The 922746-nt window shown below is 41.9% G+C and carries 766 protein-coding genes, 6 tRNA genes, 4 pseudogenes, 1 CRISPR repeat array and 2 riboswitches (1 of these 779 only partly in view); of the genes and pseudogenes, 415 read left to right on the top strand and 361 right to left on the bottom strand.

The window, feature by feature from the left end; all coding sequences use genetic code 11:
• Nucleotides 1-146, bottom strand: the 5' portion of a protein-coding gene (locus ACSSS3_RS03880; protein ID WP_442846503.1) for a hypothetical protein. 679 nt of this gene lie to the left of the window's left edge; the window shows 146 of its 825 coding nt (coding positions 1-146); the start codon lies at nucleotides 144-146; the stop codon falls past the left edge of the window.
• A 122-nt stretch (nucleotides 147-268) separates the two neighbouring features.
• Here ACSSS3_RS03880 and gcvP point away from each other — a divergent pair, with 122 nt between their 5' ends.
• Nucleotides 269-3112 (top strand): aminomethyl-transferring glycine dehydrogenase, encoded by a 2844-nt coding sequence (gene gcvP, locus ACSSS3_RS03875; protein ID WP_442846502.1) that lies wholly within the window; start codon nucleotides 269-271, stop codon nucleotides 3110-3112.
• 50 nt (nucleotides 3113-3162) lie between these two features.
• On the opposite strand, the gene ACSSS3_RS03870 is transcribed toward gcvP, so the two are convergent.
• Genes ACSSS3_RS03870 through ACSSS3_RS03855 form a run of 4 tightly spaced genes read right to left on the bottom strand, consistent with a single transcriptional unit; the run spans nucleotide 3163 to nucleotide 4895 of the window.
• Nucleotides 3163-3603: a hypothetical protein gene (locus ACSSS3_RS03870; protein ID WP_442846501.1), complete on the bottom strand. Its 441-nt coding sequence runs from the start codon at nucleotides 3601-3603 to the stop codon at nucleotides 3163-3165.
• Entirely contained in the window at nucleotides 3600-3980 is a 381-nt protein-coding gene (locus ACSSS3_RS03865; RefSeq protein ID WP_442846500.1) for a hypothetical protein, read from the bottom strand. Before ACSSS3_RS03865 ends, ACSSS3_RS03870 begins: the two co-directional genes overlap by 4 nt.
• A gap of 11 nt (nucleotides 3981-3991) precedes the next feature.
• Complete coding sequence (locus tag ACSSS3_RS03860; protein WP_442846499.1) at nucleotides 3992-4333, bottom strand: hypothetical protein; 342 nt, start codon at nucleotides 4331-4333, stop codon at nucleotides 3992-3994.
• A 58-nt stretch (nucleotides 4334-4391) separates the two neighbouring features.
• A complete protein-coding gene (locus tag ACSSS3_RS03855; protein ID WP_228229615.1) occupies nucleotides 4392-4895 on the bottom strand; it encodes a GbsR/MarR family transcriptional regulator in 504 nt (167 codons plus the stop codon).
• A gap of 80 nt (nucleotides 4896-4975) precedes the next feature.
• On the opposite strand from ACSSS3_RS03855, the gene ACSSS3_RS03850 reads away from it, so the two are divergent.
• Nucleotides 4976-6202: a glycosyltransferase family 4 protein gene (locus tag ACSSS3_RS03850; protein WP_442846498.1), complete on the top strand. Its 1227-nt coding sequence runs from the start codon at nucleotides 4976-4978 to the stop codon at nucleotides 6200-6202.
• A 34-nt stretch (nucleotides 6203-6236) separates the two neighbouring features.
• Here the strand turns inward: ACSSS3_RS03850 and ACSSS3_RS03845 are convergent, their stop codons facing one another.
• The 4 genes from ACSSS3_RS03845 to ACSSS3_RS03830 all read right to left on the bottom strand — a co-directional run bounded on the left by ACSSS3_RS03845 (nucleotide 6237) and on the right by ACSSS3_RS03830 (nucleotide 10685).
• Nucleotides 6237-6755 carry a hypothetical protein gene (locus ACSSS3_RS03845; protein ID WP_442846497.1) on the bottom strand — a complete coding sequence of 173 codons (519 nt, stop codon included), beginning with the start codon at nucleotides 6753-6755 and terminating at the stop codon, nucleotides 6237-6239.
• Nucleotides 6756-6794: 39 nt separating this feature from the next.
• Complete coding sequence (locus tag ACSSS3_RS03840; RefSeq protein WP_442846496.1) at nucleotides 6795-8825, bottom strand: M3 family metallopeptidase; 2031 nt, start codon at nucleotides 8823-8825, stop codon at nucleotides 6795-6797.
• Nucleotides 8826-9042: 217 nt separating this feature from the next.
• Complete coding sequence (gene purE / locus ACSSS3_RS03835) at nucleotides 9043-9522, bottom strand: 5-(carboxyamino)imidazole ribonucleotide mutase (RefSeq protein WP_442846495.1); 480 nt, start codon at nucleotides 9520-9522, stop codon at nucleotides 9043-9045.
• A gap of 5 nt (nucleotides 9523-9527) precedes the next feature.
• On the bottom strand, nucleotides 9528-10685 hold the full coding sequence (locus ACSSS3_RS03830) for a 5-(carboxyamino)imidazole ribonucleotide synthase (protein ID WP_442846494.1): 1158 nt from the start codon (nucleotides 10683-10685) through the stop codon (nucleotides 9528-9530).
• A 204-nt stretch (nucleotides 10686-10889) separates the two neighbouring features.
• On the opposite strand from ACSSS3_RS03830, the gene ACSSS3_RS03825 reads away from it, so the two are divergent.
• From ACSSS3_RS03825 to ACSSS3_RS03800, 6 genes are all read left to right on the top strand, one after another.
• On the top strand, nucleotides 10890-11996 hold the full coding sequence (locus tag ACSSS3_RS03825; protein WP_442846493.1) for an adenylate kinase: 1107 nt from the start codon (nucleotides 10890-10892) through the stop codon (nucleotides 11994-11996).
• A gap of 86 nt (nucleotides 11997-12082) precedes the next feature.
• Nucleotides 12083-12475 carry a four helix bundle protein gene (locus ACSSS3_RS03820; protein WP_442846492.1) on the top strand — a complete coding sequence of 131 codons (393 nt, stop codon included), beginning with the start codon at nucleotides 12083-12085 and terminating at the stop codon, nucleotides 12473-12475.
• 30 nt (nucleotides 12476-12505) lie between these two features.
• Entirely contained in the window at nucleotides 12506-13519 is a 1014-nt protein-coding gene (obgE, locus tag ACSSS3_RS03815; protein WP_228229608.1) for a GTPase ObgE, read from the top strand.
• A gap of 68 nt (nucleotides 13520-13587) precedes the next feature.
• On the top strand, nucleotides 13588-14112 hold the full coding sequence (locus ACSSS3_RS03810; protein WP_442846491.1) for a DUF4136 domain-containing protein: 525 nt from the start codon (nucleotides 13588-13590) through the stop codon (nucleotides 14110-14112).
• A 78-nt stretch (nucleotides 14113-14190) separates the two neighbouring features.
• Nucleotides 14191-15144 (top strand): tetratricopeptide repeat protein, encoded by a 954-nt coding sequence (locus ACSSS3_RS03805; protein ID WP_442846490.1) that lies wholly within the window; start codon nucleotides 14191-14193, stop codon nucleotides 15142-15144.
• A gap of 167 nt (nucleotides 15145-15311) precedes the next feature.
• A complete protein-coding gene (locus ACSSS3_RS03800) occupies nucleotides 15312-16664 on the top strand; it encodes a UDP-N-acetylmuramate--L-alanine ligase (protein WP_442846489.1) in 1353 nt (450 codons plus the stop codon).
• 2 nt (nucleotides 16665-16666) lie between these two features.
• On the opposite strand, the gene ACSSS3_RS03795 is transcribed toward ACSSS3_RS03800, so the two are convergent.
• Nucleotides 16667-17110 (bottom strand): DUF1569 domain-containing protein, encoded by a 444-nt coding sequence (locus ACSSS3_RS03795; RefSeq protein ID WP_442846488.1) that lies wholly within the window; start codon nucleotides 17108-17110, stop codon nucleotides 16667-16669.
• A 106-nt stretch (nucleotides 17111-17216) separates the two neighbouring features.
• On the opposite strand from ACSSS3_RS03795, the gene radC reads away from it, so the two are divergent.
• The 4 genes from radC (at nucleotide 17217) to ACSSS3_RS03775 (ending at nucleotide 20907) form a co-directional block, all read left to right on the top strand.
• Nucleotides 17217-17915, top strand: a complete 699-nt coding sequence (gene radC, locus ACSSS3_RS03790; RefSeq protein WP_442846487.1) for a RadC family protein — start codon at nucleotides 17217-17219, stop codon at nucleotides 17913-17915.
• A 51-nt stretch (nucleotides 17916-17966) separates the two neighbouring features.
• On the top strand, nucleotides 17967-19271 hold the full coding sequence (locus ACSSS3_RS03785) for a polysaccharide deacetylase family protein (protein WP_228229601.1): 1305 nt from the start codon (nucleotides 17967-17969) through the stop codon (nucleotides 19269-19271).
• Nucleotides 19264-19956: a YjjG family noncanonical pyrimidine nucleotidase gene (locus tag ACSSS3_RS03780; protein WP_442846486.1), complete on the top strand. Its 693-nt coding sequence runs from the start codon at nucleotides 19264-19266 to the stop codon at nucleotides 19954-19956. The genes ACSSS3_RS03785 and ACSSS3_RS03780 overlap by 8 nt, the downstream gene beginning before the upstream one ends.
• 72 nt (nucleotides 19957-20028) lie before the next feature.
• Nucleotides 20029-20907: a hypothetical protein gene (locus ACSSS3_RS03775; protein ID WP_442846485.1), complete on the top strand. Its 879-nt coding sequence runs from the start codon at nucleotides 20029-20031 to the stop codon at nucleotides 20905-20907.
• Between the two features lie 97 nt (nucleotides 20908-21004).
• Here the strand turns inward: ACSSS3_RS03775 and ACSSS3_RS03770 are convergent, their stop codons facing one another.
• On the bottom strand, nucleotides 21005-22282 hold the full coding sequence (locus ACSSS3_RS03770) for a replication-associated recombination protein A (RefSeq protein WP_442846484.1): 1278 nt from the start codon (nucleotides 22280-22282) through the stop codon (nucleotides 21005-21007).
• Nucleotides 22283-22437: 155 nt separating this feature from the next.
• Here ACSSS3_RS03770 and ACSSS3_RS03765 point away from each other — a divergent pair, with 155 nt between their 5' ends.
• Nucleotides 22438-23148, top strand: coding sequence for a rhomboid family intramembrane serine protease (locus tag ACSSS3_RS03765; protein ID WP_442846483.1), 711 nt, complete (start codon nucleotides 22438-22440; stop codon nucleotides 23146-23148).
• Here ACSSS3_RS03765 and rlmB read toward each other — a convergent pair.
• The 6 genes from rlmB to ACSSS3_RS03735 all read right to left on the bottom strand — a co-directional run bounded on the left by rlmB (nucleotide 23145) and on the right by ACSSS3_RS03735 (nucleotide 36189).
• Complete coding sequence (rlmB, locus tag ACSSS3_RS03760; RefSeq protein ID WP_228229596.1) at nucleotides 23145-23879, bottom strand: 23S rRNA (guanosine(2251)-2'-O)-methyltransferase RlmB; 735 nt, start codon at nucleotides 23877-23879, stop codon at nucleotides 23145-23147. The two genes, ACSSS3_RS03765 and rlmB, sit on opposite strands and share 4 nt — an antisense overlap.
• Before the next feature lie 90 nt (nucleotides 23880-23969).
• Nucleotides 23970-25565, bottom strand: a complete 1596-nt coding sequence (locus ACSSS3_RS03755) for a SusD/RagB family nutrient-binding outer membrane lipoprotein (RefSeq protein ID WP_228229595.1) — start codon at nucleotides 25563-25565, stop codon at nucleotides 23970-23972.
• A 6-nt stretch (nucleotides 25566-25571) separates the two neighbouring features.
• Nucleotides 25572-28775 carry a SusC/RagA family TonB-linked outer membrane protein gene (locus ACSSS3_RS03750; protein WP_442846482.1) on the bottom strand — a complete coding sequence of 1068 codons (3204 nt, stop codon included), beginning with the start codon at nucleotides 28773-28775 and terminating at the stop codon, nucleotides 25572-25574.
• An 859-nt stretch (nucleotides 28776-29634) separates the two neighbouring features.
• Nucleotides 29635-31083: a SusD/RagB family nutrient-binding outer membrane lipoprotein gene (locus tag ACSSS3_RS03745; RefSeq protein WP_442846481.1), complete on the bottom strand. Its 1449-nt coding sequence runs from the start codon at nucleotides 31081-31083 to the stop codon at nucleotides 29635-29637.
• 11 nt (nucleotides 31084-31094) lie between these two features.
• Complete coding sequence (locus ACSSS3_RS03740) at nucleotides 31095-34373, bottom strand: SusC/RagA family TonB-linked outer membrane protein (RefSeq protein ID WP_442846480.1); 3279 nt, start codon at nucleotides 34371-34373, stop codon at nucleotides 31095-31097.
• Nucleotides 34374-34500: 127 nt separating this feature from the next.
• Nucleotides 34501-36189 carry a hypothetical protein gene (locus ACSSS3_RS03735; RefSeq protein ID WP_442846479.1) on the bottom strand — a complete coding sequence of 563 codons (1689 nt, stop codon included), beginning with the start codon at nucleotides 36187-36189 and terminating at the stop codon, nucleotides 34501-34503.
• A 176-nt stretch (nucleotides 36190-36365) separates the two neighbouring features.
• On the opposite strand from ACSSS3_RS03735, the gene rpsL reads away from it, so the two are divergent.
• The 37 genes from rpsL to ctlX all read left to right on the top strand — a co-directional run bounded on the left by rpsL (nucleotide 36366) and on the right by ctlX (nucleotide 60059).
• Nucleotides 36366-36740, top strand: coding sequence for a 30S ribosomal protein S12 (gene rpsL, locus ACSSS3_RS03730; protein ID WP_099645971.1), 375 nt, complete (start codon nucleotides 36366-36368; stop codon nucleotides 36738-36740).
• A gap of 76 nt (nucleotides 36741-36816) precedes the next feature.
• On the top strand, nucleotides 36817-37293 hold the full coding sequence (gene rpsG / locus ACSSS3_RS03725; RefSeq protein ID WP_228229592.1) for a 30S ribosomal protein S7: 477 nt from the start codon (nucleotides 36817-36819) through the stop codon (nucleotides 37291-37293).
• Between the two features lie 6 nt (nucleotides 37294-37299).
• Nucleotides 37300-39432: an elongation factor G gene (fusA, locus tag ACSSS3_RS03720; protein ID WP_442846478.1), complete on the top strand. Its 2133-nt coding sequence runs from the start codon at nucleotides 37300-37302 to the stop codon at nucleotides 39430-39432.
• A gap of 11 nt (nucleotides 39433-39443) precedes the next feature.
• On the top strand, nucleotides 39444-39749 hold the full coding sequence (gene rpsJ, locus ACSSS3_RS03715) for a 30S ribosomal protein S10 (RefSeq protein ID WP_009779180.1): 306 nt from the start codon (nucleotides 39444-39446) through the stop codon (nucleotides 39747-39749).
• A 198-nt stretch (nucleotides 39750-39947) separates the two neighbouring features.
• A complete protein-coding gene (gene rplC, locus ACSSS3_RS03710) occupies nucleotides 39948-40559 on the top strand; it encodes a 50S ribosomal protein L3 (protein ID WP_228229590.1) in 612 nt (203 codons plus the stop codon).
• Nucleotides 40559-41188: a 50S ribosomal protein L4 gene (gene rplD / locus ACSSS3_RS03705; protein WP_099645975.1), complete on the top strand. Its 630-nt coding sequence runs from the start codon at nucleotides 40559-40561 to the stop codon at nucleotides 41186-41188. Before rplC ends, rplD begins: the two co-directional genes overlap by 1 nt.
• A gap of 4 nt (nucleotides 41189-41192) precedes the next feature.
• Nucleotides 41193-41483, top strand: a complete 291-nt coding sequence (gene rplW / locus ACSSS3_RS03700; RefSeq protein ID WP_228229588.1) for a 50S ribosomal protein L23 — start codon at nucleotides 41193-41195, stop codon at nucleotides 41481-41483.
• Between the two features lie 9 nt (nucleotides 41484-41492).
• Nucleotides 41493-42317: a 50S ribosomal protein L2 gene (gene rplB, locus ACSSS3_RS03695; RefSeq protein ID WP_228229587.1), complete on the top strand. Its 825-nt coding sequence runs from the start codon at nucleotides 41493-41495 to the stop codon at nucleotides 42315-42317.
• 6 nt (nucleotides 42318-42323) lie between these two features.
• On the top strand, nucleotides 42324-42602 hold the full coding sequence (gene rpsS / locus ACSSS3_RS03690; protein WP_099645978.1) for a 30S ribosomal protein S19: 279 nt from the start codon (nucleotides 42324-42326) through the stop codon (nucleotides 42600-42602).
• 8 nt (nucleotides 42603-42610) lie between these two features.
• Nucleotides 42611-43021 carry a 50S ribosomal protein L22 gene (gene rplV / locus ACSSS3_RS03685; protein ID WP_228229586.1) on the top strand — a complete coding sequence of 137 codons (411 nt, stop codon included), beginning with the start codon at nucleotides 42611-42613 and terminating at the stop codon, nucleotides 43019-43021.
• 3 nt (nucleotides 43022-43024) lie between these two features.
• A complete protein-coding gene (rpsC, locus tag ACSSS3_RS03680) occupies nucleotides 43025-43744 on the top strand; it encodes a 30S ribosomal protein S3 (protein WP_228229585.1) in 720 nt (239 codons plus the stop codon).
• A 19-nt stretch (nucleotides 43745-43763) separates the two neighbouring features.
• The gene (gene rplP / locus ACSSS3_RS03675; RefSeq protein ID WP_099645981.1) at nucleotides 43764-44186 is read left to right on the top strand and encodes a 50S ribosomal protein L16; all 423 of its coding nucleotides are present in this window, start codon (nucleotides 43764-43766) and stop codon (nucleotides 44184-44186) included.
• Between the two features lie 11 nt (nucleotides 44187-44197).
• Nucleotides 44198-44389: a 50S ribosomal protein L29 gene (rpmC, locus tag ACSSS3_RS03670; RefSeq protein ID WP_228229584.1), complete on the top strand. Its 192-nt coding sequence runs from the start codon at nucleotides 44198-44200 to the stop codon at nucleotides 44387-44389.
• 11 nt (nucleotides 44390-44400) lie between these two features.
• Entirely contained in the window at nucleotides 44401-44658 is a 258-nt protein-coding gene (gene rpsQ, locus ACSSS3_RS03665; protein ID WP_099646250.1) for a 30S ribosomal protein S17, read from the top strand.
• A 2-nt stretch (nucleotides 44659-44660) separates the two neighbouring features.
• Nucleotides 44661-45029, top strand: a complete 369-nt coding sequence (gene rplN / locus ACSSS3_RS03660) for a 50S ribosomal protein L14 (protein WP_028376343.1) — start codon at nucleotides 44661-44663, stop codon at nucleotides 45027-45029.
• Between the two features lie 11 nt (nucleotides 45030-45040).
• Complete coding sequence (gene rplX / locus ACSSS3_RS03655; protein ID WP_099645982.1) at nucleotides 45041-45352, top strand: 50S ribosomal protein L24; 312 nt, start codon at nucleotides 45041-45043, stop codon at nucleotides 45350-45352.
• Between the two features lie 2 nt (nucleotides 45353-45354).
• Nucleotides 45355-45906 carry a 50S ribosomal protein L5 gene (gene rplE / locus ACSSS3_RS03650; RefSeq protein ID WP_228229583.1) on the top strand — a complete coding sequence of 184 codons (552 nt, stop codon included), beginning with the start codon at nucleotides 45355-45357 and terminating at the stop codon, nucleotides 45904-45906.
• 3 nt (nucleotides 45907-45909) lie between these two features.
• Nucleotides 45910-46179, top strand: coding sequence for a 30S ribosomal protein S14 (gene rpsN, locus ACSSS3_RS03645; protein WP_099645984.1), 270 nt, complete (start codon nucleotides 45910-45912; stop codon nucleotides 46177-46179).
• Nucleotides 46180-46252: 73 nt separating this feature from the next.
• Nucleotides 46253-46651 carry a 30S ribosomal protein S8 gene (gene rpsH / locus ACSSS3_RS03640; RefSeq protein WP_099645985.1) on the top strand — a complete coding sequence of 133 codons (399 nt, stop codon included), beginning with the start codon at nucleotides 46253-46255 and terminating at the stop codon, nucleotides 46649-46651.
• A 20-nt stretch (nucleotides 46652-46671) separates the two neighbouring features.
• Nucleotides 46672-47214 carry a 50S ribosomal protein L6 gene (gene rplF, locus ACSSS3_RS03635; RefSeq protein WP_228229582.1) on the top strand — a complete coding sequence of 181 codons (543 nt, stop codon included), beginning with the start codon at nucleotides 46672-46674 and terminating at the stop codon, nucleotides 47212-47214.
• Nucleotides 47215-47225: 11 nt separating this feature from the next.
• Nucleotides 47226-47579: a 50S ribosomal protein L18 gene (gene rplR, locus ACSSS3_RS03630; protein WP_228229581.1), complete on the top strand. Its 354-nt coding sequence runs from the start codon at nucleotides 47226-47228 to the stop codon at nucleotides 47577-47579.
• Between the two features lie 6 nt (nucleotides 47580-47585).
• Nucleotides 47586-48110 carry a 30S ribosomal protein S5 gene (rpsE, locus tag ACSSS3_RS03625; protein ID WP_099645988.1) on the top strand — a complete coding sequence of 175 codons (525 nt, stop codon included), beginning with the start codon at nucleotides 47586-47588 and terminating at the stop codon, nucleotides 48108-48110.
• A 10-nt stretch (nucleotides 48111-48120) separates the two neighbouring features.
• The gene (gene rpmD, locus ACSSS3_RS03620) at nucleotides 48121-48300 is read left to right on the top strand and encodes a 50S ribosomal protein L30 (RefSeq protein ID WP_228229580.1); all 180 of its coding nucleotides are present in this window, start codon (nucleotides 48121-48123) and stop codon (nucleotides 48298-48300) included.
• A gap of 11 nt (nucleotides 48301-48311) precedes the next feature.
• Nucleotides 48312-48764: a 50S ribosomal protein L15 gene (rplO, locus tag ACSSS3_RS03615; protein ID WP_228229579.1), complete on the top strand. Its 453-nt coding sequence runs from the start codon at nucleotides 48312-48314 to the stop codon at nucleotides 48762-48764.
• Nucleotides 48765-48774: 10 nt separating this feature from the next.
• The gene (gene secY / locus ACSSS3_RS03610) at nucleotides 48775-50112 is read left to right on the top strand and encodes a preprotein translocase subunit SecY (protein ID WP_228229578.1); all 1338 of its coding nucleotides are present in this window, start codon (nucleotides 48775-48777) and stop codon (nucleotides 50110-50112) included.
• Complete coding sequence (gene infA / locus ACSSS3_RS03605; RefSeq protein WP_028376332.1) at nucleotides 50112-50327, top strand: translation initiation factor IF-1; 216 nt, start codon at nucleotides 50112-50114, stop codon at nucleotides 50325-50327. Before secY ends, infA begins: the two co-directional genes overlap by 1 nt.
• A 4-nt stretch (nucleotides 50328-50331) precedes the next feature.
• Nucleotides 50332-50448 carry a type B 50S ribosomal protein L36 gene (gene ykgO, locus ACSSS3_RS03600; protein WP_009779203.1) on the top strand — a complete coding sequence of 39 codons (117 nt, stop codon included), beginning with the start codon at nucleotides 50332-50334 and terminating at the stop codon, nucleotides 50446-50448.
• Between the two features lie 5 nt (nucleotides 50449-50453).
• Entirely contained in the window at nucleotides 50454-50828 is a 375-nt protein-coding gene (gene rpsM, locus ACSSS3_RS03595) for a 30S ribosomal protein S13 (RefSeq protein ID WP_228229577.1), read from the top strand.
• Nucleotides 50829-50837: 9 nt separating this feature from the next.
• A complete protein-coding gene (rpsK, locus tag ACSSS3_RS03590) occupies nucleotides 50838-51260 on the top strand; it encodes a 30S ribosomal protein S11 (RefSeq protein ID WP_099645993.1) in 423 nt (140 codons plus the stop codon).
• 86 nt (nucleotides 51261-51346) lie between these two features.
• Nucleotides 51347-51952 carry a 30S ribosomal protein S4 gene (rpsD, locus tag ACSSS3_RS03585; protein WP_228229576.1) on the top strand — a complete coding sequence of 202 codons (606 nt, stop codon included), beginning with the start codon at nucleotides 51347-51349 and terminating at the stop codon, nucleotides 51950-51952.
• Between the two features lie 26 nt (nucleotides 51953-51978).
• The gene (locus tag ACSSS3_RS03580; RefSeq protein WP_099645995.1) at nucleotides 51979-52971 is read left to right on the top strand and encodes a DNA-directed RNA polymerase subunit alpha; all 993 of its coding nucleotides are present in this window, start codon (nucleotides 51979-51981) and stop codon (nucleotides 52969-52971) included.
• Nucleotides 52972-53036: 65 nt separating this feature from the next.
• Nucleotides 53037-53528: a 50S ribosomal protein L17 gene (rplQ, locus tag ACSSS3_RS03575; protein ID WP_228229575.1), complete on the top strand. Its 492-nt coding sequence runs from the start codon at nucleotides 53037-53039 to the stop codon at nucleotides 53526-53528.
• A gap of 105 nt (nucleotides 53529-53633) precedes the next feature.
• Nucleotides 53634-54746 (top strand): glutamine-hydrolyzing carbamoyl-phosphate synthase small subunit, encoded by a 1113-nt coding sequence (gene carA / locus ACSSS3_RS03570; protein WP_442846477.1) that lies wholly within the window; start codon nucleotides 53634-53636, stop codon nucleotides 54744-54746.
• 210 nt (nucleotides 54747-54956) lie between these two features.
• The gene (gene eno, locus ACSSS3_RS03565) at nucleotides 54957-56246 is read left to right on the top strand and encodes a phosphopyruvate hydratase (protein ID WP_228229573.1); all 1290 of its coding nucleotides are present in this window, start codon (nucleotides 54957-54959) and stop codon (nucleotides 56244-56246) included.
• 565 nt (nucleotides 56247-56811) lie between these two features.
• A complete protein-coding gene (locus ACSSS3_RS03560; RefSeq protein ID WP_228229572.1) occupies nucleotides 56812-58098 on the top strand; it encodes a citrate synthase in 1287 nt (428 codons plus the stop codon).
• Nucleotides 58099-58190: 92 nt separating this feature from the next.
• Nucleotides 58191-59105 carry a dimethylarginine dimethylaminohydrolase family protein gene (locus tag ACSSS3_RS03555; protein ID WP_442846476.1) on the top strand — a complete coding sequence of 305 codons (915 nt, stop codon included), beginning with the start codon at nucleotides 58191-58193 and terminating at the stop codon, nucleotides 59103-59105.
• A gap of 18 nt (nucleotides 59106-59123) precedes the next feature.
• Nucleotides 59124-60059, top strand: coding sequence for a citrulline utilization hydrolase CtlX (gene ctlX / locus ACSSS3_RS03550; protein ID WP_442846475.1), 936 nt, complete (start codon nucleotides 59124-59126; stop codon nucleotides 60057-60059).
• Between the two features lie 22 nt (nucleotides 60060-60081).
• On the opposite strand, the gene ACSSS3_RS03545 is transcribed toward ctlX, so the two are convergent.
• Both ACSSS3_RS03545 and ACSSS3_RS03540 read right to left on the bottom strand, forming a co-directional pair.
• Nucleotides 60082-61518, bottom strand: coding sequence for an SDR family oxidoreductase (locus tag ACSSS3_RS03545; RefSeq protein WP_442846474.1), 1437 nt, complete (start codon nucleotides 61516-61518; stop codon nucleotides 60082-60084).
• 300 nt (nucleotides 61519-61818) lie between these two features.
• On the bottom strand, nucleotides 61819-62250 hold the full coding sequence (locus ACSSS3_RS03540; RefSeq protein ID WP_228229568.1) for a hypothetical protein: 432 nt from the start codon (nucleotides 62248-62250) through the stop codon (nucleotides 61819-61821).
• Nucleotides 62251-62467: 217 nt separating this feature from the next.
• Between ACSSS3_RS03540 and argS the strand changes: the two genes are divergently transcribed.
• Complete coding sequence (gene argS / locus ACSSS3_RS03535; RefSeq protein WP_442846473.1) at nucleotides 62468-64243, top strand: arginine--tRNA ligase; 1776 nt, start codon at nucleotides 62468-62470, stop codon at nucleotides 64241-64243.
• Here argS and ACSSS3_RS03530 read toward each other — a convergent pair whose 3' ends face one another.
• The 3 genes from ACSSS3_RS03530 to ACSSS3_RS03520 form a co-directional block, all read right to left on the bottom strand.
• A complete protein-coding gene (locus tag ACSSS3_RS03530; protein ID WP_442846472.1) occupies nucleotides 64244-66769 on the bottom strand; it encodes a TonB-dependent receptor in 2526 nt (841 codons plus the stop codon).
• The gene (locus ACSSS3_RS03525; protein WP_442846471.1) at nucleotides 66759-67676 is read right to left on the bottom strand and encodes a FecR family protein; all 918 of its coding nucleotides are present in this window, start codon (nucleotides 67674-67676) and stop codon (nucleotides 66759-66761) included. Before ACSSS3_RS03525 ends, ACSSS3_RS03530 begins: the two co-directional genes overlap by 11 nt.
• 61 nt (nucleotides 67677-67737) lie before the next feature.
• Nucleotides 67738-68256 carry an RNA polymerase sigma factor gene (locus tag ACSSS3_RS03520; protein WP_442846470.1) on the bottom strand — a complete coding sequence of 173 codons (519 nt, stop codon included), beginning with the start codon at nucleotides 68254-68256 and terminating at the stop codon, nucleotides 67738-67740.
• Nucleotides 68257-68394: 138 nt separating this feature from the next.
• Between ACSSS3_RS03520 and ACSSS3_RS03515 the strand changes: the two genes are divergently transcribed.
• Nucleotides 68395-69447, top strand: a complete 1053-nt coding sequence (locus tag ACSSS3_RS03515; protein WP_442846469.1) for a hypothetical protein — start codon at nucleotides 68395-68397, stop codon at nucleotides 69445-69447.
• Between the two features lie 139 nt (nucleotides 69448-69586).
• Here ACSSS3_RS03515 and ACSSS3_RS03510 read toward each other — a convergent pair whose 3' ends face one another.
• Nucleotides 69587-70327 carry a bacteriorhodopsin-like gene (locus tag ACSSS3_RS03510; protein WP_228229562.1) on the bottom strand — a complete coding sequence of 247 codons (741 nt, stop codon included), beginning with the start codon at nucleotides 70325-70327 and terminating at the stop codon, nucleotides 69587-69589.
• Between the two features lie 108 nt (nucleotides 70328-70435).
• Between ACSSS3_RS03510 and ACSSS3_RS03505 the strand changes: the two genes are divergently transcribed.
• The 4 genes and pseudogenes from ACSSS3_RS03505 (at nucleotide 70436) to ACSSS3_RS03490 (ending at nucleotide 74102) form a co-directional block, all read left to right on the top strand.
• On the top strand, nucleotides 70436-71302 hold the full coding sequence (locus ACSSS3_RS03505; RefSeq protein WP_442846468.1) for a Brp/Blh family beta-carotene 15,15'-dioxygenase: 867 nt from the start codon (nucleotides 70436-70438) through the stop codon (nucleotides 71300-71302).
• Nucleotides 71303-71440: 138 nt separating this feature from the next.
• Complete coding sequence (gene ffh / locus ACSSS3_RS03500; protein ID WP_442846467.1) at nucleotides 71441-72769, top strand: signal recognition particle protein; 1329 nt, start codon at nucleotides 71441-71443, stop codon at nucleotides 72767-72769.
• A gap of 51 nt (nucleotides 72770-72820) precedes the next feature.
• Nucleotides 72821-73186: pseudogene (locus ACSSS3_RS03495) on the top strand (four helix bundle protein).
• A 34-nt stretch (nucleotides 73187-73220) separates the two neighbouring features.
• A complete protein-coding gene (locus ACSSS3_RS03490; protein WP_442846466.1) occupies nucleotides 73221-74102 on the top strand; it encodes a bifunctional 5,10-methylenetetrahydrofolate dehydrogenase/5,10-methenyltetrahydrofolate cyclohydrolase in 882 nt (293 codons plus the stop codon).
• Nucleotides 74103-74155: 53 nt separating this feature from the next.
• Here ACSSS3_RS03490 and ppgK read toward each other — a convergent pair whose 3' ends face one another.
• From ppgK to ACSSS3_RS03435, 11 genes are all read right to left on the bottom strand, one after another.
• Nucleotides 74156-74899, bottom strand: coding sequence for a polyphosphate--glucose phosphotransferase (gene ppgK / locus ACSSS3_RS03485; RefSeq protein WP_442846465.1), 744 nt, complete (start codon nucleotides 74897-74899; stop codon nucleotides 74156-74158).
• A gap of 58 nt (nucleotides 74900-74957) precedes the next feature.
• Nucleotides 74958-75437 carry a thiol-disulfide oxidoreductase DCC family protein gene (locus ACSSS3_RS03480; RefSeq protein ID WP_442846464.1) on the bottom strand — a complete coding sequence of 160 codons (480 nt, stop codon included), beginning with the start codon at nucleotides 75435-75437 and terminating at the stop codon, nucleotides 74958-74960.
• Nucleotides 75412-76473 carry an AI-2E family transporter gene (locus ACSSS3_RS03475; protein WP_442846463.1) on the bottom strand — a complete coding sequence of 354 codons (1062 nt, stop codon included), beginning with the start codon at nucleotides 76471-76473 and terminating at the stop codon, nucleotides 75412-75414. The genes ACSSS3_RS03480 and ACSSS3_RS03475 overlap by 26 nt, the downstream gene beginning before the upstream one ends.
• A complete protein-coding gene (locus ACSSS3_RS03470) occupies nucleotides 76470-76889 on the bottom strand; it encodes a VOC family protein (protein ID WP_442846462.1) in 420 nt (139 codons plus the stop codon). Before ACSSS3_RS03470 ends, ACSSS3_RS03475 begins: the two co-directional genes overlap by 4 nt.
• A gap of 21 nt (nucleotides 76890-76910) precedes the next feature.
• Nucleotides 76911-77156, bottom strand: coding sequence for a DUF7218 family protein (locus tag ACSSS3_RS03465; protein ID WP_228229552.1), 246 nt, complete (start codon nucleotides 77154-77156; stop codon nucleotides 76911-76913).
• Between the two features lie 93 nt (nucleotides 77157-77249).
• Nucleotides 77250-78050: a 23S rRNA pseudouridine(2604) synthase RluF gene (rluF, locus tag ACSSS3_RS03460; RefSeq protein ID WP_442846461.1), complete on the bottom strand. Its 801-nt coding sequence runs from the start codon at nucleotides 78048-78050 to the stop codon at nucleotides 77250-77252.
• Between the two features lie 10 nt (nucleotides 78051-78060).
• Nucleotides 78061-78900 (bottom strand): alpha/beta fold hydrolase, encoded by an 840-nt coding sequence (locus ACSSS3_RS03455; protein WP_442846460.1) that lies wholly within the window; start codon nucleotides 78898-78900, stop codon nucleotides 78061-78063.
• A gap of 48 nt (nucleotides 78901-78948) precedes the next feature.
• Nucleotides 78949-79152 (bottom strand): hypothetical protein, encoded by a 204-nt coding sequence (locus ACSSS3_RS03450; RefSeq protein ID WP_228229549.1) that lies wholly within the window; start codon nucleotides 79150-79152, stop codon nucleotides 78949-78951.
• A 138-nt stretch (nucleotides 79153-79290) separates the two neighbouring features.
• Complete coding sequence (locus ACSSS3_RS03445) at nucleotides 79291-79656, bottom strand: cupin domain-containing protein (RefSeq protein WP_442846459.1); 366 nt, start codon at nucleotides 79654-79656, stop codon at nucleotides 79291-79293.
• Nucleotides 79657-79683: 27 nt separating this feature from the next.
• Complete coding sequence (locus tag ACSSS3_RS03440) at nucleotides 79684-80229, bottom strand: hypothetical protein (RefSeq protein WP_228229547.1); 546 nt, start codon at nucleotides 80227-80229, stop codon at nucleotides 79684-79686.
• A 17-nt stretch (nucleotides 80230-80246) separates the two neighbouring features.
• A complete protein-coding gene (locus tag ACSSS3_RS03435) occupies nucleotides 80247-81767 on the bottom strand; it encodes a helicase HerA-like domain-containing protein (RefSeq protein WP_442846458.1) in 1521 nt (506 codons plus the stop codon).
• A gap of 153 nt (nucleotides 81768-81920) precedes the next feature.
• On the opposite strand from ACSSS3_RS03435, the gene ACSSS3_RS03430 reads away from it, so the two are divergent.
• Complete coding sequence (locus ACSSS3_RS03430) at nucleotides 81921-82553, top strand: 7-carboxy-7-deazaguanine synthase QueE (protein ID WP_228229545.1); 633 nt, start codon at nucleotides 81921-81923, stop codon at nucleotides 82551-82553.
• 95 nt (nucleotides 82554-82648) lie between these two features.
• Here the strand turns inward: ACSSS3_RS03430 and ACSSS3_RS03425 are convergent, their stop codons facing one another.
• Nucleotides 82649-83191, bottom strand: a complete 543-nt coding sequence (locus tag ACSSS3_RS03425) for a DUF2911 domain-containing protein (protein WP_442846457.1) — start codon at nucleotides 83189-83191, stop codon at nucleotides 82649-82651.
• A gap of 246 nt (nucleotides 83192-83437) precedes the next feature.
• Here ACSSS3_RS03425 and asnB point away from each other — a divergent pair, with 246 nt between their 5' ends.
• The 4 genes from asnB (at nucleotide 83438) to mdh (ending at nucleotide 89683) form a co-directional block, all read left to right on the top strand.
• A complete protein-coding gene (gene asnB, locus ACSSS3_RS03420; RefSeq protein WP_442847392.1) occupies nucleotides 83438-85123 on the top strand; it encodes an asparagine synthase B in 1686 nt (561 codons plus the stop codon).
• Nucleotides 85124-85440: 317 nt separating this feature from the next.
• Entirely contained in the window at nucleotides 85441-87381 is a 1941-nt protein-coding gene (gene gyrB / locus ACSSS3_RS03415; protein WP_442846456.1) for a DNA topoisomerase (ATP-hydrolyzing) subunit B, read from the top strand.
• A gap of 144 nt (nucleotides 87382-87525) precedes the next feature.
• Nucleotides 87526-88530, top strand: coding sequence for a DUF6588 family protein (locus tag ACSSS3_RS03410; protein WP_228229541.1), 1005 nt, complete (start codon nucleotides 87526-87528; stop codon nucleotides 88528-88530).
• Between the two features lie 226 nt (nucleotides 88531-88756).
• Nucleotides 88757-89683, top strand: coding sequence for a malate dehydrogenase (gene mdh, locus ACSSS3_RS03405; RefSeq protein WP_228229540.1), 927 nt, complete (start codon nucleotides 88757-88759; stop codon nucleotides 89681-89683).
• Nucleotides 89684-89753: 70 nt separating this feature from the next.
• On the opposite strand, the gene ACSSS3_RS03400 is transcribed toward mdh, so the two are convergent.
• Nucleotides 89754-92309 carry an adenosylcobalamin-dependent ribonucleoside-diphosphate reductase gene (locus ACSSS3_RS03400; protein WP_442846455.1) on the bottom strand — a complete coding sequence of 852 codons (2556 nt, stop codon included), beginning with the start codon at nucleotides 92307-92309 and terminating at the stop codon, nucleotides 89754-89756.
• 538 nt (nucleotides 92310-92847) lie between these two features.
• Here ACSSS3_RS03400 and secDF point away from each other — a divergent pair.
• Nucleotides 92848-95859 (top strand): protein translocase subunit SecDF, encoded by a 3012-nt coding sequence (secDF, locus tag ACSSS3_RS03395; RefSeq protein ID WP_442846454.1) that lies wholly within the window; start codon nucleotides 92848-92850, stop codon nucleotides 95857-95859.
• Nucleotides 95860-95936: 77 nt separating this feature from the next.
• Here secDF and ACSSS3_RS03390 read toward each other — a convergent pair whose 3' ends face one another.
• The 8 genes from ACSSS3_RS03390 to ACSSS3_RS03355 all read right to left on the bottom strand — a co-directional run bounded on the left by ACSSS3_RS03390 (nucleotide 95937) and on the right by ACSSS3_RS03355 (nucleotide 103740).
• Complete coding sequence (locus ACSSS3_RS03390) at nucleotides 95937-96854, bottom strand: glutaminase (RefSeq protein WP_442846453.1); 918 nt, start codon at nucleotides 96852-96854, stop codon at nucleotides 95937-95939.
• Between the two features lie 33 nt (nucleotides 96855-96887).
• The gene (locus ACSSS3_RS03385; protein WP_442846452.1) at nucleotides 96888-97367 is read right to left on the bottom strand and encodes a DUF192 domain-containing protein; all 480 of its coding nucleotides are present in this window, start codon (nucleotides 97365-97367) and stop codon (nucleotides 96888-96890) included.
• 4 nt (nucleotides 97368-97371) lie between these two features.
• Entirely contained in the window at nucleotides 97372-98319 is a 948-nt protein-coding gene (gene lgt, locus ACSSS3_RS03380) for a prolipoprotein diacylglyceryl transferase (RefSeq protein WP_442846451.1), read from the bottom strand.
• Between the two features lie 66 nt (nucleotides 98320-98385).
• A complete protein-coding gene (yidD, locus tag ACSSS3_RS03375; protein ID WP_442846450.1) occupies nucleotides 98386-98631 on the bottom strand; it encodes a membrane protein insertion efficiency factor YidD in 246 nt (81 codons plus the stop codon).
• 15 nt (nucleotides 98632-98646) lie between these two features.
• Nucleotides 98647-100137, bottom strand: a complete 1491-nt coding sequence (gene cysS, locus ACSSS3_RS03370) for a cysteine--tRNA ligase (protein ID WP_442846449.1) — start codon at nucleotides 100135-100137, stop codon at nucleotides 98647-98649.
• 40 nt (nucleotides 100138-100177) lie between these two features.
• Nucleotides 100178-100858 carry a GTP cyclohydrolase I FolE gene (gene folE / locus ACSSS3_RS03365; RefSeq protein ID WP_228229534.1) on the bottom strand — a complete coding sequence of 227 codons (681 nt, stop codon included), beginning with the start codon at nucleotides 100856-100858 and terminating at the stop codon, nucleotides 100178-100180.
• Between the two features lie 167 nt (nucleotides 100859-101025).
• Nucleotides 101026-102522, bottom strand: a complete 1497-nt coding sequence (locus tag ACSSS3_RS03360; protein WP_442846448.1) for an OmpP1/FadL family transporter — start codon at nucleotides 102520-102522, stop codon at nucleotides 101026-101028.
• Nucleotides 102523-102543: 21 nt separating this feature from the next.
• The gene (locus ACSSS3_RS03355; RefSeq protein ID WP_442846447.1) at nucleotides 102544-103740 is read right to left on the bottom strand and encodes a hypothetical protein; all 1197 of its coding nucleotides are present in this window, start codon (nucleotides 103738-103740) and stop codon (nucleotides 102544-102546) included.
• Between the two features lie 131 nt (nucleotides 103741-103871).
• Between ACSSS3_RS03355 and proS the strand changes: the two genes are divergently transcribed.
• The 6 genes from proS (at nucleotide 103872) to ACSSS3_RS03325 (ending at nucleotide 107366) form a co-directional block, all read left to right on the top strand.
• A complete protein-coding gene (gene proS / locus ACSSS3_RS03350) occupies nucleotides 103872-105344 on the top strand; it encodes a proline--tRNA ligase (protein WP_442846446.1) in 1473 nt (490 codons plus the stop codon).
• A gap of 76 nt (nucleotides 105345-105420) precedes the next feature.
• Nucleotides 105421-105492, top strand: a tRNA-Glu gene (locus ACSSS3_RS03345).
• A 40-nt stretch (nucleotides 105493-105532) separates the two neighbouring features.
• Nucleotides 105533-105604: transfer RNA gene (locus tag ACSSS3_RS03340), tRNA-Glu, on the top strand.
• Between the two features lie 22 nt (nucleotides 105605-105626).
• Nucleotides 105627-105875, top strand: a complete 249-nt coding sequence (gene rpsT / locus ACSSS3_RS03335) for a 30S ribosomal protein S20 (RefSeq protein ID WP_228229530.1) — start codon at nucleotides 105627-105629, stop codon at nucleotides 105873-105875.
• A gap of 164 nt (nucleotides 105876-106039) precedes the next feature.
• The gene (locus ACSSS3_RS03330) at nucleotides 106040-106393 is read left to right on the top strand and encodes an ISAon1 family transposase N-terminal region protein (protein ID WP_442844504.1); all 354 of its coding nucleotides are present in this window, start codon (nucleotides 106040-106042) and stop codon (nucleotides 106391-106393) included.
• Nucleotides 106383-107366 carry an ISAon1 family transposase gene (locus tag ACSSS3_RS03325; RefSeq protein ID WP_442847391.1) on the top strand — a complete coding sequence of 328 codons (984 nt, stop codon included), beginning with the start codon at nucleotides 106383-106385 and terminating at the stop codon, nucleotides 107364-107366. The genes ACSSS3_RS03330 and ACSSS3_RS03325 overlap by 11 nt, the downstream gene beginning before the upstream one ends.
• Before the next feature lie 78 nt (nucleotides 107367-107444).
• Here ACSSS3_RS03325 and rho read toward each other — a convergent pair whose 3' ends face one another.
• Nucleotides 107445-109235: a transcription termination factor Rho gene (gene rho, locus ACSSS3_RS03320; protein WP_442846445.1), complete on the bottom strand. Its 1791-nt coding sequence runs from the start codon at nucleotides 109233-109235 to the stop codon at nucleotides 107445-107447.
• 207 nt (nucleotides 109236-109442) lie between these two features.
• Here rho and ACSSS3_RS03315 point away from each other — a divergent pair, with 207 nt between their 5' ends.
• Nucleotides 109443-109853: a DUF4293 domain-containing protein gene (locus ACSSS3_RS03315; RefSeq protein ID WP_442846444.1), complete on the top strand. Its 411-nt coding sequence runs from the start codon at nucleotides 109443-109445 to the stop codon at nucleotides 109851-109853.
• Between the two features lie 103 nt (nucleotides 109854-109956).
• On the opposite strand, the gene ACSSS3_RS03310 is transcribed toward ACSSS3_RS03315, so the two are convergent.
• On the bottom strand, nucleotides 109957-110451 hold the full coding sequence (locus ACSSS3_RS03310) for a metallophosphoesterase family protein (protein ID WP_442846443.1): 495 nt from the start codon (nucleotides 110449-110451) through the stop codon (nucleotides 109957-109959).
• Between the two features lie 75 nt (nucleotides 110452-110526).
• Between ACSSS3_RS03310 and truA the strand changes: the two genes are divergently transcribed.
• The gene (truA, locus tag ACSSS3_RS03305) at nucleotides 110527-111294 is read left to right on the top strand and encodes a tRNA pseudouridine(38-40) synthase TruA (protein WP_442846442.1); all 768 of its coding nucleotides are present in this window, start codon (nucleotides 110527-110529) and stop codon (nucleotides 111292-111294) included.
• Nucleotides 111281-113050, top strand: a complete 1770-nt coding sequence (locus ACSSS3_RS03300; RefSeq protein WP_442846441.1) for an ABC transporter ATP-binding protein — start codon at nucleotides 111281-111283, stop codon at nucleotides 113048-113050. The genes truA and ACSSS3_RS03300 overlap by 14 nt, the downstream gene beginning before the upstream one ends.
• Before the next feature lies 1 nt (nucleotide 113051).
• On the opposite strand, the gene ACSSS3_RS03295 is transcribed toward ACSSS3_RS03300, so the two are convergent.
• Both ACSSS3_RS03295 and cdaA read right to left on the bottom strand, forming a co-directional pair.
• Nucleotides 113052-113906: a DUF3667 domain-containing protein gene (locus ACSSS3_RS03295; RefSeq protein ID WP_228229524.1), complete on the bottom strand. Its 855-nt coding sequence runs from the start codon at nucleotides 113904-113906 to the stop codon at nucleotides 113052-113054.
• A gap of 3 nt (nucleotides 113907-113909) precedes the next feature.
• Nucleotides 113910-114692, bottom strand: a complete 783-nt coding sequence (gene cdaA, locus ACSSS3_RS03290; protein ID WP_228229523.1) for a diadenylate cyclase CdaA — start codon at nucleotides 114690-114692, stop codon at nucleotides 113910-113912.
• A 260-nt stretch (nucleotides 114693-114952) separates the two neighbouring features.
• Here cdaA and ACSSS3_RS03285 point away from each other — a divergent pair, with 260 nt between their 5' ends.
• The 3 genes from ACSSS3_RS03285 (at nucleotide 114953) to ACSSS3_RS03275 (ending at nucleotide 117865) form a co-directional block, all read left to right on the top strand.
• Complete coding sequence (locus tag ACSSS3_RS03285; RefSeq protein ID WP_228229522.1) at nucleotides 114953-115312, top strand: BlaI/MecI/CopY family transcriptional regulator; 360 nt, start codon at nucleotides 114953-114955, stop codon at nucleotides 115310-115312.
• A 1-nt stretch (nucleotide 115313) separates the two neighbouring features.
• Nucleotides 115314-117221, top strand: a complete 1908-nt coding sequence (locus ACSSS3_RS03280) for a M56 family metallopeptidase (protein ID WP_442846440.1) — start codon at nucleotides 115314-115316, stop codon at nucleotides 117219-117221.
• 491 nt (nucleotides 117222-117712) lie between these two features.
• On the top strand, nucleotides 117713-117865 hold the full coding sequence (locus ACSSS3_RS03275; RefSeq protein WP_228229520.1) for an SsrA-binding protein: 153 nt from the start codon (nucleotides 117713-117715) through the stop codon (nucleotides 117863-117865).
• On the opposite strand, the gene ACSSS3_RS03270 is transcribed toward ACSSS3_RS03275, so the two are convergent.
• The gene (locus tag ACSSS3_RS03270; RefSeq protein ID WP_442846439.1) at nucleotides 117862-118374 is read right to left on the bottom strand and encodes an adenine phosphoribosyltransferase; all 513 of its coding nucleotides are present in this window, start codon (nucleotides 118372-118374) and stop codon (nucleotides 117862-117864) included. The two genes, ACSSS3_RS03275 and ACSSS3_RS03270, sit on opposite strands and share 4 nt — an antisense overlap.
• Nucleotides 118375-118462: 88 nt before the next feature.
• On the opposite strand from ACSSS3_RS03270, the gene ACSSS3_RS03265 reads away from it, so the two are divergent.
• Nucleotides 118463-118855 carry a DUF423 domain-containing protein gene (locus ACSSS3_RS03265; RefSeq protein WP_442846438.1) on the top strand — a complete coding sequence of 131 codons (393 nt, stop codon included), beginning with the start codon at nucleotides 118463-118465 and terminating at the stop codon, nucleotides 118853-118855.
• A 208-nt stretch (nucleotides 118856-119063) separates the two neighbouring features.
• Here the strand turns inward: ACSSS3_RS03265 and ACSSS3_RS03260 are convergent, their stop codons facing one another.
• On the bottom strand, nucleotides 119064-119516 hold the full coding sequence (locus ACSSS3_RS03260) for a Na(+)-translocating NADH-quinone reductase subunit F (RefSeq protein WP_228229517.1): 453 nt from the start codon (nucleotides 119514-119516) through the stop codon (nucleotides 119064-119066).
• 92 nt (nucleotides 119517-119608) lie between these two features.
• On the opposite strand from ACSSS3_RS03260, the gene ACSSS3_RS03255 reads away from it, so the two are divergent.
• Nucleotides 119609-121507 carry a tetratricopeptide repeat-containing sensor histidine kinase gene (locus ACSSS3_RS03255; RefSeq protein WP_442846437.1) on the top strand — a complete coding sequence of 633 codons (1899 nt, stop codon included), beginning with the start codon at nucleotides 119609-119611 and terminating at the stop codon, nucleotides 121505-121507.
• Here the strand turns inward: ACSSS3_RS03255 and ACSSS3_RS03250 are convergent.
• A complete protein-coding gene (locus ACSSS3_RS03250) occupies nucleotides 121502-123922 on the bottom strand; it encodes a DUF4982 domain-containing protein (protein WP_442846436.1) in 2421 nt (806 codons plus the stop codon). The genes ACSSS3_RS03255 and ACSSS3_RS03250 overlap by 6 nt on opposite strands.
• Before the next feature lie 209 nt (nucleotides 123923-124131).
• Between ACSSS3_RS03250 and ACSSS3_RS03245 the strand changes: the two genes are divergently transcribed.
• Together ACSSS3_RS03245 and ACSSS3_RS03240 are read left to right on the top strand one after the other, a co-directional pair.
• Nucleotides 124132-127164 carry a SusC/RagA family TonB-linked outer membrane protein gene (locus tag ACSSS3_RS03245; protein ID WP_228229514.1) on the top strand — a complete coding sequence of 1011 codons (3033 nt, stop codon included), beginning with the start codon at nucleotides 124132-124134 and terminating at the stop codon, nucleotides 127162-127164.
• Between the two features lie 10 nt (nucleotides 127165-127174).
• A complete protein-coding gene (locus ACSSS3_RS03240) occupies nucleotides 127175-128821 on the top strand; it encodes a RagB/SusD family nutrient uptake outer membrane protein (RefSeq protein WP_228229513.1) in 1647 nt (548 codons plus the stop codon).
• 112 nt (nucleotides 128822-128933) lie between these two features.
• Here the strand turns inward: ACSSS3_RS03240 and ACSSS3_RS03235 are convergent, their stop codons facing one another.
• From ACSSS3_RS03235 to ACSSS3_RS03215, 5 genes are all read right to left on the bottom strand, one after another.
• Nucleotides 128934-130088, bottom strand: coding sequence for a porin (locus ACSSS3_RS03235; protein ID WP_442846435.1), 1155 nt, complete (start codon nucleotides 130086-130088; stop codon nucleotides 128934-128936).
• Nucleotides 130089-130730: 642 nt separating this feature from the next.
• Nucleotides 130731-131243: a helix-turn-helix transcriptional regulator gene (locus ACSSS3_RS03230; protein ID WP_442846434.1), complete on the bottom strand. Its 513-nt coding sequence runs from the start codon at nucleotides 131241-131243 to the stop codon at nucleotides 130731-130733.
• A gap of 209 nt (nucleotides 131244-131452) precedes the next feature.
• Entirely contained in the window at nucleotides 131453-132190 is a 738-nt protein-coding gene (locus ACSSS3_RS03225; RefSeq protein WP_442846433.1) for a hypothetical protein, read from the bottom strand.
• A 156-nt stretch (nucleotides 132191-132346) separates the two neighbouring features.
• A complete protein-coding gene (locus tag ACSSS3_RS03220) occupies nucleotides 132347-132685 on the bottom strand; it encodes a hypothetical protein (protein ID WP_442846432.1) in 339 nt (112 codons plus the stop codon).
• Nucleotide 132686: 1 nt separating this feature from the next.
• Complete coding sequence (locus ACSSS3_RS03215) at nucleotides 132687-134273, bottom strand: DUF6973 domain-containing protein (RefSeq protein WP_442846431.1); 1587 nt, start codon at nucleotides 134271-134273, stop codon at nucleotides 132687-132689.
• 216 nt (nucleotides 134274-134489) lie between these two features.
• Here ACSSS3_RS03215 and ACSSS3_RS03210 point away from each other — a divergent pair.
• Nucleotides 134490-134573, top strand: a pseudogene (locus ACSSS3_RS03210) (transposase); the annotation flags it as partial.
• A 172-nt stretch (nucleotides 134574-134745) separates the two neighbouring features.
• On the opposite strand, the gene ACSSS3_RS03205 reads toward ACSSS3_RS03210, so the two are convergent.
• Entirely contained in the window at nucleotides 134746-135840 is a 1095-nt protein-coding gene (locus ACSSS3_RS03205) for a hypothetical protein (protein WP_442846430.1), read from the bottom strand.
• Between the two features lie 764 nt (nucleotides 135841-136604).
• Between ACSSS3_RS03205 and ACSSS3_RS03200 the strand changes: the two genes are divergently transcribed.
• Both ACSSS3_RS03200 and ACSSS3_RS03195 read left to right on the top strand, forming a co-directional pair.
• On the top strand, nucleotides 136605-136958 hold the full coding sequence (locus ACSSS3_RS03200) for an ISAon1 family transposase N-terminal region protein (RefSeq protein WP_442844504.1): 354 nt from the start codon (nucleotides 136605-136607) through the stop codon (nucleotides 136956-136958).
• Nucleotides 136948-137931 (top strand): ISAon1 family transposase, encoded by a 984-nt coding sequence (locus ACSSS3_RS03195; RefSeq protein ID WP_442847391.1) that lies wholly within the window; start codon nucleotides 136948-136950, stop codon nucleotides 137929-137931. The genes ACSSS3_RS03200 and ACSSS3_RS03195 overlap by 11 nt, the downstream gene beginning before the upstream one ends.
• A 477-nt stretch (nucleotides 137932-138408) precedes the next feature.
• On the opposite strand, the gene ACSSS3_RS03190 is transcribed toward ACSSS3_RS03195, so the two are convergent.
• From ACSSS3_RS03190 to ACSSS3_RS03170, 5 genes are all read right to left on the bottom strand, one after another.
• A complete protein-coding gene (locus tag ACSSS3_RS03190) occupies nucleotides 138409-138927 on the bottom strand; it encodes a helix-turn-helix transcriptional regulator (RefSeq protein ID WP_442846429.1) in 519 nt (172 codons plus the stop codon).
• A gap of 204 nt (nucleotides 138928-139131) precedes the next feature.
• On the bottom strand, nucleotides 139132-140169 hold the full coding sequence (locus tag ACSSS3_RS03185) for a hypothetical protein (protein WP_442846428.1): 1038 nt from the start codon (nucleotides 140167-140169) through the stop codon (nucleotides 139132-139134).
• Between the two features lie 320 nt (nucleotides 140170-140489).
• On the bottom strand, nucleotides 140490-141209 hold the full coding sequence (locus tag ACSSS3_RS03180) for a hypothetical protein (protein ID WP_442846427.1): 720 nt from the start codon (nucleotides 141207-141209) through the stop codon (nucleotides 140490-140492).
• Nucleotides 141210-141370: 161 nt separating this feature from the next.
• Nucleotides 141371-143287 (bottom strand): ATP-dependent nuclease, encoded by a 1917-nt coding sequence (locus tag ACSSS3_RS03175; protein ID WP_442846426.1) that lies wholly within the window; start codon nucleotides 143285-143287, stop codon nucleotides 141371-141373.
• Between the two features lie 416 nt (nucleotides 143288-143703).
• Complete coding sequence (locus tag ACSSS3_RS03170) at nucleotides 143704-143982, bottom strand: helix-turn-helix domain-containing protein (protein WP_442846425.1); 279 nt, start codon at nucleotides 143980-143982, stop codon at nucleotides 143704-143706.
• A gap of 848 nt (nucleotides 143983-144830) precedes the next feature.
• Between ACSSS3_RS03170 and ACSSS3_RS03165 the strand changes: the two genes are divergently transcribed.
• The 5 genes from ACSSS3_RS03165 (at nucleotide 144831) to cas2 (ending at nucleotide 154048) form a co-directional block, all read left to right on the top strand.
• Entirely contained in the window at nucleotides 144831-145625 is a 795-nt protein-coding gene (locus tag ACSSS3_RS03165; RefSeq protein WP_442846424.1) for an RNA polymerase sigma factor, read from the top strand.
• Between the two features lie 2 nt (nucleotides 145626-145627).
• Nucleotides 145628-146725 carry a hypothetical protein gene (locus tag ACSSS3_RS03160; RefSeq protein ID WP_442846423.1) on the top strand — a complete coding sequence of 366 codons (1098 nt, stop codon included), beginning with the start codon at nucleotides 145628-145630 and terminating at the stop codon, nucleotides 146723-146725.
• A 1390-nt stretch (nucleotides 146726-148115) separates the two neighbouring features.
• A complete protein-coding gene (gene cas9 / locus ACSSS3_RS03155; RefSeq protein WP_442846422.1) occupies nucleotides 148116-152750 on the top strand; it encodes a type II CRISPR RNA-guided endonuclease Cas9 in 4635 nt (1544 codons plus the stop codon).
• On the top strand, nucleotides 152747-153646 hold the full coding sequence (gene cas1 / locus ACSSS3_RS03150) for a type II CRISPR-associated endonuclease Cas1 (protein WP_442846421.1): 900 nt from the start codon (nucleotides 152747-152749) through the stop codon (nucleotides 153644-153646). The genes cas9 and cas1 overlap by 4 nt, the downstream gene beginning before the upstream one ends.
• A gap of 96 nt (nucleotides 153647-153742) precedes the next feature.
• Nucleotides 153743-154048, top strand: a complete 306-nt coding sequence (cas2, locus tag ACSSS3_RS03145; protein ID WP_442847390.1) for a CRISPR-associated endonuclease Cas2 — start codon at nucleotides 153743-153745, stop codon at nucleotides 154046-154048.
• 108 nt (nucleotides 154049-154156) lie between these two features.
• A CRISPR array of direct repeats spans nucleotides 154157-156782; the repeat unit is 46 nt; unit sequence CCTGTGAATCATCCTCTAAAATAGGATTCTGAAAGCAATTCACAAC.
• A 1195-nt stretch (nucleotides 156783-157977) separates the two neighbouring features.
• On the opposite strand, the gene ACSSS3_RS03140 is transcribed toward cas2, so the two are convergent.
• The 9 genes from ACSSS3_RS03140 to ACSSS3_RS03100 form a co-directional block, all read right to left on the bottom strand.
• A complete protein-coding gene (locus tag ACSSS3_RS03140; protein WP_442846420.1) occupies nucleotides 157978-159246 on the bottom strand; it encodes a site-specific integrase in 1269 nt (422 codons plus the stop codon).
• Between the two features lie 234 nt (nucleotides 159247-159480).
• Nucleotides 159481-159554, bottom strand: a tRNA-Arg gene (locus ACSSS3_RS03135).
• Nucleotides 159555-159693: 139 nt separating this feature from the next.
• On the bottom strand, nucleotides 159694-160563 hold the full coding sequence (locus ACSSS3_RS03130) for a M57 family metalloprotease (protein ID WP_442846419.1): 870 nt from the start codon (nucleotides 160561-160563) through the stop codon (nucleotides 159694-159696).
• A gap of 254 nt (nucleotides 160564-160817) precedes the next feature.
• Nucleotides 160818-161093 carry an ATP-dependent Clp protease adaptor ClpS gene (locus tag ACSSS3_RS03125; RefSeq protein ID WP_228229916.1) on the bottom strand — a complete coding sequence of 92 codons (276 nt, stop codon included), beginning with the start codon at nucleotides 161091-161093 and terminating at the stop codon, nucleotides 160818-160820.
• A gap of 26 nt (nucleotides 161094-161119) precedes the next feature.
• Nucleotides 161120-161956 (bottom strand): 50S ribosomal protein L11 methyltransferase, encoded by an 837-nt coding sequence (gene prmA, locus ACSSS3_RS03120; protein ID WP_442846418.1) that lies wholly within the window; start codon nucleotides 161954-161956, stop codon nucleotides 161120-161122.
• A 3-nt stretch (nucleotides 161957-161959) separates the two neighbouring features.
• Nucleotides 161960-162709: a triose-phosphate isomerase gene (gene tpiA / locus ACSSS3_RS03115; RefSeq protein ID WP_442846417.1), complete on the bottom strand. Its 750-nt coding sequence runs from the start codon at nucleotides 162707-162709 to the stop codon at nucleotides 161960-161962.
• 283 nt (nucleotides 162710-162992) lie between these two features.
• On the bottom strand, nucleotides 162993-164069 hold the full coding sequence (locus ACSSS3_RS03110; protein WP_442847389.1) for an ABC transporter permease: 1077 nt from the start codon (nucleotides 164067-164069) through the stop codon (nucleotides 162993-162995).
• The gene (locus ACSSS3_RS03105; protein WP_442846416.1) at nucleotides 164066-165778 is read right to left on the bottom strand and encodes a BT_3928 family protein; all 1713 of its coding nucleotides are present in this window, start codon (nucleotides 165776-165778) and stop codon (nucleotides 164066-164068) included. Before ACSSS3_RS03105 ends, ACSSS3_RS03110 begins: the two co-directional genes overlap by 4 nt.
• Before the next feature lie 2 nt (nucleotides 165779-165780).
• Nucleotides 165781-166329, bottom strand: a complete 549-nt coding sequence (locus ACSSS3_RS03100; protein WP_228229896.1) for a DUF1599 domain-containing protein — start codon at nucleotides 166327-166329, stop codon at nucleotides 165781-165783.
• 115 nt (nucleotides 166330-166444) lie between these two features.
• Here ACSSS3_RS03100 and folP point away from each other — a divergent pair, with 115 nt between their 5' ends.
• Together folP and ACSSS3_RS03090 are read left to right on the top strand one after the other, a co-directional pair.
• Nucleotides 166445-167296 carry a dihydropteroate synthase gene (folP, locus tag ACSSS3_RS03095; RefSeq protein ID WP_442846415.1) on the top strand — a complete coding sequence of 284 codons (852 nt, stop codon included), beginning with the start codon at nucleotides 166445-166447 and terminating at the stop codon, nucleotides 167294-167296.
• 69 nt (nucleotides 167297-167365) lie between these two features.
• Nucleotides 167366-168319 (top strand): calcium/sodium antiporter, encoded by a 954-nt coding sequence (locus tag ACSSS3_RS03090; protein ID WP_442846414.1) that lies wholly within the window; start codon nucleotides 167366-167368, stop codon nucleotides 168317-168319.
• 130 nt (nucleotides 168320-168449) lie between these two features.
• On the opposite strand, the gene ACSSS3_RS03085 is transcribed toward ACSSS3_RS03090, so the two are convergent.
• Nucleotides 168450-169466, bottom strand: a complete 1017-nt coding sequence (locus ACSSS3_RS03085) for a glutamine synthetase beta-grasp domain-containing protein (RefSeq protein ID WP_228229893.1) — start codon at nucleotides 169464-169466, stop codon at nucleotides 168450-168452.
• A 200-nt stretch (nucleotides 169467-169666) separates the two neighbouring features.
• Between ACSSS3_RS03085 and ACSSS3_RS03080 the strand changes: the two genes are divergently transcribed.
• The 11 genes from ACSSS3_RS03080 (at nucleotide 169667) to ACSSS3_RS03030 (ending at nucleotide 182354) form a co-directional block, all read left to right on the top strand.
• Nucleotides 169667-171850, top strand: a complete 2184-nt coding sequence (locus ACSSS3_RS03080; RefSeq protein WP_228229892.1) for a glutamine synthetase III family protein — start codon at nucleotides 169667-169669, stop codon at nucleotides 171848-171850.
• Between the two features lie 407 nt (nucleotides 171851-172257).
• Entirely contained in the window at nucleotides 172258-173766 is a 1509-nt protein-coding gene (locus tag ACSSS3_RS03075; RefSeq protein ID WP_442846413.1) for a curlin, read from the top strand.
• A gap of 104 nt (nucleotides 173767-173870) precedes the next feature.
• Nucleotides 173871-174401 carry a hypothetical protein gene (locus ACSSS3_RS03070; RefSeq protein WP_442846412.1) on the top strand — a complete coding sequence of 177 codons (531 nt, stop codon included), beginning with the start codon at nucleotides 173871-173873 and terminating at the stop codon, nucleotides 174399-174401.
• A 94-nt stretch (nucleotides 174402-174495) separates the two neighbouring features.
• Nucleotides 174496-175197 carry a CsgE family curli-type amyloid fiber assembly protein gene (locus tag ACSSS3_RS03065; RefSeq protein ID WP_442846411.1) on the top strand — a complete coding sequence of 234 codons (702 nt, stop codon included), beginning with the start codon at nucleotides 174496-174498 and terminating at the stop codon, nucleotides 175195-175197.
• Nucleotide 175198: 1 nt separating this feature from the next.
• A complete protein-coding gene (locus tag ACSSS3_RS03060) occupies nucleotides 175199-175606 on the top strand; it encodes a curli production assembly/transport component CsgF (protein WP_442846410.1) in 408 nt (135 codons plus the stop codon).
• Between the two features lie 7 nt (nucleotides 175607-175613).
• Complete coding sequence (locus tag ACSSS3_RS03055) at nucleotides 175614-177053, top strand: CsgG/HfaB family protein (RefSeq protein ID WP_442846409.1); 1440 nt, start codon at nucleotides 175614-175616, stop codon at nucleotides 177051-177053.
• 4 nt (nucleotides 177054-177057) lie between these two features.
• Nucleotides 177058-178578 (top strand): carboxypeptidase regulatory-like domain-containing protein, encoded by a 1521-nt coding sequence (locus ACSSS3_RS03050; protein ID WP_442846408.1) that lies wholly within the window; start codon nucleotides 177058-177060, stop codon nucleotides 178576-178578.
• A 178-nt stretch (nucleotides 178579-178756) separates the two neighbouring features.
• Nucleotides 178757-179935, top strand: coding sequence for an AIR synthase related protein (locus tag ACSSS3_RS03045; protein ID WP_442846407.1), 1179 nt, complete (start codon nucleotides 178757-178759; stop codon nucleotides 179933-179935).
• A gap of 131 nt (nucleotides 179936-180066) precedes the next feature.
• Nucleotides 180067-180951, top strand: coding sequence for a DUF3078 domain-containing protein (locus tag ACSSS3_RS03040; RefSeq protein WP_442846406.1), 885 nt, complete (start codon nucleotides 180067-180069; stop codon nucleotides 180949-180951).
• Nucleotides 180952-181039: 88 nt separating this feature from the next.
• Nucleotides 181040-181777, top strand: a complete 738-nt coding sequence (locus ACSSS3_RS03035; protein WP_228229882.1) for a hypothetical protein — start codon at nucleotides 181040-181042, stop codon at nucleotides 181775-181777.
• A gap of 43 nt (nucleotides 181778-181820) precedes the next feature.
• The gene (locus ACSSS3_RS03030) at nucleotides 181821-182354 is read left to right on the top strand and encodes a hypothetical protein (protein WP_228229881.1); all 534 of its coding nucleotides are present in this window, start codon (nucleotides 181821-181823) and stop codon (nucleotides 182352-182354) included.
• Between the two features lie 19 nt (nucleotides 182355-182373).
• Here ACSSS3_RS03030 and rhaM read toward each other — a convergent pair whose 3' ends face one another.
• Complete coding sequence (rhaM, locus tag ACSSS3_RS03025) at nucleotides 182374-182694, bottom strand: L-rhamnose mutarotase (protein ID WP_442846405.1); 321 nt, start codon at nucleotides 182692-182694, stop codon at nucleotides 182374-182376.
• A 493-nt stretch (nucleotides 182695-183187) separates the two neighbouring features.
• Between rhaM and ACSSS3_RS03020 the strand changes: the two genes are divergently transcribed.
• The 12 genes from ACSSS3_RS03020 (at nucleotide 183188) to ACSSS3_RS02965 (ending at nucleotide 196177) form a co-directional block, all read left to right on the top strand.
• Nucleotides 183188-184399, top strand: coding sequence for a glycoside hydrolase family 88/105 protein (locus tag ACSSS3_RS03020; protein ID WP_442846404.1), 1212 nt, complete (start codon nucleotides 183188-183190; stop codon nucleotides 184397-184399).
• A gap of 20 nt (nucleotides 184400-184419) precedes the next feature.
• A complete protein-coding gene (locus ACSSS3_RS03015; RefSeq protein WP_442846403.1) occupies nucleotides 184420-185421 on the top strand; it encodes a DUF4861 family protein in 1002 nt (333 codons plus the stop codon).
• Between the two features lie 153 nt (nucleotides 185422-185574).
• Nucleotides 185575-186408 (top strand): 5-dehydro-4-deoxy-D-glucuronate isomerase, encoded by an 834-nt coding sequence (gene kduI, locus ACSSS3_RS03010; RefSeq protein ID WP_442846402.1) that lies wholly within the window; start codon nucleotides 185575-185577, stop codon nucleotides 186406-186408.
• Nucleotides 186405-187169 carry an SDR family oxidoreductase gene (locus ACSSS3_RS03005; protein ID WP_189319429.1) on the top strand — a complete coding sequence of 255 codons (765 nt, stop codon included), beginning with the start codon at nucleotides 186405-186407 and terminating at the stop codon, nucleotides 187167-187169. The genes kduI and ACSSS3_RS03005 overlap by 4 nt, the downstream gene beginning before the upstream one ends.
• Before the next feature lie 20 nt (nucleotides 187170-187189).
• Nucleotides 187190-188617 carry a glucuronate isomerase gene (uxaC, locus tag ACSSS3_RS03000; protein WP_442846401.1) on the top strand — a complete coding sequence of 476 codons (1428 nt, stop codon included), beginning with the start codon at nucleotides 187190-187192 and terminating at the stop codon, nucleotides 188615-188617.
• Nucleotides 188617-189630: a sugar kinase gene (locus ACSSS3_RS02995; protein WP_442846400.1), complete on the top strand. Its 1014-nt coding sequence runs from the start codon at nucleotides 188617-188619 to the stop codon at nucleotides 189628-189630. Before uxaC ends, ACSSS3_RS02995 begins: the two co-directional genes overlap by 1 nt.
• 10 nt (nucleotides 189631-189640) lie before the next feature.
• Entirely contained in the window at nucleotides 189641-190312 is a 672-nt protein-coding gene (locus tag ACSSS3_RS02990; RefSeq protein WP_442846399.1) for a bifunctional 4-hydroxy-2-oxoglutarate aldolase/2-dehydro-3-deoxy-phosphogluconate aldolase, read from the top strand.
• Nucleotides 190309-191295, top strand: coding sequence for a TRAP transporter substrate-binding protein (locus tag ACSSS3_RS02985; protein WP_442846398.1), 987 nt, complete (start codon nucleotides 190309-190311; stop codon nucleotides 191293-191295). The genes ACSSS3_RS02990 and ACSSS3_RS02985 overlap by 4 nt, the downstream gene beginning before the upstream one ends.
• 1 nt (nucleotide 191296) lies before the next feature.
• The gene (locus tag ACSSS3_RS02980; protein ID WP_228229864.1) at nucleotides 191297-191767 is read left to right on the top strand and encodes a TRAP transporter small permease; all 471 of its coding nucleotides are present in this window, start codon (nucleotides 191297-191299) and stop codon (nucleotides 191765-191767) included.
• Entirely contained in the window at nucleotides 191764-193050 is a 1287-nt protein-coding gene (locus ACSSS3_RS02975; RefSeq protein ID WP_442846397.1) for a TRAP transporter large permease, read from the top strand. The genes ACSSS3_RS02980 and ACSSS3_RS02975 overlap by 4 nt, the downstream gene beginning before the upstream one ends.
• A 22-nt stretch (nucleotides 193051-193072) precedes the next feature.
• Nucleotides 193073-194527 carry a tagaturonate reductase gene (locus tag ACSSS3_RS02970; RefSeq protein ID WP_442846396.1) on the top strand — a complete coding sequence of 485 codons (1455 nt, stop codon included), beginning with the start codon at nucleotides 193073-193075 and terminating at the stop codon, nucleotides 194525-194527.
• A gap of 33 nt (nucleotides 194528-194560) precedes the next feature.
• The gene (locus ACSSS3_RS02965) at nucleotides 194561-196177 is read left to right on the top strand and encodes a UxaA family hydrolase (RefSeq protein ID WP_442846395.1); all 1617 of its coding nucleotides are present in this window, start codon (nucleotides 194561-194563) and stop codon (nucleotides 196175-196177) included.
• A gap of 26 nt (nucleotides 196178-196203) precedes the next feature.
• On the opposite strand, the gene ACSSS3_RS02960 is transcribed toward ACSSS3_RS02965, so the two are convergent.
• Complete coding sequence (locus ACSSS3_RS02960) at nucleotides 196204-197241, bottom strand: LacI family DNA-binding transcriptional regulator (protein ID WP_442846394.1); 1038 nt, start codon at nucleotides 197239-197241, stop codon at nucleotides 196204-196206.
• Between the two features lie 246 nt (nucleotides 197242-197487).
• Between ACSSS3_RS02960 and ACSSS3_RS02955 the strand changes: the two genes are divergently transcribed.
• From ACSSS3_RS02955 to ACSSS3_RS02875, 17 genes are all read left to right on the top strand, one after another.
• A complete protein-coding gene (locus ACSSS3_RS02955; protein ID WP_442846393.1) occupies nucleotides 197488-199725 on the top strand; it encodes a pectinesterase family protein in 2238 nt (745 codons plus the stop codon).
• Between the two features lie 193 nt (nucleotides 199726-199918).
• Complete coding sequence (locus ACSSS3_RS02950; RefSeq protein ID WP_442846392.1) at nucleotides 199919-201382, top strand: glycoside hydrolase family 28 protein; 1464 nt, start codon at nucleotides 199919-199921, stop codon at nucleotides 201380-201382.
• 1 nt (nucleotide 201383) lies between these two features.
• A complete protein-coding gene (locus ACSSS3_RS02945; protein WP_442846391.1) occupies nucleotides 201384-203015 on the top strand; it encodes a glycoside hydrolase family 43 protein in 1632 nt (543 codons plus the stop codon).
• Between the two features lie 6 nt (nucleotides 203016-203021).
• Nucleotides 203022-204923, top strand: coding sequence for a pectinesterase family protein (locus tag ACSSS3_RS02940; protein ID WP_442846390.1), 1902 nt, complete (start codon nucleotides 203022-203024; stop codon nucleotides 204921-204923).
• Nucleotides 204923-206206 carry a right-handed parallel beta-helix repeat-containing protein gene (locus ACSSS3_RS02935; protein ID WP_442846389.1) on the top strand — a complete coding sequence of 428 codons (1284 nt, stop codon included), beginning with the start codon at nucleotides 204923-204925 and terminating at the stop codon, nucleotides 206204-206206. The genes ACSSS3_RS02940 and ACSSS3_RS02935 overlap by 1 nt, the downstream gene beginning before the upstream one ends.
• A gap of 5 nt (nucleotides 206207-206211) precedes the next feature.
• Entirely contained in the window at nucleotides 206212-206967 is a 756-nt protein-coding gene (locus ACSSS3_RS02930) for a rhamnogalacturonan acetylesterase (RefSeq protein ID WP_442846388.1), read from the top strand.
• Nucleotides 206968-207155: 188 nt separating this feature from the next.
• The gene (locus tag ACSSS3_RS02925; RefSeq protein ID WP_442846387.1) at nucleotides 207156-210488 is read left to right on the top strand and encodes a SusC/RagA family TonB-linked outer membrane protein; all 3333 of its coding nucleotides are present in this window, start codon (nucleotides 207156-207158) and stop codon (nucleotides 210486-210488) included.
• Nucleotides 210489-210498: 10 nt separating this feature from the next.
• A complete protein-coding gene (locus ACSSS3_RS02920; protein ID WP_442846386.1) occupies nucleotides 210499-212328 on the top strand; it encodes a RagB/SusD family nutrient uptake outer membrane protein in 1830 nt (609 codons plus the stop codon).
• Nucleotides 212329-212348: 20 nt separating this feature from the next.
• Complete coding sequence (locus tag ACSSS3_RS02915) at nucleotides 212349-214031, top strand: DUF5123 domain-containing protein (protein ID WP_442846385.1); 1683 nt, start codon at nucleotides 212349-212351, stop codon at nucleotides 214029-214031.
• Between the two features lie 137 nt (nucleotides 214032-214168).
• On the top strand, nucleotides 214169-214984 hold the full coding sequence (locus ACSSS3_RS02910; RefSeq protein ID WP_442846384.1) for an SDR family oxidoreductase: 816 nt from the start codon (nucleotides 214169-214171) through the stop codon (nucleotides 214982-214984).
• 22 nt (nucleotides 214985-215006) lie between these two features.
• Nucleotides 215007-215360, top strand: a complete 354-nt coding sequence (locus ACSSS3_RS02905) for a cupin domain-containing protein (protein ID WP_442846383.1) — start codon at nucleotides 215007-215009, stop codon at nucleotides 215358-215360.
• A 116-nt stretch (nucleotides 215361-215476) separates the two neighbouring features.
• Complete coding sequence (locus ACSSS3_RS02900; protein ID WP_442846382.1) at nucleotides 215477-216184, top strand: DsbA family oxidoreductase; 708 nt, start codon at nucleotides 215477-215479, stop codon at nucleotides 216182-216184.
• Between the two features lie 125 nt (nucleotides 216185-216309).
• A complete protein-coding gene (locus ACSSS3_RS02895) occupies nucleotides 216310-216720 on the top strand; it encodes a VOC family protein (protein ID WP_442846381.1) in 411 nt (136 codons plus the stop codon).
• 25 nt (nucleotides 216721-216745) lie between these two features.
• The gene (gene modA, locus ACSSS3_RS02890; protein WP_442846380.1) at nucleotides 216746-217528 is read left to right on the top strand and encodes a molybdate ABC transporter substrate-binding protein; all 783 of its coding nucleotides are present in this window, start codon (nucleotides 216746-216748) and stop codon (nucleotides 217526-217528) included.
• A 28-nt stretch (nucleotides 217529-217556) separates the two neighbouring features.
• Nucleotides 217557-217925 carry a TOBE domain-containing protein gene (locus ACSSS3_RS02885; RefSeq protein WP_442846379.1) on the top strand — a complete coding sequence of 123 codons (369 nt, stop codon included), beginning with the start codon at nucleotides 217557-217559 and terminating at the stop codon, nucleotides 217923-217925.
• On the top strand, nucleotides 217922-218593 hold the full coding sequence (gene modB, locus ACSSS3_RS02880) for a molybdate ABC transporter permease subunit (RefSeq protein WP_442846378.1): 672 nt from the start codon (nucleotides 217922-217924) through the stop codon (nucleotides 218591-218593). The genes ACSSS3_RS02885 and modB overlap by 4 nt, the downstream gene beginning before the upstream one ends.
• The gene (locus tag ACSSS3_RS02875; protein ID WP_442846377.1) at nucleotides 218590-219471 is read left to right on the top strand and encodes an ABC transporter ATP-binding protein; all 882 of its coding nucleotides are present in this window, start codon (nucleotides 218590-218592) and stop codon (nucleotides 219469-219471) included. Before modB ends, ACSSS3_RS02875 begins: the two co-directional genes overlap by 4 nt.
• Nucleotides 219472-219791: 320 nt before the next feature.
• On the opposite strand, the gene fbp is transcribed toward ACSSS3_RS02875, so the two are convergent.
• Nucleotides 219792-220799, bottom strand: coding sequence for a class 1 fructose-bisphosphatase (gene fbp, locus ACSSS3_RS02870; protein ID WP_442846376.1), 1008 nt, complete (start codon nucleotides 220797-220799; stop codon nucleotides 219792-219794).
• Between the two features lie 325 nt (nucleotides 220800-221124).
• On the opposite strand from fbp, the gene ACSSS3_RS02865 reads away from it, so the two are divergent.
• The 4 genes from ACSSS3_RS02865 to ACSSS3_RS02850 all read left to right on the top strand — a co-directional run bounded on the left by ACSSS3_RS02865 (nucleotide 221125) and on the right by ACSSS3_RS02850 (nucleotide 231908).
• Nucleotides 221125-222387 carry an NAD(P)/FAD-dependent oxidoreductase gene (locus ACSSS3_RS02865; RefSeq protein WP_442846375.1) on the top strand — a complete coding sequence of 421 codons (1263 nt, stop codon included), beginning with the start codon at nucleotides 221125-221127 and terminating at the stop codon, nucleotides 222385-222387.
• Between the two features lie 441 nt (nucleotides 222388-222828).
• Entirely contained in the window at nucleotides 222829-229032 is a 6204-nt protein-coding gene (locus ACSSS3_RS02860; RefSeq protein WP_442846374.1) for an Ig-like domain-containing protein, read from the top strand.
• 19 nt (nucleotides 229033-229051) lie between these two features.
• A complete protein-coding gene (locus ACSSS3_RS02855) occupies nucleotides 229052-229978 on the top strand; it encodes a PorP/SprF family type IX secretion system membrane protein (protein WP_442846373.1) in 927 nt (308 codons plus the stop codon).
• Between the two features lie 10 nt (nucleotides 229979-229988).
• On the top strand, nucleotides 229989-231908 hold the full coding sequence (locus ACSSS3_RS02850; protein ID WP_228229846.1) for an OmpA family protein: 1920 nt from the start codon (nucleotides 229989-229991) through the stop codon (nucleotides 231906-231908).
• A gap of 346 nt (nucleotides 231909-232254) precedes the next feature.
• On the opposite strand, the gene ACSSS3_RS02845 is transcribed toward ACSSS3_RS02850, so the two are convergent.
• The 14 genes from ACSSS3_RS02845 to tamL form a co-directional block, all read right to left on the bottom strand.
• Entirely contained in the window at nucleotides 232255-233601 is a 1347-nt protein-coding gene (locus ACSSS3_RS02845; RefSeq protein WP_442846372.1) for a GntP family permease, read from the bottom strand.
• A 1-nt stretch (nucleotide 233602) separates the two neighbouring features.
• Nucleotides 233603-234727 carry a glycerate kinase gene (locus ACSSS3_RS02840; RefSeq protein ID WP_442846371.1) on the bottom strand — a complete coding sequence of 375 codons (1125 nt, stop codon included), beginning with the start codon at nucleotides 234725-234727 and terminating at the stop codon, nucleotides 233603-233605.
• Nucleotides 234728-234814: 87 nt separating this feature from the next.
• Entirely contained in the window at nucleotides 234815-235474 is a 660-nt protein-coding gene (gene rpe / locus ACSSS3_RS02835; protein WP_442846370.1) for a ribulose-phosphate 3-epimerase, read from the bottom strand.
• A 26-nt stretch (nucleotides 235475-235500) separates the two neighbouring features.
• Nucleotides 235501-235911 carry a BLUF domain-containing protein gene (locus ACSSS3_RS02830; protein WP_442846369.1) on the bottom strand — a complete coding sequence of 137 codons (411 nt, stop codon included), beginning with the start codon at nucleotides 235909-235911 and terminating at the stop codon, nucleotides 235501-235503.
• A gap of 176 nt (nucleotides 235912-236087) precedes the next feature.
• Nucleotides 236088-236951: a sigma-70 family RNA polymerase sigma factor gene (locus ACSSS3_RS02825; RefSeq protein WP_099646131.1), complete on the bottom strand. Its 864-nt coding sequence runs from the start codon at nucleotides 236949-236951 to the stop codon at nucleotides 236088-236090.
• A 157-nt stretch (nucleotides 236952-237108) separates the two neighbouring features.
• The gene (locus tag ACSSS3_RS02820) at nucleotides 237109-239841 is read right to left on the bottom strand and encodes an ATP-binding protein (protein ID WP_442846368.1); all 2733 of its coding nucleotides are present in this window, start codon (nucleotides 239839-239841) and stop codon (nucleotides 237109-237111) included.
• 212 nt (nucleotides 239842-240053) lie between these two features.
• Complete coding sequence (locus tag ACSSS3_RS02815) at nucleotides 240054-241253, bottom strand: glutamate-5-semialdehyde dehydrogenase (RefSeq protein ID WP_228229840.1); 1200 nt, start codon at nucleotides 241251-241253, stop codon at nucleotides 240054-240056.
• Nucleotides 241254-241289: 36 nt separating this feature from the next.
• On the bottom strand, nucleotides 241290-242069 hold the full coding sequence (gene proB / locus ACSSS3_RS02810; protein ID WP_228229839.1) for a glutamate 5-kinase: 780 nt from the start codon (nucleotides 242067-242069) through the stop codon (nucleotides 241290-241292).
• Between the two features lies 1 nt (nucleotide 242070).
• Nucleotides 242071-242877: a pyrroline-5-carboxylate reductase gene (gene proC / locus ACSSS3_RS02805; RefSeq protein WP_228229838.1), complete on the bottom strand. Its 807-nt coding sequence runs from the start codon at nucleotides 242875-242877 to the stop codon at nucleotides 242071-242073.
• Nucleotides 242878-243238: 361 nt separating this feature from the next.
• Entirely contained in the window at nucleotides 243239-245467 is a 2229-nt protein-coding gene (locus tag ACSSS3_RS02800; protein WP_442846367.1) for a polyribonucleotide nucleotidyltransferase, read from the bottom strand.
• Between the two features lie 244 nt (nucleotides 245468-245711).
• Nucleotides 245712-245981, bottom strand: coding sequence for a 30S ribosomal protein S15 (gene rpsO / locus ACSSS3_RS02795; protein ID WP_228229836.1), 270 nt, complete (start codon nucleotides 245979-245981; stop codon nucleotides 245712-245714).
• Nucleotides 245982-246106: 125 nt separating this feature from the next.
• Nucleotides 246107-246964, bottom strand: a complete 858-nt coding sequence (gene accD, locus ACSSS3_RS02790) for an acetyl-CoA carboxylase, carboxyltransferase subunit beta (RefSeq protein ID WP_228229835.1) — start codon at nucleotides 246962-246964, stop codon at nucleotides 246107-246109.
• Between the two features lie 119 nt (nucleotides 246965-247083).
• Entirely contained in the window at nucleotides 247084-248151 is a 1068-nt protein-coding gene (gene fbaA, locus ACSSS3_RS02785) for a class II fructose-bisphosphate aldolase (RefSeq protein WP_442846366.1), read from the bottom strand.
• Between the two features lie 65 nt (nucleotides 248152-248216).
• The gene (gene tamL, locus ACSSS3_RS02780) at nucleotides 248217-250805 is read right to left on the bottom strand and encodes a translocation and assembly module lipoprotein TamL (RefSeq protein ID WP_442846365.1); all 2589 of its coding nucleotides are present in this window, start codon (nucleotides 250803-250805) and stop codon (nucleotides 248217-248219) included.
• 7 nt (nucleotides 250806-250812) lie between these two features.
• Between tamL and ACSSS3_RS02775 the strand changes: the two genes are divergently transcribed.
• Nucleotides 250813-251541, top strand: coding sequence for a TrmH family RNA methyltransferase (locus ACSSS3_RS02775; protein WP_442846364.1), 729 nt, complete (start codon nucleotides 250813-250815; stop codon nucleotides 251539-251541).
• Here ACSSS3_RS02775 and ACSSS3_RS02770 read toward each other — a convergent pair.
• The 3 genes from ACSSS3_RS02770 to ubiE are packed head-to-tail and all read right to left on the bottom strand — an operon-like array spanning nucleotide 251534 to nucleotide 253717.
• Nucleotides 251534-252283: a class I SAM-dependent methyltransferase gene (locus tag ACSSS3_RS02770; RefSeq protein ID WP_442846363.1), complete on the bottom strand. Its 750-nt coding sequence runs from the start codon at nucleotides 252281-252283 to the stop codon at nucleotides 251534-251536. The genes ACSSS3_RS02775 and ACSSS3_RS02770 overlap by 8 nt on opposite strands.
• Nucleotides 252283-252984 carry a type IX secretion/gliding motility protein PorT/SprT gene (gene porT / locus ACSSS3_RS02765; protein WP_442846362.1) on the bottom strand — a complete coding sequence of 234 codons (702 nt, stop codon included), beginning with the start codon at nucleotides 252982-252984 and terminating at the stop codon, nucleotides 252283-252285. Before porT ends, ACSSS3_RS02770 begins: the two co-directional genes overlap by 1 nt.
• Before the next feature lie 4 nt (nucleotides 252985-252988).
• Nucleotides 252989-253717: a bifunctional demethylmenaquinone methyltransferase/2-methoxy-6-polyprenyl-1,4-benzoquinol methylase UbiE gene (ubiE, locus tag ACSSS3_RS02760; RefSeq protein WP_228229829.1), complete on the bottom strand. Its 729-nt coding sequence runs from the start codon at nucleotides 253715-253717 to the stop codon at nucleotides 252989-252991.
• A gap of 243 nt (nucleotides 253718-253960) precedes the next feature.
• Here ubiE and trkA point away from each other — a divergent pair, with 243 nt between their 5' ends.
• The 4 genes from trkA to ACSSS3_RS02740 all read left to right on the top strand — a co-directional run bounded on the left by trkA (nucleotide 253961) and on the right by ACSSS3_RS02740 (nucleotide 258528).
• The gene (gene trkA, locus ACSSS3_RS02755) at nucleotides 253961-255310 is read left to right on the top strand and encodes a Trk system potassium transporter TrkA (RefSeq protein WP_228229828.1); all 1350 of its coding nucleotides are present in this window, start codon (nucleotides 253961-253963) and stop codon (nucleotides 255308-255310) included.
• A complete protein-coding gene (locus ACSSS3_RS02750) occupies nucleotides 255310-256818 on the top strand; it encodes a TrkH family potassium uptake protein (RefSeq protein WP_228229827.1) in 1509 nt (502 codons plus the stop codon). Before trkA ends, ACSSS3_RS02750 begins: the two co-directional genes overlap by 1 nt.
• Nucleotides 256819-256898: 80 nt before the next feature.
• A complete protein-coding gene (locus ACSSS3_RS02745) occupies nucleotides 256899-257876 on the top strand; it encodes a YpdA family putative bacillithiol disulfide reductase (protein WP_228229826.1) in 978 nt (325 codons plus the stop codon).
• 91 nt (nucleotides 257877-257967) lie between these two features.
• Nucleotides 257968-258528, top strand: coding sequence for a fasciclin domain-containing protein (locus tag ACSSS3_RS02740; protein ID WP_228229825.1), 561 nt, complete (start codon nucleotides 257968-257970; stop codon nucleotides 258526-258528).
• A 76-nt stretch (nucleotides 258529-258604) separates the two neighbouring features.
• Here ACSSS3_RS02740 and ACSSS3_RS02735 read toward each other — a convergent pair whose 3' ends face one another.
• Nucleotides 258605-259801 carry a pyridoxal phosphate-dependent aminotransferase gene (locus ACSSS3_RS02735; protein WP_442846361.1) on the bottom strand — a complete coding sequence of 399 codons (1197 nt, stop codon included), beginning with the start codon at nucleotides 259799-259801 and terminating at the stop codon, nucleotides 258605-258607.
• 12 nt (nucleotides 259802-259813) lie between these two features.
• Nucleotides 259814-260920 carry a fatty acid desaturase family protein gene (locus ACSSS3_RS02730; protein ID WP_442846360.1) on the bottom strand — a complete coding sequence of 369 codons (1107 nt, stop codon included), beginning with the start codon at nucleotides 260918-260920 and terminating at the stop codon, nucleotides 259814-259816.
• Between the two features lie 138 nt (nucleotides 260921-261058).
• Here ACSSS3_RS02730 and rsmG point away from each other — a divergent pair, with 138 nt between their 5' ends.
• Entirely contained in the window at nucleotides 261059-261688 is a 630-nt protein-coding gene (gene rsmG, locus ACSSS3_RS02725; protein WP_442846359.1) for a 16S rRNA (guanine(527)-N(7))-methyltransferase RsmG, read from the top strand.
• Nucleotides 261689-261721: 33 nt separating this feature from the next.
• On the opposite strand, the gene ACSSS3_RS02720 is transcribed toward rsmG, so the two are convergent.
• From ACSSS3_RS02720 to ACSSS3_RS02700, 5 genes are all read right to left on the bottom strand, one after another.
• The gene (locus ACSSS3_RS02720) at nucleotides 261722-262000 is read right to left on the bottom strand and encodes a hypothetical protein (RefSeq protein ID WP_442846358.1); all 279 of its coding nucleotides are present in this window, start codon (nucleotides 261998-262000) and stop codon (nucleotides 261722-261724) included.
• A 148-nt stretch (nucleotides 262001-262148) separates the two neighbouring features.
• A complete protein-coding gene (gene pruA, locus ACSSS3_RS02715; protein ID WP_442846357.1) occupies nucleotides 262149-263777 on the bottom strand; it encodes an L-glutamate gamma-semialdehyde dehydrogenase in 1629 nt (542 codons plus the stop codon).
• 189 nt (nucleotides 263778-263966) lie between these two features.
• Nucleotides 263967-264353: a Co2+/Mg2+ efflux protein ApaG gene (gene apaG / locus ACSSS3_RS02710; RefSeq protein ID WP_228229819.1), complete on the bottom strand. Its 387-nt coding sequence runs from the start codon at nucleotides 264351-264353 to the stop codon at nucleotides 263967-263969.
• A 2-nt stretch (nucleotides 264354-264355) separates the two neighbouring features.
• A complete protein-coding gene (locus ACSSS3_RS02705; protein WP_442846356.1) occupies nucleotides 264356-265585 on the bottom strand; it encodes a DUF3667 domain-containing protein in 1230 nt (409 codons plus the stop codon).
• 75 nt (nucleotides 265586-265660) lie between these two features.
• A complete protein-coding gene (locus tag ACSSS3_RS02700; RefSeq protein ID WP_442846355.1) occupies nucleotides 265661-266920 on the bottom strand; it encodes a DUF5103 domain-containing protein in 1260 nt (419 codons plus the stop codon).
• 246 nt (nucleotides 266921-267166) lie between these two features.
• On the opposite strand from ACSSS3_RS02700, the gene ACSSS3_RS02695 reads away from it, so the two are divergent.
• The 15 genes from ACSSS3_RS02695 to ACSSS3_RS02625 all read left to right on the top strand — a co-directional run bounded on the left by ACSSS3_RS02695 (nucleotide 267167) and on the right by ACSSS3_RS02625 (nucleotide 280774).
• On the top strand, nucleotides 267167-268519 hold the full coding sequence (locus ACSSS3_RS02695) for a Na(+)-translocating NADH-quinone reductase subunit A (RefSeq protein ID WP_442846354.1): 1353 nt from the start codon (nucleotides 267167-267169) through the stop codon (nucleotides 268517-268519).
• A gap of 5 nt (nucleotides 268520-268524) precedes the next feature.
• The gene (locus tag ACSSS3_RS02690) at nucleotides 268525-269736 is read left to right on the top strand and encodes an NADH:ubiquinone reductase (Na(+)-transporting) subunit B (RefSeq protein WP_228229815.1); all 1212 of its coding nucleotides are present in this window, start codon (nucleotides 268525-268527) and stop codon (nucleotides 269734-269736) included.
• A 2-nt stretch (nucleotides 269737-269738) separates the two neighbouring features.
• Nucleotides 269739-270473, top strand: a complete 735-nt coding sequence (locus tag ACSSS3_RS02685; RefSeq protein ID WP_262908958.1) for a Na(+)-translocating NADH-quinone reductase subunit C — start codon at nucleotides 269739-269741, stop codon at nucleotides 270471-270473.
• Between the two features lie 2 nt (nucleotides 270474-270475).
• A complete protein-coding gene (locus tag ACSSS3_RS02680; RefSeq protein WP_228229814.1) occupies nucleotides 270476-271123 on the top strand; it encodes an NADH:ubiquinone reductase (Na(+)-transporting) subunit D in 648 nt (215 codons plus the stop codon).
• 48 nt (nucleotides 271124-271171) lie between these two features.
• Nucleotides 271172-271900 (top strand): NADH:ubiquinone reductase (Na(+)-transporting) subunit E, encoded by a 729-nt coding sequence (gene nqrE / locus ACSSS3_RS02675; protein ID WP_442846353.1) that lies wholly within the window; start codon nucleotides 271172-271174, stop codon nucleotides 271898-271900.
• Between the two features lies 1 nt (nucleotide 271901).
• Nucleotides 271902-273209, top strand: coding sequence for an NADH:ubiquinone reductase (Na(+)-transporting) subunit F (gene nqrF / locus ACSSS3_RS02670; protein WP_099646158.1), 1308 nt, complete (start codon nucleotides 271902-271904; stop codon nucleotides 273207-273209).
• 209 nt (nucleotides 273210-273418) lie between these two features.
• On the top strand, nucleotides 273419-275164 hold the full coding sequence (locus tag ACSSS3_RS02665) for an OmpA family protein (protein WP_442846352.1): 1746 nt from the start codon (nucleotides 273419-273421) through the stop codon (nucleotides 275162-275164).
• A 69-nt stretch (nucleotides 275165-275233) separates the two neighbouring features.
• Nucleotides 275234-275965 carry a hypothetical protein gene (locus ACSSS3_RS02660; RefSeq protein ID WP_442846351.1) on the top strand — a complete coding sequence of 244 codons (732 nt, stop codon included), beginning with the start codon at nucleotides 275234-275236 and terminating at the stop codon, nucleotides 275963-275965.
• 84 nt (nucleotides 275966-276049) lie between these two features.
• The gene (locus ACSSS3_RS02655) at nucleotides 276050-276568 is read left to right on the top strand and encodes a hypothetical protein (protein WP_228229811.1); all 519 of its coding nucleotides are present in this window, start codon (nucleotides 276050-276052) and stop codon (nucleotides 276566-276568) included.
• Nucleotides 276569-276611: 43 nt separating this feature from the next.
• A complete protein-coding gene (locus tag ACSSS3_RS02650) occupies nucleotides 276612-277142 on the top strand; it encodes a hypothetical protein (protein WP_442846350.1) in 531 nt (176 codons plus the stop codon).
• 3 nt (nucleotides 277143-277145) lie between these two features.
• Nucleotides 277146-277772 (top strand): hypothetical protein, encoded by a 627-nt coding sequence (locus ACSSS3_RS02645; RefSeq protein WP_228229809.1) that lies wholly within the window; start codon nucleotides 277146-277148, stop codon nucleotides 277770-277772.
• Nucleotides 277754-278545, top strand: coding sequence for a sensor histidine kinase (locus ACSSS3_RS02640; protein ID WP_228229808.1), 792 nt, complete (start codon nucleotides 277754-277756; stop codon nucleotides 278543-278545). The genes ACSSS3_RS02645 and ACSSS3_RS02640 overlap by 19 nt, the downstream gene beginning before the upstream one ends.
• Entirely contained in the window at nucleotides 278542-279294 is a 753-nt protein-coding gene (locus ACSSS3_RS02635; RefSeq protein WP_228229807.1) for a LytR/AlgR family response regulator transcription factor, read from the top strand. The genes ACSSS3_RS02640 and ACSSS3_RS02635 overlap by 4 nt, the downstream gene beginning before the upstream one ends.
• 60 nt (nucleotides 279295-279354) lie before the next feature.
• Nucleotides 279355-279717, top strand: coding sequence for a Na(+)-translocating NADH-quinone reductase subunit F (locus tag ACSSS3_RS02630; protein WP_442846349.1), 363 nt, complete (start codon nucleotides 279355-279357; stop codon nucleotides 279715-279717).
• 16 nt (nucleotides 279718-279733) lie between these two features.
• A complete protein-coding gene (locus tag ACSSS3_RS02625) occupies nucleotides 279734-280774 on the top strand; it encodes an FAD:protein FMN transferase (RefSeq protein ID WP_442846348.1) in 1041 nt (346 codons plus the stop codon).
• Here ACSSS3_RS02625 and ACSSS3_RS02620 read toward each other — a convergent pair.
• The 9 genes from ACSSS3_RS02620 to ACSSS3_RS02580 all read right to left on the bottom strand — a co-directional run bounded on the left by ACSSS3_RS02620 (nucleotide 280764) and on the right by ACSSS3_RS02580 (nucleotide 291221).
• Entirely contained in the window at nucleotides 280764-282833 is a 2070-nt protein-coding gene (locus ACSSS3_RS02620; RefSeq protein WP_442846347.1) for a T9SS type B sorting domain-containing protein, read from the bottom strand. The two genes, ACSSS3_RS02625 and ACSSS3_RS02620, sit on opposite strands and share 11 nt — an antisense overlap.
• Complete coding sequence (locus ACSSS3_RS02615) at nucleotides 282830-283603, bottom strand: class I SAM-dependent methyltransferase (protein WP_442847388.1); 774 nt, start codon at nucleotides 283601-283603, stop codon at nucleotides 282830-282832. The genes ACSSS3_RS02620 and ACSSS3_RS02615 overlap by 4 nt, the downstream gene beginning before the upstream one ends.
• Complete coding sequence (locus ACSSS3_RS02610) at nucleotides 283603-284142, bottom strand: HNH endonuclease (RefSeq protein WP_228229803.1); 540 nt, start codon at nucleotides 284140-284142, stop codon at nucleotides 283603-283605. Before ACSSS3_RS02610 ends, ACSSS3_RS02615 begins: the two co-directional genes overlap by 1 nt.
• 18 nt (nucleotides 284143-284160) lie before the next feature.
• Nucleotides 284161-284979, bottom strand: a complete 819-nt coding sequence (gene map / locus ACSSS3_RS02605; protein ID WP_228229802.1) for a type I methionyl aminopeptidase — start codon at nucleotides 284977-284979, stop codon at nucleotides 284161-284163.
• 149 nt (nucleotides 284980-285128) lie between these two features.
• A complete protein-coding gene (locus tag ACSSS3_RS02600) occupies nucleotides 285129-286544 on the bottom strand; it encodes a TolC family protein (RefSeq protein WP_228229801.1) in 1416 nt (471 codons plus the stop codon).
• Nucleotides 286541-287896 (bottom strand): HlyD family secretion protein, encoded by a 1356-nt coding sequence (locus ACSSS3_RS02595; RefSeq protein WP_442846346.1) that lies wholly within the window; start codon nucleotides 287894-287896, stop codon nucleotides 286541-286543. The genes ACSSS3_RS02600 and ACSSS3_RS02595 overlap by 4 nt, the downstream gene beginning before the upstream one ends.
• 5 nt (nucleotides 287897-287901) lie before the next feature.
• Complete coding sequence (locus ACSSS3_RS02590) at nucleotides 287902-289566, bottom strand: peptidase domain-containing ABC transporter (protein ID WP_228229799.1); 1665 nt, start codon at nucleotides 289564-289566, stop codon at nucleotides 287902-287904.
• Nucleotides 289567-289569: 3 nt separating this feature from the next.
• The gene (locus ACSSS3_RS02585; protein ID WP_228229798.1) at nucleotides 289570-290244 is read right to left on the bottom strand and encodes a TetR/AcrR family transcriptional regulator; all 675 of its coding nucleotides are present in this window, start codon (nucleotides 290242-290244) and stop codon (nucleotides 289570-289572) included.
• A 119-nt stretch (nucleotides 290245-290363) separates the two neighbouring features.
• The gene (locus tag ACSSS3_RS02580; protein ID WP_442846345.1) at nucleotides 290364-291221 is read right to left on the bottom strand and encodes a ChaN family lipoprotein; all 858 of its coding nucleotides are present in this window, start codon (nucleotides 291219-291221) and stop codon (nucleotides 290364-290366) included.
• A 108-nt stretch (nucleotides 291222-291329) separates the two neighbouring features.
• On the opposite strand from ACSSS3_RS02580, the gene ACSSS3_RS02575 reads away from it, so the two are divergent.
• Both ACSSS3_RS02575 and ACSSS3_RS02570 read left to right on the top strand, forming a co-directional pair.
• On the top strand, nucleotides 291330-292448 hold the full coding sequence (locus ACSSS3_RS02575) for a DEAD/DEAH box helicase (RefSeq protein ID WP_228229796.1): 1119 nt from the start codon (nucleotides 291330-291332) through the stop codon (nucleotides 292446-292448).
• Nucleotides 292449-292549: 101 nt separating this feature from the next.
• Nucleotides 292550-294109, top strand: a complete 1560-nt coding sequence (locus ACSSS3_RS02570; protein WP_442846344.1) for a T9SS type B sorting domain-containing protein — start codon at nucleotides 292550-292552, stop codon at nucleotides 294107-294109.
• A gap of 5 nt (nucleotides 294110-294114) precedes the next feature.
• On the opposite strand, the gene ACSSS3_RS02565 is transcribed toward ACSSS3_RS02570, so the two are convergent.
• Entirely contained in the window at nucleotides 294115-294531 is a 417-nt protein-coding gene (locus tag ACSSS3_RS02565; protein ID WP_442846343.1) for a hypothetical protein, read from the bottom strand.
• A 38-nt stretch (nucleotides 294532-294569) separates the two neighbouring features.
• A complete protein-coding gene (trxA, locus tag ACSSS3_RS02560; RefSeq protein WP_228229793.1) occupies nucleotides 294570-294872 on the bottom strand; it encodes a thioredoxin in 303 nt (100 codons plus the stop codon).
• A gap of 155 nt (nucleotides 294873-295027) precedes the next feature.
• Here trxA and ACSSS3_RS02555 point away from each other — a divergent pair, with 155 nt between their 5' ends.
• Entirely contained in the window at nucleotides 295028-295675 is a 648-nt protein-coding gene (locus ACSSS3_RS02555; RefSeq protein ID WP_442846342.1) for an SDR family oxidoreductase, read from the top strand.
• Nucleotides 295676-295850: 175 nt separating this feature from the next.
• Here the strand turns inward: ACSSS3_RS02555 and ACSSS3_RS02550 are convergent, their stop codons facing one another.
• Nucleotides 295851-296555 carry a hypothetical protein gene (locus ACSSS3_RS02550; protein WP_442846341.1) on the bottom strand — a complete coding sequence of 235 codons (705 nt, stop codon included), beginning with the start codon at nucleotides 296553-296555 and terminating at the stop codon, nucleotides 295851-295853.
• Nucleotides 296556-296949: 394 nt separating this feature from the next.
• On the opposite strand from ACSSS3_RS02550, the gene ACSSS3_RS02545 reads away from it, so the two are divergent.
• Nucleotides 296950-297495: a hypothetical protein gene (locus ACSSS3_RS02545; protein WP_442846340.1), complete on the top strand. Its 546-nt coding sequence runs from the start codon at nucleotides 296950-296952 to the stop codon at nucleotides 297493-297495.
• A gap of 1620 nt (nucleotides 297496-299115) precedes the next feature.
• Here ACSSS3_RS02545 and ACSSS3_RS02540 read toward each other — a convergent pair.
• Both ACSSS3_RS02540 and ACSSS3_RS02535 read right to left on the bottom strand, forming a co-directional pair.
• Nucleotides 299116-299198 (bottom strand) — tRNA-Leu (locus ACSSS3_RS02540).
• Between the two features lie 169 nt (nucleotides 299199-299367).
• Nucleotides 299368-299440 (bottom strand) — tRNA-Lys (locus ACSSS3_RS02535).
• Nucleotides 299441-299562: 122 nt separating this feature from the next.
• Here ACSSS3_RS02535 and ACSSS3_RS02530 point away from each other — a divergent pair.
• Nucleotides 299563-300081 carry a shikimate kinase gene (locus tag ACSSS3_RS02530; protein WP_442846339.1) on the top strand — a complete coding sequence of 173 codons (519 nt, stop codon included), beginning with the start codon at nucleotides 299563-299565 and terminating at the stop codon, nucleotides 300079-300081.
• On the opposite strand, the gene ACSSS3_RS02525 is transcribed toward ACSSS3_RS02530, so the two are convergent.
• The 3 genes from ACSSS3_RS02525 to ACSSS3_RS02515 are packed head-to-tail and all read right to left on the bottom strand — an operon-like array spanning nucleotide 300073 to nucleotide 301554.
• Nucleotides 300073-300576 carry a phosphoribosyltransferase family protein gene (locus tag ACSSS3_RS02525; protein WP_442846338.1) on the bottom strand — a complete coding sequence of 168 codons (504 nt, stop codon included), beginning with the start codon at nucleotides 300574-300576 and terminating at the stop codon, nucleotides 300073-300075. The genes ACSSS3_RS02530 and ACSSS3_RS02525 overlap by 9 nt on opposite strands.
• 17 nt (nucleotides 300577-300593) lie before the next feature.
• Complete coding sequence (locus ACSSS3_RS02520) at nucleotides 300594-301181, bottom strand: methyltransferase (RefSeq protein WP_442846337.1); 588 nt, start codon at nucleotides 301179-301181, stop codon at nucleotides 300594-300596.
• Nucleotides 301171-301554 carry an RNA-binding S4 domain-containing protein gene (locus tag ACSSS3_RS02515; RefSeq protein WP_442846336.1) on the bottom strand — a complete coding sequence of 128 codons (384 nt, stop codon included), beginning with the start codon at nucleotides 301552-301554 and terminating at the stop codon, nucleotides 301171-301173. The genes ACSSS3_RS02520 and ACSSS3_RS02515 overlap by 11 nt, the downstream gene beginning before the upstream one ends.
• An 84-nt stretch (nucleotides 301555-301638) precedes the next feature.
• On the opposite strand from ACSSS3_RS02515, the gene ACSSS3_RS02510 reads away from it, so the two are divergent.
• Entirely contained in the window at nucleotides 301639-302541 is a 903-nt protein-coding gene (locus ACSSS3_RS02510; protein WP_442846335.1) for an FKBP-type peptidyl-prolyl cis-trans isomerase, read from the top strand.
• Between the two features lie 77 nt (nucleotides 302542-302618).
• Here the strand turns inward: ACSSS3_RS02510 and ACSSS3_RS02505 are convergent, their stop codons facing one another.
• From ACSSS3_RS02505 to ACSSS3_RS02495, 3 genes are all read right to left on the bottom strand, one after another.
• Nucleotides 302619-303203 (bottom strand): outer membrane beta-barrel protein, encoded by a 585-nt coding sequence (locus ACSSS3_RS02505; RefSeq protein ID WP_228230897.1) that lies wholly within the window; start codon nucleotides 303201-303203, stop codon nucleotides 302619-302621.
• A gap of 118 nt (nucleotides 303204-303321) precedes the next feature.
• Nucleotides 303322-304275 carry a transketolase family protein gene (locus ACSSS3_RS02500; protein WP_228230896.1) on the bottom strand — a complete coding sequence of 318 codons (954 nt, stop codon included), beginning with the start codon at nucleotides 304273-304275 and terminating at the stop codon, nucleotides 303322-303324.
• An 84-nt stretch (nucleotides 304276-304359) separates the two neighbouring features.
• The gene (locus tag ACSSS3_RS02495) at nucleotides 304360-305205 is read right to left on the bottom strand and encodes a transketolase (RefSeq protein WP_228230895.1); all 846 of its coding nucleotides are present in this window, start codon (nucleotides 305203-305205) and stop codon (nucleotides 304360-304362) included.
• A gap of 198 nt (nucleotides 305206-305403) precedes the next feature.
• On the opposite strand from ACSSS3_RS02495, the gene tgt reads away from it, so the two are divergent.
• The 11 genes from tgt (at nucleotide 305404) to ACSSS3_RS02440 (ending at nucleotide 315962) form a co-directional block, all read left to right on the top strand.
• Entirely contained in the window at nucleotides 305404-306534 is a 1131-nt protein-coding gene (gene tgt / locus ACSSS3_RS02490; protein WP_442846334.1) for a tRNA guanosine(34) transglycosylase Tgt, read from the top strand.
• Nucleotides 306535-307611 (top strand): LptF/LptG family permease, encoded by a 1077-nt coding sequence (locus tag ACSSS3_RS02485; RefSeq protein ID WP_442846333.1) that lies wholly within the window; start codon nucleotides 306535-306537, stop codon nucleotides 307609-307611.
• Complete coding sequence (locus tag ACSSS3_RS02480) at nucleotides 307598-308521, top strand: DMT family transporter (RefSeq protein ID WP_442846332.1); 924 nt, start codon at nucleotides 307598-307600, stop codon at nucleotides 308519-308521. Before ACSSS3_RS02485 ends, ACSSS3_RS02480 begins: the two co-directional genes overlap by 14 nt.
• A gap of 162 nt (nucleotides 308522-308683) precedes the next feature.
• Nucleotides 308684-309637 carry an acetyl-CoA carboxylase carboxyltransferase subunit alpha gene (locus ACSSS3_RS02475; RefSeq protein ID WP_442846331.1) on the top strand — a complete coding sequence of 318 codons (954 nt, stop codon included), beginning with the start codon at nucleotides 308684-308686 and terminating at the stop codon, nucleotides 309635-309637.
• A 169-nt stretch (nucleotides 309638-309806) separates the two neighbouring features.
• Complete coding sequence (gene dnaB / locus ACSSS3_RS02470; protein ID WP_099646182.1) at nucleotides 309807-311369, top strand: replicative DNA helicase; 1563 nt, start codon at nucleotides 309807-309809, stop codon at nucleotides 311367-311369.
• Nucleotides 311370-311583: 214 nt separating this feature from the next.
• On the top strand, nucleotides 311584-312039 hold the full coding sequence (locus ACSSS3_RS02465; protein WP_442846330.1) for a hypothetical protein: 456 nt from the start codon (nucleotides 311584-311586) through the stop codon (nucleotides 312037-312039).
• A gap of 60 nt (nucleotides 312040-312099) precedes the next feature.
• Nucleotides 312100-313404 carry an asparagine synthetase B gene (locus tag ACSSS3_RS02460; RefSeq protein ID WP_442846329.1) on the top strand — a complete coding sequence of 435 codons (1305 nt, stop codon included), beginning with the start codon at nucleotides 312100-312102 and terminating at the stop codon, nucleotides 313402-313404.
• Nucleotides 313401-314030: a DUF922 domain-containing protein gene (locus ACSSS3_RS02455; RefSeq protein ID WP_442846328.1), complete on the top strand. Its 630-nt coding sequence runs from the start codon at nucleotides 313401-313403 to the stop codon at nucleotides 314028-314030. The genes ACSSS3_RS02460 and ACSSS3_RS02455 overlap by 4 nt, the downstream gene beginning before the upstream one ends.
• Before the next feature lie 80 nt (nucleotides 314031-314110).
• On the top strand, nucleotides 314111-314320 hold the full coding sequence (locus ACSSS3_RS02450; RefSeq protein WP_442846327.1) for a DUF2945 domain-containing protein: 210 nt from the start codon (nucleotides 314111-314113) through the stop codon (nucleotides 314318-314320).
• A 4-nt stretch (nucleotides 314321-314324) separates the two neighbouring features.
• Nucleotides 314325-314942 (top strand): L-threonylcarbamoyladenylate synthase, encoded by a 618-nt coding sequence (locus tag ACSSS3_RS02445; protein ID WP_442846326.1) that lies wholly within the window; start codon nucleotides 314325-314327, stop codon nucleotides 314940-314942.
• Nucleotides 314943-315125: 183 nt separating this feature from the next.
• Nucleotides 315126-315962: an alpha/beta fold hydrolase gene (locus tag ACSSS3_RS02440; protein WP_442846325.1), complete on the top strand. Its 837-nt coding sequence runs from the start codon at nucleotides 315126-315128 to the stop codon at nucleotides 315960-315962.
• A gap of 74 nt (nucleotides 315963-316036) precedes the next feature.
• Here the strand turns inward: ACSSS3_RS02440 and ACSSS3_RS02435 are convergent, their stop codons facing one another.
• The 3 genes from ACSSS3_RS02435 to ACSSS3_RS02425 all read right to left on the bottom strand — a co-directional run bounded on the left by ACSSS3_RS02435 (nucleotide 316037) and on the right by ACSSS3_RS02425 (nucleotide 318413).
• Nucleotides 316037-316867: an OmpA family protein gene (locus tag ACSSS3_RS02435; RefSeq protein WP_442846324.1), complete on the bottom strand. Its 831-nt coding sequence runs from the start codon at nucleotides 316865-316867 to the stop codon at nucleotides 316037-316039.
• A gap of 91 nt (nucleotides 316868-316958) precedes the next feature.
• Nucleotides 316959-317957, bottom strand: coding sequence for a glycosyltransferase family 2 protein (locus ACSSS3_RS02430; RefSeq protein WP_442846323.1), 999 nt, complete (start codon nucleotides 317955-317957; stop codon nucleotides 316959-316961).
• 9 nt (nucleotides 317958-317966) lie between these two features.
• On the bottom strand, nucleotides 317967-318413 hold the full coding sequence (locus ACSSS3_RS02425) for a type I restriction enzyme HsdR N-terminal domain-containing protein (protein ID WP_442846322.1): 447 nt from the start codon (nucleotides 318411-318413) through the stop codon (nucleotides 317967-317969).
• Between the two features lie 94 nt (nucleotides 318414-318507).
• Here ACSSS3_RS02425 and holA point away from each other — a divergent pair, with 94 nt between their 5' ends.
• Nucleotides 318508-319536 (top strand): DNA polymerase III subunit delta, encoded by a 1029-nt coding sequence (gene holA / locus ACSSS3_RS02420; RefSeq protein WP_228230903.1) that lies wholly within the window; start codon nucleotides 318508-318510, stop codon nucleotides 319534-319536.
• 68 nt (nucleotides 319537-319604) lie between these two features.
• On the opposite strand, the gene ACSSS3_RS02415 is transcribed toward holA, so the two are convergent.
• Complete coding sequence (locus tag ACSSS3_RS02415) at nucleotides 319605-320315, bottom strand: 16S rRNA (uracil(1498)-N(3))-methyltransferase (RefSeq protein WP_442846321.1); 711 nt, start codon at nucleotides 320313-320315, stop codon at nucleotides 319605-319607.
• A 2-nt stretch (nucleotides 320316-320317) separates the two neighbouring features.
• Complete coding sequence (tsaD, locus tag ACSSS3_RS02410; protein ID WP_442846320.1) at nucleotides 320318-321370, bottom strand: tRNA (adenosine(37)-N6)-threonylcarbamoyltransferase complex transferase subunit TsaD; 1053 nt, start codon at nucleotides 321368-321370, stop codon at nucleotides 320318-320320.
• A gap of 196 nt (nucleotides 321371-321566) precedes the next feature.
• On the opposite strand from tsaD, the gene ACSSS3_RS02405 reads away from it, so the two are divergent.
• The 4 genes from ACSSS3_RS02405 to ACSSS3_RS02390 all read left to right on the top strand — a co-directional run bounded on the left by ACSSS3_RS02405 (nucleotide 321567) and on the right by ACSSS3_RS02390 (nucleotide 329086).
• A complete protein-coding gene (locus ACSSS3_RS02405; protein ID WP_442846319.1) occupies nucleotides 321567-325922 on the top strand; it encodes a translocation/assembly module TamB domain-containing protein in 4356 nt (1451 codons plus the stop codon).
• A 222-nt stretch (nucleotides 325923-326144) separates the two neighbouring features.
• Nucleotides 326145-327131 (top strand): 6-phosphofructokinase, encoded by a 987-nt coding sequence (gene pfkA / locus ACSSS3_RS02400; RefSeq protein ID WP_228230879.1) that lies wholly within the window; start codon nucleotides 326145-326147, stop codon nucleotides 327129-327131.
• A 29-nt stretch (nucleotides 327132-327160) separates the two neighbouring features.
• A complete protein-coding gene (gene gap / locus ACSSS3_RS02395; RefSeq protein WP_228230878.1) occupies nucleotides 327161-328162 on the top strand; it encodes a type I glyceraldehyde-3-phosphate dehydrogenase in 1002 nt (333 codons plus the stop codon).
• A gap of 60 nt (nucleotides 328163-328222) precedes the next feature.
• Nucleotides 328223-329086: an N-acetylglucosamine kinase gene (locus ACSSS3_RS02390; protein WP_228230877.1), complete on the top strand. Its 864-nt coding sequence runs from the start codon at nucleotides 328223-328225 to the stop codon at nucleotides 329084-329086.
• Nucleotides 329087-329161: 75 nt separating this feature from the next.
• Here the strand turns inward: ACSSS3_RS02390 and ACSSS3_RS02385 are convergent, their stop codons facing one another.
• Nucleotides 329162-329542, bottom strand: a complete 381-nt coding sequence (locus tag ACSSS3_RS02385; RefSeq protein WP_442846318.1) for a RidA family protein — start codon at nucleotides 329540-329542, stop codon at nucleotides 329162-329164.
• 40 nt (nucleotides 329543-329582) lie between these two features.
• Nucleotides 329583-332300 (bottom strand): putative LPS assembly protein LptD, encoded by a 2718-nt coding sequence (locus ACSSS3_RS02380; protein WP_228230875.1) that lies wholly within the window; start codon nucleotides 332298-332300, stop codon nucleotides 329583-329585.
• 195 nt (nucleotides 332301-332495) lie between these two features.
• Between ACSSS3_RS02380 and ACSSS3_RS02375 the strand changes: the two genes are divergently transcribed.
• From ACSSS3_RS02375 to bshA, 11 genes are all read left to right on the top strand, one after another.
• Entirely contained in the window at nucleotides 332496-333593 is a 1098-nt protein-coding gene (locus ACSSS3_RS02375) for an N-acetylmuramoyl-L-alanine amidase family protein (RefSeq protein ID WP_442846317.1), read from the top strand.
• A 59-nt stretch (nucleotides 333594-333652) separates the two neighbouring features.
• Nucleotides 333653-334603 carry an MlaD family protein gene (locus ACSSS3_RS02370; protein ID WP_442846316.1) on the top strand — a complete coding sequence of 317 codons (951 nt, stop codon included), beginning with the start codon at nucleotides 333653-333655 and terminating at the stop codon, nucleotides 334601-334603.
• Between the two features lie 5 nt (nucleotides 334604-334608).
• On the top strand, nucleotides 334609-335952 hold the full coding sequence (locus ACSSS3_RS02365; RefSeq protein ID WP_442846315.1) for a 4Fe-4S dicluster domain-containing protein: 1344 nt from the start codon (nucleotides 334609-334611) through the stop codon (nucleotides 335950-335952).
• A 29-nt stretch (nucleotides 335953-335981) separates the two neighbouring features.
• Nucleotides 335982-336416, top strand: a complete 435-nt coding sequence (locus ACSSS3_RS02360) for an LNS2 domain-containing protein (RefSeq protein ID WP_228230871.1) — start codon at nucleotides 335982-335984, stop codon at nucleotides 336414-336416.
• A 16-nt stretch (nucleotides 336417-336432) separates the two neighbouring features.
• Nucleotides 336433-337224 (top strand): (Fe-S)-binding protein, encoded by a 792-nt coding sequence (locus ACSSS3_RS02355; protein ID WP_442846314.1) that lies wholly within the window; start codon nucleotides 336433-336435, stop codon nucleotides 337222-337224.
• Nucleotides 337225-337612: 388 nt separating this feature from the next.
• Nucleotides 337613-338077 carry a hypothetical protein gene (locus tag ACSSS3_RS02350; protein WP_442846313.1) on the top strand — a complete coding sequence of 155 codons (465 nt, stop codon included), beginning with the start codon at nucleotides 337613-337615 and terminating at the stop codon, nucleotides 338075-338077.
• Between the two features lie 133 nt (nucleotides 338078-338210).
• The gene (locus ACSSS3_RS02345) at nucleotides 338211-338699 is read left to right on the top strand and encodes a hypothetical protein (RefSeq protein ID WP_442846312.1); all 489 of its coding nucleotides are present in this window, start codon (nucleotides 338211-338213) and stop codon (nucleotides 338697-338699) included.
• Nucleotides 338700-338715: 16 nt separating this feature from the next.
• Nucleotides 338716-339333, top strand: coding sequence for a hypothetical protein (locus ACSSS3_RS02340; RefSeq protein ID WP_442846311.1), 618 nt, complete (start codon nucleotides 338716-338718; stop codon nucleotides 339331-339333).
• An 87-nt stretch (nucleotides 339334-339420) separates the two neighbouring features.
• The gene (locus ACSSS3_RS02335) at nucleotides 339421-339906 is read left to right on the top strand and encodes an ABC transporter ATPase (RefSeq protein ID WP_442846310.1); all 486 of its coding nucleotides are present in this window, start codon (nucleotides 339421-339423) and stop codon (nucleotides 339904-339906) included.
• Nucleotides 339907-339913: 7 nt separating this feature from the next.
• On the top strand, nucleotides 339914-342829 hold the full coding sequence (locus tag ACSSS3_RS02330; RefSeq protein WP_442846309.1) for a glycoside hydrolase family 3 N-terminal domain-containing protein: 2916 nt from the start codon (nucleotides 339914-339916) through the stop codon (nucleotides 342827-342829).
• A 71-nt stretch (nucleotides 342830-342900) separates the two neighbouring features.
• A complete protein-coding gene (bshA, locus tag ACSSS3_RS02325) occupies nucleotides 342901-344058 on the top strand; it encodes an N-acetyl-alpha-D-glucosaminyl L-malate synthase BshA (RefSeq protein WP_442846308.1) in 1158 nt (385 codons plus the stop codon).
• Between the two features lie 90 nt (nucleotides 344059-344148).
• On the opposite strand, the gene ACSSS3_RS02320 is transcribed toward bshA, so the two are convergent.
• Nucleotides 344149-344634: a hypothetical protein gene (locus tag ACSSS3_RS02320; RefSeq protein ID WP_442846307.1), complete on the bottom strand. Its 486-nt coding sequence runs from the start codon at nucleotides 344632-344634 to the stop codon at nucleotides 344149-344151.
• A 145-nt stretch (nucleotides 344635-344779) separates the two neighbouring features.
• Between ACSSS3_RS02320 and ACSSS3_RS02315 the strand changes: the two genes are divergently transcribed.
• On the top strand, nucleotides 344780-347704 hold the full coding sequence (locus tag ACSSS3_RS02315) for an FAD-binding and (Fe-S)-binding domain-containing protein (protein WP_442846306.1): 2925 nt from the start codon (nucleotides 344780-344782) through the stop codon (nucleotides 347702-347704).
• A 1-nt stretch (nucleotide 347705) separates the two neighbouring features.
• On the opposite strand, the gene ACSSS3_RS02310 is transcribed toward ACSSS3_RS02315, so the two are convergent.
• The gene (locus ACSSS3_RS02310) at nucleotides 347706-348479 is read right to left on the bottom strand and encodes an aldose 1-epimerase (RefSeq protein ID WP_442846305.1); all 774 of its coding nucleotides are present in this window, start codon (nucleotides 348477-348479) and stop codon (nucleotides 347706-347708) included.
• A gap of 1 nt (nucleotide 348480) precedes the next feature.
• Nucleotides 348481-348954, bottom strand: coding sequence for a hypothetical protein (locus ACSSS3_RS02305; protein ID WP_442846304.1), 474 nt, complete (start codon nucleotides 348952-348954; stop codon nucleotides 348481-348483).
• Nucleotides 348955-349090: 136 nt separating this feature from the next.
• Here ACSSS3_RS02305 and ACSSS3_RS02300 point away from each other — a divergent pair, with 136 nt between their 5' ends.
• From ACSSS3_RS02300 to ACSSS3_RS02285, 4 genes are all read left to right on the top strand, one after another.
• On the top strand, nucleotides 349091-349510 hold the full coding sequence (locus ACSSS3_RS02300; protein WP_099646214.1) for an OsmC family protein: 420 nt from the start codon (nucleotides 349091-349093) through the stop codon (nucleotides 349508-349510).
• Between the two features lie 119 nt (nucleotides 349511-349629).
• Nucleotides 349630-350679: a glycosyltransferase family 4 protein gene (locus tag ACSSS3_RS02295; protein WP_442846303.1), complete on the top strand. Its 1050-nt coding sequence runs from the start codon at nucleotides 349630-349632 to the stop codon at nucleotides 350677-350679.
• Between the two features lie 12 nt (nucleotides 350680-350691).
• A complete protein-coding gene (locus tag ACSSS3_RS02290; protein WP_442846302.1) occupies nucleotides 350692-351831 on the top strand; it encodes an aminotransferase class V-fold PLP-dependent enzyme in 1140 nt (379 codons plus the stop codon).
• Nucleotides 351832-351833: 2 nt separating this feature from the next.
• A complete protein-coding gene (locus ACSSS3_RS02285; RefSeq protein ID WP_442846301.1) occupies nucleotides 351834-352826 on the top strand; it encodes a polysaccharide biosynthesis protein in 993 nt (330 codons plus the stop codon).
• 3 nt (nucleotides 352827-352829) lie between these two features.
• On the opposite strand, the gene ACSSS3_RS02280 is transcribed toward ACSSS3_RS02285, so the two are convergent.
• On the bottom strand, nucleotides 352830-353567 hold the full coding sequence (locus ACSSS3_RS02280) for a tyrosine-protein phosphatase (RefSeq protein WP_442846300.1): 738 nt from the start codon (nucleotides 353565-353567) through the stop codon (nucleotides 352830-352832).
• Nucleotides 353568-353652: 85 nt separating this feature from the next.
• On the opposite strand from ACSSS3_RS02280, the gene ACSSS3_RS02275 reads away from it, so the two are divergent.
• The 12 genes from ACSSS3_RS02275 to bglX all read left to right on the top strand — a co-directional run bounded on the left by ACSSS3_RS02275 (nucleotide 353653) and on the right by bglX (nucleotide 378081).
• Complete coding sequence (locus ACSSS3_RS02275) at nucleotides 353653-355002, top strand: capsule assembly Wzi family protein (RefSeq protein ID WP_442846299.1); 1350 nt, start codon at nucleotides 353653-353655, stop codon at nucleotides 355000-355002.
• Nucleotides 355003-355047: 45 nt separating this feature from the next.
• Nucleotides 355048-357846, top strand: coding sequence for a triple tyrosine motif-containing protein (locus ACSSS3_RS02270; protein WP_442846298.1), 2799 nt, complete (start codon nucleotides 355048-355050; stop codon nucleotides 357844-357846).
• Nucleotides 357847-358095: 249 nt separating this feature from the next.
• On the top strand, nucleotides 358096-361131 hold the full coding sequence (locus tag ACSSS3_RS02265) for a SusC/RagA family TonB-linked outer membrane protein (protein ID WP_442846297.1): 3036 nt from the start codon (nucleotides 358096-358098) through the stop codon (nucleotides 361129-361131).
• A 10-nt stretch (nucleotides 361132-361141) separates the two neighbouring features.
• Nucleotides 361142-362614, top strand: coding sequence for a RagB/SusD family nutrient uptake outer membrane protein (locus ACSSS3_RS02260; protein WP_442846296.1), 1473 nt, complete (start codon nucleotides 361142-361144; stop codon nucleotides 362612-362614).
• Between the two features lie 18 nt (nucleotides 362615-362632).
• The gene (locus ACSSS3_RS02255; RefSeq protein ID WP_442846295.1) at nucleotides 362633-364765 is read left to right on the top strand and encodes a hypothetical protein; all 2133 of its coding nucleotides are present in this window, start codon (nucleotides 362633-362635) and stop codon (nucleotides 364763-364765) included.
• A gap of 10 nt (nucleotides 364766-364775) precedes the next feature.
• Nucleotides 364776-366443 carry a family 16 glycosylhydrolase gene (locus ACSSS3_RS02250; protein WP_442846294.1) on the top strand — a complete coding sequence of 556 codons (1668 nt, stop codon included), beginning with the start codon at nucleotides 364776-364778 and terminating at the stop codon, nucleotides 366441-366443.
• 114 nt (nucleotides 366444-366557) lie between these two features.
• Complete coding sequence (locus tag ACSSS3_RS02245; protein ID WP_442846293.1) at nucleotides 366558-367328, top strand: glycoside hydrolase family 16 protein; 771 nt, start codon at nucleotides 366558-366560, stop codon at nucleotides 367326-367328.
• Between the two features lie 231 nt (nucleotides 367329-367559).
• Entirely contained in the window at nucleotides 367560-370688 is a 3129-nt protein-coding gene (locus ACSSS3_RS02240; protein ID WP_442846292.1) for a glycoside hydrolase family 2 TIM barrel-domain containing protein, read from the top strand.
• Nucleotides 370689-370692: 4 nt separating this feature from the next.
• Nucleotides 370693-372090, top strand: coding sequence for an Ig-like domain-containing protein (locus ACSSS3_RS02235; RefSeq protein WP_442846291.1), 1398 nt, complete (start codon nucleotides 370693-370695; stop codon nucleotides 372088-372090).
• A 12-nt stretch (nucleotides 372091-372102) separates the two neighbouring features.
• Nucleotides 372103-372957, top strand: coding sequence for a glycoside hydrolase family 16 protein (locus ACSSS3_RS02230; RefSeq protein ID WP_442846290.1), 855 nt, complete (start codon nucleotides 372103-372105; stop codon nucleotides 372955-372957).
• Nucleotides 372958-372967: 10 nt separating this feature from the next.
• Nucleotides 372968-375721, top strand: coding sequence for a carbohydrate binding domain-containing protein (locus ACSSS3_RS02225; RefSeq protein WP_442846289.1), 2754 nt, complete (start codon nucleotides 372968-372970; stop codon nucleotides 375719-375721).
• An 80-nt stretch (nucleotides 375722-375801) separates the two neighbouring features.
• Entirely contained in the window at nucleotides 375802-378081 is a 2280-nt protein-coding gene (gene bglX, locus ACSSS3_RS02220) for a beta-glucosidase BglX (RefSeq protein WP_442846288.1), read from the top strand.
• Between the two features lie 356 nt (nucleotides 378082-378437).
• On the opposite strand, the gene ACSSS3_RS02215 is transcribed toward bglX, so the two are convergent.
• The gene (locus ACSSS3_RS02215) at nucleotides 378438-379232 is read right to left on the bottom strand and encodes a phosphatase PAP2 family protein (protein WP_442846287.1); all 795 of its coding nucleotides are present in this window, start codon (nucleotides 379230-379232) and stop codon (nucleotides 378438-378440) included.
• 123 nt (nucleotides 379233-379355) lie between these two features.
• Between ACSSS3_RS02215 and ACSSS3_RS02210 the strand changes: the two genes are divergently transcribed.
• Nucleotides 379356-380912, top strand: a complete 1557-nt coding sequence (locus ACSSS3_RS02210) for an NAD(P)/FAD-dependent oxidoreductase (RefSeq protein WP_442846286.1) — start codon at nucleotides 379356-379358, stop codon at nucleotides 380910-380912.
• Between the two features lie 165 nt (nucleotides 380913-381077).
• Here the strand turns inward: ACSSS3_RS02210 and ACSSS3_RS02205 are convergent, their stop codons facing one another.
• From ACSSS3_RS02205 to ACSSS3_RS02195, 3 genes are all read right to left on the bottom strand, one after another.
• Entirely contained in the window at nucleotides 381078-381281 is a 204-nt protein-coding gene (locus ACSSS3_RS02205) for a hypothetical protein (RefSeq protein ID WP_099646232.1), read from the bottom strand.
• 308 nt (nucleotides 381282-381589) lie between these two features.
• On the bottom strand, nucleotides 381590-383737 hold the full coding sequence (locus ACSSS3_RS02200) for a glycoside hydrolase family 97 protein (protein ID WP_442846285.1): 2148 nt from the start codon (nucleotides 383735-383737) through the stop codon (nucleotides 381590-381592).
• 136 nt (nucleotides 383738-383873) lie between these two features.
• The gene (locus ACSSS3_RS02195; protein ID WP_442846284.1) at nucleotides 383874-385082 is read right to left on the bottom strand and encodes a hypothetical protein; all 1209 of its coding nucleotides are present in this window, start codon (nucleotides 385080-385082) and stop codon (nucleotides 383874-383876) included.
• A 491-nt stretch (nucleotides 385083-385573) separates the two neighbouring features.
• On the opposite strand from ACSSS3_RS02195, the gene ACSSS3_RS02190 reads away from it, so the two are divergent.
• Nucleotides 385574-385897: a hypothetical protein gene (locus ACSSS3_RS02190; RefSeq protein WP_442846283.1), complete on the top strand. Its 324-nt coding sequence runs from the start codon at nucleotides 385574-385576 to the stop codon at nucleotides 385895-385897.
• Between the two features lie 431 nt (nucleotides 385898-386328).
• On the opposite strand, the gene ACSSS3_RS02185 is transcribed toward ACSSS3_RS02190, so the two are convergent.
• Nucleotides 386329-386841, bottom strand: coding sequence for a hypothetical protein (locus tag ACSSS3_RS02185; protein WP_442846282.1), 513 nt, complete (start codon nucleotides 386839-386841; stop codon nucleotides 386329-386331).
• 1612 nt (nucleotides 386842-388453) lie between these two features.
• A complete protein-coding gene (locus ACSSS3_RS02180; protein WP_442846281.1) occupies nucleotides 388454-389098 on the bottom strand; it encodes a nucleotidyltransferase domain-containing protein in 645 nt (214 codons plus the stop codon).
• Nucleotides 389099-389283: 185 nt separating this feature from the next.
• Between ACSSS3_RS02180 and ACSSS3_RS02175 the strand changes: the two genes are divergently transcribed.
• From ACSSS3_RS02175 to ACSSS3_RS02165, 3 genes are all read left to right on the top strand, one after another.
• Nucleotides 389284-389901, top strand: coding sequence for a class I SAM-dependent methyltransferase (locus tag ACSSS3_RS02175; RefSeq protein ID WP_442847387.1), 618 nt, complete (start codon nucleotides 389284-389286; stop codon nucleotides 389899-389901).
• Nucleotides 389902-390024: 123 nt separating this feature from the next.
• Entirely contained in the window at nucleotides 390025-390342 is a 318-nt protein-coding gene (locus tag ACSSS3_RS02170; protein ID WP_442846280.1) for a hypothetical protein, read from the top strand.
• Nucleotides 390343-390393: 51 nt separating this feature from the next.
• A complete protein-coding gene (locus ACSSS3_RS02165) occupies nucleotides 390394-392562 on the top strand; it encodes a TonB-dependent receptor (RefSeq protein ID WP_442846279.1) in 2169 nt (722 codons plus the stop codon).
• Nucleotides 392563-392670: 108 nt separating this feature from the next.
• Here ACSSS3_RS02165 and ACSSS3_RS02160 read toward each other — a convergent pair.
• Nucleotides 392671-392793 (bottom strand): annotated as a pseudogene (locus tag ACSSS3_RS02160) (IS256 family transposase); the annotation flags it as partial.
• On the opposite strand from ACSSS3_RS02160, the gene ACSSS3_RS02155 reads away from it, so the two are divergent.
• Nucleotides 392790-392981 carry a peroxiredoxin family protein gene (locus ACSSS3_RS02155; protein WP_442846278.1) on the top strand — a complete coding sequence of 64 codons (192 nt, stop codon included), beginning with the start codon at nucleotides 392790-392792 and terminating at the stop codon, nucleotides 392979-392981. The pseudogene ACSSS3_RS02160 and the gene ACSSS3_RS02155 sit on opposite strands and share 4 nt — an antisense overlap.
• Nucleotides 392982-393267: 286 nt before the next feature.
• On the opposite strand, the gene ACSSS3_RS02150 is transcribed toward ACSSS3_RS02155, so the two are convergent.
• The 6 genes from ACSSS3_RS02150 to ACSSS3_RS02125 form a co-directional block, all read right to left on the bottom strand.
• Nucleotides 393268-394524: a DUF4374 domain-containing protein gene (locus ACSSS3_RS02150; protein WP_442846277.1), complete on the bottom strand. Its 1257-nt coding sequence runs from the start codon at nucleotides 394522-394524 to the stop codon at nucleotides 393268-393270.
• Between the two features lie 25 nt (nucleotides 394525-394549).
• Complete coding sequence (locus ACSSS3_RS02145) at nucleotides 394550-396910, bottom strand: TonB-dependent receptor (protein ID WP_442846276.1); 2361 nt, start codon at nucleotides 396908-396910, stop codon at nucleotides 394550-394552.
• Nucleotides 396911-396941: 31 nt separating this feature from the next.
• Nucleotides 396942-397613 (bottom strand): class I SAM-dependent methyltransferase, encoded by a 672-nt coding sequence (locus tag ACSSS3_RS02140; RefSeq protein WP_442846275.1) that lies wholly within the window; start codon nucleotides 397611-397613, stop codon nucleotides 396942-396944.
• Between the two features lie 131 nt (nucleotides 397614-397744).
• Nucleotides 397745-399346 (bottom strand): PepSY-associated TM helix domain-containing protein, encoded by a 1602-nt coding sequence (locus ACSSS3_RS02135; protein ID WP_442846274.1) that lies wholly within the window; start codon nucleotides 399344-399346, stop codon nucleotides 397745-397747.
• Nucleotides 399347-399360: 14 nt separating this feature from the next.
• The gene (locus tag ACSSS3_RS02130; RefSeq protein ID WP_442846273.1) at nucleotides 399361-399639 is read right to left on the bottom strand and encodes a hypothetical protein; all 279 of its coding nucleotides are present in this window, start codon (nucleotides 399637-399639) and stop codon (nucleotides 399361-399363) included.
• A gap of 541 nt (nucleotides 399640-400180) precedes the next feature.
• On the bottom strand, nucleotides 400181-400531 hold the full coding sequence (locus tag ACSSS3_RS02125; protein ID WP_442846272.1) for a hypothetical protein: 351 nt from the start codon (nucleotides 400529-400531) through the stop codon (nucleotides 400181-400183).
• A 79-nt stretch (nucleotides 400532-400610) separates the two neighbouring features.
• Here ACSSS3_RS02125 and ACSSS3_RS02120 point away from each other — a divergent pair, with 79 nt between their 5' ends.
• Nucleotides 400611-401624, top strand: a complete 1014-nt coding sequence (locus tag ACSSS3_RS02120) for a helix-turn-helix transcriptional regulator (protein ID WP_442846271.1) — start codon at nucleotides 400611-400613, stop codon at nucleotides 401622-401624.
• A 129-nt stretch (nucleotides 401625-401753) separates the two neighbouring features.
• On the opposite strand, the gene ACSSS3_RS02115 is transcribed toward ACSSS3_RS02120, so the two are convergent.
• Genes ACSSS3_RS02115 through ACSSS3_RS02100 form a run of 4 tightly spaced genes read right to left on the bottom strand, consistent with a single transcriptional unit; the run spans nucleotide 401754 to nucleotide 404539 of the window.
• Entirely contained in the window at nucleotides 401754-402515 is a 762-nt protein-coding gene (locus ACSSS3_RS02115) for a hypothetical protein (RefSeq protein ID WP_442846270.1), read from the bottom strand.
• 20 nt (nucleotides 402516-402535) lie between these two features.
• Entirely contained in the window at nucleotides 402536-402886 is a 351-nt protein-coding gene (locus tag ACSSS3_RS02110; protein WP_442846269.1) for a GntR family transcriptional regulator, read from the bottom strand.
• Between the two features lies 1 nt (nucleotide 402887).
• Nucleotides 402888-403724: a hypothetical protein gene (locus ACSSS3_RS02105; RefSeq protein ID WP_442846268.1), complete on the bottom strand. Its 837-nt coding sequence runs from the start codon at nucleotides 403722-403724 to the stop codon at nucleotides 402888-402890.
• Nucleotides 403721-404539 carry an ABC transporter ATP-binding protein gene (locus ACSSS3_RS02100; protein WP_442846267.1) on the bottom strand — a complete coding sequence of 273 codons (819 nt, stop codon included), beginning with the start codon at nucleotides 404537-404539 and terminating at the stop codon, nucleotides 403721-403723. The genes ACSSS3_RS02105 and ACSSS3_RS02100 overlap by 4 nt, the downstream gene beginning before the upstream one ends.
• Nucleotides 404540-405089: 550 nt before the next feature.
• On the opposite strand from ACSSS3_RS02100, the gene ACSSS3_RS02095 reads away from it, so the two are divergent.
• Nucleotides 405090-407921: an outer membrane beta-barrel protein gene (locus ACSSS3_RS02095; protein ID WP_442846266.1), complete on the top strand. Its 2832-nt coding sequence runs from the start codon at nucleotides 405090-405092 to the stop codon at nucleotides 407919-407921.
• 332 nt (nucleotides 407922-408253) lie between these two features.
• Here the strand turns inward: ACSSS3_RS02095 and ACSSS3_RS02090 are convergent, their stop codons facing one another.
• The 7 genes from ACSSS3_RS02090 to ACSSS3_RS02060 form a co-directional block, all read right to left on the bottom strand.
• Nucleotides 408254-409336 (bottom strand): RloB family protein, encoded by a 1083-nt coding sequence (locus ACSSS3_RS02090; RefSeq protein WP_442846265.1) that lies wholly within the window; start codon nucleotides 409334-409336, stop codon nucleotides 408254-408256.
• A 2-nt stretch (nucleotides 409337-409338) separates the two neighbouring features.
• Nucleotides 409339-410595: an AAA family ATPase gene (locus tag ACSSS3_RS02085; protein WP_442846264.1), complete on the bottom strand. Its 1257-nt coding sequence runs from the start codon at nucleotides 410593-410595 to the stop codon at nucleotides 409339-409341.
• Between the two features lie 685 nt (nucleotides 410596-411280).
• Nucleotides 411281-411718, bottom strand: a complete 438-nt coding sequence (locus tag ACSSS3_RS02080) for a hypothetical protein (protein ID WP_442846263.1) — start codon at nucleotides 411716-411718, stop codon at nucleotides 411281-411283.
• Entirely contained in the window at nucleotides 411708-412913 is a 1206-nt protein-coding gene (locus ACSSS3_RS02075) for a nucleotidyltransferase domain-containing protein (protein ID WP_442846262.1), read from the bottom strand. Before ACSSS3_RS02075 ends, ACSSS3_RS02080 begins: the two co-directional genes overlap by 11 nt.
• Entirely contained in the window at nucleotides 412914-413741 is an 828-nt protein-coding gene (locus tag ACSSS3_RS02070; protein ID WP_442846261.1) for a hypothetical protein, read from the bottom strand.
• Nucleotides 413734-414150 (bottom strand): lecithin retinol acyltransferase family protein, encoded by a 417-nt coding sequence (locus tag ACSSS3_RS02065; RefSeq protein ID WP_442846260.1) that lies wholly within the window; start codon nucleotides 414148-414150, stop codon nucleotides 413734-413736. Before ACSSS3_RS02065 ends, ACSSS3_RS02070 begins: the two co-directional genes overlap by 8 nt.
• A 4-nt stretch (nucleotides 414151-414154) precedes the next feature.
• Complete coding sequence (locus tag ACSSS3_RS02060) at nucleotides 414155-414328, bottom strand: hypothetical protein (protein ID WP_442846259.1); 174 nt, start codon at nucleotides 414326-414328, stop codon at nucleotides 414155-414157.
• 93 nt (nucleotides 414329-414421) lie between these two features.
• Between ACSSS3_RS02060 and ACSSS3_RS02055 the strand changes: the two genes are divergently transcribed.
• The gene (locus ACSSS3_RS02055; RefSeq protein WP_442846258.1) at nucleotides 414422-415102 is read left to right on the top strand and encodes an RNA polymerase sigma factor; all 681 of its coding nucleotides are present in this window, start codon (nucleotides 414422-414424) and stop codon (nucleotides 415100-415102) included.
• Nucleotides 415089-415817, top strand: a complete 729-nt coding sequence (locus tag ACSSS3_RS02050) for a hypothetical protein (protein ID WP_442846257.1) — start codon at nucleotides 415089-415091, stop codon at nucleotides 415815-415817. Before ACSSS3_RS02055 ends, ACSSS3_RS02050 begins: the two co-directional genes overlap by 14 nt.
• A 148-nt stretch (nucleotides 415818-415965) precedes the next feature.
• On the opposite strand, the gene ACSSS3_RS02045 is transcribed toward ACSSS3_RS02050, so the two are convergent.
• From ACSSS3_RS02045 to uvrA, 10 genes are all read right to left on the bottom strand, one after another.
• Nucleotides 415966-416280, bottom strand: coding sequence for a DUF6730 family protein (locus ACSSS3_RS02045; protein ID WP_442846256.1), 315 nt, complete (start codon nucleotides 416278-416280; stop codon nucleotides 415966-415968).
• The gene (locus ACSSS3_RS02040; RefSeq protein ID WP_442846255.1) at nucleotides 416277-417104 is read right to left on the bottom strand and encodes a relaxase/mobilization nuclease domain-containing protein; all 828 of its coding nucleotides are present in this window, start codon (nucleotides 417102-417104) and stop codon (nucleotides 416277-416279) included. The genes ACSSS3_RS02045 and ACSSS3_RS02040 overlap by 4 nt, the downstream gene beginning before the upstream one ends.
• Complete coding sequence (mbpA, locus tag ACSSS3_RS02035) at nucleotides 417101-417397, bottom strand: mobilization protein MbpA (protein ID WP_442846254.1); 297 nt, start codon at nucleotides 417395-417397, stop codon at nucleotides 417101-417103. The genes ACSSS3_RS02040 and mbpA overlap by 4 nt, the downstream gene beginning before the upstream one ends.
• Before the next feature lie 89 nt (nucleotides 417398-417486).
• Nucleotides 417487-418341, bottom strand: coding sequence for a toprim domain-containing protein (locus tag ACSSS3_RS02030; protein WP_442846253.1), 855 nt, complete (start codon nucleotides 418339-418341; stop codon nucleotides 417487-417489).
• Nucleotides 418342-418520: 179 nt separating this feature from the next.
• Nucleotides 418521-419753 carry a primase-helicase family protein gene (locus tag ACSSS3_RS02025; RefSeq protein WP_442846252.1) on the bottom strand — a complete coding sequence of 411 codons (1233 nt, stop codon included), beginning with the start codon at nucleotides 419751-419753 and terminating at the stop codon, nucleotides 418521-418523.
• A 64-nt stretch (nucleotides 419754-419817) separates the two neighbouring features.
• Nucleotides 419818-420099: a helix-turn-helix transcriptional regulator gene (locus ACSSS3_RS02020; protein ID WP_442846251.1), complete on the bottom strand. Its 282-nt coding sequence runs from the start codon at nucleotides 420097-420099 to the stop codon at nucleotides 419818-419820.
• Between the two features lie 271 nt (nucleotides 420100-420370).
• Nucleotides 420371-421501 carry a site-specific integrase gene (locus ACSSS3_RS02015; RefSeq protein ID WP_442847386.1) on the bottom strand — a complete coding sequence of 377 codons (1131 nt, stop codon included), beginning with the start codon at nucleotides 421499-421501 and terminating at the stop codon, nucleotides 420371-420373.
• Nucleotides 421502-421725: 224 nt separating this feature from the next.
• Complete coding sequence (gene mnmE / locus ACSSS3_RS02010) at nucleotides 421726-423114, bottom strand: tRNA uridine-5-carboxymethylaminomethyl(34) synthesis GTPase MnmE (RefSeq protein WP_442846250.1); 1389 nt, start codon at nucleotides 423112-423114, stop codon at nucleotides 421726-421728.
• A gap of 219 nt (nucleotides 423115-423333) precedes the next feature.
• Complete coding sequence (locus ACSSS3_RS02005; RefSeq protein WP_442846249.1) at nucleotides 423334-423891, bottom strand: hypothetical protein; 558 nt, start codon at nucleotides 423889-423891, stop codon at nucleotides 423334-423336.
• A gap of 451 nt (nucleotides 423892-424342) precedes the next feature.
• Nucleotides 424343-427126, bottom strand: a complete 2784-nt coding sequence (gene uvrA / locus ACSSS3_RS02000; protein ID WP_442847385.1) for an excinuclease ABC subunit UvrA — start codon at nucleotides 427124-427126, stop codon at nucleotides 424343-424345.
• A gap of 233 nt (nucleotides 427127-427359) precedes the next feature.
• Here uvrA and ACSSS3_RS01995 point away from each other — a divergent pair, with 233 nt between their 5' ends.
• Nucleotides 427360-427944: an RNA polymerase sigma factor gene (locus tag ACSSS3_RS01995; RefSeq protein ID WP_228231596.1), complete on the top strand. Its 585-nt coding sequence runs from the start codon at nucleotides 427360-427362 to the stop codon at nucleotides 427942-427944.
• Between the two features lie 59 nt (nucleotides 427945-428003).
• Entirely contained in the window at nucleotides 428004-428150 is a 147-nt protein-coding gene (locus ACSSS3_RS01990) for a hypothetical protein (protein WP_228231595.1), read from the top strand.
• Between the two features lie 172 nt (nucleotides 428151-428322).
• Here ACSSS3_RS01990 and ACSSS3_RS01985 read toward each other — a convergent pair whose 3' ends face one another.
• From ACSSS3_RS01985 to ACSSS3_RS01965, 5 genes and pseudogenes are all read right to left on the bottom strand, one after another.
• Nucleotides 428323-428901: a hypothetical protein gene (locus ACSSS3_RS01985; protein WP_442846248.1), complete on the bottom strand. Its 579-nt coding sequence runs from the start codon at nucleotides 428899-428901 to the stop codon at nucleotides 428323-428325.
• Between the two features lie 137 nt (nucleotides 428902-429038).
• Nucleotides 429039-429581: pseudogene (locus tag ACSSS3_RS01980) on the bottom strand (REP-associated tyrosine transposase).
• 119 nt (nucleotides 429582-429700) lie between these two features.
• Nucleotides 429701-430327, bottom strand: a complete 627-nt coding sequence (locus ACSSS3_RS01975) for a hypothetical protein (RefSeq protein ID WP_442846247.1) — start codon at nucleotides 430325-430327, stop codon at nucleotides 429701-429703.
• Between the two features lie 249 nt (nucleotides 430328-430576).
• Complete coding sequence (locus ACSSS3_RS01970; RefSeq protein ID WP_442846246.1) at nucleotides 430577-431062, bottom strand: hypothetical protein; 486 nt, start codon at nucleotides 431060-431062, stop codon at nucleotides 430577-430579.
• A 26-nt stretch (nucleotides 431063-431088) separates the two neighbouring features.
• Complete coding sequence (locus ACSSS3_RS01965) at nucleotides 431089-431745, bottom strand: endonuclease III domain-containing protein (RefSeq protein WP_442846245.1); 657 nt, start codon at nucleotides 431743-431745, stop codon at nucleotides 431089-431091.
• A gap of 90 nt (nucleotides 431746-431835) precedes the next feature.
• Here ACSSS3_RS01965 and bcp point away from each other — a divergent pair, with 90 nt between their 5' ends.
• From bcp to ACSSS3_RS01940, 5 genes are all read left to right on the top strand, one after another.
• Entirely contained in the window at nucleotides 431836-432291 is a 456-nt protein-coding gene (gene bcp, locus ACSSS3_RS01960) for a thioredoxin-dependent thiol peroxidase (protein WP_442846244.1), read from the top strand.
• Between the two features lie 266 nt (nucleotides 432292-432557).
• Nucleotides 432558-434111, top strand: a complete 1554-nt coding sequence (locus ACSSS3_RS01955) for a hypothetical protein (protein WP_442846243.1) — start codon at nucleotides 432558-432560, stop codon at nucleotides 434109-434111.
• A gap of 71 nt (nucleotides 434112-434182) precedes the next feature.
• Entirely contained in the window at nucleotides 434183-436012 is a 1830-nt protein-coding gene (locus ACSSS3_RS01950) for a cytochrome c peroxidase (RefSeq protein WP_442846242.1), read from the top strand.
• 67 nt (nucleotides 436013-436079) lie between these two features.
• Entirely contained in the window at nucleotides 436080-436454 is a 375-nt protein-coding gene (locus ACSSS3_RS01945; protein WP_442846241.1) for a hypothetical protein, read from the top strand.
• A gap of 106 nt (nucleotides 436455-436560) precedes the next feature.
• Nucleotides 436561-437067: a hypothetical protein gene (locus tag ACSSS3_RS01940; protein ID WP_442846240.1), complete on the top strand. Its 507-nt coding sequence runs from the start codon at nucleotides 436561-436563 to the stop codon at nucleotides 437065-437067.
• Between the two features lie 77 nt (nucleotides 437068-437144).
• On the opposite strand, the gene ACSSS3_RS01935 is transcribed toward ACSSS3_RS01940, so the two are convergent.
• The 5 genes from ACSSS3_RS01935 to ACSSS3_RS01915 all read right to left on the bottom strand — a co-directional run bounded on the left by ACSSS3_RS01935 (nucleotide 437145) and on the right by ACSSS3_RS01915 (nucleotide 446831).
• Nucleotides 437145-439397 (bottom strand): DPP IV N-terminal domain-containing protein, encoded by a 2253-nt coding sequence (locus ACSSS3_RS01935; RefSeq protein WP_442846239.1) that lies wholly within the window; start codon nucleotides 439395-439397, stop codon nucleotides 437145-437147.
• Between the two features lie 7 nt (nucleotides 439398-439404).
• Nucleotides 439405-440796 (bottom strand): aminopeptidase P family protein, encoded by a 1392-nt coding sequence (locus ACSSS3_RS01930; protein ID WP_442846238.1) that lies wholly within the window; start codon nucleotides 440794-440796, stop codon nucleotides 439405-439407.
• 438 nt (nucleotides 440797-441234) lie between these two features.
• Nucleotides 441235-444264 carry an AAA family ATPase gene (locus tag ACSSS3_RS01925; RefSeq protein WP_442846237.1) on the bottom strand — a complete coding sequence of 1010 codons (3030 nt, stop codon included), beginning with the start codon at nucleotides 444262-444264 and terminating at the stop codon, nucleotides 441235-441237.
• Nucleotides 444265-444328: 64 nt separating this feature from the next.
• Nucleotides 444329-445546, bottom strand: a complete 1218-nt coding sequence (locus ACSSS3_RS01920) for an exonuclease SbcCD subunit D C-terminal domain-containing protein (RefSeq protein WP_442846236.1) — start codon at nucleotides 445544-445546, stop codon at nucleotides 444329-444331.
• A gap of 103 nt (nucleotides 445547-445649) precedes the next feature.
• Nucleotides 445650-446831 carry a BamA/TamA family outer membrane protein gene (locus ACSSS3_RS01915; RefSeq protein WP_442846235.1) on the bottom strand — a complete coding sequence of 394 codons (1182 nt, stop codon included), beginning with the start codon at nucleotides 446829-446831 and terminating at the stop codon, nucleotides 445650-445652.
• A 218-nt stretch (nucleotides 446832-447049) separates the two neighbouring features.
• Between ACSSS3_RS01915 and ACSSS3_RS01910 the strand changes: the two genes are divergently transcribed.
• From ACSSS3_RS01910 to ACSSS3_RS01895, 4 genes are all read left to right on the top strand, one after another.
• Nucleotides 447050-448510, top strand: coding sequence for an alpha/beta hydrolase family protein (locus tag ACSSS3_RS01910; protein WP_442846234.1), 1461 nt, complete (start codon nucleotides 447050-447052; stop codon nucleotides 448508-448510).
• A 36-nt stretch (nucleotides 448511-448546) separates the two neighbouring features.
• A complete protein-coding gene (locus ACSSS3_RS01905) occupies nucleotides 448547-449920 on the top strand; it encodes a S41 family peptidase (protein WP_442846233.1) in 1374 nt (457 codons plus the stop codon).
• 190 nt (nucleotides 449921-450110) lie between these two features.
• Nucleotides 450111-450575, top strand: coding sequence for a (2Fe-2S)-binding protein (locus ACSSS3_RS01900; protein WP_442846232.1), 465 nt, complete (start codon nucleotides 450111-450113; stop codon nucleotides 450573-450575).
• Between the two features lie 5 nt (nucleotides 450576-450580).
• Nucleotides 450581-452770: a molybdopterin cofactor-binding domain-containing protein gene (locus tag ACSSS3_RS01895; protein WP_442846231.1), complete on the top strand. Its 2190-nt coding sequence runs from the start codon at nucleotides 450581-450583 to the stop codon at nucleotides 452768-452770.
• 193 nt (nucleotides 452771-452963) lie between these two features.
• Here ACSSS3_RS01895 and ACSSS3_RS01890 read toward each other — a convergent pair whose 3' ends face one another.
• From ACSSS3_RS01890 to clpB, 7 genes are all read right to left on the bottom strand, one after another.
• Nucleotides 452964-455288, bottom strand: a complete 2325-nt coding sequence (locus ACSSS3_RS01890) for a TonB-dependent siderophore receptor (protein WP_442846230.1) — start codon at nucleotides 455286-455288, stop codon at nucleotides 452964-452966.
• Between the two features lie 656 nt (nucleotides 455289-455944).
• Nucleotides 455945-456508, bottom strand: coding sequence for an REP-associated tyrosine transposase (locus ACSSS3_RS01885; RefSeq protein WP_442846229.1), 564 nt, complete (start codon nucleotides 456506-456508; stop codon nucleotides 455945-455947).
• A gap of 638 nt (nucleotides 456509-457146) precedes the next feature.
• Complete coding sequence (locus ACSSS3_RS01880; protein ID WP_442846228.1) at nucleotides 457147-458307, bottom strand: erythromycin esterase family protein; 1161 nt, start codon at nucleotides 458305-458307, stop codon at nucleotides 457147-457149.
• 119 nt (nucleotides 458308-458426) lie between these two features.
• Nucleotides 458427-458693, bottom strand: coding sequence for a hypothetical protein (locus tag ACSSS3_RS01875; protein WP_442846227.1), 267 nt, complete (start codon nucleotides 458691-458693; stop codon nucleotides 458427-458429).
• A 148-nt stretch (nucleotides 458694-458841) separates the two neighbouring features.
• Nucleotides 458842-459930: a PIN domain-containing protein gene (locus tag ACSSS3_RS01870; protein WP_442846226.1), complete on the bottom strand. Its 1089-nt coding sequence runs from the start codon at nucleotides 459928-459930 to the stop codon at nucleotides 458842-458844.
• Nucleotides 459931-460078: 148 nt separating this feature from the next.
• Complete coding sequence (locus ACSSS3_RS01865; protein WP_442846225.1) at nucleotides 460079-460642, bottom strand: hypothetical protein; 564 nt, start codon at nucleotides 460640-460642, stop codon at nucleotides 460079-460081.
• A 246-nt stretch (nucleotides 460643-460888) separates the two neighbouring features.
• Nucleotides 460889-463492 carry an ATP-dependent chaperone ClpB gene (gene clpB / locus ACSSS3_RS01860; protein ID WP_442846224.1) on the bottom strand — a complete coding sequence of 868 codons (2604 nt, stop codon included), beginning with the start codon at nucleotides 463490-463492 and terminating at the stop codon, nucleotides 460889-460891.
• A 229-nt stretch (nucleotides 463493-463721) separates the two neighbouring features.
• Here clpB and ytxJ point away from each other — a divergent pair, with 229 nt between their 5' ends.
• Nucleotides 463722-464114: a bacillithiol system redox-active protein YtxJ gene (gene ytxJ, locus ACSSS3_RS01855; RefSeq protein ID WP_228231275.1), complete on the top strand. Its 393-nt coding sequence runs from the start codon at nucleotides 463722-463724 to the stop codon at nucleotides 464112-464114.
• A 221-nt stretch (nucleotides 464115-464335) separates the two neighbouring features.
• Here ytxJ and ACSSS3_RS01850 read toward each other — a convergent pair whose 3' ends face one another.
• Nucleotides 464336-466783, bottom strand: a complete 2448-nt coding sequence (locus ACSSS3_RS01850) for a TonB-dependent receptor domain-containing protein (protein ID WP_442846223.1) — start codon at nucleotides 466781-466783, stop codon at nucleotides 464336-464338.
• Between the two features lie 780 nt (nucleotides 466784-467563).
• Between ACSSS3_RS01850 and ACSSS3_RS01845 the strand changes: the two genes are divergently transcribed.
• The gene (locus ACSSS3_RS01845) at nucleotides 467564-467926 is read left to right on the top strand and encodes a CoA-binding protein (RefSeq protein WP_228231273.1); all 363 of its coding nucleotides are present in this window, start codon (nucleotides 467564-467566) and stop codon (nucleotides 467924-467926) included.
• Here the strand turns inward: ACSSS3_RS01845 and ACSSS3_RS01840 are convergent.
• Nucleotides 467897-469342, bottom strand: a complete 1446-nt coding sequence (locus ACSSS3_RS01840) for a sodium:solute symporter (protein WP_442846222.1) — start codon at nucleotides 469340-469342, stop codon at nucleotides 467897-467899. The two genes, ACSSS3_RS01845 and ACSSS3_RS01840, sit on opposite strands and share 30 nt — an antisense overlap.
• Before the next feature lie 154 nt (nucleotides 469343-469496).
• On the opposite strand from ACSSS3_RS01840, the gene ACSSS3_RS01835 reads away from it, so the two are divergent.
• The 5 genes from ACSSS3_RS01835 (at nucleotide 469497) to ACSSS3_RS01815 (ending at nucleotide 472789) form a co-directional block, all read left to right on the top strand.
• Complete coding sequence (locus ACSSS3_RS01835; protein ID WP_228231271.1) at nucleotides 469497-469727, top strand: hypothetical protein; 231 nt, start codon at nucleotides 469497-469499, stop codon at nucleotides 469725-469727.
• Nucleotides 469728-470300: a phosphatase PAP2 family protein gene (locus tag ACSSS3_RS01830; RefSeq protein ID WP_442846221.1), complete on the top strand. Its 573-nt coding sequence runs from the start codon at nucleotides 469728-469730 to the stop codon at nucleotides 470298-470300.
• A gap of 77 nt (nucleotides 470301-470377) precedes the next feature.
• Nucleotides 470378-471322, top strand: coding sequence for an NAD-dependent epimerase/dehydratase family protein (locus ACSSS3_RS01825; protein WP_442846220.1), 945 nt, complete (start codon nucleotides 470378-470380; stop codon nucleotides 471320-471322).
• A gap of 73 nt (nucleotides 471323-471395) precedes the next feature.
• Nucleotides 471396-472403: a family 43 glycosylhydrolase gene (locus ACSSS3_RS01820; protein ID WP_442846219.1), complete on the top strand. Its 1008-nt coding sequence runs from the start codon at nucleotides 471396-471398 to the stop codon at nucleotides 472401-472403.
• 98 nt (nucleotides 472404-472501) lie between these two features.
• Nucleotides 472502-472789 (top strand): hypothetical protein, encoded by a 288-nt coding sequence (locus ACSSS3_RS01815; RefSeq protein WP_442846218.1) that lies wholly within the window; start codon nucleotides 472502-472504, stop codon nucleotides 472787-472789.
• 1 nt (nucleotide 472790) lies between these two features.
• Here ACSSS3_RS01815 and meaB read toward each other — a convergent pair whose 3' ends face one another.
• On the bottom strand, nucleotides 472791-473831 hold the full coding sequence (gene meaB, locus ACSSS3_RS01810) for a methylmalonyl Co-A mutase-associated GTPase MeaB (protein ID WP_442846217.1): 1041 nt from the start codon (nucleotides 473829-473831) through the stop codon (nucleotides 472791-472793).
• A gap of 889 nt (nucleotides 473832-474720) precedes the next feature.
• Between meaB and ACSSS3_RS01805 the strand changes: the two genes are divergently transcribed.
• The 5 genes from ACSSS3_RS01805 (at nucleotide 474721) to ACSSS3_RS01785 (ending at nucleotide 479080) form a co-directional block, all read left to right on the top strand.
• Entirely contained in the window at nucleotides 474721-475149 is a 429-nt protein-coding gene (locus tag ACSSS3_RS01805; protein ID WP_262909008.1) for an organic hydroperoxide resistance protein, read from the top strand.
• 305 nt (nucleotides 475150-475454) lie between these two features.
• Complete coding sequence (locus ACSSS3_RS01800; RefSeq protein ID WP_099647158.1) at nucleotides 475455-475946, top strand: RNA polymerase sigma factor; 492 nt, start codon at nucleotides 475455-475457, stop codon at nucleotides 475944-475946.
• Nucleotides 475930-476529 (top strand): hypothetical protein, encoded by a 600-nt coding sequence (locus tag ACSSS3_RS01795; protein ID WP_442846216.1) that lies wholly within the window; start codon nucleotides 475930-475932, stop codon nucleotides 476527-476529. The genes ACSSS3_RS01800 and ACSSS3_RS01795 overlap by 17 nt, the downstream gene beginning before the upstream one ends.
• Before the next feature lies 1 nt (nucleotide 476530).
• Nucleotides 476531-478255, top strand: coding sequence for a hypothetical protein (locus ACSSS3_RS01790; RefSeq protein WP_442846215.1), 1725 nt, complete (start codon nucleotides 476531-476533; stop codon nucleotides 478253-478255).
• Nucleotides 478256-478372: 117 nt separating this feature from the next.
• The gene (locus ACSSS3_RS01785; protein ID WP_442846214.1) at nucleotides 478373-479080 is read left to right on the top strand and encodes a peptidoglycan DD-metalloendopeptidase family protein; all 708 of its coding nucleotides are present in this window, start codon (nucleotides 478373-478375) and stop codon (nucleotides 479078-479080) included.
• A 65-nt stretch (nucleotides 479081-479145) separates the two neighbouring features.
• Here the strand turns inward: ACSSS3_RS01785 and ACSSS3_RS01780 are convergent, their stop codons facing one another.
• Both ACSSS3_RS01780 and ACSSS3_RS01775 read right to left on the bottom strand, forming a co-directional pair.
• Nucleotides 479146-482196: a beta-L-arabinofuranosidase domain-containing protein gene (locus ACSSS3_RS01780; RefSeq protein ID WP_442846213.1), complete on the bottom strand. Its 3051-nt coding sequence runs from the start codon at nucleotides 482194-482196 to the stop codon at nucleotides 479146-479148.
• A gap of 129 nt (nucleotides 482197-482325) precedes the next feature.
• Nucleotides 482326-483168 carry an AraC family transcriptional regulator gene (locus ACSSS3_RS01775; RefSeq protein WP_442846212.1) on the bottom strand — a complete coding sequence of 281 codons (843 nt, stop codon included), beginning with the start codon at nucleotides 483166-483168 and terminating at the stop codon, nucleotides 482326-482328.
• A gap of 282 nt (nucleotides 483169-483450) precedes the next feature.
• On the opposite strand from ACSSS3_RS01775, the gene ACSSS3_RS01770 reads away from it, so the two are divergent.
• The 3 genes from ACSSS3_RS01770 (at nucleotide 483451) to ACSSS3_RS01760 (ending at nucleotide 490464) form a co-directional block, all read left to right on the top strand.
• The gene (locus tag ACSSS3_RS01770; RefSeq protein ID WP_442846211.1) at nucleotides 483451-485265 is read left to right on the top strand and encodes a DUF4859 domain-containing protein; all 1815 of its coding nucleotides are present in this window, start codon (nucleotides 483451-483453) and stop codon (nucleotides 485263-485265) included.
• A 150-nt stretch (nucleotides 485266-485415) separates the two neighbouring features.
• Nucleotides 485416-487596, top strand: coding sequence for a family 43 glycosylhydrolase (locus ACSSS3_RS01765; RefSeq protein ID WP_442846210.1), 2181 nt, complete (start codon nucleotides 485416-485418; stop codon nucleotides 487594-487596).
• Between the two features lie 168 nt (nucleotides 487597-487764).
• Nucleotides 487765-490464 carry a DUF5695 domain-containing protein gene (locus ACSSS3_RS01760; RefSeq protein WP_442846209.1) on the top strand — a complete coding sequence of 900 codons (2700 nt, stop codon included), beginning with the start codon at nucleotides 487765-487767 and terminating at the stop codon, nucleotides 490462-490464.
• Nucleotides 490465-490565: 101 nt separating this feature from the next.
• Here ACSSS3_RS01760 and ACSSS3_RS01755 read toward each other — a convergent pair whose 3' ends face one another.
• The 6 genes from ACSSS3_RS01755 to ACSSS3_RS01730 all read right to left on the bottom strand — a co-directional run bounded on the left by ACSSS3_RS01755 (nucleotide 490566) and on the right by ACSSS3_RS01730 (nucleotide 500386).
• Nucleotides 490566-491174, bottom strand: a complete 609-nt coding sequence (locus tag ACSSS3_RS01755) for a DUF1684 domain-containing protein (RefSeq protein ID WP_442846208.1) — start codon at nucleotides 491172-491174, stop codon at nucleotides 490566-490568.
• Between the two features lie 77 nt (nucleotides 491175-491251).
• Complete coding sequence (locus ACSSS3_RS01750; RefSeq protein WP_442846207.1) at nucleotides 491252-492007, bottom strand: hypothetical protein; 756 nt, start codon at nucleotides 492005-492007, stop codon at nucleotides 491252-491254.
• Nucleotides 492008-492175: 168 nt separating this feature from the next.
• Complete coding sequence (locus tag ACSSS3_RS01745) at nucleotides 492176-495427, bottom strand: S41 family peptidase (protein WP_442846206.1); 3252 nt, start codon at nucleotides 495425-495427, stop codon at nucleotides 492176-492178.
• 127 nt (nucleotides 495428-495554) lie between these two features.
• A complete protein-coding gene (locus ACSSS3_RS01740; RefSeq protein ID WP_442846205.1) occupies nucleotides 495555-498257 on the bottom strand; it encodes a S9 family peptidase in 2703 nt (900 codons plus the stop codon).
• A 146-nt stretch (nucleotides 498258-498403) separates the two neighbouring features.
• Nucleotides 498404-498886, bottom strand: a complete 483-nt coding sequence (locus ACSSS3_RS01735; RefSeq protein WP_228231250.1) for a hypothetical protein — start codon at nucleotides 498884-498886, stop codon at nucleotides 498404-498406.
• A gap of 189 nt (nucleotides 498887-499075) precedes the next feature.
• Nucleotides 499076-500386 (bottom strand): DEAD/DEAH box helicase, encoded by a 1311-nt coding sequence (locus ACSSS3_RS01730; protein WP_442846204.1) that lies wholly within the window; start codon nucleotides 500384-500386, stop codon nucleotides 499076-499078.
• A 367-nt stretch (nucleotides 500387-500753) separates the two neighbouring features.
• Here ACSSS3_RS01730 and ACSSS3_RS01725 point away from each other — a divergent pair, with 367 nt between their 5' ends.
• From ACSSS3_RS01725 to ACSSS3_RS01710, 4 genes are all read left to right on the top strand, one after another.
• Nucleotides 500754-501500 (top strand): LytR/AlgR family response regulator transcription factor, encoded by a 747-nt coding sequence (locus ACSSS3_RS01725; protein WP_442846203.1) that lies wholly within the window; start codon nucleotides 500754-500756, stop codon nucleotides 501498-501500.
• 176 nt (nucleotides 501501-501676) lie between these two features.
• Nucleotides 501677-501835, top strand: a complete 159-nt coding sequence (locus tag ACSSS3_RS01720; RefSeq protein ID WP_442846202.1) for a hypothetical protein — start codon at nucleotides 501677-501679, stop codon at nucleotides 501833-501835.
• 186 nt (nucleotides 501836-502021) lie between these two features.
• A complete protein-coding gene (locus tag ACSSS3_RS01715) occupies nucleotides 502022-503932 on the top strand; it encodes an ATP-binding protein (RefSeq protein ID WP_442846201.1) in 1911 nt (636 codons plus the stop codon).
• Complete coding sequence (locus tag ACSSS3_RS01710; protein WP_442846200.1) at nucleotides 503929-504600, top strand: response regulator; 672 nt, start codon at nucleotides 503929-503931, stop codon at nucleotides 504598-504600. Before ACSSS3_RS01715 ends, ACSSS3_RS01710 begins: the two co-directional genes overlap by 4 nt.
• A gap of 389 nt (nucleotides 504601-504989) precedes the next feature.
• Here ACSSS3_RS01710 and ACSSS3_RS01705 read toward each other — a convergent pair whose 3' ends face one another.
• The 3 genes from ACSSS3_RS01705 to ACSSS3_RS01695 all read right to left on the bottom strand — a co-directional run bounded on the left by ACSSS3_RS01705 (nucleotide 504990) and on the right by ACSSS3_RS01695 (nucleotide 507220).
• Nucleotides 504990-505334 (bottom strand): hypothetical protein, encoded by a 345-nt coding sequence (locus ACSSS3_RS01705; protein ID WP_442846199.1) that lies wholly within the window; start codon nucleotides 505332-505334, stop codon nucleotides 504990-504992.
• 12 nt (nucleotides 505335-505346) lie between these two features.
• Nucleotides 505347-506078 (bottom strand): hypothetical protein, encoded by a 732-nt coding sequence (locus ACSSS3_RS01700; protein ID WP_442846198.1) that lies wholly within the window; start codon nucleotides 506076-506078, stop codon nucleotides 505347-505349.
• A 164-nt stretch (nucleotides 506079-506242) separates the two neighbouring features.
• A complete protein-coding gene (locus ACSSS3_RS01695) occupies nucleotides 506243-507220 on the bottom strand; it encodes an acyl-ACP desaturase (RefSeq protein WP_228231236.1) in 978 nt (325 codons plus the stop codon).
• 259 nt (nucleotides 507221-507479) lie between these two features.
• Here ACSSS3_RS01695 and ACSSS3_RS01690 point away from each other — a divergent pair, with 259 nt between their 5' ends.
• Entirely contained in the window at nucleotides 507480-509042 is a 1563-nt protein-coding gene (locus ACSSS3_RS01690) for a glycoside hydrolase (protein WP_442846197.1), read from the top strand.
• 4 nt (nucleotides 509043-509046) lie between these two features.
• On the opposite strand, the gene ACSSS3_RS01685 is transcribed toward ACSSS3_RS01690, so the two are convergent.
• Nucleotides 509047-509760: a carboxypeptidase-like regulatory domain-containing protein gene (locus ACSSS3_RS01685; protein ID WP_442846196.1), complete on the bottom strand. Its 714-nt coding sequence runs from the start codon at nucleotides 509758-509760 to the stop codon at nucleotides 509047-509049.
• 159 nt (nucleotides 509761-509919) lie between these two features.
• Complete coding sequence (locus ACSSS3_RS01680; RefSeq protein WP_442846195.1) at nucleotides 509920-512370, bottom strand: prolyl oligopeptidase family serine peptidase; 2451 nt, start codon at nucleotides 512368-512370, stop codon at nucleotides 509920-509922.
• A gap of 389 nt (nucleotides 512371-512759) precedes the next feature.
• On the opposite strand from ACSSS3_RS01680, the gene ACSSS3_RS01675 reads away from it, so the two are divergent.
• On the top strand, nucleotides 512760-513767 hold the full coding sequence (locus ACSSS3_RS01675) for a 3-oxoacyl-ACP synthase III family protein (RefSeq protein WP_442846194.1): 1008 nt from the start codon (nucleotides 512760-512762) through the stop codon (nucleotides 513765-513767).
• A gap of 276 nt (nucleotides 513768-514043) precedes the next feature.
• On the opposite strand, the gene ACSSS3_RS01670 is transcribed toward ACSSS3_RS01675, so the two are convergent.
• The 4 genes from ACSSS3_RS01670 to fahA form a co-directional block, all read right to left on the bottom strand.
• Nucleotides 514044-514352, bottom strand: a complete 309-nt coding sequence (locus ACSSS3_RS01670; RefSeq protein WP_442846193.1) for a putative toxin-antitoxin system toxin component, PIN family — start codon at nucleotides 514350-514352, stop codon at nucleotides 514044-514046.
• A 468-nt stretch (nucleotides 514353-514820) separates the two neighbouring features.
• Entirely contained in the window at nucleotides 514821-515825 is a 1005-nt protein-coding gene (locus tag ACSSS3_RS01665) for an acyl-CoA dehydrogenase (protein WP_442846192.1), read from the bottom strand.
• Entirely contained in the window at nucleotides 515803-516405 is a 603-nt protein-coding gene (gene pnuC / locus ACSSS3_RS01660; protein WP_442846191.1) for a nicotinamide riboside transporter PnuC, read from the bottom strand. The genes ACSSS3_RS01665 and pnuC overlap by 23 nt, the downstream gene beginning before the upstream one ends.
• Nucleotides 516406-516687: 282 nt before the next feature.
• Nucleotides 516688-517980, bottom strand: coding sequence for a fumarylacetoacetase (gene fahA / locus ACSSS3_RS01655; RefSeq protein ID WP_442846190.1), 1293 nt, complete (start codon nucleotides 517978-517980; stop codon nucleotides 516688-516690).
• 109 nt (nucleotides 517981-518089) lie between these two features.
• Between fahA and glyA the strand changes: the two genes are divergently transcribed.
• Nucleotides 518090-519364, top strand: a complete 1275-nt coding sequence (gene glyA, locus ACSSS3_RS01650; RefSeq protein ID WP_228231228.1) for a serine hydroxymethyltransferase — start codon at nucleotides 518090-518092, stop codon at nucleotides 519362-519364.
• Between the two features lie 142 nt (nucleotides 519365-519506).
• Entirely contained in the window at nucleotides 519507-519920 is a 414-nt protein-coding gene (locus ACSSS3_RS01645) for a hypothetical protein (RefSeq protein ID WP_442846189.1), read from the top strand.
• Here ACSSS3_RS01645 and ACSSS3_RS01640 read toward each other — a convergent pair.
• The 6 genes from ACSSS3_RS01640 to ACSSS3_RS01615 form a co-directional block, all read right to left on the bottom strand.
• Nucleotides 519910-520356 carry a DUF4349 domain-containing protein gene (locus tag ACSSS3_RS01640; protein ID WP_228231768.1) on the bottom strand — a complete coding sequence of 149 codons (447 nt, stop codon included), beginning with the start codon at nucleotides 520354-520356 and terminating at the stop codon, nucleotides 519910-519912. The two genes, ACSSS3_RS01645 and ACSSS3_RS01640, sit on opposite strands and share 11 nt — an antisense overlap.
• A 102-nt stretch (nucleotides 520357-520458) precedes the next feature.
• Nucleotides 520459-521049, bottom strand: coding sequence for an RDD family protein (locus ACSSS3_RS01635; protein ID WP_442846188.1), 591 nt, complete (start codon nucleotides 521047-521049; stop codon nucleotides 520459-520461).
• A 70-nt stretch (nucleotides 521050-521119) separates the two neighbouring features.
• Nucleotides 521120-522295 (bottom strand): hypothetical protein, encoded by a 1176-nt coding sequence (locus ACSSS3_RS01630; protein ID WP_228231766.1) that lies wholly within the window; start codon nucleotides 522293-522295, stop codon nucleotides 521120-521122.
• 6 nt (nucleotides 522296-522301) lie between these two features.
• Nucleotides 522302-522976 (bottom strand): LytR/AlgR family response regulator transcription factor, encoded by a 675-nt coding sequence (locus ACSSS3_RS01625; RefSeq protein WP_442846187.1) that lies wholly within the window; start codon nucleotides 522974-522976, stop codon nucleotides 522302-522304.
• Nucleotides 522973-523725 carry a sensor histidine kinase gene (locus ACSSS3_RS01620; protein WP_228231770.1) on the bottom strand — a complete coding sequence of 251 codons (753 nt, stop codon included), beginning with the start codon at nucleotides 523723-523725 and terminating at the stop codon, nucleotides 522973-522975. Before ACSSS3_RS01620 ends, ACSSS3_RS01625 begins: the two co-directional genes overlap by 4 nt.
• An 839-nt stretch (nucleotides 523726-524564) precedes the next feature.
• Nucleotides 524565-525026 (bottom strand): Lrp/AsnC family transcriptional regulator, encoded by a 462-nt coding sequence (locus tag ACSSS3_RS01615; protein ID WP_228231764.1) that lies wholly within the window; start codon nucleotides 525024-525026, stop codon nucleotides 524565-524567.
• A 164-nt stretch (nucleotides 525027-525190) separates the two neighbouring features.
• Between ACSSS3_RS01615 and ACSSS3_RS01610 the strand changes: the two genes are divergently transcribed.
• The 3 genes from ACSSS3_RS01610 (at nucleotide 525191) to ACSSS3_RS01600 (ending at nucleotide 528711) form a co-directional block, all read left to right on the top strand.
• Entirely contained in the window at nucleotides 525191-526153 is a 963-nt protein-coding gene (locus ACSSS3_RS01610; protein ID WP_442846186.1) for an NAD-dependent epimerase/dehydratase family protein, read from the top strand.
• An 11-nt stretch (nucleotides 526154-526164) separates the two neighbouring features.
• Entirely contained in the window at nucleotides 526165-527352 is a 1188-nt protein-coding gene (gene kbl / locus ACSSS3_RS01605; RefSeq protein ID WP_442846185.1) for a glycine C-acetyltransferase, read from the top strand.
• Nucleotides 527353-527604: 252 nt separating this feature from the next.
• The gene (locus ACSSS3_RS01600) at nucleotides 527605-528711 is read left to right on the top strand and encodes a GAF domain-containing protein (protein ID WP_442846184.1); all 1107 of its coding nucleotides are present in this window, start codon (nucleotides 527605-527607) and stop codon (nucleotides 528709-528711) included.
• Between the two features lie 37 nt (nucleotides 528712-528748).
• Here ACSSS3_RS01600 and ACSSS3_RS01595 read toward each other — a convergent pair whose 3' ends face one another.
• Both ACSSS3_RS01595 and ACSSS3_RS01590 read right to left on the bottom strand, forming a co-directional pair.
• Nucleotides 528749-529786 carry a LacI family DNA-binding transcriptional regulator gene (locus ACSSS3_RS01595; RefSeq protein ID WP_442846183.1) on the bottom strand — a complete coding sequence of 346 codons (1038 nt, stop codon included), beginning with the start codon at nucleotides 529784-529786 and terminating at the stop codon, nucleotides 528749-528751.
• 160 nt (nucleotides 529787-529946) lie between these two features.
• Complete coding sequence (locus ACSSS3_RS01590) at nucleotides 529947-530381, bottom strand: hypothetical protein (protein WP_228231759.1); 435 nt, start codon at nucleotides 530379-530381, stop codon at nucleotides 529947-529949.
• Nucleotides 530382-530507: 126 nt separating this feature from the next.
• Here ACSSS3_RS01590 and ACSSS3_RS01585 point away from each other — a divergent pair, with 126 nt between their 5' ends.
• A complete protein-coding gene (locus tag ACSSS3_RS01585; RefSeq protein ID WP_442846182.1) occupies nucleotides 530508-531533 on the top strand; it encodes an LLM class flavin-dependent oxidoreductase in 1026 nt (341 codons plus the stop codon).
• Here the strand turns inward: ACSSS3_RS01585 and gloA2 are convergent.
• From gloA2 to ACSSS3_RS01570, 3 genes are read right to left on the bottom strand one after another with little or no spacing between them, the layout of a single operon-like run.
• On the bottom strand, nucleotides 531530-531913 hold the full coding sequence (gene gloA2 / locus ACSSS3_RS01580) for an SMU1112c/YaeR family gloxylase I-like metalloprotein (protein ID WP_442846181.1): 384 nt from the start codon (nucleotides 531911-531913) through the stop codon (nucleotides 531530-531532). The two genes, ACSSS3_RS01585 and gloA2, sit on opposite strands and share 4 nt — an antisense overlap.
• Before the next feature lie 17 nt (nucleotides 531914-531930).
• Nucleotides 531931-532236: a DUF6122 family protein gene (locus ACSSS3_RS01575; protein WP_442846180.1), complete on the bottom strand. Its 306-nt coding sequence runs from the start codon at nucleotides 532234-532236 to the stop codon at nucleotides 531931-531933.
• Nucleotides 532237-532242: 6 nt separating this feature from the next.
• A complete protein-coding gene (locus tag ACSSS3_RS01570) occupies nucleotides 532243-532566 on the bottom strand; it encodes a YbaB/EbfC family nucleoid-associated protein (RefSeq protein WP_442847384.1) in 324 nt (107 codons plus the stop codon).
• Between the two features lie 126 nt (nucleotides 532567-532692).
• On the opposite strand from ACSSS3_RS01570, the gene ACSSS3_RS01565 reads away from it, so the two are divergent.
• The 3 genes from ACSSS3_RS01565 (at nucleotide 532693) to ACSSS3_RS01555 (ending at nucleotide 537235) form a co-directional block, all read left to right on the top strand.
• A complete protein-coding gene (locus tag ACSSS3_RS01565) occupies nucleotides 532693-534753 on the top strand; it encodes a S9 family peptidase (protein WP_442846179.1) in 2061 nt (686 codons plus the stop codon).
• 87 nt (nucleotides 534754-534840) lie between these two features.
• Nucleotides 534841-535881 (top strand): PLP-dependent cysteine synthase family protein, encoded by a 1041-nt coding sequence (locus ACSSS3_RS01560; RefSeq protein ID WP_228231754.1) that lies wholly within the window; start codon nucleotides 534841-534843, stop codon nucleotides 535879-535881.
• An 88-nt stretch (nucleotides 535882-535969) separates the two neighbouring features.
• Nucleotides 535970-537235 carry an aminotransferase class I/II-fold pyridoxal phosphate-dependent enzyme gene (locus tag ACSSS3_RS01555; protein ID WP_228231753.1) on the top strand — a complete coding sequence of 422 codons (1266 nt, stop codon included), beginning with the start codon at nucleotides 535970-535972 and terminating at the stop codon, nucleotides 537233-537235.
• 182 nt (nucleotides 537236-537417) lie between these two features.
• On the opposite strand, the gene ACSSS3_RS01550 is transcribed toward ACSSS3_RS01555, so the two are convergent.
• From ACSSS3_RS01550 to ACSSS3_RS01500, 11 genes are all read right to left on the bottom strand, one after another.
• A complete protein-coding gene (locus tag ACSSS3_RS01550) occupies nucleotides 537418-538197 on the bottom strand; it encodes a hypothetical protein (RefSeq protein WP_442846178.1) in 780 nt (259 codons plus the stop codon).
• An 18-nt stretch (nucleotides 538198-538215) separates the two neighbouring features.
• The gene (locus tag ACSSS3_RS01545) at nucleotides 538216-538842 is read right to left on the bottom strand and encodes a porin family protein (RefSeq protein ID WP_442846177.1); all 627 of its coding nucleotides are present in this window, start codon (nucleotides 538840-538842) and stop codon (nucleotides 538216-538218) included.
• A gap of 1023 nt (nucleotides 538843-539865) precedes the next feature.
• A complete protein-coding gene (locus ACSSS3_RS01540) occupies nucleotides 539866-540372 on the bottom strand; it encodes a hypothetical protein (protein WP_442846176.1) in 507 nt (168 codons plus the stop codon).
• Between the two features lie 121 nt (nucleotides 540373-540493).
• Nucleotides 540494-541075, bottom strand: coding sequence for a DUF4919 domain-containing protein (locus ACSSS3_RS01535; protein ID WP_442847383.1), 582 nt, complete (start codon nucleotides 541073-541075; stop codon nucleotides 540494-540496).
• A gap of 242 nt (nucleotides 541076-541317) precedes the next feature.
• The gene (locus ACSSS3_RS01530) at nucleotides 541318-541806 is read right to left on the bottom strand and encodes a DUF4279 domain-containing protein (protein ID WP_442846175.1); all 489 of its coding nucleotides are present in this window, start codon (nucleotides 541804-541806) and stop codon (nucleotides 541318-541320) included.
• 121 nt (nucleotides 541807-541927) lie between these two features.
• The gene (locus tag ACSSS3_RS01525; RefSeq protein ID WP_442846174.1) at nucleotides 541928-542575 is read right to left on the bottom strand and encodes a hypothetical protein; all 648 of its coding nucleotides are present in this window, start codon (nucleotides 542573-542575) and stop codon (nucleotides 541928-541930) included.
• Nucleotides 542576-542731: 156 nt separating this feature from the next.
• Nucleotides 542732-543241: a hypothetical protein gene (locus ACSSS3_RS01520; protein WP_442846173.1), complete on the bottom strand. Its 510-nt coding sequence runs from the start codon at nucleotides 543239-543241 to the stop codon at nucleotides 542732-542734.
• Nucleotides 543242-543498: 257 nt separating this feature from the next.
• Complete coding sequence (locus ACSSS3_RS01515) at nucleotides 543499-544785, bottom strand: serine hydrolase (protein ID WP_228230981.1); 1287 nt, start codon at nucleotides 544783-544785, stop codon at nucleotides 543499-543501.
• 102 nt (nucleotides 544786-544887) lie between these two features.
• Complete coding sequence (locus ACSSS3_RS01510; RefSeq protein WP_228230982.1) at nucleotides 544888-547794, bottom strand: PEP/pyruvate-binding domain-containing protein; 2907 nt, start codon at nucleotides 547792-547794, stop codon at nucleotides 544888-544890.
• Nucleotides 547795-548005: 211 nt separating this feature from the next.
• Entirely contained in the window at nucleotides 548006-548647 is a 642-nt protein-coding gene (locus ACSSS3_RS01505) for a hypothetical protein (protein WP_442846172.1), read from the bottom strand.
• Between the two features lie 6 nt (nucleotides 548648-548653).
• A complete protein-coding gene (locus ACSSS3_RS01500) occupies nucleotides 548654-549148 on the bottom strand; it encodes an RNA polymerase sigma factor (protein WP_228230984.1) in 495 nt (164 codons plus the stop codon).
• 124 nt (nucleotides 549149-549272) lie between these two features.
• Here ACSSS3_RS01500 and ACSSS3_RS01495 point away from each other — a divergent pair, with 124 nt between their 5' ends.
• Nucleotides 549273-550568, top strand: coding sequence for an NAD(P)/FAD-dependent oxidoreductase (locus ACSSS3_RS01495; RefSeq protein WP_228230985.1), 1296 nt, complete (start codon nucleotides 549273-549275; stop codon nucleotides 550566-550568).
• A 120-nt stretch (nucleotides 550569-550688) separates the two neighbouring features.
• Here ACSSS3_RS01495 and ACSSS3_RS01490 read toward each other — a convergent pair whose 3' ends face one another.
• From ACSSS3_RS01490 to ACSSS3_RS01475, 4 genes are all read right to left on the bottom strand, one after another.
• A complete protein-coding gene (locus ACSSS3_RS01490; protein ID WP_442846171.1) occupies nucleotides 550689-551510 on the bottom strand; it encodes an alpha/beta hydrolase in 822 nt (273 codons plus the stop codon).
• A 122-nt stretch (nucleotides 551511-551632) separates the two neighbouring features.
• Nucleotides 551633-552229, bottom strand: a complete 597-nt coding sequence (locus ACSSS3_RS01485) for a YdeI/OmpD-associated family protein (RefSeq protein ID WP_442846170.1) — start codon at nucleotides 552227-552229, stop codon at nucleotides 551633-551635.
• Between the two features lie 368 nt (nucleotides 552230-552597).
• On the bottom strand, nucleotides 552598-553917 hold the full coding sequence (locus ACSSS3_RS01480) for an MFS transporter (protein WP_442846169.1): 1320 nt from the start codon (nucleotides 553915-553917) through the stop codon (nucleotides 552598-552600).
• A gap of 208 nt (nucleotides 553918-554125) precedes the next feature.
• Entirely contained in the window at nucleotides 554126-554848 is a 723-nt protein-coding gene (locus ACSSS3_RS01475) for an arylesterase (RefSeq protein ID WP_442846168.1), read from the bottom strand.
• A gap of 69 nt (nucleotides 554849-554917) precedes the next feature.
• On the opposite strand from ACSSS3_RS01475, the gene ACSSS3_RS01470 reads away from it, so the two are divergent.
• Both ACSSS3_RS01470 and ACSSS3_RS01465 read left to right on the top strand, forming a co-directional pair.
• Nucleotides 554918-555604 carry an ABC transporter ATP-binding protein gene (locus tag ACSSS3_RS01470; protein ID WP_442846167.1) on the top strand — a complete coding sequence of 229 codons (687 nt, stop codon included), beginning with the start codon at nucleotides 554918-554920 and terminating at the stop codon, nucleotides 555602-555604.
• Nucleotides 555601-558150, top strand: a complete 2550-nt coding sequence (locus ACSSS3_RS01465) for an ABC transporter permease (RefSeq protein WP_442846166.1) — start codon at nucleotides 555601-555603, stop codon at nucleotides 558148-558150. Before ACSSS3_RS01470 ends, ACSSS3_RS01465 begins: the two co-directional genes overlap by 4 nt.
• A 5-nt stretch (nucleotides 558151-558155) precedes the next feature.
• On the opposite strand, the gene ACSSS3_RS01460 is transcribed toward ACSSS3_RS01465, so the two are convergent.
• From ACSSS3_RS01460 to ACSSS3_RS01450, 3 genes are all read right to left on the bottom strand, one after another.
• Complete coding sequence (locus ACSSS3_RS01460; protein WP_442846165.1) at nucleotides 558156-560039, bottom strand: TIR domain-containing protein; 1884 nt, start codon at nucleotides 560037-560039, stop codon at nucleotides 558156-558158.
• Between the two features lie 418 nt (nucleotides 560040-560457).
• Nucleotides 560458-561165, bottom strand: a complete 708-nt coding sequence (locus ACSSS3_RS01455) for a LytR/AlgR family response regulator transcription factor (protein ID WP_442846164.1) — start codon at nucleotides 561163-561165, stop codon at nucleotides 560458-560460.
• Nucleotides 561162-562247: a sensor histidine kinase gene (locus ACSSS3_RS01450; RefSeq protein WP_442846163.1), complete on the bottom strand. Its 1086-nt coding sequence runs from the start codon at nucleotides 562245-562247 to the stop codon at nucleotides 561162-561164. The genes ACSSS3_RS01455 and ACSSS3_RS01450 overlap by 4 nt, the downstream gene beginning before the upstream one ends.
• 111 nt (nucleotides 562248-562358) lie before the next feature.
• On the opposite strand from ACSSS3_RS01450, the gene ACSSS3_RS01445 reads away from it, so the two are divergent.
• The 23 genes from ACSSS3_RS01445 (at nucleotide 562359) to ACSSS3_RS01335 (ending at nucleotide 600040) form a co-directional block, all read left to right on the top strand.
• Nucleotides 562359-564647: a GH92 family glycosyl hydrolase gene (locus tag ACSSS3_RS01445; protein WP_442847382.1), complete on the top strand. Its 2289-nt coding sequence runs from the start codon at nucleotides 562359-562361 to the stop codon at nucleotides 564645-564647.
• Nucleotide 564648: 1 nt separating this feature from the next.
• Nucleotides 564649-566523, top strand: coding sequence for a sodium:solute symporter family protein (locus ACSSS3_RS01440; RefSeq protein ID WP_442846162.1), 1875 nt, complete (start codon nucleotides 564649-564651; stop codon nucleotides 566521-566523).
• A 19-nt stretch (nucleotides 566524-566542) separates the two neighbouring features.
• The gene (locus ACSSS3_RS01435; protein WP_442846161.1) at nucleotides 566543-567514 is read left to right on the top strand and encodes a glycoside hydrolase family 130 protein; all 972 of its coding nucleotides are present in this window, start codon (nucleotides 566543-566545) and stop codon (nucleotides 567512-567514) included.
• On the top strand, nucleotides 567515-568576 hold the full coding sequence (locus tag ACSSS3_RS01430) for a carbohydrate-binding family 9-like protein (protein ID WP_442846160.1): 1062 nt from the start codon (nucleotides 567515-567517) through the stop codon (nucleotides 568574-568576).
• Nucleotides 568577-568608: 32 nt separating this feature from the next.
• Nucleotides 568609-569718, top strand: coding sequence for a hypothetical protein (locus ACSSS3_RS01425; RefSeq protein WP_442846159.1), 1110 nt, complete (start codon nucleotides 568609-568611; stop codon nucleotides 569716-569718).
• Between the two features lie 5 nt (nucleotides 569719-569723).
• Nucleotides 569724-572048, top strand: a complete 2325-nt coding sequence (locus tag ACSSS3_RS01420; protein WP_442846158.1) for a glycoside hydrolase family 20 protein — start codon at nucleotides 569724-569726, stop codon at nucleotides 572046-572048.
• A 50-nt stretch (nucleotides 572049-572098) separates the two neighbouring features.
• Nucleotides 572099-574363, top strand: coding sequence for a GH92 family glycosyl hydrolase (locus ACSSS3_RS01415; protein ID WP_442846157.1), 2265 nt, complete (start codon nucleotides 572099-572101; stop codon nucleotides 574361-574363).
• A gap of 194 nt (nucleotides 574364-574557) precedes the next feature.
• The gene (nagB, locus tag ACSSS3_RS01410) at nucleotides 574558-576489 is read left to right on the top strand and encodes a glucosamine-6-phosphate deaminase (RefSeq protein WP_442846156.1); all 1932 of its coding nucleotides are present in this window, start codon (nucleotides 574558-574560) and stop codon (nucleotides 576487-576489) included.
• A 64-nt stretch (nucleotides 576490-576553) separates the two neighbouring features.
• Complete coding sequence (locus tag ACSSS3_RS01405; protein WP_442846155.1) at nucleotides 576554-578374, top strand: sodium:solute symporter family protein; 1821 nt, start codon at nucleotides 576554-576556, stop codon at nucleotides 578372-578374.
• Between the two features lie 117 nt (nucleotides 578375-578491).
• Entirely contained in the window at nucleotides 578492-578785 is a 294-nt protein-coding gene (locus tag ACSSS3_RS01400) for a type II toxin-antitoxin system HigB family toxin (protein ID WP_099646850.1), read from the top strand.
• Nucleotides 578786-578787: 2 nt separating this feature from the next.
• A complete protein-coding gene (locus tag ACSSS3_RS01395; RefSeq protein WP_099646820.1) occupies nucleotides 578788-579144 on the top strand; it encodes a helix-turn-helix domain-containing protein in 357 nt (118 codons plus the stop codon).
• A gap of 10 nt (nucleotides 579145-579154) precedes the next feature.
• A complete protein-coding gene (locus tag ACSSS3_RS01390; RefSeq protein WP_442846154.1) occupies nucleotides 579155-579802 on the top strand; it encodes a TIGR02117 family protein in 648 nt (215 codons plus the stop codon).
• A 3-nt stretch (nucleotides 579803-579805) separates the two neighbouring features.
• Entirely contained in the window at nucleotides 579806-580330 is a 525-nt protein-coding gene (locus ACSSS3_RS01385) for a hypothetical protein (RefSeq protein ID WP_442846153.1), read from the top strand.
• Nucleotides 580331-580497: 167 nt separating this feature from the next.
• Nucleotides 580498-582930 (top strand): glycoside hydrolase family 3 N-terminal domain-containing protein, encoded by a 2433-nt coding sequence (locus ACSSS3_RS01380; protein ID WP_442846152.1) that lies wholly within the window; start codon nucleotides 580498-580500, stop codon nucleotides 582928-582930.
• Between the two features lie 10 nt (nucleotides 582931-582940).
• A complete protein-coding gene (locus ACSSS3_RS01375) occupies nucleotides 582941-584389 on the top strand; it encodes an alpha-L-fucosidase (protein ID WP_442846151.1) in 1449 nt (482 codons plus the stop codon).
• A gap of 6 nt (nucleotides 584390-584395) precedes the next feature.
• Entirely contained in the window at nucleotides 584396-585850 is a 1455-nt protein-coding gene (locus tag ACSSS3_RS01370; RefSeq protein WP_442846150.1) for an alpha-L-fucosidase, read from the top strand.
• 12 nt (nucleotides 585851-585862) lie between these two features.
• Entirely contained in the window at nucleotides 585863-587740 is a 1878-nt protein-coding gene (locus tag ACSSS3_RS01365; protein ID WP_442846149.1) for a beta-N-acetylhexosaminidase, read from the top strand.
• A gap of 5 nt (nucleotides 587741-587745) precedes the next feature.
• A complete protein-coding gene (locus tag ACSSS3_RS01360) occupies nucleotides 587746-588384 on the top strand; it encodes a copper homeostasis protein CutC (RefSeq protein WP_442846148.1) in 639 nt (212 codons plus the stop codon).
• Between the two features lie 2 nt (nucleotides 588385-588386).
• Nucleotides 588387-589433, top strand: coding sequence for a sialidase family protein (locus ACSSS3_RS01355; protein WP_442846147.1), 1047 nt, complete (start codon nucleotides 588387-588389; stop codon nucleotides 589431-589433).
• Between the two features lie 519 nt (nucleotides 589434-589952).
• Nucleotides 589953-593051 carry a SusC/RagA family TonB-linked outer membrane protein gene (locus ACSSS3_RS01350; RefSeq protein ID WP_228231014.1) on the top strand — a complete coding sequence of 1033 codons (3099 nt, stop codon included), beginning with the start codon at nucleotides 589953-589955 and terminating at the stop codon, nucleotides 593049-593051.
• A gap of 10 nt (nucleotides 593052-593061) precedes the next feature.
• Nucleotides 593062-594585: a SusD/RagB family nutrient-binding outer membrane lipoprotein gene (locus tag ACSSS3_RS01345; RefSeq protein ID WP_442846146.1), complete on the top strand. Its 1524-nt coding sequence runs from the start codon at nucleotides 593062-593064 to the stop codon at nucleotides 594583-594585.
• An 85-nt stretch (nucleotides 594586-594670) separates the two neighbouring features.
• Entirely contained in the window at nucleotides 594671-598042 is a 3372-nt protein-coding gene (locus ACSSS3_RS01340; RefSeq protein WP_442846145.1) for a VCBS repeat-containing protein, read from the top strand.
• 3 nt (nucleotides 598043-598045) lie between these two features.
• A complete protein-coding gene (locus ACSSS3_RS01335; RefSeq protein WP_442846144.1) occupies nucleotides 598046-600040 on the top strand; it encodes a thioredoxin domain-containing protein in 1995 nt (664 codons plus the stop codon).
• Nucleotides 600041-600135: 95 nt separating this feature from the next.
• Here ACSSS3_RS01335 and ACSSS3_RS01330 read toward each other — a convergent pair whose 3' ends face one another.
• The gene (locus ACSSS3_RS01330; protein WP_442846143.1) at nucleotides 600136-600270 is read right to left on the bottom strand and encodes a hypothetical protein; all 135 of its coding nucleotides are present in this window, start codon (nucleotides 600268-600270) and stop codon (nucleotides 600136-600138) included.
• A gap of 141 nt (nucleotides 600271-600411) precedes the next feature.
• On the opposite strand from ACSSS3_RS01330, the gene ACSSS3_RS01325 reads away from it, so the two are divergent.
• The 12 genes from ACSSS3_RS01325 (at nucleotide 600412) to ACSSS3_RS01270 (ending at nucleotide 612550) form a co-directional block, all read left to right on the top strand.
• Entirely contained in the window at nucleotides 600412-602604 is a 2193-nt protein-coding gene (locus ACSSS3_RS01325; protein WP_442846142.1) for a tetratricopeptide repeat protein, read from the top strand.
• A complete protein-coding gene (locus ACSSS3_RS01320; protein WP_442846141.1) occupies nucleotides 602601-603338 on the top strand; it encodes a LytR/AlgR family response regulator transcription factor in 738 nt (245 codons plus the stop codon). Before ACSSS3_RS01325 ends, ACSSS3_RS01320 begins: the two co-directional genes overlap by 4 nt.
• A gap of 294 nt (nucleotides 603339-603632) precedes the next feature.
• Entirely contained in the window at nucleotides 603633-604199 is a 567-nt protein-coding gene (locus ACSSS3_RS01315; RefSeq protein WP_442846140.1) for a hypothetical protein, read from the top strand.
• A gap of 26 nt (nucleotides 604200-604225) precedes the next feature.
• Nucleotides 604226-605653 carry a hypothetical protein gene (locus ACSSS3_RS01310; RefSeq protein WP_442846139.1) on the top strand — a complete coding sequence of 476 codons (1428 nt, stop codon included), beginning with the start codon at nucleotides 604226-604228 and terminating at the stop codon, nucleotides 605651-605653.
• A gap of 188 nt (nucleotides 605654-605841) precedes the next feature.
• A complete protein-coding gene (locus tag ACSSS3_RS01305) occupies nucleotides 605842-606804 on the top strand; it encodes a hypothetical protein (RefSeq protein WP_442846138.1) in 963 nt (320 codons plus the stop codon).
• Entirely contained in the window at nucleotides 606805-607581 is a 777-nt protein-coding gene (locus tag ACSSS3_RS01300) for a hypothetical protein (RefSeq protein WP_442846137.1), read from the top strand.
• A 33-nt stretch (nucleotides 607582-607614) separates the two neighbouring features.
• Nucleotides 607615-608241 carry a hypothetical protein gene (locus tag ACSSS3_RS01295; RefSeq protein WP_442846136.1) on the top strand — a complete coding sequence of 209 codons (627 nt, stop codon included), beginning with the start codon at nucleotides 607615-607617 and terminating at the stop codon, nucleotides 608239-608241.
• Entirely contained in the window at nucleotides 608234-608602 is a 369-nt protein-coding gene (locus ACSSS3_RS01290; RefSeq protein WP_442846135.1) for a hypothetical protein, read from the top strand. Before ACSSS3_RS01295 ends, ACSSS3_RS01290 begins: the two co-directional genes overlap by 8 nt.
• A 5-nt stretch (nucleotides 608603-608607) precedes the next feature.
• A complete protein-coding gene (locus ACSSS3_RS01285; RefSeq protein ID WP_442846134.1) occupies nucleotides 608608-609879 on the top strand; it encodes a hypothetical protein in 1272 nt (423 codons plus the stop codon).
• A gap of 195 nt (nucleotides 609880-610074) precedes the next feature.
• The gene (locus ACSSS3_RS01280; protein ID WP_442846133.1) at nucleotides 610075-610803 is read left to right on the top strand and encodes a sulfite exporter TauE/SafE family protein; all 729 of its coding nucleotides are present in this window, start codon (nucleotides 610075-610077) and stop codon (nucleotides 610801-610803) included.
• A gap of 461 nt (nucleotides 610804-611264) precedes the next feature.
• Entirely contained in the window at nucleotides 611265-612098 is an 834-nt protein-coding gene (locus ACSSS3_RS01275; protein ID WP_442846132.1) for a universal stress protein, read from the top strand.
• A gap of 110 nt (nucleotides 612099-612208) precedes the next feature.
• Nucleotides 612209-612550 carry a carboxymuconolactone decarboxylase family protein gene (locus ACSSS3_RS01270; protein WP_442846131.1) on the top strand — a complete coding sequence of 114 codons (342 nt, stop codon included), beginning with the start codon at nucleotides 612209-612211 and terminating at the stop codon, nucleotides 612548-612550.
• Between the two features lie 132 nt (nucleotides 612551-612682).
• On the opposite strand, the gene ACSSS3_RS01265 is transcribed toward ACSSS3_RS01270, so the two are convergent.
• The 3 genes from ACSSS3_RS01265 to ACSSS3_RS01255 all read right to left on the bottom strand — a co-directional run bounded on the left by ACSSS3_RS01265 (nucleotide 612683) and on the right by ACSSS3_RS01255 (nucleotide 614653).
• On the bottom strand, nucleotides 612683-613153 hold the full coding sequence (locus ACSSS3_RS01265) for a pyridoxamine 5'-phosphate oxidase family protein (RefSeq protein ID WP_442846130.1): 471 nt from the start codon (nucleotides 613151-613153) through the stop codon (nucleotides 612683-612685).
• Between the two features lie 185 nt (nucleotides 613154-613338).
• A complete protein-coding gene (locus ACSSS3_RS01260) occupies nucleotides 613339-614256 on the bottom strand; it encodes an RsiV family protein (RefSeq protein WP_442846129.1) in 918 nt (305 codons plus the stop codon).
• Complete coding sequence (locus ACSSS3_RS01255; protein WP_442846128.1) at nucleotides 614243-614653, bottom strand: hypothetical protein; 411 nt, start codon at nucleotides 614651-614653, stop codon at nucleotides 614243-614245. The genes ACSSS3_RS01260 and ACSSS3_RS01255 overlap by 14 nt, the downstream gene beginning before the upstream one ends.
• A gap of 102 nt (nucleotides 614654-614755) precedes the next feature.
• On the opposite strand from ACSSS3_RS01255, the gene ACSSS3_RS01250 reads away from it, so the two are divergent.
• The 11 genes from ACSSS3_RS01250 (at nucleotide 614756) to ACSSS3_RS01200 (ending at nucleotide 625237) form a co-directional block, all read left to right on the top strand.
• A complete protein-coding gene (locus ACSSS3_RS01250; RefSeq protein WP_442846127.1) occupies nucleotides 614756-616273 on the top strand; it encodes a PAS domain-containing sensor histidine kinase in 1518 nt (505 codons plus the stop codon).
• Nucleotides 616270-617319 carry a response regulator gene (locus ACSSS3_RS01245; protein WP_442846126.1) on the top strand — a complete coding sequence of 350 codons (1050 nt, stop codon included), beginning with the start codon at nucleotides 616270-616272 and terminating at the stop codon, nucleotides 617317-617319. The genes ACSSS3_RS01250 and ACSSS3_RS01245 overlap by 4 nt, the downstream gene beginning before the upstream one ends.
• 59 nt (nucleotides 617320-617378) lie before the next feature.
• Nucleotides 617379-618218 carry a universal stress protein gene (locus tag ACSSS3_RS01240; RefSeq protein ID WP_442846125.1) on the top strand — a complete coding sequence of 280 codons (840 nt, stop codon included), beginning with the start codon at nucleotides 617379-617381 and terminating at the stop codon, nucleotides 618216-618218.
• A 212-nt stretch (nucleotides 618219-618430) separates the two neighbouring features.
• Nucleotides 618431-619276 carry a universal stress protein gene (locus ACSSS3_RS01235; protein ID WP_442846124.1) on the top strand — a complete coding sequence of 282 codons (846 nt, stop codon included), beginning with the start codon at nucleotides 618431-618433 and terminating at the stop codon, nucleotides 619274-619276.
• 17 nt (nucleotides 619277-619293) lie between these two features.
• Nucleotides 619294-620142: a universal stress protein gene (locus tag ACSSS3_RS01230; RefSeq protein WP_442846123.1), complete on the top strand. Its 849-nt coding sequence runs from the start codon at nucleotides 619294-619296 to the stop codon at nucleotides 620140-620142.
• Between the two features lie 116 nt (nucleotides 620143-620258).
• Nucleotides 620259-621110, top strand: coding sequence for a universal stress protein (locus ACSSS3_RS01225; RefSeq protein WP_442846122.1), 852 nt, complete (start codon nucleotides 620259-620261; stop codon nucleotides 621108-621110).
• A 10-nt stretch (nucleotides 621111-621120) separates the two neighbouring features.
• Nucleotides 621121-621960, top strand: a complete 840-nt coding sequence (locus ACSSS3_RS01220; RefSeq protein WP_442846121.1) for an ATPase — start codon at nucleotides 621121-621123, stop codon at nucleotides 621958-621960.
• Between the two features lie 267 nt (nucleotides 621961-622227).
• Nucleotides 622228-622797, top strand: a complete 570-nt coding sequence (locus ACSSS3_RS01215) for a Crp/Fnr family transcriptional regulator (protein ID WP_442846120.1) — start codon at nucleotides 622228-622230, stop codon at nucleotides 622795-622797.
• 74 nt (nucleotides 622798-622871) lie between these two features.
• Nucleotides 622872-623816: an SDR family NAD(P)-dependent oxidoreductase gene (locus ACSSS3_RS01210; RefSeq protein WP_442846119.1), complete on the top strand. Its 945-nt coding sequence runs from the start codon at nucleotides 622872-622874 to the stop codon at nucleotides 623814-623816.
• A gap of 305 nt (nucleotides 623817-624121) precedes the next feature.
• A complete protein-coding gene (locus tag ACSSS3_RS01205) occupies nucleotides 624122-624247 on the top strand; it encodes a hypothetical protein (protein ID WP_442846118.1) in 126 nt (41 codons plus the stop codon).
• 3 nt (nucleotides 624248-624250) lie between these two features.
• Nucleotides 624251-625237, top strand: coding sequence for an ATP-binding protein (locus tag ACSSS3_RS01200; RefSeq protein WP_442847381.1), 987 nt, complete (start codon nucleotides 624251-624253; stop codon nucleotides 625235-625237).
• Nucleotides 625238-625949: 712 nt separating this feature from the next.
• Here the strand turns inward: ACSSS3_RS01200 and ACSSS3_RS01195 are convergent.
• The 5 genes from ACSSS3_RS01195 to ACSSS3_RS01175 all read right to left on the bottom strand — a co-directional run bounded on the left by ACSSS3_RS01195 (nucleotide 625950) and on the right by ACSSS3_RS01175 (nucleotide 629413).
• Nucleotides 625950-626402 (bottom strand): hypothetical protein, encoded by a 453-nt coding sequence (locus ACSSS3_RS01195; protein WP_442846117.1) that lies wholly within the window; start codon nucleotides 626400-626402, stop codon nucleotides 625950-625952.
• A gap of 216 nt (nucleotides 626403-626618) precedes the next feature.
• On the bottom strand, nucleotides 626619-627581 hold the full coding sequence (locus tag ACSSS3_RS01190) for a hypothetical protein (protein WP_442846116.1): 963 nt from the start codon (nucleotides 627579-627581) through the stop codon (nucleotides 626619-626621).
• A gap of 98 nt (nucleotides 627582-627679) precedes the next feature.
• Nucleotides 627680-628291: a DinB/UmuC family translesion DNA polymerase gene (locus ACSSS3_RS01185; RefSeq protein WP_442846115.1), complete on the bottom strand. Its 612-nt coding sequence runs from the start codon at nucleotides 628289-628291 to the stop codon at nucleotides 627680-627682.
• 285 nt (nucleotides 628292-628576) lie between these two features.
• Nucleotides 628577-628661, bottom strand: a tRNA-Ser gene (locus ACSSS3_RS01180).
• Between the two features lie 89 nt (nucleotides 628662-628750).
• Entirely contained in the window at nucleotides 628751-629413 is a 663-nt protein-coding gene (locus tag ACSSS3_RS01175) for a SanA/YdcF family protein (protein WP_228230363.1), read from the bottom strand.
• A 195-nt stretch (nucleotides 629414-629608) separates the two neighbouring features.
• On the opposite strand from ACSSS3_RS01175, the gene ACSSS3_RS01170 reads away from it, so the two are divergent.
• The gene (locus ACSSS3_RS01170) at nucleotides 629609-630238 is read left to right on the top strand and encodes a nitroreductase family protein (RefSeq protein WP_442846114.1); all 630 of its coding nucleotides are present in this window, start codon (nucleotides 629609-629611) and stop codon (nucleotides 630236-630238) included.
• Here ACSSS3_RS01170 and ACSSS3_RS01165 read toward each other — a convergent pair.
• The 11 genes from ACSSS3_RS01165 to nhaC all read right to left on the bottom strand — a co-directional run bounded on the left by ACSSS3_RS01165 (nucleotide 630233) and on the right by nhaC (nucleotide 640722).
• Nucleotides 630233-630586, bottom strand: coding sequence for a hypothetical protein (locus tag ACSSS3_RS01165; protein ID WP_442846113.1), 354 nt, complete (start codon nucleotides 630584-630586; stop codon nucleotides 630233-630235). The two genes, ACSSS3_RS01170 and ACSSS3_RS01165, sit on opposite strands and share 6 nt — an antisense overlap.
• Nucleotides 630587-630657: 71 nt before the next feature.
• Nucleotides 630658-631803 carry a 3,4-dihydroxy-2-butanone-4-phosphate synthase gene (ribB, locus tag ACSSS3_RS01160; protein ID WP_442846112.1) on the bottom strand — a complete coding sequence of 382 codons (1146 nt, stop codon included), beginning with the start codon at nucleotides 631801-631803 and terminating at the stop codon, nucleotides 630658-630660.
• Nucleotides 631804-631875: 72 nt separating this feature from the next.
• Nucleotides 631876-633489, bottom strand: a complete 1614-nt coding sequence (locus tag ACSSS3_RS01155; RefSeq protein ID WP_228230359.1) for an LptF/LptG family permease — start codon at nucleotides 633487-633489, stop codon at nucleotides 631876-631878.
• A 6-nt stretch (nucleotides 633490-633495) separates the two neighbouring features.
• Nucleotides 633496-634161, bottom strand: a complete 666-nt coding sequence (locus tag ACSSS3_RS01150) for a LolA family protein (RefSeq protein WP_228230358.1) — start codon at nucleotides 634159-634161, stop codon at nucleotides 633496-633498.
• Nucleotides 634154-636547, bottom strand: coding sequence for a DNA translocase FtsK (locus ACSSS3_RS01145; RefSeq protein WP_228230357.1), 2394 nt, complete (start codon nucleotides 636545-636547; stop codon nucleotides 634154-634156). Before ACSSS3_RS01145 ends, ACSSS3_RS01150 begins: the two co-directional genes overlap by 8 nt.
• A 122-nt stretch (nucleotides 636548-636669) precedes the next feature.
• Entirely contained in the window at nucleotides 636670-637041 is a 372-nt protein-coding gene (locus ACSSS3_RS01140; RefSeq protein WP_442846111.1) for a diacylglycerol kinase, read from the bottom strand.
• Nucleotides 637041-637541, bottom strand: coding sequence for a thiol peroxidase (tpx, locus tag ACSSS3_RS01135; RefSeq protein ID WP_442846110.1), 501 nt, complete (start codon nucleotides 637539-637541; stop codon nucleotides 637041-637043). Before tpx ends, ACSSS3_RS01140 begins: the two co-directional genes overlap by 1 nt.
• A 171-nt stretch (nucleotides 637542-637712) precedes the next feature.
• The gene (locus ACSSS3_RS01130) at nucleotides 637713-637961 is read right to left on the bottom strand and encodes a DUF6952 family protein (RefSeq protein ID WP_442846109.1); all 249 of its coding nucleotides are present in this window, start codon (nucleotides 637959-637961) and stop codon (nucleotides 637713-637715) included.
• On the bottom strand, nucleotides 637942-638256 hold the full coding sequence (locus ACSSS3_RS01125) for a thioredoxin family protein (RefSeq protein WP_228230353.1): 315 nt from the start codon (nucleotides 638254-638256) through the stop codon (nucleotides 637942-637944). The genes ACSSS3_RS01130 and ACSSS3_RS01125 overlap by 20 nt, the downstream gene beginning before the upstream one ends.
• 23 nt (nucleotides 638257-638279) lie before the next feature.
• Nucleotides 638280-638918, bottom strand: coding sequence for a peroxiredoxin (locus ACSSS3_RS01120; RefSeq protein WP_442846108.1), 639 nt, complete (start codon nucleotides 638916-638918; stop codon nucleotides 638280-638282).
• 322 nt (nucleotides 638919-639240) lie between these two features.
• A complete protein-coding gene (nhaC, locus tag ACSSS3_RS01115) occupies nucleotides 639241-640722 on the bottom strand; it encodes a Na+/H+ antiporter NhaC (RefSeq protein WP_442846107.1) in 1482 nt (493 codons plus the stop codon).
• A gap of 280 nt (nucleotides 640723-641002) precedes the next feature.
• Here nhaC and ACSSS3_RS01110 point away from each other — a divergent pair, with 280 nt between their 5' ends.
• Together ACSSS3_RS01110 and ACSSS3_RS01105 are read left to right on the top strand one after the other, a co-directional pair.
• On the top strand, nucleotides 641003-642535 hold the full coding sequence (locus tag ACSSS3_RS01110; protein ID WP_442846106.1) for a hypothetical protein: 1533 nt from the start codon (nucleotides 641003-641005) through the stop codon (nucleotides 642533-642535).
• 2123 nt (nucleotides 642536-644658) lie between these two features.
• The gene (locus ACSSS3_RS01105) at nucleotides 644659-645981 is read left to right on the top strand and encodes a PA14 domain-containing protein (protein ID WP_442846105.1); all 1323 of its coding nucleotides are present in this window, start codon (nucleotides 644659-644661) and stop codon (nucleotides 645979-645981) included.
• Nucleotides 645982-646927: 946 nt separating this feature from the next.
• On the opposite strand, the gene ACSSS3_RS01100 is transcribed toward ACSSS3_RS01105, so the two are convergent.
• Nucleotides 646928-647665 carry a hypothetical protein gene (locus ACSSS3_RS01100; RefSeq protein WP_442846104.1) on the bottom strand — a complete coding sequence of 246 codons (738 nt, stop codon included), beginning with the start codon at nucleotides 647663-647665 and terminating at the stop codon, nucleotides 646928-646930.
• Nucleotides 647666-648022: 357 nt separating this feature from the next.
• Here ACSSS3_RS01100 and ACSSS3_RS01095 point away from each other — a divergent pair, with 357 nt between their 5' ends.
• The 30 genes from ACSSS3_RS01095 (at nucleotide 648023) to ACSSS3_RS00950 (ending at nucleotide 689893) form a co-directional block, all read left to right on the top strand.
• Nucleotides 648023-648400: a response regulator gene (locus ACSSS3_RS01095; RefSeq protein ID WP_442846103.1), complete on the top strand. Its 378-nt coding sequence runs from the start codon at nucleotides 648023-648025 to the stop codon at nucleotides 648398-648400.
• A gap of 2 nt (nucleotides 648401-648402) precedes the next feature.
• Nucleotides 648403-649533: a GAF domain-containing protein gene (locus ACSSS3_RS01090; RefSeq protein WP_442846102.1), complete on the top strand. Its 1131-nt coding sequence runs from the start codon at nucleotides 648403-648405 to the stop codon at nucleotides 649531-649533.
• A gap of 893 nt (nucleotides 649534-650426) precedes the next feature.
• Complete coding sequence (locus ACSSS3_RS01085) at nucleotides 650427-652328, top strand: hypothetical protein (RefSeq protein WP_442846101.1); 1902 nt, start codon at nucleotides 650427-650429, stop codon at nucleotides 652326-652328.
• Nucleotides 652329-652410: 82 nt separating this feature from the next.
• The gene (gene lpdA, locus ACSSS3_RS01080) at nucleotides 652411-653817 is read left to right on the top strand and encodes a dihydrolipoyl dehydrogenase (protein ID WP_442846100.1); all 1407 of its coding nucleotides are present in this window, start codon (nucleotides 652411-652413) and stop codon (nucleotides 653815-653817) included.
• Nucleotides 653818-653983: 166 nt separating this feature from the next.
• Nucleotides 653984-654955: an NAD(P)H-quinone oxidoreductase gene (locus ACSSS3_RS01075; RefSeq protein ID WP_442846099.1), complete on the top strand. Its 972-nt coding sequence runs from the start codon at nucleotides 653984-653986 to the stop codon at nucleotides 654953-654955.
• 8 nt (nucleotides 654956-654963) lie between these two features.
• A complete protein-coding gene (locus ACSSS3_RS01070; RefSeq protein WP_442846098.1) occupies nucleotides 654964-656193 on the top strand; it encodes an ATP-binding cassette domain-containing protein in 1230 nt (409 codons plus the stop codon).
• 123 nt (nucleotides 656194-656316) lie between these two features.
• On the top strand, nucleotides 656317-659964 hold the full coding sequence (locus ACSSS3_RS01065) for a PAS domain S-box protein (RefSeq protein ID WP_442846097.1): 3648 nt from the start codon (nucleotides 656317-656319) through the stop codon (nucleotides 659962-659964).
• 25 nt (nucleotides 659965-659989) lie between these two features.
• Complete coding sequence (locus ACSSS3_RS01060) at nucleotides 659990-660709, top strand: Hpt domain-containing protein (protein WP_442846096.1); 720 nt, start codon at nucleotides 659990-659992, stop codon at nucleotides 660707-660709.
• A complete protein-coding gene (locus tag ACSSS3_RS01055; RefSeq protein ID WP_228230341.1) occupies nucleotides 660706-661071 on the top strand; it encodes a response regulator transcription factor in 366 nt (121 codons plus the stop codon). Before ACSSS3_RS01060 ends, ACSSS3_RS01055 begins: the two co-directional genes overlap by 4 nt.
• Nucleotides 661072-661141: 70 nt before the next feature.
• Entirely contained in the window at nucleotides 661142-662239 is a 1098-nt protein-coding gene (locus ACSSS3_RS01050; RefSeq protein WP_442846095.1) for a HEAT repeat domain-containing protein, read from the top strand.
• Between the two features lie 141 nt (nucleotides 662240-662380).
• On the top strand, nucleotides 662381-663808 hold the full coding sequence (locus tag ACSSS3_RS01045) for a glycosyltransferase family 2 protein (protein ID WP_442846094.1): 1428 nt from the start codon (nucleotides 662381-662383) through the stop codon (nucleotides 663806-663808).
• A gap of 22 nt (nucleotides 663809-663830) precedes the next feature.
• On the top strand, nucleotides 663831-665078 hold the full coding sequence (locus ACSSS3_RS01040) for a YaiO family outer membrane beta-barrel protein (protein ID WP_442846093.1): 1248 nt from the start codon (nucleotides 663831-663833) through the stop codon (nucleotides 665076-665078).
• A 213-nt stretch (nucleotides 665079-665291) separates the two neighbouring features.
• Nucleotides 665292-665657: a response regulator gene (locus ACSSS3_RS01035; RefSeq protein WP_442846092.1), complete on the top strand. Its 366-nt coding sequence runs from the start codon at nucleotides 665292-665294 to the stop codon at nucleotides 665655-665657.
• 79 nt (nucleotides 665658-665736) lie between these two features.
• Nucleotides 665737-666732 (top strand): NADP-dependent oxidoreductase, encoded by a 996-nt coding sequence (locus ACSSS3_RS01030; RefSeq protein WP_442846091.1) that lies wholly within the window; start codon nucleotides 665737-665739, stop codon nucleotides 666730-666732.
• Nucleotides 666733-666821: 89 nt separating this feature from the next.
• Entirely contained in the window at nucleotides 666822-667241 is a 420-nt protein-coding gene (locus ACSSS3_RS01025; RefSeq protein WP_442846090.1) for an HYC_CC_PP family protein, read from the top strand.
• A gap of 116 nt (nucleotides 667242-667357) precedes the next feature.
• Complete coding sequence (locus tag ACSSS3_RS01020; protein ID WP_442846089.1) at nucleotides 667358-671149, top strand: efflux RND transporter permease subunit; 3792 nt, start codon at nucleotides 667358-667360, stop codon at nucleotides 671147-671149.
• 265 nt (nucleotides 671150-671414) lie between these two features.
• On the top strand, nucleotides 671415-672659 hold the full coding sequence (locus ACSSS3_RS01015; protein WP_442846088.1) for a TolC family protein: 1245 nt from the start codon (nucleotides 671415-671417) through the stop codon (nucleotides 672657-672659).
• 11 nt (nucleotides 672660-672670) lie between these two features.
• Nucleotides 672671-673285 (top strand): DUF3347 domain-containing protein, encoded by a 615-nt coding sequence (locus ACSSS3_RS01010; RefSeq protein WP_442846087.1) that lies wholly within the window; start codon nucleotides 672671-672673, stop codon nucleotides 673283-673285.
• A 175-nt stretch (nucleotides 673286-673460) separates the two neighbouring features.
• Entirely contained in the window at nucleotides 673461-674681 is a 1221-nt protein-coding gene (locus ACSSS3_RS01005; RefSeq protein WP_442846086.1) for a permease, read from the top strand.
• A 1-nt stretch (nucleotide 674682) separates the two neighbouring features.
• The gene (locus ACSSS3_RS01000; RefSeq protein WP_442846085.1) at nucleotides 674683-675240 is read left to right on the top strand and encodes a helix-turn-helix domain-containing protein; all 558 of its coding nucleotides are present in this window, start codon (nucleotides 674683-674685) and stop codon (nucleotides 675238-675240) included.
• Nucleotides 675241-675308: 68 nt separating this feature from the next.
• Nucleotides 675309-678071, top strand: a complete 2763-nt coding sequence (locus tag ACSSS3_RS00995) for a heavy metal translocating P-type ATPase (protein ID WP_442846084.1) — start codon at nucleotides 675309-675311, stop codon at nucleotides 678069-678071.
• Between the two features lie 3 nt (nucleotides 678072-678074).
• Nucleotides 678075-678776: a PepSY domain-containing protein gene (locus ACSSS3_RS00990; protein WP_442846083.1), complete on the top strand. Its 702-nt coding sequence runs from the start codon at nucleotides 678075-678077 to the stop codon at nucleotides 678774-678776.
• 15 nt (nucleotides 678777-678791) lie between these two features.
• Nucleotides 678792-679274, top strand: a complete 483-nt coding sequence (locus ACSSS3_RS00985; RefSeq protein ID WP_099646745.1) for a DUF305 domain-containing protein — start codon at nucleotides 678792-678794, stop codon at nucleotides 679272-679274.
• A gap of 10 nt (nucleotides 679275-679284) precedes the next feature.
• A complete protein-coding gene (locus ACSSS3_RS00980) occupies nucleotides 679285-681006 on the top strand; it encodes an efflux RND transporter periplasmic adaptor subunit (protein ID WP_442846082.1) in 1722 nt (573 codons plus the stop codon).
• 222 nt (nucleotides 681007-681228) lie between these two features.
• Complete coding sequence (locus ACSSS3_RS00975) at nucleotides 681229-682311, top strand: 3-oxoacyl-ACP synthase III family protein (RefSeq protein WP_442847380.1); 1083 nt, start codon at nucleotides 681229-681231, stop codon at nucleotides 682309-682311.
• A 203-nt stretch (nucleotides 682312-682514) separates the two neighbouring features.
• On the top strand, nucleotides 682515-686141 hold the full coding sequence (locus ACSSS3_RS00970; RefSeq protein WP_442846081.1) for a CheR family methyltransferase: 3627 nt from the start codon (nucleotides 682515-682517) through the stop codon (nucleotides 686139-686141).
• 6 nt (nucleotides 686142-686147) lie between these two features.
• Nucleotides 686148-688358, top strand: coding sequence for an ATP-binding protein (locus tag ACSSS3_RS00965; protein WP_442846080.1), 2211 nt, complete (start codon nucleotides 686148-686150; stop codon nucleotides 688356-688358).
• Nucleotides 688359-688367: 9 nt separating this feature from the next.
• The gene (locus ACSSS3_RS00960; protein WP_442846079.1) at nucleotides 688368-688778 is read left to right on the top strand and encodes a response regulator; all 411 of its coding nucleotides are present in this window, start codon (nucleotides 688368-688370) and stop codon (nucleotides 688776-688778) included.
• A 1-nt stretch (nucleotide 688779) separates the two neighbouring features.
• A complete protein-coding gene (locus tag ACSSS3_RS00955; RefSeq protein WP_228230323.1) occupies nucleotides 688780-689367 on the top strand; it encodes a response regulator transcription factor in 588 nt (195 codons plus the stop codon).
• Entirely contained in the window at nucleotides 689324-689893 is a 570-nt protein-coding gene (locus tag ACSSS3_RS00950; protein WP_442846078.1) for a biliverdin-producing heme oxygenase, read from the top strand. The genes ACSSS3_RS00955 and ACSSS3_RS00950 overlap by 44 nt, the downstream gene beginning before the upstream one ends.
• Here the strand turns inward: ACSSS3_RS00950 and ACSSS3_RS00945 are convergent.
• The 5 genes from ACSSS3_RS00945 to lysA form a co-directional block, all read right to left on the bottom strand.
• Complete coding sequence (locus ACSSS3_RS00945; protein ID WP_442846077.1) at nucleotides 689890-691074, bottom strand: THUMP-like domain-containing protein; 1185 nt, start codon at nucleotides 691072-691074, stop codon at nucleotides 689890-689892. The two genes, ACSSS3_RS00950 and ACSSS3_RS00945, sit on opposite strands and share 4 nt — an antisense overlap.
• A gap of 4 nt (nucleotides 691075-691078) precedes the next feature.
• Nucleotides 691079-692176 carry an AI-2E family transporter gene (locus tag ACSSS3_RS00940; protein WP_442846076.1) on the bottom strand — a complete coding sequence of 366 codons (1098 nt, stop codon included), beginning with the start codon at nucleotides 692174-692176 and terminating at the stop codon, nucleotides 691079-691081.
• A complete protein-coding gene (locus tag ACSSS3_RS00935) occupies nucleotides 692169-692684 on the bottom strand; it encodes a TrmH family RNA methyltransferase (RefSeq protein ID WP_442846075.1) in 516 nt (171 codons plus the stop codon). The genes ACSSS3_RS00940 and ACSSS3_RS00935 overlap by 8 nt, the downstream gene beginning before the upstream one ends.
• Entirely contained in the window at nucleotides 692674-693324 is a 651-nt protein-coding gene (locus ACSSS3_RS00930) for a DUF4159 domain-containing protein (RefSeq protein ID WP_442846074.1), read from the bottom strand. The genes ACSSS3_RS00935 and ACSSS3_RS00930 overlap by 11 nt, the downstream gene beginning before the upstream one ends.
• Nucleotides 693325-693528: 204 nt before the next feature.
• Nucleotides 693529-694746 carry a diaminopimelate decarboxylase gene (gene lysA / locus ACSSS3_RS00925; RefSeq protein ID WP_442846073.1) on the bottom strand — a complete coding sequence of 406 codons (1218 nt, stop codon included), beginning with the start codon at nucleotides 694744-694746 and terminating at the stop codon, nucleotides 693529-693531.
• 148 nt (nucleotides 694747-694894) lie between these two features.
• Between lysA and ACSSS3_RS00920 the strand changes: the two genes are divergently transcribed.
• From ACSSS3_RS00920 to ACSSS3_RS00905, 4 genes are all read left to right on the top strand, one after another.
• Entirely contained in the window at nucleotides 694895-695554 is a 660-nt protein-coding gene (locus ACSSS3_RS00920) for an LON peptidase substrate-binding domain-containing protein (protein ID WP_442846072.1), read from the top strand.
• Nucleotides 695555-695647: 93 nt separating this feature from the next.
• Nucleotides 695648-696838, top strand: a complete 1191-nt coding sequence (gene sucC / locus ACSSS3_RS00915; RefSeq protein ID WP_228230316.1) for an ADP-forming succinate--CoA ligase subunit beta — start codon at nucleotides 695648-695650, stop codon at nucleotides 696836-696838.
• 310 nt (nucleotides 696839-697148) lie between these two features.
• The gene (locus ACSSS3_RS00910) at nucleotides 697149-697502 is read left to right on the top strand and encodes a hypothetical protein (protein WP_228230315.1); all 354 of its coding nucleotides are present in this window, start codon (nucleotides 697149-697151) and stop codon (nucleotides 697500-697502) included.
• A gap of 190 nt (nucleotides 697503-697692) precedes the next feature.
• Nucleotides 697693-698136 carry an Hsp20/alpha crystallin family protein gene (locus ACSSS3_RS00905; RefSeq protein ID WP_228230314.1) on the top strand — a complete coding sequence of 148 codons (444 nt, stop codon included), beginning with the start codon at nucleotides 697693-697695 and terminating at the stop codon, nucleotides 698134-698136.
• 89 nt (nucleotides 698137-698225) lie between these two features.
• On the opposite strand, the gene xerD is transcribed toward ACSSS3_RS00905, so the two are convergent.
• On the bottom strand, nucleotides 698226-699122 hold the full coding sequence (gene xerD / locus ACSSS3_RS00900) for a site-specific tyrosine recombinase XerD (protein WP_442846071.1): 897 nt from the start codon (nucleotides 699120-699122) through the stop codon (nucleotides 698226-698228).
• 108 nt (nucleotides 699123-699230) lie between these two features.
• Between xerD and ACSSS3_RS00895 the strand changes: the two genes are divergently transcribed.
• From ACSSS3_RS00895 to ACSSS3_RS00880, 4 genes are all read left to right on the top strand, one after another.
• A complete protein-coding gene (locus ACSSS3_RS00895) occupies nucleotides 699231-699830 on the top strand; it encodes a porin family protein (RefSeq protein ID WP_442846070.1) in 600 nt (199 codons plus the stop codon).
• A gap of 327 nt (nucleotides 699831-700157) precedes the next feature.
• The gene (locus ACSSS3_RS00890; RefSeq protein WP_228230311.1) at nucleotides 700158-700760 is read left to right on the top strand and encodes a porin family protein; all 603 of its coding nucleotides are present in this window, start codon (nucleotides 700158-700160) and stop codon (nucleotides 700758-700760) included.
• Between the two features lie 202 nt (nucleotides 700761-700962).
• A complete protein-coding gene (locus tag ACSSS3_RS00885) occupies nucleotides 700963-701490 on the top strand; it encodes an outer membrane beta-barrel protein (protein WP_228230310.1) in 528 nt (175 codons plus the stop codon).
• 59 nt (nucleotides 701491-701549) lie between these two features.
• Complete coding sequence (locus ACSSS3_RS00880; protein ID WP_442846069.1) at nucleotides 701550-702122, top strand: outer membrane beta-barrel protein; 573 nt, start codon at nucleotides 701550-701552, stop codon at nucleotides 702120-702122.
• A gap of 72 nt (nucleotides 702123-702194) precedes the next feature.
• On the opposite strand, the gene ACSSS3_RS00875 is transcribed toward ACSSS3_RS00880, so the two are convergent.
• Together ACSSS3_RS00875 and ACSSS3_RS00870 are read right to left on the bottom strand one after the other, a co-directional pair.
• Complete coding sequence (locus ACSSS3_RS00875) at nucleotides 702195-702956, bottom strand: LytR/AlgR family response regulator transcription factor (protein WP_442846068.1); 762 nt, start codon at nucleotides 702954-702956, stop codon at nucleotides 702195-702197.
• Nucleotides 702949-704964: a sensor histidine kinase gene (locus tag ACSSS3_RS00870; protein ID WP_442846067.1), complete on the bottom strand. Its 2016-nt coding sequence runs from the start codon at nucleotides 704962-704964 to the stop codon at nucleotides 702949-702951. The genes ACSSS3_RS00875 and ACSSS3_RS00870 overlap by 8 nt, the downstream gene beginning before the upstream one ends.
• 156 nt (nucleotides 704965-705120) lie before the next feature.
• Here ACSSS3_RS00870 and aroQ point away from each other — a divergent pair, with 156 nt between their 5' ends.
• Together aroQ and ACSSS3_RS00860 are read left to right on the top strand one after the other, a co-directional pair.
• On the top strand, nucleotides 705121-705546 hold the full coding sequence (gene aroQ, locus ACSSS3_RS00865; RefSeq protein ID WP_442846066.1) for a type II 3-dehydroquinate dehydratase: 426 nt from the start codon (nucleotides 705121-705123) through the stop codon (nucleotides 705544-705546).
• Nucleotides 705547-705555: 9 nt separating this feature from the next.
• Entirely contained in the window at nucleotides 705556-706281 is a 726-nt protein-coding gene (locus ACSSS3_RS00860; protein ID WP_442846065.1) for a diphthine--ammonia ligase, read from the top strand.
• A 142-nt stretch (nucleotides 706282-706423) separates the two neighbouring features.
• On the opposite strand, the gene lpdA (ACSSS3_RS00855) is transcribed toward ACSSS3_RS00860, so the two are convergent.
• The 5 genes from lpdA (ACSSS3_RS00855) to msrB (ACSSS3_RS00835) form a co-directional block, all read right to left on the bottom strand.
• Nucleotides 706424-707800, bottom strand: coding sequence for a dihydrolipoyl dehydrogenase (lpdA, locus tag ACSSS3_RS00855; protein WP_442846064.1), 1377 nt, complete (start codon nucleotides 707798-707800; stop codon nucleotides 706424-706426).
• An 87-nt stretch (nucleotides 707801-707887) separates the two neighbouring features.
• On the bottom strand, nucleotides 707888-708454 hold the full coding sequence (locus ACSSS3_RS00850; protein WP_442847379.1) for a uracil-DNA glycosylase family protein: 567 nt from the start codon (nucleotides 708452-708454) through the stop codon (nucleotides 707888-707890).
• A 79-nt stretch (nucleotides 708455-708533) separates the two neighbouring features.
• The gene (locus ACSSS3_RS00845) at nucleotides 708534-709046 is read right to left on the bottom strand and encodes a hypothetical protein (protein ID WP_442846063.1); all 513 of its coding nucleotides are present in this window, start codon (nucleotides 709044-709046) and stop codon (nucleotides 708534-708536) included.
• Between the two features lie 61 nt (nucleotides 709047-709107).
• Nucleotides 709108-709506 carry a peptide-methionine (R)-S-oxide reductase MsrB gene (msrB, locus tag ACSSS3_RS00840; protein WP_442846062.1) on the bottom strand — a complete coding sequence of 133 codons (399 nt, stop codon included), beginning with the start codon at nucleotides 709504-709506 and terminating at the stop codon, nucleotides 709108-709110.
• A gap of 216 nt (nucleotides 709507-709722) precedes the next feature.
• Nucleotides 709723-710196 carry a peptide-methionine (R)-S-oxide reductase MsrB gene (gene msrB / locus ACSSS3_RS00835; RefSeq protein WP_228230303.1) on the bottom strand — a complete coding sequence of 158 codons (474 nt, stop codon included), beginning with the start codon at nucleotides 710194-710196 and terminating at the stop codon, nucleotides 709723-709725.
• A gap of 189 nt (nucleotides 710197-710385) precedes the next feature.
• Between msrB (ACSSS3_RS00835) and ACSSS3_RS00830 the strand changes: the two genes are divergently transcribed.
• The 6 genes from ACSSS3_RS00830 to ACSSS3_RS00805 all read left to right on the top strand — a co-directional run bounded on the left by ACSSS3_RS00830 (nucleotide 710386) and on the right by ACSSS3_RS00805 (nucleotide 720923).
• Nucleotides 710386-712320 carry an alpha-1,4-glucan--maltose-1-phosphate maltosyltransferase gene (locus tag ACSSS3_RS00830; RefSeq protein WP_442846061.1) on the top strand — a complete coding sequence of 645 codons (1935 nt, stop codon included), beginning with the start codon at nucleotides 710386-710388 and terminating at the stop codon, nucleotides 712318-712320.
• A gap of 45 nt (nucleotides 712321-712365) precedes the next feature.
• Entirely contained in the window at nucleotides 712366-714003 is a 1638-nt protein-coding gene (locus ACSSS3_RS00825; RefSeq protein WP_442846060.1) for a maltokinase N-terminal cap-like domain-containing protein, read from the top strand.
• Nucleotides 713996-715924: a 1,4-alpha-glucan branching protein GlgB gene (gene glgB / locus ACSSS3_RS00820; protein WP_442846059.1), complete on the top strand. Its 1929-nt coding sequence runs from the start codon at nucleotides 713996-713998 to the stop codon at nucleotides 715922-715924. Before ACSSS3_RS00825 ends, glgB begins: the two co-directional genes overlap by 8 nt.
• Nucleotides 715925-716204: 280 nt before the next feature.
• Nucleotides 716205-718598: a glycoside hydrolase family 31 protein gene (locus tag ACSSS3_RS00815; RefSeq protein WP_442846058.1), complete on the top strand. Its 2394-nt coding sequence runs from the start codon at nucleotides 716205-716207 to the stop codon at nucleotides 718596-718598.
• 91 nt (nucleotides 718599-718689) lie between these two features.
• The gene (locus ACSSS3_RS00810; protein WP_442846057.1) at nucleotides 718690-719508 is read left to right on the top strand and encodes a M48 family metallopeptidase; all 819 of its coding nucleotides are present in this window, start codon (nucleotides 718690-718692) and stop codon (nucleotides 719506-719508) included.
• Between the two features lie 86 nt (nucleotides 719509-719594).
• Nucleotides 719595-720923: an MFS transporter gene (locus ACSSS3_RS00805; RefSeq protein WP_442846056.1), complete on the top strand. Its 1329-nt coding sequence runs from the start codon at nucleotides 719595-719597 to the stop codon at nucleotides 720921-720923.
• A 184-nt stretch (nucleotides 720924-721107) separates the two neighbouring features.
• On the opposite strand, the gene ACSSS3_RS00800 is transcribed toward ACSSS3_RS00805, so the two are convergent.
• Genes ACSSS3_RS00800 through ACSSS3_RS00785 form a run of 4 tightly spaced genes read right to left on the bottom strand, consistent with a single transcriptional unit; the run spans nucleotide 721108 to nucleotide 724049 of the window.
• Entirely contained in the window at nucleotides 721108-721836 is a 729-nt protein-coding gene (locus ACSSS3_RS00800) for a head GIN domain-containing protein (protein WP_442846055.1), read from the bottom strand.
• Between the two features lie 20 nt (nucleotides 721837-721856).
• Nucleotides 721857-722951, bottom strand: coding sequence for a hypothetical protein (locus tag ACSSS3_RS00795; RefSeq protein WP_442846054.1), 1095 nt, complete (start codon nucleotides 722949-722951; stop codon nucleotides 721857-721859).
• A complete protein-coding gene (locus tag ACSSS3_RS00790; protein WP_442846053.1) occupies nucleotides 722938-723483 on the bottom strand; it encodes a DUF4179 domain-containing protein in 546 nt (181 codons plus the stop codon). The genes ACSSS3_RS00795 and ACSSS3_RS00790 overlap by 14 nt, the downstream gene beginning before the upstream one ends.
• Nucleotides 723484-723494: 11 nt before the next feature.
• Nucleotides 723495-724049: an RNA polymerase sigma factor gene (locus tag ACSSS3_RS00785; RefSeq protein ID WP_228230293.1), complete on the bottom strand. Its 555-nt coding sequence runs from the start codon at nucleotides 724047-724049 to the stop codon at nucleotides 723495-723497.
• 216 nt (nucleotides 724050-724265) lie between these two features.
• On the opposite strand from ACSSS3_RS00785, the gene lon reads away from it, so the two are divergent.
• The 5 genes from lon to ACSSS3_RS00760 all read left to right on the top strand — a co-directional run bounded on the left by lon (nucleotide 724266) and on the right by ACSSS3_RS00760 (nucleotide 731601).
• Entirely contained in the window at nucleotides 724266-726716 is a 2451-nt protein-coding gene (gene lon, locus ACSSS3_RS00780; protein WP_442846052.1) for an endopeptidase La, read from the top strand.
• A 108-nt stretch (nucleotides 726717-726824) separates the two neighbouring features.
• Nucleotides 726825-727847 (top strand): type IX secretion system protein PorQ, encoded by a 1023-nt coding sequence (gene porQ, locus ACSSS3_RS00775; protein WP_442846051.1) that lies wholly within the window; start codon nucleotides 726825-726827, stop codon nucleotides 727845-727847.
• A gap of 28 nt (nucleotides 727848-727875) precedes the next feature.
• Nucleotides 727876-728571, top strand: a complete 696-nt coding sequence (cmk, locus tag ACSSS3_RS00770; protein WP_228230290.1) for a (d)CMP kinase — start codon at nucleotides 727876-727878, stop codon at nucleotides 728569-728571.
• 31 nt (nucleotides 728572-728602) lie between these two features.
• Nucleotides 728603-729772 (top strand): MFS transporter, encoded by a 1170-nt coding sequence (locus tag ACSSS3_RS00765; RefSeq protein WP_442846050.1) that lies wholly within the window; start codon nucleotides 728603-728605, stop codon nucleotides 729770-729772.
• A gap of 398 nt (nucleotides 729773-730170) precedes the next feature.
• A complete protein-coding gene (locus ACSSS3_RS00760; protein WP_442846049.1) occupies nucleotides 730171-731601 on the top strand; it encodes an NAD-dependent succinate-semialdehyde dehydrogenase in 1431 nt (476 codons plus the stop codon).
• A gap of 96 nt (nucleotides 731602-731697) precedes the next feature.
• On the opposite strand, the gene ACSSS3_RS00755 is transcribed toward ACSSS3_RS00760, so the two are convergent.
• Nucleotides 731698-732537, bottom strand: coding sequence for an alpha/beta hydrolase (locus tag ACSSS3_RS00755; RefSeq protein ID WP_442846048.1), 840 nt, complete (start codon nucleotides 732535-732537; stop codon nucleotides 731698-731700).
• A 196-nt stretch (nucleotides 732538-732733) separates the two neighbouring features.
• Here ACSSS3_RS00755 and rpsA point away from each other — a divergent pair, with 196 nt between their 5' ends.
• A complete protein-coding gene (rpsA, locus tag ACSSS3_RS00750; RefSeq protein WP_228230286.1) occupies nucleotides 732734-734617 on the top strand; it encodes a 30S ribosomal protein S1 in 1884 nt (627 codons plus the stop codon).
• Between the two features lie 522 nt (nucleotides 734618-735139).
• On the top strand, nucleotides 735140-736318 hold the full coding sequence (locus tag ACSSS3_RS00745; RefSeq protein ID WP_442846047.1) for a GlmU family protein: 1179 nt from the start codon (nucleotides 735140-735142) through the stop codon (nucleotides 736316-736318).
• Here the strand turns inward: ACSSS3_RS00745 and ACSSS3_RS00740 are convergent.
• The gene (locus ACSSS3_RS00740) at nucleotides 736315-736605 is read right to left on the bottom strand and encodes a hypothetical protein (protein WP_228230284.1); all 291 of its coding nucleotides are present in this window, start codon (nucleotides 736603-736605) and stop codon (nucleotides 736315-736317) included. The two genes, ACSSS3_RS00745 and ACSSS3_RS00740, sit on opposite strands and share 4 nt — an antisense overlap.
• 73 nt (nucleotides 736606-736678) lie before the next feature.
• Nucleotides 736679-738313, bottom strand: a complete 1635-nt coding sequence (locus tag ACSSS3_RS00735) for an ABC transporter substrate-binding protein (protein WP_442846046.1) — start codon at nucleotides 738311-738313, stop codon at nucleotides 736679-736681.
• Between the two features lie 122 nt (nucleotides 738314-738435).
• Between ACSSS3_RS00735 and mtaB the strand changes: the two genes are divergently transcribed.
• The gene (gene mtaB, locus ACSSS3_RS00730) at nucleotides 738436-739794 is read left to right on the top strand and encodes a tRNA (N(6)-L-threonylcarbamoyladenosine(37)-C(2))-methylthiotransferase MtaB (RefSeq protein ID WP_442846045.1); all 1359 of its coding nucleotides are present in this window, start codon (nucleotides 738436-738438) and stop codon (nucleotides 739792-739794) included.
• A 52-nt stretch (nucleotides 739795-739846) separates the two neighbouring features.
• Here the strand turns inward: mtaB and ACSSS3_RS00725 are convergent, their stop codons facing one another.
• Nucleotides 739847-740146 (bottom strand): GNAT family N-acetyltransferase, encoded by a 300-nt coding sequence (locus tag ACSSS3_RS00725; protein ID WP_099646696.1) that lies wholly within the window; start codon nucleotides 740144-740146, stop codon nucleotides 739847-739849.
• Nucleotides 740147-740299: 153 nt separating this feature from the next.
• Between ACSSS3_RS00725 and ACSSS3_RS00720 the strand changes: the two genes are divergently transcribed.
• Complete coding sequence (locus ACSSS3_RS00720) at nucleotides 740300-740950, top strand: alpha/beta fold hydrolase (RefSeq protein ID WP_442846044.1); 651 nt, start codon at nucleotides 740300-740302, stop codon at nucleotides 740948-740950.
• Nucleotides 740951-741056: 106 nt separating this feature from the next.
• Nucleotides 741057-741992, top strand: a complete 936-nt coding sequence (locus tag ACSSS3_RS00715) for a lytic transglycosylase domain-containing protein (RefSeq protein ID WP_228230281.1) — start codon at nucleotides 741057-741059, stop codon at nucleotides 741990-741992.
• 73 nt (nucleotides 741993-742065) lie between these two features.
• Here the strand turns inward: ACSSS3_RS00715 and ACSSS3_RS00710 are convergent, their stop codons facing one another.
• Nucleotides 742066-742773 (bottom strand): TlpA family protein disulfide reductase, encoded by a 708-nt coding sequence (locus ACSSS3_RS00710; protein WP_228230280.1) that lies wholly within the window; start codon nucleotides 742771-742773, stop codon nucleotides 742066-742068.
• Nucleotides 742774-742945: 172 nt separating this feature from the next.
• Nucleotides 742946-743503, bottom strand: a complete 558-nt coding sequence (locus ACSSS3_RS00705) for a DUF2892 domain-containing protein (protein ID WP_228230279.1) — start codon at nucleotides 743501-743503, stop codon at nucleotides 742946-742948.
• A gap of 214 nt (nucleotides 743504-743717) precedes the next feature.
• Here ACSSS3_RS00705 and rpmH point away from each other — a divergent pair, with 214 nt between their 5' ends.
• The 3 genes from rpmH (at nucleotide 743718) to ACSSS3_RS00690 (ending at nucleotide 747560) form a co-directional block, all read left to right on the top strand.
• Nucleotides 743718-743879 carry a 50S ribosomal protein L34 gene (gene rpmH, locus ACSSS3_RS00700; RefSeq protein ID WP_099646692.1) on the top strand — a complete coding sequence of 54 codons (162 nt, stop codon included), beginning with the start codon at nucleotides 743718-743720 and terminating at the stop codon, nucleotides 743877-743879.
• A gap of 108 nt (nucleotides 743880-743987) precedes the next feature.
• A complete protein-coding gene (gene carB, locus ACSSS3_RS00695; RefSeq protein ID WP_442846043.1) occupies nucleotides 743988-746840 on the top strand; it encodes a carbamoyl-phosphate synthase large subunit in 2853 nt (950 codons plus the stop codon).
• Between the two features lie 126 nt (nucleotides 746841-746966).
• Nucleotides 746967-747560 carry a T9SS type A sorting domain-containing protein gene (locus ACSSS3_RS00690; RefSeq protein ID WP_442846042.1) on the top strand — a complete coding sequence of 198 codons (594 nt, stop codon included), beginning with the start codon at nucleotides 746967-746969 and terminating at the stop codon, nucleotides 747558-747560.
• A gap of 90 nt (nucleotides 747561-747650) precedes the next feature.
• Here ACSSS3_RS00690 and ACSSS3_RS00685 read toward each other — a convergent pair whose 3' ends face one another.
• From ACSSS3_RS00685 to ACSSS3_RS00595, 19 genes are all read right to left on the bottom strand, one after another.
• Nucleotides 747651-748913 (bottom strand): DUF819 family protein, encoded by a 1263-nt coding sequence (locus ACSSS3_RS00685; protein ID WP_442846041.1) that lies wholly within the window; start codon nucleotides 748911-748913, stop codon nucleotides 747651-747653.
• 166 nt (nucleotides 748914-749079) lie between these two features.
• Entirely contained in the window at nucleotides 749080-749733 is a 654-nt protein-coding gene (gene tenA, locus ACSSS3_RS00680) for a thiaminase II (protein ID WP_442846040.1), read from the bottom strand.
• The gene (thiD, locus tag ACSSS3_RS00675) at nucleotides 749720-750553 is read right to left on the bottom strand and encodes a bifunctional hydroxymethylpyrimidine kinase/phosphomethylpyrimidine kinase (RefSeq protein ID WP_442846039.1); all 834 of its coding nucleotides are present in this window, start codon (nucleotides 750551-750553) and stop codon (nucleotides 749720-749722) included. Before thiD ends, tenA begins: the two co-directional genes overlap by 14 nt.
• Entirely contained in the window at nucleotides 750550-751185 is a 636-nt protein-coding gene (gene thiE / locus ACSSS3_RS00670) for a thiamine phosphate synthase (RefSeq protein WP_442846038.1), read from the bottom strand. Before thiE ends, thiD begins: the two co-directional genes overlap by 4 nt.
• Nucleotides 751182-751982 (bottom strand): hydroxyethylthiazole kinase, encoded by an 801-nt coding sequence (gene thiM / locus ACSSS3_RS00665; RefSeq protein WP_442846037.1) that lies wholly within the window; start codon nucleotides 751980-751982, stop codon nucleotides 751182-751184. Before thiM ends, thiE begins: the two co-directional genes overlap by 4 nt.
• 75 nt (nucleotides 751983-752057) lie before the next feature.
• Nucleotides 752058-752150, bottom strand: a riboswitch (TPP riboswitch).
• Between the two features lie 580 nt (nucleotides 752151-752730).
• Nucleotides 752731-753456 (bottom strand): hypothetical protein, encoded by a 726-nt coding sequence (locus tag ACSSS3_RS00660; RefSeq protein ID WP_442846036.1) that lies wholly within the window; start codon nucleotides 753454-753456, stop codon nucleotides 752731-752733.
• A 150-nt stretch (nucleotides 753457-753606) separates the two neighbouring features.
• Nucleotides 753607-753963: a hypothetical protein gene (locus ACSSS3_RS00655; RefSeq protein ID WP_442846035.1), complete on the bottom strand. Its 357-nt coding sequence runs from the start codon at nucleotides 753961-753963 to the stop codon at nucleotides 753607-753609.
• A 124-nt stretch (nucleotides 753964-754087) separates the two neighbouring features.
• On the bottom strand, nucleotides 754088-754447 hold the full coding sequence (locus tag ACSSS3_RS00650) for a hypothetical protein (RefSeq protein WP_442846034.1): 360 nt from the start codon (nucleotides 754445-754447) through the stop codon (nucleotides 754088-754090).
• A gap of 23 nt (nucleotides 754448-754470) precedes the next feature.
• Nucleotides 754471-754869, bottom strand: coding sequence for a hypothetical protein (locus ACSSS3_RS00645; RefSeq protein WP_442846033.1), 399 nt, complete (start codon nucleotides 754867-754869; stop codon nucleotides 754471-754473).
• A gap of 119 nt (nucleotides 754870-754988) precedes the next feature.
• The gene (locus ACSSS3_RS00640) at nucleotides 754989-757097 is read right to left on the bottom strand and encodes a reverse transcriptase domain-containing protein (protein ID WP_442846032.1); all 2109 of its coding nucleotides are present in this window, start codon (nucleotides 757095-757097) and stop codon (nucleotides 754989-754991) included.
• Between the two features lie 191 nt (nucleotides 757098-757288).
• Nucleotides 757289-757930, bottom strand: coding sequence for a hypothetical protein (locus ACSSS3_RS00635; RefSeq protein WP_442846031.1), 642 nt, complete (start codon nucleotides 757928-757930; stop codon nucleotides 757289-757291).
• A gap of 154 nt (nucleotides 757931-758084) precedes the next feature.
• Nucleotides 758085-758579 carry an acyl-CoA thioesterase gene (locus ACSSS3_RS00630; RefSeq protein ID WP_228230266.1) on the bottom strand — a complete coding sequence of 165 codons (495 nt, stop codon included), beginning with the start codon at nucleotides 758577-758579 and terminating at the stop codon, nucleotides 758085-758087.
• Nucleotides 758580-758642: 63 nt separating this feature from the next.
• Entirely contained in the window at nucleotides 758643-759011 is a 369-nt protein-coding gene (locus tag ACSSS3_RS00625) for a 6-phosphogluconate dehydrogenase (RefSeq protein WP_099646482.1), read from the bottom strand.
• Nucleotides 759012-759060: 49 nt separating this feature from the next.
• Entirely contained in the window at nucleotides 759061-759363 is a 303-nt protein-coding gene (locus tag ACSSS3_RS00620; protein ID WP_442846030.1) for a type II toxin-antitoxin system RelE/ParE family toxin, read from the bottom strand.
• Nucleotides 759356-759607, bottom strand: coding sequence for a type II toxin-antitoxin system ParD family antitoxin (locus ACSSS3_RS00615; RefSeq protein ID WP_442846029.1), 252 nt, complete (start codon nucleotides 759605-759607; stop codon nucleotides 759356-759358). The genes ACSSS3_RS00620 and ACSSS3_RS00615 overlap by 8 nt, the downstream gene beginning before the upstream one ends.
• A gap of 54 nt (nucleotides 759608-759661) precedes the next feature.
• Nucleotides 759662-760987 (bottom strand): DNA recombination protein RmuC, encoded by a 1326-nt coding sequence (gene rmuC / locus ACSSS3_RS00610; RefSeq protein ID WP_442846028.1) that lies wholly within the window; start codon nucleotides 760985-760987, stop codon nucleotides 759662-759664.
• 40 nt (nucleotides 760988-761027) lie between these two features.
• Complete coding sequence (locus ACSSS3_RS00605; protein ID WP_442846027.1) at nucleotides 761028-761816, bottom strand: ABC transporter ATP-binding protein; 789 nt, start codon at nucleotides 761814-761816, stop codon at nucleotides 761028-761030.
• Between the two features lie 3 nt (nucleotides 761817-761819).
• Nucleotides 761820-762848 carry an iron chelate uptake ABC transporter family permease subunit gene (locus tag ACSSS3_RS00600; protein WP_442846026.1) on the bottom strand — a complete coding sequence of 343 codons (1029 nt, stop codon included), beginning with the start codon at nucleotides 762846-762848 and terminating at the stop codon, nucleotides 761820-761822.
• Nucleotides 762838-763986 carry an ABC transporter substrate-binding protein gene (locus ACSSS3_RS00595; RefSeq protein ID WP_442846025.1) on the bottom strand — a complete coding sequence of 383 codons (1149 nt, stop codon included), beginning with the start codon at nucleotides 763984-763986 and terminating at the stop codon, nucleotides 762838-762840. Before ACSSS3_RS00595 ends, ACSSS3_RS00600 begins: the two co-directional genes overlap by 11 nt.
• A gap of 85 nt (nucleotides 763987-764071) precedes the next feature.
• A riboswitch (cobalamin riboswitch) is annotated at nucleotides 764072-764320 on the top strand.
• 65 nt (nucleotides 764321-764385) lie between these two features.
• On the opposite strand from ACSSS3_RS00595, the gene ACSSS3_RS00590 reads away from it, so the two are divergent.
• Nucleotides 764386-766254, top strand: coding sequence for a TonB-dependent receptor plug domain-containing protein (locus tag ACSSS3_RS00590; RefSeq protein ID WP_442846024.1), 1869 nt, complete (start codon nucleotides 764386-764388; stop codon nucleotides 766252-766254).
• A 72-nt stretch (nucleotides 766255-766326) separates the two neighbouring features.
• Here the strand turns inward: ACSSS3_RS00590 and ACSSS3_RS00585 are convergent, their stop codons facing one another.
• The gene (locus tag ACSSS3_RS00585) at nucleotides 766327-767835 is read right to left on the bottom strand and encodes a S41 family peptidase (RefSeq protein ID WP_442846023.1); all 1509 of its coding nucleotides are present in this window, start codon (nucleotides 767833-767835) and stop codon (nucleotides 766327-766329) included.
• Between the two features lie 20 nt (nucleotides 767836-767855).
• Entirely contained in the window at nucleotides 767856-769343 is a 1488-nt protein-coding gene (locus ACSSS3_RS00580) for a S41 family peptidase (RefSeq protein ID WP_442846022.1), read from the bottom strand.
• A 112-nt stretch (nucleotides 769344-769455) separates the two neighbouring features.
• On the opposite strand from ACSSS3_RS00580, the gene ACSSS3_RS00575 reads away from it, so the two are divergent.
• From ACSSS3_RS00575 to ACSSS3_RS00550, 6 genes are all read left to right on the top strand, one after another.
• Nucleotides 769456-769965: an RNA polymerase sigma factor gene (locus ACSSS3_RS00575; RefSeq protein WP_442846021.1), complete on the top strand. Its 510-nt coding sequence runs from the start codon at nucleotides 769456-769458 to the stop codon at nucleotides 769963-769965.
• Entirely contained in the window at nucleotides 769952-770389 is a 438-nt protein-coding gene (locus ACSSS3_RS00570; protein ID WP_442846020.1) for a hypothetical protein, read from the top strand. The genes ACSSS3_RS00575 and ACSSS3_RS00570 overlap by 14 nt, the downstream gene beginning before the upstream one ends.
• Nucleotides 770390-770405: 16 nt before the next feature.
• A complete protein-coding gene (locus ACSSS3_RS00565; RefSeq protein ID WP_228230184.1) occupies nucleotides 770406-770924 on the top strand; it encodes a DUF4252 domain-containing protein in 519 nt (172 codons plus the stop codon).
• Between the two features lies 1 nt (nucleotide 770925).
• Nucleotides 770926-771462 (top strand): DUF4252 domain-containing protein, encoded by a 537-nt coding sequence (locus ACSSS3_RS00560; RefSeq protein WP_442846019.1) that lies wholly within the window; start codon nucleotides 770926-770928, stop codon nucleotides 771460-771462.
• 126 nt (nucleotides 771463-771588) lie between these two features.
• Complete coding sequence (pta, locus tag ACSSS3_RS00555) at nucleotides 771589-773682, top strand: phosphate acetyltransferase (RefSeq protein WP_442846018.1); 2094 nt, start codon at nucleotides 771589-771591, stop codon at nucleotides 773680-773682.
• A 66-nt stretch (nucleotides 773683-773748) separates the two neighbouring features.
• A complete protein-coding gene (locus ACSSS3_RS00550; RefSeq protein WP_442846017.1) occupies nucleotides 773749-774936 on the top strand; it encodes an acetate/propionate family kinase in 1188 nt (395 codons plus the stop codon).
• Nucleotides 774937-775113: 177 nt separating this feature from the next.
• Here ACSSS3_RS00550 and purB read toward each other — a convergent pair whose 3' ends face one another.
• Entirely contained in the window at nucleotides 775114-776457 is a 1344-nt protein-coding gene (gene purB, locus ACSSS3_RS00545; RefSeq protein WP_442846016.1) for an adenylosuccinate lyase, read from the bottom strand.
• Nucleotides 776458-776529: 72 nt separating this feature from the next.
• On the bottom strand, nucleotides 776530-777051 hold the full coding sequence (locus tag ACSSS3_RS00540) for a hypothetical protein (protein WP_442846015.1): 522 nt from the start codon (nucleotides 777049-777051) through the stop codon (nucleotides 776530-776532).
• A 69-nt stretch (nucleotides 777052-777120) separates the two neighbouring features.
• Between ACSSS3_RS00540 and ACSSS3_RS00535 the strand changes: the two genes are divergently transcribed.
• Nucleotides 777121-777594, top strand: a complete 474-nt coding sequence (locus ACSSS3_RS00535; protein WP_442846014.1) for a heme-binding domain-containing protein — start codon at nucleotides 777121-777123, stop codon at nucleotides 777592-777594.
• Here the strand turns inward: ACSSS3_RS00535 and ACSSS3_RS00530 are convergent.
• Nucleotides 777563-778243 (bottom strand): SIR2 family NAD-dependent protein deacylase, encoded by a 681-nt coding sequence (locus tag ACSSS3_RS00530; RefSeq protein WP_442846013.1) that lies wholly within the window; start codon nucleotides 778241-778243, stop codon nucleotides 777563-777565. The two genes, ACSSS3_RS00535 and ACSSS3_RS00530, sit on opposite strands and share 32 nt — an antisense overlap.
• Before the next feature lie 119 nt (nucleotides 778244-778362).
• Here ACSSS3_RS00530 and ACSSS3_RS00525 point away from each other — a divergent pair, with 119 nt between their 5' ends.
• From ACSSS3_RS00525 to ACSSS3_RS00510, 4 genes are all read left to right on the top strand, one after another.
• Nucleotides 778363-780696 (top strand): CHRD domain-containing protein, encoded by a 2334-nt coding sequence (locus ACSSS3_RS00525; RefSeq protein WP_442846012.1) that lies wholly within the window; start codon nucleotides 778363-778365, stop codon nucleotides 780694-780696.
• A gap of 349 nt (nucleotides 780697-781045) precedes the next feature.
• The gene (locus tag ACSSS3_RS00520; RefSeq protein WP_442846011.1) at nucleotides 781046-783028 is read left to right on the top strand and encodes a CHRD domain-containing protein; all 1983 of its coding nucleotides are present in this window, start codon (nucleotides 781046-781048) and stop codon (nucleotides 783026-783028) included.
• A gap of 65 nt (nucleotides 783029-783093) precedes the next feature.
• On the top strand, nucleotides 783094-783750 hold the full coding sequence (locus ACSSS3_RS00515) for a TrmH family RNA methyltransferase (protein WP_442846010.1): 657 nt from the start codon (nucleotides 783094-783096) through the stop codon (nucleotides 783748-783750).
• Nucleotides 783747-784004, top strand: a complete 258-nt coding sequence (locus ACSSS3_RS00510) for a CBU_0592 family membrane protein (RefSeq protein WP_442846009.1) — start codon at nucleotides 783747-783749, stop codon at nucleotides 784002-784004. Before ACSSS3_RS00515 ends, ACSSS3_RS00510 begins: the two co-directional genes overlap by 4 nt.
• A gap of 47 nt (nucleotides 784005-784051) precedes the next feature.
• On the opposite strand, the gene ACSSS3_RS00505 is transcribed toward ACSSS3_RS00510, so the two are convergent.
• The 3 genes from ACSSS3_RS00505 to ACSSS3_RS00495 all read right to left on the bottom strand — a co-directional run bounded on the left by ACSSS3_RS00505 (nucleotide 784052) and on the right by ACSSS3_RS00495 (nucleotide 787543).
• Complete coding sequence (locus tag ACSSS3_RS00505; protein WP_442846008.1) at nucleotides 784052-784843, bottom strand: carboxypeptidase-like regulatory domain-containing protein; 792 nt, start codon at nucleotides 784841-784843, stop codon at nucleotides 784052-784054.
• A 74-nt stretch (nucleotides 784844-784917) separates the two neighbouring features.
• The gene (locus ACSSS3_RS00500; protein WP_442846007.1) at nucleotides 784918-786738 is read right to left on the bottom strand and encodes a DEAD/DEAH box helicase; all 1821 of its coding nucleotides are present in this window, start codon (nucleotides 786736-786738) and stop codon (nucleotides 784918-784920) included.
• Nucleotides 786739-786964: 226 nt separating this feature from the next.
• The gene (locus ACSSS3_RS00495; RefSeq protein ID WP_442846006.1) at nucleotides 786965-787543 is read right to left on the bottom strand and encodes a non-canonical purine NTP diphosphatase; all 579 of its coding nucleotides are present in this window, start codon (nucleotides 787541-787543) and stop codon (nucleotides 786965-786967) included.
• A gap of 124 nt (nucleotides 787544-787667) precedes the next feature.
• Here ACSSS3_RS00495 and ACSSS3_RS00490 point away from each other — a divergent pair, with 124 nt between their 5' ends.
• The 5 genes from ACSSS3_RS00490 (at nucleotide 787668) to ACSSS3_RS00470 (ending at nucleotide 791307) form a co-directional block, all read left to right on the top strand.
• A complete protein-coding gene (locus tag ACSSS3_RS00490) occupies nucleotides 787668-788357 on the top strand; it encodes a VIT1/CCC1 transporter family protein (protein WP_442846005.1) in 690 nt (229 codons plus the stop codon).
• 88 nt (nucleotides 788358-788445) lie between these two features.
• Nucleotides 788446-789474 (top strand): XdhC family protein, encoded by a 1029-nt coding sequence (locus tag ACSSS3_RS00485; RefSeq protein ID WP_442846004.1) that lies wholly within the window; start codon nucleotides 788446-788448, stop codon nucleotides 789472-789474.
• Nucleotides 789474-790055 (top strand): nucleotidyltransferase family protein, encoded by a 582-nt coding sequence (locus ACSSS3_RS00480; RefSeq protein WP_442846003.1) that lies wholly within the window; start codon nucleotides 789474-789476, stop codon nucleotides 790053-790055. Before ACSSS3_RS00485 ends, ACSSS3_RS00480 begins: the two co-directional genes overlap by 1 nt.
• A 37-nt stretch (nucleotides 790056-790092) precedes the next feature.
• Entirely contained in the window at nucleotides 790093-790773 is a 681-nt protein-coding gene (gene rpiA, locus ACSSS3_RS00475) for a ribose-5-phosphate isomerase RpiA (RefSeq protein WP_442846002.1), read from the top strand.
• Between the two features lie 9 nt (nucleotides 790774-790782).
• The gene (locus ACSSS3_RS00470; RefSeq protein ID WP_442846001.1) at nucleotides 790783-791307 is read left to right on the top strand and encodes a hypothetical protein; all 525 of its coding nucleotides are present in this window, start codon (nucleotides 790783-790785) and stop codon (nucleotides 791305-791307) included.
• 63 nt (nucleotides 791308-791370) lie between these two features.
• On the opposite strand, the gene ACSSS3_RS00465 is transcribed toward ACSSS3_RS00470, so the two are convergent.
• The gene (locus ACSSS3_RS00465; protein WP_442846000.1) at nucleotides 791371-792258 is read right to left on the bottom strand and encodes an SDR family oxidoreductase; all 888 of its coding nucleotides are present in this window, start codon (nucleotides 792256-792258) and stop codon (nucleotides 791371-791373) included.
• Between the two features lie 132 nt (nucleotides 792259-792390).
• On the opposite strand from ACSSS3_RS00465, the gene ACSSS3_RS00460 reads away from it, so the two are divergent.
• Nucleotides 792391-792756, top strand: coding sequence for a winged helix-turn-helix transcriptional regulator (locus ACSSS3_RS00460; protein ID WP_442845999.1), 366 nt, complete (start codon nucleotides 792391-792393; stop codon nucleotides 792754-792756).
• 50 nt (nucleotides 792757-792806) lie between these two features.
• Here the strand turns inward: ACSSS3_RS00460 and ACSSS3_RS00455 are convergent, their stop codons facing one another.
• The 3 genes from ACSSS3_RS00455 to ACSSS3_RS00445 form a co-directional block, all read right to left on the bottom strand.
• Entirely contained in the window at nucleotides 792807-793196 is a 390-nt protein-coding gene (locus ACSSS3_RS00455; RefSeq protein ID WP_442845998.1) for a rhodanese-like domain-containing protein, read from the bottom strand.
• A 5-nt stretch (nucleotides 793197-793201) separates the two neighbouring features.
• Nucleotides 793202-794620 (bottom strand): MBL fold metallo-hydrolase, encoded by a 1419-nt coding sequence (locus ACSSS3_RS00450; RefSeq protein ID WP_442845997.1) that lies wholly within the window; start codon nucleotides 794618-794620, stop codon nucleotides 793202-793204.
• Between the two features lie 80 nt (nucleotides 794621-794700).
• Nucleotides 794701-798369 (bottom strand): hypothetical protein, encoded by a 3669-nt coding sequence (locus ACSSS3_RS00445; RefSeq protein ID WP_442845996.1) that lies wholly within the window; start codon nucleotides 798367-798369, stop codon nucleotides 794701-794703.
• Between the two features lie 192 nt (nucleotides 798370-798561).
• On the opposite strand from ACSSS3_RS00445, the gene ACSSS3_RS00440 reads away from it, so the two are divergent.
• The 4 genes from ACSSS3_RS00440 to ACSSS3_RS00425 all read left to right on the top strand — a co-directional run bounded on the left by ACSSS3_RS00440 (nucleotide 798562) and on the right by ACSSS3_RS00425 (nucleotide 801285).
• A complete protein-coding gene (locus ACSSS3_RS00440; protein ID WP_442845995.1) occupies nucleotides 798562-798744 on the top strand; it encodes a hypothetical protein in 183 nt (60 codons plus the stop codon).
• Nucleotides 798741-800081 (top strand): histidine kinase, encoded by a 1341-nt coding sequence (locus ACSSS3_RS00435; RefSeq protein ID WP_442845994.1) that lies wholly within the window; start codon nucleotides 798741-798743, stop codon nucleotides 800079-800081. Before ACSSS3_RS00440 ends, ACSSS3_RS00435 begins: the two co-directional genes overlap by 4 nt.
• Before the next feature lie 94 nt (nucleotides 800082-800175).
• The gene (locus ACSSS3_RS00430; protein ID WP_228230211.1) at nucleotides 800176-800490 is read left to right on the top strand and encodes a 2TM domain-containing protein; all 315 of its coding nucleotides are present in this window, start codon (nucleotides 800176-800178) and stop codon (nucleotides 800488-800490) included.
• Nucleotides 800491-800526: 36 nt separating this feature from the next.
• Nucleotides 800527-801285: a LytR/AlgR family response regulator transcription factor gene (locus tag ACSSS3_RS00425; protein ID WP_442845993.1), complete on the top strand. Its 759-nt coding sequence runs from the start codon at nucleotides 800527-800529 to the stop codon at nucleotides 801283-801285.
• Here the strand turns inward: ACSSS3_RS00425 and ACSSS3_RS00420 are convergent.
• The 6 genes from ACSSS3_RS00420 to ACSSS3_RS00395 form a co-directional block, all read right to left on the bottom strand.
• Nucleotides 801282-802610: a DUF2254 domain-containing protein gene (locus ACSSS3_RS00420; protein ID WP_442845992.1), complete on the bottom strand. Its 1329-nt coding sequence runs from the start codon at nucleotides 802608-802610 to the stop codon at nucleotides 801282-801284. The genes ACSSS3_RS00425 and ACSSS3_RS00420 overlap by 4 nt on opposite strands.
• 84 nt (nucleotides 802611-802694) lie before the next feature.
• Nucleotides 802695-803897, bottom strand: a complete 1203-nt coding sequence (locus ACSSS3_RS00415; protein ID WP_442845991.1) for an LETM1-related biofilm-associated protein — start codon at nucleotides 803895-803897, stop codon at nucleotides 802695-802697.
• Nucleotides 803898-804253: 356 nt separating this feature from the next.
• On the bottom strand, nucleotides 804254-805063 hold the full coding sequence (locus ACSSS3_RS00410) for an anti-sigma factor (protein ID WP_442845990.1): 810 nt from the start codon (nucleotides 805061-805063) through the stop codon (nucleotides 804254-804256).
• A gap of 3 nt (nucleotides 805064-805066) precedes the next feature.
• A complete protein-coding gene (locus tag ACSSS3_RS00405; RefSeq protein ID WP_228230216.1) occupies nucleotides 805067-805597 on the bottom strand; it encodes an RNA polymerase sigma factor in 531 nt (176 codons plus the stop codon).
• An 86-nt stretch (nucleotides 805598-805683) separates the two neighbouring features.
• Nucleotides 805684-806271, bottom strand: coding sequence for a superoxide dismutase family protein (locus ACSSS3_RS00400; protein ID WP_228230217.1), 588 nt, complete (start codon nucleotides 806269-806271; stop codon nucleotides 805684-805686).
• A gap of 85 nt (nucleotides 806272-806356) precedes the next feature.
• On the bottom strand, nucleotides 806357-807247 hold the full coding sequence (locus tag ACSSS3_RS00395; protein ID WP_442845989.1) for a diacylglycerol/lipid kinase family protein: 891 nt from the start codon (nucleotides 807245-807247) through the stop codon (nucleotides 806357-806359).
• 65 nt (nucleotides 807248-807312) lie between these two features.
• On the opposite strand from ACSSS3_RS00395, the gene ACSSS3_RS00390 reads away from it, so the two are divergent.
• On the top strand, nucleotides 807313-808293 hold the full coding sequence (locus ACSSS3_RS00390) for an App1 family protein (RefSeq protein ID WP_442845988.1): 981 nt from the start codon (nucleotides 807313-807315) through the stop codon (nucleotides 808291-808293).
• 145 nt (nucleotides 808294-808438) lie between these two features.
• Here ACSSS3_RS00390 and ACSSS3_RS00385 read toward each other — a convergent pair whose 3' ends face one another.
• Nucleotides 808439-811660, bottom strand: coding sequence for a VPS10 domain-containing protein (locus tag ACSSS3_RS00385; protein ID WP_442845987.1), 3222 nt, complete (start codon nucleotides 811658-811660; stop codon nucleotides 808439-808441).
• 170 nt (nucleotides 811661-811830) lie between these two features.
• Here ACSSS3_RS00385 and ACSSS3_RS00380 point away from each other — a divergent pair, with 170 nt between their 5' ends.
• From ACSSS3_RS00380 to ACSSS3_RS00365, 4 genes are all read left to right on the top strand, one after another.
• Nucleotides 811831-812421 carry a fasciclin domain-containing protein gene (locus ACSSS3_RS00380; protein ID WP_442845986.1) on the top strand — a complete coding sequence of 197 codons (591 nt, stop codon included), beginning with the start codon at nucleotides 811831-811833 and terminating at the stop codon, nucleotides 812419-812421.
• A gap of 170 nt (nucleotides 812422-812591) precedes the next feature.
• Entirely contained in the window at nucleotides 812592-813713 is a 1122-nt protein-coding gene (locus tag ACSSS3_RS00375) for a vWA domain-containing protein (protein ID WP_442845985.1), read from the top strand.
• A complete protein-coding gene (locus tag ACSSS3_RS00370; protein ID WP_442845984.1) occupies nucleotides 813713-814540 on the top strand; it encodes a sulfurtransferase in 828 nt (275 codons plus the stop codon). Before ACSSS3_RS00375 ends, ACSSS3_RS00370 begins: the two co-directional genes overlap by 1 nt.
• A gap of 15 nt (nucleotides 814541-814555) precedes the next feature.
• On the top strand, nucleotides 814556-816019 hold the full coding sequence (locus tag ACSSS3_RS00365; protein WP_442845983.1) for a magnesium chelatase: 1464 nt from the start codon (nucleotides 814556-814558) through the stop codon (nucleotides 816017-816019).
• Between the two features lie 75 nt (nucleotides 816020-816094).
• Here ACSSS3_RS00365 and ACSSS3_RS00360 read toward each other — a convergent pair whose 3' ends face one another.
• The 4 genes from ACSSS3_RS00360 to ACSSS3_RS00345 all read right to left on the bottom strand — a co-directional run bounded on the left by ACSSS3_RS00360 (nucleotide 816095) and on the right by ACSSS3_RS00345 (nucleotide 824769).
• Entirely contained in the window at nucleotides 816095-817975 is a 1881-nt protein-coding gene (locus ACSSS3_RS00360) for an OmpA family protein (RefSeq protein ID WP_442845982.1), read from the bottom strand.
• Between the two features lie 17 nt (nucleotides 817976-817992).
• The gene (locus tag ACSSS3_RS00355; protein WP_442845981.1) at nucleotides 817993-818937 is read right to left on the bottom strand and encodes a PorP/SprF family type IX secretion system membrane protein; all 945 of its coding nucleotides are present in this window, start codon (nucleotides 818935-818937) and stop codon (nucleotides 817993-817995) included.
• A 15-nt stretch (nucleotides 818938-818952) separates the two neighbouring features.
• On the bottom strand, nucleotides 818953-823650 hold the full coding sequence (locus ACSSS3_RS00350; protein ID WP_442845980.1) for a gliding motility-associated C-terminal domain-containing protein: 4698 nt from the start codon (nucleotides 823648-823650) through the stop codon (nucleotides 818953-818955).
• 108 nt (nucleotides 823651-823758) lie between these two features.
• Nucleotides 823759-824769, bottom strand: a complete 1011-nt coding sequence (locus tag ACSSS3_RS00345; protein WP_442845979.1) for a pirin family protein — start codon at nucleotides 824767-824769, stop codon at nucleotides 823759-823761.
• A gap of 134 nt (nucleotides 824770-824903) precedes the next feature.
• Here ACSSS3_RS00345 and ACSSS3_RS00340 point away from each other — a divergent pair, with 134 nt between their 5' ends.
• Entirely contained in the window at nucleotides 824904-825326 is a 423-nt protein-coding gene (locus tag ACSSS3_RS00340) for a secondary thiamine-phosphate synthase enzyme YjbQ (protein WP_442845978.1), read from the top strand.
• On the opposite strand, the gene ACSSS3_RS00335 is transcribed toward ACSSS3_RS00340, so the two are convergent.
• The 4 genes from ACSSS3_RS00335 to gndA form a co-directional block, all read right to left on the bottom strand.
• Nucleotides 825312-826133 (bottom strand): HAD family hydrolase, encoded by an 822-nt coding sequence (locus ACSSS3_RS00335; RefSeq protein WP_442845977.1) that lies wholly within the window; start codon nucleotides 826131-826133, stop codon nucleotides 825312-825314. The two genes, ACSSS3_RS00340 and ACSSS3_RS00335, sit on opposite strands and share 15 nt — an antisense overlap.
• Nucleotides 826134-826203: 70 nt before the next feature.
• The gene (locus ACSSS3_RS00330) at nucleotides 826204-827691 is read right to left on the bottom strand and encodes a S10 family peptidase (protein WP_442845976.1); all 1488 of its coding nucleotides are present in this window, start codon (nucleotides 827689-827691) and stop codon (nucleotides 826204-826206) included.
• Between the two features lie 90 nt (nucleotides 827692-827781).
• Entirely contained in the window at nucleotides 827782-829188 is a 1407-nt protein-coding gene (locus ACSSS3_RS00325; protein ID WP_442845975.1) for an amidohydrolase family protein, read from the bottom strand.
• 138 nt (nucleotides 829189-829326) lie between these two features.
• Complete coding sequence (gene gndA, locus ACSSS3_RS00320) at nucleotides 829327-830739, bottom strand: NADP-dependent phosphogluconate dehydrogenase (RefSeq protein WP_442845974.1); 1413 nt, start codon at nucleotides 830737-830739, stop codon at nucleotides 829327-829329.
• 200 nt (nucleotides 830740-830939) lie between these two features.
• On the opposite strand from gndA, the gene zwf reads away from it, so the two are divergent.
• Nucleotides 830940-832478, top strand: a complete 1539-nt coding sequence (gene zwf, locus ACSSS3_RS00315; protein WP_442845973.1) for a glucose-6-phosphate dehydrogenase — start codon at nucleotides 830940-830942, stop codon at nucleotides 832476-832478.
• Nucleotides 832479-832744: 266 nt separating this feature from the next.
• Nucleotides 832745-833458 (top strand): 6-phosphogluconolactonase, encoded by a 714-nt coding sequence (gene pgl, locus ACSSS3_RS00310; RefSeq protein ID WP_442845972.1) that lies wholly within the window; start codon nucleotides 832745-832747, stop codon nucleotides 833456-833458.
• Nucleotides 833459-833563: 105 nt separating this feature from the next.
• Here pgl and ACSSS3_RS00305 read toward each other — a convergent pair whose 3' ends face one another.
• From ACSSS3_RS00305 to ACSSS3_RS00285, 5 genes are all read right to left on the bottom strand, one after another.
• Nucleotides 833564-834634, bottom strand: coding sequence for an SDR family oxidoreductase (locus tag ACSSS3_RS00305; protein ID WP_442845971.1), 1071 nt, complete (start codon nucleotides 834632-834634; stop codon nucleotides 833564-833566).
• Between the two features lie 100 nt (nucleotides 834635-834734).
• Complete coding sequence (locus tag ACSSS3_RS00300; protein WP_228230237.1) at nucleotides 834735-835331, bottom strand: Crp/Fnr family transcriptional regulator; 597 nt, start codon at nucleotides 835329-835331, stop codon at nucleotides 834735-834737.
• Nucleotides 835332-835380: 49 nt separating this feature from the next.
• Nucleotides 835381-836265, bottom strand: a complete 885-nt coding sequence (locus tag ACSSS3_RS00295; RefSeq protein WP_442845970.1) for an alpha/beta hydrolase — start codon at nucleotides 836263-836265, stop codon at nucleotides 835381-835383.
• A 268-nt stretch (nucleotides 836266-836533) separates the two neighbouring features.
• Nucleotides 836534-837013: a hypothetical protein gene (locus ACSSS3_RS00290; RefSeq protein WP_442845969.1), complete on the bottom strand. Its 480-nt coding sequence runs from the start codon at nucleotides 837011-837013 to the stop codon at nucleotides 836534-836536.
• A gap of 25 nt (nucleotides 837014-837038) precedes the next feature.
• Nucleotides 837039-838148, bottom strand: coding sequence for a mechanosensitive ion channel family protein (locus ACSSS3_RS00285; RefSeq protein ID WP_442845968.1), 1110 nt, complete (start codon nucleotides 838146-838148; stop codon nucleotides 837039-837041).
• 239 nt (nucleotides 838149-838387) lie between these two features.
• On the opposite strand from ACSSS3_RS00285, the gene ACSSS3_RS00280 reads away from it, so the two are divergent.
• The gene (locus ACSSS3_RS00280; protein ID WP_442845967.1) at nucleotides 838388-840574 is read left to right on the top strand and encodes a family 43 glycosylhydrolase; all 2187 of its coding nucleotides are present in this window, start codon (nucleotides 838388-838390) and stop codon (nucleotides 840572-840574) included.
• Between the two features lie 92 nt (nucleotides 840575-840666).
• Here ACSSS3_RS00280 and ACSSS3_RS00275 read toward each other — a convergent pair whose 3' ends face one another.
• A complete protein-coding gene (locus ACSSS3_RS00275) occupies nucleotides 840667-844773 on the bottom strand; it encodes a hybrid sensor histidine kinase/response regulator transcription factor (protein WP_442845966.1) in 4107 nt (1368 codons plus the stop codon).
• A gap of 424 nt (nucleotides 844774-845197) precedes the next feature.
• Here ACSSS3_RS00275 and ACSSS3_RS00270 point away from each other — a divergent pair, with 424 nt between their 5' ends.
• The 13 genes from ACSSS3_RS00270 to ACSSS3_RS00210 all read left to right on the top strand — a co-directional run bounded on the left by ACSSS3_RS00270 (nucleotide 845198) and on the right by ACSSS3_RS00210 (nucleotide 873186).
• Nucleotides 845198-848407 (top strand): SusC/RagA family TonB-linked outer membrane protein, encoded by a 3210-nt coding sequence (locus ACSSS3_RS00270; RefSeq protein ID WP_442845965.1) that lies wholly within the window; start codon nucleotides 845198-845200, stop codon nucleotides 848405-848407.
• Between the two features lie 46 nt (nucleotides 848408-848453).
• Complete coding sequence (locus tag ACSSS3_RS00265; RefSeq protein ID WP_442845964.1) at nucleotides 848454-850376, top strand: RagB/SusD family nutrient uptake outer membrane protein; 1923 nt, start codon at nucleotides 848454-848456, stop codon at nucleotides 850374-850376.
• Between the two features lie 12 nt (nucleotides 850377-850388).
• On the top strand, nucleotides 850389-851597 hold the full coding sequence (locus tag ACSSS3_RS00260) for a DUF4959 domain-containing protein (protein ID WP_442845963.1): 1209 nt from the start codon (nucleotides 850389-850391) through the stop codon (nucleotides 851595-851597).
• 9 nt (nucleotides 851598-851606) lie between these two features.
• Nucleotides 851607-852818, top strand: coding sequence for a DUF4998 domain-containing protein (locus ACSSS3_RS00255; protein WP_442845962.1), 1212 nt, complete (start codon nucleotides 851607-851609; stop codon nucleotides 852816-852818).
• Between the two features lie 474 nt (nucleotides 852819-853292).
• On the top strand, nucleotides 853293-854627 hold the full coding sequence (locus ACSSS3_RS00250) for a BNR repeat-containing protein (protein ID WP_442845961.1): 1335 nt from the start codon (nucleotides 853293-853295) through the stop codon (nucleotides 854625-854627).
• Entirely contained in the window at nucleotides 854617-857742 is a 3126-nt protein-coding gene (locus ACSSS3_RS00245) for a glycoside hydrolase family 2 TIM barrel-domain containing protein (RefSeq protein ID WP_442845960.1), read from the top strand. Before ACSSS3_RS00250 ends, ACSSS3_RS00245 begins: the two co-directional genes overlap by 11 nt.
• An 8-nt stretch (nucleotides 857743-857750) precedes the next feature.
• A complete protein-coding gene (locus ACSSS3_RS00240; RefSeq protein ID WP_442845959.1) occupies nucleotides 857751-859709 on the top strand; it encodes a glycoside hydrolase family 97 catalytic domain-containing protein in 1959 nt (652 codons plus the stop codon).
• Nucleotides 859710-859763: 54 nt separating this feature from the next.
• Nucleotides 859764-863156: a VCBS repeat-containing protein gene (locus ACSSS3_RS00235; RefSeq protein ID WP_442845958.1), complete on the top strand. Its 3393-nt coding sequence runs from the start codon at nucleotides 859764-859766 to the stop codon at nucleotides 863154-863156.
• 9 nt (nucleotides 863157-863165) lie between these two features.
• Complete coding sequence (locus tag ACSSS3_RS00230; protein WP_442845957.1) at nucleotides 863166-864041, top strand: glycoside hydrolase family 16 protein; 876 nt, start codon at nucleotides 863166-863168, stop codon at nucleotides 864039-864041.
• Nucleotides 864038-865219 carry a glycoside hydrolase family 88/105 protein gene (locus ACSSS3_RS00225; RefSeq protein WP_442845956.1) on the top strand — a complete coding sequence of 394 codons (1182 nt, stop codon included), beginning with the start codon at nucleotides 864038-864040 and terminating at the stop codon, nucleotides 865217-865219. Before ACSSS3_RS00230 ends, ACSSS3_RS00225 begins: the two co-directional genes overlap by 4 nt.
• Before the next feature lie 14 nt (nucleotides 865220-865233).
• Nucleotides 865234-867264 carry a DUF2264 domain-containing protein gene (locus ACSSS3_RS00220; RefSeq protein ID WP_442845955.1) on the top strand — a complete coding sequence of 677 codons (2031 nt, stop codon included), beginning with the start codon at nucleotides 865234-865236 and terminating at the stop codon, nucleotides 867262-867264.
• A gap of 63 nt (nucleotides 867265-867327) precedes the next feature.
• Complete coding sequence (locus tag ACSSS3_RS00215; RefSeq protein ID WP_442845954.1) at nucleotides 867328-870456, top strand: glycoside hydrolase family 2 TIM barrel-domain containing protein; 3129 nt, start codon at nucleotides 867328-867330, stop codon at nucleotides 870454-870456.
• Between the two features lie 6 nt (nucleotides 870457-870462).
• Entirely contained in the window at nucleotides 870463-873186 is a 2724-nt protein-coding gene (locus ACSSS3_RS00210; RefSeq protein WP_442845953.1) for an MG2 domain-containing protein, read from the top strand.
• Nucleotides 873187-873189: 3 nt separating this feature from the next.
• Here ACSSS3_RS00210 and ACSSS3_RS00205 read toward each other — a convergent pair whose 3' ends face one another.
• From ACSSS3_RS00205 to ACSSS3_RS00145, 13 genes are all read right to left on the bottom strand, one after another.
• Nucleotides 873190-874095 (bottom strand): aldo/keto reductase, encoded by a 906-nt coding sequence (locus tag ACSSS3_RS00205; protein WP_442845952.1) that lies wholly within the window; start codon nucleotides 874093-874095, stop codon nucleotides 873190-873192.
• 8 nt (nucleotides 874096-874103) lie between these two features.
• Nucleotides 874104-874844: a sugar-binding protein gene (locus tag ACSSS3_RS00200; protein ID WP_442845951.1), complete on the bottom strand. Its 741-nt coding sequence runs from the start codon at nucleotides 874842-874844 to the stop codon at nucleotides 874104-874106.
• 89 nt (nucleotides 874845-874933) lie between these two features.
• On the bottom strand, nucleotides 874934-876097 hold the full coding sequence (locus tag ACSSS3_RS00195; RefSeq protein ID WP_442845950.1) for an MFS transporter: 1164 nt from the start codon (nucleotides 876095-876097) through the stop codon (nucleotides 874934-874936).
• 9 nt (nucleotides 876098-876106) lie between these two features.
• The gene (locus ACSSS3_RS00190; RefSeq protein WP_442845949.1) at nucleotides 876107-876985 is read right to left on the bottom strand and encodes a hypothetical protein; all 879 of its coding nucleotides are present in this window, start codon (nucleotides 876983-876985) and stop codon (nucleotides 876107-876109) included.
• 987 nt (nucleotides 876986-877972) lie between these two features.
• Complete coding sequence (locus ACSSS3_RS00185) at nucleotides 877973-879781, bottom strand: acyl-CoA dehydrogenase family protein (RefSeq protein ID WP_228230262.1); 1809 nt, start codon at nucleotides 879779-879781, stop codon at nucleotides 877973-877975.
• 51 nt (nucleotides 879782-879832) lie between these two features.
• Nucleotides 879833-880189, bottom strand: coding sequence for a four helix bundle protein (locus tag ACSSS3_RS00180; protein ID WP_442845948.1), 357 nt, complete (start codon nucleotides 880187-880189; stop codon nucleotides 879833-879835).
• 45 nt (nucleotides 880190-880234) lie between these two features.
• Complete coding sequence (locus tag ACSSS3_RS00175; RefSeq protein ID WP_442845947.1) at nucleotides 880235-881428, bottom strand: acetyl-CoA C-acyltransferase; 1194 nt, start codon at nucleotides 881426-881428, stop codon at nucleotides 880235-880237.
• Between the two features lie 106 nt (nucleotides 881429-881534).
• Nucleotides 881535-883943 (bottom strand): 3-hydroxyacyl-CoA dehydrogenase/enoyl-CoA hydratase family protein, encoded by a 2409-nt coding sequence (locus ACSSS3_RS00170; RefSeq protein WP_442845946.1) that lies wholly within the window; start codon nucleotides 883941-883943, stop codon nucleotides 881535-881537.
• Nucleotides 883943-884404 carry a MarR family winged helix-turn-helix transcriptional regulator gene (locus ACSSS3_RS00165; RefSeq protein ID WP_442845945.1) on the bottom strand — a complete coding sequence of 154 codons (462 nt, stop codon included), beginning with the start codon at nucleotides 884402-884404 and terminating at the stop codon, nucleotides 883943-883945. The genes ACSSS3_RS00170 and ACSSS3_RS00165 overlap by 1 nt, the downstream gene beginning before the upstream one ends.
• Before the next feature lie 137 nt (nucleotides 884405-884541).
• Nucleotides 884542-886311 (bottom strand): AMP-dependent synthetase/ligase, encoded by a 1770-nt coding sequence (locus ACSSS3_RS00160; protein ID WP_442845944.1) that lies wholly within the window; start codon nucleotides 886309-886311, stop codon nucleotides 884542-884544.
• Between the two features lie 482 nt (nucleotides 886312-886793).
• Nucleotides 886794-888440, bottom strand: a complete 1647-nt coding sequence (locus ACSSS3_RS00155; RefSeq protein WP_442845943.1) for a hypothetical protein — start codon at nucleotides 888438-888440, stop codon at nucleotides 886794-886796.
• 441 nt (nucleotides 888441-888881) lie between these two features.
• Nucleotides 888882-892538 carry a phosphoribosylformylglycinamidine synthase gene (purL, locus tag ACSSS3_RS00150; RefSeq protein WP_442845942.1) on the bottom strand — a complete coding sequence of 1219 codons (3657 nt, stop codon included), beginning with the start codon at nucleotides 892536-892538 and terminating at the stop codon, nucleotides 888882-888884.
• A gap of 232 nt (nucleotides 892539-892770) precedes the next feature.
• Nucleotides 892771-893991, bottom strand: coding sequence for an RsmB/NOP family class I SAM-dependent RNA methyltransferase (locus ACSSS3_RS00145; protein ID WP_442845941.1), 1221 nt, complete (start codon nucleotides 893989-893991; stop codon nucleotides 892771-892773).
• A 75-nt stretch (nucleotides 893992-894066) separates the two neighbouring features.
• Between ACSSS3_RS00145 and ACSSS3_RS00140 the strand changes: the two genes are divergently transcribed.
• Nucleotides 894067-895116, top strand: coding sequence for a WD40/YVTN/BNR-like repeat-containing protein (locus ACSSS3_RS00140; protein WP_442845940.1), 1050 nt, complete (start codon nucleotides 894067-894069; stop codon nucleotides 895114-895116).
• Between the two features lie 39 nt (nucleotides 895117-895155).
• Here the strand turns inward: ACSSS3_RS00140 and ACSSS3_RS00135 are convergent, their stop codons facing one another.
• The 7 genes from ACSSS3_RS00135 to ACSSS3_RS00105 all read right to left on the bottom strand — a co-directional run bounded on the left by ACSSS3_RS00135 (nucleotide 895156) and on the right by ACSSS3_RS00105 (nucleotide 902364).
• Nucleotides 895156-895599, bottom strand: a complete 444-nt coding sequence (locus ACSSS3_RS00135; protein ID WP_228229495.1) for a hypothetical protein — start codon at nucleotides 895597-895599, stop codon at nucleotides 895156-895158.
• A 20-nt stretch (nucleotides 895600-895619) separates the two neighbouring features.
• Nucleotides 895620-896120 (bottom strand): hypothetical protein, encoded by a 501-nt coding sequence (locus tag ACSSS3_RS00130; RefSeq protein ID WP_442845939.1) that lies wholly within the window; start codon nucleotides 896118-896120, stop codon nucleotides 895620-895622.
• A gap of 31 nt (nucleotides 896121-896151) precedes the next feature.
• Complete coding sequence (locus ACSSS3_RS00125) at nucleotides 896152-896670, bottom strand: RNA polymerase sigma factor (RefSeq protein ID WP_228229493.1); 519 nt, start codon at nucleotides 896668-896670, stop codon at nucleotides 896152-896154.
• Between the two features lie 442 nt (nucleotides 896671-897112).
• Nucleotides 897113-898936, bottom strand: coding sequence for an ABC transporter ATP-binding protein (locus tag ACSSS3_RS00120; protein WP_442845938.1), 1824 nt, complete (start codon nucleotides 898934-898936; stop codon nucleotides 897113-897115).
• 76 nt (nucleotides 898937-899012) lie between these two features.
• Nucleotides 899013-900731, bottom strand: coding sequence for a phospho-sugar mutase (locus ACSSS3_RS00115; protein ID WP_442845937.1), 1719 nt, complete (start codon nucleotides 900729-900731; stop codon nucleotides 899013-899015).
• A 145-nt stretch (nucleotides 900732-900876) separates the two neighbouring features.
• A complete protein-coding gene (locus tag ACSSS3_RS00110; protein ID WP_442845936.1) occupies nucleotides 900877-901827 on the bottom strand; it encodes a glycosyltransferase family 2 protein in 951 nt (316 codons plus the stop codon).
• A 6-nt stretch (nucleotides 901828-901833) separates the two neighbouring features.
• Nucleotides 901834-902364 carry a DUF4199 domain-containing protein gene (locus ACSSS3_RS00105; protein ID WP_228229489.1) on the bottom strand — a complete coding sequence of 177 codons (531 nt, stop codon included), beginning with the start codon at nucleotides 902362-902364 and terminating at the stop codon, nucleotides 901834-901836.
• 208 nt (nucleotides 902365-902572) lie between these two features.
• On the opposite strand from ACSSS3_RS00105, the gene ACSSS3_RS00100 reads away from it, so the two are divergent.
• Nucleotides 902573-902824, top strand: a complete 252-nt coding sequence (locus ACSSS3_RS00100; RefSeq protein WP_228229488.1) for a type B 50S ribosomal protein L31 — start codon at nucleotides 902573-902575, stop codon at nucleotides 902822-902824.
• 132 nt (nucleotides 902825-902956) lie between these two features.
• On the opposite strand, the gene ACSSS3_RS00095 is transcribed toward ACSSS3_RS00100, so the two are convergent.
• The 12 genes from ACSSS3_RS00095 to ACSSS3_RS00040 form a co-directional block, all read right to left on the bottom strand.
• A complete protein-coding gene (locus ACSSS3_RS00095; protein WP_442847412.1) occupies nucleotides 902957-903910 on the bottom strand; it encodes an ISAon1 family transposase in 954 nt (317 codons plus the stop codon).
• A gap of 19 nt (nucleotides 903911-903929) precedes the next feature.
• Nucleotides 903930-904283, bottom strand: coding sequence for an ISAon1 family transposase N-terminal region protein (locus ACSSS3_RS00090; RefSeq protein WP_442844504.1), 354 nt, complete (start codon nucleotides 904281-904283; stop codon nucleotides 903930-903932).
• Between the two features lie 91 nt (nucleotides 904284-904374).
• Nucleotides 904375-904596 (bottom strand): DUF6095 family protein, encoded by a 222-nt coding sequence (locus ACSSS3_RS00085; RefSeq protein WP_228229487.1) that lies wholly within the window; start codon nucleotides 904594-904596, stop codon nucleotides 904375-904377.
• The gene (gene murQ, locus ACSSS3_RS00080) at nucleotides 904583-905401 is read right to left on the bottom strand and encodes an N-acetylmuramic acid 6-phosphate etherase (protein ID WP_442845935.1); all 819 of its coding nucleotides are present in this window, start codon (nucleotides 905399-905401) and stop codon (nucleotides 904583-904585) included. The genes ACSSS3_RS00085 and murQ overlap by 14 nt, the downstream gene beginning before the upstream one ends.
• A gap of 32 nt (nucleotides 905402-905433) precedes the next feature.
• Nucleotides 905434-906243 carry a DUF4249 family protein gene (locus ACSSS3_RS00075; protein ID WP_442845934.1) on the bottom strand — a complete coding sequence of 270 codons (810 nt, stop codon included), beginning with the start codon at nucleotides 906241-906243 and terminating at the stop codon, nucleotides 905434-905436.
• Nucleotides 906243-908606, bottom strand: a complete 2364-nt coding sequence (locus ACSSS3_RS00070) for a TonB-dependent receptor (protein ID WP_228229505.1) — start codon at nucleotides 908604-908606, stop codon at nucleotides 906243-906245. The genes ACSSS3_RS00075 and ACSSS3_RS00070 overlap by 1 nt, the downstream gene beginning before the upstream one ends.
• Nucleotides 908607-908726: 120 nt before the next feature.
• Nucleotides 908727-910952 carry an NADP-dependent isocitrate dehydrogenase gene (locus ACSSS3_RS00065; RefSeq protein ID WP_442845933.1) on the bottom strand — a complete coding sequence of 742 codons (2226 nt, stop codon included), beginning with the start codon at nucleotides 910950-910952 and terminating at the stop codon, nucleotides 908727-908729.
• Nucleotides 910953-911614: 662 nt separating this feature from the next.
• Nucleotides 911615-911965: a 50S ribosomal protein L19 gene (rplS, locus tag ACSSS3_RS00060; RefSeq protein ID WP_228229483.1), complete on the bottom strand. Its 351-nt coding sequence runs from the start codon at nucleotides 911963-911965 to the stop codon at nucleotides 911615-911617.
• A 127-nt stretch (nucleotides 911966-912092) separates the two neighbouring features.
• Entirely contained in the window at nucleotides 912093-912776 is a 684-nt protein-coding gene (gene trmD / locus ACSSS3_RS00055; RefSeq protein WP_442845932.1) for a tRNA (guanosine(37)-N1)-methyltransferase TrmD, read from the bottom strand.
• Nucleotides 912777-912836: 60 nt separating this feature from the next.
• Nucleotides 912837-913439, bottom strand: coding sequence for a hypothetical protein (locus tag ACSSS3_RS00050; protein WP_228229481.1), 603 nt, complete (start codon nucleotides 913437-913439; stop codon nucleotides 912837-912839).
• 163 nt (nucleotides 913440-913602) lie between these two features.
• On the bottom strand, nucleotides 913603-915051 hold the full coding sequence (locus ACSSS3_RS00045) for a glyceraldehyde-3-phosphate dehydrogenase (RefSeq protein ID WP_442845931.1): 1449 nt from the start codon (nucleotides 915049-915051) through the stop codon (nucleotides 913603-913605).
• 126 nt (nucleotides 915052-915177) lie between these two features.
• Nucleotides 915178-916572, bottom strand: coding sequence for a trypsin-like peptidase domain-containing protein (locus ACSSS3_RS00040; RefSeq protein WP_228229479.1), 1395 nt, complete (start codon nucleotides 916570-916572; stop codon nucleotides 915178-915180).
• 137 nt (nucleotides 916573-916709) lie between these two features.
• Here ACSSS3_RS00040 and dapF point away from each other — a divergent pair, with 137 nt between their 5' ends.
• The 4 genes from dapF (at nucleotide 916710) to ACSSS3_RS00020 (ending at nucleotide 920015) form a co-directional block, all read left to right on the top strand.
• Nucleotides 916710-917486, top strand: a complete 777-nt coding sequence (gene dapF, locus ACSSS3_RS00035) for a diaminopimelate epimerase (RefSeq protein ID WP_442845930.1) — start codon at nucleotides 916710-916712, stop codon at nucleotides 917484-917486.
• The gene (locus ACSSS3_RS00030) at nucleotides 917474-918016 is read left to right on the top strand and encodes a GNAT family N-acetyltransferase (RefSeq protein ID WP_442845929.1); all 543 of its coding nucleotides are present in this window, start codon (nucleotides 917474-917476) and stop codon (nucleotides 918014-918016) included. Before dapF ends, ACSSS3_RS00030 begins: the two co-directional genes overlap by 13 nt.
• Complete coding sequence (gene mltG, locus ACSSS3_RS00025; protein WP_442845928.1) at nucleotides 918006-919049, top strand: endolytic transglycosylase MltG; 1044 nt, start codon at nucleotides 918006-918008, stop codon at nucleotides 919047-919049. Before ACSSS3_RS00030 ends, mltG begins: the two co-directional genes overlap by 11 nt.
• Nucleotides 919050-919355: 306 nt before the next feature.
• Nucleotides 919356-920015 (top strand): peptidoglycan-binding protein LysM, encoded by a 660-nt coding sequence (locus tag ACSSS3_RS00020; protein WP_228229475.1) that lies wholly within the window; start codon nucleotides 919356-919358, stop codon nucleotides 920013-920015.
• Nucleotides 920016-920063: 48 nt separating this feature from the next.
• Here the strand turns inward: ACSSS3_RS00020 and ACSSS3_RS00015 are convergent, their stop codons facing one another.
• The 3 genes from ACSSS3_RS00015 to dnaA all read right to left on the bottom strand — a co-directional run bounded on the left by ACSSS3_RS00015 (nucleotide 920064) and on the right by dnaA (nucleotide 922746).
• Nucleotides 920064-920783 carry an SAM-dependent methyltransferase gene (locus ACSSS3_RS00015; protein ID WP_442845927.1) on the bottom strand — a complete coding sequence of 240 codons (720 nt, stop codon included), beginning with the start codon at nucleotides 920781-920783 and terminating at the stop codon, nucleotides 920064-920066.
• A gap of 15 nt (nucleotides 920784-920798) precedes the next feature.
• A complete protein-coding gene (locus tag ACSSS3_RS00010) occupies nucleotides 920799-921254 on the bottom strand; it encodes a low molecular weight protein-tyrosine-phosphatase (RefSeq protein WP_442845926.1) in 456 nt (151 codons plus the stop codon).
• Nucleotides 921255-921315: 61 nt separating this feature from the next.
• Entirely contained in the window at nucleotides 921316-922746 is a 1431-nt protein-coding gene (gene dnaA / locus ACSSS3_RS00005) for a chromosomal replication initiator protein DnaA (RefSeq protein ID WP_228229472.1), read from the bottom strand.

Raw genomic sequence — 922746 nt, 5'->3', positions numbered from 1 at the left:
CTACCGAAAAACACAAATCCGTAGAGCAGGGGTTGCGGGTTTAATGCCAGTTGAATTTCGGTAACCCATACCAAAGAAAGCACGGCGAGAGAGACGTGCAAACTGCTGTTGATGTAGAAATCAAAAAGAGCTTTAAGGTGCTTCACGGGCTAAAGTTAAAGCATGTGTTGATAACTGATTCCGGTGGTTAAAAACTAATAGGTTCAATATCCAATAATCTTCTTTGAAATTGTAATTTTGCGGCATTAAAAAACACACAAAATTGTATATGAGAACAGATGTTTTTGCTTTGCGGCATATAGGGCCAAGACCAGAGGAAAAGGAGCAAATGCTTGAAGCAATTGGTGCAGATAGTATTGATCAGTTAATTTACGAGACCCTGCCCGATGGTATTAGGCTTCAGAAGCCCCTTAATCTGGAACCTGCTTTGAGTGAGTACGAATATGCTACGCATATCAACGCCCTCGCAAACAAAAACAAATTGTTTAAAACCTACATAGGTCTGGGATATCACGAGTCAAAGACTCCTGCGGTTATTCAGCGAAACATTTTAGAAAATCCGGGCTGGTACACGGCTTATACTCCGTATCAGGCTGAGATTGCTCAGGGACGTCTAGAAGCCTTGCTCAATTTTCAGACTATGGTTGCTGATCTTACCGGGATGGAACTGGCCAATGCTTCACTCCTTGATGAAGCTACTGCAGCGGCTGAAGCGATGACCTTGCTTGCAGGCGTTCGTACCCGCGATCAAAAGAAAAACGGAACCTCCAAATTTTTTGTAGACAAAGATATTTTTCCACAAACGCTTTCGGTATTGCAAACCCGTGCGATTCCGGTAGGAGTAGAGCTTGTGGTGGGTCGCGCCCAGGAATTTGATTTTAGTGATGAATTCTTTGGCGCTTTAATTCAGTATCCATCAGCAACCGGAGAGATTCACGATTATACCGGCTTTATCAAAAAAGCACACGATCTGGACATCAAAGTTGCTGTTGCAGCAGATTTGATGAGTCTTGTATTACTTGAAGCTCCAGGTAAACTGGGAGCAGATGTAGTGGTGGGTACCACGCAGCGTTTTGGTATTCCACTGGGATATGGTGGTCCGCACGCAGCTTACTTCGCCACACGTGACGAATACAAGCGCAACATTCCCGGTCGTATCATCGGGGTGAGTAAAGACATGAACGGCGACCGCGCACTGCGCATGGCGCTACAGACCCGTGAGCAGCACATCAAGCGTGATAAGGCTACTTCAAACATTTGTACCGCACAGGTACTTCTGGCTGTTATGGCCGGAATGTACGGAGTGTATCATGGGCCAAAAGGTTTGCAGTATATCGCAACCAAAATTCACCGTACCGCAGCAACCCTTACCGATGCTTTGGAAAACTTAGGTTTGTACCAGTTGAACAGCGGGTATTTTGATACCATTCGGGTTAAGGCAGATGCCAAAACCGTACGTACTTATGCTGAGGCTAACGAAATTAATTTCTACTATCCCGACGAGGATACCGTTTCTATTGCGGTAAACGAGGCTACCAGTCTTGCAGATCTCAATAAAATCATTTCAGTTTTTGCTGAAGCTTTAGGGAAAGAATTCACGCATCTTGAAGCTTTGAAGGAACTCAACGCGGTTCCTGATTTATTACAACGCGAAAGCGAGTTTATGACGAATGAGGTGTTTAACAGCTACCACTCAGAAACCGAGTTGATGCGTTACATCAAAAAGCTGGAGCGTAAGGACCTTTCTTTAAATCACAGTATGATTTCTCTAGGGTCGTGTACAATGAAACTGAATGCGGCTGCCGAGATGCTTCCGCTTAGTGATGCACGTTGGGGGGGTATACATCCATTTGTGCCGGTAAATCAGGCTGAAGGCTATCAATATGTTTTGAAAAAGCTCGAGGATCAACTTACCGAAATCACCGGTTTTGCCGCGACCAGTTTGCAGCCAAACTCAGGTGCTCAGGGTGAGTATGCCGGTTTAATGGTAATCAGAGCCTATCACGAAAGCCGCGGCGAATCTCATCGTAATATTTGTTTAATTCCATCCTCAGCTCACGGAACCAATCCTGCAAGTGCAGTAATGGCGGGAATGCAGGTCGTGGTTACTAAAGCTAACGACGCCGGAAACATTGATGTAGATGATTTACGCGAAAAAGCAGAGCAGCATAAAGACAATCTGGCTGCACTAATGGTAACCTATCCTTCCACGCACGGGGTGTACGAAAGCGCCATTCAGGAAATCACCGGAATCATTCATGAGCACGGTGGTCAGGTTTATATGGACGGTGCCAATATGAATGCACAGGTGGGCTTAACCAATCCCGGCAAAATTGGGGCAGACGTATGTCACCTTAATTTGCACAAGACCTTTGCGATCCCTCACGGGGGTGGTGGTCCTGGTGTTGGTCCTATTTGTGTGGCAGAGCAGTTGGTGCCTTTTCTGCCCGGAAACCCGGTAATCAAAACCGGAGGTGAGGAAGCAATTACAGCTATTTCTGCAGCACCCTGGGGTTCATCCCTGGTTTGTTTAATCAGCTATGCCTATATCAAAATGTTAGGTGCAACCGGACTTAAAGAATCTACTGAAGCCGCTATTTTAAATGCCAATTACATCAAAGAGCGTTTAAAAGGAAAGTTTGACGTCTTGTATTCGGGAGAGATGGGACGTGCTGCACACGAGATGATCATTGATTGCCGACCTTTTAAAGAAAACGGAATTGAGGTTGTAGATATCGCGAAGCGTTTGATTGATTACGGTTTCCACGCGCCAACCGTTTCATTCCCGGTTGCCGGAACTATGATGATTGAGCCTACCGAAAGTGAAAGCAAAGCAGAACTGGATCGTTTCTGCGATGCGATGATCAACATCCGTAAGGAAATTGACGCAGCTTCTGCAGACGAATCAAACAATGTATTGAAAAATGCTCCGCATACCTTGAGCATGCTTACTGCAGATACCTGGGATTTACCCTATACCCGCGAGCAGGCAGCGTATCCGCTGGAATATGTAGCAGACAATAAGTTTTGGCCAAGCGTGCGTCGTGTAGATGATGCCTTTGGAGATCGTAACCTGATTTGTACCTGTGCACCAATTGAGGAGTATATGTAAGACCGACTGGTCAGTTAAAGTAAAAACCCCGCTATTTGCGGGGTTTTGTATTATAGAAGATCATCATTCAGATAAAGTCCGTAAGGAATACCTATTACGACTGCAGGTATAAATCCTAAAACGAAGAAGTATGAAGCAGAAAAAAGTAAATAATATAAATGCTTCATCTGTAATATATCTTCCAAAAAGACTTCATAAATAATATAGGGTAGATTGTAAAAAATTGAAATCAGTAGCAAAGAAAGTAATGTGTAGGCTAAACCCATCAATTTTGGATTCTTGCCAAGCTGAATTGCTTTTAAACACCATTGACTTACAAGAACACTTACGCTATAATTTATAAAACATGCGATTATGAAAAATTGAATTATACCTTTTTTGAAGGGAATTTCAATTCCGTCAAATACAAAGTGAATTATTCCTAAGAAGGATACAAGCCCAAACGTTGCAAGCAGAATACCTCCTTTTACTGCTTTATTATCAATTTTCATGATAATTGGGCATTTTGACTTTGTCTTGATTTCTTTCTTCCACGGAAAAACAAAAACAAATTGAAAAACAACATAATGCCCAGATAGATCGTAAAGCCGCCAATTTTAGAGCTTAGTATTTCTACCAGATTTTGATAGGTGTCATTAAACCCGTACGAGTGGATTTCCATAATCATTAATGCAAAGCCGATGTTGAGCAAATAAAAACCTACTTTAAATAATTGATTGGTAGCCAAAGCGATTTCTTCTTTGCCCTTAAAAATGTCAATCATAAAGAGTTTGCCGTTTTTAAAAAGTATTCGGGAAACATATAGGGTTAGCAAAATGGTTATGGGTAAATAAATGAAGTAGCCGATAAGGATTTTTGAAGTTTCCATAGTTTAAAGTATTAAGGATTAGAAATTTTCTTGAGATGCACGGTTATGAAGTAGATGTTGAAATAATGTAAACCTCCCAACAGGAGTATTAAAAGTCCCGTTCTTTGACTTAATTCAAGGATTATTTCTTCTGCAGAATTTAGACTCGGCCAGGTTTGGATAGATACCAAAACATATCCAAGATTGACCAAATAATAACCTATTAGTAACGAGCGATTTACCCGTGCCGTTAGAGAGGGATCATTCAGTGCCTGAAGAATAAATACTTCTCCTTTAGAATAACAGGTTTTACCTACCCAAATGATGACAGTCGAGGTTAAAAGAACATATAGTATATAGGTAATGATGTTCATGACAATACTTAAACTTTTAAACTTTCAGAAAATATTGAAATTAATTAATAAAAAAATATTAGGTCATTAATTTCATAATCGTTTTGGTTACCCAGTTTTCTTTTTGATTGGTGATTTTTTCGAGCATAGTATCGGCCCTGCTTACAAAATCGTAGAGCTCCTGCGTTTTCTGCTTGAATTTTTGCGCTTCCTTGCTTGTATTCTCATCAAAGTTGCGCACATCTTCAAGGACTCGCAGTGTAGGCTGAATCTCGCGCTTACTGCGTTCGATCGCAATTTTTCGTGCCAGCGAATCGACATCCTGATCGGCCTTAAAATATTCACGGCGTTCTCCGGGTTTGTACTCCTTGTAAACAATACCCCAATCAATGAGTCCGCGTAAGTTCATACTGGCATTACCCCGGGAAATCTGAAGCTCTTCCATAATTTCTTCCATGGAAAGGGAGTCTGGTGAAATCATAAGCAAGGCGTGAATTTGCGCCATCGTCTTATTGATACCCCATTGCGAACCCAATGCTCCCCAGGTTTGTAGAAATTGTTCTTTTGCTTCTTTAAATTCCATAGTTCAAATATAGTAAACTATTTTAAAGTTTCAATAATATATGAAAGTTTTTTTAATCAGAAGAAAACTATATTTGCGTTATGAGAGCATTAATCCTAGGTAACGTGTGGCCTGAACCCGTATCATCTGCTGCGGGAACGCGTATAATGCAGCTGCTCAAAATGTTGCAAAATGTAGGTTTTGAGGTGCATTTTGCCTGTGCAGCCGGTAAAACGCCACTTTCTGAAGATCTGGAAAGCCAAAATGTTTCCACAAAAGAGATTAAACTTAACGATGCATCATTTGATACGTATCTAAGCGAACTCAATCCTGATCTGGTTTTGTTTGACAAGTTTGTGATTGAAGAGCAATACGGCTGGCGCGTTCAGGAGCAATGTCCGCAGGCTTTACGTATTTTAGAAACCATTGACCTGCACGGTCTGCGTAAAGGGCGTGAGGCCGCTCTAAAAGACGGTAAGGCTTTTTCACAAGCGTATTTGCATAACGACTTTGCCAAACGCGAAATAGCCAGCATCTACCGTTGTGATCTCACGTTGGTTATTTCAGAATTTGAGATGCAATTGCTTGAGGATTTTTTCAGAGTGCCTGCCGGTCAGTTGCTCTATCTTCCGTTTATGGTTGATGCGATTCAGGACGAAGAGATCCGGAATTGGAAATCCTTTAAAGACCGAAAGCATTTTGTCACCATCGGGAATTTTCGGCACGAGCCCAACTGGCTTTCGGTGCGCTATCTCAAGACTGAAATCTGGCCCTTAATTCGCAGGCAACTCCCGGAAGCCGAAATGCGGGTATATGGTTCGTATCCCGCAGAAAAGCATACCCAATTGCATAATCCTAAAGAGCATTTTTATGTAATGGGCAGAGCCGAAAGTGCGCACAAAGTAATCGAAGATGCAGGTGTTTTACTGGCACCTTTGCTCAGCGGAGCAGGTCTAAAAGGAAAATTGCTGGATGCGATGCAGTGCGGTACTCCGGCAGTAACCACTCAGGTTGGAGCGGAAGGGATGCACGGCAATCTCGCATTTAATGGAAGCATTAGCGATACGCCTGAAACTTTTGCAAAAGCTGCAGTGAATTTATACACCTATCCAGAAAGTTGGCAGGAAGCTCAAATTAATGGAGTCAAAATCATCAATTCACGATTTCAGGCCGAGTTCTGGCAACCTGTTTTCGCCGAAAGGCTCAACCACCTCAAAGAAAATCTAGCTGATCACCGCCTTCACAATTTTACCGGAGCTATGCTTTGGCACCAATCGCTACAAGCCTCTAAGTTTATGAGTAGGTGGATTGAGTTGAAAAATGGGTAAGAGGTAAAAAGTTAAAGGTTTCGAGCTGCTTTAATTAGTGATTGTCGCGAACATATATCTTTATTTCCTCTTCTTTAAATTCATCCAAATTAAGCGAGCGTATGTCTTCTTCTAGTTCATCACAATTAACCTGTGCTGTATACGCATCAAACTTTGCCAGAGATTCCTTCTTCCAGGATTTATAGTTGTTGAAATCAATGGGATCAAGCCTGAAATCGGCTTTAGACAATTCAAAATGATCTCCGGTTTGCGTGCTTTGAAGCCTTAAGGAGTCTGAAGAAATGAAAAGGATTTTTAACGTATCGGGATTGGTCATTAGCTTTATTTCCGTTTGCTTAGCATCAGAAATGATAATCCCTTCATTGATGTATGTGACATTGCAGATTTCAATGAAGGGATTCGGTTTTTTCACAGCAAGCACTAAAATGCTATCGGTCAATGTATAGTTCCAATAGCTACCATCGGGATTGCATTTTCCCCAGTTTCCACGGATACTATTATTTTGACACGAATTCAAAATAACAAACATTAAGCTTAGGAATACAAATCTCATTTTCAAAATTTATAACCGATAAATTTACCCAAGGCTATTCTATTTAACAAGTCCTGCCCTTTTCAGCAAGGCCTCGGGATTCGGTTCTTTTCCGCGGAAACGTTTGTATAGTACCATTGGATCTTCGGTGCCGCCTTGCGACAAAATATGATCCCTGAATTTACGGGCGACTTCCCCATTAAAAATACCATTTTCCTTAAAGTAGGCAAAGGCATCTGCATCCAGCACTTCGGCCCATTTATAGGAGTAATATCCACTTGAGTATCCACCTTGAAAAATATGGGAGAAGGAGACACTCATACAGTTTTCGGCTACATCAGGATAGAGTTTGGTGTTTTCAAAAGCTGCAAGTTCGTGTGCTTTTACATCGGTTATGCCGCTGGGGTCTGCCCCGTGCCAGGACATATCTAAAATACCAAAACTCAACTGACGCAGGGTTTGCATCCCTTCCTGAAAGTTGGCCGCTTTCTTGATTTTATCGATGAGCACCATCGGGATGGTCTCACCGGTCTCGTAATGTTTAGCAAAGAGCTCCAAAGCTTCCGGCTCATAGCACCAGTTTTCTAAAATCTGACTGGGCAATTCTACAAAATCCCAAAACACCGATGGTCCTGATAAACTGGGATAGGTGGTATTGGCAAGCATTCCGTGTAAACCGTGACCAAACTCGTGAAACAAGGTAGTGACCTCATTAAATGTAAGCAATGAAGGTTTTGAAGGCGTAGGTTTGGTGAAGTTGCACACGTTAGAAACGTGAGGACGCTCATTTTGGCCATCTTTCTTAAACTGACCTTTAAATTGCGTCATCCAGGCACCGCCGCGTTTCCCGGGACGTGGATGGAAGTCTGCATAGAAAATCGCCATAAAATTGTCCATCTCATCAAAAACCTGATAGGTCTTGACATCTTTATGGTATTTGGGTACATCAAAAACCTCTACAAAACGCAAACCATAGAGTTTTTTGGCAACAGTAAAGACGCCGTCAATTACGTTTTCGAGTTTGAAATAGGGTTTCAGGAGTTCGTCATCCAGTTCAAAAAGTTGTTGCTTTAGCTTTTCAGAATAGTATGCGCTGTCCCACTTTTCCAACTGCTCAATGCCGTCACGTTCTTTGGCGAAATGTTCCAGTTGTTTAAACTCACGCTCGGCGGCCGGTTTCGCTTTTGCAAGCAAATCCTCCAGAAAGCGGTTTACGTTTTCAGGGCTTTTGGCCATACGCTCTTCCAGAACAAAATGCGCATGCGTTTTATAGCCTAACAGATTAGCCCGTTCGTGACGCAGGTTTACGATTTTGAGTACGTTGTCCTGATTGTCAAGCTTATCGCCGTGAAAACCCTTAGCTCCAAAGGCAACAGCCATCTGCCTGCGCAGTTCGCGATTTTCAGCATACTTCATAAACGGAATATAGCTGGGATATTCAAGCGTGAAAATCCAACCTTCCTTATTTTTTTCTTCGGCCGTTTGCGCGGCAGATTCTATGGTGCTTTCCGGTAAACCGGCAAGGTCTTTTTCCTCAGTAATATGCAGTTCAAACTTGTTGGTTTCCGCAAGGATATTTTCACCAAAAGTGAGTGCAAGCTTTGAGAGTTGGGTATCTATTTCGCGTAAGCGTGCTTTTTTTTCTTCAGGTAAATTGGCGCCATTACGGGCAAATCCCTTGTATTTTTTCTCCAAAAGAACCTGTTGTTCGCGGTTGAGGTCTAAAGTCTCGCGCGAATCATAAACGGCTTTTACCCGTTTAAACAAGGCTTCGTTGAGGGTGATGTCGTTTGAGAATTCAGATAAAAGTGGAGAAACTTCCTGTGCAATGTTCTGAATGGTCTCGTTAGTCTCGGCACTGTTGATGTTGAAAAAGGCGCTGGTAACACGGTCCAAATGTTGACCGGCAAAGTCGAGCGTAGCGATGGTGTTTTCAAAGTCAGGTGCTTGGGTATTTTGAGTGATTTCATCGATCTCTTTTCGTGCTTTATCAATGCCGTCAAGAATCGCCTCTTTATAGTCGGTGTCTGAAAACGAGCCAAATGGTACGAGATCGAAATCTTTAAGTAATATATTTTCTGAATTTTTCAATTTTTCAGTAGTGTTTATGAATATTATGTATTTAAGCTATAAATATGATTGTTTTAACGAATGCAACCAAAATTTTACTTTAACTTTGCATTACCTAACAAAAATATTAGCATAGATCTGTTGTAGAAGGTTTGATTAATAATATTTAGAATGGTTAATAAATACATATAATTTCACCCAGACAGTCTATTAAGAGCCGTGTTTTACACGGCTCTTTTTATTTTTTAAGCGATGCCGCTCCTGCGATCACCTTTTCTTTAAGCCCTTCTTTATAGGTTAAAATACGATCGCGTATCTCTTTATCTGAAGCACCTAAAATCTGTGCGGCAAGAATCCCGGCGTTCTGAGCTCCATCAAGAGCTACAGTAGCAACCGGTACTCCACCGGGCATTTGCAGGATTGAAAGTACCGAATCCCAGCCATCAATTGAATTTCGGGATTTTACAGGAACACCAATTACCGGCAGGGGAGACAGCGAGGCGATCATTCCGGGTAAGTGAGCTGCGCCGCCCGCACCTGCAATGATGACCTGAATACCGCGCTCGTGGGCATTTTTTCCATAGTCAAAAAGCTTATCTGGCGTGCGGTGGGCAGACACGATATCTACTTCGGTCTCAATGCCTAATTGCTTTAATACGTCTATTGCACTTTGCATCACCGGCATATCGCTGGTGCTTCCCATTATAATTCCTACCATGCTGTTTATTTTGTAATTACGCGTATTGTTTGTTTTACTTTTTCGGCGATAGCCCGGGCTTTACTGAGATCGCTGTTTGCAATCGTCACATGTCCCATTTTGCGAAAAGGACGGGTTTCCCGTTTGCCGTAAATGTGCGGGGTAACCCCTTCAAGGGCCAGAATATCCTGAATCTTTTCGTAATACACATCACCCTGATAACCTTCCTCGCCAACCAGATTTACCATTACTGCTCCTGTTTTACTGGCCGTTTCGCCAAGAGGCAGATTTAAAACCGCACGCAGGTGCTGTTCAAATTGATTGGTATAACTGCCTTCTATACTGTAATGACCACTGTTGTGCGGGCGCGGTGCGACCTCGTTAACCAGAATTTCATCGTCTTTGGTCTGAAAAAGCTCTACGGCCAGCAGTCCCACGTGCATAAAAGCTTCAGAGACTTTGGTGGCGACTTCACGGGCTTTTTGAGCCACAGCATCGTCAATGCGAGCGGGACAAACCACGTATTCAACCTGATTGGCTTCCGGATGAAATTCCATTTCCACAACCGGATAGGTTTTTACCTCGCCTTTTGGGTTGCGCACCACAATAACGGCCAATTCATTTTTAAACGGAATCATCGTTTCGGCAATACAAGGTACATCAGCGAGTTTGTCAAGATCCTTTTGTTCCCTAACGACCTGTACACCTTTGCCGTCGTAACCTCCGGTGGTACTCTTCCACACAAACGGAAAACTGATTTGGTTTGCGGTGAGCGAAAGCTTTAAGGCTCCCAGGTTTTCAAAACGAGTATAGGGCGCCGTAGGGATGTTTTTTTCGATATAAAAATCTTTTTGATCGCCTTTGTTTTGAATTTTCCGAAGGGTTTCGGGAGCGGGATATACACTTTTTCCTTCCGCCTGCAAACGCTCCAAAGCCTCTACATTTACGGCTTCGATCTCAAAAGTGATCACATCGGCTTCTTTCCCGAAGTTATAAACGGTATCAAAATCCATCAGATCACCCTGTTCAAAATAGTTTGCGGCTAATCGTGCGGGAGCTTCCGGACTTGGATCCAAAACCCGGGTTTGAATATCAAATTTACGGGTTTCATAAAGCAGCATTTTGCCCAGTTGACCACCGCCTACCACGGCGAGTTTAAAATCTGAAGAAAAATAAGAAGTCATGAAATACGTATGTTTAAGGCTGAAAATTAAAGGTTACAAAAGTAACTTTTTAGGCAGAGATTGGCTAAACAGACGGCTAAATACTTTGGTTTTTTGACGGTCTTTAGCTCTAGGTATTGTACAATTCTAAATGCAAAAGCCGGTAAAGTATATTCGCTTACAATATGTATCTTTGCGCTTTAGCCCAAAACACTGCATATCCCAATGATTAACTTAAGAGGTCTTCAATTTGAAGAATGTATTTCTGAGCAAAAACTGTTGCAGGCCATAGACCGTGTGGCAGCTCAAATCAATACTGATTTTGCGGGCAAAGAACCGCTTTTTATTGTGGTGCTCAATGGAGCCTTCAAATTTGCAACCGAGCTTTTGAGCCGGTTTGAGGGCACCTGTGAGATTGAATTTCTCAAGTTGAGTTCGTACGACGGTACTGCCAGTACAGGCGGGGTCATCACGCATATTCCACTTGATGTTGATTTGGAAGATCGCGAAGTGATCGTGGTAGAAGATATTGTAGATAGTGGCAATACGCTCGAAAAAATTACCGATATGCTGGTAAGCGGCGGCGTGAGCAAATTTAGAATTGCCAGTCTGTTTTTTAAGCCGGGGTCGTACACCAAAGAATATAAAATACATTACGTGGGGCTTGAGATTCCCAACGATTTTATAGTAGGCTACGGCCTGGATTATAACGGTTTGGGGCGTAACCTCAATGCGATTTATAAACTTAAAACCACCAAAATGACAAATCTGGTATTGTTTGGCCCTCCTGGTGCCGGGAAGGGAACACAAGCCTCTTTTTTAAAGGAAAAGTACAATCTGGTACACATTTCTACCGGAGATGTGTTTCGCTATAACATTAAAAATGCGACCGATCTGGGCACACTGGCCAAGTCGTATATAGATAAAGGACAGCTTGTTCCGGACAGCGTAACCATAGATATGTTAAGTGCTGAGGTTGATAAAACCCCTGATGCTAACGGATTTATTTTTGACGGATTTCCCAGAACTACAGCACAGGCCGAAGCTTTAGACGCGTTGCTTGACAACAAAGGAACTAAAGTTGCTGCAATGATCGCCCTCGAGGTGGATGATGAAATTTTGGTAAAGCGCTTATTAGAACGCGGCAAGACCAGTGGGCGAAAGGATGATGCTGATGAGTCTGTAATTCGTAATCGCATCAAGGTGTACTACGACGAGACCGCTATTTTAAAAAATTACTACCAAAAGCAGGACAAGTACTACGGCGTTGACGGCGTAGGAGCCATAGACGAAATCACGGAAAGACTGAGTGCAGTCATAGATGGATTGTAAATTGGTTTTAAGTTTACCGTTTACCGTTTTCTGTTTGTCTCTGAGTTAAAAGAGGGCATGTCTAGATAAGAAACTTATTTTTAGCTATGGCGACGATTGAAAGGTTTGAAGATTTAGAGGTTTGGCAATTAGCAAGAAAGCTTTGTCAAAAGCTCGAACATTTATTTCTCACCACAGTTCTCGGGAAAAGGTATTCACTTTTTAATCAAATGGATCGTAGTTCGGGTTCTGTAATGGATACTATAGCAGAAGGCTTCGGAAGATCAGGAAATTTAGAATTCCGTAATTTTTTGGGTTTTGCGAAAGGTTCCTGTTCAGAATTGAAATCTCAACTACACCGATCTTACGATAAGGGTTTAATCCAGGAAACTGATTACAAAGAATTAGTAGAAAGCTGTGATGCAATAAGCGCCAAGCTTGGATCATTTATCAGTTACTTAAGTAGAACAGATTATAAAGGGGTTAAGTTTAAACAGTAAACTCAAAACCGAAAACAGTAAAATTTTAATATGACTGAAGGAAATTTTGTTGATTATGTAAAAATGCACGTATCCTCAGGTAAGGGTGGTGCCGGCTCTGCGCATCTCCGCCGTGAGAAGTATGTTGCTAAAGGCGGCCCTGATGGAGGTGATGGCGGTCGTGGCGGCCATGTTATTGTGCGGGCTAATCCAAACCTCTGGACGTTATTACATTTAAAATTTAAAAGACACATCAAAGCCGGTCACGGTGAAAACGGCAGTAAGCAAACCAGTACGGGAGCAGACGGCGAAGATGTGTATATTGAAGTACCGCTGGGTACTGTAATTCGCGATACCGAAACTCAGGATATTTTAAAAGAGATTACCGAAGAAGGGCAGGAATACATTGTTGCCGAAGGCGGAATGGGCGGTCTGGGAAACAACCACTTTAAAACTGCGACCAATCAGACTCCGCGCTATGCGCAGCCGGGTATTGACGGTCAGGAAACCGATATAACCCTGGAGCTGAAAATTTTGGCAGATGTAGGTCTTGTGGGCTTCCCAAATGCCGGAAAATCAACTCTGCTTTCCGTTATTACAGCAGCAAAGCCGAAAATTGCCAATTACGAGTTTACCACCCTGAAGCCCAATCTGGGTATTGTGCAGTACCGGGACTTTCAAACCTTTGTAATTGCAGACATCCCCGGAATCATTGAAGGAGCAGCAGAAGGGAAAGGGCTTGGATACCGTTTTTTAAGACATATTGAGCGCAACTCAACCCTGCTCTTTATGATCCCGGCAGACGCTCCTAATGTAGCCGAGCAATACCGCATTTTGTTACACGAGCTGGAAAAGTACAATCCGGAGTTGCTCGACAAAGACAAGTTGATTGCCATTACCAAATGCGATATGTTAGATGCTGAATTAAAAGCCGAGCTTAAAAAAGAACTCGATAAAAGTCTCCCGGTAGAATATCTGTTTATTTCTTCGGTAGCGCAGCAGGGCCTTACCCAATTGAAAGATCGCCTGTGGGCAATGCTCAACCGCCCGGCAGTAAGCGAATAGTCTTAGATTTAGGATTTTATTGACTTAAGAGATGCTTCATAATGTCTACTTTTAAAAGAAAAGATATTATGAAGCATTTTTTTATTCTGCTGATGGCGATTAGTTTGATTTCATGCGGAAGCACGCGCGTAGACTACGACTACGATGAGGAAGTTAATTTCAACACCTATAAAACGTATAATTATATGCCCGATATGCAGTCGGGTTTAAGTCAGCTTGATTTAAACAGGCTTACGGATGCCGTTGACCTGATTATGCAGGAAAAGGGATTTCAAAAAGCAGAAAAGCCTGATTTGCTGATTAATATAGTCGCTTCACAATACCGCGAGGAGCCTCAAAATTCGGTCGGGATAGGTGTTGGAGGCGGCACTTATGGCACCGGGGTAAGCGTAGGAGCCGGAATTCCTCTGGGCGGATCTAAAGAGCATCAGACGATTACTTTTGATCTTGTAGAAGGATCACGCGATGTATTGGTCTGGCAGGCAGTAAGCGACAGCAATATCGCGCTGAATACCAATCCGCAGGATCGCGTGAGTTACTACACCAAACTGGCAAATAAGGTATTTGAAGGTTTTCCGCCGGAGCGGGATTAATCCGTGATTTTTCAAATATGCAACCTGCTTAAAATTTGTGGTCTGTTTTTTGTTTAGTTTTGGCTCAAATACTTAATTATGCGCTTTATACTCCTTTTTCTCTTAAGCTTTTCGGCATTCGCTCAAAACTCAGATTTTGATAAAGCCCTAAAACTTTTTGAAGCCAGGCAATATGCAAAATCAAAGCCTTTTTTTGAGTCTTATTTAAAAACCAATCCCAGCGATGCCCGTACCCGTGAGTATCTGGGAGATATTGCATCCCACAATAAAAAGTGGGATGAAGCTTTAAGTTATTATACTCCGCTCGTTGAAGAAAAGCCCAAAAACGCAAACTATCACTTTAAATACGGCGGTGCTTTGGGGATGAAAGCTTTAAGCATAAGTAAATTAAGAGCGGTAACCTATATTGACGATATCAAGGAACATTTTACAAAAGCTGCAGAATTAGATCCGAAGCACATAGAAACCCGTTGGGCTCTGGTAGAATTGTACATTCAACTTCCCGGAATTTTGGGAGGCAGCTATAGCAAAGCGGAAAGCTATGCGATGGAATTGCAAAAAATTTCTCCTGTAGACGGTTATCTTTCGCGAGGCTATGTCGCCGAAAAGCAGAATGATATGAAAGCGGCCGAAAAATTATACCTCAAGGCTATCGAGGTGGGCGGTTCACCTACCACATACCAGAAGCTGATAGATCTTTACGAGAAAGACAATGCCCCCGGAAAGGCGCTAAGTGCAGCTCAAAAAAGCTTTAAAATCCATAACCGCAATCAAACCAATTATCAGATTGGTAAAATTTGTGCTGAGTTCAACATCAAGCCCGAGTTGGGATTAGCCAGCCTTAAACAATATATCGCAAATCATTCTATCAAAGATGGCGTGCCGGTTAGTTGGGCGCATTTCCGTATAGCGCAGATTTACCGCAATCTGGGAAATAAAAGCAGCGCGAATTACCACATCAATTTGTCTTTGGCAGATTTGCCCGATTTTGATCAGGCTCTTGAAGAAAAAGAGCGCATAGACGCGATGTAGCTTTCAGTTTTTGTTTTATTGAGCAAGGGGTTTAGATCTATTGGCGATAGGAGATACTTGTCCTGCGGGGTCTTTTTAGGTTTAATTATTTCTGTTTCTTCGGTTTTACTTAGGAGTCGCTTTTAGTAACTTGCGCTACACTTAATCATTTGGAAATTCCTCAAAGAATGCGCGTACATTTTATAGCGATTGGCGGTAGTGCCATGCACAACTTAGCTCTGGCTCTTCATCATAAAGGATATCAAATCAGCGGTAGCGATGATGCTATTTTTGAACCTTCACGTTCCCGTTTGCAGGAGTTTGGCTTATTGCCTGAAGAATTGGGCTGGTTTCCTGAAAAACTAGATGAGAATCTGGATGCCGTTATTTTGGGAATGCACGCCAAACCCGACAATCCCGAGTTGCTCAAAGCTCAGGAACTCGGCCTGAAAATTTACAGTTACCCTGAGTTTTTATACGAGCAGTCTAAAGAAAAGACCCGCGTGGTCATTGGAGGTTCACATGGTAAAACCACCATCACTTCCATGATTTTGCACGTGCTGCAATATCACGATCGCGAGGTTGATTTTATGGTAGGTGCGCAATTGCCCGGTTTTAAAACGATGGTTCACCTTACCCAGGAGAACGATTTTATCTTGCTGGAAGGAGATGAATACCTGTCTTCACCTATAGACCGCAGACCAAAATTTCACCTTTACCAGCCTAATATCGCTTTGATAAGTGGGATTGCCTGGGATCACGTGAATGTCTTTCCTACTTATGAAAATTACGTAGAGCAGTTTTCCATTTTTGCAGACAGCATTGCCCACGGTGGCATTTTAGTCTATAATGAAGAAGATGCTGAGGTAAAACGTATTGCAGAGGCAGCTACTGCACCTACACGCAAGCACGCTTATACCACTCCCGAATATTCTATTGAAGACGGGGAAACGCTTTTAGAAACCCCTGAGGGACCTATGCCCATCGCTGTATTTGGCAAACATAATCTGAGTAATCTGGCAGGTGCCAAATGGATTTGCCAGCATATGGGTGTAGATGAAGATGATTTTTACGAAGCCATCGCAAGTTTTAAGGGTGCGGCAAAACGGCTTGAGAAAATAGGAGAGACCGCATCAAATATCGCCTTTAAAGACTTTGCACATTCGCCTTCTAAAGTAAAAGCAACCACTGAAGCCGTTAAAAATCAGTTTCCCGGGCGTAAACTCATTGCCTGCCTGGAATTACACACCTACAGCAGTCTCAATGCCGAATTTATAAAAGGCTATAAGGGAGCTTTAGATGCTGCCGATGAGGCGGTGGTTTTCTTTTCACCTGATGCGGTGGCCATCAAAAAGCTCGAAGCGATAAGTAAGGAGCAAATTGCCGAAGCTTTTGAGCGCGATGATTTGACTATTTACACCAACGCTGAAGCCTTCAAATCGTATCTGGTGGATCAAAAATTTGAAAATAGCGTGTTGCTACTGATGAGTAGCGGTAATTATGGCGGACTTAATTTTGATGAGGTTCAAAATATGCTTTGAGCCTAAACCTTGAATTGGTTGAGATGGTGATTGAGGTGTTTGTACTGCATTTTACCCCATTGTTCCGGAGTTAATTTCCCAAAAACAGGATGTGGTTTCCAGTCTTTTTTGTCACGTAAATTATAGAATGCGTCAACCCGTTTGAGCAGGTTTTCACGTTCGAGATTAAAGTCTGCCGTTTCGGTTATTTTAAAACCCTTTGGGGTAGGCATATTCTTCATAAAGGGCCGGTCATCATACATGCTTTTTTTGAAGAGCAGGCGTATGAGAATATTTGATTTTAAACCAAAATCTTTTTCGTAAACAGCAATGTCCAGAGGCCTCTGGCAATGTTTCAGCATTTGTCCCGCATTCATTTTGCCCCACAGGGGTGTGGTTTCCGGTTTGAGATCAGCGATACGTTGCTGAATTTCGTTATAAGCTTTTTGATCAAGTAGCGATTGCATAAAATTCGATTTTAAATCATTGAACTAAAGTTACATGAATTAAATTTAGCTTAGTTATTCCGCAAAGCGGAAGTGATTCAGTTTATAACTCTTAGGGCGTCATGGTATGAGCGAGGCTAAATCAAATTTTACAATTAAGAACTGGTCTCTTGACGACCGTCCGCGTGAAAAATTATTACAAAAGGGTAAAGATGTGCTTACCGATGCAGAGCTCATTGCGATATTGATAGGCTCGGGAAGCCGCAATGAAACTGCAGTAAGCTTGAGTCAGCGTATTTTGGCAGCAGCCGACCACGATCTTAATAAACTGGGAAAGCTAAGCATCGCTCAGTTGATGGATTTTAAAGGAGTAGGCGAGGCCAAGGCGGTAACTATTGCCGCGGCAATGGAGCTGGGACGCAGAAGAAGAGCCGCAGGTGCTGAAGAACCTTCAAAAATCACCGGCAGCCATACGGTTTATGAAGTACTTCAGCCTATTTTAGGAGAACTGGGTCACGAAGAGTTCTGGATCTTGTACCTTAATAATTCTAATGTCATTTTAAATAAGCATCAACTCAGCAAAGGAGGAATGACCGGTACGCTGGTAGATGTGCGGCTGGTTTTAAAGAAAGCGCTGGAGACCGGCGCCGTATCCATCATTTTGGCCCACAATCACCCCAGCGGAACCCTAAAGCCCAGTCAGGCAGACAAGGACATCACTTCAAAACTAAAATCTGCTGCTTCCGCCCTTGATATTAAAGTTCTCGATCATTTAATCATTACTGAAAAAGCCTACTTTAGCTTTGCCGATGAAGGTTTGCTGTAATTCTTTCGCCCTTAATAGAAAAATGCAGAACTTGCCGTTAAGAATTTATAGATGCTCCTAGTTTATACTCATAAGATTACACCCAGATTACGCTATACGTTTAAGCATATCTGTACCTATATTCTGGGTATACCTGTAAAATTTACCAGTGCCGTTGATGAGTTTATTGTACACGACAGTCTCAAGCTGTCGTATACCAACAAGCCCTTAGGCAAAGAGCTTTTTATAAAGAGTCAGGAAGTTTTATTTGAACAGGGTATAGCCGATATAGAGATCAAAGTGCAGGCCTGGCGCGACACCAAATGCTTTTTTGTGACCGGCCCCAAGAGCCTGCTTCCTTTCGATATTTTTGCAGCTTCCTTTGTTTTGCTGAGCAGGTATGAGGAGTTTTTGCCACACGTTAAAGATGAGATGGGGCGTTTTCCGGCAACTGAAAGTTTGGGTTATCAGGAAGATTTCTTAAATCAGCCGGTAATTGATATCTGGGCAAGCTATTTTAAAGAGGCCCTTAAAGAGAGCTATCCCAATTATGATTTTCCCGAGCGTAAATTTTCATTTCAGGCGCTGGTAGATGTCGAGCAGGCATACGAAATGAACAGCGCGGGAGTGATGCGCTGGGTAAGCGGTCTGTTTAGTGATCTCTTTCGGTTAAAGTTTCAACGTATTTGGTTGCGGTTTCAGGTGAGTTTGGGATTGCGTAAGGATCCTTTTGATACCTTTAGCTGGCTTATAAACGTTCAGAAAAATGCAAAATTCAAGTTTTTGTTCTTTTTTCAACTGGGAGATTATTCCACTTATACCAAAAACATTCGGTTTAATAAACGCACGTTCCGCGAACTCATTAAAATGGTTGGCGATTACAGTGAGATAGGTTTGCTGTTTTCCAAGGAGGCCTTAGAGGCTAAAAAGCAGATGAAGATTGAAAAAAAACGACTTGAGAATATTATAAATAAGCCCTTAAATGCGGTGCGCTGCTCTACAAATATGGGAAGTCTTCCGGTTCAATACCGCGAGATGATTCAGCTTGAAGCGAAAAACGATTATTCTATGGGTTACCCCAATGTACTGGGTTTTAGAGCCGGTACCTGCACGCCGTTTTTCTTTTACGATCTCGATTATGAGAGTATTACGCCCTTAAAATTGCATCCCATCTGTGCGCAGCCGGGAGCCTTTGAGGCGCAGGGTCTGGATGTTCAAGAACTCAATCACAAGCTCGATATTTTTTTTAGAATTAAAAGAGAAATAGAGCAGGTAAATGGTACGTTTGTGTTTAGTTTCAGCAATAAATCGGTAACCGGAAAGGGGCAGGATCAAGGGCAATGGAAACAATTTTTTAGAGAACTGGTCAATGCATAAACTAGAAGGTATAAAACACGTTTTTTTTGATCTGGATCACACCCTGTGGGATTTTGACCGAAATTCTGCACTTACTTTTGAAGAGATCTTTAGTAAAAACAAGATAAGCATTCCGGTAGGTGATTTTTTGGAGGTTTATAAACCCATAAATTTCGAATACTGGAAATACTTTAGAGAAGCACGCGTGACCAAAGAACAGTTGCGCTATGGCAGGCTTAAAAAAAGCTTTGATAAACTGGGAGTGGCCATTGATGATTTTTTAATAGACAGGCTGTCTACAGATTACATCAGTTACCTGCCCAAATACAATCATCTTTTTGACGGGACTTTACAAGTGCTTGAAGAGCTTAGACCTCATTATGAATTGCATATCATAACAAATGGTTTTGAAGAGGTTCAGCATCTAAAACTAAAGAACTCTAAGATAGATCACTACTTTAAAACGGTGACCAGCAGTGAAGCGGTTGGGGTAAAAAAGCCCGATCCTAAGATCTTTTTCCATGCTTTAAAAGTTGCCGGAGCTGCGGTTGAGGAAAGTGTTATGGTGGGGGATACCTATGATGCAGATATTGTAGGGGCACAAAAAGTAGGGATGAAAACCATTTTTTTTAACTACCATAAGGAACAGGTAGATTCCGGAGAGCGAATTATTGAACAGATCGAAGCTGTTAAAGTATATTTATAAAACTGATAAAAACCTTTGGTTTTTTATCTTCTATGCTAATTTTGAAATGCATTTGCCTAAAATAGAAATCTTATGAAAAAAACGATAAGTCTGCTTATACTGATGACGGTTGCTTTTACAGGTTTAAAAGCCCAGGATGTTAAAGACTATAAATATGTAGTAGTACCCCAGAAATTTGATTTTCAGGATGAGGCTGGGCAATACGATCTCAATGCCCTTGCCCGCTTTCTTTTTATTAAATGGGGGTTTGATGCTTATCTTGAAAACGAAGAGCTTCCTGCAGATCTCAATGCCTCTGGATGCAATACCCTTTACACCCGTGCAGACGTGGGTGGCTTTTTGACTACCAAAGCAAATATTAAGCTTGTGAACTGTAAAGGTCAGACGGTTTTTGAAATCCCTGAGGGTAAGAGCAAGATAAAGGAGTTTAAGGCCGGCCATCAGGAAGCTTTTAGACGTGCTTTTGAAGGTTTGGAAGAATTGGGTTATACCTATTCTGATGAGATTGTTGAAAGCGCAGAGGTTTCCGAAGAAACCGAAACACTAATTCCCGAAGCCCGTAAAACCATGCCGCAACCTGCTGAAACGAAGACTGTAAAAGTTTCGGCTGTGCCAAAAAATGGGAATATCGAGGTTAAAGAGGTGCTGGAAGTAGCTGAGCAAAATACCGCTGAACAAAAGCCAGATAAAAATGAAGCTCTTGTTGAGAAAAAAGTCGAAAGCAATCTGGTGAGTGAAGACGGAAGCTATAGCCTTAGACCCGTAAGTAGCGGTTTTGATGTATATGAAGGGGAATCAAAAATAGGCACAGCCACTAAAACCTCAAACGGATCGTATCTGGTGAGTACTTCAGAATTTACCGGTATTGGTTATTATAATGGTTCAGAATTTACTGTTGAGCGTGAGATTAAAGGTGTTTCGGGTCTGGTAAAAATGGTGTTTACCCGATAATCGAGATTCATACTTTTAATATTCAGACCCCGGATTTTATCTTTTTCAGAATAGAATCCGGGGTTTAATGTATTATACCTTTTGCAACAGTACGTTTTTAATAATTGTATTTATCTCCCCAGCGATTTTTAAGAAACTTGCGAATGCCGTCTTCACGGGCATTTTCGCCGGGATCGTATAATTTGTGACCGCTTAGTTCTTTGGGGAGAAATTCCTGAGATATAAAATTGCCAGCGCCATCGTGCGAATATTTATATTCTTCACCATAACCCAGTTCTTTCATAAGTTTTGTGGGAGCATTACGCAGGGCTAAAGGTACAGGGAGATCGCCGGTTTGTTTAACCAGTTGCTGCGCTTTGTTTATTGCCATATAAGAGGCATTGCTCTTAGGTGAGGTTGCCAGATAGGTCACACACTGACTTAAAATAATACGGGCCTCAGGGTAACCAATTGTATTTACTGCCGTAAAGGAGTTGGTTGCAATTACCAGTGCCGTGGGGTTTGCATTGCCAATATCTTCTGAAGCCAGAATAATAAGCCTGCGCGCAATAAATTTAAGGTCTTCACCACCCTCAATCATTCGGGCCAGATAATACACGGCTGCATTGGGATCGCTACCGCGAATAGATTTGATAAATGCCGAAATAATATCGTAATGCTGCTCACCGGTTTTATCATAAAGCACCGTGTTTTGTTGAACCTTTTGCTGAACCATTTCGTTAGTGATAACCACTTCCTCTGAAGATTCGGTAGTCACGAGCAGTTCAAAGATGTTGAGCAGCTTGCGGGCGTCACCACCGCTTATGCAGAGCAGGGCTTCGGTCTCCTTAAGTTTAATTTTCTTTTTGGCTAATACCGCATCCTGGGTCATTGCGCGTTTTAAAAGCGCCCTCAGATCATCAGCCGAAAATGGGTTGAGCACATAAACCTGACATCGGGACAGCAATGCAGGGATCACTTCAAAAGAAGGATTTTCGGTAGTGGCACCAATTAAAGTTACCCAGCCTTTTTCAACGGCTGCCAATAGCGAATCTTGCTGAGACTTGCTAAAGCGGTGAATTTCATCAATAAAAAGAATAGGGTTCTTTTGAGTAAAAAGTCCGCCGGCTTGCTTGGCCTTTTCGATCACTTCACGTACATCTTTCACCCCGCTGTTAATAGCGCTTAAGGTGTAAAAAGGGCGTTTAGATTCTTCAGCAATTATAGAAGCCAGCGTGGTTTTGCCCACACCGGGAGGGCCCCAAAGAATGAGTGACGGGATGATCCCCGACTTTATGGAAGAAGTGAGCGAGCCTTTGTCCCCAACCAAATGTTCCTGGCTGAGGTAATCGTCTAAATTCTTTGGGCGTAAGCGTTCTGCGAGTGGTGCATTCATAATTCAAAATTATTTAAATATGCGGGATAAACTGACAGTATTGCTTACTTTATGATTTTGGCTGAAGAATTGCTTATTCGGTTAATAAGAACATCAGCTTTGGGTCTATAATCTCTTCGGGATTTAGGAAGGAGCTAAACACCAGTTAGATTTTAATGAATCAGAAAAACTCAAAAGCCGCATTGGTATTTACACCTGAAGTCGTGTGGGTACCGCTTGCTTTTGCCTTAGTGATCTGGCTGGTTTTTTGGTTTGAATTGCGGTTTGGGTATAATTTTACTCCTTTTGGAGTTCTGCCAAGATCCTTAAAAGGCTTGCGAGGTGTTCTATTCTCTCCCTTTATTCATTCTACCTTAAGTCATTTATGGCACAACACGGTCCCTGCGGTGGTGTTGACCGGAGGCCTGTTTTATTTCTATAGGGGTGTGGCCTGGAAGGTTTCGTGTATTCTTATTCTTGGAGCCGGAATAGGAACCTGGATCATAGGCAGAGAGGCTTACCATATTGGTGCAAGTGGAGTCATTTACGGGTTGGCTTCTTTTCTTTTTTTTAAAGGAATCTGGTCCAGAAACTTTCGATTGACCGCTTTCTCCTTAATTGTGGTTTTCCTCTACGGAAGTCTCATCTGGGGAACTTTGCCCTTACAGGAAGGAATGAGTTGGGAAGGCCATCTAAGCGGATTTATAACCGGTACTGTTTTGGCTTTTGTAGTTCGGTCTAAAATTGCAAAACCCACTAAATATGCCTGGGAGGCAGAAGACTACAAGGCCGAGGATGATCCTTTTCTTCGTCAATTTGATGCAGAGGGTAATTTTATAGATCCCGTTCCTGAAACAGATGAAGAGGAAGATGAGCTTCCCCGTTAGCGGCGCTGCCTTACAATCTCATACAAAAATGCCCCGCAGGCTACCGAAACATTTAAGGAGCTAATGCTTCCCGTCATAGGTAGTTTGGCTTTATGGTCTACCAATTTTAAAACTCCAGCAGTGACTCCTTTTCCTTCGCTTCCCATTACCAAAGCAGTAGGTGTGGTATAGTCTAAATCATAAATAGAATCTTCCGTCTTTTCGGTTGCTGCCACCACCTGCACTCCTGAACCTTGCAGGTAAAATAATGCGTCTTTGATGTGATCAACCTTGCAAATAGGAATGTTGAATATGGCTCCGGCAGAAGTTTTAACTGTGTCGTCAGTCACCGGGGCACCGCCTGATTTGGGTATTATGATTGCATCAACGCCTGTGCAGGCCGCAGTACGAATTATCGCCCCGAAGTTACGCACATCGGTGAGTTGATCAAGCAACAGAAATAAACCCGGCTTTTCGCTCATTAAAATGGCTTCTGCAGTTGCTTCGAAATCTGCAAACTGAATAGGGGAGATGGTTGCGATGGCACCCTGATGGTTTTGATCAGAAAGCTTGTATAGTTTCTCCTGTGGAACATAAGAGGTCGAAATGCCGTGATCTCTAATAAGCAGTTCCAGTTCTTTAAAGAGCGGATTATTCAATCCCTTTTGAAGGTAAATTTTTCCGATTTCTTTGCCCGCATTAATCGCTTCAATAATGGCTCGGGTACCGTAGATGTGGGTGTTTTTTGACATAGCACAAAGGTAGTATTGTTTTGGTGGATGTAGAAATAAAAAAAAACCACCCGTTTAGGGGTGGTTTTTGATTTTATGAGAATTCCGGAATTAGTTAACGTCCCAGAAAAGTTTACTCAAAATGGTATCACCATTGTCAAGATCTGCTGCAGCCGCTGATCGATTTTCTCGGTTTAGCGTCTGTAGAATCTGTGGATATCGTAAACGGAATGGTAAGTCAGTAACATTATTAACACCAGAAATGAATGTATACGACTCAATTCGGTTTGATGGAGACTGAGCTTCAATCTGATTTTGAGGAAGTGTTACCTGATCTCCCGGTAATAACAAGGTGTTAGGGAAACCGGTTCTTCGGTAATCAGCATAAGCGGTATGTGGCTGCATGTAAAGAGCGATGTATTTTTGAGTCAATACATTTTCTTCGTTTGCAGCAGGAAGAGTAGCAACATAAGCATCAATATCAGCATCGGCAACTCCCCATCTTTCCATAGAAGCACGTACACCATTAGCATAATTAGCTTGACTCCAGTTATTTTGTTCAGAAAGGATAAACTGAACTTCAGCATACTCCATCAATACCTCACCATAGTCTGGTTTAAGTATTTTACCACTCATAAAAGAGTAAGAACTGAACGGAAGGTTATTCATGTTTCTAAAAGCGTAAGGAGCACCTACATAATCGTCGGGGTCCTGACTTGGTTCATAAGAACTGTCTTTCACTTCTTCAATAGTAGCCGAAATTGGAGCCGCCATTTCAAAAAGTCTTGGGTCTAATCCAAAATTTCCGCTTTCACCTTTTAATAAGTCAATAAACGGAGCAGTTACCGCAAAATCGGTACGACCATCTACTTCAAAGGCAATCCAGTAAGGAGAGGCGTTGATATTGGTGGTTCCATACTTTTGTATTGCGTTATCATCGTTGGAAGTCATAACACCTGCCTGAACAGCAGCGGTGATTGCGCTATTAGCTGTTGCAGGATCAACCTCTCTAAGATTGTTTGCAACTCTTAGGATAAGAGAATTAGCAAACTTCTTCCATTTAACAGGATCTCCACCAAAAATATTATCACCACTGATAAATACAGGAGCATTGGTGTTGATCATATTAGAAGATTCTCTCAATTCCTTAAGAATATCAGTATATATTTTTTCTTGTGGAGCAAATACCGGTGCGAAAGACTGGTCAACCGCTAAGGCTTGAAAATCAGGATCATCAGAGCCATAAGAATAATAAGGTACGTCACCGAAGAAATTGGTTAGTTCGTAAAACATATACGAAAGCATAATTCTGGAAGCGGCAATCTGATTGTCATTATCGCCTGAAGCAGCCGCGTCATCACGTGTAGCTTCATTGGTGTTGAAATCAATAATTGCTTTAAGATCAGATGCTGCTAAATAGGTATTTTGATAGATGCTTTCTGCTGTTGTCTCACGATATAGATAACGATCTTCGTCAGCATAAGCAGTCTGTCCCCAGTACTGTACCCAGGCCTGGGTTAATCGCCCGGCATTAAAAGCATCACGGCTAAAATCGGTAAAGCTTTTTGTCGCATCAGCGAAAATATTACCCGTAGGAACCACCTCCGGATCATTCGGATTGGTGTTCACGTCTTCAAGACCCTCATCACAAGAACTAAATCCTGCAGCGACAAGGAGCATCAATAAGATTATAAATTTATTTTTCATTTTCTTTTAGAATTTTAATTGAACATTCAGTCCATATGAGCGTGTAGATGGTAAAGAACCACCTTCAGAACCCTGGATATTTCCACTACCGGAAGTTGCAACTTCAGGATCAAAGTTCGCGTTGTCTAATCCCCAAACTAATAGGTTTCTACCAAATGCGGTTACACGAACATCGCTCAGAGCACTGCCCAACCATTTTTTAGGTAAGCTGTAACCAAGAGTTACCTCTCTAAGTTTCCAATAGGTGGCGTCAAAAACGTTTTGATTGTCATTTCCGAAGAAATAATCGGTGCCAAATTGCTGCGCAGAAATTACTTGAGTATTTTCTGCAGTATTAGTTACAGTGTAAGAACCATCGTCATTATAGGTAACATCACCTGTAACTCCCGGAAGGATTAAACCTTCTTCACGAATATTATTAGCAGCAGTTTGCTCTAAGATACCGGAATAGTTACCCCAGATATTAGTAAGTGAGCGGAATTTACCTCCTTTTTGGTGGTCAATTAAGAAACCTAAGCTGATTCCTTTAAAGGTAAAGCTGTTGCGAATTCCCAGGTTATAATCAGGTAGAATGGAACCTAAGTTTTGAACATCCTGCGTTTCTGCATAACTACCGTTATCATTTACCACTTTATTACCCTGATCGTCATAAACGAAGTTAGTACCTCTAATCTGACCATAACGCTCACCAACAACTGCGTTTAGAGAAACACCGTTAAATGGGAATCGCGCAATCTGCAAAGTTTCTAAGCCGGCAGCAAGACTTAACAAGGTGTTTTCGTTTTTAGCAAAGTTAAATGTTACGTCCCAGCTGAAATCATCTGTCATAAGCGGTGTAGCATTAACAAGAAGTTCAATACCCTTGTTTTCTAATTCACCTGCGTTAAGAACTGTAGTAGTAAAACCTGTTGAAGGATCAATCTGTACCGGAGTGATCAAATCTTTGGTCAACTCGTTGTAATAGGTAATGTCAAAACCTAAACGTCTGTTAAAGAAAGAAGCTTCTACACCAAATTCATAAGTGCGCTTATCCTCTGGTCTCAATTCTGAATTTTTGTTACTGTTATTCAGGGAGAAAGGAACACTTCCAAGAAATGGGTCTGAACCTATAAACACGTTACGCAATTGGTAAGGATCAGTATCACTACCAACCTCAGCATAACCTGCTCTTAGCTTTAGGAAAGATAACCAGTCGGCATTAATAAATTGAGATGCGATAAAACTACCACTAAAAGAGGGGTAAAAATACGAGTTATTATCTGCTGGCAACGTAGAAGACCAGTCGTTACGACCAGTTACAGTTAAGTAAGCAAAGTTATCATAGCCCAAAGAAACAGAACCAAATAAACTGTTGATTTGTCTTTGAGTGTCTGCTTCTGAAACACTTGGGTTTTCGGCTGAATTACTCAGGTTATAAAAGTTAGGAACAACGAGGCCACCATTTGTAGATGATGATAGGGCATGAAATTCATTTACCCTTCTGTTTCCACCCACAAAGGCATTTATACTAAGCTTGTTATCAAAAACATTTTTGTCATAATGAAAGCGAGTTTCATAGTTTATTTCCTGAAAATCACGATCGGATTCGGAATAAGAGGCAAGTGCTTGAGAACCTACTGCAGTTCTTTGATTAACTCTAAAATCGTAAGTATCACCATACACCTTAGCAACCGCATAAAACTCATCGGTAAAGTTGTAGGTAGCGCCTACAGTACCATACCAGCGTGTTCTTTTATCCTCTGCCGTATTCTTGTTGAGTACCCAGTATGGATTGTCTGTATATCTTGGAAGCGGGTTTGTAGCTGAAATACGGTTCCAGGTTCTTTGACGTCCGTCAGGTGTTTGGAAAGCCTGAAGACGGTTGTAGTCTAAAGAGGTTTGACCAAATTGATATAGCTGAAGAATAACACTTTCTCCTGTGTAACCTACTGCAGGTCTGTTAAAACCATCAGTTACTGTAAAGTTAACCGAAGCATCAACTTTTAATTTATCTCCTATTTTGGTTGATCCATTAAAATTAACCGACGTCTTGTTCAGTTTGGTATTTGGTAAAATACCTTCGGTTTGTGTATTATTTATAGACATACGCATGTTGCTGTCTTCACCACCTTGTGAAAATGCTACACCATTGTTATACGAATATCCGGTTTGAAAAAGAGTGCTTCCGTCGTTTTTTGGATATAACCAAGGACGTGTTTGAAGATAGTCATTCTCAAATTCGGGGTCAAAGGCATCCCAATGCAAAACTTGTTGTCCTTCATAACGAGGTCCCCAGGACTCATCGGTACCAAAGTCGACCACGTCATAAGTAGTTCCATTGATAGTAGCCTGGTTAAAGCCACCCTGATTGCCAATGGTAAAATTACCACCGCCTCCACCGTAAAGCTTCTGAACTTTAGGAAGGATGTTGACTTCTTCAAATGTGATACCTGTATTAACTACAACTTCACCTTTACCTTTTTTACCAGATTTGGTAGTAATCTGGATAACACCGTTAGATGCACGAGAACCGTAAAGCGCCGCGGCAGCTCCACCTTTAAGTACGTTCATACTCGCAATGTCATCCGGGTTGATGTCAAAACCGGTATCACCAAAATCACGACCACCACCACCTGCTTGGGTAGTTGATGAGTTGTAGTTACTGTTATCTAAAGGAATACCATCAACTACAATAAGCGGTCTGTTTTCCTGGGTAATAGATCCAATACCACGAATCACGATTCGCGAAGACCCACCAAGATTACCAGATGCATTTGAAATTTGAACACCGGCAACTTTACCTGATAAGGCATTAAGTGCGTTGGTGTTACGTGTTTCTGTTAATTCTTCACTGCTTACTTCCTGCGTAGCATAACCCAGAGATTTTTTCTCTCTTGAGATTCCAAGTGCGGTAACTACGACTTCTTCTAAAGCCTCCCCGGCCTGTAGTGAGATGTCAATTGTACTTGAAGCTCCTACAACGCGCTCTTCCTCCTGAAATCCTACATAAGAGAAAACAAGTGTTTCTCCTGTAGCAACTTCAAGACTGTAATTACCGTCAAAATCGGTTTGAGTTCCTGTAGTGCTGTTTTTTACCAAAATGTTTACACCCGGGAGCGGTACACCGCTTCCGTCAGTAACAGTTCCGGTAACTGTTTTTGTTTGTGCAAAAGAAATTTGCACAACTAACGCCAATAGTAGCGTTAGCAATCCACTAAATTTAGTTTTCATGTTAATTGTTTATTTGAATTAGCCAATCGCGAATTTGTAAAAATTATAATGAATTGCCAATTATATTATGGTAAAATTTCATTTCTGTTTTAAAAATAATTCAATGTTATTAACATTTTATTGAGTTTTGTTTAACAGAACTCCCGTCTAATCCTATTAAAATATAAACTTGGTAAGATTATATAGTTTACACAGTATGAGTTATTTATTAGAAAATAACACGCAATTGTATATGTATAATTGATGAAGATAAAGAGGCTTTGTTTTTTTATTCTTAGAGCCGTCATATTATTTGCTGCCTTGTCTAAAGCTAGGTTTATATTTATCTGTATTCCTTGTGATTTTAAGATTCATGCTCTGGAATTAGGGCAATCACCGTATATATCGTCTACAATGAATATGTGCTTATGATTAAAGGTTAGCTTTCTGGTATTTGAATTTCTATTTCTTTTCTATCTACACGTTCTAACCAAGTTTTCGTGAAATAGTTGTGTTTTTAGGGTTGGGTAGATTATGAATGTCTGAATTTTTCATTTTTTTACGAGGAATAGGTTCATCTATTGTGTTTATTGCAATACGCCTTTTATTGAAAGGAGCTGAAAGATTTTCTGTATAGAATGGTTTTAGTTTTGCACTAGGAGCAATGTTAATCAGTTTAAATTCTTATAGTGCGCTTTAAACTCTTAGTGATTTAAAATTTTGCAAGATTGAAGGAGTGAAATCAGATTTCTAAATTATGCTCCTAAAAAGAAAAAGCTACCCAGAGACCGGGTAGCTTTTTTTTTGGCTAAAAATAAAAATTACTAGTAGAAAAAAATAGAATAAACCATTGAATCTACAATTTGAGAGAATTCAGATTTTACTGATAAATAGGTGTGGGCTGTGTAATTCCTGGTATAGGGCTTGGGGTATTTGAGTTTGAATTGATTTCAACCTGTGGGTATAAAAATCTGGCAGGAATGCCACTATATCCAGATTTGAGCACTATGCCGGCTTCATTAGAAGTTCGAGTGAGATCAATGAAAGATTCATAATTGCCATTGAAGTATATGTATCGTTCTTCCATTATTTCTCTTAAAAGCGCATCAGTTTGATCAATATTATCCTGATTCTCCATTCCGCCGGGTGCAAAATCCGCGGCAATATAAGCTTCGTAATTGAATGGCTCCTCTACGGCAGCATAACCATCATTTTCAGTTCCTATTGAATAGCCTGTGTCTAAAACCGCTCTGTAATTATTATATGCTGTAAGTCCAGCATCAAATCCATTTTGTCTCGCCTGAGCTTCAGCAAGAATTAGAAGGTTTTCTCCATAAGAAGCTAAAGGCATATCAGATTCGGTACCAAATTTCCCATCTGGATAACCCCAATCGTAAATCGAAAGGAAGTTTAATTCGTAGCCGTCATTGTAAATTTCATCTGTTATATAGTTAAATGCAAATCTTGCGCTTTCGTTGGTTTTGCTGTTTCCTCTGTAAATGCTGCTTGATGGGTCAAGGAGTCTGGGAGCATAAGCGGCATCCGCAGACATATAACCAGGACGATTATATACTAAGAAGTCATAAAATGGATTGAAACTTGCGCCAAACACAGTTCCGAATTTAGCCATATAATCTCCTTCAGCACTCGAGATTCCTCTATTAGCACTAGAAATTGCCATGGGGTAATTTCCTACGTGTAAATAATATCTAGCTTTCAGAGTGTAGGCTAATTCAATCCAAGAGTCAACATCGCCGCCATAAACTAAATCATTGTCCGGTATTCCAGATGATGGAGTTTCCAGGTTGTCAATTGCTTCATCAAGTAAAGTTTGAATCTTATTATAAACTTCGGCTTGAGACTCGTATTCAGGGTTAGGAAATTCTTCAAATTTATTTACCTGAGAAAAGGGAATATCTCCAAATAAAGAAGTTAGTGTTCCAAAAGCATTCGCTTCAATTACCTGAGCTAATCCGACAACATTTACAGCTCCTGAAAGAGTAGCTGCATCTTTCAATACCTGCGCCTGAGAAATAGTGCCAACCATTGCTTCATTCCAGGTGCCATCAAAAATGGTTGATTGTGCAGTGTTCCAATCATTAAGAGCTATGTATTGGCGATCTGCTCCTGTGGCTTGGTTTAGCCATAACATAGTGGTTCTTGGCCCTGCAGCGGTTTGCCAAAATTGATTTGATAGTTGAACTCCCTGAATAATATTGGCAACACCAGCACTAGTCGGTTGGTTTGGGTCATCGTTAAGTTCATCAACGTAACTCTCGCAAGAAAACAGCGCGAGGGTGAGGACTAAAATTATATACTTAAATTTCATAGTGTTCTTTATTAGAAATTAATTGTTATTGAAGCTAGATACGATCTTGTGTTTGGGTGGTTAAAATATTGTAAACCACGACCGTTAGAAGCTCCTGTAAGGTTAGATTCAGGATCTTGACCGAAATCATCTTTTGACCAATACCATAGGTTTCTGCCTGTAAGCGATACCTCAATGTTATCAATGCCGACTGCATCGCTTAAAGATTGATTGTTGAAGTTGTATGATAAAGTTAATTGTCTCCACTTAATCCAGCTGCCATCTTTAATAAACTGCTCTCCTATTGGACCAAATCCACCACCAATTCCGGTGTAGTATGCCTGATCAAGTAAAACTGTACCTCCGCCAAAATCTCTCAGGTTACCTCGTATCGTATAGGTGCCATCGCCATTGTCTTGCGCTTGAGGACGATTAATAAGGGCCTGACCATTTGCTGCAACAATAGTTGCAGCATCAGCTGCGCTTACGGTTACTTCATTAGCAGTCTCCGGAGTACGACCAAAGTTGTTTAGGGCACCATTAGTTCCGTCCCAAACATCACCGCCAAATGAAGCATCAAATAGGGTGCTTATAGTGAAGTTTTTAATCTGAATAGATGTTCCAAGGCCACCTCTCCAGTCTGGGTTAGGATCTCCTATGACTCCTTCGGTTTCAGCTGTAGTTGGGAATCCTCGACTGTCTAATATAAGAGAGCCGTCGTCATTTCTGGCGTATCGTCCGCCCCAAAGAACCCCTACGGGTTCGCCTTCCACAGCTCTTGAAGAAGTTCCTGCAAATCCAGCAAGAAACAAGGACTCGGTTCCTTCTAATGAAGTTACCTTATTTCTGTTTCTTGAATAATTAGCATAAATGTTCCATCTAAAATCTTCAGATTTAATTACATCTACACTAAAGTCTAATTCAACACCGTGATTTTCTAGTGAAGCGGCATTTGCATATCTTCCCGAGAATCCTGTTGAGCCAGGTGTCGCAATTGTAAAGAGTGCTCCTTCAGTCTCGTTGCTATAGTAAGTGGCGCCTAAAGTGATTCGATTGTTTATAAAACCTAGATCAATCCCTGCTTCATACTCTGTTTTAATTTCCGGCTCAAGATCAGCATTACCTTGAATTGAACTTCTAACGAATGAGCCGTCATAAGCTCCTGCGTCGTAAGCGGGGCCGTAGCCCTCTCCACCACTAGCATTAACGAAATAAGTTGTAGTAGCGTAAGCTGCTGGTTCAATACCTACTTTACCATAGGTTAATCTCAACTTTCCATTTGATAAAAAGTCATTATCCTCTAATAAGTTACTAAATTGAAATCCTAATTCGGCAGATGGATAAAAGAAAGTCTTGGCGTCGCCGTAAGTAGAAGCCGTTTCGGCTCTCCCCGTTAAATTTAAAAATAATATATTGTCATAATCAAAGTTTAGTTGAGCATAGCCGGCCATAACACGAACTTCACTTTCACCTAAAAAGGTTGATCTGTTAGCAATAACAGCATTAGAATAAAATATTTTGTCAGTGTCTATAATGAAATTATTATAGCCTCCACCGCGGCTTTCAGAAAGTCTGCGGTTGAAGTTAGCTCCCAATAAGTACCCTACATTAACTTTATCAGTAAGTGAGAAGTCACCACGTCCAATAAAATCAATGTTCGTTTGAGTACTACTTATTAATGATTCTGATAAGCTACCTGAACCGTTGGCTTCTGCAGAATTTATTGGGAAAAGACTCTTTCTCTCGTCAGTATAATGGTCGAGACCCGCACGTGCTATAAATGTAAGCCAGTCTGTTGCTTTATAATCAAACTGCCCTCCCATAATAAAGCGATGTACCGTATTAGGGTTTTTCTGTTCATAAACGGTCCACAGTGGGTTGTTGTAAATGGGGCTTTGTCTGTCAGTTGTTCCTAATGATCTTCTATAGGATCTTTGACTGTTAATTGTTGAGACCGCTCCATTTACATAACTTGTACCTAGGTAGTCTCTTTGGTCAAAATCAGCAGGTGTTCTATATAGTCCTAGGAGTAGACCGGAAGTATTACTTCCCTGTTGAATACGATTTGAATTTACTTGGGAGTATGTAGATGTACCTTTAAATTTTACTTTATCGTTTAATTTAAACTCTCCGTTTAAGCGAAGAGAAACTCTGTTATAGTCGTTGTTTTCAATTATTCCATCCTGTTTAAGATCACTAACAGATAAAAAATAGTTGCCTTGTGAAGTGGCTCCACTAAGACTTACGTTATTTTCTATAAATAACCCCTTATTTATAACACTCTCGTAGTTTGAACCGTTAAAGTTATCACGGCTATTTTTAGTTAAAATCGGGTAATAAACACTTCCGTCTCTCGCTATAAAATATCTTCCTGAGTCAGAGTTTACGATGTCCTGACCACCGGCTCTTGCGCTAATCTTATCACCCCAGCTATTTGCTTGCGTGCTTGTAGTGCCACCTTGATAGCTGCCATTGCTACCTTGGCCAAAGATGTCTTGTGTGTCAAGAACGTCATTAGTTTCGTCTAAGCTGATTGTAGAGCTAACAGAGACTTTAAGTTTTTCACGCCCCAAGCCTTTGCCGCTTTTAGTGGTAATTACAATTACTCCATTACCAGCGCGAGCACCCCATAGAGCAGCGGCAGATGCTCCTTTAAGAATCTTAACGTCTGCAATGTCATTTGGGTTAATGTCGTTTAAGCGGGACTGCTGAGTTACGCCTCCAACACCGTTTCCAATTTCGTCGTTGCTAATAGGAATACCGTCAACAACGATTAGAGGCTGAAGGCTTCTTGTGATAGTGCTTTGTCCCCTTATCTGAATAAATGCTGAGGATCCAGCGTCTCCAGACGAACTTATAATCTGAACTCCGGAAGCCTTACCTGCAAGACCTTTTGTGATACTCGTTTCGCCAGAGGACTGAATTGCTTTAGCTTCAACTTCCGAAACAGATGATGCTTGTGTGGCGCGATCTACTTCGATTCCTAATGCGTTAATAACAACCTCTTCTAGCATCTCACCAGCAACAAGTTTTACATTTAAAGTGTTTGCTGAACTTACAATCACATCAGTGTTTTCAAAGCCAACGTAACTGAAAGTTAGTATATCACCTTGTGCAGCCTCGATATTAAAATTTCCGTCGAAATCTGTTTGGGTACCTTTATTTGTCCCCTTTAGTAGAATGTTTACTCCAGGTAGTGGAAGTCCACTATCATCAGTTACAGTTCCGGTGATTGTTTTTGTTTGTGCAAATGAGATTTGCACTGCCAATACTAAAAATAGTATGAGCAATCCGTGTAAACGTTTTTTCATGTTTTTAAAAATTTGAATTAGCCGTAGCTAAAATGCGATTATTTTTAGAAACAACAAAAAAAACTTAATTTAAGTTAAACTTATAAAAATAATTCAGGCTTATCCTTTTTTTAATGTAGATGTTGCATTAAAAAAAGGATAATAGGCGAAGGTGTAAAATGGATTTGGTGGATTGAAAATCAGTATTTTGACTAAACGGCGTCACAATATTGAGACTTAACCATCCTGCATTGGTGAGAATGCTGCCTCCTAAGCCTATTCCGAAAAGTAAATCTGATTTTTCACTCAAAGGATTCTCGTAATATGCGCTGTCAAAAACAGAATTTAGAAAAATACTGTTTAAAGGTCGGTATCTGTACTCGGTTTGTAATGCAGTAAAGAAGGGTGTGTAGAGCGCGTTTTCTTTATACCCTCTGAGGGTTTGCATACCGCCCAATTGATGCATTTCGTTTTCAAAAACATTTTGTGGACTTATATAGGCTGTTGTATTCTTAATGAAAAATTTGTGTTTCTCGCTGAAATCAAATGTGTAGGCCGCATCGATATTAAAAAGTAACTGGTTGAGATTTCTTAGTTGATCTTCTATCCGGCGCGTGGAAAAACCCACATCTAGATTGAGGTAATTTGTATCAAAAGGATCTGATGAATTTTTAGGGTTACGTGTTTCAAAACCTGTAGTGAAAATGGTTTTGGTAAAATTCTCAATACCAGCTGTCGATAAGGCTTCAAGTTTGGTTGAGCGTATTTGTCCTGCCTGAGCATTAATTGTGAATGTTGGTGACCAGGTATAATCGATCTTCAGGTTAGTCTGGCTGTTTGAAAAACTGCTGTCCTGCCTGAATAATCTCAGGCTCGGTGTTAGGCTAAAAGCCGATCTAAACAAATACGGGATTCTTAATGAAGCTTCTAGTTGCTGCTGGTTGTCACCATTTCCTCGAAATTTAATCTCCAGGCTTTCGCCATAGTTTAAAGTGTTGTTTAGATTCAAATCAAGATAGCCATTGATGCGCAGGCCGTTTGTGTTTTCCTGGTTTGCAAATCCTAAAAATCCTTCAAATAAATTAGCGTTTGCCTTTTCTAAATAGAGGTATAGAGTCGTGGAGTCTTTACTGAAAAGAATTTCGGGTTCTCTGGATTGTTTCACAAAATCCAGTTCCTTTAGAAAATTGCTACTCTGACTTATTTTTTCTTCATCATAAGGAGTGTTGGTCTTGAGTTTGGCGAAATGTGTTAAAAAACTCTTTGGGAATTTGTCGTAGCCTTTTACGACAACCTCTGTTAATTTGCGTTCCTGATTGTTTTTTATAGATAATACGGCATGGGCCGTGTCATTTGACAATCTTATGTTTTGCGCTGCGTAACTTGTAAGTGGTCTTCCTTTCTTTGTGTCGATGCGTGCAAATTCTTCTAAAACAGCATTCAGATCGTTATGTCTTATATATATATGGGAGGCCGTTCTATCAAGGCCAAATTTTTCAGCATAATCTGAAACAAACGCCTGATCGTATTTTAATTTAAAAACAGTCGTTTGTTCTCCGCTTAAAAATTTGATGGAGTAGTTTGTGTCGTTTGCAGTTTTAAGTCTGGTGATTTGGTGTTGAAAGTATCCGTCTTTAAGAAGGCTATCTTTGCTGTTTGTGAGAGATTCTTCTAGCGCTTTTCGATTTGGGAAGAATCGGGTTTGAAAATATATAGATGCGATACTATCTGATTCTTTAGTGTCACTCAGGACCAAAAGTTGAAGTTGCTGTGCTCGGCTTACTTTTGTTAAACCAAAAAGAAGAAGCGCTAATAATACTATAAGTCTGTAAGTCATTTAAATGGGCTGAAAACTGTCGTTTCTGGTTTTTTTAAAAATAGATAAATAACTTCAGCTTAAAATACCTTTGAAAATTAATGATTTATAGCTTGAATTACTCAAATTATTTTATACCTTTGCAAGCCCTTAGAAAAGGGGTTATTAGAAAAATTATAATTTAGGTAAAAGAAATTATGCCAACAATTTCACAATTAGTACGAAAAGGAAGAGCCAAGATGACCAAGAAGAGTAAATCGGCTGCTCTGGATTCGTGCCCACAACGCCGCGGGGTTTGTACCCGTGTGTACACCACTACGCCTAAGAAACCTAACTCGGCTATGCGTAAAGTTGCCCGTGTTAGATTGACTAACGGTAAAGAGGTGAACGCATACATTGGTGGTGAGGGTCATAATCTACAGGAGCACTCGATAGTATTGGTAAGAGGCGGAAGGGTAAAGGATTTGCCAGGTGTTAGATATCACATTGTACGTGGAGCTTTGGATACCGCAGGTGTTCAGGGAAGACTACAGCGTCGTTCTAAATATGGTGCAAAACGCCCTAAAAAGTAAACTGTTAACTGTTAACCGCTTAAGGTAATACTTTTGACGAATAACGATTAACGATTAACATTTAACAAACACAGAAATGAGAAAAAGACAGGCCAAAAAAAGACCACTTTTACCAGATCCACGTTTTAACGATCAATTGGTTACACGTTTTGTAAACATGATGATGTGGGATGGTAAAAAATCGATAGCCTTTAAAATTTTCTACGATGCAATGGATATCGTGGAAGAAAAGAAAAACAACGACGAGAAAACAGCTCTTGAAGTTTGGAAAGATGCCCTTTCTAACGTTATGCCACACGTAGAAGTACGTAGCCGTAGAGTAGGTGGTGCAACTTTTCAGATTCCAATGCAAATCAGACCAGATCGTAAGATTTCTACTGCGATGAAATGGTTGATTAGCTACTCGCGTAAGCGTAATGAAAAATCAATGGCTTCTAAGCTTGCTGCCGAAGTATTGGCTGCTGCAAAAGAAGAAGGTGCGGCTGTTAAGAAGCGTACAGATACTCATAAGATGGCGGAAGCTAATAAAGCATTCTCTCACTTTAGATTCTAAAAAAAAATGGCACAAAGAGATTTAAAATATACTAGAAATATAGGTATTGCGGCTCATATTGACGCGGGTAAAACCACGACAACAGAGCGTATACTCTATTATACGGGTGTGAGCCATAAAATTGGTGAGGTGCACGATGGCGCGGCTACCATGGACTGGATGGAGCAAGAGCAGGAGCGGGGTATTACCATCACTTCAGCAGCTACTACCTGTACCTGGAAGTTCCCGATGGAGAACGCACAGCCTTTACCTGAAACCAAAGATTATAACTTCAACATTATCGACACTCCGGGACACGTTGATTTTACCGTAGAGGTAAACCGTTCTTTGCGTGTTCTTGATGGTTTGGTGTTCTTGTTTAGCGCGGTTGATGGTGTGGAGCCACAATCTGAAACTAACTGGAGACTTGCTGATAACTACAAAGTACCACGTATGGGCTTTGTAAATAAAATGGACCGTCAGGGATCAAACTTCCTTGAGGTTTGTAAGCAGGTTAAAGAAATGCTAGGTTCTAACGCAGTGCCTATCGTACTTCCTATTGGTGACGAAGCTGACTTTAAAGGTATTATAGACCTTGTTAAGAATCGTGCGGTTGTATGGCACGACGAAACTCAGGGAGCAACTTTTGATGTTGTTGCAATTCCTGAAGACATGAAGGAGGAAGTGAAGAAATATCGTGGTATGCTAATCGAAGAGGTTGCTGCTTACGATGAAAATTTGCTTGAAAAATATATGGAGGATGAAGATTCTATTACTGAAGATGAAGTCCACGCTGCACTTCGTGCTGCGGTGATGGATATGTCTATCATCCCAATGATTTGTGGTTCTGCCTTTAAAAACAAAGGTGTGCAGTTCTTGCTAGATGCTGTATGTCGTTATTTACCTTCTCCTGTAGATAAGGAAGGTATTAAAGGTATCAACCCAGATACAGAAAAAGAAGAAATCCGTAAGCCTGACGTAACTGCTCCGTTTGCAGCACTTGCATTTAAAATTGCTACAGATCCTTTCGTGGGTCGTCTTGCATTCTTCCGTACCTATTCAGGTCGTTTGGAAGCAGGTTCTTATGTATTGAACAATCGTTCAGGAAATAAAGAGCGTATTTCTCGTATTTACCAAATGCACGCAAATAAGCAAAATGCTATCGATTTTATCGAAGCTGGAGATATTGGTGCTGCTGTAGGATTTAAGGATATCAAAACGGGTGATACCCTTTCTGATGAGAAGCATCCTATTGTATTGGAAAGTATGGATTTCCCTGATCCGGTAATTGGTATCGCTGTTGAGCCTAAAACAAAGGCAGATGTTGATAAATTGGGTATGGCTTTGGCAAAACTTGCTGAAGAAGATCCAACATTCCAGGTGCGTACAGATGAAGCTTCAGGCCAGACTATCATTTCTGGTATGGGTGAGCTTCACTTGGATATTATCGTTGACCGTCTTAGACGTGAGTTTAAGGTCGAAGTAAGTCAGGGTCAGCCTCAGGTTGAGTACAAAGAAGCAATTACCAAAACTGCAGATCACAGAGAGGTTTATAAGAAGCAATCTGGTGGTCGTGGTAAATTTGCTGATATCGTATTTACTTTAGAGCCTGCAGAAGAAGGTAAAGTAGGTCTTGAGTTCGTTAACGCTGTTAAAGGTGGTAACGTTCCTAAAGAATATATTCCATCTGTTGAGAAAGGCTTTAAAGGTGCTATGAAGAATGGTCCGTTAGCTGGTTTCGAGGTTGATGCAATGAAAGTAACTCTTAAGGATGGTTCGTTCCACCCTGTGGATTCTGATGCATTGTCTTTTGAGCTTGCTGCTAAGCTTGGTTTTAAAGCTGCTGCTAAAGCTGCCGGAGCTGTAGTTATGGAGCCTATAATGAAGGTTGAAGTAATTACCCCTGAAGAAAATATGGGTGATATCGTAGGTGACCTTAACCGTCGTCGCGGTCAAATGAGCAGCATGGGTGACCGTGCCGGTGCAAAAGTAGTTAAAGCTTTAGTGCCTCTTTCTGAGATGTTCGGTTATGTGACTACCCTACGTACGCTTTCTTCTGGTCGTGCAACTTCTACAATGGAGTTTGCTCACTATGCAGAAACGCCTTCTAACGTATCGCAGGATGTAATCGCAGCTGCAAAAGGAACCGCTAACGCTTAATTTACTAAGAAATGAGTCAGAAAATCAGAATAAAACTTAAATCTTACGATCACAACTTAGTAGATAAGTCTGCTGAAAAAATCGTAAAAACGGTAAAAAGTACCGGTGCTGTAGTAACTGGGCCAATCCCACTTCCTACGCACAAAAAGATCTTTACAGTATTGCGCTCTCCTCACGTTAACAAAAAATCACGTGAGCAGTTTGAGCTTAGCTCTTACAAGCGTTTGCTTGACATCTACAGTTCATCTTCAAAAACGATCGATGCGTTGATGAAGCTTGAGCTACCGAGTGGTGTTGAAGTAGAGATCAAGGTATAATTTTCACGGAGGTGGGAATCTCATGTGAATAGTAAGAAATATGAGATTCCTGCCTTCGCAGGAATGAACATGTCCTGAGCTGCGAGCGAGGGAAAAACGGTAAAAATACATTCAGGGTCGAACGTATTTTGACCCTGTTTTATTTCGGCGAAAGCCAAACAACAAAAAGTAAATTAGTAGTAATCAATAATAATTAATATGTCTGGGTTAATTGGAAAAAAAGTGGGTATGACCAGCATCTTTGATGAGAACGGAAAAAACATTCCGTGTACCGTTATCGAAGCAGGTCCCTGCGTTGTTACCCAAGTCAGAACCGAAGAGGTTGACGGGTATAGTGCCCTTCAGTTAGGTTTCGATGACGCAAAGACTGCAAATAAAGCTGCTCAAGGCCACGCCAAGAAAGCAGGTACAGTTGCAAAGCGTAAAGTTGTCGAATTTCAGGACTTTGAAGGAGAATTTAAATTAGGCGATGCAGTAACTGTAGATGTCTTTAGAGAAGGTCAGTTTGTTGACGTTGTGGGGACCTCAAAAGGTAAAGGTTTTCAGGGGGTTGTAAAACGTCACGGTTTTGGTGGTGTTGGTCAATCAACTCACGGTCAGCATAACCGTTTGAGAGCTCCCGGTTCTATCGGTGCGGCTTCGTATCCTGCACGAGTATTCAAAGGAATGCGTATGGCGGGTCAAATGGGAAATGAGCGAGTAAAAGTTCAAAATTTAAGAATTTTAAAAGTAGTTGCTGAAAAGAATCTACTTGTGGTTAAAGGTTGTGTGCCTGGTCATAAAAATTCTTATGTAATTATTGAAAGGTAATGAAAGTAGCAGTAGTTGATATTAAAGGAAAAGAAACAGGGAGAGAGGCAAACCTTTCTGATGCTGTTTTTGGTATAGAGCCTAATGATCACGCTATCTACCTAGATGTAAAGCAACACCTTGCCAACAAAAGACAAGGTACGCACAAATCTAAGGAGCGTGCTGAGATTGCAGGTAGTACCCGTAAGATCAAAAAACAAAAAGGTACCGGTACTGCAAGGGCTGGTAGTATTAAGTCTGGTGTATTTAAAGGAGGGGGTAGAATGTTTGGTCCAAGACCACGTAACTACTCTTTTAAATTGAATAAAGGTCTTAAGCGTCTTGCCCGTCGTTCTGCTTTAACTCTTAAAGCAAAAGACAATGCGATTACGGTAATTGAAGACTTCAATTTTGACACCCCAAAAACCAAAGAATTCATCAATGTTTTGGCTGGTTTAGGGCTTGAAAATAAAAAGTCTCTATTTGTATTGGGTGCTTCAAATAATAATGTATATTTGTCGTCACGCAATTTAAAGACCTCCGAGGTCATAACGAGTTCAGAATTAAGCACTTACAAAATTATGAATGCTCATAATGTAGTGTTTTTAGAAGGTTCTCTAGAAGAAATTGAGCAAACTTTAAGTAAGTAACAACATGAGTATTTTAATAAAACCCGTGATTACCGAAAAAGCTACAACTGATAGCGAGCTTCACAGCCGTTATACATTTGAAGTAAATCCCGGTTCGAATAAGATCGAAATTAAAAACGCTGTAGAGGCGGCTTATGGTGTTTCGGTAATTAAAGTAAGAACAATGAACGTTCGCCCTGATCGTAGTACCAAATACACAAAATCTGGTATGATCACTGGTAAAACAAGTGGCTTTAAGAAAGCTATTGTACAGGTGGCGGAAGGTGATGTGATTGATTTTTATAGTAACATTTAAGACAAAAAAATGTCAGTAAGAAAATTAAAACCAATCACTCCAGGACAGCGATTTAGAGTAGTAAATGGGTTTGACGCCATCACTACTGATAAGCCGGAGAAAAGCCTATTGGCTCCGATTAAAAAGTCTGGAGGGAGAAACAGTCAAGGAAAAATGACCATGCGCTATAAAGGTGGTGGTCACAAAAAGCGCTATCGCGTTATTGATTTCAAAAGAAATAAAGAAGGTGTTCCTGCAACAGTAGCTTCAATTGAGTATGATCCTAATCGTACTGCATTTATCGCTTTGTTGAACTATCAGGATGGTGAGAAGCGATATATTATTGCTCCTAACGGACTTCAGGTTGATCAGAACATCGTTTCTGGTTCTGGTGTTGCTCCTGAAATTGGAAATGCACTTCCGCTTTCTGATATTCCATTGGGAACTATTATTTCTTGTATAGAATTACGTCCTGGTCAGGGAGCTATTATGGCTCGTAGTGCCGGTGCTTTCGCGCAGCTTATGGCTCGTGATGGTAAATTTGCGACAGTAAAATTACCATCTGGTGAGACGCGTTTGATTCTTGCAAACTGCATGGCAACCATTGGTGCTGTTTCTAACAGTGATCACCAGCTTATTGTATCTGGTAAAGCAGGTAGAAAACGTTGGTTAGGTCGTCGTCCACGTACAAGACCAGTAGTAATGAACCCTGTCGATCACCCAATGGGTGGTGGTGAAGGTCGTGCTTCCGGTGGTCACCCACGTTCTAGAAAAGGTATACCTGCTAAAGGTTACAGAACGCGTACGAAGACAAAAGCGAGTAATAAATATATTGTAGAACGTAGAAAGAAATAATAAGATATGGCACGTTCATTAAAAAAAGGACCTTACGTTCACTATAAGTTAGAGCAAAAAGTTGCAGCTAATATAGAGTCTAACAAAAAGACAGTAATCAAAACCTGGTCAAGAGCCTCTATGATTACTCCTGATTTTGTTGGTCAAACAATAGCTGTACATAATGGTCGCCAGTTTGTTCCTGTATATGTGACAGAAAACATGGTAGGTCATAAGTTAGGAGAGTTTTCACCTACGAGATCTTTTAGAGGTCACACGGGGTCAAAAAATAAAGGTAAAAAATAATTGAAGCTATGGGAGTTCGTAAAAAGGAAAAAGCAGAGCAGAGAAAAGAGGCTAAACGTAATATAGCCTTTGCTAAACTGAACAACTGCCCTACTTCACCACGTAAAATGCGCTTAGTTGCAGATTTAGTACGTGGTCAGCAAGTAGAGAAGGCGCTTCAAATATTGAAGTTTAGTAACAAGGAGGCATCTCGTCGTGTTGAGAAATTGGTTCTTTCTGCTATTTCAAACTGGCAGGAGAAAAACGAGGATGCAAGTATAGAAGATGCAGACTTGATTATTAAAGAGATCCGTGTAGATGGAGGGAGTATGTTAAAAAGACTTCGTCCTGCACCACAAGGTCGCGCACACAGAATAAGAAAACGCAGCAATCACGTTACAGTTGTGCTTGGTGCTAAAGATAACACACAAAGCAATTAATAAATGGGACAGAAGACAAATCCAATCGGGAATCGCCTAGGTATTATCAGAGGATGGGAGTCTAACTGGTATGGTGGTAACGACTACGGTGATAAACTTGCCGAAGACGATAAGATTAGAAAGTACATTCACGCTCGTTTATCAAAAGCCAGTGTGTCTAGAGTAATTATTGAGCGTACGCTTAAGCTTGTAACCGTTACTATCACTACTGCCCGTCCCGGTATCATTATCGGTAAAGGTGGTCAAGAGGTAGACAAGTTAAAAGAAGAACTTAAACAAATTACTAATAAGGAAGTTCAGATCAATATTTTTGAGATCAAACGTCCCGAACTTGATGCTTTCCTGGTGGCATCCTCTATAGCTCGCCAGATCGAAAGTCGTATTTCTTACCGTCGTGCAACCAAAATGGCAATTGCGGCTGCAATGCGCATGAATGCCGAAGGTATTAAAGTACAGATTTCAGGTCGTTTAAACGGGGCAGAAATGGCTCGTCAGGAATCTTATAAAGAAGGTCGTATTCCTTTATCAACATTCAGAGCTGATATTGATTATGCTTTGGTAGAAGCGCATACTACTTATGGTAGATTGGGCATCAAAGTGTGGATCATGAAAGGTGAGGTTTACGGAAAGAGAGAGTTATCTCCTTTAGTAGGTCTTGCTAAGAAGCAAGGAGGAAAGGCTGGTCGTGCAGCAGGAGCACCTAAAGCACGCCGCAGAAAGTAATTTTTTAAAGTAAAACAAGATGTTACAGCCTAAAAAGACAAAATTCCGTAAGCAACAGAAGGGCCGGATGAAAGGAAATGCCGGAAGAGGGCATCAACTTTCAAATGGGACTTTTGGGATTAAATCATTAGATTCTAATTTTCTTACGTCAAGACAAATAGAAGCAGCTCGTATTGCAGCTACACGTTATATGAAACGTGAAGGTTCATTATGGATACGTATTTTCCCTGACAAACCTATTACGAAAAAACCTCTTGAGGTTCGTATGGGTAAAGGTAAAGGTGCTGTTGAGTATTGGGCAGCTGTCGTTAAACCCGGCAGAATGCTTTTTGAAATAGGAGGGGTATCAGAGCCTGTTGCACGCGAAGCCTTGCGACTTGCTGCTCAGAAGCTTCCTGTAAGAACAAAATATGTAATCGCTCGGGATTATCAAGCTGACTAAATTCTAGAAAAATGAAACAATCAGAAGTAAAAGAACTATCTGTAGCAGAATTACAAGAGGAATTGGTAAAAGCTAAACAAGCTTATACCGACCTTAAAATGGCTCACGCTATTTCTCCTCTCGAAAATCCCATTCAGCTTAGAGGTCTAAGAAGATCTGTAGCTCGTATAGCTACCGAACTTACAAAACGCGAATTACAATAATGCTGCTTAAGATGGAAAAAAGAAATTTAAGAAAAGAACGTATAGGTGTTGTTACCAGCAATAAAATGCAGAAATCAATTGTGGTTTCTGAGGTAAAAAAAGTAAAACACCCTATGTATGGTAAATTCGTTTTAAAGACGAAAAAATACGTAGCACACGACGAGCAAAATGACTGCAATATCGGAGATACTGTAAGGATAATGGAGACACGTCCTTTGAGTAAATCAAAGAGTTGGAGACTTGTAGAAATCATTGAAAGAGCTAAGTAATTATGTTACAACAAGAATCAAGATTAAGAGTAGCTGACAACACCGGAGCAAAAGAAGTTTTGACTATCCGTGTGTTAGGTGGTACCAAAAGAAGATATGCTTCTGTAGGTGATAAGATTGTTGTTTCTGTAAAAGATGCAACACCTAACGGCCAGGTTAAAAAAGGAGCCGTTTCTACAGCAGTTGTAGTGCGTACACGTAAAGAGGTACGTCGTCCGGATGGTTCATACATCCGTTTTGATGATAACGCCTGTGTGTTGCTAAACGCTCAGGGTGAAATGCGCGGTACCCGTGTGTTTGGTCCTGTTGCGAGAGAACTTCGTGATAAGCAATTCATGAAGATTGTATCATTAGCGCCAGAGGTGCTTTAATACGAATTAAGATGACAAAGCTTAAAATAAAAGTTGGAGATACCGTTCGTGTTACTGCCGGTGACCATAAAGGTCAGGAAGGTAAAGTACAACGTGTTATTAAAGATAAGAACAAAGCAATCGTTGAGGGTGTGAATCTGGTTTCTAAACATGAGAAGCCTAGCGCATCTAATCCTCAGGGCGGTATTGCTAAGAAAGAAGCTGCTTTGCACATTTCAAATCTGTCTTTAGTAGACGGTAATGGTGATGCTACGCGTGTAGGTTACCGTATGGAAGGTGATAAGAAAGTACGCTATTCTAAAAAATCAAATGAAGTAATTTAGTTATGGCTTACACTTCAAGACTTAAATCAGAATATAAAGAGCGTGTAATAGCGGCTCTTAAAGAAGAATTTGGGTATGCAAATATTATGCAGGTTCCTAAATTGAAGAAAATTGTAATCTCAAGAGGCGTAGGTGCGGCAGTTGCAGATAAGAAATTAATCGATTATTCGGTTGAGGAGCTTACCAACATTGCTGGCCAGCGTGCTGTTGCAACTGTTTCTAAGAAAGACGTTGCGGCATTTAAATTGAGAAAAGGCATGCCTATCGGGGCTAAAGTAACTTTGCGCGGAGAGCGTATGTATGAATTTTTAGATCGTTTGATCACTTCTGCATTGCCTCGTGTACGTGACTTTAACGGAATCAATGCTACCGGCTTTGACGGTCGTGGAAACTACAGCTTAGGTATTACCGAGCAGATTATTTTCCCTGAAATTGATATCGACAAAGTGCGTAAGATTGAAGGTATGAATATTACTTTTGAAACTTCTGCCGAAACCGATAAGGAAGCTAAAGCATTATTAACTCAATTGGGGCTACCCTTTAAAAAGAAGTAAATTATGGCAAAAGAATCAATGAAAGCTCGCGAGAGAAAACGTGAGAGAATGGCGGCCAAATATGCTGAAAAAAGAAAAGCCTTAAAAGAGGCTGGTGATTATGAAGCATTACAAAAGTTGCCTAAAAACTCATCTCCTGTGCGTCAGCACAACCGTTGTAAGTTGACTGGTCGTCCTAAGGGATATATGAGAACTTTTGGAATCTCTCGTGTTATGTTTCGCGAAATGGCCAATCAAGGTCTTATACCAGGTGTTAAAAAGGCAAGCTGGTAAACTAAGGATAAACTGGTTTCAGGTTCATTTGTGCTCAGGTTCAGTTGAAAACCAAAACCGCAATTAAATATAAATGTATACAGATACTATTGCAGATTTTCTAACAAGGATTAGAAACGCAGCAGCAGCAAACCACAGAGTTGTGGAAATTCCTGCTTCAAACCTTAAGAAAGAGATAACCAAGATCTTGTTTGATCAGGGTTACATTTTGAGCTATAAATTTGAAGATAAGACCGCTCAAGGAACTATCAAAATAGCTCTTAAGTATGACAAAGAGACCAAAGAGTCTGTCATCAAAGATATTCAAAGAATCAGTAAGCCTGGTTTACGTAAATATGCATCTTCTAAAGATGTGCCTCGTATTCTTAATGGTTTAGGAATTTCAATTGTTTCTACTTCTAAAGGTGTAATGACCGGAAAGCAGGCTCAACAAGAGAATGTAGGAGGGGAAGTACTTTGCTACGTATATTAATCAGTTAAAAAAACAGAGCAATGTCAAGAATAGGAAAAAACCCAATTACAATACCGTCTGGAGTTACTGTCGATGTAGCTGATAATATGATTACGGTAAAAGGGAAGTTAGGAGAGCTTAAGCAAGAGTACTCTAGCATAGATATTAAAGTTGAGGATGGCGTTATTACGTTAGAGCGCTCTTCTGATAAGAAAGAAGATAAGGCAAAACACGGTTTATATCGTGCATTGATTGCTAATATGATTGAGGGTGTTTCTAATGGATACACCAAATCTTTAGAATTAGTTGGTGTAGGTTACAGAGCAAGCAATCAGGGTCAAAAATTAGACCTTGCACTTGGTTTTTCCCACAATATAGTTTTAGAAGTTGCACCAGAGGTAACTGTTGAGACTGTTACTGAGAAAGGTAAGAACCCTGTGGTAAAACTTACTTCTTACGATAAGCAGTTAGTAGGACAGGTTGCGGCTAAGATCAGAAGCTTCCGTAAGCCAGAGCCATACAAAGGAAAAGGTATCAAGTTTGTAGGAGAACAAATCAGAAGAAAAGCAGGTAAATCTGCATAATATATAGCGTTATGGCATTTTCAAAATACACAAGAAGAAATAAAATACGTCGCAGAATCCGTAAATCACTTGCCGGTACTGCAGAGCGTCCGAGACTTTCTGTATATAGAAGTAATAAAGAAATATACGCGCAGATCATTGACGATACTACCGGTAAAACTTTAAGCGCTGCGTCTTCAAGAGACAAAGGTTTTAAAGCAAACGGTAATAAAGCAGAGGTTGCTAAAGAAGTAGGTAAAGCAATTGCCGAAAAAGCAAAAGAAGCAGGTATCGAAGCAGTAGCATTTGACAGAGGTGGTTACTTGTATCACGGAAGAGTAAAACAATTAGCAGAAGGAGCCCGAGAAGGCGGATTAAAATTCTAAGAAGTTATGTATCAAAAATATAAAAACGTAGAGTTAGTAAAACCAAGCGGACTGGATCTTAAGGATCGTTTAGTTGGTGTTCAACGTGTTACCAAGGTAACGAAGGGTGGTAGAGCTTTTGGTTTTTCTGCTATTGTAGTTGTAGGTGATGAGCACGGTGTTGTAGGTCAGGGTCTTGGTAAGTCTAAAGATGTTGCCAGTGCAATTGCTAAAGCTGTAGAAGACGCAAAGAAAAATTTAGTGCGTATTCCACTTAACAAAAGCACAATTCCACACGAACAAAAAGGAAAATACGGCGGTGCTCGCGTATTGTTGATGCCTGCTGCTCCTGGTACAGGGGTAATTGCCGGTGGTGCAATACGTTCAGTACTCGAATCTGTAGGTATTCACGATGTATTATCAAAAAATCAGGGATCTTCTAACCCACATAACGTGGTAAAAGCTACCTTTGATGCCCTTTTACAAATGAGAAGTGCAGAGACTGTAGCTAAGCAAAGAGGGATTTCTTTAGATAAAGTTTTTAAAGGATAATTGTAAGACAATGGCAAAGATTAAAGTAACTAAGGTAAAAAGTGCTATCAATCGCACTCAAAACCAAAAGAGAACACTTGAGGCCCTGGGTCTTAGAAAAATGAATCAGGTTGTGGAGCATGAAAATACTCCTAACATCCTTGGCATGATTAATAAAGTAAGTCATCTGGTTTCTGTAGAAGAAGCTTAAACAGTTATAAAATGGGTTTAAACAATCTAAAACCGGCAGCAGGCTCGGTAAAAAAGAACGACAGCAGGCGAGGTCGTGGTGAAGCCACAGGAAATGGTGGAACCGCTGGCCGTGGGCACAAAGGTGCGAAGTCACGATCAGGGTATTCTAAAAAAGTAGGTTTTGAAGGTGGGCAAATGCCACTTCAAAGACGTGTTCCTAAATTCGGTTTTAATAACATCAACCGTAAGGAATACACAGGGATTAACCTTGATACCTTGCAGGAATATGTTGATGCTGGAAGAATCAAAGATGAAGTAACTCTTGATGTTTTAGTAGAAAACAGACTAGCTGGTAAAAATGATTTAGTTAAGATTTTAGGTCGTGGTGAGCTAAAAGCTAAACTAAAAGTTAGTGCTCATAAATTTACGGCCTCGGCACATAAAGCTATTGAAGCAGCAGGCGGAGAAGCAGTAACTTTATAACACAAGCAGCATGAAGGCTATAGAAACGATTAAAAATATCTGGAAGATTGAAGAGTTGAAGAATCGAATTCTTCTTACCCTTGGTTTACTTTTGGTTTACCGTTTTGGGGCTCAGATCGTACTTCCGGGTATTGACGCTTCTCAGCTGGCCAACCTTTCTGCGCAGACAGATGGTGGTTTGCTTGGGTTGCTTAATGCATTTACAGGAGGAGCGTTTTCTAATGCTTCCGTTTTTGCATTAGGTATTATGCCGTACATCTCTGCTTCGATTGTAGTGCAGCTTATGGGTATTGCGGTACCGTATTTGCAAAAACTACAAAAAGAAGGGGAAAGCGGGCGTCGCAAAATAAATCAGATTACCAGATGGTTAACCATAGCAATTACCTTAATTCAGGGACCGGGGTATATTACTAACTTGTTTAGTATACTTCCTCCGGAAGCTTTCGTAATGGAAAGTCAGGTAATGTTTATCATCTCGTCTGTAATTATCCTTACAACCGGATGTATTTTTGCAATGTGGTTGGGAGAGAAGATCACAGATAAAGGAATCGGTAATGGTATCTCACTTCTTATTATGGTGGGTATCATCGCACGTTTGCCGCAGTCATTCCTTCAGGAGTGGGTGTCTCGTGTAACCGAGTCTAATGGAGGTTTGATCATGATTTTGATTGAGCTTGTAATTTGGTTTGTGATTATCCTGCTATCGATACTGCTCGTAATGGCTGTACGTCAGATTCCGGTGCAATATGCCCGTAGAACTGCCAGTGGCAGCTACGAGCGCAATGTTTTTGGAAGCAGACAGTATATTCCGCTTAAGTTAAATGCATCAGGTGTAATGCCTATCATTTTTGCTCAGGCGATTATGTTTATTCCTGGCGCGGTTATTGGACTATCTGAGTCAGATACTGCTCAAACTATCGCCGGTGAATTCACAAACATCTTCGGTTTTTGGTACAATCTTGTATTTGGTCTACTTATTATCATCTTCACCTATTTTTATACGGCAATTACAGTGCCTACCAATAAAATGGCAGATGATTTAAAACGCAGCGGTGGTTTTATCGCAGGCATCAGACCGGGTTCAGAAACTGCTGAGTATTTAGACCGAATTATGTCTCAAATAACCCTTCCGGGATCTATTTTCCTTGCTTTAATCGCAGTATTTCCTGCAATAGCAGTGAGCGTACTGGGTATGCAGCAAGGTTGGGCGTTGTTTTACGGTGGTACTTCGTTACTTATTCTTGTAGGGGTTTCTATCGATACTATGCAGCAGGTAAATTCATACTTGTTAAATAGACATTATGATGGATTGATGAAAACAGGTAAGAACAGAAAAGCAGTAGCATAATGGCAAAACAACAAGCAATAGAACAAGACGGTTCAATTATTGAAGCATTGTCTAACGCAATGTTTCGCGTTGAGCTGGAAAATGGTCATATCGTGACCGCACACATCTCGGGTAAAATGCGTATGCATTACATTAAATTGCTACCGGGAGACAAAGTAAAACTTGAAATGAGCCCATACGATTTATCTAAGGCTCGTATAACTTATAGATACTAGTAAGATGAAAGTAAGAGCATCAGTAAAGAAAAGAAGCGCAGACTGCAAAATTGTACGTCGCAAAGGAAGATTATACGTTATTAACAAAAAGAACCCTAAGTTCAAACAAAGACAAGGTTAAGGATTATGGCTAGAATTGCAGGGGTAGATATCCCAAAACAAAAAAGAGGTGTAATCGCTTTGACGTACATCTTTGGAATCGGAAAAAGCAGAGCTCAGAAAATATTAGCAGAAGCTGGTGTTGATGAAAACCTTAAAGTTACCGAGTGGGACGATGATCAAATTGGTCGTATTCGTGACGCGGTAAGTGCCTACAAGATTGAAGGTGAACTTAGAAGTGAGGTTTCTATGAGCATTAAGCGTCTTATGGACATTGGTTGCTACCGTGGTATCAGACATCGTTCTGGTTTACCACTTCGCGGTCAACGTACCAAGAATAACTCTAGAACCCGAAAAGGTAAGCGTAAAACGGTTGCTAACAAGAAGAAAGCAACTAAATAATAAGTAAGAATGGCAAAGCAAAACACTAAAGGCGGAGGAAAAAACGCTAAAGCTGCAAAAAGCACTAAAAAGCGTAAGGTTGTTATTGAATCAGTAGGTGAAGCTCACGTTTCGGCATCATTCAACAACATTTTAATTTCTTTGACTAATAAGAAAGGTGACGTGATCTCTTGGTCTTCAGCCGGTAAAATGGGCTTTAGAGGATCTAAGAAAAACACTCCTTATGCTGCTCAGCTAGCTGCAGAGGATGCAAGTAAAGTTGCTCACGAGGCTGGTTTGCGTAAAGTGAAAGTGTATGTGAAAGGACCCGGTAATGGTCGTGAATCTGCAATTCGCTCTATTCACAACAGCGGTATCGAGGTAACCGAGATCATCGATGTGACTCCACTACCACACAATGGATGTCGTCCGCCTAAACGAAGAAGAGTTTAATTAATTTTTTATATCAATCGGGGAGTACTGATTTTGCGAAGGACCAGACCTTAATTCCTTAATCACCCCAACTAATACACTATACAATGGCAAGATATACCGGTCCTAAGACTAAAATCGCACGTAAATTTGGTGAGGCGATTTTTGGAGATGACAAATCTTTTGAAAAAAGAAACTATCCTCCAGGTCAACACGGAAACAACAGACGTCGCGGTAAGAAGTCTGAATATGCAATACAGCTTCAGGAGAAGCAAAAAGCAAAATATACTTATGGGATTTTAGAAAATCAGTTCCGTAATATGTTTGAAAAGGCTACCCGCGCTACCGGAATTACCGGGGTTGTTTTACTTCAGCTTTGCGAATCACGTCTTGACAACGTAGTTTTCAGAATGGGAATTGCCCCTTCTAGAAGATCTGCACGTCAGTTAGTATCTCACAGACACATTACTGTAAACGGGGAGTTGGTAAACATTCCATCTTACCAAATTAAAGCAGGAGATGTTGTTGCGGTACGTGAAAAGTCAAAATCCTTGACAGCAATTCAGGAATCGCTTTCTAACGCAAGCCACGTTTATGAGTGGATCTCCTGGAATAACGATAAAAAAGAAGGTACATTCGTTTCAGTTCCTGAACGTATTCAGATTCCTGAAAATATCAACGAGCAGTTTATCGTTGAATTGTACTCTAAATAATAATAACAACTCTTAGAAAACAGAATATGGCATTACTAAATTTCCAAAAGCCTGATAAGGTCATAATGATCGACTCTACCGACTTTGAGGGTAAGTTTGAATTCAGACCCTTAGAGCCAGGTTATGGTTTGACTGTTGGTAACGCGCTTCGAAGAGTATTGCTATCTTCATTAGAAGGTTTCGCAATCACCTCGGTACGTGTTGAAGGTGTAGATCATGAGTTTTCAACCATTGCAGGAGTTGTAGAAGATTTTACTGAAATCATACTCAACCTGAAACAGGTTCGTTTCAAAAGACAAATCGATGAGATTGACAATGAGACTGTAACCATTTCTGTTTCAGATAAGGAACAATTAACAGCCGGTGACTTCCAGAAGTTTATCTCCGGTTTCCAAATTCTTAATCCTGACTTGGTTATCGCCAATATGGAAAAGAATGTTAGCATAAACATGGAAATCACTGTTGAGAAAGGCCGTGGTTATGTTCCTGCAGAAGAAAACAAAAAGCAAAATGCTCCTGTTGGTACCATTTTTACCGATTCAATCTATACTCCCATTAAGAATGTGAAGTACAGTATTGAAAACTATCGTGTAGAGCAAAAAACCGACTACGAGAAACTGGTTTTTGAAATCATCACAGACGGTTCAATTCATCCTAAAGATGCTTTGACTGAAGCTGCTAAAACACTCATCCACCACTTTATGTTGTTCTCTGACGAGCGCATCACTCTTGAGGCAGATGAGATTGCTCAAACTGAAACTTATGATGAAGAGTCCCTTCACATGAGACAACTTCTTAAGACCAAACTGGTTGATATGGATCTTTCAGTACGTGCACTTAACTGTTTAAAAGCTGCTGAAGTAGAAACTCTTGGTGATCTTGTTTCTTACAACAAGAATGATCTGATGAAATTCAGAAACTTCGGTAAAAAGTCACTTACAGAGCTGGAAGAGCTTGTAAATGTAAAAGGTCTTAACTTCGGTATGGATCTTTCAAAATATAAATTAGATAAAGACTAGTAATGCTCCATATTTTGCTCCTCAAAAAGGGTAGAGCAAGATGGTAGCTTAAATTTAAAAATGTCATGAGACACGGAAAAAAAATCAATCATCTAGGGCGTAAAACTGCGCACAGAAAATCAATGCTTGCTAATATGGCTTGCTCACTTATCGAGCATAAGCGTATCAACACTACTGTTGCAAAAGCAAAAGCACTTAAGCAGTTTGTAGAGCCTTTAGTGACAAAATCTAAAGAAGATACCACGCACAATCGTCGTATCGTAATGAGCAAATTGCGTCAAAAAGATGCAGTTGCAGAGCTTTTTAGAGATGTTGCTGTTAAAGTTGGCGATCGTCCGGGAGGTTATACCCGTATCATCAAGTTGGGTAACCGTCTTGGAGATAATGCCGATATGGCGATGATTGAATTGGTTGACTACAATGAGTTATACAACTCTGGTAAAACCAAGAAGAAATCTACTCGTAGAGCAGGTAAAAAGACTTCTCCGGCAGCTGCGGCTCCTAAGAAGGAAGATGCACCGGTTCAAGAGAAAAAAGCTTCTGATGAGGAAGAATAAGAAAATCTTTAGCATTGCATAAAGTAAAAAGGATAAGCCGTTTCGGTTTATCCTTTTTTTTATAATTATTTTTGAAAAAAATCTAACACTTTACAGGAACACGAGATGAAGTACCAGACAAACAGAAAAGCCTTAATTCTTTTAGCTGACGGAACCATTTTTTACGGAAAGGCAGTTGCAAATAAAGAGGGTACGGCCTTCGGAGAGGTATGCTTTAACACCGGTATGACCGGTTATCAGGAAATTTTCACAGACCCTTCTTATTTTGGGCAGCTTATGGTGACTACCAATGCGCATATAGGTAATTATGGTGGGAATAATGACGAGACTGAATCTGAAACCGTAAAAATCGCGGGTCTTATTTGCCGCAATTTTAGTTACAATTATTCCAGAAAGCAGGTTGACGAGTCCTTGCTGTCTTTTTTAGATAAAAACAATCTTTTTGTAATCTCAGATGTAGATACCCGCGCTCTTGTGGCTTACATACGGGATAACGGGGCTATGAACGCAGTTATTTCTTCAGATGTTGACAACATTGAAGGTCTTAAGGAGCAACTGGCTCAGGTGCCCGATATGAATGGCCTGGAGCTGGCTTCTAAAGTTTCTACAAAAGAGCCTTATTTCTATGGAGATGAAAACGCAACTTTTAAGGTTGCCGCTATAGATTTAGGGATTAAGAAAAATATTCTGCGCAATATGGCCAAGCGCGATATGTATATCAAGGTTTTTCCATACAACAGCAGTTTTGAAGAAATGAAAGTTTTCAATCCGGATGGTTTCTTCCTGTCTAACGGCCCCGGTGACCCTGAACCTCTCAAGGGTGTGATTGAAGTAGCTAAGCAGATTATAGAAGAAGATTATCCGCTATTTGGTATTTGCCTGGGACATCAAATAATTGCATTGGCAAATGGAATCAGTACCTTTAAAATGCATCACGGTCATAGAGGTATTAACCATCCTGTACTTAACAATCAAACCGGACGCGGTGAAATTACCTCACAGAATCACGGGTTTTCAGTAAACTATGATGAAGCTGCTAATAACCCGAATATAGAGGTAACCCATAAGCATCTTAATGACAATACCGTAATGGGACTAAAAATGAAGAACAAGAACTGTTTTTCTGTGCAGTACCATCCGGAAGCAGGCCCGGGTCCTAACGATGCGACCTACCTTTTTGATGAATTTATTGAGCGGATGTCAAAACAAACCGTATAAGTGCATAAAGCCCCGTTTTAACGGGGCTTTTTTTTGATGAATATATCCCTGAATGCAGGCTTTATTGCAGTTCTTTTGCCTAAACAGGTTAAAGTTAAGCGTGTTTTAAATAATTATTAAAAGGCGCTTTTAGCGCCTGCTATATCTGTTAAATAGTACAGTATTGCTTATATTGCGCATACTTAATTAACCTATCAATTTTAATAAAAAATGAGTATTATAATCAATATCCATGCACGTCAAATCCTTGATTCACGAGGTAATCCCACAGTTGAAGTAGATGTAGTAACCGAAAATGGTGTTTTGGGCAGAGCCGCTGTTCCTTCAGGAGCGTCAACCGGAGAGCACGAAGCAGTGGAGTTACGTGACGGTGGTAAAGATTATATGGGGAAAGGTGTACTTAAAGCAGTAGACAACGTAAACGCTGTTATTGCTCAGGAACTTTTGGGTGTTTCTGTATTTGAACAGAACCTGATCGACCAGACCATGATCGAACTTGACGGTACTCCAAATAAATCAAAACTCGGAGCAAATGCTATTCTGGGAGTATCACTTGCAGTAGCCAAAGCTGCCGCAAATGAACTAAATATGCCTTTATATCGCTATGTAGGCGGTGTAAGTGCAAACACGCTTCCGGTACCTATGATGAATATCATTAACGGTGGTTCTCACAGTGATGCTCCTATCGCATTTCAGGAATTTATGGTTATGCCGGTAAAGGCTAAAAACTTTACGCATGCCATGCAAATGGGAACTGAAATTTTCCACAATCTCAAAAAAGTGCTTCACGACCGCGGTTTGAGTACTGCTGTAGGAGATGAGGGTGGTTTTGCGCCAACTCTTGAAGGAACCGAAGATGCTATCGAAAGTATTCAAAAGGCCGTTGAAAATGCAGGTTATAAATTTGGAGAAGAGGTGATGATTGCATTAGACTGTGCCTCTGCAGAATTTTATGTTGACGGAAAATACGATTATACCAAATTTGAAGGCGATAAAGGTGTAGTACGTACCAGCGAAGAGCAGGCTGAATACCTTGCAGAATTAGCTTCTAAATATCCCATTATTTCTATTGAAGATGGTATGGACGAAAACGACTGGGAAGGATGGAAGTCTTTAACCGAAAAAATCGGGGATAAAGTGCAGCTTGTAGGAGATGATCTTTTTGTTACCAACGTAGAGCGCCTTTCACGTGGTATTGAAAATGGTATTGCAAACTCAATTCTAATTAAAGTAAACCAGATAGGTACCCTTACCGAAACTATTGCAGCTGTAAATATGGCTCATAATGCCGGTTATACTTCTGTAATGTCTCACAGATCTGGAGAAACCGAAGATAATACTATTGCAGACCTTGCTGTGGCTCTTAACACAGGACAAATTAAAACCGGTTCGGCTTCACGTAGTGACCGTATGGCAAAATACAATCAACTCTTGCGTATTGAAGAGGAGTTGGGATCTGTAGCTTACTTCCCTAAGGAGAAAGCCTTTAAGGTAAAATAAAATGAAGAACACCCCAATCGGGGTGTTTTTTTTGCCCTTTTACAAACTGTAAATGGGTTCAAATAGTTTTGAGATTTTATTCTAGTAAAAAATAACTATAACACTTAATTCGACGATTAAGTGTTATTTATTTACGATATAGTGTGTTTTTTTCTAAATAAAAACAGTACATTCGTACACACAAGACAACAAAAATAAATTTAGATTTCAAAACCCAACAGTATCTGTTTAAGAGCTGAAAAATTTGAAGTTGGGTGAAAGAGCGATTCTGAAATCAAGTACGTATCGCTCTTTTTTCACCAATTAAGGAATCTAAATTTTGAAGTTGGGTGAGGGGTTTACACTGCTTTGCAGCGTTGCCCCTTTTTTTATGGGCATATTTAGCTCAGGTTTATTTTTTCTTTTTATCAAATGCTTACCTAAATAGTCTGAAATGCGCATTAATTGCCTTGATTTAAACTTTTTTTAACCTTGTAAAGCCGCATTATACTTTAAATATCGTCGTCATTTTCGTACTTTAGCAACTCTTGAATTTTTTGATAATCAGCTAAAAATATATTCGATAATGGCAGATCATGCTAAACTTATAATAGGAGACAAGTCCTATGAATTTCCTATCGTTGAAGGCTCTGAAAAGGAGCTTGCAATCGATATCGCTACATTAAGAGGAGTAACGGGAGGTTATACCACCCTGGATCCCGGTTTTAAGAATACCGGTAGTTGCGAGAGTGCAATTACATTTTTGAATGGCGAAGAAGGCATTCTGAGATACCGTGGGTATGCCATTGAAGAACTTGCAGAAAAAGCATCTTTTCTTGAAGTTACTTATCTTTTAATTTTTGGAGAGCTGCCTACTCAGGAACAGTTGGAGAAATTTCACAAAGACATTAAGGAGGAAAATCACGTAGATGAGGATATTAAAAAGATCCTAAACGGTTTTCCTAAATCTGCCCATCCAATGGGGGTTTTAGCTTCCTTAACTTCTGCGCTTACCGCTTTTAATCCCGGAGCTGTTAATGTAGATTCTGAGGAAGATATGTATAAGGCCATCGTAAAACTTCTGGGTAAATTCCCGGTTTTAGTAGCCTGGACCATGCGTACCAAAATGAGCAAGCCTCTGGATTATGGGGACGACAATCTTACTTATGTAGAAAATCTGCATAAAATGATGTTCTCAAAACCCAATAGTGAATACAAGCTTGATCCTGTAATTATAGAAGCTTTAGATAAACTTCTTATCCTACACGCAGATCACGAGCAAAACTGCTCTACGTCAACCGTGCGTATTGTAGGCTCGTCTCACGCAGGTCTTTTCGCATCCATATCTGCAGGTATTTCTGCGCTATGGGGGCCGCTTCACGGAGGTGCAAATCAGGCTGTTATCGAAATGCTGGAAGGTATTAAAGCAGATGGTGGCGATACTAAAAAATATATGGCTAAAGCAAAAGACAAAGACGATCCATTCCGTTTAATGGGCTTTGGTCACCGGGTCTATAAGAATTTTGATCCCCGTGCTAAAATCATCAAGAAAGCCGCAGATGATGTTCTAAACCAGCTAGGTGTAGAAGATGAAGTATTGGCAATAGCCAAGGGTCTCGAGAAAGAAGCTTTAGAAGATGACTACTTCGTAAAACGCAAGCTGTATCCTAACGTTGATTTCTATTCCGGAATCATATACAGAGCTTTGGGAATCCCGGTAGAAATGTTTACCGTAATGTTTGCAATGGGACGCGTACCGGGCTGGATTGCCCAATGGCGCGAAATGCGTTTGCGCAAAGAACCTATAGGAAGACCAAGACAGGTTTATATAGGTGAAACGCTTCGATCTTTTAAACCAATGGAAGAGCGCTAAGACGCCAACTTGAATAACACAGGAAGCGGGTTTTTGATTTCAGATCAAATACCCGCTTTATGTTTTTATATTTACCCCTAATTAAGGACGCTATGATAAAACTCAACATCAACGACGAGACATCACGACTACGGTCGGTATTGCTGGGAACTGCACGTAGCAATGGCGGAGTGCCTTCTCTGGAAGATGCTTACGATCCCAAGTCTATGCTTCATATCAAGCAAAAAACCTATCCCAAAGAAGAGGATATGATGCGCGAGATTGAAGCAGTGGAAGCAGTTTTTAATAAGTATGGAGTACAGGTATTTCGCCCAAAAATCATAGAAAATTACAATCAGATTTTTGCACGGGATATCGGGTTTGTGATTGATGACGTCTTTATAAAAGCAAATATTTTACCCGATCGGGAGCAGGAACTCGATGCCATTCAACATGTGTTAAGCCAGATTGATCCTGAAAAAGTCATTCGGTTTCCCGAGGAAGCTCATATCGAAGGAGGTGATGTCATGCCTCACGGCGATTACATTTTTGTAGGGACATATCGGGGTGATGACTATTCAGATTATATAATAGCCCGTACCAATATGAATGCGGTTGCCTGCTTGGAAAATATGTTTCCCAATAAAAAAGTTGTTTCCTTTAACCTGAGAAAGTCTAATACCAATCCTTATGAAAATGCCCTGCATTTAGATTGTTGTTTTCAGCCCGTGGGCGAAAAATATGCGATTATTCATAAAAATGGATTTCTTGTTGAGGAGGAATACCAGTGGTTGGTAAATTTTTTCGGGTCTCAAAATGTTTTCGAAATTACTTCCGAAGAAATGTTTCATATGAATTCAAACATATTTTCAATCGCTCCCGATGTTGTGATTTCCGAGCGCAATTTTACACGTTTAAATACGTGGCTTCGGTCTAAAGGCATAACCGTAGAAGAAGTACCCTATGCTGAAATCTCCAAGCAGGAAGGACTGTTGCGTTGCAGTACACTCCCTTTGGTACGCGAATAATATTCAATTATAATCCCTATGAATAAACAAATAACCGGCACCTTGTTGATGGTGCGTCCCGCAGCGTTTAGAATGAACGAACAAACAGCGGTGAATAATTATTTTCAGGAAAAACTTTCGATAAATAATGAGGAAATCAATGCCAAAGCCCAGCAGGAATTTGATGCCTTTGTAAATAAACTAAGAAGCCACGGCATTGAAGTTTTGGTTTTACAGGATCAAAAAGAGCTCGACACACCAGACTCTATCTTTCCCAATAACTGGGTGAGCACGCACGAAAACGGCAATGTGGCTATCTACCCGATGTATGCCGAAAATCGCAGAAAAGAACGTCGCGAAGAGTTTTTTGAACTGCTTGAAGAATCTGGTTTTAAGATTAAGAGCGTTGTAGATTATACCGAAGCTGAAGAAGAAGGGATTTTTCTGGAAGGCACCGGAAGTATTGTCCTGGACCGGCAAAACGAACTGGCTTATTGTGCACTTTCGGCACGCGCAGACGAGGAACTCTTCATAGAATTCTGTGAGGATTTTGAGTACTTCCCCGTAGTTTTTAATGCCTATCAAAGTGTAGACGGCAAACGCCTTCCTATTTACCACACCAATGTGATGATGTGTGTTGCAGAAGAATTCTGCGTTATTTGCCTGGACACGATTGACGATAAAAAAGAGCGTAAGCTTGTTATTGATCAGCTTAAAAAATCGGGTAAAGAGATCATCGCCATCTCAGAGGAGCAAATGCACCAGTTTGCAGGTAATATGCTTCAGGTTAGAAATGATCAGGGCGAAAAGTTTCTGGTTATGAGTGCAAGTGCTCACAACTCACTCAATGCACAACAAATCGCACAGATTACTAAATATTGTCAAATAATAAGCAGTGATTTACACACCATAGAAACCTGTGGCGGCGGAAGCGCCCGTTGCATGATGGCTGAAGTATTCCTGCCTAGAGCATAAGCATTCTAGAGGCCTGGCGTATTTATTTTTTTTGCTGGTAGCTCGCAATATTGCGTATCATGCCGCTGAAAATAAAGTAGTGAAACGGTAACATACTAAACCAGTATAACCTTCCCCATAAACCCTTCGGTCTAAAGGTGGCGGTTTGGTGCAGTACATTATCCTCGTCAATTTCCCAATCTAGCCAGGCTTCACCGGGTACGCGCATTTCGGCAAAAAGCAAAAGGCGGCGCTCTTCTTTATCTGCTAGTAAAACCCTCCAGAAATCAAGAGAGTCGCCTTCATAAATCTCATTGCTGTGCGTGCGGCCACGTCTTAAGCCCACGCCACCAGCGACTTTATCTATAAAGCCGCGTATTTTCCAAAGGAAATCAGCATAGTACCAGCCGCGGTTTCCGCCAATAGACCAAATATTCTCAAGAGCCTGCTCCGGATTTTCAAGCCTGATGCTTTGCCGGTCTTTTAAGCAACCAAATTCGGGCACCTTCACATAATGGCTGAGGTCTTTCCTAAAACGCCCACTTACCATCGAATCTTTCCAGCTGGAGACCACCTGATTTTGTTCTATTTTTTCAAAAGCTAACTTAATCGCATCAACGTAATTGATGGGTTTGATTTTGAGCAACTCCTGAAGACGGGTGTCTTTAGATATCACTTCAACCCGCATACTGTCTACCAAATTGAGCGCGAGTTTATAACTGGTTGAGGTCACAAAGTACAGCCAGTAGGATGAAATCTTTGGGCTCATGACCGGCACATCTATGATGGTAAGGGAAAGTTTTCGCACCCGCGCGTAAAGCAGCATCATTTGTTTGTAAGACAGGATATCTGGACCACCAATGTCAAAAGACTCGTTGTAGCATTTTTCATGACCCAGCACCCCGGTGAGGTATTGCAAGACATTGCGTATGGCGATGGGTTGGCAACGGGTCTTCACCCATTTGGGCGTGATCATTATAGGTAGTTTTTCACACAAATCCCGTATAATCTCAAAAGACGAACTGCCCGAACCTACAATAATTGCCGCCCTCAAAACGGTTAGATTAAAATTTCCCTGATAGAGTACATCCTCCACGCGTTTGCGGGACTGCAGGTGTTTACTCAGGTTTTCTTCATTGACAATTCCGCTTAAATACACCACCTGTTTGCAATCTGTCGCTTCAAGATAGGTGTTGAAATTACGGGCAGAACGTTCCTCTTTTTCATCAAAATCAGAAGTAGAGGAGGTCATCGAATGTATGAGATAATAGGCCGCGTCTAAATCTTTCGGGAGTTTGCCCGGCTCCGGATCGTCTAAAAAATCGATCTCCACGATCTCAATTTGTTCGCGGGTTTTTGCATTTACAGAAAGGCGGTTTTTATCACGAACCGCACATACAATCTGATGTCCTGCTTCCAGTAAAAGTGGTAACAGGCGCATCCCGATGTAACCGTTAGCTCCGGTAAGCAGTATTTTCATAATGGCTTTTTAATAAAGATACACATTTAAACAGGCTTTTTTAGAGTTGTAAACCGCCCAAAGTAGTATCTTATGATAACTTTAAATCTTATTGATTATGAATTTAACCATGCGCACAATTACAGTGGTGGTAGGTCTTGTTTTGATCGCTTTGGGCCTGTATGAGGCTTTTATTCCTCAAAAAGTGGTCGATTTGGTCCGCTAGAAGTATCTGCCAAAGAAGGTCTTACCACAGAATCTCTGCTGTTAATCGGTCTTGGAGTGCTTGCCCTGGTTGCCAGTTTCCTGAAGAGAAAGTAACTACAAATCTTCCGGTCCCAGAGGCAAATGCGCAGCCTTGTAATCAAGAATCTTCTTCATAAAATTATGTGTGGCTTTGTCTTTTGCTTTCGCCCGGATTTTTATAAAATACTGGTCCTTGTAAATGCTGTATTCTTCGGCCTTGCCTTTGTATAAATTGAGCTTATAATAAGGGATAATCAATGCGAAAGATTCCAGTAACGAGCGAAAACCCACAATGATACCGTTGGGTCGCATCTCGATATTGCAGGTATTTACATAACTGTCCAGAACCAGTAAGTTGTGAATCTCAATACTGGTGGTGGTAATAAACAGTTTTGAAGAGCCGATGCCCCGCATTTTAATGCGTTCGCGTAAGGTAAATGCCGGCCCTACGGCCTCATTTATTTTTCGCTTGACCTCGGGATTGTTGTACGAAACGTTTAAAAGCATTTTTTCTTTTAAAGATACGGCATTAAACTAAAACAGACAGCTATCAGACCGGTCACAGAGGTCTTTGAGATTTAGGTTTGAGAATGGCATTTTCAATTCTAAGTCAGGCCTTAAAGGATTTTAAGATTCCCACGGGATAAAATTAGCATCAATTTTTAGGCTTGAGGTCTTCTCCCAAGCTAGTTTACGTATCTTTGCGGCTTCAGAAATACGACTCATGAATTTATCAGAAAAGCTTACTCAAGCCGTTAAAGACGCGGTACAGCATCTCTTTAAAGCCGAATTGGAAACCGTTGAAATTCAGCCTACCCGTAAGGATTTTGAAGGCGATCTTACCGTGGTGGTGTTTCCCATTTTGCGGGTGGCCAAAGGCAATCCTGCGGTAATTGGAGAACAGATAGGGTCTTATGTAAAAGAACATCTTGCCGAAATTTCTGATTTTAATGTGGTTAAAGGCTTTCTCAATCTGGTGGTTGCAGATGGGTATTATCTGGATTTCTTCGAAGGCATTCGTTCTGAAAAAAACTTTGGTCATAAAGCCCCTGAAGGTAAGGCTGTGATGGTCGAGTATTCTTCGCCTAATACTAATAAACCGCTTCACCTGGGCCATATTCGCAATAACTTGTTAGGTTATTCGGTTGCCGAAATTTTAAAGGCTTCCGGCAAAAAAGTTTACAAAACCCAAATCATCAACGACCGGGGTATTCATATCTGTAAAAGTATGCTGGCCTGGCAGAAATTTGGTGATGGCGAGACGCCGGATTCAACCGGACTTAAGGGCGATAAGCTCGTGGGTAATTACTACGTGAAGTTTGATAAAGCCTATAAAGAGGAACAATCCTATTTAGTTGCTCAGGGTAAAACCAAAGAGGAAGCCGAAAAAGAAGCGCCACTCATTCTCGAGGCTCAGGATATGCTGCGTAAGTGGGAGGCAGGCGACGCTGAAGTGGTCGCGCTTTGGAAAAAAATGAACGGCTGGGTCTATGAAGGTTTTGAAGAAACCTATAAAAACCTGGGTGTTGATTTTGACAGCTATTACTACGAAAGCAATACCTATTTACTCGGGAAAGACAATATTGAAGAGGGCCTTAAAAAAGGCGTGTTTTATAAAAAGGAAGACGGTTCGGTTTGGTGTGATTTAACCGAAGATGGTCTTGATGAAAAGCTGGTCTTACGCAGTGATGGTACTGCCGTGTATATGACTCAGGATATTGGTACTGCCATTCAGCGGGTAAAAGATCATCCTGATGTAGGCGGAATGCTTTATACCGTGGGGAATGAGCAGGATTATCACTTTAAAGTCCTGTTTTTAATACTGAAAAAACTGGGCTATGACTGGGCCGAGAATCTGTATCACCTAAGCTATGGGATGGTAGATTTACCTAGCGGAAAAATGAAAAGCCGCGAAGGTACTGTGGTTGATGCCGATGATCTGGTTTCAGAAATGGCAGAAACCGCCGGAAAAATCGCAGAGGAACTGGGTAAACTCGATGGCTACAGCGATGCAGAAAAGCAGGAGCTCTACAAAACCATCGGTCTGGGGGCGTTAAAGTATTACATCTTAAAAGTAGATCCTAAAAAACGCATTTTGTTCAACCCGGAAGAATCTGTAGACTTTCAAGGGAATACGGGGCCGTTTATTCAATATACCTACGCGCGAATTCAGTCTATCTTGAGAAAGGCTGAAGAACTTAAGGTGCCGGAAACGCTTACTTATAAACATCTTCAGCCCAAAGAAAAAGAACTCATCAAGCAAATGGCCTTGTATCCGGAAACGGTTCAGCTTGCAGCAGAAAATCACAGTCCGGCGCTGATTGCCAACTATACCTACGATCTGGTGAAGGAATTTAACTCATTCTACCAGCAGATTTCTATTTTGGGAGCAGATACCGATGCAGAGAAAAGTTTCCGCGTAGCCTTATCTAAAAAAGTAGCAGAGGTCATTGAATCTGCTTTTGGTTTACTGGGGATTGATGTGCCCGAGAGGATGTAATTAGAAATTGATTCGCAGCGAAGCATTTGGCGTAAAACCCAGTGAATTGTTCCGAATGGCGAGCGCTCTCGTAGTATTTTCCGGATTCACGATATAGTATTGCTGAATGGGATTTTCGGCATTGAGCACGTTCAAGGCGCCCAGGGTAACTTTACCCTGAATGGGGCCGGCCTCAAAACTGTAATTTACAGAGGCATCTACGCGTAAAAAATCATCCAGATTTTCAGCATTGGGCGAGGCGTAGTTTACAATGCGCCCGTTACCCGAAGAGATGGTTTCTTCACCTGCAATAGGAACCGTGTAGGGTCTGCCGGTATGGTAGGTAGTGCCCAGCGCAATATCCAGATTCTTTAAGATCGAATAGTTACCGGCGAGATTGAGCGAGTGTCTCAAATCGGTATTATTTGGGAATTGATCGGGAACTAGACTTTCGAATTGATAATCATTGGTTGAAAAGGTATAGGTGAGGTAAACGCTGTAATCTTTTTCGGTTTTATTCAAAATAAATTCAAGTCCTTTAACTTCATAGGAGCCTGAGGTTTTTATAAACTGAAACTGGTTTTGAAAACCCTGGTTGGAAGCCGTTATACCCGCTACATTTTTGTAAAAACCACTTAAGTCAAGCAGCCAGCCATTCTTTTTAAATTCCATTCCACCCGAAAATTGCTTGCTGCGTATCAGCGGAATGTCGTTGTCGTTAGCCAAAATCCACCTGCGGTTTTCAACACCCAGAAAATCTTCTTCAAAATCGATTATTTGAGTTGCGGTCTGGTATTTAAACTCTCCCTGGGCCTTGAGGGCAACATAGGCTCCCAGTTTTTGCCTGGCGTTAAGCCGGGGCTCGAGTCTCAGTTTTTCAAACTTTTCAAAGTAAGAAGCTCTCAGGCCCGCTCTTAAAAAGGTTTTTGAGGATTTATACGTAAGATCGGTAAAGGCGCTGTGGCTGCGAACCACGTCTTTTTGACGTTGGGAAAATAACGGATTGCTCACGCGAGTACCGTTGCGAATGCCGGTTTCGGTAAATTGATAGCCGTGCAGCCATTCCAGATTTTTGCCAATCTGCTGAATACCTTTCAGTTTAATCCCGGTTTCCAGCACTTCATTTTCCTGCAGTAATTCCTGCTCTGAGTCGGTAAAAAATTCGCGGGAATCAATATTATATTTGGTCAAATAGGCATTTACAAACGTGGAATAGTTTGCAGACCAGGTTGAGGTTAAGTTTCCGCCGATGGCGATATTTTGCTGATCGAGATTGCTGGTTTTGGTAACATTTGCTGCTGCCGCATTCTGTTCTGCGTAAAAAAGTTCGTTGCTGATTTGTATAAAACTAACCCGTGCTTTGTGATTTTCATTTAAGTCGACCAAAAGTTTTGCGGTATAGTCGTAGAATTTAAAATCAGATTGGGCACCATCATCTAAGGAGGTGTTGTTTTCGTCTTCAATCTCCGAATCCTGAAAACTGCGTTTAAAATACGCCTGATAGGTGGGCGTTTGCAATTGGTCTGCGATAGAATGTCTGCCGGAAAGTTGAAGGGCAACAGCTTTACCAAAGGGGATTTGTATGAAGGCATCTGCGCTTAATCCGTTAAGACCTACACCGCCGCTTATTTTGGTTCCGATTTCATTTTCGGTATTCATGCGTATGGTGCTGCTCACTCCGCCGCCGTACTCAGAAGGGGTTCCGTTTTTTATCACCGAAACTTTTTTGGTGAGATTGGGATTATAAGCCGAGATAAGTCCAAAAAAGTGACCGGAATGATACATTACGATATCATCCCACAACATCAGGTTTTCGTCCTGAGTACCACCACGTACGTTGATGTTGTTGATGCTTTCGTCAATACTTTCCACTCCCGGAAGCACCTGAATGGTTTGTAAAATATCGGGATCTACCAGCCCCGGAAGTATACCAAATTGCTCACTGTTTATAATAAACCGGTCGTCTACGCTTTTTTGCAAACCACGGGTTAAAAAACGGGAGACTACAATTTCAGGAAGCTTAAAATCCTGCGGTTTGAGATAGAGTTCTTTACAGTTTCCGCCCTGCGAAATCAAATCAGCGGCTTTTACAATTAAGCGTTCATAGCCCAGATAGCTGATTTCGAGCTCTGCACCCGGAGCTATATCACGAAGTTGAAATTGGCCCTTAGAGCCCGAAATACTACCTTGATTGGTGCCTGTTACGCGTATTTCAGCCCCGGCTAAAGCCGAAAAGTTTGTAGCATCTTTCAGGATAGCGCAAAAGCTAAGGGTCCCGGTTTTTAGTGTAAGTGCAATATAGCGATCACTTAGTTTTTCAACCTCAAGCGGACTTTCTTCCTGTATATATTTTAAAGCAAGTGTCAGATTTTCAAAAGTAGCAGATCGTATTTTCAGGTGCTCCAAATCTTCTGTTTTGTAAGCAAATTTTACGTCAAACTGCGATTCCAGTGTATTTAGAAATGGAATGACTGCTATTTGTTCCTGAGCTTTCAGACTCAGAAAACCGAAAAGTACGATCGCAGTGATGTAGATTTTAAGGAGCATCGGGCGAAATTTTTACCACAGCATCTTTAATCTCGTAGCTGAGGTTGAGCGGGATGCAAACCGATTGAAGCGCCAGTTGCAGGTCTGAATTGCTGAAACCTCCTGAATAAAGTTGTCTGGTGTCTACTGCTGAAGCTTCGATTTTAATATCAAATTGGCGTTGCATTTCGTCAAAAACCAGCTCAAGCGGTACGGCATCAAAAAGGCTTTCTTTGTCTAACCAGGCCGGTTTAGCATCGGTAAGACCAATGATTTTTTCACCTGTACCATCTAAAAAGCGATAGCGTTCTCCCGGTTCTAAAATAAGGCTGTCTGTCGCCCGGGTAACGCTAACCCTTCCTTCATAACAGTGTACTTCAAAGTAGGAATCGCGTTCTTTTACATTGAATTGCGTCCCCAACACCTGCACATCACCCGCTGAGGTGTGAACGGTGAATTTTTTGCCTTTGGTGACCTTAAAAAAAGCTTCGCCATTCAGGTTTACTTTTCGGTTTCCGCTGTCCCAGTTTTTTTCGTCTATAGTTAAGGAACTGCCTGCGTTTAGGATGACTTCAGAGTCATCGGGCAGTTGGGTTTGAGCAATCTCGCCAAAGCCGGTTTTCGTGTCAATTCCGTTAGAGCCCAAAAAGAACCAGGTAGAGATTAGCACAGCTATCACTGCCGCGGCGGCATAGCGCACCCACCCAAAGTTTGGTTTAATAACTTTAGGCTCTTTTTTCACCGATCGCAGGCGCTTCTCAAGATCCTGATAGGTTTGCTCGGTATCCAGAAGTTCGGGTTTGAGCTCCTTTGAAAAGTCGGCAATTTTAGCATAAGCCTTGTAATCTTCGGTTTTCTTGAATGCTTCCAGCTCTTCGGGCGTTAAGTCACCGTTTAACCATTTTAATATGAGCTTTTCGTTTTTCATTATTCTTGCTTGTGGGCATCTGTAAGACAACTGAATACCGTTTTACCCTACCCTTAATTTGTTAAATATTTGGAATTTGTTCACGAAGGCTGGCCAGCGCTTGGCTCATACGCTTTTCTACGGCTTTGACAGAGAGATCTAGAGTTTCGGCGATCTCGCGGTATTTTTTGCCGTCTACACGGTTCATTAAAAAAACTTCGCGTTGAGCTTCGGTTAAATTTGCAATGGCGCGACTTAATTGTGCTTTAAATTCTTTTTCTTCCAAGATATATTCCGGATCCTGAAAAGACCGGTCTTCCTTAGTGTTGTTTTTTTCAAAGTTGAGCATCACTTTCTGATGCTTCACTGCATTTAGGAAAAGGTTGTTTATGGTGGTAAACAGGTAGGTTTTCGCTTTGCTTAAATCGATATCTGCACAATTTTGCCATATTTTTACGAAAGCCTCCTGCGTGAGATCAAGCGCCTGTGCCTCATCTCCGCACTTATAAAGGGCAAAGTTTTTAGCGCCCTGTGCATAGGAGGTGTAAAAAGCTTTATAAGTGGGCTCCTTACATAAATTTTCTGAGTCGCTGTTTTTCAAGGGGTTTGTAGGGGTTTGGTATTGTTAAATTTAGTTAAAAATAAAATTTTTGCTTATTTGGGGTAGGGTAAAATTACGTTGGGTTGTCTTATTCACGAAAACGAATTAAAACCAAATCGCAATTTTAAATTTAATAAAATGAAAAAACTAAAATCAATTTTGAGCATAGCTGTTTTGGCAGCTTTTACATTTACTTCCTGTCAGACTGAAGAAAGTGAATTAATCAATGAGGGCGAAAGTACCAATAGTGCCAGCAGCAAAACGGCAGACTTGCTGGTGCGCAGTTCCGCTTCAGATGGTTCTGATGACGATATTTTAGACGGAATAAGTTGCGCGTCTGTCGTTTATCCCGTGGTAGCAGAAATCAATGGGCAGGAATATACCTTAACCAATGAAGCTATGCTTTCGCTTGTTGTGGATATTTTTGGAAGCATTAAAGGAGATGATGATTTTGTAGAATTTAAATTTCCTATCCAAATGCAATTGAGTAACTACACGGTAGTAACCATCAATAATGAAGATGAGTTTGAAGCATTAAAAGATGCCTGCGATGATGCCGATGATTCACGTGATGACATCATTAAATGTCTCGACATTAATTATCCGGTTACTTTATTGACTTTTGACGCCAGTGCACAGCAAACCGGAAGCGTGGTAATTACCGGAAAGCGTGAGATGTACCATTTTATTGATGATCTTGAGGACAATCAGTTCTTTAGTATAGACTATCCTATTACGGCTACATCAGCAAGTTCAGGTACCATAACCATAACTTCTGATGCGCAACTTGCTCAGGAATTGGAAAGCTGTGAGGCAGAAGATGACGCAGAGGATGAGGCAGAAGATCTTGCAGATGATTTGGAAGATGAACTGGAAGATTTAATGGCCGATGCAAACTTTAGAATTGAGTCTACATTGACTACAATGGCATTCCTTGCAGATTATACTTTTGAGTTTGCCAATGACGGGGAGATCATCGTGAGAAATGCAGCCACCGGAATCGTTCAGGATGTAGAAGGTGAATATGATTTTGAATCGGAGACCGAAGTCTTTGTGGAGATCGAATTTGAAGGCAGTACTATTTTCAGCGTACTTGAAGGTACTTACGAAGTGGTATCTCAAACTGCAACCCGAATCGAGTTACAAAGCACAACAAATGCTGCTTTAAAACTGACACTTTTAAAATCGTAGATAGTAGGTTGTACGTATACTGAAACCCCGTGATTAGCGGGGTTTTTTTATTGAGATTGGTGTAAAATGAATGAAGTAGAAGCAAAAAAAATGGTTTCCAATTTGGAAACCATTTCTCTTTAACGCTAATTAAAAAGTATTATGCAGCAACTTTCTTGCTACCCGTAGAGGTTACAGCCAAATTGTAAACAACAAGACCAAAACCTATTTTGTTTATGGCGTCACCAATGTTGTAAATAACATCCATACTTAAGCCATTAAATATACCGTCATACCATCCCGGAGTACCTGCCATATAACCAAGCGGATAAATTGCCCATCCTACGAGAACAAACCAGCATAGGGCTTTATGTGCTTTAAGCACGTTACCACCGGCACTCGTAGCCAGTTTTTTAGCTTTACCTAGCCAGATGTCGTAAACGATAATGAAATATGCAATACCAGAGATTAAGCCCCATAACCAGGCCTGATCACGATTGATGGTTTCACCAATGTAACCGGTAACCAGCATAATTACCGAGAGGATAATTAATCTCCACATCAAAGAGCGTTTTGCTCCTGCAACCCGTAAAATGAGGTAAAATTCAACGCACATCAGCGGCACGGTAAGTACCCAGTCAACATAACGGAAAAACGTAGGGGATTCACCGAAGCTTTCCCAGTACCCGCGCATATAGAAATAGTGCACTGCGGCAATAAAGGTAATAAGACCAGAAACTAAAATGGAAGTTTTCCATTTACGCTCAAAGTCATTCATTGATAAAAAGAAAAATGCAGACGCGGCCATCATAGCCATACTCCCTACGAAAAATGTGAAGCCTACGTAATCGTCTGCTGCCATTTTTGAAATTTCGGCGAGAGCCAAAGTAAATGTTTTCATAGCAATATGTTTTTTGTTTAACTAAATTTAGAAATAGTTAAACAAACTGATTGTGTATTTAACAAAAATTAAAGTTATTTTTTGAAAAAATAGTAAGAATTTACTCGTATGAAAGCAATAATGATAGTTTTGACCTTCTTTGCCCTGTGGCTCACGTCATTTCTTTCAACTTCGGGAGAAAATATTCTTGCCCTTATTTTAATTCTTACCATCGGCATTTTACACGGCTCAAATGACATCAGGTTATTGCTTAATTTGAAGGAAGGCCTGAGGCTTAAAATGAGTAAACAGCAGTATCTGTTGCTTTACATTGCGGTAGTGCTTCTGGGCGCGATTTGTTTTTACCTGATACCCTTAGTTACTTTAATATTTTTTGTGGGTATAAGTGCCTACCACTTTGGAGAGCAGCACTGGTCTGGAAAATTAAAAAAACAGTCCATTTTTTTTACGGGTTATGCTACTGTGTACGGCCTTTCCATATTTGCGATGCTCTTTTATTTTAATCAACCTGAAGTTGCTGAGGTCGTATACGACTTAACCGGGTTTCAATTACCAACAGCATTCTTCGCCCCCTTTTTGTTCGTGAATCTGGGCCTGCTCGTCATTTTGAGCGTCGTGGGTTATCAAAAGTTTAGCGGTAATTTTGTTTTGGAAGCCTTTTACCTTTTGGTTTTTGGACTCATTTTCAGCATAGCTCCCCTTATTCTGGGATTTGCCTTTTACTTTGTGATTTGGCACAGTTTGCCTTCGCTTTACGATCAAATCACTTTTCTATATGGGGATGTTTCATCAGGATCATTGCGTAAGTATTTAATCAACTCCCTGTTTTACTGGCTTGCTGCGCTTTTTGGTTTGCTTTTGATCTATTATTTTATAGGTGGTGAAGACTCGCTGTTCCTTCCGGTTTTATTTTCATTTCTAGCTGCAATCACCTTTCCGCACGTTTTTGTAATTGAGCAAATAGAACGGGAGTAAATCTTTAAACTCAGACCTAAAATCATTAAATTTGCAACCCTTCCACAAAGTGGAAAACCACACAGTTGCCCGCAGTTGTGTTTTTGAAGTTCAACACGATGCCTTCTGCAAGTCAGGAGGATATTTAGGATACACTCTATGTTTGATAATTTAAGTGATAAGTTAGATAAGGCGATGCACGTGCTTAAGGGGCACGGTCAGATAACGGAAGTCAATGTTGCCGAAACCCTTAAAGAAATACGTCGCGCCCTTGTAGATGCAGATGTTAACTATAAAATCGCTAAAGATTTTACCAGCACGGTAAAAGAAAAAGCGCTGGGACAGGATGTACTTACCGCCCTGAAACCGGGTCAGTTAATGACCAAACTCGTAAAGGATGAGTTAACCGAACTCATGGGAGGGGATGCAGAGGGCATCAATCTTTCGGGCAATCCTTCAGTAATCCTCATGTCCGGTTTGCAGGGTAGTGGTAAAACCACGTTCTCCGGTAAACTGGCCAATTACTTAAAAAACAAAAAAACTAAAAAGCCACTTTTGGTTGCCTGTGACGTGTATCGTCCTGCGGCTATAGATCAGCTTCACGTAGTAGGAGATCAGATAGGGGTTGAGGTTTTCTCCAATAAGGAAGAAAAGGATCCGGTAAAAATTTCGGAAGCGGCAATTGCTCACGCCAAAGCCAATGGCTTTAATGTGGTGATTATTGATACCGCGGGTCGTCTGGCGGTAGACCAGGTGATGATGAACGAGATTGCTGCTATCCATAAGGCAATTCAGCCTCAGGAAACCCTTTTTGTGGTTGACTCGATGACCGGTCAGGATGCTGTAAACACCGCAAAAGCGTTTAATGACGTTCTTAATTTTGACGGGGTAATTCTTACCAAATTAGATGGTGATACCCGCGGTGGTGCCGCTCTTTCTATTAAAACGGTAGTTGACAAGCCTATCAAATTCATCGGTACCGGTGAAAAGATGGAAGCGATTGATGTGTTCTATCCTTCCCGTATGGCAGACCGAATTCTCGGAATGGGAGATGTGGTGTCCCTTGTTGAGCGTGCTCAGGAACAGTTTGATGAAGAAGAAGCCCGAAAGCTGCAGAAGAAAATCGCCAAAAATCAATTTGGTTTTGATGATTTCCTGAAGCAAATACAGCAGATCAAAAAAATGGGTAATATGAAAGACCTGATCGGGATGATTCCCGGTGCCGGCAAAGCGCTTAAAGGTCTTGATATTGATGACGATGCTTTTAAAGGTATCGAAGCCATCATTCACAGTATGACGCCGGATGAGCGTACGCAGCCGTCTATTATCAACAGCAGTCGTAAAAAACGCATCAGTAAAGGTAGTGGTACATCGGTTCAGGAAGTAAATCAATTGCTCAAGCAGTTTGATCAAATGAGCAAAATGATGAAAATGATGCAAGGCGGCGGTGGGGCCAAGATGATGCAGATGATGAATAATATGAGATAGTCTAGAGTTTATAGTTTGCAGTTTCAGTAAGCAGGAATTAATTTTTTGATTATGGGTGTTGAAGATTTAATTGCTTATCAAAAAGCTTTTGATCTGGCGATGGAAATCTTTGAGGTTTCTAAATCTTTTCCAAAAGAGGAATGCTATTCCTTAACTGATCAAATTAGAAGATGCTCTAGGTCGGTGTGCGCAAATATGTCTGAAGCATAAAGAAAGCGAAAGTATGAAAGACATTTTATAAGCAAATTGACTGATTGTGATGCAGAAAACGGTGAAACACAGACTTGGTTACGCTTTGCTTTTGCTTGTGAATACATATCTGAAGAATATTATAATTCTAGACTTGAAAAGAGTAAGGAAATAGGGAAACTCATAAACTATATGATTAATAATCCAGGAAAGTTTGGCTGTAAATGAAAACTGCCAACTGATACTGCCAACTGAATAAAAAATGACAATACTAGACGGAAAAAAAACCAGCGACGATATTAAAAACGAGATTGCTGAAGAAGTAAAAGCGATGAAAGACCGGGGCGAAAAGGTTCCGCATCTCGCAGCTGTTTTGGTAGGAAATGACGGAGCTAGTCTAACCTACGTGGGCAGCAAGGTGAAAGCCTGTGAGCGTATTGGTTTTGAATCTACCCTCATCCGTCTTCCGGAAGAAACTACTGAAGAAGAATTGCTTGATCAGATTAAAAAACTCAATGCAGATACTGAAATTGACGGCTATATCGTTCAGCTTCCGTTACCAAAACATATTGATGAGCAGAAAGTGCTTCTTGCTGTTGATGCCGATAAAGATGTAGACGGTTTTCACCCTACAAACTTTGGTAAGATGGCTCAGGATATGCCGGTTTTCATTCCTGCAACACCTTTTGGTATTATGGAATTGCTCAAGCGTTATGAAGTTCCTACCGAAGGTAAACACACCGTTGTTATTGGCCGCAGCCATATTGTAGGTCGCCCTATGAGTATTTTAATGTCTCAAAAAGGAAATCCCGGAAACAGCACCGTAACCCTGGCGCACAGCCGCACAAAAAATCTGGAAGAGCTTACCAAACAGGCCGATATCATCATTACTGCTTTAGGGGTGCCCGAATTTTTAAAGGCTGATATGGTTAAGGATAATGTCACCATAATTGACGTTGGGATCACCCGTGTGCCCGATACGACCAAAGAACGCGGTTACCGCATTACCGGTGACGTAGATTATGAGGCGGTAAGTAAAAAGGCAGATTTTATCACACCGGTACCCGGTGGAGTAGGACCTATGACAATCGCGATGCTGTTGAAGAATACCTTACTGGCAAGAGCACGTCACAATAAAAACTAAGTTGATGATTACTTGAACTAAAAAAGAGGCTCTAGAGCCTCTTTTTTAGTGTTTTATTTTAAAAGATGCCGTGCTCCCAGCGCAGCTCCTATGATACCCGCATGATTGCGCGTATGCGCAGCCATAATGGGAATATCGGTTTTAAGGTATTTGATATACTCATCCAGGTTTTTACTGGCACCCCCGCCTATGATAATCAATTCGGGCTGAGACATGGTACTTAACATCTGTATAAACTGGTTGAAGCGTTTACCCCATTTTTTAAAACTCATATCATTGTCGAGACGCACACGTCTTGAGGCGTATTCTTCAATACTTGTCTTTTTCTTGTAGCGCATTTGTCCCAATTCAAAGTTTGGTATGAGTTCGCCGTTAAAAAACACGCCACTGCCTATACCGGTTCCAATAGTGACGACAACAACAAGACCTTTTACGCCTTTTCCCACGCCAAATTCCATTTCGGCAAGGCCTGCCGCATCTGCATCATTCATCACATTTACGGGGAGACCTATACGTTGTGAGATCATATCATCAACCTGAACACCCAGCCAGGATTTGTCGAGATTTCCGTGTTCTAATGCTTTTCCTTTGTGGATAACGGTAGGGAAACCCACACCTACAGGACCTTTCCAGTCCCAGTGTTTTACCACTTGTGCAATAGTCTCAACCATTGCTTTGGGTTCGCGTGGAACGGGCGTGTCAAGCCGGAAACGCTCTCCCAGATATTCTTCTTTAGTTAAATTAACAGGTACCCCTTTGATGCCTGAACCTCCTACATCAACGCCCAGTATTGCCATAAAGATCTCTTAAATTTTAGGCTGAAATTTTCAGCATGAATTAAAATGAATAGGCAATTTATTGAAAAACCACAAAAAAGAGCCCAATTATACCCAGAATATACATAAGCCAATAGGGTCTGAACTTTAAAGGATCGCTGCCAAACATCATTTTGGTCAATTTAAACATTGCCGGTCTGTGCTTCGCTATAAAATTATAACCGTGATCGCTAAGCTTTCTAAATGTCACATTTTGTGTGTACCAGCGATGATAGGGATACTCTTTTTTGGAAGAATAATCATAACTACGGTAAGCGGAGTCAGGGCCGGCATAAACAGAGCCGTCCGTTTCAATAAGACGACTTGCTTTTTTAAATTCTTTTAAAGGAATGTCAGGAAAATCTGCTGCAGCCTGCTGAAAGGTTCGGTATTCGATGGAATCTCTCGTCATCCTTTGCCAACGGGTTACCCAGTACTTGCAAAACCCGCACTTACCGTCCCAGATAAGTACCGGTTTATCTTTTGGTGGAAATTCAGTCTGTGGTATTTTCTGAAACATGCTCTTCCTGGTGTTGTTCGAGTAAGGTATCGGGATCTCCGTATTCCTGCTTGTAAATTTTCACAATCAGCAAAAACAGGCTAATGAGTAACGGTCCAAAGATTAACCCGATAAATCCAAAAAGAGGAACCCCTACGATTACCCCTATTAATGTTACCAGTGGATGTACATTAGCCAGGCGCTCTAAAACATAAAGGCGTATCAGATTGTCTGTAGAGCCTACAACGACCAGCCCATAGATGCCAATCCCCAAAGCTTGCAGATTATTGCCGCTGGCAACCAATAAAATTACAACCGGGACAATACCCAGCAAGGTGCCTACAAAGGGAATCATACTTCCTATCGCCGTAATAACAAACCAGAAAAAAGGATCAGGTACTCCGAATATAAAAAAGCCAATCAGCGCTACAATTCCCTGAGCCAAGGCTACAAGCGGAATGCCCAAAGCATTGCTTTTTACCATGGCCCGGCTTTCTTCTCCTATGCGCATTATGTTTTCCTTCCCTAGCGGAATAAATGCATATAAATATTCGTGCAGTTTTTCACGATTGACCAGCATATAATAGAGAATGAAATACATGATGCCCACTGCGATAAACACATTAAAGGTACCGCCCGCCAGATTTTGTAAGTTGGTGGATACCCAGCTGGTTATAGAGTTGGTGTCAATAGATTCGCTCACTTTGAAGCCCAAATCTGCCTCCCAGACCCCTATTTGATCTTTAATGACCTCAATAACGCGTTCTGAATTGTTTACCGCTTTCCCTATTTTATTAGTAAGCATCATCACGGTTAAACCGATGGGTACTAATATCACCACAAATGAGCCCAGCATAGCCAAACCGGCAGCATAGCCCGCTTTCCAGCCTCTTTTGATAAGTCGTTCTACAGTATTGGTCAAAAGAACATACAAGGTAATGGCACCTAAAACTCCCGATAAATACGGGGTCATTTCTTCAATAATTAATACCGAAAGAAATAAAATGAGCAGTATTAAAAAAAGTTGCCTTACCAGTTCGGGTTTAAGTCTGTTCATTTGGCGAAAAGTTGAGAGATGTCTTTAAAGCTCTTAAATTCCAGAGTGTTTCCGCAGGGATCATAAAAGAACAAGGTAGCCTGTTCTCCGGGTAAACCTTCAAATCGAATGTAGGGTTCAATTACAAACTCAATATTTTTTTGTTTCAGCTTTTCTGCAAACTGATGAAAATCATCCCAGGGCAGCACCACGCCAAAGTGCGGTACGGGGACTTCCTTGCCGTCAACCGAATTGTGATGTACGTCATCCTGAGCGCTTTTGGGTTTGTAATGAATCACCAGCTGATGACCAAAGAAATCAAAATCAACCCAGTGATCGCTGCTGCGACCTTCGGTTAGTTCTAAGGTGTCTCTATAGAAAATTCGGGCTTTCTGTACATCATCAACAGGAATAGCCAGGTGAAAAGGTGCGGGCATTGGTAGGTGTTTTTGGTTGTTTTAGTTATTGCGCAGCGCTTCGATAAGTTCGCTTTTGCTCATCTTCGAGCGGCCTTCAATGCCTACTTCCTGAGCTTGTTTGTATAGTTCTTCTTTGGTTCGGTCCTCGTAGTCTTTGGCTTTGCCTCCTTTTTTACCCGCGTTTGGGGTGTTGGCAATACGAGCAGACTTTTCTTTGCTATAACCCTGCTCTCTTAGCGCCTCATACTGGTCTTCATTTTTAACGGAAGGTCTCTCATCTGCCATACTCCATAATTCTAAAGTGATTTCTTTAAAATTAGTGGGAATTTACGAGTTGCAGGATAGGATTAACACAGGTTTATAAACTGAAGTAAATCACTACTCCTTTCTGCGCCTTCTGGGTCCGGAAGGGATAAAGCCCTTCTGTGCCGAAGCTTCACCCTGCTGATCAAGATAGGTTTTAGAACTGCCTTCCAGAAGCCTGTTGAGTTCAGCAAGTTCGGCCGGGGTAAATTGCCGGTATTTGCCCACTGCAACATCCAGATGAATATTCATTATACGCACGCGTTTAAGGCGGGTTACCTCGTAGCCGAGATACTCGCACATACGGCGTATCTGACGGTTAAGTCCCTGAGTGAGGACAATCTTAAACCGGTTTTTCCCCAGTTGCTCTACCTCGCATTTACGGGTGATGGTATCGAGTATGGGCAGGCCGTCTGACATTCGCTTTACAAACGATTCGGTAACCGGTTTATCAACTTCAACGATATACTCTTTATCGTGATTGTTACGGGCACGCAGAATTTTGTTGACGATATCCCCGTCATTGGTTAAGAAAATAAGACCTTCACTGGCTTTATCGAGCCGGCCAACCGGAAAGATTCGGGTGGGGTAATTAATAAAATCTATGATGTTGTCCTTTTCAACCCGCGTGTCTGTGGTGCACACAATCCCTACCGGTTTGTTGAAAATAAGGTAAACCGGTTTGTCTTTCTCCTGCACAACCAGTTTTCCGTCTACGCGAATCTCGTCTGCTGTCGTAACTTTTGTGCCCATTTCGGGTACAGCGCCATTTATGGTAATGCGTCCGGCATCGATAAGCTTGTCGGCTTCCCTGCGTGAGCAGAATCCGAGTTCGCTGAGGTATTTGTTGATACGTGTAGGTGTTTCGCCGGGCATAAGAATTGTTCTATTTAGATAGGAAAGTTATTATTTTCTCATTGACTTCACGATCATACAAGCTGTGATTGAGTCCTTCGGTTTCAATATATTCTGAATTTTTCAGTGCTTTATGAATCGCCCGGGAGCCTGAAGCAGGAGTAATGGTATCTTCCTTGTCGTGAATAAGCAGGGTAGGAGTCTGTATTTTTTTCGCGAATGCGGAAGACGAAAAATCTTTAGTTTTAAAATTGAAGCGTCTTTTGAAAAACGCTTCCAGGGCATCAATGGCTTTCTGATTAAGACCTAAAATAGCCCGGTATTGATCGACCAGGCTTTCCAGTTTATCAGGTGCGCCTAAGATGACCAGTTTCTCCATTCGTGTTCCTGAATCCTGCGCCTGATTATACAAAACGGTCATACCACCCATTGAATGGCCTATCAGGAATGCCGGTTGATAGATGGCAATAACCTGATCAAGAACCTTACTGTAGATAGGAACATATAAATATTTGCCATCACTATACCCGTGAGCGGGTGCGTCAAAGGCAATGATGTTGTAATTTTCTTTTTGGAGTCTGAAAATCATTTCCTTCCAACGATGCGAATGACTTTCCCAGCCGTGTACTAACACGATGGTTTTTCCGGTTCCTTTCCACCTGTAGGGTTGAATGGAGAGCCCTGTAACTTCAAGTTTGGGCTCCAGGTTAGAGTCTAAAAAATCCTGATGATGCGGTCCTATTTTTCCCTGACGGGGTTTGCTAAAAACGCGAAAGGCTTTTCTGGCAGAAGCACGCGGACTTAAGTAAGCCAGCGTATTAATATAAAATCCTAAAGATCCTACTAAGAGTTTTTTGAAAAGTTTTTGCATAAAAAAGCCCTCCTGTTTGGGAGGGCAAATATACGATTAAGCAGGTTGTTACTTCTTGCTTTCAGATTCAATTACATCAGTATCTTTTCGGTATTTAAGCAGAGAGATCCCCGAAAGGAAAAATATACCACCCAAAATAGCGAGAGCCCAGGGGCTTAATCCTGTGCTTAAACTTCCAAAAATGCCCATCACTCCGGCTACTAGCGCGATCGCTCCACCTATTACCATGATGATTGCTAATATCTTGATCATAATTTTAAAATATTGGTTATGGAGCTAAAGTACTGGAATAGGCGCAGAGCTTCATGTAGATTAACGAGCCTTTAAGCAACAATTAATACATATTTATAAATTACTGCGTGATAGTAAATTATAAAACTGGATTAATCATTATTCGGCTTCACGATTTACTTTTTCAAAATCGAAGGCAGACTTACATACCGAAATATAGGTGCAGGGCGCATCAAAAGGATTGCTGTAACGCACCCGGGTCTCGGCCTTAATCTGAATAGATTCTCCTGCCCGTAGAGTGAGTTGCTCGCCGTTTATCTCAAACTGCTTCTGGCCACTAATAATGAAGGTGTACTCGTCAAACTCGGGAGTTTGAAAAGGTTCACTCCAATGTGGCGGGGCAACCATATGGGCAATACTCAGATCACTCTGACCCGTGCTGGCTTTGCCAAAATGTTCGCCAATGTACTTGCCGTCATCAGTAGGTACTACAAAAGGTTTTTTCTGAATGAAATAGGTGCTCACTGCTTTAATTTTTAAAAAGGCTGAATATTACCAGCCTATCATAAAGTATTTGATTTTTGCCGCATCGGGTATTTCAGCTTCGGTCACTTTAGCTTCCATATCAAAACGCAGTTCGCCCTGAAGCTCTTTACGATCAATGGTGAAATACGCGTTGATGTCATCTACAAAAACCACCACACTGCTTATGAGCGTTTCGATACGCGAAATCTCGTAAGCGTCAGTAAGGTCTTTAAAGGTAGAGTTGAGGTTAATACCGGCCTCGGTAGTATATCTGGGGTCAAAGATCTGAACGGTTCTTATGGTTTTTGGCTCCCCTTCCTTAACGGGCATAAGACTCAAAAGCTGTTTTCCACCTTTTTCATAGATTTCAATAGCATTGATGTTAAGTTCTTCGCTGAGTCCGCTGTTTTGATCTACCACACTGTCATTTGCAAAAACAGTTTTCAGATCGCTTACCGGAGTTTCTTTAGTCAACGGTCCCACCTGAGTCGCAGTCACCTGAAACGGATTTTCTTTAGAGCAAGAAGTAACTAACATACCGGCAAATAGACCGGCTAAAAGGATTTTTTTCATAAAATAAGCTATGTGTTTTATTTAATCATTTTGTTTAAAATCCCCAGAACACCGCGTAATACAGTGGCACTGGTGAGTACTTTAATAATGGCTTTTTCGGTAGTATTACCACTTGAACGACTGCTGCTGCGTTTAACTGTTGCACGCTCGTCCCGGGCTTTTTCTTTAGCCTCCTCGGTTTCCGCCTTTTTTATTTTGGCATTAAGGATTTCGTAAGCGCTCTCGCGGTCAATACTGTCATTGTATTTAGGTATTAAGGCTGATTTTCGGTTGATATCGTCAATTTCGGCCTGACTCAAAATATCCATTCGCGACATAGGTGCACGCATCATAGTAGCCGCAAGAGGTGTGGGGCGTCCTTTTTCATCAAGTGCAGAAACCAGAGCTTCTCCTGTACCCAGAGACGTGAGCACTTCGGTTGTGTCGTAATATTCAGAAATGGGGTAGTTTTCGGCAGTAAGCTTGATCGCTTTACGGTCTTTTGCGGTAAAGGCGCGCAGGGCATGCTGAATCTTTAAACCTAACTGACTTAATACTCCATCGGGAACATCGGTAGGATTTTGAGTTACAAAATACAAACCTACGCCTTTAGACCGGATGAGTTTTACAATACTTTCTATCTGACTGTGTAAAGCTTTAGAAGCTTCCTGAAAAATGAGGTGGGCTTCGTCAATAAAGATGACCAGTTCGGGCTGCTCGCTATCGCCCTGCTCGGGAAAGGTACTGTAAATTTCAGCGAGTAAACTCAGCATAAATGTTGAAAACAGCTTCGGGCGATCCTGAATATCGGTAAGCCGAATGATGTTGATTTTTCCTCTTCCGTTTTCATCGAGACGCAACAGATCGTTTACTTCAAAAGACTTTTCGCCAAAAAAGACATCTGCTCCCTGCTGTTCAAGCTGAACAATTTTTCTCAAAATGGAACCTGCCGAGGAGGTTGAAATACGACCATACAGCTCCTGAATCTCCTCGCCGCCTTCATCTGTGGCGTATTGCAACACTTTTTTAAAGTCATTGAGATCCAAAAGGGGTAAGCTCTTGTCGTCGCAATATTTAAAAAGGATGGCGATAATACCCGCCTGAGCATCTGAAGCATCCAGAATACGTGAAAATAGCACGGGACCAAATTCACTTACCGTCGCCCGAAGCCGCACCCCATTTTGTTCCGAAAGGGTCAGGAGCTCTACCGGGAAATCTTTGGCTTCATAGGGCAGGCCTATTTTTTCGTGCCGCTCGTCAATTTTTGGATGTCCGGGGCTTGCTTTGGCAATTCCGCTTAAGTCACCTTTCATATCCATCAGCAATACGGGTACTCCTTTTTCCGATAGGTTTTCGGCCAGCACTTGCAGGGTTTTCGTTTTTCCGGTACCGGTAGCACCGGCGATCAACCCATGACGGTTCATAGTTTTAAGTGGAATTTTAACCAGAGCACCGGTAATGGTTTGCCCGTTTAACATAGCCGCTCCAACCGGGATCGACTCTCCCTTGAAGGTGTTGCCCGCAATGATGTGTTCTTTAAATGCTTCCGTTTGATCCATCGCTTAGATTTTGGTTTAAAAATAAGGATAAGATTGGTATTACAAGCGGGCGGGGAAAATTACCTCGGTTTAGCGTTCTGCGATTAGGGGTTTTAGTCAAATAAAATACACTTCGCTTTGGCATGCATTTCAGGCGGTGTATCTTTGCGCCCTATGACAAAAGAGGCAACAGCAAGCAGAGTAGAGCTGGGAGAATTACTCCCGTTGATGGAGGAGTTTTACACCATTCAGGGCGAAGGTCATCATACCGGTACCGCCGCCTATTTTATACGTGTGGGAGGCTGCGACGTGGGCTGCCATTGGTGTGATGTGAAAGAAAGCTGGGACGCGGCCATACACCCGCCTACCGAAGCTGCTGCTATTGTTGCCAATGCCAAAAAATACAGCAAAACCATTGTAGTAACAGGGGGGGAACCTTTGATGTGGGATATGGAGCACCTTACAGGTTTGCTTAAAGCCGAAGGGATGCAGGTGCATATTGAAACTTCAGGAGCCTATGAGCTTACCGGAACCTGGGATTGGATTTGTCTTTCGCCTAAAAAACGCATGCTGCCAAAGCCCCGCATTTATAAGGAGGCAAACGAACTGAAAGTAATCATCTACAACAAGTCTGATTTTGATTTCGCCGAAGAACACGCAGCTAAGGTAAATGAGGCTTGCGAATTGTATTTACAGCCGGAATGGAGCGTTCGTGAAAAGATGACTCCGCTTATCGTAGATTATGTGATGGCAAATCCTAAATGGAAAATAAGCCTGCAAACGCACAAGTACCTCAATATTCCCTAATTGCTGCTTTCAATCTGAACGTATAAAGCATAGAAAAGCCCCTTTCAAAAGAAGGGGCTTTTTTGTATAATTAGTTTTTAATTCTTATTAAGAGACTATTCCTCAACTTCCTCAAACGGAACCTGAATATACGTATCGTCCCAGCCTAAAAACATATCAGAACCGGCTTCGGTGGGTTGAAAGGAAATGGAAAACGATTCAATAGGTGCGGCAGTCTTACGTGCAGGAGTAGTAAAGCGCAACAAATCGCGCTCTTTCTTGTAGCCGTAAGCTCCCCAGGTATCCAGATCTTTATTTAAAATTACAGTCCATTCCTTTTTGCCCGGAATGGTAAACAACGTGTAAGTGCCTGCAGGTACCATCGAGTCGCCAACCATCATATCGCGGTAGAATTTAATTTCGGTAGACTCATTAGCTCCGGTACGCCATACTTCACCGTATTTCTCCAGTTTGCCAAAAATCTCCCGGCCTTTTTTCTGAGGACGGCTATAAATTACACGTACTCTGGGCGCCTTGTCCTGGCCTCGGTACATCGCAATGTCTAACGGACTTTTATCGGGATCTGTGAATTTTTGTGCCTGAACATCTATGCTTAAAAGCAGAAATGCAATTGCTATGGTCTTTACTATATTGTTCATTAGATAGTGTTTATGAAGTGGATGTCAACTTTCGTGCAAATGTACAATGTGGACTGACTTTTCTTTAGTTAATAGGGTCTTAAAATCCCATTTGTAATTTAAAAACAGGAAGAGTGCTTGTTTTTGTTCCAGATTTACCTAAATAAACTCAAAAAAGTTATCAATTGTAATCATATATCGCTTTTTTGTTTGTGAGTTAATATGTAAATAGCATCTTTGAACCATCAAATTAAAACAATTACAATTATGTGTGGGATCGTATGTGCCTATGAATTGAAACAGCCTGCTGAAGTTTTAAGACCGCAGCTTTTAGAAATGTCAAAAAAAATACGTCATCGTGGTCCGGACTGGAATGGAGTGTATAGCGACGAGAAAGCCATCTTAGCTCACGAGCGTTTATCAATCGTTGACCCGGCTTCCGGAAAACAACCCTTGTTAAGCCCTGACGGAAAACTTATTCTTGCCGCCAATGGTGAGATCTATAATCATAAAGAATTACGCAAACAACTTAAAAAGCAATACGATTTTCAGACGCAGTCTGACTGTGAAGTGATTTTAGCTTTGTATCAGGAGGAAGGTCCGGCGTTTTTAGATAAGTTAAACGGAATCTTTGCTTTTTCATTATACGATGCTGCTAAAGACGAGTACTTTGTAGCCCGCGATCATATGGGGATTATCCCACTTTATATGGGCTGGGATCAGCACGGTACTTTTTATGTAGCTTCAGAACTGAAAGCTTTGGAAGGGACCTGTACAAAAATCCAGTTATTTCCTCCGGGTCATTACCTGCACAGCAGTGACGGCGAGCTTAAACAATGGTACAAGCGCGACTGGATGGAGTACGATGCCGTTAAGGAAAACGAAACCAGCATCGAAAAATTAAGAGACGCCCTTGAGGCAGCAGTTCACCGCCAGTTGATGTCTGACGTGCCTTATGGCGTATTGCTTTCGGGTGGGCTAGACTCTTCGATCACTTCTGCGGTTGCTAAAAAATACGCAGAAAAACGTATTGAAAGTGACGATCAGGATGGAGCCTGGTGGCCACGTCTGCACTCGTTTTCTGTAGGTCTTGAGGGATCTCCAGATCTTGCTGCAGCTCAAAAAGTAGCCGATCATATAGGCACTGTACACCACGAGATCAAATTTACCATCCAGGAAGGTCTTGATGCCATCAGAGATGTGATTTATAACCTGGAGACTTACGATATCACAACGATTCGTGCTTCAACCCCAATGTACCTTATGGCCCGTGTCATCAAGTCTATGGGTGTGAAAATGGTACTTTCGGGTGAAGGTGCAGATGAGGTTTTTGGAGGATATCTTTATTTCCACAAAGCGCCAAACGCTCAGGAATTTCATGAGGAAACCGTGCGTAAATTAAGCAAACTGCATATGTATGACTGCCTGCGTGCAAACAAATCGCTGGCAGCATGGGGTATAGAAGGTCGTGTTCCATTCCTGGATAAAGAATTTATGGATGTCGCGATGAACATCAACCCTCAGGATAAAATGATCAACGGGGAGCGTATGGAAAAATGGGTGTTGCGTAAAGCCTTTGAATCGTATCTTCCCGAAAGTGTAGCCTGGAGACAGAAAGAACAATTTTCAGATGGCGTAGGTTACAGCTGGATTGATACCTTAAAAGAAATGGTGAACGAAAAAATAAGCGATGAGCAGCTTGCTAACGCGAAATACAAGTTCCCGATACAGACCCCAACAAACAAAGAGGAATACTATTACCGCAGCATTTTTGCAGAACACTTCCCGAGTGATGCGGCAGCATGGAGTGTGCCTCAGGAAGCTTCAGTGGCTTGTAGTACCAAGATTGCCTTAGAGTGGGACGAGGCGTTTAAAAACATGAACGACCCATCTGGTCGTGCAGTTGCAAACGTGCATAGTGATGCCTATGGTAAAAAGAAAGAGTTGGCCTAACAGATTTCATAAACTACCAGCCAATTAAGAAGCGTTTTCGGGTAACTGAAAACGCTTTTTTTATGCTTTTTGAAGTAATCAAATCCTTCCGGCACCGATACTCAAAAATGAGGGCTGTTTTTTCACAATTTGTTGATAACTTAAAGCCTTTGGCTCGGCTTTTGCTCCTTTACTGGGAAGCCTTTTTTTATATTTGTTTGCTATCAAAAAACACATCTTTAGCGTGTGTTTTGTCGTGTTTTAAGCACCCTTTTGATCTAAAGCAATATGTTTTCCGCTTTAAGAAAAAACAGAACAATTTAACCTAATAAAAATATATGAGCGAAGAAGCCAATAAGAAGCAGTATTCTGCAGACAGTATTCAGGCGCTGGAAGGAATGGAGCATGTGCGCATGCGACCATCGATGTATATAGGAGATGTAGGTGTACGTGGTTTGCATCACCTGGTTTATGAAGTTGTTGACAACTCTATAGATGAGGCGATGGCCGGTCATTGTGACGCCATTGATGTGATTATAAATGAAAATAATTCAATCTCGGTTAAAGATAACGGCCGGGGTATTCCGGTAGATTTACACAAGAAAGAAGGCGTTTCGGCACTTCAGGTGGTAATGACCAAAATTGGTGCCGGGGGTAAATTTGACAAAGATTCCTATAAAGTTTCCGGTGGTTTGCACGGGGTAGGGGTGAGTTGTGTTAACGCACTATCAGACCACCTTAAAGCAACCGTTTACCGCGATGGTAAAATCTGGGAGCAGGAGTATGAGAAAGGTAAGGCTATGTATCCGGTAAAGGCTGTTGGTGATACCACAGATCGTGGTACGGCAGTGACCTTTTTGCCAGATCCTACCATTTTTCAGCAAACTATAGAATTTAACTACGATACGCTTGCCAGCCGTATGCGTGAACTGGCTTATTTAAATAAGGGGATAACCATTACCCTGATGGATAAGCGTCAGAAAGATGATAAAGGCGAATTCCCGGTAGAGACGTTTCATTCTGAAGAAGGTTTGAAGGAATTTGTTCGCTTTTTAGACGGTAACCGTCAGCCTATTATTGGTCACGTTATTTCTATGGAAGGCGAGAAAAATGATATCCCTGTTGAGGTTGCGATGATTTACAACGACAGTTATGCAGAAAATCTGCACTCGTATGTAAACAACATCAATACTCACGAGGGAGGTACGCACCTTGCCGGTTTTAGAAGAGGTTTGACCACTTCATTGAAAAAATATGCCGATGCTTCAGGGATGCTTGATAAGCTGAAATTTGAAATCGCCGGTGATGACTTTAGAGAAGGTCTTACAGCGATAATTTCGGTGAAAGTAGCTGAGCCTCAGTTTGAAGGACAGACCAAGACCAAATTGGGTAACCGCGAGGTGACTTCTGCGGTATCTCAGGCTGTTTCTGAAATGCTCGAAATTTATCTGGAAGAGCATCCGGATGATGCTAAAACCATCGTACAGAAAGTAATTCTTGCCGCTCAGGCACGTCACGCCGCCAAGAAAGCGCGCGAGATGGTGCAGCGTAAGACGGTGATGAGTATAGGCGGTTTGCCCGGGAAACTGGCAGACTGTTCTGAAACCGATCCTCAGGCCTGTGAAGTATTCCTGGTAGAGGGTGACTCTGCGGGTGGTACTGCAAAAATGGGTCGTGATCGAAACTTTCAGGCGATTCTTCCGCTTCGCGGAAAAATTCTGAATGTGGAGAAAGCAATGCAGCATAAGGTTTTTGAAAACGAGGAGATCAAGAATATTTTTACGGCTTTGGGTGTAACCATTGGTACCGAAGAAGATAGCAAAGAGCTCAACCTCACTAAGCTGCGTTATCATAAAATCGTGATTATGTGTGATGCCGATGTCGATGGTAGCCACATTGCAACCTTGATTTTGACGTTCTTTTTCCGTTATATGCGCGAACTCGTTGAAGGCGGTCACGTATATATTGCGACTCCACCGCTTTATTTACTTAAAAAAGGTAAAAAAATGCGTTATGCATGGAGTGATAAAGAGCGCGATCAGTATAACGAAGAGATGGGCGGTAGTGCCTCGGTACAGCGTTATAAGGGTCTTGGGGAGATGAATGCCGAGCAATTGTGGGATACCACGATGAACCCGGAATTTAGAACCCTGCGTCAGGTAACCATAGACAACGGTACCGAAGCAGATCGTATATTCTCTATGCTAATGGGTGATGAGGTGCCACCACGTCGTGAGTTTATCGAGAAAAACGCGATTTACGCAAATATTGATGTGTAACATCTTTTAAATAATTTGGAAAGCCCGTCTTGAAAAAGTCGGGCTTTTTTGTTTTTAAGCCTTTGGTCTTTAAGCGGTTTTGTTATTTTTGACGGCGTATAACGAATTTTAAATTCAATCTTACTTAACCAAATCAATCAGGGAATGAAAAAAACACTACTATTTGGATTATTGGCTTTGGGCTCAACAGGCCTTTTTGCACAGGAAGATGATGGCTTTGAAGCCATTGTAAAAGCCGGAACAGCAGATGCTAATACGCTGATGGGCGCCTATATAGCACCGGCGATGGAAGGTCTGGTCTACAGCATGTCTGGCGGCTGGTATCATACGGCAAAAACGCATAAGCAATGGGGTTTTGATATTACTATTGGCTTTAACGGAGCAATTGTTCCTTCTGAGAAAGAGATGTTTGCAATAAGCAGTCTTAATTTTCAAAATGAATTAATTAATAAGAGCGGAGACATTACGCCTACAGTTGCGGGTAGTGGTGTGCCTGTAGATCTTGAATTTCGCACACAGGATGGAGATGAAGTGAGTTTTACCATGCCCGAAGGTGTAAAGGATGACTTGCCGCTTAACGCTGTGCCCGCACCTGCAATTCAGGCGAGTTTGGGTGTTTTTAAAGGGACAGATTTAATGGTGCGTTTTGTGCCCGAAGTGGGTAGTGATGATGTGAAAGGGAAGCTTTTTGGAGCCGGTTTTAAACACGACATTATGCAATACTTTGGTCCTTTAGACAAATTGCCTTTAAATATTTCTGTTTTAGGTGCTTTTACCAATATGAATGTTGACTACGATATTCAGGCAAATTCTGATTTAGAAGGAAGCAATCAGGCTGCAGAGTTCAAACTGAACTCCTATACCGTGCAGGGTGTTGCCTCGCTTGATTTCCCATTTGTCACGGTTTACGGCGGTTTGGGATATACAGGGGGTAAATCTGAAATCAATGTTTTGGGAACTTATAAGTTTGAATACGATAATGGTCAGCCTGGAGAAGTGGTTGATCCCATTGCATTGTCTTATAATCCTTCAAGCGTGCGTGCTTCATTAGGAGCCCGTTTAAATCTGGCCTTCTTCAAAATCTTTGCAGATTATACTGTGCAGGAATACAGTAATTTAACGGCCGGTATTGCATTTAGTTTCAGATAGCGATACTTTTTTAGGAATATAAGCCGCTTTCAGCATAACCCAGGCTGAAAGCGGTTTTTTTATGTCAAAAGCTGAGGGTTTGTATTTCTCTTACCGCTAAGGATTACCTCATTTTTTAACTTTATAAGTCTCTAAAGATTAAACGAAGTCGTATTTTTGCGTCCGCAAACGATACCGCATAAGGTATTGTGTTTCATATACTAATTAATTTAAAAAATACATACCCATGAAAGTTACCGTAGTAGGAGCAGGAGCAGTAGGTGCAAGTTGTGCCGAATATATCGCAATGAAAAATTTTGCTTCAGATGTTGTTTTAGTTGATATTAAAGAAGGATTTGCAGAAGGAAAAGCAATGGACCTGATGCAAACCGCTTCACTGAACGGTTTTGATACCCGAATCACAGGGACTACCGGCGATTATTCAAAAACTGCAGGTAGCGACATCGCGGTGATTACCAGTGGTATTCCACGTAAACCGGGTATGACCAGAGAAGAATTGATAGGTATCAATGCCGGAATCGTGAAAGATGTAGCCGGTAACCTGATCAAGCATTCTCCTGATGTGACAATCATTGTGGTAAGTAATCCTATGGATACCATGACCTATCTGGTACATAAAACCACAGGTTTGCCAAAAAATAAAATTATAGGAATGGGCGGTGCTCTTGATAGCGCCCGCTTTAAATACCGTCTGGCAGAGGCTTTAGAATGCCCTATTTCTGATGTAGACGGAATGGTAATAGGTGGTCACAGTGATACCGGTATGATCCCGCTTACCCGTTTAGCAACCCGTAACAGCGTACCTGCTTCTGCATTTTTATCTGAAGAGCGTTTGGATCAGGTTATGGAAGACACTAAAGTAGGTGGAGCGACCCTTACTAAGCTTTTAGGAACTTCGGCCTGGTATGCTCCGGGAGCTGCGGTATCCGGTTTAGTGCAGGCTATTGCTTGTGACCAAAAGAAAATGTTTCCATGTTCAGCTTTGCTGGAAGGGGAGTATGATCTTGATGATATCTGCATAGGTGTACCTGTTATTTTAGGTAAAGACGGCATTGAGCGTATCGTGCCTGTTGATTTAACAGATGCTGAAAAAGAAAAACTTAAGGAGAGTGCTGATGCAGTGCGTAAAACTAACGGATTGCTTGAGTTGTAATCAATTTCTCCTAACTTAAAATAAAAAGAGCCGCTCATCGAGCGGCTCTTTTGTTCTTATATACTTGCGATTAACTACATTTTGAAGAACCGCAATCTTTACAGGTAAGGCAACCTTCCTGGTAGATTAATTGCGAGGAGTTGCAATTGTCGCATTTTTGCTTGCGGGCTTCGGTGCCATCTGCCACATAGCGCTTTAATGCACGCGCCACACCATTTTTCCAGGTGTTGATAGACGCGCTGTCCAGTTGCAGGCTATTGGTCAACTCGACTGCTTTTTCTATCGGCATGCCATAGCGTAGGGTTGTCGAAATCAATTTAGCGTAGTTCCAGTATTCCGGGTCAAACTTATGCGAAAGGCCTTCGATCGTGGTTTTATACCCTCTCTTGTTTTTGTACTGAAAATCGTAGCGAGAGCTTCCGTCTTCGTTTCGGTTTTTAATAATAAGCCCTTCTTCCACCCAACGCGGAATCAAAATTCCGTCTTCATCATCAGCAATACCGGTGAATATTTCGTAAGGTTTTCCGCCAATTAAACCAATAAAGGCAATCCATTTCTCTTTGTTGTTTTGAAAACGAACGATGTCTGCCTCCAAAACCTGTGGTCTTTTCGTAGGGAATGGTGTTAGCGTATCGGTATCTTCTTCCTCTTTCTTTTCTTCGTTAGAGATTAGTACACCAGAACGTGAACCATCACGATAAACCGTAACTCCTTTGCAGCCGGCCTGCCAGGCTTCAAGGTAAAGGTTGCCTACCAGCTCCTCATCTACATCATTAGGCAGATTAATAGTCACGCTGATGCTGTGATCCACCCATTTTTGTACCGCGCCCTGCATGCGCACTTTGTTGAGCCAGTCTACATCATTTGAAGTGGCTTCAAAGTAAGGCGATTTGGCTACAATAGTATTAAGCTCTTCCTGACTGTAGTTTTTGTCGGTTGCGATACCATTAGCCTGCATCCATTCTTTAAAGCGGTGGTGAAATACCACATATTCTTCCCAGCTGTCGCCAACTTCATCAACAAAATCAACGCGGGCTTCTTTATCATTTGGGTTTACTTTACGACGGCGTTTGTAAACCGGTAAAAACACCGGCTCAATACCCGAAGTGGTCTGAGTCATTAGACTGGTCGTGCCTGTTGGAGCAATAGTTAACAGGGCGATGTTACGACGCCCATACTCAAGCATATCGTAATACAATTTCTCATCGGCATTTTTGAGACGCAGGATAAACGGATTCTCTTTTTCGCGTTCCGAATCAAAAATAGGGAAGGCACCACGTTCTTTAGCTGCGTAAACCGAAGCGCGATAGGCTTCAATCGCGATGGTTTTGTGAATTTCCACAGAAAACTCAATGCCTTTTTCACTTCCGTACTTAATGCCTAATGCGGCCAGCATATCTCCTTCGGCGGTAATACCTATTCCGGTACGTCTTCCTTCTTCAGCCTTTTTCTTGATGTTTAACCAAAGATTGCGTTCTACCTGCTTCACTTCTTCGTTTTCCGGATCGGCATCAATTTTTTCCAGGATAGCGTCAACTTTTTCCAGCTCCAGATCTATGATGTCATCCATAATACGCTGCGCGTGGGCAATGTGTTTTTTGAAAAGATCAAAGTTGAAGGAGGCTTTGTCTGTAAATGGATTTTCAACATATGAAAACAGGTTGATCGCCAGCAGACGGCATGAATCGTAAGGGCAAAGCGGAATCTCACCACACGGGTTTGTCGATACAGTTTTGTAACCTAAATCTGCATAGCAATCGGGCACTGACTCCCGGGCAATGGTGTCCCAGAATAAGATGCCGGGTTCTGCAGATTTCCACGCGTTGTGAACTATTTTTTTCCAAAGCTTTTCGGCTTCAATTTCTTTTTGATTGATGGGATTGGGGCTGAAAATAGGATACTTCTGGGTGTAGTTCTTTTTGTCTTTTACCGCCTGCATAAAGCCGTCATCAATGCGTACCGAAACGTTTGCACCGGTTACTTTGCCCTGCTCCATTTTAGCATCTATAAAATCTTCGGCATCGGGATGGTTTATAGAGACCGAAAGCATTAACGCACCGCGGCGGCCGTCCTGGGCGACTTCGCGCGTGCTGTTTGAATACCGCTCCATGAATGGTACGAGTCCGGTTGAGGTAAGCGCCGAATTTTTAACGGGAGAGCCTTTTGGTCTGATGTGAGAAAGGTCGTGGCCTACACCGCCACGGCGTTTCATAAGTTGTACCTGCTCCTGGTCAATTTTCATAATCCCGCCATACGAGTCAGATTCACCACTGTTTCCTATTACAAAGCAATTGGATAAAGAACCCACCTGAAAGGGATTACCTATCCCGGCCATGGGGCTTCCCTGTGGTACAATGTATTTAAAGTCTTTTATGAGTTCAAAAACTTCTTCTTCCGTTAATGGGTTTGGATATCTGCTTTCTATACGGGCAATTTCGTTAGCGATACGACGGTGCATATCGTCCGGTGTTTTTTCGTAAATGTTGCCTTCAGAATCCTTAAGAGCGTATTTATTGACCCAGACGCGAGCGGCAAGATCATCACCTTTAAAATAGTTTAGAGAAGCTTTGAAGGCTTCATCCTGCGTAAACGTTTTAGAGACAGGTGCTTTAGTTTGTGTAGGCATAGGTAATATTTTAGAATTTAAATGCTGGAATTTCGAGATGTGAAGGTACACAATTTTATAAGGCAAGGTGAGCTTGTGTTTTTAAAAGTTATCAAAAATAAATTGTAAATAACTTAAAATCAGTTTTTTAAAAATTTGTCAACATTAAAAAGTTGACAAAAAAGTAATGTTTTAGGAGTTGCGGTTTGCCGGGGTTTAACTTCTGAAAATCAATTACCACGCTTTTAAAAAACCCTTAATCCTGGTAGTGATACCGCCTATTTTAAGTGGTAAAACCGAATTCCTTTTAAGGGGATTTTTCATTCAATTTTCGTGCTGTCTGTGATACTTTTTATAATGTGAACGAAGCCCGGAAGGAATATTAAAACCACCTGAATGCTCTTTTTTAAAATGAATAAAGACCTGTTTTTCAGATAATTAAAAGGTTAAAGAAATCAAAAAGATATTTATTGGCATTTCTGCCTTGAAACCCTATATTTGCACGTTTTACAAAATCGCCCGAAAAATGTTCGGGAAGAATCAATAAATAGTATAAGTAATGCAAAATAAAGGACTCATTAGAGTATTTGCGATTTTATTTGGGCTGGTAAGTTTGTATCAGCTTTCGTTCACGTATTTTACCAACCAGGCTGAAGATAAGGCGGCTGCTTTTGCAGAACAACAAGTGCCTACGACAGTGCCTGATTATGTTGATCGAAGAGGAGAAGTTGCCCGTCAGTATTTAGATTCTGTAGGAAATGATCCTATTGCTTTGGGTATTACCTACAACGATGCAAAAGAGAAAGAGCTTAATAAAGGTTTGGATCTTAAAGGGGGTATGAATGCGATTTTAGAGATTTCTGTTGCAGATATCCTAAGGGGTTTGAGCAATAATTCTACAGACCCGGCATTCAACCAGGCTTTAGACCAGGCAGCAGAAGCTCAGAAAGACAGTCAGAATTCTTTTCTAGATAATTTCTTTGATGCTTTTGAGGCTATCCCGGGAGACAATAAATTGGCATCTCCAGATATTTTTGCCAATACTACTTTGGGCGAAAAAGTAAACTTCAATATGACAAATGATGAGGTTAAGCCAATTATTCGTCGAGAAGTTGAAGAGTCTATTAAATCAGCCTTTGAAGTACTGCGTAATCGTATTGACAAATTTGGTGTTACACAGCCTAATATTCAGCGTTTAGATAACCGCTCGCGAATTCTTATTGAGCTTCCCGGTGCTACCGATATTGAGCGCGTTCGTTTTCAGCTGGAAAGTACTGCTCAGCTGGAATTTTATAAAACCGTTTTTGCAGGTGAAGCCGCTCCTTACCTTATAGAGGTAAACACAATTTTGAAAGACCTTGTAGCTCCTGCTGAAGAAGAAGAAGTTACAGAAGTTCAGGATTCTACCGAAACTACAGACGATTCTATTGAAGAATTACTTGCCAGTGAGGAAGATACTATTAGTCCTGCTACACAAAATAATCCGTTGTTTGAGCGTTTCAGCTTTAATCCTGCTTTGCAGCAGTATGGCCAGATTCCTGTAATAGGATATGCGCAGATTAAAGATACCGCTACCATAAACAGTTACCTTTCTAAGCCTGAAGTTGTGCGCGCAAGACCACAAAGTCTGCGTTATGCTAAATTCCGTTGGGGTACTGCAGAAGGTGAGAGCGATGTGTTGCCTTTATACGCTTTACAATCTGATCGTGCGGGTAACCCTGCGATGGATGGTGACGTAGTTCAGGACTCGCGTCAGCAATATACGCAGATGGGGCAGCCTTCTGTAGGAATTGATTTTGAAGGTCAGGGGCCTACCCAGTGGGCAAAACTTACCGGTGACGTTGCGGCAGAGGGTAGCGCTATCGCTATTGTTCTTGACGGAACGGTGTATTCTGCAGCGACTGCAAAACAAGAAATTAAAGGTGGAGGGACTGAGATTTCAGGAAGCTTTACGGTAACCGAAGCTCAGGATCTCGCTAACGTATTGAAAGCGGGTAAGCTTCCTGCTTCTGCAAAAATCATATCCTACGATGTAGTAGGTCCTTCTTTAGGACAGGAGGCTATCAACAGCGGTTTAATATCATTCGTTATAGCGCTTTTACTAGTTCTGCTTTGGATGGTTTTTTACTATGGTAAAGCCGGTCTTTTTGCAGATATCGCTTTGGCGGTAAACATTTTATTCATTTTTGGTATTCTTGCAGGACTTGGTGCGGTATTAACCCTCCCCGGTATTGCAGGTATCGTGCTTACCATAGGTATGTCGGTAGATGCTAACGTACTTATATTTGAGCGTATCAAGGAAGAACTGGCAAAAGGCAAGTCTCAGAAAGATGCAATTAAGGATGGTTTCAACAATGCCCTGTCATCTATTCTTGATGCCAACATCACAACTTTCCTTACAGCTTTAATTCTGTTCTTATTTGGTACAGGACCTATTCAAGGTTTTGCTACAACCTTAATGATAGGTATTGGTACTTCCTTATTTACCGCGATTTTCGTTACTCGTCTGTTTATTGACGGTTATGGGAAAAACGGGAAGTCGCTTGAGTTTTCAACGGCTGCAACACGTAACTTATTTGCCAACTTCAATAAAGATTTCCTTGCGAAGCGTAAGATTGCTTACATCGTAAGTGGAGCGTTGATTGTGGTGAGTGTAATTTCGTTATTTACAAATAGTCTTGACCAGGGTGTTGACTTCGTTGGGGGACGTAACTATACGGTGCGTTTTGAGCAACCTGTAAATGCTACAGAAGCAGAACAGAGCTTAGTTGCAGAGTTAGAAAGCGCTCAGGCTAAAACCTATGGTGAGGCAAACCAGCTGAAGATTACTACCAAATATCGTATTGAAGAGGAAACTTCTGATGTTGATGATGATATTCAGCAAAAACTCTATACTGCTTTAAAATCGTATTTACCTGCAGATTTGACTCTTGAACAGTTTGTAAAAGGCGGATCAAGCGATGCTAAAATTGGTATTTTGGAGTACAACAAAGTTGGTCCTACCATTGCAGATGATATTAAGAGAGATTCGTTTTGGGCCGTATTGGGGTCTCTTGTAGTGGTGTTCCTGTATATCTTATTGCGTTTTAGAAGATGGCAATTCTCTCTGGGTGCAGTTGCGGCTGTTTTCCACGACGTGCTTATCGTGTTAGGGATCTTCTCGCTGACCTATAAGTTTATGCCGTTCAATATGGAAATTGACCAGTCATTTATCGCAGCGATCCTTACCGTTATTGGTTACTCGCTTAACGATACCGTGGTTGTGTTTGACCGTATTCGGGAATTTATGAAAGAGTATGGTCCTTCCCGCAAAATGGATGTGATCATCAATCAGGCGATTAACAGTACCATCAGCCGTACGTTAAATACCTCGATGACCACCTTAATCGTATTGCTTGCAATCTTCATCTTTGGTGGAGCAAGTATTATGGGCTTTATGTTTGCATTGATCGTAGGTGTGGTAGTGGGTACCTATTCTTCGATTTTCATCGCAACTCCTGTGATGTTTGATACGATTCAAAAAAAGGCTCTTAAGCCTGAAAAACAAAAAGAAGAAGAGCCGGTAGCTTAAGCTTTCCGACCTAATTAGATAAAAAGAAACCCGATAGTAAAAGCTGTCGGGTTTCTTTTGTTTTAAAATGAACGGTTTTAAAAGACCGATTGTTCGGTTTTGGTGGTGAGCAATTCTAAGGCCTTCATTCCGCGCTCCGAATTTCCTTTGCTGTTAAGCGGCGGACTCCAAACTGCAACGCTGTAATGTCGTGGATGCACGGCCACAATACCACCACCTACGCCACTTTTACCGGGTAAGCCTATGCTGAATGCAAATTCGCCGGACTCATCGTAAAAACCGCAGGTAATCATCAGGGCGTTGATACGCTTGGCAAGCATTGGGTTTAGAATTGCGGCTTCTTTGCTCAGATCGTATTTACCGTAGTTCAGAAATATGGTAAAGGCCTTCGCGAGTTGTTTGCAACTCATCGCAATGGAGCACTGGTGGAAGTAAAAATCAAGCACCGTATCTACATCGTGATTGATATTGCCAAAGTCTTTCATCAAATGAGTTAATGCCGCATTGCGAAACTTATGTTCCATTTCTGAAGCAGCGACTTTCTCATCGTAATTGATGCTTTGATCTCCGGCAGCGTCGCGTACAAATTGTAGGAAGTCTTCTTTGGGATTTTTCAGTTCGGTGAGCAGTATATCTGCAACAACCAATGCACCTGCATTGATAAACGGATTGCGGGGAATGCCTTTTTCGTACTCGAGCTGAACCAATGAATTAAACGGGTCTCCTGAAGGTTCTACGCCAATACGTTGCCAGATACTGTTTCCTTTTAATTTCAAGGTCAGAGCGAGGCTGAGAACCTTTGATATACTTTGTATTGAAAAGCGTTCGTGCGAGTCGCCGGTAGCATACGATTCCCCGTCTGTGCATTGCAGGTAGATTCCGAATTTTCCGGGATCAACTTTTCCCAATTCCGGAATATAGGTAGCAACTTTTCCTGAGTTTTTTAAGACTGAAGTTTCTGCCGCAATTTCTTCAAGGATTATTTGATAGTTCATGACGTGACTGGTTTTGCGACAAATTGAAAAGATCTAATTGCGCTTCCAGCTTATAGAATCTCCTTCCTGAATATTCCAGGTTGCGGCTGAACCGGCGTTAACCTCTAAAACGTATTGTACAGGAACTTCAGACGGTAAGCTGGTTTCATCAAGAGGTCTTGCGTTTTTGATGATGGTTGCGATCTTTTGGTCTTTGGTAATGAAAAACAGGTCTAATGGGATGTAGGTGTTTTTCATATAAAAATTATGAGGCTGCTCGTCTTCAAAAACAAAAAGCATACCCTGATCGGGCTTCATAGAATCCCGGTACATAAGGCCGGTTTCGGTCTCGTATGCAGTTTCTGCAAGTTCTATGCTTAACGAAACAACACTACTGTCTTTCTTGAAAATCTCCAGACTTCCTTCGGGACTAAATGTGATCTTTTCCTGCGTTAATTCTTTAGGTGTATTTTCTGCTTTATTCTTGCAGCTTACAAAGCCTATAAAAAGCAGACTTAAGAGCAATAAACGCATAATTTTAAGATTTAGGATACTCGGGTTGTTTCTTTTGGTTTAAAGCCCGTACAACAAAAAAGATTCCAACTAAAATAAACGGAATACTCAGGATCTGCCCGGTATTAAACCCGAAAATCCAGTCTTCTCTTCCTTCAACCTGAGCGCGCTTGAAGAACTCAACCACAAAACGTACACTCCAAAGCAGAATTAGGAAAAAACCGAACAAGAAGCCTTCTTTTTTACGCAGGCCGGTTTTCCAGTACACAAACATCAGGATTAGAAATACAAAAATATAGCCTGTGGCTTCCATGAGTTGACCCGGAAAACGATAGGGAATTTCGGCGATATAACTTGCAAATTGCGGGTCATCGGTAAGTGCCTGATAGGCTTTTTGTTCATTAGGAATGCCGGTTAAACGCTGAACTTCGTATTTGTTATACTGGTCCTGTACAAATTTGATTCCCAAATTAGAATCGGTGATTTTTCCTACCATTTCAGAATTGAAAAAATTACCTATACGCACGAAGATTGCGCCTAATGAAACCGGAAGAATGACGCGGTCCAAAAGCCATAATACGCTTTTCTTCAACACCTTTTTATTATACAGGTACATAGCGATAATCATACCTATTGCGGCACCGTGGCTTGCAAGCCCCTGAAAGCCGGTATATTCAATATCGGGTACAAACCTGAAGGGTAAAATAACCGAAAGTGGATCTTCCCAGAGCAATTCTGTCTGGTAAAAGAACACATGGCCCAAACGAGCACCTATCAAAATGGCTAATACCGAATAAATAAAGAGCGGGTCTAATTTTTCTTCTTCAACACCTTCTTTTTTGTAAACCCTTTTCATCACATACCAACCCAGAGAGAAGGCAATGACAAACATCAAACTATAGTAGTGAAGGGTAAAAAATCCCAGGTCTAAACCGGTTGAAGGATTCCAGGTCATTTTAAATGGAAGATGCATAAGTAATCAAAATTAAGGCTGTAAATATAGCAAAGCCAAAAGGCTTCTTGGGGGATTTTATCTTTTTTATAGACTTTGTTTTTTGGAGACAGGAGGCACAGGGTCATACCCAGATCCTCCCCATGGGTTGCAACTCGCGATGCGTTTTACTGCCAGCCACAAGCCTCTAATGGGGCCGTGTTTTTGAATTGCTTCAACACTATAATGTGAGCAGGTTGGGGTGTATCTGCAGGCAGGGGGCATTAGGGGAGAGAGAAACCGCTGGTAAAGCCTGATCGGTAAAATCAAAATGGATTGCAGGACTTTTTTCACGGTTGTTCAATTCAATTACCCTGATATGGTATAGGTGGTGCCTTCTCTTCCGTCTTTGAGCTGGATGCCCAACTTTTGGAGTTCATCACGAATCTGGTCACTCAGGGCAAAGTCTTTATTGGCTCTGGCTTCTTTTCGCAACTGAATTAATAATTCAAGAGTGCCATTAAGCTTATCGGTATTGGCTTCTGCGGCAGCGGTAACATCTTCAAGGCCCAGGATTTCAAAAACAAAAGCACGCAAGCTCTGTTTGAAGTCTTCCAGATCAGAAGCTGTGATCTGAGCTTTACCATCTTTAAGCTGATGAATGTACTTAACAGCTTCAAAGAGCTGGGCGATAAGTATGGGCGAATTGAAATCATCATTCATCGCATCATAGCAAGCTTGTTTCCAGCCCGCAATGTCAATACCGCTATTTGCTGAAGCTTCGAGGGAATCAAGTAAACTTACGGCTTCCATCAGACGGTTGAAGCCTTTTTCACTTGCAAGAAGTGCTTCATTGCTAAAATCTAAAACGCTTCGGTAATGCGCCTGCATCACAAAGAAACGGGCAACCGAAGGAGAGAAGCCTTTAGTCAAAAACGGACTGTCACCGGTAAAAATCTGAGCGGGGAAAATGTTGTTTCCATCGCTTTTAGACATTTTTTTACCATTAAGGGTAAGCATATTGGCGTGAAGCCAGTAATTAACAGGATTTTTTCCGTTTGAAGCTTCAGACTGGGCAATCTCACACTCGTGATGCGGAAATTTTAAATCCATCCCACCCCCGTGAATATCAAACTGTTCTCCGAGGTATTTGGTGCTCATTGCGGTACACTCCAGATGCCATCCCGGGAAACCGTCGCCCCAGGGAGAAGGCCAGCGCATGATGTGTTGCGGTTCGGCTTTCTTCCATAAAGCAAAATCCTGAGCATTTCTCTTTTCGCTTTGCGCGGTAAGTTCGCGGGTATTGGTAATCATGTCCTCCAATTGACGCCCGCTTAGTTTGCCGTACTCGTGTTTCTCATTGAATTTGATGACATCAAAATAAACAGAGCCGTTTTTTTCGTAGGCATAACCGTTCTCTAAAATTTCTTTTATGATCTCGATTTGTTCAATGATGTGTCCGGTTGCGGTAGGCTCAATACTGGGGGGGAGGCAGTTGAACTTTTGAAGGATATTATGAAAGTCTATGGTGTATTGCTGCACCACTTCCATAGGTTCTATTTGCTCTAGTCGGGCTTTTTTTGCGATTTTATCTTCTCCTTCATCAGCATCATCGGTAAGGTGTCCCGCATCGGTAATGTTGCGTACATAGCGCACTTTATATCCCAAATGCTTCAGATATCTGAAAATCATATCAAAGGACATAAAGGTGCGCACATTTCCAAGGTGCACATTGCTATACACGGTAGGTCCGCATACGTACATCCCAACATTACCCTCTAAAAGAGGTTTGAAAGATTCTTTCTTTCCGCTTAGAGAATTGTAAAGGCTGATGTTTTGTTTGTGGTACAGAGCCGTCATAGCTATGGTTTTAAATGCTTTTGTGCCTACGCAGGTAGATTTAAAAAGGGGTGTCGAGTTTAATGTAATCTAAAAACTCGCGTCGTACTGCCTCATCTTTGAATTTACCGCCAAATTCGCTGGTTACCGTGCTGCTTTCGATATCGCGAATACCGCGACTGTTTACACAAAGGTGTTTGGCATCAATCACGCACGCGACATCTTCAGTGCCTAAAGCCTGCTGCAATTCCTGAACAATTTGCATCGTAAGGCGTTCCTGAACCTGTGGTCTTTTGGCATAATAGTCAACAATGCGGTTCATTTTTGACAGACCTACTACGGTACCGTTAGAAATGTAAGCTACGTGTGCCCGCCCAACAATAGGCAGGAGATGGTGTTCGCAGGTAGAGTAAACGGTAATGTTTTTCTCTACCAGCATCTCGCCGTATTTGTAATTATTTTTAAATGTAGATGCCTTGGGTTTACGCGCCGGACTCAAACCACCAAAAATTTCATTTACAAACATCTTGGCCACACGGTTAGGTGTGCCTCTAAGGCTGTCGTCTGTAAGGTCCAGACCCAGGGTTTGCATAATATGATTAACGTCTTCTTTGATTAACTCGATCTTTTCAGCATCGGTAAGTTTAAAGGCATCATCACGCAAAGGAGTCTGTGCAGAAGTGCTGTGGTGGTTATCACCTATTTCGTCTAGTGCATTCAATTCTTCGTTGTCAATTTTCATATTCATAGTGCATTTAGTCGCTGGTTGCGCTAAGGGCTTGCAAAGATAGTATAATTAACAATTTAATTGCTTAACACTTGCGGCTACATTTAGCCATTGCGATATTAAAAAAAGCCTTAATACTGAAATGCATTAAGGCTTGATATGAATTTTGAAAATAGGGTGTTCTACAGCTTGAATGAAAGCGTTGCCACCAGGCTGGTGTTGATATGATCAATAAAAGTTGTGTTGGTGAAAGCCCCGTCATGCAAAGCTGGATTTTGCTCCTGTTTTGCCCAGTCGTAGGCAACGTCAATACGGGCGTTACCAATAGCATACCCAAGACCAAGAGAATACCCGGTAAGATCTCCCAGAGTGGTTTGATTTGCATACGGACTTTCCTGAAAGCGATATCCTCCTCTGAAACTCCAGCTGCCTGCAAGAAACTCGCCGCCAAAGCGAAAAGTAGATACTCCTTTCAGACTATTGCTTAGATCTGCGTTGAGTTGCTGGAAGAATACATCGTTCTCCGGTCTGAATTTGATTGAGCTGTAATCCTGATAGGAATAATCAAAGCTTAGAAACCCACCCGCGCCAAAAACATAGGCAATGCTTCCTGTAGCCTTTGCCGGAGTTTGAAACTCGTAATCTTCATAGACGTTAATGACGTTCGGGTTAATTACAGTTTCACCAAGGTCGCTGGTTGTGCGTAGAAATTGTTCGGTTTCTTCGCTGATCGTATAGTAGGTGGGACTGTCTAGAGTAAGACCGAGTCTCAAACTTTGAGAAGCTTTATAAATAGCACCTATTTGGGCTGAAAATCCAGAGCCGAACGCTCTGTAATCATTTTCAAAATCGAGGCTGCTAACGGCATTATTTTGTTGAATGTTGTCTTCAAAAAGCAGGGTGTTCCGTGTAAAATTAAACGCGTGTATATTGATATTTCCACCCAGGTAAAAATCTTCTCCAAACTGGGCTGCAGCATTTAGCGTATATCTGCTGTTGTTTCCAAAGCTGGTATACCGGTATTCCTGGTCAAAGGCGTTGCCGTTTTGTGCATTGGTGTATGCCGTATTATTAAGATCTGAAGATTCCGGATCGATTAAATATCCCTGATAACCTAAAAAGGCCTGCTGAGCGCTAAAGCTTTCATTTTCTCCTAAAAATTGATACAATTCATCTAAAGTTTCGCCGTTCTGAAGTTCTAAGAGTTCGAGTGGTGTTCCCTGAGCATAGCCAAGAAAATAATTGCTTATAGAATTAGAGCTTACGCCAGACGCTAAAAATTGATTGTCAAAATCATTAGAGCGATCGTAATTAAATCCGAAGCTGAGTTTGGTAACACTACCGGTGCCATTTGATACAAACACAGCTCCTAACTGATTAAAATCAAGATCAGAACTTGAATTTGTGGTTATACCGTCACCGTAATGGGTTTGATTATCGTATCCATCAGACGAAAGACTTAAGGAAACAAAGCTTTGATTGAAAACAGCTGAACCGGCAGGGTTATTATTTAAAGCAGATAAATCTCCGCCAAGGGCGCCAAATGCTCCGCTAACCCCGCGGTATCTTGCGGTACCGGTTAAATTTTCGGTGCTGTAGTTTACGGCATCAGATATGGTTTGTGCGTTCACTTGGGACAAACCAATACCTATCATAAAAATTATGAGAACTTTTTTCATACTTGTAAATTGATACATTAATTACCCGCGACCTCCGCCTCTTCTTCCTCCTGAAGAAGATGAAGAACTGCTTCTGCCTCCTGATGAACTTGATCTTGAAGGTGCAGCGCTACGGGATGGAGCAGTGCTTCTTGACATGGTGCTGCTTCGGCTTGGAGTCGAGCTGTTAGATCTGCTGTACGTGCTGCTTCTTGTTGTTGGAGCACTGCTGCGCACCGCGTTAGAGTTTCCACTCGCACTTCTGCTGATGCTTCCGCTACTGCGTCTGGCTGGGCTACTGTAAATGGATCTGTTACTCGTTGTGCTGGAGCGCGAAACTCTGGAGTTTGAGGTGTTTCCGGAAGCACTACGCGAGCGTGTGTCAACACCTACACCATTGCGGCTGTACGTACGACTGGTACGGGCGTAGTTTACATCAGATGATCGGCGCGAATTGGTAGAATAGCTGCTTCTGCTGCGTGAGTAGGATGCCCTCGAATCTGCCGTTCTGCCCGATTCATAACGTCCTCCTCTGCGTGAGTTGGAATAGGCTAATCTATTGTTGTCGTAACGGCTGTGATACCAGTTACGGTATGGATATCCATAAAAGTTATTGTATCCGTAAAAACCTGCATAGGGATAGCCCCATCCGCCAATTCCATAACCCCAGTAAGGGTTACCCCAAGCGCCAAAACCATAACCCCATCCAACGTTTCCGTAAAAGGGACCGCCCCAACCCCAGGCGTTATAGGGAGAATTCCATCCCCATCCCCAGTTGTTCCAGCCCCATCCGGCATTTCCAAAAAACGGACTGCCCCAGGCACCCCATCCGGCACCCCAGAACGGACTGTTGTTATAAACATTTACGACTGTATTGTCATAGGTATCTCCCCAACCGGGTTGGGCATTATAGCCTAAATCATTATCGAGAAGCAGGTCTTCTTCGGTGTAATCACCCGTAGAAGAATACGAATCAATATCTGTAAAAATGACGCCTTCCTGCTGAGCATTATCAATATCGGCAGCACCCTGATTAAAATAATCAGCGTATATACTACCGTTGGCATTGGTTGTCACATCTTGCGAAGTCACGTTATTGTAGTCTCTGTTTGATGGAGATCCGTAAATTCCATCATTCATAGCATATTGTGACGTTCCGCAAGAGATTAAACCCGCTGAAGCAAAAATGCCCAGGGCCAATTTCAGTATTCCTGTTTGTGTAATGTTCAAGCCTCGCATATCATCCGTATTTATTGTTGTACAATTGTAAATTTAGTTAGTTTTGCGGTCAAATTTGTGCATTTAACAAAGATGTTACAAATCCGAAAAACTACTTAATCTAGCACAAGAGTTGTGCCAAATTTCTATATATGGGAAAGAATTTAACCTCACGGGCAGAAGATTATTCAAAATGGTATAACGAGCTGGTTGTAAAGGCAGATCTGGCCGAAAACAGCGGAGTGCGCGGTTGCATGGTTATTAAGCCTTACGGTTATGCGATATGGGAAAAAATGCAGGCCGAACTGGATCGCATGTTTAAACTTACCGGTCACGAGAATGCGTATTTTCCGTTATTTATTCCTAAATCCTACTTTAGTAAGGAGGCAAGTCACGTAGATGGTTTTGCAAAGGAATGTGCTGTGGTTACGCATTACCGTCTTAAGAATGATGAAGATGGCGGAATTATAGTAGATCCGGAAGCTAAATTGGAGGAGGAGCTTATTGTAAGGCCTACCTCAGAAACCATAATTTGGGATACGTACAGAAAGTGGATTCAGTCTTATCGCGATTTACCTATAAAAATCAATCAATGGGCAAACGTGGTGCGTTGGGAAATGCGCACGCGTCTGTTTCTACGCACTGCAGAATTTTTATGGCAGGAGGGGCATACTGCTCACGCGACCGAGCAGGAGGCGATAGAAGAAGCTAACCTGATGATGCGCGTTTATGCTGAATTTGCAGAGCGTTTTATGGCAATGCCTGTTATACGCGGTACAAAAACAGAAAGCGAACGCTTTGCGGGAGCTCTTGAAACCTATTGTATTGAAGCCTTAATGCAGGATGGTAAGGCGCTTCAGGCGGGAACTTCACACTTTTTGGGTCAGAATTTTGCCAAGGCCTTTGATGTTAAGTTTGCATCCAAAGAAGGGAATCAGGAACATGTCTGGGCTACCAGTTGGGGTGTTTCAACCCGATTGATGGGGGCTCTGGTGATGACACATAGCGATGATAATGGTCTGGTTTTGCCTCCAAAATTAGCGCCAATTCAGGTGGTTATTGTTCCTATATACAGAGGGGAGGAGCAGCTTGATGCAATATCGCAGGTCGCCAAAGAATTAAAGCGTGAGCTACAGCTTTTGGGTGTTTCGGTTAAATATGATGATCGTGATACTCATAAACCGGGCTGGAAATTTAATGAGTACGAACTCAAAGGGGTTCCGCTGCGTATTGCGATTGGTCCGCGGGATCTCGAGAAGCGTACGGTTGAACTGGCTCGAAGAGATACCTTGTCTAAAGAGGTTGTTTCTAAAGATGCTATTGTTGATCGCGTGCAGGCTTTACTGGCAGAAATGCAAACAGCCCTATTTGATAAAGCGCTTAAATTTAGAGATTCGCATATCACCGAGGTGGAAACCTATGACGAGTTTAAAGATATTCTGGAGAATAAGACCGGTTTTGTAAGTGCATTCTGGGATGGTACCTCAGAAACCGAAGAACAAATCAAGAACGAAACTAAAGCTACAATTCGTTGTGTACCACTTGATAACAAGGAAGAATCAGGTACTTGCGTGTATAGCGGGAAACCGGCTTCGAGACGTGTTTTGTTTGCAAAAGCATATTAATTTGAATTTTTTTTGTTTTGCTATTGCGACTTATGAAAATATGTTTATTTTTGCATCCGCATTTGAAACAAAGGCTGGTCCGTTCGTCTAGGGGTTAGGACGCCAGGTTTTCATCCTGGTAACAGGGGTTCGATTCCCCTACGGACTACAAAGGTTTTCACATACCTCAAATGTGATAAAAACATAATGGCCCGTTCGTCTATCGGCTAGGACGCCAGGTTTTCATCCTGGTAAGAGGGGTTCGATTCCCCTACGGGCTACAATTTAAAACAGAGCAAGATAATGGCAAATCACAAGTCATCTTTAAAAAGAATTAGAAACAGCGAGACAAAGCGTCTTAGAAACCGTTACCAAAGCAGAACTACACGTAATGCAATGAAAAAATTACGTGAGGCTGATAAAAAAGAAGCAGAGACTATGTTTCCTTCTGTGGTTTCTATGATCGATAAGTTAGCTAAGAATAATATCATTCACGATAACAAAGCATCTAACTTAAAATCACAATTGGCTAAGCACGTAAACGCGCTTTAATCAATTCTGTTTAAAAGTTTAAAAACTCCCTTGCATTTTTATGCGAGGGAGTTTTTTTGTTGGGATAAATCTGAATATATAGAAGTATAAAAAAATGGATCATTCTCAAAAGTTGTGTGTGAATTGAATGAATAGTTTGATTTTTGTTTTCTAAACAGGAGGCATTGGACGCATATATAGATTTACTTAAGATTTTATTACCAGAATTATTGATTACCCATTTTAACCTTACCGGTCATCAAACAGAGGGAGATATACTGCACCTGCATTTTGAAGAAAAACCAGAGGTCCCTAAAGAGTTTTCTTCAAGCCTGGTCACAGCGCACGGGTTCCATAAAGAAATAACCGTTCAGGATTTTCCTGTGCGTGGCAAAAAAGTATTCCTGCATATAAAGCGACGTCGATGGCTCAACAAACAAGACAAAAAAGTTATTCAGCGTGACTGGAACTTAGTAGCACAGGGAACCCGAATGACCGTCGAGTTTGCTGCTTTTTTAAAAGTACTTAATCAATACTAAAGCTTCTGACTGTCATACCATAGGTGGGTTCTACGGAGTAAACGGTAAAAAACTTCAACGCCAGTACAAAGACCAATTAAGCGACTTCAAAACTTGGGAGCAAAAACCACATGCTAAGCAATGGCTCATCTTTCCAGAGAATATAGGAAGATACTTATCTATTGACGAAACTGCGCTATCCAGAGGGGAGCTCTACACCATAATCACAAATAAAAAAGCAAAAGGTAAAAAAGGATGCATTGTTGCGATCTTTTCCGGCACTAAAGTAGAGCCTATCATAGAGCAGCTCCTTCAAATACCAGCAAAGAAACGAGCCAAAGTCAAAGAAATCACTTTGGATATGGCTAATTCAATGAAGACCATTGCAAGAAAATGTTTCCCAAAAGCAATACAGGTTACAGACCGATTCCATGTACAGAAACTGGCACTGGAAGCCTTACAGGATATAAGGATCAAACACCGATGGGATGCTATAGATATGGAGAACGAACAAATTAAACAAGCCCGGTTAAAACAGAAAAGTTTTACTCCCAAAACCTTTGACAATGGGGATACCAAAAAACAGTTATTAGCCAGGAGCCGGTATCTGCTCTATAAAGCACCTTCAAATTGGACAGAAAACCAATACCAGCGAAGTAAAATACTCTTCGAGCACTATCCAGATATAAAGTTGGCATTTAAGCTCACGCAAAGACTTAGGGATATATTCAACAAAGCAAAGTCAGTAGAAGTGGCTTATACAAAACTGGCTCATTGGTATAAAGATGTAGAGAACACAGGATTTAAGGCATTCAATACCATTGCTAATACCATAAACATTAATTATAGATCAATACTCAATTACTTTATAAACAGAAGTACTAACGCTTCAGCTGAGTCCTTCAATGCAAAGATCAAAGCATTTAGAAGCCAATTTAGAGGAGTAAAAAACATAGAATTCTTTCTATACAGATTAACTACAATTTTTGCTTAAACACAACAATTAGGATTGATCCAAAAAAAATGCCGCATCACTTATGATGCGGCATTTTTAGTATAGTAAAAAAGTTTTTTAACCGTTCATCGATATCAAAAACTCTTCGTTGTTTTTAGTTTGTTTAATGCGTTCACTGATGAATTCCATCGCTTCAATAGGATTCATATCTGCAAGGTATTTACGCATTACCCACATACGCTGAATAGCGTTTTCGCTAAGCAGTAAATCATCACGACGGGTACTTGAAGAGGTAAGGTCAATCGCAGGGAAAATTCTTCGGTTAGCGATCTTACGATCCAACTGCAGTTCCATGTTACCGGTTCCTTTAAATTCTTCAAAAATAACCTCGTCCATTTTTGAACCGGTCTCTGTTAATGCCGTGGCTATGATTGAAAGGGAACCTCCGTTTTCAATATTTCGCGCAGCGCCAAAGAAACGTTTGGGTTTGTGCAGGGCATTGGCATCAACACCACCGCTCAAAATTTTGCCGGAAGCAGGCTGTACGGTGTTGTAAGCGCGGGCCAGACGTGTGATTGAGTCTAAAAGGATTACCACATCGTGACCACATTCTACCAGGCGTTTTGCTTTCTCCAGAACGATGTTGGCTACGCGCACGTGTTCGTGAGCCTCTTTGTCAAAAGTTGAAGCTACAACCTCACCTTTTACGTTACGTTGCATATCGGTCACCTCTTCAGGACGCTCATCAATTAAAAGAATCATTTGATAAACCTCAGGATGGTTTGCTGCGATTGCGTTTGCAACATCTTTAAGCAACATCGTCTTACCGGTTTTGGGCTGAGATACAATCATACCCCGCTGTCCTTTTCCGATAGGTGCAAAAAGATCCATAATACGGGTAGAGATAGTGCTTTGGCGATCTGCTAAGTTGAATTTTTCCTTAGGGAAAAGCGGTGTGAGGTGTTCAAACGAAACACGGTCACGCACCACGCTGGGGTCTAGTCCGTTGATCTTAGAAACCTTAATAAGCGGGAAATATTTTTCCCCTTCTTTAGGAGGTCTTATTACTCCCAGTACAGTATCTCCGGTTTTGAGACCGAATAAACGTATTTGAGATTGCGATACGTAAATATCATCGGGTGATGACAGGTAGTTGTAGTCTGAAGAACGCAGGAAGCCGTAGCCGTCTTGCATTATGTCCAGTACACCCTCGCTCTCAATAAGTCCGTCAAACTCATAATCAGGCTCGCGGTAGCGGTTGCGGGTGTCTTTATTCCCGTTGTCGCGCTGATTATTGTGGCTATTGCCGTTTGAATTACTGTTATTATTATTATTATTATTATTGTTGTTGTTCTGGTTGCCATTAGAATTATTCCCCGAATTGTTATTTCGGTTGTTATTCCTGGGGTTGTTGGCATTTGATCCCGAATTGGAATCTTTTGTATTCTTGGTATTTTGATTGCCGGAGTTGGGATTGTTTTCCTTGCGCGGTCTTCCTTTTGCCGAATTAGAATCCTGTTTGGTGGTAGTATCCTGATCGGGCTTGTTGGGTTTAGGTTTGCGTTTTTGCTTTTCCTTATCTTTAGAAGAATCTACGTCTTTAGATTGATTGGAAGAATCTTTTGGCCCTGTAGATTTTGGAGGATTGTTAGGCCCTTTTGATCCTGAATTCTTTCGGGATTCGTCTTTTTCAGGTTTTCCAGAAGCTTTAGCCCCGGAGTTTGAGGAATCTGAGCTTTTATCTTCGATGACTTCAGCTACAGCTTTAGGGTCTGCTGCCTGCTGGTCAAGGATTTTATAAACTAAATCAAGCTTTTTGAGTGTTCTAAACTTTGGGATATCAAGGCCTTTGGCAATTTCCTGAAGTTCAGGTAGCTTTTTAGCTTTTAATTCTGAAATATTAAACATGAACGATACGTATGAATTTCTGTAATGAATTGGTTTGAATGCGATCAAAAAATTTTGAGAGAAGATCTGATAAATTTTTTGGCAAGTAAGTAGTCAACTCAGAGTTGGCTACACAATGTACTGCAATAATACAACAATATTTTTTATTAATTTGGCTCTAGTCTGATAGAAGTTTTTATTTTTGTCAGCCCTAATGAAGGTATTTACATGATACAACGCATACAAAGCATTTATTTAATTTTGGCCGCAGCGGTTTCTGCCGGACTTTTATTTCTGATACCGGTTTTTAGTACGGCTGAGGGAGAACCGGTTTATGCTACCGGACGTGTCGAGTTGCTGGCTATGTTTTTAGGAAGTGCGTTGTTGTCGTTTATTACCATTTTTTTATTTAAAAATAGAAAGCTGCAGTTTGTACTAGGCAGACTGAATATCATATTAAACTTTATTTTACTAGGTGTATTGGTTTACCAGTCGCAAATCTTATCTGGAGGGGCGGCGGCCCCGGAGAAAGGTATTGGGATGCTAATCCCCATCATTTCTATCGTTTTTATCGCTTTGGCAAACAAAGCAATTAAGCGGGATGAGGATCTTGTAAAATCTGTTGACCGGTTGCGATAGACCTACTATCTTAGTTAATTAGTGCGAAGCCCTGCAAGTATGCCAACTTGCAGGGTTTTTCGTTTTAAAATGTTTGGAGCAGGCCTTAATTAAGCACCAGGTATTAATCGCGTTTCATTTCTATAACCTCCAGATTGTCTATTTTACCCTGATCTACTGTAAACCGAAGCATGGTGCGTACTTTATGAAATCCGTGTTTGCCCACAGCACCGGGATTCATATGCAGCAGGTTGAGTTTTCGGTCTGGCATCACTTTTAAGATGTGTGAATGCCCGCAAATAAATAATTTGGGCGGGTGCGCATATAATTCTTCCCGAATGGCAGGCGAATATCGGCCCGGGTAACCCCCTATATGAGTGATAAGCACATCGACACCTTCACAATTAAAACGGTTATTTAAGGGGAATTCATTTCTGATCTCGTGATCGTCAATATTGCCATATACGGCTCGTAAAGGGGCTATTTTTTGAAGCGCATCGGTTACTCTTAGATCTCCTATATCACCTGCGTGCCATACTTCATCTGCTTTTTTGGCGTATGCCAAAATACGATCGTCTATATGGCTGTGGGTGTCACTGAGAAGCAGGATTTTTTTCATACGAGGGAAACTTAATTGGGTGAGAAGAGCCCCTGCAAAGATGTATCTTTGCAGCTTTAATCACAAATTCAAAGCGTGCGGTATTTTATAGATATAGCTTACGAGGGGACTGCATACCATGGTTGGCAGCGACAGCCGCAGAGTATCACCGTGCAGGAAGAATTGGAAAAGGCATTAACCACCTTGCTAAGGTCTGAAATTGCGGTTACCGGTGCCGGGCGCACAGATGCCGGAGTGCATGCAAAACAACTTTGGGTTCATTTTGACTATGAAAATTTGCTAACTCCAGATGAGCAACAACATCTGGTTTTTAGACTGAATCGTTTTTTGCCCAAAGCCATTGCCGTTAAAACGATGACTCCTGTAGCGGCAGAAGCACATGCGCGTTTTGATGCCATAGAGCGCAGTTATTCTTATTTCATTCACCAGCAGAAAAATCCTTTTTTGGTGAATCAATCGTATTTTTTTGAAGCCGAAGTGGATTTGGAGTTGATGAATGAGGCTGCAAAATTGCTTTTAGGCAGGCAGGATTTTAAATGTTTCAGCCGGTCAAATACAGATGTGAAAACTTATCTTTGCGACATTAGGGAAGCGTTCTGGAGCCGTGAAGAAGACCGATTGGTTTTTAGGATTACTGCAGATCGATTTTTACGCAATATGGTGCGCGCCGTAGTAGGAACTTTGCTGGATGTAGGCCTTAAAAAAACGAGCGTTAATGAGTTGAAAGACATCATAGCCGGCGGCGAGCGATCTGAGGCAGGCGCTTCTGCTCCTGCGCATGGCTTATACCTCACCGCAGTGCGTTACCCCGAAGAAATCTTTATCCCGTATGGCAGACAATAAAGGCAATGCTTTTGATTTTGGCTTGTTTAAAAAGCTTTTGAGTTATACACGCCCTTATCAGGGGCGCATGTATTTTGTAGGTATTTCTGCGATTCTGATTTCAGTATTTGCAGTTTTACGGCCCATTTATTTCGAGTATGCCATAGACCAGGGTATGCAGCCCAGGGATATGGACACGTTGCTGTACTATATTGGGTTGAGTTTTCTGGTGCTTCTGGGCGAATCTATTTTCCAGCTTGTATTTATCTATTTTGCAAACTGGCTGGGACAGCAGGTGGTACTCGATATACGCACCAGGCTTTTTAATCACATGATTTATTTTAAAAAGCAGTATTACGACAAATCTGCCGTGGGCAGGCTGGTGACGCGGGCTGTAAATGATATCGAAACCATCTCAAGTATTTTTAGTCAGGGGCTTTTTATGATTATCAGTGATCTTCTTAAAATGCTGGTGATTGCGGGAGTAATGCTTTACAAAAGCTGGCAGCTTTCTCTTATAGTTTTTGTTATCCTTCCGTTTATACTTTATGCCACCCGTATTTTTCAGCGGAAGATGAAAGTTGCGTTTGAAGAAGTGCGTACTCAGGTCGCTAATCTCAATTCATTTGTTCAGGAACGGGTTACCGGGATGAAAATTGTGCAGATTTTTTCGCGTGAGCGCATAGAGCGTGAGAAGTTTAACGAGATTAACCAAAAGCATATGCGGGCCTGGAACAAGACCGTATGGTACAACTCTATTTTCTTTCCCATTGCCGAAATGGTTACTTCAATCACGATAGGTTTACTGGTTTGGTATGGGGGTTTGAGAGCTGTAGAGAATGATGTTATTACCATAGGTCTGGTAACTGCTTTTATACAATTTTCGCAAATGCTGTTTACACCGTTACGTCAAATTGCCGATAAGTTTAATACCCTGCAGATGGGAATGGTAGCGGCCAATCGGGTTTTTGGTATTCTGGATACCGATGCACGTATTAAAGATGAAGGGACGCGCGAACTGGCTAAAATTAAAGGAGATATCAGTTTTCAGGATGTGCGCTTCAGTTATGTGCCGGACGAAGAGGTTTTACGCGGAATTAATCTCGAGGTTGCGGCAGGAGAGACGGTTGCTATTGTAGGATCTACAGGAGCCGGAAAATCGACTATCATTAACTTACTGAGTCGCTTTTATGAAATTGACAGTGGAACGATTTCTATTGACGGAATAGATATAAAAGATGTAAAAATCACTTCGCTGCGCTCTGAAATTGCGGTTGTTTTACAGGATGTTTTCCTGTTTGCAGATTCTATTCTCAATAACATCACGCTCAATAATCCCGATATTTCGGAAGAGGATGTGGTGAACGCGGCTAAAACTATTGGTGTAGATAAATTTATATCGAGCCTTCCTAATGGCTATCATTACAATGTAAAAGAGCGCGGTGCGATGTTGAGCAGTGGTCAACGCCAGCTCATTTCATTTTTACGGGCTTATGTAAGCAACCCAAGTATTCTGGTTCTGGATGAGGCTACTTCTTCTGTCGATTCTAATAGTGAGCACCTCATACAAAAGGCGATTAATAAAATCACCAAAGGGCGTACCTCAATTGTAATCGCGCATCGTCTGGCCACAATTAAAAAGGCAGATAAGATCATCGTGATGGAAAAGGGTCAGATTGTTGAAATGGGCAACCATAAAAGTCTTCTGGAGAAGGAAGATGGTTACTACAGAAAACTCTACGAAGTACAGTTTGCCTCAAATTCTGAAATAGAGTAATCTAGCTTTTAGATTGCCCGGCAGTTTTTGTGCTTTCGATCAGAGCATCAAAAACACCCAGTTTATACATTATTATCATAGCTACAGTGCATAAAATGGTGAAAACAATACCTCCGATTAAGGCAAACAGCGAGGTTTTTAAGATCAGGCTGGTAGTGTTTAAACGGTACAAGCGTTTAAGTACAAAGCAGATATAAACAATGTAGGCGATAATTCCTGTAAAGCTGATAAAGGTATACAGGGAGGTTGACCAAATCGTGCCAATGGCTAAAATGTAGAATACCAGGTTAATGTGACTAAACGCATAGAGGTAAATTACAATATGCTCCAGGTAATTGTACTTTTTGTAATTCCAGAATACGATTCGGGAGATTAAAGCCAGAATGGGAATACTCAAAACGCTGAAAAGTGTCTGGTATTCATTAATGCTCATCGTAAAATTTTTGATAAATGCCAGCTGCTGTTCCTGATTTGGAGTTTCAGATACCTGAAGGTTTTCAAAAAGGGAATCCATTAAATACTCACGAAGGATAAATACATAGATTCCCGCTACCGTAAGTGATATGGCAAAGTAACCAAAGGCAGAGAGGTATTTTTTACGAACCCCGTCTATATAACCGCCTATGACGTCTTCCGGTTTGGTAAAGAGTGCTCTGAAGGTTTTTAGAAAGGCGCTATCCAGGTTTAGGAAGCGGTCATTAAAATCTTCAGCCAGGTTTTTTACGGTTATTCGGTTTTTTACGATTTGTCCTCCGCAGGCACTGCAAAATGCTGCACCGGCATCTAAATTTTGATGACAATTTCTACAATAGCTTACTATGGCTAGTTGTTCATTGGTCTGCTCAACTTGTTCCATAATTTAGCTTAGGTCTTTACGTATGATATCTACGAGCTCGGTCGTGTTCTTGAATAATACAAATTCGCCATCCTTAAGATAGCTGATGTTGCCGGTTTCTTCACTAACAACCAGGGCTACAGCATCTGTTTTTTCGGTAATACCAACAGCGGCTCTGTGCCGAAGCCCAAAGCGCAGGGGAATGTTGCGCTCATTAGAAACCGGAAGTATGGCACGGGTAGCGACAATTTTGTTGTCTTCGATAATGGCGGCTCCATCGTGCAGGGTTGAATTTTTAAAGAAAATGCTTTCCAGAATGGGGCGGTTCACCTCGAGGTTCATCTCGTCACCGGTTTGTTTTACAAAATCGAGATTGGTGGTGCGCTGAATGACGATGAGTGCGCCGGTTTTGTCCTTGCCCATTTTTTCGCAGGCATCTACAATCTCTTCCACTTTAGTGAGGGAGTTGTCCTGATTTTCGTCCTGAAGAAACTTGATGTGTTTTAAAAATCCTGACTTCCGGCCGATGTTTGTAGAACCTATCATCAGCAAAAACTTGCGAATTTCCTGTTGAAAAACCACGATGAGCGCAAACATCCCGGCACCGATAAACTGGCCCAGAATGGTACTTAGCATTTCCATCTGAAGCAATTGTGTGATTTTCCAGATTACCCAGATGATACAAATTCCCAGAAAAATATTGATGGCCACAGTACCCTTAACGAGTTTGTAAAGATAATAGAGTAGGGTGGCTACCAATAGGATGTCGACCAGGTCAAGTATTCTAAAGTTTTCAAGAATGTCCAATGCTCAGGTAGTTTTTGTAAAAATAGGCTAAAATATATGGTTCTCTAAAGTGACAGAAGGTATTAAATTATACAAAAGCACCATATAAAATGAATACAAACATAAAACTACAAAAATAGTTGTTTAACTATAATTTTCGTTTTATGTTTGTAATGCGTTAGGGATTAAGGCATTGTCGGAGCGCATTTGCAGCCGTTTTTTTCGGCGGCAAATCGCGACTGCCGCAAGCCCGCCCGAACGCCCTAAAATTTATGATCCCTATGGAAAAACTGACCAATAAAGAAGAAGAAATTATGCACGTTTTATGGAGGCTCGAAAAGGCTTTTGTGAAGGAGGTGCAGGCAGAACTGGAAGATGAAAACCTGCATTACAATACGGTGTCGACTATTGTGCGAAATCTGGAAGAGAAAGGGTATGTGGGGCACAAGGCTTTTGGGAAAACGCATCAATACCATCCTTTGATAAGCCGGGAGTCCTATGGCAAGAAATTCTGGAATGAGGCCACCCGCCGGTTTTTTGACAGTTCGTACAAAAATATGGTTTCGTTTTTTGCTCAGGAGGAGAAAATAACGGCAGACGAGTTGCGGGAAATACTTGAATTAATCGAGAAAAAGCAATAGTATGGATTTTCTCATTTACCTATTGAAAAGCACTGCCGTGTTGAGTCTGTTTTACCTGACTTATCTGGTTTTGCTGCAGAAGGAGACTTTTTTTGAAACCAATCGCAAGTTTTTGCTGGGAGGGGTTTTTGTAAGTTTTGTACTTCCGGTGGCGGTATTTACCCAAATCGTTTATGAAGAAATGCCGGTTTTTGATTTTACGGTGAATACGGTTGGGGTTGCGTTGGCAGAAACACCTCAAAATTCATTTGAATTTGGAATTTGGGAAGCTGTTTTAACCGGTTATCTACTGGGAGCAGGGGTTATGTGTCTTCTTTTTGTGTGGAAGCTTTATGAGCTGCTGCGTTTTTTAAACAGGCAAAACGGGAAGCTTGAAAATGGGTTTAGAATCATTCAGGCAGAAGGACTGGAGTCTCCGTTTTCCTTTTTTAAGTATATCGCAGTTGATAAAACCCGCTATAGTTCTGAAGATTTTGAAATGATCCTGGCTCACGAACAGGCTCACGCACGTCAATACCACAGTCTGGATACCCTTTTAATGCAACTTGTGCTTATCGTTAATTGGTTTAATCCACTGGCCTGGTTGTATAAGAGTGCCGTAATTCAAAATCTGGAATATCTCGCCGATGCCACCACCGCAGGTACATTATGCAGTCCTAAAAATTACCAAATGGCACTTGTAAAAGTTGCTGTGCCCGGGCAGGTACCTGCCTTAACCCATTCATTTTATCAATCATTCATCAAAAAACGAATAGTTATGTTAAACAAACAATCATCAAGCAAGGCCAATCAGCTGAAACTGGCAGTCATTTTACCGGTACTCGCGGTATTTATCTGGAGTTTTAATTTAAAAGAAGAAGTACGCTATTTAGAATCAGGCGAAGAGCCCGAAATGGAAGTAGCAGCAAAGTCTTCATCAGTTGGAAATGGGTCTGAAGTTACTGATGAGAATCTGGAAGCTGTTAAGCCGTCTCCTAATGAAGATGAGCAAACCCGTGCTTTACATCAGCAAGCAGCTACTGTGCAGACTTCATTTAAACGGGTAATTACTAATACGTTTACTAAAAGTGATCTTAACGCACTCGCTAAAGAGCTCGAATCGGAGCATCAGGTGAGCTTTAACTTTTCAAATGTAAAATACAATGCATCAGGATTATTAACATCTATAAAGATTAGTGTAAAGGATAAGGTTAGCGGCAATCAGGCCAGTTCCAGTTATTCAGGGGATAAGCCCATAAGTGACATTGCAATCTATAGAACCGAGGACGGGACTTTTGGGGTAACATCGGCTTCCAACAGTATTTTACAGGGCACGAGAAGTAATGCGGCAGCTAATCAAGATCTGGCAAAAGACTTGGAGGAAGCTATCGCCATACGTAAAGCTGAACTGGAAATGCGCAAAGAAGAAATGAAAGCCGAAATGGAATTGCGTAAAGCCGAGATGGAGGCAGAAGTTGAATTACGCAAAGCTGAGATCGAAGCTGAAATGGAATTACGGAAGGCGGAACTTGAAGCAAAACGGGAACTACGGGAAAAAGAAATGGAAGCTAAACGCGCAGAAATGGAAGAGCTTAAAGTAATTGGTTATGGAAAGTCTGGTTCTACAAATCAAAACAGCCGTTTTAAAACGCCAGATAGTTCCTATCTAAAACCTAAAGAAACTTTTTTGTTTGGTGCCCCAAATAAAGGATTCAGTTTTGTCTTTCGTGGAACCGGAGAAAAATCTGATGAGCGAATACCTCTCATTATCATGGACGATAAAGAGATCAGCCAGGAAGAACTTCGGCTACTTGATCCTAAAGACATCGAATCTTTCTCTGTAATAAAAGACGATTCTGCAATTGAAGCTTATGGAGAAAAAGGTAAAAACGGAGTGATATTAATTACTACAAAATCGAAGAAAAACTAAATATTTTTCAAATCTGTAAAAATCCGCTGTAATCTTTTTACAGCGGATTTTTTTATGTCTTAAAAGATGAAATGTTCTTTTAGGAGCCGTTTTTAATTCATTTGCCCCTTGAGATTTTAAAAGTTGCCGAAAAAGCGCCTATAAAAGTTACAGTTGTAAAGCTTATGGGAGTTATAGGGTTTATAATTTATACAGAATTGAAGGGTTTTGTGTTTTGGTTTTTGGGTAAAGTCATTTTTTTACTTACAATACTGTATTCACTTTTATTAATAGTTGTGCAATTGCTTGTGGGAGTGATTTTTACTTCCGTATTTGTGATCAAATAAAAATTAATCAATCAAAAATCACAATCATGGTCACACTTATTTTAACACTTATTGAAACCATTTTCGGATAATCCTAAAATAGTCATAACACCTTCTGTAAGCGCGCGCAGAAAGGGGTTAAAAGCTTAAATTTGAGATACTAACCACTCAAAAGGGAATCCTGCTATGAAGAAAACGTTTTTTAAAACGCTTGCCAAACTGAATAAAAAGGTTTTACCCAGCCTTACGAAAAAGAATGTTGATCTGGCTAAAGCCAGTAAGCTGCAACTGGCCTTATTTGGCTATAAATTATGGGTGACAAAGAATGCTTTAGATTAATAATGCAGTAGGCTGTGCAGGTTATAGGGACTTAATTTTTTTCTTCCGTTAAGAAAATCGAGTTCCATTAAAAAGTTGCATTGCACTACTTTACCACCACAGTGTTCTACCAGGCGACAAGCCGCAGCGGCAGTGCCTCCGGTCGCCAGAACATCATCGTGAACGATTACCAGATCTCCTTCAGCAATACTTTCCGCCTTTATTTCAAGACTGTCTGTTCCGTACTCTAAATCATAACTTTCGCTCAAAATTTTTCCGGGGAGCTTACCGGGTTTTCTAACCGGCACAAATCCTAATCCTAGTTTTTGAGCCAGTAAACTGCCAAACAGGAATCCACGGCTTTCAATCCCGATTACTTTAGTTGCTTTGATGTCGTATAATCCTTTTGCCAAAAGCTCAACAGCGTAATTGGTAGCCCTGGCGTTTGCCAACAGGGGACTTATGTCTTTAAAGACAATTCCTTCTTTCGGAAAGTCGGGTACGTCTGTGATGTAATTCTTAAGATCCATAATATTGGTTTTGATTTTAGCGGTCAGGATGTGTGTAAACTAATTCGCAAAATATATCTTTAAAGCTACAAATAGTAATCAATACCCCATGGAAATTTTGATGAGCCAGTTTTTTGGAGCACTTTATGGTTTTTTGGCCATTGTATTAGGAGCCTTTGGCGCGCACGCTTTAAAAAAGCATTTTACACAGGAGCAACTCGCCAGTTTTGAAACGGGAGTGAAGTACCAGATGTATCACGCCCTGCTATTACTTGTTTTGAGCTTTAATCTTGGTTTTAATACAGCGCTAGAAGGTTATATAATCACCTGCCTTATTTTGGGTACTTTTTTATTTTCCTTCTCCATTTATGGTCTTTGCCTTTCGGGTGCATTGGGCAGAAAATGGAAGTTTCTAGGGCCGGTAACCCCTTTGGGCGGGCTGCTTCTTGCAACTGGATGGTTGCTTTTGGCCTACATTTTTATCAAAGATTTTATGTTCTAAAAAAAGAAAGCTCCAGATAAATCTGAAGCTTTCGCACTTATGTATAATTAACGCTAAAAATTCTATGTTATTAAAGGCGGCTAATCCAAATAAATAAACTCAAATTTCTTAGTCAATCTAATTACTTAAAAGACGACCTGAAATTACAGATGTGACAAAATTTTACTGAAAAAAAGTAAAATTAACATTTATGGGTAGCCGGCATAATTTAAATCGCAATTGCAGTCGCTTGAGCAGTAGATTTATCTGCCTTAAACAGATTTTGATAGTGCATCACATTTTTAACACCTTCGAGTTTGCAAAGCACGGTTATGGCTTCACAAAGACCTTCAAAAAGAATTTCTTTTGATTGGCGATCCTCAGGTCTAAAGGAATTGCGTTTAAGGGGCAATTGATACCCGCAGCCTCTTAAGAATGCAGCTTCAATTTGAATTAATTCGACGGGAGAGTAGCCTTCAAATTTTTTACCGAAAGCCTGATTGACCTGGCCTACATAGCTTAATCTTAGGGAGCCGTGCCCTTCGGTAAGATGCTTCCAGCTTTCTGTGTTGTTCAAAATATTGCCTACCGCACAGCTTTTACAGCACTCCGGATCAAGCCTGTTTTCGTGAAATGCCGTATACAGTTTTTGCAGAGCCTGATCTAAGCGAACATTTTTCATAATCTTTTCTTTTTTATAAAGTTACAAAATCTGAGATTAAACGTAATTTGTGCTTTGTAATCTTTTGTATTCTTTACTATCACATGTTTTCTATGTTTAAAAACCTATTCATTTTTCTCGCAATTGGTTTTTTGACTTTTTCACCACGGATTTGTACGCTTTGGGCTCAAAATACGAGTGAAGAACATATTAAGGCTGAACTTCTAAAAGCTCAGGAACTCTCGTATAGTAATTTTGACGAGGCAATCACTACACTTACCAATGCATACCTGTATACCAAAGAGCACGAGATTCCTCTGCTTACCGCCGAAGTACTGTATACCGCAGGCTGGATTTATTATGTAAAAGGGATGTATGATGAGTCGCTTACTCATTTTGTTGAAGGGCGTAATCTATTTAGAGAACAAGGTGACTATACCGGTGAGGGAAAAGCGCTCATGGGTAATGGTCTGGTGATACAGGCATTAGACCGGCATAAGGAAGCGATTGCGATCTTTAGCGAAGTAATGAAAATTTATGACGCGCATCAACTAGAAGAAAAAAAGGCAGCTGTTTTTATAAATCTTTCTATTTCTTATATCGAGCAGCGTGAGTTCGATAAAGCTTCGGGGGTTTTAGAAGAAGCCCGAAAGCTAGCTGAGCGTAATAATTTAAAGGGTATCTTACATCATTACCACAATAAATCTGGAGAGGTAGCCTTTCAAATCAAGGATTTTGATAGTGCAATTAAACATCATCAGGCAGTTTTAGACGACTCTCAGGAAGCCAATGCCTGGGAAAAATCTTATGCCTATGCAGGATTGGCTCAATCCCATCTTGCCCTTAAGAATTTTGAGCTGGCAGAAGAGTATGCTCTCGAGGCCATGAGTTTTGCCAAAGGATCACAATCGATCTGGGATCTGGAGCGTAATTCAGCTATTTTATCATCGGTTTATGCGGCGAGGGGTAACTCTGAAAGAGCTTATGAAGCCCTGAAAGAAAATCAGCGTTACCGGGATTCCCTTTATGATATTAAAACGACTCAGCAGATTAATGTAATGCGGCTTGAGGAAAAGGAGATCGAAAATCAGCAGCTTACTGCGGCGATGGAGCTCAAGGAAACGGAGTTAAATTCCAAGCGAACGCAACTCATCGCTTTGGGTATTTTTGCGTTATTACTCGTACTGATTCTGTTTTTAACCTGGAAAAACTACAAGCAGAAAGCCCGCTTTGCCGAAGAATTGCATCAAAAAAATCGGGTTATTGAAACCAACCAGGCCACGCTTTTAAAGCGCAATAATGCACTTTCAAAGCTTGATGAGCATAAAAACAAACTGTTTACCATAATTTCTCACGATTTACGATCACCCATAAGTTCTATACGACAAGTGCTGGTATTGGCAGAATCGGGACTGGTGAGTCCGGAAGAGTTTGCGAAGCTCACCGGGGATCTTAAAAAGCAGACCGATGCCACTTTGGTGATGATTGATAATTTATTAAAGTGGTCTCATTCGCAGCTTGAAGGTGTATTGATAAATCCATCTCAGGTAGACCTGGTCGAGATTGTTTCCATTGTTTTGGAGACCTACAGTGCCGGAGCTGAGCTCAAAGACATTCATCTTACGAGGCAAAAGGATCTGCCTTTTATTCTGGTCGATGCCGGTCATTTATCGGTGATTTTACACAACCTGATTTCAAACGCGCTTAAGTTTACGCCGTCAGGTAAAAGGATTGAATTGAGTTACGAGCAGCAATCAGCCTGGGTAAAACTTATAATAGCTGATGAAGGCACCGGTATGAGTGCCGAAAAATTGAATGAGATCAAATCAAATCAGGAGCAAATCCTTTCAAAAGTGGGTACCGAAATGGAAATAGGCACCGGTCTGGGCCTGACGGTGGTTAAGCAGTTTCTGGAGCTCAACGATGCCACGCTTGAAATTGAAAGTGTTCCCGGTAAAGGCTCTACTTTTGTGGTTTGCTTTAAAAAAGCGCCGGTTGACCCGGGTTCATAAGGAAGCATTTAACTTAATCGATTCTGATTTTAATCCTTTACCACTTACTTCTAATTGGATAGTACCTCGTTTTTCTGAGGATTGAACCAATACGACCAACTTTCCACTGAACACTTGCATCGTGGGTTTGTGAAATAATTCCAGAGACGTGGCATCACCGTTACAGGCAGCGCGAAAGCTTCCGGCACCGGTTACCTTAAAGTTGAGTTGGTTTGTCGCAGTAGGACAGGGGATACCGTTTTTATCGACTACCGATACCGTAACAAACGCAAGATCTTTTCCATCTGCATTAAGGGTGGTGCGATCTGCTTCCAGCTTTAAGGCATAGGGTTTTCCGGCGGTTTTGACTTCTTTCTCAGCAACAGGCTTATTGTTTTCGTCTAAAGCAATCACTTTTAAAGTTCCGGGCTCATAGATTACGTCATTCCACATCAGGCGATAGCGAGTTTGTGGAGTAGAATCGTTTTTGATTTGAATTCCCTGGCTTTTTCCATTCACAAATAATTCGGCACGATCATAACTGGTATAAACAAAAACCGGAGTCTTCTGGCCCTCGCGACCTTCCCAGTTCCAATGGGGCAATATATGCAGGGTTTCATCCTGGGTATTCCAACGGCTCCGGTATAAATAATACCGGTCTTTAGGGATACCGGCAAGGTCTACCATTCCAAAATAGCTGCTGCGAGACGGCCAGCTGGTATCGTAAGGCGTGGGTTCGCCCAGATAATCAAAACCCGTCCATACAAATTCACCAATTACCCAGGGTTTATCATCTTGCAGGATGAAGTCGTCTTCGGGTAAATTAGACCAGCTGCAATATTCCAAATCGTAAGACGAACTTTGAAAATCGGGATATTCTTTCATACTCGCCTTTTCAACCGGAAACTTATAAATTCCACGCGAACTAACCGTCGAGGCGGTTTCAGAACCCAGAATAAAGCCCTGAGGAAATTTCTCATAGGCCTCATCGTATAGATGCACGCGGTAATTGAGTCCGGGAACGTCGAGAATAGCACCAAAACCAGATTCCATCGTAGCTTTAACCTGATCCATCCCTACGGTAACGGGACGGGTAGGGTCTTCTTTATGAAACAACTCCTGAAGCCATCTGGCTCGTTTTACGCCTTCGCTTCCGTACTGGTCAGGAACTTCATTGCCCGCACTCCACATCACGATTGCCGGATGGTTTCGCGTAGCGCGCACTAAATTTTCGACATCGCGTTTGGCATAGTCATCAAAGAAGCGGTTGTAGCCATTTTCAACTTTTGGCTTTTTCCACTCGTCAAAACTTTCCGCTAAAAACATAAAACCCATCTCATCGGCTAACTCCAGTTGCTCAAAGGAGGGCATATTGTGCGCGCTGCGAATGGCATCACAGCCCAAATCTTTTAAAATCTGCATCTGTCTGCGCAGCGCAGCTTTGTTAACCGCAGTTCCAATAGGCCCCAAATCGTGATGCAGGCAGACTCCTTTAAATTTTCGGGTTTTACCATTAAGCTGAAACCCATTTTCTGCGGAATAATGTATTGACCGAATACCAAAGGTGGTGGTGACTTCATCTTTAAGTTCATCACCGGCGTAAAGTTTGGAAACAGCAGTATAGAGGTAGGGATTTTCGGGACTCCACAATTGAGGTTTTTCCACTTTAATATTTTGCTCAAATTGATTTAGGATAGATTGTGTACTTTCATTTTGAGCGATTTCATTTCCTTCGGTATCATAAAGAGTTGTCGTCAACCTAAGATTTTCGCCCGTAAATCTTGTTTTTATAGTAACCTGCGCGACTTCTGCTGTTGCTATCGGAGTGGTTATCGTAGTTCCCCATTGGTCAATACTTTCGGCATTTTTAATGATAAGGCTAACCGGCCTGTATAGGCCTGCCCCGGGATACCAGCGTGACGAAAATTCTTTATTAGAAAGTTGAACGGCCAGGGTATTTTTACCCTCAAGCAGTTTATCACTGATGTCAAAATAGAAATAGGCATATCCATAAGCCCACTCGCCAATTTTCGCTCCGTTGAGGTAGACCTGCGGTTCGCTCATCGCCCCTTCAAAAAGCAGAATGGCCTTTTTGCCTGCTGCCCAATCAGCAATTTCAAAAGTGTTACGATACCAGCCGGTTCCGGTAAACGGGAGAGCGCCGGTGCGACCTGTTTTTTCTGTTGGTATTTTCTCGCCGTTTTGAGTAATGGCAACGGTTTGTTTGTCTATTTCCTTATCAAAAGGACCATAAATAGCCCAGTCGTGAGGCACAGTTACCGCCTGCCAGCCCGAATCGTCAAAACCTATTGCTTCAGCAGTTGCTGCATCGCCTTTATGAAATTTCCATCCTTTTTCTAATTCGATTACAGAACGGGATTGGGCGCTGCAAATAATTGTCACAAAGGAAAAAAACCAAACGAACTTAATATTCATAAATATAAATTAGGAAATAAAATTACAAAGTTAAATCGAGTTGTGTGGATATTAAAACCCGCATAAATACTATTGTCAGACATAATTCAATCTTGTCAAATAGTCAAAATAACTATAAGTAAATTGAGGTAATTGCGGTTTTTGTTCTTTTTTTTTAGAAAATTAATAGTATTTTTAATGTGAAAGATACACTTATTAAACAACAAACTATGCAAAACAACAACTTTAATTGGAGCAGAGCAGCCACAATTTTCACTCTGCTGATTTATTTAATGGGCCAGACTTTTAGTTTTGGACAGACCAAACAAGAAGTACAAGGTGTTGTGACTTCTGAGAACGGTATGCCTATTCCAGGCGTTAATGTTACTGTTAAAGGTAAATCTGTAGGTGCAGTGACAGATTTCGATGGAAATTTCCTTATTGAGGCGGATTCTGGAGATATACTTGTCTTCAGTTATGTAGGCTTCAAACCCAAAGAAATTACGGTAGGTAGTGAAAGTCAAATTGATGTAAGTCTAGAGGAAGACACTGCTAAACTTGATGAAGTGGTAGTAGTAGGTTATGGCAAACAGCAACGGAATACACTGTCTGGGGCAGTTTCTGAAATTAAATCAGAACAACTTGAACAAAACCCTACTGCAAACCTCAGTAATGCCTTAGTTGGGCAAACCTCTGGTATTATTGCTACACAAAGATCTGGTGAACCAGGAAGAGACGGGTCTCAAATATTTATAAGGGGTATTGGAACAACCGGAGATGCATCGCCAATTTATGTAATAGACGGTATTGTGCGTACTGCACGTGATTTTTCACAGCTTAATGCTAATGAGATTGAATCGTTTTCTGTTTTGAAAGATGCTGCAAGTGCTGCAGTATTTGGAGTACGTGGGGGTAACGGTGTTATTTTAATCACTACTAAGCGTGGTAAAAAAGGTGTAATGCAAATAAACCTGACTACAACTCTCGGAGTACAGGAGCGTACACGGGACCCTAAATTTTTGAGTGCATACGAATACGGAAATTTGTATAACGAAGCTCTAACAAATCAAGGTGATGAACCTCTTTATACTCAAGAAGAATTAGAGCTATTCAGAAACGGTAGTGATCCTGACAATTACCCGAACACGAATTGGTTTTCTGTACTTAACAAAACTGCTCTAATTCAAACCTATAATATTTCGGCAAACGGTGGATCTGAAAAAATTCAATATGCGACATCTTTTGGAGTTTTAGATCAGGATGGTATTGTGCCTAATGACAATTTCAAACGATATAACTTCCGGTCAAATATTGATGCAGATGTTACAAATACAACACGTCTATCGTTTGACGTTTCCGGACGTGATGAAAAAATCACATCTATAGGAAGTCCAGAGGTTTTTAGATGGCTTACGTCAACTAGACCAGATATGCAACCTATAAAATGGTCTAATGGCGGATATTCAAACGGCCCTGCCTACCTTACATTACCTGAGAATGGATATCGAAAAGAAGGTATTCAGGCATTTAAGGGAAGAATAGAACTGGAGCAAAAACTACCGGTTGAGGGTCTTACTGTAAGAGGAATTGCTGCTTATGATAAAACTCTAACTGACGTAAAAAACTGGTCATATGTTAAAATTCCATTTTACACCCAAGATGGTAATGGAGGCTTTCAGGAAAGTGTAAGTGGAGCAGACGCACCTTCTTCGCTGTATCAGAGCAATAATGACTTTCAATCATTAACCTTACAGGCTCATATCAATTACGAACGCTCATTTGGAGATAGTGATATTTCAGCTCTTGCTCTTTACACCCAAACTCAAGAGAAATGGCGATTCTTAAGTGCTTTTAGAGATGGTTATACCTTAGCGATAGACGAAATCGATTTCGGAGGTACGGCAAACCGCAATAACCGTGGTTACTCAGGAAGTAGTGGTCGTCAGGGTTTTGTAGGTAGAATCAACTGGACCTATAAAGATAAGTATATCCTTGAAGGAAGCTTTAGAACTGATGGCTCAGAACAGTTTGCTCCAGGTAAGCGTTGGGGCTTTTTCCCGTCGGCATCTGCGGCCTATGTATTAAGTAAAGAAGCTTTCTTGGAAAATTCGGAAACAATTGACTTTTTAAAATTAAGAGCTTCTTATGGTGTTTTAGGTAATGACAGAATTGGAAATCAACGTTTCCTATATCTACAATCGTACAATGTAAATGGAAATGCTGTTTTTGGTGATGGTGATGTACAGCCAGCTATTTTTGAAGGTAATTTGGCAAATCCCGATGTGACTTGGGAAACAGTGAAAAAATTGAATATAGGGGTTAATTCTATTTTATGGGATGGTGCTCTTTCTGTAAATGTGGATTATTTCTTTGATCAGCGCAGTGATATTTTAGGATATCGCAATTTAACTGTTCCTGATTTGTTAGGTGTTAGTCTTCCTGTTGAAAATCTAGTTGAGATTAATAATCGAGGTTTTGAACTTGAACTGGGTCATCGTAATTTTCTATCTGATGATTTGAGCTATTCGCTGAATGGTAATCTAACCTTTGCCCGAAATAAAGTGATTTTTATTGATGAACCTGTGACTGAAAATCCGAACATTCGACGTACTGGTTTACCCCTAGGAACGCAATTTGGGTTACGAGCTTTAGGACTCTTCCAATCACAGGAAGAAATAGACAATGCTCCTACCCATTTTGGGGATACTGCGCCTGGTGACATTCGTTATGCTGATGTAAATGATGATGGCTTGATTGATGATAATGACCGTGTGGCAATAGGTCCTTCAAACACACCAGAGATTATATACGGTATACGAGGAGGTATCGAGTATAAAGACTTTGATTTTTCATTTTTATTTCAAGGTGCTGCACGTGTAAGACAGTATTACAGTGGTGAAGCAGCATGGCCGTTCTTTTTGGGTACAGGTAATGCATATGAAAAAAACCTGGACCGTTGGACTCCAGAAAATACTGATGCCAGTGAACCAAGAGTACTTATTGATGCCACTAATAATCATCGAGGTTCTTCTTTTTGGTTGAGAGATGCCTCATATATCAGACTTAAAAATATTGAGATTGGGTACAACTTACCTATAAGTAATGAGAATAGTTTAATTCGTGGCATGCGTATTTATGTGAATGCAAACAATATAGCAACCTGGACTAAGATTGAAGATTACGATCCTGAAAATGATAATGGCCGAGGTTGGGGATATCCGCAATTACGCATTTGGAATGTGGGATTAAATATGAATTTCTAAAATTAAAGTGATGAAAAAGTATAAAATAAATATTGTTAAAATTGGTGTTTTGGCAGTTCTGGGTGTTTTTACCAGCTGCAACGACGACTTACTTGATCAGGTTCCCAAAGACTCATTAACTGAGGAACTCGTTTGGACTGATGAGCAGGGGGCAATACAGTTTGTAAATGGTATATACGGCAGTATGCCATCTGGTTTTGATCGTAATTATGGAGGTTGGGCAAAGGGACTCTACCTTCTAGACGGAACTACAGATGATGGAGATGTTAGTATGCAATGGACACATTCAAACCAGCTTCAGTCAGGTGATTTCTTGCCTAGCAATGTTCCTTGGGGGACAACCTGGGGAGACTATTATCGTCTTGTACGTAAAGCCAATGCAGCACTGGAGAATTTGGACAGACTAGGCAATGAAGAGTTGAGAGATCGCTTAAAAGGAGAATCTCATTTTTTAAGAGCGTTTATTTATCATGAGTTATTGAGACTTTATGGCTTCAATGAAGACGGTAATGAGCCTACCGGAGTACCACTAATAGATCGTAGTCTCACGTTAGAAGATGATTTTGAAATTCCTAGATCAACTTATGACGAAGTAGTAGATTTTATTATAGCTGATTTAGATGCAGCCTTGACTTACTTACCTTCAAAATCTGAAACAGTTGCGGGTAGAGCAACTGTAGGAGCAGCAAATGCACTCAAAAGCCGTGTTCTTTTATATGCTGAAAGATGGCAGGCCGCTGCTGATGCCGCAGAGGCTGTTATAGGAACGGAATACAGTTTATATTCCGATTACAAGCAAATTTTTCTTGAAAAGAATAACTCAGAAATCATCTTCGCAAAGAAGTTTCAATATCCTGATAAACACCATCAAACAAACGCTGGAGGTACACAAGGTGCCGGTTGGGATGTTTACAATACACCGAATACTTTCCGTGGTAGCAGTGATGGTGGATGGGGAGGTAATTTGCCCACTCAAAATTTTGTTGGTTCCTATGATATGATTGACGGCGAGCCTCAGGAATCGTCTGATTTATACGATCCACAAAATCCTTTTGAAAATTTGGACCCCAGATTTGAAGCGACCGTGGTTCACGATGGTGCTCAATTTAGAGGGCGCGAGATCCAATTATATGAAGGCGGTTTAGAAGGGCAATCCAGCACATTTATGACTACGGGTTATTTTCTGAGAAAATTTCATAATGAGGATTTGGTAATTTATTCTCAATCAAGTGATCAGGATTGGATTTTTATGCGTTATGCAGAAGTCTTATTAAATTATGCCGAAGCACAAAATGAAGCTACCGGCCCTGATCAAACTGTTTACGATGCTATAAACCAAATAAGGAATAGAGCCGGAATGCCAGACTTAAAGATCGGTTTGTCTCAGGCTGAAATGCGTGAACGCATACGTAATGAACGCAGAATAGAACTGGCTTTTGAAGAACACCGCTTTTTCGATATAAGACGCTGGAGAATAGCCGAAGATTTGCTCAACGGACCGTTAATGCGTATGACCATAATTAAAGAAGGAGATAACTATACTTACATAAAGGAGCCTTTTGAGACGAGGAGCTTCCCTTATAAATTATACGTGTTGCCTATTCCGCAAAACGAGATAGATAAAAACCCTGCTGCAAAGCAAATATTAGGTTGGTAATAAACACCAATATTTAAAAAGAAAAGTTCCGAGATGTAATGCTTCTCGGAACTTTTTTGTTTGACATCAGTTTTGTTCAGGGTATAAATATTTTATAAATGTCCTAAAGAATTTACAACAGCAATAGCGGTGCGATAAAACCCAGACGGACTTCATTTTTGTTATAGCCTGAAGCACCCAGCGCATCGATAGCATAATCTGAATAGTCGTAATACCGACCAATGTAAGCGAAATAGAATTTGAAATTGAGGTCTTTAAACGGACTGTAGTAAACCGTTGGGATCATCCCGTAACTTGTGCGTATAAAATCATTGCCCGCTTTAGCGTTGTCATACGCGCTGCTGGTCATTAAGGTGAGTAAACCCTGAAATTTTGGGCTGAAACGGTATTCTGCACGCAGCCAGTTTTCGATGTAAGTCACATTCTCTGCGATAGCACCATCATTGCGGGTGCTGGTCACAATACCCTTAGTGTCAATTTGCTCATAGCTGTAGTGAAAATCATACATCAGTGTCAAATTTTTGTTTTGGTATTTGTTGCCCAGGGTAAAAAAGGTCGTTCCGCGGTCTTTGACTTCAGTCGAATTGCTGAAGCTGTAAATGGTTTCAAATTTACCGCCAAAAAAGCTCCCCCGCCAGTTAGCTACAAAAGTCACCGGCCAGTCCGGTTCCTGAATATTTTCATCTACAATATCACCATACAGGTCTTCATACAGAGCCGTTCGGGAATTTAAAACCTGCGCTCCGAATTTATGATTTTCAAATGCCTGCCAGGTTATTCCGGCGCCGGTAACAAAAGCCAGAGCATTACCATAAATGTCATTGTATTCTAAAACATCGCGAGCGATAAACTCATACTCATAACCCCCGTAAAAAGCAGTCATTTTACCGGCATACAGATCAAGTTTTGAACTTAATTCCAGGTCAATATAAGCCAGTTCAATATTACTCCCCAGACGGTCGAGGCTCTGTACATCGGCATCTTTATTGAAGCGGTTCCGAAACTGGAAATTGAGCTTTTCATTAATTTTTGCTGAAATTCCCAGCGCGGTGAAGCCGTTTTCAAACTGTAAGCCATTATAATAATTATCGCCGCCCCTAAATGTATAAGCCTGAAAATCCATACGCATATCAAAAGTGATGTTGATGTTTTTAAGAAGGCCTGCTTTTTCGATAGGGAAGATGGGTTCGTCCGGGCTACCGTCTTCCTGGGCTAAGCCAAAAAGGCCTAATAGTAAAAACAGGATACTTAAATACGATCTGGTCATAGCTTGGTTGTAGGTTGAAATCTTTAGCAGGTCGTTCAGATGGACAAACAAAGGATTTAATGCTTTTTGAAGTTACTAAATTTATTTGAACCTCGATTTGAAGGAAGTTTATGGGTTGGTTGATGGAGTGAGAAATTACTGAGAGATATGGTTGTATTTGGGCCTTCGTGTTAATTAAATAGAGCTGAGGAATAATATAGGCTCAACGATTTGGAGGTTATAATGTGTAGGTGTAACCAGAAACAAAAAAACCCCGCTGTCCGCGGGGTTTGATTGAATTCTTGTGACCTCGCCAGAAGTCTGTATTTTTATTAAAAGCCTGAAAAACAAAGGGTTCAGGCGGTTTTCAAATTTGGTTCCTCTAGGATAACTACCTTTAGTTTTGATCCTAAATGATTGACTTTCAAATCAAAGGTACAGTTTTAATTTAAATTGGCAAATTCAAGTGTGTTTCTTTACCTATTTCAATCACATTAGCTGGTAGTTTTAATGTGTTCTTGAAAGTCCAGGTAATAAACTTTCGCGTCTTACACTTACTGAACCTCTTCAACGAATCTAAATGCTTCCAGTTCCGGGATTTCCATCAAGGCTTTAAGCGAACTCCAAAGCAACGGAGAAACGGTATTTAAGTATAATTTCATGCTATTCAGCCAGGCTATAGTGCTTTACATTTTCTTCAAAAGAAGGCAGATAACTGGTTTTGATAGATTGAACAACCTTTGAAATAGTCTGTTTCCCGTAGTATTTGATTAGCTCCTCGATTTCCTGCTTATTACCACGTTCCAGCACCCGCTTAATAACAGCGCGTTTATTTTTATTCCAATCTATTCTATCCAATTGGGTATCCCAAAAAAGAGCTTTTCTGAAACGCTTTAAATCCGGTGTTTGCTTAGGCTTTGATTCTAGTGCCTGTTGTACATCATAACTGGCTTGTAGTAATGAAAAGTAATCTGCAGGTATGTCGAATAGTTGAGCCAGCTTAATAGAAAGCTTAGGATTTACCGCTCGTCGTCCGTTCAAAATTGCACTGAGCGTTTGCTTATGCTCATCAATAGACCGCGCCAGATCACTTGCGTTTAGGTCCTTTTTTTTTAGAGCTCGATTTAAAACTGCTCCGGGATGAACACCTTTTATTTTCTCCAGATCGGGTAACATGGCAAATTGTTTTTGCAGAGATACTAAATATAGTAAACAGAAATATTTACTGTTCTATCATTGTACGGGCTTCAATTTAATTAACTTACAATGAGCAGTTACTAATAGAAAACCACTTAATCCCGAGGCTTCGGGAGGTTTAAATGAATGCATTTTATTAGAATTATTGGGTTGTGCAACGATTACCTTCTTTGTTGCCAGTAGTTTTTTTAATCGCGAGGTAATACGGTTATAAATATAGCTTTTCTATCTACATTTTTATATTCCGATTTCGGTGTAGTTGCAAAAAGCCAAAGTCGAATAGTTTCTCCGACAAACTCTTTAGGTATCTCAAATTTGAACATATTATTTTTTTGCTGAATATGAAAACCTCCATCATTTCTTAAAGCATAAATAATTTCTCTATCTTTTGGGTCGTTAGCTTCAACATAGATTTCGTATTCGTCTCCAACTCTCAAAGTTGGTGTTTGTCTTTTATGACCTGGGACGAACCAAATATTACCTAAATTATCATTGATTTTAGTGATTTTTATAAAATAGTCATCTTTCATTTCATTCTTGTTGTAGTAGATCGTAATTGAGTTTTTTAAGTCTGACAAAATTCCTTTTAGCAAATTTTTCTGACTATCAATTAAATCTCTTCCGTGTGCCACAGTATTACGAAATTGTTCTACTTCATTAAAAAACACAAGAAATCGCTTTTTATCATTTAATATTGGTAAAAATTTCTCCCAATTTTTATCTATGATTGTTTTTAGGTCGTAAAAGTCTGAATAGTAAATTATTCTATTCTCAAATAGAACTCCATTATTCTTTTTTTCTTCTATCGTTCTTTTTTCTTTCCACTTTTCAATTCTTTCAGGTGCAACTTTATAATCTGTATTATCATCAGTTCCAATGACATTAAGAATCAATCTTCGTAAAGTGTTTTCGTATTCGTTCGTCATTTTTTCAAATTATTGTCAACGGTCTCGGTTATCGCCAGTTGGCGGAGTAGGGGACGCGGATTTGTCGGCTTAGTATTGGTTTGTTGGTCAAGTTAATTATTTTCTTACTAACGGTGCCGCTTATTGGCGATGAACCGTTGTTGTAGGCAGTATTTTTTAGAGCTTTACTTTGATCTCTAAATTCCCACTAGTCGCTTTGTATGGTTCAAATATTATAATTCTTTCTCCCTCACCGTAATAATCAGTATACCATCTTTCATCAATATTTCCTGATAGACTCATAATTGGTTTATTATCTATTGAATGAAGTTTAATTAAAATTGTGTCATTAACATTTCCTTTTACCCAAATGTTCATCATCGCATATGGATAATTTTTATATGGTTTTACGGAAATAATTTTGGGTTCTGAAAAATCTGTAATTTTTATTTTCTCATCATCTTTGCCACAGGAGGCTAGAAGAAGAAAGACTATATAAAAGTATATATTTTTCATTTTACTGATTTGTTGGGGTTAAAACTGAACTATTTGTCGCTTTCCAAAATCCGCCAGAAAATTCCAAATTGTTTAAGTATCTTAAATTTCCATTATCCAATGCTTGTTCTACCAAATCCACAATTCTTCCCGCGCCATAAGCAATTTGCCTTCCCTGTGCATTATTGTGAAGATCCATTTGTGTTTCCTTAAAGTGATTGGGATAATCCGGGTCATAATTAATATCTTCGTGTGCAGTTGTTAGATGTTCGGTAATGGATTCACCAATATAAATGGTGCTAAGTGCATTCCAATAGGTATGCTTGAAGGCATCCCCCAACCTATTTCGCACAGGTTGCGGAAAATGGCTTTCAGAGTATATATAAGCTTGTGTCGCTGCCCTAAGATAACCTTCTTTTTGAAAAACGCTGAGTTGGTCAAACAAATCTCGTTCAGCAGCAGACATACTTGCCCTATAATTCTGCGCAATTGTAGGATTGTAAACTAATCTATTGAACATATCAATATCCCCATTATTCATCAATGCTATGATTGCTTCTATGGCGAAAGCCTCGTATTCATCAATGTTGTTGTACTGGCTTTCATCCAAATAATCGTTTATAGCCCTTATATTCTCTATTGATGAACTATTACTTATCCAGTTAATCTGTAGGGTGTTTAGATCGGGAACCAATCTATCTATTAAATTATTTTTTTCAATATCGTCCATTGAGGTAATGCACCCATCGCCTCCACTTAAGCCTGTTGTCTGTGTATCACAAGGAGGTGTCGGTATTGTCGGCGTACCTCCGCCAGTTGATCCGCCACCTCCTGGACCTGAACCATTGTTTACGGGATAGCCCCCATTGGCAGAATCCCCGGCATCTATCGTTTCAGGGCAGGGGGCATAACTTATGTTTATGATATATTCCCAAGATGTACAACTGTAATGTGTAGGGTTTTCGGAAACGTCCTCTGGTGAGTGGTTGTTGCCCAAGTTGCATTCCCATTCACCTGAAGCCGTGTCAACACACATATCAGTTGATGAACTTTTTGAAGATTCAAAGTATAGAGTTTCACTTGGTGACTTTGATAAGAAGTCATCCTTATTGAAAAAATCATTTTCTAAGAATTTCACATATCCTGTAAATGGTTGGCTCATATCCGCAACCCATTCGTTGGAAGGCTGATATTCAAAAAAATTAGAATTGACTATTTCTTCCTCGTTGTTTACTTGTATCACCAAATTGTAAAATCGATTTTGGACTGAATAAGTTAGAACCTTGAAAGTGTAGAAGTTAATACTGTCGTGCTGGATTTCAATTATTTCATCCGTAAGTACGATTATGTCCGAATCGGAATCCAGACTGCGGGAGTTTTCTGATTTGGAGTTTTTGAAATCAAAATATTTCTCCAATCTTTTGAATTGTTTAGAGTTAGGCACCTTTTTTTTAAAATCATTAAAGTCAATTCTTTTAACTCTGTTTTCATTTGACTGTTCGATTTGATTTTGGTCAATTACTTGATCCTCTTTCTCACAACTTATAATACTGATTAAGAATGAACTAATTGTTAAAATTTTAAACAATCTTGTGAATAATTTGATCATTTGCTTACCGTTTTTGGTTAATATTTATTTACGTCTGTTTGGTCCATATTGCCTACAACTAGTTATACCAAAACTAAACAAACTAATATCCCCTCAAAATTTACGGGATATCAACACTTTAGAGTTACGTTTATAAAAATAGACATTTGTCTTTGAACCATTTAACAGAAACCCATACATTAATAAAATGTAGTGTGAATGCAGAGTTTTAATATTACGGGCCTAAAACAGGCCAACAAGTGTATGCAGCTCTCCGCTATTGCCTACAACATTAAGAAGTACCTGAAGTTTATTGAAAAACGACCGTAGAACAAGCATTTACATCAACTCTAACGCACATTAACTTGCAATATTTATCAAAAGTCTAAAACTAGAAAACCGCTTAATCCCAAGGCTTCGGGAGGTTAAAATAGATCGATTTTTTAGAAATTATGGACTTGTGCAACGGTTACCATTGTTGTGCGTTCGTTTTTTATTCCACTTTAATTTTACTTAATTCAGTTTCAAGCATTGAATGTATTTCCTGAATTAAAGTTACATAGCTTTTATTTTTTCCATCATCTATCATTAAGTTATTATATTGACTTTCGATAGAACCGGAAAACTCGATTGCTCTTTGTCTTATCAGATATATTTGTTTTCGTAAATTACTTATTAATTCTACGATTGGCTCCAAGCGAACATCAAAATCCTCTTCTCCGTTTCTTATTGCCAATGCTTCTTGATTAAAGAATTTCAGGACAGTCTCATCAATTTCATTTAAATCAGTCTCTTTTATTGGGTTTCTGTCCTCGTCAAAGGATTCCTCTATTATTTTGTAATAGCGAAAAATAGTTTCGTTAGCAAGAGCGCTTGCTGGATATTCTAAATAATTTTCTGAATTTTTCTCTCTTTTGTAAATATTTATTAACTCTGATAATCTATCCATTAATTGAATTAATCCACTTCTGACTGCATTTTTTTTATCGAACATATCTTTTGAGTGGTATTCATATTTATCATATAAATCCCTAAATAATTCTGGTAAAAAATCGAGAATGTTATATAGATTGCTAAACTCTTTAATCCACCTTTCTCTGTGACTGAAAAACTCACTAAATCCGTTAAAAATTGAAAGTCTATCAATTTCTAAAATTCTCGCATAATTTTTTGAAGGTGTCCTAATCAAGAAATTAGTTTGAAATGGAAACTTTTTCTCGTTTTCAAAAAATTCTTTTAAATTTTTTGCCTTTGATTTAATATCAGATTCTATTGCTGTTAAATCGACTTTTAGTAAGTGCAACTTATTATAATAATCCTTTCTCTCAATTAAAAGCCTTAATTCCTTATCCTTTTCTAAACCTTCTTGGAATTGCGTTATTTGTATTTGGTTGGCCTTAATTTGCATATAAAATGCTAAAAAGGTTAGAAGAACACCTGCTAAAGCTATAAAAGGATTGATAATTCCTCCGATTGTATCCCCAATTTGACCTGTATTTGTAAAATCAAATTTCTCAGAGCTTGATGCAGATGTGAAAATCCAAGGTGATACAAAAGAAAATAGAATAACAATTACTGAAATTCCCAAAATCCATTTAGTTACACTATCTCAATGTTTTATTTTCAGCTTCTCTTTATTACTCATAGGTTCTCAAAATGACGCACAACTTGTTATATCAAAACTAAATATATACATATCCCCTTAAAATTTACGGGATATCAACACTTTAGAGTTGTGTTTATAAAAGTAGCTAATCGTTTTAAAATTACTTTACAGAATCTCGTAATCCACTAAAAATGTATAGTCCTTTCAGGATTAAGAACCCCTAATGTATAGCTCTAGCCGGATTAAGACCTTAGTTTTAGAGCAAAAAGATCCGAAAATCAAGCCTCAGGCAGGGCATCCCCTAGGCAAAGCCTACTCAAAGCCTAGGATAGAGTATGAAGAGTGTATGAAAATGGCTTTTGGAAAGTAGAAAATTAAGATTTCCTTAACTTTTAAGTATATGATCTGGAAAAAAGTACTGATTTGGAGTAATCAGTCAAGAGGATAATTTTAGGAAATAGAATTCATCTCTTTGATAAACTTGTCAATATCGATTTCTATCCCCAACATAGCTATCTTCTTTTGACTTAATGTTTTGGTAAGTAAAACGAGCTTTTCTAAAGTAGGATTTGCATCTCCTCTTTCTATTGAGTCAATTAATTACTTTGTTAGCCCAATAGTGTTATCTGCCAACTCCTGTTGTGAGATCTGTTTTTTGCTGTATTCCGCACTTGGAACGGATCATTCTCAAAAGTTGTGTGTGAATTGAATGAATAGTTTGATTTTTGTTTTCTAAACAGGAGGCATTGGACGCATATATAGATTTACTTAAGATTTTATTACCAGAATTATTGATTACCCATTTTAACCTTACCGGTCATCAAACAGAGGGAGATATACTGCACCTGCATTTTGAAGAAAAACCAGAGGTCCCTAAAGAGTTTTCTTCAAGCCTGGTCACAGCGCACGGGTTCCATAAAGAAATAACCGTTCAGGATTTTCCTGTGCGTGGCAAAAAAGTATTCCTGCATATAAAGCGACGTCGATGGCTCAACAAACAAGACAAAAAAGTTATTCAGCGTGACTGGAACTTAGTAGCACAGGGAACCCGAATGACCGTCGAGTTTGCTGCTTTTTTAAAAGTACTTAATCAATACTAAAGCTTCTGACTGTCATACCATAGGTGGGTTCTACGGAGTAAACGGTAAAAAACTTCAACGCCAGTACAAAGACCAATTAAGCGACTTCAAAACTTGGGAGCAAAAACCACATGCTAAGCAATGGCTCATCTTTCCAGAGAATATAGGAAGATACTTATCTATTGACGAAACTGCGCTATCCAGAGGGGAGCTCTACACCATAATCACAAATAAAAAAGCAAAAGGTAAAAAAGGATGCATTGTTGCGATCTTTTCCGGCACTAAAGTAGAGCCTATCATAGAGCAGCTCCTTCAAATACCAGCAAAGAAACGAGCCAAAGTCAAAGAAATCACTTTGGATATGGCTAATTCAATGAAGACCATTGCAAGAAAATGTTTCCCAAAAGCAATACAGGTTACAGACCGATTCCATGTACAGAAACTGGCACTGGAAGCCTTACAGGATATAAGGATCAAACACCGATGGGATGCTATAGATATGGAGAACGAACAAATTAAACAAGCCCGGTTAAAACAGAAAAGTTTTACTCCCAAAACCTTTGACAATGGGGATACCAAAAAACAGTTATTAGCCAGGAGCCGGTATCTGCTCTATAAAGCACCTTCAAATTGGACAGAAAACCAATACCAGCGAAGTAAAATACTCTTCGAGCACTATCCAGATATAAAGTTGGCATTTAAGCTCACACAAAGACTTAGGGATATATTCAACAAAGCAAAGTCAGTGGAAGTGGCTTATACAAAACTGGCTCATTGGTATAAAGATGTAGAGAACACAGGATTTAAGGCATTCAATACCATTGCTAATACCATAAACATTAATTATAGATCAATACTCAATTACTTTATAAACAGAAGTACTAACGCTTCAGCTGAGTCCTTCAATGCAAAGATCAAAGCATTTAGAAGCCAATTTAGAGGAGTAAAAAACATAGAATTCTTTCTATACAGATTAACTACAATTTTTGCTTAAACACAACAATTAGGATTGATCCCTTGGAACTTTATTTCTTAGCTCCAAAACTCGTTCAATCAGAATAGGGAAGAGGTATAAACTAAAAAAACCCCGCCGTCTGCGGGGTTTGATTGAATTATTGTGACCTCGCCAGAAGTCTGTATTTTTATTAAAAGCCTGAAAAACAAAGGATTCAGGCGGTTTTCAATTTTGGTCCCTCTAGAATAACTACCTTTAGTTTTGATCCTAAATGATTGACTTTCAAATCAAAGGTACAGTTTTAATTTAAATTGGCAAATTCAAGTATGTTTCTTTACCTATTTCAGTCACATTACCTGGTAGTTTTAATGTGTACTTGAAAGTCCAGTTAATAAACTTTCGCGTCTTACACTTATTGAACCTCTTCAACGAGTCTAAACGATTTCAGTTCCAAGATTTCCATCAAGGCTTTAAGCGAACTCCAAAGCAAATGAGAAATGGTGTTTAAGTATAATTTCATTGCTGTTCTGTCAGGCTATAGTGCTTTACATTTTCTTCAAAAGAAGGCAGGTAGCTGGTTTTGATTGATAGAACAACCTTTGAAATAGTCTGTTTCCCATAGTATTTGATCAGCTCCTCGATTTCCTGCTGATTACCACGTTCCAAAACCCGCTTAATAACGGCGCGTTTATTTTTATTCCAATCTATTTTATCCAATTGGGTATCCCAAAAAAGAGCTTTTCTGAAACGCTTTAAATCTGGTGTTTGCTTCGGCCTTGATTCTAGTGCCTGTTGTACAACATAACTGGCTTGTAGTAATGAAAAGTAATCTGCAGGTATGTCGAATAGTTGAGCCAACTTAATAGAAAGCTTAGGATTTACCGCTCGTCGTCCATTCAAAATCGCACTCAGCGTTTGCTTATGCTCATCAATTGCCCGGGCAAGCTCACTTGAATTCATATCCTTTTTTTTCAAAGCTAGTTTTAAAACTGCTCCGGGATGAACACCTTTTATTTTCTCCAGATCGGGTAACATGGCAAATCGTTTTGAAAATGATAGTAAATATAGTAAACCGAAATGTTTACTATTCTAACATTCTATAGACTTATCTCTAAATGTCTTACGATTGTAAGCTATCAATGCCTTAAAACTAAAAAACCGCTCTTAAGCGGTTTAAAGAAATAGGTTTAATTAGAAAGTATGTACTTGTGCAACGCTTACCATTAACAACAATTGTATTTATGTCCAAGTGATTTCTCTTTTTATTATTCCATAAAGATTGGTAATGAAGAAAAACAATAGACCGAAATTAAGTCCAACTATAATATTTGTAAAAATCTCTTTAAGCTTAATATTATCAATAGTGAAATAGGTGAAAAATGGTAGCAGTACCCCAAAAACCAAACTGGCAATCAGAATTGAAAATATCAATAAATTAAATCCAGATAGTCCTTTTCTTAAATCTAAAAGTAATTGGTAGAGCTCTTTGAAATAATGCTCGTTCATATCATCACATATTTCCGCCATCAATTTATTGTTAAGTTCAGCGCCTTTATATTTGGGGTCAATTCGAGCGCAAGCATTCAAAATATAATCTTTGGATTTTTTAGATAGAGCGTGATAATTTATATAAGCATAATCTTTATCAAACCAGTACCACAGACGACTAGCATAATCAACTTCAACACATCTTTGAATATATTCTAAATTGTAAATTCCTTTTTTTTGAAAATCTTTATATAGTTCGCTATCCTTGAACATATTCCTACTTTTTCTATTCCTAACCAAACTAACCATTCCTAAAAACAAGTCCGACATTCCACTTTTGTATCTTTTGTCCTCTTTTAGGTTTTTAATTAGTTCAATCTCTTTTTCGCTTGGTTTATAATCACTAATTGACAGCATTTTAAAATCATAATAATCAATATGCTTATAAGTCCCGTGTCCTAATAAGCTTTTGGTTGCATCATCATCATCCCATACATTGTAAAATTCGGTAAGTTTGTCGCAAATTCTTCTAAATTCAGTTATCTTTTGAGAAAACTCAATGGCTTCATCATAGGTTTCTTTTTTCAAACTTAAAATCCAAGAAATTCGATTGAAAAAATAAGTCACTAAAATTGCTGAGAAGAGACCATTTATTGTAAGTATTAGTTCTAGACTATTTTTTGTGAAATCAACATCGAGCTTTTGGTTTTCTAAAGAGATGAAAAGGAAGACAGACAATTCTATTGATATTATTCCCAAACATATCATTGTCCAATTCCAAGTTTGCAACTCGTAGATGGTTCTATAGTAAAAGTTTATGATTATTGTTTTCAAGTTTGGTTTCATATGTTGGGTACCGTGTCCAGCTGTGAACAATTGCTGAAATTTACCCTAAATCTTCGCAAGTAGAAAGAGGCGCTAGAAAATCCGTAGGATTTTAGGTAAGCACAAGCCAAGCAATTGTTTATAGGTTTGTGTGTGACCAATATGGGCGTCTTTTGTTTTACCGAAAGGTAAAATATTAATCTAGAGGGTGCAAGCCTAAGAGCCGGCAGGCAGGTACGAGACCCGTACGTACTGGTGTGAGAGGTGCACCGTGGGCTTATCGCTCACGACCACCTACTCGATTGTAAAACGTTATTTTCGTCCAAAGACTCTTTCGATTGAGCTAAAACTAAAGGCTTTAATGCATTCAAATATTCCATACTACAAACAAATCCGATTGCATTTTCCACATTCTCGCCATCAAAGAAAATATCGGGATCATGTTCGTCTGGTATCATTGCTTTTATTTTATATTTAAATACTTCTGGATGTCCAATATGGCTCCATTCTTTTTCATAATCTAGGAACTCCCTATAGTTTTTATTGACTATTTGAGCTTTTTCATTTTCTTCATCTCCTTCCGCGATAATTGTAATTTCATAACTGTCAGGAATTGGGAACCCATATCGTGAGTAGAACAATCCTTTAAAATTCTTTATATGTAGTTTTTTGATATCATCATAACTGAAGCTAACTTCGAGTGATTTACCGTTATCAATACTAAAAATTCTTTCTTTCCAGTTTTTCGTTCTTGTAATCGAACGAGTAGCTTTTGCGGTCATTTTTTTTTTATAGTCTTCATCTTCATTTAAAACGCCTATAACGTCTCTTATAAGATGGTCGATTTTTGAATATAATTTCACATTACATTTATAACACGCAGGAACTTTTAATAAATTCACTTTGAAATTAGGCTCTAACTCGTTAAATAAATTTTTTGCAGGAATATGTTCATCGTGATTTGTTTCGTCCGTTAATTCTTTTCCGCAATTATAACATTTCATTGAGATTGGTTTTAATGTTGCCTAAGGGTTTGGCTATGCGTATGCGGGATTAAAATGCACTCCACTTCCAGTTTACCATTATGTTTTTTGATATTCATTTACTTTAAATTTAGCACCAAAACCCGCATTACGTATAGCCGTTGTTGGGCGTTCGTGTTTTTTTATTTCTTTATAAATTCTACAATTCTATCTGTCAGTTTGATTAGTATTTCAGATTTAATTCCGTCCTCCCAAGCTAGTTCTAGTGTTTTTGCAATTGCCAAAGGATTCTTCTTTAATCCTCCTGCGTTACCATAATGCAATGCTGCTGCATCTTCATATTTTTTAAGATGCACGCCAAGTTCATTCATTATTTCAATTGTTAAATTGGTCTGCCATGCAGTTAATCCGTCTCGAATAATTATTTTATCTGGCCATTCACTCTCATCATTACATTCTTTAAGGGCAAGGATTGCTTTATTATCCTTTTTATGTTTTGGCATTTCATGTTCTGTGGTTTTATCGGTGTCACTGTCATAAATTACCATGGTAGGTATATTTAGCAACTTTGCCATTGCTAGCGGTTTAATCAACTTATTTTTCCCTTCTACAGGTACAATGTGACAACCATGACGTCTAAACTCATTCATTTTTTCTGTTAACAGTAGGTATGAACTTATATAAGCAATGTCTTCATGGCCTTCAACAAGGATTAACTTCTTGCAGAAAAACATCTCATTTACTACTGGGTTTAATGAAGGATAAAGCTTTGCGACCATACCACTTTCAGAAACTAGCTTTTCCCCAACAGCATGTAATTCTTTTGCTAGGGAATCATAAGTCAGTCGCTTTATTTTTGTTTCACTTGGTTCTCCTTGTTCGCAAGCAAGTCTAATTTTATCAAAACTATCTCCTGGAATAAATAGAGGACTGTGTGTGCAAATAATTATTTGAGAACTGGCTTGGGATAGTTCAAGAAGTGTTTCAGCTAAATATCTTGCTTGTGGCGGATGTTGAAATAACTCTGGCTCCTCAATTCCCATTATCAAGGTCGGAACATTTTCAGATTGAAAAGTTGATAACTCTTGAAGAAGTGCAAGCATATAAGACCGTTGTAAACCATGTCCAAATCTTGATAATTCTCCTTCAAATCCTCTTTCTCCAACTCTAAGTCCTGCAAGCGGTTCTTCAATTTTAATGGATTTGTCAGGGTCTTGTTTCCATTGAATAGAAGCTGTAATATTCGGATGCGCCCAATTTGCAAGACGATTCTGTAATGAACCTGATATGTCATCAAGCGTTTCTTGTTCTGCATCTAAAAGTTTTTGATATTCGTTACGAACATTATTTCGTAACTCACGAATTCTTTCATCAAATGAAACTTTCGAACGGACAGTTCTAGCTAATAACTGTCCTAAAGCAGACCTTGTAGATTCTTCACTTTCCTCAGTTGCATCTTTTATTGCAGGAACAAAAATCCATTGAAGGTGTGATTCTAACTTATTCACGCCTCGTGAAACTCCGTAAAATTGGTCTTCACTTGGTATCAAGATACATTTATCTGGATTTTTACTTTCATAATCATGCAATGCAGAAATCATATCTGCTTTAGAATTAGCAGAATTAATCTCTGAGTACTTGTCTCTGAAAGATTTAAATATTTCCTTTAGTTCTGGTGCTTTCGCTCCATTTTTATCAGCTTCAAAGAACTTTCTAAATTCTTCCATGCCAAGTCTGTTTCCGTACTGTTTTACTTCAGCTTTTTCAGTAATGGAATCATAATTAGCAATTGCAGTCACTATTAATTTGTTTTGCCTTACATAATCAGCCAAATCCTCTTTGGCTTGGTCTGATAGTGAAGAAAACATAACTGTAATTTTTATAGGTTGACTTGTATTGGAATGGTGAAAATCATTTGCGGACAATTTCAAAAGGTCAGTTTGGCTGTCTTTACTTTGTCTAAAAAATAGATTAAGCGCATGGAATACAGTTGATTTACCAACGCCATTTGGTCCTACAAAAGAAGTATAGTCATCAAAATCAATTGTCTCGTCTTTAAACGCTCGGAAGTTTTCTATTCTTAGTGATTCAATTTTCATTCGTAGGTTCTTTTACATGACGCCCAACTTGTTATATCAACACTAAGATATACATATCCCCTTCAAAATTTACGGGATATCAACACTTTAGCATTATCCACCTAAAAGTAGTAATATACTTTATAAGTACTTTACAGAATCCCGTATTCCTTTAAATGGGTATAGCCCTTTCAGGATTAAGAACCCCTAACGTATAGCCCTAGCCGGATTAAGACCTTAGTTTTAGAGCAAAAAGATCCGAAAATCAAGCCTCAGGCAAGGCATCCCCCAGGCAAAGCCTACTCAAAGCCTAGGATAGAGTATGAAGAGTGTATGAAAATGGCTTTTGAAAAGTAGAAAATTAAGGTTTCCTTAACTTTTAAGTATATCATCTGGAAAAAAGTACTGATTTAGAGTATTCAGTCAAGAGGATAATTTTAGGAAATGGAATTCATCTCTTTGATAAACTTGTCAATATCGATTTCTACTCCTAACACATCTATCTTCTTTTGATTTAATGCTTTGGCAAGTAAAACGAGCTTTTCTAAAGTAGGATTTGCATCTCCTCTTTCTATTGAGCCAATTAATTGCTTTGTTAACCCAATATTGTTATCTGCCAACTCCTGTTGTGAGACCTGTTTTTTGCTGTATTCCTCACTTGGAACTTTATTTCTTAGCTCCACAACTCGTTTCCCTATTTTCTCTTTCTCAGTCAATGCTTAATCTAACAGTATTTGACTAAGTTGACATATAATTTAAATAAAAATGGTATGATATATCATACCATTTAGTTTTTATTATTATATTTACCTCATAATTATATATTTGCGAAACTTCTTAGCATAACATATTAGAAGCATTCGCTTTGAATCTCGAACAGAAAACTGGTAATTTTTAGCAACGAGAGGATAAGCAGGGATGCTCACGACCCGGGCGTGGGCTCTCGCTTATTGTTGCGCGGTATACCAGTACCTCTGTTCAATAAGTTGAGACCTGCGCCTTTTTGTATTGGGCCTTTACTTCAGCTTTCAAAGCCTTTGTATTCTTCTTTATAAGGCTTCGCACCCCTTTTAATCCCCTACACAATCATTTAAGGCCAAAATGGCCGGCAACTCTTATGAGTTGTAGTTGACTAACAGTTAAAGTACTAATGCCAATGTAAAAAGCACGTGTTTACGGGTACACGTCATAATCCGCTAAGTCACCCGTGGGTTATGGGTTATTTCCCTACGAAGTAACCTGTAGTTGGGTGGGAAACGCCGCTTTAACAGCGGCCTGGGCTTATACCGGGTAGGTTTAAGCACACCGGTGAATTAGCCATAAAAAAAGAGCTGTAGACTTTAGGGTCTGCGAAAAAGAGAAGCTGTTAAGTTCATAAACCTTCCCGGTTGTGATTGGAATCCGGCGGGAAGGGATGAGCTTAACTAAAACGATTGGTTACTTAATACAGCTGTGAAGTATTAAAAAAAACGATACCTCGCCCGGTATAGAGTCTACAGTAACGGCCTAAACCGAAACACCTTTAAAAGAATAGAATGTAAACGAAATAGAAAAGACTTTGTCTATGAAACGATTTCAACCTAAAACCAACTATGATGCCTTCAAACAGGGCTGTCCGCTCGCGTTTGAAGCGATTTACAGGAAGTATCATCGTAGTGTTTACTGGATGGGCAGGAGCATACTTAAGGATGTCTATACAGTTGAAAATATCCTGCAGGATACCTTTCTCATTTTATGGCAAAAAAGAGAGCGGATACAATCCCCGGAACATCTCCATGCGTTCGTTCACTTTGTAATGAAAAGCGAGTGTATTTACCAGTATAGCAAGCCCCGGAATGCGTTTCAGCGAAACCTAAGCAGACTAGACTATTTCGAGAATTATCAGGATTATTTATGCGGCTATGAAAGTGATGTAGAAGATGCTCACCTACAAAAGCAGGAAGCAGATCAGAAGGCTTTAGACCAGATTCAAAAGGTACTCCCTCTACTGGGAAGTAAAAGAAAGCTTCTGGTAGAACTGTGCTTAAAATACGGCTTTCAGTATAAAGAAATTGCTCAGGCAATGGGAACCAGCACCGCCAAAACCAGTATCGAAGTAAAAGGCGCGATTGAAGATATTAAGAATATTCTTGGTACTGGATGTACGCCCGATACTGAGGCCAAACCGATCCGGGCGTTTAAGAATCAGGGTATTATGACCCCGGAACAGGAAAAAGTCTTACAACTGCGTATGGAAAAGCACTATTCTTTTGATGCCATCGCTACAGAACTGAACCGTTCACTAAAGGAAGTGCATCAGGAATTTATGACTGCCTATAAATGGGTACAGCTTAAAAACGGTGAGCAACAATCAGCTTAGTGATGGGAAAAGAAACCATAAAACTCACCCGAAAGATCCAGCTCAAGGTAGATGCCCCTACCAAAGCAGAGAAAACAGCGGTCTACGACACGCTCTACCGCTGGCAGAACCGAAGCTTTAGAGCCGCCAATCTCATTATTTCACATCTTTACGTTCAGGAACGAATCAAAGAATTCTTTTACTTATCTGATGGAATACGCTATACGTTAGCGGATGAAAAAAAAACAAAAGAGGGCATCCTCAATCGATCTAGGACAAACTGCACGTACCGGGTGGTATCTGATCGTTTTAAAGGGGAAATCCCTACTAATATTTTAGCCAACCTGAACAATACCATTATCAATAACTTTCGAAACAACCTGCCTGAATATACTAAGGGAGAACGCTCCCTTGCCAATTTCAAGAAGAATATTGCCTTCCCCTTTGGACCGGTAGCCATTCATGGCTTGTCCTATAATGAAGAGCAAAAAGCATTTTGTTTTCGTTTGTTTTCCATTCCCTTAAAAACCTTTCTAGGGAAAGATTATACCGATAAACGAAAATTGCTGGAACAGTTAGTCGCAGGAAAAATCAAACTATGTACTTCCAGAATCCAATTGAAGAAACAAAAAATTTATTGGTTAGCCACCTTTGAATTTCAAAAAGAAAAGCATTGTCTAAAACCGGAAGTAATTGCGGAAGCTTCTTTATCTCTGGAATACCCAATTACCGTGAAATCAGGGAAAGCTACACTTTCTATTGGCAACAGGGAAGAATTTCTATATAGAAGGCTGGCGCTACAGGCCTCTCAGAAAAGGGCTCAAAGCGGGGCAACCTACTGCAGACCCGGAAAAGGCTTTAAACGCAAAACAAAAGCAGTCAAAACATTTTACGAACTGGAAAAAAACTATGTAAGTAACCGCTTGCATGTATACAGCCGAAAGCTTATTGATTTTTGTATTAAACAACAGGCCGGCACCTTGATTCTGCTCAATCAGGAAGCCAGGATCGAGGCTGCGCAGCAAGAAGGTTTTGTGCTTAGAAACTGGAATTATTATGAATTAACAAAGAAAATAGAATACAAAGCCAAAAAAGCAGGGATTGAGCTGGTGATAGGTTAGGTTTCTGTACATAATCTGGAAGATAACGTTGAACCGAAAACTTTTGAATTTTAAACTTAAATAGAGGGTGCTTGTACACCCGTAAGGTGAGGTATCTTAATTGCACTCACTAAATGCACGCAGCATATACAACCCTTCCCTTAAAGATTAAGTGAAAAGAAATTGTTAGGAACAGATAAACGACTTAAAATGCAAAAGCTAGTAAAACGTACACGAGTGAATGGTAAACTCAAATACTTAGAAATCCCTTCCATCCCGGTTTTCAAGTCTGCTTTTATCCAGTTCATTTTAACCCTAGGTATCGTTTAAAATTAAGCATCAAAATTTGGAAATACTTTGGTTTTTTAAAACAAGTCTTCAGCCTTGAAACGCCAGCAGATTAGATCGATTTGTCGCAAAATCTTCACTGAAAATAAGGGCTCGCAGTGCTTTTGTCGCAAAACTCTAAAGATCAATCAACTACACAGAATCTTAATAATTTGATTATCAGTAACTTGACCCAGAAAATGTATGCCGTAACATCGCGCAGCGTGTTACCCTCTTGCTATACATTTTCCTTCGCTTCGCTCCCTAAAATGTTACTTTTTCTACTCCAATTTAGATAAAAAAATTCCCATTAATTTTGATTGCAAATGCCTGTAAATTAAATGAGAAGCTAACCCATTTACTTATTATATCCGGAGCGTTTTTCTTGCTGAAGATATCAGCGCAGAAGGCATCAACTACCGGTTATTTTAGTATCGGGCCAACGAAAAACGGAATCCCAAATGCAGTTCCATTTACTTCCCATAGCGCCATCGCGTTTCCTTTTCGGCAGACTTCTATTTAAAATTTAGTAAGGAAGAGCTTTTATAAAAAGAGCGACAAGGGCCTGCACTGAGCAGGGCCGAAGTGAGCCTGATTATGCAAAGCGGCTCCGGCTAAATTTTAGTTCTTAAACGAAAAGGAAACGGGTGCTGTGCAGGATGTTGAAGTACCGGTTTGAAGTTGGCAAAAAAGTTTCCTGGATAAACGCAAACTTGAAGTCAGCAGAATCAGGCGAACGCACTCCTTTTTCAGGAGTGGGTTCAAGATTTTGGAATGAACCTCTTTTTTCCGTAATGAAGCCTTTCGCGGAATGGAGGGAAATGGGGTTTATTCCCCTTACATTTAAAATCTATTTATAAGATATTGGAATGTGAATATTCTAATGTAGATAACATAAAAAAACAGCGAGGTAAAAGAAAAGCGACCCGTAAAGGCCGCTTTGAATGTTTTCACAACGGAATAATCCTTATTGTGAATTGCTTTCAGACTGTAAAGATAATTAACTGATTTTATTTAGAATACAGATTTCCTCAATTTTAAGTAAAAAACTATATCTATTTTTAGAAAAGAATAAAAAATACAGATGAAACGAATTTTAGGACTGGATTTAGGAACCAACTCAATAGGATGGGCTTTAGTAAACTCAAATTTTGATAAAAAAGAAGGGAATATAAAGGGAATTGGTACACGCATAATTCCTATGGGGCAAGATGTTTTGGGAGACTTTGATGCAGGAGTCTCCATTTCTCAAACAGCTGAACGTACCAAACATCGCGGGGTCAGGCGTTTATACCAACGAGACAATTTACGCAGGGATCGACTACATCGTACACTTAATGTATTGGGCTTTTTACCAACACATTACGATGATCAAATTGATTTTGAAAAATATTTAGGACAATTTAAAAAAGGTGCAGAACCGAAATTGGCCTATAAAAAAGATTCCGAAGACAATTATCATTTTATATTTCAAGAATCTTTCAATGAAATGGTAGATGAGTTCAGAGCTCATAGTCAAGACATTAAAATTCCATATGATTGGACTATTTATTATTTGAGAAAAAAAGCACTTTCAAATAAAGTCTCTAAAGAAGAGCTTGCTTGGATACTTCTTAATTTTAATCAAAAGCGAGGTTATTACCAATTAAGAGGTGAGGAAGATGAAATTTCAAATGACAAATTAGAAGAATTTTATGCATTAAATGTAATTGATGTTCAAGCAACAGAAGATGTCAATTCTAAAGGGACTTGGTACAACATAATCTTAGAAAATGGATGGGTTTACAGACGTCAAAGCAAGGAGCCGCTATACGATTGGAAGGATAAAATCAAAGAATTTATAGTTACCACAACTTTAGAAAAAGACAGAACTGTCAAAATAGACAAGTACGGTAATGAGAAAAGAAGTTTTAGAGCTGTAGACTCAGAAAAAGACTGGATTGCTATCAAGAAGAAAACAGAAAATGACATTCTTAATTCTAAGAAAACAGTTGGTCAGTACATTTACAATAGCCTCATAATAAATCCTACCCAGAAAATAAGGGGTAAGCTAGTAAAAACAATTGAGCGTAAATTCTATAGGCAAGAACTCAATGCCATACTAGAGAAACAGATTGAATTTCACCCAGAACTTCAAATTGAAAAAGGATTTTATAGTAAGTGCATCGAAGAGCTTTATCCTAGAAACGAGGCTCATCAACAAGACCTTGCTAAACGAGATTTTAAATATCTTTTTATTGAAGATCTTATATTTTATCAAAGACCACTGAAAAGTAAAAAATCCAGTATTACAGATTGCCCCTATGAAAATCGCGTTTATAAGAATGAAAATGGTGAAATTGTTAAAAAGCCATACAAAGCGATCTCAAAATCTAATCCGCTTTTTCAAGAATTTAGGTTATGGCAATTTTTACAAAACCTGAAAATCTATGAATTAAACGAATCAGGCGATATTGATGTGACTGAAAATTATCTTAATAATGATGAAGCTTGGGTAAGACTTTTTGACTTCTTGAATGATCGAGAGAACATTGAGCAAAAAGTACTTCTTAAAAATTTTAAACTTTCAGAAAAAACACATCGCTGGAATTACGTAACCGATAAGAAATATCCTTGTAATGAAACCAAAGGCCAAATAAAGTCCCGACTTTCAAAAGTTAAAAGAGCAGATGTCAATAAAATTTTAAAGCCAGATTTTCTTCAATCTTTATGGCATGTTATCTATTCTGTTAAAGACAAAATTGAATTTGAAAAAGCACTGGAGACCTTTGCTTTAAAAAATGATTTACACAAAGAAAGCTTCGTTGAAAATTTTAGGAAATTCCCTCCTTTCGAAAGTAGTTATGGCTCCTATTCCGAGAAGGCTATTAAAAAGTTATTAAGCTTAATGCGCATTGGCAAATACTGGGAAGAAGAGAAAGTAGATGATAAGGTCAAGAATCGAATTAATGACATACTTGAACGTTTAGAAAAAATAGACTTTGATAAAGAGAAACTAGATAGTATAAGTGATGATGATATACCTAAAAGGCTTTTAAAATCTTTCATCCAAGAAAAAGGTAACCCTTTAAGTGGTTTAAATACCTATCAAGCTTGTTACGCAGTTTATAACAGACATTCTGAAGTTAGTGATATTAGACAATGGAAGCAACCTGAGGATATAACTACATATCTGAAGGAATTTAAACAACATAGTCTGCGCAACCCTATTGTTGAACAAGTTATACTGGAAACGTTAAGGGTCGTACGTGACATCTGGGAAAATTACGGGACATTCAATGAAACTAACGGTATCAAAATCTATGATCCACTTTTTGATGAAATACACGTTGAGCTTGGTCGTGGAATGAAAAATGATAAGAAAACACGAGAGCGCATATCAAAATCGATAACTGAGAAGGAAAATACGAATGAAAGAATAAAGGCACTCCTACAGGAAATAAAGGATGATCCAAAAGTACAAGATGATGTTCGGCCTTTATCGCCAAGCCACCAAGAAATTTTAAAACTATATGAAGAAGGTATCTATGATAATCCAAACACGGTATATAGTACCGTTTCTTCAGATGAAATTGAAAAAATAAGGAAAAATAGTTCTCCATCAAAATCAGAAATAACAAGATATAAGCTTTGGTTAGATCAGGGGTATATATCTCCATATACTGGGAAACCGATTCCGTTGACCAAATTATTTTCAACCGAATATCAGATAGAACACATTATACCACAATCTAGGTATTTCGATAATTCTTTAAGTAATAAGATTATTTGTGAAAGTGCCGTCAATGATGAAAAGGGAAATGAAACAGCTTACTCCTTTCTTAAAAATAGGGGAGGCGAACTAATTGATTTAGGACAGGGTGCTTCCGTACAGCTACTCTCATTAGAAAATTACCAAAATCATTGTAAGCATTATTTTAAAAGCAATAAGTCAAAGCTTACTAAATTGCTCAGCGAGGATATACCCGAAGGATTTATAAACCGTCAGCTCAATGATAGCCGTTACATTAGTAAACTCATAAAAGGACTCTTAAGTAACTTGGTGCGTGAGGATGGAGAGCAGGAAGCCACTTCAAAATATCTAATTCCTGTTAATGGTGCGATAACATCAAAACTTAAGCAAGATTGGGGTCTAAACGATAAATGGAATGAGATTATTGCACCACGATTTAGGCGTTTAAATGAACTGACCAACTCAAAAGATTTTGGATATTGGGATAAGAATATAAATGCCTTCAGGATACAAGTTCCTAATGATTTGGCTAAGGGTTTTAGCAAAAAAAGGATAGACCATCGTCATCACGCTTTAGATGCTTTAGTTATTGCTTGTACCACCAAAGACCATATAAACTATATAACATCCTTAAACACCTCAAGAAAAAACTATACGTTGGTTTCAAAATTAAGAACAACAGAAAAGAAACGAATTAAAGATGGAAAAACCGGGAATTATAAAACCATTACTGTTGCCAAAGCTTACCATCAACCTTGGAAAGACTTTCCTCTTGAGGCAAAAGATGCCCTTGAGCATATGGTCGTAAGTTTTAAACAAAATTTGCGAGTAATCAATAAGACGAATAATAAAACCCAACAATGGGTTAAGAAAAATGGTACGTATAAAAAAGAATTCATCAAACAAACCAAGGGACAAAATTGGGCTATACGTAAACCATTACACAGGGATACTGTTGCCGGAAAAGTAAATTTAAAAAGAGAGAAGGGTTATGTATCACTTCATAAGGCAATTGATTCTTGGGAAATGATAGTGGATAAGACGCTAAAGAATTCAATTAGAGAACAAATCGAAATTTTCAATGGAAATTTAACAAAAACAAAAAAGTATTTTAAAACTAATCCTTTGAAAGATGGGAACGGACTTGTAAGTAAAATAGCTATTTACGAAAATATTGAAGCTTATGCCACTCGAACTGAACTTAGCGAAAAATTTACCCGAAAACAACTGGAAAGTATCACAGATACTGGAATCCAAAGGATACTCGAAAATCACATTAAAAATTATCACGACGATAAAGGACAGGAACGTTTTGATTTAGCGTTTAATTATGTGGGCATTGATGAAATGAATAAAAACATCATAACTCTTAATGGCGGTAAACCACATCTACCAATAAAAAAAGTACGTGTTTATGAGGTTGGGAATAAATTTAGTATTGGAGAGGAAGGCTCAAAAAGTTCAAAGTATGTAGAAGCTGCTAAAGGAACAAACCTTTTTTTTGCCATTTATTGGAATGATGAACAACAAAAAAGAAATTTTGAAACCATACCCTTAGAGCGAGTAATTGCCTGGCAAAAAGAGGAAGCAACTTTACCTAAAGAACAGCGCACAGGTGTTCCTATTGATCATACTAAAGGACGGTTTTTATTTTCTATTTCACCCAATGATTTAGTTTTTGTGCCTAGTGAAGAAGAAATTCAAAATCAAAATCAATTTACAGCCGAAAATTTAAGTATTGATCAGATCAGTCGTATTTATATAATGGTCAATACCACACAAGATAAATTGCTTTGCAGACCTGCGAATTTATCCACAAACATTTCAAAAGCTGAAATAGGTAGCAATAATGTTACGGCAAGAGTTTTATCTGGAATTTCAAATCCCGAATTATTGGATGAAAATGATAAGCCTGTAATGATAAAAGATAGATGCTGGAAACTGGAAACTGATAAAATAGGGAATATCACAAAAGTTCTAAAATGATCAAACGCACCCTCTTTTTTGGTAACCCGGCCTATTTAAGTACCCGCAATGAACAATTGGTGGTAAACTTTCCGCAGGAAGACAAGAAGGAGGCGAGCATTCCTATTGAAGATTTGGGCTATATTGTTCTGGAAGATCCTCAGATCACGATTACAAACGGACTGCTTATGAAACTGGTGCAAAATAAAACAGCGGTCATCACCTGCGATAAACAACACTTGCCTTGCTCATTTTTACAACCGCTGGTAGGGCATAGTGAACAGACTGAACGGATGAAACACCAGCTCAATGCAAGTGTGCCGCTTAAGAAAAACCTGTGGCAACAGACGGTACAGGCGAAAATCGGAAATCAGGCCGCACATTTGCGTTTGCACCGCAAAAGAAGCCTAAAGCTGGAGCGCTGGGCCACGGAGGTAAAAAGTGGTGACACGATGAATCATGAGGCCATAGCTGCTGCTTATTATTTTCAAAACCTGTTTGAAGATGTACCCGGTTTTAGCCGCAATCAAAAAGGGATCGCACCAAACAATTTGTTGAATTACGGATATGCCATTTTACGGGCTGTAACCGCCCGGGCTTTGGTGAGTAGCGGGATGCTCCCTTCGGTAGGTATTTTTCATAAAAACAAATACAATGCTTTTTGCCTGGCCGATGATGTGATGGAACCCTACAGGCCTTTTGTAGATAGCCTGGTTTATGAAATGGTTCGTGCCGGTGAAGACCTGGAAGAATTGACGATGGATTTAAAAGCCGTGTTGCTCACCATACCGGCCATGGATGTGGTTATAGATGGTAAGCAAAGTCCGCTTATGGTGGCTATGAGTCGTACCACCAGCAGCTTATATGACTGTTTTCTAGGCAGCAGCCGAAAGATTTTATATCCTGATTTCAGCTGATATTAGTAGCTTATAATCAGATGGTCGATAAATAAACTATAAATCCAAACTATTTTGGAACACGCGCATTTATCACGACTTAATCAATACCGAAGTATGTGGGTACTCGTATTTTTTGATTTGCCAACCGAAACCCGGACCGAGCGAAAAACGGCAGCGCGTTTTCGTAAAAACCTGCTCGATGACGGCTTTGCCATGTTTCAGTTCAGTATTTATATGCGCTTTTGTGCCAGCCGGGAAAATGCCAGTGTCCACATCAGGCGCACCAAAAACAGCCTGCCCAAAAAAGGAAAAATCTGTATTATGCAAATCACCGATAAGCAATTTGGAATGATGGAGCTTTTTCACGGTCAAAAAGAAGTGGAGCCGGAAGCTCCCAGCCAGCAACTCGAACTTTTCTAAGAACGAAAATGTCAGGTCGAGCGCAGTCGAGACCTTTTGAGAAGGTCTATTTTATTATTTCTAAAAAACATCATAAAAAACAGGATACCAGGTTTTTACGCCGGGTATCCTGTGAATCATCCTCTAAAATAGGATTCTGAAAGCAATTCACAACAATTTTCGCCTACCTATGGCTTAGGGATAACCTGTGAATCATCCTCTAAAATAGGATTCTGAAAGCAATTCACAACTTAAACTATAAAGTGTTTTGTTCCATAAGTCCTGTGAATCATCCTCTAAAATAGGATTCTGAAAGCAATTCACAACTGTAGACACAAATAAAAGATACTATTTTCTCCTGTGAATCATCCTCTAAAATAGGATTCTGAAAGCAATTCACAACAACAGGGGTTGCATCGTTACTACCGAATAGCCTGTGAATCATCCTCTAAAATAGGATTCTGAAAGCAATTCACAACTATAACTTTGATTCTTAAATCCTCAACCACCTGTGAATCATCCTCTAAAATAGGATTCTGAAAGCAATTCACAACCGTAGCTAACTGCTCCAAAGTTACCTCCCGCCTGTGAATCATCCTCTAAAATAGGATTCTGAAAGCAATTCACAACGCAAGGCTTAGCTCATCGGCACTATCTGTGCCTGTGAATCATCCTCTAAAATAGGATTCTGAAAGCAATTCACAACGATGGTGATGGTGAAAAACTTGTAAAGCGCCCTGTGAATCATCCTCTAAAATAGGATTCTGAAAGCAATTCACAACGCAGCTGCGCAGGGCTCAGGTGATCAAACTCCTGTGAATCATCCTCTAAAATAGGATTCTGAAAGCAATTCACAACTAGCGTGTGTAGCTTCCGGCCACGCGATAGCCTGTGAATCATCCTCTAAAATAGGATTCTGAAAGCAATTCACAACGTTGTGAAATAGGATGCTTTCAGCAAAGGCCTGTGAATCATCCTCTAAAATAGGATTCTGAAAGCAATTCACAACCCGGTATCCGGAATGCCACTAAAGTATTCTCCTGTGAATCATCCTCTAAAATAGGATTCTGAAAGCAATTCACAACAAACGTTCTTTTAGCATTGCATCGGCTAAACCTGTGAATCATCCTCTAAAATAGGATTCTGAAAGCAATTCACAACGAGTTGAGTTGCTGTTTGATAATGCTGGCCCTGTGAATCATCCTCTAAAATAGGATTCTGAAAGCAATTCACAACCGAAGCATCCAGAGCGCACCGGTGTAAACCCCTGTGAATCATCCTCTAAAATAGGATTCTGAAAGCAATTCACAACATTGCGCGACACATCCCTTAGATACTTCTGCCTGTGAATCATCCTCTAAAATAGGATTCTGAAAGCAATTCACAACGGTGAACAGCGCGCTCATCTAATATTGCATCCTGTGAATCATCCTCTAAAATAGGATTCTGAAAGCAATTCACAACCAGCGTTTCACAGCGCATTCGGCAAATCTGCCTGTGAATCATCCTCTAAAATAGGATTCTGAAAGCAATTCACAACGGATGGGCAAATAGGCACGTTTCAGCAACGCCTGTGAATCATCCTCTAAAATAGGATTCTGAAAGCAATTCACAACCTAAAGTGCCTGAGAATTTAAGTATGTTTTCCTGTGAATCATCCTCTAAAATAGGATTCTGAAAGCAATTCACAACCTTACCGGGCTGTTACGGCTGTTACGGTAACCTGTGAATCATCCTCTAAAATAGGATTCTGAAAGCAATTCACAACCGCTTTTGGGTTTGATCAAACAACACAGCACCTGTGAATCATCCTCTAAAATAGGATTCTGAAAGCAATTCACAACAAGAATGGTAAGCACGTGCCGCCGTCTGTCCTGTGAATCATCCTCTAAAATAGGATTCTGAAAGCAATTCACAACCCTACAGCCGAGCCTGCGTTTGCCCCTTTTCCTGTGAATCATCCTCTAAAATAGGATTCTGAAAGCAATTCACAACTATAGCTGCCAAGACCGTTTGGTTTTCAGGCCTGTGAATCATCCTCTAAAATAGGATTCTGAAAGCAATTCACAACGGGAGGATGGTTTCTCCGGTGACTTTATCACCTGTGAATCATCCTCTAAAATAGGATTCTGAAAGCAATTCACAACAAGTCTTTGCGGAGTAATGCCTAGAAAGCTCCTGTGAATCATCCTCTAAAATAGGATTCTGAAAGCAATTCACAACTCATTTTCAAAAAGGTATTTCTTCATTATTCCTGTGAATCATCCTCTAAAATAGGATTCTGAAAGCAATTCACAACCGAAGCATCCAGAGCGCACCGGTGTAAACCCCTGTGAATCATCCTCTAAAATAGGATTCTGAAAGCAATTCACAACATAATAAGTCAATGTAGGCCAGAGGTTGATCCTGTGAATCATCCTCTAAAATAGGATTCTGAAAGCAATTCACAACGATAATGAAACCGCTAAACAGCGCTTAAAACCTGTGAATCATCCTCTAAAATAGGATTCTGAAAGCAATTCACAACTAAGTGGAGTGATGTATGACATTAGTTGCCCCTGTGAATCATCCTCTAAAATAGGATTCTGAAAGCAATTCACAACGTCTTTATCTGCACGTGCCCAGAATGCGGCCCTGTGAATCATCCTCTAAAACAGGATTCTGAAAGCAATTCACAACGAGTTAAACCAGATTTTTTAAACTTCTTATCCTGTGAATCATCCTCTAAAATAGGATTCTGAAAGTAATTCACAACGAATGCGTACCGGGTTTTTAAAATTCGTTCCTATGAATCATCTTCTAACATAGGATTCTGCAACCTTAAATAACAGCCTTCAGTTTTAAAAAACACATTGCTCGCAATCTACCGCAAAAATATACTACGGCCAAACTCTGAGGTTCAGCGCAGCTAAAGCAATTCACAACACTCTTGAATTGTCATTACTTTATTATTAACCTGTGAATCATCCTTAAAATTAGGATTCTGAAAGCAATTCACAACTTGCTGGACACAATAATTTCAACAGATAGTCCTGTGAATCATCCTCTAAAATAGGATTCTGAAAGCAATTCACAACGAATGCGTACCGGGTTTTTAAAATTCGTTCCCGTGAATCATCTTCTAAAATAGGATTCTGCAACCTTAAATAACAGCCTTCAGTTTTAAAAAACAAATTGCTCGCTAAATCCAACCAAAAAAATTATCGCAGCCAAACTCCAAGGTTCAGCGCAGCTAAAGCAATTCACAACACGAGTATAACGACAAGAACAACAGATAGTCCTGTGAATCATCCATAAAATTAGGATTCTAAAACCTCAAATAACAGCCTTCAGATTTAAAAAGCACATTGCTTGCTAAATCCACCAAAAAATTTACCGCAGTCAAACTCCAAGGTTCAGCGTAGCTAAAGCAATTCACAACTCAGAATGTGGAGCTCGTTGTATTTGAATCCTGTGAATCATCCCTAAAATTAGGATTCTGAAAGCAATTCTCAAAAGTAGAGGTCGTGTAATTAATAACTGTAAGCCAGTCAATCATCCTCTAAACAGCATTATAATGGTATAATAAACCAAGTTTAGATAGTCAACCTTCATTTAAATTTACAATAAGTTGAAGATAGCGGTTAAGGAGCAACTAATCCTGGCAGGTGATGGGGTTGGCTTTCGGCTGGTAAGGACAGCGCTATCTGATAGCAGTTTGCGTTAATTGCTTCTCCAGACGGTAAGGAAGGGCCATTCGTCAGGAAATGGCTGTAACGGCTGCCTCGGACAGCGCCTGCATAAGTATCCTGAAAAATAAAGAGGCTGTCCTGAGTAATCAGGCAGCCTCTTTTAAGTTTTACAATTCATATCTAGGATAAATATCTAAAAAAGAATTTGTCTTCTTTTTGAGTGAGTACGATTGTACCGCTAATTGTTTGTAAATAGGGGTTCTAAGAATTAACCGCTAATTATCTAATGATTTTCAAATTAGGGCTCGGTCGTTTCGGTACTGTATTTTTAGTTTGCAAAACTTCCTGAAGTTTATACATATCTTCTTCTACTTTTTTGTCTAAAATCCGTGCGTAAATTTGCGTGGTTGCAATTTTGGTATGCCCCAGAAGTTTAGATACCGTTTCAATAGGCATCCCATTGCTTAGTGTCACTGTAGTGGCAAAAGTATGCCGGGCCATATGAAAGGTTAGGTTTTTGGTAAGCCCACAGGCCTCTGCAATATCCTTTAAATATAAGTTAGCGCGCTCATTGGTAATAGGAGGAAACAAGGTTCCTGAAACCTGAGACATGGGATGATCTTCATACTTCTCCAGAAGATCTGATGCAGCAGGCATTAAGGGTACCTTTACGCGGGTGTTCGTTTTTTGCCTGTTGGTTACAATCCACTTTTTAGAGTCGTCACCCAGCCAAATATTTTTGGGCGTTAAATTGACCAGATCAGCATAACTGATTCCCGTATAGCAACTAAACAGGAATAGATCGCGCACACGTTCCAGGCGCTCATTGACAAACTCATAACTGGCTACATTGGCTAATTCATTTTCAGAAAGAAATTCGCGTTCGGTTTTTTCAAAAGTAGTCTTCCAGCGTCTAAAGGGATCTTTATCAAGCCACTCTAACTGATACGCCAGGCGTATTATTTTTCGCAGACGTTGAATGTGTTTCATCACCGTATTATGGCTCATCGCTCTGGGGTGACCTTCTGGATAATACTGAAATAAATAGCTCTCAAAATCACAAATAAATTTGTAATTCAATCGGGAAAGGTAAATATCCTTATGCTTGTTCGCTTTTAAGAATTTTCGAACATAGCCCTCTGTGATTTTGAAATTTTTGATCGTTCCCCGGGCAAGTGTACCGTTGATTTTTTGGTTGTGATAATCCAGCAGGTAAATAAGTGTTTTACTGCTGGTATCTTCCCCCATAAAATAATCCTTGATCATCTGAGTCGTTAGCATCTTATCTGCTGCTTTCAACTCCAGATAACTTTGGTACAATTGAGATTTGGCCAGATCGAGGTATTGATTCAGTTGTTTGGCCATAAGTGAGTTCCCCAAAACCCGTTTATTTTGGCTATCCCAGAGTTCAATGGGCACTTTTCGTTTCAGACTAACACTAAGTCGCTTTTGATCCATGGTGATTCGGGCATACACGAGTGCCTCGCCTTGTGAAGCCTTTCGGGTATCAGCCCAAAACTGAATAGAGAATGTTTTTGTGGTTCGCATAACATTTGATTTAAATTAAACTTGATTGTTACGAAAGTCAAATCCAATTTTATCAAAACAGGGTAGAGTACCGATTCTATGCGTGGTAGCAATCGCTACCATTTTCGTTTTGAGCTACCAAATAGCTACCATTTAAGCTGAAATCACTTCAAATTTAATGATGCCCTAAAAACTTGAAAACCACGTATTTAATAAAAATACGTGGTTTTTTGGTGTCTTTATTAAGACTAGCTGTGACCTCGCCAGGATTCAAACCTGGAACCTTCTGAGCCGTAATCAGATGCGCTATTCAGTTGCGCCACGAGGCCTTTGTACTTGCTTGAACAGAACTAGAACTTATCTGTTTTTGCGGGTGCAAATATAGGTCTTTTTTTAAAAAGTACAAGCTTTAAAATAAAAAAAGGTCATTTAGTGTTAAATGACCTTTTTCCTGAATAGGTTAATCGTTTAGTACATATTGCGTAATGCTGTGATATCATTTGTGTTAAACTCTCCGTCTTCACTTGAGCTGAAGCAGGCAAGCATAACCGAAGTAGGATCAAAACCACTTGGTGTACCCGGGATGTAGTTTACATCACCACCTTCATTTACGTTTTGACCACAGCTCTGTCTGCTGAACCAGTCTGTATGTCTAAAACCAACCGAGTGCCCAATCTCGTGGGTAATTACGTGTTCAATAACATTGGTGTCATAATTTGATAAGCCATAAATCTGAACAAATTTGAAGGGAAATCCATTACTGGGGAAACCTGCACTACCACCTGCACCTGAAGGATTGTTTACGGTGTTGTTGTAAACAACCATATCCTTGTTTTGATAATCGGTACCAAAAGTGAGGTTAAAGCTTATGGAAACCCCGCTTAGACGGTTGTAATTATCAACTGCCCACTGTAATGCAGTTCGTTCCTTTGAAGTAAGCGCCTGATTGCCTCCGGTAAATCCTATAATAGAAATAACGCGACCCTGACTTACCAAAGCAGAAGTGCGATACTGCTTACTGGTTTTGTCTCCTTTTTCCTGAGCATTTAAAGCAGTAAGCGCATTTAACTGATCTGGTGTTATCACAACATCTTCTTCTAAATAGAGTCGGGGTTCTGAAGTTCCGTCAGGAAAATGGAAGGTATCCCATTTTACATAGCCGGTATTCATGCCCAGGGCTTCTACCTGATCTAAGATTTCTTGTGAAACTTCGAGATTAGCGGTCTCTTCTAAAGTTTCTGAACTCATTACTTCTTCTTCGTCATTAGAACAGGACGCCAGTACTAATGAACAGGTAAGAGCTAAAAACGAAAATCGTTTAACTGAATTTGATAACATAAAATAATAATTAATGATTAGTGATAAAGCAATTTATTGAAATATTTTAATTACCAAATAGTTTAAACGTTAAATGTTTGCATTTAATCTAATATTTATAGCTAATAAAGGATTTTACTTACAAAATGAGATTTCAGAAAATTATAGTGTGTTTTCATATCGATTTCAGAGGATGAGTACACTTTAAAAGTTGAGACATAAAAAAAGCCCTTATAACAAGGGCTCTTAGTTTATGGTATGTCGAAAAGTATTATTTAAATGATTTCAGCACTTAAACCTGCATCTAACAGGGCTGAACAACGCGGCAGTAAATCTTCGTAGCTTCCCGTTTTAACAGTGCACTTTCCTTTGTAGTGAACAATCAAGGAACATTGCTCTGCCTGAATGGGGGTATGATCGCAAACCTGAATCAGGGTTTCGATAACGTGATCAAAAGTGTTTACATCGTCATTGTAAACTACAATTTCATTGTTGCGGTCTTCTGCAACCAGGACATCTAATTCTTCCTGAATTTTCTCCTTGGTGCTCATATTGAAAAATCGTGGATGCATCAGTATCAGTTTTTTACAAATTTACAAGCTACCCAATTATTTTTTTCAAAATTCATGATAAAATTTAGTCCGTGTTGATTACAAACCTCTGTAATTGCCGGAATATCCTGTGTGTAAAACCCGCTCAACAGTAAAATACCCTCGTGATTCAAACATTTGGCGTAGGCCGGTATATCTGCCATCAGGATGTTTCTGTTGATATTTGCGATGATGAGTTCGTAGTGCTTTTCTTCTAAAAGCGCCACATCGCCCTCATAAGTCTTTATGTGGCTTACCTCGTTGCGTTCTGCGTTTTCTACGGTGTTTTCATAACACCAGGGATCAATATCTATCGCATCAACCGGAACAGCACCTTTCATGGCAGCAAGAATTGCCAGTATTCCCGTACCGCAACCCATATCAAGGGTTTTTAGACCCTTTACATCCAGCTTTAGCAAATGCTTGATCATTAAATGCGTGGTCTCGTGATGCCCGGTGCCAAATGACATTTTGGGTTCAATCACAATATCAAACGCAGTATCCGGTTTTGGGTGAAAGGGCGCGCGTACCGTACACAAACCATCAACCTCTATAGGTTCAAAGTTTTTTTCCCATTCTTCGTTCCAGTTTACCGGTTCTATGAGACTAATCGTATAGGAAGTCTCAAAATCGGGATTGTTGAGAATGGAAACCGATTCAAGAATCTCATCGTGATTTAATGCAGACTGAATGTAGGCTTTTACGCCATCTTCAGTCTCGTCAAAACTTTCAAAATCGAGTTCCGCCAGTTGCGCGATTAAAATTTCTGCGCCGGGGTTTACCGGCGCGATTTTAAAATGGTATTCGGTATATGCTTCAGCCATTCTTTAAAAGGCGTTTACGATAGCCATAAAGTCTTCGGCTTTAAGTGAAGCGCCACCAATAAGACCACCGTCAACATCAGGTTTTGAAAATATTTCTTCGGCGTTATTGGGTTTTACACTTCCTCCGTAAAGAATTGTAATGCTGTCTGCAAGTTCTTTAGAATATTCTTCGGCGATGGTCTTACGTATAAATGCATGCATTTCCTGAGCCTGATCGGGGCTTGCCGTTTCGCCCGTACCAATGGCCCAAACCGGTTCGTATGCCAGTACAATATGTTTCCAGGCATCTGCATCCAGATGGAATAAAGCCTGACTGATTTGCTTGTTTACGACTTCAAAATGCTCACCAAAGTTTCGGTCTTTTAACTCTTCACCAAAGCAATAAATTACTTTCATTGAATTTTCAAGTGCCGTATTTACTTTTTCAGCTAAAAGATCTTCCTTTTCGCCAAAATAAGCACGACGCTCACTATGTCCCAGAATCACGGTTTTAATACCTACTCCTTTAAGCATAGCTGCACTGATCTCACCGGTAAATGCTCCTGAGCTTGATTGATGCATGTTTTGAGCAGCAACCTCAATATCAGAACCTTTTAAACTTTCAAAGGCAGTATATAGGTTGGTAAAAGGAGGTGCGATAATCACCTCTGCGTCAGATGTCTTGTTTATGTTTTTTAAGCCGTCAATCAATTCCTGCGTTTCGGCAAGATCGGTATTCATTTTCCAGTTTCCGGCTACAATATGTTTTCTCATTGTTATTGTTTTTTAGTTGATTATCTGTAGTGGTTGTTGATTTTTTTTTGAATGCTGAGCTTTCATTTTAGCTCTCGAAAATCAGTGATTTTAAGAGCTTGTGTAAAACTGATTTAAGTTTTTATCTCCTTATAAATTTATTCTGAAGAGCTTCCGCTGTAAAATTTATCTCTGGCGAAAAAAGTACAGGACTGCTAATTAAGCAAAATGGGAGGAATATTTTCTGCATAAAAATGATAATTTCTAAAAATAGCGACATCAAACTGATTACACAACAATATGCTTACCTAATACGCACTTTGGGGTCTAAAAAGCCATAAATAATGTCCACCAGTATATTGATCAAAATAAACATCGTGGCTATGATTAAAACCGAACCCATTATGATGGGTAAATCGAGGGTATTCAGGGCGTCTACGATTTCTTTTCCAAGGCCATTCCACCCAAATATATATTCTACGAAAACAGCTCCTGCAAGCATAGAGGCAAACCAGCCTGAAACTGCGGTAATAACCGGATTGAGCGCGTTTTTAAGCGCGTGTCTCCAGACTATTTGCGCTTTGTTGAGGCCTTTTGCCTGAGCGGTACGAATGTATTCCTGATTATACACTTCGAGAATGGAATTGCGCATCAGCTGAATCACCACAGCCAGTGGCCGTATTCCGAGCACAATTGCAGGCAAAATGATGTTTTTCCATTGAATGGTGATGGCTTCGCCAAAATCATCCATCGCATACAGGCTGCCGGTCATGTTAAGCTGTGTGTAATTATGCAATACATACCCAAAAAACCAGGCAAACAGAATGGCGCTAAAAAAGCTGGGCACACTCATACCCAGAGTACTCACGACCTGTATTGCTTTATCAACCCAGGTATCCCGGGCATTTGCAGAAACGACCCCGAGAAAAATTCCTAAAAGCATCGCCAGGCTAATGGCGCTTACTGCGAGCACAATAGTGTTGGGAAGCGTTTCACCAATGACTTCAGAAACGGTTTTTCCTGTTTTTTGAAAAGATTCCCGGAGATAGGGTTTTTTCAGAACCAGGCTATAGCTACCCATATCAAAAAGTCGCGCATACCGGTATTTTTCTGATGATAAACTGGTATAATTTTCACCTTCGCTTTTGTGAAGGGATAAGGGCGAAAGGTCATTCAGGTAATAGGCGTATTGTGTGAAAACAGGCTTGTCAAATCCGTATTTGTGTTTGATTATCGCCAACTGCTCGGGATCTTCATTTTGATCAAGCATCATGCGAGCCGGATCTCCCGGTAAAACAGTAAATAGCAGGAATACCACTGTCACGACCCCAAAAAGGGTGAGCAGGGCATAAAAAAGTTTATTTAAGATGTAAGAGATCAGAGTCGTTTGATTTCAGAAAGTTTAAGGGCTTTAAATTGCACATCTTTACCCATTAAATCGGCTACATATTCTTCGATGGTGCGTTTAAAACCTGCGGCTTTACGGCGCTCGTTTAGCGTTTCAGGTTCTGTAACCGGCCATATAAAAAAGCCATTTTCGGCAGTAATCTGAGCCTGGGTGCCGTAAATCTGTTCCTTATCCTGCATCATCAGATGCTTATCTTCAAGAGTGGCTACCTGAGTCATTGGGATTTCACCCTTTTCAGCAGCTTTTTTGAGCATATCCAGATAAGCTTCAATCTCACCGGGATTATGGGCAATAACTTCAAGAGCTACCAGATTGGTGGGTTCTCCCACCAGTGATTTGCCGGGGTAACCATAGCGCTCTATGAGTCTCTTTATACGTTTAAGATTTGTCGTGTCTATCATGCGCTGCTTTTTCCACAGGTCACCGGTATAGTCTTCTTCAGGGATGCCTAATTCTTCAGCGAGGGCTTTCCGCTTTGCGGGATCACTTTCCTGAATAAGGGGTCTGTAGAGCTTATCGAGCCTGGTGATACTATCCAGCTGAAATTTAAGGTTGAAATCCAGGTCGAGATTTGCAGTAGGCAATTTTTCGAGTTCGATTTCTTCTGCATCATTCCAGTGTTTTTTCTGAATGATGGTTCCATTATTCAGCTTCAAAATCCCCGGATTGCTGCGTACAATGGTTTTTAAGGTTGTGGCATCGGTAAAATAGAAGTCAAAATTGATTTCCTGTTTTAGCTTTAACGAATTGACTTCATCAACGCCCGAAGCGGTAAGACCTATTACCTGATAACCTCTTCGTATCGCATCATTGGTAAGGGATTTAATGGCCGGCCAGCCGTTCCATTCGGTTTTGCTCAGGTCATAAGCAACGATGACGATGAGATTGGGTGTATTTAAAAACTCTTCCGCATAATCCTCCCCGTCTTTTTCAATGGTAAAATCGTGTACAGGCGGAACGTAGCCTTTGGTTACCAGTTCGGTATCAACGCCGATGAATTCACCTTCAACAGTGGGATATTCACCCTGAGTGGTGAACACTTTTTCTTCACCATTTACCTTAAACTTCCAGTTGTAGTCAAAAATATCAACGGGAGCGCCTTCCGGGATTTCCATTCCCTCGGCGATGTTGGAGCCCACTTTATAAGCTCTGAAATCAATAAGCGGAAGGTGCATTAAGACGTAATATCCAAAGCTCAGGCACGCAATAAAGGTCGCGAAGATGATGATAGACCGGCCAAAATTGGTGAAAAACGGCTGAATGTATTTAATATTAATGAATAGAAAGACAATCAAAATAAGCAGGATCACATCTTTGGTAAAGGATTGCCAGGGCGTAAGTGGCAGCGCATCTCCAAAGCAACCACAATCGGTCACTTTATTGAAATAGGCCGAATAGAAGGTAAGGAAGGTGAAAAAGAGAATCATCAGCAACAGTAGCCATAAGGTGAGTCTTTTGTAATACCCAATGATGAGTGCAACCCCAAGCACCAGTTCTACAATCACCAGAATGATCGCGAGACCCAGGGCAAACGGACTCAAAAATTCAAGATTGAGTACATCGGGCCCAAAATATTCCTGCAGTTTAAATGAAAAACCAACGGGATCGTTGAGCTTTATAAAACCCGAAATGATAAACAGGATACCTACAAATACACGAATAAAACCTATTAATGCTTTCAAATTTATTCCGTTTTAGATTCTTCAATATGAATTAAGGCAAACACCGCATAATTAATCATATCCTGATAATTGGCGTCGATACCTTCAGAAACCAGCGTTTTGCCTTTGTTGTTTTCAATCTGTTTTACGCGCAGCAGTTTTTGCAGAATTAAGTCGGTTAGGGAGCTGATGCGCATATCACGCCAGGCCTCGCCGTAGTCGTGATTTTTATTTAGCATCAGTTCTTTGGTGATCTTTACGTGCCTGTCATAGGCTTCAAGGGCTTCGTCAAGATTGAGGTCGGGTTGTTCTGCCACGCCTTTTTCCAGTTGAATAAGCGCCATTACCGAATAATTAATAATACCTATAAACTCTGAGCTTTCGTCCTCATCAATCTTGTGAACCGCATTTTCCTGCAGCCCGCGTATGCGCTGTGCTTTAATAAAAATCTGATCGGTTAATGAGGGTAATCTCAATATACGCCAGGCACTGCCGTAGTCGCTCATTTTTTTGGAAAACAAATCGCGGCAGGTGGTAATCACTGCGTCATATTGTGCTGAAGTCTGCTTCATGAATGGGTTGTTGCTGCTCTTTTCGCTCTTAAAGACTGATTTTACAGTCAGGCTGGGCGAATTTCTGTAAATTTCGCCTAAAAATACGCAATCTGTAAAAACCGAAAGGCATTATATGGCAAGCATTAACTGCAAAGGAAATTTAATTGATTTATCTACGCCCCGGGTTATGGGAATTCTTAACCTGACGCCCGACTCTTTTTATGAAGGCAGTCGGTTTACACATGCGGATGCGGTTTTAGCTCAGACGGAAAAAATGCTGGCTGAAGGTGCCGATTTTATTGATGTGGGAGCCTACAGTTCGCGGCCCGGAGCAGCTGATATTTCGGTAGATGAAGAGCTATTACGGTTGCTTCCGGTGGTTGAGGTTTTAATAAAGAATTTCCCCAATCTTTTGATTTCTGTAGATACCTTTCGCAGTGAAGTGGCAAAACAGGCCGTGCAGGCAGGGGCGGCACTGATCAACGATATTTCAGCAGGACATCTTGACGAAAATATGCTTACCACCATTGCGGCACTTCAGGTTCCTTACATAATGATGCATATGAAAGGCAACCCGCAGACGATGAAAAATCTGGCGCAGTATGATGACCTTGTTAAAGAAGTGATTTATTATTTGAGTGAACGCATTGCTGCTGCCCGTGCTCTGGGGATAAATGACGTTATTGTTGATCCCGGTTTTGGCTTCGCGAAAACTATAGCTCATAATTTTGAACTTTTAAATAAGTCTGAACAGTTGCAGATGCTCGATGTGCCGGTTTTAATAGGAGTTTCCCGTAAATCCATGATTTACAAAACGCTCGATGTTTCGGCTGCCGAAGCTTTAAATGGGACTACGGTTTTGAATGTCGTGGCTTTACAAAAAGGCGCTTCTATTCTTCGGGTGCACGATGTAAAGCCTGCTTTTGAAGCGGTAAGATTACTGCAGGCGCTTTCGCAAAGCGAAAAAGGAACGGCTGCAATCTAAGCGCAGTTAGTATCTTCGCGAACGCTAAATTATTAAAGGTTTTGGCGAATCATCCTAATTAACTTTCTAATGAGTGTTTTTTACATATTAATTGGTTTGACCTTGCTGGTTGTGGGAGGGGAGTTTTTAGTACGATCTTCTGTAGGATTATCGTTTAAGCTGAATCTTTCCAAAATGGTAATAGGTCTTACCGTGGTGTCTTTTGCGACTTCGGTGCCTGAACTTTTGGTGAGTTTGCAGGCTGCGCTTAATGGCTTTTCAGACATTGCCCTGGGGAATGTAATAGGCAGCAATATTGCTAATATTGCTTTAGTCCTCGGGTTAACAGCCATCATTTCAACTCTGGGTATCGATTCTGACTTTTTCCGGTTTAACTGGCCGGTGATGGTGCTGTTTTCGCTGGGATTGTATTTAGCTTTGGTCAACGACGGAGTGCTATCAAAGCTCGAAGGTTTTATAATGCTGTTTTCGCTGGTAGTTTATCTTATTCTATTAATTCGCCGCGCCAGGAAATCCCGTCCTACCGAAGAAGGGCAGAATGATGAGATTGATGCGGGCTTGTCTAAAACCTCCTATTTTAAAATCGTTGTTTGGTTACTAATAGGGGCGACTGCTCTTTATTTTGGTTCTGAATGGCTGGTTCTGGGAGCAACTGATCTGGCCACTTCTCTTGGGGTAAGTGATTATGCGATTTCGGTGACCGTAATTGCTATAGGAACCAGTGTTCCTGAACTAGCAGCTTCCTTGATAGCTGCGCTTAAGAAGGAAAAAGCTATATCCTTGGGTAATCTTATAGGTTCAAATATTTTTAATATTGCTTCAGTTTTGGGACTTACAGCGCTTATTACCCCTATTCAGGTCGTAGATGATCGTATTCTGGATACCAATATGTTTTGGCTCTTAGGATTTGCTATTGTATTGCTTCCATTAGGCTTTTTACCGCTTAGAATGGAACTCAACCGTTGGAAGGGGCTCATTCTTTTTGCCGCATATTGTGTTTTTATAGGTTTGGCGTTCAGCTAACATCAACACATTTGCATAGAAAGAGATGGCTTGAAGCTTTGGCTCTTATTTTAATTTTCTACAGTGATAAAGCTCAAAAATAAAAAAGCCCGCAAGTTGCGGGCTTTAATTTTATCAGTCTTAAAAATCCTTAGATTTTTTTCTCTGCATTTTTAACGGTCTTAACGATACGACCTGCAACTTTGTATGGGTCAGCGTTTGAAGCAGGACGACGATCTTCTAACCATCCTTTCCATCCGCGCTCTACGGTAATAATTGGGATACGTATAGAAGCACCACGGTCAGAAATTCCGTAAGAGAAATCGTGAATAGATGCTGTCTCGTGCTTACCGGTTAGACGCTGATCGTTAAACTCACCGTAAACTGCGATATGCTCTGCAGTTACAGGACGGAAAGCCTCACAAATCGTGTCGTATACATCTTTAGAACCGGCAGTTCTCAATGTGGTGTTTGAGAAGTTTGCGTGCATACCAGAACCGTTCCAGTCTCCTTTGATTGGTTTAGGGTGATACTCAATATACCATCCATAATCTTCAGTAAGACGTTGTAACAGATAACGAGCTATCCAGATTTCATCACCTGCTTTTTTAGCTCCTTTCGCAAAAAGTTGGAATTCCCACTGGCCGCTTGCAACTTCCTGGTTAATACCTTCGAAGTTAAGACCTGCATCGATACAAAGATCTGCGTGTTCTTCAACAAATTGTCTCCCGTGGGTGTTTTTTCCACCTACAGAACAGTAGTACATACCTTGAGGACCAGGATATCCGCCTACAGGGAAACCAAGAGGCAATTGGGTAGCTTTGTCCATAATGAAATATTCCTGCTCAAAACCGAACCAGAAATCATCATCTTCATCATCAATCTGTGCGCGAGCATTAGACGGGTGAGGAGTTCCGTCAGGATTAAGAACTTCACACATTACAAGATACCCATCTCTACGAGCAGGATCTGGATATATAGCAACGGGCTTAAGTAAGCAATCTGAAGAACCACCTTCAGCCTGTTGGGTAGAAGAACCGTCAAAAGACCAGGTAGAGCAGTCTTCCAGCTTACCGCTGAAGTCTTCCTCCATCTTGGTTTTACTTCGTAAGTTGGCAGTTGGCGTATAGCCGTCAAGCCAGATATACTCTAATTTTGATTTGCCCATAATAAATTGGTTTTTAAAATTTTTTGAATTAAACGAATGCAAATATAACATTTCTTTAATACCTGGTATTTTTCAAAAGGGGGGTGGGGTCGTCTTATTAACGGAAAAAATTTAATAACCCCCCTTAAATTTGGGGGTATATTGCGAAATCATATATTTTTGCAGGGTTGAATTTAGTAATTCATAAAAATAAGCCTGTTATGAACTCATTACGTTTTTTTGCTCTAAAGGAAAGTTACAATCGTAAAAGCATGCAAATAACTGAAAATCAGCGTAGATCTGCTGTTTTTGGGAATCACGTGTTTGGCAAAAAGGCTATGCGACAGGTGCTTTCTGCCGAAGCTTTTAAAGCTGTTGAAGATGCGATCAACACCGGTTCAAAAATTGAGCGCGCTATGGCCGATAGCATTGCGGCAGGTATGAAACAGTGGGCATTAGAGCTTGGAGCAACCCATTATACGCACTGGTTTCAGCCGCTTACAGGCGCAACTGCTGAAAAGCACGATGCCTTTTTTGAAACCGATATGGACGGTAACGCCATGGAGAAATTTGATGGTGCCCAACTCGTTCAGCAGGAACCAGATGCTTCATCATTTCCACACGGGGGAATTCGAAACACCTTTGAGGCGCGGGGTTACACGGCCTGGGATCCTTCCTCGCCGGCATTCATATTAGACACTACACTGTGTATTCCAACCGTTTTTGTTTCCTACACGGGAGAGGCCCTTGACAATAAAACTCCGCTATTGCGTGCATTGGGTGCAATTGACAGTTCGGCTACTGCTGTTGCACAATATTTCAATAAGAGTGTAAATAAAGTAACGGCCACTTTGGGCTGGGAGCAGGAGTATTTTTTGATTGATGCGGCTTTGGCGGCGTCAAGACCCGATATTATGCAAACCGGTCGCGCAATGCTGGGTCACGCTCCTGCAAAAGGCCAGCAGTTAGATGACCACTATTTTGGTTCGATCCCCACTCGTGCGCTTAATTTTATGAAAGATCTGGAGCAGCAATGTATGTTGCTCGGTATTCCGGTTAAGACCCGGCATAATGAGGTGGCACCAAATCAGTTTGAGTTGGCTCCGGTTTTTGAGGAAGCCAATCTCGCGGTAGATCACAATTCCCTAATCATGGATTTGATGGATCGTATCGCAGAGCGGCATCATCTCAAAGTACTTTTTCACGAGAAACCATTTGCGGGAGTAAACGGAAGTGGAAAGCATAACAACTGGTCGTTGATGACCGATAACGGGATCAATTTGTTAAGTCCCGGAACCACGCCAACAAAAAACCTTCAGTTTCTAACCTTTTTTGTCAATACCATAAAGGCGGTTCAGGATAACGAAGAATTACTAAGAGCATCAGTAGCTTCAGCGGCTAATGATCATCGTTTAGGTTCGAGTGAAGCCCCGCCGGCAATTATGTCGGTTTTTATAGGAAAACAACTGACCAAAGTATTAGACGAACTGGAAAAGGTGACAGACGGTAAGCTTTCGCCTCAGGAAAAAACCGATCTTAAACTCAATGTAGTAGGTAAAATCCCGGAAATTTTATTGGATAATACAGACCGCAACCGTACCTCTCCTTTTGCGTTTACAGGAAATAAATTTGAGTTTAGGGCGGTGGGGTCCACGACCAATTGTTCGCGGCCTATGGTCGTTTTGAACACCATAGTGGCAAGACAACTTTCTGATTTTAAAAATGAGGTTGATGCGCTTATCGATTCCAAAAACATGAAAAAGGATGATGCCATTTTCAATGTGTTACGCGAATACATAAAAGCTTCGAAAAAAATACGTTTTGAAGGAGATGGCTACAGCGCGAGTTGGGAAGCTGAAGCCAAAAAGCGAAAATTGAGCAACAACAAGACCACCCCTGAAGCATTAAATATACAGATCACCAGGCCGGTTATTGAACTTTTTGAACAAACCGGCGTGATGAATGAGATCGAGTTAAAAGCGCGCTACGAAATTGAGTTAGAAGAATATGTAAAGCGCATTCAAATTGAGAGCAGAGTGCTTGGCAATATTGCACAAAACCATATCATTCCAACAGCCATCCGCTATCAAAATTTACTCATTAAGAATGTAAAAGGGCTCAAAGAGATTTTTGGAGCAGATCACAAAAAGCTGGGTCAGGAGCAGCTGGTACTTATTGAGAAAATCTCAGAATATATTAAAACCATTAATACCTTAACTTTTGAAATGATAGAAGCTCGTAAAGTGGCCAATCAGGAAGAAGTTGCCAAACGCGCTGTGTCCTATACCCAAAACGTGCTGCCCTTTTTTGATAAGATTCGTTACGCTTCTGATAAGTTGGAATTACTGGTTGAAGATAAGCTCTGGCCGCTTACCAAGAACAGAGAGCTTTTAAACCTCCATTAAAAAGAGCCGTAAGTTAACTTTAGGTTATTGAAACATTATGGAGATGTTTTCAATGCTTACAAAGCGGGTAGTCTAATTCTTACAATTAGTCTGTCGATCTTAAAAAGGGTGTTTTCCCCCTATTGGTTCTTATCCCAATGAAAATGGGTGTTTTTTTGCTATAACGATTTCGTTAAGCCTGATTTTTATCGAAAAAGTCTAAAAGTCTCATTATGAGCTGGATTGTTTTCTTACATTAGCAGTGCGAAAGAAAAATACTTCCCCTTAACTAAGCTTTCGCTAATTCACCCTAGATCCAGAGTTTACTGTATTGGTTTTATTGACAAGCTTTATACGTTTGTTAGTAGGATTACGAGATATGTATTTATTAACCATTCTATATATTATTAATTTAAAACTTTTCTATTATGAAAAAAGTTATTCTAAGTGCTGCTGCACTCATGTTTGGGGCAGTAGCGTTTGCGCAAACAACACCAACAGGTGTTTCACCAACAGCTGCGACAGACAATCGACAACCTGCTACTCCAGCCGGTAATTATGGTGAATCCATTCAAAATGGTAATGATCATAAAGTTCGTGTGCGACAGGCTGGTTCAGACAATTCAGTTTATACAAACCAATCTGATGGGTCAACATCCGGGGGTAATAAGGCTGATGTAGTTCAAACCGGAGCGGTACAGCAACCTAACAATCTTAATAGTGGTGAAAGCAATATGGCTGCGACTGTTCAGGTTGGTGGAGCGAATGAAGCGAGTACCTGGCAACAAGGGGATCGCAATAAGGCTGCTATAGATCAAGGCTTGAGTGATGATTCAAGTACCGGTAACAAAGCATCTATTCAACAGGGTAATGCTAACAATGCGGAGGACAACCAGGCTGCTATAGCACAGGATGGTACGAGTAATGAGGCCAATATCTTCCAAACCTATGATAATAATGAAGCACATATTGATCAGGATGGTTCTGATAACAAATCATCTGTACGTCAAATTGCAAATCCTGAAGACAGTGCTGGTCATTATGCCTATAATAAGCAGGAAGGTGATGAAAATAAATCTACAGTTGAACAAAGCGGTAGTTCAGATAATGTTGCTCTATCTTCTCAGCAAGGTGATCGTAATAAGTCTTATCAAGTACAATCTAACTCAGGAGGTGCTGGAGATGGAAACAAAGCTTTAGTAAACCAAGGTGATAATGGTTTTGATGGTAATGTTGGGATTAGTAATATTTTTGCTTGGGAAGCAGAAGTGGATGTGTTCAGAGATGGGCCTTTCAATACAGGTACATACGGTTCAACTGCATATCAAGAACAGACCGGCGAGCGTAATGAAGCAGAGATTTACCAATTTGGTAGAGCAGATGAGTCAGATAGCAATAATCTTGCAGGTCAGATTCAAGATGGTGACGATAACGATGCTGCTATTATACAGAATTTATCCGGAAATCTTCAAGGAGGTGATAATTATGCTTTCCAAATTCAGACAGAAAATAGTTCTAATAATCTAGCTCTTTTAGCACAGAATGGAAACAATCATAAAGGTTTTCAATGGCAAGATGGTACAAATAGTACTGTTCGCTCTGTAATGAGAGGAGATTCAAATAAACTATCTACCTATCAGCAAGGAGATGCTAATGATATTGAAACCGCTCAAAGAGGTCAGCACAATGCTGTTTTGATTACCCAGCAGTCTGATGGAAATAGCTATGTGGCTACTCAAAATCTTCCAAACGGTATGCCTGTAGGAATGCCTAATGGAGGAAATCAAATCGATGTATGGCAAACAGGTCCTGGTACAGACTCATTTGCAGATCCTGCTAACCCATTCAACTGTGATTTCACTAATGATGTGTTGACAAAAATGCCTCTTACACCAAATGCTCCTGCCAATCCAGACATTTGCCAAGATTGCAATTAATCTTAAAAATGGTTTAAGAGTTATTTACATCTTCAATTAATTAAAATTGAGGAGGGGACGTATAATAGTCCCCTCTTCAATTCTTATAAAAGGCAGACGATATTATGAAATATTCTTTACCAATCCTATTAGTGTGCATATCTAGCCTTCTGATTTCCAAGACAGGTTTTGCTCAGACTTATAAAGATGAAAGAACTGATGCTAAAAAAGTTCAGGATAAGGAAATATCTAACCCCGCTTTACTTATGGCTTTGGGAGTTGATTTTAATCCAAATGTTGCTTTTCAGAATATAAAGGGTAATAGCGTTTTTTTAACTCAGATAGGGGAGTACAACAAGGTACAGATTGCTACTCGTACCGAGAATAGTGAAATTAATTTGACTCAGGAAGGTAACTTCAATTCAGCGTTACTCAACTATACAGCAAGAACTGCTTTTGCAGACCTGGTGCAAAATGGCGATTATAATGCTATTGAAGATCGTGTGTATAAACCCGGCGAAACTATTTCCTTAGAATTAACACAGAATGGTGATTATTTAAATTTTAAAAGAGAAAATGTTAACCAGCTGACAAAATCTATGAAGTTCACGCAGACTAACGCATCTCCCTCATTAATTATTAGAAGCTTCAATTAAGTGCAGTTCATCTCAAACGATGTTGTTTAAAAAGCCCAAATACAAATTTTTATTATTCGCAGTTCTTATTGCACACTCATGCTTAGCACAGTTTATGAATAGGGAGGTGAAGGCAAAAATCCTTCTGGAGCGAAACAGCGAATTCTACAATTTTATTGGCACAGCCGAAAATTTAACCGATACCGATTTAAACATACGCTACGATCTGATGGTTTTTCAAACCGAACCGGATGGAGAGATTATAAAAGGAAACAAAACAGACCGGGTTTTCATAGAGGCCAGACAACGAATGCTACTTCCTTCAGTTACTATTAATTATAATGTGACTCAAAAAATAGTCATTGTCTTACTTATCTATGACCTTGATGATAAACCTATTGGCCAGGATCGAATAGAGCTTTTACAGGGTGGTCAGACTGATTTATCAGACTTTCAAAATACTATAGAAAATGAAGTGGTATCTCAAGATCAGGCAAAACCTCAGGATGGTTTTGTATTAGACGGCCTGGTGATAGAAAATACCATTACAAAAGCGGGAAAGGACTTCTATCGCTTTTACTACAACGAGTATTTTAATAAGCAAGTTAAAACTCCGTATAACATTCTTATTGAAGAAGTGCCTGGCAGGGGAAGATTCACAAGGGTCTCCGTAAAAGTTGCAGATCAATTGGTCTGGCAATTTTTTGCCCAACCCCGAAAAGATATTCTTAAGAAAAATGCATCAATAGCTCTAAGCAGGTCTATTGCTTATTTGCAACAGTTAGAACAGCGTAAAAATGAATTTATACATTACTAATATGAATAGAATACTACTTTTAGTTGGGCTCCTTGTATCAACCTGTGTTTATTCTCAGCAATTCACCTATCAACCCCTTAACCCTGCTTTTGGAGGAGATACTTTTAACTATAACTGGTTGTTGAGTTCAGCGACTGCACAAAACAAACTAACTGCACCACGCAGTGCTGCAGAGCAGCGTTCAGAATTAGAACAGTTTGGTGACAATTTAAACCGTCAGGTTCTAAGTCAAATTTCACGTCGCCTTCTGCAGCAACAAATAGAAGGTATCGGAAATTTTGATCAGGAAGGTACTTTTACTTATGGTACTCTTGCCGTAGAAGTTTTTGAAAGCGATGAGGGTTTGGTGATTAATATTTTAGATACTTCAACCGGAGAGCAAACTCAGGTAATTGTCCCCAATCAATAATTAATCTATGAAGTTTTACAAAGTTTTTGCAACAGTATTGGTTGCACTAGCCCTGCATTCATGTGGTGCCTATTTCAATCAACCTTTTGATCAAACTCCTGCACGTCTTGGAGAACAATCGCGCTCCACGCAAAATTTGCTAAATCTTCCTCCTGCTCAAGATCCGGTAGAAGTAGCGGTTTACAATTTTTCAGATCAGACGGGGCAATATAAGGCAGTTGAAAATGGAAGTACATTTAGTACAGCTGTTACCCAGGGTTCTACCGCGATTCTCTTAAAAGCTCTGGAAGATAGTGGGTGGTTTATCCCCATCGAGCGGGAAAATCTGAGTAATTTATCTACCGAGCGTAACATCATACGCAATACCAAGCAGGAGTATATCAAAAACCTGAATCCAAACGAGCCACCATTGCCTCCGCTGAAATATGCCGGTATTATCTTAGAGGGCGGAATTGTTTCCTATGACACGAATATTTTAACCGGAGGTATAGGTGCACGCTATTTTGGACTTGGAGGTTCTGCAAAATACCGTCAGGATCGAATAACCGTTTACCTCAGAATGGTTTCAACCAGCAACGGGGAGATTTTAAAAACGGTGTATGTGTCAAAAACCATTTTGTCGCAGGCACTTGACGGTAGTTTATTTCGTTTTGTAAAGTTTCAGCGTTTGCTGGAGACTGAAATGGGAATTACCCGAAATGAACCGGTACAGCTGGCAGTCAAAGATGCCGTAGAGAAAGCGGTTCATGATTTGATTATTGAAGGTATTGAGGATGGATTTTGGTCTGCAAAGGGAGGAAATACCGTTAATCAGGATGTTGTTGAGGCCTATAAGGAAGAGAAAGCTGTTGCAGAGTCTACAGGTCTGTATAACCGAATATTTTTTCAGCAAAAATTTAAAAATGCCCTCAGTTTTGACGCCGGGGTTAGTTTGTTGGATGCTGATTATACAGCCAAACGTGTAGGCGGGATGGCACGCCTGGGCTACAGTATGGCTCTGGGAGAAGTCGTGAGTCTCAACCTCAACGGAGCTTACATGAATATGAAAACCGGTAACACATTTGATGAATCTTTTGCGAGTGTTGACCTCAATGCGGAATTCAGACTATTGCGTAATGACAAGCTTTCTCCTTTTGTATATGCAGGAGGTGGAATCATAATGGGTTTTGCTGATAATCAGGAGTCCTTAGGACTTGACGGAAATCAAACCGATGCAAAAGTGCAATATGGGGCAGGATTAGAATATGCTTTGTCTCCACGGGTAGGTTTAAGGCTCTGGGCTGAACATGATATAACCTTTACCGATAAACTCGATAATTTAATAAATGGAAAGCGCGATGATTATTATTTCAATTTTGGCGTTGGGTTGAAGTATTATTTTAATTTTTCATCATCAAAAAAGACTGATGACCAGCAAACTCCTGCAGTAAATACCCCCAAACAATAAGAGTATGAAAACAAAATTTATATATTTTTTCGTGGGTCTAAGCATCTTCTTCTTGGGATGTAGTGAAGATACGATTGAAGAAAATGGTATTGGATCCCTTACAGGTACTGTGGTTGAAAAGGATACCAATGATCCATTGAGCAATGTAAAGATCGTAACAAACCCGGCCTCAAGTACCGTTTTTACTGATGCAGAAGGAAAATTCAATATTGAGACGATTAAAACCGGAGAATATTCAGTTCAGGCAGAACTTGATGGCTATGTAGACGCGTTTGAGGCTGTTACCATATTAAATGAGGAAACCAGCACCGTGGTTTTCGAATTAAACGAAGGTAACACCAGTAACATTGGCCCATTAGTACCTCAATTACTTACGCCTGAAGATGGAGCCTCTGATCTTGATCCGTCAGTAGAATTTATTTGGTCTTCTTCTAAGAATGATGCTGATGAGGTTAGCTATACTCTAGAGCTGAGAAACGGTTCAACCGGTGAAATTCAGAGTGTAGAAATTCTGTTAGATACCACTGCGACAATAAGTAATTTAAGATTAGGAACTAATTATTTTTGGCAGGTAGCAGCTTCAGATGGGCAAAATGCTGCTGTCAAGAGCAGTATCAGTCAGTTCAGGACTAATAATACTCCTCAAAATGAATTCTTATATGTTAGGCCGGTTAATGGCAACAGTGTTATTTTTTCAGGGGCTGACAATGACAATAGTTCAGAGCAGGATGAGGTAAACTTTAACGAGTTTCAATTAACATCAGAGTCATTCAATAGTTTTAGGCCCCATCGAAATATAGAAACCTCTAAAATTGCCTTTTTACGAACAGTTAATGGGGCTACTCAAATTCATACGATGAATCTTGATGGGACCGGAGTTAGACAAGTCACGAATGCGGTACCTCTTAATGGTTTTAGAATTACAGAATTAAATTATACCTGGGCGCAAAATGGTGGTAAAATTTACTATCCTAGTTTTGATAAGTTATACAGCATCAATCCTGATGGTGGTGGTCTGACCGTGATTTATCAAACTCCGGACGGGAGTTTTATTTCAGAAGTAAGTTCTGCTGCTTTAGATGATAATTTAATTGCTGTAAAGACTAATGACAGTGATGGTTATAATGTGCGTGTTTATACTGTTCGCTTGTCATCTGCGACAGAAGAAGATGTGATTTTTGAAAATAATCCGGGCGCGGTTGTCGGTATTGACTTGAATGCCAACGGAAATAAATTGGTCTACTCTAAAGATGTGTCAGGTTCTGAAAATAGTCAATATAGACAATTTAGTAACCGGATTTACATATATGATCTCAATACTCATTCAGAGGTTCTTTTTGATAATGGCGCGATCGCGGGGTCTAACGATATTCAGCCTGCCTGGTCGCCTTCTGAAGGAGAGATACTCTTTACCCGAAAACCGAGTAATTTAAATTCAGAACCGCGGGTTTTTATATCTCCACTTGTAAATTTCGCGAGTGATGACCTTTTATTCACAAACGCATCTATGCCAGACTGGGAGTAATACCAGTTTGCAATACATTTTAAAAACGTCCTGAAATTTCAGGACGTTTTTATTGGCGCCGCCGTAGGGTGAAATGTCCTGAGGCTTGTTGTGAATTTGAAATTTTGTTTCTAACCATTTCCTTGAAGGCTTGCCCCGAGGTAGTTTACTTCTTACTTTTGCAAAATAGCCACAAAAAATGAGTGAAGAGATTTCAAAACGCTATGCCCAGAGGGGTGTATCTGCCGGTAAAGAAGAAGTTCATAAAGCCATAAAAAACGTTGATAAAGGTTTATTCCCCAAGGCATTTTGTAAAATAGTACCCGATTATTTAACCGGCAGTGACGAGCATTGTCTCGTTATGCACGCTGACGGAGCCGGTACAAAATCTTCGCTTGCTTATATGTACTGGAAAGAAACCGGTGATCTTTCAGTCTGGAAAGGTATTGCTCAGGATGCTTTGATTATGAATGTAGATGACCTGCTATGCGTGGGAGCTACCGATAATATCCTGCTTTCATCTACAATAGGAAGAAATAAAAACCTCATTACCGGCGAAGTCATTTCGGCGATAATTAATGGTACCGAAGAGCTCATAGCTGATCTCGCAAAACACGGAGTTACGATAAAAAGTACCGGAGGTGAGACCGCAGATGTGGGAGATCTGGTGCGTACCATAATCGTAGACTCTACGGTAACAGCCCGAATGAAAAAGAAAGATGTTATTGACAATGCAAAAATAAAGTCGGGTGACCTTATCGTAGGCCTTGCAAGCTACGGGCAGGCCAGTTATGAGACCCAATATAATGGAGGTATGGGAAGCAACGGTCTTACCTCTGCACGTCACGATGTTTTTAGTAAATATCTGGCTAAAAACTACCCCGAAAGTTTTGATGCTTCAGTGCCTGATGATCTGGTGTACAGCGGTTCGAAGACGCTCACCGATGCAGTTGAGAATAGCCCTTTAGATGCCGGGAAGTTGGTTTTATCGCCTACACGCACCTATGCGCCGGTGATTAAAAAAATTCTTCAGGATGTTGACCGAAGCATGCTGCACGGAATGATTCACTGTAGCGGAGGAGCACAAACTAAAATTTTACATTTTGTTGATAATCTTCATATTGTGAAAGATAATATGTTTGAGTTGCCACCCCTTTTCAAACTTATTCAGGAAGAAAGTAATACAGATTGGCGCGAAATGTATCAGGTGTTTAATATGGGGCATCGTATGGAACTCTACGTAGATCCCAAACTTGCAGATCAAATAATTAGAATTTCAGAATCATTTAACATACCTGCACAAATAATTGGCCGGGTAGAGGCGTCTGAAGAGAAGCGTTTAACAATTAAAAGTACCTTTGGAACGTTTACATATTAGAATCTTATAATACGCCTATTTTGAAGCAGTTATCTTTTTGTTTAGTTCTTTGTTTTTTTGTTCTTTCCGGCGCAAATTATGCGCAGCACATAACCTTCCCATTACCCGTAAAAAAAAGCGTGGTTAAGCAGTTGAAGGATCGTTTCATTGAAAAGGAAGAGACCAATTGGGTCAAAAAAAATCAGGCAGGAGTAGATCTTAGCGAGGTTGCTTTTGTGAACTGGAACTCCGGTGGTACCAATTCTTTTTCCGGTCTCGCAGAAGTAAAGATCGAGCGTAATTACGCCGATGCACAAAACAAGTGGCGCAATAGATTTGTAGGGCGTTACGGTATTAACAGTCAGGAAGGGCGGGAAATCAGAAAAACCGATGATCAGCTGGAGGTAACTTCAGATTTTGGATACCGCCGCGATACGATTTCTAATTGGTATTACTCGGCAAAATTTAGATTTGCTTCTCAATTTACTAACGGGTATAAATATCCTGATAATAAAACACCCATCTCTCAGTTCATGGCTCCGGGCTATGTATTTTTGGGGATAGGGAGTGAATATGGTAAGCGTATAGACAATCTTTCGGTTTATGCTTCCCCTCTTACGTATAAGTCTACCATCGTTTTAGACCAGGTATTGGCCAATACCGGTTCGTTTGGTGTTGAACCTGCTGTGCGTGATGCCGACGGTAATATTATTAAGGAAGGAGAAAATTTTAATAGTGAACTGGGTATTTTACTGCAAAGCATCTGGAAAGCACGGCTGATGGAAAATATTAACTTCACAAACTCAATAAATCTTTACACTGATTATCTCAATAGCTTTGGAAACATTGACGTAGATTGGGAACTTAATTTAAACTTCAAGGTAAACAGTTTTGTTCTCGCTAAATTGGGTTCACACTTACGCTATGACAATGACATTAAAATTACCGAGACTAATGTTGATGGTGACGAAATGGTCATGGGTGCACGTGTACAGTGGAAACAGCAACTAGGAATAGGTGTTATTGTTGATTTTTAAAAAAGTGATTGAATTTTAAAACTCTTTTTGTACTTTTTGCGTAAGTATTTAATAAATGTACCCCCATCATAATTAATTAAACACTTTAATGCAGGCTAACAAATCTAAAGTTGAGTTATTTTTTCCGGCATTTCTTGCCGTTGTTTTACTCTTAAATCTTGGAGTTATTGCTTTTTATGATCTGGAGACGAGTAGGTTAATTCGACTTGTTAGCATTTTTTCGTTTTTGCTGTATTATGTTGTAGCGAAAAAAATTCTCAATATCTGGACAATTACAGCACTACTGGTATTACTTATTCGGGATATTTTCTTTCAATTCTACGAACAAGGATGGGGTTACAAGTTTTATCTCATTTTTGGAACATTGTTTTATTTAACGATAGTTCTGGAAAGGCTTCCAAAGGTTTCTCAGATAAAATTTAATCCCGGGGTTGTTTTGGTAACCGGTCTTCTGGTAGCGGCAAATACTTATGTGTTGTATATAATCATGAATATGCAAATGGTTACCTACACCTTTCACGATAGTCTCGAGCCCATACTCTTCTATATTTACGGTGCTGCTATGATGGTACTAGGCGTTCAGGCTATATCTTATAACAATAAATACAACAGCAACAGGTCGCTAATGTATATATTTTTCGCCTTTGGCTTTATCTTCTCAGATATTGCGGCCTTGTTTGCATATTATTTTGAATTTGATGTTTTTTATTTCTTTGACAGATTTTTCTTTATAAGTGCTACAGCACTAATTGTAAAATATGGCCTTAATTACGAAAGTGTAAAAGAGGAATATTATCAATATGAAATGATTGATAAAAAGCTTTGAGCCGTTTATCTAAACCCACGTTAAATACCTTTTAGAAATTAGAATGAAAAATTTATTAGGCATTGGTTCGCGCATTAAGCACGCTGATTATGGTGACGGAGTAGTCACCAATGTTACTTCAAAGCATTACTGGGTCACCTTTATCGAGAATGGTCTTGAAACACTAGATTTAGATGCAGATTTTGAGGTGATTGAAGCCGTTGAGGATGAGGTAGACACGATTAGTTTTTATGAAGTAGAACGCACCCTGAGAGAGATGCTCAAGCAATATTCAGATATTTCTGAGATTGTTCCTATTGCCGACAAATATAAAGGCGGCACACTTATTCTGAGTCCGGCAGATTCTAGTCTTTCCCAAAAAGAAATACCTATTGATACGTTTTTCCATAAAATAGTTATGGTACGGGATCGCATTCGGGTAATGGAGCAGAAAATCAATTCCAGCGCCAATCTTGACGACCAGGAGAAAATAGACCTTCAGCAATACATAACCCGTATTTACGGGAGTTTGACCACCTTTAATGTGCTGTTTAAAAACAGTTCGCAGAACTTTAAAGGGGAGGGTAAAAGCAAGTAAATAGTCCTTTTTACTTAGATCATTTCGTATCAAGCCTGAAAACTTCCTTCAGCCTGTTCTCAACCGGAGAATGATCCGGGTGGGTATTCATGATGTCAGCCATATAATTCCACCATTTCTTAACCACAGGATGTTCGGGTAAGGATGCAGTGGTGTGACCGGCCATCAATTTCTGAAATGCAAATAAAGTACCCGTTTGCTCATGAAGGTAGATGTAATACTCTTCGATACCTGATTCTGCAAGCAGCTCCTGTAATTCGGGCCAGATGGCATCGTGCCTGAGCTTGTATTCTTCCGCAAAACCCGGTTTAAGTTGCATGGTAAAGGCGTGTGTGATCATAATTTACTATTCTAATGTTCTTTATTAACTCGTAAGTAATCCCTGCTAAATTCCCTTTTAAGTAGTGACAGGAGTTGATCGAACCTTTGTTTTTTCGCTTTGTGAAAACTATTGCGAGAAGAATTAAAAAAAGGATTTATGAGGAAAGTTCAGCTAATTAGTTTTACCTATAATTTAATTAATACTTAATATTTAAATGTGACGTAAACATCTAGGAAGCATATTCGAAATCAAATTTATATGTTAAATGAAAGTTAAGTGTCCTGCTCTGACCTGTTCATTTAAAATTTACCCGAAAGAAAACCAGTTTAACATTTTTGAGTTAATACGGGATTTAAAATTTTGATTCCCAATAAGTGGCTCTTCGATTAACTCCTAAAAAAATAATAACTCAAAAATAATTTGGAAGTTGTAAACATAATATTAGTTTTGTGTAATCGATTGCATAAAAGTTATTTGCCTTTTAGAAATCGTTTTCGAAAAATATTAAAATATGCTGAATAAATTATTCTACATCTTTTCTGTATTTCTTTTTGTTCTAGCTTCTTGTAAAGAAAATACAGCTCATAAACCCAACCAGCCTCCGGTCGTGAAAAGCCTTGCAGATGAAAAATGGTCTGTTCAAATGGCACAATCTATTATGGAGCGAAATCCCAAAGCCTATCAGATTGACGGTCGGGATACCCAAAAGTGGGATTACGTGCACGGTTTGGTACTCAAGGCATTTCTTGATATACACGATACAACAAACGATACAACCTATCTTAAGTACGTGGTTGAATATGCAGACGATCTTATAAATGAGGACGGTTCAATAGAAACCTATAAACTAGCTGATTACAACATTGACATGATCAATGCAGGTAAGTTATTGTTTGCTATTTATGATTCAACCAAAAATGAAAAATATCTGAAAGCAGCACAACTTTTAAAATCGCAATTGGAAGATCATCCGCGTACTACTGAAGGTGGGTTTTGGCATAAAAAGCGCTATCCCAGTCAGATGTGGTTAGACGGTTTGTACATGGGAGCTCCTTTTTACGCAGAATATACGACCGCATTTGAAGAAGGCAAAAACCTGGATGATGTAGCTAAACAGTTTCAGCTTATTCAGAAATATGCTGTAGATCCCGAAACCAAACTATTATACCACGGCTGGGACGAAAGCAAAGAGCAGAGATGGGCAAATCCAGAAACTGGGGTTTCTCCTAATTTTTGGTCCAGATCTTTAGGCTGGTACGCGATGGCACTCGTAGATGTTCTAGATTATTTTCCGGAAGATCACCCCAAACGGTTAGAATTAATTGATTACTTACAGCAACTGGCAGAAGCCCTTGTTCCGTTTCAGGATGAGAGCGGACTTTGGTATCAGGTAACCAATATGGGAGAGAAGGAAGGTAACTATCTGGAGGCTTCAGGGAGTTCTATGTTTGCATATGCCTTTGCTAAAGGGGCTAATAAAGGTTATCTTGACACTAAATTTAAAGACGTAGCTAATAAGGCTTTTGATGGATTGACAAATGAACTCATAGTGCGCAACGAGGATGGTACAATTACCCTTACTCAGGTTTGCGCTGTTGCCGGCTTAGGTGGAGATCCTTATCGAGATGGCTCTTATGAATACTACATAAATGAACGTAAACAAGATAATGATCCTAAGGGAACGGGCCCCTTCATTATGGCTGCTATTCAGTTAGGACGCTAAAAAAACAACCAAGTAGTATTATGAAATCGAAAATGATTTTTAGTGCTTTTGCACTTACCGCACTTTTTGCGTGTAAAGAAAAACAAGAAGAAAAACCTGTTGAAGATGCTGTGGTAGAGGAATCTAAACCCTCCACCTACGCCGAAATTTCAATTAAAGAAGGTGGGAACTGGAGTTCTGAATCCCGCGAATATCAGGGCGGTAAATTTGTAAATGTGGATAAACTAGACCTTCCTGAAGAACACACAGATCATTCCTGGTTTATTCGCTACGAAGGTCCGGGTTGGGAAAACAAGCAAATCGCTTATCGCTTGTATTTAGACTGGAGAAACGCGATTGATATTTTCGGAAAAAAAGTAGATACGCTGGTTTTACCTTACGTGGGGCAGGATGGTTTTGACTCCTACCACAACAATGCACCCTGGGGGCAGGATATTTTAAAAGCCGGAAAATCAATGGGCATTGGTGGCTACGGCAGGTTTACGGCAGATACCATCGCGCATTTTGATGAGGTCGAAAAAACGCTGGTAAAAGTGGATAATTCAGATTCAAAATCAAGTGTTACGATAGATTATAAAGGATGGAAGACCGGAGATGTGATTACCGATCTAAAATCAACCATCAGTATTTTTCCGGAAGACCGTTTCTTAAAGGCAGAGCTTACTCCCGGTGTTGAATTTGAGGGTCTTGCCACCGGCATCGTTAAGTTTGAAGATATTCCATTAATGCAGGCCACCAGCGAAAGTGGAGACTGGGCCTATATAGCCACCTACGGCAAGCAAACCCTTGCCGGTGAAAACGACCAGCTCGGGATGGCGATTTTTTACAAAACCGCTCAGGCTGCTACTACCGAAGGTCCACACGATCATTTGGTGGTTTTTAATCCTTCTACGGAAACACAGACGTACTACATCTTAAGTGCCTGGGAGCAGGAAAAGGAAGGAATCAAATCTGAAGAAGCCTTTAAGGCAGATCTTACAGCTAAGCTGGCCACACTGGATTCTGAAGGAACCCTGGAATAAGATATACCGTACAGTGCAGGATAAGCTTCGGTAAAGCCCTGGTTATATTTGAATATCAAAACGCTAAACGTAAAGACTTTTAAAATGTAAATTTTACATTTAAAATTGAGATTTGTAAATTTGATAAGAATCAAATCTTTTAAAAAACACACCATGACAAAATCAGAATTTAGATACGCCCACCATCCGGAAGATGTAAAACGTTATACCACTCAGGAGCTTCGTGAGCATTTCTTAATCCCTTCCATTTTTGTAAAAGATGAAATCAACCTTACCTATACTATGTACGATCGCTATATCGCGGGAGGTGCGTTTCCGGTAAACAAAGCCTTAAAACTGGAGCCAATAGATGATCTTAAGGCTCAACATTTTCTGGATCGCAGAGAACTTGGGGTCATCAATGTAGGTGGAAAAGGAAAGGTCACCGTTGACGGCAAAGTCTACGAACTGGGCAACAAAGAAGCTCTATATGTAGGTAAAGGCGTAAAGGAAGTGATTTTTGAAGCCACAGAAGAGCAACCCTATTTTTACATAAATTCGGCTCCTGCACATCACGCGTATCCTACCAAAAAAGTAACGAAAAAAGAAGCCGAGATCGTAGAGCTTGGCGACACCAAATATTCAAACAAGCGGGTGATCAACAAACTTTTAGTCAACAGCGTGGTTGATACCTGCCAGTTGCAAATGGGAATGACCGAGCTGGTAGCAGGTAATGTATGGAACACCATGCCGGCGCATACCCACACCCGCAGAATGGAAGTCTATTTCTACTTCGATCTGGAAGAAGGCCAGACCATCAGTCATTTTATGGGTCAGCCCGATGAAACTCGACATATTTTTATGAAAAATCATCAGGCGGTTATTTCACCCGAGTGGTCTATACACTCCGGTGCCGGGACTTCAAACTATACCTTTATTTGGGGAATGGCAGGCGAAAACATGGATTATGGCGATATGGACGGCGTCTCACCTGAAGATTTAAAATAATGAGTTTATTCAGTTTAGAAGGTAAAACAGCATTGGTAACCGGCTGTAAACGGGGTATAGGTTTCGCTATGGCCGAAGCACTTGCCGAAGCGGGAGCAGATATTATCGGGGTTTCGGCCTCCTTAGAAATTTCGGGCTCAGATATCGAAAAAGCAGTTACAGCAACAGGAAAGAAATTCAGTGCCTATCAATGTGATTTTTCAGACCGTAAAGCCCTTTACAAATTTATTGAGAAGGTTAAAGCAGAGAATCCAACCATAGATATTCTGGTCAACAATGCCGGTACCATTTTAAGAGCGCCCGCCGCAGAGCACAGCGACGCGTATTGGGATAAAGTGATCGAAGTCAATCAAAACGCACAGTTTATCCTCAGCAGGGAGTTGGGTAAAGAAATGATAAAAAGAGGCAGCGGTAAAATCATATTTACGGCATCATTGCTTACCTTTCAGGGCGGAATCACCGTTCCCGGCTACGCAGCATCTAAAGGTGCCATTGGGCAGTTAACCATGGCGCTTTCTAACGAGTGGGCCGGTAAAGGTGTGCAGGTTAATGCTATCGCGCCGGGTTATATCGCCACAGATAATACCGAAGCCTTACGTGACGATCCCGAGCGCAGTTCGTCTATTCTGGGCCGTATTCCGGCAGGCAGATGGGGTGAACCGGAAGATTTTAAAGGTCCTGTGGTATTTTTAGCCTCGCCCGCAAGCAATTATATGACCGGTACCGTTATGACTGTAGATGGCGGCTGGATGGGCAGATAAGAACCAATCGAAAAATACGTATGCTAACAGAAGAAAATATTAAAAAGGTAGGCAGTAGTTTTATTACTAAAGAGTTCCTTTTACAAAATCGCTTTGCCGAAGAGTTGTACTTCAACTATGCAGCGCCGCAACCTATCATAGACTATCATAACCACCTGCCGCCTGCAGAAATTGTAGCAGACCGGCAGTTTGAAACCATTTCACAGGTGTGGTTATACGGCGATCATTACAAATGGCGTGCGATGCGTGCTCTGGGTATTGACGAGGCATACATCACCGGGGAAGCCTCTGACGAGGAGAAGTTTTTAGCCTGGGCTAAAACTGTTCCGTTTACGTTACGCAATCCATTGTTTCATTGGACGCATCTCGAACTCAAGCGCTATTTTGATGTAGACGAATTGCTAAACGAGCAATCTGCACCTGAGATCTACAAAGAGATCAACCGCCAGTTGCAGTTGCCCGAAAACTCATGTCGCGGTCTCCTCAAAAAGATGAATGTTGAAACCGTTTGCACTACCGAAGATCCGCTAGACACGCTTGATCACCACCGTGCATACGACGGTTCAAAGGCAGGACTTACGATGAGTACTGCTTTTCGCCCGGATAAAGCCATCCTCATAGATGCCGAAAATTACAACGACTATCTCGATCGGCTGGCCGAAGTATCAGGCGTGGCAATTACAGATTATGAGAGCTTAAAAGAAGCCTTGCAGCAGCGCATTGATTTCTTTCATAAAAATGGATGTAGATTGTGTGATCACGGTTTGAATAATCTCTCCTGGGCTCCTGCAACCGATAAGGAAGTCCGTCAGATTTTCGCGAAGCGTCGCGATGGCGCAGCGCTTTCCCACCTGGAGGCAGAGCAGTTTAAAACCGCAATTTTGGTGTTTCTGGGCGAAAGCTACCACGAGAAAGGCTGGGTACAGCAGTTTCATTTAGGGGCTTTGCGAAACAACAACAAACGTATGCTGGCACAATTAGGCCCCGATACCGGTTGGGATTCTATCGGCGATTATGCTCAGGCGGAAGCTTTATCGGCTTTTTTAAATCGTCTGGATAGTACCAATAAACTCACCAAAACCATACTCTACAACCTCAATCCCGCAGATAATGAAGTATTTGCCACGATGATTGGTAATTTTAATGACGGAAGCATCAAAGGTAAAGTGCAATGGGGTTCCGGCTGGTGGTTTTTAGACCAGAAGGACGGCATGGAAAAGCAACTTAATGCCCTTTCCAATATGGGACTTGTAAGTTGTTTTGTAGGTATGTTGACAGACAGCCGAAGCTTTCTTTCATTCCCCCGTCATGAGTATTTTAGAAGAGTATTATGCAATTTGTTTGGTCGCGAGATGGCTTCCGGCGAGTTGCCTCAGGATATGGATCTTGTGGGCAAAATCATTGCAGATATCAGTTACAATAATGCGAAAGCCTATTTCGATTTTTAATGAGTGAGCAAAAAAAAATAATCACCTTTGGTGAAGTTCTGCTACGCCTTTCGCCCGCCGAAAACCGTAAACTGATGCAGGCCAAATCCCTCGATTTTTTCTTTGGAGGAACCGAAATGAATGTAGGAGCTTCGCTTGCTTATCTGGGTGAACCGGTAAAGCACATTACCGCAGTATCTAATGACCTGGTAGGAGAGGCCGCTCTGGCGAGTATGCGTCAGTACGGGCTTGATGTTTCTTCGGTACAAAAAGTAAATCATCCCATCGGGCAGTATGTTTTAGAAGTGGGTTCTGCCATGCGCAGTAGCCAGATCGCTTACAACCGCCTGCACGGTTCATTTGCAAATATTCAGGCAGACCAAATAGATTGGGATGCCGAATTTGAAGACGTCGGTTTTTTTCACTGGACCGGAATTTCGCCCGCAATATCTGAAAACGCGTATAAGGCACTCAAGGCGGCTTTAGTTTCCGCGCAAGCAAAGGGATTACACATCACCGCAGACCCGGCCTACCGCAGCAATTTATGGCAGTACGGGCGTAACGGGCAGGAAGTGCTTAAAGAACTGGTGAGCCTTTCGACTATTTTTATTGGTGGAGTAAATGAAATCAACGAGATTCTGGGGACTTCATTCAGTCAGGATCAGGAAGGTTTTGTAGCAGCCTCCAAAGAACTGATGCAACAATGTCCGACCATTAGGCAGGTTTTTGATAAAATCAGAACCGGAGTAAGCGCCAGCTGGCAAAAAATTTACGGTCGCGCCTGGGTAGCTGGTGAGTACCTTGAAACTCCTGAACTGGAAATCACACAGGTTGTAGACCGCATTGGTACCGGTGACGCCTACGCTGCCGGACTCATTTATGGCCTGCGACATTTTGATGCAGCCACGGCTTTAGAATTTGCAAACGCCGCCTGCGCTCTTAAGCATACGATTTTGGGAGACGTTAATCTGGTTTCGGTTGCAGAAATCACCGAAGTCATGCAGGGCAATACCGGCGGACGCATAAAACGATAAAAACACACAAATGGCAACATACACACGTATAGAAACGGTTTTACAGATGCGCGAAAATGGCATCGTTCCCGTTTTTTACCACAAAGATATTGAGGTTTGCAAACAGGTTTTAAAAGCCTGCTACGACGGCGGCCTGCGCAGCTTCGAGTTTACAAACCGTGGGGATTATGCCCACGAGGTCTTTAGCGACCTGAATAAGTATGCTAAAGCAGAACTTGACGGGATGATTATGGGCGTAGGTTCGGTACTTGATGCCGGCACTGCGGCCTTATACCTGCAGTTGGGAGCTGACTTTATCGTTTCCCCAATTGTTAGCGAAGAAATGGCCAAAGTATGCAACCGCCGCAAAGTGGGGTGGATGCCGGGTTGTGGTTCGGTTACCGAAATCGCTTATGCGCTCGAGCTGGGTGCTGAGGTGGTCAAAATCTTTCCGGGAGCACAGGTAGGAGGTCCTGCTTTTGTCAAAGCGGTAAAAGGTCCGTTGCCCTGGGCGAGCATTATGCCCACCGGCGGCGTGAGCCCTACCGAAGAAAATCTGAAAACCTGGTTTGATGCCGGAGTGCTTTGTGTGGGTATTGGTTCTAAGCTTTTTGTGAAAAACAGGGAAGGGCAGTACGATTATCCTGCGATTACCGAAACCATCAAAAATGCCCTGAACCTTGTAAAAAATCTGCGCTCATGAGACTTTGGCGCTTCTTTATCGTATTTGTTTTTGGATCAGTAGTACTGTTTTCTGGTTGTGCGGAAAGTTCTAATAAACGCGTGATTAAACTGGCACACGGGCTTGATGTTTCGCACCCCGTACATAAAGCCATGGTGTTTATGGGGGAACGTCTGGTCGAAAAGTCGGGCGGAAAAATGAGCCTTGACATTTATCCCAGTCAGCAATTGGGTTCTGAACGTGAATGTCTGGAATTGTTGCAAATAGGAAGCCTCGGGATGACTAAGGTTTCTACCGGTGTACTTGAAAATTTTGCACCGCAGCTGAAGGTTTTTGGTCTTCCGTTTTTGTTCAGAGATGCAGCGCACCGCTTTGAAGTACTGGAAGGTCCTATAGGCGAAGAATTATTGAACGCAAGTATTCCCCAACGCCTTAAGGGATTAGCCTTTTACGATGCCGGAAGTCGCAGTTTTTATACCAAAGAGCCTATCGAAGGTCCGCAGGACCTGCAAGGTCTCAAACTTAGGGTGATGGAAAGCCAGACGGCAATCAATATGGTGAAGTACCTGGGCGGCTCGCCTACGCCGATATCCTGGGGAGAATTGTATACAGCCCTGCAACAGGGCGTAGTAGATGGAGCCGAAAATAATTTGCCCAGTTTTTACCTGTCCCATCATTATGAAGTCTGCAAATACTTTCTGGTAGATGAGCATACTGCGTTACCAGATGAACTTTTGATAAGCACCGTGCTGTGGAACGACCTTTCACCCGAAGAACAAAAATGGGTCAAGGAAGCCGCGATGGAATCTGCCGAATTTGAAAAGAAAATCTGGCACGAGGCCGAAATGGAAGCACTCACTGAAATTCAAAAAGCCGGAGTTAAGGTAACCTATCCGGATAAAGAACCTTTTAGGGAACTGGTAAAACCTATGTATGAAGAGTTCAAACAGAACCCGGAAATGAAACGGCTTATCGAAGAAATACAAAATGTAACTACCGATTAAGATGAAAAAAACATTAGATAAAATATTAGGTTCGGTTTTGGTTTTTTTAATGGCCTCAATCGTTATCGCTGTGTTGTGGCAGGTGTTTTCCCGCTATGTGCTTCAGTCTGCCAGCTCGTTTACCGAAGAAATTGCAAGGTATTTATTGATCTGGATTGGCATTTTGGGAGCCGCTTATGCTTCAGGCCAGCAGGATCACCTGGCTATAAATATTCTTCCGCCTAAACTCAATGAGAAAAACCGCATCAAACTGCGCATCGGCATAAATATCCTTGTGATTTTGTTTGCCATTTTTGCGATGATCATCGGTGGTGGCAATCTGGTTTATGTAAATTTTGAATTGGGTCAAAGCTCAGCTGCATTGGCGATTCCGCTAGGCTATGTGTATATGGTCTTGCCCATTAGCGGCGCATTGATCATCGTTTATAAAGTTATCGAATTGGCTAATCCTAAAAAATACCTGTTGTCATGATTGAGATTGTAGTATTGGTTCTGGTATTTTTTTTGCTGCTCGCAATTGGTGTTCCGGTGGCATGGTCTATTGGGATCTCGTGTTTGTGCACCATAATGATTTCCATAGATTCTATGGCCAGTTTTACAACCATCGCGCAGCGTATGGCAACAGGACTTGATAGTTTTTCGCTTCTGGCGATACCGCTTTTTGTGCTCGCAGGGCAGGTAATGAATCAGGGTGGTATTGCACTCAGGCTCATCAATTTTGCCAAAGCTTTAATGGGAGCACTTCCCGGCGGTCTCATTTATGTGAACGTTATTGCAGCTATGCTTTTTGGTGCGATTTCCGGTTCCGCAGTAGCTGCGACTTCTGCAATCGGGGGGATTCTGGGCCCTTTTATGGAGAAAGAAAACTATTCGAAAGAGTTTGGAGCCGCCATCAATATTACCTCGTCGACTACAGGTTTGATCATTCCGCCTTCTAATATTTTAATTGTGTATTCGCTGGCCAGTGGTGGTGTTTCTATCGCTTCGTTGTTTTTGGCCGGTTATATTCCCGGGATATTAATGGGACTGGCGTTGATGCTGGTAGCGACCTTTTGGATTAAAAAGAAAGGCTATCCCGCAGGAGAACGCAGCAGTATTAAGCTTATTTTAAAGACTTTTTTAGATGCGCTGCCCAGTTTGCTTTTGCTTGTTGTGGTTATCGGCGGAATCATCACCGGTATTTTTACAGCAACCGAAGCTTCGGGTATTGCGGTTTTGTATACGCTGGTATTGTCTTTCATCTATCGGGAATTGAAAATTTCCGGTCTTAAAAGTATATTTCTGAATTCAGTAGGAACCACCGCCATAGTGATGTTGCTCATCGCGACTTCGATGAGTATGTCGTGGGTGATGTCTTTTGAAAACATTCCACAGAATGTAAGTGCCGCGCTTTTGGCTTTAAGCGAAAACAAATTTGTAATCCTGGTCATCATCAACATCCTGCTGCTCTTTGTGGGCACCTTTATGGATATGACGCCTGCAGTACTCATTTTTACCCCAATCTTTTTACCTGTAGTGACCAGTATGGGAGTAGATCCTGTGCAGTTTGGGATTATGATGGTGATGAATCTCTGCGTAGGCCTGTGTACACCCCCCGTGGGAGCAGTGCTTTTTATAGGTGTGGGCGTGGCGCGAACTTCCATCCAGAAAATTATGAAGCCCCTGCTTCCGCTTTATGCTGTGATGGCCATCGTATTACTTTTGGTAACCTTTATCCCTGCGATTAGTTTGTGGTTACCCTCTTTATTTGAATAACTAACCCTTTTAGAAATAACCTATGAAAAATTTAAATAGGGCAAATGCCGGTTATAATGAGAAATTACCCATCAAAGTTATTCAATTTGGTGAGGGAAATTTTCTACGCGCATTTGTTGATTATATTATAGATAAGCTAAACAAAGAGGCCGATTTTAATGCCGGCGTTGCTGTGATTCAGCCTTTGCCAAACGGTCTTATCAACATGCTGAACGACCAGGATGGATTGTATAATTTGTTTTTACGCGGAATTAAAAACGGTACCGAAGCCGAAGAAATACATACTATTTCGTGTATTGAGGAAGCTTTAAATCCCTATGAGGATTACAACAGATATTTGGCATTGGCAACCGGGGAAGAGCTTCAGTTTTTGATTTCAAATACGACCGAAGCCGGAATCAGTTTTGATGAAAACGACACGTTGGAAGGTGTGCCACACAACAGTTTTCCGGCAAAGGTGACTGCGCTTCTTTACAAACGCTTCAATCATTTTGAAGGAGCTTCAGATATGGGATTGACCATTATTCCGTGTGAACTGATCAACCATAATGCAGATACCCTAAAGAAAATAATCCTTCAGTATGCAGATTTATGGGAGCTGGGAGATGCTTTTAAATCCTGGGTAGAGACCGCAAACAGTTTCCACAATACCCTTGTTGACCGTATTGTGCCCGGCTATCCTAAAGATGATATCGACGCCTATCAAAGTCAGCTGGAGTTTAAAGATAATTTGATTGTTTCCGCTGAGACTTTTTTGCTTTGGGTTATAGAAGGCGACGAAAAATTAAAGGCCAAAATTCCTTTTGATCAGATCGATGAGAATGTTTTGGTTGTAAAAGATATGCAGCCGTACCGCACCCGTAAAGTGCGTATTTTAAATGGTGCGCATACAACGATGGTTCCGTTTTCCATTTTGTTCGGCAATGAGACTGTAAAAGAAACAGTTGATCATGAGTTTACCGGAACTTTCGTTCGCAATGCCGTTTTTCAGGAAATCAACCCCACGCTCGATTTGTCTGAGGACGAACTTAACGAGTTTGCCAACGCCGTTTTTGACCGCTTCCGCAATCCGTTTATCAAGCACCAATTGTCGAGTATCGCATTAAATACCGTATCTAAATTTAAGGTGCGCGTTTTGCCCAGTTTATTAGCCTTTCAGGAAAAATACAATCGATTACCTGAGCATCTTACTTTTGCTTTGGCTTGCCTAATTCGTTTTTATAGAGGAGATTGGCAGGGCCGAAAACTTCCCGTTCAGGATGATGCTGCTGTGGTAGCCGTTTTTGAGGAGGTTTGGAAAACCAATAACTATCAGGAAATCGCTCGAAATATTTTAGGTGAGCAATCCTTTTGGGATCAGGATTTAAATGAAATCGAAGGTCTCACTGATGAAATTTCACGGGCACTTGAGTTGCTTGAGGAGCACGGCGTAGAATCCGCATTTAATCAATTTGCAGCACAATACAGTAAAGCCTAACCGGAGTAAGGGTCTAAAGATATCTGAACGATTATGAAGAGTAAATTAATAAAAGTACAGCCCGAAGATAATGTAGCCGTGGCGCTGGTCGATCTGTATCAGGGCGATGTGGTAGATTTTGAAGGCGAGTCTGTAAACATTTTAAATGACTCCAAAGCCAAACATAAAGTGGCTCTGGTTGATTTTGCTGCGGGAGATTCTATTTTTATGTATGGGGTTTTGGTGGGCAAGGCTTTAAGCCCTATTGGCAAAGGGGGGTTATTAACTACCGAAAATGTCAAGCACGAGGCCAGTTCCGTTTCTCAAAAAACCGAAACCACATCCTGGAACGCACCTGATATCACAAAGTGGAAAGACCGCACGTTTATGGGATATCACCGGGAAGACGGTCAGGTAGGGACTCAGAACGTCTGGTTATTTTTTCCACTGGTATTCTGTGAAAACCGAAATATTGAATTGCTTAAAGACGTTTTTGAAAAGGAACTTTCGTTTCATAAAGCCAGCAAACAACGCCAGTTGTTGCGCAATCTGATAAGCGGTGTATCTGAGGATACTGCTATCGCCGAAGCGGAAGCCGAAGAGGCAATCTTTAAAAATATTGAAGTCAAATTCATCACCCACCAGGGCGGTTGCGGAGGAATTCGTCAGGATGCGGTTTCCTTATCCAAACTACTGGCGGGTTATGTAAACAATCCCAATGTGGCCGGGGCTACCGTTTTGAGTCTGGGATGTCAAAACCTGCAGATCGATATTTTTAGAAAGGCTTTGAGCGAAAAAAATCCGGATATGAAAAAACCGGTACTTATTTACGAACAGCAACAGGAAGGTACGGTAGAGCATATGCTGGCTAAAATCATCAAAGAATCCTTTGAAGGAATCAAGAAAGCTAACCAGATTGAACGCAAACCGGCGCCTTTGTCAAAGTTAAAAATGGGACTGGAGTGTGGAGGTTCTGATGGATTTTCAGGGATTTCAGCAAACCCCGCTTTGGGCTATGCTTCAGATTTACTGGCGGCTTTGGGTGGCTCGCCCATCCTGTCTGAGTTTCCCGAATTGTGTGGGGTAGAGCAGGAGCTGGTTAACCGTTGTGTGAACGAGGCCGATGCGCAGCGCTTTATGCAATTGATGAAAGATTACGAAAAGTCAGCTATCGATGCCGGTTCCGGTTTTGATATGAACCCGTCGCCCGGTAATATCAAGGACGGTCTCATCACCGATGCGATGAAATCTGCCGGAGCAGCTAAAAAGGGCGGGACTTCTCCCATACAGGCGATACTGGATTATGGGGAATACGTCACCAAACCCGGTTTAAACCTGCTTTGTACTCCCGGCAATGATGTGGAAAGCACCACGGCAATGGTAGGCTCCGGAGCCAATGTTGTGGTCTTTACAACCGGATTGGGAACGCCCACAGGTAATCCCATTGCACCGGTTTTAAAGGTGGCTTCAAACAGTACTCTGGCACGCAGAATGCCCGATATTATTGATATTGATAGCGGCCCTGTAATTCGCGGTGAAAAAACCATCGAAGAAATGGGTGAAGAAATTTTGGAATATGTAATTCAGGTTGCCAGTGGTGAAGTCGAAGCCAAAGCCGATAGTTTAGGTCAGGATGATTTTATCCCCTGGAAGCGCGGGGTTTCGTTATAAACAGTTAATGCTAAATCAAAGGGGATCTAAGGGGTTCCCTTTTTTAATGAAGTTTTCCGTACGTAGAGTTCAGGGGTGAGTACAACGCGTTTATCAACCTTTAGACTGCTGTTTTTACTTTCTATCTGTTCTAGAAAAACCTTTGCTGCAATCTGTCCCATAAGTACAGGGGTCTGCCCCACTGTAGTAAGGGGGCATTCTAAGTATTTAGTGAAAGGTTCGTTACTAAAGCCTACTACTCCAAACTCTTCAGGAATTTTAAAACCCCGGGATTTTAATTCCTGAATACCTCCTAAAGCAACATAATCACTGGCAGAGAAAAAGGAATCAAAATCATGACCTTGTTTCAAAAGGAGCGAAACAGCATCAATCCCAGCTTCAACAGTGCTGCTTATTTCTAAAATCAGGTTTTCATTAATAGGGATGTTATTAGCTTTTAAAGCACCTATATAGCCATCATATCTGTACTTATAAATCTGAAGCTTACGATCACCGCCTAGATGGGCAATTTTAGTATAACCCTGTTGTATAAGATGCTCGGTAGCTTCATATGCTCCCTGGTAATCATTAATAGTTACCGAACTTACACCTTCGATATCTTTTTTACGATCAAAAAATATAAGAGGCACTCCCGCTTCTTTTACTTCTAAAATATGCTTGATATCCTCAGTTTCTTTTGAAACCGAGATAAATATGCCATCAATATGCGTGTTGAGAAGCGTTTTTAGCTGGCGAGCTTCGTTAGCTGAGTTTTCATGAGATTGACAAATGATAACGTGATATCCTTTGGGCTCCAGTTCTTCTTCAATACCGCGTATTACTGATGCAAAAAAAGTATGGTTAATATACGGTACTACCACGCCTACGTTAAAAGTACGTCCACTCTTTAGCGCTACTGCAAGGCTATTTTGCTGGTAATTCAGCTCTTTAGCCGTTTTTAAAACCAACTCCTTGGTTTTTGAGCTTACACGATCGCTATTATTCAATGCCCGGGAAACGGTGGCCGCGCTAATATTCAGTTTCTCTGATATATCATAAATGGTAACCTTTTCTTTTTGTCGCATACAATTTAGGATGAAGGGGGTAAAGGTATATTAAAACTTATAGTATTATTATTCTCTGTACCTGATAAAATATTCTGCTAGCTAATTGTCTGAAATATTAAAATTAAATGAAATACCAGTAAATTTATCCTATTGGGGTCTGGTGCTTAGCACTAAATTTAAATAATTATATTTAATACAATCGATTGCTATAAAAATTATTTGGTTAAGTTTCAGGGGAGAAATAAACACGATCCAATGAAGACTATGTATTCTAAAAGCATCTTTTTATCCATTTTTATTTCATTCTATAGCCTCTTTATCACAGCTCAAGAGTTGGCCTTTCCTACAGCAGAGGGCTTTGGTAAATTCACTTCGGGTGGACGCAGAGGTTTAATTTATAAGGTGACCAACCTGAATGATGATGGTGAAGGTAGTTTGAGAAAAGGTGTTGTCAAGCACGGTGCTAGAACTATCATTTTTGAGATTTCAGGAACTATTGATTTGAAATCACCATTAGACATAAACAACCCAAATATTACAATTGCCGGGCAAACAGCTCCTGGCGAAGGTATCTGTGTAAGGGGATATCCTGTATCAGTAAAAGCAAATAATGTTATTATAAGGTACATGCGTTTTAGGCTTGGTGATGCTAATAAAGTGGAAGGTGACGCTTTTGGGGGTAGGGATGCCAAAAATGTGATAATTGACCATTGCTCTATCAGTTGGGCCACAGATGAAAATGCCTCCTTTTACCGCAATGAAGATTTCACTATGCAATGGTGTATAATTTCGGAAGCCCTCAACAGTTCTGTTCACAGTAAGGGAGATCATGGATATGGCGGTATATGGGGAGGTGTCAATGCAACCTTTCATCATAACTTATTAGCTAATAATCACAGCCGTAATCCCAGATTTAGTGGATCAAAATCTACAGCTAACACAATTGATGAATTTGTTGATTTTCGTAATAATGTCATTTATAATTGGGAAGATAATAGTGCTTATGGTGGTGAAAAGGGGATTTACAACCTGGTAAATAATTATTACAAATATGGTCCTGCTACCAAGTCGTCAGCGAGAAATCGCATAATTAATCCTTATAAACCTTATGGGAAATTTTATATAGAAGGTAATTATGTTGAGGGATTTAAAGAAGTTTCAATCAATAACTGGGATGGAGGTATACATTGCGATGACCCACAAGATGTAAAACTTGATGAAGAAGTTTTCTTTTCTGATAATGTGAAAACCTATACAGCACAGGAAGCTTTTAATCAGGTACTCTCCTCTGCCGGAGCAAGTTTGCATAGAGATGCTGTGGACGAGCGTGTTGTTGAATCTGTGATTACCGGAAAAACAGCGTTTAAAGACGGGATAATTGATTCTCAGGAGAGTGTAGGAGGTTGGCCCGAGCTCAAATTAAAACCCGCACCTAAGGATACCGATGATGACGGTATGCCTGATTATTGGGAAGAAAAACACGGTCTTAACGTGAACGAGGCTGATGCAAATAATGTGCAATTGCACAGCTATTACACCAATATAGAGGTATATATAAACAGCTTGGTTGCTGAAACAAATACTAAGGTGGCTTATGATTTTAAAGTGGATGCTTCAGGCGGCGGAGATTTTTTAACCATTCAGGAAGCGGTTAACGCAGTCCCTGATTTTAGGAAGAACGAAACCCGCATTTACATTACAAATGGTATTTATAAAGAAAAACTGGTTGTGCCTTCCTCTAAAACTAATCTGACATTTATAGGGGAAGACCGAGACAAGACCATAATCACCTATGATGATTATGCCCAGAAGGCAAATCGATTTGGTGAAGAAATGGGTACGACGGGGTCTTCATCCTGTTTCCTGTTTGGGGATGACTTTCAGGCTAAAAATCTAACCTTTCAGAATACGGCAGGGCCTGTAGGACAAGCCGTCGCAGTACGTGTTGAAGGCGACCGTATGATTTTTGAAAACTGTAATTTTTTTGGGAATCAGGATACTTTATATGCACATGGTAGAAATAGCCGCCAGTATTATAAAAATTGCACCATAACCGGAACGGTAGATTTTATTTTTGGATGGTCTACCGCCGTTTTTGAGAAATGCGAGATTGTATGTAAAGATACAGGCTATATTACTGCTGCATCTACCGTGAAAGGCTCTGAGTACGGATTTGTTTTCATCGATTGTTCGATAAAAAGTGAATCAGGTGAGGATACCCATTTTCTCGGCAGGCCCTGGCGGGATCATGCCAAAACGGTATTTATTAATACGAAAATTGAATCCGGTATAAAAGCGGAAGGCTGGCACAATTGGAATAAACCGCAAGCAGAAAAAACGACATTCTATGCCGAATACAATACGCAATGTTCCGATTGCGATTTAAGCAAAAGAGTCCCGTGGGCGCATACGCTCAACAGTAAAGAAGTTCAAAAAGACTATGCTACTGTCGATATTCTTAAAGGGGAAGATGATTGGAATCCAACAGAAAAATTAAAGTAGTTACCGCTTCTTATTTGGTATTTTAAATAGTAGAATAAAGTTTCGAATTTTACAAAGTCTGACTGCTGGCTTAATAGGTTTCGTGTTAAAAATCAGGAAATAATCTATTTTTCTTTGGGGAGTTAACAGAATTATGCAATATTTGTGTAATCGATTGTATTTTAAACAATCCATACTTTTTAAATCTTCAATAATGAGAACTCTCAATCGATTTCGTTTCTATCCTATTGGATTCTTTTTTATCCTTTTGATTGCTTTTAGTTCATGTAAATCGCAGCTTAAATCAGAGCCTAAAGGTCTATCCAACCCCGAAACCGATGTTTGGCAACAGGCAGATGATATTATTGCCAAAATTGGCAAGCCCCAGTTTCCCGATGTCGATTTCAACATTATGGATTATGGCGCGGTTGCAGATGGTAAAACGTTGAATTCTGATGCTTTCGCTTCGGCTATTGAAGCATGTAATGCTGCCGGAGGCGGCAGGGTGGTGGTTCCGGCTGGTAGCTATTTAACCGGGCCCATTCATCTGAAAAGTAACGTAAATCTGTATCTGGCACAGGATTCTGAAATCTTATTCACAACCGATAAATCGGCATACCTACCTGCAGTACACACGTCTTATGAAGGGATGGAGATAATGAATTATTCCCCGCTCATTTACGCAAAAGGTCAAAAAAATATAGCTGTTACCGGTTCGGGAGTTTTAAACGGTCAGGCAGATAACAACAACTGGTGGCCATGGAGTGGTGCCGAACGCTACGGGCATAAGGAAGGTGACCCTCAACAAAAAGATGAACACAACTTGCCTTCCCTCTTTAAAATGATCGAAACCGATATGGCGGTTGAAGATCGAAAGTTTGGCGAAGGACACCAACTCAGACCCTTATTTTTCGAAACGCTGGAGTGTGAGAATGTACTGCTTCAGGGCGTAACATTTACCAATGCGCCTTTTTGGGTAATTCATCCGCTAAAGTCAAAATACATTACAGTTGATGGCGTGACGGTTAACAGTCACGGGCCCAACAACGATGGTTGCGACCCCGAATACTCTAAATACGTACACATTACCAACTGTAAATTTAATACCGGTGATGACTGCATTGCCATTAAATCAGGAAGAAATGGTGATGGTCGCCGGGTAAATATTCCCAGCGAAAACATCGTCGTAGAAAATTGCGATATGAAAGACGGTCACGGTGGAGTGGTTATGGGAAGCGAGATTTCGGCCGGAGTGCGCAATGTATTTGTGCGCAACTGTACGATGAATAGCCCCAATTTAGATCGCGCTATTCGTATAAAAACCAATACGCTCAGAGGCGGCTTCGTCGAAAATGTTTATGTAAAGGACATTGAGATAGGTCAGGTAAAAGAAGCGGTGCTGCGCATCAATTTATACTACGGAATCTATGGCGTTCAGGAAGGGGAATTTATACCTACCATAAAAAATATCAATTTGGAAAATGTAAATGTTGAAAACGGGGGCGAATACGGGATTCTGATTAATGGGCGACCTGAAAAGCCGGTTACCGGAATCACCTTTAAAAACGTCACCATTAAAGGCGCTGAAACACCAACTTCCATAGAAAATTGTGAGCCCATAACCTACATCAATACAACCATTAACGGAACCCAAATGGGCGAGACTCAAAAGGACTAAGATGTTTAAAAAAATCAGGCCATCTTTATTTTATACTTTGGCGTCTATTGCGCTATTTCAGCTTCAGGCGCAAGAGGTGTCTTCTGTTTGGTTGGCAGATCAGGGAGACGGGACCTATAAAAATCCTGTGCTTCACACAGATTATTCAGATCCCGATGTGGTGGAGGTAGCTGGAGATTATTATATGACCGCTTCCAGTTTCAATGCAGCGCCGGCGCTTCCCATACTGCATTCCCGGGATTTGGTGAATTGGGAACTTATCAATTATGCGCTACCGAGACAGCTTCCGGATGCTACCTTCAGTATTCCGCAGCACGGTAATGGGGTTTGGGCACCCAGCATTCGCTATCACAAGGACGAATTTTACATTTTTTGGGGTGATCCCGATCAGGGTATTTTCAGAATTAAGACCAAAGACCCAAAAGGTAAATGGGAAGCTCCTGTTTTGGTATTTGAAGCCAAAGGTGCCATTGATCCATGTCCGCTTTGGGATGAGGACGGTAAGGCTTATTTGGTTCACGCCTGGGCCGGGAGTCGTGCAGGCGTAAAAAGCCTGCTTACCGTACACGAGATGAACCCTGAAGCTACAGCGGTTTTAAACGCCGGAAAACACGTTTTTGATGGCCACGAAAACCATCCTACCGTTGAAGGCTCTAAATTTTATAAGCGAAATGGCTACTATTATATTTTTGCCCCTGCCGGCGGGGTAAGCACCGGTTGGCAATTGGTACTTCGGTCTAAAAATGTCTTTGGGCCTTATGAAGAAAAAATCGTTTTAGAACAGGGCAGTACGGCCATTAATGGTCCGCATCAGGGCGCCTGGGTGCAAACGCCTCAGGGTGAGAATTGGTTTTTTCACTTTCAGGATAAAGATGCTTACGGAAGGGTCGTGCACCTGCAGCCGATGTCCTGGAAAAACGATTGGCCGGTAATGGGAACCGATTTTGATAAAAATGGAATCGGTGAACCGGTTTCTTCCTACAGTAAGCCTAAAACCGATAAAAAATATTCTATTGCTACTTCGCCAGAAACAGACGAATTTGACTCAGACAGCCTGGGAATACAATGGCAATGGCAGGCAAATCCCAATGTATTGTGGAGTGCTCAGATTCCAGGAACAGATTATTTACGACTCTTTTCCATCAAGCCTGCAGCTGAACAAAACAGTATGTGGATGACTCCTAATCTGCTTTTGCAAAAATTCCCTGCACCTGATTTTACAGCGACCACACACGTAAAATTGGTTCCCGAAGAGGCTACCGCTGGCAAAAGCGCGGGACTGATTATTTTTGGGATGAGTTATGCCACCCTGACCCTTACCCACGATGAAAACGGGTATATGATCAATCAAACCCGGGCGATTGATGCAGAATCGGGAGGAGTAGAAGAGATTGTAGCCACAAAACGAATTCAAAGCAATACCTGCTACTTTCGGGTTGAGGTCGCTGCGCCGGATACGGTTTGCCAATTCAGTTACAGTACAGACGGTAAAAACTTCGCAAAGATAGGAAAGCCCTTTACCGCAGAACCCGGGAAATGGGTGGGTGCAAAAGTGGGATTGTTTAGCGTAAGCACGCCAAAAGCGAAGCGCGGAGGCTACGCCGATTTCGATTTTTTCAGAATTACAAAATAGAGGGAGATGCATTTTAAAACCGGTTTAGGAATTGTTTTTTTTATTCTGGCAACAGCCTGCGTGGCTCAAAAAAGGCCCATAGAGGTAAAGCCCTATACCATAAATACCACTTACGAAAAGCTCAAAAAAGACTATCCGTTTATTACTCCTATAGCGCAATTGAAAGAAGGAAATTTTAATGCGGAAGAAAATGTCACTTACACTAACGTTGCAGGAAAAGCCCTAAAGGCTGATGTATATTACCCCAAGAATTCAGAAACCAATAATCCTGCAATTCTCCTCGTTTTTGGTGGCGGATGGATTAGCGGAAGCAAGGAAAACGTGCGTCCGCTGGCACAACATTTTGCAGATAACGGCTATGTGGCAATGACAGCAGACTACCGATTAAGCACAGAAGCCCAATATCCGGCTGCGGTTTTAGATCTGAAAGAAGCGGTACGCTGGATGCGAAAAAATGCTGAAAAGTACCAGATAGATCCGGAGCGGATCGCGATTCTGGGCAATTCGGCAGGTGCACAATTGGCAACCTTAGTGGGGGCTACGGGATATTCTTCCATTTACGGAAGTCAGGATTTCGATATTTCAGATGCTGTTCAGGCTATAATTAATGTAGATGGAATCGTTTCGTTCATTCATCCGGAAGCTGAGGAAAGCGAGATCGCAGGTCAGTGGTTGGGTGGGCTAAAAAATGAAAATCCCCAAAACTGGAAAGAAGCTTCACCATTAGAATATGTTGATTCAACGACACCGCCTACGCTTTTTATAAACAGCACCATGCCGCGTTTTCACGCTGGTCGCGATGATATGATTTCAATTTTAAACCAACACGGAATTTACAATGAGGTGCATACCATACCGGGGACACCGCACTCGTTCTGGCTGATTCATCCCTGGTTTGAAAAAACATTGCAGTACAGTCTGGCATTTTTAGACCGGGTTTTTAAAGCTGAAAAACCGGAGATATATAGAAACATTAGCGTTGCGCAGGACGGTAGTGGTGATTTTACAAAAATTCAGGAGGCGATTAACAGTACCCGCGATTTAGGACCCGGTTATGTGCGCATTCACATCGAGAACGGGACATACAACGAAAAAATAACGATACCCGCGTGGAAGCGTAAAATAGCGCTGATAGGTGAAGACCGGGATAAGGTGATCATCGTAAACACCGATTATTCGGGCCTGGTAAATCAGGTGACCGGGGAGGAGTTCAACACCTTCACAACAGCAACTTTAAAAGTAGAAGGGAGGGATTTCTATGCCGAAAATTTAACCATTCAGAATACCTGGTGCCAAAAGGGACAGGCGGTTGCTCTTCATGCAGCAGGAGATCGTTCAATCTTCAAAAACTGTAAGTTATTAGGGTGTCAGGATACGTTTTACACCGCCGGTGAAGATAACAGGATTTTAGTGCAGGACAGCTACATAGAAGGTACCACAGATTTTATTTTCGGTCAAGCTACCGCTTTTTTTGAGAATTGTGAGATTAAAAGTCTGAGTAATTCTTATATCACTGCAGCTTCAACCCCGGCGTTTCAACAGTATGGCTATGTTTTTTCGGGCTGTAACCTTACTGCTTCAACAGATGTCGATCAGGTTTATTTAGGAAGACCATGGCGTCCTTATGCCAAAACGGTTTTTCTAAATACGAGGATGGGAAGTCATATTCGTCCGGAAGGCTGGGAAGTTTGGGATGGTGACGCGATGTTTCCGCACAAAGAGCGCAGTGTTTTTTATGCCGAATACAACAGTATGGGGCCAGGTGCAAATCCTGATAAAAGGGTTTGGTGGTCCCACCAACTTTATGAAAAGGAATTGGAGCAATACGCTAAAAATTCAGTTCTAAACGGAACTGATGCGTGGGACTTTGAGAATACGTTAAAACTCTTTAAAAACAAAAAAGATTGATGAAAGCATTAAAAATCATGCGTATAATACCTTTTGTATTTATAGGTCTGTGCTACAACTGCGGCGACAACGAAGGTGAAGATATCGCTGAAGTAATCGAGGAAACTCCTGAGGAGCCTTCAACTCCTACCAAGCCCGAAAATCCCGGAGGTGGTGCAGAGGCGGGCACTTCAAATATCATCAAAATTACTTCTGCGGCTCTGTTACTATCTGAAATAGCAACTGCTGAAGCTGGAGATACCTTGCAGTTAGCTGCCGGTACGTACGCGCTCACTTCAAGAATAATTTTAAATCAATCCGGAACAGAAAACAAGCCAATTGTAATCATAAGTGACAAAGACGGAGCTATCCCGATTCTCGACTTTTCGTCTATGGCTGAGAATTCTTCAAATCAGGGTTTTTTATTGCGCGGTAATTACTGGGTGTTTAAACGCCTGTCTATTGTAGGTGCTGGCGATAACGGGATGAAGATCGAAAGTAGTAATAATCTCATCGAATTTTGCTCTTTTTCAAAATGTAAGGATACCGGTTTACAGCTCGATAATGGTGCAGCTAACAATTTGATTTTAAATTGTGACTCGTTTTACAATGCAGATTCCAGTCTTGAGAATGCAGACGGCTTTGCTGCAAAACTAACTGTAGGCAGCGGTAATAAATTTGTGGGCTGCAGGGCCTGGCAAAACCTTGATGATGGCTGGGATGGTTATTTACGAGAAACCGATAACGTTACAACTACCTATGAAAACTGCTGGGCTTTTAAAAACGGCTATTTAGAAGATGGCAGTAAAGGTCAGGGCGATGGCAATGGCTTTAAAACCGGCGGCAGCGATGACAAGAAGTTGAAACATAATGCAGTATATACCAATTGTGTTGCGGCAGGTAATGTTTTTGATGGCTTTGACCACAACAGCAACAGAGGAAGCATTACAATCTACAATTGCAGCGCGTATCAAAACGGGACAAATATTAATTTCAGCAGTACCAATATCGCAGAATCGCTAACAGTTAAAAATGCAGCAGTCCTGGGAGATTTTGGTAAGTTAAACGCTACAAGTACCGATATTTCTAATAACAGCTGGATGAACGGATTGACCGCTAGTGCGGCTGATTTTGAAAGTATAGATATAGAACTTTTATCTTCCACCCGTAAAGCCGATGGTAGTTTGCCGGATATCGCATTTATGCATTTAGTAACCGATAGCGACCTTATTGACGCAGGGGTTGATGTGGGTTTAAGCTTTAAAGGAAGTGCCCCAGACCTAGGTGCGTTTGAGAAAAATTAATAAAGATGAGATACACATATTATCGCGCTCTTTTAGGAATTGCACTACTTTGTTCTATCAACATTGGCTTTAGTCAGAACACCCCTGTACTTTATCTTATTGGCGATTCTACCATGGCAGATAAGAAGGATCCCGACACCAACCCGGAACACGGCTGGGGTCAGGTATTACACGAATTTTTGAATGATTCCATAAGGGTTAGCAATCACGCCGTTAATGGAAGAAGTTCTAAAAGTTTTATTGCCGAAGGCCGCTGGCAGACGGTATTGGATTCTCTGAAAAAGGGAGATTACCTGTTTATTCAATTTGGTCACAATGACGAAAAAATTATGGACAGTACCCGCTACACGTTTCCGTATACCCAGTACCGCTATAATTTAGAACGCTTTGTAAACGAAAGTAGGGCTAAAGGAGCTATTCCGGTACTGATGTCGCCTATCGTTCGTCGTAATTTTAACGATCAGGGTGTGCTTGTTGATACGCATGGCGAATATCCACTGGTTGTACGTATGACGGCCAAAGAGTTGGACGTACCTTTTATAGATATGCAATTTCTTACCGAAAGATTGGAAAAATCCTATGGCGTAGCAGATTCTAAAAAACTTCATTTGCATTTCAAACCCGGTGAAAACCCATATTATCCCGATGGTAAGGAAGACGATACGCATCTTTCTTATTTTGGCGCACAACAGGTTGTAAATGAGGCAGTAAAGAGTCTTGCTTTAAGGCTGGAAGGCTTCAAAATTTTTCTAAAAAATTAACCTATAAATTTTTGTTAATGACATGTATTTGCCATAAAATTGTAAGACCCTAAATTTAATATTAGAAAATCGCAATCGTTTTCGGATAGGATTATCAAAAAACGATTTTTTTAGAAAACTTTTTGCAATCGATTGTATTTTTCTTGTTTTTAAAAATTAATAAATGAAAATGACTCAAAACTAAATTTATGAAACAGCTCTATTTGCATTTGATTAAACAGTTTACAGGTTTTCAGGATTTGGGTAGAAAGCCCGCTTTGATCCTGTCCTTGATGTTTTTTTTAATGCTGTCTGCCTCAGCGCAGGCCCAAAATGAAATACGTGGTACAGTAATCGACTCCGATGCAAATCAACCGCTTCCGGGAGTTACTGTCCTTGAAAAAGGTACAAGTAACGGAACCACGACAGATTTTGATGGTAATTATAGCCTTACCGTAAAGGATAATGCGACTCTTATATTTTCATACGTTGGTTTTACTACAAAAGAATTACAGGTTAGTGGATCAACGACTTTGGATGTAAGTATGGAGGCTGATCTGAATTTATTAAACGAGGTCATTTTAATAGATTATGGCTACGGAAAAGTAAAGAAAGAAGATATGACTGGTTCTGTTGCTTCCATCACCAGCGAAGAGATTTCAAAAATTCCTGTAACCAGCGCTTCAGAAGCAATTGCAGGAAGATTGCCCGGGGTGAATGTAACTTCTAATGATGGCGAACCTGGAGCCGGAGTTAGAATTCGTGTGCGTGGAGGTACGTCTATCTCTCAAAATAACGAACCCTTATATGTAGTTGACGGACTAATTGTGAATAGTATAAGTGATATCCCGCCTAATGATATCGAAACCATTAACGTATTTAAAGATGCTGCTTCTACAGCAATTTACGGGTCACAGGGTGCTAATGGGGTTGTTGTTGTTACAACTAAAAACCCGCAATTTGGAAAAGTAAGTGTTGATTACAACAACTTTTTTCAATTTAATTATTTGCCAAATGATCGTAGATATGAGGTGCTAAGCCCTTATGAATATGTACTGGCAAATTATGAATTTGCTCAGTTAGGCAGCGCGGCAGATCAGCGAAACTTCGAAACCTTTTTTGGAAATTATGATGACCTCGAGCTTTATAAAAGCAGAAAAGGAACAGACTGGCAGGAAGAATTATTTGGAGATGCACGGGTTTCTCAATATCATAACATTTCGATAAGTGGAGGTAGTGAAAAAACCAAAATGCGTTTAAGTGTTTCAGACAATAGTGATCAAGGTTTGTTAACGGGTTCAGCGTTTAACAGAACAGCAGTAAATTTTAAAATAAATCAGGAAATCTTTAAAAATTTAAGCTTTGACGCAGGTTCGCGTATTACAACTTCGGTAATTGACGGGGCAGGTACTTCAAATAATGCTCAAATACGTATCAAAGATGCAGTGCAAACTCGTCCTATAAATGGTTTGGTGGATGAAATAGAACTAGACCCAAATCTAGTGGGCGATGCCGCCGGCGATTATGAAACGTTTTTACGTAGCCTTATAAGCCCTACAGAATTGGTTAAGCAGGATTACAGAAAAAGAACCGACAATAGCTATGTTTTTAATGCCGGTTTAACCTGGAAAGTGATTGACCAGTTAACATTAAAATCTACGTTTACAACCGAAAAACGCTTTAGAGAACAATTGCGTTTTTATGGCCCGCTAACCAGTGAATCATTCAATAATGGAGGCAATTTACCTATTGGGGTAAAAAACAATGAGAACAGCGATTCGTACCGGTTATTCAATACTGCAAATTTTAGATATAACGAATTAGAAGATCACAACTTTGATTTTCTTGTAGGATTTGAGGTGTCCAGTGATAAAGGAAAAGCATCCGCTGTAAGAGGAGAGGATTACAGAGAAAGTATAACGCCTGAAGAATTGTTTGCTAACATGCAGTTTGGTCGAATCGATCAATATGCAACTTCAGAGGCAACACCGGTTAATCGCTACTCCTTTTTTGGAAGATTGGATTATCAGTTCAAATCAAAATACATCGCTACAGCTACCTTCAGGGTAGATAAATCATCCGTATTTTCAGAAGAATACAATACCGGTGTTTTTCCTGCGCTAGCCCTAGGATGGCAAATACATAAAGAGGATTTTCTTGCAGATTCTGATGTAGTTGACAATCTTAAGTTGAGAATATCATATGGAGCCGTTGGTAATGACGCAATACCGGGTACTGCAAAAAGCTTCTTATTTAAGCCGGAAACTTTACGAGCACCTGGTTTCGGTAACAGTAATTCAATAGTTTATTATACTCCTCAGGATAATGTTTTATACAATCCGGATTTGAAATGGGAGACTACAATTTCCCGTAACCTTGGATTGGACTTTGGTTTCTTTAACGGCAAACTATCGGGTAGTTTCGATGTTTATAAAAATTCAACTTCAGACCTGTTATTTACAGTTCCCATATCTCCCAATTCAGGTTTTGATGCGCAGTACGACAATGCCGGAAGCACATCTAACACAGGTATTGAACTTGGTCTAAATGCTGTTTTTGTTCAAAATCAGGATTTTACATTTTCAGGTAACTTTAATATAGGTCGAAATAAAACACGTATCGATGAATTAGCCAATGGCGTAGATGAGCGTTTTGCAAGATCTAACTGGGCCAGTACAGACCTTGAAAATATCAATGACTATTACTTAAGAGAAGGCGGTAAATTGGGTGATATGTATGGGTACGTAAATGATGGTTTTTATACTTCTGAAGATTTTGCAGGCTATGACGAAGCCAGCGGAAGGTATACACTTAATGAGGGAGTGCCTAATTCCGGCAACACCATTGGTGCAGGTAATGCAAATATCCGTCCGGGTTATTTAAAGCTTAAGGATATTAGTGGACCTGACGGTGTCCCAGATGGGGTTATAGATGCAAATGACCGAAGAGTTATAGGTAATGCAATACCAGATTTTCAGGGTGGTTTTGGTTTTAATGCAACCTGGAAAGGTTTTGATGCATCTATATTTTTCAATTTTCAGGTGGGTAATGATGTTTACAATACCGGTAAGATTCAATACAACTCCTTTAGAAGAGCTACGTATGGAAACTTGTTAAGTACAATGAGTTCAGATAATCGATATACATACTTGGACGTAGACGGAAGTATCACCGGTACAGCAGGTAGTATTGTAACAGATTTAGATCAGTTGGCAACTTTAAATGCAGATAAGAATATCTGGTCTGCAGCAAGTACAGGTAGCTTCAGGGCAGTTGTTCAGGATTGGGCGATTGAAGATGGTTCTTTCTTGCGTTTAAACAACTTAAACATTGGGTATTCGCTTCCTAAAAGTCTTATAGAGCGCGTGGGGCTTACTAAACTCCGTATTTATGCTGCGGGTAGAAACTTAAAACTCTGGACCAATTATACTGGTTATGATCCTGAGGTAAGTACAGAGTCCAGCGGGTTTACGCCAGGTGTAGATTATTCTGCATTTCCCAGAAGCCGCTCCTACACATTTGGTATGAACTTAACTTTTTAAAAAAACGACTATGAAATTTAAATATGTATTTATTGCGATGTTCAGCATGTCGCTTTGGAGCTGTCAGGATGATTTTTTAGATCCTGACTCAATCTCTACATTTGATATTGAATTTATTTATAGCAATGTAGACGATGCACGAAGAGGAGTTAATGCGATTTACTCTTATTTTAATCAGGATGCCTTCCGGTCCAGACTTTCTAACAACATGACCGGTAATACGGATATTGAAAGACAATCGGGCTGGACAAGTACTGGAGATCGCTATCAAATTTGGGATTTAAACGCCCAGTCCAGTAACCGTGATTTAGATATCGTATGGGAGTATGCCTATAAGGCTATACGAGATGCAAATATTGCGATTGAAGGTATTACGGCAAGTGGTAACCTTGATTCTCCCGATGTTTCCGTGCGCAATACCTTTCGTCATCTGTTGGGTGAAGCACATACACTACGTGCATACTGGTACTCTATGCTTACCTTTTATTTTGGAGACGTACCTTATTCGATAGAAGCTCCTGTAGCCGGTTCAGATTTCAACCTGCCAAAAACAGACCGTAATGAAATTTTAGCTGCCGAAATACAAGCTATGAGGGATGTTGAAGAAGGAATGTTATGGGCAGAACAGTTACCTTATGGGATTGAGCAAGTAAGCCGAGAATATACCTTAGGAATGATAGCCCGTATATCGCTTCAACGTGGAGGGTATTATTTAACTCCAAGCCTTACGCAGGAACGTGCTTCAGATTATCTGGAATATTATCAGGTAGCAAAAGACTATTCTCAAAAATTAGTAGAACTTAAAGACCGCTCATTGCCTTCAGATTTTAGACAGGTATTTTTAAATGAATGCAAGTTTATTGCACCGGTTAACAGCGATGTTTTATTTGAAATACCCTTCCCGGTAGGTGGAGGAGATGTGGGTTGGAATATTGGGATCACCGTAAGAGGTGGCGCTACCGCAATTCATGACTATGGAAGCGGAAACAATTATATGGGAATACCGCCAACCTATTATTTATCTTTTGACTCTGCAGATAAGCGACGCGATGTAACCTGCGCACTATATCAGGTCAATGAACAATTTGAGGAAGAATTTATTCCTACAGCATACAATATAGCTCAGGGTAAATGGAGTCGTCATTTCTTAGATAATCCACCCGGCAAAAACTCTGCAAAGGGTACTGGTATAAACTGGCCAATGATGCGCTATTCTGATGTTTTATTGATGCTTGCTGAAGCAGAAAATGAATTAAACGGTCCTACAGGTGTCGCTCAGGATGCTTTAAGACGAGTACGTCAGCGTGCATTTGATCAGGCAGACTGGGGGCCTAAAGTTGACCAGTATATAACTTCAGTTTCCGGTTCTAAGGATGCATTCTTTGAAGCAATCGTTGATGAACGTGGCTGGGAGTTTGGCGGTGAGATGATCCGTAAATACGAGTTAATACGTTGGGGTAATTACTCAGAAAAGGTTGAGGAAACCCGTGAAGGACTTAAAGATCTTGCCGATGCTGCCGATGCATACATCAACTCAGGAGTGCCTACAGATCTTCCGGTTTATATGTTTTGGAAGCGTGATGACAGCGGAAACTTTACCGTTTTGAACCCAGATAGCTTTGTTGCAGATGCTCCAGATGAAACCTGGGAACGCGCAAATTTCTTAGGAAGTCTAACAAGTACTACTTCAGGAACCGGTTACCAAGAATGGATTACGCGCGACTATGAAAATTACATCAATGGTCCAGCTCCGGGTATTGTACGCTATATTTTTCCATTACCGGTAATTGCAATCGAAAACAGTAGCGGAACTCTGCAAAACGACGGTTACGGATTTTAATTAACGCTAAAAAGAAACCAATGAAAACTTATAAAAATAATCTAAAGCTTCTTTTTGCTTTCTCCTTGGCTTTATTGGCTTTAGTAGCCTGTAAAGAGGATGACGAACAATTAGATGAGGCCACACGCTTATTCAGACCGGTATTAAATGAAGATTTATATGCCGAAGGAAATACGATCATTGTAAATATGGCTAAATTGAAAAGAGCCGAGCAATATCAACTGGAAGTAAGTAGAGATACATTTCAAACCATAGAATATACCATTCAGGTAGATACCAATTTTGTGGAGATCAATAAAGATCTTATTGGAGAAGAGCTTTTTTACAGCACTTTGTATCAGGTTCGCGGTCAGGCTTTATCCGGTAATTCCGAATTCAACAGCCGAATTGCAGATTTTGGAAGTGTCCGCACAGAGCGTTTTCCTACCATTCTAAATCTTCCTGCTCGTACAGACGTTACAGATATAGCAGCACGATTAACCTGGTCAGTTTTAGGTGCCGATGTAACTGAAATACGGGTGTTTGCAGAAAATGATTTACGCCTGGAAAATGCTTTGTTTGCTCCCAGGCCGGTAACAAGTACTGAGGCCGAAACCGGTGAAGCTATCGTGACCGGCTTAAGTCCTGTGACAACCTATCAAATTGCTATTTACAGTGGTGATGCAGAAAAAACACTTAGAGGTTGGGTGAACTACACTACACGGGAAGCAGATGTTGATCCTACGCGTTCAGATGTAATTGACATAAGAGATCAGACCGATCCTACGGCAGTAGAGAATGCCGTGCTTGCTGCTCCTGCGGGTTCGATTATTTTAATTGCTCACGGGTCTTCGTATGATTTACCTTCGACCCCATTGAATAAGTCGATCACGATTCAGGCGGCCTACGGTTTTGGAGATCAAAAAGCTGTTCTTTCAACAGGCAGTGGTTCGAGTAACTGGAATTTAGATTCATCGGTCTCAAACATTGACTATATTAAGTTTATTAATGTTGAATTGCGCGGAGCAGATATAGGAGGGCATTACGTTTTCAATCCAAGCTCAGGATCTATAAATGTAGGAGAAGTTAGTTTTGAAAAATGTAAGCTAACAAACTTCAGAGGTGTCATGCGTATAAGAGCAAATATTATCGTTGACGAGTTTGTAATTTCAAATTCTATTGTTGATAGTATAGGTAATTATGGGATTTTCACTACAGATACAAACCCAGGTACGCCGCAAACGGCTACGGTTAATAACATTAGGCTCTTAAATAGCAGTTTTAATTATATTGAACTAGGTATTCAATCCCGAAATAACTCTGAAACTATTGAAATTGAGAGTTGCACTTTTGCGAACTTTATTAAGGGCAGTCGATTCGTTTTTAGGTATCGTGGAGGTAGTGGTAACGATAATGTTACCGGTGGCATTTCGATTAAAAATTCTATATTCGGTCACAGTTGGGATGAAGGAAATACTGGGGTTTACGGTATTCAAGGAATTAATCAGGGCTTAGAAAATACAAGTTTTGATATTTCAAATAATTTTACAACAGCTAACTTTTTCTTTACAAGTAACCCTATAACCGGTCTACCGGAAGGCAATTATACCGGCACTCAGGAAGACCTGTGGGTTGATCCCGCAAATGGTGATTTTAATTTTTCAGACAGAGGTTTTTCCGGCAGATTTGATACCGGTGACCCCAGATGGAGAGTACAGCTTTAAGTTTGTTTATTTGTTGAATTTAAAGAGCCTGGAATATAATCTTCAGGCTCTTTTGGTTTATTACTATCAGACTTTAAAAGCTAATGAAATAATAATCCTTAATTTTAAAATGTAATTTAAACGTTTAATAAACACATATGAAATCATTGATTTCCGTAGAACATAAAATTATTGTCATAAGCGGGGCTACCGGTGTACTCGGAGAGTCCATGACCCGTTCCCTTGCAGAAGCCGGGGCGCACGTAGTTGTTTTGGGCCGAACCCAATCAAAAGTAGATGCTCTGGTTGATAGTATCAACAAAGCCGGGCACAAGGCGAGTGGTCTTCTGGCCAATGTTACCAGCAAAGAAGAATTGCTACAAGCCAAAGAACAGCTTGATGCCCATTATGGTCATATTGATGTGCTCATCAACGCAGCAGGGGGTAATATGAAAGGAGCAGTAATTACACCAGACCAAAGCCTGCACGATGTAGATCTGGAGGCGATGCGCAAGGTGATTGATCTGAATTACATAGGTAGCTTTTTACCCATTCAGGTATTTCTGCCGCTTCTTGAGAAATCAAAAAATCCCAGTATTCTAAATATTTCGTCAGTATCGGCGCACCTGCCGCTTACGCGGGTTATGGGGTATTCTTCGGCGAAATCAGCGATTGAAAACCTCACACAATATCTGGCGGTAGAATTCGCTCAAAAAATGAAAAGACCCATTCGCGTCAATGCTTTGGCTCCGGGCTTTTTCCTAACTGAGCAAAACCGCGAATTGCTTACCAACCCAGACGGCAGTCTTACTGCACGTGGCGAGACGATTATTACCCATACCCCTTTGGGTAAATTTGGTAACCCCGAAGATTTGCACGGTGCCATTCACTGGTTGTGTAGCGATGCCGCTAATTTCGTAACCGGTACTGTGGTTACGGTAGACGGTGGTTTTAAAGCTTTTTCGGGGGTATAACCTAATGCCGTAATAGATATTTATGGAGAAAGTAAAAGAAAGCGACTCGTTTTTCAAATCTCAAAATGCAAATTGGGAGCACGCAGATCCCGGGATCACACGCCAGATTATCGCACACAATAACGATCTTATGCTCGTGAGTGTTAAATTTGAAAAAGGAGCGGTGGGAACTCTTTACGCTCACATACACTCTCAGGGTTCCTACGTGGTTTCCGGGAAATTTAAGATCACGATAAGCGGGAGGAGCAAAATTTTAGAAGCCGGGGATGGTTTTTTTGTGCCGCCAAACGCTCTTCACGGAGCAGAATGTATCGAGCCCGGCATATTAATAGATTCCTTTAATCCTGCGCGGGAAGATTTTTTAAAGCAGGATTAAAACAGTTTTAAGCTGATTTTTAGGGCTAATTAAATACCGGACTCGGTGTTAGTGATGAGGTCAAATACCGACGAATTCACTGAACTTTTGAATTAAAGATGATGAAAATTGAAAAAATGAAAGTCGAAATCTGGAGTGATATCATGTGTCCGTTTTGCTATATCGGCAAGCGTAGGTTTGATAATGCACTTGAGCAGTTTTCGCAACGCAATAACATCGAAGTAATCTGGAAGAGTTTTGACCTGGCTCCCGGTCTAAAGACAGATACCTCTATTCACAGTGTAGATTTTTTACAAAAGCATAAAGGAATGAGTGAAGCACAGGCTAAACAGGCCATTGCGCGCGTTACTGATTTTGCTAAAGAAACCGGCCTTGACTATGATTACGATAAGATCGTAGTGGCCAATACCCACAGAGGGCATCAACTTATTCATCTGGCCGGGCAGATTGGGCTTCAGGATGCTATGAAAGAGCGTCTCCTAAAAGCGTATTTTATAGAGGGCCGGAACATAGACGATGTCGAAACCCTGGTTGAGTTGGGGCAGGAAGTAGGCCTTGAAAAGGATGCGATAGAGAGTGAATTGAACGAAAGTCAGTTTGCAGCACATATTGAACAGGATATTGTTGAGGCTAGAAAAATTGGCGTGAACGGTGTTCCGTTTTTTGTTTTTGACCGTAAATATGCCGTTTCCGGAGCGCAGCCCGAAGAGCAATTTTTAAACGTACTTCAAAAATCCTACAGCGAGTGGTATGCCAGGCAGGACCATCCGGAGCTTGAAGTCCTGCAGGGCACAAGCTGTGATGTGGATGGTAACTGTGATTAATAGCATTTTTTAAATGATAAAACTCCTGAAATGTGTTTCAGGAGTTTTTTGTTTTCAAGATGGGATCATTCGTGGATCGAAATCTTGTTCAAAAATCCTAATTTGTGAACTCAATTTTTAAATCTATGAATTTCAAAATTTCCAAAATACAACACGTAGGCATTCCGGTTACCGATCTCAAAACTTCGGTTGCCTTTTACAGCAAACTCGGGTTTACAGAAGCCATGCGTGCCCAGTTTGACCATAATGATGAAAAGGGAAATGTCGTGATGATGCAAAGTGGTGACGTGATTATGGAGCTTTACGAGTTTCCCGCCAAAGATCTGGAAGAGATCCGCAGCAGATCACACGGTCATATTGATCACATTGCTTTTGATGTGGACGATGTGGAAGCGGTTTTTCAGGAGCTTCAGACTGCGGGTTATGAGATACAGGAAGATGCTCCGGTTTTTCTCAATTTTTGGAACAAAGGCTGCAAGTATTTCAACATTGCGGGACCCGATGGGGAACGGTTAGAATTTAATCAGATTCTCTAGTTTTCTTTAGGCGAAAACCTTCCGGATGAAATCTGTTCCTTGTAAATGTATTACGTTTCCTATTGCGGCTGTTCTTGCAGTGCTGTTGCTTTCCGCCTGCGCAAAAAAATCAAAGGATCAAACTTTAAGGTTGGCCACGGCTGCCAATATGCAGTTTGCGATGAAAGCCCTTGCTGCAGATTTCGAAGCCCGAACGGGGATCGTAAGTGATCTGGTTATCAGTTCATCGGGTAAACTCACCGCTCAGATCAAAGAAGGCGCGCCTTACGATGTGTTTGTTTCGGCAGATATGGCTTATCCGCAAGCGGTTTACGAAGCCGGTTTCGCAATAGATAAACCAAAAATTTACGCTTTCGGCAAACTGGTATTGTGGTCTTATAAGGCAGATAAAACACCTGTGCTTTCGACCCTGATAACCGATTCTGTTCAGCATATTGCTTTGGCCAACCCGCAGACGGCACCTTACGGCAGTGCGGCTGTTTCGGTCTTAAAACGCAGTGGAATTTACGAGCAGGTTGAACCTAAACTGGTTTACGGCGAAAGCATCGCGCAGACCAATCAGTTTATTACTTCCGGCGCAGCCGAAATGGGCTTTACCGCGCTCGCTGTGGTGAAAAGTGAAGCTCAAAATGCTCAGGGGAAATACCTGCTTTTGGATGAAAGCCTGTACGAACCCATCGCTCAGGCAGCGGTTGTCATCAAGCGTGAAAAGGGCAATACCGAAGCAGCCCGCGCCTTTTATACCTATCTTTTTTCGCCCGAAGCGCAGAAAATCCTGAAAGATTTTGGATATTCGGTAGATGAATGAACTCCGGGGGCATATAAAAAAGGTTGAAGTGAGCGGCAATCTCAGTCTTGTGGGCGTTGAACTCCAAAACGGACAGCTGTTTAAAGCCATCGTGATCGACACCCCGCAAAGCGCATCGTGTCTCAAACCCGAAACCGCCGTAGCTGTGGTTTTTAAAGAGACTGAAGTGATTATCGGTACCGGAACTCAGTTTCAAATTAGTCTTCAAAATCAAATACCCGCAACAATTGCTCAACTGGAGCAGGGAAAATTGCTGTCTAAACTAAAGCTTGAAACTACCAACGGAAGCATCAGTGCCATCATAAGCAGCAATGCTGTAGACAATCTAAATCTAGAATTGGGTCAGGAAGTGACCGCTATGATTAAGTTGAATGAAGTAATGCTGCGCGCCTTATGAATTGGGAACCGCTTTTACTCACCTTTAAACTGGCGCTCGTCACCACGCTCATTTTATTTGTAATCGCGATACCTATAGCTTTTAAATTAAGCCGTTCGACCTCGCGCATCAAGCCGGTTGTAGAAGCGTTGGTGAGTATGCCTTTGGTGCTGCCGCCCACGGTTTTAGGCTTCTATTTTTTAGTCGCTTTTAGTCCGAATAATGCCTTTGGAAGCTGGCTGAGTGAGTGGCTGGGTATCAAACTTATTTTTTCCTTTCCCGGGCTGGTGGTCGCATCGATTATTTACAGTTTACCGTTTATGGTGCATCCTATTCAGGCGGGTTTAAGCGGAATCTCAAAATCAATCACCGAAGCTTCCTACGTAATGGGCAAATCAAAATGGGAGACCTTGCTGCGTGTGCAACTGCCGCAAATTAAACCTGCATTACTCACGGGTATCGTGCTTTCGTTTGCGCATACGGTGGGCGAATTTGGGGTGGTTTTGATGATAGGCGGCAACATTCCCGGAAAGACCAAAGTGGCTTCGATAGCGATTTATGATGAGGTTGAAGCGCTTAATTACGATGCTGCAAATGCCTACTCACTGGTACTTTTCGCAATCACCTTTTGTATTTTATTGATAGTGTATCTGGTGAATGGTAAATATCTTAAGGGCTTTTGGAAATGATACAGATCAATCTCAAAAAATCTTTGCAAGGCGCAAACGGAGTGATGCAGCTCGATCTCAATCTGGAGATTGCTAAAGGTCAGTTTGTGACGCTTTACGGCCCGTCTGGTGCCGGAAAAACCTCGACTTTACGCATGATCGCGGGTTTGATGCAGCCTGATTCCGGGAAGTTGAGCGTTGGGGGAGCGGTGTGGTTTGATGCTGAAAATGGAACAAGCCGAAGTGTCCGGAAGCGTGGAGTAGGCTATGTTTTTCAGGATTACGCCTTGTTTCCGCATATGACGGTTTTAGAAAATCTGAATTTCGCAAAGGCGAAAAGTACCTCGCAAACTTTAGTCAACCAGTTACTGGAATTGATGGAACTCGGAGATTTGCAGCACCGCAAACCCGAAAGCCTTAGTGGCGGACAAAAACAACGTGTGGCTCTTGCCCGTGCGGTGGTTCAAAAACCGGAAATCTTACTGCTTGACGAGCCTCTGGCCGCGCTTGATGCGGGTATTCGACATAAATTGCAGGGGTATCTGAAGCGCATTCACGAGGAGTTTAAATTGACAACGATACTCATTTCTCACGATGTGGGCGAAATCGTAAAACTCTCCGATTATGTGTATCATTTGGAAGCCGGTAAGATAATTGCTCACGGCAAGCCGGAAACTTTATTTACAGGTCAAAGCATCAGCGGAAAATTTAAGTTTACCGGCGAAGTTTTAAAACTTGAACAGGAGGAGATTGTAAGTGTTCTCTCTATTCTGATTCACACACAGGTTGTAAAAGTGGTCGTAAGTCACGAGGAAGCCGAAAAGCTTCAGCCCGGCGATCATGTTCTGGTGGTGAGTAAGGCTTTCAATCCGTTAGTCTATAAACTGGAAAACGGATAGAAATTCAAGATTCAAGATTTAAAGTTTAAGGTTACTGCAAACGCCTAGTCGATTCTTAACAGTATGTAGTCTCAGTTGTAAGTATGCAGTGAAGAAGAGGTAAAACGCGTATTAAAAGAAAAAGATTCCACGATTAAACTTTTCCACGATTTTCAACAGTATGCAGTCTCAGTTTTCAGTTTTCAGCGAGTAAGAGATACAATGCGGATCAAAAGAAAAACGATTTAACGATTAAACGCTTCCACGATTAAACCTTTTTTACATCTAAAGAAATAAGAAATAAGAAATTCAGAACTCTGAATTCAGAACTCAGCATTAAACTAGTTTTCCTGCTGTAAAAACCATTCTATTTTATCAACTTCGGTCTTGCAGCCGCAATAAAACGGGGCGCGCTCGTGCAGTTCTTTGGGTTGACGTTCCATAATTCTTCCGTAGCCGTCAGAACATTTTCCACCGGCTTGTTCTGCCAAAAAGGCCATCGGGTTGCATTCGTAAAGCAAGCGCAGCTTTCCGTTAGGAGATTTGGTTCCTTCGGGATATAAAAACACACCGCCCTGAATCATGTTTCTGTGAAAATCAGCTACCATTGAACCACAATAGCGAGCAGAGAAAGGTCTGTTTTCTTCTTCATCAAGTTCCTGAACCCACTTAATGAATTTTTTAATTCCGCTAGGGAAGTGCACGTAATTCCCTTCGTTAATGGAGTAGGTGCGCCCTGATTGCGGGTACATCATATCAGGATGCGATAAAAAGAACGAGCCAATCCCGGGGTCGAAGGTAAATCCGTGTGTGCCGCTACCCGTAGTGTAGACCAGCATCGTTGAGGTTCCGTAGATCAAGTATCCGGCAGCTACCTGGCTGGTTCCCGGTTGCAGGAAATCTTCCTCAGTAACGGGAGTCCCCAGCGGACTCAAACGCCGGTAAACGCTAAAAATAGTTCCTACCGTGATGCCCACATCAATATTGGAAGAACCGTCAAGCGGATCTATAAGCACCACATAATTTGCATTTTTATGGCGATCTTCATTAAAGACCAGAAAATCTTCTAATTCTTCGGAAGCTAAACCGCAGATGTCGCCACGATCCCTTAGTGTACTGATGAACATATCATTGGCGAGAACATCCAGTTTAGCCTGCACTTCTCCCTGCACATTTTCTTTTCCGGCTTTCCCGCGTATTTCGGCCAGCCCCGCCTTATTAATCTCCTGATTTACCATTTTACCGGCAAGACGTATGGCGCTTAAAAGAGAGGTGAGTTCACCTTTTGCATAGGGAAAATCCTGTTGGTTTTTAATGATAAATTCGCCAAGAGTGGTGTGTCTTTCCATAAATGAGTGTCAGTTGTTTTGTTGAAGAATTAAGGCTTATTTTAAACTAGTGGTACAGATAATTTAAATCGAAATCGTTTTCGTTTTGATTAAAATACGAATAGTTTAAATTATTTCGAAGGTAAAAATACTTCAAACATCTCAAAACAGTGCTAAAAGACGATTTCTTTTTAGCAATAAATTTCAGTTTTGAAATTAAAAAATTAAGCTGTTGAATCTCATTGAATTACTATTACGTTTTCGGTTTTATTTCAGCTTAAAAAAGACCTAAAAAGCGGTGCATCTGCGTAAAAACCGGTAATTTCGAAATACGAACAGCAGCGATATGAAAAAACACATTGTAGTTATAGGTGGCGGATTTGCCGGTGTGAATCTGGTAAGAAAGATCGGGAATTCTGCAAATTACCGAATCACCCTGGTAGATAAGAATAATTACAATTTTTTCCCGCCTTTGCTGTATCAGGTATCTACAGGATTTTTAGATCCTTCGAGCATTACGTTCCCTTTTCGTAATCTATTCAGAGATCAGGAAAATTTTCGGTTTCATATGGGCAGCCTTCAGGAAATTAAACCGGAAGAGAAGCGACTGGTTTTAGATACCGGAGAACTGGAGTATGATTTTTTGGTTTTAGCCACCGGTACTCAAACTAATTTTTTTGGACTTGACAATTGCCAGAAGTACGCCATCCCAATGAAAACCCTTGAGGATGCCCTTGATATGCGCAATATTTTACTGCAACGTCTGGAGGAGGCTACACGAATTAACGATAAGTCTATGCGCCTGCCGTATCTGAATATGGTTATCGCAGGCGGAGGGCCAACTGGGGTTGAAATAAGCGGGGTTTTTGCTGAACTGCGAAACAACACCATTCGTAAAGAATTTCCGGAGCTTGCAGGAAGTGGTTCGCGTATTTATCTGGTTAATGGCGGCAATGAGTTGTTGTCCCCAATGAGTGCAAAAAGTCAGGAATATACGCTGAAAAAGCTTCAGGAAATGGGAGTTGAGGTTTTGCTTAATACCCGGGTTGTGGATTTCGACGGCGAAAAAGTCATGATGAAAGACGGTTCCCACATTTACAGTAAAAACCTGATTTGGGCGACCGGTGTGACCGGTTATCCTTTTAAAGGAATCCCGGAAGAATGCTATCAGCGGGGGAATCGTCTTGCTGTAAATGCCAGCAATGAGGTACTTAATCTTAAGGATATTTATGCAATTGGTGATGCAAGTATTATGACTTCAGACGCTAATTTCCCGGAAGGGCATCCCCAATTGGCTCAGGTTGCTATGCAACAGGGGACTGCTCTGGCAAAGAATTTTAAACGGGCTGCAGAAGGGAAGGCTTTACAGGCTTTTGTTTATACCGATAAAGGTTCAATGGCCATAATAGGCAGCAATAAGGCCGTTGCAGACCTGCCTGACACGATTCATTTTAATGGATTTTTGGCCTGGTTTATTTGGGTGTTTGTACATCTTTTTGCTTTAATCGACTATAGAAACCGGGTTCGCACGTTCTACAATTGGTCTATAGAATACTTCACAAAAAATCAGGATTTACGATTAATTATTAGGCCTAAAAATAAACGATAATTTAATAAGAAATAACCTACGTATTTGTAAAGCTCCTTTTGTGAGGTATTTACTATTTTTATTCCTCATAATCAATTTATTCTTAAAAAATAGGATTATTTACTTGTAAATATTCATTTAAAGTGATGTTTTTACATTTATTATTCATTATTTATCTACTTGTAAGAAATTGCAAAAACCATCAACTAAAACGGTTTAATTTGCGTTTAGTCGTCTAAAATTTGCATTTTAAAGATTACTGCGTTTATTTTTGTTTCTCGAAGTGAATGCCCATTCACAGCTATTCTCCAAAAACGTTCACTCGGTTCAAAGAGCTCCTAGGCTTTGGTTGAGTTAAGATTTTGATCAGAAATGTATTTCTGCATCAGGATTTTGAAGGCAATTCTATTGGGTTACAATAGGTTTTGGTTTTAAGGTCTGTTTAATTTCAAAATTCACTTTATGAATCTAAAACTACGCACAATCTTATTGGGGCTGGGGTATATTCTACTTCCGGTTTTTTGGTTAACCACTTACGCACAGGCAGATGTTTACGCCACTCAGGTAATTGATGAAGATCACGTGAGCAATTCGGCTTTAGCCATAGATGAAAACTTAGGTACGCGGGCTCAAATTGAGTCTAATTCCGGGTTAGCTCTGGGTATTGGAGCTTACACGGGCTTTCTTGAACTGGGCTATACAAGCACTATACCCGCAAATACAACCACCTACCTTAAAATTCAAACCGAAGATGATATCCTCAGGCTCCTGCTTTCCGGTGGTCTTGGAAATCTTCTGTCAGATGTTTTAGGCATCGCATTGGTTGGAAATCAGGAGATTTTGGTTGAGGCCAGAAATGGGAATATAACAATTTTACAGGCAGATTCTGTAGATTCTAATACATTTGACAATGCACGAGTTCGACTGGTAACAGATACTGTTGGTGAATATTATATTGCTATTACACCTGATCAGGCTTATAACCGTATTTACATAGCCAACCGTCTGGGCAGCTTAATCGGCTTAAACAATACCAGAACTCTTGACGTGTTTGGAGGCTATTATGCTACGGGAACTTTACAATGCAATGACCCGGCCTTCACTTCTTTTGATGGTGATGGCCTAAGTCTAGACATTTTGCAGATAGGGGATGCGGGAGTGCAAAACCCCGAGTGCGCTATTGATAATGATGCAACTACATTCTCTGAACTAAGTCTTGGGGTTATTGACGTCGCTGCGTCTATTGAACAAATTATCTATTTTGACAGAGTCTCTCAGCCTGATGAGGATTTTAAGATTAGTCTTAGAGTAGATCCCACATTAATTGCATTAGGCGTTTTAAATAATATTCAGTTTGAAGCTTATAATGGCACTGCATTAATTAGTTCTTCAAATCTGGCATCCCTATTAAACCTTGATTTGCTGGGAATATTGCAGAGCGGTGCGGTGACGCAGGTTCCTTTTGAAGTTGCGGGACCTGCAGATCGCATCGTGGTAAGATACAGTTCGTTACTGGGCGTTAATGCTTTTCAGCGTCTCGACCTTTTTGATGTGGCACTTACACCTGCGATTCCAATTATCGATGCAGCTTCTCAAAATCTGGAGGTGTGTGCAGGAGATACTGCCAGTTTGATTGCTACTTCAGCATCTGCCGGTGCTCAAATGCGCTGGTACGATAGCCCTGTAGGCGGAAACCTGCTTGCTAGTGTTGCAAGTGGAGACGCTTTTGTAACAGCGCCACTCAGTACAGACACTACTTTTTATGTTGCTTCATTTGTGGCGGGCTGCACCGAAGAATCGGGTAGATTAGCAGTGAATGTATCGGTCAATCCGTTACCCGAGTCGGGAGATATTACGGTTTTGGGCTTCGACTTACCCATTTGTATTCCCGAAATTTTAAACATTGTTCCCACCACAACCCTCAACGGCAGTTTTAACTACTATCTGGATTCTTCCGGCTCCGTAGCCATCACTAATGGTTTGGTACAGGGAAATCTTACCTATACCATCAATGCGGCCGGTGAGCTGGAAGTGGAAGGTCTAACTGAAGCAGACAATCCGTTTAGGGTTTATGTAAGTTTGGTTGATGCGGTAACAGGTTGTGAAAATGCCCCGGGAGATCTAAAATTGGTTGAAGTGACGCTTGACGGAGGTCCGCAGCCTACCATTGCTCTGGATCCGGTTACAACAGACAATATTCTAAATACTGCAGAAATTAATTCTACTGTTTCTATTAGGGGTAGTGTAGGAGGCGATGCGCAGATAGGAGATCCGGTACAGGTGACCGTAAATACCTTTGCTTTTAATACAACTGTCGCCTCAGGTTTGACCTTTACGGTAGACGTTCCCGGAGCTCAATTATTGGCAGATGATGACTTGACGATTGAAGCTGCGGTTACTTCTCAAAATTTACTGCTTTGTGAAACAACAGTACAAACTGCTGTAAACTATACCATTGATGATACGCCCCCCGCGGTTCCAACGGTTGACTTTTTGGTAACCAATGACAACACTCCGACACTTACGGGTGCTGCTGATTCTATAGATAACTTAAGCGTAAGTGTTGACGGTGTAGTCTATGCCGAAGGAGATGGAAATCTTATTGATAACGGAGATAATACCTGGACGCTAAACGTTCCAAATCCTCTTGCTGATGGAATCTATGATGTAATCGCCACGGCTGCTGATGTAGCCGGTAATACTTCGATAGATGTTACGCTTGACGAATTAACAATTGATACGTTAGCGCCAACGGTTCCTACTGTAAATACGCAGCAAACCAGCGATACTACGCCTGTAATTACTGGTACGGCTGATTCTATGGATAAGATTTCGGTTACCGTAAATGGAATAACCTATGATGAAGGGGACGGAAATCTGGTAGATAATGGAAACAATACCTGGACATTGACCATTCCTGCCGGAAATGTACTTACAGACGGAGTTTATGATGTTGCAGTTGAAGCCACCGATGCCGCCGGAAATATAAGTACCGATGCCACTGTTGATGAGCTGACGATCAACACCAGTTTGCCCACTACACCTCAGGTTACCCCTTTGATTACGACAAATACGAGCCCTACACTCAATGGTACGGCTGATTCTGTAGATAATCTTACGGTAAATGTAGCAGGTGTGACCTATGCTGAAGGGGATGGAAATCTCACGGATAATGGAGACGATACCTGGACTCTGGTTATTCCGGTTGTTTTAGCAGAAGGAACCTATGAAGTAACTGCAACTGCTACTCAGGGTGCACTTTCGGCAACAGATCCCACTACCGATGAACTTGTAATTGATCTTGCGCCGCCCACTGTTCCTACAGTAAATTTCCTGACTACAAACGACAGCACACCGATTGTTACCGGTACTGCTGATTCCATAGATAATCTAACGGTGAGCGTTGATGGAACGACCTATATTGAAGGGGACGGAAACCTGGTTGACAACGGTAATAACACCTGGACATTAACAATCCCGAGTCCCCTTGCCGATGGTGCTTACGATGTGATGGCTACTGCGACCGATGCCGCCGGTAACGCTTCGGTTGATACGACTGTTGATGAACTTACGATTGATACCACAGCACCTGTAATACCCACAGTAGATTTTCTGGTAACCAGCGATAATACTCCTGTGCTAACAGGTACTGCAGATTCAGGAGCCAATTTGACCATTATCGTTGGTGGTATTTCGTATGCTAAAGGAGATGGGAATCTCATCGATAACGGTGATAATACCTGGACGTTGAATATACCTATTCCGCTTGCAGATCGGGTTTATGACGTGATTGCCATATCTACCGATGCGGTGGGGAATACCAGTATGGATGAGACTTTTAATGAACTCACCATTGACACTACGGTACCTACCATTCCAACGGTAGATCCGTTGGTGACGAATGACAATACCCCGACCATTACCGGAACTGCTGATTCTGCTGACGATTTGGTAGTGGTTGTAGCCGGAGTAACATACACTGAAGGTGACGGAAATTTAGTTGACAACGGCGATTATACCTGGACGCTGACAATCCCGAGTCCGCTTGCAGATGGCGCATACGATGTAGTGGCTACAGTTACCGATGCTGCCGGCAATGCTTCGACCGATGCTACAATTGATGAACTTACGATTGACACCACGGCACCTACAATTCCAACGGTAGATCCTTTGTTGACGAATGACAATACCCCGACCATTACCGGAACTGCTGATTCTGCTGACGATTTGGTAGTGGTTGTAGCCGGAGTAACATACACTGAAGGTGACGGAAATTTAGTTGACAACGGCGATTATACCTGGACGCTGACAATCCCGAGTCCGCTTGCAGATGGCGCATACGATGTAGTGGCTACAGTTACCGATGCTGCCGGCAATGCTTCGACCGATGCTACAATTGATGAACTTACGATTGACACCACGGCACCTACAATTCCAACGGTAGATCCTTTGTTGACGAATGACAACACTCCAACGATTACCGGAACTGCTGATTCTGCTGATGATTTAATAGTGGTTGTAGCCGGAGTAACCTACACTGAAGGTGACGGAAACCTGGTTGATAACGGCGATAACACCTGGTCGCTGACTATTCCAACTCCGCTTCCAGATGGCACTTATGATGTAATGGCAACGGCTACCGATGCTGCCGGGAATGCTTCGACCGATGCTACTATTGATGAACTTACGATTGACACCACTCCACCTACCATTCCAACGGTGGATGTTTTGGTAACCAATGACAACACTCCGACCATTACCGGAACTGCTGATTCTGCTGATGATTTGGTAGTGGTTGTAGCCGGAGTGACCTATACCGAGGGTGATGGAAATCTGGTTGACAACGGCGATAACACCTGGTCGCTGACTATTCCAACTCCGCTTCCAGATGGTACTTATGATGTGATGGCTACAGCCACTGATGCTGCAGGGAATGCTTCGACCGATACTACAATTGATGAACTCACCATTGATACAACGTCACCCACAATTCCAACGGTAGATCCTTTGGTAACAAACGATAATACACCGACAATCACCGGAACCGCTGATTCAGCAGATGATTTGGTGGTGGTTGTAGCCGGAGTGACCTATACCGAGGGTGATGGAAATCTGGTTGACAACGGCGATAATACCTGGACGCTGACAATCCCGAGTCCGTTATCAGATGGTACTTATGATGTAATGGCAACGGCTACCGATGCTGCCGGGAATGCTTCGACCGATGCTACAGTTGATGAACTTACGATTGACACCACGCCACCTACAGTTCCGACGGTAGATCCTTTGGTAACGAATGACAATACTCCAACGATTACCGGAACTGCTGATTCTGCAGATGATTTGGTTGTGGTGGTTGATGGAGTAACCTATACCGAAGGTGATGGAAATCTGGTTGACAACGGCGATAATACCTGGACGCTGACAATCCCGAGTACTCTTGCTGATGGTACATATGATGTGATGGCTACAGCGACTGATGATTTTGGAAATTCCAGTTCTGATGTTACTACAAACGAACTCACGATTCAATCTGCAATTGCAACCGGAAACCCGCAACAGGCTTTCTGTATTAGCGAAGCGGCTGTGGTGGCAGATTTGGAACTCGATCAGGATACCGTAATCTGGTATGATGCAGCAACAGGAGGTAATGTGCTTGCAGACAATACCCTGCTGGAAGATGGAAAAATTTATTATGCCGCTTTGGTCGTATTGGGAGCTGAGTTTGATGCTCGCTTCGCAGTCACAGTTACACTAACTAATCCGGTTACTCCAACAATTAGTGCTTCGGTAAATACTCCCTGTCTGGGGGCAGAAGTTACCTATACAACGCAGTCAGGTATGACTAACTACAATTGGCAGGTATCTGCATCAGGTAATGTGATTTCGGGAGGTTCAGCCACAGATAATTTTGTGGTCGTGATTTGGGATATTCCGGGTATTGAAAGCGTTTCGGTAAGTTATGAGGCTAATACAGGTTGTATTCTTAATACTGCTGCTTCTGTAGAAGTTACTCCAGTGGCCTGTTCAGACTTAACAATTTCCAAAACCGTAGATAATGATATGCCTGCAATAGGAGAGGTCGTGGTTTATACCGTGACTGTTGAGAATAGTGGTTCTGTTAGTACCAGTCTTATAGAGGTTGAAGACAAGCTTCCGTCAGATCTGGAGTTGGTGAGTTTCCAAACTTCAATAGGAACCTATAACTCATCTACCGGAATTTGGCTAATACCAGAACTTGCAGCAAACGACAGTGCAGTCTTGATGGTTTCAGCACGCGTAAAAGATGGCGAAAATTATCTCAATCAAGCGATTATCATAAACTCCTATCCCATGGATTTGGACTTGGGGAACAACAGGGCTGAGGTTGATCTTAATCCCGATTGTCTGATGGTGTTCAACGAGTTTTCACCAAATGGAGACGGTATAAATGATCTGTTTAAAATACGCTGTCTTGAGCAGTATCCTGAAAATACCCTGATGGTTTTTAATCGTGTAGGGCAAAAAGTTTTCTCAAGTGTAAACTATAAGAATGATTGGGATGGTATTGCCAACGTAACCACCGGTTTCAATACATCAAAAGGTCTTCCTAGTGGAACCTATTATTATGTACTGGAAATAAACGGAGGACGTACACTCAAAGGCTGGTTATATCTGGCAAACTAAAACTTCAAAAGCGATAATCATGATTTTTAAAATTAAAACCAACATAGTGCTTGTTTTTGGCTTTATCAGCTTTGTTTTTGAGATTTCAGCACAGCAAAACCCAAATTACACACAGTACATGTACAATACTATGACTATAAACCCTGCGTACGTGGGTTCTACCGACTATCTCAATATTACTGCAGATTATAAGAATCAGCTTACGGGGATAGATGGAGCACCGGAAACGAATAATGTGGGCATTGAAAGTCCGGTAACCTATAATGTGGGTCTGGGGCTTAACATTACCCGAGATGTTCTGGGTCCCATAGAAGATGTGAATATAGATGGTAATTTTTCCTATTCCCTCCAGGTTGGGGTTGATACCTATCTGGCTTTCGGTCTTAAGGCAGGTTTTAGGATACTCAACGTTGATTTTACAAAAGGGATCTACGAGAACCCCAATGATCCCGCATTTATGAATAACATAGATAATGAGTTTTTAGGGATCTTAGGTGCCGGGACTTATTTATACACTGATAAATGGTATTTGGGTTTATCTACCCCTAATTTCTTTTCGCAGGAATATTTTGATGAGGAAGATACTCGTGTAGAGACCGAAGAGATGAGCATTTTTTTAATAGGTGGGTATATTTTTGATATAGGCACCAGAACCAAATTTAAACCTGCAGTGTTATTTGATTACGTGCAGGGAGCACCCTTACGTACTAATCTTTCTGCAAATTTTCTATTATACGAAAAACTCACACTTGGTCTGGCTTATAGTATGGATGCTTCGGTAGGAGCGCTGGCCGGTTTTCAAATTACCGATTCTATTTTTATAGGTTATGCCTATGAATACAATACCTCAGATTTTAATCAATATAACGACGGTAGCCACGAGTTGCTGATTAAATTTTCTTTGGCCCGTAAACGCGGTGCTACGTATTCACCCAGATTCTTTTAAATAAAACTCCATGAAAATTAAAATTTTTGTATTTCTAATCTTCAGTATAGTTCTTTCAGGCTTTGCTCAGAAAGATCTCAATGAGGCAGACGCTCTTTTTGGACGCTCTGCCTATGCAGATGCTGCTTTGGCTTATGAAAGTTATATTGCAAATGCTGCAACTGTATCGCCTGAAACCTGGCAGCGTTTGGGGTATACTTATTACAATTTAAAAGATTATGTCAATGCACTTAAGGCTTACAAAAATTGGCGGGATATTGACAGCCCTGATGATGATGTTTCAAAAGGGTATTATTATTACGACACGCTTCGCAGGCTTAAGGAATATGATAAGGCAAATCAGATGGCAATGATTTTTTTTAGCCGAGCAAATAACAGAAATAAATATTTGAATTATGATGAGGAGCAATCGAGATTTGTTGAGTTATTACAGGCAGATACGCTATATACTGTAAAAAATTTGCCCTTAAATTCCCAATACGCAGATTTTGCTGCTAGTTTTTATAAAGAGGATTTTGTTTTTACTTCATCCAGAAATAAGGAAGACAACAAAATATACGAGCGAAATAAAACGCCCTATTTGTCTATTTACAAAATTTCAAGGCCTGAAGTTGCTTCTGAAGTAAGCCTTTTTAGTGAAGATATTGAGACCCCCTTTCACGATGGGACTACATCCTTCACGGCTGATGGTCGTTACATGTATTACGCCTCAAGTTTTCAAAGTGGAAGTAAAAAAGTATTTAATGATGAAAAGCGCAATTTTTTCAAAATATACCGGGTAGATCTGACCCAAAAGAAATTGAAAAAAGAGCTTTTAGCCTTTAACGGAGATAATTATTCGACTGGCCAACCTTATATCACACCAGATGGGAAGAAGCTGTTTTTTGCTTCAGATATGCCCGGAGGCTACGGTAAGGCAGATATCTATGTTTGCGATGTTTATGAAGATGGTACGACCTCACAGCCTAGAAATCTGGGACCTGAAATTAATACAATTGTAGATGATTTTTTTCCATTCTTTAAAAATGATGTTTTGTATTTCAGCTCTGCCGGCCACGTGGGTTTTGGAGGTCTTGATATGTATAAGTCATTCTATAAAGATGGCATTTTTGGAACTCCCATAAATCTGGGCCCGGTGATCAATACCAACGCAGATGATTTTGCCTACGTAGAAGGAAAGAAGCCTAATACCGGTTATTTTTCATCAGATCGCGCAGGGGGTAAAGGCGATGATGATATTTATGAGTTTACCTATAATCTCGAGCGTTGTCAGCAGTTTATTTCAGGAACGGTTTACGATCTGGAAACGAAGCAGCCTCTAGCGGATGCAACAGTTACGCTATATGTAAACGAAAATGAGAAATATAGTGAGATACGAACAGATGAAAACGGGGAGTACCAGCTTGAAGTGCTTTGTGAAACAAAATATACTATCGAAGCGCACAAAGCAGGCTATAGCAAAGACGGTTTAGATTTAAGTACCGATGTCACACCGGGGCGAACAATGAAAATGCTTGATTTTAAAATCAAAGATCTCTCAGATATTTTTACAACAGATGGTGATGTCGAAAAAATAAAGGTCGATCCCATTTATTTTGAATATTACCGATATAATATAAATTCGGTAGCGGCCATTCAACTTCAAAAAGTGGTTGACGTTATGAATGCATATCCTGAGATGGTCATAAAAATTGAGTCACATACAGACCAGCGTGGTACGGATTATTTTAATAAAGTATTATCTACAAACCGTGCAGAGGCGACTCGAGATTGGCTAATTAGTCGCGGAATAGCAGCAAACCGCATTGAGAGTGCTATTGGTTATGGCGAAAGCAGACCCATAAATATCTGTGATGAACAGGGAGTTGATTGCACGGAGGTGGAGTATTCTGAAAATCGAAGGTCAGAATTTATTGTGTTGAGACGCTAGGGTTTAAAGAAGGAAGGGTTTAGGCAGCCTTTGCTGTTGATTTGGGGAGAGGCCCGAAGCTTTAAAGCTTCGGGCTTTTGATTTTAGGATTTGGCACAATAGAGCAAAGTTCAAAGTGTTAAAGTCTTCACTTTTCTGTTAAATTTTGACGAAAATGAGGAATTCCGTAAAAAATAATGACGGGTATTTTAGTTCTTTGGAAAGTCTGAATTAAGAAATGAATTACCAGTAAATTCAGTCATTTGATTTCAAAAAGATGGTAGATCACACTCCATTTAAAATATAATTCGTGAGCTGTAGGGGGCGTACCGATTATATGCTGGAGTGCTGATCTGCCTTTTTTTATTTAGTTTCCTAACAGCCACAGGTTGTAAGCTGCCAAAAGAATCAGGAATCCCAAAACACCCTGCAGAAATGTGGCAAAGGTGTGCGTACGATAGGCTTGTTTAACCGTCATGTCGCCCAGTTGACTTACAATCCAGAAATACGAATCGTTTGCGTGCGAAACGGTAACGGAGCCGGCCCCAATGGCCAAAATAACCCATACTTTTCCAATTTCTGAATCAAGACCCATCGCCGCCAGGAGTGGTAGCATTATAGATGAAACAGTTATCATAGCTACCGTAGATGAACCTTGTGCAGACTTTAAAATAGCGGCTAATAGAAAGGGAATTGCCAGACCAATGCCGGTATTAAATGCGCTGAGATCAATACCCTGAGTCAGATTAGCCTGTTGAATCACAGTACCTAAGGCGCCTCCCATTGCAGTGATTAATAGAATAGGAGCTGCCTGGCGTATGCCCGACTCTATAATTTCCTGAATCGCTATCTTTTGTCTTAAGCACAGATAAAAGGCTGTAAGTACTCCTATCAAAAGCGCTATTACCGGATCCCCGCAAAATTCGATTAATCCTGTAAGTAGAACAGTAGCATCGGTTTTAAAAAAGGGCGTACAGGCAGCTAAAGCCATTAGAACAATTGGCAAAGCCAAAGGAATTATGGCCGGCATAAATGCAGGATGACTGTGTTCTTCTTCTGCTTCTTCGACCTGCACTTCAGGAATATGCTCTTCAGAATTATGAGGTTTTTTTCTAAAAAGGTAAAAGGCATACCCGGCACCGATAAACATTAAAATCAGAGCGAAAGCTCCACCGCCCAAAAGAAGTAAGTATAAATTAGTAAGACCCAGATTTGAGGCTGCAGCAAGTGGACCGGGAGTAGGAGGCACCAGAACGTGCGCCGAAAATAAACCGGTAGACAGGGCAATGCTAAGGCCATTGCGCTTAAAGGGGTTGCCCAGAGCCAGTTTTTTAGTCAAAGGTGCCAAAATTACAAATGCAGCATCGCAAAATACGGGGATTGATACCAAATAACCCAACCCGCTCAGGACAAAGGGCAGAGGTAAAAAACGAAGCTTCTTTAGAATACTACGGGCAATGGTTTTTGTGGCATGACTCGCTTCTAAAGCCGAACCTATAAAAGACCCAAATAAGATGAGCAGGCCGATATTCTGAAACATTTTTCCGAAACCCAGATTGATTACTCCCGGTATTTCCTGGAGTGGAGTTCCCAATAAAAAGGCGAGTCCAAGAGCGCTGATGAGCAAAACGAAAAACGGATGCCAGCGTAAATAACTGGTTCCAAAAATGATCCAGATGATGACCAGTGCGATTAGAATAAGATCTATGCCCATATCAAATGAATTGTTTAATGGTATCAGTCACTTTTTGCGCAAGCAATTTGAAGGCATTTTGCTTGGCAAAATCCAGTGACATTTCCGGGGTTTTCAGAGCAAAGGTGGCTGTAAAACCTGAGTTGCTGAGAATATCAGGATTTGCTGTGATCCCACCGGAATAGAGCAGTACCGGTTTATTGTATTTTTTAGCAAGGTTGGCGATTTTAAAGGGAACTTTTCCAAATCTGCTCTGGTCATCGGTACGGCCTTCTCCGGTTATAATGAGATCTGCAACCCTGATGCGTTCTTCCAGATTGGTAAGTTCAGCCAGGATATCAAAGCCGTTTTTGAGGCGGGCATTGGTAAAAGCCAGCATACCGGCCGCAGTGCCTCCGGCAGCACCTGCACCTTCCTGGTTTGCAATATCTTTTTGTGTTTTGACTTCCAGCAATTTTGAAAAGGAACGTGTGGCTTTTTCCAACTGCTCAATCATTGCAGCATGAGCGCCCTTTTGAGCAGCATAGGTATGGGCAGCACCATTGGGCCCGATAAGCGGGTTGGTCACATCGCAGGCAATGGTGAAATGGGTTTTTTGTAATTCGGGTATGAGTTGGCTGAAATCAAGGGATTTGCAATTTTGAAGTGATGCACCACCTGCTTTAAGTTCATGGTCCCCGGCATCTAAAAGCCTTCCACCCAAGGCAGTAAAAATTCCGGTGGCGATATCGTGCGTGGCACTACCGCCTATGCCCAGAATAATATTATGCAGACCGGCTTCAATTGCTTTTTTAATCTGGATTCCGGTTCCGAAAGTTGAAGTGTTAAGTGGGTTTTGCTCGTGGTTTTTAAGAAGTGCCAGACCCGAAGCCTGTGAAAGTTCGATCCAGGCTGTTTTGTTATCTGTAAATGCAAAATAAGGTGCTTCAATAATTCTTCCCAAAGGGTCGTAAGTGGTGGTGTTTACCAATGCCCCCAGATTTAGCGCCTCAAGTACTTCAAAAGCACCTTCGCCACCGTCAGAAAAGGGCAGGAGTTTGCAAATTGCATCAGGTATCGAATTTTTGATTCCTTCAGCAATAGCTTCAGCAACTTGAGTGGCCTGTAAACTTTCTTTAAACGAGTCTGGTGCGATTAGGATTTTCAATGGAAACGATTTAAGATTAAGTAAGTTAATCTTAATTTGTTAATTCTGAAATCCTGTCGGCCTCTTGAACCGGGTAAGGCTTTAGATTTAGCCCATGAGCTTTTTCAATTCAGCTATGGTTTCGGTTGGGTTTTTGGCTTTAAAAACAAAGCTTCCGGCTACCAGTACATCAGCACCACAATCTATGAGTTTGTTTGCATTTTGATCGGTCACGCCGCCGTCAATCTCAATTAGGGTAGGGGCATTATGCGTGATGATGATTTCTTTAAGGGCCCGTATTTTTTTGTAAGTATTCTCTATAAAGCTTTGACCTCCAAAACCGGGATTGACGCTCATTATAATGACAATGTCAATATCATTTATAATGTCTTTGAGTAAGTCTACCGGTGTGTGTGGGTTAAGGGCAACACCGGCCTTCATACCTGCAGCTTTTATCGCCTGAAGGGTTCTGTGTAAATGCGTGCACGCCTCGTAATGTACGGTAAGGTGAGTAGCTCCCAGATCTGCAAAAGCCTGTATATAACGATCAGGATCTACAATCATCAGGTGAACATCGATGACCTTGGTGGCGTGACGGGTAATGGCCTGTAGAACCGGCATCCCAAATGAGATATTCGGTACAAAAACACCATCCATAATATCTATATGAAACCAGTCTGCATCGCTGGCATTAACCATTTTAATATCACGTTCAAGGTTTGCAAAATCTGCGGCTAGAAGGGAGGGAGCAAGGTATGTAGGTTTCATGTAATATTTTTTTGCTAGAGAAGAGATTAATACATTTTGGTCAAAATATTCTCTAAAATAGAAAGGGTCGAATTGATTTTTGGATTATCTAAAAGTTTTAGATTTAAAAGATAATTATTTAGTTTGTCTCTGACGAGTTTGTTTTTTGGAACAAGAAAGCCGGATTCATAATCGCTAAAAATTCGGTTTTCAGATTCATCCTCCAATATTTTGGTAACATTCTTATGTCTGGGATCTCTCTTTATTTTATTAAACAATGTGAGAACTTCATTTTTATTTCCTTCCAGAAGCTGTAGAAAATTCCCATCCCGGTAAACTAAAAATCCTGAAATATCGAGCTCTTTATTCCAATCTGCTACATGGTCTAAAATATCCTGAATAGCATCCTGCTTAGTAAGGTTAGAAGAATCGCTTAGGTAAATTAAATAATAAAACATAAGATAAAAGTATGAAATAAAAAATCCCCGGTAATCAGCCGGGGATTCATTCATCAATCAAAAAACGAACAGTTATGATGAACTGTTGTTGCTTTAAATATTTTCTTGGAAATGCTGGCAATTTAGTAAAAAACCTGCTTATCTCCTTACTTTTAACGAATTCTTGTAAAAAACGCCTATCCCAGGTAGGTTTTTAGGATTTTACTTCTTGAGGTATGCTTCAAACGACGTATAGCTTTTTCTTTAATCTGACGCACACGCTCGCGGGTAAGCTCAAAAGTCTCTCCTATTTCTTCAAGAGTCATAGGTTGTTGATTGCCTAAACCAAAATAAAGGCGCACTACATCAGCTTCACGAGGAGTTAAGGTTTCCAGGGCACGTTCAATTTCGGTACGCAGTGACTCTGTTATGAGTTCGCGATCAGGATTTGGAGATTCGCCCGAACGTAAAACGTCATACAGGTTAGAATCTTCCCCATCGATAAGCGGCGCATCCATACTCACGTGTCTGCCGGCATTTTTCAAAGACTCCTTAACATCGTTGATGGTCATGTCCAATTCTTTTGCAATCTCTTCCGGACTTGGAGGTCTTTGATTGGCCTGCTCTAAAAACGCATAGGTTTTATTGATTTTGTTGATCGAACCAATTTTATTGAGCGGAAGCCTAACAATACGGGATTGCTCTGCTAAAGCCTGAAGTATAGATTGTCTAATCCACCAAACTGCATAGGAAATAAATTTGAAACCTCGGGTCTCATCAAAACGTCTGGCAGCTTTAATCAAGCCTAGGTTTCCTTCGTTGATAAGATCGGGAAGTGTTAAACCCTGATTTTGGTATTGTTTAGCAACCGAAACCACAAATCGCAAGTTAGCTTTGGTCAGTTTTTCTAATGCACGTTGATCACCGGCCTTGATGCGCTGAGCGAGTTCTACCTCGTCTTCGGCTGTAATAAGATCTACTTTCCCTATTTCCTGAAGGTACTTGTCTAAAGAAGCGGTTTCCCTGTTGGTAACCTGTTTAGTAATCTTGAGTTGTCTCATTGACGTTTACGTATTAATTGAGCATTATACCTATTATACGTAACAAGTAGAGAAAAGGTTACAACGGAATGTGATTTTTTTTAGAAAAATTTAACAGAACCTGATGTGATTTGTATTGATATTTTGTTATGATTCTGAAAATCAGCGGCTTGTTGATTTATTTCTTTTTGGTTTTAAGCTCTATAAGTTTCATGTTTACCTCGGTGAGCGCCTTGGTGTATAAATCTTCAAAAGTCCTTAAATGCATTTTAGCTTCTTCTAAGGTAGCCTCACTCTTTATAAGACTTTCTATTTGCTGCAAATGATACCCGTGTCTGGTCATTCCCAGATTCATAAAGCTCGACTTCATTTTATGAGCGACCGTACTGGCTTGCAGGTAGTATTCCTGTTCTGCACATTTGCGCAAGCTCTTTAAGTCATCGGGGGTTTCTTTAATAAAAACCTCTAAAAGTGCAATCACAAATTCCCTGTCGTTATCAAAAATCTCCAGCAAATTTGCGATGTCTACAGACTTCGATTTTTCTGATAATTCCGAATCTGGAGAAGGAGCGACCGTGACAGACTCCAGGTCAATATCCTTATTTTCATCAACCAGCCAGAATAGAACCTCTTTTAAGGCCTCTTCCTTGAGGGGTTTTGTAAGATAAAAATCAATACCGGCGTTAATGGCTTTCTTGCGCGACTCGGGAAATACGTCTGCCGAGCAGGCTACTATAGGTACTTTTTTAATCGCGTCCTTATTGGATTGTCTGATGTGTGAAATGGCCTCCAAACCGTTCATCACCGGCATGTGCATATCCATAAGAATAAGATCATAGTCTTTTTTTCCGCTTTGATGTATGCTTACGGCTTCCTGACCATTCTCTGCGATGTCAACTTCAACACCCAGACCCTGTAAAAGTTGAGTGATGTAAAACTGATTCATCCTGTTATCTTCTGCAACCAAGACTTTGAGACCCTCAACAGATTTATTTTTCGCACTATTTTGTTGAGGACTGTTTTTAAGTGTTTTTAATTTACTTGTCTTAAAGCTAACGCTGAAATAAAATTCTGAACCCTTACCCAGTTTACTCTTCGCGTGGAGTTCACCTTTTTTAAGATTGATTAGTTCTTTGGTAATTGCCAGGCCAAGTCCCGTACCATTTATTTTGGCATTTTCCAGACTTTCCACCTGATAAAAACTGTCGAAAATCGTTTGCATTTTTTCTTCCGGGATGCCTATCCCGGTATCTGTAACCTTAAAATTAAGCCGAAGTTCCTCGTCGTTTTTACTTTCAAGTTTAACTTCCAAAGTAATCGAGCCCTTGTTTGTAAATTTTATAGCGTTACCAATGAGGTTGGTAAGAATCTGGTTAAGCCTAAATTGATCGCCCACAACCACATCGGGCACTTCCTCATCAATATGAGCCGATAGTGTTAGCCCCTTTTCGCGAGCTTTGATTTCAAAACCATTTGCCAGATTGTAAACTACCTCGCGCAGGTTAAAGTCTATAGATTGAAGGGATAACTTACCGGCCTCAATCTTCGAAAAGTCGAGAATATCATTAACAATAGAAAGCAGGTTTTTGGCCGAAAACGCAATACCGTCAATATTTTTCTTCAGTACCCCGGGATCTTCAGTGCCGTTTTTTGAAATTATTTCAGAAAGTCCCAGAATCACGTTAAGCGGCGTGCGTATCTCGTGGCTCATATTGGAGAGAAAGGTAGATTTGGCTTCTGCCGCTTTCTCTGCACTTATACGGGCTTTGAGTGTGTCCTGGCGTTTTGAAATGTTGCGCAGTAACAGTGTAAAGGTTTCTAAAGGACTGGTGTAGTTATTACTGGCAGAAACCTCGTAAGTCTCTTTCTTACCATTTTTACTAATCAAATCAATCTCTATACGACGGCCTATTACACTTTTTTTGGTGTTCTCGTAGAGCTGTTTTATGTCGTCCTTTATCGTTTGAGCAACATATTCCGGGAAAAGTTCAAACAGATCTCGCTTAAGAATTTCCGGTTTTGAAAGCTCAAATATTTTGGCACCGCGTGTATTACAATTCAAAATAGTACCATACTCATCAAAAAGAAGGTATCCATCCAGGAGATTTTCAAGCACTTCGTCCTGACTTATCAAGGGTTGTTTGGTTTGCTCCTGAGGTATCACATCTGATCGCTCCTCACTCATCGTGGGGAAAATAATCTGAGAAGTATTGGTCTGTTTTAATAAAGACGAAAAAAGTTCAGGCATGATGTCTGTAAGGCAGCTTACGGCATCAACACGCTCAAAATAATTGTTGAATTCATTTTGTGTTTCGGCAAAAACCGAATCTACAAAGTCCTGTCCAAAAGTAGCACCAAACTCCTGATGTATGGCCGCTGCGTCTTCTTTGGTACGCCTAAAGCAATTAATTTGCTCTACAAGACTCATAGCCGATTGATCCTGATGCAATTTGATGCTTAGTTGTTCAATACGGCGCTTTGTAGCATCGCGATCGGGGTCTTCATCCCTGAATTTTTTTAGAATGGTAAGAATGTAGAGCTGGGCTATACTTATTTCCTGTGCTTTCCCTTTTCTAAAAAGAGGAACGAAGGCATCAGATTCTCCAATCTCCGGAAATTTAAATCGGATTTCTGCGCGAAGTTTTTCTTCTGTGCTGATGTATCTGGAATCGTAAATAAGCAGATAGCGCTCTAGTTCCAGATAAAACTGAAGCTTGCATAAATTCTTCAGGTAACTTTCTTCCGGAAGCTGAAAATTCTCAATCTTAGATCTTATAATTATCAGTCTGGCGCTTTCAGAACCTAATGACATAAGATAGCCCAGAAAATCGGTTTGCAAGCTTTCCTCAGAAAACTCCTGGTTTATACTTTTAACCCTATGGCTAAATAGTCTATCTATAAATGTACTCATTGAAGTCTGGGGAAAATCTATATCGGTAAAAATAATCAATTTTAACGATGATACAAGTTTTGAACTGTAAGAAAAAACTGTAAAACCTTATTTTTTAATGTATTACGTAAGATAATGTGGTGTATATAACGCAAAAAGAGCCTGACAGCGTCAGACTCTTTCATTTTATCTCAGGATTTTATCCTGAATAATACATTGGATATATTTAAAAATTATACCCGTACGTGGCCATTACCATATACATAGTACTTATTTGTCACCAGTTGCTTTAAACCAAGCGGACCTCTGTGGTGTAACTTGTCTGTACTAATAGCCAGTTCGGCACCTACGCCCATTTGCCCACCATCCGTAAATCGCGTTGAGGCGTTGTGGTACACCGCTGCAGTGTCTATATTTTCCATAAATATCTGGGCTACACTGGCATTTTCTGTTAAAATGGCGCTCGAATGACCACCACTATAGGTGTTGATTTTGGTTATGGCTTCATCCATACTTTCTACAGCACCTAATACAATTTTCATTGCCAAAAATTCTTCATACCAGGTATCTTCGTTAGGGATCACACTGGTTGTGCTGAGTACTTCTTTAGATTTAGGATCTGCCAAAACTTCAACACCTTTGCTTTCGAGAATATCTTTCAATTCTTTAATACGTGACTCGTAGTTTGGTAGATTTTTATCTACTAAAACTTTATCCAAAGCATTACAACCGGAAATTTTATCGGTTTTTGCATTTATGATCACTTCCACTGTTTTTTTCCAGTCAGCTTCGGGATGTACATATAGGAAATTATTTCCTCTACCACTTACAAGAACTGCGCACTGAGCGTGTTGTTTTACAAAAGCAATCAATCTTTCGCCACCGCGTGGTACGATAAGGTCGAGGGGCTGATCGGGATTTCTCAGGAATTCCTGAGTTTCTTCCCTGTTGAGTTGTAACATGGTAATCCAATCTTCGCTCAGATTATTTTCGCGAAGCGCCTGTTTCCAGCAATCTACAAGAACTATATTACTATTATAGGCCTCTTTCCCGCCTTTAAGTAAAATCTTGTTATTTGCTTTAAATGCCAGTACGGCGGCTTCTATGGTTACATCAGGTCTGGATTCATAAATTATCAATATGGTTCCGAAAGGAGCCGTTTTGTTGATAATATTCAACCCGCTATCTAAAGTTACATTAGATATTTCCTGACTTACCGGATCATCCTGATTACGTACCTCCTGTATCGCCTGAATCATTCCAGCGATTTTCTTGTCGTTTACCACCAGACGATCGTAAAGCGCCTGATCATCACGATTAAAGGCCTCAAGATCTTTCTTATTGGCTTCTAATATTTCGTCTCGACGCTGATCTATAATGCTGATCATCGAGTCAAGTACTTTATTTTTTATATCTGTATTTAGTAATTGCATATTTTTATTTTTTAAGATTAGTTTCAGCCAAAGATTTTATCTGGTCTCTGAGAATTTTGTACCAATCTCTTTTCCTTCAAGCAAATCGATAATGACATTAGGTCGTTTACCATTTGCTATATAACAGGTGATATTTTTCCGGGCGGTCTCTTTGGCAATCTTCAATTTAGATTTCATACCGCCGCGGCCTTCACCTTCAGCTTTTCTATTTTCCTGAACGTATTTTTCAACATTTTGCTCAGGATGTACTCTGCTTATTTTTTCCGAATTATCGTCATCAGGGTGTCCTGTGTACAAACCATCTGTGTCTGTAAGAAGTATCAGCGCGTCTGCGTCAATCAATTCGGCCACTAGGCTGGCCAGTTCATCATTGTCTGTAAACATAGACATCGTTAATGATACGGCATCATCTTCATTTGCGATGGGTACAATACCTTCTTCTAACAAACCTTCATAGCAATTGATCATATTTTCCCGGTGTTTTCCCGGAGCAAAATCTCTTTTGGTTGCTAAAAGCTGTGCGCAATGCATACCAAAACTGTTGAATAAAGTATAGTAATGGCGCATCATACGCGGTTGTCCTACCGAAGAAAATATCTGTCTTCGGGTTGAAGGATCATCAGAACTGCATTCTCCCAATACCTCTTTACCTGCAATCGCAGAACCTGAAGATACCAGTACGGGCTGATACCCCTTTTCATACAATTCTGCAATTTGTCTTACGAGTTCGTGAAGTACAGGGCCAACGATTCTGTTGTTCCTGTTCGTCATTACGTTAGTTCCTACTTTTATAACTACGCGTTTTCTTGTTTCCATTTTATTTTTCTTTACCGAGTTCGGTTGCACGGTTAAATGCTGCGTAGGCAGCTTCCTTAATTAATTCTTTTACGTTATTATCTTCCATTGAATCTAAAGCAGCACGTGTTGTACCTCCTTTAGATGCAACCCGATCCATCCATGTTTCCGGTGAAAGGTCAGAATCATTAAATAATGCAACTGCCCCTTCAAAAGTTTGCGATACCAATACTTTAGAATCGTTGCTTGAAAAGCCCATTTTTAAAGCAGCTTCAAGCATGGATTGCATAAAGTAAAAGATGTATGCGGGTCCACTTCCCGAAATTCCGGTTGATGCATCAATAAAATTTTCGGTTTCCACATGTATTGAAGCACCTGTGGTGTCCAGAAGACTGCGTACGGTAAGTAATTCAATACGACTTACTTCTTCAGATTCGGTAAAGGAAGTCACACCTTTTCCTACTTTCGCAGGTAAATTTGGCATTGTACGTATTACTTTCTTAATGTCTAAACCATCCTGAATGGTTTTTATAGTTACCCCGGCCATCAACGAAACGAAAACCTGCTCCTGATTAACATAGGGTTTTATAGATTCAAAAAGCGACTCTTTATGATAAGGCTTAACAGCCAAAAATATAACGTCTGCCTTTGGAACACAATCTTCTACACTATCATAGGCATCGAATTGCGCCATGGTTGATAAGGCTTCTGTTTTTTGTGGGGAGACATCAAAAATCATGAGCTTACGTTTTCCTAAAAATGGCGATGACGCCATACCTTCAGCGTACGTGAGTCCCATGTTGCCTGCACCCAATACTAATACTTTCATTAGATAAGTTTTAATTAATTAGTTCGCCCTTTTTAGTGCAAGGATCATGCGAGACTCAAAAATTTGGGCAAGGAACTTTTTTTCACAGTCTGAATATGCTGTTAGGTCTTGTATAGCGTTGCTTGAGGTGGTTTTGCTAATGATATGTTAAAAATAGAGTAGAAAATCAACATTGCGATTTTGACAGTTTCCGTATGCAAAACTGTAGTTATGTCAGTTATTGACCTGATTTGGCTTACCAATATCTACTATTTAGAATGAAGTTTTATTATTTTGGGATATAAATAAGTGATTTTCAGAAATGTATAATCACAAAAAAAGGAGCCAATCGGCTCCTTTAACTATGAAATTGTGCAAAAGATTAATCTCTTCTACGGTCTTTATTTCGGTTGTTATCCCGGCTGCCACGATTATCACGAGATCCGCGATCTTTATTCTCGGGGCGGGGAGCACGCTCTTTATAACCTTCCGGTTTTTCGAGCAGGGCTTTACGCGATACTTTTTCCTTTTTAGTTCTGGAGTCGAGACCGAAGTATTTTACTTCAAATACGTCACCCATGTTTACCACGTCACTTACGTTTTCAGTACGTTCCCAGGCTAATTCAGATACGTGTAACAATACTTCGTTACCCGGAGCATCCAGATATTCTACCACAGCACCAAAATCAAGCATCTTGATAACTTTTACTTTGTAGCTGTTGCCTACTACGGGTTTAAAAGTGATCGAGTCGATCTTAGCAAGAACCGCATTGATACCTTCCTGACCGTTACCCAGAATTTCCACGATACCTTCTTCGGTTACCGGATCTTCGTTGATAACGATGGTGGTTTTGGTTTCTTTTTGCAATTCCTGAATTACTTTACCTCCAGGTCCTATAAGCGCACCAATATATTCATTGGCAATGCGGGTAGTAACCATTTTAGGAGCGTATTCCTTCACGTCTTCGCGAGGCTCTGCAATGGTATCGGTAAGTTTTTCAAGGATGTGTAGACGACCTTCACGAGCCTGTTTTAAGGCTTTTACCAGAATTTCGTAAGAAAGACCTTTTACTTTAATATCCATCTGGCAAGCGGTAATACCATCTGCCGTACCGGTTACTTTAAAGTCCATATCTCCCAGGTGGTCTTCATCACCTAAAATGTCTGAAAGTACTGCGTATTTACCGCTGTCTCCATCAGAAATAAGACCCATAGCAATACCGGAAACCGGTTTTTTAAGCTGAACACCGGCATCCATAAGTGCCATAGTACCGGCACAAACGGTTGCCATAGAAGATGAACCGTTAGATTCCAGTACTTCTGAAACTACACGTACAGTATACGGGCAATCTGCAGGAATCATACCTTTTAGAGCACGCTGTGCCAGGTTACCGTGACCTACCTCACGACGTGAAGTTCCACGAATTGGGCGGGCTTCACCGGTTGAGAAAGGAGGGAAGTTATAATGCAGATAGAATTTTTCTTCACCTTCAAAAGAAGGCATATCAATCTGGTTGGCCTCTCTTGAGGTACCTAAAGTTACCGTCGCAAGAGCCTGAGTTTCCCCACGGGTAAAGATTGACGAACCGTGTACTGAAGGTAAATAATCTACCTCGCACCAGATAGGACGTATCTCTGTAGTTTTACGACCGTCTAAACGAAGTCCGTCGTTAAGGGTAAGGTCTCTAACTGCGGCTTTTTCGGCCTTATAGAAGTATTTAGAAACAAGTGAACCGAAATCTTCAAGCTCTTCTTCAGAAAAGGTTGCGATTACTTCTTCTTTAATTTGTTGGAATGCAGCACTGCGTTCGTGTTTTGCAGAACCGGCTTTAGCAACTTGATATACTTTGTCGTATACCAAATCACGCACCTTTTTCTCAAGATCTGCATCTTCGCGCTCAGGCTCGTACTCACGTGTTGCTTTTTTACCAAATGCTTCCGCAAGACGTACCTGTGCAGCACACTGAACTTTGATAGCTTCGTGAGCGGCTTTGATAGCCTCGGTCATTTCTTCTTCAGAAATTTCGTTCATTTCGCCTTCAACCATCATTACAGAATCAGCTGAAGCGCCAATTACCATATCGATATCAGATTCTTCCAATTGCTTGCGTGAAGGGTTGATGATAAATTCACCGTTAATACGACCTACGCGCACCTCAGAAATTGGGCACTCAAAAGGAAAATCAGAGAGTTGAATGGCTGCAGATGCGGCAAGACCTGCCATAGCATCTGGCATAACCTCCTCGTCGTGAGACATCAGCTGAATCATCACCTGAGTTTCTGCGTGATAATCTTTAGGGAAAAGCGGACGCAACACACGGTCAACAAGACGCATGGTTAGCACCTCGCCATCGCTGGGGCGTGCTTCTCTTTTAAAGAAACCGCCGGGGTAACGACCCGCTGCAGCAAATTTTTCGCGATAATCTACGGTTAAAGGTAGAAAATCTACATCGCTTTGTTGGTAATTAGACACTACAGTACATAATAGCATGCATTTACCAGATTGCACTACTACAGAACCGTGGGCCTGTTTTGCAAGTTTTCCGGTTTCGATAGTAATTTCTCTACCGTCACCAAGGTCAATGACCTCTTTAAAAGTCTTTGGAATCATAAATTTGATTTTTCATCTGCACCTCCAGGAGATGCGGTTAAACATAAGCCGTTAACCATCAAGGTTAAAGGCAAGGTCTGTTGTGTTGTGTGTAGTGTTTGACCAATGAAAAACCCAAGGATAGCTTTCTTTGCCCTTACGGGACTTCTTTACCGCCTGAGCGGCTTTTTAACGCTGTCCTGTTGTTGTGTGTGACGGGACAGGAAAAAATAAAAGGGGCTGTAAAACAGCCCCTTTATGAGAATTATTTTCTTAAACCTAATTCTTTAATAATAGCACGATATCTGTTGATATCTTTCTTAGTTAAATAGTCTAGTAATGCTCTACGCTTACCTACTAATTTCACCAAAGAACGCTCAGTATTAAAATCTTTACGGTTATTCTTTAAGTGTTCGGTTAAGTGGTTGATGCGGAATGTGAACAACGCAATCTGTCCCTCAGCAGAACCGGTATCGTTCTTGTCTTTACCGTAGGTGCTGAAAATTTCATCTTTTTTGTCTTGTGTAAGATACATGCCAATATTGTTTAAATAGTTTTTATGTATAACAGGTTTTTCCTGTTGAGCCGGCGAAGATACAATTAATTTTGATAAGTAAAGGGGTTTTTTACTGCCAAAAAATTGAAGCTGTCAGGGCTTTATTAATTTCTAACAGGCTGATTTAAAATTAAATCAAGATACAGGTTAACCTTTGCTTTCAGCTCTTTACGATGCGCGATGAAATCTAGGAAGCCGTGTTCTTTTAAAAATTCTGCGGTCTGAAAATCTTCAGGGAGTTCCTGTCCGGTTGTATCGCGAACCACACGTGGTCCTGCAAAACCTATTAAGGCTCCCGGTTCTGAAATATTAATGTCTCCCAGCATCGCAAAAGAAGCGGTTGTACCACCGGTGGTAGGGTCTGTACATAACGAGATGTACGGTATTTTAGCTTCCGCCAGTTGAGCCAGTTTAGCAGAGGTCTTGGCCAGCTGCATTAACGAAAGTGCAGCTTCCATCATACGGGCACCACCAGATTTTGAAATAATGAGTAAAGGCACATTGTTTTTAAGGGAATAATCTGCCGCACGGGCAATTTTTTCGCCCACAACAGAACCCATAGAACCTCCAATAAATTTAAAATCCATTGCAGCCACGACCAGGTCTTTGCCCATACTTTTACCTACAGCCGTGCGTACCGCATCTTTAAGACCGGTTTTGCTTTCGGCCTCTTTGAGACGATCTACATATTTTTTTGTATCCTCAAAATTTAAGGGATCTTTTGAAGTAAGGTTTTTATCAAGTTCTTTGTACTTGCCTTCGTCAAAAAGAATGGAAAAATACTCTTCACTGCCTATGCGTACGTGATAATCATCCTCGGGACTCACATAAAAGTTCTTTGCAAGTTCTTCTGAGTCGATAATTTTCCCGGTGGGAGATTTGTACCAAAGACCTTTTGGGACGTCTTTTTTATTTTCGGTAGCCGTTTGTATACCTTTTTCTTTCCGTTTAAACCAAGCCATAAATGTGTGCTTTTAAATTTGTAAGCCTTGAGTTTACCTGCTTTTAAGGCAGATTGTAAGGGTGAAAAACCCCGAAATTTAAAACTCCGGGGTTTTTTAAGTTTTTCGCAAAGCGAAAATTATAAAGTATTTACGTTGTTAAGATCTTCAAAGGCTTTTTCAAGACGTGCGATGAATGATTCTTCCCCTTTGCGTAACCAGACGCGAGGATCGTAATATTTTTTATTAGGACTATCCTCTCCGGAAGGGTTACCTATTTGCCCCTGCAAATAATCTGCATTGGCATCAAAGTATTTACGAATACCTTCGGTAAATGCCCATTGCAAATCGGTATCGATATTCATTTTGATTACACCGTATCCAATAGCTTCACGAATTTCTTCAACAGTAGAACCGCTTCCGCCGTGGAATACAAAGTCAATGGTGTTTTTAGCCACTCCGTATTTTTCAGAAATATATTCCTGAGAGTTTTTAAGGATTTTTGGAGTAAGCTTAACGTTACCGGGCTTATAAACCCCGTGTACGTTACCAAAAGCTGCAGCGATAGTGAACTGGTCGCTCACTTTGCTCAACTCTTCATAAGCATAAGCTACCTCTTCTGGCTGCGTATATAATTTTGAAGCATCAACATCTGAATTGTCAACACCGTCTTCTTCACCACCGGTAATACCGAGTTCGATTTCAAGAGTCATATCCATCTTGCTCATGCGCTCCAGATATTTTTTGCAAAGCTCGATGTTTTCTTCGATAGGTTCTTCGCTCAGGTCAATCATATGTGAACTGAAAAGGGAGTGGCCATGTTCTTTATAATGCTTTTCTGAAGCATCTAGCAAACCATCAATCCAGGGGAGCAGATTTTTAGCACAGTGATCGGTGTGTAAAATTACCGTTGCTCCATAGCGTTTTGCCATTTCGTGTACGTGTAATGCACCGGCTATACCTCCTGCAATGGCAGCCTGCTGGTCTTTGTTTGAATAACCTTTACCGGCATTAAACTGCGCACCTCCGTTAGAAAACTGAAGAATAACAGGAGCATTTAATTTTGCTGCAGTCTCTAATACGCCGTTGATGGTGTTAGAGCCGATTACGTTAACCGCGGGTAATGCATAACCGTTTTCTTTAGCGTGTTTAAAAATTGCCTGAACTTCTTTTCCGGTTGCAACTCCCGGTTTGATCGTATGACTCATAAAATTTTGGTTTCTTAGATTAGTGTGCAAAATTAATAAAATATTAGGGGTTATCCCATTCTATTTTAGAAAGGATAATTTATACCTACGTTAAATACGGCATTATTGAGGTTGGTGTTTTTAAACCAGCGTTCGCCCAAAGGTAGCGCAGGATCGTAAGTCTTAAAGCCTATATCGAAACGAATTACGAAAAAGCTAAAGTCATATCTAAAGCCAAAACCTGTACCGACTGCTATATCCTGAAGACTGGAGAGCCCTGTAAACGTGGCCTGCGGGTCGTCAACATTATCTAAAGCATTCCAGATGTTTCCCACATCGGTAAATACCGCGCCTTTTAAATCGCCAAATATTTTAAAGCGCTGCTCCACATTAAAGGCCAGCTTCATGTTTGCCTCATTAAAATCGTTAGGACTGTCTGTGCTACCCGGTCCCAGACGGTATGCCTGCCAGGCGCGGTTATCGTTAGACCCGCCACCAAAAAAACTGCGAATAAACGGGATGCTGCTTGAGTTTCCGTACGGGATAGCGATACCGCCATAGGCTCTCACTGCGAGAATGTTGTCGTTGCCAAAATCCCAGTGTTTAATAAAGTCCAGTTCGGTTTTAACGTATTGCGAGAAGCGTACTCCTAAAACCCGGGATGAACCATTCTCGTTTTTAGGTAAACCTATTAAATCGCTTAGTCCGCTAAGCGTATTACCGGCCAATTCCAGTTTTGCCCTGAAACTCGAGAACTCATCGTCAAAAAGTGTTTCTCGCGTATTTTTAAAATACGTAAAGGATGTCGCTAAGATGAGGTTGTCTTCTGTAAGACGTCTTCTGCGCTCTTCAATATTTACGACATCATTAAACTCGGTGTTAGTCACCGTAAGATTGCGGTTTCTCACGTCGTTGATGAATGCGAGGCTGCCATCGGGAATGGTTAGATCACCATTTTCATTGATGTAATCCTGAGTTTGGGCAGGGTAATTCAGGGCGATATCGTTGAGCTCATTATAGGAGTTCTCATAAACCCTGAAATAGTTAGACACGTTGAGATTGCGTATGTACTGTATGTCAAAAAGGTCAAAGCGGTAATTGAGTTTTGCTGAAGGTGACCATTTATAATTGATGCCACCGGTGACGTTTTGCTTGTCAAGACCTATGTTTTGCTGTATGCCAATACCCGTTGTAAAACTGGTAGAGGGTGACATCTCGGGCGTAATGAAAGCCGTGCGAATGGGGAAAAAGATGCGTGGAATCGTAAGGCTCACATCTGCGCCTATTTCGGTGATGTCAAAAAGCTCAGGGCTGTTGCTTCCTGCCGCCGTACGCGAGTCGCCAATACTCGCACGACCCGAAATCTGCAGGGTTTCCATTCCGCCTAAAACATTACGAATGCGTAATGATCCCCCGCCTGCTATACCAAAACGCTGAATGTTTGAAGTCGAAACATCAAAATCAGCTCTAAGATTGAACTTGGGAAGCGGGGTTAGGTACACATTGGCAATGAGATCGGTACCTTCAGGATCGTTAGGATCTTCAGAGTAGCGCAGATCGGGATACCGGAAGGTTCCCAGCTGGCTCAAACGTATTAATGATTTGTTACGCGACTCATCACTATAGGTATCTCCCGGCTCAATAAATATCGCATCGGTAAGATACCTTGGCTTGTAGCGTATTTTATCGTAGGCGTAAAGATGGTAATCGTTAAGTGAAGTACTGTCCTGAATGGTGTTGTTACGTAATGAAAAGCCATAATCTGTCACCACATTCACCCGGCTGATGCGATGTACTTTTAACGGAACCTGATATACCGAGTCCCGGCTGCGAATTTCCCGGTTTTTGATGTACAGCTCCAGGTTTACCTTGTGATTGGTGTTTACCGAGTCTCCAATAAAACTGATGTATTCCCGGTCAAAATAAAACAGGCCATTGTTACGCATCAGGTCTGTAAGACGAGCTGTTTCTGCATTAATATCGAGGAGCTCGTACTGGGAGCCTATTTTTATTTGAGATTCTTTCCTGTGCTTTTGGTAGATCGAGTCTGCCGCCGGAGAATTGATAAAGGTTTTAAGCGAATCTACAAAATAAGGTCTTCCGGTATTTACGGTGTAAACAATCTGTCCTTTTTTTGCGATGCTGTCGCTGTTGATTTTATAACTGGTTTCGGCCTGAAACCAGCCTTTACTGTTGTAATATTCGGTTAGCCGGTTTGCAGATCTTTTGGCCAGATTTTCAGAAATTATGGCGGGTTCTTCACCGAAATTTTTAATCGCTCTGTTGAAATTAACTCTAAAATCGAGGTATTTATCGAGCTGTTTTCGCGATAGCAAAGCGGTGTAAAACTCCCTTCGGTTTTCATTTTCAATAAAGCGCGCCTGCATGATCGAATCGATATTGGGTCGTGCCCAGTTGTAAATGTGCAAACGTATGGGCGAACCCAGCAAAGGCAGGCGGGTATTGGGCTGCTGGTAGGGTATGTTGTTGATCGAGTAGGAGTCCTCGGGCTCGTCGTTTACAATGATTTCATTTTCGGTAAGCAGGAGTTTCCCGTCGGGAACCCGTTTAACGGCGTTGCAACCTGCTAAAAGAAGCAGAAGAATGAATATAAATCCTATTTTTGCGGGAATTTGTTGCAAGGGCGTTTTTTCAAAATAACTCCAAAAATACACAATAGGCGTGGTTAGCAAAAGCCAAATAAAATTAATAACGAGCCTGGCTCAAAAAAAGTACCGGCAGCAGCATGGTCTTTTTGTGGTTGAGGGTTTAAAGGGGATCGAAGAGTTTTTAGACTCAAGCGCGAGCCTGCATAGTTTGTATGCCTTACCCGGTTATTTTGAGACTGAAAAATCCCGTTTTGAAGTCAGCGATCGGGAACTTAAGAAAATCAGTTTTTTGAAAACGCCTCAAAAAGCTCTGGCGGTATTTCACATACCCGAAGCAGGTGAGGAGCTTAATCAGGGACTTACTCTTGTTCTTGACGAGGTGCGCGATCCGGGAAATCTGGGTACTATAATCAGATATTGCGACTGGTACGGGATTCAAAACGTGGTTTGCTCAAAACAGACGGTAGATTGCTACAATCCCAAGGTGGTGCAGGCGACAATGGGTTCTTTAACCCGGGTTACGATTCATTATAAGGATCTCGAGAACTACCTCAAATCTGCAAAACGCCCGGTTTACGGTGCTTTTATGGAAGGTGCCCCGGTTTACGGGCAGCCTTTACCTGAGGATGCAATTTTGGTTTTGGGAAATGAAGCCAATGGCATTTCTAAAGAAGTTGAAGCTCTGGTTCAGCATAAAATAGCAATCCCGCGCTTTGGTATCCATGAAACCGAAAGTCTTAACGTAGCCGTCGCAGGGGCTATTTTAGTAAGTGAATTTAAGCGTGGCTTAACGGCTACTTAATCGCACAAATACGCAGACGCTTGTAATCTGCATAAAAATGGCCTTCTTTAAAAAGCACAGGACGCAGCTGTTCCTGAACCTGTTGCTTTATTTTTAATGCTTCTTCCTGTGGGATGTCGTTAAAATACTTTCCGCCAAACATATCAAGCCAGTCTACAATTCCGTTTTCGGGATCCTGAAGTTTTGTGGGTCTGTCGTAAAGGTGTGCAAAGGTGACTTTAAAGCCGCGCTGTTCCAAAAAATGACAGTATGTACCCAGCTTGGGGAAATACCAGTTGGTGATTCGGGATTGTTTGGTATAACCGTGTTCTTTAAGAGTTGTACTCAGCGCTGTGATAATGCTGCTGATGTTGCCGTTGCCGCCCATTTCCAGCAGCAGTCTTCCGTCTGGCTTGAGGTTGCTGTACATACACGAGATTACAGCTTCAGGATTCAAAATCCAGTGCAGGGTTGCATTGCTGAAAATCGCGTCGTAAGGCTGTGAGTCGATAAAACTTTCGCCTTTGGCTTTAATAAATTTTATGTTGGGGAATTTGGCCTTTGCCGCCTCAATCATTTTTTCTGAAGCATCAAGCCCCACCAGTTCGGCGCCACTTTCTGCAATTGCCGCGGTGAGTTCGCCCGTACCACAACCCAAATCGAGAATGCGCTCTCCGGCCTGTGGATTGAGCATGCTCAGGAGGTCTTTGCCGTAATTAAAAACAAAGCCGTGTTTTTCTCTATATAAATCGGTCTGCCACATTATTGAAAGGTAAAGTTTAAAAAGATGCCCCGCGATTGCATGACTTCAATGTTTGAAGTGTACAGGCTGTTAGGATCTTCGTCGCGTACCAGCTCGTCGCTGAGTGCAAAAACCCCGCGGATACTGGGTGAAAATTTAAAATAGGGCAGGTATAAATCGATACCAAAGCCTACTTCATAATAAAATGTATTGTTAGTCATACGAAATTGCCCCGCGCTGTTATCATCCGGGTTTTTTTCGTTGCTCGAAAGGTTGTAAGAGTAGCTGAATCCTCCCACTACAAAGGGCTTGAAATTATTTAGCCTTTTGGTCGAAAACTTTAAAAGTAGGGGGATGTGAATGTAGGTGGAATTGAGTTCCCGCAAGCGGTCATTGTCTTCTCCCGGAATATCTGTAAAAATCAGATTTCGGGCGTTATAGACGAGGCCGGGTTCTAGTCGTAAGTCCAGATAATCATTGATGCGCTTATTGCCCAGCAAACCCACATTGAAGCCATAGCTTTGCTCCACAAAAACATCGGGCCGCTGTTCCTTATAGTCAAAGTTAAAGTCGTAGCGGTTAATCCCGAAAAAATAACCCCAGCTCCACGGTTTTTTGTCAAAATTCTCATCGTTGAGCACCCGTTCACGCGTAAGAAACTGCGCCTGAAGCGCGGGAAAAAGCGAAATTGTAAATAAAACCGAAAGTATTAACCTGCGCATAAATTTATTTTGATGCTGTGTAAATGGTAGCCACCCCAAAGGTTTGCGGGTGATCTTCAACATTAGTAAACCCAATTTTGCGCAAAATATTGTTAAGTCGCTCTCCGTAAGGGAAAACCGATGCACTCTCGCTCAAATAGGCGTATGCATCACGATCTTTAGAAAAGACACGGCCAATTAAGGGTAGAATTCTTCGGGAATACAGGTTATAGCCTTGCTTAAAAGGCGTTTTTGTAGGCACCGAAGTTTCCAGAATGACAAAAATCCCTCCGGGTTTGAGCACGCGTAAAATTTCGGCAAGACCTTTTTCGAGGGTCTCAAAATTCCGAATACCAAATGCGACCGTGATCGCATCAAAATGATGGTCTTCAAACGGAAGGTTTTCAGAATCGCCCTGCACCATTTCGATCTGTGCATCGAGGCCTTTTTGTTTGATTTTGGCTTTGCCCACATTAAGCATCCCGGCAGAAATATCAAGACCAATGATTTCTTTTGCTCCGGTTTTGACCAGATTTATGGCCAGATCTCCGGTACCTGTGGCTACATCCAGAACACGCTGGGGTTTTGTATCACCCACGAGTTTAACTACTTTCTTGCGCCATTTAACATCAATGCCAAAAGAAATAACCCGATTCAGCCCGTCATACTCGCCCGAAATGGTGTCAAACATCTTCTCAACCTGTTGGCGCTTGGTCTGGTCAGAATTTTTGTAAGGATTTATATTGCCGCTCATCGCTGATTTTTTAGCAAATATAGTATTTGTCACCAGATGCTCCCGTTGACATTTCGATTTAAAGCGTTTAGAATTTTTGCAGACTTCTTAAATTTTCTAGGGATACTTATGAAAAATGTATCTTTGCCTCAACTTACCTGCTAGCGGGTTGAAAAATAAGAGGCTAGTCTCAATTAAAATCCGTTTTCATGAGTCTTAATCATTACTTATGGCCCGGTATTTTTTTAGATTTTAACCAGTACTATGAAGATTGTTATTGCCGGAGCCGGTGAAGTAGGATTTCATTTGGCTAAACTTCTTTCTTTTGAATCTCAGGATATCACATTGATCGATGTAGATAAAGAAAGTATTGCCTATGCAGATACGCATCTTGATATCAGGACCATACGTGGCGATTCTACGTCTATTCAGACCTTGAAGGATGCCCGAATTGAAAATACCGATCTCATCATTGCGGTTACTGCCAGTGAAACCACAAACATTACCGTTTGTGTTTTGGCAAAACAAATGGGGGCCAAGCGCACCATTGCGCGTATCTCAAATACCGAGTTTATAGAGAATCAGGAAGTTGCCGGATTTAAGAAATTTGGTATTGATGAACTCATTTCGCCCGAAAGTCTTGCTGCGGCAGAAATTGAATTGCTGCTGAGTCAGTCTGCCTTTAACGACAGTTATGAGTTTGAAGAAGGAGCCTTAACGATGGTTGGGACTTCCCTGAGTCGTACTGCCTCATTTGTAGGTAAAAGCGTCAAGGAAGCGGCCCGTATTTTTCCCGAACTGCATTTTATGCCTATCGCCATTCAGCGTGAAGGTACACAGTACACCCTGATTCCACGGGGAGACACCATTTTTAAAGAAGGTGACCAGGTGTATTTTATGACGGTAAAAGGAGGGGTTGAAGAAATTTACAAACTTACCGGGCAGGTACACGAGGATATTAAAAATGTGATGATTTTAGGCGGAAGTAAAATAGGATTCAAGACCGCCCGCGATCTGTGTTCAGACAGTTTCAACGTTAAACTGGTTGAGAAGGATAATGATAAGGCTTTTGATATTGCCGAAAAATTACCCAAGGCCCTCGTCATTAACGGTGATGGAAGAAATGTAGAGTTGCTCGAAGAAGAGAATATCTACGATATGGATGCCTTTATCGCGGTAACCGGTAACAGCGAGACCAATATTATGTCTTGTCTGGTAGCCAAATCAAAAGGGGTTAAAAAAACCATTGCCCTGGTTGAGAATATGGATTATTTTCAGCTTTCGCACAGCATCGGTATTGATACCCTGATCAATAAAAAATTACTCGCGGCCAATAATATTTTCAGATACATCAGAAAAGGTGATGTCGTCGCGATGACCAAACTCAATAATATGAATGCCGAGTTGCTCGAGTTTATCGCCAAGCCCAATTCTAAGGTGATAGGCAAACGCATCAAAGACCTCGACTTCCCCAGATCTGCTACCATTGGAGGAATCGTACGTGACGGAGTGGGAATTATTGCTTTGGGCGAAAATAAAATACAGGTAGGTGACCGCATTGTGGTATGCTGCCTGCTGCGCTCTATCAACAAAGTCGAACGTATGTTTATCTAATGCCAAACAGAGTCAGACTCAATTACCGTATAATTTTTCACCTGATGGGCCTGTTGCTGCTTTTTAATGGCGGCTTTATGCTCATATCGGCTATTGTAGGCTATTTCTACGATGATGTTTCGGTAGCTCTGGGTATTATTTCTGCCGGACTTATAACCATTTTTGTAGGTCTGGTGTTTATGTTTTTTACCCGGGACCACAAAAAAGAGATTCAGAAGCGGGAGGGCTATATAGTCGTAACATTTGGCTGGATTTTTATGTCCCTGAGTGGCTGTCTTCCCTACTTGTTTACCGGTGCTATTCCGTCTATCACTAATGCGTTTTTTGAAACTATAAGCGGATATACCACCACGGGGGCTTCCATCTTAAATGATATAGAAGCCATCCCAAACGGAATTCTGTTTTGGCGCAGCACCACCCATTGGATTGGCGGGATGGGTATTATCGTTCTTGCAATAGCTATTTTACCTTTACTGGGTATAGGCGGAATGCAGCTCTTTGCTGCCGAAGCACCGGGTCCTAACGCCGATAAATTACACCCGCGTATAACCGATACGGCAAAGCGCCTTTGGCTTATTTATTTTGGCTATACCGTGGCTGAGACCATACTGCTTAAACTGGCCGGGATGTCGTTTCTAGATGCCATAAACCATGCCATGAGTACGCTGTCAACAGGTGGTTTTAGTACCAAAAATGCGAGCGTTGCCTATTGGAATGATAACCCGCTGATACAATGGATTATTATTGTCTTTATGTTTTTGGCAGGTACAAACTTCGTGTTGAGTTATTTTGCCTTTAAAGGAAAGCTGCGCAGCGTTTGGAAAGATGAAGAGTTCAAACTTTACTTTTCGTTTATTCTAGGATTCACGGTTCTTATAGTCGCGATCATTATTTTTCGGGCCGATGTTTCGGTCTCCTCTATAGATCATCCTATGGTTCTGGGAAGGTATGAGAGCGCTTTGAGGCACGGCCTGTTCCAGGTGATCTCGGTAATTACCACAACAGGTTTTGTAACTGCCGATTTTACGATGTGGGCGCCTTTTGCCACCATAATTTTCTTTGGATTGATGTTTTTAGGAGGCTCGGCGGGTTCTACTTCGGGTGGAATAAAAGTGGTACGCCATTTAATGATCATTCGTAACGGTTTACTGGAGTTTAAACGCACGCTTCACCCCAATGCCATTTTACCGGTACGTCACAATGGTAAGGCGGTACCTAAAGAAATCGTCTTCAACATTCTGGGCTTTTTTATTCTCTATCTTTTAGCGTGGATAATAGGAGCCTGTGGTTTGGCATCAATGGGGCTTGATTTCCCAACAGCTTTAGGAGGTTCCGCCTCGTCTTTAGGTAACGTGGGACCTGCATTCGGGATCTTAAGTCCCGTGAACAATTTTGATGCGCTTCCGGCAGTAGGGAAGTGGTGGTGTGCCTTTTTAATGCTTATTGGTCGTCTTGAGCTCTTCACTGTTTTGATACTGTTAACGCCGTTCTTTTGGCGTAATCGCTAGTATCGGTTAACTTTACAGAAAAAGAAATTAAATCGGATTCAAAGACCCGTAGATTTAATTTAAAGCTAAAAAGAAGCGTTTTGAAAAAATACGATCTCATCATTATAGGAGCCGGCCCAATAGGTCTGGCCTGTGCCATTGCAGCTAAAAAAGCAAATCTCGAATATTTGGTTTTAGAAAAAGGAGTGCTGGTAAATTCCCTTTACAATTTCCCCGAGCAAATGACTTTTTTCTCTACTTCCAACTTATTGGAAATAGGCGATGTGCCCTTCGTAGCGCATAACGATAAGCCCACCCGAAAGGAAGCTCTGGAGTATTACCGCAGGGTTTATGATAGCTGGAAGCTAAATGTGCGCCTGTACAGTCCGGTAGAAAAAATGGAGAAGGATGGCGATTCTTACCGTATCAAAACTCCTAAAGAAGATTTTAAAACCGAAGCGGTCATTGTATCGACCGGTTTTTACGATACGGCTCGTAAACTCAACATTCCGGGAGAGGAGTTGCCCAAAGTGAAGCACTTTTACGACAGTCCGCATCCGTATGTCAACCAGAAAATACTGGTAATTGGTGCGGCAAATTCGGCCTGTGATGTGGCGCTTGAGACCTATTATAAAGGAGCCGAGGTCACTATGGCCATTCGGGGTGATGAGATTTACAAAAAGACGAAATACTGGATTAAGCCTAATATCGAAAACCGAATCAAGGAAGGTTCAATCAAGGCTTATTTCAATACAACCGTTACGGAGATCAAGCCTTATTCGGTTGTTTTAAACACGCCCGATGGGGAGATTGAGATTGAAAATGATTTTGTCCTCGCGATGATAGGCTATACGCCAGATTATTCGCTTTTCGAAAACCTGGGACTGCCTATTGACGAGGAAGATGCTAAAAAACCCATTCACGATCCCGAAACACTTGAAACGCCTTTGCCTAATGTATATGTAGCCGGAGTGATCAACAGCGGAATGCGTACCAGCAAACTCTTTATTGAAAATACACGGGTACACGCCGATATGATTATTAAAGACCTGATGACAAAGCGGACGGAGACGGTCTGATTTGTTAATATTTTGCTAAAGCCCGATATCCCAAAACCGATAGCTTCTCAACAAACGTATGTGTAGGTGTAACTAAAAAAAAACTTACACTATGAAAATTAAAAATGTATTCGCAGCTTTAGCAATGACTTGCTCAATCGCTGTATCTTCAACAGGTTTTGCTCAGGAAACTAAAATGGTTGGTGGGGCAGAAATGTATCCTACGAAAAATATTGTAGAGAATGCAGTAAACTCTAAAGATCATACAACTCTGGTAGCCGCAGTACAGGCTGCAGATTTAGTTGAAACACTACAGAGCGAAGGGCCATTTACCGTTTTGGCACCTACAAACGCTGCTTTTGAAAAACTACCTGATGGTACTGTTGCCAGCTTACTGAAGCCTGAGAATAAGAAGGCCTTACAGGGTGTTTTAACCTACCACGTTATTGCAGGGAAAAACAGCGCTGCAGCGATTATTGCAGATATCAAGGCAGGTAATGGAGTGGCAGAATGGACAACCGTTAACGGTCAAACCCTTTACGGAATGCTTGATGGTGATATGGTGAAAATCAAAGATCAGGCAGGTAACGTTGCGACAGTAACTATTGCTGATGTAAACCAGTCTAACGGCGTAATCCATGTGATTGATACCGTTTTACTGCCTAAAATGTAAGCGAATTGTATTTGAATTAGCCAATAAAAAAAGCGACCCGTTGAGGTCGCTTTTTCTGTTTTTATAAAACTGTGAATTAGGAAACCGCTTTCTTAATGCGGGCCAAAGCTTCTTTGATTTGATCCTGACTTGCTGCATACGAAATGCGAATACAGTTAGGATTTCCAAAAGCTTCGCCGGTTACGGTAGCAACATTTGCTTCTTCCAGTAAATAAATGGCAAAATCTGAAGCATTGTTAATCGTCTTTCCGTTTAGGGTTTTGCCTATAAAGTGTGTAACATTAGGGAATACGTAAAAAGCGCCTTCGGGCTCTACGCATTCAAAACCTTCAATATCGCTAAGTAAATCTAAAATAAGCTTTCTGCGCTCTTTAAATTCATCAACCATATATTGAATTTTACTTACGGGCGCTTCAAGGGCTGTAATTACAGCACGCTGTGCGATACAGTTAGCACCACTGGTAACCTGGCCCTGAATTTTATTACAGGCGCGGGCAATATAAGATGGGGCTCCGATGTACCCTATACGCCATCCGGTCATTGCAAACGCTTTAGCAACCCCGTTTACCGTTACGGTACGATCGTACATATCTTCAAACTGAGCCATACTGGCGTGACCACCTACATAGTTGATGTGCTCGTAAATCTCGTCGCTTACCACCACGATGTGTGGGTATTTTTGCAATACATCTGCAAGAGCACGAAGCTCCTTCTCGCTGTAAATAGAACCGCTAGGGTTACAGGGCGAACTGTACCAAAGCATTTTGGTCTTTGGGGTAATCGCTGCCTCAAGCTGCTCAGGAGTCATCTTAAAGTTCGTCTCTAAAGAAGTTTGTACTTCAACAGGTGCACCTTCCGCAAGCTGAACAATATCGGCATAACTTACCCAATACGGGCAGGGCAAAATCACTTCGTCACCCGGATTGATGCATACCTGTGCGATATTGTATAAAGACTGCTTAGCCCCGGTTGAAACAACAATCTGACTGCGATCATACGTAAGATTGTTATCTCTTTTAAACTTGGTAATGATTGCATCTTTAAGCTCTACATAACCGTCTACCGGTGAGTAGGCGTTGTAGTTGTCGTTGATGGCCTGTATAGCGGCATCCTTAATAAAATCTGGGGTGTTGAAGTCAGGTTCACCCAGGCTAAGGCCTATGATGTCTTTTCCTTCCGCACGCAGTTCACGTGCTTTTGCGGCCATTGCAAGCGTAGCAGATGCGGCCAAATTATTGATTCGGTCAGATAGTTGATTGGTAAGTGTTTCCATTAAGAAATTAAATTAAGCAGATTGTAAATTGGGTTGCGCGCCCATTTCTTTTAAATACTTAAAATGAGCAATAATCGCTTTACGTGTGGTTTTATACTCATTGTAAGGCAGGTTAAACTCCTGCGCGGTTTCCCGTACAATATTAGAAATCTTGGTATAGTGAATATGACTGATGTGCGGGAAAATATGATGCTCCACCTGATGATTAAGTCCGCCTGTAAACCAGTTTACGATTCGGTTTTTGGTCGAAAAGTTAACGGTGGTAAACAACTGGTGAATAGCCCAGGTATTTTTCATGGTGCCCGACTTGTCCGGTAGCGGCATATCTGCCTCATCAATAACGTGTGCTAATTGAAACACCACGCTAAGAATAACTCCTGCGGTATAGTGCATCACAAAAAAGCCGATTAAAATCTTCCACCACGCGATATCTAAAATGAGTAACGGAAGCACAATCCAGATCGCGACATAAATTAGTTTGGTGATTACCAGTTTGGTCCATTCAATTTTTGGATTCGGAAATTCACCATAAGACAATTTGCGCTTGAGATAGCGTTTCATCTGAAGAAAATCGGTAGTGATCGCCCAGTTAAAGGTGAGCAAACCGTATAGGAAGATAGAATAGTAATGTTGAAAACGGTGGTGCTTGTACCACGGGGCGTGTTTCGAGAAACGTAAAATGCGACCCGCTTCCAAATCCTCGTCGTGCCCGTGAATATTAGTATACGTATGATGCAGCACATTGTGCTGTACCTGCCAGTTGTAAACATTACCGGCAAGAATATAAATACTGCTTCCCATCATTTTGTTTACCCATTTTTTCTTCGAAAATGAGCCGTGATTCCCGTCGTGCATCACGTTCATACCCACGCCGGCCATACCCACGCCCATAACGATAGTGAGCAGGAGCTGCGCCCAACCCGGAAGGTTAAGCGTAAGAATTAAAAAATAGGGTGCCAGAAACAGGGAAAACATCACTGCGGTTTTCAGGTACAGTTTCCAGTTACCAGTACGTTCTACATTGTTTTCTTTAAAATAGGCGTTTACGCGCTTATTTAGGGTGCGGAAGAACTTAGCCGAATCAACCCTTGAGAATTTTATTGTTTTAATATTTTCCATACAAATTATGCTTAGCAAAACCCCAGAACAGAGGTGTTTGTAACGCAACCTCAAAAATAAGATTTATATCTTTTTAAGGCCTGCAAATACCGTAATTTAACGCGGTAAAACCTAATTTTGTTGCCGTAATTTGCAATTATGGAACTTATAAAGCACTATTTCCCCAATCTGAGTGAAAATCAGCTTGTTCAGTTTGAACAACTCAACGAACTTTATCAGGACTGGAACCTGAAAATCAACGTGGTCTCGCGTAAAGACATCGATGAGATTTATTTACGTCACGTTTTACATTCGTTGGGCATTGCAAAAGTGCAGGGTTTTAATCCCGGTAGTAAGGTGCTTGATGTGGGTACCGGTGGTGGATTTCCGGGAGTGCCTCTGGCTATTTTATTTCCGGAGACCCAGTTTCATCTCGTAGATAGTATCGGTAAAAAGATCAAAGTGGTTGATGAGGTGGTTGCCGGTTTAGGGCTGACCAATGTAAAAACTACAAATGATCGCGTTGAGAATGTACCCGGCAGCTATGATTTTATTGTTAGCCGTGCTGTAGCGCAAATGGAAACTTTTGTACACTGGACCAAAGGAAAGATCGCCAAAAAGAGCACTCACGAGCTTAAGAACGGTATTCTGTATTTGAAAGGAGGAGACTTAAGCGAAGAACTGAGTTTGTACACGACCGCCAGGATTTATGACTTGTCAGATTATTTTAAAGAGGAATTTTTTGAGACTAAAAAGGTGGTGCATCTACCTTTGAAGTTTAAAGGATGATAAACAAAAAAAGCGACTCTAAAGTCGCTTTTTTTAGGTTCGTAGCATATTGTAATACGTGCGATTGCATCGGTTCCCGAAACTTCTCAGGAAATCCTGAGCCCGGTTGAGTAGGGTCGTGCGTTCGTGCTGATCAATCTCAAGAAGGCTGTCTTCAAGCTCTTTCAATTTCTCGTCGATACTTTCAGGATCGCGCACCAGATATAATTTTTCCTTTTTACGGGTTATTTTTCGATTTCGTTTTTTCTTAGTTACATCTATAACGGAATATTTCACCTTCAGGACGTACATTTTGTTTTCATCATTCTTCATAATTCCTCTATTTATTGGTAAAGTTACTAAAAAATTATTTGGTAACATTAAATTTACATTGGCATAACATTTAGATAACGTTGTGTAGTAGCTCAAAAAAAATGCCATCTTTCAAAGATGGCATTTTAAATATATGTAAATCAGTAAGTTATTCTCCTAAAAAGGGATATCTGTAATCTGTAGGTGTTACAAAAGTTTCCTTGATTAATCGAGGGGAAACCCAGCGCAACAGATTTAATGCGCTACCTGCTTTATCGTTAGTACCTGATGCCCGAGCACCGCCAAAAGGCTGTTGGCCAACGACCGCGCCTGTAGGCTTATCATTGATGTAGAAGTTACCGGCTGCATTTTGTAATGCCTGAGTAGCTTCCGTAATCGCATAACGATCTGCTGCCAAAACAGCTCCGGTTAATGCGTATTCACTGGTAGTATCAACTAGTTTTAAAGTTTCGCTCCACTTTTCATCCTCATAAACATAAACCGTAACAACTGGGCCAAAAAGCTCGGTTGTCATTGTGGTATATTTAGGATCTGTGGTTAAAATTACTGTTGGCTCTACAAAGTATCCTTTAGATTTATCGTAATTACCTCCGGCAACTATTTCAGCATTTGAATCTTTTTTAGCCTGATCAATATATTTGGCCAGTTTATCAAAAGAGCCTTCGTGAATCACGGCAGTGATGAAGTTGCTCATGTCTTCCGGGGATCCCATTTTAAAGGATTTGATGTCTTTAACAACCAAATCTTTTACTTTAGGCCACATTGATTTTGGGATATACACACGGCTCGCCGCGCTACATTTTTGCCCCTGAAATTCAAAAGCTCCGCGCGAAATTGCCGTTGCTACCTGCTGCGGGTTTGCGGTAGGATGTGCCAGGATAAAATCTTTACCACCGGTTTCGCCTACAATACGTGGATAGGTTTTGTATTTGTGAATGTTTGCTCCAATTTTTGCCCAAATTCCTTTAAATACGGTTGTAGAACCGGTAAAGTGAATCCCTGCAAAATCAGGGCTGTCCAGTACGGTATTGGTGATCATTTCAGGATCACCCATCACCATATTGATTACACCTGCCGGTACTCCGGCTTCTTCAAAAACTTCCATTATAACCTGAGCAGAATATACCTGGCTGTCGCTGGGTTTCCATACCACGGTGTTGCCCATAAGTGCAGCAGAGGCCGGTAAATTTCCGGCGATAGCCGTAAAATTAAAAGGAGTAACTGCGTAAACAAAGCCTTCAAGCGGGCGATATTCTACGCGGTTCCAGGCTGCAGAAGTAGATTCCGGCTGGTCTGCGTAGATTTCACTCATATACTGTACGTTGAAACGTAGGAAGTCAATAAGTTCGCAGGCAGAATCAATCTCTGCCTGATAGATATTTTTAGACTGCGCCAGCATGGTGGCTGCATTGATCTTCGCACGGTAAGGTCCCTGAATCAGTTCGGCGGCTTTTAAAAAGATACCTGCGCGGTGTTCCCAGGGCATTTGCGACCATTTTTTGCGGGCTTCAAGTGAAGCAGCAATCGCAGCTTCTATGTGGTTTTTTTCGGCAAGCTGGTATTCTCCCAATTTGTGCTTGTGCTCGTGTGGAGGTGACATCGTGCTGGTTTTGCCGGTTTCTATTTTTTTACCGTCTATGTATAAAGGTACATTTACGGTGCTGTTGTAAAGTTCTTTGTAGGCTTTTAAAACCGCGTCGCGCTCGGGTGTTCCGGGTGCATAGGTTTTTACGGGCTCGTTAATAGCTACGGGTACTTCAAAAAATCCTGTTGACATGCTTATTTTATTTTTGCGTTTTCTCCACAAAGGTGGACTCGTTTCTGATGCTAATAAGCACCGGAAAAGTTGTTTTTTTGTAATGGCGCGAAAGGTACAAAATTCTAAAGCCACGCCCTAAGAATAGCCAAACAGTATTGTTAAGAAAGTAATCTGAGTCGTTGAGGTGTTCAGGAGATTGAGGTGTAGTTAGTTAAGGTTGAATTTTGAATTCAGCTTAAAAGTAGGGATCATCACCTGAAATTGGGTAGAATTATTAAAGTTAATCATGGTATAGTAACCATTCATTGCTCCAAAAGGAGATTTAAGCAGGCAGCCTGAAGTATAACGGTGTTGCTCACCCGGCTGAAGAACCGGTTTTTTACCAATTACTCCTTCGCCGGTGACCTGCTCGATGTCATTGAGCGAATCGTAAATCGTCCAGCAACGGCTGAGTAATTTTACGGTATCCCTGCTGTTATTGCTTATGGTGATGGTATAGCCAAAAGCATAGAAAACTTCGCTGTTTTTTGAAAATGCGCCTTCAAAATGAGTCTCTACCGAAACTTTAATGCCTTTTGTTACTTGCTCTACCATTATTAATAGGTTGCGGCAGTTATGAGTAAGAAGAGGATCATGCTCATCCCTGACAGCATTAAAAATACAAAATTCAGTATTAAAAATTTGAGAAGGGTGCGCAGTCTGCCTTCCTTGTAAAAATTACGTAACGCTTTATAGAAGTAGAATGGGCATATTAAAAATAGAAAAATAGAAGTGAGTACGCTGGCGCCTATTAAAAAATCTGGCAAAGCCAATAGCAGCATACCTAAAAACATAAAAGAGAATATGTGAAAAATGAAAATCACATGCTCAACATAATTATGCTTTGCCGAAGGATAAAAAAAGCGTCTTAGTGTTGCTAATACTGCAGCGATGCCAGAGCCCAGGTAGGGTATATTCAAAACGGTCTGAAACCAGGAATACGGGGTGCCTTTTATTTTTTGCAATGCTTCCCGGTAAGATTCTTTCTTAAGATAAAGCGGAACAAAAGCCAGTGCAAATAATGGTGTGAAGAAAAAAATGAAGAAAGGAGTCTTCTCAACCAGGTATTCATAGAATTCAAAGGGCTCGTCAAGTATCTTATTAAAGGTAGCGCTCTTCTTGTAAAGCCAGATATTGGTGCGGGTCTTTGGGTATTTGAGACTGTCAAGACCTTCTTCGGGGCGGGTGATAGCCGTTGACGAACTGAATTTTCTGAAAAGGGTGATTTTGTTTTTGGTGCGCCCGTAGAAACCCAGGGAATCCAGTTTTTCCGGATTTTGATATTCGAAAGGGAGGCTTTGAGTCGTATCTCTATTTTGCTGAACTCCTTTTTCTATATAATAGGTAATAGAATCAATGGGTATCTCCTGAAAGTCTTTTTTTGCCTCGGTCGTAAGTTTACTCCAGTCAAAGGATTCTGTGGTATTTTCGGTGTTTTCAAAAAAGTCGAGTAAACCGCTTATTATGAAAAAAAGGATACTTACACTTAGGTAAAACCGAAATGGATTTGCGTAAGTGAGTCGCTTTCCGTCTACATAATCACGTGTTATGGTTCCCGGTTTAAATAAAAGGTCTTTTATGGTGTACCGAAATCTGGAGTCGTAATTGAATATACTTCCTGCGAATTCTCTGAAATAGTTGCCTAATGATAGTCTTTGCCGCGAATTGATTTGTCCGCAATAGGAACAGTAGCGGTCACTTAATTCAAGCGGATGACCGCAGTTGAGACATTTGTTTCCCCTATCGTAAACAGGGATTTTGGGTTTTTGTTCAACTGGTTTTTGCACCGTTAAGGCAGGTTTTTAAGTAAGATAGGATACGAAGTTATCATAAATCCTCAAATAGAGAAGCAGGTCTCATGATTAATCGCGTCTTACATTTGAAATGCTTGTGGAAAGTGCATTGCCTACGCCTATCAATTCGTCGAAGCGGGCACCGGGAGGTCTGTAATAGACCAGCACATCGTATTCATTTTCGGTTTGCCAAAAATCGCCACTTATGGGATTCTCCTCCAATCGTTTTCCGTTTTTGGCCACTACATATTTATAGTTGTAGTAACCCTGCTTCATCAGCATGGCGGTCTCATACCTTCCGGTATCTGCATTGTAGTACATTCGGGTGGCGTCTTCCAGATCGTAGTTGTTGAAGTTTCCGTAGATGTAAATGTCTTCTCCTTTGGGACGTTGCGGGTGCTCTAAGCTGAAATGAATCCAGGCATATTCGGCATGAATTCGCGGATCTGAGCCTTGCATGGTGCGAATAACAAAGTTTCCGTTTATATCCGGGTTGAAGGTGTATTCCTGATCAGCGCGGGTTGCATTTCCGTAAAGGTAATTATGGTACAAATCCTGAAGGTCTACAAACTGGATGCGGTTTGTGGCGATCCTGATGTTTTTATTATCGTAATCAAAAAACTCATTGCCGCCGTAAAAGGAAGTTTCGTCATTATAGCGATACTCCAGGCGATTGCCTATGTTGTACTGCGGTTGAATGTTGCTAATGCTGTTTTTGAGATTGTTGTTTTGAATAATAAGTGTTTTGACGGTGTTTTTTGGGTTGATTAAGACATTTTCACCCGAGTCGACAAAAAAGTTAACCACTTGTTTTTGTTCTATAAACTCAAGATCCCTGCTGCGTAATACTTCAACACCTACACTCACAAGAGGTGTATAAATCATGAATTTTCGGGAAAAGATAAGTTCTTCATCTGCGTTAAAAACCTCAAGCAGGTAATTTCCGGTTTTAGTAATGGCGGTGGTGTACTGGTTGGGTATCGTTAGCTCATAATGGGTGTAGAGTTGCAGGGTGCTCACCGAGTTCGTGTAATTCATTATACGCACATCGTCAACCCCGTCTATATATTCATTTTTTACCAGTACCGAAGGCGTCCAGTCGTAATCGTAGTGGGTAATGGTGTAGTAAAAATCAGATTCGTCGCCTATAATGTCATCAAAACTGAGTCTTAACGGAGTGCCCAGTTGAATGAGCGGGAGTTGACTTTCGGCGGTATTGCCGTAAAATTGTACCGTTTTTATGTATGGGGGTGCCGGCATTTCTTCGGCTACCTGAGCCATTCCCTGTCCGAATATAAGAAGTGTAAAAACAACCGAAAACGTTTTCATTAAAGCGAGTTTGCTGGTGAAACACAATATTAGCAAATAAAGTGCCTTATTTTTACAGAATCTCAATAAGGTGCTAATAAGTGTGTTTTTGGCATTCTTAAGCTTTGTATGCATCTCCTGCCTGCCGGTTGTATAATTTTATCACGGGATTTGTGTATTAAGGATGTAAAATTTGTAAATTTGCGCACCTCAATTCCAGACAGAAACTGAGTTGGGCAACTAAAAAAACTTTAACATATACTTCCTATGTCAAAAGACATTAAGATCAAAAAAGGTCTTGATATAAAATTGGTGGGAGCAGCAGAGAAAACCCTAGCTGACGCCCCCAAGTCAAGAACTTATGTGATCAAGCCTTCAGATTTTCATCTTGTAACTCCTAAGATGCTTTTTAAAGAAGGAGCCAAGGTAAAGGCGGGCGAGCCGCTTTTTTACTCCAAGAAAGATGAACGTATCAAATTTGTATCACCGGTTAGCGGTACTCTTGCTGAGATTAAGCGGGGAGCGAAGCGGGTTATAACCCACGTGGTTATTGAAGCAGACGGTACAGATGCGACTCACGAGTTTTCAAAATTGGATGTTAAAACATCAAGTGCCGAAACTATTAAAGAGCGTATGCTTGAAGCCGGTTTATGGCCTTTTATCAAGCAACGTCCTTATGATATAATTGCCGCGGTAGATACTACTCCCGAGGCAATTTTTATTTCGGGGCATAACAGTGCGCCGCTGGCTCCAGATTATAACTTCAGTCTTAAAGGTAAGGAAGCTGCGTTGCAGGCGGGTGTGAACGCTTTGGCAAAGCTGACCTCAGGTAAAGTTCATCTGGGAGTAGCTAAAACTGCTGATTCGGTTTTTGCTAATTTGAGTGAAGTAGAACTTCATACGGTTTCAGGGCCTCATCCTAGTGGTAACGTAGGAACGCAGATCAATAAAATCAGACCGGTAAATAAGGGAGAAACAGTATGGACTGTAGCTCCCGAGAACCTTGCTATTATTGGTGAATTATTCCTTACAGGAAAATTTAATCCGGAGCGAGTGATCAGTGTATCAGGGTCAGGCATCAAAAAACCACAGTATTTTAAGACCAAAATAGGAGCAGAGGTGTCTACCTTTGCCTATTCTGCCGGAATTAACGGGGATAATGTACGTATGATCTCAGGTAACGTGCTTACCGGAAAACAGGTAAGTGCAGACGGTCATTTAGGATATTATCACAATGAATTTGTAGCCATTCCGGAAGGAGACGATTATGAATTTTTTGGGTGGAATAAACCTGTTTTCAATAAAATATCATCTTCAAGAGCCCTTACTTTTTCATGGCTATTCCCAAATAAGAAGTACGATCTGGATACCAACACCAACGGGGAGCATCGCGCCTTTGTGGTAACCGGAAACTACGAGGAAGTATTCCCGATGGATATCTACCCTTTACAGTTGCTTAAAGCCTGTATGGTAGAAGATCTGGATGCTATGGAAGCTTTGGGTATGTATGAAGTGGCACCGGAAGATTTTGCGCTTACCGAATTTGTATGCGTATCTAAACAACCACACCAAGCAATCATTCGTAAAGGACTTGACTTAATGCACGAAGAAATAGGATAATAGCTATGGGATTAAAAGAAAAATTACACAGTATTAAAGAAGATTTCAAAGGGAAAAAAATGGCACCTGCGTTTAACGCATTGCATACCTTTTTGTATACCCCTAATGAAACCACGCACAGCGGTGCTCACATTAGAGCCGTTGATGATTTAAAACGTACGATGAATACCGTTATTATTGCTCTGTTGCCGGTTTTGGTTTGGGGTATTTTTAATGCGGGATATCAGCACTATGCAGCAATTGATGCCGCTCAGGGTGTTGTACGTGAGGCTAGTTTGTTCGGTAATTTCTTTACCTGGGACAACTTTATATTAGGAGCCTGGACCGTGCTTCCGCTGGTTATAATTTCGTATGGAGTAGGTCTTGCGGTAGAGTTTGTTTTTGCCGTTATCAAAGGTCACGAGGTAGAAGAAGGTTACCTGGTTACGGGTATGCTTGTTCCTCTTATTGTACCGGTTGATATACCACTTTGGATGCTTGCTGTAGCAGTCGTGTTTGGTGTGGTAATCGGTAAGGAAGTTTTTGGCGGAACAGGAATGAATATTCTTAACCCTGCGCTTACCATTCGTGCTTTCTTATTCTTTGCTTATCCTACATGGATGAGTGGTGATAAGGTATGGGTACACGGAGCTCAGGCAGCTGCAGGTACTCCCGATGCATTTTCAGGAGAGACCATTTTAGGATCTTATGCACAGAATAACTCGGTTGTTTATGATTTTGCAGATAAGTTTTTCGGGTTTATCCCGGGATCAGTAGGTGAGACTTCAACATTTCTTATCATCATCGGCGGATTGTTCTTGATGTTTACCAAGATTGCAAGCTGGAGAATTATTCTAAGTGCTGTGGTTGGAGCTGCAGTAATGGGATTGATTTTTAACGGAGTTGTAGATCAGGGATGGATTACAGAGAGCAGTAAGTTTTACGGCTTGATGAGCACTCCATTCTGGGAACATCTTATCATTGGAGGTATCGCTTTCGGTATCGTTTATATGGCGACAGATCCGGTTTCGGGTGCGCAAACCAACACCGGTAAATACTGGTATGGTTTCTTAATAGGATTTATCTCGATTATGATTCGCGTATTCAACCCGGCATATCCGGAAGGAGTATTCCTTGCAATCCTGCTTATGAACGTTTTTGCGCCAACTATTGATCACTATGTTGTTCAGGCAAACGTTAAACAACGTATGAAACGTCTAAAATTAAAAACTGCTTAATCATGGCAAATACAGATAAAAACAGTTACACAGTAATCTTTGCAGTGGTAATGGTACTCGTAGTAGGATCATTGCTCGCCTTTACAGCTTCGAGCTTAAAGCCTGCAATTACTGAAAATGAGCGATTCGAAAAGCAACAAAACATTCTTTATGCTATGGGCATTAATGAGAATGTGGAAGGTTCTGTGAATTTTGTTCCAACAAACAAGGTCGAAGCGGAGTTTGGTAAATACATCAAAGAACAATTAGTTATTCAGAACGGAAAAATCGAAAAAGATTCTTCGGCTTATCTAATCAATTTGAAGCAGGAATTGGCAAAAGATATGTCAGAGCGTAAGCTTCCGCTTTTTGTGGGCGAAAAAGATGGTAAGGACTACTACATCATCCCAATGTACGGAAAGGGTTTATGGGATGCTATCTGGGGCTTTATTGCTTTAGACGAAAACTATGTAGTACAGGGTGTTTATTTTGACCATAAAGGGGAAACTCCGGGTCTTGGTGCAAACATCAAGGAGCGTTACTTTATGGACGATTTTACCGGAGAAGAGATTATGGCTGATACCGAGTATGAAGGAATCACCGTTGCCAAAGGAAATAACGATCCGCTTAACGAGCGTAAGGACGATGGCAAAGTTGATGCCCTTGCCGGCGCAACAATCACCGGTAATGGTGTTACAGCAATGATTAACAGCACCGTTAAATTGTACATCCCTTACTTAAAAGACTTAAAAATATAATTATGGCATTACTATCTAAAAAAGACAGAGGTTTAATCCTTGATCCGCTGGCAGATAATAACCCGATCACCATTCAGGTATTAGGTATTTGTTCTGCACTTGCGATTACCGCGCAATTGAAGGCGTCTATCGTAATGGGAATTTCGGTAATGTTTGTACTGGGTGTGGGTAACGTGGTAATTTCGCTTATGCGTAATATCATTCCTTCCAAAATACGCATCATCGTTCAGCTGGTAGTGGTAGCTGCTTTGGTAATTATCGTAGACCAGGTGCTTAAAGCTTTTGCGTATGAATTGAGTAAAACGCTTTCGGTTTTCGTGGGTCTTATTATTACAAACTGTATCATTATGGGACGTTTTGAAGCTTTCGCTTTGGGTAACGGTCCCTGGAGATCATTCCTTGATGGTATCGGTAACGCCGCAGGTTATGCATTAATACTGGTTGTCGTAGGTTTCTTTAGAGAACTTCTGGGTTCTGGAACTTTACTCGGATTTAAAGTTTTAGGAGATCCAATCGCTAAAACCGGCCTTTATGCAATTGGCTATGAGAACAACGGTTTTATGCTTCTTTCACCAATGGCACTTATCGTTGTAGGTATCATCATCTGGGTGCAACGCGCCAGAAATAAAGCACTAATCGAAGAAAACTAAAGATTACGGGTTGAGTTTTACTCAAGTCTAACTTTTCATAAAAGAAAAATGGAACACGTAGAGTTATTTTTTAAATCAATATTTATAGACAACATGGTGTTTGCCACGTTCCTTGGGATGTGTTCTTACCTTGCTGTGTCTAAAAAAGTTTCGACCGCTGTAGGTCTTGGAGCTGCCGTAATCTTTGTACTTGCTGTTACCGTGCCTATGAACTGGCTACTGGATCAGTATGTGTTGCGACCAGGAGCATTAACCTGGTTAGGGCCTGAGTATGCAGACTACGATTTGAGTTTCCTGTCATTCATTCTGTTTATTGCTACCATTGCGACAATGGTACAGCTCGTAGAAATTGTAGTAGAAAAGTTTGCTCCGGCACTTTATACCTCTTTGGGTATTTTCTTACCTCTTATTGCGGTAAACTGTGCGATCTTAGGAGGTTCACTTTTTATGCAGTCCAGAGACATAGCTACTTTAGGTCTCGCGTTTAATTACGGTTTGGCTTCAGGAATCGGCTGGTTTTTAGCAATTCTTGCCATTGCCGCTATTCGCGAAAAGATTCGGTATTCAAACGTACCTGCACCATTAAGAGGTCTTGGGATTACGTTTATCATAACCGGTCTTATGGCAATTGGTTTTATGAGTTTTGGTGGAATGTTAACCGGAGGAGATGAGAAAACCGAAAAGACTGATGAAGCCGCTCAAATCGAAACGATAACCCAGGATAAAGACGCTGAAGAACCTTTGGCCGAAGTATCACAAGAACTAAACAATAAATAATATGTTTTTAGCAGCAAGTACAGGAGGAGTTATTGCAGCAACGGTAGTAGCGTTTTTGGTTTTAACCATTGTATTGGTTGGCCTACTGCTTTTTGCAAAAGAAAAATTATCACCTTCAGGTCCTGTGACCATCACTATAAACGGTGAGAAGAAGGTTGAGGTAGACTCAGGAAGTTCATTGCTTTCAACTTTAGGTGGAAAGAAAGTCTTTTTACCTTCTGCCTGTGGTGGTGGTGGTACCTGCATTCAGTGTGAGTGTCACGTACTTTCAGGTGGTGGTGAAGCGTTACCTACCGAAACGCCACACTTTACCCGTAAAGAGTTAGCCGCCGGAGCGCGTTTAGCTTGCCAGGTAAAAGTGAAGCAGGACATGGAAATCACCATTCCTGAAGAAGTATTCGGTATTAAAAAATGGGAAGCAACTGTAGTGCGTAACTATAACGTAGCTTCGTTCATCAAGGAATTTGTAGTAGAAATCCCAGAGGATATGGACTACAAAGCTGGTGGATATATCCAAATTGAAATTCCGGAATGTACCGTGAAGTTTGAAGATATGGATATCACAGCTCACCCTGAGGAGCATGATGATCCCAATAAATTCCAGGAAGAGTGGGAGAAGTTTAAGCTTTGGCCACTTGTAATGAAAAATAACGAAGTAGTAGAGCGTGCTTATTCTATGGCCTCGTATCCTGCAGAAGGACGTGAGATCATGCTCAACGTACGTATTGCAACTCCACCATTTGACCGTGCAAAAGGCGGATGGATGGATGTAAATCCTGGTGTTGCTTCATCGTATATTTTCAGTAGAAAGAAAGGAGATAAAGTTACCATTTCAGGTCCTTACGGTGAGTTCTTCATCAACGAGTCTGATGCTGAAATGCTTTACGTAGGTGGTGGAGCCGGTATGGCGCCTATGCGTTCGCACCTGTATCACCTCTTCAAAACTCTTAAGACCGGTCGAAAAGTAACGTATTGGTACGGTGGTCGTTCTAAGCGTGAGTTATTTTACTTAAAGCATTTCCGCGATTTGGAGGAAGAGTTTGAAAACTTCAAGTTCTATCTGGTGCTTTCAGAGCCTTTAGAAGAAGACAATTGGAAGGTTAAAGAAGATATCAATAGTCCCGGTGATGGTTTCGTAGGTTTTGTTCACAATGCTGTAATTGAACAGTATTTGAGTAAACACGAGGAGCCGGAAGAAATCGAATTGTATTTCTGTGGGCCTCCGCTTATGAACAAGGCGGTTCAAAAGATGGGAGAAGATTTTGGTATCCCTGATGAGAACATCCGCTTTGATGATTTTGGAGGATAATCCAAAAAAAGAATTTTATAAAAGCCGTTACGAAAGTAGCGGCTTTTTTTAGTGCTTGTATTTGTTGAATTTCAGGTGTTTAACTTGATTACGTGTTCCTTATTTCAACTATACCGTTAATGGATTGATGTAAGCACTTCGTGAATTGCGTCTGGTTTTAGGGCTTAAAGCTGATCATCTTTGAATCAAATCTTTAACAACTTAAAACTATGAATGCAACACTTAAAAACCTGTTATTTCTGGCTGTACTGGCAATAACAGCAATGACTCAGGGTCAAATTACAAACAACCAATGGTTGTTTAACGCGCGGGTGGGGTATGACTTCCCTACTTATGAAAACAACACACCTTATATTGATTATAACGGTGGACTCGAACTTGGACTTTCAGCAGACTATTACTGGAGCTGGTTTGGTTTGGGTGCAGATGTAGATTATATCTGGAATAAACCGGAAAGTACCTATCCTACAACTAATCTTTTTGACTTAAGCGGTACCAGACCTCTAACCGATTTTTCACTTTCAGAAGATAAAATCAACAGGTTATTTTATGGTATAGGGCCAAGCTTTAGATACCATAATGCTGCCGGGAACTTTAGTACAGAGCTCAATTTACGTGGCGGACTGGCTAATATTAAAGGTGGGCGTACCGAGCTACGGGAAAATACGGTAATTAATGATGTGCTTAACTTCCACTCAGGCTATGATGCTAAAAATATCTTTAGTGCAAAAGCACAAATACGCGCGATTTACTTTGTAAATGATTGGCTGGGTCTCCATGCGGGTGCGTACTATATGAGGCATTTTAATGTAGAGGAACAAAACGATGCCAGCTATGGGATTAGATCGGGTTATTATCCTGTGGAAGAGATAGACGGGCAGAATATCGTTAATCAAAACACGCCTTTCTTTAGAGAAGAATCCTGCGATTGTGATATTTATTCCATTGGAGTTTTTGCAGGTCTTACCCTTGCGGTAGGTAAAAAAGCAAATGCCTGCTCCGTATGTGGTGAAGATCATACACCACAGTGCTGCGCTACTTGTGGCTGCACTGTAACGATTACCGCCCGGGATCAGTTTACCAAAGAGTTGCTGCCCAACACCGATGTTGTGCTTGAGGATCTAAACGGAAACATTACGCAAACCGGAACAACAAACAGCTATGGAGTTGTGGTATTTCAGGATGTGGAGACAGCAGATTATGTGATCAAAGGAAAACTTTATGAGGTAAATCTGGAACAGACTACGCTTTCTAAAGCAGATTTTAAAGACTGTAAGAAGGAAGGTAAAAGTATTCAAAAGGAGATTTTATACACAGACGAAAATTTTATCCTGAGGGGTAACGTCGTAGAGTGTAATAAAAACGAAGGTATACCGGGTGTAGATATCAGCTTAAAAGACACCCAGCGCGCTTCCTTAAAAAACACCCTTTCTGATGCAGACGGAAACTTTATGTTCTATTTGAAGCAAAGTTCCATCTACAGTGTACAGGGAGCTAAAGACGGGTACTTTTCAAATAAGGTAACGGTAAATACAACAACCGAGGATCGCAACTCCAGTCTGTTTATTGACTTTGAAATGTGCGTGGATCCCTGCGGAAAGGCTATACGTCTTGATAACATCATTTTCAACCTGGATAAATGGGATATTTTACCTGCCGCCAGACCCGATTTAGATTATGTAGCTCAACTGATGCTTGATAATCCCGGGATTAAAGTAGAAATGTCATCGCATACAGATTCACGCGGAAGCAATGCCTATAATCAGGAGCTTTCTCAAAAACGCGCACAGGCAACCGTAGACTACTTACTGGCCAAAGGCATTTCAAGAGACCGGCTTATTGCGAGAGGCGCCGGGGAGACCGAACTGCTGAATAAATGCGCAGATGGTGTGACGTGCACAGAGGCCGAGCATACCATCAATCGCAGAACCGAATTTAAGGTCATCTGTTTCTAATGATTCAATTCTTAACAAAAATCAGAGCCGTCTGCAAACGGCGGCTTTGATTTCTTTAAAACTACTCTTATGAAAATTTTAAAATATACAACCCCGGTAGAAAAAATTCTGATTACAGGAATTTATGTTATGAGCATGTTTCTGGCTGTAAGCTGTGAAGATAGCGATGCTTGCGAGTATATAATCTGTGAAGAAAGCTTTAATGTCGTTACTGATTTTGAAGATCAGGAATTAGGTACAACTAGCGATTGGCAGGGCGTAGCAGCTAGAGGAATTAGCATTGTATCAAGAGGGCCGGGTAAGGTGTTACAGGCATTAGATGGCAGCGGTTCATCATTTGCTTATACTGAAACTCTACTCCCTCGTAATTTTTTAACCGCAGGTTGTGAGTTGCGCTATGATGTAGAATATTTTGGAGGTGTAAATAATGCAATAAGTGCGGCAAATTCGATTATAATATATCAAGGTTCAATAAATTCAGGTAATACTCGTGCAGTATTTGTACTTAATTCCAGCTCTTTAATCAATTCTGGACAACCTCCTGTTACAATACATGTACCGCTTGAGTTAGCAACAGGAACGACATTGCCATCTAATACTTATGGCGAATGGAGGCTTGCAGGCTTGACCCCTCCTTATACAGCAACTGATATTAACCTTTTTAATACCATATTACAAAATAGTGATGGTTTGGGTTTTAATCTAGATTCAGGAGGTAACCCAGCCGAACAATGGTGGTATGATAACTTCACCTTCAAGCAATGTTGTTCACTTACAAAGAATGACGGCATTGTTAATTAAAACTTTATAAAGTAAATTTTTTTAGGGTGATGGATTCGTAATCAATATAGACCCTTGATTTCTAAATAGATAAAAGTTGAAACGGTGAAAACAAAAACTTTAAATTTTATTATTTGGATCACGATTTTAACCGGTACTCTATTTTCCTGCAACAGTGATGACGACAGGAATACCGCAGCCAGAAGCTCAGGAAGTATTGATGTGTTTATTGACGGAAGCTCAACGCCAACACAGTATGCCAGTAACATACAGGCTGCAGATAATCCCTTACCGCAAAGCACAGGGTTCAGTACCGTTTTTAAAATAGAAGCCCGGGAAACCGGGGGCTCAGTCTTCCGGTTTTCTCTCGCTCCGGGAACTACCGTACCTACTGTTGTTAATACACCAGCTACTGAGATTATTACCGGACCCATCTCTCAACGTTTGCGCATTGATGGTCTTTTGATAGATGACAGCGCATCAAATGCGCTAACGGTAAGCTACACTCAGTTTGGTGCAAATACCGGAGATCCCATAAAATTGAGCATCATAGGAACTTATTTTATAAACGGGGATACAAATGCGCATACAATTGATTGTCAAATTGATATCACAAGAGATTAAAAGTGATTATCTTAAATTTTTTAACCAACTTATTAAAATGATTATGAAAACCTTCAAAATAAGCCTGCTGTTTGCAGTTGTATTCTTAATGTGCTCATCTTGCATAAGTTTGCGAAACAACTCCCGAAAAACACCGAATAACCTAATTACAAAAGAACGTGCAGATGCGTTGCACAGCGCCTATCTGAGTAATCAATATGTGTATATCAACAATGATTTACCCGGTAATGCGGTTGATAATGTGGGTGCTCTGGTAACAGATGTGAACGATTTACAGCTCTTTTTAGAGTCTGTGATTGCTTTAAAAAAGCGTGATTCCATAAGCAATGTAGGGGTCTATGTCTATTTTGGAGCAGACACGCTAAGTACCGGTGTGACTAAAAGCACGGTGTTTTTTGAGGCAGCTTATGCACTTCAATCCAATACCAAAAGACCTTCGGGCGGATCTTCATTTGCACCGGGAATGCTGGTTACTCCCACCACACCAGATTCATTTTTGCCGGTTGGCGAGGACGACAGTTATTATGATAAATTACACCCGGTAGGCACGCGCAAAACAGGGTCTGGCAACTAATTTGTGAGTATCATGGTAATTCTGGAAATCATAGTTAAATCATTAATGGCTGTAGCATTGGCTATAGCCATTTGGCGGCATGGTGTTTTAAAAAACGGAACCCAAAGTCATTTCATTTATTACCTGACTACTGTGATTGTCATAGAAATTGGGGCCTCCTTATGTCTGGGCTTCTTTGGTAATAATGTTTTAATATATAATTTTTCAGACCTTTTTACGGGTTTCTTTTTTTGCTTTTGGTTCTACAGGATTCTCAACAGGAAAATTTGGGTTTTGGTTTTAGTGCCCTTGCTTTTTATAAGTCTTATCGTGAGTCTTATTTTAGAAAATTGGCTCAAAGACTACAATGTTATCTTCCTCTTTTGTTCAACAATAACTTTGCTGATCCTTGTATTTAGATTTTACATTGAATTTCTAAACCGGGATGAGATTATAGATTTTAAGAAAAATGCTCGGTTTTGGATCACCACAGGAGTACTTATTTATTTTCTGGGGTATTTACCGGTACAGGTTTCCATGTCAAAGGTAAATGGAAATCTCGCTGATATTTTATACACTGTAATCGCATTTTTAAACATTCCCCTTTACGGTTGTATTATTATAGCACTTTTATGTCCACAGAAGAATTAGACGACCGCCTTATTGTAATAATGGCAATTACCGCAGTTGTAGTGGTGGTTGCTGTGATTTTACTTTTTACAGTTTTTGTTTCCAAAAAGAACAAGCTTATACGGGAGCGTCTGCAGTCTAAATTAGAAAGCCAGCGGGAATTACATGAGCTCGAATTACAGGCACTTCGTTCTCAAATGAATCCGCATTTTGTGCACAACTCGCTAAATGCAATACAATACTATATTCAAAGAAATGAGGTCGAGTTGTCGGAAGAATACCTTAATAGATTTTCTAAATTATTCAGGTCATTCTTTGAACTTTCGCGACAACATACTATAAGCCTTAAAGAGGAAATTGAGCTGCTTAACAATTATCTGGCGATAGAAAAAATGCGCTTTGAGGATAAACTCAGTTTTGATATTGAGGTTGATGAAGACTTGGAATTAGATACAAAAATCCCGTCACTTCTTTTGCAACCTATTGTTGAAAATGCCGTAAATCACGGGATTTTTCATAAGAATGAATCAGGCCTTGTACGTGTGATTTTTACATGCCTGGATGAGTTGAGTTATAAGGTGGTTATAGAAGATGATGGTATTGGCCTAAAACGCTCTAAAGAGGTTTTTAAAGCGAGTGGTAAGACCCTCGAAAACAGATCTTCAACCGTTCTCAAAGATCGATTAAAATTGCTCGAGTATAGTAATGCTTTTAAAGTGGACTATCAAATAAAGGATCGGGAGGATTTGCAGGGCACCCGCGTAACGATAACTTTTAAAATTTTGAACGTATGAGTATCCGGGTGTTTTTAGTAGATGATGAGGCAAAAGCCTCAGCCATTTTAGAAAACAAGTTGCAGCGCTTTTGCCCGCAGCTTTCTATTATAGGCTCTAGTCAGGATCCTGTAGAAGCTATTGAATTTATAAGAACAGAAAAACCGGATCTTATTTTTCTGGATATCGCGATGCCTACCATGACCGGTTTTGAACTTATAAAGGAATTTGATGAACCGGATTTTGAAGTCATTTTCGTAACAGCATTTGATCATTACGCAATTCAGGCTATAAAAAATTGCGCCATTGGCTACCTTGTAAAACCGGTAGCAAAAGAAGATTTGATACTAAGTGTACACCGGGCCGTAGAGAGTATTTTAAACAAGGAGATGCTTTCAAAAAATAAACAGCTCATTGCCAATCTGGGTGTACAGACCTTTCAGCAAAAAAAGATTGTTGTCCCGTCTCAAAACGGATTACAGTTTGTCAAAATAGATCATATCATACGTCTTGAAGGAATAGAAGGCTATACTAAACTTCATCTTGTTGGAGGAATATCTATTTTGAGTTCTCATAATATCGGCCATTTCGCAGATTTACTAGATACGGTTAGTTTTTTTAAAACTCACAAATCGCACATCATCAACCTGGAATATATAGAATCGTACCTGAATGAAGGTTATGTAATGCTTGAAGAAAACCATCAGGTTCCGGTCTCAAGGGCTAAACGTGCTGAATTTCTCAATATGCTGAAAAGTAATACGGACTAATTTTAATTAAAATTGCCGGTCCTGTAAACCTGAACTAATCGTGCTTAGTATCTTTGCACCATGGCAACACTTCTTACCGAACAGGAACGACACAATCTGGCGATGAATATCGTGGGAAAAGACCTGGAGTCTCAGGGATTTGAGTTTTTGGGTGTCAACTCTCAATTAAAACGCAATCCACAATTTGTAGCTTTAAAAGACAAGAAATTACATTTTGTAATCGTCAGGGCTTTGCAATATCCTGATGACCCTAATGCCTACGACCCGGTCTTTATGCAGGAAATGAAAACGCACGCAGACAAGTTTAATGCGCGAACTTTTTATGCCGGTGTAGGTTTGGGGAGTGCCGAAGATTACGGCAAACCTGTCGAGAAAGATTCAGCCTATACGCAGGTTTATAATGGTCTGCAGGAAATACTTTAATCATTTTTCAAGAATTATGAAATTCAGTTTAAAATCGATATCTGCGCTTTTATTTGGCGCTTTAGTTTTAGCAATCTGTACATCTTGTGAGCCCGAAAGAAATCTGGTAGTCTACAACGGTCAGGCGCTGGGAACCAGTTACCAATTGCAGTTTTATGCGCCGGAGCGTTTTGATCTTGTAAAGCAATTTGACTCTACCATCACCGCAATTAATAAGTCTATGAGCACCTACCAGGCCGATTCTGATATATCGAGAATAAATGCCGGGGACACCACGATTGTGGTTGACGCTATGTTTAAAGAAGTATTTGCCCTGGCACAGCAAGTATATAATGCAACAGACGGGTATTATGATCCAACGGTTGGGGTTTTGGCTAATGCCTATGGCTTCGGCCCTGATAAGCCCTTAAAAAAGCTTGATTCTATCACTATAGATTCTTTGATGCAGTATGTAGGTTTAGATAAATTGACTATTTCGCAGCAAGGCAAACTTCAAAAAAACACAGAACATATTTATTTAGATTTCAACAGTATAGCAAAAGGGTATTGCATAGATCGAATTGGTAAAATGCTGGAGCAGAACGGGGTAGAAGATTACCTTATAGAACTCGGTGGAGAGCTTTTGGCGAAAGGTAAAAATCTCGATAAAAATCAGGCCTGGCGTGTGGGTATTGAAAACATCAATGCACCTGTAGAACAGCGTACCTATACCGAAGCTGTAAGTTTAAATGATAAAGGAATGGCAGGATCAGGAAATTATCGAAAGTACCGTCAGGACTCTGTAACGGGTAAAAAATATGTGCACACCATCAATCCCATAACCGGGAGTGCCGAACAAAGCGATGTGTTAAGCGCAACCGTAATCGCTCCAACCTGTGCAGAGGCAGATGCTTGGGCAACAGCATTTATGGCTTTAGGTTTTGAGCGTTCTAAAGCGGTTATTGCTAAAAATAAGGATCTGGCGGCTTATCTGATGTATTCAGATCAAACTGAAGACTCTGTATCTGTATTTGTTTCCGAACGTTTTAAACCTTACCTCGTAGAGCCTAATAAATAAGGCTGAAATGTCCCTTAAGGCTAATACCATCGGGTAATTGAAGTTCAAACCAGTAGTCATCAGGATTTAAAAGTGTTCCCAGAAAGGTGCCATCCCAGCCCTCTGAAGATGATTGTAACTGCTTTAAAAGTTTGCCATAACGGTCGTAGATAAAGATTTGAGCCCCGGGATATTCTTCGAGACCAATCAACCTCCAGGTATCGTGAATGCCATCAGCATTTGGAGTAAAATACCGTGGATAATCTAGAACTAAAAAGGGCTGAGTTTCTACTGTACCACAACCATTGCGGTCTCTTATGGCAAGCTGGTGATAGCCGGCTGAAAGTCCGGTGAAAACAGAGCTTTCTACATAGGGACCGTCGTCTAGCGAAAATTCATACGCACCACTTCCTGATACCCGGATACTAACTTCATTGTCGGGGTAATTGAGCCCGGTAACTTCTACCGTTTCAACAATAGCCTTTTCGGAAGGCAAAACCTGAACAGTTTGAGTAGTGGAGCAACCAGCTTCGTTATAAACGGTAATGCTGTATGCTCCCGGTTCATCGATCAATAGGGTATGGAGATCAATACCTTCCTGACCCGTGCTCCACTCATAATAGGTAAAGCCAGAAGCTACGCTCAATTCGACCGGTTCCTGAGTATCTGTGCAGTAAAAAGCTGTTTCGGGAAATTCAAATACAGGACTTTCATCAACTACAACTTCAAAAGAAGTATCAGAATAGCAGCCGCTGCGATTATCTACTATTCGCATAAAAATCTCCTGATCAATTGCTTCGGTAGTATAATTTGAACTCAGACGGTTTTGATCGAGATTCCTATCGTTTGCCGTTGCGTAATAACGTCTGGTGAATACTGAAATATCCTGCCCTGATAAAGCCTCATTTGCTTTTTGATCTAAATTTAAAGTCAGGCTGCTTTCGTTTGCGATGCACACATTCAGTATTGAAGGCTCAATTAATACCGGTGGCTGGGTTAGGTAAAAGTTAAGTGCATCAAGTAGCAGGCAATCTCCGTTAACACTGTTTATGCGATAGTACACCGGTGTCTGGGAGCTGCTCAAATTCAGGGTTGTTATGGCATTTTGGTCGGCATCTCTGTCTTGCTGAGATTGATAAAACCGGATTTGCTGGTCTGAACGGGATCTTATAATTTGATTGCCCAGTGGCAAAAGGTTGTAGTTTTGATTTATGCTCGGGTCGCATATAAAAACAGATCCGGGGTTATCATTAACCAAAGACGCAGCAATGCTTATTTCAAAAGGCACCAGTTCTGAACAGGCGTTTAACGGACTAAAAATACGTGCGTAAAGGGTCTCGCGGTCTACAGTATTTGTGTACAAATCAGCCAGCTCATTGGTTGCCAGATTAGCATCTCCAAGTTCTTTATGAAAACTCACACGGGTATCGGGAAAGCCCTGTAAAATCAAATCACGCTGTATGCTAAGATCATAGGTGTTTGTTCCGGTTGTGGAACAAATTTCAAAATCTTCAGGTGTATTATAACCCGTGGTTTTGGGTGTTGTGGCGCTGCCCGTAAGATTGATATCAAAGCCCGCAGAACCACTGGCACGGTCTATAAGAATGTAATAGGTTTCTCCGGGACTGGCATCAATGGCCTTCAGATAACCGTTGCCGTCAGCTCCCGGTCCTTCTGAAGTATCGGTTTCGGTATCATTAAGACCGGTATCGGCACTTGCGTTTGCCGAAGGCGGATGCGTACTGCTGCAGCGAATGGCACTTCCCAGGTTTTGACAGTCCTGAACGGGCCCGTAAACTGCAAAATCATAATCGTCGTTTGGATTTTCGGGGACAATATCAAATGTAAAACTTCCGCCCTGATCGATTTCTACTTTAAACCACGCGGTTTGATTGTTAAACGAATAACACGGGGGCGGGAAATTGCCCGGCAGACTAAATTCATCAAAACCCACTCCGTTAGGCTGTATTCCTACCGGAGTGTCCCCGCAAAGAACAATAGCATCTGTACAATCGTTGGCATTTTGGGCGTTTAAAACACCAAAAAATACCATAAACAAAACGATTGTAATTTTTTTCATGACCCTGGTTTATAACAAACCGGTAAAATTTCGCCTGCAGCCAGGCGATAGGTATCTACAAGCTCTTTTTTAAGTTTTTGGGTATAATCAATCTCATGAACTTCAAATCCTATACTGCGAAGTTTTTCAAAATAATCCCTGCCATAAACGCGTACGTGATCGTATTGGCCAAATATAGCGGCGCGTTCTTCAGGATCTGTGATGCTGTCGTCTTCAAAGGTTTTTTCTCTTGAAAGATCCTGAGGTATCTGTAAAATGGCCATTCCACCGGGTTCGAGAACACGATAAAGTTCATGCATAGCTTTGGTGTCATCAGGTATATGCTCAAGTACGTGATTGCATAAAATGACATCATAGCTGTTGTCTTCAAAAGGCAAATTGCAAATGTCTGCCTTTACATCTGCCAGAGGCGAAAGCAAATCGGTGGTGGTATAATTGAGGTTTTTAAGAGATCTGAAACGCTTGTAAAAAGCCTGTTCGGGAGCAAAATGCAGCACCTTATGAGAGGCTTTAAAAAAATCGGTTTCATTTTTTAGGTATAACCAAAGCAATCTGTGTCGCTCCAGCGAAAGAGTAGAGGGAGAGAGTACATTTTCTCGGGGCTTACCGTAGCCGTACGGAAGAAATTTTTTAAACGACCTGCCGTCTATGGGGTCGGTGTAGCGCGATCCCTTTAGCCATAATGCCAAAAAAGGCCGGGCAACATAGCTTAGTCGTATAAGCAGGGGTCTGGGAACTGTATTTAAAATGCCTTTAAAGAGTTTGCCAATCATACCTGAAGATCCCCCCAATTTTCACCCGTTTTTATGCGATGCAATTGCATTTCTGAAACGCCAAACTGCTTGGCCAGTACCTTAAGCCGGGTACGCCGGTTAGGATCTAAAAGCTTTTTCTTCAGAACCTTTGCTTCGGCATAGCTCAACTTGGTGTAATGACGTTCGCCCGAGGTACGTCGCTTAATATCCAGTGGACTCGTTTTCTGATGGGCATAGCGTTTTTTATGGGTTGCCCAGGATAAATTTTCAATACGATTATCGGTCTTATCGTGGTTGAGGTGTAATACAGAGTTTTCGTTATCGCCGGGTGTCAAAAAAGCTTTCGCAAGGAGTTTGTGGAGATAAAAGTTGCGACGCTTTCCATTTTTCAGTTTAACATTCACAGTTATATACCCGTTAATCGTACCTCCTTTAATGAGGTTTCCTTCTGGGTTTTTAAAATAACTGCGCACGCGACCATAATTAGATAGACCTAAAGTATATGCCTCATCCCAGTCGTCTTCACGGAAATCTTTCCAGGTTTCTAACTGCATAGCACATCAAGATTTTTGTTAGTTGAATGTGGGCTGTGCTTTGAATGGGGCTTCTTCATCACTGCTTATACCCAAAGCTTCATAAATATAGTCAAAAGTTGAAAGAAGTTGTGGTTTGCCGTCTATTAAAGCCACATCGTGTTCAAAATGGGCGCTGGGTTTGTTATCCCGGGTAGTGATGGTCCACCCGTCGCGGTGTTGTTTAATGCGTTGGGTACCCAGATTGATCATAGGTTCGATGGCAACCACCATACCTTCAACAAATTTCTTACCGCGACCTCTTCGGCCATAGTTCGGCATTTCGGGATCTTCATGCATTTTACGTCCAAGACCATGACCTACCAGTTCACGTACCACGCCATAGCCGTGATCCTCGCAATATTTCTGAATCGCATAGCCTACATCACCTACACGGTTACCGGCTTTAAACTGCTCTATGCCTTTGTATAGAGATTCTTTGGTAACCCGGAGGAGTTTTTTTGTTTCAGGATCTACTTCACCAACTTCAAAGGTATAGGCGTGATCGCCGTAAAAGCCGTTTTTCAACGCTCCGCAGTCTATAGAAATGATATCACCTTCTTTAAGAGGTGTTTTATTGGGAATACCGTGTACTACCTGCTCATTTGGGCTCATACACAAAGTGTTTGGGAAATCATACAATCCCAAAAATCCGGGTATGGCACCATGATCCCTGATGCAGGTTTCGGCAATTTTATCAAGTTCAAGGGTGGTAACACCGGGCTTCACTTCTGAAGCTAATGCTCCCAAAGTTTTAGAAACGATAAGCGCACTTTCGCGCATTAACTCGAGTTCTTCTCTCGTCTTGGTTATAATCATCAGGCTGTCTTTTGAGGGCACAAAGTTACAAAGAATCCCCGCATAGCCCCTAATATAGAAGTCAAAGTATGTGGGGTTCTTAACTCAACAACAGTTTTTGACGACAACCTGGAAAGAATACCGATGCAAGATCCTTAAAAATGAGTTTTTTACTCCTCATTAAATTCAGGAACAGCCGCAAGTGTTTTAAACAGCTGGGCTTTGGCTTTATAAAGCTTATTGGTGATCTCGATGGCTTTCAGCTGACTGTCTATAAGCTTTATTTCCCGCGAGTTTATAAGGAAAATAGAGCTCTCACCCACTTCATATTTTCGCAACTCGGCTGCAAGCATCGTATCGTAATTGATCACTAAATCTTCAACCAGTTCCTGCTGCTCCTTTAAAACTTCAAGTTCTGTATTAACTGCCTTTATTTTATTCTGAAGCGTGAGCCGTGTATTGATGAGTTCAAACTCGCTGTCCTGTAATTTAAGCCTGGCCAGCTGAAGATCTCCGCGTTCCTTCCGCAGAAATAAAGGCATGCTAAAGCGCAAACCGGCTTTGTAATTCTGGGTATAAAACGAATTTAGATTACGTGGCTCTGAGGTGATAAAGTTATAGTTTACATCAATGACCGGAAGTAGTTTGTTGGCTTTCAGGCGTTTTTCAACTTCCAATGCCTGCACTTTATAATCGAGCGAGCGCATTTTAGGGTGGGTATCAATTTGAAAATCGGCCAAATCAAATTCGGTGATCTGAAGCGTTCTGCTCACCACATCACTGAGTTCTCCTTCGGGATAAATATCATCCTGTAACTCAACTGGAATATTATTGCCCAGCCAAAGATAATTGGCAAGTTCCAGTTTTGATTTTTGATATTCGAGACGCACTTCCTGCAAACTCAACTCCCGGCTCTGTACACTTATTTTGGCTTCGGTAGTGTCAATAAGAGGTATAGCTCCTGAAAGTGCACTGGTTTTTATGCCTACAAACCGCTCGGTTGTATTTTCTAAAAAGCGCTCGTAAAGCAACACCTTTTGATAATCCTGTAACCAGTTAAAGTAGGCCAGTGAGGCTTCGTACAGCACATTGGTGACTGCAAGTTGCAGGTCTGCACGGGCTTGTTCCCTATAAAAACGGGCCTGTTTAAGAGTTGCCATGCGCTCATTGATCCACAATCCCTGCCCCAATGAAGCTGAAATACCTGCTGTATAGAGGCCGTCTTCGGGCACTGTATTTTGAGGATTTAAGTAATAACCTTCATTCTGCTCAAATTGGGCCTTTAAGTCAATACCATACCAGGTAGGTATTTTAAAGGTAGCGTTAAGCAGATCGTAATATTCGGTATCCTTAAATACTTTCTGATCAAAATCAACTTCAACCTTGGGGTCAAAACCACCCCGGGCCTTTAGCAGTTTGGCTTCTCCGGTTTGTTCAATGAGATAAGCCTGCCGCGCCAAGGGGTGATTTTGCTGCACCAGATTTAGGTATTCTTCAAAACTGAGGGTAGTCAATGCGTCTTCCTGTGCCCACACGGGAGTGGTCAAAAAAACAAGCAACGCAATAACCCGAATTAAGATTCTCATTTCTTCTTGTCGGTTTGGATATCAGCTTTTTCAGGGGTGTAATAATTGGGCGGGAAGCCGTTGAGCTGGCGCCACAGTTCATACCAGATAGGCACATCTTCAAGAAGTGCCAGGGTATTAGCACCCGATCCTACACGCAAGGCTTCAGGCCAGGGTTCTTCTTCCGGGTCAGGAGCCAGTAAAACACGATACTTGCCATTATCACTAATAAAGCGTTCTATGGCTACTACCTTTCCGCCAAAAGTACCCAGCGAGTTATAAGGCCATCCGCTAAATACGATTGACGGCCAGCCGTCAAACTGTATTCGTACTTCTTCACCCACGTGAATCAAAGGCAAATCGATAGGCCTTACATAAGTTTCTACAGCCAGATCGTATTTAGAAGGCATGATTCCTACAAGTTGTTGGCCTTCTTTAAATGTCTCGCCTACACCGCCTATTATGGCTTTGTTAATGAAACCAGCTTGTGGTGCCGTGATGTAATACATATCATTACGTATCTCATAGTTGGTACGGTCATTTTCAAGCTTGCTCACTGCGGCTTCCGAATCAAACTGATTGGATAGGGCGGTGGAGCGCTCGCTTTGCGCTTTAGAAATTTTATCGGCGTACTCGGCACCCACACGGTTGATTTCGATTTGAGCATTTATAAATTCATTACGGCTTGCAAGGAGTTTGTTTTCCTGCGAAATCAATTTGGCCTGAGTTTCCTGAAGTTTCAGGCGTTTTTCTTCCACATCGGTCACCGCTTTAAGCCCTTCCTGCTGTAAACCCAGAGTTCGCTCAAACTGACGCTCAGCAATAGCCAGATTGGTTTTTGCGGCCTCATAATCGATAGAGTCACTCTTGATTTTAAGATCTGCCTGTATGAGTTTGTTTTCGGCCTGTTCCAGTTTTAAAGCGCGTTCATTTTGCAGGGCTTCAATCTGGTTTGTAAGCGCGACTACTTTCTGGGAGTAGGAGGCAACCGAATTGCTTTTGGCGCGCACCTGTTGCTCCGTACGTTCAACCAGTAGCGGATCAAAATATTCATTCTTTACTTCCGAAATAAAGAGAATAGTATCCCCTTTAGCTACTGAATCGCCTTCACGCACATACCATTTTTCAATTCGTCCGGGTATGGGAGATTGAATGGTTTGCGGGCGCTGCTCAGGGGTAAGCGTGGTAACATAACCTATTCCCTGAATGGTCTGTGTCCAGGGTAAAAATAAAATGATGATCAGAATTATAGTAAAAACCTGTAAAAAGCGGTTGAAGTAGGTATAATGCTTTTTACCCAGAATTTTTTTAGCAGCCTTATATTCTGAGATATCAACTTTATCGTGAAGCTTATTGTGCGAGATGTTAAGCATGGCTTTTAATTTTGGGATATTTTACCGTTTTCCAGGGTTACTGTGCGGTCACAGCAATTTTGCCAGGCTTCGTCCTGACTGGCAACAATGATGGCCCAGGAGTTAGATTTGTCAAAAAGGAAATTAATAATGCGTTCTTTTTCATCTTTGGCAAACTTATCTAAAGGCTCTTTAAGAATTAAAATCTTAGGCTTACGCACAATGCTGCGGGCCAGGACGATCTTTTTGCCAATGGTGCGGGAAAGGCGTTGCCCTTCCGGATAAAGTAGACTGTCAAGACCTTTGGACTGTTCTTTTACAAAGTCGCGTAAACCGGTCTTTTCTATCGCCCAGTCTATATCTTCAAGCGGAATAGAAGTGTCTCCGAAGGTGATATTATCTCTGATGCTTCCTTCAAACGGCGTTTCTTCGGGCAGTGACTGTCCCAGGAACGAACGGTAATGATTGAGGTTAATGCCTTCCAGAGACTTTTCATTGATGTATAAATTACCTGCGGTAGGTTCAAGAATACCGGTGATGATTTTGAGCAGGGTAGATTTACCAGATCCGTTGGTTCCTAAAATCAGTAAACGTTCTCCGGGATTGATTTTTAGATTTACATCTGAAAGAATTTGCTTCTTGTCGTGAGGATCTTTATAACCTATACCTTTCAATTCAAGACTGATTTCTTCATTGGGATCAAAAGGCTTGGATAGCTCCTGAGACTCCAGCTCCTTGTCAACCACCTGTCCAATTTTTTCGAGAGCGGTGAGTAAATCGTAAAAATTCTCAAGCCCCAGAATTAACTTTTCTACCGAATTAATAATAAGCAGGATCACAATTTCTGCAGCAACAAACTGCCCGATGTTCATTTGCTGATTGAGCACCAAAATACCTCCTATTAGCAACAGACCGGCAGTAACGAGTACTTTAAAACCAATCATTTGTATAAACTGAAGGCGTAAAATTTTAAAGTGACTTTCGCGTGCATCCAGGTAATCATTAACCAGGGCATCGTTTTTCTTTAAGGCCAGGCTGGTTTTGCCCGAAAGTTTAAAGCTCACGAGAGTACGGGCAATTTCCTGAATCCAATGTGCAATCTTGTATTTATACTTAGACTCCGTAAGACTGGTTTGTAAACCTTTGTTTCCGGTGAATTTAAATACCAGATAGATGAGTAAGACCAGTAAAACCCCGTAGAAAATAAAGAAGGGATGGTAAAAAGAAAGCAGGATCAGACCAAAAATGATTTGCACCAGGGCCGCAGGAAAATCAAGAACCAGTTTAAACAGGGATTTTTGAACCGTAAGCACGTCGAAAAAACGGTTTGCCAATTCCGGTGGATAGTAGCGGTTAAGTTCGCTCATTTTGATTTTTGGAAATCGATAGGTGAATTCAAAAGAGGCCCGCATAAATATCTTTTGCTGCAGGTTTTCTACGATGCGTATCTGCATCACCTGAAGCGCTCCTACAAAAGCAACACCCAGAGTTACCAGTACGACCAGAATTATCCACGAGGTGCTGATCTGAGCACCCTGTATAAGGTTTACGATTGCCTGTATTCCCAGCGGTAGCGATAAACTTACTAAACCGGCAAATATGGCGTAGTATAAAATTTGCAGAAAATCTTTTTTCTCAAGCTGTATAAGGCCAACAAAACGTTGCCAGGCTGATAAAACTTCTTTAGCCATATATTAAAATTTAAGTAGGTTTAGGATTAGATGCTTAAAATAGTGAGAAGGCGGGGTTTGATCATCGCATTCTGTAAGAGATGAAAAATGATTTTTCAAAAAATGATGATGCAAGGAATCTGCCAGGATAGTACTAGCCAGGCTGGCCGGGTAGGGGTATGTGGGATCAACATCAGAAATCATTTTTCGTATACGATTGGAGAGTCGCTTGTAAATAGCAAAATAGCCCTCCTTATTTTCATCATCGACTTCTTTGGTAAGGTAGGATTTAGAATACTCATTAATTACAATTTTATTGAGAATGACCTCATTAATGTGATTAAACGACTGGTCTTCTTCTACCTCTCGGGTGGCAATCTCAATAGCCTTAAGAAGCTTTTCGACAGGATCGGTAATATTGTTTGTGGCAAAAACCAGTTGGTACTCCTTCCAGCCCCAGTACCAGGAAGTTAAATAGATGAGAAACTTGTGTTTATTCTCAAAATAACGGTAGATTGAACTTTCGGTTGATTCTATGTGTGCCGCCAGTTTTTTAAAGGTGAAGTTGTCAAATCCCAGATCGTTTATAAGAATAATACCGTAAGTAACGATACGCTTCCCCAAATCTGACGATTCCGGATCTTTTAAAAAGATGCTTTCGTTGATCGAAATCTTCAAGTTTTTAAGTAATGCATCCATACCTGATTATTTTGAACGCAAAAATAGTAGTAATACTATCAATATGAATGTTCTTATAAAAATTTTAACCGAAAGCGTTGTAGTTGATCTGCTTTCCGGAAGCGTTAGTATCCCCTGTATTAATAGGTTGAGGTCATATCTGCATCTACAACCAGAATAAAATTGGCTCGATTGCGGTGTTCTTCTTCAAGAGAGGTAAGATTCGTTTGAGAAACCGTGCTTAGGGTGAAGTATCTTAGTTGAGGCCGTTGCAGCTTTAAATACCACAAAATACCTTCGTAAAAATCACTGTGAAAAGCCCCGTTATAATGAAGAAACAGACTTTCATTTTCAAAGTTCTTAAGAATGCTGTGTGCCATCGTAGCATCTTTAAGTGCCTGAGCCATGACCAGTTTTGGACTCCCGTGATCTCCCATCATTTTTAAAATTTCCTGATAGCGTGGTAATTGTGCATCAAAAGCAATGGGTAAAGGTGCTATCCACTCTTTTTCTGATGCAGGTAAACTGTCAAGTGCGCTAAAACCCATTTTGTGAACGGTAGCGGCATAACGTCTTGGGACATTGCTCGCGATAAAATCGATCGTTTGGTTTTTAGCGAATTCAAGCAGGGGCTGATAATCGGTTTTATGGTTGCTCCACAGGCGTGCTTTGTTATTAAACTCTTCATAAGTAAGACTGTCAGTGAGATAGTGATTCACCAAATCCTGATTATCGGTTTCGAGCATTTCTGCGCCCAGTATAAGATTTCGGGTTGCGCTAAGGTCTTTTGCGAGTTCCAGTTCGAGCCAGTGCGCGATGGGGTTGTTGTGCAGTTCACCAAAGAGAATTACATCGGCATGTACACTCAGACTATCTACTACAGCAGTGTAGGGGATCCTATTGCCTGTAGCATCAAAAAATTGGTAAGCAGGCTTGTCTTGTGCTGCTAAGCGGGGTACAGAACAGATGGCAGTAAGAAGAAAGAAGATTCTAATCATCTATTTTTCACTAAAGTTAAGGGTTTATTTGAATTTTATTAGCCCTTAACCCAAGTTTGTGCTGCTTAATAGACCCTGATACGTACCTTTGTCGTTCAATTGAAATTTATGGCAACACGTTTTAAAGATTTGGGCCTTTCCGGCAATCTCGTAAAGGGACTTAATGAACTGGGTATTGTAGAGCCTACGGCGATTCAACAACAGGTGATACCTTTATTGCTGGAGGGAGATGTTCATCTGGTAGGCCAGGCGCAAACCGGCACCGGAAAGACTGCAGCCTACGGATTGCCCATTTTAGAGCGTATTGATCCCCGTAAAAAGCAGATTCAGGCCCTGATTTTATGCCCTACCCGGGAGTTGAGCCAGCAGGTAGCCAAACAGCTTTTTAAGTTTACCAAATACACCGATAAGATTTTTACCGAAGCGGTTTACGGAGGTGAAAAAATAGACATACAGATTAAAAATCTAAGCAGGCCCACTCATATCGTTGTGGCTACGCCGGGAAGATTGATTGATTTACTCAACCGAAAAACCCTTGACTTATCGGGAGTGGATACTGTGGTTTTAGACGAGGCTGATGAGATGCTGAGTATGGGTTTTAAAGAACAGCTCGATACCATTCTTAATCAATTGCAGGGCATTCGCAATAAGTGGCTGTTCTCGGCAACAATGCCTCATGGGATCAGGCAGATTGTAAATCAGCATATGGCCGAAGATGCCCACCGAATACAGGTAAGCCGCGATGTTGTAAATAAAAAGATTGACCACAAGTATATCATTTGCGATGATCTGGATAAGCTTCCGGTTTTGCTCGATTTTTTAAGAAGCCGAAAAGAGGAGCGGGGGATCATATTTTGCAGAACCAAGGCAGCAGCATCTAAACTGGCCAAACAGCTACAGGCAAAAAACTGTGCTGCCGAAGCTTTACAGGGCGATATGTTGCAAAAGGAGCGCGATAAAACCATGCGTGCTTTTAAAAATGAAAACCTGCGCATTCTGGTCGCGACCGATATTGCAGCCCGAGGGATCGATGTCGAAGACCTGTCTTTTGTGATCCATTACGAAATGCCCGATCAGGAAGCCTATTATACGCACAGAAGCGGTCGTACCGCCCGAGCCGGTAAAGAGGGGCTTTCATTGGCTTTGGTTAATACCAAAGAGTTACGCACCTTACGCAAATACGAGAAGGCTTTAGAACTTGCAATGAGCGAGATCAAGGCGAGGTAATTAAAATCATCCGCCTGTTTGCGTAATAAGCATGATTAAGCATTAAGGAATAGGTTTTGTCTGGTTTACCTTATATTTAACCGATTAAAACCCTGCTTCCTGTGCTACGAGCAATTGCCATAATCTTATTTTGTGTTGCGCTTACTCCTGTTTTGCAGGCACAAACCAGAAATTCTGCCTATCTGTCTTTGTCTGATGGTAGTATTGTTTTGGCCAATTTTGATGATTGCACCGTTGAAGAGCTTATAGGGCCGGGAAGTTTTGTGATGTTTGATATCGCCGAAGGCCCCACAAATCGCACCCTATACGGCATATTTGGAGCCACGCTTTTTCTCATAGATCTTGATGCAGGCGTCATAAACCAAATGGGTAATTTGACCAGTAGTTCAGGTCCACTTAGAAGCTTTAATTCTCTGGTAAAAGATACAGATGGCAGTTTACTTGCTGTTACTGACGACATCAGCGGCTCTTTATTTAGAATTGACCCAAACACCTTAGAATCTACTTTTTTAGGAGCAACAAATTATCCTTCGGGAGGAGATTTGAGCTTTATAGAGGGCGATTTATACCTTTCGGCTTTAAACGATAATTTGGTTAAAGTCAATATTGCAGACCCGCCTTCCAGTGTATTGGTAGGAAATATGAATGATTCAGGCTTCTCGTTTGTGTTTGGAGTTGTATCTGTTGTTAGCGGGGAACCCTGTACAGGCAACATCGAGTATACGATGATTGCCACCGGAGCCGGAAGTGTACGTACGGTAAATATTGAAACAGGACAAACGCAGGAGCTTTGCACAAATCTGTTGAATTCACAAGCGATTTTTGGAGCGGCTGAAGTAAGCGTTTCAACAATTTGTAGTATGAGCCTCGATCTCCAACCTGTTTCTTCGGTTTGCGCAGGCGAAATCATTTCAATAAGCACGCAGATCTCACCGGAGGAAGCCTTTGGCAGTTATACCTATGAATGGTATAAAGAAGGAGATACTTCAGTATTGGGAACCGCGGCGCAATTCACGGGTTCATTTGATGAAACAACGACGCTGCGTTGTATCGTTACAGATACAGACCGTGTAGGTGAATTTAGGTCGGTAGAGGCTAGCCTCACCGTTGAGGTTAATCAAAAACCGGTCATTGATGCAATTGAGGACTTTAGGGTGGTTGAAACTTTTACCTTTCCCGAAATAACCGGAGACAATCTTCCGGAATCTGTTCTTTTTTATACAGACGAACGGGGTCAGGGAGATGCTTACAGTACAGGTGATGAGATCAGGTATTCTGCCCGGGAAAGCTATCCCCTTACATTTTTTGTTTATGCAGAAAATGAATCGTTTTGTAACGACGAGATTTCTTTTCAGGTAAGCATTATTTCTGAAGAACTTAGCGATTCTAACCCGATTAGTGCACCCCGGTTTTTCACGCCTAACGGTGATGGCTACCACGATAGCTGGCAAATACAAATTGCCGGTGATGTGCGTGTAGAGGGCGTTTATATTTTTGATCGTTTCGGAAAACTGCTGAAGCAATTAGATACTTCAAATCCTTCCTGGGATGGTACATATCGAGGTAAGCAAATGCCCGCAACCGATTATTGGTATCTCATTAGCTACCGACAGGGCGATTCCGTAAGCGAATTAAAGGGAAACTTCACCTTAAAGCGCTAAATCCTCTAGGACAAAAGAATCCAGTAAAAACTCCACAGAAAAACCAAACTCCACAAAACCGTTCTAAACCAGTTGCGCTTAACAAGTTTTTGAGGAATACCTTCACAGTTGGTCTTTCCTGAAATTTTAGAATGTAAGGGTACAAATTGAAGAAAAGTAGAAAGCCAAAGAATAAGCACGGCGCTCAGGCTCATTATAGTATACAAATCGGCATTGCGGTTGACCTGAATTATAGCAATCAGGAGCTGACCTACCATTAATGGCATAACTACATAGGATACCCTTGGCGTGTACTTTTGATGCCAGATCCCGATGTCGTTTAAATTGTAGTAGCACAGGCCGGGATAGATTACCAGTTGAACCAGCCAGATTAAAACAACCATCCCAAAATCAAAAAGCAAACGTATAATCTGAAGATCCATCGGTATCTGGGATTGGTTTTACCGCCGCGATGCGGGGCTTAGTGGGAGTGGCGCTCAACAATTTGTTTGAGATCGGCACGCGATAGCACGCCGCTCTGACGCCAAAGCTGCTTTCCATTTTTAAAAAGCATCAGGGTAGGGACACCCCGTACCTGAAATTTTTGCGCGATCAGCTGATTTTTATCGACATCAATTTTTACAATCTTGACTTTTTCACCCAAATCTTTTTTGACATCCTCCAGAATAGGAGCAAGGGTTTGACACGGGCCACACCAGGTTGCGTAAAAATCAATGAGTACGGGTATATCTGAATCGGTAAGAGTTCCAAAGCTTGTTTTCATAGCTTCAAAATTACGGGTTGAGCCGCATTTGATGAAATGCTTTAACGCGATCTTAATAGTATCCTAATTCTGGAGGAAACCTGCGTTAATGGTAGTTAATGCGCTTTGGAATAAGGCTTCGCTTCCTTAATTTGAAAGAAATTAGAAATACAACTATGGAAACCAGTAAAGAAAATATTTTAGTAGCCGGAGCAAACGGAACAACCGGAAAAAAAATCGTTTCGTATTTAAAAGAATCACAGTATTATAATCCTGTGGCGATGGTACGCAAGGAAGAACAGCAGGAGCAATTTAAAATTCAAAATATAGATACCGTTTTAGGGGATCTGGAAAAAGACCTTTCTGAAGTGGTTAAAGGTATAGACAAAGTAATATTTGCAGCAGGCTCAGGAGGACACACAGGACCTGAAAAAACTACTGCAGTAGATCAGGAAGGTGCAAAAAGCTTAATTGACGCGTCTAAAAAAGCCGGAGTCAAGAAGTTTGTGATGCTGAGCTCTATCAATGCTGATGATCCGTCAAGCAGTGATAAACTACAACACTATCTTGAGGCTAAAAAGAATGCTGACGAGCACCTTAAAAACAGTGGTCTCCAGTACACCATTGTACGCCCGGGATCACTTACTAACGATGCAGGTAAACGCGAGATAAAGGCAGCTAAAAAAGTAGATTATGGCGAAATCACCCGTGATGATGTCGCGTACACCTTAGTACACGTTTTAAATGATGATGTGGCTCAAAATGCAGTCTTTGAAATGATAGAGGGTGATACGCGAATTGAAGAAGCGATTAAGCAGTTTTAAATGCATTTAATGCAAAACACTAAAAAAGCCCGTAAACATTAAGTTTACGGGCTTTTTTTGTTAGAAATAAGCTCTTAGTAAAATTTGCTTATTATTCTCTGCGCTCTTTGATAAGCTTCCCGATTTTATAAACTACTGGTAGATGTTCAGATTTTGTCATTTTGAATTGGATCAATTAATTTTTCTTGGCTGCTGCCATCGCTTCCACTTTCTTCCTGAACTCGGGATCTTCCTGCATTCGTTTGGCTACTCGTTCCATTGCTTCGGCCCTCTCTACTTCCGAAAACTTCTTCTTCCGAGGCGTGGAATATTCATTGTGAGTATTAGATTCAAATAGTTTGACGGCACGGGCGGTAATCTCCTGGTCGCTTATATCATACTCGGTAAGACCCTGCGCTTCATATTCAGTTGTAATAGCGCGCTGGGCTTCGTCTTTTAAAGCCTGTTGTTTCTCGGCGGGTAGCAGTTCTAAAAAGAAATTTGGTCCTGAATCTATCAGCTCGGTTTTTTTACTGCTATCTGGATAATTATTTTTTAATAAGAAGAATGTAAGCGTAGCTCCTGTTAGACACCCCAAGGGAATTGAAATTTTTATAAAACTGAATGATCCATTTAATTCCCAAATACTGGCTAAGAAAAGGATGTAGGCGATTGAATAAAATAGGATAATTTGAAATGAATATTTAACGCATTCATTTTTATGAGTCGGAACCGTTGAGGCAAGGGTAAGCATTAAAATGAAGGTTGTAAAAAGCCACACTAAAAAGCTACTAGAAAAGTCTTTAGAATCAAATACAAAAAAGAGAGTTTCTTGAAAAAAATAAGCCGTAATTACAGAAAGTGGTATAAAAAGTATCTGCTTTAATATTTTGGTTTTCAATAGGATTACTTTTAATTATCTAATATAGCATCTTTTAAAATTTATAGGCTACAGAATTCTGTAATTGGTGTTTAAAATAACGTTGTTGGGATGGAATACAATAATCTCGCGCGCTCCCGCCTAATCGAAAACGCGAATATTTACCCCACGGGGTGCGGTTCTGATCCTGCGTCCCTCAGATTTTTGACTTTTTATGCCTCTACTATGTTCGGGCGTGTAGCCTAACTAGTTGCCTGAATCTCGCCAGGATTCAAACCTTTTACCATACTCGTATCAGGTAATGCAAAATTTAGTAAAGCTTATGCAGATTGAAGGTAGTTTGCTTCTGGCCAGTCTTTTTTCAATGTTGCATATCTTAAAAAATTGTATAATTGTAACTTATAAATAGTTAAGAATGGGTTATATAGAATCTAATTGGGATGTTTGGTTAATAAGTATTGTCACCGGAGCGGTCGGATCAATCATAGTAATTTTGTGCATTTTTGCTTTCGGTAAACCAAAATTTAGGATATCATCTCAAATCGCTTACTTAGACACAGAAGAATTCGGTATCGATTTAAAGGGTTCATTTCTCATAAAAGTGCAAAATTTGTCCTTTTTTGAGTCATATGATATGTGTGCCACTCTTGTTCGACTAGAGACTTATACAATCCATGACGGAGAAAATAGTCGTTCTTTTAAAGTCGAAATAGTTGAGCCTATGACTAATTATCTAAAGGGTAGGCATCTTTATAAAAATACTGGAAAATCTGCTTTTATATTCCGAACTAATGAAGACCTTAGAGACATTTTGAGAGACAACAAAACTAAGCTACGTTTTACTCTTTTTGCTAGGAATGGTTTTAGTGGGCTTACTAAAATATTTACACAGGAATTCAATACGGTTTCAAGAATTAAGACTGGCCATTTCTGTTTTGGCAAGTGTTTTGATATTAATTAATTATAGTGTCGTTTGTCTATTAAAACGTTAAAAAAGAAAAACTTATCAACTGATTTTGTAAAATTGTATAACACTATTAACCATACATTCAAGAATAATAACTCAAAAACTTTCATTATGAAAAATCAATTTGCATTCCTAGGGTATAAACGAGACACTATGGGTGGTTAAACACCTCATTAATAACTATAAAAAAAAGAAGCCTTTGTATTGATTTACAAAGGCTTTTTTAATTTCTTAAAATCGTGATTATTGTAATTTTAGGTTTTAGTTTTAAATTATTTGTGGTCATCAAGTTTGCCTGGTTGCAAATATTAAAATTCATTCTCTTTCCATTTGCAATGACTGCATTGTCTATTGCTGCTTACCTGTTTTTTGACTACTTTTTTTTTAATGATATCTTTCCTAGGAGATAACTTGATGATAATTAAGGTAGGTTTGAAAAAAAACATCATTAATTTGTCTTACAAAAAACGTGGTCATTTCCCATTTACATTATTTTAGGCCTAAATGGTGTAACACATCAAACTAAATTTATATATTTGTAGTAATAAAAAACCCTCCAGTTACAGCTGAAGGGTCAGTTAAATGCCGGAGGCTTAATGGGTAATCCGGTAACCCGTCTGAAAGTAGTGTTTCAACTGCTTTTTAGAGTGGCCTTAAGATAAAAATGCGATAATTGTTAGTACACTACCAATGAACCCAACAATTAGCATGATTAACTTAATACCATTCCAGATCAAATCTTTCACAATATTAATTGACCATTTTGTTAAATAGCAGAATGGTCTTTTTTTTTATCCGCTACACTGCCAAAATTAACTTAAACCTTTTGCATCTGAAAATTGCTAAATTATTTTTAGACATTGTAAATTTAAGAAATAAAGTAATACTCTTTTTTCACCGCAACAAAGTAGTTTTCAGCAGTTATCAACGAATATTCACTTTAAAAATAGATGCTTGACAAATACTGATCACCCTTAATTTACCGAATAATCTATAGATACACTTGGCCCGCACTTATATAGTACTCTTCAGCGGTGTTCTTTTTATCCTAGTGTCTAATATTTGGATCAGGCTATCGGATGATAGCTGGAATAAATTAGGTGTCATTCTTGGATCATCCTATAGTTGGTCCAGTTCGTGAAAATAACCCGGCTATTAGCAAATGAATTAATTAATATAGCTTGTCCACCACATAAACTATATCAAATGTCTTTAGTATTAGAGCGCAAGCCTAACAGGCATCGTTTTAATGACTCACCTGTCCATATTATAGTAGCAATTGCGATCTCGTCACTTTCTTAAATACCCGTCTCAAATGGCTTCTTTAGTGCTTTTGCTAGTTCAGGAGTTGACTAAGTCTAAATGGGCTTTCTGATAATATATTTCAGTTAGACTAGTACTCCTATTAACTAAAATAAAAAAGAAGTGTCTTGCGACAGCCCTTAATTGTTCAAAAGATTGCCTACATCGGAAGTAGGTTTTCCTGAATAAAGATACTGTATATGGATGAATGAAAATTAAGCGGTGAGAATCTGTTTTTTGAAATTGTTATCTAGATGTTAACTAGAACAAAACAAAAAATCCTAGAAATCAATAAGATAACTAGGATTTAAGTACCCGGGATGGGACTTGAACCCACACGTACGAAGTACACACGGCCCTCAACCGTGCCTGTCTACCAATTTCAGCACCCGGGTCTGTTTAATTCAAAACTATTTAAAAAAACAAAACCAGACTATAAATCTGGTTTATTTTGTGACTTGGCTATAACTTCTCTCGGCTAGTGCTCGAGACAGGCTTCTCGCCAAATGCTCTTTTTTTTAATTCAAAGATTTAAGTTTACAACTTACATTCTTTAAATTTTTGTGACTTGGCTGGGGCTCGAACCCAGGACCCTCTCCTTAAAAGGGAGATGCTCTACCAACTGAGCTACCAAGTCTTTCCCTGAATGCGGGTGCAAATATACAGCCATTTTTTTTATCTGTACAAGTCTTTTTGTAATAAATTTGAAGAAAATTATCAGAAGATATTTAGGTATCTGAAAATCAGATTATTTCTAATATGAGAATTTATTTAATAGGATATATGGGAAGCGGAAAATCTACTTTAGGTAGAGCCTTTGCTCAAAAGCAGAAGTTGAATTTTATCGATTTTGACGCCTACCTCGAAAAACGCGAGCAACAGAGCATCGCGAGCATTTTTAATGAAAAGGGAGAGATCTATTTTAGGAAACAGGAAGCTAAGTATCTAAAGGAGCTTTTACAGGACAGGGAGGATGCGGTCGTAAGTCTGGGCGGTGGCACCCCGTGTTATGGTGATGCTATGGAGCGTATAAAAGCAGCTAAGGGCACCTCTGTATATATCAACGTTCCGGTTACCGAACTCAGCAACCGCTTGTGGAAGGAGCGCGACCACAGGCCCGTACTTAAACATCAGGACACTCCCGAAAAATTGGAAGAATTTGTACGCAAACATCTTTTTGAGCGCAGTTTTTACTACAATCAGGCAGATGTGATCTTACGTACACAGGGGCAAACCCTTGAGGAGTCGCTGGCGGCCCTTGAAAAAGCCCTACTCTAAAATAGCATAGTCGCCTTCTGGATTGAAGCGCACTTTTACCCGCTCCTGAAGTGAGGTGCTTAGCGAGATTCCTTTGTAATCGGCTTTAACCGGGTATTTTTTATGATTTCGGTTTACCAGAACAGCGGTTTTAAATTGCTTCAGCGGCACATCCAAAAAATGTTTAACCCCGTAAATAAGCGTAGTCCCCGAGTTTAACACGTCGTCTATAAGCACCAGAGATTTGTTTGCATAGGCTTCCGGTTTCAGTGAAGTTGCTACCGTCCCCTGAGGGGCGGTTTTATTCATCGTTACCTTGCACAATATGCATTTAATGTCTGAAATCTCTTCGAGAATAGGCTTTAGCCGCTCTGCAATCGCATAGCCATTGAGGGCGACACCCGCGAGTATGATTTCGTTTTCGTCAACATTGCTTTCGTAGATCTGATAAGCAATACGACGTATTTTATGTTGAATATCCTCGTGGGTAAGAATGGTTTGTACGGCCGTTTTCATGGACTGTAATTAAGGTTTCAGATTTTTTCAAAGATAGCGAAGAGTTCTTTGCCTGCCCGGGGTTTTATAGAATTATAACAGCGCTCCAGGGTTTTTATGCGGAAGTATTCCGAAAACAAAGCGGTGTATTCATCTGTGCTGCCTCCAAATGGAGGCCCCTGTTTGGTAAGCGGAAAATCAAAAAATAAACCTGACAGTTTTCCGCCTGAAGCCAGCAGATGGTAACTGTGCCTGGCGTAATCTCTACGAAGTTTAGGATCTAAGGCGCAGAAGAAGGTTTGCTCCAGAATGCGATCATAGACGCACGAATGTTCAAAGAAATCGCCTTCAATGATTTTTAAGCGATCTGTAGCCCGAATACGTTGCTGTAAGCGCTGCAGGGCAGATGCGGAAAGATCAATCACTGTAAGGTGGGTAAAACCGGCGTTGAGAAGTGCTTCGGCCTCGTGCCCATAACCCGCTCCGGGTATCAAAATACGTAAATCTTTCGATGGAAGTTGATCTGCATAGGTCATTAGCGCGGGAGCGGCATAGCCAATATCCCAGCCTGTTTGCGATTCCTCGTAACGGGATTCCCAGTAGGTTTTGTCGAGATTAATCTTCAAAGAAGTCGTCGTTTTCGTGAAAATCATCCAGATCCCGCCGGTCTTTTTTGGTAGGGCGGCCGGTACCTTTCTTACGGTAATACTCTTTAGAGTATTTCAGTAAATCCAGTTTCTCCAGATTTTCGGCAGGCGTACGGTCAACGTAATAAAGACCTGTAAGTTTGGCTCCCACGCGATTGGGCGGGTGATTTAAAACTTCAATGATATAGTCAACCTGATTCTTGCGTATTTGTATGAGGTCTGAAGGAAAAACTTCCCGCGAGGGTTTTACTGCAACATCGTTTATTTTTACCTGTCCTTTTTTACAGGCTTCTGTAGCTATAGAACGGGATTTAAAGTATCGTACACACCATAAATATTTATCTACTCGCATAATCTATTGCTTTAAAGCTCGTTTTTACACAACAAAAATAGCGCAAAATTGTATCTTGCGCGACCTAAAAGGATATTGATGAACATGATGAAAAATACGGTTTTTGCTGCTCTTGGGCTTTTATTGATAGTGTCTTGTAATAAGGATGATGATGGTCCGTCTATACAACCCCCAAGAGATCGCGGCGAAGTTCAGTTAGAAAGTGAAGCAAATATTAGGGCTTATCTGCAAACGCATACGTATAATTATGAGGAGTTTGAAACTCCCGCTGCAGATTTTGATTATGAAATCGTTTTTGATACAATAGCTGGTTCAAATGCTACTAAAACTCCACTTATAGATCATCCCAATCTTATCGCGACTCAATATGAATTTCAGGATGTAAACTACACTTTGTATGTGTTGGTTGCCAAGGAAGGAGCAGGGGCACAGCCCTCTTTTGCAGATTCAACTTATGTGAATTATCAGGGAAATATTGTTGGAGATTCAAAGTTTGACGGTACCACAACTCCCATATGGTTTAATCTTCCGGAAACTATTTTTGGTTACGGTAACGGTTTAAAAGAGTTAAAAGCAGGAACTCAAATTTCTCTTAATGAAGATGGAACCTTCAATTATGGTACAGACTATGGTGTAGGTGCAGTGTTTATACCCAGTGGCCTGGGTTACTTTAGTACTGCCAGGACTTTAATACCTGCTTATTCCGATTTAGTTTTTCGTTTTAAATTATACGGTGTAAATCAAGCCGATCAGGACAACGACGGGGTTCCTAATGCTGAAGAAGATATAAACAAGAATTCTTATTTGTATGATGTAGCTGATGATACTGATGGTGACGGTATAGCTAATTTTGAGGATATTGATGACGATGGTGATGGAATTCTAACTCGTGATGAAATAGACTTTAATGAAAATGGAAATGCGATTCGGCCTTTTAGGGATTCAAACAGCGATGGCACTCCAGACTATTTAGATCCTGATAATTAATCAGAAGAATATATTTAAAACTAAAAAATCCCGCTACTTCAGGTAGCGGGATTTTTAGTTTAAACGTTTATTGAATGTTATAAATTCAAAGAAAGGCTTATGATCAACTGATCAGGGCGGGTGTCTATTCGCGAATCGTTTGTGATAATTCCGTTAGTGCTTAAGAATTGGGCTTCGTTATCTTTAAAGCCACGCTCATAGCGCAAATCAACTCCCAGTTTTCCTAAAGCCACACCTACGCCAAAGTTAAGGCCTACCGTAAAATCGTCCTGAACATCGCCAAGATCAATACCTTCATATTCGGTATCTAAAATATATTGTAAAGAAGGACCTGCAAAAATGTTGATGGGACCAAAAACTTCAAGACCGACTAAAAGTGGAGCGTCCAGTTTTTGTACACTAAACTCATCACTGTTGTAAGTGGTTTTTAATTTGGTGTAGACCAGCTCAGGTCTGAAGTATAAACGTTCACCTGTGCGACCAAAAACACCAACGTGAAAGCCTAAATCCCGGTCCGGGTTTTCATAAGCTTCACCTACATCATTACTGATGTCACCTGTAGCGCCGTAATTAAGACCTGCTTTAATACCAAAGCCCGGGTCTGACTGCGCGTAGGTATACGACCCGATTAAACATAAAATTCCTAAAAATGCTTTTTTCATATCAATTAAGTTGTGCCCTGCGGGCGGTTAAAATTAAAATGAATCAAAAATGATTCCGAACTAATTTTTGGTTGATGCTGAAAACAGGCATTCTTAGGAATTATATCATAAAAAGTGCCTACTTCTTAGCCAGCACTCTATTAACGGCCTCTACAATAGATTTAGTATTAAGACCGTATTTTTCCATCAATTCGGCAGGAGTACCAGACTCGCCAAAGGTGTCGTTTGTAGCGATAAATTCCTGATAAACAGGGTCATTTTTAGCTAATACACCGGCAACGCTTTCGCCCAGACCACCTAAATAATTGTGCTCTTCACAGGTCACAACGCAACGGGTTTTCTTAACCGAATTTAAAATAGCTTCCTCGTCAAGCGGCTTAATAGTGTGAATGTTTATCACTTCAGCGCTGATTCCTTTTTCTTCCAATTGCTCAGCAGCTTCAAGCGCGTGCCATACCAGGTGACCGGTTGCGATAATGGTGACGTCAGAACCATCTACCAGATGTAAAGCTTTCCCGATTTCAAATTTTCCGTCTTTTTCGGTGAAATTAGGAACGCTTGGGCGACCAAAACGCAGGTAAACAGGACCGTCATAATCAGCGATCGCTATTGTAGCAGCTTTGGTTTGGTTGAAATCACAAGGATTGATAACCGTCATTCCCGGAAGCATTTTCATAAGACCGAGATCTTCAAGAATCTGGTGGGTTGCCCCATCTTCTCCTAAGGTTAAACCGGCGTGAGAAGCACATATTTTTACGTTTTTACCGGAGTAAGCAACACTTTGACGAATCTGATCGTAAACGCGACCGGTAGCAAAGTTTGCAAAGGTGGTAGCGTAAGGTATTTTTCCGCCAATAGTCATACCGGCAGCCATACCTATCATGTTAGCTTCTGCGATTCCGGTTTGAAAGAAACGCTCCGGGTGATTTTTTTCAAAGTCGTTCAGTTTAAGCGATCCGGTAAGGTCAGCACACAGCGCAACTACATCTTCATGTGTTTTGCCGAGCTCATCCATTCCGGCACCAAAACCTGAACGTGTATCTATATTTCCTGAGTTTGTGAATTTTTTCATAGTGATTGTCCCTTAAATAATACGAGTATTAAAGTGGGATTGATTTAAGATTAATAGCTTGTTTAAAGAATACCTGTTTGAAGATTAATAATCTCCAAGGGTTTCCGGGTTTTGCGCTAAAGCTTTCTCAAGCTGCTCGTCATTAGGAGCTTTACCGTGCCACGCGTGCGTGTACATCATAAAATCAACACCGTTACCCATAATAGTATGCAGTAAAATACAAACCGGTTTTCCTTTTCCGGTACGTGATTTGGCTTCTTTTAAACCTTCGACAATAGCGGCCATATCATTACCTTTCTCGATATCAAGCACATCCCAGCCAAAAGCTTCAAACTTGGCACGTACACTTCCCATGTTGAGAACGTCATCAGTGCTTCCGTCAATTTGCTGTCCGTTAAGGTCAACCGTAGCGATGATATTATCTACTTTATTTGCAGCAGCATACATAATGGCTTCCCAGTTCTGACCTTCCTGCAATTCACCATCTCCGTGAAGGGAGTATACCAGGTTATCATCACCATTAAGTTTTTTGGTCTGTGCTGCCCCAAGAGCTACACTAAGACCCTGACCCAGGGAACCAGAGGCTATGCGAATACCGGGGAGGCCTTCGTGAGTGGTAGGGTGTCCTTGCAGACGTGAATCTATTTTTCTAAAGGTATTGAGTTCATCAACAGGAAAATAACCCGAACGGGCCAAAACGCTATAGAAAACGGGAGAAATGTGACCGTTAGAAAGGAAGAATAAATCTTCGCCCTTTCCATCCATATCAAAACCTTCTTTACGTTTCATCACTTCCTGATATAAGGCTACGAAAAATTCAGCACATCCTAGCGAGCCTCCGGGATGCCCGGAACTTACCTGATGTACCTGCCTTACGATGTCTCTGCGTACCTGTGAGACAAAATCTTCTAATTCTTTAATGTTTGGCATGTTGATTGAGTTAAAAATTGAAGGTCAAAAATACCCATTTTTAACAGGTATTACAATCAATACGCTACTTAATACGGTGGTTTTTAGGATAATTTAAGAAGACAGGAGTTATAAGTGATTATTTTACACTTATTAAGCATTTTTTCGGGCCAAAAGTATCTATTAAATAGTTTTATCTTTGCCCCTCTAATTCAGGATATGCAATTTGAACTCGTAAGTACCGATGCTGCCAGTAAGGCCCGGGCAGGAACTCTAACTACAGACCACGGAACCATTGAAACCCCCATCTTTATGCCGGTGGGTACGGTGGGTACGGTTAAAGGTGTGCATCAGCGGGAACTTACTCAGGATATTGACCCCGACATCATTTTGGGGAATACCTATCATTTATATTTAAGACCACAGACCGCTATTTTGGAAAAAGCAGGCGGACTGCACAAGTTTATGAACTGGGACCGAAATATCCTGACAGATAGTGGCGGGTATCAGGTGTATTCGCTTTCAGCAAACCGAAAAATCAAGGAAGAAGGGGTAAAGTTTAAATCGCATATAGACGGCTCATTTCACATGTTTACGCCTGAGCGGGTGATGGAAATTCAGCGTAGTATCGGCGCTGATATCATTATGGCTTTTGATGAGTGTACGCCCTATCCCTGCGACTACAACTATGCCAAGCGTTCTATGCATATGACCCACCGCTGGTTAGACCGGTGTATCAATCACCTGGCAAAAACTCCGGTGAAGTATGGGTATGATCAGGCGTTTTTTCCTATTGTGCAGGGCAGTACGTATAAAGACCTGCGTGTACAATCTGCCGAATACATTGCCAATTCTAGTGCAGTAGGTAATGCTATTGGTGGCCTTTCTGTAGGCGAACCTGCTGAAGAAATGTACGCCATGACCGAAATTGTAACCGATATTCTTCCGTATGAAAAACCGCGTTATCTGATGGGAGTGGGTACGCCAATCAATATTCTTGAAAATATCGCGTTAGGTGTTGATATGTTTGATTGTGTGATGCCTACACGTAACGGTCGAAACGGAACCTTGTTTACCCAACATGGTACTATAAATATTAAAAATAAAAAATGGGAGGCCGATTTTTCTCCGCTTGATCCCGACGGAACCACCTGGGTAGATACCGCCTATTCAAAAGCCTATGTACGGCATTTGTTTAGCGTAAATGAAATATTGGGCCGCCAGATTGGTACGATTCATAACCTGGGATTCTACATGTGGCTGGTGCGTGAGGCTCGTAAACACATCATCGCAGGAGATTTTTATTCCTGGAAAGAAAAGATGGTAAAACAAATGGATAAAAGACTCTAGATGAAAATCTTAGACTGGTACATTTTAAAGCGTTATCTGGGTACATTTATCACGATGCTGTTGCTGTTTATCCCTATTGGGATTACGGTAAACCTGGCAGAAAAGATAGATAAAATGCTGGCTAATGAAGTGCCGTTTAGTGAAGTAGCTTTGTACTACCTCAATTTTACCATTTACTTTGCAAACCTGCTTTTTCCCCTGTTTTTATTCCTTTCGGTGATCTGGTTTACTTCTAAACTGGCCAATAATACCGAGGTTATTGCTTTCCTGAGTAGTGGGGTATCCTTTTACCGTTTTCTCAGACCTTATATAATAGGAGCGACCATTGTTTGTGTGGGGGCCTATATTTTGGGAACCTATCTGGCTCCGGCTGCCAGTCGCGGCTTCAATGAGTTTTCGTATGAATACTTAAAAAATAATAAAGATGCCCGGGAGACTGCTAATGTCTATCGGCAAATCAATGACAATGACTACATCTATGTGAGCAGGTTTACGCCTTCAACACGTATGGGGCAGAATTTTACGCTGGAGCATTTTGAAGATAATACGCTTCAATATAAGATTCAGGCACGCAGCATTGTCTATATACCCGAAGATTCCGTTTACAGACTTAATCAATACAAGAAACGAATCATTGGTAAAGAAGGTGATATTTTGATATCTGAGCCAAAAGTAGATACCACGTTTTCATTCGACCTTGAAGATTTAACGCCAGTCGAGTACATCGCCGAAACACTGACTACACCACGGCTGCGCGAATTTATCGATAAAGAAAAGGCCCGGGGTTCTTCAGCAATCAACCGTTATGAGGTGGTATTATACAAGCGCTTCAGTTTGCCCGTAAGTGCTTACATTCTTACCATTATCGCCGTGGCCGTATCTTCTATGAAACGCCGTGGGGGAATGGGGGTCAATCTGGCGTTAGGTATTTCGCTGGCATTTATTTTTATATTCTTCGACAAGGTTTTTGGTACCATTTCAGAGCAATCTGATTTTTCGCCCCTGGTGGCAGTCTGGCTGCCTAATGTGCTTTTTGGTATACTGGCAGTTTATTTGCTCAACTATGCAAAACGCTAGTCTTAAAGATTATCTGCATCTTCACCTCATTGTCTTCATTTGGGGATTTACCGCTGTTTTGGGAGCCCTTATCAGTATCGGGGCGATAGAGCTGGTGTGGTATCGTATGGGGTTGGCCAGTGTGGCCATTTTTGCCTATCTCAGGATTAAAAAGATTCCATTAAAAACTACTCCAAAAGCGCTTGCGGTAATGCTTGGTGCGGGAGTATTAATCGCCTTGCATTGGCTCACTTTTTTTGGTGCGATAAAAATGGCTAATGTTTCAATAACCCTGGCGATGATGAGCACCGGAGCCTTTTTTACCAGCATTTTAGAGCCTTTATTTTACAGGCGAAAAGTGATTGGGTACGAAATCATTTTTGGAATTTTGGTTATTCTGGGTTTGTATCTCATTTTTAATGTGGAAACCCGATATACTGCCGGAATTCTGGTCGCGCTTCTTTCGGCTTTGCTGGCGGCATTCTTTACTTTGATTAACGGAAAGCTGGTAAAAAACCACAATGCTGTAAAAATTTCGTTTTTTGAGATGCTTTCCGGCGCCGGAAGCATCACCGTATTTCTCGCTCTAACCTCTCGTTTTGATTCCGGTTTTTTTAGTTTTCAGGCATCAGATTGGTGGTATTTGGGCATTTTGGCTTTGGTTTGTACCGCCTATGCTTTTATCGCTTCGGTAACTGTAATGCGTAACCTTTCGCCCTACACTGTTATGCTCACCACAAATCTGGAACCGGTTTATGGTATTATTTTGGCCTTTCTCATTCTGGGTGATTCAGAGCGCATGAGTACCGATTTTTATTTTGGAGCTATTTTGATTTTGATCACCGTTATTTTAAATGGAATTTTTAAAAACCGGCAACGCCGAAAACAGCAACGCCTGCTTAATGCAAATGAATCACAGGTGAGCGTCTAGTTCTGCAAATGTCTGAAATCTATAAAAACCGAAAAACGGAGAGTCGTATCACCCTTTAGGCTTGAGTTTCATTATATTGATTTCACGCTAACCCAACCTGTATTCATTCTCCATTATCGAGTAAATACTTTATATTTGTCAGCTAACTAAAATTTTCCCCTAATGGAATATTTAGATTTTGAACAACCCATAAAAGAGCTTGAAGAACAGCTCGAAAAATGCACGCTTATAGGTGAAGAAAGTGATGTAGACGTCACAAACACCTGCAAGCAAATTGAGAAAAAGCTCAAGGAAACCAAGAAAGAACTTTATAAAAATCTCACGCCCTGGCAGCGTGTACAACTCTCACGCCATCCTAATAGACCGTATACCCTTGATTATATCAAAGCGCTTTGCGGCGATACCTGGTTAGAACTTCATGGCGATCGCAACGTAAAAGACGATAAGGCGATGATAGGAGGTCTGGGTAAAATAGGCAATCAGAGTTTTATGCTCATCGGCCAGCAAAAGGGATATAATACGAAAACACGGCAGTACCGTAATTTTGGTATGGCAAACCCCGAAGGCTATCGTAAGGCGCTTCGTTTGATGAAAAGTGCCGAAAAATTTGGGTTACCGGTTGTAACCTTTATTGATACCCCGGGAGCATACCCCGGTCTGGAAGCTGAAGAACGCGGCCAGGGAGAAGCTATCGCCCGAAACATTTTAGAAATGACCCGCTTAAAAGTTCCTATTATCGTTTGCATCATAGGTGAAGGAGCCAGCGGTGGTGCTTTAGGTATTGGAGTAGGCGATAAGGTGCTTATGCTTGAAAACACCTGGTATTCGGTTATTTCGCCGGAATCCTGCTCTTCTATTTTATGGAGAAGCTGGGAATTTAAGGAGCAGGCAGCAGAAGCGCTGAAGCTTACCGCTAACGATATGAAAAAGCAAAAACTCATTGACGAGATCGTAAAAGAACCTCTGGGAGGAGCCCACAGCGACCGTCAAAAAACCTTCGATACGGTAAAAGAAAAGATTCTACAAGCTTACGATGAGTTTAAAAACTTATCACCAGCCGATCTGGTTAAAAAACGCATGAATAAATACTCAGAAATGGGAGTATTCAAAGGCTAATAGACTTAAACATCACTTGTCATTAAAATCCGGAGTTTTTGACTCTGGATTTTTTTATGGTTGTTAACAAGATTATTTAGTTATCAACAATCAGATTGTTAACTTGTAGTGAACAACGACTGGTCAAAAAACTTGAACTGCCCTTAACATTTTTTTTACATTCGCCCTCATGGAAAATCTAAAGACCAAACCTAACTATATAATTCCCTCTAAGGATGTTATTGCCCTCGAGAAGGGTAAAATACCGCCTCAAGCTATTGATTTAGAGCAAGTTGTTCTTGGGGCAATGATGATTGATAAAAAGGGTGTTGATGAAATCATCGACATTCTTAGTCCCGAAGTTTTCTACAAAGAAGCGCATCAGCACATCTATGATGCCATTAGATCACTGTTTGAAAACGGGGAGCCCATAGACTTATTAACCGTTTCTGAGCAACTCAAGCAAATGGCCAAGCTTGATAAGGCCGGAGGCGACTATTATTTGATACAACTTACCCAAAAAGTATCTTCTTCTGCCCATATTGAGTACCATGCGCGTATCATTTTGCAGAAGTACATTCAGCGAAGCCTCATTAAGATTTCTAACGAAATTATTGAAGAGGCCTACGATGAGACGACAGACGTTTTTGACCTCTTAGACAACGCCGAAAGTAAACTGTACGAAGTAACTCAGGGCAATATTAAGCGTAGTTCAGAAACAGCGCAGAGTCTGGTAATTCAGGCTAAAAAGAAAATTGAAGAAATTTCAAATAAAGAAGGTCTTTCCGGTATTCCTTCGGGCTTTGACCGTCTCGATAAGCTTACTTCCGGGTGGCAGCCCAGTGACTTAATTATCGTTGCGGCACGTCCGGGTATGGGTAAAACGGCATTAACCTTGTCTATGGCGCGAAACATCGCGGTAGGCCAGGGCATACCGGTAGCATTCTTCTCACTCGAGATGGCTTCGGTACAGTTGATTACCCGTTTGATCTCTTCAGAAACCGGTCTTTCTTCAGAGAAGTTGCGTACCGGAAAGCTTGAAAAACACGAATGGGAGCAACTTAACGTAAAAGTAAAAAGTCTGGAGAAAGCCCCGCTTTTTATTGACGATACGCCGTCGCTTTCCATCTTTGACCTGCGTGCAAAAGCACGTCGTCTCGCCTCACAACACGGTATTAGAATGATCATCATTGACTACCTGCAGTTGATGACCGCAGGAGGCAGCCAGAAAAACGGTAACCGTGAACAGGAGATCTCGATGATCTCGCGTAACCTTAAGGCTTTGGCAAAAGAACTTGATGTGCCGGTAATCGCGCTATCACAGCTTTCACGTGCCGTTGAGACCCGTGGGGGTAGCAAGCGTCCGTTGCTTTCTGACCTTCGGGAATCTGGTGCGATTGAGCAGGATGCAGATATTGTATCGTTTATCTACCGTCCCGAATACTATAAAATTGATGAGTGGGATGATGAAGAACGCAGCCCTACAGACGGGCAGGCTGAATTTATCGTAGCCAAGCACCGTAACGGGGGTCTTGAAAATATCAGGCTTAAGTTTATTGGCCATCTGGGTAAATTTGATAACCTCGATGATTTCAGTACGCCTTACCAGTTTGAGTCGGCGATGAACCAAAACGCCGCGGCAAACGATGATACCTTTAGACCCGATACCTTCCCAACTCCCGATCAGGCTTTTGGAAGTAGCATGAATGATGGTGGTTTTGACCGCGATGGCGAAGATGAGGTTCCGTTTTAATTCAATTTAGAATGTTTGTATAATTTAAAAGGAAGCAGTTAAAACAGCTTCCTTTTTTTTATTTTCAAAATCTCAATCTCAACAGCCCATGAGTCTTTTAAAAAAAATCGCTTTTACCCTTTTTGCATTTTTTCTGGCTTATCAGGTTTATGTTCTGGTGGCTTTATTCATTTGATTGGAGCCCGGTTCAGTTTCCATTGGTATTCAATTTATCATGGCTTTTTTATTGAGTCTTTGTATCACGGGTGTTTTTGCTTTTTTGGGTTTTGTATATCCTACCCAAAAAATTTTACCGGACGGTTATTATGTGATTCGGCATCCCGAAAGCTTGAAAAGGCTCTACGCTGTTGCGCAGGTTGAATATTTCAGAAAAGCGCTTCTGTTATTTTTTTGGGGAAGAACAGAAAATAGAAAAAAGTATTTTGACGGCTCACGACAAGGCATCAGAAATTTTATGTATCAGACCAAACAATCAGAATTTGGCCATCTGGGTGCATTTGTAGTCACATTTCTGGCCTGTATAATACTCTTTTACTTTAGTTTTTATTGGCTTGCGGGCTTTGCGTTTTTGATCAATATTTTGGGCAATGCGTATCCCGTTATTCTTCAGCGCTATCACCGCATACGTATAGGTGCCTTTTCAATTAAATTTACAATGAAATCCTTTTAAGGAATATGATTCCTGGATACTAGGCATATTCTTTGCAACGTTGTATTTTAAGCAACGCATATGAAAACAAACTTTACTTACCCAAATACGTCTACTCAGGTACGACTAAGAGCCCTCCTAATCGGGGTTTTGTTATTCGTTTTTACAATACCGGCAATGGCCTCTTACGTTTTAATCCCTATGGATGCCGATAGCCAAAAGGAACATTTAAAAGCCTACGGAATCACCTACTGGACGCTGGCCAAACAGCAAAAAGTAAAATGGCTGCTCAATTATCGCGGCGGATCTTTTCTGCTTCCGGATACCGAAGAGTTACAGAAAGAATGCAAGATTCGCGGGGTTTCTTTTGAAGTGATCAGTGATGCAAAAGCCGAAAGTATTTTGGCAGAAATAGAAAGTCCATCTCAAAATATGGAAGCCGTAGTGCTCGAGAAAGCTCCCAAAGTTGCAGTATACACACCCGATGGAACAGCGCCCTGGGATGACGCGGTTACCATGGTTTTAGAATATGCAGAAATTCCATACACCAAAATCTATGATCGCGAAGTGCTTGCAGACGAGCTGGTACTATACGACTGGTTGCATTTACACCACGAGGACTTTACCGGGCAATACGGTAAATTTTACGGCTCGTACCGCGCAGCTCCCTGGTACATTAAAGACAAGCAGGATGCAGAGGCATTAGCGGCAGATTTGGGTTATGATAAAGTTTCCCAGGAAAAGCTGGCAGTTGCCAATAAAATAAGTGATTACGTCATAGGTGGTGGTTTTATGTTTGCGATGTGCAGCGCTACAGACAGTTTTGATATAGCGCTCTCTGCAGAAGGGGTAGATATTTGTGAGCCTATGTTTGACGGCGATGCTTCAGATCCCAACTATCAGAGCAGAATCAGCTTTGAGCGCACGTTTGCCTTTCAGGATTTTATGCTTGAAAAAAATCCGGCGCGTTACGAATTTTCAAGTATAGACACCACCCCTTATCGCAGGGTAAATGCTGATAGCGATTATTTTAGTCTGAAAGGTTTTTCGGCAAAATGGGATCCCGTGCCTACTATGTTGTGCCAAAACCACACTGCTTTGGTTAAAGGTTTTATGGGACAGACCACGGCCTACAACGCAGAGCAGATCAAACCTCAGGTTTTGGTAATGGGTGAAAACAAGGCTAATGGTGAAGCACGTTACATTCACGGAGTAAAAGGTAAAGGCTTTTTTACGTTTTACGGAGGCCACGATCCTGAAGATTACCAGCATCGGGTAGGTGACCCCAAAACCGAATTGAGACTACATCCCACCAGTCCCGGATACCGGCTTATTTTGAATAACATCTTGTTTCCGGCTGCTAAAAAGAAAAAGCAAAAAACATGATACGCTTACTGCATACAACAATCTTTTCCGTTTTTGTGGGACTTTCGCCTCTGGGGGAAAACGTATTTGCAGTAAACAGTCCTGATCAGAATACTGAAGTTGAGACCGGCCCGTCAGAAGAATACGTTTTTCGCACGATCAACAAAAACGTGCGCTTTAGCTGGGAACCCAATAAAAGATTGAGTTGGTCTGATTTTAGAGGTGTTCCCGATAGGTACAGCAATTTTGCGGCAACCTCAAATACCGGGATAAGCCATACCTATACCCTAGATGCTAAAGGCTATTATATTAAAAATTCCTCACAGGTTCGGGCCAATTTCTACCCCAATCTTTCGTGGTATATCCCAAAGCTGATCAACGAAACCACATTAGCTCACGAGCAAACGCATTTTGATATTTCTGAACTCCACGCACGTATATTGCGCAAGGCCATTGCCGAGTACCGGTTCAGCCGCAATTCAAAATCTGAAATACAGAGCATTTATCAACAGGTAGAAGAGGCCCGTAAAGCGATGCAGGCAGATTTTGACCGGGAAACCAAACACTCTGTTGACCGTCAGAAGGAGATAGCATGGGAGGCTCATGTAGCTCAATTACTCTATAAATACCGGTTTTGGGCGAACTAGTCGCCGGCTTTAGGCAACGTTAATCTTCTGTTAGGGTGAAGGCTTATTTTCCATAAGTCATTTATTTTTAAAAGAAAAAGATGATACGAGAAGGAAGCGAAGTAAAATGGAAATGGGGCAATGGTACTGCAACCGGTACGGTTAAGAAGACCTACACAAAAGAAATCACTAAAACTATTGACGGCTCTGAAATCACCCGTAAAGGAGAAGAGGGAAACAAGGCCCTTTATATTGAACAGGAAGACGGAGCTAAGGTTTTAAAACTGGAAAGCGAAGTTCAAAAAGCCTAACACTATGGCAGAATTTATTAAAGTTTACGAAGAAAACCCGAGTGAGCGGGAGATCAAACGTATCGTCAAGATTCTTAAAAATGACGGAGTGATCATCTATCCTACAGATACCGTTTACGGTTTGGGATGTGATATTACCAGTAATCGCGCCCTGGAGCGCGTGGCACATTTGCGTGGAGTGAAGCTGGATAAGGCCAATTTTTCCTTCATTTGCGAAGATTTGAGTAATCTCTCAGACTACGTGAGGCAAATAGATACGCCTACTTTTAAATTGCTCAAGAGAGCGCTTCCGGGACCCTATACGTTTATCCTGCCGGGGAATAACAACCTGCCCACCGTATTTAAAAAGAAAAAAACAGTGGGTATACGTGTGCCCGATAACGCCATAGCCCGGGCGATCGTTAAGGAGTTGGGTAATCCTATTATTTCGACTTCTATACGTGATGAAGATGAGGTGATCGAATATACCACAGATCCCGAGTTGATATTAGAAAAATGGGATAAACTCGTTGATGCTGTCGTTGATGGTGGTTACGGTGGAAATATTCCTTCAACCGTGATAGATCTTACAAGTGGTGAAGCTGTCCTGATACGGGAAGGAAAAGGAGCCCTGACCATTTAGAAAACATATAGAAATACGGTTAAAATCGTATTAAACTGAAGCCCCGGATACTGTAAAATATCCGGGGCTTCGTAATTTATAGTACGATCTGGAAATTGCATTTTAAGCTTTGTTTTACAGAATACTGAAAGCAGTTTACCGGTGAAAAAAAACAACTCCCGTTTCGGGAATAAAAAAAAATCTATGAGTTATTTTAAAACAAGCTCTATTGAAAATAGAGAAAACATCAAACTGTATTACGAGGATTATGGTACCGGTGATCCGGTGATCCTCATTCACGGCTGGCCGTTAAGTGCCCAAATGTGGGAATACCAAACACAGGTGCTGGTAGAAGCCGGCCACCGCGTGATTGCCTATGATCGTCGTGGTTTTGGACGTTCTGATAAACCCTGGAGCGGCTATGATTACGACACCCTTGCTAAAGATCTAAACGATTTGATTACAGGGCTTGACCTTGAAAATGTTACGATTGTAGGGTTTTCGATGGGAGGTGGCGAAGTGTCGCGATACATTGGGAATTATGGTACGTCAAAGCTGAAAAAAGCGGCTTTGGTTTCTTCAGTCGCTGCATTTATGCTCAAGACCGATGATAATCCTGACGGTGTTCCGCAGGAGACTTTTGACGGGTTTAAAGCAGCGGTTCGTAAAGACAGGCTAAGCTTTCTAAAAGATTTTGGAAACAATTTTGTCAATTACGACGATAACAAGGACAAAATCAGTGAGGCGCAGGTTCACTTTAATTGGTCAATTGCCGCAGGTGCATCGCCAAAGGGTACTTTAGATTGTATCACTTCATTTGGCACAACAGATTTTAGAGCGGATCTCGAGAAATTTGACATCCCTACCTTGATTATTCACGGAGATGCAGACCAGGTGGTACCTATTAAACCTTCCGGAGAGCAGGCGGCTTCTATCGTAAAAGGCAGCCGTTATGAAGTCATTAAAGGCGCGCCACACGGTTTGGTTTTTACGCATACCGAAGAAGTAAATAAAATTCTCATTGACTTTTTAAAGGACTAATTCAGAATTATATAAAAAGAAAAAACCCGGTCCAAAGGCCGGGTTTTTTTATTCTCAAATTTTGAAAAGGTTACCTAGTTTTTAGGCATTCCATCTTCAATCATTTTGTAGAACTGATCAAGTTTTGGTAGTACCACAATACGGGTTCTACGGTTACGGGCACGACCTTCTGCAGTATCGTTGCTGGCTAGAGGTACATAGTAACTTCTACCTGCTGCAACCATACGCTCTGGTGGTACACCAAATTCTTCCTGAAGAATACGTACTACTGACGTTGCACGTTTCACACTAAGATCCCAGTTGTCTTCAATAACTGCAGTGCTGATTGGTTTGCTGTCTGTGTGACCTTCAACCATAAATTCGATTTCAGGCTTGTTTTTTACAACAGTAGCAACTTTGCCTAAAACTTCTTTAGCACGGCTGGTAACATCCCAACGACCGCTGTTGAAAAGTAATTTATCTGAAATAGAAACATAAACCACACCTTTCTCAACATTGATCTCGATGTCTTCGTCGTTCATATTGCCTATTGCACCTTTTAAACTGGTCACTAAAGCAAGAGTTACCGAATCTTTGCGGTTAAGCGCATCGCGAAAAGCTTTGATCTGAAGATCTTTTTCTTTCATTTGCTCCAAAGATTTCTCCAGGTTTTCTGCACCTTTTGCAGACAGCGTGGTCAGGTTACCCTGAGTGTTGATAAGGTCTGTATTGGTTTTACGTAAATCGGCAATCTGATCGCGAAGGCTTTCTTCTGTAGCCAGACACGCATTTAATTTTACAGTTGCAGTATTTAACATGTCTTGAGTCTCACGCTGTTTTGCTTCTAAAGCAGCGTATTTTTTCTGAGATACACAAGAACTTAGCAGTACCAGCGCAGAGGCAGATACTATCATTAATTTTCTCATAATTATTGTTGTTAATTTTTATTATTCAGTACTCGCAAAAATATCAAAAAAGCTACGCAATGGCAGATTCTTAACAATACTTTTAGTTATTTTAGAAGATATCGGTATAATACTTTTTTCCTAGTACAAAATACTTCCATACGATTGAAAATGTAGTAGAATACGTTTTGAGTTTGGGTGTTTTTCGACGTAAACTCAGCGTTTCCGGTATTTTCGCGTAAAAGCTAAAATGGGCACGTAATATGGCATAACTGTGTTTGGGTTTACCTTCGGCCAAAAATTTAAGAGCTGCAATCCCGTCCAGACACATCCTGAAAAATATAATGGGGTAAACCTGAAGTCCGTGAACATTTTTGAGCAGGAGCATCAAACCGTTTCTGAAATTGAGATAGGTTTTTTGCGGATTCATTTGCTCAAGGGTTGCACCCCCCAAATGGTAAACACTGCTGCTCCCAATATGATAAACAGCGTAACCCAATGCCTGAACGCGCCAGCACAAATCAATCTCCTCCTGATGCGCAAAAAAGGTTTCGTCAAGACCGCCGGCATCGTAAAACGCTGTTCTGCGAATAGCCAGACAGGCCCCGCTGGCCCAAAAAACCGGTAAGGTGTCGTTATACTGCCCCTCATCTTTTTCCAGGGTTTCAAAAAGCCGTCCCCTGCAAAACGGATAGCCAAAAGAGTCTATAAAGCCTCCCCCGGCACCTGCATATTCAAAATAATCGGGGCGTTTGAGGTCCAGAATTTTGGGTTGGGCAGCACCCAGATTGGGGTTGACTTTAAATGCTTCGATTATGGGTTCCAACCAGCCGGGAGAGGTAGCAATATCACTGTTCATCAGGATAAAGAGCTCTTCGTTCACATGCTGCAGCGCTTCGTTGTAGCCTTTGGCGTAACCGCCATTTGTGCTGTTGCTTATGATTTTTACCTGCGGAAAGTTTTCGCCCAAAAAGGCAACAGAATCATCAGTTGAGGCATTGTCTGCAACATACACTGCAGCCTGCTCAGCACTGTGCTCAAGCACTACAGGGAGGAATTTTTCAAGCAGATGCCTGCCGTTCCAGTTGAGTATGATGATCGCGATTTTCACAAGGGCAAATTAAGGGCTGTAAACCGGAATATCCCGTAAAAAATTATATTTTTTCTGCTCATAATCCATTTGGCAGAAATAATGGTTGAGTCCGTTTGTGACCATTAAAAAAGAAGCCCGGAGGGTTAGATTATACCGCGCGATCTGGTCGAAAGTAACCTGAGTGACGTTGACTTTAGGCGCTTTGCATTCCACAATAAGCCTGATGCTTCCATCCGATTCAAAAACCACCACGTCATAGCGTTTGGACAGGCCGTTTACCTTGAGTTCTTTTTCAACATTGATGAGGTTCAACGGATACTTATAGGCTTCCTGAAGATGCTTTACGGTGTGCTGTCGCACCCATTCTTCAGGGGTCAAAACGACGAACTTTTTACGGATGGGGTCAAATATAAGCGGTTTATTTTCGCTACTTTTGAGCCTGAAGGTATACGGTGGGAAGTTGAGTTGCTGCATCCCGGTAAAGGTAATTATCCCTTACAAGTATACCAAGCTCCAATAGCAGTCTGCCCGGCAACTTCTTACAGTTGCGGCAGTAAAAACCAAACCTGTGGAAGAAGTTACCCGAATTGTAAAAGACATCAGGAATAAAAACTACAAACCCATCTATTTTTTGATGGGGGATGAGCCGTATTACATAGATCAACTTTCAGACTTTATAGCTTCTTCGATATTGACCGAAGAGGAGCGTGGCTTCAATCAAATGGTGCTTTACGGCCGCGATGTAAGTCTCGATGACGTGATTTCGCAGGCTAAGCGTTTCCCGATGATGGCTGAGCATCAGGTTGTGATTGTGAAGGAAGCTCAGGATATGTCCCGCGAAATACTCGCGCAATCTGACGACAAAAAAAACAAGCTGGAAGCTTACGCCGAAAACCCGCAACCTTCTACCATTTTGGTTTTTTGTTATAAATACAAGAAGCTCGACAAGCGCAAACGCGTCTATAAAAACATCGCCAAAAACGGGATTATTTTTGAAAGCAAACGCCTGTACGATAATCAGGTGGGCGACTGGATTCGCCGCGTGATGCAAAGCAAGGGTTATTCTGTAGAACCCAAAGCAGCTCATATGCTGGTAGAGTTTTTAGGAACAGATCTTTCCAAAATCAATAATGAGCTGGAAAAACTGCAGCTTATTATGGAAAAAGGCAGTACGATCACCCCGCTGGCGGTGGAGCAAAATATCGGGATAAGCAAGGACTTTAATAACTTCGAGTTGCAACGTGCAATAGGTGATAAAGATGTGGTTAAAGCGCATCGCATCATCAATTATTTTGCTCAAAACCCCAAAGACAACCCGATGGTGGTGACCATTGCATTGTTATTCAGCTTTTTTCAGAACCTGTTGATTTATCACGGCTTACCAAGTAAGGACAAAGCTTCGGTAGCCAAAGCTTTAAAGGTGAATCCTTATTTTGTGAGTCAGTATACCGATGCAGCGCGCAATTACCCCATGAAAAAAGTGAGTCACGTCATCAATTTGCTTCGTACGGCAGATGTGAAAAGTAAAGGTGTGGGGGCCTACAACGTTCCGCAGGGAGATTTACTTAAAGAACTGCTGGTGCAGGTGATGAACTAGTTCTACAATTCAAAATTCAAAGTTTAAAATAATGGAACTTTGAATCTTGAACCTTAAACCTTAAATTCTTATTCATTAACGAAAGCCACGCTGTGTGTGGCGACAACTGCAGCAGTTTCGGTACGTAGGCGTTGCTCGCCAAGCATCACCGGGACAAAGCCCGCTTTCAGGGCCTGTTCAATCTCAGCGGGTGAAAAATCGCCTTCAGGTCCTATCAGGATAAGAACATCAGTTTTGGGTTTTAGTTTTTGTTTGAGCGAAAAGCGGTTGGTTTCTTCACAATGCGCAATAAACCGGTCTGTTTCGGTTGCAGCCTGTGCCTCCATAAATTCGGAAAAGGAAACCGCTTCATTCAGTTTGGGCAGATAGGCTTTGAGCGATTGTTTCATCGCACTTTGCAGAATACGCTCGTACCGATCTTCTTTTACCACCTTTCGTTCGCTGTGATCGCAGATGATGGGTGTGATTTCAGAAATGCCTATTTCAGTGGCTTTTTCCAGAAACCACTCGTAGCGGTCGTTGAGTTTGGTGGGCGCAACGGCCAGATGCAGATGATAGTCAAAGGCTTTTTCGGTAGTGAATTCAAGGATTTTTACGGTACAATTTGACGGACTCGCCTGCGTGATTTCGGCTTTAAAAAAATTACCACTTCCGTTTGTGATGTCGAGAATATCTCCTTCCCGTTTCCGCAGCACTTTCACAATATGCTTGCTTTCATCTTTCGGGAACCTGGCCTCTTTGGCATTTGCCGCAATATCCGGATTGTAAAAAAGCTGCATAGTTAGAATTTAAGTCGGGATTGCGCCCTGGCGTGGGTTTCTACATAACCGGAGCCCTGTAAGTTTTCGTCTTTATATTTTAAATAGCCCACGATCCCTATCATAGCTGCATTATCTGTAGTGTATTCAAATTTGGGCACAAAGGTTTTCCAGCCGTATTTAGCTTCGGCATCTTTTAAGGCTTTGCGAATTCCGCTGTTTGCCGAAACACCGCCACCAATGGCCACCTGTCTGATTCCGGTTTGTTTTACGGCTTTCTTGATTTTATCCATCAAAATATTGATGATGGTATATTGTATGGAAGCACAAATGTCGTCCCGGTGCTTTTCAACAAAATCAGGATCTGCGGCTACTTCCTTTTGGTAGAAATACAAAATCGCAGTTTTAAGTCCGCTAAAGCTGAAGTCGAGTCCGTCAACCTTAGGTTTGGTAAATTTGAAGGCTTTCGGATTTCCGCTTTGCGCATACTTATCAATCAGCGGTCCGCCGGGATAGGGCAGTCCCAGTATTTTAGCACTTTTATCAAAGGCTTCGCCTACCGCATCATCCAGGGTTTGTCCCAAAATAGTCATATCAAAATAGGAGTCTACCTGAACAACCTGGGTGTGCCCGCCCGATATAGTAAGCGCCAAAAACGGAAATTTGGGCTTATCGTAACCTTCCTCGTCTATAAAATGTGCGAGGATGTGCGCCTGCATATGGTTTACATCAATAAGCGGAATGTCGAGACCCATTGCCAGGGATTTAGCAAACGAAGTGCCTACCAAAAGCGAACCCATAAGGCCAGGACCGCTCGTAAAAGCGACCGCACTGAGGTCTTCTTTGGTAATTCCGGCTTTTTTAAGAGCCTGATGCACAACCGGCACAATGTTTTGCTGATGCGCCCTCGAGGCCAGTTCGGGTACCACGCCGCCATATTCTTCATGTACGGCTTGCCGGGCCACAACATTTGAGAGGGTTTTATCGTTGTCGAGTACAGCTGCCGCCGTATCATCGCAAGACGATTCTATAGCGAGTATGTAGGTTTTATTTTTTGTAGAATCTGCGTTAGGCATAGGGATTGTTCATGTACTTTTACCCAAAATTAGGCTTTTAGCTAGAGACTTTTATCAGCCGCTCAAAAGCCTGGCTACAAATGGAAAACTAAATTTGTATTTTGCCGGGATTGGCAAAGTTAAAACTTAAAAACATATCAGAAAATTTAGAAAAATAGTAAGACGTGTCCTGTTTATCGCAATAGGCTCATTTGCCTTGCTTCTTATTATTTTTTCTATTCCCGCGGTACAGACTTCGGTGGCCCGTAAAGTTACCCGTTCGCTTAATGAAAAGTACGGGACCGATATTTCGGTAGAACGGGTACGCATTAAATATAACGGCAACGCCCTCCTCAATGAGGTATATATTGCAGATCATCACGACGATACGCTCATTTTTGCCGAAACTGTTGAAACCAGCATATTAAGCCTTCAGCAATTGCTTAATAACCGTCTTAATCTGGGTGATGTCACGATCTCAGACGGAACGATGAATGTGCGTAGATACAAAGGGGAAGAAAACGATAACCTCTATATTTTTTCGCAGAAATTCAACACCGGTAGCTCATCGGGAACTCCATTCAGGTTGTCATCTTCTGAAGTCGAACTGGAAAATATGAAATTCCGTTTTATTGATGAAGATCGCGAAGATCCCAATTTGGTTGATTTCTCAAATCTGAATCTGGTAGCCAGTGATTTTAAACTGAATGATGTAGAGGTCACGGCGCAAATTGAAGAACTCAGTCTTGATGCTGCCCGCGATTATCACCTGCGCGGATTGGAAGCCGATTTTAAGTACAATCCGGACGAGATTGTATTGAAAGCGATGACGCTTAAGACCGAAAATTCAGTGATTCGGGGAGATCTGAAGCTCGATACGCGCAATGAGGCTTTTTCAGATTTTAATAATCTGGTGCAAATCACGGCAGATTTTAAGCAAAGCGAAATCTCTACAACAGATTTAAAAGCTTTTTATTCTGAATTTGGAACCGGATATCGCATTAACCTTTCCGGAAAATTAAGCGGTACACTGAATGATTTCAGGGTTCAAAATCTAAATCTCAGCGGTTTGGAAAGCAGTCGCATCCTGGGGAATGTGCATTTTGAACGCCTGCTTTCTGACGGGGACACTTTTCGTATAGACGGAAATTACCGCACCCTGCAGACTTCGTATCTCGATCTTACCCGGTTACTTCCAAATGTTTTAGGCAACAGTCTTCCGCCCGAACTGGTGCGTCTGGGTGTTACAGATTTACAGGGAACCCTCACCGTTACCGAGAACACCGTGTTTACAGACGCTCGTATTCAAACCGATCTGGGCTTTCTGGAAACCGATATAGACTTTCGGAATTTTAAAAACATAGATCAGGCCCAATATTCGGGTAACCTTAGGGGAGAACGCTTTAATCTGGGGCGCCTGTTTAAAGACCCGCAGCTGGAAACTGCCACCTTTAACGTGAAAGTAGACGGGTCGGGAATTGCCGCCGAAACTTTAGATACGCGTATAGACGGGGTGATCAGCAGGCTTCGGTACAAGGGATATACTTACCAGGGGATTGCTGTTTCAGGCAACCTGCGAAACCCGGTTTTTGATGGGAATCTAACGGTTGATGACCCCAACGCGCAGTTTTCATTTGATGGGCTTATTGATGTTTCCGAAGAAATACATGCCTATGACTTTACTGCGGCTATTGAGAGGATAGATCTGGGGAAACTAAACTTCTTAAAAGATTCTTCAGCAGTGCTGAAAGGGAACGTGGCGATGGATATGCGCGGGACCAATATTGACGATACCGGAGGGACTATCTTATTTACCAACGCCAGTTTTGAAAATGCCAATGACCTCTATGAGTTTCAGGATTTTCTAATTACGTCCGGTTTTAGACGCGGTATACGCACCATTACCATCAATTCGCCGGATATCATTTCGGGTCAGGTATCGGGTCAATTTAAAATAGGGGATGTAAAAGCCTTATTTAGAAATGCCATTGGAAGCCTGTATACCAATTATGAACCTACAAAGATCACGACGGCCCAGTTTATGGATTTTGATATAAAAATCTACAGCAAGATTGTCGAAATCCTGGTGCCCGAAATTGAACTGGAGCCCGACACTTTTGTACGGGGCAGTGTGGTGTCTGACGATTCTGAATTCAAACTGACTTTTAGATCTCCTAAAATCAAGGCTTTTGGTATTCTCGCAGAGTCGGTTAATGTACGGGTAGATAACAAAAACCCACTGTTTAACACCTTTATCGAGGCAGACAGTATAGGCAGCGGGATGTATGGCATTAGCGATTTTAATCTGATCAATGTTACGCTTAAGGATACGCTGTTTATTCGGTCTGAATTTAAAGGAGGGCCCGATAAACAGGACGCCTTTGATCTGAGCTTTTACCATACGATTAATGAAGACAACAATTCGGTAGTGGGCTTTAAGCGCAGCAGCCTTAAGTTTAAAAACAACGACTGGTTTCTTAACGAAGCAGACAATAAAGAAAACAAGATTGTCTTTGACAACAACTTTAGAGATATCGATATCAAAGAGATGATTTTGTCTCACGATGAAGAACGCATTACACTAAGTGGTCAGGTAAAAGACAGTACTTCAAAAAATATTAAGGCAAATTTTGAGCAGGTAAGGCTTTCGCATATCACTCCTTATATAGACAGCCTCGACTTAAAAGGTCTGGTAAACGGAAACCTGGATATTTTACAAAAAGACGGCGTTTACCTGCCCAGCAGTACTATTGACATCTCAAACTTTACGATTAACGATATTCTGATGGGAGATCTCGATCTGTCGATCACCGGCAACGAGAGTCTTACCAGTTATAAAATAAATACCACACTCAGCAATGAGGAGGTGCAAACCCTTTCGGCACTGGGAACCATAGATGTAAGTACCAGTAACCCTGCGATTGATCTCGATGTGCAGCTGCGAAAACTCAATCTGGAAGCGTTTAGCCCATTGGGAGGCGATGTGATTTCACAAATAAGGGGTCTGGCCAGCGGCCGGGCTTCGGTAACCGGTGATTACCGCAATCCCGATGTAGACGGGGAGCTGCTGCTGCGTAATGCGGGACTGGCGATTCCGTACCTGAATACCAATTATGATTTTAACGGTACAGCCCGCGTAAGCTTAAGCGATCAGGATTTCCGGTTTAATAGTGTTGCGTTAAATGATACCAAGTACAACACCAAGGGAACGCTAAGCGGTACGATAAGCCATCAGTATTTTAGGGATTGGGAGTTGGATTTGGCCATCGATACAGATCGTTTGCTGGTGCTGGATACAGAACCCGATGATTTTGCTTTGTATTACGGGACCGGTTTTATGAGTGGAGAGGCTACTCTTAGAGGTCCTACAGATGAGCTGGTTATCGATGTAACAGCTACTACCGAGCGGGGGACGGTTTTTAAAATACCTTTAAGCGATACCGAATCCTTTGGCGACAGCAGCAATATTTATTTTTTAAGTCCCGAAGAGAAAGAATCGCGGATGCGCGGGGAAGAGCTGGTTATTGAAGAGATAAAAGGACTCGAACTCAACTTTGACCTGGAGGTTACCCGTGATGCTGAGGTCGAAATTGTAGTTGACGAGGTAAACGGAAGCACCCTTAAAGGAAGAGGAGCGGGATACCTGCTGATACAGATTAATACCAACGGAAAGTTCAATATGTTTGGTGACTTTACGCCCTACGAGGGAACTTATAATTTCAGGTATAGTGGGGTGGTGCAGAAACAATTTGATATCCTGCCGGAAGGAAAAATAAGCTGGGATGGTAATCCTACCGAAGCCCTGCTCGATATCAGCGCGGTTTACAAAACTCAGGCAAACCCTTCCATCCTCCTGGAAAACCCCTCCATAAACCGAAAGATTCCGGTTAATGTGATCATCAATCTGGATGGCGAACTCATGCAACCCGAGATTACGTTTGACTTTGAGTTTCCGAATACCAGTTCTATTGTGACTTCAGAGCTGGCCTATCGTTTAGACAACAGAGCCACACGTGAACTGCAGGCCTTTTCTTTGGTAACGCAGGGATCTTTCTTTAGCCAGAACGGTATTGATGCGCAATCTGCGGCTTACGGGAATTTGATTGAGACGGCTTCAGGTATTTTTAACGATCTGCTTTCAGATGAAGACGGGAAGTTTAATGTAGGCTTAGATTATGTGCAGGCAGACAATCGACCGGATTTACAAACCTCGGGTCGTTTTGGTTTCACGCTTTCCACGCAAATATCCAACCGCGTGATTATTAATGGTAAGGTAGGTGTACCGGTGGGCGGCGTAAGTGAGCAGGCGGTAGTGGGTGACGTTGAGGTAAACTTTTTACTCAATGAAGACGGTACCCTTAGAGCGAGTATTTTTAACCGGCAGACCGATATTCAATTTGTAGCCCGTAATAATGAAGGCTATACGCAGGGAGCAGGACTATCATATTCGGTAGACTTCGATACGTTTAAACAACTCATTCGTAAAATCTTTAAAGGAGAAATGCGTGAGGTAGAAGAAGAAATTAAGATTATTCAGCCCGATTCTGAAATTCCTTACGACGGTTTAAATTGATTTTTTAGCCATTTGCACTCTGAGAATATGATATTTTGATCCCGTTTTAATTTTTAAACTCGCAAAAACGAGGTTCTCAGATCAAAATTCCCAAAATTTCACCCCTCAATTGAAAATAGTTATTAACGATAACGATTGAAATTGAGAATACGATTAAATTCATTGCCAATGGCTTATTAAAAGGCAATGAAATTGCTATTTTTACCTTTCATTCTACAGGAAATGACACAAAAAATTAAAAAAATCGGAGTTTTAACTTCGGGAGGAGATTCTCCCGGGATGAATGCTGCGGTTCGTGCAGTTGTACGTACCTGTGCTTATCACAAAGTAGATTGTGTGGGTATATACAGGGGATATGAAGGTCTAATAGACGGTGATTTTCACCCGATGGATGCACGAAGCGTACGCGATATCATTACCCGCGGTGGAACCATGCTTAAGTCTGCACGATCAGATCGTTTTAGAACACCCGAAGGTCGTAAAATCGCTTATGACAATCTTAAAGAATATGGTATTGACGCACTTGTCTTAATAGGCGGGGACGGTACCTTTACCGGAGGACTGGTTTTTAACCAGGAATTTGAATTTCCGGTGATAGGTATACCCGGCACTATAGATAATGATATTAGCGGTACAGATCGTACGCTGGGTTATGACACGGCCTTAAACACCGTGGTCGAGGCCATAGATAAAATACGCGATACCGCCAGTTCGCATAACCGCCTGTTCTTTGTTGAAGTAATGGGGCGCGACGTAGGCCATATAGCACTTAATGCCGGAGTGGGAGCTGGGGCAGAAGAAATCCTGATTCCTGAAGAAAATCTGGGACTTGAGCGTCTGCTGGAGTCTTTATTAAGAAGTAAGGCCAGCGGTAAGAGTTCTAGTATTGTTGTGGTTGCCGAGGGAGATAAAACAGGTAAAAATGTTTTTGAACTCAAGGATTATGTAGATCAAAACCTGGAAGGTTATGATGTACGGGTAGCGGTACTGGGGCATATGCAACGCGGCGGTTCGCCCAGTTGTTATGACCGCGTACTTGCCAGTCGTATGGGTGTAAAGGCTGTTGAGTCTCTTCTGGAGGGCGAAAGCAATTACATGGTAGGAATTCAACATGAAAAAATGGTTCTATACCCCATCGAAAAAGCCATCAAAGGAAAATCACATATTAATAAAGAGCTTGTGCGTGTCTCTGAAATAATGACCACATAAGCATAATACAAATCCAAACACAATTAAAAATGGGAAATTTAAAATTAGGTATCAATGGTTTTGGCCGTATAGGTCGTATCGTATTTAGAGCAACCGTTAAGCGCGACAATGTAGATGTTGTTGCCATCAACGACCTGCTGGATGTTGAACACCTCGCATACTTATTAAAATATGACTCTGTACACGGAAATTTTGACGGTACAGTAGAAGTTAAAGACGGTAACCTTGTTGTTGACGGTAAAACCGTACGTATTACCGCAGAGCGCGATCCTAAAAACTTAAAGTGGGACGAAGTAGGTGCTGATGTTGTTGCTGAGTGTACCGGTATCTTCACCACTATGGAAACTGCAGATTATCACATTCAGGCAGGTGCCAAGAAAGTTGTTATTTCTGCACCTTCTAAAGATGTGCCTATGTTTGTTATGGGCGTAAACCATAAAGATGTTAAAGCAAGCGATAATATCGTTTCTAACGCTTCTTGTACAACAAACTGTCTTGCACCTTTAGCTAAAGTATTAAACGATGCTTACGGTATTGAAGAGGCTTTGATGACTACCGTACACGCAACTACCGCTACTCAAATGACCGTTGACGGTCCTTCCAGAAAAGATTGGAGAGGTGGTCGTTCGGCATTGGTTAACATCATCCCTGCAAGTACCGGTGCTGCTGTTGCTGTAACCAAAGTTATTCCTGAATTAAAAGGAAAACTTACCGGTATGGCTTTCCGTGTGCCTACAGTTGATGTTTCTGTAGTTGACTTAACCGTACGTCTTTCTAAGGAGACCAGCTATGAGGATATCAAAAAGACCTTTAAAGCTGCTTCAGAAGGTGAGATGGCCGGCGTTTTAGGATATACTGAAGAAGATGTAGTATCACAGGATTTTGTAAGCGATCCACGTACCAGTATTTTTGATGCGGGTGCAGGTATCGAGCTTAACTCAAAATTTTTCAAGGTCGTATCCTGGTACGATAACGAATTTGGTTACTCAAACAAATTGGTAGATTTGGCTGAGTACGTTAATTCACTTTAATATAAGTTTCAACCCTTTAAGCCTGTTACAGGTTTAAAGGGTTTTTTAAACCCTTTCCACATGATATTATTAGTAGATAGCGGGTCAACCAAGACAGATTGGATTGCCCTTGATGCTGAAGGAAATGAGATATTTCAGACTCAGACTTTTGGATTAAATCCACAGGTTTTGTCTGCAGAAATCCTTACCGAGCGAATTATCAATAACTATGAGCTTTACAAGCACCGCCATGATGTAACCCACGTTCATTTTTATGGGGCAGGTTGTGGTACTCAAAAGCCCAGAGAACTTATAAAAGGAGTTTTTGATGAGTTTTTTGATAAAGCAGAGGTAATAGATATTAAAGAAGATACCTATGCAGCACTTTATGCTACTACTAAGAAGGGAGAACCCGGTATTGTTTGCATCATAGGTACAGGCTCTAACTGTAGCTTGTATGATGGCAAAGATATCGAGCAAAAAGTAACCTCACTGGGTTATATCCTGATGGATGATGGTAGTGGTAACTATTTTGGAAGACAATTACTGCGGGATTTTCATTTTAATAAAATTCCTAAAGAATTGGCTTACGAGTTTGCTAAGCAATTTGACCTTACTGCCGAAAGCATTAAGAATCATCTGTATAAAATGCCAAATCCCAACACCTATTTAGCGCAGTTTGCACGTTTTGTGATCACCAATAAAAATCATGAATACTGCAAAAAGCTTATACGCAAGGGCTTTAGATTATTTGTAGAGCACCAGGTGCTTCAGTTTGAGAATGCCAAAGAAATCCCTGTACATTTTGTAGGCTCTATCTCTTTCTATCTTCAGGATGAAATGAAAGCCGTGCTTGCTGAATACGATCTGAAAATGGGCAAAGTTTTAAAGAGACCTATTGAAGGATTGGTAGCCTATCACAAGAATTATATGCTGGTTAAGTAAACCACTGCGTAAATCAATAAAAAAGGCCTGAAACTTGGATGTTTCAGGCCTTTTTTATGTTTAAAATAGGTCACCCTATTTTAAGGCGATCATAGATATTTCCACATTTACGTATTTAGGCAGGTTGGCTACTTCAACCGTCTCGCGGGCCGGCGCGGTGGCTTCATCAAAATAGCTTCCGTAGACTTCATTAACGGCACCAAAGCTTCCCATATCGCTCAGGAAGATAGAGCTCTTAACCACGTGTTCAAAAGTGAGTCCGGCTTCGGTAAGTATTGCTTGCAGATTTTTCATAACCATTTCTGTCTCTTCAGCAATAGAACCGCTCACGAGTTCGCCCGTTTTAGGATCTAGCGGGATTTGACCGCTTATATAAAGCGTATCGCCTGCAAAAATCGCCTGATTATAAGGCCCTATGGGCGCCGGTGCATTTGGGGTACTTACTATTTTTTTCATCGTTTTTGGTTTTAGATGTATATGCGTTTTAATTTTTGAACTATAAACGTTGATCAGGTGTACGGCGTTGCTCGTACTTAAGATCGCTGAGTACACTTGATTTGATTCCGATAAAAAAGTTCCAGGAGGCGTAGGTGCCAAAGGGTGTCCAGGCAAAGGTCATATTAAAACTTTCCAGATCCCGGGCAAAGCGTAGCTGGGTTGGAGTAAACTTTCCGGTGGTGACGTCAATACCCGAAGAGGCTCCTACAAACCACTTTTCTCCCAGCTCCACATCACCGCTGAAGTTAATCGCATGGGACGTGATCCTGTTTTGTCTCGCGGTGTTACCGTAATTTACATTGTAATTGACCCTTAGATTCCACGGTATTTTGTAGTTATACAATTCCTGTTCTTCTTCCGGATCTTCGTCTGCTCCTTCAGAGTCATTAAATTTATTCTGCAATTGCCTGCTGTCTTCTCCGAGCAGATTATCCCGTCTGGCGCCATTACGGGCTGTTTGAGTGTCTTCGCCCTCAACATCATCATTTTCCTTTCCAAAGCTTTTGCTGCTAAAGGAGTATCCAAAGTTTGCACTGGCATTAGTGAGTCTAAACAAACTTCCGCCATTGGCGATATTTAGTTTATCGATGCGGTCGTTGTTGTTATTTAGCGCATAAGGATCTAAGGTCATATTAAAATTGACGCTAAGCTTGCTCTGAATAATGGGGATGGTTCCCCGTACGTTAACAGGGCTTAGTTTTAAGCTGTCTGCGAGAAAATTGTAATTGGTTGAGATTGCCAGATTGCTCAGCAGGTCAATTTTTTTGGGTTCAAGAGCAGTAGAGTCCTTGTCGCGTACTTTAGCTTCAATGGTATTGTTAACGTTAAAGCTGATTCCGCTGGAGCTGAAATTACCCGGAGCGCCGTAAAAGCCTCCATCAAAACGACTATAGGTTACCTCACGGGTAAGCGGGCCATTTGGATCATCGCGTTCGGGAGCCAGGAAGGTTTCATAATACTGGTCAAAAGCCGGATTATAATTAAAGGAAACGGTAGGCTTTACGGTATGACGGATTGCCTGTATTTTTTTGTCATCCCCGAAGTTAAATTGCCCGTATAGTGTAGTTCCCAAGCTGGTGCTGAAATTATAGGTGCTAAACCGGTCAAAACCGCCTATGGTATCGCGAACTATGCCCTGTTCCTCAACATCATAACGTTGGTTAATGGTTTCAAAAACCCAGCTCTCCTGAAAGTTTGTACTGGCCGAAACGCTTAGATAATCAAAGAGTTTAAAGTTAGTCGTAACGGGTATGCTGTGGCGAACGCCCAGTTCGGCATCGCGAAACATTTGAGGGGTGAAAAACAGGCTGTCTGTGGTTTGTATGCGGTTTTCACCACTACCCGAATAGTTGAAGTTGATATTTTGAAATATACCTTTTTTGGTGCCTGATTTTGGCGCAAAGGGATAGATACGGCCCACATTAACCTGTAAACTGGGCAGGGTCATATTTATTTGCTGCGTTTGGGTATTTTGCGAATGTCGTGCCGTAAGGGCCAGATTGACATCGGGTACGGTTTGAAAGGTTTTTGAATACGAAACAGATGAACTCAGCGTGTTGGTCAAACGGCTTGCTACGTTGTCAATATTTGTTGACTGCCTGAAATAGTTACTGCTCCCCAGGTTTACCGATGCCGAAAAACGACTGTTGGGGCTTGATTTGGTATCCTGGCTGTGTGACCATTGGATGTTGTAGGTGTTGGTTTCCGAAAAATCGGGTAATCCGCGTTCGCTGGCGAGTAAGCGCTCAAAACGAATGTTCACATTTCCACTAAATTTGTAGCGCTTTCGGTACGAGCTGCTTCCGCGCAACGCGTAGCTTCCGTTGGTGTAATAATCACCCTGTAAGGTGAGGTCTACATAATCATTGATGGCAAAATAATAACCTCCATTCTGTAAAAAATAACCCCGTTCGCGGTTTTCACCCGGCGAAGGCAGAATAAAACCTGAAACACTGGTTTCCTTTTCCATCGGGAAGTAGGCAAATGGTACACCTAATGGGATAGGCACGTCATAGACAAACATATTCACCAGACCGGTTACTATCTTTTTGCCGGGTACAAATTTGACCTTTCGGGCGTAAAAGTAATATTCGGGATCATCCTCATTCTCACTCGTGGTGAAACGTACGTTTTTCATAAAAACAACCGAGTCATTAACCCGTTTACTTACTTCATTTCTGATGTAGAATTCCTGTTGTTGTGTACGTGAGCCGTAGATCAGCGCTTTTTCGGTTTTAAAATTGTATTTGATGGAGTCTGGCTCTACGGTATTGGGTCCCTGAACAAAGACCGGAGCCTGGATATAGGCTCCCGTTGAATCTACAATTCCTTTAGCAAAAACAGTATTTGTAGTGTTGTCTACCACGATCTGCCCGGCCGTGATATTGATATCGGTATAGGTTACCTGAGCCTCATTGTAGAGGTAAAGTTTGTTTTCCCTTCTGTTGAAGCGACTGTAGTCTGTGGCATTGTATTTGACAATATCGGTAAGAGATTCTCTTGGGGCCTTGATGCTGTCTTTTGCGGTGGTGTCCTGTAAAGCTTCCGGTTTTTGCTCGCTTAGAAGAGTACCTTTGGGCATTAGCCTGTTAGTCTCAGAGGTGTCTGCGGGTATCGTGTTAAGCGTGCTAACCGGAAGTTCCTGAGACCATACAGACCCACATGTTATAAGGCTTAAGCCTAAAACCAGCAGTACTGAGAGGATCTTTGTTTGCAATGGGATTAATACTATTTTTGTAAATGTAAGGGCAAAATTCAAAGTGCCAAAATTACATCTATTTTTTAGAAGCCCTAGACAAACCCGGGTAAAATAGAAATGCCTGGATCGCACTGTGTTTTTAACAGTGCAAAAATGAAGCACAGGTTTTAAAATGATTGTAAAATAGCCCAACAAAATTGACGTTACCCAAATATGAGAACGATTATAACCTACTTATTAGTATTAATAGTTTTCGCTTATGCGAAAACAAGTTATGCCAATCTAAAACCCATTGATCTTAAGAAGTTTGTGGTGGTGATTGATGCCGGTCATGGCGGTCACGATCCCGGAAAAAATACCAAAAGCGGCATTAAGGAGAAAGACATTGCGCTCAAAATTGCTCTTTTGGTGGGAGATAAACTGAAGCGTGACCGGGATATTGAAGTGATTTACACCCGCAAAACCGATGTGTTTATAGGTCTAGAAGAGCGGGGTCATATTGCAAACCGTGCGAAGGCAGATTTGTTTATATCTATACACTGCAATGCCCATAACACGCAGGCTTCGGGAGCAGAAAGCTATGTTTTGGGATTACACCGTAACCAGACTAACCTCGAAGTGGCGAAGGCTGAAAACGAGGTGATCTTCTTGGAAGATAACTACAAGGAGAAATACGCTCAGTATAATTTAAATGCTCCCGAATCACTCATCGGGCTTACCCTGATGCAGGAAGAGTTTCTGGATCAAAGTATTCAGTTGGCGAGTTATGTTCAGGATAATTTCAGGGAAAAACTGAAACGAAAAGACCGTAGTGTGAAGCAGGCCGGTTTTGTAGTCTTACATCAGACCGTAATGCCCAGTATTCTTATTGAAACCGGATTTATTACCAATACGGAAGAAGGAAGGTATTTGAATTCATCAAAGGGGCAGGAAGAGATTGCGGGTTCTATCGCAGATGCGGTGATAAACTATAAAGACAATGTCCGGGCAAATGATTTTTTACCGGTTCAAAAAGAATTACCTGTAGCCCAAGTAGAAGATGTAGTGGTTGAAGATGCCGTATTTCGGGTGCAGATAGCTGCAAGCAGCCGTGACCTCGAGCCCAAAGCCTATAACTTTAAGGGGCTTTCCCCCATAGAACGGGAGAAGGAAGGAAAGCTCTACAAATACTATTACGGCAATACCTCTAATTACTCTGAAATTCAACGTAAATTAAGCGAAGCTCAGGCCAAAGGCTATAAAACCGCGTACATTGTGGCCTTCAAAAATGGGATTAAGAGAAACGCTAATGATTTTATAAATAAAAGTTAGTGGGTTAAGTCCCAAGAGATTTTATTCCTAAATTTGAGGCTCATCAAAAATTCACTGCATTGAACATTTCTAGAGAGGTAAAAACAGGTCTTTTAGCGGTTGTTGCCATCGCGCTATTGATCTTTGGTTATAGTTTTCTGAAAGGAAATAACCTGCTCAACAACGACCGTACATATTATGCAATCTATGATAATGTGGAAGGCCTTTCCCCGGGTTCTAACGTGACCATTAATGGTTTGGTTGTAGGTAAAGTACTTTCTATTGATTTTGCAGATACCAAAGGTGATCTTCTCGTGACTTTTAATGTTCAGAACGATTTTCAATTTTCAAAAAACAGTAAGGCACAAATTTACGGCGGCGGACTCATCGGCGGAAAAAACCTTTCGATCGTTCCGGAATACGATCTTGACGAGATGGCAAAGTCTGGTGATACGCTAGAAGGAACCATTGATGAAGGAATATTTGAGTTGGTAAATGAGCGTCTTACGCCATTACAGGCCAAAGTAGAATCAGTCATCAACAGTACCGATTCTGTCTTAACGGGCGTCTCCAATGTGTTAGATGAACCCACCCGCCGAAATCTTAGAGAAACCATCGCAGATATCAGCCAGACCGCTATTTACTTCAAGGAGGCTTCAAAAAATCTCAATACGCTTTTAGCCGATAATGATCAAAAGTTATCCCGTACCTTTACCAATCTAGATAAGATGTCTGCTAACTTCAGCAAAGTGAGTGACAGCTTATCTCAAATAAACATCAATGAACTGGTAGGGAAAATGGAGCGTGTGGTAGCAGATTTTGAAAGCATTACTTCTAAAATTGAACAGGGAGAAGGTTCTTTAGGTCAGCTTATTAACGATAAAGATATGTACAACAATATGGAGCGGGCCACCAAACAGATGGAAGAGTTGCTTCAGGACATAAAACTCAACCCCAAGCGCTACGTACATTTCTCTGTTTTTGGCAAGAACCCCGGTCCGTACGAGGAGCCTAAAGACTCACTTAAATAAAGCTGATGGAGTATTTACCTAATATTTTATTTATTCTGGCACTGGCTGCCGGCGTTGGTTTTTTTGTTATCAATTGCAGAAAACTCATTCGCAATATAAAATTAGGTCGTGATGAAAACCGCAGCGACAATAAACCGCAGCGTTTTAAAAACATGGCCAAGATTGCCCTTGGGCAGTACAAAATGGTACGCAGACCGGTTTCAGGAATCATTCACGTACTTGTTTATTTAGGTTTTATTATCATCAATATCGAAGTGCTTGAGATCATCATAGACGGGATCTTCGGCACACACCGTATTTTTAGCTTCCTCGGAGGCTTTTACGATTTTTTGATAGCTGTGTTTGAAATTTTTGCCCTGTTGGTTTTGGTGGGTGTGATTATCTTTTGGATACGGCGTAATGTGTTACATATAAAACGCTTCCTGAATAAGGAACTTAAGGGTTGGCCAAAACTTGACGCCAATCTTATTTTATATTTTGAAGTGGTGTTGATGTTGCTCTTCCTTACGATGAATGCGGCAGATCTTAGCCTTCAATTGCGAGGTGCTGATCATTATGCTCAGGCTTCAGGTGTTGTCGGGTCGTTCCCGGTAAGCCAGTTTATCGCCCCGTTGTTTGAAAACATGGACACGGCTTCCGTAATTTTAATTGAGCGTGCTGCGTGGTGGATACATATCCTGGGTATTTTGGTTTTTCTCAATTACCTGTACTACTCCAAGCACCTGCACATTCTTTTGGCATTTCCAAATACCTATTTCGCCAGGCTTAAACCTCAGGGGGAATTTGACAATTTAGAAGCCGTTACTAATGAAGTAAAATTGATGATGGATCCTGATGCCGATCCCTACGCGATGCCTGCTGAGGAAGAAAGTGATGAAGTTCCGGCTAAATTTGGCGCCAGCGAAGCAACAGATTTAAGTTGGGCACAACTTTTAAATGCCTATACCTGTACCGAGTGTGGCCGCTGTACCAGCGAATGTCCCGCGCATCAGACCGGGAAAAAATTATCGCCGCGTCGTATTATGATGGCTACCCGCGATCGTATTGAAGATATCGGCAAAAATATAGATGCTAATAAAGGGGAGTTTAAGGAAGACGGTAAGCAGTTGCTTGACGATTACATCACCCGCGAGGAACTTTGGGCCTGTACAACCTGTAATGCCTGCGTTGAGGCCTGCCCGGTTGGTATCAATCCGCTTTCAATCATTATGGATATGCGCCAGTACCTGGTTATGGAACAAAGTGCCGCTCCTTCTGACCTCAATAACGCAATGACTAATATTGAAAATAATGCAGCGCCCTGGCCGTTTAATCAAATGGACCGGGCAAACTGGATAAACGAAATCTAGCAACCAATCCTAATTATAATTTGAATCTCATGAAAAAAGAGGAAGTAGACAAAATGTTAAGTGAAAAATTGCAGGACGGCGAACACGTAAGTCCGGTTTTGCCCGAAGGAGTTAAAAACTACCTCATAGATATAGATGGTACGATTACCGAAGATGTACCAAATGAAGAGCCGGAGCGCATGGCGACCTGTAAGCCTTTTCCGGATGCTTTGGCAACCCTTAATAAGTGGTATGATGAAGGGCATATTATATGCTTCTTTACCTCACGTACCGAAGAGCATCGCGAAGTAACCGAAGCCTGGCTTGAAAAGCACGGTTTCAACTACCACAGTTTGCTTATGGGTAAACCCAGAGGCGGTAACTACCACTGGATAGACAATCACCTGGTGCGTGCTACGCGTTATAAAGGAAAGTTTACAGATTTAGTAGAAAAAGACGTTACCATAGAGGTATTTAAAGACTAAAAAAAGAACAGGATTTATGGCAGAAGCGATCAAAGTTCCTACAATGGCAGAATTTATGGCACAAGGCAAAAGCCCTGAAGTTTTATTCTGGGTAGGTTGTGCCGGAAGTTTTGACGACAGGGCAAAAAAAATAACCAAAGCCTTTGTAAAATTACTTGCAAAAGCGGGAGTGGAGTTTGCCGTGCTGGGAACTGAAGAAAGCTGTACCGGAGATCCTGCTAAACGTGCCGGGAATGAGTTTTTATTCCAAATGCAGGCGGTTACCAATATTGAGGTACTTAACGGTTATGAGGTCAAAAAGATCGTAACTGCGTGTCCGCACTGCTTTAATACCATTGCCAACGAGTATCCGGGATTGGGCGGTAAGTATGAGGTTTTACATCATACCCAGTTTTTAAAATCATTGATTTCTGAAGGACGTCTTACAGTAGAGGGCGGGAAGTATAAAGGCAAACGCATCACGTTTCATGATCCCTGTTATCTGGCACGCGCAAACCGAATCTACGAGGCTCCAAGAGATCTTCTGGCAAAGCTGGAAGTAGAACTTGTAGAAATGAAGCGTTGTAAAACCAATGGGTTTTGCTGCGGGGCAGGAGGTGCTCAAATGTTTAAAGAACCCGAGCCCGGAAACAAAGACGTAAATATTGAACGTACCGAACAGGCTTTAGAAATTAAACCAGACATCATTGCGGCAGGTTGTCCATTTTGCAATACCATGATGACCGACGGGATTAAGAATAAAGAAAAAGAATCTGAAATCGAGGTTTTAGATATCGCTGAAATGATTGCCGCTGCAGAAGATTTATAAGATTATCTAAACATTACTTTTAAAAAGCATCGTGAAAACGATGCTTTTTTTTTACAAGTTTTAAAATACATAAGTACAATATATGTAGCTAAAAAACCTACAAATAAAGGTGTAAATTCTAAATTATAGAGTTTAAATTGCTTTTTATCGATTAAATTAGCTTTTAAACTGAATTATATACTATATTTACAGAAACAAGTAGGATATGTGCCATTTAAACATAAATCAGAGCTGTGTCCGTATAGTGTTTTTTGTTTTAAGTATAACATACGGCACTTGCCAGATTACCGCTCAGGGAGTGGGATTTGGTACTACTAATCCACAAGCTACATTGCATGTGATGGGGGATTTGGAATTTTTACCAGATTTAGAAATAACACCAACGAGAATGGTTGGTATAAGTGCCTTGGGCGATTTGACCCATCTTCAGCTCTCTGGAGATTTAAATATCGTTGACGGTGAATTGCAAATTATTGAAGATACAACCGATGACAATATTCTTTTTGTAGGGGATGTCGACCAAAGTGCAGATGCTTCAGGTACCACGACCTATAATAATTATGATGTTGGTGTCGACTCTTTTAATAATGAAAATGCCGTGCTGCGTGTAACAGGAGAATCTAATGGATATAACCTTACCGGTTTTGCCAACGGTTACGACGGGCGTATATTTTATTTCTATAATGCTCAGGGGAATAATGTGACGTTTTTTAATCTTAACCCCGGAAGTAATCCTGAGAATCAAATCATAACAAGTTCAGGAGCAAACGAGGGTATCAATGGAGAAGGTGTCGCAGAATTCATTTACGATGGCGTTCAACAAAAATGGATTTTAATCAATTTACGTAGTTAGTGTTATGTGTAAATTACTCTTAATATTAACTTTCATAATTAGTCCTATTATTCGGGCTCAGGTAGGTATTGGTACTACAAACCCTCAGGAAACTCTGCATGTAGTTGGTTCTGTGCGGGTAGAAAATAGCCCTTTGACCACATCTGCTGTAGCCCTCGTTGGGGCAGATGATAAGGGTACTTTAACGACCTTAAATATTCAAAACACTCTGACAATTAATAATGGGAAAGTTAATGTGCAGGGAAATGTATTATATGGCATAGGAACTAAGGATCTTTCAGGGACTGTTTATGATGGAAATTTCATTCACAATTTAAAATTAAATCTAGGTCCGGGAGAATCTAATGAAGGAATGTCTGTAGTGAAAGTTTACAATTTACCAGCTAACGGTAAACTTACAGGCATTCAAGATGGAGTTGATGGGTTGCATCTCTTTTTTTACAACGTAGGTACGGGAAACATTCAGTTTATGGATGAATCTGATATAAATTCTGCAGGATCTTTGGCGGAGAATAGGATTAAAGTATTGGCTGGATCTGAGACTATCTCCGGTCAGGGTTGTGTAGAACTATTATATGATGGTACCTCTCAACGTTGGCTCTTTCTATCAATTCATGATTAATTAATACTATTGTCGTATGATCAAAAAGCTACTATACTATAGTATTTTCTTTCTAAGCATGTCAGCTTCGGCTCAAATAGGAATCAATACAGAAAACCCAACAGCATTTTTAGATGTTAATGGTACGGTTAGAGTTGAAAATTTAATAAATCCTACGGGTGTAGTTGTATCAATTACGGGAGTTACTTCTGCAAATAGATTGAGTAGAACAAGTACTGGGGCAGGATTTATAGTCAACGATAACACTCTTGAAATTGCACCTGTTACCCGTAATATCGGTGAGCTTGATCTCTCCGGTTTAGGGACAAATCTGTCTGACATAAGTGCTTTGCTTGGTGTTGGAGAAAATAATGAAACTTCGACTTTTATACGCGTGTTTGGTTATACGAGTACCATTGACATTAATGGAATATCCGGAGGTTTCCACGGAAGGCGTGTGACACTTTATTTTTCTGAAAATCAAAACGTAAGACTTAAGGAGAATAGTACTGCTGCTCAGGCAGAAAATAGATTTGTTACCTTGGCGACATCTCAAATCACCGTTAGTGGAACTGGTTTTGTAGAATTGGTTTATGATGCCAATGCTGGTCCTGATGGTCTGGGACGTTGGCTTGTTTTAAAATTCAATCCATAAGACTTCTTTATAGCCTTTTAACACTCTGTTTTCGCGACAACTTTGCGATAAACCTTAAGTTTGTGATCCTATACAAGATCACAATTCATGCTTATACCATTTCAAGATTTAGCTAAAAATTCCCGCCTTTGGATCTACCAGAGCGACCGTAAATTTACGGAGGAAGAATTACCCAAACTCAATCAGGAACTTTCAGTCTTTTTGGAGCAATGGACTGCTCATGGGGCAGATCTCAATGCGGCCTTTGAGATCAAATACGATCGCTTTATTGTAATAGGTCTGGACCAAAGTTTAAACGCGGCTTCCGGTTGCTCTATTGATGCCCAGGTGCGTTTTATTCAAAAGCTGGAGGCAGCCTACGAAGTTTCTCTACTTGACAAGATGAATGTGACCTACATTCAAAACGACCGTTTACATTTTAAACCTTTGGCCGACTTTAAAAAGATGGCTAAAGATGGCGCCGTGGGTAAGAATACCATCGTTTTCAACAATTTGGTGAATACCGTTGAAGAATATGAGGAACATTGGGAAGTTCCTGCAATAGAAAGCTGGCATAACCGTTTCTTTAAATAAAAAAGATATGCTGCATAAATCAGTTTTCCTGATGTTTGTTTTTTTAACCGGCTTTCAGGCTTTTTCACAGAGTAAAAACCCCCTTATAGCAAAAGAAATCTCAGAGCAGCAGGCCTGGGTAGATAGCGTGTATAATGCGATGAGCTTAAAAGAGCGTATTGGCCAGCTTTTTATGGTTGACGTTTTTTCAAGCGATCCAAAAGCAAAAACCGATGCGATCAAATCACTCATTCGCAATCAGCATATTGGCGGAGTGATTTTTTCTAAAGGAGGACCTGTGCGTCAGGCTAAACTCAATAACGAGTTTCAGGCTGCAAGTAAAGTACCCCTGCTGGTCGCCATGGATGCCGAATGGGGCCTTGCTATGCGTCTCGATTCAACCTATGCTTTCCCGTGGAATATGACCTTAGGGGCCATAAAAGACAATTCAATTGTTGAAGCTGTAGGGAGACAAATAGGTTTGCACAATAAGCGTCTGGGTGTTCACATCAACTTCGCCCCGGTGGTAGATATCAATGTAAATCCCGAAAACCCTATTATTGGTAACCGTTCTTTTGGGGAAGACCGCACTAATGTTACTCAAAAAAGTATTGCGTTTCTAAAAGGAATGCAGAGCACCGGCGTTTTGGGTAGTGCCAAGCATTTTCCGGGGCATGGGGATACCAATCAGGATTCGCATAAAACCTTACCCACTATACCTTTTTCGCGCAAGCGCCTCGATTCTATAGAGATGTATCCCTACAAACCGCTTATTGACGCAGGTATTGCCAGTATCATGGTTGCGCACCTCAATGTGCCTGCTCTGGAAAGTCGTAAGGGCTATCCCACTTCGATTTCTAAAAAGGTGGTGACCGGTTTGCTTAAAGACAGTCTTGATTTTCAAGGGTTGATTTTTACCGATGCCTTAAATATGAAAGGTGCCGCAAACTTTAAGGAGCCCGGGGATATCGATCTGGAAGCTTTTTTGGCAGGAAATGATATCTTGCTTATCAGCGAAAATGTACCGAAAGCAGCAGCAAAAATTGAAGAAGCCTACAAAAACGGAAGCATCACCGAAGCCCGACTTTCCCGCTCTGTAAAGAAAATTTTATTCGCCAAGTTTAAAGTAGGACTCAACGCTTACCAGCCGGTTGATACCCAGAATCTCTACGAAGATTTAAACAAGCCGGAAGATGATGTGATTTATACCAAAGCGTTGGCTCAGGCTTTGACGGTTTTAAAAAATGACGGTGCAATCCTGCCCGTTAAGGATTTAAACGATAAGAAAATCGCTTATGTAGAAATAGGCGATGACAGCGGTAAGGCCTTCTTTGAAGCGATGCGTAAATATGCCGATGTGACTCAGGTAAGCGGGGCGAGTGCCGCAGAGCTTTTACAGAAACTGGAAAAGTTTAATTACGTCATTATTGGTTTTCACCGCTCAAATGAAACTCCCTGGAAGTCCTTTTCTTTTTCAGCGCAGGATGTAGCTACGATTGAAGCCATTGCGGCAAAGAAACCTACGGTGCTTGATGTATTTGTGCGTCCGTACGCCTTGCTTCAGCTTAAGGACCTGACTCAACTGGAAGGGGTTGTGCTTTCGTATCAAAACAGTCGTATCGCGCAGCAGCTCAGTGCTCAGCTTATCTTTGGAGCTATCAGTGCCGAAGGAAAGCTTCCCGTTTCGCTTAACCCGCATTTTAGAATCAATACCAGCTATGAGACCGGAACCTTGCGTCGCCTTAAATACGGCCTCCCTGAAGAAGAGCAGATGGACTCTCAAAAACTACAGGGAATTGATAAACTGATGCGCGAGGGACTTACCGATCTTATGTTCCCCGGAGCTCAGGTGCTTGTAGCCCGTCATGGAAAGGTGATTTTTGAAAAAGCCTATGGTTATCACACCTACCGTAAAAAGCAACCCGTTGCGCTTGACGATGTATATGATTTGGCTTCGATGACCAAAATTCTGGCAACCTTACCCGTCTTGATGCAACAGTATGACGCCGGAATGCTCAAACTTGATGATCAATTGGGAGATTTGCTTCCGGTTTTAAAGGATACCAATAAGCAGAATATTACCGTAAAAGAAGTTTTATCCCATTATGGGCGCTTAAAACCCTGGATTCCCTTTTATACGGCGACTTTTGATGAAAGCGGAAAACTTTCTAAAAACTACTACCGCACCCGTCCCGAGGACGATTTCAGCATTAAAATAGCCGAAGATTTATACCTGCGTAACGATTACCCGGATAGCATCATAAAAACCATTGCAGATTCCGATTTGCTTTCAAGACGTGTTTATAAATACAGTGATCTTTCGTATTTCCTTTTTAAAAAATATCTGGAAGATACGTTAGGTTCTGATCTTGATACGCTTACGCAAAGACGGTATTATGAGCCTCTGGGCGCAAATTTTATGGGATATAAACCCTTGTCCCGTTTAGCAAAAGCAAAGGTTGTGCCTTCAGAAAACGATACCTATTGGCGTATGCAACAGGTGCAGGGTTATGTGCACGATATGGGTGCTGCGATGGAAGACAATATTGGCGGCCACGCCGGCCTTTTCAGCAATGCCAATGATGTTGCCAAGATGATGCAAATGTATTTGCAAAACGGATATTATGGTGGTAAGCGGTATTTTTCGGAAAACACCATGAAAGCCTTTAATACCTGTTATTATTGCGATGAGGGTGTGCGCCGCGGGATCGGATTTGACAAACCGCAATTAGGTACTGCAGGACCCACCTGTGGCTGTGTGGCTAAGTCGAGCTTCGGTCATTCGGGTTTCACCGGTACGTTTACCTGGGCCGATCCGGAGTCTGAGATCATCTACGTGTTTCTTTCTAACCGAACCTTTCCCACCGCAGAAAACCGAAAGCTGATTACCTCAGATTTAAGAACCCGCATCCAGCAGGTAATTCAGGAGGCGATCATACTTTAGCGACTTCTTAATTATTTCTAAAAAAAAGCTTTTGTAATCGATGCCGTCTGATTATTGAGTAATTTTAGACGATGAAAATTGCTATAGTTTGTTATCCCACTTTTGGAGGGAGCGGTGTAGTCGCAACCGAGTTGGGAATTGCGCTTTCCAAGCGCGGTCACGAAGTTCATTTTATAACCTACAAGCAGCCCGTACGCCTTGACCTGCTCAATGAAAAAATCTTTTTCCACGAGGTCAATGTACCGGAGTATCCCTTATTTCATTTTCAGCCTTACGAACTGGCGCTTTCGAGCAAACTGGTAAACATTATAAAGGCTTATAATATAGATGTGCTTCACGTGCACTATGCCATTCCACATGCCTATGCAGGATATATGGCCAAAAAAATGCTGGAGCAGGAGGGAATACGTATTCCTATGGTCACAACGCTGCACGGTACAGATATTACCCTGGTAGGAAATCATCCGTTTTATAAGCCGGCGGTTACCTTTAGTATTAATAAAAGTGATGTGGTGACTTCGGTTTCTCAAAGCCTTAAAGAAGACACCAACCGCCTGTTTGACATCAAGCGTAAAATTAAGGTGATTCCCAATTTTATTGATTTGGCAACTGTAAAAAATACGTTTACAGATTGTCAGCGCGGGCTAATGGCCAGCGAAAATGAGCGCATCATCACCCATATCAGTAACATGAGGGAAGTAAAATGCATCCCTGATGTAATTAGGACTTTCTACGCGATTCAAAAGGAAATCCCTTCAAAACTCATTATGGTGGGTGACGGCCCTGAACGTGGACCTGCTGAAGATCTGGCTGCAGAACTGGGCATTGCCGCTAAGGTGGTGTTTTTGGGTAATAGCAACGAGGTAGAGAAAATTCTGTGTTTCTCAGATCTGTTTTTACTTCCTTCTAAAGCCGAAAGTTTTGGTCTTGCCGCACTGGAAGCAATGTCGCACAGTGTTCCGGTAATTTCTTCAAATGCCGGAGGTCTTGCCGAAGTAAATATTCACGGGTTTTCCGGTTTTCTTAGCGCAGTGGGCGATGTAACCGATATGGCTGCCAACGCCCTTACTATTTTACGCACCGATGCCGGACTTAAAAACTTCAAAAACCAGGCTAAAGAACAGGCGCAGAATTTTGCTATAGAAAAGGTTGTGCCTTTGTATGAAGAGGTGTATACCAAAGCCATTAAGCGCATTGCACTTAAGAAGAAACCTTCCCTTACAAAATAAGAACGCTTCCTTTTTCAGGTTTAAACTGAAACTTTAAAGCATAAAAAAAGGCCATCAATCGACGGCCTTTTCAATAGTGTTGATTTCTTATTAGAACTGGTAACGCAAACCTAATGCGATATCAAAATCTAAATCATCATTATTGTAATCTCCAAAACCAATTTCCGGTCTAAAATCTAAAGAGATCAAAAGAGGGATATCAAAATTGTATTCAATACCTATATCACCAGCTGCGAAAACGAAGGTATCATTTTCATCATTAAATCTTCCATTATCATAGCTATATGATGCAAGTCCACCACCTGCACCAGCATACCAGTTAAAGCCACCGTCAATATTCCATACCCATTGATACAGACCGGCTAATTTAAAACCATCATAATCATTACCTGTTCTTAGACCAAGATCTAATTCCAGACGATTATTTCCACCTAAAGCGCGTTGGTAAGAGATTTCAGCACCAAAACCATCACTGTCTCCTAAACGTAAACCTAGAGCGTTGTCTGCAATTTCCTGTGCCTGTGAGCTAAATGAAAAACCGGCGATTAAAACAAAAGCTATAAATAATTTTTTCATAATAAATTCGTGTTTGTTAATACTTGATTGGTGCAAATGTAGTTTTAGAACATACAAGTTATAATAGCGTACGCGCCAATCTTTTGTTAAGCTTATCTAAGACTCTGTTAATATCTGTATCCGTGAATAATTGTACCTTTAGCCTATGATTACAAGCCTTGACGAAGCCCTCGACACCCTTACAGCATCACTCGAAGGAGAGTTGATGTTAGATCAATTGCACCGCAACTTATATGCGACCGATGCCTCGGTATACCGCCGTCTGCCTCTTGCAGTGGCATTTCCTAAAACCGAAGAGGATCTTAAAAAACTGATCCTTTTTGCTCAGGCTAACAAGGTGGGACTCATTCCCCGAACAGCAGGTACATCTCTGGCCGGGCAATGTGTGGGTGAGGGGATCGTGGTAGATGTTTCTAAACATTTTACAAGGATCATAGACTTTAATCAGGAGGAAAAAACCGTTACGGTTCAGCCCGGAGTCATTCGGGATGAGTTAAACCGTTTTCTGGAATCTCACGGTTTATTTTTTGGTCCGAATACCTCTACTTCAAACCGCTGTATGATTGGCGGAATGGTAGGTAACAACTCTTCGGGTACGACTTCTATTCAATACGGCGTAACCCGCGATAAAGTAGTTGAGCTAAAAACCCTGTTGAGTGACGGTAGCGAAGCGGTTTTTAAAGATTTAACTGCGGAAGAATTTGCGCTAAAGCGAAAACTAAACACGCTTGAAGGGAAAATCTACGATACGCTGTATCAGCAATTAAATACCAAAGAAGCTCAGACCGAAATTAAAAGTAACTATCCCAAGCCCGAAATACACCGTCGTAACACCGGTTATGCGCTTGATGCCCTGTTGAATAATGAGGTGTTTTCCAATAGGCCCGAAGCCTTCAATATGTGCAAATTGCTCGCCGGAAGCGAGGGAACCTTGGCATTTACTACAGAGATCACCTTAAAGCTTGACGAACTTCCACCTGCAGCAGGAGTGATGGTTGCTGCGCATTTTAAAACCATCAATGCCTGCCTCGAGGCCGTTGTGCCGGTGATGCAGCATAATCTGTATGCCTGTGAAATGATGGATAAGGTGATTTTAGATTGCACCCTGAATAATCGCGAGCAGCAAAAAAACCGGTTTTTCATTCAGGGCGATCCAAAAGTGATTTTGATGCTTGAGGTACGTGCAGCAGATTTAGATACCGCCCGCAGGCAGGCTCTTAAGCTAATAGAAACATTGGATGCATCGGGATTAAGTTATGCGCATCCTACGCTCGAAGGACCCGAAATCAACCAGGCGCTGGAGTTGCGCAAAGCCGGTCTGGGCCTTTTGGGCAACATCGTAGGCGATCGCAAAACCGCCGCCTGTATAGAAGATACCGCAGTAGCTTTAGAAGACCTGGCCCCGTATATCAAAGAGTTTACCGCTCTGATGAGTACGTTTGACCAGGATGCCGTGTATTACGCACATGCAGGTGCAGGCGAGTTGCACCTGAGACCTATTCTCAACCTGAAGAAAAGTGATGATGTGCTGCTGTTTCGTCAAATTACCACTGCTGTGGCGCATCTGGTAAAAAAATACAACGGTTCCCTGAGTGGTGAGCACGGCGATGGGATTGTACGCAGCGAGTTTGTGGAGCTGATGCTGGGTAAAGCCAACTACGAGCGCATAAAAGCTGTTAAAAATGCCTTTGACCCGCAGCATATCTTTAATCCGGGGAAGATTGTTGATGCGCAACCGCTTGATACGCATTTGAGATATACACCAGACCGCGAAGAACCGGAAGTAGAAACATTGATGGATTTTTCAGATTCTGAAGGCATTTTGAGAGCGGCTGAACAATGCAACGGAAGCGGCGATTGCCGAAAACTTCCACTGGCCGGAGGAACCATGTGCCCCAGTTACCGTGCTACCCGTAATGAAAAGGATACGACCCGTGGCAGGGCTAATGCCTTACGGGAATTTTTGACCAATTCGCCCCGAAAAAATCCTTTTAATCATAAAGAACTCAAAGAGGTTTTTGACCTGTGTCTCAGCTGTAAAGCCTGTGCCAGCGAGTGTCCCAGCAATGTGGATGTTGCAGCATTAAAAGCTGAATTTGAATACCAGTATAAAAAAGAGAACGGGAGCTCCCTCCGTACCCGTGCTTTCGCCTTTAACAGCTATCTCAACCGGTTTGCTTCGGTAGTGCCGGGTGTTACAAACGGTTTGTACACCGGTAAACTTACCGGTAAATTGATCAAGAAAACCCTCGAGGTGGCCCCTGAGCGAAGCCTTCCGCCTTTGGCTAAAAAAACCTTGCGCAACCGCCTTAAAAAACTGCGGGCTTTCAATCCCAAAAAACCAATTAAGACCGTCTATCTCTTCGTAGATGAGTTTACTAATTTTCTGGATGCACAAATAGGTGAAGATGCCGTGGTGCTCCTGCAACGCCTCAATTATGAAGTGCGTACGATAGACCACGCAGAGAGCGGGCGCTCGATGATCTCAAAAGGCTTTTTAAAGGAAGCTGCTAAGGTTTCCGACAAAAACATCAAGGCATTTAAGAATCTCGTTGATGCAGAACATCCGCTTATCGGGATTGAACCTTCGGCTATTTTAGGCTTTAGGGATGAATACATTCGGCTGAGTGAAGATGTGGAGGCAGCAAAGATTTTGGCCAAAAACGTATTTATAATAGACGAGTTTATAGCAGCCGAAATCAAGTTGGGGAATATCACCTCCAAATCTTTTATCACGCAAGATAAAAAAATCAAGATTCACGGGCATTGCCATCAAAAATCCCTCAGCGGGATGGAACATACCTTCATGATTCTCAACCTTCCTGAAAATTACAAGCCAACGCTTATTCCTTCCGGATGCTGCGGTATGGCCGGGTCTTTTGGGTATGAAAAGGAGCATTACGAACTCAGTATGCAAATAGGGGAGCAGACCCTGTTTCCGGCTGTGCGTAAAGCGCCTTCAGACACGCTTATTGTGGCGCCGGGTACCAGTTGCAGACATCAGATTAAAGACGGGACACAACGCGAGGCATTGCATCCCGTGACCGTTTTGCGGGAGGCTTTACTTTAATTTAAACGGAAAAAGTCACTTTAAACCGCGCCGGCTCATTGATGAGTTGTCTAAAGCCCTTGTCCAGATTTTTCTGCTCTACTGCGTAGGGATAAAAGCTCACAGGCTCGATGCACAGCATATTGGTGACTTCGGTCCACAACATAAAATTGCCAAATCCCTGCGAACTGATACGCAGTGTTTTGGCGTCCTTAAGTGTGATCTCGGTACAATTTGCAACCTCGTAAGCCCTGCTGCCTACGGCGAGAATATCCTTTAATGGAATTTCCTCTTTTGAAGTGACTACTACCGGATTTTCACTGTGTAATTTAAACGCGGGATGATAACCCAGCATAAATGGCATCCCTTCGGGGCCGGTGATGATAAATTCAATTTCCAGCGCGTCCTGCTTGAGGTTAAACTGCTTTTGAAACCTGAAATCATAAGGCCAGGTCAACCATTCTTCGCTAGATTTTTTCGGGAATTTGGAGTTTTTAACCGGAGTATTGGCCGTGTAGGTTTTCTGAAATACCACCCGGGTTTCTGTAGCATCCACGCATTGGTACTTAAGTTCGCGTAACAACCCATGCTGATCTAGAACCGCATCTCCTTTAGGTGTTTTTACCTTAAAACCGGCTTCATCAGTAGGGCCTATGATGGGGAACATTTCGTCGTCAGACTTGCCCCAACCGGGACTGCCAACCTGGTGTATGTATTCGTGTCCGTCAGCCTTAAAGCTCACGAGTGAACCTTCATCTAATTGTACTTTTAAGTGGTCAAGTTGTAAGGTGGTCATATCAATCTAATTTTTCAAGTGCATGTATATAGTCTAGCTGCAGATCTTCGTGCAGCGCTTCGATCTTTTTGGCGATGTATTCCTTCTGGCGCAGATACAGGTTTCGCAACACATTATTGTTGCGTATTGCAGGGCGCACCTCCGTCATTTTTTCGCAGAAATACAGCAAAAGCGCGACTTCCGTTTCTTTGTTGCCGGAGTAGCGGGCGTATTTTTTGGTCTCCTTCAGAATCTTACGGATACCTTTCTTCATCCAGTAATAATTCTTGGTATTGATGGTCTCAAACTGTTCGGCGATCAGCTCCTTGACGCTTTCCATATACCCGGTTTCATAATCAGATTCAAACAGCAGGTAGGTAAGCAATTCTTTGTTTTCTTTCTTGAATTTTGCCAGTTTGAGGCAGATTTCGAGCAGGTCTGCCTCGTCCCGATGCTGCAATTCTTTCTTTAGTTGAGAAACCGTCGCTGTCTTCATACCCGCAAGTTAGCCAAAAAGCTGTTAAAGCCCGTTAATACTGGTGTTTCAAAAGCTAAAATATCATTAAAATGTTGCAGAACCGTCCTGTGCTTAGTAGTTTTAGATATAACCAAAAAAGAAAAATAATACTACTATGAAATTTACACGTAACGCATCTGCAACTTGGAAAGGAAGAATTAAAGCCGGAATGGGAACTATTTCTACCGAAAGTGGTGTACTTGATGCTGCAAAATATGGTTTTGCTACCCGTTTTGAAGATGGAAAAGGTACAAACCCGGAAGAATTAATCGGAGCGGCTCACGCAGGATGCTATACCATGCAATTATCTGCGTTTTTAGGCGAAGAAGATTACAATCCCGAAAATCTGCATACCGAAGCTAAAGTAACTTTTGAAGACGGTGCGGTGACTAAGGTGCATTTAACCTTAACCGGTAAAGTGCCGGAGTGCAGCGAAGACGAGTTTTTAAAGTTGGCCAACAAGGCTAAAGAAAATTGCCCGATCTCAAAACTGCTTAAGGCAGAGATCACGCTTGACGCTACTTTAGAATCCTAATTTCTTGCAGAACGATATAAAATTAAAAGTCGCCAACGGGCGGCTTTTTTTCATTTACGATGATTTGTAAACAGGTTTGCTTTGGCCTTGCGTATATTTGAAAACCATAAAATTGATACGTGCCCTATTCTTTAGCCAATTTACTGCCGCCATTTATAGCTCTGTTGCTTACCTACGGTTTATGTATGCTGCTTTACAAAACCCGACTGGCAGACCTTTTTAGTGATGCCGGAGGAGGAAAAAAACTGCACAAAAAAGCAGTGCCGGCATCAGGAGGTATTGCGATAATTCTGGGAATTTTTGGAGCCTCAGCCTTGTTTTACCCCAAATTTCTTGTGACCGAAAAATGGCTTTTTCTGGGGCTGACCGGCATATTTATTTTGGGTTTGATAGACGATCTCAAATCTTTAGGTTGGCTACCTAAACTCATCGCCCAGCTCGTTCTCATTGGCTTTGTGGTCGTCGTGGCCGATGTACGTTTGGAAACGGTTTTATTTGAAGATCGTTTTCTGCTGATGCCTTACGCGTTAAGTGTTATTCTGAGTATAGCGATTCTCACCTTTGGTACCAACGCGTTCAATTTTATTGATGGTTCAGACGGACTGGCAGCTCTCGTTGCGCTTACGGCAATTTTAGGCATGCTGTTTTTTCAGATTCCTTTTTTCAATCCGTTTTTATTTGTAGTGGTTGCCGCGGTATTTGGTTTTAGAATGCTCAATAAAGAACCTGCCAAGATCTTTATGGGTGATAGCGGTTCGCTGTTTCTGGGCTTGTTGTGCAGTGTGTTACTCATCAAATTTATTGAAGCAGACCTTTCTACAACTAACTACTGGCTCGAGACCTACAGCCAGCGTCTGCCGGTCGCAATAGCTTTATTTTGGTTTCCCGTTTTTGATACGCTGCGGGTTTTTAGTCTGCGTCTTCGTGCCGGTAAATCCTTATTTGAACGCGATAAGCTACACAGTTACTCCTTGTTGTTGCGCGTGGGTTACCGTCCTGCCTTTATCGCGCTTGTGGTTTTTCTGGCAACCCTTATTCAGGTATTGGGGGCGGTTTATCTGGTTCCCTTAACCGGAATTTATCTGTATTTTGTTTTACAAGCGATGCTTTGGTTTGGGTTTCATTTTTACCTCAGACTTTTGGTAAAGCAGTTTAAAGAAGAAAAGTAATTCGGTGTATTTATGAGCAAAACGCCCAAAATAGGTCTTTCGCTTCCGTTGCTTAACGAAACGGATACTAACGCGGTGGCGGAGGCTTTGCAGGCGAACTGGATTACAGCGGGTGGTCCTTTTGTACAGACTTTTGAGCAGGATTTAAAAGCGCATTTAAATACCGAAGCTGAGGTTGTTGCTTTAAATACAGGTACTGCCGCATTACATCTGGCGCTTATTTTGGCCGGGGTGAAACGTGGCGATTTTGTGATTTGCCAGACGATGAGCTATGTAGCTACTGCCAATCCCATCGCATATCTCAACGCCATTCCGGTTTTTGTAGACAGCGAGCCTGAAACCTACAACCTGGATCCCGATGCAGTGCTCGAGGCTATTCAATTTTGTTTAAGTCAGCATAAAAAACCGGCTGCGATTGTAGCGGTTCACTCATACGGTATTCCGTGCAAAATTCAGGAGATCGCAGCGATTGCACAGGAATACGAGATTCCGCTTATTGAAGATGCTGCGGAAGCACTCGGAAGCAGTGTTGCTGGAAACGCCTGCGGGACTTTCGGCGATTTTGGAATCTTATCCTTTAACGGCAATAAAATCATCACCACCGGTGGGGGCGGAGCATTGATTTGTAAAAATGCGGAACAGGCAAAATTGGCAAGACATCTAGCCAGTCAGGCGAAAATGACTCAGGAAGCTTTTGAGCACGATGCGGTGGGCTATAATTATTTGATGCCCGGTCTCAATGCAGCTTTGGGAAAAAGTCAGTTGCAGTCTTTGGATGTTAAGGTTTCCGCAAAGCGAAATATACACGCAGTGTATAGCGAAATTTTCAAAGAACAATCAGGTGTTGCATTGTTAAACGAACCACCGGAATGCTTTTCAAACTATTGGCTGAATTTTTTGCGTTTTAGTACACCTCAGGAAAACGCTACGCCAAAAGGCCTACTGCAACACTTGCAAAGTGCCGGAATTGAAAGCCGCCAACCCTGGAAACCCTTACATTTACAGGGAATCTATAAAGAACAACACTATTTTGGGAATCCCGTTGCCGAAAGTCTTTGGCAAAACGCCCTGTGCCTGCCCAGCGGTGCCGGACTCACAAAAACCGAACTTAACTACATTCAGGAAACGCTAATTGCGTATTTTTCGCGCTGATTATGACGCAACATTCAGTACAGAACGAAATCATTCTAATCACGGGAGCCGCAGGAAGCATTGGCCGCGAACTCACCCTGGGTCTTGCTAAACGCAATCCAAAACAGTTGATTCTGGTTGATTTTGCCGAAACGGCTTTACACGGCTTGTTACTTGAATTAAAACAGGTCGCCCCGAATACCGCGATCAGGTATTTTATAGACAGCATTTGCAATGAAGCTTTCGTTACGCATCTGTTCAATGAGTTCAAAGTCACGACGCTTATACACGCGGCGGCTTACAAGCACGTCTCTATGGTTGAGACTAACGTGTGTGCAGCTATTAATACCAATTTTACAGGAGCTAAGCAGATTCTCGATAAGGCGATAGCGCATCAGGTAGCTCGATTCATCTTTGTTTCAACGGATAAAGCGGTTAATCCTCAGAGTGTGATGGGGCGCACCAAAAAGCTCTTTGAAATGTATGCGCTGAGCGAGCAGAAGCAAAATCCAAATATTCAAATTCACATCCTGAGGTTGTGCAATGTGTATGGTTCGTCAGGATCTGTCGTGCCTTTGTTTGAAGAACGAATTTCTAAAAATCAGCCGCTTATTATTCGCGGAAAGGAGTCCAGAAGGGCTTTCGTGCAGCCCGGGCAGTTGATGCCTATGTTAGCCGTTTTGATGGGAGGTGCAGCTTCGGGAGTCTATATTCCAAAGGATTATGAACTGTTAACTGTACCCGAAGTTGCAAACCGGGTGTTGGAATCCTTCGGTATCAATAAGGAAGATTATCCCCTGGAATACGAACCGCTCTTTTCATCCGAAAAAGAAAATGAAGAGCTTAAAGCTTCCACCGAAATGGAAAGTACTGCGTGTACCGGATCATTGGTCTTGGTTAGCAATACCAAAGAAACCCTGCTTGATTCAGCCTTACTGCTGCAATGTATACGTTCCGCCCAGAACTACAGGGTAAAAGAAGCTCAGTCGCTTTTAGAAAGGATTACTTCAGAATAAATTTCAGCTAAATGTCTCAGTGGTGTTGCTGATGATGCGTTCCAGAGCCTGCTCGTATTTACCGGGGTATTTGGCGTTCTTCAGGTTTTCAATATGCCGCATATGATGGGTATCGGTCCCAAAGAAGTCAAACATCCCATCTTCCAGAAGCTTGAGCGCTGTTTTGGCAATTCCCGAACCGTAATAGCCGGTGATTGAAAGTGCGTTAAGCTGAAATTTGCAGATGCTCTTTAATTCGGTATAGGTGTCGTATTTGCTGTGGTAAAAGGCGTAGCGCTCGGGATGCGCCAGTACGGGAACAAAGCCGGCGTTGCCTATTTTAAATAAAATTTCGCGCAGGTTTACCGGAGGTTGCAGATAAGACATTTCGACCAAAACAAACTGCTCCTTGAGCGGCAGGATTTTTTTGGCTTCCAGTAAATCGGTAAAGGCACTGTCCATCATATACTCAGATGAAGCGCGTATGTTGAAGGCATCCTGGCCTTTTTCGGCTAAGAACTTCTCCAGTTTGTTTTGGGCTTCACAAATAGTTTCAGGTGTATTGGGATGAAAATCACTCATGGTATGCGGTGTGCAGATGAGCTTTGTGATTCCCAGTTCCTTAAAATGGGAGAGCAATTCCAGAGAATCTTCAGGTGTTTTAGCCCCATCATCGATTCCCGGTAGTATATGATTGTGAATATCTGTAAATTCGCCCAACCTGGAGGCTAGGAGTTTTTTAGAACTGAAAATAGAAAACATGCTGCCGGTTTATTTTGTGCAAAAGTACATGTATTGTCCGGTTTAAGATGTTAAGAACTTCCCTCCACGTTCAAAACAAGCAATTATGAAAACCCTTTTTAGTCTCCTGAGCCTGATGCTCGTTTCCGTATTACAGGCCCAGGACAGTCTGGTAACTTCAATTGACCTGCGCGGAATGGCCTCAAGCGGCGATGCTAATAACTTCTGGTTTTATGCCAATCAAAAAGGCCGCTTAGATGAGCAGACTAACTTTTATGCTCTGGCAGAGACTAAATACGAAAAGGCTTTAAATGAAGATAACCGCTTTGAATTGGGCGGAGGGGTATTATACAAAGATGGTTTGTATGACGGGGTAATCATAGACCAGCTTTATGGCACCTACCAGTGGAAGATCATAAGAGCAGATCTTGGGGTTAAACACCGTGACGAAAAGTTAAGCGGAATCTCTAGTGTAGGTGGAGATATCATTTGGAGTAACAACGCACGTGCTTTACCCGGAGTCTATTTACAAATGACCGAACCCTTCAAAATTTTTAAATGGTTTGAAGCCAAAGCCACTTTTGGACATTACTTTCTGGGAGACGACCGGGTGGTTGAAAATGCACAGGTACATCACAAAAGCCTCGAGCTGGCACTGGTTTTTTCGCCGGGAGATCGCCTGAGCGGCAGTATGAAGCATTATGTGCAGTTTGGAGGGACTTCCCCTCAATACGGTGAACAACCTTCCGGTTTCAGGGATTTTATAGATGTTTTTTTCGGGCAGGGATCCAGTAATTCTGGTGCATTTGGTGGTGAGCAGGTAAACTCCTTAGGAAATGGTTTAGGATCTTACGAACTTGCCTATGATTTGACCCGCGAAAACTTTTATTTACGAATGTACTATCAGTCACTTTTTGAAGATACCTCTGGGATTGAACTCAGCAATTTTCCCGATGGGGTCTGGGGTACGTATCTCGAGCCTGAAAACTGGGGTTTTATCGATGCTCTAATTTATGAATACGTGCAAACCGTCTCACAAAGCGGGCGTCTTAGTGATGCATCAGGAGGCGGGAGCCTTAGTGGTGGCGACAGTTATTTCTGGAACGGCATTTACAATACCGGTTGGCAATACCACAACCGCATCATAGGTTTGCCTTTTGTAATCCCGGATCGGGTTAATCCACAAAGTAAAAATATCAACGATCGCTTTTACATTCATCATCTTGGAGCTACAGGTACTCTGGGTAAGTTCAATTTTAAGGGTAAAGTGAGTTATGTAAAAAATTTGGGTACTTACGGCAGACCCTATCCTGTAACCGAGGAAGCAATTTATTCCTTTCTGGAGCTTACCTATCCCAGTAAGTTTGGAAGCTTTACCGGTTTGTTTGGAGTAGATTACAGTAACCTCTCCAAAGAAAATCTGGGAATTGGGCTTAACTACCGGTATCAGTTTTAGAAGTTAACTTCGGTTTTAAGTATCTTGCTTAAAAACACCGTCTTGTTGAGATTTCTGTATTTCATTTTTTGCTTTATACTCTTTCTGCCTGCGATGATAGGGCAGGAGTTGCCTCCTGTGCAAAACTTTTCGCCCGAAGAGTATGCAGCAGAGAATCAAAACTGGGCCATCACCCAGGGAGCCAATGATTTTATTTACGTGGCTAACAACTTGGGTCTGCTGGAATATGACGGAGCACGCTGGCGCGTTTACGATTCCCCCAATAAAACCATAATCAGAGCCGTTGAGGCCAGTGGCAATCGTATCTACACGGGAGCCTATATGGAATTTGGCTACTGGGAACCCAACCGGAAAGGACTTTTAGAATATCATTCCTTAAGCAGCCAGAAGGAATTGCAACTGGTCGAGGATGAACAGTTCTGGAATATTTTTACCATCGACAACCTGGTACTGTTTCAGTCTTTAAACCGAATTTACAGCTACGATACCCAAAATCAGAGTCTTGAAACGTTTTCTCCCCGGGGTAATATAACCAAAGCATTTCGCATTGATAAATCGGTCTATTTTCAACTGGAAGGGCAGGGGCTTTTTCAGCTTCAGGAAGGAAAAGCGGTCTTACTATCAGATGCGGAGTTCTTAAAGTCTGATGTTCTGGTCGGCTTTTTCAAAAGTGAAAGTCGTTATAACATGATCATGGCACGCTCGGGGTTTTTCAGTTTGAAGAATGATGAAGTGTCGGCTCTTACCGTACCTCAAAGTGTTCAGGAGGCGGTTATTTACAGTTGCCAAAAGCTCAGAGACGGCTCCCTGATGCTGGGTACTATTTCTTCAGGTCTGATACATTTAGATGAGGCCTTTAATTTTGATTACGTTCTCAACCAGCAGCGTGGCATCACTAATAATACGGTGCTTTCAATTGAAGAAGACCGGGATGCTAACGTATGGCTGGGACTTGACAACGGTATAAGCGTTATCAACAGCAGCACGGCTTTTAAAGTGTTTAGGGACAATGCCGGTAATCTGGGTTCGGTATATACTTCAGCTCGGGTAGGGGACTATTTGTACCTGGGCACCAATCAGGGATTATTTTACCGTACTATTCAGGATAAAACAAGCAATTATCAATTAATTCCCGGAACTAAAGGACAGGTTTGGAGCCTAACTAAAATAGGGGATGATTTGTTTTGCGGTCATCACGAGGGGACTTTTTTGGTGGATAAAGCCCAGGTTAAGCAACTTGCCAGAACACCGGGTACCTGGCAGGTACAATGGCTTTCTAAAGCCCAGGGACTCGCCATTCAGGGAAATTACAGCGGTCTTTATGTCCTGCAAAATACAGCCAATGGCTGGCAGCTTAGAAATAAAATTTCCGGTTTTGATATCTCAAGCAGGTATTTTGGTCTCGGACCAAACCAGACCATTTATGTGAGTCACGAGTACAAAGGGGTTTTTAAGGTTTCGGTAAACGAAAATTTCACGAGTGTTCGCAATTATGAATTGATACCTGAATTACCCCCGGCAGAAAAAGCGGGTATAACATCCTATAAAGACCGCTTGTTCTACGTAAGTAATGCGGGTGTTTATGAACTCAATAAACAGACCGAAGCTTTTCAGCTGGATAGTTTGCTTACCAGGAGTTTTTTTGAAACAGGTACCTATACCACCGGAAAACTAACTTATGACGACGCAAATGATCGTCTGTGGGCTTTCAATTCACAGGAAATCAGTTATCTGAAACCGGGTATTCTGGCTGATGAGTTTGAAATAAACCGTTTTGCCTTACCGGCGAAAGCTCGCAGGGATATTCCGGGTTTTGAGAATATTACTCCGGTTGGCACCAACGTGTATTTGTTGGGTAATTCTACCGGATATACGCTTTTTGACCTGAATGAGGCCCGCGAGGAAGGGTTCAGCATACGACTACGCGGTGTCGAGAATGGTACCCGGGATGGAAAGTTGCAATACATCGATCAGGACAACAGGGAGCCTTATCCCAATGAGCAGTCTAATTTTAGGTTTATGTTTAGCGTGCCGCAATACGACAAATTTCGTGCTGTGGTTTATCAGTACCGGCTACAGGGCTATTACGAGGAGTGGTCAGCCTGGTCACCTGAAGCACTGGTTTCTTACGAGAATCTTCCGTACGGGGACTATGTTTTTGAAGTACGGGCGCGTATTGGGGAATCGTACTCAGAAAATACACTTAGCTATCCTTTTCAGATCAAACGACCCTGGTACTTATCTATACTCGCTATTGTATGTTATGTTGTTTTAGGGCTTCTGCTCATTGCAGGAATTCAAATCTATAACCGGCGTTACTACCGGAAGCAAAAACAAAGACTCATCGAGATCAATAACCGCAGGATTGAATTGGCCAATTCTGAAAAGCAGCGGGAGATTATCAGGCTTGAGAATGAAAAACTACAGCAGGATGTAGATAGTAAGAGCCGTGAGCTGGCAGCTTCTACCATGAATCTGGTTAAGAAAAACGAGTTGCTCAACACCATTAAAAAGGAGTTGGAGCAGACCGAACAAAAAAACACAAAGACGGTTATTAAAATCATAGATAACAATCTGGATCCTAAAAAAGATTGGGAATTCTTCAAGGAGGCTTTCAATAATGCAGATAAAGACTTTTTAAAGAAGATCAAGCGCCTGCATCCCAAGCTTACTCCAAATGACCTAAAACTTTGCGCATACCTGCGCTTGAATCTGACTTCCAAGGAGATTGCTCCATTACTTAACATTTCGGTACGCAGTGTAGAGATAAAAAGATATCGTTTGCGTAAAAAAATGGATTTAGAGCGCGAGGATGGACTTGTTGAGTATATTCTTTCGATCTAAAAGACCTATACAAGTCTGATATAGAACTCAACATTACCTATACAAAAGCCTGTAATGTGGTGTTTTTGAGTGTTTTTTGATTTTACATTCTTAATTTTAACATCTGTCCTTAAGCCTTATTACGAAAGCGTTTGCGTTGAGTTTTTCTCGGTTATGCCGGTTAATACCGGGGTTGTTGATTTTTTGTAAAGGCAGATTTTAAGGAATTGTTAATGCTTGCGGGTAGATTTGATTTCAAATTAAACATATATGAGATCAATATTATCCTTAATGGTTCTTGTTTTGTTTTCATCGGGGCTTTTCGCACAGACCGGTGATCCCATTCAGGCATCAGGTACAGTGACAGATATGACGGGAATGCCACTTCCCGGGGTTAATGTCATTGTAAAAGGAACTTCAAGAGGGACCAGTACAAATTTTGACGGTGAATTTAGCCTCTCAGTTCCGCAATCAGGTACCCTGGTTTTTTCGTATCTGGGTTTTCAACCCAAAGAAATAACCGTTACGAGTACCAATCCCATCACCGTTCAACTGGTAGAAGATGCCAGTGCCTTAGAAGAGGTAGTGGTAATTGGTTACGGTACACAAACCCGTAAAGAGGTTACCGGAGCCGTTGCTGTGGTAGGTTCTGAAACTATCGAAGAGCAAAACCCGGTACGCATAGAACAGGCGCTACAAGGGCGTGTTGCGGGGGTTAACATCAGTTCGACCTCAGGTTCTCCCGGTAGTGCTTCAACCATTAACATTAGAGGTATTTCAACCAATGGAGACAACCGTCCTCTTATTTTGGTTGATGGGGCAAGGATTGAAGACTTAAGTGTCTTAAACCCAAATGATATTGAAAGCATTAATATTTTAAAGGATGCCACAGCAGGTATTTATGGGGTTTTAGCAGCAAACGGGGTGATCCTGATTACGACCAAAACTGGTCGTAAGAACACAGACTTAAGAGTAAATGTAGATTCGTATGTAGGTGTTCAGGAAACCACACGTAAATTACCTGTTTTAAATGCTACCGAATACGGGGCAATCATTAATGAAGCCTTTGTTGCCGGTAATCAGGCACCACCATTCCCCAATCTTAGAAATCTGGGTATGGGTACAGACTGGCAGGATGAGGTTTTTAGAAAAGCCTTTTTATCTGACGTAAACGCTACTATTTATGCCGGGGGTGAAAAATCTGCATACTCTATTGGTTTAGGTTATCTCGATCAGGACGGTATAGTAGGAGGCGGTGCAGCAAACTTTGAGCGATTTACCGGTCGCGGAAGCTATAATCTCGATATTACCGATAACTTGAAATTTAAAGCTTCGGGTATTTACACCAACTCTAACCGAAGCACGCTACTTGAAAACACATTAGGATCAGTACTCTTCAACGCAGTTAATATGGATCCTACCAGACCGGTGCGGGATGCTAACGGCGATTTTACCTTAGCTACCGGTTTAGGAAACGAAGTAATCAACCCAGTTGCGCAAATTGCCAATACCTTCAACGGTACTCAGGTTGATAAAATTACCGGTACTGTAGGTTTGTCCTATGGATTCTTAGACAATTTCAAAATCGAATCGAACTATCAGTTCAACTATTCGGAAGTTCGTAATCGTGCTTTTAACCCTTCCGGTTTAAATTATGGTGATGGTAAGGTATTTAACAACCTGGGACGTAACGAGTACTTCGTAAACGATAGTTTCTTTAGAGATTATACCTGGGATAATTTTTTAACCTATACCAATACCATCGCCGATGATCACAACATAACGGCTCTTTTGGGTATGTCGGCTTTTAGAACCAGCGGAGAGTTTTACAACTTCACCGGCCGCGGTGTACCGGGTAATACCTTTGCTGAAGCAAGCCTTGTTGGTGCAGAGGAAGTTATTGATGCACGTACGGTGAGTGGTGGCCCCAATGAATTTGACCAGCGTTTACTATCCTATTTTACGCGCCTGCAATACAACTTTAAAGAAAAATACTTGTTCTCTGCTTTGCTGAGACGAGATGGTTCTTCAAATTTTGGACCTGAAAATAAATTTGGAACTTTTTACTCATTCTCCGGAGGTTGGGTACTAAGCGAAGAAGCTTTTTTTGATAGCGAACTCATCAATTTTGCTAAGCTCCGAGGAAGTTACGGAAGTTTAGGTAATGAACGAATTCGTGCATTTGGATTCTTATCTGTACTTGATGGTGAAGGAACCTATGTTTTTAATGACGAATTGGTCTTTGGTGTTGCACCTGGACAGTTATCAAATCCGGAAATTAAATGGGAGCGTCAAAAGTCTTATGATATAGGTGTTGATCTTGAACTATTCAATTCTGCAATAAGAATAACCGCAGATTACTTTAATAAGCGTACCGAAGACTTATTACTGGTACCTCAGGTTTCAGGATTGCTAGGAGTTACGGCTCCGGGATCTTCTGCACCTACCGTGAATGCCGGTAGTGTGGAGAACAAAGGTTTTGAATTTTCAATCAACTACAACCAGATCATCAGCGATGATGCCGATTTCAACATTGGATACAACTTTACAACCCTTAAAAACGAAGTGCTTCAGGTAGGAAATCAAAGCGGATTCATACCAGGCGGTTCATTTGGCTTTGGTCAGGAAGCTCCGGCACGTATGGAAGCCGGTTTCCCAATAGGATATTTCTACGGCTTACAAACCAACGGAATTTTCCAAACCCAGGCTGAGGTTGATGCGCACGCCACGCAGGCAAATGCAGTGCCGGGAGATTTACGTTATGTAGATCAAAATGGTGACGGAGTGATAGACGGTGATGATCGTGTCAATATTGGCGATCCTATTCCTGATGTGACGATGGGCTTGAACATCGGGTTTAATTATAAAAACTTTGACTTTACCGCTTATGCCTATGCATCAATTGGTAATGACATTGTACGGGCTTACGACCGTAATCAAAACCTGACCAATAAGACCAACTATGTTTTAAACCGATGGATTGGTGCCGGTTCCACAGATACCTATCCTCGGGTGACTATTGGGCCTAACTCAAATTTGCTGTTTTCTGATTTTTATGTGGAAGATGGTTCGTACCTAAGACTTCAAAACGTACAGGTGGGTTATAGTCTGGGCAATGACGTTATTGAGCAGTTGGGAATTAGCAAACTGCGTTTTTACGTGGCTGTGGCTAATGCCTTTACCCTAACCGAATACCAGGGCTTTGATCCTTCTGCATCTTCAGGAGCTCCTATTGGAGGCGGTATTGACCAGGGATTCTACCCCGTACCGCGCATCTATACAGCCGGACTTAACTTCAAATTTTAAACGAAGAGCGATGAAAAAATATATAACATACTTTCAAATTTTAGGCCTTGCTGCCCTGTTGCTTTTTACATCTTGCGGGGAAGACTTTATTGATGTAGCGCCTAATAATGAAAATTCTGAGGACTACTTCAATACCCCGGAAGATTACGAACTTGCCCTGGTGGGTGCCTATGATTTATTACAGGCCACGTATCTGAATGTTCTGGTAGGAGAAATTGCTTCCGACAACACCCTTGCCGGTGGAGAAAGCGCTACCGATACTCCCGGAATACAGGAGATTGATAATATGACCCATACTCCGGTTAATCAGCAATTGCGTGATATCTGGGGCTGGATGTTTAGCGGCGTAAACCGGGCGAACTACATTCTGGAGTTTCAGGATAAAATTGATTTTGACGGTAAAAATGAAATCATTGCCCAGGCCCGTTTTTTAAGAGCCTATTACTATTTTGAACTGGTAAAATGGTTTGGTGATGTGCCGCTTGCCGTAGATCAGCGTTTGTTGTTTGGAGATCAGTTTAATGTAGATCGTACTCCGGCTTCAGAAGTCTATGCACAGATTGAGCTGGATTTGATTTTTGCTGCCGAAAACCTACCGGCTACTCAGGCTCAGGAAGGTCGTGTTACCAGTGGAGCCGCTCGCGCGCTTTTGGGCAAAGCCTACCTCTATCAGGATAAATTTACCGAAGCAGCAAACGCGCTAGATCAGGTAATCGCAGGTCCTTATGATTTGCTTGATGATTATTCGATTTTATTTCTTCAGGAAGGGGAAAACAGCGTGGAGTCTGTGTTTGAAGTTCAGTACACCGATAAGGAAGGAGCCGGTTTTGGATGTTTACAATGTAGTGAAGGTAACGTAGCCGTTGGTTTTAACGGAATACGTAATTATTCAGGTCCTGAATTTGACAGCGGCTTTAGCTTTAATGTGCCGGTAGCCGAAGCTTACAATGCTTTTGAACCGGGAGACAGCCGTCAGGACAATGCGATTTTAGATATTGAAGCCTTTGCAGCACGCACCGGCGCAACCTATAATGAAGGTTATGAGCATACGGGTTATTTCAACCGTAAATACTTACCGCGTAAAGGCGATGCCAACCTGGGCGATGCTAACCTTACCAATCCCAATAATTACCGGTCTATTCGTTTTGCTGATGTATTGCTTATGGCTGCAGAAGCGCACAACCGTAAGACCAATCCTAACGATGTTTTGGCACAGGAGTACCTTAACCGCGTAAGACGCAGGGCTTTTGGAGATCTGGACCACGATATCGTGGCAACCGGCGCAGCACTCACCGAGTTTATTTATGCAGAGCGCAGACTGGAGCTGGTAGGCGAAGGACACCGTTTCTTTGACCTCGTTCGTACCGGTCGCGCGGCAGATGAGATACCCGGCTTTACACCAAATAAAAACGAATTATTCCCCATCCCGTCAATCGAAATCGAACTGGCCGGAAACCGATGGGAACAAAATCAAGGATACTAATTAATACACCAGAATACGATGAAAATTTTTAAACTCTTAGTGTTAGTTCTTACGGCAGTGACCGCGTTTACCGCCTGTGAGGAAGATATCATCACCAATTACGCCTTTGAAGACATTTCGGCACCCCAAAATCTGAAAGCCAATTTTGTCGTAACTCAGGATGATTCGGGTCTTGTGACAATTACGCCGGTGGGTGAAGGGGCTTCAACCTTTACGGTGTATTCGGGGATTGAAGGAGACAGTGCGGTAACCATCAATGCCGGTGAGTCTGTAAACTTTACCTATACGGAAGGTGAGTATCTGGTACGAATCGTGGCGACAGGAGCTACCGGGCTTACCAGTGAATACAATCAAAACCTGATTATATCATTTACAGCTCCCGAAAATTTGGCCTTTACCACTTCGGTAAGTGGTCTTAAGCTTACCGTAACGCCTGAAGCTACCAATGCAGCACAATTTGACGTGTATTTTGGTCTTGGAGATGAGGAGGAGCCGGTTACGATTATGCCCGGTGAGTCTGCGGTTTATGAGTATGCCGAACCTGGAACCTACGATATAAGAGTAGTTGCACGTGCAGCTTCGGTTGAAACTGTAGAACTTACCAAATCTATTCTGGTTGCGGGTGCAGTTGACCCCATCGTAATGCCTGTTACGTTTGACAATCCTGATGTAAACTACGAATTCGTAACCTTTAACGGAGTAACCTTTGAAGTGGTTGCAAATCCAGATCAGTCCGGGGCAAACACTTCAGATTCTAATGTTGGCGCTATCAAAAATAGTGGAGCACAGTTCGAAGGAGGTACGTTCAACCTGGGAACTCCGGTAGACTTTAGCGGTGCAGATAAAACCATTACGATGAAGTTTTGGTCAGATAAACCTACATCAGTTCTGCTGAAATTTGAAGGTGGTGTAAATGGAGAGCGTCAGAATGAGATTTCTAAAGCACACGGTGGTACCGGATGGGAAGAGCTAAGTTTTAATTTTGCTACAGAAGCAAATACCAGCTATATCAATCAAAGTGATACCGGAGGGCAGCCTTTTGTGCCTACGGGCCAATACACTGCAATGACTATTTTTGTAGATGGCCCCGGTACCCTGGCCGGAACCTTCTACATTGATGATATCGAGCAAACCGGCCTTGCAGCTCCTAAACTTCCTGTTACCTACGATCAGGCGGCCTTTGATTATACTATGGGAACCTTCAATGGGACTTCTTTTGAAGTGGTTACAAACCCCGATCAAAGTGGAGCGAATACCAGAGCGTCAAAAGTTGGGGCAATCACTAATAGCGGTCGCAACTGGGAAGGTGTTGCGTACAACCTTTCTGAGCCGGTAGACTTCAGTGGAGAAAACAAAACCATTCAGATTAAAGTATGGTCTAACGTATCGGTACCTGTACTGCTTAAGTTTGAAGGTGGTGTAAATGGGGAACGTCAAAATGAAATTTCAAAAGCACATACCGGTTCGGGATGGGAGCTTTTAACCTTTGATTTCGCTACCGAAGCAACAAAAAGCTTCATTGACGGCAGTCAGGGAGTAGGTGAGCCATTTGTACCAACAGGTCAGTATAATACACTGGTGTTGTTTGTTGATGGTCCCGGTACTACTGCTGGTACGTTCTACATTGATGATATCCAGAAGAATCCGGCACCAAGGCTTCCTATAAATTTTGACAATAAGGCCTTCTATTACGCAATGGGAACTTTTAACGGTTCGAGCTTTGAGGTAGTGGCAAATCCTGATCAGTCTGGTGCAAACACCAGCGCTTCAAACGTGGGAGCATTGACCAACTCGGGCAGAAACTGGGAAGGTGGTGCTTACAATTTATCGCAGCCGGTAGATTTCAGTGGTTCTAATAAAACCATTACGATGAAAGTATGGTCTAACGTATCGGTTCCTGTATTGCTGAAATTTGAAGGTGGCGTGAATGGCGAACGTCAAAACGAAATTTCTAAAACCCACGGTGGAACCGGATGGGAAACGATGACCTTTAATTTTGCCACAGAAGCTGTTAAAAGTTATATAGATGGCAGTCAGGGAGTAGGTGAACCATTTGTTCCTACAGGTCAGTACGGCACGTTAGTATTGTTTATTGACGGTCCGGGTACTACAGCAGGTACCTTCTATCTTGATGATATTGTTCAGCAATAAAAAATAATCTATGAAAACTATTTTAAAACTAGTTACGGTAATGAGTTTGTTTCTGACATTTAGTTGTCAGGACGACGACGCGACTTTAGAGTCGGTCGCTGTACCTCAAAATCTTACCGTGTCTACAGATATTACGACAGACGGGTCGGGTAATGTAACCTTTACCGCAACTGCAGATCATGCAATTACGTATCGCTTTATATTTCCTGACGGGTCTTCAGACGTTGCGCCAAGTGGGGTGTATACCAAACGTTTTACCAAAACCGGTTTAAACACCTACACCGTAACTGTTATTGCATACGGGCAGGCAGGGGTAAGTACTTCACAACTCATCGAAGTTGAGGTAGAAAGTGATTTTTCTGATCTTGATGCGATTGAGCTGTTAACGGGATATAATCCCGCGAGCGGAAGTCCTTCCACCAAAACCTGGTACTGGGCGGCAGATGTGCCTAACCATTTGGGTGTAGGGCCAAACAACGATGATCTAAGCCAAAACTACTTTTGGGCATTCTTCTCGTTTACCGATCCTTTCGCGCTGAACTTTGATGCCGCAAGCTGTGCGTACGATGACGAATTCATTTTCAGCACCACAAATGGTGAAAATCTAAATTACCTGTACGACAATAATGGTGCTACCTTCTTTAACAGAAGTTATGCCAGCGTAGCAGGCGGTACTTCGCCAGACGACCAGTGTTATGAGTTTGATACAACTTCAGGTGGTACACAGACCGTTACTTTAGGACCTTCAGAATCGGTTGTTGCTCCGGAGCGCAAGCGCGGAACGGTGATGACCTTTAACGACGGTGGTTTTATGGGCTATTATATTGGGACCACCCGATATGAAATTCTCTCAATTACCGAAAATCGTATGGTTACCCGTGCCATTCAGGGCAATGATGATTTCTTAGCCTGGTATCAGATTTTTACGTCTACTAAACCTGTTCAAAGTACAGGTCCGGTTGCCGAAGAAGATGAGTTTCCAACGCTGCTTTGGTCAGACGAATTTGATACTAACGGTGCTCCAAGTTCAGCAAACTGGACTTATGATATTGGCGTAGGTCAGGCCGGCTGGGGTAACAACGAAGTTCAATATTATACAGACCGTCCGGAAAACGTGATTGTTGAAGACGGAATGCTTAAGATCACTGCTAAGCGTGAAGAGTTCAACGGGCAGCCGTTCACTTCGGCGCGTATTAAGTCTGAAGGTTTACAGGAGTTTACCTTTGGTAGAGTAGAGGTGAGAGCCAAATTGCCTACCGGCGTAGGTACCTGGCCTGCAATCTGGATGCTGGGAGCAGATTACCAGACCAATGCCTGGCCTGCAGCGGGAGAAATCGATATTATGGAGCACGTAGGTCGTGAGCAGAATACCGTCTTCTCAACCCTGCACTTCCCGGAAAATTTTGGAGCAAATGGCGTAAGTGAAAGCACAACCGTGCCTACTGCTTCAACCGAGTTTCACGTGTATGCAACCGAATGGACCGAGACCCAGATTCGCTTTTACGTAGATGACGAGCTCTACCACATTTTTCAGAATGATGCGAGCAAGCCATTTGATAAGGACTTTTTTATGATCCTCAATGTAGCTATGGGTGGAAACTTTGGAGGTGACGTTGATCCCGGTTTCCAGCAGTCCAGTATGGAAGTAGATTATGTACGCGTCTATCAGCGTGACTGATAAAAATACAGAATCATAAGTGATTCTCATGTTGTGAATTAAACGAAAAATAGAAAACGCTCCCCAAACGGTTTTTATCTGCTGAGGAGCGTTTTTTTATTGATGAAAAATACTATGAAAACACTACAATTAACCGCATTGCTAGTCTTGCTTATAGCGTACAGCGGCAATGCCCAAAATCAAAAATTGGTTTGGGCCGAAGAATTTGACGGACAAAGCCTGGATGAGGCATCCTGGAATTACGAACTGGGCGATGGCTGTCCCAATCTGTGTGGCTGGGGTAATAACGAGCGGCAGATTTACACCAAAGAGAACCACCGGCTGGAAGATGGTAAATTGATTATCACCGCAAAGAAGGATGGTGATACCTATACTTCTACCCGAATTACCACCAAAGACAAGCACGAGTTTCAATACGGCCGTATGGAAACCCGTGCCAAATTACCCGTAGGTCACGGCCTGTGGCCTGCCTTCTGGATGCTGGGGGCAAACATCAGCGAAGTGGGCTGGCCGGCTTGTGGCGAGATCGATATTTTGGAGTATGTAGGTCGTGAACCCGGGGAGATTTTCACTTCGTTACATACGCCGGATAGTCACGGCAATACCATTAATACCAAAAAGACCCAATTTCCGGGTATTGAAGATGCCTATCACGTGTATGCAGCAGAATGGTCACCTGAGAAAATAGACTTTTTTGTAGACGATCAGTTGGTGTACACCTTCAATCCCGAAGATAAAACCGAAGCCGTTTGGCCTTTTGACCAGCCCTTCTATTTTATTCTGAATTTGGCCATCGGCGGAAACTTCGGCGGACCGGAGGTTGACGATACGATTTTCCCGCAGGAATTCAGTATTGATTATGTGCGGGTTTATGAGCTGGAATAGGGCTTAGAGAGCCTAAATGGGCCTTGAAAACTGCCAGAAAAACCGTAAATAGAGCGCGGTGATAAATTTTAACATTTGAAAGAAACGCACTGGCTACAACGTTTGCGAGATGTTTTGATCAATTAACGGGTTTAAGGGCTTTAAAAAACGGCTTAAACCGCTGAAATAAAGGGAATAACACCATTTAAAAGATTAAATTTAAGAAGATAACAGGGCTAATATTACGTATTTATGATTTACAAAAAACTACTTGCGCTGGCTATTGTTTTGTACAGTTCCGCATTAATCAGTCAGACTCAGCGAGTCATGGTTGATAAGAATGCAGGGGGTATGCAATTGCTGGTTGAAGGCAAACCATTTATGATGAATGGGATGAACTGGGATTACTTTCCCATAGGTACTAACTTCTCATACAGTCTGTGGAATCAGCCTGATGATATTATCAAGGCTGCCCTCGATTCAGAGATGGGGCTTCTCAAAAATATGGGGGTCAATGTGGTGCGGCAGTACACCGGTATTCAACCGCGATGGATTACCTATATCTACGACAACTATGGGATTTATACCATGCTCAACCATTCTTTTGGGCGCTATGGTCTTACCCTTAATGGAGAATGGGTTGCCAATACCGAGTATTCCAATCCCTTAACCCGGGAGTTGCTGCTTAAGGAAGTGACCGAAATGACTGCTAAATACAAAAACACCCGCGGTCTTTTGATGTTTCTGTTGGGTAATGAAAATAACTACGGCCTGTTTTGGGACGGGGCAGAGACCGAAGATATTCCGTTTGAAGATCGCAAGTCTACCGTACGTGCCGAAGCTATGTACAAATTGTTTAACGATGCTGCCGTAGCGATGAAGGCGATCGATACCGATCATCCCGTAGCGATGTGTAACGGGGATTTGCTGTTTCTTGAAATCATCAAACAGGAGTGTAAAGATGTAGACATCTTTGGTACAAACGTGTATCGCGGAATGTCTTTTGGTGATGCGTTCACCCGGGTGCGGGACGAACTCAATATGCCTATTATGTTTACCGAGTTTGGCTCTGATGCGTTTAATGCAATCGAAAACCAGGAAGATCAGGAAGCTCAGGCCAAATACCTTAAAAGCAACTGGGAAGAAATTTATGCCAATGCTTCGGGTATGGGCAAAGCCGGTAACTCTATTGGAGGTTTTACCTTTCAGTTTAGCGACGGCTGGTGGAAATACGGCCAGACCGAAAATCTTTCGGTACACGACAACAACGCCTCCTGGTCTAACGGGGGTTACGCGTTTGATTTCCGCGATGGCGAAAACAATATGAACGAAGAGTGGTTTGGTATTTGTGCCAAAGGGCCTACTAACGAGCGCGGACTCTACGATTTGTATCCCCGTGCAGCCTATTATGTGTTAAAAGAAGCGCATAGCCTGAACCCTTATTCCGGCGGAATGACTGCCGAAAGTATTTCAACCGCCTTTAAGGATATCGAAATTATGGATGCGGTACTTCGTGCGCGTGGCGATAAAGCGGCTTTGGGAGTGGAGCTCAACAGCAAAGTGCGACTCAGCAACCTAAGAGCCGAATTCACGACTTTCAACACCGGCGGAAGCCTCATTACCACGCCTCGTGATGCAGATCCGGACGCGATGATGTACCCCGATGAGCTGGGCTTTGACCATATGCAATCCTATTATGTGGGTGTGGAAGGGAATCCTACTGCCAATATGCGTGCAGAAGTAAATTTCAACATCGTAGGCAATGTGGCCGAAAATCCCATAGACGAGATTTTCTACGAAAACCGGGCACGCGCGAGACGCTTTTTAAGTCCGGACGGCACCGTCGATGTCAACGATGTAAATCGTGTACAGGTGTACAGCGCCGAATACGAGTGGAATGCTGAGTACTTTGACCTACGCGGATTCTACCGTACCGGGCATTACCACTGGGGTTACGAGGGCGACTTCTTCGGTCTGTATCCTGAAGCCAATTACGGGCCCAACCTCGATATCTACAACGGGGAGATTCTAGGTTTTGAAGTTGATGGTAAAAAAGCCCTAAAAGATTTTAAAGTAGCCTTTGGCCCTCAATTGTGGTGGGGCGCAAACCCGGCTGTTTTCCTTAAATATTACAAGCAGTTCAAAAACGTTGATGTAGCTGCCATCTATCACGAAGATATTGACGATTACGGTACTACAGTCAGTTCAATAGCGATTCCCCAGCCTAAAACCAGACGCGTAACCCTTCAGGGTAAAACCACGCTGGGTAAATTCGGTTTTGAAGCCGGAGCCATTTGGGCAGGACAACCGCTTAATGGCCGCGAATTTCAGGTAGTACGCGGCGATAACCCTGATAATTACATCGTGTATACAGACAAGGTAAATTCAATGGATAACTGGGGAGGTAAAGCAAAAATAACGTTCTCAAGTGGTCCCTTAAACTGGTACGCTCAGGGATCGGCCATGGGTCTTGTAGCCCGCAGCGGTTTTGATCAAACCCAGACTTTTACCGGCTGGAGATTAAAAGATGTAGGAGGTGGAAATATTACCAATTTCCTTTCCGGGTTTACCTATCTCACCGGTAACTGGACGCTTGCACCTAATTTCCTGTGGCAAAAACCTTTGGTGGAAGCCATTCCAAACGACGCACCAGCTCCGGCACGTTTGCGTAACATTCAGGACGATCCGTTTTCGGTGCGTGAAAACCGGGAAACGGTTGCAGGTGAGTTCCTGCTAACGTATGACCCTACACCGGGAACCTGGATGTACGCCTGGGATAACGATGAGATGGAAGACGCGAAATTTGCCTTCAACGCCGGTTTTGTGTATTGGCATTTACCTACAACTATGGATGCCGCGATTGGTTTCCTGGGTAACCGTACTTCATTTGCTTTCCCCAACTCCGTACCGGCAGAAGATTTATGGGAATTCAACACCCGTATCGTTTCAAAAGCAGCACCTAATCTGGGTCTGATTGCCAATATGTACTTAGGTAACGCCCAGGCTCGTGGTAGCGATCCACGTTTGATCGAGCGGGTAGGTGGGGACATCCGGGTGATCTATAACAAGTTTAAGTTTATCCATTCCTTTAAGATCAATGACTGGGGGCCTTTTGACTACCACCGCGATTTTAACCTCACTTTTCCGGTGCAGTTGATGCTTGATGTGTCAACAACTCTGGGCAAACCCAGCTGGTTTATTCTGCCCAATACCCGCATCGGTGTTCGCGGAACCTGGCGCTCGCTTAACGAGTTTTCAAACCGCTACGCACCCTTACAGGGAGAAGAATTTGCCACCGAACCCACGATTAGTCCGGTAGGTTTTCCCGATGGAAACGAATGGGAAATCAGAACATACATACATATCAACATTGGTAACTAGAGAGATGATGAAAACGAACTTATATAAACTCATATGTACAGGTATTTTAATAGGTTTTACCGCCTGTGAACGACCCCTGTCTGACGATGTTGAATTTGCAACCTATGCAAGCAACGGCGACGTATTTCTAGATGGCTTTACCGCCGGCTTAAATTACTTCCCGTTTGAAGGCTCAAAACTCGACGCTTTTACGGTCGATTCAGAAGTTAGCTACGATGGCGAAGCTTCTATGCGTATAGATGTCCCCAATTTTGGAGATCCCGGAGGAGCTTACGCGGGTGCTGTTTTCCCTACAGATAGTCCGCGTGATCTTTCGGGTTATGACGCCCTTACCTTTTGGGCGAAAGCAACAAAGGCAGCGACTATAAACGAAATTGGCTTTGGTAATAATTTTGGCGAAAATAAATTTTTGGTAACCAAAACCAATTTGCGCGTTAGTACCAATTGGGTGAAATACATAATCCCGATTCCAGATCCGTCGAAGCTCATCGCCGAAAGCGGACTCTTCTGGTACTCAGAAGGCCCCGAAGATGGCGACGGCTATACCTTTTGGGTTGATGAAGTGCAATTTGAAAAACTGGGTACAGTAGCGCAGCCCAGACCATCAATTCTAAACGGCGAGGATGTGGAGCAAAATACATTTACAGACATTACCATTCCTGTAACCGGTCTTACCCAAACCTTCAATCTGGCAAACGGAGTGAATCAGACCGTAACGCTTGCTCCGGGCTACTTTACGTTTGAAACCTCAAACCCCGGCGTGGCTTTAGTTAACGAGCAGGGTGTTGTCACCACGCTCAATGAAGGTACTGCGGTCATTACGGCTTTAGTAGGCGGTGTACGCGCAGCAGGTTCACTTACGCTGAATGTAGGTGGCGCTTTTGAACTGGCACCCACACCCACGCGCCCCGCTGCAAATGTGATTTCGGTGTATAGTGATGCCTATACCAATGTGAATATCGATTTCTACAACGGCTTTTTTGAACCTTTTCAAACCACTTTGGGAGGAGATGATTTAAATATCAACGGTAATCGTATTATCAATTATACGGATTTCAATTTCGTAGGAATCCAATTCGGCCGCGTAAATGCTTCAGCAATGACCGATTTACACGTTGATTTGTACATCCCCGAAAGTATAAATCTGAATGCGAATAGCTTTATCGATATTGAATTACAGGATTACGGCAGCGATGCTGTAACCGGCGGTGGGGATGACACAGTATCCCGTATAAAAATAACCGCAGACCGCTTACAAACCGGGCAGTGGATTACGCTCGATATTCCGCTTTCAGACTTTACAGCACTTACCACGCGCACCAATTTAGGACTTATTCTTTTTCAGGGAAGTGCAGAAATAAACGAATTGCTCGTGGATAATATTTACTTCTACACCGAATAAAAAAATAGGATTATGAAAGATAAAAAACGATTTATACCGATGCTTCGGGTTGCCAAATCGAAACTTGCCCTGCTTGCTGTTGTATTTGCCTTTGCGGCTTGTGACACCAGCGAAGAGCAAACTGTGGCTGTTTTCGAAGATTTGATACTCGAAGATAATTTTGATCAGGATGGCGCGCCAGACGCTTCCATCTGGAACTACGATATCGGAACCGGTCAAAACGGCTGGGGCAACAACGAACTGCAGTATTACACCAGTCGCAGTGAGAATGTAAGTGTGCAAAACGGCTACCTGCTCATTACCGCCCGGAAAGAGAATTTTCAGGGTTCAGGGTACACCTCTGCACGTTTGCTTACCAAAGGCAAATTTGAGAATACCTACGGTCGTTATGAAGCCCGCATCAAACTGCCTTACGGGCGGGGAATCTGGCCGGCATTCTGGCTTTTAGGTTCAGACATTCCGGGTGAAGTTTGGCCACAAATAGGTGAAATAGACATTATGGAATACCGTGGGCAGGAACCTACTGTGGTGTTAGGTACGGTTCACGGACCGGGCTACTCTGCCGGGCAATCCATTTCTAAGCGTTACGAACTGCAGGGCGACCGTTTTGATACCGGTTTTCACATATTTGGTATTGAATGGGGACCTGAATTCATCAACTTTTATGTAGATGACGTGCTCTATAATCAGATCACTCCAGAAGATGTTCCCGGCGAGTGGGTCTTCAATCACGATTTTTACATCATTCTCAACCTCGCCGTGGGTGGAAGCTTTGTAGGCTCGCCCAATGCAGAAACCGTATTCCCACAAACCATGCTCGTTGATTACGTACGCGTTTACGAAAGCAATGGAAAACGAAACTTTTAAAACCAGTCAGATGAAAAAATTTATACAGAACATAAGATTTGCCGGAGTATTGGCAGTAGTGCTTAGCCTTGTCGCTTTCGTATCCTGCGAAGAAGATGATGCAGAATTGCCGGAAGTTACGGCAGGATTTACCTATACCCTTGATGAAGATACCGGGGCAGTTACCTTTTTAAACACCTCAGAAGAGGCTACGATGTACAGCTGGGATTTTGGCGACGGGCGTACTTCTAAAGAGATCAACCCGATGCGTGCTTTTGGTACGGGTGAGTACACCATAACGCTTACGGCTAAAAATGCAGCAGGCGGCTCGGACACCTTTTCAGATCTGTTGGTGATAAACATTCCATTGCCCATGAATCTTCCGGTGACTTTTGACGATCCCAATGTGAGTTATGAAGTGAATACCTTTAATGGTACAACCTTTCAAATTGTATCCAATCCTGACGTTTCGGGATCAAATGATAAGGCTTCTCAGGTAGGTGAAATCGTTAATGCAGGTAACCAGTTTGAAGGAATCACCTTCGATGTGGGTATGGCTGTAGATCTGACCACGGAAAAAACCATCACGATGAATTTCTGGTCTGAAACTGCGATTCCGGTTCTGTTGAAATTAGAACAGGGTACCGGTGCAGATGTTGAGGTGAGTGCAAACCATACCGGTAGCGGTTGGGAAAGTCTTCAGTTTGACTTTAATTCTGCAGCGAGTTATTCGCGAGTGACCCTCTTTGCAGATGGCCCGGGCAATACTGCCGATACGTTTTATGTAGATGATATTGCACAGATTGAAACTCCGGTACCACCATTTGATTCAGGCTTGTTGATAAATGGTGATTTTGAGGCAGGTATCCAACCCTGGATAGGTAATGGTGCCAACGCCGTGACAGAAGGAGGTAATACCTATAATTTCGTAAACGTAGAAACAGCAGGGGAACCTTTTAATGTGAATTTGAGTCAGGTTGTTGAAATCACTCAGGGAACCAATTATATTCTGACGTTTAACGCTTCCTCAGATCGGGCTAGAACAATTCTTGCCGGTATTGGTCTTAACGAAGCGCCTTTTACCAACACGGCTCCACAAATTAATTTGACTACAGAAACCCAAACCTTTACCCTCCAATTGAGTGCGGCCGACTTTGGCGGTGCAAACAGCCGCGTGCTTTTTGATATGGGTGCAGATACCGGTGTTGTGGTTCTGGATAATATTTCCCTTGTAGTAGGAGGTGACGGAAGCGACAGTAACCCCGGAGGAACCGGTGGAGGTGGCTGTACCGGTACCCCGGTAGCCGCAACAACGCTTCCTTTAAATTTTGAAGGTTGTCAGACCTTTTTAGCTTCCAACAATTTTGGAGACGGTATCACTTCAGGTCTTGCCGATAACCCAAGCAAAACAGGTATAAATACCTCAGATTATGTACTTCGTGTTGACAAGCCTGCCGGTTCAAGTTTCTTTGCAGGTATTCAAAACACCTTCAATCCTAATTTTGATTTAACGACGACCAATACCTTCAAACTTAAAGTGTATTCCACTAAAGCGAATGTGGTCTTTAGATTTGAGCTTGCGGTTGATCCTCAAACCGTTCCGGTGACCGGTAATCCTGCTCCCGTTTTTGTAACGATTCCGGAAGCAAATACTTGGACAGAAGTTCAGTTTACGTTCACCAATTTACCGGCTGCGCCTACGGCTTACAATCAATTGGTTATTAAGCCCGATAACAATCAGGCTAATGATGCGATTACCGCAAACGGCACCTATTACCTCGATGATCTTAGATTGGAAGCTGCCGGAGGCACCGGCGGAGGTGGCGGAAGTGATTTCGATTCGGGATTACTCGTAAATGGCGATTTTGAAGACGGAGCCAGCCCCTGGACGGTTGGAGTAGGAAGTAACCCTGCGCCTACTACTACCGAAAATGGAAATACCTTTTATTCGGTTAACGTAGAAACTGCGGGTGATGCGTTTTTAGTAAACCTGAGTCAAAAATTAACCATTGTTCCGGACGCTACCTATACGCTTACTTTTGACGCCTGGTCTGATCGCAATCGTTCCATAATAGCCGGGATAGGTTTAAGTGATGGTAATTTTGCCAATACATCAGAAAATGTAGCTATAACTTCAGAGCGTACAACGTATACCTTAACGCTAACAGCAAATGGCTTTGGTGATGCAAACAGCCGCGTACTTTTTGATAACGGTGGCGCAGTAGGCCTTGTAAATATTGATAATGTATCCCTCACTCGCAATGACACCGGCGGCGGAACCGGCGGTGGCGGTGGTACTTCTGATAACTTTATCACCAATGGTGGTTTTGAAGCCGGAGAAACCGGATGGACATTTTTTCAAAATGGAGGCAGCTCCATTTTGGATAATTCTTTAGGTAATGGAAGTGCAGCATCTGCGAAGATTAGTACTAATGGCCCTAGTAACCCGGCCATTAAACAAGAGCGATTTGGTGCCGGCGTCGTAAAAGCAGGAGATGTGATCGAGGTAAAATTTGATCATAGAGGTTCAATAACACAACCCGGAGCTGTATTCAATGTGCTTCTATTTGGTGAAACTGCGAATGGTGCCTCATTTACGCAGGTTTTTGATCCAAGGCCCGCCCTAACCGATACCTGGACAACGTTTACAGCGACCTATACCATTCCCGCAGGAACCAATGTGAGTGAAGGGCTGTCGTTGCTTATCGAGTCGGTTTGCGGTGGAGATGCGGGATGTAGTGTTTCTGCTAACGTAGATAATGTTTCTGTGACCGTAAGAAATTAGAAAACTTTAAAAGCAATTAACTATTCAGGAGCTGATCAGGTTTAAAGATCAGCTCCTTTTAATACCTAAATTTTAAGACTATGAATACGACAAAAGCGCTGCTATCCCTTATGGTTTTGGCTTTTGCCACGCAGCTTGCTTCGGCGCAAAAGGGAGTCAACGATCTCGATCCCGTAACCGAGCGGAAAATCGATTCGATCATAAACCTGATGACCCTCAAGGAAAAAATGGGCCAAATGGTGCAATACAACGGGAGTTTTGATCTTACCGGAGCACCCTCAGAGATTGATGGGAATACCAAGTTGCAAAAACTGCGCGCTGGTGAGGTAGGTTCGATGCTCAATGTATTGACCGCTGCCGGTACCCGCGAGGCTCAGGAAAATGTCATGAAGTACAGCCGGTTAAAGATTCCCTTGATTTTTGGGTATGACGTGATTCACGGGTATAAAACCATGTTTCCCGTGCCCCTGGGTGAAAGCGCAAGCTGGGACCTCGAAGCTATTGAAAACGGAGCGCGTATTGCAGCCGTTGAGACCGCAGCTTCCGGGGTGCATTGGACTTTTGCGCCTATGGTAGACGTTTCCCGTGACGCCCGTTGGGGACGTATCATGGAAGGCGGCGGAGAAGATCCGTATCTCAACAGCGTCATAGGCGTTGCCCGCATAAAAGGTTTTCAGGGAACTGATCTTTCTGATGTATTCAGTATTGCAGCCTGTGCCAAGCATTTTGCCGGATACGGTTATGGTGAAGGCGGAAGGGATTACAACACGGTAAACGTGGGTATTTCCGAATTGCAAAACTCGATATTGATGCCTTTTAAAGCTGCTGCCGAAGCAGGCGTAGCTACGTTTATGAACAGTTTTAACGAGATTGACGGTACTCCTGCGACAGCCAGTGTGTATTTACAACGCGAAGTGCTTAAGAAAGACTGGGATTACAAAGGTTTTGTGGTTTCAGACTGGGGTTCTATTGTTGAGATGATTAATCACGGCTATGCAAAAGATAAGATGCAGGCCGGTGAACTCGCCGTTAAGGGCGGAAGCGATATGGATATGGAAGGTTTGGTCTACGAGGAGTCTCTGGTTCCTTTAGTTGAAAACGGAAGCATAGACGAAGCGCTTTTAGACGATGCGGTACGCCGAATCCTAAGGGTGAAATTTAATCTGGGACTTTTTGAAGATCCTTATAAATACAGCGATGAGACCCGCGAGGCTCAAAATGTCTATACCGAAGCACACCTGGAAGCGTCTGAAGACATCGCCCGCAAGTCTATTGTTTTGTTAAAGAACGAAAATAATGCACTTCCGCTAAAAACCTCTTTAAAAAGTATTGCGGTAATTGGTCCGCTGGCGGCAGATAAAGATTCGCCATTGGGTAACTGGAGAGCGCAGGCCGTGCCTAATTCAGCCGTTTCGGTTTTAGAAGGTATTCAGAATAAACTGGGAGCTGCTGTTGAAATCAATTATGCCAAAGGTGCCGATTTAGCTATCGGGGAGCGTGCATTTATTCAGCCTTTAAAACTTAATCAAACCGACACGACAGGTTTTGCCGATGCCGTTGCCGCAGCAGCAAAATCGGAAGTTGTCGTAATGGTATTGGGTGAAGACGCCTACCAGACCGGCGAAGCGCGCAGCTATACCGATATTACCCTGGCCGGAGTACAGCAGGAATTGCTTGACGCCGTGCACGCGGTTAATGAAAACATTGTTTTGGTACTGATGAACGGGCGTCCGCTAGATTTGTCGAAGCCAAACGAGCAGGTACCTGCAATTTTAGAAACCTGGTTTTTGGGTTCACGTGCCGGTAATGCCATTGCAGATGTGTTATTCGGCGATTATAATCCTTCCGGAAAGCTTCCGGTTTCGTTTCCGCGCAATGTGGGGCAGGAGCCGTTATACTACAACCGTAAAAACACCGGTCGCCCCAGCAGCGATTTGATATTCTATTCAGGTTATGAAGACTCGTCTATTGAAGCTTTGTTTCCCTTTGGTTTTGGTTTAAGCTATACCACATTTGAATACAGCGACATCAGTCTGGGGGCAGAAACCTTAAACGCTGATGGATCGCTGACCGCTTCGGTAAGTGTGACCAATACCGGCGATGTTGCAGGTAAAGAAACGGTACAGTTGTATATACGCGATCTTTTCGCCAGCAAAACCAGACCTATAAAAGAATTGCGCGATTTTAAACAGATCGAATTGGAGCCGGGCGAAAGCAAAACGGTAACTTTTGTAATTACGCCTAAAACACTGGAATTTTACAGTGCAAACAACATCTGGGAAACCGAACCCGGAGATTTTGAGGTGATGATAGGTACCAACTCGATGGATTTGAAAAAGGCTGCTTTTAGCTACGAGTAAATTCTAATTTTGAATAAACTAAAAGGGCTTCAGTAGATTACTGAAGCCTTTTTTTATGTCACTTCGAGTGGCTAAAGCAAAGCAATAGCGTAGCTTTAGATGTATCGAGAAGTCTTCTTAGTTAGTATGTTTCTTGCTTACCGGGCTTCTCGATACACCAGTCTCGGTCTCACCTCGTCTGGCACTCGAAGTGACACTTCTCGATACACCAGTATCGGTCTCACCTCGTCTGGCACTCGAAGTGACACTCCTCGATAACTTTTACTAAGTTCTTGCTCTCAAAATCACTCGAATCCATATTCAGATCAGAATAAAGCTGACACCTTAGGCAGTAGAAAGACTGGAGCTGAGGCGACTTAAAACCGGTAACTCAAATAAACCCCCTGAAAATCATCACCCATTATCGGGCTAAACGAAAGGTTCTCATACTTTTTCTTATGCAGCTCGGGGACTAATATACCACTGGCGGCTCCCAGGGCATAACCCAGCAGGACATCGCTAAAGAAATGGTTTCCGGCCTCCATACGCAGGGTTCCCACCGTTGCAGGAATTAGGGCAGCACCCGTCCAAACCAGCCATTTGTTTTTCATATCGGGATTAAAATCGGTCCACACTTTAGCAGCAAAAAAGGTTGCAGTCGCCGAAGCTGCCACGTGACCCGAGTAAAAGCTGCGGGTATTGGTAGATTCAGTGCGCTCATTCAGCGGAATATTTTCGTTATAGGTACGCGGACGCAAACGATCGGTCAATCCGGCCGAAAGCGTGAATAAGGCTGCCGTGGTCGACAGCGATTCCAGATACATCACGCTGATCTGCCCGGTGTGATTGCTTTGATCTTTGGTAAACAACATCGCCAGCGGGATTGCAAACGAAGTGTAAAAGGGCACATCGCTTATTTTGCTGAGGTTTTCATCGTAGTTGCCGGCATTCCAGCGGTCAAAAAATGGAATATTGTCTTCATTCAGGTTCATTATCGTTTCTTCATCGATGCGTTCTTTATCCTGAATGATAAGAAAGCCCGCGGTGGTACCGGCCAGTCCCAGTCCCAGCCAGGTCGCATCTTTACCCCAGCTGAGTTCATAGGGAGATTCGGTTTCCTGAGCAAAAACGCCCGACGTTAAAAGCAAAAAGCAAAGACAAAGAATACGCATAAAGTTAAGATTAGGTTGTTCTGACGAAAATGCCTAATTCTGCCGTTCCTACAATCTGCTTTAACGATTCTATAAGCAAGATTTAGTAGTATTTTAAAGATTACTACTGCCTATATTTGCGCTATGAGTACATTAGTTGCCATTACCATCAGGCCCGAGTTGCTTGAAAATAACGAGTATATCATCAAGCAGGCGCTGCAAAAAGCCAATATTCCCTTTTCTCAAGTGGCAGACTGGCGCATCCGCAAACGCTCTATAGACGCGCGCAAGCGCCCGGTAAAGCTGCAGTTGCAGGTAGAAATCTGGAAAAAAGGGGAGTCTAAGGCACAGCTCAGTCGTTTTATAGCCCGGGATGTGCGCCCGGCACCTGCTATTGCCATCATTGGTGCCGGCCCTGCCGGATTGTATGCGGCGCTCCGGGCCATTGAGGCCGGTTTAAAGCCGGTTGTGTTTGAACGCGGAAAAGATGTGCGCGAGCGCAGACGCGATTTGGCCAAAATCAATAAGGAGCTAATCGTAAACCCGGAGTCGAATTACTGTTTTGGTGAGGGTGGTGCCGGTACCTATTCAGACGGAAAATTGTACACCCGTTCTAAAAAGCGCGGCAATGTGCTCAAGGCGATGGAATGGCTCGTGCATTTTGGTGCAGATGAAGATATCCTGGTAGATGCGCATCCGCATATTGGGACCAACAAATTGCCCAAACTCATTACGGCTATGCGGGATGCCATTCGCGAAGCAGGAGGGGAGGTACACTTCAACTCCAAGCTCACCGATTTGTTGATCGAAGACAAACAGATCACCGGACTGGTCATCAACGACAAGATCAAGTACGACTTTAAAGAAGTGATATTGGCGACCGGGCACTCGGCACGGGACATCTTTTATTTGCTTCACGAAAAAGGGGTAAAGATCGAAGCCAAACCCTTTGCGCTTGGCGTACGGGCAGAGCACCGTCAGGAAGTGATCAATTACATTCAATACCACGGAGAAACCGATAATCCTTATCTGCCGCCGGCGTCCTACAGCCTGGTAGAGCAGGTAGACGGGATGGGCGTGTATTCGTTTTGTATGTGCCCGGGAGGAATCATCGCCCCCTGCGCTACCGATCAGAATGAGGTGGTCACCAACGGCTGGAGTCCCAGCAAACGCAATAATCCTTATGCAAACTCTGGTATTGTGGTGAGTGTGGAGCCCAAAGATTTGCCGGGATATAAACCGGATGATCCTTTCGTAAGCCTCAATTTTCAAAAGATGGTGGAGCATGCCTGCTGGATAGCCGGGGGTAAAACCCAGCGTGTACCGGCACAGCGTATGACCGATTTTGTAAAGGGCGTTAAATCGAAAGACTTCCCCAAAACCTCGTACCAGCCCGGGATTGTGAGTGCCGATTTAAACGAGGTGCTTCCGCCCTTAATCGCCAAACGCCTGGAGAAGGCTTTTGTGGCTTTTGGCAAAAAGATGCCGGGCTATTTATCAGCTGATGCGGTATTGCACGCGCCCGAGAGCCGTACCTCTTCGCCTGTTTCCATCCCAAGGGATGAACGCAGTCTTCAGCATATCGAAATCAAAGGTTTGTATCCTTGCGGGGAAGGGGCCGGTTATGCGGGGGGAATTATGTCTGCTGCTATTGACGGGATCAATTGCGCAGATGCCGTTGCGGTTAAGTATGGGCTTTAAGTAATCTACCCAGCAAGCCTCGAAGTATTTTTCAGGAAAAATGTTCAAATTCAACGAAAGTCTTTGGGTGCTGAAGTCCTTTATTGGTGACCATAAACACAAAACCCTGCACTCGGCAGGGTTTTGTTTCTAAGCTTTGGGGCTTATTACGTCTTGGTATCTGGATTATTGAACTTCAGGAGCAGCAGTAGTATCAACTACAACTTCCTCAACTTCTTCTACTTCTACTTCAACAGGAGCTTCAACTGGAGCAGCTTCCATAGAAGTTTCCTCCATTACTTCCTCTGTTTTCTCTTCAGCAGACTCTCTGCAAGAAGAAACAGTGATCATTAAACTCAAAGCAAAAACAGCTAAAAAAATGCGTTTCATAGTATAAAATTATTTTGCGTTAAAAATGCGTGCGAATCTAATTTAAATTTAGACTCGTGCAACATCTGCAACTACTTTTTTTTAATTTTTTTAACTGATTTTTATTTCAATTAAAATATTGGAAATCAATTTATTAAAAATGAATACAGCTCTAAATCAGGCAATTTTTCTTTTAAAACTTCCTGTAAAAGGACTTTACGACCTCAAAAATCACGCACAAATCTTCTGATCTAAATTTAAAGGAATGCAAGCCAATAAAAAACTCAGCCTTTTGGGACTGAGTTTTATTCTATAAAAGTGAGTTATTACTACAATTTTTGAAGCCCTTTCACTTCCGATTTATCGGTCACCGGAACGATACTAATCGCATAACCTCCACCCGGAGCACATAGCTGCTTCAGTTTTGATTTTGAAGTCACCACATATTTGGTAATGGTGTACGCCTGGGGATTGGTCTTGTAATGCGCGTCTGCTGCATCGGCATAAACGGTCGCGATGTATTGGGTTTTGGGCGAAAGAAAATCAAACGCGATAGATGAGCTGCGTTTTTCTTCATCATTGGTACGCCCTACAAACCAGTTCGGCGAATTTTTCGCTTTGCGGGCATAGGTAATAAAATCTCCCGGCTCGGCTTCAAGCACTAAGGTCTCATCCCAATCGATCGCCACATCTTTAATAAACTGAAAGGCATCCAGAAACTTCTCATACGTTTCCGGTAAATCGGCGGCCATCTGTAGCGGACTGTACATCGTCACATACAAAGCCAGCTGATTGGCAATGGTAGCATTTACGTGCGAGTTATTGTCCGGGTTGTATTTGCTCACGTCCATTTCAAAAATTCCCGGCGTATAATCCATAGGTCCGCCAATGAGGCGGGTAAACGGAAGAATGGTCGTGTGATCGGGATTGTTTCCGCCAAAGGCCTGGTATTCGGTACCACGGGCAGATTCGTTTCCGATCAGGTTGGGATAGGTGCGACGCAGACCAGTAGGCCTTACCGCCTCGTGCGCGTTGACCATAACCTGATAGTCTTTAGCCTTATCAATAGCATACAAATAATGATTGTTGGCCCATTGCCCGTAATGGTATTCGCCACGTGGGATGATATCGCCTACATAACCGCTTTTAACCGCGTTGTAGTTGTTTGCTTTCATAAACTGATACGCGGTATCCATATGGCGCTCGTAGTTACGTATAGCCCCTGAGGTCTCGTGGTGCATCATGATTTTAACGCCCTTTGCTTTAGCATATTCGCGAAGCTCCACCACATCAAAGTCAGGATACGGAGTGACAAAGTCAAACACATAATCTTTTGATTTGCCAAACCAGTCTTCCCAGCCCACATTCCAGCCTTCTACCAGTACCTGATCAAAGCCGTGTTTAGCGGCAAAATCAATATACGCTTTCACGTGGGCAGTGTTGGCAGCGTGTCTTCCGGTGGGTTTGAGGTTTTCAAAATCGGTTACGCCCAGTTGTACACTGGGTACGTCGCCATAAGCCCAGCTGCTTTTACCGGTAATCATTTCCCACCAGACCCCGATGTATTTTACGGGCTTGATCCAGCCGGTATCTTCAAATTCGGTAGGCTCGTTGAGGTTAAGCGTCATATTGGATAGCAGGATGTCTCCGGCTTTTTCCCCGGCAATTATCGTTCTCCAGGGCGTATTTCGCGGAGCCTGCATATACGCCATATTGCCTACCGCATCCGGGGTAAGATGCGCCTCAAAAGTCATAGCTTGGGTATCAAAATCCAGGTGCATAGCCGAATATTCAACCAAAGCGGCTTCGTGCAGATTGAGGTACATCCCGTCGTCGCTTTTCAGCATCAGCGCGGTTTGTACGGTAGAATCAGATATGGGCGTCATCGAGGCATTGGCGCCGTTGCGCTCGAGCGCGGCCTGTACCGAATTTTTGATCTGCGAGATTTTGGTTTTGGTATAGTTGTATTCCTGGGTATCAAAATCCCCGGGAATCCACCAGGCGGTATGATCGCCGTTCATCGCAAACTGTGTTTTTTCGTCTTTAATCACAAAATAAATCAGATTATCCTGTGCCGGAAACTCATAGCGAAAGCCCAGACCATCGTCAAATAACCGGAAGCGAATGTGCATCATACGAGCGGTAGTTTCCTGCTTCAGCATTACGAGCAGTTCGTTATAGTGGTTGCGAATGCTGCTGCTTTCGCCCCAAACAGGCTTCCAGGTTTCGTCAAAGCTGGCAGTTTCTGATTTTTCAAAGCTAAAACCTTCGGTCAGATCTTCGGCATCTGCAAGTTCAAAGCCTAAACGACTGGGCTTAACCAGAACTTTCCCTTTATACGAAAGAGAATAGGTAGGTTTTCCTTCTTCAACAGAAAAGTCTAAAGTAAAATTTTGATTGGGTGAACTGATTTGCTGCGCGTGTAGCGGTAAGAAGGCCAAGGCACAAATCAGGTAAAGTACATGTTGATATTTCATGAATTTCAATTTAATTATAACGTTGTAGTATCAGGAAAACAAAGGTACGGGATAGAAAGCCTAATTAAAAAGAGGATCAAAAAAAAGAGTGCTTAAAAAAGCACTCTTTAGGAATTTCAGGTGATTTTAAAGGAGATCAGTTACTTTGATTAACACTTGAACTGTTAGTAACTCCCGTTTGGGTAACCGTACTTAGATGCGCAAGTCCGGTTTGGAAAACGCTGCTTTGGTTGGTGTTTCCATCCTGAAAAACAAGACTGCTGTTGGAGGTCCCATATTGAATAACACTTGAGATATTGGCGGTTCCTAACTGGTCAACGTTTGAATCGTGATCTGCTCCATCCTGATACACCGAACTCCGGTGAGACGTACCCAACTGATAGGTGTCTGCCTGATTGCGGTTACCCTGCTGGTCTGTTGAGGCGGTATTGTAGTTGCCCGATTGAACCAGATCGGAGTTGTTGTAATACCCGCGCTGATCGGTACCAAAATATCCGCGAGACAGACCGTTGCTCACATTGCCGTCACCGGTTTGTACAATGGTAGAGGTATTGTGATTCCCGCCCTGATGCGTACCCGAATTGTTATTGTTACCCACAGAGCTTGAGGTAGCGCGGTTGTGGCTTCCTACCTGTAAAATCCCCCAGTTTAAGGCAGAACCTCCGGCCCGGTTGCGGTTTCCCGATTGATAGGAGGAGGCGGTATTTACAAAACCCTCCTGTGTGATGCGGAATGCGTTGTCATCACCCAATTGTTCTATGGAAGCGGTATTATCATCATCGATCTGGTCGATATCTGCCGCATTGCGGTTCCCGATCTGCTGAATACCCCAGTTCAAACTCGTTAAATAGGTACCGCTGTTGCGGTCTCCCCGTTGTACCAGAGAAGCTTTGTTATCAGATCCACGCTGAAGGGTTGCGGCACCATTATCGTCTCCCACTGAAGAGGTTTCCGAAAAATTGCGCGACCCTGCCTGGTAGGTACCCCAGTCGTTTCCGAGGCCGCCGTAGTTTCTGCGACCTTCCTGGCGCACCATTGCAAGGTTGTCGTTTCCATTTTCAGCCTGCGTGACACGGTATTCATTACTGCTCCCAATTTGCTTGATATATGTATCCTGATTGGTACCAATCTGATCGATATCGGCATCGTTTGACCTTCCGGTCTGTCTCGAATCGGAAAAGTTAGTCAGCCCCTCCTGGTTGAGGTCTAAAATATGAAGTCTTCCGGCCTGTAGGGCATAGGACTCGTGGCCCGTTCCGGTTTGTGTAACTACACTCGTATTGGTCTGTGCGATTAAGAAGGTACCGCAGAACAGTGTTCCGAGCAAAAAAAACAGTTTCCTCATAACAGGTTGATTTAATTAATATATAGAATGGTTAAATGTCAAAATTGTATGCTGCCTGAGTTGGCCGGGGGTGCTTATAGAGGAAAGCAAAGGGTGAGTACTGGGCCAGCTACAAACACCTGTAGCTAATTTACGGGAAAGATTGGGTAATTGACAGCCGATGGGAGCTGTTTTTTAGGGCGGAAGGAGGATATTTGATTAAACCCTGTTTTTAATCGCTGAACGACTGCTCAATACATTTTCAGGATGCCGAAATGCTTTTTTAAAACCATTCCGGATGAATTGGAGTATTGTTTGAGCCTTAGTGTAACTATCCGGTCAGTTCAGCATCATAGCGCCATAAATGTTAAGGTTTTTTTATTCGGAATCTTAAAATCACGGGAATGCAGGAGCCGTATTGGGAAGGCTTTAGCACTTGATGCTAAAGTATGTATAAGACTCTTTAAATAGGCGGTCTTGCTTCTTATCTTAGTGAAACAAAATCAAAAACTATGAAACTTTTAATAAGCATCATCAGCGTCCTAATACTTTCTTTTTCGCCTTTAACTTCTAAAGAGGCGAACGCAGAAATCACTAACGATACCTTTGTAAATGCCGAACTTACCTTTGACGGCTATGAAGGGGAATACTACTTTTTTACCGACGCCGATTTACAGGCGGTGGTTCTTGAAAGCTCAAGCGAAATACCTATTGACCTGGAAAATGGAAATTATGAAGGTAGCCGGGTAATGGTAGCCTATAAAGCGGTAGACCGGTCTGCCGATTCGTCCAGTGAGGGAATCATCAAAAGCATTACGCTTGCCAATGACAAGTAAGATCTAAACATCTCAAAAAATTTTATCGAAAGCCAGACAATTCTTGTTTGGCTTTTCTTTTTGATGTCGGTCAATAGTAGAGCGGATTCATAAATCTCAAAGCTCTTCCAAAAACCGGTATTTTTAAAGCAGGCGACATCTTTAGAAAGCCTGGTTAGCTTGATTAGAGGTGGTTAGAGGGTGGTGAGATGTTGATTTTTTGAGAAAGGGAGTAAATAGAGTGGATAACTGAAAGAAGTCATTATTATCCAAGGGAGATAGTCAAAATCAGCTTTCAGTCACGGCAACTCCCAGTCAAAGCCTAGGCATCCCCTAGGATGGTGTATGAAGAGTGTATGAAAACGGGTTCTGAAAGGCTGAAATTTCACATTTTATTAACAATTAAAGAGAGCAGGGGACTGTACGGGTATCTGTGTTATTTAGAGTTTATTTTACTCGCAGATTTTTAAAGTACTAAGATCTTTAGAAGATGGTTTTAAAGTTGCAGCGGGAAAATAATTATCCTCACTGTCATCTTCCCTATATTCATACCTTATAACCCCGTTTTCATAAGTATAAATGATCCTATTGGCTTCGCCTATAGGATTTCTTAAAATTAATTCTTTTGGCGTATTTACGAGTATCGTATACTCCTCATAATCCAGTTCATTCATTTTAAGTGTATAATAGCAATCTGTTGGCACCTCATCCTTGGTATATCTCCAGTAATAGTGTTCTCTTAGGCCATTTGGGTCGGTTCCCGGATTAAAGACATGGTACTCGCTATATACTTCGAAATTCCAAAACGACTGATATACTTCAGCATCATATTCCAGTTCCCAGGCGTCTTCATTTTGGAGTCTTGCTAAAACACTGGTGTTATTAAAATCATCTGGTTGAATACTATCGTTATTCGTACACGATAAAAATATTAATGTGCTTAAAAAAGCTATGAAATGTCTCATTTTATAATTGTTCTTACTTTGATTAAAGTAAATAATTAGTCAAAGCTATAGTAAGGTCTTTTGGTTTTGAGTACTTCTTTTTTTTGTACCGCTTAGGAAGAATAATTGAATTAGTGTTTTTTCTATTAATTTCAAAATCTCATAAATTTTTCTGATAGACTGCCGGCAACAAAACTAAAAAAGGAAGGCTTCAGAGTGAAATTCAGGGAGAATAACTTTGTTACGTAGGGGAAATAAAAGTATAGATTCTATTTAAAGAAGTCAATTATAATCTTAAAAATGTTATAAATGAAAATGAGAGTAGGTTCATCAAAAAAACTACATTGTTCATTTTTGCATTATATCTCGTTTAACCCCTCGATTTCCTTCACCCAAAACCCCATTTCAACAAAACAGCTAAATGTTAAGCCGTAACCTCCCGGCTTAGATCCCCCGGGCCACACCAGATCCATCTCGAACGAATACCGAAGCAAAGCCCTCTTTTTTTGCTAAGACCCTGCAATCGTATGCGATTGTATGCAAAGGCGTTTAACGGTATGCAATAGCGTGCAATGGCCTGCAGGATTTAGGTCGGTGATTGGCTAACTCAAAATCCATCCCCGGCCCTTACTTAAAAGGAAGAGAGACTGATAGTAGAGATTTAAAAAACCTCCCTCCGAACTTTGGGATGGAGTCTGGAGGTTTGGAGGGATGTATGTTTGTTTGAATCGCGATACAATCGCGCACGACTAGGGGATGAAGCGAGGCTATTCTGAACCGATGGATTGAGATTCGTTTAACTTTTTGGGTTTAGATATTTTTTAAATAAAGTAAAAAGGCCAGTTACTACGTCAGCATCGGCCTACAAAGATTTATCGTAAAAAATTTGAAATGAGTGAGCGTTAAAAATTTTAGACTGTTTGAGCCCACCGAATTATTTTACTTAGCTCAATTAATCAAGGCGAGTTTCTAAAATTTAGCGAGGGAATGATAAATTTAGATAAAGCTTTGTCAGCCTAGATTTTTTTGGTTCGTTTTTTCATCGATGGAAAAAATGAACATAATAAGTTTGGAACACATAATCTGAAGTTTTATTGAATTTACTACTGGTATTTTAAATTCATCTTACAACCTACACTTCTACTGCGCTCTGTGTGACACGTGTAACCGGAATTTAAATCAACGGTACGCGATACAATCGCGCACGACTAGGGGATGAAGCGAGGCTATTCTGAACCGATGGATTGAGATTCGTTTAACTTTTTGGGGTTAGATATTTTTAAAATAAAGTAAAAAGGCCAGTTACTACGTCAGCATCGGCCTACAAAGATTTATCGTAAAAAATTTGAAATGAGTGAGCGTTAAAAATTTTAGACTGTTTGAGCCCACCGAATTATTCTACTTAGCTCAATTAATCAAGGCGAGTTTCTAAAATTTAGCGAGGGAATGATAAATTTAGATAAAGCTTTGTCAGCCTGGATTTTTTTGGTTCGTTTTTTCATCAATGGAAAAAATGAACATAACATGTTTCGAACACATAATCTGAAGTTTTATTGAATTTACTACTGGTATTTTAAATTCACCTTACAGCCTACACTTCTACTGCGCTCCGTGTGACAGGTGTAACCGGAATTTAAACCTCCTGTACGCGATACAATCGCGCACGAACAGGTGTAGCTTTAAGTTCTATCAGTTCATAGATACGATTTATCAAATAACTTTCAAGATTTAATCCATCCAGCATTTTCTGAAACTCGATTGGAGGCAGGTCTTCTTTCTCCAAAATCCATTTACAGGCCGTTGCAGAGCGTAAAGCATAAAAGAACTTTTTCAGTTTATAAGGCTCATCTTCTTTTAGTTCGTCCATAAACTTTTTAGCCATACTCAAATAATGATGAATCGTGGCGATTCTTGAATATTGAGATTTTGCCAATTCATTAATTTCCACTAAAAAGGCGCTATTCGATTTGTAAAGTATAGGCGATTGTATTCTTTCTAATAATGGCGCATTGGACTTTTGTAAAAGTCTCAGGGATTTTCTCAAATCCCAACCTGTGATGTCAATGTCATTGTTTTCGAGCATCAACTCAATACTATCTCTCTTCTCTGAAAGGGATAAATACCAATCTTTTCTATGAACGTATATAATTCTAATATCGAAATCACTGTCAGGCGAAGGAAAACCCCAGGCTCTTGATCCTGTTTCGCACGCCAAAAGAATTTTGATCTCTTTTTCCTTCTCCATTTTATCTAAATACTGAATTATTTTTTCGGTCATAGTATGCTGTTCTTGGAGTTAGATAGATTTCAATAAGTAGGTACTGATGTAAAACTATTATTTTTAACCGTAAACTTAAGATCACAACTTTGTAAAAAATGTCCTGATAGGTCTCATCCCTTCAGGAATGCTATCTTGCAGCTGTGAAGAAGCGAAACAAAATTCCCTGGCCAACTCAGGCTGCGATGGCGCAGGTCTATGAAAAGAACCTGTGGGGTGGTGGTGAAGCAGCATTTTATTCGGGGGCCGGTTCGCACGACCCCAAAACCGTAAACGCTTATGTAGAAGTGGCAGGTGCATTTCTCAGGAGTTTCAATCCACCGCTGCGCGTGTGTGATCTGGGTTGTGGCGATTTTAACGTGGGGAGCAGGTTGGTACCCTATACACAGCGCTATAAGGCGGTTGATATTGTACCAGATTTAATCGCCTATAATCAAAAACACTATCAAGCCCCGCAATTGAGCTTTGAAGTTTTAGATCTTGCGAAAGATCCCTTGCCCGATGGAGATTGCGCGCTCTTAAGGCAGGTATTGCAGCATCTTTCAAACGCCGAGATCTGCGCAATTGTACCCAAATTGTATGCATTCAGGTATGTAATTCTTACCGAACATCTTCCCGATTCCCCTTTTGAACCTAATGCAGATCTCATTTCCGGGCAGGGTATCCGACTCAAAAAGCAGAGTGGTGTCGATCTTTTGGCAGCTCCTTTTCATCTTAAGGTGAAAGAGAGCCGGGAACTCCTCAGCCTTTCCGCTCCCGAAGCAAAGGGAAACCTGGTCACGACGCTTTATACGCTCAACTAAAAAGGAGTTCCTGAAAACCGCTACGATGCAATCAGCAGTGTGAAATGAGCGGAGTTCCCTACATCAAACTTTAGCAGAAGCTTTAAAGCTGTATTCAAAATCCCTATTTTTAACCCGATGAACGTGTTGATACTTCTGCTTATCGGATTGACCTTGTTTTTGTCTGCAACTCCCTGCTGTACAGCTGATTTTGAAAATGCAACGGAGCATCAATCCTGTGAGGAATCTTCAGATTGTGAAAATACGCCCTGTGACGAACCCTGTTCGCCCTTTTTTACCTGTGGGAGCTGTACCGGCTTTTCGATACAGGAGTTAGAGACCTGTTTTCTTCTTCAGGAGCAGGTATCCCTGGCTGTACCGGTTTCAAAATTCAATCTTTACCGGGAAGATTACCATGAGACTTCCTTCAAGCCTCCCCGGGCTCGATTACAATCCGTTTAGTGTTTTCACCCTGGTGAAAACCAATTTTTTAATCACCTAAATTGAAGTCTTTTGAAACATCCTATCACGATGCTGTTCCTGCTGTTATGTAGTGCAGCTTTTGCCCAAAATACCTTTAAAGCAAGTCTTAAACACGCCGAAACCCGGCAACCGCTTTACGGCGTTTCCGTAAGCATGCAATCCTTAAATACAGGAGCCATTAGCGATGCCAACGGGGTTGTGGAAATCACCGGAATCCCCGATGGAATCTACACGCTTGAAATTCGCTACGTAGGTTTTGAAAACCAAAACCTTAGCCTTAGCTTTCCGCTCAATCCGGCCGATAAGAACCCCACCATTTATATGGAACCGGCTGAAGAGGAAATGGAAGAAGTGGTCATCCAATCTACCCGGAGTTCCCGAACTTTTCAGGATATACCCACCCGCATCGAGTTTATCGCGGGTGAAGAACTTGCCGAAAAAGGCAATATGAAACCGGGAGATATTCGTATGCTGCTCAATGAAAGCACCGGAATACAAACCCAGCAAACATCGGCCACCAGTTACAATTCGAGTATACGCATACAGGGCCTCGACGGGAAATATACACAGCTGCTGCGCGATGGGCTCCCGTTGTATTCCGGCTATTCGGGTGGTCTCAGCCTGATGCAGATAGCCCCGCTCGATTTAAAACAGGTGGAAGTGATTAAAGGTGCATCCTCAACCCTATATGGAGGTGGGGCTATCGCCGGTCTGGTTAATTTGATTTCGAAGACACCGGAGGAGGAGCCCGAACTCAGTTTTATGGCCAATGGGACTTCTGCACTGGGGCTGGACTTAAGCGGATTTTATTCGGAAAAATACGGTAAAACCGGAACGACTGTTTTTGCTTCTTACAATCTGGGTACGCCATACGATCCGGCAGATAACGGACTTACCGCGATTCCAAAGTTTGAACGTTTTACCTTAAACCCGAAATTCTATCTGTATCTGAATGATCAAACCACGATTAATGCAGGCTTCAATTATGTTACCGAAGATCGCCTGGGTGGTGCCATCGATTACGTAAAAGGGGATAGTGAAACCGGGTATTTTGAACGCAACACGACGGAACGCTTTTCAACTCAGGTACAGGCGAGCTATAGGCTGTCTGAAACTGCCAGCCTTAACCTGAAAAACAGTATTAGTCTTTTTGAGCGCGAGATTGAAGTGCCGGACTATAGTTTTGGCGGTCGGCAGGTGGCCTCATTTTCTGAACTCAATTATACCACCACAGGCCAGGATACCGAATGGGTGCTGGGTGTAAACTTATGGACCGACGATTTTACGCAGCAACAGGGGGCGGCCGGTCAGGATTTGAGTTTTACCAATTACACCCTGGGCGCTTTTGCACAAAATATCTGGGATTTTGAAGAACGATGGACTTTAGAAACCGGCTTGCGCACCGATTACCAAAGCAATTACGGTGCTTTTGTGTTGCCCAGATTTTCTTTGATGTTTGAACCTACCAACCTGCTTACGTTTAGAATAGGTGGGGGTCTGGGTTATAAAACACCTACCGTTTTTACCGAAGAGGTGGAGCGTCTGCAATTTCAAAATGTCATGCCCATTGCTGTAGATCAAACCGAGGCAGAGCGTTCTATAGGTTTTAACCTCGATGGTAATTACAACTGGTCGATTACTTCAGAGCTCAACCTCTCTACCAATCTGCTTTTGTTTTACACCCGTATCAACGATCCGCTTCTGCTGAATCAAACGGGAAGCAGTATGTACTCGTTCGATCAACCTGATGGCTATCTCGACAGCAAGGGTATAGAGGCTAATATGCGCTGGAAGTATCAGGATTTTAAGTTATTCATCGGCTATACCATGGCCGATGTAAACCAGCATTATCAGGGAACCAGCACCCAATACCCCCTGGTTGCGCAACACCGGCTAAACAATGTTCTGATGTATGAAAAGCACGAAAATTTCTGGGTCGGGCTGGAAGGCTATTATTACAGTCCGCAACTTTTAAATGATGGAACTACAGGGCAGGCCTACTGGATTTTGGGTGTGATGACCGAAAAAAAACTCGGGGAAAAGTTCTCCTTATTTTTAAATTTCGAAAATCTCCTGGATACCCGGCAAACCCGGTTTGACACCATTTATACCGGAAGCTTAAACGATCCCAACTTCAGGGATATTTACGCACCTGTAGATGGGTTTGTAATAAACGGAGGGTTTAAGTGGAAGCTTTAGACAAGGTCAATACGATCCAATTCATTTCCGGGCGTTTGGTTTTAAGCGGAATTGTAGTTGCTGCAAGCCTGAAGCGCAATCCTCAGCTAGTAGCTTGGGGATTGCGCTTTTTTCAGAGATCGTCAGGAACTGATTTAGGATTATGCCCCAGTTCCTTAAGGGCATCGACCATTTTTTGGACACCTCCCTCACTGCCAAATATACGGATTTCATCATCGCATCTTCGGTTGGGTAGGGGCTTAGCGAAACTGTATAAAAAGTACAAGTCTAAAGATTTTGAGATCGTTAGTGTATCGATGGATTATGATGATGCAAAATGGCGTAATGCTGTTGAAAAAGATCAAATGGAGTGGACCAACCTGATCGATTCTGAAGGGCTCGAAGGAGACGCGCAATTAGCAACGATTTTTCCGGAGTGATTTTGAGATGTTAGAACACATTGCTGTTTTCTGTTCAAAAAGAACAGGAGCATATATAAATAAGAGGCTGTCTAAAAAGCAAGGACGTGTCCTATTGAGCTTGTCGAAATATTCTCAACTTACTGATTGTCAAGATCGGTTTCGACAGGCTCAACTGAGACTGATGGTCGGTCTTCCAAACAGGTTTTGCTTTCATACCATGAAATTAAAACATATCAAGGATAAATCCATGAAAAAAGGCTGCCTTTTTAGACAGCCTCTTTTAGATGTTATTTTGGCTAATCAATTATTCAACAACATCGAGTTTACTAATTGCAGTGATCGTACCACCTACAACTTCTTTACCTTGCTTAGCAGTTGCACTGGCAACATCAATGCTATAGATCCAACTGCCGGTCTCGGTAGTGATCCCTACACTTACGGTACTTTTATCTTCAGAGACATAATTGCTTTTGCTTGAGGTTAGTACTACTGCATCAGGGTTAGGAGTACCACTTACAGGAGTTACTGTTTGATTATATACATCGATTATCGTATACTGATTACCACTTGCATAGGCCGATGTTTTTTCAGAGGCCATAATTCCTACAAATTTACCATCACCTGCATAGATGTGATCTGTAAGGTATAAACCGCCACTGGCTTCTTCAAGGTTGAAATAATAATCGTCAAATGCAGTGGTCCCGCTCGGGATACGAGTTACCGCAGAAGGTAAGGTTGAGGTAAGTTTGCCATTGGTAGTAGCTACCGATGAAGAAAATGCATAGGCATCACCGTGCTCATCCACGCTTAATCCATTTACAAAGTAGCGCCCGATAAAGCTGGTACGCTCATCATGAATCGTGGTTTCATATTCCATTTCAGGATAAGAAAACACAGCGATGTTGGCTTCGTTAGGATAGATAGAACCAAAAGAGTCATTACAGCATCCTTTCATAGTAAAGTAGGGGAGGTAAACTTTATCTCCCACTTGCGTAATCCAGGTGAAGAATGCCAATTCTCCAGATTCTTTATCAGCAAGTTCTTGGGTATTGATTTGCCCTTCAGCAACAAATTGTAGGGTATTGGTGTCAAAACGATACCAAGATGCGATTGGAGAATCAGCATTTCTTGAAATTTTGATCAACAGGATTTCGTCATCTACAGCGGCAAACGCTTGTACGGTTTCCGATTGAAAATCAGATAACTTTTCAAGTGATCCTTCAGCGTTCAATTCGTAGGAAGTCACAGCTCCGGGATTCCCCTGACCGTAAAGCATACTGAAGAATTTATTGTTGGTAGTGATATAGTAGCGATATGTTCCATCTTGCTCGATACCGTTTCCTGCAGTACTGATAGAGCCTTCAGTAATTGCGTCTGTTGTTAGAATATAATCAGCTACACCTTCTGAACCTGCCGCAGTAGGGGTAGCAGTAATGATGTATTTTGATTCAACCTCAGCTCCCGGCTCTTCAGGAGTTGTGCCGTCATCATTGCTGTCGCAGGCTGTAAAAAGTAAGCCCAAAAGTCCTAAAGTTCCAAAGATTAATTTTTCTTTTTTCATTGTTTACTTAATTAAGATTTGTTGTTTATAGAATTGTGTATTTGATTTTTCCGAAAAATGCGCGACCCGGTTTCTGTAATGAGAAATTATCATAGAGCTTACGATCGGTTACATTTCGGCACTCCAGTGTAAACTGTAGTTTTTTATTTAAGGTGTAGGTAAGGGTTATATCGTGCGCGAGTTGCTCAGGTACATTAAGCTTAACACTCCCTTGGCTAGGCCAATACAGATAGAATTCGTGCACATACAGCAGATTATAACCTATATTCAAATTATCTTCTGTTTTGAATACATCAAAAAAAGTATAGTTAGCATCAGCATTTCCATAGAGGTAAGGCATATTGGGAATGCGATCGCGATAAACGATGCTTTCTACTTTTGAATCTTCTACAAAACGGGTGTCATTTCTCAGCTCTTGATAAGTAACACTCAGACCGGCAGCAAAAGATTTACCGTGCTCATAGCGTATTTCACTTTCGATACCTGCGTTGGTTACACTTGCCAGATTATCCATGACTTGCATGTCTTGATTTGGGGTAAGTCTAGGCCGAATGAAATCGCTCGCGTCCCGATAAAAAGTATTGAGGTTAAAATTGATCAGATCACTTTTAAAGGTCAGCCAATAACTGCCTCCTATATTGTAATTGTAGCTCGATTCCGGCTTTAGGTCTGTGTTTCCACGAAGATTGATCACATCACCAAATAGTTCATTGGCCGCAGGAAGTCTGTAGGTTTTTTCAAAGGATGCTTTAAACTGAAGATTCTTATGTAAGAAGTAGGTAAACGCAGTACCATATCCAATAGGATTAAAGGTGTTTATGGTATTGAAATAGGCAACATCGCCATAATCACCTGTAGGATTGTAAGAAGCGGTAAACTCATTTTGCTGAAAGAAATTCTTCACAAATACCGACGCATTCCAGTTTTCTTGCTCATAGGTATAGCCGAGACCTAATACATTTTTCATCGTCTTTCTAGGCTCATCATAACGATCATTGTCAGGGTTTGCTTCATCTTCTCCTTTACGGTTAAACGTATTAAAGGTGTTGCTTAAAGCAAGGGTTTGATGCTCATCTATTTTGTAATCAAAAGAAGCGGTTGCAATACCGGTGTTGTTGCGATATTTATACAATGAGTACGAACTTTCCCCGCCCTGACCTTCATATTCTTTGAACTGACCTAACCAATTGTATCTGCGGTTGAGGGTGTCAATATTCTGTTCATAGCCTAAATTGTAATTGGCACTTATACGCGCATTTAACTTCTCGATGAGAAAATCATCTTTTTTATACTTTAAGCTGGGCATCACAATATTGGCTCTACGATGCCATCCCCCAAAGACACTAACCAGGCGGGCACCGGTTTGAATTTCCTGATAACTTTTGCCTAAAGTCACTCCTAAGAGGAGCTGATCTGCATACGATTTGTTGACCACCCCAACATTAACTATAGCGGTCTCATTATGGTACTGGTCATTAAAACGCGTTACCTCTTGATTGGGATAATATTCCCCTGTATTGATATCGGCGACATCTACATCTACCTTATAGGTATTGTCAGAGTAGTTCTGAAATGCATTTACTTGAGCCGTAAAGCCGGAGTCTGATACATAAATAGCATTTATGGTACTTCGATGTGTATTAAACGAGCCGTAGGAATACGAAAGCTCTAAATGATTTTGGGTATAGGAGTTAGTTACAATATTGACCGCACCACCTAAAGCGTCAGCACCTAAGCCAATGGGAACAACACCTTTATAGACTTCAATGCGATAGGCTAGATTTACAGGAATATTATTCAATTGAAAGGCTGAACCGAAATTTTCCATGGGAATACCATCGAGGAAAAATTTAATTTGTCTTCCTCTGAACCCATTTATCGAAAAATTCATTTGTGAACCTACACCACCGTTTTCTCTTACCCGCACACCGCTTACTTTGTCAAGAGCGTGACCCAGGTCTAAAGTAGTATTGCTTAGTTTTTTGGTGTCAACCACACTTACATTAAAGGCTTTATCGCGTATTTGCTGAACCACACTTTTTCCAGTCACGGTAATTTCATCCAAGGCATTGGTGGCTTCTTCAAGGTTGACATCAATTCGAAGTTGGGTAGTACCGGTAAAACTTATCGACTTTTGGAATGTTTCAAATCCCATATAAGAGATTTCAATTATAAAGTCGCCATTGCGTGCGCTTTTAAGTTGGTAAGCACCGTTATATTCAGTTACAGTCCCGGCATCGGTACCCAGTATTAGAACTGTAGCGCCAGGGATGGGTTTTTGATTTTGATCAAGAATGTTACCTGAGATCACATTTTGAGAAAATCCAGAGCTACCTATAAGCAGCAGTGTAAGTACAATCAAAAGATTGTATCGTTGTTGAGACATAAAGCGTCGTAAATTGAAAGTTGAAAATGAATTATTTGGTCACCTTGAGTACGGTGTAATCGCGTTCGACCTGAGTTCCCATTTTACTCAAGACTTTATCTGTGTGAACTTTTAAAGCAAAATTTGAGAATCCACATAATTCTAAAATGCGTACCAATTCAACCGTTTCATAGAGCTCAAAGCCGTGAGTAGTAAAAGGCAGTTGCTCCATAAATTTGCGTTCTGCATATCCCAAGACCAGAGAACCTCCTTTTTGTAAAAGGTTATACAGTTGATTGATGATTTTGTTGGGGTCTCGCCAAAAATAAATGGTGTTTATCGCGATGATCTTGTTAAACTGTTCTGCAGGAAAATCCAATAATGTTCCGTTATATGTTTGAAACTGTACCGTACGCTGTTTAGCGAATACACTGTTATTTTTCTTAGCTTCTTCGACCATTAATTTAGAAATATCAAGTCCGGTATAGGTTATCAGCTCCTTATTCTTGAGCACTTGCGATAGATGCCATCCGTTACCAGGACCCAATTCTAGAATACTGTCTTTAGGTTGTATATCGAGTATTTTAAACGCATTGATGATCATTTCTTTGTTTGATTCTTGCATTTGCTTTGCAACGGCTAATCCTTTTGAAGCCGTAGGGCATCCTAGCTGATTAGCAAGCGCTGTTAATTCTTGTGCACTCCATCTTTTTTGTGTTTTCATAACACTATTATTTAGATTGAATATAAATTATCGCAAAGCTAGAGTGTAAGCTGTCATATCGACTACGCAAGGCGGAGAATCAATTACGTGATGCGGAGAATTATCAGGTGCTATTGCATAAACTTTGAGCGTTAAGGGGTTGCAGGTTGGGCTCCGGGACGTTCGTTATGCTTCAATTTAAAGACTACAGCAATTGAAATCAGACTCATCAACATCCAAAAAACGTCTACTACAAAGATTTGAGTGTAGCCTTGATCACAAGCCACCCAGGGCCAATTACCGGTAACCCATCCATTGGCAATAGGAACACTTAAAGCCAGTATACTACCTAGAATAAGACAGGTCTTATTGATAAGATAATTATTTCTAAGCGCTATCAATAGGATACTTAGGCCCAGCCAGCTGTAGAAGAAAATACTGTAAATAAAATGCTGTCGCGCATCACCCAGATCGTCTCCAAAAAGTTTGATGGCTGTAAAGGTCGCTGCAGTAACCGGATAGAGGCTAAGGCAAGCGGCCATATAAATATGAACCAACCATTTATTAAAAATACGTTTAGCGGGAGCCACCTGTTTTTTGTCTCTAGCCACCAACCAGATCAGTACGCCACTTAAGATCACAAAGCAGGTAATAAAACCTAGTACTAAATAAATAAGCTTCATTCCATACCCTCCAAAATCACCGTAATGCAACCTACGCAGGAGATTTAGTGAACCTTCAGCGTAAGAGACCTTTCCGTAAGGATCTTTAATATGTGCCAAATGACCATCTCGAGCGCGGTAGGTGATGTGTCCGGTACCTAAAAGCTTTTGATCAAAATCTGGAGCACCATAGATTTTTACGTGCATGCTTTGATCTCCATAATTAATAACATCTAGTGCTGTAAGCTTGATGTCTGGCCATTTTTTAAGCGTTTCAGCAACAAAATCATTTATAGATGGTACCGATTCTAAAGGCTGGTAAGTAAACTCATAGGTTGGGTTTTCTTCATATTCTATATCCTTTGTAAAAGCCTGGACATCGTCACCATAAATAAAAGACTGAATAGGCAGAAACATAACCATATAGCCTATAATCAAGAAGCACCCCGTAAGTGCAAACATAAACTGGTACGGTAAGCCAATCATCCCAAGGGCTACGTGGGCATCAGTCCAGATATTTTTCCATTTTCCTTTTGGGCGAAAAACATAAAAACTTTGAATGATTTTTTTCCAGTGTACAATGACCCCTGTGATTACGGCAAACAAAAAGAAAAAGGCTACAAAACCCGAGAGGTAATATCCTGAACGGCTGTAAAAGTTTAGCTGAGCAAAGAAATGTAATCTGTAGAAGAATTCTCCAAGACTATAGTTAGAAGTATAATTTTCTTTCTTGAAGGTATTCATATCCATATAAAAGAAGTTCCCTCGGCCGCCGCGTTGGGGGGCATCTTGAATCGTGGTATCTTTAGACTGCGTCATAGTGGCTCCGAGCCTACGCTCAAAGTAACGATGATTGAACATCAAATCCCTGCCATATAGGTCTTTACCTTTCTGCAGCTCACTTAAAGCCTGATCAAAATCTATAGTGCTAAAATAGTCGGAGCTGATGGGTTCATTACGCTCCCAAGCATTGATCTCATCCCGTAAGAATGAAATAGAGCCGGTAAAAAAGATGATATAAAGTAAGGCGCTTATTACAATACCGCTAATGGTATGTGTGTGAAAAAACACATTGTACAGACGTTGTCCCATGAAAGAAAATAGAGTTAGAGGATGTAGATTATACCAAGTAATCCGGCAATTATAATCGTATAAACCACCAGGATTTTATATCCGTTCTTAAACAGATACGATACTAAGAAAAGGCTTACCCAAACAGCAAACCCACCATATTGAAGGCTTATCAGGGTTTCGGTAGGAGCTGCTATTTTAAGTACAACGATAAACAGGAGTTGGGTGATAATATAACCACCTATAAAGCCTGCAATGAATTTGGAGAGTCGTTGCCATGGTGAACGCGTAAGATGTTTTTTATTAGCTGGCATGATTAAATGTATAATTCAAGAGCTAGTGCAACTATAAACAGCAGCACTAGGTGTTTACTATTGATTAGATATAGCGGTCCTATCAAGAGAATTGCACTTGCCACGGTCATTAAAATGACAAGAAAAGAAAATAAACCAGAGCCAAAGCCCAAACTGAGTATGCACAACAGCAACCCCAGAGTTTGCAGTAGAAGTCCTAAATAGTTACTGGTCTTGGCATTGGATTGTGCCCAAGTGACAAGAGGATTGGTTTTAGGTAGGAGGGCCCGTTTGGAGGTAATGTAACAGCAATAGTATCCTAAAGCGGTCATTCCAATACTTAAACTCAGCATAGGGTTGGGTTTATAAAAAATTCACGAAGGCAAATATGTGAACTAATCCATCGAATTTATGTACGTCAGACGGAGAAAAAAATACGTCAGGAGGAATTTAAATTGAAATAGGATTAAACAACCTCAGGGTAAGCCCACGAGGCATTGGTTGGAAACAAATTTTCAATTTCGAGGCAAGACTCGGAGTATTAAACCCTTTGATGGTTAACCTAGGTATCTATTCTATTGTTTTTAAGGGTTTCTTGTATTTCTATATGAAACAGCACTCCTTCAAGGAGTTCTTCAAGATCAGCTAGAACTAATGGGTCGATAAGCAAGCATAATTCACTACCCACATCAGGTAAGTACAACTTATCGGGAAGTCTCCCTTGACAGTATTCACAATAGCACGGCGTAAAATGGGATTTAGCAGTATCAAGCAGCGTAAGAAGATCTTTTTTAGACATAAAAATTCCCATAGCGCCAATTACCAATTGATACTTATGTTTTGGATTTGGAAGCTTATTTAATTCGTAAACTGAGCCGTATGGATTTGCGTATATGAGGATCATTTCAGACATAGCTAAAAGCTTTTAATTTTTATTATTTAGATTAAATAAAAATAATACTTTTGTTTCAAATGCTTCGATTTATACCGAAATGATAGATACGCGAGGGGGAGAAATTACACCCGAGAAAGACGCTACGCTACGCAGTATACCTATAGCCGTGCGTAATGAAATAGAACAAGCTGGAGCAAAATTCAGCCTAGAGCGTATTAATGCTGCACATATCGAAAGTGTAGGGTCTTTAGAGGAAGAGGGGCTCAGCCTCCGGGTGTTTAATTCCTTTTTAGAGGATTTTGCTGTTACTCGGGTACGACTTTCGAGTGCGCAACGCGTATGCTTACACTGGCCAAAAGAAGCTGCAGCGGTAAAAATAGTTCTATTGGTAGACGGACAAATCAATTTAAGTGTCGGGGAACATGCTGTAGCTATTGATCGAGAGCGTCTTAATATGGTCTATAGCAATAATGCCACCACTGAGATATACTCAATTTCTGGGGATATTGATTTTGTAATAATAAAATTATCAAAGGCTTTCATCAAAACCCTTATACCTCAAACTGAACACGACCTGTTCGAAAAGGAACCTCATTTCAAATCCTTTTTTAAATCGGGCTATAAGCTGACTCTTAAAATCTCGGAGTTAATCAGCCAAGTATTAGACTATAAATGTCCTGAATATTTAAAACGAATTCACTTACAATCAAAGATCACGGAGTTGTTTTTTCAGTTGATGTTAAACTATACTGCGGAAAGGGAAAGCAGTCAAGAATTGCCGATACATGTAGAAAAGCAAATGTATGAGGCCAAAAAACAAATTTTAGAAAACATAAAGAATCCTCATACATTAAAGACTTTAGCACGAATTATAGGTACTAATGAATATGAGCTCAAACGCAATTTCAAACAACTTTTTGGTATTACGGTATTTGGTTATATCAATGATATACGTATGCAACGGGCACAGAAATATCTTAAAAATACTCAGTTAACGATCGCTCAAATAGCAGATAAAATAGGTTACAAAAATCCGCAGCATTTTTCAACTGCCTTCAAAAAAAGTATTGGTTCAACACCCAGTGCTTATAGATTCGAAAATTCAAAATAATCAAAACATCAGGGCGCATTGTCAGTTTTGTAAGTCTCTATTTGCAATTCGGAAGCAAAATTGTTTTGGGTCAAACCCATAAACTATAGTCGTCTCACTCATAAAAATGATTATAGGTTAAAAAAGAGTTTACTTTCCCATTGTTGTTGATTTCTGGTAAATGATCTTTTCGGAAGGACCTGAACTTTGGTAATTGACCCTGTTGATCATTAAATTAGACTGGCCGTGAACTTCGACATCAGCTGATTCAGCTTTTGAATTGCCTAATAATATCTGGGAGTTATTTAAAGCTTTACCTTCTAAATGATCGATCAAAACTGAGGTTTGTGAATGTATTGAAGAATTATTATCCAGATTAACGGTAAGGCTATCAATAGATGCTATGCTGTTATTTAAGGTTATTAACTGAAAGGTAGCGTTTGATCCCTTGAGATTTAAACTGGTTAAACCAGCTGAAGTGTTAATTAAATCGATTTTCATCGAATCAACAATAATTTCCAGAGGAGGTTCTGCTAACTCAATTTTAAATTGATTACAAAGTCTTTCTTTATCTGGTTTGTCAATAAAAAGTGTATCCCCAGATACATGATACTTCATTTCTGGCAATTGTTCTTCGCTTACTGCATATGCTAAAAATTGATTTTGAGCTTTGGGATTGAACTCAATTCTTCCAATACCACGTACACTGTTTAGGTTTAAAATTTTAAAAGCTGGAAGTTTAAGACTTACGCTATGCTCAGAAGTGCAATCTTCTGAATAATTTGTAATTTGATCAGCTAAATGTGGGGGTATTCTTTCTTCACCTCTAAACCGGATTTCCGCAGCCACTCCAAATACATAGATTATAAATAAAGTACAGAAGCTCGCTAATATGATGTTACTTATTTTCATGATTTTAGTGTGTTTATATTTTATAAATCCAGATGTTTTTTAAGTTCCTCAGAACTTATACCTAATTGAGATGCTTCCTTAATAAACTGAGGTAAAATCCTATCAAAAAAGATTTTCTTTCTTTCTAAAAGAATGGAGTCAAGAGCTTGAGGCGTTACGAAATAGCCTATTCCCCGCTTATTTTCAATTATTTCTTTGGATTGTAACTCGGTATAGGTTCTCATAATGGTATTTGGGTTTACACCCACTTCTGCGGCTAATTCGCGCACAGAGGGTATTTTTTCGCCAGGTTTATATTCTCCGTTTATAATGCGGTCCGATAAGGTATCGGCTATCTGAATATATATACTTTGATTGCTTTCAAATTCCATTTTAAACCTGTTTTTCTTTAAGCTTGAAGAACGATACCGTGCTAAACATTAGCCCCCAGCACAGGATTAAATAACTAAAAAAAGCAATTACATCTACTTCAGATCTGGACCCCGTACCTAATGGTGTCAGGAAACTTTTTTCATGAGAAATATGATAATTCCCCCATTCTAACTCACTCATAAAATAGTAAAACAAGCCTATACAAAGCCCAAAATATACGATCAATGCCAGCAAGGTTTTTAACATGACCTGCTTCCTAAAAGCAACTGCTCCTAAGAAAAATGCCATAGCTATAGAAAAACTTGCTGAAAGCCATAATGGCCATAAATTTATTTTTGAACTTACATCAACACCGTTCTCATAATAGCTTCTTTCTGGGTTTAGTATGCGCAGGAATTCAATTTTAAGGTTATAAGGAATAAAGTCAGGCCTTATTAAAGTGATAAATGATGTACTGACTTCGTAAGCAGTCAAATAGAGAATAGGGAAGAGCAGTAAAAATAACAAGGGATAATAGATCAATTCTACTAAAAGCTTTTCTAATGCCGTCCCGGGTAACATTAAATATTCCTGAGCTTTTTCTTTGGTTCTGAATGGTGAAAAGGCCGAGCTGATATAAAAACCGCCCAATAGTGCATAACCAAAAATGCCAATTACTAAAAATACGGAGTTGTATTGTTGATAGCTTCCATTCACAAATTGAAGAAAAGCTATGACTAAAAAGGATATTCCAAATCCCACAAGAAGACCTAATAAAAGGATTTTATAGGAGTGAAAAAAGTGTCTTTTAAGGAGTCTAAAAAAACGTTTTAAGCTAAAAATAGATCCTGTTTTCATAGTCTTTTCAGTTTTATGCCTTGTGTGATGGCGTTAAATAACAGTTCAATGTCAACCTGCGAGTTACTTCCCGGGTTGTCCAAAATAACCTTGTAACCACCGGGACTTCTCTCACTATATAATACGGTTTGATTATCTAAATTGGGTAGCGTGGTAAATTGAAAACGGTCAGATATACTCAGAATATCCTGATCAAATATGATTTTACCATTATTCAGTATCGTGATACGATCAATAAGGTTTTCTACGTCTTTTACCTGATGCGTTGAAATGAGAACCAGTTGATTCTCATCGAGTGCTCCCGCGAGTATTTTTCTAAAAAGCGTTTTTGAAGGAATGTCCAGTCCATTTGTGGGCTCATCCAATATAAGAAGGCGGCATTTAGTCGACAGGGCGAAGGAGATTAAAAACTTCTTTTTTTGCCCATAAGACATTTTATCCAACGAATTTTTAATCGGGATTTCAAAGTCCTGTAGTTGACTAAGCATCATCTCATGATCAAAATTGGGGTAAAAAATGCTATTGGCTTTTATGTAATTTTTTGCTGAGGTACCCGGTAAATAGAACTCTTCAGACAGGTAATAGACTTGTTTTAAAAAATCCGGATGTCGTTTTTTAGGTTGATAGTCCAGAACCTGAACAGTACCTTTATCTGGAAATAATATTCCTGCGATTAGTTTTAATAAGCTGGTTTTTCCCGCGCCATTTTTTCCTAATAGACCGGTAATGCTTCCGGGTTCTGCTTTGAAACCTAAGTCATCAAATAATCTTTCTTGTTTGACGTGCGAAAATTCTAAAGAGTCAATATGAATCATGTATGTACTGTTTTACTGTATTACTTTACTAATACAGTGTAATTTTAAGCATTATAATTTACATACGATCAATTTTTTTGTAATTATTTTAGTGGAAGCATTTTAAAGTCTGCTAGAACAACCTCTCTGAACGAAAAGTGATTGTGTAGCGACTAGAATTTAATGAGTCTCTACGTGCTTATGATGCATAAATTAACCACTCAATTAACTCCTTCCCAGTAGAACAGACTTCGGATTTATCCCTAATATTTTTCTATGAGGAATAGTGGTGTTATTGCAGTTTTAATGAGTCTTTTATGGTGAGATATACTTGTTCTTGCTTTTTCTTTAAGATTCTATTGTTTTAGATTTAAGCTCATTCATCTCGTTTTTAGTTCAGATTGAAAGAGATTTAGAAAGCTTTATGTAACAGTTTTGATTTGGAACAAATAATTTTTTTCAAAAAAATCATAACCGGTTTAAAATGAATCATGTATTTTTCCAAAACTAAATAGTTAGGTGATTGAAGGTCAATACGCTCAACTAGGTTAATAAGGCTCAAAAAACGAAGATGCTGCTAAGGAGAGCCAGAATAATTAGAAAAATCCCGTTCAGCGTGCCTTTAAAATTTCTTCTCTCCACCATACTTCTTATTTTATTACTAGGAACAATCACTGTACATGCTCAGGAGTTTGAAATCTCAGGCGTTCTGCAAGACTCTTTAAGTAAGGAACCTTTAGAAGCAGCCACCGTTTTTTTGGAAACTATTAAAGATAGTACGCTAGTTGGCTATACCATAAGTGATAGGGAAGGCAAATTTCATATTGAAGGAAAAGCTAATGTAGAGGCACTTCACCTCTATATTTCATTTATTGGTTATAGGCCGGTTAAGAAACGAGTAGACCTTTCTAAAACCCGATTACAGAATTTTAAAACCCTATATCTACGGGAAAATACTGAAAACCTCAGTGAGGTTTTGGTTTTGGGCAAAACACCACCTATCACTTTTAAGAGGGATACTGTAGAATTTAATACAGCTGCATTCAAAACAAAAAAAGATGCGAATGTAGAAGATTTACTCAAGGCTATGCCCGGTTTTGAAGTTGATGAGAATGGCGCGGTTACGTATAATGGTAAGCCGGTCAATAAAATTCTGGTGAACGGAAAACCCTTTTTTGGCAATGATCCTACTATTGCCACACAGAACATCACCAAGGAAATGGTGAAGAAAATCCAGGTGGTAGATAGTCGTACCAAGACACAAGCTTTCACCGGGGAAAAAAGCGATGGAGAAAATAAGACTATAAATATTCGCATTGATAAAGATAAAAATAAGGGCAGTTTTGGAAGGGCAGCAGTTGCCGGCGGTACTGATGACCGTTATGAATATGCAGGCCTGGGAAATTATTTTGACAATGATTTGCAGTTAAGTGTGCTTACGGGAGGAAACAATGTGAATAAATCTGGTTTTGATTATGGAGAAATCCAAAGGACTTTCGGTCAAAACGCATTGAATAATATTCCCAACAGATATCAGGGGAATTTTGGTGGCGTTACAGATTCTAAAGTGAACGGTGTCAATTATGCAGATGATTACGGCAAAAACAACGAAGCTATTCTGAGCTATTTCCATAACGCTTCATCAAGACTAGACGAGAGCAGAAATAGTTCAAAAAACATACTACCGGACCGCATTTATTTTTCAGAAGGGAATTATTCTTCCAACACCACTAATTTTTCGCATAAAATCAATCCAGAGATAGAAAGCGTTTTAGATTCTGTTTTATTTATAGAGTACCGTCCCAATTTTACCTACAGCGAAAACACCAACAGCAGTTCTAGTACGGGTTCTACTTATGACGAAAACCGGTCATTAGTCAATGCATCTACAGGATCGAACCAAAGGTCTGGGATCGAACAAAGTTTAAACAATAAATTATCGTTAACCAGGCGTTATGGAGCGGGAGGTGGTTTCATAAGAATTGATTTTGACGGGGGATATAGCGATAATACGTCAAACGGTCTTAACAAAAGTGAAAGCCTGATTTATGAGGAAGGTTCTGATGGCGAGGTGCTGAAAGAGCGAATCATCAGGGATCAGCGCACGGAAAGTGAGAATATAAATAATAACTATGGTTCTACACTTCAGTGGAATATTCCATTGATTGCTCAAAAGCTTTTTATTAGTGCAGGAAACCAGTATTCAACGAATACCCGTAATACGAGCGACCTTTATTATGATAGAACGGGTACGGGCTCTGAATTTGTTTTTAACCCCAGTCAGAGTACAGATTATACCAACAAAAATAGGGAGATACGCCCCCAGGGTGGGATTTCTTACCGCGGTGAAAAATTAAATGTGGAAGCCAATCTGGCCTATGCTATGCTCGATCTGGAGAGTAACGAAAGGATCAATGACATTCGGTTTAATAATACATTTGATGCGCTGGAAGGAGATGCAAACCTCCGGTATCAGTTTAGCCGAACTCAGAATTTGTCAATTCGTTATAATCTGGACAACAGAGCACCAGATATCAGACAGCTTTCTCCTTTCGTAGATAATAGAAACCCGCTCTATATCACTCAGGGAAATCCGTTTTTAAAAAGCACAAAGGAGCATAATGTCAACATAAACTATTCCTATTATAATACAGAGAAAAGGGCAAATATGTATGTATACAGTTCTATAAACTGGAGTGATGATGATGTTATTGCAAGAACACTTATTGATCCAGGTGACTTTTCCCGTAATACAACCTATATTAATGTCAATGGAAACTGGAGCGCTTATGGAGGTGCCAGTTATAATGGCAGCAAAGAATTAGACAGCATAGCTTCCTTTAGATATCGGGGCGGGCTAAATGTCAATTATCGCAATCAGGCAAACTTTATCAACGGCGAGCAGTATACCTCAAAAAATTATTCGATCAGCCCTAATGTAGCGCTTATCTATGATAATAGGGAACTAGGAAAAATAGAATTGACCTATCGACCCAGTTTTAGCAGTAATACTTTTGACATAGCAGCTTTAGAAGACACGTATTTTACCAGACACACCGTAAGCCTGAACGCCAGTATTGCACTTAAAAAATTTGAATGGAATAATGTGGTCAACTACAATTACAACAGCAATATCGCCGATGGTTTTCAAAAGGGAACCGTCTTTTGGAACAGTGGCCTAACCTATAGTATTATGAAGGATGACGGTTTGATATCCCTTAGGGCCTATGATTTGCTAAACCAAAATAACAATGCGCAGCGTTTTGCTTCAGGTCAATCTGTAACCGACTATGAGTCTAATGTGTTACAGCGCTATTTCCTACTGGGCTTTAGTTATAAGTTCAATACCATGGGAAGTAAGGGCCAACTTTCTAATAAAAGAGATGATGAACGTTATTATTGAGAAAACAGATCACTGTAATTCTCTTTGGGATTTTCGATATCTGAAATTGCTATTTACTTTCCAATACAATAGATTCTAATCCTTTATTTATAAGGCTTTTTAGTGATTGAGGTGTAAAATAGGTGTACAAGGTGCTTTGCTAATCAGATAGTGGAGGTTTTAAGTATTATCTTGAATTTGCTTAAACTTAAAAATTTCAGTTTTTTAACTAAAACTGATACGTCAGCCACTAAAAACCCAAAATTAGCGGCACAATGTAATCAGAGTTATCCTATTTTGTTGATGATTAGAAGTGTAAAGAATTTTTAAAGCTTTAAGATGAAACTATTTTTTTAAAATGGACTAATACAGTATTCTTCTAATTCACTCAATTTGTAACCAATGAAAAGAGGTTCTGAATTTTCAAACTGCTCTAAATTAACTTTAAATTCAATTTCGTTAGTTACCTCGTTTAAAATTACCCTTTTATGAAATGAAATTTTATTTCCTTTTACATCAAATAAACAAATAAAGTCTTTGTTTATGATCTCTGTTTTTATTTCAGATAGCTCAATTATAATTCTAATTTCTGATTCATTTCTATGAAACGTTATTTTTAGTTTATTATAATTTTGTGTCTGATTAAATTGGAACCAAGTAAAAATTATATTTTGGAAGTGTAAAAGCTCAAATACTAACCTATATATGGTAGTTATAGGATTTAAATTATAAATTAAATTAGTATTGACGTCATAAGATTTTTCGAGTTTAACCGCTCTTTTAATTGCGTCATAGACATTTGGAAAATAGCTTTCAAAATCAAAATCTTTCTTTTTCCCGTTATAGGACAGATACTTTTGAGTAACTATCCTTCCACAAACACAATTTTCTCCTGAACAATCATTTTCATGTTTCTCATCAGAACCACAGTAGTAGTATTTTGTAGGATTTGTCGATCTACACATTGAGCGTTCAAATGCTATTTTACTATCTTCAAAATGTAATAATATCCAGAATTCGAATGAAATACTACTAAAGCCAAGATTTACAGATTTTCCATCAAAATCTTCCAAGGCTAGGTCGTAGGCTTCTTTGTGTTTTGGATGTCCATCTTTATCATATACCGCCCAGACTTCCTCATACGTGCCATCTTCAAGTCCTTTCTGAGCCTCCCTCACATATGCAATTGGTTGAGCCTTGAATTGATCTTCTACAACGGATAATTCTTCTTTCTTTTCTTTCTCAGTAATTTTTAAAGTTCTTGTTTTTGATCCAGGTCGCTTTTCATATTCATTACCTTCATCAATATTTGGTGGACGAGGACTTATTGTTATTGAGATAGGACATTCTCTATCAATAAGAATATCTTTTAAATGATTAAAATAATTAGGCTCCGTTGACTCTCCTTCACAAACAATTAAAATATTCTTGATCATAATTACTCAAAAATAGAATCAATTGATTTTATTTTTGGCAGACCTCCAAATTTACCAGCTAAATACCATTTTTCAAATGGAGAATCTTCTCTCAATCCATCAAAATCTTGTAAGGAAAACAGTTCAGTTTGTCCTTCTTTATTCTTTTCAGTTATCCAAACTTGGTCTCGTCTTATTAAATCTTTATCTAAAAGCGAAACATCATGAGTTGTAAATATGAGCTGAGCATTATTTTTATTTATACTTTGAGAATGGAATAACTGTACAATCATTTTCGTGATAAAAGGATGTAAACTAGTATCCATTTCATCTATAATAAGAACGCTCCCTTTATCTATGGTATTGACAATTTTACTTCCTAGAACATATAAAGATTGCGTACCTATTGATTCTTCCAAAAGTGACATTCTTTTGTTAATTTTTTTTCCTGACTCATTAATATAGTCATGTACACCAAATACAGAATATGAGTTATTTTCATTTTTATCTTTCTCTATTTCAATGTGTTTTACTTTAGTATCAGCTCTACTTATAAGTTTGCTAACCTTATCTTGTAAAGACTTGTTATTATAAAGATTTTCACTTGCTTTTTTTTCTAGAAATTTGGAATGACTTTGATTTTTTGGATTTATTACGTCATAATCTTTAAAGTACAAATATACCTTTGTTAAGATCTCGTGAGGATCTTCTGCGAATTTTGATAATATTAATTGGTTAGGAAAAACAGTTATTTCTTTTTTATTTTCCATTAATATACCTCGATGAGTTTTCAAACTGTCCTTTTCTTCAGTATTTCTTTCAAATAAATTAGTTTTTCTGATATTTGGCCAATAATCTAGACATTCTTTTATAATAGTATTTTTGTAAACAGTAAAAGAGTAATGGTACTTCAAATTCAAAGGTCCAATAAACTCCAAACTAAAACGACTAGGATTATCCATGCTCTTTGAATCAAATGTAAATGGGTCATAAATTCTTAGATTTTCATCAACATTTGGTTTATTATCAATTAAATTCAAAACTTCAAATAAAGCACGGATTGTATTTGATTTTCCCGATGCATTTGGACCATAAATAACAGCAGTTTTCAACATGCGAAAATCCTGCTCTGCATCCGTTTTTGAAGCGTAAAGATTATTATTCTTTTGATTTGAAGAATTGGCCTTAAGAGATAAATTAGAAAGACCTTGAAATGATCTGTAATTTTCAAACTCGAAATTTAGTAGCATCTTTTTGTTTTTAGAGCGTAAAAGTAACAAGATTTAAGTTTTAAACTCTATTTATTGAGTTTTTATTAGGAATGTTTGCTGAATTTGTTCAGGATTTGTAATTATATACAAAGATGCAAAAGGAAGAATGGAACTGCTTATCAATTGAATGTGACATAAAATTATTGGGAACTTCTAAGCTCCTTCCGTAATTGATTACCCAAGACGTGAGTTGAATTGCTCTCACTAAATGTCGCGGGACATACAACGTTTGTGTTCACTTATCCCCCTCTCCTTTAAACAAATTGAGCTATTAGAAAAAAATAGAGATAATTTGAAAGAAGTATAAACTACCTTAGGATTGAGCGCTTGTATACTATTGAGAGAAAGTAGATAATAATCTCATTAAATGCTACAAATCTATGCAAGGGAAGTACGCGAACTTTAAAGTTCCAAAACATAGAAGTTCTGAAAATATATTGAACACCTTTCAATTAATTGAAGGGTTTTTCATAGCCCCGTATGATCTAGAATTTTATAATTTTTTCAAAAAATAGCAGGATTTTTATATTCTTTGGGTTGATTTCTGGCATTAATTAAATAAAACCGAAAATTAAAGATAGTCATGTTAGATGTGGCTTATAATTTCTATTACAACATAATCTTGTCTTGTCTTGTCTTGAAACTGGATAAAGAGCGCTAAAAACCTGACAGTAAACGAGGCTTAAGATTTGCCTTAGTGTTTTATTTCATCCGCCATCCATACACCATACTTTTTCCAAAGTTCATACATTACTAACCATTCGGATATCCAAGGAATTAAATCTATAAAATTCAAGGCTAATTTTTGAGGGAAGTCCTTTGGATAATATAAACATAAACTATTGTCAGGGTATAAATGAGGAGTTTTACCAAATTGAATTTTGCTGTCATTTGCTAGAAATATCCTTTCATTTCTTAAGGTATCATTTACGTCATAAACGACCAATATCTCATACTCTTTAGAGCATCCCTTTGGCTTGATTTTGCCTTTACCTAAAAGCTTACCATCTCTGACCACTGTCTTGAGCCAAGGGAAATGTTTTTCAATATAATACTGTTGAATGTAAGGAGCTGCAATCTTCTCATTTTGGAAAATTTCAATTTTTCTATCTAAATCAATTTTAACCCCCATAATTCCTATGTGGTTTACTCTCATAGCCGGCATCTTGAGAAATATTTCCTTGAGTATCAACATAATTTTTTCCAGATAATATTGTCAAGCCTGCTTTTTCAAGTGTATCACTTTTGCCCATAGATAAATTTTCCATTTGGGACTTTAAAATGGTTTTAGTTCGTGAGCTACCAAAAAGCTCCTCGGCAACTCCAAAATTTCCTTTTTTAAGTCGCTCCCACTTTTCTTTATAGCTTTTAGCAAAAGCAATAAATTGAAAATAATACTCCTTATCCTTATCCCACTTATCTGTAAAATCTTCTTCAGCATTAACCGGATTAATAACTTTTATTCTTTTGTTTATACCATGGTTTTCAAAAAGTAGTTGATAGTCAGAGTAATTATTTATAATACGACTTAATACATTATCTATCGTTTCATAAATAGACGGCTCTCCTTGATAAAATTGCCCAAAAATTGTAGTTAAAACTATACTTGATGTTTTATATTTTTGATTTTTCTGAAAAAAAATATCTCTATAACGCTTAGTTAGTTGGACAGCCCTTTTTAAAGGTTCTTTCGAGTAAAAATTTTCCTCTGGTAAATCCTCCTGTTCAGCTTTTGCTTCAGTGAGAGTGACAAAATTTTCATATGCCTTTCTCAATAATATGGGCTGGCGAACATCTTTTGCTATATCTAAAAACCAACCTATATAACCCTTTGGAAATGTAGATGTCCAAGATGATAATTCACGGTCTGGAACCATCAATTTATCCTCGTTATAAATGACAATACATCCTGGCAGTATATCCAAATGAAAATCACCAGAATAATTTATTCTTGCACATCTATTTTTAGGTATTAATTTAGATCGATAAGTATCATTGCTTCTGAAAACTCGGATTAAATGATTATAAATTTCTGATGAAGTATAGTTATAGTAGTAATCTTTAACATGTACAACTATGTCTAAATCAAATTCATCTTTACCATACGGTTTTGTTGTTGTTCCAATTGCCTTTGAGCCCTGCGGGTATACTACAAAATCAACTTTTGAAAAAAATACAGGGTCTACTTTTAAGACATCATATATTGCGTTGTAGGCTGATACCATTTTACTGGTTCTTGAATCATTTAACTCAAGTGATTCAGCAATTCGTGCAAGAAGATCTTCTCTTTGGAAGCCTTGATTGTATAAGTATTCTTGAAAGTTCATCTATATTGTGAATTTAGTGTGTTGTCCAATTTTTAATTGATGATTATTAAAGCATTCTTTCTCAATTTCATCTTTTGTAACAAAAGCATACTTTTCAGTAAAAGTGTTATCCTTAAAAAGTTTCTCTAATTCCTGAAATTGGTCTGGAGTGAGCTCTAATTGAAATATGTCGTAAATAAGAGTATGGTACTGCTCGTTGTTAAACCTATTTTGCTTGCTCAGAATATTCTCTTGTGTGCTCAAAAACTCAGTACGTATTGTTTTAAAATTCTTTTGACTTAAAATGTTAGTTTCCAAAAGTTCTTCATAAAACTCTCGCCAAACATCTGTCTCCCTGTCCCTATGGGATTTAAACCATCGGATTATTTCTGGAATATATTTAGCTTTCACGAAAAACCGTAAATCATCTGGGTTATTCACATCAGATTTGGGATGGGCCTCCCATTCCTTATAAATGTTCTTGTTACCAACAGTTTTATAAACTCCACCCACAGGTTGATATTGGTCAACTTTTGCTCCTTTTACAAGGAAATAGCGTTCACTACCAGGAAGCTTAATCCTAAGCAAATAACTTAGGGATACATAAGTCTCCTTGTTTGGAATAAACAATGAACATTTTACTGAAGTCCAAAAATATTTGCCTTGACATTTGATAGTTTCGTATATACCAATCAAACAGGTTGACAAGATTGCAATCGCAGCAGTTACTAAAATTTCTTTATGAAAATCTGTAACTGGGTTAAGATAAAGATATCTGTAGAACAAGTATCCTAAAGCACATAAAAGCACAATTACATAACCTAAAAATCTATTTAACTCTTTACTCATCTGTTGAAATCAATTTTAAGAAGAGGGCAGATGCCAAAATGACAAATCCAGTAGTTATCTGAGCGCTTTCAATTTTTCCAAACTGCACCCAATTTGCAAAATGTTCACAGTTGAAGCTTATCAAATTATATTTTTGCCCAAGTTTGGAATATGCCCGATTAACAGCATCATTACGCTGATAATATGAGCCACTAAACTTTCGAACTCCAATTGGTTCGTAATCGTTCAATAACCTCATAAGTTCGTAATAGGGTAACTCTTTAACCCCATCTGAAAGATTTCCTACAAAAGTATTGTTCCCGACATATACGATATAGTGATTAAGGATCCGTCCGAGACCTTTACGCTTTTTTGCTATTATTACATCTCCAGCATTTAGAGCGGGTAAAATGGGTAATGTATTTATCATAGTTCTATTTTTCGTTTCTAACTCCTTTGAATTTTCCTCCTGTGGTCTTGACATCCATAAACTGACCATTTTCAGTATTTCTCTTTACATACAAGTTTGTCTTTGGGTTAAAAACTTGGGATCTTTGTTTTACAGCTCCTTTTCGAGCATTATCACCAACTGGGTTATTTTTTGCCATAATCTAATTGTTAAAAATTTTATTAGTTTTGTTTTGTGTGTTGCCACCTCCCTAAGTACGCAAAACCATTCCCAACGCTTTTGCGTATAACAAATGAAATCATCAATGTCCTATTGGAACGAATTAAAAGATGAGCCTACAATTAGACTGATTGAGCTCTTTCAGTCAGGTAGCAGTACTAAATCAAAAAAAGAAAATGCATTTTACGTTCTTTGCCATAGATTTAAGAAGCCTGTGTTACAAAGAAGTGAAATTGTCTGTAAAAGATTCGGACACGATATTACAGTTGCAGAGCATATCACGACTGCCGCATTTTCTGCTTACGCTAAAAAAGGTGGTTTTCAAATTGAAAAAACCATACTGCAGGATCCGGATGATGCTTTTAAAAGTTATTTATTCAAAATAGCTAAAAATGAACTCATCAACTATTACCGAGAACAGCAAAGAAAAAAAGATTATCCCTATGATGGAACTGAACGTATTATTACTGAGTTTCCCACTTTGGAAGGAATGGATTTGAGTTTGGAGCAAATGATTATCATCAAGGCTATAGAATCTCTTACACCTTCTCAAAGAACAGTTTATTTAACCTATAGTCAATATGAAAAGCTAGGCTTTAATCTACCTAAAAAATTGTTAGAAGAACTCCGAGCACACCTTGGAGGAATATCTCAAACTACTATTCGCACCTATAAAAAGGAAGCTTTGGACAAGATTAAGAGTTTTACTGAAGTGATGAAACTAACTAAAAAATTATCAGATGGAAAAGGCTGAAATTGACAAAATATTGAGGTCTTTAGGATTTGGCTTTCCAGAGAGTAGGGATGAAAATATTGCATTTGAGAATAGTTTTAAATCCTATAAATTTGAGGCTAATGCAGAAAAGATAGATTCAAAAAAAATCCTAAATAATTTAAAATCTAAGCAAAAAGCAACAAATATCGATTATCATCGCAGAACCGTTTTAGCTGCTGAAATCGTTTATAAACTTCATAAAGAAAATACTTTAGGTCACTTAAAACTTCAGAAATTGATTTATCTATGCCAAAATTCAGCTCAAATGGAGTTGCATACTAATTTTCTAAAGCAAGCTATGGGGCCCTACGATAATAGATTGATGAGATCCCTCGATAAAAAATTTAAAGAAAATCAATGGTTTTTATTTTCAGGAGGGGATTATCTTAAATATCAGCCTCTTGCAAAAGCAGGTGAACATAGATTATGGTATGAAAGATATTTTGAAAATCATCTTACAGAAATTGATTTTATCATTGAGAAATTTAGAAAATCAAAAACAAGGACTGTGGAATTAATAGCTACCATTTTCGCCTGCTGGAAGGAAACTCTTGAGGATAAACAGTTGTTGAACGATGAGGTTTTAATAATGAGACTTTACGACTGGCATCCCGATAAGTCTAAATTTGGAAGGAAGGAAATTATTGATACTATCGCCTGGATGAAGGATGAAGGTTTTTATCCTAAATATTAGTCCGCATAACTAATTAATTTATTGACTTCTATCTTTTAAATAAGCTTGTCAGCTAGTTTGCATCTATTATCATTATTTTTTCTTTCGAAAAGGCCTTCACAAAAGACAGGTTTTTTTGAAAGAAAAAATTAATTCTATTTTTTTTCAATTAGCGCAGCAGCAGATAGATAATGGCGAATGCTTGTGAAAGAAAAAGAAGTAGGGCAAGAATGATGAGCCAATTCGGAATCGTTCGAGACTGCCTAATCCGTTTTAAGATTTCTTCCTGATTTTCCTGTTGAGCAGATTGATACAGGTGAAGGTTTCTAAGATGTTCATCTATTAACTTTTCAATCTGAGTACTATCTGATTTTATAGCTGTGCTTTTAAGGCTTTTTTCAATGCGCTCTAAGCGATTGACTTCTTCCTTAAATGAATGTAATTCTTCAACGAGAAGTTCTGAGATTAGCTCTAATTTGGTCATATCCCTATTCCTTTATCGATTACGATTTTGATGATTTTCTTAGCAACTGCCTTGGTCAGACTTGGAGCAATCGGAATTTTACTTCCATTGATTGCCAGGCTTTTTTCAGGGCTTAAGGACCTTAGTAAATCACTGGCCGACATAGACCGGTGTATTGCGCTTCCTTTAAAACTTTGACCCTTGAACTCAAAGCGAAAACCCTGAAGTTGATTTGATTTGTTGATTACCGGAATCACCTTTACCTGATGTTCCCGCATCCGGTTGATGTATGTCTGAAGGTCTTTAGTTCTATCCTGACTAATTGTTTTCTGATGCAGATTCAGCAGTTCGCTTCGCATATTGTTCAGCGCAACACTTTTATCATACTGCGCCTCTTTTACAGTTTGAATACCCAGTTCTCTGGCAGTTCGTTCAGCGGCCAGCTGGCTTTGTTTTCCGATAAAACTGTCCTTGTATGCCCTGCCATTTAAATCAATACGGTTTACATAAAGGTGTACGTGGGTATGCTCCTTATCCCGATGCACAAAAGCAACCGCCTGGCGTTCTGTTAATTTCATTTGTTCCAGAAAGACTTTAGTTAGACGGGCCAGATCCTCCTTACTCATATTGGCGCCGTCTTTTATGGTGGGGCTTAGAATAAAGCTTAAGGTGTTGCGTTCACAGTTTTGATTGAGTTGTTGTACGGCTCTAAACTCCTGTGTGATTTCTTCCGGAGTTTCACCCACGATTAAATGATTGTATACCTGCTCAGCTTCCTTCTCCGGGTTATTCCCGTAGCGAATGGCTCCCAGAGTACTGGATATGGAACTTCCTTTTCCGATCATGGTATAATACTTTTTAGGTGTTTTTTGATTTCTTCAGCAACCAGATTGACTTCTTCACTAAGCTTTGGATTTCCTTTTTTATACATATTGCCAATGCGTTTAAAGTTATTATGATACTTCACCAACATTTTATAGGTATGAATATGCTCTTCGCTCATCCGCGCATTGATCTGTTGATCCATTAGGCATTTTCTGCAAAAAGCACTCAGGCTTAAGCCTGCAGCTTTTGCTTTTACCTGTAATAGTTTTTTCTCATACACGCTACATCTGAATTTGATAAGTGCTCGTTTCATCGTTTGTTAATTTTTCTTTGCAACCATCGGGAGCAAAGCAAGATTGTGGCCACAGCCACACATCTTGCCCTGCTTTCCAGAAATCATTTTTAATCGGTTTTCATCAGCCAGGCATTTAAGTCTTTTTCAGCTTTATAGAATGGAGATTTATCGATACAATTGGGTTTTTGATTCAGGAAGAATGCGGTAGCTTTTCTACCGGCTTTATCCTGATCCAGATACAGTTCAATAGTATTGTACTGATCAAAATGGACAAGTGCTTTATTCGTAAAAGCAATAGAGTTTAAGATCAGAAAATCAGCTTCACGTTTAAGATTCGGATAGATTGTAATGAACGATAGGAGATCGAACATACCTTCCACAACTATTAAATGTTGAGACTCATTTTTAATCCAGGTCAGGTCTTTTGGTGAGCTGGATGATTTGAAATAGATGTTTCTAAGTTCCCAACCTTCAGAATTGTTTTTGAGTCCAATGGAAAAACCGTATTTATCATTAATTGTATAGTGAACCTCCCTACAAAAAGTATTAGCTACTGTTCGGCTAATTTTTCGTTTGTTCAAATACTGTAATAGAGCCGGATGTTGGATGAACTGTACCTTTTTAATTTCAATTCCAGATTCCTTTGAATTATTTTGTTCTCGTATTGAAAGTTTATCATTCCCGGTACTAACCTGAGCTAGAATTTCTAAGGCACCGCTGACAGATACCTTGGAGAGTTCACAAATCAGATCGATGCAGTTTCCGCCTTTACCAAGTCCGTGATCGTACCAGCAGTTTAATATTTTGGAAACTTTAAAGGATGCCTGAGTTTCTGACCTCAGGGGACTCAGAAACCAGGCTTCCTTTTCCGAATTGCGAGTGGGAAGGTGTCCTAAAAATCCCAGCGCCTTAACGATGTGAATTTTTCGGGCACTTTCACACGATAATTTTTCTTTTTTCATCTGCACTCTATTTTTAGAAATAAAATGATGATTTGATGACAAATCTTCTTATACCATATAAATACTGGTCTTCCCAAGTCATCAAAAATTCATCGTTTCATCATTTTTGATTTTTTAAGCTTAGTTTTTGTCATCATTTATTTTTTTGATGACAGTTTGATGATAAAATGATGACAACTTCATCCCTTGTAAATAGTGGGTTCATCTTTATCTGTCATCGTCTCATCAAAATTTTGGATCAGAAATTCCTTTTTTACGGTAAAGTAGCGGCCTTTAGCCTCAATTAACGTGATAGTACCTTCAGACCAAATCACAAATTTTCGATACTGATTGGAGTTAGGTTGATTGATTAGTTTCCAGTCTACTTTTAGTAATCTACGCAACTGTGTTAGGTCTGTTTTTACCCGAGTTTTGTTTAAAGCATTCAATGCGTCCAGCGGGCAAAAATCCACTTCCTCTAAATCGTATTGTTCAATAACTCCCATCAGGATACTGGCCAACTCTTTTTCTACCCGGTTTCTGTTGTTTTTTACAAGTCTGGTTAGAGCAGCGGTTTTTATCTGCCCCGGTGTGAACCACATACGGGTTTGATGCGTCGTACTTAACTTTCGATTTGTCAGGAAGTAAAGAAATGCAGGGATTTCAGAAATAAGATCTTCCAAAATGTCCGTGTTTTCTTTTTTAATCGAGGGCACTTTCAACACCCAAAAGCGTGTTTCATTCCCATCGATTTTGATGAAATTATCTTCGTTGTTACTGCAGAGAATAAACTTGCCGAAGAATTCCACCTCGCGTTTATCTTTTCCTTTAGCTTCGAGCTTATTGATATTGGTGGTGCTTAGGTATTTGATGCGCTCAGTGAGCTCTTCCTTATTGAAAAGGACTTCATCAATGCAGATCAAGAGCTTATTGGCCCAATCGGAATTAAACTGACTACTGAAACTATCATTTGTTAGATACGTGAGGTTATTCTCAAAAATGGATTTTAGCCATTTTAAAAAAGTGCTTTTGCCGGTAGAACGTTCTTTGGAAACCAGACATAGAATAGGTAGGACCTGAACTGGTTTTGTATAAAGTACCTGCAGGTAATCCAATCCTAATTCTAGTTGATATCCAAAGATGTGATCGAGGAATTTAATAGTAGTATTGTAAGTGCCTTCAACAGGCTCTTTGCTAAGTGGAGAGTAAATATTGTAGAACCCTTTATACTCTTGTTTAAAGTCGATATGATTGGGAATACAGGTAAACCCATCATACTTAGGGATTTTTGTCAAATAGGCCTTGCCGTGATCTTGTTTAATGGTTTCGATATTCCAATGGACAAGAAACTCATTAAAATGACCAGCAATAGTAGGAGCAGTAACCAACTTATAATAAGTGGTGCCCACCCTTTTATAGGGTACAGCTTTCATAGTAAAAAGTATTAATAGTGAAGAGAACCCCTAGTTCTAATAGAATTAGGGGTATAGAAATGTCTTACCGTTTTTTCAGGGTATAGTTCAGGGCTTCCTGCTTAATCTGCGAATGTGATTTCCGCTGATTTTCTAAAAGCCAGTCGTTCAACAGATCGATATCGAAGTAAATGAGTTTACCTCCTGGCTTACTATGAGGTATATTTCCGGTGGAAGTCAGTTTATACAAATAACTCCGTGACATACCTGTATAGTCGCTGGCTTCATCAAGGGTGAGTACCTTTTTGTTGGCTAGTAATAGCGATTCAATACGTGCTAGCCTTTCATCTAAATTAATTGTGTTCATCGTATTCGGTTTTAAAGTGAATAGAGAACAAAGCGCTTTGTCTATTTATGTTTGAATTCTAAAATTAAAAGTAGTGTGATGATTAATAAGAGCGCAGTACTTAACACTGTTTTTATACACAAATCACTGAAAAACAAAGGTCCATATTATGTGATTTTAAATGGTATCAAATAATGCCAAATAGAATTTCACACAGTCTCGAGTATATCAAATGCCATCAATAGTTATTTGTGATAACGAATGTTTTGAGAGTTATCAACAGGTAAAAATCTTAGATTTCTAATTGAGGTATCAAATAAGCCGCTTCTTTTTTCTTATTGTCCACAATTTTAGCATAGATCTGAGTAGTGCGAATTTCTTTATGTCCAAGAATCTTAGAAACTGTGTAAATGTCTGCCCCGTGTTCCAGTAAAAGAACTGCATGGGTATGTCTGGCGCTGTGGAAGGTAATATGCTTGGTTATTCCGGCACGCATACACCAGCGGAGTATTTCTGCGTTAAAGTGAGCCCCGTATTTTAATCCTTGAAACACACGTGCACTTTCTTGCTTTCGGCTTCCTAGAATGGAGCGAGCCTGATCAGATAAATATTGATATTCTTGGGCAGCTGTTTTCTTCTGTTTAAACACTAATCTAGAACCCTCTTCCTCATCCCGTATTTCAGACCAGGTAAGTTTATTGATATCACTCCAGCGTAATCCAGTAAGACAACTAAATAAGAAGGCATTTTTAAGCATTTGATGCTTACACTCAGCTTTAGCTAAATTTTGCAGTTCTTCATACGTGAGATATTCACGTGTAGTTTCGCCCATGGCAAAACCTTTCACGGCAGTTGCGTAATTTCGACTGGTATATCCATCTTCAAAAGCCTGGCGTAAAGCAGCTTTAAATTTATTAAAGTAGGTATATTTTGAATTCTGAGATAAAAGAGTGCCGGATTTAGTCTTTGCTTTTTTATTAAGATACTTTTTAAAACCTACCACAAAATTTTCATCTATATCTTCGAAGGTAGTGCTCTGTGTCTTGCAATAACCTTCGATGTGATTTTGGGCAGCATCCCAATTATCATAATTACCCTTGGTCTCATAGCGCTCTTCCTTGAGTTTCTCATAATAATTGAGAAATAATAATTTGTCTTTGTTACGATCTTTAATTCCATATTTGCCTTGAGCATATTCTGCTCGACGAATAGACAAGATTTGTTCAGCCCTTAACAGTGTTTCTTCATTTTCTCTCTTTTCAAGAGCGCTTTTAGGATTTATATAAAGATACTGCTTAAGGTATTCAAACTCCCTTGAATGAATTTGTTTGCCGTTGGAATCTCTAGTATTGCCCTTGTAATATTCTATATAAAGACTGTACTTTCCAGAAGCAAGTTTTTTCTTTTTAAGCTTAATTACCATAGTATGAGCTTTTTGTAAAATTAATTGAAAAAAGCTTAACAAGGTGTACTTTGGTACACCTTGAATTGAAATTTTAACAATGAGGTGTACCAAAGGTGTAACAAAAGGAGAAATATAAGAGGATCAAGAGAAGATAGAAGAGCATGGGAATCCTCTGTTAAGTATTTATTTTATTGGTATTTGTGTTAATTTGATGCCAATTGATTTTAAATAAAATTTTGAATTTATTTACCAATACAAAAATTAGCAAAGATATTGCCCAGCAATTCGTCGTTGGTGACCTGCCCGGTGATCTCCCCAAAATGGTACAGTGCCTCCCGAATGTCTATGGCCAGCAGGTCGCCGCTGAGCCCGGCATCAATACCCATTTGTACTTTTTCGATTTCTTCTAAAGCTTTTAGAAGGGCATCGTAATGACGAGAGTTAGTCACCAGAGTCTCGTTGTTACGCAGGGCACCGGTGTTTACAAATTGTAGTAATTTATCGGTGAGTTCTTCAACGCCGGTCTTGTTTTTAGCCGAGAGCAGGTGCAGGTTTGCGATTTGCGATTTGAGTTCGGTTAGCGCGGTTTCACTGAGTTTATCTACTTTATTGGCCACCACAACCAGGGGCTTCTGCGGAAACTGGTTTTTGATCTTTTCTATTTCAATTTTTAATTCTGAATTCTGAACTCTGAATTTTTCCGCATCAAATAAGTAGATGACGATCTGAGATTGTTCTATTTTTTGAAAGGTTTTTTTGATCCCCAAACCTTCAATAACGTCTACCGTTTCGCGAATTCCGGCCGTGTCTATGAAGCGAAAACCAATACCGCCTATGCTGAGTTCATCTTCAATAGTGTCGCGCGTGGTACCTGCGATATCGCTTACAATGGCACGTTCCTCGTTGAGCAGCGCATTTAGCAAAGTTGATTTTCCTACGTTGGGTTCGCCTACAATCGCAACCGGTATTCCGTTTTTAATCACATTACCTGTGGCAAAGGAGTCGATGAGGCGTTTTAAAACCCGGGTGATTTTGGCGATAAGCTCCTGAAATTCTTCCCGATTGGCAAACTCTACATCTTCTTCGGCGAAGTCGAGTTCGAGCTCGATCAGGGAGGCAAAATTGAGCAGTTCCTGACGCAACTGGGCGATTTCGTTACTAAAACCTCCACGCATTTGCTGCATCGCGATCTGGTGTGCTCCGGCATTGTCGCTGGCGATCAGGTCGGCCACGGCTTCCGCCTGACTCAAATCCATCTTTCCATTGATAAAGGCCCGCAGGGTAAACTCTCCGGCTTTGGCGGCGCGGCAGCCTTTTCTAAAGAGGAGCTGCAAAATTTCCTGCTGAATGTAAGGGCTTCCGTGGCAGGAGATCTCAACGGTAGGTTCACCGGTATAGGAGCGTTTTCCTTTAAACAGGGATACCAACGCCTCGTCAATGATTCGGCTTCCGTCTACAATATTCCCCAGATGCAGGGTATGACTGTCCTGATTTTCCAGAATCTTTCCACTTTTGGCCTTAAAAACCGAAGAAACAAGCGGGATGGCGTTTTCGCCCGAAACCCGTATAACGGCAATGGCCCCGGCACCCGGAGCAGTCGCTAATGCGGCAATGGTATCTTGAATGTGCATAACGGCAAAATTACGATGTAAACTACCTCGCGGCAAGCCTGCGAGACATCCAAAGTAAAGAAAGCTTTGATTTAAGCGCCAGCCTCGGGTTTTAGCCTTTGACGGAGCCCATAAAGCACTCCTGAGCACTCATAAAAAATCCCCGACAGACGAATCTGCTAGGGATTTCCAACTAACCAACCAAAAAATCAACATTATATCCGATTGCCGGATTAAATTTTAATATCTGCGACTGCGGTCACCAATGATTTCAATGCTTCCCATATCGCAATCGTCTGCATTTCTATACTTATCTATAAAACCGGTTTGTTTGTAGATGCGACCGCTGCGGTCGTAATGCATCTTCATATTTCCGATTCGGTCTAAACGGCCTTTCTTATAGTTCACAGGGATATTACCGATGCGGGCAACACGTCCATCCCTTAAGTAATCAAGGCTAAGTTCTCCTATCTGTACGGGTAAACCCATTCGGTTGTACTGTACATAACCTCTGCGGTAGTTGTGACCGGTGCGGTACACATCATAACGTCCCGGGTTGTAGATCTCACGTACGTACTGCCCATTCAGACGCACCGATGAAGGGGTAACGTTAAAATCAAGCGCTCCGTCAGGATATACCAGAAACTCAATACCGTTCTCGATAAATACAACGGGTTGCATAAGATTTCGGTTTGTGTCTACACGTCTATCCACTTTACGAGGCGGATGAGAGTCTGCAGCCTGCGCAGCAGTTCCAAATGCGAAACACGCTGCTAAAAAAAGTACTATACGTTTCATAATTCTGCATTTAAGGATTGAATTTTTAAGTTTCAATCCGATTACGCTTAGTATAATTCAAAGGGCGTGCCAAATTTTTTAATTCGGAATGCAGAATGCAGAATTAAGAGTTTCTGTAGTTGTGTAAAACTTTATTTATAAGTGTTTTATGAGTGAAAGGCAGCGGATGAGAAAGTATTAGAAATCACTTCAAAACCCAGGTGCTACTCTGAAGCTGGAGTGATTTTCTCCGAGCGAAAAGAACTCATAATTCAGCATTCTTAATTCTACATTTACTTAAACGGTTTGCTTCTGCATAGAAACCTTTTACAGCAGTCAGAGTAGTGCCAGCCAAGAAAAGAACAAGCAACTATCTAATTACCCCAAATTTGACTTAATGATACGCGATACAATCGAGCACAAACACGGAGCGAAAAGAACTCATAATTCAGCATTCTTAATTCTACATTGATTAAAGCTTCTCCCTCAAATACTCCGCAGTAAAGGATTTTTTGTTTTTAGCAACTTCTTCCGGGGTGCCGGAAGCGATGAGGTAACCCCCGTTTTCGCCGCCTTCCAGACCCAAATCGATCACATGATCGGCGCATTTGATCAAATCCAGATTATGCTCCACCACAAGAATGGAATGTCCATTTTTAATCAGTGCCTCAAACGAAGCCAGCAATTTCTGAATATCGTGAAAATGCAGTCCGGTGGTAGGCTCATCGAATATGAACAGGTTCTTCTCTTTGGTGGTTCCCTTTACCAAAAAGGACGCCAGTTTGATACGCTGGGCTTCTCCACCGGAAAGGGTAGACGAACTCTGGCCAAGGGTCACATAGCCCAGACCTACGTCCTGTAAAGGCTTGAGTTTCCGGGTGATTTTGTCCTGCTTGTTTTCGGTAAAAAAGGCGATGGCATCATCAATAGTCATATTGAGGATGTCGTCGATGTTTTTATCTGCAAAGGTGACTTCCAGCACTTCCTTTTTAAAACGTTTGCCCTTGCACACTTCACATTCCAGATGCACATCGGCCATAAACTGCATTTCGATAGTCACTTCGCCTTCACCTTTACAGTTTTCGCAGCGGCCGCCATCTACATTAAACGAAAAATGCTTGGTTTGGAAATTGCGAATCTTACTCAGTTTCTGATCGGCATATAGTGAACGGATATCATCATAAGCCTTGATGTAAGTAACCGGATTGGAACGTGACGATCGACCAATGGGGTTCTGATCTACAAATTCGATATTCTTGATGTTGTCAAACTTGCCTTCAATCCCGGTCATCTGACCCATTTTCTCCCCGTAACCACCGGTTTCCTTAAGCATAGCAGGGTAGAGCAGCTTTTTAACCAGCGTACTCTTGCCACTACCCGAAACCCCGGTTACGGCTACAAAAACTCCCAGCGGAAAGCGTACATCAATATTTTTCAGATTGTTTTCGCGTGCACCGATTACGTCTACATAGTATTTAGAAGTGCGGCGCTTTGCCGGCACTTTAATTTCCATAGTGCCATTTAGATATTTCGCGGTAAGCGATTCGCTTTTGAGAATGTCGTCGTAGGTACCTGTGGCCACTACGTTACCACCATAGGTTCCGGCTTCTGGGCCTATGTCTATGATCTCATCTGCGGCTTTCATAATGTCCTCGTCGTGCTCCACCACAATCACGGTATTGCCCAGATCGCGCAGGCTTTTAAGTACTTCAATAAGACGCTCGGTGTCTTTAGGATGCAGGCCTATACTGGGTTCGTCAAGAATATACATCGATCCCACGAGGCTGCTTCCCAGTGAAGTCGCCAGATTGATGCGCTGCGACTCTCCACCCGAAAGTGTGTTGGACTTCCGGTTTAACGTGAGGTAATTAAGCCCCACTTTCGAAAGGAATTCGAGGCGGCTTTCAATCTCGGTGAGCAGGCGTTTGGCAATTTTAGCATCGTGCTCGCTCAGTTTGAGATTTTTAAAGAAATCGGCTACTTTGTTGAGTGGCAGGGCAACGAGATCGGTAATGGTCGTGTTGCTGATCTTCACGTAATTTGCTTCCTTACGCAGGCGTTTGCCGCCACAGGTTTTGCATTTGGTTTTTCCGCGATAGCGCGACAGCATCACGCGGTTTTGAATTTTATAAGCTTTGGATTCCAGAAATTCAAAAAACTGGTTGATACCTTCAAAATACTGGTTTCCGTTCCACAACACCTCTTTTTGAGCATCGCTCAGTTCAAAATAGGGTTTGTGAATGGGGAAATCGAATTTATAAGCCGAATTGACCAGCTGATCGCGGTAATAGCTCATACTATCTCCCCGCCAGGGGAATACGGCATTTTCGTAAACCGAAAGCGCAGTATTGGGAATCACCAGATCTTCATCGATCCCAATCACATCTCCGTAACCTTCGCAGGTAGGGCAGGCCCCGTAGGGATTGTTGAAGCTGAAGAGGTGTACATTGGGCTCCAGAAATTGCATCCCGTCCAGCTCAAAACTGTTGCTAAACTGTCGCTGCTTGCCGGTAGCCAAATCTTCGATAAACAATTCGCCCTTACCTTCAAAAAAGGCTGTTTGCACGGCATCGGCTAGACGGTTTTCAAAGTCCTCATCGTCTTTGGTGATGATTCGGTCCACCACCAGAAAGAGTTTGTCTGTTGCGGTAATGCTTCCGGCTTCTTCAATACGCACCACCTCGTCGTTAACCTTTATACGCGCATAGCCCTGTTGCTGCAGGATGTTGAGCTTTTCTTCAATCTTTCGGCCTTCCTCTACAATAAAAGGAGCGAGGAGCAACAGCTTGCTGCGCTCTTCAAAGGTTTTGATGTAATTCACCACATCGGTCACTGTATCTTTTTTGACCTCGTCGCCCGAAATGGGGGAGTAGGTCTTGCCGATACGGGCGAAAAGCAGTTTGAGGTAATCGTAAATTTCGGTAGAGGTGCCCACAGTAGACCGCGGATTGGTACTGTTTACCTTTTGCTCAATTGCAATTGCGGGAGCGATACCTTTTATATAGTCCACTTTCGGTTTGTCGAGACGCCCTAGAAACTGCCGCGCGTAAGAGGATAAACTCTCCACATAGCGGCGCTGCCCTTCGGCATACAGGGTGTCAAACGCAAGGCTTGATTTCCCCGAACCCGACAAGCCGGTAATCACCACGAGCTTGTTGCGCGGGATGATGGTATTGATATTTTTAAGGTTATGCAGCTTTGCCCCCTTGATGATGATATTCTTTTTAGGGTCAGCTTTAGAAACGTCTACGATCATAGCAATTGAAATAGGATTGCAAAGATAATTTATAGGAAGCATAACCCCGCAACCTTTTGCCCAACGTCCTGTTAATGTTAAAATTGTGGAGCAGCGTTTGTTTATTTGGAATAATAGTTGTTATATTTGACTCAATATTAACATTTAAGCAAAGGCCTATATCTGAAAATTACTTTTAAAGTTTTGACCCCGATCCTATAAACGGATCACTATAACCTACAAAAAGTAATTTTATGGAAGATATGTTAATCTCTGACGCTGTCCTGGTCAGCAACTACCTCAAGGGCGAAGAAGCGGCACTTTCTATACTCATCTCGAGACACCAACAACGCATTTACAGTTTTATTTATTCAAAAGTTTACGACAGAGACGTGACTGAAGATATCTTTCAGGATACGTTTATCAAAGTGATACGCACCTTAAAACGCGGTGGATACAATGAGGAAGGTAAGTTTTTACCCTGGGTTATGCGCATCTCTCACAATCTGGTGATTGACTATTTCCGCAAGAACAAACGTATGCCCAAGTTTGACAACACCGGAGATTTCAATATTTTTTCAGTTTTGGGTGACCCCGATTTAAATGCCGAAAAACGCATTATCAAAGATCAGGTAGAAGATGATGTACGTAAATTAATTGATGAATTGCCGGAAGATCAGCGCGATGTACTGGTGATGCGTATTTATAACGATATGAGTTTTAAAGAAATCGCAGAGCGCACTGATGTGAGTATCAATACGGCTTTAGGACGTATGCGTTATGCCCTGATTAACCTGCGAAAAGTGATTGAAAAAAACAATATAATTTTAACAAATTAGAATAGAATAAAACCTAAGGCTGTGCGTTCTAGTAAGACTAAAAAACTAAACCACAGTACATGGAAAACCTTTACTCTAAAAAATCTTCTTTAAACCGAAAAAATCTGAATCCGTCTAAGGAGACCGTAAACCGAATATTAAATTATTCGAAAGCCTTAAGTGTTATGAATACCTCAATTGGGAAGGTGGAATCCCTTCTCAATTAAAAGAAGAGGCTGTCTAAAAAGTCAAGACAGCCTCTTTTTTATTCGGGCAGGTATATCGGAGAACAGTTCTCAAATACGCTATTCTCAGAGCGTTTATTTTCTTTTTAGAAACACTCTTTTTATTGGCATCGCCAAATGAATATTTTTTTTGGACAACTCAGTTAGGCTAGTATCAATCCTGTGGAAAGGTAAACGAAAACGCCACACCAATCGAATTGGCTGAAAAGCTGTAGTCAAACTCATTTTTATAGTTGATCGCCGTATAGGTTAGCGCAACCCAGCGCCAGCCAAATTCAAAGCGTCCGCCGAGACCACTGCTCAGGTCTGCATCAGGGACAAAACCGTCTCCTTTAAACCGAATGAGTTGATGGGTGGTAAGCCCGGCGCCCAGTCTAAAGTCTTCATTAATCCTGTAATAGCCCACTAAGTTGATGGGAAAACGGGTAAGCCTGATGTTTGCATTGTCGGCAGCGGTGGTCACATACTTAAAGCCTACGCTACCGCGCAACATAAAAGACTTCAGATTTTTAAAATGGAATTCGCCGCCCACAGCCGCATACCCGCCCTGACCGGCACGCATTTTTTGATCACCACCTTCTTCAAAATAAACGGTTAGAATTTCTTCCCCGCCAAATTCCCCACCAAGTTCGACCAGAAATTTAGCACCTCCCGGAGCAGTGATTTGCTGCGCAGAAAGGCTTCCGTAATTGATGAGTAATAAAAGAGACAGAAGCGTAAAAATAGATTTCATGAACATTGAATAATTCGTGTTGTTGAAATCTAATGTAGGTTATAATCAAATAGAAAAATGATAATTATTTAGTGGTTAATTGTCATTAATGCCTGATAAAAAATTGCTAGCGCGAGCATCCTGCTCGTGGTCTAACCTCAAATATCTATTTCCAAAACTGTTTGATCTTCCTGATAATTTCTCGCGCTGCTATACTTCCAATCTACAGGATTTGTTACAAAACCGCTTTTGACAGGATTTTTATGGATATAGTCTATCTTTTGCTGAATTACTTTAGTGCTCCACAGTTCGATGGGATTATTGTGCTGCTGCCAAAACTGAAGTTCTTTTACATTGCTATTTTTAGTACCCGCACGCTTCATCATCCATAATAACCATTCTTTTCTGCTTTCCTTTGGATTGTCCTTTATTGTTTTTATGAGTTTTCTCGCTGTAAATACTTTAAAATCTCTAATCAATCCTGAAGGATCATCATTAGCTGATCTAAAAATTAAATGAACATGATTAGGCATAAAGCAATAAGCAAATACCTCCATACCTTTTTTAGCCCTGCAATAAGTTATACTTTCCGTCAATACGTTGAACTATTCCTGCCGGGTAAAAACGTCCAACCAGTATACCGTAGCAAAACTTATGAAGTATGCTCCAGATAGATTGTGAAATTTATATTTTCGGCTCATTCTTAATACTGACTTATGCTACACGAGCGAGACGCTCGCGCCAGCGTAGGGAAAGAAGGAATTGCAATCAAGGTTAAAAGTAAAATCAGGAATCTGGAATACATACTTTGAAATTCGATTTAAAAATTCAGCTCGAGGCTGTTAAGAATGGTATTTAAGATAGCCGTATCTTCATCGTTTTCTACGGTATTTAAAACAATTAATAGGACTCCCTGATCTTTTTTACCGTGTGCAAAAGCCGTATAGATTTCTTTTTCACCATTATACTCCATAATAATGCGCTTCCCCTTAAGAGTCTGTCCGCTTTTAAGATCAAGACTGTAAGGTTCTTCCTTTTTACTATATCCGTAATTCAGACTTTCTTTGGTGATTTCATTAAGAATGAGATCTATAATACTTTCCGGATTAATGAAGTTGTATTCCTGAACAAGTACTCCGTTGCCTGTTGCTCGCATAGCCATTATTTGTATCAAGCCCTCTTCTACGGGAATTTTTGAAAGCGTCACGGCATTTGGATATAGAAATGTAAGCATCTCATCTTCATAGGTTAGCAGATCGGGCTGTACCAGCTTCAAATCGATCTCTTTTCCAGACTTGAGCGTATACTTTAAATCTTTATTCAGATCTACTCTCAACGAATCGCCGTCGATAAGCAAAATATAATGTTCTTTGTTTTGAGCCTGAAGAAGGCCTGTTGCCAGAAGTAAACAAAGTAGGGATAAGGTCTTTTTAATAATACAATTCATTTTTTACGGGTTGTGATATTTTAATTTTAGATGCTGAACAGATTTAGTTTTACTTGAAGTAAGTAAACAGAATTGTAAAATTACGTTATGGAAAAATCTATTCCTTACGGAATTCCACATTTGGAGTAAATAAAAGCCAACGGCTTTACCTCCTTCCTTTATTCCACTCCTCAATCACTTTTTTGCGACCAATCGTTGCCGTGATGATGTCTTTTTCCAGATCCCAGCCGCGTGCGGGTAATAAACGTATTAACATATTTTCCACCAAAAAAGCTTCCAGCGGTGTTTGAATCCACCTAATTCCCAGTTAAGATCAAACCTTTGTTTATCTCCTTTTACATAAGGAGGAATTGCTAACTTGGAATGTATCATCGGGGAATCCTGGCTAACTTTTTTATGGTATTCTTTATCAAGAGAACTTTTTAGAAAGTACTGAATTTCTATAAGACTTATATTTTTTGAAGATTTGTAGATGAATAGATTTAGATCATACAAGTCTTCGTACAAGTGGCTTAGTTCGGCGACGACTTCATTTAAAAGCCTTGGCTTTTTGTCTCTATTTTTTCTTTTTCTAAGTTTTCTTACTTCAAGAAAGTTCTCATTAGAATTATTTTCAATTTTGCTGGTTATATAAAGACAGTTTTCTGAAACTGGGTATAGCGACCTTGATTTGGCCAATTCGAGCAATTGCCCTGTTTCTGCTTTTAAAAAGATATGAAGCTCTTCTTTGATCATCTTTGAATCTTAAAAAAGCCATGGCTTTACTTCCTTCCTTTATTCCACTCCTCAATCACTTTTTTGCGACCTATAGTTGCGGTGATGATGTCTTTTTCCAGATCCCAGCCGCGCGCAGGACTGTATTGACGCCCGTACCAGATGATTTGTAAATGCAGGTCATTCCACAAATATTCGGGGAAGAGGCGCTTGGCATCTTTTTCGGTTTGTACCACGTTTTTACCGGTGGTCAGTCCCCAGCGGTACATCAGGCGGTGTATGTGCGTATCTACCGGAAAAGCCGGAATATTAAAAGCCTGTGCCACCACCACGCTGGCGGTCTTATGACCTACGGCAGGCAATTGCTCGAGTTCTTCAATACTTTCCGGGACCCTTCCATTGTACTTATCGATTAAAATATGGGAGAGGCCGTGAATACCCTTGGCCTTCATGGGCGATAAACCCACCGGTTTTATGATTTCCCGTATTTCTTCCACCGTAAGCTTTACCATATCATACGGATTGTCTGCTACCTCAAACAGCAGGGGCGTGATCTGGTTTACCTTGACATCGGTGCTTTGGGCACTCATCAAAACCGCAATAAGCAGGGTATAGGGATCTTTGTGGTCTAACGGAATGGGAATCTGGGGATACAGGCGCTTTAACGTATCTATAACAAAGCTAACCTTCTCGGCCTTGGTCATAATCTTTAAATTTATAGTCTTTAGGCAAAAGAACTTCTTATTGCCTTAAAATTTGAATAATAATACCAATAATAATCTAAATAAAACGCTATGAATATGCTTAAAGAAGGGGATAACGTTCCCGCATTTACCACGACTGATCAGGATGGCAACACCGTAAACTGGAGTGATTATGCCGACAAGAAGGTGGTGGTGTTCTTTTACCCAAAAGCCTCAACGCCCGGTTGTACTGCCGAAGCCTGCAATCTGAGAGACCACTATAAAGAACTTCAGGATCAGGGTTACGCCATACTTGGGGTAAGCGCAGATTCTGAAAAGCGCCAAAGTAACTTTAAGGAGAAATACGAATTTCCGTTCCCCTTATTGGCCGATGAAGACAAGACCGTGATCAATGCCTTTGGCGTTTGGGGCCCTAAAAAGTTTATGGGTAAGGAGTACGACGGCATTCACCGTACCACTTTTATTGTAGAAAACGGTACGGTTACCCGGGTGATTGATAAGGTTAAAACCAAAGATCACGCTGCGCAGATTTTAACCGAAGCTTAAGTCTCCGGTTTTCAATGTTAATTTAAAAGTCTGTCCTAAAAGGACAGACTTTTTTTATGCATTTAGGCTTAACGACTGATTTATAGGGGATTTCCTTAAATACAGTTTACACAACTCCTTAGAATAACTTTAAATAGTAAAGTTGAGGTAACACCTATAACATTCACTTTAGAAAAGGGTAATCCAAACACGATTTTGAATTAACCTTCCCCGACGGTCATCTGGCTAGTTTTGAAACAAACTAAAAAATCAAAAACTATTTAAAGATGATTACAATTAAGAGACTTGTATTTAATCTGATGCTTCTGGGTGCTGCCGGAAGTGTTTTTACAGCCTGTGATGTAGAAGACGGAATTGACGGCGTTGATGGTGTAGATGGTCAAGACGGTGCAGATGGCGTTGACGGCGAAGACGGTGAGGATTTTACTCCGGATCCGGGTATGTTTTCAGATAAATCAAATCTGGCTCCGCTTGTGGCGATGATGCCTCAATTTAATTATGTAAAGGCCTATTCCATTATCAGTTCGTCTGATACTTTGAGCAACGGCTTTAAACTAGTAGGGGCTCAGGATGGTGCCGGTTTTCTTAAAGATCCTAACAGCGATGGCTATATCTACGTGGTAAATGCCGAAGATACCTATGCCGTATCACGTATCATGCTTGATAAAAACCTGAAGCCTTTGAGCGGCGAGTGGTTGTTAAACTCAAGCGTGGCAGACTATGCCCGCCAGTGTAGTGGTACGATGTGGGAAGCTGCGATTCATGGCGGGTCACAGGATTTATACCTTTCGGCTTCGGAAAGCATCAACTACGATGTAAAAGGGATCGACCCGTATATGACACCAGACCCGGATGCTGATTTTGGTCTGGATGCTTTGGGCGAATTTTCATGGGAAAATGCGGTGCCGCTTCCACAAGGGGCTTACGCAGGTAAGACCGTAATCATAGGTGGGGATGACGACTCCAGCGGTTCTGAAGGTCAGGTGACCATGTACCTTTCTGAAAACGGTGATGCCGATTTAGAAAACGGTAAAATTTATGTGCTTCGCTTTAAAGAAATAGCTGACGGGGCAGGCGGCAAAAAAGCTGTGGAAGCCGGAAAAATTTATAACGAAAGCAATCTTGATTTTCAGAAATCGTATGATGTGGAGTTTGTGGAGATCGTAAATGGAAAAGATAAGACCAAAACCGAAATGGAAACCGCTTGTATCGGGGTACAGGCTTCAGCTTTTATGCGTGTGGAAGATGTGGATTATCAAAAAGGTTCTGATGCTAAAGGCCGAAATGTATTTTTTGCGGTAACCGGTTTGGGCCCTAATACAGGCAAATACAATGATTGGGGAACGGTTTACAAACTGGAGCTTGATGAGACCAATCCGCTGGAAGGTAAATTGACTCAAATCATCAGCGGAAATACCGATTCTAACAATGCAGACGGAAACGTGTCTTTGCTACAGAGTCCTGATAACATCTGTGTGACTGAAAACTTTGTGTACTTTCAGGAAGATCCTAACTCGTTTTCCAGAAATCACGCGGCATACATTTACCAGTCTGACCTTAACGGTAACAATGCACGTCCGGTGCTTGAATTTGTTATTCGTCAGGATTTGGTAGAAAACGGAAGCTCCGGATTTAGCGGGGAGTACGGTGCTTTGATTGATATTTCAGACAAGGTAGGTAAACCGGGTACTTTCATTCTAAACCTACAACCTCACTACTGGAAAAATGCTTCGTTTGCAGGCCGTGATGGTCATACCTTAGAAGGAGCCGAAGATACCCAGGGAGGTCAGATCATTATCCTTCAGGGACTTCCCAGATAAGTAAAAACAAACCAATCAACCTTAAAACCTCCGGCTTTGACTCCGGGGGTTTTTGACGTAAAACCCACTTGATGTATTCTATTAAACACTTAGTTACAGGTCTGCTTGTTTGCCTGATTTTAGCTTCTTGTAAAGAAGATAAACCGGCCCCGGAAACCTATGAAATTGCCGTGGACTGGCAACCTGCGCATCAGTATTATTTAAAGCATATTAACGAAACAGCAGCTTACCTCGACAGTTTAGATGGGGTGGCTTCTTCCGATTCTTTGGCTAAAATCTATTTTATCAAAGCCCGTGAAGCCTTTAAAAAAGCCGAACCCTACGCGTCGTACCTCAATCCGCCGGTGGGGCATCAGGCTAATGGTCCGGCTTTGCCGCGTCTTACCGATGACACCCAGCGCGTGTTGCAACCCATAGGGTTACAACGCCTGGAAGAATCTATTTATGAAGGAGCTGAAGATGAGGCGCTTTTTAAACACGAACTTAAATTGACCCGAGGTCTGATCAGTGTACTTCAAAAGAATGTTGGCCAACGCCAGCTGGATGCCCAGCGCTTTTTTATCGCGACGCATCAGCAGTTGATGCGGGTGCTGAGCTTTGGAATTACAGGTTTTGACACTCCTGTAAGCGGTCTGGGTTTAAAGGAAACGGCTCAGTCGCTGGAGTCGCTCAAAACCGTGTACGAATTGTCCCTTCAGAAATTGATCAATCAAAAAGATAAGCAGATTGATGAAGAGTTCACCGAAGCTATTGATGCGGCAGTAGCTTTTATTCGTAAAGACCCACAATTTGAGACTTTTGATCGCTATACTTTTGTGCGGGACTATCTAAATCCCATTACACGAGCCTGGGTAGAGATCCGGAAAACAGCTGCGGTTTGGGAACCGGTAAACACTCAGGCCTATAATTTTGATGCGCCTACCTTTTTCGAGAATAATTCTTTTAATGTGGAATTCTTCAGAAGGGTGACCAACCGAAATCCCTCTGAAGCACAGATCGCTTTGGGAAAGCGCCTCTTTTTTGATGCGAAATTGTCAAAAGACGGTACTATGGCCTGCGCCACCTGCCACATTCCGGAAAAAGCCTATGCAGATGGACTGGTAACTAATTTTAGCAATACCGGAACTTCGTTAAAACGCAATTCGCCTACGCTGATCAATTCGGTTTTTCAACAGGCTTTTTTCTGGGACGGGCGCGCTCCTGATTTGATGTCGCAGATTTCCGGGGTGTTTACCAATGCCGAAGAATTTAACAGCAGTGTTCACGAATTTTCAGAGGAAATCCTTCAGGATTCTGCCTATGTGGAAGCCTTTCAGGAAGTTTTTGATACCAAAAAACTAACCAACGATCAGGCGATCATGGCCCTGTCCTCTTACATTTCGACCCTAAATGCTTTCGATTCTAAATTTGACCGAAATATGCGTGGGGAGGAAGATAGCTTTACCGAATCTGAAAAGCTGGGGATGAATCTGTTTATGGGTAAAGCCCTGTGTGCGACCTGTCATTTTATGCCCTTAACCGGCGGAACGGTGCCGCCTTTTTTCGCAGAAACCGAAAAAGAAGTCATAGGCGTGCCCGAGACTGCGGCTAATAAACAATTGGATGACGACTTGGGTTTTTACTTTATGTATGACGAACCCATACAAAGCGGCATGTTTAAAACGCCTACCGTGCGCAATGCCGGGGTGACCGCACCCTATATGCACAACGGGGTTTATGCCACGCTTGAAGAGGTGATGGATTTTTACAACAAAGGGGGTGGGGCAGGCCTCGGTTTTGACCTGCCGCATCAGACCCTGCCTTTTGATAATCTGCAACTGGATGCAGCAGAACTCCAGGCGTTGACCGACTTTGTAAGGACCCTGACCGACACTAATGTAGAACCCGAATATTCCAATTAGGCCTCAATAATTTTTTAGAAAAATTAGCAGCAACTTAACAGTTGCTGCTATACATTTGTGGGGTATTATGAAGCGAATTTTTCAAGCATTTTGGTTGTGTCTCTTCCTGTTTTTTACAGCGGGCAGTGCTTCCTATGCATTTGATTTTAGCACGCAGACTGATACCGCCGAAGCTCCGTTTTCCAAACATCAGCTGGAGCTGGGTCACCTTAACGATCAGGCTCTGGGTGCAGTGGAGTTTGTGTTAACTTCTCCGGAAAATCGGGTTCAACCTCAGGAGGATACCACTACACCATTCGTTCCATTTTGCTTTTACAGAAGCAGTCCTGTAAATCTGCATTTTTATGCTGATCAGGAATCCAATTACATCAAGGCTTCAGCCCTGATTATTCCCGGTCTAAGCAGTTTGCAGCTGATCTTTCCGTTTCATCTGTTTCCCTAAGTTTTAGTTTGTTTTCCGTTTTGCAATTGACGCAGTCCTACGGGCCTGGGTCGATTTTTCGATGCTTTGCATCCATTCTTACATAAACAACACAAAACTTTTTACAATGAAAATAGATATGATCCTCGTATTTGCCGTAGTTACCGGCTTAGTAGCAATTCCTTATATAGCCTTTATTCTTTTTGGTTCGGGGCGAACAAAAAAACTGAGCACCCGCTTAAAAGACGAAGCTAAGCTCAAAGGCCTTAATTTGGAGCAAAAAGAAAACTGGAACAGCCGTGCGATTGGTCTCGATACTCAAAAAGGGCAGTTGCTTTTTGGTCAGTTGCTAGACGATACAGTAACGGTACAACATCTTGATTTAAACACCGTAAGCCGTATTCTGGTTCACGAGGTGGTGGTTTCTAAAAAAATAGATGGTAAACACCAGCAAACACTTGAAGCCGTAAATCTTGAGTTTATCTCAAAAACAGCCGAAGCATCTCGTATGCTTAGTTTTTACGATTCTGAAATTGACCCGGCTCAGAACTATGAGGTAAAGCGTGCTAAAAAATGGAATGAACTTATTGAGGCGCAGCTTACGCCTGCAAGACGTACCGCCGTAGCGGCTTAATAATGCACTACTAAAACCAGAAAACCCACAAGTTGATTACGCTTGTGGGTTTTTCAGTTTTTAAAGGCTGGCTTGATTTACTTTCCGTTATGCTCAAAAAGGTAATTGGTAAGCAGCGTATATAAGTGTCTGCGGGTGTTGGCGCCCTCATAAATACCGTGCGAACGGTTGGGATAGGCCATCATCGTAAATTGTTTGTTGTTTGCGATGAGTTCGTTAACCAGGAATTCCATATTCTGATAGTGTACATTATCGTCGCCCGTACCGTGAACGATAAGCAGGTTACCCTCCAGATTTTTAGCATAGGTGGCAGGCGAACCTTCCACAAAATCTTCTTTGTTTTCCTGCGGAAGTCCCATATAGCGCTCCTGATAGACGTTGTCGTAGAACAATTGATTAGCAACAGGTGCTACAGACATTCCGGTTTTATAAATTTCCGGATAGCGAAACATCAGATTAAGCGTCATCGAGCCACCGCCGCTCCAGCCCCATACCGAAACGCGATCTGCATCAAGGAAGCTCCAATCGTTAAGTAACTTTTTAGTAGCCATCGCCTGATCGCGCGAATTGACTACACCCACCTTCCGATAAATCGATTTGCGCCAGTCGCTGCCCTTCAGGGAAGGTGTACCGCGGTTGTCGAGGTTGATAATCACAAAACCGTTTTGGGCCAAAAAGATGTCGTACATCCCAATAAAATTATCGGTAGCCATTTGTCCCCAGGGTTCGCCGTAGACGTGAAAAAGCACCGGATATTTTTGAGCAGGGTCAAAGTTTGTGGGTTTGGTAATGCGGCCTTCCACCACAATGCCGTCTTCGGTTTCCACCTGAAAGAAATCGGTTTCCGGTAAATCGAGACGCGCTAGCTTCTCTTTCAATGCAGTATTAGCTACGAGCACTTTGATCGTCTTGTGATCGGGCAGGCTGATGAGTCGCGTGGTGGTAGGGGTATTCGCATCGGTATGGTTGTGAATGGCAAACGCGCCGTTAGGAGCGATCTGATAGGTGTTGATGCCTTCATATTCAGCCGGAGTAAGGCGTTTGGGTTTGCCTTTTCCGCTGAGTGAGGCTTCAAACAGATACCGCTGCGCAGGGTCTTCCGGCGAAGCCGAAAAAAATACCTTTTTAGCATTGGCAGTATAAAAAGCCGCCACGTCATAATCGCCCGGGGTGAGTACCGTTTTTTTACCGTTTTTTAAATCGACCTTGTAAATATGCCGCCAGGCATCATTTTCGGTCATACGCAAAAACGCATCTTTATCTTCGGTAAGCAACAGATCATTTTGACCCCATTGATTGGCCGAAACATCAGGGTATTGCAGATCAACCCAGGTATCTTCGGTCTCGGTGTACACGTTTTTAATACTTTGGGTGGAAGGCTTAAAGGTGTAAATCTTCAGGGTATTTTGCTTGCGGTTAAGCTGCTGAATCAGGAGCAAATCGGCATCAATCCATTGAATCGCCGGAATGTAATGCTGCACCGGGTCACCGGGAACCGGAATCCAGCTGGTTTCTTTAGTTTCGGTGTTTACGATACCGACTTTAGCTGAAGAGGGATCGTAGCCTGCTTTTGGATATTGCAGCGGAATGGGTTTTGAATACACCGAATCGGTCGTGTTGATCATATAAAACGTGCCGATTTCGGAAGCATCCAGTTGCCAGTAGGCGATGTGTTCGCCATCAGGACTCCAGCGGAAGCCGTCGCGGGCGCCAAATTCTTCCTCATAAACCCAGTCAAAAGTCCCGTTGATAATATCGCCGTTTCCGTCCTGAGTGAGCTGTGTTACGTTACCGGTGTTGAAGTTTTCTTCATACAAATTGAAGCCCGAAACGTAAGCGACATTTTCGTTAGAATCTGAAAACTTGGCAAACATTAAGGACGATGCAGGCAGCTGTGTGCCCAGTTGCTTCAGTTTTTGAGTGTCAAAATCGTAAACCCAGTAATCGCCTTTGGTGTTGGAGCGCCAAACCCGGCTGGTGTTTGTGAATATAAGCACCTTGCTTTCGTCATTAGAAAGGCTGAAATCGGCCACATTGAGCGCCTGATTTGCACCTTCAGGAGTAAGTGCGTTTGCACTCAGAAAAACCGAACGTTCGTTTGACTTGCTCTCGTATTTGATGAGTTGGTCATTACCGTTTTCATTTTCGATAGTGACAAAAGCATCGCCCTCGTTGATCCACGAGATCGAGCGGGCGCGGTCTGCGTTGAATTCGCCGGAATTGTAGATCCGGTCGAGCGTTAATTTTGCAGGGTCGGTTTCCTGTGCATTTACCGCCAGACCGGCGCTTACCAGGATAAAAAGGATAAACAGGTTTTTAAAGTTTCTCATGGGATTCTTATAAGTTTCTTAAGGCTTCGATTTCTTCTACGGTTTTGGCAAGAGGTTCACCCAGCAGTTTGCTTCCGGTTTTGGTAATGACAAAGTCTTCTTCAACGCGTATTCCGCCGAAAGTCTTAAACTGCTCTACGGCATCATAATTTACAAAGTCGAGGTATTTACCTTCCGCTCTGCGCTCGTCAATTAAAAACGGATTGAAGTACAAACCGGGTTCTACCGTAAGCACAAAATCTTCCTGCAGTTCTTTGCCCAGACGCAGGGATTTCAGGCCAAACTCGGTACTCTTCTTCAGTTCGGGCGTATAGCCTACATATTCCTCGCCCAGATTTTCCATATCGTGAATGTCGAGCCCCATCATATGCCCAAGTCCGCACTGAAAGAACAGGGTATGTGCCCCTGCAGCCACGGCATCATCGGCATTGCCTTTCATCAGACCGAGATCGGTAAGGCCTTCCACCAGTTTTTTGGAGGCCAAAAGATGCACGTCTTTAAAGCGTATTCCCGGTTTTAAAGCGGCAACCGCCGTATTGTGCGCGTTGAGTACAATGTTATAGACGTCTTTTTGCAGCGGACTAAAACGTTGACCCGCCGGGAAGGTGCGTGTCATATCGCCGCCATATCCCATGGTGTTGTAAGCCCCGCAGTCGCAAAGCACCAGATCACCATCCTGCAATACGGTTTGCGAAGCGTGATTGTGCAGGTATTGGCCGTCTTTGGTAAGAATAATGGGGAATGCGAGTCCGCCACCACCGCTTACGGCAATGCCGTTTAACTGGCCGGCCATCTGCATCTCGGTCATACCCGGACGGGTATTTACAATGGCATGCTTATGCATCGCTCGGGTAATGTTTACCGCTTCTTCCAGTTGTACCAGTTCTTCGGCAGTTTTGCGTTCGCGCTGGGCAACGATGGCTTTGATGAGCGGTACCGATTTGTGCGCGTCAAGTTCCTGAACCGGGATATTCAGCAAATCGCTCAGGGCAATTTTTTGTTCAAAGCGATAGGGAGTGAGGTAATGTATCTGTAGGCCCTTGCCGAGTTGTGTTTTGAGGTAGGTATTGATTTCCTTTAGCGGCTTGACGGTCTTAAAACCGGATTGCTCCGCATAACTTTCCAGTTTTTCAGTGGCACCCACCCAGACTTTTTGTTCTGCGGTGGTGTTATTGCCGAAAAGAATTTCTTCGTCTGTATCCAGATTGATCAAAAAATACAGATCTGGGATATGATCAATACCGGTGTAGTATAAAAAGCTGCTGTCCTGCTTAAAAGGGTACCAGTTATCAGCATAATTCATCGGGCTTTCGCCGTTTCCGGGAAAGAGGATGATCCCGGTTTTGAGGGTGTTTTTAAGTATGGCGCGTCTTTCGACGTAGTTTTTTTTAGGGAACATGCGGTTCATTTTTGTTTAAACAAGTGTCTGTCTGCTAAGATACCAAAACCGTAACAGAACTGCTTTTTATCGATTATCGGGAAGTATGCATTTATTAGCAGGCCTGAGTTTTTTCAGGTAAACTTAAATCGCCTAATCGGTTGTAATAGCGAATGATTGAATAGGTCTTAACAGCCGTAGCATCCCTTTTAAGGCTTGCTAAACAAAGACTAACCCGGAAGGCGCTTTTCGAGCGGTTAAACCACTGACCATAAAATGGAAAAGATGCAGCGGTAATTTATAGCGGAGGCATTAGAAAGCGCTAACTGCACGGGTAAAGGAAACAGTAAAGCATTATTGCGTAATGTATTGAAAACGCAACTTGTATTAATAACAATAACAATAACAATAACAATAACAATAACAATAACAATAACAATAACAATAACAATAATAATATTAAACCACCTTTAAGGTGCTATATCCCTGTCCGTTTTGCGTAAGCTGAATTTGGGTAGCGATACGCTCTTTCAGACTGTCTACGTGGCTGATGACTCCAATCATCTTGGATGATTCGGCCTGCAATACTTCAAGGGTGTCGAGGGTTTGATCAAGGGTTTCCGGGTCGAGGGTGCCAAAACCTTCATCAATAAAGAGGCTGTTGATTTCAATATTTCGCGAAGCCAAATCAGACAAGGCCAATGCCAGCGCCAGACTCAAAATAAAGGTCTCGCCGCCGCTCAGGGTTTTAATAGAACGGCGTTGCCCGCCCATATGCTCATCAATGGCAACCAGACTGTCATCCTCTTCATCACCCGGCTGATCAATGCGATAGCGGTCTGTAAGCTGTATCAGGCGTTTATTGGCCAAAAGCAGTAATTGCTGCAAGGTGAGATCCTGAGCGAAATTGTTGAATTTGTCTCCTTTAGAGTCGCCGATTAATTCGTTGAGAATGTACCAGTGTCTGGATTCTTCAATACTGGTCTTTATTTCCTGCTGCAGTTGCTCAATGGCTTCTAGGTTTTGTTTTTGGTTTTTAAGCAATCGCGAAACCTCATTAAATGCCGTTTCATTTTTTGTTAGGGCTTCATTATTCTCGTGCTGCTGTTGTTTCAGTTCCTCGAGAGGTATTTCACCGGCGGTTTCTTTTAGGCCGGCAATAGCTTCTTTAAGTTTGGCGTGTAAGGTATTAAGGCGAAGCAAGGCATTTTGTAAATTTTGATGCTCGGTAGCCAAGGCCTGTGCTTCTCCTGCCGGTAAGCGCTGTTGTAGTGCTAGTTCTATTGAGTCGTAGCCTTTTTGCTGCAGTGCAGCAGTCAGCTTTTCGCTCAATTTGCTCAACTGCTCCTGCACTTGTTTTGCTGTAGCCTCGGCTGCTTTTAAAAGCTGCTGTTGCTGTTGCAGGTTTTGCTCATTGCGGTTCCAGGCGGTTTCGATGCTGTTGATCTTATGCTCGAATTCTGAAATTTTCCCGGTAAAGTGTTTTTCGATTTCATGAGAAACATGTTTTCCCTGTTTTAGGAGCGTATTCAGATCTTCGGTCTGACTCTTTAAGGTGTGCAACAGCTTGAGTTCATTTTGCAGGTTTTCAGCCTGATTAAGCTGGCGTTCCTGTTCTTCAAGGCTGTTTTCAAGATCTTTAAAACTGCCTGCGGAAACTTCTTTTAAAAGGTCTTTAAATTCGTTGTCAAATTTTTCCTGCTCGGTTTTAAGCTGGGCAGTCCCAGCGCTGATGCGCTCCTGAATGAGTTTTTCCTGCTTTTCCAGTTGACTTAGCGAGGTTTCGGTGGCCGTACGTTTTTTGGATAACTCGTTAAGTTCCTGCTTTAGCGTGTCAATTGCCGTTTTGAGTCCGTTTTCTGCTAACGGAAGATCTTCGGAATACGGATGATGCAGCGCACCACAGAGGGGGCAGGGCTCATTATCGATTAATTCACGGCGGTAATCACTGAGTTGCTTTTGCAGATTCTCGATCTCCAATTTGTGTTGTTTAGCCTCGAGCTGAGCTTCTTTGAGTTCGATCTGAGTCTTTAACGCATGCAGTTGTTCTGGTAAACCTTTTTGTTGTTCTGTGATTTGTGTGGCTTCGGTTTGCCGTTCCTGAAGGACGCTCTTGAGATGCTCTATTGCAGTGGCGCTTTTTTCAGCCTGGCGCAATTGCTTCAGTTGGTGTTGAAGTTTTTCCTTTTTATCGCTTACCGCCTGATTCTTGAGATCAAAACGGGCTTCAAGCTCCTCATACGTTTTCTGTTTAGTGGTTAGATTCCGCCATACTTCAGCCTCAAAAGCAGCAGTATCGGAAGGATCGCTGTCAAAATGAAGTGGCGATGCCAGACTTTTGAGATGGGTTTTGGTATTGGTAAAACTGGTGGCGATGGTATTGCGCTCCGCTATCAGCTTGCGTAAATCCGTTTTGTAAACTTCCAGCTTTTCTGAAAAATTTTCAGATGAAACATCCAGTTTAAACACTTCGCTGATTTCATGTTTAAGTCGGTTGCGTTCTGCTTCAGCAGTTTTGATCGCCTCGCTTGCTGTCGTGATTTCGCTTTGCTTGTCTTTGACTTTTTCGGTAAGGCTTTGCCAGGTGTTGAGGTCGTCGCCAAATACCTGAATCTCCTGATGCCGCTTGAGTTTGAGTCCTTTTTCAGAATCAAATTCCTGTTGGCGGACTCGTAGCTCCTTAAGTTCGTTTTCGGTTTTAGCCAGCTCGGCTTCTTCCTGCCGGAGTTTGGTTTTTAGATCGATTTCCTTACCCAGACGTTCCAGTTTCGACTTAATTGCTTCACGTGCCTGCTGTAGTTTTTCGGCTTCGCTTTGCTTCAGTTTATAAACTTCCTCGTCTAATAATTGCTCTTTATAGGTTTCAATTTTGCTCTTTTTAGCATCAATAGCAGCTGCACGTTCTTTGTTTTTTAGAAATACTTCCTGCCCGATACGGCGGTAGATTTCGGTGCCGGTTATTTTCTCGAGCAAAGCCCCGCGTTCTTTTTTGGGCACCTGCAAAAACCTTGCAAACTCGCCCTGAGCAAGCACTACACTTTTGATAAACTGATCGTAGCTCAGCCCGATGAGTTCTTCATTCTTAGCAGGAACATCCGATTTTTTGAGGTCTAAAAGTGCTCCGCTCTCCAGATCTTCGAGCTCCATATGGTAGTCCCGTAAATTTCCGGTGCGGGCGGTAGAGATAGACCAGGTAGAAGCAAAAATACCGGCTTTGCAACGGTAGGTTACTTTGGCGAAAGCTTCGCTCTGATTCCGGGTAAGGATCGCGCCTTTTTTCAGGATTTCGTTAGTACTCATTTTACCCAGACGCGGCACCTGATTGAAAAGCGCCAGCGAGATCACATCGAGAATTGTGGTTTTGCCGCTTCCGGTAGGTCCCGTGATCGCAAAAAGACTGTTTTGCAGAAAGGGTTCCTGGGTAAAATCGATATGATGTTCCCCACGCAGGGAATTGATGTTTTGAAAATCAATTTTTAATAATTTCATCGCTTTTTAAATGGTGTTATCGCAGCAGTTTCAGGTTTTTATTCAGCTCTTGCAGGCTTTCGGGCTAAGCGGGGTCTGCGCTGGTTATCTGTTCTACCAGTTCCTGAAAGGCGCGGGTCACTTCGGCTTTGGTTTCGGCATCATAACTGTTTTGCTCCAGCATTTTTGCAAATACTTCACGGGGTTTTAAATCTTCAAGCTTTTGGTGCGAATCAAAGAGTTTTCCGGTTTCGCGAAGTCGGTTTTTAAAGCTCGCACGATGCTTAACGATCTCCATTCCGGGCTTGTCAAACTGCGTCACGAGATCGTCCAGTTCGCTTATGAGCCGCGCGTCAAAATCTTCTTCGAGCAGCTCGACTTCAATCAGATTGGTGAGTTCGCCTTCGGCGGAAAGTATGCTCAGTTTGGCTTTGATTTGATCTAAAGTACCGCTCACTTTTATCAGCTTACGAAAAGCAGGAACAGCGAGGCTTTTCGGCTCAAAACCAGCCTCAGTATCCAATAGTAGTACGCGTTTTTCATCTTTTCGTTCACTAAACGAAAGGGGTAATGGCGAACCGCTGTAAAAAGCGGGAATTGCTGCGCTGATGCGTTGCGGTTTGTGAATATGGCCTAATGCCACATAACTGAAATAGTCGCCAAACTGACTCGCCTGAAACGCCGCCTGATTGCCTATTTGAATGTCGCGCTCACTTTCGGAGGACTCGATGCCTGCGGCATACAGATGCCCCATTGCGATCACGGGAAGACCCGGAAATCGCTGTTTACAAAGCGCGGCTGCCTGCGCAAACACGGCTTCAATGCCTTTGCGAATGGCTTCAATACGGTTGTCGTAGCTCACTCCTTCTTCGGCAGCGCGCAGATCACTATCCCGCAAAAACGGAATCGCTGCTACAATGAGTTCGACTTCACCTGCTTTATTGCGGATAGGGATGAGACATTGAGCGGGATCCTGAGGCATCCCTCCTATAATATGTACGTTAAGGGCTTCGAGAATTTCACGAGGCGCGTCCAGCATAGAGGGCGAATCGTGATTGCCGCCGGTGATGATGATTTTGCAATTGAGGTTGCTCAGCTTTTTGAGTGCCAAATAGTATTGCCTGCGTGCTTCGGCTGAAGGATTGGCCAGGTCAAACACGTCCCCCGAAATCAAAACCACTTCAACCTGATGTTCCTGTATGCAGGTGAGCAACCAGGTTATAAAGCGCTCAAAGTCTTCGTGGAGGTAGTGCTTGTGTAGCTTTTTGCCGATATGCCAGTCGGCGGTATGGAGGATTTTCATTACGGTTTTTTTGCTGCTTTGCGGGAAAACCGAAGTTACAAATTAAGTGACTAATGCCTGCTGTTTCGGGTCAGGTGTATTTAAAAATGTAGTATTTCAGGCTCTAAAACGCCTCTCCAATACTCAGGTAAAAATTGCTTCCGTCTCGTGTAAACGCATAGTCAAAGCGTATAAAGATGTCTTTTTGCTGAAAAAGAAGAAAGCGAGCCCCGGCCCCGGCAGACCATTTCAGGTTGTTCATCTGGATTTCATTCCAACCGTCAAAAACCTCGCCCACACCGGTAAAAACAGTCGCCCCAATACGATTGCTAAACCCCAGTTTAAGCGGCAGAAAACGGTATTCAACCTGAGCGGCAATCTGATTTCGGTCTCTAAACCTTCCGTCAAAATACCCCCGCATAATGCTTTCACCGCCCAGATAGGACAACTGATTAAAAGGCACATCACCTCCGAAGTTAAACTGACCAATGAGCTGTGCGGCCAGAACGTCGTTTTTGCCAACCGGAGTAAAAAAGCGGCTGTCTGAAGTTATAAGTTGGTATTTGACATCACTTTGCCAAAACGGGTTGTAATTGAGATAGGCAAATTCGCTAAAAAAGGCATCCCGTTCGTTAAGCACATTATGGCGCTCATCATATACAAAACCGATACCCATACCAAAATTGGTTGAGCCGGTAGCGCCAAAAGGTAACTCGATATCCAGGGGTTCATCGCTGTCTTCGGGAGACTCAAAACTTACGTTAGTAAGACTTCTGAAATCGGTTTCAAGACCAATGTAAAAGTTGTCAAGAACCTTGCGTAATACGCGCTCTTTAATCTGAATCTGCGTTGCATCTACGATAGCGATATTGTCTTCGGGAACGTCATTGCCAATACCATAATATTTCAAAGGGAACTGTTCAAAATCAAGGTCTCCCAGAAAAAACCATTTGTCCTGATCTGAGTAAATGGCGTGGTTGATGCGCAGGCCGTACTGGCCATTAAACGTAAAAAAGGCATAGGCGTTGATTTCGCTAAGCCTGTTATTGGTGTCTTCATTGGCATAAAAAACCATTAAAGGCACAACACCAAATTCTAAACCCGTTTCAGGACGAACGCCCATAACCGGATAAAAGAGAAATTGTGATTTTTCCTGCGAAACGGTATCGTTAAAGATTTTATTGATGTACCGGGTGATAAAGCCTTTTTTGCGGGAATCTTCCGGAGATTCCTGTGCAAAGGCAGAAAAGCTGAAGCAAAGCAAAAGGCCTGTCACCAGCAGGGTGGGGTTCATAATCTTTTTCATAGGCGCCAAAGTTAGTCCAATTAGTGGTCTGCAGATGATAAATGAATGTTAACCACCGGGATAGGTTTTGACTTCGCAAATTTAACCAAACCCCTAACCCTGAAACCCAAGCCCCCCTTTCCCTGCGACAAACAACCACATTAGCACGGGATTCTACATGGCATCGCGATGGTCTACCCGATACTTTTGTAAGGTATTCAAACCTTTAAAGTAGCTCTATGCGTCTATTTGAAATCCTATTGCTGTTATCGCTCACCATTTTACCGTTTTGCTGGAAATTCTTAGCCCGTAAATTCAGTTCTTATTATTTAATGGGCGGACTCGCTGTATTGGTAATCCTCCACTTGGTCGTTGAAGGCTATCGCTGGCAATTGCTTCCTGCCTATGTGCTTGCCGTGATTTTAGCCGCACGCATAAGATTTGCAAATGCTGAAAATCCGTTTCGATTTTCAGCGCTATCCGTGTTGAGAGGCCTGGGATATGCGTTGCTGCTGGTCCCGGCCTGGGTTTTACCACTGGTTTTACCGGTTTTTAAATTGCCCGAGCCCCGCGGACCTTTCGCCGTAGGCTCAAAAAACATACATCTGGAAACCAACAAACCTGAACCAATCACAGAGAATCTAGAAGACAAACGCCAACTCATGCTCAAAGTCTGGTATCCCGCGATTGCAGATGATGCGCCAACTGAAACCTATGTCCCGGGTGCCGGTCGCGATGCTTTTGCGTTGAAATACGGCCTGCCTGCTTCGGCGCTTAATTATCTGGATTATGTGAAGACCTATGTGCATCCCGAAGCTCCATTTGCCGAAGGACGCTTCCCGGTTTTGATTTTTTCGCACGGCTACGGCTCCAAGGCCACCGGGTATTATGCTTTATTGAGTGAAATCGCCAGCCAAGGCTATATCGTCATCACTATGAATCACACCTATGAAAGCCTGGGAACTACCTTTCCGGATGGGAGTGAAGTGTATTTCGATTACGAGTATCAAAGACAAATTGCCGCAAATCAGATGGAAACTATTACACCCATTCAGCAGGCTTTTCGCGATTCGATCTCCTTTGAGCAGCGCCAAAAGATTGTACGCGATGCCGTGCAAGACTATTTTGAAGGCGATATCCAGGAGCGTTGGGTGCAGGATATGCAGGAGGTTTTAGATCGCTTGCCGCAATGGAATAGCAGCGGATTTCTAAAAGACAGGATGAATCTCAATCAGGTAGGTGCTTTTGGGCATTCGGTTGGTGGGGGAGCGGCGGGCAGGCTTAGCCTTTCAGATGCTCGCATTAAAGCCGGAGCCAATCTCGACGGCATTCAATGGGGAACTAAAATAGATACCCTGTTTCAAAAGCCGTTTTTGTACGTTTCGGCAGACTGGCCTGCGGAGCACGAAGACCTGAACGCACATATTTACCTCAAAAAAAGTACCGACTATTTTTACGAGGCCAAATTGCTGAATTCCGGGCATCCCAATTTTATGGACATTCCGTTTATGGTTCCTGTTTCGGCTTTGGCAGGCACCGGAAGCATTGATGCTGAAGAAGGTATCCACATCGTAAGCGATCTGGTCACAGCCTTTTTTGACCGACACCTTAAAAACGAGACAAACGCCAATCTGGAATCTTTTTCAACATCAAGTCTGCTGGAGTTTCAGATTTTTAAAGGCGATTTTATTCGCCAATAAATGCTATTTTTAGCCGAATACATCCAAGCTTCAGCTATGCGTAAACTTCTGTTTTTCATTTTAGGGTCTTCGTTTCTGATTTCGGCAAACGCACAATCCCGGTTTTCAAAGCAACAGGTCGCCGAAGATTTAGAGGAGCTCAAAAACCTGTTAATCAATGCCAATTACGATGCGTACGCCTATACTACCAAAGCTGAATTTGATTCGGTTTACGATGGTTTAAAAACTGAAATTAAAACAGATTCCCTGAATTTTCTGGAAACGACCAACCTGTTTCAGCGGATGGTTGATGTGGTCAAAATGGGTCATACCTCAATTCCCTTTCCTGCACAATCGTATATCGAATATGTAAGCGGCGGTGGAACGGTTTTTCCGTTAGAACTTACTTTTGAGGACGATAAAAGCTTTGTGCGCAAAAACTGGTCTGCGACTGAAGCACTCCGCCCCGGGACTGAAATTCTCAGCATTAATGGGATGCCCATGCCTGAAGTCTTAGCGAAACTGCATCCGCACCTGGCCGGTGAGCGGGAGTATCTAAAAAACGCGAAGATTGAACTTTTCTCCTTACCCAGAATTTACTGGCAGGTGTTTGGCAGTGTTTCGTCTTTCCAGGTCGAAGCGCTTCAGGATGGGAAGTCCGTCTTAGTTGAAGTGCCTTCTGTAGCCGGTATTGCCGGTTATGAAAGCCTGCGCAATGAAACACTCGACGGCGTTCAGGATTTCCGCTTTATACAAAACAAAGCCTATATGAAATTGGGAAGCTTCAGTGGTGAGGAGGAACACTTTAAAGCTTTTGTCGATTCGGCCTTTACCGAAATACGCAAAACCAAAACCGATACCCTGATTCTCGATTTACGCAACAATTCCGGCGGCAATGACAGCCAGAGCGATTACCTCCTCAGTTATATTGCAGACCGGCCTTTTCGGTGGAATTCCGCCTTCAGTCTTAAAACCAGTAAAGCCCTGAAAGAGCACGTACGCAGCGAGCGCGACACCACCGCTGCGTTTTGGAAGGAAGCTCTCGCACACGCTGATGGTGAAATTTATGATTATGCCTTTGAGCCTTACGAGCCCAAACCCGAAAACCAACGTTTTACGGGAACTGTCTATGCGCTGATCAACCGCCAATCGCATTCTCAGGCGGCCGTCACTGCCAGTCAGCTTCAGGATTACGGTTGGGCGACGCTGGTGGGCGAGGAGACCGGCGATTATCCTTCCTTATATGCTTCCGTGTTTTATGTAAAACTGCCTCAGACGGGTATCGTGGTTCAACTTTCAAAAGGGAAAAGTGTTCGGGTAAATGGGAGTGACGCCGAGGAAGGTGTGATCCCAAATCTTAACATACGCGATCACCTGCTGGATGATAAAGATGAAATTCTCGACGGACTCCTGCACGTTCTTTACCGCTAATCAACGCACAATTAAGCCTTTAAAATTTTCTGCTTTAAAAACGTCACAGGATTGTGTATCTTAGGGCAGCGCTATGAAAACCACTTAAATTCTACGCCTGTACCGGCTTTTGAATTTTAGCAGAACTTCCTTATCGGATTGCTTTCGGTATTCTGGTGTTAACCTTAAACCCTAGTAAAAACAGCGTATTATGCCACAGTACACCTTAACAATTAACAATCAGGAACATCAGGTTGATGTTGCTGCAGACACGCCCATTCTCTGGGTGCTGCGCGATCACTTAAAACTGGTAGGAACCAAATACGGCTGCGGAATTGGCCAGTGCGGAGCCTGTACCATTCACGTAAACGGAAGCGCGGTACGCTCGTGTTCGCTTCCTGTAAGTGCTGTTGCAGGCGGCTCGATGCAACTCACCACGATTGAAGGCTTATCTGAAAATGCAGACCATCCTGTACAACAGGCCTGGCTGGAGGTTGATGTGCCCCAGTGTGGCTATTGCCAGGCGGGACAGATTATGAGCGCCGCGGCTTTGCTGAAAAGCAATCCCAATCCCAATGAAGATGAGATCAAGACCGCTATGAGCGGAAACCTCTGCCGTTGCGGTACATACACACGAATAAACAAAGCAATCGCTCTGGCAGCACAAAAACTATAAGGACTATGGCATTTATTAAAACCAAATACAATCGCAGATCATTTCTAAAGGTTTCGGCGGCGGGAGGTGCCGGCCTGATGTTGCAGTTCAGTTGGCTGCGCGGGATGGCTCAGGACAATAAACCTGCAGAAGAAGCTTTTGATCTTAACGCATACATTCGCGTGAATACAGACGGGACGGTGACTATTTTTTCACCCAACCCGGAGATTGGTCAGAACGTAAAAACCTCGATGCCGCTTATTGTGGCCGAAGAGCTTGATGTCGCCTGGGATCAGGTTAGCGTAGAGCAGGCGCCTTTAAATACCGATAAATATCAGGGCCAAATCGCGGGTGGTAGTCAGTCTATACGACGCAGCTGGGATGGTCTTCGTATGGCGGGAGCTTCGGCAAGACATCTGTTTTTAGCCGCAGCGTCTAAAAAATGGGATATCCCCATTGAAGATTTAATCACGGAAGACGGTCAGGTAAAACACCTGCCTACCAATCAGTTTGTAGCCTATCCCGATCTCATTCAGGATGCTGTGATGATTCCGGTACCGGAAGAAGTAAAACTGAAAGATCCTGCCGACTTTAAGCTGATAGGTACTGCGGTTAAAAACGTAGACGGAATGGGCATCGCTACCGGTAAGCCGCTTTTTGGACTTGATTATATGCGTGATGATGCGCTTATCGCGATGCCGATACATCCACCGGCTTTTGGTCAGAAACTCAAATCTTTTGATGCCACGGCGGCTAAGGCGATGCCGGGTATTCACGATGTATTTACCATTAATACCACGCTGGAGAAACCCCAGTGGTCTGATGTCAATGCCTTTAATGAACTCGTGGTCGTGGTAGGTGACAGCACCTGGCAGGTGATGCAGGCTAAAAAAGCGGTAGAGGTAAGCTGGGAGACTGTTGAGGAGCTTGAAGATACAGCCGGACACCGTGAGAAACTCGAAAAAGTTTTCAGCACCGGAAAAGGAGAAGTGAAGCGTAAGGATGGTGATCCTGATGACGCTTTCGCGAAGGCAGATAAAATTGTTGAGGCCAGCTATTACGGTTCGTTTTTAGCCCACAATACCATGGAGCCGATGAACTTTTTTGCCGATGTACAGGCTGACAAAGCTGACCTGGTTGGGCCTATTCAAACCCCGGAATCGTTGCGTAAATCAGCTTCGGCACTCTTGAATATTCCTGAAGAAAATATTACCGTAGATATGACCCGTATGGGTGGTGGTTTTGGCCGCCGTTTGTATGGAAATTTCGGTCTTGAAGCTGCAGCGATTTCGCAGAAAATAGGCAAACCCGTAAAACTGGTTTACAGCCGGGAAGACGATATGACTCAGGGAACCTATCGACCTTCGTATATGCTGAAGTACCGTGCAGCGCTTGATGCTGATAAGAATTTGATAGGTTTTGAAGTACGGGGTTCGGGAATTCCCGAGAGTCCTATTTTTGAAAACCGCTATCCTGCAGGAACAGTTAGCAATTACAAAGCAGAAAATTTTGGTGTGGAAACCGCAATTTCCACCGGAGCCTGGCGTGCGCCGCGTTCTAATTTTACCGCAGGAGCCGAGCAATCCTTTTTAGACGAGGTTGCTGAAGCAGCAGGTAAAGATCCTATAGAGTTCAGACTGGAGCTTTTTGATAAAGCGATCAGCAATCCGGTAGGGGAGCGCAACGATTACGACCCCGAGCGTTATGCCGGCGTGCTTAAACTGGTAAAAGAAAAAAGCAATTGGGGCGCAGCACTTGACGGTGTTTACCGCGGTGTTTCGGCTTATTACTGCCACAATTCCTACGTGGCTCAGGTAATTGATTTGGTTAAAGATGAAGATGGCAATCCCGTGATCAAAAAGGTTTGGGCCGCTGTTGACTGCGGAATCGTGGTCAATAAAGAAGGCGCTCTTAACCAAATTGAAGGCGGAATCGTGGACGGTCTGGGTCACGCGCTCTACAGTCAGCTTACTTTTGAAAAAGGAAAAGCCATGCAGCAAAACTTTAACCGCTACCGCCTTATTAAAAACAACGAGGCACCGGCAGAGATCGAAGTCTTTTTCGTAGAAAACGGTATTGCACCCACAGGTCTGGGTGAGCCCGGTTTACCACCGGTAGCCGGAGCCTTTGCCAACGCCATGTATAAAGCAACCGGAAAGCGCTATTACCGCCAGCCCTATATGATCCTCGATCAGCAGGAGAAGGTGTTGGGTTGATCTGTAATAGATTCCTTTGTTAAAAAGAAAGAGGCTGTCTAAAAAGCTTTAATAACTTGAGTTGTCAGGTTGAGCCTGTCGAAACCAATGTTGATAATAAGTACGTTGAACATGTTTCGACAAGCTCAATAGGATAAAGCCTTCCTTTTAAGACAGCCTCTTTTCCATTTTAGAAAAAACAAGCACGAATTTTCTAAAACTTATAGTTGAGACTTAACCTGAAGTTACGGCCCGGTTCACTTTGCCAGTAAATGTATGAACCATAATTGGCGCCGCTGTACAGGTATTCATTAAGAATATTGTTGAGGTTAAGCGCTACGCGAAATCGATTATTTTCCCACGAAAGTGCTCCATCCATTCTAAAATAATCCGGTAAATCGGTTTCACCGTCTGCGCCCCAGGCCCAGGTAGAACGATCTGCCAGGTATTGATAGCCCAGTGATACGCCAAAACCCCGGAGTTGCCTTTCCTGAAACTGGTAGTTAAACCAGCCGTTTGTGATGTGTTTGGAAAAACCTACGATTTTGTTTCCGTTTTTGTCTTCTACGTTGGTAAAGGCGTAATTGAGTACGACTCCAAGACCTCTGAGCACCTCACCGCGTAAATCAAATTCAAAACCACGCGAAGTGATATCACTATCTACCTGAACGGAAAAATTTGGATTTTCCCCGGGGACCAAAATTTTATCTTTCGTTATGTTAAAGTATCCTGCGGCTACATTCCATTTACCGTTTCCAAATTCATATTTAAGACCTCCTTCTACATCTTCGGCAGTTACGGGATCAAAGGCATTTCCGTCTTCGCTTGCTCCCTGTGTGGGTAAAAACGATTGATCGTACATCGCATAGGCCGACAACTTATCTAAGATGGAGTATGAAGCGGCGACACGCGGGGTAAACACGTTATCGCTCGAGGTAGAACCGTAGGAGTTGGTGCGCATTTCGGTATAACGACCGGCAAGAGTAAGTCTTAGATCGTCATTAAAAAAACCGAGTTCATCCTGAAAATAATAGGCCAGATAATCACTGCTGAGAAAACCTCCCGCGCGCTGTGTTAAAGGTATAGATCGGTCAAATACGGGAGCAACGGTGAGTGGTTGTGGATTGTAAATATTGAAGGGATTCTCTTCGGTATCAATATCAATTGCCTGAGACCAGTCTGCTATATATTCATTTTTACCAAAGTCGAGTCCTCCTAAAATAATGTGACTAATACCTCCGGTTCTTGCTTTACCGTTTACGAAAACCTGCCCCAGTTTCTTTTCTTCCTCAGCATCCCAGATACCGATGCGGCGAATCAAATCACCATTTTCTTTAACTCCAAACTGGCTGTTAAGCCACAGGCTTGAACCGCTGTGGTTGTAATTGAGGTAAGCCAGTTGTGCATTTACCTTCCAGTTGTCATCCAATTTGTGCTCAAAATTGACGAGGCCGTAATGCTCTTTCATAATTGCGGGACCCAGTTTGGGGTCAGATAAGGTAAAATCACGATCCAGGCTTGCATATTCGCTGGGTGCAAAAACATAGGCCGAACCTATGAGTCGGGTTTTGTAATACTGATAGGTATACTGCGCAGTTACAGACGTTTTATCGTCAATCAGGTATTTTACGGAAGGAGCCAGGGTATAGCGGTTTTGTTCTTCAAAAGCACGGTGGGCTTCCTGGGTGGTACCTGCGCCTACAAAGCGGTATTGCAGTTTGTTATCGTCGGTAAGTTTACCTTCCAGATCAAGCGTGGCGCGCAGCGTGTTGTAGCTGCCGGTCATTAAACCTACTTCACCGTGGGAAACACCGGTTGGTTTTTTGGTCACCACATTATAAAGTCCGCCGGGTTCCCCGCTTGAAAGCATAAAAGCTGAAGGTCCTTTTACCACTTCAATACGTTCTACCAGAGCCATATCTTCGGCAAGAGGGCCCCAGGGAGAAAGTACATTTTGTCCGTTTCTAAAAGGAGGTATGCGGAAACCGCGCATGTTAATCCGGGCAAAGTTGCCCCAATGCTCGATCATCGTAGCCCCACTTACGTTACGCGTAATGTTTTCCATCATACTGATGGACTGCTGATCTTCGATCACATCGGCGCTAATCACCTGAATGTTTTGTGGAATTTTATTCAGTTCCTGCTGTAAACGCAGCGAGGAAGACGGATTGCGTTCTACATATTCAATTTTTCCGGCACCGGAGATGACTACGTCATCCAAAGCACTGATGTCTTCCTGAAGTCGTACGTTAAGGTTTACCGCTCCACTTACTTCAAGTTGCTGGGAAGTAAAGGTCTTATAACCCATTTCAGAAACGACCAGGACATAGTTTCCGTTGATGAGGTTGGTTAAACTGTAAGCTCCTTCCTCGTTTGTAGACGTGCCGTAGTTGGTGTTTTTCAAGTAGACATTGGCGTTGGAGAGTGGTTTGCCGTTTTGATCTGTAACTTTTCCCGAGATTGAATTTCCCTGCTGGGAAAACATGGAAAAACTCAGGAATGCGATTGCTAAAAGCGTAGTTAGTTTTTTAGTTTGCATCGTTAATTAGATTGATTTTAAATTACGAAGCGAATGTATTAATTATTTTTATTTAGAATAAGTAAAAATAGATAGAATTTTTTAAGTTGAAACGGAGGTGTCCAGGTATTTGATTTTAAGAAAATTGTAATGTCTGAAGTACGAGAAAAGTGTAATCCCGAACTTAAAAAGTCTTGTGCCGATTTAATTTTTGGAGGAAAAAGGAACCCGAGATAACAGGTTTAGCTTCTCGATTTGCCTGAAAATGGCCCTAAGATGATTTTATGACATCGAGGAAGCCTTTACTTTTTAGAGTTGTTTTAGGAGGAGATTTTGCGTCAGTGACACGCTTTGAACTTGTAGCTGCAAATCATTGTTGCCTCGCGATTGTATTACACGGCAACAGATGATGCCGAAATTCTAACTTCTTGCCGAAGATGTATTTGTGTGGCAAGTATTACTCAGAATTTAAATTTTTATAGCTGGTTAACCTGACGCTCCTGCGCGATTGTATCGCGCAGAGATTATTCCAGCTTTTTGATAGAGTAATTTTAACTGTCTACCACGCGATGCAATTCCCTATATTCATTGGGACAGGCAGCGCGGTAACATGAGATTAGTTTTTTTATGTTGCTTCTGCGCGATTGTATCGCGCAGATCACATCCGGTTTAAAATTTTATCCCAAGTACTGAAATACCAGAACATTATCTAAAATACCTTTTCCATCTGCATAATCTGCTGCACTATTGTACTTATAGTCTTCCGGGTTTTCAACAAAACCTGCTTTTACCGGATTGTTGTGAACATAAGTTATTTTTTGCCAAATTACATGGTTGCTCCACAGTTCAATGGGCTTGTTGTCGTGCCTCCAGAATTGATACGTGTTAACATTAGATGATTTTTCGGCTCCCTTTTTAAACTGTTGTAGTAAAAACTCTTTTCTGTTTTCTTCTGTATTTTCCTGAATGGCCCTAACGATAGCTTTACTGGTAAAGCGTTTAAAATCTCCTAAAAGCTGTTCCGGCTTTTGTCCTGCAATGCTCCTGAAAATTAAGTGAACGTGATTGGTCATTACACACCACGCAATGATTTCCATACCCTTGTGGGTCTGACAATAATGAAGGCTGTCTACTAAAATATCTTTATAGCTGTCCCTGCTGAAAACATCAAGCCACTCCACTACAGCAAAGCTCACAAAGTATAAACCCTTGGGATTATGAAACTTATAATTTCGGCTCATTTTAGACAGAATTCTTTCAGTTAAAAAAGCTGCTCTAGCGCGATTACTGTTGCTTCAGCGCGATTGTATCGTGCTGTTTGGTATAACTGTTTACCTAAAATACTGAAAATATAAGTGTGGCCTTAGAAATTTTCTGTCTCTAAGACGGCTGGTTTTTCTTTGCTTCTGTAAGGTTTTATTAATTGGGAGTGGGGCTGACTGCTTACTGCGATTCTAATTGCTTACCACGCGATGCAATCGCGTGGTAACATGAGATTAGTCTTTTTTCGTTGCTCCTGCGCGATTGTATGGCGCAGAGGTTATTCTAGCATTTATAAAATGATAAAATCGCCCGGCAACGTGGGGGTAGCAGCTTGTGCTATATGATTTGTTAGTCTATTCTTCTGTGCGGTTGATTTGAGCGAGAGTAATTCTAACTGCTTACCACGCGATACAATCGCGCGGCAACATGAGGTTCTAGCTTCTTATAAATAATACAATCGCGCGACAACGAGGGATTGTATCGCGCAGAGGTTATTTTAGCTTTTTATAAAATGATAATCGTGCGGCAACGTGGGTAATTCCTTTGCTGTAGGGCATTGGTATTGCACTTTGATAATTCTAACTGATTACCGCGTGATACATTTGTGCAGCAAGAATTATTCAGAATTTAAATTTTTATAGCTGGTTAACGCTCCATTTTCTATGTAAACAATGGCATCAAAATGTTCCAGCCATTTGGTCTTTAAGTGTTTTTTTGCTCCGCTCCACAAATTTGCATAGTAAACCTCCTGAGTTAAATCTGGGTTTTCAGCTACCGCCTTTTTACAGTCAATAAAATAATCCTGCTCCAGGTCAGGTAAATAATAAATGAGATTCTTATCGCTTTTAGCCTCTTTTTGAATCTTATCTAGTTGGCGATAAGGCATTTTAATGGAAGCAAAAGCGATATGATAGGAGTTATCCGGATTTGATTCTACAAACCTACTCCCCAGAGTTGCCCCACCCATATACTTATTTTCTGTTTTTGTAATGTGAGCGTTAGCTGCCCAGATAATAAATTTTTTATCCGGAAATCGGTCTGCTAGATACTGAAGATTATCAGCCATTTGCCGGTCTCGCTCAGCGATACCTATACGATCATTTTTTGCTGTGTAAACAAGCGTACTGGTTTTTATATTTTTTAAGGATTGCAAAAGAAATGAGTTTTTTGAGAAATCAGTAGTCTGGATCAGATTATCCAGTTCGTTTATAAAACTATCGAGTTCAGAAGCCTGCAATGTAGTTCTGGTTTTAAAACCGAATTCAATGATTTTAGCAGTCGTCTCGATGAACTGCAAGGAGTAGGAGCTATTTAAATCATCAAGGTTTTGCTTGAGGTTTTTAGCAAAATTTTTCTTGGAGAACGGGGAATGTAAGTTACTGTCAATACCCCAAAGCTCCAGATTTTCGTTATCAATAAACTCAAAGAGTTCTGAGCATTGATCAGCTCTAGACCAAACATTATGAATATTTTGTTTGTCTTTGTCTATATAAAGACCATAGAAATCTGATTCAAAAATCACATCTCGGTAGCCCAACTCGTCGACTAAGTACTTGACAAATTTTGTTTTATAAATTAAATCGGCACCTGATTTATGAAATGACTCCCCTAAAAAGACAAAACGTTTATTTTCTACATTCTTTTGAATTAAGGCTTTCATTTCTTCTGAAAGATCACCGTTCGCAGAGAGTAGCGTATAGGTGCTCTTTTCGATTTGGCTAAAACAGAGTAAAGAACCAAAACAGACAGAGATAACCAGTAAAACGATTTTTTTCATTATTAAATACGCTGTTGCTTCTGCGCGATTGTATCGCGCAGAGATTATTCTAACTTCTTATAAATGATTTTATCGTGCGACAACTAGGGTGCGAAGAGGGTGCGATTTACCAATTAAATTTAGTAATCTTCATCTTTAATAATACCAATTTTATTCATAGGTATTTGTTCTCCATCAGGCTCTCGAATTAATACGCCTAAGAGTATATGAGGAAAAGTCATACTTTCTCCATAGTCTTCTAAATACTCAATTACAACGTCATCTAAATTTTTGGAATTCAAGATAATAGTATCATTTTCACTAAGATTTTCGTCCAAAATTGTATTCCTTAGCAACCGGTAAGTAATTCTTTGTTTAACAGATTTTATTTCAGGTTTTTTTTTCACTTCATTTTAATATTATTCAATTTATTGGTTGTCGTAAGTCAAACAGTATTTTGGGAGCTTTTACTCATTACTTTTCATAAATATTGATCGACCTATTTTTTATCTTTTGTTTACATCTTAGCTATCTTTTAAAGATATTACAGTGGAATTATTTGGTTTCTAAGGAATTAATTACCAAGTTAGTTACTTCCCTTTTTTTAACTCTAAAAATAAATGAGACATTTAAAAGAGGACTTTTCATTATTGATAAAGTGGTTTCATCTTGATCTGTTTCAATATCATAGAAGTTTTCATCAAAATATTCTCTTCTTTCATTATAAACTATTGTTGGTAAAGAAAATCTAAATTCTACGAGTCTCAACTTTAGATAAAGTTCTAAATACAAATCGTTGCCAGCAGTTAGAGCCCAACTAAGTAATTCAGGGTCATCAATTCCTTCATTTATAATGAAATCTAAACCTGTTACATATGGAATATCGTTCAATTCTCCGACACTACTTTTAAAAATCAATTGAATTGCTTTTGTAGTTTGAGAATTGATATAAGAACTGATTTCGTTTTGAATTTGGTCTTCGGATTCATAAACAAAATTCTCAAGAATTTGCTGGGTGTTATATGTGTTATGTTCCTTATCTACCTCTCTGTCAATAAACTCTTTTATAGAGTGATATATCCTAAATTCATTTTTTAGATTTAATTGAGTTAAATCAGACATTAAGTCCGAATGAAGGGCATTTTTTTCGTTGCTGTAGAAGTCTGTTGGGTTATTATTTATAAAAGCAACACTTTCCTTTAGATTATTTTTTTTCAAATATTCTATAAAAGATAGCCAGATTAAACTATCTCTAAAACCTTTATCATCATCTTTAAATGGTCTTACTCTATTTATCGCTCTATTTACTAAAACTTCATTTGATATATTCTCATACGAGATAAAAACAATACTATCTGTTGCCTTTTTCAATTGATTTTTAAAAGAATAATCGATATCAAAAGACTTTTGGTTAATGATAATATTTTGCGGGAGGAAAGAGTTTATTCTTTTTAGATTGTCTTTAAATTGATCGATTAATTTTAAATATTCAGAATGAAATTTACCGTCTATCTCGCTACAAACTATCTCCGGTAGATAAAGTTTAGAATTTGAATTTTCTAAATAGTTAAATAGGTATTTAAAATTCGCATTTTCAAGATACCAATTGTTGAAAAAAATATTTGTATCAATGAATACTATCATTTTCGTTTCTTTTGGAAATAATATCTAACTTTCAACTAAGGAGTAGTTGCATTATTAAGAATTCAAATTTACAAATACATATAAAACTGAAATTTTCAAGAATTTTCAGAAGTAGGCGAGAGCAATTATTCACTTATTACAACCAGTGTTATAAGTATTTTATATTATTTAATAGTTCGTCATATTTCATCATATTATCTAAGTCAATATTCGATGTTCCGTTTTGATTAACCTTTTCTTTTTTTTTCAGTTCTTCACTTATTTCCAAAAGTTGCTTTTGAATATTTAAGGTTTGAGAAGTTGAGACGTATGGTAAGTTTTTAGGTTTAAGATCTTTATAATAATCTTGACAAAAAAAGAAAGCAGTATTCAAATCCTTGACAGTTTCTTTATCAATCCAATTTTTTTCAGTTAAATGTATTAACCAGCTCCAAACTAAATGTCCATTATAATCTTGAGTTTCCCAAAACCTACTGTCGGCAATAATATAATCATAGCCAACCTTGCCAACTAAAGCGTCAGATTCAACTTGCCAAACTCCAAATTTTATTACTGCAATATTTGCATAGAAATCTTCAAAGTCAAATTGATTTTTCTCTTTGGTGTAATTAACTGCTTTATGATAATCAGTATGGTCTTCAGTGAAATTGTTTGGTATTTCCCCATTTTCCCAGAGATTGTATAAATGATTTATTGCTTCTTTTTCGGTCATATTTTTAATGTTTTGAATTGATTGAAAATTTATCGTCAATTTCTTATTGGAAATCAAAACTATTAGTGCCTCCTTTCATAAAAGGATTACCATAATTCCTGCTTCTATAAATCTACCTATTTAAATCACCCAACCCCCAGAAAATCAACTACTCTTATCAACGAGTTATCAACGTAGCATTTAGTTACTAAAAAACCCCGACCACTTCAAAGTGATCGGGGTTTATACTTAAATACTTAGTGCTCTTCAGTCGTTGCTCACCAGATCGTTTTGATTGCGAAACACGAGTTCGTCATCAAAGGCATCGAGTAAGATGATGCTGTCTGTGGTTACTTTACCGCTCAAAATCTCTTTAGAAAGCTGGTTGAGCACTTCTTTTTGAATGGTACGTTTTACCGGCCGCGCACCAAACTCGGGCTGAAAACCACGATCTGCCAGGTACGCGATGGCATCGGTCGTGGCATCAAGGGTAATGCCCTGTTTGGCCAGCATACGGGTCACGCCTTTAAGCTGCAGGCTTACTACCTTCTCGATATCTTTTCGCGTAAGCGGGGCAAACATCACAATATCGTCTATACGGTTGATGAATTCGGGCCGTATGGTTTGTTTCAGCATACCCAGCACTTCTACCTTGGCGCCTTCCATTGCAGTCTCAGGATCTTTGATGGTTTCAAATTTCTCCTGTATGATATGACTGCCCATATTTGAGGTCATAATGATGATGGTATTCTTAAAGTCGGCCAGGCGGCCTTTGTTGTCGGTAAGCCTGCCTTCATCAAGCACCTGTAATAAAATATTAAAGGTGTCCGGATGCGCTTTTTCTATCTCATCAAGCAAAATAACGCTGTAGGGCTTGCGGCGTACCGCTTCAGTGAGCTGACCGCCCTCATCGTAACCCACATATCCCGGAGGCGCACCTACCAGACGGCTCACGCTGTGACGCTCCTGATACTCACTCATATCAATACGGGTGATGTTGTTTTCGTCGTCAAACAGGTATTCGGCCAGAGCTTTGGCGAGTTCGGTTTTACCCACCCCGGTTGTACCTAAGAACAGGAACGAACCAATAGGCCGTTTCTGATCCTGCAAGCCGGCGCGGCTGCGGCGTACCGCATCACTTACCGCGATAATGGCTTCCTGCTGACCTACCACACGTTTGTGCAGGTCGGTCTCCAGGTGCAGCAATTTCTCGCGCTCGCTTTGCAGCATTTTGGTCACGGGGATACCGGTCCATTTGGCCACCACTTCGGCAATGTCTTCGCTGGTCACTTCCTCTTTAATCAGGCTGTTATCACCCTGATTGGCCAGTTGCTGCTGTAATTTTTCAAGCTCCTCCTGAGCCTGTTTGATTTTGCCATAGCGCAACTCGGCTACCAGACCGTAATTGCCTTCGCGCTCGGCACGCTCGGCTTCCAGCTTAAAGTTTTCGATATCCTGCTTGGCATTCTGTATGTTGTCAACCAGTTCTTTTTCGCTTTTCCACTTGGCGTTGATCTCGTTGCGCTCTTCTTTCAAATTAGCCAGATCAGCGTGTAAAGACTTGAGTTTCGTCTCGTCTTTTTCGCGCTTAATGGCTTCAATCTCAATCTCGAGCTGCATAATCTTACGATCAAGCACATCGAGCTCTTCGGGCTTGGAGTTGATTTCCATACGCATTTTAGAAGCCGCCTCGTCCATCAGGTCAATCGCCTTATCGGGTAAAAAGCGGTTGGTGATGTAGCGTTGCGAAAGCTCTACAGCCGCGATGATCGCATTGTCTTTGATACGCACCTTGTGATGGGTCTCATACTTTTCTTTGATCCCGCGTAAGATGGAAATCGCAGATTCAGTATCCGGCTCAAAAACGCTCACTTTCTGAAAACGTCGCTCCAAAGCTTTATCCTGCTCAAAGTACTTCTGATACTCATCTAGCGTAGTGGCACCTATTGCCCGTAACTCCCCGCGGGCCAGTGCAGGCTTGAGAATGTTTGCGGCATCCATCGCGCCCTGACCGCCACCGGCACCCACAAGGGTGTGAATCTCGTCTATAAAGAGAACGATATCCCCGGCTGCTGTGGTTACTTCCTTGATTACCGCTTTAAGCCGCTCTTCAAACTCCCCTTTATACTTGGCGCCTGCAATCAGCGCACCCATATCAAGCGCCCAAATTTGCTTTTCCTGAAGGTTTTCGGGCACGTCTCCGTCTATGATACGGTGTGCCAGACCTTCAGCAATCGCAGTTTTACCGGTACCGGGTTCACCCACGAGAATCGGGTTGTTTTTGGTACGGCGTGATAAAATCTGCAAAATGCGGCGAATCTCCTCATCACGACCAATTACCGGATCGAGCTTGCCGTCGCGGGCCAGCTGGTTGAGGTTTTTGGCGTATTTGCTAAGCGAATTGTAAGTTTCTTCAGCGCTTTGTGAAGTCACGCGGTCGCCTTTACGCAATTCTTCAATAGCCGCTTTCAGGTGTTTTTCGGTAACGCCCTGATCTTTTAAAATCTGCGCGATCTTGCTACTCGATTTAAAGATGGCCAAAAAGAGATGCTCTAACGAAACGTACTCATCATTCATGTTTTTGGCGATGTTGCCGGCTTCGGTTACCGTTTTACCGGCCTCGCGAGACAGCATAATGTCACCGCCGCTTACCTTGGGAAAGCTGGTAAGCGTACTTTCTAAAATCTGCTTAAGCAGATTGATATTTACATCCAGTTTCTGAAGCAGAAACGGCGTAACGTTCTCATCAACTTCAAGAATGGCTTTAAAAATATGCTCATTCTCAATTTGCTGATGGCCATAGCCCTGTGCAAGCGCCTGGGCCTGCTGTATGGCTTCCTGTGATTTTATAGTGAAATTATTAAAGTTCATCGTATTTCTGTTTTTCCCTGTTCGGGATTGATTTCCGTTTTTTGGGTATGCATTGGCAATTAACATACCAGTAAAAATAACCGACGTTTCGGCAGTTAGTCTGCGCTATTTAACTGTCTTTTCGTCAGATTAACCTTGGATTCCCTTAATAGCATAGCCCGCAATCTTTCCTTAAATTTACGACGTCCTGAATACAGCAGGCGTTAAATGAATTTTAAAAAGAACGGAAATGGGATTTTTTGACAAGTTTAAAAGTGCACGAGACGTAGCCAAAGAAGAAATAAAAGAGATGAAGTGGATTCCCTTAGAGCGTATGAACCAGCTCGATGAGATTGTGGAAATTTCAAAGGCGGTTCCCGTGGTGATTTTTAAACACAGTACCACCTGCGGGATCAGCCGTATGGCTTTGCGGGGATTTGAAAAGAATTACGATTACGATAAAAAACAGCTGGAACCTTATTTTCTGGATCTGAAACAATACCGCGAGATCAGCAATGCGATCGCCGATCGTTTCAACGTGCAGCACGAGAGTCCGCAACTGCTGCTCATTAAAAACGGAACGGTTACTTATCACACCTCACATTCGGATATTGATGCCGGAATTTTGAGCGAAAAGATCTAAGGTTAATATCTTGTTTAAAATTAAAAACCCCGAAGCGCAGCTTCAGGGTTTTTTTTTGCTCCTGTTGATTGTTTTTTGATTGATGTTTAAAGAAGGCTAATTCAAATAAACAAATTCAAAAAATTGATAATGAAGCAAATTAATCGCGTGATTAAGACAAAATTAACAAAAAACTTAAATAAATGTATTTTTTACGTTAAAAGAATATTATCCATTATTTGTTAGAAAATACCCCCTCCAGATGATTCATTATCATCCCGTTGCTTACGGCGTTTTGCGCGGTACTTGCTGTCGCCAAAACGGTAGTTGAAACCGGCGTAAATGGTGTTGCTTTCCCAGTTAAACTGTCCCTGTATCAAATACGGGCTGCTTCCGGTGAAGCGGGCTTTCATCGTATTAAATATGTCGTTGTAGTTTAAACTGATGGTTCCCTTGCCTTCCCAGATGGAGTAGCGCGCGCCCACATTGGTCATAAACATAGATTTATTTCTAAACTGAATCCCTGCCTGCGGCCCGCGAAACATCGCAAAAGCCGTAAAGGTGAGCTGCTTGGTCGCATTAAAATTGTTGATCACCCGGGCGTTGTACACCGTGTTTTCTACCTCTTCAGAAGTCTGAATGATGTCTTCTGCCGTGGGATTTTCAATATTAGGATCCAGCATTTCGGTGATGCCTGTTTGGGTCTGGTTAAAGAGATCAAAACTCGCGTTGATGCTCCACCAGTCAAAAGCTTTAATGTTGCTGCTCAGTTCAAAACCGTAAGCGGTGGTTGAGTCAAAGTTGTCCTGAGTAAGCACCATACGGTCCAGGTTAAATCGGTCAACAAATACCGCCTGGTTGATCTGGTCTTCAATGATGCGGTAGAAGACACCGGCAGTAAAGTTTCCTTTTTCAAAGCTTCGGGTATAGTTGGCCTCCAGCGAATTGGTAAACTGCGGCAGCAGATTCACGTTTCCGTATTCGGTAACTAATGGCGAACTCCACTCACGAATGGGATTTACCTGACCTACACCGGGGCGGTCAATACGGCGGCTGTAGCTTAGCTGATACTGGTTTTTTTCCGAAGGATTAAAGGTTACATAAGCAGAAGGATACACTTCAAAATAGTCATTGGTAAAGGCACGAACGCTATTGGTGTCTGCAACTTCATTTACCTGCTCTGCGCGTAAACCCGCCTGGTACGACCATTTTTCGTAATTCTTGCCGTAGGTCACATAGGCTGAATAAATGTTTCTGCTGTAGTCAAACTGGGTGTCCGGAGTAGGAACGAGGTTTCCTTCGGCATTAAAAGATTCGCCGGTACTGCTGTAACCGATATCGGTATTAAATAAAATGGTCTGTAACCCCACTTCCAGCTTTTCGCTTTCGCTTAGCGGATTTACATAATCCAGATTCAGCGTGGTGCGGTTGCGTTTGGTATCTACAAAATCTTCGTAGTCAGACAGGGGAGTGGTGCCCGTAAAGTCAAAAAAGGTGTCTTCTTCTGCGTCAAAGGTGTTGAAGTCGGCTTCAAACTCGATGTTATGACCTTCCTTTTCAAAGTCAAGCTTGTAGTCTAAGTTGTACTGCTGTGAGTAGTTGTCCATATCTGCGCCAAAATCCTGCATCAGGTTACGGCTCATAGCATCGGCATACACAATATTGATGTTACCACCAGGTTCGCCTTTGAAGCTGTTTTGAGAGGTAAAGACACTAATGGTGTTTTTTTCATTCAAATACACATCAAGACCTACCTTAAGCAGGTGTGAGTTTTGGTCGTTGAGCATATCAAAAAACTGGGTTGAGTTATCGCCTTCGCGAAAAATAGTCCCGTAGTTAGCATTCTTAGAGATGGTATTGCTGTAGTTGGAATACAGATTGAATTTACCGTTGCGGTAATTCAGGTTTAAACCGCTGTTGAACTGGGCGTTTTTTTCATAGGAAACTCCGGCGCTAACGTCCCCGTTAAAGCCCACATTGGCGTTTTTGTGCAGTACAATGTTGATGATTCCGCTCATTCCATCGGGATTATACTTCGCGGAAGGATTGGTGATCAGTTCAATTTTTTTGATGGAGTTAGACGGAAGCTGCTTCAGCAACTGGTCTGGAGCGATGTTAGACAATTTACCGTCTACCATCACCTGCACGTTGCTGTTGCCGCGCAGGGTAAGCGCTCCCGATTGCTGATCGAGACTCACCGAAGGGATGTTGTTCATAATATCTGCGGCAGTCGCGCCCGCCGTGGTCAGGTCTTTACCAATATTGATAACCTTTCGGTCTATCTTCTGCTCAATCGTGGTGCGCTCTGCAACCACATTAACCGCATCCAGTTCGGCAGGCACAGCGTCCATATTGATGTTTCCGAAATTGGTCTCGCGGTGATCGCGGTCTACCAGAAGTTCGCGGGTTACCGGCTCATAACCTATAAACTGAATCTTTACGGTATAGGAACCTTCGGGAATTTTGGTGATTTCAAAAACACCATCGTCATTAGTGATACCACCGGTAAGGGTTTCGCCGGTGCCGGTCATAATGACTACGGTAGCGTAGGGGATGGGTTGATTAAGCTGGGTATCAATCACGACTCCTGAAACGGAGCCGGTGATAACTTCTGCGGCTTTGGGTTGGGCAAATGCAGCAAAACTAAATAATACAAAAAGTAGGCTAAGCAGCCTGTGGTTAGATTTCATAACTGTTTGATTTTTGATTGATGTTAAAACATAATACTTTGTATTGCATAATAGCTAAACCAAAGTATCCCGTGATTAGCGGTTTATTAAAAGACGTTCGTGTTGGATTTCTGTTACAGTAAAAACTAAATTTATTTTAAAATCAATCCTGTCTTAAGCAGGAAGCCAACCATCAAAAGTATTTTTCTTTTTACTTCCTCTGCAATTTTGTAGTGAAGGGTCAATACGAAAACATTCGAATTAGTGAACATCTAGTTTTTAAATCACGTTCTTTACTTTTCTTTGATTGTCCAAAGAAAAGTAACAAAAGAAAGGACACTTTTTCTAAGGCATTTTTGCCTTATCAGGCAAAACCGCAAAAACTCCCCTAAATTTTCTCCAAGGCTTCGAAAATTTTTAACGAGGACTTCTTGCTATGCTGAAGAAAAAGAAGGCTAAGGAAGAAACAAATTCCATCATTCAAATTAATTTTTCAGTATTATGATTTTCAGGTGATTACTTAGATGAACAAAAAAATCAGGAAACTTTTGTTTCAAAATAAAAAACCCGGGACCGCTAAATCCCGGGTTTTCAAGTTTGAACGCTAGAAATTAACACTAACCATCAAAACTAATTTATAAACAATTCAAACTTGGAAGTCGACTCCTATTTCATAGACTGACCAACTTTGGCATTGTTACAGCTGCCGGAATCATTTAACGTGTTTTTATGATGCTAGACGGGTTTCAGGCGCATTTTTACGCCTAACTTGACATCCGAAATCGCAAATGCATAGCCTTTATGAAAAAGAAAACCCTTGTTTTAGGTGCCTCAGAAAATCCTTCCCGCTATTCAAATATGGCAATTAACCGGCTTGTGCAAAAGGAGCAGCCTGTGGTGGCCGTGGGTTTACGAGAGGGTAGTGTAGCCGGAGTAGCTATCGATACCGGAAAGCCCGCCTATGAAGATGTGCATACGGTGACGCTCTACCTCAATGCTACGAGACAGGAAGAATACTACGAGTATATTTTAGGCTTAAAGCCGGAACGGGTTATTTTCAATCCGGGCACTGAGAATCCTTTTTTCGCCAAAAAACTTAAGGCTGCGGGTATTGAACCCGATTATGCCTGTACTTTAGTTCTTTTGGGTACGAATAGCTACTAAACCTAAAAAGGTAAGCAACCCATTCAGGATCAGGATAAAAAAGCCGAATTCAAAATTGAGATACTTCAGCGAGAGCAGGCTCAACACATAGCCCGTTATGGGCGTGAGTATTGCGATTACGGGTACCAAATAATCCCGCACCTGCCATTTGGTAAACAATCCAAATGCATAAAGTCCCAGTAAAGGCCCATAGGTGTAACCCGCAAAAACAAAGAGTTTGGCGATCACGCTTTCATCGGCAATCAGGTATTTAAAGCCAATAATTACCAGAATCATCACTACCGAAAAAAGGATGTGTATCTTTTTACGCATCGCGATTTGTTTGGCCTTTTCGTATTTCTTTTCGATTTCCAAAATATCAATGCTAAAGGAAGTGGTCAGCGCAGTTAAAGCACTGTCTGCACTGGAATAGGCGGCAGCGATAAGTCCCAAAATAAAGCAAATTGCAATCCCGAAGCCCATTCCCGCTTTGGTGGCAATAAACGGAAACAGATCATCTTTTGCAGCTTCAATCCCATTATTTTCAGCATAGACAGTAAGCAAAACCCCCAGTGCAAGGAAGATGAAATTCACGATGGTTAGCACTATGGTAAACCAAAACATATTCTTCTGGGCATCTTCAAGGCTGCGGCAGGTAAGGTTTTTCTGCATCATATCCTGATCAAGCCCCGTCATTACAATAGCGATAAACGCACCGCTTATAAATTGTTTGAAGAAGAAATCGGCACTCCTCCAGTCGTCAAAAAAGAACATTTGCGACAGCTTGCTGTCTGCTATAAAGTTGAATATAGAGCCGGCATCCAGACCTAAATCGGAAGAGACAAAATAGATGGCCACGCCCAGCGAAACCAGCATAAAAAGGGTTTGCAGGGTGTCTGTCCATACGATTGTTTTAATTCCGCTTTTAAAGGTGTAGAGCCAGATGAGTAAAATAGTAATTGTTACGGTAACCCAAAACGGGATATTCATACTGTCAAACACGAGTAACTGCAGCACATTGGCCACCAGATACAGGCGGAAACTGGCGCCTACCACCCGGCTAAGTATAAAAAAGGAAGCTCCGGTTTTGTAGGAGGCAGGGCCAAAACGCCCCTCGAGATAGGAGTAAATAGAAGTCAGATTGAGGCGGTAATACAGCGGAAGCAGAACCAGCCCGATCACCGCGTAACCCACCGTATAACCCAAAACTACCTGAAAATAGCTAAACTGCGAGGCTTCAACCCATCCCGGAACCGATATAAAGGTCACCCCCGAAAGGGAAGCACCTATCATCCCGAAGGCCACCAGATACCAGGGCGATTGTTTACTGGCCTTAAAAAAGTCTTCGTTAGAGCCACCCTTTCCGGTAAAATACGAAACCAGCACGAGGGTGATAAAATAACCTGCGATGAGTAAAAGTATGGTTGTGGGCTGCATAATTTTCCTGCGTTTTCTCTGGGCAACGAAGATAAGGTATAAAACTTCAATCTGCCGAAGTCGCATAATCTGTAAAGTAAACTTACCTTTGTGGCACTTTTTGATCCGGAAGGTTTTCGAAACAGGCAAACTGCCGGATGTTTAATTGAAACTTATGGAACTTCCTAAATTTATACTGGGCGATAACACCGATTATCCCGAATCTATTTTTGTAATTCATACCGACTTCCCCCGTTTTATCATCGATTTAAAAAACGATGAGGTAGAATGGCTGGAGGATTTTGACAAAAATGACGAAGACGAGTTAGCCTCTGAAGCTGAAAATCTCATTCAGGCGGCAACTGATTTTTACGACCGGGAAGTAGCCCGATACGAAGAAGAATAGATGAACGAGCTTAAGCAACTGGATTATGACCTGTATCTCTGGCTCAATAATTTGGGCTCGGAGACCTGGGATCCTTTTTGGCTTATACTCACCGATAAATGGAGCAGCATCCCGCTTTATGCGGTTTTGCTGTTTTTGATTTTCAAGCGTTTTGGGCTGAAAGGCACTTTATATACGCTGGTTTTTGTAGCCCTGCTCATTACGGCTACAGATCAGTTGGCCAATGTATTTAAGCATGGTTTTGAGCGTTTACGTCCCTGCCGTCAGGAAGGTATTATGCAGCAGGCCCGATTTATTGCTGTACGCTGCGGGAGTTACGGGTATTTTTCGGCTCACGCTGCGAGTTCGATGGCGCTGGCTGTTTTTGTAGGTTTGCTGTTGAAGTCCCGTTTCAAATGGGTATTTCCGCTGTTGTTAGTCTGGGCCGTTTTAGTAGGCTACAGCCGCATTTATGTAGGCGTGCACTATCCCGGTGACGTAATTACCGGTTTTGTGATCGGGGCACTGATCGCTGTAGTGGTATTTACGCTGCATCGTTTGGGTTATGCCAAATTTTTTAAAAACGAAGAGTAGTTTTAGGAGTAAACAATACGACTCGATGTCTTAAATGACATGTAAACGGTGTACTTCTACCGAAATAGATTGATTAGATGAAAGCATTAGTTACCGGAGCTGCCGGTTTTATAGGTTCGCATTGTGCCGAACGTCTCAGGGAAATGGATTTTGATGTCGTAGGGATTGATAATTTTTCGCCCTATTACAGTCCTGATCTCAAAGACCGAAACGCCAAATATCTCGAAGAAGCCGGTATTCCGGTTAAGATAGTTGATCTCCGTGAACCGAAGGATTTTAGAATTCTGGATACCGACTTTGATTATATTTTTCACTTTGCGGCGCAGCCGGGTATCGCATCCTCGTCGAGCTTTGAAGATTATTTGCTCAACAACCTGGTCGCGACTAAAAACCTGATCGATTTTGCGCTAACCTGCAAAAACCTGAAACTATTTACCAATATTTCGACTTCGTCTATTTACGGTCTTCACGCCACCCTTACGGAGGATGAGGCTCCTGAGCCGGCTTCGTTTTACGGGGTTACCAAACTGGCTGCAGAGCAATTGGTGCTTTCAAAAACCCGGGAGAAAAAGATGAAAACCTGTTCGTTACGCCTGTTTTCGGTCTATGGGCCGAGGGAGCGCCCGGAAAAATTATACACCAAGTTGATAGGCTGCGGCTTTTTTCATCAGGAATTCCCCTTGTTTGAAGGCAGTGAAGACCACGTACGCAGTTTTACTTTTGTAGAGGATATTATTGACGGGGTGGTAAGCGTGATTGGAAAGGAAGAGACTATAAACGGCGAAGTGATCAATCTGGGGACAGAGCAGGAGCACACCACCGGAGAAGGTATCGCGATTGTAGAAAAGCTGCTCGATACTCAAATCCGAAAAACCAGCGTACCCAAACGCGGGGGCGACCAGATGTTTACCAAAGCTAATATTGACAAGGCACGCCGACTACTCAATTACAACCCTTCAACCACGCTTGAGGAAGGGCTTAAGCAACAAATAGAATGGTATCGTAAGGAGTTTGTAATGTAAAAACTACTTTTTTTGGTATTATTTTTCTCAGTTTAGTTTTAAAATGTATTTTAGACGCTTAAAATTAATTTAGATGAGATTTTCAAGCCTGGCGGTTGTTTTAGCTGTGACCGCATTTAGTTGTAAAAACACTAAAAATTCTGCTGACGAAACAACCGCAGTTGCAGATTCTACCGAAACACAATTCATTACAAACCCAATCACTGACGGTTACTACGCCGATCCTTCAATCGTACAGGCAGATGGTAAATTCTATATTTACGCCACCAAAGATCCGTGGGGAAAAGAAGATCTAGCGGTTTTAGAGTCTTCAGATTTTAAGAACTGGGAATTGAAAAGCATCAACTGGCCTACTAAAGAAGCCTGTACCAGTCCTACTTCCGGCGGCTCAATGGTTTGGGCACCTTCGGTGATTCAGGCTAAAAATGGAAAATATTATATGTATGTTTCGGTGGGTAGCGAAGTCTGGGCCGGTGTGGCCGACAGTCCGCTGGGTCCCTGGAAAAATGCTAAAGAAGACAATTCGCCCTTAATCAAAGGGGATTTGTTTCCCGAATATCATATGATAGACGGTGAGGCTTTTATAGATGATGACGGGCAGGCTTATCTGTACTGGGGTTCTGGTCTCAATTGGGTAAACGGGCATTGTTTTGTCGTGAAACTCAAAGAGGATATGATCACTTTTGATGGCGAAATCAAAGATGTGACTCCGGCTAATTATTTTGAAGGACCTATTATGATTAAACGCGATGGTACCTATTATCTGATGTATTCAGACGGAAAGGTGATAGAAGATACCTATAAAGTGCGTTACGCTACCGGTGATAACCCATACGGGCCATTTACCGAAGCTTCAAACAGTCCTATCCTTTCTACCGAAACCGACTCAATCACCTACAGTCCCGGGCATCATACGGTGTTCAATAAAAACGGACAGGATTATATTTTATACCACAGGCATTCCCCAGATTCACCCAATTCTGAGAATTTATTGCGTGAGTTGTGCGTAGACAGTTTAAACTTTACCCCTGATGGTTTGATCAAGGCGGTGAAGCCTTCGGGGATTGCGGCTTTTAAATAATCCCTTATTTCTGAGAAACATTCTGGTTCATTGAATACTGAAAATAAACAAGGAAAACTGAATAAATAGTTTTATTTTTAATAAAAACATTCCAGAAAATGAAAAGCTACTATTCAGATAGACATATTAAAAACATCGAAAAGTGGCATTCTAAAAATCCCAAAAAATGGCTTTCGATAGCCAAGTACACCTTAATAGCTTCTGTAATATACATAAGTACTTACATTTTGGTTTTTGGGGTAGGTCTTCAATTGCGCTGGCCCACATTAGATTTTGTATATGAAGCTTGTTTTTTAGGGTTTTTTACCTGTTATTTTATAAGCTATACCATTTACAGCAGTAATTTTCGAACCTACAAAAAACTAAAAGACGCGGGACGCATTTAAATCAGGTCAATAATTTTAATAATTCTTGCGCTGCCAGAAATGGCGTGGTTTGACCTGTATTAATCGCAACAAGTTGTTTTTGTAAGGCTTCCTGAATCTTTGGGTTGTCGTAAAACCGATCTTTCAGTGCGTTTTCAATACTGCTTTTTAGCCAGTAGGCGTTTTGGTTTTTTCGGTTTTCTTCAAAATATCCGCTGCTTTTCATACTATTAAAATAAGCTTCGAGCATCTGCCAGATTTCTTCAATACCTTCCCGGTTAAGCGCGCTGCAGAGTTTGGTTTTAGGTTGCCAGCCGCTCACTTTGGGAGGGTAGAGGTGCAGGGCTTTGGCAAATGCGTTTTTCGCGTGTTTGGCGGCATTGATGTTTTCGCCATCTGCTTTATTGATCACAATACAGTCTGCCATTTCCATAATACCGCGCTTTATGCCCTGTAGTTCGTCACCGGCACCGGCCAGTTTCAGCAATAAAAAGAAATCGGTCATCGCGTGCACGGCAGTTTCGCTCTGACCCACGCCAACCGTTTCAATAAAAATAACGTCATAGCCTGCCGCTTCACAGAGCATAATGGCTTCGCGGGTTTTTCGGGCTACGCCACCCAGAGAGTCGCCGGCCGCCGAAGGTCTTATAAAAGCCAGTGGGTTTACGGAGAGTTGCTCCATTCGGGTTTTGTCGCCCAGAATACTGCCGTGAGAGACCGAGCTGCTGGGATCTATCGCCAGTACGGCGAGTTTTTTTCCGGCTTTGATGACGTGATTGCCCAAAGCTTCAATAAAGGTGCTTTTGCCTACGCCGGGCACCCCGGTGATCCCGATGCGTACCGACTTGTCAGCGTGCGGAAGGCAGCCTTCCAAAATTTGCTGCGCCAGTTGCTGATGTGCAGAGGCTGTGCTTTCGACCAGTGTAATGGCGCGGCTGAGGGCTGTTGTGTTTCCATTACAAATTTTTGAAATCAGTTCGTCTGCATCCAGCTGTTTTTTTCGCCGGGCGATGAGTTTATCGGCTGCGGTGCTGTCAATATGATTGGGCTTTCCTGACTTCAAGGTGTTTGTATTAATTGGTTTCTAAAGTTACGTGAAATGAAAAATACAATTTAGAAATACGAAATACGAAATACGAAATACGAAATACAATAATTAAAGTAACGAGATTAGAAAGTGAGAGGTGAGAAGTGAGAAGTGAGAGGTGAGAAGTAGAAAACAATTCAACGTTTCCACGTTTTAATGCTTCCACAAAATATGAAATCTCCGGTTTTGATTTTTAGTTAGTAAGAAGTGAAAAGTAGAAAACGATTCAATGCTGCCACGGTTTAACGCTTCAACAAAATATGCAATCTCCGTTTTTGATTCTTAGTTGGTAAGAGGAGAAAAGTAGAAAACGATTCAACGCTTCCAAGGTTTAACGCTTCAACACAATATGAAATCTCCGGTTTTGATTTTTAGTTGGTGAGAGGTGAAAAGCAGAAAAATTCTACGTTTCCACGTTTTAATGCTTCCACAAAGTCTGCAATCTCCGGTTTTGATTTTTAGTTGGTGAGAGGTGAAAAGTAGAAAACGATTCAACGCTTCCACGTTTTAATGCTTCCACAAAACATGAAATCTCCGGTTTTGATTCTTAGTTGGTGAGAGGTGAAAAGTAGAAAACGATTCAACGTTTCCACGTTTTAATGCTTCAACAAAATATGAAATCTCCGGTTTTAATTTTTAGTTGGTAAGAGGAGAAAAGTAGAAAACGATTCAACGTTTCCACGGTTTAACGATTAAACTTTTTAGCAGCTTTAGAAACCGAAAAAACCCGAAACACTTCCTGAATTGAACTAATCATAACAATAAAAATAGCCTTCTACTTTTGTGAAATCTTTAAGAATCTAAGATTGATTGCTCGCGGCAGTATTGGTATCTTGACTATCTAATCATACAAAAAATTAGGAATATGAAAGCTTTATATAAAGCCAAGGCAACCGCGACCGGAGGTCGTAATGGTAGCGTTTCAACAGAAGATGGTACACTCGATTTTGATCTGAGCATCCCTAAAGAACTGGGAGGTTCGGGTGGTGACGGGGCTAATCCCGAGCAGTTTTTTGCAGCAGGATATTCGGCCTGTTTTGGCAGTGCTTTGGCACACGTAGCCCGTAGTAAAAAGGTAGATTTAGGCGATTACACCGTAACCGCGACCGTAAAAATTGGTAAAAACAAAGAAGATTTGTTTCAGCTTGCTGTAGTACTGGACTGTTATTTACCGACTGTAGATATCAAGCAGGGTGAAAAACTCGTAAATGAGGCTCACGAGGTATGCCCGTACTCCCGCGCTACCAAGGATAATATTGATGTTACTTTAAACCTGCTCATCGACGAAGACTAGTTTTAAGTATCACAGATCTCCAAAACCGCCTGAAAATTCAGGCGGTTTTTTTTATGTCAAAAGCGATTTGAAAACCAGGGAATTATGCTTTAACTATTTGATAATCTGATGTTGGTTAGTGTTTAAAGTAGGAATGCCAAAAAGCTTTTTAAATTCTATCGAGGTTATTCGAAAAAAAATGTTGCACTTTGCAACGCAGGCGAAATCATTTCGTCTTTAAAAAAGGAATTAGCAACTAACCATTTACCATTTTGCAAATTACCGAAATACTTGAGCGATGTAAGCAAAACGACCGGCGCGCACAGATGCAGTTATATAAAAAATATAGCGAAGGCATGTACTATGTGGCGTTTCGGTTTTTAAAAAACTCATTTGAAGCTGAAGAAGCCATGCAGGAGGGTTTTGTAAAGGCGTTTACCAAAATGCACCAGTATAACGGAGAAGTCACTTTTGGTGCCTGGCTCAAACGTATTGTGATCAATAAAAGCATCGATATGCTGAAGGCTAAAAAGCTGGAACTGGTCGCGATGAACGAGCAGGTGCTGGGCACGGTAGATGAGCAAAATGACTGGTCTGTAGATGATGGGATCACGATAGATCAAATCAAACAGGCTATTGAAGAGTTGCCCGAACGGTACCGCTATGCCGTGATGCTCTTTTTAATAGAAGGCTACGACCATCAGGAAATATCAGAAATTTTAGAAATCACCGAGGTTGCCTCGCGTACGCTGGTACACCGCGGAAAGAAAAAATTGCAGGAAAAACTTAAAACACAGTACAATGGCACAGGATATTAGAGAATTGCTCAAAAACGACATGAGCATTCCGGCCGAAGGGCTTAAAAAAGGTCATGAAGCCCGCTTCAATGCGCGGCTTGATGCTCATTTTGGCGCGCAAAATAAAGCTAAGGCAGAAGGTTACCTCTGGATGAAAATTGCAGCGGTGCTGGTGGTGCTTATCGCCTTCGCGGGTCTGTTGCTCAATAATCCGCTGAGCAGTGGTGCAGAGGTACAACAACCTACCGAAGCCAATCAGGTAGCGGCAGTTGATGCACAGAAAGTTCAGTTTAGCGACTTTTCGCCCGAATACAAGGAAATAGAAGACCGCTATCTGGCAAGTATTCATATAGAACTTGCGCAGCTTAATGTTACCGAAGATAACAAAGCCGTAGTTGACGCCTTTATGGGGCAGCTTGAGGAGCTCAATAAAGAGTATGATCGCCTTAATGCCGATTTGATAGAAACCGGAGTTAACGATCAAAATATTCAGTCATTGATTAACAACCTGCAACTGCGTCTTGATTTACTGTTTAAACTAAAAGAAAAATTGAATGAATTACAGCAATCTCAAAACAATGAGATTCAAATTAATACCCTATAACATGAAGCTTTATTTAAATGGTTTTGCGCTTGCTTTTGCGGTTTTAGCCGGTTTGCCCAAGCTTTTGGCACAGACTAAAGATCTTAAGCTTGATGAGCGCTTTACAACAGATGCCAATGTCACCATACTCGCAGACACACAGTATGCCGATGTGGTTTTTGAAGACTGGAATAAAAATGAAGTGGCTGTTGAAGCCTTTGTAGAGTCTGAAAACCTTTCGGAACAGGAAATAAACCAATTGCTTAAAAACTGGCAGGTAAGTGTGCAGGGCAACAGCAAGGTGATACGTATACTAAGCAGTGGTGCTCCGGCAGCAGTTAATGTGGCAATGGGAGATATGCAGGTACGCGGGATTAACGATCTTATTTCGTCTTCCATGCAAATGATGCAACCGGTTATGCAAAACGTATTTAGCCCCATGCTGGAGCAGTTTGCAGCGGTACAATTGCCGGCAGACCAGTATAAGGCGATGAAAAACATTTCTTTTGACTACGAGGCTTACAAGCGCGATGGAGCTAAATACCTGGAGCAGTATAAAAAGAAAATCGAGCAAAATCTGGGAGACGATTTTGATGCGGTGATGAAAAAATGGGAGCGCGACAACAAAAAGAAGATGGAAGCCGGGCAGGGACTAGCAGGAAGCAGTTTGCTTGATATGCCTAAATCTCCTTTCGGTAAGAACATGAGTTTTGACGGAAGCGCCTATGCCAAAGATAAAAAGGCTTATGTGGATGCGATGAATAAAAAATTCGGTACCACTGTAAGTGTGACTGATGTTGACAAATGGCGTAAAGATATAGATTCATGGGGAGCAGACTTTAGCAGAGATATGCAGGCCTGGGGTGAACGTTATGGGAAGCAGTTTGGCGGCTCGGTAGAAAGTTTGGGCGCCCGTTTTGGTAAAGCTTTAGAGAGCGATGTGATGGCGCTGGGTGGAAATATCGATAAAGCCATGCAGGGCTGGAGCGACGATTTTGCTAAAAAGCTTGAGCAAATGGCCGAGCAGCAAGGGGGTAACCTTCAAAAAACCGTAACCCGCGATGCAAACGGTAATATAAGTACCCAAATGACCTACAGCTTCAGCAGTAATGCAGGGCCTGTTGCCGCTAACACAAAACCACGCGGTACCTATAAGCGTAAAATTGTGATACATATGCCCAAAGATGCCAAGCTAGACCTTAATGTGCGTCATGGTAATATCAAGATCGCCGAAGCCACAAATGCGAAGGTAAATCTGTCGCACGGTGATTTTATGGCTGAGACCATTTCGGGAGATAAAACCTTGATCAATGTGGCTTACAGTCCGGTGGATGTGGCTAGTTGGGATTATGGAACCTTGCAGGCGACATACATTAAAAATTGTGTGATAGATAAGGCCAGGAATATTACGGTAAACTCACGTGCCAGCAGTATTGTAATCAACGAACTGGAAGATACCGCAGTGATTTCAGGCAGTTTTAGTGAGCTTTCAATACCCAAACTGGGTAAGAATTTCAAGACCTTAAACATCAATGTAGAAAACAGCGATGTGGTGCTCAACCTGCCCGATTCGCCGTTTCATTTCAACTTTAACGGGGTGCGCAGCAGGCTTAATTATCCTACCCGCATTGATGCTAAAGTGATGGAAGGCTACAACAGCAATATGGTAAACGGTTTTTACAAGTCACGCAATACCGATAGTATGATCGCGATATCCTCTAAGTTTAGCGATATCGTACTGAAATAAAAGAAAGTTTGAAGTTTAGTTTTTAATAGATTAGTTGGTTTTAATCGAATTAACCCGTTCCTGCCAGAACGGGTTTTTTTGTGCGCAGAACAGGACGAGAATTGTATTTTTGCGCTGATGACAAACCTTGATTTTAACAGGAAACTAAGCGCACTCACCACAGGGTTTACGCCCGTGATTGATGCAGCCTATAAGGCAGAAGATTACCGGTTTCTGGATCTTTCGGTTGACAATAGCATTTTAAAAGAGGTAGATACCGCTTCCGCGGAAGCGATACAGCTCTATATAGATGCTTTCCTGTCTAAAACGAATGGTGACGTGGCTTACGGTGGATATCTGGAGAAGCGCAGCATCTACGACCGAAGCATTTACTTTAATAATGAAGATCCGCAATTGCGTCGCAACATTCATCTGGGCCTGGATATCTGGTGTCCCGCAGGTACGGCTATTCTGGCTCCGGTGGCCGGAAAGGTACACAGTTTTAAAAACAACAAGAATTACGGGGACTACGGGCCCTGTATCATACTGGAGCACCAGTTTGAAGATTTACAGTTCTACACGCTTTACGGGCATTTGTCCCTCGAATCTTTAGCAAATCTCAAAACCGGTCAGTTTTTTGAAGCCGGTGAGCGCATTGCCTTTTTAGGCGAAACACACGAAAACGGAGATTACGCCCCGCATTTGCATTTTCAAATCGTAAAAGATATGCAGCAAAACGTTGGCGATTATCCGGGAGTTTCTACTCAAAATAATCTTCCGTTTTATCTGGAAAACTGTCCCGATCCGGAGCTGTTGTTGAAAATAAACGCTCAGCCCAACTCGTAAAAGCTATAATAAAGTTTTTAGCTCATAGTGTCTGGGCTGAAGGTCTAGGAGTGTGCTGAAAGGACTTATTCTAACGAAACATCCAGGTAAACGGAGTGCCGCCCATACGTGTCGTAAAAAGGTCTAAATAGAGTTCCGTCAATTTCAAATTCCAAGGCTTTAGGGTCACCGGTAATGGTTTTCCCCAAATCACGGGCATCCAGCTTAATTTTTCGGAACTCGGTTAAAGGTTCTGTTTCCTGGGCTGCTAAAAGTACCGGACCGTAAAATAGACTGGCGATATTGGGTTGGTCCATAATAGGCTTCAGGTGAAAACCAAACGGCATTTTTACCGTGATGCGATCGCCATTTTTCCAGTTTCGCGAAATGCTCAAATAGCTTCCGGGAGTTGCCTGTAATTTTTCAGCCTTTCCGTTAATTGTTACTGAAAATCCCTGAGTTGCCCATTCGGGAACCCTCAACCTAAGGTCAAATTTGGCTTTGCCCTTTACAATTAAAGTAGTCTCATCTTCGCGTGGAAAACTGGTTTCCTGCTCTATGCTTATACCTTTTGATTCCCAATTCAGGGTAGAAGGAACATAGAGATTTACATAAAGTGCCTGGTCATCTTTAGTTTTAAAATAGATTGAATTTTGCAGCTTGGTACTGCTTTCTAACGCGGTACCGTTACAACATGTGAAGCCGGTCATATCAGCATTTGAAAATTGTTTTGAAGATCCCGGTCTTAACGAAATATGATAGGTGTTTGCAGGGCTATCTTCGGCAACTGAAGCCAGAATCTGATTGTATAGTCCTTGTTCATAATAGTCCATAAACTCGGTACGGGGATCTATCATAAAGAGTCCGCGGGAGAGTTTAAGCATGTTATAAGTCCCACAGGTTTCATTTTGCCCACCGGCAGAAAGACCATTTTCATATATAGTAGCCGGCTGACTTATAAAGCATTCGGCGTTGGCAGGGTTTCGTGCTCCTGCAACACCACCTATGCTGTACATATAATCGTTTTTGACCTTATACCAGAAGTTGTCTGCTACTTTAAGATACTGGGGAGACTGGCTGTCGCGGTAAATCTCAAGCGCACCCACTATTTGGGGAATGTGTTGGTTGGCATGAAGGCCTCTAAAAGTATCCACATTTTTAGCCAGACCGTGACTGTGCTGTGCGTCCCCATAAAATACTTTGATATTGTCAAAGAGTTTTGCGGTTTCAAGATACCGCTCCTCACCGGTTAAACTGTACAAATGCGCCATAGACTCATTCATACCTCCAAATTCACCTGCGATATAGGTATTCCACATACTTATTAATGTATCTGTAGGTAGTTTGCTTAATCGTGCGTGTACCCAGTCACCCATACCTGTAGCAATTTGCAGCGCTTTTTTGTTTCCGCTTACTTCATAAATATCCATCAGACCCGCCAGAATTTTATGAAGAGTGTAATAAGGACCCCAAATCTGATCTACCTGTCCTCCGTATTTAGCTCCCTTTTCAAGCATAATAAATTGATCTGGGGGGTATGCACTTATAAAGCCCTTGCCCCAGTTCCAGTAGTCAGTACGTATGCCTTCTTCGCTTAAATCTGAGTTGTAACTGCTTTTGTTTAGACCCACGGGAACAGCCGTAGGGTCAGATTCAGCAGGACCTCCTGTAGTTTGTGGATTACCTGAAAGCTGAGATAAGTTATACAGCACATCTACCATATAGTTTATCTTTTGGTCAAAGGTTTGCTGTAGTGATTTGTCATAGGCTGTACTGGCATATGCCTGTGCAAGCGCGCTTAAATAGTGACCTGTGGCATGCCCTCTTAACTTGGTTTCTCTCGAATCCCATACACCTAAAGCAAAAGCTCCTTCGGGTTGAGTTTGTCCAAAAGCATCCCTAAACATATACAGGAAAGAATCAGGATTTGTCCCGGCTAGCGTGGATAGGAATTTATCCCGGTTTTCCATAAACTTAGTAGCTTCACCGGAAGAATCAGGATTTAAAAAAACCTGATTCAGTTGAAAGCCTTCCAGCTTTTGTAGAGGTGCTGGCTGCACACTGTTTTCCGAAACAACTACGGTTGCTTTGGGTTTAAAATCAGTGCCGGGCACAGTCCCGGTAATGGTGTAAGAGCCTGCGCGGGCCACAGCAGCATTGTCTGTTGGTGCTGGCCAGATGACGCGTACCTGAGGGGCGTTTTCTATCCCGTTTCGGTAATTTCCTTTTAAATATCGGGGTAGTCTGGGTAATTCACCCACCGCAGTGTTTACGGTGATATCTGCAACATCGGTAAGAAAGCTGTTGTAAAGCTGAGGTACATTTTTGTCAAATTGGGGTAAACCTACATTTTCTTCATCACGCTCGTTAACCACGTGCGTGGCATGCAGTGCACCATTGTAAATACGTTTGATTTGATTTTCAGTTAAGGGCGTTCTGTAAATTCTGAAGTCGTGGAGTTTACCTGTAAAAGCCGGAGCTTTTGCATCAAGAGATTGACCAATAACCAATTGATTTCCTGTGCCCGTAAATGCATCTGAAAGATCAAAACGTATCATTTCTTCAGCAGCTTCTTCACCATTAATATAGGTGCGTAAGGCCTGAGCGGGGAAGTCGAGTACTACTACGAGATGCACCCATTTTCCTTTTTCGATAGTCTGAGCTCCACTGGCAGGTTGCAGATTTGAATCGGTTTCAAGCCCTGCAACAAAGCCGGCAATGTTTTTAAAATTATCAGGAACGGCAAAAAAATGATTTCCTTCTTTTTTGCCAAAATCAAAAAGGAAAGCCCCCTGATTTTCTCCTTTCAAATAAAGCCAGCTACTTACGCTAAGCGATTCAACCCCATTTAGAACCTGATTTGGAAGGTAAATGTATTCATTTGTTTTTCCAGAGAAAGAAAGCGTTTTTTCAAATTGCAAATCTTCAACAAACTGAGGTTCTTCCGTTATCGTGGCGTGTAAATTATTTCTGGACCAGTCTTTTAGATCCTCTTCTAAGGTATAACGGGCTATTAGATCGGTCTCTCCTATACCATCCAGAATTTGGTCGCCTTCCTGAGCCCGCAGACCGAAACCCGAAAACAATACGACGAAAAGTGTTAAATAGCAGGAAATATTCAAAGTGGATGAACTCATATTTTAAATTAAATAGATTTGTTTAGTTATGACCAGGGTGAAATAATATTAAAATTACGAATCGATATAAATCTGCATTAATACATCTTATCGGACCTTGATACTATGTTGATTGAAAGCTTGTGTGCTTTAAATGCTCGCACGATACTCAGAAGGGGTCATTTTCTTCAATTCTTTAAATTTCCGGTTAAAATTGGCCACGTTTGGAAAACCCGATAATTCTGAAATAGCGCCAATGGATATATCTTTTTTGTTGTAGAGTAATTTACACGCCTGCTCGATTCGAAGGTCGATCAAAAACTGAAAATAGGTTTTGTTGGTTCGTTTTTTAAAATACCGGCAAAAAGCATTTTTAGTCATATTCGCTCTTGCCGCAACATCATCAAGCGAAATATTCTGTTGGTAATGATCTAAAGTAAACTGCAACACGTCGTTCATACGTTTACCTTCATCATCAGAGTAGGGTTTTTGATAAATAAATGATGAAAGCGGGGTTGATTCTGCGTGAATAAGTATGTCTAAAATCTGTAAAAAAGTAGCCAGACGTTGTATGCGGTTTTGGTTTTTCAGCATTTCAAACTTGGTGTAGAGTGCATCGTGCTGTGATACGATCTTCATTCCGTGATCAGACTTTTTGAAGAAATTTTCAACACCGGTGAGATCGCTCAGGTTAAAAAAATCTTTTCCGAATGAGCTTTTAGTGAAAAACAGACTGTACATCACCGATTCTTCGTGGATATCTGAATCAGACCTGAAGACATGAGGGATTTTTTCACCGATGATCAAAATGTCACCGGGTTTATATTCATTAACCGTATCTCCAAGAATGAGAGATCCACGACCATTTACAATATAGCTTATCTGTATTTCTTCGTGCTCGTGTAGTTTGTCGTAAAATCGCATTTCACGATCTTCCTGATAAACCAACGATTCTTTACCGGGTTTAGGGACTTTGAAGGGTAAAATTTTCATCAGTCAAGATTTGTTGGTATGAAATTACTATTATTTACCATTAATCTACCCTTGAGGGGTTATATAGTATTAAAAGTGGCTAATGTAATATATGCACTTACAAGATTTAACAAACCCATACCCGATTTCTATTTAGGACTGTATCTAAGTATTTACGTCTTTCTCAAGGAAGGTTAACATAAGTTTAAGACTGGTTTAGATTTTATAATTTTTCGAAAATCAGAGTCGTTATTTTTGAATAAATTCAATAAAAACCAAAAGCTTATGTTTAAAATTCTTAAAATGGCTTTATTTTCTTTAATACTTGCATCCTGCTCTTCTGATAAGGAAGAACTGCTTTCGGAGGGTGAAGAACAGGAAGAGACACCCAAAGAATTAGGTCTTGAGATATACAAGCCTATAGAGTTTGGGAATATGGATTATGAAGATAACTCGAGTAAATGGAGTTTTGAACGCAGCCGCCAGTCTGAGCATTTTATCCTATTCTGGGATGCCAAGTATCAAAACAATGATCCCGGATCTGCAGCTGTACCTGAAAAATATCGCGTTGACATTGAGGAGCTTCTGAATAAGGCAGAGGACTTTTATACTTTAAATGTACAACAGCTCAAATTTGCCGATCTCGATCTGGAAAATACCAAGCTTAAAACTTATAAAATGATGATTTTCCTGTTTTATCAGGACGAGTGGCTGGCGACCGGTGCCGGCTATGATGATAAAATAGGCGCGTTATGGATTAGCCCTGGTACAACACAGCCCGCAGGTCATACTTTGGCGCACGAAATAGGGCATAGTTTTCAATACCAGGTTAATGCTGATCTAGGCAACGGTCACGGTTTTAGATATGGCTTTGGTGGAAATGGGGGCAATGCGTTCTGGGAGCAAACTGCCCAGTGGCAGGCATTTAAAGCTTTTCCTTCTCAGATTTTCACGGCTTTTGATTTTGCTGTTTATATCGACAATTACAACAAGCACATCCATCACGAAAATTACCGCTACGCCAGTTATTTCATCCATTATTATTGGACGCAGTTGCATGGTCAGGATTTTATAGGTAAGCTTTGGCGAGAAGCACAGCAACCTGAAGATCCCGTGCAGGCTTATATGCGAATAACCGGTATCGATGCCAAAGCTTTTAATGATGAGATTTATGAAGCAGCATCTAAAATGGTGACCTGGGACCTTGACGAATTGCGCGATTTAGGAGCGGATTATATAGGTGCTCAAAAGTTTGATTACACGACCCGTGAAGATGGCGTTCATGTTGTTGCCAAGGCATATGTGCCTCAGACAACCGGGTATAATGTGATTCCCCTAAAAGTGCCTGAGGGCAATACTGAAATTAGCGTGAATTTTAAAGGCCTTCCCAATGAAACAGGTTTCAATGCGGTTAATGCTTCTATCGCAGGATGGCGCTATGGTTTTGTTGCGCTTAAAAACAACGGGGCACGGGTTTATGGTACTATGCAAAGTTCGGCTGAAGGGGAGCATAGTTTTACAGTACCGGAAAATTGCTCCAAACTCTGGCTTGTGGTTACCGGCGCCCCCACGCAGTATAGCCCGCATGCCTGGGATGATGATAACAGCAATGATGCTGAGTGGCCTTATGCTGTTAAATTTACTAACACTAATATCTTGGGATATTTTGATTCTTCTGGAAAAGAAACGCCAGAATCTATAGATTTTGAATATGATGTCTCTTTTCCTGCAGATGCAGAAGCATATTCGGGCAAAATCATCAATATTGATATTGAAAAATTGACTAATGCCTTTCAACTTTCGACTAATGATATTAAAGCTAAAATGAGAGATGCCATTAAGTTTTATGCTATAAACAGCAATGAGGACTTGATCTCAGAAACAACGGCATCTGGTTACGGACACTGGTTTAATGCTGCCGGTGATGTGATTGGCTGGGGTGATAATGCTTATGTGTTTTCAGAATTTGATGAAGTCGGGCTGAAATTCAAAACTGGACAGTATCCCGGTCGTCTTAAAACCGGAGACGTCTATACCGTAAGGCAGGCTTTGGTTTATGAATATGAAAGTGGAAAATCTGCTCAGGCAACGTTCACTTTTAAAATTAAAATTGAATAGCAACTGGTTTGTAAAATTGTCGGGGAATTAGCCTTGCTATTCTGTAAAAGCGCACCTTTGATTCTTTGGCAACAACTGCCTTTTAAGACTCAGGGTGCGTTTCGGTATGTGAAGAGGTTAAGGTTTTTAGTACTTAAAAATATGTTTCAATTGAAAAGTAATTTTACCGCATTAATTTGTTTAATACTTTTTTCGGCCTGCGATAAAGGCAGAGAGAATTCAAACGGAAATCAGGCTTTTTTGAATATTCAAACTTCTGAATTAAGCGAACAGGCAGAAAGCCTTAATCCCATTATCCCGGGATGGTTTGCAGATCCTACAATCAAGAAGTTTGATGGCATTTATTACATATACGCCACAACAGATAACGAGATGCTGGCATCAGGAGCTCCTACAGTCTGGTATAGTACCGACTTTGAGAACTGGTATAATTATACGATGGAAATTCCTTCCCTTGATGCGGTTAATTTGCGTAATTACTGGGCTCCCGATATCTTAAAAGGCGATGACGGTAAGTATTACCTGTATTTTGGAAACTGCCAGATGGGTTGCAATATCTACGGTTATGTATCTGACACACCGGTAGGCCCCTGGAAAAAATTACAGAAAGACGATACACCGGTCATATCTCATGGCTTTCCTCGTGAAGGTTTCCCATCATTGGACGCTCAGTTCTTTAAAGATGACGATGGTAAGATTTTTGCCTATTGGGGAACATGGGTGCATTACAATGGCGGTTATGCGGTAGGTGAGCTCAATAATAAAACAATGAATAGCATTACAAAAGCTGAAAATATTCCGCCGGCACAAACCCCGCAGCCTTTTGAAGCTCCCTATATGTTGAAGAAAGGGGAAAAATACGTGCTGATGTATAGCGGCGGCTCCTGCCACGATGAGACTTATAATGTGCGCTATTCTTATGCGAACAGCCCCTGGGGGCCATTTACTCCCGGAGCTAATAATCCGGTTTTGAGTACTACCGAAGATGAACGCGTTCACGGCCCCGGGCATCACTCGGTTTTGCAGGAAGGCAACGATTACTACATTGTATATCACAAGCACGATTACCCGATGACGCGTGGAGGTTTGGCTCGCCAGATATGTGTTGATGAACTTAATTTTAAGAATGACTCCACCTTGCTGGCAGTAAAACCCGGAAGCACTTCGTTATCTAAACTCAATACCTCTTCGCTTCCTGAAGATGTGGCCTATAATGCTCTTGCAACGGCTACCTCGAGTTATAATCTGGAAATTCCGGATTTAAATTATACCTATAGTCCAGATAAAGCCGTTGATCATAATAATGCTACAATGTGGAAAGCGGCTTCTAATGTTCTTCCGCAATCTTTAAATGTTGATTTGGGAGCGGTTTACCCCGTAAAGCGCATAGCAACCAGTTTTGAATTTGCCAGTTACTACTATCAGTATCAAATTGAATACTCTGTAGATGGTGAAAACTGGAACCTTTTTGCCGACCGATCCGATAATCGTACTCCCGGAAGCCCCATGCTCGATAATGGCGACGTGGAAGCACGCTATTTAAAGTTAACTATTTTGGCAACCGAAAAAACCGGCCTTTTTTCGGCTGTTTGGAATTTTAAGGTCTACAGCGCGCTTTTTGAAATCCCCTTACCCCAATTGATGAATAAAGCTTCGGTTAACCCGCCAGCTTCTCAAGCCTTGCGAGAGCAGCTCATCGATTTGGATGCTGAAGGATTAAATGCTGGAGACACCTTCGCTTCGGTAGAAAACAAAGGAACTTATGGAGGTAAGTTTAACAAGGAGGGGCAGGTGTCCATTACAGAAGAGGATGGGACTAAGGTGTTTCAGTTTATCAATGGAGCTTTAATTTTAAACAAACCGGTACCTGAAAGCCTGGCGTGGAATGGCGCCTTCACCGTGTCTGCCTGGGTTAAAAATCCGGAAGTTGCTCAGGATGGTGAATGTTTAGCATCCTGGTGCGACCGGTATAAATTTGGTTTGGCCAATTCGTATAATGCCTTTTTTTACAATTCAGCTCATTATGGGGCTGCAGGGCATTTAGATAGTCATTTTGATATGCCGTACAAGCAGCTTCCTGAAGCGGATAAATGGCATCATTTGGTATTAACCTTTGATGGGGTGACCGAGCGCGTGTATGTTGATGGAAAGCTTGATAATGCTCAGATTATGACTCTGGCCAGTCAAATTGAAAATGCCAAATTAATCGTAGGATCTTCAGATGCAGGTGAAGGCTATAGTGGATATTTAGCTTCGCTGAAATTTTATGACCGCGGCATGGAACGTGAGGAAATACAAACCTTGAATAGAGAATCATCTCCATTTCGTTAATATGCGCGAATCCGTATAATTCTATGCTAATAAAAACGGGTGTTTAGCTAAAAAGTCTCCTCGTAAGCTAAGATTGTATCACTAATCGCTAATTTCTCCAAATCTAATAATCAGGATTAGTTCTAAATTCCTTTTTATTTAGAAATCGTAAACACCATAATCTTCGAAATGAACAAGTATAACAGACAACTTCTTCTGATATTTCTGCTTTTAGGATTTTCTCAATTTACAAAAGCACAGGGCTACTGGGAAAACCTGGCATCAAAACCGTCCACTTTGGGTCTCGAAGAGGGAATTGATACCTATAAAACCAAAAACTTTATCCTTAAACTGGTCAAGGCTTCCCAAACCGTGGCGGGCCTGTCTCCGGCAGCCGAACCGGGCTTTGACTTTACACCGGGTGACCGCCTCGAAATACGAGGAAAAGATGGTCTCTACTGGTTAGGTGACCTTAATTTCAGAATCAAAAATACTTCGGGCGAGTGGGTGTCTTACAGCACGGCATCAGCGCGTAAACCGGTGACTCCGCTTGAAGCTTCCGCACCCGTACTTGCTGCGGCAGACCTGAGTGCAACTTTGCCAGACGATTTGCCTGTGCACATAACCCGTTATTACGAAGATGTTGAGGGCGATCTGGTTTTACGCTTTCGTCTTAAAAATACTTCAGAGACTAGCGTTGAGCTTGGAGCTTTGGGAATCCCGATGGCATTCAACAATATCTTAGAAGGAAAATCACTTGATGAAACCCACGCTCAAAATGTATTTTTTGATCCGTATATAGGAGAAGGTGCCGGTTACCTTGAGGTTAAAAGACTTAGCGGTGTGGGCAGCGGTTTGCTTGTGCTTCCTGCCGAAAACATGCCGTTTGAAGCCTACAGACCCTTGAATGACGATCCTTCACCGCGAAGCGTGGTTTTTGAGGGCTTCCTTGAGTGGATGGCTCATAGTGAGGCTTATGCCGAACAGGAGTGGAAAGGAGTTGAGCAGTGGAATGAACCCACTTCGACCACTCTAAAACCGGGAGAGAGCAAGGATTTTGCTTTGAAAATCGTACCAACTACAGGGGTCAGGGGAACACAGCAAAAGTTAATCGAAGAAAAGCGTCCGGTGGCCATTGGTGTTCCGGGCTATGTTTTACCTCAGGATGTTAAGGCCCAGTTATTCTTAAAATATCCAAAAAAGGTGGCTTCTATGCGTGTAGAGCCGGAGGGTTCACTTTTAATTACAGAAGAAGAACCTGCTAAAAATGGCTATGTTAAATACAATGTTCAGGGTAAAACCTGGGGTCGCGCACGCCTGACTATCGTGTACGCAGATGGGCTGAAGCAAACGGTTAACTATAAAGTTATCAAGCCCGAAACGGAAGTGGTAAAAGACTTTGGGCAATTTTTGACTACCGAGCAGTGGTTTGATGAGGAAGGAGATCTTTTTAAACGTAATCCTTCGGTAATCTCGTATGATTATGAGACCAAAAGGCAAATTACTCAGGACAGTCGTGCCTGGGTTGCAGGTTTGAGTGATGAGGGAGGAGCCGGGAGTTATCTGGGAGCGATGATGAAGCAGTTTATTCTTCCCGACGCTGAAGAACTACAAAAAATGGAAGCTTTTGTAGACGGAACGCTTTGGGGGGTGATTCAGGATGCTGAGGGAGACCGAAAATATGCCGTAAAGAAAAGTATTTTTTACTACGAACCCGATACCATGCCTGAAGGTACCTACAGCGACACCATAAACTGGAAAACCTGGGCCGCGTGGAACAAGGAGCACGCAGATGATCGCGGGCGTTCTTATAACTATCCCCACGTGGCGGCCACGCACTGGGTTATGTACAGGCTGGGTAGGTATCATAAAGGTTTGGTGACCAATCACAGTTGGGACTGGTACCTGAAAAGTGCCTATGGTACTGCGGTGGCTATGATTGAAGATGCTCCTTACTATGCTCAATTTGGTCAGATGGAAGGAAGTGTTTTTCTGTTTATTTTGAAAGATTTAAAGAAAGAAGGCTATACCGAAATGGCTCAGGATCTCGAAACCCGAATGAAAGCCCGTGCAGATCATTGGAAATCGCTTAATTATCCTTTTGGTAGTGAGATGCCCTGGGATTCAACCGGGCAGGAAGAAGTGTTTATGTGGTCTGATTATTTTGGATATGATGCGAAAGCCCAAATAACACTTGATGCGATATTGGCTTATATGCCTACGATTCCGCATTGGGGATATAATGGGAATGCCCGTCGATATTGGGATTTCCTGTATGGAGGCAAGTTATCCCGCGTAGAGCGCCAGATTCATCATTATGGCTCGGGCTTAAATGCGATTCCGGTCTTAACCGCTTACCGCGAAAATCCTGATTTGTATTTGTTGCGCGTAGGATACGGTGGTACGCTGGGTGCAATTTCTAACATTACTCAGGATGGTTTTGGGCCGTCTGCTTTTCATTCCTATCCTTCAACGCTGCGAATAGACTATCATTCCGGCGATTACGGGCCTAATTTTTACGGTTATGCGATCAACACCGCGACCTACCTTACTGAAGATGCAGATTTGGGTTGGTTAGCCTTCGGCGGAAATTTAAACGAAACAAAGAAGGAAATTTCAGTAGAAGTTACTACCGCTGCTAAAAATCGAATCTTTATTCAGCCGGAAGAACTGTGGATTACTCTGGAAGCGGGTAAAGTAGCGGAAGCTTCTTACAATAAAAAGAATGGGGAAGTCTCCTTAACCCTGATGCCTAAAGATGCGTTTACTCCCTTTGCCTACATCAGTCTTACCGAAGGTTTCAAAATGGATTACCCGGTTGAGCGCGGGATGTATAAAGTTCCGCTAGGGGGCGAACCTGTTGAAGTAACAATTACCAAAGAGCCATAAAATTTACAGGTGGTATAAGATTTTATTGCTCACTTTAAAATAACAAAAACGCCCGGATTTTTCTCCGGGCGTTTTCGTTTGAATGTGTTTAGGACTCCATTTTAATGATCCTGAGGACCTCTGATTCCTGCCTTAATTTCTGTTTTTAAGTCATTGGCTTCCGGCGGAATGGGGCAGGAGTAGTTGGGACTATACGCGCAAAACGGATTGTAGGCTTTATTGAAGTCTATTACAATAGTATCACCTTCCGGAATGCTCAAATCGATATAGCGCCCCGCACCATAAGTTTCCACGCCACTGGTATAATCAGTAAACGGAAGGAATAAATAATCCCTGTACTCTTCGGTTTTTCTTAATTCCGGACTTTGATAAATGGTAAGCTCATGTGTTTTACCATTGAGCTGAAAGCTAGCAATGGCATAGGTTTCTTCCAGTTTAATTCGACCCGAAGAAGTTGCAAATTTTATGGTTTTCGGTTTTTTGAATCGCTTAAAATCAGCCACCACCCGATATGTAGAATCAATAGGATAAAACTGATGCCCTTCAAAAGCAGCCTGCTCTTCTCGGGTAAGCGGTGATTCTTCCGGATTTTTATATTCCGCATTCAGGTTTTCCTGAAATTGTAAAATTTCTTGTTCGTAATTGGTTTGAGCAACTATATAGGAACAGGATACAAGTGATACGAATAGATAATTAATAATTTTGAACATGGCTTTCACGGTGAAATGACAATTGTCCTGTAAAATTACCCATTTTCAATATTTATTACCTTATACCAGAGGCTTCTTTAATTGGTGAATTTTGTTACGGTAAGCTGTGCGGCATATGAGGCTCCTGTTGGCTTTCCATTTAAAATATAATCTGAATTAAAAGCCGGCTGAAATGCAAAAATAACCTCATCTCCTGCATTATAAAACTTTACATCTTTAAAGGTAATGTGCGTTCCTATTTGACCATTTCCGGAATTGAATGCCGGACTACCTGCATAAATACGTAAAATATCTGTCTCTACATTCCCATTAAACTTGGTATTAGACATATAAAAATTCACATAATAAATATTGTTTTTATTTAGGGTTAAAGAGGTTTGTATCTCAAAAGTATAATAACCGTCCTCTTTAATTCTAAAAGATTCATCACCATTAGTTCCTGAAGGATCATTCACCTCAATCGCACTAACCTTTTGATATGCTATATTGGGTTGTACCAGGTTGAGTCTTAATAATTGTCCTCCACTACAGGGATTGCAGCCTGTAAAGAATGGTATCAACGGGTTTGTGGTACCATACTTAGCACTGAAAACCACTTCAGGAAAATTGACGTTATTTAAAAACTGATCCCGACTTACCTGTACAACATCCCCATTTTCATCTGTTGCCAAAACGCGCTGTTCTGCATCCTGATCAACACCTGAGGGAATATTGGTGATTCTTAGGCCTCCTTCGACGTGAAGAGTATTTTGAGGGTTTGTCGTACCTATTCCCACCTGCGCAACTGAAGGAACAGTTATAAAAAAACATAGAAAAAATAGACGATGTAACATTTCAATAGGATTGGGTTCTACAAAGATACACTTATCTAGCTTTTTTCTAATTTTAATCCCATTAAAATAACATATAAACGGTGTTTTTATTGAGTTCGTAAGAAAATACTTTGAAGCTTAAATGAAAAAGTCCGAAGCTTTGTTCGGACTTTCAGATACATAAAAAAATTAATTTCTGGTCTTATCCGGATATTCCGGCGTGGTCAGGGTTTTTGGCGGATTTTGCTTCAGCTCCTGCATAATGATCTGAATGGCTTTTTCAAGCTGCGGGTCTTTTCCGGCAATCACGTCTTTAGGTGTTTGCTCAACTTCCACATCCGGCGGAGTTCCTACGTTTTCAATCCCAAAACCTTCCTCGTTATAAAAGGCAACATTGGGAGCGGTAACGATTCCGCCATCAATAAATTCAGGATAACCCAAAACGCCAACGAGTCCGCCCCAGGTGCGTTTGCCTACAAGCGTTCCCAGATTATTTCTTCGGAATAAATAAGGCAAATAATCCCCTCCCGAACCGGCAGTTTCGTCAATAAGCATCACTTTCGGACCTTGTATAGATGCGCTGGGCGCTTTCATATCTTTCCCATAGCGGAAATTCCAATAGCTCTGCATCGGTTTGTTAAGCAGGTCTATAACGTAGTCGGCCAACTGACCTCCACCGTTAAAACGCTCATCTACAATAATCGCTTTTTTGTCTGCCTGCGGATAGAAATAGCGTTTAAAATACTCGTGACCGCCTGTTGCGGTGTTGGGTACATACACATAAGCGACCTGCCCGTTTGTGGCCTCATCCACCTTTTTAATGTTACCCTCAACCCAGTCGCGGTTGCGTAAAGCCCATTCCGATTCGATTGCGGTTACCTGCTCTTCGTGCGCGTTGCTTCCGTTTGCGTTTGCAGATAGCGTAAGGTTTATGATTTGCCCGGCTTTGTTTTCAAAAAAGGAATACAAATTGTCTGAAGCGGTTACTTCTTTTCCATCTACTTTGATGAGGTATTCACCCACTTTGGCCTGTACTCCGGGTTCGGTTAGCGGAGACTTCATATCGGGATTCCAATTTAAGCCACCGTAGATTTTGGTGATTTGATAGCGACCGTTATTCGTAATATAATCTGCACCCAGCAGTCCGCCGTTGATCGTTTCTTTTTCCACACGGTTATCGCCGCGGTAGTCAAAACGATGATGGCCTACCGAAAGTTCGGCAAACATCCAGCTCATCACGCGATACAGGTCCGCTTTGGTAGGAACATCGGGAAGGAAAACTTCATATTTTTCCTTCATCGCGTCCCAGTTAACACCGTGCATTCCCGGATCGTAGAAATAATCACGGTTTACGCGCCAGGCTTCGTTGAAGATATTCACCCACTCCTTCGGTGGATCTATTTTCACCTGAATGGCATCCATATTTACAGGGCCGTTATCCGACTTTTTGCCGGTGTCTGATACAAACCAGTTGCCGCCGGTGTAGTAATACATTTTCTTACCGTTGGCGCTTATTTCGTAGTGATTGACATCCATAAGCTCCTCGTCTTTCTGCTCGGCCAGATCGTATTTGTGAAGGCTCACCGCACCGCTATGTGCAGGATACGACAGGTAATAGAGTACACCTTCTTCAGGTGCGGAAAGGGTACCGTAATTTCCCGTGCCTACAGGTATCGAAACCATTCGGTTCATAATGCCGTCCCAGTCAATTTTGAGAGCCGGTGTTTCCTTCTTTTTCTCGTCTTTTCCCTCCTCTTTTTCAGCTTCGGCTTTTGCCAAAACTTCGACATCATTTTCTTTAGCGAATGGAGATTTTACGTCTTTTTGAAGCGTAATCAGGTAAAGCGCATTGGTAGATTCCATATCCTGATTAGACTGGTCAAACCAGTTTACCACCGGCCCGGCATCAGTCGAAGCTGTTAAGTACAGATACTTACCGCTGGGATCAAAAGTGGGGCTGGTCACATTTGCGAGTCCGTCTGAAATGGGATAGGATTTACTTTCGCCAAGCGAAAAAACATAGGCCTGCTCAAAGTTGGTATTAGTGATCAAAGTATACGCCAGCCAATTGGAGTCTGCAGACCAGCTGCCGAATAAATCCCTGTAAACTCCGGGCTGATACAAGACATCCTGAGCTACTTTTTCAACCTTGCCCGAAGCAAGCGTCGCGATATACAGATTGCGCCCGTTATCTACAAAGGCGATTTTCTTACTGTCTGGCGACCAGTGGATGTAGGCGTAAAAGCCGGTCCCGTTGAGTTTGATCGCTTTTGCGGGGTCAGTACTGTTTTGGTCTTTGATGTGCAACGCATACTCACCGCCGGCATCCGAAAAATAAGCGATGCTTTTGCCGTCAGGAGACCACTCGGGATAGGTCTCGTGAACTCCGGGCGTCTGCGTGAGGTAGGTGATGTCGCCTTTTTCTGACGGAATGGTCACAATATCTCCTCTAAAATCGGAAACCAAACGCGCCCCGGAAGGAGAGATTCCGCCACTGCGGATGTGTTCTTTTCCGCTAACGAAGCGGGGACGCAGCTCCAAAAGGTCGGTAGCGATGCCTATTTTAAGTTTGTTAAGGCTGTTAGTTGCAGGATCGAAACTGTGCAGATAGCCGGCTTGCTCTAAAATGAGTTTTCCTTCGTTATTTACCGCCAGATTGATGAGGCCAAAATCTTTAAAATCGGTGTGTTTTGTGACTTGTTTTGAGGCCAGATCGTAGCTGTACAGATTGAATTCGCCATCGCGGTCGCTTTTAAAATAGACCGTGTTTCCGTCAAAAACGGGGCGCGAATCGTTGCTTCCGGCTGCCGGTTTTGGGATTTCAACGGTTTCGTAGGTATCGGTATCAAATATGAAAATACGCGATTGGGTACCGCCACGGTAGTGTTTCCACTGGTTAAAACGATCGGGGATAGGCGTGTAAGCGATGTGCTTGCCATCTGCCGAATAACTCGCCCAGAAGGCATTTGGAATCTTAAGTTGGGTAACATTACCACCACTCAACGGGATGGTAAATAACTGTGCATAGCGATTGGTAAACATCGCACGCTGGGAGGTAAAAAGCACATTTTTACCGTCTGGCGTAAAGCCCTGCACCCAGTCTGTATAGGGATGATAGGTTAATCGTGTGGGGATACCGCCGCTAACCGGAATGGTAAATACATCGGTATTGCCATCGTACTCTGCGCTAAAGGCGATGGTCTTGCCATCAGGCGAAAAGACGGGGTTTTGCTCAATGCCCTCGTCTATAGTAAGACGCCGTGGATTCTTACCGTCCCGGTCTGCCAACCAGAGATCATCGGCATATATAAAAGCGATGTGATTGGTACTTAAAGCCGGCTCACGGAGCAGGCGTGTGTCTGTTGTGTTGATTGATTGAGCAAGGGCTGAAAAGCTCAAGGCACATAACCCGATTGAGAATAATTGATTGATGATTTTCATAATTTGACTTTTAAATGCTAAAAGGCATTGATTTTATTGGCAACGCCAAAGGTATACTAGGTCGAGGTCTGCCTCGAAACGAAAAATTCATTTTCAAAAGTACCTCGTGGGCTTGCTGTGAGGTAATTTACTCTTTTACGACCCGTATTCCAATGTGTTTACTTTTTACCGGTTCCTGATTGAAAGGATCTGCATAATCGTAAGCGCTGTAATCATAGTTAGCGTTTTGACTGTATTCGGCAACGTTTCCGCCCAAATCATAAACCGTGGCGGTCTCCAGTTCTACTGCTTTTCCGGAGCCTACAGGCCGAAGCAGGGAATGGGTCAAGGTATTCACTTTTTCTTCAAGTAGGGCTGCATCTTCGGGGGTGAGCTCGTAGCCCGCCCAGTGGTTGAGATTGTTTTGGTCTTTGGCTGCCTTAGCTGCTTTTTGCTGAAGGTTTTCGGCTTCTTTAGCATTGGGTAAGCGATAGGTATCTCCGGTTTGTTCGGAAAGCCATTTTACATAGGCTTCTGCCGAAGCTTTATCTGTCACAACCGGATAATTTTCTTTCCCGGCTTCAATACTGAAATCGGGTTTAAAAGCTTTAAACTGGGCATTGGTCACCTCAAAACGTCCCAGGCTGATGGAATCTTTTTTCAGCAGCACCACTTCTGGAAGTAGTTTGCCGTTTGTAAAATCACCAAAGAGACCCTTGTGCATAGACGCTTCATCGAGCTTGAGCAAGGCTGCAAGCGGACTATCCTCTTTTAAAGCTTCATTGTCTTCCGGTTTTTTGTTGAATAAATAGGTGTCAATCCAGGCGATCTCTTCCTTCATTTTGCGCAGTTGATGCGTGATTTTACCCAACCCATGTGGCTGCCCCGGAAACCATAAAAACTTCACCGGTGTTTTGCCTACCTGCTGCAGGCCGCGATAGTATTCCCAGCCCTGATCGCGGGGCACTGCGCGGTCTTCACTTCCGTGGAAGATAATGGTAGGTGTTTTTATTTTTTCGATCTCAAAAAGCGGAGATTTAACGAGGTAATTTTGATTGTAGGGCAGACCATCAGTGTCGTCCCAGGGCGCACCCCCAAAATAACTTTGGTCAAAACTCACTCCAAACTGACAGGTACCGTAATCTGAAGTCCAGTTGACATCGCCGGCACCGGGAGCGGCTACCTTAAACATATCTGAATATTTTACGGTGAGCATTGTGCTGATGATAGCCCCATTAGACCAGCCCATTGTACCCATCTGATCGCGGTCTATTTTACCTTCAGCGGCCAGTTTATCTATGGCTTTGGTTATGTCCTCCAGTTCGGGTTCGTAGTAATTGCCTTTAATAGCTTCGGCATATTCCAGACCGTGATTGGTAGAACCATGGTAGTTAGGCATCAGGACAAACATATTTTTTTGGGTCAAAATCGAAGGATAATAGGCCCAACTGTCCATCCATTCATCGATGTCCTGACTCATAGGACCGCCGTGTATGTTAAGCATAAACGGGTATATCTTGCCCGGCTCGTAATCTTTTGGGTAATAGAGAATGCCGGTCACTTCGTCGTCGTTGTAGCCTTTCCAGGTGATGATTTCACTTTTTGGCAGGTATTTATCCTTCAGTTTTTTGTTAAGGCTGATGAAAACGGTATCGTCAGAAACTTTATTCTTTTTAAGATCGGCGATAAAATATTCAGGCAGGTTTGAAGCGGTAGACCAGGTATACAGTATTTTAGTTCCATCGTCTGAAACAGCATTGACACTCACGTGATCGTTCTTTTCGCCCAGATCGAAATCGCTTTTCGCCCAGCTTGTTCCTTTTTTAGTATAATAGGCGAGTTTCATAGTCGCTTTATTGGCCAAAGACGCAATGACATCATTGCCGCTTACGGTGTAGCCACCACCCAGTCCAAGCTCCCAGTCGAGGTTTACCTTTGTCGCTTTCGCGGAAGCGATATCATAAAAATAAAGTTCGGTGATACCGGCGCCATTCCATTTGGGGTCTGAAGCATAATCGCTGGTGAAATAAAAGCCGCTGTTGTCTGCCGTAAATTGCACGCGGTTTACAGGAAACTCAAAATCCTGCAAAATCTGTTTTTTGGTGTTGGTTTTAAGGTTTACCAGATAACTGTAGGGATCTTTCTGGGCATCGATACCATAACTCAGGCTTCGGGTCATCGTGAAATACAGCCAATCGCCATTATGCGAAACTTCAAAAGAACCAATGGGTTTTTCATTGCTTGTGATACGGCTAGTTTGTTTTTTATCCAGATCAAAAGCGTAAATATGGCTGGGTTGCCAGTGCAGGGAATCCTCAATAACTTCCACATCATCCTTGCGTTCTTCGGCTTGCTGCTCGTAAAGGGTTTTACCGTCTTTTGAAGTAAAAAGCAGCGTGGTTTTGTCTTTGAGCTGCAGGTCTGAAATACCGTTTTCAAACTCCTCGATTTCTTCGGCTTCGCCACCGTAAAGACTGATTTTCCAAAGTTTTTTGCCTTTGTCTCGCGAACTTAAAAAGTAGATGGCTTTTCCATCTTCTGAAAAAACGGGATTGTAATCATTTTCTTCACTTTGCGTAAGTTGGGTGGTGAGATACCTGCCGTTTTCTTTTACGTTGAGTCGCGTGAGGTAGAGATTTGCAATAAACTTGTCTTTTTTCTTAACCGGTACGCGCTTAGACCAGATTACCATTGTCCCATCGGGCGAAAAGACCGGGTTGGAAAGGTATTCGGTATTGATGATGTCTTCGGGTGTCCAGAGTTTGGGATCTTTAGGTTTTTCGGTTTGGGCGAAAAAGCTGCCGGTATAAAGCAGACTGATTATCAGTAGGGAAGATAAATTCTTGAACATAATGGCTAAAATGTGCTTGTTTGAAGCCAATGAAGTTACCAAAAATGCGGCGTATAATCACTTTAGCCAGGGGTATATAAATCAAAAAAAATCCCTGCCGAAGTATCCGGCAGGGATTTATGTGTTTAATTATCAATGAGATAGTCCTATTCAGACTTTAGCGGATTCATGGAATCCTGCTGATCTTCAATTTTTACCAGTTCGGCTTTAATCTCCGAAAGCCGTGAAGCGATGTCTTCATTATTGGCTTCCATCTCCTGCAAGCGGGCCTCCATAGCTTCAATACTGATGCTGTCTGACATAAAATAGGCTTTCATCTCGCCGTGGCTGTTGATGATTTCTTTCAGTTTAGCAAGCATCTGATTTTGCTCTTTTAGCAAGGCCTGGTGTTTTGCCAGATCCAGTAAAGCCAAAGAATCTGTGTCTTCAAGATCCTGTAAACGTTGTTTTAACGTGCGGGTGTCTGATTTTAATGCTTCGTTGTGAACGGTCATCGCATCGTGTACAAGCTCCAGGCTGTCTGTGTGCATTACAAACTCCAGGTATTTTTCGTGCAGGGTTTTTCGGGTATCATCACAGCCCACAAATAAAATTGCAGAAAGGGCGGTGAGAATGAGTAGTTTTTTCATCTTAGTTACGTGTTGTTTTAACAGAATAAATATAGAAAAGAATCTCATGCGCACACAGCTTTGTACGTTTAAATGCTGTTAAAAATAAAGAGCTTTTGAAAGGGAATATTTAAAGCTTTAGCGACCGAATTAAATTAAAAATCCGCTACAGAAGTTCTGCAGCGGATTTGATTATTTTAAGCCGAAAGTTTATTCAGACTTGGGTTTGCTGTTGAAGCGTTTTTTAGGATTACCGGCAGTACGTTTTTTGGGTCCGTTGTTGCGGTTACGATTGCTATTACCCCGCGCGCGGTTGTTGGTATTGCGGTTGTTTGCGCTGCGTTCGGGCCGCTCGTCCTGTTGTTCTGAAGGATCGTCGGGACCGTCAATTAAGAACGGATGCTCGGTCACCACATGTATTTTCTGCTTGATTAACTTCTCAATATCCTTAAGATAAGGGCGTTCATCTTCGGCACAAAAACCAAGGGCGACACCACTGGCTTTTGCTCTACCGGTACGACCGATGCGGTGTACGTAAGTTTCCGGGACATTAGGCAGATCATATTGAATCACCATCTCCAGTTCTGAAACGTCAATACCGCGTGCTGCGATATCGGTAGCTACCAAAACCTGAGTTTTACCATCTTTAAAAGCACCTAAAGCTTTCTGGCGTGCAGCCTGTGATTTATTTCCGTGAATGGCAGCGGAGTTGATTCCGGCTTTGTCCAGGATTTTTACAATCTTATTGGCACCGTGTTTGGTGCGCGAAAACACCAAAGCAGTTTCGGGCTTTTCGGTCTCAATAAGGTGTTTGAGTAATTTGGCCTTGCTTTTTTTGCTTACAAAATAAACCGTTTGGTCTACGCGCTCGGCAGTAGGCTTCTCCGGGGCGATGCTTACTTTTTCAAAGTCGCCCAGAATGAGTTTAGACAGGTCAACAATGGCTTTTGGCATCGTGGCCGAAAAGAACAGGGACTGCCGGTCATGCGGAACCAGTTTGAGTACTTTTTTAATATCGTGAATAAAGCCCATGTCGAGCATCTGGTCTGCCTCATCGAGCACCAGATATTCAATGTCTTTAAGGCTGATGAAACCCTGCTTAACCAAATCGAGCAGTCGCCCGGGGGTTGCAGTAAGGATATCAATGCCTTTACGCATTTCAGTAACCTGTGAGGCCTGTTTAACGCCCCCAAAAATCACAGTATTTTTTATACCGGTGTATTTGCCGTATTCGGTTATGTTATCGTCTATTTGTATGGCGAGTTCGCGGGTTGGGGTAATGATTAGTGCTTTGAGTTTACGACCACCCTTGCCCGAACCTACCTTGTTGTAGATTTGTTGCAATATGGGAATCGTAAAGGCGGCGGTCTTACCGGTACCGGTTTGTGCCGAACCTAATAAATCTTTTCCTTTTAAAAGTACCGGGATGGCTTGTTGTTGAATGGGAGTAGGATGGGTGTATCCTTTATCGGCGAGCGCCTTCAGGATCGGGTCGATTAGACCTAAATCTTTAAATGTCATAAATTCTAATAAGCGGCAAAGATAAGCTTAATTAAGCTGGTATTTGCAAAAGCGACTGAAAAGGTTGGTTTTTAGGAGTTTGTGGCGTTATTATTATTATTATTATTATTATTATTATTAGGGTTTTGGGTACACAAAGCTTATTTCTGCTCATAAAATCTTATTAGTATAACTAGCAAGGTCTTTATGTCCTGGCGGTAGTAGGCCTTTACGTATAACATTCTGTCAGAGCTACGTTGTTTAATCATTGAAATGGCACTTGCATTGATCGGTCAGGCATTTAGCTTACTAAGAGTAAGCATTATTCTTCACGAATGCGTTTTAGATTTTATAAGTTGGTAAATACGAACCAGGAAACTGACGCCCCATGCACTATAGATGTTCCGTTATAACCAGAAACTTAGAAGTAATCAAGTTTTTTCAGTCATTTGATATTTGTGATTATAAGTTTGACTTTTATTCGTTTCGCTTAGAATCAGCTTATAATGCTTTATTAAAGACGCCCCCCTCCATTCTTTTTGTAGACTTAGATCATCCTGATTACCGCCAATCAGACTGGAATTCCCTTGTAGAAGTGCTAAACTATCTGGAGTGCCAACCGGTTTTGGTAGCTATTTCTTCAACCAAATCTTTCGCGTATCAGGCATTAAAAACAGGATTTCAGGATTATTTATTGAATCCGCTGTACGAACTTGATGTTCGAAAAAGTTTAGTGAAGAGCAAAAAATGTTTGCAAATGCGCACCTCGAGAGAACGGGATAATGTGATTTGTCTAAAGTCGTATTCTGATTATCGTTTTTTAAACGTGGAGGAGATTTTATATTTGAAGGCAGATAATAATACGACCGATTTGTTTCTAAATGGTCAGAAGCACGTTACTGCATTTAAATCCTTAAAATATTTTGAAGATACGCTCTCAGATGATTTTCTGCGTATACATAACAGTTATATCATAAACAAGCGTGCTGTAAAGCGCATAAACTACAGTAAGTCCCTTATTTTCTTTGATGCTGATTTAAATGGTCACTCCGTGCCTTTCTCCCGAAAATTCCGTGACCAGGTTGATGGCTTAAAGAAAACACTTTTAACTGATGAGCAGGTGCTTTTTGGTTAGTTACCCTTCAAAACGTTGCAGTTACCACTAGTCCAGGGTTATCTGCAATATAAGTTCTTTAAAATTTCGGGGATTGCGAGGATTCCCTTAAAATTGTACTGTTAACAAAAAGAAACCCCGATAATCGGGAGATTGGATCCAATTGAAGTTTCCCTAACTCATTAAAAACTTCAATTATGAAATTAAAGAATTACGCCCTGTTAGTACTGTTTGCTGTTGTTGCATTTGCAAATACAAGTTGTGAACCCGATCGCTTTTTAGAGGAAACCACCGTAGTAAGTGACTCTGGTTCTGAGAATAATGAAACTAAACCAAGAGACCCGGATGAGGACTAACATATGATCAATTTATAATTTTAACCCTAAGAGTATACCAAACTGAGTTTACCTTAGGGTTTTTTAGTTTATATTTCTATTTGGTCTATTAAGATAAATATGAATTCCCAGACGTTTAAAATCAATTGAATAGTTTTTATGAGGGAATTTTTTCCATTTTTTTGTGTAAAGAAATTACTAATCGGCTTGCTGATACTATTGGGAATTTCAAGCTGTTTTCCGCCAACAGAAAAAAAGAGCGAAGAACAAGAAAAAATACTTGCCGATTTTCAAGCTACGCCACAGGAAGTAGAAAATTTGGATCGGCATATTCCCAATGATAGTTTAAGACTTTCCATACTTTCAAAACTTTCCCTAGAATACCTTACCAAAGATTCCACACTTTTTAGAAAAATTAATACCAGAACAATAAATCTCGCCATTAAACTATCTGATAAAGCCACGGAGGCTAATGCTTATTGGGATCTGGCTTATTTTTATGAAAAAGAATCTTTTTTAGATAGTTCGTACGCCTCTTACTACAAGGCTTATCAGAAGTTTAGTGAGTTGGAGGATTACGCTAAAGCCGGAAAAATGATGCTTAATATGGCCGTTTCGCAGGAAAAGGCCCGTGATTATGTAGGGAGTGAAAATTCTTCTTTTAGAGCACTGCAACTTTTACCTAAAAAAAAGAAAAAAGACATTTACGCCGTTCATAATAACCTGGCTATTATCTATAATGGGCTGAATGATTTTGATAAAGCGGTCGAGCATCATAAGCTCGCAATTGACACAGCTTTAGAAATTACTGATCAAGAGCTTTTAGCCAACAGTTTCAATAATATAGCAGTAGTTTATTTAGAAAATGGTTTTTACGAAGAGGCATTAAATTATATTGAGCAAGCTCTTGCTGTAAAGGATCTTAAGCAATGGGACACTCAGCTTTACGCGATGGTTCTAGACAACTATGCGTATATTCAATTAAAAGCAGGGCAATCTGAAGATTTTTTAAAGGCGTCCCGGGAGGCTTTGTATATACGCGATAGTATAGATCATAAAGCCGGGATAATGGTGAGTAGAATACGACTTGGGGAATATTATTTAGACACCGAAGATACTGCCCGTGCGCTATCTAATCTTCAAACAGCGCTTGCTTTAGCTCAGGATGAAAAAAATGCAAAATACGAGCTGGAGGCCTTATTAAAACTTCATAATATTACCGGGAATCAGGACTATCTGGACCGGTATCTGGTACTTAACGAACAGCTTTTAAACGATGAGCGCGGGATACGCAGCAAATTTGCGCGTATACGTTATGAAACCGATCAATACATAAACAAGAATAAAAGCTTAACCGAGCGTATTGTCTGGATCAGCTTTACAGCTGTTGTGCTTCTAACCTTACTGGGCGTATTTCTGTTTTTGCAAAGGCAAAAAGCCAATCTTATTGAAGCCCGAATGCAAAACAGTCTTAAGGAATCAAATGCCGAGGTGTTTAAACTGCTGCTTGACCAACAGAAAAAAGTGGAAATCGCTGCGGTTAAAGAACGCGAGCGTATAGCCAGAGACCTCCATGACGGGGTAATCAGCAGGTTGTTTGGTACCCGAATGGCCCTGGGTTTTATAGAATCTGATAATCCTTCTACAGAAACACATCTTAAAGAACTTCAAAATATTGAAGCCGAAATACGAAACGTAAGCCATAATTTGGTTTCAAACAGTCTGACCTCAGAAGACGGCGTTGAAAAACTGATCAAGAAACTGATAGATACATTCAATGAACATACGGCCACTTCTTTTGAGCTGACTATCTCAAAGTCTATTGATTTTAGCAACCTTGAGGATTCGGTTAAAATTTCGATTTACTACATCATACAGGAATGCCTGCAAAACGTGATGAAGCACGCCAATGCCACGGTTTGTAAGGTTGTACTGCGTCAGAAAGAGAAAACTTTAAGTGGAACTATAGCAGATAATGGCGCGGGATTTGAAGCCAAAACCGCAAAAGATGGGATCGGATTAACAAATCTGCGGTATCGCATTACCGATCTAGGCGGAACTCTTAACATACATTCAGACTCTTCAGGAACTCAAATAGCATTCAATATACCCTTATGAAACTCATTCACGTTTTAATCGTAGAAGATCATCCATTAATTGTAAATGCCTATAAACAGGCTTTTGAGCAAATCGCTCAGGATAAAACGGTTCTTTTCAATATTGAGGTTGCATTGAATCTGGATGAGGCGGGTGCTTTTTACAACAATCAGAGTTATATGAGCAAATGCGATTTGGTCTTTCTGGATGTGCAATTGCCGGTGGGGAGCGATAAAAGCCTGTTGTCGGGTGAAGATCTGGGATTGAAAATCCGCGAAAAGTACCCGGAAACCAAAGTAGCTATTCTTACCTCCCTGAGTGATCATTACCGTTTGCGTAGTATTTTAAAAGGTATTGACCCGGATGCCCTTTTGCTTAAAGGGGATTTGACCCCCGGTGAACTTATCAGAGGTATACAAAGTCTTATTTCAAAACCTCCGTACTATACCGTAACCGTTCTCGAGCATCTGCGCAAGAATCTGGTTGCTGATATTGATATTGATAGCACAGATCGCAAGTTGTTATATGAACTATCGCTTAGCACAAAAAATACCGAACTCTGTGACATTTTAAACCTGTCTAAAGCAGGTGTAGAGAAGCGTAAGCGCAATCTTAAAATTCTCTTTGAAGTGGAAGGGGAGTCTGACCGCGAACTTATTCTGGAAGCTCGGAACAGGGGGTTTATTTGAGAACAGGGTTTTAAAAGTGTGAAAAAGGTCATATAAAATTCAGTCAAGATCCAATACTTATCCAGCCCAGAATCCTTTTGTTTAAAGTGACGTATAAGTTGTAAAGGTTGATTGAATAGTAATGAGCGGGTTTATTTAGCAATTCAAAAGTGTTGTAAAGATTTGAGGCGATATTTAAATCTGCTACCTTTTCAAAGTAAAATATTCCTTTTGAAGGGTTCCGTCGGCTAATTCAATTTTGAACCAATAATCACCATTAGAATTATAAAATCAGTAGTCATCGCGATACCCGTTTTTACTAAACCTGTTAAATGTGTTTCTTTTAAAAGAATTGGGATAGCCTAAAGAATGAGAGTAAGGTGTATATATATTATCAGTAAATGATGTCTTTAGATAACTAGATAAGGCTTTCCGAAGTACATCCAGGTATTCCATAGGGTATAAAAAAATCCCAATATAAAACCAATGACAGCAAAGGGAATACGGTAATCTTTAAAACCTATTTTGTTTTTGAAATAATGCCAATCTGCTATTTCTAATAGTATTCCGCTTGAATAGAATAGGTTAGCGCCAATAAACCAGCGTAAAACAATAAGAAGATCTGTAAAATGGTAGTTATAAACATCCCAGGACCAAAAGAAACCAATCAAACCAAATATTAAAACGCCCAAATTGAATTTATAGCGGTTAGATTCCCACCAGATAATACCTGATTTTAATTCCTGTAAATTCATTCTTTGAGTTTATTATTTCATAGCTTCAAACTCTTCAGCGCCTATGTGATTTGGAGTAAGATTTAGCTCAGGTCTTCCCACTGCAATTCCAATGGTAATAGCACAGCGTACAAAATATTCCTCACCTTTTTGCACATTAATTTCTACCGAATCACGGGCTTCAGTAATTCCCCAAAAAGTATGATTCCCAAAATTTGAAGTTTTGAAAGCAAACTTTTCTCCGTTACGTACGCGACCTATGATACTATCATTATCCATTCGAATCTTATAGCCAATCATCGCTCCGGCAAGTTGTTTAGGGCGATAAAAATGAACTAAAGCATAATCGGCATTAGCGGGTAGGCGGGATTTGTTTTTAGCTTTTTCCTTAGTATCATAGTCAGCAATTGCCTGAGCATCCCTATTACGGTAAAGCTTTGCTTTTATACGATAACAAGTGCTACCTAGATTTGGTTTTTTTACTTCCAATAATTGTACAAAATTAGCACCAGCCTTTTGTGCTGTTGATTTTGCGTTGTTGATCACGACCTCATAGCCACAATCGGTTGTAAACCCGGAATCACCAATTTTTAAATCACCTACATAAGCAGAATTTTTGGGTAAGTCCGCACCGACCTCTATAATATATATGGGTTCATTTAAATTGAGCGGTGCATAGCTTGTGTCACTGAGAGCGCTTTTAATTTTTGGAGAACAGGATATGCCTATAAATACCAGTAACAGGAGAGATGCGATCTTTTTCATTTTTATTTTTTAAATCCTTTCGAAATGTACTGATTTATTCTAATTGATGAATTAATCAGTATTTTAATATTGGTAAAGAGTTTTTTAGTAGTTATTTATAAAATAAAGAAACCCTCCCAATACAGCTGAATTGGGAGGGTTCTTTAATTTTAGGTAATCGCTTTCTATGTCGCAATCCACTTAAACTTATGATCCAGTTTTGGAACCACAATACGTTGCGAGATGCGTTCCAGACGATCGGGCAGATTAAGCACGTAATCGCGTGCGCGTTCACCTTTGTCGTTAAGCCCCTTGATGTTTTCAATCTTCCAGTCGGCAATCAATGATTTTAAAATAGTGATGTAATCCTGAGTGGTATAGACCATAGAACGTTGAGCTGCGTCAGAAAAGTGTTCCCACAATTCACCTATTTGCTGACCAGACTCTCTTAAAAACATAGCCGGCATTACAATCTTGTTGCGCATCATCGCTTCAAAAGCCAGCATCATTTCGCTGGGATCCAAGTCAAATATTCTGCGAACAAATTCCATATAAGCCGAAGCATGACGTGCCTCGTCTTTGGCAATCGTATTACAGATTTTAGCCAATTGCTTATTGCCCTGTTTTCTGGAAAAGGAAGCTACACGTCTGTGTGAAACATTGGTCGCCAACTCCTGAAAGCTGGTGTACACAAAGTTTTTATAAGGGTCCATTCCGGTACCAATATCAAAACCATCGCTGATGAGGTATTGGGTACTCACTTCCATCTCGCGCATATTTACACGGCCCGAGAGGTAGAGGTATTTATTAAGCAAATCGCCGTGGCGGTTTTCTTCAGCCGTCCAGGCGCGTACCCATTTTGACCAGCCGTTTCCGTTTACCTGATCTACCCCCTGCACACTCATTAACCATGATTCGTACGTAGGTAAAGCTTCTTCGGTAATGGTATCGCCTACCAAAACGGTAAAAAGATCATAATCCATCTCGCGACAGAGCTCCTGAATTTCTTTGACTTCATCTATAAATTCGGGATTGGTCGCATCAGGCAGCATATCGGTAGGCTGCCAGTTTTCTTCAACCGACTTGAGATAGGTTTTTATGAGTTCATCCATAGACTGACCCACAGTCTGCATAACCTCAAGGCGTATGTTTGATAATTGCATAGCTTTTTTGTGTATTAGGGGTTGTAAAAATACGTGTTTACGCCATAGAAACGGGAGTTCCTAAAAAGACTTACTGTGCACGCATAGTAAGTTGTTTGCAAGGTGGTTTGCAAAATGCTGTAAAAAGGGCTTTATCTCTTTTTACCGAGCAGGAAGTAGCGTAAAAAGTACAGATTACAACCGATTATTTTTTTACTTGTACAGATTACATTTAATATTGATTAAGTAACTTGCCCTACTCGTATTCGATACTGCAGTTATGATGCCATCTTTTTTTAAAATATCCTGTTTTGCGCTTCTTCTCCTAAGTTTATCCTGTCAATCTCAGCAGAATGCTGCTACAGCGCAGCAGCCTGTGGTACTGCATATAAACGCAGATCAGGTTTTTCAAAGCATTGCTAATTTTGGAGCTTCTGATGCCTGGTCCGGACAGTTTGTGGGCTTATGGTCCGATGCAAAGCGCAATGCGATGGCCGATTTGCTTTTTAGTCAGGAACTGGATAAAGCAGGAAATCCAAAAGGAATTGGGTTGTCCCTCTGGCGCTTTAATCTGGGTGCAGGGAGTGCAGAGCAGGAGAGAAAAAGCGGTATTCGCGATCCCTGGCGACGGGCTCCTAATTTTTGGGATGGTTCCGGTTATGACTGGGATAAACTGGATAGTCAGGTCTGGATTGCTCAGGCCGCTCAAAAGCGGGGTGCAGATCAGTTATTGATGTTTTTAAACAGTCCGCCCGTGCATCTTACCCGTAATGGGAAGGCCTATACTTCAGATAAAACACAGAGCAATATTGCGCCTGAAAACTACCCGGCTTTTGCAACCTATCTCGCAGATGTTATAGAGGGAATGCGGGCGAAAAATGTAGAGGTAGATTATGTGAGTCCGTTTAACGAGCCTCAGTGGGACTGGGCCGATGGCGGGCAGGAGGGAAACCCGTATTGGAATAAGGATATTTTTGAGATTTCAAAAGCAATTGATTCGGTTTTTCAGGACCGAAAGATCGCGACCACAATTGATATCGCCGAAGCTGCGCAAATAGACTACCTCTTCAAAACCGGAAAGAAGCCTGGCAGAGGCGATCAGATTGAAGCTTTTTTCAGCAAGGAATCTCCTTACTATCTCGGAAAACTGAAAAGTATGGGGCACGCTATTTCGGGACATAGTTATTTTACAACTTCACCGGCTTCGGTACGGGTGAATAAGCGCGAACAACTGCGAAACAAGCTCAATGAAGTGCCCGATCTTGATTATTGGATGTCTGAATACTGCATTTTGGGAGCTAACGCCGGCGAAATTGAAGGTGATAAACGCGACCTGGGGATGACTTCGGCTTTATATCTTGCGGAAGTGATTCACAGCGATCTGGTAGATGCGCAGGCCAGTGCCTGGCATTGGTGGACCGCTATTTCGGCCTACGATTACAAAGACGGACTGATCTACATCGACAAAAACGAGCAGGATGGTAATTTCTACGAAAGCAAAATGCTTTGGGTACTGGGAAATTACAGCCGGTTTATACGTCCCGGTTTTAAACGGGTAGCAATTGCACAGCGAGGGGGCAGCAAGGCGGAAGAACTAAAGTATTCGGCTTATACCAATCCCGACGAATCCCAACTTGTGCTTGTTTTGATAAATGATTCAGCTAAAGAAAAGTCCCTTTCGCTTTCACTTCCTGAAAATTTTGAGAAGCAAAGCTTTAAAACCTATACCACTTCAGCAACTGAAGATTTACAGTTTAAAGCAGTTGAAGCGCAGCAAATCGCAGTGCCTGCGGAGTCTGTAATGACTGTAGTGATTGATAACACTAAAAGCCAGAAAAAATAAATTTTTAATGAAAGCGCGACCAACGGGAGCGTGGCTTATTGGTACGTCGCTTTTGAACCTGAATTCCTCCTACCACAACCATACCTAAGCTCATCAATTCAGGATCTTCGGCCAATATTAAATTGTATGTATTCTGAGTGCGTTTTAGATCAACTTCCTGAGTTTTGAAACCAATGAATGAACAAACGAGCTTATGTTGGGTTTCTGTCTCGTTTAAAGGGATTTCAATTTTAAATTTCCCATCAAAATCTGTTACTGTTCCACGGTCATTTCCGGAGACCATAATATTAGCACCTGGTAATGGATAATCATTTTGGTCCAAAACTGTACCTTCAATAATTAGATCTTTTTTAGGAGTCAATTTTATGGCTTCTGTTTTATTTTCTTGGCTATTTCGAGTTTGCTCAGTTTTAACCTCGGTTCCCTGCCCCATTGCCGGTTCGCATAAAGCCAACAGCGATGTAAACGCAGCAGCAATCCCCAGATTTTTAAAAGGTTTCTTTTCCGGAATAAAATAGACGGTTTCCAATTGATCTTTGCGATACCGCCCGCAAATGGATTTCCCGGATTGTACCTTTTCTGTGATTTGCTTTCGCGAAAGCGCCGTAAAATCAATCACCTCTTTGGCGCAACTTGCACAAAATCTACCCTGCTCGCGCGGACTCATTTGCGACCAGTCTTCGTGGCAGGGTTCGGGTATGTGGAGTTTGAAGTGCATTTTTTGAGTTTACTGTTTATGGTTTTCCGTTTTTCTGTTTTTTGAGGAAAAGTTCAATCGTTCAATCGTTCAATCGTTTTTTACTTTTAACCTGCAACCTGCAACTGCCAACTGAGACTGCCAACTGAGACTGCAACTGCCAACTGAGACTGCAACTGCTTACTTCTTAATTTCCTCTGTTTGTTTAATCTCATTGACTTCGCGGTTCTTTACGTACTGCTCCAGCCATTGATCCTGTTCCCAAAGCATATGTAAAATAGATTCTTTAGCGGCATAGCCATGACTTTCTTTAGGAAGCATCACCAGGCGCGCGGTAGCTCCCAGACCTTTCAAAGCATTGAAATAGCGCTCACTTTGCAACGGATAGGTCCCGCTGTTGTTATCGGCCACACCGTGAATCAAAAGTAAAGGTGTCTTCATCGTATCGGCGTGCATAAACGGACTCATCTCATAATAAATTTCGGGTGCTTCCCAGTAATTGCGCTCTTCAGACTGAAAACCAAAAGGCGTCAGCGTACGGTTGTACGCGCCGCTTCGGGCGATACCGGCAGCAAACAGATCGGAATGCGATAACAGGTTTGCCGTCATAAAAGCTCCGTAGGAGTGACCGCCAACGGCGACTTTATTTCGGTCTATATAGCCCAGTTCATCAACTGCGTCAATAGCAGCTTTTCCGTTAGCAACCAGTTGCTTGATAAACGAATCATTAGGTTCGGTATCACCCTCACCTACAATGGGGAACGAGGCATCGTCGAGCACCACATAGCCGCGCGTCACCCAGTACACCATAGACCCGTAATACGGATAGGTAAACTCATTAGGGTTTGAAGTGGTCTGCCCGGCGCTGTTTTTGTCTTTATATTCGGTAGGATAGGCCCACAGCAGCATCGGTTTTTTCTCTTTCTTTTCCATATCATAACCCACGGGCAGATACAAGGTTCCGGAAAGTTCGAGGCCATCATCACGCTTGTATTTGATCACTTCTTTATGTACATCCTGAATACTTTTAAATGGATTCTCAAATCGCGTAATCTGCTTCAGGCTGTTGTCGTTTAAATCGCGGATGTAATAATTGGGGTATTCGGTAGGAGCTTCGATACGCACCAGGATTTTACCGGCTTCCATATCCAGAGCTTCCTGTAAATTTTCAAGCTTATCGGTGTAAGCCGATTCGTAAATACGCTCTTTTTCCTGAGTTGCCAGATTCACTTTATCTATGAATGGAAACTGTCCGCGTTCGCTAAAACCGTCTCCAATGAGGTAGGCATTTCCGTCTATAAGCGTAAGCACACTGCGCCCGTATTCGTTTTCGTGGGTTACAAAATTACCGGGATCACTATAGGTGTCCTGGTAGTTTCGGTCTGAAATCAGCACCGGTTCTGCCGAAGCATCAGCAGGATTGAAGGTGTAGGTTTTGGTATTTCGGGTATTCCACCATCTGTCGTAGGCTATAGCCGTTGAATCATTACCCCAGGTAATACCGGCGTAGCGGCCTATGGTTTTTACCACAGGTTTAGCCGGGCTCGTAAAAGGCGCCTCCTGCATAAACACCTGATCGCGATACGGAACATCAACCTCAGGATCTCCGTTGTCTAAAGCTTCTACCCATACCAAAGTTGCGGGAGTATCAGCACGCCAGTTCAGGCTGCGTTTGCCGGTTTGAGTAGCCATAAAACCTTGCGGTAATTCTTCAATAAGAGGTACTTCATTCACCACTTTTACCTGGGTACCATCCTTTTTATAAACCGTTACGGTTTCCGGAAAACGATAATACGGCACGATATACGAAAAGGGTTTATGAATGCTGGTAACCATAACATATTCGCCATCGGGCGAAAAGGACACGTTTGTAAACATATCTGCGGTATGCCAGATGGTTGACGTGCCATCAAGATCTTTTTTAACCAAAACCGAAGTTGCCAGTTGCTCAAAGTTAGCTACATCATTAGGATTCTGAAGCAAATCCTGATAGGTGCGGTTTTGCGCTTTAGAACCATCGCTTGTGGAAATGGTAGGACCGGTAGGTACAGCTTCGGCGGTATTGATCAATTCCTGGCGGGTAGCCGGAAGCATATTCAATAACAGACTTTTTCCGTCTTTAAACCAGCTGATGGGATTTCCCATATTGGCATTTAAGGTTGGCTCGGTGAGTTTGCTAACCGAAGCCTTCTCCAGATCCAGAATCCAGACTTCAACCCCGGTATCGGTGGTGTTGGTCAGAGCCATTTTACGTTCGTCAGGCGACCAGCTGAAGTTGCTAAGCTTTGGATTTTCGGGTAGTCCGCTGATGTTGCGCGCATCCATCTCGTCAACGCCTTTAATTTTTACATCATTGTAATAGGTGGTACGGCTGCCGATGTTTGTTTTAGGGTTAATACGCAGTCCGCCCAGGCGTAGTTCTTCTTCAGAAAGTTCGGCGATGGTTTTATAACTGTCCCGGTAGAGGAGGAGCATGGTATCGCCTTGGTTATTCATCACTACAGCCGGCGCCCGGGGTACATCTACCAGCTCAAGAATTTCTTTGGGTGGTTTTTGATAATCGAGATTTACCTGTGCTACCAGAGTGGCGGTGAGCAGAAAGAATGCGCCGAGGAGATGGAGTTTTTTCATAGTAATAGTGTGCTTTTTTTTTTTGGATTAAATCGATAATCGGGAAAACGATTGGTCTAATGCTCGGTAATTTAGTCAAAATGTTTTTAAAGTTTAGGGTTTGCCGTTTTCTGTTTGTTTCCGTTTTTCTGTTTTTTGAGGAAAAGTTTAATCGTTCAATCGTTCAATCGTTCAATCGTTCAATCGTTTTTTATTTTTAACCTGCAACCTGCAACTGCCCACTGAAACTTTTGACTCTGCACTCTGAACGTTCAACTTTAAAAAACTATGCACGCATAGCTAAAGAGGAATACTTTAAAACATTTAAAATTGAAGAAACAGTATCTTTCGGGACATTTAAGACCTGATCTATGTCAGGTTCCTAATTTCAACTAGATTTTTTACAGACTATGTATAATTCTCGAATTGCCGGAATGGGCGCATACGTGCCCGAAAATATTGTAACCAACGATGATTTGGCCAAAATCATGGATACCAATGATGCCTGGATTCAGGAGCGCACCGGTATCAAAGAGCGCCGCCATATTAAAGATGGAGACGGTAATTCTACAGCCGTAATGGGTGTTAAAGCAGCCAAAATTGCTTTAGAACGCGCAAAAATGAGCGCTCAGGATATTGATATGATCGTTTTTGCGACGCTGAGCCCCGATTATTATTTTCCGGGTTGTGGCGTGCAGGTGCAGGAAATGCTCGAGATGCGCACCATACCGGCACTCGATGTGCGCAACCAGTGTAGTGGTTTTGTCTATGCGCTTTCGGTGGCAGACCAGTTTATCAAAACCGGTATGTACCAAAACGTGTTGGTGATTGGCTCTGAAAATCACAGTGGCGGTCTTGATATGACCACCCGCGGGCGCAGCGTTTCGGTGATTTTTGGGGATGGGGCAGGAGCCGCGGTTTTAACCCGGGAAGAAGATAATGCTAAAGGGATTTTATCAACCCATTTGCACAGTGAAGGGAAGCACGCGCTTGAGCTATCGCTGAAAGGTCCCAGTACGATGGAGTGGGTGCCTGAGCTGATTGAAAAAAACCCGCAGGAAGATATTCCGTATTATCCCTATATGAATGGACAGTTTGTGTTTAAAAATGCAGTGGTGCGCTTCGCGGAAGTGATCAACGAGGGTCTGGAGCAAAACGGACTTACCGCAAAAGATATAAATATGCTGATCCCGCATCAGGCTAATTTGCGCATCTCCCAATTTGTACAGAAGCAATTTAGGCTGAATGACGATCAGGTGTATAACAACATCCAGAAATACGGAAACACCACAGCAGCCTCTATACCCATCGCCCTGACTGAAGCCTGGGAGGAAGGTAAAATTAAAGAAGGCGACACGCTGGTACTGGCAGCCTTTGGTAGCGGATTTACCTGGGCGAGTGCGATAATTAAGTGGTAGAGCCCCCTAACCCCCGAAGGGGGAATAAATGTATACGAAGCGGAGCAACTTAGTTGCTCCGTTTTTGTTTTATAGATATTTATAATTTAAAATTCCAGAGGTGTCAAATTGCGCCTGTCAAAATGTGAGGTTGATAATGTTGATATATTTTTAGGCTGATTACCCGCAGCAGGCTTATTCTGTCATTTCAATAAATTTGCTAAATGTCAGAATTCTAGTGGTTTTTACTTTGTTAAGGGCTAACAAATCATGATCTCCGGTTATGAGATAATCGGCTTAACCATCGATGGCAAGATTTAATAGAAAGTTGTCCTTTTCATCACGACACAGGCTTACATCAGATTCGATTAGAATAAGTTCGGCAAAAGCATCAATTGTTTCAAGTAATTTCGTCACATCTTTCTTTGAGAAGAATCTTTTGAATTTCGGTCTGCGTGTTACCTCAAGAAATTCTTCCATTGACTCGTTTGAGAATAATAGAATAAATTTTCCGGATTCCAGTAATGAATCGAGTTTGCTGTGGTTGATTGAGATCAGAAAGCTAATCCAAATGTTGGTGTCGAGAATAATTCTCTTACCTGGCATTTCGCTTTATTCTCAATTTTTCGACTTCTTTCGTTATTTCGTCCAGAGAAGGTGATTCCGAAGATTTTGAACGGAATTTTTTGAGCAGTTCGGAAAAATCGGATTGCGTCGATTTCTGGATCTTAATCAAATTGAGGTCAGCCAGATTTTTGAGCAATTTTTTTGCTATGGGATTCAATATGTCTATTTGAACACGTTCCATATCAGCTTTTATGTAAATCTAAACATATTTTTTCATTTTAAAGCTCTTGGTTTTGTGCAGTATAACTCCTTGCTATAAGTAAACTTATTCTCACCTTGCCTCTGGCGAAATGTAAACGGGCAAAAGGTCTTCGACAGGCTCAGACTGACATCTTCAACAGGCTCAGACTGACATCTTCAACAGGCTCAGCCTGACATCTTCAACAGGCTCAGCCTGACATTGAACTAAAGAATAAGCTTTGTAAAATTGTATTTTTTAACCCGGCTTTAGCGGGTGAAATTGCGGTGCTGGGTGGCTGTAAAGTAATCCCGAAAAATACGATTGAGGGTATTGTTTTCGCGAGCAGCGTTGATGCCCAGATGTGGATATACCGCAATGAATGATCTTGACAATTCCCTTACCGAAGCTGCAGCAGTTTGATGAATTTCTGCGATAAATTCCGGGTCGAGTGGTTGTTCGTTAGCGATGCGGTCTTCCACCTGAGCGGCAAAAGCAAAACAGTCTTTTTCAGCTTTGGCAACTTGAGCGCTTAATGCCTTGAAATCAAGTTCGGCTTTTAAACTGTTTAATTCTTCTTCAAAATGTTGCGCTATCCCAATATAGTTAATCCATAAAGTGAGGTCGGCAAATACCCGGAAATTGATTTTATAAATCGCCTGCGGCAGGTAAAAATGATCGTATTGAAAGCTTTGGTCTTCCTGCGCGATGTACTGGTCAATACTAAACGAACAGGTGCGGGTAGCCTGCATTCCCATAGTGTTCCAGTCGTCGATGAGGTTAACCGCATCTTTTGGGATGACAAAGGATTTAAAAACCGGGCTTCCGTCCTCCTGAAGCAGTTCTTTTCCGCCCTGAGTGATTTTCGCGTTTAGGGTTACGTGGGTAAGGTACGGTCCACCGGTAGCGTACTTCCAGGTTCCGGAAAGTCTGTAGCTATCACCTGCTTTTTCGGCGTAGCCAAATAAACCGCCACTGCCGCCAAAAATGGGTTTTTGCGTATTCTCTGTAAAAATAAGCTGAGCTGTTTCCGGTTGTAAATTCCCCACAAAATAATTAGCGCCGCTGCACAGCGTGACCGTCCAGCCCAGGCTTCCGTCGTGTCTGGCGAGTTGCTGCAGGAGTTGTAAACCTTCAGTAAACGAGCATTCGCGGCCATCGTATAGTTTTGGCACCCAAATATTCCAAAGATTCTGACTCGTAATCCAGTTTAGGGTTTCCGCAGAAAATCGTTCGGTACCTTTTTCAAATTCAGGTATGCACAAGTTGTTCATGTTGTTCTTTTTGGATGAGTTTTCGCCACTTTAGATAACCGGAAATAGCCACGCAAAATAGAAAACCGGTAAGGCCGGCGTAGATGTATAATTCTTTGTAAATGAGCAGGGGTATGGCTACGATGTTGCTGATGTTGAGGTAAATCCAGTTTTCGATTTTGCGACGGGCCATCAGCCACATACCCGCCCAGGCAAATGCACTCACGACCGAATCCCAATAGGGCACGTCTGAATTGGTGTAGCGGGTGAGCCAAAACACCATGATCACAAAACAACCAGCCACAATCCCCAGAGCCTGTAAATGCTCCTTTTGGCTTGAATAGGAGATGGGCGCTTCCTCTTGTTTTTTACCAAATTTCCAGTACAGCCAGCCGTAAACGCTCATCACAAAATAATACAGATGTAGTATAATATCGGCATACAGCTTTGAATGGTAGAGTACCCAAATACTGATAAGAATACCAATGATGCCAAAAATGTAGTTGTTGACGTTGTTTTGACGCGCGAGTAAAACCTGTGTGATCCCAAAGGCGGTGCCTATCCATTGCAGCCACACAAAATTCATTAAAAAGTCCTCCATTACCGGATTTTAGATTACCAAATGCAATGAGGAGATGAGCCCGGGGGGCGGCAGACAGGTGTTGCCTGTTTGCTTAAAATCCCTACGCCGGCATTATCCGGATCAGGTACTGGGCAAAGTGCCCACGGGTATCATCTCAGCCTGCCGGGAGAAAGCATTAAAGTTTAATGATTTCATTTTTCGGGCAAGCACCCCATTGAAGGACAAAGGTAACCGTCTGCAAATTAAAAACGCCTAAAATCGGGAAGATTTTAGGCGTTTTATAGAACTAGGTTTTAAAGCTTATTTTTTCTTGGGTTTAAATACGGGTTTGATTTTGGTAGATATTTCACCAAAACCAATACGTACTGCACCGGCTTTTTCACAATGGCCGCGCATAATAACGGTGTCGTGGTCTTCTATAAACTTGCGATCGCTGCCGTCGTTAAGTTTAACGGGTTTTGAACCCTTCCAGCTGAGTTCGAGCATAGAGCCGTAAGAGTCGGGCGTAGGACCACTTATAGTACCGCTGCCCATCATATCGCCACTGTTTACCGGGCAACCGTTAATGGTGTGATGCGCCAGTTGCTGGCTCATATTCCAATACAGATGTTTAAAATTTGATTTACAAACCACGGTTTCCTCTTTTCCTTCAGGCTGAATGCTCACTTCAAGATTGATGTCGAAGGTTTTCTTACCACTGTATTTTAAATAGGGCAGTACTTCCTGATCGGGCTTGGGACTGTTGGTTCTATAAGGTTCTAATGCATCAAGAGTTACAATCCAGCAGGAGACCGAAGAGGCGAAGTTTTTACCTAAAAAAGGTCCTAACGGCATATATTCCCAGCGCTGAATGTCGCGGGCAGTCCAGTCGTTAAACAAAACAAGACCAAAGATGTATTCTTCTGCCTGATCTACCGGAATGGGCTGACCAAGTTCATTTGCTGCTGTGGTGATAAAAGCCATTTCCAATTCAAAATCCAATTGTCTTGAAGGACCAAAAATGGGTTTGTCGGCACCATTAGGCAGCTTTTGTCCCTGTGGGCGGTGCACCGATATTCCTGAAGGAATAATCGAACTGCTGCGCCCATGGTAGGCAACGGGTAAATGAAGCCAGTTGGGCAGCAACGCGTTGTCCGGATCACGAAACATAGAGCCCACATTGGTTGCGTGCTCTTTACTGCTGTAAAAATCAGTATAATCACCTATTTGTACCGGCAGTTGCATTTCGATCTCATCCATTGCAAAAATCACCGTATCGCGATGATCTGCGTTATCGCGTAACTCCGGGTTGTTTGCTTCAAAAATTTCTGAAATACGATTGCGTACGGCCCTCCAGGTTTTACGCCCGTCGGCAATGAAATCGTTTAAGCTGTCTTGCAAAAAGATATCATCGGTAAGCGGGATTTCACTAAAATATCCCAATTGATGCAGCGCTCCCAGGTCGATGGCAAAATCTCCGATTCGCGTTCCTATGGTGATGATGTCATCTCGGGTTAAGAACACGCCAAAGGGAATATTCTGAATAGGAAAGTCTGTGTCTGCAGCAGTCTCTAGCCAGGTTTTTCTTTTGGGATCGTTAGCTTTAGTAGGCATAAATTTTTAATAAAGTGTTAGTAAAAGGGCTGCTCAAATATAGAATTAAAATAGTACCAACCAATTGTAATCACTACTTTTGAACCTAATTTAACAAACTTTATAAAGCATGCAACGGGATACCGAAATTTTTGATCTTATTCAGGAAGAAAAGCAACGTCAACTCAATGGTTTAGAGTTAATTGCTTCAGAAAACTTTGTAAGCGAGCAGGTCATGGAAGCTGCCGGTTCTGTACTTACTAATAAATATGCCGAGGGGTATCCCGGTAAGCGTTACTACGGCGGATGCGAGGTCGTAGATGAGGTTGAGAATATCGCCATAGAGCGCGCTAAAGAACTTTTTGGTGCTGAATATGTAAACGTACAGCCTCATTCAGGTTCACAGGCCAATACCGCTGTTTTTCATGCAGTGATGAAACCGGGAGAGACTTTCTTAGGATTTGACCTGGCTCACGGCGGGCACTTAACGCACGGGTCACCCGTAAACTTTTCGGGACGTTTATACAACCCCGTATTTTACGGAGTAGACCAGGAAACCGGTCTTTTGGACTACGATAAGATCGAAGAACTTGCGGTTAAAGAAAAGCCGAAAATGATTATTGCGGGAGCTTCGGCCTACAGTCGCGAGATTGATTACAAGCGTTTTCGCGAAATCGCAGATAAAGTAGGAGCTATCCTGCTTTGTGATATGGCACATCCTGCCGGGCTTATCGCTAAAGGAATCATTGGTGATCCGGTGCCTCATTGTCATATTTGTACTACCACAACCCACAAAACCCTTCGCGGACCTCGTGGAGGTATGATTCTTATGGGTAAAGATTTTGAGAATCCATTTGGCATCAAGCTTAAAAACGGAAGCCTGCGTATGATGTCTTCATTGTTAGACAGCGGGATTTTTCCGGGAAATCAGGGTGGTCCTTTAGAGCATATCATTGCCGCTAAGGCGATTGCTTTTGGCGAAGCCCTTACCGACGACTTTTTGCACTATATGGTTCAGGTTAAGAAAAACGCTTCGGTGATGGCTGCTGCTTTCGTAGCCAAAGGTTATGATATTATTTCAGGAGGAACAGATAATCATATGATGCTTATCGATCTTAGAAATAAGGACATTTCCGGTAAAGATGCCGAAGAAGCATTAGGCAAGGCAGATATCACGGTGAATAAGAATATGGTGCCTTTTGATACCCGTTCGCCTTTTGTGACTTCAGGTATGCGTATTGGGGTTGCTGCGGTAACTACCCGTGGATTGGTGGAAGAAGATATGAAGCAGGTGGTTGAGCTTATTGATGCGGCCCTGGTGAACTATCAGGATGATGATAAACTGGAAGAGATTGCAGGTCAGGTAAATGCGATGATGGGTCACCGACCATTGTTTAAACATTAATCGATTTAGTTATACTTGTATATTGTATCGAAACCGGCGTTTTACGTCGGTTTTTTAGTTAAAAAAAACTTAAGAAATATTTTATAGACGTTTATTTGCACCTTGTTTTGAACGAGTTATCAAATTCAGTTAAGATTTTTCTATGTCAGCAAAGGTGATGTATTTAATTGATGAAGATCGTGTTAACCGCGATCTGATTGAACGTTTAATCAAGAACGAATTTGGAAGTTTGATCGTAAAACATTTCGATTCGTGTGAGGTAGGCTATGCGTACCTGTTGAAAGAGCAGGGTTTTACTCATAAAGAATACCCCGATACGATTCTGCTTTCTCAGAATCTTTCAGCCTACTGTATTTCAAGATTTTTAGAAGAGCTCGAAAAGTTTCAATCGGAATGGGGTAAATCGATACAGGTATTTATGATAGAAGATGTCCTTTCATCACAAAGTTCAGATTTTACATACAGCACTTTGGTGAAGGGAAGTATTAAAAAACCTATTTGTCCTAATGCACTCTTAAAGATTGCAGAGTCTGTTTTTTTGCAGACTAATAAATAGTTTTTACCGTAATCTTTTGATCGCGAAATTGAACCTGATCATTTTGTTTTTTACCGGTTAGCAATTCGCCGATAGGTGAAGCGCTGGAGATGCAATAAACATTTCCGGTTTCCAGTTTCAGTTCGCCAAAAGGAATACCTATGAAGTAAGAAGCTTTATCGGTTAAAACGAGGCTGCCTTCTCCAATTATTGAATTTGGACTTAGACTTACGCGATTTAAAGCCTCTTTTTGACGTTCGGTCTGATCTATTTGCCCCTGAGTACGCTCCATTTCCTGTTGAATCATCTCAACACCCGTCTCATATTTATCCCCTGCACTGCTTTTACCACCCTCGCTTTCACGAGATTCTATTAATCCGTCGCGAGTTTCCTTCAATTGGGTAAGCCGTGCATTTAGCCGGTTGTGGAGTTCCTGAATGAGTTGCTTTTTTTGCATACAAGGGTTTTTAAGGCCGGCGAAATTAGGCTAAAAATCCAATACGATAATCTACTTGGGTAGAAAATATTTTATCCGGATCTAGATATTTTTAGTGTTGTTTTAATCCTTCTCCCGAATGACGGTTGTGTTTGAAAAGCGATCGTGCAGGCCATTTTTGGTGATCAAAAATGAAAGCCGGTCAAAAGGAATAAGTCTGCAAAGCGTGCGGATGATGATGGTTGTAGCATCGGGTTTTGCCCCCTCTTTAGTCACCACAATAGTTTTGGTAACATACTTTCCGGCTGTTTTCTGAAAATAGAATTCACTTAGGCCGTAATAAGCCATAAAAATCACAAACATCATAAAGTAACCGATGCCTAAAATCAAATCACTTTCTGTGGTTACAAAAACCGAATCAAGAGCCAGACTTCCTGCCAGTACCAAAACAATGTAGACTACAAAATCGATACAAAAATTGGTAAAGCGCATCGTTGAACTGCTCACATAATCCTGAATTTCCTGTACCGCGGTATTTTCCTGTGCCACTTCTTTGACAAGTTCGGCCATTTTGAGTTTGCCTATGCCGCGTTTGGACAGCTCAGCTTCAGCAGCTTTAACCGCTTCCGGCTCGTATTTATGAACTTCTACCGTGACAATGCGTACAAGTTCTTTATCGGAAAGGTTTTTAAATCGTTGAGCGTAATTATTCATTCAATTTTTTTGAAAGCTAAAATACGACAATGAGGAAAATAGCCCGATTATTAATTTTAAATTGGATTTTTTAATCTTCAACAACGTCTTGTTTTTCTAAGTATTCCAGAATACTTTCAACTTTGAGTTCCAGATCATCATCTGCCATAGTATTCAATAGGACGGTGTTGTCCTTGTCAATAATGATGGTGGTTAAAGGTTTAGTTTTGGGGTAAAATTTTGCGCGTTTATTATCCTGTAAAAGCTTGTAGTATTCAGAGTTGTGGTAAATATTCCCAACTTGTATAATGTTTTTCCCATACGGTATTGTTAATAGGGAAACCTCGTTGGAATAATTTTCTTCAATATTAGACTTGATACGTAGCAGTTGCAATTTTTCATTCTCATCATTAGAATCGTTAATAATAATTTTGATCTTATCGGAATCATTCTTTAAGATAGTATCTACGTAATCATCAGTTATTTCATAGGACTTCAGTTCATGACCCGGTGAGAAGAAAGGAAGGTCTATTAATTTACCATAATAAAGATTAACTAAGCGTTTTCCGGTAAATTCATCAGGATTATAACTACACGAGCACTTATCTATAAAAACATCCTGACTGATTAAATCTGCACTCGCTGCAAGTTCCAAATAGGTGATAAAGAGCGGCACATAATATAAATTGTCAATGGAATTTTGAATGTATGTATTTATATCTTCATATTCTTTCTTCAAATTCTCGTAATTAAAATCTGTATCAGATAGCCTTATTCTTTCTTCAAAAACTTCTAATTGGGATACATAATTTATGATTTTTCTATCGTCAGAAGATTGAACAATGTTTTTAGGTCCTAATCCGTTACTGAGGTTCCCTTCAATGTTTAAACCATTATAATCCACGAGTTTTAAAACCCCGAGGGTATCAGGCTTTGGTAAATCTAAAAAAGGATTATCATCGTTATCTCTGGTGGTATAGATTTTAAGCAGTTCACCTTCATAAAACATCAAATACTCGGGTGGGGTCAAATCCATTTTATTCAGAGGAATTGAATAAGAATGTCTATAATTAGATTTACCAATGCGCATTTTTTCTAAATGTAATACCTGATTTTTATAATCTGTAATATTTAGATTCAATACAGGCTCCTTGCCGGTATAAATTTGATAGCCTTCGGGCTTAAAATCACAACTGGTTATGACACTAAGGAGCACTAGAAAGGTCCCTAAGAATAAAGGTTTTGAACGTTTTAGAATTGAAATCATAACGGGTTAGGATTTAAGTTTTGCTTCTACAAGAGATTTATATGAGTTACTCACCGGGATGGTATGTTCGCCCAGCTGGAGCGCTCCGGTTTGCAGTTTTTGTACTTTGTTCAGGTTTACTACATAGGAGTTGTGCACGCGTGCAAAATGCGCTTCCGGCAGCAGGTTTAAGAGCTCTGTAAAAGTCATTCGAGGACTCAGTTTTTTGGTTTCCACAAATACATCCAGGTAATTGCCGTCGCTTTTGATGTAGTTTATTTCAGCCGTTTGTACCAGCACCTGATCATACCCATCCCTAAGCAGAATGCTTTTGTGCCCGCTGGTGAGGGTGTGGCGGGCAAGGGCTTTATCAATAGCACGGGCAAATTGTTCGAGTTCAAAAGGCTTTAAGAGGTAATCTACAACTTCAAAGGTGTAGCTCTTCACTCCATATTCGGCATAGGCCGAAGTAATAACAACCAGTGGCTGGCGGTCAAGCTGGCTCAACAAATCAAAGCCGGATAGTTTTGGCATATTAATGTCCAAAAAGATCAGGTCAATTTCATGGGTGTTCAGGAAATGTAGGGCCTGAATGGGATCATTAAAGGCTTTGACCAATTCTAATGCGGACGTTTTTGCTGCGTGATGCCGTATAATGCTTAGGGCTTTGGGCTCATCGTCTATGGCTATGGCACGTATCATAAGGTGTTGATGTATAGGTTTACTTTAAACAGGTTTTCGGTTTTTTCGATCTTAAGCTCATACCGGTTGGGGTAGATAAGCTCCAGGCGCTCGCGGGTGTTTTGTATGCCTATCCCAAAACCTTTTTCGCGGTAGTAGGTGGTTTGTTGTGGGTTGAAGCTATTTTTACAGCAAAAATGAATGCGTTTGTTTTCAACCCTAAGGTCTATATCGATACTAGAGATTTTATCTGGGTCAATGCCATATTTAAAAGCATTTTCCACAAAGGGAATCAACAATCCCGGACTGATTTGTACTCCTTCTAAATTATCAAGGGAAGTATTGACCTCCAGCGGAGAGGCAATGCGCAGTTTTTGAATGTTTACATAATCTGAAACATAACCTGCTTCCCGCTCCAATGGAATAAATTCCTGCTGCATATCCTGCTGCATATAGCGCACCAGATTTGCCAGTTTTGCTGTAGCGCTGGCCGTGACAGTAGCGTCTTCTTCAAGCGCGGTTGCATAAAGCGTATTTAAGGTATTAAACAAAAAGTGCGGATTAACCTGGGATTTTAATAGTAATAGTTCAGAAGTAGATTTGCCAAGTGCTTCTTTCGTTTTTTTAAAGCGGCTGATAACTAGATGGCGAATACCTCCATAAGTTAAACTTAGCGCTATACATATCAGGAATGCTTTTGAAATCGGTATAAGGAAATCAGAATAAAGATTAAATTCTTTAGGTGGAACTTCATCCCGCAGGTAGAGCATTAGTAAAATAGTTGCGTTGTAAATAAAATAGCACAGCATTAAGAATAAAATGGACTTGGCATATTTTTTTTGCTTAAAAAGAAATACTGATAGTCCAAATACTCCAGTATAAAATAGAGCAATAAAGAAAAGGAGTACAGTTAAGGCCTCAAAAAAGGTACGATCAAAATTAGTAGGTAGTTGGAAGGCTAAAAATATCAATACAGCAATGAAATTAAGAGTGAACTCAAGATTGATATACTTCTGAAATCCCTTCGTAATAATTTTCCATCGGAGTAGTCCAAAATACAGCAGAGATGCACCCAGTACCACAAGTAAGCGGGGTAGTGTAGCTAAAATCCAGGTTTTGTTAAAGAATAAGGGAGCCTCATCAACTTTAAATACAGTATGCATCATCCGGGCAGCATTAACCGCACTGGAATAGTAGAGAAATAAACCAGCAACTATAAACAGAAATGGGACGGCTAGTAACTTTCTTTTTTTAAGTAATGAAAGAACTCCAAAAAACAGATAAAAAGTTAAAACATCTATACTTGCAAGGATGAAAGGCGCAAAAATGTGATAGCGATTAACATACCATTCTGGAAAGAAATAAAAGAGGTAACCCAGTCCCAGTATAAAAAACAAGCAGTGAATAATAATTTCCCGTGGAGAGAGCCGAAGCCTTTCTTTTTTATCAAACAGTGATCGCAGAACCATAATTTTTGAATTTGTTAAGGCTAAAGTACTGGCTGCATTTTAAATAGGTATAAAAATGGGATGCTTCGGTAGATTGATGTTTTAGATAAGATTTTCTACCCCCCGATAAAGGAAAAAAGCGGGGCATACAGGAATAAAAATTAAATATCTATCGCCGTGGTATTGTAGATTTCCTTTAGTACAAAATAACTTTCCAAAACCCCAATATTGGCGATACGAGATAATTTTGAACGTACAAACTCGTGGTACATATCCAGACTTTCCAGATGAATCTTGAGGAAGAAGTCTACTTTACCCGCCATATGATAACATTCCTGCACTTCCACAAGTTCTTTAATTTGCTGCTCAAAGGTGTCGATAAAGCCCTCGTTATGATAGCGTAGCGATACCATGCAAATCGCGGTCACCGGGCGGTTTAGCATTTTTTTATCGAGCAGGGCTACGTAGCTCTTGATGTAGCCTTTTTTCTCAAGCCTTCTGATGCGCTCATACACCGGGGATGCGGTGAGATGCAGTTGTTCTGCGATTTCTTTGGTGGTCTTTTTGGCATCTTCCTGTAAAATGCGCAAAATTTTTAGATCGGTTTCATCAAGTACTTCCATAAGCAGCAAAATTTACTGGTAAAGGGGTTCTGGTTTTCGGCTTTTAAAATAAAAATCTTTAAAACCTATTAATCGCAGTTAAAAATACTTAATTATTAGAGATTAGCAGTAATTTAACTTGAAAGACAGCTGTGTTTGGTAATTTTATAGTGAAAATAGAGGTTATGAAAGCACAAAAAATTCTTATTACAGGGGCATTCGGTCAGTTGGGGACCGCCCTCACTCAGGCGCTTATTTATCATTACGGCGCCGAAGCGGTAATCGCTACAGATTTAAAGGTACAGGACAACTTTGGCTGTGCTACCCAAACCCTTGACGCTACCGATTTTGAAGCGATTGATACGGTTATCAGAGAACATCAGGTTACCGAAATTTACCATCTCGCAGCTATTTTATCGGCAAAAGGGGAGCAGGAGCCTCTTAAAACCTGGGATTTAAATAATTCAACCCTTTTTAATGTCCTTGAAGCTGCACGGCTTAACGGCATCAGAAAAATATTTTTCCCGAGTTCGATAGCCGTATTTGGCCCAGATTCGCGCAGCGGCAGTACTTCAAATGACTTTCCATTAAACCCAACTACCGTTTACGGCATTAGTAAAGTAGCTGGCGAAAACTGGGCAAGTTATTACAACAGCCGTTATGGGATGGATGTGCGATGCCTGCGCTATCCGGGATTGATCAGTCACGAGGCGATGCCCGGAGGCGGTACTACAGATTATGCGGTTGCTATTTTTCACAAAGCCGTAAATCATGAGAATTTTGAATGCTATCTGAAGCCTGATACGCAATTGCCTATGTTGTATATGGAAGATGCCATCAATGCAACTTTAAGAATGATGGAAGCTCCCAGACGTTCCATCAGACGGGTGGGTTATAATATTCAGGGTATTAGCTTTTCGCCCGAAATGATTGCCGAAGAAATACAAAAACACAATCCCGATTTTGAGGTGACTTACAAGCCCGATTTCAGACAGCAGATTGCCGAAAGCTGGCCTATCGCTTTAGATGATACAGCCGCCCGGATGGACTGGGGCTGGGAGCCGGAATATGATTTAGAGCGCATGACCGAAGAAATGCTCTACCGTCTGGAACAAAAAAAGAGAACTAATGCGTTAATGCACGCTTAAAAAAAGAATTCATGTTTACATCAGTACGATCAGAAATACAAAACGAATTAGAAGAAATACGCGATGCCGGTCTTTACAAGGAGGAGCGCATCATCACCACGCCACAAAGTGCAGCTATAAATACCCAGCAAGGTAGCGAGGTGCTCAATTTTTGCGCAAATAATTACCTCGGGCTTTCTTCACACCCCGATATTATTGAAGCCAGTATAGATACGATAAAAAGCCACGGCTATGGGATGTCATCGGTGCGCTTTATTTGCGGAACGCAGGATATTCACAAAGAACTGGAGCGTAAAACTGCCGAGTTTTTAGGGATGGAAGACTGCATTTTATATGCAGCTGCCTTTGACGCCAATGGCGGACTTTTTGAGCCCATTCTTGCCGCAGAAGATGCGATCATTTCAGATGAATTGAATCATGCCAGCATCATAGACGGTATCAGACTTTGTAAGGCGCAACGCCATCGTTACAAAAACAATGATATGGCGGCTTTAGAGGAAGAACTGAAGAAGGCTTCGGGGGCCCGCAGACGATTGATCGTTACAGACGGAGTATTCTCTATGGATGGTACGATTGCACAACTCGACAAAATTTGTGATCTGGCCGAAAAGTATGACGCTATGGTAATGGTAGACGACTGTCATGCCACAGGATTTATTGGTGAGAGCGGTAAAGGAACTCATGAGTATAATAAAGTAATGGGTCGTGTTGATATCATTACGGGTACTTATGGGAAAGCCCTTGGCGGTGCCTCGGGCGGTTTTACCGCAGCTCGCAAAGAAATTGTAGCTATGTTGCGTCAAAAATCAAGACCGTATCTGTTTTCAAATACATTAGCTCCCGCTATAGCAGGTGCTTCTATTAAGGCATTAGATATGATAAGCGCTTCCGGTGACTTAATTGCCAAAGTGCAGAACAATGCGAAACGTTTTAGAAGCGAAATGACCGAAGCCGGTTTTGATATTATCCCGGGAGAACATCCTATCGTTCCGATTATGTTGTATGATGCTAAACTGGCGCAGGAGTTTGCAGCCAGATTACTAGATGAAGGCATTTATGTAATCGCGTTCTTTTATCCCGTTGTGCCTAAAGAAAAAGCGCGTATTCGCGTGCAGCTTTCTGCAGCTCATGAAGATGAGCATATCACAAAAGCCATTGCTGCTTTTACCAAAGTAGGTAAAGCACTTGGTGTGATTTAATACACCAGACAAACACATAAAACTATAGACCCGGCTAAGGCCGGGTTTTTTTATTCAATATACAGAGTGGTCAATACTCGAAATCATAAGTTTTAACTTTAAAAGCAATTCATTTATCGCTTTTTTTAAAGCTGAAATGAAATTTGTAAGTAAAATAGTATAAATGAAAGATTAAATTTAGGATTAAAGAGTGTTGTTTTTTTGCTAAAAAAAATTATTTTAGATCATACAAATCAACTTAAATCCCTGCTTATGTTAGAATCTTTACGTTTGAAAGAACTTTTTGATTACAAAGTTCTCGACACTCCCCCCGAAAAGGAACTCGACGACATTGCGTATCTGGCATCAGTAATTTGTGAGAAACCCGTTGGTATCATTAGTCTTGTAGACAAAGACCGCAATTGGTTTAAGGCTAAACATGGTACCGATATGACGCAGACAGACCGTATGGGATCCTTTTGTCAGCATACCTTCGGGAATCACGATGAGGTTATGATTATTAATGATGCCACTACCGATGAGCGTTTTAAATGCAGCCCGCTGGTGGTTGAAAATCCCAACATTCGCTTTTATGCCGGTGCTCCGCTCTTATCTGAAAAGGGCTATGTTTTAGGTGCGCTTTGCGTAATAGATACCATCCCCGGCGATTTGGCTCCCGAAAAGGTAAAGGCATTGAAGTTACTTGCCGAAAAGGCTATGGATTATTTAAACACCCGTAAAATAATCCTGAATCAAAAAAATGCGCTTGACGATAGCGCTCAGGCTCTTAAAAATCTCACAGACGACGCTCCGGGAGTGTTGCTCAAGTTTCAACTGAGCCGTCAGCATTTCAACCTTAACTTTATAAGCAAAGGTGTAGATCAATTGGGCGAAAACCTCTCGGCTGAATCGCTGGCGAAAAATCCGCAGTTGTTTCTTGACGTGATTTATGCTTCAGATAAGAGGATGCTAAAGCGTACACTGGCTAAAGCAGCGATTTGTCAAAAACCTTTTGTGCTTGAATTTCGAATAGAACATCCGGTAAACGGTTTACAGTGGTATTTAGCCAAAGCCAGTGCTCAGAAAGATCGTAACGGGCCGGTATGGTATGGCACAATTCAGAATATAACGCAGCAATTAGAATATCAAAAAGCGATGGAGCAAATAAGTTTTGACATCTCTCATATTCTGCGAAGCCCGGTTACCAATTTGCTGGGGCTTTCTAATGTGATCGGGATGGAGCGCAACACGCTTACCGAAGCAAAATTGCAGGAATACAGCGAGTATATACAGACGGTTTCAAATGAACTCGATCAATTTACCCGCAATTTGAACGCAATTTATGAGGAAAAGAAAAGAATGCTTTTTGGCCGTAATTAGGTTGTATAAGAGCATTTATATAAAAATATACCCGTCCTTAAAGGCGGGTATATTTTTTAAGCGAAGATTCTCTGATTATGAGTTCACCATCCAGGTTAACTTCCTCAACATTAAGAGCCTCATTTTTTTTCTGAATACGGTCTAGCATAAGGCGCATAAGCTCTTTAGCCATAAGTTCAATAGGTTGCGCATAGGCCGATATGGTAGGGGCGTACATTTCAAAGAAATAACTATCATCAAAACTGATGATTCCCAGGTTGCTTACCAGGTTCGAATCGATCTGATGCAGGGTTTTCAAACCGCTTTGCGACAGGTAGTTTGTGGCAAAAAATATAGAGTCGAGTTGTGGATGGGCTGCTATAAATTCCTGAATTTTTTTACGTGAATCTGATGCGCGATCGGGATCATACGGCAAGGTGAGGATGTATTCGGTAAGACCTGCATCTTTTACGGTAGCCCGGTAACCGGCTAAGCGGTCTAGCATTTGATTTTGATTGAGATCTATCGTGATGAAAGCAATATTTTTAAAACCCTGTTCAATAAGGTGTAAGGTGGCATTGCGGGATCCTTCATAATTATTGAGCAGGACAGAGTCGATCTCAATACCTTCTATTTTACGGTCAAAAAGCACCACAGGAGTGCCATTTTGCTGCAGATCTTCGACCGCTTCCTTAATACCCGGTGGAGGTACAATGATAAACCCGTCTACCTGCCGTTCTTTAAATACTTCTATATGCTCACGTGTACGTTTTGCATCGTTTTCGGTACTGCAAAATAAAACCCGGTAATCGTGTTTGTAGGATATGTCTTCAATGATGCGCCCTACCTTAGAAAAGAAATGATTGCTCACATCTTCAACCATAAAAACGATAATGTGGCTGTTACCCGTGCGTAAACTCCGTGCAATCAGGTTGGGTTTGTAATCTATCTCTTTCAGATAATTTTCAACACGCTCGATGAGTTGTTTGGAGATTTTTTTTTCTTCACCCTTTCCGTTTAGGACGAAAGAAACTGTTGTAGTAGACACATTTAATACTTCGGCAATATCCCGTAGGGATGGTCGCTTTTTCTTCATAGCTGCTTTCTTAAACGATTTAGTTTTCTAAAAGTACCTAAAAAATACGATATCCGAAGCGACTTAAGTACAATATCGATTAAGGGATAAAAAAAGTAAATGGTAATAGAATTCGGGCATAAATGTGATGCCAGACGCCAAGCCCTGAGGTGTATTTATCTTAGTTTTTGCAGGCGCCAAGCTTCAGTTTAAAGCGCTCGTCAAAAACGAGGGTTTCGGTATTGACAAAGGTTGTCATTTTTCCGGCTGATTGCAGTTCGCCATGACCTTCAATCAGATTAGCATCTTCAACCTTAAAGGCAACTTCCCGGCTAGATTGCATACCTTCAGAAACAAAGGTATACGTGCCTATGATAATGCCATTTTCAAAGCTTCCGTTAAAGCCTCCCGAGTTGCGGTCTTTTTCGGCCCAGTCATAAATTAAAGTGCCCTGAACCAACGGGTCAACCCGTGTGATCTGAAAGGTAATTTTGGTTCCGTTTTCTGAAAAGCCGTAACAGCCCGTCTGCACCGGAAATGCATCAGAATCTGTTTTTTTTGTCTGATTGCAGCTTCCGAAAAGAAATACGGCAAACAAAAGAATCAAGGCTTTCATAGTAAAGATTTTAAGCGGTAAAGTTAGGCAGGTCGCCAGTGTCTGCCTAAGTTTTGGCAAAATAATTTTTAAAAATGCCCTGTGTTGCAGGTGTAAGGTGAGCCGTGTTTTACAGACTAGTTTACTATGCAACATTCCAGTTTAAAGAATACTTTATTTTCAGTTTTAGACTTAGTTCCTGTAACTGAGGGAGCTACCCGCAGAGAAGCTATAGATCGCAGTCTTGATCTGGCGCAACATACCGAGCGTTTGGGTTACAAACGCTTTTGGATATCTGAACATCATAATATGGAAAGTCTGGCCAGCGCTTCGCCGGTTCTGCTTATTTCTCATATTGCAGAACACACGAGCCGTATTCGCGTTGGTTCTGGTGGAGTAATGCTTCCCAATCATGCACCTTTAATAGTGGCAGAACAGTTTGGAACCCTGGCAACCCTTTTTCCCGGCCGAATTGATCTGGGACTGGGTCGTGCGCCGGGTACAGACCAGAGGACGGCAATGGCACTGAGGCGATACCAGCAGGAAACCGTTCAGGATTTTCCAAATAATATAGAGGAGCTGCAGCTCTATCTTTCAGAAGAAAACAGCACCGGCGCAGTACGGGCAATTCCCGGTGAGGGCCTTGATATCCCGTTGTATCTGTTGGGCTCAAGCACCTTTAGTGCGCAATTGGCGGGTAAAAAAGGTTTGCCTTATGCCTTTGCCAGTCATTTTGCACCCGCACAGTTGCACGAAGCCCTGCACCTGTACCATCAGCATTTTCAGCCTTCCGAACAGCTTGAAAAACCCTATACGATGGCTTGTGTAAATGTGATTGTTGCCGATACTGACGCCGAAGCCCAACGCCTTGCGACCAGTGCCAAACGCTTTATGCTGGGTGTAATTCGCAATACGCGTAAACCGCTTGCGCCGCCGGTTGATAGTATGGAAGGGGAGTGGCTGCCTCACGAACAGGCACAAATAGAGCATATGATGCGCTACAGTTTTATAGGTTCGCCGCAAACAGTGGCTGCCGGTTTGGAGCAGTTTAAGGAGCAGACGCAGGTTGATGAGATTATCGCGATCTCCCACATCTACGAGCATCAGGCACGATTAAAATCCTATGAACACCTGAGCAGCCTTTTTAAGGCTGAAGTTTCTTCCGCAGTTTAGATTTCGTAAAGTTCAAGCGGAAGACCGTCAGGGTCGGCAAAAAAGGTAAAGCGTTTGCCGGTGAGATCGTCTGTGCGTATGGCTTCGGTAGTGACGCCTTTTTCATTTAAATGCGCAATCATGGCTTCCAGATCACTCACGGCAAAAGCCAGATGCCTCAGTCCGCAGGCTTCAGGTCGGGAAGGGCGTGCAGGCGGATTGGGAAACGAAAACAATTCGATTAGATACGTTCCGTTAAGCGCGAGGTCTAATTTGTAGGAGTTTCGCGCTTCGCGAAAAGTTTCCGCCAGAATGCTGAGTCCGAGAACTTCGGTATAAAAAGCTTTAGAGGCTTCATAATCAGAGCAAATAATGGCGATGTGATGCAGGCTTTTGAGCATAGGAGCGGGTTTTAAAATCACCAAAGACAATCGATATAATCGGTAAGCATATGAAAGAGGAGTCCTACCGCAACGATCCGTGCCTGAGGGATAAAAAACATGGCGCAATAGGCTCCAATTGCCCAGTAGGAATGTAGCGGATGAAAGCCAATGCTGCAGCGGTTGGGGTCAAAAATGGGATCGGCCAGCAAATGATCGAGGTCAACAAGCATGGTCAGAACCATAATGATCCAGGCTTTTTTCCAGTTTTTGCGAAAAAATACCCAGGCGATTAACCCGGGCATTAAAAAATGTAAGCTGTAATGTACAAGCGTCTGTAACACAAAATCCTATTTAAACATATCAAGACCCGGGATGTCCGGCATACCAGCCTTGGCTACTGCAGCCAGTTCCTGCTCATAGCTTGCCTTTGCGCGGCTTAGGGCTTTGTTAAGCGTAAGGATCAGATAATCTTCCAGTTGTTCTTTGTCTTCCAGCAGTTCATCCTTGATGTTTATTTTTTTCACTGCACCGGCAACGCTAACGCTTACTTCAAGCAAGCCGTCGCTGCTTTTTTCATCAATATAAACCGTTTCCAGACGTTTTTTGGTGTCTTCGGCCTTTTGCTGGGCTTCTTTGATTTTGCCCATCATACCCATCATATCTCCAAACATAATCGTGATTTTAGAATTGAAGCACAAAAGTACAATTTTGAGCAGGGATCTGCCTTCGATTTTAGTCAAGTTTAATAAGATAACCCGTATTTTTGCAGCCTTAAATGATTTGATCAAAACCCTATTTTGAATACGACACTTACTCCGCCTATCGCTTTAAAGAAGCCCTACAAACTGGAAATGCACGGCGACGTGCGCACCGATGACTACTACTGGATGAACGAGCGCGATCATCCTGATGTTTTGGCTTATTTAGAGGCTGAAAACGCCTATTACGAGCAGATGACGGCCCATACCAAACCTTTGCAACAGCAGTTGTTTGAGGAGATGAAAGCCCGCATCAAGGAGGATGATGAGAGCGTACCTTTTAAATACAACGGTTACTGGTATTATACCCGTTTTGAAATGGGGAAAAACTACCCGCTGTATTGCCGTCGTAAGGATACGATGCTTGCGCCCGAAGAAATCATGTTTGACAACAATGAGATGGCTTTGGGATTCTCCTACTTTAAACAGGCAGGATATTCGGTTTCTGAAAATAATGAACTGGCCGCTTTTGGTACAGATACTGTGAGCAGACGGCAGTACACGATTCAGGTAAAAAACCTGAAAACAGGCGAGTTGTATCCTGAAAAGATAGAGAATACCACAGGTCGCGCGATCTGGGCCGGTGATAATAAGACCTTTTTTTATACGCGTAAAGACCCGCAAACCCTGCGCAGCAATCAGATTTACAGACATACTCTGGGTACTTCGGTAGCCGATGATATTCTGGTTTATGAAGAGCTTGACGAGACCTTTGATGTAGGTATTTTTAAAAGTAAGTCACGCGAATTTATCTTTATTGGTGCCTCAAGTACGCTGACTTCCGAATACCGCTACACCCGGGCAAACGGGCCGGATTTTGATTTTGAAATCGTTCAGGAACGTACCCGCGGACTCGAATACGGGATTTCGCATTATGAAGATTATTTCTATCTGGTAACCAATGCAGACGGCGCAACCAACTTTAAGCTGGTTAAGACTCCTGTTTCCGCTACCGCGAAAGAAAACTGGGTGGAGGTCATTCCGCATCGCGAAGATACTTTGCTTGAAGATATCGAGATTTTTGAAGAATTCTTGGTGGTCGAAGAGCGTCGCGAAGGTTTAAACCAGATCAATATCAAACGTTGGGATGGCAAGGATGATTATTATCTGGATTTTGACAGCGAGACCTATACCGCGTATACGGGCATCAACCCCGATTTTGATACCATTTACCTTAGATATGCTTTTAATGCTCTAGACACTCCTGCTTCGGTGATTTCATTTAATATGGTGACCAAAGCGAAAGAGGTGTTGAAGGAAGCTGAGGTTTTAGGCGGAAAATTTGACAAAGCCAATTACGAGTCGCGCAGGCTTTGGGCAACTGCCGATGATGGGGTGAAGATTCCCATATCGATTGTCTATCGTAAAGGCATCAGTCTTGACGGAAGCAATCCACTGTTGCAATACGCCTACAGCAGTTATGGGATTACGACAGATCCTTCGTTTTCTTCCTCACGACTCAGTTTGCTGGATGCCGGTTTTGTCTTTGCCATTGCTCACGTACGCGGCAGTGAATACCTGGGGAGAACCTGGTATGAAGACGGCAAGCTGCTTAAAAAACGCAATACTTTTACTGATTTTATTGCCTGTTCACAATTCTTGATTGAAACCGGTTATACTTCGTCATCAAATCTCTTTGCTTACGGCGGGTCTGCCGGGGGCTTGCTGATGGGGGCGATTATCAATATGGCGCCGCATTTGTATAAAGGCGTAATCGCTTCGGTACCTTTTGTAGATGTGGTGACTACGATGCTTGATGACAGCATTCCGCTTACGACGTCAGAGTATGATGAGTGGGGTAATCCCAATGATCCGGAATATTATGAGTATATGAAATCCTACTCGCCTTACGATCAGGTAACGCCAAGGGAATATCCCAATATTTTGGTCACTACGGGTTATCATGACAGTCAGGTGCAGTATTGGGAGCCTGCGAAGTGGGTTGCCAGGCTGCGCGAAAACAATCTGGCAGAGACTAAAATCTTTTTTGAAACCAATATGGATGCAGGTCATGGCGGGGCTTCAGGACGTTTTGAAGCCTTAAAAGAGACAGCAAAGGATTATGCCTTTTTAATGGATTTAGCGGGAAAATCCAAGTAAATCCAAAAATTTCCCGTAAATTTGCAAGGTTTTAAACGATGGTTTTAGGAACCGCAGGAATAGCGTACTCGAAACGATAATTCTTCTATGAGAGAACACCTAAATGTTTACAATGATGTCCTTGAGCTGGTGGGTAACACTCCCTTAGTACGACTTAACCGAATTACCAAAGACTTACCCGGCACCTATTTTGCTAAAGTAGAGGCCTTTAATCCCGGTAATTCCTCAAAAGATCGTATTGCTCTCTATATCATTGAAGACGCAGAGCGAAAAGGAATCTTAAAACCGGGCGATACCATAATTGAAACGACTTCAGGAAACACCGGCTTCAGTATTGCAATGGTCAGCATCATAAAAGGCTACAAATGCATACTGGCAGTAAGCTCAAAATCTTCTAAAGATAAAATTGATGCTTTACGTGCGATGGGAGCCAAGGTTTATGTTTGTCCGGCAAATGTAAGTGCAGACGATCCGCGATCGTACTATCAGGTAGCTAAGCGCCTGCATCAGGAGCACGAAGGTTCCGTCTATATCAACCAGTATTTTAATCAACTCAATGCAGAAGCACACTATGTTTCTTCAGGCCCCGAGATCTGGAAACAGACCGAAGGACAAATTACGCATTTAGTTGCCTGTAGCGGTACGGGAGGAACCATCTCGGGAACCGCACGCTATTTAAAAGAGAAAAATCCCAATATTCGTATTTTAGGCATTGACGCTTACGGCAGTGTGCTTAAAAAATACCACGAAACCCAGCAATTTGATCAAAACGAAATATATCCGTACCGCATAGAAGGTTTAGGTAAGAACCTCATTCCTACTGCGACCGATTTTGACGTGATTGATTATTTTGAAAAAGTATCAGATGAAGACAGTGCTCATACGGCACGTCGCATCGCCAAGACTGAAGGTTTGTTTGTAGGCTACACCAGTGGTGCGGCGGTACAGGGAACCCTGCAGCTTGCTGAAAGCGGGGAATTTGATAAACATTCAAAAGTGGTGATTATTTTTCCGGATCATGGCCGAAGCTATATGAGCAAAATCTATAGCGATGACTGGATGAACGAACAAGGATTTTTTGATACCGAAAACGAGATCAGCGCAGAAAAGATAGAATTTGTGAAGTAAGCGCCTCCGAAAATAAACAAAGAACCCAAAAATAGGTTAACAAGAATGAATGACAAGAGCTGAGATGCTTTTGGTTGAAAATTGATGTATGAAAGATTTATTTGACAAAATTTACAAAGACAAAGGTCCCTTAGGAAAATGGGCAGAACAGGCAGAAGGTTATTTTGTATTTCCTAAACTGGAAGGGCCTATTTCAAACCGCATGAAGTTTCAGGGAAAAGATGTGATTACCTGGAGCATTAATGATTACCTGGGGCTGGCAAACCATCCTGAGGTGCGTAAAGTAGATGCCGAAGCAGCTGCAGAGTGGGGATCTGCTTACCCGATGGGTGCCCGTATGATGAGTGGTCATACCTCATTACACGAGCAACTTCAAAAAGAACTTGCCGCTTTTGTAAATAAGGAGGCAGCCTATTTATTGAATTTTGGTTATCAGGGTATGGTGTCTACTGTAGACGCTCTGGTATCTAAAGATGATATTATTGTTTATGACGTAGATGCACACGCCTGTATTATTGACGGGGTGCGTTTACATATGGGTAAACGTTTTACCTACAAGCATAACGATATCGACAGTATCGAGAAAAACTTACAGCGTGCAACCAAGCTTGCCGAACAAACCGGAGGAGGTATTCTATTGATCTCTGAGGGTGTTTTTGGTATGCGTGGGGAGCAAGGCCGTCTCAAAGAAATTTGTGCCTTAAAAGACAAGTATAACTTCCGTTTGTTTGTAGACGATGCACACGGTTTTGGTACTTTGGGTAAAACCGGAGCCGGAGCAGGTGAGGAGCAGGGTATACAGGATAAAATTGACGTATACTTCGCAACTTTTGCCAAGTCTATGGCAAGTACCGGAGCTTTTATCGCGGCCGATAAAGAAATTATAGATTACTTAAAATACAACCTGCGTTCGCAAATGTTTGCCAAGTCGCTTCAAATGCAATTGGTAATCGGAGCTTTAAAACGTTTGGATATGTTGCGCACGATGCCCGAGCTTCGCGAAAAGCTTTGGGAAAACGTAAATGCACTTCAAAACGGATTGAAAAACCGCGGTTTTGATATTGGTACGACCCAGAGTTGTGTAACTCCTGTATACCTTAAAGGAAGTATTCCGGAAGCGATGGCGCTGGTAAAAGATCTACGCGAGAATCACGGTATTTTCTGCTCTATTGTGGTGTATCCAGTAATCCCTAAAGGATTAATTCTATTGCGTCTGATTCCAACGGCTTCGCATACGCTTCAGGATGTGGAAGAAACGCTTGACGCGTTCTCCAGCATTCGTGAGCGTTTAGAGAACGGAACGTACAAGAGACTTTCAGCAGGCGTACAAGCCTCAATGGAAGCTTCTTCGTAACAAGAACATTCATTTTCAACAACAAAAAAAAGCTGAACAGTTCTCTGTTCAGCTTTTTTCGTTTATGCTTTCGGCTTTAAACATGTGGTTACAGCGTAAAAAAAATCGCCTTCGTTAGAAAGCGATTTTTGTTCGTTTTTTGATGGTATGATGAAAATGATCAGCCTTTCAGCTACTAATAATTATAGAGATTCATATACGAACTCAAGTTCAGAGTCAAGCTCACCTTCCAGATAGTAGGTAGCTGTTACAGGATATCCTGCTTCGTTATAGGTGTATTCGTATTTTTCGTCCACGAAATCAGTACCATTTTCAGTAATCGTTGCGGTAAGCAGGTTATTAACTGAGCTGTCTATGTAGCCATTAAAATCTACGCTGACCAGATTAATGGTTTTTATATTGGCAATACCCAGATACGAACTCTTTTGATCATCGTAAGCGTAAGTGACGATCTGACCGTCATCTTTTGTTTCTTTTACAAGTTGCTCATTTTGAAATGTCAAAATACTCTCTCCGGATGCTCCGGTAGAATTTTCCTTTCCTCCAAAGTAAAAAGTCCGGGTAATACTTCCATCTGTATTATACGAGAACTCATATTCCAGAACTTCGTCATCAGTAGTCATTCGGTAATTGATGAGACGTTCCTGACTGTCATAAGCCAGATTAGTGGTAAGCAGGTTTCCTGCCGCAGCCGCATCAATGATCTGAGTTAAAAGATCGCCTTCATAGTTATAGGTTATTACACTAGTATCTGATCCATTGATACTGATGAGTTTATCACCATCATAAGCAAAAGTTTCGGTCACCACATCGCCATCAAGGTAATTAACAATACGTTGTTTCAGTTTTAGGTCTGTTTCAACCGGATCTATGGGATCGGGATCACCACTGTAGGGTTCTACTGAGCAGGAGCTTAGTAGCAATGCTAAAAGCGAGGTGTATAGCACTATTAACCTTTTCATAAGTATCTTATTTAGAAATTAGTTCAGATAAAAAAGAACTCCAAAATTGACGCTGCTTCGTCCGTTGCGAATGGTCTGGTCAAGATCGTTAATTTTAAATATCTCGTGGAATCCGGTTTGTGCATCATATTCTACAAAGAGGCGTGTGTCTCTGCTGATGTCAAAGGCATAGCCTATGCCAAATGCCACACCAAAATCGGTGTTGTTAAATACCTCTTTCACGTCACTGCCAAGTTCAGAATCTGTTGCATTGATCAAAAAGCCTACATAGGGCCCCAGGTTTAAATACCAGTTGCCGCTTTGGCTAAAGTGCCAGCTTGCCATAACCGGTAGCGTGATGTAGTTTAAGCGGAAGTCTGTGGTATAGCTATTAAAGTTGTTATCTTCTATAAAACCATTAGCCCAACCTTTATTGTCATAGATCAGCTTCGCTCTGATAGCCCAGCTTTCTGAGAAGAAATATTCACCGGAAGCCGCCAGATTGAAGGAAATACGAGGATCTGTATTGTTTTCCCCGTCCATAGTAGAAACGTTAGAAAGGTTAAGACCGGCGCTTAATCCCATTTGTAAGTCTCCGCCGCGTTGTGCCAGCGCAGAATTGAGTCCGAGTACGATAAATAGAATAAAGAGTAATGGTTTTTTCATTATTAAAAATAGATTATGATTTTGCGTAAAACTATTGCTTTTTAAAATCCTTGCCTTACGGAATTCCTCATTTTCGAAATTTGTTAATGAAAACTTAAAGTAAGGTTCTTGGTTTCAGCAGGTAAGGAGCATTATTTTTTTTTGGAATAGGTATCGTGGTGCGGGTGTAGTCAAAAATCAACTTTAGAAGCTTTTTTCTTTTTTGCGCTTTATCAAAAAAAAAACAGGCCAACCCCCTACAGTCGGCCTGCTTGCTAACTAAATAAATAAAAGAATTTAGTCATTAAAGTTTAAAACGGTTAATCCGCTTTAGTGTCTCTTTTCAACCGGGACGAACCTGTATTGAAATTTTTTGATTCAGTTTTTTACTCGTGCTTTATTAACAAAAGCTTTATCAATTTTTACGAGAGCAAATATGGAAGATTAGTTGTTGAGATTCAAGCAGTACTACTCGTGATTTATGAATTACGACCTGAATTTGATGTTACCAGGGGTTTTTAAAACTTTCGAATTCAAAAGGTTGCTATTTCATTTTTAAGAAGTCCGGAATGGTGAAAAATTCGCTATGAATTCACGAATTGACAGGGTTTTTTGGGGATAATCGGGTTTTATTTGAATCAAATCTGGAGGTAAAATGCTTAAAAAAGACGGAGTCTTACATGCGGGTTAATAGTTTTTTGGCTGCTTTAGTCATTACCATGTTTTGGAAAATTAAGCAGTTCTAATCTAGGGAAGCTTACAAAATATTCCCATTCTTTTTCTTTTATTGCGTTTAACTATATCTTCTACGAGTAGTAAATTAAATGGCACCGGATTTTATAGGAGTTAAGGTTTTGATAAGCGATAACAGAGCCTGTAAAAGGGGTTTGTAGAATTCTTTTTTTTGTTTTCTTTAATTAGCTTTAAAGAATCTCTATTTGTATTAATAAATCCAATAATTGAATTTTTATAAAATGTTATTATTAACGATTGCTGCGCGAAAAGTAGCGATTCATTACTTTTTTTCAAGGATAGCTAATTAATTCAATTTTCTCGTAATCCATTATAAATTAGTGTTATGTTCCTCAATTCTGAATGGATCTCATTTAAATTAATTTCTCGATTTTTAAGACCAGCAGTAGAAATTTTAATTCTAGAACTTTTATCCGATATAAAGAAATAGTTTTCAAATGAAAACCAGGAAATTGGTATATTCTTAATTTCAGAAATCTCTATTTCTTTTAAATCCATTATAATTTCAGTCCTTTTATTTACTGGTTTATAGTGGTTAATAATTATTTTCCCATTATTGGAGTCCAAAGAAATTTTTTCTAAGTGATTTCTGTAGTTATGTTTTAAAGCTTGAAATAGTTTTGCTATAGCGAAGATTGAAATAAAAATAAATAATCGATTCAGATCTGGTTTTGTCCAAGTCAGAATAGATACCAACAAAATGAATATTAATGCCAAAATAGGAGCATTAATAAATATGTCTTTCATTAATCTATTAAAGTGAATTGGGATTACTTGATTTTCAAATAGTGTTTTCATAAAATCACGTAGAAGAGTGACAACTATAAGACTATCCTATTAACTGTGTAAGTTAATAGGATAGTGTCCGAAGGGTAGGCGAGAACAGGCAATTATTTATGTACATCCGTACAGCGCTTTTTTATTCTTTAAACATTTTCGACATAGAATTTAAACATGGACTCACATCAAAGTACAACCCTTCTAATTTGATTTCGTTTTCTGCAATTGTCAAATAATCGTAATGCTCAGTCAGGCTTTGTGAGCCTCCAAATTGAAATCCGAGAATATTTAATAAATCATATTCGTGTGAGGTATAGATTACATAAAATGCTTCTTCTTTGGTTTTTCCATTCCCCGAGCTTATTAAAGCATCTACGATAGTCCGTAATTGGATCGCTCTTTTTTCAAACGATTCTTCATTTCCTAATTGCTCTAAGGAGAATAGTTGATAATTTATTGCATTTAAATCAAATGGATTTTCAAAAAGCATTTTAGTAGTATAGTCAACTATTTTATTAAAATCCAAACTATCCATTTTTTCTTTACGAAGAACTACTCTTAAACTATCTCCATAATCCGACCGTGAATAAGGCGAATAATTCTCATCAAATATATAACCATAATACAAGTGTCTTTTTTCATCCAAAGTCATTGTTGAATCTGCCTGTTGAAATCTGTTCATCAAAACTTCGTAAAAAAGATTTGACTCCTTATTTTGAATATTTTCCTCAATTTTTTATAATTAGGTTTTTCAAAATCCCAATCTTGAGAAAAAGATAAATGACTCATTAAAATGAACGTGATGAGAATTATTCTTTTCATTATTGTTTTTTTTTAAAAGTTGTATGAAGGTTCAGGTAAAATAAAGGCGCATTGAAATATAAGTTTTTGTCGGCCGTGAGCAAAGTTTAACCGACCACCCGAAACCTTTCGTCTGACAGTAACCCGTGCTATTTTTGTATGTTATTGTGTGCAGTTTTGTTCATTTTTTAAAAGGCCAAGTGAGTCTGCTTTATAAAGGTCAAAATCAACTTCTGTTGCGGTGTTGCTTAAAAAGTCAATTGTCCTTTTGTCAAGTCCGAAATATGGTGTTGAAGCTTCAGGACTAATGTCAATGTCAATTACAAATTGAAGTCGCGACGCTAAATTCAAATCTTTTTTCAGTCGGTTAATTGTTTCAATTTTAGGTTCAAAAATTTCAACTAGTTTTTTAAGTGGGGTTTCCAAGTCGATTTCGTTTCCTGCCTCAATTTTATATTTCCAAGAAGATGTCTTTGGAACAGGGTCTTTCTTTATGATTAACGAAGTCGGTTTAAGTCCCAATTCCTTAGTGACCACTTCTGTATCGAAGAAGTCTGAATGGAATGAGAAGTACAAATAGTTATTGCAATCTTTTCTGCTATATGTTAGTTTCTCGTAAGTCATTTTCAAATTACAGATAACGGTTTGCATATGGCTTGTGGCCGTTTCGAAGCACTTTCCTATCCACCGAAAACAAACCTGGCGACAGAGTGAAAACCTTGCTATAAGACGTTCACACGACATAAGCTATATGAGTTGTTGTAGGGTGTTTTTATTTCATTTTTTCTATGTCGAGGTACATTGATTTAAAAAATACTTTCATAGTCATTCTTACTTTTTTCCTTGGTTCAATCTCTTCGTCATTAACCATAGGTCCGCTTTGGTAATAACTGCCACTTTCAAATTCAACCATTCCATAAATAATTTCTCCATCTTCCAATTCAGGCATTTTTGAAAGGGTCAAAGTCGTATTTGAACAAGGAACTTCTATTCTAAATTTCAAACTGTCATTTTCATTCAATGAGTAGGTGGGGAATTCGTCTGAGGCAAGCATGTGGTAAACAGTTGCTTCATCAGCTTTTATTTTAGCTGAAAATCCAAATCCACCAAACATTCCATAAGCACCATCAATTGTTAGAGTGTCATTATGGGTATAAAAGAATGATTTGAAAACAAGTTTTTTGTCTTGATTCTTTGTTGATATAGTTAAAGAATCGTTTTCAAAATATTCAGCAATCAATTGGTTTTCATATATTAACAGGTCTTTTGAAATATTCCCAAATTGAGATTCTGAAATTTTGGATTCTACTTCTTTTTGAATGTTTGAGTCAATTCTTATTTTCTCAGTAACAATTTTCTTTTCTTGTCCAGACGAAACAAGACTTAATGAAATTAATATGAATGTTAAGATAGTCTTCATTCTGTTTTTTTTAATGCTACCTAACGTGATTGGCTATGATTTCGTTACGGAAAACGTCTGCAAGACTTTTCCGCTAGATTTGAAGGTAGCAAAGTTGCCTAAATAAAATGTACGGAAATCCGCAGCAATGAATTATGGCCGGTGTTGGCGTGTCGTTTATTTTATTTCAAATCCATTAATTCTATTCCGATCCAGCAATTTTAATAATTCCTGATACTTATTAAAATTAGACAGATTTTTAATTAAAAAATTAGGCATATTTAAAGTGGGTTCAAGACCTTCGTTTCTCAAATGATAATCATCAAATAGAAAATAAATAAAATTTTCAATCATTTCATTTGCATCTTCAAATTCGAAATAGTTATAAAAATCCATAAGTTCTTTTTGAATTTTTCTCCAATTTGATTTGTCGCATTTTAAGGATTCATTGTAATATGCAAGAATTAAATCATTGACTTCTGGAGATCTAAAATTCCACCTTATCTCTTTATTCAATAAATCAATTACTTCGTTAATTGATTTCGCAAAGGATAAATCAAGATATAGATTATCATTCTTTCCTCTTTCAATTTGGAAATCAGCCCATTTGCTTATTTCCTCAAATTGAATTTTTTTCAGAGAAAGTCCGAATCGTATTAAGTGTCCTATTTTATCTTTCTCGTTCAATACGTTCTGTTCAAATGCACGCCAACAATCGTATAACAGTACAAAGTATACTGTTATTTCCTTTTTATAATCATTTGTAAACGTTCACAAGCGTTTCCGTACGCCTAATAAACCCTTAATCAGGCTAAATATAATCCATTCTATTCAGATCTTTTTACGGAATTCCTCAGTACCCGGTGATTAGCCGTTTTTTCCAATAAAAAACCCGCTCTAAAGATTACTTTAAAGCGGGTTGTACGTTGTTTTAAAACCGGTTGCTACTGTCCCGTAGCGGTAGTAGTTTCCTGTTCTTCTCTAATGGCTTTATCAATACGCCCGGCCAGATACATATGATCGGTAGCCGAGTTTTTACGCAGTACGTTGGTCATTAAACATACGATGTACTTAGGCCCGCCACCGGGATGCTCCACAATGATTACCGAGTTCATATAGTTAAACACATTACCGGCATAATCACCGCAACCGCCTTTACTTTTATCGCATTTGTAAAAGCTTCCGCTTTTAAAATATACAGCAGCCGAGTCGAGATCGTGGGAGTAGGCGTAGCGTATACGACGCTCGGTCTGGTACATAATACGTTTCATCTCCAGGCTTGAGAGCGAGTCTATCGCTTTCCCCTGTTCCAGATTGATGAGAAACTTCATCAAACCTTTAGGCGAACCAATACTGCCGCCCATTCGGCCTACATAGCGTTCCCCGCCGTTGGTGAAAAAGCCACCCAGGCGCCATTCGTCTTCGGTGATTCCCATTTCGCGCAGAGGTTCGTTTACCACTTCGTTTGCCAGGCGGGTCACCTCGGCACGATCGGTATCTTTAAACCATTGCATAGCTTCCTCATCGGTAAGGTTAAAGTATTTTTCGCCAAAAACCTTCAGCAACAACGCCTCCCGATACACCACACTGGCTGCACCGTTGTTGCTTACCGCCACCATATGGTCAATCCACTCATACAGGCTAAATACATCGCTTTCCTGAGCCTGTCTTTTAGAGAGTTTATCCTTCTCAATATCGTAGATGGGGATGGTATGATGATCGTAAACCGCAAAAGGACCGCCTTTTACGCGTTTGTATTTCAACAGATTTACACGCGCGCCCCAATCATCGGGACATAATTTTTCAAGCTGGTCAAAAATAGCTACCAGTATGGCCAATTTGCCTACACTACCCGGCTGATAACCGCGGGTCTCGTTACGGGCAGCGTATTTCAGGTTGGTGGTATCGGTCATATCGAGTACCGAGATCGAGTAGCTTTGATCCAAACCGTAAAAGAGTCCGCCAATTTTCTTTTGAAACTCGGGATCTTCTTTCATATAGGCGATAGCGCTGTCTGCCTTGGAAGTAAGGCGTAATTTGATATCATCTATAGAAAGGTAGGCTCCGGGCGGGATGCGGGTATATTTGATGCTGTCGCGTACTATTTTTTGCAGGTAAGCGAGGCGGTCTATCCCGGTACGTTCATAACCGTCAATAGGGTAGGTGCCTGCCGGCATAAAGCTAAGCACGGCCAGCAATGCGAGTGGAATAAACAGTAAGGCTTTTTTCATCTCATTTCAAATTTGTTTACCGAAGGCAATCTGTGTTTTGATTGCCGCACAGGTATTGGTTGATTTATTAAATGCCCGGTATGGGCTTTACTAATCGGTTGTTTATAAGGCGCTGTCGAGTTCTATAAACGCTCCGGCGTCGGTTTTAGGCGAAATCGAATCGAGATAGCCGTTGCTTAAGGCATTTTTATTTTCTACAAACGGACGTATTTGGAATAACCAGAGTTTGTTGTCCTGAAACCCGAGCTCCACATCATAAGCTCCGTCGTAATCGGTATTGGTTTCCTGCGGAATTTTGGTGCGTATTTCACGAGCTACTTCGCGTAAGCTTTCAATATTCTGAGCATTGAGAATGGGCGATTCAAAGGTGGTCGAATAGCCTTTTGTACTTCCCGTTGCCGGAAGCCTGATGTAATCGGGCTGACGTGCGGGCGCCAGGAGACGATCTCCCTGTGCAGTTACCAGACGGGTTTCGGCAGCCTGACCGTCTACAGCGCCACCGGCTCCGCGGCTAAAGGCCACGGTAAGATCTTCATCGGTGCCTTCATTGATTCCTTTGGTGATCATCACCCCGCTGTAATCTACGTCTACGCTGGGAATAACCAGAATGGAAGGGAAGACATTTTCCGGATTAGAGAGGTATGCCTGTCTCCATTTAAAACTACGTTCGGTATAGGGCGAGGCCCATACTTTTTTGATACCGTCCAGAATTTGCTGTTCCTGTACCACGTTGAAAAGGGTGAGGTTGAGTCCGGCACCGGTAAATTCCTTAAGGTCTTCCATATTGGTGTCGCTGCGCAGAAAAACCGGAGTCTGTCCGATTGGCGAACCGAATATTTTTGAAAACGAACTGCGCAGTTCACTTACAAATTGAGGCTTCAGTTGCATCGCGTTGATCGCATCGCGCAGCGTGGCCAGTTGTGCCAGTTGAAAAGCTTCTACCTGAGATTCGGGTGTGCCTGCCTGGCGTTTCGCTTCCGCGGAAGCAAACATATCGGTAAGAAACTGCCAGTAACTTTTACCCTGACCGGGCATTGGTAAATTCATATGATCTCTAAAAATTCCGAAAGGGATCACCAGACCTTCCACTACTTTATCGGGGAACATTTTCTTAAGCTGACCTAAGTTAGCAGCTTTTGGCCCTGCCAGAATACCACTTGCCGAAGCATCGATATCCCGCATATTGAGGATGTTTTTTTTATCGAGCTGAATTTTTTCAATAGGTACCGCGATTTTGGCCTGGCTGCGCTCTTCTTTGCTGAAAAGTTGCTCTTCTTCGCGCGTCATTTCTGAAGCTGGTTTTAAAATAACCGTTCCTTTATTAGAAACCGCGTAAAATACGGTCTTACCGTTATAGGCTTCCAGATCTTCGAGGTTAGCATCGCTTAAAGCAGCGTTGGGTATACCCAGATTCCGGGCCAGGAGCTGCACGTGAGAAACCAGGTTTCCTTCATCTACCGTAGCGATCCCTGCAACCGGTTTGAGGTCTGAAGGCGGACGCTTGAAGATGTATATTTTTTGATTGTCTACTTCCACACCGTCAGGATTACCGGGAACAACCACCAGTTCACCCATCGCATAGCCGGGGTTGAGTCCGTGAATGGCACTTTGATCTGCAATTTGCATCACATTGTTTTCCAGATTGGAGCGTTGGGAAATAAAATCGCCCAATTCACTAACGGCTTTCCCTAACGGAAGCGCCACAGACGAGCGTACGCGATCGTCTATAAAGCCCTGAGAAAGGGGTTCAAAAGCGGTATAATCTTCAACCACACCGTCATAGGTAGCTTTGGCCATTGCGGCGCTCCATTGCACTACATTTCGTGCGGTGTTTAAAATGGTGTTGAGTTCGCCCTGCGAAACATTGGTGTATGCGATAGGAGCGAGGATGCCGTTTACTTCATCCCATTCCCAGACTTCGATGAGGCCGGTGCCGGCTGTGGCATAACTCAGTTGATATACTTTATTTAAAAGTTCACGAAGGCTTGAAGGTTCCCATTCCGGGGCTTTTTTGAGTAAAACATCTTCTAATTTGAGCGAAATGTCTAAAAGCTCCAGGCGCTCTTTGGCACTTTTTACCTGAGTGATCTGAGTGCGTATGTTGCACAGCAAATCACTGATCTGAGGGATCAAAGAATCTGCGGGGGTTTCAAACGTGTTTGCCTTGGTAAACTGAAGCAGGGAAGTTTTTACATCGGGGTTGCTTTTAAGGCTGCTTACCCGTTTGTTGAGCGCCGTAAAATTGATGGGAGCATAGTACTCGCGCATAGTTTCCAGCAGTTGGTTTAAATCGGTTTTCAGGTCTCCCGAGAGCTGATCATTATACTGCTGCATAAAATTTTGAACCAAAGCCACATCACTTACATCGGGCTGGCCGTGAATTTTCACACGGGCATCCATAAATTTAGGGAATTCTTCAGCAATCACTTTTGATTCGCTGCGCATCCGCTGGGCGAGGTTGTCGTCTCCGGCATGTGGAATGTCTTTAAGCGCCTGGCGGATGAGGTAGTAATTGGCTTCCAGACGGGCATCGTCTTTTAAAAGCCATTCAAAAAACTCAATACCCCAGGCTTCTTCATCTTCAGACTGAATGGCACCGCGGTAGAATTGTGCTTTTTCCAGAATCCAGCCATTATCTACACTTTTCAGGTAGTTTCCCAGTTGGTATTGTTTGAGGCGGCTGTGCTCATTTGAGGCATCCCAAAATTCCTGCTTGTCTGCGGCGGCGAGAATTTCACCAAAGTATAACTTATTGCGCTTAGCAAGATTTTTAGTGATTTCCTTATAACTGGCGTGCTGAATACCATCTACGCCTTCCGGGCAGGGATCTTTGGGCTCCCGCATCGTGCCGTCTTCACAGAACCAGCGGATGCGCAGGTAGGGACCTCGCGGATCATTTTTAAATTCCTGAATGGTGTTTTTGATGCTTTCGGCAGCGTATTCCTGGGCTGTAGCCTTAAACCCGATAATCATTAGAATTCCGAAGGCCAGACGTAGTGCAGTTTGCATAAATGGTTGTTTGCCACAAATGTAAGTGCAAGCCCTGTTAAGAATGGCTTAAAAAAGTTTATGATTTTCTTAAAAGTCGAAAAGTTGATTCAAAATTTAAGGATTTGGTTTTCAGTTTTCTGTTTACCGTTTTGGATTAGATATTTTAAATAACCCAATAACCCAATAACCCAATAACCCAATAACCCAATAACCCAATAACCCAATAGCCCTATTCTTCCATTTCGAGTTTACTGAGCTTTTTATAATTGTCTTTGAGGCGTTTTAACAGGATACCATAGAGTAATTTGTAAAACAGCCAGATCACTAGCGTGAAGATTAGAATAGAACCGGTAAACGTAGCGATAATGCTTAAGGGTAGGTGTTTAGAACCATCGGGATCAATCACATACAGGCTGTCAAATTTAGGGTCATAAGCTGCGCTTGCCACAAAAACAACAATGCTTACCAGAATAACCATTGCCAGATTGTAGATCACGTATGCGTTAACAATTTTTCGCACTCTTAAGATGTTTTTCATCAGTTTTCGGGTGCTTGAAGTGGTTTCGACCTCTTTATACGTTTTATAAAAACAGTAGATAAAAAATCCGAGAACCGCGTATTGAATGATTGTTAGAACAATATCAAACTCAAGAAGGTGTAGCTCTTTAAATTTGTCAATTTGTTCTGCATTTATGCTTATGACATTGAGGAACGTCCAAAACACAAATTCCAAAATGGAAACATAGAGCAACCATTTCATCAGCGATGAGGAGCGTTTATGGGTCATTTTATATATGGAGTCTGTGCTCACTACGGGTAGATCGGCTTCCTGCCGCTTCCAGTCCTGTTTTAAAAATTCAAGTTCATCCATCGGGTGCTACACATTTAATAATTCTTTTAATTTGCTTTTCACGCGGTTCATCTTTACCCGCGCGTTAACCTCACTTATTCCCAGAGTTTCAGATATCTCACTATAGGGTTTGTCTTCGAGGTACAGGAAGACTAAAGCCTTGTCGATATCATTGAGTTGGCGTATGGCTGCGTACATTAACTTAAGCTGCTCTTCTACCGTATTATCATACTCGGTACTTGCGATTTTAAACATCACATTATCGTAGTCTGTAGTAGGTATACTGCGCTTTTTCTTGCGGTACAGCGTTATGGCCGTGTTGAGTGCCACCCGATACATCCAGGTACTAAACTTGGCATCCCCTCTAAATTTAGGGTAGGCCTTGAAGAGCTGTATAGTAATCTCCTGAAATAAATCATTATGTGACTCCCGGTCGTGCGTGTACAATCGGCAGATTTTATGCACGATGTTCTGGTTAGCCTCTAGCTGGGTTACAAATTGTTTTTCAAGTTGCGGATCCAATTTTGAATTGTTAGTTATGAAATTAGTATACCCGAGCTTAACATTGTTACAGCTAGTGCTAAAATATTGATAAAGATTAAGCCGTCTCTGCGCTGTGTCTTAACTTTACGATAAACTAACCGCTATGAATATCCCTGATTCTCAAAAGCCTCGCATCGTAATCATAGGTGGGGGATTTGGAGGAATGAACCTGATTAAGAAGTTAAAAAAAACAGATTATCAGGTCGTTTTACTTGACAAACGCAATTTTCACACCTTTCAGCCTTTACTCTATCAGGTCTCTACATCAGGGCTCGAGCCGGAGTCGATAGCGTATCCCTTGCGCAAAATTATTCGCAATCAAAAAAATATGCATTTCCGCATAGCGGAAGTGAAACGTATTGATACAGCGCTTAAAAAAGTACGTACCGATATTGGTGATATCTCCTACGATCATCTGGTGATTGCAACCGGCACCCGAACCAATTTCTTCGGAAACAAAACAATTGAAGAGAATGCAGTCTGGATGAAGAGTTTGCCACAGGCACTGAACATTCGCAGTTTGATGTTTGAAAATCTGGAAAAGGCAAATCGTACCAACGATCCTGTTAAGCGGAAGGAATTTCTAAGATTTGTCATCGCCGGTGCCGGCCCAACAGGGGTAGAGCTTAGCGGTGCGATTGCCGAACTGCGTTCTAACGTCCTACAGGCCGATTATCCGGATATGGACATTTCAGAAATCGAAATACATTTGATTGAAGGAGCAGACCGCGTATTGCCGCCTTTTAGTGAAAAATCATCTGCCAAAGCTCAAAAGTTTTTAGAGGATATGGGCGTAATCATACACCTGGAAACTTTTGTAGCCAATTATGAAAACAATCGTGTGACTACCAAAGGTGATCTTACGCTTGATACCGCTACCTTTATCTGGTCTGCAGGTGTAACCGGGGCATCTATTGAAGGTTTTGAGTCTACCTCACTTTTACCGAAACTCAACCGGTATAAGGTGGACGTATATAACAGGGTGGCCGGTTTTGAAGATATTTATGCCATTGGCGACATCGCCTTAATGGAGACCGAAGACTGGCCCAAAGGACACCCACAGGTGGCTCAGCCCGCCATTCAGCAGGGTAAAAATCTGGGCAAGAATTTCATCAATATGGAAAAGGGTAAAGACCTTAACCCTTTTGAATACTTTGATAAAGGCTCTATGGCGACCATAGGCCGAAACAAAGCGGTTGTTGATATTGGTAAACTGCAATTTGGGGGCTTCTTCGCCTGGTTTATCTGGATGTTTATTCACCTCTGGTTTTTGGTAGGTTTTAGAAACCGGGTGGTCACGTTCTTCAATTGGACCTACAGTTACATCAACTACGACAAGGCGGCGCGCTTAATCGTTCGGCCTTTTAAACAGAATAAAATCATTGCAGAAGAGGACTAGTATGTTTGTGTGTCAGGCTTGTGTCAGGCTGAGCCTGTCGAAGCCTTCTTTTCTTTATTAGAAATTATTTAAAGTCTTGCGGTATTTGAGCAGACTACTTTGTTCCGCGCTTCGAGATTTTTAATCAATACCTTCGGTAAACTCCTTGATTTCTCCAAATCGTGGACTTAGGGGCGAAAAGAACTGCGTGACCATACCGGTATGATTTTTATTCAGGATAATTAAGTCTGCTTCGGGCTGGTATTCTTTCAGCTTTTGGTAAAACAAATCGTTGTAATAATACAGGGAAGGATAGGTCTTGGTGCCTAAAAACATCAGGATAGGCGGAGCCTTTTCGTCTAAATAATAAAAAGGCGAAGCTTTCTTCCATTCCTCCTTATTTGTGGTCCAGGTCACGTCGTAATAATCTTCAGCAGTAGGCGGATTTTCCTGAAGATACTCATACATATCAAGGCCTGCCGCATCGTCCAGAATGATTCCTTTAATATAATCGGGGTTGTTGAGATAGTCTGGGCTCATCGTAGCCAGAGCAACCAGATGGCCGCCTGCAGAATGACCCATAAGAAAAATCCGGTCGGGTTTACCACCATAGTTGGCGATGTTCTCGTGCGTCCAGCGTATGGCTTCAGCGATTTCCCGGGTCATCCCATCATAGTTCACATAAGGACTCAGCGTATAACCGGGCACTACCGCCACATAATCTTTACGCGCAAAATTGCGACCCACAACCGAATAGGTTTCTTTATTACCGCTATTCCAGTTTCCGCCGTGCACAAAAATCAATACATCGTGTGGATTGAGTGAATCTTTAGGCTTAAAAACATTGAGTTTGGGTTCTTCGGCAGAAGCGGTGTAATCACCTTTTATGTAGGTGATGTCTTCCTGCTTTACAGAAGCGCAGCTGGTGATTAAAACGGCTATGAGCAGATAAAATATTCGCATGGTTTAGAGTTGGTTTAAGATACTAACGTCGCTTTTCAGCTTTTATTCCCATTTTTCAATAACAAGATTGGAGGTGTGGTTATAGGGTGGTTAGCGAGCTTGTTTAGTTTTTTTAGTCCTGGCTACTTTTTGTATTTATCATTTAATCCGACACGTTTTTTAATCAATGGGATTGCCTTTTCGAGCCGGCTTAGACGGGTTTTCGGTTGTTTGGCAGCTGTTATATACTCGGCATATTCTTTTTGTAGACCGGGAGTAAGAGTATGAAATGCATCTTCTAAACCGAAATGAATGGCAAAAGCCTGCTTTAATTCATCAGGAAGAGCCACCTCACTGCCTGAAGATGCCGTTTTGATGTCAAGTCCCTTTTTCTGATTCGAAATCGCCTGTTTCAAAAAGTCTTTAAGCTGAACTTTATCAATATCAGAAATCCTCTCGTAACGCAGCTGTCTCAGTGCTTTGGTCTTGCCTTCCTGCGCATTAAAAAGCAATTTTTTTGGGTCTTGCAACAGGGCTCCGTGGAAAAACCAAACGCCAAAATGATTTTTAAACCGGGCGAGTCCTGCGACGTTTTTGCCGTTCAAAGTATAGACCGGACTGTTCCATTTAAAGGTTTCGGTGAGTTCGGTTTCCTGAAAAATAGCCCGAAGCTTTAAGAGGGCATCTTTAAACTCATGCTCCTCCTCAAAATAGGCCTTGATTTTGCTGGACTCGTTCATTTTTGGTTGAGAATTTTGGAGACTTTTTTAGCATAAAAAATTAACTATAAAATTAACTAAAACGCTCCTGTTAAATTTTAAAACGGAATCTTTTTCGTATTACATTAGTACTACTAATACGTGATCAAAATGGCACAAAACAAGTCTGCTAAAAAGGCTCCAGCAAAACAGGCAACCAAGCCTGCAGCTGTGAAACCAGCGAAGACTGCTTCTAAAAAGAAGTAATCTGAAATTATCTAAGGGCATCCAGGATGCAGCCGATATAAATTAAACGAAAGCCACTTAAAACGTGGCTTTTTTGTTTCTCGATATTGGGGATTAAAATATTCTTTGGCTTGCTTTATAATCGAAAGTTAAATCAGAATAATTTACTCCACCTCAGGCAAGGTAGCGCTTTTAAGGGCTCCTAAAATTCCCAGAACAGAAAGCAGCGCGATAATACCTTCTACCGAAACCAGCGATGCCAGAGCACTCAGGCCACCCGTAATGAGTAAGATAAAACCAATCAGCGTATTACTAACCGCCACATAATCGGTGCGGCGATTGCCCTGAGCCATATCTACGATATAGGTTTTTCGCCCCAGGCGCACACCCTGATGCGCAATTCCCAGAACAAAGAACGCCACGGGATACAGCCAGTTTTGGTCACGCCAGGCCGGTATAAACTGAATTATCGCAACGATCAATAGACCTAAACCTGCCGTTAAGGTGGCAGAATAAGTCATCACTTTTTTACTGGATTTATCGGCCATTTTACCCCAAACCGGCGCGCTAATGATGGAAGCCACGCCGTTGGCAATGATAAAAAGCCCCAGTAAGTAGGCTTCCTTACCCACATACCGCTGCGCAAGCAATACGTAATAGGGAGCCGTAAGGGCCGAACATAATAGTAGCGAACGCGTGATGACAAAATTGCGAAAATGTTTGTCTTCCTTCAATAAGCCCAATCGATCCCGGGCTTCTTTCAATCCATTTTTACCGCCATCGGTTTCTCCCGGATATTCTTTGATATTCGCATAAATAAGAGCAGCGATGAGCCATAAACTGGCCGCAAAGAAGATGAGGTAGCTGTAAAATTCGATGCCTACATCATCTTTCGATTTATAGAGGATAAAAAGTCCGGCAGCGAGTACCAGCGCTCCGCTCACCGATGAGGTGTAGCCCTTGAGTTTTCCGCGTTTGGTTTTGGGTATGGTTTTTCCCAGCACATCTTTGAATGCAATAGAGCACAGGCCTCGGGACAGGCTAAAGGCGATCAGACAGGCGATAATGAGCCAGCCGGCAAGTCTTCCTTCAAAAGATAAGGCTACAAAACCAATACCTGCGATGGCCAGAAATTGTAACAACGAACCCAATACCCAAACCATTTTCCGAACGGGACGTTTTCTGATGTAATGCGCAATAAACAATTGAGGCAGCATCGACCCGCTTTCGCGAATGGGCACGATAAAACTGATGAGCATCACCGGCGCATTCACATAACTCATCACCCATGTCAATACCGTTTTGGGATTGCTCAGGGTATCGCCCAGCGAAGTCAGCATATTGCTGATGAGAATCAGGAAATAATTTTTGGGTGTTTCCCGGCACGCCTGGTCATCAATGGCTTTACAGGTACGCGCGTCTTCTTCGTCGTTAAGGTAATCGTAGAGTTGTTCGAGATTGGTAGAGTGGTGGCTTGTGCTCATAGGGGGTGTGCAAAATCAAAGGAATCTAGTCTTTTGAAAGTTTTTTCAACCGCGACCAGGCACCTAGGCCAATAAAAAACGCTGCCGTAAAATTCAGATAAAAAGTTAAATCGAAACTTTCGTAAAGAGCCAGAATCACATTGGCAATCATTAACAGAAGGGAAATGCCTATAATTCTTTTGAAAAATCTGGGATTTTCAATCATTTGCTACTCTTTTAAAATCGGCCCTAAAACTTCCCAAACGTTTTCGGCTAAAATCTTATGCCCTTCGGCTGTGGGATGAATACCGTCATTTTGGTTGAGACTGGCGATACCGCCTACATCTTCAAGCAAAAAGGGGATGAGTGCAATATTGTTTTCTTCGGCCAGTTCCGGAAAAATTGCTTTAAAATCGGTGGTGTATTCGGTGCCCAGATTAGGAGGTAATTGCATTCCGGTAAGTACGATTTGTGCACCGGGCGCTTCGGTTTTTACTTTATCAATCATCCATTGCAGGTTTTCGCGTGTTTCCGCCACCGCCACTCCGCGTAGGCCATCATTGGCGCCCAGCTCGAGAACAAAAACATCCACATCCGGTTCGAGTACCCATTCGAGCCGGTTTCGGCCACCGGCCGTGGTTTCGCCGCTCAATCCGGCATTGATTACGGTATACTCCAGTCCCAGACTGTCTATTCGGTTTTGAATCAGTGCAGGGAAGGCATTATCAGGATTGTCGAGACCGTAGCCCGCAGTGAGACTGTCACCAAAAAATAAAATACTTTTTAAAGTGCTATCGGTTTCGGTCGTGGCCGTTTCCTCAGTTTGGTTGGTTTCGCTTTCGGTTGCAGACGCGTTTGAGTTGTCTTTACACGAATGCAGCACCATTCCGCCTAAAAAACAACAAAAGATTAACAGGGTTCGTACGCGGAGTCTATTCGTTATCACAAGCATTTGTTTATTTTGCTGAAAAGCCAAAACCTGCGGTTTGAGCCCAATTTTTCTGTCAAAACCACTTATACTATGCCTTTCATATTAGAAATTTCAAATTTAGAAAAAAGCTATACCAGTGGCTCCAAAAAGCTAAAGGTACTTGAAGATATTAACTTTAGTATAACAGAAAACGAAACATTTGCGATCGTGGGCCCTTCCGGAAGCGGCAAAACCACGCTTTTGGGATTGTGTGCCGGCCTCGATCGGCCAGACTCCGGTAGCGTGATTCTTAACGGGACCGAACTCAGCAGCCTTTCGGAAGATGAGCGCGCCATGTTGCGCAACCGCGATGTGGGCTTTGTGTTTCAGGATTTTCAACTCCTGCCCACGCTTACCGCTTTAGAAAATGTTGCAGTTCCGCTGGAATTACAAGGCGACGGGCAAGCCACAAAAAAGGCAGAAGCTTTGCTTCAAAAAGTGGGATTAGGGGACCGTGGCGATCATTATCCCACTCAACTTTCAGGAGGGGAGCAGCAACGTGTTGCCCTTGCACGGGCTTTTGCTAATGATCCCAAGATTTTATTTGCAGACGAACCCACCGGAAATCTGGATGCCGAGACCGGGGAGAAGGTAGTCGACCTGCTTTTTGAACTTAATAAAGAGCGCGGTACTACACTGGTGTTGGTAACCCACGATATGGAGCTGGCACGCAAAACCCAAAATATCTTAACAATCAGGGGCGGAAAAATTGCAAATCTCACAAGCGCGGCGGTATGAGTAAAAATCAGAAGATGACAGCGGGTGCGGCCTGGCTTTTTAAAATGGCCTGGCGCGATTTTAAAGCCAGTGCGGGTAAACTCAGTCTGTTTATGGTTTCAATCGTGCTGGGTGTTGCGGCTATTGTGTCTATTCAGTCGTTTGGAGAAACCCTGAAAGATAACATCGCGCTGCAATCTAAAGCCCTGATGGGTGCCGATTTTAAGATTGACAGCGATAATGCCCTGACCGAAGATGCCTTACAAATCGTAGATTCTCTGGGTGGCGCAGATGCGGAAGAAATTTCGTTTGCCTCCATGGCTTTATTCCCAAAAAACGGAGCAACCAAATTGCTTCAGGTACGTGGTATTAGCGAGGGTTTTCCATTTTATGGGGAAATCGAAACGCAACCCGAAAACGCCGGAAGAAACTATGCAAAACGTAACGGAGCCCTGGTTGATGCAACCGTGATGCTGCAGCTGGGTATTGAAGTAGGCGATACGGTAAAAATAGGGGAGGCGCGTCTTCCGGTAGTGGGCGAACTCAAAAATCTGCCAGGCAGTAATGCGGTGTTTAGCGCCATCGCTCCGCCTGTGGTGATTCCGTATTCCTACGTTGAACAAACCGGTTTGGTGCAGTTGGGAAGCCGTATTGATTATCAATATTATTTTAAGGCTCCAAAAGCCGATATGCAACTTCTTGAAGATAGGATAGGCGACCGCCTGGATGCCGCAGAAGCCGATCTGGACACCCATACTTCAACGAGCGATCGTCTGGGCAGGCGTTATGAGAACTTCGGAAAGTTTCTCAATCTGGTAGGTTTTGTAGCCTTGTTGCTGGGATGCGTGGGCATCGCCAGTGCGACCACCATTTACATCCGGGAGAAATTGCGTTCGGTGGCGGTTTTAAAATGTCTGGGCGCTACGCGAAAGCAGGCCTTTTTGATTTATTTGATTCAGATTGCGGCCATTGGTTTGCTGGGCGGAATTCTGGGTACCGCTCTAGGCCTCGCCTTACAGCAGTTGTTTCCGGTTTTGCTGGAAGGTTTGCTGCCGGTGGATGTCAAAATCACCTGGTCTGCACCGGTCATCGCGATGGGGATTTTTATCGGTATGTTTATGTCGGTGCTTTTTGCCCTGTATCCTTTGTTGAGCACACTCTATGTCTCTCCTTTACAAACGCTTCGGTTTACTGAGGATGCCGGCAGTCAATCGCGAAGTACCGCGATTTTGGTAAGCGGTATCATTCTGCTTTTTATCTTTTTATTTTCCCTGTGGCTGCTGGGTGATTGGAGGTATGCGCTGGCTTTTCTGGGTGGCATCGTCGTTACCTTTAGTATTCTGGCAGGAATCGCCCATCTTTTTATGCGCGTGTTGCGCCGTTATTTCCCTACCTCGTGGAGTTTTACCTCGCGCCAAAGTTTGCGCAATCTCTTTAGACCCCGCAATCAGACGGTGGTACTGATTCTGGCGATTGGCGTGGGTTCTTTTTTAATAAGCACCCTGTATTTTACCAAAGATATGTTGCTGGCGCAGGCCAATCTGGACAGCAGTGCACAACAGGCCAATATGATTTTGCTCGATGTTCAGCGCGATCAGATGCCTTTGGTGGCTCAAACGCTACGAGCAAATGATCTGACGCCTCTTGACGAAGTTCCTATCGTGACGATGCGGGTACATAGTATTAATGGTCGCGATGTCGCAGATATCAAAACCGATACCACCACCCAAATCAGCCGCTGGATTCTCAATCACGAGTTCCGCACCACCTATCGCGATTCGTTAATCGGCTCCGAAAGTCTTAAGGAAGGAAGCTTCACTCCCCGAATAGAAGATGGGACCGAGCCCGTTCCGGTTTCGGTGAGTGATAATTTTGCGCAGGATGCGGTTGTGGCTGTCGGTGACCGGGTAACCTTTAATGTGCAGGGCAGGCTTTTGGAAACCACCATAGGCAGCATCAGGTTGGTTGACTGGAGCCGTTTGCAGCTCAATTTTTCGGTGGTGTTTCCGGCGGGAGTGCTTGAGCAGGCACCGCAATTTGGTGTGATTACGACCCAGGTGCCCAATTCGGAAATTTCCGCAGCTATACAGCGTATTTTGGTTAAGGATTACGCGAATGTTTCGATACTCGATTTGCGCCAGGTGCTTAATGTGATTGAAGATTTGCTTACCAAAATCAGCTACATCATCAACTTTATGGCGTTTTTCAGCATCCTGATAGGGATCATCGTCCTGCTTGGAGCGGTGCGTACCAGTAAGTATCAGCGCATTCGCGAAAGCGTTTTGCTGCGTACGATGGGAGCCAAAAGCAAGCAGATTTTACGCATTCAGGGATTGGAGTATTTGTATTTGGGACTCTTGGGAGCACTTTCCGGGATTTTGTTATCGCTAATAGGAAGTCTTTTACTGGCGTATTTTGCCTTTGACACCACGTTTATCCCCAGCTGGGTGCCGTTTGGGATACTGTTGCCGGGTATTACCCTACTGGTTTTAATTATAGGCCTTACAAACAGCATCAGCGTTATAAAAAGTTCGCCTTTGGAAGTATTGCGGAAAGAAAGCCGATAGGTTTTTCAATCCTCAATCAAAAAACGGACTTTATCAGCAGGGCTTAAGTGGGCAATGTTGCCCATGATTTCGACCTTGTTGATACGTTTGAGTATCGTCTGTGGATCAAGCGGAAAAATACGTTCCAGGCCATCAAGATAGCTTACTTTAAAATACTTACTGTCTGTTGAAAAGCAAATGGCCACCCCGGGATTGTCAATAAAATCAAGGTCGAGAGCGATAAGCTGTTCACCGTGCTTATTAAAAACCGCTTTGTAACTCGCAAAGTAGTTGCCGTCAGGGCTTTCTACAGATTCCAGTTTTACCCCTTCCGCATCCGGAAATTGTGCGATGACCGCGCCATCTTTTGAGTGCAGGCTTTGTGCAAAGTGAAACCAGGTAAAGGGATCGTTATTTTGAGAATCATCGGGTGTGATGTAGTAAAACGAATCAAGAGACGAATTCCCCTGCTCACTGTCATCATTGCGCAATTCAATATAGGGAAATGCAGCTGTTTTGAAATAGTAAGTAGTTTGCGGCAAATCTTCCCGATACCCGTTTTCATAAGTGCTGCCAAAGCTCGCCACCCCTATGAGATCATCATCATTTAAAAGCGAAATTCCTCTCACCGGATATCCTTCTTCGGCCATAAGGATTGCGCGGTCTTTAAAGCGGTTCTTATCGGGGTTTGAGCGGTAAAAGGCGTTGTCTAAAACCGCTGTTTTGCCGTTAGCCGAACCCAAAACCGTGTAGGTACCATCATTTGAAATATCAATATCCTGAATATAACCGGTAAAGCCTACAAAACCCGGAAGTAGAACGTGTACCCGGTTGATGTAGAAATCTGCCGTTTCTATAAAATAAAGTTGGGTGAATCCTACGGCATTGCTTGAAACCGCAAGTATAGCAGACTCATTTTCAGAATCGATATACAGATCTGATTGATTGCTTAGATAATTGTCTTTTGGTACCGTATTTAAAATGGAATCGGTAAGTTGTAAAACCCGGGATTCAAAGGGAGTACGGGCAACACGGGGTGCGCTGTTTTCCATACTTTCAAAATCGGGCAAATCGTCTGTTTGCTCCTGATAAAACCCATAGCCGCTGTAAAATACTTTAGTGATTAATTCTCCGGCTTCTGCTGTTGGAAAGTCGTTCTCCTGGGCAAAATTCCAGGCATATTCTGCTAATCTTAATGACCTGGTGGGATCTTCGGTGAATTGAGCCTGTGCATTCGCAAGGTAACTGGATAGCAAGGCTCTGTTTTTTTGGTTCACCGCATAGAACAACGCGATAATTACAGCAACAAGCAGGATGCTCAAAACACTTATGGCGGCGTTCCGTAGGCGTACTGTGCGCTTGTGTTGTTTTACCGCTTCACCCACCATATCGCCAATAGATTTACCGTGCAGGGTAGCGGCGAGTAAAACCACGCGGTTTTTAAATTCGGGATTTTCCAGAGTTAGTTTTTCTTTGGGTCCCAGATTCCTGAAATCAACGTAAAAAGGCTCGCCATTAAAAGCCCCCGAAAGTACCTTGGGAATAGCCGTGGTTACATTCCAGTCAAAATCATTGGTGCTCTCGTCCCACAAAATTTCGCCCTGCGTCAAAACAATCAAAAAGGTATCTATTGACTTGTGATCCCTCCACCATTCGGCTTCCCGTGCGCACCATTTGGATTGTGCATATTTTTCGCAAGCCATACAAATAAAGTATTCCGACTCTTCAAGCCCTGTTCTAATCTTTTCGCCCAGATCGGCAGCTGCCGAAAGATCATTTGCATCTCTAAAAATCTCGAGCGCCCGACGCTTGAAGGTAGGTTTTGCAAATTTCTCCAGCGCTTTTTCGAGGCTGGTGCCCAAATCGGTGTCCTGACTGTGGCTGTAAGACAGAAAAGCTTTGTATTTCATAAGATGGGTTTAAAGCTCCGATGATTGGAAGTCAGGAGTTCGATACACTACGAAAGTTAGCTTTTATTTGTAAAATATTAATTATCAAAGAATTGTATTTTTCAGGGAATGGAGTGGCTGTGTACGAAGTGATGTACTCAAACCTGAGTATCCGGGTTTTTTAATAATACGATGAATTATAAGTTCAGTAAGTAGGCATAGACTACGTACCAACAAAACCGGAAGGATTGTTTTATGCAGTTCAATCGCTAAAGCAGTTATAGTACATCCCAATTGCATAAAATGAATTCGCTTGTGCCGTTTGAGATTCTGTTGTTATGTTTTGCTGGGTCGATACCAGTAGCCCGAAACAGCCGAAACCGCATCAAAATTCACCCTTTTAGGTATTTAGGAATGAAGCTCGTTAAAAGGCTGGTCTTTAACCCTTATCCTTTAAAATTGCGGCTTTGGCTTCTTCCAGATAGTTTCGGCCAATGGTGTAGCGCTTGTTGGCAATTTCTACACTGTTGCCTTCAACCGTATCAACCCGGTTGATGTTTGCGGTGTAGGAACGGTGAATGCGTATAAACTGACTTGCCGGTAACTCGTCTGTAAAACTGCTCAGGGTTTGATGTACTACGTAGTTGCCTTTGGTCGTGATGATTTTAATGTAATCTTTAAGGCTTTCGACCAAAAGAATATCATCAAAATAAACCTTCTTCATTTTCTTCTTGTCAATTTTGACGAAAATGCTGTCTTCATCTGAGGTTACAACAGGTTTAGACTGGTCTTTTACCCGTGCCACAGCCTTGTTGGTTGCTTTCAAAAACCGCGGAAGGGATATGGGTTTAACCAGATAATCCAGCACTTCGAGCTCAAAACCTTCAACTGCATATTCCTCGTGGGCCGTGGTGAGAATCACCATAGGTTTTGCGTCCAGGCTTTTAAGGAAGCTCAGGCCGTCTATTACCGGCATATTGATATCCAGAAACAGCAGATCTACTTCATTTTTTCGGATGAAATCCAGACTTTCAATCGCGTTGTCAAAGGTTTTTACGACTTCGAGACCCGTTAGTTGCGCAATATGATTTTTAATCACATTGATGGCCAGGGGTTCATCGTCGATGATCACACATCTCAGGTTCATGATAAGTTTAATTTTAAGTGTACGTGATATTCACCGTCGGCTTCAAAAATATCGAGTTGATATCCTTCCGGGCCGTAGCCCAAGTTAAGGCGTTTTAATACATTCTCAATGCCTATGCCGCCGGCTTTGTTGAGGTTGTTCTTCAATCCCTTTTGCGGCAGGGTGTTAGTCATTTTAAAAACAAGCTGGTCTTCTTCAATTTGAAGTTTGATGCTGATGTGTACCTTGCCCGTGTTTTTCCCGGCACCGTGCTTAAATCCGTTTTCAATAAAATGAATAAGCAGCATAGGTGCGATTTTTCGGCCTTTGGGATTTCCGGTGATTTCAAATTCCAAATCGAGTTTGTCGTTGTAGCGTATGCGCTCCAGATCCAGATAATTCTGAATAAACTTAATCTCTTTGGTAAGCGGTTGCCGGTTTTGCTTGGTTTCGTATAACAAATACCGCATCAGGTCTGAAAGTTTTAAAATGGTATCGGGAGTATTTTCAGATTTCTCAAGACTCAGCGAATAAATATTATTTAAGGTATTGAAGAAAAAATGCGGCGAAATCTGAGAACGCAGAAAGCGTAGTTCGGTCTCCAGCTGTGATTTGGCCAGGTTTGAGGCCAGCTGGCGCTCCCGCATCCAGTCGATAGTGATTTTAATGGCGGCTACAAAGGAGATCACATAGAGTTCGCCCAGCATCATCACCACTACATAATTGAGGTTGAGGCTGGTGGTTTCTTCAGGGCCTTCGGGCCAGACGTTGTTACTGATTAAAAAATAGGTGAGTTCATACTTAATGATCACCATTAATAGGATGGAGCAGAACAGGCTTACGGTAAAGAGAATATACTTTCGCCGGTAAATAAACGTGGGGATGAGCACATAAATCGTAAAATAGGTGAGCGTCATGTGAATGGGAAACCCCAGTAAATTGGCCTTAAAGGAATAGAGATAATCGTTGTAATAACTTCCCCATCTCAAAAAATTAAACAGGAAATAGCACAGCCAAAAAATTGCGTGATGGGTAGGGTTAATCTTGTAACCCGTGGTGCTGTTAATTTTAAAGCTATTTTTAAATGTGGTTGTAAGAGGCATAAAGTGTCAGAGGACTTTTTGGCTGTTTAGCTTTTCAAAACTGTTGTTTGTCTAATAAAAGATTAAAACCGCGATAATATATCACATATTTATTAAAAATCTTAACAGATGATGCTCCCAAAGCTTAATCCTAACGCAAAACACGGCTGTAAAATTATCCTTTTAGGATGCCTTGCCGTGTTTTCTTCCTGTAAAAAAGAAAAGTCGGCTGAGGTTACTCCTCAGGTTCAAGAAGAACGTATGCTTACGGGCTACGCAGATCCCTTTATTGGGACCGGTGGCCACGGCCATACCTATCCCGGTGCAACCGTTCCTTTTGGGATGGTGCAGGTAAGCCCCGATAACGGGCGTAACGGCTGGGACTGGTGCTCGGGCTATCATTATTCTGATTCTCTAATTTCGGGTTTTAGCAATCTGCATTTAACCGGAACCGGTATTGGCGATCTGGCCGATATTTTATTTATGCCTGCGGCGAAAGAACTCGATTTGACCGGCACTTATGAAAATCCACAGGACCGGCCGTATGCTTCCAGTTTTTCGCATAAGCGCGAAAGTGCAGAACCGGGCTATTATATGGTTTATTTGCAGGATCCGCAGGTTAAGGTGAGTCTAACTGCGACGCAGCGTACGGCTTTTCAGAAGTACAATTATGAGGGTGCCGGTGAAGCTTCGGTGGTGCTCGATCTGGGTTTTGCCATCAACTGGGATGCACCGGTTGAAACTGCCATTGAGGTAGAGGATGCCATGACCATTAGCGGATACCGGTACAGTACGGGTTGGGCGAAAAATCAAAAAGTGTTTTTTGTGGCCGAATTCTCAAAGCCTATTGCCCGCTATAACTTATTTAAAGATCAGCAGAAATCAGAAGCCGGAAAGGTTACCGGAAAGACCACGGCGGGTCAGTTCTTTTTTGATATAGACGGAAGCCGCGACGTGACCGTAAAAGTTGCGGTTTCTTCAGTAAGCATTGCCAATGCCAAAGCCAATCTGAAAAGTGATCGGGATTTGGATTTTGAAACGGCAAGGACCGAAGCTAAAAAAGCCTGGAACCAGCAACTGAATAAAATAGTGGTGGAAACTCCGGTAGATTCCTTAAAAACGATTTTTTATTCGGCATTATACCATACGCAAATCGCTCCCGTAACTTTTTCAGACGTTACTGGCGAATTCCGTCTGGAAAACGACAGCATTGTCAAAGCCGATTATACAGCCTATTCAACCTTATCACTTTGGGACACCTTCCGTGCAGAAAACCCGTTGCTTGCTTTGTTGGAACCCGAAAAAGTTAGCGACATCATCAACTCGATGCTCGCGTATTATTCGGTACATAAAAGCCTGCCGGTGTGGACGCTCTACGGCAATGAGACCAATACGATGACCGGTAACCACGCGATTCCGGTAATAACCGAAGCTTATTTTAAAGGCATTACAGGTTTTGATGCCGAAAAAGCGTTTGAAGCGATGAAAAACACCCAGATGCGTGATGCACGCGGACTTCAGTTTTTAAAGGAGTATGGGTATATTCCGTATGACAAAATAGACGAGTCGGTCACCTTTACGCTCGAGTATGCTTACAACGACTGGTGTGTGGCGCAAATGGCCAAAGCTTTAGGCCGCGAGCAGGATTACGCATATTTCTTAAACCGCTCTAAATCCTACGAAAAACTGTACGACTCCGAAACCGGCTTTATGCGTGGCAAATCGGCTGCCGGAAACTGGCACGAGCCTTTCGATCCTAAATTCAGCAGACACCGTGACAACACTGATTATACCGAAGGTAATGCCTGGCAACACTCCTGGTTTGTACTTCACGATACCGATAATTTTATCAAACTGCACGGAGGGGAAGAGCCCTTTACCAAAATGCTTCAACAGCTGTTTACCGAAAGTTCTGAAATCACCGGGGATTATATTTCCAATGATATTTCGGGACTTATAGGCCAGTATGCGCACGGTAACGAACCCAGTCATCACATCGCTTACCTGTTTAACCGCGCCGGGAAACCCTGGCTTACGCAATACTGGGTTCACGAAATCTTAAAAACCCAGTACAACACCACGCCAAACGGCCTGAGCGGGAATGAAGATGCCGGCCAGATGTCTGCCTGGTATGTATGGAGTTCAATGGGCCTGTATCCCTTCAATCCGGCCAGTGCTGCATATGAAATAGGCAGTCCGGTTTTTGAGAAATCGGTTATTTCCCTGCCAAATGGAAAACGTTTCAGCATAGAAGCTAAAGGGGTTTCAGAAACCCATTTCTACATTCAGTCGGCTACCCTAAACGGAAAACCTTTTAATCAAACCGGCATTACCCACGAGCAACTAGTGGCAGGAGGAGAACTCGTGCTGACTATGGGTGCAGAGCCCAATAAAACCTGGGGTGTAAAGCAGGCCAATTAGTATGGAGTTAATAGACGTTGTAATTATTGCGGTTTACCTGTTGCTTACCATAGGCATCGGGATTTATGTAGCCAAAAAGGCTTCCAAAGGTCTGGACTCCTATTTTTTGGGCGGAAAAAGCATAAAATGGTATTATCTGGGGCTGAGTAACGGCTCGGGGATGTTTGACGTTTCGGGCACTGCCTGGATGGTGGGCATTCTGTTTTTATACGGGGTCAAAAGCTTTATGTTTATGTGGATCTGGCCCATCTTCAATCAGGTTTTTGTGATGATGTTTCTGGCCGTCTGGATACGCCGCTCCAATGTGATGACGGGTTCTGAATGGATTCTCTCGCGCTTCGGGGACGACAGGGCCGGTCGTGCCTCACACCTGATCGTGGCGATTTTCGCCGTGGTGGCATCGGTAGGTTTTATCGCCTATTTCTTTGAAGGCGCCGGTAAGTTTATGACCGTGATTTTGCCCTGGGACGCCAGTTTAATACTAGGTGATTTTACGCTGCTTAATGCCGAACAGGTTTATGCCCTAATCCTCATTCTATTAACCACGATTTACACCATTAAAGGCGGAATGTTCTCCGTAGTTTCTACGGAAGTATTGCAGTTTGGGATCATGGTGCTGGCCGGGATTCTGGTAGCAGGCTATACCTTTTTCGCCTTTACCGACACTGAAATTCAGGCCTTGATTCCTGCCGAATGGAAAAATGTGGTGTTCGGCAGCGAACTCACCGGTTTCTGGGCAGGTGACTATGAAAATTTTAACCGGCTGATCGATACACAGGGTTATAAAATGTTTGGTGCTTTTGTGGGGATGAGCCTGTTTAAAGGTTTTTTCGCAAGCATCGCCGGGCCTACGCCCAGTTACGATATGCAGCGTATCCTCTCAACCCGCACCGCAAAAGATGCGGCCTATATGAGCGGCTTTACCAATCTGGTTTTGTTCATTCCCCGGTATTTGCTTATCGCCGCCATTGTGGTTTTGGGATTGGTATACATCGCTCCCGAACTGGCTAAAGCCGGTGAGATTTCAGGAAATGATCTGGAGGTAATCCTTCCGCAGGTGATCAACAACCACGTACCTGTGGGGATTAAAGGCCTGCTGCTTGCCGGTTTGCTTGCGGCATTTATGTCTACCTTTTCGGCTTTTGTGAATGCAGGGCCTGCTTATATTGTAAACGATATTTATAAGAAATACTTCAAACCCGTAGCCACAGACCGGCATTATGTAAAGGCCAGTCACGTGGCTTCTTTTGCAGTCGTAACCCTTGGGGTTATAATGGGCTTTTTTGCAGACTCCATCAACTCCATTACGCTCTGGATTACGAGTTCGCTGTACGGGGGTTATGTGGCAGCCAATTTCCTCAAGTGGATCTGGTGGCGCTTTAACGGTTGGGGCTATTTCTGGGGAATGCTTAGCGGGCTGATTGTGGCCACCCTGCAATATGTGATTGATCAGGGCGCTTCAACCTATGTCGAGGGCAGCTTTTTATACTGGTATGCCCACGTGCCTGTTATTTATTTGTTTCCGATAATTCTGGGCTTTTCCTTGCTGGGCGCGTTTCTGGGAACCTATCTTACGCCTCCCACGGCGGCTGCAACTTTAAAAAGTTTTTATACTTCGGTGCACCCCTGGGGCTGGTGGAAACCGGTTCGGGAGCAGTTAACGGCCGACGAGGCGATAGAAAAAAATACCGATTTTGGCCTCGATATGCTCAACTGTCTCATCGGGATTGTTTGGCAATCGAGTATGATCGTACTGCCTATTTTTCTGGTGGTGCGCGATTACGAAAAAATGGCCTGGAGCCTCCTGATTTTCGGTGTAACGACCCTGATTTTAAAATTTACCTGGCTTGATAAAGTCAAAAAACTAACTACTTAATTTAAAGAAATACGATTCTATGAGTACAACCCCATTTCCCTGGCAAGACCGCCCGCAAGGCAACACCGATGTGATGTGGCGCTACGATGCCAACCCTATTATTGACCGGTATGCCATTCCTTCTTCCAACAGTATTTTCAACTCGGCCGTGGTGCCTTTTGAAGACGGTTATGCCGGTGTGTTCCGTTGCGATAACAAAGCGGTGCAGATGAATATTTTTGCGGGTTTCAGCAAAGACGGGATCAACTGGGAAATCAACCACGAGCCCATCGTTTTTGGCGCCGGAAACACCGAGATGATCGAGTCTGATTATAAATACGATCCACGGGTGTGTTTTATTGAAGACCGTTATTGGATTACCTGGTGCAACGGCTACCATGGCCCAACAATCGGCATTGGCTACACCTTCGATTTTAAAGAATTTTTTCAGTGCGAAAATGCCTTTTTGCCGTTCAACCGCAACGGGGTTTTGCTTCCGCAGAAAATAGACGGTAAATTTGCGATGCTCAGCCGTCCCAGTGACAACGGGCATACGCCTTTTGGGGATATTTACATCAGCTACAGTCCCGATATGAAATACTGGGGAGAGCACCGCTGCGTGATGAAAGTGGCGCCGTTTACCGAAAGCGCCTGGCAGTGTACCAAAATAGGAGCCGGGCCCGTACCTATTTTAACCGATGAAGGCTGGTTGCTGTTTTACCATGGCGTGATCAACACCTGCAACGGGTTCCGCTATTCGGTGGGGGCTGCGATTCTGGATAAAGACCGTCCCGATAAGGTCCTGTACCGCAGTCAGCCGTATTTACTGGCGCCGGCAGAATCTTACGAAATGGCGGGCGACGTGCCTAATGTGGTGTTTCCGTGCGCGACGCTGCACTCGGTTGAAGAAGATAAAGTAACGCTCTATTACGGCGCGGCCGATACGGTGACAGCAATCGCTTTTGGTAAGCTGAGCGAAATAATTGATTTTGTAAAAACAAACAGCCTGTAAATGAACATTCAAAAAGCCCTTCTTTCCCTTCTTTGCGCATTCGCTTTTTCGGGCTACGCCCAAAAGATTCCGCCGCGCAGTTATGTGGCGCATCGTATTGAAACACCTCTTAACATTGACGGCAAGGCCGACGAGCAGGAGTGGAAGGAAGCCGCTTTTTCGCAGCCGTTTATAGATATTGAAAGCGAAAAAATACCCAAATATGAGACGCGTGTAAAAATGCTTTGGGATGAGGAGAATCTGTATTTCTACGCAGAGCTAAACGAACCCCACATCTGGGCAACGCTGAAACAGCGCGACACGGTGATCTTTTACAACAACGATTTTGAGATTTTTATAGACCCCGATGGCGATACGCATAACTATTATGAGTTTGAGATGAATGCGCTCAATACCGTCTGGGATTTATTGTTGGTAAAACCCTATCGCGAGTCGGCACCGGTGCTGGACAGCTGGGATATTCAGGGCCTGCAAACGGCGGTTTCTATTAACGGAACGCTTAATGATCCCACCGATACCGATACGGGCTGGAGTGTGGAAATTGCGATGCCCTGGTCTGTTCTGGTGGAAGCCAGCGGTTCAAACGACCTGCCTGCAGATCAGTTTTGGCGTATCAACTTCTCTCGGGTAAACTGGGATTTTGAGCTGAATGAAGACCGCTACAGCCGCGCTCAAGATGCATCGGGCAACTACCTGCCCGAATACAACTGGGTGTGGTCTCCGCAAGGGGTGATCAATATGCACGAACCCGAGCATTGGGGCTATGTGTATTTCAGTTCTAAACCGTTGGGCGAAACCGAAAGTTTCAGCATCCCGGTTGATGAGCAAATCCGCTGGAAACTCTACGAAATCTACCGCAAACAAAAAGACTTTTACAATACCCACAAAGCCTGGGCAGAAGATCTGGACGATTTAGATGCCGCAAGTTTTGAGATTGAAGGGAAAATTGTAAAACCTGAAATCAATACGCACAAGATGGGCTGGACCATCTTTGTTGAAAGTCCGTTTACCGGCTACATGTACAGCATCCGGGAAGATGGTAAGTATTTGAAAATCGATTAAAACCAGAACTGGTACCTTAAAAATAGAATTCTATGAAACTTAAATTAATCCTTGGCTTGCTGCTTCTGAGTCTGGCGGCCACTTCATGCATCGATAATATTCATCCTGCGGGCAAGACCGCTAAAACCGAAGAAGCAGAACCGGAAACTGCTGATTTCAAATTCTGGACCTGGATGACGGCAGATGCTAAACGTACTGACGAATCTTACACGGCTGAATTTAAAAAATACAGCGATAACGGTCTAGACGCCGTTTTAATCAATACCAATGCCGATGCCGAATTGCTGGCACGTCTCACACCTCTGGCTACGGCTCAGGGTCTTGAAGTGCACGCCTGGATGTTTACGATGAACCGTCCCGGTGATACGGTTGCCTTACAACACCCCGAATGGTATGCGGTAAGCCGCGATGGAAAATCAACCTTTGATAACAGGCCGTATGTAGATTATTACCAGTTTTTATGCCCCACGCGGGAAGGTTCGCGCAATCACATTTTAAGTCTGGTAGACAAACTGAGCAAAGTAGAAGGGGTGAGCAGTTTTCACCTGGACTACATTCGGTATCCCGATGTATTCCTGCCCATAGGTTTATTGCCCAAATACGATCTCGTTCAGGACACCGAATTGCCCGAATACGATTTTTGTTATTGCGATGCCTGTGTTGAGAAGTTTGAAGAATTACATCATAAAAATCCGCGGGAGATGGAAAACACCGCGATTGATATGGAGTGGAAGCAATTTCGCCTCAATCAGATCAAGGCGGTTGTGGACGATGCCTATAAAGTAGCTCACGATAACGGAAAGATTTTAACCGGAGCGGTATTTCCATACCCGGAGATGGCTGATCATATGGTGCGTCAACGCTGGGATAAATGGGATATTGATGTGGTGCTGCCGATGATTTACCACAATTTTTACAATGAAGAAATAGACTGGATAGGCTTTGCCACCGGGCAGGGTGTAAAAGACCTCGAAGGTACCGGTACCGAATTACACACCGGGATTTACGTCCCCGAAATGTCTGCGGAAGATTTGGCAACAGCCATTCAACTGGCGAAGGATAATGGGGCTAAGGGAGCGGCTTTCTTTGATGGAAATGCACTAACTGATGAACAACTCGCGGTGATTAAAGCGGCAAACTAAGATTTATGGGGAAAGGAATTCAGGGAATACCAAAACTTTTTGCGGCACTTTGCCTTGGCCTCTTACTGGGTTGCGGTAACGGGACTGAAGAGCGGTTTAAGCCTGAAGCGGTAACGCTGATTCCAAAACCCAAACAGCTTAAGCTCGATGAAGGTAGTTTTCGGTTTACTGAAGCTACGGTGCTGGTAGCGGCAGACAGCCTCGCGGCTACCGTGACCTTTTTCCGTGAGCAGATGCAAGATGCGGCAAATTTTCCGCTCAGGCTTCAGCAGCAAACGCCTCAGGAAGATTATATCCTTTTCAGTTCAGATCAAAATCTGGGGCCTGAAGCCTATATTCTCGAAGTACATTCAGACTATATTGAGATCAAGGCTTCGGCAAAAGCGGGATTTAGCTATGCCTTGCAAAGCCTTCGGCAACTGCTTCCGGTGAGTTTTGAAACTAACGGGGCCGCATCCCTTAGCGTGCCCAACCTGCGTATTGAGGATGCCCCTCGCTACGCCTGGCGCGGACTCATGCTCGATGTTTCCCGGCATTTTTTTGAAACCGAATACATTTTAAAAACCCTCGACCGGCTGGCGCTGCTCAAATTCAACACCCTGCACCTGCATCTGGTAGACGATCAGGGCTGGCGCATTGAGGTAAAACAATACCCGAAGCTCACCGAAGTGGGGGCTTTTCGCGTAAATCAGGAAGATAAACACTGGAACGCCCGTGCCACGAATGACCCCGATGCAACCGGTACTTACGGGGGTTTTTATACTCAGGAAGATATCAAAAAGATCGTGGCCTACGCTCAGGATCGCGGCATACAGGTGGTTCCCGAGATTGAGATGCCTGCACACGTGATGAGCGCGATTGCATCCTATCCGTTTTTATCCTGCACGCAGGAACCCATCGCGGTGCCCAGCGGAGGGGTGTGGCCCATCACTCAGATTTATTGCCCGGGCAAGGAAACGACTTTTGAGTTTCTCGAAAACGTGCTGAACGAAATTATACCGCTTTTTCCTTCCAAATACTTGCACGTTGGTGGCGACGAGGCTACTAAAACCAACTGGGAAACCTGCCCCGATTGCCAGCGGCGTATCGCCGAAGAAGGCCTTGAGGATACCGAAGCACTTCAGAGTTATTTTATGAAACGCATCGGGCAATTTCTGGAGAAAAAGGGCAAAGTCTTAATCGGCTGGGACGAAATTCTCGAAGGAGGATTGCCCCCTGCCGCCACGGTGATGAGCTGGCGCGGTACCCAAGGCGGTTGGGAGGCTTCCGCCCAGGGGCACGATGTGATTATGACGCCCGAAAACCCCATGTATTTCAATTTTTATCAGGGTAATCCTGATGTGGAACCGCTGGCTTTCGATGCGGTAAATACGCTGGAGCAGGTGTATGCTTTTGACCCGGTGATAGACAGTATGAGCACCGCGCAACGCGGTCACGTGCTGGGTGCGCAGGCCAATTTATGGTCTGAATACATCACCACGCCTCAGGAGTCAGAGTATATGCTTTTTCCGAGACTTACGGCTTTGGCAGAGGTGCTTTGGTCCGGGAACGAGCAGCGCGACTGGGAAGACTATACGCAAAGGCTCAAGCGTTTTATGCCCAGACTCGAGGCTTTGGATATCGCCTATTCGCGCAGCGTTTATAATGTAGAAGTGAAAGCCGAACAGGATAGCCTCTCAAACGGAATCCGTATCGTTTTAAAGACCGAAATGCCCGATGCCGAAATCCGTTATGCGCTAAATGGCAATACCCTTGATGCAGAATCAGAACTTTTCACCGAAGCTTTACAGATTGATACGACAACCCAAATTAAAGCTGCGGTTTTCGAAGCCGGAAAGCCTGCAGGGCGTATTTTAGACAAAAGCTTTGATTTTCATAAAGCAGCAGGTACAGTTGCCGAAGTTAATCCGAAGTCGCACGAGGCTTATAGCGGTAAAGGCGCGGCCACTTTGGTAAACGTATTGCGGGGGTCGAAGAATTTTCACGACGGCCAATGGCTGGGCTGGCTCAATACACCGGTAGAGCTGCAGTTCGATTTAGGCAGCCTTCAGGAGATTGAGGAAGTGCAATTGGGTACTCTGGAGAATCAGGGCGCGGGTATTTATTTTCCGGTCACTGTGGCGGTGTCGGTATCTGAGGACGGTAAAACCTTCAAACCCGCAGGAACTTTTGAACGCGCATTTAAAGCAAACGGCAGTTCGAGTTTAGAGACTTTTGTCGTACCAATTCAGAATCAGAAAGCGCGTTATGTTAAGGTAAGTGTATCGCCTTATAGTTCGTCAAAGCTTAACGGCGTGTGGATGTTTATCGACGAAGTTTTAGTAAAGTAGATTACTTTAAACAGGCTCTTCAAACCAGACAGGAGCACAATTTTTAAATCATGCGATTTTCAACTTTTTTATCCTTCAGTATTCCGCTCAACTTTAAACACATACTGAGTTGTGTATTGGGATTAACCTGTGGTCTTTTCGCGAATGCGCAACAGGACTTTACCCAATATGTAAATCCGTTTATCGGGACTTCAAATTTTGGAGCCACCCATCCGGGAGCTATCGCCCCGCGCGGTATGGCCAGTGTTTCGCCGTTTAACGTGGCAGGAGGCGATACCGATTTGGAAAAAGACAGTCGCTGGTTGTCCAATCCGTATGTGTATGAAAATCGTTTTTTAACCGGTTTTAGCCATGTCAATATGAGTGGCGTGGGTTGCCCCGATCTGGGCGTGATCCTGAGTATGCCAACCTCCGGCGTGCTGGAAACCGACCACTTAAAGTATGGAACGACCTATAAAAACGAGATCGCCAGGCCGGGTTATTATTCGGTCGAACTCGATAACGGCATCAAAACCGAATTGACGGCCAGTACCCGTGTGGGTGTAAGCCGATATCACTTTCCGGCAGGGAAGGCCAATTTGCTCCTCAATCTGGGACTGGGCCTTACCAACGAGCACGGGGCGGTGCTGAAATTCAATTCGCCCACCGAAGTGGAAGGCTCGCGTATGGTAGGTTCGTTTTGCTATAACAATGCCGAAAGCGCTTATCCCATCTATTTCGTGGCCCGTGTTTCTGAAGCTCCTGAAAATTTTGGGATCTGGGATAAACCCGCGACTTATACAGGAGTTGAAGCCCAGTGGATGACCTATAACGGCAAAACCCGACTGAAGGAACACTTTATGAAGGAAGTCGTGGGGGACAGTATTGGCGCGTATTTTAAGTATGATTTTAAAGAAGCCACACAGGTTACGCTTAAAGTGGGGATCTCGTATGTGAGTATTGCCAACGCCCGGGAGAATCTGGATAATGAGGTTGGCGGATCAGATTTTGATGCCGTCTATGCCGAAACCAAAAATGCCTGGAATGATAAACTGGGCGTGGTTGAGGTTACGGGAGATGACCGGGATGATAAGACTATTTTTTACACGGCTTTGTATCATACCCAGATCGCACCCAGCATTTTAAATGATGCTAATGGTGAATACCCCGAGATGAACACCCGCAAGACCAAACATACCAACGGAACCCGCTATACCGTGTTTTCGCTGTGGGACACCTACCGCAATTACCATCAGTTGATGAGTTTGCTTTATCCTCAGGAACAACTGGATATGGTGAATTCCATGCTTGCTATTTATGACGAAAACGGCTGGTTACCCAAATGGGAGCTCAACGCGACCGAGACGTTTACGATGGTAGGCGATCCTGCGGCAGTTGTGCTGGCCGATACCTATCTGCGCGGCATCACCGGTTTTGACGTGCAAAAGGCCTATAAAGCCATGCTCAAAAGTGCCGATACCCGTGAGGCCAATCCGGTGCGACCCGGCATCGGGGAATATATCGATCTGGGTTATGTAAGTTACGATTCGCACATTAAAGGCCCCGTATCTACCACTCAGGAATACAACATCGCCGATTATGCCATTGCCCGTCTGGCGGAAGCTTTGGGAGATAAAAAAACAGCCAAACGTTTTGATCAACGGGCGCTTTCGTATAAGAAATTGTACAATAAAAAATCAGGCTTTTTACAACCCAGGATGGCCGATGGCAGCTGGTACGCACCTTTTGATCCTTCGGCAGGTGCTAATTTTACCGAGAATCCCGGGTTTATTGAAGGCAATGCCTGGCAGTACCTCTTTATGCAACCCCAGGATATTGAAGGAATGATTCAATTGATGGGAGGTAACCGCAAGTTTGAAGCAAAACTCGATGCGCTTTTTGAGCAGGGACAGTTTGATATGGCAAACGAACCGGATATTGCCTATCCGTTTTTGTACAATTACCTGCCGGGTAAAGCATACAAAACCCGCAAAAAAGTAGACGAACTCATAGCTGCTTATTTTACGAATAAACCGGCAGGATTACCGGGTAATGACGATACCGGCACGATGAGCGCCTGGCTGGTATATGCGATGATGGGATTTTACCCGATGACTCCGGCTGATCCCGGTTATACCTTGACGCAGCCGCGGTTTGAGGAAGTGATTATTCATCTCGACCCTCAATTTTACGAGCGGGATGAGTTGGTAATTAAAAACGAAAGATCACGGGAATCAGAAGCTTCCGGTAAGTTTAGTTTAGACGGAAGGTCATTAAGTAATACGTATGTAGATCATAAAACCTGGGTGGAAGCCGGCGAGGTGATTTATAAGTGATTTGGCCAAAACCTGCCATTCATGTCATTTAGCTTCCCGCAGCGGTTGTCTATCGAATCTTTTTTGGAAACCTTAAAAAAATTAAGAATTTCAACTTAGCAACGAATAATATGTACTACATATTTTATTATATTTGGAATTGAATACGGTTTTTCCGGGAATTTTGAACGCTCAAAAAAAAGATAACAACCACTATGAAACCAGGTTTACAAGATTCAGCATTAATTAAATACGAACCGGCGGGTAAATTTGAAGAGACCCGCTTTGAGAAGATTCACAACATCAGCTTTGGGCAATCAACCGAAGCTTCGGCAATAGTTGCCCGTGAGATTGCAGATTTGATCCGCAGCAAAGCAGCTTCCGGTAAGCCCTGCATTTTGGGTCTGGCTACCGGTTCTTCCCCCATTAATGTGTATGCCGAACTCGTGCGTATGCATCGTGAAGAGGGTTTGAGTTTTAAAAATGTGATCACCTTCAACCTGGATGAATACTGGCCGATGGAAAAATCAGACGTGCAGAGCTATCACTACTTTATGCACGAGCATCTGTTTAACCATATCGATATACCTGCAGATCAGGTAAATATCCCCGATGGTACCCTTTCGCAGGAAGAAATAAAGCCTTTTTGCATCGCTTACGAAGCCAAAATCAAAGCTGTTGGCGGACTTGATTTTCAGCTTTTGGGAATTGGCCGCACGGGACACATCGGCTTCAATGAGCCGGGATCGCATTTCAACTCGGGTACGCGTATGATTACGCTCGATTATTTAACCCGTGCCGATGCTGCCGGTTCGTTTAGAGGTCTTTCTAACGTGCCAAAAAAGGCCATCACGATGGGTATCAATACCGTTTTGAGCGCTAAACGTATTGTGCTTTTGGGCTGGGGTCAAAATAAAGCCGAAATTCTAAAGGAAACCATTGAGGGTGAAATTTCCTCAACCGTGCCTGCTACCTATCTTCAGGAGCACGACAATACGACTTTTGTACTCGATGATGCTGCCGCTTCCGAACTTACCCGCGTAAAAACTCCCTGGCTTGTAGGTACCTGTGACTGGACCAAAGAATTAACCGCCAAAGCGGTGTTTTGGCTTTGCGAAAAAACCGGAAAGACCATTTTAAGCCTTACCGATAAGGATTATAACGACCACGGGATGTCAGACCTGCTTGCCTTGCAGGGATCGGCCTACAACCTCAATATCGAAATGTTTAACAAGCTGCAGCACACCATCACCGGCTGGCCCGGCGGGAAGCCAGGGGCAGACGATACCAAACGTCCCGAGCGTGCAGAGCCCGCGAGAAAACGTGTGATTATCTTTAGTCCGCATCCTGATGATGATGTGATCTCAATGGGTGGAACTTTTGATCGCCTGGTAGAGCAGGGGCACGAGGTACATATCGCATATCAGACTTCGGGAAATATCGCAGTGAGCGATACCGAAGCCTTGAAGTTTGCTGAAGTGGCAGCACTTATGGGGAATAACGACTGCGAGCGTTTCAGTAAAATCGCAGATCAGATAAAAAATAAACAACGCAACGAGGTCGATCCGCTTGAGGTGCGTCAGTTAAAAGGATTGATCAGACGCTGCGAATCTCTGGGAGCTACGCGTTTTGAAGGCGTTCCCGATGAGCATGTACACTTTTTAGACCTTCCGTTTTACGAAACCGGAGGGATCAAGAAAAACCCGATGTCTCAGGATGATGTAGCTGTCGTAAACGAATTGATCAGCAGCGTTAAGCCGCATCAGATTTATGCTGCGGGGGATCTTGCAGATCCACACGGGACCCACAAAGTATGCCTCAATATCATTTTTGAATCGCTTGCTCAATTAAAGAGCGAAGCCTATATGAACGATTGCTGGGTCTGGTTATACCGCGGTGCCTGGCACGAGTTTGAAATGCACGAGATCGAGATGGCCGTGCCTATGAGCCCGGACCAGGTGCTTAAAAAGCGTCAGGCTATTTTCTACCATCAGTCTCAAAAAGACGGCGTGATGTTTCAGGGAGAAGATTTACGCGAGTTTTGGGTGCGTGCAGAAGACCGAAACAAGGAAACCGCTCAGAAATACCGGGCCCTGGGTCTGGCAGAATATGCAGCTATGGAAGCCTTTATGCGCTATCACTTTTAAAAAATAAAAGTACCTTACTGACCCAAATAACAAAATCAATAAAAATAGAAATAATACGTAACGTATGGTAGTTCTTGAAAACCTCGATTATGCCATTATCATTGGCTTTTTTGCAATCACCCTGATTATAGGATTAATGGTTGCCAAAAAATCAGGCAAAAGTTCTGCCGAATATTTTTTATCAGGACGAAATATGCCCTGGTGGCTTTTAGGTATTTCGATGGTGGCCACAACCTTTTCAACCGATACGCCTAACCTGGTGACCGATATTGTACGGAATCAGGGGGTAAGTGGCAACTGGGTCTGGTGGGCCTTTTTGATTACCGGTTTGCTTACTGTTTTTGTGTATGCCAAGCTTTGGCGAAAGTCTGAAGTGACCACCGATATCGAGTTTTACGAGTTGCGCTACGGCGGAAAGCCGGCCCGTTTTTTACGCGGTTTTCGTGCCGTGTATCTGGGTGTGATCTTTAACGTGCTTGCGATGAGTGCGGTAACACTGGCAGCGATTAAAATCGGTCAGATTATGCTGGGGTTGAGTCCGCTGGAAACCATAGGTTACGCGGGTCTGGTAACGGTTATTTTCAGTACCGTGGGTGGTTTTAAAGGCGTTGTGTACACCGATTTTATTCTCTTTTTTGCAGCAATGGCCGGAGGTATAGGCGCAGCCTGGTATTGCGTTAACCTGCCTGAAGTGGGCGGTATGAGCGGACTCCTGAGCCACGCCGAAGTCATAGATAAGATCAACATCATGCCCGATTTTAATGATACAGCGACGCTGGTTACCCTGCTTATCATTCCGCTTGCGGTGCAGTGGTGGAGCGCCTGGTATCCCGGTGCCGAACCCGGTGGAGGGGGCTATATTGCCCAGCGTATGCTTGCGGCCAAAGATGAAAATCACGCCATAGGTGCCACCTTTTTCTTTAATGCCCTGCATTATGCTTTACGTCCCTGGCCCTGGATTTTGGTAGCGCTTTCATCATTGATTATTTATCCGGACATCGCCAGTATTCACGAGGCCTTTCCCAATATTGTAGAAAGTAAGCTGGGCGATGATTTGGCGTATTCGGCGATGTTGACCAAACTGCCTGCGGGTCTTTTGGGCCTGGTCATGGCTTCGCTGATCGCCGCCTATATGTCTACGATTTCAACCCACTTAAACTGGGGATCTTCATACGTGGTTAATGACTTTTATGCGCGCTACATCAAACCCGAAGCTTCTCAAAAGGAACTGGTAAATGCCGGTCGTATTTCAACTGTACTGCTGATGATCATCAGCTCGGCTTTGGCTTTAATCCTTACCAATGCCTACCAGTTATTCAATATCATATTGATGTTTGGCGCGGGTACCGGACTCATCTTTATCCTACGCTGGTTTTGGTGGCGTATCAATGCCTGGAGTGAAATCTCGGCGATGTTTTCTTCCGGGATCATCTCGATTCTTTTCAATTTTACTTCATTGGGAGTGGTGCTTTTTGGCACTGCCGAAGCAGACGGTATTTTACCCTTTTGGTCAACTTATCCTATGATTGTATTGCTAACCACTATTGTATGGCTTAGTGTAACCTTCTTAACTCCGCCTGAAACCGAACGCACGCTTTTCGACTTTTACAAACGCACCCAGCCCGGTGGTCCCGGCTGGCAGCGTATACTGGCACAAGCACAGTTGCAGGGAAAAAATTTAGTTACCAACACCCAAAAATGGTCTGTACCCGCAGGGATACTGGCTACTTTAGTGGGTTGTGTTACCATATACGGTGCGCTTTTCAGCACCGGATACTGGATCTACGGGTTCTATACCCAGGCCGGTATTTTAACCGTACTCACGCTGATCGCAACTGTAGTTCTGGTAAAACTATGGCAGCGTATAAAAACGCGAGTTTTTTGAGTTTTTAATTGTTTCTGGTGAAAAGGCGTCCCGTTAATTCGGGGCGTTTTTTTTGTTTTAAACGGATAGTTACCAATTTGGTAAGTTTTGATATCTTTGGTAAAACCCTGGTCTAAAGTGAGAGTTATTGCAAAGCGAACATTACGGGATTTTTGGATAAAGCATTCCGACTGTGAAGAGCAGCTAAAATCCTGGTATCGGGAATTGGAGCGGTCGTCTTTTGAAACCATCCACGCGCTTAAGGATGAATATCCAACAGCCAGTGTTCTTCGGGAAAATCGAATTGTTTTCAACATCAAGGGCAATAAATACCGCCTTATTGTAAAAATTAATTTTGAGTTTCAGATTTGCTGGATTCGCTTTATGGGCACACACGCAGAATATGACAAAATAGATGCAAATACCATTTGATCATGAAAATAACACCTATACGAAATGAACAGGATTATCAGGATGCGCTAGAACGCCTGGAAGACATTTTTGATGCCAAAAAAGGTACTGAAGAGGGAGATGAACTTGAAATTCGTTCGATTTTAATTGAGCAGTACGAAAGTGAAAATTTTCCGATAGGTATGCCAGATCCTATTGAAGCCATTAAATTCAGAATGGAACAAATGGGTTTGAAACAGAGGGATTTAGCCGAAATAGTAGGTTTTGAAAGCAGGGTGAGCGAGATACTGAATAAAAAGCGAAAGCTAACTCTCGATATGATCAGAAAACTCAACATAAAGCTTCACATTCCTACCGAAGTTCTGGTTCAGGAATATTGAAATATAAAAAATGAAACTGTTTCGCAAACTGCTCAGATTTCTATTCTATGTCCTGTTGATCCCGGTAGGTTATCTGGTTGTTTCTTTGGTTCTGACAGCGATAACCGTTCCACGCGAGGCTAAAGATCAACCCGCAGATCAGGTAATCTATCTCAAAACCAATGGGGTGCATTTAGATATTGTTCTGCCCAGAGCGGCTATGACTGCCGATTTGAGTAAAGATTTGAAAAGGACTGATGCAGACGCCTATATGTCTTTTGGCTGGGGAGATGAAAATTTCTACATCAATACGCCTACCTGGGGAGATCTGACTTTTGCAAATGCCTTTAAAGCCTTGTTTTTAGAAAGTACCACGCTAATGCATCTAACCCGTTACCGCAACAAGCAGGACGACTGGGTAGAAGTGCGTCTGAGTGTGGAAGAATTAGAAAAAATCAACACCTATCTGGTAAACAGCTTCAAACCGGATGCCAATGGTAATAAGGAAATTCTGAAGGATGGCGGCTATGGTTCCCGCGATGATTTTTATAAGGCTAACGGGAGTTATTCGTGTATTAAAACCTGCAATACGTGGGTAAATACGGCATTTAAAGAAAGTGGTTTAAAAGCCTGTTTATGGACACCCTTTGATTTTGGGTTGATGGGGAAATATGATTAGAATATGAAGGGTAAAGAGTTGATTTTTTTGCTGATGCTAATTGTGTCTTTACTGGTTTTACCTATGTATAGTATAGGCTGGGAAGCATTGCACCCCGAGTCTCAAATAGATGTCAATATTCACGATACATACTTTATAATTCCAACTCTTACTGCAATTTGTGTTTATATCGTATTTATCATTTTTAGTATTTACCTGTTTCGGGTTTTACTACAGAAGTTCAGAAATAAGATTGCAAATTTGATCTTGATTGTATCTACCATGGCCTTAATACTAATCTTTACCTTTTTAATTTGTCTCTTTAGGCTTTGGGAGAGTACTTCTTCCGGTTATCATTCTTCAACTGAAGGAATAGTAACAACTCAAGGCAATGTATGGAATGTTGTTTTTTGGATTCTTATAAGTATTCAGTTGGCTTTGGTAATTCTTTTGGTACTGACTGCATTTAAAACCGGTAGGCTTTTTGGGCAAAGCCAAAAGGATTCGGTGTTATTGCGTTTTACAGGTAAAGAATCCAGGCACAATTAAGGCTTGAGCATTCTGATTTCATAAAGAACTCCTAACACCTTGGCGTCACTAAGCTACGCAGAGCCGTTATTCAGCGATTATTTTTCAGGTAAACCCGCACTTCTTTTAGCTTTAAAGAATAAATTAGTGGTATTTACACCCAAAGCTTGAATACCTGATACCATTTTATGCAAAAAGCTACACAAAAGACATCGTATTCCGGTTTTGCTAAATGCAGCTGCCTCGTGCTGAGTTTTATCCTTTTTGGGATTTTTTCAGTTTGCGCGCAGGATAAAATTCCGCCTCATGCCGCTTATAAAAATCCGGGTCTCTCCATAGAACAACGCGTTGACGATCTCCTGATGCGTATGACGACCGAAGAAAAAGTAGGTCAGCTTTCAACCTTACTGGGTTGGCCTATGTATACCAAAACCAAAAAAGGGGTAGTGGCCAGCGAAGCGCTAAAAACCGCAGTAGCTACGCAAAACATCGGAGCGCTCTGGGGCACCTTGCGCGCCGATCCCTGGACTCAAAAAACATTACAAACCGGCCTCAATCCGCAATTGGCTGCAAAGGCTACAAATGCCATTCAAAAGATTGCTGTTGAAGAAAGCAGGCTGGGCATTCCCTTATTTTTAGCCGAAGAAGCCATGCACGGGCATATGGCCATTGGCACAACCGAATTTCCCGCAGCTATCGCTCAGGCCAGCACCTTTAACCCCGATCTCAACCAAAAAATGGGCGCTGCCATCGCTGTCGAATTACGTGCTCAGGGAGCGCACATCGGCTACGGACCCATCCTTGATTTGGCGCGTGAACCGCGCTGGTCACGAGTAGAGGAAACCTTTGGGGAAGATCCCTATCTCATTGCAGAAATGGGTTTGGGCCTTATTAAAGGATTTCAGGGATCAGGCATCGATCAAAAAGACCGGGTTATTGCGACCTTAAAGCATTTTGCGGCTTACGGCGTCTCTGAAGGCGGACACAACGGTGGCGCGGTTCACGTGGGCGAGCGTGAACTCATGCAGGCGTATATGTATCCGTTTAAAAAGGCGATTGACAACGGTGCCCTGTCGGTAATGACTGCCTACAGTTCGGTAGACGGGATTCCCAGTACGGCTCATAAAAAACTGCTTACCGGATTGCTTCGGGAGCAATGGGGCTTCAAAGGTTTTGTGGTTTCCGATCTGGGGAGTATAGAAGGTATAAAGAACGACCATCACGCAGCCGCGACTTTAGAAGAGGCTGCGGCCCTTGCGATGAATGCCGGTGTAGATGTTGACCTGGGCGGAAACGGTTTTGACGACGCATTATTTTCAGCCTTTAAGGCGGGTGACGTCAGTGAGGACAGATTAGATGAAGCGGTTAAAAACGTACTTCGGCTGAAGTTTGAAATGGGGCTTTTTGAAAATCCTTATGTAGATGAAAAGCTTCCGGCGAAAGTGGTGCGCAACCCCGAACACACTGCCCTGGCCAAAGAAGTAGCTCTTGAAGGCATCACCCTGCTCAAAAATGAAGGCAATCTGCTTCCGCTTTCCAAAGACCTTAAGAAAATTGCAGTGATTGGGCCAAACGCCGATACGATGTACAATCAATTGGGGGATTACACAGCACCTCAGGATCCTGAATATATCATCACGCCACTTGAAGGTATTCGGGCAAAATGGCCAAATGCCGAAGTAACTTATGTAAAAGGGACTGCCATCCGCGATACCACCCAGACCGATATTCCTGCGGCAGTAGCGGCGGCAAAAGAAGCCGAAGTAGCAATCGTGGTACTTGGAGGTTCCAGCGCCCGTGACTTTAAAACCGAATACCTGGAGACCGGTGCTGCAAGCGTTTCGTCCAAAGAAGATGAACTTTTAAGCGATATGGAAAGCGGGGAGGGTTACGACCGTTCTACCCTTGACCTGATGGGAAAACAGCTCGAACTCCTGCAGGCTGTAGCCGCAACCGGCACCCCAACCGTATTAGTGTTGATTACCGGCAGACCTTTATTAATCAACTGGCCTGCCAAACACATTCCTGCTATTCTTGACGCCTGGTACCCCGGTTCACAGGGCGGCCAAGCGCTGGCAGAGGTTTTGATTGGTGATTATAATCCGGCGGGTCGTTTACCCATCTCCATCCCGAGGTCGGTAGGCCAAACGCCGGTTTATTACAACCACTGGTGGCCCAAACGCCGTGATTATGTGGAGGAGTCGGCCGCTGCGCTTTATGCCTTTGGTCACGGTCTGAGCTATACCCAATTTGAGTATTCAGGTTTGACTATTTCGCAAAGCGGAAATGGAAAGGACACTGCATTTGATGTTTCGGTTACTGTAGAAAATACGGGTGACCACGATGGGGATGAGGTGGTGCAGCTGTACCTGCGTGATGAGGTGAGCAGTGTGGTGACGCCGGTTAAGCAATTACGCGGCTTTAAGCGTATTCATTTAGCCAAAGGCGAAAGCAAAACACTTTCATTTCAAATTACGCCTGAAGATTTAGCGCTCTACAATGTAGATATGGATTTTGTAGCCGAAGCCGGAAGCTTTGAAATACAGCTTGGTGCATCTTCACAGGACATTCGGCTAACCGATACGCTGACGCTTACTGAAACGATACCTATAAAAAACTAAAAACGAATTTATGAAAACCCTTTTACCCCTAAATAGGTTTATACTTTGGACTGTGCTGTACGGCACCCTAACCGGCAGCACGGCCCTTTTTGCTCAGGGCGGCAACCTGCACGAGCAGTCTGAAGTCTATGTGGCACCTACAGATCCTTTGGTTCAGCAAAAGCTGAAAACCTGGGGCGATCAAAAGTTTGGGATGCTCATTCATTGGGGTGTTTATGCGGTTCCCGGAATTATTGAATCCTGGCAATTGTGCTCGGAGCCCTGGCTGGAGCGGCCCGAAGGGATTTCGTATAACGATTATAAAAAATGGTACTGGAATTTGAGTTCGGTTTTTAACCCGGTCAATTTTGATCCCGACAGCTGGGCGGAAGCTGCCGCAGACGCGGGGATGAAGTACGTGGTGTTTACCACCAAACATCACGACGGCTTTAATATGTTTGACACACAGCAAACCGACTATAAAATCACAAACGGACCCTTTAAAAACCATCCCAAAGCCAATGTAGCCAAGTATGTGTTTGAAGCCTTCCGCAATAGGGATTTTATGATTGGGGCGTATTATTCAAAGCCGGACTGGCACAATCAGGACTTCTGGTGGGATAAATACGCCACGCCAGACCGAAATGTGAACTACGACATTCGTAAATATCCCGAAAAATGGAAGAGCTATCAGGATTTCACCTACAATCAGATCAGCGAACTGATGCACGATTACGGGTCTATTGATATTTTGTGGTTAGACGGCGGCTGGGTGCGCCCACGCGAAACCGTAACCGACGAAGTGCGTGCCTGGGGAGCACCGATACCCGAGTTTAGTCAGGAAGTAAATATGCCCCGCATTGCAGCAATGGCCCGCGAGACCCAGCCGGGAATCATTTTTGCCGATCGCACCGTTCACGGTCCTTATGAAAACTACCAGACCCCCGAGCGTAAAATTCCCGATACCAAACTCGACCATCCCTGGGAAACCTGTATGACGCTGGGTAACAACTGGGGCTATGTACCTAATGATAATTTTAAAACTTCGGCAGAAGTCATTCACAGTTTGGTTGAAGTGGTCGCCAAAGGCGGAAATATGCTGCTGGGCGTTGGTCCCCAACCCGATGGTTTGCTTCCTCCCGATGCGCTTCCTATTTTGGCCGAAATAGGCGACTGGCTTGATCAAAATGCAGAAGCCATCTACGGCACACACGCAATTGATACGTATCAGGATAACAAAACCTGGTTTACGGCCAACGATAAAGAAACCTACGCGATCACTCTTCTTGAAACCGGAAAAGAAGTGCCTAAAACAATCAGTTGGTCCGGTAAGCTTCCGAAGAAGGGAAGCACCTTGCGATTGGTAAGTACGGGTCAAAAGTTAAGCTATACCCTAAACGGAACTACCGTTAGCGTTCAGATACCTTCCGAAGTGCGAAAAAGCGCTAAAGCCGCTTTAGCATTTTCATTTAAAAATTAAAGCTTTATGAAACAGATATTCGGTTTTACCGCCATTCTTTCCATACTCCTCTTTAGTTCGTGCGAGCAGGATAAAAATAACGAAGCACCGGAACCTTATGGACCATTGCCCAGCGCCGAACAATTGGCCTGGTACGATATGGAAATGAATGCCTTTATTCATTTTACCATCAACACCTTTACCGATAAGGAATGGGGTTACGGCGATGAGTCTCCCGAACTTTTTAATCCCACCGGGCTTGACACCGACCAGTGGATGTCTACCCTTAAAGATGCCGGATTTAGCGGTGCGATTTTAACCGCTAAACACCATGATGGTTTTGCGCTGTGGCCTTCGGCCTATACCGAGCACGATATTGCCGCGAGTCCGTATAAAGACGGGAAGGGCGATTTGGTAAAGCAATTAGCGCAATCGGCTAAGAAATACGATCTCGATTTTGGAGTCTATCTGTCTCCCTGGGATCGCAATCGTGCTGATTATGGCGAGCCCTCGTATGTAGATTACTATCGCAACCAGGTAAAGGAATTGTTTACCGGTTACGGGCCGGTGTTTGAAATGTGGTTTGACGGCGCTAACGGCGGCGATGGCTATTATGGCGGAGCCAATGAAGAACGCAAAATAGACCGCGAGACCTATTACGATTGGCCTAAGACTATTGCAATGGCTAAAGAAATTCAACCGCAGGTGTTGTTTTTTAGCGATGCAGGACCCGATTTGCGCTGGGTAGGCAACGAGGCCGGAATAGGTGGAACAACCAACTGGAACACCATTACCACCGATACTTTGTATGCGGGCAAGTCTGATATTTATGATTTGCTTCAAACCGGTTCTCCGGATGGAACCAGCTGGGTACCGGCCGAGGTAAATACATCCATCCGTCCGGGATGGTTTTATCATGCTTCAGAAGATTCGCTGGTACGCACACCCGAAAATTTATTTGAATTGTACCTCACTTCGGTAGGGCGCGGTTCTACTTTGCTCCTTAACATTCCTCCCGATCGTCGTGGTCTGTTTCACGAAAATGATGTGGCCGCCCTGCAGGGGTTCCGCAAGATATTAGACAGCGTTTTTGCTACTAACCTGGCGGAAAAAGCAACGGCTACCGCAAGCAGCCATCGCGGTAAGGCTGAAGTATTTGATGCGGCCAAAGTACTAGATGGTGATAACGAAACCTACTGGACAACTGATGACGGTGTGACCACAGGAAGCCTGGAACTGACCTGGGATGCACCTCAAAAACTGAATTATCTGGTGCTTCAGGAATACCTTAAGCTGGGGCAGCGGGTAGCGGCTTTTACCGTTTCAGTCTGGGAAAATAACGCCTGGAAAGAAATCGCCAGCGAGACCACCATCGGTCACAAACGCATTTTAAAATTAAACGGGGTGGAAACCTCAAAAGTAAAAGTGGAGATCACAGAAGCTTTGGCTTGTCCGTTGATTTCAAACGTAGAAGTGTATTAAAAATCCAATCCCATGAAACATTCGGTAATGTTACGCGTAAGCCTTGCGCTTGTTATTTTTTCGCTTTGCGGAAATCTGAGCGCTCAAAAAGCTGAGCTTTCAGTAATTCCTATTCCTACGGAATATGAGTTGGGTGAAGGCAATTTTGTAATCGATGAGCGTACGGTTTTGTATGCAGATCCTGCTCAGGCTGAAGTTATGCACATTGCCGAAAGCTTTCAGAAGCAATTGCGAACCGTAAGCGGAATGCTGCTGCCCATACTGCCACTTGTCGATTTTCAAGATCAGCAGCACGCAGTGGTTTTTCAGCTTTTATCTAATGAAGAATTAGGTGCAGAAGGGTATCACCTGGAAGTAACTCCAAATCATATTTTAGCCCAGGCAAATAAACCTGCCGGACTTTTCTACGCCCTGCAAACGGTATATCAGTTGCTTCCGCCTGAAGTGGTAAAAAATGAAGTAGCACGCGCGGTAGACTGGACGGTTCCTGCAGTAACAATTACCGATGTTCCGGCTTATAAATGGCGCGGTTTGCACCTGGATACCGGACGGCACATCAGTTCGATAGCGTTTATCAAAAAATACCTGGATCAGATGGCGGCGCATAAGCTGAATACCTTTCACTGGCATTTGACCGAAGATCAGGGCTGGCGCTTACAGATCAAAAAATATCCGTTGCTGACTGAAGTGGGTGCGTACCGCGATTCGACTCTAGTAGGTCATTACGGAACCGGCAAATACGACGGCAAGCGCTACGGCGGATACTACACACAAGAGGAGGCCCGCGAAATTGTTGCTTATGCCAAAGAGCGCTACATTACCGTGGTACCCGAGATCGAAATGCCCGGCCATGCTACGGCTGCAGTTGCATCGTATCCCAAATTGGGAAATACAGATGAGCCGGTTAAAACGGTAACCACCTGGGGCGTTTTTCCGGATATTTTTAATGTGGAAGAAAGCACATTTGATTTTCTCGAAGATGTTTTGGTTGAAGTGATGGATATTTTTCCTTCCAAATACATCCATATAGGTGGCGACGAAGCGCCAAAAGACCAGTGGGAAGCTTCCGAACGTATTCAGTTTAAAATAGACTCTTTAGGATTGAAAGACGAGCACGAGTTGCAGAGTTATTTCATCACCCGTATAGAAAAATTCCTGAATTCAAAAGGCCGTCAAATCATCGGTTGGGATGAAATTCTGGAAGGAGGTCTGGCACCAAACGCTGCGGTCATGTCGTGGCGCGGGGAAGAAGGTGGAATTGCTGCCGCGAAGGATGCACATTATGTGGTGATGTCGCCCGGTTCGCATTTGTATTTTGACCATGGGCAGGGCGATCCCGATCAGGAACCCTTAAACATAGGCGGATACCTGCCATTGGAAAAAGTATATTCTTACAAACCCACGCCTGATGCCCTGTCTGATGAAGAGGCTCAATACATTATGGGCGCTCAGGCCAATGTGTGGACGGAGTATTTACCCACTTCAGACAGCAGGGAGTATATGGTTTTTCCACGTATCAGTGCACTGGCTGAGGTTGTGTGGAGCGGGGAAGAGCATAAAAACTGGGAGAGTTTTAAAAAGCGCATTCCGCAGCAATTGGAGCGCTATGAGTTGCAGGATCTCAACTATTCCAATACAATTTACAATGTGGAGATTCGGGCGAAATACGATGAAAAAGCTAAAAATTTTGAGGTCGTATTACATCCGCAATGGGAGGGAAGTGTGCGTTATACTTTAGACGGAAGCGCACCAACAGCGTCTTCAAATGCGTATGAGAAACCACTAAAGCTTAAAGCAGGAACCACGGTTAAAGCCGGACTATTTTCAGACTCTAAGTTGTTGGGAAGCATTACTTCTGAAACTATGCGAATTCCACAACCCAAAAACTAATTTTTATGGCATCACCCTATTTAAAAGAAGCTTGTGTAGAATCGTTAGAACAGGCCCTGGCTGCCGAGGCAAAGGGAGCAGACCGTCTGGAGCTTTGTGCCTACCTGGCTTTTGACGGACTCACCCCTGCGCCCGATCTGATCAAAAAAGTGATCGGGCAGGTAAAGATTCCGGTTCGGGTGATCATCAGACCACGCAATGGGGATTTTAAATACAACGAAGAGGAGCTCAATCATATGCAAAGCGGAATCGAGTTGTGTAAAAAGCTCGGTGCTGAAGGGGTGGTATTTGGAGCCCTGAATCCGGACAATACCTTAAATATCGAAGCGCTAAAGCAATTGACCAAAGCGGCAAAACCTTTAAAAGTAGTGATTCATAAAGCCATCGACGCAACTCCAGATCCGCTGGAAGCTTTACAACAGCTATTGGAGCTTGAAGGAATAGATACCGTACTTACTTCAGGCGGAAAGTCGAATGCTTTTGATGGAGCGGAGACGTTGAAAGCCATGCTCGAGTTAGCAGCTGATAAAATCGAGGTTATGCCTGCCGGAAAAATAACCCAGTTTAATCTGCAGGAGCTTCACGCGCATTTGGGAGCCAAAGCCTATCACGGAAGCCGCATTGTAGGCGAATTGAGCAAGTGATTATGTACCGCATTTTCATACTATTCTTTGCCGGGTTTCTGCTAAATTCCTGCGTTCAGAATCAAACACCACAGGTACAGATAATAGCAGATGAATTTATTTTTAACGAGGCTCCGTTTAAACAATGTCACGCTTCAACGCTTGTGGAAACCCTTGACGGTGAGATTCTCGCGGCATGGTTCGGCGGGGAATACGAGCGGCATCCTGAGGTAAGTATCTACACCAGTCGGCTCACTCAGGACGCCTGGTCTGTACCTGAAAAAGTGGCTGACGGCCAGACTGCGATTGACAGCATAAGCTATCCTACCTGGAATCCGGTTTTATTTAAGAATGCCGAGAATAAATTACTCCTGTTTTATAAGGAAGGTCCGTCACCCTCAACCTGGTGGGGAATGTTGAAAGTTTCAGGAGATGCCGGTAAAACCTGGTCTGAAGCAAAACGGCTACCCGACGGAATCCTCGGTCCTGTAAAAAATAAACCCATCCAATTGGGATCTGGCGTCATTGTGAGTCCGTCAAGCGTGGAAAGCGATGGGGGCGAGGTCTGGAAATCGCATATTGAACTGTCCTATGATCAGGGCTATACATGGGAAAGGGTAGCCATTCCTTCCGCAGATACGGTAAAGGTGATTCAGCCTACCCTACTTCAGCTTAAAGACGGAAGTTTAAAAGCCTTAATGCGCAGCAATCAGAATTATTTGATGGAAAGTACGAGCAACGACAATGGTAAAACCTGGTCTGAAGCTGTAACAAGTAAGGTGCTCAATCCCAACAGCGGGGTAGATGCAGTGACTTTAGAAGATGGTACTTTTCTATTGGTTTACAATCCCACCGAGGCCGGTGCAGACTGGGCAGACGGTCGCAACAAACTCAATCTGGCCTACAGTGCAGATGGTGACAACTGGAAAGATGTTTTAGTCCTAGAAAACGCAAGCGAAGGCGAGTTTAGCTATCCGGCAATCATTCAGGACGCTCAGGGATTTGTACATATCTCCTATACCCACAACCGCAACAAAATCAGGTATGTGAAGCTTCGGGTTGAGAAGTAACCTAAATGTAATTACTTCAGAAGAAATGCTAGCCGGGTTCTAGGTGTATCCTTTAGTTGTATAGTTCGGATTCTTCAGTCTTTTCAAATTTGAATTCTTCAGATTTAACTATAATTCTGTAGGGTTTAATCATTGGAAATGCCCGATACAGATTAATATTTCAACGTTTAGGAGTTTAAACCTGTTATTTGTCATTTTCCAGAGGTTGTCTACATAGCCTATTTTGTTACTTAACTTCTGAGAGGTGTTATCTGTCGAAATAGTTTCTTTTAACATGAATTTATAAACATCTTTAAGAAAGAATTAAGCTTTCACTAACAAAAGCATAACCTAATCAAAACCAATATTCTATGATAAAATATTATGTATCAGATGCTGAAAACCCAGTAAAAACGGGACTTAGCTAAGTCCTGAAACGTATAACAACCGGGAACTCAGATACTACTTTCAGGTTCTCTGCTGTTAACTATGAATGCAAACAATTTCTAAACAATTAAATCATCTAAAAACCTATCTAAAATGAAGTTGAAAACTATATACCTCTTGGTTTTTGGTCTTTTGAGTTTCTCCGGAATTCTGGCCCAGACAGTTACAGGTACAGTTACCGATTCTTCGGGAAATCCTGTGCCGGGAGTAAATGTTATTGAAAAAGGCACTTCTAATGGAACGTCAACAGATTTTGACGGCAACTATTCTATTGATGTTTCCGGCTCTAATGCAATTCTTGAATTTTCTGCTCTTGGCTTTGTTACAGTAGAGCGGCCTGCTTCTTCCGGCGGTGTTATTAACATAAGCTTAGAGGAAAGTACAGAAGAACTCAATGCCGTTGTGGTTACCGCATTAGGTATCAAAAAGGAGCAAAAGGCTTTGGGTTACTCACTTACTGAAGTAAGTGGTGAGGCCGTAGCAGAAGTTCCTCAGGTAAATGCCATCAATGCCCTTCAAGGTAAAATCGCAGGTGTTAATATAACGGGAGCGGCTACAGGACCTGCAGGTACGAGTAAAGTGGTGATACGGGGTGTGTCGTCTTTAAGTGGTACTTCACAGCCATTGTATATCGTAGATGGAATCCCTATTAACAACCAAAATCTGGGGTCTGCCAGCAGATGGGGTGGTTCAGACTTTGGTGACGGTGTTTCCGGTATTAACCCGGATGACATTGAAAGCATAAGCGTGCTAAAAGGGGGTGCTGCCGCTGCACTTTACGGGTCACGTGCATCTGCCGGGGTTATCGTAATTACTACAAAATCAGGTAAAGGGCAAAAGGGACTTGGTATTGATATCTCAAGTTCTTACCAGTTAGAGACTGTAATGACTGATCTTTATGAGTTTCAAACAACTTATGGGCAGGGTATCAACGGAGTGGCGCCTTCTTCTCAGCAGGAAGCTTTAGACGCGGGAATGCAATCCTGGGGAGCCAGATTGGGTAGCGTATCTTCTGCAGTACAGTTTGACGGAGTGAGCCGTCCTTATGCATATACAGGCGATAACATTGACAAGTATTATGAGACCGGAACAACTGCCATTAATACAGTCGCCATTAGTCAGGCAGGGGAGAATTACAATTTACGTTTTTCAGCTACCGATTTGTCTAATGATGATATAACCCCAAATGCAGGTTTGAACAGAAAGACATTTTCTTTAAATGCAGGAGCTGTGCTTGCAGACAAACTTACCCTTAACGTAAGTGGAAAATACATCATTGAGGGAGTTAACAACCGTCCCCGATCTTCAGATTCTCCGGGTAATGGAAACTTTACTGTAGCGCTTTCACCTCCAAACATTGATGTAAATAATTACAAGCCTGGTTTTAACGAAGAAGGAACAGAGTTTTTAATTTCTTCTAATCAGTATCATCAAAACCCGTATTGGACTGCTTATAGATTCAGCAATGAAAGCGATAAAGACAGATTTATAGGTTCTACGACCCTTAAATATCAATTTACAGACGAGCTTTATCTTTTAGGCAGAACAGGTATAGATCAATTTACGGCTCGTTTAACTTCGGTTGAGCCTTACGGTACTGCTTATAAACCAAGAGGCGGAATGCAGGAACAAACGTTCAATGTGAAAACTGTTGACGCCGATGTGATTTTAGGTTTTGACAAACAAATTACTGATGATATTGCGACTTCAACTTTGGTTGGTGCCAACTCCAACTATGTGAAAAACGAGTTTATCAATTTAATCGGGAATGACTTTGTTATTCCGTCACTGGTAAATATCGAGAATGTGGCCAATAGAAATTACAGTTATCAATTGAGTCGGGTAAAGAGAAATGGAGTTTATTTCTCATCAGAGTTTTCATTTAGAAACTACCTATATGTAACTGTAACCGGAAGAAATGACTGGTTCTCAACACTTTCCAAAGAAGGTAAAACCGCGCCTAACAACTATTTCTATCCTTCCGTTAACTCCAGTTTTGTATTCTCAGATGCTTTTGAGATGCCGGAATGGATCAGCTTTGGTAAACTAAGAGCAGGCTATTCTGATGTAGGTGGTGGTGCTAATGATCCGTATCAACTGGCCTTAACCTATGCTATTACAGATACCTATACAGCTACCGGACCAACAGTTTCTTTGGGTGGTATAAACAATTCTTCATTGCCTAATGAAAATCTGGAACCTTTTTCAAAGAAGGAATATGAAGTAGGTTTGGACCTGCGCTTATTTAAGAGTCGTTTAAATCTTGATTTAACCTATTACTCAAATAAGACAGAGAATGATATCGTAAACATAAATACTTCCACAGCTTCGGGTTATAGCAGTGCGAGTATCAACATCGGAGAGCTTCAAAACAGAGGTGTTGAAATGTTATTAAGTGGAAGTCCTGTTAAAAACACAGATTTTGAATGGAACGTGAGTTACAATCTTACTTACAATAAAAACGAAGTTACCAAGACAGATAATGATGGTAACCCCATTTTTCCGGGTGATGCAGCTTATGGAGTTAACTCGCAATCGGGATTCTTGGTAGGATATCCAGCAGCCACCATTTACGGAACCACTTTTATACGAGATGAGGATGGAAACATTCAGTACGATAGCAATGGTGCTCCTACGATAGGTCCAAATGATGTAATAGGTCAGGGTGTTGCACCGTGGACAATGGGTATTACCAATACCTTTAATTATAAGAATTTCGAGTTTTCCTTCTTAATTGACGGCAAGTTTGGTGGTGATATATTCTCAGGGACAAGTGCTTTTGCAAATTACTATGGTTCAAGTAAAAACACTTTGGTAGGGCGAGAAAATGGCCTAACAGTTACCGGAGTCAATGCAGCAGGTAATGATTTCTCAACGACTATTGCGCCAGAGAATCTAAGAACGTACTATCAAAGACTTTACGATATAGCGGAGGCTAACGTTCAGGACGCTGATTTTATCAAACTAAGACAGCTAAGTCTGGGCTATTCACTACCATCCAGTCTTCTTGAAAGTACATTTATTAGAAGTGCACGTGTCTCTTTCATAGGTAGAAACCTATTCTTCTTAATGAGAAAAACCGAAAATATAGATCCGGAATCTGCTTATAACAATACGTTCGCAAATGGTATTGAGCGTTTTGGACTGCCTTCCACAAGAAGTTACGGATTAAGTGTTGATGTAAAGTTTTAAAAAAAGAAACATGAAAAATATTTTAATAAAAGCGACGCTACTACTTCTCGTATTAACTACCGGGGTTTCGTGCGACAAGGGGTTTGACGAACTTAACGTTGATCCTACCAAATCAAATGAACTTGATCTTCAATATAAGTTTCCAAAAGCAATTCTATATGCTTCAGGACAACGTTATGAATCATGGAGGGGAAACTTAATTTACTGCTCAACAATGATTCAGCACCTTGCAAATACACAGGGCTACTGGAGTGGAGACAAGTATTTTTACAATGCGGCCTATTCTTCGGCATACTGGGATGCACAATATCCGCAGACTATTAAGTCCATTGAAGATATGAAGTTTCAGTTGGAATCTGAAGAACTAACGGGTTCTCCGGAATATGCGATGGTAAGAATACTGCGTGTTTTTGCTTACAGTCGAATCACTGACCTGTATGGGGATGTTCCTTACTCTCAGGCAGGAAAGGCCTTTATTGAAGGGGTAACCAGACCGGTTTATGACAAGCAGGAAGACATCTATGCAGATATGCTTAAAGAACTTGAAGAAGCCACAACTGCCCTAAGCAGTGGAACCTCAACGATAGGATCAGCAGATATTATTTATAATGGCGATCTTTCAAAATGGAAGAAATGGGGCAACTCGTTAATGCTTCGTTTGGCTTTGCGTATGGTGAAAGTTGATCCTGCTGCCGCTCAGGAGTGGGCCGGCAAAGCAATCGCAGGTGGGGTGATGGAATCTAATGATGATATCGCTTACATCACGCACCAGACCGGAGGTAATGGTATCATTAGAAACGGTAATGGAGAAGTATTTACAGCAGATCGCTCTGCTCGTATAAGCAAGACCTTTCTTGATATGCTTGAAGAGCGTAATGATCCAAGAATACGGGTATATGCTGCACTTCCTCCAGATAATGGGGTAGTTGATGACAACCCTGCCAACCAAAAAGGCTTACCTAACGGTCTTGATGCAACTACAATCCAAAGCTATAGCGGCGGTGCTGATTTGAGTACCTATTCTGAACCAAACTCTAAATTCTTGATGAGTGAGGGAGCACCTATGTTCTGGCAAACGTATGCGGAGGTAGAGTTTATGCTTGCCGAAGCTGCCGTAAGATGGGGCCTTGCGGGTGGCGCAGCTGCTGCGGCTACGCATTATGAAGACGGGGTTACTGCTGCGATGAAGTATCTTGCAATATATGATCCGGGAGCAACTATTTCAGATACTGCGATTGCAGATTATCTAACAGCCAATCCATACGATGCTGCTAATGCCTTAGAACAGATTAACACCCAGTATTACCTCGCTATTTTCCTGAATGAATATGAGGCCTATGCAAACTGGAGACGTACCGGAATACCGGCACTTACTCCTGTGAATTACGAGGGTAATGATACGGGCGGGACTATTCCTCGCCGTTTGGTTTATCCTACTAATGAAGCTGTTCTTAATGCTGAGAATTACAATGCAGTAATTTCAGATCAGGGACCAGATAGACTTACTACACGTATGTGGTGGGATGCCGAATAAGCTTATTTTTTTGATCTAGCCTTATAAAAAAGGGAGAGGAGACTCTCCCTTTTTTTGTATATTTTTAAATCTACAGATGCTTTTTATGAACAGATTTTGTACCCTTAGCTTCTACTGCATTGCTCTGATTTTTAATGGCATTTTCATACATGCGCAAACATCAATAGAGCAGCTTAAGCAATTCACTCTGCTTGAATCTTCAAAAACAGGGATTCATTTCAATAATCTTCTGGATGAAAATACCGAACGTAATATTTTGCTTTACGACAATTTTTACGGCGGGGCAGGAGTAGGTATTGGTGATTTTAATCGGGATGGTTTGCAGGACATCTATTTCGCAGGAAACCTCGTAGACGACAAGTTGTATCTCAACACAGGTGATTTGAAGTTTGAAGATGCTTCCGCAAATTCTGGTTTGGTACACGATGGCGGTTGGACTACAGGCGTAACGGTGGCAGACGTAAATAATGATGGCTGGCCGGATATTTACCTAAGCCGCGAATTGTATGATGAGAAACCTGAACTGCGTCGTAATTTATTGTATATCAACAACGGTGATGCGACGTTTACAGAATCGGCAGAGCAGTATGGTGTGGCTGATCAACAGCGCACGCGTCACGCTTCCTTTTTTGATTATAATAAAGATGGTTTTCTCGATCTGATCCTGCTCACCCAACCACCCAATCCCGGGAGCTATTCCAAGTATTCCGGTACTAACCTGTTAAGGCCTGAATATCATATTAAGCTTTATAAGAATCGGGGTGGTAATTCTTTTGTTGAGGTTTCATCCCTTGCAGGAGTGGCTAAATCAGGCTATCCCAATGCAGTATCCACCAGTGATTTCAACAATGACGGCTGGACAGACATCTACGTAGCCAACGATTTTGATGCTCCAGATTTGCTCTACATCAATAATCAGGACGGAACCTTTAGCAATGTGATTGATGAGGCCATGAATCACATATCCTTTTACAGTATGGGAGTTGATGTGGCAGACATCAATAATGATGGCCAACTCGATATTTTTACCGTTGATATGGCGGCGGAAGACAATTACCGCTCCAAAGCCAATATGAGCGGAATGAATCCGGATGCATTTTGGAAAGTGGTAAACGACGGCGGGCATTATCAATATATGTACAATACGTTTCAGCTTTCTAACGGAAACGGTACTTACAGCGATGTTGCCCAACTTTTTGGAATGGCGAAGACTGACTGGAGCTGGAGTAACCTTATCGCAGATTTTGATAACGATGGGTTAAAAGACACTTACGTTTCAAACGGTCTTTTACGCGATATCCGGAATACCGATGCAGATAAAAAAGTAGCTAAGTATGTAGCCGAAGCCTTGCAGAATTATGCCGCAGAAAATCCTGACGACAATTCTGAAGTTAGTGTTTGGGACGTTGTAGAACTCGACCGTATTTTAGAACTCATTCCGTCTCAACCTTTGAAAAATTACGCATATAAAAACAAAGATGATCTTAAGTTTGATAAAGTAACGGAAGCATGGGGACTTGATCAGGAATCCTTTTCTAATGGAGCGGCCTATGCTGATCTCGATAACGACGGCGATCTGGATCTGGTCGTAAATAACATCAATGCCGAGGCCTTTGTGTATAAGAACAATGCAGAGCAGTTCAGAAATGCCAATTATTTGAGAGTAAAGCTTAACAGTAACGCTCATAAGCCGGTTCTGGGTTCGCGAATAGTCGCTTACAACTCGGGTCAAGCTCAATTGCTGGAAACTACAAACGTAAGAGGAATCTACAGCACCAGTGAGCAAACCGCTCATTTCGGACTTGGAGCAGCGACCCGTTTAGACAGTCTTGTGGTCATTTGGCCAAACAGTCAAAAGACAACTCTTAAAAATCTCCCTGCAAACCGGGAACTCACTTTGGTAATGGAAGAAGCTGATGCCAGCTCTGGGCCAGTTGCAGATCAAAATGAGTCGATATTATTCGAGAAAACCGAAGCTGTTCCCATTCAATTGGTTCATACTGAGAATGACTACGACGATTACACCAATCAGGTACTGCTTCCGCATAAAATGTCACAGTTTGGCCCGGCCCTGGCTAAGGGAGATGTAAATAATGACGGATTAGAAGATTTATTTTTTGGAGGAGCAAGTGGTTACGCCCCAAGACTTTTTGTTCAGGATGAAGATGGAAAGTTCGAATCAATAAACGCTGATTTCTGGGATAAGGAAAATGCTTTTGAAGATGTAGATGCCGTATTTTTTGATGTAGATGGCGATGGTTTTCAGGATTTGTACGTGGTAAGTGGTGGTAATGAATATCCCGTAAACGATTTTCATTATGTAGATCGCATATATCTCAATGACCAAAAAGGAAATTTTAAAAAAGGAGCCATTCAGAATATTGGTCGCGACAGCGGTTCTGCGGTTAGAGCTTTAGATTATGATAATGACGGTGATATCGACTTGTTTGTGGGCGGAAGACACTGGCCACATCAGTACCCGCTTCCGGCAAGCAGTATGTTGCTAGTCAACGAGAATAATCGTTTGGTCAATAGAACCAAAGAACTGGCACCCGAATTGGAAAATATCGGGATGGTTACCGATGCAGTCTGGTCTGACATCGATGGGGACGGCGATTCAGATTTGATGTTGGTAGGGGAATGGATGCCGGTAACGGTATTCTTAAATACAAACGGGAATCTAAAGCGGACAGATACAATGGGTTTAGGGAATTCTACAGGATGGTGGTTTGCTATTGAAAAGGGAGATTTTGATAGGGATGGAGATGAAGATTTTATAGTTGGCAATCTGGGTCTTAACTATAAATACCAGACCTCTCCGGAAGAGCCTTTCGATATTTATTACAACGATTTTGATGGGAATGGGTCTTACGATATTGTACTCAGCTATCACGATGATGATAAACACTTTCCGCTTAGAGGTTTTTCATGCTCTTCTCAACAGATTCCCGGGCTCAAGGCTGAAATAAAGCAGTACGATATTTTTGCATCTCTGGAACTCGACGCGATTTATGGCGAGAAGAAACTCGATAAATCCCTGCATTACGTGGCAGATACGTTTGCTTCGGTTTATCTTGAGAATACCGGTGATGGGAGCTTTGAAATGCATGAATTACCCAGAATGACACAGCTTTCAAGCATTAATGATTTACTGGTTGACGATTTCGACAGCGATGGTAATCTTGATGTTTTGGCAGTGGGTAATCTTTTCGTTTCAGAAATTGAAACGCCACGCAACGATGCCGGTACGGGGATGCTGCTTTTAGGTAATGGCACAGGCGGTTTTGAGCCCGTTTCGGTTTTAGGCTCCGGCTTTTTTGCAAATCGGGACGCCAGGAAAATAACCGAGATGCAAATAGGGAAAGACCGTTTTGTACTTGTGGCTAATAATGATAGCGAGGCACAATGGTTTAAATTGGAAAACGGTTTGGTCCCAAAAGCCCTAACTAACCGATAAGTAATGATGCGCTGGTTTTTCCTGTTTTTTACACTGGTAAGTTTTGCTCAGGAGCAACAGTTTAAGTATACCAATTCTTTAATTGAAGAGGAGAGTGCGTATTTACTGGATCACGCACATAATCCTATTAACTGGCAAGCCTGGAGCGAGGCAGCCTTAGAACATGCTCAGGAAGAATCAAAACTGGTTGTAATTAGTATAGGATACGCATCCTGCCACTGGTGTCAAGTTATGGCTGAAGAGTCTTTTGAGGACGAAGAAGTTGCGCAGGTTATGAACGCTCACTTTATAAGCATTAAAGTAGACCGGGAAGAACGCCCTGATATTGATCAGGTTTACATGACCGCCCTGCAATTGATAAAAGGTCAGGGTGGCTGGCCACTTAATGTAATAGCTCTGCCTGATGGTCGCCCACTTTATGCCGGCACCTACCACACAAAATCACAATGGATTCAGGTACTCAAAAAATTAAACGAACTCTACACCAGTCAACCGGAGAAAGCCGTTGCATTTGCCGATAATATTACCAAAGGAGTGCAGCAGGCTGCTTTAATTGAACCTGAAGCAGAACCTAAAGCTTTTACAAAGTCAGATTTGCAGGATGCGCTTGCCGGGTGGAAAAATCAATGGGATACCGAATACGGCGGGAATAGTGGAGAGCAGAAATTTATGCTTCCGGCCTCCTTATCTTTTTTGATGGATTATGCGCTGCTTTCAAAAGATACTGAAGCCCTGGAGCATTTGGAACGTACCTTAGATGCAATGGCTTCGGGCGGAGTCTACGATCACGTGGGTGGTGGTTTTTTCAGGTATGCTACAGATCGAAAATGGCAAATTCCGCACTTTGAAAAAATGCTTTACGACAATGCACAGCTGGTAGGTGTATATGCCAAAGCATACCGACTTTTTAAAAAGGAAGCATACAAGCATATAGCGGTACAGACACTTCAGTTTATTGAAAACGAATTAAAAAGTGAATCCGGGGGTTTCAAGTCTTCGATCCGTGCAGATACTGATGAGGGCGAAGGTGCGTATTACATCTGGACCAAAAATCAACTCGAAAGTACATTAGGAAGTTTCAAAGAAGTAGAAGAAAACTTTGAATTATATCCCTTCACTACGGAAAACTACGTATTGGGTATACAACCTTCTGCCAATTGGACTCAACTTCAAAATCAGCTTGCTAAACTCAATAAGACTCGTGCTTCTAGACCAAAACCACTTACAGATGACAAAGTAATTAGTTCGTGGAACGCCCTTCTGGTCACAGCCTACACCGAAGCCTATAAAGCCTTTCAGGATGAGGACTATTTGAAGGAAGCAGAGCAGCTTTTTACCTATTTGGCATTAGCCGACGCTGGAGAATTACAACATCTACCTTCAGCTCAACAAAACGGGGTATATCTTGAAGACTATACCTACCTTACCCGGGCAGCATTAGATATGTATTTGATAAGCGGGGAAATAGCTTATGCTGAGAAAGCCGGGGTACTGTTTAAAAAGGCTCAGGATATATTTTTTGAACCTTCGACAGGGCTTTTTCGCTATTGTAAAAGCAAAAACCTTATCACACCAATCTTTAAAACAGATGATGATGTAATGCCTTCTCCTAATGCATTAATGACTTTCAATGCGGTTGAATTAAGCAAAATAAGCGGCCTGGAAAGCTACCGGAATACTGCGGAAGCCATGCTCAAAATCATCAAACCTAAAGCACTTCAATATCCTGCAAATTACTCCACAGCGCTTCGTGTGCAGTTGGGTTATGTGTATCCGTATTATGAATGTGTAGTGGTGGGGAATGAGGCTGAAACCCGAACAAAGGAGATTTGGAATACCTATTTACCGAATGTTTTGACTGCTTTTTCGAAAACCGGAAAAGACGGACCCTTATTCGAAAACCGCTACGATCCGGAAGAAACGTATATCTATGTCTGTCAGGAGACGTTTTGTAAATTACCGGTGACAGTGGTCTCTGAGGCTTTGAAACAATTGTAAGTTTTAATGAAGGGCTGTCAAATAATTCCACAATCCCATCCAACAACCTAAAACGCTCAATTCAAAAGAACTTTTAGAAAGCCCAAACTGCCGCCTCAAGAGTCGTTGAAGGCAATTTGCAGAAACAAGCCAGATTCCCGGAAACCAGCCTGTCCCCAATCGGGCTTTGGGAAAGCGGGAACATAAGTAGCGGTTTTAAAATCAGCCGAATAGCCTTTGAGAAAAAACAAAATAATGTAATTTACCGGTGTTTAGTGAGATAGCCTGAGATTTAATAGCGTTTGAATAGTTTACTCAGCGCTAATTTTGGAAAGCGCTCACCCTTTTTTAATTAAAGCCTAAAACAGACCCAAAAGAGACAGACCTAATTTATGAACAGTATGCGTTACCGCTTTCTTTTTTGGTGTTGTTTTTTCCTTACTGTCTGTAAAGCTCAGGCACAGGAGAAAAAGATTGATAGTCTAAAAACCGCATTGTCGGTTCACAAAGAAAAAGATACCACACGTGTCAATTTGTTATATGACCTTGCCTATTCTCATTTTCAGAGAGATTTAGACCTTACCTATTCGTATCTCGATGAAGCCGAGCGACTGAGTAGTGAGCTTGATTATATAAAAGGTAAAGCCCGGGTTTTTTATTTAAAGGGAATTCTAGAAAACATCAAGTCTGACTACGATAAAAGTCTGGAGTATTTTGAGCAATCCCTTGCTTACAATAAATCTATTGATGATCAGGATGGGATTGCCTCTTGTTACACTGCTTTTGGTATTACCTTTTATGACCTCTCTCGGTATGCAGATGCCATTGATGCTTACAGCAAAGCACTCGATATTTATAAAAAAACCGGAAACAAAAGACAGCAGATAACCATTCTCATCAATAGCGCAAATGCCTACTCTGAAATGGGTAGGTTGGATGAGGCGGTTCTCAATTATAAAAGAGCTTTAAAAGAAAGCCGGGCTATGAATGACGAAGACGGTATTTCGTATGTTCATATAAATCTGGGAGTGGTTTATAAGTTACAGGGCAATTACCCTTTGGCCCTCGACAACTTCAGTAAAAGTCTCGAGTACGATATCAAAACCCGCGATACGATGGGGATGGCTGTAAAGATGAATAATCTGGGTGAAGTATATAGTGCTCTTGAAAAGTATCCTAAAGCTTTGAGTTATTACGAGAAATCCTTGTTGTTTTCATCAAAGCAGGGAAATGATAAACTGGCCGCAATAGTGAGGGGTAATATGGGGAAACTCTATTTCCTCCAAAAGGATTATAATAAGGCTTTAGCATACCATAACACTTCACTTAAAACCAGCGAGGAGATTGGCGACTTAAAACAAACCGCTATATGCCATAATAATATAGGAGGTATTCACCTGCTGCTGGGCAAACCGGTGATCGCTCGCGATAATTTTGAGAAAGCTAAAACTATAAGTGAGCAAACAAATAACAAACACGTTTTGCCCGTGAGTCTTCTGGGTATTGCAGAAAGTTACACGAAGGAACTAAACTATCAAAAAGCGCTGTCTTTTGCTCAGGAAGCTGAGCAAATAGCTGAAGAATTACACCTTCTGGAAATGCACAAAAAAGCCATGGAGCTGCTTTCTGTTATTTATGAGAACACCGGTCAGTTTAAAAAGGCCTTAGAAAAACATCAAAGGTTTAAAATACTGAATGATAGTTTGTTTAATAAAGAAAATATTGAAAAAATAGCTCAGGTTGAGTACGAGTATAAGTACAGACAGGCGCGGGATTCGGCTAACATTCGGGAGTTGGAACTCACCAAGCAAGTCCTGGCTACTTCGCAGGATCTGGCCCGTTCTAACCAAAACCTGCTTTGGGCTACCATAGGTATTTTATTGATTTCGATTCTTCTGGGATCTCTGGTGTTCTATCAAAAATTCACAAACATCAAGGCTAAAAATGAGACCATTCTAACGGAGCAAAAATTGCTGCGCTCACAGATGAATCCGCATTTTGTATTTAATTCCCTGTCTGTTTTACAGGGAATGATTCTCAACAAAGAAGAGAATAAATCGGTAGAATACCTTTCCAAATTTTCGAAGTTGTTGCGTCTAACTTTAGAGAATTCCAGAGATAAACTGGTTTTGCTGTCTCAGGAAATCGCCGCTGTCGAAAATTATGTGGCGCTTCAAAATTTAGAAAGTAACCAATATGAATTTTCTATTGAAATGGAGCTTAATGACAGTGCTTCTTCCATCAAAATTCCTCCGATGCTTATACAGCCCTTTATTGAAAACGCCATTGAACACGCCTTTACCGGCGAGACTCAAGACCGAAAAATAGAGGTGCACCTGCAGTTTATAAATGAGGAGCTCGTGTGCACAATTAAAGACAATGGCATCGGGATCAATTCTGAAAAAGTAAATCAGCACAACGGAAAGAAATCTTTGGCTACCCAAATAACCTCAGAGCGACTGGAGATTTTATCCAGACATTTTAAGACCAAAGGATCTGTACAGGTTGAAAACAGAGCAAAATACAATGAAAAGGGAACTGTAGTAACTTTGGTTTTACCTTACGAAAAACAGAAGACGGTATGAAAGCCTTGCTGGTAGAAGATAAAGAATACATTAGAAAGGCTTTGCTTCACCTGTTGCAGTCTGTAGCGACCGATGTGGAGGTTATCGGGGAATGCGAATCGGTAAAAGATGCGGTTGTAGTTGCAAATACGTGCAAGCCCGAACTTATTTTTCTGGATATCAATCTTTCTGATGGCAACGGCTTCGATTTTCTGGAACAAACCGCACACCTGGATTTTAAGGTCATTTTTATAACCGCCTATGAGGAGTACGCGTTAAAAGCCTTAAAGGCGGGAGCGGTTGATTATCTTTTAAAACCGGTCGACCCTCAGGAACTGCAAGAAGCTCTGGCAAAGGTTAAGACCATTTCTTCAGGAGAGCAGAAACAACAGATCAAAACGGCCAGACAAGTCTGGTATAAAGACGAGTCTACATTGCTACTTTCACTAAGTGATAGCTTTCAGGTTATAGAGCTTAACGAACTCCTGTATTGCGAGTCAGATAAGGGCTATACGTCTTTTCATCTGGCAAATGGGAAAAAGTACATAGCTTCAAAACCCTTAAAGGAGTTTGAGGAAAAGCTGGAACAAATACATTTCACAAGGCCCCATCAGTCGTTTATGGTTAACCTGAAATACATCGATAAGTACGATAAATCGGGTATTATTTTTTTAAAAAGCGGAAAAAAAATACCGGTTTCTTCCCGTAAAAAAGAAGCCTTTCTGGCTACTTTTCTTAAATACAACAACCTCTAGAATTCGTTTCAGAGGCTACCTGCCCGGCGTCATTTCGCCATTTGCCCAAATACACATAGACTTTTAAGTCCGGCGGATATGCATTCGTAAACCGCGGAAATACATTCCCTGTTTCCGGGTCAAAGGCATTGTTGCACTTTTAGCATACACTAAACATTTCGTCATGAGTATAGCCGGCTGTTTTGGTTCCGGGAAATGCCCTTGCCTGGGTGTAAGGCTTGCAGGGAGTGTTTTGTTTTTCCGCTTTAGGCGAAATAGCGAGTAATCAATTCAAGAATCAATAACCAATATCTTATGAAAACACTAAAACTAAATTGTATCGCACTTGTAGCGAGCCTGCTTATTTCCTGTGGGGTTGGTACCAGCAAGCAGGAAGCTAATGCCGAAGGATTCAAAACTATTGAGGGAGAACTGAAAAGCAAATTTGGCGACGACGCCTATTATACCGATTTAACGATCACTTATAATGAAACCATAGGGAACATCATAGGAGTCACGGTTACAGACGCACCGCAATCCCTGAAAATGGGGCAATGGAGTCTGTCTCAGGATAACTGGTCACAAACCTCAGATGTTACCATCGAAGTACCCCAGAATACCAATGCAGCTGACTTTATGTTTCAACTGGGAGACAGGCTTAGTCTTCAAAAGCTGGGTGAATTGGTCGAAAAATCAAAGGAAAATCTGTCTGCTGAAAAAAGCATCGAAAACCCTGCGCTGCATATGGCTTTAATAAAGATGCCTAAAAACGGGGATAGCTCAAAGATTGAATATGTGGTGATGCTAAGGCCCGAAAACGGGGGGACCACCTTTACCTTCAATTACGCATTGGATGGAACGCTTACAAATATGGATTACTAAAAAGGAAAAATTTAAAAATCGAAATTATGAATTTTAAAAACAGTTTAAATTCAATAGTCATTTTAGCCTTGTTTGCGGTACTTCTGGGTTGTAACAATGACGATGACGGGGTTCAGATAAGTCTTCAGAATTTGGAGATCACTCTGGATGAGAATCCTGCCGAAGGAGTTCTGATAGGGGTTATGGAGACCGATGGAGGTGAGGCAGCAAATTTTAGTTTTGTATCCCAAAGCCCTGCAGGTGCCATGAGTATTGACGCCAGCTCAGGCGAGATCACGGTTGCCGATGCATCTTTGTTTGATTTTGAGGCTAATCCTACACTAACGGCAACAGTTACCGCCGATAATGCGAAAAATACCGCAAGCCTTCAAATTAATCTGAACAATTTGAATGAGATTTCTGCACAAAATTTAGAAGTCACAATAGCTGAAAACCCAACAGACGGGCAGGTTCTGGGAAGTATTCAGGTGAATGAAAGCGGAACCTATAGTTTTTCCATTACATCGCAAACGCCGGCGGGAGCAATGAGTATTGATGCCAATACAGGAGCATTGGCTGTCGCAGATCCCAATCTGTTTGATTTTGAAACAAACCCGGTAATTACAGCCAGTGTTTTGGTCGAAGACGGGGTGTTTACGCAGACCGTAACGGCAACGGTGAATCTCAGTGATGTCGATGAAATCACAGTACAGGAAGCCAATTTCACAATAGCTGAAAACCCATCAAATGGAGCTGTGGTTGGCACCATTCAGGCTTCGGGCGGAAGTGGTTTAACTTATAGTATTACGTTCCAAAATCCGGCGGGAGCCTTTTCGATTAATCAAAATACGGGAGTGCTTTCTGTTGCCGATGGAAGCCTGTTCGATTTTGAAACCAACCCCAACATGCTTGCCACCATTAGTGTAAGTAACGGCGCTTCCTCGGTATCTTCAAACGCTTTTGTTAGCTTAACTGATGCCAACGAAATAGGAGAGTACAAATATGGAGGTGTTATTTTCTGGGTAAATGCGAGCGGGGACGAAGGTCTGGTAATCGGGCTTACGAATCTCTCAGGCAATGCAACCTGGGGATGTACGGGTGTTTTAACCGGAGCCTCAGGAGATGCAATAGGAGCCGGGCAGGCAAATACCAACACCATTATCACTGCAGGGTGTACGACCGCAACCAGTGCAGCTGTGCTTGCTTCAAATCTGGACACCAACGGTTATGACGACTGGTATTTACCCACTACAGCCGAATGGACTGAAGTATTCAATAATTTATCAAGCATCAAGCCCGCCATACTCTCAAATGGAGGCGATGACTTCCTGCCGGCCTATTGGACTTCGACTGAGAATGATGCATTCAATTCTGATTGGTTTCTCCTTGAAGCACCGGGTGAAGGGATAGGGTATTCATTTAATAAGTCAAACACGGCGGCAACAAGAGCTATCAGAGCCTGGACAGATTTATAAAATCAAAAACAGATATAGTTTTACACCTCCGGCGTTTTTGCAGGAGGTGTTGCTTTAAACGTGTAGGTGAAGAAATAAGATTTAGTATATTTTAATGCTTTGATAATCAATTTTTTTAAGAGCTGTGAAAAGGCCTTTATAAAGCCTGAAAACACTAAAATCTGAAGCAAAATGATAAGCCCATGATTATGACTTTAGCTTTAAAAATAGTATTGGCATCGGTGGTTCTTTGTGTTTTAATCGGGATATTTCTGGCCGTTACACGAAAGAAAGCCCTTATAATCAGTTTGCTCATAACAGCGCTATTGTTTACTTCAGCGGCTTCGGGCTATGCCTATATCGAATATGCAGCCTATAAAAAGCGATCTATAAAATACAGTACAGCAGAGACCGGTTTTTCAAAGATGGCTTCAGAAACCAGAGAATCTGAAAAGGAGTATGCAGGCTTTAAGTATTTTCAGGAATATCGAAACGCGCTGCTTGGATATGAATTTTTCCTGCTGGAAGTCGGTCTTAAACAGGCAGATCGCTTTTCGTATCAAAACACAATTAGAACTAACATCATACAAAACCTCAGAAATCAGGAATACACCGAAAGCTACTGGAATACAGTCTTCGATGTCGTATTTGAATTTAATGAGGAAAAAGACGGGTTTCAGAGACCAAATTACAAAGCTATGTATGCCATTCCCGATACTTTTGACCAAATCGATTCAGAGGAAGAAGATTACGGCGATTTAGAAGATAAAGAAAACTACGCCTTTTTTGAACGTAGCTGCCAGTTGCTGTATCTCTATGAAAAAGTAAAGGCTATAGACCGGTCACCAGAACACATTGCCGATTTCTGGAACAGTAACAAGGCCTATGTGTACACCTTTTTCTCCAAAGCTAAATACGACAGGCTCTGCAAGGATGTGGTAGATGATTTGGTAGAAATACACGATACCATTACCGCAACGCCCGAATACGTGAAGTTTTACAGGATGTATGACATTTCAGATGAAGCGTTTCTGGAGTTTCCGTCGGCAAGCTACACCGGTTCGTTCAAGTATTCATGGCCGTTTAGTTTTTGGGACCGTCGGTTTGCAGAAAAGAATGCGGATGAGGTGTATGCGGTTTTAAAGGAAATTCAGAATCACTATAAAAATTAAATGAAAAAGGCGATTGTCATTTTAGGATTTACCGGCCTGGCACTGGTTTTTGTGGCTTATTATTTTTCGCTCCAATCACTTCGGTTAATAGAACGGTTAGCGGAAGCAAATAATGTGAAAGAAGTAGGTGTTGAAAATGAAGCGATTGCTGAAGAATCGGCCCGAGAAGAATTAGTCTACAGTAATACCTTTATTTATCAATATTTAGACCTTGATAAAGCAGAATATGCGCGCATCAATCCCTGCATGCAGCGTTTTCAGGCAAGTGAAGAACTTGATGCCTTATGCCTTAATGAGCTTGTTGATGCCGTGGTTGATGATTTTGGTGAAGAGCATATTCTAAAGGCGCTCATAGGTTCCTGCATAAACTATGAAAACCTGGCCTTTGACCATTCTTTTCCAAATCAACTGTTTGCCAAAAACAATTCACTTGCCGATAAGCTCAGGCTAGGTTTTTTAAACCGCTATCGAAACCCGCGACATTTACAGGGAATATTTGACAGGCATAAAGCCGGCATTCTTGAAAGCATACCTAAAAGTCTCTACCAAAAAGTATTTGAAAAAAAGCTCTTGGAATGCCTTGAAGCGTATCAGCAGATTGCCCGTCAAACCAATAAAGAAGCCTTTTTTAAAGACATCTATTTTAAAGCAGATACTCAAAAGCTACACGATCAATACTGGAACTACACCTTTTGGAAACGACGGGAGATCGAGAAAAATGATGCTGTTACGTATGCGATTCTAAGCGAAATCAAAACGCATTTTGATGAACGCTAGCCTGAAACCCGTAATCTGAAACCCGGCAAATAAATGGAAATTGTCATTCTTATCGTCTTAGGTTTGATTCTGGTGTTGCTGCTACTGCTGGGCTACAGACTGGTGCGATTTATCCTAAAGAATAGAATATACACTCAGATTATGCTTTTGTTGGGCATTGTCGCACTAATTGCCATGCTTATCAATCAGGTATTTTTTCAAAAAATGGAATTTATTCCTTCCCGGGTTTATCCGGACTTGTACCTGATCAAAAATCCGGTTAAGGACAGAAACAAATTGAATACCGCCTTGACGCAATTTGTTCTTGATCATAAGAACGAAAAGTTAGCAGGAGCTAGTGATTCAACCGGCTCAGCCATGAATACCGAGTATTCTTTACGTTTTTACCGGTACACTAAGAGTTGGGGAATTAACCTTTTTGCTGATGCCGGAACCGCCTACTTTATTGAAAATGAAGAAGATTTGGGCGGTTTTGTTGTGGAAGAGTTGTCGATGTACAGCGCAGAGAAGTTGGCAGATTTTCGGGTAAATCTGTGTGCTAATAATACCGAAAGCTATTGCGGGGAACTCACGTTTTATGAAGATGGAGCGGTATCGAAAACCGAAGTATTGGGTACTATTACTAGTGATCAGGCCCTTGATTCCGTAAAAAATGAGTAAACCAAGTCTCAAATCACGACCCGCACGTATCAGAATAGTTTTTGAATATGCCTTATGGTTAGTGATTGCATTTTTGCTGGCCCTGTCATACATATACCTGCTTTTAGGACCCATACCAAAAACAACCGGTCTTTGGGATTTTGTCTTTTATAAGCTGTATTTTTTTGGTTTGCTGCGTCTGGGGTTGATTATAGGCTGTTTGGTTTCAGGAATATTTATAATGACAGATGTTTATTTTTTGGGTAGTAAAGAGCTCAGCAGTAGGCGTAAAATCGTGCTGCGTATACTTCTGCTTTTAGTTATTTTGACGCTTGTAGCTGGCTTACATTATCTGTTGGAAAAGGTTTTTAACTTAATATAAATGAGATGAAATTCGTGTATGTGTTGTTTGTTATGCTGTTAGTTTCGTGCAATCAGAATTCAGGAAAGCAAACTGAAGTGGAAGCCAAAAACGGCAATCTGAACCTTCCGGAAACCCTTCTCAGTTTTGAGGAGTTTATTTCCCGCAGCAGAACCAAGCAGTTACCGCATATTGATACCACCAATTTTGACCGTTTTATAGAGCAAGAGGATATCAAAACATTCGATGTTCAGGCATTAAACATCGAAAAAATATACCCGGACTTTTACAGGGAAGGTTCAGCATATCAGACAATGGACTCCTACAGGCTTTCGCTTTCGCCGGACTTTTATACGCTGGTGATAACGTTCAGAAAAGGAATATATGAAATGGAAAGTGTACTGATCAACTACGATTTGCAAGGTAAGCTCATTGATCATCAGGTAGTCGCTTATGATGAAACTGCAAAGGGCATCTCAAGAATAGAGTCTAAAATCAGTGAAGGCAAAATCGTATTAAATCGTATTCGTTTTACCGAAGAAACGGAGATTAGGCAAGAGGAATTCCGTATTCAACAGGATGGTAAAATGGAAGCATACGACTCTAGAAACCTTAGCGAAAGCCTTTCAGATTATGCCGCAGTATTATCGGTTTTAGAAGAACTGGCGCTTCATCCGCTGGAGGTTAAAACAGACCTGATTGCCTCCGCGTTTTGGAATGAATCTCCTAATAGTAAAATTTTGGTCATTCCCGAAATTGTAGCTGAAGGCGACCACTATTTTGAACTCAACAGCCATATCGTTTTACTAGATGATCAAACCGAAACGATCACGCACCGCTTTTTTGAGAGTGCCAAAACCAACCACTGGGTTTCTGATGCTGTTGTACTTACTGCTATAAAAATAGACACGGCACAGTGGCACCTCTCTCCGGATCAAAGCGCCTTTGGCATACGGCTACATTATATTGGGATGTCCCACGCAAACCCTTATGAGAATGAGACACTGTCGCTTTTTGTAAAATCTGGAGATAGCCTGCAAAAAGTCCTGAATCATTTTAACGTGCTTGAATCCGGCGGGGAATGGGACACAGCCTGTGCCGGAGAATTTCAGCGCACCGAAAACAGGCTCTTAATAGCTAAGGAACAAACCAATGACTGGTTTGATATTACGGTAAAGAGCAACATTACTAACACCCTAAACGAAGCGAAAAGTGATGGGAGGTGCATTTCGAGCGAAACGAATTCAATTGTGACTAGGGTTTTGAAATACGATGGTCGTGAATATAAGATCCGGTAACTAACCCCTAAAAAGGGCATTTAGTCAACAATCTGAAGATTAAGTCGATAGATAATTTTGCAATCTTAGTAATCTGCTTTTAAGGTTGTTACCGGAGCACTAGAAATTCACTCATGCTATAAATTCAGATGCAATGACAATAATCATCTGGAATCAAAGCATTTGGTACTACTTTTAAAAAGTTAATTTGTATGAATGTTAGACCGCTACCTTCCTGTTTTTATAATTTTATCACTTCTGGCTGAAATTTTAGGTACGGTAGGTGGTTTTGGGTCATCTGTTTTTTTTGTGCCCATTGCTAATTTCTTCTGGGATTTTCAATCTGTCCTGGGTATCACCGCTTTGTATCATGTATCGAGCAACCTTACTAAAATTGCTTTTTTCAATAAAGGCCTGGACAAAAAATTACTTATCCAATTGGGAGTGCCGGCAGTCATTTTTGTTATCATTGGCGGCTACTTTAGCCAGTATATTAATTCAGTTTACCTCAACTATTTACTGGGAATATTTTTAGTTTCTCTTAGCTTGATTTTTTTAATTTTTAAAAAACTGGCAGTTAAACCAACGTCAAAAAATGCTATGATTGGAGGAACACTTTCCGGGTTAAGTGCCGGAATTTTGGGAACAGGTGGTGCCATCCGTGGGATTACTCTTGCAGCCTTTAAGATGGATAAGAACAAATTTATCGCCACTTCCGCAGTAATTGACCTCGCCGTAGACGTTAGTAGGACCGTGGTTTACTATTTAAATGGCTACATGAGAGCAGACCTTTTGTATCTCATTCCTGTGCTTATCCTTGTTGGTATTGGAGGTACCTGGATAGGGAAAAGGATTTTAAATAGAATTTCTCAGGATCAATTTAGAACTATAGTTCTTGTTTTAATCCTTGGAATAGGGATTGTAAGTATTTTCAGCAATCTGTGATTTGAGACGATTAGCCGAAAATCCAGGTGTCTTCGGTCTCTCATATTGAAGTTTCTTTTTAGCCCTGCACACGCCGGATAATGCTTAAGAAAGTCCCGACTTAAATGGGGTAAACTGACAATCGTCATAGTTTTTCCTCAGCCCCAGATCTACCTTGCTTTCAAATAAAACCTGGAGGCTGACTATCACCCATACAGTTTGTCAAAATAAAAACCAGCGAAAGCAGGGATGCCTATGTCACCAAAAGCTTCAGCAAATCGCAAGCAAATACCATTTGGACATTCGTAAAATCTGTTATGAAGAATTGGGAGAGGACCATAAAGGAAACCAGTTAAACTTGTGCCGATCAACTTCAAAAGTGGAAGGGCAAATTTCGCATCAAAATAGCAGCTACTGTGACAGAGCCTGAATTTCAAACAACGATCTATAACAACATATCCTCATTAAACTAAAGTGCTAAAATGAAAAAAATACTCATTCCCACAGATTTTTCGAAGCATTCTGAATATGCGCTCGAAGTTGCAGCAGAACTAGCCAAAAAATACAACGCCTCACTGGTGGTTTTACATATGATTGGGCTATCTGAATCGGTTTTGACCCGGGACGAAAGCCAGGAAATGTATGAAGCCATCTATTATATGAGATTGGCGAAAAAGCGATTTAATGACTTTTTAGACCGGGATTACTTAAAAAGTATACAAATCGAAGAGACGGTGCAGCACTACAGAGACTTTCAGGAAATCAATGCAGTTGCAAAAGACTTTGGGGCAGACCTTATTGTGATGGGTTCGCACGGCGCCAGAGGATTAAAAGAGGTATTTGTAGGCTCCAATACAGAAAAGGTAGTTCGTACCTCAGAGGTTCCTGTTTTGGTGGTTAAGGATAGACCTGCCCATTTTAAGCTGGATAAAGTGGTATTTGCCTGCGATTTTAATCTTGATTTTGTAAAACCATTTCAAAGAGCCTGGAATTTTTTCAAGGATACCGATACCTTATTTCAAACCGTGTATGTAAATACACCTGACAGGTTTATGACCTCGGCTGAAATGGAAGAAAAAGCCTTTAACTTTTATTTGCGCAGTGGTATTGAAAACATTGAGGTTTTTGACAACACGGTGTACTACTGTGACACCCATTTAGAACACGGCCTGTACAGTTTTTGCAACAAATTTGAGGCAGATCTGGCGGTAATACCCACACACGGCAGACGTGGTTTGGCCCATTTTTTCTCTCAGAATATAAGCGAAGCCATTGTTAACCACAGCAACCTGCCTATTATGACCTTTAAGGCATAAAGCTTTCTGTAACAGATCACGGCGCGCATTCTTAGATTAATAGTGCCGGTGCTAAAGCATAAAAACACGGTCCATTTGAATAAAATTATAAACCTCCAAAACGAGCAATTATGAAAAATTATGTATCTAAATATCAGGAACTCACGGCACAAATGAAAAAAATGGGTGCCGAAATACCTGAAACCATGAAAGGCTTCTCATCCCTGCATCAGGCAAGTATGGCAGACGGAGTGTTATCTTCAAAAAATAAAGAACTTATTGCATTAGCTATTGCAATTGCAGTAAGATGTGATGGTTGTATCGCGTTTCATATACATGATGCTCTTGAAACTGGTGCAAGTGAACAAGAAATTCTTGAAACAATAGGGGTTGCCATATGCATGGGTGGTGGTCCGGCTGTAGTTTATGGTTGTGAGGCATTAACTGCTTTAGAACAGTTCAGGAAAAAATAAGGATCCCGGAATAGGTGCAGCTTTATGCAAACTTTTTTTTAGCCCTGATGTGTGAGATATTTGAACGGCGGAAATGCTTAGGTCTGCTTTATAACGACAGGCCTAAGCGTTTTTTTTTGCACCAATTAAAGCTTAGACTGAAGCTATTTGATGTTTACGCATTCTGCCCGTGATTTCCTCAACGCTTATGGTAAATACAACCGGCAAATCGTTCATATTAATTTTGCTGGAAAATTGGCTGATAAAATCTAAATCGCGCATTTCCTTTTTAAGGATTAGATCTTTAATCCCCAGTGAGAATTGGTGCAACAACGCCTTTGCCGTACTGCCTGATTCTTCTTTGTAGGTACCGTGAACCAGTACCGATTTCCAGTCATTTACAGAATCAATCTCACTTACACACAGGGATACCGCATTGTTTTTGCGTAAGGCACTTATTTTATGTCCTAAGCCTGAATAGCAGATAATAGTGTTCTGTTCCTGATTATAAAAGTAGGTGATAGGAGCTACAAATGGTCTACCCTGATATAGGTAAGCCAGATTACCAATGTAGTTAGTATTGAGTATTGCAAATTGCTCTGTTTGGTTTAATGTCTTTATCATCTTGCTTGTTTTTAATACCTATTAAAAGTAGCCTTGTCACTGATTACAACAAATGACATTGGTCATATCTATACCGGCTACCTGATTCGATAAGAAACAGTGCAATACAATCTCGACCCTCGTAGAAAAGCCTGTTTCCCGCTTATCTGCAGGGCGCGCTTTTTTTGTGACCAAAGCTTCAAATCCTACATGATCAAAGGGTTATGATCGTATTTCTTAAGCACAGGAAGCAGTTTTACTAATGGGATTTCTACGCTGTAGGTGCCTGTGTAGGAAGGGCAGATCACACAATCGTCAAAATAGTACTCCACCTTATTGTCATCGATTACAAAATTGTTTTTGTAATCAAAGAAATCATCAAATGAGATCTCCCAGCAGGCGTAATAAATGTCGCCACGGGCTAGTTGTTCACGAAGTGTTTCATTTAATAGCCGGGTCATTTCCTCTTCAGAACCCTGGTTGAAAAAGTCCTCATAACACATAAAAACAGAACGGTCCAGGCTAAAATTCAGGCAGTCAAAGGTATAGCTGGGATGCAAGGTGCCCGAGTAATAATTTTCTTTGTACATCAATACACTAATGAGGTTCTCATTGAGATTGTAAACCTTATAATCTACAAGTCGTTGTTCCTTAAAGCGGTTAATAAACAACGTATCACAAAACAGTTCTTTGTCCTCCAGAATTTCAGCTTCAACTCGGTTGAGATTGAGGTAGGTTTCTTCCATATATTCATTGAAATTAACATACGAGGGTTTCAGGGATTCATTGAGGTACGGATAGTTGAAATCGATCAGATAAAGGTCCTCGTCCTTTTTAAAGGATTTAGGTATTACCAAATCCTGAAGTTCGGCCTTATCATCTTTCTTTTCAATAAGTTGTTTGCGTTTTAGCTCTATAGACAGCGTCTTTTCCAGTTCAGCATCGTTAACAGGGAAAATCGTATCAAAGGGGAGTACCTGTTCAAAGGTTATTTGCTCCTGTTGGTTCTGAGGAGTTGTGGGGTCTTTTTCTGAATTTTCCTTGCAGCCAATGAAAAAAAGCACAACGAGAATAGGCAATACATAGTTCATCTGTTTCAGCTTATAATTTTTATGCTTCTTCACTAAAAAGCATTTCCAGTTTGGTAATCAATATGAGTTCGCTCTTGTTTGTTCCGGCAAAGGCATTTGCAATTTTCCGGACGGTTTTGACAATCAAATCTTTTCGGTCCTGCGAAAACATATTTTTGTGGTGTTTGTAGTAATGTATAAAGTCTTCAAAACAGTCTTTAGCCTCCATTTGCTCATAGTCAAACCATTCAAATACGATAGCAATTTGATAGGCCGCATCGGTACCAAACTCATCTTCATAGTCATCCATGCTTTGCCATTCCTCTTCAACAAGTTGGGCAAGTGCTTCGTATTCAACTTTTCTAACGACTTTATCTGTTGCTGCAACGGCGTAGAATAATTCTCCGAGGTTTTGGTAAAACAGCAATTCGGGTGCGGGCAGGTTATTCATAGATTTCAGATTATACCGTAAAAGTATTTGGATAGGTAAAGTGGTACTATGATAAATATCAGTTTAAGGTACATGCTGTCTTCATTTTGCTAACTTTATCAAATGGAAGTTTTTAAAAAGGGGAGTAATGTGTTTAGGGTACTTTCAGAAGCCATTTCTGAAGGTATAGTCGTGGTCAATAAATCACAGATAATTGTGGCTACAAACCGATCTGCCAATATCCTTTTTGGCTATGAGGAAGAGGAGTTAATAGGCAAGCATCTCGACATACTCATACCTAAAGAATTTCATCAGGCCCACCACAGGCATACTAAAACCTTTATGCAAAACAGCGATAAGCGCAGGATGGGTCGCGGCAGGGATTTATACGGTTTGCGCAAGGATGGCTCCACCTTTCCGGTAGAGGCGGGGCTCAATCCATTTACGATTTATGACGGCAACTACGTCATGGCTCTGCTCATAGATATTACAGAACGAAAAAAAGCCGAGCGTGATTTAAAACACTGGGCAAGCATTTTTAATGATTCACTCAATGAGATATTCATATTTGATGCTCAATCCCTAAAGTTTTTAGATGTAAATAAAGGTGCGATCAGAAACATTGGTTATTCCTTGAGCGAGCTGCGGGAAATGACCCCTTTGAATATTAAACCGGATTTTTCGAAAGAAGAATTTCTACAAATCATTGAACCGCTTCTGGAGGATAAGGAAGAGAAAATTAAATTCTATGCAAGGCATCAACGAAAAGATGGCACTCAATATCCTGTAGAAATACATCTTCAGAAGTCAATTTCCGGGACCAAAGTTACTTTGGTAGCCATCATTTTAGATATAACCGAAAGAGAGCAATACACGCAAAAGCTCGAAGCCACCGTGGCTGAGCGCACCAAACAATTAAAAGAGGCGCTGGAGAAGGAGCAGGAACTGGGCGAGTTGAAAACCAAATTTTTATCTCTGGTGTCTCACGAGTTTAAGACCCCATTAAGCGGTATATTAACCTCGGCTATACTTGCAGGAAAATACACCGCCGAGGATCAACAGGATAAAAGAGATAAACACCTGAAGACCATTCAGTCGAAGGTCAAGTATTTAAACAATATCATTAACGATTTCCTTTCTATTGAGCGTCTGGAGAAGGGCAAGGTCAATTACAATTTCAGCAGCTTTCCATTGACAAAGGTTGTTAATGAAGTGGTCTATGACGCCAATATGTTACTCAAGGAAGGACAAATTATTTCGTATCCTCAGGGGATTGACAACATTCATATTCATTTCGAAGAAAAAATCCTGGAGCTTGCCCTTACCAACCTTATAAGTAATGCCATTAAATATTCTTCAGAAAACAGCACTATTCATCTGAGTGCACAGGAGAATCAGGACCGGCTTGTTATAAAGGTTAGGGATGAAGGTATAGGAATTCCGGAAGAAGAACAAAAACACATTTTTGAGCGCTACTTCAGGGCCGAAAACGCCCTGCTTAATCAAGGTACCGGTATTGGTTTAAACATTGTAAAAAGTCATTTAGAAAATCTGGGAGGAAGTATTTCTTTCACCAGCACGTATAACGAGGGTTCTGAATTTAGTATAGAGATTCCCTTAAACAAAACGGATAGCTTATGAAAAAAATACTATTTATTGAAGACGATAGTGTGCTTCGGGAAAATACAGCAGAATTATTAGAGCTATCAGACTATGAGGTCGTAACGGCAACCAATGGCAAAACAGGTATCGAGATGGCTATAAAGCACCTTCCGGATATCATTATCTGTGACATTATGATGCCTGAAGTTGATGGGTATGGCGTGCTCGAGGCGGTTTCACTTAATGCTGAAACTGCTCATATTCCATTTATCTTTCTATCGGCAAAGACCGAACATAAAGAAATACGAAAAGGAATGGACCTGGGTGCAGACGACTATTTGACCAAGCCTTTTGAAGAAGATGAACTATTGAGTGCTATCGAAACCCGGCTTGCAAAAGCAGATGCGATCTCATCGATGTTTGACCGGCAGTCTAAAAAAAAAGAAACGGAAGATGAGGTACGCAACCTCCATGAACTTAAAAACCTTTTTGACGACTCGGGTGAGCTAAAAACCTATGAGGCTGGTGAAACCATTTATCGAGAAGGAGCATATTCTACGCAGGTTTACCTCATACTCAAGGGGGTCGTAAAAAGTCATCGTATTGAGGAAAGCGGGAAGGAACTGATTACAGCTTTACATCAACCGGACGAGTTTCTGGGTTTTACCTCGTTTGTAGAGCATGTGCCGTATCAGGAAACCGCTACCGCGATGGAAGCCGTAGAACTGGCAGCTTTGCCCAAAAACCTACTCAATGATATTTTAAGCAAAAACAGAAAAGTATCTCTGGATTTGCTCAATATCATAACTCAGGATCTGGCTGTACTAAAATCCCAGTTACTGCAAATGGCCTACAGCTCGGTAAAGCGAAAAACGGCTCAAAGCATTTTGCACTTTGCAAGAGTATTGAATAAAAATCCCTCAGACACCCTTAAGGTCTCTCGTAATGATCTCGCCAGCGTTGCCGGTATTGCTACCGAAAGTTTTATACGCGCCTTGTCTGATTTTAAAAAAAATGGCTATATAGAAGTTAAGGGCCGGGATATTACAATTACCAACCTCAAAGCCCTGCAGGAAATGGAGTAAAATGATATTTGTCATTCTTCCCGGTGACTTGCATTTCTACATTTGCGCTTATAGTGTAGATGATGCTCAATTTCTTAGTTCCTACAGACTTTTCAGAAAACGCGTGGAACGCCACGCGATATGCCATTCAGTTTTTTGAAAAGCAACCGGTCACTTTTCATTTTTTACATATAGATTCAGCCGGGTTTGCTGAACAGCAACCCCATATGCACCAGCCGGGATTTTCAGTATCGGGAGATACCGGCATGAATAGCAGGGATTCTATGCAAGTCTGGATGAACCGGTTAAAAGAACTTCCTTCAAACCCCAATCATTGCTACCTAAATAGCATCAACAAAATGCCATTCATTACAGGCGTAAGGGAATATCTGAAGACGCATCAGATCGTATTTATGATACTTGGCACCAAAGGCGCATCTGGTCTCAAAGCAGCTACCGTAGGCAGTAAAACCGGTGAGATAATAACTAAAGTAAAGTGCAACGCACTCGTAGTACCTGAAAAAGCAAGCTTCAGCATACCGTATAACATTGCTTTCACTACAGACTATACGATTGACTTTACAGAACCTTTAATAGCTGCTTTAAAACGTTTTGCAGACCATCATAAATCTTCAATTAAAATACTACGGGTAGCGAAAAACAAAGAAACCTTAAGTACAGATCATAAACGCAACAGAGCTTATCTTAAAAGTCAATTGAAACACATAAACCACAGTTTTCATGTTGTTGAAAACATAGACTTAGAAGATGGCCTCGAAGCCTTTGCGCATAAAATGCAGATTGATGTGGTTGCCCTGATCGCAAAGAACTTAAATTTCTTTCAGAAGCTGCTGTTTACACCCGGAGTGGCTCCTCTTACCTATAGGGCTACAATTCCATTTTTTATTATTCACGAGTAACAGCAAATTAAGGCTTTAATTATACCTGTGCTGAGCGACATTCGGGAAGCGCGTTACACGCCTTCTTTTGGCTAAACCTATTGCCGGCAACTTTCCGGGTTTTACCAAAAACCGTCTCAATGTAATTCCAATCAATGCAAATCTCGGGGCTGACAATTATCATTTTAAGAGCCTTACCGTCAACCTATTTTTGGAAGTATAATTAAGCAATTATGAGAAAAATAGTAATCCCAACCGACTTTTCTGAAACTTCGATGAATGCCATAAAGTATGCGTTGGCCCTATTTAAATATGACCTATGTGACTTTGTAGTAATCCACGCCTTTGCCGATGAAGTGTATGAAAATACTCGAGATATGGACAGGGAAGGTTTTGAAATTTATAAAGGACGTTTTCAAAAGAAGGTGGAAAAACAATTACAGGAAGAGGTTGGGGCAATGCTGCAAACAACGGCAAACCCCAGGCACAAGTATCGGTTTGAGGCAAGGTTCGGAAGCCTGGTAGATGAAACTAACGATCTCATAGAACGCGATAACAGTGATATCGTAGTGATGGGCACCCGGGGAAAAACCGGCGATAAAAACGTCACCTTCGGCAGCCAAACCCTACAGGTTATCAAATATGTGAAATGTCCGGTTTTAGCAGTTCCATTAGGTTTTGAGGGCTATCCTGTTAAAAATATACTCTTTGCAACAGATTATAGGATTCCCTACCAAAGAAGAGAATTGAAACTGCTAAATGTATTGGGCAAGAACTTTGGCGCTCAATTAACTGTTGTCCATTTTTCAGAATACGAAAAACGGTCCCATCGTCAGGAAGATAACCGCTCATTTCTGGAGTGTTGTTTAGATAAAGCCCGCACTTCGTACCTGAAACATGCATCAAACGCTATTACCGGTGGCATAAACCAACTGCTTCAAGAACAGGATTTTGATATGCTGGTGATGGTTAATCACAGGCATTCGTATATGGAAGAGTTGCTATACCATTCTACTATTGAAAAGATAGGCCTCGAAATTAAAATACCCTTTTTAGTGCTTCAAAACTTACATAGATAACCTTAAAAATTTTTGAGATGAAACGAATACTGCTTCCTACTGATTTTTCCAAAAATGCGTATAACGCCATAGAATATGCGGTGCAACTTTTTGAGCAAGAAGCCTGCGAGTTTAGCTTGTTACATACCTATTCACCACTTATTGTCCCTGCTCATCCTGTTTTGGATAGCTATTCCGTTTTGAAAATGCAGAAAATGGCTCAGGAAAATGCGGAAAAAAATCTTGAAGACCTGGTTGATAAGATAACCAACAGGTTTAACAACCAAAAGCATTCCTTTCAAACACACGCATCATTTAATTTGCTCACTGAGGAGATGAAAAATTGTGTACAGGAGAAATCTATTGATTTGGTAGTGATGGGTACTCAGGGCGCAACCGGAGCCAAAGAGATTTTTTTGGGAACTGAAACTATGGATGCCATCAAAAAGATGAAGTGTCCCGTGCTGGCAGTGCCTGAAAGTTTTACGTATGAAAATCCCAGAGAGATATTATTTCCAACAGATTTTGAACTGGACACATCAAATAAATACCTGTCGCTCTTGCGATACATCTGTGAAACTCATGGTTCCAGAATTCATATGCTCAATGCGTATTATGGCAATCCGCTAAGTGTATCACAGGAAGAGAAAAAACAATTTTTAGATAACTTTTTTATCGAGAATGTGCACCTTTTCCATATTGCCGAAAACACAGAGGTCATTGCAGCCATAGAGCAGTTTCAGCTGAAGCATAAAATAAACCTGCTGGTAATGGTGCACAATAAGCATAATCTGCTTGAAAATATACTGTTCAGACCCATCATCAATCAGGTTGCATACCACACCCATGTTCCGTTTTTAGTAATTCCTTCTGTTGAAAGACAATAATACCTGAACCGGCAGGAAGCAAAACCGGAGAAGACCTTTGACTTGCTTCTATCGGTCCGGTTTTGACCGTAATCTCAAATAAGTGTCGTGCTCAATACTTACAAAATCAATTCACAATGAAAAAGAAAATAGCATTACCCACAGATTTTTCAAGCAATGCCTGGAATACCTTACACTATGCCGGTCAACTCTATAAAAGTGAAGAAGTTGATTTTTATATTATAAATGCCTTTACGGTAGACAGCTATGCAACAGACAGCATGATGGTGCCAGAACCGGGTGAAAAATACTATGACATTGCCAGGAACCGGTCTGAAGAAGGGCTCAGGGCCTTACAAACGCAACTGGAAGAACTGGAGGTGTCCTCAAATCATAATTACTTTACCGAGTCTGTTTTCAACGAGCCATTAGAAGCTCTAAAACAGATTATCGCAGATAAGGATATTGAATTAGTCATTATCGGAAATAAGGGTCAAACAGATGATCAGCGTATTTTTTTAGGCAGTAACTGCATTCAGTTTATGGAGCATATACGCAACTGCCCGGTGCTTATGATCCCAAATACAGTAACTTTTACGATTCCTAATGAAATCGTTTTCCCCACCAGTTTTAAAACTCATTTCAAAAGAAGGGAACTGCTACACCTTCAGGAAATAGCAAGAATCACCAAAGCCCCAATTAGGGTTTTGCATATTAATGAAGCCAGTAAATTGTCACAGGAGCAATTGGAAAAGAAGGAGCTTTTGCAGGAATGTTTTGAAGATCTCCAATATAGTTTTCACTATTTGGACCAGGTTGATGTCATAACAGGGCTCAATATCTTCACGCAAAGCAGAAACAGTGGCATGATTGCCTTTATAAATAAAAAGCACCGCTTCTTTGGTTTTGTTTTTTCAAAACCCATGGTTAAGGATTTAGGTTACACAGCCAGAGTTCCGGTGCTGGTTATGCACGACTTTAGAAACTAATACGATTAGGATGGGCAAAGAGAATCTTCAAATCATTAAGTCTTCTGGCGAAAAGGTACATTTTTCACTGCCAAAACTCAAGGCAAGCCTAAGACGTAGCGGAGCCGATGAGGCAACCGTTAATACCATCATAGACAAGGTGCGCGATGAATGGTATCAGGATATTACAACCAACGAGATTTACAATAGGGCCTATGCTCTTTTAAAAAAAAGCAAACCTATCTACGCCTCAAAATACAAACTTAAAAAGGCAATCTTTGAGTTGGGACCAACGGGATTTCCCTTTGAACGCTTTATAAGTGCCCTTTTAAAATATTCGGGTTATGAGACGCTGGTGGGGCAGATTGTACAGGGTAATTGTGTAGAGCACGAGGTTGATGTTATTGCTAAAATGAATGACGAATACATTATAGCCGAATGTAAATTTCGCAGTGATAGCAGCAACGTTTGCAATGTAAAAGTGCCTTTATACATCCATTCAAGATACAAAGATATCGTTGATCATTTCAGTAATCAGGACGAAGCCCCTAATCAGGGTTGGGTTGTTACAAATACCCGCTTCACTAAAGATGCTTTGGAGTACGGCAGATGTGCAGGTCTCTATATGCTTAGTTGGAGTTATCCCCGGGATAATGGCATTAAAGACCGCATCGACAGGCTTGGTCTTTATCCCCTTACCGTTTCAACCTTGTTGACAGCGCGAGAAAAGCAGTTTTTATTAAGCCGTGATGTGGTGCTTTGCAGGCAGCTGTTGAGTAATACATTTTTTCTGGACCACCTGGGTGTTTCAAATTCCCGGAAAACCAAAATCCTAAATGAAATCAAAATGCTATGCCAGCCTATACAATGAAAGCAGTTAACGTACATTTCCCGGGAGCTTCGGGAAGAGTAACGGACTCAAAATTTCTGCCGTAAGCGCCCGGCCAGAATCCCAGTGCGTTAAGATAGAGAGGTATCTGTTGATTTCCCTTTACCATTTAACCTGTGTTTAATTTAGTCTGACCAAAGCAGTATCTATAAACCAGTATTACAGACGACTTGAAAACGAACCCTCAGGAATCCAACTTTTTTGCCAAATGGCAAATCCTGCAAAATGCTAGGGAATAACTTTGTAACTATGGAAACACTGATTAATTACCTATTGCAGTTTGGACATCTCAACCAGCAACAAATTGACTTGATCAAAAGTAAAGCGGTAACTAAGAAAATTAAAAAAGACACGTATTATCAGGAAGCAGGAAAAATACCTCGTGAAGTCATTTTTTTAACTGAAGGTATTTTGAGGATTTGTTATTACAACAACAAAGGGGAGGACATTACCAAATATTTCATAGATGAAAACCATTTTGTGGTTGATATCAACAGCTACAATCAGGGCATTCCTTCTTCAGAATATGTACAGGCTATTACAGACTGCGAATATAGTGTTCTTTCAAAAGAAGCCATGCTTGAACTCTCCATGACCATTATTACCTGGGATAAAATTATAGCAAAAATAACAGCAAAAGGCCTGTCTGATAAGCTAAACAAAATCAGCCCGATGATGGCTGAAGATGCCACTGAACGCTATCTTAAATTTCTGGATAATTTTCCCACACTTGCAAACAGAATACCTTTATCGTATCTGGCTTCTTATCTGGGTATTACTCAATCTTCCTTAAGCAGGATTAGAAAAAACATTCGGTAGTTTGCTTTTTGCCAAATGGCAACTGACTTCATTCTTAAGTATGGCACCTTTGCTTCATAAACAAAAGGATAAAAATGAAGTCAATAATTATTACAGGATCTAACAGCGGAATAGGCTTTGAATGTGCCATGCACATGGCGAAAATAGCTCCCAATGAACAACTTATTTTAGCGTGCAGAAATGAGCAGGCAGCAAATGAGGCCATTGAAAAAATCAAACAAAAAACCAATCACAGGCATTTAATTTTTTTACCGTTAGATTTGGCTTCTCTGCAATCGGTCAGGGAGTTTAAAACGGCATTTTCAAAATTGCCCAATCCCAAAATTGCCGCTTTGATAAACAATGCAGGCATACAGGTCGTTGGCAAAACGCAATACACAACAGACGGATTTGAAAAGACATTTGGCACCAATCACTTGGGTGGATTTTATTTGACCCTGCTGTTATTGCCTTTCATGGACAAAAACGGAAGCATCACGTTTACATCAAGCGGAACGCACGATCCAAAACAAAAAACGGGGATGCCCGCACCAGAATTTACAGCTCCCCATTTGTTTGCATATCCAAAGGTAACAGACGACCAGTCGCTTGCTGTTGGACAAAAGTATTACACGACATCAAAGTTATGTAACGTGCTAACCGTTTACGAACTCCAACGAAGATTGGGAGATACTACAATTAGAGTAAATGCTTTTGATCCCGGCTTTGTGCCGGGTACAGGACTGGCAAGAAATTATCCGCCTTTTTTGAGATTTGTATCTGATTATATCTTGAAAATCCTGATTCTGTTTCAACGTAATACCAATACCGCAAAAAATGCGGGCACACGTTTAGCAAACCTTGCATATTCTGAAAAATATAAAAAAGCAAAAGGAACGTATTTTGAAGGAACAAAAGAAATAAAATCTTCACAGGACAGCTATAATCAAACCTACCAGGCAGATTTATGGAAATCAAGTGTTGATTTGACCGGCATACAGCCGGAAGATACGACCCTGCAATGGATTAAAATAGAATGATAGGAGGAGGTCTTTTAGGAATTTGCATGTATACATTTTGGTTTGATGTATAGATCAAGTGCCAACCACAAAAAGAAATCCCCGTTATCATTGCGATAACGGGGATTTCTGTGGAGAAAAAATGAGTTGAGTTGAAGCGTATTGTAAACTATAAAACGGTATCAGTGCGGTGGAGTACAGCTCTACACTTGCAGTTGAGGGTTGGATTTTGCCTGGTGAGGGATTCATCCTGTTTGAGTAAAACAGGATTTTCGGGGATTGTATTCCCCAAATATGCATATATTTGGGGAATATAATCCCCGAATATGATTAAAAGGAGTCTGGAAGAAATAATTGAAAAGCGCTTTGGTACCGGTAAGGCGATTCTTTTAATAGGCCCCAGGCAGGTAGGTAAAACGACACTATTTAATAAGCTGCTGGAGGATAAATAATACCTGTTTTTAAATGGGGATGATCCTACCGTTCGTAAACTGCTTTCAAATCCCAATTTAGAGCAACTTAAAAACATCATAGGCAATTACAGGATTGTTTTTATAGATGAGGCGCAGCGCATTGATAATATAGGACTCACATTAAAACTTATTACCGATCAGATCAAAGCTGTTCAATTGCTGGTGAGTGGCTCCTCTGCTTTTGAATTGAATAATCATACACAAGAACCACTTACGGGCAGAAAATGGGAATATCAGCTCTATCCCATATCCTGGGCAGAATTTGAATCACATGTAGGCTATTTAAAAGCTGAACAGCAATTGGAATTACGGGTGGTTTACGGGATGTACCCGGACGTGATTACTAATTTTGGAGAAGAAAAGGAGATTCTAAAACAACTCACCGATAGTTATTTATATAAAGATATTTTAAGCTATGGAGGCATTCGTAAACCCGAAATATTAGAAAAACTTCTAAGAGCATTAGCCTTTCAAATAGGTAGCGAAGTAAGTTATAACGAGCTGGCTCAATTGTTAGGTATTGATAAAAAAACAGTAGCTACCTATATAGATGTATTATGCCAGGCATACGTTATTTTTAAACTCCCCAGTTTCAGTAAAAACCTGCGAAACGAAATCAAAACCAATCAAAAAATTTATTTCTACGACACCGGGGTTCGCAATATGATCATTGGTGATTTAAATCCTATAGAAATTCGCCAGGATAAAGGGAATCTTTGGGAGAATTTTTTAATTGCCGAACGTTTAAAGCAGAATGCCTATACGGGTTCATTAGCCAAAGGCTATTTTTGGAGAACAGTATCACAACAGGAGATTGATTACGTCGAAGAAGAGGCAGGAAAATTAAAAGCTTTTGAAATGAAGTGGAATCCTAATACTAAAGTAAAACTCCCAAAGGCTTTTATAGAAACTTACAACACAGACATAACCGTGATTAATAGAACTAATTTTAGGGAATTTTTTAAATAATAGCGATTAATCCTGAAGCTCTGCACTATAATAGTCTAGAATCAATCCGGTAGAAACAGAAGGCTTAGTATCAGAACTTACACTACAACCTTTTAAGGCAGAGGAATCTTCTTTTTCTTTTTTTAGAGGCGCTTCATAATAAAAGTACAGGGATTAAAAGTAAAAGAGCGACTTCTAATAAAACCGATCTCTAAGGGTACCTGCTTGTCGCTTTAATTTTAATAAATAGAGCTGAGGTTATCTTTAGTCATGGTAGGTTATAGATCCTGCACGATACTTGCCTCAAGCTATAAACCGGAACTTAAATGTTTACCGTCGCAAACCGCTTAAAAACCCGAAAAAAGCCGCCGCTAACTGCCGCTTATTCATTAGCGATAAGCCGACGACTTTATGCGGCGATTCAACAAAGTACCGCAGTTAGCTGCGGCAATAAAAAAGTTTAAGACGTGGCTTAAAATTAGTTCAGGCTGTAGACTTCCCCTTTTTAGGGAAGCCTACATTGGCTGCTGTTTGCACTATATAATTCACTGGTTCGTATTCTCTTTTCCAAAGTTCTTCGTCAGTAATATCTTCAGCCATTTCGTTGGTCACTTTTATGAAGTCTACAGCTTTTGGTTTGTTTAAAAAAGTATAGTTTATCCTGTAATGCCCGTTATTTTTGCATAATTCTTCTACACTTTTATGTATCCATACTTTTGATTTGTATATATGATTAATTTATTGAATCGGTTTTAATTCGGTCAATCAATTTCTCGTTTAGTTGTCTCAATTCTTGAATTTGTTTTTCTAGTAATTCAATTTGTTGAGATTGCCATATTTCATCTGATTCTTGGTCGGATTTCGCAAAGCCCAATGATTTATTGCCAATATTTAGAGTTATAAGAGCTAACATAATTGTAAGTCCTGTAAGAATCCAGTTTATAGATGTGGCTTTTTTGTTTTGTTTGTTTTCTTTCTCAATTAATTCTAAAAGTCCAGATTGTATTCGGTTATTTAGTTCGGATTGACCCATCTGAATCATTGAAACATAATAATTGGCTCCTAAAGTTACGTTTACATTAGGTTTAGTAACATTGGTAACTCTTTTCGCACATTCAGAGATTACATTTTGAATCTCTTCATTCGACATTTCATCTGGAAACGAATTTGGAATTTCTAACTTCATTTTATTGTTCTGGTTGCAATTTGCAAATTACACATAATGGTTTTGTATATGGTTAGTAGTTTGCGAATTAGCGATTAATTTTCGATTAGCACGAGCCGAATTTTTTAATTTTCTTCTCACCTTTTTTCTATATAAGCCAAATAAAAAAAATGGCGGACTCGCAAATATGCCTTAACTTTGATTAAGCAACTGATTAGATATGAGATATATACGTTGTTAGCCGCTGTATTTTTTTCTTAAATCTTCAAAAGCTCTAAATATTGGTAATTCAATTTCTTTGTTTTCATATTCGGCAACTAAATGATTAAATTCAATCAGATTTTCCTTATAACTCTTATTGTTAAGTCTGCATAATTCATTAGTTCCATTAGTAATAATCTCGTTCATCAATACTTTCTGGGCTGGACGCATTAAATCTTGATAGAATTCACTTGGGCCAACAACAATCTTTGATTTAGATTCATTAATTGAATTTAGGCAACCGTTAAAAAGATATTTTGCTTTCTCTGAAACCTGTTTTGTAAACAATTGAATAATAACTTCGCAAAAATAGAATAGATATGGGTTGTCTGATTCTTCGAGACCAATTACCAACGAACCTTTATCTGAATTTTTGTCAAATACAATTACTAAATTAAAATCAGTTATTGATTTTGTATAATCAGTCTCTTGCTCGTTTAAAAACCCATTTACAAATGATTTTATTTTGGTCAGTTCGCTTTCGGTCATCAATACGAGGTGACCATTTTTAAATTCTACATCTCTGCAATAGCGAAGGATTATTGAATATATATAGGCGTGAATTTTAAGATTTGATAATTTATTAGGTTCCGTAATTTCAAATCCAGTTTCGAGATTATAGCTGTGAAAATTATTTTTAAATTTTTCAATTCTAAACTTTTGTAAGAATTCAGTAGAAAATTCACTTTCTAATTTGCCTAACTTGTTTTCACAGGTTTGGCATAAAATCTCATCTACCTTGTGATGGTGTTTTTTTATTTCGGTATTCGTATTCTTTAAATTATTTCTTCCAAAATAAACATCCACGGTAGCATTTTTAGAATCGATTTCATATGATTCTTCCCAATAATGTTTTCCAATACAATTCTGTATTAGGCTTGCTGGTGCTATATGAGAACCGGTTGCATTTGCATTTTTATCACAAATTATACATTTCATCACAGGGTTTGTTGATATGGTGGCTAACTTGTTATATTAAAACTAAATATACGTTTTATCAGTGTAGGATTCGTGATAACAGAATGTTTATAAAAACTTCAAATACATCTCACCTCAATAACCTCATTCAACCTCGTACTATATCTTTTCGAAAGATGATTCTGCTGCATCTTCCAGACTTTAGATAAGTCTTGGCCGCCAAACTTTACCTGATCAAAGCAGTTCCTGTTTAGCTGGTCAATGGTTTGCATAAGGAGTCGGTGCCTGGGATCCTCATTATAAAATAACGCGAGTTGCTTTTGTGTATCTGGAGTAAGTCCCATAACCATAATACCAGCTTTTTTGTAGTGATACCTTTCACGGTAAATACGCTTTAATCCGGCCATCGCGACTTTGGTTATTACTAGGGATGAATTTTTTTCGTAAGGCATCTGTAGCGATGTCCCATTGATGTAATGCGGCAAATCTTTCCGGTGACGGTTGGTGTGTATAAGCAGGTAGGCCGGTTGGCAGGAGCTGTTTTGTTTTCGGAGCTTGAAGCTTACTTTACTCGTATAAGTGGCCACACGTTCTCTAATATCCTCAAAGGCGGTGTATATTCTATCAAAAGACCTGGTAACTGCGATGTTTTTCTTTTTGGCAACTTCTTCCAGACCGAGTGTAGATTCCCCGGACAAATCCCGTTTAAGCCTGGGCCTGTCTATACTCATTTCTTTGCCTGCGTACTCATTACGTAGCTGGGTAAACTGCCAGGTATTAAATGTCTATCGCTCTCTTTAATATATTGAAGGACTTTTGATTTAGTGGAGTATCAGGTTAGGATAGATTTCGATATAAAGATAAATTCCGTATAACCCTCAAAACGAAAGCGGAGAAAGAGGGATTTTGTCCCAACATCCCACTTTCAGCATTTTGCAAATGCCTAAGTCTTTAAATAAAAAAACCGCTCAAGTAAACTTGGCGGTTTTTAGTATTTCAAGCCTTGCGCTTGATCGCGGAGAAAGAGGGATTCGAACCCCCGGAGGTGTGACCCTCAACAGTTTTCAAGACTGCCGCAATCGACCACTCTGCCATTTCTCCTGAGTGTCTCATCAGCTATTTGCTGATTGCGGGTGCAAATATAGAAAGTTTTTTCAATTTCCGACCAAAAAATTACAGGGATTTTTAGCTTAATTATTTTTACCTGTAATCGGGATTTTATCTCCCTTAAAATGAGGCTCTTTGCCGATAAGCAATTCGCCCCAGGCTTTTAAATTTGCCGCAATTTCGCGATAGCGGTTACGCGATTCCATCCCATAAGTTCTTCGGTCGCCAATATAACCGTAATAATCAAGCCCCATACTTCGGGCGATGTAAATGGCGCGAGGCAGATGAAAGTGTTGCGTCACCACAATAGCCCGGTCTACCTCAAAAATATAGGATGCCCGGTACACCGAGTCGTAGGTGTCAAAGCCGGCAAAATCCATAAAAATAGCTTCCTCAGGTACCCCGCGTTCCCGCAGGTATTTTTTCATGGCCACCGGCTCGTTGTAACTGGTAGTGCCATTGTCACCCGATAGTAAAAACCGTTTTACCTTACCCTGAGAATAGAGCAGGAGGGCCGACTCGACCCGGTCGCGTAAAATCGTTGAGAGTTCGCCGTTGCTGCGTACACTGGCTCCCAGTACCAATACGGTATAGGCTTCCGGCAGATCCTGAGTGCGTTCAAAAATATAATCTTTGGTCGTGTGCCTGATGTACAGCGAAAGCCCCGAGGTTATCAGTAAAATCAGTAAAAACCCCAGTATTAAATACCGCAGAATTTTAAGAAAGACCAAATTGTTTTTAAACATAGTAGGTTGCGTGTCTGGCCTGTTTACAGGGCTTATGCTCTAACGTTGGTTGTACGCTTGTTGGTATCGAGCAGGCTTTAAAATTAGTAAGCTTTTTGCAATAAAGGAGGCGAAATCGCATTTAATAAAGCCATTTTAAAAGAATAGCTCCACATAATCCCGCGAAGGTCTTAACTTTGAAAAAAAATCTGCTTTATGAATGTGATCACAAGCCTCAACTGGCGCTATGCCGTTAAAAAGTTTGATGCCAGTAAAAAACTTACTTCCGCCCAAATCGGGGTTTTAACCGAAGCCTTTAATCTTACCGCAACCTCTTACGGCTTGCAGCCCCTGCGTCTGGTGGTGATTGCAGATGAAAAGCTGCAGGAGCAACTGGTTAAAGCTTCCATGAATCAGACTCAGGTGCGCGATGCCTCTCACGTTTTGGTTATTTGTGTTGAGAACGAAGTAAAAGCGCCTTATGTGCAATCTTATTTTGACCTGGTTCAGGAGGTGCGCGATACGCCCGAAACGATATTGAAACCTTTTCGGGAGACGCTAAAAAAGCAGTTTGAAAATCAGGATGCCGAAAAAACCCGGCAATGGGCCGTAAACCAGGCCTATCTGGCTTTGGGCAATCTGCTCACCGTTTGTGCCCTCGAGGAAATAGATGCCTGTCCTATGGAAGGCTTTATATCCGGGCAGTATGACGAAATCCTGGGGCTCAATTCGCACGGAATCACCAGTACTCTGGTGTTACCCGTGGGTTATCGCGCTCAGGACGATATGTTTGCCGACTTTAAAAAAGTGCGCCGCGCTACTTCAGAAACCATCATCCATTTATGATTGATCGCGCTGTGTGTTCTGCACGGGCTGGTCTATAATGCGCATTTTATATTCGTAAGCCTTGCTCGGTTCCAGGACTTTCATAGACCTGTCGTAAATCGCATCAGGCTTAAAGATGGGCATGGTGTACTGAAAAGGGGATTTTGAGGCCAGGTTGTGGTCCAAACTCAAAAGCTCAGGATCAAGAGGTAGCGCTTTAAAAGGTTTGTTGATAGAAGGGAAGGGCTGCTGCTGCAGTTTTTGTAAAATGCTATCCTGCTCTTTTTGAGGAAGAATTTGATTTGTTTGGGCACCTGCCGAAGCTGACGCGCCCAGAAGCAGAAGACCTAAGAAGTATAGATTTTTCATAATGCGATAGATGTATATATCTAATTACTTCAAGATAAGCCTTTTGTTGCAGCGGAAGCAAAAAAGTTTCATCAATACGTCACGCGCTCCATAATCTCAAGGCCATAACCTATCATACCTACGCGCTTGTGATCTTCACTGTTTGAGAGTAATCTGATCTTAGAAATCCCGAGATCGTGAAGAATCTGAGCCCCAATACCAAAATCCTTTAAATCCATCTTAGGTGAGGAGTCTGCCGGTCTTTCGGTGGTTTGACGTTCTTTTAAATCTGCTAAACGCGAAAGCAACTTGCTGGCTACATTCTCCTGATTGATAAAAACAACTGCTCCTTTTCCGGTTTTGTTGATGAGATCAAAGATCTTTTCGAGCTTCTTATCACTTTCCTGAGTAAGCGTGCTTAAAATGTCATTGTTTACAAAAGACGAGTTTACCCGTACCAGTACAGGCTCATCAATACCCCAGGTTCCTTTGGTCAGGGCGATATGCACCTGATCGTTTGTGGTTTGTTGATAGGCCCTGATCCTAAAACTGCCGTAGCGGGTTTGCAGTTCAAAATCTTCCTTTTTCACAATGAGCGAGTCGTGTTGCATACGGTAGGCCACCAGGTCTGCAATCGAGACGATCTTTAAATCAAACTTTTTAGCAACCTCCATCAATTGGGGCAGGCGCGCCATGGTACCGTCTTCGTTCATAATTTCAACGATCACACCTGCGGGAGCAAAACCGGCAAGCCGTGCAAAATCTATGGCAGCCTCGGTATGGCCGGTGCGTCGTAAAACCCCGCCTTCTTTGGCTTTAAGCGGAAAAATATGACCGGGTTTAGAAAAATCCCAGGGTTTAATATCGGGGTTGATGAGTGCACGTACGGCTTTTGCACGGTCTGAAGCACTGATGCCTGTAGTGACCCCGTGACCTTTTAAATCGATCGAAACCGTAAATGCCGTCTCCATCGGGTCGCTGTTAGTGCCTACCATCATTTCCAGTTTCAGCTCTTTGCAGCGCTCTTCGGTTATGGGAGCACAGATGAGGCCGCGGCCGTGTTTGGCCATAAAGTTGATGGTTTCGGGTGTGACTGTTTCTGAAGCAGCCAAAAAATCGCCTTCATTTTCCCGGTCTTTGTCATCTACCACAATGATTACCTTACCATTTTTGATCTCTTCTATAGCTTCTTCAATGGTATTAAGCTGAATATTTTGCGGACGGGTTTGCACGGTCATAAATTCGTATTAGGGAAGCAAAGGTACAATTTAGACTGCTTTCAGGCAGTCCTGCTTTAAAAAGAACAGGGGTTAATTGTAGCTTTTCAGTAAGGTTTCTGCAGCTTCCTTAAACTTTTCGGTATACCCGTATTGCTCGTAGTTGGCTACAATGTCTTCAAGTTCACGCTGATTTTTGGTCTTCAAAATCGCCTTTTCCGAATTGCTTAAATCAAAATCGGCAAGAGGCTGTTCGGGATCAATCGCATCGGCATTTTTCTTTTTAAACAGTTTCTTGATGGGATCGAGAAAGCCTTCCAGATCAAATAAGCCCTGATCTGTAGTAGCTCTGTAGGTGAGGTAAACTCCCAGTGGAAACAGAATAAGCGTGCTTAACCAGCTGGCGACCCAGGCAGAAACGCTGCCGTCTTCGGCGCTGTTTTTGGCAAAAATCCCAATAAAATGGTACGTGAGAAAAAGCGCTACTCCAATAACAATAGGCAGGCCCAGACCACCTTTGCGAATGATTGCTCCCAGAGGGGCTCCTACAAAAAAGAGAATAACACAGCCAAAGGCCAAAACAAACTTCTCGTGCAGCGCAATCTCATATTTGCTTAAGGTTTTAATCTTAACCTGATTGTTAGTCTTTTGCCCTTTAATGGAGGTAATATTATTTTTCGCGCTGGTTTCGGCTCCGCGCAACACCTGTGCCTGTGAAGACAAACTAAAGTTTTTGATCAGTTCATCCTCCATAACCCGGGTGGTGTCTACCGGAATATTAGAGAGGTAGGAGGTATCCAGCGGGCGCAATTGCATTTCCCGCAATTCGGTTGTGCCCCGTGATTTCAGGTAATTGCTGTAGTTTTTTGAAATATCAATCAGCGTGTCGTTGAGTTGGGAGACGGTAAGCATGGTATAGGCATTGTCGATGCTTTTTTCGTCCATATCTACATTGTCGAGTTCGCTCAGATCAATATTGATGGTATAGGTTTCAAAGTAGCTTTTTACGAAAGGCTCGCGTCTTTGCTTTTGATAATCTTTTTGCTCTACTTCATCGTAGTAATTACCGTCTATAAGCTTTAGCGAAAGTACATTGTCTCCTTCGGCGCTTATGAGTTCGGCCTCTTTGGCTTTAATCACGGTAAAATTACCCGTGCGGGAAGGATCTTTCTGGTAGATGATCACATCTTTCAGGAACTGCCCGTTTTCACCTTCCTTATCGGCGATTTTCATCACATAATTTTCGCCAATGGTGTTATACTGGCCTTTAGTAATCGCCATTGCCGGTTTTACCTGTGCGATATTCCGCCTCAAATTGAGGGATTCAAACTCGGCAGCGGGAATCACATAATTGGCAAAAAGAAACGAAGTCCCGGCTAAGATCAAAATGAAAACAGTAAGGCTGCGCATAGCCCGTTGCAGGGAAATCCCGGTAGATTTCATCGCGGCAAACTCATAATTTTCGGCAAAATTACCGAAAGTCATAATACTGGTGAGCAGCACGGTAAGCGGTAAAACCAGCGTAACCAGACGGGGTGAAAAATACAGCAGGAATTTTACAATGATAACCAGATCAAGATCTTTCCCGGCGAGCTCTTTGATGTACAACCATACCGTTTGCAGTACGAATATGAACATCAAAATGATGAACGTACTCAGAAAGTTCTTGATAAAGGTTACCAGTATATAACGATCCAGTATTTTCAAGACAAATTAGTCTAATCTGTTGATGTAGTAATCGCCGTATTTAGATTCGTCAAAGACAAACAGGTTGCCGGGTAAGGGCTGGTCTGTCTTAAATGAGTTTACAGTGATGGTGATTTTACTGCCGTTTTTCTGAGTCATGATCAGGCGGTAGATGTGTTTGGTTTGAACATCAACGCCCAGCAAAGCAGATTTCAGTTCGCTGTTAGAATCTATAGGCGTAAGCTTGATGTACTGTATTTTACGACCGCTTACATTTTGCTCGATATCCCATTTATAGGAATAGCCTTTGTTGAAAAAGGTCAGCATTTTTGAAGGGGTAATAGCGTCATCGTCTCCCGGATCCTGAGTGGAAATGGTGATTTCTTCATCTTCGGGAACAATGGTGTACAGTTTTTTGCCGTCATACATCTGCATGGTACCCATCAGATTGAGTTTGTACTTGTCACCATCTAAAGTGACGTCCCCACGCGTTTCCTGATTGATGCCTGCAGCATCATTAGAAAGCCCGTATTTAAAGTCTATAAACATATTGTCATAGCTCTTCACTTTAGCCGAAACCTGATCTAAAAGAGCCTTAGCTTTAGTATCCTGTGCATATCCTGCAGAAAAGGCTGCAAACCAAAATACCAGGGCAGCGATTACAGGTGTTTTATAAAATTTCATATTATTCATTATTTAATTGTTGATGTAATGCATTTAAATCTGTAACGAGTACCTGTCTGGCTTTACTGCCTTCAAAGGGGCCTACAATGCCCGCAGCCTCCAGTTGGTCGATGATTCGTCCTGCACGGTTGTAACCCAGTTTAAGTTTACGTTGCAATAACGAGGCACTTCCCTGCTGGGCGGTTACAATGACTTCGGCAGCTTCCACAAACAAAGCATCCCGTTCGCCGACATCTATATCAAGACTTGTGCCACCTTCTTCTCCCACATATTCCGGCAGCAAATGCGCATCAGGGTAGGCTTTTTGCGAACCGATAAAGTCGGTTATTTTTTCAACTTCCGGAGTGTCGACAAAGGCACACTGTACGCGAACGAGTTCGTTACCCTGCGTAAACAACATATCTCCACGGCCTATAAGCTGATCGGCTCCCTGACTGTCCAGAATGGTACGCGAATCGATTTTTGAAGTTACCCTAAAGGCGATACGTGCGGGGAAGTTTGCTTTAATGATACCGGTGATTACGTTTACCGAAGGTCTCTGGGTTGCAACAATAAGGTGAATACCAATCGCCCGTGCCAGCTGTGCCAAACGTGCTATGGGAGTTTCAACCTCCTTACCGGCGGTCATAATAAGGTCTGCAAACTCATCGATTACCAGCACGATATAGGGCAGGTATTTATGACCATTGTTGGGATTGAGTTTGCGCTTTTTAAACTTGGCATTGTATTCTTTAATGTTGCGCGCCATCGCATCTTTAAGCAGATCATAGCGGTTATCCATCTCAATACACAGGGAGTTTAAGGTATGTATAACCTTGGTATTGTCGGTAATGATGGCTTCTTCGGTATCGGGAAGTTTAGCCAGGTAATGCCGCTCGATTTTGTTAAACAGGGTAAGTTCTACCTTTTTGGGATCTACCAGTACAAATTTTACCTCTGCCGGATGCTTTTTATAGAGCAATGAGGTCAAAATGGCATTAAGTCCTACCGATTTACCCTGCCCCGTGGCTCCAGCCATAAGCAGGTGAGGCATTTTGGCCAGATCAACAACAAAAGTTTCGTTTGAAATGGTTTTACCCAAAGTCAGGGGCAGTTCCATTTCTGCATTTTGAAATTTAGGAGAGGCAATCGCCGAGCGCATCGATACGATACGGGCGTTTTTATTTGGCACCTCAATACCAATGGTTCCCTTCCCGGGAATCGGGGCAATGATGCGTATCCCCAAAGCCGAAAGGGAAAGCGCGATATCATCCTCCAGGTTTTTGATCTTGGAGATGCGTATACCGGCCTCGGGTACGATTTCATAAAGCGTTACTGTTGGACCTACGGTCGCCTTGATGTGCGCGATGTCGATCTTGTAGTTTTTAAGCGTATCTACAATACGGTTTTTATTTTCTTCAAGCTCTTCCTGATCTATTGTGATGCTCTGACCCTGCGTATAGTCTTTAAGCAGCTCGATTGACGGAAATTTATAATTGCTGAGTTCAAGAGTAGGGTCAAACTCCCCGAAATCCTGAACCAGTTTGGTGCTCAGGTTTTCTTCGACCTCTTCTTCTTCAATAGTTTCTTCTATTTCAATCTCAAACTCTTCGTCTGCTGCGGGTTTGGGAGCTTCGTTGACCACGGGCTTGGGTGGAGCAGGAGCAGGAGCCGGGGCAGACTTGAGCACGGGCTCTTCAAAATCCTCCAAATCTTCATCAGCAGCATCGTCTACGGGAAGCTCGATATTGTCTTTCTCAAAAGCGGTGTCTTCAAACGAGATCTCGTCGTCCTGCTCATCAAATTCAGACTTTAAATCATTGCGCTTGCGCGAAAGGTATTGCCCCACCAGCTCTGGTGTAAGTTTGAGCCTCACGGCCAGATAGACGATAGCTACAAATGCGAGAACGAGAATGGTGCCTATAAGTCCCAGATAATCCTGAAGAAAATCGTTGAGTTCAAAACCTACCATTCCGCCCAGCAGCGCATTGCTTTGAGCGAAAAAACCGAAGAAGACCGAAAACCACAACATAACGATAATACCCCAAAACCAGTAGGCCTGCAGGCTTTTTTTGGGCCGGTCAAAAAAGTAATAGAAACCGGTAAGAGTCACCAATACGGCTAATGCAAATGCAGCGATGCCAAATCCCTGGTAGATGAAAAAATCACCAAGAGCGGCGCCAAATTTATTGAGCCAGTTTTGAGCTTCCACGCTGCGGTCGCCGAGACTGTTAAGGGTACTCTGGTCGGCCTGCCAGCTGAAAAAATAGGACAGGAATGAAAACAAAAGGGCGATTCCCAGCAGGAACAGGAAACTTCCTAAAACAATTTTTTGCTGTTTACTCAGTTTAAAACTGATTTTCACCGGCTGCTTTTTAGGAGTCGTAGATTTGGTTTTCGCTTTTTTTCGGGCCATTCGTAGTACTAAGCTTAGTAGGTCTGCTTATAAAAGAGCTCGCAAAGGAGCTGTGGTTACATCTGTTTTTTTTAGTCGGGCGTAAAAATACAAATATCAAACGGTACTCTGCCGATAAAATTTTAGAAGAGGTAGGGGATATAGATTATAAAACCTATAATGGCTGCAATGACGGCGGCAAAGGTTACTGCGCCTGCCGAGACATCTTTGATAATACCTATTTTTTTATGGTAATCGGGATGCACAAAATCGGCTATTTTCTCAATGGCGCTGTTGAGACCCTCTACAGCCAGTACCAAAGCAATTGCCAGTAACTGAATACACCACTCGATCGGGGTAATGTCGAGGTAAAAACCCAAAAAACAAACCACCAGCGCACAGAAAACCTGCACCTTGATGCTGGCTTCTGTACGCACGAGGTAAAATGCGCCTTTAAAGGCATATTTAAAGGCTTTGAGGCGGTTTATAATAAAGGGTTCTTTGGGTTGTTCCATTAAGCCAGTGCGCGCAGGGCGGCCTCGTAGTTGGGTTCCTGACCTATTTCGGGTACCTGCTCAGAATAAATCACTTTGTGATTGTCATCGAGCACTATAACAACGCGGCTGTGCAGACCGGCAAATGCCCCGTCAGCAATTAAAAGCCCGTAGTCTTTTCCAAATTTCCCGTCTTTAAAGTCTGAAAGTACCTGTACCTGCTCCAGACCCTCTGCTCCGCAAAAACGGGCCTGTGCAAAAGGAAGGTCGCGAGAAATGCAAAGCACTACGGTGTTCTCAAGATCAGAAGCTTCTTCATTAAACTTGCGTACCGAAGCGGCACACACCCCCGTATCTACACTCGGGAAAATATTCATCACAACTTTCTTGCCCTTAAAATCTTCAAGGGTACTTTCCTGAAGATCGGTTCTTGAAAGTGTAAAATCTGGTGCTTGCGTTCCGTTTTCAGGAAGCTCGCCACTGGTATGCGTAGGGTTTCCACCCAGAGTTATGTTTGCCATGATTTTTGGTTTTGTAAGGCGTAAAAGTAGGCATATAAAAAACGAACGCCAATTAAAGGAATGCCAATTTCTGGTTTCACACTTTTCCCGAAACGAAAAAAGCTTCCGCATAATGCAGAAGCTTTTTAAAAGGGTTGAACCTGTTTTTAAACGTCGTTCAGTCTGAAGCTTTTAGCGGTCTATCGAACCTAAAACTTTCTGAGCAAAGCCGTTTGCGGCATCGCGTTCAGACATTCCGCCGGCGATCATCTCATGCATTTCAACAGCACCGCAGAGATTGGTTATCAACTCGCCTATAACATCCATTTCCGCATCGCTTACCGAACGGTGTTCGGTAAAGGATTCAAGCACGTCAATAGTATGTTTCAGGGCTTCGTTGCTGTTGTTTTTTTGCAAATGTTTAATTACTGGTAATTTCATCAACGAGTTCTTTTAGGTTTTCAAACTTATTGGTCTGAACCTGGTTAACAAAGTTTCCGTTCTTAAAAGTCGCAAAAGTAGGCAGGTTGTCTACTGTGGCGAGCTTTCTGCTTTCCGGAAATTTTTCAGCATCTACGAGCAAGAATGCGGTATCCTCGTGTTCTGTAGCCAGTTTTTTAAACTTAGGCTTCATCAAACGGCAGTTACCACACCAGCTTGCCATATACTGCACCACCACGGTGTCGTTAGACGATACCCATTCTGCCAGATTATCCTGATCGAGTTGCTTTAACATAGTCAAGTTTTTTAAGTTTTCTATTAATTTGAAGCCAGATACGTAGCTACACCATCACGGTTGGCGTTCATTGCCTGCTTGCCTTCTTCCCAGTTTGCAGGACATACTTCCCCGTTTTTCTGTACGTGAGCATAAGCATCAATTAAACGTAAAAATTCATTTACGTTACGACCTACCGGCATATGGTTTACACCTTCGTGAAATACGGTTCCTTCCTCGTCAATAAGATACGTTGCACGATAGGTTACATTGTCACCATCTACGGTAAGCACCCCGGTCTCTTCATCGTAACGCTCGTTTGTAATGTCAAGAATTCCCAGACGATTGGCCAGATTGCGGTTGGTATCGGCAAGAATAGGATAGGTTACACCTTCGATTCCGCCATCATCTTTTGGAGTGTTTAACCATGCAAAGTGCACTTCCGGAGTGTCGCAAGAAGCACCTATAACCATCGTATTGCGCTTTTCAAACTCATCCATTGCAGCCTGAAATGCGTGAAGCTCGGTTGGGCAAACAAAAGTGAAATCTTTGGGATACCAGAACAAAACAATTTTCTTGTTATTCTTTTTAGCTTCCTCCAAAACGTTAATTTTAAAGGTATCGCCCATTTCATTCATAGCATCTACTGCAAGATTTGGAAATTGTTTTCCTACTAATGTCATTGTTGTTTGTTTTTAAATTTGGTGCAAAGCTAGCCAGCACATCGTCTAAAAAAAACCGCAAAAAATGTGTAGAAGTTATGCCGGTATAGGCTTTTCTTATAGTTGTTTTTTAGTCCGAAAGCATTATCAAATTGATGTTGCTTTTGAGTGAAAAATCAGGAATATGCAGCAAATGAAGCCTGTCTTTGCCGGTATTGCAAAGCAAAATGGCCAGCCTGTTTACTGTTAAGAAATATTTAACATCCGTAATACGGAAGCTTTACGAAGCTATAAGGTTTTCGCTTTACCGACTTAAAGCGCTTTGGTAAAAATAAAGACCTGGTTACTGCTTCCCGGCATCTGCGAGCGAACGGATTTTAATACTGAAGGCAGCAAAAATCAGCGTCATAAACGGACTAAGCCAGTTGAAAATGGCATACACAAAATAGTCTGCTACCGAAACGCCCAATACGCCGCTTTGATAGGCGCCACAGGTGTTATAGGGTACCAAAACCGAGGTGACGGTACCACTGTCTTCGAGTGTACGGCTCAGGTTTTCGGGGGCCAGACCTTTATCGCGATAGGCCTTGGCATACATGCGTCCGGGGACCACAATAGCCAGGTATTGATCGCTCGCAGTGGCGTTGAGACCTATACAGGTGGCTACGGTACTGGCAAATAGACCAAAGGTGCTGTCAAAAAGATTAAGCATAAACTTACTGATGCGGGATAGCGCCCCAATGGCATCCATAACACCGCCAAAAGTCATGGCGCAAAGAATCAGCCAAATGGTGCCCAGCATCCCGGCCATTCCGCTGGCAGCAAAAAGGTCATTGAGATCTTCATTGGTGGTTTCAATAGCAGTATCAACGGTGATGGCATTCATAATCCCTTTGTAGCCGCTTTCAAAACTCAGGCTGGTGCTTCCGCCCAAACCGGCAACCAAATCCGGTTGGAAAATGAGCGCAGCGATTCCACCTAAAAGTGTACCTGCCAGTAAGGCGATTAGGGGAGGTGTTTTTTTGATGATTAAAAAGATAACCAGAGCCGGTACCAGAAACAGCCAGGGCGTGATATTAAAAGCTTCATCAATAGAGGCTAAAATAGCACTGCTGTCTGCGGGGCCTGTGGTCTCTACACTAAAACCTATAATAATAAAGACCAGCAGGGTGATGCTTATAGAGGGCACGGTGGTGTATAGCATGTACTGTATGTGCGTAAACAAATCGGTACCCGCCATGGCAGGAGCTAGGTTTGTTGTATCGCTTAGGGGTGAAAGCTTATCCCCAAAATAAGCCCCCGATAAAATAGCTCCTGCGGTCATGCCAAGAGATATACCCAGGGCATTGGCAATACCTATAAGTGCAATACCTACAGTGGCCGAGGTGGTCCAGCTGCTTCCGGTAGCGACCGAAATGATGGCACAGATCACCACGCAGGCTGCGAGAAATATAGACGGACTCAGGATTTGCATACCGTAATAAATCATCGTGGGGATGATGCCACTTACAAGCCAGGTTCCGGCCAAAGCCCCCACCAGCAGGAGGATGAGAATAGCACCCGCGGTTGATTTTATATTGAGGGCGACTTCTTCCATCATCAGTTCAAAAGAGGTTTTGTTGAAGAAACCTACAATTGCGGCAACCGCAGCACCAAGAAGTAAGATAAACTGGTTAGAACCACTTAGGGCATCATCACCAAACACAAAAACATTATAAGCCAGCATGCCTACCAATGCGAGTATTGGGATCAGGGCTTCAAAAATGCTGAGTTCTCTGTTTTCTACAATTTGCTCGTTACGCTCTTCCGCATCCTGATTTGTCATGATCTTTTATATAGTTTGTACAAGTTTAAGGATTATGAATGAAATACTAAGAACACAGGATCGCTTATGTTAAGAAGTTTTGAATGCTTGAAACTCATAGGGTAATCTTTAAACAAATAAAAAATGAGTAATTTTTATATCAGGAAATCTTTCATCGTAAATATTTGTTATTTAATAGGTTAATTACTTTTGTTGTCCTACATTTGTTCTTGTATAATTCACTGATTTCTAGTCAAACGAATACAAAAACAAGATAAAATACGAAGATAATTACTTATTGATGAAACCCCATTTCATAATTTTTGCATTATTTGCATTTTTTGCAACTCATGCTCAGGTTGGTATTGGAACTACCTCACCAAAAACAACCCTTGATGTTACCGGTAGACCAGCAGATGCGACTTCTCTTGATGGAGTAGCTGTACCTCGAATGACGGGTGATCAATTAAAGGCGAAAGTTTACACCTCAGATCAAAATGCTGCTTTGGTTTATGTTACAGTTGCTCCTACAAGCCCTAGTGGACAGACGTCAAATGTCACCGAAGAGGGTATTTATGTATATAGTTCGTCTCAAAATAAATGGATAGCCTTAAAATCAAGTTCAAGAGATAGTTGGAAGCCGACGGGCAATACGATCAGTTCCGGAAATTTTTTGGGTAGCTTAAATAATTTACCCTTAGAAATTAAAATAAACAATGTTTTAAAAACTCGAATTACTTTAAGAGGTCAGATAGAAACCTTAAACACTTCAAATTCGGTTTACTTAGGAGAACTTGCTGGTGCTAATAATTATGCAGCGACCGCAAATAATGTGTTTTTAGGATATGCTTCTGATTATGATGCTGGCGGAGCCTCTAATAGTTTAATTTTAGGATACAATTCAAGAGTAAGTTCAAATAACTCAATTGTAATCGGAAGTGAAGCGGATGCAGATAGTAATAATTCAATTTCCGTTGGGAGATCAACACAATCTCAGGGGACTTATGGAATAGTTATCGGGGATGCAGCCTTTGCGAATAAAACTGGAGCGATTGCAATTGGTCAAAGTTCTCAGGTTCAGGGTGATCACGCCATTTCAATAGGTAAATCAACCTATACTTCAGGATCAGATGCGATTGCGATTGGTAATTCTGCTCAGGCTCAGGCCACGAATGCGGTGGCTATAGGCAATAACGTTTACGCCCCTAATCCTAATACGCTAATTTTGGGAAATAATCTAAATGTCGGGATTGGTACTAACAATCCTTCTACAAAACTACATGTAGCCGGTTCCGTTAAAATAGTGGATGGAACTCAGGGAGCAGGCAAGGTCTTAACATCAGATGCTAATGGCTTAGCTGACTGGCGAACACCTATAAATCAAGTTTACGGAGAGGTTGACAGAACTTCAAACCTTACAATTTCAAATGGAACTGCAAATGTAACGTTCAATAGTACAGACACAGGGCTGAACAGAAACGTATCAATAAATAGTACATTACCTACCGACTACATAGCGGTAAATGAAGCTGGAGTATATGAAATCACATATAGTTACGGAATTTTTATAAATGATAATTCTGATGGGAATATTAATATTTATTTAAGAAAAGGTTTTAGTAGTGGAGCAGCTACAAAAATTAATAAAAGTACATCCATAGATTGGGGTGACAATCCCGTTCATGATGAAAGATTTCATATAAGTAAGTCCGTTTTAGTGAGACTCGCTGCAAATGAGAGAGTCTATATGACATATTCAATTAATAATTCTGGCGTAAATATGTTTTTAATTGCCAATACTGTTTCGCTGTCTCTTAAACGTATTGATTATTAAATAGTTTTAGTTCTAAAATTCATAAATATTTTGGTGACAGTTAGATACGTTCGTCTTTGGCTTACTATTTCTAATTTTTAATATATTCCTCTTTACTAATATATACTTAAAAAGTTTTCTTTTGGTGAACCAGCCCTGAGCATCTTTGGAATAGATTTCTTTGGACCAGTAAACCCATTGTTTGCGCGCGATTGTATCGCGTGTAGGTAGTTTTCTTTTTCTTCAGCATATCGAAAAGTCCCCGTTAAAAATTTTCGAAGCCTTACAGGAAATTTAGGGATACTGCTGCGGTTTTGCCCTCAAGGCGAAAATACTTATCCAAAAAGTGTCATTTCTTGTTTTGAGCCTGCCCTGAGCGATCGTCGAAAGTCTACGCTGAGTATCTTTGGAATAGATTTCTTTGGACCGGTAAGCCCATTGTTTGCGCGCGATTGTATCGCTTGCAAATAGTAGTTCCCATTCTTCCTTAAGCACCCGCTCCCGCAAGTCTTTGATTTTTGGTGTTTGAGTTTATGAGCTTCCGTGAGATAATAATTATGCGAGTAAAGAAAATGAACGGAAGATGATTTAGAACCTATAACTTCGATTCATATTCCTGTTCATTTTTTCCATCGATGAAAAAACGAACCAACCCGTCTAGTCAGCCGGGCAAGAAAATCTAGGCTTACAGGAGGTTCTCTAAATTTATTGTTCGCTGCACTGCATGCGCTTAACTCGGCCGCTCTGGCGGCCTCAAACAGAACCGCCTGCGACGTTGCGCTCACGTCAAATTTCACGAGAACCTCCTGATAGGCCGGTACTGATGTATTAATTGACTTTCTTAGTGTCTTATTAATTCTCCTGACGAGCAACTTCCGTGTGATACGATCGAAATGACATTCTTGATAATCAAAGCTGCCCGACAGGCTTATATTATAAATTGAAGAGCGTTTCAGGTAACATCCATCCCCAGCCCTTCCTTCAAAGGAAGGGAGTCTGTTCTTACTAAACTTAAAGCCTCCCTTTGAAGGGAGGTTTGGAGGGATGTTTTTCTGCTTTTTAATTAGAGTACAACTCATCCTTCGCGCGCGATTGTATCGCGTGCAGGTAGTTTTCTTTTTCTTCAGCATACCGAGAAGTCCTCGTTAAAAATTCTCGAGTCTTGCAGAGAATTCAGGGGCATCGCTGCGGTCTTCCCCCTAAGGCGAAAAATATCGACCCAAAAGGCGTCTTTTCTTTTGGTGAGCCTGCCCTGAGCATAAGTCGAAGGCCTGCCCTGAGCATCTGTCGAAGGGATTTCTTTGGACAAGCAAACCGAGGTACGAGGTTCGCGAACTCCTGCCAATAAGCGATGGCTAACTAAAGAAAATGAACAGAACAAGCTAGTGCAGCGTAATTCCTGTTGTGATACTGAAGTGAATTCGGTAGGGCTTTAGTGATTAATATCAGCTAAATGGATAATGAAAACAGAACATTTCCATCAAAGTCATGTTTTTTTAATTCTTATCTGTACACTAAGCCTCTCTGAAATAAACGAGCACAAAAGCAGCTCTTCTAAGTGAGTTGGTTTGAATACACTGAAAATAATAGAAAAAAGAGCAGATTAAACAGTGCGATTTTTCTTTCAATAAACCAGGTTGTCGCTCACTAAATAAGTTTTCCATTCACTTAGATTCAGAAAAACAGAGATCTGCTGACGCAGTTTTCTGAATGTTTTCGGGTTCTTACAGGGATAATGAGGAACTTATCAGGCCAAAATAGTGATTGTCGAAGCCTAATCTTAGAATTATGATTTTAGGTTGTTAAAGTAGTTTTTAGGAAACTATGGCGAATATTTAATTCATTGAAACAGGTAATTTCTTGGATTTAACTTAAAAAATAGCGATGCTTTAACTTTTATGGAAAAATCATTTTTGATTGATTATTCAGAAGTTTTGTTTAGAAAAACATTATTTATTAAAAAAAAATGTAAAAAGACATATTGTTTTTTGGTATTCTTTACGCAGGTAACCTGCAATTTATGAGGGGATTAGCTGTGTATTTTGTCGATTTAGTATTTGCATTTATCGATTTTATAGTATAATTGCAGGTGTAAAACATAACAATCAGGAGTTAATATCCTGAATCCCTAAACCACCCCCTAAATGAAAACGAAATTCATCGTTGTGTTTTCTTGTTGCCTATTTTCCTGGACTTATGCTCAGGTAGGTATAGGAACTACACAGCCGCAAACCACGTTAGATATCAGAGGCTCTAATCATCTTGGAGCAGTTAGTGAAACCGACGGTATTCTGGTTCCTCGAGTAAATGCCTTAACATCCAGTGGTACAGTAGATGGTCAATTGGTTTACTTGATCGCAGATAATGGTTCTTTTTCTAAAGGATTTCACTATTGGGATGCCGGCGCGACCGGTTGGTTGCCGGTAAATAGTACAATCGAACCCTGGAATGAGGCAGGTACAACGAATCCCGCGACCCTTAATACAGATAATCTCTATACTCTGGGAAAAGTGGGTATAGGAAGAACTAATCCTACAGGTATACTGCATATTCAGCATTCCTCAAATGATAATGACCTGGATGATGTGATGATAGATAGCTATTCTAACGCCACTACGAGCTTTTTTGGCTTAAGAAAAGCGCGAGGAACAGTTGAAGCCCCACTTAACCTTCAAAATGGAGATAATATAGGTTGGATAACATTTGTCCCCAGGTATAATGGCAATTTGGGTTATTTAGGGTCGTCTATAGCCAGTTTTTACAGGGGCAATGGGACAGATAATGTTTCAGATTTAGTTTTTCAGACTAATGGCAATCAAGATAGAATGAGATTGACCCCGGAGGGTAACTTAGGGATCAATGTTTATGATCCTACTGCCAGACTTCAGGTTAATGGTACATTCAGATATGTAGATGCTTCGCCGGGGGATGATGAAGGTAAAGTGTTGACTTCAGACGCTAATGGTAACGCAAGCTGGCAAGACGCTGTGGTATACCAGATGCCTTTTGGGATGCAGTTTTATTCCTATGATATCCCTAATACCACCTCTCCGGATCTTAATGATTTGGAAAGGGATACGGTAGTTACTAAATCTGGAGTGTACAATGGGGATTTAAGTCTCCCGAATTCCGGAGTTTCGGTTCTAAATCCTACTAGTGATGGTGAAGGCTTTGTCGTTAAAATTGTAGGCACTTATCTGGTTAAAAATACTGGAGAATTTAGTTTTACACAGCGTTCAGATGATGGGGCACGTATTTATATAGACGGAACATTAGTCTTAAGCGACTGGGCTAATGGAGGTGCTAATACAACAACCTCACAACCCATAGCGCTGGCAAAAGGCAAACATAAATTTGAATTTTGGTATTACGAATTTACGTCCAATCAGGAGTTCTCCTTTTCTTGGGGAACAAATCCAGATGGTAATTCAGGCGTGATTCAAGCCAATCAGTTTACCATTGAGTAGAAGTAAGAATTTGTTCTACACAAATTATCAGACTTTAGGGTTTGGGTTTCTAAAAAGTCTAACTACCAATTGTATTTCTGTTCTTTAGTCCTGATATGTCAAAGCATGTCATTGAGCGAGTTGATGCGGCTGGAAACCATTCCCGAAGCTTTGGAGTAAGGATTTTTTTACATCCTTAAAAACTACGCAAATCCCTTGTCCTGTGGATGGCATACCGCTGTGTTAAGCCATCTTCTACAAACCTTTGTTCGCGCGCGATTGTATCGCGTGCAGGTAGTTTTCTTTTTCTACTTTGAGCACCTACTTCCCGTAACGTAAACGAATAGCTCTCCCTCCGGTTAAGTATGAACAGTTAGACCCTGTTGGAACTATTCTCCTTTGCAGAAATATGCTATAGCAGGTTTCCTTTTGGTCAGTATAGCGGTGGTGCCCCGTTAAAAATTTTTGAAGCTCTGTCCTGAGTATCTTTGGAATAAATTTCTTCGGACTAGCAAACCGAGTTACGCGCTTCATAAGCTCCAAAATCAATAAGCGATAGCTAACTAAAGAAAATGAACAGAACATAAAATACCAACGCAAATTTTAATGTGATGCTGCAAATCCCATACACTCGGTACTCCATTAATCATGCGAGTAAAGAAGAGTAATAACAACTTCAATTCCTATTCCCTTTCTTTTTTGCATCGCCCAAAAAAGAAACAACCCGTCTAGTCAGCCGGGCAAGAAAATCTAGGCTTACAGGAGGTTCTCTAAATTTATTGTTCGCTGCACTGCATGCGCTTAACTCGGCCGCTTTGGCGGCCTCAAACAGAACCGCCTGCGACGTTGCGCTCACGTCAAATTTCACGAGAACCTCCTGATAGGCCGTAACTTTCTAATCAAGTGACTTTTGTGCACTTAATTATTAATAGCTCATGAAAATAATTTTATAAAGAATCTTAAAAGATTATGTCCTAAACACCTTCAGCACCTGCGTAGGATTAAAAGCTTTTGAATTCATACATACCTTCCCCAAACGAAAGTCTGCCGTATAGTACAATTCCCCCGCTGTAACTAAAAGCAGGGCCTCTGCAGGCAATGCAGTCGTGGTGTAATTGGTTGCAGGGATCCTTTGCGTTTTGTGCGGAATGGGAATACGAAAAAGTTCGTGACGCAGCACGTGGTAGGTTTTGGAGTCATAGACGCTGATCCAGTATCCCAGTTCAGCCTCACTGGCCTTTACCGGCCAGTGGAGGGGGTTATCTGCTTTAAATTCAGGTACGCTGATTTCCAGACTACCCGCTTCAAGCTTCAGCTCCAGTCCGGGCATTTGCACGTATTGCGGATACTGATTTTTCAGATCGGCTTCCAGACCTTCCAATACGGTGGGCTCCCCCTGCCAGAGATCCAGACTGCCCTGGGGGAGGCTGTCGTTCATTTTCATTCCCTGATACACTGCTTTGCGAAAGCGGTTAAAAAACTGGGAATCGTACATTTTGCTAAGAAAAGGACGTAATCCCCTCATAAGGCTGCTGGTGATTTGGGAGGCGCGCCCAAAATCGGTAGCGGTTTGTTTTGCGCGTCCTTTTCGGGCTTTACCGCCGGTATCGGGCCGTGACTGTACAATGGTTTTACCATTCACATTTCTAAATACGAGATCACCGATGTTGCCTTTAAGGCCGGTCTTGGAATCGAGCTCTGCCATAGCCTGGAGGTGTTAATTTATATATGATAATAGAGTGCTACTTGATTTCAACCAATTTCACCCACAAAAACTGTGGTAAAGTGTGGTTGCAGTGTGGTAGCACTGTGGTTGGAGTGTGGTAGCAGATGCACGATAACTATGATAATACAATACGCAATATGCCAGATAGGAAGATAAAAATTTTAGTAATAGGGTGTTTCTTTTTAATCCTAATGTCGATAGCTTTTAAGTAGGAAGTAGTGTGTGAAATAGGAGTTAATAATCGATAAAAAACTATTTTTGCTGACAGACCGCATTTTTTCTGGTTTTATTTAATTAAAAATTATAACTTTTAATTAGTTTTTACGGTTTAAGTAGATGCCCGATTTATACATACTTATTATTGATGATGATCCTATATATCATCTAATGATTACAAGAATTTTAAATAAGCTGGGGTTTCCAAACAGTAAAGGAATTTTAGACCCACTTGAAGGTCTGGAATTTTTGCTGCTTACAAACCGCCTCCCTGATGTTTTATTTTTAGATATCAACATGCCAGGAATAAATGGTTGGGAGCTTTTAGATGAATTAGAAACTTCTGCAAGGTCTTTTGCTGAAATGGATATCTATATTGTAACGAGTTCGATAGATAAATACGATACGGATAAATCGTCTAAGTATAAAATAGCGGGCTATTTAAATAAACCGGTAAAAAGCGAAGTGTTCAAAGATTTACTAGTTAAGAAGAATTAAACTTGAAAAATCGTATCAATTATGAGGCTATAGATAGCCAGCCGCAAAAGGAGTTGGATGATCTGGTTTTTTTAGCCAGTTACCTGTTTAAGACTCCTATATCGTTAATATCAATACTCGAAAAGGACCGTCAGATTTTTCAATCAAAGATAGGTTTAGATTTAGATGGTTCTTTAAAACAGGATTCTTTTTGTCATCATACGCTGAATAACCCTAATGAACCTTTAGTGGTAACTAATGCCTTAAATGACTCGCGTTTTAAGGCAAGTAAACTGGTAGTAGGTTATCCCAATATTCGGTTTTACGCAGGCATTCCCCTTAAAAACAGTAAGAATGAAGTTTTTGGTACGTTTTGTATCATAGATAATAAACCCAGAGCATTAAGTAAGGATGAACTCAGGTGTATGGAGATTTTATCGCGTAAGGCGATGTTTCACCTAAATTCAAGAGCTATTATTTCAACCCAGAAAAAGGTACTTCAGGAGAGCAGCAATCGCATTTTTAATTTGGAGAAAATGGAGTCTTTTTTAAAGCAGATGACTAATAAATCCTTTTATGAGAATGCGCTTTTTGAACTGAGTTTTATGCAGAACTCAAATAGCTTTAAAATAAACTTTATAAGTGAAGGAATGACCAAACTGTATCCGCATTTGGATACCAGCTTGGATGAAATTTCGATACCGGTTATTTTAAGTAAGGTAAGTTCGAATAATCGCTTTTTAATGATGAGATCCTTTTTAAAGAGCCTAAATTCAGAACGAGAGGAAAAGCTGGAGTATTTGCAGAAGCTTGAAAATGGTAAAGATGTCTGGTATCGACTTATTTTTTCTAGTGAACGAAAGACGTCAGATTTATGGATGATTCATGGTATAGTCAAGAATATAACACACGAGAAAGAGCATCAGGAGGCCCTGAGAAGAATTCTTTTTGACATTTCACATGTCATGAGGAGACCGCTTACCACGATTATCGGGCTTTCCGAATTATTGAAAAGCGAAAAAGAATTATCTCTTGAAGAAAAATTAGAGCTTGTTAAGTTAGTTGGTTTTGCAGCAAACGAATTGGAAGAATATACTGTAGGTATGAATTCTGAATATCAGGATAAGATAGACAGTCTGAACAGCACTAATTAATAACCTGTAAAACCCATACTGTTTAATAGTATAAAGATTAGTTGCTTTTTGGTTTTAAAATGAGCCAAAACTTCTCGCTTTAAACTAAAGGATTCTGGCCGTGATCGAAATTAATTGTGTTTGAGTAAGATCTCGGTTACTGCAGGTTATAATGCCTACCAGTCCATCTTTGGGATCTAATTTTGCCATTGCAGGTTACTGTTAAGTTTAAACCAGTTTTAGACTACTTCCATCTCAGGTTTACAAAAAGTATGGCAAGAGGTGGGTTCAGTGTGGACTCACTGCGGGGTGAGTGTGGGCCGGGTAGGGCGGGGCCGTGAATAGATCTAAAGTACCTAATTTATAAACAGATTGTATTTTGCGATTTTTCTTTCAATAAACCAGGTTGTCACTCACTAAATAATTTTTTCAATTTCCGTAGATTAATAAAAACGATATCCGTTGACGCAGTTTCTTGACTGTTTTCAGGTAATTACAGGGCGCATTAGGAACTTATCATGAACATATAGTGATGGTCTGAGCCCAATCTTAGGATTGCGATTTTAAGTTTATAAGCTCATTTTGTAAAAATAGTACGAATAATAAAGGTGTTGCATTGGGAAGATTTCTGTATTTAACTTAAAAAAATAGGGATACCTTAATTTTTGCGAAAAAATCATTTTAGATACACGAATGTCGCATTTTGTTTATTTAAATGCCTGAGATGTTAAACAAAATGCATAATTTATTCTGATTTTCGGCATTTTTTTAATGTATAACATACAATTTATGAGGGGGTTAGCTGTGTATTTTATTGATTTTGTACTTGCATTTATCGATTTAATAGTATAATTACACTTGTAAAAAACATAACAAAAGGTAGGAAATCTACTTTGTCCCCAAACCGTCCCCTAATGAAAACGAATGTATTCGTAGTACTTTTCTTTTGTCTTTTTTCAGCTGCCTATGCTCAGGTGGGTATAGGCACTACAGATCCTAAAACTACGCTCGATGTAGTTGGAAATCCTACAGATGTAAATTCTTTAGATGGAATTGCCGCTCCTCGTATGACCGGGGATCAGCTCGCCGCTAAAACCTATACCGAAGAGCAGCAGGGAGCTCTGGTTTACATCACAGCGGCAGCAACAAGCCCAGGCGGTCAGACCGCAGATGTTTCTGCTGCTGGATTGTATGTATTTAATGATGCGCTCAATAAGTGGATAGCTGTACAGGCATCAGGAGTTTCCGATGGTTGGTCTTTAGACGGAAACAACCTCACTGGGGTAACCAATGACGGCTCCACATTTTTAGGAACAACAACCTACAATGATCTTTTTGTAAAAGTCAATAACAGTCAGATGGGTAGGCTTAGTCCTCGTGGAGGTATCGCATTAGGATATGAATCTAACGTAATCTCCAACAATTCAGTAGCCATTGGCTATTCGAGTGAGGCCAATCAGGATGCGGTTGCTCTGGGTTATAATGCCGACGCTAACGGCAATGAATCTATTGCCATAGGTAAAAATGCGGTTTCCAATTTTCAGAATATAGCAGTGGGATTAGGAGCACAAAGCTCAGCCAACAATGCCATTGCTTTAGGTAATACGACGACGGCCAGCAGTCAAAACTCCATCGCTATTGGTACGAATGCCGGAACTCAGCAAAATGAGTCGATAGCAGTTGGGGCCGATTCTGATGCTACAGGTTATCGAAGTATAGCAGTTGGGTATAATGCGCAGGCAACTAATACGGAGACCAGTGCTTTTGGCAATGGAGCAACGGCCAGTGCTGCGAGTAGTATAGCCTTGGGAACAGGAACCAATGCCCGGGGAAATTCTTCTGTAGCCATAGGCGTAAATGCAGCTGCACGCAATCAGAGCTCCATTGCTTTTGGGGTTGGTGCTGAATCAAACGGAGACAATTCGATTGCGATAGGGGCATCAGCAACTATTGCTACGGGAAGGCGTAATGCTATCGCTATTGGTAACACGGCCAGTGTAAACAATAACTCAGCTACGGCTATTGGCCAAAATTCAAGCGCAACCGGTGAACGATCTATGGCCCTGGGAAATGGGGCAAGAGCCTCTGGTTTAAACGCTACTGCTATTGGCTATAACAGTAACGCCACTCAGGATAACACCTTGATTCTGGGAGGCAATGCAAATGTGGGTATAGGAACCAACACCCCATCAGCCAGACTTCAGGTAGATGGGACATTGAGATATGTAGATGGAAATCAGGGTGCGGCTAAAGTACTTACTTCAGATGCTAACGGTAACGCAAGCTGGCAAAATGCTCCTGCTGTAAGTGCTGGAGATGTAAAACACAGTTTTCAGGTAACAGATCATAATGGATGGTACTTATTAGATGGAAGAGCAGTCGTGACTTTACCTACAAATGCTCAAGCTGCTGCTGCAGGTCTGGGATTTAGTGGGAATTTACCAAATGCAAGGAATAGAGTTTTAAAGGCAAACGATGGTTCTCAAAACATGGGTGATGAAGCAGGAAACTTGAATGATAACCTAGTTATATTATCAGCAGAAAATATTCCAACTTTAACAGGAAATACATCGCTTAATGGTAATCATGCCCATTCTTTTAACGATACCCGTACAGAGTTTGTAGGAGTTAATCTCAGGACTGGGGCTAATATTACGGTACCCTATGCTACACAATATGTTGACGACGAGGAAAACACGGCATCTTCAGGTAATCACGATCATTCAGTGACTGTGAATGCAGGTTCTCCAAATACCGCAATAGACATTTCTCAGGCAAGTATTGTAACCAATGTCTTTGTTTATTTAGGGCCATAATTAACTTGAATATCTTCCTTTCAAATTCGGTTAACTTTTTAGAGTGTCGTACCTTTGATACTCAAATTTTGAACGTAACATTATGAGTACATACGACGTTGCAGTCATCGGCTCCGGTCCTGGAGGTTATGTGGCTGCCATTCGCTGCGCGCAATTGGGTCTTAAAACCGCAATTATAGAAAAATATGCTACTATGGGCGGTACCTGCCTTAATGTAGGCTGTATCCCTTCCAAAGCACTTCTCGATTCTTCACACCATTATGAAGATGCCGTCAAGCATTTTGAAGAACACGGGATCGAAATTCCCGGAGAAGTAAAAATAAATCTCGAGAAAATGATGTCCCGTAAAGCTTCAGTAGTGGAGCAAACGACCAAGGGGATCGAGTTTTTGATGAGTAAGAATAAAATTGACACCTATCAGGGCGTGGGCAGCTTTAAAGATAAAACCCACATTCATATCGCTGTAGCCGAAGGCGATGATGTAGAGATCGAAGCCAAAAATATTATCATCGCTACAGGCAGTAAGCCGGCGAATCTTCCCTTTATTGAGCTGGACAAAGAGCGTATCATTACCTCTACCGAAGCCTTAAAACTTACCGAAATCCCAAAGCACATGATCGTGATAGGCGGTGGTGTGATTGGTCTCGAACTGGGGCAGGTGTACAGCCGTCTGGGTGCTGAAGTAAGTGTGGTGGAGTATATGGACCGCATCATCCCTACAATGGATGGAGCCCAGAGCAAAGAGCTTACCAAAGTGATGAAAAAACAGGGAGTTAAATTCTATACTTCACATAAAGTAAACGGCGTTACCCGAAACGGTGATGAAGTAGTGGTAACGGCTACCGATAAAAAAGATCAGGAAGTAGAATTTAAAGGCGATTATGTCCTGGTTTCTGTAGGCCGAAAAGCCTATACCGAAGGGCTTAACCTGGAAGCAGCCGGTGTGAAAACCGATGATCGTGGCCGTGTTGCCGTTAACGCGCATCTGCAAACCGAAGTGTCTAACATCTATGCCATTGGTGACGTGGTACGCGGTGCCATGCTTGCCCATAAAGCGGAGGAAGAAGGCGTTTTTGCTGCCGAAACCATTGCCGGTCAGAAGCCGCATATCGATTACAACCTCATTCCGGGAGTAGTGTACACCTGGCCTGAAGTTGCATCTGTAGGTAAGACCGAAGAACAACTTAAAGAAGAAGGCGTGGCTTATAAATCAGGTCAGTTCCCCATGCGGGCTTTGGGACGTTCCAGAGCTTCGGGAGATATTGATGGTTTTGTGAAAATCCTGGCCGATAAGGAAACCGATGAGGTTTTGGGCGTACATATGGTAGGCGCACGTGTAGCCGATTTAATTGCCGAAGCGGTAACCGCGATGGAATTCCGTGCCAGTGCCGAAGATATTGCGCGTATGTCACACTCACATCCTACCTATGCCGAAGCAGTAAAAGAGGCTGCCCTTGCAGCAACAGAAGACCGTGCCCTGCACGTTTAAGACTTAGCAAAATCTTTAAAAGCCCTTCTTCATTCCAGATTAAGGGCTTTTATTTTTTAAATAACAATAACAATAACAATAACAATAACAATAGCAATAGCAATAACAATAGCACTAGCAATAGCACTAGCAATAACAATAGCACTAGCAATAACAATAGAACAATTTGAAAGCCCTAGTTATCACAAAAGCCGGAGGACCGGAAGTATTACAAATACAGGAATTTGAAGCTCAGGAACTCAAAGCCGGGCAGGTGCGCATTGCGGTAAAAGCCGCAGGAGTAAACCGAAGCGATATTTTAACCCGTGAAAATCCGGATGCCTACGGTGGGCAGGCTGAGAAGGCTACAATTCCCGGGCTGGAGGTTGCGGGCGAAATTCTCGAAGTAGCTTCAGATGTATCTGCATTTCGGGTAGGTGATCCGGTTTGTGCGCTGGTAGCCGGTGGGGGATATGCTGCAGAAATCTGTGTGGATGCACGTTTATGTTTACCGGTGCCTAAAGGATTTAGTTTTGTGGAAGCAGCAGCTTTACCTGAGGTCCTGTTCACCGTATGGTTTAATGTATTTATGCAGGCTAAAGCCTGTGCCGGCGAAGGTTTGCTTATACACGGCGGCACCAGTGGTATTGGCATAATGGGTTTGCAAATGGCGAAAGCTTTAGGATTGAATACGTTTACTACCGTGGGTTCAGACGAAAAACTGCGTTTTATTAATGAACACAGGTTAGCCAGGGTAATCAACTACAAGAAAGAAGATTTTCAGGAAGTTTATAAGGAGGAAAAAATCCACGTAATTCTCGATATGGTTGGGGGCGATTATACCCTTAAAAACATGAGTTTGCTTGCTCAAAAAGGGCGTTTGGTTCACATAAACGGGATGAATGGTTTAAAGCCTCAAATTGATTTGTGGATGCTGATGAGCAAGCAGTTAACACTTACCGGCAGCCTGCTTAAACCACAGGATGTTGCGGTAAAGCATCAGATCGCGCAGGAATTGCAGGCTCAGGTCTGGCCTTTGCTGGAGAACGGCCGGGTACGGGTATTTGTCGATCAGACTTTTGATCTGGCAGACGCCGCTGCGGCACACCGGCTTATGGAAAGCAGTGCGCATATCGGTAAAATTGTGCTTAACGTATAACAATCCCCATGGCTACACCTACGCATTACGCATACAACACTACCGGACAGCGCATCAGGCAACAGGATCTGGTGTCCCTGCTGAAGGCAGACTGGTTAAAACAGGAAGCCGGCCCGAGAGGTCAGCTTTTTTCAGAATATAGCCTTACACAGTATCTGGATTTAGAATACCGTCTGGGCGAAAAAATCCTGACGAATGATCAGGACAGCCTGCTTACCAAATCTACAGGCGAACGCAAGAAGTTGCTTTTGGCCTATCAACTGGCTCAGAACCCCGATTATCTTATTCTCGACCATCCCTTTGACGGTCTGGATTTAGAAACGGTAAAAGCCCTTAAAGCCCAATTGCATCTTTTGGCCGGGCATACTGCGATTCTTCAGTTGTACACACGGCATGAAGATTTGCTGACCTTTTGTACAGATACCCTGGTATTTGAAAACGGTGCATTTTATAAAGGCGGAAAACTCAAACCTAAAGACCCCGACCTGAAAGCAGAAGCGGAGTATCAAATGCCTCAGGCACTGACTGCAAGCTCTGATGTGCCGGAGGTGCTCATCGAATTCCGTGATGTTTCGGTCTCCTTTGGTGATACCTGTGTGTTGCAAAATATAACCTGGCAAATCAAAAAGGCAGAGACCTGGCAACTTACCGGTGCTAACGGTTCGGGAAAGACCACCTTGCTTTCTATGATTACCGGAGACAGTGTAAAGGGCTATGGCAAGGAATTGTACATTTTTGGCACTAAAAAAGGCAGCGGTGAGAGCGTTTGGGAGCTGAAAAAGAAAATAGGCTATGTTACTCCCGTGCTTACCGAGCGCTTTGACGGTATGCATAGCGTTTCTGATATGGTGGTGGGTGGTATCTATGACAGCGTGGGGCTTTACAAACGCCCTACCTCTTTAGAGCGTTCAATCGCCGCCCAGTGGATCGCATTAATAGGACTGGAGTCCAAATCCTCCAGCCGGTTTCGGGATTTGAGTGAGGTAAATAAACGCCTGGTGCTTATTGCCCGCGCGATGATCAAAAATCCGCCATTGCTTATTCTTGACGAACCCACCTTTGCACTGGGAGACCAGGATGCAGCATTGGTTGTGGGGCTCATAAACAAATTAAGCGAAAGTACCCGGGCCGCCATTATTTATGTATCGCATCGCCAGGAACCCGGGCTTCGGGTAGATCGCGAATTTCGGCTTACAAAAACAGAAAAAGGTAGCGTTGGAACCCTAAAAGAAGGATGATACTTAGGGGTTTAAGAGTAGTATTGTTCGATTAAAAACGTTAAATATTCAAAATATCGACGAAAAGCTTACTTTACTAGATAAAATGTTTATCTTCGTGGTACCCAACTTAAACATTTAGTAATGTCCGGAGCGTGCACAAAGAAAACATTTCAGGACCTTATAGGTACTCATGAAACGGTTTTTGAATGGCTTAATGAAACGCCGTATCACGGAGCCTATTTTTGCAGCATCGATAGGCCATCAGAATTCTACATTTCCAAAAGTCTTTTTACCACGCTCAATTACAAAGATCTTCAAGAAGAAGATCAGGAAAAAGCCTGGGAGACTATTTTGGGAGTACCCGGCCGTTACACCATTTCGGGTATCATTAATGCTGTGCGTGAGGGCGAAACCCTAAAGAAAAAATACCTGTTTTCATTTTTGGGTGCAGATGGCAGACCCCTTGTAGTAAAAGCCATGGCTTTAGTGGTTGAATGTGAAGACAAGTGCCGGTATCTGATTCTTAAGTTTACCCGTAAATTCAGCAAAAATGCACAGATTGATCTGTACGAAAGCAAAATCAAAAGATTGCGTTCCTTCTCTGAAATCTATGAGGAGAGTAATGAACTCGCAAAAGTAGGAGGCTGGGAGGTAGACCTGGTCAGGGGTAAAATAACCTGGACTCCCTATATCAATAAAATTCACGAAGTACCGGTAGATTATACTCCACAGCTGGAGGTTGCTATAAATTTTTTTAAAGAAGGCTGGAGCCGGGATAAAATCACCCAATGTTTTCAAAACGCGGTCGAGAAAGGAGAACCCTACGATGAAGAGTTTATACTCGTGGCGGCAAATGGAGCCGAAAAGTGGGTGCGCAGTGTGGCCAAGTCTGAGTTTAAAGACGGGAAATGCCTGCGGGTATATGGTGCCTTTCAGGATATTACCGCAGCCAAAGAACAGGAACTGGCCCGTCAGGAGGCTGAAACGCGATTTAGAGAGATTTTCAACAACTCGGCGGTTGGGATTATTTTAGTCAAAAATGTGTCGGAAGTCTTTATGGTTAATAAAGCCGCCTTAAACATATTTGGATTGCAATCTCTTTCTGAAGAGGCGATTCTAAAGTACACCTTTTCCGATATCATCAAGCCCGAATATCTGGAGGAGGCGCGGGAAAAACGCCGGGCGTTACTGGCCGGAGAAATAGCAAACTACAAGCTCGAGGTCGAATGTTACCACTCCTCAGGGCGGGTAATCTGGTGCAGTATGTCGTCTTCTGTTTTTAAAGACGGGATTACCGATAAGGATCTGGTCATTACCCAGGTTGAAGATATTACCCAGCAAAAGAAACTGGAGATCCTGGCCCAGAAGAGTGCCGCCCGTTTTAAACGCGTTTTTGAAAACTCGCCAAATGGGATGGCTGTGGTCGATTTACACGGAGACTGGGTAATGATCAATAAAAATCTTGCCCAAATGGTGGGCTATACCAACGATGAGCTCTTAGAATTAAGCCTCGAAGAAATCACCCATCCTGAAGACCGTGCCAATGATGTGGCCTTGTTTACAGAGGTACTCAATAAAAAGATTGACTCCTATAGTATTGAAAAACGTTACGTGCATAAAAACGGAAGTTTAGTACACTGTTTTCTTACCGTTTCTGCCTTATATGATGAGACTGGTCACATCAGCTCTTTAATAGGTCAGGTAGTTGATATGACCGAAAATATCAAGGCCAAAAAAGAACTGCAGCGCAGCCTTAACGATCTGCAGGTGGTACTCGACGCGACTTCAGAAGTTATTATTATCGAGACTGGTGCAAATCACCTCATTAAAAAATTCAACAGGGGTGCAGAAAACCTCCTGGGTTACACGGCAGCCGAAGTAGTAGGTAAGCACACACCGGGTATCTTTCACCTGCCACAAGAGGTCGCCGAGCAAAAGAAACATCTGGAGCTTAAATACGGGACGCAGATCGATACTACTGAGGTGTTTACCTATGCCTATACTCAGGGAGACCGAAGCTCTAACGAATGGACCTATGTACGTAAGGATGGGAAGACCTTTATCGGACAGTTATTAACCTCAGCCATTCTGGATGAGCAGGGGCGTACAAAGGGGTATCTGGGTATTGCAACAGATATTACAGGTCTAAAAGAGATGGAATTGTCTCTGCGTAATGCAAAACTCAAAGCAGAGGCTGCCAGCAAATCGAAATCTGAATTTCTGGCAAACATGAGTCATGAGATTCGTACTCCGCTTAATGGGGTAATCGGCTTTACCGATCTGTTATTAAAAACCCCTTTAAACGAAAACCAGGCACAGTATGCCGAGACCGCATATTCTTCGGCGGTTTCGTTATTGGACCTCATTAATGATATTTTAGATTTCTCAAAAATAGAGGCCGGTAAGCTTAATCTCAGCTTAGAGCGGGTAGATATTGTAGAGGTCTGCGGGCGTACGGTAGAAATGGTTAAGCAGGCTGCCCATAAAAAAGGACTGGAGATCCTGCTCAACCTGCCCAACGAGTTTGATAATTTTGTGATGGCAGATGGTCTGCGGTTGCGTCAGATTTTGATAAACCTCATAAGCAATGCCGTTAAGTTTACCCACAAGGGAGAGATCGAGCTTAAGGTGCGCCAGTTGGGTAAAGTAGATAAAAGCGGAAAGATGCGTTACTGCTTTTCCCTTCGCGATACCGGTATAGGTATTGCTCCTCAAAACTTAAAAAAGATTTTCAGGGCATTTGATCAGGAAGATTCTTCCACCACCCGAAAATACGGAGGTACCGGTCTGGGCCTCACCATAAGCAACAAACTGCTGGGGCTTATGAAGAGCAACCTTAAAGTGGAAAGTGAGCTGGGTGAGGGAACCACGTTTTCGTTTGAAGTAGATTTCAATTCGTTAGAAAGCGGCGAAATCAAGCCTGCTATAAAGCGCAGTTTAAAAAGGGTACTGGTTGTTGACGATAATAAAAACAACCGCACCATCATGCAGGAAATGCTTAAGGACCGGGATATCGAGACCACTCTGGTATCTAACGGAATCGATGCCATCGAAATCCTGGAGCGTGATGCTAATTTTGACCTGGCCATAGTAGATTACCATATGCCCTATTTAAACGGCTTAGATCTGATAGGCCATTTAAGACAGGAACTCAAAATCAGCCGGAAGCAACTGGGCATCGTTATGATGCACAGTTCGGGTCACGATCAGGAAATCGCCGATAAGAGCAAAGATCTCGACGTTGACATCAGGCTGGTTAAACCCGTTTTACGGGAGCAGTTGATCGAGTATCTCGAATCTTTAGAGCAGCCCGGCGAAATTCAGGTAAGCCTGCCTGAGCCGGTAGAGCAGGAAATAGACCTGAGCAACCTGAAGATCAGCATCCTTTTTGCTGAAGACAACCCGGTAAACAAATTTTTAACCCGTACCATCCTGGGCAAGGTAGTGCCTTTAGCAACAATTAGTGAGGCAAGTCACGGAGGGGAAGCCGTAGAGGTCTTTAAAAATCAACATGTTGACCTGATTTTAATGGATATACAAATGCCCGTTATGAGTGGCTTTGAAGCTACTGCGGCCATACGTAAACTGGAAAAGCAGGGCAAACGCATACCCATTGTAGCCCTTACCGCCCGTGCGATTAAAGGAGAGCGCGAGCGCTGTCTCGATCAGGATATGGATGATTATCTGGCCAAGCCGGTTGTTCTTGAGGACCTCAAAAAATGCATAGCCCGCGTTATTACCAATAAAACCTTTGATTTTAAAAATTTAACTGAGTCAAAACAAAACTAACAGTCCAATAAACCAACCTAACAACGTGAATATACCTGTAAAACATATCCTTTTTGTAGACGCAGATCGGGAAGCCCAAAGCAGGTTTAATTCCTACTTTGACACCGGTAGTTTCCTGGTTTACAACTTTAACTCGGCGATGGGAGCAATTCAGCATATAAAGGAAAGCAAACCCGCAGATGTTTTAATTATTAACGAAAATGCCAAACCTATGGGAGCAGCACAAACCCTAAACTACTTAAGCGACGAATTGCAGTTTAAGGCCAAAACCTTTGTTACTTCAGAGTCTAAGGGCAGTTTTGAAACAGACAGCGCAGTCTATGAGGTTTTAAAAAAGCCCTTCGATGAAACCGAATTTCAGAAAGTGGAATCTGCTTTAGGTTATACTAAAAAGATTTCAGACGAGTTGTATTCTTTAGATTACCTCAAAGAGCTTTCAGACGGCGATCCTGTTTTTATAAATCAAAGCATACAAATGTTTATCGAAACCGTAGGTCCGCGTATCGAAGAACTCAAAGCGCTATCTGCTGCAAAAGCCTATCAAAAGATAGCTGAGGTTGCACATAACATTAAACCTTCTTTTGAGATGATCCTCAACAAGCGGGGTGCAGAACTTTGCAATTTCCTGGCTCATCACTCAGCCCCGGGAGATTTTAAGAGTTATGTTGAAGATTTAAATGAAGAATACCTACTCGTTGAAAAACACTTGCGTGAGGATTTTTTATCTAAAGAAAATAGCTTATGAAAAAGAGAATAATGGTAATAGAAGACAATCCTATGGTGGTTAAGTCGCTCGAGTTTAAGCTCAGCAAAGACGGCTATGATGTGGTGGTTGCAGAGGATGGAAGAACAGCGATGAAATTATTGTCAGAATCTGCTTTTGATCTCATTCTTACCGATTTGATGCTGCCCTTTGTCTCCGGAAATGAGATTATTGAGTTTATTAAAAGCGAATGTCCCGACGTTCCCATCATTGTACTTTCTACTTCAACACAGGAAGATATAATCACCGAAGCATTTACGATGGGAGTAGATGATTTTATCACCAAGCCTTTTAGTCCTAACGAGTTATCGCTTCGGGTAAAACGCTCTTTAGCTAAAGTTTAATTTATAGAAACACTAATGTAAGATACAGTTCACCAAATCCGGCTTCCCCAAGTCATAATTTAATCGTATTATGGAATTCAATTCTTTTGAAGGCGCAGAGCATTGGCCTTTTATTCTAAAAATAAACCTAGTGCTCAGCCTGTTTTTTTTAATGCTCACGTTAGCCTTTGTAGCGCTGGTAATTTATTTACGCATCCGTAAAAACCGAATGGAAGCCTACAGGACGCGCTTCGATAGGAAGCTGATCGAATTCTTTAATCATTTTTTGTTTGATGAGGATTTTAAGAGAGCAGCAGAACTGGGCGATTTTAAATTCAGATATTTAAAAACGGCTTACGATCATAAATTGGCCATCAAGCAGGTTTTAATTTTTGATGAAAACCTGAAAGGCGAATCATCAGAAGCCATTAAGGAGCTTTTTAATGGGCTGGGCCTGTACAAATACCTGCTTAGCGATCTTAAAGCAAAAGCCTGGTACAGGCAGGCGCGTGCACTTTATGCCCTTTCAAAACTGGGCATTAAGGTACCGGAGGCACTGGTTACCCCGTTTTTACATTCAAACCGGGTCGAATTGCGACAGCAGGCTATGCTGTATTTTCTGAATACATCACAGGAAAACCCTCTGGCTTTTTTAGATGATTTAGACCGGGAGCTTAGCCTATGGCAACAGGTATTTATTGAAAACAGTCTGATAAATTTTGATCTGGAGGTCCCTGATTTTGGCAGGTGGTTTAATCACGACAAAAGCAGTGTGGTTGTTTTCTGCATCAAAATGGTTGTAAGCTTTAACCAGTTTCAAAACATTCCTCTTCTCATAGAGGCGCTAGACCATACCGATGAGGCGGTACGGGCTCAGGCCATCAACTCCCTTAAGATTATGGAAGTTACAGATGCCCTGCAGCTCATGACTGCAAATTTCCCTTACGAGAGCCCTTCAAACAAAAGAGCCATACTCTACGCCATCGAAAAAATAGGTACGGCCAAAGATTTACGTACGCTGGTAAGTGCTATAGGCAGGGAGGAAGAAAACCTGCAGATTGATTATTATAAAATAGCTACCCGTTTTGAAAATGAAATACCGGTACGCAAACTTATAAACCCCGATAACATAACTAATGACTGGGCTGATTATCAGTATTATTCAAAACGCGTGCTTCAGGGGGCTTAATGCACACCGATGCGGGTGACCCGATTTTAGCCCGTAGCCTGTTTTAGGGCGAATGTTAAATCTTAGCTGTTTCATTCAGCTTGTAGCTAAAGCTTTCTTCATGTTTAAACGAAGTTCTTTATCTTACTTTAAAAACAAGACTTGAATATAAGCATCCAGGATATCATTCACGTTTTTAGTGTTCTGTTTTTGATCTACGGGCTGATCATAATTTCAGGGTATATCTTTTCGGCTTTTTTTTCAATCATCGAGATCAGAGATTATAAGCGCAAAAACAATTTCCAGGATGAAGTGGCACTTTTACAGTCGGCTAACCTTCCATCCATTTCGGTTCTTGCACCGGCGTATAACGAAGAGGCCAATGTGGTTGAAAACATCCGCTCGCTGCTTACCTTAAACTATCCTTCTTTTGAAATTGTGATCATCAATGACGGCAGTAAAGACAACTCATTGCAAAAAATGATAGACACCTTTCAGCTGGAGCCCGAAGAGCTGGTGCATTACCATCATATTCCCACTAAAAAAGTGAGGGGTATATACAAATCAAAGATCAAAGCCTATAAAAATTTAAGGGTAATAGATAAGGCAAATGGGGGCAAAGCAGATGCTTTAAATACCGGGATTAACTGCTGCAATCATGATCTTATTTGCTGTATTGATGTCGACTGTATTCTCGAACGCAACGCGTTATTAAAACTCATAAGGCCTTTTTTAAACGACACCAAACGCGTTATTGCCAGCGGTGGCATCATTCGGGTAGCTAACAATTGCGTTATAGAAGACGGGCGTATTCTGGAGGTTCGGTTGCCCGGCACATTTATCGCCCGGGCTCAAATCCTTGAGTATTTCAGGGCATTTTTAATGGGCAGAATGGCCTGGTCTCGGGTAGATGGTCTGCTTTTGATCTCCGGGGCTTTTGGTATGTTTGATAAGAAAACCGTTATTGAAGCCGGGGGTTACGATCATAGCACAGTAGGGGAAGATATGGAACTCCTGGTGCGTATGCGTCGTATCATGCGCGAGCAAAACATCCCCTATACCGTAGGTTTTGTGCCAGACCCGCTCTGCTGGACCGAAGTTCCCGAAAATAAACAGATTCTGATGCGACAGCGCAATCGCTGGGCACGGGGCACGGTAGAAACCCTCTTGAAGCATAAAAAGATGCTTTTTAATCCGAAATATGGTGTTTTGGGCCTGCTGAGTACCCCGTACTGGATGTTTTTTGAATGGCTGGCACCGGTTCTCGAATTTGTAGGGATTGTGTTTTTTATCATTCTGGTTTTATTGGGGCAGGTAAATTTTCAGGTCTTTGCGATATTCTTCCTGGTGGTCTATTCGTTTTCGGTCTTGTTTTCTATCACAGCCATCTATTTTGAAGAGTATTCCTTTCAGCAGTATAAAAAACCAAAGTACATGTTTCAGCTCATGCGTACCGCGCTTTTAGAACCTCTTTTCTATCATCCCATCGTGATGTGGGCTGCCGTAAAGGGAAATATAGATCTTATACGCGGCAAAAAATCCTGGGGACAGATGACCCGTACAGGTTTGGGCAGCACAACAAAAAAATAATCAGCATAAAAACCCCTAATCTATGAAATGGGTATTCACCTTAATACTAACAAGTTTACTCTTCATTTCGGACTCTTTTGGCCAGGAACAAACTCCCACTCCGGATGCCTTATACCGTGAGGCGCGTTTGGCCGCTTTTGATAATCAGGACTACGCGCGTGCTGTAAGCCTGTTAAAACAGGGATTGGATCTGGCTCCTGCTTATCTGGAAATGCGTGTCTTTTTGGGAAGGGTATATACCTTTTCAGACAGTTTGTCTTTGGCACGTAAAACCTTTGAGCAGGTGCTGCAGCAGGAAGAAGGCCACGAGGAAGCCAGTCTGGGCTATGGCTATTTAGAATACTGGAATAAAAATACCGCAGAGGCTTTAAAACGGGTAAACAAGGGGCTGGAGTTTCATCCCGATTCAGAGTCTTTAGGTGTCTTAAAGGCTAAAATTCTCTACGAATTACGGCAGCCGGAAGAAGCTTCATCGCTCTTAGACGCGGTTCTGGCCACGCATCCCGGCAATACCGAAGCGAGAAGCCTGCAGCAGCGTCAAAATAGCCTGAGCACAAAGAATGCCGTAGGTGTTTCTTATGAGTATGTGTACTTTGATAAGCGCTTTGATGATCCCTGGCACATCGCGTTTGCAGATTACAGCAGGCAAACCGGAGCCGGTCTTTTTACCGCTCGTGTCAATTATGCCAGCCGGTTCAATCAAAATGCCCTGCAGGCAGAAGCAGAAGCTTATCCACGTATTTCCGAGCGTTTTTATGGCTTTATCAATCTCGGAATTTCAGACGACAGTGGTGTTTTTCCTCGATTCAGGGCCGGGGTTAATTTGTACGCCAATCTGCCTGCTGCCTTTGAGGTCGATGCGGGCATCAGATATCTGGTCTTTGATGAGGATCAGTTCATATACACTTTGGGTGCCGGTAAATACCTCAAAAACTTTTGGTTAAACCTGCGTACCTACATCATTCCCAACGACTCCGAATTAAGCGGTTCTGTAGCTTTTACCCTGCGTTATTATTTAGGCGGGCGGGATGATTATCTGGGGCTGCGTTTGGGAACCGGTCTTTCGCCCGATGACAGCGCCAACACCGTCCTTTTTGGCGGCTCGGGAACTAACCGCTTACGCTCCAGAAACGCTGCGGCTTTCTGGCGTACACCTCTCGGTAATTCGTTTATCTTAAACCTGGAAACCGGTCTTGAAGATCAGCAATTCACGGCTACAGAACGAGGCCTTCAGTTTAATGCTGCAATAGGTTTAATCAAACGTTTTTAAAAAGCACATTAAACACCGCTTAAGTCATGTATATCCCCTAAAATTCGCCAGATTGATAAACTACTGCTTTTAACTTGTAAAACAACGATAAAATTGACGATTGGAAGAGATCAGATTCTGATTATCAGAAATTAAGGCTACCTTTAAAGGAATAATGCCTTTAAGGCTTTGCCTGCTGGTCTTTTACCTCAAATCGTAGTTTAATCCTGTTTTATGAAAGAGCGTATTTTGGTTATTGAGGATAATCCTCAGGTAGCAGACTCCCTGTGCTATATCCTGGGAAAAGAGGGGTATCAGGTAACCGCCTGTTTTGACGGACTATCAGCGCTTAATCGTATGGAGCATGAAGACTACGATCTTATAATTACCGATTTGCTGGTTCCCTTTGTGTCCGGGATCAAACTCATCAGACACATCCGTTTAAGTAAACCCGTATTACCCATTTTTGTGATTTCTTCGGTTATTGAAGATAAAGTGATCGAGCACATCAGATTACTTGGGGTTTATGATTTTTTACAAAAACCTTTTAATGCCAGAGACTTATGTGCAGATATTAAAAAACGCCTGCTGGTGGCCTAGTTTAGCTTTAAGAAAACCTTACCATCCGTTTTACGGCAAAACCCCTGTGAACTCCTAATTTTGAAAAAAAACAGGAGTTATGAATCGCGCAATACACTTACAAAACAGACCCACAGGAAGACCGGCGCTTTCTGATTTTAAATTCGTAGAAGAAGAAAAGCCAGCTCCCGGTGAAGGTCAGATTTTGCTGGAAACCAAATACATTTCGGTCGATCCGTACCTGCGCGGTCGTATGATTGATGCAAAATCCTATATCCCTCCTTTTGAACTTCATAAACCCATCACTTCCGGAATAATCGCTGAAGTCAAAGAATCGAAGCATCCCGATTTTAAGGAAGGCGATTTTGTAAACGGAATGCTGGCCTGGAAAGAATTTCAGGTTTCTGATGGCAAGAGATTAACTAAAGTAGACCCGGATCAGGCTCCGCTTTCGGCCTATCTGGGAATATTAGGAATGACCGGGCTAACCGCTTACTTCGGCCTCACCGACATAGGTAAACCAAAATCCGGAGAGACCATTCTGGTTACGGGTGCCGCCGGTGCTGTAGGCAGTGTAGTGGGGCAGCTGGGTAAAATCTTCGAATGTAAGGTTGTGGGTATCGCCGGAAGCGACGATAAGATCGATCTCATTACATCCGATTTTGGCTTTGACGCCGGGATCAATTACAAAACTACCGATGATATGAAAGCTGCCGTTGCAGAGGCCTGCCCTGGTGGGGTAGATGTGTTTTTTGATAATGTAGGCGGAAGTATTTTTGATGCGGTCATGGCCAACACCAATCGGGGAGCCCGGGTGGTTTTATGCGGCGCAATTGCAGACTATAACAAGACCGAAACTCCAACGGGACCACGGGTAAACAGCACGTTGATTAAAAACAGCATTTTGATGCAGGGCTTTACGGTGGGCAATTACCAAAGCGAATTCCAGAAGGGCATTCAAAAACTGGCCGGTTGGTTAAAAGAAGATAAACTCAATTATGAGGAGACCATCGTCGAAGGTTTTGAGCATACGCCTCAGGCATTTTTAGATTTGTTTGACGGTAAAAACACCGGGAAAATGGTGGTTAAAATCTAAGTATCAGGAGTATAAAATTTTGTGAAATCTGCTATAGAAGAGATGAGGTCTTGTTAAGTATAGGCTAATTGCTGTATCTTTGTGTCCTTATGAAGCAAATTGTAAATCAAATAGGAGCTGTCTTAATGGCGTTTGTGGTGCTTTTTACCACAATGTCCTTTACAGTGAATATGCACTATTGTGGCGATTTGCTTGTAGATTTTTCACTTACCAATCACGCAAAATCATGTGGGATGGAGCAGTCTCCAAACGATGTGAGTGACTGCGAACTGCAACTTCAGAAAAAATCCTGCTGTTCTGATAAGGAACTTTCGGCAAAAGCACAGGAAAATTTAAAACCTGCTTTTCACGATTTAGATGTCAATCAGCAGCTTTTTATAACCTCATTTTTATTTTCATACGCACTGCTTTTTGAACCTCAGGAAGCAGATTTCAATTCATTTGAGGCTTACTTACCACCACCCCTGATACGGGACGTACAGACGCTCGATCAGGTTTTTCGTATTTGATTCTTTTTTTGAACTGAAACCAAATTTGGTTTTAGGTTGTTTTCGCATTCGCGAAAGCATTAACGCACCTGTTTATACCGTGCATTTTTCAATCTAAGTAATCAATACCGTAGTTTATGCTCAATAAAAGCATCAAATTTTTTATCGAAAACAAGTTGGTCGCCTTCCTGCTCCTGGCGCTTTTTGTAGGCTGGGGAGTTGCCAATGCACCCTTTGACTGGGACACGGGCCTCATCCCACGTGATCCTGTGGCCGTAGATGCAATCCCGGATATTGGGGAAAACCAGCAAATTGTTTTCACCAAATGGCCCGGACGCTCCCCGCAGGATATCGAAGATCAGATCAGCTATCCGCTTACCACCGCGCTTCTGGGAATTCCCGGAGTTAAAACCATTCGATCTTCTTCGATGTTTGGCTTTAGCAGCATCTATATCATTTTTGAAGAGGATATCGAATTTTACTGGAGCCGTAGCCGCATTCTTGAAAAACTCAATTCTTTACCCTCGGGCTTATTGCCGGATGGAGTTAATCCTTCGCTGGGACCGGATGCCACAGGTCTGGGTCAGATTTTTTGGTACACGCTTGAAGGGCGTGATCCTCAGGGCAAGGTTACCGGCGGCTGGGATTTACAGGAATTGCGCAGCATTCAGGACTATTACGTTAAATACGGTCTGGCTTCGGCAGGTGGCGTTTCTGAAGTGGCGTCTATTGGCGGCTACGTGCAGGAATATCAGATTGACGTAAATCCCGAGTTGTTGCGTCAGTACAATATTGGTCTGGACGCGCTGGTCATGGCGGTGAAAGAAAGCAACAAGGAAATTGGTGCTCAAACCCTTGAGATCAATAAAGCCGAATATCTGGTACGCGGATTGGGATATATCAAATCGGTAGCCGATTTGGAAAATGCAGTGGTTACTTCGTCAGATTTTACGGCTATCCGCATCAAGGATATTGCAAAGGTTTCCCTTGGGCCTGCGCCACGCCGTGGTATTTTAGACAAGGAAGGGGCTGAGGTTGTGGGTGGAGTAGTGGTGGCGCGTTACGGTGCAAACCCGATGGAGGTGATTACCAATGTGAAGGAGAAAATCGCCGAGATTAGTGGTGGTTTGCCTTCAAAAACCCTTGCAGACGGCACCAAATCCCAACTGACTATTGTTCCGTTTTACGATCGTACGCATCTTATTGAGGAAACCCTGGGCACCCTCGATGAAGCCCTAACGATGGAAATTCTCATCACCATTCTGGTTATTATCGTAATGGTGTTTAACCTCAGGGCATCGGCTTTGATCTCAGGCTTGTTGCCGGTCGCCGTGCTTATGGTATTTATTGCGATGAAATGGTTTGATGTAGACGCCAATATCGTAGCACTTTCGGGTATTGCAATTGCGATAGGCACCATGGTCGATGTGGGGGTCATCCTCACCGAAAATATGATCAGACATCTGGATGAGCAGGAGCATCAGCCCGAAAAGCTTCCGTTAAACACGCTTATTTACAATGCTACTGCCGAAGTATCGGGTGCTATTGTGACCGCAGTGATGACCACAATCATCAGTTTTATTCCGGTATTTACGATGATTGGTGCCGAAGGTAAACTCTTCCGGCCGCTGGCTTTTACCAAAACTGTGGCCCTCGCAGCCTCCCTGGTTATCGCTTTGTTTCTCATTCCGCCTTTCGCGGCTTTGATTTTCCGCAGAAAACAAATGCGAACTTCCCTCGCCAATGGGTTACAGGTACTTTTAATAGCATTGGGAGTACTGGCCATTGTATTGGGATACTGGTTAGGCCTGGTATTGATTGCGTTTGGTGCGCTCTATTTTTTACACAAAGCGGAAAAGTTACCTTTTAATGGTTTGCCGCAGGCGGAAGGCATTGTGGTGATTACGGCAATTGTGTTTTTATTGGCGACCTATTGGCGTCCTTTGGGCTTCGACCGAAGCATTCTGATCAATCTTATTTTTGTCGCTTTTATCTGTGGGGTATTTTTTGGAGCCTTCTGGGTCCTGCAGCATTTTTACGAACGCATCCTGCGCTGGGCATTGTCAAACCGGCTGTTATTCCTGAGCGTTCCGCTCACGGTGTTGATTTGCGGGGGTTTTATCCTAAGCAACACCGGAAAGGAATTTATGCCGGCACTCAATGAAGGTACTTTTCTGTTGATGCCAACTTCCCTTCCGCACGCCGGAGTTGAAGAAAACAAGCGGGTATTGCAGCAGCTCGATATGGCAGTAGCCAGTATTCCCGAAATTGAAACGGTGGTGGGCAAGTCCGGAAGAACGGAGTCTGCATTAGACCCTGCGCCCCTGTCTATGTATGAAAACATCATTCAGTATAAACCTGAGTTTATGTTTAATGCAAACGGTAAGCGGCAGCGTTATCAGGTAGACGAAGACGGTTTTTTTGTACTTAAGAACGGCGGAAAGACAGCTAATCCCAATTCAGATTTATCTGACGAAAATGATGTCAGTTCGAGCGGTTCTGCTGAGCAGGGTCGAAGTACAGTCGAGAACCCTTTCCCGGTCAGCGCAGATCAACTGGTAGAAGATGAAGACGGCGAATACTACCGCAACTGGCGGCCTGAAATTGAATCGGCCGATGATATCTGGAATGAGATTGCGCGGGTAACCAAACTTCCCGGGGTAACTTCGGCGCCCAAATTACAGCCTATCGAAACCCGTTTGGTAATGCTGCAAACCGGGATGCGTGCGCCTATGGGGATTAAAGTTAAAGGTCAGGACCTGCGCCAGATTGAAGCTTTTGGGCTGGAGCTGGAAACGATTCTAAAACAGGCTGAAGGCGTTAAGGAAGAGGCTGTTTTTGCAGACCGCATTGTAGGTAAACCCTATCTGCTTATCGATATCGACCGGGATCGTCTGGTGCGTTACGGCATCAGCATAGAGCAGGTGCAACAGGTGCTTGAAGTCGCGGTGGGGGGTATGCCCATCACCCAAACCGTGGAAGGTCGCGAGCGTTATGCGGTGCGGGTGCGTTATCCCCGCGAACTGCGGGATACGCCCGATGATTTAAAATCCATTTACGTTCCGGTGGAGAAGGGGAGTCCGGTGCCGCTTAGCGAACTCGTCACGATTAAATACGAGCAGGGGCCGCAGGTGATCAAGAGCGAAGATACTTTTCTGGTAGGCTATGTGCTTTTTGACAAACAGGACGGTTATGCCGAGGTTAATGTGGTCGAAAATGCGCAGCGCCTTATTCAGTCTAAAATTGATTCCGGCGAACTCGTCGTGCCTCAGGGAATCAGTTATCAGTTTACGGGGACTTATGAAAACCAGCTGCGGGCGGAAAAAACACTGAGTGTCGTTGTACCCCTGTGTTTGCTCATCATTTTCCTGATTTTGTATTTTCAGTTTCGGTCTGTCTCTACATCGCTTATGGTCTTCACGGGCATCGCCGTGGCTTTTGCCGGTGGCTTTATTATGATGTGGCTGTACGGTCAGGATTGGTTTTTAAACTTCAGTTTTTTTGGCGAAAATGTCCGCGATCTGTTCAATATGAAAACCATAAATCTCAGTGTGGCGGTTTGGGTAGGCTTTATCGCCCTTTTTGGTATTGCTACCGATGACGGTGTGGTGATGGCGACCTATCTGACGCAGACTTTTGAAAAGGAAAGCCCTGAAGATCGTAAAGAAATTCGTGAGGCGACGCTTATCGCAGCAGGCAAGCGTATACGTCCGTGTCTGATGACCACGGTAACCACGATTTTGGCACTGTTACCGGTACTCACGTCAACCGGAAGGGGAAGTGATATTATGATCCCGATGGCCATCCCCGTTTTCGGCGGGATGATCATTGACGTAACTTCCTATTTCATCGTTCCGGTTTTATACAGCTGGTACAAGGAACGGGAGCTTGCCAGACGTGGGGTTTTAGAAGTGAGAAGTGAGAAGTAAGAAGTGAAAAGTAGAAAGTAAAAAGTAAAAAGTGAAAATGGATGTCAGTTCGAGGGCAGTCGAGAACCAACCGGCGGCTGAGTGAATTTGAAATAGCGTGGGCAATTTCAAATTTGTATCGAAGCCAAAGGTGTTTAAAGTAGAAAATATGAAATACGAAGTAGAAAGTAAGAGGTGAAAAGTAAGAAGAAATTGTTACGAGTTATTGGAATAGAACGATTCAACGATTCCACTTTTTACAGAACCGAATAATAAATAATAAATAATGAACAGCATAAAACCACACAAGGGTGTGCTAACCTTGATTTTGGCCCTCCTAATCTTAGGCATCACGGACTTGAACTCTCAGCAACTCAGTGATTATCTGGAGCAGGCGGTTGTAGCAAATCCCGAGATCAGGGCCTACGAACTGCGCTACAACGTGGCTCAGGAAAAGGCCACTGAAGTGAATACACTACCTGATACCGAGTTTGCAGTGGGTTATTTTGTGAGTACACCCGAGACGCGCACCGGGGCGCAGCGTGCCCGTTTTTCGGTGAAGCAAATGCTGCCCTGGTTTGGTACCATTAACGCCCGTATTGCCGCTCAGGATGCTATGGCAGAGGCAGAGTATCTGGAATATGTGATCGCAAAGCGAAAGCTGCAGCTCGAGGTCGCCCAAAGCTATTATACGATGTACGGCATTAAGGCCCGGATGCTCGTTTTACAGCAAAACAAAGAACTCTTAAAAACCTATGAAGAGTTGGCCCTCACTGCAGTTGAAGTGGGCAAAGCTTCGGCGGTAGATTTTTTAAAAATTCAGATCAGGCAGAACGAACTCGAGGCGCAACGCCGGGTGCTTGCCGAAGAACTTAAGGCCGCACAGATTCAGTTTAATGCGTTGTTGAATGCCGAGGGATCAGCGCCGGTGCGTCTTGTTGACAGTCTGGCGATTCCGGTTTCAGATCCGGAAGCTTCGCTGGAAGTTTTGGAGCAAAACCCGGAGCTGCTCAAATACGACCGAATCTACGAAAGTATCGCCAGTGCCGAGGCGCTCAACCAGCGCGAGGCTGCTCCCAAGTTTGGAGTAGGCCTTGATTATATTCCGGTATCGGAACGCACCGATATGATGATGCCGGACAATGGGAAAGATATTGTGATGCCTATGGTTTCGGTTTCGGTGCCTATTTTCAATAACAAATACAAATCGGTCACCCGGCAAAACGAGTTGAGACAGCAGGAAGTTGAAGCCCAGCGTTCGCAACGCCTAAACATGTTACGAAGCCTTTTCGCGGAAGCGCAAAAGAATAGAAACACCGCCCGCATACAGTACAATACACAGGAGCAAAACTTAAAACAGGCACGGGATGCCGAGTCTATTTTGCTGAAAAATTACGAGACCGGAACTATAGATTTTAGTGAAGTGCTCGATATACAGGAACTGCAATTAACTATTCAAACCAAACAAATCGAAGCGGTACAGCGCTATTACGGGCAGGCCGCAATACTCAATTATCTAATTCAATTTTAAAATTAAACACCATGAAAAACACAGTAAAATTTGTAATGATCGCGGCTACCGCGCTAAGCATCACTTCTTGCGGAAACGACAAAAAGAATAACAATGAGGGCGAAGACGCATTGGTAGAAGAGCGTATGGTTGATGAGCAGGAAATGGAAGGCATGGACCATATGGATGGCGCAGATATGGATCATTCGATGCACACAGATGCCGAAATGAAGACAGACGATGCCGCGCTAAGCTTTGAGGATGAGAACGTGGCCGCAGTGTGGAAAGCCTACAACAGCGTTCGTCTGGCCCTTATAGCTTCAGACCCGGCTAAAGCGAAGCAGGAGGCTGCAAATCTGGCCATGATTTTTGACGAAAGCAATGCCAAATTAAAATCTGCTGCCAGTGCTATTGCTTCAAGTGAAGATTTGAAAGTGCAGCGCACCGCATTTTCACAGTTCTCTAACGCAGCCGAAGCTTATTTTAAAGGAACTTTAAACAGCGGAACCCTGTACAAGCAGCATTGTCCAATGGCCTTTGACGGTAAAGGTGGAGACTGGCTTTCTAATGAAGCGGCTATTAAAAATCCGTATTACGGAGATCAGATGCTTACCTGTGGCTCTGTGACCGCTACGATTACCAAGTAGTCAACTTTGAAATCAGACTGTCAGTCTGCTCCGAATTCTGCGGAATAGACCTGTGGGTATAGTTTAAAACGATTAATGTCTCTGGCGCGTTAATATTGGGACCCTTTTTATAAAACTGCCTGCGGAGTTCAGCGTATGAATTGTGAATAATGAATCAGAGATAAGGAATCACATTATGAATGACTTTTTAGAACAATGGGGCGAGGCAGCCTATACAACAACCGGATTTTTTTGGATGGCACTTTGGGCGTTTGCCCTGGGCTATGTGATAAGCAGTATGATCCAGATTTTTGTAACCGAAAAGAAGATGCAAAAAACCATGGGAGGAGCCGAGGGCAAAGGCGTTTTGCTCGGCACCTTCTTCGGGTTTATCAGCAGTTCGTGCAGTTTTGCAGCTTTGGCATCTACCAAATCCCTGTTTAAAAAAGGAGCCAGTTTTGTATCGAGTATCGCCTTTTTGCTGGCTTCTACAAATCTGGTTATCGAATTAGGAATCATCATTTCGATATTTCTGGGATGGCAGTTTGTGGTAGGCGAGTACGTTGGCGGAATGTTGTTGATACTCATCAGCTGGCTGCTCATACGCCTCATCAACCCTAAGAAGCTCATTGAAAAAGCCCGGAAAAATTTAGAGGACAACGACAAAGACGACGATGAGAATTCCAAATCATGGAAAGACAAAATGAAGTCTGAAGAAAGTTGGGCTAAGGTTTCCAAACAATATGGGATGGAGTGGAAGATGGTTTGGAAAGATGTCACCGTAGGTTTTACCATCGCAGGTATTGTTGCCGCATTTGTGCCCGATGCGTGGTTTCAAACACTCTTTATCGGCACCGGTAACGGTAATACTGATTTCTCGTTTCTTGAAATTCTGGAACACATTGTAGTGGGTCCCGTGGCCGCGTTTATCACGTTTATCGGTTCTATGGGCAATATTCCGCTGGCGGCTTTGCTCTTTGGTAAAGGTGTCAGTTTTGCAGGGGTAATGGCCTTTATCTTTAGTGATCTGGTGGTGTTTCCCATTTTGCGCATCAATGCCAAATACTACGGGTGGAAGATGTCTTTGTTTATTCTCTTTCTGCTTTTTACCGCTTTGGTAGGAGCTTCGTTAATCCTGCATTATTCGTTTGACGTGTTCAGTATTCTACCGGATTCTTCACAGGTTACGATTCAGGATTCCGAGTATTTCAAAATCGATTATACCTTTTACCTCAATTTGGTCTTTTTGGCTATTTCGGGATATTTGATCTATCTGGGCTTTTTTAAGCGAAAGGATATTATGCATATGAAGGAAATGGCGCCTAAGAGTGAATTGCTCGAGAAGATCCTTAAATATGCTGCATTGATTTGTTATGTCTGGCTCGCGGGTGGCTTGATTGTTAAGTTTTTTGTTTAGGATGAAAAAGGAGTACTACATAAAAAATATGGTTTGCGATCGCTGCAAGCAGGTGGTGCAGCAGGTTGCTGAAGCAGCACAGGCTAAAGTAGATCATTTGCAATTGGGTAATGTGGTACTTGAGGTTAATGCGGCTTTTGATGAGCAGCTGTTTGAAAACGAATTGCAGAAAAAAGGATTTGAACTGATGCAACATCCTGAAGTACTGCTTGCCGAAGAAATCAAACTGGCACTGATAGAGCGAATAAATGATAATGTGGAAGAAAACCTCCCTTCCTATCTGGTAAAGAAACTGAACAGAGATTACAGCCTGCTCAGTAAGACTTTTAAGAAGGTTGAAGGCCAAACCCTTGAGAAATTTGTGATCAAACTGAAGATTGAAAAGGTAAAGGAGTTCATACAGATGAACAGGCTTTCTTTTTCTGAAATCGCACACAGGCTGGGCTATAAGTCGATACATCACCTTTCGGGACAGTTTAAAACCACTACCGGAATGACGATGAGCGCCTATAAAAACAGTCAGGAATGGAATAGGATTGGCATTGACAATATTGTGTAAATACTATCTGTAATTCTGTAAATCAAAGCAAAAGGCACAGCTTATTTTTGGTTTAAAATCAAAAAATCATGAAACATACCTATAGCATAAGCGGAATGACCTGTAACGGCTGTCGCAATCACGTAGCGCAAACCCTTGCACAGATTGAAGGCGTTGAGGAAGTGAGTGTTGATCTGGAAAAGGCCGAGGCTCATATTACGATGGAAAAGCACATTGCTTTGGAAACCTTTCAAAAAGCCCTGAAGGCAGCTGGAGGGGGGTACAGCATTCACCCGTTAAAGGAGCACGCAGCGATGACACACACCTATCACATTCACGGAATGACCTGCAACGGTTGTCGCAATCACGTGGAGCAAACGCTGGCCGGGGTTGAAGGCGTGAAAAATGTGGAGGTCAATTTAGAAAAAGCGGAAGCGGTTATCGAGATGGATCATCACATAAAACTTGATACGTTTAAGCAGGCCCTTGAAGCGGATGGCGGCAACTACAGCATTCATATGCCCGGCGATCACCAGCATCACGATAAGGAACATAAACCGAAAAATACAGTAGGGAAGAATAAGACGGGCGCTTCGTCCCCCAATGGGGGCTCGGGGGCTTTTTACTGCCCCATGCATTGTGAGGGTGATAAGACCTATGACAAACCCGGAGATTGCCCGGTTTGCGGAATGGACTTGGTTCAGGAGCAGTCCTCCTTTTCTGGGAGGCAGCAAGAGGGAGGATATACCTGTCCCATGCACCCCGAAGTCGTAGAAGATGAGCCCGGAAGCTGCCCCATTTGCGGGATGGATTTGGTCCCTAAAGAACCCGATCTTTCCGCCGAAGAAAAGACTTACAAAAAGCTGCTGCGCAAATTGTGGATTGCATCGGCTTTTACCCTGCCTATTTTTATCATTGCTATGAGCGAGATGATCAGCAACAATCCGCTGTACGATCTGATGCCGCTTAAATACTGGAACTGGGTGCAGTTTGCACTTTCGCTTCCGGTGGTGTTTTACGCGACCTGGATGTTTTTTGAGCGCGCCTGGAGATCGGTTAAGACCTGGAATCTCAATATGTTTACGCTTATCGGCATCGGTGCCGGGGTAGCCTGGTTGTTCAGTTTGTTTGGGATGCTGGTGCCCGATTTCTTTCCGCCTCAATTCAAGACCGAAGCGGGTACCGTGCACGTCTACTTTGAGGCAGCGACCGTTATCCTTACGCTTGTGCTTATGGGGCAGGTGCTTGAAGCCCGTGCCCACAGCAAGACCAATTCAGCCGTTAAAGAACTGCTGAAACTGGCACCCAACAAAGCGATAAAAGTGGTTGACGGGGAAGAAGAGGAAGTGTCTATAGATGCTATTGAAAAAGGCGATATTTTACGTGTAAAACCCGGTGACAAAATTCCGGTAGATGGTGTCATTACCGAGGGAGAGACCTCTATTGACGAGTCTATGATTACCGGGGAGCCTATGCCGGTTTCTAAAGCCGAGGGCGATTCGGTGAGCAGCGGTACCATCAACGGCAGTCAGTCTTTTTTAATGAAAGCCGAAAAAATAGGCGGAGAAACCCTGCTGGCCCAAATCATCGAGATGGTTAATAAGGCCAGTCGCAGTCAGGCGCCTATTCAGAAACTAGCCGATAAGATTTCGTCGTATTTCGTGCCGGTGGTGGTGGTTATTGCGGTGCTCACTTTTGTGATCTGGGCTGTTTTTGGCCCCGAACCGGTGTACGTTTACGCACTGGTAAACGCCATTGCCGTGCTCATCATAGCCTGTCCCTGTGCTTTAGGGCTTGCCACACCGATGTCGGTTATGGTTGGTGTGGGTAAAGGTGCGCAAAATGGGGTGCTGATTAAGAATGCCGAAGCCCTCGAAAAAATGGATAAGATAGATACGCTTATCATTGATAAAACGGGTACCATAACCGAAGGGAAACCTTCGGTAGAAGCCATAGGCAGTGCTGCGGGTTTTGAAGAAAGTCAAATTCTCACCTACATCGCCGCGCTCAACAATCAGAGTGAGCATCCGCTGGCTGAGGCAACCATCCGCTATGCGAAAGAACAGGGAATGAAACCCGGCAAAGCCGAAAACTTCAAAGCGGTAACCGGTAAGGGGGTGACAGGAAGTTTTGAAGGTAAAAACCTGGCACTGGGTAATGAGAAGATGATGCAACAGGCAGAGGCTGCGATTCCTGAAGCCTTGCAGCAGGAAGCGCTTGCCCAACAGAAGAAAGGCAAAACCGTTTCGTTTCTGGCGGTAGATCAAAAGGCGGTGGGCTATGTGGTGATTTCAGACAAAATCAAGGCCACCAGTAAACAGGCGATTAACGCCTTACGGAATAAAGGCATTGACGTCATTATGCTTACCGGTGATAATGAAGATACGGCTCGTGCGGTAGCTCAGGATTTGAATCTCACCAGTTTTAAGGCCGAAATGCTTCCGCAGGACAAATTAAGCGAAGTAGAACGCCTGCAAAAAGAAGGGCATCGTGTGGCTATGGCCGGTGACGGGATCAATGACGCTCCCGCTTTGGCACAAAGCAACGTGGGGATCGCTATGGGCACCGGTACCGATGTGGCCATAGAAAGCGCGGCTATTACATTAGTAAAAGGCGATCTTCACGGTATCGTAAAAGCCCGAAACCTGAGCGATGCAGTAATGCGCAATATCAAGCAAAACCTGTTTTTTGCGCTTATTTATAATTCGGTGGGAGTGCCGGTCGCGGCAGGAGTTTTGTTTCCGTTTTTCGGAATTTTACTTTCGCCGATGATTGCGGCTCTGGCGATGAGTTTCAGTTCGGTATCGGTAATCGTAAACGCCCTGCGCCTGCGCAGTAAATCTTTAGAATAATCTATGGGGAAATTAAGAGCACGTAAAAAAATCAGAAAAATACACCGGTATTTGGGATTGTTTATCGGGATTCAGTTTATCATGTGGACGGTAAGCGGACTCTACTTCAGCTGGACCGATATTGATGAGATTCACGGCGATCATTTTCGGCAGGAGGTCAGTAAGACCGCCTTTGGCGAACTCATTAGTCCGGCAGCATTAGATTCGACTTTAAAAATCTCAAGTCTTGTGCTGCGCGAAATCAATAGCAAGCCGTATTACTGGATTAACAACAGTTCTTTATACGATGCTCAAACAGGTTATTTAAAAGACGGAATTACCCCTGAAGAAGCCCTCAATATTGCGGCCTTGCACATCAAACCCGAGCTGAAGGTTGCAGGAATTGAAAAAATAAGAACCACCGATGCACATCACGAGTACCGGGAAAAATTGCTTCCGGCTTATGTGGTGAGCTATGAAGGCGACGATGCGTTAAAGGCCTATATTTCTGTGGCTGACGGAACTTTTCAAACCGTACGCCATCGCGACTGGCGCTGGTTTGACTTTTTATGGATGACCCACACGATGGACTATGAAGGTCGCGATGACATCAATAATTTACTACTGCGCATCTTTTCCGTTTTGGGATTATTAACCGTGCTGAGCGGCTTTGTGCTGTGGTACATCAGTTCGCCCACGATTAGAAAATGGAGCAGAAGAAAATAACCTAATTCAAAACCAATGAAAACGACTAACGACTCGCACACCAAACCGAAAGCCTATACCAAATTCCTGTTGATGCTGGCCTGCTCTTTCGCAGCGATGTACATCACGATGTATTTAAATACCTACGAGATAGACCACGTTTACTTTAGCCTTACCCGCTTTTATATGTCCTTATTGGGTATTTGTACAATGGCAGTAATTATGCTGCTGTTTATGCTGAATATGTACACGCATAAGCTTAAAAATGCAGCTATTTTGATAGGAAGTCTGGTGGTTTTTTGCAGCGCCTTGTATTTAGTAAGAGCGCAGAAACCTATAGGAGATGTTTCGTGGATGAAAGCGATGATTCCGCATCATTCCATCGCTATATTAACCAGCAACCGGGCCGATATCAAAGATCCCGAAGTAAAGAAACTGGCAGAAGAAATTATTAAAGCTCAGGAAAAAGAGATTGCAGAGATGAAGGCGATGATTAAGCGTCTGGAAGCTGCAGAATAAAAACGTAATTATGAAAACAAAATCAATAGGAGTTATTATCCTGGCGCTTGTGCTGGGACTGGCAGGTGGGTATTTCATTTTCGGAGGTTCAGATGCTGAAGCTCCCGGGACCGATGCGCACGATCACAGTGAGGCTGAAGCAAACCAACTCTGGACGTGCTCTATGCATCCGCAGATTTTACGGGAAGAGCCGGGCGATTGCCCCATTTGCGGGATGGATTTGATCCCTGCCGAAACCAATGCATCAGGATTGCTGGCCAATCAGTTTAAGCTTACCGAAAATGCCCTGGCACTGGCCAATATTCAGACTTTGGTGATAGGTGATCAAACCGAAGCAGATGCCGGCAGCATCCGCCTTTCGGGTAAAATCGCGACCAATGCCGAAGAAGTAGCCGTTCAGTCCAGTTATTTCGACGGGCGTTTAGAGCGCTTAAATATGAATTATGAAGGCCAGCAGGTACGTGCCGGGCAGCAACTGGCAACCATCTACGCGCCTAATCTGGTAGCGGCGCAGCAGGAATTGATCACAGCAGCCTCGTTAAAGAGTTCGCAACCCGCTCTCTACAACGCGGTACGTAAAAAATTAAAACTCTGGAAGCTTTCTGAGGCCCAAATCAACCGAATTGAAGAGTCGGGCAAGGTACAGGAGTATTTTCCGGTTTTTGCTACCGTTTCCGGTACAGTAACCGAAGTTATGGCTGCAGAAGGCGACTATGTGAAGCAGGGTCAGCCTTTGCTAAAACTGAGTAATCTTAACAGCGTGTGGGCAGAATTTGACGCCTACGAGAATCAGTTAAGTCTGTTTAAAAAAGGTCAAAAACTCAACATACAGACCAACGCCTATCCCGGTCGAAGTTTTGAAGGTGTTATTTCGTTTATAGATCCCATTCTCAATACCGGTACGCGTACGGTTACCGTACGTGCAACCTTAACCAATAGGGAAGACTTGTTTAAACCGGGTATGTTTGTGACCGCCATGGTTGAAGGTGCGTTGGGTACAGGCACAGAAGCCCTTGCCATCCCCGCGACTGCCGTGATGTGGACGGGAGAGCGCTCACTGGTTTATGTAAAACCCAATCCCACGGAGCCTGTTTTTGAAATGCGCGAAGTGACCCTGGGCCCAAAACAGGGAGATACTTACGCGATTCTTGAAGGACTTGCGCCGGGTGAAGAAATCGTCGTTAACGGTACGTTTACCGTTGATGCTGCTGCTCAGCTCAATGGTAAAAAATCGATGATGGGCGGCAAAGACGCCGCCGAAAGTGAGAAACCTATGGAGATGAATATGAGCCTCCCGGCAAAATTTGAGACCGGTCTTAAAGCGGCTATTCCGGCATATTTGAAGCTTAAAGATGCTTTTGTCGCGTCTGATGCTGCGAAGGTTAGCGCTTCCGCGAAAACATTCAGGCAGCAGTTACAGCAGGTTTCGGCGGGAGATTTAGGGGAAATGGAGAAAAGTCATTATTCCAAATTGCTTCAGATGCTGAATGCTTTGGTAGATAATACGCAGCTTGAAAATCAGCGGGAACATTTTGTGATCCTGAATGAGAACCTTGCGGCTTTGGTAAATGCCGCTTCCACCTTTGATCAAAAATTGTTTTTACAGCGTTGCCCAATGGCCAATGAAAACAAAGGGGCGGTGTGGCTGAGTGATTCAGAACAAATTAAAAATCCGTATTATGGCGATGCGATGCTGGGATGTGGTAGTGTGATTGAAACCTTTGGCCAATAATTCAGGTTTGAAAAATACGGGAATTATCAATTTTAAGATTTGATATTCAGTGTTTTAAAATAAAAGTGTTACGTCTGAATACTGTAAAATTTACAGCCGCTGATAACTAATTAAAATATAGATTGTATTTTACGCAGCACTATTTTACCGATTCGTCAATTCAGCATAGCAGATGCATCAGAAAAAGTGTAGCAAAGACCCACTTTGAAGAAATTAAATTTTATGAGTAAAGAGCGTTATAGTGTGATTACCGGTACCGGGAGCTATCTACCTGAAAAACGGGTAGCTAATGAAGATTTTTTAGGTTTTGAGTTTTATGAGTCAAACGGTAAAAAGATCGAAAAGGATAACGCCTATATCATAGACAAGTTTAAAGAGATCACTACCATTGAAGAGCGACGCTATGTGACCGATGATTTGGTCACTTCAGATATCGCTTTTTTCGCTGCAGAATCAGCCATCAAAAATGCGGGTATTGATGCGGAAACTTTAGATTATATTATTGTTGCTCATAATTTTGGGGATGTTAAGGCAGGTACCAACCGCACCGATATGGTTCCGGCTTTGGCTTCACGTGTCAAACACAAACTCAAGATCAAAAACCCCGATTGCGTGGCCTATGATTTGCCTTTTGGCTGTCCCGGCTGGTTACAGGGGATGATACAGGCAGATTACTTCATTAAGTCTGGCGATGCTCAAAAAATTCTGGTGATAGGGGCCGAAACCATTTCGCGGGTGATTGATTTACACGACCGCGACAGTATGATTTATGCAGATGGTGCAGGTGCCACCATTCTTGAAGGGCGCGAAAGTGAAGCCCCAACGGGTATTTTAGCTCATAAAACCCGTTCAGACACGTATCGCTATGCCGAAATGCTCACTATGGGCTGTTCCTATAACGTTACGCCGGAGAATGAGGCTGATTTGTATCTCAAAATGAACGGCAGACGTTTGTATCAATATGCGCTGGAGACCGTACCACTTTCTATAAAAGCATGTTTGGATAAAGCCGGGCTGGGTATTGAAAAAGTAAGTAAGGTTCTTATTCATCAGGCAAATGGTAAGATGGACGATGCAATCATACAGCGACTATACAAACTCTACGGTCAGGATGAGGTTCCTGAAGGGGTAATGCCTATGATTATTTCGTGGATTGGGAATTCTTCGGTTGCAACAGTACCAACCTTATTAGACCTTATACTTAAAGGTTCGGTAGAAAATCAGGAAATCAATCCCGGAGATGTAGTTGTTTTTGCTTCGGTAGGAGCAGGGATGAACATCAACGCGGCAGTTTATCAGTATTAAATTATCCTTTTTTGCTTTTTTTGAATAGCATATAGAAATTATATTATTACTAATAATAGCAAATCTTAAGATTTTCTTAAATCTTAACACAATGCTGCTATTATTCCTTGTAATAAATTATTTTTGGGTGTTTGGCGGATAGTGCATTATTATTGATAATATTATCTCTTAAGCAAAGTAAATTTAAAACGTAATTTAAGCAGGTGACCTCAAATAATAACGTAAAAAAAGCAGTTCATGTAATTGTGGGCATTGGGGCCAGTGCCGGAGGATTGCAGGCGCTTAATGATTTTTTCGATAATGTTCCCACGGCTTCTCTTTACAGTTACATCGTGGTGCAGCACCTGTCGCCGGACCATAAAAGTCTGATGGCTGAGTTATTGGGTAAAAACACCAAAATTCCTATCGAAGTTATCGAAGATGGGGGAGAGATCAAGTCAAACTGCATTTACCTGATACCGCCAACAAACAATCTAGTCATCGAGGACGGACTGTTTAAATTGCTTCCCAAACCAAAAGACAAAACTTTAAACCTGCCTATTGACTTGTTTTTCGAGTCATTAGCAAATCACGCCAAAGAGCATTGTGCGGGTATTATTTTGAGTGGTACCGGCAGCGATGGTTCGCGTGGCGTAAAGGCGATCAAGGAAAAGGGCGGCGTCGTTATGGTGCAACAACCCGAGCAGGCAAAATTTGACGGAATGCCCCGCAACGCCATTAAAACCGGTCTTGTAGATTATATCGTACCGGTTGAGCGTATAAGTGACGAACTGTCTAATTACTTTGAGGCACAAAGCAGTATAGGTTTTGATGCAGAACTTTTTCAATACGATGAAGAGTTGCTTAAAAAAATCCTGCTGGTTCTTAAAACCGAAACAGCACTGGATTTCAGTCTCTATAAAAGACCTACTTTACTCCGCAGAATAGGAAGAAGGGTGCGGGTTCTTAAACTCGAAACACTCGAATCCTATTACCAGTATTTGAAAGAAAACAAAGAAGAAGTACAAATATTATATAAAGAGTTTCTCATAGGTGTTACCAAGTTCTTCAGGGACTTTAAGGTATGGGAGATTCTTGAACAGCAGGTAGTTCCTGAAATCATAGCTGAAAAGCAATCGGGAGATACCCTGAAAATTTGGGATGTAGGCTGCAGTACCGGAGAAGAACCGTATTCTTTGGGGATTCTTTTTTTAGATGAAATAGCCAAGCAGGGTAAAGACATCAAACTGAAGATTTTTGCTACCGACATATCTCAGGATCATTTAGATATTGCCAGTAAAGGTGTTTATTCAGAAAGTGTACTGAGTGATCTCTCAAAAGAACGGGTTAATAAATACTTTAGAAAACAAAGTGATAACTTCAGCGTTAAGGAAAACCTGCGCAAGTGTATCATTTTTTCAAATCACGACATTACAAACGACCCGCCATTCAAGAATATGGATATGGTGATGTGTCGTAATCTCCTTATATACCTGCAAAATGATGTACAGTCTAAGGTTATACATGTACTGCATTATGCATTGGTTGATCAGGGTGTTTTAACTCTGGGTTCCAGCGAATCTCTGGGTGCACACCGCGATTCTTTTGAGGAGATTGACCGTAAATGGAATATATACCGAAACATAGATCCTTCAGACCGATTGAGAACAGAAATATTGAGTTCTACATCAGAACGTTACAACGCCTCCAGATCTGATCAGGGTGGGCGTAAGTTGAAGTCAAAAGGCAGCGATCAGTCTAGCCGTTTGCGCGAAGAAATAAGCAAGGCGATTATTCAGCAGTATGGCGCAGCCAGCGTCTATATTGACAGTAATTATACGATACTTGAGGCAATGGGCGCTTTTAAGAAATATGCCCAGATGCCCGATGAAGGTTTTACAACAAACCTAATCGATATGCTTCCCAAAGAACTGGGTGCAGCCATAAAAAGTTCGGTTACCAAGGCTAAGCGCAAGAACAGTCAGATTTTTTATAAGGATGTAGAACTTATAGACGAAAAAGACAACATCAAGACGCGTCTGGATGTTTTGGTTAAGCCACTTTTTAGCAGCAGTAATGATGGTGAAAACAATTACATCATCACCTTATTAGAACAGGATAGAGAATCAAATAAGTCGCTCATCGTAGAGCGCTCAGACCTTCACAAGTCTGCCCAGGAACGCATTGCAGATCTGGAAGAAGAGCTTAAAGAGACGCAATACGAACTCAGCAATGCTTTGGAAGAGGCCGAAACCAGCAACGAGGAGCTTCAGGCTTCTAATGAAGAATTGCTGGCTTCAAACGAAGAATTACAGAGCACCAATGAGGAGTTGCAAAGCGTAAACGAAGAATTACATACGGTAAATGCAGAGCATATTGAGAAAATGGAAGATCTGGCGATGCTCAATGCCGATATGGATAACCTGCTCGACAGCACCCGTATAGGTACGGTTTTTCTTGACCGTAATTTGATCATCAGAAAATTTACGCCTGCGGTACGCGAACATTTTCACCTGGTAAAACAGGACATAGGTCGCTCTATTGAAAACTTTGTGGCCAATTTCGGAATTAAAAAACGCGAAACTATCGTCGATAATTCGCGCAAGGTAATGGAAACCGGTCAGGTTTTTGAAAAGCGTATAAAAAGCAAGAGCGGGCGCTACTTTTTACAACGTATCTCTCCTTTTATAACCAGCCATGAAAGCATAGATGGTGTGGTTATTACGTTTATTGATATTCACAAAGTCGAGCAGTCTCAGGAACGCCTGCGTAAGAGTGAAGAAAAGTTCAAAGCCTTTTATGAGGATGATCCGGTAATGCATGTGACCATAAATTCACATACCGGTAAGATAACTGAATGTAATAAACTCTTTGTTCAGACTTTAGGCTTTACAGAAAAAGAGGAAGTGCTGGAGCGCTCAATATTTGAATTCTATCCCAAGCGAACCAAGGTTAAGGCCATAGCCCTGCTTGACGAACTGGAGAAAAAAGGAAGTATCTCAAACGTAGAGTTGGCTCTCGAGACCAATACCGGCGAGCACATTGATATTTTATTCAATGCAGATTTACTGCCCGATCAAAACGGAGGTAAAGGCAAACAATGGCGCTGTACCCTTATGGGGATAACCGACCTGAAAAATGCCCAGAAAGCCTTGCAGAAGCAAAAAGAAGACCTGCAGCGCATCAATGCAGATTTAGAACAGTTTGTTTCGATTTGTTCGCACGACCTGCAGGAACCGCTTTCAACCATACGCTTCAGTAGTGATTTCTTGAGTAAGAAATTCAGCAGCGAACTCAGCGAAAAAGGAAAGGAGTACCTGGGTTATATTCACGAAGCTTCGGGGCGTATGGCCGAACAGATTAAAGCACTTCTGGAGCACAGCCGCATTGGGGAAGATCTGGAGAAATCTAAAGTTGACGTTACAGAACTTATAGAAGTTGTTAAGTATGATCTCAACCGCAGTATCCGCGAGGCGCAGGCAACAATAAGTGTGGGTAAAATGCCTAAAGTGATGGCTTTTGAAACCGAACTGCGTTTATTGTTTCAGAATCTTATAAGTAACGCGCTGAAATACCGTCAAAAGGATACCAGCCCTTCCATACGTATTTCATCTTTTTCTGATGAAGAGTATCATACCTTTTCCATTCAGGATAATGGTATAGGTATAAAAGAAGACGATCTGGAAGCGATCTTTAAAATATTTGGCAGAGTACCCACCGAAGAAAAGTATGAAGGTACCGGAGTAGGGCTCGCTCACTGTAAAAAGATTGTAAAATTACACGAAGGTACAATCTGGGTTGACTCGCAATTTGGTCAGGGCAGTACGTTTTACTTTAAGATTAAGCGCTAAGATTCTATGGGGAATTCTTCCTTATATCCTAAAGAAGTTACACTAACCAATTGTGATAAAGAGCCTATACACATATTGGGCAAACTGCAATCCTGCGGCTATCTCATCGCGGCAGATGCAGAGTCCCAGCATATAAAGTATTGCAGCGAGAATATTCACGAGCTGATAGATAAAGACGAGGATGTTTTAGGCGAAAAGCTTTCCGCTTTTTTTGATTCTGAAACGCTTGAGGTTTGTGCAGAACTTGAAGATGAAGAAAAGGCCATACCTCAAAAGGTATTTTTTAACGAAAAGCATTTTCTGTTAATAGCGCATAAACACGCCGGCAATCTGGTTTTAGAGCTGGAGCCCTTGCAGACCGAAGAAAACCCGTATAAACATCAGATCTACCTTTCTACCATAGTTTCCGAACTCAATGCTGCAGAGAGCGAGCAGGAGATGTGCGATCTTACGGCAAGTTTGATCAAGGAATATTACGACTACGACCGGGTGATGGTCTATCGTTTTGATGAAAATTGGGACGGAATTGTAGTTTCTGAAGAAAAGGAATCGGATATGGAGTCCTGGCTGGGTTTGCGATATCCCGCATCAGATATTCCGCAGCAGGCACGGAAACTATTTTTAAAGCAGGGCGTGCGCATTATTGCCGATGTCAAAAGTAAACCGGTATCCATACAGGCCTTATCGGGCGAGGAGCAGAAAAATCCTATAGACCTTACCCATAGCGAGTACCGGGCATCTTCACCCATTCATATTGAATATCTGGAGAATATGGGAGTAAGCGCTTCGCTTACGGCGGCTATAATTTCCAAAGGAAATTTATGGGGCCTTATCGCCTGTCACCACAATGCGCCAAAATTTATAAGTTATTACAAAAGACAATCCTGTAAATACCTTACGCAGGTCCTATCGAGCCGCATCATTTTGTCTTCGGCAAATAAGGCCTTACTTAAAGTGAATGAGAGCGCTGTTTTGCGCAACAAATTGCTCGAAAAAATCAGCAAGGACTGGGATGTCTTAAATGGTCTGGTTCATGGAGACTATACCATGTTACAGGTTACTGACGCTCAGGGAGGGGCAGTTTTGCTCGATGGGCAACTTAGAACCATAGGGCAGACACCTGATGAAGAGGAGATCAAAAAACTGATAAAGACCCTTTCCAGGTCAGATCTGGAAGATAATTTTTATTACTCTAACGCATTAGGCAAAGATTTTAAAGAGTTTGAAGCCCTTAAGGCCAAGGCTTCCGGAGTGTTTTGCATTTTTCTTTCCTCTGCCCGCAAGGATGCCTTGATTTGGTTTAAGACTGAAAAGCTAGAAACGGTAAACTGGGCCGGTAATCCCGAAAAACCGGTGATTCTGGAAGATGACGTGCGGTTGTCGCCCCGAAAATCGTTTGACAAATGGTCTGTTTTACAGGACGGGCATTCAGAACCCTGGGCCGATTATGAGATCGCCGCAGGGCAGGCTTTGAAGCAGGATATTTCTGAAATCATTTTAGAAAAGTACGAAGAAGTTAAAGCGCTTAACCGAAAGCTGCAAAGTGCTTACGAAGATCTGGAAACCTTCAGTTACAGCGTCGCGCACGATTTAAGAGCTCCGCTAAGAGGTATTGACGGCTTTGCGCAAATCATAAAAGAAGATTATAGCGATGTGCTCGACGACTTCGGGAAGTCGTCTGTAGATACGATTATCGAATCTGCAGACCGAATGAATCATCTTATTGATGATATTCTTCAATTTTCACGGGTTACCCAGGCTACCTTATCGCGCACTAATTTTTCATTGAAAGAGGTTACAGAGGAACTGGTGCGGTTTTTAAATGTGTCCAGAGATTTTCCCAAAACCGAAATCAAAATTAGTGAGGCATTGCCCGTAGTCAATGGAGATCCCAAGATGACGACGCAGATAATGCAGAATCTGCTTACCAATGCTTTAAAATATTCGGCAGCTGCCGAAAAACCGCTGATTGAGATCGGTGTCGAGGATATACACGGAAAAACATTCTACTTTGTAAAAGATAACGGAATAGGTTTTGATGCAGAGCGTCACCGCGCCCGCATCTTTAAACTGTTTAGCAGGCTGGTAGGAAAGGAGTATCCGGGCTCTGGGGTAGGGCTTACAATTGTTAAACGTATCATAAAAAAGCATAATGGAAAACTAAAAGTAAGAAGTTCACCGGGCAAGGGAAGTACCTTTTTATTTACTTTGGAGTAAATTTTTGCCATGAGATCTAATTACATTTTAGCGGTTGAGGACGATGAGAATGATATTACGCTGATGAAGCGTATTTTTCAAAAGCAAATGCCAGATTATTCCATCAAATACATTTCAGATGGTGAAGAGGCTTTGCAGTATTTAAGAAGTACTAAATTTAAGGAAGAGCTTCCCAGACTTATACTTTTAGACATTAAAATTCCTAAAGTAAACGGTCTTGAACTTCTTAAAAACATCAGATTAATTGAAGAATACAAGTCTATACCCGTGGTGATGCTGAGCTCGTCTGACCGGGAAGACGAAATTCAGTTGTCCTATCATTTAGGCGCAAATAGTTATATTGAAAAACCAAAAACATTTACAGACCTGAGCAGGACCCTGCCGGCTATGATGGATTACTGGATTGTTTACAACAGATAGAATGGCACAAGAAACCCTAAAAGTACTGCTGGTTGAAGACAACTCGGCAGATGTTACACTTATTAAGCGTGAAATTTTTAAAGCAGATCCCAATGCTGAGGTTGAGGTGTGTAAAAACCTGAATGAATTTAGAAGCTCGGTTGCTGCTAACACCCCAGACCTTATCCTGTCTGACTACAAGCTGCCTACCTGTTCGGGTCTCGAGGTACTTGAAGAAGCCCAGGAGATTGCCCCTTCGGTTACTTTTCTGTTTGTAACCGGTGCCATTAATGATGAAGAACTGGCCGCCGATACCATTTTGAATGGTGCTTCGGGCTTTATACTTAAGAAGAATATCAGCAACCTGCACAAGCGTCTGGAGCCGTATTTTAATGCCATAACAAACAATGGTCATCTTGTACACCCCGTGCGTAAGAAAATCCTGGAAAGCAAACGGCTGGTTAAGGATATTGAACTTTTTCTGGAAAACTTTTCCAAAGAAAATATGTCTCACCGGGAAGGAATGCTTAAAATACAGGAAGATTTAAAACGACTCAAAACCGGTTATGATTTTAGACCACTTAAAGACGCAAACAACAGTACTTCATAAAGAAACCGAGCAGGATAATCTCGCACGATTTATTCTCGATCATTCTATAACCCCGGCTCAATACCTCGATTTACTAAAACAAAACTGGTATGCCTATACCGGTATCGATGGTTTTTTAGATCAAAATAAGGCGCAACTTCCCGAACATTTAAAACCTTTTGCAGACGGCTCTAAATCCCTTGCTTTAAAACGCGATTTACTGCAGCTTGGGTATAGCGCTGAAACACCTCCTACTTTTGAAAGCCGGCAGCTGTCGGCACCCGCACTTCTGGGTATGATCTATGTGGCCGAAGGCTCTATGCTGGGCGGCTTGCTCATACGCAAAAACCTGGAGTCCTGCTCAAAACTGGATGCAGATCTGGATCATCATTTTTTTGGTAAAAAGGTTCAGGAGGTAATGCAGCGCTGGCAAGACTTTAAGGCTGCTGTTTCAGACCGCGAATATACGCCTGAAGAACTGGAGGCTGCTGTTGCCGGTGCGCATCTCGGCTTTGGAATTTTTAAAGAATCGTATACGCTTATTTAAACTTTTCGGCACTCGATCACCTGGCTTTTTCCGTCTTCAAGCGTGGTGAAAAATAAATAGGTATCCCCACCATCCTGTATCCTGAATTTAGACCGAATCGCCGAAACACTTTCTTTAAAATTTCGGGTGGTAATATGGGCTTTTTGATTCTTAAATTCTTTCGTCAAAAGCTTTTTAGAATAGGTTAGAACCCGTTCTACCCTAAACCGTCTTCCGGGAAACTCCAGCAGCTCAGAAGAAGTGTATAGATGCGTGTTTGCAGCCAGTTTAGCCAGATTGAAATGTTGACCAATCCAGTTAAAGGCTCCCAGTTTCATAAGAGCCGCATGGGGTTCGTAGAGGTATTCGAGGGGTTTGTCGTATTGGGCGGTTGCCTGCTGCTCTTCGTCGGTACTTAGGCTTATCGCTTCGGGATAATCGCTCTCCAGATTGATCGCAATTTTTGTAAACGTCCGCGAATTTGCATCGGGTTCTAAAATAAACAGCAATTCTTTCACTTCATTTTTTAGAGCCACACTATGAATTTCGCTAACGTGTCTCAGCTCCTGGGCCGCGGCTTGCAGGTCGAGCAACGGACTCGTTTTGACTATAACCCGATTAGTTTTTTTGAAAATCGAATCTAAATGCTGCGGAATGTTGGGCTCACAATCTGCAAGCATAAAAACCTTTCCTTTACGCTCATTCCTGCGGGAAGGATCGGCATAGATGAGGTCAAAATCTACAGCAGTTTCGTTTAAAAATTGGATACTGTCTGTTGTTTTTACCTCTATTTGGGGAGCGTTCAGTTGCTTAAAGTTGTGTTGAACCAGTTTGGCCAGCTCCTCATTACGTTCGCAGTAATATACTTTTTTGAAAGACTTCGAAAAAGCCAGGGCGTCTACACCATAACCTCCGGTTAAATCGGCAAGCGTGTCGCCTTCAAACAAGGAGGCTTTATATGCAGCCGTTTCTTCGGAAGAAGTCTGCTCCAGGTTTAATTTGGGTGGATAATAGATGTCTGAAGTTTCAAACCAGACCGGAAGTTTTTTCTGGGTCTTTTGCATACCGGTAAGTTGCTGGGCAAGTTCAGCGCCGGTTATTCCTTCAAAAGGACTTCCTTTTAAGGCTAAAGTAGCCGAATCAAGATTTAAATGCTCCCTGAGATAAGCCTGTACCTCAGGTTTTAAAATCAGGGAATTCAAATTCTTATAGGTTTTTGGTGAGCTTCTGTACGATCTTGTATTCAGAAAGAAATTCACTGGCGATTACTTTTAATGCCGTGTAAACCGGCACCGCAATGACCATCCCAAATATCCCAAAAATGAGACCTGCGATGACAATAACCAGAAAGATCTCGAGCGGGTGCGATTTGACACTGCTTCCAAAAATAAGGGGCTGAAGGATAAAATTGTCTATAAGCTGCGCGATGATATAGCCTATTAAAACATAGAGCATTTTGGGCAAAATCACCTCCTGGAAATCGGATGTAAAATACCCGCTTATTACCAAAAGCATCATTACCAAACTGCCTACCACCGGGCCGATGTAAGGCACCACGTTGAGCATCGCACAAAACAGCGCGATAGCAAAGGGATTGGGAATTTGAAAACTCACCAGCAATATCGAGTAGAAGCAGAATAAGATGGAAAGTTGAAGCAGAATACCCAGGAAATAACGGGAAAGCAATAGTTTGGTTTTATGAAAGACCCGTCTGAACCGGGTTTCTTCCCCATAATTGGCAAAAACCAAAATACTGTCGAGTAATAAATGGCTGTCTTTCAGCAGGAAGAAGGAAATGAATATAACAGATAACAGTCCTACAACCATAGAGCTGAAATTCCCCAGAATCCCATTGATAAAAGTCGGGATCACAGAAATATCAAAATTTTTAATAAAGTCAGATTGTTTAAAGCCTTCAATAAGCGTAACCTGATCAACACCCAGAGTACGGCTGAATTCGATATTAAGCCGGTTTACGTTGTGTTTAACCTCCTCAAAGTTGATGCGGCTTATGTGATCGCTTTGGTCGATTAAAATGGGTATAAACAATGCTAAAATCCCCGAAATTAGAAGTACTACCAGCAGGAGCGTGGTTATCGAGGCTCCCGTTGCACTGAATTTTAGATTGTATTTTAAAAAGTTAACAATTGGCCTGCCTACAAGTGAAATGACAGCGGCAATACAAATAAACATAATTACGGCCTGTATCTGATACAAAAACCAAAGTACCAGTACAATACCTCCCAGAATACCTAGGGCTCTCAGGATTCCGTAGGCTATGACTTTTGATTTATCTTCATCCATGGTTAAGGTGGTTTATAAGGTGGAAGGCTGCGATTGCTGCGGCGTGGCTTACATTCATGCTGCTATTTTGCCCCTGCATTGGTATATGAACCAGTTGATCTGCAAGTTGTATCAACTCAGGCGAAATACCATGGCGCTCATTACCTAAAATCAGTGCGATTTTTTGGGGCTGTGCATCAAATTGATTTAAGGATATACTGGTTGTGGTAAGCTCGAGTCCTATAATGGTGTAATTTTCTTTTTTAAGCTGAAGTATTAAATCTTCGGCTTTATCGGTTGTCGAAAAGGCTACCTGCTTCTCACACGAGCGGGAGGTGCGTTTAAGGCGGTTACTCTCCAAATCAGGTACGCTGTTTAGAAAATACAAATGCCCTACACCCAGTGCGTCTGCAAGCCTGAAAAGGCTACCCAGGTTTGCGGGACTGCGCAGATCGTCACAGAGCAACACAAACGGAAGGCTTTGGTTGGGCCTTGGTGTGTTATAATGGGTAAGTTGCTCAGTTTTCAAAAGCGTATTTTATAATATTTGCACCCATTTTTAATGCGTTCTCGCGAACTTCAGGAGGATCGTTATGAACGGCAGCACTCTCCCAGCCGTCTCCCAGATCAGATTCAAGCGTGTACAGCAAAACAAGTCTTCCGTCTTTAAAAATGCCAAAAGCCTGTGGTCTTTTCCCGTCGTGTTCGTGTATTTTGGGTAATCCTTCTTTAAAGGGATAAGCACTGCTAAACAAAGGATGGTCTGCGGGGAGTTCCTGCAATTCTTCCTGAGGAAAAAGCCGCTTCAATTGCGGCCGCAAATAGGTGTCTATACCGTAATTGTCATCAATATGTAAAAAGCCTCCGGAAAGCAGATAGTCCCTCAGGTTTTGCAAGGCTTCCTCTGAAAAAAATACATTTCCGTGCCCGGTCATGTGAACAAAAGGATATTGCTGAATGCCGGGATCTGTAGCCTTAACTGTGGCTGTTTTGGTATTGAGATTGGTATTGAGGTTGGCATTACAAAAAGCCGCCAGATTGGGCAGGGAGGTTGGGTTTGCATACCAGTCGCCACCTCCCTCGTAATGCAATACGGCAATTTCCTGTGCACAAACCGGGGTACTCAGAACAGAAAAAAGCAGCAAAATATAAGCGTAACGTATGCTCACAGGTATCTCAAAATTTTGAACGAAAATACTTAATTTTTCAAGCAATACCCTATGATTTAAACAATACATTAGTATTTCTATAAAATATTATTTAAAATAATCATTTCTTTTTCCAACGCATGTTTGGCCGGCACAAAAAAAAGCCTTCAGAGAGTACTAAAGGCTTTTAATTAGGTGTTTAACTTTGCTTTAAACGCAGCTCATTTAAGCTTTTACCGCTTTTTTTAAAGGTATTTGATGTTTTAATAAATCGTCGAAGGTCTCCCGCTCCCTGATAAGTTGGGCTTCTCCGTCTATAAACAGGACTTCTGCAGGACGGTATCGCGAGTTGTAGTTGCTGCTCATGCTAAAGCAATAGGCCCCGGCGTTGCTAAAAGCCAGGATGTCGCCTTCGGCTATCTCGGCGATACGACGATTTGTTGCAAAGGTATCGGTCTCGCAGATGTATCCCACAACCGAGTAAAAGCGCTCGCGGCCTTCGGGATTGCTGATGTTTGTAATCTCGTGACGGCTGCCGTAAAACATAGGGCGTATGAGATGGTTAAAACCGCTGTCTACCTGAGCAAAAACCGTAGAGGTAGTCTGCTTAATCACATTGACGTTCACTAAAAACTTTCCGGCCTCGCTGACCAAAAATTTACCCGGTTCAAAAACCAGGGTTAGAGGTCTGCCGTAGCTTTTTTCAAATGCGTTGAAACGTTCTGAAAGCTTCCTGCCCAGCTCTTCGATATTGGTCTCAATGTCACCTGCTTTATAGGGTACTTTAAAACCGCTTCCAAAATCAAGGAAATCCAGGTCTTTGAAATTTTTTGCGGTGTCAAATAGAATTTCGGCAGCATGTAAAAACACATCGATGTCCAGAATGTCGCTTCCGGTGTGCATGTGAATGCCATTGATATGCATACCTGTATTTTGTACAATGCGCAGTAAATGGGGAATTTGATGTATGCTTATGCCAAACTTGCTATCTATATGTCCTACCGAAATATTGGTGTTTCCACCGGCCATAACGTGTGGGTTGATACGCACGCAAACGGGCGTTTTAGGATGGCGGGTGCCAAATTGTTCAAGAATTGAAAGGTTGTCAATATTGATTTGTACGCCCATTTCGGCCACCGCTTCGAGTTCGCTAAGCGAAACCCCGTTGGGAGTAAACATAATCTGGGCAGGGTCTACACCTGCTGCAAGGCCCAATCGCACTTCCTGAATACTCACGGTGTCGAGGCCGGCTCCAAAACCATTTATAAGCTGTAGTACCGCCAGATTAGAAAGGGCTTTTACGGCATAATTGAGCCTCAGTTGTTCAACCTCTTTAAAGGCCTGAGTAAGTCTGTTGTATTGAGATTCAATTTTAGCAGCATCGTATACGTAAACCGGACTTCCGTATTCCCGGGCGATGTCAAGAAGGTTTTGATGGGTCATAATCCTAAAACTTTAAGCGTACAAAACTAATATACATTACTCAGTTTTACCTTAAAGACAGCTATAATTTAGCGTCGAGGGCTTAAAATTGATAAAAAAGCACATTTTAGCCTGTATTTGAGTAAATTCACCTAAAAACTGAAGAGCTATGACCCTTACTTTGGCAATGTTTCCGTTGGAACTGGTGGTGTTTCCCGGAGAATCCCTTCCCCTGCACATTTTTGAAAACAGATATCAGCAGTTAATTGCAGACTGTGAGTCTGAGCAGATCAGCTTTGGTATCCCTGCCTATTTTAACCGTACTTTAAAATACGGCACCGAGGTTAAGCTCGAAGCTGTAAAAAAGCGTTATCCCACAGGAGCCAGCGATGTCGTTTGCAAAGGGATCCGGGTTTTTAAGATTACCGAGTTTTATCCCAATTATTCCGAAAAACTGTACGCGGGAGCTGCGGTAACCTTTCTTGAAAATATAAACGATGCGTTACCGGGACAGCCGGGTGCTTTTTATAATCTTGTAAAGCGTTTTTATGAGGTTTTGGGAGCTGTAGTGCCGGCAGTAGAACTCCAGGCTATTACCAGTTACAGTTTTGCACATAAACTGGGTTTGTCTTTGGAGCAGGAGTTGCATTTGCTAAAGATGACCCGGGAGTCAGACCGGTATAGTTTTCTTATCGATCATCTTACTGCGACCATACCTATTGTGGAGCAGGTAAACCGAACACGCAGACTTATAGAACTTAACGGTCATTTTAAAAATTTTGATCCGCTTGACTTTACCGAATACAGATTGGGAGACTCCTGGGAGTAGGGGGCTTTTAAATCAAATTCAAATTATTGGCAGGGTTAAGGCTAAATACCTATTTTTGCACAGCAATTTTCAAACATAAAGAAACGCCTGATTATGAATCTACACGAATATCAAGGAAAAGAAATATTAAGCAGTTTTGGAGTGCGCATCCAGCGCGGTATAGTAGCTACCACACCTGCTGAAGCCGTAGAGGCTGCAAAAAAGCTTACCGAAGAAACCGGTACCGGATGGCATGTCATCAAAGCTCAGGTTCACGCCGGGGGTAGAGGAAAAGGTGGTGGAGTTAAACTTGCTAAAAATCTTCAGGAAGTAGAGCAAATCGCCGGTGAAATAATCGGGATGAATCTGGTTACTCCTCAAACTTCTGCCGAAGGGAAGAAGGTGCATCAGGTACTGGTTGCTGAAGATGTTTATTATCCCGGAGACAGCGAGCCTAATGAGTTCTATATGTCTGTATTGCTTAACCGTGCCACAGGAAGAAATATGATTATGTATTCTACCGAAGGCGGTATGGATATCGAAGAGGTGGCCGAAAAAACCCCGCATTTAATTTTTACCGAAGAAATTGATCCTGCAACAGGATTGCTCGGTTTTCAGGCGCGACGCATTGCTTTTAATCTGGGCTTAAGCGGAACGGCATTTAAAGAAATGGTGAAATTTGTAGCCGCGCTTTACAAAGCCTATTCAGAGTCAGACTCTTCTTTGTTTGAAATCAATCCGGTATTAAAAACCAGCGACGATAAAATTATGGCTGTTGATGCAAAAGTGTCTTTAGATGATAATGCACTGTTCCGTCATAAAGATTATGCAGCGATGCGCGACAAGCGTGAGGAGAATCCGGTTGAGGTTGAAGCAAAAGAAGTAGGCCTTAATTATGTAGATCTTGACGGTAACGTGGGCTGTATGGTAAACGGGGCCGGTCTTGCAATGGCAACGATGGACTTGATTAAACAAGCCGGAGGTGAGCCAGCAAACTTCCTAGATGTGGGAGGTACTGCAGATGCAGAGCGTGTAGAAACTGCCTTCAACCTGATTCTAAAAGATCCTAATGTTAAAGCCATTTTGGTGAATATTTTTGGAGGAATTGTTCGTTGTGACCGCGTTGCTCAGGGTATTGTTGATGCGTATAAAAATATGGGCTCTATCAATGTTCCTATTATTGTACGACTACAAGGTACCAATGCAGATATTGCAAAAGAATTAATAGATAACAGCGGTCTTGATGTACAGAGTGCAATCCTGTTTCAGGAAGCTGCAGATAAAGTACAAAAAGTACTGGCCTAAGATCTTATAGCATGTATAGTTCACAGTTTGTGACACAAAAAACTCCCGATGAAAATCGGGAGTTTTTTGTATTTAGATGTTATCAAGTGTTAAGAATGTTTTTTCTGAATCAGGTCTCAAAGAGAAAACGTTTTCGTGGTAAGATTTTGATTTTGAGCATACTGTATTTTCCTAAATGCATTTAGTAAGCGAGCTAAGTGTTTGATTTTGAAGACTTAAAAGTGTTAATGATTTGTTAAAGTGATTTATCAGGTGTAACTGTGGGCATGCTTCAGCGTCTTTTTAGTACATCATTCAAAAATCAAACATTATGAAAACTTTTAAAACAATGGTACTTGCGGTAGCAATCATCTGCGGTACAGCGTTAAACGCAAACACAACTGAACCAACTTCAAAAACGACCAGCGCAGCGGTTAAAATCGCGATGAAAAAAGAACTGGCCAGTCACCTGGAGAAACACGATTTTCAAATTGAAAAAACGACTACTGTGCTGGTGTCCTTTACGGTAAATGAAGACAATGAGATGGTTGTGATCTCTGTAGATTCAGATGATACCGGTATCAAAAAATTTATTCAGGGCAGATTGAACTATCAAAAGTTTGAAACCACGCCAATAGTGGGACAAACCTATCACGTTCCTGTGACCCTTCAGGGAAACCAGTAATACTTTAGATTTAAATTTTAGTTAGTAGAAAGACCCGGGGCTTGCGAGCTTCCGGGTTTTTTTAGCTTTAGGTGTTTGACAAAATGGCATACATAAATCTTATTTTTATGACATAAAGTCGTTAAATAGGGGTTGGTATTAGAATTGCCTAATACCTATCGAAAATATAATAAACTTAAAATTTAAAAATATGAGCTTAGTAAAAAGAACAAACGAGAATTGGTTACCCTCCATTTTTGATGATATGTTTAAAACTGACTGGTTGGGTGGAACCACAAATGTGAACAGTATTGGTGTAAGTATTCCTGCTGTAAACATTTTAGAAAACGAAGAAAGTTTTGAAGTAGCTGTTGCTGCTCCCGGTAAAACCAAAGCTGATTTCAATATCGAATTGGATAACGATGTGCTTACCATATCGGCTGAAGCCAAATCGGAGTCTGAAACTACAGAGAAATCCGGAAGATTTACTAGAAAGGAGTTTAATTACAGCACGTTTAAGAGAGCATTTAGCCTGCCCGATACAGTAGATAGCACCAAGATAAGTGCAAATTATGAGAATGGTGTCTTGAATATTTTGCTTCCTAAAAAAGAAGAGGCAAAAGTACAGGCTAAACGTATGATTGAAATCTCATAATTTGGTTTAGTTTTTTTGGTTAGTTTGTGAGAGAATCCCGGTTCAGAAATGAATCGGGATTTTTGTTTTAGATGCCGTGATGAGCCTATTTACCTTCTGGGGTGGAAGCGGTTTACCATTTCGGCAAGATGGCTGCGGTCTACGTGCATATAGATTTCGGTAGTGGTGATGCTCTCGTGTCCCAGCATTTGTTGTATGGCTCGCAAATCGGCTCCATTTTCAAGGAGATGGGTGGCAAAGGAATGTCTAAAGGTGTGCGGACTTATTTTTTTTCGAATTCCGGCTTCCTGGGTTTGATTGCGTACAATGGTGAATATCATCGCGCGTGTAAGTGATTTGCCTCTGCGGTTTAAAAACAGCATATCGCTGTAACCGGCCTGTGGTTTTTGGTGAATCCTGATTTCGTCTTTATAGATATTGATAAACTTTTGGGTGCTCGCAGCAATAGGTACAAAACGCTGCTTGTTTCCTTTACCGGTGACCAGAATATAACCTTCCTTAAAATACAGATCAGAAAGTTTCAGGCTTACTAATTCTGAAACCCGAAGGCCACAGGCGTAGAGCGTTTCGAGGATGGCCCGGTTGCGTTCGCCCTGAGGGGTGCTTAAATCTATGCTGCTGATAATCTGGTCAATCTCATCTTCAGATAGCGTGTCGGGTAATTTTCTTCCAATTTTAGGGGACTCAATTAAATCTATAGGATTGTCTTTGCGATAATCTTCAAAAATCAAATACTCGAAAAATCCTTTAAGACCCGATATCAGGCGGGCCTGAGAGCGCGCAGAAAGTTCTTTGGCTGCATGGTAAATAAAATCCTGAAGCGTATCGCGGTCAATGGAAACCGGGCTTTGAGTGATCGTATATTCTTCAATCCACTTGATGAGTTTTTCAATATCCAGACGATAACTTAGCACTGAATTTTCAGAAAGCCCGCGTTCTAATCTTAAATATATAGTGTAATCTGTTAAGGATTTTTGCCAATTCATTAATTCTGTCGGATAATTTTAGAATATTTTAAATAATATTTAATTAGACATTGGGAAAAAGAAGGGATCGGTGCGTGTAGCTTTGTTTCAAATTTAAAACTTAAAACAATGAAAAAATTATTTTTAGCAGCAATACTTGTGATTAGTGGTTCGTCAGCAATGATGGCTCAAAGTGATCTTGCCTTTGGTATTAAAGGAGGGGTAAACTTTTCAAACTTAACAGGAGATGGTTTTGGAGAATTTGATGACGACAGTGCACGTACTTCATTTAACCTGGGTGCAGTGTTGGAAATTCCGGTTTCTGAAAAATTTGCAATTCAACCGGAGGTTTTCTATTCCGGACAGGGTTTTGATTTAATTCAGCGTGAAGATGCTGAAGATACCGAGTTTCAGTTGGATTACATCAACGTACCGGTTTTAGCTAAAATCTACCTGGTACAGGGTCTTTATTTAGAGGCAGGTCCACAAGTAGGATTTTTAGTTGAAAGTAAAGTTGATGGCCCTAACGGAGAGCTTAATTTTGATGAAGATGGCTTTAATGATATCGACTTTGCAGGTGCTGTGGGTGTAGGTTACAAATTTAACGGCGGATTATATTTAAATGCTCGTTATACTCAGGGATTCACCGATATTTATGATGGTGAAACCGGAGATAATTCCACCAAAAATGGTGTGTTTGCTGCTTCTTTAGGATTTATCTTTAACTAAGAAGTTGTAGTTTCAAGAATAGAAGCCTCGCTCTGCGGGGCTTTTTTTATGCCCTAGCCCGATTTGTTTTAACATAATTTCACATTTAGGGTGTGTTCCGGTCAAACCGGACGCTGTTCTAATTTGTTGGTTTCCATACCGCTCCAAACGGTCAAAAAATATTTGAATTTTAATTTATCGGCTAACATTCAGTAGGTCAAACACTTCTTAAAAAGTGTTGTGAACCCCTGCCAATTGTGATTTTGTTAGCTAAACATTAGGGCTTCGTTAGCACGTCTCAGCCCTTGTCATTGCTAGTTTTGTTCAAAATTTTAAAAACAAACAAACATGAAAAAATTAGTTTTAATGGCGGGTTTAATCGCTTTAGGAACCACAGCAACTTTTGCACAGAGCGCATATAGATTTGGAGTAAAAGCAGGGCTTAATGTCTCAAACATCACCGGGAGTGATTCAAGAGATCAGGATACCCGTTTGAGCTTTAATGGTGGTCTTGTAGCAGAACTTCCAATAAGCGAAAAATTCTCCTTTCAACCCGAGGTGATTTATTCTGCTCAGGGATCAACCATCGCTGCGATTGATGAGGATAATTTCTTAGATATTGACGAGAATATTGAATATCAATTAGATTACATCCAGGTGCCTCTTTTAGCCAAAATTTATCTTGTTGATGGACTAAGCCTTCAGGCAGGGCCTTCTATCAACTTTTTGGTTAATGAAGAAGTAGACTACCAGCCGGTAAGCAACGGAGGGGATGTAAATATCGTTGATGGCGCAAACACTTTTGAATTAGGTACTGCTGCCGGTTTGGAATATCAGTTTGATAGCGGCTTCTTTATTCAGGGACGCTATACCCGTGGGTTTACCCGTATTTATGATAATGTAAATGCTTACAACTACGCGGTACAGGCCGGTGTAGGTTATGTATTCTAGTAGTTAAAATAACTAATCAACCACTTTAAAGCCTCGCGATTGCGGGGCTTTTTTATTTAAACCGATTTAGTTCTAATTAGAATCAAAATAAATTGATTCGATTGAATTCTGATATTCAGTCAATTACTAAAAACACGCTGTAAAATGAACTAACTTAATAGTTAAACGCATTATGTTTGTTTTAAACTATTAAAATTTCATTATGAAAAAAATTACTTTTTTATTGCTTGTTGCTTTGTCAACTTCTTCATTGTTTGCTCAGGAAACTAAATTTGGATTAACTGCAGGTTTTTTAAACGCTGAAGCCAAAGCTTCTGCAGATGGAGCTGCTTCATTTTCCAGTTCAGATTCTGGATTTTATCTTGGAGCCTTGGTTGATATAGGGGTAACTGAATCTCTTCACGTACAGCCAGAAGTACTCTATGGAAACATTAATGATAGTGGTCTTCTCTATATTCCTATTTTTCTAAAATATTATATTTCAGAATCCGGTTTTCATTTAATGGGTGGACCTCAGGCAACTTTAAATATCGATGAAGAGGCAGAAGGGATCAATAACTTGGGTATCGATGCAGCCTTTGGGTTAGGATATGATATCAATGAAAGCTTTTTTATTAATGCCAGATATGCATTCGAATTAACTAACCGAGTTAATAGTGATCTGGAAGGAGCGGATGGTATTACTGCGCGAATCAATTCATTACAGATAGGTGTAGGTTATAAGTTCTAATTCACTGTGACCTTTTATTTAAAGGCTTCTTCGGAGGCCTTTTTTAATTAATTCATTTTATGATGAAACATTTTTTTCTTTTTTTAGGTCTAACTTTTTCCGGTTTATCGGGTTTTGCACAGGAATTCAAATGGGACGTGAATGCAGGATATTTGCATGTTACTTCCCGTTTAAGCGTCGATTATTCAGATATAAATATTTATACACCTGACGACCCTTTCTTAATTGGGGAATTTACTTCTACTGAAACTGCTAATGGATATTATCTTGGTCTTGGTGGTCAGTATAGGTTAGAAGGTGCTATGGCGATTTCGGGGAGCCTTAATTATGCCAGATACGCTGAATCTAACTTTTTACAGGTTCCATTAGCATTGCACTTTTATATTGCCAATAGCGGCTTTAATGTTCTTGCAGGCCCACAGCTTACGTATAACCTTGAGGATCTTGGTCCTTTTAAGGATGATATCAATAAGCTGAACATTGGGGCAGGTGCAGGGCTGGGATACGACTTTACTGAAAGGTTATTTTTAGAAGCACGCTATACTTTTCAACTTAATAAATATTTTAAAAGCGATAATACTCCAGAGATTCGAACCAATTACTTAAACATTGGGTTGGGTTATCGTTTTTAAAAGTGGTAAAAAACTTCTTCTAATAAATTATAAGTAAAAGAGGCTGCCATTTTCGGCAGCCTCTCTTTGCTATCAGGACTTTAGCCAACGATCAAGCTCCTCTTTATAAGATCTACCTGAATTAAGTTGAGTCGATTTGTTATCCTTCATTTTAAATGCATACCGGCTGTTGAAATATTTATGTACTTCAAGAATATAATCCTTGTTAAGGATCAGGCCTCTTTGAATACGAACAAAATTAGATGGCAATTGCTTTTCTAAATAGTTTAAGCTCTGGTCATACAGATGTTTTTTAGCATGGGTATGTACATTCACATATTTATCAGAGCTCTCAAAATAAATGATATCTTCAAGTTTGATAAACTGGATCCGGTCAGCTTCCCGAATGGTCAAGGAGGTTATAGGTTCCTGTTTTTCTGCTTTATTAAATTCGGCAAATAATGTTTTAATAGATGCCTGGGAAAGATTTTGAGATACATGTTTTAGTTTACTAATAGTTTTTTCTAAACGTTCTTTACGCACAGGTTTGAGCAGGTAATCCAGGCTAAGGGTTTCAAAAGCTTGTAAGGAATACTGATCATAAGCGGTACAAAAAATGACCAGAGGTATTTTTTCCAATTGTTCCAGAACTTCAAAACCGTTAAGACCGGGCATTTCGATATCTAAAAAAATAAGATCGGGTTGGTATTTTTGTATTTTTTCAAGGGCTTCAATGCCGTTACCAGCGGTATCAATCACCTTAAAAACCTCTGGAAATTCAAGCAATAGGCGAGTAAGTCTTTCCCGCGCTATGGGTTCATCGTCTATGATAACACTCTGATAAGGCTTACTCATTTTTCAAGGTTTTAGGAAGTCGTATCTCTATTTTTTTCTGTGGAAGGTTTTCCCAATTCAAAGAAGCGGTTTCGCCATAATTTAGCTTTAATAAATCGGATACCGATTGCAGGCCGTGACCACTGAACAAGCCATCTGGAAAGTCAGGCCCATTATCATAAACCGAAAGTATAATGTTGTCTTTAATGCTGCATATGCTAAGCCTGATAATTCCTTTTTCTTTCAGTTTTGAAGTGCCGTGTTTAATCGCATTTTCAACCAAGGGTTGTAGGATAAACCGGGGTATTTCCAGATTTTTTAAGTCGGGGTCGACTTCAATTATAAAATCAAGGCGATCACCGAAACGTATCTTTTCAATTTCTAAATAACGTTCTACCATATCAACCTCTTCCGCAATACTCGCGGTATTTGATTTCTTTTGCCCCACCGTATACCTAAAAAGATCAGAAAGCGACAACGCCATCCGCTCGGTTTTATCAGCATCTTTATGCGCCAGACCTGCAATCGAATTCAAAGAATTGTATAAAAAATGCGGATTTATTTGCGCCTGTAACAAACGTAATTGTGAATTGGTGTTTGCTTCCCGCAATGCACTCAATTCGAGATCTTTTTCTTTGACCAGATTTTCCGAGTAGTGGTTGAGGTATATCAGGACGCCGCGGCCAAGGGATAAGACAATTACAGGTCCCAGATAAGCAGAAAAAAAGCTTAGGGTGTAAAATTCTTCAAAACTCCTATTCAAAATACCAATAACAATAACTGGAAGGATTAAAACAAAAAGTGTAGTAAAAACTTTTAGAATTAATTTTAATACGAAAAAACTCCAAATTTTTACTAATTTTTCAATTAGGTAGAGTAAAACACCACTAGAAACTCCTATTAAGATTAAAGATAAATGCTGTATTAGGTTTTGCTTATAATCAAAAAGGGTGTTGATATTTGTAAGGAATTTAAATAATTGAAATAGTAGAAAATAAAATTGAAAAAAGACAAATAACGGTAAAACATAATTGAAAATTTTGTATTTAAAATTACGGTTGTAAAATATAGAAATACTTATTAGCATTATAAAAACCCCAAGAAAACTTACGATGAATATTGCTAGTACTTTAGCTTTCTCTTTATTCAAAAAATTAATTGAATACCGCAAAGGATAGGCATCATATATATATTCTTCAAACTGCTCCTGAAAATCGTCACTATATAGTTTCTTAAATAAGAAAATATCGTTATTGATTAGTGAATCATTCAAGCGCTGGTTTAATTGAGCTTCATACAGGAGATCTCCGTTTCCGCCTTCCAATGTTGCTTGGTAATTAGTTTGTATTTGGCTCAATAATCGAAAAATGCCAAACTCAATATACTTTACATTTTGAGTAGGTTTTGGTTCTTCTGAAAAATAGTAATTTAATTCCAAGATCACACGCTCATATAGAGACTTAGTGTTTGTAAATTCACGGTCAGTATATCCCTCTTCATAATTTCTACTCAAATAAGCTCGACTACTACCAAGCACAGTACCTCCAATTTTGTCATCTGGTTTTACATCGGAAAAAACTATAAAGAACATACTTTCATCGAGAGGCGTCTGGTTTTTATTTAGATAATTTGAAGACGATCTAAAGTCATCAAAATCAATTTTATAAGTTAATTTTAATTGAGGGATTGTTCGCTTCACCCTATCCAAAACATTCAGTATCGCAATGCTATCAGCATAGGAAGCGTTGATCGTATATAGAATTATACTGTCATTTAACCTGTCCACTACAGGTGTGTATCCTTCAGGGAATAAACGTTCCTTCACATATTCCCATTTCATTTTTGTGGAATCAGATCTTATAGCATCTACAATTCTAAGAGCTTCATTATCATCTGATAATTTAGAAGAATTCTGTTTGGCTATAATTAAATCATTACCAAACGAAGAAGGCTCCCAAGAACCTATCATAAAAAATATTCCAAAATAAATCAGGAGGAGTAGCAAGACTTGAGGTAATACTTTTTTCATGGTTGTCAATTTAAAATTTATACCACAAATAAAACCCGACACCAGAAGCTTTTAAATCAATTAATGACGAACTGCAAATAGCATTCGCGAATTGCAGAAATCCCGATTTTTGCTTCCTGTAAATTGCAGTATATTTAAACACTCAAATAACAACCCATGGCTCAGGAACTCAAAATACTTATCCTAAACGGTCCCAATCTCAACCTGCTGGGCAAACGCGAACCCGGTATCTATGGCAGTCAGTCGTTTGGAGATTATTTTTCAACGCTTCAGTTTCAATTTAAAGAAACTGAGCTATCCTATTTTCAATCCAATTCTGAAGGCGATTTGATTACCAAAATTCAGGAAGCTGACGGCGTTTTTGACGGTATTGTCCTCAATGCGGCTGCTTATACGCATACTTCGGTGGGCATTGGCGATGCCATTGCGGCGGTAAGCGTGCCTGTTGTTGAAGTGCACATCTCCAACACCTTTGCCCGGGAAGCCTTTCGGCATCAGTCCTACGTTTCTAAGCACGCCAAAGGCATCATTGTAGGTTTTGGTTTGCAGAGTTATGAACTGGCGATCAAATCGTTCCTGTAAATCTATCTTTTGAAACACGCTTATTTTAACTGGAGTAGTGGTAAAGATTCGGCTTTGGCCCTTTATCAAATACTTCAGCAATCAGAATACGAAATCACCCAATTGATAACTACCGTGAATGCCGATGTAAACCGGGTTTCGATGCACGGTTTGCGTGAGGAATTACTCGATTTACAGGCTGAAGCATTGGGTTTTCCGCTGGAAAAAATTTCTTTAAACGGAAATGTTTCGATGTCTGAATATTCCAGAATTCTGGGTGACGCGGCCCGAAGATTGAAGGACGCGGGAAACACGCACGCTATTTTTGGGGATATTTTTCTGGAAGATTTACGCAAATACCGCGAAGACCAATTGAAATCAGTTGGGCTTCAGGCTGTTTTTCCGCTTTGGAAACAGGATACGAAAGCGCTTATTAACGAGTTTATCGATCTGGGTTTTAAAGCGATTACGGTTTGTGTAAATGCCAAACTGCTTGACGAATCTTTTGCAGGCCGGTTAATCGATAAGCAGTTTATAGCCGATTTGCCGGAAGGTGTAGACCCCTGTGGTGAAAACGGAGAGTTTCACACCTTTGTTTTTGACGGGCCGATTTTTAAAAATCCGGTCGACTTTCGCGTAGGCGAAAAAGTGCTCCGCAGCTATGCCCCTGCCGAAAATGAGGATGATAATTGCTTCAGTGATGACGAAAAACCCTGGGACACCGGCTTTTGGTTTTGTGATCTAATTCCGGTTTAGCATCTCGACTGCGCTCGATATGACATCAACATATTTAGCAATAAATAAAAAAATCCCTTGAAGCACTTAGCATTCAAGGGATTTTAATTTTATTTGAACTTTGAACTTTGAACTTTGAACTTTGAACTTTGAACTCCGAACTCTATAAGTGAATCACTTCATCATAAGCGGCAGCTACAGCTTCCATCACAGCCTCACTCATGGTAGGGTGCGGGTGAACTGCTTTAAGCACTTCGTGACCGGTAGTCTCAAGCTTACGGCCTAAAACAGCTTCGGCAATCATATCGGTTACACCGGCGCCAATCATATGGCAACCCAACCACTCACCGTATTTAGCGTCAAAAATTACTTTTACAAAACCATCTTTGTTTCCGGCAGCACTTGCCTTACCGGAAGCGGAGAATGGGAATTTCCCGATTTTGAGTTCGTAACCCGCTTCTTTCGCTTGTTTTTCGGTCATGCCTACCGAAGCGATTTCAGGCGATGCATACGTACATCCCGGGATGTTGCCGTAGTCTAATTTCTCTACGTGCATACCTGCAATTTTTTCCACACAAATAATACCTTCTGCTGAAGCTACGTGTGCCAGCGCAGGTCCTGGAGTGATGTCGCCAATAGCGTAATAACCCGGCATATTAGTCTGGTACCAGTCGTTTACAATCACTTTATCTTTATCGGTAATAATACCCACGTCTTCAAGGCCAATGCCTTCGATATTGGTTTTAATACCTACTGCCGAAAGCACGATATCTGCTTCCAGTTTTTCTTCTCCTTTTTTAGTCTTTACGGTAGCAACCACACCATCTCCTGAAGTATCAACAGACTCTACAGAAGCTTCGGTCATAATTTTGATGCCCGCCTTTTTCAGACTGCGTTCAAATTGCTTAGACACTTCCTCATCTTCTACAGGAACGATGTTTGGCATATATTCTACGATGGTCACTTCGGTACCCATAGAGTTGTAAAAACTACCAAATTCACAACCAATAGCTCCAGATCCTACTACGATCATGCTTTTAGGCTGCTTCTCCAGCGTCATCGCCTTACGATAGCCAATAATTTTCTTACCGTCCTGCGGCAAACTGGGCAACTCGCGAGAGCGGGCTCCGGTAGCGATGATGATGTGATCTGCACTGTATTCGGTACCGTCAACATCAATTTTTTTACCGGGTTTTAGCTTGCCAAAACCTTCAATAACATCGATTTTATTTTTCTTCATCAGGAACTGAACACCTTTGCTCATCCCTTCTGCCACGTTACGACTACGCTTTACAACCGCGTCAAAATCCTTATCGGCACCTTCTACTTTAAGACCGTAGTCTTCGGCATGCTTAAGGTATTCAAATACCTGAGCACTTTTAAGCAGGGCTTTGGTAGGGATACAACCCCAGTTTAAGCAAACCCCTCCAAGGCTTTCTTTTTCTACAATAGCGGTTTTAAAACCTAATTGTGAAGCTCTGATAGCTGTAACATAACCACCGGGTCCACTTCCTAAGACAATAATATCGTATTTACTCATAGTTTCCGTGAAATTTGAAGGCACGAATTTACGGATAAAAAGCCTAAAAAACGAACCGCTAAAGCTTCGGGATTTTAAGAAACAGGCTTACAAAAGGCGTTTTTGGATTTCGGCTTTAAGAACCGGCAAAACAGCGCTTTCAAACCACTTGTTTTTATTCAGCCAGAAATGATTAACCGGAGAAGGATGGGGGAGTACAAAATACTTGGGCAAATAGGCTTCAAAATTCTGAATACGCCGCGTTAACGTGAGCTTATCCTGAAGGTAGAATTGCTGGGAATGATTACCGATTAGGATGTAAAGCGGGTCGCATTCAAATCTGTCGGTTACCTGTTTATGCCAAAGCGGAGCACACTCGGGTCTGGGCGGGAGATCACCGGTTTTGCTTTTACCGGGATAGCAAAAGCCTAAAGGCAGAATCGCAAAATTATCGGGATTGTAAAAGGTTTTTTCATCTACATCAAGCCATTCGCGCAGGCGGCGCCCACTGGGATCGTCCCAGGCGACAGACTGCTCGTGGGCAATACGACCGGGTGCCTGACTTGCCAAAACGATTTTGCTCTTTGGCGAAGCCGAAATAATAGGGTTGGGGCCTAAAGGCAACTGCGGTTCGCAGAACTTACATTGTCTTATTTCTTGAAGTAACTTTTTAATAGTATCAGCTTTTATTTGGCTTAAGACCAAAAAATAGCCCGCGAGATTGCGGGCTATTTGTATAATTATTACTGGTCAATTATTTTCTTAATTGAATTTCACTTTCTTCTATATCAAGTGTAGTCATTAACTCACTAAAGCTAGGTGTTTTGTCAAACTGCGCTATTAATTCTGAAGGAATAATCGCAATTCTAATAGAAACTCCTGCTGTGTAAGAATCACCAAGAGTACTTAAATCGCTATCACCTATAATTGATAGCAGTGCAGTTCCGCTAGCAAAATCGAAGTCATAGACATATTGGAATTCTCCTTGCTCATCAAAATAGCTTGCAGGTAAATTTGTCCAAATACTACCACCAAGATTCAAATAAACAATTATGATATCTCCATCAAGAACTCCGTTGTAGCCAAATTCTTGAGAGGTCCATACATTGCCGTCAGCATTATAATTAAAATTTGCTGTCTCTTCATAAACGGCAGGTAGTGGAGCATCAAGACCGTCAATCCCATCGCGTCCCGGAGGTCCCGGATCCCCGGTACAAGAGGTTAATATGACTGCAAATAGGGCGAGTAGTGAAAGTAATTTTTTCATATATATGTATTTTAATAGGTTATTTAGTGAGGTAGTATCAAGAGTCGTTCCAAAAAGGGATTTACTCCTTTTCGAAGTCTATTGAAGCCGAGTTCACGCAATAGCGTTGTCCGGTTTCGGTAGGGCCATCATCAAAAACATGACCTAAGTGACTGCCGCAGTTTGCGCATAAAATTTCGGTACGTATCATTCCAAAGGTGGTATCGCGCACGTACTCGACAGCTCCGGGGATCGACTCGTCAAAACTGGGCCAGCCGCAACCGCTCTCAAATTTGCTGTCAGCCTCAAAGAGCCTGGCATCACAAGCGCCACAGTGGTAGGTGCCATCTTTTTCAAAATGCAGATTGTACTTACCGGTATGTGGTCTTTCGGTGCCTTTACCGCGTAAAATTTGATAACGCTCGGGGCCCAATTCTTCTTTCCATTGGGCTTCCGTTTTCTTTACAGGATATTCTTTCATGATTATAATTCTCTTTTTTCATTTCCGTGAAGACGGAAATCGCTTAATCCGCACTTCGACGCACTTATAAAAGGTTTCGGTTGAAATGTCATTCTTCTACAAGCTTTAGTATTCTTTTAGATGCCTCCAATTTACATCCCTCAACCTCCCTTCAAAGGGAGGCTTTTAGTAATATAAATTTTTGTTTTAAGGTAAGATCTGTTTCCCCTTTGGGGGTTAGGGGGCTTCAGGAACAAAATCTAATGCCACACCATTGATGCAATGGCGCTTGCCGGTTGGTTTTGGTCCGTCATCAAAAACGTGTCCCAGATGTCCGCCACAGGTAGCGCAATGCTCTTCGGTACGGGTATAGCCCAGTTTGTTGTCTGACGAAAAGGCGACATTACCTTCAATATAATCGTAAAATGAAGGCCAGCCGGTACCACTGTCAAACTTGGTTTCGCTTTTAAAAACCGGGGTTTGGCAGGCCGCACATACGTAAGTACCTTTTTGCTTGTTGTTGAGCAAATCGCTGGTAAAGGCACGTTCGGTACCTTCCTCTCTTAGCACATAAAATTCTTCAGAAGAAAGCTCAGCTCTCCATTCTGCTTCGGTCTTGGTCACCGGAAAATTTTCCTGCTTTTCCTGCTGAGCCGTGCCTTTACAGGCAGCAAAACTCACCAGCAAGCCTAAAATCAGTATTTTTTTCATAGTATTCTTTTTGTTTAAAATTAGCCAAAGTCTGTAGCTCTGCTACGCTTGGTCGGGGTTTTAACAAAAGACTAACGCTTAGGAGTGTTAACACAATTGTCAAATTTGTATTTTAAAAGCAGTTATCATTAATAATTGCTATTTTTAAAGAGTATTATTTATTTAATCAAAAATTTAAATTAACCAACCTTGACACGAGAACGCATTGTTATAGAAAATATAGAACCCCAGCTGCAAGGTGGGGATTTTTTTATCAAAAGAGTAACCGGTGAACTGGTACACGTAACCGCAGATGTGCTGGGAGATGGCCACGATGTATTACAGGCCGAAGTTTGCTTTAAGCGTAAAACAGATAAAACCTGGCAAACCGTACGAATGGCTCCATTAGTAAATGATGCCTATGCTGCCGCTTTTAGAGTAGAACACCAGGGATTTTATGAATACAAGATTCGTGGGTGGATTGATCATCCGCTCAACTGGCAACATGGTATAGAAGCTAAACTAAAGGATGCTCAATATGTAAAAAGCGAGTTGCTCGACGGCATTCAACATCTGGAGGCAGTTAGCCAAAAACTGGATGACAACGGGAAGCACTATGTAGGAATGCTCAAAGACTTGTTTGCAGACGAAAAACGTTATGATGAGGCCTGCAAATACGCGATTTCTGAAGACTTACACCGCATTTTTAGAGATCATCCAACGCGAAATCTCGCCCACGAAAGTAAAGCGCTTGAAGTCTATGTAGATCGCTATAAAGCGCGTTTTAGTACATGGTATGAGTTCTTTCCGCGTTCAGCAAGTGAAGAACCGGGCAAACACGGGACTTTTAAAGATTGTGAGCGCTTGTTGCCACGCGTGGCGGCGATGGGTTTTGACACCTTGTATTTTCCACCCATACATCCTATAGGCGAAGTAAACCGAAAAGGCAGAAATAATGCAACCAATGCCGAACCGGGTGATAGTGGAGTGCCCTGGGGTATAGGCTCTAAACACGGCGGCCATAAAGCCATTCATCCGGAATTAGGGACCGAAGCTGATTTCAGAAATCTAATTAACCACGCCGAAAGCTTAGGAATTGAAGTGGCTATGGATCTTGCATTTCAGGCTGCTCCCGACCATCCTTACCTTACCGAGCATCCGTCATGGTTTAAAAAGCGACCAGATGGTACCATGCAATACGCAGAGAATCCGCCAAAGAAATACCAGGACATCGTCAATTTTTACTGGGAGTCTGAAGATTATAAAGAACTCTGGGAAGAATTGCTGAGCGTAGCCTTGCAATGGGTTGATATGGGAATCAAAATATTTAGAGTTGATAACCCGCATACCAAACCTTTCTATTTTTGGAACTGGTTTATTGCAGAAATTAAAAAAGAGCATCCCGATGTGCTGTTTTTAGCTGAAGCCTTTTCACGTCCAAAAATCATGCAGCAACTTGCAAAACAGGGCTACAGTCAGTCGTACACCTATTTCACCTGGCGTACCAGTAAAAGCGAACTCATCGAGTATATGACCGAGCTTACGCAGACCAAACAAAAGGAATATTACCGTCCCAATTTTTGGCCCAATACACCAGACATCAACCCCTGGCATCTGCAGGGAGCTAACGAGGCACAGCATCTTATTCGCTATGCACTGGCTGCTACCTTAAGTTCAAATATAGGTTTATACGGCCCCGTTTATGAATTTATGGAGAGCGATCCTGTTCCCGGAAAAGAAGAGTATATGAATTCTGAAAAATACCAGATTCGCCATTGGGATTGGAAGAAAGACAATAAACTTATACGCCTTATAAGCAAAATAAACGCAGTACGTAAACAGCATACAGCACTTCAGCAGACCAATAATATTCGTTTTTGCGATCTGCATAACGACGGTTTACTGGCATTTTATAAGTGGGATGAAGGTTTTAAAAACGAAATTCTCGTTGTCGTGAGTCTTGATCCCTATTACAAACAAGCAGGTAGTTTACGCCTGCCATACGAACTGATGAATCTGGCACCGGGTTCTGAATTAACGCTGAAAGACGTAATCACAGACAGTACCTATACCTGGAACGAAGAATGGAATTATGTGGAATTGCACCCCTCATTACCTTTTCACATTTTTCAGGTATTTAAATAAAATACTCCACGCTTTAAAGGAAAACTAACTAATTAAACCAAACCCATGGCCGAGGAAAATCAAATTGACGGCAGACTAGATTATAAATACGAGTCCCGTTGGGAAGATTTATTGGAGAACGAGCGTTTTAATCGCGAACTCTGCAATGATATTTTACAACCTTACATCCTCAAGCAGCGTTGGTATGGCGGCAAAGCCAGTGCATTAAAGTATCTGGAAATCATTGATAGTTTTCCTATCGAAGATCAAAAGGATCGGTTTTACGGGATAGTTCTTGAAGTAAATTTTCAGGAGGCTTTTGTGCAGAATTACTTCTTACCCATAGCTTTTATAACCGATCAAAGCCTGGTAGGCGATAAGCTTATTGCACGTTTAAGACTCAACGGTAAAGAAGGTTTTCTGGTAGATGCGCTGCTTCTGGAGTCTTTTCGAAAGCAAATCTTTTTAAAAATTCTTGAGGGCGAAAAATACCGCTATAAAGAGATTGCCTACCGCAGAGGCAGGTCTAATACCATTTCAGGCTACGAGAGCAGCAGATTAATGGGGGTAGAGCAAAGCAATACGTCTATTATCTATAATGAATCCTGTATCCTGAAAATTTTCAGAAGAGTTTATGTAGATGAAAACCCCGATTATGAGATCAGTAAGTATCTCACGATGAAAGGGTTTTTTAAAAACACCCCCAGATACCTGGGCAGTATCACCCTTAAGTTTAGCGATAAAAACGTGATCACTCTGGGATTGATGCAGGAGCTGGTGCCCAATAAAGGGGATGCCTGGGAGTATTTTACCCACAATCTTAAACTCATTTTTAAAGAATTATCCAATCAAAAACCGAAGCTTGAGACCCTAAGGCCTACAAAGTATCTGGAGCAGCTTGCTGTGACCGATGTTTCTTCAACAGTACTGGCCTGGTGTCCCCTTAGTTTTTTTGAGGATGTTTCCAATCTGGCTTTGCGTACCGCCCAGATGCACATAGGTCTGGGGCAGGAGCGCATCAACACGGCTTTTACACCACAACCTTTTGGTAATGATTATTCCGTTTGGCTCAAAAACAGATTGATTTATCAGTTTGAAAACCGAATAAATCTGGTTGAAAATAATCTGCATAAGTTAGATGGCTTGCAGCTCGAACTGGCACAGGAATTCTTGAGTAATAAAAAGGTCATTAGAAAACAGCTGCTTGATTTTGATGAAGATAAACTGAAGAGTGAACGTCTGCGCATACACGGCGATTATCACCTGGGGCAGGTACTGGTTCACGAGCGGGATTTTTACATCATCGATTTTGAGGGCGAGCCCGAAAGCACCATCAGGGACCGAAAGGTGAAGCAAGCACCTATTAAAGATGTGGCCGGTATGTTCAGATCGTTTAATTATGCAATCTATGCTACTATATTCAACAACCACGAGGAGTATGATTATGAGCTTGATGAGCTCTTTCAAATCGCCGAAGTGTTGTACAGTAATATAGTAGGTGTATTTTTACGTACCTACATTCAGGAGGTGCAACAAGCCAATCTTAATATTGGCTACATCAAGGAAATCGAATTTTTATTACAATATTGCCTGCTGGAGAAAGCGGTTTATGAGTTGGGCTATGAGCTCAATGCCAGACCACGCTGGGCAATAATTCCCTTAAAAGGAATCTCCAACATACTTAATCAAAAAAAACATGAGTAACGTACACACATATAGTTTATTTTCAGATTTTGACATTGAGCTTTTTAAAGCCGGAAAGCATTTCAGGCTTTATGAAAAGCTGGGTTCCCACCCTGTAACCGTAGATGGTAAGAAGGGGACGTATTTTGCAGTCTGGGCACCAAGTGCCAAATCGGTTTCGGTAGTAGGTGATTTTAACTATTGGCTTGAAGGCGATCACAAACTCAACGTGCGCTGGGACGGCAGTGGTATTTGGGAAGGCTTTATACCCGATGTGGGTCACGGTACCATCTATAAATATAAAATTCAGTCGCATCACAATGATGTAAAAACCGAAAAGGCAGATCCTTTCGCCCGCAGGGCTGAGCATCCGCCTAAGACAGCTTCGGTCATCTACGATACCAATTACAAGTGGAAAGACAGTAAATGGATGAAAAACCGCGCGAAACATAACGCGCTTGACACTCCATTTTCGGTTTACGAGGTGCATCTGGGGTCGTGGAAAAAAACCGGAAACGAGAACCGCAGCCTGAGTTATACCGAAATGGCCGATGATTTGGTTGCCTACGTTAAACAAATGGAATTTACTCACGTGGAGTTTATGCCCATTATGGAATATCCATACGATCCCAGCTGGGGTTATCAATTGACCGGATATTTTGCACCGACCTCCCGTTTTGGATATCCTGAAGAATTTATGCTCCTGGTTGATAAATTCCACCAGGCAGGTATTGGAGTCATTTTAGACTGGGTACCCTCACATTTTCCCGAAGATGCACACGGTCTGGGTAATTTTGACGGGTCTCATTTATACGAACACCCGGATCCGCGTAAAGGCTGGCACCCCGATTGGAAGTCTTTAATTTTTAATTACGGGCGTAATGAAGTGCGTGCTTTCCTCATCAGTAATGCTTTGTTCTGGCTAGATCAGTACCATATTGACGGCCTGCGTGTTGATGCAGTAGCTTCTATGTTATACCTCGATTATTCGCGTGAAGACGGGGAGTGGGAGCCTAATCAGTTTGGAGGTCGCGAAAACCTGGATGCCATTTCATTTTTGGAAGAGCTTAATGTTACCGTGTTCAAAAACTATCCCGATGTGCAAACCATAGCTGAAGAATCTACCAGTTATACCGGCGTTTCAAAACCGGTTTTTCTGGGCGGACTCGGTTTTGGAATGAAGTGGATGATGGGCTGGATGCACGATACGCTGGAGTATTTTAAGAAAGAGCCGGTATATCGCAAATACCATCAGAATGATATAACCTTCTCAATGACCTATGCGTTCTCAGAGAATTTTATGTTACCGCTCTCCCACGATGAGGTGGTTTACGGTAAAAAATCTCTTTTTGACCGTATGCCGGGAACCGAGTGGCAACGCTTTGCAAACCTGAGGTTGATGTTTGGTTATATGTTTACCCATCCCGGTACCAATCTTATTTTTCAGGGAGGGGAGTTTGCACAAAGCTCAGAGTGGAATTTTCAGCAAAGCCTGGATTGGCACCTTTTGCAATACGATTTCCATAAAGGTATGCAGGCTTGCGTGACCGATTTGAATAAACTGTATAAATCCCACCCGGCCTTGTATGAAAAGCAGTTTAGCCACGAAGGTTTTGAATGGATCGAGTGGTCTGATTCTGAGAACAGCGTGCTGTCGTATCTGCGTAAGGGAAATAAACCAAAAGAAACGGTATTGGTAATTTGTAACTTCACCCCGGTACCCCGCGAAAACTATCGTGTAGGTGTGCCTTCAGAAATTTTTAAGGCGAAAGCCAGTCTGCAGGAAATACTCAATACCAATAAGAAAGAGTACGGCGGCAGTGGTGATTACCTCACCGAACGCGTGGCGGTGGAAGCTGTGCCCTGGAACTCCAGAGAAAACAGCATTAAGCTTGACCTGGCACCTCTGGCAACTTTGGTCTTTGCTTTGTCAGACAAATAAGGAGAATAATTTAAAACACTAAAAGGAGCAGAAAAGCTCCTTTTAGTGTTTTTTACAAGTGATAAACATTGATTTCAGCGATTTTCTGTTTACTAGTTCGTTGATATCTTTTCAAACCCTAAAAGAGATATTAATAGGAAACCAGTAACTTAGTTTGCGCTTAGCAAGAAGCCTGGTGATGATGATTAAATTCAAACAGCCGTTGATTATCAGGAAGTATTCCTTCCGTTGAATTCCCCAATAAACAGTATTTGATTAAAACGTAAAACGCCAGTAACGCATGATTACGAATACCGAATTAGAACAAAAAGGAAATCAGTTTCCCAATACCATAAAAAATATACGGCAGGAGGTTGATACCCTCTATTTTACGACCGAAAACAATGTAATTCTTGAACTTACCGTTTTACGCGATAGCGTAATTCGTTTTCGCTACGGTACCCGTGGCATTCTTGAAGAGGACTTTTCCTATGCCGTTGATCCTGAAAATCTCATAGGTTACAACCATCTTGAACTTAGCGAGAATAAAAATTTTCACATTGTTACCACTGCCAAGCTCATCATCAAGATCGAAAAGATAAGTCTGCAGACCAAAATTTTGGACATAGAGGGAAATCTTATCAATGAGGATGAAGTTGGTTTTCATTATGAGGAAAGTTTTACGCTTGGCGGAAACATTGTCAAAATGAACAAGCGCTCTCATCCCGGAGAAGCCTTTTACGGTCTGGGAGATAAACCCGTGCATTTAAATTTAAGAGGAAAGCGTTTCTCCAACTGGGCGACAGATTCGTATGCTTTTGGTAAGGAAACAGATCCCATTTACAAGAGTGTTCCGTTCTATATAGGGCTGAAGGACAAAAGGGCTTACGGGATATTTTTTGATAATACTTTTAAATCCACTTTCGATTTTTGTCAGGAACGGCTCGATGTTACCAGCTTCTGGGCACCCGGAGGGGAGATGAACTATTATTTTATTTATGGTCCCGATATGAGTGAGGTAGTGCAGAGCTATACCCACCTTACCGGTAAACCTGAGCTACCGCCCTTGTGGACGCTGGGTTTTCAGCAATGTAAATGGAGTTATTATCCGGAAAGCACGGTTAAGGGCATTGCAAAAAAATTCAGGGATCTTAAAATTCCCTGTGATGGCATTTATCTCGACATCGATTATATGGAGGGTTTTAGATGTTTTACCTGGAATAAGGAATATTTTCCTGACCCCAAGCGTATGGTGCGTGAATTGTTAAACGACGGTTTTAAAACTATTGTAATTATAGATCCGGGAATCAAAATCGATCCCGATTACTGGGTCTATCGCCAGGCATTAGAAAATGGCTATTTCTGTAAACGTGCAGACGGGCCAGATATGATAGGTAAAGTCTGGCCGGGAGAATGTGCTTTTCCAGATTATACCAATCCCGAAGTAAGGGAATGGTGGGCCGGCTTATTTAAAGAACTGGTAGGAGAAATTGGTGTACGTGGTGTATGGAATGATATGAACGAGCCCGCGGTTATGGAAGTTCCCGGCAAAACCTTCCCCGATGATGTGCGTCACGATTTTGACGGGCATCCCTGTAGTCATCGTAAAGCCCATAACGTTTACGGTACTCAAATGGCGCGAGCGACCTATGAAGGCGTTAAAAAATATGTCTATCCTAAAAGACCTTTGGTAATTACACGTAGTGCATACAGCGGCGCACAGCGCTATACTTCTTCATGGACAGGAGATAACGTCGCTACCTGGGAGCACCTGTGGATAGCCAACAATCAGGTACAACGCATGTGTCTCAGCGGAATGTCTTTCACCGGTACTGATATTGGCGGTTTTGCCGAGCAGCCTACCGGCGAATTATTTGTACGCTGGATTCAGCTTGGGGTTTTTCACCCCTTCTGCAGGGTACACTCTTCCGGGCATCACGGAGATCAGGAACCCTGGTCATTTGATGACGAAATAACAGACATTACCCGAAGCTTTATCGAGCTGCGCTATACCTTATTGCCTTATCTGTATACCATGTTTTACGATTATGCCACAGAAGGCATCCCTATGCTTAAACCTTTGGTGTATTTTGATCAGGACGACCCACATACCCATTACCGCAGCGATGAGTTTATTTTTGGTAACAGCATTTTGGTTTGTCCCATTTTAGAACCCAACTCCAAGGGACGCAGAATGTACCTCGCCCGTGGTGGCTGGTACAATTTCTGGACTAACGAATACCTTGAGGGCGGGCGCGAGATTTGGGTAGATGCAGATATAGATTGCATTCCCATGTTTGTGCAGAAAGGGAGCATCATACCGCGATATCCCGTGCAGCAGTATGTGGGAGAACAGGTTATTGACGAACTCAAACTGGACGTGTACTACGCGGAAGATGTTGTAGACTCTAAAGTCTATGAGGATGCTAATGATGGCTATGATTATAAAAAAGGCAGATACAGTTTACGCAATTTTAAACTGAGAGGTAAGGCTTCAGACTTAACCATTCAGCAGCACAAGGGCGGAACTTTTGAGACAGAATACGATACCATTAAACTCAATCTCATAGGCTTACCTTTTCGTATCAAGAAAATCAAGGTAGATAATGTGGCATATGATTTGAATAATCTGGATAAGGAAGATAAATATTTAAAACTTCCTGAAGATTTTTCAGTAGTTCACATAATAGGATAATTTTCACAAGTACTATTAAAGTTTAGCTAATTGTTAAAAAACAGGTAGTTAGAATTTGTAATTTCATCCTGTTAAAATTTAATACTATACCATGAAACTCAAACAACTTATACTCGTTTTTATAACGCTTGCGCTGGTTTTAAGCTGTAAAACCAGTCCGTTTACGGGCAAGAAAACCTTCAATGCTTACAGCAATGAACAAATTTTCCCGTCGTCTTTTCAGCAATACAACCAATTTTTAGCAGAAAATAATGTAGTAAGAGGTACTGCTGAAGCTGCCGAAGTTAAACGTGTAGGTGACCGTATCGCGGTTGCGGCAGAACGCTATATGACTGCTCTTGGATACCCTAATTACCTGGATGATTACCAGTGGGAATACAATCTCATTAAGGATGATGCTGTAAACGCGTTCTGTATGCCCGGTGGTAAGATTGTAGTTTTTACAGGTTTGCTTCCGGTTGCCGAAACTGAGGCCGGTCTTGCAATGGTAATGGGTCACGAGCTTGCTCACGCTATGGCCAATCACGGGGCACAGCGTATGACAGCTGCTCAGGCACAAAGTTTAGGCGCAGTTGCAGGTTCAGTGCTTATAGGTAATGACCCTCAAAAGCAGCAAATCTTTAATCAGGCATACGGTTTGGGTACAACCGTAGGCGGTATGTTACCCTTTAGCCGTAGTCACGAAAATCAGGCTGATGAGATTGGTACCATAATCGCTGCTATCGCGGGTTACGACCCTTATGCTGCAATCAGTTTATGGGAGCGTATGCGCGCTGCTTCAGGCGGACAGGCTCCACCGGAGTTTTTAAGTACGCACCCTTCGGCAGACACGCGTATTGCGCGTTTGAAGGAAATTGCTCCACGAGCAGTAGCCGAAGCTCAAAAATTTGGAGTGAATCCTACCAAATAACGATTTGTTAAAAAAGAAATTCAAAAGCCGCTTCTATTGAAGCGGCTTTCTTATTTTAGCCCCTTCTTAAACTGAACCATCTGCTTATGGAAGCTTTGCCAAAAGGAAGTAAGAAACTCTTGAATGCCTGGGCCTTTTACGACTGGGCCAACTCGGTCTACAGCCTGGTAATTGCCTCAGCCATTTTTCCCATTTTTTATGGAGCTATTACCATTGTAAAAGACGCCGATGGCAACAAATTGAATGATACCGTCAATTTTTTAGGCAGGGATTTTAATAACGATACGCTCATCAGCTACGTCACTGCAGCCGCGTTTTTGATGGTTTCCTTTTTGAGTCCGTTGTTGAGCGGCATTGCAGATTATGTGGGGAATAAGAAATTCTTTATGAAGTTTTTCTGCTACCTCGGGGCTGTTTCCTGTATTGGATTGTACTGGTTTAATACCGATTTTTTGTGGTTCGGTTTGTTGTGTTACTTTCTGGCATTGATTGGTTTTTGGGGTAGTCTGGTGTTTTACAATTCCTATTTACCGGATATCGCATTTCCAGATCAGCAGGATCGCATCAGTGCCAAAGGCTATTCGCTGGGATATGTAGGTAGCGTAATTTTACTATGTGTGTGTCTGGCCATGATTTTGTTGCACAAGACTTTTGGTTTTGAAAATGAAGACTTCCCAACCCGTTTTTCATTTGTACTTACCGGTTTGTGGTGGATAGGCTTCAGCCAATACACCTACTATTACCTTCCGAAGGGCAATAAAAAGGAAAAACTCACCAACGATGTGCTCTTTAATGGCTTTAAAGAATTGAAGAAAATCTGGAAGAAGCTTAAATACGATAAGCCGATGCGCACCTATCTGACTGCTTTTTTTGTGTACAGTATGGCGGTGCAAACCATTATGCTTATCGCAACCTATTTTGGTATTGAAGAATTAAATTGGGGCGAAACAGACAGCACCACGGGGCTCATCGTGAGTATCCTGCTCATTCAGTTGGTTGCCGTTTTAGGCGCCTGGCTGACTTCAAAAGCTTCGGCGAAGTTTGGGAATATCCCTACGCTCATTGTGATCAATATGATATGGATCATCATTTGTATTTATGCCTACACCATCACGACACCGTTTCAGTTTTACATCACCGCAGCATTTGTAGGTCTGGTTATGGGCGGAATTCAATCTTTATCGCGTTCTACCTATTCAAAATTAATTCCGGAAGGGGAGAAGGACACCGCTTCGTATTTCAGCTTTTATGATGTTTCCGAAAAAATAGGCATAGTGATCGGGATGTCTACTTACGGTTTCATCGCCGAACAAACCAGCATTCGCTATGCGATTCTCTTTTTTATCGCCTTTTTTGCCGTGGGAGTGATTCTACTGTTTTTCGTTCCGCGAAAGCGAATTATCGAACAGGCCTAAATAGCTTAAATTAAATTGGAGAAATAAAAGAGGCTGTCTAAAAAGTCTTAATAAACTGAGTTGTCAGGTTGAGCCTGTCGAAACCGATTTTGATAATCAGTAAGTTGAAAATATTTCGACAAGCTCAATATGACACGGTTTGCTTTTTAGACAGCCTTTTCAGTTGATTGATGAATAGTTGTTTTTAGTAGCTCACACTTCCGGAGCCAACCACATTAGAGTTCACTTTATCAGGATTTCCGGTATATCGAATATCACCGCTTCCGGCAACACTGGCTTTTAAAGTTCCTCCGTCGCAATTGAGGACGATATCTCCCGAACCCGAAACACGAGCCGTGGCATCTTTACTTTTAAGATCTGAAGCATCCAGATCACCGCTGCCTGCTACTTCGAGTTCCACTTCCTGAGTACTTCCCTTGACCACTAAATCTCCCGAGCCTGCCAGCGATGCCCTCACATCCTGGGCATTCACTTCAAGCACCATATCGCCACTTCCGGCCAGGGCACATCTGAAACTCTGTGCGTTGATGGCATCTTTCGTCATTACATCGCCCGAGCCGGCAAGGCTTACCTTTTCGATGTCTTTGAAGGGTACAGTAATCACAATGCCTTTATTTCTTGAGGTTTTCAGGCTGTAACCATCTTTGGTGTGAATTTTCAGTTTGTCGCCTTTAACTTCAGTAATAATGTATTCCTGAAGGTTTTCTTCGGCTTCTACAGATACCGTGCCTTCTGAACCGGCTACCAAATACACGTCGAAACTGCCTGCGACATCAACCTCGTTATAATTGCCTACCTGACGCTCACGGGTAACCTCATTGCCGTTACCTTCTACTTTGTTTCCTCCCCACCATTGCGCCTGCGTAAGGCCTGCGGTAAGTACTAATGCTATAAATGCTACTTGTTTTTTCATGTTTTTTGATTGATTGCGTATTAATTTATTTTATAAAGCGAAACACCTCCGTATTCAGATGTTATGTTGACGTTGTTGTTGGCAGATTTTGAGCCATGATAGCCTTCGTAATATTTGCTGAAGGATTCTACCTGTTTTCTTGAAAACTCCAGGTCATCCTCACCTTTAAGGCCTGCATAGCTCAGTTTTATGGTAAAGTTGAAGTTATACCCGCTGTTGTAACCCATCTTAACGCTGGCATAGTCTGTATTGATGCGAATATTGCCGGCTTTAGCAGTAACCTCGTCTATACGCACAGACCCGTAATCGAGGTTGAGTGAAAGATTACCGATTACTTTACCGATCTCTACGCTCAAATAATCAGAACTGCCTTCAATATTTCCGGCGTTTCCGATGTCTATGCTTCCGTAATCGCAGTTGTACAGTAATTTGCTGATGTCATCAAAATTAGACTTGGTATAATCTGCATTCAGAACTACGTTTTGGGCTTTTTCCAAAGTAAAGCTGCTGTAGTCGGCACTGATCTTTCCACTTTTCATATAAGCGATTCGGGTATTGTTAGTATAGTCAAAGCGTAGTTCGTTATTGTCTGCGAGCAATTCGCCCAAATCCATATGCCCGTAATCGCAGGAGATTTTGGCAACGCCTTTTAGTTTGTCTAGAGAAATACCGCCGTAATCGTTGCTGATGTCAATGGTGTTAGAAATAGGAACCCGTACTTTATAATTGATTTCCATCTTAACATTGTCGTTGCCATTGATCCAGCTGCTCCACCACGAACTGTTGCTTTCCTTGATTTTGGTACGTGCAGCAACCATACTGGCATCGGCTTCAAAGCTCACGTCGATTTCCTCGAGTTTTTTGATCACCTGTTCTTCGTCATTGCCATTGGTGCGAACAATAACTTCAATAGTGATTCGGTTTTGATCCCAGGCAATGAGATCAACATTGCCGTAGCTGTTGTTTATTTTCAACAGGGCGTCTGCTTTTACGTTATAGTCTTTGGTGATCTTTTTTTCTTTGGTATACCGCCCATTAAAACGATCGGGATCGTTAGTTGCGGTAGCCAGCATCGGCATCAGCAGTAAAAACAGGATTAGTTTAGAGTAATGCATCTTCATAATTTTTTAGGGTGTTAAATTTTTTGATTGATTCAATTTTTTCGAGAACGGTATTCAACAAATCTATGCGCGCCTGAAAATTGGCGATCATAGCGTAGATCACCCTTTTGTCTTCTCCACTCGTGCTGAGGTCGTCTGCCAGTTCCTGATAATCCTTTTCGAGGATTTCCAGTTGTTTCAGGGCATCGTCAACCAGTTTTTGAGTTTCGGGAGTACGTGCTTCATTGATGTTATACAGTTCTTCTTCGATGGTTTTTGTAAAAAAGTCTTTGGTTTTTGCCATTTCGGGCGAAACGGCTGCGAGATCGGTATGCTTTTCTGTAGCAGTACCCAGATACCCTATAAAAATCAGGAGCACCACGGCTGCGGCAGAGAGCAGGGGCTTCCACCAATCTAAAGTCTTCTTCTTTTTAGGTTCCTGCTTTTGCAGTTTCTCCAAAAAGCGAAGCTGATGATCTTCGGCGGGCTCAGCGATATCAAAACAATCACGCTGTTCTTTAAACCAGTCTTCTAAATTTGTTTTCATAGTGTTTTTCTTTAAGCAAAGCTTTCGCTCAATTTTTTACGTAAACTTTCTTTCGCCCGGGAAACTGTGGTTCTGCAATTGGCATAACTTATTCCCAGTATTTCGCTCATTTCGTCATAATCATAGCCTTCAATAAGGTTTAAAGTGAGCGCGACCCTGTAGCTTTCTTTAAGCTCTTCCATAGTTTTAAGAACACGCTTAATTTCTAGACTATCTGCATCACACTCGGTGATTCCGTCTTCATCCTCCAGCTTGTAGAGGGTATCTTCCAGATCATCTTCTTTACGCCTTAGACGCTTGTTATAGCTGCTTATACTGTTGTTAACCACAATGCGTTTTAGCCAGCTGCCAAAGGTCGCATCGCCGCTGTAGCTGTCGAGCTTGGTAAATGCGCTGAGGAATGATTCCTGCATCACATCTTCGGCTTCGGCAGTGTCCTTGACAATGCGCAGGGCAGTATTGTACATAGCTTTATAATAGCGTTTGTACACTTCGAGCTGCGCTTTTTGATTGCCGTCTTTGCAAAGCGAAAGCAATAATTCTATTTCCTGGTTAGTTGTATTCAACGGGTTAGTGCTTCGTTATAAAGATACGTGCATCACAACATTGTTACAGTTTTGACTTTTTTTTTTCTGAAGACGCTGGCACAACAATTGAATTATAGATAGTGAAAAGAGCCCTAAACCCCTGTTATTCTTGATTTTTAGGGCCTTAACAGGAATTATAAAAAAAAGCACGAAACCACAATTTTTATTTTTTGTGACAAAGTGTCAAACTATGCTATGGCTAATACAAAATTTACAAATCTTGACAATCTGTCATTACAGGACTTTGAAGGCGATGCCGAATTAATCCCGCTAATGACCCCTGAAGATGAAGATGAAATAAACCGCGAGGAGCTACCCCAGACCCTGCCTATTTTACCCTTGCGCAATACAGTTCTTTTTCCCGGTGTGGTAATCCCCATCACCGCAGGGCGTGATATGTCTATTGATCTTATTAATGAATCCAATAAAGGTTCTAAAATCATTGGTGTTGTTTCGCAAAAGGATGAAAAAATCGAGAACCCCGGGGCTGATGATATCAATACAACGGGTGTGGTTGCTCGTATTTTGCGGGTCTTAAAAATGCCCGACGGAAACGTTACGGTCATCATTCAGGGTAAAAAGCGTTTTAATGTGGCCGAGGTAATTACCGAAAAGCCCTATCTCGTCGCAACCGTACGTGAAGTGCCTGAGACGCGACCTGAACCGGATAGTGCCGAGTTTAAGGCGATTATAGACTCCATCAAAGACAAAGCGCTGCAAATTATCAAGCAGTCGCCAAATATCCCCAGCGAAGCCGGTTTTGCGATTAAGAATATTGAAAGCGATTCGTTTTTGATCAATTTCGTGAGTTCTAATATGAACCTTACGGTTGAGGAGAAGCAAAATCTTTTAGAGATCAACGACCTGCAGGAGCGTGCGCTGCAAACCTTGCGGCACATGAATACCGAAATGCAAAAACTGGAGCTGAAAAACGATATTCAGAGCCGGGTGCACAACGATATGAGCCAGCAACAGCGCGAATATTTCCTGCATCAACAGATGAAAACCATTCAGGAAGAACTGGGAGGGGTTTCTCAGGAAGACGAACTGGAGGAAATGCGTCAGCGCGCCAAAAAGAAAAAATGGGATGAGAAGGTAGGCAAGCATTTTGACAAGGAATTGTCTAAAATGCAGCGTATGAATCCGCAGGTGGCGGAGTACAGCATACAGCGCAATTACCTCGATCTGTTTCTGGATTTGCCTTGGAATAAATTCAGCAAGGACAAATTTGACCTGAAACGGGCTAAGCGCATTCTGGACCGCGATCATTATGGTCTTGAGGACGTTAAAAAACGAATCATCGAATACCTGGCGGTACTGAAACTGCGTAACGATATGAAGTCGCCAATCCTGTGTCTCTACGGACCTCCCGGTGTGGGTAAAACTTCCCTGGGTAAATCGGTTGCCGAAGCTCTGGGACGCGAATACGTGCGTATGAGTTTAGGTGGTTTACGCGATGAAGCAGAGATACGCGGGCACCGTAAAACCTATATCGGTGCGATGCCGGGTAGAATTCTTCAGAATTTGAAGAAGGCCGGTACCAGCAACCCGGTATTTGTGTTGGATGAGATTGATAAATTGAGCAACAGCAATCAGGGAGATCCTTCTTCCGCTTTGCTTGAAGTTTTAGATCCCGAGCAAAACGCCGATTTTCACGATAACTTCCTGGAGTTAGGTTTTGACCTTTCAAAAGTGATGTTTATCGCGACTGCAAACAATCTGGGGAACATTCAGCCTGCGTTGCGCGACCGAATGGAAATCATTAATGTGACCGGTTATACCATCGAGGAGAAGGTCGAAATTGGTAAACGTCATCTGCTTCCGAAGCAATTAAAGGAGCACGGTGTAAAACCCGAACAGCTTAAAATCGCCAAGCCTCAACTCGAAAAAATCGTGGAAGGCTACACGCGCGAGTCGGGTGTGCGGGGTCTGGAAAAACAAATCGCTAAAATGGTGCGCTATGCGGCCAAAAATATCGCGATGGAGGAGGAATATAAAGTCAAGGTCGATACCGAAACGGTTATTGATGTGCTGGGATCTCCTAAACTGGAGCGCAATAAATACGAAAACAACGAGGTTGCCGGTGTGGTAACCGGTTTGGCCTGGACGCAGGTAGGTGGCGATATCCTTTTTATAGAATCGATACTTTCTAAAGGAAAAGGAAATCTTACCGTTACCGGAAACCTGGGTAAAGTGATGAAAGAAAGTGCTACCCTGGCGATGGAGTACATTAAGTCTAATGCCGATGCCCTCGAACTAAATCCAGGGGTATTTGAAAATTACAACGTACACATTCACGTGCCGGAAGGGGCAACGCCTAAAGACGGACCGAGTGCAGGTATCACTATGCTAACCTCTTTAGTATCTTTATTTACCCAGCGTAAAGTGAAGAAAAATATCGCGATGACCGGTGAGATTACCCTGCGGGGTAAAGTGCTTCCGGTAGGTGGAATCAAAGAAAAGATTCTGGCTGCAAAACGGGCTCACATCAAGGAAATCATTATGTGTGCCGAAAACGAGCGCGACATTAAAGAGATTAATGAGGAGTACCTAAAAGGACTTACCTTTCATTATGTAAATGATATGAGCGAAGTTCTTGAACTGGCACTTACTAAAGAACAGGTAAAAAACGCCAAGATTCTGTAATACTCAAAACGAGTTATAAAACCCGCATTCTTTGGGATGCGGGTTTTTTTGTGCTCTGAAAATAAAGTATCATTGTAAACCGTTTAACCGGGAAGCCATCCCATTACTATGCTGAGAACGCTTACACTTCTTGTGTTTCTTGTATGTTGTGCCAAAAGTTTACAGGCGCAGTTGGGAGGGCGCGATACCTATCAGTTTTTAAATCTGGTTTCCTCACCCAAGCAGGCTGCACTGGGAGGTAAATTACTTACCGATTACAGCTACGACCCCGCGCTTGCGCTTTTTAATCCGGCGGTGATTAATGCGGAAATGGACAATCAATTTGCTATTAATTATGTGAATTACCTGGCAGATGTGAATTACGGTACGGCGAGTTATGCTTATCTAATCGACAGACGCAGGCAGGTTATACAGGCCGGGGTTACCTATATCAACTACGGAAACTTTGCGGGATACGACGAGCAGGGTAACGAAACCGGAGATTTTAGCGGGGGAGAAGTGGCGTTTTCGGTGGGTTACGCGTACAACATTCCGCGAACCGATTTTTTTGTGGGCGCAAACCTGAAACTGATCTCTTCAAAACTGGAACAGTACACTTCACTTGGAGGTGCGGTTGACCTGGGATTTATTTATGTAAACGAAAACCTTCGGCTTAATGTAGCCGGGGTCGTGCGCAATTTGGGCACCCAGTTTACGCCTTATGATGTGACGCGCGAATCCTTACCGCTTGAAGTAGATTTGGGCATTTCCCAGAAATTAGAACATGTACCGCTACGTTGGCATTTCACTTTAGAAAACGTTCAAAACTGGAACCTGGCTTTTGAAAATCCGGCGAGGGCAACCAGCGATTTAAATGGAAACACCACTCCGGAGAAGATCAATTTTTTTGATGAAGCGCTTTGGCATATGATTTTTGGAGCGGAATTATTTCCGGATAAGGGGTTCAACATCAGACTGGGTTACAGCGTACGGAGAGGCGAAGAATTGCGTATTGCAGACCAGCGTAGTTTTGCGGGTTTGAGTGCCGGTTTTTCTGTGAAGTTTAATAAATTGCGGCTTAGCTACAGCTATGCCCGCTACAACAGCGCGGCGAGTTCGGGATTTTTCGGCTTAAATCTCGATTTACAGTAAGCTAGAATTTTTAAAAAAATCAGACTTCTTGAAAAAAATAACCATTGCTATAGACGGGTATTCTTCCACAGGTAAAAGCACCGTGGCAAAAATGCTGGCCAAAGAACTGAACTACATTTATGTGGATACCGGTGCGATGTACCGCGCAGTCACTTTGTATGCAATGCGCAAATTATTTATTAGAGAAGGTTATTTTGACAAGGAAGCGCTCGTACGTCATCTCTTTATGGTTAATGTCAAGTTTGCCTTGAATGCCGATACAGGTTTAGGTGAAGTATTGCTGAACAGCGAAAATGTGGAGCGCGAGATACGCACCTTAGAAGTTTCAAACTTTGTAAGTCAGGTTGCGGCAGTGCCCGAAGTGCGTAAACTTCTGGTTATGCAGCAGCACGAGATGGGGAAAGATAAAGGTATTGTGATGGATGGCCGCGATATAGGTACCGTGGTTTTTCCCGATGCCGAACTCAAGGTCTTTATGACGGCTACGGCCGAAGAGCGGGCACGAAGACGCTTTGAAGAACTTCAGCAAAAAGGTGAAAACGTGACGTATGAGGCTGTGCTCGAAAATGTACAAAAGCGCGATGAGCTTGATACCACCCGTAAAGATTCCCCACTGAAACAGGCAGAAGACGCGATCCTGCTTGATAATACCCATACCAATATTGAAGATCAGTTTCATATTTTACTGCAACTCGCAAAAGACCGTATTTACGGCAGGTGCTAATCTGGCGCTTTAGTTTTTCTGATCTCTTAATATGAAAGCCACTCAGCTTAGCAAATCCCTGCTTTACCTTATGGCCGTTGGTGCCGGTCTGGTGGTGGCTAACAATTACTACAATCAGCCGCTGCTTAATCTAATGGCACAAACCTTTCAGGTTACTGAAGCTCAGGTAAGCAAGATCCCGCTTGCCACACAGTTGGGTTATGCTTTTGGATTGCTCTTCATCATTCCGCTGGGCGATAAATTTTCGAGACGAAAAATCATATTGTTTGATTTTATTGCCATCGTTGCGGCCCTTATTTGTACCGCACTGGCTCCCAGCCTGTGGATGCTTACCATTTCCAGTTTTTGTGTGGGTTTTGCTTCTGTGGTCCCACAGCTGTTTGTTCCTATGGCAGCACAACTCGCGAGTGAAGAAAACCGGGGTAAAGCGATTGGGATTGTGATGAGCGGTCTGCTCATAGGTATCTTGGGTAGCCGTTTTATAAGCGGAATGATTGGCGACTATTTTGGCTGGCGCTTCATGTACTATCTGGCAGCAGGCTTCATGATTGTGTATGCGGTCATTTTGTATTTTAAATTACCCGATGTTGCGACAGACTTTAAAGGCAGCTATGCCCAGCTGATGCGCTCACTGATTGATATCGTAAAGACCAAGCCCGAGGTGCGCATTGCTGCCTTGCGGGGTGGTTTTGGCTTTGCAGGTTTTAGTGCATTCTGGACCACACTTGTTTTTCTGATGGAACAAAATTTCGGTTATGGCAGCGGTGCTGCGGGATTGTTTGGGGTTCTGGGAATCATAGGTGCTTTAGGTGCCACGCTTTCAGGTAAACTCAACGACAGCTACGATTCTAAAAAACTGATTTATGCTTTTACCGGTATCCTGATCCTTTCGTGGATTGTTTTTGAATTTTCGGCCCATTCTATTATCGGGTTGGTGGTAGGTGTTTTGCTGGTTGATTTTGGATTACAAAGTCTGCACGTAACCAATCAAAATATCATTTTCACTAAAAATCCCGATGCGCGTAACCGGGTTAATACCATCTATATGGTAGGCTACTTCATAGGAGGGGCGTTAGGTACGGTCGCAGGGGCCTATGCCTGGCAACATTTTAAATGGCAGGGTGTAGCAACTACCGGACTTGTCTTTTCGGTTTTAATTCTCGTTTTTCAGGCATTATCGCGCCATACAGGTACTAAGTGATGGTCGATTTTAAAGTATAAGTGGGAGTTTTAGGGTCTTAAGATTAGAAGTTTTCACAAAATTCACTTAAAAAAAGGCTAAAATATACTTGTACAATCTTTCGTATACTAATTTTGGTGTGTTGGGTATTGAGCTGGAGTACAGCTGCTGGGCATTTTTTTACAAGACCAATTTAAAACGATGCGATGATCAAGACTATTTGATTATAAAAGCCTAATGATTTGTGTAGAGCTTCCTGAAAAGGGAGCTCTTTTTTTATGCCTATCCTAAATTAAGTATAAGATGCACTTAAGGCTTTCCCAATTGAGTCCCTTAATCAGGACCTCTTTTTTAACTTTAACTAAAATCAAGGGAGAAACTTTAGTAATCCCTCAATTTAAAGCTAAAAAAAGAAAATTATGAGTACAGCAACTGCCGAAAAACCAATCGCCAAGCCAAACGCTTCAGACGATTCCGTATTAAAAACGATAAATCCTGCAACAGGAAAAGAACTTAAACGCTATAAATTAATGACCGATGATGAGGCCAAAGCAGCCGTAGCAGCTTCACACAAAGCCTTTCTGAATTGGAAAAACGAATCCTTAGAGACTCGTGCAAAACATATTAAAAACATCGGGAAAAGTCTTGCAAACCGCAAAGATGAACTCGTTAAACTGATGACCGCTGAGATGGGCAAAATGCTCAGTCAGGGGGAGCAGGAAGTTGATCTGTGTGTAGGTATTTGTGATTACACTGCAGAAAACGGTCCTAAAGAATTACAGGATATCGAGCGTACTTTGCCAGATGGTGGCAAAGGTCAAATCAGTTATGCTCCTTTGGGTGTGATCTACGGTATTCAACCATGGAATTTCCCAACCTATCAGGTAATGCGTTATACTATTGCGAATCTGATGGCCGGAAACAGCATACTATTAAAACACGCTGAAAATGTAACCGGTTCTGCGCTTTTAATAGCTGAAATTTTGGAAGAAGCCGGATTGCCAGAGAACTTATTTACCGTGTTGCGTATTTCGCACGAGCAGTCTGATGCAATCATTCAAAATGATCTGGTACGCGGTGTTACCTTAACAGGTAGCGGCGATGCCGGAAGAATTATTGGTGAGAAAGCCGGGAAAGCACTTAAGAAAACCGTTCTGGAATTGGGTTCAAATGATGCCTATTTGGTTCTTGAAGATGCCGATGTTGACCTTGCGGTAGAATGGAGTATCAAAGGTAGAACTTATAATAATGGAGAAACCTGTGTGGCTGCCAAACGATTTGTGGTTACTGAAAAAGTATATGACGAATTCAAGAAAAAATTTGTTGCCGGAATGAGCGCCCTAAAAGCAGGAGATCCTACCGATGATTCAAACGACATGGGCCCTATGGCGCGTAAAGACTTGCGTGAGCAATTGCACGATCAGGTAAAAGAAAGCGTTAAAAATGGAGCGGAAATTCTCTGTGGAGGCGAGCTGCCTGAAGGAGCCGGTTATTACTATCCCGCAACCATTCTGGGCAATGTAAAACCCGGACAGCCGGCTTACGATGATGAACTTTTTGGTCCCGTGGCTTCTTTAATCAAGGCTAAAGATGATGAAGATGCGATGCGCATTGCTAACGACAGTCGTTTTGGACTGGGTGGCGGAATCTTCTCTAAAGATGAGGATAAAGCATTTGAGCTGGCCAAAAAGCATTTTGATACCGGAATGGTATTCATAAACAGCTTTGGTTTAGCGCAGCCTAACATGCCTTTCGGTGGCGTTAAAGATTCCGGTTACGGGCGTGAACACGGAGGCTTCGGTCTTAAAGAATTTGTAAATGAAAAAGCAATCATGAGACTGAATTCCTAAGTTTTAGGAAATGATAAAGTTGAAAGAAGCCTGCTCCACGAGCGGGCTTTTTTAGTTGAGGTATTTTGCGAAATGATATTTTGAACGATTTGGTACTTACGTTACCTGATCTAAAATCCAATGCGTATAAAACCGAAGCACTTCGTGTTTGTTCAGTTCGTTGTGCGTCTCGTGTTTTAGACCGGGCCAGGATTTGAACTGTATTTGTGCTTTATGCTTTTCAGCCAGTTTTGCCGAGGCGTCGTGCTGTGTGATCTGGTCTGCGGTGCCGTGTGCCAGTAAAATAGGCGTTCTAAAGTCAAATTCTTTATGCATCAAATGCGTGCCGTTATCACTTAAATCAAAATACAGGCGTAGAGAAGCCTTGTGATGTACCAGTGTGTCTGCTTTGTAAGCCCTGCCTGTTTCTAAATCCCGGGACAGATCTTTTGGATCGAGCTTAGTTTCCTTTACCGGATTTAGGCCAAAATTTAATGCGATTCTGCCTAAAACAATTGTTGCAGCATTCGGGTTTTTAACCAGTCTCAGCCAGGGAGAAGTGATAAGCGCTCCTGTAGGAGGAATGGAAGTAAGCAATAAATACCTCAGGACAATGCCACCACCCATACTGTGACCGTATAGAAAGACCGGGGTGTCGGGGTTTTCATCGAGGGCTTTTTCATATACATAATCTACCGCGAGTATAAAATCCTGAAAAGAGCGAATCACTCCCCGTTTTCCGGAAGATTTGCCGTGACCAGGTAAATCTATAGCATAACAACTGATGCCGTTTTGGTTTAAAAACTCAGCTACGTGGGTGTACCTTCCCAAATGCTCCCCAAAACCATGAATAATGCACACTACGGCTCTTTGTTGGGCAGTTTTCCAGCTGCGTCCAAACAGTTTGTAATGAGGGATTTCGCCTGTAAAATGAGTGCTGTTTGCTTCCTGCGACATATTTTTGAATAGATGAATAGAAAATAAGAAAACTTTACGTAATTTTGCACTCCTTTTGACAATGTAAGAGAGCACAAAAGGCGCTGTTTTGGTTTTAAGACCTTAATAGTTTGAAAAACAGATATTTTAAACCTCTTTTATGGTTTGGTTTTGTTAAGCTTTCGCCAGAACATAAAATACAAATTATTAATCAGCAATGGCTGAAGAAAACAAAAAACCGGAAGTTCAGGAAGAAGTTGAACTTAAAACCAACGTTGCAGCTGCAGAAGAGCTTGCTACTCCAGATTCTATTGAGGAGCCAAAAGGTTACGCAAGTCCTGCACAGGCAAATCCTGAAAAATTCCTAAAAGAATTCAACTGGCACAACTACGAAGAAGGAATTGATCCTATCGATGAAGACAAGCTTGATGAGTTTGAGAAATTAGTTGCTGAAAACTTCGTAGACACGCTAGACGATGAAGTAGTTGAAGGTACTGTAATCAACATCACAGACCGTGATGCTATTATAGATATCAATGCGAAGTCTGAAGGGGTTATTTCATTAAATGAATTCCGTTACAATCCTGATCTTAAAGTAGGAGATAAGGTAGAAGTATTAATCGACGTGCGTGAAGACGCTACAGGTCAGTTGATTCTTTCTCACCGTAAAGCTCGTGTAATTAAGGCTTGGGATCGCGTAAACAAAGCTCACGAAGATGGTACTATCGTTACCGGTTTTGTTAAGGCACGTACTAAAGGAGGTATGATCGTTGACGTATTTGGAATCGAGGCGTTCTTGCCAGGTTCACAAATCGACGTGAAGCCTATCCGTGATTACGATGCGTATGTAAACAAAACTATGGAATTCAAAGTGGTGAAAATCAACCAGGAATTCAAGAACGTAGTAGTTTCTCACAAAGCGCTTATCGAAGCAGATATCGAAGAGCAGAAAAAAGAAATCATCGGGCAGCTTGAAAAAGGTCAGGTACTTGAAGGTACCGTTAAAAACATCACCTCTTACGGGGTATTTGTTGACCTTGGAGGTGTTGATGGATTGGTACACATTACAGATCTTTCCTGGTCTCGTATCAACCACCCGAATGAGATCGTTGATCTTGATCAAAAACTTAACGTGGTTATCCTTGATTTTGATGAGGATAAAACACGTATCCAACTTGGTCTTAAGCAGCTTAAGAAGCACCCATGGGATGCACTTAGCGAAAACTTAAGCGTTGGTGATAAAGTAAAAGGTAAAGTAGTAGTAATAGCAGATTACGGTGCTTTCGTTGAAGTAGAAGAAGGAGTTGAAGGTCTTATCCACGTTAGTGAAATGTCTTGGTCTACGCACTTGCGCAGCGCTCAGGATTTCGTAAACGTAGGTGATGAGGTAGAAGCTCAGATTCTTACTATGGATCGTGAAGATCGTAAAATGTCACTTGGTATCAAGCAATTAACGCAGGATCCCTGGACAGATATTACTTCTAAATATCCTGTAGGTTCACGTCATACCGGTATCGTTCGTAACTTCACCAACTTTGGTGTGTTTGTAGAACTTGAAGAAGGTATTGATGGTTTGATCTACATCTCAGACCTTAGCTGGACTAAGAAAGTGAAGCACCCATCAGAATTTACGAACATTGGCGATAAGCTGGAAGTAGTAGTTCTGGAGCTTGACGTAGAAGGTCGTAAGCTAAGCTTAGGTCACAAGCAGATTGAAGACAATCCTTGGGATAAATACGAGGAGGAATTTGCTGTGGGAACCAAGCACACCGGTACTATCGATGAGGTAGTAGACAAGGGAGCTGTAGTTAAATTCAACGAAGACATCGAGGCGTTTATCCCCGGTCGTCATATGGAGAAGGAAGACGGCAGCAAACTTTCTAAAGGTGAGGAAGTTGAATTCCAGATCATTGAATTTAACAAAGACTTCAAGCGCGTAGTAGCTTCACACACTTCTTTATTCAAAGAAGAAGAGGCTAAAATCGTTAAGCAGGCTGCCAAAAAAGCGGCAGACTCAGCAGCAGCTAGTGCACCTACTTTAGGTGATGCTAACGATGCTCTTGCAGCATTGAAGAAGAAAATGGAAAAAGGCGGTAACTAATCCCTATTCATTTTAGAATACTTAAAAACCCTTTAGCGTTTACGTTAAAGGGTTTTTTTATGGCGTTACTTTGCCACAGGGCAAAGTCCGGGCCTGCCTGGCGGTAGGCAGGCTTTACGTTCCAATTCCTCGTTGCCTGCACTGGAGTTCCGGCAACTGCGGGATTTTCACTCCAATCCCTAACGCTTGAGGGAAAGTGAAATTTGGAAAGTAGAAGGTAGAAAGTAGAAAGTAGAAGATAGAAGGTAGAAGGTAGAAAGTAGAAAGCGGAAAGTAGAAAGTGGAAAGTGGAAAGTGGAAAGTAGAAAGTGGAAAGTAGAAAGTAAACTTTTACGATTCAACAATTCAACGATTCAACGATTCAACAAATCAACGATTCAACAAATCAACAATTCAACAATTCAACAAATCAACAATTCAACAATTCAACGATTCCCGATATAAAAATCAGTTTTCAACCGGTATAGTAGTTTGGTCGGGCATAATTAATTAGTTTTGACCTGCTTCAAAATCCAGATTATTATGAACTATATCCTCTTTGACGGTCCTGTACGCAGACAGTTACTGCCTTTTACTTTTACCAGGCCGGTAGCCGATTTGCGCATTGGTATTCTGACTATTCGCGAAAAGTGGGAAAAGCATTTGGGCAATACCACGTCAACAGTAACCGAAGATTACCTTTCTGAAAAATACCCGATGGTGGAGTTTGAAGAAAATGTGATGATCAACGCAGCCTATCTGCCTACCGGAGTTCTCGTAGAACTTGTGCAAAATCTGGAGGCCAACCAGGCTCTTTTTGATGGGGAAGAAGTAGTTGCTTTTTATACGGTAGAAGGTCAGGAAGATATTGACTTTTCAGATTATGAGCAGATAGAACTTCCGGAAGAAGCGCTCTTTAAGATTGCCCACACCTGGGATTTGTTCAGCAAAAATCATGAAGCCATTCAGATGGACTTCGATTTGATTACGGAAGATCGCAAGTCAGTACCCATCCCTTCAAACGTGCAAACCCTTAATTCTGAAAATATATTTATCGAGCCAGGAGCAAAACTTAATTTTTGCACTTTAAATGCTTCCGAAGGCCCTATTTACATCGGTAAAGATGCCGAAGTCATGGAAGGTGCCCTGATCCGTGGCCCTTTCGCCCTGTGCGAACATGCAACCGTAAAAATGGGGGCAAAAATTTATACGGGTACCACTATTGGGCCATACTGCAAGGTTGGCGGAGAGGTGACCAATTCGGTTTTGATGGCCTATTCCAATAAAGGTCACGATGGCTACTTAGGAAATTCAGTATTGGGCGAGTGGTGTAATATTGGTGCAGACTCCAACAACAGCAACCTTAAAAATAACTATGAGGAAGTGCGCTTATGGGATTACGAGACCGAAGGGTTCGCGAAAACCGGCCTGCAGTTTTGTGGCCTGATGATGGGCGATCACAGCAAATGCGGCATTAATACCATGTTTAATACCGGTACCGTAATCGGTGTAAGTGTCAATATTTTTGGGACCGGTTTTCCGCGTAATTTTGTACCATCCTTCAGTTGGGGAGGAGCAGCAGGCTTTACAACCTATAAAACGGATAAGGCTTTTCAAACCGCAAAACTGGTGATGGAGCGCCGCAATATTCCTTTTGATGCTCAGGAAGCTGCGATATTGGAGCATGTTTTTGAGGAGACTGCAAAGTACAGGAGGTATTAAACCAGAGGCCTGCCCGAATCTATAAATAGCCACCAGATAATAACTCCCAGAATGAATAGCGCAATAGCGGTATAGCCAATTACTTTTCGTTGGTGTTGCCTGGCATCCTCACGTATTTGATTTTTCAATTTGAGTTCTTCAGAGGTATTGAGTTTCTTAAAATCGACAAAAGGTTTATGCCCGGGCGTTTTGATGTCGAGCCCTTTGTTGTCAAAACGTGATTTACGCTCGCGCTTGTTGTTCTTAAGCGCAGCCAGCATTGCCGAAACCGAACCTCCAAATCCCATATCAGTAGTTTTGCTTATAGGTTATGCGAACCCGAGTTTTGTTACAGGATTGGGTGTTTTAATTACCAGTAAACTAAGGCTTTTTGTCTTTTCGAACCCGCTTCAATACCAAAAAATCCTGCGGATTGGCTTTTAAGCCGTGTACATCTTTATGCACAAATTTGATCACCTGATCATAGTATAGCGTGACAAAAGGAGCTTTAGCAATTAAAATAGAATCCATTTTTTGATACAGAACTTTGCGTTCTTCAAGCTCTGTAAGTTTAAAGCTGGCTTCGTAAAGACGGTCAAACGCATCATTTTTAAAATGTGTGTAATTGGGACCGTTAGGTGTAAAATTTTTGCTGTAATACAGCGAGAGGTAGTTTTCGGCATCGGGATAATCGGCGATCCAGCTTGCTCGGAAGGCATCGAGCTTTCCGGTAGATTTCAATTGGCGAAGCGTGGAAGGCGGCATCACATCAATATTGATGCTTAACCCCAGTTTGCCTATTTCCCGCTGAATGTACTCACAGATATCGAGATACTGGCTGTTTGTGCCGATACTTATTACGGGATTTTGGTTTCCGGTCTGTTCTTTATAGGCTTCAATGAGTTTGCGGGCTTTAGCAGGGTTATATTCAAAACCTGAAGTCCCATAGCCGGGTAGTCCTTTAGGTATAAAACCTGCCTGTGCCGGTTCACCAATTCCATTACGCAGGTATTTGATCATTTTGACCCGGTCAAAACCGTAGTTTACTGCTTTTCGCAGCATCTCAGAACGTATTTCATCTTGTGGACTATCCAGAAAGAAACCCAGATATTCGGTATTTAAAAAGGGGCCGGTAATAGTTTTTACATCATCCCGGTATTTTTCCTTAAGCTTTCCGGTTGCGGTTAATAACTCATCTTTATAGGAAGGATCCAGGCTGTTGAGCATGTCGAGATTGCCCTGTGCAAACTGTAAAAATTCACTTTGTTTATCGGGTAAAAAGGTAATCGCTACCGCTTCGAGGTAGGGTAGCTGTACTCCGTTTTCATCGGTTTCAAAATACAATTCGTTTTTACGTAAAACCAGCTTAACGCCTTCTTCCCAGCGTTTAAATTTAAAAGGACCCGTGCCTACAGGATGAGAACGAAATTCACTACCGTAATACGCTACAATTTCACGGGGCACAGCAGAACAGTAGCGCATCGTAAGCAAGCCCAGAAAGGCAGGAAACTGCTTGTTGAGTTGTATGCTGAATGTAGAATCATTAACGGCTTCATAGCCGGCTACATTGCTAAGCACCCAACTTCCGGGAGAAGCTACAGCCGGGTCTTTCAGGCGATCAAAACTGTAAACAAAGTCTGAAGCCACAAGCTTTCGGGTACTGTCGGGTGTTTTAAACTGCGGATGTTTGTGAAAAAAAACATCATCCCTCAGTGTAAATGTATAGCGTGTGGCAGAAGAGTCTACCGTCCAGCGTTTTGCCAGATCGGGCACAATATTCAGAGAATCATCCTGTTGTACCAGGCCGTTAAACAATTGGTTTGTTGGCCAGATTATAGGAGGATTACGGGCAAAGGCGGGGTCAAGAGTAGCTACGTTATAATGCTCATTGTATCTGAAAACCTGAGATTCCCGGTTTTGCCCTTTGGGGTTGGAGCAGGAGTTCAGGAAAACGCTGAAGCACAGGCAGGCAACAAGTGAAGTCTGAAACAGGTATGAGTTTTTAATCGCAGTCACGTGTGTGATTTTAGAAATGAAGTGCTGGTGCTTTTGACTTATAGCATGATAAAAGTTAACTTTGCGCTTTTTGATTTTTTAATCTTCAGAATTACATAAGAATCCAACAAAAATAGGTATTTGTGAAGAAGAATGATAGGGCAGAGGCTTCTAAAAAAGTCGCATTTTATACACTTGGCTGTAAACTGAATTTTTCAGAGACCGCAACCATTTCGAGAAGTTTTAAACACGAAGGCTTTAAGCGGGTAGATTTTAGTGAACCTGCAGATGTTTATGTTATTAATACCTGTAGTGTGACTGAAAATGCAGACAATCGCTTTAAAACAATAGTAAAAAAGGCTCAAAACGTCAATCCTGATGCGTTTATCACGGCTGTGGGCTGTTATGCCCAGCTCAAGCCTGAGGAGCTTGCAGATGTAGATGGAGTGGATTTGGTTTTGGGTGCCACCGAAAAGTTTAAAATTACCGACTACCTGAATGATCTCACCAAAAATGACATGGGTGAGGTGCACAGTTGTGAGATTGAAGAGGCTAATTTTTATGTAGGTTCCTATTCGCTGGGTGGTCGCACCCGCGCATTCTTAAAAGTTCAGGATGGGTGTGATTACAAATGTACCTATTGTACCATTCCTATGGCCAGAGGTATTTCGAGGAGCGATACCCTTAATAACGTCTTGAAAAATGCCCGGGATATTGCAGACCGGGGGATAAAGGAGATTGTTCTTACAGGAGTAAATATAGGTGATTACGGTAAGGGAGAGTTTGGGAATAAGAAACATCAGCACACGTTTTTAGATCTGGTTAAAGCTCTAGATGATGTAAATGGTATAGAGCGTTTACGCATCTCAAGCATTGAACCTAATCTTCTGAAAAATGATACCATTGAGGTTGTGGCAGATTCTGAGACTTTTGTTCCTCATTTTCATATACCTCTACAGAGTGGAAACAACGAGCTTTTGGGTAAAATGAGCCGGCGCTATAAGCGCGAACTGTATGCAGATCGTGTGGCTGAAATCAAACGCCTGATGCCCGATGCCTGTATAGGAGTGGATGTAATTGTTGGTTTTCCGGGTGAGACTGATGCGCATTTTTTGGATACCTATAATTTCCTAACGGAACTGGATATCTCGTATTTACACGTTTTTACCTATTCGGAACGCGACAATACCAAAGCAGCAATGATGCCGGGTGTGGTTTCTATGCGTAAGCGAAAAAAGCGCAGTAAAATGCTGCGAGGTCTTTCTGCCAAAAAGCGGAGAGCTTTTTATGAGTCGCAGTTGGGAACCCGGCGTACAGTTCTTTTTGAAGGAGAAAATAAAAAGGGATACATAAACGGTTTTACCGAAAACTACGTCAAGGTTAAGGCCCCGTGGGATCCCGGGTTGATAAACACGTTACACGATGTGGTGCTTACCGAAATTGATGAAGATGGTTTGGTGCGTTTTGAATATTGTGAGGAGTTGGTTGCGGTAACAGCATAAAAAAACCTGTCTTTTAAAACAGGTTGTAATTCATTTGTGAAGCAGTAAGTTGCTAGATATTTATACCTACCGGTAATAAATCTTTATACTTTCTGCGATTAGCTCGCATAAATTTGGCAATTTCAGGACTTGTGGGTACCAGTCTGATATTGCGATCTTCGACTTCTTTAAAAACAGCAACGATAAAATCGTTCATTTTGTCCTCTGTACCTTCGGGCATATGTAATTTGGTAAGAAAGATTTTACGATCCTGAAGGGAGTATTCAATTTTTGCCAATTTACCATCTATAGTGGTCTCAAATTGTCTTAGAAATTCGTTGTCTGTCAATTCAATCGCTGTCATTACATCCATATAAAATTTGATTTAAGAAAAAATAGTGCTTTCTGGAAGGTTTTGGCTAATACATTTGTATTCTTTTGGCAAGAATTTTAATGTATTTGTAAAGATACAAAAATTTTAAGGTTTTTTGGAGGGATGACTGTTAAAGCCTTAATTTTAAGTATTATGATACACGTCTATTTAGTGCCGGGAATGGCAGCAAATCCTAGTATTTTTGATCATATAAAACTCCCTTCAGATCGGTTCAGCCTGCATCCCCTTGCCTGGAAAATTCCGCAACCCAATGAAAGTATGTCTTCCTATGCCAAACGAATGCTGGAGGAGGTGACGCATGAAAATCCGGTGTTGATAGGAGTAAGTTTTGGAGGGGTGGTGGTTCAGGAAATGGCTAAAAACGTAAACTATAAAAAGCTGATTATCATCAGCAGTGTAAAGACTAAAGCCGAACTGCCCCGAAGCATGCGCTTTTCAAAAGCTTTAGGTCTTTATCGCATCGCTCCTGTAGGATTGGTACGTCACGTAAATCTATTGTCGGAATATGCGGTTACCGAAACCCTGAAGCATAAGGCAGAATTGTACCAGAAGTACTTATCGATCACAGACCCGGTTTATTTGCATTGGGCTCTGGAGCATATGCTGTGTTGGGATCAGACCACCTATGCTAAAGATTTGATACATATTCACGGGACCGCAGATCCTGTTTTTCCATTTAAGTACATCAAAGACTGTATCCCGGTTAAAGGTGGAACTCACGCGATGATCATAAGCCGTTGTAAGTGGTTTTCAAAAAATCTTCCCAAAATAATAGGGGATTAAAAGAGACGGTGTACCAACTAAAAATTTAAGATATCTATCGCGGTATTGTTCTTGCTATCATGTCTATCATTTGCTAATTTGCAATACAACTTCAAAAAGACATTCTATGATCCCAGTTAAAAATATTCTTGCAGGTGTAGGCCTTGTGGCTACTACTGCATTTTGCGTTCAGGCCGTTCAGAAAGAGGCTTCCGATCCCGAAATCACAAAAAAGGAAAAACTCGTAAACGATTATAATGTGTACGCGATTCCGTTGCCGGAAGCCATGGATTTTGCGGGGGAGCGGGTGCCTCTTGAAGATCCCGATGTACGTGAGCGTATGGACCGGGAACTTCTGGTTAACACCTACTGGCAGTCTAACGGGTTGCTGATCATCAAGCGTGCTGCAAAATATTTCCCCATCATCGAACCTATTCTTAAGGAAGAAGGCCTGCCCGATGACTTCAAGTACCTGGCGGTTATTGAGAGCGGACTTACCCAGGCGGTATCACCTGCGCGTGCTACCGGCTTCTGGCAGATACTTGGCAGTACGGGTAAAGAACTGGGGCTTGAAGTAAACGATAATGTAGATGAGCGTTATAATGTGGAGCTCGCCACACGTGCGGCCTGTAACTATTTAAAAAAGTCCAAGAATTATCTGGGAAGCTGGACGCTTGCCGCTGCAGGCTATAATGCCGGTAACGCCGGGATCAACCGCAGACTGGAAGCTCAGGATGTGACGGGTTACTATGATTTGCTTTTGGGAGAAGAAACGGGAAGGTATGTTTTTAGAATTTTGGCCCTAAAAGAAATCCTCAAAGATCCTAAAAAGTATGGCTTCAATTATACCGAAGATGATTTATATACCAGCGTTCCTACCTATAAAGTTGCAGTAGATACTGCTGTTACCGATTTTGTAAAATTTGCACAGGACTTTGGGATTAATTATAAAATATTGAAAATTCACAATCCCTGGTTGCGTGAAGATCATTTAAACAACGCTTCGCGAAAAGTGTATCAGATTGAGATTCCCGAAAAAGGTGTTTATACTGTGGGGCAGTAAACCCGGATAAATCAGAATAAAAAAGGAGCCTGAATAAGGCTCCTTTTTTTTAGGTGTTATGTTAAATGCACTATTAAAACGTAGCCAATGATTCGGGCAGATCGTTGATGTTGATGTTTAGATCCAGATTGATTGCAGCGATCTGGCGGTTTAAAAAATTAAGGTTCTGATTGATGATCTCAGCGCCGGAAATGCCCAGTTGATTGGGAGGTCTTCTGTTGATGTCTAAAATTTGTCCATCTGCCGCAATCACATACGAAAGCGAAATACCCAGTGCGTGCTTTAGCAGGTTTACGGTTTTCATATGCTTATTCTGCACCTCGTCTACGTAAGCAACCTGAATGTTTTTGTGGAACTTTTTGGCTTCTTTTTTCACGGTGCTTTTATCATCCCAAAACAGGACAATAAAATCTACGAGACCGGCATAGCGCTCGGCAAGTTTGTTTAGAACAGGAATTTCGCCATCACTGGGAATACACCACGAAGAATAGGTAAGTATAATTGTGGGGCGTTCAAAATCTTCGGTAGAGGTGATAAAAGAATTGTTTAGATTTTCAAACTCAAGATTATCAAGATATGTGCCCTGAAGCTTGCTTTTTACCAGGGTATCAAATAACGATTTGGCAAAGTCAAACTCACCGTACTTTAGAGCCTCATCAACCCGTGCGGTGTACTTATCCATATTTGCAGCCAGGGCATCAGAGAAAAGTACTTTTTGTTCCTCCTGAGCCTGTAGACTAAAAACCGATAAGAATAGAAGTATAAGTAGAGTTCTTGCCATATAAATCCTTGAAAAGCAAAGATATCCTGAGCATCAGCGGCAATAAAATCTAATCGATAAAACGAAATGTAAAATCGTTATAAAACACAAGACATTCGCGAAATCCGGACGCCTTCAGAGAATACCTATTATTAAAACAGGAATTTGCAGATTATAGAGCAGGTGGTTTAAGCTATCTGCGTCCGCCCCGGCCGTATTGCTGACGAGGCATATTTGCAGCCTGTTTCATTTGCTGCTTCATCATTTTGATCTGCTCGCCAAGCATATTGTGCTTATCTAATTTTTTGGCTTCCGCAAGCAATAAATCTGCTTCCCGTCGTCTGTTTTTAGTCATGGCAATACCGGCTAGATTGATTTTGGCCATTGCCAGATCGGCATCCATACTTAGACCCAATTGTACAGCCTTTTTAAAATATTTTTCAGCCTGAATCATATTGGTTTGAGAAACCATAAGACCATTTAGGTAATTGTAATACCCCTGTTGCTTACGCACCAGTGCAGCTTCGGGATTCTTGATTTTGTTAAGCCATTTTTGAGCTCCGGCAAAATCCTGTTTACGCAATCTCAGGAAAGCAAGAATCAAAATCTCATTCTTAAAGTAGAGCAGGACGAAAATACCTGCCAGAAGGATTAATAAAATGCCGTTGCCTATAGAACGATCTGCAAATTGCCATACGGCCAATGCAACTACAAGAACAGCTAAAACGAGTTTTATATTTTTGTTGAACATTATCGGAATTCTTAAAGTATTAAATCAAGGCATCAGCTTATACTTATAAATGCCTGTTTTATTGAGCCTGCAAATGTAATAAAAACAATCTGAAATATTTTAAACTTTGCTCTTGTTGAATTAGAAACTCTTTGTATATTTGCGCCCAGCTTTTGGGAAGGCTATTCTCAGAATTACAACAGAAAAGTTTAAGGAAGATTAAAGAAGATACACAATGAGCAAAAGAACGTTTCAACCTTCAAAAAGAAAAAGAAGAAATAAGCACGGTTTCCGCGAGCGTATGGCTACAGCTAACGGTCGTAAAGTCCTTGCACGTAGAAGAGCAAAGGGTAGAAAGAGATTATCTGTATCTTCTGAGCTAAGACATAAGAAATAAATGATTTTTATCGTTTAAAATATCAAAGGTGTTACTTTTAATAGTAACACCTTTTTTTTATAAATACTCCAGACTAAATTTAAACACACATACTTAATCTGAGCACTAATGCCTAAAAACGAAAAACTTAAATCAATCTTAATAATCGGTTCTGGTCCAATCATTATAGGTCAGGCATGTGAATTTGACTACTCCGGATCACAGGCACTGAGATCCCTGCGGGAGGATGGTATTGAAACTATTCTCATCAATTCGAACCCGGCTACTATAATGACAGACCCGGTAATGGCAGATCACATTTACCTGTTGCCGCTTACCACAAAATCTCTTGTTAAAATACTGGAAGAGCACCCGCAAATCGACGCGGTATTGCCTACAATGGGAGGGCAAACAGCGCTCAACCTGTGTATTGAGGCCGATGAAAAAGGTATTTGGAAAGATTATGGAGTTCAATTGATAGGTGTTGATATTGACGCGATTAATATTACTGAAGATCGGGAGAAGTTTAGAGAGCTTATGCTTAAAATAGGCATAGGTATGGCTCCTCAGGCTACAGCCACATCCTTCTTAAAAGGAAAGGAAATTGCTCAGGAATTTGGTTTTCCACTGGTAATACGGGCTTCGTATACCCTTGGTGGAGCCGGAGCTTCGATTGTCTACAAACCTGAAGATTTTGATGCACTTCTAAGCCATGGTCTCGAAATATCGCCTATTCACGAGGTGATGATCGATAAAGCCCTAATGGGTTGGAAAGAGTATGAGCTGGAGCTGCTGCGGGACAAAAATAACAACGTGGTTATCATTTGTACCATCGAAAATATGGACCCGATGGGGATCCACACCGGAGACTCAATTACCGTGGCGCCTGCTATGACTTTAAGTGATCGTACGTTTCAGCGTATGCGCGATATGGCCATACATATGATGCGCTCTATAGGTGACTTTGCGGGTGGCTGTAACGTACAATTCGCCGTAAGCCCCGACGAAAAAGAAGATATCATCGCGATTGAAATCAATCCACGGGTATCGCGTTCTTCGGCTTTGGCTTCTAAGGCAACCGGTTATCCTATTGCAAAAATCGCTTCTAAACTGGCTATTGGTTATACGCTTGACGAACTCGATAATCAGATTACTAAATCTACTTCGGCTTTGTTTGAGCCCACTCTCGATTATGTTATTGTGAAAATTCCACGCTGGAATTTCGACAAATTTGAGGGCAGCGACCGTACTTTAGGGTTGCAGATGAAATCAGTAGGAGAGGTGATGGGTATTGGCCGCTCGTTCCAGGAAGCCCTTCATAAGGCAACCCAGTCGCTCGAGATCAAGCGTAATGGTCTGGGAGCAGACGGTAAAGGCTATACCAACTACGATAAGATTATTGAAAAACTGACTAACCCAAGTTGGGACCGCGTGTTTACCATTTATGACGCCATCCAGATGGGTATTCCGTTAAGCCGTATTCACGAAATCACCAAGATTGATATGTGGTTCCTCAAGCAATTTGAGGAAATGGACGCACTGGAGAAAGAAGTTTCTAAATATACCATAGACACGCTGCCTCGCGATCTCCTGCTGGAGGCTAAACAAAAAGGTTTTGCAGACCGCCAGATCGCGCATATGCTCGACTGTCTGGAAAGCAATGTCTACGACAAGCGTGACGAATATAAAATCAACCGCGTTTATAAACTGGTTGATACCTGTGCTGCAGAGTTTGTGGCACAAACGCCTTACTTCTATTCTACTTTTGAAAATGAAATGCAGTTGCCATCGGGCGAGCGTTTTGCCGATAATGAGAGTAAAGTAAGCGATAAGAAAAAAGTGGTGGTGCTGGGCTCCGGTCCTAACCGTATAGGTCAGGGAATTGAATTTGACTACTGCTGTGTACACGGTGTTATGGCAGCTGCCGAATGCGGGTACGAAACCATTATGATTAACTGTAACCCGGAGACGGTTTCGACCGATTTTGATATTGCAGACAAGCTCTATTTTGAGCCGGTATTCTGGGAGCATATTTACGACATCATCCGTCACGAGAAGCCCGAAGGCGTAATTGTGCAGTTGGGAGGTCAAACCGCTCTTAAACTGGCTGAAAAATTAGACCGCTACGGAATCAAAATCATAGGAACCAGCTATAAGGCACTTGACCTTGCTGAAGATCGCGGTAGTTTCTCAAGACTTTTAAAAGAAAACGGAATCCCGTATCCTGAATTTGATGTAGCCGAGAGTGCAGAAGAAGCACTTGCTGTTGCAGACCGTCTGGACTTCCCTATTTTGGTAAGACCCTCGTATGTATTGGGAGGTCAGGGAATGAAAATCGTGATCAACAAAGACGAACTTGAAGAAACCGTTGTTGACCTGTTGCGTAAGATTCCAAATAACAAACTCCTGTTAGATCATTATCTGGATGGGGCAATTGAAGCTGAAGCCGATGCGATTTGCGATGGCGAGAATGTTCAGATCATCGGTATTATGGAGCATATTGAACCTTGCGGAATTCACTCCGGGGACTCCAATGCTACCCTGCCACCGTTTAACCTGGGAGATTTGGTTATTCAGCAAATTAAAGATCATACGCATAAGATTGCTTTGGCACTCAATACCGTTGGATTGATCAATATTCAGTTTGCGATCAAAGACGATATGGTGTATATCATCGAAGCCAACCCGCGTGCTTCACGTACGGTTCCTTTTATAGCGAAAGCTTACGGTGAACCTTATGTAAACTACGCAACCAAGGTGATGCTGGGCGAAAAGAAAGTGACTGACTTTGAGTTTAATCCCAAGCTGGAGGGTTATGCGATTAAGCAACCGGTGTTCTCATTTAATAAGTTTCCAAATGTGAATAAGCAGTTGGGCCCTGAAATGAAGAGTACCGGCGAAAGTATCTTGTTTATCGACAGTTTGAAGGATGATGCATTTTACGATCTGTACGCAAGAAGAAAAATGTACCTAAGCCGATAATTTTTTGCAACATATAATTTGTGGCAACGTCTTTAGAGTAACTTTAGTATAATATTGCTTTTTATTTGGCATGCTATTTGAAAAGTTATTTTATCTTTACAACGCATTGAAACACAGTTATATGGTATGAAATTTACTTGGTTTTACATTTTCCTTTTGACGTTTGCGTTCACATTAAGTGCACAAACTACACATGTAATCAACTGGAAGTCAGGATCCAAGGATCTTTCGTCTACGCTTGAAATTCAGGTAGGAGATACCGTACAATGGGTTTTTAGTGAGTATGTTCCACAAAATATTGTCAATACTTCTTTTGGCGCTCCTGCAGACTTTGGGATTTCCCAGCGTCTATCTAAAGGTTCGGTTTATGAGTATGTATTCACTAAAAAAGGGATCTATACTTTTGAGAGTAGTGCCAAAAAGAGTTTGAAGGGAAGTATCAAGGTTTCCGATTCCAAATCGGTTGTATCTCAAACGGCAGACGGATATAAGATTTATCCCAATCCGGTAAAAGATCGCTTGTTTTTTGAGAGTCCGTCACTTAGTAATTCTTTAGACATCACGTTTTACGATGTGTTGGGTAAAAAAGTTAAGCAGGATAAAGTTTCCTCAGCTTTGGCTTCGAGTGGTCTGGATGTAAGCACGCTAAAACGCGGTGTTTATCTCATTCAGATTGATAACGGTAGCCGCTCTTTTACGCAAAAACTGATTAAAGATTAAACTTCTACACGCATTATAACAAAAGCCCTTCCGGATTCCGGAAGGGCTTTTTGGTTTTATAGATTTCAGGAAACAATAATTTTAGGGCGGTTATGCTTTGGATGCCACTTCCATTAGCAGCGCACACAGATAAGCTCCGGCAGTACCCGTAACATAACCAAAAACCGCCAGCAGTATGCCTACCGAGGTTAGCGAGGGGTGAAACTCTGCGGCTACGACAGGTGCAGAGGCAGCCCCGCCCACATTTGCCTGACTCCCCACGGCGAGGAAGAAATAGGGCGCTTTGATGAGCTTTGCAACGCCAATGAGTAAGCCTGCGTGAATGCTGATCCAGATTAAACCAATGGCAATCAAACCCGGGTTTTCGAGTACCTTAGTCAAATCCATTTTCATACCTATGGTTGCGACGAGGATGTAAATAAAAAGTCCTCCTACTTTACTGGCGCCGGCACCCTCGTAATTTTTTGCTTTGGTAAACGAAAGCATAATTCCAAAAGCCGTAGCAAAAACCACCATCCATAAAAAGTCTGAACTCAGCGAAGAAAGGATTTTTTCTTTGTTGCGCACCACCTCAAAGTTGTTTTCTAAAAAAGAAGCGAAGTGTGTTCCCAGAAAATGCGCCAGGCCTACCCCTACAAAAGCAAAAAACAGAAACATCACCAAGTCCTGAAGGGTCGTGTTACGGGCAATGCTTTCGGTATGAGTGGTCACTTTAGCTTTGAGTCTTTCGATAGAAGAGGTGTCTGCTTTCAGCCAGCGGTCTATGCGCTGGCGTTTTCCGATGCCAAAAAGCAACAGCGCCATCCAGATATTGGCTACTACGATATCAATAAGCACCATTCCGCCATAGTTCTCGGGATTGTATTTAAAAACCTCAAGCATCGCGGCCTGATTGGCACCACCACCTATCCAGCTGCCTGCAATGGTCGACAGTCCCCGCCATACAGCGTCAAAACCATTGCCGCCCACCGTATCGGGCGAAAAGATGGAAACGATTAAAATCGCCAAAGGTCCGCCAATGATGATGCCTACAGTTCCCGTAAAAAACATAATAAGGGCTTTGGGGCCCAAATTAACGATGGCTTTAAGGTCGATGCTCAGCGTCATTAAAATAAGGGCTGCAGGAAGCAGATACCGGCTGGCCACAAAGTACAGGTTGCTGGCTTCTTCCGAAACGATACCGGTGCTGGCGAGGATTGCGGGTAACAGATAGCATAGCAGCACCGTGGGAACGACGGTATAGAATTTTTGCCAAAACCGGGTTTGCAGGGAAGAGGTATAAAATACCAAACCCAGACAAAGCGCCAGGAGTCCAAAAATTACCGTATCGTCTGTTAAAGGCAATTGATCCATCAATGTAAAAATACTTGGTTAGGCTTTAAAGGTAGGGTATTTGGGAGGATTGAAAGAACACATAGAGGCATCAAAAGAGACTCGATCTTTGTGAAATTAACCAAATTAGAATTTAGCTCCCGATCAGACTATCTGTATATAGCATATTTGAATTTCTAACTATAATCTACAACTCCCACCGCTTCAGGTTATATGCGGCATCCCAAAATTGATACTCCAAACGCGATGCTGTGATAAAAGCTTCCGTCATGCGCCGGCGTATTTGAGGTGTGGTTTGTAAAGCTGCCTTATTACACAGATCAATTGCCCTTTCTACCGAAACCGTAAATTCTTCCCCGGCATAGGTTTCAATCCAGTTTTGAAACGGGTTTCCGGCAGCCTGATGGTGGGTATAAATATATTCTCCAACATTTTTATAAATCCAAAAGCAGGGGAGTGTTGCAGCCATCGCTACTTCCACGGGTTCCAGTGCTGCAGTACTTCTCAAAAAGTGCGTATAATGATGACAGGCGGGCTGTATGATTCCCTTGTCTGACACTCCAAAGTCTTTAAAATAAGACTCGTGCAGGGCTTGCTCTACCACAAGGGCATTTTCTGCAAATTGTAAGTATGCCAGCGCATCTTCCACATCATGTGCTTTGGCACCTGTTAAAGCCAGGGCTCTTCCAAAATGCTCCAGATAATAGGAGTCCTGCAGCATGTAGAACTGAAATGTCTTCATAGGAAGACTGCCGTCAGATAATTCCTCAATAAAGGGCATTTTGAGAATGGAATTGTAAATACCATTAACAGCTTGCCAGGCATTTTCAGACCAGTTCATTTTTATTAAGCTTTTGAGGGTTGAAAAAGTGATTTAAGGGGCCGTTTCCTTTTCCGGTTTGGGTATCTGCACCCTGCTTTATGGCCTGGTAGACATACTCCTGTGCCAGATCAACTGCTTCATACAGGGAATTTCCCAGGGCTAAAAAGGAAGCAATAGCGGAAGATAGGGTACAGCCTGAGCCGTGGGTATTGTTGGTTTTAATTTTTTCGAACTCAAAAGTACGTGGAGTAGTACTTTCATCAAATAACAGGGAAGTAATTACTTTTGTTTTCTGATGACCTCCTTTCAGCAGTACAGCTTTACAGCCCAATTTTTTAATAGAAGCTCCTGCCTGCGTCATATCTTCCAGACTTTCTACCTTTATTTTCGCTAAAATAGCTGCTTCATCCATATTCGGGGTAATAATATCGGCAAGGGGCAGCAGTTTTTTTACGATAACCGCTATGGTTTCTTCTTCAATAAGACGATGTCCGCTGGTTGCCACCATAACCGGATCAAAAACAACGGGAATGTCGGGGTAGTTGCGCAATTGCTTCACGAGGACCTCCACCAGTTGCGGGGTATGTACCATCCCTATTTTTATCGCATCGGGCACAATATCTTCCATTAAGTTTTCCAGCTGTTCAGCAACCGCTTCCACAGGAATGGGAAAGATAGTTTTGACACCCCGGGTGTTTTGCACAGGCAATGCGGTTAATACAGAGGTGGCGTAGCATCCCAAAGCAGAAATCGTTTTGATATCGGCCTGAATACCGGCACCGCCACTGCCGTCAAAACCGGCAATGCTTAAGACTGAAGGATAGGTGTATTTTTTCATTTTAAGAGTTCATTTTTTAATTGATAAGCTGCCTTTTGAGGGTTGGGCGCTCCACAGATTGCAGATACCACAGCAATGCAATCAGCTCCCGCATCGATAACCGATTTTACATTGTGCACATCCAGATTACCAATGGCCACCAGAGGTTTGTCTGTAAGCTTGCGTATAATTCTGATTCCATCCAATCCCCATTCGGTAATGGTATCGGTTTTGGTAGGTGTTTTAAATACGGGACTGATACCTAAATAATCAGAAACAGCGGTTTCTTCTGTATCCAACTGCTCCAGATGTTCTATAGAATAACCCACATATGCAGCGTTACCCCACAATTCTCGTATAGCAACAGGAGGAATGTCATGGGTTCCTACGTGAATACCTGTTGCGCCTACCTTCTTTGCGACTTCCAGATTGTCATTGATGATGAGCGGGATCTGATAGTTGTCGGTGATTTCTTTGAGCTGGAGTGCCTTGCGTATAAACGTCTCCGGCTCATCGTTCTTTTCCCGTAACTGGATTAGGTCTACTCCTCCTATGATACTTTCTTCTGCCACCTTGAGAAAGTCCCGCCCTTTACAGTCGGCTTCAGACAAAACCAGATAGAGTTTATAGGGAAACGGGGATTGTTTGTTCATCCCCGGGAAATTTTAAGCTGTGCGTCAAACTCAGTTTCCTCCAGGTTATAGAGTTTATCCAGGATTTGCATTTGCAGACTCCCCGGTCCGGCAGCTTGCTGTGCAGCAAGCGCTCCTGCTATTCCCAATAAAGCCATCGCAGCAGCGGTAGCCTCTGTTTTGTCTGCAATCACAGCTATAAATGCTCCTATAATAGCCGATGCCGAGCAGCCTAAACCCGTAACCTTTGCCATCATAGCATGACCATTTTTAAGGTAAAGCAAACGCTGGGTATTGTCTAAAATGACATCGGTTTCGCCCGAAATACATACCACAGATTCATAGTGTTGTACGAGCTTGCGGGCAGCCTCCACAGCGTCGGTACTGGATGCGGTGCTGTCAACACCTTTGGTTTTGGCGGTATGAGACTGCGCAAGGGCTAAAATCTCAGACGCATTCCCTCTGATTACCGTAGGCCGGTACTGAAGTAGTTTTTGAAGGATTTCATCTCTATATGGAGTGGCCCCGGCACCTACCGGGTCAAGTACCCAGGGTTTATTTAGGGAATGAGCTGTTTCTGCGGCTATCAGCATAGCTTCAGACCAGTATTCGTCAAGCGTGCCTATATTGATCACCAGCGCGCCTGCAATGCCTGTCATATCTTTGACTTCTGATTTAGCGTGAGCCATAACAGGTGAAGCACCTGCTGCCAGCAGAGCATTTGCCGTGTTGTTCATCACCACATAGTTGGTGATATTGTGTATTAAAGGGGATTGATTTTTTACGGTTTGGATGTGTTTCCAAAGTGTTTTTTCCATGTTGATCTATTTTTGTGAAACAAAAAAGCTTTAGGAAAAAACCGAAAACAAAGAAAGAGACCGCTTTTAGATAAGAAGCTCTTTTTTGCTTTTCCCTACGCCGGTGTAAGCCGGATCAGGTTCAAAGGGACTCTCTCAATTCTTTTCAGAATACCCCTAAAGCGAAATTAAAGATACAAATTAGGAACGGGATCGCTTTACATACAGCCGGTTTTATGCTGAAACAGATTTTAAAGTGGACAGCATGTAATAGGTAACCTTATTTTTAGTATTATTTCCTTTTTTTGGGTTGCTTGCGTTAACGGTAGACGCTCGAATCGTACTGAGAAGCTCCCAGGCAAATCCAGGCTGAAACCACACTGCAACCACAGTGCAACCACACTGTAACCACACTTTACCACATTTTTTGTGGTTGAAGGTGGTTGGACAAGGAAAGTATGCAGGTACCATCTACAAGGATTCAGGTGTTTAGTAGTATTAAACCAGATACCAAGAAGGGCGTTGTATAGAACGTAGATTATTTGGTGTTTAGAAAAGGGACAGGGAAATCCTTTTGCAAATGTGCTGTGTGGGAACTCATTAGTTGGCTGCTGGTTGCATTTTTTGAAATAAGGAAAGCCTTATCAGGGCTTGTTTGATGCGACGGGATCAAGATCTAACCAAAGCAACGCAAATCTAAAAATTACCCTAACCTCTGTTGGGGACAGTCAATCTGTGCACAAAAAAAACACTTCGACTTCAAGTTAATCTAACCGGAAAAGTCTCGAAGCATTTGCGGATGCCTGTGCTTTAGCGCATCCCGAAGTTTTTCAATATGCGCTTTGTGTAGTGCTAAGTCGCTTATTTGCGCCTCAAAAGTTTTGGTGTTACTCAGCTTTGGAAAGCTCAGTTTGTTTTTGGCAATCGAACTTGAAACCAAAATGTTGAAGTAGTTGTAGCTTAAAATAAGCTTTTGGAAACCATTCGTTTCACCAATTTTAAAACCCAGTTTTTTTGCCGTACGTTCGTTAATGATATAGCTGGTACCCTGCACCCGTAGTTGCGGCTGATCTTTATAAGCTTCTATCAGGGCCAGCAGTCCGTTTAAATATTCATACATAATATAGGCGGTGCGTTCGCGTCCGTTCAGGTTTCTGTCGATTGCAAAGTAATAGTCAAACAGGGTGCCTCCGTGGATTTTAATAAGGCCGTCCTTGGGTTTTTCGGTGATAAAAAGGGGAGCGTAGTAGCTCATTTTTCCACTTTTTTTGAGGGAAGGCATATCAAAAAACGGAGCAACCAGAGACAGGATGATTGCAAAGCCCAGGATCGCGATAAAGTAGAACCCGGTATAGATCGAAAGTACAACCAAAACCAATAGGACAGCAAAAGCAAGCAAAGCCAAAGCAAGCAGGAATTTGTTTTGCGCTTTAGGCGTTTTGGTATAGAATTTATGATTTCTAAGGAAGGGTTCGGCCCTGGGTTTAGAATTCAAAAGGACTGGTTTTTGAAATTAAAGGCCATCAAAAATAAAAGGTAGGACTTTAAAGTTGGTTTGTTTTGGAGGAAAAATAGCGTTTCTGTTGAGATAGCACTTTTTGAAATTGGTCCCGAAGTCTTTACAGATGCTATTCTTTTTCTGTTCTCAAAGTTTAACCTCTAGTTCTTTAACGCCCTCTTCGGGTGGTCCAAATCGTAATTTGGCAACTGCTCCTTTCATAAAGTTTGATTTTTCTAAAATCGGTTTGACAGCTTTAAAAAGGATTTCTGCATTTGCACCGTACATATAAAAACAATTATCATTATTATGCATAGCTAGTTCGTGCCCGTCAAATTCTCCAACGCCTTCTTTATTAATGTGCTTTTCAAGTGTATCTTCTAATTGATAAAGTGGCTCAAGTGAATCCATTTCATAACGAAAATGTACAATTACGGCGTGTTCCGGTTCCTGTGGTTTGGAGTAGGTTTTATTTTTTCCAAAGAGTTTATTAAATAGTCCCACGTTGTATGAGTTTGTTTATTGCTAAAAATTTCTGGAGATTGTGTTTTGGTAACTATAAAGATCGGTTTTTTAAATCTTTTACTGAATACCGTAAATACATTAAAAAGGAGCTTAATATATTTTTTTAATGACTGGAATTTTTTGTCAGGCTCTGTTTGACTTGTTCAACAAAACGAGCTTTAATCTTAATAAGGATGACTCCGTGTTTTGCTTTTTCCCCAAGTACTTCGATATCCTTATCTTTCTTAAGAATGCTTACCGCTTTGATCCAATCTGGATCGATGGAAGAAGTAAAGTTTTCAGAATTGTCCAATTCTATTCGATCTTCATCAAGCTCAACAACATATAGGGGCTTATGGTCTAAAGGCGTGGCACTGCAAATTATCCTAACGCGCTTATCACTTTGCTCAATGGAATCTACCACTTGTGCCTTGGCTGAAATACAAAGCAGGAGGAGCGTGGTAAGTTGAAGTAATTTGATCACGTAAGATTTTTTAAGGAAAATTATTATTGATTTGGATATTGCAGGTCTGTCTTCATAATGCCTTTTTCACCGTGTACATTAGACCAAAAAAATCGATGTAAGAATTTATTTGAACTATTAAACACCCAAATATCACGCTGCATATTTTCTTTTTTTAATTCTAAAAGTATTTGCTTAATCTCATTATCCGTATCTAAATCAGTTGACTTTTCTTTTATATAAACGTGAAGATAACCTCTCATGCATTCATCATTGAATATGGTGTCAATTCGTTTTTTATTTTGATTTAGGGCTGCTATAATTTTGTATTCGCTGTCGGATAGTTTTTCGTTGTTACATTCTAAAGCATCACAGCTCGAAAGTATTACCAAACTTAAAAATGTAAGAATTTTGATTAATTTCAAAAATTTATGTATTTCCATTATTATATTCTTGCTACTATAAATATTGTGTAGTATGAATAATAGGCTGAAAATTAAATATTAACTTTTAAGAACTGAACTAGGGATTTTCATTGGACCCATTGTAACGGTGTTGCTTTTTAATATTTACGATATAAACAAATTTCTTTCAAGGATTCAATTTGTTTTCCGTGTAATTTATTCAATTCGTTTTTATCTATTTTAACTCTAACTTTTCCGTATTTGTCGTATGGGTGAGCTTCTGTTTTTTGATTTCTCTTTGAATTTATTTCAATCCAGTATCTATTTGTTTTTGGAAGCTCTTCATTAATAACTTTTGCATCTAAATTTACTCCGAACTCATTTGCAGGCTTGTTTAGGTTTAAGCGTTCACATATTTTGTCAAAGCATAGGTTATTAAAGGTGTTTAGGTTTAAAATTGCTATTGAAGGCTCACTATCTCTAAACTTTTCATAAGCGAGAAGAGATTCATTTAAAACATCGTAAACTTTGTCATTATCCCAAATAGTTCTATTGAAAAATGTTTCAGGACTTGGTATGCTATAAACATTTTTTAAAGTCTGAATTATATAATCTTCAAAGACGCCACCTTTAATTCTTTTTACATAGCTGTTATAATCATTATTTACATCTAACCCTAGAAATATACTCAAGTTACGAAGGGAAAGGTATAAGCCTTGTAGAGCGAGTAAATCCTTTTTATCTTTTAATAATCTTATAGTAAACAGCTTTTTGAATGTATTGTCAGTTGAAGAAATAAACTTATAGTCATTAATTTTTCTTTCTATAAAATAATTACCGCCATTTTCGACTAATAATAGCTCGAACAGTTCATTTTTTTTGTTGTGATATAACCAGTCAATCATATAGTACCTAACAAGCCAATTTCTATTTCCTTTAGAAATATATTTTTCAAATATTTTTTCGTTGAAATCAATATTTGGAAACCATTTAAAGATCAAAGCTGTAAGATGATGAAATAATATATCCTCATCTGTCAATACTGAATTTAGGAACGATAGAACATCTACAGAGTTTTTATAATGCTTTTGCAAGTAGAATAAAATTCCCTCAAATTGAGTTAGAAGTAATTCATAATTTGAGATTATGATGTCTTTCACGTCCTTGTCTTTATTCAATTTAAAAAGCGAAAAACCTATTATTGTTTTATCTAAATATTCTTCCTTTCTTTTATCATTATCAATCTCAAAGCAATCAAGGAATCGCTTTTTTAATTGACGATGAGTTTTAGATTTTAGTTTTTTAGATGGCTTGCCATCAGTTTCTTTGAAGTACTCTTTGTTTATTGAGGAAAATTTATTGTTTTGAACTTTTAGCTCTTTTTTAATATCAACTATTTCTTTCGTATATATTTTACCTCCTTGAGGAATTAGTCCTAAGTCTCTGGAAATTAGGTCTAAAGCGGCTATGGCTTTTCTTGATACTTTTTTGTCTTTGCTGAAAATTCTTATATCATCAACATATCTTAAATATTTAATTTCTAGCTTACCTTTAGTTGTGATTTCGTCATCAAGATAAATTAAATATAAATCAGCTAAGAACGCTGAAGCAAGTGGTCCTTGTGGTATGCCGTGTTTTGAAATAAAAGTTTTATGATTGAAGTCTCCTGTCCAAGTTTCTAAAAAACTATCTAATAAATCCAAGACAGCATCTTCAATATCATAATTCTTTCTTAGGATTTGAAATAATATATTATGATCAATGGTATCAAAAAAGGAAGCGATATCAAACTCAGACAAATATTTATATCCTTGTTCAAAATATTTTATAGAACGCTCACTAAATTTTTTCCAGCTTTTTTTCCAGGGTTGAAAGAAAAATATTTTGTCTACCTCATTAGTACTTGACGGATTTACAATATTTCCAAAAATTGTGTTTTCATATAAAGGCGCAATTTTGTCATATGCAGAATCTGCGATTATATTTACTATCGCTTGATATACTAATAAATCTGTGAACTTAAGCATTGAGAGAGGACGAACTAATTCATTCTTTTTTGGAATAAAAATTTTGTGAGCTCTTTCAGGCTTATATGTTTTCGTTTTTAATTGCTCAATTAAAGTTTGAAGGTTTGAATTCAGAAAAGTTTCAAAAATTTTTAAATCTGAATAATAGATACTCTTGTATAAGTTTCTTTGAGCTGTTTTCAATCTGTAAAAAGCTAATTCAAAATTCTCTAGAGTTAAGAGTTTATCGTATTGATTCATCTAGTTCTTTGTAGTTTAGGTCGGTCATAATGCGCCACAACTTATTATATTCAACTCAAATATAGCTGTTTGTAAAAGCGATTGGCGGGATGTCTATACTTTTTTCAGCTGGTTTAGCACTCTAATTAATACTCCAACTGCACCTTATACGAGTTTTTAAAAACCTTAAAATCTTCCTTGTCGATCCCGTTTTATTTAAAATCAAATTCTTCCTGAAGACCGTTTTTGGCAGTTTCCGCATTTTCAACAAGCATTTTTGCAAGTGAAATGATGCGATCTAGCCGATTCTGTATGATTTTTATTTTTTCCTTTGGCTCATTAGAATCGGGTTTATAAAAATAATCCATCCCTTTTTCGTAATCGATTGTAACGTAGTTTTCGTATTTCGTATTAAAGCCCTCAATTTCATCCAGAAACATTTGATGAGACGTATTGAAATTGGCCAATCCTTTAAATAACTCCGCATTTATATTTGCTAACTTATCGCTGTTCGATAACGAATTGATGATCTCGAGATGCCAATAATCACCGTAAAGAAACTTGTTAGCGGGTATCTTTTTTATAGAAATAAGGCTGTCTAAATCCTTTTTATAATTCTGAAATAAATTAATAAAGCCTCTTTCATTTTCTTCCCGGCCCGATACATAAAAGGCATTCAAATCTTCATAGATGGCACGATAAACTTGAACCTCTTCCTCTTTCTTATCCTGGGTTTCTTTTCGGGCATTTAACCAAAACGCTAAGAAGACCCCAATAAACACCACAAAAAAGTCGAAAAAGTATTTTGTGGTTTTTGGAATCAATAACCTGATTTTTTTTAAAAATTTCTTCATTTGGTTTTTAAGATTAAATGATAGCCACTACAGTGCCGGTGCAACCGGTTGAATCACTTGAATTTAGCCTGGTGTAAATATAGACTTACACCTCACAAATCCTTTACTGAATCCCGTAAAAACATTAAAAAGGGGGCAATTGCCCCCTTTTTCACTAATACTTCAACTGCACCTTATGCGAATTTTTAAGAATCTCGAGATCTTCGTTGTTGATCTCGTGTTTGGCTGAGGATTCTTTTCGGTGTTTTTTCTTGAGTTCCTGGCGGTTCAGGCTTTTTAAAAAGCGGCGCATCTGCTTTTCGTTTTGCAAAATAAGACCGGGTACGGGCACCGAGTCGCCGTTTTTATCTTTGGCCACCATCGTAAAATAGCTGGAGTTGCAGTGTTTGATGGTGCCGCTGTGAATGTCTTCGGCCTCTACCCGTATGCCTACCACCATCGAGGTGCGGCCCACAAAATTAACCGAGGCTTTCATCACCACGAGTTCGCCCACCTCAATGGGCCTTAAAAAATCTACGGTATCTACACTGGCGGTCACGCAATAATTGCCGCTGTGTTTAGACGCGCAGGCAAAGGCGATCTGGTCCATCAGCGAGAGAATGTAGCCGCCGTGTATTTTTCCACTAAAATTGGTGTGTGAAGGCAGCATCAGTTCGCTGATGGTTACCCGTGATTGTTCAATGGTTTTAAAGTTTTCCAAAGTATCTAAGATTTACTCGCGGTTAAAATGCGGGGATTGTTCTTTACTGATGTCGGTGATAAAATATTTGGTGTCGCCCCAAAAGAAAAAGGTAGCGTAGCGCTCCTCATAGGTGAGTTTTACATAACTGCCCTGATATTCCTTGAGCTTATCAATCACGTCCTGCTTGCTGCCCATCACCGAAAAGTCAAAGATCTGTGCGCCGCTAATACCCTGACTGATCTGACCTTCCCAGGTTTTTACCAGCACGCCCTTTTTACTGAATTTAATGAGTTCGCCGGCTCGTGTACCCTCACTGTAGGGGACAAAATAGACGAAAGCATAGAAGAGCACCGCAAAGGCGATGATTCCGGTTAAGACAAGGGCTAAGAGTTTTTTCATGGGTTTTCGGTTTAAGCGAAATCTAATTCGTAGTCTAGTTAAGGTGTGATTATTTTTCTAAGATTCGTTTTGTCAAATCCATTCGTCCGTGTAAAATCCGGGTAATCTCAATGGGTTTGTTGATTCGGTTCCGATAAAAGATAATGTGCCGGCCGGTTTTTAGTCCGAACAATTCATGGATTATTCCTTTATAATTTTTGCCTAATTTAGGATTATTGGCAATTTCCTGACAGCTTTGAATGAGCAAATTATAATATTGATCGGCCTGTTTTTCAGACCATTTTTCAACCGTGTATTCCCAAATTTCAGTCAAATCCTGAACGGCCTTATTGGTCAATTCATAACTAGCCATTTACTTTAGGTCTGGCTTTAAGTGCCTGCAGGTGTTTTTCAGGATCAAAATCTGAAGCAATACCGCTATCTATGCCTTCCTGAATCGCTTTTCGTAAAGCCAGGGTTTTAGTTTCCTCATCTTCCAAAAGCCGAAGTCCGGCCCTGATCACTTCACTAACGTTTTTATACCGCCCTGCCGAAATCTGATTGTTTACAAACTCGTCAAAATAGGTTCCTAATGAAACCGATGTGTTTTTACTCATGACTTTGAAATTTGCCTAAAAATACCAAAAATTGGTATAATTCGGAATAACTTTTTAGTTTTCTAATGTATCATCATCAGCGCTGTTAAGCAACTTTTGATCGAGCTGTTTCCCGGTTTTAGCACCCAGTTTGCGTAGTTTTTCAACCCGGCTAACGAGGTTGCCTTTGCCGGTGAGTTTGGTCATCGTGCGCTCCCATGTGTTTTGTACCGTTCCCAGCTGGCTGCCTATTTTCGCGAGTTCTTCGGTAAGCAGGGTAAACGAGTCGTACAATCTGCCGGCATGGGTGGCGATCTCTATGGCGTTGCGTTTTTGCCGGTCGTTTTGCCAGAGGTTTTCGACCAACTTAAGCGCGGCTAGCAGGGTAGAAGGGGTAACGATGATTACATTCTTAGTAAAAGCCTCCTCGTACAATCGCGGTTCGTGTGCCGAAGCCAGTGCAAATGCAGGCTCGATGGGTACAAACAGAAAAACCGTATCGGGGCTTTGGGCAACCAACTGCTCGTATTTTTTGGAAGCCAAAGTGTTGATGTGATTTTTAACCGACTGGATATGTTGTTTTAAATACGTAGCTCGAAGCGCCTCGTCGGTTTCTGAAACGTAACGTTCAAAAGCCACCAGCGAGACCTTGCTGTCTACGATCATCTTTTTGCCGTCGGGCAAATGAATGAGCACATCGGTGACGAGGCGTTTGCCGTTTTCATCGGTATGCGCGTCCTGCAAGGAGTACTCGCGGCCGTTCTCGAGACCCGATTTTTCCAGAATACGGGTCAGGATGAGTTCGCCCCAATTCCCCTGCATCTTGGCATCGCCTTTCAGCGCTTTAGTAAGGTTGTCTGCATCCTTACTCATTTGCAGGTTTAAAGCCGCCAGACCTTTAATTTGCTCGCGCAGTTCGCTATGGCGCCCCAGACTTTCCTTGTTGGTTTCTTCGACTTTTTTCTCAAAACTGTTGATCTTTTCCTGCAGGGGTTTTAAGATGGTATCCAGGTTTTCTTTGTTTTGCAGGGTAAACTTGCTCGATTTTTCGTCCAGCAATTTGTTGGCAACCAGTTCAAAGTCTTTGGTAAACTTTTCCTGAAGCTGCTCCAGCTCGCCGGTTTTTTCGCGGATACGCTCTTCCAAATGTTCAAATGCGGTATTGCGGGCGGTGAGTTCGTTTTGATAAAACTCCTTGTCTTCCTGCAATTGCTCGATTTTTTGCTGCAACACAGCTTCCTGTTTTAGCAATTGCCCGCGCTGCATTTCGGCATTGCTCAGGCGTTCAGAAACCTGTGCGTAACGTGCATTTTTACGCAGGGAAGTAATCAGATAGGCGATCACGGCACCTGTTAAAAGGCCGGCAAGCAGAGCAATTATGAGCAACAGCGTTTGATCCATTTGGGGGAGAATTTTCTCAAAGATAGCTAACGCCGGGGTCTTAACGAATTAAAAAGCGGCGGGAGGTTTTGTCAAAATACACATTGGTCCCGGGGAAGAGGTTTTCAAAAATCCCCTGTTCAATCAGGGCTTCGGGCGTGTTTTGAATAGCGGTGTTGTTGTGCAGTACGATGAGTTCATCGCAAAGCGAAAGCACCAATTCAATATCGTGTGTGGTACACAAAATGGTTTTTTGCTGCTGCCGCGCGATCTTTTTAAGCAGGGAGAAGATCGAAGCTTTATGGTGTAAATCGAGATGGGTGGTGGGCTCGTCGAGCAGAATGACTTCGGTGTTTTGTGCCAAAGCCCGTGCGATCAGCGCACGCTGCAACTGCCCGTCACTCAGGGCATAGCAGGCTTTGTGTTTGAGGTTTTCGAGCTCGGTCGCTGCAAGGGCAGCCTGTATTTCGGCTTTATCGTCATCGGTGAGTTTGCCCAGCCAGTTGGTATAGGGCTGGCGTCCCAAAGAAACGAGTTCGAGTACGGTAAGGTTTTTTGAAATCACCTGACTCGTAAGCACCACGCTGATTTTTAGGGATTTGGTTGCGGCATCCAGTTGATTCAGGGGTTTTCCTTCCAGAAAGATTTCCCCTTCAAGCGGTTCCTGCAGGCCTGCGAGGGTACGCAACAGGGTAGATTTACCCGAACCGTTGATGCCCACCATAGTCACAAAGCTTCCGGCCTTTAACTCGAGGTTGATGGTATTCACCACAGTTTCCTTTTCGGCTTTGCCGTAACCTACTGCGAGATTTTTGGTAGTTAAAACGCTATGTTTTGGAGTAGAGGACATCGCTTAAAACAGGAGTTTTTTCTTTCGTATTAATAACCAAATCACAATGGGCGCGCCTATGAGCGAAGTGATCGCGTTGATAGGCAGGGTGATGGGTAAGCCGGGTAATTGGGCCAGAATATCGCAGAGCAGCATCAGGACCGCACCGCCCAAAATACAGGCGGGGATAAGCGTCCAATGGTTAGAGGCTGTAAACCATTGCCTGATAAGATGTGGTACAGCAAGGCCTACAAAGGCGATGGGCCCTACAAATGCGGTAAGGCTTCCGGCCAGAATACTGGTTGAAATCAGAATTACAAAACGGCTGCGCTGCAGCGAGACCCCCAGCGTTTGCGCGTAGTAATCGCCCAATAGCAGGCTGTTGAGGTTTTTGGTAATGCTAAAGGCTAAACCGATTCCAATACAATAGCAAAGCGAAAGAATTCCCAGCGCGGCCCACGAAATATCGCCCAGGCTACCGAAAGACCAGAACATATAGCGCTGCAGTTCTTCCGCCGGACTGAAGTAGGCGAGAATACTCACCACCGCCGAAGTAAGGCTGCCAAACATTAAGCCGATGATCAATAGGGCCATCGCATCCCGCACCCGTGAAGCAACGGCAATCACCACGCTAAGCACTGCAAAACTACCCAAACTGGCGGCGATGATGGTGCCCCAGCCGTGTACCTGAAGTATTGCGGTAAGGCCCAGAGCGCTTCCGCCCAAAATAAAAAAAGCCACGCCCAGACTGGCGCCACTGCTTATTCCCAGAACAAAAGGTCCCGCCAGCGGGTTCTTAAAAAGCGTTTGCATCATAAGCCCCGCGACAGCTAGTCCGCTACCGGTCATCACAGCCGCCAGGGCTTTGGGAATGCGGTAATCGAGTATAATATACGTCCATGCTTCCCGAATGCTGTCGTCGCCTGCAATCACTTTGAAAATTGCAGAAAGCGGGATGTACACCGATCCCAATGCGATGTTGAGCAGCAACAGGAGCAGTACGCCTACGCCCAGCAGTGTAAATTTGGTGCTATGACCTGATCTAGTCTTCAAGGCGGGAGTAAAAATGAAATTGATGATCGGTTAGGAGTTGCGGGTGTAAAATCGCTACAAGATCTTCAAGCACCCAATCGGGTCGTGACGAGGCGAGTTCGTAATACAACATCCCGCCGGTTTCGCCTTTTGCGGCAGCAAAACTGTAGATTTTTTGTTCGTTGAAGGCTTTAAAGCGGGTGTAGGCTTCGTTGGCGTCTGCCAGATCGCTAAAGCGTTCAAAGGCATTGGGTGCGATCCAGAAATCGGCATCCTGAGCGGTGTTGAGCACCTCTTCGATACTCAGGGCGGCGCTGCCGGTTCCTTCGGTGTCTTTGTACAGGTAATCTCCGTGTGCGTCTGCAACTAAAGTTGCGGCCCAGCTGTCGCCTTTAGGCAAATACCAAACGTCTTTAAACATCGCACCGCTGATTACCGTGGGTTCTTGCGGAGCGGTCGCAGCTTTTTGTTTGAGATCGAGATAGCGTTTTTCAATACCTGTGAAGATAGAATCGGCCATATCCTGTTTGTCATAAAGCGCCGCAAAGAATTTGATCCATTCGGCCTGGCCTAAGGGCGTGGTTTCGGTCCAGTCGCCGTTATACAAAACCGGAATCCCGGCCCGTTGCAGGGAATTGATGGTTTTGTTTTCACCTTCCACACCAAAGGTTATGACCGCATCCGGGTTGAGGTTGATGGCGCTTTCGGTGTTGATCGATTCGTTTTGACCCAATTCCTGTACTTCGCCGTTTTTGATGCGGGCGCGGGTTTTAGGAGACGAAATGTAATCGAGATTCGGGAAACCTTTCAGGCTGGCTTCCACACGCAACAATTCCAAAGCGGGAATGTGCGTGGTAGAGGTGACCACAATGCTTTGTATGGGAATGTTTATCACGGCATTGACCTTTACGCTGTCCGGAAGTTTTTGACCTTGTTTGAGTAAAGCATAACGAAAGGTTTTATCGCTTCCGGGCCAGGCCTGAGTGACCGTGAGCAGCGTATACGCTTCATAATCCAGAATGTTGAAGCCTTTAGCATACTTCATCTTTTGCTCCTGTGATGCTTTCGCGGAAGCGGGATCGTTTGCTTTTTCATTTTTGCAGCCGCTAAAAACGAGCAGGAACAGGACTAAAAGGGAGGCTAAGTTTTTTGCTTTCAAAATAATACGGGATTTGGAATTTTTAAACACCGCCTCAAAAGTAAGATTAATTAAAAAAAGGCGTGCAGGCTTATGGATTTGATTAACTTCGTGCCCGAATTTTGGTGGCAATTTTCAGTCTGAAAAATGCCTTAAAAGGGAATCAGGTGACCAAAATTCAGAATTCAGAATTCTGAATTCTGAATTGACGAAGTCCTGAGCTGTTCCCGCAACTGTAAGCTTATTCCGCATTAGCGGAAGGTAAAGATTGCTCTTTAATACCACTGCCCACACCGGGCGGGAAGGTTGATCTTTATACGCGAGCCAGGAGACCTGCCTTTATTCACTTTTGTCAAACCTTCGGGATAAAGGTTTGTATGAAGGTGACTTCATACCTTTTCTCGTACAATTTTATTTTAAATGATTACCAAAAAGTATGTTTTGGGCGGCGCATTATTGGCGTCCCTGTCGGTTTTTGCTCAACAGGAGGAACCACAAAAACTGGAAGAGGTCGTGGTGACCGACTCCAAATTTGAATTGAAACGCGAAAACAGCGGTAAAGTAGTGACCCGCATCACCCGCGACGAACTCGAAAAACAGGAAGGGAAATCGGTTGCCGAGATCCTGAGTACCGTAAGCGGCATCAGCATTAACGGCGCACAGAGCAATGCGGGGCAAAACATCAGTATTTTTGCACGCGGGGGTAACAACCGGCAGGTGCTCGTACTTATTGACGGGGTGCAGCTTAATGATCCTTCAAACATAGCTTCCGATTACGATTTGCGTTTACTTGATGTGAATAGCATTGAGCGTATAGAGATTATCAAAGGCGCGGCCAGTACCCTTTACGGAAGCGGTGCGGCTACAGCGGTGATCAACATCATTACGCGCAAGGCTTCCAAAGACAAAATCGCTTTTGAAGCCACTTCTGTTGCCGGGACCAATGAGTCGCAAAATGACCGGGATTTTAGCTTTAATGATTTCCAAAACCGGGTTTCGGTAAACGGTACGCTCGATAAATTTACCTATCTGGTAGGTTTTGCACAGCAGTATACAGACGGACTTTCGGCTGTGATTGACGCAGACAGCAACGAGAAAGACCCGTTTTCGCGCTACAGCACGCAAGTGAAGTTTGGGTATGACTTTGGTGAACGTTTCAGTCTTACCGCTTATGGAAACTACGATAAGATGGATGTGGATTACGACAATTCCTTCCCTCTGGAAGATGCAGCTTACCGCTCGTTCAGCAAGCAGTATCGCGGCGGGGTCAATTCCGAGTTTAACTACAACAAGGGAAGCATTACCTTAAATGCTGCCTATAACAGCATTGAGCGCGAGTTTCAATCGGCTTTTCCCAATGCGTATGATTCAGACAGCTATATTTTGGATGTCTTTAACCGCTATACGTTTAATGAGAAATTTTATACGGTTTTGGGACTGAATCACATCAACAGCCGCACCTATTTTGGGGAGCAGGAAACCTCTCAAATCACCGATCCCTATGCTAATGTGGTGTATGTGTCTGATTTTGGACTGAATGTAAACGCCGGTGCACGCCTCAATAATCACAGCGAGTACGGAAGCCACCTGACCTATAGTCTGAATCCTTCATTCACTTTTGATCAGCAGGAAGGCTATTTGAAGTTTTTTGGAAGCTATGCAACTTCATTTATCGCGCCTTCGCTTTCGCAATTGTATGGAAATTTTGGCGCCAACCCCGATTTGCAGCCTGAAGAAGACCGAACTCTGGAAGGCGGGATAGAGTGGAAGGCAGGTACTTTTCGCGTTAGCGGAACCTACTTCAACCGTCTGGAAGAAAACTTTATAGATTATGTGACCATCGATCCGGTAACTTTTGAAGGGGAATACCAGAATGTGACTGAAGATTTTACGGTACAGGGTGCTGAATTTGAACTGGAAGGGAAACTTTTTAAACTTATTGATTTGCGTGCCAATTATACGTTTACCGAGCCTAAAGACCGCCAATTGCTGCGTTTACCAAAGCATACGGCTTTTGGTCAGCTGGGTCTCAATCTGAATAGCGGAACCTTTTTCTCGGCCAGTTATCAATACCGGGGCGAGCGAAGTGACAGTGATTTTACTACCGGAGAGCAGGTAAGTCTTGATGCTTATGGGTTGTTTGACCTGTATTTGAGCCAAAAGATTCTGAAGAATCAGGTCAATCTTTTTGTAGGCCTCAACAATGTATTCAATACCGATTATGTAGAGTTGGTGGGCTATACCACACGTGGAAGAAATATTCGATTTGGATTGAATCTTTCGCTCTAGCTTAAGCAAAGCACATAAAAAAACCCGGCTTTTGAATCTTCAAAAGCCGGGTTTTTAGTTTATCACAACATCTTACTTTTTGATAAGAGGTAAATTATCAATATACATTTTTTGGTAAATAGGTGATTGATCTTTCAAACCTTGTATTTCAAGTAGGTTACTTTTCTGACTAGAACTTTTTCCACTATAAGATCGTCCTATAATTTGATCTAAAGCTATTTTCAATAAAGGTTCTTCCGGATCTCCTAAAATCCCCAGATTGTCAAGCGATTCAGTCGCATTAAAATCAGGTGTCAGTCCGGAGGGAGGTCCAACAACATCATTTGCGTTTGCATAGGTAAATATCAGAGGCTGTACTGCATAGGTATGATTGGGATTCGCATTTTCTCTTCCAAAATTTTGGCTATCATATAGCGTTGCAGAGGCTTCAAATTTACCAACAGTACCATTCCCAATAAGCTGCACATCGATGTAAGGCTCAAGACCTATAGCCGTAAGTTCGCTTGCTGAGGCTGTATAGGATTTCAAACCAATAACATAAAGGCGTGAAAGGTTTAAACTGTTTATAGGTTCTTGTTGGGGTGTACCTGTAAAAATTGTAGCGTTAAATCTGTTTAATAGACTTTCCGGACCCTGAGATTCAAAGAATGCCTGATATTCATCGTTCCAGCGTTGTTTGATGAGGATTTCGCCATTAAACTGACCGGTAATCATAGAACATAAATCGATTGCTGAAGCAACTGAGCCTCCACCATTATATCTGAGGTCAAGTACAAGATCTTGTATTCCATCTGCTTCAAAATCTGCGAAAGCAGCATTTAATTCATCATCAAATTGAGAGACAAATGAGTTATACATTAAATACCCAATTTTAGTACCATTTACATCAAGGGTTTTGCTAACTAAAATAGGGTTTTCAGTAAGCTGTATTTTTGAAATACTTACATCTGAAGTTGCAATTGATAAGGTTTGAGAATTCTCAAATCCTGGAGAAATACCTAATGTATAATTATCTAAGTTTAACAGGTCGATTGCCTGAGAGCTAAGAGAACTACCTGCAATAGTAAGTCTATTACCGTTTATGGTTATAAGAGCCTGACCTCTAGATAAGCCCGCGTTTGCACCCGGAGAGTTAGGAACTACATAGCGAATTATCCCTGCAGCGTATCGTACACCATCAAGTGTGTAGGCTACAAATGAAAGCTCTAAACCATCAGACTTTGAAATGCCTGAAAAGGCATTTTCCAATGCGACATAATTTTCTGTTGCAAAGCTGAAACGGTCTATGTCTGCTTCAAGTTTTTCGAAAAAATCGAGAGGGTCATCTTCACTTGCTAAAAAATCAACGTATGCTGCTTCAGAATTAAATCTATTATTTGCAAGAACGGGAACTCTTGATTTGTATAAATAAACTTCATTCATCGCCTGGTACATAAAATCCTGAACCGGGAAATCGGCACGAGTAAGTGCCGGGGTTTCTTCTTCGGGGGTTTCTTCTACAACAGGTGGCGTGTCATCATCCTTAGAACAGCCTGTAAATACAAGCAGACCCAGGAGTAGGAGTACTAAATTCTTTTTCATAGTCATCTTTAAGGGGTTATTTATCTTTTGTTTTGCAAGGCTTCCGGCAGGTTGTCAATATACATACGCTGAAAGTCAGGGCTTTGGTTTTCAACCGCTGTGAAATGTTCAAATTTTATACCACTTCTGGTTTTTCCGGAAGGGCTTCTTCCCAGGATCTGATCTAAAGCCAGGCTGAGCAGGGGTTCGTTTTCATCGCCCAGCACACCAAGATTGGTCAAATTTTCCCGAAGTTCAAAATCCGGGATAATTCCGGTAGGTGGACCTACCGTGCCTGCTGAGTTTTCATAGGTGTAAACCAAAGGCTGAATGGCATAAAAATGCCGTGGATTTAAACTCCGGTCATTTCGGCTAAAATCATCAGAGTCATATAAAGTGAGAGAGGCCTCAAATTTACCAACCGTAGTGGTGCCTATTGTTTTAACCTCAATGTAGGGCTTAAGACCGATAATGGTGAGTTCACTCGCCGAGGCGGTGCTGCCGGTAGTTATTACAAAAAGGCGGGTCAGATTGAGGCTATTTATTGCATCTTTGTTTGAAATACTATTGTCAAAACGGTCGAGCAGATTTTCGGGATTCCCAGCTTCAAAAACTGCCTGTACCTCCGGGTTCCAACGTTGTTTGGTAATTACCTGACCGTTAAATTGCCCGGTGATCATCGAAGTGAGGTCAATAGCTGTTTCTACAGAGCCACCACCGTTATAACGCAGGTCAAGCACGAGGTCTTCGATGCCATCTGCCTTAAACTGTGCGAAAGCATTGTTGAGCTGCACGTCAAAATTACGCCGGTAGGCGTTATACATCAAATAGCCTATTTTACGGGTATTGACGGTGAGTGTTTTGGCAATAAAAACCGGGTTTTCGGTATATTCTACCTGAGTGAGGTCAATGCTTACGCCCGTGGGTTGTAAATTGTCATTGGTGTCAAATTCGGCCAGGTCAATACTAAACACATCCAGATTGAGCAATTCGCGGGAACGTGCGCTAAGCGAATAGGTGCCATCAGCATTAGCCGTGGTGGTCAATCGCTCTCCATTAACGCTGTTGAATAACATTCCGCGTTCAACACCGGCTGCAGATGCTGGCGTCTCGGGCAACACATAACGCACCCAGGCAAAGGCAAAATTGGGATCGTTACGGTCTAGCGATAAACCGTACTCAATTCCCGAAGTTTTAGAAATCCCGGCAAAACTGCGCTCAAGTTCACGATAATCGTCTGTTATAAAGCTAAAACGGTCTCCGGGAGTCACTAAACCATTGTAAAAGAAATTTTCCGGAGTGTCAAAGCTGTTTAAAAAGTCATTGCGCTCTTCTCGCGATTCAAAAAAGTCATTGGCGAGTTCCGGTACTTCGGGCTTGTACAGGTAGTAAAGCTGCATCCCGTCGTAAATAAAATTTTTAATTTCGAGAAACGAAACCGGGCCTAGTTCGTCATCCCTATCGGTACTGCAAGAGAGACTAAAAAGCGCAAAAAACAGGATGAGAAGACTTGAGGCTATCTTTTTCATTAACAACGTATTTTTTTTGAACGTTAAATTTAAAGGTTTATTACCTTAAAAAAGGTTTGCTGTAACAAAATTTATACTGAGTCGTCATCCTGATAACTAACCACAAGAAGAAATGAACCAAAAGGAATTTTTAGCTCACGTGACTCCCGTACAGGACCGGCTGTACCGCCTTGCAAAGCGGTTGCTGGTTTCTGAAGACGAGGCGCAGGACGCTACACAAGAGGTTCTTATAAAATTATGGTCGTATCGCAAAAAGTTTAAAAAGCTCAAAAGTGTGGAAGCCTTTGCAGTAACCATAACCAAGAATCATTGTTACGATAAGCTGAAGCTGAAAAGCAGCAGCAATTTGCAACTGGTACACACCAATTATGAAGATGAGCATTATAATACGGTAAAGCATACCGAAAATCAGGACAGCGTAAATTGGGTATTGAAATTGATGAATGACTTACCCGAACAGCAACGACTGGTTTTGCATATGCGTGACATAGAGCAGTACAGTAACAGTGAGATTGCTGAAGAATTAAATTTAAATGAAACAGCGGTGCGTGTGACGCTTTCGAGAGCCCGAAAAACCATACGCGAACAATTGCTAAAAAAACACAACTATGGAATTAGATAAAATTGAAAACCTGCTCCAGCTTTATTTTGAAGGGGAGACTTCTTTGGAGCAGGAAGCCCAGTTGCAGAACTACTTTACTAGTGACAAGGTAGCCGCGCATCTGGAAGAATACAAGCCTTTGTTTGCAGCTTTTGCCGTTGCCCGGGAAGGTAGTTTTAACCGAACCTTAGAACTCCCTGAGGATAAGCCCAAACGCTACTGGATACCCATTGCAGCGAGTATTTTGCTTTGTGTAGGTCTGTTTTTGACCTTCAATAAGCAATCTGCATCAGAGCAGGATCTGGGTACTTATAAAGACCCGGAGGTAGCAGCCTTAAAAACCAAGCAGGCTCTGTTTATGATGGGCAACTTTGTAAACAAAAGTACCGGTAACCTCAATAAGCTTGATGCTTTTGAAGAAACCACCAATCAAATTTTAAAATAATCAAAATCAAAAAACGATGAGAAAATTAGTAATTACAATCCTTTTGGTAAGCGTGAGTCTTACCGGTTTTTCACAAAGCTTCGAGAAGTTTGAAGATATGAAAGATGTAACCGCAATGGTTATGAATCAAAAAATGTTCAAGCTACTCGGCAAGATGGATCTCGACTCTAAAGATCCGGAGATGAAAAATTACATCAATATGGTTAACAGCCTTAAGGAAATTCAGGTATATGCAACAAAGAATCCCTCTGCCGCGGGTATGATGAAGAGTGAGTTTAATGCGTACAGGTCATCGCAAAAGCTAGAGCAGTTGATGCGCGTTAAGGACGACGGTAAAAACGTGAATTTTTACTACAAGCCCGGTAAAAGCGAAGATTTCGTAAGCGAGTTTCTGATGTTTTTAAACGGCACAGGTGATGAAGACACCGTTATCATCAAAATAACCGGAGACATTGACCTTAAAGAAATAGGTAAGATCGCGAGCAGCATCAATTTTGAAGGCAGCGAAGAACTTAAGAACGTAAAAGTAAACTAAGATGAACTTTCTAAAATCAGGCGTACTTGCTCTGGCTATTTTCAGCCTAATAGGCTGTAATAATGAGCAATCGCTACAGGAATACTATATAGACAGCAAGGAGAATGACGCGTTTATCTCGCTCGATGTGCCCACAAGCCTTCTTGCCCCGGCAAGCGAAAAGCTTTCGGCAGATCAACAAAAAGTGGTGAATTCAGTTAAAAAAATCAATCTGCTGGCTTATTCTCTGAAGGATACGGGTTTTTACAATACCGAAACGACTAAGCTTAAAGACATCCTTAAAAACGATAATTATGACGAGTTGATGAAAGTAGGCAATAGCGGGCAACGTATGCGTATTTTTATCAAAGGCGATGAAGATGCTATTGATGAGGTTGTGCTCTTTGCTCAGGACGAAAACAAAGGCTTTCTGGTAGCCCGCGTTCTGGGTGAGGATATGAACGTAGCAGACATGGTCCGTTTTGCCGAAACGATGGATACCAGCAGCGCTACACTCAATACCGGTGGCTTTGAAGGGATTATGGATGTCTTCAAATAAATAGGGAATCCTAAAAATTAAAGAGAGCTTCGGCTCTCTTTTTTTGTTTTAAAAGGCTTCATACCGGTCGCGCGAAAGCTCGGGTTTCAGGTCTTAATGTCGTATTTTTGCACCAAACAATTGGTTATGAATAAAGGCATATATATTGCGACTTTAGAGCCTAACAGTGGTAAGTCTATCGTATCCCTTGGGCTTATGCGAACGCTGCTGGGAAAAACGGCAAAAGTGGGTTATTTCAGGCCCGTGATAGACGATAGTAAAGGGGATACTAAAGACAACCACATCAGCACCGTGCTGTCTTTCTTTGACATACCGCTCGACTATGAGGACGCCTATGCTTTTACAACCAGCCAACTCATTAAAAAACGGAACAAAGGGAAGTCCGGCGAAATTCTGGATACCATTATTACCAAATATAAAAACCTGGAGGATCAGTTTGATTTTGTACTGGTTGAAGGCTCCGATTTTACAGGAGAGGGCAGTGTGTTTGAATTTGATACCAATGTGCTTATTGCTAAAAACCTGGGGCTTCCGGTTATTTTGGTTGGCAGCGGAGTAGGGAAGACCGAAGACGAACTGCTGGGAAGTTTGCAAATTGCCTATACCTCCTTTACCGAACGCGATGTTTCGGTGATGGGTGTGGTGGCCAATAAGGTGCAGCCCGAAAATTTACAGATAGCCAAGAAAGGACTTAGGAATTTCCTCCCTGATCATGTCGAGGTTTTTGCGATTCCCTTTACCGAAAAACTCGCGCATCCTACCATTAAAGAAATCGTACAGGAACTGGACGGGAAAGTGCTTTTCGGTACCGAATTTTTAGACAACCAGACCGGAAACTTTGGCGTGGGTGCGATGCAATTGCGCAACTACCTCACCCACTTAAAGCAGGACAGCCTGGTGATCACGCCCGGTGACCGTGCAGATATTATTCTGGGTGCTTTGCAGGCCAATATTTCGACTAATTACCCACGTATTTCGGGTATAATTTTAACCGGCGGACTGGTTCCGGAAGAACCCATTTTAAAATTGATAGAAGGTTTGTCACAGATTGTACCTATTGTTTCGGTTGACGACGGTACGTTTTCGGTAACTAACCGTGTAGGAAATATCAAGTCTAAAATATACGCCACCAGTAAGTCGAAGATTGAAACTTCGCTAACCGTTTTTGAGAAGGAAGTTTCTTTCGATCAGCTTATTGAGCGCCTCATCAATCTGGAACCCAAAGGCATTACCCCGCGCATGTTTCAATACGGTTTGATGAAGCGTGCCGCAACGGCTAAGAAGCACATCGTGCTGCCCGAAGGTACAGATCCGCGGATTCTAAATGCAGCCGTACAGCTGGTGGAACTCGATATTGTACAGATTAGTCTTTTAGGCGAGCTGGATAAAATTAAAGAAGTAGCGGTACAGCACAGTATTCCGCTGAATCTCGAAAAGGTTCGGGTGATCAATCCCATAACTTCAGAGCATTTTGAAGATTACGTCAACACCTTTTACGAGTTGCGTAAACACAAAAATGTGAATATGGACATCGCCCGCGACTGGATGGCCGATGTTTCCTATTACGGGACGATGATGATCTACAAAGGTCATGCAGACGGGATGGTAAGCGGTGCTGCGCATACCACAGCGCATACCATAAAACCGGCGCTTCAGTTTATCAAGACCAAACCGGGTGTTTCGGTGGTTTCTTCGGTGTTCTTTATGTGTCTGGAAGACCGGGTTTCGGTTTTTGGAGATTGTGCCATTAACCCGAATCCTTCGGCAGGCGAACTGGCAGAAATCGCTATTTCTTCCGCAGAAAGCAGTCTGGCATTTGGTATTGAACCCAAAATCGCGATGCTTTCCTATTCCTCGGGAACCAGCGGAACAGGTGAAGATGTAGACCGGGTGCGGGAAGCCACCGAAATCGTGAAATCTAAACGCCCTGATCTCAAGATTGAAGGTCCTATACAATACGATGCTGCTGTTGATGCAGCCATTGGTAAAAGCAAATTGCCCGACTCAGAGGTTGCGGGGCAGGCCAGTGTTTTGATTTTTCCAGATTTAAATACCGGTAACAATACCTATAAAGCCGTACAGCGGGAGACCGGAGCATTGGCAATAGGCCCCATGTTACAGGGTCTGAACAAGCCTGTTAATGATTTGAGCCGCGGTTGCACGGTAGAAGATATTTTTAATACCGTAATAATCACGGCTATTCAGGCGCAGGGTATTTAATACGCAAAGCGAAAAGTCAACAGATTCATTCAAAAAGTTATTCAGCTTTAAATACGATTCAGACAGATGAACATACTTGTGATCAACAGCGGAAGCTCTTCAATAAAATTTCAACTGATAGAAATGCCAATAGCCCGCGTTTTAGCCTCCGGAATGGTCGAGCGTATCGGTATTGAGGGCGGAAGCATTCAGTACAAATCAGAGCGCGGTACCCTGAAGCTGGAGGAAGATTTTGAAGATCACAATGCCGGTCTTAAAAAAATCGCAACGGTGCTGATGAATCCCCACTCAGGAGTGATTGACAGTGCAGACGAGGTGGAGGCCGTAGGGCATCGCGTGGTACACGGCGGACAGAAGTTTACCGAGACCATTCGCGTAAATGAGGAAGTAAAATCAAATATAAAGCGGCTGTTTTCGCTTGCACCATTGCATAATCCTGCAAATTTAACCGGGATTGAGGTTGCCGAAGAGCTTTTTCCGAATGCTGAGCAGGTGTGTGTGTTTGATACGGCGTTTTTTAGCAGTATCCCGCAAAAAGCCTATCAGTATGCCATACCTCAAAAGTTTTTAGATCAGGATCATATTCGGTTATACGGTTTTCATGGTACCAGTCACAAATACGTGAGTGCCAAAGCCCAGGAATATTTGGAAACCGAAAACTTAAAATTGATCACCATTCACCTGGGAAATGGCTGCAGTATAACAGCGCTTAAAAATGGAAAGCCTATAGATACCTCGCTGGGATTTGGTCCCGCTAACGGACTCATCATGGGCACCCGGGCAGGGGATATTGATCAGAGCGTTGTGTTTTATCTTCAGGAAAAACTGGGTTATACGGTTGAAGAAGTCAATACCTTATTAAACAAAGAAAGCGGAATGCTGGGGCTAACAGGTCACAGCGATCTGCGCGATATTGAAGCAAAAGCGGAAGCCGGCGATCCCGTTTGCAAGCTCGCTTTAGAAATGAATGCATATCGCATACGTAAATACATCGGCGCTTATGCCGCAGCCCTAAACGGAGTGGATGCCATCGTTTTTACAGCCGGGATAGGCGAAAACAGCAGCACTATCAGAGAATTGGTTTGTGAGGATATGGACTTTTTGGGCATCAGGATCGACAGGGATGAAAATCTGCAACGCAAAAAGGGCATTCGTGAAATTCAGTCGCCTGATGCAGCAGTAAAAATTCTGGTCATTCCTACCAACGAGGAGTTAGAAATTGCAAATCAGGTCTATAATCTGGTTGAAGACTAAATTAGTTGATCGACCGTTGTCTTTGCCCACGAATCAAATTGACTAGTAAAAGTGTAAAAATTAGCGCTAAACCTGTTAATACTTCGGCACGAACCAAAATATTAAGTAGTCCGCAAACCAGTATGCTACTGTAAAGCAGGATTACCAGAAACAGATTTAGCGAAACTTTGGTATTCATTAGATTCCGGTATAGTTAGCCGGAGTTACCGCTTTTAACTCGGTTTTTATTGCACTGCTTACGTCGAGGGTGTCTATAAAATTATGCATCGACTTTTCGGTAATGGCTTCATTGGTGCGGGTAAGACCTTTAAGTGCTTCGTATGGGTTTGCGTAGCCTTCACGTCTTAAGATGGTCTGAATAGCTTCGGCCACAACCGCCCAGTTATTCTCGAGATCCTGATTGAATTTACCTTCGTTAAGCAATAATTTATTTAAACCTTTCTGAGTACTTTGCAAGCCGATAAGCGTATGGCCAAAAGGTACGCCTATGTTACGCAGTACGGTACTGTCAGTAAGATCACGCTGCAATCTGGAAACCGGTAATTTTGCCGAAAGATGTTCAAAAAGCGCATTGGCAATACCCAGATTTCCTTCGCTGTTTTCAAAATCAATTGGGTTCACTTTATGCGGCATAGCCGATGAACCCACTTCACCTTCCTTGATTTTTTGCTTGAAATAATCCATAGAGATATAGCTCCAGAAATCACGGTTTAAATCCAGCAAAATGGTATTGATACGCTTCATATTGTCAAAAAGAGCGGCCATATGATCGTAATGCTCAATTTGTGTGGTAGGGAAAGAATGGTGTAATTTTAAAGTACCGGTTACAAAAGACTTCCCAAACTTTTTCCAGTCGATATTAGGGTATGCAACGTGATGCGCGTTAAAATTTCCGGTTGCGCCACCAAATTTTGCCGCGTTTGGTATGGCTTTAAGGAGTTTTATCTGCTCCTCAATACGCACAACAAATACTTCAATTTCTTTGCCTAAGCGGGTAGGAGAAGCCGGTTGTCCGTGGGTGCGGGCAAGCATAGAAACACTTTCCCACTCATCAGCCAATTGTTTAAGATGATCTACAACCTCTAAAAGTTCGGTGAGATATACCTGGTTTACGGCATCTTTCAGACTTAAAGGAATTGCGGTGTTATTGATGTCCTGAGAAGTCAGACCAAAATGGATGAACTCTTTGGACTGCTTGAGGTTGAGGGCGTCAAATTTTTCTTTGATAAAATATTCAACCGCCTTAACATCGTGATTGGTAACTTTTTCAATTTCTTTTACTTTTTTAGCGTCTTCGAGGGAAAAGTCCTCGTAAATGGCGCGAAGCTTAGAGTATTTTTCTTTAGGAAAGTCTGTTAATTGAGGTAACGGGATTTCACAAAGCGCGATAAAATATTCGATTTCTACTTTAACACGGTATTTTATAAGTGCTTTTTCAGAAAAAAATGCAGCGAGTGCTGCGGTTTTAGCTGCGTAGCGGCCATCAATAGGGGAAACAGCTTCTAATGAAGTTAAAGACATAATTGCTTTTGGTTTAAAGCTGCAAAGATACACAGCCAGAAGCGGGTAACAAGCATTAACCCGATATAAAACTCAGTTTTTTAGCTTTTTCAGAATGTGACGTGCCCGTGATTGAAAAGCCGGCCCGGCTTCGGATAATTGCTGTTCCAGTTGAGCGGTCAACTCGGGTATGATCCAGTTTTGGGCATTCCTAAGGTTGTAGAGGCATTGCATCGCAAAAACTTTTACGGCTACTTTTTCAGGTGCAATAAGCCAGTCAAAACAGGTTGATAGCATTAGATCCTGTTCCGGTTTCTGCAGGGGAAAGGAGCCTTTTAGAAAGGCGAAAGAGATAAGCTCTAAAGTTTTGGCGAAGATTCGTTTTACGGGATCTGTTTCAATTACACAAAGCGCTTTAAAGAAAAGTATCTTATGAGGTTTGAGGATGTCAAGATCACTGCGAACAGCCTGATCAAGCGCAAATGCAGATTTAGTTACCCGTTCTTTATTTATAGCCTCAAAAATAAAGTGAAGGCAATAGATCACCCCATCCGGAGATTTGAGCAGTTCGTATCCCATTGCCCTGCGATCTGCGAGACTGGAGGAAAACTTCAAAATTTTAGTAGTCCAGACCGCTTCAGTCATTAGTATTTAGTATTTTTCAGCTATTAAAATTATAAAATTATGGTTTGGGTAAGGCGTATTTTAATATTGGCACTGGTTGCCTTGATAGTTATTCAATTTATTCCTGTTGAGAAGAATGAGGGAGGCTATGCATCTTTAGACAATTTTTTACAGGAAACCAAGCCTTCTGAAGAAGTTGCCGCCATTTTAAAATCTTCCTGCTACGATTGCCATAGCAATCAAACTCAATACCCCTGGTATGCAACTCTAGCTCCTGCAAGTTTTTTTCTGGCAGATCATATCGAAGAGGGAAAGGAGCATCTTAATTTTGCCAATTGGGAAAGCTATTCTGCAAAGCGGAAAGATCATAAACTCGATGAGCTTATCGAAGAGGTAGAGCACGGTGAGATGCCTCTAGAGTCTTACACACTTATTCATGGGGATGCTGAATTAACTGCAGCAGAAACAGAAGCCCTAATCAATTGGGCCAAAGCTGCACGCCTTAATTATTCAGCAGCTCTTCAACCACAATAGGAACTCCAGCCGAAGCTTTCTCTGCAATTACTTTCAGATTGTTTTGCGAGGCAATATTGGGCTTAGGATCTATGAAATAGATCTGCGCTTCCGGTTTTGCATAATTAATAAGGCTGGCAGCAGGATAGACCTGCATGGAAGTTCCAACAATTATAATGCAATCAGCTTTTGCTGTAAGCTCGATAGCCGGTTCTAATAGTGGAACCAGTTCGCCAAACCACACGATATGCGGTCTCAACTGGCTGCCTTTAGCGCACAAATCTCCTTCGCAAATATCTTCGTGCCAATCAAGCACCAACTCCTCGTTTGCAGTACTACGTGCTTTTAAGAGTTCGCCGTGAAGATGCAAAACCTTTTTGCTGCCTGCCCGTTCGTGTAAATCGTCAACATTTTGCGTAATAATATTAACGTCAAATTGTTCTTCAAGATCTACAAGTGCTTGATGAGCGGCATTGGGTTTTACGGTTTTTAACTGGCGTCGCCGCTGATTGTAAAAATCGAGGACTAGCGCCCTGTTTTTAAACCAACCTTCGGGGCTTGCGACCTCCATAACATCGTGTCCTTCCCAAAGTCCATTAGAATCTCTAAAGGTTTTTAGGCCACTTTCGGCGCTTATTCCTGCACCTGATAAGACGATTATTTTTTTCATTAACATTTATTTAACTAAGAATTCAAAAACCGATCTGTTAATATCTTCGTAATCATATATGTAAATCATTCAGTGATTTATAAATTAATCGAACAAATATTTAACAAATTACAAAAACTATGAAAAAGCTTTATTTTTTAGTATTGAGCCTATTTATTTTGGTTTCTTGCGACAATGATGATGACAATTTGGTTCTAAATGGTGAAAACAACACCGGGATGAGTCAAACTTATGATTTAATGTCTGTATCTGATCCTGATATAAGCGGTACTGTTGAATTTATTGAAAAAAACGATGGTTCTACAGATATTGCTTTGGTTCTTAATCGTGCTACTGACGGTGTTCATCCTGCGCATATCCATTTGGGTACTGCCGCTGAGGGTGGAGATATAGCCATTACCCTTGATCCGGTTGATGGAGCTCAAAAATTTAGTGTAACCAATGTAACTGCGTTGGATAATGGTACTGCTATTTCCTATGATGAATTGCTAAATTTTGATGGTTACGTTAATATCCATCTCAGTGCAACTGAATTAAACACGCTGATAGCACAAGGTGATATTGGTCAAAATGATCTTACCGGTGAATCTAAGTCTTATGATTTAGTAACTAAAGATGTAGAGGGAATAAGTGGTACTGCAACGTTCTCAGAGCGTGTTAACGGAGAAGCTTTACTTGAAGTTATGTTAGATGGCACTCCACAGGGGGGAATGCATCCGGGACACATACACGAAAACTCAGCTGCCGAAACCGGAGGTATAGCCATTACACTTTCAACTCTTGATGGAACCACAGGAGTAAGTAAAACCAATATCAGTGCTCTTAATGATGGAAGTGATATTACGTATACGGAGTTATTGGATTTTGATGGTTATATCAATTTTCATGCATCTGCTGAGGATCTTGGTACCTTAGTTGCACAAGGCGATATAGGTGAAAATGAACTGACGGGTAATACTAAAGAATATGAATTAGTTACTAAAGCTGTTGAAGGAATAAGTGGTACCGCAACTTTTGCAGAACGTAAAAGTGGTGCTGCCCTTGTAACTGTAATGCTAGAAGGTACTCCTGAAAATGGAATGCATCCTGGGCACATTCATAACAATTCAGCTGCAGAAACCGGTGGAATTGCTAAAACTCTTACGACTCTAAACGGAACAACCGGAATGAGTGTTACCCATATTGAAGCTTTAAACGACGGTACAGAGATCGGTTATGCGGGTCTATTGGATTTTGACGGCTACATTAATTTTCACGCCAGTGCTAATGATCTGGCAACCTTAGTTGCACAGGGAGATATAGGTGAAAATGAATTAACCGGAGAAACTAAAGTTTATGATCTGGTAACCAAAGATGTTATGGGAATAAGTGGTACCGCAACTTTTGCTGAGCGCAAGAGTGGTGCAGCCCTTGTTACCGTTATGCTTGAAGGTACGCCTGATGGTGGAATGCACCCCGGTCACATACACAATAATTCTGCTGTAGAAACCGGTGGAATTGCTAAAACTCTTACTACTTTGAACGGAACAACCGGAATGAGTGTTACTCATATTGAAGCTTTAAATGATGGTACCGAAATAGGTTATGCTGACCTTTTAAATTTTGATGGCTATATCAATTTTCATTTAAGCGCTTCAGAATTAGGAACCCTGGTAGCACAAGGAGATATAGGTGCAAATGAGTTAACCGGTAATACCAAAACCTATCTTTTAGGTAGTAAAGACGTTGCTTCAATTAGCGGTTCAGCGCTGTTTTCAGAGCGTAAGGACGGCACCACATTAATTGAATTGAATATTAATGGAACGCCAGCAGGCGGAATGCATCCTGCACATATTCATAATAATACTGCTGTTGAGGGAGGTTCAATTGCCATTACTCTTGGAACTGTAAACGGAACAACCGGAATGAGTGCTGTACAGGTTGAAACTTTAGATGATGGCGAAACTGCTGTTTCGTACTCTGATTTACTAGACTTTGATGGTTACATAAATGTACATTTAAGTGCCGCAAGTTTAGGTACTATCGTAGCTCAGGGGGATATAGGTCAAAATGAATTGACCGGAGCCAGTAAAACCTATGCTCTCAATACTAAAGACGTAGCAGGTATAAATGGTACTGCGAAGTTTGAGAAACGTAAGAACAACGAGACCTTGGTCACACTTGATATTCAGGGTACGCCTGCAGGGGGTGAGCACCCTGCACACATTCACGCAGGTTCTGTTGCTGAAGCCCCGGGTGATATCTTGATTACGTTGATGTCTGTTGACGGTGATACCGGAATGAGCCAGACCAATGTGACGGCTTACAATGCTGAAGACGGTACTGCTAATGGCGGTGCAGCAATCACTTACGATCAGATGGTTGCGATAGATGGTTATATTAATGTGCATCTAAGTGCAACTCAACTGGGTACTATTGTTGCTCAGGGGAATGTAGGTGCAAATGCAAACTAATTAAACAGTATTTGAATATTCAGAAAACCCGGCCAGTTGGCCGGGTTTTTTAATTTCAAAAATGATATTTACTTAATGATTTTTCAAATGATCCGTTAGTAAAAAGATTTATCGGGATTTAGTGGATCCTTATAATCGAATGGGTTAGGATTTTAACGATTAAATACGTTTAGGTTTTTATATATTTTTATTAATTATATCCTCTAGCGCTCACTTTCAGTTTTTTAGCCTAAACTTTTAGTTGAACAAGTCCGGTATTTTTCAAAATTTTAGGTTAATTGCAATAAAATCCTTTAAAAGCCCTGTTTAATTTTATATTATTGCGATAATTCTAATCAAAATTAAATTTATGAAAAAGATTTATTTCTTTGCATTATCATTATTGGTACTGATTTTTGCAGGATGCTCTAATGATGATGACGGAGTAGCGATCATTCCAGGTGAGGCTACCGGAAACATTACAACTTACGATTTAAGCTCAGTTTCTGACCCTGATATTAGCGGTACAGTAACTTTTACAGAAAAAACAGATGGTTCTACAGACATCAGCATTTTGATGGACGGAACAACCGGTGGTTCTCATCCGGCCCACATCCACGCAGGGACTGCTCTTGAAGGAGGTGATATTGTTATCGATCTTACTCCTGTTGATGGTGCTACCCGAAGAAGTCTTACCAATGTTACAGCTACGAATGATGGTACTGACGTTAGTTATGAAGATTTAATCAATTTTGACGGTTACATCAATGTTCACGCTAGTGCCAGTGATTTAGGAACATTATTAGCGCAGGGAGATATAGGAGAAAATGCACTTACAGGAGAATCTAAAGAATACACGCTATTTACTAAAGATGTAGAAGGTATTGAAGGTACTGCTTTATTTGAAGAGCGTGTTAGCGGCGAGACTTTGATAACTCTTGACATACAAGGTACACCCGAAGGTGGAATGCACCCTGCACATATTCACGCAGGTACTACTCTTGATAATGGAGCTATTGTCGTAAGTCTTACAACCGTTGATGGTGATACCGGTATGAGTATGACTGATGTATCTGCGCTTAACGACGGTTCACCAGTGACTTATGAAGAACTTTTAGAATTTGACGGTTATATTAATGTTCACGCTAGTGCAAGTGATTTAGGAACTATTGTTGCTCAGGGAGATATAGGTCAAAATGAGATATTAGACTCTAAGGAGTATGAATTAATGGCTAAAACGGATGCTAATGTGATGGGTACTGCTACAATCGCTATGCGTGCAGACAGTACTTCAGTTGTAACCTTAAACGTTGAGAATACAATTGCAGGTACAATGCATCCTGCACATATTCACGAAAATAGTGCTGTAGAAACCGGAGCTATTGTTGTAGATCTTATGGCGGTTAATGGTGATACAGGAATTAGTATGACTAATGTTTCTGCTTTAAACGACGATACCGAAGTTAGCTATGAAGATCTTTTAGAATTTGACGGGTATATCAATATTCATCTTAATGGAACTGACTTAACCGTAGTTTCTCAAACAGACATAGGAGCTAATGAGTTAACCGGAAACACGAAATCCTATGTTCTTGCAACAAAAGATGTAGCCGGAATTAATGGTACTGCATTGTTTTCTGAGCGTATGGACGGCACCACATTAGTTGAATTGACGCTAAACGGAACACCGGCAGGTGGAATGCATCCAGCACATATTCACGCAAACACAGCCGTTGAAGGTGGAGATATCGAAATCACTTTAGGAACTGTTAATGGAACTACCGGAATGAGTGCTGTACAGGTTGAAGCTCTTAACGGTGAAGATGGAACTCCTAATGCCGGAGAAGCTATTACCTACGCAGAATTACTAGACTTTGATGGATACATCAATGTACATTTAAGCGCGACTGAACTGGGTACTATTGTTGCTCAGGGCGATATAGGTCAAAATGAATTAACCGGAACTTCTAAAACCTACGTTTTAAATACTAAAGACGTACCTGGAATCAATGGTACGGCTAAATTTGAAGAGCGTGTTAACGGAGAGACTTTGGTTACTTTAGATCTTGACGGTACGCCTGCAGGAGGTGAGCACCCTGCACACATTCACGCAGGTTCTGTTGCTGAAGCCCCGGGTGATATCTTGATTACGTTGATGTCTGTTGATGGTGATACCGGAATGAGCCAGACTAATGTGACGGCTTATAACGCTGAAGACGGTACTGCTAATGGCGGTGCAGCAATCACTTATGATGAGATGGTGGCTATTGATGGTTATATTAATGTGCATCTAAGCGCAACTCAACTGGGTACTATTGTAGCTCAGGGGAATGTAGGTGCAAATGCAAACTAATTAATCAGCATTTTAATATTCAGAAAACCCGGCCAATTGGCCGGGTTTTTTTATTTTCGATCCCTATGAATTCAGAATTGATTAATTACCTCGAGGGTTTTCTCACCCCGCGCAGACAGGAACTTTTTAAACAGGTGATTGCACAGCGCACACGCTTTCTAACGGTCGCTATTGAAGATGTGGGACACTTACACAACACGAGCGCAGTAATGCGCAGCTGCGATGCCTTTGGCGTTCAGGACGTGCATGTGATTGAAGAACTCAAGGGAAAACGTATAGACCGGGAGATTGCTATGGGGGCTCAAAAGTGGACTTCGGTATACCGCTATGACTCTACTAAAACCGCGCTGGCCGGTTTGAAGTCTAAAGGCTATCAAATTGTTGCCACAACCCCACATCATACCGCTCATAAACTCGAAGATTTTAAACTGGACAGACCAACGGCTTTGTTCTTTGGTAGCGAAAAGGATGGCTTAACAGACACCGTTATTGAGGCCGCTGACGCGTACATCTATATTCCAACCTATGGTTTTACTCAAAGTCTTAATATTTCAGTCTGTGCGGCGATTTTGCTTCAGGAACTTACTCAGCGTTTACGCAATTCGCAACTGGACTGGAAACTCAAACCTGAAGATATTTTAGAAATTAAAACGCTTTGGTTAAAACGCAACCTGAAGGATTATGATGCTTTGGTGAATACCTTTAATACTTCAGCCCAATGAATTTAACAGACTGGATAGGAGCGCTGGGTACTTTTCAAATTTTGTTAGCCTACATCCTGCAGGTTACTAATGTACTTAAGAAGAACAGCCTTATTTTTATTTTATTGAATACCATTGGCGCCGGTATGGCGTGCACGGCGAGTGTACTTCTCAATTATGTGCCTTTTATCGTCCTCGAAGCGGTTTGGACCCTGGTTTCACTCGGAGCTCTGGTGGTTTACTTTCGCGACAGGAAAACAGAGCAGGAGCAATAAAAAAGCTTCCGGTTGGGGAAGCTTTTCTATAAAATCTTTTTCGTTTTTTAACGATCCCGGTTCAAAACCCGGTATTCTTCGTAACAACTGCTCAGGGCATCTAGTATTTGAAGATCATTGGCAGTTTTTACAAAACTTTCCGAATAATCACAGCGACTTAAAATGGCTTCGATATCTTCTTTAGGCACCTGAAGCAAAGCTGTAAGAGTTTCTCTGTCAAATTTAGTAATCAATAGGTTTCTGATGTTATCGTCTTCTTTCATCTTGCGAAGCTTTCGCATTTGCGAACTCTTATTAGAAAAGACTTTGTTGAGAAAATCTGCCGGATTAAAAATAGCGCTTAATACCTTGTCTATGGCACCGGGCTGCGAATCTCCTGCCTCGTAAGCAGAGCTTAGGCCCGAAATACTATAACGTACGTTTTTATAAACCGGTACATTTTTCGCATCAATCTCCAGATAGCCTGTAAGCTCCACATCTTTAACCACCACTTCTTCAAGTGCGATACCGCTTTCGGTCATTTTTACCTTTACGTCACCAAAACGTTTCCAGTCATTGGTCACCCGTACCTGAAGGCTTTTAAACCCAAGAAAAGAGAAAAATAAGGTATCGTTTACCTGAGCTCTAAGGCGGAATGTACCTTCAGCATTGGTAGTGGTACCCCGTACCGAATTCAGGTTGATGATATTTACACCTTCTAAAGGTTCGTCTGTAGAGGAATTGAGTACCGTACCTATTATAAAATCCTCGCTTTCCTGATCGGTTTCAGAAAGAACAGTATCCTGAGCCGAAAGCATAAACGGGGCAATAAAAAGTAGCAGTAGTAAGAGCTTTTTCATAGTGGAAGCCAATTTATAGAAAGAGACGGAAAAATCATACCAAAAGTGACAATTCCGTCTCATTAAATAAAAATTTATCGGTCCCGGCGTCTGCGTTTACCTGAAAACGGACTCTTATTTTCTTTTGGTCCGTCTGGTTTGCGCTTTCCTTTGCGTTCACCACCGCCACTTCGGCGTTCTTTACCTCCGGAGGATGCACCTTTTTTACGGAAACCTCCGTCTCCAAAGTCGTCACGGCGTTTTCCGCCACCACCGCCTTTGCGATCATTGCGTTTGCGTTTTCCGCCACCGCCACCACCGCCACCGCGGGTGTCTTTGGTAACTTCAACGTGTACCTGTCTTCCCTGAAGTTTAAAGTCTTCAAAAAGAGCCAGAATGGTGTCTTTGTTTTCGGTGTCGGTATTGAAAAATGAGAACGAATCTTTACAATCTACCTTGTAAATACCTTCACCTAATCCCGTAGCATCCTTTAAAAAGTCTTTCAGACTCATCCAGTCAAAACCGTCTTTTGAACCAATATTGATGAAATAACGGGTAGATTCACCAGACTCCTCCTTCATATCGGCTTTTACAGCGACATTGAGATCTTTGGTTTTTTGATAATAATTGAAGAAACGCGTAAACTCAACCGAAAATACTTTTTTGATCAAATCTTCACGGCTAATACCTTCGAGCACTTCATTGATGCTGAATAAATACGGATTGATTTCCTCATTTATCTTAGTTCCCTGAATGTCGTTAGCCAGGTGCATCAACTGTACCTCGCAGATTTCCATTCCGGTAGGAATATCTTTTTGTACAAATTGCTTATTGATGATTTTTTCGAGGGTGCGTATTTTGCGCAGTTCGCTCTTCGAAACGATCACCATCGAAATACCGGTTTTACCGGCACGTCCTGTACGTCCGCTTCGGTGGGTGTAGGTTTCAATTTCATCAGGTAACTGGTAGTTGATCACGTGTGTGATATCATCTACATCAATACCCCGTGCAGCCACATCAGTTGCTACAAGCATCTGAATTTGTCGCGCCCGGAAGCTTTTCATCACCAGATCACGTTGATTTTGACTCAAATCCCCGTGTAAAGCCGATGCATTGTAACCATCTTCAATCAATTGCTCAGCCACTTTTTGCGTATCGCGTTTGGTACGGCAAAAAACTACAGAGAAAATCTCAGGATTGGCATCTGCAAGACGCTTAAGTGCCTGATAGCGGTCGCGGGCGTTCACCATATAGTATTCGTGTGAAACGCTGTCTGCTCCTTCATTTTTAGTCCCTACCGTAATCTCGATTGGGCTGTTCATAAACTGCTTGGCAATACGGGCAACCTCTTTAGGCATAGTCGCCGAAAATAACCAGGTCTGTTTACCTTTTGGGGTGTCAGCAAGAATGGTGGTGATGTCTTCATAAAAGCCCATGTTGAGCATTTCATCGGCTTCATCAAGCACACAAAAATCAATTCCTGAAATGTCAACCAGATTACGGCGCATCATATCCTGCATACGTCCCGGAGTGGCAACAATAATCTGAGCCCCACGGGAAATCTGGCGTGCCTGCTCCTGGATGTTTGCACCTCCATAAACAGCCACTGTGTTTAAACCTTTAACGTATTTTGAGTAATTTTTAAGTTCATTAGTAATCTGCAAACACAATTCGCGGGTAGGGGATATGATTAGACCCTGAGTCTTGCGATTGTTAGCATCAACTTTTTGAATAAGCGGAAAACCAAATGCTGCTGTTTTACCTGTACCCGTCTGTGCGAGCGCAACTACGTCTGTTGCCTCTTTTAGTAGGACCGGGATGGCTTTCTCCTGTACTTCTGAAGGTTCTGTAAATCCCATGTCGGATACAGCCTGCAAAATAGCCTCATTAAGTCCTAACGCTTTAAATGTATTCATATAAAATAATTATCTTAAATCAACGTCGATTTAAGAGGGCGCAAAGATACAGTTAATTAGCTTAGCAATTCACTTGTTTGGGCAAGCATTTAAATTCCTTTAAATGAGAGTTTTAAATACCGAAATGCGCGCTTTTATAAATACATCGTTATAGAAGCCCGAATAAGACGTCTTTTTCCAAACATATTCGGCATGTACTTTTAGGATTTGGATAAGCCGAAGCAAATCAGGTCAGTTCCTGCAGGTATTCCAGTAATTTTTGAGTTGCGCGCCCGCGGTGACTGATTTTATTTTTTTCAGACAATGGCATTTCGGCAAAGGTAAGTGTATAAGCTTCAGGCATAAAAACAGGATCGTAACCAAAGCCGCCATCTCCCGAAACTGAAGTTGTAATCACGCCCTTACAGATTCCTTCAAAAACCAATTCCTCTTCACCCAAACACAGTGCGATCACCGTTTTGAAACGCGCGTTACGGTTATCTTTTTCCTTTAAATTGTTCAGCAATTTAGCGGTATTATCTGCCGCATTCTTGTGTTCACCGGCATAGCGCGCGCTGTAGACTCCCGGCTCGCCATTTAGCGCTTCCACCTCAAGCCCGGTATCATCGCCAAAGCAATCGTAGCCGTATTTTTCCTTTACATATCGGGCTTTAATGAGCGCATTGCCTTCAATCGTGTCTGCATCTTCCACAATTTCTTCGGTACAGCCAATATCGGTAAGGCTTTTCAGCTGAATGTTTTTCGGCATCAAAGCCTGAATTTCTTTGAGTTTATTGGTGTTATGGGTTGCAAAAACCAGCGTCATAGGAACGATTTAAGGAGGCAAGTTATTAATTATTACAGAATGGCTACAATACGTATTCATTAAAAGTAACCTAAATAACCGGGCAAGTCTTGAATGCAAAACTTTTTAAGGGTACTTTAGACCTATGCAAGACGAAAAACATTACGCACAGCGCAGTGGCTGGCTTCGGGCCGCTGTTTTAGGGGCAAACGACGGGATTCTTTCAACTGCGAGCCTCATAATCGGGGTGGCAGCTGCCAGTTCAACCCGCGAACCCATTATCCTTGCCGGAGTGGCCGGTATTGTTGCCGGGGCTTTATCGATGGCCGCAGGTGAATACGTGTCGGTGAGTTCGCAGAGCGATATCGAAAAAGCCGATCTCAAACGCGAAGAAGAAGAACTCGCCAATATGCCCGAATCGGAATTGCACGAACTCAAGGATATCTACATCAAACGGGGCCTCAGAGCAGATACGGCTCTTGAAGTGGCCAAACAGCTCACGGCTCATAACGCGCTGGAGGCTCACGCCCGTGACGAACTCGGGATGCACGAGATTACGCAGGCCAGACCCTTGCAGGCTGCATTAAGCAGTGGGGCTGCATTTACGGTGGGCGGCGCTTTGCCGGTTTTGGTTGCGTTTTTAGCGCCTGTGAACTCAATGGAGTACGTGCAATATGCGGCTGCCATTCTGTTTTTGATTGTTTTGGGGGCTACTGCGGCACGTACCGGAGGTTCAAAAATGAGCACCGCAGTAATGCGTATCACCATTTGGGGTACACTCGCCATGGTTGCCAGTGCGCTAATAGGTCATCTTTTTGGAGTGAATGTGGCCTAAAACTGGCCAGCTTTCGATTTCTGGTTTTAAAACCCGAAAGCTTTAACTGCAAAGTTTTATCTTTAATGCTTCCGCAAGCAAAATTCACATGACACACGAATTTTTAGAAATTTTAAATCAGGCGAAAGTCTACAAATCACAGGGTATTTCCTGTGTTTTGGCCACTGTGGTCGCGCTTGATGGTTCGTCTTATCGAAAACCCGGTGTACGTATGTTAATCGCCGAAAACGGTGCGATGACCGGGGCTGTAAGTGGCGGCTGTGTAGAGAAAGAAGTGGTGCGCCGCGCGGAATCGGTTTTTAAGACCGGTGTATCTAAAATCATGACCTATGATGGGCGTTACCGCCTGGGTTGTGAGGGCGTTCTCTATATTTTGCTGGAACGTTTTGAAGCTTCAGACCAACTGGTACATACTTTTGAAAATCTGCTTTCGCAGCGCGAAAGCTTTGAGATTGTGAGTTTTTATAAAAAGGAAGATGAGGCTACCGGGAATTTTGGTTCTTTTTTGCGTGTGGGCGAAAAGAATCCAGTCTACTTTCAAAATACAAGTACGCTTGAAGCTTCCGCCGAAGCGCTTCGGTTTAAACAAACCCTAAATCCAAGATTTAAGTTACTTCTGGTTGGCGGTGAGCACGATACCGTAAAACTGTGTACGATGGCTGCGATGCTGGGATGGGAGGTAGATGTCATCACCTCGCTGAAAGATCCCAAAGAATTAAAGGATTTTCCGGGAGCGGCCCAGGTAATTGGTGGCAACGCCGATACCTTCGACGCTGCCACTCTCGATGCGCAGACGGCCGTTGTGCTGATGACCCACAATTACGCGCAGGATTTGCAGTACTTGGTAAAACTCAAAGACTTGAAACTTCCCTATCTGGGAATTCTGGGATCGGTAAAGCGCCGCGAGAAAATACAACACGAACTTCTGGACTATGCACCTGATCTGGATCTTGATTTTTTGGAACAAATCTACAGTCCTGCAGGTTTAAATATTGGGTCTATTACACCTGAGGAAATTGCGCTTTCTATTTTAGCTGAAATTCTTGCAGTGACCCGTAATCGCAATTCGCTTTCACTTAAAACACTTACCGGTAAAATTAATTCGGCTATCAGCTAATGGATAAAATTGCAATTCTCATTCTGGCAGCCGGAAGCGCCTCACGAATGGGCAAAGTAAAACAGCTGCTCTCCTACAAACATACCACCTTACTGGGTTACACGATTGAGCAGGCCTTAAAAACTCCGGCTGACGCGATTTATTGCGTCCTGGGTGCGGGCGCAGCGAACATCAAAAACGAGATTCGGCAACCGGTAAAGACGATCTTTAACCCAAACTGGGAGCAGGGGATGGGCAGCAGCATTGCGGTAGGTATCCAGGAGATTGAAAAAGCAGGCTTTGATTATGCCTTAATCACGCTCGCCGATCAACCGCGTATTGATGCCGTATTTCTGACCCAACTTATAGGAATGGCCGCTGTACATAAAAATACCCTCATCGCTTCCGATTACGGTTCAAAAAACGGAGTGCCGGCGCTGTTTCCGAAATCTTTTTTTGACCGGTTAAAGACGTTAGACGGTGATCAGGGTGCCCGGCAATTACTGAATTCGGGAAATCCAAAACCACTAACACTTATAGCAGAAGACCGCGTTCAGGACATAGATACGCCTGACGATTATAGTCGTTTGCTTAAAAATTGAATTAATTTAGCATTCTAACCAGCATAAACCATTCTTCATGACTGCAGATCAGGAAAAAAAGCAAGCCGCATTGGAAGCGGTTAAATACATTAAAAACAACATGGTTGTAGGTCTGGGTACCGGCTCAACCGCAAAACATATGATCGAAGCTGTGGGGCAGATGGTAGCAGAGGGGATGAACCTTACCTGCGTACCTTCATCTGATGCAACCGAAAAGCTCGCCAAAGAACTGGGCATTAAAATCGTGGAGCTTCACGAGGTAGACCATATCGATGTCACCATTGACGGCGCCGATGAGTTTGACGGCGACTTCCAATTGATCAAAGGCGGTGGCGGTGCTTTGCTACGCGAAAAGATTCTGGCGTGGAATACCAAATTCAACATCATCATTGCCGATAGCAGTAAGGATGTGAAGAAGCTTGGGGCTTTTAAACTTCCGGTGGAAGTGATTCCGTTTGCGACCAAACAAATCAAGACCTATCTCGAAGCGGAAGGTTTAAAGCCTGTACAGCGAATGAAGGAAGGAAACGAATACCGTACCGACGAAAATAACAACATTCTGGATATTGATATATTTGAAGTAGAAGACCTTCAGGAACTTGAGATCAAATTGCTTAAAATTCCCGGGGTTGTTGAAACCGGACTTTTCCTTGATAGCACCAGCCTCATTATTGTGGGGAAAGAAGGCGGACCGGAGGTTAAGAAGCGGAAGCATTAATTTTGGTTAATGGCAGGATTAGGTTTCATCTTTATTATATTACCGCTTTCAGTTCTTCTCTTTGTATTACTGATTTATTCCAAAAAAAAATCTTTTGGAATTCTATTTTTAGGACTTTGGGGAGGAATCATAGGTATATGGATTTTATCAGCTATTCTTAAACCTTTTTACACGAAAAAAATTCTCGACAAAAATGATTTTTATGGAGAATATATAATTGATCGAAATTACTTTCCGGGTAAGCAGGCAGATTGGCAGTACAATCACTTCCGTTTTGAGATCAAAAAGAATGACTCCATTTACTTCTACGTCACGGAAGGAGCTAATATAAAGGAACCTTATACAGGTTCAATTCAAACTAAAACTCCTTTTCAATCAGCTCGGTTAATGATTAATATGGAAAACCCAACACATCATGTTATGACGAGTAATCCAACTATATACCGGGAGATTTGGGACTTTTTTCTAGTTTTTAATTCCCCAAAATTCAATAATATGTATTTCCGAAAGGGAAACTGGAAGGAGATTGAATAAAATAAAAAAGGGAGAAGCTGTTATTGTTGCTTCTCCCTTTTTAGATGTCATCAATTTTCAATTTTAAGCGTAAACCTGCTTTAAAAAATCGGCCACATCTTTAGGCTTTCTGCCTAGTAGATTCTCCAGATCTTTAGATTCAGAATTGAATTCGCCCTGCGCAATCCCCAGAGAGAATCCCAGCATCATATTTACGGCATCTTCCGGTACGCCATAGGAAGCCATAGTCGATTTAAACGTTTCTACATCGGGAGATACATAGTTGATTTCTTCTTCCGTGATATCGCTCAGGATTTCAGCAACCGCTTTAAAATCAATCGCTTTTGGTCCGTCTAACGTATAGATTTTGTTTTGGTGCTGTGCTGCATTTTTCAAAATAAGCGCTCCGGCTTCAGCTAAATCGTCGCGTAAGGCAAAGGCGGTCTTGCCAGCACCCGTAGGTAGAAAGACGGTTTTTGATTGAAGCAAGGCTTCTTTTTCGCCTAAAAAGAGCGCAATCACTTCCGCATACAGATTATGTCTCAAAATGGTATAGGCCATACCCGATTCTTTAAGCCAGTTTTCGGTTTTGATGTGGGCGTCCATCACTGCAGCGACCGGAGAGTTTTGGCTTTCGTCTTTTCTCCCGGCACTGGTGTAAACCACATGTTGCACTCCCGCCTGAGTTGCTGCATCCACCACATTTTTATGCTGTACGGTTCTTGACCCAATATCACTGCCGGAAACAAAGTAGAGAATTTCAATATTCTTAAAGGCTTCCGTGAGTTTTTCTGTGTTATCGTAATCGGCAATGCGTAAATCAAAACCTTTGCTTTGGTATTCTTTTGCCTGATCGCTTGCTGCATCACGCACCAATACTGCGATTTCAGATGGATTTATAGTAGTAGAAAGGTGTTCAACCACGCTGCTACCTAAACCTCCGGTTGCTCCTGTAATTAAATAAGTACTCATGTTTTTTATTTTAAGTTATTAACTTACTTTTGGTAAGTCAAAGATAAGAAGTAATTGACTCCTGTGGAAGAACTTACGAGGCTGTAGGTCACTTTCCCGGAAGTTAGTTTTGTTGAAATTCAATGTGTTATAATGGAAAATTCTGAAAAAAAATTTGCAGATTCTGAAAATTGCCCGGTGCGTAATGTTTTGGATCGCTTTGGAGACAAATGGTCTACGCTGGTTTTACTCGTGCTTGACGATACCAAAGTCCTGCGTTTTAACGAGATTTATAAAATGATTGATACCATTTCTCAAAAAATGCTTGCCGTTACGTTGAAATCTTTGGAAGCAGACGGTCTGGTTCTGCGAACCCAATATCCCGAGATACCGCCACGGGTAGAATATACTTTAAGTGAACGCGGAGCATCGCTGATTCCACATATAAAAAGTCTGGTTCAATGGGCCAACGCCAATTTTGAAGCGATTACCCAATCGCGGGCGGCGTATAAAAATTAAAAAGGCTGCTTAAAATTTTTAAACAGCCTTTTTCGATTAATTAATAGCAACTACTCGTTTTTAGTTGCTGTGGTTTCTTCAGTCCAGCCCAGAAAACCGCCTTTGAGATCATAGAGGGTTTGAAAACCCATTTCCTGCATAATTACCGCTGCTTTGCCACTTCGGTTACCCGATCTGCAATAGAGATAGACCGGAGTTGCAGGGTCCAGCTGTTCAACCTGTGCTCTGAAGCTCAGCGAATCGAGCACATTAAAATTGAGTGCCTGCTCAATATGACCGGCTTCAAACTCTTCCGCTCTGCGCACATCAAGAAGCAATACCTTTTTAGCATTGATGCTGTCACGAAAAGCATTTTTGTCTAAAATGAGGTGATTGCTTTCCTGAGCTTTTGCACCAAAAGTAAACAGACTTAAAAGCAGTAAACTAAATATGGCTTTCATCTTTCCTATTTTTTTAAGGTGGAAGGGCAGACGTAATTGGTGGTTTTTAGATCCGTTTCCTTTAAAGCGGCATAACCTCCCTGTACGTCGATGAGGTTGTGAATGCCCCGGCTTTTTAAGATGCTGGCAGCAATCATACTGCGGTAACCCCCGGCACAGTGAATGTAAAATTCTTTAGTATCGGGAAACGCACTCAAATGCTTGTTGATGTAATCGAGCGGCGTACTTTCGGCCACTTCCAGATGCTCTGCTTCAAATTCGCCGGGTTTGCGTACATCAAAAACAGGTGTATTGGCATCGGCTTTTACAGCAGTTTCCACTTCGCTTGCAGGTACTGAATTCACCGAGTCGGTTTCTTTACCGGCTGCTTCCCAGGCTTTAAATCCGCCTTTGAGATAGCCTATCGTACCGTCAAAGCCCACTCGGGAAAGTCGGGTAATGGTTTCTTCTTCGCGACCTTCATCGGCGACTAATAAAATAGCCTGCTCGGTGTCGGCAATAAGAGCGCCCACCCAGGGAGCAAAACCGCCGTCAATACCAATAAATATAGATCTTGGGATATGACCTTTAGCAAAATCATTTTGATGTCTCACATCAAGGATCACCGCTCCGGTTTCGTTCGCCGCAGTTTCAAAGGCATCGGGCGAAAGCGCTCGTGTTCCGCGTTCTAAAACCTCGTCAATGTCGTCGTAACCTTCCTTGTTCATTTTCACATTCAACGGAAAATAGGAGGGAGGAGGCAAGAGACCATCAGTCACTTCCTGAATAAATTCTTCTTTGGTCATATCTGCCCGCAAGGCATAATTGGTCTTTTTCTGGTTGCCCAGCGTATCTACCGTTTCCTTGCTCATGTTTTTTCCACAGGCCGAACCTGCACCGTGTGCCGGATATACGATAACGTCATCAGCCAATGGCATAATTTTTTCGCGAAGGCTGTCAAATAAATAGCCTGCGAGATCTTCCTGAGTAAGTTCTTTGGCTTTTTGTGCCAAATCGGGTCTTCCCACATCGCCCAGAAATAAGGTGTCTCCGCTAAAAATCGCGTGATTTTTTCCGTGCTCATCAATCAGGAGGTAGGTCGTGCTTTCCATCGTATGGCCGGGCGTATGTAATACCCTGATGGTGATTTTGCCTATTTTAAATTCCTGCTGGTCTTTTGCGATAATAGCCTCAAATGAAGGATTGGCTTTAGGACCGTAAACGATTTCCGCCCCGGTTTCTTTAGCCAGGGTAACGTGACCGCTCACAAAGTCGGCGTGAAAATGGGTTTCAAAAATATATTTGATTTTGGCGTTATCTGCTTCTGCACGCTCTATATAAGGCTTTACCTCACGCAAAGGATCGATTACGGCGGCCTCGCCGTTACTTTCAATATAATAGGCTCCCTGAGCCAAACAACCGGTGTAAATCTGTTCTATAGTCATGATGATACTGTATTTATAGGGCAAAGATAAGGCACCTTTACGGGTGTCGCGGTAACACGGGTTACATTCGTCAAAGCTAATTACAGACCGAAGTTAAACCCAAAGCTTAACCGACCGCCTTCATCGCCGGTAAAATAAGCGAGATTTCCGCTGATAAAACCGCCCATTGCAAAATGAATACCACCACCATAACTGTCATGCCAGCGTTCTGAGTTTTCGCCATCGTACCAAACCCTACCCAAATCGTAGCCGCCAAAGATGTGTGTGCGTACCGGAAACAAGGCTGTTTTTAAAGGCGTAAATTGATACAAAACATCGGCAGAACCGCGTAATGCTTGATCACCTGCAAAACGGTCCAAGCGATAACTGCGCAAGCCCGAGCCACCGCCCAATCGTGCCGATTGAAAAAATACCGCAGGATCGCCAAATCGCAATTGACCTGCAACTTCGGTTTTTAGAACCAAATCCCGTGAGCTGTCTATCGCATTCCAAAATGTAATAGACGGGTCTGCAGCATAAACTGTTGTGGCGTCATTCAGATTGTCATAGATTGAACCGGCTGCTTTAAAATGCATACCTCGTGTGGGGTAAGCCGCGTCATCAACACTGCGGTAGTTGTATTCGGTTTTTAGGGTAGCGTATTTGTTTTGAGATGTTACATTACCAGGTTCACGCAAAGCGGAAGGGTCAAATGCATAGTGTTGATAAGCCAGAGCAGCTTTAAACGAACTGCCGTATTCACCGTTGTAATAAACCCCGGCAGCGTACTCAAATTGCTGATTCAGCAGGCGGTTTGCATCAAAGTTTGAGGCGTTGTTAACCGATTTATTACCAAAGCCAAAGAAGTTTTCGGTGTAATTATTGGTTGTAACCCGGGCGCCAATTAGAAAATTCCATTCCGGGAAAATATTGCTGAAATGCAACTCGCCTTCAAAAGCGGCAGCCTGAGTTAATGAAAAATACTGCGCGTCTACAACAAACTGGGAGGTAAAGGGATTGCGCTCGAAGCCCATTTTCTGCCTTGCGATCCTGATATGTGGAGCCACGCCCCAATCGGGATTGTACGGTAATTTAAGCGCAACTTTCTTGGCTTCATCCGGTCTGCGCTCTGAGTCGTAAATGTGATTTTCATAGATACTGTTGAAGCGCAGGCGAGCCCCTTTATTTTCCTTAACGATATTGCCTTCAGGCTGGTCGTAAACGGTGAGATTGCTTCCGTTTTCGATCTCATAGGTATCATCGTCCTGGCCTCCTGCGATGACCATTTTAATTTTAGAGCCTTTTTTTCCCGTAACGGTAAAGACATCTTCATCATCCAGACCATAAACCCAGATTTCCTGAGTTTCTTCAGGATCAAAAATGCGGTCAAAAAGCAAGCTTCCGTCTTCACCGTCTTTGATGCGGTAGGAACTAACGCGGGTTGTTCCGTCGTCGTTTCGGTCGATGTAAAAATGATCGTCTTTATCGGTGCCTTTTAAGGTTTGAAAGTCGATATAGTAATCATAATAGCGTTCAACTATACTTTCCAGGTTTTCTTTTCGCGCCAGCACATCACTTTGCAGCTGCTTCCAGTTTTCATCCTGAATTTCTTTCGGCATTTCGCCAAAGGCTTTTGCGACGACCTCAGGAGTGATATTTTTCTGTATGAAATCTACGGCATCCAGCCAGTCCTTTTTATTGGTATGCTGAAGCAGGGCACGGTCCAGATTTATAGCACTTTCGCTAAAGTGTTTTACATATTCAATATCGGGCCCGTAATTGCCCAATTCGCGGGTGCCGGCCATAAATTTCTGGAGTTTTTTGATGATTTTTCCATCAAATTTTGAAAACACCTGATCGCGGTCCCGTGGGATTGCGATGTAGGAATAGGTGCTGTCGTCATTTTTACGCTCGGCCCAGCGCCACTGATCTTCGTGACGGTCCCAGTCACCTACGAGCATATCAAAAACCCGGGCTTTGATATAGGCCTGCTCATCTACCTGGTTTTTTTCATCCTCGCGAATGGCTTCAAACAGGTCTGCTGTACTTTCTACATCTTCATTAAAACCAAACATATGATTGCCGTTAAAATCATCATCGGGTTTTTCGACAATCATATACAGGCGGTCGCCGTGTGTCTCATTAAAATCTCCCAATGTTTTTTGTTTTGGAACATAGAAAACTTTAGGATGTGTATGATTGAGATCTGCGGCTCCTGCAAGGCGTGGAATTGCAAAAGCGCCGTAGGGATGCGAGGCGGTGTAGAAATCTTCGATTAACCTTGCCGGAAGCGTACCTTTAAAATACTGCTGAGCGTCAAGATCGTTATAACCTTTAGCCTGTAAAAACGCAAACGGATCTTTAGCCAAAGCCCTCATATTATACTCCCGGTCATCTGCATCAACCAGTCTTAAAGACTGGGTTTGATGCCCGCCTCCTGCACGCTCCACTTTAAGACCCCCGTAAAGCGTGTCCAGAATGGCTACCGGAGCTTCAATTTGCAATCCATAAAGGTCGCGGTAATGCTTACCCCATTTCTCTTCATAGGCTTCAGATACTTCCACAAGATCTTTTGGGTAGATGCTGGCGGTTTCTGTTTTGGGAAAAGTATTGGGAAGCGAATCTACCGGATACGGTTCAGGCGCTGCAAAACTTTCTTTTGAAAAGCGCTCCACAAGCTCACCGGTTTTATTCAGTTCATAAAAATGAACGCTTGAAGCGCCGTCTTTATACAATCTCAGTTGGGCAAGTCCCGGTTGCACCGAAGCAAAAAGGCCGTCTTTACCCAATCGGACATACTCGCTTTTTGCGGCTGTGCCTGAAATGATTTGCCTGATGTCTTCGTTTTCGATGTACTGTAAAGACTGCTCGTGAGCCGAAAGAACAAACAGCCGTGGCAGGCCTATAGACATCTGTTTGATCTCCTGCATCAAGTCATTCATAAGCGGGTTGAACTGATCTTGCTTGGAGATACCGCCCTGTGTACGGGCAAAAGCCCATAAAAAGCCCACTCCCGGAATAAAAGCATTCTCGGCTGATGGTCTGTAGAGTGCGCGGGTGCTCATTTCACCGCCGTAAATTCCGTTAGAATATAGCGGGTGATGCATCACCAAAATCACATTTTTATGACGGGCTTTACGCGCTTCGTCTTTGAGTAGTGTTAGAAATTGCACACGGGTTTTAATGGCACATTTATCGTTAAATCCGGGATGTTTACTCCAGTCCTCTATGTACCACTGGGAATCTGCAATGATGATTTCGGTCTCGTCGTCAACATCAATAACCTCGATAGGGCAACCGTTTTCGGGTTGAAAGTGATTGTCTTTGCCCATCTTTTCTTCAATAAGATCTTCAATAGACTCAAGGCCTTTCACACCGCGGTCGTTCCACTCGTGCTCACCGGGTATAATCAGGGTTTTGCCTTTGAACTCTCTTATAAGTTTTACCAGCGGATCTAATTGCTCTTTAGTATCCTCCTTTTTGCCTACGTCAGGGTAGATATTATCTCCGGCAAGAACCAGGTAGTCACTTTGGGAGGCATTGCTGTTTTGCAGTTCATAAAATGCTTTCAGGAGTTCATTGTTTGGTCCTTTTTTATGAGCTCCCAGATTGCCTAAAACAAAAAAGCTACGGTAAGCAGAAGTGTCTGCCGTTGTCTTTAAAATCTTTTGGTCCCGGTCTCTAAACTGGGTTAGCTCGCTGGCGCATGAAACGAATAAGCCTGTTACGATGAGAACGATTAGGCTTTTATAGGGTAGGTGTGATCGCATTAATAATTAGGTTGTTATCGCAAAATTAGTAAACGATTTGAGGGCTAAAAGTTTTTATGTGATTGTTAACGTTCTTGTGTTTAAGACGAGACTTTACAATTCAACCCTCTTATTTTACAACTGGGTATTTTAAATCTTTAAAGCCGCAACGTCTTTAGCATCTTTGACCTGTAATCAAAAAACGAGCACGTTATGGTCAAATTAATTCTCTATCTGCTTCAAGCCACACTTACTGTTTCAGGAATGAATCCTGAAGCGGTACGTTTTAAAACTACTGAAGCTTTGCCCATACAGGAAATGAGTTCTAAAGAATATAATACCTTTAAATGCGCGATTGAAAATCACACTTCAGAGTGTAAAGCCATTTTATTATGAATCTGATTTTTAAAGAATTTGCCAATGCCTGTATTGTAGGAGTTTCCATTTACGTGGTTTTCCTGTTGATTCACGTACTTGGAGGAAATACGCTCATTTTTAACAGCGACCTCGCCGAGGATTTTGCAACCAGTATGCTGTACTCCATTGTACTGTATATGTTTAATATGGGGGTGTTTCGGTATTATCATCAAACCTATAAGGCAGAGCTTTTCACTTTTAAACGTACCATTCCTGCTATTTTAAGCGGAATGCTGGCATCTGTATTGGGTGTTTTTTTAATACGCCTGTTTATCAAATGTTTTTTGAGGGGAAATTCGTTGGTTGAGTTTTTTGAGACCGAAGATTACCACGATTATTGGGTGCCCTTATTTGTGGCGATGGTAGTAAATACCATTTTCTATTCGTTTTATTATTACAGGCAACAGAAAGAATACCAGTTAAAGGAGCAGAAAATCATTGCCGGAACGGCTTCGGCACAGTTTGATGCGCTTAAAAATCAGCTTGATCCCCATTTTTTATTCAATAGTCTGAATGTGCTTACCAGTCTTATTGATGAAAACCCCGATCAGGCCCAAAAGTTTACCACTTCCCTCTCTAAGGTTTACCGTTATGTTTTAGAACAGAAGAATAAAGAGCTGGTCACACTTGAAGAAGAACTGGCTTTTGCCAAGACCTATATGACGCTTTTAAAGATGCGTTACGAGGACAGTATCATTTTTACCATGCCCGATCAACTCGTAAATCCCGAAGCCAAAATGGTACCTCTGGCGCTTCAGCTGGTGCTTGAAAATGCGGTGAAGCACAATGTGGTGAGCAGCAACCGCCGGTTAGCAATACGCATCGATGAAGAGCCCGGTTATCTGGTGGTGCGCAATACACTTCAGCCTAAAAAAGTAATGGAGAAGGGCAGCGGGGTAGGGCTTTTCAACATCAGACAACGCTATGCACTGCTTACATCACGCAGGGTTTTCATAGAGAAAACCGAAAATGAATTCATCATCAAATTACCCACATTAACCCGTCAATTAAAAACGAATCTTATGAAAACCGAAAATTATCTGCTTGAAAAAAAATACGATCGTGCCAAAGAACACGTGGCTAAACTCAAAGGCTTTTACATAAATCTCACCTTGTATTGCCTTGCCATACCGGCGATGGTTATTCTCAATATCTGGTCCTCCGATTTTCCGTGGGCTATTTTCCCGGCTTTGGGCTGGGGACTTGGAGTCTTCTTTCACGGAGCTGAAGTGTTTGAGTGGACCCCAATCTTAGGTAAGGGATGGGAACAGCGCAAGATTCAGGAACTTATAGAAAAAGATAAACGCAACTCTTAACAATTGATCCAGCCTATTTGACAGCTGGGTATGATTAAATGGGAAAGCATCAGGTATATCTTCAACTTTACACAAGAACTAAAAATCAGTAATTATGGAAAATTTTGAACAACAAAACCGGTATTTAAAGGCTAAAGAACAGGTTGCCGAGATTAAGAAATTTTATGGAAGTCTGGTGAGTTACATTCTCGTGATCAGTGCTTTGGGAATATTTAATTATTATGTTGATGGCCTCGCACATCCCTGGTTTTTATGGGCTGCCGCCGGTTGGGGTATTGGCCTTATCTTTCAGGCAGGGAAAGCCTTTAACTGGAATCCTTTGGTAAGTAAAGAATGGGAAGAACGCAAGATTAAAGAATACATGGAGCGCGAGGAGCGTTCTCAGTCTGGTATGGGACGCTGGGAATAGTCAAAATCTGCAACTTAAACCTTTTAAAAACGACTTATGAACGTACTGGTCATAGAGGATGAAAAACCTGCGGCACGCCGCCTAACCCGCATGCTTGAAGCCATGGGGTTGACTGTAGTGGCGCAGTTGCACTCGGTAGAAGAGGCAGTAGCCTGGTTTGAAACTGAAGAGCATCCCGATTTGATTTTTTTAGATATTCAGTTGAGTGATGGTTTATCGTTTGAGATTTTTGATGCAGTGACCGTAAATAGTGCTATCATATTTACAACTGCTTACGATGAGTACGCCCTGCAGGCTTTTAAACTGAATAGTATTGATTACCTGCTAAAACCTATTGATGAAGACGAACTGGAAGCTGCGGTGGTCAAATTCAAAAAGCAACGGCCGGGCCTTAAGAATACCACCTTCAATTTTGAAGATATCCGCAAGCTGCTGGGGGTAAATCCGGTAGACCGGGAGTATAAAAAGCGATTTACGGTTAAAATAGGGCAGCATCTGAAGATGATCACAATCGATGAGGTTATGTGCGTGTACAGCGAGAATAAAGGAACCTATGTGCGTACGCGCGACAAGCGCGATTATTTGCTCGAAACCACCCTTGAAAACCTCGAGGAAGAGCTGGCTCCCGACAGTTTTTTTAGGGTTTCGCGCAAATATTATGTGAATATAGAAGCAATACAGGACATCATAAGCTATACCAACTCCCGCCTGCAACTTAAACTCAAAGCCTGTGAAGATCACGAGATCATCGTAAGCCGGGAGCGGGTTAAGGATTTTAAACTATGGCTTTCCTAACCGAGGCCAACAAGCGTCTTTCCGGTACGATTATGTGCTGCTATTTTTTTACTGATGGCAAAAATTCCTTCTAAATCTCTGGGGTTTGTAATGTTTTCTTTGGCATCTTCAAGAATAAGATTAATCTCATCAATAATTATTTCTTCAGAATCTTTGATCACACTCTCTACCTGGAGGAGGAAGTAGAGGGCTGTAAGCATTTTGTGCAACATGATCACATCGTGTTTACAGTAGCTGCGCAGGGACACAAAAACAAAATAGATGAGTTCTCTAAAATCTATGGTGCGTAAACAAATTACGGCATCATCGTCTTCATTGTGTATGTAGCTGTAATCTTCTTTCTTCAGTCGAAGCGCGAAAAGCTCGGTAAGGTAATCAATACAGGTAATGGCTGTTCCGGGATCATTTATTCCCGGGCTCATCGCCTTGAGTGCGATTTCGGTAAGCTGTTTAAATCCCAGGATATAATTGTGGGTGACAATTTCGCTACGCGAAAAAGCAAAACAGGAGAGCACATTTGTTGTGGTTTGCTCATCGAGTTCTTTGGAGCAGCGGGCGATAGGTATATTTTTGAGGATAAACGATCCCTTGGGCTGCATAATGCGCACCTTAAAATTATTTTCCTTGCAAATATTCATCAGCGTATCTATCGCTATTGTTTGCAAATAACCCGTCTCGTCAATGCGTATCTCATACCAGTCTTCCCCGTCGGGAAACTGCGTGCTGCGATCGTGATCTCCGGTGTTTTCGATAAGACGGTCAAGACGCGTTTTGGCTTTTGAAAAAATATTCTCTACAATGCGGTTGATTTGTATGGCTTCAGAAATGGAGTGGATGAAGTAGATAAACAAAGCCAGGACCAGCATACTCATCACAATCCCTACAATTACCGAGAATCCGGGTAACTGATATTTATTATCGGTGGGTTCTACGCTGAGTAAAATAAGAATACAGTAAATAAGTACTGCGATGTAATAGCCTAAAACGTATTGATGTTTTTTATTGGAAATCAGTCCGGGTAGGATGCGTGGCGAGTAATTGCTGGATGCCTGATTGAGCAGGAGCATTACCATCGAAAAACTGAAAACCATCAGCGAAATGATCCCGCCTATAAAGGTGCTCAGCAGCGTACGGGCGGTGTCTGCATCGTTAATGACCAGCTGTGGCACGTGCTCGATCAAAAAGCTCGAAATACCCCTACTTTCCGCATAAAGCATAGCAAAACCCATAAACAATCCGCCAAAGGCAAAAAGGGTAGGGTAAAACCCGATGTTTGCGGTAAGGTTGACCAGAATAAGCTTGAACTTGGTAAATAATTGTCGCATAAACGAATTTCAATAATAATTTTTACAACCGGGCTTAAATTGGTATTCTCTTAACAGCTTTTGGCGGGTTTAAGCGCAGCATGTTTAAATATCCTCTTCTTCGGTACGATTTTCATTAAAAGCGCTGGGTAATAATTCCGGTATGAATTTAATGAGCAGGGGCAGGAGTACGCCTCCTCCCGGAAGCATAAAAATCGCCAGCGACGGCACGCTTTTACAAATATCGAGCAACTGGGTTTTAACGCGTTTCTTTTCGGCTTTGCTCAAATCCCTCACGGTAGAATAACCCAGTAAAATCACCAGATCCTTGCTGCCGGAAAGCTCAAGCAGCAGGCGTTTTTTATTGCGTATAATGAGTGTGCGTACCGTTTTTGAAGTCTGATTGTAAAAGTGTTTTACGGGATTGCTGTAATTGAGATAGGAGATTTCATTGCGATTGCTCACAATAAACTCCTGTACGCAGCTGATGGCATTTTGAGTTACCTGAGTTTCAAAGTTAAGTTTACTACCCAGCTCCTCTAAGAACTCCAGTTCGTTCGAATCCATTTTTAGATCATCCCACACAGCCAGAGCAGCGAGATCTAAGATATATCGACGGGCAAATAAAGTGGTATAGGCGGTAAGTTCTAACTTATCAAGATCTGTAATGGTTTTATCCAGATTGCTGTTGTAACGCAGCGATTTTTCAAAAAGCTTAAGCAGAAGCTTGTCGTAATTGTCCTTTTGCTGTTTTTGATTAAGAGCCATCCAGATGAGCTGCATCAGCAAAGCTTCAAATTGAGCTGCATAGGCTTTTACATCTTCGGATTTATGGTCTAAATACCACTCAAACACCACCACATCTAGGAATAGCAGGGCATTGGTGATGAGGTTGCTAAAGTTACGCTGCAAAAGGGCTTCATTAGTTTGCAACCTGTTCTGTATGATTTTTTCGAGATCGGCTGCTGTTTGTTTAGCCTTTATAAAACCGGAGAAATAGGATTTTTCCTGACTGTTAAGTAAGGTGTAGAAGGTGTTTACTTCCTTAAAAAACAGGTTAGTGTTGTCATACTTTAAATGATAGGTGAAAAAGAGCGCGTCAAAGAGATTGATTTTTGCGCGTTCGGTTTCATCCCATTTTAAAGGTTCGTGATTCTTATAGACGCAGGTACTTACCGAAACACCGTAAATAAAGCCGGTTTTGACGAGCTGGGTATAGAAGTCGTCAGCACCGGGCTGGTTTGCAAGCAGCCATTTGGTAATAAGAGGTTTATGTTTTAAAATCCATCCGGGAGCTGAAGGATTCATAAGGAATAATTTAAGTGAAGGTTGAATATTAAATATTTAAAAATCAATTGATTATAAATTTTAACAAATAAAACCGCATTTTTTAAAACCGCACTAATCTTTACTGCGTAAATATAGGCAGAAAGTTAAGTTGGGCATTTAACTTTTGAGAATTCAAAAATCCAAACCTTATTTTGGAGAATATGAAAAGGAGATTTATCAATTGGTTAGTTGATTAGTTTTTTTGGATTTTTTGTTAGTTGGGAACCACCATGCTTTGGAGAGAGCGGGTGGTTCTTTTTTTGCCCCATACTTAAATGCATAAAAAAATCCCCTAACGATTGATCAGGGGATTTTTTAGATTCAAAAAGTTTCTTCTAGGCATTGCCTTGCACGACACCCAGCGTATAGAGTTGCTCCATCGTTGGGGTTTCGCTTCCGCCGGCAGGCTCAAGCGTGATACCAAATGCCTGTGAGTCGTTAGGATTATCCAGTTCAAAGACCTTGTTTTCATCCTGACTAAAGTTTTCAAGCAGACCCATGCTGGTAGGAGTAAGCGGGTCTAGTTTTAAGGACCAAACCTGATATACAAATCCTTCCGGAGGCTCGGGAAGACCTAAAGCATCAATATATGCTTTGTTTGAAGCTTTATCCCAAAATACATTTACATAAGCTTCCGGCGCAACCTGCTGTCCTGCAAGTGGTATTTTGGTCACCTGCGGATCGCGAATCACCGCCAGAATTTCTTTGGTTTCCTGAAGGGCCTCTTCAGAATAATTCAATTTGCTTTCGAGCTGTGTTTTTTCAACCTCCACGGTCTGAAGCTCTTCACGCAGCGTATTTGTTCGGTTTAGCAGAGCAAAAATACCTATGAGGAACAGGATCGAAGCGGCCATGCTTATGTACGAAAGCACACGCGCTCGTTTTTGAGAGGCAGAAGGCTGAAGCTGAATCACGCCGTCTGCATTTCGCAATTTTGACTTGATTGCAGCCAGTAGGACTTCGGGATTATAAGGTGCCGCAGCCGAAGACAGGTTTTGAAGCGCTGTTTCAATTTGCTCTACTTCCTGCTGTACCTCGGGGTATTGTGCGAGGATCGCAGAAACCTCTTCGCTTTCTTTCGGCGTAAGCGCACCGTAAACGTAGAGCTCGAGGATGCCAGATTCTATGTATTCTTGAATATCCATAATTTAATTTACCAAGATTTCGCGCAGCTTATTAATGCAAAGTCGGTTACGGGTCTTTACGGTTCCCAGAGGCATATTGAGCTCCTCAGAAGTTTCTTTTTGAGTATATCCTTTAAAAAATAACAGGTCGATGACTTTCTTACATTCTTCACCCAGCGTTTTGATATACTTCTTAATTCCTATAGCGTCAACTTTACTTGTAAAACTGCTTTTGTGTTCGAGTATATCTACGAAATATTCCTGAGTTAGGTTTTTCTTTTGGTTTTTAAAAGCCTTAGACCGCGTCTTATCTATAGCGGCGTTGCGTGCGATATTGAGAAGCCAGGTAAAAAAACGTCCTTTTTCGGAAGTATAGGATTCTGAATTGTCCCACACCTTAACAAAAACGTCTTGCAGTACTTCTTCGGAAGCTTCGGTATCGTGAAGTACGCTGTTGATTACGCCAAAAATACTTTCAGAATAAAGGGAGTAAATCCGCTCAAATGCCTTTTCATCTTTTTGTTGTAATCGTAAAATCAGTTCGTCGGGTTGCATAGCGATTTTTTGGTTTGCTAAATGTATCAAATTCCATAAAAAAAAGCAGCCCTAAAGCTGCTTATATTCATTAATTTATGATAGTCTTATTCAATAATGCCACCACAACTTACGCGGGCACCGGCATCACCACTTGGCTGACTGGTAAAATCATCGGCTCCTGCGTGAACGATAAGGCCTTTACCTAAGATGTCTTTCATAGGATCTTCACAACCTATGCACCATTCATCGGTAGCGATTGTGATGGTACCATTACCGTTAGCATCGGCTTCAAAGTTGCCTATATCTCCTTTGTGATAACCTGCGGCATCGCCCCACTTACCATGTTGCTCTTTAGTAGGATTCCAGTGACCACCGGCAGAAGTACCATCATCTGCAGAGCAATCTGCATTTTCGTGAATGTGTATCGCGTGCATACCCGGCTCGAGACCTTCAAAAACGGCAGTCATAGTTACTGTGCCATCTTCTTCTTTAAATACTGCGCTTCCCTGTGCAGTACTTCCACTTTTTGATTCCAGTTTAACGGTTACTTTTTTTGGCTCTGCCATTTCTTCTTCCATCGCAGGAGCTTCAGTTACCGTATTTTCTTCGGCGTCTTTATCTTTCTTGTCATTCTTGCAGGAGGTAAAACCCAGTGCAAGGGCAAGTGTAAAAAACAATGCATAATTTTTCATAATAGTAGCGTATTAGTTAATTGTAGAACTAAATTAAGGGTTAGGCATTGGCTACACAAAGAATTAAGCATAGCTTAACATTGTACTAGAGCTTGTAGTCGGCCGGTACGGCAATGGCAATTTTATGAGGATTCATGCTGGCTTTAACTGTGGTTTCTTCACCCAGATACTCCCCGTCAACCTGAAGGGCAATGGGCTTGCCGGTTTTGAGTTCGACTTCGGTACAGCAGATCACTTCTACAAAATCGGGATCGAGATTGGTACTGCCGTAGAAGGTTTTCAGGATTTCGGTAATGCTGAAATTTTTAAAGATTAGAACTTCAAATTTCCCGTCATTCATCTTCCCCTGTGGATTAATATTAGCACCGGTGCCAAATTTATTGGCATTGGCGATTGCCACCAGAATACCTTCTTTCTCCATGGTCTCACCGTTTACGGTTAAACTAACTTCAAACGGAAATTTACTGCTTACCAGAGTCGGGAATGCCTGAAGCAGATAGCCAAATTTCCCCCTGATTTCAGACTGCTCGTAATTTTTAATGAGTTGTGCATTCACACCGATATCTGCAATGTGCAGACAGGTAAGTCCGTTTACGTCTATGGTGTCAAGTTCCATAAAATGATCTGCAAGGCCAATGTTGAGTTGTTCATCAAGTTCTTCGGGTAAATTGAGATTTTCTGCCAGACCATTTGCAGATCCCGATGGGAGTAAGGCAATTTTGATATCCTTTTCTTTTAAAACATCGGCCACCTCACGTATGGTACCGTCACCGCCCGAGATGAAAACACGATCGGGATTGACGCGGTCAACCAAATCTTTAATAGCTTTTTGATCCCCCTCTCCTGTGGTCTCGTACACTTCTGCGACGTAATTTTTTTCTGTAACAAAAGTTTTAAACCTATTTATAATGGGTTTCTTATCGGTACCTCCCGCAATGGGATTGATCACCAGTAAAATGGTCTTTTGTGTTTTCATTAAGTAGTTTTCGTCATAAAATTAGGTATTTTGAGCACCACTCAACGTTAAGAGAATACCAATACGTGAAACTCGATTTACAATTATACAGGGGTTATGCCAATGATGATGAGCTGGTTGTTTTTGGCCATGCTTTTAAGTCGTGGGCGCCCGATAAGTATCAGATAGACCGCAAGGGTTTTAAGCACGCTTTTGCGGTTTTGCATATGTTTCGCATTTCACCATTAAAAAATGTGGAGGTCTTTCTGCACTTTAAAGATCTTAAAATACGTACCCGCACGATGGATGACGGGTATTTTAGATTCAACATCCCCCACAACCTGAATCTGGACAGCGGCTGGCATACCTATGAGGTGAGTTGTAAGCTGGGCGAAAAGGACTATGGTATTGTTGAAAAGGGCGAATTGCTGAAACCCTTTGAAAGCAATCTCAGCATCATTTCAGACATTGATGATACTTTTTTGATTTCGCATAGCGGAAATATTTTTAAAAAGCTTTTTGTGATGCTGGCGCGAAATGTTAACCGCCGCAAGACTTTTAAAGACGTGGTAAGGCATTATCAGGCGCTGAGCAGCAGCGGTCACGAGGGCAATGGTACCCACAATTCCTTTTTTTACGTTTCAAGCAGTGAGTATAATCTTTACGATTTTATCATTCAGTTTTCGAAATTGCAGAAGTTGCCTAAAGCCGTATTGAAATTAAAAGACATCAAAACCGGAATTACCGATTTTCTGGGTACCGGAGGAGGCAACCATGATCATAAGTTTGTAAAAATCAAAGATCTCATCGCTTTTTACCCGAAGCAGCAATATGTATTGCTGGGTGACGACTCTCAAAAGGACGCTTATATTTATGAGCGCATCTGTAAAATGTTTCCGCTTAATGTAAAAGCGGTGTATTTACGGCAAACTGGGAGTTCCAAAAAATCAAAAATTGACCGGACTCTTACTAATATAGAGCGGCTGGATGTCGCGACCTGTTATTTTAAACAAAGTAGTGAGGCGATTAATCATTCCCGGAAAATAGGGATTATAGCATCTGAATAAAAAAAGAAACGGTCTAAAAAGTCCTAAGTTGTCAAACTGAGCTTGTCGGAGTTATTTAGTTATTGATAACTTCGACAGGCTCAGACTAACAACCCTTTACAAAACAACTTTTTAGACAGCCACTTGAGATAAAATTTATGATTGCTTAGTCAAGCTTAAAAACCTGAGTTTCCTTAAACGGGTCTAGTTCTACCTGTTGCATTTCGGTTTTGTAGGCAGGCCATTCTTCGGCATAGAAGGCATTCACTTCTTCTAAAGCTTCATTCAATTCATCTTTAGCCTGCGAAATCAATGTACGCTCAGTACCGGTAAGTCCGCCGGGTCTGCTGCTTACATAACCATTGGCTAAATAAACGCGGTTAAGAACGGTAACCTCCGGATTGCGGGTGATGCCCTGGCGATCATCTTCGGTTCCTAAAAACAACGCGATTTTAGCGTCAATTTTCTTGATGATTGCAGCCGAACTGTCAATCTGCGCTTTGTACTTTTCTTTGTCAGCGTCTTTTAAACGTTTCTGAAAATCCTCAGCCGTATTTTTACTTTCAACCAATTGTTTAACCGCATCTGCCGAAACCTGAGTCATAGACTCTAAATTTTTCTGAGCTGTATAAATCTCATCGATCGCTGCCGGAGAGATCTCCAGGCGCGGGTCACTTTCAACCTTGATAGTAGTTTGGTCTTCCAGATCGCCATAGCTCATAACAGCCTTATAAGTACCTGGTTTTACGGTAACACCGCCCGGCTCGTAGTTGCGTTCGCGCAAGGAGCGTGAAGGTCTGTCGCTGCCTTTCTCATCCATATACCAGCGCATCGTAAACAGACCGGTGGTATCAGGGGTTTTGGTTTTCAAGGTGCGAATGAGGCGCTCGCCATCGTAAATTTTTAAAAACACCGTGTCCCACGTTATAGCTGCTTCCGCCTTTTCCGAATCAGCCTCTTTGCTTTCTTCTGTTTTTTCTTCTTTTTCAGCCTTTTTCGGCTTGATAAAGTAATTAAAGGCCGCGCCGCTGCTTCGGTTTTCACCACTATAGGTTGCATCGGCTCCAAAACGACTTCCGGTAGGTTGCTGAGATGCATTTTGATAAGCGGTGGCAGGAGGAAATACTTCAAGTACCGTTGTGTTTTCGGCTGAAATAGTGTTTAGTGTGGTCTTATTAGCGGCCAGTTCGCGCAGGGGTTTGATGTCATCGAGTACCCAGATCGAACGCCCAAAAGTACCAATTACCAAATCGTCTTCCCGTGGGTGAATTACCAGATCCTTCACGGGAACGGTAGGGAAGCCATTGGTCCACTTTTGCCAGTTTTTACCGGCATCTATAGAAACGTAGAGACCGTCATCGGTGCCTAAAAACATCAGGTTGGACTCTTCTTTGTCCTCAATGATAGAGAGCGAATAACTTTCTACATCGTCTTCATCAACCAGACTTTGCCAGGTTTTACCGTAATCTTTGGTGCGGAAAACATAAGGTTTGTAGTCAAATCTTCGGTAGTTGTTTGCTACCAGCAGTGCCTCGCCCTTATTATTTGCCGAAGCTTTAATCTGAGCGACCCAGCTTCCTTCCGGCAGGCCTTTGATATTTTTTGATACGTCATTCCAGTTCTTACCGCCATCGGTGGTATAAAAAACCTTTCCGTCATCAGAGCCGGTCCACATTATTCCGCGTTCTACAGGGGAGGGCTCGATTACCAAAATAGTGGTATGGTTTTCCGCTCCAGTTGCATCCATTGTAAGGCCGCCGCTTTCGCTTTGCTTTTGCTTTTCGGGATCGTTAGTGGTTAAATCGGGCGAAATGACTTCCCAGGTAAGACCCTTATCGGTAGATTTATGTACGTACTGACTTCCAAAATACAGCGTGCTGCTGTCAAACGGATCAATGTTGATTGCGGCATTCCAGTTAAAGCGCAGCTCAACATCGGGGTCGGGATGTGTGGGGCGTACGGTATAGTTGTTACCGGTAATGTGATCGTACCGGCTTACGTATCCCTGCTGACTCATCGACCAGCCAAACTGCGAATTATCGGGATCTGGCACCACATCAAAACCGTCGCCAAAGGAGATTTCCTGCCAGTACGAGTTGCGTATTCCCTGAGCTTTCCATACGTAAGCAGGACCACGCCAGCTTCCGTTATCCTGCATCCCACCATACACATTATAGGGATACTCGTTATCTACAGCCACATGATAAAACTGTCCCACCGGAATATTCTCAACAAACCTCCATGTTTTTCCGCCATCGCGGGTGATATTGAGTCCGCCGTCGTTTCCGTCTATCATAAAATCGGCATTCTCGGGGTGAATGTACCAGGCATGGTGGTCGGGGTGTACGCCATTATCTGCACCGTATGCAGGCATGAGTTCGGTAAAACTTTTTCCGCCATCATCAGAAACATTTACGTAGGTAAAAATGCTGTAGACTCTATTTTCATTATTGGGAGCCACATAGATTTCGGAATAGTAAAACGGGCGGTTGCCTATTTCACTCATATCATCATTCACTTTTTTCCAGTTTTCGCCACCGTCTTCAGAGCGGTATAAAGCATTCTTTTTGGCCTCTACATACGCATAAACCACATTGGGTTTACCCGGAGCGATGGCCAGCCCCATTCGGCCTAAATCTCCTTTGGGCAAGCCATTGTCTGAAGTAATTTCTTTCCAGGTGTCTCCACCATCGTAGGTAATGTATAAACCCGAACCCGGTCCGCCACTGTTAAAAAACCAGGGATCGCGTTTGTGCTGCCACATCGCGGCAATGAGTTTATTGGGGTTGGTGGGGTCCATTACCAGTTCGCCGGCGCCGGTTTTTTGATCTACATAAAGGATTTTTTCCCAGGTTTTTCCGCCGTTTGTGGTGCGGTAAACGCCACGCTCTTCGTGCTCACCCCAGGGCGAACCGATTGCTGCGGCATAAACGATATCAGGATTAGAAGGGTTGATGCGCACTCTATATATATGACGCGTTTTTTCGAGCCCCATGCATTTCCAGGTTTTTCCACCATCTAAAGATTTGTAAATCCCAAAACCCCCGTTAAGACTGTTACGCGGGTTTCCTTCTCCGGTACCTACCCAAACTACTGAAGGATTAGATTGCTGAATGGCGACCGAACCGATTGAAGCTGTAGCTTCGTGTTCAAATACCGGTTGCCAGGTAACGCCTCCTGAAGTTGATTTCCAGAGTCCGCCCGAAGCTGAACCTGCATAGATGATATCAGGATCGTCTTTTACCGCATCAATGGCCGTAATACGACCGCTCATACCTGCAGGACCTATATTTCTGGGCGTTTTATTTTTAAGCAGCTGCAAATCAATTTTTTGACCATAGGTGAGACTGCCTATTAGGATTAAAAAAAGAAGAAAATGGTTTTTCATAAAGGATAGATTAGTGTCTCAAGATTTTTAAAAGTACTAAAAACTCCTTTCTTGAGCTCCTTTTAAATTCTTTAACATAATAAAACCTTAATTAACAAAAGCTTACGTCTAAATATTGTGCTGTTTGACTCCTTCACTATACATTTGGACAAAACTAAAAATCAAGTATTATGAAAAAGATTGTATTAAGTATGGCAGTGCTTGCCACTATAGCTTTTACTTCATGTAAAAACAGCGAAAAAGCAGAAACAGAAGAAACTACTGAAGAAGTAGCAATGGAAGGTGCAGAGACTGAAGAAGAAGCTCCAGCTCAGCAAAACATCGCCGAAATTGCAATGGGAAATGATAATTTCTCAACTTTAGTAACTGCTGTTCAGGCTGCCGGTCTTGCTGAAACTTTAAGTAGTGAAGGCCCGTTCACCGTGTTTGCTCCTACAAATGATGCATTTGCAAAATTACCTGAAGGAACTGTAGCAACACTTGTTGAGCCTGCAAACAAAGAAAAATTAACCGGTATATTAACGTATCACGTTGTTTCCGGAGAATATATGGCAGAGGATGTAATTAAAGCCATTAATGACAATGGTGGTAGTTTTACCATTCCTACCGTACAGGGAGGAACTTTAACTGCAACTTTGGTAGATGGTAGCGTAGTGCTTACCGATGCTAACGGTGCAAAATCTACAGTTGTAATGGCTGACGTAGATGCTTCAAATGGAGTAATCCACGCGATTGATGCAGTTGTTATGCCAAAAGGCTAATACTCTGAATTACATAAATTACGAAAACCCTTCAAATCGAAGGGTTTTTTTATGGAATTCAATTTTCTAAGCTTAAAATAAGGAAGCATTGGCCAAAGTGGTTTTCCTTAATTGGTTTTTAAGAAAAGTATTCAGGAAAAGCGCGTAAAATGCTTTAATTTTAAATTACTATGAAAAAGAAAATACAAGGTCGGGGATTTGTATTCAAAAGCTATGATGCACCCCGACAATCGCTTTTTGAACAATTGCTTGAAATTTTTAAAGAACTCATTACGCATACTTCGGGTGATTTTGATGAAGCTATGGACTGGCTTAAGGAACTCGATAAAGAGTATAATCTCACTAATGAAGATTATACCCTTGACGATTTTGTTCAGGAGCTTAAAGACAAAGGTTATATCAGAGAAGAGATTGAACCTGATGGAACGGGTGGTATTTCTATTACCGCAAAAACCGAGCAGGCCATTCGCAAAAGGGCTTTAGAACAAATTTTTGGCAAGATGAAACGCAGCGGTGCCGGAAATCACCGCACCAATCACATCGGCCGGGGCGACGAGCATACCGGTGAGTACCGTGAGTACCGTTTTGGTGATGCGCTCGAACGTGTTTCTATGACCGAAAGTCTTAAAAATGCTCAGATAAACAATGGGTTAGGGGCTTTTGATTTAACCGAACGGGATTTGATCGTCGAAGAAACCCAGCACAAGGCTCAAATGAGTACCGTGTTGATGATAGACATCAGTCACAGTATGATTTTGTATGGCGAAGACCGTATAACGCCTGCTAAAAAAGTGGCGATGGCCCTTGCCGAACTCATTACCACCCGATATTCAAAAGATACTTTAGATATCATTGTATTTGGTAATGATTCGTGGCCGATCAAGATTAAAGATTTGCCTTATTTACAGGTAGGCCCGTATCATACCAATACGGTAGCGGGCTTGCAGTTGGCGATGGATATTTTGCGCCGCAAGCGTAACACCAACAAGCAGATTTTTATGATCACAGACGGTAAGCCCAGCTGTGTGCGGGAGCCAGACGGATTTTATTATAAAAACAGTGTGGGTCTTGACGAATACATTGTAAACAAGTGCTACAGTATGGCCAGCCAGGCTCGCAAGCTCAAAATCCCCATTACCACCTTTATGATTGCTCAGGATCCGTATTTGATGCGTTTTGTGCGTGAATTTACGCAGGCCAATCAGGGTAAGGCCTTTTATACCGGCTTGCAGGGACTGGGCGAAATGATTTTTGAAGATTACGAAACTAACAGAAAAAAGCGAATACGTTAATGCAGCGTTTCACTCTAATCGAGGTTAAAGAGCTTTCCGCAATGCTTGATGATCCTGATCTGGTATTGCTTGATTGCAGTCTGAAAAAGACCGCATCCGGGAAGGAGTTTGATCTAAATGGTAAAACCATTTCCGGAGCGCGTTTTTTTGATCTTGAGAATACGTTTAGCGATGCTGAAAGTGACTTTCCCAACACCCTGCCTCAGACTCAGGATTTTGAGCGAAAGGCAAGAGCCTTAGGGATTAATACCGATTCAAAACTTGTTGTTTTTGATGCGGGAGGGATTTACTCGAGTCCAAGAGTCTGGTGGATGTTTCAGGTGATGGGGCACAAGCACATTAGAGTATTGAATGGTGGTTTGCGGGCCTGGAACGAGGCAGGTTTCCCGCTTGCGGAAGGTTTTAAAAGTGATTTTAAAGCAGGAAATTTTAAAGCAGCATTTGATGCCGGCAGCGTCAAGTCTTTTGAGGATATTGAGCTGAATACCGATGCTCCAAAGTTTACACTTGTAGACGCGCGTTCTTCCGGAAGGTTTCAGGGTATTGACCCGGAGCCCCGGCCGCATTTGCAGAGTGGGAGTATTCCACAATCGGTAAATCTTCCTTTTCAGGATGTTTTAGAAGGTGGAAAATTTAAACCCAAAACCGAATTGTATAAGCTGTTTGAAGAGCGTTCCCTGTTAACTGATAAACTGGTTTACAGTTGCGGATCGGGTCTTACAGCCTGTATCATTATGCTGGCGGGCGAAATAGCTGCTCAAAAGGGAATACAGCTCTACGACGGCTCGTGGACCGAATGGGCCGAATTAAAAAAATTGAAAAAGTAAAATAAAAATTGAAAAATGAGTAAACCGAACATTGCAACACTGGGCGAACTAAAAAAATCGGGCTATACCAGCCGAAGTATTAAAGATGAGTTACGCACCAATTTGCTGAAGAATATAAAGAACGGAGTTCGTTCATTTGAAGGGATTCACGGGTATGAGTACACCGTCATTCCCGAATTGGAACGCGCCATTCTCTCTAAACACAACATCAACTTACTGGGACTGCGCGGTCAGGCCAAGACCCGTCTTGCGCGTTTGATGGTACAGTTGCTTGATGAGTGGGTGCCGGTGGTCGAAGGCTCTGAATTAAATGACGATCCTTTAAAACCGCTTTCGCGCTATGCGAAAGAGCTTATTGCCGAAAAAGGCGATGATACCCCCATTATCTGGTTGCATCGGGACGATCGTTTTGCCGAAAAACTGGCGACTCCAGATGTTACCGTAGCCGATTTAATAGGGGATGTAGATCCCATTAAAGCTGCAAATTTAAAACTGAGTTATGCTGACGATCGCGTGATTCATTTTGGGATGATTCCACGGGCTAACCGCTGCATTTTTGTAATTAATGAATTGCCCGATTTACAGGCGCGTATTCAGGTTGCCCTGTTTAATATTTTGCAGGAAGGAGATATTCAGATACGTGGATTTAAATTGAGACTTCCTTTAGATCTTCAGTTTGTATTTACTGCAAATCCGGAAGATTATACCAACCGCGGAAGCATCGTTACTCCGCTAAAAGACCGTATCGGGTCGCAGATTCTTACACATTATCCCGAAAATATAGAAATCGCCCGAACGATCACTCAGCAGGAGGCTAAACGCGATGAGCGTTCAGAAGACAGCATTTATGTGCCTTCATTAGCTAAGGATTTGCTGGAGCAAATAAGTTTTGAAGCGCGTAACAGCGAGTATATTGATGCTAAAAGCGGTGTTAGTGCCCGTATGAGTATAACCGCTTATGAAAATCTGTTGAGCACGGCAGAGCGCAGAGCTCTTATTGCCGGTGATGAACAGACGATGGTGCGTTTAGGTGACTTTATGGGAATGATACCTGCGATAACGGGTAAAGTAGAGCTGGTTTATGAAGGAGAGCAGGAGGGAGCCGCTAATGTCGCGCAAACCCTAATTGGTGATGCGATCAAGACCCTGTTTATTACCTATTTCCCTGAAATTAAGAAACTGGAGAAGCAAAGCGAAAAAAGTCCGTATGATGATATAGTTTCCTGGTTTTTTGATCAGACCGATTTTAGGTTACTCGATGATTTAAGCGAAACGGAGTACAAAAAGACTTTAGATTCAATCACTCCGCTGGAAGAATTGATCAATACCCAATTACCCGATCTGGATTTGAAAGACAAATACTTTATGAAAGAATTTGTGCTCTGGGCTTTGGTAGAATATAAGAAGCTGAGTAAGTACCGTCTTTCTGATGGTATTCGATTTAATGATGTTTACGGCAGCTACATCAAAGGATTGTAGCAGCTACAGATTAAATACAATAAAAAAATCCCGACAGTACAGACTGTCGGGATTTTTTATTGGAGTGCTTTTTTATTAATTGATGATGGTAAACTCACTGCGACGGTTTTCGTCCTGTTGTGCATCGGTACAGTCCATTTCAGTACAGTTGTTGATGGGGTCAGACTCGCCGTAACCCTTTGCCGTAAGACGATCTGCATCTATACCCTTAGAAATAACATAATCCCGGGTAGACTGCGCACGACGCTCAGACAATTCCTGATTATAGGTATCTGAACCGCGCATATCGGTATGCGACGCGATTTCTACTTTCATTTCCGGATATTTAGTGAGTATAGCAACTAATTTGTCTAAAGTTGTCGCTGCATCGGGGCGTATGTTTGATTTATCAAAGTCAAAGTAGATTTTCTCAAGATTGATCTGCGTAAGCTGGTTACGATCATTAACCACCACGATTTCTTCGGTATCTGCATAAGCTTCCATGTATAATCTTAAAGCGGTCTTGGTATTGCGGGAATATTCAATACGCACATCTTTTTCAATAGGTACATAGAGTTCTTTCGAAGCCTTCACCTTATAAAAACTATTGGGACGTACATCAAACTTAAAGCTGCCTTCTTCATCTGTAACCTCGGTGATAAGTGTTCCGGTTTCAGGTCTGAAGAGGGTTACTTTAGCTCCGGGGATAGGCTCCAGCGTTTTTTTGTTATCTACGTTACCAATGATCTGGTAGTTAATATTTGGCAATGTTTCAAAACGGTATAATTTATCTTTTTCGGTTCGGTTTGATGAAAAATACCCGGTACCCTCATTTTCTTTTATAATCAATGCAAAATCATCTGCATTGGAGTTTATAGATGAGCCTAAATTGTAAGCATCAGCAAAAGTTTCGCCCGAAACCTTACTGCGATACAGGTCAAGACCTCCAAGCCCTTCGGCACGATTAGAAGCAAAGTAAAGATTACCGGCATCAGAAATAAACGGAAACTGCTCCAGTTTATCGCTGTTGATACGATTGCCCAGGTTTACAGGAGTAGCGAAGGAGCCGTCCTCGTTCAGGTTTACTTTATAAATATCAAAGCTTCCAAAACCACCGGGCATATCACTGCTGAAGTACAGGGATTTCCCATCAGGACTTAAAGCAGGATGCGCGACAGAGTAGTTTTTAGAATTGATGGGAAGCAGGGTTATGTTGCCCCACTGACCGTTTACCAGCTCTGCACTGTAGATTTGCAATACGGCAATTTTAGCATCATTAATACGGGTGAAGTCATCGCTGGTACGGGTAAAGTACATCTTCCTGCCGTCTGCACTAAATACCGCGTTACTCTCGTGCGTATCGGTATTGATCATTCCGGGGAAAAGGCCGTCATCTGTAATTGCGCTTCCGTTTACATTGGCATAATAGAGATCAAGATAGGGTCTTCCTGTCCACGGATAGACAGGTCTTGCCGCGTTTCGGTCTGAAGCAAAAATGATTTGACGGTCGTAATAGGCAGCACCAAAATCATTGTAAGCAGAAGCAGCATCCAGAATTTCCGGAAAGAAAAACTGCTCAACTTCTTCATCCAGATCTTCTATTCCCTGAAGGATATTTACTTCTTCACCGGTATAGCTGGTAAGCAATTCATTTGCCTTGGCATAATCTTTACTGCGCTTGGCAGCATCTGCATATCTAAAGATCACAGCCTTATCCTGATCGGGTTTAAGTTCCCATAACCGGGCATAGGTTTCTACAGCTTTGGCAGCATTTTGAGTGTAGTAATACGACTCTGCCAGATTTTTTGTGGCCAGCGTGTCTAGCGGTGTTTGTTCGGCTTCTGCCGTATATGCCTCAATAGCTTCGGTATAGGCTTTATTTGCATAAAGCTTATGAGCCATTTTAAGGTCTTTACTTTGAGAATATCCTAACCGGCAGGCAGCTAGCAGAATAACGAAGAGGGTAATATTTTTCATAGTCCTAGTGCTGTAGTTTAAAAGAAACGGGGAGATTTGCGATAAGACGGGATGTCGCTGAAGATATCAAAATCAAAGAGCACCATCACTTCGTGGCTTCCGTTGTTGTACTGTCCCAGATTAGAGGTGGTGTAGTCGTAAGCATAGCCCACGCGTATTCCCGGAGTGACTTCAAAGTTTACCATTCCGGTAACTGCATCATCAATTCGATAACCTATACCTGCCTCAAAACGCTGATAAAAGCGAACGTTAGTATTTACATCAATGCTAACCGGAGCTCCATTTACCCAGCGAGCCATAAATGACGGCTTGATCTGGAAATCTGCCGAAGGTTCAAAAACGTAACCTCCGGTAAGAAAGTAATGGGTGTTTTCGCTTCCCAGACGTTGCACGCCATCCTGATCTTCTATGTGTTTTGAAGCAACCAGGTTGGGAGCAGAGAGCCCTACATAGTATTTTTCAGAAAAATAATAGGCACCTATACCGATGGTAGGATAGGTCTGATTGATATTCTGCTGAAACGAAGGGTCTGTTGCCGGTCCGCCGGTTCCCAGCTGAATGTTGCTAAAATCGGTACTAAAAAACGATGCACCTGCCTTAAGACCTAAAGAGAGGGTTGCGTTTTCCTGTACTCTGAGCTTATAGGCAAAATCCGCATTAAGGTTGGTTTCCTGCACTACATTGCCTATTTCATCGTGAACCAGGTTCAGTCCCAGTTCGACGTTATCAGACATCGGTAAATGACCGAAAAAGCTGGCTGTTGTGGGAGCGCCATCTATTCCTACCCATTGTGAGCGGTAGAGCGCACCTACTTTGGCTTTGTTTACTGAGGCGTAAGCAGGGTTGATTACGCTCATATTGTACATATACTGTGTGTACTCAGGATCTTGCTGTCCATACATGCTACCGCAAAAAAGGACAAGACCTGCAAATACTGTAAATATTGAAGTTGAAATTTTCATCGAATTAATCCTTTTTTATCGGTTAAGATATACGTTACCTTGTTTTGGAGCGGTCTGGCCGTCGTTGAAGTTTATGATGTAGAAATAAACACCGTTGGGAAGGGTATTGCCTCCCAGGTTATTGGTATTGGCCTGGCCATTCCAAAAGCCTGTTGCTGTGTTGCCTTTAAACACGACACTACCATTACGGTTAAATATTTCAATGCTGTAATCGGGATAGATGATGTCTATATTTTTCATTTCAAAAACATCATTGATGCCATCTCCGTTAGGTGAGAATCCGTTAGGGATAAATACCGAATCACAACCACTTAGGTCAACCGTAACGGCAAGACGCTGCGAACTCTCGCAACCACTGGCGGAATTAACGATACCCAGATAATACGTAGCATTGTCTGCAAGAGCCGTGTTTGCACTAAGAGCAGCACCACCGGTAGCCGCATTATACGTAACTACGGTAAGCGAACTGTTAACACGGGCTTCAAGATCACCAATAGTAGGTGAGTCATTAATACAGAATACTTCAGCATTTGCAGCCAGAGTAGGAGCAGCAGGATCTTCTGCAACAAACGAGGCAGCAGGAGCACCTACATTCACAGAACTACAGGTTGTTGTGAAATTTTGGATATCAACAATCGTAAGAGTTGTACTGCCACTGTTAACAATTAATGCCGCATCCAGATCTATGGTAGCCGCTCCCGCGCTAAATGAGAGGGTCTCCGTGATTTCTCCGCTTGTGTTGGTTCCGCTTAATGTGTAGGTTACAAAATAATCAGCATCAGCTAAAAGCGTTGCTCCAGATAAGCTTACGCTAACAGGTTCACCAAAACAGACATCAGCAATTGAAACCGAGAGTCCGGCAGCATCAGGTAATGTAAGCACCTCAAAATCATCAGAAACTACTAATGGGTCAGAATCACAACCAGCAGCACTACTCACCAAAGTCAGGGTGAAGGTTGTAATGCCGGTTTCGGTAAGTGAAGTAGCCGGGATTTCGAAGCTTCCGGCACCAGAGGCAATACTTAAAGTTGCTATCACATCGGTTGCTTCATTAGCTCCGGAAAGATCGTAGGTTATACTATAATCGCCATCAGCCAGGCCGGTAGCGTTTGTAAAGCTTACAAATCCGTTTTCGTTTAGGCAGATATCTGAAGCCTCCAGTTGTCCATCAGCCACATCAGGAATAGGATTTACAACAAATTCTACGCTTGCCGTAGTTGTACTTACACACGACGTAACAGGATTGATTACCTGAGTAATACTAAAAGAAGTTGTACCGGCATTCGCAAGAGTTGCAGCAGCTAAATCAATTGTAGCAGCCCCATCAGTGAACGTCAGGGTTTCGGTAGCCGAAGCAGTGTTGGCTCCGCTAAGCGAATAGGTCACTTCGTAATCGCCGTCAACCAGATCTGTACCGGTGATTTCAACACGGGTTCCTTCTTCCAGACAAATATCGGCTACTGCGAGGTCTTCGCTTTCGATTACAGGCAGCGGATTGATAACAAAATCAGTTGAAATATCCAGACTTTCTGTAAAGCAGCTGCTGTCGTCATTTGTAACGCTTGTAATACTTAAGGTCACCGCACCTGTGTTTGCCAGAAGTGCTGCATCAATTGCAAATACAGCCTCACCACCAACTACAGGAATATTAGCCGCAATGGCACTACTTGTTGATGCGCCACTGGCGTTGTAATTAAATGTATAACTTCCATCACTTAGGTTAGGTGCGTTTAATGTGGCATTAACAGGTGAATCATTTAAGCAAACATCATCAACACTTAAAGTTGCGCCGGTTAAATCTGGAGGAGAAACAATGGTGAAATCCTCACTTACGGCGGTATTAGTACTTTCACAAAGAGTGGAAGCATTTACAAAGGAAGTTAGATTTACCGTGGTGGTACCTGAATTTGAAATTAAAGCAGAGTCGATAACCAGAGTACCGGTTCCTGAAGCAATAGTTACCGTAGCAGTCTGAGTCGTTTGCGTGTTAGCACCACTAAGATCGTAAGTTACGGTATACGTGCCATCAGCTAAAGTACCGGTAGTATCTGATAAAACCAGTGATGCATCGTCTCCCTGACAGGTGCCGGTAATCTGATTGATGCTAAGGTTTGAAAAGTCAGGGTTTGGATTTATGATGAAATCAATACTCAGTCCGGTTACAGCGGCTTCACATTCATTAGCTGTATTGAGGTCTGTAATTTGAGTAATACTAAGTGTATTGTTGCCTGTGTTAACTAAATCTGCTGCTGCGATTGTAAAATCACTTTCGCCTGAAGCAAAAACCAGAGTGGCGGTTTGATCAGTTAGCGTGTTAGCGCCCGTAAGCTGATACACGATTTCATAGGTTCCGTCTACGACATTAGGGTTAGAAAGGCTAAAACTAACAGCATCACCTTCGCAGGATGCGTCAGTCGTTAAAACCGTATCAACCAAACCTGGAAGCGGATTTACCATAAGGTCAACTGAAGCCGGTAGTCCTGCACTGGGGCAATCCTGATTTTCGGTTGTAACTGCTGTAATAGTGATGGTTGTAGTACCCGGATTTGCAACCGTAGCTGTATCAAGGCTAAAACTTGTCTCACCGTTAGTAAAGGTTACCGGGATTGTAGTTTCAGCAGCGGTATTGTCACCTGTTAGGGTATAGCTGAGGTTGTAGACACCATCTGCAACCAGTGCAGGATTGGCGCTTATCGCGACACTTGCGTTTTCTCCCTCGCAAATCGCTTCTGCGGTGATCATGCTCTCCACAAGGTTTGGAGTAGCAACGATGGTAAAGCTTGCGGTGGGATTGGTGAGGTTAGTAGCCGTACACGTAGTTGTAGTATTAACTACAGAGGTCAGGGTAAGCGTAGTTTCCCCGTTTTGCAATAAAGTTGAAGGAATACTGAATGTCCCTGTTCCATTGGTAATCGCAACGTTGGTAGCAGTCTCACCGGTCGCATTGATCGCACCACTGAGGTCATAGGTAAAATCATAGGAGCCATCTGCCAGGTTGGCCGGATTGGAAGTGTCTGTGATCGTAACGCGTACTTCTTCATTTTCGCAGGCGCTTGCAACACTTACACTAAGGGTTTGAGCATCCGGAAGCGGATCTATAGTAAATGTGCTAGAAATAGCTGTAGCCGTAACACAAGCTGCTTCATTGGCAACCGAATCTAAAGTAGCCGTGTAATCACCTGCTGCCGGCAATGCACTTGCCATTAAAGTTATAGATGCAGCGCCATTGGTTACGTTAGCGGTCTGGGTATATTGCTGAGAACTAGTGCCGGTGGTCAGGGTGTACGTAAAGGTATAATCCCCGTCAATTAATTCAATAGCCGGAGTAGTACCGCTGTCTGCTATAGAAAGCGTAGCATTTTCACCAAAACAAAGGGGTTGGTTTACACTGATCTGAGTATCTGAAGCGTCAGGTAAAGCGACGATTGTAAGTGTATCAACGAGTTCGGCAATTAGCGCCTCACAGTTACCGTTTGTATTGGGATCTAGTATTTGTGTGATGCGCAATTCAGCCACGCCGGCTGCGGTAAAAAAGGCAGAGTTTACGGGAAAGCTACCTTCACCGTTAGTTATAGTAACGGTAAGGGTTTCGGTGCCGGTATTTGGTGCAGGACTTACGCTATACGTGACTTCGTAATCGCCGTCTGCAATGACAGCCGGGTCACCGGTTATGGTAGCAACAGGATTTACAGGTAATTCATTTTCACATATAATGTCTTCATCATCGGTTGGAAACGTAAGTTCCAGAGAAGCATTGGTGAAATCTGCAACATCCTCAATTACTATGGTGACGTTAATACGACTTTCATCACATATTTGGTTTATAGGCTCTACGATATAGGTAAAGATATATGTGCCGCCACCCAGGGTATTGCGTATGCGCTCAATGTTAATAAAGCTGTCATTTACGCCACTTATTTCATTGGTTGTAATTTCTTCCCAATAGCCTCCGTCGTCTTCATTGATTATGGCGTCGCGTAAATTGTAATTGGTTTGACCCGATAGATCTTCAGTTTCACAAAAGGTGGTTTGTGCTGCAGGATTGGGATCTCCAGATTCCGGAGCAGGGGTCACTTCTAAAACGACGGTACTACTCAGCTGGTCAGAATTAGGAGGAAAGCAATCCAAAGCTACCTGATCGGTGATGGTATACGTAAAGGTGTAAGTACCGGTACCGGCCTGAGCAGCATTAAATCTACTTCTGTTAAGAGCTCCGCTTAATGAGGCAACACTATCTCCATTATCATTATCTACTGCGGTAAGAGACCAGTTTCCGGGTACAGTTGCAGAGGGGTTTCCTCCTGTAAATTGAAAAAGGTTTACACTTGGATTGTCATCGCAAGCCACCGCATTCATGTTGTCACCTCCGGGATAACCCGCCAGATTGAGCGTAATGGTAGCACTTTCTCCACAACTTGAATTGGTATAGGTATAAGTGAAAACACCACCGGTACTTATAACGTAGGTGTCTAAAATACCGGTATTGACATCAAGCCCGCCGGATAAATCGTTATCCGTCCAGGTTCCTCCGGGTTGTGGAGTTCCGTTAAGACGGGAAAACAGATCAATCTCTTGTTGCGAGCTTTTGTCACATAAATCGATTGTGTTGTCTTCCCCGGCACATTGCGCAAAGGTTTTAGAAGAAAAACCAACAGAAAAAAATAGGAAAAGCACGAAAATTGCTCTTCCAAGAAGCGTAGAGTTCCTAATCATAAGAGTTGGGTTAGTAAAGTTTTATGCAAGTCAAATCGATAAATTACACATATTGACGATCAAATGTAAAATAATAAATTGAATTTTTAGATTTTTTATCATTTACAATCATAAATTTTCCACTTTACCGTCCGGATATTTAGCGAAACGCTTCTTTTCGGGTTCATGGGTGTGTTCGTTTGAGGGCCAGGGCCATCCGCCAAAGGAATCCTGCTGGAAGCGCATAAAGGCATCTTCTATGTCTTTACGGGAATTGCCTACAAAGGGTCCGTGCTTCACCACCGGCTCGCCTATAGGTTTTCCCTGAAGGAGTAGTAGATGCGCTTTTGTTGAGCCGTTGTTAAGGGTAAGTTGTTCTGTAGCTTCCGCGCGAATGTGGTGCATAACGGGGATTTCAAAACCTTCGGCCTCCAGTTGCTCCCCTTCATAAAAGTAGAGGGAACGGTTAGAACCTTCGGCACCTTCAGGAAGAGTAAAACTTGCATTCGGGTCGAGGCTAATCAACCAGATTTGAATATCGTTTTCGGGATTTGCCGCCCAGGAATCTGGTGCTGGGTTTAAAGCAGACTGGTTTTTAAAGCTTCCGGCGATGAGTTTTATTTTTATGGAATTGCCCTCTGCATCGGTTTGTTCTATCACAGGGATTTTTGAATTCCACATCATTCCAAAATAGGGTTCTACTTTTTTGCTTTTCGCGGGGAGATTCAGCCATATTTGAAACAGTAAGAGCGGGTTATCAGCTTCTTCATTCAATAAGGGAAACATTTCGCTGTGCTGAACTCCCTTTCCGGCAGTCATCCACTGCACATCACCATTGCCAAAACGGCCTGCAGCCCCCAACGAATCGGAATGATCAACAAAACCTTTTTCACAAACGGTAACCGTTTCAAAGCCCACGTGCGGATGCGCAGGAAAACCGGGCACTTTAGAACCATGGTACATCGCCCAGCCGTCTTTTTGTACAAAATCCTGACCTATATAGCGACCGGCTAAAGAAGCATCGGGCCCTAGTTTGCCATTCCCTTTTGGGTAGTTGTCGTTGTGAAATGCACAAAATAGAAAAGGATCCTGGGTATCCCAGGGCATTTGAAGGCGGGTAATTTTTTGAATAGCTGCCATATCGTAGATTTTTTGGTTCTAACGAATATAGGCACCGGCCTTCAATTTCTAAAGGGGAGTTATAAACACTTATTCACAGACTATTTACGCGGTGTAGTCTGCATTTTGTAATTTTCACTTCCAAAAAAATATCGATGAAGTTTTTTCAAAAAGAAATAAGCCTGCAGTCCCGTCGTCGCGGGTTTCACCTGATTACATCAGAAATAACGGGTCAGTTAACCGAGTTGAGCCAGATTAGCACCGGTCAATTGCAGGTGTTTATCAAGCACACTTCGGCCTCGCTAACCATAAATGAAAATGCAGATCCAACGGTGCGGGAAGATTTTGAAAGCCATATCAATAAAATGGTGCCCGAAAATGCACCCTATTACAAACATACCTTTGAAGGTCCTGACGATATGCCTGCCCACATTAAAGCCAGTCTGATGGGAACTTCGGTAAACATACCGGTCACCAACGGACGATTGAATCTGGGCACCTGGCAGGGGATTTACCTCTGTGAGCACCGCAATCACGGCGGCAGTCGCAAGGTTGTTCTTACCTTATTTGGTGTGTAACTGGTTTTTTATTGCGACCAGTTGCTCCAAAATGTGTTCTACACCATTTTCAATATTGCTTTTAGTAGAGTAATTAGCAGCTTTGGCAACATTGGGATGTGCGTTTTGCATAGCAAAGCTGAATGCTGCCTGCTCAATCATTTCCAGATCGTTGTTGTAATCGCCAAAAGCCATAGTCTCATCTTTAGAGATATTCAGTTTTTGCTGAAGCAATTTTAAGGCGCGACCTTTGTCGGTATTCAGATGGCTGATATCCAGCCAGTTTTCGCCGCTTACCTTGACTTTTACTTCGTTCTCAATATCCCGAACCTGAGGATAGGTGGTTTCCTCAGAACCGCCAAAGCTGTACACAGCAATTTTAAAGAAGGAGTCTTCAGTAATCGCGGTAAGGTCTTCGACGTTTTTGTATTTGGTATAATACTCTTTAAATATTTCGAGAAATTCATCGTGGTTAGACTCCACATAGGCCTGCTCTCTTCCGCAGAGCACAATATGCGCATCTTCAATGTCGCGCATACGCCTGATGAGTTTGTGAACGGTTTCGGTATCTATGGTGCAGGTGTCCAAAACTTCTTCACCTTTTACGGTGATCCCTCCATTTTCGGCAATGACAAAAATGTCATCTTTTATAGGAGCCAGTTTTGACACAATGCTGTAATACTGTCTGCCGCTGGCTGCCACAAACGGAATGTCGTGCGCCTGCAATTCTTTAAACAGTTCAAAAAAACGATCGCTTACCTGGTCTTTGTGATTGAGGAGCGTACCGTCCATATCTGAAATGACCAATTTTACCTGTGATAAATCCATAGCCGCAAAGATACTTTAAAGCTTCAGCCTTAAAACCGATTTTATATTAATTCAATCTTAAATCCCAGGTCTAGTATTTTGCGCCCTGATCAATTCCCTGTGAAGCTTTTTCGATAAACAAACGCAGGTCTTCATTGGCGGCTTCAAGATCTTCGGCACGCAAATACATCATATGCCCGCTGCGATAGCCTTTAAAATCCATACGATCGTCAAACTTCCCGTTGATGTTGATCTGCCCCATGATGTATTTGGCATTGAAATAAGTACAAGCGCCGTCGTAGTAACCCGATTGTACCAAAAGGTGCAAATTGGGGTTGATCGCCATAGCGTCACGCAGATCTGCACCGGCGTGGTTGTTGGAGCGGTCCCAGGGATGCACGTCGCCAAAGAGATCGTAAGTAAGATCGGTCTTAAAGCCCAGTTCTTCACGCATATAATAATTGATCGCCGGCGTAAAACTGTGCAACCACGATGTGAGTTCGCTGTTGTAATCGGGCGAAGTACCTGCATCGGCAATATCAAGCCCGCGATAGCGACTGTCCAGGCGACCTACGGTAAAACCTTTGGAATCGCGAAGCAGATCTTTCCAGAAATAGTTGAAGGGTACGGCAAGATTGTTTTGTTTAACAGTCCTGACGGAAAGCCCCGAGTAATACGCTATTTTTTCGGCTACGGCTTCTTTTTCAGCTGCGGAAGCATAACCGCCTTTAGCCAAAACCGGAAGCAGTTCGTTTACAGCATAGGCTTCAACTTCCGGAAGCATTTCAGTTAGGTCTTTATTCTGAAGGGCAGGAGGTAAGGCCTTGTGATACCAGGCAGTGGCAGCGAAATAAGGCAGGCGGTTTGCAATCTCAACCGGACCATCAAACTCAAAACCAATTTCGGTAGGAGAGACCAGAATCACCCCGTTGAGATACATCCAGCGTTTTTGTTGCAAGGCATTGGCAAGCCCTGAAACCCGCGTGGTACCGTAACTTTCACCGATAAGGAACTTTGGAGAACGCCAGCGGTTATGCCGGGTGACGAAGGTATTTACCCATTCTGCCAGATACGAAATGTCTGTATTAACACCGAAAAACTGTTCGCGTTCGGGCATTTTGCCTTCTGCATTAGGTACCATACGGCTGTAGCCTGTGTTTACCGGATTGACGAAAACCACATCGGCCACATCGAGTACCGAATTGGGATTGTCTTTAATGCCGTAGGGCTGTACCGGATAGCCTTCGTCTGTAATTTTAAGAATACGCGGGCCGGTGTAGGCAATGTGCATCCACACCGAAGCAGAGCCGGGGCCACCGTTAAAACTGATGAGCAAAGGCCGGGTCTGGTTATCTGCAACGTCAGAACGCGAGTAATAGGTGTAGTTTAGGGTGGCAACGGGATTTCCGCTTTTATCCCAAACCGGCTGAAAACCCAATTCTGCAGTATACGGAATCGTCTTCCCTTTAATAGCTACCGAATGTTTAGAAATCATTGTCGTATCAACAGGAACCTGTATCTGTTGGGCGAAAGCAGTGTTTAAAAGCAAAGCGAAAAGAACGAATACTGAATATCTCATAGGAAGTTTTTAAATGTGGTTTTTAAAAATACGATTTATAGGGAATTCGGTTTAAGGCCTTAGCGAAACCAATTTCCAAAAGTGTAGCATTTATTGATTGCTGACTTTTTTGAGTAAATTCTCCAGATCCTGTTTGGAATATAAGTTGCCGCGTTTGATTACGGCGAACAAATTCTGAGTATTCTCTATGTTTTCAAGCGGATTTGCATTGAGTAGCACCAAATCGGCTACGGCATCTGCCTGAATTACCGGTTTGTCTTTTTTGAGGAAATCGGCGCCGTTTAAAGCTGAAGTTTGAAGGGCTTCTAACGGAGCTAATCCGGCATCCACGAGAGCCTGCAATTCCTGATGTAAGGACTTGCCGGGATAGACATAGGAGTTAAAGGCCCCACAGTCTGAACCCGCCAGTAATTTTACCCCGTTTTGGTGCAGGTCACCTGTCAGTTTTACAAAGGCAGAATCCAGATTTTTACGCATCACGACAAACTCGGGTGAGGCGTTTTTAGCGCTGTTGATGCGTCCGTCGTAAGTTTTTTGAATTCCGCCTCCTATATAATTTAGATAGGCATCGTTACTGTGGTCTTCTTCATCCAGATAGCTTAAGGTATGGCCAATATGCAGCGTGGGCACCACAAAAACATCCTGATCTTTTAGTGTTTTAAAGGTATTTTGAGCGGTAGTGTCTGAGTAGGTTTGCATCACTTGGTCCAAAGACGACCAGAAACCGGCTTGACCATTCTTTACTGCTTCGGTGATGGACTTTTCTTCGGCTGAGCAGCCTTTTAACACGTAGTACAAATGCTCCATCGCATCGATACCGGAGTTTACCGCATCCTCAACCGTGACGCTGTAGGGCATATGACCGCTGGTGATCATCCCGCGGGCTTCGGCCTTAGCGATAACCTCCAGATAGTTTTCCGCAGAAATCGTGCTGTCGTAAATCTTTACAAAGTCTACATTCAGTTGTTGCAGGGAGTCTAAGGCGGCTTCTATTTCGGCTTCGCCGGAAACTTCAAGCGAACCCGCCCAGGTAGCGCCGGGACCGTCAATCTTAGGTCCGGAAGTGTAGATTTCAGGACCGGTTAGATTACCGCTTTCAATTTGGTTTTGCCAATCCTGAACAGAACCTGTCAAATCACCGCCGGCGTCGCGAACGGTGGTGATGCCGTTTGCGATATACAGGTTTAGCAGATTTTTATTTTCGGTAATCAAACTATCGCCGCCCCTAAAATGCACATGATTGTCCCAAAGCCCTGTCATCACGTATTTTGCGGTGGCATCCAGGGTTTCTTTGGCGTCGAGTTGAGCTGCTTCAGCGCTGTCTAACACCGCGGTTATGCGGTCTCCTGTGATATAGATAAATTGATTGGGATAAACACTGCCGCTCTCCAGATCAATTCGGTTTACGTGGGTGATCACCAGATCTGCTTCCGGTTCCCGGGTTTTACAGGAAATAAGGAGCAGCACACCCAAAACAGCGGAAAGTATGAATTTCATAGCTTGATTGATTAAGTCTTCAATTTAGCTGATAATCTTCAGGTTTTAAAACCTTCTTTTGGTATTCCATTTTTCGGCTTTGCCCAAAACAAAAAAAGAGCCTCGTTAAAGGCTCTTTTGTAAATGGATATCAAGAAATTACTTTCCCCATTCGGTATGGAAAACACCTTCGCGGTCTAGACGCTCGTAGGTGTGCGAACCAAAGTTATCGCGCTGCGCCTGGATAAGGTTTAGCGGCAGATGACTTGAGGTATAGGCCTCAAAATAATTCAATGAGTTTGAAAGTCCGGGAACCGGAATTCCGCTGGTAGCCGCATAAGCAACCAGTTCTCTAACTGAAGCCATCGTTTCCTGAACTTTAGGCACAAACGAAGGCGCTAATAATAAGTTAGGTAAGTTTTTGTCTGATAGATATGCTTCCGAAATGTTGTCTAACAAGCCTGAACGTATGATACAACCGGCTCTCCAGATTTTGGCAATTACAGACATATCGAGATCGTACTCGTATTCTTTAGAAGCTTCGGCAAGCTGGTGCAGGCCTTGCGCATAGGCGATGATAAACGAGAAGTATAAAGCTTCTTCGGCCATCGTGATGATTTTGTCTTTATCAATGGCTTTAGGCTCAGGACGGTCGTATAGTTTATCGGCAACGATGCGCTCGTCTTTTAAGGCTGAAATCTCGCGCATACTTACCGCGATATCTATAGTAGGAACCGGAATCCCAAGGTCCATCGCGTTTTGTGAGGTCCATTTACCGGTACCTTTTTGCTTGGCTTTATCGAGGATTTTATCGATTAATCTTCCGTCACCCAGGTCATCTTGCTGCTTGAATATTTCGGCAGTAATCTCCACTAAAAACGACTGCAGACGACCTTTGTTCCACAGGTCATAAACCTGATGCAATTCGTCGTTGCTCAACGCAACCGACTTTCGCAGTAAATCGTAAATCTCAGAAGTAAGCTGCATCATGCCGTATTCGATGCCGTTGTGCACCATTTTCACGTAGTTTCCGGCAGACTTGGGTCCCAAATGCGCTACGCAGGGCTCGCCTTTAAAGTCGGCAGCTACAGCTTCAAAAATAGGTTTGATGTGTTCGTAGGCATCGGCGTCACCACCGGGCATAATGCTTGGGCCTTTACGGGCACCTTCGGCACCACCGCTAACACCGGCGCCAAAGAAATTGATTCCTTTTTCCTTTAGATAGGCTTCGCGTCGGTCTGTATCGGTAAAAAAGGAGTTTCCACCATCAATAATAATATCGCCCTTATCGAGGTGAGGTAGCAGGCTTTCAATAACCTGATCTACAATTTTCCCGGCAGGAACCAGGAGCATGATTTTTCGCGGAGCGGCAAGCGCCTGTGTAAAGGTTTTGATATCTGTAGACGCGTCTACTTTATTGAGATCACCGCCTTCTTCTTTAAGGGCATCCACTTTTTCTGAGTCGAGGTCGTAGCCAAAGGCTTTAAAGTTGTTGTCTGCGACGTTTAAAATAAAATTGCGTCCCATTACTCCAAGACCAACCAGGCCAAAATCATAATTTTTATGCTCCATAATAATTTGTTATTGTTCTTTTAAATTTGCACGCTAATGTTTTTATAAAGCCTCTGCTTTACGGGCAGGATGCCTTATTTTTGTACGCGCGTAAGCCAAAATTAAACGATAATAGTGACATGGGGTAGTTATAAATTATAAACTCATGTTATTTTGATGCCTGAGCTTATCGCTAAAACTAAAAAAACCAAACTAGTTCTATGAATTCTACATCAAATCAGCTTCTGGTCATTTTTGGAGCTTCCGGAGATCTTACAGCGCGTAAACTAATTCCTGCGCTTTATAACTTATATTCAGACGGTCATTTTCCCGAAAACTTTGTGGTTTTGGGCGCCAGTCGAAGCAACCTCAGTGATGAAGATTTTAGAAAGCGTGTGGTGTATGATAGCGAATTCTTAAAAGAGGAGGTTAAATCTAAAGATAAGGAGTTTATTAAGAAGTTCGCAGATATGATGTTCTACACCGATCTGGGAGACGATTACGACTCCGAATACAGTGGTCTTGCCAAGCGCATCAAAGAATTGAATACCGAATATAAGACAGATGACAACTTTACGTTTTACCTGTCTACACCGCCCAGTCTGTATGAGCCCATTGCCAAAAACCTGTACGATCAGGGTTTGACCAAGGGGAGTGGAGGAGCAAAAGGTTTTAGACGCATTGTGGTCGAAAAGCCTTTTGGTTACAGCCTGGAGACGGCTAAAGAGCTTAATGCCGGACTGCAGAAATACTTCAAAGAGCGCCAGATTTACCGAATAGACCATTATTTAGGAAAAGAAACCGTGCAAAACCTGATGGTTACGCGTTTTTCAAACTCCATTTTTGAGCCGCTTTGGAACCGGAATTACATACATCACGTAGAAATCACCAATGCCGAAACGGTAGGGGTTGAAAAGCGTGGTGGCTATTATGATAAGTCAGGAGCCTTGCGTGATATGTTTCAAAGTCACCTTTTGCAGATTGTATCACTTATCGTGATGGAGCCACCCATTAATGCAACAGCCGAAGAGATTCACAACGAGAAGGTAAAAGCTCTTAAATCTTTGCGGATTATGCGCGAGGAGCAGGAACTTTTTGATCATACGATGAAAGGGCAGTATATCGCTTCAAGTATTAATGGCAAACGTGTAAAAGGCTACAGGGAAGAAGAAGGTGTTGATCCCGAATCTAAAACCGAAACCTATGCTGCGGTTAAGTTTTTTGTAGATAACTGGCGCTGGAAAGATGTTCCGTTTTACGTGCGCACCGCCAAGCGTATGCCAACCAAGGTAACCGAAGTGGTAATTCACTTTAAGACGCCACATCATCAGGTATTTAAAAATCAGGACATCAACAATAAAGACAATAAACTCATCATCCGTATTCAGCCCGATGAGGGTATTTTGATCAAGTTTGGGGTAAAAGTGCCGGGGCAGGGCTTTAAAGTGGAGCGCGCCAACCTGGACTTTTACTACAGCAGCCTGAGCGATAACAATATTATGGATGCCTACGAGCGTCTGTTGCTCGATGCGATGCAGGGTGACACCACGCTTTACGCACGTGCCGATGAGGTCGAGGCGGCCTGGGCATTTGTAGATCCTATTTTAGAATATTGGGCCAAAGATGTCAATGTAAACACCTACGGATATCCCGCAGGAACCTGGGGACCTAAAAACTCAGACGACCTTATTGAAGATGCCAACGGCTGGCGCAATCCCGGTGAGTTGTTAACTGATGAAACGGGATACTGCATCATTTAGATGTTAAGTGTTATTTGTTAATGGTGGTTTGTAGCGGGTAAAAAGTAAGTGGTTAGAGGTAAAAGTTGAAGAGTAAGGAGTAAGAAGTTTTATTAGGTTATTGAGTTATTTTAAAACCGAAAACTGCAAAGCAGCAACGGTTCAACTTTTAAACGAATAAACGATTAATTTTTTTTCACAGCTTAAGAAACGGAAAACGGAAAACTGAAAACCGCAAACTGAAAACCAACCTAAAACATTGAATTTTAAACTTTGAATTGAGAGAAATGGAATTACGTATAAAGGAAACTAAGGAGCAGGTAGCTGAGGATTTTTCAACATTTTTTAAGGAGTGTTGTGCTTCTGGAGAGCCGGTACATATTGCGCTTTCGGGAGGCAGTACGCCTAAAATTGTGTTTGATCAGCTTGCATCAGAATTTGGTAAGGATATAGACTGGTCTCAGGTGTATTTATACTGGGGTGATGAGCGTTGCGTACCGCCTGCTGATGCCGAGAGCAACTATAAAATGACCGTAGATCATTTGTTGTCTAAAATCGAAATACCGAAGACCAATATTTACCGGGTGAAAGGTGAAAATGATCCTGAAGAAGAGGCTAAGCGTTATAGCGAGGTGTTGCAGGAAAACATCCCTGCTGCAAACGGAATCCCGTGTTTTGATTTGGTTATTCTGGGAATGGGCGATGATGGCCATACGGCTTCTATCTTCCCGCACCAGATCGCCTTGTGGGATATGCCCGAAAACTGCCGGGTAGCCACTCATCCCGATAGCGGACAAAAGCGCGTGACCATCACCGGAAAAGTGATTAATAATGCTAAAACCGTAGCGTTTCTGGTGACCGGTGCTGGCAAAGCCGAAAAAGTAACCGCAATTATCAATAAGACCGAAGGTTATAAGCAATACCCGGCCAGCCTGGTAGCGCCAAAAAGCGACGAATTGATCTGGTTTTTAGATCAGGATGCCGCCGCAGGATTGGAGTAAGTATAGAAAGATATACTAAAAAAAGGATGTCAGTTTTTAAGCCGACATCCTTTTTTTATACATTTCTTTAGTGTTTACTAAATTAATAGGTTTTTATTCCTCTCATTAAGCCGGAATGATTTTTTGCTCCTTTAATTTGTCAAATAAATCGAAAAATGATTCTCTGGTATCCTGATATTCTTTAAATCCCAGCTTACGGCTTTTCGCCATATTTGTCATGACTTCAATAGGCCTCCTTAGATCGAGATCTGTATGCCATGGTGAAGCCAACCGGTCTAATTGGGTTTCAGCCAATTGATGTTTATCTGCAATTTGTTGCCAAATAGCCTCATCATCGCTCATAAGCTCTTCTAAACTCCTGTTTTTTTCAACGTAGCCCTGATAGTTTACACCAAAGTATTCTGCAATTTGTTGCCATAACCAACTCCAGCGAAATACGTCTCCATTTACAATGTTGAAAGCTTCGTTTCCGGCTTCGGGAGTAGTGGCTGCCCAAACGAATTGTTTGGCTAAAATTTTAGCATCTGTTACGTCTGATATTCCGTTCCATTGAGCTTCTGATCCGGGCCAAATAAAAGGCGTGCCTTTTTCTTTACAAATACTGGCGTAAACAGCTAAAGTTGTTCCCATATTCATAAGGTTACCCACGGCCTGCCCAATCATAGTATGAGCCCGGTGAATGCTCCAGGTAAAGCCATCCCGTTTTGCTGCTTCAAAAATCTCATCTTCCTGAGCGTAATAAAAATTGTTCAATTCGAGTCTTGGATGCTCTGTTCTTACTGGTGTTTCAGGTGTAAAACCCTCACTGGCATATTTTTCAAAAGGCCCTAAATAGTGTTTTAATCCGGTTACCAGAGCAACATGCTTAACCGATTTTTTGGGGGCTAGAACGTCCAGCAAATTGCTCACCATTTTACTGTTCACTTCAATATTTTCGGCTTCTGTAGCTTTACGCATCCAGGCCGTAAAAAACACATGGGTAGGTTTTAGGTCAACCAACGCTTTTTCTAAGGATTGTAGATCCAGTAAATCTGCTTTAATATTTTTGAGTCCGTCGAGTTTGACTTCAGAATTTCGGGTAATGCCATAGGTTGTCCAGCCATTTTTAAGTAATTCCTGGGCCAGGTTGTTACCTGAAATACCACTTGCGCCAACTATCAATGCTATGTTATCCATAATAATCTGTATTTGTTTTTAACTATAAAACAAAATTACAGGGAGCTTACCAGCTGTGCATTGATCTGAATCAAGAAAAAAGCCGCACTGTAAACCGGTGTTATTCTACCAGGTTTTTCTTTATTCGGCTAATGGTTTCGGGGGTAAGACCCAGATATGAGGCAATTAGATTTTGTGGAATGCGCTGGGATATAAAGGGGTACATCTTTAACAAATGCAGGTATTTCTCTTCGGCGGTATAGGTGTTTGAACTTATCAATCTTCGGTCTTTTGTAACCAGACTGTTTTGATATAAAATTCTAAAGTAACGCTCCATAGAAGGAATTTCCTCTAAAAGCGCTTCGTAGTTGGAGCGTGATATAAGAAGCACTTCACTATCCTCAATGGCATCAATAGCTAAAATAGCTTTTTCTTCAGCGATAAAACTTTTAAAGTCAGAAACCCACCATCCTTCCCAGGCCAGTAAACTTATGTGTTCCTGTCCCTTATCATCTAGCGTATACGACTTTAAAGCACCTTTTGCTACAAATGCCAGATTTTTACAATAGTCACCCTGTCGTAATAAATACTGCTTTTTTTCGAGGTTTTTGCTTTCAAAGAATTGAGGAATACGGGCCTTTTCATCCTCAGTCAGTGCTGTTTTTTCTTCAAGTTGTCGAAAAAGTTCATCATACCCGCTTAGATTTTTGTTCTTCATGCTCGTTTTCCTGTGTCTTTCTTTGTGGTCAGGTTTAAGTGCTCCTAAACTAATTTTGTTGCTCCGGGGATTGGTTCTCCGGGTTCAAGAAGATGTTTTTTCGATACAAACCATCTTCTTCAAAAAGCGTGGTAATCCCATTATAAAATGCGATCACAGAAACTGAACTGTGGGTTTCGTTTTCAAAATATTCAAGTTTTGCGGGTAGGGGGCCTTCGCATTTTTGATTTAAGGATTCAAGCCATCTTATGTGCCGGTCGCGGTTTCTGATGTTGCGTTTGCCCCAGTTAGCCGTGGCGATGTAGATAAAACGTTGAAACGAGTTGGGCGTAACCTGTTCAATCTTAGCATCCATCGTTTCTGCGTCCCAGGTGCCAAAGCTGGGATCTACCGCGATAAAACCAATAAATGGGCTTTCTTCCTGCATATACGCGTGCGCGGCGAGCAGACCGCCCAGAGAGTGACCAAAAAGAATACGGTTAGTATTTGTTCTGAATTTTTGATCCAGTTCGGGGATGAGTTCGTTTTCCAAAAAACTTAAAAATGCAGCTCCGCCCCCGGTATCATTAGGTCTTGTGGTGATGACTTTATCGGGCGTAAAGTCTCTGCGGCGGTTTACATTTTCAATACCTATCACAATCATTTCAGGGATACGAAGATTGCGGGTAGAAGCTGCGCTTAGATACTGCACTATACCACTTAGAGGCCTAAAATGCGTGTTTCCGTCCAATACGATGAGCAGGGGATAGGTTTTGTTTTCGGCCTTATCCTCGTAATACGATTCCGGCAGGTTTACCGAATAGATGCGGTTTTCGTTTAAGATTTCGGAATGTAAGGTATAAGAGGTGCCTAAATACAAATCCCGGTTTTCCTGTGCAGAAAAGTTTTGAAGGCTGATGTAAGAAATTAATACGATAAACAGACTTGCTTTCATTTAAATCTGGTTTTAAGATTGAGAAGGACTTTGACTATCTGTAAAAATGGGATTTCTGATTGGATGTCAGAGTAATTTTGAAGGGAAACTTTCTAAATGCGAGTGATCTCCTTTTAGTTTTAGATTTCTGATTTTTTTTATCCAGCACTCCCTTTTAAAAGGGTTTCCCTATTTCCCTCAGGTACTCCTGTTTTTTTATTGAGGTGTTAATTGACCTTTTTCCCGTGACTGATTTTCAATAATTTTTAAAATTTTGCTGCAGCTCTATTCAACTTGTCATTGCCGATTTTTTATTTAATATGCTATTAATCCTTCTCTTGTTCTCCTGTTGCAATAAGGAAGGATAAAAATTGAGTAGAACGTTTGGAATCATCATTGCAAATGCGAAAAGTATTCCGGTGGTTACGCCTTTATAAATAGCAATAAAAGCCACAAATGTGAAGCCAATAAGATGACTTATTTCGGAAAGGGTCATTTCCTTACGAATTTCGTTCAAATCTGTATTTCTATTTTGCAGTTTTAGTTTCTGGTTAAAAAATCTGAAGAAGGTATTTTTTACGATCCATTTGAAGTATTGAATTCCGATTTTTCTATTCAGCCTTTGACTCTTAATAAAACTGAGATTTGATAACTTTTCATAGTATTTCGTTTTCATCAGAATAGCATTAAGTGCCATCCCTACGATCCAGGAAATAAATGACATCGATATTCCAAAGGTAAACCCCAATACTAGATGTTCAAAAATCATATTATTTTAATTTAATCACAAGATCTTAATTTTCCTTCTTCAGCAAATCAGATTTTCCGGGGTCATTTTTCTGTTGAGATGGAATTTTTGATACCGGCTCTGCCTGCATTTCAATACGGGTGCGTGGCAGGCTTTGCGGATAATTTTCCTGAATAAAGACCACCAGTTTTTCGCGTACCAAAACCCTTAAATCCCAGGCAGTAGGGGAGTCTTTGGCACTCATCAGGGCTCGTGATTCTACCATCTCGTTATTGGTGTCTGTGACCTGTAAGACGTTGACCTCGCCATCCCAAAGTTCGGTGTTTTCCAGTATTCGGGTGAGTTCCTTGCGCAGGGCATCAAAAGGCACTGTATAATCGGTATAGATAAAAACCGTACCCAGGATGTCTGAAGAGTTACGCGTCCAGTTCTGAAAAGGTTTTTCAATAAAATAGGTGGTAGGCAATACGAGCCTGCGCTTGTCCCAGATTTTTACCACGACGTAGGTAAGGTAAATCTCTTCGATACGGCCCCATTCCCCTTCGACCACCACCACATCATCCATACGTATAGGCTGGGTAAATGCGATTTGTATACCGGCCATAAGGGTTCCTAAAGCCTTCTGAGCTGCAAAACCAATGATGATCCCGGCAATACCCGCCGAGGTAAGCATACTTACGCCTATAGAGCGTATGCTGTCAAAACTCATCAAAGCAATGCTTACGGCAAACAACACGATCAGAAATATGATTACCCGCTCCAGTACATTAAACTGGGTATAAATTTTACGTGCGTGGATATTGTCTTCAGCACTCATATCGTATTTGGTAAGTATATGCCTTTTAAAAGCCTTGATGACGACGATAAGTCCCCAGGTGATACTGAGGATAAAGAGGAGGGTGCTGGTATGGGAGAGTAGCTTTTCATCAACTACACTAAGTAACTGATCGTTGGTTTTAAAAATGCGCAGGATCAGGGCAAGCATAAATAAAGCTAAGGGAATTCTGATTTTTCCGGCAAAGTTGAGCGGCAGCATGGTTTTGGGACTTTTGCCCAATTTGCGCAATACAAAAAAGAAAATGGTAAAGCCTACCAGTCCGGCAGCAAGAGTCATCAATAAAAAAACCGATGTTTTAGAGTCCAGGGTGTTTGGCATAATCTAAGTATTTCTCTAAATCTAAAAGAAGAAACCCGAGTATTCGTTAATAAAACTTAAAACTTTTAGAATGAGCCAACTACAACGTTGGTAAATTTTAGAGCGGGTTTTAAGAATAGAAATTTCAGGTGGTTTTAAGTGAAATATGGAGGCGAAAGCTCAAAATCTAACTATAAAGCGTAAACTATACATTTATTTTTAGTTAATTTGTTTTTCAGTTTTGTTTTAATATATCCATTATGAATTTTAAGTTTTCCAATTTTCTTGTAATCAGTCTGTTTGCACTAGTTAATTTTGCTACATCCTGCAAAACTTCAGAAGTTAAATCTCAAACCGGTGACGAGCCTAAATCGGCTTACCTTTTTGTGTACTTTACCGGTAACGGACCGGGCGAAGAGGCTGTACATTATGCTTTAAGCCGTAACGGTTACGATTACTATGCGCTAAATGACGATAAACCCATTGTAGCTACAGAGGCGATAAGCAATACCGGTGGGGTGCGCGATCCCCATATTTTGCGCGGGGAAGACGGGATGTTCTATATGGTTTTAACCGATCTTAAAACCCAAAAGGGTTGGGACAATACCGAAATCATCCTTACCAAATCAAGCGACCTGATTAACTGGCAATCGAGCAAAATCAATCTGGCAGAGGTATTTCCTGAGTTTTCAGACATTACCCGTGCCTGGGCTCCTCAAACCATTTTTGACGAAAAGGCCGGAAAATATTTGGTGTATTTCTCGATGCTACAGCCCGGTAGCTACGATAAGATTTATTATGCCTACGCAAATGCTGATTTTACAGGTTTCGAAACAACACCCAAACAGCTTTTTTACAGCCCCGATGAAAAATCCTGTATAGATGCCGATATCATCAAAAAAGACGGTAAGTATCATATGTTTTACAAGACCGAAGGTTCTGCGACCAAAGGGATTCGGGTTGCAGTTTCAGACAGCCTCACCGGCGGCTATGTACCCGTTGAGGGCTACGTAGATCAGACTGATAAGGCTGTTGAAGGTTCTTCGGTATTTAAAATGATCGATAGCGATACGTACATTTTGCTATATGATATGTATATAGACGGGGAGTATCAGTTTGCCGAAAGCACAGACCTACGTAATTTTAAAGCTTTGGGAGCTGCTAAGATTTCGATGAATTTTCACCCCCGTCACGGGACTATAATTCCGGTAAGCGAGGCAGAAGCTACCCGATTGCTAAAAGCATTTCCTTCCAAGAATTTGCCTTTGGTGGTAGGTGCAGCAAACGAAGCAGTTAGAAGTCAAAATATAAAAACAGATGCGGCTGATAAGACGGTTTACCTTCCGGTTTATGAAGACAGCAACTTAACGAATTTTAACCCCGGTCTCATTACCTTTCCCGGAGTAGCTGTTGAGCAAAACACCGCTTCCGATTTTAAAAAGGGTCCGGTTTCTTATACGCTCACCCTTCCGGATGGCACCACAACAACCTATGCCGTGAAAGCCGAAGTAGCCGGAAACCCGGTTTTGGATGGATACTATGCAGATCCCGAAATCATTTATTCCAACAAAGACCAAAAATTTTACCTGTATCCCACCAGCGATGGTTTCGACGGCTGGTCAGGGACTTATTTTAAGACCTTTTCGTCCACAGATTTAGTAAACTGGAAGGATGAAGGGGTGATTGTAGATTTGACTAAAAATGTAAGCTGGGCCAATCGTAATGCATGGGCTCCCTGTATCGCAGAGCGAAAGATTGACGGGAAGTATCAGTATTTCTACTATTTTTCGGCAGCACAACAAATAGGCTTAGCCGTTGCCGATGATCCTGCCGGGCCGTATACCGATTCTGGAAAGCCTTTTGTAGGCGAAAAACCTGCGGCAATCAAAAGGGGAGGAGGACAACTTATAGATCCTGATGTTTTTGTTGATCCGCAAAGCGGAAAAAGCTATTTCTACTGGGGTAATGGTTATATGGCAGGAGCCGAATTGAATGACGATATGCGTTCTTTAAAAGAAGAAACCATTACCGAGATGACCCCCGATGGAACCTATCGTGAGGGTACAGAAGTATTCTTTAGAAACGGGAAGTACTATTTTATGTGGTCTGAAGATGACACCCGAAGCCCCAATTACCGTGTGCGTTATGCAACTTCAGACAGTCCGTTGGGACCTTTAACTATCCCAAATGAAAACATGGTTATTATGAAGGATGACGAGCAGCAAATTTATGCTACCGGTCATAATTCGGTGATCAACGTGCCGGGTACTGATGACTGGTATATTGTTTACCATCGTTTTACACGCCCTAAAGGCATTAGCATGGGAGGTCCGGCAGGTTTTAACAGAGAAGTTTGTATCGATAAACTCACTTTTGCTGAAGACGGATCTATTGTACCGGTTAAGCCAACGCTGAAGGGCATTGAGCCGGTAAGCCTTTTGAGATAACAGCGCATTTGAAACACCATACTAAAAAGCCCTCTTTACTAAGGTAGAGAGGGCTTTTTGATTGAGAGATTTTAAATTTTAAGACCAGATGCTTAAAGCGGATTCTGTTTAAAGGCAGAAGGTGTTCTGCCAAATTTCTCCTTAAAGATTTTCCGGAAGTATTTGGCATCGCCAAAACCAACTTCGTAAGCTGCCTGTGATACGGTAAAATTTTCCTTTTCGATGAGGTAAGCTGCTTTCTCAAGTCTTATATCTCTAATGTACTCATTGATGCTTTGGCCGGTAATCGCTTTAACCTTGCGGTAGAGCGAAGATCTGCTCATCCCAATATGTTCAGCAATAGCCTCTACGCTAACATCGCCCTCCTGAGTCTGCTCAAAAATGAGTTGTTTTAATTCGGCAAGGAATTTCTTTTCATTTTCAAGAATCTTAGAATCTTCCTTATTATCAATAACCTCAGAACGGGTTTCCTGAACTTTTTTCAACAGAAACTGGCGGCTTTCAATAAGGTTTTTAACCCGAGCTCGTAGGACCTGAACGTTAAAAGGCTTCACGATGTAATCATCAGCGCCCTCTTCATAACCCGTTTCGATGGTTTCGTGATTACTTTTCGCAGAGAGCAAAATAACCGGAATATGCGAGGTTTCCTTTTTGTTTTTGATGAAATGGCAGAGGTCGAGTCCGTTTTTGACGGGCATCATTACATCGCTGATGATTAAATCGGGGATATATTTAACCGCCAGGCTAATACCTTCCTCGCCATCTTCCGCCTGAATGAGATCGTATTCTGAGCCCAGAGCACTTTCGAGAAACTCAAGAATGTCGGGATTGTCATCGACAAGTAAAAGCAATTTTCTGGTGCTTTCGGCTTTAAGATAAACACTGTTTGTTTTCGGTTCGGGATTAACAGCCTCGGCCTCACTAATGCGTTTTTCTACCTCTTTCTTATTGATCTGAGGCCGCTCTTCAAGCTGAAGATAGGCGTCTAGCAGGGTGTCGTCGTTCGGTATTTTTAGGGTAAAAGTACTGCCCTGATTGGCCTTGGTTTCTACGTCAAGAAATCCTTTATGCAGGTGTGCAAATCTTCTGGAAAGTGCCAGTCCTATACCCGTACCGTCTTTTTTAAATCTATTCTCCGATTGATAGTACCATTCAAAAATGTGGTTGAGGTCACTGGTTTTGATTCCACTTCCGGTATCTGATACTACGATATTGACATAGGATTCATCAACTTCCAGCATGACGTTGATCTTACCCCCATCTGGGGTGTATTTAATGGCATTTGAAATCAAATTATTTACAATCACGTGTATTTTTTCAAGGTCGCAGTACACCTTCACGGCCTTTTGAGGCATGGTGACCATCAGATTGATGTTTTTCTTCTTGACAACCGGTTCGTATCCAGACAGCCATTGGGATAGGTTTTTGCTCAGGTTGTATTCATTAAGCTCCAGTTTGCTCAGGCCTTCTTCGCTTTTCCTGAATTCTAACAATTTATTTATAAAACTGAGCAGGTTATCTGCATTACGGCGTATGAGCTTAAGGCTTTTACGGTGGCGTTTATGAACGATCTCATCCAGCAAGGTTTCAAGTGGTGCAAGAATAAGGGTGAGGGGTGTTTTAAGTTCGTGCGAAAACCCGGTATAAAATCGAATGCGCTCTTCATTGAGTTCGTGCTCAAGTTTGCGCTGTTTCTGTTCAAAGAGCAATGAGTTTTTAAGGTGTATGCGTTCGGAGTAGTATTTGAGCCCCATAGTGATTAGAAGCGCAAGGGTGATGAGGTAAAATAAATAAGCAGGTACCGTTTTCCAGATAGGCGGCAGTACTTTTATAGTAAATTCTTTGTAATAATTGGAGTCTATGTCAGATTCAGCCCTAATTTTTAAGGCATAAGTTCCCGGAGGTAAATTGCTAAAGTTAATTCGGTTAGAAGTTTTAAGATTTGTCCAGTAATCGCTATAGCCCTCTAAGAAATAGGAATACCTGACATTGTCAGCATACGGAAATTTTAAACTGGTAAAATCAAGAGAGAAGTTATTTTGATCATGTTTTAAAATAAGTTGATTTTTAAATAGAATCGATTCTTTCAGAATTGCATTGGCATCATCAGGCAAAACAGGAACTTCCTCGTTTGAAACCAACAAGTTTTTAATCTGAATGTTATTGTGTTGATCTTTATTGATCAGGTGAGCGGGGTCAAAAATGCTCAGGCCCTGATTTCCGCCAAAATATAAATGACCATCAGAACCTAATAATGCCGCGCCAATATTATAATGACTTTTTTGGATATTATTATACGTATTGAGGTTCTTTACGTTTTTCGTTTTTGCATTGTAGATGCTTATACCCTTATTGGTTCCCAGCCATATTTGATCCTTGTCAAACACAAGCATACTGTTAATCGTATTATTGCTTAAACCATCTTTTTCAGTTAGGTTAAGCCCGGCGCTGTCTTTGTGTTTGAAAATTAATAATCCGCCATATTTAAGACCTGCAACAACGCTGTCATCGTCAAGAACAGTCAGACAATAGACGACATTACTGTTTAAGCCTTTGAGGTTACCTTCGTGATAGGATACTACTTCGCCAGATTGGGGTTCATATCTAAGGATTCCGTTTCCGTAGGTAGCTAACCAAAGTGCTCCGCTACTATCTTCTGCAATATCCCGTATATCCATATTAGCAGCAACCTTATTAAGATCTGTCACATATTCAGTTTTCTTAAGTTGCTCATCATATTTAAATAGGCCACCTCTATTGGTTCCTATCCAGATATTTCTTTTTGAGTCTTCTACTATAACACGTACATCGCTACCTTCAGAAGAAGTGCCCTGCAAATGGTACGACCATTGCCTGGTTTTTGTGTCATAAATATTCAAACCACCAAGATAAGTTCCTATCCAAAATCGTTGTGATGAATCTTTCAAAACGCTAAGAACAAGGTTTGATTTAAGACCTTTACTGGTATGAAGGTACTCATACTGTAAGGTGTTAGTTTCAGGATCATAAACATCTACACCTCCACCATCGGTAGCGATATAAATAAAGCCTGAATTGCTCTGGATGATATCGTTAATACGTTCGTGTTTCAGTTTATCGGTACCTGAAAGATTATTTTTTAAAAGCCGGATGGGTTCTCCTTTAGGATCACAGAAGTTTAAGCCTGAATTAGTACCCAGCCACATATTGCCCAGATTGTCTTTAAATATGCTGTTTACTGTGGCATCAAATATACTGGTGCCATCTTCTCTGGGGGTGTATTTGTAGATTTTAAGTTGTGATTGATCAGCAAGCAAGGCGTTAAGATTCAGGATATTGAGTCCGCCTGTATTGGTGCCTATCCAAATATCTCCCAAATCATCTTCTGCAATTGCAAGAACTTTATTATCACTTAGGCCATTTTGGGAGTTTGACCTGGTGAGTTTGATTTCAGAACCATCCTCTTTTAAAATTCGTATTCCGGAATTAGTCCCTATCCACAAATTATTTTTACTATCTGTAAAAAGACAATTCACCTGAAGATTTTTTGAGTCATACAATAAATGCTGCGAAACCTTCTTTTTTCTAAGGTCAATTTTATTTAGCCCATTATCAAACGTACCAACCCACAAAATAGAGTCCCGGTCTTTTATTTGAAGCGTCATACAGGAGATACGGGATGAAGAAAGTCCTTCGTAAAAGAAAGTGGATGACTTTAAATCCTTAAGAATATGAACTCCCTGATAATAGACTCCTACAGCAGATTTGCCGCCGGCCAACTCTAAATAGGAGTTGACACTTTTATTCAGAAAACTGTTGGACTGATCTACTTTTTCAAAACGTTGAAGTTTTGGGTCATAACTGTTTAAGCCTTCATCTGTAGCAAGCATTATCTTACCACAGTGTGCTTTTTCAATGCTCTGAATATTATTATTGGTAAGATCTGAGTTTTCCCTTCTGAAAACTTCAAATTCATTACCATCATATCGGTTAAGACCATCGGCGGTTCCTACCCAAATGAAGCCTAGCGCATCCTGCTCAATAGCGTTTACAATACCGTTTGAAAGACCACGCTCTGTATCCAGATTATAGAACGTTAGTTTTCTGGATTCTAGAGACTCGTTTTCGTATTGATTTTCTTGTGCAATTACCCCTAAATTAAAAAGGGGGCTCAGGAGAACGAGAATAAACCAAATAAACTTATTAGCCGCTGGCGTCATAATTTTAATTTTTCATTAAGAAATTTAATAATTAATTGTTGTTCTAACACTTAAAAACTTGAAAATGCCTAAAAATGGGCATTTTGCAACATTACCCCCCTTAGTTTTATTCATTACCCCCCTGTTTCGCGAGAGATATTTTCTGAAAATTGTCAAAGTGAAATCGTTACTATTTCGATTTCGTTAGAATCAAATATAGAATATTTAAGAAAGCATTAAGATGTTGTTCTTGGTTGTCTTACAAATCGCAACGATTACGACATCGATTTCATTAAACCATTCAACTCAACCTGTAATCCTTTAAATCAATAAAACTGTAAAAACCATATGACAAGAAAACCCACAAAAGTACCAGCCATTTTAGAAGTCAAAGACACCATACTACTTAGGTGTTTTAACTAATTCAACTTTCATAACTCAAACTATGATAAAATTTATACATACTCTAAACGTTTTAAAATTCAGTTTTCTGCTGAGTTTACTGGGTAATAGCGTTTTTGCCTCAGAAACTTCTTTCAGCACTCCTTATGAAGATCAAAATATAGTTTCAGGGGTGGTAAGAGCAAAAGATGATGGTCAACCTATGATTGGCGTGACCGTTATAGAAAAAGGTACACGTAACGGTACCAGTACAAACTTTGATGGGGAATATTCCCTGCGAATACCTCAGGGAGCCACTCTGGTTTTCTCGTTTGTGGGGTTTGAGCCTCAGGAAGTCGTTGTAGGTTCAGAAAATGAGATAAATATTAGTTTAGAACCTAACCTTGAATCTTTAGAGGAAACCGTGGTTATTGGTTTCAACACCAATCAAAAGAAAAGCAGTCTGGTAAGTTCAATTACTTCTATCAATCCGGCAGAACTGAAGGGACCAACCAGTAACCTAACTACCATGCTTGCGGGTAGAGTAGCAGGTATGATTGCTTTTCAAAGAAGTGGTGAACCGGGTGCAGACAACTCTGATTTCTTCATTCGAGGTTTGGGTACTTTTGGTTCCGGGAAGCGTGACCCTCTTATACTTATTGATGGTATTGAATCAACCAGTACAGACATGGCGAGATTACAACCCGATGATATCGATTCGTTCTCTGTGCTTAAAGATGCGGCTGCTTCTGCTGTTTATGGTGCACGTGGTGCGAATGGTGTGGTTATAATTCGAACTAAAATGGGTAAACAGGGTAAAACCAAGTTCCATTTTAGATCGGAGACCCGGGTTTCCTCAAACACCCGAAACTTTAATTTCGCGGACAATATTACCTATATGCAGCTTGCTAACGAGGCTGCGCTTACCCGAAATCCTAACGCAATCTTACCCTATAGTCAAAATAAAATAGATCGTACTGCAGCAGGAGATAACCCTTTACTCTATCCAAATAATAATTGGATAGATGAATTGATTTCAGATTACACCATTAATCAGGGTATTAATTTAAGTGCAAGTGGTGGAGGGGAGAACGCCCGATATTACATATCAGGAACCTATAATGTAGACAATGGTGTGCTTGATGTTGAAGGGATTAACAACTTTAACAACAACATTAAGCTTAAAAATTATTCAATTAGGAGTAACGTAGACATTGATTTGACTCCTACTACGGTGGGAATAATTCGTGTTTCCGGTCAATTTGATGACTACAACGGTCCTGTTGGTGGAGGAGCACGTATTTTTAATTTGGCTCTTTGGTCTAATCCCGTACAGTTTCCAAAGGTTTATCCTGCGCGTCAACTCCCGTTCATAGAGCATCCATTATTTGGTGGAGCCCGTACACGATCTGGAGAAGATGTATTTTTAGTTAACCCTTATGCAGAGATGGTACGCGGTTATCAAACATCAAAAGCCTCTACAATACAGCCTCAATTGGAGATAAAACAGGATTTTGGTTTTATAACAGAAGGTTTAAGAGCCCGTGCAATGGGTTATTTGAGAAGATACAGCTATTATCAGGTATCCAGACAGTATAATCCTTTTTATTATGAATCACGCATCAGTCCGGAGACGGGTGAGTTGGCAATCAATGTTCTTAATGATGGAGGACCAAATTCAATTGGAATAACAGGAACTGAGTTTTTAAATTATAATGAAGGAAATAAGTTACTTGATTCCCGAATATACTTAGAAACTGCGGTTAGTTATGACAGGACATTTAACGAAAAGCACGCGGTATCGGGAATGTTAATCAATTTGCTTTCTAGTTTCGAACAGGGTAATGCCGGTAGCGTACAAAACTCGCTGGCCAACCGGAACCACGGTCTTTCAGGTAGATTTACGTATGGTTACGATGGCAAATATTTGGCCGAACTAAATTTTGGTTATAACGGTTCAGAACGTTTTGCTTACGGTAGCAGATACGGTTTCTTCCCCTCTTTCGGTCTTGCATATCGTGTTTCCGAAGAGAAATTCTGGGAGCCCATTAAAGATGTGGTGACCAATTTTAAACTTCGAGGAACTTACGGTTTGGTAGGTAACGATCAGATAGGTAATGTCAATGACCGCTTTTTCTATCTTTCAAATGTAAACTTAAATGATGGCAATTATGGTGCTGCTTTTGGGGAGCAATTTGGTAACTACCGTCCCGGGGTGTTTACTTCTCGTTATGCTAATCCTAATATTGGCTGGGAAGAATCTGAGCAAATCAACATAGGTATGGATCTTGAGCTTTGGAAGTCTCTTAACTTTACTGTTGATGTTTTCAGACAACGCAGGGATAATATTCTTCAGGAACGTGCTAACATAGGTTCGGTACTTGGTTTAACGGCTACACCTCAAACCAATTTCGGAGAAGTGGAGAGTAGAGGAATGGACTTATCTTTAAATTATGACAAACAGATAGGCAAATATTGGTTCGCTCAGCTTCGAGGCAATATGACTTATGCTACAAACGAAATACTTCAATATGACGAGGTAAGTTATCCCGAAAATTTAGCCTACCGTTCCCAAATCGGACAAAATGTAAGTCAGGTTTACGGTTACATCGCAGAGCGTTTGTTTGTGGATCAAAACGAAGTAGATAATTCACCCCAACAATTTGGAGAGTACACTGGTGGAGATATTAAATACCGCGATGTTAATGGAGACGGAGTGATAACTGTAAATGACCAGGTGCCTATAGGGTTACCAACCATTCCCGAAATAATTTATGGATTTGGTGGTACAGTAGGTTATAAATCCTTTGATCTTAGTGTCTTCTTTCAGGGAGCAGCTAGAACATCTTTCTTTATAAATCCGCAGAATATAGCTCCTTTTGTTCTAAATGTGAATGATGGAGATGGCGAACTCAAGGGCTATCAAAATGGCCTTTTACAAGCTGTGGCAGACGACTACTGGTCAGAATCCAATCGTGATTCTTATGCATTTTGGCCACGACTGGGAGACACGTTTATTGAGAATAATAATCAATCTTCTACCTGGTGGATGCGTAACGGAGCTTTTATGAGACTTAAGAATGTTGAAGCGGGCTATACTTTAGGTGAGTCGCTGACTAACAAATTGGGTCTTAAAGCAGCTCGTGTTTACTTCAGTGGAACTAACCTGGCGGTTTGGAGCTCTTTCAAACTTTGGGATCCTGAAATGGGAGGTAATGGTTTAGGTTACCCAATTCAGTCTGTGTATAACCTGGGTCTTCGCGTAGATTTTTAAAATAAAAAAAATGAATATGAATAATTTCAAAAGAAAATTTAAAAGAATGAAGGTTGCTCTTAGGCTCACCTTCTGTGCTGTAGCTGCTTTAGTTTTTCAGTCCTGTGAGGATACCTTTCTGGACGTTGTACCAGATAATGTGGCGACAATAGATCAGGCTTTTAAACTGCGAAATGAGGCAGAGAAGTATTTATTTACGTGCTACTCCTATATTCCAAAAAATGGAGATGCGGTTTACAACATAGCTTTCTTAGCAGGGGATGAAACCTGGATTCCACCTCAGGATGCTTCCTTTAACAGCTTTGCATTTGACATTGCACGTAATTTGCAACGTAGCACAAATCCCTATATGGATGCCTGGGAGGGCCGCTATCAGGGAGGTGGCCCAGGTGATCTTTATCAGTTGTGGGATGGTATTCGCCATTGCAATATCTTCATTACAAACCTGGAGGACACCTCTAAAGTGCCCGATCTTGGGGAGGCAGAGCGTTTAAGATGGATCAGTGAAGCCAAATTTTTAAAAGCCTATTACCACTATTATTTGTTGAGAATGTATGGGCCTATTCCTATTATGAGAACTGCAATCCCAATTGACGCGCCTGAAGATCAAATTCAGGTACCTCGAGAGCCAATTGATCCAAGTATTGATTATCTGGTTGAATTATTTGACGAGGCCGTTGTGGGGTTACCACCTATGATTACCGATACTCAGGAAGACCTGGGGCGTATAACCAGACCTATCGCCTTAGCCGTTAAAGCCGAAATGCTGACCATGGCAGCTAGTCCGCTATTTAACGGAAATCAGGACATGAGTAGCTTTGTGGGTAAGGACGGTACCCAATACTTTAACTTAAACTATGAGCCTGCAAAATGGGAACGTGCGCTCACTGCTATTAAAGAGGCAATTGACGTTGCAGAAGCAAACGGAGCCGAAATTTTCTATAAGGAGGATGTGAGCTTTGATATCGAACCCATTACGCAAACAAAGCTTGATATCAGACAAGCCGTTACCGAGCGTTGGAATCGTGAGATCATTTGGGCTAATCCCAATAGCAGAACCTATGAGTTACAAAGACTGGCTATGAATCAGGTTGATATTACCTCCAATGCTCAAACGGCAAGAAGGGCTCTTTCACCAACTTTAGAAACGGCGCAGATGTTTTATACCAAGAACGGTGTCCCTATTGAAGAAGATAAAACCTTAAGTTTTGGCGATATTACCACCTTGAGAGAAGCGGGGGAAGACGATCAGTACAATATCGCTCTAGGCTATAGAACGTCAATATTGAATTTTGACAGGGAACCTCGTTTTTATGCAGATCTGGGTTTTGATGGTTCTGTTTTTTACAAGTTTGACAGTGGCTCAAACGATACACGCTGGCATTATGAAACCAAGTACAAAGATTATGGTGGAAGTTCTGATGCATTTAATTTCAATGTAACGGGTTACTACATTAAGAAGTTAATTAACTGGGAACAAACATTTACTGGAGGTACACCTTATAAAGAATATGCCTGGCCAGAAATCAGACTGGCAGACTTATATCTGCTTTACGCAGAGGTTTTAAATGAGGTTAATGGTCCTACACCTGAAGTTTTTCAATACCTAGATGCAGTACGTGAAAGAGCTGGTCTTGCCGGAGTTCAGGAATCCTGGACCAATTTTTCCACAAATCCGAATAAGTATACTACTAAAGACGGTTTAAGAGAAATCATTCACCGTGAGCGTAATATAGAAATGGTTTTTGAAGGTAAAAACTACTGGGATGTGAGACGCTGGAAAAAAGCAGCCACAGAATACAATGAGCCTATACGTGGCTGGAGTGTATTTGAATCTACAGAACAGGCTTATTATCAGGTTAGAACCTTGTTTCAGCAGCGATTTATTGCTCCGAGAGATTACTTCTGGCCACTAGATCAAAATACATTAATTCAAAATCCCAGTCTGGTACAGGCTCCGGGATGGTAAAAATAAATAATTATGAAAAGAATAGTAAAATACGGGTTTACAGTTCTAGGTTTTTTCACAATACTATCTATTGTAGGATGCGCCGAAGACGGAAATCATGAACCATTGGAAGGTGGAAGCACCCCTCCTGGTGAAGTTAGTAATATTAGTATAGAGAATTTAAGCGGAAAGGCCAGACTTACCTATACCGCTCCCGCCGACGAGAATCTGCTCTATATAGTTGCAGAGTATACGTTAGAGAATGGTAGAGAAATGGAGGTTAAATCTTCCTATTATACCAATTCTATGCTTTTAGAAGGTTTTGCGGGATTAAAAGAGATAGACGTAGACGTTTATGCGGTCAATCGAAGTGAGGTAAAATCCAAACCGGTTACTATCACTGTTAAGCCAGAGAAGGCGGCGATATATGACATCAAGGAATCCCTAACAGCTCAGACCGATTTTGGAGGCTTGCGAATACGTGCTCAAAATCCAGATACAGAGGATATTGCCATTTTGGTAATGCAAAAAAATGAACAGGGAGACTTTGAGCCGTTGCCTAATAGTATTTACACTTCGGCTAGTGAGGTTGATCAGGCATTAAGAGGTTTTGACACCGTGTCTCAGGAGTTTGCAATTGCCGTAAGGGATCGATGGCTTAATGTAACCGATACCTTGTTTACCACAATCAAGCCACTCTATGAGAAGCTTATGCCAAGATCTCAATTCGTCGGGGTAAATCTGCCTAATGATGCAGAAGTGATTTGCTGCTATCCGGTTTCTAATTTATTTGATGGTGTGACATTAGAATACTGGGGTTCTTATTTTACAAGCAGAACTATTGATACAGAAGATCACTTAGTTACCTGGGATATAGGTGAAACCACAAAGTTAAGCCGCCTGCACATTTGGAACTTTTCAGAACCAATAGGTGGACAACGTTTGTACTACTATCTCGGTGCAATGAAGCATTTTAGAATATGGGGAGCAAATGAACTGAATGACGGAGACCTGTCAGGATGGACTTTGCTTGGGGAATACGAGGTAGTTAAACCATCAGGACTTCCTTATGCACAGGAAAACAATGATGATCTGGTAGCTGCACGCGATGGTGCAGATTATGAAATACCCCTTGATGCACCTGCTGTTAGATACCTGCGAATTCAATGTTTAGAAAACTGGGCCGGGGGAGAGTTTATGGCCGTTTCTGAAGTTCAGGTATTTGGTAATCCTAATTTTTAAAAGCACATTATGAAAAACATATATATAAAAATTTTTGGTCTTCTTGTCGTTTGCGCGAGTCTGAGTATCTATTCATGCTCAGATGGAGACGAGTACCTAAAATATACCGAAGGAGGAGAGATTTCCTATACGGGTAAAATAGATTCACTTAAAATTTATCCGGGTCGTAATCGGGTTAAGGTTGAAGGTCTAATTATTTCAGATCCAAAAGTGACCGAGGTCAGGATTTACTGGAATGTCAAAAATGATTCAGTCGTGGTACCTGTAAACAGAACTGCAGGAGTCGATACGGTTTCTGTAGAAATAGACAACCTACCGGAAAATGTCTACAATTTTGAGATCCGCACATTTGATAAAAATAATAATCAATCCGTTGCCGTATTTCAGTCGGCTGAAGTTTACGGAGATCGTTATCAAAATTCACTTTTCAATAGACCGGTCATTTCTCACGAGCTTATAAGAGATAGCTTAGTAGTGAACTATGCCACGATGGACTTGACTACAGGTGTTATAGGTACTGAAATTGTCTATACAAAAAGTGATAACGGTCAAAATACTGTATTTGTTCCTATTGAAGAAGGAATAGAGAGAATAGGTGATTTTGAGCCCTTGACGACTTACAACTACCGAACTTTATTTCTTCCGGAAGAAACCGCATTAGACACCTTCTATACCGATTATGCTTCATTTAAACCGATGTCAACTATAGGTAATGATTCTGCTCCGTTTTTAACATCAAAAAGAGGAGGCGAAGTAGGAGCAAACAACCGTTGGGGTACACTTGCATACTGGACAACCAATGATGCTGCTAAAACTTTTGGCAATCCTCCTGTTGGCGGATTTGATGATAATGAGGGTCTTGCAGCCATGGGACAGGAAAGTTGGGGTTCTCCATTCATACGAAATGGTAAAATTTATCAGCCTGTTTTACTTGAACCATCAGAATATACTTTAGAAGTGCTTGTAAGAAATGGAAATAAGTTGGGAGAAGCTGGTACTAAAGTTTATTTAGTAGTAACAAACGGAACGGCTATTCCAGATGTTGATAACATTGAAAATAATCCGGATGTTCTTGGTTATAGCAGAATAACAGAGCCTAAAACGTACAGTTTTGATTTTGAAGTTTTAGAAACTAAAGATGTTATAATAGGAGTTGTAACCGATTTTACTATCGATCAGAGTTATTGGAAAATAATGAATTGGGACATTTCCAAGAAGTAAATTAATTCAAGTTTTCCTTAAATCGGAGGGTGAAAGACTTGCTCTTAGCTCTCCGATTTTTTTTAGCGCATAATATAGGAAATTAGATTAGGTCTGAATATAAAACAAGGTCAATCCCTGTAATGAAAACCATCAACACATAAAAGAAGCTTTTGATAAGGCACTATGGTATAAATGGAGCGCAAGAAGATTCTGGTGATGATTTGTGAGATTATGAATGCTCTCCTGATACAGGGTTTTAAAGAAGACGGTTTACCCTCAAACGAAGTTGAACGCGGGCCATATCAATTTTGACCATCCTGCACCCCCTAATTTGTCAATCCATACCCTGTAAAAACTTTAGCTTTTTAAGAAACTTGTAAAGCCTTAAGCCTAATTATCGCGTTCCCGAAGCTAGGTAATATTCAGAATTAAACATCTGATTGAAAATCAAATTAAAATTATAAATGTTTTATTTACATTTATAAACCGGTTATGAAATTTAGAATACCTTTCTTTTTTATAATTATTGGCTCCTTTCTGGGGAGCTGTGCTGGTGTTCGTTTAGCCCAAGCTGCTAAAGAAAGTGTTGTAGGTGAGGGCTGGTCTTCCAATTCGGTAAATACGGTAATCTTTAGACAGAACGCGGTTACGACTTTTGAGGATACCCAGTTTACAGCCTATTATGATGCTGAAGCACGGGTAATTCTAGGCAAACGTAAATTGCCCCGTGGTGAATGGGAGGTTTATAAAACGCAATATACAGGCAATGCAAAAGATGCCCACAATGCTATTAGTATTGCTATTGATGGGAAAGGTTATTTGCATGTAAGCTGGGATCATCACGACAATGCCTTGCGTTATGCTAAGAGTTTAGAACCTTTTGGTCTTGAACTTGCTGAAATACAACCCATGACCGGTATCGATGAAAATAAAGTCTCTTATCCGCAATTCTACAATTTGCCATCAGGAGATTTAATCTTTATGTATCGTTCCGGGCAATCGGGTAGGGGGAGTTTAGTTATCAACCACTACGATATCGCTGAGGCAAAGTGGTTTGCGTTGCACAGCAACCTTATAGATGGTGAAGAAAAGCGTAATGCCTACTGGCAGGCGTACGTAGATCATAACGGAACGATTCACCTCTCCTGGGTATGGCGCGAAAGCTGGGACGTTTCCACCAATCACGATATCGCTTACGCGCAGTCTAAAGATGGCGGTAAAACCTGGCAAAAATCAGAAGGGAGCCTTTATGACTTACCCATTACGAAGGGTAGCGCAGAATATGCGGCTATCATTCCGCAAAACAGTTCGCTGATCAATCAGACAGCGATGACTACCGACAGTCAGGACAATCCCTACATTGCTAATTATTGGAATGAGGGCGATACAACCCAATTTCACGTGGTTTACCTCAAAAACGGCCAATGGCAAACAGAGAATACCGCTTTCAGAACAACAGGTTTTCAATTGGGCGGCGGCGGAACAAAAAAAATACCCATTTCGCGACCTGAAATTTTTATCGGTGAATCTACGGGCAAGAGGCTTTACCTGCTCTTTCGCGATGCAGAACGCGGATCAAAAATTGTCCTCGCTTCGCGGGATTTAAATAAAGAAGAATCCTGGAAGCTAACCGACCTGACTGCAGTATCAGTTGGGGATTGGGAACCCAATTTTGACAAAGAATTATTTAAAAAAACAGGAAAACTTCACCTATTTGTGCAACAGGTGAATCAGGTGGATGGCGAGGGGCTTCAAAACAGCGCTCCCACACCCATAAAAATTTTAGAGTACAATACATTACCAGAATTCACAACACATGAAAATTAACAACAGATCACGACTAATCATTTTTTTATCGGTATGTTTTTTACAGGCATACACCGCTTTTTCACAGGCGATCAATGAGTGGGAGAACCCCACAATCATAGAGCGCAACAAAGTAGAAGGGCGCAGTTCATTTACCCTTTATCCCAATCTGGAACAGGCACAAAGCCTCAACCCGGAGAATAGCAACCTGCAAAAAAGCCTGGACGGGGAGTGGAAGTTCAACATTGTCAAGAATCCGGGATTACGCCCTCAGGATTTTTACAAAACCGATTTTAATGATGCCGGTTGGGATCAAATCACGGTTCCTTCCAACTGGGAGACCGAAGGATTTGACATTCCAATCTACACCAACGTGGCCTATCCCTTCGAAAAAAATCCGCCTTTTATCAACGGCGACTACAATCCGGTGGGCACCTATCGTACTGCGTTTACTATTCCTGAAAACTGGGAAGATAAAGAGGTTTTGTTGAGTTTTGGTTCGATCTCCGGTTACGCCCGTATTTATGTTAACGGAAAGGAAGCCGGTATGACCAAAGCCTCAAAAACCCCGGCCGAATTCGATATTACAAAGCTTATCAATCCCGGTAAAAACCAGCTTGCCGTACAGGTAACGCGCTGGCACGATGGCAGCTATTTAGAAGATCAGGATTTCTGGCGTCTTAGCGGTATTGAGCGTTCGGTTTTACTAAAAGCGATGCCTAAAACTACGATCTGGGATGTAAAAGTTGCAGGGGGACTAGACTCCAACTATAAAACCGGAACCTTTTCGGCAGCAGTAGACATCCGCAATTTTGGAAAGGCAGAACTTAAGAAAGCCCGTTTGGGAATTTCGCTTTACGATGCAAAGGGCAATCTGGTTTATGCCGAAAAGAAACCCGTTCCTGCACAGGGGGGAAGCATTGATTTTTCGCGGGAAGTTCCTCAGGTTAAGTTATGGAGTGCCGAAACACCGTATCTCTATACCTATGCACTGAAGCTTGAAGACAAAAAAGGCAATGCCGTGGTTGCTACCTCCGGACGTGTTGGTTTCCGTAAAGTCGAAATCAAAAACGCACAGCTTTTGGTAAACGGAAAAGCCGTTACCGTACACGGGGTAAACCTGCATGAACACCATCCCGATAAAGGTCACGTACCCGATCTTGAGATGACGCGTAAAGATTTTGAATTGATGGCGCGCAACAACATCAACGCGGTGCGTATGAGTCATTATCCTCACGGACAGGAAGTTTACGATCTGGCCGATGAATTTGGTTTTTATATTGTAGACGAGGCCAATATTGAGACCCACGGCATGGGTGCAGAATGGCAGGGTAATTTTGATAAATCAAAGCACCCGGCGTATTTACCCGAATGGGCACCGGCACATTTAGACCGCATCAAACGTATGTACGAGCTCAATAAAAACCACACTTCGGTAATCATCTGGTCTATGGGTAACGAGTGTGGTAACGGTCCTGTGTTTTATGATGCTTACGACTGGTTAAAAGAAACAGACCCCGCCCGCGTGGTTTCGTTTGAACAGGCCGGTCAAAACCGCAATACCGATATCGTGGCGCCTATGTATCCGGGAATGGATTATATGATAAAATATGCCGAAGATAATACGGTTACCCGCCCCTTTATTATGTGTGAGTACTCGCACGCGATGGGAAACAGCAGCGGTAACTTCCGCGCGTATTGGGATGTTATAGACAGCAGTCCGCATATGCAGGGTGGTTTTATCTGGGACTGGGTAGATCAGGGTTTACGGGCAGAGACTGCAGACGGTCGCGAATTTTGGGCCTACGGTGGTGATTTGGGCGGAAAGAACCTGCAAAACGATGAAAACTTCAACGCAAACGGATTGGTTACCGCAGACCGAGTGCCGCATCCTTCCCTGGCGGAAGTGAAAAAAGTGTATCAAAACATCGAGTTTGATTTTGACGGAAGCAACCTTACGGTTCAAAACAAATACAACTACACCAATCTGGATGCGTTCAACTTCAAGTGGAAGTTGCTTAAAAATGGTGAGCAAATCGATTCCGGAAGCTTTGAAGTTTCGGCTTTGCCAAATACGTCTCAGACTGTGGCCTTTAATCTTCCTGAGACTGATGACGCAGAGTATTTCTTGAGTGTTCATGCTTTCACAAAAGAAGGAAGTGCATTAGTTCCTGCGGGTTACGAACTTGCCTACGAGCAGTTTCAGTTGGGCGAAAAAGACTTCTTTGCAGACAATACCGGTTCTTTGACCAAAGATAAACTGGTTTATGAGGTACAGGGCGACTCCTTACTGGTTTTCAGCACGGCTAAGACTCAGGGTGTTTTAAATCTGAAGGCCGGTAAATTGGAGCAGTATCAGCTTAAAGACGGAAGCAGTGTGCTTAACACCTTCCCTGAGCCTTATTTTTGGAGAGCTCCTACCGACAATGACTTTGGTAACGGAATGCCCAGAAAATTAGTAGCCTGGAAAACAGCAACCCAAAACCCGCAGCTGCTCTCAGCAGAGGTAGGAACGCAGGAAGATAATGGCTTACCTGTGACATTTACCTACCAGCTTGCAGGGGTTGAATTGCCGTACACCGTGACGTATTTGATTGATGCAGTTAATGGAATTACTGTAAACGCAAGCCTGGACACTTCGGTTAAAGAAACACCCGAAATGCCCCGCTTTGGGATGCGTATGATCCTGGAGGGGAAGTATGACAATCTGGAGTATTACGGCCGTGGTCCCTGGGAAAATTATTCAGACCGAAAAGAGTCTGCGTTTATGGGTACCTACGAAGATAAGGTAGCCAACCAGTTTACGTGGACGTACATCCGCCCGCAGGAATCCGGTTATCACACTGATACGCGCTGGTTAACGCTTACTGACGATGCCGGTAACGGACTTAAAATTGTAGGCGGGCAGCCGCTTGGTTTTAGCGCACTTAATATTTCAACCGAAGATCTGGATCCGGGTATGACCAAAGATCAAAGACATCCTACAGACCTTACGGTACAGGATAAGGTGTTTTTACACGTGGACTTAAAGCAACGCGGTCTTGGCGGACTTAACAGCTGGGGGCAGTATCCGTTTAAAGAATACAGACTCGAAGACGGAAACTACAGCTACAGTTACACCATCTCATTATTATAAGAATTTCTATGCGGAAGGGTTTTTCATTTTTTTTACCAATCATTTTTGGTCTGTTTGCTGTAAATGCAGGCCTGGCGCAAACTCCTGTAAAGGTGAATTCGCCGGACGGTCACATTTCGGTTACGGTCAGGTTAGAAAATGGAAAACTTTTTTACAGCGTTGCTCACGATTCTGATATTTTCCTGGAAGATTCTCCTCTAGGTCTAAAAACCTCAATCGGTGATTTTGGCGAGGGACTCACCTTTGAGAGTTCAATCTTAAACACTATTGCGGAGTACTACGAATTGAATCGAGCTAAAGTCAGTAAGGTTGAATACCGTGCAAATGAAATGGTCGCTGCGTTTACAAATTCAAATGAAGATACCCTCAAAGTAATTTTTAGGGTAAGCGATCGTGACGTGGCCTTTTCCTATCAGTTAATTGGGAAAGATCTCAATACCAAGGTGAAAATTCTGAACGAAGCAACTGCGTTTAATCTGCCCGATCAGGCAACCGCATTTTTAAGCGCTCAGGCTTTGCCAATGACCGGTTGGGAGCAGACCAAGCCTTCCTACGAAGAGGGCTATACCTTTGATGCGCCTTTGGGAGAAGCTTCGCAGTATGGGGTGGGATATACGTTTCCGGCACTTTTTAAAAATGAAAGTAAAGGCTGGTTACTCATTTCAGAAACAGGCGTAGATGGTACCTATCCCGGTTCGCGATTGGGTGCATCAGGTACTGACGGGCTGTTTCAATTATTGTTTCCGCAGGAAGGAGAGAATAATAGTATTGGCGCTACGTATGCGGCGATGGCGATGCCGGCTCAAACGCCCTGGCGCACGATTACACTAGGTAAAACCTTGAAGCCTATCGTAGAATCGACCGTAGCTTTTGATTTGGTAAAACCAAAATACGAAGCCTCGACAGACTACCAAACCGGAAGGGCAATCTGGAGCTGGATTGTTTGGCAGGATGGCAGCATCAACTACGAAGATCAGATTAAGTTTATTGATCTTTCGGCTGCTTTGAATTTTGAATACGTACTCATAGACAACTGGTGGGATGCCAATATTGGCCGGGATAAAATGAAAGAACTGGTAGATTATGCCCGCTCTAAAAATGTTTCAGTCCTGCTTTGGTACAATTCAAACGGCTACTGGAGCAATGCGCCCCAAACCCCGCAGGATTTTATGAACACCGCTTACAAGCGTCAGCGCGAGATGGCCTGGATGCAGGAAATAGGGGTTAAGGGAATTAAGGTTGATTTCTTTGGAGGTGATAAGCAAACCACCATGCAGCTGTATGAAGACATTCTTAACGATGCCAATAATTACGGTTTGGGTGTGGTTTTTCACGGCTGTACCTTACCGCGTGGCTGGGAGCGTATGTACCCGAATTATATGTCTTCAGAAGCGGTACTGGCCTCCGAAAATTTGATTTTTACACAGGAAGCTTCAGACCAGCACGCGTATAAAAGCACCCTGCATCCATTTATTCGGAATACCGTGGGAGCGATGGATTTTGGTCCCGTTTTTCTCAATAAACGTTTAACCAAAGATCAACAGGGCGGTTCCATTCGTAGAACCACCGAAGCTTTTGAACTGGCGACCGGCGTCCTGTATTTTTCGCCCATTCAGCATTTTGGCCTCACGCCAAATAATCTGGACGAACAGCCACAGTTTGTACTCGATTTTTTAAAAGAAGTTCCCGCAACCTGGGATGAGACGGTTTATATAGGCGGTGAACCCGGTGATTATGCAGCTATCGCACGACGAAAAGGAGAGCAATGGTATGTGGCGGTAACAAACGGCAAAAAAGAAGAGCGAAGCCTCGAGCTCGACCTGCCCATGCTTAAAAATGCGGAAATCACACTTATTTATGATAAATTAGACAGAACAGCCGGTCTTAAACTAATGAAAATCAATAAAAATGGTAAATTGAAGCTCAAATTACTGGGAGAAGGCGGTGCTGTGATCAGTAGCAACTAAGCCTTTTTGCACGAAGCATCCCGGTAATTGATTGTATTCATTTAAAAGCATTTTATGAAATCTATCCCTACTCTGTTTTCTGTTTTAACTATTTTAATTTTGACCTCCTGCGGCAAAGAGGAGAAGACCGTTGCAGCAGATTCCAATACCATGTTCAGGCTTTTGGATGCTTCAAAAACCGGAATTGACTTTGAAAACACACTGGTTGAGACCGAAGAAAGTAACATAATCACCTACGAATACATTTACAACGGTGGCGGTGTTGCAGTGGGAGACGTTAATAATGACGGAGTTTCAGACGTTTATCTTTCGGGCAATCAGGTTCAAAATAAACTCTACCTGAATAAAGGAGGTTTAAGTTTTGAAGATATCACCGCCAAATCGCAAATTCAGGAAAAAGAGGGCTGGAAAACCGGTACCGCAATGGCCGACGTTAATGGCGATGGCTTACTCGATATTTATGTTTGCTACTCGGGCAATGCCCCGCAGGAAGGGGTGACTGAACCGGTGGTGCGCGAGTATAAACCCCGCTCAAACCAGCTGTTTATCAATCAGGGGCTTGACGCTAATGGGGTTCCCACTTTTAAGGATGAGGCTAAAGAATATGGGGTTGATGCCATTGGCACCTTCACCACGCAGGTCTATTTCCTGGACTACGATCTCGATGGCGATCTTGATCTGTTTTTGCTCAATCACGCCAACAAGTTTTACAACATTTTCTACAACGTAACCCTGTTACGCAGCAAGCGGCATCCGTATTACGGGAATCAACTCTACGAAAACCGCGATAATCAATTTGTGGAAGTTTCAGAAGAAGCGGGTATTGACGGTACGGGTATCAATTTTGGGCTGAGTGCCGCAATCAGTGATTTAAACAAAGATGGGTATCCTGATATTTTTGTGACTAACGACTATTCCGAACAGGATTTTTGTTATCTCAATAATGGCGACGGTACCTTTACCGAAACTTCTAAGGCATCGTTTGAGCACCTGTCTAAATACTCTATGGGTTCTGATGTGGCAGACATCAACAACGATATGAATCCTGATTTGTTTGTGGTTGATATGCTTCCGGAAGGCAATTACCGCCAGAAAGTACTTAAGGGTCCTGACGAATACAACAAATCGGTTCGCCTTACAGACAGCGGTTACCACAAGCAGTATATGCGCAACAACCTCCAATTGAGCAGAGGTAAAGATCCTAAAGGAAATCTAAGATTCACCGAAGTAGCTCAGCTTTCCGGTATTTCGAATACCGACTGGAGTTGGGCGCCCTTATTTGCCGATTACGATAACGATGGCTTGAAAGATGTTTTTATCACAAATGGCTATCTGCGCGATTACAGCAATCTCGATTTTAATAATTACACGGTGCACGAGGCCAATGATCGCGCGCGTGCAACCGGAGAAAATCTCGATCTGGGCTTACTCATCAGTAAAATTCCTTCTACAAAAGTTTCTAATTACATCTATAAAAATGTAGACGGACTCCTCTTTGAAAATAAGACTCAGGCCTGGGGACTTGACCAAAAAACGGTATCTAATGCGGCCGCGTATGCCGATTTTGATAACGATGGAGATTTAGACCTGATCATCAACAACCTCAATGACCCGGTTTTGGTTTATGAAAACAGGGAAAATGAGCAGTTGGATAACAACTTTTTGTCTCTGACGCTTAATGGCGAAGGGAAAAACACTCAGGCCCTGGGTGCCAAAGTAATGCTTCAGCTTGAAGATGGTAAGCAAATCTATCAGGAAGCCTATTACATTCGGGGGTATCAGTCTTCGGTCGAGCCCAAAATGACTATTGGTTTAGGCAAAGCCGAAACTATCCGGAGTCTTGAAATAATTTGGCCTTCTAAAAAAATGACCCGTCTTGAAAATGTTCAGGCCAATCAAGCTTTGGTTTTGAAGGAGGCTGAAGCGACTGAAACTTATGATTATAAGATCACAGCACCTGAAACCTTTTTTACCGATATTACTGCAAATTCGAATATCGATTTCATCCATCAGGAGAATGATTATGTAGACTATAATTACGAAAGTCTTATCCCGTATCAGGTCTCAAAAACCAGCGGAAAAGCCGCAGTTGGTGACCTTAACAACGATGGTAACGACGATATTTTCTTCCTCGGCGCTAGTGGTCAGGCTTCGCAATTGTATCTGGGTTCCGATTCTGGCAAATTTAAACTGAATAATGCCGGCCAGCCCTGGACTTTATCTGAAGAGGTGGTGCACGAGGATTACGACGCCCTGTTTTTTGACGCTGATGATGACGGCGATCTGGACCTGTATGTGGTAAGCGGTGGTAATGAAGAGTTTAATGGCGATGCCTATTATCAGGACCGTTTATATCTCAATACAGGTAACGGTAAATTCAGCAAAGCTGAAAACGCGCTGCCCGATATGAAATTCAGCGGGGGAGTGGTGAAAGCTGCAGATTACGACAAGGATGGCGATCTGGATTTATTCGTAGGCGGAAGGATTTCGGGAGGAAATTACCCGATGGCTCCCCGAAGCGTGTTACTTACCAATGAAACTTCCGGCTCTGATGTGAAGTTTAGCGTCACCCGAAATTACGATCTGGAGCAGGTGGGTATGGTAACCGATGCAGATTGGGTAGATATTGACAACGACTCCTGGCCTGATTTGGTTTTAGCAGGAGAGTGGATGCCCATTAGTCTGTTTAAAAACAATGCGGGTACTTTAAAAAATGAAACAGAAGCAGCAGGCCTGGCCAATTCAAACGGCTGGTGGTTTAGCCTGCAGGCCGGGGACTTTGACGGCGACGGGGATGTTGATTTTCTGGCCGGTAATCTGGGCGAAAACAACCAGTTTAAAGCTTCGGTTGAAGAGCCTATGCGCTATTACATTCAGGATATTGACAACAACGGGCGTATAGATCCTATTTTGACGTACTTTATTGACGGGGTTAGCTATCCATGGCCTACTCGCGACGAACTCATGGGGCAGGTTTCCGCCTTAAAAAAACAGTATCAGTCGTACGAGAGTTATGCGAAAACCAATACCGAAGAGTTTTTAAAAACCAATAAAATTGAGCCGCGTTTTACTCTGGAGATCAAAATGCTTGCTTCGGCTTTTATAGAAAATAAAGGTGATGGTACGTTTAGTATAAAGGCTTTGCCCAAAGCGGTTCAGGATGCACCCATTCAGGATTTTGTAGTTGCAGACTTTGATAGTGACGGCAATTCTGAGATTCTTACTGCCGGAAACCTGTATCCGTTTCGCGTGAGTCAGGGGCCGCTTGACGCTTCTTTCGGTTCGTTGCTTAGCTTTAATCAGGGTGATTTTCGCCTTATGCCTCAATCCGCTAATCTGTGGTTAGATGGTGATATAAAATCCCTAAACATTTTAAATACAAAATCCGGTCAAAAATCCGTACTGGTCACCCGCAACAACGCCGGGCCCGGTCTGTACACCTATTAAATACAAATTATGAGAATCCTGTTCCTGCTGCTTAGTTATGCTTTTGTGATTTCGTGTAAATCTTCAAAATCCGGGCAGGTGGGGGATTCTGCTATTCAAACGCCAAAAGGCTACGAGCTTATCTGGCACGATGAGTTTGACACCGGTACTAAGCCCGATCGGGATTCATGGAACTATGAGTACGGTTTTGTACGCAACAACGAGCTGCAATGGTATCAGGAAGACAATGCCACTCTTGCTAACGGAAATCTGGTCATCACAGGTAAACGCGAAGAGCTTGTAAATCCCGGTTATGAACCTGGTAGTACCAATTGGAGCAAAAGCCGCGAAACAGCGCAGTATACGTCTTCAAGTATCAATACCCGGAATCGGTTTGAGTTTATGTACGGTATTGTAGAAGTACGGGCTAAAATTGATACCGCAAGCGGAATGTGGCCGGCAATCTGGACGCTGGGAGTGGAAAAAGGCTGGCCTTATAACGGCGAGATCGATATGATGGAATACTATCAGATTGACGGAAAACCCCACATTCTGGCTAATGCCGCATGGGGAGCAAACTGGCAGGATGTTTCGTGGGACAGTGCTAAAATTCCGTTTACTGACTTTTTAAAGAAAGACCCGCAATGGCCTGAAAAATTCCACATCTGGAAAATGGAGTGGACTCCGCAGTTTATCAAACTTTATCTGGACGACGCGTTAATCAACGAGATTGATTTAGCCGAAACCAAAAATCCCGACGGGTTTAACGGCTTTCACCAACTGCATTATATTTTACTCAATCTGGCGATTGGTTCCAACGGTGGTGATCCTTCAAATACGCAATTTCCTAAAGAATACCTGGTAGATTATGTACGGGTGTATCAGAAAACAGATCCTCAATTATGAAACAAAATTTAAAATACAAATCCTTGAAAACACAGCTCATTTACTTTTCAATTTTGGCAGGAATATTCACTTCCTGCGGAGGAGCAAAACCGACTGATTCGGCCTTAAACGAAGCTTCACTTCCCAAACCCGATCGGGTTTTGGCCATTATAGAAAACGTGAATACCCACTGGCAAGAGACGCATCCCGAGCCCGCATCGGCATTCTGGCATCCTGCGGCCTATCAGACCGGGAATATTGAAGCTTATAAAGTGACAGGAAATCAAGATTTTCTGGATTATGCCACGGCCTGGGCCGAGCATAATGAGTGGAAAGGGGCAAAATCTGATGATAAATCGGCATGGAAATACAATTATGGTGAGACTGACGATCATGTGCTTTTTGGCGACTGGCAGATTGCCTTTCAAACCTATATCGATTTGTATACGCTTGATGGATCAAAAGATCCTTCAAAAATTGCCCGCGCCCGTGAGGTGATGGAATACCAGATGAGCACGCCACAAAACGACTATTGGTGGTGGGCTGATGGCCTGTATATGGTGATGCCGGTGATGACTAAACTCTATCAGGTAACCGGCAACGAGCAGTATTTAGATAAACTAAACGAATACCTGAAGTATTCAGATAGTATAATGCTTGATGAAGAGACGGGGCTTTATTATCGCGATGCGAAATACGTCTATCCCAAACACAAAAGCCTAAACGGTAAAAAAGATTTCTGGGCACGCGGCGACGGCTGGGTTTTTGCCGGTTTGGCTAAAGTTTTACAGGATCTTCCCAAAGATTCCAAATACCGAAACGCATTTGAAGCCCGCTACAGGCGAATGGCCGAAGCTTTAAAAGCAGCCCAACAGCCCGAAGGTTACTGGACACGCAGTATGCTCGATCCCGAGCACGCTCCCGGGCCTGAAACCAGCGGTACGGCTTTCTTTACCTACGGCTATTTATGGGGTATCAATAACGGTATTCTGGATGCAAAAACCTATTTGCCGGTTGTAGAAAAAAGCTGGAAGTACCTGACGGAAGTGGCTTTACAGGAAAACGGAGCCGTGGGTTATGTGCAGCCCATAGGCGAAAGGGCCATTCCCGGGCAGGTAGTTGATGTCAATTCTACTGCCGACTTTGGAGTGGGAGCCTATTTACTTGCCGCTTCTGAAATGTACCGAATGGTCAAATAAACTAAACTCAAAAGATGATTTTTAGAAAACCTATTCTCTTTTCAATAGTATTAATTACTTCAGCGCTAACTGCTCAGGAAATCAAACCTGCAAAACAGGTGGATGGCGAAATGCCGTTGTTTGAGGTAGAAAATCCCGATTTTCAAACGAGTCCGTATACCGGAATGACCAAAAAACACTGGGAAGATGCCGCCAGGTATTTACTGGCAGGAGCTTTTAGTTATATCGACGATCTGGATGACCCGATGAAGTTTCCTAAGCTTCCCGGTAAAAGTTATCCGCAGGACATCAGCCGGGTACCTACCGAAAAACTGGAAGGTCTGGTGCGTACCCTTTTCGTAGCTGCACCCCTTTTAAAAAAAGAACCTGATCTTACCTTAAACGGGATTAAGGTCGCCGAATATTACCAACATCAATTGCCCAAACTGGCAAATCCGGATAGCGAAGCTTACATAAAACCACGGGGTAACGGCGGTCCCAGTCAGAATTTGGTAGAGTACGGGGCATTGGCGATTTCCTTATTTATTTCACCCGAAACGCTTTGGGATCCCTTAAGTCAGGAGGATAAAGACGCGCTGGCAGCATCAATGCTGAGTTACGGTGATGGGCCTACCGTGCCTTCCAACTGGAAATTCTTCAACATTTTTGTACTCAGTTTTTTTGATGCTCAGGGCTATGAAGTCAACAAGCCTTTGCTTGAAGAATACCTGCAAAAATCGCTAGACCATTACCGCGGGCAGGGCTGGTATAACGACAACCCGGCTTATGATTATTACAGTATGTGGGCCTTTCAGGTCTACGGGCCTATGTGGGCGTCGGTCTATGGAGATACGCATTATCCCGAGATAGCCAAAGCCTTTAAAACCAATTTTCAGGATTTGGTGTATCATTATCCCTATATGTTTTCGGAAGATGGCGAGATGATTATGTGGGGTCGCAGCATCAGTTACCGCATCGGGTCTATCAGTCCGTTTCCCTTTACCGGAACGCTGCAGGATGACACGATTAATTTCGGCTGGTTGCGCCGCATCTCTTCAGGCACCTTACTTCAGTTTTTACAGAACCCTGACTTTTTACTCGATCGAATCCCGACTTTAGGTTTTTACGGACATTTTGAACCTGCCGTACAGGTGTACAGCGCCCGCGGCAGCGTGTTCTGGATGGGAAAGGCTTTTTTAGGATTGTTGGTGCCTGATGATAATCCGTTTTGGACTGCGACTGAAAATTTGGGCCCTTGGGATACTACTTTTGAAAAGGATAAGGTGTACAATAAGTTTCAGGCTGCTTCCAATATTCTGATCACCGATTACCCAAATATAGGAGCTTCTGAAATACGGGCATGGTGCCACGAGAAAAAGGCAGACGACTGGCAGGGCTTTCGCAGCAGCGAAAACTACAACAAGCTGTCGTATAATTCCGCTTTTCCATGGCAGGCAGACGGAGAGCAGGGTGAAATCTCGATGAATTATGTCTTTAAAAATGCCAAAAACGAATGGGAACCCTGGCGGTTGTATACCTTCAAAAGCTATGAAAATGGCGTGTACCGCCGGGATGCGGTATTGGAAACGAACGAGCAGGTGACGATGCAACTGGCAGACATCCCGTTACCTAACGGAATTTTACGTGTTGATAAACAGACCAGTAAAGTTCCTGTTGAAATGCGCCTGGGACATTATGCGTTGCCAAAAATCGAAGGCAAGGAAGTCAAGCATTATATCCAGAAAAGTGGTAGTACTGCTGCTCTTGTTTTAGATAATGGAGAGTATCAACTGGCGATGCTCCCGCTTCAGGGTTGGGAAAATGCAGAGTTTGTATCTGCCAGCGGACTCAATCCGATTTCTGAAGAAAGTACAACCATCAATGTCTCGGCTACCTTTTCGCCGCAGGCTGAAACCAACATTTACGCCACCCTGATGCTCTGGAAAAAATCGGGCGAGGATTTTACTGAAGCCGAATTGATGCCGGTGACAAAGCTGAGTGCCAAAAATGGCAAAATAGAGGTTTTGATGAGCGATTCTGAGTTATATACTATCAATTTTGATTAATTCCTGTTCAGTTTAGTTTATAATTTTTAAATAGTTTAACGGCTCTCTTTAATTGATTAATTGATGATTAGTGTTAAAAAATATTGGAGCTACTTGTTTGTTCTTTTCGTATTAACCCGTGTTAACGCCCAGCAAAATCCACCGGAGTGGCAGGATCTGAGTGTTTTTGAAGTTAATACCCTGGCGCCACGTGCTACCTTTTACGTGTATGATACCGAAGAAGAGGCGCTTGTAAATAACTATCGCGATTCAGATAATTTGATATCATTAAATGGTATCTGGAAGTTTCACTTTGCTAGCAGACCCGAAGAGCGCCCTGAACAATTTTATCAAACCGGGTATAATGCTTCCGGTTGGGATGACATAGCAGTTCCGGGCGACTGGCAGGTGCAGGGCTATGATTTTCCACTTTATGTAAGTGAGGGATACACCCACGAGATCAATCCGCCACTTGTAGATACGCTTTACAATCCGGTTGGCTCATACAAACGCAATTTTAACCTGCCCGAAAATTGGAAAGACCAGCGCGTCGTGTTGCACTTTGGAGCAGTAAACAGCGCCTTTTACGTTTGGGTAAACGGAAAGAAAGTGGGGTACGATGAGGACAGTAAAACCCCGTCTGAGTTTGATATTACGTCCTTTGTTAAGTCCGGCGAAAACGAACTCGCCGTTGAAGTATATCGCTGGAGCGACGGCACCTATCTTGAAGATCAGGATTTCTGGAGACTCAGCGGCATTGAGCGGGATGTCTATATTTATAAAACCCCAAAGGCATACATCGCCGACGCGTTTTTTAAAGCGGGTCTCGATTCGACCTACACAGACGGAGTTCTGGATGCTTCGGTAAGCCTTGCTAATGAAAGTGCCAAAACCAGAATGCTTCAGCTTCAGTTAAAAATCTATGATGACTCCGGTGTTGTTCATAAAGTTCAACAGGAAGTTCGTCTAACAGCTTCCTCAAAAGACACACTCAGCTTTCAGCATCTGTTTGAAGAAGTAAAAATCTGGAGCGCAGAGCACCCTAATCTGTACACAGCCACCCTTAGTCTTGCTGAAGGCTCAAATACGCTGATGGCCACTTCGTTTAGAATCGGTTTCAGATCTGTTGAAATTAAAGGCGGAAAGCTTCTGGTAAACGGAAAACCCATTTTACTCAAGGGCGTTAACCGCCACGAGCACGATCAATATACCGGTCACGTGATTACTGAAGAATCGATGATTAGGGATATTCAGCTTTTTAAGGAAAACAACATCAATGCCGTGCGCAACTCGCATTATCCAAACGATCCGTTGTGGTACGCACTCTGCGATGAATATGGCATTTATATGGTTGATGAAGCCAATCTGGAAACCCATGGTTTTGGTTATGATGAAGATAAAACCCCGGCCAACAAGCCCGAATTTGCTGCCATGCATCAGGACCGGTTAGAGGCAATGGTCGAGACCAATAAGAACCACGCGTCAGTGATTATTTGGTCTATGGGTAATGAGGCAGGTGACGGCCCTGCTTTTGTAGACGGGTATCACTACATCAAAAACCGGGACACTTCACGTCCGGTACAGTATGAACGCGCAGAACGCGGCAAGAGTTTTCAGGAACCACATACAGATGTTATTGCCTGGATGTATGCCAGCCTTGATTATATCAAAAACAACTACATCGGCAAGTATCCCGAGAGGCCTTTTATTTGGTGTGAGTATGCGCACAGTATGGGTAATAGTACCGGTAATCTGCAGGATTTGTGGGATTTTGTTTACGCACAACCGCAAATGCAGGGCGGTTTTATCTGGGACTGGGTAGATCAGGGTTTTGTAAAGCAGGATAGCACCGGTACTAAATATTGGACCTATGGCGGGGATTATGGTCCTGACCGCTATCGCAACGATGCGAACTTTGTGCTCAACGGTATTGTAAACCCAGATCGTACGCCACATCCGGCATTGGCAGAGGTGAAGCACGTGTACCAAAACGTGAAGATCGAGGCGCTCGATACCGAAAGTTTAAAATTCAACCTGATAAACCGTTTTTTCTTTACCGATCTGGAAGGTTTTGAAATAGAGTATGATTTGTTGCGTGACGGAGCTGTGGTTTCTTCCAATAACTTAGGGTCTTTCAACGTGGTTCCGCAAGACTCTTTAGTATTTAAACTGAACGCATTGCAGATTCCTGAAGATGAACACGAATATTTTATCAATTTTAATGTGATTACCAAAACGGCTTCGCCGCTCTTGCCAAAAGGTTTTGTGGTGGCCCGGGAGCAGATCCTGCTCAAACAACCTTCTGCTAACAATCGTGTGAACAGCACAGGAAAAGGAAAGCTTCAGGTTAAAGAGCTCAAAAATGCGCTATCGGTAAAAACCGATGCGGTAAGCCTCAATTTTGACACCCAAAGCGGACGCTTAAAATCGTATGTCTATAAAGACCAAAACTACCTGAAAGAAGAACCTCGTCTTAATTTTTGGCGCGCGTCAACCGATAATGATTTTGGTAATAACTATCAAAAACGAGGGAAACTGTGGAAAGATGCTTCTGAAAAGCAGCAATTAATCTCATTTAAGATGCTTTCTAAAACGCGGGATTCTGTGGTTGTAGAATCTGTTTATCAGTTAGACACTTTACAGGCGCAGGCAACTACCCGTTTTGCTATGTATGCAGATGGCAGCCTGAAGATCACAAACCGATTAAATTACACGGGTTCTGAAGAGGTGGCCGAAATTCCGCGCTTTGGTATGAATTTTATTTTGCCCGACGTATACGATCAGGTGAGCTGGTATGGCCGCGGGCCGCACGAGAACTATCAGGACCGTAAAGAGTCGGCTTTTGTGGGTATCTATGAGTCTTCCGTAGCAGATTTGTATTTCCCATACATCAGACCCCAGGAAAACGGTTACCGCACCGAAAACAGATGGATAAGCCTAACCAACGATTCCGGTGCCGGAATTAAAATTGTAGGTCTGCCTGTAGTATCCTTCAGTGCGCATCACAATTACGTTTCCGATTTTGATCCCGGCGAATGGAAACATCAGCGACATACGACCGATATTAAACCCCGCGACCTGATCAGTTTGAATATAGATTACAAACAAACCGGGGTAGGCGGTGATAACAGCTGGGGCGCCAAACCTCACAAAAAATACCGGCTGCTGCCCGGAGATTACCAATATAGCTTTCTCATAAAACCCATAAACTAAAAGACTATGCACCATGTAAAAGTATCGAAGAGCCCCCTACCAAATTTCTTCATCAAATTTAAAACGGGCCTTTGTGCTTTTATAATTTTAATAACTGCTTCCAGGCTTACCGCTCAGCAGGACATCAGCGCTCAGGAAGCCCTGGCCGAAAAGATTTACCTGCAAACCGATCGTAAAGCCTATACGCCGGGAGAGACCATTTGGTTTAAAGCTATTGTTGCCCAGGCAAAAGACAATGTGCCTTCAGGCTTAAGCGGAGTTTTGCATGTGGAACTGATAGACCCGTTTGAAACGCTTGTGGGCGAAAAAATGATCAAACTCAATGACGGGATTGGAAGCAATTTTTTCAGTGTTGAAGATTTTTATGCCCCGGGGACCTATCAGTTGCGGGCCTACACACAATGGAATCAAAATTTTGATGCCGACTTTATCTTTAAAACCTATCTCAACATTGCCGAAGCCAAAAGCCCGGAACCTGTTGTTGAAAAAATGGAGATTGAAGGTAAGGATGCTATCCGTTTCATTTTCAAACCCGAACTTATAGACAGCACTGCCGGGAATAAATTTGATCTGGAACTCGCTTATGGTGATCAGGTAAAAAAGCGCATCATTCGTAAGAATGGCGCGGGCTATTTTGTTCTGGAAGAAAATTTTGCCGAAGATACAGACTGGGTGCATTTTAAAATCCTTACCGAATCGGGTAAGCAATACAGTGAGAGTATACCACTTTCCAAACCTGCGATAGATATTCAGTTTTTACCCGAGGGTGGTAGTTTATTGAGCGGAATCAACAACCTTATAGGTTTTAAGGCGATTGACGAGACCGGAAAAGGCGTTGCGGTTTCCGGGACTGTTTATGACGATCAGGGAATTCAGGTCACTTCGTTTAAAAGCAATGAGCTGGGGATGGGACGGGTATATCTTTTTCCAAAAGCATCAACAACTTATAGGGTTGAATTAACAGAGTCAAACAGGGATATTCAGTTCACTTATTCATTTCCTAAGGTTATTGAGAAAGGCAGTACACTTTCGGTAAATCCCGTAGGTACTAATCTCGCGGTACAGGTACGTTCCACCCAGCTTGTGAATGATTCGGTCTATGTAGCAGTGAGCAGCAGAGGTTTGGCACTTGGTGAAGTGGGGCGAAAACTTGAAAGCGGAAAGCAAAACCTGGTTTTTTCAAAGGAATCGTTACCCGCAGGAATTTTGGTATTTACGCTTAAAGACCAAAACAAAAATCCGTTAGCGGAACGCCTATACTTTAATCATTTAGAAACCGAAGCCCTTAAGCTGGATATAGAACTGAACAAACCTTCTTTTAAAACGGAAGAAGAGGTGAACTTGACGCTTTCTGCAACGGGGCTTACCCGGGATGCCAGCGCTTCGGTTTTGGTCATCCCCAACGAATTGAAAAATGAGCAAAATATCTGGACTTATTTTATGCTCAGTTCAGAACTAAGAGGAACTATTGAAAAGTCAGCGTATTATTTTGAAGGTACACAGCTTATAAAACCCGATGAACTGGATAATTTGCTGCTCACTCAGGGCTGGCGGGGCTATACCTTCAATTCTTCTCCGGATGAGCAGGAAATGCCTTTTCTTCCTGAATTTACCTTAGGGGTTCAGGGAGAGATAGCAGCGCTTTTTGATAAGGATAAAATGAAAGAGGGTGTAGACGTGAGCCTGATGGTTTTTGGAGAAGAACAACAGTTTTACGATCAGAAAACCGACAGTCTGGGACGCTTCAATTTTCTGTTGCCTCCGCTCGAGGGCAGACGGGTACGGGCGGTTTTACAAACCAAAAACGATGCCGGTAAAAACCGGGATTATAACCTCAGTCTGGATGAGGCCATTAAACCGCAAATAACATACGACCGTAACCGAGCCTTCTTCAAAAAGAAAGAGCCGCAACCTGAGGTTTTGCAAAAATCAGAGCAGAAGCAAACAGCAGATACGTTTTTTGACTACGATCCCAGTATCAACAAGTTGGATGAAGTACTCATAAGCGATTATAAGCTTACCCCACAGCGTAAAAAAGTAATGGACACCTATGGCAAGCCCGATGTGGTGATCGATGGTCGGGAGATTGAAACGAAAGCAAATGAGTACAGTCATGGCCTTTATGGTGTGCTAAGGCAGTCTTTTGGAGATAAAATCAGTTTTCAACTCTACCAGGACAGCACCGGTGTACGTTATCAAAAAGCGGTGGTCACCGGTGGGATGGAAACTCTTGTGCTGGTTGATGGGATTCCGGTTTTGGCCGACGCCTATCAGTTTTTGCCCAATCTGCCGCCCAGCGAAGTGAAAAGTGTTGAAATTTTAGATGGCACCACTCAAAATTTTATGCCGCTTTACCGCAGGGTTTATCCTTTCCGAAGTATGCTTTCGACACCAACACAGGGAAGCATTTTGGCTATTTATACCTACAGCGGTAACGGTTTTTACACGGCCACAAAATCAAAAGGCATTCTCAAGACCAGCATCCCGTTATTTGCGTCTACCAAAGCATTTTATATCCCGAAATACGAGAGTGGAGCAATGGCTTTAGGCCCCGGTGATAATGCAGTAACGCTTTATTGGGATCCCAACATAAGTCTGCAAAATGGAGAACCTGTTAACGTGAAATACCCAAACAATACCATCCCGGGAACTAAAACGGTTCTTGTAGAAGTCATCTCCCTGGATGGTAAAATAGGCTATAAGAGTGTTGATTATGAGATAGAAGAATAGCTCTTAAGGCAAATCTTCTCCTTTAGAAGCAATCCAGATTTTATACCACTGCTGCAGGCTTAAATCAATTTCGAGCGCGTCTACGGCACTTTTAATGCGATTTATGTGTTGGGAGCCTACAATAGGCAATGCGCCCACAGGATGCTTTAATAACCACGCATACATCACCTGATCAATAGCTTCAATACCCAGTTCGGTAGCTACTTCTTTCAAAACCGAATGCAGGCGGTGTTCGCGCTGGGTTTCGGGTTTAAATAGCTTACCGCCGGCAAGGGGAGACCAGGCCATGGGTTTGATTTTATGCTTTTGGAAAAATTCAATATTCTCATTATCCCAATGCTCCAGGCACGCAACCGAAAGTTCCACCTGATTGGTCGCCAGCGGCATATCGAGATACGCCTGAAGGCTGTCAAACTGCATGGGCGTAAAGTTTGAAACTCCAAAGTTCAACACTTTTCCGTTTTGCTTTAAATGGTCAAAAGCTTTCGCGACTTCTTCAGGCTCAAAAAACGGAGCCGGGCGGTGCAGAAGCAACAAATCCAGACGGTCTGTTCCCAGATTTTTAAGCGAAGCTTCAGCCTGCTTGATGATATACGCGGTGCTGTACTCGTAAATTTTTACGTCCAGTTCCGGATTGAAATCTGTAGCCAGTCTGATACCGCATTTGCTAATCAGCTGCATCTGCTCGCGTAATTCCGGTTTTAACGCCAGTGCACGGCCAAAGAATTCTTCACAGGTATAATTCCCGTAAATATCGGCGTGGTCAAACGAGGTGATCCCCAGTTCGAGCACCTGCTCCATGAGTTTTAAAAGTTCAGCATCGCTGAGGTTCCAGTCGCGTAGGCGCCAATATCCGTGAATGATGCGTGAGAGGCTGAGGTTTTCGTTTAGGGCTAGTGTGTTTTTCATAACAGGTTTTATTCAACAAGTTGTAATGTAGCAAAAAGTCCCGAATCCAGATTGATGCGGTTTTTATAATCTTCGGGAATCGCTACAGATCCCAGAATGGTATTGGAATCTTTTTCTTCGGAAGCCATACTAACGTAAGCCATCGCAAAACCCAGTTCTTTGTTGGGCGAAAGCGATACGGCCATGTTGGGTGATCCCGGTTTAAAATTTTGGTCAAAAATAGCAATGCGTAATTCGTGATAGGCTTCCTGCTTAGTTCGGAAAATTTTGTGGTTAATGTGATTGTTATAGGTTTTCGGAAGCTTTTCGGCATCATAACCCACTACAAAACCATTGGGCAGCACATTATAGGTAAAAACCTCGAAGCCGGAATCGTAAAGTCCGCCGCTGTTGTTTTCGTCCAGATAAATCACAAGCCGGTCCTGCCGGTCATAATCTTCAAGCGGATTTCCCGTATTTGGTTGCGGATTTAAATTTTTAAAATGTACCAAAACATAAAGCGCATCGGGTGTCCAGGTGAGTTTGTATTGGATGTTTTGGTCGGATTTTTGGCCCTGCCAGAGTTGGTCGAGCTTAAGCCAATCGGTTTTTTGCCAGGCTGGGTCATCGGGCTTGCCGTCAATCCTGGGCGCTATTGTGGCTTTAGAAACCTCCAGTTGTGGAGCTTCAGCTTTGGGAAAGGGTGCCGGGTCTTCTTTTTTTCCGCAGGAAAAAGCAAGCAAAGCGAAAACTAAAAAGAGGTATTTCATCTGTTTAAAATATACAAAAATCTGTTTTTCAGTATTTTGATTATGTAGGAGGGAATGCACTTTGTTTGCCAAATGCCCATTATGGACCTTCATGAGCGTGTTTTGCCCAAACTAAGAACGCCAAAGATAGGCCCAGGCGCCAAAATCCAAAAGAGATAGGGCATTTCAAAATGCAGAATGGCATATCCCAGCGCCTGAATACTCACAATCGTTATCGCAAAACCTACGCAATTTACCAGTGTTAGCGCAGTACCGCGGTATTCGGGCAGGGCGTTTGAGGCAACGAGCGTTGAAAATTGCGGACTGTCTGCCACCACCACAGCACCCCAAAACAGGAGAAAGGAGGCAAAAAGCCAAACCGGCAATTGCAGCGCAACCGGTGAAAGTAAACAGCAAATGCCTGAGGCTATAAGTGCAAAGCGGGCCACAGATTTACTGGTAAAGCGGGCGACTAAACTTCCGCCTACAGCACAGGCGATGGCACCTATGCCAATCACGGCAAATGACCAAAGCGGAATGTTAAGCAGCAGAACGTGTTTTTGCGCGTAATAGGTTATAAACAGCGGGACAAACCCCCAGAAGGCATAGAGTTCCCACATATGACCCCAGTAGCCAAAAGCTGCTGCTCTAAACTTAGGCTCTTTAAAAAGCCGTGGAATCGCCTTGATTTGTAGCTTCTGCTGCGCCTTGCGAAAGGGGCCGTCGGGTACTCCAAAACCGATAAGTATTCCGCCCAGTGCGGCCAGTGCGCTGGTGATGAGTGTGATGTTTTTGTAGTTAAGCGAAAGTCCAAAACTGTTTAAAAAGTGGGGCAGGGCAGTGCCCAGAACGAGCGCACCTACCAGAAAGCCTAATGCTTTGCCCAGGCCCTGCTCAAAATAATCAGCTGCGATTTTCATACCTACCGGATAAATCCCGGCAAGGAAAAAACCGGTACTGAAGCGCGAGACCAGTACGGTTGAATACGTAACAGCGGGCAGCAGCAGCGCCAGATTGGTAAGGGCTCCCAGCAGGGCGCAAATTAAAAAGACTTTGGAAGGTGAAAAACGGTCTGCAAAAGCCAAAAGCGCAAAGACCAGCGTACCGCTAATAAAACCAAATTGCACCGAAGCCAGAATACCGCTCACCCCGGTGGCGGTATCTAAACGCGCCAGCGGCAACTGCGGTACCACGATATTGCCCACAAACCACAGCGAAGTCCCCAAAAACTGGGCGAGAACGATAAGGAAGATGATGCGGTTCTTTTGCGGCACGTCTTAAAGTTATTCTACCGGTTCTGCTGCCAGAGCGAGGTGTTTTCCATCGGGGCTTACCGCGATTCGAGAGATATTGGTGAGCTTGTAGCTGTTTAGACTCACAGCAAAAACCCAGGCGGGTTCTCCAAAAAGGTCGTAAACAAATAGGCTATCACCACTACCCACCAAAATGCGGTTTTCATCAAGCCAGGCGTAATCCTGCCGCCCGATGGGGAGTTCGCATACAAAATAGCTGGTAGGGCTTTCTCCGGAAAGATCAAGCATATACAAGTCCATATTCTGATCGTCGTTTTCTACCAAATAACTCATCGAGTCGCTGTTGGGCACTTTATGAAGGGAGCGTCCCGCATTTGCCACTATTCTTTGCAGGCTGTCATGAGTAGGAGCTGAAAGGAATAAATCCATTTGATTGGGCACTAAAACCGAAGCGATAAAAGTTTCTTTATCGTAAAACGAAAAGTAACCCACCTGACTGCTGTCCAGCAATTTTTGAAAGGCTTTGCTCTTAAAGTCGTAGGTAGCAAGGCGCTGTCTGCCTTCCGGGTCCTGGCGAACCGCAGCCACAAGATCGGTTTGCGGGATGCGCTGGGGCGAAAAGAATCCGCTATTGGGTTCGTTTGTTAAAACTGAATTTTTCTGAGTTTGCAGATCGTAAACGCCAATTGCTGTAAGGCTGTCTTTTGTGCGGCTGTAAAGCAGCGTGTTGTCATCGTAGAACGAAGGCTGATTGTCGTAGCCCGGGTTTTGGGATATGTTTTGGCCGTCCTTAACCTCCAGAGTCGTGGGCGTGGTATTGATTTCAAAAAGGTAAACTTCGGGAGCGGTTTGCGCGTAAAGGCTGAAGCCTAAAAGTCCGAGGAAGAAAAAAAGTGATGATTTAAGCATAGTCGTGATTCAGATTTTAAAGATACAGATGTTTGTGTAAAGAGTCTCACAAGGATTGAGCCGTTTTGGGTCAATTTAAAATTCAAGGTCTAAAATTTAAGGTTGTGGATTTCTAAAGGAAATAGAGTACTAAAAAAGTAGAAAAACGAAATACTAGTATTGTCATTTCGACCGATAGGGAGAAATCGCATCAGTCTTTCACGGGAGCTTGTTTTTTTTGCCAAGTAGGATGTGACGGCTCCTGTCGTCGAGGTGACATTTATAGTCATTTCGACCGGTAGGGAGAAATCGCATCAGTCCTTCACGGGAGCTTGTTTTTTTGCCAAGTAGGATGTGACGGCTCTTGTCGTCGAGGTGACATTTGTAGTCATTTCGACCGATAGGGAGAAATCGCATCATTCTTTCACGAGAGCTTGTTTTTTTTTGCCAAGTAGGATGTGACGGCTCCTTTCGTCGAGGTGACATTTGTAGTCATTCCGACCGATAGGGAGAAATCGCATCAGTCTTTCACGGGAGCTTGTTTTTTTTGCCAAGTAGGATGTGACGGCTCCTGTCGTCGAGGTGACATTTGTAATCATTTCGACTGGTAGGGAGAAATCGCAGCAGTCTTTCACGAGAGCTTTTTTTTTTGCCAAGTAGGATGTGACGGCTCTTGTCGTCGAGGTGACATTTGTAGTCATTTCGACCAGTAGGGAGAAATCGCAGCAGTCCTTCACGGGAGCTTGTTTTTTTGCCAAGTAGGATGTGACGGCTCCTGCCGTCGAGGTGACAATTGACGTAGACTTTAAATTTTAAACCTTGAATCAAATCCGCGTGAGGGATAGTAGAGGAAATCCTTTAGGAGCGGGAGCGACTAAAGATTGCAACGTATAGCCTGCCTTTGCCGGCAGGCAGGCCTGGCCCGAAGGGCACGCCCAAAACAAAACAACCTGCAACTTAAAGTTACAGGTTGTTTGATTTTAGAATTTCGTTTTTAGGGGTGAAAATCTAAAAGGGGTAGGTGTTTTCAGCTGTGATTTTCTCTGCGATGGTATTGCGCAGCGCCACCACGTTAGGCTGATTTTGATATTTGGTAAAACGCTTAAGACCCATAAGCATCATACGCTGCTCATCACCTTCGGCAAAGGAGACTATGCCTTCTTTAGCTTTTTGGTTGATGGTGTCTACGGCGTGATACAGGTACAACTGCGCCATTGCGATCTGCTCTTTCTGAGCTTCTTCACCAAAACGCTTCACGTTTTTCTCGGTACGCAAAATGGTACTTTCGGCCATATAAATCTCGATCAGGATGTCTGAAGCGGCCAGCAATAACTGCTGATGCTCCTCAAGCTCAGGACCGTATTTTTGGATCGCGCTACCGGCTACCATTAAGAATACCTTTTTCAGTTTGGCGATCATCGCTTTTTCTTCCGAAAGCACTTCGGAATAGTCGGGCGTGTCAAATGAAGGAATTCCGGTAAGTTCTTCGCCCACTGCCATTGCAGGATTGAGCAAATCTACGTGACCTTTCATCGCTTTTTTGACCAGCATACCTACCGCAAGCATACGGTTAATCTCGTTTGTACCTTCATAAATACGCGAAATACGGGCGTCTCTCCAGGCTGCTTCCATCGGCGCATCGGCACTGAAACCCATACCGCCATAAATCTGGATACCTTCATCGGCGCAATTCTGCATATCTTCTGAAGCGGCTACTTTTAGGATCGAACATTCAATCGCATATTCTTCAACACCTTTAAGTTCGGCTTCTGAGTGGCTTGCACCTTCCTCAAGACGGATTGAAATTCGGTCTTCAATATTTTTTGCAGCACGGTAAGAAGCACTTTCACTGGCATAGGCATTGGTCGCCATTTCAGCCAATTTCGATTTGATCGCACCAAACTTGGCAATAGGCGTGTTAAACTGCACACGCTCATTGGCATATTTAACGCCCATATCGATCACGCGGCGTTGTGCGTCAAGACAGGCAGCAGCGAGTTTGATACGGCCTACGTTAAGTGCATTCATTGCAATTTTAAAGCCTTCACCACGACCGGCAAGCATATTTTCGACAGGAACCACGCAGTCATTGAAAAATACCTGACGGGTAGAAGAGGAGTGAATACCCAGTTTCTTTTCTTCTTCACCTAATGAAATCCCGTTAGATTGATCGTTCTCAACGATGAAGCCGGTGATGTTTTTATCGTCTTCAATTCGGGCGAAAACAATAAAGACATTACAGAATCCCGCGTTGGAAATCCACATCTTTTGACCGTTGATCTTGTACGATTTCCCATCTGCCGAAAGTTCTGCTTTGGTTTTTCCACTGTTGGCGTCAGAACCCGCACCCGGCTCGGTCAAACAGTAGGCTCCAAACCACTCACCGGTAGCGAGTTTAGGAACGTATTTTTTCTTTTGTTCTTCGGTCCCGTAAAGGGTGATTGGCATGGTACCAATACCGGTATGCGCACCAAAAGCGGTCGCAATAGAACCGGTTGCTCCTGAAATGTAGTCACAAACCAGCATCGTAGAAACAAAGCCCATTCCCAGACCATCGTATTCTTCAGGAACTGCGATACCCAAAAGGCCCAGCTCACCGGCTTTGCGCATCACCTCTTCGGTAAGTGCATAGTCTTTGTGCTCAAAGCGTTCTTTGTGTGGTACAATCTCACGGTCAACAAATTCTTTAACCGTTTCTTTCATCATTTTCTGCTCCTCGTTAAAATCTTCGGGAGTAAAGATGTCTTCGCAAGGAGTTTCCTTTACCAAAAACTGACCACCGCGAAGGATGTCTTTTTTATCTGCTGTTTCTGCCATTGTAGTGTATTTAAGAATAAAGAATAGAGAAAAAAGAGAATAGACTTATAGTTACAAACCATTTTGAAAACCCATTGTCATTTTTTGCCATTCCTGAATTTTAGTTTCTAATTCAATTAATTTTTTATCGTCTATATAGTTTTTGTGTCGTGCTATATGTAATTGTGTTGCCAATTCAAATGAGGAACCCAGAGCATAATCAATGAATGTGCTAAATGCTTTATCTGTTCTTGATGATCCCTCTGATATATTACTTGGAATAGATGTAGCCGCCCTGCTCATTTGGGATGACAGGTCGAATCTTTCGTGTTTGGGAAAAGATTCTAATATGTCTGAGATGTCGCAAGCTATCTCTAAACCTAAAGACCAAATCTTCAAATTTTTATAATTATGCCTTTTTCTGTTCATAGTTATAAATCTTTGATCTCTGTTCTATTATCTTTTTTCTGGCCCTTAGTTCAAAAACTCATAAACCCCGGCGGCGCCCTGACCGGTACCTACGCACATGGTTACGATACCGTATTTGTTTTTCATATTACGTTTACGCATTTCGTCAAACAACTGCACCGAGAGTTTGGCTCCGGTACATCCCAGCGGGTGACCCAATGCAATCGCTCCGCCGTTTACGTTTACGATATCGGGATTTAAGCCCAATTCACGGATTACCGCAAGAGACTGCGAAGCAAAGGCTTCGTTTAATTCAATCAGGTCGATGTCGTCTTGCTTGAGTCCGGCTTGTTTTAGCGCTTTCGGAATGGCTTTTACAGGTCCAATTCCCATTATGCGCGGTTCAACACCCACGGCTGCAAAGTTTACCAGGCGGGCGATGGGTTCCAGGTTTAATTCTTTTACCATTTCTTCGCTCATAACCAATACGAAAGCTGCACCGTCACTCATTTGCGAGGAGTTTCCTGCGGTTACGCTTCCGCCTTCGGCGAAAACAGGACGCAGTTTACCCAATACTTCAAGGCTGGTGTCGGCACGCGGACCTTCGTCTTTACTTACCGTGTAGGTTTTGGTTTCTTTTTTACCGCTGTTGTTTACAAACGTATGTTCTACTTCTATCGGAACGATTTGCTCTTTAAAACGGTCTTCTTCCTGAGCTTTTAAGGCTTTTTGGTGCGAATGGTACGCAAACTCATCCTGATCTTCACGCGAAACCTTAAACTGATTGGCTACAGCTTCTGCGGTAAGTCCCATTCCCCAGTAGTAGTCTTCGTTTCCGGCTTTGGCTACTTTATAATCGGGTACCGGTTTGTAACCACCCATAGGGATGTAGCTCATACTTTCGGCACCACCGGCGATGATACAATCTGCCATTCCGGCCTGTATTTTTGCCGAAGCCATTGCGATGGTTTCAATACCGGATGCACAATACCGGTTTACGGTTACACCCGGTACGTCTTCGATCTTCAATCCCATCAGGGAAATCAGGCGACCTACGTTAAGGCCCTGTTCGGCTTCGGGCATCGCGTTGCCTACCATAACATCATCAATGCGTTTTTTATCGAGGTTAGAAACCTCTTTCATCATATAATCGATGGTTTCCGCAGCGAGTTCGTCGGGTCTTTTAAATCGGAACAATCCGCGGGGAGCTTTCCCTACGGCTGTTCGGTATGCTTTTACTATATATGCTGTTTTGCTCATTTTAAGCCCCCTATCCCCCGAAGGGGGAACACCTATTAGGAGGAAATAGGATTTTTATTGTTCAACACTAAATGTTCCTCCCCCTGGGGGAGGCCAGGTGGGGATCCTAATTTCTCAACGGTTTCCCTTTCTTGATCATATGCTCCAGACGTTCAAGCGTTTTGCGCTCGCCGCAAAGACTTAAGAAGGCTTCACGTTCCAGGTCAAGCAGGTACCGCTCACTTACATAAGAAGCTTCAGAGAGGTCACCACCGGCCATTACGTAAGCCAGTTTGTTTGCGATCTTCTTATCGTGATCGCTGATGTATTTACCGGCGTTCATTTGATCGGTACCAACAAGGAATGCACCAAGAGCCTGTTTACCCAATACTTTAATGTCTGTACGCTCTATAGGTTTGGTATAACCCTGATCTGCCATAAACTTCGCAACCTCTTTGGCTGCTGCGATCTGGCGGTCTTTATTTACAACAACAATATCTTTACCGGGCTTTAAAATACCGGTATCAAAGGCTTCATAGGCCGAAGTCGAAACTTTTGCCATACCAATTGCCAGGAAGTATTCGCGAAGACGGTTTAATTCGACATCGTCTTTGTGGTAGGTTTCTGAAGCACGTAAAGTCATTTCTTTAGAACCACCACCGCCGGGAATCACCCCAACGCCAAATTCTACCAGACCAATGTAACTCTCTGCTGCTGCCACGACGCGGTCAGCGTGCAGGGTCATTTCGCAACCCCCGCCTAAGGTCATATCGTGAGGAGCCACAACGGTAGGGATTGACGAGTAGCGCAGGCGCATACATGTATCCTGAAAATATTTAACCGCAGCGTTGAGTTCGTCATACTCCTGCTCAACGGCCATCATAAAGATCATTCCGATATTGGCACCTACCGAGAAGTTTTTCCCCTGATTGGCAACCACGAGTCCGGCGAAATCTTTTTCGGCCAGATCAATGGCTTTATTTAAGCCGGAAAGGACGTCACCACCAATGGAATTCATTTTTGAACGGAATTCTACATTGAGGATTCCATCACCTAAATCTTCAACGACTACGCCGCTGTTTTTGAATACTTCTTTTGATTCGCGAATGTTATCGAGAATGATAAAGCCATCCTGACCCGGTTTTTTGATGTATTCCTTTTTAGGGATGTCATAATACCAGGTATTCCCTTCTTTAACGGTGTAAAATGAATTTTTACCTGACGAAAGCATTTCAGAAACCCAGTCTGCGATATCATAACCTTCGGCTTTCATCAATTCGATTCCTTTTTCAACACCTACAGCATCCCAAATCTGAAACGGACCGTGCTCCCAGCCGTAACCGGCACGCATCGCGTCATCGATCTTGTAGAGTTCGTCTGTGATTTCAGGAATGCGGTTTTGCACGTAGGCAAATAATCCCGCAAAGTTTTTACGGAAGAATTCGCCTGCTTTGTCTTTACCGTCAACCAAAATAGGGAAGCGGTCGGCGACATTGTCAACGCCTTTTGTTTTTTCTAAAGTACCGAAGGAAGCGCGTTTGTTTTCGCGGTATTCCATCGTATTGAGGTCAAGCGTAAGAATCTCGCTTGAGCCATCGTCTTTCTTAACTTTTTTATAGAAGCCCTGGCCGGTTTTACTTCCTAACCATTGCTTGCCGTGCATGGTGTCAATATAATTGGGAAGTGAAAACAACTCGGCACGCTCATCATTTTCTACATTTTCACGGATACCGTTTGCCACGTGTACCAAAGTATCCAAACCAACCACATCAACCGTACGGAAGGTCGCCGACTTGGGACGGCCGATTACGGGGCCGGTCAGTTTATCAACTTCTTCTACGGTCATGTCAAGTTCTTTAACCGTATGGAAAAGGCTCATAATACTGAAAGTCCCCACGCGGTTACCGATAAATGCCGGAGTATCTTTAGCTACCACCGAAGTTTTACCCAGGAATTTTTCACCGTATTCATTTAGGAAATTAAGAACTTCCTTATCGGTCTTTGGTCCCGGAATGATCTCAAAAAGATCTAAATAACGGGCAGGGTTAAAGAAGTGCGTTCCGCAGAAATGCTTCTGAAAATCTTCGCTGCGTCCCTCGCTCATAAACTTGATCGGAATACCGGAGGTATTTGTGGTAATCAGGGTTCCGGGAGTACGGTGTTTTTCAAGCTTTTCAAAAACCTGTTTTTTGATATCCAGGCGTTCTACCACAACTTCAATAATCCAGTCGTAATGTTTCACTTTGGCAATATCATCTTCCATATTACCTGTGGTGATGCGTTGTGCAAAATCCTGATGATAAATGGGTGAAGGTTTTGATTTTAGTGCATTTTGCAAATGATCGTTAACCAGGCGATTGCGCACCGCTTTATCTTCAAGGCTAAGACCTTTTGCTTTTTCTTTGTCGGTTAGTTCACGCGGAACAATGTCGAGTAGCAGTACTTCAACTCCAATATTGGCAAAATGACAAGCGATACCGCTTCCCATAATACCTGAGCCAATAACTGCAACTTTATTTATTCGTCTTTTACTCATTATTTTATAGTCGTTTCGGTGGTTTTATAAACTTTTTTATTCTGAATCAAATCGTTGATGACGTTTATGACCTCAAAGAAGTGATCTATTTTTTCGGCCTCAATATTGTTTCTGATGGCTTCGTTAAACTTCAATACCCGGTCTTTACTAAAATCCCGGTTTTTTTTTCCAAATTCCGTAAGGAAAATCAGGACACCGCGGCCATCTGCCGGATTCGGCCGTCTTTCGATCAACCCGCGCTCTTCCATAGATTTCAGGGTTCTGGAAAGACTGGTAGCCTCCATTCCCATACGTGGACCCAAAGCAGTTGAGGGGGTGCCTTCTTCGGGATCTATACTTAACAATGCGAAGCCTGTAGCCATCGTACTGTCTAGTTGTGCAGCCTGCTCATTATACATTTTGGTAATGGCCTGCCAGGTTGCCCTAAGGGCGTGATCGATAGTGATTTCTTTTTTACTCATACGTTTGCGTAAAGTTAGAAAAAAATACTATGCACGCATAATAAGTTAAGGAAAATTTATCAGATTAGCTGTTTTAAACTTTGTCTTTGGGTAGATGCATAAAAAAACTCCTTAAAAATTAAGGAGTTTTTTGAATATTATTTGTGTTCGTAAATCTTGTTGTACTTATCAATGTACATTTCCTTTACGATACGTCTTTTGAGTTTCATAGTAGGAGTGAGGTGCCCGGCATCTATACTCCACTCGTCCGGAGTGAGTTCAATTTTTTTAACGCGCTCCCATTTTCCAAACTTCTCGTTGTAAAGTTCCACATCTTCCATAATGCGGTTTTTCACGTTTTCGTTCTCAGCGATTTCTTTATTGGTAGCACCTACAGAAATGCCTTTCTTTTTAGCCCAGTCTGCTATAAATTCAAAATTGGGCTGAATTATTGCAGCCGGCATTTTTTCGCCCTCACCAATGACCATAATGTGCTCGATGAAGCGGGATTGCTTCATCGCGTTTTCAATAAGCTGAGGAGCAACATATTTACCGCCGCTGGTTTTAAACATTTCTTTTTTACGGTCGGTGATTTTGAGGAAGCCTTCGCTGTCAATCTCCCCAATGTCTCCGGTATGGAAATAGCCGTTTTCTAGAACTTCGTCTGTTTTTTCCTTGTCTTTATAATAGCCCATCATTACCTGTGGACCTTTGATCAGGATTTCTCCATCCTCTGCGATTTTAACTTCTGTTTCAGGTATGGGTTTACCTACAGTCCCGATTTTGAAACCGTGATTGCGAATGTCATTTACCGAAATTACCGGGGAGGTTTCAGTGAGACCGTAGCCTTCCATAACACCCATTCCTGCAGCATTGAATACACGAGCCAGTCGGGGTTGTAGCGCAGCACTACCTGAAGCGATTACTTTAAGATTTCCGCCTAGAGCTTCCTGCCATTTACTAAAGATCAATTTACGCGCTAATGCCAGCTTTTGCTCGTACCACCAGCCGTTTTGGCCGTAGGGTTCATATTGCAGACCAACTTCTACCGCCCAGAAAAAAAGTTTTTTCTTAACTCCGGTTAAATCGGCACCTTTTGCAATGATTTTATCATAAACTTTTTCTAAGAGGCGTGGCACCGCTGTCATTACCTGAGGTTTTACTTCTTTTAGATTTTCACTTATGGTTTCCAGACTTTCAGCAAAATAAATGCTTACGCCTGCGTACTGGTACAAATACATCAACATACGCTCGTAAATGTGACATACCGGTAAAAAGCTCAAAGCGATACTTTGACCCGGATTTATGGGGAATCGTGTCGCACTGTTAATAGCGTTTGATGCCACGTTTTTGTGCGAAAGCATAACCCCCTTCGGTTTTCCTGTGGTTCCTGAGGTATAAATTAAAGTCGCGAGATCATCTTCCTTGACGGAAGCTTTTATTTTTTCAACTTCTGCCTGGGTTGAGGTATCGGCCTCATGAACTTCTTTCCAGTTTTTGCAACCCGCGATGGTGTCAAAACTAAATACTTCTTTTAATGAAGGAACATTTGCCTTTATGGCATTTACTTTATCGAGCACTTCCTGATCCGATACAAAGCAGTACACAGACTCGCTGTGATTGAGTACATACTCATATTCTTCTTCCGAAATAGTTGGATAAATAGGAACATTCTGAGCACCCAGCTGCAAGATACCGATGTCCATCACATTCCATTCGGTACGGTTGTTTGTCGAAATAACAGCAATTTTATCATTAGGTTTTACTCCCAGTTTCAACAGACCTCGACTTACAGCATTTGCCTGGTCAACGTATTCCTGAGAGGAAATGGCTTTCCACTCTCCATTGTACTTGGTGACCAAAGCTTCTTTCAGGTTGTATTGCTCCAGTTGATGATAAGGGAAGTCAAAAAGGCGTTTAATTTCCATAGGTATATAAAATAGGGTTGGCTCGATTGACGAGTTTAAAGTTATTAGGACTAGTCAGATTTGAATTGGGTAGAATTAGTTCGAAATTAATTATCCTTAAGAGGAGGGCTTCAAACCAAATACCAATGCAAAATAACGAATTTAGTTGCTTTACTATATCGTTTTAGAAAAATTTACGATGAAAACTTGCGAATATCAAAATAGCACAGATGTTAAGCCGATGGTGCTGTATGGGTTCGTTTGATTTTCTGATGTCTTACTATGCAGTAAAACTAAAGTGGATTCATTTAAAGAAAAAGGCTATCTAAAAAGCAAGAACATGTCAAATTGAGCTTGTCGAAATATTTTCAACTTACTGATTATCAATATCGGTTTCGACAGGCTCAACCTGACAGTTCAAGTTATTAAGACTTTTTAGACAGCCTTCTAGATTTGAGTTTTTGAGTTAATGTCTTCGAAGACCGCGTGTTTTTAAGATGTAATTAATCTATAAACATTCTCCCCATTCGATCTTCAGATTTTCTTGAAGAGTAGATTATATACTCTTTTGGATTTTTTCTTAAAAATACCCTAGGTCGCAATATAAGCTGACCTTCTTCAAAATTTTCCTGATCTATTCGGGTGATACTTCCGTTTGAATCAAATTGAAATGCAGTTGGTAAAGCTTTGTTGTAATTACCTAGAGTTTTAATTTCCTCTATGTCTGTGACGCCTATGTTTTTTTGATTATCATTAAAAATCACGGTTAGAATGCCGTTTTCATAAATGGGCATTGCACTCAGATACTCAGGCCCTTTGGATAAAACCGCAATGGGAATGGAAATTCCTGCACCTACTGTGAAATTGGCGTTTCCTCCAAAACCATAAAAGCCAAGTGATAGGGTGGAGAATGCAGCCTGCTGGTCTTTGGCCAGGACATTAGTCCATTTTACAGAACCATCAGGATTAAAAGAGGTTACAATAATCTCATTGTTATCATAAATCACCGGTGTTACACCCAGCGGGCCAATCCCGGAAGTACGCCCTACTAATATCTGCTGATATTCTGAAAGCAGAATAAGACCGCCATCTTCTTTCTCAATTAGGCTATGGGTTACATACATTGGCTTTACATCTTTACCTTTTTTTGCTCTTCGTTCACCCAGGAGTTTGATTTTGGTATCCATGTCAAACTCGGTAAATTTTAAGTTATTCACTTCGTTTGTATTGCTATTAACAACTGCCGCATAGACACCTTCCAGTTCTTTATTGGGTCTGCCGTTGTTGCGTACACCCGAGTAAAAACCTACCAGATTTACAAGGCCATCACGGGTAGCCATTAATTCACAATTGATTACCTCTTTATTTGTGAAGTCAATCTTCACGATCTCCTTTTTATAATTATTTTTTGCTTTAAAAAGATGAACTTCAAATTTCTCTATGTTCTCTTTTGCGTCTTTATCTCTGTAACTTTCATTGGTGGCGAGAAAAATATCACCCATCACGTTTACATCAAAATCAGTTATGCTAAACTCCAAATCATTACGGTCTGTGAAAGGTATTTGTTCTAGATGGCTAGCAACCGTATTTAAGTTTTCATCGATGAGTTTTATCTCGTACTGTATGAGTTCTTCCTTATCAAAAAGCGAAGCGTGCAGAATGAGCAGTAAGTTTCCTTCAGGAGATTTTTTGAAATAAAAAGCACCCTGTTCTCTCTTCTTGGTGACTTCAGTTGAAAAGAGGTTTTTTTTGGCGCCGGTTAATTTTCCCTCTTTCGATACCTCAAAGCCAAAAAGGTTATTGGTGTCGTCACTTTTATCAAAGACACTACCCATGACATATATTTTGTCATTTAAAACCTGAATATCATCAAACTCAACATCTTTGCCGTTGAACTCATCTAATACCACTTCATTAACAGACAAAAGTTCCATTTCAGCCGAACTAAAGACTTTTATAAAGTAGTTTTTACCTTTGGTAGCCAAAGTATAAATGCGGTCATTGGCTTCACCGGCTATAACAATTATTTTCTCTCTGTCTTCCTCAATCTCCTGACCGTGGTTTATACTGATAGGTCCAATTTTGATTTGAGCTTGCAGTCCGCTTAAAAAAATCATTAAAACTAATGGAATAAGTAGAAGTCTTTTCATTCTAAGAAATTTGAATAATTAAAAAATTAGTTTCAAATATAATTTAATCGCACAACTGTTAAAGAAAATTTAAAATTAAATCTCATTTAGTTCTCTATTATTTTGAATTAAGCATATTAAAAAGGGCTTTTCAGGAAGAAATACCATTCTTAACTTTGCTATAATCGAAACAGATAACCAGGGCATAAACCTTAACAAGGAATGTCTCGCGATTACGCTAAACACTGGTATACGGCTGTTGATGGCGAACTAAAAACTGTATGTCCTTAAGCCTGAATAATTTTTAGATAAAAAGAAGTGAGACCTGGTCTTGAGATAGCTTCAATAGGGCTTAAACGGAGTTGATTTTTTGAGTTGCGCGAAATAATTGCTTGTAAACTAAAAAGCAGGGCGTGAATTCTGTTATCAAGCCCTGCTTTTATAATTTATAATTTAAATGCTTTACTGCTTCTCAATCCACTCCCGCGCATTGATAAAAGCTTCAACCCACGGCGTAACTTCATCATTGCGATCTTTAGGATAGTTGGCCCAGTTCCAGGAGAAAATAGAGCGTTCAATGTGTGGCATGGTCACCAGGTGGCGACCGGTTTTATCGGTCATCATCGCAGTATTGTAGCTGCTGCCATTAGGGTTTGCCGGGTAAGCATCATAACCGTATTTACCAACAATCTTATAGTTTTCTTCACCTAACGGAAGGTCAAACTTGCCTTCGCCGTGCGAAATCCAAACGCCTAAGGTCGCGCCCGAAAGTGTTGAAAGCATCACCGAATCATTCTCTGCAATGGTTACACTGGTAAAGCCGCTTTCGTGCTTATGCGAATCGTTATGCAGCATATGGGGTTTTTGATCGTGATCGGGATTGATTAGATCAAGTTCTACAAACAACTGGCAGCCGTTGCAAATACCCACCGATAGTGTATCAGGTCGTGCAAAGAAATTCTTCAGAGCCGTGTTTGCCTTCTCATTATAGAGAAAAGCACCGGCCCAACCTTTGGCTGACCCCAATACGTCGGAGTTTGAGAATCCACCCACAGCACCTATAAACTGAATATCTTCCAGCGTTTCGCGACCGCTTATCAAATCGGTCATGTGCACGTCTTTGACATCAAATCCGGCAAGGTACATCGCGTTTGCCATCTCGCGTTCCGAGTTACTTCCTTTTTCGCGAAGGATCGCCGCTTTAGGTCGGCTTCCCGCAGCGCGGTTTCCGGGTCTTAAACCGGTAAAGCCTTTTGGGAAGGTGTATTTTAAATCTTGTTTATCAAAGTTTTCAAAACGCGCATCAGCCAGACCGTTTGCAGTTTGTTTTTGATCTAACAAATAACTGGTTTTAAACCATTTTCTACGCAGCGAAGGAATGTTTAAACCGATTTCTACCAGATCCTTTTTAATGGTTAATTCTTCCGAAGTATTGGCGGTACCGATTTTGAAGAACTCGATGTTGTATTCATTCAACACCGCTTCGATATCCCGGTCTTTAGCGGCCTGAATGACGATTCCGGCATTCTCAGCAAACAGGATTTTAATAATGTCTTTTTCGCCGAAGGCTGAAAAATCATAAGCAGCTCCCAGTTTGTTTTCGGCAAAGCACAATTCAAGCAGGGTCGTGATCAGGCCTCCTGAAGCCACGTCGTGACCGGCTACGATCATATCGTTTTTGATCAAATATTGAATAACGTCAAATGTTTTCGCGAATGCGATATTATCTTGTATAGACGGAGCCTCGGCACCAATCTTATTCTGCACCTGGGCAAAAGACGAACCGCCCAGTTTAAAGGCATCTTTAGAAAGGTTTAGATAATAAATCGCTCCGGCATCGGCCTGAAGAACCGGTTCAATCACGCGGTCAATATCGTTGCAATTTCCGGCTGCCGAAATGATTACAGTTCCCGGAGCAAGCACATCGCCATCAGGATATTTCTGCTTCATAGAAAGCGAATCTTTACCCGTTGGCACGTTAATGCCCAGATCAATCGCAAATTCAGAAACCGCCTGAACCGCTTCGTAAAGGCGCGCATCTTCACCCTCGTTATTACAGGGCCACATCCAGTTTGCAGAAAGGGAAACCGATCTAAGACCCTTATCAAGCGGTGCCCAGATGATATTGGTCAGTGCTTCGGCGATACTATTTTTACTTCCGGCAACGGGGTCAATGAGTCCGCTAACGGGTGAGTGACCAATGGAGGTTGCGATTCCATTTTTAGACTTAAAATCGAGCGCCATAACGCCCACATTGTTAAGCGGTAACTGAAGCGTACCCACACATTGCTGCTTGGCAACCCTTCCGCCCACACAGCGGTCAACTTTATTAGTCAACCAGTCTTTACAGGCAACGGCTTCCAGCTGCAGTACGTTTTCCAGATAATCATGAAAATGCTCCAGACTATACGCCACATCGCTGTACTTACGATCAATTTTGGAGTCGATCATCACGGTTTTTGGCGAACTGCCAAACATATCTTCCATCGCCAGATCCATAGGTGCCGCACCTGTGGTGGCTGATTTGAAGGTAAAACGGTGATCGCCGGTAACGTCACCCACTTCGTAAATAGGAGAACGCTCACGCTCGGCAATCGTGCGTAAAGTCTTCAGTTGTTCTTTTCCGATAACCAGCCCCATACGTTCCTGAGACTCGTTACCTATAATTTCTTTAGCCGAAAGGGTAGGGTCACCCACCGGCAATTTATCTAAATTAATTTTTCCGCCGGTTTCTTCAACGAGTTCGGATAGGCAGTTGAGGTGACCACCCGCGCCGTGATCGTGAATCGAAACGATGGTGTTTTCGTCGCTTTCTACCATCCCGCGGATGGCGTTGGCAGCACGTTTTTGCATCTCGGGGTTTGAACGCTGAATGGCATTCAACTCAATCCCGGAACTGAATGCACCGGTATCTGCCGAAGAAACCGCGGCACCACCCATCCCTATGCGGTAGTTGTCACCGCCCAGAATGACGATTTTATCACCGGTTTGAGGTTTTTCTTTAAGTGCCTGCGCTTTTTTGCCGTAGCCAATACCACCGGCCTGCATAATGACCTTATCGTAACCCAGCTTTCGGCCGGCTTCTTCGTGTTCAAACGTAAGCACCGAACCCGCAATAAGCGGTTGGCCAAATTTGTTTCCAAAATCTGAAGCTCCGTTTGAAGCTTTGATCAAAATGTCAATCGGGGTCTGGTATAACCATTTACGCGCCGGAAACGTTTCTTCCCACGGGCGATCGTCGAGTAATCGCGAGTATGCGGTCATATATACGGCAGTACCGGCAAGGGGTAACGAACCTTTTCCACCGGCCAGGCGGTCGCGTATTTCACCCCCGGAACCTGTCGCAGCCCCGTTAAAAGGCTCTACGGTTGTGGGGAAATTGTGGGTTTCGGCTTTAAGCGAAAGCACGCTTTCAAATTCTTTTTCGGTATAGAAATCGGGTTTATCTGCGGTTTCGGGGGCAAATTGTGTGGCTTTTGGACCTTTGATAAAGGCAACATTGTCTTTATAGGCCGAAACAATTTCGTTCGGGTTTTCTTCTGAAGTTTTCTTGATGAGTTTAAAAAGCGAAACCGGTTTGGTTTCTCCGTCTATCACAAAAGTTCCATTAAAAATCTTGTGGCGGCAGTGTTCAGAATTTACCTGACTGAAGCCAAACACTTCCGAATCGGTTAACGGACGCCCGATGCGCTCTGCGACACCTTCCAGATACATCACTTCTTCAGCACTAAGTGCCAGCCCTTCCTGCTTGTTGTATTCCTCAATGTTTTCAATAGGCTTGATGGCTTCGGGCTTGATATTTATGGTGAAAATATCCTGATCGAGTTTTTTGTATTCCTGCGAAAGCATCGGGTCAAATTCGGCCTTGCCGGCAACAAATTCTTCAATCCTGATGATGCCTTCAATCCCCATGTTTTGGGTGATTTCAACAGCATTGGTGCTCCAGGGCGTAATCATGGTGGCACGCGGACCAATAAAAAAAGCGTCGATTGCAGACGCTTGTATTTTGGGCTGGTTGCCAAAGAGCCAGATGAGCTTTTTAGTCGTTTCTTCTGAAAGTTCGTTTTTGCTTTGAACTGCGAAAATTTTGGTGTCCTGAGAACCGAAAAAGTGAATCATAATGCGTTTGCTAAGAAGCGACAAATTTAGGCTTTTTTGTTTTTTTATTTGGCCCTAAAACCGAAACAAAATCAACAGAAAATCATCGCTTTTTGTTGATAACCGGGCTTCGATATAAATTTAAAAACCAAGGGTTTTTAAATTTACTCAGCCGCCGGTTACCCGCTATAGAAAAGAAAAACCTCACAGGTACTGGAGACCTGTGAGGTTTAAAATCTGTTCAATAAATAGTTTATTTCTTCTCGTCCTTCTTAACCATCAGGCACATATAGAAGCCGTCATAGCCGCTTTCGCTTGAAAGTACGGTCTGTTGTTTCTCGATACTGAAGTTTTTACCTTCCTCACTTTTCAGGAATTTTTTGACCTGTTCCTGATTTTCGGAAGGAAGTATAGAGCAGGTGGCATATACCATTTTTCCGCCCGGCTTAACCATTCTGGAGTAATCTCTTAAAATAGTCTGCTGCGTTTCCTGAATTTTTGCAACAAAATCCGGCTTTAATTTCCACTTGGCATCGGGGTTACGGCTTAAAACGCCCAGTCCGGTACAGGGTGCATCGAGCAAAACGCGATCTGCCGAGTTGTGCAGTTTTTTGATAACCTTGGTGCTGTCTATCGCGCGGGTTTCAATGTTGAAAGCTCCGGCGCGACGGGCCCTGCGCTTCAATTCTTTTAATTTATTGGCATAAATATCAAGCGCAATCAATTGCCCTTTATTATCCATCTCGGCAGCCAGGTGCAAGGCTTTACCGCCGGCACCGGCGCAGGCATCAATCACCCGCATTCCCGGTTCTACACCCAGATAGGGAGCAACCAGTTGTGAGGAAGCATCCTGCACTTCAAACAGACCGTCTTTAAAAGCCTGAGTGGTAAAAACATTAGCGCGTTCCTGCAATTGTAAGGCATCTTTGTAGGCCTTGAGGTTTTCGGTCTCGTGACCTTCTTCAACCAGTTTTTGCTGAAGTTCACCAATATTGGTTTTCAGGCGATTTACGCGTAAAATCACAGGCGCCTGCTTGTTTAGCGCAGCGATCTCTGCATCCCATTTTTCACCCAATTCTTTTTCGCCCAATTCATCAAGCCAATCGGGAATAGACTCCCGTAATTTTCTGATGTTTGAAAATTCGTCAAACTTACCTTTGATGCGACGGGTAGGCGTTTCTTCAAACTGTGGCCAGTCCGGTAATTTTATTCCGCGCAGCGTACACCAAACGGCAAACAGGCGCCAGAGGTCTTTGCGTTCAAAGGGTTCGCCCACATCTGCAATAGCGGCGTACAGGCGTTTCCAGCGTACAATGTCGTAGGTTGTTTCGGCTACAAAACTGCGGTCGCGGGAGCCCCAGCGTTTGTCGCGTTTAAGTTGTTTTGCGATTACCTTATCGGCATAGCCTCCTTCATTAAATATTTCGATCAGTCCATCAATTACGGCAAAGACCAGATTGCGGTGTAAACGCATACGTTTTGTTTTAAAATGCCCGCAAAGGTACAGGTTTCAAAAGGAATAGTTTTAAATTGGGCGAAATTTTAGATTATGCGACTAATAGCAGTACTTTTTCTTATTCTGGCCTTTTCAAGCTGTAAGCAAACGGAAGAAAAGCGGGAGGCCGGACCCATACAATCTGTAGCGATTGAACCTATTTTTAGTGATTCGGTAAGTATACGGGCGATTGAGATCCTTGCTGACGGAAGCCTTGCTTTTGCGGGTACTATGGGCAAATACGGTTTATTCAACCCTCAGACAGAAACCTGGAATACCGGTGTCATTACCTACGATTCGATCACACCAAACTTTAGGGCAGTAGCTCACACGACTCAGGATTTCTTTATGTTGAGTATTGAAAGCCCTGCGCTGCTTTATAAAACAGGTGATACGGGTAGGATGGAAGTGGTTTATAAAGAAGACGATCCCAAAGCTTTTTATGACTCGATGACCTTTTGGAACGACCAGGAGGGTATTGCGATGGGTGATCCAACCGATTCGTGTATTTCGGTTATCATAACCCGTGATGGCGGCAAGTCGTGGAACAAATTAAGCTGCGACCTGTTGCCGGAAGCAGTAGAGGGGGAGGCCGCTTTTGCAGCCAGCAACAGCAACATAAAAGTGTACGGGGATCACGCCTGGATTATTACCGGCGGAATGAAGTCGCGCGTCTTACACACCGCAGATAAAGGAAAAACCTGGGAGGTTTTTGAAACGCCTCTCATACAGGGTACCCCTACAACCGGAGGTTATTCCATTGATTTTTATGATGAAAATACGGGTTTTATCGTAGGTGGCGATTACAGCAATGCCGAAGCTCATAAAGCGGTAAAAGCGTTGACGCTTGATGGCGGTAAAACCTGGGAGCTGGTAGGCGATAATCAAAACCCCGGTTACCGAAGTTGTGTTCGGTTTGTACCCGGCAGCGCCGGAAAGGGGCTGGTTGCAATAGGTTTTGAAGGGATTGATTATTCTGCAGATCAGGGAGCAACCTGGAAGCACCTGAGCGATGAAAGCTTTTTTACCGTTCGGTTTTTAAACGACTCAACAGCTTATGCCGCCGGGACTAACAGGGTTTCAAAATTGAAATTCAAGCGATAAAAAAAAGCGGCTGTTTTGAGAAACAGCCGCTTTTTATACTTATTCATTTTTTCTTTTCTTGTATTCTTCCCAGAGTTTCCGCCCGAAATTGCGTTCTACTTCCGGGAGAAAAACCATTTTAGAGGCAGGTAATTTTTGGGTTAAGTCTCTAAGCATTTCACTTTCAACCTGGTATTTTTCTTTTTGAAGCGCGTTGTATTTTTCAATAAGGGTTTGTGCCTGAGCATCACTCAGTTTGTTTTTAGACCCTGAACGGGAAAACTTTTCTTTAAATAAATCCCGCTCGCGCTCACGCAAGTCGTGCATGCGTTTGTCGTAACTGTTGTAAATAGGCCAGAATTTTTCGGCCTCTGAAGGAGTTAACTCCAGTTCTTCAGTTATAAAAGGAACTTTAAGGGCTTTTATGCGTTCGTGTCTGTCGCCATCCTGACTATAAGAAGCCAGGCAAACCAGCAGCACGAGTATAGTTATAAACTTTTTCATAGTAATTTTTAGAGTTGAAATTAATCGTCTGTATTCAAAGCATATTCAATAACATCCTGATCCACATATTCAAGAATCACTTCATCACTAAGATGGTCGTCATCAAAAAACGAGGTATTTGCTTCAATGCTGTTTAATTCTTCATCAGAAAAGAAGTCCTGAATGCGATCTTGTTCTACCAGATAATTCTCGAGACTGCTTAAACTTAGACCTTCAAAACCGGCGTCATTTGCATTAGGTTTTTCCGCATAAAAGAGCAAAGCGAAAAGTGCGGCGATAGTTGCAACAGCCGCAGCAAATTTTCTATAGTTTAATGAAATAACCTTTGGCTCTCTAGTGGTTTTGGCTAAAATTGAAGTCTCAACCTGATCAAAATAGCCATCAGGAACCGTAAAGCCATCCTGATTGTCAGGATACAGCTCCCGAAATTTGAGCTCGGTATACAGACGGTCTTCAAACTGCTCAAAATAATTTTCGGGCAACTTGAAATCTCCGGGTATATGTTTATCGTTGGTATTCATTGTCTTTTTGACTTTTAAAAATCCTGAAGGTTTAATGACTTGTTACAAAGTCGGTTATTTTTTTTACCGCGTGATGGTAACTTGCTTTCAGGGCACCTTCAGATGTGCCTAGTATTTCAGAAATTTCATTGTATTGTAATTCGTCAAAATACTTCATCACAAAAACCTGTTTCTGTTTTGCCGGAAGCGTATCCAGAGCCTGATGCAATTTGGCCTGAGCTTCGTCTCCGTTGAAATAGGGATCACTGGCCAGGTTGTTTACAATAGCGCTTTGCAATTCTTCACTGCCCACACTGGCCCTACGGTTTCTCTTATTTATGAAGGTTATACTTTCATTAGTCGCAATGCGGTAGAGCCAGGTGTAAATTTGACTTTCGCCATTAAAACCATCCAGATTTTTATAAACCTTGATGAAGGTGTTTTGTAAAACGTCGTCAGCATCATCATGCGAAACCACCATACGCCGTATATGCCAGTACAAACGCTCTTTGTACTCGGTTACCAAATCCTCAAATTTGAGGTCTGTAGGATATGTAGCGGTTTTACTCAATTCTGAAATTCTATTTCTTTGGACTTTGAATTTTAAAAAAGGTTTAATCTATTGATTAAAGTTAGCAAGAATACTCTTAATCCGCTTCTTTTTAGGTTGGATGTAAATCCTTTCTTCACACTTAAACAAACGATTAAATGCAATAATATTAGTTAAAGTGCAATTAGTCTTTGATTTTTAGGATTTTCAGATTATCTTTGACTTCGTTGAAAGTGTAGACACTGTTGTTGACACGATTATAATTGTTTAATTCCTTTTTTGTCCCAAATTAAAAAGTAGTTTTTCACCCCGCATTTTACCCAACAGCCAAAGCTTACGGTCAACAACAATAAAAAAATCCACATCGTAAAGCGTGTGGATTTTTTTATTTGGATTCTTTAAAGGCTAGAACAGTTAGTCAATCGTGCAGCGGTCCTGATCGCGAACCAGTAGTTTTTATAGGCTATTCAAAAGACTGCATTTCAACCAGTTTTTTATAGGTCCCGTTAACTGCAAGAAGTTCCTGATGTTTGCCTTGTTCTACAATCTTACCGCGTTGCATCACGATGATCAGATCTGCATTTTGAATGGTTGAAAGCCGGTGTGCGATTACGATCGAAGTACGGTTCATCATCATATTCTCCAAGGCTTTTTGTACCAAACGTTCACTTTCGGTATCTAAAGCCGAAGTGGCCTCGTCCAGAATCATAATTGGCGGATTCTTAAGGACGGCACGAGCGATCGAAAGGCGTTGTTTTTGACCACCGCTTAGCTTGTTTCCGCTGTCTCCAATATTAGTATCCAGCTTTAGCGGAAGCTCACTAACAAATTCCCAGGCATTGGCAATTTTCAGAGCGTCAATAACTTCTTCATCGGTCGCGTTGGGTTTGCCCAGCAAAATGTTGTTGCGCACGGTATCATTAAACAAAATTGAGTCCTGAGTAACCAGTCCCATTTGCGCACGTACCGATTTTTTAGTCAAATTCCTCAGGTCTATACCGTCTAATTTAATCGCGCCGGAATCTACATCATAAAAACGGGTGACGAGATTGGCGATTGTACTCTTACCACTTCCGCTTTGTCCTACCAGGGCAACGGTTTGTCCTTTTTCGACTTTTACTGAAAAGTTTTTCAGGACTTTTTCATCCTCATAACTAAATGAAATATTTTCAATCGTCAATGCTTCTTTAAACTCGGCGGCTTCAATTGCGTCGGGTTTATCTTTAATAGTGGTTTCGGTATTCAAAATCGAAAGAATACGCTCAGCTGCTGCATTACCGCGTTTGACACTATACGAAGCTTTACTGATTTGCTTTGCGGGAGTTAATATTTGATAGGAAAGACCCAGAAATGCAATAAATTGAGCTGCAGGAAGCGATCCTTCAACTAAAACCATTTGGCCCCCAAACCACAAAATCACCACAATCACAAATACACCCAGAAATTCACTGGCGGGTGAGGCCAGGTTTTGCCGGTTGATGAGTGTGTTTAAAATGGTATTTAAGCGAGTGGTGCTATCCCTGAATTTCTTTCGGAATTGATCTTCGCCATTAAAACCTTTAATGATTTTAAGGCTGGAAAGGGTTTCTTCTACAATTGATAAAAAAGCCCCATTTTCTTCCTGTGCCTTATGGGATTGCTTTTTCAATGACTTCCCAATTCGGGATATGATCATGCCCGATATAGGCAAAAACACAAAAACGAAGATGGTAAGCTTAACACTGATTACCAACATCGCCCCGATAGTGAAAATAATGGTAAGCGGTTCTCTTACTACCATTTCCAGTATAGAAAGGAACGAACGTTCCACTTCATTTACGTCTGCAGTTATCCGAGAAATCGTATCTCCTTTCCGTTTTTCTGAAAAATAGGCAACCGGAAGTTCAATCAACTTATCGTAGATTTTATCCCGTAAATCCCGCATCACCCCATTTCTTAAAAAGGTAATGAAGAAGGTAGCGAGGTATCCAAAAATATTTTTTAGAAAAAACAGGATTACAACAATCCCGCAAATAAATACCAGTGCCGAGAGTTCGTTTTCTGAAACCCTGGAGCTTACCTGATAGTAAAAATAATCTGTCGCGTAATTTGTAAATCCTCTCCAGCCTTTCCAAACCGGTAATTCGGTAATCCGTTTACTTTTATCAAATAGGATTTCGATTACAGGTATAAGCGCCAAAAAAGACAGCGTGCTAAAGAGTGCATACAAAATGTTACAAACTATATTGTACACTGCATACTGCTTATAAGGCTTAGCAAATTGTATGATTTGTTTAAAATAATTCATAAGAACCGTAGTCGGTTTATATACGTATCCCCGAAACTAATCGGGGATAGGTATTGCGTTTTAGCTTAGATCAAGTTTAAAGACCCAGGTCTTTGCGTATTCCAGCTATTTTTTGATCGAGTTTTTGTTCCACCTGCGGCAAACTTTCTAAATCTTTGGCAGGCTCGTGTACACTGATGTAAAATTTAATCTTGGGCTCGGTACCACTTGGTCTGGCAGCAATGCGCGAACCCTGATCTGTATGGTAAATCAGCACGTTAGATTTCGGGATATCAATAGATGAGGACTCTCCGGTTGATATTTTAAGCGATTTGGAAGACGCATAATCGTCAATTTGCACCACACGCTCGCCATTTACCGTACTTAGCGGGTTTTCACGAAGGTCAATCATAATTTGCTTGATTTCTTCGGCACCCGAAATTCCTTTTTTAACTAAAGAGGTCAGATCTTCTTTGTAAAAGCCGTGTTTTACATACAAATCCTGTAGTTTTTTGTAGAAGGAAGAACCTTCACTTTTTGCCTGTGTTACAATCTCACAAGCAAGCAGGGTAGCGGTTACCGCGTCTTTATCCCGTACAAAGTCACCTACCATATAACCGAAGCTTTCTTCACCACCGCCTATAAAATGCTGTTTCGGATGATCTTTAATCATCTTGGCAATCCATTTAAAACCGGTAAGGCCCAGTTTGCATTCCAGATCATACGATTTGGCAAGAACCTCCATCATTGGGGTAGAAACAATGGTCGAACCAATAAATTCATTACCCTTAGGTGTATTCTGGTCAAAGTAGCGTTTCAATAAGAAGTCGGTCATCACAACCATCGTCTGGTTTCCGTTAAGCAAAACCAGTTTTCCGGAATTATCCCGCACTGCAATACCCAGACGATCGCAATCAGGGTCGGTACCAATTACGATATCGGCATTTTTTTCTTCGGCAAGATCAAGGGCCATTTTAAGGGCTTCTGGTTCCTCCGGGTTGGGTGATTTTACGGTAGGGAAATTTCCGTCGGGTTTACGTTGCTCTTCAACAACGTGTACGTTTTTATATCCGGCCTGTTCAAGAACATCGGGAATAATAGTTACCGAAGTACCGTGAAGCGGAGTAAAAACGATGGTTACAGCATCGCGGTGTTTGGCCAGTTCCGGAAAGCTTCCGTTAGCCAGGGAAGCTTCGATAAACGCCTGATCTACATCTTTATCAATATAGGTGATGTGTTCTTTTTTCGCAGAAAAATTAACAGCATCATAATCCAGAGACTCAATTACTTTAACAATCTCAGAATCCTGGGGCGGTACAAGCTGACCACCGTCCTGCCAGTAAACCTTATACCCGTTATATTCCGGCGGGTTGTGACTGGCTGTTAGTACGATACCGCAATGGCAGTCTAAATGTTTAACCGCAAAACTGAGTTCTGGAGTAGGGCGCAGATCGCTGAACAAGAATACTTTAATGTCATTTGCCGAAAATACATCTGCAACCACTTGAGCCAGCTCTTTACTGTTGTTTCTGCAGTCGTAAGCGATAGCAACTTTTACGGTCTCTCCCGGGAAGGATTTCTTTAGATAATCGGAAAGGCCCTGTGTGTTTTTGCCCAGCGTATATTTGTTGATACGATTGGTACCAACACCCATTATGCCTCGCATTCCACCGGTTCCAAACTCGAGGTTTTTGTAAAAACTTTCATTGAGTTCTTCCGGGTTGTCATTCATCATTTTTTTGACGGCTTCCTGTGTGGTGTTGTCAAAAGTAGGGGATAACCAGGCTTCGGCTTTTTCTCGTATTTCGGCGTTCATAATTTTAAATTCGATTTTGAAAGTCAAAAATAGACATTTCGGTTTAAGTAAACTATTTCGCAGCAAACCCGTAGACGAATAAATGGGTCTGTATTTTTAAAGGGATAATATTTGAATTGTTTTAATTTCAATGATTGACTACATGTTAATTAAAACCCTTTTTATCTCTGATTAAGTAGCGCGGACTGTTGTTTTGTGAGCGTTGAATGAGTTCACCAATAAAACCCGCGATGAACAATTGTACTCCGATAATCATGCTGGTGATCGAGAGGTAGAATTGCGGTCGCTGTGTTAACAGGCGTGCAGTTGGGTTGATAAATAATTTGTCTATGCCCAGATACGCGGCAAATGAGCCGCCAAGGATAAACATAATGACTCCTAATGTTCCAAAAAGGTGCATGGGTCTTTTGGCAAAATGCGTGATAAACCAGATGCTTATGAGGTCGAGGAAGCCTTTTATAAAACGATCTGCGCCAAATTTGGTTTCCCCATATTTACGGGCCTGATGCTGTACCGGCTTTTCGGTTATGTTGTAAAAGCCTGCATTTTTAGCCAATAGCGGAATGTAACGGTGCATATCGCCGTATACGTCGATGGTTTTAATTACCTCACTTTTATAAGCCTTGAGACCGCAGTTGAAATCGTGTAACTGGAGTCCGCTGGTTTTGCGGGCAGCAGCATTAAAAAGTTTAGACGGCAGATTTTTAGAAATCACCGAATCGTATCGTTTCTTTTTCCAGCCAGAGACCAGGTCAAAATCTTCTTCGGTAATGAGGCGGTATAATTCGGGAATTTCATCAGGGCTGTCCTGTAAATCTGCATCCATAGTAATTACAACATCGCCCTCAGCGGCCAGAAAGCCTGCGTTTAAAGCCTGGCTTTTACCAAAGTTTCGGTTGAAACGTATTCCTTTAACCCGTTTATCGAGGTTTGACAATTGTGCTATGGTATTCCAGGAACCGTCTGTACTGCCATCATCTATAAAGACCAGCTCGTAAGAAAGTTGTTCTTTAACGAGTACAGCGGTAAGCCAGTCGTAAAGCTCCTGTAGAGACTCCTGTTCATTAAGAAGGGGTATAACTACCGATAGCTGCATAGAATCTTAGTATTGGTGCGGATTAGATTTTTTCAAAATAAGACCACTAATCAAAGAAATTATAAACCCAAAGAATATACCACCTATGACTTGAATAGATGACTGTACCCACGGACGGGCAAATTTAGCAGCGATAGCCAAAGCCTGCTCCTGTTGGGCTTCGGTCGCGTTGGGCTGAGACTCAATCATCGCTTCACGTTGCTTTTCAATGATTAAATTAATAAAGTCGGGTTCTATTACGGTAAGAAAAATATAATTGTAAAGAGCACCCAGAATGCCTCCTATAAGGGCAATACCTAATCCTACTTTTAAGGCATCTTTAAATTCTAAGAAACCGCCATTTGCCTTTTTAAATACCTGTTGCCCGTAAACAATAACTCCAAGCATGATTAGAAAGCCCACCAGGCCTGTAATCCAGTTTTGATCCAGTAATGAGTTGGTTACATAAAGTACTACAGCTAGTGCAATAGTGAGAAACCCCAGAAGGGCTCCGTAAGTTAAGGCGATTTGCCCTGTTGATGGTTTTTGTGCTTCCATGATTTTATGAATTGCGGTGTAAAAGTACATATTAGCACGAGATACACCTAGTTTTTAATGAGGCATAAGTAGTGCTGTTGTGAATTTTGTTACATTTGAAGACTAAAGATAAACGCCAAGGAAAATATTATTTTAATATCGCCTTGTCAGATTGTTTTTTATTTCTAAATTTGCACCTCAAAATTCAGCAGATTTTAAAGCATTTAAGATGAAAAAAGATATACATCCACAGAATTACAGAGTAGTAGCATTTAAAGACATGTCTAACGACGAAGTGTTTTTAACTAAATCTACAGCAAATACAAAAGAAACGATTGAAGTTGACGGTGCAGAGTATCCGCTTGTAAAACTGGAGATTTCTAGAGCATCACATCCTTTTTATACCGGTAAATCTAAACTGGTTGATACTGCTGGTCGTATTGATAAGTTCAAAAACAAATACAAGAAATTCGCTAAGTAAGCGGAATTCAACAGATATACTAAAAAAGCCTTTGCATTTGCAAAGGCTTTTTTATTGGCAGCATCTGAGGTGCCTTATAATTAATTTTTAGTAAGTCCAAAGGTAATTAGGGATCAATCCTAATTGTTGTGTTTAAGCAAAAATTGTAGTTAATCTGTATAGAAAGAATTCTATGTTTTTTACTCCTCTAAATTGGCTTCTAAATGCTTTGATCTTTGCATTGAAGGACTCAGCTGAAGCGTTAGTACTTCTGTTTATAAAGTAATTGAGTATTGATCTATAATTAATGTTTATGGTATTAGCAATGGTATTGAATGCCTTAAATCCTGTGTTCTCTACATCTTTATACCAATGAGCCAGTTTTGTATAAGCCACTTCCACTGACTTTGCTTTGTTGAATATATCCCTAAGTCTTTGTGTGAGCTTAAATGCCAACTTTATATCTGGATAGTGCTCGAAGAGTATTTTACTTCGCTGGTATTGGTTTTCTGTCCAATTTGAAGGTGCTTTATAGAGCAGATACCGGCTCCTGGCTAATAACTGTTTTTTGGTATCCCCATTGTCAAAGGTTTTGGGAGTAAAACTTTTCTGTTTTAACCGGGCTTGTTTAATTTGTTCGTTCTCCATATCTATAGCATCCCATCGGTGTTTGATCCTTATATCCTGTAAGGCTTCCAGTGCCAGTTTCTGTACATGGAATCGGTCTGTAACCTGTATTGCTTTTGGGAAACATTTTCTTGCAATGGTCTTCATTGAATTAGCCATATCCAAAGTGATTTCTTTGACTTTGGCTCGTTTCTTTGCTGGTATTTGAAGGAGCTGCTCTATGATAGGCTCTACTTTAGTGCCGGAAAAGATCGCAACAATGCATCCTTTTTTACCTTTTGCTTTTTTATTTGTGATTATGGTGTAGAGCTCCCCTCTGGATAGCGCAGTTTCGTCAATAGATAAGTATCTTCCTATATTCTCTGGAAAGATGAGCCATTGCTTAGCATGTGGTTTTTGCTCCCAAGTTTTGAAGTCGCTTAATTGGTCTTTGTACTGGCGTTGAAGTTTTTTACCGTTTACTCCGTAGAACCCACCTATGGTATGACAGTCAGAAGCTTTAGTATTGATTAAGTACTTTTAAAAAAGCAGCAAACTCGACGGTCATTCGGGTTCCCTGTGCTACTAAGTTCCAGTCACGCTGAATAACTTTTTTGTCTTGTTTGTTGAGCCATCGACGTCGCTTTATATGCAGGAATACTTTTTTGCCACGCACAGGAAAATCCTGAACGGTTATTTCTTTATGGAACCCGTGCGCTGTGACCAGGCTTGAAGAAAACTCTTTAGGGACCTCTGGTTTTTCTTCAAAATGCAGGTGCAGTATATCTCCCTCTGTTTGATGACCGGTAAGGTTAAAATGGGTAATCAATAATTCTGGTAATAAAATCTTAAGTAAATCTATATATGCGTCCAATGCCTCCTGTTTAGAAAACAAAAATCAAACTATTCATTCAATTCACACACAACTTTTGAGAATGATCCGTAATTAGCTTCAGGGTACTGATTTAATCGTTGAATAAAGCTTTCATAATGCGATTGATTCCCTTGAACCCAAAGTAAATCGCCAGTGTTGCAGCAACAATGCCCAATATCAAAACGGGTATATAAAGCGGATGCTCCTGATTTTTAAAAGCCTGGTATAGGATACCGGGACCCAAAAACATAAAAAGTAATGACATGGCTAATGTGCGCACGCCACGTGCCAGGGCTTCTTTATTTGTTGCCATGATATGCGTTTATAGCGGCCCTTACAGAGCCGTGATTCTTTAATAATTGAGCGGCCTCTTGTGCATCAACAGGTATTTCAGACTGAATCATACGTATCCCGCGATCTACCAGCTTATCATTACTAAGCTGCATATCTACCATTTTATTTCCCTTCACCTTGCCTAGTTGAATCATCGTTGCTGTTGAAATCATATTCAAAACCAGTTTTTGTGCGGTACCGGCTTTCATACGGCTGCTTCCGGTAACAAATTCGGGACCAACGACTACTTCAACCGGAAATTTTGAAGTCTTCGCAATAGGGCTTCCGGCATTGCAGGTGATGCTTCCGGTGGGGATGTTATTTTTATTGCAGGCTTCCAGTGCGTGGAGGACATAAGGAGTCGTGCCCGACGCTGCAATACCAATAACCATGTCTTTTTCAGAAATCGCGTGCTCCTGCAAGTCTGCCCAACCCTGAGTAGGGCTGTCTTCAGCAAACTCAACGGCTTTGCGTATGGCAGTTTCGCCTCCGGCAATTAGACCTATTACCATTCCGTGGGGTACGCCAAATGTGGGCGGGCACTCCGACGCGTCAACCACACCAAGTCTTCCGCTGGTACCGGCACCCATATAAAAAAGTCTTCCGCCCTGCTTTAACTGTCTGATTACTTCCTGTGTTAATTTTTCTATTTGTGGTAATACCTTTTCAACGGCGAGCGGGACCGTTTTGTCTTCGGCGTTGATATTTTGCAGGAGCTCTGAGACAGCCATATTCTCAAGCCCGTTATAGTTTGAATCCTGTTCGGTTGTTTTAGTGAAGCTCATATGCTGAATTTTTTCGCCTTTGGCAAATATCGCTATTCGATCACAATCTGACCGCTGTAAACCTGTCCTATTGCGAAATATCCCAGGGGATAATTAGCTTCATCGGTGGCATTAATGACGTTGCCCCGTATTTCGGAAGGTGGCGCTGTAAACGGGTTTCCTGAAGCCTGTCCCGATTGATTGATCACAATGCTCATGTAATCGAAAAAGGGTTTTGTAATGCCTATCAAATCGACTTCTAAGGTGTCATTAGGTTTCACATCTTCGTAAAAATAGGAGAATGAGAATGCCTGATCTTTATAAAAGGTGTCTTCACTGGTCAAAAATTGTCCCTTATCTAAATCAAACAGGTAATAGTTTGTAATACCCGGCTCGTCTGTATAATTAAAGATCACCTCGGTTTCGTCACCGGCAAAGAGGCTCCCATCTCCCTGAATAATGGAATCAAAAGGGACAGCTGTTTGAAATTGGGCTGTAGCTCTGTAGGTATTTTCATTATAAAAAATGGTAAGTCTCATTAGATCCTGAGTAAGTTCATCACGAGGTACTGCAATAGAATAATACCCGTCACCGCGGTACTGCATTCTGTAGGTGTTTGATGCGCTGTTGAGATTGACTATCGCATCTGCCACAACCGGTATATCGTCTGCAAAATAATCTGCGGTCAGGGTAAGTCTCAGGTAAGCGTTCACCAGACTGGTATTTCCATCAGGAATACGCATTAGGGCATCTACAACCAGTCGTTCCTGCTGTTCGGGCAGGTCAACGTCAATCGTTTCCTGACAGCTGTTTAAAAGCTTCAGTAAAACCAAAAGAATAAAAATCGTTTTAATGGCTTTCATTAGAGCTTAAAATTATAGGTTACAGAAGGCAGGATGCCAAAAATCGAAGTCTTAATCGCTTCATTTTGACCTGTGTCTTCATTGGTTCTGAAATTAACAGATGCGGCATTCATGCGGTTGTAGGCATTGTAAATACTAAAAACCCATTCCCCTTTTATTTTTCGGTTGGCTGTGTTTTTTGGTGTTAAGGTAGCCGAGAGGTCTAACCTGTGGTAAGCGGGCAGGCGTTGTTCATTACGACCGCTGTAATTTGATATGGCCAAACCCTGAAAAAGGGATTGACTCACGGGATAATTGGTTGGCTGGCCGGTTTGAAACACAAAATTGGCACCGAAACTCCATTTGTTACTGAGCTTGTAGTAGGCATTTGCACTGATGTCGTGGGTTTTATCATAAGCCGAAGCATACCAGTTGCCGTTATTGATACCTATTTCTTCAGGTGTGCGACCGGGGGTTTGCTGTTCACTGCGCGATAGGGTATATGCCAGCCAGCCGTTGAGTCTGCCGTCATTTTTTTTCAGTAAAAATTCGAGTCCGTAGGCTCTGCCTATACCTGAAAGCACTTCGCCTTCAATGGCATCATTGGCGATAAGTTGTGCGCCGTTACGATAATCCAGTCGGTTTTGGATGTCTTTATAAAACGCTTCAGTTTCAAACGAAAACGCACCGTCCTTGATTTTCTTGAAAAAACCAATGGCATACTGATCAAGAAGCTGCGGTTTTACGTAAGGTCCGCTCGGCGTATATACGTCAAGAGGCGTGGGTGAGTTGGTGTTAGAAATTAAATGCAGATACTGAGCCATGCGATTATAGCTGGCTTTAAAGGACGTTTTGCTGTTAAGAGCCCAACTGAGCGAGAAACGCGGTTCGAGATTTGTAAACTGAGCGAGGGTTCCTGTGTTTAGTTGTGTTTCTGATGGAGTTGCAGGCTGGTAAATTTTTAGATTATCGTCAAAAATTAAGGGTTGGTCATCAGCATATCTAAAAAAGCGATCCTGACCCAGACGCGTAAAATGACTAAGTCTGAAACCATAGCGTAAGGTTAGGGCATCACTTAAGTCGTGTTCGGCTTCAATATAGGCCGAAAATTCGTTGGCGTACTTGTGGGTGAGTTGCGAAGGTAATATACCGCTGTCCGGCCGATTGGGTATTATAGTCGCAGGATTGAAGCGGTAATAAATGTTATTTATGCCATATCCCATTTTAAGATTTTGGCTGATGTAATGCTGAAAATCGTATTTAAGATTGAAATTACGAATGCCCGAATCGTATTTAAAGCCCACAAAATCTAACAGTAAACCATAATAGTAATCTGAATAAATAAGGGATAGGTTGGAGAACAACTTGTCGCTAAATAGATGATTCCATCTCAGATTTATGGTTGCATTACCGTAGGTGTTTACAAAGCTTTCGTTTACACTAAATAAATCGCGACCGAAATACCCTGACAGAAAGAGGCTGTTTTTATCTCCAAGACGGTAATTTAATTTAGCATTCAGGTCGTAGAAATAGGCTTTGTTGTCAATATCAAATAAAGGCAGGAAGAGGTGCACATAAGAAGCCCGGCCACCTACTAGAAACGCAGATTCGTTTTTTACAATAGGACCTTCAACAAGTAGTCTGCTGGCAATCGCTCCAATTCCACCATTTGCGTGAAATTCTTTACTGTTTCCTTCCTTTTGATAAATATCGAGTACCGAGGCCACGCGACCACCGTATCGTGCAGGAATTCCACCTTTGTATAGTTTAAGGTCTTTGATCGCATCGGGATTAAAAACTGAAAAGAAACCGAAAAGGTGTGACGAATTAAAAATGATAGCTTCATCCAGTAAAATAAGATTTTGATCTACAGCGCCACCTCTTACGTTAAAGCCGGAAGCACCTTCACCTGCACTCGTGACGCCCGGAAGCAGCAGTATAGATTTTATAACGTCTGCCTCGCCAAAGACAACGGGTATTTGCTTGATGGTCTCTGCAGTTAGCGTATTTACGCTCATTTGAGGCTTGCGAATGTTTAGCTCTTCAACATCCTCCTCAATCAATACTTCATCAAGCATCTCAGTAGCTTCTTCGAGACTGAAATCGAGGCGCTGATCACTGTTTAATGCGATTTTTTTCTGAATGGAATTGTATCCCAGAATGCTTATTTGAAGATTGTAAGATCCTTCAGGTAGTGTTATGGAATAAAAGCCATACTCGTTAGTAACTGTTCCTTTATTGATCTCGGGAAATAAAACGTTAACACCGATGAGGGTTTCATTTGAATTTTCTGCGGTAACCGTGCCGCTCAAGGTGTAATTTTTTTGAGCCCAAAGGTTACCAACCAGTAAGATGAAAATAAATGAGTAGTAATATTTTAGCAAATTGTTTTTGTTCAAAAATAGCAGACTTCGGCTTTACTTGTACTATTTTAAGAAAACGTTAATGAAATAAAAAAAGGCTTCCCGATATAGGAAGCCTTTTGTCGTTGTTGTAAACACGTGTTACGAATTGATAATTGCATTTAGAGTTGCGCTAGGTCGCATCGCAGCTGTTACTTTATCTTCATCCGGGAAATAATATCCTCCTAAATCAACTTCAGAACCCTGTGCATCCAGCAATTCCTGATTGATTTTTTCTTCATTGGTTTCGAGTTCGCTTGCAATTTCGGCAAAGTGAACCTGTAATTCCTTGTCTTTATCCTGAGCGGCCAATGCCTGTGCCCAGTAAAGCGCAAGGTAGAAATGGCTGCCGCGGTTGTCGAGTTCATTAACCACGCGTGACGGTGATTTCTTGTTATCCAGAAATTTTATAGTCGCTTCGTCTAATGCTTCAGCTAATACTTTAGCACGGTCGTTTCCGTTTGCTATTGCCTCGTGCTCCAGAGAAACTGCAAGCGCCAGAAATTCTCCTAACGAATCCCATCTTAAATGTCCTTCTTCCACAAATTGCTGAACGTGTTTTGGAGCAGAACCACCGGCTCCGGTTTCAAAAAGTCCGCCGCCATTCATAAGCGGTACTATTGAAAGCATTTTGGCACTGGTTCCTACTTCAAGAATAGGGAAGAGGTCTGTGTTGTAATCACGCAATACGTTTCCGGTAACCGAAATAGTGTCTTTACCTTCTTTCATGCGCTTAAGCGTATATAGTGTAGCCTCAACGGGAGACATGATCTGAATGTCTAAGCCTTCGGTATCGTGATCCTTAAGGTACAGATTTACTTTTTTAATGAGCTCTGCATCGTGACCACGGTCTTTGTCTAACCAGAAAATCGCAGGATCATTTGTGGCGCGTGCACGACTTACAGCAAGTTTTACCCAGTCCTGTACCGGCTCATCTTTAGTCTGGCACATTCTCCAGATATCTCCTTCTTCAACAGTATGCTCTATAAGAACCTTGCCTTCTGCGTCAATTACAGAAACTTTTCCATTAAGAGGAATTTCAAAAGTTTTATCGTGAGATCCGTATTCTTCAGCTTTTTTAGCCATAAGACCTACGTTAGGAACAGTTCCCATTGTAGTAGGATCAAAAGCACCATTTTCCTTACAAAAATCAATGGTTTCCTGGTAAACACCCGCATACGAACTGTCTGGAATCACAGCTTTGGTATCCTGAGATTTACCTTTGGCATTCCACATCTGACCGCTGTTGCGAATCATTGCAGGCATACTGGCATCAATAATAACGTCACTGGGTACGTGCAGATTGGTAATACCCTTATCTGAATTCACCATAGCCAGATCAGCCCTGTTTTCGAGGGTATTTAAAATAGCCTTTTCTACTTCCGAGCGTTTAGCTTCGGGTAACTTGTTTATGTCGCTAAGCAAATCTGCCAATCCATTCTTAGCATCTACGCCAATAGATTTAAGATCGTCACCATACTTCTCAAAAACATCTTCAAAATAAATGCGCATCGCATGCCCGAAGATAATAGGGTCAGATACTTTCATCATGGTTGCCTTAAGGTGAATGGAGAAAAGAACACCTTTGTCTTTAGCATCTTTAATCTGCTCCTTAAGGAACTTAATTAAAGCCGATTTACTCATTAGGGTGGCATCTATTACTTCGCCTTTAAGTAAATTCAGATCTTTCTTAAGTGTGGTTTGAGCACCATTGGCATCTGTATGGATTATGCTTACCGATGTGGGTTTATCACAGGTGACAGATTTTTCATTGGCTCTAAAATCACCGGAGCTCATGGTCGCAACATGTGATTTGCTGTTTTTATCCCATGCACCCATACTGTGCGGGTTTTTACGGGCATACTCTTTGACGGGTTTAGGAGCGCGTCTGTCTGAGTTACCTTCACGTAATACCGGGTTTACCGCACTTCCCAAAACTTTAGCAAAACGGTTTTTAAGTTCTTTTTCTTCTTCGGTATTAGCTTCTTCAGGATAGCTGGGGATATTAAAGCCTTTTGCCTGTAGTTCTTTAATAACAGCCGTAAGCTGCGGTATAGAAGCACTAATGTTTGGCAATTTTATAATATTTGCTTCCGGGCTTTTAGCCAGTTCGCCCAATTCGGCAAGGGCATCATTTACTTTTTGATTTTCTTCCAGATAATCAGGAAAGTTTGCAAGCAATCTACCTGCAAGTGAAATGTCTTTAACTTCAAACTCTATATTAGCTTCTTTGGCAAACTTTTGCAGAATTGGTAACAGGGAATGAGTAGCCAGAGCCGGAGCTTCATCTGTTTTGGTGTAGGCTATTGTAGACGTTTTAGTAGACATAAATGTGTTCGTTTATAAATCCTGATTTCTAATTGTTTGGTTGAAAAAGCAAATCTGCATCTAGGGTTTACAGTTTGTCGCGTGAAGCGTTTTTTTCGGATTGCAAATATAGGATTTTATGGCAGATTTTAACACTTAAATTCTTCTTAAAGCCTCTTAAAAATGTATGATTTTAAACTGTCGGATTGAGATGGAAGGATTCAGAAGTAAAAAAAGCTCTGATAGAATTTCGTAATTCTATCAGAGCTTCTAATGTTTAGGTTTTTTACCGGTGAACCCTTGGAGCCCTAAAGCAAGAATATTAGTACTTGCACCGTGAACCTTAACATTGGGATTTAATTTCTAAATCCCGATCCAATACATTTGCATTTTAACTTTAAACGCTCACTGATGTCTTTTATAATTCAGATATCTTTTAAAGTTGTATAAACCCTACAAGGCTATCGCAACTGCACTGGGAACATAATTGTGAACAGTTTTAAGTTCACCCTTATAATTTCTTTACATAAAGTAACAGAAAAAAATTTAAAAAATCAAGCTATTAGGTTGTTAAATATCAACCGGTTATGAACGTTGGTTTTTCACAAAAGTTAATAAGCTTATGCCTTAAACTAAAAAATGCCCCGTAAGACGGAGCATTTTTATAACCAGGTGAGTAGTTTTTATTTTCTGATTTCTTTGATTCTTGCCTTTTTACCGGTAAGACCTCTAAAGTAGTAAATACGTGACTTACGTACTTTACCTCTTTTATTAACTTCAATTTTCTGAAGAGCAGGCATATTGATTGGGAAAATACGCTCAACACCTACAGTACCAGACATTTTTCTGATAGTAAATGTGCGGGTTGCACCTGTTCCGCGAACCTGGATTACAACACCTCTAAAAAACTGGGTACGTACTTTTTCACCCTCACGAATTTCGTAATAAACAGTGATGGTATCACCAGCACTAAATTCAGGGAATTCTTTTTTCTCTACAAATTCGTTTTGTACAAAACTGATTAAATCTTCCATTTTTAAGATTTTTAAAGTGGTATAATACCAACATTCACGGTTTTCGCCAGAGGTTGATCTTACAAGGCTGCAAATTTACTATAAAAATTGAATTTGACAAGCCCTGAAATTTAATTATTTAAAAAGATTAAGACTGGTTTTTTATTAAATCGGGGCGTCGCTCTAAAGTGCGTTTATAAGCTTCCTCTTCGCGCCAGGCCTCGATTTTGGGAGTATTACCGGATGTTAAAATCTCAGGAACCTTCCAGCCCTTATATTCTGCAGGGCGTGTATATACCGGTGGAGCGAGTAAGTTATCCTGAAAAGAATCGGTGAGGGCAGAGGTTTCATTTCCTAAAACTCCAGGAATTAATCGGATAACGGCATCGCAAAGTATAAGTGCTCCAAGTTCGCCCCCACTTAACACATAGTCTCCTATTGAAATTTCCCGAGTAATAAATTGATCGCGTACCCGCTGATCTACTCCTTTATAATGACCACACAGAATGATAATGTTGCCCTGAAGTGAAATTTGATTAGCTATTTTTTGATTCAGGGTTTCACCATCAGGGGTCATATAGATCACCTCATCATAGTCCCGTTGTGATTTGAGCTCACTGATGCACTTATCTATAGGCTCTATCATCATAACCATGCCGGCACCGCCGCCAAACTGATAGTCGTCTACCTGTTTGTAAGCATTGGTGGTGTAATCTCTGAGGTTGTGAAAGTTTACTTCAACCAGTCCTTTTGCTATAGAACGCTGCATTATTGAAGCTTCAAACGGACTTTTGAGCAAATCGGGTACTACCGTAATAATGTCAATGCGCATAGAATTTAAGTGTGCTGGTATTCGATTAAAAGAAGCCTTATTCTCGGCTTGTGTGAATTTTTATTTTTTGGTACTCTTGACCGCTTTATTGCGCTCGTCCTGAAGTAATCGTCCCATCTTTTGCTCTTTTTCTAAAGCTTTTTTACGGTAATCGTCATATTCCACTTCAAGATCTGCCAGTTTTTTGCGGGCTTCCTGCGTATGTGCGTTGCTTCCTTTAAATCTAAAAATGAAAAAAACCAGCGCCAGTGCCAGAACGGCAACAATACCCCACATCATTCCCATATAACCGCCTTTGCTCATAGGAATTCCTAAAAAGTATATGGAATCTTTCTCAGATCTGGTTTGGTCTAAGGTTGTCTTAGTCTCTTCGAGTGTATTATTTAGAGTATTTATTTCTTGTTGTTGTGCAGTTATTTCTTGCTGTAGTTCGGTTATCTGAGTTTTGAAAACCGAAATACTATCTGCAGTATTGGCTATCAACTTATTCAGGCTGTTTAGTTTTACGACTTTATAATCCTGAAAATTGTTTGAGTTTTCTAACAAATCTTCAAACTGTTGAGAAATGGTATTTGTTTTCGGTTTTGGGGTCTCTGTCTCCTGAGCGCTAAGGCCTAAAATTGAGAATAGGCTTATTAGTAAGCTAATGCGTATCGTAGTCATTTTGAGTTAGTCTTTTTGCTGTTTGTGGGAAAACGGTATGCTTTCGCACTTAGTATAATAAAGCCGCAAAAATAATTAAATCCAACGGTTTTAAACTGCGTAATTCGTGAAAATAGCTGCCTGCTGGCAGCTATTTCTAAATACATCTGTACTATTAAGAACTTTAGTAGTACGTATAACGTCTTACCTTGGCAATATATTTAGCCAGGCGTACTACCTGGTGACTGTAACCGTATTCATTGTCATACCATATATAGAGTACGAGGCTTTTAAAATCGGGGCCTAACAATGTAGCCTGACTGTCGTAGATAGCAGGTGCTGAAGAGCCTACAATATCACTGGAAACCAGTTCATTGTTGATTGAATATTTGATTTGCTCAACCAGATCACCTTCAAGTGCATATTTTTTAAGACTTGCATTGACACTTTCGATTGTTGTTTTTTGCTGAAGCTTTAAATTTAAAATGGCAAGAGAGCCGTTAGGTACCGGAACCCTGATCGCGTTGGAGGTAAGTTTGCCTTCAAGAGCGGGCAATGCTTTAGATACTGCTTTACCTGCACCTGTTTCGGTGATTACCATATTTAGAGCAGCAGCACGACCCCGGCGGTATTTGGAGTGCATATTATCTACCAGATTTTGATCATTGGTATACGCGTGTATGGTTTCTATATGGCCACTTTCTACACCAAAACTTTCATCAATTGCTTTGAGCACCGGTGTTATTGCATTTGTAGTGCACGAGGCAGCTGAGTAAATATCCCATTCATCCGGATTGTAGTTTTTGTGATTGACTCCGTGCACGATATTCGGGATGCCCTGACCCGGAGCAGTAAGTAATACCTTTGAAACTCCTTTTGCGATAAGGTGTCTGCTTAATTGTTCTTTGTTTCGGAAAGCACCCGTATTATCTATGATTACGGCGTCGTCTATACCATAAGCGGTGTAGTCTATAGATTCGGGTTCATTTGAAGAAATAATCTGAACGGTAGTACCATTGATAATTAAGGCATTTTTGGCACTATTTACCGAGATTGTTCCCGGAAAATCCCCGTGGATACTATCGCTTTTGAGTAAGGATGCTCTCTTTTTTAGAATATCTTCATCCAGATTACCTCTTACGACTATGGCTCTTAATCTTAATTGAGCACCGCTTCCTGTGCGTGTCATAAGTTCCCGGGCAACGAGCCTTCCTATACGCCCAAAACCATAGAGCACCACATTTCGAGGTGTAATTTCTTTTGAACTTTGTGCATCTTTCAGTTTATGGTGAATAAATATCAGGGCGTCTGTATACTCATTATCTTCCAAATGATACTCGTAAGTGAGTTTGCCAATATCTAATTTTGAAGGCGGCAGGTTTGCCTGCAGGATAGCTTTGGCTAACTCGACGCTATCAAAAATAGAAATAGGTTTTTGAACAAAAGCTCCGGCGTAAGCGTGTAAATTGAGAATTTCACTCACATTGCGATCTAAAAGCTGATTTCTAAAAAGTACCAGTTCGATATTCTTGTCATACCAAAGATCGCTTATGATCTTAATAAATTCGACAGTCGCACGGCGACGGTCTGCCTGAAAAGCCAGTTCTTTCTCGTAAGTATTTGACGAACTCATGAATGGGTTTTAATGTGTGTTTTAAAATTTTCGGCAAAGATACTTAACTATATCGTTTTCGTAACGAAAATAAATAAAAAAAGCCCTTCAGTCACGAAGAGCTTTTTTACTACTAAAAATCGAATTCTAATTAAAAATGATTTGTTTGTTTTCACCATTTTTACTGGCAAAATTGAGGCTTACAGGTTCGCGCGGATCTTTTTCAGAAATAATGCGCTTAACATCCTCTATTGAGTTTACTTTCTGATCGTCAATTGCGGTTATAATTATTCCGCTTAGATTATAGCGTTGCAATTGTTTGTTTGTGGCCTTACTTATAATTACTCCGTTTTTCACACCATTTTCCTGAAGTGTTTCCTTTGATGCCTCACGTACTTCAAGTCCCGGCTTTTCTATTATAAATGTGTTGAGTTTGGTTAAAGTAACCGATAGCGTGCGGGTTTCTCCGTCTCTAATGAAGCTTACTTCAACAACATCATTAGGTCTTTTGGCTCCAAGGTAACCTGATAGATCAGAGAATTTTGAAATTTTGACATCATCAACTTTTATGATAACATCGCCTTCTTTTAAACCTGCTAAGGCAGCTCCGGTATCGGGATCAACACCTGCAACATAAACGCCTTCAGAAACTTCAAGGTCGTATTGATTTGCTGTGTTTGCATTAATACTGCCTCCCTGAATACCAAGAATACCACGCTGTACATCACCATACTCCAAAATGTCTTCTACTATTTTACGGGCGTTGTTTGAAGGTACTGCAAAGGCGTAACCTACATAACTACCGGTTTGTGAAGTGATAGCTGTATTGATACCTATCAGTTCTCCATTGATATTTACTAACGCACCACCACTGTTACCGGGGTTAATCGCTGCATCGGTTTGGATAAATGATTGCGGATTGCGGTCATACTGGTCAATATCACGCGCCTTGGCTGAAATAATTCCGGCCGTTACTGTACTGGTAAGGTTAAAGGGATTACCTACTGCCAGTACCCATTCTCCCAAACGTACATTATCTGAATCCCCAAACGGGAGGTAGGGTAGATCTTCATCTGCATCAATTTTTAAAAGCGCAATGTCTGCGTTAGGGTCGCTACCTATTACTTCAGCTTTGAAGGTTCGGTTGTCATTTAGAGAAACTTCAAGTTCTGTAGCTCCGTCAATAACGTGATTGTTGGTTACGATATAGCCATCAGCTGATATGATTACACCGCTTCCGGCACCTACAAGACCTTTGCGTAATTCACCTCCACCAAGTAGATATTCTTGCATGCTGCGAGGTTGTCTGGAAATCTGTACGTTTTTAACGTGCACAACCGCGTGAACCGTGCGATCTGCAGCTTCTGTGAAATCTGCATTGGTACTGGTAATCGGGGTGCCGTTGTAATTTACGGGACTAAAATTTGGGGTTGAAGTTGTAGCTGTCGTGGGTACGTGTTCATCTTCTATAAACTTGTACGCACCTAAGGTAATCGCTCCACCCAAAATGGCTACGATTAATAAGCTGGCAAATTTTTTCATAATACTTTTTCTTTTCTTTATTTAGAATAACAATTTAAATACGAGTTGTGGTATGCCGTGTTGCACGATTTAACTAAGCCTTAACAAGCCGTAGAATTTTGGCTTTATGTATTTTTGCAGGGATTTAAAAATAAGTTATGGCAATACCCTTTTACAAATATCAAGGCACGGGCAACGATTTTATAATGATCGACAACCGACAGCAATTATTTTCCAAAAATGATACCAAACTCGTAAAATGGATGTGTGACCGAAAATTTGGCATAGGTGCAGATGGTCTCATCTTACTTGAGAACCATCCCACATTAGATTTTACAATGGTCTATTATAATGCTGATGGTAACCCGAGCTCAATGTGTGGTAATGGTGGCAGGTGCATAGTTGCCTTTGCTAAACAATTAGGCGTAATTACAGATCAAACTGTTTTTGAGGCTGTAGATGGTCTTCACGAGGCCTTCATCAAAAATGATCTTGTACATTTAAAAATGCAGGATGTGAGCAGCATTACCAGGTATGAAAATCATGTGTTTTTAAACACGGGCTCACCCCATCATGTTCAATGGGTGAATGATTTGGCAGCTTTTGATGTTAAAGCTGAAGGAGCCTTGTTGAGATATGGTGATCTTTACGGTAAAGCCGGGAGTAATATCAATTTTGTGGAACAAACCGGGGATTCTTTCGCTATGCGTACCTACGAACGCGGAGTAGAAGATGAGACCTTAAGTTGCGGTACCGGTGCCACAGCAGTAGCATTGGCCATTCACCATCAGGGTAAGACTAACAGTCACGAAGTTGATCTTCGCGTGGAAGGAGGCCGGCTTAAAGTTACTTTTGAGCCTGCAGGTACAGGATACAATAACATATTTTTAATCGGGCCCGCAAAGCCTGTTTATACCGGAGTATGGCCGGACTAACATTACATGGTGAACTCGTATATCTCAGGGCTTTAGAGCCTGAAGATCTGGATCTCGTTTTTAGGATTGAAAATGATGAAGATCTTTGGGAACTTACTACCACACTTACTCCTTTTTCCAAATTTTTACTAAAGCAGTACCTGCGCAACTCCCACAAAGACATTTATGAGGCCAAACAACTGCGGCTGGTAATTTGTCATAGCGATACCAATGAAGCTTTAGGTCTTATAGATTTGTTTGATTTTGATCCTAAAAATCAACGAGCCGGTCTTGGTATTTTGATTTTTAGTGAGGTAGAGCGCGGCAGGGGTTATGGCGCCGAGGCTTTGCGGTTAATGATAAATTACAGCTTTAAACGGCTCGAACTGCATCAGCTCTATGCCAATATTTTAGAGGAAAATACCCCGAGCATACGCCTGTTTGAAAAACAGGGTTTTAGACCTGTGGGTCTTAAAAAAGACTGGCTTCGTCTCGAAGGCAGCTTTAAAAATGAATATTTATACCAATTGATTTATACCGATGTACATTAGAAAAATTTTGGCCGCTACCGCTTTAATAGGTTTGGTTTTCGCAGGCATATTTGCTTATATGGTTTATGGAAAGTTTTTTTCTCCCAACACCGCTTTTAATAATGACGAGGCTCATCTCTACATTCCTTCAGATGCTACTTATGCAGATGTACGTAAAGATTTAGAACCCTTATTGCAGGATCCCGTTTCCTTTGATGAGGTAGCAGAGCGAAAAGGTTATGTAAACGCTGTAAAACCCGGACATTTCATTATAAAGAAAGGAAGCAATAATAATGAGATTGTAAATGCCATTCGCAGCGGAAACATACCGGTGAAAATTAGCTTTAATAATCAGGAGCGATTACAGAATCTGGCCGGGCGCGTAGGCATTCAGATCGAGGCTGATAGTCTTGAACTCCTAAAGGCTTTTACCGATGAAGCGTTTTTAAAAGAACATGGTTTTGAGGAAGAGACGGCTTTAACGATGTACCTGCCTAATACATATGAATTTTATTGGAATACCAGTGCAGAAGAATTTAGAGCCCGAATGCTTCAGGAGTATAAGCGTTTCTGGACTCCTGAGCGCATCGCCAAAGCAGAAGCCCAGGGCCTAAATCCTCAGCAGGTTTATACGCTGGCTGCTATTGTACAAAAGGAAACTGCAAGGGCAGACGAGCGTCCCAGAGTAGCCGGGGTATATTTAAATCGCCTGCAAAATGGCTGGAAGCTTGATGCAGACCCTACCGTAATCTATGCTGTCAAGAAAAGTCAGGACGATTTTGATCAGGTTATTAAGCGGGTTTTGTACCGCGACCTGGAGACCGATTCGCCATACAACACCTATAAATACGGAGGTTTACCACCCGGTCCTATTTTTATGCCGGATCTCTCTGCTATTAATGCAGTGTTAAATCCTGAAAAGCACGAATACTATTTCTTTGTTGCAGACGTTTCTAAACCCGGTTATCATTTGTTTGCTAAAACCGTTGCGCAACATAATGCTAATCGCAAACAATATATTGATTGGATAAATGCTCAGGGTATAAATCGATAAAATGCAATTAATGCTGTTGAAATTTAGTTTTTGACAGCGTGATTTTGTTAAATTTTATCATCCTTGAGTTTAAGGGGCTAAAATGTTAAAGTTTTAGATGTTTCCTATAAATAGATACCGGCTTTTTGAAATACTTGCTTTAATCGCAAGTATTTCTGTGATAAACCGCCTATTTTACCGTGTTTTGCGGCTTTTGGGAAAAGCTTAACCCTTTAGTAATCAGTATATTAATTAGGTTGAGTATATTTGCGCATTAATATAGACTTGATCTGTAGTGGCGCACAGCAACGGTCTGAAACTTAATTTATGACGAAAAACATTGTAAAATTAGCTGCGCTTCCGTCTGTTTTTGGCCTTGTAGCCTTAAGCATGTCTGTAAAAGACGCCGAGAAGCCGAGTCAAAATTCTACTGAAGGTTTAGAGTTATTTTATACCGTGCCTCAGGTCGACGAGACCGAAACCGTAGAGCTGGATCATTCGCTTAATATCAATCTGGCAACCACCGGAAAATCTTTTACCGGTTTTAAAGAAGCTCTGGGCTTTAAAGAATCACAAAACGATTACAAACGAATAAATCAATTAGGGTATTTAGGCAAATACCAGTTTGGTCGCAGCACTTTACTTTTACTGGGCATTACAGATACTGATGCGTTTTTGAACGATCCCGTTTTACAGGAAAAAGCATTTATAGCCAACGCATCCCGTAATAAATGGGTTTTGCGTAAAGACATCAAACGCTTTTCAGGAAAAGTAATCAATGGTGTTAAGGTTACCGAATCAGGTATACTGGCTGCAGCGCATTTAGCAGGCCCCGGTAGTGTAAAGAGTTATCTTCGTTCCGGTGGAGTAGAAGGTTTTAAAGACGCTTTTGGTACTTCAATATACAGTTATATCAAAAAATTCGGAGGTTATGATGTTTCGTTTATCGTACCTGATCGCAATGCAAAAGTAAATCTGGAGAAGTAAATTTCTTTAAACAGCATAAAAAAAGTGACCCGAATAGGTCACTTTTTTTTATGCGTGAATAATAAATATTGCAGGTCTTTTGTGTAAATCTTCCTTGCTGTGTTTCCAGTTGTTTATTGACTGGGTTTTGATAAATTCGCTAGGTAATGTAATGTCGCAGGCTATACATAAACGTGTTGAGGCCTGAAGGCTATTGCAAATCTCATCAAGCATTTTCCCGTTGCGATAGGGGGTTTCAATAAATAATTGAGACTGGTTATTTTCTTTCGAAATGCGTTCCAGGCGCTTCAGTTCATTACGTCTTTTTTTTTGATCGATGGGTAAATAGCCATTGAAAGCAAAGTTTTGACCATTCATACCGCTTGCCATTACAGCCATAAGAATAGAGGAGGGGCCTACCAGTGGCACAACCTGAATGCCTTTTTCGTGGGCAAAACGAACGACCTCTGAACCGGGATCTGCAACTCCGGGAACTCCGGCTTCAGACATCAGGCCTACATCACGACCATCAAGGCACGCATTTAAAAACGAGGGCACCTCAAGAGGATCTGTGTATTTGTTAAGTGGGTGTAGTTTGAGAGTGGGTTGTGATTTTTGAGGGTAAATGTCTTTGATAAACCTGCGGGCCGTTTTTTCGTTTTCAACAATATACTCATCAATCCCGGCAATCAGAGTCTGAACCTTTTGAGGCATAACCTCCAGAGGATCTGTTTCCCCCAGCGTAACAGGAATTAAATACAATTTACCGAAGTGGGAGTTAACCGCCATAAGTTAAGAATCTATTCAGGAAAGGCGTTCTGCAATTTTTGTGGTTGCCTCATCAAGCATTTCATAAACCCGGTCAAAACCTTTTAAACTATCATTGTAAGGGTCGGGGACGTCTACGCGCTCACCCGGAAACAACTCATCTAAAATCATCTGTACTTTTGCCCGCTCTTCATCATTAGAAGCCTGGGCTGTAACATCCTCGTAATTGTATTGATCCATTACAAAAATGTGATCGTATCGCTCAAAAAAAGCAGGTTTAAACTGCATCCCTCTTTGTTGCGAGATATCGAGTCCGTTTTTTTGAGCTACGGCAATACTTCGCGGGTCCGGGGCACTGCCTACATGCCAGTGACCAGTACCTGCAGAGTCTACTTCAAATTTGGCGGGGTCCAGTTTAGATTTTAATAAACCTTCGGCCAAAGGAGATCTGCAAATATTGCCCAGACATACCATGAGGATGCGTGTTTTCATGAAATCTTTTGGTTTTATAGGATGCTTAAGACCTGACCTTTACTATCGGGTCAGGTTCAATTTACATCGTAAGTTTTTTGTTGAGATCCTCTACATATTTGCGAAACTGCTTATCTGTAGCAGAGAGGTTGTCAACTGTTTTACAGGCGTGCAATACCGTTGCGTGATCTCGTTTCCCTATTTGTGAACCTATACTTGCCAGTGACGCCTTGGTGAGTTTCTTTGCAAAAAACATCGCCAGTTGACGCGCCTGTACAATATGACGCTTACGGGTTTTTGATTGTAGTGTGTCTACATCCATCTGAAAATAATCACTTACCACCTTTTGTATGTAATCAATAGAAACTTCCCGTTTGGTATGTTTCACATAATTATCTACAATCTTTTTGGCAAGGTCTAGATTTATTTCCTTTCGGTTGAATGAGGAGTGTGCAATAAGCGAAATGATAGCACCTTCTAATTCGCGAATGTTGGTTTTTATATTATTGGCTAAAAACTCCACGATTTCTTCAGGCATTTCAACACCATCCTGATACAGCTTGTTTTTTATAATCGAAACGCGGGTTTCAAAACCGGGTTGTTGCAATTCTGCGGAAAGTCCCCATTTAAATCGTGAAAGCAGTCGCTGTTCAATATCCTGCATATCAACAGGAGCCTTGTCACTGGTAAGGACAACCTGTTTGCCGTTTTGGTGTAAATGATTAAAAATGTGGAAGAATACATCCTGAGTACCTGCCTTACCGGAAAGCAATTGTATATCATCAACAATTAATACATCTATCACCTGATAGAAATGAATAAAGTCGTTGCGGTTATTCTTCTTTACTGATTCAATATACTGTTGCGTGAATTTTTCAGCAGAAATATAAAGAACAGTTTTATCAGGATATCGGTCTTTAATCTGAACTCCAATGGCGTGTGCAAGGTGGGTTTTTCCAAGACCAACTCCTCCAAAAATCAACAGCGGATTAAAAGAGGTGCCTCCCGGCTTATTAGCCACTGCTAAACCTGCAGAGCGGGCCAGACGGTTAGAGTCTCCTTCTAAAAAGCTGTCAAAATTGTAATTGGGGTTCAGCTGGGATTCGATTTCCAGATTGCGAATTCCCGGGATTACAAACGGATTTTTTAATTCGGGGTTTTTATTTTTAAGGGGAGCATCTACTTCCTGAGACTTCATCACTGAAGGCCTGTTTGTACTCGGAATTTTTTCGGTAAAAGGTTGTCTGTTGCCGTAGGTGTTCTCCATACGTATAACATAAACCAGCTTAGCGTTTTCTCCCAGTTCTTTGGTAAGTGATACTTTTAAGAGCTTTACGTAATGTTCTTCAAGCCACTCGTAGAAAAATTTACTGGGTACCTGAATACTTAATGCATTATCTGTAAGTTTTACCGCACGTATGGGTTCAAACCATGTTTTGTAGGCCTGCGGGGTGATATTGTCCTGTATAAACGAGAGACAGTTATCCCATACTGTTTGCGCAGTCATACTCAT

Origin of the sequence: Leeuwenhoekiella sp. H156, assembly GCF_052218455.1 — a bacterium.
GTDB lineage: Bacteria > Bacteroidota > Bacteroidia > Flavobacteriales > Flavobacteriaceae > Leeuwenhoekiella > Leeuwenhoekiella parthenopeia.
Note: the sequence above shows the minus strand (reverse complement) of the source record. Positions and strands in the feature narration are given on the sequence as shown.

Coding starts and splice junctions, on each gene's coding strand:
- gcvP (WP_442846502.1), top strand. CDS start 269: ATGAGAACAGATGTTTTTGCTTTGCGGCATATAGGGCCAAGACCAGAG.
- ACSSS3_RS03870 (WP_442846501.1), bottom strand. CDS start 3,603: ATGAAAATTGATAATAAAGCAGTAAAAGGAGGTATTCTGCTTGCAACG.
- ACSSS3_RS03865 (WP_442846500.1), bottom strand. CDS start 3,980: ATGGAAACTTCAAAAATCCTTATCGGCTACTTCATTTATTTACCCATA.
- ACSSS3_RS03860 (WP_442846499.1), bottom strand. CDS start 4,333: ATGAACATCATTACCTATATACTATATGTTCTTTTAACCTCGACTGTC.
- ACSSS3_RS03855 (WP_228229615.1), bottom strand. CDS start 4,895: ATGGAATTTAAAGAAGCAAAAGAACAATTTCTACAAACCTGGGGAGCA.
- ACSSS3_RS03850 (WP_442846498.1), top strand. CDS start 4,976: ATGAGAGCATTAATCCTAGGTAACGTGTGGCCTGAACCCGTATCATCT.
- ACSSS3_RS03845 (WP_442846497.1), bottom strand. CDS start 6,755: ATGAGATTTGTATTCCTAAGCTTAATGTTTGTTATTTTGAATTCGTGT.
- purE (WP_442846495.1), bottom strand. CDS start 9,522: ATGGTAGGAATTATAATGGGAAGCACCAGCGATATGCCGGTGATGCAA.
- ACSSS3_RS03830 (WP_442846494.1), bottom strand. CDS start 10,685: ATGACTTCTTATTTTTCTTCAGATTTTAAACTCGCCGTGGTAGGCGGT.
- ACSSS3_RS03825 (WP_442846493.1), top strand. CDS start 10,890: ATGATTAACTTAAGAGGTCTTCAATTTGAAGAATGTATTTCTGAGCAA.
- ACSSS3_RS03820 (WP_442846492.1), top strand. CDS start 12,083: ATGGCGACGATTGAAAGGTTTGAAGATTTAGAGGTTTGGCAATTAGCA.
- obgE (WP_228229608.1), top strand. CDS start 12,506: ATGACTGAAGGAAATTTTGTTGATTATGTAAAAATGCACGTATCCTCA.
- ACSSS3_RS03810 (WP_442846491.1), top strand. CDS start 13,588: ATGAAGCATTTTTTTATTCTGCTGATGGCGATTAGTTTGATTTCATGC.
- ACSSS3_RS03805 (WP_442846490.1), top strand. CDS start 14,191: ATGCGCTTTATACTCCTTTTTCTCTTAAGCTTTTCGGCATTCGCTCAA.
- ACSSS3_RS03800 (WP_442846489.1), top strand. CDS start 15,312: ATGCGCGTACATTTTATAGCGATTGGCGGTAGTGCCATGCACAACTTA.
- ACSSS3_RS03795 (WP_442846488.1), bottom strand. CDS start 17,110: ATGCAATCGCTACTTGATCAAAAAGCTTATAACGAAATTCAGCAACGT.
- radC (WP_442846487.1), top strand. CDS start 17,217: ATGAGCGAGGCTAAATCAAATTTTACAATTAAGAACTGGTCTCTTGAC.
- ACSSS3_RS03785 (WP_228229601.1), top strand. CDS start 17,967: ATGCTCCTAGTTTATACTCATAAGATTACACCCAGATTACGCTATACG.
- ACSSS3_RS03780 (WP_442846486.1), top strand. CDS start 19,264: ATGCATAAACTAGAAGGTATAAAACACGTTTTTTTTGATCTGGATCAC.
- ACSSS3_RS03775 (WP_442846485.1), top strand. CDS start 20,029: ATGAAAAAAACGATAAGTCTGCTTATACTGATGACGGTTGCTTTTACA.
- ACSSS3_RS03770 (WP_442846484.1), bottom strand. CDS start 22,282: ATGAATGCACCACTCGCAGAACGCTTACGCCCAAAGAATTTAGACGAT.
- ACSSS3_RS03765 (WP_442846483.1), top strand. CDS start 22,438: ATGAATCAGAAAAACTCAAAAGCCGCATTGGTATTTACACCTGAAGTC.
- rlmB (WP_228229596.1), bottom strand. CDS start 23,879: ATGTCAAAAAACACCCACATCTACGGTACCCGAGCCATTATTGAAGCG.
- ACSSS3_RS03755 (WP_228229595.1), bottom strand. CDS start 25,565: ATGAAAAATAAATTTATAATCTTATTGATGCTCCTTGTCGCTGCAGGA.
- ACSSS3_RS03750 (WP_442846482.1), bottom strand. CDS start 28,775: ATGAAAACTAAATTTAGTGGATTGCTAACGCTACTATTGGCGTTAGTT.
- ACSSS3_RS03745 (WP_442846481.1), bottom strand. CDS start 31,083: ATGAAATTTAAGTATATAATTTTAGTCCTCACCCTCGCGCTGTTTTCT.
- ACSSS3_RS03740 (WP_442846480.1), bottom strand. CDS start 34,373: ATGAAAAAACGTTTACACGGATTGCTCATACTATTTTTAGTATTGGCA.
- ACSSS3_RS03735 (WP_442846479.1), bottom strand. CDS start 36,189: ATGACTTACAGACTTATAGTATTATTAGCGCTTCTTCTTTTTGGTTTA.
- rpsL (WP_099645971.1), top strand. CDS start 36,366: ATGCCAACAATTTCACAATTAGTACGAAAAGGAAGAGCCAAGATGACC.
- rpsG (WP_228229592.1), top strand. CDS start 36,817: ATGAGAAAAAGACAGGCCAAAAAAAGACCACTTTTACCAGATCCACGT.
- fusA (WP_442846478.1), top strand. CDS start 37,300: ATGGCACAAAGAGATTTAAAATATACTAGAAATATAGGTATTGCGGCT.
- rpsJ (WP_009779180.1), top strand. CDS start 39,444: ATGAGTCAGAAAATCAGAATAAAACTTAAATCTTACGATCACAACTTA.
- rplC (WP_228229590.1), top strand. CDS start 39,948: ATGTCTGGGTTAATTGGAAAAAAAGTGGGTATGACCAGCATCTTTGAT.
- rplD (WP_099645975.1), top strand. CDS start 40,559: ATGAAAGTAGCAGTAGTTGATATTAAAGGAAAAGAAACAGGGAGAGAG.
- rplW (WP_228229588.1), top strand. CDS start 41,193: ATGAGTATTTTAATAAAACCCGTGATTACCGAAAAAGCTACAACTGAT.
- rplB (WP_228229587.1), top strand. CDS start 41,493: ATGTCAGTAAGAAAATTAAAACCAATCACTCCAGGACAGCGATTTAGA.
- rpsS (WP_099645978.1), top strand. CDS start 42,324: ATGGCACGTTCATTAAAAAAAGGACCTTACGTTCACTATAAGTTAGAG.
- rplV (WP_228229586.1), top strand. CDS start 42,611: ATGGGAGTTCGTAAAAAGGAAAAAGCAGAGCAGAGAAAAGAGGCTAAA.
- rpsC (WP_228229585.1), top strand. CDS start 43,025: ATGGGACAGAAGACAAATCCAATCGGGAATCGCCTAGGTATTATCAGA.
- rplP (WP_099645981.1), top strand. CDS start 43,764: ATGTTACAGCCTAAAAAGACAAAATTCCGTAAGCAACAGAAGGGCCGG.
- rpmC (WP_228229584.1), top strand. CDS start 44,198: ATGAAACAATCAGAAGTAAAAGAACTATCTGTAGCAGAATTACAAGAG.
- rpsQ (WP_099646250.1), top strand. CDS start 44,401: ATGGAAAAAAGAAATTTAAGAAAAGAACGTATAGGTGTTGTTACCAGC.
- rplN (WP_028376343.1), top strand. CDS start 44,661: ATGTTACAACAAGAATCAAGATTAAGAGTAGCTGACAACACCGGAGCA.
- rplX (WP_099645982.1), top strand. CDS start 45,041: ATGACAAAGCTTAAAATAAAAGTTGGAGATACCGTTCGTGTTACTGCC.
- rplE (WP_228229583.1), top strand. CDS start 45,355: ATGGCTTACACTTCAAGACTTAAATCAGAATATAAAGAGCGTGTAATA.
- rpsN (WP_099645984.1), top strand. CDS start 45,910: ATGGCAAAAGAATCAATGAAAGCTCGCGAGAGAAAACGTGAGAGAATG.
- rpsH (WP_099645985.1), top strand. CDS start 46,253: ATGTATACAGATACTATTGCAGATTTTCTAACAAGGATTAGAAACGCA.
- rplF (WP_228229582.1), top strand. CDS start 46,672: ATGTCAAGAATAGGAAAAAACCCAATTACAATACCGTCTGGAGTTACT.
- rplR (WP_228229581.1), top strand. CDS start 47,226: ATGGCATTTTCAAAATACACAAGAAGAAATAAAATACGTCGCAGAATC.
- rpsE (WP_099645988.1), top strand. CDS start 47,586: ATGTATCAAAAATATAAAAACGTAGAGTTAGTAAAACCAAGCGGACTG.
- rpmD (WP_228229580.1), top strand. CDS start 48,121: ATGGCAAAGATTAAAGTAACTAAGGTAAAAAGTGCTATCAATCGCACT.
- rplO (WP_228229579.1), top strand. CDS start 48,312: ATGGGTTTAAACAATCTAAAACCGGCAGCAGGCTCGGTAAAAAAGAAC.
- secY (WP_228229578.1), top strand. CDS start 48,775: ATGAAGGCTATAGAAACGATTAAAAATATCTGGAAGATTGAAGAGTTG.
- infA (WP_028376332.1), top strand. CDS start 50,112: ATGGCAAAACAACAAGCAATAGAACAAGACGGTTCAATTATTGAAGCA.
- ykgO (WP_009779203.1), top strand. CDS start 50,332: ATGAAAGTAAGAGCATCAGTAAAGAAAAGAAGCGCAGACTGCAAAATT.
- rpsM (WP_228229577.1), top strand. CDS start 50,454: ATGGCTAGAATTGCAGGGGTAGATATCCCAAAACAAAAAAGAGGTGTA.
- rpsK (WP_099645993.1), top strand. CDS start 50,838: ATGGCAAAGCAAAACACTAAAGGCGGAGGAAAAAACGCTAAAGCTGCA.
- rpsD (WP_228229576.1), top strand. CDS start 51,347: ATGGCAAGATATACCGGTCCTAAGACTAAAATCGCACGTAAATTTGGT.
- ACSSS3_RS03580 (WP_099645995.1), top strand. CDS start 51,979: ATGGCATTACTAAATTTCCAAAAGCCTGATAAGGTCATAATGATCGAC.
- rplQ (WP_228229575.1), top strand. CDS start 53,037: ATGAGACACGGAAAAAAAATCAATCATCTAGGGCGTAAAACTGCGCAC.
- carA (WP_442846477.1), top strand. CDS start 53,634: ATGAAGTACCAGACAAACAGAAAAGCCTTAATTCTTTTAGCTGACGGA.
- eno (WP_228229573.1), top strand. CDS start 54,957: ATGAGTATTATAATCAATATCCATGCACGTCAAATCCTTGATTCACGA.
- ACSSS3_RS03560 (WP_228229572.1), top strand. CDS start 56,812: ATGGCAGATCATGCTAAACTTATAATAGGAGACAAGTCCTATGAATTT.
- ACSSS3_RS03555 (WP_442846476.1), top strand. CDS start 58,191: ATGATAAAACTCAACATCAACGACGAGACATCACGACTACGGTCGGTA.
- ctlX (WP_442846475.1), top strand. CDS start 59,124: ATGAATAAACAAATAACCGGCACCTTGTTGATGGTGCGTCCCGCAGCG.
- ACSSS3_RS03545 (WP_442846474.1), bottom strand. CDS start 61,518: ATGAAAATACTGCTTACCGGAGCTAACGGTTACATCGGGATGCGCCTG.
- ACSSS3_RS03540 (WP_228229568.1), bottom strand. CDS start 62,250: ATGCTTTTAAACGTTTCGTACAACAATCCCGAGGTCAAGCGAAAAATA.
- argS (WP_442846473.1), top strand. CDS start 62,468: ATGAATTTATCAGAAAAGCTTACTCAAGCCGTTAAAGACGCGGTACAG.
- ACSSS3_RS03530 (WP_442846472.1), bottom strand. CDS start 66,769: ATGCTCCTTAAAATCTACATCACTGCGATCGTACTTTTCGGTTTTCTG.
- ACSSS3_RS03525 (WP_442846471.1), bottom strand. CDS start 67,676: ATGAAAAACGAAAAGCTCATATTAAAATGGTTAAACGGTGACTTAACG.
- ACSSS3_RS03515 (WP_442846469.1), top strand. CDS start 68,395: ATGAAAAAACTAAAATCAATTTTGAGCATAGCTGTTTTGGCAGCTTTT.
- ACSSS3_RS03510 (WP_228229562.1), bottom strand. CDS start 70,327: ATGAAAACATTTACTTTGGCTCTCGCCGAAATTTCAAAAATGGCAGCA.
- ACSSS3_RS03505 (WP_442846468.1), top strand. CDS start 70,436: ATGAAAGCAATAATGATAGTTTTGACCTTCTTTGCCCTGTGGCTCACG.
- ffh (WP_442846467.1), top strand. CDS start 71,441: ATGTTTGATAATTTAAGTGATAAGTTAGATAAGGCGATGCACGTGCTT.
- ACSSS3_RS03490 (WP_442846466.1), top strand. CDS start 73,221: ATGACAATACTAGACGGAAAAAAAACCAGCGACGATATTAAAAACGAG.
- ppgK (WP_442846465.1), bottom strand. CDS start 74,899: ATGGCAATACTGGGCGTTGATGTAGGAGGTTCAGGCATCAAAGGGGTA.
- ACSSS3_RS03480 (WP_442846464.1), bottom strand. CDS start 75,437: ATGTTTCAGAAAATACCACAGACTGAATTTCCACCAAAAGATAAACCG.
- ACSSS3_RS03475 (WP_442846463.1), bottom strand. CDS start 76,473: ATGAACAGACTTAAACCCGAACTGGTAAGGCAACTTTTTTTAATACTG.
- ACSSS3_RS03470 (WP_442846462.1), bottom strand. CDS start 76,889: ATGCCCGCACCTTTTCACCTGGCTATTCCTGTTGATGATGTACAGAAA.
- ACSSS3_RS03465 (WP_228229552.1), bottom strand. CDS start 77,156: ATGGCAGATGAGAGACCTTCCGTTAAAAATGAAGACCAGTATGAGGCG.
- rluF (WP_442846461.1), bottom strand. CDS start 78,050: ATGCCCGGCGAAACACCTACACGTATCAACAAATACCTCAGCGAACTC.
- ACSSS3_RS03455 (WP_442846460.1), bottom strand. CDS start 78,900: ATGCAAAAACTTTTCAAAAAACTCTTAGTAGGATCTTTAGGATTTTAT.
- ACSSS3_RS03450 (WP_228229549.1), bottom strand. CDS start 79,152: ATGATCAAGATATTAGCAATCATCATGGTAATAGGTGGAGCGATCGCG.
- ACSSS3_RS03440 (WP_228229547.1), bottom strand. CDS start 80,229: ATGAAAAAAATCCTTTTAGCCGGTCTATTTGCCGGTATGTTAGTTACT.
- ACSSS3_RS03435 (WP_442846458.1), bottom strand. CDS start 81,767: ATGGATCAAACGGAAGCATTTAAAGAACACATCATTGCGGGCAACACC.
- ACSSS3_RS03430 (WP_228229545.1), top strand. CDS start 81,921: ATGACAAAAGAGGCAACAGCAAGCAGAGTAGAGCTGGGAGAATTACTC.
- ACSSS3_RS03425 (WP_442846457.1), bottom strand. CDS start 83,191: ATGAACAATATAGTAAAGACCATAGCAATTGCATTTCTGCTTTTAAGC.
- asnB (WP_442847392.1), top strand. CDS start 83,438: ATGTGTGGGATCGTATGTGCCTATGAATTGAAACAGCCTGCTGAAGTT.
- gyrB (WP_442846456.1), top strand. CDS start 85,441: ATGAGCGAAGAAGCCAATAAGAAGCAGTATTCTGCAGACAGTATTCAG.
- ACSSS3_RS03410 (WP_228229541.1), top strand. CDS start 87,526: ATGAAAAAAACACTACTATTTGGATTATTGGCTTTGGGCTCAACAGGC.
- mdh (WP_228229540.1), top strand. CDS start 88,757: ATGAAAGTTACCGTAGTAGGAGCAGGAGCAGTAGGTGCAAGTTGTGCC.
- ACSSS3_RS03400 (WP_442846455.1), bottom strand. CDS start 92,309: ATGCCTACACAAACTAAAGCACCTGTCTCTAAAACGTTTACGCAGGAT.
- secDF (WP_442846454.1), top strand. CDS start 92,848: ATGCAAAATAAAGGACTCATTAGAGTATTTGCGATTTTATTTGGGCTG.
- ACSSS3_RS03390 (WP_442846453.1), bottom strand. CDS start 96,854: ATGAACTATCAAATAATCCTTGAAGAAATTGCGGCAGAAACTTCAGTC.
- ACSSS3_RS03385 (WP_442846452.1), bottom strand. CDS start 97,367: ATGCGTTTATTGCTCTTAAGTCTGCTTTTTATAGGCTTTGTAAGCTGC.
- lgt (WP_442846451.1), bottom strand. CDS start 98,319: ATGCATCTTCCATTTAAAATGACCTGGAATCCTTCAACCGGTTTAGAC.
- cysS (WP_442846449.1), bottom strand. CDS start 100,137: ATGACGGCTCTGTACCACAAACAAAACATCAGCCTTTACAATTCTCTA.
- folE (WP_228229534.1), bottom strand. CDS start 100,858: ATGAAAATTGACAACGAAGAATTGAATGCACTAGACGAAATAGGTGAT.
- ACSSS3_RS03360 (WP_442846448.1), bottom strand. CDS start 102,522: ATGAAAAAAGTTCTCATAATTTTTATGATAGGTATTGGTTTGTCCCAA.
- ACSSS3_RS03355 (WP_442846447.1), bottom strand. CDS start 103,740: ATGCGAGGCTTGAACATTACACAAACAGGAATACTGAAATTGGCCCTG.
- proS (WP_442846446.1), top strand. CDS start 103,872: ATGGGAAAGAATTTAACCTCACGGGCAGAAGATTATTCAAAATGGTAT.
- rpsT (WP_228229530.1), top strand. CDS start 105,627: ATGGCAAATCACAAGTCATCTTTAAAAAGAATTAGAAACAGCGAGACA.
- rho (WP_442846445.1), bottom strand. CDS start 109,235: ATGTTTAATATTTCAGAATTAAAAGCTAAAAAGCTACCTGAACTTCAG.
- ACSSS3_RS03315 (WP_442846444.1), top strand. CDS start 109,443: ATGATACAACGCATACAAAGCATTTATTTAATTTTGGCCGCAGCGGTT.
- ACSSS3_RS03310 (WP_442846443.1), bottom strand. CDS start 110,451: ATGAAAAAAATCCTGCTTCTCAGTGACACCCACAGCCATATAGACGAT.
- ACSSS3_RS03300 (WP_442846441.1), top strand. CDS start 111,281: ATGGCAGACAATAAAGGCAATGCTTTTGATTTTGGCTTGTTTAAAAAG.
- ACSSS3_RS03295 (WP_228229524.1), bottom strand. CDS start 113,906: ATGGAACAAGTTGAGCAGACCAATGAACAACTAGCCATAGTAAGCTAT.
- ACSSS3_RS03285 (WP_228229522.1), top strand. CDS start 114,953: ATGGAAAAACTGACCAATAAAGAAGAAGAAATTATGCACGTTTTATGG.
- ACSSS3_RS03280 (WP_442846440.1), top strand. CDS start 115,314: ATGGATTTTCTCATTTACCTATTGAAAAGCACTGCCGTGTTGAGTCTG.
- ACSSS3_RS03275 (WP_228229520.1), top strand. CDS start 117,713: ATGAAGAAAACGTTTTTTAAAACGCTTGCCAAACTGAATAAAAAGGTT.
- ACSSS3_RS03270 (WP_442846439.1), bottom strand. CDS start 118,374: ATGGATCTTAAGAATTACATCACAGACGTACCCGACTTTCCGAAAGAA.
- ACSSS3_RS03265 (WP_442846438.1), top strand. CDS start 118,463: ATGGAAATTTTGATGAGCCAGTTTTTTGGAGCACTTTATGGTTTTTTG.
- ACSSS3_RS03260 (WP_228229517.1), bottom strand. CDS start 119,516: ATGAAAAATGTTCGCTTAGATCAGGCTCTGCAAAAACTGTATACGGCA.
- ACSSS3_RS03255 (WP_442846437.1), top strand. CDS start 119,609: ATGTTTAAAAACCTATTCATTTTTCTCGCAATTGGTTTTTTGACTTTT.
- ACSSS3_RS03250 (WP_442846436.1), bottom strand. CDS start 123,922: ATGAATATTAAGTTCGTTTGGTTTTTTTCCTTTGTGACAATTATTTGC.
- ACSSS3_RS03245 (WP_228229514.1), top strand. CDS start 124,132: ATGCAAAACAACAACTTTAATTGGAGCAGAGCAGCCACAATTTTCACT.
- ACSSS3_RS03240 (WP_228229513.1), top strand. CDS start 127,175: ATGAAAAAGTATAAAATAAATATTGTTAAAATTGGTGTTTTGGCAGTT.
- ACSSS3_RS03235 (WP_442846435.1), bottom strand. CDS start 130,088: ATGACCAGATCGTATTTAAGTATCCTGTTTTTACTATTAGGCCTTTTT.
- ACSSS3_RS03230 (WP_442846434.1), bottom strand. CDS start 131,243: ATGTTACCCGATCTGGAGAAAATAAAAGGTGTTCATCCCGGAGCAGTT.
- ACSSS3_RS03225 (WP_442846433.1), bottom strand. CDS start 132,190: ATGACGAACGAATACGAAAACACTTTACGAAGATTGATTCTTAATGTC.
- ACSSS3_RS03220 (WP_442846432.1), bottom strand. CDS start 132,685: ATGAAAAATATATACTTTTATATAGTCTTTCTTCTTCTAGCCTCCTGT.
- ACSSS3_RS03215 (WP_442846431.1), bottom strand. CDS start 134,273: ATGATCAAATTATTCACAAGATTGTTTAAAATTTTAACAATTAGTTCA.
- ACSSS3_RS03190 (WP_442846429.1), bottom strand. CDS start 138,927: ATGTTACCCGATCTGGAGAAAATAAAAGGTGTTCATCCCGGAGCAGTT.
- ACSSS3_RS03180 (WP_442846427.1), bottom strand. CDS start 141,209: ATGAAATGTTATAATTGCGGAAAAGAATTAACGGACGAAACAAATCAC.
- ACSSS3_RS03175 (WP_442846426.1), bottom strand. CDS start 143,287: ATGAAAATTGAATCACTAAGAATAGAAAACTTCCGAGCGTTTAAAGAC.
- ACSSS3_RS03165 (WP_442846424.1), top strand. CDS start 144,831: ATGAAACGATTTCAACCTAAAACCAACTATGATGCCTTCAAACAGGGC.
- ACSSS3_RS03160 (WP_442846423.1), top strand. CDS start 145,628: ATGGGAAAAGAAACCATAAAACTCACCCGAAAGATCCAGCTCAAGGTA.
- cas9 (WP_442846422.1), top strand. CDS start 148,116: ATGAAACGAATTTTAGGACTGGATTTAGGAACCAACTCAATAGGATGG.
- cas1 (WP_442846421.1), top strand. CDS start 152,747: ATGATCAAACGCACCCTCTTTTTTGGTAACCCGGCCTATTTAAGTACC.
- cas2 (WP_442847390.1), top strand. CDS start 153,743: ATGTGGGTACTCGTATTTTTTGATTTGCCAACCGAAACCCGGACCGAG.
- ACSSS3_RS03140 (WP_442846420.1), bottom strand. CDS start 159,246: ATGCGAACCACAAAAACATTCTCTATTCAGTTTTGGGCTGATACCCGA.
- ACSSS3_RS03130 (WP_442846419.1), bottom strand. CDS start 160,563: ATGTTATCAAATTCAGTTAAACGATTTTCGTTTTTAGCTCTTACCTGT.
- ACSSS3_RS03125 (WP_228229916.1), bottom strand. CDS start 161,093: ATGAGCACCAAGGAGAAAATTCAGGAAGAATTAGATGTCCTGGTTGCA.
- prmA (WP_442846418.1), bottom strand. CDS start 161,956: ATGGCTGAAGCATATACCGAATACCATTTTAAAATCGCGCCGGTAAAC.
- tpiA (WP_442846417.1), bottom strand. CDS start 162,709: ATGAGAAAACATATTGTAGCCGGAAACTGGAAAATGAATACCGATCTT.
- ACSSS3_RS03100 (WP_228229896.1), bottom strand. CDS start 166,329: ATGAAGCAGACTTCAGCACAATATGACGCAGTGATTACCACCTGCCGC.
- folP (WP_442846415.1), top strand. CDS start 166,445: ATGGCAAGCATTAACTGCAAAGGAAATTTAATTGATTTATCTACGCCC.
- ACSSS3_RS03090 (WP_442846414.1), top strand. CDS start 167,366: ATGAGTGTTTTTTACATATTAATTGGTTTGACCTTGCTGGTTGTGGGA.
- ACSSS3_RS03085 (WP_228229893.1), bottom strand. CDS start 169,466: ATGGGCAAATCAAAATTAGAGTATATCTGGCTTGACGGCTATACGCCA.
- ACSSS3_RS03080 (WP_228229892.1), top strand. CDS start 169,667: ATGAACTCATTACGTTTTTTTGCTCTAAAGGAAAGTTACAATCGTAAA.
- ACSSS3_RS03075 (WP_442846413.1), top strand. CDS start 172,258: ATGAAAAAAGTTATTCTAAGTGCTGCTGCACTCATGTTTGGGGCAGTA.
- ACSSS3_RS03070 (WP_442846412.1), top strand. CDS start 173,871: ATGAAATATTCTTTACCAATCCTATTAGTGTGCATATCTAGCCTTCTG.
- ACSSS3_RS03065 (WP_442846411.1), top strand. CDS start 174,496: ATGAATAGGGAGGTGAAGGCAAAAATCCTTCTGGAGCGAAACAGCGAA.
- ACSSS3_RS03060 (WP_442846410.1), top strand. CDS start 175,199: ATGAATAGAATACTACTTTTAGTTGGGCTCCTTGTATCAACCTGTGTT.
- ACSSS3_RS03055 (WP_442846409.1), top strand. CDS start 175,614: ATGAAGTTTTACAAAGTTTTTGCAACAGTATTGGTTGCACTAGCCCTG.
- ACSSS3_RS03050 (WP_442846408.1), top strand. CDS start 177,058: ATGAAAACAAAATTTATATATTTTTTCGTGGGTCTAAGCATCTTCTTC.
- ACSSS3_RS03045 (WP_442846407.1), top strand. CDS start 178,757: ATGAGTGAAGAGATTTCAAAACGCTATGCCCAGAGGGGTGTATCTGCC.
- ACSSS3_RS03035 (WP_228229882.1), top strand. CDS start 181,040: ATGCAGGCTAACAAATCTAAAGTTGAGTTATTTTTTCCGGCATTTCTT.
- ACSSS3_RS03030 (WP_228229881.1), top strand. CDS start 181,821: ATGAAAAATTTATTAGGCATTGGTTCGCGCATTAAGCACGCTGATTAT.
- rhaM (WP_442846405.1), bottom strand. CDS start 182,694: ATGATCACACACGCCTTTACCATGCAACTTAAACCGGGTTTTGCGGAA.
- ACSSS3_RS03020 (WP_442846404.1), top strand. CDS start 183,188: ATGCTGAATAAATTATTCTACATCTTTTCTGTATTTCTTTTTGTTCTA.
- ACSSS3_RS03015 (WP_442846403.1), top strand. CDS start 184,420: ATGAAATCGAAAATGATTTTTAGTGCTTTTGCACTTACCGCACTTTTT.
- kduI (WP_442846402.1), top strand. CDS start 185,575: ATGACAAAATCAGAATTTAGATACGCCCACCATCCGGAAGATGTAAAA.
- uxaC (WP_442846401.1), top strand. CDS start 187,190: ATGCTAACAGAAGAAAATATTAAAAAGGTAGGCAGTAGTTTTATTACT.
- ACSSS3_RS02995 (WP_442846400.1), top strand. CDS start 188,617: ATGAGTGAGCAAAAAAAAATAATCACCTTTGGTGAAGTTCTGCTACGC.
- ACSSS3_RS02990 (WP_442846399.1), top strand. CDS start 189,641: ATGGCAACATACACACGTATAGAAACGGTTTTACAGATGCGCGAAAAT.
- ACSSS3_RS02985 (WP_442846398.1), top strand. CDS start 190,309: ATGAGACTTTGGCGCTTCTTTATCGTATTTGTTTTTGGATCAGTAGTA.
- ACSSS3_RS02980 (WP_228229864.1), top strand. CDS start 191,297: ATGAAAAAAACATTAGATAAAATATTAGGTTCGGTTTTGGTTTTTTTA.
- ACSSS3_RS02975 (WP_442846397.1), top strand. CDS start 191,764: ATGATTGAGATTGTAGTATTGGTTCTGGTATTTTTTTTGCTGCTCGCA.
- ACSSS3_RS02970 (WP_442846396.1), top strand. CDS start 193,073: ATGAAAAATTTAAATAGGGCAAATGCCGGTTATAATGAGAAATTACCC.
- ACSSS3_RS02965 (WP_442846395.1), top strand. CDS start 194,561: ATGAAGAGTAAATTAATAAAAGTACAGCCCGAAGATAATGTAGCCGTG.
- ACSSS3_RS02960 (WP_442846394.1), bottom strand. CDS start 197,241: ATGCGACAAAAAGAAAAGGTTACCATTTATGATATATCAGAGAAACTG.
- ACSSS3_RS02955 (WP_442846393.1), top strand. CDS start 197,488: ATGTATTCTAAAAGCATCTTTTTATCCATTTTTATTTCATTCTATAGC.
- ACSSS3_RS02950 (WP_442846392.1), top strand. CDS start 199,919: ATGAGAACTCTCAATCGATTTCGTTTCTATCCTATTGGATTCTTTTTT.
- ACSSS3_RS02945 (WP_442846391.1), top strand. CDS start 201,384: ATGTTTAAAAAAATCAGGCCATCTTTATTTTATACTTTGGCGTCTATT.
- ACSSS3_RS02940 (WP_442846390.1), top strand. CDS start 203,022: ATGCATTTTAAAACCGGTTTAGGAATTGTTTTTTTTATTCTGGCAACA.
- ACSSS3_RS02935 (WP_442846389.1), top strand. CDS start 204,923: ATGAAAGCATTAAAAATCATGCGTATAATACCTTTTGTATTTATAGGT.
- ACSSS3_RS02930 (WP_442846388.1), top strand. CDS start 206,212: ATGAGATACACATATTATCGCGCTCTTTTAGGAATTGCACTACTTTGT.
- ACSSS3_RS02925 (WP_442846387.1), top strand. CDS start 207,156: ATGAAACAGCTCTATTTGCATTTGATTAAACAGTTTACAGGTTTTCAG.
- ACSSS3_RS02920 (WP_442846386.1), top strand. CDS start 210,499: ATGAAATTTAAATATGTATTTATTGCGATGTTCAGCATGTCGCTTTGG.
- ACSSS3_RS02915 (WP_442846385.1), top strand. CDS start 212,349: ATGAAAACTTATAAAAATAATCTAAAGCTTCTTTTTGCTTTCTCCTTG.
- ACSSS3_RS02910 (WP_442846384.1), top strand. CDS start 214,169: ATGAAATCATTGATTTCCGTAGAACATAAAATTATTGTCATAAGCGGG.
- ACSSS3_RS02905 (WP_442846383.1), top strand. CDS start 215,007: ATGGAGAAAGTAAAAGAAAGCGACTCGTTTTTCAAATCTCAAAATGCA.
- ACSSS3_RS02900 (WP_442846382.1), top strand. CDS start 215,477: ATGAAAGTCGAAATCTGGAGTGATATCATGTGTCCGTTTTGCTATATC.
- ACSSS3_RS02895 (WP_442846381.1), top strand. CDS start 216,310: ATGAATTTCAAAATTTCCAAAATACAACACGTAGGCATTCCGGTTACC.
- modA (WP_442846380.1), top strand. CDS start 216,746: ATGAAATCTGTTCCTTGTAAATGTATTACGTTTCCTATTGCGGCTGTT.
- modB (WP_442846378.1), top strand. CDS start 217,922: ATGAATTGGGAACCGCTTTTACTCACCTTTAAACTGGCGCTCGTCACC.
- ACSSS3_RS02875 (WP_442846377.1), top strand. CDS start 218,590: ATGATACAGATCAATCTCAAAAAATCTTTGCAAGGCGCAAACGGAGTG.
- fbp (WP_442846376.1), bottom strand. CDS start 220,799: ATGGAAAGACACACCACTCTTGGCGAATTTATCATTAAAAACCAACAG.
- ACSSS3_RS02865 (WP_442846375.1), top strand. CDS start 221,125: ATGAAAAAACACATTGTAGTTATAGGTGGCGGATTTGCCGGTGTGAAT.
- ACSSS3_RS02860 (WP_442846374.1), top strand. CDS start 222,829: ATGAATCTAAAACTACGCACAATCTTATTGGGGCTGGGGTATATTCTA.
- ACSSS3_RS02855 (WP_442846373.1), top strand. CDS start 229,052: ATGATTTTTAAAATTAAAACCAACATAGTGCTTGTTTTTGGCTTTATC.
- ACSSS3_RS02850 (WP_228229846.1), top strand. CDS start 229,989: ATGAAAATTAAAATTTTTGTATTTCTAATCTTCAGTATAGTTCTTTCA.
- ACSSS3_RS02845 (WP_442846372.1), bottom strand. CDS start 233,601: ATGGGCATAGATCTTATTCTAATCGCACTGGTCATCATCTGGATCATT.
- rpe (WP_442846370.1), bottom strand. CDS start 235,474: ATGAAACCTACATACCTTGCTCCCTCCCTTCTAGCCGCAGATTTTGCA.
- ACSSS3_RS02830 (WP_442846369.1), bottom strand. CDS start 235,911: ATGTTTTATTATTTAATTTACCTAAGCGATTCTTCTAACCTTACTAAG.
- ACSSS3_RS02825 (WP_099646131.1), bottom strand. CDS start 236,951: ATGAGACAACTCAAGATTACTAAACAGGTTACCAACAGGGAAACCGCT.
- ACSSS3_RS02820 (WP_442846368.1), bottom strand. CDS start 239,841: ATGAGTACATTTATAGATAGACTATTTAGCCATAGGGTTAAAAGTATA.
- ACSSS3_RS02815 (WP_228229840.1), bottom strand. CDS start 241,253: ATGCAATTACTAAATACAGATATAAAAAATAAAGTACTTGACTCGATG.
- proB (WP_228229839.1), bottom strand. CDS start 242,069: ATGGAAACAAGAAAACGCGTAGTTATAAAAGTAGGAACTAACGTAATG.
- proC (WP_228229838.1), bottom strand. CDS start 242,877: ATGAAAGTATTAGTATTGGGTGCAGGCAACATGGGACTCACGTACGCT.
- ACSSS3_RS02800 (WP_442846367.1), bottom strand. CDS start 245,467: ATGATTCCAAAGACTTTTAAAGAGGTCATTGACCTTGGTGACGGTAGA.
- rpsO (WP_228229836.1), bottom strand. CDS start 245,981: ATGTATCTTACACAAGACAAAAAAGATGAAATTTTCAGCACCTACGGT.
- accD (WP_228229835.1), bottom strand. CDS start 246,964: ATGGCTTGGTTTAAACGGAAAGAAAAAGGTATACAAACGGCTACCGAA.
- fbaA (WP_442846366.1), bottom strand. CDS start 248,151: ATGAGTCATACGATCAAACCGGGAGTTGCAACCGGAAAAGAAGTTCAG.
- ACSSS3_RS02770 (WP_442846363.1), bottom strand. CDS start 252,283: ATGTGGCAGACCGATTTATATAGAGAAAAACACGGCTTTGTTTTTAAT.
- porT (WP_442846362.1), bottom strand. CDS start 252,984: ATGCGCAGGTTAATACTTTCGGTTTTATTTACAATTTCGCTTTTTCCC.
- ubiE (WP_228229829.1), bottom strand. CDS start 253,717: ATGAGCGGCAATATAAATCCTTACAAAAATTCTGACCAGACCAAGCGC.
- trkA (WP_228229828.1), top strand. CDS start 253,961: ATGAAGATTGTTATTGCCGGAGCCGGTGAAGTAGGATTTCATTTGGCT.
- ACSSS3_RS02750 (WP_228229827.1), top strand. CDS start 255,310: ATGCCAAACAGAGTCAGACTCAATTACCGTATAATTTTTCACCTGATG.
- ACSSS3_RS02740 (WP_228229825.1), top strand. CDS start 257,968: ATGAAAATTAAAAATGTATTCGCAGCTTTAGCAATGACTTGCTCAATC.
- ACSSS3_RS02735 (WP_442846361.1), bottom strand. CDS start 259,801: ATGGAAACACTTACCAATCAACTATCTGACCGAATCAATAATTTGGCC.
- ACSSS3_RS02730 (WP_442846360.1), bottom strand. CDS start 260,920: ATGGAAAATATTAAAACAATAAAATTCTCAAGGGTTGATTCGGCTAAG.
- rsmG (WP_442846359.1), top strand. CDS start 261,059: ATGGAACTTATAAAGCACTATTTCCCCAATCTGAGTGAAAATCAGCTT.
- ACSSS3_RS02720 (WP_442846358.1), bottom strand. CDS start 262,000: ATGAAGAATGATGAAAACAAAATGTACGTCCTGAAGGTGAAATATTCC.
- pruA (WP_442846357.1), bottom strand. CDS start 263,777: ATGTCAACAGGATTTTTTGAAGTACCCGTAGCTATTAACGAGCCCGTA.
- apaG (WP_228229819.1), bottom strand. CDS start 264,353: ATGGTAGAGCAAGTAACAAAAGGCATTAAAGTTTCGGTAGAGACTCAT.
- ACSSS3_RS02700 (WP_442846355.1), bottom strand. CDS start 266,920: ATGAAAACGTTTTCGGTTGTTTTTACACTTCTTATATTCGGACAGGGA.
- ACSSS3_RS02695 (WP_442846354.1), top strand. CDS start 267,167: ATGTCAAAAGACATTAAGATCAAAAAAGGTCTTGATATAAAATTGGTG.
- ACSSS3_RS02690 (WP_228229815.1), top strand. CDS start 268,525: ATGGGATTAAAAGAAAAATTACACAGTATTAAAGAAGATTTCAAAGGG.
- ACSSS3_RS02685 (WP_262908958.1), top strand. CDS start 269,739: ATGGCAAATACAGATAAAAACAGTTACACAGTAATCTTTGCAGTGGTA.
- ACSSS3_RS02680 (WP_228229814.1), top strand. CDS start 270,476: ATGGCATTACTATCTAAAAAAGACAGAGGTTTAATCCTTGATCCGCTG.
- nqrE (WP_442846353.1), top strand. CDS start 271,172: ATGGAACACGTAGAGTTATTTTTTAAATCAATATTTATAGACAACATG.
- nqrF (WP_099646158.1), top strand. CDS start 271,902: ATGTTTTTAGCAGCAAGTACAGGAGGAGTTATTGCAGCAACGGTAGTA.
- ACSSS3_RS02665 (WP_442846352.1), top strand. CDS start 273,419: ATGAATGCAACACTTAAAAACCTGTTATTTCTGGCTGTACTGGCAATA.
- ACSSS3_RS02660 (WP_442846351.1), top strand. CDS start 275,234: ATGAAAATTTTAAAATATACAACCCCGGTAGAAAAAATTCTGATTACA.
- ACSSS3_RS02650 (WP_442846350.1), top strand. CDS start 276,612: ATGAAAACCTTCAAAATAAGCCTGCTGTTTGCAGTTGTATTCTTAATG.
- ACSSS3_RS02640 (WP_228229808.1), top strand. CDS start 277,754: ATGTCCACAGAAGAATTAGACGACCGCCTTATTGTAATAATGGCAATT.
- ACSSS3_RS02635 (WP_228229807.1), top strand. CDS start 278,542: ATGAGTATCCGGGTGTTTTTAGTAGATGATGAGGCAAAAGCCTCAGCC.
- ACSSS3_RS02630 (WP_442846349.1), top strand. CDS start 279,355: ATGGCAACACTTCTTACCGAACAGGAACGACACAATCTGGCGATGAAT.
- ACSSS3_RS02625 (WP_442846348.1), top strand. CDS start 279,734: ATGAAATTCAGTTTAAAATCGATATCTGCGCTTTTATTTGGCGCTTTA.
- ACSSS3_RS02620 (WP_442846347.1), bottom strand. CDS start 282,833: ATGAAAAAAATTACAATCGTTTTGTTTATGGTATTTTTTGGTGTTTTA.
- ACSSS3_RS02610 (WP_228229803.1), bottom strand. CDS start 284,142: ATGCAGTTAGAAACCTGGAAAGATTTCCGTGAAGACGACTGGGATGAG.
- map (WP_228229802.1), bottom strand. CDS start 284,979: ATGATTATAACCAAGACGAGAGAAGAACTCGAGTTAATGCGCGAAAGT.
- ACSSS3_RS02600 (WP_228229801.1), bottom strand. CDS start 286,544: ATGAGAATCTTAATTCGGGTTATTGCGTTGCTTGTTTTTTTGACCACT.
- ACSSS3_RS02595 (WP_442846346.1), bottom strand. CDS start 287,896: ATGCTTAACATCTCGCACAATAAGCTTCACGATAAAGTTGATATCTCA.
- ACSSS3_RS02590 (WP_228229799.1), bottom strand. CDS start 289,566: ATGGCTAAAGAAGTTTTATCAGCCTGGCAACGTTTTGTTGGCCTTATA.
- ACSSS3_RS02585 (WP_228229798.1), bottom strand. CDS start 290,244: ATGGATGCATTACTTAAAAACTTGAAGATTTCGATCAACGAAAGCATC.
- ACSSS3_RS02580 (WP_442846345.1), bottom strand. CDS start 291,221: ATGATTAGAATCTTCTTTCTTCTTACTGCCATCTGTTCTGTACCCCGC.
- ACSSS3_RS02575 (WP_228229796.1), top strand. CDS start 291,330: ATGGCAACACGTTTTAAAGATTTGGGCCTTTCCGGCAATCTCGTAAAG.
- ACSSS3_RS02565 (WP_442846343.1), bottom strand. CDS start 294,531: ATGGATCTTCAGATTATACGTTTGCTTTTTGATTTTGGGATGGTTGTT.
- trxA (WP_228229793.1), bottom strand. CDS start 294,872: ATGAAAACAAGCTTTGGAACTCTTACCGATTCAGATATACCCGTACTC.
- ACSSS3_RS02555 (WP_442846342.1), top strand. CDS start 295,028: ATGGAAACCAGTAAAGAAAATATTTTAGTAGCCGGAGCAAACGGAACA.
- ACSSS3_RS02545 (WP_442846340.1), top strand. CDS start 296,950: ATGGGTTATATAGAATCTAATTGGGATGTTTGGTTAATAAGTATTGTC.
- ACSSS3_RS02530 (WP_442846339.1), top strand. CDS start 299,563: ATGAGAATTTATTTAATAGGATATATGGGAAGCGGAAAATCTACTTTA.
- ACSSS3_RS02525 (WP_442846338.1), bottom strand. CDS start 300,576: ATGAAAACGGCCGTACAAACCATTCTTACCCACGAGGATATTCAACAT.
- ACSSS3_RS02515 (WP_442846336.1), bottom strand. CDS start 301,554: ATGCGAGTAGATAAATATTTATGGTGTGTACGATACTTTAAATCCCGT.
- ACSSS3_RS02510 (WP_442846335.1), top strand. CDS start 301,639: ATGATGAAAAATACGGTTTTTGCTGCTCTTGGGCTTTTATTGATAGTG.
- ACSSS3_RS02505 (WP_228230897.1), bottom strand. CDS start 303,203: ATGAAAAAAGCATTTTTAGGAATTTTATGTTTAATCGGGTCGTATACC.
- ACSSS3_RS02500 (WP_228230896.1), bottom strand. CDS start 304,275: ATGAAAAAATTCACAAACTCAGGAAATATAGATACACGTTCAGGTTTT.
- ACSSS3_RS02495 (WP_228230895.1), bottom strand. CDS start 305,205: ATGCCAAACATTAAAGAATTAGAAGATTTTGTCTCACAGGTACGCAGA.
- tgt (WP_442846334.1), top strand. CDS start 305,404: ATGCAATTTGAACTCGTAAGTACCGATGCTGCCAGTAAGGCCCGGGCA.
- ACSSS3_RS02485 (WP_442846333.1), top strand. CDS start 306,535: ATGAAAATCTTAGACTGGTACATTTTAAAGCGTTATCTGGGTACATTT.
- ACSSS3_RS02480 (WP_442846332.1), top strand. CDS start 307,598: ATGCAAAACGCTAGTCTTAAAGATTATCTGCATCTTCACCTCATTGTC.
- ACSSS3_RS02475 (WP_442846331.1), top strand. CDS start 308,684: ATGGAATATTTAGATTTTGAACAACCCATAAAAGAGCTTGAAGAACAG.
- dnaB (WP_099646182.1), top strand. CDS start 309,807: ATGGAAAATCTAAAGACCAAACCTAACTATATAATTCCCTCTAAGGAT.
- ACSSS3_RS02465 (WP_442846330.1), top strand. CDS start 311,584: ATGGCTTTTTTATTGAGTCTTTGTATCACGGGTGTTTTTGCTTTTTTG.
- ACSSS3_RS02460 (WP_442846329.1), top strand. CDS start 312,100: ATGAAAACAAACTTTACTTACCCAAATACGTCTACTCAGGTACGACTA.
- ACSSS3_RS02455 (WP_442846328.1), top strand. CDS start 313,401: ATGATACGCTTACTGCATACAACAATCTTTTCCGTTTTTGTGGGACTT.
- ACSSS3_RS02450 (WP_442846327.1), top strand. CDS start 314,111: ATGATACGAGAAGGAAGCGAAGTAAAATGGAAATGGGGCAATGGTACT.
- ACSSS3_RS02445 (WP_442846326.1), top strand. CDS start 314,325: ATGGCAGAATTTATTAAAGTTTACGAAGAAAACCCGAGTGAGCGGGAG.
- ACSSS3_RS02440 (WP_442846325.1), top strand. CDS start 315,126: ATGAGTTATTTTAAAACAAGCTCTATTGAAAATAGAGAAAACATCAAA.
- ACSSS3_RS02435 (WP_442846324.1), bottom strand. CDS start 316,867: ATGAGAAAATTAATGATAGTATCTGCCTCTGCGCTGGTACTGCTAAGT.
- ACSSS3_RS02425 (WP_442846322.1), bottom strand. CDS start 318,413: ATGCAGCAACTCAACTTCCCACCGTATACCTTCAGGCTCAAAAGTAGC.
- ACSSS3_RS02415 (WP_442846321.1), bottom strand. CDS start 320,315: ATGCAGCTTTTTTACAATCCGGATATTGCGGCAAATGCCAAAGAGGCC.
- tsaD (WP_442846320.1), bottom strand. CDS start 321,370: ATGCCTAACGCAGATTCTACAAAAAATAAAACCTACATACTCGCTATA.
- pfkA (WP_228230879.1), top strand. CDS start 326,145: ATGACACAAAAAATTAAAAAAATCGGAGTTTTAACTTCGGGAGGAGAT.
- gap (WP_228230878.1), top strand. CDS start 327,161: ATGGGAAATTTAAAATTAGGTATCAATGGTTTTGGCCGTATAGGTCGT.
- ACSSS3_RS02390 (WP_228230877.1), top strand. CDS start 328,223: ATGATATTATTAGTAGATAGCGGGTCAACCAAGACAGATTGGATTGCC.
- ACSSS3_RS02385 (WP_442846318.1), bottom strand. CDS start 329,542: ATGAAAAAAATAGTAAGTACCCCAAATGCACCGGCGCCCATAGGGCCT.
- ACSSS3_RS02375 (WP_442846317.1), top strand. CDS start 332,496: ATGAGAACGATTATAACCTACTTATTAGTATTAATAGTTTTCGCTTAT.
- ACSSS3_RS02365 (WP_442846315.1), top strand. CDS start 334,609: ATGGAGTATTTACCTAATATTTTATTTATTCTGGCACTGGCTGCCGGC.
- ACSSS3_RS02360 (WP_228230871.1), top strand. CDS start 335,982: ATGAAAAAAGAGGAAGTAGACAAAATGTTAAGTGAAAAATTGCAGGAC.
- ACSSS3_RS02355 (WP_442846314.1), top strand. CDS start 336,433: ATGGCAGAAGCGATCAAAGTTCCTACAATGGCAGAATTTATGGCACAA.
- ACSSS3_RS02350 (WP_442846313.1), top strand. CDS start 337,613: ATGGTTGGTATAAGTGCCTTGGGCGATTTGACCCATCTTCAGCTCTCT.
- ACSSS3_RS02340 (WP_442846311.1), top strand. CDS start 338,716: ATGATCAAAAAGCTACTATACTATAGTATTTTCTTTCTAAGCATGTCA.
- ACSSS3_RS02335 (WP_442846310.1), top strand. CDS start 339,421: ATGCTTATACCATTTCAAGATTTAGCTAAAAATTCCCGCCTTTGGATC.
- ACSSS3_RS02330 (WP_442846309.1), top strand. CDS start 339,914: ATGCTGCATAAATCAGTTTTCCTGATGTTTGTTTTTTTAACCGGCTTT.
- bshA (WP_442846308.1), top strand. CDS start 342,901: ATGAAAATTGCTATAGTTTGTTATCCCACTTTTGGAGGGAGCGGTGTA.
- ACSSS3_RS02320 (WP_442846307.1), bottom strand. CDS start 344,634: ATGAAAAAATTATTTATAGCTTTTGTTTTAATCGCCGGTTTTTCATTT.
- ACSSS3_RS02315 (WP_442846306.1), top strand. CDS start 344,780: ATGATTACAAGCCTTGACGAAGCCCTCGACACCCTTACAGCATCACTC.
- ACSSS3_RS02310 (WP_442846305.1), bottom strand. CDS start 348,479: ATGACCACCTTACAACTTGACCACTTAAAAGTACAATTAGATGAAGGT.
- ACSSS3_RS02305 (WP_442846304.1), bottom strand. CDS start 348,954: ATGAAGACAGCGACGGTTTCTCAACTAAAGAAAGAATTGCAGCATCGG.
- ACSSS3_RS02300 (WP_099646214.1), top strand. CDS start 349,091: ATGAAATTTACACGTAACGCATCTGCAACTTGGAAAGGAAGAATTAAA.
- ACSSS3_RS02290 (WP_442846302.1), top strand. CDS start 350,692: ATGAGCAAAACGCCCAAAATAGGTCTTTCGCTTCCGTTGCTTAACGAA.
- ACSSS3_RS02285 (WP_442846301.1), top strand. CDS start 351,834: ATGACGCAACATTCAGTACAGAACGAAATCATTCTAATCACGGGAGCC.
- ACSSS3_RS02280 (WP_442846300.1), bottom strand. CDS start 353,567: ATGTTTTCTATTTTCAGTTCTAAAAAACTCCTAGCCTCCAGGTTGGGC.
- ACSSS3_RS02275 (WP_442846299.1), top strand. CDS start 353,653: ATGAAAACCCTTTTTAGTCTCCTGAGCCTGATGCTCGTTTCCGTATTA.
- ACSSS3_RS02265 (WP_442846297.1), top strand. CDS start 358,096: ATGAGATCAATATTATCCTTAATGGTTCTTGTTTTGTTTTCATCGGGG.
- ACSSS3_RS02260 (WP_442846296.1), top strand. CDS start 361,142: ATGAAAAAATATATAACATACTTTCAAATTTTAGGCCTTGCTGCCCTG.
- ACSSS3_RS02255 (WP_442846295.1), top strand. CDS start 362,633: ATGAAAATTTTTAAACTCTTAGTGTTAGTTCTTACGGCAGTGACCGCG.
- ACSSS3_RS02250 (WP_442846294.1), top strand. CDS start 364,776: ATGAAAACTATTTTAAAACTAGTTACGGTAATGAGTTTGTTTCTGACA.
- ACSSS3_RS02245 (WP_442846293.1), top strand. CDS start 366,558: ATGAAAACACTACAATTAACCGCATTGCTAGTCTTGCTTATAGCGTAC.
- ACSSS3_RS02240 (WP_442846292.1), top strand. CDS start 367,560: ATGATTTACAAAAAACTACTTGCGCTGGCTATTGTTTTGTACAGTTCC.
- ACSSS3_RS02235 (WP_442846291.1), top strand. CDS start 370,693: ATGATGAAAACGAACTTATATAAACTCATATGTACAGGTATTTTAATA.
- ACSSS3_RS02230 (WP_442846290.1), top strand. CDS start 372,103: ATGAAAGATAAAAAACGATTTATACCGATGCTTCGGGTTGCCAAATCG.
- ACSSS3_RS02225 (WP_442846289.1), top strand. CDS start 372,968: ATGAAAAAATTTATACAGAACATAAGATTTGCCGGAGTATTGGCAGTA.
- bglX (WP_442846288.1), top strand. CDS start 375,802: ATGAATACGACAAAAGCGCTGCTATCCCTTATGGTTTTGGCTTTTGCC.
- ACSSS3_RS02215 (WP_442846287.1), bottom strand. CDS start 379,232: ATGCGTATTCTTTGTCTTTGCTTTTTGCTTTTAACGTCGGGCGTTTTT.
- ACSSS3_RS02210 (WP_442846286.1), top strand. CDS start 379,356: ATGAGTACATTAGTTGCCATTACCATCAGGCCCGAGTTGCTTGAAAAT.
- ACSSS3_RS02205 (WP_099646232.1), bottom strand. CDS start 381,281: ATGAAACGCATTTTTTTAGCTGTTTTTGCTTTGAGTTTAATGATCACT.
- ACSSS3_RS02200 (WP_442846285.1), bottom strand. CDS start 383,737: ATGAAATATCAACATGTACTTTACCTGATTTGTGCCTTGGCCTTCTTA.
- ACSSS3_RS02195 (WP_442846284.1), bottom strand. CDS start 385,082: ATGAGGAAACTGTTTTTTTTGCTCGGAACACTGTTCTGCGGTACCTTC.
- ACSSS3_RS02190 (WP_442846283.1), top strand. CDS start 385,574: ATGAAACTTTTAATAAGCATCATCAGCGTCCTAATACTTTCTTTTTCG.
- ACSSS3_RS02185 (WP_442846282.1), bottom strand. CDS start 386,841: ATGAGACATTTCATAGCTTTTTTAAGCACATTAATATTTTTATCGTGT.
- ACSSS3_RS02180 (WP_442846281.1), bottom strand. CDS start 389,098: ATGACCGAAAAAATAATTCAGTATTTAGATAAAATGGAGAAGGAAAAA.
- ACSSS3_RS02175 (WP_442847387.1), top strand. CDS start 389,284: ATGGCGCAGGTCTATGAAAAGAACCTGTGGGGTGGTGGTGAAGCAGCA.
- ACSSS3_RS02150 (WP_442846277.1), bottom strand. CDS start 394,524: ATGAAAAAAGAAAAATTAATCTTTGGAACTTTAGGACTTTTGGGCTTA.
- ACSSS3_RS02145 (WP_442846276.1), bottom strand. CDS start 396,910: ATGTCTCAACAACGATACAATCTTTTGATTGTACTTACACTGCTGCTT.
- ACSSS3_RS02140 (WP_442846275.1), bottom strand. CDS start 397,613: ATGAAAACACAAAAAAGATGGAGTGCACAAGAATTAACAGCGCTTGCT.
- ACSSS3_RS02135 (WP_442846274.1), bottom strand. CDS start 399,346: ATGGGACAACGTCTGTACAATGTGTTTTTTCACACACATACCATTAGC.
- ACSSS3_RS02130 (WP_442846273.1), bottom strand. CDS start 399,639: ATGCCAGCTAATAAAAAACATCTTACGCGTTCACCATGGCAACGACTC.
- ACSSS3_RS02125 (WP_442846272.1), bottom strand. CDS start 400,531: ATGTCTGAAATGATCCTCATATACGCAAATCCATACGGCTCAGTTTAC.
- ACSSS3_RS02120 (WP_442846271.1), top strand. CDS start 400,611: ATGATAGATACGCGAGGGGGAGAAATTACACCCGAGAAAGACGCTACG.
- ACSSS3_RS02115 (WP_442846270.1), bottom strand. CDS start 402,515: ATGAAAATAAGTAACATCATATTAGCGAGCTTCTGTACTTTATTTATA.
- ACSSS3_RS02110 (WP_442846269.1), bottom strand. CDS start 402,886: ATGGAATTTGAAAGCAATCAAAGTATATATATTCAGATAGCCGATACC.
- ACSSS3_RS02105 (WP_442846268.1), bottom strand. CDS start 403,724: ATGAAAACAGGATCTATTTTTAGCTTAAAACGTTTTTTTAGACTCCTT.
- ACSSS3_RS02100 (WP_442846267.1), bottom strand. CDS start 404,539: ATGATTCATATTGACTCTTTAGAATTTTCGCACGTCAAACAAGAAAGA.
- ACSSS3_RS02095 (WP_442846266.1), top strand. CDS start 405,090: ATGCTGCTAAGGAGAGCCAGAATAATTAGAAAAATCCCGTTCAGCGTG.
- ACSSS3_RS02090 (WP_442846265.1), bottom strand. CDS start 409,336: ATGATCAAGAATATTTTAATTGTTTGTGAAGGAGAGTCAACGGAGCCT.
- ACSSS3_RS02080 (WP_442846263.1), bottom strand. CDS start 411,718: ATGGGGGTTAAAATTGATTTAGATAGAAAAATTGAAATTTTCCAAAAT.
- ACSSS3_RS02075 (WP_442846262.1), bottom strand. CDS start 412,913: ATGAACTTTCAAGAATACTTATACAATCAAGGCTTCCAAAGAGAAGAT.
- ACSSS3_RS02070 (WP_442846261.1), bottom strand. CDS start 413,741: ATGAGTAAAGAGTTAAATAGATTTTTAGGTTATGTAATTGTGCTTTTA.
- ACSSS3_RS02065 (WP_442846260.1), bottom strand. CDS start 414,150: ATGATAAATACATTACCCATTTTACCCGCTCTAAATGCTGGAGATGTA.
- ACSSS3_RS02060 (WP_442846259.1), bottom strand. CDS start 414,328: ATGGCAAAAAATAACCCAGTTGGTGATAATGCTCGAAAAGGAGCTGTA.
- ACSSS3_RS02055 (WP_442846258.1), top strand. CDS start 414,422: ATGAAATCATCAATGTCCTATTGGAACGAATTAAAAGATGAGCCTACA.
- ACSSS3_RS02050 (WP_442846257.1), top strand. CDS start 415,089: ATGGAAAAGGCTGAAATTGACAAAATATTGAGGTCTTTAGGATTTGGC.
- ACSSS3_RS02045 (WP_442846256.1), bottom strand. CDS start 416,280: ATGACCAAATTAGAGCTAATCTCAGAACTTCTCGTTGAAGAATTACAT.
- ACSSS3_RS02040 (WP_442846255.1), bottom strand. CDS start 417,104: ATGATCGGAAAAGGAAGTTCCATATCCAGTACTCTGGGAGCCATTCGC.
- mbpA (WP_442846254.1), bottom strand. CDS start 417,397: ATGAAACGAGCACTTATCAAATTCAGATGTAGCGTGTATGAGAAAAAA.
- ACSSS3_RS02030 (WP_442846253.1), bottom strand. CDS start 418,341: ATGAAAAAAGAAAAATTATCGTGTGAAAGTGCCCGAAAAATTCACATC.
- ACSSS3_RS02025 (WP_442846252.1), bottom strand. CDS start 419,753: ATGAAAGCTGTACCCTATAAAAGGGTGGGCACCACTTATTATAAGTTG.
- ACSSS3_RS02020 (WP_442846251.1), bottom strand. CDS start 420,099: ATGAACACAATTAATTTAGATGAAAGGCTAGCACGTATTGAATCGCTA.
- ACSSS3_RS02015 (WP_442847386.1), bottom strand. CDS start 421,501: ATGGTAATTAAGCTTAAAAAGAAAAAACTTGCTTCTGGAAAGTACAGT.
- mnmE (WP_442846250.1), bottom strand. CDS start 423,114: ATGCACATTCAAGATACCATTGCCGCATTAGCGACTGCTCCGGGTGCC.
- ACSSS3_RS02005 (WP_442846249.1), bottom strand. CDS start 423,891: ATGAAACGTATAGTACTTTTTTTAGCAGCGTGTTTCGCATTTGGAACT.
- uvrA (WP_442847385.1), bottom strand. CDS start 427,126: ATGATCGTAGACGTTTCTAAAGCTGACCCTAAAAAGAATATCATCATC.
- ACSSS3_RS01995 (WP_228231596.1), top strand. CDS start 427,360: ATGGAAGATATGTTAATCTCTGACGCTGTCCTGGTCAGCAACTACCTC.
- ACSSS3_RS01990 (WP_228231595.1), top strand. CDS start 428,004: ATGGAAAACCTTTACTCTAAAAAATCTTCTTTAAACCGAAAAAATCTG.
- ACSSS3_RS01985 (WP_442846248.1), bottom strand. CDS start 428,901: ATGAAATCTATTTTTACGCTTCTGTCTCTTTTATTACTCATCAATTAC.
- ACSSS3_RS01975 (WP_442846247.1), bottom strand. CDS start 430,327: ATGAATTGTATTATTAAAAAGACCTTATCCCTACTTTGTTTACTTCTG.
- ACSSS3_RS01970 (WP_442846246.1), bottom strand. CDS start 431,062: ATGATCAAAGAAGAGCTTCATATCTTTTTAAAAGCAGAAACAGGGCAA.
- ACSSS3_RS01965 (WP_442846245.1), bottom strand. CDS start 431,745: ATGACCAAGGCCGAGAAGGTTAGCTTTGTTATAGATACGTTAAAGCGC.
- bcp (WP_442846244.1), top strand. CDS start 431,836: ATGAATATGCTTAAAGAAGGGGATAACGTTCCCGCATTTACCACGACT.
- ACSSS3_RS01955 (WP_442846243.1), top strand. CDS start 432,558: ATGATTACAATTAAGAGACTTGTATTTAATCTGATGCTTCTGGGTGCT.
- ACSSS3_RS01950 (WP_442846242.1), top strand. CDS start 434,183: ATGTATTCTATTAAACACTTAGTTACAGGTCTGCTTGTTTGCCTGATT.
- ACSSS3_RS01945 (WP_442846241.1), top strand. CDS start 436,080: ATGAAGCGAATTTTTCAAGCATTTTGGTTGTGTCTCTTCCTGTTTTTT.
- ACSSS3_RS01940 (WP_442846240.1), top strand. CDS start 436,561: ATGAAAATAGATATGATCCTCGTATTTGCCGTAGTTACCGGCTTAGTA.
- ACSSS3_RS01935 (WP_442846239.1), bottom strand. CDS start 439,397: ATGAGAAACTTTAAAAACCTGTTTATCCTTTTTATCCTGGTAAGCGCC.
- ACSSS3_RS01930 (WP_442846238.1), bottom strand. CDS start 440,796: ATGTTCCCTAAAAAAAACTACGTCGAAAGACGCGCCATACTTAAAAAC.
- ACSSS3_RS01925 (WP_442846237.1), bottom strand. CDS start 444,264: ATGAAATTATTAAAAATTGATTTTCAAAACATCAATTCCCTGCGTGGG.
- ACSSS3_RS01920 (WP_442846236.1), bottom strand. CDS start 445,546: ATGAAAATCCTCCATACCGCCGACTGGCATATCGGCAAAAAGCTACAC.
- ACSSS3_RS01915 (WP_442846235.1), bottom strand. CDS start 446,831: ATGAAAAAGATTATGAACCCCACCCTGCTGGTGACAGGCCTTTTGCTT.
- ACSSS3_RS01910 (WP_442846234.1), top strand. CDS start 447,050: ATGCGTCTATTTGAAATCCTATTGCTGTTATCGCTCACCATTTTACCG.
- ACSSS3_RS01905 (WP_442846233.1), top strand. CDS start 448,547: ATGCGTAAACTTCTGTTTTTCATTTTAGGGTCTTCGTTTCTGATTTCG.
- ACSSS3_RS01900 (WP_442846232.1), top strand. CDS start 450,111: ATGCCACAGTACACCTTAACAATTAACAATCAGGAACATCAGGTTGAT.
- ACSSS3_RS01895 (WP_442846231.1), top strand. CDS start 450,581: ATGGCATTTATTAAAACCAAATACAATCGCAGATCATTTCTAAAGGTT.
- ACSSS3_RS01890 (WP_442846230.1), bottom strand. CDS start 455,288: ATGCAAACTAAAAAACTAACTACGCTTTTAGCAATCGCATTCCTGAGT.
- ACSSS3_RS01885 (WP_442846229.1), bottom strand. CDS start 456,508: ATGAGCCGAAATTATAAGTTTCATAATCCCAAGGGTTTATACTTTGTG.
- ACSSS3_RS01880 (WP_442846228.1), bottom strand. CDS start 458,307: ATGAAAAAAATCGTTTTACTGGTTATCTCTGTCTGTTTTGGTTCTTTA.
- ACSSS3_RS01870 (WP_442846226.1), bottom strand. CDS start 459,930: ATGATAGTATTCATTGATACAAATATTTTTTTCAACAATTGGTATCTT.
- ACSSS3_RS01865 (WP_442846225.1), bottom strand. CDS start 460,642: ATGACCGAAAAAGAAGCAATAAATCATTTATACAATCTCTGGGAAAAT.
- clpB (WP_442846224.1), bottom strand. CDS start 463,492: ATGAACTTTAATAATTTCACTATAAAATCACAGGAAGCCATACAGCAG.
- ytxJ (WP_228231275.1), top strand. CDS start 463,722: ATGGGATTTTTTGACAAGTTTAAAAGTGCACGAGACGTAGCCAAAGAA.
- ACSSS3_RS01850 (WP_442846223.1), bottom strand. CDS start 466,783: ATGAAATCTAACCACAGGCTGCTTAGCCTACTTTTTGTATTATTTAGT.
- ACSSS3_RS01845 (WP_228231273.1), top strand. CDS start 467,564: ATGAAAAAGAAAACCCTTGTTTTAGGTGCCTCAGAAAATCCTTCCCGC.
- ACSSS3_RS01840 (WP_442846222.1), bottom strand. CDS start 469,342: ATGCAGCCCACAACCATACTTTTACTCATCGCAGGTTATTTTATCACC.
- ACSSS3_RS01835 (WP_228231271.1), top strand. CDS start 469,497: ATGGAACTTCCTAAATTTATACTGGGCGATAACACCGATTATCCCGAA.
- ACSSS3_RS01830 (WP_442846221.1), top strand. CDS start 469,728: ATGAACGAGCTTAAGCAACTGGATTATGACCTGTATCTCTGGCTCAAT.
- ACSSS3_RS01825 (WP_442846220.1), top strand. CDS start 470,378: ATGAAAGCATTAGTTACCGGAGCTGCCGGTTTTATAGGTTCGCATTGT.
- ACSSS3_RS01820 (WP_442846219.1), top strand. CDS start 471,396: ATGAGATTTTCAAGCCTGGCGGTTGTTTTAGCTGTGACCGCATTTAGT.
- ACSSS3_RS01815 (WP_442846218.1), top strand. CDS start 472,502: ATGAAAAGCTACTATTCAGATAGACATATTAAAAACATCGAAAAGTGG.
- ACSSS3_RS01805 (WP_262909008.1), top strand. CDS start 474,721: ATGAAAGCTTTATATAAAGCCAAGGCAACCGCGACCGGAGGTCGTAAT.
- ACSSS3_RS01800 (WP_099647158.1), top strand. CDS start 475,455: ATGCAGTTATATAAAAAATATAGCGAAGGCATGTACTATGTGGCGTTT.
- ACSSS3_RS01795 (WP_442846216.1), top strand. CDS start 475,930: ATGGCACAGGATATTAGAGAATTGCTCAAAAACGACATGAGCATTCCG.
- ACSSS3_RS01790 (WP_442846215.1), top strand. CDS start 476,531: ATGAAGCTTTATTTAAATGGTTTTGCGCTTGCTTTTGCGGTTTTAGCC.
- ACSSS3_RS01785 (WP_442846214.1), top strand. CDS start 478,373: ATGACAAACCTTGATTTTAACAGGAAACTAAGCGCACTCACCACAGGG.
- ACSSS3_RS01780 (WP_442846213.1), bottom strand. CDS start 482,196: ATGAGTTCATCCACTTTGAATATTTCCTGCTATTTAACACTTTTCGTC.
- ACSSS3_RS01775 (WP_442846212.1), bottom strand. CDS start 483,168: ATGAAAATTTTACCCTTCAAAGTCCCTAAACCCGGTAAAGAATCGTTG.
- ACSSS3_RS01770 (WP_442846211.1), top strand. CDS start 483,451: ATGGCTTTATTTTCTTTAATACTTGCATCCTGCTCTTCTGATAAGGAA.
- ACSSS3_RS01760 (WP_442846209.1), top strand. CDS start 487,765: ATGAACAAGTATAACAGACAACTTCTTCTGATATTTCTGCTTTTAGGA.
- ACSSS3_RS01755 (WP_442846208.1), bottom strand. CDS start 491,174: ATGTTCAAAATTATTAATTATCTATTCGTATCACTTGTATCCTGTTCC.
- ACSSS3_RS01750 (WP_442846207.1), bottom strand. CDS start 492,007: ATGTTACATCGTCTATTTTTTCTATGTTTTTTTATAACTGTTCCTTCA.
- ACSSS3_RS01745 (WP_442846206.1), bottom strand. CDS start 495,427: ATGAAAATCATCAATCAATTATTCTCAATCGGGTTATGTGCCTTGAGC.
- ACSSS3_RS01740 (WP_442846205.1), bottom strand. CDS start 498,257: ATGTTCAAGAATTTATCTTCCCTACTGATAATCAGTCTGCTTTATACC.
- ACSSS3_RS01735 (WP_228231250.1), bottom strand. CDS start 498,886: ATGAAAAAACTACTCATTCTCACCGCCCTTTCTGCAATTTTATTTGTG.
- ACSSS3_RS01730 (WP_442846204.1), bottom strand. CDS start 500,386: ATGACATTTAAAGATTTAGGTCTAATCGACCCGATCCTGAAGGCGCTC.
- ACSSS3_RS01725 (WP_442846203.1), top strand. CDS start 500,754: ATGCACTATAGATGTTCCGTTATAACCAGAAACTTAGAAGTAATCAAG.
- ACSSS3_RS01720 (WP_442846202.1), top strand. CDS start 501,677: ATGAAATTAAAGAATTACGCCCTGTTAGTACTGTTTGCTGTTGTTGCA.
- ACSSS3_RS01710 (WP_442846200.1), top strand. CDS start 503,929: ATGAAACTCATTCACGTTTTAATCGTAGAAGATCATCCATTAATTGTA.
- ACSSS3_RS01705 (WP_442846199.1), bottom strand. CDS start 505,334: ATGAATTTACAGGAATTAAAATCAGGTATTATCTGGTGGGAATCTAAC.
- ACSSS3_RS01700 (WP_442846198.1), bottom strand. CDS start 506,078: ATGAAAAAGATCGCATCTCTCCTGTTACTGGTATTTATAGGCATATCC.
- ACSSS3_RS01695 (WP_228231236.1), bottom strand. CDS start 507,220: ATGCAATTATCAAACATACGCCTTGAGGTTATGCAGACTGTGGGTCAG.
- ACSSS3_RS01690 (WP_442846197.1), top strand. CDS start 507,480: ATGATGCCATCTTTTTTTAAAATATCCTGTTTTGCGCTTCTTCTCCTA.
- ACSSS3_RS01685 (WP_442846196.1), bottom strand. CDS start 509,760: ATGCACTTCAAACTCCACATACCCGAACCCTGCCACGAAGACTGGTCG.
- ACSSS3_RS01680 (WP_442846195.1), bottom strand. CDS start 512,370: ATGAAAAAACTCCATCTCCTCGGCGCATTCTTTCTGCTCACCGCCACT.
- ACSSS3_RS01675 (WP_442846194.1), top strand. CDS start 512,760: ATGTATAATTCTCGAATTGCCGGAATGGGCGCATACGTGCCCGAAAAT.
- ACSSS3_RS01670 (WP_442846193.1), bottom strand. CDS start 514,352: ATGCCAGGTAAGAGAATTATTCTCGACACCAACATTTGGATTAGCTTT.
- ACSSS3_RS01665 (WP_442846192.1), bottom strand. CDS start 515,825: ATGAACAACTTGTGCATACCTGAATTTGAAAAAGGTACCGAACGATTT.
- pnuC (WP_442846191.1), bottom strand. CDS start 516,405: ATGGAGGACTTTTTAATGAATTTTGTGTGGCTGCAATGGATAGGCACC.
- fahA (WP_442846190.1), bottom strand. CDS start 517,980: ATGCCTACTAAAGCTAACGATCCCAAAAGAAAAACCTGGCTAGAGACT.
- glyA (WP_228231228.1), top strand. CDS start 518,090: ATGCAACGGGATACCGAAATTTTTGATCTTATTCAGGAAGAAAAGCAA.
- ACSSS3_RS01645 (WP_442846189.1), top strand. CDS start 519,507: ATGTCAGCAAAGGTGATGTATTTAATTGATGAAGATCGTGTTAACCGC.
- ACSSS3_RS01640 (WP_228231768.1), bottom strand. CDS start 520,356: ATGCAAAAAAAGCAACTCATTCAGGAACTCCACAACCGGCTAAATGCA.
- ACSSS3_RS01635 (WP_442846188.1), bottom strand. CDS start 521,049: ATGAATAATTACGCTCAACGATTTAAAAACCTTTCCGATAAAGAACTT.
- ACSSS3_RS01630 (WP_228231766.1), bottom strand. CDS start 522,295: ATGATTTCAATTCTAAAACGTTCAAAACCTTTATTCTTAGGGACCTTT.
- ACSSS3_RS01625 (WP_442846187.1), bottom strand. CDS start 522,976: ATGATACGTGCCATAGCCATAGACGATGAGCCCAAAGCCCTAAGCATT.
- ACSSS3_RS01620 (WP_228231770.1), bottom strand. CDS start 523,725: ATGCTCTACCTGCGGGATGAAGTTCCACCTAAAGAATTTAATCTTTAT.
- ACSSS3_RS01615 (WP_228231764.1), bottom strand. CDS start 525,026: ATGGAAGTACTTGATGAAACCGATCTAAAAATTTTGCGCATTTTACAG.
- ACSSS3_RS01610 (WP_442846186.1), top strand. CDS start 525,191: ATGAAAGCACAAAAAATTCTTATTACAGGGGCATTCGGTCAGTTGGGG.
- kbl (WP_442846185.1), top strand. CDS start 526,165: ATGTTTACATCAGTACGATCAGAAATACAAAACGAATTAGAAGAAATA.
- ACSSS3_RS01600 (WP_442846184.1), top strand. CDS start 527,605: ATGTTAGAATCTTTACGTTTGAAAGAACTTTTTGATTACAAAGTTCTC.
- ACSSS3_RS01595 (WP_442846183.1), bottom strand. CDS start 529,786: ATGAAGAAAAAGCGACCATCCCTACGGGATATTGCCGAAGTATTAAAT.
- ACSSS3_RS01590 (WP_228231759.1), bottom strand. CDS start 530,381: ATGAAAGCCTTGATTCTTTTGTTTGCCGTATTTCTTTTCGGAAGCTGC.
- ACSSS3_RS01585 (WP_442846182.1), top strand. CDS start 530,508: ATGCAACATTCCAGTTTAAAGAATACTTTATTTTCAGTTTTAGACTTA.
- gloA2 (WP_442846181.1), bottom strand. CDS start 531,913: ATGCTCAAAAGCCTGCATCACATCGCCATTATTTGCTCTGATTATGAA.
- ACSSS3_RS01570 (WP_442847384.1), bottom strand. CDS start 532,566: ATGTTTGGAGATATGATGGGTATGATGGGCAAAATCAAAGAAGCCCAG.
- ACSSS3_RS01560 (WP_228231754.1), top strand. CDS start 534,841: ATGAGAGAACACCTAAATGTTTACAATGATGTCCTTGAGCTGGTGGGT.
- ACSSS3_RS01555 (WP_228231753.1), top strand. CDS start 535,970: ATGAAAGATTTATTTGACAAAATTTACAAAGACAAAGGTCCCTTAGGA.
- ACSSS3_RS01550 (WP_442846178.1), bottom strand. CDS start 538,197: ATGAAAAGGTTAATAGTGCTATACACCTCGCTTTTAGCATTGCTACTA.
- ACSSS3_RS01545 (WP_442846177.1), bottom strand. CDS start 538,842: ATGAAAAAACCATTACTCTTTATTCTATTTATCGTACTCGGACTCAAT.
- ACSSS3_RS01540 (WP_442846176.1), bottom strand. CDS start 540,372: ATGAAAACACTATTTGAAAATCAAGTAATCCCAATTCACTTTAATAGA.
- ACSSS3_RS01530 (WP_442846175.1), bottom strand. CDS start 541,806: ATGCAAACCGTTATCTGTAATTTGAAAATGACTTACGAGAAACTAACA.
- ACSSS3_RS01525 (WP_442846174.1), bottom strand. CDS start 542,575: ATGAAGACTATCTTAACATTCATATTAATTTCATTAAGTCTTGTTTCG.
- ACSSS3_RS01515 (WP_228230981.1), bottom strand. CDS start 544,785: ATGAAAAAAGCCTTACTGTTTATTCCACTCGCATTGCTGGCCGTGCTT.
- ACSSS3_RS01510 (WP_228230982.1), bottom strand. CDS start 547,794: ATGCAAACTGCACTACGTCTGGCCTTCGGAATTCTAATGATTATCGGG.
- ACSSS3_RS01505 (WP_442846172.1), bottom strand. CDS start 548,647: ATGGATGAACTTGAATTTTTAAAACAGGACTGGAAGCGGCAGGAAGCC.
- ACSSS3_RS01495 (WP_228230985.1), top strand. CDS start 549,273: ATGAATATCCCTGATTCTCAAAAGCCTCGCATCGTAATCATAGGTGGG.
- ACSSS3_RS01490 (WP_442846171.1), bottom strand. CDS start 551,510: ATGCGAATATTTTATCTGCTCATAGCCGTTTTAATCACCAGCTGCGCT.
- ACSSS3_RS01485 (WP_442846170.1), bottom strand. CDS start 552,229: ATGAACGAGTCCAGCAAAATCAAGGCCTATTTTGAGGAGGAGCATGAG.
- ACSSS3_RS01480 (WP_442846169.1), bottom strand. CDS start 553,917: ATGAGCACAAGCCACCACTCTACCAATCTCGAACAACTCTACGATTAC.
- ACSSS3_RS01475 (WP_442846168.1), bottom strand. CDS start 554,848: ATGCTTGTGATAACGAATAGACTCCGCGTACGAACCCTGTTAATCTTT.
- ACSSS3_RS01470 (WP_442846167.1), top strand. CDS start 554,918: ATGCCTTTCATATTAGAAATTTCAAATTTAGAAAAAAGCTATACCAGT.
- ACSSS3_RS01465 (WP_442846166.1), top strand. CDS start 555,601: ATGAGTAAAAATCAGAAGATGACAGCGGGTGCGGCCTGGCTTTTTAAA.
- ACSSS3_RS01460 (WP_442846165.1), bottom strand. CDS start 560,039: ATGAAATACAAAGCTTTTCTGTCTTACAGCCACAGTCAGGACACCGAT.
- ACSSS3_RS01455 (WP_442846164.1), bottom strand. CDS start 561,165: ATGAACCTGAGATGTGTGATCATCGACGATGAACCCCTGGCCATCAAT.
- ACSSS3_RS01450 (WP_442846163.1), bottom strand. CDS start 562,247: ATGCCTCTTACAACCACATTTAAAAATAGCTTTAAAATTAACAGCACC.
- ACSSS3_RS01445 (WP_442847382.1), top strand. CDS start 562,359: ATGCTCCCAAAGCTTAATCCTAACGCAAAACACGGCTGTAAAATTATC.
- ACSSS3_RS01440 (WP_442846162.1), top strand. CDS start 564,649: ATGGAGTTAATAGACGTTGTAATTATTGCGGTTTACCTGTTGCTTACC.
- ACSSS3_RS01435 (WP_442846161.1), top strand. CDS start 566,543: ATGAGTACAACCCCATTTCCCTGGCAAGACCGCCCGCAAGGCAACACC.
- ACSSS3_RS01430 (WP_442846160.1), top strand. CDS start 567,515: ATGAACATTCAAAAAGCCCTTCTTTCCCTTCTTTGCGCATTCGCTTTT.
- ACSSS3_RS01425 (WP_442846159.1), top strand. CDS start 568,609: ATGAAACTTAAATTAATCCTTGGCTTGCTGCTTCTGAGTCTGGCGGCC.
- ACSSS3_RS01420 (WP_442846158.1), top strand. CDS start 569,724: ATGGGGAAAGGAATTCAGGGAATACCAAAACTTTTTGCGGCACTTTGC.
- ACSSS3_RS01415 (WP_442846157.1), top strand. CDS start 572,099: ATGCGATTTTCAACTTTTTTATCCTTCAGTATTCCGCTCAACTTTAAA.
- nagB (WP_442846156.1), top strand. CDS start 574,558: ATGAAACCAGGTTTACAAGATTCAGCATTAATTAAATACGAACCGGCG.
- ACSSS3_RS01405 (WP_442846155.1), top strand. CDS start 576,554: ATGGTAGTTCTTGAAAACCTCGATTATGCCATTATCATTGGCTTTTTT.
- ACSSS3_RS01395 (WP_099646820.1), top strand. CDS start 578,788: ATGAAAATAACACCTATACGAAATGAACAGGATTATCAGGATGCGCTA.
- ACSSS3_RS01390 (WP_442846154.1), top strand. CDS start 579,155: ATGAAACTGTTTCGCAAACTGCTCAGATTTCTATTCTATGTCCTGTTG.
- ACSSS3_RS01385 (WP_442846153.1), top strand. CDS start 579,806: ATGAAGGGTAAAGAGTTGATTTTTTTGCTGATGCTAATTGTGTCTTTA.
- ACSSS3_RS01380 (WP_442846152.1), top strand. CDS start 580,498: ATGCAAAAAGCTACACAAAAGACATCGTATTCCGGTTTTGCTAAATGC.
- ACSSS3_RS01375 (WP_442846151.1), top strand. CDS start 582,941: ATGAAAACCCTTTTACCCCTAAATAGGTTTATACTTTGGACTGTGCTG.
- ACSSS3_RS01370 (WP_442846150.1), top strand. CDS start 584,396: ATGAAACAGATATTCGGTTTTACCGCCATTCTTTCCATACTCCTCTTT.
- ACSSS3_RS01365 (WP_442846149.1), top strand. CDS start 585,863: ATGAAACATTCGGTAATGTTACGCGTAAGCCTTGCGCTTGTTATTTTT.
- ACSSS3_RS01360 (WP_442846148.1), top strand. CDS start 587,746: ATGGCATCACCCTATTTAAAAGAAGCTTGTGTAGAATCGTTAGAACAG.
- ACSSS3_RS01355 (WP_442846147.1), top strand. CDS start 588,387: ATGTACCGCATTTTCATACTATTCTTTGCCGGGTTTCTGCTAAATTCC.
- ACSSS3_RS01350 (WP_228231014.1), top strand. CDS start 589,953: ATGAAGTTGAAAACTATATACCTCTTGGTTTTTGGTCTTTTGAGTTTC.
- ACSSS3_RS01345 (WP_442846146.1), top strand. CDS start 593,062: ATGAAAAATATTTTAATAAAAGCGACGCTACTACTTCTCGTATTAACT.
- ACSSS3_RS01340 (WP_442846145.1), top strand. CDS start 594,671: ATGAACAGATTTTGTACCCTTAGCTTCTACTGCATTGCTCTGATTTTT.
- ACSSS3_RS01335 (WP_442846144.1), top strand. CDS start 598,046: ATGATGCGCTGGTTTTTCCTGTTTTTTACACTGGTAAGTTTTGCTCAG.
- ACSSS3_RS01325 (WP_442846142.1), top strand. CDS start 600,412: ATGAACAGTATGCGTTACCGCTTTCTTTTTTGGTGTTGTTTTTTCCTT.
- ACSSS3_RS01320 (WP_442846141.1), top strand. CDS start 602,601: ATGAAAGCCTTGCTGGTAGAAGATAAAGAATACATTAGAAAGGCTTTG.
- ACSSS3_RS01315 (WP_442846140.1), top strand. CDS start 603,633: ATGAAAACACTAAAACTAAATTGTATCGCACTTGTAGCGAGCCTGCTT.
- ACSSS3_RS01310 (WP_442846139.1), top strand. CDS start 604,226: ATGAATTTTAAAAACAGTTTAAATTCAATAGTCATTTTAGCCTTGTTT.
- ACSSS3_RS01305 (WP_442846138.1), top strand. CDS start 605,842: ATGACTTTAGCTTTAAAAATAGTATTGGCATCGGTGGTTCTTTGTGTT.
- ACSSS3_RS01300 (WP_442846137.1), top strand. CDS start 606,805: ATGAAAAAGGCGATTGTCATTTTAGGATTTACCGGCCTGGCACTGGTT.
- ACSSS3_RS01295 (WP_442846136.1), top strand. CDS start 607,615: ATGGAAATTGTCATTCTTATCGTCTTAGGTTTGATTCTGGTGTTGCTG.
- ACSSS3_RS01290 (WP_442846135.1), top strand. CDS start 608,234: ATGAGTAAACCAAGTCTCAAATCACGACCCGCACGTATCAGAATAGTT.
- ACSSS3_RS01285 (WP_442846134.1), top strand. CDS start 608,608: ATGAAATTCGTGTATGTGTTGTTTGTTATGCTGTTAGTTTCGTGCAAT.
- ACSSS3_RS01280 (WP_442846133.1), top strand. CDS start 610,075: ATGTTAGACCGCTACCTTCCTGTTTTTATAATTTTATCACTTCTGGCT.
- ACSSS3_RS01275 (WP_442846132.1), top strand. CDS start 611,265: ATGAAAAAAATACTCATTCCCACAGATTTTTCGAAGCATTCTGAATAT.
- ACSSS3_RS01270 (WP_442846131.1), top strand. CDS start 612,209: ATGAAAAATTATGTATCTAAATATCAGGAACTCACGGCACAAATGAAA.
- ACSSS3_RS01265 (WP_442846130.1), bottom strand. CDS start 613,153: ATGATAAAGACATTAAACCAAACAGAGCAATTTGCAATACTCAATACT.
- ACSSS3_RS01255 (WP_442846128.1), bottom strand. CDS start 614,653: ATGAATAACCTGCCCGCACCCGAATTGCTGTTTTACCAAAACCTCGGA.
- ACSSS3_RS01250 (WP_442846127.1), top strand. CDS start 614,756: ATGGAAGTTTTTAAAAAGGGGAGTAATGTGTTTAGGGTACTTTCAGAA.
- ACSSS3_RS01245 (WP_442846126.1), top strand. CDS start 616,270: ATGAAAAAAATACTATTTATTGAAGACGATAGTGTGCTTCGGGAAAAT.
- ACSSS3_RS01240 (WP_442846125.1), top strand. CDS start 617,379: ATGATGCTCAATTTCTTAGTTCCTACAGACTTTTCAGAAAACGCGTGG.
- ACSSS3_RS01235 (WP_442846124.1), top strand. CDS start 618,431: ATGAGAAAAATAGTAATCCCAACCGACTTTTCTGAAACTTCGATGAAT.
- ACSSS3_RS01230 (WP_442846123.1), top strand. CDS start 619,294: ATGAAACGAATACTGCTTCCTACTGATTTTTCCAAAAATGCGTATAAC.
- ACSSS3_RS01225 (WP_442846122.1), top strand. CDS start 620,259: ATGAAAAAGAAAATAGCATTACCCACAGATTTTTCAAGCAATGCCTGG.
- ACSSS3_RS01220 (WP_442846121.1), top strand. CDS start 621,121: ATGGGCAAAGAGAATCTTCAAATCATTAAGTCTTCTGGCGAAAAGGTA.
- ACSSS3_RS01215 (WP_442846120.1), top strand. CDS start 622,228: ATGGAAACACTGATTAATTACCTATTGCAGTTTGGACATCTCAACCAG.
- ACSSS3_RS01210 (WP_442846119.1), top strand. CDS start 622,872: ATGAAGTCAATAATTATTACAGGATCTAACAGCGGAATAGGCTTTGAA.
- ACSSS3_RS01205 (WP_442846118.1), top strand. CDS start 624,122: ATGATTAAAAGGAGTCTGGAAGAAATAATTGAAAAGCGCTTTGGTACC.
- ACSSS3_RS01195 (WP_442846117.1), bottom strand. CDS start 626,402: ATGAAGTTAGAAATTCCAAATTCGTTTCCAGATGAAATGTCGAATGAA.
- ACSSS3_RS01190 (WP_442846116.1), bottom strand. CDS start 627,581: ATGAAATGTATAATTTGTGATAAAAATGCAAATGCAACCGGTTCTCAT.
- ACSSS3_RS01185 (WP_442846115.1), bottom strand. CDS start 628,291: ATGAGTATAGACAGGCCCAGGCTTAAACGGGATTTGTCCGGGGAATCT.
- ACSSS3_RS01175 (WP_228230363.1), bottom strand. CDS start 629,413: ATGTTTAAAAACAATTTGGTCTTTCTTAAAATTCTGCGGTATTTAATA.
- ACSSS3_RS01170 (WP_442846114.1), top strand. CDS start 629,609: ATGAATGTGATCACAAGCCTCAACTGGCGCTATGCCGTTAAAAAGTTT.
- ACSSS3_RS01165 (WP_442846113.1), bottom strand. CDS start 630,586: ATGAAAAATCTATACTTCTTAGGTCTTCTGCTTCTGGGCGCGTCAGCT.
- ribB (WP_442846112.1), bottom strand. CDS start 631,803: ATGACCGTGCAAACCCGTCCGCAAAATATTCAGCTTAATACCATTGAA.
- ACSSS3_RS01150 (WP_228230358.1), bottom strand. CDS start 634,161: ATGAATAATATGAAATTTTATAAAACACCTGTAATCGCTGCCCTGGTA.
- ACSSS3_RS01145 (WP_228230357.1), bottom strand. CDS start 636,547: ATGGCCCGAAAAAAAGCGAAAACCAAATCTACGACTCCTAAAAAGCAG.
- ACSSS3_RS01140 (WP_442846111.1), bottom strand. CDS start 637,041: ATGGAACAACCCAAAGAACCCTTTATTATAAACCGCCTCAAAGCCTTT.
- tpx (WP_442846110.1), bottom strand. CDS start 637,541: ATGGCAAACATAACTCTGGGTGGAAACCCTACGCATACCAGTGGCGAG.
- ACSSS3_RS01130 (WP_442846109.1), bottom strand. CDS start 637,961: ATGAAATTACCAGTAATTAAACATTTGCAAAAAAACAACAGCAACGAA.
- ACSSS3_RS01125 (WP_228230353.1), bottom strand. CDS start 638,256: ATGTTAAAGCAACTCGATCAGGATAATCTGGCAGAATGGGTATCGTCT.
- ACSSS3_RS01120 (WP_442846108.1), bottom strand. CDS start 638,918: ATGACATTAGTAGGAAAACAATTTCCAAATCTTGCAGTAGATGCTATG.
- nhaC (WP_442846107.1), bottom strand. CDS start 640,722: ATGACAAATCAGGATGCGGAAGAGCGTAACGAGCAAATTGTAGAAAAC.
- ACSSS3_RS01110 (WP_442846106.1), top strand. CDS start 641,003: ATGAAACCCCATTTCATAATTTTTGCATTATTTGCATTTTTTGCAACT.
- ACSSS3_RS01105 (WP_442846105.1), top strand. CDS start 644,659: ATGAAAACGAAATTCATCGTTGTGTTTTCTTGTTGCCTATTTTCCTGG.
- ACSSS3_RS01100 (WP_442846104.1), bottom strand. CDS start 647,665: ATGGCAGAGCTCGATTCCAAGACCGGCCTTAAAGGCAACATCGGTGAT.
- ACSSS3_RS01095 (WP_442846103.1), top strand. CDS start 648,023: ATGCCCGATTTATACATACTTATTATTGATGATGATCCTATATATCAT.
- ACSSS3_RS01085 (WP_442846101.1), top strand. CDS start 650,427: ATGAAAACGAATGTATTCGTAGTACTTTTCTTTTGTCTTTTTTCAGCT.
- lpdA (WP_442846100.1), top strand. CDS start 652,411: ATGAGTACATACGACGTTGCAGTCATCGGCTCCGGTCCTGGAGGTTAT.
- ACSSS3_RS01070 (WP_442846098.1), top strand. CDS start 654,964: ATGGCTACACCTACGCATTACGCATACAACACTACCGGACAGCGCATC.
- ACSSS3_RS01065 (WP_442846097.1), top strand. CDS start 656,317: ATGTCCGGAGCGTGCACAAAGAAAACATTTCAGGACCTTATAGGTACT.
- ACSSS3_RS01055 (WP_228230341.1), top strand. CDS start 660,706: ATGAAAAAGAGAATAATGGTAATAGAAGACAATCCTATGGTGGTTAAG.
- ACSSS3_RS01050 (WP_442846095.1), top strand. CDS start 661,142: ATGGAATTCAATTCTTTTGAAGGCGCAGAGCATTGGCCTTTTATTCTA.
- ACSSS3_RS01040 (WP_442846093.1), top strand. CDS start 663,831: ATGAAATGGGTATTCACCTTAATACTAACAAGTTTACTCTTCATTTCG.
- ACSSS3_RS01035 (WP_442846092.1), top strand. CDS start 665,292: ATGAAAGAGCGTATTTTGGTTATTGAGGATAATCCTCAGGTAGCAGAC.
- ACSSS3_RS01030 (WP_442846091.1), top strand. CDS start 665,737: ATGAATCGCGCAATACACTTACAAAACAGACCCACAGGAAGACCGGCG.
- ACSSS3_RS01025 (WP_442846090.1), top strand. CDS start 666,822: ATGAAGCAAATTGTAAATCAAATAGGAGCTGTCTTAATGGCGTTTGTG.
- ACSSS3_RS01020 (WP_442846089.1), top strand. CDS start 667,358: ATGCTCAATAAAAGCATCAAATTTTTTATCGAAAACAAGTTGGTCGCC.
- ACSSS3_RS01015 (WP_442846088.1), top strand. CDS start 671,415: ATGAACAGCATAAAACCACACAAGGGTGTGCTAACCTTGATTTTGGCC.
- ACSSS3_RS01010 (WP_442846087.1), top strand. CDS start 672,671: ATGAAAAACACAGTAAAATTTGTAATGATCGCGGCTACCGCGCTAAGC.
- ACSSS3_RS01005 (WP_442846086.1), top strand. CDS start 673,461: ATGAATGACTTTTTAGAACAATGGGGCGAGGCAGCCTATACAACAACC.
- ACSSS3_RS01000 (WP_442846085.1), top strand. CDS start 674,683: ATGAAAAAGGAGTACTACATAAAAAATATGGTTTGCGATCGCTGCAAG.
- ACSSS3_RS00995 (WP_442846084.1), top strand. CDS start 675,309: ATGAAACATACCTATAGCATAAGCGGAATGACCTGTAACGGCTGTCGC.
- ACSSS3_RS00990 (WP_442846083.1), top strand. CDS start 678,075: ATGGGGAAATTAAGAGCACGTAAAAAAATCAGAAAAATACACCGGTAT.
- ACSSS3_RS00985 (WP_099646745.1), top strand. CDS start 678,792: ATGAAAACGACTAACGACTCGCACACCAAACCGAAAGCCTATACCAAA.
- ACSSS3_RS00980 (WP_442846082.1), top strand. CDS start 679,285: ATGAAAACAAAATCAATAGGAGTTATTATCCTGGCGCTTGTGCTGGGA.
- ACSSS3_RS00975 (WP_442847380.1), top strand. CDS start 681,229: ATGAGTAAAGAGCGTTATAGTGTGATTACCGGTACCGGGAGCTATCTA.
- ACSSS3_RS00965 (WP_442846080.1), top strand. CDS start 686,148: ATGGGGAATTCTTCCTTATATCCTAAAGAAGTTACACTAACCAATTGT.
- ACSSS3_RS00960 (WP_442846079.1), top strand. CDS start 688,368: ATGAGATCTAATTACATTTTAGCGGTTGAGGACGATGAGAATGATATT.
- ACSSS3_RS00955 (WP_228230323.1), top strand. CDS start 688,780: ATGGCACAAGAAACCCTAAAAGTACTGCTGGTTGAAGACAACTCGGCA.
- ACSSS3_RS00950 (WP_442846078.1), top strand. CDS start 689,324: ATGATTTTAGACCACTTAAAGACGCAAACAACAGTACTTCATAAAGAA.
- ACSSS3_RS00940 (WP_442846076.1), bottom strand. CDS start 692,176: ATGGATGAAGATAAATCAAAAGTCATAGCCTACGGAATCCTGAGAGCC.
- lysA (WP_442846073.1), bottom strand. CDS start 694,746: ATGACCCATCAAAACCTTCTTGACATCGCCCGGGAATACGGAAGTCCG.
- ACSSS3_RS00920 (WP_442846072.1), top strand. CDS start 694,895: ATGACCCTTACTTTGGCAATGTTTCCGTTGGAACTGGTGGTGTTTCCC.
- sucC (WP_228230316.1), top strand. CDS start 695,648: ATGAATCTACACGAATATCAAGGAAAAGAAATATTAAGCAGTTTTGGA.
- ACSSS3_RS00910 (WP_228230315.1), top strand. CDS start 697,149: ATGAAAACTTTTAAAACAATGGTACTTGCGGTAGCAATCATCTGCGGT.
- ACSSS3_RS00905 (WP_228230314.1), top strand. CDS start 697,693: ATGAGCTTAGTAAAAAGAACAAACGAGAATTGGTTACCCTCCATTTTT.
- xerD (WP_442846071.1), bottom strand. CDS start 699,122: ATGAATTGGCAAAAATCCTTAACAGATTACACTATATATTTAAGATTA.
- ACSSS3_RS00895 (WP_442846070.1), top strand. CDS start 699,231: ATGAAAAAATTATTTTTAGCAGCAATACTTGTGATTAGTGGTTCGTCA.
- ACSSS3_RS00890 (WP_228230311.1), top strand. CDS start 700,158: ATGAAAAAATTAGTTTTAATGGCGGGTTTAATCGCTTTAGGAACCACA.
- ACSSS3_RS00885 (WP_228230310.1), top strand. CDS start 700,963: ATGAAAAAAATTACTTTTTTATTGCTTGTTGCTTTGTCAACTTCTTCA.
- ACSSS3_RS00880 (WP_442846069.1), top strand. CDS start 701,550: ATGATGAAACATTTTTTTCTTTTTTTAGGTCTAACTTTTTCCGGTTTA.
- ACSSS3_RS00875 (WP_442846068.1), bottom strand. CDS start 702,956: ATGAGTAAGCCTTATCAGAGTGTTATCATAGACGATGAACCCATAGCG.
- ACSSS3_RS00870 (WP_442846067.1), bottom strand. CDS start 704,964: ATGAAAAAAGTATTACCTCAAGTCTTGCTACTCCTCCTGATTTATTTT.
- aroQ (WP_442846066.1), top strand. CDS start 705,121: ATGGCTCAGGAACTCAAAATACTTATCCTAAACGGTCCCAATCTCAAC.
- lpdA (WP_442846064.1), bottom strand. CDS start 707,800: ATGAGTAAATACGATATTATTGTCTTAGGAAGTGGACCCGGTGGTTAT.
- ACSSS3_RS00845 (WP_442846063.1), bottom strand. CDS start 709,046: ATGAAAAAATTACTTTCACTACTCGCCCTATTTGCAGTCATATTAACC.
- msrB (WP_442846062.1), bottom strand. CDS start 709,506: ATGAAAGAATATCCTGTAAAGAAAACGGAAGCCCAATGGAAAGAAGAA.
- msrB (WP_228230303.1), bottom strand. CDS start 710,196: ATGAAAAAAATACTGATTTTAGGCTTGCTGGTGAGTTTTGCTGCCTGT.
- ACSSS3_RS00825 (WP_442846060.1), top strand. CDS start 712,366: ATGGCCGAGGAAAATCAAATTGACGGCAGACTAGATTATAAATACGAG.
- glgB (WP_442846059.1), top strand. CDS start 713,996: ATGAGTAACGTACACACATATAGTTTATTTTCAGATTTTGACATTGAG.
- ACSSS3_RS00815 (WP_442846058.1), top strand. CDS start 716,205: ATGATTACGAATACCGAATTAGAACAAAAAGGAAATCAGTTTCCCAAT.
- ACSSS3_RS00810 (WP_442846057.1), top strand. CDS start 718,690: ATGAAACTCAAACAACTTATACTCGTTTTTATAACGCTTGCGCTGGTT.
- ACSSS3_RS00805 (WP_442846056.1), top strand. CDS start 719,595: ATGGAAGCTTTGCCAAAAGGAAGTAAGAAACTCTTGAATGCCTGGGCC.
- ACSSS3_RS00800 (WP_442846055.1), bottom strand. CDS start 721,836: ATGAAAAAACAAGTAGCATTTATAGCATTAGTACTTACCGCAGGCCTT.
- ACSSS3_RS00795 (WP_442846054.1), bottom strand. CDS start 722,951: ATGCATTACTCTAAACTAATCCTGTTTTTACTGCTGATGCCGATGCTG.
- ACSSS3_RS00790 (WP_442846053.1), bottom strand. CDS start 723,483: ATGAAAACAAATTTAGAAGACTGGTTTAAAGAACAGCGTGATTGTTTT.
- lon (WP_442846052.1), top strand. CDS start 724,266: ATGGCTAATACAAAATTTACAAATCTTGACAATCTGTCATTACAGGAC.
- porQ (WP_442846051.1), top strand. CDS start 726,825: ATGCTGAGAACGCTTACACTTCTTGTGTTTCTTGTATGTTGTGCCAAA.
- ACSSS3_RS00765 (WP_442846050.1), top strand. CDS start 728,603: ATGAAAGCCACTCAGCTTAGCAAATCCCTGCTTTACCTTATGGCCGTT.
- ACSSS3_RS00760 (WP_442846049.1), top strand. CDS start 730,171: ATGAGTACAGCAACTGCCGAAAAACCAATCGCCAAGCCAAACGCTTCA.
- ACSSS3_RS00755 (WP_442846048.1), bottom strand. CDS start 732,537: ATGTCGCAGGAAGCAAACAGCACTCATTTTACAGGCGAAATCCCTCAT.
- rpsA (WP_228230286.1), top strand. CDS start 732,734: ATGGCTGAAGAAAACAAAAAACCGGAAGTTCAGGAAGAAGTTGAACTT.
- ACSSS3_RS00745 (WP_442846047.1), top strand. CDS start 735,140: ATGAACTATATCCTCTTTGACGGTCCTGTACGCAGACAGTTACTGCCT.
- ACSSS3_RS00740 (WP_228230284.1), bottom strand. CDS start 736,605: ATGGGATTTGGAGGTTCGGTTTCGGCAATGCTGGCTGCGCTTAAGAAC.
- ACSSS3_RS00725 (WP_099646696.1), bottom strand. CDS start 740,146: ATGGATGTAATGACAGCGATTGAATTGACAGACAACGAATTTCTAAGA.
- ACSSS3_RS00720 (WP_442846044.1), top strand. CDS start 740,300: ATGATACACGTCTATTTAGTGCCGGGAATGGCAGCAAATCCTAGTATT.
- ACSSS3_RS00715 (WP_228230281.1), top strand. CDS start 741,057: ATGATCCCAGTTAAAAATATTCTTGCAGGTGTAGGCCTTGTGGCTACT.
- ACSSS3_RS00710 (WP_228230280.1), bottom strand. CDS start 742,773: ATGGCAAGAACTCTACTTATACTTCTATTCTTATCGGTTTTTAGTCTA.
- ACSSS3_RS00705 (WP_228230279.1), bottom strand. CDS start 743,503: ATGTTCAACAAAAATATAAAACTCGTTTTAGCTGTTCTTGTAGTTGCA.
- rpmH (WP_099646692.1), top strand. CDS start 743,718: ATGAGCAAAAGAACGTTTCAACCTTCAAAAAGAAAAAGAAGAAATAAG.
- carB (WP_442846043.1), top strand. CDS start 743,988: ATGCCTAAAAACGAAAAACTTAAATCAATCTTAATAATCGGTTCTGGT.
- ACSSS3_RS00690 (WP_442846042.1), top strand. CDS start 746,967: ATGAAATTTACTTGGTTTTACATTTTCCTTTTGACGTTTGCGTTCACA.
- ACSSS3_RS00685 (WP_442846041.1), bottom strand. CDS start 748,913: ATGGATCAATTGCCTTTAACAGACGATACGGTAATTTTTGGACTCCTG.
- tenA (WP_442846040.1), bottom strand. CDS start 749,733: ATGAACTGGTCTGAAAATGCCTGGCAAGCTGTTAATGGTATTTACAAT.
- thiD (WP_442846039.1), bottom strand. CDS start 750,553: ATGAAAAAATACACCTATCCTTCAGTCTTAAGCATTGCCGGTTTTGAC.
- thiE (WP_442846038.1), bottom strand. CDS start 751,185: ATGAACAAACAATCCCCGTTTCCCTATAAACTCTATCTGGTTTTGTCT.
- thiM (WP_442846037.1), bottom strand. CDS start 751,982: ATGGAAAAAACACTTTGGAAACACATCCAAACCGTAAAAAATCAATCC.
- ACSSS3_RS00645 (WP_442846033.1), bottom strand. CDS start 754,869: ATGGAAATACATAAATTTTTGAAATTAATCAAAATTCTTACATTTTTA.
- ACSSS3_RS00640 (WP_442846032.1), bottom strand. CDS start 757,097: ATGAATCAATACGATAAACTCTTAACTCTAGAGAATTTTGAATTAGCT.
- ACSSS3_RS00635 (WP_442846031.1), bottom strand. CDS start 757,930: ATGAAGAAATTTTTAAAAAAAATCAGGTTATTGATTCCAAAAACCACA.
- ACSSS3_RS00630 (WP_228230266.1), bottom strand. CDS start 758,579: ATGCTGCCTTCACACACCAATTTTAGTGGAAAAATACACGGCGGCTAC.
- ACSSS3_RS00625 (WP_099646482.1), bottom strand. CDS start 759,011: ATGAAAAAACTCTTAGCCCTTGTCTTAACCGGAATCATCGCCTTTGCG.
- ACSSS3_RS00620 (WP_442846030.1), bottom strand. CDS start 759,363: ATGGCTAGTTATGAATTGACCAATAAGGCCGTTCAGGATTTGACTGAA.
- ACSSS3_RS00615 (WP_442846029.1), bottom strand. CDS start 759,607: ATGAGTAAAAACACATCGGTTTCATTAGGAACCTATTTTGACGAGTTT.
- rmuC (WP_442846028.1), bottom strand. CDS start 760,987: ATGGATCAAACGCTGTTGCTCATAATTGCTCTGCTTGCCGGCCTTTTA.
- ACSSS3_RS00605 (WP_442846027.1), bottom strand. CDS start 761,816: ATGTCCTCTACTCCAAAACATAGCGTTTTAACTACCAAAAATCTCGCA.
- ACSSS3_RS00590 (WP_442846024.1), top strand. CDS start 764,386: ATGATTACCAAAAAGTATGTTTTGGGCGGCGCATTATTGGCGTCCCTG.
- ACSSS3_RS00585 (WP_442846023.1), bottom strand. CDS start 767,835: ATGAAAAAGAATTTAGTACTCCTACTCCTGGGTCTGCTTGTATTTACA.
- ACSSS3_RS00580 (WP_442846022.1), bottom strand. CDS start 769,343: ATGAAAAAGATAGCCTCAAGTCTTCTCATCCTGTTTTTTGCGCTTTTT.
- ACSSS3_RS00575 (WP_442846021.1), top strand. CDS start 769,456: ATGAACCAAAAGGAATTTTTAGCTCACGTGACTCCCGTACAGGACCGG.
- ACSSS3_RS00570 (WP_442846020.1), top strand. CDS start 769,952: ATGGAATTAGATAAAATTGAAAACCTGCTCCAGCTTTATTTTGAAGGG.
- ACSSS3_RS00565 (WP_228230184.1), top strand. CDS start 770,406: ATGAGAAAATTAGTAATTACAATCCTTTTGGTAAGCGTGAGTCTTACC.
- ACSSS3_RS00560 (WP_442846019.1), top strand. CDS start 770,926: ATGAACTTTCTAAAATCAGGCGTACTTGCTCTGGCTATTTTCAGCCTA.
- pta (WP_442846018.1), top strand. CDS start 771,589: ATGAATAAAGGCATATATATTGCGACTTTAGAGCCTAACAGTGGTAAG.
- ACSSS3_RS00550 (WP_442846017.1), top strand. CDS start 773,749: ATGAACATACTTGTGATCAACAGCGGAAGCTCTTCAATAAAATTTCAA.
- purB (WP_442846016.1), bottom strand. CDS start 776,457: ATGTCTTTAACTTCATTAGAAGCTGTTTCCCCTATTGATGGCCGCTAC.
- ACSSS3_RS00535 (WP_442846014.1), top strand. CDS start 777,121: ATGGTTTGGGTAAGGCGTATTTTAATATTGGCACTGGTTGCCTTGATA.
- ACSSS3_RS00530 (WP_442846013.1), bottom strand. CDS start 778,243: ATGAAAAAAATAATCGTCTTATCAGGTGCAGGAATAAGCGCCGAAAGT.
- ACSSS3_RS00525 (WP_442846012.1), top strand. CDS start 778,363: ATGAAAAAGCTTTATTTTTTAGTATTGAGCCTATTTATTTTGGTTTCT.
- ACSSS3_RS00520 (WP_442846011.1), top strand. CDS start 781,046: ATGAAAAAGATTTATTTCTTTGCATTATCATTATTGGTACTGATTTTT.
- ACSSS3_RS00515 (WP_442846010.1), top strand. CDS start 783,094: ATGAATTCAGAATTGATTAATTACCTCGAGGGTTTTCTCACCCCGCGC.
- ACSSS3_RS00510 (WP_442846009.1), top strand. CDS start 783,747: ATGAATTTAACAGACTGGATAGGAGCGCTGGGTACTTTTCAAATTTTG.
- ACSSS3_RS00505 (WP_442846008.1), bottom strand. CDS start 784,843: ATGAAAAAGCTCTTACTACTGCTACTTTTTATTGCCCCGTTTATGCTT.
- ACSSS3_RS00500 (WP_442846007.1), bottom strand. CDS start 786,738: ATGAATACATTTAAAGCGTTAGGACTTAATGAGGCTATTTTGCAGGCT.
- ACSSS3_RS00495 (WP_442846006.1), bottom strand. CDS start 787,543: ATGACGCTGGTTTTTGCAACCCATAACACCAATAAACTCAAAGAAATT.
- ACSSS3_RS00490 (WP_442846005.1), top strand. CDS start 787,668: ATGCAAGACGAAAAACATTACGCACAGCGCAGTGGCTGGCTTCGGGCC.
- ACSSS3_RS00485 (WP_442846004.1), top strand. CDS start 788,446: ATGACACACGAATTTTTAGAAATTTTAAATCAGGCGAAAGTCTACAAA.
- ACSSS3_RS00480 (WP_442846003.1), top strand. CDS start 789,474: ATGGATAAAATTGCAATTCTCATTCTGGCAGCCGGAAGCGCCTCACGA.
- rpiA (WP_442846002.1), top strand. CDS start 790,093: ATGACTGCAGATCAGGAAAAAAAGCAAGCCGCATTGGAAGCGGTTAAA.
- ACSSS3_RS00470 (WP_442846001.1), top strand. CDS start 790,783: ATGGCAGGATTAGGTTTCATCTTTATTATATTACCGCTTTCAGTTCTT.
- ACSSS3_RS00465 (WP_442846000.1), bottom strand. CDS start 792,258: ATGAGTACTTATTTAATTACAGGAGCAACCGGAGGTTTAGGTAGCAGC.
- ACSSS3_RS00460 (WP_442845999.1), top strand. CDS start 792,391: ATGGAAAATTCTGAAAAAAAATTTGCAGATTCTGAAAATTGCCCGGTG.
- ACSSS3_RS00455 (WP_442845998.1), bottom strand. CDS start 793,196: ATGAAAGCCATATTTAGTTTACTGCTTTTAAGTCTGTTTACTTTTGGT.
- ACSSS3_RS00450 (WP_442845997.1), bottom strand. CDS start 794,620: ATGACTATAGAACAGATTTACACCGGTTGTTTGGCTCAGGGAGCCTAT.
- ACSSS3_RS00445 (WP_442845996.1), bottom strand. CDS start 798,369: ATGCGATCACACCTACCCTATAAAAGCCTAATCGTTCTCATCGTAACA.
- ACSSS3_RS00440 (WP_442845995.1), top strand. CDS start 798,562: ATGGTCAAATTAATTCTCTATCTGCTTCAAGCCACACTTACTGTTTCA.
- ACSSS3_RS00435 (WP_442845994.1), top strand. CDS start 798,741: ATGAATCTGATTTTTAAAGAATTTGCCAATGCCTGTATTGTAGGAGTT.
- ACSSS3_RS00430 (WP_228230211.1), top strand. CDS start 800,176: ATGGAAAATTTTGAACAACAAAACCGGTATTTAAAGGCTAAAGAACAG.
- ACSSS3_RS00425 (WP_442845993.1), top strand. CDS start 800,527: ATGAACGTACTGGTCATAGAGGATGAAAAACCTGCGGCACGCCGCCTA.
- ACSSS3_RS00420 (WP_442845992.1), bottom strand. CDS start 802,610: ATGCGACAATTATTTACCAAGTTCAAGCTTATTCTGGTCAACCTTACC.
- ACSSS3_RS00415 (WP_442845991.1), bottom strand. CDS start 803,897: ATGAATCCTTCAGCTCCCGGATGGATTTTAAAACATAAACCTCTTATT.
- ACSSS3_RS00410 (WP_442845990.1), bottom strand. CDS start 805,063: ATGGATATTCAAGAATACATAGAATCTGGCATCCTCGAGCTCTACGTT.
- ACSSS3_RS00405 (WP_228230216.1), bottom strand. CDS start 805,597: ATGCAACCCGACGAACTGATTTTACGATTACAACAAAAAGATGAAAAG.
- ACSSS3_RS00400 (WP_228230217.1), bottom strand. CDS start 806,271: ATGAAAAATTATGCATTGTTTTTTACACTTGCCCTTGCACTGGGTTTT.
- ACSSS3_RS00395 (WP_442845989.1), bottom strand. CDS start 807,247: ATGAAAACACAAAAGACCATTTTACTGGTGATCAATCCCATTGCGGGA.
- ACSSS3_RS00385 (WP_442845987.1), bottom strand. CDS start 811,660: ATGAAAAACCATTTTCTTCTTTTTTTAATCCTAATAGGCAGTCTCACC.
- ACSSS3_RS00380 (WP_442845986.1), top strand. CDS start 811,831: ATGAAAAAGATTGTATTAAGTATGGCAGTGCTTGCCACTATAGCTTTT.
- ACSSS3_RS00375 (WP_442845985.1), top strand. CDS start 812,592: ATGAAAAAGAAAATACAAGGTCGGGGATTTGTATTCAAAAGCTATGAT.
- ACSSS3_RS00370 (WP_442845984.1), top strand. CDS start 813,713: ATGCAGCGTTTCACTCTAATCGAGGTTAAAGAGCTTTCCGCAATGCTT.
- ACSSS3_RS00365 (WP_442845983.1), top strand. CDS start 814,556: ATGAGTAAACCGAACATTGCAACACTGGGCGAACTAAAAAAATCGGGC.
- ACSSS3_RS00360 (WP_442845982.1), bottom strand. CDS start 817,975: ATGAAAAATATTACCCTCTTCGTTATTCTGCTAGCTGCCTGCCGGTTA.
- ACSSS3_RS00355 (WP_442845981.1), bottom strand. CDS start 818,937: ATGAAAATTTCAACTTCAATATTTACAGTATTTGCAGGTCTTGTCCTT.
- ACSSS3_RS00350 (WP_442845980.1), bottom strand. CDS start 823,650: ATGATTAGGAACTCTACGCTTCTTGGAAGAGCAATTTTCGTGCTTTTC.
- ACSSS3_RS00345 (WP_442845979.1), bottom strand. CDS start 824,769: ATGGCAGCTATTCAAAAAATTACCCGCCTTCAAATGCCCTGGGATACC.
- ACSSS3_RS00340 (WP_442845978.1), top strand. CDS start 824,904: ATGAAGTTTTTTCAAAAAGAAATAAGCCTGCAGTCCCGTCGTCGCGGG.
- ACSSS3_RS00335 (WP_442845977.1), bottom strand. CDS start 826,133: ATGGATTTATCACAGGTAAAATTGGTCATTTCAGATATGGACGGTACG.
- ACSSS3_RS00330 (WP_442845976.1), bottom strand. CDS start 827,691: ATGAGATATTCAGTATTCGTTCTTTTCGCTTTGCTTTTAAACACTGCT.
- ACSSS3_RS00325 (WP_442845975.1), bottom strand. CDS start 829,188: ATGAAATTCATACTTTCCGCTGTTTTGGGTGTGCTGCTCCTTATTTCC.
- gndA (WP_442845974.1), bottom strand. CDS start 830,739: ATGGAGCATAAAAATTATGATTTTGGCCTGGTTGGTCTTGGAGTAATG.
- zwf (WP_442845973.1), top strand. CDS start 830,940: ATGAATTCTACATCAAATCAGCTTCTGGTCATTTTTGGAGCTTCCGGA.
- pgl (WP_442845972.1), top strand. CDS start 832,745: ATGGAATTACGTATAAAGGAAACTAAGGAGCAGGTAGCTGAGGATTTT.
- ACSSS3_RS00305 (WP_442845971.1), bottom strand. CDS start 834,634: ATGGATAACATAGCATTGATAGTTGGCGCAAGTGGTATTTCAGGTAAC.
- ACSSS3_RS00300 (WP_228230237.1), bottom strand. CDS start 835,331: ATGAAGAACAAAAATCTAAGCGGGTATGATGAACTTTTTCGACAACTT.
- ACSSS3_RS00295 (WP_442845970.1), bottom strand. CDS start 836,265: ATGAAAGCAAGTCTGTTTATCGTATTAATTTCTTACATCAGCCTTCAA.
- ACSSS3_RS00290 (WP_442845969.1), bottom strand. CDS start 837,013: ATGATTTTTGAACATCTAGTATTGGGGTTTACCTTTGGAATATCGATG.
- ACSSS3_RS00285 (WP_442845968.1), bottom strand. CDS start 838,148: ATGCCAAACACCCTGGACTCTAAAACATCGGTTTTTTTATTGATGACT.
- ACSSS3_RS00280 (WP_442845967.1), top strand. CDS start 838,388: ATGAATTTTAAGTTTTCCAATTTTCTTGTAATCAGTCTGTTTGCACTA.
- ACSSS3_RS00275 (WP_442845966.1), bottom strand. CDS start 844,773: ATGACGCCAGCGGCTAATAAGTTTATTTGGTTTATTCTCGTTCTCCTG.
- ACSSS3_RS00270 (WP_442845965.1), top strand. CDS start 845,198: ATGATAAAATTTATACATACTCTAAACGTTTTAAAATTCAGTTTTCTG.
- ACSSS3_RS00265 (WP_442845964.1), top strand. CDS start 848,454: ATGAAGGTTGCTCTTAGGCTCACCTTCTGTGCTGTAGCTGCTTTAGTT.
- ACSSS3_RS00260 (WP_442845963.1), top strand. CDS start 850,389: ATGAAAAGAATAGTAAAATACGGGTTTACAGTTCTAGGTTTTTTCACA.
- ACSSS3_RS00255 (WP_442845962.1), top strand. CDS start 851,607: ATGAAAAACATATATATAAAAATTTTTGGTCTTCTTGTCGTTTGCGCG.
- ACSSS3_RS00250 (WP_442845961.1), top strand. CDS start 853,293: ATGAAATTTAGAATACCTTTCTTTTTTATAATTATTGGCTCCTTTCTG.
- ACSSS3_RS00245 (WP_442845960.1), top strand. CDS start 854,617: ATGAAAATTAACAACAGATCACGACTAATCATTTTTTTATCGGTATGT.
- ACSSS3_RS00240 (WP_442845959.1), top strand. CDS start 857,751: ATGCGGAAGGGTTTTTCATTTTTTTTACCAATCATTTTTGGTCTGTTT.
- ACSSS3_RS00235 (WP_442845958.1), top strand. CDS start 859,764: ATGAAATCTATCCCTACTCTGTTTTCTGTTTTAACTATTTTAATTTTG.
- ACSSS3_RS00230 (WP_442845957.1), top strand. CDS start 863,166: ATGAGAATCCTGTTCCTGCTGCTTAGTTATGCTTTTGTGATTTCGTGT.
- ACSSS3_RS00225 (WP_442845956.1), top strand. CDS start 864,038: ATGAAACAAAATTTAAAATACAAATCCTTGAAAACACAGCTCATTTAC.
- ACSSS3_RS00220 (WP_442845955.1), top strand. CDS start 865,234: ATGATTTTTAGAAAACCTATTCTCTTTTCAATAGTATTAATTACTTCA.
- ACSSS3_RS00215 (WP_442845954.1), top strand. CDS start 867,328: ATGATTAGTGTTAAAAAATATTGGAGCTACTTGTTTGTTCTTTTCGTA.
- ACSSS3_RS00210 (WP_442845953.1), top strand. CDS start 870,463: ATGCACCATGTAAAAGTATCGAAGAGCCCCCTACCAAATTTCTTCATC.
- ACSSS3_RS00205 (WP_442845952.1), bottom strand. CDS start 874,095: ATGAAAAACACACTAGCCCTAAACGAAAACCTCAGCCTCTCACGCATC.
- ACSSS3_RS00200 (WP_442845951.1), bottom strand. CDS start 874,844: ATGAAATACCTCTTTTTAGTTTTCGCTTTGCTTGCTTTTTCCTGCGGA.
- ACSSS3_RS00190 (WP_442845949.1), bottom strand. CDS start 876,985: ATGCTTAAATCATCACTTTTTTTCTTCCTCGGACTTTTAGGCTTCAGC.
- ACSSS3_RS00185 (WP_228230262.1), bottom strand. CDS start 879,781: ATGGCAGAAACAGCAGATAAAAAAGACATCCTTCGCGGTGGTCAGTTT.
- ACSSS3_RS00180 (WP_442845948.1), bottom strand. CDS start 880,189: ATGAACAGAAAAAGGCATAATTATAAAAATTTGAAGATTTGGTCTTTA.
- ACSSS3_RS00175 (WP_442845947.1), bottom strand. CDS start 881,428: ATGAGCAAAACAGCATATATAGTAAAAGCATACCGAACAGCCGTAGGG.
- ACSSS3_RS00170 (WP_442845946.1), bottom strand. CDS start 883,943: ATGAGTAAAAGACGAATAAATAAAGTTGCAGTTATTGGCTCAGGTATT.
- ACSSS3_RS00165 (WP_442845945.1), bottom strand. CDS start 884,404: ATGAGTAAAAAAGAAATCACTATCGATCACGCCCTTAGGGCAACCTGG.
- ACSSS3_RS00160 (WP_442845944.1), bottom strand. CDS start 886,311: ATGGAAATTAAACGCCTTTTTGACTTCCCTTATCATCAACTGGAGCAA.
- ACSSS3_RS00155 (WP_442845943.1), bottom strand. CDS start 888,440: ATGAAAAGACTTCTACTTATTCCATTAGTTTTAATGATTTTTTTAAGC.
- purL (WP_442845942.1), bottom strand. CDS start 892,538: ATGATTCACTTTTTCGGTTCTCAGGACACCAAAATTTTCGCAGTTCAA.
- ACSSS3_RS00145 (WP_442845941.1), bottom strand. CDS start 893,991: ATGCGTTTACACCGCAATCTGGTCTTTGCCGTAATTGATGGACTGATC.
- ACSSS3_RS00140 (WP_442845940.1), top strand. CDS start 894,067: ATGCGACTAATAGCAGTACTTTTTCTTATTCTGGCCTTTTCAAGCTGT.
- ACSSS3_RS00135 (WP_228229495.1), bottom strand. CDS start 895,599: ATGAAAAAGTTTATAACTATACTCGTGCTGCTGGTTTGCCTGGCTTCT.
- ACSSS3_RS00130 (WP_442845939.1), bottom strand. CDS start 896,120: ATGAATACCAACGATAAACATATACCCGGAGATTTCAAGTTGCCCGAA.
- ACSSS3_RS00120 (WP_442845938.1), bottom strand. CDS start 898,936: ATGAATTATTTTAAACAAATCATACAATTTGCTAAGCCTTATAAGCAG.
- ACSSS3_RS00115 (WP_442845937.1), bottom strand. CDS start 900,731: ATGAACGCCGAAATACGAGAAAAAGCCGAAGCCTGGTTATCCCCTACT.
- ACSSS3_RS00110 (WP_442845936.1), bottom strand. CDS start 901,827: ATGCAGCTATCGGTAGTTATACCCCTTCTTAATGAACAGGAGTCTCTA.
- ACSSS3_RS00105 (WP_228229489.1), bottom strand. CDS start 902,364: ATGGAAGCACAAAAACCATCAACAGGGCAAATCGCCTTAACTTACGGA.
- ACSSS3_RS00100 (WP_228229488.1), top strand. CDS start 902,573: ATGAAAAAAGATATACATCCACAGAATTACAGAGTAGTAGCATTTAAA.
- ACSSS3_RS00085 (WP_228229487.1), bottom strand. CDS start 904,596: ATGGCAACAAATAAAGAAGCCCTGGCACGTGGCGTGCGCACATTAGCC.
- murQ (WP_442845935.1), bottom strand. CDS start 905,401: ATGAGCTTCACTAAAACAACCGAACAGGATTCAAACTATAACGGGCTT.
- ACSSS3_RS00075 (WP_442845934.1), bottom strand. CDS start 906,243: ATGAAAGCCATTAAAACGATTTTTATTCTTTTGGTTTTACTGAAGCTT.
- ACSSS3_RS00065 (WP_442845933.1), bottom strand. CDS start 910,952: ATGTCTACTAAAACGTCTACAATAGCCTACACCAAAACAGATGAAGCT.
- rplS (WP_228229483.1), bottom strand. CDS start 911,965: ATGGAAGATTTAATCAGTTTTGTACAAAACGAATTTGTAGAGAAAAAA.
- trmD (WP_442845932.1), bottom strand. CDS start 912,776: ATGCGCATTGACATTATTACGGTAGTACCCGATTTGCTCAAAAGTCCG.
- ACSSS3_RS00050 (WP_228229481.1), bottom strand. CDS start 913,439: ATGACTACGATACGCATTAGCTTACTAATAAGCCTATTCTCAATTTTA.
- ACSSS3_RS00045 (WP_442845931.1), bottom strand. CDS start 915,051: ATGAGTTCGTCAAATACTTACGAGAAAGAACTGGCTTTTCAGGCAGAC.
- ACSSS3_RS00040 (WP_228229479.1), bottom strand. CDS start 916,572: ATGAAAAAATTTGCCAGCTTATTAATCGTAGCCATTTTGGGTGGAGCG.
- dapF (WP_442845930.1), top strand. CDS start 916,710: ATGGCAATACCCTTTTACAAATATCAAGGCACGGGCAACGATTTTATA.
- ACSSS3_RS00030 (WP_442845929.1), top strand. CDS start 917,474: ATGGCCGGACTAACATTACATGGTGAACTCGTATATCTCAGGGCTTTA.
- mltG (WP_442845928.1), top strand. CDS start 918,006: ATGTACATTAGAAAAATTTTGGCCGCTACCGCTTTAATAGGTTTGGTT.
- ACSSS3_RS00020 (WP_228229475.1), top strand. CDS start 919,356: ATGACGAAAAACATTGTAAAATTAGCTGCGCTTCCGTCTGTTTTTGGC.
- ACSSS3_RS00015 (WP_442845927.1), bottom strand. CDS start 920,783: ATGGCGGTTAACTCCCACTTCGGTAAATTGTATTTAATTCCTGTTACG.
- ACSSS3_RS00010 (WP_442845926.1), bottom strand. CDS start 921,254: ATGAAAACACGCATCCTCATGGTATGTCTGGGCAATATTTGCAGATCT.
- dnaA (WP_228229472.1), bottom strand. CDS start 922,746: ATGAGTATGACTGCGCAAACAGTATGGGATAACTGTCTCTCGTTTATA.